This is a genomic window from Streptomyces flaveolus (assembly GCF_014648815.1).
GTDB lineage: Bacteria > Actinomycetota > Actinomycetes > Streptomycetales > Streptomycetaceae > Streptomyces > Streptomyces flaveolus.
This window is the reverse complement of sequence record NZ_BMRV01000001.1, coordinates 172,808-854,933: the sequence shown is the minus strand read 5'-3', so window position 1 is coordinate 854,933 and position 682,126 is coordinate 172,808. Positions and strand designations below refer to the sequence as shown.

Annotated in this window: 625 protein-coding genes, 3 tRNA genes, 1 other RNA gene, 2 pseudogenes and 3 riboswitches (1 of these 634 only partly in view); of the genes and pseudogenes, 284 read left to right on the top strand and 347 right to left on the bottom strand. The window is 72.2% G+C overall.

The window, feature by feature from the left end:
- Positions 1-355 precede the first annotated feature (355 nt).
- Positions 356-997, bottom strand: coding sequence for a DNA-3-methyladenine glycosylase (locus tag IEZ05_RS03880; RefSeq protein ID WP_189228529.1), 642 nt, complete (start codon positions 995-997; stop codon positions 356-358).
- 146 nt (positions 998-1,143) lie between these two features.
- Between IEZ05_RS03880 and IEZ05_RS03875 the strand changes: the two genes are divergently transcribed.
- From IEZ05_RS03875 to IEZ05_RS03865, 3 genes are all read left to right on the top strand, one after another.
- Positions 1,144-1,926 carry a sporulation protein gene (locus tag IEZ05_RS03875; protein WP_189228528.1) on the top strand — a complete coding sequence of 261 codons (783 nt, stop codon included), beginning with the start codon at positions 1,144-1,146 and terminating at the stop codon, positions 1,924-1,926.
- A 49-nt stretch (positions 1,927-1,975) separates the two neighbouring features.
- A complete protein-coding gene (locus IEZ05_RS03870; RefSeq protein ID WP_189228527.1) occupies positions 1,976-2,515 on the top strand; it encodes a YbhB/YbcL family Raf kinase inhibitor-like protein in 540 nt (179 codons plus the stop codon).
- Between the two features lie 208 nt (positions 2,516-2,723).
- Positions 2,724-3,230, top strand: a complete 507-nt coding sequence (locus IEZ05_RS03865) for an HNH endonuclease (RefSeq protein ID WP_189228526.1) — start codon at positions 2,724-2,726, stop codon at positions 3,228-3,230.
- Positions 3,231-3,362: 132 nt separating this feature from the next.
- Here IEZ05_RS03865 and IEZ05_RS03860 read toward each other — a convergent pair whose 3' ends face one another.
- The 3 genes from IEZ05_RS03860 to IEZ05_RS03850 form a co-directional block, all read right to left on the bottom strand.
- Positions 3,363-4,328, bottom strand: a complete 966-nt coding sequence (locus IEZ05_RS03860) for an SPFH domain-containing protein (protein WP_189228525.1) — start codon at positions 4,326-4,328, stop codon at positions 3,363-3,365.
- 100 nt (positions 4,329-4,428) lie between these two features.
- Positions 4,429-4,860, bottom strand: coding sequence for an NfeD family protein (locus tag IEZ05_RS03855; protein ID WP_189228524.1), 432 nt, complete (start codon positions 4,858-4,860; stop codon positions 4,429-4,431).
- Between the two features lie 53 nt (positions 4,861-4,913).
- Positions 4,914-5,711, bottom strand: a complete 798-nt coding sequence (locus tag IEZ05_RS03850) for an ABC transporter ATP-binding protein (RefSeq protein WP_189228523.1) — start codon at positions 5,709-5,711, stop codon at positions 4,914-4,916.
- A gap of 152 nt (positions 5,712-5,863) precedes the next feature.
- On the opposite strand from IEZ05_RS03850, the gene IEZ05_RS03845 reads away from it, so the two are divergent.
- Positions 5,864-6,643 carry a hypothetical protein gene (locus tag IEZ05_RS03845; protein WP_189228522.1) on the top strand — a complete coding sequence of 260 codons (780 nt, stop codon included), beginning with the start codon at positions 5,864-5,866 and terminating at the stop codon, positions 6,641-6,643.
- Positions 6,644-6,941: 298 nt separating this feature from the next.
- Here IEZ05_RS03845 and chpE read toward each other — a convergent pair whose 3' ends face one another.
- The 3 genes from chpE to IEZ05_RS03830 form a co-directional block, all read right to left on the bottom strand.
- Entirely contained in the window at positions 6,942-7,187 is a 246-nt protein-coding gene (gene chpE, locus IEZ05_RS03840; protein ID WP_189228521.1) for a chaplin ChpE, read from the bottom strand.
- Positions 7,188-7,351: 164 nt separating this feature from the next.
- The gene (locus IEZ05_RS03835; protein ID WP_189228520.1) at positions 7,352-7,993 is read right to left on the bottom strand and encodes a response regulator; all 642 of its coding nucleotides are present in this window, start codon (positions 7,991-7,993) and stop codon (positions 7,352-7,354) included.
- Positions 7,986-9,164: a GAF domain-containing sensor histidine kinase gene (locus IEZ05_RS03830; protein ID WP_189228519.1), complete on the bottom strand. Its 1,179-nt coding sequence runs from the start codon at positions 9,162-9,164 to the stop codon at positions 7,986-7,988. Before IEZ05_RS03830 ends, IEZ05_RS03835 begins: the two co-directional genes overlap by 8 nt.
- 224 nt (positions 9,165-9,388) lie before the next feature.
- Between IEZ05_RS03830 and IEZ05_RS03825 the strand changes: the two genes are divergently transcribed.
- The 3 genes from IEZ05_RS03825 to IEZ05_RS03815 all read left to right on the top strand — a co-directional run bounded on the left by IEZ05_RS03825 (position 9,389) and on the right by IEZ05_RS03815 (position 12,273).
- Complete coding sequence (locus tag IEZ05_RS03825; protein ID WP_189228518.1) at positions 9,389-10,087, top strand: SDR family NAD(P)-dependent oxidoreductase; 699 nt, start codon at positions 9,389-9,391, stop codon at positions 10,085-10,087.
- Complete coding sequence (locus tag IEZ05_RS03820) at positions 10,084-11,160, top strand: S-adenosylmethionine:tRNA ribosyltransferase-isomerase (protein WP_189228517.1); 1,077 nt, start codon at positions 10,084-10,086, stop codon at positions 11,158-11,160. The genes IEZ05_RS03825 and IEZ05_RS03820 overlap by 4 nt, the downstream gene beginning before the upstream one ends.
- Positions 11,161-11,514: 354 nt before the next feature.
- Entirely contained in the window at positions 11,515-12,273 is a 759-nt protein-coding gene (locus IEZ05_RS03815; RefSeq protein WP_189228516.1) for a transglycosylase SLT domain-containing protein, read from the top strand.
- A 95-nt stretch (positions 12,274-12,368) separates the two neighbouring features.
- Here IEZ05_RS03815 and IEZ05_RS03810 read toward each other — a convergent pair whose 3' ends face one another.
- A complete protein-coding gene (locus tag IEZ05_RS03810) occupies positions 12,369-14,942 on the bottom strand; it encodes an ABC transporter ATP-binding protein/permease (RefSeq protein ID WP_189228515.1) in 2,574 nt (857 codons plus the stop codon).
- A 241-nt stretch (positions 14,943-15,183) separates the two neighbouring features.
- On the opposite strand from IEZ05_RS03810, the gene IEZ05_RS03805 reads away from it, so the two are divergent.
- Positions 15,184-16,992, top strand: coding sequence for a streptophobe family protein (locus IEZ05_RS03805; protein WP_189228514.1), 1,809 nt, complete (start codon positions 15,184-15,186; stop codon positions 16,990-16,992).
- A 331-nt stretch (positions 16,993-17,323) separates the two neighbouring features.
- Positions 17,324-18,556, top strand: a complete 1,233-nt coding sequence (gene serB / locus IEZ05_RS03800) for a phosphoserine phosphatase SerB (RefSeq protein WP_189228513.1) — start codon at positions 17,324-17,326, stop codon at positions 18,554-18,556.
- A gap of 80 nt (positions 18,557-18,636) precedes the next feature.
- On the opposite strand, the gene IEZ05_RS03795 is transcribed toward serB, so the two are convergent.
- From IEZ05_RS03795 to IEZ05_RS03785, 4 genes are all read right to left on the bottom strand, one after another.
- The gene (locus tag IEZ05_RS03795; RefSeq protein ID WP_189228512.1) at positions 18,637-19,155 is read right to left on the bottom strand and encodes a SixA phosphatase family protein; all 519 of its coding nucleotides are present in this window, start codon (positions 19,153-19,155) and stop codon (positions 18,637-18,639) included.
- A gap of 124 nt (positions 19,156-19,279) precedes the next feature.
- Positions 19,280-19,486 carry a hypothetical protein gene (locus IEZ05_RS03790; protein WP_189228511.1) on the bottom strand — a complete coding sequence of 69 codons (207 nt, stop codon included), beginning with the start codon at positions 19,484-19,486 and terminating at the stop codon, positions 19,280-19,282.
- A 171-nt stretch (positions 19,487-19,657) separates the two neighbouring features.
- Positions 19,658-19,774 carry an SGM_5486 family transporter-associated protein gene (locus IEZ05_RS36725; protein ID WP_254718829.1) on the bottom strand — a complete coding sequence of 39 codons (117 nt, stop codon included), beginning with the start codon at positions 19,772-19,774 and terminating at the stop codon, positions 19,658-19,660.
- Positions 19,775-19,822: 48 nt separating this feature from the next.
- The gene (locus IEZ05_RS03785) at positions 19,823-21,154 is read right to left on the bottom strand and encodes a CynX/NimT family MFS transporter (RefSeq protein WP_373298722.1); all 1,332 of its coding nucleotides are present in this window, start codon (positions 21,152-21,154) and stop codon (positions 19,823-19,825) included.
- A gap of 79 nt (positions 21,155-21,233) precedes the next feature.
- Here IEZ05_RS03785 and IEZ05_RS03780 point away from each other — a divergent pair, with 79 nt between their 5' ends.
- The gene (locus tag IEZ05_RS03780) at positions 21,234-21,941 is read left to right on the top strand and encodes a FadR/GntR family transcriptional regulator (protein ID WP_189228509.1); all 708 of its coding nucleotides are present in this window, start codon (positions 21,234-21,236) and stop codon (positions 21,939-21,941) included.
- Between the two features lie 8 nt (positions 21,942-21,949).
- On the opposite strand, the gene IEZ05_RS03775 is transcribed toward IEZ05_RS03780, so the two are convergent.
- The 3 genes from IEZ05_RS03775 to fabG form a co-directional block, all read right to left on the bottom strand.
- The gene (locus IEZ05_RS03775) at positions 21,950-22,300 is read right to left on the bottom strand and encodes a hypothetical protein (protein ID WP_189228508.1); all 351 of its coding nucleotides are present in this window, start codon (positions 22,298-22,300) and stop codon (positions 21,950-21,952) included.
- 160 nt (positions 22,301-22,460) lie between these two features.
- The gene (fabI, locus tag IEZ05_RS03770) at positions 22,461-23,228 is read right to left on the bottom strand and encodes an enoyl-ACP reductase FabI (RefSeq protein ID WP_189228507.1); all 768 of its coding nucleotides are present in this window, start codon (positions 23,226-23,228) and stop codon (positions 22,461-22,463) included.
- Between the two features lie 5 nt (positions 23,229-23,233).
- Entirely contained in the window at positions 23,234-23,938 is a 705-nt protein-coding gene (gene fabG, locus IEZ05_RS03765; protein WP_189228506.1) for a 3-oxoacyl-[acyl-carrier-protein] reductase, read from the bottom strand.
- A gap of 274 nt (positions 23,939-24,212) precedes the next feature.
- On the opposite strand from fabG, the gene IEZ05_RS03760 reads away from it, so the two are divergent.
- From IEZ05_RS03760 to tyrS, 3 genes are all read left to right on the top strand, one after another.
- The gene (locus IEZ05_RS03760; protein ID WP_189228505.1) at positions 24,213-25,769 is read left to right on the top strand and encodes a TldD/PmbA family protein; all 1,557 of its coding nucleotides are present in this window, start codon (positions 24,213-24,215) and stop codon (positions 25,767-25,769) included.
- An 82-nt stretch (positions 25,770-25,851) separates the two neighbouring features.
- Positions 25,852-27,246 (top strand): metallopeptidase TldD-related protein, encoded by a 1,395-nt coding sequence (locus IEZ05_RS03755; RefSeq protein WP_189228504.1) that lies wholly within the window; start codon positions 25,852-25,854, stop codon positions 27,244-27,246.
- 56 nt (positions 27,247-27,302) lie between these two features.
- Positions 27,303-28,571 (top strand): tyrosine--tRNA ligase, encoded by a 1,269-nt coding sequence (tyrS, locus tag IEZ05_RS03750; protein WP_189228503.1) that lies wholly within the window; start codon positions 27,303-27,305, stop codon positions 28,569-28,571.
- A gap of 66 nt (positions 28,572-28,637) precedes the next feature.
- On the opposite strand, the gene IEZ05_RS03745 is transcribed toward tyrS, so the two are convergent.
- On the bottom strand, positions 28,638-28,919 hold the full coding sequence (locus IEZ05_RS03745) for a GlsB/YeaQ/YmgE family stress response membrane protein (RefSeq protein ID WP_189228573.1): 282 nt from the start codon (positions 28,917-28,919) through the stop codon (positions 28,638-28,640).
- A 260-nt stretch (positions 28,920-29,179) separates the two neighbouring features.
- On the opposite strand from IEZ05_RS03745, the gene IEZ05_RS03740 reads away from it, so the two are divergent.
- Positions 29,180-29,578 (top strand): DUF3099 domain-containing protein, encoded by a 399-nt coding sequence (locus IEZ05_RS03740; protein WP_189228502.1) that lies wholly within the window; start codon positions 29,180-29,182, stop codon positions 29,576-29,578.
- Between the two features lie 234 nt (positions 29,579-29,812).
- On the top strand, positions 29,813-30,031 hold the full coding sequence (locus tag IEZ05_RS03735; RefSeq protein ID WP_189228501.1) for a hypothetical protein: 219 nt from the start codon (positions 29,813-29,815) through the stop codon (positions 30,029-30,031).
- On the opposite strand, the gene moaA is transcribed toward IEZ05_RS03735, so the two are convergent.
- From moaA to IEZ05_RS03720, 3 genes are all read right to left on the bottom strand, one after another.
- Positions 30,028-31,017 (bottom strand): GTP 3',8-cyclase MoaA, encoded by a 990-nt coding sequence (moaA, locus tag IEZ05_RS03730; protein WP_225637213.1) that lies wholly within the window; start codon positions 31,015-31,017, stop codon positions 30,028-30,030. The genes IEZ05_RS03735 and moaA overlap by 4 nt on opposite strands.
- Positions 31,018-31,173: 156 nt before the next feature.
- The gene (locus IEZ05_RS03725; RefSeq protein ID WP_189228500.1) at positions 31,174-32,808 is read right to left on the bottom strand and encodes a solute symporter family protein; all 1,635 of its coding nucleotides are present in this window, start codon (positions 32,806-32,808) and stop codon (positions 31,174-31,176) included.
- Positions 32,805-33,164 (bottom strand): DUF485 domain-containing protein, encoded by a 360-nt coding sequence (locus tag IEZ05_RS03720; RefSeq protein ID WP_189228499.1) that lies wholly within the window; start codon positions 33,162-33,164, stop codon positions 32,805-32,807. The genes IEZ05_RS03725 and IEZ05_RS03720 overlap by 4 nt, the downstream gene beginning before the upstream one ends.
- A 441-nt stretch (positions 33,165-33,605) precedes the next feature.
- Here IEZ05_RS03720 and IEZ05_RS03715 point away from each other — a divergent pair, with 441 nt between their 5' ends.
- The 8 genes from IEZ05_RS03715 to IEZ05_RS03680 all read left to right on the top strand — a co-directional run bounded on the left by IEZ05_RS03715 (position 33,606) and on the right by IEZ05_RS03680 (position 42,649).
- A complete protein-coding gene (locus IEZ05_RS03715; RefSeq protein WP_189228498.1) occupies positions 33,606-35,129 on the top strand; it encodes a S8 family peptidase in 1,524 nt (507 codons plus the stop codon).
- A gap of 55 nt (positions 35,130-35,184) precedes the next feature.
- Positions 35,185-36,567 (top strand): CoA transferase, encoded by a 1,383-nt coding sequence (locus tag IEZ05_RS03710; protein ID WP_189228497.1) that lies wholly within the window; start codon positions 35,185-35,187, stop codon positions 36,565-36,567.
- Positions 36,568-36,628: 61 nt separating this feature from the next.
- On the top strand, positions 36,629-37,636 hold the full coding sequence (locus IEZ05_RS03705) for a CopD family protein (RefSeq protein ID WP_189228496.1): 1,008 nt from the start codon (positions 36,629-36,631) through the stop codon (positions 37,634-37,636).
- Positions 37,637-37,859: 223 nt separating this feature from the next.
- Complete coding sequence (locus IEZ05_RS03700) at positions 37,860-38,846, top strand: DEDDh family exonuclease (protein WP_189228495.1); 987 nt, start codon at positions 37,860-37,862, stop codon at positions 38,844-38,846.
- A 91-nt stretch (positions 38,847-38,937) separates the two neighbouring features.
- Positions 38,938-39,171, top strand: coding sequence for a hypothetical protein (locus IEZ05_RS03695; protein ID WP_071528763.1), 234 nt, complete (start codon positions 38,938-38,940; stop codon positions 39,169-39,171).
- 68 nt (positions 39,172-39,239) lie between these two features.
- On the top strand, positions 39,240-40,031 hold the full coding sequence (locus tag IEZ05_RS03690; protein ID WP_189228494.1) for an SURF1 family cytochrome oxidase biogenesis protein: 792 nt from the start codon (positions 39,240-39,242) through the stop codon (positions 40,029-40,031).
- A 73-nt stretch (positions 40,032-40,104) separates the two neighbouring features.
- Positions 40,105-41,889, top strand: a complete 1,785-nt coding sequence (locus IEZ05_RS03685; RefSeq protein WP_189228493.1) for a glycoside hydrolase family 15 protein — start codon at positions 40,105-40,107, stop codon at positions 41,887-41,889.
- 4 nt (positions 41,890-41,893) lie between these two features.
- On the top strand, positions 41,894-42,649 hold the full coding sequence (locus IEZ05_RS03680) for an SDR family oxidoreductase (protein ID WP_189228492.1): 756 nt from the start codon (positions 41,894-41,896) through the stop codon (positions 42,647-42,649).
- A gap of 413 nt (positions 42,650-43,062) precedes the next feature.
- Here the strand turns inward: IEZ05_RS03680 and amaP are convergent, their stop codons facing one another.
- The 5 genes from amaP to IEZ05_RS03655 are packed head-to-tail and all read right to left on the bottom strand — an operon-like array spanning position 43,063 to position 45,349.
- Positions 43,063-43,650: an alkaline shock response membrane anchor protein AmaP gene (gene amaP, locus IEZ05_RS03675; protein ID WP_189228491.1), complete on the bottom strand. Its 588-nt coding sequence runs from the start codon at positions 43,648-43,650 to the stop codon at positions 43,063-43,065.
- Entirely contained in the window at positions 43,647-44,297 is a 651-nt protein-coding gene (locus IEZ05_RS03670) for a DUF6286 domain-containing protein (RefSeq protein WP_189228490.1), read from the bottom strand. Before IEZ05_RS03670 ends, amaP begins: the two co-directional genes overlap by 4 nt.
- Entirely contained in the window at positions 44,294-44,677 is a 384-nt protein-coding gene (locus tag IEZ05_RS03665; protein WP_189228489.1) for an Asp23/Gls24 family envelope stress response protein, read from the bottom strand. The genes IEZ05_RS03670 and IEZ05_RS03665 overlap by 4 nt, the downstream gene beginning before the upstream one ends.
- A complete protein-coding gene (locus IEZ05_RS03660) occupies positions 44,674-44,859 on the bottom strand; it encodes a hypothetical protein (RefSeq protein WP_189228488.1) in 186 nt (61 codons plus the stop codon). Before IEZ05_RS03660 ends, IEZ05_RS03665 begins: the two co-directional genes overlap by 4 nt.
- A gap of 28 nt (positions 44,860-44,887) precedes the next feature.
- A complete protein-coding gene (locus IEZ05_RS03655) occupies positions 44,888-45,349 on the bottom strand; it encodes an Asp23/Gls24 family envelope stress response protein (RefSeq protein ID WP_189228487.1) in 462 nt (153 codons plus the stop codon).
- A gap of 85 nt (positions 45,350-45,434) precedes the next feature.
- Here IEZ05_RS03655 and IEZ05_RS03650 point away from each other — a divergent pair, with 85 nt between their 5' ends.
- On the top strand, positions 45,435-46,178 hold the full coding sequence (locus tag IEZ05_RS03650; RefSeq protein WP_189228486.1) for a nucleopolyhedrovirus P10 family protein: 744 nt from the start codon (positions 45,435-45,437) through the stop codon (positions 46,176-46,178).
- Positions 46,179-46,269: 91 nt separating this feature from the next.
- Here IEZ05_RS03650 and IEZ05_RS03645 read toward each other — a convergent pair whose 3' ends face one another.
- The 3 genes from IEZ05_RS03645 to IEZ05_RS03635 form a co-directional block, all read right to left on the bottom strand.
- Positions 46,270-47,073, bottom strand: coding sequence for an enoyl-CoA hydratase/isomerase family protein (locus IEZ05_RS03645; RefSeq protein ID WP_189228485.1), 804 nt, complete (start codon positions 47,071-47,073; stop codon positions 46,270-46,272).
- A gap of 158 nt (positions 47,074-47,231) precedes the next feature.
- Positions 47,232-47,453, bottom strand: coding sequence for a helix-turn-helix domain-containing protein (locus IEZ05_RS03640; RefSeq protein WP_018567695.1), 222 nt, complete (start codon positions 47,451-47,453; stop codon positions 47,232-47,234).
- Between the two features lie 335 nt (positions 47,454-47,788).
- Positions 47,789-49,387 (bottom strand): ABC-F family ATP-binding cassette domain-containing protein, encoded by a 1,599-nt coding sequence (locus IEZ05_RS03635; protein ID WP_189228484.1) that lies wholly within the window; start codon positions 49,385-49,387, stop codon positions 47,789-47,791.
- Between the two features lie 285 nt (positions 49,388-49,672).
- Here IEZ05_RS03635 and IEZ05_RS03630 point away from each other — a divergent pair, with 285 nt between their 5' ends.
- The gene (locus tag IEZ05_RS03630; protein WP_189228571.1) at positions 49,673-50,077 is read left to right on the top strand and encodes a VOC family protein; all 405 of its coding nucleotides are present in this window, start codon (positions 49,673-49,675) and stop codon (positions 50,075-50,077) included.
- 30 nt (positions 50,078-50,107) lie between these two features.
- Here IEZ05_RS03630 and IEZ05_RS03625 read toward each other — a convergent pair whose 3' ends face one another.
- The 3 genes from IEZ05_RS03625 to IEZ05_RS03615 all read right to left on the bottom strand — a co-directional run bounded on the left by IEZ05_RS03625 (position 50,108) and on the right by IEZ05_RS03615 (position 54,080).
- Positions 50,108-51,526 (bottom strand): hypothetical protein, encoded by a 1,419-nt coding sequence (locus IEZ05_RS03625; RefSeq protein WP_229869560.1) that lies wholly within the window; start codon positions 51,524-51,526, stop codon positions 50,108-50,110.
- A gap of 169 nt (positions 51,527-51,695) precedes the next feature.
- Complete coding sequence (locus IEZ05_RS03620) at positions 51,696-52,826, bottom strand: alpha/beta hydrolase family protein (RefSeq protein WP_189228483.1); 1,131 nt, start codon at positions 52,824-52,826, stop codon at positions 51,696-51,698.
- Between the two features lie 582 nt (positions 52,827-53,408).
- Positions 53,409-54,080: a class II aldolase/adducin family protein gene (locus IEZ05_RS03615; RefSeq protein WP_189228482.1), complete on the bottom strand. Its 672-nt coding sequence runs from the start codon at positions 54,078-54,080 to the stop codon at positions 53,409-53,411.
- 236 nt (positions 54,081-54,316) lie between these two features.
- Here IEZ05_RS03615 and IEZ05_RS03610 point away from each other — a divergent pair, with 236 nt between their 5' ends.
- The 9 genes from IEZ05_RS03610 to cobI all read left to right on the top strand — a co-directional run bounded on the left by IEZ05_RS03610 (position 54,317) and on the right by cobI (position 67,165).
- On the top strand, positions 54,317-55,570 hold the full coding sequence (locus IEZ05_RS03610) for an inorganic phosphate transporter (protein WP_189228481.1): 1,254 nt from the start codon (positions 54,317-54,319) through the stop codon (positions 55,568-55,570).
- A 33-nt stretch (positions 55,571-55,603) separates the two neighbouring features.
- Positions 55,604-55,825, top strand: coding sequence for a hypothetical protein (locus IEZ05_RS03605; protein ID WP_189228480.1), 222 nt, complete (start codon positions 55,604-55,606; stop codon positions 55,823-55,825).
- Between the two features lie 139 nt (positions 55,826-55,964).
- Positions 55,965-56,112, top strand: a riboswitch (cobalamin riboswitch).
- Between the two features lie 106 nt (positions 56,113-56,218).
- A complete protein-coding gene (locus tag IEZ05_RS03600; protein ID WP_189228479.1) occupies positions 56,219-57,184 on the top strand; it encodes a cobalamin biosynthesis protein in 966 nt (321 codons plus the stop codon).
- Entirely contained in the window at positions 57,181-58,689 is a 1,509-nt protein-coding gene (locus IEZ05_RS03595; RefSeq protein ID WP_189228478.1) for a cobyric acid synthase, read from the top strand. The genes IEZ05_RS03600 and IEZ05_RS03595 overlap by 4 nt, the downstream gene beginning before the upstream one ends.
- Positions 58,686-62,339 carry a cobaltochelatase subunit CobN gene (cobN, locus tag IEZ05_RS03590; protein WP_189228477.1) on the top strand — a complete coding sequence of 1,218 codons (3,654 nt, stop codon included), beginning with the start codon at positions 58,686-58,688 and terminating at the stop codon, positions 62,337-62,339. The genes IEZ05_RS03595 and cobN overlap by 4 nt, the downstream gene beginning before the upstream one ends.
- Complete coding sequence (locus IEZ05_RS03585) at positions 62,336-64,342, top strand: putative cobaltochelatase (protein WP_189228476.1); 2,007 nt, start codon at positions 62,336-62,338, stop codon at positions 64,340-64,342. Before cobN ends, IEZ05_RS03585 begins: the two co-directional genes overlap by 4 nt.
- Positions 64,342-64,941 carry a cob(I)yrinic acid a,c-diamide adenosyltransferase gene (gene cobO, locus IEZ05_RS03580; RefSeq protein WP_189228475.1) on the top strand — a complete coding sequence of 200 codons (600 nt, stop codon included), beginning with the start codon at positions 64,342-64,344 and terminating at the stop codon, positions 64,939-64,941. Before IEZ05_RS03585 ends, cobO begins: the two co-directional genes overlap by 1 nt.
- On the top strand, positions 64,938-66,437 hold the full coding sequence (locus IEZ05_RS03575; protein ID WP_373298721.1) for a cobyrinate a,c-diamide synthase: 1,500 nt from the start codon (positions 64,938-64,940) through the stop codon (positions 66,435-66,437). Before cobO ends, IEZ05_RS03575 begins: the two co-directional genes overlap by 4 nt.
- A complete protein-coding gene (gene cobI / locus IEZ05_RS03570; RefSeq protein WP_189228473.1) occupies positions 66,434-67,165 on the top strand; it encodes a precorrin-2 C(20)-methyltransferase in 732 nt (243 codons plus the stop codon). The genes IEZ05_RS03575 and cobI overlap by 4 nt, the downstream gene beginning before the upstream one ends.
- A 20-nt stretch (positions 67,166-67,185) precedes the next feature.
- Here cobI and IEZ05_RS03565 read toward each other — a convergent pair whose 3' ends face one another.
- Positions 67,186-67,914: a ZIP family metal transporter gene (locus IEZ05_RS03565; RefSeq protein ID WP_189228472.1), complete on the bottom strand. Its 729-nt coding sequence runs from the start codon at positions 67,912-67,914 to the stop codon at positions 67,186-67,188.
- Positions 67,915-68,009: 95 nt separating this feature from the next.
- On the opposite strand from IEZ05_RS03565, the gene cobM reads away from it, so the two are divergent.
- From cobM to cobC, 6 genes are read left to right on the top strand one after another with little or no spacing between them, the layout of a single operon-like run.
- Complete coding sequence (gene cobM, locus IEZ05_RS03560) at positions 68,010-68,837, top strand: precorrin-4 C(11)-methyltransferase (RefSeq protein ID WP_189228471.1); 828 nt, start codon at positions 68,010-68,012, stop codon at positions 68,835-68,837.
- A complete protein-coding gene (cbiE, locus tag IEZ05_RS03555) occupies positions 68,834-70,078 on the top strand; it encodes a precorrin-6y C5,15-methyltransferase (decarboxylating) subunit CbiE (protein ID WP_189228470.1) in 1,245 nt (414 codons plus the stop codon). Before cobM ends, cbiE begins: the two co-directional genes overlap by 4 nt.
- A complete protein-coding gene (gene cobJ, locus IEZ05_RS03550; protein ID WP_189228469.1) occupies positions 70,075-71,757 on the top strand; it encodes a precorrin-3B C(17)-methyltransferase in 1,683 nt (560 codons plus the stop codon). The genes cbiE and cobJ overlap by 4 nt, the downstream gene beginning before the upstream one ends.
- On the top strand, positions 71,754-72,341 hold the full coding sequence (locus IEZ05_RS03545) for a precorrin-8X methylmutase (RefSeq protein ID WP_189228468.1): 588 nt from the start codon (positions 71,754-71,756) through the stop codon (positions 72,339-72,341). The genes cobJ and IEZ05_RS03545 overlap by 4 nt, the downstream gene beginning before the upstream one ends.
- Positions 72,338-73,255 (top strand): sirohydrochlorin chelatase, encoded by a 918-nt coding sequence (locus IEZ05_RS03540; RefSeq protein WP_189228467.1) that lies wholly within the window; start codon positions 72,338-72,340, stop codon positions 73,253-73,255. Before IEZ05_RS03545 ends, IEZ05_RS03540 begins: the two co-directional genes overlap by 4 nt.
- A complete protein-coding gene (cobC, locus tag IEZ05_RS03535; protein ID WP_229869559.1) occupies positions 73,227-74,303 on the top strand; it encodes an Rv2231c family pyridoxal phosphate-dependent protein CobC in 1,077 nt (358 codons plus the stop codon). The genes IEZ05_RS03540 and cobC overlap by 29 nt, the downstream gene beginning before the upstream one ends.
- Before the next feature lie 234 nt (positions 74,304-74,537).
- On the opposite strand, the gene IEZ05_RS03530 is transcribed toward cobC, so the two are convergent.
- The 3 genes from IEZ05_RS03530 to IEZ05_RS03520 all read right to left on the bottom strand — a co-directional run bounded on the left by IEZ05_RS03530 (position 74,538) and on the right by IEZ05_RS03520 (position 77,295).
- Positions 74,538-75,470: an SCO1860 family LAETG-anchored protein gene (locus tag IEZ05_RS03530; RefSeq protein WP_189228466.1), complete on the bottom strand. Its 933-nt coding sequence runs from the start codon at positions 75,468-75,470 to the stop codon at positions 74,538-74,540.
- Between the two features lie 186 nt (positions 75,471-75,656).
- On the bottom strand, positions 75,657-76,754 hold the full coding sequence (locus tag IEZ05_RS03525) for an amidohydrolase family protein (protein WP_189228465.1): 1,098 nt from the start codon (positions 76,752-76,754) through the stop codon (positions 75,657-75,659).
- Positions 76,755-76,764: 10 nt separating this feature from the next.
- On the bottom strand, positions 76,765-77,295 hold the full coding sequence (locus IEZ05_RS03520; RefSeq protein ID WP_189228464.1) for a hypothetical protein: 531 nt from the start codon (positions 77,293-77,295) through the stop codon (positions 76,765-76,767).
- 168 nt (positions 77,296-77,463) lie between these two features.
- On the opposite strand from IEZ05_RS03520, the gene IEZ05_RS03515 reads away from it, so the two are divergent.
- From IEZ05_RS03515 to thpD, 5 genes are all read left to right on the top strand, one after another.
- Entirely contained in the window at positions 77,464-78,594 is a 1,131-nt protein-coding gene (locus IEZ05_RS03515; RefSeq protein WP_189228568.1) for a pyridoxal-phosphate-dependent aminotransferase family protein, read from the top strand.
- A 326-nt stretch (positions 78,595-78,920) separates the two neighbouring features.
- A complete protein-coding gene (ectA, locus tag IEZ05_RS03510) occupies positions 78,921-79,439 on the top strand; it encodes a diaminobutyrate acetyltransferase (protein WP_189228463.1) in 519 nt (172 codons plus the stop codon).
- A 133-nt stretch (positions 79,440-79,572) separates the two neighbouring features.
- The gene (gene ectB / locus IEZ05_RS03505) at positions 79,573-80,844 is read left to right on the top strand and encodes a diaminobutyrate--2-oxoglutarate transaminase (RefSeq protein ID WP_189228462.1); all 1,272 of its coding nucleotides are present in this window, start codon (positions 79,573-79,575) and stop codon (positions 80,842-80,844) included.
- Positions 80,845-80,931: 87 nt separating this feature from the next.
- Positions 80,932-81,330 (top strand): ectoine synthase, encoded by a 399-nt coding sequence (locus IEZ05_RS03500; protein WP_043374438.1) that lies wholly within the window; start codon positions 80,932-80,934, stop codon positions 81,328-81,330.
- A 6-nt stretch (positions 81,331-81,336) separates the two neighbouring features.
- The gene (gene thpD / locus IEZ05_RS03495; protein ID WP_189228461.1) at positions 81,337-82,236 is read left to right on the top strand and encodes an ectoine hydroxylase; all 900 of its coding nucleotides are present in this window, start codon (positions 81,337-81,339) and stop codon (positions 82,234-82,236) included.
- Between the two features lie 315 nt (positions 82,237-82,551).
- On the opposite strand, the gene IEZ05_RS03490 is transcribed toward thpD, so the two are convergent.
- The 5 genes from IEZ05_RS03490 to IEZ05_RS03470 all read right to left on the bottom strand — a co-directional run bounded on the left by IEZ05_RS03490 (position 82,552) and on the right by IEZ05_RS03470 (position 87,304).
- Positions 82,552-83,637: an aminotransferase class V-fold PLP-dependent enzyme gene (locus IEZ05_RS03490; RefSeq protein WP_189228460.1), complete on the bottom strand. Its 1,086-nt coding sequence runs from the start codon at positions 83,635-83,637 to the stop codon at positions 82,552-82,554.
- Positions 83,638-83,696: 59 nt separating this feature from the next.
- On the bottom strand, positions 83,697-84,419 hold the full coding sequence (locus IEZ05_RS03485) for a DsbA family oxidoreductase (RefSeq protein WP_189228459.1): 723 nt from the start codon (positions 84,417-84,419) through the stop codon (positions 83,697-83,699).
- Between the two features lie 77 nt (positions 84,420-84,496).
- A complete protein-coding gene (locus IEZ05_RS03480; protein WP_189228458.1) occupies positions 84,497-85,000 on the bottom strand; it encodes a GNAT family N-acetyltransferase in 504 nt (167 codons plus the stop codon).
- Between the two features lie 36 nt (positions 85,001-85,036).
- Positions 85,037-85,645 carry a DUF1349 domain-containing protein gene (locus IEZ05_RS03475; RefSeq protein WP_189228457.1) on the bottom strand — a complete coding sequence of 203 codons (609 nt, stop codon included), beginning with the start codon at positions 85,643-85,645 and terminating at the stop codon, positions 85,037-85,039.
- Positions 85,646-85,774: 129 nt separating this feature from the next.
- On the bottom strand, positions 85,775-87,304 hold the full coding sequence (locus IEZ05_RS03470) for an aldehyde dehydrogenase (NADP(+)) (RefSeq protein WP_189228456.1): 1,530 nt from the start codon (positions 87,302-87,304) through the stop codon (positions 85,775-85,777).
- Positions 87,305-87,423: 119 nt separating this feature from the next.
- Between IEZ05_RS03470 and IEZ05_RS03465 the strand changes: the two genes are divergently transcribed.
- The 6 genes from IEZ05_RS03465 (at position 87,424) to IEZ05_RS03440 (ending at position 92,839) form a co-directional block, all read left to right on the top strand.
- A complete protein-coding gene (locus IEZ05_RS03465) occupies positions 87,424-88,197 on the top strand; it encodes an IclR family transcriptional regulator (RefSeq protein ID WP_189228455.1) in 774 nt (257 codons plus the stop codon).
- Between the two features lie 3 nt (positions 88,198-88,200).
- Complete coding sequence (locus tag IEZ05_RS03460; protein ID WP_189228454.1) at positions 88,201-88,671, top strand: GNAT family N-acetyltransferase; 471 nt, start codon at positions 88,201-88,203, stop codon at positions 88,669-88,671.
- Positions 88,672-88,865: 194 nt separating this feature from the next.
- Entirely contained in the window at positions 88,866-90,323 is a 1,458-nt protein-coding gene (locus tag IEZ05_RS03455) for a peptidoglycan D,D-transpeptidase FtsI family protein (protein WP_189228453.1), read from the top strand.
- Between the two features lie 173 nt (positions 90,324-90,496).
- Positions 90,497-91,063 (top strand): SigE family RNA polymerase sigma factor, encoded by a 567-nt coding sequence (locus tag IEZ05_RS03450; protein ID WP_189228452.1) that lies wholly within the window; start codon positions 90,497-90,499, stop codon positions 91,061-91,063.
- Entirely contained in the window at positions 91,060-91,920 is an 861-nt protein-coding gene (locus IEZ05_RS03445; RefSeq protein WP_189228451.1) for a hypothetical protein, read from the top strand. The genes IEZ05_RS03450 and IEZ05_RS03445 overlap by 4 nt, the downstream gene beginning before the upstream one ends.
- 85 nt (positions 91,921-92,005) lie before the next feature.
- Positions 92,006-92,839, top strand: a complete 834-nt coding sequence (locus IEZ05_RS03440; RefSeq protein ID WP_189228450.1) for a pectate lyase — start codon at positions 92,006-92,008, stop codon at positions 92,837-92,839.
- Positions 92,840-92,968: 129 nt separating this feature from the next.
- Here IEZ05_RS03440 and IEZ05_RS03435 read toward each other — a convergent pair whose 3' ends face one another.
- The 20 genes and pseudogenes from IEZ05_RS03435 to IEZ05_RS03340 form a co-directional block, all read right to left on the bottom strand.
- On the bottom strand, positions 92,969-93,769 hold the full coding sequence (locus tag IEZ05_RS03435; RefSeq protein ID WP_189228449.1) for an HAD family acid phosphatase: 801 nt from the start codon (positions 93,767-93,769) through the stop codon (positions 92,969-92,971).
- A gap of 63 nt (positions 93,770-93,832) precedes the next feature.
- Positions 93,833-94,903 (bottom strand): dienelactone hydrolase family protein, encoded by a 1,071-nt coding sequence (locus IEZ05_RS03430; RefSeq protein WP_189228448.1) that lies wholly within the window; start codon positions 94,901-94,903, stop codon positions 93,833-93,835.
- Positions 94,887-96,008 (bottom strand): pectinesterase family protein, encoded by a 1,122-nt coding sequence (locus IEZ05_RS03425; RefSeq protein ID WP_189228447.1) that lies wholly within the window; start codon positions 96,006-96,008, stop codon positions 94,887-94,889. Before IEZ05_RS03425 ends, IEZ05_RS03430 begins: the two co-directional genes overlap by 17 nt.
- Before the next feature lie 77 nt (positions 96,009-96,085).
- Entirely contained in the window at positions 96,086-97,420 is a 1,335-nt protein-coding gene (locus tag IEZ05_RS03420) for a pectate lyase family protein (RefSeq protein ID WP_189228446.1), read from the bottom strand.
- Between the two features lie 33 nt (positions 97,421-97,453).
- The gene (locus tag IEZ05_RS03415; RefSeq protein ID WP_189228445.1) at positions 97,454-98,254 is read right to left on the bottom strand and encodes a rhamnogalacturonan acetylesterase; all 801 of its coding nucleotides are present in this window, start codon (positions 98,252-98,254) and stop codon (positions 97,454-97,456) included.
- Positions 98,255-98,403: 149 nt separating this feature from the next.
- Positions 98,404-99,768 carry an ABC transporter substrate-binding protein gene (locus IEZ05_RS03410; RefSeq protein WP_189228444.1) on the bottom strand — a complete coding sequence of 455 codons (1,365 nt, stop codon included), beginning with the start codon at positions 99,766-99,768 and terminating at the stop codon, positions 98,404-98,406.
- 82 nt (positions 99,769-99,850) lie between these two features.
- A pseudogene (locus IEZ05_RS03405) lies at positions 99,851-100,903 on the bottom strand (pectate lyase family protein); the annotation flags it as partial.
- A 33-nt stretch (positions 100,904-100,936) separates the two neighbouring features.
- On the bottom strand, positions 100,937-102,454 hold the full coding sequence (locus IEZ05_RS03400; RefSeq protein ID WP_189228442.1) for a glycoside hydrolase family 43 protein: 1,518 nt from the start codon (positions 102,452-102,454) through the stop codon (positions 100,937-100,939).
- Entirely contained in the window at positions 102,451-103,296 is an 846-nt protein-coding gene (locus tag IEZ05_RS03395; RefSeq protein WP_189228441.1) for a DUF6807 domain-containing protein, read from the bottom strand. Before IEZ05_RS03395 ends, IEZ05_RS03400 begins: the two co-directional genes overlap by 4 nt.
- Positions 103,293-104,450: a Gfo/Idh/MocA family protein gene (locus IEZ05_RS03390; RefSeq protein ID WP_189228440.1), complete on the bottom strand. Its 1,158-nt coding sequence runs from the start codon at positions 104,448-104,450 to the stop codon at positions 103,293-103,295. Before IEZ05_RS03390 ends, IEZ05_RS03395 begins: the two co-directional genes overlap by 4 nt.
- Positions 104,447-105,343: a carbohydrate ABC transporter permease gene (locus IEZ05_RS03385; protein ID WP_189228439.1), complete on the bottom strand. Its 897-nt coding sequence runs from the start codon at positions 105,341-105,343 to the stop codon at positions 104,447-104,449. Before IEZ05_RS03385 ends, IEZ05_RS03390 begins: the two co-directional genes overlap by 4 nt.
- Positions 105,340-106,278: a carbohydrate ABC transporter permease gene (locus tag IEZ05_RS03380; RefSeq protein ID WP_189228438.1), complete on the bottom strand. Its 939-nt coding sequence runs from the start codon at positions 106,276-106,278 to the stop codon at positions 105,340-105,342. The genes IEZ05_RS03385 and IEZ05_RS03380 overlap by 4 nt, the downstream gene beginning before the upstream one ends.
- A 124-nt stretch (positions 106,279-106,402) precedes the next feature.
- On the bottom strand, positions 106,403-108,133 hold the full coding sequence (araD, locus tag IEZ05_RS03375; RefSeq protein WP_189228437.1) for an L-arabinonate dehydratase: 1,731 nt from the start codon (positions 108,131-108,133) through the stop codon (positions 106,403-106,405).
- Positions 108,130-109,038 carry a dihydrodipicolinate synthase family protein gene (locus tag IEZ05_RS03370; RefSeq protein WP_189228436.1) on the bottom strand — a complete coding sequence of 303 codons (909 nt, stop codon included), beginning with the start codon at positions 109,036-109,038 and terminating at the stop codon, positions 108,130-108,132. Before IEZ05_RS03370 ends, araD begins: the two co-directional genes overlap by 4 nt.
- Positions 109,035-109,703 (bottom strand): GntR family transcriptional regulator, encoded by a 669-nt coding sequence (locus IEZ05_RS03365; protein WP_189228435.1) that lies wholly within the window; start codon positions 109,701-109,703, stop codon positions 109,035-109,037. Before IEZ05_RS03365 ends, IEZ05_RS03370 begins: the two co-directional genes overlap by 4 nt.
- A 119-nt stretch (positions 109,704-109,822) precedes the next feature.
- Positions 109,823-110,575: an MBL fold metallo-hydrolase gene (locus IEZ05_RS03360; RefSeq protein ID WP_189228434.1), complete on the bottom strand. Its 753-nt coding sequence runs from the start codon at positions 110,573-110,575 to the stop codon at positions 109,823-109,825.
- 259 nt (positions 110,576-110,834) lie between these two features.
- Positions 110,835-112,985 carry a laminin G domain-containing protein gene (locus IEZ05_RS03355; protein ID WP_189228433.1) on the bottom strand — a complete coding sequence of 717 codons (2,151 nt, stop codon included), beginning with the start codon at positions 112,983-112,985 and terminating at the stop codon, positions 110,835-110,837.
- A 143-nt stretch (positions 112,986-113,128) separates the two neighbouring features.
- The gene (locus IEZ05_RS03350; protein WP_189228432.1) at positions 113,129-113,758 is read right to left on the bottom strand and encodes a TIGR03086 family metal-binding protein; all 630 of its coding nucleotides are present in this window, start codon (positions 113,756-113,758) and stop codon (positions 113,129-113,131) included.
- 294 nt (positions 113,759-114,052) lie between these two features.
- On the bottom strand, positions 114,053-115,222 hold the full coding sequence (locus IEZ05_RS03345; RefSeq protein ID WP_189228431.1) for a hypothetical protein: 1,170 nt from the start codon (positions 115,220-115,222) through the stop codon (positions 114,053-114,055).
- A complete protein-coding gene (locus IEZ05_RS03340; RefSeq protein ID WP_189228430.1) occupies positions 115,219-116,190 on the bottom strand; it encodes a 5-dehydro-4-deoxyglucarate dehydratase in 972 nt (323 codons plus the stop codon). The genes IEZ05_RS03345 and IEZ05_RS03340 overlap by 4 nt, the downstream gene beginning before the upstream one ends.
- A 245-nt stretch (positions 116,191-116,435) precedes the next feature.
- Between IEZ05_RS03340 and IEZ05_RS03335 the strand changes: the two genes are divergently transcribed.
- The 7 genes from IEZ05_RS03335 (at position 116,436) to IEZ05_RS03305 (ending at position 123,952) form a co-directional block, all read left to right on the top strand.
- Positions 116,436-117,245 (top strand): NAD-dependent epimerase/dehydratase family protein, encoded by an 810-nt coding sequence (locus tag IEZ05_RS03335; RefSeq protein WP_189228429.1) that lies wholly within the window; start codon positions 116,436-116,438, stop codon positions 117,243-117,245.
- 273 nt (positions 117,246-117,518) lie between these two features.
- Positions 117,519-118,289 (top strand): DeoR/GlpR family DNA-binding transcription regulator, encoded by a 771-nt coding sequence (locus IEZ05_RS03330; protein ID WP_189228428.1) that lies wholly within the window; start codon positions 117,519-117,521, stop codon positions 118,287-118,289.
- Between the two features lie 78 nt (positions 118,290-118,367).
- Complete coding sequence (locus IEZ05_RS03325; RefSeq protein WP_189228427.1) at positions 118,368-119,738, top strand: ABC transporter substrate-binding protein; 1,371 nt, start codon at positions 118,368-118,370, stop codon at positions 119,736-119,738.
- Positions 119,735-120,679: a carbohydrate ABC transporter permease gene (locus IEZ05_RS03320; RefSeq protein WP_189228426.1), complete on the top strand. Its 945-nt coding sequence runs from the start codon at positions 119,735-119,737 to the stop codon at positions 120,677-120,679. Before IEZ05_RS03325 ends, IEZ05_RS03320 begins: the two co-directional genes overlap by 4 nt.
- Entirely contained in the window at positions 120,676-121,551 is an 876-nt protein-coding gene (locus tag IEZ05_RS03315; RefSeq protein WP_189228425.1) for a carbohydrate ABC transporter permease, read from the top strand. Before IEZ05_RS03320 ends, IEZ05_RS03315 begins: the two co-directional genes overlap by 4 nt.
- Positions 121,548-122,537: a zinc-dependent alcohol dehydrogenase family protein gene (locus IEZ05_RS03310; RefSeq protein WP_189228424.1), complete on the top strand. Its 990-nt coding sequence runs from the start codon at positions 121,548-121,550 to the stop codon at positions 122,535-122,537. Before IEZ05_RS03315 ends, IEZ05_RS03310 begins: the two co-directional genes overlap by 4 nt.
- 212 nt (positions 122,538-122,749) lie before the next feature.
- Positions 122,750-123,952 (top strand): TerD family protein, encoded by a 1,203-nt coding sequence (locus IEZ05_RS03305; protein WP_189228567.1) that lies wholly within the window; start codon positions 122,750-122,752, stop codon positions 123,950-123,952.
- Between the two features lie 42 nt (positions 123,953-123,994).
- Here the strand turns inward: IEZ05_RS03305 and IEZ05_RS03300 are convergent, their stop codons facing one another.
- The 5 genes from IEZ05_RS03300 to IEZ05_RS03280 all read right to left on the bottom strand — a co-directional run bounded on the left by IEZ05_RS03300 (position 123,995) and on the right by IEZ05_RS03280 (position 129,967).
- Complete coding sequence (locus tag IEZ05_RS03300) at positions 123,995-124,564, bottom strand: TetR/AcrR family transcriptional regulator (RefSeq protein ID WP_189228423.1); 570 nt, start codon at positions 124,562-124,564, stop codon at positions 123,995-123,997.
- Positions 124,565-124,700: 136 nt separating this feature from the next.
- The gene (locus IEZ05_RS03295) at positions 124,701-126,287 is read right to left on the bottom strand and encodes a TROVE domain-containing protein (protein WP_189228422.1); all 1,587 of its coding nucleotides are present in this window, start codon (positions 126,285-126,287) and stop codon (positions 124,701-124,703) included.
- Positions 126,288-126,647: 360 nt separating this feature from the next.
- Positions 126,648-126,727: transfer RNA gene (locus tag IEZ05_RS03290), tRNA-Met, on the bottom strand.
- 31 nt (positions 126,728-126,758) lie between these two features.
- On the bottom strand, positions 126,759-128,213 hold the full coding sequence (locus tag IEZ05_RS03285) for an alkaline phosphatase PhoX (RefSeq protein ID WP_189228421.1): 1,455 nt from the start codon (positions 128,211-128,213) through the stop codon (positions 126,759-126,761).
- Between the two features lie 326 nt (positions 128,214-128,539).
- Positions 128,540-129,967 (bottom strand): hypothetical protein, encoded by a 1,428-nt coding sequence (locus tag IEZ05_RS03280; RefSeq protein WP_189228420.1) that lies wholly within the window; start codon positions 129,965-129,967, stop codon positions 128,540-128,542.
- A 279-nt stretch (positions 129,968-130,246) separates the two neighbouring features.
- Between IEZ05_RS03280 and IEZ05_RS03275 the strand changes: the two genes are divergently transcribed.
- A complete protein-coding gene (locus IEZ05_RS03275; RefSeq protein WP_189228419.1) occupies positions 130,247-132,073 on the top strand; it encodes an endonuclease/exonuclease/phosphatase family protein in 1,827 nt (608 codons plus the stop codon).
- Positions 132,074-132,084: 11 nt separating this feature from the next.
- Here IEZ05_RS03275 and IEZ05_RS03270 read toward each other — a convergent pair whose 3' ends face one another.
- From IEZ05_RS03270 to IEZ05_RS03260, 3 genes are all read right to left on the bottom strand, one after another.
- Positions 132,085-132,789, bottom strand: coding sequence for an antibiotic biosynthesis monooxygenase (locus IEZ05_RS03270; protein WP_189228418.1), 705 nt, complete (start codon positions 132,787-132,789; stop codon positions 132,085-132,087).
- 147 nt (positions 132,790-132,936) lie between these two features.
- Positions 132,937-133,410 carry a DUF3618 domain-containing protein gene (locus IEZ05_RS03265; protein WP_189228417.1) on the bottom strand — a complete coding sequence of 158 codons (474 nt, stop codon included), beginning with the start codon at positions 133,408-133,410 and terminating at the stop codon, positions 132,937-132,939.
- A complete protein-coding gene (locus tag IEZ05_RS03260; protein WP_189228416.1) occupies positions 133,407-133,826 on the bottom strand; it encodes a phage holin family protein in 420 nt (139 codons plus the stop codon). Before IEZ05_RS03260 ends, IEZ05_RS03265 begins: the two co-directional genes overlap by 4 nt.
- A gap of 147 nt (positions 133,827-133,973) precedes the next feature.
- Here IEZ05_RS03260 and dapA point away from each other — a divergent pair, with 147 nt between their 5' ends.
- Positions 133,974-134,909 carry a 4-hydroxy-tetrahydrodipicolinate synthase gene (dapA, locus tag IEZ05_RS03255; protein WP_189228415.1) on the top strand — a complete coding sequence of 312 codons (936 nt, stop codon included), beginning with the start codon at positions 133,974-133,976 and terminating at the stop codon, positions 134,907-134,909.
- Here dapA and IEZ05_RS03250 read toward each other — a convergent pair.
- A complete protein-coding gene (locus tag IEZ05_RS03250) occupies positions 134,894-135,124 on the bottom strand; it encodes a hypothetical protein (RefSeq protein WP_189228414.1) in 231 nt (76 codons plus the stop codon). The two genes, dapA and IEZ05_RS03250, sit on opposite strands and share 16 nt — an antisense overlap.
- Before the next feature lie 182 nt (positions 135,125-135,306).
- Here IEZ05_RS03250 and IEZ05_RS03245 point away from each other — a divergent pair, with 182 nt between their 5' ends.
- The gene (locus IEZ05_RS03245; protein ID WP_229869558.1) at positions 135,307-135,891 is read left to right on the top strand and encodes a hypothetical protein; all 585 of its coding nucleotides are present in this window, start codon (positions 135,307-135,309) and stop codon (positions 135,889-135,891) included.
- A gap of 124 nt (positions 135,892-136,015) precedes the next feature.
- Here IEZ05_RS03245 and IEZ05_RS03240 read toward each other — a convergent pair whose 3' ends face one another.
- Positions 136,016-136,210, bottom strand: a complete 195-nt coding sequence (locus tag IEZ05_RS03240) for a site-specific integrase (protein ID WP_229869557.1) — start codon at positions 136,208-136,210, stop codon at positions 136,016-136,018.
- A 597-nt stretch (positions 136,211-136,807) separates the two neighbouring features.
- Between IEZ05_RS03240 and IEZ05_RS03235 the strand changes: the two genes are divergently transcribed.
- Positions 136,808-137,938, top strand: coding sequence for an AlbA family DNA-binding domain-containing protein (locus IEZ05_RS03235; protein ID WP_189228413.1), 1,131 nt, complete (start codon positions 136,808-136,810; stop codon positions 137,936-137,938).
- Positions 137,939-138,096: 158 nt separating this feature from the next.
- Here the strand turns inward: IEZ05_RS03235 and dapD are convergent, their stop codons facing one another.
- The 11 genes from dapD to IEZ05_RS03180 all read right to left on the bottom strand — a co-directional run bounded on the left by dapD (position 138,097) and on the right by IEZ05_RS03180 (position 146,786).
- Positions 138,097-139,086 (bottom strand): 2,3,4,5-tetrahydropyridine-2,6-dicarboxylate N-succinyltransferase, encoded by a 990-nt coding sequence (gene dapD, locus IEZ05_RS03230; protein ID WP_189228412.1) that lies wholly within the window; start codon positions 139,084-139,086, stop codon positions 138,097-138,099.
- Between the two features lie 202 nt (positions 139,087-139,288).
- Positions 139,289-139,825, bottom strand: coding sequence for a TetR/AcrR family transcriptional regulator (locus IEZ05_RS03225; protein ID WP_189228411.1), 537 nt, complete (start codon positions 139,823-139,825; stop codon positions 139,289-139,291).
- The gene (locus tag IEZ05_RS03220; protein WP_189228410.1) at positions 139,825-140,145 is read right to left on the bottom strand and encodes a DMT family transporter; all 321 of its coding nucleotides are present in this window, start codon (positions 140,143-140,145) and stop codon (positions 139,825-139,827) included. Before IEZ05_RS03220 ends, IEZ05_RS03225 begins: the two co-directional genes overlap by 1 nt.
- An 86-nt stretch (positions 140,146-140,231) precedes the next feature.
- Positions 140,232-140,564, bottom strand: a complete 333-nt coding sequence (locus tag IEZ05_RS03215; protein ID WP_009187969.1) for a metal-sulfur cluster assembly factor — start codon at positions 140,562-140,564, stop codon at positions 140,232-140,234.
- Positions 140,561-141,028, bottom strand: a complete 468-nt coding sequence (sufU, locus tag IEZ05_RS03210; RefSeq protein WP_189228409.1) for a Fe-S cluster assembly sulfur transfer protein SufU — start codon at positions 141,026-141,028, stop codon at positions 140,561-140,563. The genes IEZ05_RS03215 and sufU overlap by 4 nt, the downstream gene beginning before the upstream one ends.
- A 17-nt stretch (positions 141,029-141,045) precedes the next feature.
- Positions 141,046-142,302, bottom strand: a complete 1,257-nt coding sequence (locus tag IEZ05_RS03205) for a cysteine desulfurase (RefSeq protein WP_189228408.1) — start codon at positions 142,300-142,302, stop codon at positions 141,046-141,048.
- Entirely contained in the window at positions 142,299-143,063 is a 765-nt protein-coding gene (gene sufC / locus IEZ05_RS03200; protein WP_189228407.1) for a Fe-S cluster assembly ATPase SufC, read from the bottom strand. Before sufC ends, IEZ05_RS03205 begins: the two co-directional genes overlap by 4 nt.
- Positions 143,064-143,070: 7 nt before the next feature.
- Complete coding sequence (locus tag IEZ05_RS03195) at positions 143,071-143,388, bottom strand: non-heme iron oxygenase ferredoxin subunit (RefSeq protein ID WP_189228406.1); 318 nt, start codon at positions 143,386-143,388, stop codon at positions 143,071-143,073.
- Entirely contained in the window at positions 143,385-144,575 is a 1,191-nt protein-coding gene (gene sufD / locus IEZ05_RS03190) for a Fe-S cluster assembly protein SufD (RefSeq protein ID WP_189228405.1), read from the bottom strand. The genes IEZ05_RS03195 and sufD overlap by 4 nt, the downstream gene beginning before the upstream one ends.
- 61 nt (positions 144,576-144,636) lie before the next feature.
- A complete protein-coding gene (gene sufB / locus IEZ05_RS03185; protein ID WP_189228404.1) occupies positions 144,637-146,058 on the bottom strand; it encodes a Fe-S cluster assembly protein SufB in 1,422 nt (473 codons plus the stop codon).
- Entirely contained in the window at positions 146,055-146,786 is a 732-nt protein-coding gene (locus IEZ05_RS03180) for a helix-turn-helix transcriptional regulator (RefSeq protein ID WP_189228403.1), read from the bottom strand. Before IEZ05_RS03180 ends, sufB begins: the two co-directional genes overlap by 4 nt.
- A 160-nt stretch (positions 146,787-146,946) precedes the next feature.
- On the opposite strand from IEZ05_RS03180, the gene IEZ05_RS03175 reads away from it, so the two are divergent.
- From IEZ05_RS03175 to IEZ05_RS03160, 4 genes are read left to right on the top strand one after another with little or no spacing between them, the layout of a single operon-like run.
- Entirely contained in the window at positions 146,947-147,759 is an 813-nt protein-coding gene (locus IEZ05_RS03175) for an AAC(3) family N-acetyltransferase (RefSeq protein ID WP_189228402.1), read from the top strand.
- A 31-nt stretch (positions 147,760-147,790) separates the two neighbouring features.
- Complete coding sequence (locus IEZ05_RS03170) at positions 147,791-148,714, top strand: ABC transporter ATP-binding protein (RefSeq protein WP_189228401.1); 924 nt, start codon at positions 147,791-147,793, stop codon at positions 148,712-148,714.
- Positions 148,711-149,490, top strand: coding sequence for an ABC transporter permease (locus IEZ05_RS03165; RefSeq protein WP_189228400.1), 780 nt, complete (start codon positions 148,711-148,713; stop codon positions 149,488-149,490). Before IEZ05_RS03170 ends, IEZ05_RS03165 begins: the two co-directional genes overlap by 4 nt.
- A gap of 53 nt (positions 149,491-149,543) precedes the next feature.
- The gene (locus IEZ05_RS03160) at positions 149,544-150,566 is read left to right on the top strand and encodes a COX15/CtaA family protein (protein WP_189228399.1); all 1,023 of its coding nucleotides are present in this window, start codon (positions 149,544-149,546) and stop codon (positions 150,564-150,566) included.
- Here IEZ05_RS03160 and IEZ05_RS03155 read toward each other — a convergent pair.
- The 4 genes from IEZ05_RS03155 to IEZ05_RS03140 form a co-directional block, all read right to left on the bottom strand.
- On the bottom strand, positions 150,521-151,258 hold the full coding sequence (locus tag IEZ05_RS03155; RefSeq protein ID WP_189228398.1) for a DUF4111 domain-containing protein: 738 nt from the start codon (positions 151,256-151,258) through the stop codon (positions 150,521-150,523). The genes IEZ05_RS03160 and IEZ05_RS03155 overlap by 46 nt on opposite strands.
- A gap of 18 nt (positions 151,259-151,276) precedes the next feature.
- Complete coding sequence (locus IEZ05_RS03150; RefSeq protein WP_189228397.1) at positions 151,277-152,383, bottom strand: amidohydrolase family protein; 1,107 nt, start codon at positions 152,381-152,383, stop codon at positions 151,277-151,279.
- A 64-nt stretch (positions 152,384-152,447) separates the two neighbouring features.
- Positions 152,448-152,780 (bottom strand): hypothetical protein, encoded by a 333-nt coding sequence (locus IEZ05_RS03145; RefSeq protein WP_189228396.1) that lies wholly within the window; start codon positions 152,778-152,780, stop codon positions 152,448-152,450.
- Positions 152,781-152,870: 90 nt separating this feature from the next.
- Positions 152,871-153,824, bottom strand: coding sequence for a heme o synthase (locus IEZ05_RS03140; RefSeq protein WP_189228395.1), 954 nt, complete (start codon positions 153,822-153,824; stop codon positions 152,871-152,873).
- A 372-nt stretch (positions 153,825-154,196) separates the two neighbouring features.
- On the opposite strand from IEZ05_RS03140, the gene tkt reads away from it, so the two are divergent.
- The 5 genes from tkt to pgl are packed head-to-tail and all read left to right on the top strand — an operon-like array spanning position 154,197 to position 160,803.
- A complete protein-coding gene (gene tkt, locus IEZ05_RS03135) occupies positions 154,197-156,284 on the top strand; it encodes a transketolase (RefSeq protein WP_189228394.1) in 2,088 nt (695 codons plus the stop codon).
- 36 nt (positions 156,285-156,320) lie between these two features.
- Entirely contained in the window at positions 156,321-157,439 is a 1,119-nt protein-coding gene (gene tal, locus IEZ05_RS03130; protein WP_189228393.1) for a transaldolase, read from the top strand.
- A 3-nt stretch (positions 157,440-157,442) separates the two neighbouring features.
- Entirely contained in the window at positions 157,443-158,966 is a 1,524-nt protein-coding gene (gene zwf, locus IEZ05_RS03125; protein WP_189228392.1) for a glucose-6-phosphate dehydrogenase, read from the top strand.
- Complete coding sequence (gene opcA / locus IEZ05_RS03120; RefSeq protein WP_189228391.1) at positions 158,963-160,021, top strand: glucose-6-phosphate dehydrogenase assembly protein OpcA; 1,059 nt, start codon at positions 158,963-158,965, stop codon at positions 160,019-160,021. Before zwf ends, opcA begins: the two co-directional genes overlap by 4 nt.
- Positions 160,018-160,803: a 6-phosphogluconolactonase gene (gene pgl, locus IEZ05_RS03115; protein ID WP_189228390.1), complete on the top strand. Its 786-nt coding sequence runs from the start codon at positions 160,018-160,020 to the stop codon at positions 160,801-160,803. Before opcA ends, pgl begins: the two co-directional genes overlap by 4 nt.
- Positions 160,804-160,876: 73 nt before the next feature.
- Here pgl and IEZ05_RS03110 read toward each other — a convergent pair whose 3' ends face one another.
- The 12 genes from IEZ05_RS03110 to uvrC form a co-directional block, all read right to left on the bottom strand.
- Positions 160,877-161,809, bottom strand: coding sequence for a hypothetical protein (locus IEZ05_RS03110; protein WP_189228389.1), 933 nt, complete (start codon positions 161,807-161,809; stop codon positions 160,877-160,879).
- A 91-nt stretch (positions 161,810-161,900) separates the two neighbouring features.
- The gene (pgi, locus tag IEZ05_RS03105; protein WP_189228388.1) at positions 161,901-163,553 is read right to left on the bottom strand and encodes a glucose-6-phosphate isomerase; all 1,653 of its coding nucleotides are present in this window, start codon (positions 163,551-163,553) and stop codon (positions 161,901-161,903) included.
- Positions 163,554-163,728: 175 nt separating this feature from the next.
- Positions 163,729-164,064, bottom strand: coding sequence for an RNA polymerase-binding protein RbpA (locus tag IEZ05_RS03100; protein WP_003976875.1), 336 nt, complete (start codon positions 164,062-164,064; stop codon positions 163,729-163,731).
- Between the two features lie 199 nt (positions 164,065-164,263).
- The gene (gene secG / locus IEZ05_RS03095; RefSeq protein ID WP_079160504.1) at positions 164,264-164,500 is read right to left on the bottom strand and encodes a preprotein translocase subunit SecG; all 237 of its coding nucleotides are present in this window, start codon (positions 164,498-164,500) and stop codon (positions 164,264-164,266) included.
- 113 nt (positions 164,501-164,613) lie between these two features.
- Positions 164,614-165,390: a triose-phosphate isomerase gene (tpiA, locus tag IEZ05_RS03090; RefSeq protein ID WP_189228387.1), complete on the bottom strand. Its 777-nt coding sequence runs from the start codon at positions 165,388-165,390 to the stop codon at positions 164,614-164,616.
- A gap of 5 nt (positions 165,391-165,395) precedes the next feature.
- Entirely contained in the window at positions 165,396-166,607 is a 1,212-nt protein-coding gene (locus IEZ05_RS03085) for a phosphoglycerate kinase (protein ID WP_189228386.1), read from the bottom strand.
- 143 nt (positions 166,608-166,750) lie between these two features.
- Positions 166,751-167,758: a type I glyceraldehyde-3-phosphate dehydrogenase gene (gene gap, locus IEZ05_RS03080; protein ID WP_189228385.1), complete on the bottom strand. Its 1,008-nt coding sequence runs from the start codon at positions 167,756-167,758 to the stop codon at positions 166,751-166,753.
- 226 nt (positions 167,759-167,984) lie between these two features.
- On the bottom strand, positions 167,985-170,939 hold the full coding sequence (locus IEZ05_RS03075) for a M14 family metallopeptidase (protein ID WP_189228384.1): 2,955 nt from the start codon (positions 170,937-170,939) through the stop codon (positions 167,985-167,987).
- Between the two features lie 210 nt (positions 170,940-171,149).
- The gene (whiA, locus tag IEZ05_RS03070) at positions 171,150-172,139 is read right to left on the bottom strand and encodes a DNA-binding protein WhiA (protein ID WP_077798688.1); all 990 of its coding nucleotides are present in this window, start codon (positions 172,137-172,139) and stop codon (positions 171,150-171,152) included.
- Positions 172,130-173,221 (bottom strand): gluconeogenesis factor YvcK family protein, encoded by a 1,092-nt coding sequence (locus IEZ05_RS03065; RefSeq protein ID WP_189228383.1) that lies wholly within the window; start codon positions 173,219-173,221, stop codon positions 172,130-172,132. Before IEZ05_RS03065 ends, whiA begins: the two co-directional genes overlap by 10 nt.
- Positions 173,218-174,234 carry an RNase adapter RapZ gene (gene rapZ / locus IEZ05_RS03060; protein ID WP_189228382.1) on the bottom strand — a complete coding sequence of 339 codons (1,017 nt, stop codon included), beginning with the start codon at positions 174,232-174,234 and terminating at the stop codon, positions 173,218-173,220. Before rapZ ends, IEZ05_RS03065 begins: the two co-directional genes overlap by 4 nt.
- Positions 174,231-176,288: an excinuclease ABC subunit UvrC gene (gene uvrC, locus IEZ05_RS03055; RefSeq protein WP_189228381.1), complete on the bottom strand. Its 2,058-nt coding sequence runs from the start codon at positions 176,286-176,288 to the stop codon at positions 174,231-174,233. Before uvrC ends, rapZ begins: the two co-directional genes overlap by 4 nt.
- A gap of 365 nt (positions 176,289-176,653) precedes the next feature.
- On the opposite strand from uvrC, the gene IEZ05_RS03050 reads away from it, so the two are divergent.
- Positions 176,654-177,649 carry a hypothetical protein gene (locus tag IEZ05_RS03050; RefSeq protein WP_229869556.1) on the top strand — a complete coding sequence of 332 codons (996 nt, stop codon included), beginning with the start codon at positions 176,654-176,656 and terminating at the stop codon, positions 177,647-177,649.
- Positions 177,650-177,674: 25 nt separating this feature from the next.
- On the opposite strand, the gene IEZ05_RS03045 is transcribed toward IEZ05_RS03050, so the two are convergent.
- Positions 177,675-178,097 (bottom strand): Rieske (2Fe-2S) protein, encoded by a 423-nt coding sequence (locus tag IEZ05_RS03045; protein WP_189228380.1) that lies wholly within the window; start codon positions 178,095-178,097, stop codon positions 177,675-177,677.
- A 210-nt stretch (positions 178,098-178,307) separates the two neighbouring features.
- Between IEZ05_RS03045 and IEZ05_RS03040 the strand changes: the two genes are divergently transcribed.
- Positions 178,308-179,369 (top strand): LacI family DNA-binding transcriptional regulator, encoded by a 1,062-nt coding sequence (locus tag IEZ05_RS03040; protein WP_189228379.1) that lies wholly within the window; start codon positions 178,308-178,310, stop codon positions 179,367-179,369.
- Positions 179,366-180,274 carry a carbohydrate kinase family protein gene (locus tag IEZ05_RS03035; RefSeq protein ID WP_189228378.1) on the top strand — a complete coding sequence of 303 codons (909 nt, stop codon included), beginning with the start codon at positions 179,366-179,368 and terminating at the stop codon, positions 180,272-180,274. The genes IEZ05_RS03040 and IEZ05_RS03035 overlap by 4 nt, the downstream gene beginning before the upstream one ends.
- Before the next feature lie 13 nt (positions 180,275-180,287).
- Here IEZ05_RS03035 and IEZ05_RS03030 read toward each other — a convergent pair whose 3' ends face one another.
- The gene (locus IEZ05_RS03030) at positions 180,288-181,151 is read right to left on the bottom strand and encodes a helix-turn-helix domain-containing protein (protein WP_189228377.1); all 864 of its coding nucleotides are present in this window, start codon (positions 181,149-181,151) and stop codon (positions 180,288-180,290) included.
- Between the two features lie 102 nt (positions 181,152-181,253).
- Between IEZ05_RS03030 and IEZ05_RS03025 the strand changes: the two genes are divergently transcribed.
- The gene (locus IEZ05_RS03025; protein ID WP_189228376.1) at positions 181,254-181,814 is read left to right on the top strand and encodes a YceI family protein; all 561 of its coding nucleotides are present in this window, start codon (positions 181,254-181,256) and stop codon (positions 181,812-181,814) included.
- 109 nt (positions 181,815-181,923) lie between these two features.
- On the opposite strand, the gene uvrA is transcribed toward IEZ05_RS03025, so the two are convergent.
- Positions 181,924-184,959, bottom strand: coding sequence for an excinuclease ABC subunit UvrA (gene uvrA / locus IEZ05_RS03020; RefSeq protein ID WP_189228375.1), 3,036 nt, complete (start codon positions 184,957-184,959; stop codon positions 181,924-181,926).
- Positions 184,960-185,182: 223 nt separating this feature from the next.
- On the opposite strand from uvrA, the gene IEZ05_RS03015 reads away from it, so the two are divergent.
- Together IEZ05_RS03015 and IEZ05_RS03010 are read left to right on the top strand one after the other, a co-directional pair.
- Positions 185,183-185,869, top strand: a complete 687-nt coding sequence (locus IEZ05_RS03015) for a maleylpyruvate isomerase family mycothiol-dependent enzyme (RefSeq protein ID WP_189228374.1) — start codon at positions 185,183-185,185, stop codon at positions 185,867-185,869.
- Positions 185,870-185,916: 47 nt separating this feature from the next.
- A complete protein-coding gene (locus tag IEZ05_RS03010; protein ID WP_189228373.1) occupies positions 185,917-186,573 on the top strand; it encodes an MBL fold metallo-hydrolase in 657 nt (218 codons plus the stop codon).
- Between the two features lie 172 nt (positions 186,574-186,745).
- On the opposite strand, the gene aroQ is transcribed toward IEZ05_RS03010, so the two are convergent.
- Positions 186,746-187,219, bottom strand: a complete 474-nt coding sequence (gene aroQ, locus IEZ05_RS03005) for a type II 3-dehydroquinate dehydratase (protein ID WP_189228372.1) — start codon at positions 187,217-187,219, stop codon at positions 186,746-186,748.
- A gap of 103 nt (positions 187,220-187,322) precedes the next feature.
- On the opposite strand from aroQ, the gene IEZ05_RS03000 reads away from it, so the two are divergent.
- Positions 187,323-188,369 (top strand): S66 family peptidase, encoded by a 1,047-nt coding sequence (locus tag IEZ05_RS03000; RefSeq protein ID WP_189228371.1) that lies wholly within the window; start codon positions 187,323-187,325, stop codon positions 188,367-188,369.
- A 37-nt stretch (positions 188,370-188,406) separates the two neighbouring features.
- On the opposite strand, the gene IEZ05_RS02995 is transcribed toward IEZ05_RS03000, so the two are convergent.
- The 6 genes from IEZ05_RS02995 to IEZ05_RS02970 form a co-directional block, all read right to left on the bottom strand.
- A complete protein-coding gene (locus IEZ05_RS02995; RefSeq protein WP_189228370.1) occupies positions 188,407-189,507 on the bottom strand; it encodes a calcium:cation antiporter in 1,101 nt (366 codons plus the stop codon).
- A gap of 188 nt (positions 189,508-189,695) precedes the next feature.
- A complete protein-coding gene (locus IEZ05_RS02990) occupies positions 189,696-190,685 on the bottom strand; it encodes a TerC/Alx family metal homeostasis membrane protein (RefSeq protein WP_189228369.1) in 990 nt (329 codons plus the stop codon).
- Between the two features lie 285 nt (positions 190,686-190,970).
- Complete coding sequence (locus IEZ05_RS02985) at positions 190,971-192,926, bottom strand: TerD family protein (protein WP_189228368.1); 1,956 nt, start codon at positions 192,924-192,926, stop codon at positions 190,971-190,973.
- Positions 192,927-193,019: 93 nt separating this feature from the next.
- Positions 193,020-193,598: a TerD family protein gene (locus IEZ05_RS02980; RefSeq protein ID WP_189228367.1), complete on the bottom strand. Its 579-nt coding sequence runs from the start codon at positions 193,596-193,598 to the stop codon at positions 193,020-193,022.
- 141 nt (positions 193,599-193,739) lie between these two features.
- Positions 193,740-195,878 carry an excinuclease ABC subunit UvrB gene (gene uvrB, locus IEZ05_RS02975; protein WP_189228366.1) on the bottom strand — a complete coding sequence of 713 codons (2,139 nt, stop codon included), beginning with the start codon at positions 195,876-195,878 and terminating at the stop codon, positions 193,740-193,742.
- 40 nt (positions 195,879-195,918) lie between these two features.
- Entirely contained in the window at positions 195,919-196,797 is an 879-nt protein-coding gene (locus IEZ05_RS02970) for an MHYT domain-containing protein (protein ID WP_189228365.1), read from the bottom strand.
- A 278-nt stretch (positions 196,798-197,075) separates the two neighbouring features.
- Here IEZ05_RS02970 and IEZ05_RS02965 point away from each other — a divergent pair, with 278 nt between their 5' ends.
- From IEZ05_RS02965 to IEZ05_RS02950, 4 genes are all read left to right on the top strand, one after another.
- On the top strand, positions 197,076-197,966 hold the full coding sequence (locus tag IEZ05_RS02965) for a glycerophosphodiester phosphodiesterase (protein ID WP_189228364.1): 891 nt from the start codon (positions 197,076-197,078) through the stop codon (positions 197,964-197,966).
- Between the two features lie 77 nt (positions 197,967-198,043).
- Positions 198,044-198,598 (top strand): methylated-DNA--[protein]-cysteine S-methyltransferase, encoded by a 555-nt coding sequence (locus IEZ05_RS02960; protein ID WP_189228363.1) that lies wholly within the window; start codon positions 198,044-198,046, stop codon positions 198,596-198,598.
- Positions 198,599-198,682: 84 nt separating this feature from the next.
- Complete coding sequence (locus IEZ05_RS02955) at positions 198,683-199,591, top strand: pseudouridine-5'-phosphate glycosidase (RefSeq protein ID WP_189228362.1); 909 nt, start codon at positions 198,683-198,685, stop codon at positions 199,589-199,591.
- Complete coding sequence (locus IEZ05_RS02950; protein ID WP_189228361.1) at positions 199,588-200,511, top strand: carbohydrate kinase family protein; 924 nt, start codon at positions 199,588-199,590, stop codon at positions 200,509-200,511. Before IEZ05_RS02955 ends, IEZ05_RS02950 begins: the two co-directional genes overlap by 4 nt.
- Before the next feature lie 127 nt (positions 200,512-200,638).
- Here the strand turns inward: IEZ05_RS02950 and IEZ05_RS02945 are convergent, their stop codons facing one another.
- Complete coding sequence (locus IEZ05_RS02945; protein WP_189228360.1) at positions 200,639-201,433, bottom strand: methyltransferase; 795 nt, start codon at positions 201,431-201,433, stop codon at positions 200,639-200,641.
- Between the two features lie 224 nt (positions 201,434-201,657).
- Here IEZ05_RS02945 and IEZ05_RS02940 point away from each other — a divergent pair, with 224 nt between their 5' ends.
- Entirely contained in the window at positions 201,658-202,785 is a 1,128-nt protein-coding gene (locus IEZ05_RS02940; protein WP_189228359.1) for a magnesium and cobalt transport protein CorA, read from the top strand.
- A 39-nt stretch (positions 202,786-202,824) separates the two neighbouring features.
- Here the strand turns inward: IEZ05_RS02940 and IEZ05_RS02935 are convergent, their stop codons facing one another.
- The gene (locus tag IEZ05_RS02935) at positions 202,825-203,457 is read right to left on the bottom strand and encodes a nucleoside/nucleotide kinase family protein (RefSeq protein ID WP_189228358.1); all 633 of its coding nucleotides are present in this window, start codon (positions 203,455-203,457) and stop codon (positions 202,825-202,827) included.
- Positions 203,458-203,632: 175 nt separating this feature from the next.
- Between IEZ05_RS02935 and IEZ05_RS02930 the strand changes: the two genes are divergently transcribed.
- On the top strand, positions 203,633-204,112 hold the full coding sequence (locus tag IEZ05_RS02930; protein ID WP_189228357.1) for an anthrone oxygenase family protein: 480 nt from the start codon (positions 203,633-203,635) through the stop codon (positions 204,110-204,112).
- A 182-nt stretch (positions 204,113-204,294) separates the two neighbouring features.
- Entirely contained in the window at positions 204,295-205,785 is a 1,491-nt protein-coding gene (locus IEZ05_RS02925) for a glutamate synthase subunit beta (RefSeq protein ID WP_189228356.1), read from the top strand.
- 64 nt (positions 205,786-205,849) lie between these two features.
- On the opposite strand, the gene IEZ05_RS02920 is transcribed toward IEZ05_RS02925, so the two are convergent.
- The 3 genes from IEZ05_RS02920 to IEZ05_RS02910 all read right to left on the bottom strand — a co-directional run bounded on the left by IEZ05_RS02920 (position 205,850) and on the right by IEZ05_RS02910 (position 207,881).
- On the bottom strand, positions 205,850-206,653 hold the full coding sequence (locus IEZ05_RS02920; RefSeq protein ID WP_189228355.1) for an SAM-dependent methyltransferase: 804 nt from the start codon (positions 206,651-206,653) through the stop codon (positions 205,850-205,852).
- Positions 206,654-206,744: 91 nt separating this feature from the next.
- Positions 206,745-207,020 (bottom strand): DUF397 domain-containing protein, encoded by a 276-nt coding sequence (locus IEZ05_RS02915; RefSeq protein ID WP_189228354.1) that lies wholly within the window; start codon positions 207,018-207,020, stop codon positions 206,745-206,747.
- The gene (locus IEZ05_RS02910; RefSeq protein WP_189228353.1) at positions 207,021-207,881 is read right to left on the bottom strand and encodes a helix-turn-helix domain-containing protein; all 861 of its coding nucleotides are present in this window, start codon (positions 207,879-207,881) and stop codon (positions 207,021-207,023) included.
- 275 nt (positions 207,882-208,156) lie between these two features.
- On the opposite strand from IEZ05_RS02910, the gene IEZ05_RS02905 reads away from it, so the two are divergent.
- The 3 genes from IEZ05_RS02905 (at position 208,157) to IEZ05_RS02895 (ending at position 211,555) form a co-directional block, all read left to right on the top strand.
- Entirely contained in the window at positions 208,157-208,798 is a 642-nt protein-coding gene (locus tag IEZ05_RS02905) for an ATP-binding protein (RefSeq protein ID WP_189228352.1), read from the top strand.
- Positions 208,795-209,229 (top strand): hypothetical protein, encoded by a 435-nt coding sequence (locus tag IEZ05_RS02900; protein WP_189228564.1) that lies wholly within the window; start codon positions 208,795-208,797, stop codon positions 209,227-209,229. The genes IEZ05_RS02905 and IEZ05_RS02900 overlap by 4 nt, the downstream gene beginning before the upstream one ends.
- A gap of 460 nt (positions 209,230-209,689) precedes the next feature.
- Positions 209,690-211,555, top strand: a complete 1,866-nt coding sequence (locus tag IEZ05_RS02895) for an ABC transporter ATP-binding protein (RefSeq protein ID WP_373298725.1) — start codon at positions 209,690-209,692, stop codon at positions 211,553-211,555.
- Positions 211,556-211,586: 31 nt separating this feature from the next.
- On the opposite strand, the gene IEZ05_RS02890 is transcribed toward IEZ05_RS02895, so the two are convergent.
- From IEZ05_RS02890 to IEZ05_RS02875, 4 genes are all read right to left on the bottom strand, one after another.
- Entirely contained in the window at positions 211,587-211,772 is a 186-nt protein-coding gene (locus tag IEZ05_RS02890) for a hypothetical protein (protein ID WP_189228351.1), read from the bottom strand.
- A 155-nt stretch (positions 211,773-211,927) separates the two neighbouring features.
- Entirely contained in the window at positions 211,928-212,617 is a 690-nt protein-coding gene (locus tag IEZ05_RS02885; RefSeq protein ID WP_189228350.1) for a DUF899 domain-containing protein, read from the bottom strand.
- Positions 212,618-212,760: 143 nt separating this feature from the next.
- A complete protein-coding gene (locus IEZ05_RS02880) occupies positions 212,761-214,638 on the bottom strand; it encodes an FUSC family protein (RefSeq protein ID WP_189228349.1) in 1,878 nt (625 codons plus the stop codon).
- Positions 214,639-214,855: 217 nt separating this feature from the next.
- Positions 214,856-215,635, bottom strand: coding sequence for a nucleotidyltransferase domain-containing protein (locus IEZ05_RS02875; protein ID WP_189228348.1), 780 nt, complete (start codon positions 215,633-215,635; stop codon positions 214,856-214,858).
- A 149-nt stretch (positions 215,636-215,784) separates the two neighbouring features.
- Here IEZ05_RS02875 and IEZ05_RS02870 point away from each other — a divergent pair, with 149 nt between their 5' ends.
- Positions 215,785-216,198 (top strand): RidA family protein, encoded by a 414-nt coding sequence (locus IEZ05_RS02870; RefSeq protein ID WP_189228347.1) that lies wholly within the window; start codon positions 215,785-215,787, stop codon positions 216,196-216,198.
- A complete protein-coding gene (locus IEZ05_RS02865) occupies positions 216,195-216,671 on the top strand; it encodes a GNAT family N-acetyltransferase (protein WP_373298720.1) in 477 nt (158 codons plus the stop codon). The genes IEZ05_RS02870 and IEZ05_RS02865 overlap by 4 nt, the downstream gene beginning before the upstream one ends.
- Before the next feature lie 22 nt (positions 216,672-216,693).
- On the opposite strand, the gene pip is transcribed toward IEZ05_RS02865, so the two are convergent.
- The gene (gene pip / locus IEZ05_RS02860; protein ID WP_189228346.1) at positions 216,694-217,659 is read right to left on the bottom strand and encodes a prolyl aminopeptidase; all 966 of its coding nucleotides are present in this window, start codon (positions 217,657-217,659) and stop codon (positions 216,694-216,696) included.
- 32 nt (positions 217,660-217,691) lie between these two features.
- The gene (locus IEZ05_RS02855) at positions 217,692-218,414 is read right to left on the bottom strand and encodes a uracil-DNA glycosylase (protein ID WP_189228345.1); all 723 of its coding nucleotides are present in this window, start codon (positions 218,412-218,414) and stop codon (positions 217,692-217,694) included.
- 166 nt (positions 218,415-218,580) lie between these two features.
- On the opposite strand from IEZ05_RS02855, the gene IEZ05_RS02850 reads away from it, so the two are divergent.
- A complete protein-coding gene (locus IEZ05_RS02850; protein WP_189228344.1) occupies positions 218,581-219,111 on the top strand; it encodes an RNA-binding S4 domain-containing protein in 531 nt (176 codons plus the stop codon).
- 74 nt (positions 219,112-219,185) lie between these two features.
- Here the strand turns inward: IEZ05_RS02850 and IEZ05_RS02845 are convergent, their stop codons facing one another.
- On the bottom strand, positions 219,186-219,641 hold the full coding sequence (locus IEZ05_RS02845) for a DoxX family protein (RefSeq protein ID WP_189228343.1): 456 nt from the start codon (positions 219,639-219,641) through the stop codon (positions 219,186-219,188).
- Between the two features lie 125 nt (positions 219,642-219,766).
- Entirely contained in the window at positions 219,767-220,465 is a 699-nt protein-coding gene (locus IEZ05_RS02840; RefSeq protein WP_189228342.1) for a class I SAM-dependent methyltransferase, read from the bottom strand.
- A gap of 243 nt (positions 220,466-220,708) precedes the next feature.
- On the opposite strand from IEZ05_RS02840, the gene IEZ05_RS02835 reads away from it, so the two are divergent.
- The gene (locus IEZ05_RS02835) at positions 220,709-221,032 is read left to right on the top strand and encodes a DUF6343 family protein (RefSeq protein WP_189228341.1); all 324 of its coding nucleotides are present in this window, start codon (positions 220,709-220,711) and stop codon (positions 221,030-221,032) included.
- A 45-nt stretch (positions 221,033-221,077) separates the two neighbouring features.
- On the opposite strand, the gene IEZ05_RS02830 is transcribed toward IEZ05_RS02835, so the two are convergent.
- The 4 genes from IEZ05_RS02830 to rpsA all read right to left on the bottom strand — a co-directional run bounded on the left by IEZ05_RS02830 (position 221,078) and on the right by rpsA (position 224,843).
- Positions 221,078-221,458 (bottom strand): tetratricopeptide repeat protein, encoded by a 381-nt coding sequence (locus IEZ05_RS02830; protein WP_189228340.1) that lies wholly within the window; start codon positions 221,456-221,458, stop codon positions 221,078-221,080.
- 98 nt (positions 221,459-221,556) lie between these two features.
- A complete protein-coding gene (gene coaE, locus IEZ05_RS02825; protein WP_189228339.1) occupies positions 221,557-222,159 on the bottom strand; it encodes a dephospho-CoA kinase in 603 nt (200 codons plus the stop codon).
- 55 nt (positions 222,160-222,214) lie between these two features.
- Complete coding sequence (locus IEZ05_RS02820; RefSeq protein ID WP_189228338.1) at positions 222,215-223,153, bottom strand: PAC2 family protein; 939 nt, start codon at positions 223,151-223,153, stop codon at positions 222,215-222,217.
- Positions 223,154-223,343: 190 nt separating this feature from the next.
- Positions 223,344-224,843 (bottom strand): 30S ribosomal protein S1, encoded by a 1,500-nt coding sequence (gene rpsA / locus IEZ05_RS02815; RefSeq protein WP_189228337.1) that lies wholly within the window; start codon positions 224,841-224,843, stop codon positions 223,344-223,346.
- Positions 224,844-225,215: 372 nt separating this feature from the next.
- Here rpsA and IEZ05_RS02810 point away from each other — a divergent pair, with 372 nt between their 5' ends.
- Both IEZ05_RS02810 and hrpB read left to right on the top strand, forming a co-directional pair.
- A complete protein-coding gene (locus tag IEZ05_RS02810; protein WP_189228561.1) occupies positions 225,216-226,040 on the top strand; it encodes a class I SAM-dependent methyltransferase in 825 nt (274 codons plus the stop codon).
- Positions 226,041-226,101: 61 nt separating this feature from the next.
- Positions 226,102-228,702 carry an ATP-dependent helicase HrpB gene (hrpB, locus tag IEZ05_RS02805; protein ID WP_189228336.1) on the top strand — a complete coding sequence of 867 codons (2,601 nt, stop codon included), beginning with the start codon at positions 226,102-226,104 and terminating at the stop codon, positions 228,700-228,702.
- A gap of 81 nt (positions 228,703-228,783) precedes the next feature.
- On the opposite strand, the gene IEZ05_RS02800 is transcribed toward hrpB, so the two are convergent.
- Positions 228,784-230,592, bottom strand: a complete 1,809-nt coding sequence (locus IEZ05_RS02800; protein ID WP_189228335.1) for a lytic transglycosylase domain-containing protein — start codon at positions 230,590-230,592, stop codon at positions 228,784-228,786.
- Positions 230,593-230,839: 247 nt separating this feature from the next.
- On the opposite strand from IEZ05_RS02800, the gene IEZ05_RS02795 reads away from it, so the two are divergent.
- Entirely contained in the window at positions 230,840-231,694 is an 855-nt protein-coding gene (locus IEZ05_RS02795) for a DUF4184 family protein (RefSeq protein ID WP_189228334.1), read from the top strand.
- A 621-nt stretch (positions 231,695-232,315) separates the two neighbouring features.
- On the opposite strand, the gene polA is transcribed toward IEZ05_RS02795, so the two are convergent.
- Entirely contained in the window at positions 232,316-235,042 is a 2,727-nt protein-coding gene (polA, locus tag IEZ05_RS02790; RefSeq protein ID WP_189228333.1) for a DNA polymerase I, read from the bottom strand.
- Between the two features lie 316 nt (positions 235,043-235,358).
- On the opposite strand from polA, the gene IEZ05_RS02785 reads away from it, so the two are divergent.
- The 9 genes from IEZ05_RS02785 to IEZ05_RS02745 all read left to right on the top strand — a co-directional run bounded on the left by IEZ05_RS02785 (position 235,359) and on the right by IEZ05_RS02745 (position 245,381).
- The gene (locus IEZ05_RS02785) at positions 235,359-237,638 is read left to right on the top strand and encodes an FdhF/YdeP family oxidoreductase (protein WP_189228332.1); all 2,280 of its coding nucleotides are present in this window, start codon (positions 235,359-235,361) and stop codon (positions 237,636-237,638) included.
- Between the two features lie 65 nt (positions 237,639-237,703).
- Positions 237,704-238,192 carry a PaaI family thioesterase gene (locus IEZ05_RS02780; RefSeq protein WP_189228331.1) on the top strand — a complete coding sequence of 163 codons (489 nt, stop codon included), beginning with the start codon at positions 237,704-237,706 and terminating at the stop codon, positions 238,190-238,192.
- Between the two features lie 81 nt (positions 238,193-238,273).
- Positions 238,274-238,726 carry a hypothetical protein gene (locus tag IEZ05_RS02775; RefSeq protein WP_189228330.1) on the top strand — a complete coding sequence of 151 codons (453 nt, stop codon included), beginning with the start codon at positions 238,274-238,276 and terminating at the stop codon, positions 238,724-238,726.
- On the top strand, positions 238,723-239,343 hold the full coding sequence (locus tag IEZ05_RS02770; protein WP_189228329.1) for a Tat pathway signal sequence domain protein: 621 nt from the start codon (positions 238,723-238,725) through the stop codon (positions 239,341-239,343). The genes IEZ05_RS02775 and IEZ05_RS02770 overlap by 4 nt, the downstream gene beginning before the upstream one ends.
- Before the next feature lie 287 nt (positions 239,344-239,630).
- Entirely contained in the window at positions 239,631-240,869 is a 1,239-nt protein-coding gene (locus IEZ05_RS02765) for a branched-chain amino acid ABC transporter substrate-binding protein (protein ID WP_189228328.1), read from the top strand.
- 114 nt (positions 240,870-240,983) lie between these two features.
- Positions 240,984-241,916, top strand: coding sequence for a branched-chain amino acid ABC transporter permease (locus IEZ05_RS02760; RefSeq protein WP_189228327.1), 933 nt, complete (start codon positions 240,984-240,986; stop codon positions 241,914-241,916).
- A gap of 5 nt (positions 241,917-241,921) precedes the next feature.
- On the top strand, positions 241,922-243,748 hold the full coding sequence (locus IEZ05_RS02755) for a branched-chain amino acid ABC transporter permease (RefSeq protein WP_189228326.1): 1,827 nt from the start codon (positions 241,922-241,924) through the stop codon (positions 243,746-243,748).
- A gap of 5 nt (positions 243,749-243,753) precedes the next feature.
- Positions 243,754-244,668 carry an ABC transporter ATP-binding protein gene (locus IEZ05_RS02750; RefSeq protein WP_189228325.1) on the top strand — a complete coding sequence of 305 codons (915 nt, stop codon included), beginning with the start codon at positions 243,754-243,756 and terminating at the stop codon, positions 244,666-244,668.
- Positions 244,665-245,381 carry an ABC transporter ATP-binding protein gene (locus IEZ05_RS02745; RefSeq protein ID WP_189228324.1) on the top strand — a complete coding sequence of 239 codons (717 nt, stop codon included), beginning with the start codon at positions 244,665-244,667 and terminating at the stop codon, positions 245,379-245,381. The genes IEZ05_RS02750 and IEZ05_RS02745 overlap by 4 nt, the downstream gene beginning before the upstream one ends.
- Positions 245,382-245,503: 122 nt before the next feature.
- Here IEZ05_RS02745 and IEZ05_RS02740 read toward each other — a convergent pair whose 3' ends face one another.
- The 8 genes from IEZ05_RS02740 to IEZ05_RS02705 all read right to left on the bottom strand — a co-directional run bounded on the left by IEZ05_RS02740 (position 245,504) and on the right by IEZ05_RS02705 (position 254,082).
- Positions 245,504-245,968 (bottom strand): barstar family protein, encoded by a 465-nt coding sequence (locus IEZ05_RS02740; protein WP_189228323.1) that lies wholly within the window; start codon positions 245,966-245,968, stop codon positions 245,504-245,506.
- An 8-nt stretch (positions 245,969-245,976) separates the two neighbouring features.
- A complete protein-coding gene (locus tag IEZ05_RS02735; protein WP_189228322.1) occupies positions 245,977-246,297 on the bottom strand; it encodes a hypothetical protein in 321 nt (106 codons plus the stop codon).
- A gap of 112 nt (positions 246,298-246,409) precedes the next feature.
- The gene (locus tag IEZ05_RS02730; RefSeq protein ID WP_189228321.1) at positions 246,410-246,775 is read right to left on the bottom strand and encodes a hypothetical protein; all 366 of its coding nucleotides are present in this window, start codon (positions 246,773-246,775) and stop codon (positions 246,410-246,412) included.
- 166 nt (positions 246,776-246,941) lie between these two features.
- On the bottom strand, positions 246,942-247,499 hold the full coding sequence (locus IEZ05_RS02725) for a hypothetical protein (RefSeq protein ID WP_189228320.1): 558 nt from the start codon (positions 247,497-247,499) through the stop codon (positions 246,942-246,944).
- A complete protein-coding gene (locus tag IEZ05_RS02720) occupies positions 247,496-252,202 on the bottom strand; it encodes a putative T7SS-secreted protein (protein WP_189228319.1) in 4,707 nt (1,568 codons plus the stop codon). Before IEZ05_RS02720 ends, IEZ05_RS02725 begins: the two co-directional genes overlap by 4 nt.
- Before the next feature lie 2 nt (positions 252,203-252,204).
- Positions 252,205-252,870, bottom strand: a complete 666-nt coding sequence (locus IEZ05_RS02715) for a hypothetical protein (protein ID WP_189228318.1) — start codon at positions 252,868-252,870, stop codon at positions 252,205-252,207.
- A complete protein-coding gene (locus IEZ05_RS02710) occupies positions 252,867-253,274 on the bottom strand; it encodes an SseB family protein (RefSeq protein WP_189228317.1) in 408 nt (135 codons plus the stop codon). Before IEZ05_RS02710 ends, IEZ05_RS02715 begins: the two co-directional genes overlap by 4 nt.
- Positions 253,275-253,425: 151 nt before the next feature.
- Positions 253,426-254,082 (bottom strand): ANTAR domain-containing response regulator, encoded by a 657-nt coding sequence (locus IEZ05_RS02705; RefSeq protein ID WP_189228316.1) that lies wholly within the window; start codon positions 254,080-254,082, stop codon positions 253,426-253,428.
- A 102-nt stretch (positions 254,083-254,184) separates the two neighbouring features.
- On the opposite strand from IEZ05_RS02705, the gene IEZ05_RS02700 reads away from it, so the two are divergent.
- Both IEZ05_RS02700 and IEZ05_RS02695 read left to right on the top strand, forming a co-directional pair.
- Positions 254,185-254,268 (top strand) — tRNA-Leu (locus tag IEZ05_RS02700).
- Positions 254,269-254,350: 82 nt separating this feature from the next.
- Complete coding sequence (locus IEZ05_RS02695) at positions 254,351-255,130, top strand: helix-turn-helix domain-containing protein (protein WP_189228315.1); 780 nt, start codon at positions 254,351-254,353, stop codon at positions 255,128-255,130.
- A 4-nt stretch (positions 255,131-255,134) separates the two neighbouring features.
- On the opposite strand, the gene pyk is transcribed toward IEZ05_RS02695, so the two are convergent.
- Complete coding sequence (pyk, locus tag IEZ05_RS02690; RefSeq protein ID WP_189228314.1) at positions 255,135-256,571, bottom strand: pyruvate kinase; 1,437 nt, start codon at positions 256,569-256,571, stop codon at positions 255,135-255,137.
- Positions 256,572-256,787: 216 nt separating this feature from the next.
- Here pyk and IEZ05_RS02685 point away from each other — a divergent pair, with 216 nt between their 5' ends.
- Positions 256,788-258,593 (top strand): bifunctional metallophosphatase/5'-nucleotidase, encoded by a 1,806-nt coding sequence (locus tag IEZ05_RS02685; protein ID WP_189228313.1) that lies wholly within the window; start codon positions 256,788-256,790, stop codon positions 258,591-258,593.
- 22 nt (positions 258,594-258,615) lie between these two features.
- On the opposite strand, the gene IEZ05_RS02680 is transcribed toward IEZ05_RS02685, so the two are convergent.
- The 4 genes from IEZ05_RS02680 to IEZ05_RS02665 all read right to left on the bottom strand — a co-directional run bounded on the left by IEZ05_RS02680 (position 258,616) and on the right by IEZ05_RS02665 (position 264,659).
- A complete protein-coding gene (locus IEZ05_RS02680; RefSeq protein WP_189228312.1) occupies positions 258,616-260,028 on the bottom strand; it encodes a lysine N(6)-hydroxylase/L-ornithine N(5)-oxygenase family protein in 1,413 nt (470 codons plus the stop codon).
- On the bottom strand, positions 260,025-261,383 hold the full coding sequence (locus IEZ05_RS02675; RefSeq protein ID WP_189228311.1) for a pyridoxal phosphate-dependent decarboxylase family protein: 1,359 nt from the start codon (positions 261,381-261,383) through the stop codon (positions 260,025-260,027). Before IEZ05_RS02675 ends, IEZ05_RS02680 begins: the two co-directional genes overlap by 4 nt.
- A gap of 171 nt (positions 261,384-261,554) precedes the next feature.
- Positions 261,555-264,143 carry an aminopeptidase N gene (gene pepN / locus IEZ05_RS02670; protein ID WP_189228310.1) on the bottom strand — a complete coding sequence of 863 codons (2,589 nt, stop codon included), beginning with the start codon at positions 264,141-264,143 and terminating at the stop codon, positions 261,555-261,557.
- Positions 264,144-264,311: 168 nt separating this feature from the next.
- Positions 264,312-264,659: a chorismate mutase gene (locus IEZ05_RS02665; protein WP_189228309.1), complete on the bottom strand. Its 348-nt coding sequence runs from the start codon at positions 264,657-264,659 to the stop codon at positions 264,312-264,314.
- Positions 264,660-264,779: 120 nt separating this feature from the next.
- Here IEZ05_RS02665 and IEZ05_RS02660 point away from each other — a divergent pair, with 120 nt between their 5' ends.
- Entirely contained in the window at positions 264,780-265,673 is an 894-nt protein-coding gene (locus tag IEZ05_RS02660; RefSeq protein WP_189228308.1) for a hypothetical protein, read from the top strand.
- A gap of 27 nt (positions 265,674-265,700) precedes the next feature.
- Complete coding sequence (locus IEZ05_RS02655; protein ID WP_189228307.1) at positions 265,701-266,336, top strand: SIMPL domain-containing protein; 636 nt, start codon at positions 265,701-265,703, stop codon at positions 266,334-266,336.
- Between the two features lie 15 nt (positions 266,337-266,351).
- Here the strand turns inward: IEZ05_RS02655 and IEZ05_RS02650 are convergent, their stop codons facing one another.
- Positions 266,352-267,080 (bottom strand): vWA domain-containing protein, encoded by a 729-nt coding sequence (locus IEZ05_RS02650; protein WP_189228306.1) that lies wholly within the window; start codon positions 267,078-267,080, stop codon positions 266,352-266,354.
- Between the two features lie 144 nt (positions 267,081-267,224).
- Here IEZ05_RS02650 and IEZ05_RS02645 point away from each other — a divergent pair, with 144 nt between their 5' ends.
- Together IEZ05_RS02645 and IEZ05_RS02640 are read left to right on the top strand one after the other, a co-directional pair.
- Positions 267,225-268,154 (top strand): rhomboid family intramembrane serine protease, encoded by a 930-nt coding sequence (locus IEZ05_RS02645; protein WP_189228305.1) that lies wholly within the window; start codon positions 267,225-267,227, stop codon positions 268,152-268,154.
- A complete protein-coding gene (locus IEZ05_RS02640) occupies positions 268,151-269,053 on the top strand; it encodes a chitosanase (protein ID WP_229869554.1) in 903 nt (300 codons plus the stop codon). Before IEZ05_RS02645 ends, IEZ05_RS02640 begins: the two co-directional genes overlap by 4 nt.
- A gap of 102 nt (positions 269,054-269,155) precedes the next feature.
- On the opposite strand, the gene IEZ05_RS02635 is transcribed toward IEZ05_RS02640, so the two are convergent.
- The 3 genes from IEZ05_RS02635 to IEZ05_RS02625 all read right to left on the bottom strand — a co-directional run bounded on the left by IEZ05_RS02635 (position 269,156) and on the right by IEZ05_RS02625 (position 276,312).
- Positions 269,156-270,619 (bottom strand): glutamate synthase subunit beta, encoded by a 1,464-nt coding sequence (locus tag IEZ05_RS02635; RefSeq protein WP_189228304.1) that lies wholly within the window; start codon positions 270,617-270,619, stop codon positions 269,156-269,158.
- On the bottom strand, positions 270,612-275,150 hold the full coding sequence (gene gltB / locus IEZ05_RS02630) for a glutamate synthase large subunit (protein WP_189228559.1): 4,539 nt from the start codon (positions 275,148-275,150) through the stop codon (positions 270,612-270,614). The genes IEZ05_RS02635 and gltB overlap by 8 nt, the downstream gene beginning before the upstream one ends.
- A gap of 430 nt (positions 275,151-275,580) precedes the next feature.
- Positions 275,581-276,312, bottom strand: a complete 732-nt coding sequence (locus IEZ05_RS02625) for a VIT1/CCC1 transporter family protein (protein ID WP_189228303.1) — start codon at positions 276,310-276,312, stop codon at positions 275,581-275,583.
- Between the two features lie 255 nt (positions 276,313-276,567).
- Between IEZ05_RS02625 and IEZ05_RS37035 the strand changes: the two genes are divergently transcribed.
- From IEZ05_RS37035 to IEZ05_RS02595, 6 genes are all read left to right on the top strand, one after another.
- Entirely contained in the window at positions 276,568-278,142 is a 1,575-nt protein-coding gene (locus IEZ05_RS37035) for an ADP-ribosylglycohydrolase family protein (protein ID WP_373298719.1), read from the top strand.
- Between the two features lie 143 nt (positions 278,143-278,285).
- A complete protein-coding gene (locus tag IEZ05_RS02615; RefSeq protein ID WP_373298724.1) occupies positions 278,286-279,587 on the top strand; it encodes an ADP-ribosylglycohydrolase family protein in 1,302 nt (433 codons plus the stop codon).
- Entirely contained in the window at positions 279,584-280,759 is a 1,176-nt protein-coding gene (locus IEZ05_RS02610) for an ADP-ribosylglycohydrolase family protein (RefSeq protein WP_189228302.1), read from the top strand. Before IEZ05_RS02615 ends, IEZ05_RS02610 begins: the two co-directional genes overlap by 4 nt.
- Entirely contained in the window at positions 280,747-282,129 is a 1,383-nt protein-coding gene (locus IEZ05_RS02605; protein WP_189228301.1) for an ADP-ribosylglycohydrolase family protein, read from the top strand. The genes IEZ05_RS02610 and IEZ05_RS02605 overlap by 13 nt, the downstream gene beginning before the upstream one ends.
- Positions 282,111-283,337 carry a CaiB/BaiF CoA transferase family protein gene (locus IEZ05_RS02600; RefSeq protein ID WP_189228300.1) on the top strand — a complete coding sequence of 409 codons (1,227 nt, stop codon included), beginning with the start codon at positions 282,111-282,113 and terminating at the stop codon, positions 283,335-283,337. Before IEZ05_RS02605 ends, IEZ05_RS02600 begins: the two co-directional genes overlap by 19 nt.
- Positions 283,334-284,158 (top strand): HpcH/HpaI aldolase/citrate lyase family protein, encoded by an 825-nt coding sequence (locus IEZ05_RS02595; RefSeq protein WP_189228299.1) that lies wholly within the window; start codon positions 283,334-283,336, stop codon positions 284,156-284,158. The genes IEZ05_RS02600 and IEZ05_RS02595 overlap by 4 nt, the downstream gene beginning before the upstream one ends.
- A 57-nt stretch (positions 284,159-284,215) precedes the next feature.
- Here the strand turns inward: IEZ05_RS02595 and lgt are convergent, their stop codons facing one another.
- The 11 genes from lgt to hisI form a co-directional block, all read right to left on the bottom strand.
- Positions 284,216-285,232 (bottom strand): prolipoprotein diacylglyceryl transferase, encoded by a 1,017-nt coding sequence (gene lgt / locus IEZ05_RS02590; protein ID WP_189228298.1) that lies wholly within the window; start codon positions 285,230-285,232, stop codon positions 284,216-284,218.
- 85 nt (positions 285,233-285,317) lie between these two features.
- Complete coding sequence (locus IEZ05_RS02585; protein ID WP_189228297.1) at positions 285,318-286,091, bottom strand: DsbA family protein; 774 nt, start codon at positions 286,089-286,091, stop codon at positions 285,318-285,320.
- Between the two features lie 88 nt (positions 286,092-286,179).
- Positions 286,180-286,995: a tryptophan synthase subunit alpha gene (gene trpA, locus IEZ05_RS02580; RefSeq protein ID WP_189228296.1), complete on the bottom strand. Its 816-nt coding sequence runs from the start codon at positions 286,993-286,995 to the stop codon at positions 286,180-286,182.
- Entirely contained in the window at positions 286,992-288,278 is a 1,287-nt protein-coding gene (gene trpB, locus IEZ05_RS02575) for a tryptophan synthase subunit beta (RefSeq protein WP_189228295.1), read from the bottom strand. The genes trpA and trpB overlap by 4 nt, the downstream gene beginning before the upstream one ends.
- A gap of 113 nt (positions 288,279-288,391) precedes the next feature.
- The gene (trpM, locus tag IEZ05_RS37030; RefSeq protein WP_373298718.1) at positions 288,392-288,586 is read right to left on the bottom strand and encodes a tryptophan biosynthesis modulator TrpM; all 195 of its coding nucleotides are present in this window, start codon (positions 288,584-288,586) and stop codon (positions 288,392-288,394) included.
- Positions 288,587-288,606: 20 nt separating this feature from the next.
- Positions 288,607-289,416, bottom strand: coding sequence for an indole-3-glycerol phosphate synthase TrpC (trpC, locus tag IEZ05_RS02570; protein ID WP_189228294.1), 810 nt, complete (start codon positions 289,414-289,416; stop codon positions 288,607-288,609).
- A gap of 118 nt (positions 289,417-289,534) precedes the next feature.
- Positions 289,535-289,960 carry a DUF2752 domain-containing protein gene (locus IEZ05_RS02565; protein ID WP_189228557.1) on the bottom strand — a complete coding sequence of 142 codons (426 nt, stop codon included), beginning with the start codon at positions 289,958-289,960 and terminating at the stop codon, positions 289,535-289,537.
- A gap of 133 nt (positions 289,961-290,093) precedes the next feature.
- Complete coding sequence (locus IEZ05_RS02560) at positions 290,094-290,345, bottom strand: HGxxPAAW family protein (protein ID WP_189228293.1); 252 nt, start codon at positions 290,343-290,345, stop codon at positions 290,094-290,096.
- 196 nt (positions 290,346-290,541) lie between these two features.
- Positions 290,542-291,183, bottom strand: coding sequence for a TIGR02234 family membrane protein (locus tag IEZ05_RS02555; RefSeq protein ID WP_189228292.1), 642 nt, complete (start codon positions 291,181-291,183; stop codon positions 290,542-290,544).
- Between the two features lie 62 nt (positions 291,184-291,245).
- Positions 291,246-292,736 carry an anthranilate synthase component I gene (locus IEZ05_RS02550; protein ID WP_189228556.1) on the bottom strand — a complete coding sequence of 497 codons (1,491 nt, stop codon included), beginning with the start codon at positions 292,734-292,736 and terminating at the stop codon, positions 291,246-291,248.
- 20 nt (positions 292,737-292,756) lie between these two features.
- On the bottom strand, positions 292,757-293,167 hold the full coding sequence (hisI, locus tag IEZ05_RS02545) for a phosphoribosyl-AMP cyclohydrolase (protein WP_373298723.1): 411 nt from the start codon (positions 293,165-293,167) through the stop codon (positions 292,757-292,759).
- A 74-nt stretch (positions 293,168-293,241) separates the two neighbouring features.
- Between hisI and IEZ05_RS02540 the strand changes: the two genes are divergently transcribed.
- On the top strand, positions 293,242-293,877 hold the full coding sequence (locus IEZ05_RS02540) for a TIGR03085 family metal-binding protein (protein WP_189228290.1): 636 nt from the start codon (positions 293,242-293,244) through the stop codon (positions 293,875-293,877).
- 227 nt (positions 293,878-294,104) lie between these two features.
- Here the strand turns inward: IEZ05_RS02540 and IEZ05_RS02535 are convergent, their stop codons facing one another.
- The 9 genes from IEZ05_RS02535 to hisD form a co-directional block, all read right to left on the bottom strand.
- Positions 294,105-295,358, bottom strand: a complete 1,254-nt coding sequence (locus IEZ05_RS02535) for an MFS transporter (RefSeq protein ID WP_189228289.1) — start codon at positions 295,356-295,358, stop codon at positions 294,105-294,107.
- Between the two features lie 84 nt (positions 295,359-295,442).
- Positions 295,443-296,198, bottom strand: a complete 756-nt coding sequence (gene hisF / locus IEZ05_RS02530; RefSeq protein WP_189228288.1) for an imidazole glycerol phosphate synthase subunit HisF — start codon at positions 296,196-296,198, stop codon at positions 295,443-295,445.
- Positions 296,195-296,599 carry a RidA family protein gene (locus IEZ05_RS02525; RefSeq protein WP_189228287.1) on the bottom strand — a complete coding sequence of 135 codons (405 nt, stop codon included), beginning with the start codon at positions 296,597-296,599 and terminating at the stop codon, positions 296,195-296,197. Before IEZ05_RS02525 ends, hisF begins: the two co-directional genes overlap by 4 nt.
- Entirely contained in the window at positions 296,596-297,321 is a 726-nt protein-coding gene (gene priA / locus IEZ05_RS02520; RefSeq protein ID WP_189228286.1) for a bifunctional 1-(5-phosphoribosyl)-5-((5-phosphoribosylamino)methylideneamino)imidazole-4-carboxamide isomerase/phosphoribosylanthranilate isomerase PriA, read from the bottom strand. The genes IEZ05_RS02525 and priA overlap by 4 nt, the downstream gene beginning before the upstream one ends.
- 2 nt (positions 297,322-297,323) lie before the next feature.
- A complete protein-coding gene (gene hisH, locus IEZ05_RS02515) occupies positions 297,324-297,968 on the bottom strand; it encodes an imidazole glycerol phosphate synthase subunit HisH (protein WP_189228285.1) in 645 nt (214 codons plus the stop codon).
- Complete coding sequence (locus IEZ05_RS02510) at positions 297,965-298,129, bottom strand: hypothetical protein (protein ID WP_189228284.1); 165 nt, start codon at positions 298,127-298,129, stop codon at positions 297,965-297,967. Before IEZ05_RS02510 ends, hisH begins: the two co-directional genes overlap by 4 nt.
- Complete coding sequence (gene hisB / locus IEZ05_RS02505; protein WP_189228283.1) at positions 298,126-298,719, bottom strand: imidazoleglycerol-phosphate dehydratase HisB; 594 nt, start codon at positions 298,717-298,719, stop codon at positions 298,126-298,128. Before hisB ends, IEZ05_RS02510 begins: the two co-directional genes overlap by 4 nt.
- Entirely contained in the window at positions 298,716-299,831 is a 1,116-nt protein-coding gene (locus IEZ05_RS02500) for a histidinol-phosphate transaminase (RefSeq protein WP_189228282.1), read from the bottom strand. The genes hisB and IEZ05_RS02500 overlap by 4 nt, the downstream gene beginning before the upstream one ends.
- Complete coding sequence (gene hisD / locus IEZ05_RS02495) at positions 299,828-301,153, bottom strand: histidinol dehydrogenase (protein WP_189228281.1); 1,326 nt, start codon at positions 301,151-301,153, stop codon at positions 299,828-299,830. Before hisD ends, IEZ05_RS02500 begins: the two co-directional genes overlap by 4 nt.
- A 200-nt stretch (positions 301,154-301,353) precedes the next feature.
- On the opposite strand from hisD, the gene IEZ05_RS02490 reads away from it, so the two are divergent.
- The 4 genes from IEZ05_RS02490 to ybaK all read left to right on the top strand — a co-directional run bounded on the left by IEZ05_RS02490 (position 301,354) and on the right by ybaK (position 305,656).
- Positions 301,354-302,931 (top strand): oxidoreductase, encoded by a 1,578-nt coding sequence (locus IEZ05_RS02490; protein ID WP_189228280.1) that lies wholly within the window; start codon positions 301,354-301,356, stop codon positions 302,929-302,931.
- A gap of 422 nt (positions 302,932-303,353) precedes the next feature.
- On the top strand, positions 303,354-304,325 hold the full coding sequence (locus IEZ05_RS02485) for a hypothetical protein (protein ID WP_189228279.1): 972 nt from the start codon (positions 303,354-303,356) through the stop codon (positions 304,323-304,325).
- A gap of 73 nt (positions 304,326-304,398) precedes the next feature.
- Entirely contained in the window at positions 304,399-305,139 is a 741-nt protein-coding gene (locus tag IEZ05_RS02480) for an LON peptidase substrate-binding domain-containing protein (protein WP_189228278.1), read from the top strand.
- 13 nt (positions 305,140-305,152) lie between these two features.
- Complete coding sequence (gene ybaK / locus IEZ05_RS02475) at positions 305,153-305,656, top strand: Cys-tRNA(Pro) deacylase (RefSeq protein ID WP_189228277.1); 504 nt, start codon at positions 305,153-305,155, stop codon at positions 305,654-305,656.
- A 452-nt stretch (positions 305,657-306,108) separates the two neighbouring features.
- On the opposite strand, the gene IEZ05_RS02470 is transcribed toward ybaK, so the two are convergent.
- From IEZ05_RS02470 to IEZ05_RS02455, 4 genes are all read right to left on the bottom strand, one after another.
- Positions 306,109-306,807 carry an AAA family ATPase gene (locus tag IEZ05_RS02470; protein WP_189228276.1) on the bottom strand — a complete coding sequence of 233 codons (699 nt, stop codon included), beginning with the start codon at positions 306,805-306,807 and terminating at the stop codon, positions 306,109-306,111.
- Positions 306,808-306,841: 34 nt separating this feature from the next.
- Positions 306,842-307,660 (bottom strand): ABC transporter permease, encoded by an 819-nt coding sequence (locus IEZ05_RS02465; RefSeq protein WP_189228275.1) that lies wholly within the window; start codon positions 307,658-307,660, stop codon positions 306,842-306,844.
- 119 nt (positions 307,661-307,779) lie between these two features.
- Positions 307,780-308,754, bottom strand: a complete 975-nt coding sequence (locus IEZ05_RS02460) for an ABC transporter ATP-binding protein (RefSeq protein WP_189228555.1) — start codon at positions 308,752-308,754, stop codon at positions 307,780-307,782.
- Positions 308,755-308,874: 120 nt separating this feature from the next.
- Positions 308,875-310,101, bottom strand: a complete 1,227-nt coding sequence (locus IEZ05_RS02455) for an NYN domain-containing protein (RefSeq protein WP_189228274.1) — start codon at positions 310,099-310,101, stop codon at positions 308,875-308,877.
- Positions 310,102-310,326: 225 nt separating this feature from the next.
- Here IEZ05_RS02455 and IEZ05_RS02450 point away from each other — a divergent pair, with 225 nt between their 5' ends.
- Positions 310,327-310,491, top strand: coding sequence for a hypothetical protein (locus IEZ05_RS02450; protein WP_189228273.1), 165 nt, complete (start codon positions 310,327-310,329; stop codon positions 310,489-310,491).
- An 83-nt stretch (positions 310,492-310,574) separates the two neighbouring features.
- Here IEZ05_RS02450 and dnaE read toward each other — a convergent pair whose 3' ends face one another.
- On the bottom strand, positions 310,575-314,114 hold the full coding sequence (dnaE, locus tag IEZ05_RS02445) for a DNA polymerase III subunit alpha (RefSeq protein ID WP_189228272.1): 3,540 nt from the start codon (positions 314,112-314,114) through the stop codon (positions 310,575-310,577).
- Positions 314,115-314,349: 235 nt separating this feature from the next.
- Between dnaE and IEZ05_RS02440 the strand changes: the two genes are divergently transcribed.
- The 5 genes from IEZ05_RS02440 (at position 314,350) to IEZ05_RS02420 (ending at position 320,422) form a co-directional block, all read left to right on the top strand.
- The gene (locus tag IEZ05_RS02440) at positions 314,350-315,675 is read left to right on the top strand and encodes a DUF2252 domain-containing protein (RefSeq protein ID WP_189228271.1); all 1,326 of its coding nucleotides are present in this window, start codon (positions 314,350-314,352) and stop codon (positions 315,673-315,675) included.
- Between the two features lie 69 nt (positions 315,676-315,744).
- Positions 315,745-316,452 carry a hypothetical protein gene (locus IEZ05_RS02435; RefSeq protein WP_189228270.1) on the top strand — a complete coding sequence of 236 codons (708 nt, stop codon included), beginning with the start codon at positions 315,745-315,747 and terminating at the stop codon, positions 316,450-316,452.
- A gap of 84 nt (positions 316,453-316,536) precedes the next feature.
- Positions 316,537-317,337: a DsbA family protein gene (locus IEZ05_RS02430; protein ID WP_189228269.1), complete on the top strand. Its 801-nt coding sequence runs from the start codon at positions 316,537-316,539 to the stop codon at positions 317,335-317,337.
- 85 nt (positions 317,338-317,422) lie between these two features.
- Positions 317,423-319,108: an alkaline phosphatase D family protein gene (locus IEZ05_RS02425; protein WP_189228268.1), complete on the top strand. Its 1,686-nt coding sequence runs from the start codon at positions 317,423-317,425 to the stop codon at positions 319,106-319,108.
- Between the two features lie 333 nt (positions 319,109-319,441).
- Positions 319,442-320,422 carry a zinc metalloprotease gene (locus IEZ05_RS02420; protein WP_189228267.1) on the top strand — a complete coding sequence of 327 codons (981 nt, stop codon included), beginning with the start codon at positions 319,442-319,444 and terminating at the stop codon, positions 320,420-320,422.
- Here the strand turns inward: IEZ05_RS02420 and IEZ05_RS02415 are convergent.
- Positions 320,407-320,997, bottom strand: coding sequence for a dienelactone hydrolase family protein (locus IEZ05_RS02415; protein WP_189228266.1), 591 nt, complete (start codon positions 320,995-320,997; stop codon positions 320,407-320,409). The genes IEZ05_RS02420 and IEZ05_RS02415 overlap by 16 nt on opposite strands.
- Before the next feature lie 105 nt (positions 320,998-321,102).
- Here IEZ05_RS02415 and IEZ05_RS02410 point away from each other — a divergent pair, with 105 nt between their 5' ends.
- Positions 321,103-322,227, top strand: a complete 1,125-nt coding sequence (locus tag IEZ05_RS02410; protein ID WP_189228265.1) for a mechanosensitive ion channel family protein — start codon at positions 321,103-321,105, stop codon at positions 322,225-322,227.
- Between the two features lie 27 nt (positions 322,228-322,254).
- On the opposite strand, the gene IEZ05_RS02405 is transcribed toward IEZ05_RS02410, so the two are convergent.
- From IEZ05_RS02405 to IEZ05_RS02385, 5 genes are all read right to left on the bottom strand, one after another.
- Positions 322,255-323,841 carry a Na+/H+ antiporter gene (locus IEZ05_RS02405; RefSeq protein WP_189228264.1) on the bottom strand — a complete coding sequence of 529 codons (1,587 nt, stop codon included), beginning with the start codon at positions 323,839-323,841 and terminating at the stop codon, positions 322,255-322,257.
- A gap of 86 nt (positions 323,842-323,927) precedes the next feature.
- On the bottom strand, positions 323,928-324,404 hold the full coding sequence (locus tag IEZ05_RS02400; RefSeq protein ID WP_189228263.1) for a GNAT family N-acetyltransferase: 477 nt from the start codon (positions 324,402-324,404) through the stop codon (positions 323,928-323,930).
- The gene (locus IEZ05_RS02395) at positions 324,401-325,345 is read right to left on the bottom strand and encodes an RluA family pseudouridine synthase (protein ID WP_189228262.1); all 945 of its coding nucleotides are present in this window, start codon (positions 325,343-325,345) and stop codon (positions 324,401-324,403) included. Before IEZ05_RS02395 ends, IEZ05_RS02400 begins: the two co-directional genes overlap by 4 nt.
- Before the next feature lie 57 nt (positions 325,346-325,402).
- Complete coding sequence (gene lspA, locus IEZ05_RS02390) at positions 325,403-325,996, bottom strand: signal peptidase II (RefSeq protein WP_189228261.1); 594 nt, start codon at positions 325,994-325,996, stop codon at positions 325,403-325,405.
- A 68-nt stretch (positions 325,997-326,064) separates the two neighbouring features.
- Positions 326,065-326,790, bottom strand: a complete 726-nt coding sequence (locus tag IEZ05_RS02385) for a TraR/DksA family transcriptional regulator (protein WP_189228260.1) — start codon at positions 326,788-326,790, stop codon at positions 326,065-326,067.
- A gap of 613 nt (positions 326,791-327,403) precedes the next feature.
- Between IEZ05_RS02385 and ileS the strand changes: the two genes are divergently transcribed.
- Positions 327,404-330,541: an isoleucine--tRNA ligase gene (ileS, locus tag IEZ05_RS02380; RefSeq protein ID WP_189228259.1), complete on the top strand. Its 3,138-nt coding sequence runs from the start codon at positions 327,404-327,406 to the stop codon at positions 330,539-330,541.
- Between the two features lie 242 nt (positions 330,542-330,783).
- Here the strand turns inward: ileS and divIVA are convergent, their stop codons facing one another.
- The 16 genes from divIVA to rsmH form a co-directional block, all read right to left on the bottom strand.
- Entirely contained in the window at positions 330,784-331,962 is a 1,179-nt protein-coding gene (gene divIVA / locus IEZ05_RS02375) for an apical growth/hyphal branching protein DivIVA (RefSeq protein ID WP_189228258.1), read from the bottom strand.
- Positions 331,963-332,017: 55 nt separating this feature from the next.
- Positions 332,018-332,302: a YggT family protein gene (locus IEZ05_RS02370; RefSeq protein WP_189228257.1), complete on the bottom strand. Its 285-nt coding sequence runs from the start codon at positions 332,300-332,302 to the stop codon at positions 332,018-332,020.
- A gap of 79 nt (positions 332,303-332,381) precedes the next feature.
- Entirely contained in the window at positions 332,382-333,023 is a 642-nt protein-coding gene (locus IEZ05_RS02365) for a cell division protein SepF (protein WP_189228256.1), read from the bottom strand.
- Positions 333,024-333,152: 129 nt separating this feature from the next.
- The gene (locus IEZ05_RS02360; protein WP_189228255.1) at positions 333,153-333,872 is read right to left on the bottom strand and encodes a YggS family pyridoxal phosphate-dependent enzyme; all 720 of its coding nucleotides are present in this window, start codon (positions 333,870-333,872) and stop codon (positions 333,153-333,155) included.
- A gap of 6 nt (positions 333,873-333,878) precedes the next feature.
- Positions 333,879-334,607, bottom strand: a complete 729-nt coding sequence (gene pgeF / locus IEZ05_RS02355; protein WP_189228254.1) for a peptidoglycan editing factor PgeF — start codon at positions 334,605-334,607, stop codon at positions 333,879-333,881.
- Positions 334,604-335,806 carry a cell division protein FtsZ gene (gene ftsZ / locus IEZ05_RS02350; RefSeq protein WP_189228253.1) on the bottom strand — a complete coding sequence of 401 codons (1,203 nt, stop codon included), beginning with the start codon at positions 335,804-335,806 and terminating at the stop codon, positions 334,604-334,606. Before ftsZ ends, pgeF begins: the two co-directional genes overlap by 4 nt.
- A 287-nt stretch (positions 335,807-336,093) precedes the next feature.
- The gene (gene ftsQ, locus IEZ05_RS02345) at positions 336,094-336,888 is read right to left on the bottom strand and encodes a cell division protein FtsQ (protein WP_189228252.1); all 795 of its coding nucleotides are present in this window, start codon (positions 336,886-336,888) and stop codon (positions 336,094-336,096) included.
- A 25-nt stretch (positions 336,889-336,913) separates the two neighbouring features.
- Positions 336,914-338,008, bottom strand: coding sequence for an undecaprenyldiphospho-muramoylpentapeptide beta-N-acetylglucosaminyltransferase (gene murG / locus IEZ05_RS02340; RefSeq protein ID WP_189228251.1), 1,095 nt, complete (start codon positions 338,006-338,008; stop codon positions 336,914-336,916).
- Positions 338,009-338,014: 6 nt separating this feature from the next.
- Entirely contained in the window at positions 338,015-339,385 is a 1,371-nt protein-coding gene (gene ftsW, locus IEZ05_RS02335; protein WP_189228250.1) for a putative lipid II flippase FtsW, read from the bottom strand.
- Positions 339,386-339,461: 76 nt separating this feature from the next.
- A complete protein-coding gene (gene murD / locus IEZ05_RS02330) occupies positions 339,462-340,892 on the bottom strand; it encodes a UDP-N-acetylmuramoyl-L-alanine--D-glutamate ligase (RefSeq protein WP_189228249.1) in 1,431 nt (476 codons plus the stop codon).
- Positions 340,893-340,900: 8 nt separating this feature from the next.
- Complete coding sequence (gene mraY / locus IEZ05_RS02325; protein WP_189228554.1) at positions 340,901-341,992, bottom strand: phospho-N-acetylmuramoyl-pentapeptide-transferase; 1,092 nt, start codon at positions 341,990-341,992, stop codon at positions 340,901-340,903.
- On the bottom strand, positions 341,992-343,422 hold the full coding sequence (locus IEZ05_RS02320; protein WP_189228248.1) for a UDP-N-acetylmuramoyl-tripeptide--D-alanyl-D-alanine ligase: 1,431 nt from the start codon (positions 343,420-343,422) through the stop codon (positions 341,992-341,994). Before IEZ05_RS02320 ends, mraY begins: the two co-directional genes overlap by 1 nt.
- A 28-nt stretch (positions 343,423-343,450) precedes the next feature.
- On the bottom strand, positions 343,451-344,971 hold the full coding sequence (locus IEZ05_RS02315) for a UDP-N-acetylmuramoyl-L-alanyl-D-glutamate--2,6-diaminopimelate ligase (RefSeq protein WP_189228247.1): 1,521 nt from the start codon (positions 344,969-344,971) through the stop codon (positions 343,451-343,453).
- A 187-nt stretch (positions 344,972-345,158) separates the two neighbouring features.
- Positions 345,159-347,126, bottom strand: a complete 1,968-nt coding sequence (locus tag IEZ05_RS02310; protein ID WP_189228246.1) for a peptidoglycan D,D-transpeptidase FtsI family protein — start codon at positions 347,124-347,126, stop codon at positions 345,159-345,161.
- The gene (locus tag IEZ05_RS02305) at positions 347,123-347,590 is read right to left on the bottom strand and encodes an FtsB/FtsL family cell division protein (RefSeq protein WP_189228245.1); all 468 of its coding nucleotides are present in this window, start codon (positions 347,588-347,590) and stop codon (positions 347,123-347,125) included. Before IEZ05_RS02305 ends, IEZ05_RS02310 begins: the two co-directional genes overlap by 4 nt.
- Positions 347,591-347,648: 58 nt before the next feature.
- Positions 347,649-348,581, bottom strand: a complete 933-nt coding sequence (gene rsmH / locus IEZ05_RS02300) for a 16S rRNA (cytosine(1402)-N(4))-methyltransferase RsmH (protein ID WP_229869564.1) — start codon at positions 348,579-348,581, stop codon at positions 347,649-347,651.
- Positions 348,582-349,032: 451 nt separating this feature from the next.
- Between rsmH and IEZ05_RS02295 the strand changes: the two genes are divergently transcribed.
- The 4 genes from IEZ05_RS02295 to IEZ05_RS02280 all read left to right on the top strand — a co-directional run bounded on the left by IEZ05_RS02295 (position 349,033) and on the right by IEZ05_RS02280 (position 354,747).
- The gene (locus IEZ05_RS02295) at positions 349,033-349,581 is read left to right on the top strand and encodes a beta-class carbonic anhydrase (RefSeq protein ID WP_189228243.1); all 549 of its coding nucleotides are present in this window, start codon (positions 349,033-349,035) and stop codon (positions 349,579-349,581) included.
- A gap of 273 nt (positions 349,582-349,854) precedes the next feature.
- The gene (locus IEZ05_RS02290; RefSeq protein ID WP_189228242.1) at positions 349,855-350,892 is read left to right on the top strand and encodes an AAA family ATPase; all 1,038 of its coding nucleotides are present in this window, start codon (positions 349,855-349,857) and stop codon (positions 350,890-350,892) included.
- Positions 350,892-352,256 carry a DUF58 domain-containing protein gene (locus IEZ05_RS02285; protein WP_189228241.1) on the top strand — a complete coding sequence of 455 codons (1,365 nt, stop codon included), beginning with the start codon at positions 350,892-350,894 and terminating at the stop codon, positions 352,254-352,256. The genes IEZ05_RS02290 and IEZ05_RS02285 overlap by 1 nt, the downstream gene beginning before the upstream one ends.
- A 148-nt stretch (positions 352,257-352,404) precedes the next feature.
- A complete protein-coding gene (locus tag IEZ05_RS02280) occupies positions 352,405-354,747 on the top strand; it encodes a transglutaminase TgpA family protein (RefSeq protein ID WP_189228553.1) in 2,343 nt (780 codons plus the stop codon).
- Between the two features lie 163 nt (positions 354,748-354,910).
- On the opposite strand, the gene IEZ05_RS02275 is transcribed toward IEZ05_RS02280, so the two are convergent.
- The 3 genes from IEZ05_RS02275 to IEZ05_RS02265 form a co-directional block, all read right to left on the bottom strand.
- Entirely contained in the window at positions 354,911-355,321 is a 411-nt protein-coding gene (locus tag IEZ05_RS02275; protein ID WP_189228240.1) for a DUF3040 domain-containing protein, read from the bottom strand.
- A gap of 279 nt (positions 355,322-355,600) precedes the next feature.
- Positions 355,601-356,428, bottom strand: a complete 828-nt coding sequence (locus IEZ05_RS02270; protein ID WP_189228239.1) for a methyltransferase — start codon at positions 356,426-356,428, stop codon at positions 355,601-355,603.
- A 130-nt stretch (positions 356,429-356,558) separates the two neighbouring features.
- Positions 356,559-357,134 carry an SAV_6107 family HEPN domain-containing protein gene (locus IEZ05_RS02265; protein ID WP_189228238.1) on the bottom strand — a complete coding sequence of 192 codons (576 nt, stop codon included), beginning with the start codon at positions 357,132-357,134 and terminating at the stop codon, positions 356,559-356,561.
- Positions 357,135-357,320: 186 nt separating this feature from the next.
- Between IEZ05_RS02265 and IEZ05_RS02260 the strand changes: the two genes are divergently transcribed.
- Both IEZ05_RS02260 and IEZ05_RS02255 read left to right on the top strand, forming a co-directional pair.
- Positions 357,321-357,950 (top strand): TetR/AcrR family transcriptional regulator, encoded by a 630-nt coding sequence (locus tag IEZ05_RS02260; protein WP_189228237.1) that lies wholly within the window; start codon positions 357,321-357,323, stop codon positions 357,948-357,950.
- A gap of 480 nt (positions 357,951-358,430) precedes the next feature.
- On the top strand, positions 358,431-359,921 hold the full coding sequence (locus tag IEZ05_RS02255) for a phytoene desaturase family protein (protein ID WP_189228236.1): 1,491 nt from the start codon (positions 358,431-358,433) through the stop codon (positions 359,919-359,921).
- 28 nt (positions 359,922-359,949) lie between these two features.
- Here IEZ05_RS02255 and IEZ05_RS02250 read toward each other — a convergent pair whose 3' ends face one another.
- The 6 genes from IEZ05_RS02250 to IEZ05_RS02225 all read right to left on the bottom strand — a co-directional run bounded on the left by IEZ05_RS02250 (position 359,950) and on the right by IEZ05_RS02225 (position 364,844).
- Entirely contained in the window at positions 359,950-360,894 is a 945-nt protein-coding gene (locus IEZ05_RS02250; RefSeq protein ID WP_189228235.1) for an SCO2102 family sporulation regulator, read from the bottom strand.
- A gap of 56 nt (positions 360,895-360,950) precedes the next feature.
- On the bottom strand, positions 360,951-361,874 hold the full coding sequence (metF, locus tag IEZ05_RS02245) for a methylenetetrahydrofolate reductase [NAD(P)H] (RefSeq protein WP_189228234.1): 924 nt from the start codon (positions 361,872-361,874) through the stop codon (positions 360,951-360,953).
- 124 nt (positions 361,875-361,998) lie between these two features.
- Positions 361,999-362,655: a thiamine phosphate synthase gene (thiE, locus tag IEZ05_RS02240; RefSeq protein WP_189228233.1), complete on the bottom strand. Its 657-nt coding sequence runs from the start codon at positions 362,653-362,655 to the stop codon at positions 361,999-362,001.
- Positions 362,656-362,787: 132 nt separating this feature from the next.
- A complete protein-coding gene (locus IEZ05_RS02235; protein WP_189228232.1) occupies positions 362,788-363,153 on the bottom strand; it encodes an Rv2175c family DNA-binding protein in 366 nt (121 codons plus the stop codon).
- Positions 363,154-363,219: 66 nt separating this feature from the next.
- Positions 363,220-364,461, bottom strand: a complete 1,242-nt coding sequence (locus IEZ05_RS02230; protein WP_189228231.1) for an NAD(P)/FAD-dependent oxidoreductase — start codon at positions 364,459-364,461, stop codon at positions 363,220-363,222.
- Between the two features lie 32 nt (positions 364,462-364,493).
- Positions 364,494-364,844, bottom strand: a complete 351-nt coding sequence (locus IEZ05_RS02225; RefSeq protein WP_189228230.1) for a hypothetical protein — start codon at positions 364,842-364,844, stop codon at positions 364,494-364,496.
- A 51-nt stretch (positions 364,845-364,895) separates the two neighbouring features.
- A riboswitch (TPP riboswitch) is annotated at positions 364,896-365,007 on the top strand.
- Between IEZ05_RS02225 and thiO the strand changes: the two genes are divergently transcribed.
- The 5 genes from thiO (at position 365,005) to IEZ05_RS02200 (ending at position 370,308) form a co-directional block, all read left to right on the top strand.
- Positions 365,005-366,213, top strand: coding sequence for a glycine oxidase ThiO (gene thiO, locus IEZ05_RS02220; protein WP_189228229.1), 1,209 nt, complete (start codon positions 365,005-365,007; stop codon positions 366,211-366,213). (Overlaps the previous riboswitch by 3 nt.)
- Entirely contained in the window at positions 366,210-366,410 is a 201-nt protein-coding gene (gene thiS / locus IEZ05_RS02215) for a sulfur carrier protein ThiS (RefSeq protein ID WP_189228228.1), read from the top strand. Before thiO ends, thiS begins: the two co-directional genes overlap by 4 nt.
- A 3-nt stretch (positions 366,411-366,413) precedes the next feature.
- On the top strand, positions 366,414-367,211 hold the full coding sequence (locus IEZ05_RS02210) for a thiazole synthase (RefSeq protein ID WP_189228227.1): 798 nt from the start codon (positions 366,414-366,416) through the stop codon (positions 367,209-367,211).
- Between the two features lie 182 nt (positions 367,212-367,393).
- Positions 367,394-369,382, top strand: a complete 1,989-nt coding sequence (gene pknB / locus IEZ05_RS02205) for a Stk1 family PASTA domain-containing Ser/Thr kinase (protein ID WP_189228226.1) — start codon at positions 367,394-367,396, stop codon at positions 369,380-369,382.
- A gap of 47 nt (positions 369,383-369,429) precedes the next feature.
- The gene (locus tag IEZ05_RS02200; RefSeq protein ID WP_189228225.1) at positions 369,430-370,308 is read left to right on the top strand and encodes a deoxyribonuclease IV; all 879 of its coding nucleotides are present in this window, start codon (positions 369,430-369,432) and stop codon (positions 370,306-370,308) included.
- 19 nt (positions 370,309-370,327) lie between these two features.
- Here IEZ05_RS02200 and IEZ05_RS02195 read toward each other — a convergent pair whose 3' ends face one another.
- Positions 370,328-370,975: a sulfite oxidase-like oxidoreductase gene (locus IEZ05_RS02195; protein ID WP_189228224.1), complete on the bottom strand. Its 648-nt coding sequence runs from the start codon at positions 370,973-370,975 to the stop codon at positions 370,328-370,330.
- A gap of 182 nt (positions 370,976-371,157) precedes the next feature.
- Here IEZ05_RS02195 and bfr point away from each other — a divergent pair, with 182 nt between their 5' ends.
- Positions 371,158-371,661 carry a bacterioferritin gene (gene bfr, locus IEZ05_RS02190; RefSeq protein WP_189228223.1) on the top strand — a complete coding sequence of 168 codons (504 nt, stop codon included), beginning with the start codon at positions 371,158-371,160 and terminating at the stop codon, positions 371,659-371,661.
- On the opposite strand, the gene IEZ05_RS02185 is transcribed toward bfr, so the two are convergent.
- Positions 371,658-371,891, bottom strand: coding sequence for a (2Fe-2S)-binding protein (locus IEZ05_RS02185; RefSeq protein ID WP_189228222.1), 234 nt, complete (start codon positions 371,889-371,891; stop codon positions 371,658-371,660). The two genes, bfr and IEZ05_RS02185, sit on opposite strands and share 4 nt — an antisense overlap.
- A gap of 174 nt (positions 371,892-372,065) precedes the next feature.
- Positions 372,066-373,418 (bottom strand): class II 3-deoxy-7-phosphoheptulonate synthase, encoded by a 1,353-nt coding sequence (locus tag IEZ05_RS02180; RefSeq protein ID WP_189228221.1) that lies wholly within the window; start codon positions 373,416-373,418, stop codon positions 372,066-372,068.
- A gap of 104 nt (positions 373,419-373,522) precedes the next feature.
- Between IEZ05_RS02180 and IEZ05_RS37025 the strand changes: the two genes are divergently transcribed.
- Together IEZ05_RS37025 and IEZ05_RS02170 are read left to right on the top strand one after the other, a co-directional pair.
- Entirely contained in the window at positions 373,523-373,579 is a 57-nt protein-coding gene (locus IEZ05_RS37025) for a trp operon leader peptide (protein ID WP_225634270.1), read from the top strand.
- A gap of 105 nt (positions 373,580-373,684) precedes the next feature.
- Positions 373,685-375,574, top strand: coding sequence for an anthranilate synthase family protein (locus tag IEZ05_RS02170; protein ID WP_189228219.1), 1,890 nt, complete (start codon positions 373,685-373,687; stop codon positions 375,572-375,574).
- Here the strand turns inward: IEZ05_RS02170 and IEZ05_RS02165 are convergent.
- The 5 genes from IEZ05_RS02165 to IEZ05_RS02145 form a co-directional block, all read right to left on the bottom strand.
- Positions 375,526-376,521, bottom strand: a complete 996-nt coding sequence (locus IEZ05_RS02165) for a 2-hydroxyacid dehydrogenase (protein ID WP_189228218.1) — start codon at positions 376,519-376,521, stop codon at positions 375,526-375,528. The two genes, IEZ05_RS02170 and IEZ05_RS02165, sit on opposite strands and share 49 nt — an antisense overlap.
- Before the next feature lie 61 nt (positions 376,522-376,582).
- Positions 376,583-377,611 (bottom strand): 6-phosphofructokinase, encoded by a 1,029-nt coding sequence (locus IEZ05_RS02160; protein ID WP_189228217.1) that lies wholly within the window; start codon positions 377,609-377,611, stop codon positions 376,583-376,585.
- 52 nt (positions 377,612-377,663) lie between these two features.
- The gene (locus tag IEZ05_RS02155) at positions 377,664-378,341 is read right to left on the bottom strand and encodes a response regulator (protein WP_189228216.1); all 678 of its coding nucleotides are present in this window, start codon (positions 378,339-378,341) and stop codon (positions 377,664-377,666) included.
- Positions 378,338-379,588, bottom strand: coding sequence for a MacS family sensor histidine kinase (gene macS, locus IEZ05_RS02150; RefSeq protein ID WP_189228215.1), 1,251 nt, complete (start codon positions 379,586-379,588; stop codon positions 378,338-378,340). The genes IEZ05_RS02155 and macS overlap by 4 nt, the downstream gene beginning before the upstream one ends.
- 26 nt (positions 379,589-379,614) lie before the next feature.
- On the bottom strand, positions 379,615-380,409 hold the full coding sequence (locus tag IEZ05_RS02145) for a lysophospholipid acyltransferase family protein (protein ID WP_189228552.1): 795 nt from the start codon (positions 380,407-380,409) through the stop codon (positions 379,615-379,617).
- Positions 380,410-380,602: 193 nt separating this feature from the next.
- On the opposite strand from IEZ05_RS02145, the gene IEZ05_RS02140 reads away from it, so the two are divergent.
- Together IEZ05_RS02140 and IEZ05_RS02135 are read left to right on the top strand one after the other, a co-directional pair.
- Positions 380,603-381,406 carry an alpha/beta hydrolase gene (locus IEZ05_RS02140; protein ID WP_189228214.1) on the top strand — a complete coding sequence of 268 codons (804 nt, stop codon included), beginning with the start codon at positions 380,603-380,605 and terminating at the stop codon, positions 381,404-381,406.
- Positions 381,399-382,061, top strand: coding sequence for a hypothetical protein (locus tag IEZ05_RS02135; protein WP_189228213.1), 663 nt, complete (start codon positions 381,399-381,401; stop codon positions 382,059-382,061). The genes IEZ05_RS02140 and IEZ05_RS02135 overlap by 8 nt, the downstream gene beginning before the upstream one ends.
- 31 nt (positions 382,062-382,092) lie before the next feature.
- Here IEZ05_RS02135 and IEZ05_RS02130 read toward each other — a convergent pair whose 3' ends face one another.
- The 6 genes from IEZ05_RS02130 to IEZ05_RS02105 all read right to left on the bottom strand — a co-directional run bounded on the left by IEZ05_RS02130 (position 382,093) and on the right by IEZ05_RS02105 (position 387,438).
- On the bottom strand, positions 382,093-382,839 hold the full coding sequence (locus tag IEZ05_RS02130) for an endonuclease/exonuclease/phosphatase family protein (protein ID WP_189228212.1): 747 nt from the start codon (positions 382,837-382,839) through the stop codon (positions 382,093-382,095).
- A 139-nt stretch (positions 382,840-382,978) separates the two neighbouring features.
- Complete coding sequence (locus tag IEZ05_RS02125; protein WP_189228211.1) at positions 382,979-383,932, bottom strand: ROK family glucokinase; 954 nt, start codon at positions 383,930-383,932, stop codon at positions 382,979-382,981.
- Between the two features lie 55 nt (positions 383,933-383,987).
- Positions 383,988-384,521 carry a DUF5304 domain-containing protein gene (locus tag IEZ05_RS02120; RefSeq protein WP_189228210.1) on the bottom strand — a complete coding sequence of 178 codons (534 nt, stop codon included), beginning with the start codon at positions 384,519-384,521 and terminating at the stop codon, positions 383,988-383,990.
- 57 nt (positions 384,522-384,578) lie between these two features.
- Positions 384,579-385,751 (bottom strand): ArsA family ATPase, encoded by a 1,173-nt coding sequence (locus IEZ05_RS02115; protein ID WP_189228209.1) that lies wholly within the window; start codon positions 385,749-385,751, stop codon positions 384,579-384,581.
- Positions 385,752-386,103: 352 nt separating this feature from the next.
- Positions 386,104-386,544 (bottom strand): SRPBCC family protein, encoded by a 441-nt coding sequence (locus IEZ05_RS02110; protein WP_189228208.1) that lies wholly within the window; start codon positions 386,542-386,544, stop codon positions 386,104-386,106.
- Between the two features lie 138 nt (positions 386,545-386,682).
- Positions 386,683-387,438, bottom strand: coding sequence for a metallophosphoesterase family protein (locus IEZ05_RS02105; RefSeq protein ID WP_189228551.1), 756 nt, complete (start codon positions 387,436-387,438; stop codon positions 386,683-386,685).
- Positions 387,439-387,789: 351 nt separating this feature from the next.
- Between IEZ05_RS02105 and IEZ05_RS02100 the strand changes: the two genes are divergently transcribed.
- Complete coding sequence (locus IEZ05_RS02100) at positions 387,790-389,586, top strand: AMP-dependent synthetase/ligase (protein ID WP_189228207.1); 1,797 nt, start codon at positions 387,790-387,792, stop codon at positions 389,584-389,586.
- Positions 389,587-389,702: 116 nt separating this feature from the next.
- Here the strand turns inward: IEZ05_RS02100 and IEZ05_RS02095 are convergent, their stop codons facing one another.
- The gene (locus IEZ05_RS02095; protein WP_189228206.1) at positions 389,703-390,845 is read right to left on the bottom strand and encodes a glycosyltransferase family 4 protein; all 1,143 of its coding nucleotides are present in this window, start codon (positions 390,843-390,845) and stop codon (positions 389,703-389,705) included.
- A 143-nt stretch (positions 390,846-390,988) separates the two neighbouring features.
- Between IEZ05_RS02095 and IEZ05_RS02090 the strand changes: the two genes are divergently transcribed.
- Positions 390,989-392,254, top strand: coding sequence for a glycosyltransferase 87 family protein (locus tag IEZ05_RS02090; RefSeq protein ID WP_373298717.1), 1,266 nt, complete (start codon positions 390,989-390,991; stop codon positions 392,252-392,254).
- Positions 392,255-392,276: 22 nt separating this feature from the next.
- Here the strand turns inward: IEZ05_RS02090 and IEZ05_RS02085 are convergent, their stop codons facing one another.
- The 5 genes from IEZ05_RS02085 to IEZ05_RS02065 form a co-directional block, all read right to left on the bottom strand.
- Positions 392,277-393,467 carry a hypothetical protein gene (locus tag IEZ05_RS02085; RefSeq protein ID WP_189228204.1) on the bottom strand — a complete coding sequence of 397 codons (1,191 nt, stop codon included), beginning with the start codon at positions 393,465-393,467 and terminating at the stop codon, positions 392,277-392,279.
- Between the two features lie 49 nt (positions 393,468-393,516).
- Positions 393,517-394,533, bottom strand: a complete 1,017-nt coding sequence (locus tag IEZ05_RS02080; RefSeq protein ID WP_189228203.1) for a C40 family peptidase — start codon at positions 394,531-394,533, stop codon at positions 393,517-393,519.
- A 212-nt stretch (positions 394,534-394,745) separates the two neighbouring features.
- Positions 394,746-395,786, bottom strand: coding sequence for a C40 family peptidase (locus IEZ05_RS02075; RefSeq protein WP_189228202.1), 1,041 nt, complete (start codon positions 395,784-395,786; stop codon positions 394,746-394,748).
- Positions 395,787-396,033: 247 nt separating this feature from the next.
- Positions 396,034-397,383, bottom strand: coding sequence for an NYN domain-containing protein (locus tag IEZ05_RS02070; protein ID WP_189228201.1), 1,350 nt, complete (start codon positions 397,381-397,383; stop codon positions 396,034-396,036).
- A gap of 82 nt (positions 397,384-397,465) precedes the next feature.
- On the bottom strand, positions 397,466-397,705 hold the full coding sequence (locus tag IEZ05_RS02065; protein ID WP_189228200.1) for a hypothetical protein: 240 nt from the start codon (positions 397,703-397,705) through the stop codon (positions 397,466-397,468).
- Between the two features lie 157 nt (positions 397,706-397,862).
- On the opposite strand from IEZ05_RS02065, the gene IEZ05_RS02060 reads away from it, so the two are divergent.
- The 7 genes from IEZ05_RS02060 (at position 397,863) to IEZ05_RS02030 (ending at position 404,097) form a co-directional block, all read left to right on the top strand.
- A complete protein-coding gene (locus IEZ05_RS02060; protein ID WP_189228199.1) occupies positions 397,863-398,624 on the top strand; it encodes a rhomboid family intramembrane serine protease in 762 nt (253 codons plus the stop codon).
- A complete protein-coding gene (locus tag IEZ05_RS02055; RefSeq protein ID WP_077797603.1) occupies positions 398,621-398,902 on the top strand; it encodes an Lrp/AsnC family transcriptional regulator in 282 nt (93 codons plus the stop codon). Before IEZ05_RS02060 ends, IEZ05_RS02055 begins: the two co-directional genes overlap by 4 nt.
- A 106-nt stretch (positions 398,903-399,008) precedes the next feature.
- Entirely contained in the window at positions 399,009-399,290 is a 282-nt protein-coding gene (locus tag IEZ05_RS02050) for a small secreted hydrophilic protein (RefSeq protein WP_189228198.1), read from the top strand.
- Entirely contained in the window at positions 399,244-400,722 is a 1,479-nt protein-coding gene (locus IEZ05_RS02045) for a sensor histidine kinase (RefSeq protein WP_189228197.1), read from the top strand. The genes IEZ05_RS02050 and IEZ05_RS02045 overlap by 47 nt, the downstream gene beginning before the upstream one ends.
- Positions 400,719-401,384 carry a response regulator transcription factor gene (locus tag IEZ05_RS02040; protein ID WP_189228196.1) on the top strand — a complete coding sequence of 222 codons (666 nt, stop codon included), beginning with the start codon at positions 400,719-400,721 and terminating at the stop codon, positions 401,382-401,384. The genes IEZ05_RS02045 and IEZ05_RS02040 overlap by 4 nt, the downstream gene beginning before the upstream one ends.
- Before the next feature lie 60 nt (positions 401,385-401,444).
- The gene (locus tag IEZ05_RS02035; protein ID WP_189228550.1) at positions 401,445-402,857 is read left to right on the top strand and encodes an SLC13 family permease; all 1,413 of its coding nucleotides are present in this window, start codon (positions 401,445-401,447) and stop codon (positions 402,855-402,857) included.
- A gap of 10 nt (positions 402,858-402,867) precedes the next feature.
- Entirely contained in the window at positions 402,868-404,097 is a 1,230-nt protein-coding gene (locus tag IEZ05_RS02030) for a glycerate kinase (protein ID WP_189228195.1), read from the top strand.
- Here IEZ05_RS02030 and IEZ05_RS02025 read toward each other — a convergent pair.
- From IEZ05_RS02025 to ctaE, 6 genes are all read right to left on the bottom strand, one after another.
- Positions 404,043-405,419, bottom strand: a complete 1,377-nt coding sequence (locus IEZ05_RS02025; RefSeq protein ID WP_189228194.1) for an aminotransferase class V-fold PLP-dependent enzyme — start codon at positions 405,417-405,419, stop codon at positions 404,043-404,045. The two genes, IEZ05_RS02030 and IEZ05_RS02025, sit on opposite strands and share 55 nt — an antisense overlap.
- 166 nt (positions 405,420-405,585) lie before the next feature.
- Positions 405,586-405,702: riboswitch (SAM riboswitch) on the bottom strand.
- A gap of 84 nt (positions 405,703-405,786) precedes the next feature.
- Positions 405,787-406,851, bottom strand: a complete 1,065-nt coding sequence (gene trpD, locus IEZ05_RS02020) for an anthranilate phosphoribosyltransferase (RefSeq protein ID WP_189228193.1) — start codon at positions 406,849-406,851, stop codon at positions 405,787-405,789.
- Between the two features lie 131 nt (positions 406,852-406,982).
- Complete coding sequence (qcrB, locus tag IEZ05_RS02015; RefSeq protein ID WP_189228192.1) at positions 406,983-408,620, bottom strand: cytochrome bc1 complex cytochrome b subunit; 1,638 nt, start codon at positions 408,618-408,620, stop codon at positions 406,983-406,985.
- The gene (qcrA, locus tag IEZ05_RS02010) at positions 408,617-409,675 is read right to left on the bottom strand and encodes a cytochrome bc1 complex Rieske iron-sulfur subunit (protein ID WP_189228191.1); all 1,059 of its coding nucleotides are present in this window, start codon (positions 409,673-409,675) and stop codon (positions 408,617-408,619) included. Before qcrA ends, qcrB begins: the two co-directional genes overlap by 4 nt.
- Positions 409,672-410,481 (bottom strand): cytochrome bc1 complex diheme cytochrome c subunit, encoded by an 810-nt coding sequence (qcrC, locus tag IEZ05_RS02005; RefSeq protein WP_189228190.1) that lies wholly within the window; start codon positions 410,479-410,481, stop codon positions 409,672-409,674. The genes qcrA and qcrC overlap by 4 nt, the downstream gene beginning before the upstream one ends.
- Positions 410,482-410,546: 65 nt before the next feature.
- Positions 410,547-411,167: an aa3-type cytochrome oxidase subunit III gene (gene ctaE / locus IEZ05_RS02000; protein WP_029393865.1), complete on the bottom strand. Its 621-nt coding sequence runs from the start codon at positions 411,165-411,167 to the stop codon at positions 410,547-410,549.
- A gap of 188 nt (positions 411,168-411,355) precedes the next feature.
- On the opposite strand from ctaE, the gene IEZ05_RS01995 reads away from it, so the two are divergent.
- Positions 411,356-411,757 (top strand): response regulator, encoded by a 402-nt coding sequence (locus IEZ05_RS01995; protein ID WP_189228189.1) that lies wholly within the window; start codon positions 411,356-411,358, stop codon positions 411,755-411,757.
- 133 nt (positions 411,758-411,890) lie between these two features.
- Here the strand turns inward: IEZ05_RS01995 and IEZ05_RS01990 are convergent, their stop codons facing one another.
- From IEZ05_RS01990 to ctaC, 4 genes are all read right to left on the bottom strand, one after another.
- Positions 411,891-413,165 (bottom strand): L,D-transpeptidase, encoded by a 1,275-nt coding sequence (locus tag IEZ05_RS01990; protein WP_189228188.1) that lies wholly within the window; start codon positions 413,163-413,165, stop codon positions 411,891-411,893.
- Between the two features lie 129 nt (positions 413,166-413,294).
- Entirely contained in the window at positions 413,295-413,693 is a 399-nt protein-coding gene (locus tag IEZ05_RS01985; RefSeq protein WP_189228187.1) for a cytochrome c oxidase subunit 4, read from the bottom strand.
- Positions 413,690-415,423 carry an aa3-type cytochrome oxidase subunit I gene (ctaD, locus tag IEZ05_RS01980; protein WP_189228186.1) on the bottom strand — a complete coding sequence of 578 codons (1,734 nt, stop codon included), beginning with the start codon at positions 415,421-415,423 and terminating at the stop codon, positions 413,690-413,692. The genes IEZ05_RS01985 and ctaD overlap by 4 nt, the downstream gene beginning before the upstream one ends.
- A complete protein-coding gene (gene ctaC, locus IEZ05_RS01975; RefSeq protein WP_189228185.1) occupies positions 415,420-416,379 on the bottom strand; it encodes an aa3-type cytochrome oxidase subunit II in 960 nt (319 codons plus the stop codon). Before ctaC ends, ctaD begins: the two co-directional genes overlap by 4 nt.
- Positions 416,380-416,703: 324 nt before the next feature.
- Here ctaC and IEZ05_RS01970 point away from each other — a divergent pair, with 324 nt between their 5' ends.
- Positions 416,704-418,086, top strand: coding sequence for a cysteine desulfurase/sulfurtransferase TusA family protein (locus IEZ05_RS01970; RefSeq protein WP_189228184.1), 1,383 nt, complete (start codon positions 416,704-416,706; stop codon positions 418,084-418,086).
- A 124-nt stretch (positions 418,087-418,210) separates the two neighbouring features.
- Here IEZ05_RS01970 and IEZ05_RS01965 read toward each other — a convergent pair whose 3' ends face one another.
- The gene (locus IEZ05_RS01965; RefSeq protein WP_189228183.1) at positions 418,211-419,185 is read right to left on the bottom strand and encodes a carbohydrate kinase family protein; all 975 of its coding nucleotides are present in this window, start codon (positions 419,183-419,185) and stop codon (positions 418,211-418,213) included.
- Positions 419,186-419,318: 133 nt separating this feature from the next.
- Between IEZ05_RS01965 and IEZ05_RS01960 the strand changes: the two genes are divergently transcribed.
- Complete coding sequence (locus tag IEZ05_RS01960; protein ID WP_189228182.1) at positions 419,319-419,528, top strand: hypothetical protein; 210 nt, start codon at positions 419,319-419,321, stop codon at positions 419,526-419,528.
- Positions 419,529-419,645: 117 nt separating this feature from the next.
- Entirely contained in the window at positions 419,646-421,190 is a 1,545-nt protein-coding gene (locus IEZ05_RS01955; protein WP_189228181.1) for a hypothetical protein, read from the top strand.
- Between the two features lie 113 nt (positions 421,191-421,303).
- On the opposite strand, the gene IEZ05_RS01950 is transcribed toward IEZ05_RS01955, so the two are convergent.
- The gene (locus tag IEZ05_RS01950; protein ID WP_030405042.1) at positions 421,304-421,660 is read right to left on the bottom strand and encodes an iron-sulfur cluster assembly accessory protein; all 357 of its coding nucleotides are present in this window, start codon (positions 421,658-421,660) and stop codon (positions 421,304-421,306) included.
- Positions 421,661-421,911: 251 nt separating this feature from the next.
- Here IEZ05_RS01950 and nadA point away from each other — a divergent pair, with 251 nt between their 5' ends.
- On the top strand, positions 421,912-423,096 hold the full coding sequence (nadA, locus tag IEZ05_RS01945; RefSeq protein ID WP_189228180.1) for a quinolinate synthase NadA: 1,185 nt from the start codon (positions 421,912-421,914) through the stop codon (positions 423,094-423,096).
- 60 nt (positions 423,097-423,156) lie between these two features.
- Here nadA and IEZ05_RS01940 read toward each other — a convergent pair whose 3' ends face one another.
- Entirely contained in the window at positions 423,157-423,945 is a 789-nt protein-coding gene (locus IEZ05_RS01940) for an SDR family oxidoreductase (RefSeq protein ID WP_189228179.1), read from the bottom strand.
- The gene (locus tag IEZ05_RS01935) at positions 423,942-424,958 is read right to left on the bottom strand and encodes a 3-oxoacyl-ACP synthase III family protein (RefSeq protein WP_189228178.1); all 1,017 of its coding nucleotides are present in this window, start codon (positions 424,956-424,958) and stop codon (positions 423,942-423,944) included. Before IEZ05_RS01935 ends, IEZ05_RS01940 begins: the two co-directional genes overlap by 4 nt.
- Positions 424,959-425,108: 150 nt before the next feature.
- Here IEZ05_RS01935 and IEZ05_RS01930 point away from each other — a divergent pair, with 150 nt between their 5' ends.
- Positions 425,109-425,864, top strand: coding sequence for an SDR family NAD(P)-dependent oxidoreductase (locus IEZ05_RS01930; RefSeq protein WP_189228177.1), 756 nt, complete (start codon positions 425,109-425,111; stop codon positions 425,862-425,864).
- A 62-nt stretch (positions 425,865-425,926) separates the two neighbouring features.
- On the opposite strand, the gene IEZ05_RS01925 is transcribed toward IEZ05_RS01930, so the two are convergent.
- The 14 genes from IEZ05_RS01925 to IEZ05_RS01860 form a co-directional block, all read right to left on the bottom strand.
- Entirely contained in the window at positions 425,927-427,132 is a 1,206-nt protein-coding gene (locus IEZ05_RS01925; protein ID WP_189228176.1) for a cytochrome P450, read from the bottom strand.
- The gene (locus IEZ05_RS01920; RefSeq protein WP_189228175.1) at positions 427,129-428,370 is read right to left on the bottom strand and encodes a phthiocerol/phthiodiolone dimycocerosyl transferase family protein; all 1,242 of its coding nucleotides are present in this window, start codon (positions 428,368-428,370) and stop codon (positions 427,129-427,131) included. Before IEZ05_RS01920 ends, IEZ05_RS01925 begins: the two co-directional genes overlap by 4 nt.
- Before the next feature lie 232 nt (positions 428,371-428,602).
- Entirely contained in the window at positions 428,603-429,316 is a 714-nt protein-coding gene (locus tag IEZ05_RS01915; RefSeq protein WP_189228174.1) for a LuxR C-terminal-related transcriptional regulator, read from the bottom strand.
- Positions 429,317-429,508: 192 nt separating this feature from the next.
- Positions 429,509-429,742 (bottom strand): ferredoxin, encoded by a 234-nt coding sequence (locus IEZ05_RS01910; protein WP_373298715.1) that lies wholly within the window; start codon positions 429,740-429,742, stop codon positions 429,509-429,511.
- Positions 429,739-431,103 carry a cytochrome P450 gene (locus IEZ05_RS01905; RefSeq protein ID WP_189228173.1) on the bottom strand — a complete coding sequence of 455 codons (1,365 nt, stop codon included), beginning with the start codon at positions 431,101-431,103 and terminating at the stop codon, positions 429,739-429,741. Before IEZ05_RS01905 ends, IEZ05_RS01910 begins: the two co-directional genes overlap by 4 nt.
- Positions 431,100-432,191: a terpene synthase family protein gene (locus IEZ05_RS01900; protein WP_189228172.1), complete on the bottom strand. Its 1,092-nt coding sequence runs from the start codon at positions 432,189-432,191 to the stop codon at positions 431,100-431,102. Before IEZ05_RS01900 ends, IEZ05_RS01905 begins: the two co-directional genes overlap by 4 nt.
- Before the next feature lie 8 nt (positions 432,192-432,199).
- Positions 432,200-433,267, bottom strand: coding sequence for a polyprenyl synthetase family protein (locus tag IEZ05_RS01895; protein ID WP_189228171.1), 1,068 nt, complete (start codon positions 433,265-433,267; stop codon positions 432,200-432,202).
- Positions 433,264-434,619, bottom strand: a complete 1,356-nt coding sequence (locus tag IEZ05_RS01890; RefSeq protein ID WP_189228170.1) for a cytochrome P450 — start codon at positions 434,617-434,619, stop codon at positions 433,264-433,266. The genes IEZ05_RS01895 and IEZ05_RS01890 overlap by 4 nt, the downstream gene beginning before the upstream one ends.
- Positions 434,620-434,677: 58 nt before the next feature.
- Positions 434,678-435,913 carry a cytochrome P450 gene (locus IEZ05_RS01885; protein ID WP_189228169.1) on the bottom strand — a complete coding sequence of 412 codons (1,236 nt, stop codon included), beginning with the start codon at positions 435,911-435,913 and terminating at the stop codon, positions 434,678-434,680.
- A gap of 269 nt (positions 435,914-436,182) precedes the next feature.
- Positions 436,183-439,308, bottom strand: a complete 3,126-nt coding sequence (locus IEZ05_RS01880; RefSeq protein WP_189228168.1) for an efflux RND transporter permease subunit — start codon at positions 439,306-439,308, stop codon at positions 436,183-436,185.
- 152 nt (positions 439,309-439,460) lie between these two features.
- On the bottom strand, positions 439,461-440,147 hold the full coding sequence (locus tag IEZ05_RS01875; RefSeq protein WP_189228167.1) for a response regulator: 687 nt from the start codon (positions 440,145-440,147) through the stop codon (positions 439,461-439,463).
- Positions 440,144-441,364, bottom strand: coding sequence for a sensor histidine kinase (locus tag IEZ05_RS01870; protein ID WP_189228166.1), 1,221 nt, complete (start codon positions 441,362-441,364; stop codon positions 440,144-440,146). The genes IEZ05_RS01875 and IEZ05_RS01870 overlap by 4 nt, the downstream gene beginning before the upstream one ends.
- A gap of 174 nt (positions 441,365-441,538) precedes the next feature.
- On the bottom strand, positions 441,539-441,823 hold the full coding sequence (gene pspAA, locus IEZ05_RS01865; protein WP_189228165.1) for a PspA-associated protein PspAA: 285 nt from the start codon (positions 441,821-441,823) through the stop codon (positions 441,539-441,541).
- Between the two features lie 20 nt (positions 441,824-441,843).
- Positions 441,844-442,629, bottom strand: coding sequence for a PspA/IM30 family protein (locus IEZ05_RS01860; protein ID WP_267461902.1), 786 nt, complete (start codon positions 442,627-442,629; stop codon positions 441,844-441,846).
- Positions 442,630-442,899: 270 nt separating this feature from the next.
- On the opposite strand from IEZ05_RS01860, the gene IEZ05_RS01855 reads away from it, so the two are divergent.
- The 3 genes from IEZ05_RS01855 to IEZ05_RS01845 all read left to right on the top strand — a co-directional run bounded on the left by IEZ05_RS01855 (position 442,900) and on the right by IEZ05_RS01845 (position 445,523).
- On the top strand, positions 442,900-443,538 hold the full coding sequence (locus tag IEZ05_RS01855; RefSeq protein WP_189228547.1) for a DUF3043 domain-containing protein: 639 nt from the start codon (positions 442,900-442,902) through the stop codon (positions 443,536-443,538).
- 83 nt (positions 443,539-443,621) lie between these two features.
- Positions 443,622-444,359, top strand: a complete 738-nt coding sequence (locus IEZ05_RS01850) for a class I SAM-dependent methyltransferase (protein ID WP_189228164.1) — start codon at positions 443,622-443,624, stop codon at positions 444,357-444,359.
- A gap of 69 nt (positions 444,360-444,428) precedes the next feature.
- Positions 444,429-445,523 carry a S1C family serine protease gene (locus IEZ05_RS01845; protein ID WP_189228163.1) on the top strand — a complete coding sequence of 365 codons (1,095 nt, stop codon included), beginning with the start codon at positions 444,429-444,431 and terminating at the stop codon, positions 445,521-445,523.
- 60 nt (positions 445,524-445,583) lie between these two features.
- Here the strand turns inward: IEZ05_RS01845 and IEZ05_RS01840 are convergent, their stop codons facing one another.
- Positions 445,584-445,796, bottom strand: coding sequence for a hypothetical protein (locus tag IEZ05_RS01840; protein ID WP_189228162.1), 213 nt, complete (start codon positions 445,794-445,796; stop codon positions 445,584-445,586).
- Positions 445,797-445,977: 181 nt separating this feature from the next.
- Between IEZ05_RS01840 and IEZ05_RS01835 the strand changes: the two genes are divergently transcribed.
- Positions 445,978-447,177, top strand: a complete 1,200-nt coding sequence (locus IEZ05_RS01835; RefSeq protein ID WP_189228161.1) for a bifunctional adenosylcobinamide kinase/adenosylcobinamide-phosphate guanylyltransferase — start codon at positions 445,978-445,980, stop codon at positions 447,175-447,177.
- Positions 447,178-447,180: 3 nt separating this feature from the next.
- Here the strand turns inward: IEZ05_RS01835 and IEZ05_RS01830 are convergent, their stop codons facing one another.
- The gene (locus IEZ05_RS01830; protein WP_229869551.1) at positions 447,181-447,882 is read right to left on the bottom strand and encodes a class I SAM-dependent methyltransferase; all 702 of its coding nucleotides are present in this window, start codon (positions 447,880-447,882) and stop codon (positions 447,181-447,183) included.
- Positions 447,883-448,077: 195 nt separating this feature from the next.
- Here IEZ05_RS01830 and cobT point away from each other — a divergent pair, with 195 nt between their 5' ends.
- The gene (cobT, locus tag IEZ05_RS01825; protein ID WP_189228159.1) at positions 448,078-449,136 is read left to right on the top strand and encodes a nicotinate-nucleotide--dimethylbenzimidazole phosphoribosyltransferase; all 1,059 of its coding nucleotides are present in this window, start codon (positions 448,078-448,080) and stop codon (positions 449,134-449,136) included.
- Positions 449,137-449,575: 439 nt separating this feature from the next.
- Here cobT and IEZ05_RS01820 read toward each other — a convergent pair whose 3' ends face one another.
- Positions 449,576-450,322, bottom strand: coding sequence for a hypothetical protein (locus IEZ05_RS01820; RefSeq protein WP_189228158.1), 747 nt, complete (start codon positions 450,320-450,322; stop codon positions 449,576-449,578).
- A gap of 60 nt (positions 450,323-450,382) precedes the next feature.
- Here IEZ05_RS01820 and IEZ05_RS01815 point away from each other — a divergent pair, with 60 nt between their 5' ends.
- On the top strand, positions 450,383-451,165 hold the full coding sequence (locus IEZ05_RS01815) for an adenosylcobinamide-GDP ribazoletransferase (protein ID WP_189228157.1): 783 nt from the start codon (positions 450,383-450,385) through the stop codon (positions 451,163-451,165).
- A gap of 3 nt (positions 451,166-451,168) precedes the next feature.
- On the opposite strand, the gene IEZ05_RS01810 is transcribed toward IEZ05_RS01815, so the two are convergent.
- The gene (locus IEZ05_RS01810; RefSeq protein WP_189228156.1) at positions 451,169-451,954 is read right to left on the bottom strand and encodes an endo alpha-1,4 polygalactosaminidase; all 786 of its coding nucleotides are present in this window, start codon (positions 451,952-451,954) and stop codon (positions 451,169-451,171) included.
- Between the two features lie 243 nt (positions 451,955-452,197).
- On the opposite strand from IEZ05_RS01810, the gene IEZ05_RS01805 reads away from it, so the two are divergent.
- The 7 genes from IEZ05_RS01805 (at position 452,198) to IEZ05_RS01775 (ending at position 462,926) form a co-directional block, all read left to right on the top strand.
- Positions 452,198-453,736 carry a leucyl aminopeptidase gene (locus IEZ05_RS01805; RefSeq protein WP_189228155.1) on the top strand — a complete coding sequence of 513 codons (1,539 nt, stop codon included), beginning with the start codon at positions 452,198-452,200 and terminating at the stop codon, positions 453,734-453,736.
- A gap of 304 nt (positions 453,737-454,040) precedes the next feature.
- Positions 454,041-455,429, top strand: coding sequence for a dihydrolipoyl dehydrogenase (gene lpdA / locus IEZ05_RS01800; protein WP_189228154.1), 1,389 nt, complete (start codon positions 454,041-454,043; stop codon positions 455,427-455,429).
- Between the two features lie 64 nt (positions 455,430-455,493).
- The gene (sucB, locus tag IEZ05_RS01795) at positions 455,494-457,308 is read left to right on the top strand and encodes a 2-oxoglutarate dehydrogenase, E2 component, dihydrolipoamide succinyltransferase (RefSeq protein ID WP_189228153.1); all 1,815 of its coding nucleotides are present in this window, start codon (positions 455,494-455,496) and stop codon (positions 457,306-457,308) included.
- A 207-nt stretch (positions 457,309-457,515) separates the two neighbouring features.
- Positions 457,516-458,139, top strand: coding sequence for a GntR family transcriptional regulator (locus IEZ05_RS01790; protein ID WP_077796122.1), 624 nt, complete (start codon positions 457,516-457,518; stop codon positions 458,137-458,139).
- A gap of 429 nt (positions 458,140-458,568) precedes the next feature.
- Complete coding sequence (gene aceE, locus IEZ05_RS01785; protein WP_189228152.1) at positions 458,569-461,271, top strand: pyruvate dehydrogenase (acetyl-transferring), homodimeric type; 2,703 nt, start codon at positions 458,569-458,571, stop codon at positions 461,269-461,271.
- A gap of 55 nt (positions 461,272-461,326) precedes the next feature.
- Entirely contained in the window at positions 461,327-462,307 is a 981-nt protein-coding gene (locus IEZ05_RS01780) for a helix-turn-helix transcriptional regulator (protein ID WP_189228151.1), read from the top strand.
- Positions 462,308-462,404: 97 nt separating this feature from the next.
- Positions 462,405-462,926: a DUF4240 domain-containing protein gene (locus IEZ05_RS01775; RefSeq protein WP_189228546.1), complete on the top strand. Its 522-nt coding sequence runs from the start codon at positions 462,405-462,407 to the stop codon at positions 462,924-462,926.
- Positions 462,927-462,947: 21 nt separating this feature from the next.
- Here IEZ05_RS01775 and IEZ05_RS01770 read toward each other — a convergent pair whose 3' ends face one another.
- Together IEZ05_RS01770 and IEZ05_RS01765 are read right to left on the bottom strand one after the other, a co-directional pair.
- On the bottom strand, positions 462,948-463,745 hold the full coding sequence (locus tag IEZ05_RS01770) for a peptidoglycan recognition protein family protein (protein ID WP_189228150.1): 798 nt from the start codon (positions 463,743-463,745) through the stop codon (positions 462,948-462,950).
- 82 nt (positions 463,746-463,827) lie between these two features.
- Positions 463,828-464,316 carry a GNAT family N-acetyltransferase gene (locus IEZ05_RS01765; protein ID WP_189228149.1) on the bottom strand — a complete coding sequence of 163 codons (489 nt, stop codon included), beginning with the start codon at positions 464,314-464,316 and terminating at the stop codon, positions 463,828-463,830.
- Between the two features lie 63 nt (positions 464,317-464,379).
- Between IEZ05_RS01765 and IEZ05_RS01760 the strand changes: the two genes are divergently transcribed.
- Positions 464,380-465,285: a TIGR01777 family oxidoreductase gene (locus IEZ05_RS01760; RefSeq protein ID WP_189228148.1), complete on the top strand. Its 906-nt coding sequence runs from the start codon at positions 464,380-464,382 to the stop codon at positions 465,283-465,285.
- Positions 465,286-465,665: 380 nt separating this feature from the next.
- Positions 465,666-467,066 carry an NAD(P)/FAD-dependent oxidoreductase gene (locus tag IEZ05_RS01755; protein ID WP_189228147.1) on the top strand — a complete coding sequence of 467 codons (1,401 nt, stop codon included), beginning with the start codon at positions 465,666-465,668 and terminating at the stop codon, positions 467,064-467,066.
- 26 nt (positions 467,067-467,092) lie between these two features.
- Here the strand turns inward: IEZ05_RS01755 and IEZ05_RS01750 are convergent, their stop codons facing one another.
- On the bottom strand, positions 467,093-468,556 hold the full coding sequence (locus tag IEZ05_RS01750; protein ID WP_189228146.1) for a regulator: 1,464 nt from the start codon (positions 468,554-468,556) through the stop codon (positions 467,093-467,095).
- A 258-nt stretch (positions 468,557-468,814) separates the two neighbouring features.
- On the opposite strand from IEZ05_RS01750, the gene lipB reads away from it, so the two are divergent.
- The 4 genes from lipB to IEZ05_RS01730 all read left to right on the top strand — a co-directional run bounded on the left by lipB (position 468,815) and on the right by IEZ05_RS01730 (position 471,998).
- Positions 468,815-469,612, top strand: a complete 798-nt coding sequence (lipB, locus tag IEZ05_RS01745; protein ID WP_189228145.1) for a lipoyl(octanoyl) transferase LipB — start codon at positions 468,815-468,817, stop codon at positions 469,610-469,612.
- 174 nt (positions 469,613-469,786) lie between these two features.
- Positions 469,787-470,752, top strand: a complete 966-nt coding sequence (lipA, locus tag IEZ05_RS01740; protein ID WP_189228144.1) for a lipoyl synthase — start codon at positions 469,787-469,789, stop codon at positions 470,750-470,752.
- Positions 470,753-471,024: 272 nt separating this feature from the next.
- Positions 471,025-471,228 carry an SCO2195 family GlnR-regulated protein gene (locus IEZ05_RS01735; protein ID WP_189228143.1) on the top strand — a complete coding sequence of 68 codons (204 nt, stop codon included), beginning with the start codon at positions 471,025-471,027 and terminating at the stop codon, positions 471,226-471,228.
- Positions 471,229-471,296: 68 nt separating this feature from the next.
- The gene (locus IEZ05_RS01730; RefSeq protein ID WP_189228142.1) at positions 471,297-471,998 is read left to right on the top strand and encodes a DUF4191 domain-containing protein; all 702 of its coding nucleotides are present in this window, start codon (positions 471,297-471,299) and stop codon (positions 471,996-471,998) included.
- A 119-nt stretch (positions 471,999-472,117) separates the two neighbouring features.
- On the opposite strand, the gene IEZ05_RS01725 is transcribed toward IEZ05_RS01730, so the two are convergent.
- Positions 472,118-472,585 carry an RDD family protein gene (locus tag IEZ05_RS01725; RefSeq protein ID WP_189228141.1) on the bottom strand — a complete coding sequence of 156 codons (468 nt, stop codon included), beginning with the start codon at positions 472,583-472,585 and terminating at the stop codon, positions 472,118-472,120.
- A gap of 243 nt (positions 472,586-472,828) precedes the next feature.
- On the opposite strand from IEZ05_RS01725, the gene glnA (IEZ05_RS01720) reads away from it, so the two are divergent.
- From glnA (IEZ05_RS01720) to IEZ05_RS01700, 5 genes are all read left to right on the top strand, one after another.
- Positions 472,829-474,238 carry a type I glutamate--ammonia ligase gene (gene glnA, locus IEZ05_RS01720; RefSeq protein ID WP_189228140.1) on the top strand — a complete coding sequence of 470 codons (1,410 nt, stop codon included), beginning with the start codon at positions 472,829-472,831 and terminating at the stop codon, positions 474,236-474,238.
- A gap of 129 nt (positions 474,239-474,367) precedes the next feature.
- Positions 474,368-474,628 carry an SCO2583/SCO2584 N-terminal domain-containing protein gene (locus tag IEZ05_RS01715; RefSeq protein WP_189228139.1) on the top strand — a complete coding sequence of 87 codons (261 nt, stop codon included), beginning with the start codon at positions 474,368-474,370 and terminating at the stop codon, positions 474,626-474,628.
- 102 nt (positions 474,629-474,730) lie between these two features.
- Positions 474,731-475,648: a zinc metalloprotease HtpX gene (htpX, locus tag IEZ05_RS01710; RefSeq protein WP_189228138.1), complete on the top strand. Its 918-nt coding sequence runs from the start codon at positions 474,731-474,733 to the stop codon at positions 475,646-475,648.
- A 5-nt stretch (positions 475,649-475,653) separates the two neighbouring features.
- Complete coding sequence (gene pspAB, locus IEZ05_RS01705; RefSeq protein WP_189228137.1) at positions 475,654-476,232, top strand: PspA-associated protein PspAB; 579 nt, start codon at positions 475,654-475,656, stop codon at positions 476,230-476,232.
- 78 nt (positions 476,233-476,310) lie between these two features.
- Positions 476,311-477,495: a winged helix DNA-binding domain-containing protein gene (locus IEZ05_RS01700; protein ID WP_189228136.1), complete on the top strand. Its 1,185-nt coding sequence runs from the start codon at positions 476,311-476,313 to the stop codon at positions 477,493-477,495.
- Between the two features lie 180 nt (positions 477,496-477,675).
- Here IEZ05_RS01700 and IEZ05_RS01695 read toward each other — a convergent pair whose 3' ends face one another.
- Entirely contained in the window at positions 477,676-477,990 is a 315-nt protein-coding gene (locus IEZ05_RS01695) for a hypothetical protein (protein WP_189228135.1), read from the bottom strand.
- A 174-nt stretch (positions 477,991-478,164) separates the two neighbouring features.
- Here IEZ05_RS01695 and IEZ05_RS01690 point away from each other — a divergent pair, with 174 nt between their 5' ends.
- From IEZ05_RS01690 to IEZ05_RS01655, 8 genes are all read left to right on the top strand, one after another.
- A complete protein-coding gene (locus IEZ05_RS01690) occupies positions 478,165-478,524 on the top strand; it encodes an arsenate reductase family protein (RefSeq protein WP_189228134.1) in 360 nt (119 codons plus the stop codon).
- Between the two features lie 246 nt (positions 478,525-478,770).
- Entirely contained in the window at positions 478,771-479,511 is a 741-nt protein-coding gene (locus tag IEZ05_RS01685; protein WP_189228133.1) for an RlpA-like double-psi beta-barrel domain-containing protein, read from the top strand.
- Between the two features lie 227 nt (positions 479,512-479,738).
- Complete coding sequence (glnII, locus tag IEZ05_RS01680) at positions 479,739-480,770, top strand: glutamine synthetase (RefSeq protein WP_189228132.1); 1,032 nt, start codon at positions 479,739-479,741, stop codon at positions 480,768-480,770.
- Between the two features lie 390 nt (positions 480,771-481,160).
- Positions 481,161-481,748 carry a winged helix-turn-helix domain-containing protein gene (locus IEZ05_RS01675; protein ID WP_189228131.1) on the top strand — a complete coding sequence of 196 codons (588 nt, stop codon included), beginning with the start codon at positions 481,161-481,163 and terminating at the stop codon, positions 481,746-481,748.
- 61 nt (positions 481,749-481,809) lie between these two features.
- Positions 481,810-482,829 (top strand): SDR family oxidoreductase, encoded by a 1,020-nt coding sequence (locus tag IEZ05_RS01670; protein WP_189228130.1) that lies wholly within the window; start codon positions 481,810-481,812, stop codon positions 482,827-482,829.
- A 52-nt stretch (positions 482,830-482,881) separates the two neighbouring features.
- Positions 482,882-484,144: a sensor histidine kinase gene (locus IEZ05_RS01665; protein WP_189228129.1), complete on the top strand. Its 1,263-nt coding sequence runs from the start codon at positions 482,882-482,884 to the stop codon at positions 484,142-484,144.
- Entirely contained in the window at positions 484,129-484,782 is a 654-nt protein-coding gene (locus tag IEZ05_RS01660; RefSeq protein WP_189228128.1) for a response regulator transcription factor, read from the top strand. The genes IEZ05_RS01665 and IEZ05_RS01660 overlap by 16 nt, the downstream gene beginning before the upstream one ends.
- Positions 484,783-484,914: 132 nt before the next feature.
- On the top strand, positions 484,915-486,447 hold the full coding sequence (locus IEZ05_RS01655) for a DUF1996 domain-containing protein (protein ID WP_189228127.1): 1,533 nt from the start codon (positions 484,915-484,917) through the stop codon (positions 486,445-486,447).
- A 73-nt stretch (positions 486,448-486,520) separates the two neighbouring features.
- On the opposite strand, the gene IEZ05_RS01650 is transcribed toward IEZ05_RS01655, so the two are convergent.
- Positions 486,521-486,949: a hypothetical protein gene (locus tag IEZ05_RS01650; protein WP_189228126.1), complete on the bottom strand. Its 429-nt coding sequence runs from the start codon at positions 486,947-486,949 to the stop codon at positions 486,521-486,523.
- A gap of 137 nt (positions 486,950-487,086) precedes the next feature.
- Between IEZ05_RS01650 and IEZ05_RS01645 the strand changes: the two genes are divergently transcribed.
- From IEZ05_RS01645 to IEZ05_RS01635, 3 genes are all read left to right on the top strand, one after another.
- Positions 487,087-489,012, top strand: a complete 1,926-nt coding sequence (locus IEZ05_RS01645; RefSeq protein ID WP_189228125.1) for a hypothetical protein — start codon at positions 487,087-487,089, stop codon at positions 489,010-489,012.
- Between the two features lie 88 nt (positions 489,013-489,100).
- The gene (locus tag IEZ05_RS01640; protein WP_189228124.1) at positions 489,101-490,171 is read left to right on the top strand and encodes a PDR/VanB family oxidoreductase; all 1,071 of its coding nucleotides are present in this window, start codon (positions 489,101-489,103) and stop codon (positions 490,169-490,171) included.
- 66 nt (positions 490,172-490,237) lie between these two features.
- Positions 490,238-490,954, top strand: a complete 717-nt coding sequence (locus tag IEZ05_RS01635) for a TetR/AcrR family transcriptional regulator (protein ID WP_189228123.1) — start codon at positions 490,238-490,240, stop codon at positions 490,952-490,954.
- A 1-nt stretch (position 490,955) separates the two neighbouring features.
- On the opposite strand, the gene IEZ05_RS01630 is transcribed toward IEZ05_RS01635, so the two are convergent.
- The 7 genes from IEZ05_RS01630 to IEZ05_RS01600 all read right to left on the bottom strand — a co-directional run bounded on the left by IEZ05_RS01630 (position 490,956) and on the right by IEZ05_RS01600 (position 503,602).
- Positions 490,956-491,309, bottom strand: coding sequence for a 5-carboxymethyl-2-hydroxymuconate Delta-isomerase (locus tag IEZ05_RS01630; protein WP_189228122.1), 354 nt, complete (start codon positions 491,307-491,309; stop codon positions 490,956-490,958).
- A 50-nt stretch (positions 491,310-491,359) separates the two neighbouring features.
- Complete coding sequence (gene pulA, locus IEZ05_RS01625; protein WP_189228121.1) at positions 491,360-496,786, bottom strand: pullulanase-type alpha-1,6-glucosidase; 5,427 nt, start codon at positions 496,784-496,786, stop codon at positions 491,360-491,362.
- A 155-nt stretch (positions 496,787-496,941) separates the two neighbouring features.
- On the bottom strand, positions 496,942-498,315 hold the full coding sequence (locus IEZ05_RS01620) for an alpha-amylase (RefSeq protein WP_189228120.1): 1,374 nt from the start codon (positions 498,313-498,315) through the stop codon (positions 496,942-496,944).
- A 148-nt stretch (positions 498,316-498,463) separates the two neighbouring features.
- Positions 498,464-500,146, bottom strand: coding sequence for a glycoside hydrolase family 13 protein (locus IEZ05_RS01615; RefSeq protein WP_189228119.1), 1,683 nt, complete (start codon positions 500,144-500,146; stop codon positions 498,464-498,466).
- Positions 500,147-500,296: 150 nt separating this feature from the next.
- The gene (locus IEZ05_RS01610) at positions 500,297-501,205 is read right to left on the bottom strand and encodes a sugar ABC transporter permease (protein WP_189228118.1); all 909 of its coding nucleotides are present in this window, start codon (positions 501,203-501,205) and stop codon (positions 500,297-500,299) included.
- A 13-nt stretch (positions 501,206-501,218) separates the two neighbouring features.
- Complete coding sequence (locus IEZ05_RS01605) at positions 501,219-502,223, bottom strand: carbohydrate ABC transporter permease (RefSeq protein ID WP_189228117.1); 1,005 nt, start codon at positions 502,221-502,223, stop codon at positions 501,219-501,221.
- A 107-nt stretch (positions 502,224-502,330) separates the two neighbouring features.
- The gene (locus IEZ05_RS01600; RefSeq protein WP_189228116.1) at positions 502,331-503,602 is read right to left on the bottom strand and encodes an extracellular solute-binding protein; all 1,272 of its coding nucleotides are present in this window, start codon (positions 503,600-503,602) and stop codon (positions 502,331-502,333) included.
- A 379-nt stretch (positions 503,603-503,981) separates the two neighbouring features.
- Here IEZ05_RS01600 and IEZ05_RS01595 point away from each other — a divergent pair, with 379 nt between their 5' ends.
- Both IEZ05_RS01595 and IEZ05_RS01590 read left to right on the top strand, forming a co-directional pair.
- Entirely contained in the window at positions 503,982-505,016 is a 1,035-nt protein-coding gene (locus tag IEZ05_RS01595) for a LacI family DNA-binding transcriptional regulator (RefSeq protein WP_189228115.1), read from the top strand.
- An 85-nt stretch (positions 505,017-505,101) separates the two neighbouring features.
- A complete protein-coding gene (locus IEZ05_RS01590; RefSeq protein ID WP_189228114.1) occupies positions 505,102-505,965 on the top strand; it encodes a phosphatase PAP2 family protein in 864 nt (287 codons plus the stop codon).
- 122 nt (positions 505,966-506,087) lie between these two features.
- Here IEZ05_RS01590 and IEZ05_RS01585 read toward each other — a convergent pair whose 3' ends face one another.
- Complete coding sequence (locus IEZ05_RS01585; protein ID WP_189228113.1) at positions 506,088-509,090, bottom strand: bifunctional [glutamine synthetase] adenylyltransferase/[glutamine synthetase]-adenylyl-L-tyrosine phosphorylase; 3,003 nt, start codon at positions 509,088-509,090, stop codon at positions 506,088-506,090.
- A 194-nt stretch (positions 509,091-509,284) separates the two neighbouring features.
- Between IEZ05_RS01585 and IEZ05_RS01580 the strand changes: the two genes are divergently transcribed.
- Positions 509,285-509,728 (top strand): VOC family protein, encoded by a 444-nt coding sequence (locus IEZ05_RS01580; protein ID WP_189228112.1) that lies wholly within the window; start codon positions 509,285-509,287, stop codon positions 509,726-509,728.
- A 21-nt stretch (positions 509,729-509,749) separates the two neighbouring features.
- On the opposite strand, the gene IEZ05_RS01575 is transcribed toward IEZ05_RS01580, so the two are convergent.
- The 3 genes from IEZ05_RS01575 to IEZ05_RS01565 are packed head-to-tail and all read right to left on the bottom strand — an operon-like array spanning position 509,750 to position 512,856.
- On the bottom strand, positions 509,750-511,504 hold the full coding sequence (locus IEZ05_RS01575; protein ID WP_189228111.1) for an NAD+ synthase: 1,755 nt from the start codon (positions 511,502-511,504) through the stop codon (positions 509,750-509,752).
- 60 nt (positions 511,505-511,564) lie between these two features.
- Positions 511,565-512,191, bottom strand: a complete 627-nt coding sequence (locus IEZ05_RS01570; protein WP_229869550.1) for a DUF305 domain-containing protein — start codon at positions 512,189-512,191, stop codon at positions 511,565-511,567.
- Complete coding sequence (locus IEZ05_RS01565) at positions 512,188-512,856, bottom strand: DUF3105 domain-containing protein (protein WP_189228110.1); 669 nt, start codon at positions 512,854-512,856, stop codon at positions 512,188-512,190. Before IEZ05_RS01565 ends, IEZ05_RS01570 begins: the two co-directional genes overlap by 4 nt.
- Positions 512,857-513,166: 310 nt before the next feature.
- On the opposite strand from IEZ05_RS01565, the gene glnA (IEZ05_RS01560) reads away from it, so the two are divergent.
- Both glnA (IEZ05_RS01560) and IEZ05_RS01555 read left to right on the top strand, forming a co-directional pair.
- On the top strand, positions 513,167-514,528 hold the full coding sequence (glnA, locus tag IEZ05_RS01560) for a type I glutamate--ammonia ligase (protein ID WP_189228109.1): 1,362 nt from the start codon (positions 513,167-513,169) through the stop codon (positions 514,526-514,528).
- A 351-nt stretch (positions 514,529-514,879) separates the two neighbouring features.
- Positions 514,880-515,107, top strand: a complete 228-nt coding sequence (locus tag IEZ05_RS01555) for a hypothetical protein (protein WP_189228108.1) — start codon at positions 514,880-514,882, stop codon at positions 515,105-515,107.
- Positions 515,108-515,158: 51 nt separating this feature from the next.
- On the opposite strand, the gene IEZ05_RS01550 is transcribed toward IEZ05_RS01555, so the two are convergent.
- From IEZ05_RS01550 to IEZ05_RS01520, 7 genes are all read right to left on the bottom strand, one after another.
- A complete protein-coding gene (locus tag IEZ05_RS01550) occupies positions 515,159-515,374 on the bottom strand; it encodes a DUF397 domain-containing protein (RefSeq protein ID WP_189228107.1) in 216 nt (71 codons plus the stop codon).
- On the bottom strand, positions 515,371-516,225 hold the full coding sequence (locus IEZ05_RS01545; RefSeq protein ID WP_189228106.1) for a helix-turn-helix domain-containing protein: 855 nt from the start codon (positions 516,223-516,225) through the stop codon (positions 515,371-515,373). Before IEZ05_RS01545 ends, IEZ05_RS01550 begins: the two co-directional genes overlap by 4 nt.
- A 113-nt stretch (positions 516,226-516,338) precedes the next feature.
- The gene (locus IEZ05_RS01540; RefSeq protein WP_189228105.1) at positions 516,339-517,211 is read right to left on the bottom strand and encodes an alpha/beta fold hydrolase; all 873 of its coding nucleotides are present in this window, start codon (positions 517,209-517,211) and stop codon (positions 516,339-516,341) included.
- A 112-nt stretch (positions 517,212-517,323) separates the two neighbouring features.
- Entirely contained in the window at positions 517,324-518,544 is a 1,221-nt protein-coding gene (locus IEZ05_RS01535) for an MFS transporter (protein WP_189228104.1), read from the bottom strand.
- Between the two features lie 105 nt (positions 518,545-518,649).
- On the bottom strand, positions 518,650-519,702 hold the full coding sequence (locus IEZ05_RS01530) for an endonuclease/exonuclease/phosphatase family protein (protein WP_189228103.1): 1,053 nt from the start codon (positions 519,700-519,702) through the stop codon (positions 518,650-518,652).
- Between the two features lie 186 nt (positions 519,703-519,888).
- A complete protein-coding gene (locus IEZ05_RS01525; RefSeq protein WP_189228102.1) occupies positions 519,889-520,512 on the bottom strand; it encodes a TetR/AcrR family transcriptional regulator in 624 nt (207 codons plus the stop codon).
- A gap of 53 nt (positions 520,513-520,565) precedes the next feature.
- Complete coding sequence (locus IEZ05_RS01520; protein WP_189228101.1) at positions 520,566-522,158, bottom strand: MFS transporter; 1,593 nt, start codon at positions 522,156-522,158, stop codon at positions 520,566-520,568.
- Positions 522,159-522,381: 223 nt separating this feature from the next.
- Between IEZ05_RS01520 and panB the strand changes: the two genes are divergently transcribed.
- The 3 genes from panB (at position 522,382) to IEZ05_RS01505 (ending at position 525,261) form a co-directional block, all read left to right on the top strand.
- Entirely contained in the window at positions 522,382-523,257 is an 876-nt protein-coding gene (gene panB / locus IEZ05_RS01515) for a 3-methyl-2-oxobutanoate hydroxymethyltransferase (RefSeq protein ID WP_189228100.1), read from the top strand.
- Positions 523,258-523,417: 160 nt separating this feature from the next.
- The gene (locus tag IEZ05_RS01510) at positions 523,418-524,446 is read left to right on the top strand and encodes an ATP-binding cassette domain-containing protein (RefSeq protein ID WP_189228099.1); all 1,029 of its coding nucleotides are present in this window, start codon (positions 523,418-523,420) and stop codon (positions 524,444-524,446) included.
- The gene (locus IEZ05_RS01505; protein ID WP_189228098.1) at positions 524,443-525,261 is read left to right on the top strand and encodes an ABC transporter permease; all 819 of its coding nucleotides are present in this window, start codon (positions 524,443-524,445) and stop codon (positions 525,259-525,261) included. Before IEZ05_RS01510 ends, IEZ05_RS01505 begins: the two co-directional genes overlap by 4 nt.
- Positions 525,262-525,267: 6 nt before the next feature.
- Here the strand turns inward: IEZ05_RS01505 and IEZ05_RS01500 are convergent, their stop codons facing one another.
- Positions 525,268-528,843 carry an AfsR/SARP family transcriptional regulator gene (locus IEZ05_RS01500; RefSeq protein WP_189228097.1) on the bottom strand — a complete coding sequence of 1,192 codons (3,576 nt, stop codon included), beginning with the start codon at positions 528,841-528,843 and terminating at the stop codon, positions 525,268-525,270.
- Positions 528,844-529,002: 159 nt separating this feature from the next.
- Here IEZ05_RS01500 and IEZ05_RS01495 point away from each other — a divergent pair, with 159 nt between their 5' ends.
- On the top strand, positions 529,003-529,797 hold the full coding sequence (locus IEZ05_RS01495) for a site-2 protease family protein (protein WP_189228096.1): 795 nt from the start codon (positions 529,003-529,005) through the stop codon (positions 529,795-529,797).
- Here the strand turns inward: IEZ05_RS01495 and IEZ05_RS01490 are convergent.
- Complete coding sequence (locus IEZ05_RS01490) at positions 529,790-529,978, bottom strand: hypothetical protein (protein WP_189228095.1); 189 nt, start codon at positions 529,976-529,978, stop codon at positions 529,790-529,792. The two genes, IEZ05_RS01495 and IEZ05_RS01490, sit on opposite strands and share 8 nt — an antisense overlap.
- Positions 529,979-530,066: 88 nt before the next feature.
- Positions 530,067-530,774, bottom strand: a complete 708-nt coding sequence (npdG, locus tag IEZ05_RS01485) for an NADPH-dependent F420 reductase (protein ID WP_189228094.1) — start codon at positions 530,772-530,774, stop codon at positions 530,067-530,069.
- Positions 530,775-530,905: 131 nt separating this feature from the next.
- Between npdG and IEZ05_RS01480 the strand changes: the two genes are divergently transcribed.
- Both IEZ05_RS01480 and IEZ05_RS01475 read left to right on the top strand, forming a co-directional pair.
- Positions 530,906-531,508 (top strand): hypothetical protein, encoded by a 603-nt coding sequence (locus IEZ05_RS01480; protein WP_189228093.1) that lies wholly within the window; start codon positions 530,906-530,908, stop codon positions 531,506-531,508.
- 174 nt (positions 531,509-531,682) lie between these two features.
- Positions 531,683-532,984, top strand: a complete 1,302-nt coding sequence (locus tag IEZ05_RS01475) for an MFS transporter (protein WP_189228092.1) — start codon at positions 531,683-531,685, stop codon at positions 532,982-532,984.
- Here IEZ05_RS01475 and IEZ05_RS01470 read toward each other — a convergent pair whose 3' ends face one another.
- Positions 532,985-533,215, bottom strand: a complete 231-nt coding sequence (locus IEZ05_RS01470; RefSeq protein ID WP_189228091.1) for a hypothetical protein — start codon at positions 533,213-533,215, stop codon at positions 532,985-532,987.
- A gap of 57 nt (positions 533,216-533,272) precedes the next feature.
- On the opposite strand from IEZ05_RS01470, the gene map reads away from it, so the two are divergent.
- Entirely contained in the window at positions 533,273-534,130 is an 858-nt protein-coding gene (gene map, locus IEZ05_RS01465) for a type I methionyl aminopeptidase (RefSeq protein WP_189228090.1), read from the top strand.
- Between the two features lie 14 nt (positions 534,131-534,144).
- On the opposite strand, the gene IEZ05_RS01460 is transcribed toward map, so the two are convergent.
- The gene (locus IEZ05_RS01460; RefSeq protein WP_189228089.1) at positions 534,145-534,789 is read right to left on the bottom strand and encodes a PhzF family phenazine biosynthesis protein; all 645 of its coding nucleotides are present in this window, start codon (positions 534,787-534,789) and stop codon (positions 534,145-534,147) included.
- A 277-nt stretch (positions 534,790-535,066) separates the two neighbouring features.
- Between IEZ05_RS01460 and efeO the strand changes: the two genes are divergently transcribed.
- From efeO to IEZ05_RS01440, 4 genes are read left to right on the top strand one after another with little or no spacing between them, the layout of a single operon-like run.
- Positions 535,067-536,221, top strand: a complete 1,155-nt coding sequence (efeO, locus tag IEZ05_RS01455) for an iron uptake system protein EfeO (protein ID WP_189228088.1) — start codon at positions 535,067-535,069, stop codon at positions 536,219-536,221.
- 17 nt (positions 536,222-536,238) lie between these two features.
- The gene (efeB, locus tag IEZ05_RS01450) at positions 536,239-537,492 is read left to right on the top strand and encodes an iron uptake transporter deferrochelatase/peroxidase subunit (protein ID WP_189228087.1); all 1,254 of its coding nucleotides are present in this window, start codon (positions 536,239-536,241) and stop codon (positions 537,490-537,492) included.
- A gap of 2 nt (positions 537,493-537,494) precedes the next feature.
- Complete coding sequence (gene efeU, locus IEZ05_RS01445) at positions 537,495-538,367, top strand: iron uptake transporter permease EfeU (RefSeq protein WP_189228086.1); 873 nt, start codon at positions 537,495-537,497, stop codon at positions 538,365-538,367.
- Positions 538,327-539,319 (top strand): hypothetical protein, encoded by a 993-nt coding sequence (locus IEZ05_RS01440; RefSeq protein ID WP_189228085.1) that lies wholly within the window; start codon positions 538,327-538,329, stop codon positions 539,317-539,319. Before efeU ends, IEZ05_RS01440 begins: the two co-directional genes overlap by 41 nt.
- A gap of 22 nt (positions 539,320-539,341) precedes the next feature.
- Here the strand turns inward: IEZ05_RS01440 and IEZ05_RS01435 are convergent, their stop codons facing one another.
- Positions 539,342-540,073, bottom strand: a complete 732-nt coding sequence (locus tag IEZ05_RS01435) for a bifunctional DNA primase/polymerase (RefSeq protein ID WP_189228084.1) — start codon at positions 540,071-540,073, stop codon at positions 539,342-539,344.
- Between the two features lie 92 nt (positions 540,074-540,165).
- A complete protein-coding gene (locus tag IEZ05_RS01430) occupies positions 540,166-540,789 on the bottom strand; it encodes a TetR/AcrR family transcriptional regulator (protein WP_189228083.1) in 624 nt (207 codons plus the stop codon).
- A gap of 110 nt (positions 540,790-540,899) precedes the next feature.
- On the opposite strand from IEZ05_RS01430, the gene IEZ05_RS01425 reads away from it, so the two are divergent.
- On the top strand, positions 540,900-541,088 hold the full coding sequence (locus tag IEZ05_RS01425; protein ID WP_189228082.1) for a DUF6243 family protein: 189 nt from the start codon (positions 540,900-540,902) through the stop codon (positions 541,086-541,088).
- Here IEZ05_RS01425 and IEZ05_RS01420 read toward each other — a convergent pair whose 3' ends face one another.
- From IEZ05_RS01420 to IEZ05_RS01410, 3 genes are all read right to left on the bottom strand, one after another.
- Positions 541,089-542,081 carry a small ribosomal subunit Rsm22 family protein gene (locus IEZ05_RS01420; protein ID WP_189228081.1) on the bottom strand — a complete coding sequence of 331 codons (993 nt, stop codon included), beginning with the start codon at positions 542,079-542,081 and terminating at the stop codon, positions 541,089-541,091.
- A gap of 125 nt (positions 542,082-542,206) precedes the next feature.
- A complete protein-coding gene (locus IEZ05_RS01415) occupies positions 542,207-543,382 on the bottom strand; it encodes a serine hydrolase domain-containing protein (protein ID WP_189228080.1) in 1,176 nt (391 codons plus the stop codon).
- Positions 543,334-544,668, bottom strand: coding sequence for a multidrug effflux MFS transporter (locus tag IEZ05_RS01410; RefSeq protein ID WP_189228079.1), 1,335 nt, complete (start codon positions 544,666-544,668; stop codon positions 543,334-543,336). Before IEZ05_RS01410 ends, IEZ05_RS01415 begins: the two co-directional genes overlap by 49 nt.
- 84 nt (positions 544,669-544,752) lie before the next feature.
- Here IEZ05_RS01410 and IEZ05_RS01405 point away from each other — a divergent pair, with 84 nt between their 5' ends.
- Entirely contained in the window at positions 544,753-545,790 is a 1,038-nt protein-coding gene (locus tag IEZ05_RS01405) for a Gfo/Idh/MocA family protein (RefSeq protein WP_189228078.1), read from the top strand.
- Here IEZ05_RS01405 and IEZ05_RS01400 read toward each other — a convergent pair.
- Positions 545,777-547,444, bottom strand: coding sequence for an alkaline phosphatase D family protein (locus tag IEZ05_RS01400; RefSeq protein ID WP_189228077.1), 1,668 nt, complete (start codon positions 547,442-547,444; stop codon positions 545,777-545,779). The two genes, IEZ05_RS01405 and IEZ05_RS01400, sit on opposite strands and share 14 nt — an antisense overlap.
- Positions 547,445-547,586: 142 nt before the next feature.
- Here IEZ05_RS01400 and IEZ05_RS01395 point away from each other — a divergent pair, with 142 nt between their 5' ends.
- Positions 547,587-548,381 carry an SDR family oxidoreductase gene (locus IEZ05_RS01395; RefSeq protein ID WP_189228076.1) on the top strand — a complete coding sequence of 265 codons (795 nt, stop codon included), beginning with the start codon at positions 547,587-547,589 and terminating at the stop codon, positions 548,379-548,381.
- Positions 548,382-548,643: 262 nt separating this feature from the next.
- Here the strand turns inward: IEZ05_RS01395 and IEZ05_RS01390 are convergent, their stop codons facing one another.
- Together IEZ05_RS01390 and IEZ05_RS01385 are read right to left on the bottom strand one after the other, a co-directional pair.
- Positions 548,644-549,648 (bottom strand): aldo/keto reductase, encoded by a 1,005-nt coding sequence (locus tag IEZ05_RS01390; protein ID WP_189228075.1) that lies wholly within the window; start codon positions 549,646-549,648, stop codon positions 548,644-548,646.
- 67 nt (positions 549,649-549,715) lie between these two features.
- Complete coding sequence (locus IEZ05_RS01385; protein WP_189228074.1) at positions 549,716-550,042, bottom strand: nuclear transport factor 2-like protein; 327 nt, start codon at positions 550,040-550,042, stop codon at positions 549,716-549,718.
- Between the two features lie 162 nt (positions 550,043-550,204).
- Here IEZ05_RS01385 and IEZ05_RS01380 point away from each other — a divergent pair, with 162 nt between their 5' ends.
- Positions 550,205-550,747, top strand: coding sequence for a DoxX family protein (locus IEZ05_RS01380; RefSeq protein WP_189228073.1), 543 nt, complete (start codon positions 550,205-550,207; stop codon positions 550,745-550,747).
- A 36-nt stretch (positions 550,748-550,783) separates the two neighbouring features.
- Positions 550,784-551,131 carry a MazG-like family protein gene (locus tag IEZ05_RS01375; protein WP_189228072.1) on the top strand — a complete coding sequence of 116 codons (348 nt, stop codon included), beginning with the start codon at positions 550,784-550,786 and terminating at the stop codon, positions 551,129-551,131.
- A 69-nt stretch (positions 551,132-551,200) separates the two neighbouring features.
- On the opposite strand, the gene IEZ05_RS01370 is transcribed toward IEZ05_RS01375, so the two are convergent.
- From IEZ05_RS01370 to IEZ05_RS01360, 3 genes are all read right to left on the bottom strand, one after another.
- Entirely contained in the window at positions 551,201-552,199 is a 999-nt protein-coding gene (locus IEZ05_RS01370; RefSeq protein WP_189228071.1) for a polysaccharide deacetylase family protein, read from the bottom strand.
- A gap of 35 nt (positions 552,200-552,234) precedes the next feature.
- Positions 552,235-553,188, bottom strand: a complete 954-nt coding sequence (locus tag IEZ05_RS01365; RefSeq protein ID WP_189228070.1) for a glycoside hydrolase family 11 protein — start codon at positions 553,186-553,188, stop codon at positions 552,235-552,237.
- 212 nt (positions 553,189-553,400) lie between these two features.
- Complete coding sequence (locus tag IEZ05_RS01360) at positions 553,401-554,957, bottom strand: hypothetical protein (RefSeq protein ID WP_189228069.1); 1,557 nt, start codon at positions 554,955-554,957, stop codon at positions 553,401-553,403.
- Positions 554,958-555,144: 187 nt separating this feature from the next.
- On the opposite strand from IEZ05_RS01360, the gene IEZ05_RS01355 reads away from it, so the two are divergent.
- On the top strand, positions 555,145-556,371 hold the full coding sequence (locus tag IEZ05_RS01355) for a cytochrome P450 (RefSeq protein WP_189228068.1): 1,227 nt from the start codon (positions 555,145-555,147) through the stop codon (positions 556,369-556,371).
- Between the two features lie 71 nt (positions 556,372-556,442).
- Here the strand turns inward: IEZ05_RS01355 and IEZ05_RS01350 are convergent, their stop codons facing one another.
- The 12 genes and pseudogenes from IEZ05_RS01350 to IEZ05_RS01295 all read right to left on the bottom strand — a co-directional run bounded on the left by IEZ05_RS01350 (position 556,443) and on the right by IEZ05_RS01295 (position 567,098).
- Entirely contained in the window at positions 556,443-557,705 is a 1,263-nt protein-coding gene (locus tag IEZ05_RS01350) for a cytochrome P450 (RefSeq protein WP_189228067.1), read from the bottom strand.
- A complete protein-coding gene (locus tag IEZ05_RS01345; RefSeq protein ID WP_189228066.1) occupies positions 557,702-558,319 on the bottom strand; it encodes a GTP-binding protein in 618 nt (205 codons plus the stop codon). The genes IEZ05_RS01350 and IEZ05_RS01345 overlap by 4 nt, the downstream gene beginning before the upstream one ends.
- Entirely contained in the window at positions 558,300-558,656 is a 357-nt protein-coding gene (locus IEZ05_RS01340; RefSeq protein WP_189228065.1) for a DUF742 domain-containing protein, read from the bottom strand. Before IEZ05_RS01340 ends, IEZ05_RS01345 begins: the two co-directional genes overlap by 20 nt.
- Positions 558,653-559,072, bottom strand: coding sequence for a roadblock/LC7 domain-containing protein (locus IEZ05_RS01335; protein ID WP_189228064.1), 420 nt, complete (start codon positions 559,070-559,072; stop codon positions 558,653-558,655). The genes IEZ05_RS01340 and IEZ05_RS01335 overlap by 4 nt, the downstream gene beginning before the upstream one ends.
- 118 nt (positions 559,073-559,190) lie before the next feature.
- Positions 559,191-560,993, bottom strand: a complete 1,803-nt coding sequence (locus IEZ05_RS01330) for an ATP-binding protein (RefSeq protein ID WP_189228063.1) — start codon at positions 560,991-560,993, stop codon at positions 559,191-559,193.
- A gap of 479 nt (positions 560,994-561,472) precedes the next feature.
- Complete coding sequence (locus IEZ05_RS01325) at positions 561,473-561,850, bottom strand: hypothetical protein (RefSeq protein WP_189228062.1); 378 nt, start codon at positions 561,848-561,850, stop codon at positions 561,473-561,475.
- 361 nt (positions 561,851-562,211) lie between these two features.
- Positions 562,212-563,579, bottom strand: a complete 1,368-nt coding sequence (locus IEZ05_RS36160; RefSeq protein ID WP_229869549.1) for an HNH endonuclease — start codon at positions 563,577-563,579, stop codon at positions 562,212-562,214.
- 101 nt (positions 563,580-563,680) lie between these two features.
- On the bottom strand, positions 563,681-563,869 hold the full coding sequence (locus IEZ05_RS01315; RefSeq protein ID WP_189228061.1) for a hypothetical protein: 189 nt from the start codon (positions 563,867-563,869) through the stop codon (positions 563,681-563,683).
- Positions 563,870-564,564: 695 nt separating this feature from the next.
- Positions 564,565-564,978, bottom strand: an RNA gene (gene rnpB, locus IEZ05_RS01310) — RNase P RNA component class A.
- A gap of 70 nt (positions 564,979-565,048) precedes the next feature.
- Positions 565,049-565,876: pseudogene (locus tag IEZ05_RS37020) on the bottom strand (DMT family transporter); the annotation flags it as partial.
- A 22-nt stretch (positions 565,877-565,898) separates the two neighbouring features.
- Complete coding sequence (locus tag IEZ05_RS01300) at positions 565,899-566,723, bottom strand: AraC family transcriptional regulator (RefSeq protein WP_189228060.1); 825 nt, start codon at positions 566,721-566,723, stop codon at positions 565,899-565,901.
- Between the two features lie 21 nt (positions 566,724-566,744).
- Entirely contained in the window at positions 566,745-567,098 is a 354-nt protein-coding gene (locus IEZ05_RS01295) for a hypothetical protein (RefSeq protein WP_189228059.1), read from the bottom strand.
- Between the two features lie 98 nt (positions 567,099-567,196).
- Here IEZ05_RS01295 and yaaA point away from each other — a divergent pair, with 98 nt between their 5' ends.
- Together yaaA and eda are read left to right on the top strand one after the other, a co-directional pair.
- Complete coding sequence (gene yaaA, locus IEZ05_RS01290) at positions 567,197-567,979, top strand: peroxide stress protein YaaA (RefSeq protein ID WP_189228058.1); 783 nt, start codon at positions 567,197-567,199, stop codon at positions 567,977-567,979.
- A gap of 85 nt (positions 567,980-568,064) precedes the next feature.
- Complete coding sequence (gene eda, locus IEZ05_RS01285) at positions 568,065-568,724, top strand: bifunctional 4-hydroxy-2-oxoglutarate aldolase/2-dehydro-3-deoxy-phosphogluconate aldolase (protein ID WP_189228057.1); 660 nt, start codon at positions 568,065-568,067, stop codon at positions 568,722-568,724.
- Here eda and IEZ05_RS01280 read toward each other — a convergent pair.
- The 3 genes from IEZ05_RS01280 to IEZ05_RS01270 are packed head-to-tail and all read right to left on the bottom strand — an operon-like array spanning position 568,699 to position 571,886.
- Entirely contained in the window at positions 568,699-570,228 is a 1,530-nt protein-coding gene (locus IEZ05_RS01280; protein WP_189228056.1) for a bifunctional RNase H/acid phosphatase, read from the bottom strand. The two genes, eda and IEZ05_RS01280, sit on opposite strands and share 26 nt — an antisense overlap.
- A gap of 60 nt (positions 570,229-570,288) precedes the next feature.
- Positions 570,289-571,032 (bottom strand): zinc ribbon domain-containing protein, encoded by a 744-nt coding sequence (locus IEZ05_RS01275; protein WP_189228543.1) that lies wholly within the window; start codon positions 571,030-571,032, stop codon positions 570,289-570,291.
- The gene (locus tag IEZ05_RS01270) at positions 571,029-571,886 is read right to left on the bottom strand and encodes a Nif3-like dinuclear metal center hexameric protein (protein ID WP_189228055.1); all 858 of its coding nucleotides are present in this window, start codon (positions 571,884-571,886) and stop codon (positions 571,029-571,031) included. Before IEZ05_RS01270 ends, IEZ05_RS01275 begins: the two co-directional genes overlap by 4 nt.
- Positions 571,887-572,084: 198 nt before the next feature.
- On the opposite strand from IEZ05_RS01270, the gene IEZ05_RS01265 reads away from it, so the two are divergent.
- Both IEZ05_RS01265 and IEZ05_RS01260 read left to right on the top strand, forming a co-directional pair.
- Positions 572,085-573,257 carry a hypothetical protein gene (locus tag IEZ05_RS01265; RefSeq protein WP_189228054.1) on the top strand — a complete coding sequence of 391 codons (1,173 nt, stop codon included), beginning with the start codon at positions 572,085-572,087 and terminating at the stop codon, positions 573,255-573,257.
- 97 nt (positions 573,258-573,354) lie between these two features.
- Positions 573,355-573,522 carry a hypothetical protein gene (locus tag IEZ05_RS01260; protein WP_189228053.1) on the top strand — a complete coding sequence of 56 codons (168 nt, stop codon included), beginning with the start codon at positions 573,355-573,357 and terminating at the stop codon, positions 573,520-573,522.
- Positions 573,523-573,614: 92 nt separating this feature from the next.
- Here IEZ05_RS01260 and IEZ05_RS01255 read toward each other — a convergent pair whose 3' ends face one another.
- Positions 573,615-574,478 carry a MaoC/PaaZ C-terminal domain-containing protein gene (locus IEZ05_RS01255; RefSeq protein WP_189228052.1) on the bottom strand — a complete coding sequence of 288 codons (864 nt, stop codon included), beginning with the start codon at positions 574,476-574,478 and terminating at the stop codon, positions 573,615-573,617.
- A gap of 373 nt (positions 574,479-574,851) precedes the next feature.
- Between IEZ05_RS01255 and IEZ05_RS01250 the strand changes: the two genes are divergently transcribed.
- The 6 genes from IEZ05_RS01250 (at position 574,852) to IEZ05_RS01225 (ending at position 580,095) form a co-directional block, all read left to right on the top strand.
- On the top strand, positions 574,852-576,591 hold the full coding sequence (locus tag IEZ05_RS01250) for an MFS transporter (protein ID WP_189228051.1): 1,740 nt from the start codon (positions 574,852-574,854) through the stop codon (positions 576,589-576,591).
- 96 nt (positions 576,592-576,687) lie between these two features.
- Positions 576,688-577,338 carry a class I SAM-dependent methyltransferase gene (locus tag IEZ05_RS01245; RefSeq protein ID WP_189228050.1) on the top strand — a complete coding sequence of 217 codons (651 nt, stop codon included), beginning with the start codon at positions 576,688-576,690 and terminating at the stop codon, positions 577,336-577,338.
- 46 nt (positions 577,339-577,384) lie between these two features.
- Positions 577,385-577,648, top strand: a complete 264-nt coding sequence (locus IEZ05_RS01240) for a hypothetical protein (protein WP_189228049.1) — start codon at positions 577,385-577,387, stop codon at positions 577,646-577,648.
- Positions 577,649-577,695: 47 nt separating this feature from the next.
- Positions 577,696-578,697, top strand: coding sequence for an N-acetylmuramoyl-L-alanine amidase (locus tag IEZ05_RS01235; RefSeq protein ID WP_189228048.1), 1,002 nt, complete (start codon positions 577,696-577,698; stop codon positions 578,695-578,697).
- A gap of 158 nt (positions 578,698-578,855) precedes the next feature.
- Complete coding sequence (locus tag IEZ05_RS01230; protein WP_189228047.1) at positions 578,856-579,710, top strand: DUF5336 domain-containing protein; 855 nt, start codon at positions 578,856-578,858, stop codon at positions 579,708-579,710.
- 97 nt (positions 579,711-579,807) lie between these two features.
- Complete coding sequence (locus IEZ05_RS01225) at positions 579,808-580,095, top strand: hypothetical protein (RefSeq protein WP_189228046.1); 288 nt, start codon at positions 579,808-579,810, stop codon at positions 580,093-580,095.
- Between the two features lie 16 nt (positions 580,096-580,111).
- Here the strand turns inward: IEZ05_RS01225 and IEZ05_RS01220 are convergent, their stop codons facing one another.
- Genes IEZ05_RS01220 through IEZ05_RS01210 form a run of 3 tightly spaced genes read right to left on the bottom strand, consistent with a single transcriptional unit; the run spans position 580,112 to position 583,328 of the window.
- Positions 580,112-581,182, bottom strand: a complete 1,071-nt coding sequence (locus tag IEZ05_RS01220) for a prenyltransferase/squalene oxidase repeat-containing protein (RefSeq protein WP_189228045.1) — start codon at positions 581,180-581,182, stop codon at positions 580,112-580,114.
- On the bottom strand, positions 581,179-581,913 hold the full coding sequence (locus tag IEZ05_RS01215) for a class I SAM-dependent methyltransferase (RefSeq protein WP_189228044.1): 735 nt from the start codon (positions 581,911-581,913) through the stop codon (positions 581,179-581,181). Before IEZ05_RS01215 ends, IEZ05_RS01220 begins: the two co-directional genes overlap by 4 nt.
- Positions 581,907-583,328, bottom strand: coding sequence for a glycosyltransferase family 4 protein (locus IEZ05_RS01210; RefSeq protein ID WP_189228043.1), 1,422 nt, complete (start codon positions 583,326-583,328; stop codon positions 581,907-581,909). Before IEZ05_RS01210 ends, IEZ05_RS01215 begins: the two co-directional genes overlap by 7 nt.
- Before the next feature lie 192 nt (positions 583,329-583,520).
- On the opposite strand from IEZ05_RS01210, the gene IEZ05_RS01205 reads away from it, so the two are divergent.
- The 7 genes from IEZ05_RS01205 (at position 583,521) to IEZ05_RS01175 (ending at position 590,858) form a co-directional block, all read left to right on the top strand.
- On the top strand, positions 583,521-584,186 hold the full coding sequence (locus tag IEZ05_RS01205) for a TetR family transcriptional regulator (protein WP_373298711.1): 666 nt from the start codon (positions 583,521-583,523) through the stop codon (positions 584,184-584,186).
- 267 nt (positions 584,187-584,453) lie between these two features.
- Positions 584,454-585,707: a prenyltransferase/squalene oxidase repeat-containing protein gene (locus IEZ05_RS01200; RefSeq protein WP_189228041.1), complete on the top strand. Its 1,254-nt coding sequence runs from the start codon at positions 584,454-584,456 to the stop codon at positions 585,705-585,707.
- Positions 585,704-586,357: an SCO2322 family protein gene (locus tag IEZ05_RS01195; protein ID WP_189228040.1), complete on the top strand. Its 654-nt coding sequence runs from the start codon at positions 585,704-585,706 to the stop codon at positions 586,355-586,357. The genes IEZ05_RS01200 and IEZ05_RS01195 overlap by 4 nt, the downstream gene beginning before the upstream one ends.
- Positions 586,358-586,472: 115 nt before the next feature.
- Positions 586,473-587,651, top strand: a complete 1,179-nt coding sequence (locus tag IEZ05_RS01190) for an energy-coupling factor transporter transmembrane component T (protein ID WP_189228039.1) — start codon at positions 586,473-586,475, stop codon at positions 587,649-587,651.
- The gene (locus IEZ05_RS01185) at positions 587,648-589,324 is read left to right on the top strand and encodes an ABC transporter ATP-binding protein (RefSeq protein ID WP_189228038.1); all 1,677 of its coding nucleotides are present in this window, start codon (positions 587,648-587,650) and stop codon (positions 589,322-589,324) included. The genes IEZ05_RS01190 and IEZ05_RS01185 overlap by 4 nt, the downstream gene beginning before the upstream one ends.
- On the top strand, positions 589,321-590,145 hold the full coding sequence (locus IEZ05_RS01180) for an ECF transporter S component (RefSeq protein WP_189228037.1): 825 nt from the start codon (positions 589,321-589,323) through the stop codon (positions 590,143-590,145). Before IEZ05_RS01185 ends, IEZ05_RS01180 begins: the two co-directional genes overlap by 4 nt.
- Before the next feature lie 299 nt (positions 590,146-590,444).
- A complete protein-coding gene (locus IEZ05_RS01175) occupies positions 590,445-590,858 on the top strand; it encodes an aggregation-promoting factor C-terminal-like domain-containing protein (RefSeq protein WP_189228036.1) in 414 nt (137 codons plus the stop codon).
- 86 nt (positions 590,859-590,944) lie between these two features.
- Here IEZ05_RS01175 and IEZ05_RS01170 read toward each other — a convergent pair whose 3' ends face one another.
- Complete coding sequence (locus IEZ05_RS01170; RefSeq protein ID WP_189228035.1) at positions 590,945-591,946, bottom strand: GlxA family transcriptional regulator; 1,002 nt, start codon at positions 591,944-591,946, stop codon at positions 590,945-590,947.
- Between the two features lie 147 nt (positions 591,947-592,093).
- Between IEZ05_RS01170 and IEZ05_RS01165 the strand changes: the two genes are divergently transcribed.
- From IEZ05_RS01165 to IEZ05_RS01155, 3 genes are all read left to right on the top strand, one after another.
- The gene (locus IEZ05_RS01165) at positions 592,094-592,684 is read left to right on the top strand and encodes a cysteine hydrolase family protein (RefSeq protein WP_189228034.1); all 591 of its coding nucleotides are present in this window, start codon (positions 592,094-592,096) and stop codon (positions 592,682-592,684) included.
- A complete protein-coding gene (locus IEZ05_RS01160) occupies positions 592,684-593,409 on the top strand; it encodes an isochorismatase family protein (protein ID WP_189228033.1) in 726 nt (241 codons plus the stop codon). Before IEZ05_RS01165 ends, IEZ05_RS01160 begins: the two co-directional genes overlap by 1 nt.
- A gap of 100 nt (positions 593,410-593,509) precedes the next feature.
- Positions 593,510-594,646, top strand: coding sequence for a hypothetical protein (locus IEZ05_RS01155; protein ID WP_229869548.1), 1,137 nt, complete (start codon positions 593,510-593,512; stop codon positions 594,644-594,646).
- Here IEZ05_RS01155 and IEZ05_RS01150 read toward each other — a convergent pair whose 3' ends face one another.
- A complete protein-coding gene (locus IEZ05_RS01150; RefSeq protein ID WP_229869547.1) occupies positions 594,647-595,102 on the bottom strand; it encodes an ATP-binding protein in 456 nt (151 codons plus the stop codon).
- 92 nt (positions 595,103-595,194) lie between these two features.
- Here IEZ05_RS01150 and IEZ05_RS01145 point away from each other — a divergent pair, with 92 nt between their 5' ends.
- From IEZ05_RS01145 to IEZ05_RS01135, 3 genes are all read left to right on the top strand, one after another.
- Positions 595,195-596,043 carry a helix-turn-helix domain-containing protein gene (locus IEZ05_RS01145; RefSeq protein WP_189228032.1) on the top strand — a complete coding sequence of 283 codons (849 nt, stop codon included), beginning with the start codon at positions 595,195-595,197 and terminating at the stop codon, positions 596,041-596,043.
- Entirely contained in the window at positions 596,003-596,206 is a 204-nt protein-coding gene (locus tag IEZ05_RS01140) for a DUF397 domain-containing protein (protein ID WP_189228031.1), read from the top strand. The genes IEZ05_RS01145 and IEZ05_RS01140 overlap by 41 nt, the downstream gene beginning before the upstream one ends.
- Positions 596,207-596,305: 99 nt before the next feature.
- Positions 596,306-597,943, top strand: a complete 1,638-nt coding sequence (locus tag IEZ05_RS01135) for a hypothetical protein (RefSeq protein WP_189228030.1) — start codon at positions 596,306-596,308, stop codon at positions 597,941-597,943.
- Here IEZ05_RS01135 and IEZ05_RS01130 read toward each other — a convergent pair.
- Complete coding sequence (locus IEZ05_RS01130; RefSeq protein WP_189228029.1) at positions 597,897-599,993, bottom strand: bifunctional glycosyltransferase 87/phosphatase PAP2 family protein; 2,097 nt, start codon at positions 599,991-599,993, stop codon at positions 597,897-597,899. The two genes, IEZ05_RS01135 and IEZ05_RS01130, sit on opposite strands and share 47 nt — an antisense overlap.
- A gap of 473 nt (positions 599,994-600,466) precedes the next feature.
- On the opposite strand from IEZ05_RS01130, the gene proP reads away from it, so the two are divergent.
- Positions 600,467-601,855, top strand: coding sequence for a glycine betaine/L-proline transporter ProP (proP, locus tag IEZ05_RS01125; protein ID WP_189228028.1), 1,389 nt, complete (start codon positions 600,467-600,469; stop codon positions 601,853-601,855).
- 833 nt (positions 601,856-602,688) lie between these two features.
- Positions 602,689-603,360, top strand: coding sequence for an O-methyltransferase (locus IEZ05_RS01120; RefSeq protein ID WP_189228027.1), 672 nt, complete (start codon positions 602,689-602,691; stop codon positions 603,358-603,360).
- An 18-nt stretch (positions 603,361-603,378) separates the two neighbouring features.
- On the opposite strand, the gene IEZ05_RS01115 is transcribed toward IEZ05_RS01120, so the two are convergent.
- The gene (locus IEZ05_RS01115) at positions 603,379-603,771 is read right to left on the bottom strand and encodes a hypothetical protein (protein ID WP_189228026.1); all 393 of its coding nucleotides are present in this window, start codon (positions 603,769-603,771) and stop codon (positions 603,379-603,381) included.
- A gap of 92 nt (positions 603,772-603,863) precedes the next feature.
- Between IEZ05_RS01115 and IEZ05_RS01110 the strand changes: the two genes are divergently transcribed.
- Complete coding sequence (locus IEZ05_RS01110; RefSeq protein ID WP_189228025.1) at positions 603,864-604,271, top strand: DnaJ family domain-containing protein; 408 nt, start codon at positions 603,864-603,866, stop codon at positions 604,269-604,271.
- A 10-nt stretch (positions 604,272-604,281) separates the two neighbouring features.
- Here IEZ05_RS01110 and IEZ05_RS01105 read toward each other — a convergent pair whose 3' ends face one another.
- Together IEZ05_RS01105 and IEZ05_RS01100 are read right to left on the bottom strand one after the other, a co-directional pair.
- Positions 604,282-604,917 (bottom strand): hypothetical protein, encoded by a 636-nt coding sequence (locus IEZ05_RS01105; RefSeq protein ID WP_189228024.1) that lies wholly within the window; start codon positions 604,915-604,917, stop codon positions 604,282-604,284.
- 5 nt (positions 604,918-604,922) lie between these two features.
- The gene (locus IEZ05_RS01100) at positions 604,923-605,585 is read right to left on the bottom strand and encodes a hypothetical protein (protein ID WP_189228023.1); all 663 of its coding nucleotides are present in this window, start codon (positions 605,583-605,585) and stop codon (positions 604,923-604,925) included.
- Between the two features lie 163 nt (positions 605,586-605,748).
- On the opposite strand from IEZ05_RS01100, the gene IEZ05_RS01095 reads away from it, so the two are divergent.
- Positions 605,749-606,252 (top strand): GNAT family N-acetyltransferase, encoded by a 504-nt coding sequence (locus IEZ05_RS01095; protein ID WP_189228022.1) that lies wholly within the window; start codon positions 605,749-605,751, stop codon positions 606,250-606,252.
- Positions 606,253-606,258: 6 nt separating this feature from the next.
- Here IEZ05_RS01095 and IEZ05_RS01090 read toward each other — a convergent pair whose 3' ends face one another.
- Entirely contained in the window at positions 606,259-608,307 is a 2,049-nt protein-coding gene (locus IEZ05_RS01090) for an MDR family MFS transporter (RefSeq protein ID WP_189228021.1), read from the bottom strand.
- A 184-nt stretch (positions 608,308-608,491) separates the two neighbouring features.
- Between IEZ05_RS01090 and IEZ05_RS01085 the strand changes: the two genes are divergently transcribed.
- Positions 608,492-609,586, top strand: coding sequence for a peptidoglycan-binding domain-containing protein (locus IEZ05_RS01085; RefSeq protein WP_189228020.1), 1,095 nt, complete (start codon positions 608,492-608,494; stop codon positions 609,584-609,586).
- 746 nt (positions 609,587-610,332) lie between these two features.
- Here the strand turns inward: IEZ05_RS01085 and IEZ05_RS01080 are convergent.
- Complete coding sequence (locus IEZ05_RS01080; protein WP_189228019.1) at positions 610,333-610,995, bottom strand: HAD family hydrolase; 663 nt, start codon at positions 610,993-610,995, stop codon at positions 610,333-610,335.
- A gap of 189 nt (positions 610,996-611,184) precedes the next feature.
- Positions 611,185-611,766: a TMEM165/GDT1 family protein gene (locus IEZ05_RS01075; RefSeq protein WP_189228018.1), complete on the bottom strand. Its 582-nt coding sequence runs from the start codon at positions 611,764-611,766 to the stop codon at positions 611,185-611,187.
- Positions 611,767-612,165: 399 nt separating this feature from the next.
- On the opposite strand from IEZ05_RS01075, the gene IEZ05_RS01070 reads away from it, so the two are divergent.
- From IEZ05_RS01070 to IEZ05_RS01055, 4 genes are all read left to right on the top strand, one after another.
- The gene (locus IEZ05_RS01070; protein ID WP_189228017.1) at positions 612,166-612,810 is read left to right on the top strand and encodes an HNH endonuclease family protein; all 645 of its coding nucleotides are present in this window, start codon (positions 612,166-612,168) and stop codon (positions 612,808-612,810) included.
- Between the two features lie 82 nt (positions 612,811-612,892).
- A complete protein-coding gene (locus tag IEZ05_RS01065; protein ID WP_189228016.1) occupies positions 612,893-614,542 on the top strand; it encodes an alkaline phosphatase D family protein in 1,650 nt (549 codons plus the stop codon).
- A 230-nt stretch (positions 614,543-614,772) separates the two neighbouring features.
- Positions 614,773-615,225 carry a DoxX family protein gene (locus IEZ05_RS01060; protein ID WP_189228015.1) on the top strand — a complete coding sequence of 151 codons (453 nt, stop codon included), beginning with the start codon at positions 614,773-614,775 and terminating at the stop codon, positions 615,223-615,225.
- A gap of 209 nt (positions 615,226-615,434) precedes the next feature.
- The gene (locus IEZ05_RS01055; RefSeq protein ID WP_189228014.1) at positions 615,435-616,082 is read left to right on the top strand and encodes a DedA family protein; all 648 of its coding nucleotides are present in this window, start codon (positions 615,435-615,437) and stop codon (positions 616,080-616,082) included.
- A gap of 34 nt (positions 616,083-616,116) precedes the next feature.
- On the opposite strand, the gene IEZ05_RS01050 is transcribed toward IEZ05_RS01055, so the two are convergent.
- A complete protein-coding gene (locus IEZ05_RS01050; RefSeq protein WP_189228013.1) occupies positions 616,117-616,350 on the bottom strand; it encodes a DUF2277 domain-containing protein in 234 nt (77 codons plus the stop codon).
- 115 nt (positions 616,351-616,465) lie between these two features.
- On the opposite strand from IEZ05_RS01050, the gene IEZ05_RS01045 reads away from it, so the two are divergent.
- A complete protein-coding gene (locus tag IEZ05_RS01045; RefSeq protein ID WP_189228012.1) occupies positions 616,466-616,810 on the top strand; it encodes a hypothetical protein in 345 nt (114 codons plus the stop codon).
- Between the two features lie 68 nt (positions 616,811-616,878).
- Here IEZ05_RS01045 and IEZ05_RS01040 read toward each other — a convergent pair.
- A tRNA-Val gene (locus IEZ05_RS01040) sits at positions 616,879-616,953 on the bottom strand.
- 215 nt (positions 616,954-617,168) lie between these two features.
- Between IEZ05_RS01040 and IEZ05_RS01035 the strand changes: the two genes are divergently transcribed.
- The 4 genes from IEZ05_RS01035 to IEZ05_RS01020 all read left to right on the top strand — a co-directional run bounded on the left by IEZ05_RS01035 (position 617,169) and on the right by IEZ05_RS01020 (position 620,431).
- Complete coding sequence (locus IEZ05_RS01035) at positions 617,169-617,939, top strand: DUF4097 family beta strand repeat-containing protein (RefSeq protein ID WP_189228011.1); 771 nt, start codon at positions 617,169-617,171, stop codon at positions 617,937-617,939.
- 71 nt (positions 617,940-618,010) lie between these two features.
- On the top strand, positions 618,011-619,417 hold the full coding sequence (locus IEZ05_RS01030; RefSeq protein ID WP_189228010.1) for a coiled-coil domain-containing protein: 1,407 nt from the start codon (positions 618,011-618,013) through the stop codon (positions 619,415-619,417).
- Positions 619,418-619,472: 55 nt separating this feature from the next.
- Entirely contained in the window at positions 619,473-619,697 is a 225-nt protein-coding gene (locus IEZ05_RS01025) for an FmdB family zinc ribbon protein (RefSeq protein WP_189228009.1), read from the top strand.
- Positions 619,698-619,774: 77 nt separating this feature from the next.
- Positions 619,775-620,431, top strand: a complete 657-nt coding sequence (locus tag IEZ05_RS01020; RefSeq protein ID WP_189228008.1) for a DedA family protein — start codon at positions 619,775-619,777, stop codon at positions 620,429-620,431.
- A gap of 22 nt (positions 620,432-620,453) precedes the next feature.
- On the opposite strand, the gene IEZ05_RS01015 is transcribed toward IEZ05_RS01020, so the two are convergent.
- The 3 genes from IEZ05_RS01015 to IEZ05_RS01005 all read right to left on the bottom strand — a co-directional run bounded on the left by IEZ05_RS01015 (position 620,454) and on the right by IEZ05_RS01005 (position 625,030).
- Positions 620,454-621,263: an HAD family hydrolase gene (locus IEZ05_RS01015; protein ID WP_189228007.1), complete on the bottom strand. Its 810-nt coding sequence runs from the start codon at positions 621,261-621,263 to the stop codon at positions 620,454-620,456.
- The gene (locus IEZ05_RS01010; RefSeq protein WP_189228540.1) at positions 621,263-623,800 is read right to left on the bottom strand and encodes a phosphoribosyltransferase; all 2,538 of its coding nucleotides are present in this window, start codon (positions 623,798-623,800) and stop codon (positions 621,263-621,265) included. Before IEZ05_RS01010 ends, IEZ05_RS01015 begins: the two co-directional genes overlap by 1 nt.
- A gap of 63 nt (positions 623,801-623,863) precedes the next feature.
- Positions 623,864-625,030 (bottom strand): HpcH/HpaI aldolase/citrate lyase family protein, encoded by a 1,167-nt coding sequence (locus tag IEZ05_RS01005; protein WP_189228006.1) that lies wholly within the window; start codon positions 625,028-625,030, stop codon positions 623,864-623,866.
- A gap of 208 nt (positions 625,031-625,238) precedes the next feature.
- Between IEZ05_RS01005 and IEZ05_RS01000 the strand changes: the two genes are divergently transcribed.
- On the top strand, positions 625,239-626,183 hold the full coding sequence (locus IEZ05_RS01000; RefSeq protein WP_189228005.1) for a TerD family protein: 945 nt from the start codon (positions 625,239-625,241) through the stop codon (positions 626,181-626,183).
- Between the two features lie 7 nt (positions 626,184-626,190).
- Here the strand turns inward: IEZ05_RS01000 and IEZ05_RS00995 are convergent, their stop codons facing one another.
- From IEZ05_RS00995 to IEZ05_RS00970, 6 genes are all read right to left on the bottom strand, one after another.
- Positions 626,191-626,928, bottom strand: coding sequence for a TerD family protein (locus IEZ05_RS00995; protein ID WP_189228004.1), 738 nt, complete (start codon positions 626,926-626,928; stop codon positions 626,191-626,193).
- Between the two features lie 151 nt (positions 626,929-627,079).
- The gene (locus IEZ05_RS00990) at positions 627,080-628,219 is read right to left on the bottom strand and encodes a DUF475 domain-containing protein (protein WP_189228003.1); all 1,140 of its coding nucleotides are present in this window, start codon (positions 628,217-628,219) and stop codon (positions 627,080-627,082) included.
- Between the two features lie 49 nt (positions 628,220-628,268).
- Positions 628,269-628,844 (bottom strand): TerD family protein, encoded by a 576-nt coding sequence (locus IEZ05_RS00985; RefSeq protein ID WP_189228002.1) that lies wholly within the window; start codon positions 628,842-628,844, stop codon positions 628,269-628,271.
- Positions 628,845-628,956: 112 nt separating this feature from the next.
- Positions 628,957-629,532, bottom strand: coding sequence for a calcium homeostasis/redox stress adaptation protein (locus tag IEZ05_RS00980; protein ID WP_189228001.1), 576 nt, complete (start codon positions 629,530-629,532; stop codon positions 628,957-628,959).
- 142 nt (positions 629,533-629,674) lie between these two features.
- Positions 629,675-630,133, bottom strand: coding sequence for a peroxiredoxin (locus IEZ05_RS00975; RefSeq protein WP_189228000.1), 459 nt, complete (start codon positions 630,131-630,133; stop codon positions 629,675-629,677).
- A 124-nt stretch (positions 630,134-630,257) separates the two neighbouring features.
- Positions 630,258-630,695: a DUF3052 domain-containing protein gene (locus IEZ05_RS00970; RefSeq protein WP_161165332.1), complete on the bottom strand. Its 438-nt coding sequence runs from the start codon at positions 630,693-630,695 to the stop codon at positions 630,258-630,260.
- 377 nt (positions 630,696-631,072) lie between these two features.
- On the opposite strand from IEZ05_RS00970, the gene aceE (IEZ05_RS00965) reads away from it, so the two are divergent.
- Entirely contained in the window at positions 631,073-633,820 is a 2,748-nt protein-coding gene (gene aceE / locus IEZ05_RS00965; RefSeq protein ID WP_189227999.1) for a pyruvate dehydrogenase (acetyl-transferring), homodimeric type, read from the top strand.
- A gap of 86 nt (positions 633,821-633,906) precedes the next feature.
- Here aceE (IEZ05_RS00965) and IEZ05_RS00960 read toward each other — a convergent pair whose 3' ends face one another.
- Together IEZ05_RS00960 and IEZ05_RS00955 are read right to left on the bottom strand one after the other, a co-directional pair.
- Positions 633,907-634,215, bottom strand: coding sequence for a small hydrophobic protein (locus IEZ05_RS00960; protein WP_189227998.1), 309 nt, complete (start codon positions 634,213-634,215; stop codon positions 633,907-633,909).
- 251 nt (positions 634,216-634,466) lie between these two features.
- On the bottom strand, positions 634,467-636,083 hold the full coding sequence (locus IEZ05_RS00955) for an MFS transporter (protein WP_189227997.1): 1,617 nt from the start codon (positions 636,081-636,083) through the stop codon (positions 634,467-634,469).
- Between the two features lie 136 nt (positions 636,084-636,219).
- Here IEZ05_RS00955 and IEZ05_RS00950 point away from each other — a divergent pair, with 136 nt between their 5' ends.
- The 3 genes from IEZ05_RS00950 (at position 636,220) to IEZ05_RS00940 (ending at position 639,105) form a co-directional block, all read left to right on the top strand.
- Complete coding sequence (locus IEZ05_RS00950) at positions 636,220-636,900, top strand: TetR family transcriptional regulator (RefSeq protein WP_189227996.1); 681 nt, start codon at positions 636,220-636,222, stop codon at positions 636,898-636,900.
- A 72-nt stretch (positions 636,901-636,972) separates the two neighbouring features.
- Complete coding sequence (locus IEZ05_RS00945) at positions 636,973-638,190, top strand: alpha/beta hydrolase (RefSeq protein WP_189227995.1); 1,218 nt, start codon at positions 636,973-636,975, stop codon at positions 638,188-638,190.
- A 66-nt stretch (positions 638,191-638,256) separates the two neighbouring features.
- A complete protein-coding gene (locus tag IEZ05_RS00940) occupies positions 638,257-639,105 on the top strand; it encodes a DUF4429 domain-containing protein (protein ID WP_189227994.1) in 849 nt (282 codons plus the stop codon).
- A 51-nt stretch (positions 639,106-639,156) separates the two neighbouring features.
- Here the strand turns inward: IEZ05_RS00940 and IEZ05_RS00935 are convergent, their stop codons facing one another.
- Both IEZ05_RS00935 and IEZ05_RS00930 read right to left on the bottom strand, forming a co-directional pair.
- Positions 639,157-640,170 carry an aldo/keto reductase gene (locus tag IEZ05_RS00935; protein ID WP_189227993.1) on the bottom strand — a complete coding sequence of 338 codons (1,014 nt, stop codon included), beginning with the start codon at positions 640,168-640,170 and terminating at the stop codon, positions 639,157-639,159.
- Entirely contained in the window at positions 640,167-640,652 is a 486-nt protein-coding gene (locus IEZ05_RS00930) for a MerR family transcriptional regulator (protein ID WP_189227992.1), read from the bottom strand. Before IEZ05_RS00930 ends, IEZ05_RS00935 begins: the two co-directional genes overlap by 4 nt.
- A gap of 97 nt (positions 640,653-640,749) precedes the next feature.
- Between IEZ05_RS00930 and IEZ05_RS00925 the strand changes: the two genes are divergently transcribed.
- Together IEZ05_RS00925 and IEZ05_RS00920 are read left to right on the top strand one after the other, a co-directional pair.
- On the top strand, positions 640,750-641,217 hold the full coding sequence (locus IEZ05_RS00925) for a GNAT family N-acetyltransferase (RefSeq protein WP_189227991.1): 468 nt from the start codon (positions 640,750-640,752) through the stop codon (positions 641,215-641,217).
- Between the two features lie 19 nt (positions 641,218-641,236).
- Positions 641,237-642,052 (top strand): serine hydrolase domain-containing protein, encoded by an 816-nt coding sequence (locus tag IEZ05_RS00920; RefSeq protein ID WP_189227990.1) that lies wholly within the window; start codon positions 641,237-641,239, stop codon positions 642,050-642,052.
- Here IEZ05_RS00920 and IEZ05_RS00915 read toward each other — a convergent pair.
- On the bottom strand, positions 642,049-642,699 hold the full coding sequence (locus IEZ05_RS00915) for a pirin family protein (protein WP_189228539.1): 651 nt from the start codon (positions 642,697-642,699) through the stop codon (positions 642,049-642,051). The two genes, IEZ05_RS00920 and IEZ05_RS00915, sit on opposite strands and share 4 nt — an antisense overlap.
- Positions 642,700-642,761: 62 nt before the next feature.
- Between IEZ05_RS00915 and fasR the strand changes: the two genes are divergently transcribed.
- From fasR to IEZ05_RS00890, 5 genes are all read left to right on the top strand, one after another.
- On the top strand, positions 642,762-643,967 hold the full coding sequence (gene fasR, locus IEZ05_RS00910) for a fatty acid biosynthesis transcriptional regulator FasR (RefSeq protein WP_189227989.1): 1,206 nt from the start codon (positions 642,762-642,764) through the stop codon (positions 643,965-643,967).
- Between the two features lie 89 nt (positions 643,968-644,056).
- A complete protein-coding gene (locus IEZ05_RS00905; RefSeq protein WP_189227988.1) occupies positions 644,057-644,968 on the top strand; it encodes an ACP S-malonyltransferase in 912 nt (303 codons plus the stop codon).
- Between the two features lie 16 nt (positions 644,969-644,984).
- The gene (locus tag IEZ05_RS00900) at positions 644,985-646,016 is read left to right on the top strand and encodes a ketoacyl-ACP synthase III (protein WP_189227987.1); all 1,032 of its coding nucleotides are present in this window, start codon (positions 644,985-644,987) and stop codon (positions 646,014-646,016) included.
- A 79-nt stretch (positions 646,017-646,095) separates the two neighbouring features.
- Positions 646,096-646,344, top strand: a complete 249-nt coding sequence (locus IEZ05_RS00895; protein ID WP_189227986.1) for an acyl carrier protein — start codon at positions 646,096-646,098, stop codon at positions 646,342-646,344.
- 86 nt (positions 646,345-646,430) lie between these two features.
- Positions 646,431-647,702 (top strand): beta-ketoacyl-[acyl-carrier-protein] synthase family protein, encoded by a 1,272-nt coding sequence (locus tag IEZ05_RS00890; RefSeq protein ID WP_189227985.1) that lies wholly within the window; start codon positions 646,431-646,433, stop codon positions 647,700-647,702.
- A gap of 79 nt (positions 647,703-647,781) precedes the next feature.
- Here the strand turns inward: IEZ05_RS00890 and IEZ05_RS00885 are convergent, their stop codons facing one another.
- On the bottom strand, positions 647,782-648,276 hold the full coding sequence (locus IEZ05_RS00885) for a DUF3145 domain-containing protein (RefSeq protein ID WP_189227984.1): 495 nt from the start codon (positions 648,274-648,276) through the stop codon (positions 647,782-647,784).
- A 256-nt stretch (positions 648,277-648,532) separates the two neighbouring features.
- Between IEZ05_RS00885 and IEZ05_RS00880 the strand changes: the two genes are divergently transcribed.
- Together IEZ05_RS00880 and IEZ05_RS00875 are read left to right on the top strand one after the other, a co-directional pair.
- Positions 648,533-649,447 carry an SGNH/GDSL hydrolase family protein gene (locus IEZ05_RS00880; RefSeq protein ID WP_189227983.1) on the top strand — a complete coding sequence of 305 codons (915 nt, stop codon included), beginning with the start codon at positions 648,533-648,535 and terminating at the stop codon, positions 649,445-649,447.
- 48 nt (positions 649,448-649,495) lie between these two features.
- Positions 649,496-650,467: an aldose epimerase family protein gene (locus tag IEZ05_RS00875; RefSeq protein ID WP_189227982.1), complete on the top strand. Its 972-nt coding sequence runs from the start codon at positions 649,496-649,498 to the stop codon at positions 650,465-650,467.
- 145 nt (positions 650,468-650,612) lie between these two features.
- Here the strand turns inward: IEZ05_RS00875 and IEZ05_RS00870 are convergent, their stop codons facing one another.
- From IEZ05_RS00870 to IEZ05_RS00860, 3 genes are all read right to left on the bottom strand, one after another.
- On the bottom strand, positions 650,613-651,461 hold the full coding sequence (locus tag IEZ05_RS00870) for an EI24 domain-containing protein (protein ID WP_189227981.1): 849 nt from the start codon (positions 651,459-651,461) through the stop codon (positions 650,613-650,615).
- A 78-nt stretch (positions 651,462-651,539) separates the two neighbouring features.
- A complete protein-coding gene (locus IEZ05_RS00865; RefSeq protein WP_189227980.1) occupies positions 651,540-651,959 on the bottom strand; it encodes an organic hydroperoxide resistance protein in 420 nt (139 codons plus the stop codon).
- Positions 651,960-652,066: 107 nt separating this feature from the next.
- The gene (locus IEZ05_RS00860) at positions 652,067-653,089 is read right to left on the bottom strand and encodes an NADP-dependent oxidoreductase (protein WP_189227979.1); all 1,023 of its coding nucleotides are present in this window, start codon (positions 653,087-653,089) and stop codon (positions 652,067-652,069) included.
- Positions 653,090-653,189: 100 nt separating this feature from the next.
- Between IEZ05_RS00860 and IEZ05_RS00855 the strand changes: the two genes are divergently transcribed.
- Positions 653,190-653,630, top strand: a complete 441-nt coding sequence (locus IEZ05_RS00855; RefSeq protein WP_189227978.1) for a MarR family winged helix-turn-helix transcriptional regulator — start codon at positions 653,190-653,192, stop codon at positions 653,628-653,630.
- Between the two features lie 335 nt (positions 653,631-653,965).
- Here IEZ05_RS00855 and IEZ05_RS00850 read toward each other — a convergent pair whose 3' ends face one another.
- The gene (locus IEZ05_RS00850; protein ID WP_189227977.1) at positions 653,966-654,667 is read right to left on the bottom strand and encodes an SCO2400 family protein; all 702 of its coding nucleotides are present in this window, start codon (positions 654,665-654,667) and stop codon (positions 653,966-653,968) included.
- A gap of 214 nt (positions 654,668-654,881) precedes the next feature.
- Between IEZ05_RS00850 and IEZ05_RS00845 the strand changes: the two genes are divergently transcribed.
- The 8 genes from IEZ05_RS00845 (at position 654,882) to IEZ05_RS00810 (ending at position 665,261) form a co-directional block, all read left to right on the top strand.
- Positions 654,882-656,048: a mandelate racemase/muconate lactonizing enzyme family protein gene (locus tag IEZ05_RS00845; RefSeq protein ID WP_189227976.1), complete on the top strand. Its 1,167-nt coding sequence runs from the start codon at positions 654,882-654,884 to the stop codon at positions 656,046-656,048.
- Complete coding sequence (locus tag IEZ05_RS00840; RefSeq protein WP_189227975.1) at positions 656,045-657,049, top strand: zinc-dependent alcohol dehydrogenase; 1,005 nt, start codon at positions 656,045-656,047, stop codon at positions 657,047-657,049. The genes IEZ05_RS00845 and IEZ05_RS00840 overlap by 4 nt, the downstream gene beginning before the upstream one ends.
- A 148-nt stretch (positions 657,050-657,197) precedes the next feature.
- The gene (locus IEZ05_RS00835) at positions 657,198-658,169 is read left to right on the top strand and encodes a hypothetical protein (protein ID WP_189227974.1); all 972 of its coding nucleotides are present in this window, start codon (positions 657,198-657,200) and stop codon (positions 658,167-658,169) included.
- Between the two features lie 140 nt (positions 658,170-658,309).
- Entirely contained in the window at positions 658,310-659,419 is a 1,110-nt protein-coding gene (gene chvE / locus IEZ05_RS00830) for a multiple monosaccharide ABC transporter substrate-binding protein (RefSeq protein ID WP_189227973.1), read from the top strand.
- A 32-nt stretch (positions 659,420-659,451) separates the two neighbouring features.
- Positions 659,452-661,002: a multiple monosaccharide ABC transporter ATP-binding protein gene (mmsA, locus tag IEZ05_RS00825; RefSeq protein WP_189227972.1), complete on the top strand. Its 1,551-nt coding sequence runs from the start codon at positions 659,452-659,454 to the stop codon at positions 661,000-661,002.
- On the top strand, positions 660,999-662,243 hold the full coding sequence (gene mmsB, locus IEZ05_RS00820; RefSeq protein ID WP_189227971.1) for a multiple monosaccharide ABC transporter permease: 1,245 nt from the start codon (positions 660,999-661,001) through the stop codon (positions 662,241-662,243). The genes mmsA and mmsB overlap by 4 nt, the downstream gene beginning before the upstream one ends.
- Before the next feature lie 62 nt (positions 662,244-662,305).
- Entirely contained in the window at positions 662,306-663,454 is a 1,149-nt protein-coding gene (locus tag IEZ05_RS00815) for an aldose epimerase family protein (RefSeq protein ID WP_189227970.1), read from the top strand.
- Between the two features lie 136 nt (positions 663,455-663,590).
- The gene (locus tag IEZ05_RS00810; RefSeq protein ID WP_189227969.1) at positions 663,591-665,261 is read left to right on the top strand and encodes a pyridoxal phosphate-dependent aminotransferase; all 1,671 of its coding nucleotides are present in this window, start codon (positions 663,591-663,593) and stop codon (positions 665,259-665,261) included.
- A 10-nt stretch (positions 665,262-665,271) separates the two neighbouring features.
- Here IEZ05_RS00810 and IEZ05_RS00805 read toward each other — a convergent pair whose 3' ends face one another.
- Entirely contained in the window at positions 665,272-666,240 is a 969-nt protein-coding gene (locus IEZ05_RS00805) for an arabinan endo-1,5-alpha-L-arabinosidase (protein WP_189227968.1), read from the bottom strand.
- A gap of 242 nt (positions 666,241-666,482) precedes the next feature.
- Here IEZ05_RS00805 and IEZ05_RS00800 point away from each other — a divergent pair, with 242 nt between their 5' ends.
- On the top strand, positions 666,483-668,042 hold the full coding sequence (locus tag IEZ05_RS00800; protein WP_189227967.1) for a substrate-binding domain-containing protein: 1,560 nt from the start codon (positions 666,483-666,485) through the stop codon (positions 668,040-668,042).
- Positions 668,043-668,060: 18 nt separating this feature from the next.
- On the opposite strand, the gene IEZ05_RS00795 is transcribed toward IEZ05_RS00800, so the two are convergent.
- Entirely contained in the window at positions 668,061-668,711 is a 651-nt protein-coding gene (locus IEZ05_RS00795; protein ID WP_189227966.1) for a DUF4360 domain-containing protein, read from the bottom strand.
- A gap of 172 nt (positions 668,712-668,883) precedes the next feature.
- Positions 668,884-669,342, bottom strand: coding sequence for an RrF2 family transcriptional regulator (locus tag IEZ05_RS00790; protein ID WP_189227965.1), 459 nt, complete (start codon positions 669,340-669,342; stop codon positions 668,884-668,886).
- A gap of 96 nt (positions 669,343-669,438) precedes the next feature.
- On the opposite strand from IEZ05_RS00790, the gene IEZ05_RS00785 reads away from it, so the two are divergent.
- On the top strand, positions 669,439-672,183 hold the full coding sequence (locus IEZ05_RS00785) for a beta-galactosidase (RefSeq protein WP_189227964.1): 2,745 nt from the start codon (positions 669,439-669,441) through the stop codon (positions 672,181-672,183).
- Between the two features lie 28 nt (positions 672,184-672,211).
- Here the strand turns inward: IEZ05_RS00785 and arfA are convergent, their stop codons facing one another.
- From arfA to IEZ05_RS00760, 5 genes are all read right to left on the bottom strand, one after another.
- Complete coding sequence (gene arfA / locus IEZ05_RS00780; RefSeq protein ID WP_189227963.1) at positions 672,212-673,717, bottom strand: arabinosylfuranosidase ArfA; 1,506 nt, start codon at positions 673,715-673,717, stop codon at positions 672,212-672,214.
- 93 nt (positions 673,718-673,810) lie between these two features.
- Entirely contained in the window at positions 673,811-674,779 is a 969-nt protein-coding gene (locus tag IEZ05_RS00775; protein WP_189227962.1) for an arabinan endo-1,5-alpha-L-arabinosidase, read from the bottom strand.
- A gap of 26 nt (positions 674,780-674,805) precedes the next feature.
- Positions 674,806-675,669 (bottom strand): carbohydrate ABC transporter permease, encoded by an 864-nt coding sequence (locus IEZ05_RS00770; protein ID WP_189227961.1) that lies wholly within the window; start codon positions 675,667-675,669, stop codon positions 674,806-674,808.
- Positions 675,666-676,607 (bottom strand): carbohydrate ABC transporter permease, encoded by a 942-nt coding sequence (locus tag IEZ05_RS00765; protein ID WP_189227960.1) that lies wholly within the window; start codon positions 676,605-676,607, stop codon positions 675,666-675,668. Before IEZ05_RS00765 ends, IEZ05_RS00770 begins: the two co-directional genes overlap by 4 nt.
- Positions 676,604-677,962 carry an extracellular solute-binding protein gene (locus tag IEZ05_RS00760; RefSeq protein WP_189227959.1) on the bottom strand — a complete coding sequence of 453 codons (1,359 nt, stop codon included), beginning with the start codon at positions 677,960-677,962 and terminating at the stop codon, positions 676,604-676,606. Before IEZ05_RS00760 ends, IEZ05_RS00765 begins: the two co-directional genes overlap by 4 nt.
- A gap of 377 nt (positions 677,963-678,339) precedes the next feature.
- Between IEZ05_RS00760 and IEZ05_RS00755 the strand changes: the two genes are divergently transcribed.
- The 4 genes in view from IEZ05_RS00755 to IEZ05_RS00740 are tightly spaced (at most 60 nt apart) and all read left to right on the top strand, a layout consistent with a single transcriptional unit that may run on beyond the window.
- A complete protein-coding gene (locus IEZ05_RS00755) occupies positions 678,340-678,870 on the top strand; it encodes a toxin (RefSeq protein WP_189227958.1) in 531 nt (176 codons plus the stop codon).
- Complete coding sequence (locus IEZ05_RS00750) at positions 678,867-680,063, top strand: MAB_1171c family putative transporter (RefSeq protein WP_229869546.1); 1,197 nt, start codon at positions 678,867-678,869, stop codon at positions 680,061-680,063. Before IEZ05_RS00755 ends, IEZ05_RS00750 begins: the two co-directional genes overlap by 4 nt.
- Positions 680,064-680,123: 60 nt before the next feature.
- A complete protein-coding gene (locus IEZ05_RS00745; protein WP_189227957.1) occupies positions 680,124-681,311 on the top strand; it encodes an MAB_1171c family putative transporter in 1,188 nt (395 codons plus the stop codon).
- Positions 681,312-681,365: 54 nt separating this feature from the next.
- Positions 681,366-682,126: the 5' portion of an NAD(P)/FAD-dependent oxidoreductase gene (locus tag IEZ05_RS00740; RefSeq protein WP_229869545.1), read on the top strand. 643 nt of this gene lie beyond the right edge of the window; only the first 761 of its 1,404 coding nucleotides appear in the window; it begins with the start codon at positions 681,366-681,368; the stop codon falls past the right edge of the window.

Here is a 682,126-nt window from a genome sequence, read left to right as displayed (position 1 = left end):
GACTCTATCAGATCCTTTTCCGATCCGATTTCCTCGGCGCTTTCCAGGTTCCCGCTTTCGCGTTTCCCTTTCCGGCGGTTCCGACTCTATCAGATCCTTTCGGGCCCTGATTCCCGGTCGGCGGGATTTGTCGAGGCTTTCGCGCTTTCGCTCGTCGGCCTTTCGACATTCACTACGTTAGCCGATTTCCCTGCCGACTCATAATCGAGCCGGTGAGTTCGAATTCGGGCATGCGGACACGCCGAAATCGGCCTCGCGAGAGGAGTCGTCGTAGTGGGTTGGCCGCTCCGGCTGCAGGCGATCGCCGTACCCGGTTCAGCGGCTCGGGCCACGTTACGCGCCTCGTAGGGGCGAGTCAACTTCGGCGGCGCCGTGGCACGTGGGCACGGTACGGACTGACCGTCGGGTCGTCCGCGACCCAGTAACGCCACGGGTGGACGCCACCTTCGCCGGCCACGCCGGTACGCGGGCCGTTGCGTACCTGACCGCGCGGTACGGGGGCGCCCGTCAGGATGCGCAGCGGGGTGTCCTCGGTGGCGCACGCGTCCGTGCCGTTCAGGGCGCGGTCCACGCCGAGGGCGGTGGCCAGGCGGGCCGGGCCTTTGGCCAGTTCCTTGTCGTTGCGGGCCGAGAGTCGACGGGTGCGGGCCAGCTCAGCGCCCTCGATGATCTCGCCGGCGCGGAGCAGAACGGCGCTCGCCCTGCCTTCGGGACCGCAGACCAGGTTCATGCAGAACCACATGCCGTAGGTGAAGTAGACGTACACGTGTCCGGGGGGACCGAACATCACGTCGTTGCGGGGTGTGCGGCCTCGGTAGGCGTGCGAGCCGGGGTCGTTCTGACCGTCATAGGCCTCGACCTCTGTCAGGCGGAGGGCGATCGGACCGTCCGGGGTGTTCCGCAGGAGGATGCGGCCCAGGAGGTCGGGGGCGACCTCGAGGATGGGGCGGTCGAAGAATTCCCGGGGCAGGGGCGTACGGTCGGGGCTCGCGATCATGCCGTCCGAGCGTAACGCAGGCGGGTGGGTTCGCAGGGGTGGTCAGCGGGCGCCCGCCTTGTCAGGGTGAGGGGCGCGGAACCGGTCGCGGCCGGATCGCGTTTCTAGGGATCAAGGGTTCACACACAGCCTGGAGAGGGAGAGACATGGCGTTCAAGAAGCTGCTCGCGAGCCTGGGGGCCGGCGGTGCTTCGGTGGAGACCGTGCTGAGTGAGGTCAACGTCGTTCCGGGCGGTGTCGTCCAGGGTGAGGTGCGGATCCAGGGCGGTTCGGTCGACCAGCAGATCGAGGGTCTGTCGGTGGGTCTGCAGGCCAAGGTCGAGGTGGAGAGCGGCGACCAGGAGCACAAGCAGGACATCGAGTTCACGAAGGTGCGGCTCGGCGGTGCCTTCGAGCTGAAGGCGAACGCGGTGCACGCGGTGCCGTTCGGTCTGGAGATCCCGTGGGAGACGCCAGTCACGATGATCGACGGGCAGGCGCTGCGCGGCATGGACATCGGGGTCACGACCGAGCTGGAGATCGCTCGTGCCGTGGACTCCGGTGACCTGGACGCGATCAACGTGCACCCGCTTCCGGCGCAGAAGGCGATCCTGGACGCGTTCATCCAGCTGGGCTTCCGCTTCAAGAGCGCGGACATGGAGCGCGGTCACATCCGGGGTACGCGCCAGAAGCTGCCGTTCTACCAGGAGATCGAGTTCTTCCCGCCGCAGCAGTACCGGGGGCTGAACCAGGTCGAGCTGAGCTTCGTGGCCGACGCGCAGGCGATGGACGTCGTGCTGGAGATGGACAAGAAGCCGGGCCTGTTCAGCGAGGGCAGTGACACGTTCCGGTCGTTCAAGGTGGGGCTGAACGACTACCAGGGGACCGACTGGACGGCGTACCTCAACCAGTGGCTGTCCGAGGTCGGCAGCAAGCGGAACTGGTTCTAGTGGTTCTAGGCTCGGTCATCTCTGCACCGAACGATCAGGAGGTACCGAGGTGACCGAGCTCAAGCGGCGTCCGCTCCCCCATGACTTCCACCCGCCCGTGCCGTCGTTCACGGTCACGAGCGACGACGTCCAGGAGGGGGCGACGCTCAAGGACGCTCAGGTCTACGCGGCCGGCAACACCTCTCCGCATCTGCGGTGGGAGGGCTTCCCCGCCGAGACCAAGAGCTTCGCCGTGACGTGCTACGACCCGGACGCCCCGACGGGCAGCGGGTTCTGGCACTGGGTGGTGTTCGACATCCCGGCCTCGGTGACCGAGCTGCCGGTGGGCGCGGGCAGCGGCACGTTCGAGGGGCTGCCGAAGGGCGCTGTACAGGCGCGCAACGACTACGGCAGCAAGGACTTCGGCGGTGCCGCGCCCCCGGCCGGGGACGGCCCGCACCGTTATGTCTTCACGGTGTACGCCGTGGACGAGGAGAAGCTCGGCCCGGACGCCGACGCGACGCCCGCCTTCGTGGGTTTCAACCTGCGGTTCCACACGATCGCCCGTGCCCAGCTCGTCGGTGAGTACGAGGTGCCCGCCGACAGCTGAGCAACCGAGCGTTCATGGAACGTTTGCCCGCCTCTGGTCTTGGAAGTGATCAGGGGCGGGCATTTTTGTTGCCGGGGGCCTTGCAGGGGATGCGGGGACGGCCCTCGTGGTGAGCGGCGGATATTGCGTTGTCCATCCCGGCGTGCCCGGCCAGAGTTGATCCCAGCCCGCCAGGGGGTGGGCCGGTGCACACGGGAGGTGGGCTGGTATGCGGGACACGCTGGTGCTGAACGCGAGCTTCGAGCCGCTGTCGACGGTGACGCTGAATCGAGCCGTCGTCTTGGTGCTCCAGGACAAGGCCGTCGTCGAACAGGCCCACCCCGAACTGCGGATGCGCGGAGCCGCGCTGGACATACCGGCGCCCCGGGTGATCAGGCTGTGCCAATACGTGCGGGTGCCCTTCCGAAGACGTGCGCCGTGGTCGAGGCGGGGTGTGCTGGTCCGGGACCGGCACCGGTGCGCGTACTGCGGCCGGCGGGCGACGACCGTGGACCACGTGGTGCCGAGGTCGCACGGCGGGCAGGACACGTGGCTGAACACGGTGGCGTCCTGCGCGGAGGACAATCACCGCAAGGCGAACCGGACGCCGGAGCAGGCGGGCATGCCGCTGCTGCGGACGCCGTTCGAGCCGACGCCGGCCGATGCGATGTTGCTGGCGCTGGCCCAAGACGATGTCGAGGCGCTGCCGGAGTGGCTGGCGCTGAGCGCGGCGTAGGGCATCTGCCGGGGCCGGTCGGTCTTCGGCTCACGGTTGTGTGTGGCTGGTCGCGCCCACGCGGCGGAGCCGCAGATCGGCACGGCCCCGCGCCCCTGAGGCGGGTGCGGGGAACGTCGTTCCTGAGGTCCGTCAGTCGATGCTCGGCTTTTCGCGGCGTTCCTGGGCCGGGACGGAGGCCCCTGCGGTGCTGCCGCCGTTGCCGCTTCCCGAACCGCCGCCCAGGCCACCGAAGTTACCCATGGCGCCGGACAGGCCCTTGAGGGCGTCGCCGATCTCGCTGGGGACGATCCAGAGCTTGTTGGCGTCGCCCTCGGCGATCTTCGGGAGCATCTGAAGGTACTGGTAGGAGAGCAGCTTCTGGTCCGGGTCGCCGGCGTGGATCGCCTCGAAGACCGTACGGACGGCCTGGGCCTCGCCTTCGGCGCGCAGGGCGGCGGCCTTGGCCTCACCTTCGGCGCGCAGGATCTGGGACTGCTTCTCGCCCTCGGCGCGCAGGATCTCGGACTGCCGGACGCCTTCGGCCTGGAGGATCGCGGCGCGCTTGTCGCGGTCGGCGCGCATCTGCTTCTCCATCGAGTCCTGGATGGAGGTGGGCGGTTCGATGGCCTTGAGCTCCACGCGGTTGACGCGGATGCCCCACTTGCCGGTGGCCTCGTCGAGAACGCCGCGCAGGGCCGCGTTGATCTCCTCACGGGAGGTCAGGGTCCGCTCGAGGTCCATGCCGCCGATGATGTTGCGCAGGGTGGTGACGGTGAGCTGCTCGATCGCCTGGATGTAGCTGGCCACCTCGTACGTCGCGGCGCGGGCGTCGGTCACCTGGTAGTAGATGACGGTGTCGATGTTGACGACCAGGTTGTCCTGGGTGATCACCGGCTGCGGCGGGAAGGGGACGACCTGTTCGCGCAGGTCGATGCGGTTGCGAATGGTGTCGATGAAGGGGACCACGATGTTGAGCCCCGCGTTCAGCGTCCGCGTGTAGCGGCCGAAGCGCTCGACGATGGCGGCACTGGCCTGTGGGATGACCTGGATGGTCTTGATCAGGGCGATGAAGACCAACACCACCAGGATGATCAGTACGATGATGACCGGTTGCATCGTGGCTCCGCGTACCCTTCTCCGCCTGAAGATCTTGCTGGTCGAGTCTGACAGACCGTCGCATGCCCCGGGGCATGTTCGGGCCACTTGCTCGTGCCGGTCACATGATGATCGCGGTGGCCCCCTCGATGTCCACGACGTCCACTTCCTGGCCGGCTTCGTAGGCGCGGCCGGTGTCGAGTGCACGTGCCGACCAGACCTCGCCGGCGAGTTTGATCCGGCCGCCGTTCCCGTCGACCCGTTCGAGCACGACGGCCTGTCTGCCCTTCAGGGCGTCGACGCCGGTGGCGAGTTGGGGCCGTTGGGAGCGGTGCCGGGCGGCGATGGGCCGTACGACGGCGATGAGGGCGACCGAGACGATGACGAAGACGAGTACCTGGACCACGAGGTCGGCCCCGACGCCGGAGGCGACGGCGGCCGCGACCGCGCCGACGGCGAGCATCCCGAACTCCGGCATCGCGGTCACGACGAGCGGGATTCCGAGCGCTGCCGCGGCGACGAGCCACCACACCCATGCGTCGATGTCGTTCACGTGGTCATGGTAGGTCCGTGACACGTGCCGGGGACAGGGCGCACAGGGGGCGGTCAGGTCAGGGGGAGCCCCTGTGCGGTCCAGCGGTCGCCGACCTGCTCCACGACGAGCGGGAGGCCGAAGCAGAGGGACAGGTTGCGGGAGGTGAGTTCGAGTTCCAGGGGGCCCGCGGCCAGGACCTTGCCCTGGCGGATCATCAGGACATGGGTGAAGCCCGGCGCGATCTCCTCGACATGGTGGGTGACCATGATCATCGAAGGGGCGATGGGGTCGCGGGCGAGGCGGCCGAGGCGGCGGACGAGGTCCTCGCGGCCGCCGAGGTCGAGGCCGGCGGCCGGCTCGTCCAGGAGCAGCAGCTCGGGGTCGGTCATCAGGGCGCGGGCGATCAGCGTGCGCTTGCGCTCGCCCTCGGAGAGGGTGCCGAACCTGCGGTCCAGGTACTCCGTCATGCCGAGGCGGTCGAGGAAGGCGCGGGCGCGCAGCTCGTCGATGTCCTCGTACTCCTCCTGCCAGCCGGCGGTCATGCCGTAGGCGGCGGTCAGCACGGTCTGCAGGACGGTCTGGCGCCTGGGCAGCTTGTCGGCCATGGCGATGCCGGCCATGCCGATGCGCGGGCGGAGCTCGAAGACGTCGGTGCCGGGCTTGCCGAGGGTCTCGCCGAGGATGGTGGCGGTGCCCTGGCTGGGGTAGAGGTAGCTGGACGCGACGTTGAGGAGGGTGGTCTTGCCGGCGCCGTTGGGGCCGAGGATGACCCAGCGCTCGCCCTCCTTGACCGACCAGGAGACCTGGTCCACCAGAGCCCGGCCCTCGCGGACCACGGATACGTCCTGAAGCTCCAGAACATCGCTCATGAGCGCAGTGTCTCCCCTTGCAGTGTGGCCGGTCTCGGCTGTCGCGTACGCCTGTGACTGGGGCCGCCGCGCCGGTGGGCGCAGGCCCTCCAGGAAATCTACGCCACCGGTCGGCTTCGCTGTTCCATCGGTCCGGTCCTTAGGGTGGGGGCATGCTCTCGGAACCACGCGCAGGGCGCCTTGCCGCCTGGGGAAATGCGCTTATTGCCGGAATCGTCTCGCCGGATGACGCCGCGGTCGCGATCGTCGGCGAGGACGCGGTGCATCGGGTGGAGGGGTTGCCCGGTGAGGCGGGGCCGGTAGGTCTCACGCTGGCGCTCGGGCGGTTGCGGGCGCTCGGGGCGACCGGGCTGCGGGTCGCACTGCCCGCGCCGGGGCATCCGCTGGGGCTGAGCGGGCCGCCGGAGTTCAACGCGCGGGCGCTGGAGGCCGAGGAGGCGGTGGTCTGTCACGGGGCCGCGCTGGGGCTGGTGCCGGAGGTGTACGAGGCCGGGCCGTCGGGTGATGTGCACGTCGAGGTCGTCTGGCACTGCCTGCCGGTGCGGGAGGCTCCGCCGGCGGACGTGCCGTCGCTCGGGGAGGCGGAGCGGGAGCTTGCGGAGGCGCTGCGGGACGCGACGGAGGTGTTGACGCGGCTGGACGTCGCCGGGTCGGGGCCGGTGGCGGAGGCGGCGATCGCGGCGTACCGGGCGCGGGCGGAGCGGGGGCGGGAGGTGCTGGCGCCGGGGTATCCGCCGCGGGCCGTGCGGGTGCTGGAGTTGGCGCAGCGGGTGGGGGCGTTGGTGGCTCTGGCGTACGAGAACGGGCACGGGGGTGCGGTGAGCGCGTCGGAGATGGCGGCGCGGGGGGAGGCGTTGCGGCCGGTGGAGCGGACGGCTCGGCGGGCGCAGGTCGCGGCGTACAACTCCGTTGTGGAGGAGCGGGAGCGGTGACGTCCCTCGGTGGGGTGCCCGGCGTCGGTGGGGTGCCCGGGGTGGGGTGCGCAGCCCGGCGCTGACGGGGTGCCGCCTGCGCCCACCCGTGCCGCCCCAGCGGCACGACTGCCCGCAGGCTGGGTGGAGGGGTGGGGTGCGGCACGACTGCCCGCAGGCCGGCTGGGTGGCGGGGGTGGGGTGCGGCACGACTGCCCGCAGGCCCGGGGAGGGTGCCATCGCCCGCAGGCTCAGCCTTGTGTACGCGAGCGGCCTCCCGGGTGGGGCCGGGAGGCCGGGGCGCTGTGGGGGTGGTGGCTCAGTGGTTGAGGCCCAGGTTGCCGAAGGCCGGGTTCAGGAGGCCGATGACGTTGACGCTGTTGCCGACCGCGTTCACCGGGATGTGGATCGGGGCCTGGACGACGTTGCCCGAGATGACACCCGGGGAGCCGATGGCCTCACCGTGGGCGTGGGAGCCGTCGGTGGCGGAGGCCATGCCCGCACCCGCGGCGATCAGCCCGCCGGCCACCATCGTCACGGCCGCTGCCTTCTTCAGGTTCTTCACTTGCTAAACCCTCCCTAGCGATTGCCGCGGCACTCGCCGCAGCACGCACTGGAGAACGGCCGGGCGTGGAGAAGGATGCGCCATGTGGGGGACATTCCCACGACGGTATGAATCTCGCACCGGAGTGGAACCCTCCGCGTTGCGGCGGCGTACCGGTCGGACCATCAGCCGGTCACACCGTGGCGTACCGCCCACAGCGCGGCCTGGGTGCGGTCCGCGAGGTCGAGTTTCATCAGGATGTTCGAGACGTGGGTCTTCACGGTCTTCTCGGAGAGGACCAGTGCCCGGGCGATCTCCCGGTTGGACCGGCCGTCCGCTATCAGGCCCAGCACCTCCCGCTCCCGCTCCGTGAGCGACCCCCCTCGGCCCTGGCCGGAGCCGCTCTCCTCCTGGGACAGGAGGGCGCCCGCGATCTCGGGCTGCAGCAGGATGTGCCCGGCGTGGACGGAGCGGATGGCGCCGGCCAGCGCGTCGGGGTCGACGTCCTTGTACACGTAGCCCGCCGCGCCCGCCCGCAGGGCCGGGACGACGGTGCGCTGCTCGGTGAAGCTGGTCACGATCAGTACGCGCGCGGGGTTGTCCAGCTCGCGGAGCCGGCGCAGCGCGTCGACGCCGTCCATGCCCGGCATCTTGACGTCCATGAGGATCACGTCGGGTTTCAGCTGCTCGGCGCGTGCGACGCCCTCGGCTCCGTCGGCGGCCTCGCCGACGACCTCGATGTCGTCCTGCACCTCCAGGAAGGTGCGCAGCCCCCGGCGGACCACCTGGTGGTCGTCGACGAGCAGCACCTTGATCGCATCAGCCACCGGGAACCTCCATCTCGATCGTGGTGCCCTTGCCGGGCGCCGACTCCACCGTCAGCGTGCCGCCGGCGCCGTTCGCCCGGTCCCGCATCGAGACCAGGCCCAGGTGGCGTCCCGCGCGGCGCACCGTGCGCGGGTCGAAGCCGCTGCCGTCGTCGGTGACGCGCAGCACGGCTCCGGGGCCGCGCCGGGTCAGCGTCACGTCGACGTGTTCCGCTCCGGAGTGGCGCAGCGCGTTGTGCAGCGCCTCCTGGGCGACGCGCAGCACGGCCTCCTCCTGGGCGGCGGGCAGGGCCTTCACGCCGTGGCCGGTGAAGGTCACGCGCGCGGTGTGGGCGCGGTCCAGGACCTGGACCTGGGTGCGGAGGGTGGCGACGAGTCCGTCCTCGTCCAGACCTGCGGGGCGCAGTTCCACGACGGCGGCGCGCAGCTCGTCGGCGGCCTCGGCGGCGAGCGCGGCGACCTGCTGGAGCTCGCCCTTGGCGCGCGCGGGGTCGCGGTCGACCAGGGTGGCGACGGCCTGGGCGGTCAGGCGCAGCGAGAACAGTTTCTGGCTGACGGCGTCGTGCAGCTCGTGGGCGAGGCGGGAGCGTTCCTCGGCGATGGTCAGCTCGCGGCTGCGCTCGTACAGGCGGGCGTTGGTGAGGGCGATCGCGGCGTGCTGGGCGAGGATGCCGAGCAGTTCCTCGTCCTCCTCGGTGAAGCCGCAGCCGCCCTGGGGCTTCACGCACGGGGGGTGTGGGGGGTGTCCCCCCACGGGGCGCAGCTTGTTCGCCAGGAAGAGCGCGCCGATGACCTCGTCGCCGTCGCGGATCGGCAGCCCCAGGAAGTCGGCCAGGTCGGGGTGGGCGGACGGCCAGCCCTCGAAGCGGGGGTCCTCGCGGACGTCGGCGAGGCGCTCGGGCCGGGCGTCGTGCAGCATCGCGGCGAGGATGCCGTGCTGGCGGGGCAGGGGGCCGATGGCCTTCCACTGCTCGTCGCTGACGCCGTCGACCACGAACTGGGCGAAGCCGCCGTGGTCGTCGGGGACGCCGAGCGCCGCGTACTCGGCGTCGAGCAGCTCGCGGGCGGAGGCGACGATCGTCTTGAGGACGTCGCGCACCTCGAGGTGCCTGCTCATGGCCAGCAGCGCGGAACTCACCGCGGCGAGGCCGGACCGGGGGCCGTGACTCATGTCCTCACGGTACCGGCGGCCCCGACGGCCCGGATCGGGCCTGTGGCGGCCGCCGCCTGGGGCGCTGGACCTAGGTCGGTGGGTGTAGGGCCGGGGTCCCGTCCGTGGGGCCTAGGGCGAAGGGCCCCGCGGGGTTGCGGCCCGTGCCCGAGGCGGTGGGTGCGGCCCGGTTCCTAGGTTGAGGCCACGCCGATCAGGAGGCGCCGACGACGAGGAGACGGGTCATGCCGGTAGCGATCATCACAGGGGCGTCGAAGGGACTGGGCCGGGCGCTCGCCGAGGCCCTGGCGGAGCGGGGCTGGAATCTGGTGCTCGACGCCAGGACGCCGGAGGTGCTCGAGGGGACGGCGGCGGCGCTGGCGTCGTACGGCACGCGGGTGACGGCGCTGCCCGGGGACGTGACGGACGTCGGGCACCGGGCGGAGCTGGTGGCGGCGGCGTGGCGGCTGGGCGGGGTGGATCTGCTGGTCAGCAACGCGAGTGCGCTGGGCTCGGAGCCGCTGGTGCGGCTGGAGGAGCTGCCGCTGGACGGGCTGCGCCGGGCGCTGGAGGTGAACACGGTGGCCGCGCTGGGTCTGGTGCAGGAGGCGCTGCCGCTGCTGAGGTCGGCCGCGGCGGGTGCGGTGATCACGGTCAGCTCGGACGCCGCCGCCGAGGCGTACGAGACGTGGGGCGGTTACGGGGCGTCCAAGGCGGCCCTGGACCAGCTGGCGGCGGTGCTGGCCGCCGAGGAGCCGGGGCTTCGGGTGTGGGCGGTCGATCCCGGGGACATGGCGACGGACCTGTACGCGGCGGCCGTACCGGACGACGACGATCCGCGGCCCGATCCGGCGGATGTCGTCCCGGCGCTGCTGCGGCTGCTGGACGAGCGGCCGGCGAGCGGGCGCTACGCGGCCCCGGCGCTGCTGGAGGGACGGCGGTGACGCTGGCTCTGAAGGTGCCCGAGGAGCTGTCGGCACGGCTGCCGGCCGAGCAGCGGGGTCCCGGGCTGGACCGGCACGACGTGCGGCTGCTGGTGTCGCGGGGCACGGAGGTGTCGCACCACTCCTTCGCGGAGCTGCCGCGGCTGCTGCGGTCCGGTGACCTGCTGATCGTGAACACGTCGGCCACGCTGGCCGCGGCCGTCGACGGCCGGGTGGGGGACGCGCGCGTGGTGGTGCACTTCTCCACGCGCGGTGACGACGGCCGGTGGGCGGTGGAGCTGCGGGAGCCGGACGGGCGGGGCACCACGCGCGCGCGTGCGGGAGTACAGGGTGAGGCGCCGGCCCGGGAGGGAGGCCGGCTCGCGGGAACGGAGGTGGGGCTGCCGGGCGGCGGGCGGCTGACGCTGGAGGAGCCGCTGAGTGCCCGCGGGGAGCGGCTGTGGTGGGCGCGGGTGACCGGGGCGGAGGTGGCGGCGGTGCTGCGGGAGCACGGGCGGCCCATTCGCTACTCCTATACGGAGCGGGATCAGCCGTTGTCCGTGTACCAGACGGTGTTCGCGCTGCCGTCCGCCGACGGGTCGGGCAGTGCGGAGATGCCGAGCGCCGCGCGTCCCTTCACGGCGCGGCTGGTGGCGGAGCTGGTGAGCCGGGGGGTGCAGTTCGCGCCGGTGACGCTGCACACGGGGGTGGCGTCGGCACAGGCGCACGAGCCGCCGTATCCGGAGCGGTTCCGCGTTCCGGAGGCCTCGGCGCGGCTGATCAACGCCGCGCGGGCGGGAGGCCGGCGGGTCGTGGCCGTGGGGACGACGGCCGTGCGGGCGGTGGAGTCGGCGGCCGGTGCCGACGGGGTCGTTCGGGCCCGGGAGGGGTGGACCGGTCTGGTCGTCACTCCGGAGCGTGGGGTGCGGGTGGTGGACGGGCTGCTGACGGGGCTGCACGAGCCCGAGGCGTCGCACCTGCTGATGCTGGAGGCGGTGGCGGGACGTGCGGCGATCGACCGCGGGTACGAGGAGGCGGTGCGCGGGCGCTACCTCTGGCACGAGTTCGGGGACGTCCATCTCCTCCTGCCGTAGGAGGCCCCCGGGACACCCCTCACACAACGCGTTGCTCAAGCAACCCTCAGTGAGATGACCGTGCCCTCGATGTGAGCCCTCGCATAGGGTGCACGTCACGTACGAAGGGGAGTAGGAGAACGACTCGTCCGTTTTGAGCGGGGCAGACGGTCCTGTCTGCCCCGTTTTGCCGGACCCTGATCCACTACCCGGCTTCGTACGTCACACCTTTGCCTCCGGATTTTGCGGCCGCTAAGAATTGCTCTCGTCGCTCAGCGCCGCGGGTTTCGCCCCGCAGCGTTTGTGCCCCGGATGCACCCCTGTCCCCACCGGACGAGAGCGACCTCCGCGCTATTCGAAGAGGTCTATCCCGCCATGCCCAAGAACATCCTCACCCGTGGTTATCGCCGTTCCCTGGACCGCGCCCAGAGCCTGAACCGCGCCCAGAAGACCGCGTTCGCCGGTGTCGGCGCGCTCGGCGTCACCGCCGTCGCCCTCGCCGCCTTCCCGGCCGGCGCGCAGACGACGACCACGAGCGAGGCCGCTCCGGCGGCCAAGGTGGCGTACAGCAGCCAGCAGCAGATCAAGGACGTGCACGCCGGCGTCGCCGACCAGCTCGCCGGTGCGAGCCAGAAGGTCGCCGCCATCGAGGCGCAGAAGGAGGCGGCCGCGAAGCAGGCCGCCGCCCAGCAGAAGGCGGCCGCCGCGAAGAAGGCCGCTGCGAAGAAGGCCGCCGCCAAGCGCGAGGCGAAGGAGACCGCGAGCCGGTCCGCCAAGCGCGCCGAGGTGAAGCAGGTCTCCGCGAAGTCCTACCCGAACAACCTCGACGGCTGGATCCGCGAGGCCAGGTCCATCATGGCCAAGCACGACATTCCGGGCACCTACAGCGGCATCCACCGCAACATCATCCGGGAGTCCTCCGGCAACCCGAAGGCCATCAACGACTGGGACATCAACGCCATCAACGGCATCCCGTCGAAGGGCCTGCTCCAGGTCATCCCGCCGACGTTCAAGGCCTACCACGTGCCCGGTACGTCCTGGGACATCTACGACCCGGTAGCCAACATCGCCGCCGCCTGCAACTACGCCGCGGACAAGTACGGCTCCATGGACAACGTCAACAGCGCGTACTGAGGTCGGCGCGGACCTCTTCACGCCGACGCTCCGCCGAACGCCGAAGGGCGGCACCCTCCTGACGGGGTGCCGCCCTTCGGGGCGTGAGGCCGGGGCTACTTGCGCATGACCTCGGGCTCGTGGCGGCGCAGGAAGCGGGCCACGAAGAAGCCGCAGATCACGCCGAGGACGATCAGCGCGGCCATGTCCATGCCCCAGGCGCCGACGGAGTGCTCCCACAGCGGGTCCGTCCCGGCACCCTCCTCGGGCGGGCTGATCCGGTTGAAGTCCAGCGTGGCACCGGCGGCGGCGACCGCCCAGCGGGACGGCATCAGGTACGAGAACTGGTTGACGCCGACCGCGCCGTTCAGGGCGAAGAGGCAGCCGGTGAAGACGACCTGGATGATCGCGAACATGACCAGCAGCGGCATGGTCTTCTCCGCGGTCTTCACCAGCGACGAGATGATCAGACCGAACATCATCGAGGTGAAGCCCAGCGCCATGATCGGCAGGGAGAGCTCGATCATCGTGGCACTGCCGAGGATCAGGCCCTCCTGCGGGATCTCCCGGCTGGCGAAGCCGATCACGCCGACCAGCAGGCCCTGGAAGACGGTGATCATGCCGAGCACGAACACCTTCGACATCAGGTACGCGGACCGCGACAGGCCGGTCGCGCGCTCCCGCTCGTAGATGACCCGTTCCTTGATCAGCTCACGGACGGAGTTCGCGGCGCCGGCGAAGCAGGCGCCGACCGCGAGGATCAGCAGGACCGTGGTGGCGGTGCCGTTCGGGATGATCCGGCCGGTCTTCGGGTTGGCCGGGTTGGGCAGCAGGCCCTTGTCCGCGTCGATGAGCAGGCTCACCGCGCCGAGCACGGCCGGCAGGATCACCATCAGGGCGAGGAAGCCCTTGTCGGAGGCGATCACCGAGACGTAGCGGCGCACCAGGGTGACGAACTGCGACATCCAGCCCTGCGGCTTCGGCGGCTTCATCGCCTGCATCGGCGAGACCTGTACGGCCTGCGGCGCGACGGCGTCGAGGTCCGCGGCGTACATCTGGTAGTGCTGCGAGCCCTTCCAGCGGCCCGCCCAGTCGTAGTCGCGGTAGTTCTCGAAGGCGGAGAAGACGTCGGCCCAGGTGTCGTAGCCGAAGAAGTTCAGCGCCTCCTCGGGCGGGCCGAAGTAGGCGACCGAGCCGCCCGGCGCCATCACCAGCAGCTTGTCGCAGATCGCCAGCTCGGCCACCGAGTGGGTGACGACGAGGACGGTACGGCCGTCGTCGGCGAGGCCGCGCAGCAACTGCATGACGTCGCGGTCCATGCCCGGGTCGAGGCCCGAGGTCGGCTCGTCCAGGAAGATCAGCGACGGCTTGGTCAGCAGCTCCAGGGCGACGGACACGCGCTTGCGCTGGCCGCCGGACAAGGAGGTGACCTTCTTGTCCTTGTGGATGTCGAGCTTGAGCTCGCGCAGCACCTCGTCGATGCGGGCGTCGCGCTCCGCGCCGGTGGTGTCGGCCGGGAAGCGCAGCTTGGCCGCGTACTTCAGGGCCTTCTTGACGGTCAGCTCCTTGTGCAGGATGTCGTCCTGCGGGACCAGACCGATGCGCTGGCGCAGCTCGGCGAACTGCTTGTACAGGTTCCGGTTGTCGTAGAGGACCTCGCCCTGGTCGGCGGGCCGGTAGCCGGTGAGCGCCTTGAGCAGGGTGGACTTGCCGGAGCCGGAGGGACCGATGACCGCGATCAGCGACTTCTCGGGGACGCCGAAGGAGACGTCCTTGAGGATCTGCTTGCCGCCGTCGACGGTGACGGTCAGATGCCGGGCGGAGAAGGACACCTCACCGGTGTCGACGAACTCCTCGAGCCGGTCCCCGACGATGCGGAACGTCGAGTGGCCGACGCCCACGATGTCCGTCGGGCCGAGCAGCTGGGAGCCGCCCTTGGTGATCGGCTGGCCGTTGACGTACGTGCCGTTGTGCGAGCCGAGGTCGCGGATCTCCATGCGGCCGTCGGGCGTCGCGTGGAACTCCGCGTGGTTGCGGGAGACCTGCAGGTCGGAGACGACCAGGTCGTTCTCCAGGGCACGGCCGATGCGCATGACGCGGCCGAGCGAGAACTGGTGGAACGTGGTCGGGCTGCGGTCCCCGTAGACCGGTGGCGCCCCCGCCGCGCCGCCGGGTCCCTGCTGCTGGGGGAAGTGCGCCGCGGGCTGCTGCGGCTGCGGCGCGGGCTGCTGCGGCACGGCCTGCTGCGGCTGCTGCCAGCCGGCCTGCTGCCCCTGCTGCTGCGGGGCCTGCCGCGGCGGCTCCTGCACCGGTGCCTGCGGCGCCCAGCCCGCGTTCGCGCCCTGCGCGGCGTACGGCTGCTGCTGCGGCTGGGCCTGCGGCGTGCCGGCGGCGGACTGCCCGGCGGTCAGGCTCAGGCGCGGTCCGTCGGTCGCGTTGCCCAGGTTCACGACCGTGCCGGCGCCGAGCTCCATGTGCTGGATCCGCTGCCCGTGCACGAACGTGCCGTTGGTGCTGCCGTGATCCTCCACGACCCAACTGCGGCCGTTGAAGCTGATCGTGGCGTGGCGCCAGGAGACCCTGGCGTCGTCGAAGACGAGCTCCCCCTGCGGATCGCGCCCGAGCGCGTATGACCGGGACGGATCGAGCGTCCAGGTCCGTCCATTAGATTCCAGTACGAGTTCCGGCACTCCATGCCCCACTGAGTTGTCCCCCGAATTGCCCCCGTCGCGGGGAGTCTAGGGATGTCGAACATCGGGGGGAACTATTCCAGGCCCGGCCCCCTGACCGAAAGTCGGGCCTTGTGAAAACCGCGTACAGGCCCACCGGCCGTTTCCGTTGACGGGGTTGAAACCTGCCCGGAGAGTGGTAATCCACGCGAGGGGGGACATGCGCGGCAACCCCGCCGCGCAGCGGATCGGGGGGTCTGCCATGAGCGCGTCCACGAGCGTCGGGAACGAGGGGTACGGCACGAGGGTGCCGTGGGCGGACGTGGTGCTGTCCGCGATCGCCTCCGTGAGCTGGGCGTTGATCGGCATGGCGGGAACGGCGGCACTGGGTCTGCGGCTGCTGGACGCGGACGCGGCGGGCTCTCTGGGTCCGATGACGGCGGCGGCCGTGGCGCTCGGCGCGGGTGGGTCGGTCACGCCGTCCGGCGATGTGTCCGCGTTCGGGCTGAAAGGTGCCGAGGCGCACACGGCCGTCGAGATCACGCCACTGGGCGTGGGTCTCGTCGGTGCGCTGCTGCTGTCGTTCTTCTTCCTCCGCTCCTTGCGGGCGGCGGGAGTTGTGGTCTCGCCCGCCGAACTCCTCGCCCGCGCGGTCGCGGTGACGGTCCTGTTCGTGGCGATGCTGAGGGGGCTCGCCTGGGCGGGGCACGACGTCGTGACCATCGACGGCGGCTCGCTCGGGCTCGACGACCTGCCCGGCGGCGGGGGCGGTGACGGGGGCGTGGAGATCCCGGGGCTCGGTGATCTCGGGGACCTCGGCGGGTTGCTGCCCGACCGGGTCGGTGACCTGGTCGGCGCCGAGGCCGCGGTCGGTTTCCGCGTCGAGACGGTGCCGACGCTGCTGGGGGGACTGGTCTGGTGCGTCGGGGTCCTGCTGATCGCGCTGCTGGCCTCGCGCCGCACGCCCCTGCCGCGCGGGTGCGAGGCCGTGCACCGGGTGGTGCGGCCGGCCGTGTCCGCCCTGGTCACGGTGGCGCTGACGGCGGTGGCGGCCGGGTACGCGGCGGCGGCGTACGCGGCGATCGGTGACGATCATCCCCGGCGGATCGCGGGGGCGGCGCTGCTGGGTGCGCCGAACGGTGTCTGGCTCGGCGTGCCGATCGGTCTGTTCGTGCCGTGGGACGGGCGGGCGACGGGTCCGCTGACCCGCTTCCTGCCGGATCCGCTGGACGAGCTGCTGAGCGCGGGTGGCGACGAGCCGGTCACGCTCGAGCGACTGGCGGAGCTGGACGGGCGGGTCTGGCTGCTGGGCGTGGCGGCGGCGTCGCTGATGCTGCTTGCGGGGGTGCTGACGGCGGCGCGGACGCCGGTGGCGGGAGGTTCGGGCTTCGTCGGGCGGTGTGCGCTGCGGCTGGGGATCGCCACCGCGTTGTCGCTCCCGCTGCTGGCCCTGCTGACGGAGGTGTCCGTGGACGCCTCGCTGTCGGTGCTCGGCATCGACGCGTTCGGGGCCGGCATCGACCTGCGTGGCCATCTCGGCGCGGCACTGCTCCTGGGCGCGGCGTGGGGCGCGGGCGCGGGAGCCGCGGGGGCGCTGCTCGCGCGGGTGAGCGGAGCGGCGGGCCGGTGGGCGACGCCCGCGGCACGGGGTGCCGCGGTGGCCGGGGCGGCGGGAGACGCCGGGGCGGGGTTCGGAGGGGCACCGGGGTCGTCCGGGCGGAGCGGTGCCCCGTACGGGCCGGAAGGTTCCCCGTACCGGTCCGAAGGCGCCCCGTACCGGCCGCCCGACGCGGACACCAACCCGTATCTGCGTACCCCGGACGCAGCGCGCGGACCCGAGGACGCCCGGCCCCCGGGTGCGGGAGCGGCTCCGCCGGGTGAGCGGCCGTCCGACGACGGCCGCGACCTGTACGGCGCCGAGACCGTGGTCGGCCCCCTGGACCCGTCCCCGCGTCCGCCGGGGCGGCCCGGGCGGCCCGGGGACCGGCCGCCGTCCCGGTGGGGCGAAGGTCCTCCTCCCCCGCCGCCCCCGCCTCCGGCGCCGCCACGGGGGCCGAGGGGCGGGCAGTGAGCCCGCCCCCACGCAGGGCATGGCTGCCACGGGTACGCCGCAGTCCCGCGCTGTGGCAGGCGGCGGACCCGGCCGAGCCCGCCGGCGGCTGCACGGGGGCGAGGGGCAGGGGCGGAGGGTGCGCGGCGCCCGGGCGGGGCGGCGCGTCGGGCGGCCGCCGGGGCGCGGCGCCCGGACCGGGCAGCCGCGGACGGCGTCGTACCGGGCCGCGTGGCCCGCGGCCGTGCCGTCCCGTCATGTCCGCGCAACCCGGGCGTCGCCGAGTGTTCCGTGTCCGCCAGGCGGACCTCGCGGGCGGAAGGCACCGCGTGCCGGATACGGTGAGAACACCATGAGCGCTACGCAGACCTCTGACGTTCCCACTCTCCTCGTCAAGATCTTCGGCAAGGACCGGCCGGGCATCACGGCCGGCCTGTTCGACACCCTCGCCGCCTACTCCGTCGACGTGGTCGACATCGAGCAGGTCGTCACCCGTGGCCGGATCGTGCTGTGCGCGCTCGTGACCGAGCCGCCCCGGGCGCTGGAGGGCGATCTACGGGCGACCGTCCACAGCTGGGCGGAGTCGATGAAGATGCAGGCCGAGATCATCTCCGGCATCGGTGACAACCGGCCGCGCGGCCTCGGCCGCTCCCTGGTGACCGTGCTCGGCCACCCGCTCACCGCGGAGGCGACGGCCGCCATAGCGGCCACGATCACCCGGACCGGCAGCAACATCGACCGTATCTTCCGGCTCGCCAAGTACCCCGTGACCGCAGTCGAGTTCGCGGTGTCGGGCGTCGAGACCGAGCCGCTGCGCACCGCCCTGGCGACCGAGGCGGCGGCGCTCGGTGTGGACGTCGCGGTCGTCTCGGCCGGGCTGCACCGGCGGGCGCAGCGCCTGGTGGTGATGGACGTCGACTCCACGCTGATCCAGGACGAGGTCATCGAGCTGTTCGCGGCGCACGCGGGCTGCGAGGACAAGGTCGCCGAGGTGACGGCGGCCGCGATGCGCGGGGAGCTGGACTTCGAGCAGTCGCTGCACGCCCGCGTGGCGCTGCTGGCGGGGCTGGACGCCTCCGTGGTGGAGAAGGTGCGCGCCGAGGTGCGGCTGACGCCGGGTGCCCGCACCCTGATCCGCACGCTGAAGCGGCTCGGCTACCAGGTGGGGGTCGTCTCCGGCGGCTTCACCCAGGTCACCGACGATCTGAAGGAGCGGCTGGGGCTGGACTTCGCCCAGGCCAACACGCTGGAGATCGTCGACGGCCGGCTGACCGGCCGGGTCACCGGGGAGATCGTGGACCGGGCCGGCAAGGCGCGGCTGCTGCGCCGGTTCGCCGCCGAGGCGGGCGTACCGCTGGCGCAGACCGTGGCGATCGGGGACGGCGCCAACGACCTGGACATGCTGAACGCGGCCGGGCTCGGGGTCGCCTTCAACGCCAAGCCGGTGGTGCGCGAGGCGGCGCACACCGCGGTGAACGTGCCGTTCCTGGACACGGTCCTGTATCTGCTCGGCATCACCCGCGAAGAGGTCGAGGCGGCGGACACCCTGGCCGAGGACCTCCCCGACGGCCTCGACCTGCCCTGACCCGCCGCCGGTACGACGAGGGGCCCGGACCGCACGGGTGCCGGGCCCTGCCGCGTCGGGTCGGGTCGGGTCGGGTCGGGTCAGTCGGTCGGCGCCCAGTAGTCGACCAGCGAGGCCACGCCCGGTTCCACGGTCTTCCAGGAGCCGGTGAAGGACAGGACGGCGAAGGCGGCGGCCGGGAAGCCGCGGCGGCCCATCCGCTCACGGACGTCGTCCTCGGCCGAGCCTGCAAGGATCTCGGTGAGCCCCTCCATGGCCGGGTTGTGGCCGATCACCAGCACGTTCCGCAGGTCGTCGGGGGTCTCGTTGAGCACGGCGATCAGTTCGCCGGGCGAGGCCTCGTAGATCCGCTCCTCGTAGACGGTTTTCGGCCGGTGCGGGAACTCCGCGACGGCGAGCTTCCAGGTCTCGCGGGTCCGCACGGAGGTGGAGCACAGGGCCTGATCGACGGGGATACCGGTGTCGGCGAGCCTGCGTCCGGCCTCTGCGGCCTCCTTTCGGCCTCGATCGGCGAGCGGCCGCTCGTGGTCGGACACCTGTGGCCAGTCGGCTTTCGCATGCCGGAAGAGGATGATCCTGCGGGATTCTGCGACGCTCATGGCATCCAGCTTCGCATGAAACAGGCCACGGGGCGCAGGGAGTTGACATGCGGATTCACCGGGGGAACGCACGATCGGACGGCATCGCCGGCCGGCCGCGTGCCTCGGGTCCCGCCGTGCGGCGTCAGCGGGCGGTCAGGTGCTGCACCCGCTCCAGGAGGTGCGCGATCGCCGGCTCGCCGCCGGCCGCGTGGGCGTCCGCGGGGTCGATGATCAGCAGGAGCAGCGTGACGAAGGCGAGGGCGGGCAGGGCGAGCGCCCACCAGGGCAGACGCATCTCGACGCGGCCCCGGGTCGCCGGGTGGGTCCGGGTGTGGGTAGGGGCCGACATGAGTGCCTCCGCTGGTCTTCGGACGTCCCTGGTCCGTGCTCCGCGATCCGCCTGACGCGGTCACCTCTCGAAGCTACGGAATCCGAGGGGTCCGGCCCATCCGGAGGACCACCCACTCGACCCTGACCCCTGCCCCCTAGGGGACGGGGGGTTAACCCCACCCCCGGCCGGTCACGGCGAGGCGATCGTCGCGACGATGCCGATGATCACGAAGATCGCGAGGATGGCGCCGAAGACGAGCAGCAACTTCTTCTGGCTGTTCTGGGGGTTCGGGTCCAGGACTGGCATGGCGACAGTCTCCCATCCCGGTCCCGCGACGAGGTCGGCGGGCCGGGATCAGCGGGCCGCTTCCTGCTCCACGGTGCGGTCGCGCCCCGCGAGGACGCCCACCACCATCTGCGGCACCATCAGGGCGGCCATCAGCGCGATCGGCAGGCCCCAGCCGCCGCTGTGCTGGTAGAGCACGCCCACCAGGAGCGGACCCGGGATGGAGATCAGGTAGCCGGTGCTCTGCGCGAAGGCGGACAGCTGGGCGACGCCCGCACCCGTCCTGGCCCGCATCCCGACCATGGTCAGGGCGAGCGGGAAGGCGCAGTTGGAGATGCCGAGCAACAGCGCCCAGACCCAGGCACCGCCGGCCGGAGCCAGGTACAGCCCGGCGTATCCGGCGAGCCCGCACAGGCCCAGGACCACCACGATGGGGCCCTGCTGCGGCAGGCGGGTGGCGACGCGCGGGATGACGAAGGCCAGCGGCACGCCCATCACCATGATGACGGCCAGCAGCAGACCGGCGGTGCCGGCGGACACCCCGGCGTCCCGGAAGATCTGCGCCGCCCAGCCCATCGTGACGTAGGCGGCCGTGGCCTGGAGTCCGAAGAAGACGGCGAGCGCCCAGGCGGTACGGCTGCGGGTGATCCGCAGAGCGGGCTGCTCGGCCGGTCCGTCCGTGCCCGCGGGGGCGTCCGTGGGGGTCTCCTGGGCGGAGGGCGCCTTCCGGTTCCGTACGAAGGGAATCCACGGCAGGACGGCCGCCGCCGCCAGCGCGGCCCACACCGCGAGGCCGGGCTGCCAGTCGCCGCCCAGCGCGTTCGTGACGGGCACGGTCGCCGCGGCGGCGATCGAGGTGCCGAAGGCGAGTGCCATCGAGTACAGGCCGGTCATGGAGCCGACCCGGTCGGGGAAGAAGCGCTTGACGATGACCGGCATCAGGACGTTGCTGACCGCGATGCCCATGAGCGCGAGGGCGCTGGCGGCCAGGAAGCCGGCCGTGCCGCCCGCGTACGGGCGTATCAGCAGGCCCGCGGCGATGGCGACCATGCCCGCGCACACCACCGCGCCGGGGCCGAAGCGGCGGGCGAGGCGCGGGGCGGTGACCCCGAAGACGGCGAAGCAGAGCGGCGGGACCGAGGTGAGCAGTCCGGCGACGCTGCCGCTCATGCCGAGCCCGTCGCGGACCTCTTCCAGGAGCGCGCCCAGGCTGGTGATGGCCGGGCGGAGGTTGAGGGCGGCGAGGACGATGCCGAGCATGAGCAGGCGTGTCGTCCACGTCGTCCACGCGCGCGTGCCGGGCCCTCCGGGTCCCGCGGGTCCGTCGGGTCCCCGGGTGTCGCGTGCTGCCGACTCGCCGACGGTCGTGGAGTTCAGCGTCCGGGTTTCCTCACTAGCCATGAGGCCCATCATAGAATCATGGGATGATTGGTTGTCCACCTGCGGCTCTCCGCCGCGGGATCGTGTGCGAAGGTGAGCCATGCCCCTGAGCCATCCCCGTCGTTCGGCACTGTCCGAGCAGGTCATCACGGCGTTGCGGCAGCAGATCGCCTCGGGCGAGTGGCCGGTCGGCTCCCGCATCCCGACGGAGCCCGAGCTGGTCGAACAGCTCGGTGTCGCGCGGAACACGGTCCGTGAGGCGGTCCGTGCCCTGGCCCACAACGGGCTGCTGGACATCCGTCAGGGATCCGGCACGTACGTGGTGGCGACCAGCGAGCTGGCGGGCGTGATGCACCGCCGCTTCGCCGACGCCGACCCCCGGCACATCGCGGAGCTGCGCTCCACGCTGGAGTCGTCGGCGGCCAGGCTCGCGGCCGAGCGGCGCACGGAGAAGGACCTCAAGCAGCTCGACGCGCTCCTGGTGCGCCGGGAGGAGGCGTGGGAGTCGGGTGACACGGAGGCGTTCGTGGCGGCGGACGCGACCTTCCACCTGGCCGTCGTGGCGGCCTCGCACAACGACGTGATGACCGCGATGTACGCGGACCTCGGCGAGGTGATGCGGGACTGGCTGCGCGAGGACGTGGGCAGCGAGCTGACGCCGGAGACGCACATGGACCACACGCGGCTGGTCGACGCGATCCGCGCGTCGGACGCGGCGACGGCCGGCCAGGAGGCGGCGGGCTATCCGTTCCTGTGCCGCCCGGGCCGCCTCCACAGGCCTGCCGCGGATCTCGGCTCACCCGCCTGAGGCTCCCCTCAGCCGGCTCGCCGGTGGCTCACCCACGCCGTCTGTACGTCCTTCCAGCACCGTCCGTCCAGCCGTACGGTCTGCGCGGGACCGGCCTCGACCGCCGGTCCGTCGCTGTCGAGGTCCCACCAGCGGGCGCACTCGATGTGCAGGCGCACCTCGTCGGTGTCCGGGTACGGGTTGTGGCAGTAGGCGGTCACGCCGGAGCCGTCGACACGGATCCGGCACTCGGCGCCGAACAGTTCGGCAGGCGCGGCGTCCCGGGAGGGCACGCGCGCGTGGGACATCGCTTCGCACGGCAGGAGCAGCACGCAGGCGAGGGCGAGGGTCGCTGAGGCCAGGCGGTGGAGTGGACGCACAAGAGGACCTCCTCGGCCGTGCTGGGGAGGGAAAGCGCGTGGGGGACTCGTCCTCAGCGTGCGCCGCCGGCCGCCCGGCCGCCCGGCCGATTCAGCCGAACGGGTGACAACGCGAAGGGCCCGCGCCCCGAAGGGGACGCGGGCCCTCGAAGGCGCTCGGTCAGGCGCCGATGGCGTGCAGACCGCCGTCGACGTGGATGATCTCGCCGGTGGTCTTCGGGAACCAGTCGCTCAGCAGCGCGACGACACCCTTGCCGGCCGGCTCCGGGTCCTTGAGGTCCCACTCCAGCGGGGAGCGGCTGTCCCACACCGAGGCCAGCTCGCCGAAGCCCGGGATGGACTTGGCGGCCATGGAGCCGATCGGGCCCGCCGAGATCAGGTTGCAGCGGATGTTCTGCTTGCCGAGGTCGCGGGCCATGTAGCGGCTGGTGGCCTCCAGGGCGGCCTTGGCCGGGCCCATCCAGTCGTACTGCGGCCAGGCGTACTGGGCGTCGAAGGTGAGGCCGACGACCGAGCCGCCGTTCTGCATCAGCGGCAGGCAGGCCATGGTCAGCGACTTCAGGGAGTACGCCGAGACGTGCATGGCGGTGGCGACCGACTCGAACGGCGTGTTCAGGAAGTTGCCGCCGAGCGCGTCCTGGGGCGCGAAGCCGATGGAGTGCACGACGCCGTCCAGGCCGCCGAGCTCCTCGCCGACGACGTCGGCCAGGCGGCCGAGGTGCTCGTCGTTGGTGACGTCGAGCTCGATGACCTTGGTGGGCTTCGGCAGCTTCTTGGCGATGCGCTCGGTCAGCGTCGGCCGCGGGAACGCGGTCAGGATGATCTCGGCGCCCTGCTCCTGGGCCAGCTTGGCGGTGTGGAAGGCGATGGACGACTCCATCAGCACACCGGTGATCAGGACGCGCTTGCCCTCGAGGATTCCGCTCATGGTGTTCAGTGACCCATTCCCAGTCCGCCGTCAACGGGAATGACGGCTCCAGTGATGTACGACGCGTCGTCCGAGGCGAGGAACCGCACCGTCGCGGCGATCTCCTCCGGCTGCGCGTACCGGCCGAGCGGCACCTGCGACACGATGCCGGCCCGCTGCTCGTCGGTGAGCACCTTGGTCATGTCGGTGTCGACGAAGCCGGGGGCGACGACGTTGAAGGTGATGTTGCGCGACCCCAGCTCGCGGGCGAGGGACCGGGCGAAGCCGACCAGGCCGGCCTTGGAGGCGGCGTAGTTCGCCTGTCCCGCGGAGCCGAGCAGCCCGACCACCGACGAGATCAGCACGACGCGGCCCTTCTTGGCGCGCAGCATGCCGCGGTTGGCACGCTTGACGACCCGGAAGGTGCCGGTGAGGTTGGTGTCGAGGACGGACGTGAAGTCCTCCTCGGACATGCGCATCAGCAGCTGGTCCTTGGTGACGCCGGCGTTGGCGACCAGGACCTCGACGGTGCCGTGCGCTTCCTCGATCTCCTTGTAGGCCTGCTCCACCTGCTCGCTGTCGGTGATGTCGCACTTGACGGCGAGGAAGCCCTCCGGCGGCTCACCCGAGCGGTACGTGATCGCGACCTTGTCGCCGGCGTCGGCGAAAGCGCGGGCGATGGCGAGGCCGATGCCCCGGTTGCCTCCGGTGACGAGAACCGAGCGGCTCAACGGATCACCCTTTCAATTGCGGTCTGGTGTCCGCCCGACACCCGGTCGACGGGCGGCGATGACAGGCGGCTTCCTCGAAAACCTATCGGTCCCCGCCCGCTCCCGGGGAATCGGGCACCCACAGTGGCTCAGGGCACTCACTGTCGGGTCCCTACAGAAAGGCACCGGCGCCGCACGGAAAGGTGTGGTCCCGTACCGGCCGACGCGACATGATGCGGCGCAGCCCCCGGTACCGCCGCGGACGACCGGTCACCGTCGACAGAAAGAGACGCAGGTGCCTCATAGCATCGACGAAGCCTTCACGGCACTCCCCCTACGCGCCCTCGCCGACGCCGCGCTCGCCCGCGCGCGTTCGCTGGGTGCCGAGCACGCGGACTTCCGGCTGGAGCGGGTGCGCAGCGCCTCCTGGCGGCTGAGGGACGCCAAGCCCGCCGGGTCGTCGGACACCACCGACCTCGGGTACGCGGTACGCGTGGTGCACGGCGGGACGTGGGGTTTCGCGTCCGGTGTGGATCTCACGCTCGACGCCGCCGCCAAGGTCGCCTCGCAGGCGGTGGCGATGGCCAAGCTGTCCGCGCAGGTCATCAAGGCCGCCGGGTCGGACGTGGGGGCACCTCCCACGCCTTTCGGGCAGTGGGGGAGGGTGGAGCTGGCCGACGAGCCTGTGCACGCCGACCGGACGTGGATCTCGTCGTACGAGATCGACCCCTTCACCGTGCCCGGCGAGGAGAAGGCGGCGCTGCTGGCCGACTGGAGCGCGCGGCTGCTGGCGGCCGACGGGGTCGACCACGTCGACGCCTCGCTGCTCACCGTCCACGAGAACAAGTTCTACGCCGACAGCGCGGGGACCGTGACCACGCAGCAGCGCGTGCGGCTGCACCCGGTGCTCACGGCCGTGTCGGTGGACGACTCCAGCGGTGAGTTCGACTCCATGCGCACCCTCGCGCCGCCCGCCGGACGCGGCTGGGAGTACCTGACGGGCACCGGCTGGGACTGGGACGCCGAGCTGGCCGAGATTCCCGGGCTGCTGGCCGAGAAGATGCGCGCGCCGAGCGTGGACCCGGGCCTGTACGACCTGGTCGTCGACCCGTCCAACCTGTGGCTGACGATCCACGAGTCCATCGGGCACGCCACCGAGCTGGACCGCGCCCTGGGGTACGAGGCCGCCTACGCCGGTACCTCCTTCGCCACCTTCGACCAGCTCGGCAAGCTGCGCTACGGCTCGGAGCTGATGAACGTCACCGGCGACCGCACCGCCGAGCACGGCCTGGCGACGGTCGGGTACGACGACGAGGGCGTCGAGGGCCAGTCCTGGGACCTGGTGAAGGACGGCACGCTGGTCGGCTACCAGCTCGACCGGCGCATCGCGAGGCTCACCGGGTTCGAGCGGTCCAACGGGTGCGCCTACGCCGACTCCCCCGGCCACGTGCCGGTGCAGCGGATGGCCAACGTGTCGCTGCGGCCGGATCCGGGCGGGCTGTCGACGGAGGATCTGATCGGGGGCGTGGACCGGGGCATCTACGTCGTCGGGGACCGGTCGTGGTCCATCGACATGCAGCGCTACAACTTCCAGTTCACCGGTCAGCGGTTCTTCCGCATCGAGAACGGGCGTCTCGCCGGGCAGCTGCGGGACGTGGCCTACCAGGCGACGACCACCGACTTCTGGGGGTCCATGGCGGCCGTCGGCGGTCCGCAGACGTACGTCCTGGGCGGCGCGTTCAACTGCGGCAAGGCCCAGCCGGGACAGGTCGCGGCCGTCTCCCACGGCTGCCCGTCCGCCCTCTTCAAGGGAGTCAACATCCTCAACACCACGCAGGAGGCGGGGCGATGATCGCGCGCATCGAGGTCGGCCGGGGGTCCGGGGGTCGCCCCCCGGGCAAGCACAGTCTCAACACCACGCAGGAGGCCGGTCGATGATCGCGCGCACGAACAAGCCGCACGAGATCGTCGAGCGGGCGCTGGAGCTGTCCCGGGCGGACGGGTGCGTGGTCATCGCCGACGAGGAGTCCACCGCCAACCTGCGCTGGGCGGGCAACGCGCTCACCACCAACGGCGTCACGCGCGGGCGCACGCTCACCGTCGTCGCGACGGTCGACGGGCAGCGGGGCACGGCGTCCGGCGTGGTGTCGCGCTCGGCGGTGACCGTGGACGAGCTGGAGCCGCTGGTGCGGGCCGCCGAGGCCGCCGCGCGCGGCGCAGGGCCCGCCGAGGACGCGCAGCCGCTGGTCACGGGCGTGCCCACCTCCCCCGACTTCACCGACGCGCCCGCCGAGACGTCGTCGGCCGTGTTCGCCGACTTCGCGCCGGCCCTGGGCGAGGCGTTCGCCCGCGCGCGTGCGGGCGGCCGGGAGCTGTACGGCTTCGCCCGCCACGAGCTGACGTCGACGTACCTGGGTACGTCCACGGGTCTGCGGCTGCGGCACGACCAGCCCACCGGGACGCTGGAGCTGAACGCCAAGTCCCCCGACCGCACCCGGTCGGCGTGGGCGGGGCGTTCCACGCGGGACTTCAAGGACGTCGACCCGGCGGCGCTCGACGCCGAGCTGGCCGTACGGCTCGGCTGGGCGGAGCGCCGGGTGGAGCTGCCCGCCGGCCGGTACGAGACGCTGCTGCCGCCGACCGCGGTCGCCGACCTGCTGATCTACCAGCTGTGGTCGGCCTCGGGCCGGGACGCCGCCGAGGGCCGCACCGTGTTCTCCACGCCGGGCGGTGGCACGCGCGTCGGCGAGCGGCTCGGCGAGCTGCCGATGACGCTGCGCAGCGACCCGCACGAGCCGGGCCTGGAGAGCGCCCCGTTCGTGATCGCGCACGCCTCCGGCGGCGACCAGTCGGTGTTCGACAACGGGCTGCCGGTCGCGGCGACGGACTGGATCCGCGCGGGTGAGCTGAACCGGCTGACCACCACCCGGCACAGTGCCGCGCTGACCGGGCTGCCGGTGGCCCCGGCGATCGACAACCTCGTCCTGGAGGGCGGCTCCGGCCGCTCCCTGGAGGAGATGGTCGCCGGCACCGGGCGGGGGCTGCTGCTGACCTGCCTGTGGTACATCCGCGAGGTCGACCCGGCGACGCTGCTGCTGACCGGCCTGACCCGGGACGGCGTCTACCTCGTCGAGGACGGCGAGGTCGTCGGCGAGGTGAACAACTTCCGCTTCAACGAGTCGCCGGTCTCGCTGCTGGGCCGGGCCACGGAGGCCGGGCGCACGGAGAAGACGCTGCCCAGGGAGTGGGGCGACTGGTTCACCAGGGCCGCGATGCCCGCGCTGAGGGTGCCGGACTTCAATATGAGCTCCGTCAGCCAGGGCGTATAACCTCGTACCTGATTCCGGGACCACCCGTCGAGCCCATCCGAGGAGACAAGAGAACCGTGACGGACATCGTCGACGAGCTGAAGTGGCGTGGCGTGATCGCCCTGTCCACTGACGAGGACGCTTTGCGCAAGGCGCTCGCGGACGGTCCCGTCACGTTCTATTGCGGCTTCGACCCGACCGCGGCCAGCCTGCACGTCGGCCACCTGGTGCAGGTGCTCACCATGCGCCGGCTCCAGCGGGCGGGCCTGCGCCCGCTGGCCCTGGTCGGCGGCGCCACGGGCCAGATCGGCGACCCCCGCCCCACGGCGGAGCGCACCCTGAACGACCCGGAGACGGTCGCGAACTGGGTGACCCGGCTGCGCGGGCAGATCGAGCCGTTCCTGTCCTTCGAGGGCGACAACGCCGCGGTGATGGTGAACAACCTGGACTGGACGGCCGGCATGTCGGCCATCGAGTTCCTGCGTGACATCGGCAAGCACTTCCGCGTCAACAAGATGCTGACGAAGGACTCGGTCGCGCGGCGGCTGGAGTCGGCCGAGGGCATCAGCTACACGGAGTTCAGCTACCAGCTGCTGCAGGGCATGGACTTCCTGGAGCTGTACCGGCGCCACGGCTGCACGCTCCAGCAGGGCGGCAGCGACCAGTGGGGCAATCTCACGGCGGGCCTGGACCTGATCCACCGGCTGGAACCGCAGGCCCAGGTGCACGCGCTGGCGACCCCGCTGATGACCAAGGCGGACGGCACCAAGTTCGGCAAGACCGAAGGTGGCGCCGTCTGGCTCGACCCGGAGATGACGACGCCGTACGCGTTCTACCAGTTCTGGCTGAACGCCGACGACCGGGACATCTCGGGCTACATGCGGATCCTGTCCTTCAGGTCCCGTGAGGAGCTGGAAGAGCTGGAGAAGCAGACCGAGGAGCGTCCGCAGGCCCGGGCCGCGCAGCGCGCGCTGGCGGAGGAGCTGACGACGCTGGTGCACGGTGCCGACCAGACGGCCGCGGTGATCGCCGCGTCCAAGGCCCTCTTCGGCCAGGGCGACCTGTCCGAGCTGGACGACCGGACGCTGACCGCGGCCCTCTCCGAGCTGCCGCACGTGAAGGTCGCCGAGCTGGGCCCGGTCGTGGACCTGTTCGCCGAGGTCGGCCTGGTGGCCAGCAAGTCCGCCGCGCGCCGCACGGTCAAGGAGGGCGGCGCCTACGTGAACAACGTCAAGGTCGCCGGTGAGGACGCCGTCCCCGCCGCGGAGGACCTGCTGCACGGGCGCTGGCTGGTGCTGCGCCGCGGCAAGAAGAACCTGGCCGCGGTGGAGGTCACCGGCGCCTGAGCGCGCGTACGAGGGGCGGTTCGCGGTGCCTTGCGGCGACCGTGGGCCGCCCCTTCGCCGTACGCGTCAGGCGCGTTCCCGCCGCCTGTTGCCCCGCACCGCCATGTAGGCGGCGTCGCCGAGGGCGACGATGATGATCGCGGCCACCAGCTGGAAGAGGTGGCGCCACCAGTCGATGCCGGAGGTCGCCTCGACCCCGACCGCGCGGGCGATCGCGTTGCCGGCGATGGCACCGAGCATGCCGAAGATGGTGGTCAGCCACAGGGGGCTGTGCTGCTTCCCCGGAATGATCGCCTTGGCGATCAGACCGAGCACGAATCCGACGATGATCGCCCACAACCAGCCCATGGCTGCCTCCCTCATACGGCTCCAGGTGAGCATTGCCGCCAGTCTTCGGCCGTACCGCGAACGGCGCATGCCGGGTACGGCCGAACGGGGCATCCGCCTACGCGGCGCGGCGCACGCCGGGCGCGCGAACCGGGGGCGACCCGGTCTCGTGGGAGGCGCGGACGCGGCGTAACGTGGAGTCGTCCGGGACCGGGGTCCCCGAGCGGCCGCGGACGGAAGCGGGGCGGGGAAAGACCGATGCGGGCGGTTGGTGGAACGTGATGCGGAAGCTGGGCGGCGGGCAGAACACAGAGGTCTTTCGGATCACCGGGGCCCGTACGGGCCTCCAGGAGGATGTGCGCGGGCGGCAGCGCCGCTACGTCATCTCGATGTCGGTCCGTACGGTTTCGGTCATCCTCGCGGCATGCCTGTGGAACGTGGAACGGCACGTCGCGATCGTGGCGCTGGTGCTCGGCGCCGTGCTGCCCTACATCGCGGTCGTGATCGCGAACGCGGGACGGGAGAACGCGCCGTCGTTGCCGTCGACGTTCGTGACGGTGCCCGCACCGCCGATGATCACGGCCCCGCGGGCGGACGACGGCCGGGCGGAATCCGTCCCGGAAGACGCGGCGCCGGGTCCGGCGCCGGGCTCCGCCGGTGGGCCGCACGGCACGTCGTGACCGCCGAGGAGGCGGCGATCGGGCGCCCGGGAACCGGTCGGGGCGGGCGTCGATTCCGCGCCAGGCTCAAGAAAAGCTCAGATCAATCATGTTGTTCCGGTGCCGGGTGGCGGGTGACCCGTGACATACTTCGTACGCGCTCCGCATCCCCCGTCGGAGCGACGGACCGACGCCGGGCAGCTCCCCCCGTGGCTGCTCGGCGTCGCCTTTTTCCGTGAGTTGTGAGACGAACCTGTGAGTGACGAACCGACCCCGATCTGCTCCGCCAAGGGCTGCCGCAGTGCCGCCGTGTGGGTGCTGGCGTGGAACAACCCGAAGGTGCACACGCCGGAGCGCCGCAAGACGTGGCTCGCCTGCGAGGAGCACCGGGAGCACCTCTCCCAGTTCCTCGGGGTGCGGGGCTTCCTGAAGGACGTCGCCAGGTTCGAGGACTGGCAGGCGGCCGAGCGCTAGCCGCCGATCGCCGACATCGGCCGGTCGGGCTGGACGAACGTCGGGTCGTCGAGGCCCGCGCCCGCCTTCTTGCCCCACATGGCGAGCCGCCAGATGCGGGCGATCTCCTCGTCCGGGGCACCGGAGCGCAGGGCTGCGCGCAGGTCGGTCTCCTCGGTGGCGAACAGACAGGTGCGCACCTGGCCGTCGGCGGTCAGGCGGGTGCGGTCGCAGGCCGAGCAGAACGGTCGGGTGACGGAGGCGATGACGCCGACGCGGTGCGGGCCGCCGTCCACCAGCCAGCGTTCGGCGGGGGCCGAGCCGCGCGCCTCGGAGCCCTCGGCGGTCAGCTCGAAGCGGGTGCGCAGGGAGGTGAGGATGTCACCGGCGGTGACCATGCCCTCGCGCTTCCAGCCGTGCTGGGCGTCCAGGGGCATCTGCTCGATGAAGCGCAGCTCGTAATCGTGCTCGACGGCCCAGGCCAGCAGGTCGGGTGCCTCGTCGTCGTTGAGGCCCGGCATCAGGACCGAGTTCACCTTCACCGGGGTCAGGCCCGCATCGCGGGCGGCCTCGAGGCCCTCCAGGACGTCCTTGTGGCGGTCCCGGCGGGTGAGCGTCTTGAAGACGTCCGGGCGCAGGGTGTCCAGGGAGACGTTGACCCGGTCCAGGCCCGCGGCCTTCAGGGCCGTCGCCGTGCGCCTGAGGCCGATGCCGTTGGTGGTGAGGGACATCTGGGGGCGCGGCTCCAGGGCGGCGACCCGCTCGACGATGCCGACCAGGCCGGGGCGCAGCAGCGGCTCCCCGCCGGTGAAACGCACCTCCTCGATGCCGAGGGAGGTGACCGCGATGTCGATCAGGCGGACGATCTCGTCGTCCGTGAGCAGGTCGGGCTTGGCCAGCCACTGCAGGCCCTCTTCCGGCATGCAGTACGTGCAGCGCAGGTTGCAGCGGTCGGTCAGCGAGACCCTCAGGTCGGTGGCCACTCGGCCGTAGGTGTCGATGAGCACGTGGGCCCCCTCCTCGACGCGGATCGGTGGAGCGCTTCTCTCCTCCGACACCTGCGAGCCTACGTGACCGCGCCGACAACGACAGCGGCCCGATCCCTACGACGTACGGCGCGGCCCCGTCGTAGGGATCTACGACGGGGCCGCGGCGGGAGGGGATCAGTGGGCGCCCGTGCCGGTCAGCGACCGGACCTCGAGCTCCGCGTACTTGGCCTTGTCGGGCTCCTCCTTGGACAGGACCGTGCCGAGCCAGCCCATGAGGAAGCCGAACGGGATGGAGATGATGCCCGGGTTCTTCAGCGGGAACCAGGCGAAGTCGACGTCCGGGAACATCGCCTTGGGGTCGCCGGAGACCACCGGCGAGAACAGCACCAGGCCGACGGCGACGATCAGGCCGCCGTAGATCGACCACAGGGCGCCCTGGGTGGTGAACCGCTTCCAGAACAGGCTGTAGAGGATGGTCGGCAGGTTGGCGGAGGCCGCGACCGCGAAGGCCAGGGCGACCAGGCCGGCCACGTTCAGGTCGCGGGCGAGGGCGCCGAGCGCGATGGAGACGATGCCGATGAAGACGGTCGCCCAGCGGGCCGCCCGCATCTCCTCCTTCTCGGTCGCCTGTCCCCGGCGGATGACGTTGGCGTAGATGTCGTGCGCGAAGGAGGACGACGAGGCGAGGGTGAGGCCGGCGACCACGGCGAGGATGGTCGCGAAGGCCACCGCCGAGATCGTGGCCAGCAGGATCGCGCCCCAGGCCGAGTCGACGCCGCCGAGGTGGAGGGCGAGCAGGGGCGCGGCCGTGTTGCCGGACGGGTTGGACGCGATGATCTCGTCCTTCCCGATGAGCGCGGCGGCGCCGAAGCCGAGGGCGATGGTCATCAGGTAGAAGGCGCCGATGATGCCGATCGCCCAGTTCACGGACTTACGGGCGGCCTTGGCGTTGGGCACCGTGTAGAAGCGGATCAGGATGTGCGGCAGGCCGGCCGTGCCGAGCACCAGGGCGATGCCGAGGGAGATGAAGTCCAGCTTGGAGGTGCCGGTCGCGCCGTACTGGAGGCCGGGCTCCAGGAAGGCGGAGCCGGCGCCGCTGTTCTCGGCGGCCTTGCCGAGCAGGTCGGAGATGTTGAAGTCGAACTTCAGCAGCACCAGGAAGGTGATCAGGATGGTGCCGCCGATCAGCAGCACGGCCTTGACCATCTGGACCCAGGTGGTGCCCTTCATGCCGCCGATGGTGACGTACACGATCATCAGGACGCCGACGAGGGCGACGATGAGGACCTTGCCCGCGTCGGAGGTGATGCCGAGCAGCAGGGAGACGAGGACGCCCGCGCCGGCCATCTGGGCCAGCAGGTAGAAGATCGACACGACGATCGTGGAGGTGCCCGCGGCGGTGCGCACGGGGCGCTGGCGCATGCGGTACGCGAGGACGTCGCCCATCGTGTAGCGGCCGGAGTTCCTGAGCGGCTCGGCGACCAGCAGCAGGGCGACCAGCCAGGCGACCAGGAAGCCGATGGAGTACAGGAAGCCGTCGTAGCCGAAGAGGGCGATGGCGCCGGCGATGCCGAGGAAGGACGCGGCCGACATGTAGTCGCCGGAGACGGCGAGGCCGTTCTGGAAGGCGCTGAACTGGCGGCCGCCCGCGTAGAAGTCCGCGGCGTCCTTGGTCTGGCGGCCGGCCCAGACGGTGATGAAGAGCGTCGCGACGACGAAGACGGAGAAGAGCGTGATGATCAGCGGCCGGTGCTCGCTGGCCTCGTTGGCGGCGAGCTCGGCGGCGAAGACGGTCTGTGCGGGGCTCATGCGCCGCCCTCCATCCGGGACTTGATGGCCTCGGCCTTGGGGTCGAGCTTCGCGGCGGCGTGCCGCGAGTACCACCAGGCGATGAGGAACGTGGTGACGAACTGGGCGAGGCCGAAGACGAACGCGACGTTGATGTTGCCGAACAGCTTGGTGCCCATGAAGCCGCCGGCGTAGTTCGACAGCAGCACGTAGAGCAGGTACCAGGCGACGAAGGCGATCGTCAGCGGGAAGGCGAAGGAGCGGAAGGTGCGGCGCAGTTCGGCGAACTCCGCACTCTGCTGCACCTCGGAGAACTCCTCGGCGGAGGGGAGTCGGTGTTCCTCTGCTTTCGAGGGGGGCGGTGCGTCGGTGGCCACGGAGTCTCCTCGTACGACGGACATGACGGCTTGTACCTCGGTGTTCTCGCGGGAACCCGATCGTGCTCGGGCTCCCTGTCCAACGACACGGCGCCTTGCGGGGCCCGGTTCAACACCCGTGGCACTTTCCCAAGTCACTTGGGGGAAGTCATTGCTGGCCAGCGACTTCGGGAGATAGCTTCGCCCTGCACCACTGCGTCATGTACCTGCCCGAGCACCACCTGTGTCTCGGGCCGGTCTCGTTTTCCGGATGATGTGGAGACCCCATGATTCATCTGCGTTCCAGACGGCGGCTCTCTCCCGCCGTACCGGTCGTGCTGTCGCTGACCGCGTCGCCCGGCTTCCCGCCGAGGCCCGCGAGGTCGGGGACGCGCTGCGCGCGGTGAAGTCGTCCCGCTCCGCTCGTCCCTCCGTCTTTCTCATGAACTGGAGACCTCGCACATGACAGCGCCCCACTCCCGTCACCGCCGCGCCGTCGCGATCCCGGCCGGCATGGCCCTGGCCGCGGCCCTCGCCTTCCTGCCCAACATCCAGGCCTCCGCGGCCGAGGCCGCCCCGGCCGCCGCCGCCGACGGCGCGTCGCTCAGCTACGTGGTCAACGTCCAGCCCGGGCACGGTCCTTCGGCGCAGGTGAAGCGGGCGATCGCGAAGGCCGGCGGCACGATCGTGACGTCGTACGACCGGATCGGCGTGGTCGTCGTCCACTCGGCCGACCCGGACTTCGCGAAGACCGTGCGCACGGTGCGCGGTGTGCAGTCGGCCGGTGCCACCCGCACCGCGCCGCTGCCCTCGGCGGCGACGACCGACGTCGGCACGCCGAAGGTGCTCACCGCGCAGGAGGCCGCCGCCGCCTCCGCTCAGGCCGCCGAGGGCCAGGACCCGCTGGAGCCCCGTCAGTGGGACCTGCCGGCCATCAAGGCGGACAAGGCGCACGAGAAGTCGCTGGGCAGCAGCAAGGTGACCGTGGCGGTCATCGACACCGGCGTCGACGACACGCACCCGGACATCGCGCCGAACTTCGACCGGCAGGCGTCGGTCAACTGCGTGGCGGGCAAGCCGGACACCACCGACGGCGCCTGGCGGCCGAGCGCGGCGGAGAGCCCGCACGGCACGCACGTGGCCGGGGAGATAGCCGCGGCCAAGAACGGCGTCGGCATGACCGGCGTGGCGCCGGGCGTGAAGGTCGCGGGCATCAAGGTGTCCAACCCGGACGGCTTCTTCTACACCGAGGCCGTGGTCTGCGGCTTCATGTGGGCGGCCGAGCACGGGGTCGACGTGACCAACAACAGCTATTACACCGATCCGTGGTACTTCAACTGCAAGAACGACCCGGACCAGAAGGCGCTCGTCGAGGCCGTCTCGCGGGCCTCGCGGTACGCGGAGAAGAAGGGCGCGGTCAACGTCGCCGCGGCCGGCAACGAGAACTACGACCTCGCGTCCGACGAGATCCTCGACCCGTCCTCCCCCAACGACACGACGCCCGGTGACCGGGTGATCGACCCGTCGGAGTGCTACGACATCCCGACCCAGCTGCCGGGTGTCGTCACGGTCGCGGCGACCGGCGCGAAGGGCCTGAAGTCGTCCTTCTCCAACTACGGTCTGGGCGTCATCGACATCGCCGCGCCCGGCGGCGACTCGACCGCCTACCAGACCCCGGCCCCGCCGGCGACCAGCGGCCTGATCCTGGGCACGCTGCCCGGCGGCAAGTGGGGCTACATGGCGGGTACGTCGATGGCCTCGCCGCACGTCGCCGGTGTCGCCGCGCTGATCAAGTCGACGCACCCGCACGCCTCGCCGGCCATGGTCAAGGCGCTGCTGTACGCGGAGGCCGACGCCACGCCGTGCACCAAGCCGTACGACATCGACGGCGACGGCAAGGTGGACGCGGTGTGCGAGGGGTCGAAGAACCGCAACGGCTTCTACGGCTGGGGCATGACCGACGCGCTGGACGCGGTGACCCGCTAGCCGGGATGCCGTACCGGCGTACATGTTGATCGAGTCAATACTGCATGGTGCAGTCATGACCGACATCGAGTTCGCCTGGTCCGCCCTGGGCGGTGATCCCGCCCTTCTCCGGCGCGTGACGACCACCGTGCGGGAGGGTGCCCTGGCGGGGCGCCTTCCCGTACGGGAGTCCGCACGCGTCTGCGTCGGCGTGTGCGCGCTGGCCGCCGCCGAGCTGGCGGCGCGGCGGGACGGGCTCGCGCGCGTGCCCGGCGTGCGCGTGGACGACGGAGCCGTCGCCACCGCGTTCACCAGTGAGCGCCATCTGCGGGTCGCCGGACGGGAGCCGGTGTCGTTCGCACCGCTGTCCCGGTTCTGGCGCACCGCCGACGGGTGGCTGCGGACGCACGCGAACTATCCCCATCACCGAAGGCGCCTGCTCGCCGCCCTGGACCTGCCGGCCGACCCGGCGCTCGTCGCTGCGGCGCTCGGCGAACGGTCCGCCACCGAGGTCGAGGAGGCGGTGTACGCCGCCGGCGGCCTGGCGGTCGCGCTGCGCACGCCGGCCCAGTGGGCGGCGCACGAGCAGGGCGCGGCGGTCGCCCGCCATCCCCTGGTCGCACGCGAGCGCCTGGACTCGGCACCCGGGCGCGTGTTCACGCCCGCCCCGGCGGGCGCCGCCTCGCCCGCCGCCGGGCTGCGCGTCCTGGACCTGACCCGGGTCATCGCGGGGCCGGTCGCCACCCGCACGCTCGCGCTGCTCGGCGCGGACGTCCTGCGCGTGGACCCGCCCGGACTGCCGGAACTGCAGGACCAGCATGCCGACACGGGCTTCGGGAAGCGGTCGGCGACCCTGGACCTGACGTCCGACGGGGCGGCGTTCGAGGAGCTGCTGGCCGGCGCCGACGTCGTCGTCACCGGGTACCGGCCGGGTGCCCTGGACCGGTTCGGACTCTCCCCCCAGGCCCTGGCCGAACGCCGGCCGGGGCTGGTCGTGGCCCAGCTGTCGGCCTGGGGCGCGGACGGGCCGTGGGCCGGGCGGCGCGGCTTCGACAGCCTGGTGCAGGCGGCCACCGGCATCGCCACCGTCGAGGGGTCCGCGGAACGGCCCGGGGCCCTGCCCGCCCAGGCCCTCGACCACGGCACCGGCCATCTGCTGGCGGCCGCCGTGCTGCGGTCCCTGACCGACCGGTCACGGGAGGGCGGCAGCCGGCTCGTCCGGCTGTCCCTGGCGCGGACCGCCGCCTGGCTCCTGGACGGTGTCCGGACGGACGACACGGGAAGGGCGCGGCGCGAGCACGCCGGGGCGTACCCGGGGCCGGAGCCCTGGCTCGCCGGACGGGACAGCCCGCTCGGGCGGCTGCGGTACGCCCTGCCGCCGGTCTCCTACGCCGGCGGCCCGGCCGACTGGGCCCGCCCGCCGGGGCCCTGGGGCACGGACGCGGCGGCGTGGCTGTGACGTCCCCCGGTTCCTTCTCCTGAACTTGCCCGGTTCTGGGCGAGTTGGTGAAGATCTCGAGGTGACCTCGACAAGACCCCCGTCCCGGCCCACCGACTCCGGACGGCACGCGCGGCCCTCCGGTACCGGCCGGGCCGCGGCCGTTCTCGTGCTGGTGGCGCTGGCCGCGCTGATACCCGTGCTCGGCCCGTCCCCCGCCCTGCACGGCACCGGAGAGGCCGAAGCGCCCGGCACCGGCGGCATCGCCCTGCTGCGCACGGTGCTGTTCGCGGCGCTGAGCATCCCGGTCGGCGAGCTGTTCGTGAACCGGCTGACCCGGTACCTGCCCGGCGCTCCCCCGGACCGGCCCCGCAGCTGGTCCCCGCACGCCAACGCCGCCGCGTTCGTCGCCGCGCTGGGGCTCGCTTCGGTCGTGGCCACCGGCAACCTGGTGCCGGGCGGCATCGCCGAGATCGACGTCGGCGGCCTCTACGAGTCCCGTGACGGCAAGCTCGCGCTCCTCGAGGTCAACGCGTTCCTCGTGGCGGGCCTGTGCGCCGTCTCGCGCCGGCCGGGCACGCAGGTGTGGCCGCTGGCCGCCGTGGTCGTCGCGGAGGCCCTGCGCGCCCATCCCACCACCGAGTACAGCCCGCTGATCGGCTCCGGCCTGACCCTGGTGCACCTGACGTGCGCGTCGCTGTGGGTGGGCGGTCTGCTGTACGCGCTGCGCGTCCTGCGCCGGTGGCGGGGCGCCGCGGCGGGCGCGGCCCTGCTGGGTCTCTACGCGCGCGTGGCGGCCGTTCTCCTCGCCGCCATCACGGCGACGGGGGTGTGCAGTTCGCTGCGCCGGATGCCGGCGGGCACGATCCTGGACCAGCTGACGGACACCGCGTACGGGAGGGTGTTGCTCGCCAAGGTGATCCTGGTGGCGGCCGTCGCCGTCCTCGCCCTGTGGGCCCGGATCCGGCTGAGCCGCGCCGCCGACCCGCTGACGGCCGGCACGCCCGCGCGCGGAGAGGTCCTCGCCCTGGGCCTGGTGGTCGCGGTGTCCGGGCTGCTGACGGCGCTTCCGGTGCCGATCCGCTGGTGAGACCGGGCCGGAGGGGCCCTCGGCGGGCGTGGGTTCCGTCACACACGGGGGCCGCCGTCCGAGGTGTCGGAGGCGCCCGGCCGACGCCCCGCGGCCGTCGGGGCGGTCGCGGTGGCGGCAACCCTCGCCCGGCCGCACGGACTTGACGCGGCAGCGGCGCACGGGGCCCGACGGGGCACCTGCGCGGAGGGACTGTCGGTCGCGGCCCGTATCCTCATGGACCATGCTCGAAGACCGCACGACCGCAGCGTCGTCCGCCACCGCGTGGCCGGCCGCGTATCCGCAGGGGTACGCGGTCGTTGACGTGGAGACCACCGGCCTGGCCCGCGACGACCGCATCATCTCGGCGGCCGTCTACCGGCTGGACGCGCGCGGAGAGGTCGAGGACCACTGGTACACGCTGGTCAATCCGGAGCGGGACCCGGGCCCGGTGTGGATACACGGACTGACGAGCGAGGCCCTCGAGGGCGCGCCCCTGTTCCGGGACATCGCCCCGGAGTTCGCGGCCCGGCTCGACGGCCGGGTGCTCGTCGCGCACAACGCCGTCTTCGACTGGCAGATGATCGCCCGGGAGTACGCGCGCGCGCAGGGTGCGGCCCCGGTGCGTCAACGGCTGTGCACCATCGCGCTCTCCAAGGAGCTGGGGCTGCCGCTGCCCAATCACAAGCTGGAGTCGCTGGCCGCGCACTTCGGCGTCGTGCAGCAGCGGGCGCACCACGCGCTGGACGACGCGCGCGTGCTGGCCGAGGCGTTCCGGCCGAGCCTGCGCGCCGCGGCGGCGGGCGGTCTGCGGCTGCCGCTGCACGAGTGCCGGCCGCTGACGGAGTGGGCGGACCGGCCCGCGCCCCGGATCGGACAGCAGGCGGGCTACGGCGGGTCCCGGCAGAGCAGTTGGCGCCCCTCCCGCAAAAGGCCCGCATGCCCCTATCCCAACCCTGGCCGGTACGAAGAGGGCAAACGGCTCAAGCAGGGCATGCGGGTCGCCTTCTCGGGTGACACCTCGATCGAGCGGGACCTGCTGGAGGACCGCGCGACCGAGGCCGGGCTGCACGTCGCCGGCAGCCTGTCCCGGCTGACCAGCCTGCTGGTCACCAACGACCCCGACTCGGGCACCTCGAAGGTGGTCAAGGCCCGGCAGTACGGCACGCCGGTGGTGGACGAGGCGGCCTTCGGGCAGCTGCTGGGGGACGTGGAGCCGGCGGACGGCTGAGCCGCGCGCGAGCCGTACGGACGGGTGATTGCCGGGCGACTCGCCCGGCACCCGCTCGCCCGTGCCGCGGTGACGGCTCACCCTGTGGCGCATGGCGACATGCGAAGTCTGCGGCAACAACTACGGAATGACCTTCGAGGTCCACGCGCAGGGGGCGGTGCACGTCTTCGACTGCTTCTCCTGCGCGATCCACCGGATGGCCCCCATCTGCGAGCACTGCCGGGTGCAGATCATCGGCCAGGGCGTCGAGGTCGAGGGCCACTGGTACTGCGGCGCCCACTGCGCCCGCGCCGAGGGGAGGGCGGGCATCGTCGACAAGGTCTGAGGCCGGACCGCGGCCACAAGCCCGTACCCGCCGCATCGCACCCCACGACCGAGTTGTACCGTCGTGGGGTGTACCGCTTCCTGTTGTCCCGCCAGTGGGTGATCCTCACGCTGGTGGCCCTGCTGCTCATCCCGACGATGATCCGGCTGGGCTTCTGGCAGATGCACCGCTACGAGGAGCGCACCGCCCGGAACGACCTGGTCGCCGAGGCCCTCGGTGCGAAGCCGGTGCCCGTGGAGTCGCTGACCGCTCCCGGCAAGAGGATCACCACGCACGAGCGGTACCGCACCGTGACCGCGAAGGGCCGCTTCGACACGGACCACGAGGTCGTCGTCCGCCGGCGCACCAACGCCCAGGACAAGATCGGCTACCACGTGCTGACCCCGTTCGTCCTCGACGACGGCAAGGTCCTGCTCGTCAACCGGGGCTGGATCCCCGCGGACGGCCCCAGCCAGACCGAGTTCCCCGAGGTTCCCGCCCCGCCGCGGGGAGAGATCACCGTCACCGGGCGGATGATGCCCGACGAGACGACCGCCGCGAGCGGCATCAAGGACCTCGAGGGCCTGCCGGACCGGCAGATCATGCTCATCAACAGCGAACAGGAGGCCGCCCGCCTGGACGCCCGGGTGCTCGGCGGGTACGTCGTCCTGACGGACCCCGAGCCGAAGGGCGGCACCCCCGAGGCGATCGGCAGGCCGGGCAACGAGGACGCCGCGCTGAACTTCGCGTACGCGATCCAGTGGTGGCTGTTCTCCGCGGCCGTCCCGGTCGGCTGGTGGATCCTGGTCCGTCGCGAGAAGCGCGACCGGGAGAGCGCCGAGGACGTGGAGACCGCGGAGGCGGAACCCGCCCCCGTGTAGCGGCGCGCCCGCGGGCGCGCGGCAGCCGGTCCGGACCCGATTGCTCCGTCACCGGCCGGGAAGACGGAACCCCGTGCACCCCCACATCGAGGACTACGCGCTCATCGGCGACCAGCAGACCGCGGCCCTGGTCGGCACGGACGGCTCCGTGGACTGGCTGTGCCTGCCCCGCTTCGACTCCGCCGCCTGCTTCGCCAAGCTGCTCGGCGACGAGGACAACGGCCACTGGCGCATCGCCCCCGTGGGTGCCGAGCACTGCACCCGGCGTGCCTACCGCCCCGACACCCTCGTGCTGGACACCGAGTGGGAGACGGACGACGGAGCCGTCCGGGTCACCGACTTCATGCCCCAGCGCGACCGCGCGCCCGACCTGGTGCGCATCGTGGAGGGCCTGCGCGGCGAGGTCACCGTGCACAGCGAGCTGCGGCTGCGTTTCGACTACGGCTCGATCGTGCCGTGGGTGCGCCGGTCCGACGGTCACCGGGTGGCCGTCGCGGGACCCGACTCCGCGTGGCTGCGCAGCGAACCGGAGGTGCGCAGCTGGGGACAGGACTTCGGGACCCACGCGGAGTTCACGGTCGCCGAGGGCGAGAAGGTCGCGTTCGTCCTCACCTGGCATCCCTCGCACGAGCCGCGCCCGCCGCTGATAGACCCGTACGAGTCGCTGGAGCACAGCGTCGAGGACTGGCGCGCCTGGGCCGCCCACTGCCGCTACGACGGTCCGCACCGGGACGCGGTGGTCCGCTCCCTGATCACGCTGAAGGCACTCACCTACCGGCCGACCGGCGGCATCGTGGCCGCGGCCACCACCTCGCTGCCCGAGGAACCGGGCGGCGTCCGCAACTGGGACTACCGCTTCTGCTGGCTGCGCGACTCCACGCTCACCCTGGGCGCCCTGCTGTCGGCGGGGTATCTGGAGGAGGCCGAGGCCTGGCGCGACTGGCTGTTGCGCGCGGTCGCCGGCAACCCGGCGGACCTGCAGATCATGTACGGCCTGGCGGGCGAGCGGCGGCTGCCCGAGTTCGAACTGCCGTGGCTGTCCGGCTTCGCCGAGTCGACACCCGTGCGGATCGGCAACGACGCGGTGAACCAGCTTCAGCTGGACGTGTACGGCGAGGTCATGGACTCCCTGTCGCTGGCCCGGCTGGCGGGCATGCACCCGCAGCCGCAGATGTGGGAGCTCCAGTGCGCGCTGATGGACTTCCTGACCACGGCCTGGCGGCAGCCGGACGAGGGGTTGTGGGAGGTGCGCGGCGGGCGCCGGCAGTTCGTGCACTCGAAGGTGATGACCTGGGTGGCCGCCGACCGGGCGGTGCGCACCCTGGAGGACCACCCCGAGCTGGGCGGCGACCTGGACGGCTGGCGCGCGCTGCGCGAGGAGGTGCACCGGGAGGTGTGCGAGAAGGGCTACGACCCGGATCGCAATACGTTCACCCAGTCCTACGGCTCGGCGGAGCTGGACGCCGCGCTGCTCCTGATCCCGCGGGTGGGCTTCCTGCCCGCGGACGATCCGCGCGTCGTCGGCACGGTCGACGCGATCGGCAAGGAGCTGACCCGGGACGGCCTGGTGCGCCGCTACAGCACCGAGGGCCCGCCCGTGGACGGGCTGCCGGGCGGCGAGGGCACGTTCCTGGTGTGCTCGTTCTGGTACGCGGACGCGCTGCACGCGACCGGCAGGACCGCGGAGGCGCGGGAGCTGTTCGAACGGCTGGTGGGGCTCGCCAACGACGTGGGGCTGCTGGCCGAGGAGTACGACCCGGTGGCGGGCCACCAGCTCGGGAACTTCCCGCAGGCGTTCAGCCACATCGGTCTGGTGAACACGGCCCTCGCCCTGTTCGGCGACGAGGAGGCAGGATAGGGCCATGGATCTTGGACTGAAGGACCGGGTGTACGTCGTCACCGGAGCCACCCGTGGCCTGGGCAACGCCGCCGCGCGCGAGCTGGTCGCCGACGGCGCGAAGGTGGTCGTCACGGGGCGGGACGAGAAGAGCGTCGCGGACGCCGCGGACGCGCTGGGCGCGGGCGCGGTGGGCGTGGCCGCCGACAACGCCGACCCCGGGGTCGCCGCGCGGCTGGTCGCGACCGCCCGTGAGCGTTTCGGGCGCTTCGACGGCGTCCTGATCAGTGTGGGCGGGCCGCCGCCCGGCTTCGTCGCGGACAACACCGACGAGCAGTGGCAGGCCGCGTTCGAGTCGGTGTTCCTCGGCGCGGTGCGGCTGGCCCGCACGGCGGCCGCCGAGCTGGACGACGGCGGGGTCATCGGCTTCGTCCTGTCGGGTTCCGTGCACGAGCCGATCCCGGGCCTGACCATCTCCAACGGCCTGCGGCCGGGGCTGGCGGGTTTCGCCAAGTCCCTCGCCGACGAGCTGGGCCCGCGCGGCATCCGCGTCGTCGGCCTGCTGCCGGGCCGCATCGACACCGACCGGGTGCGCGAGCTGGACGGCCTGTCCGCAGACCCGGAGGCGACCAGGGCGGCGAGCGAGTCCCGTATCCCGCTGCGCCGCTACGGCGCGCCGGAGGAGTTCGGCCGCGCGGCGGCGTTCCTGCTGTCGCCCGCGGCGTCGTACGTGACGGGCGTGATGCTGCCGATCGACGGCGGCAGCCGGCACGGCTTCTAGGCCCGGCCGTCGCCCTCCCCCGTCCTCCACCCGCAGGACGGGCCCGGCGGTTCACGGTGCCCCACCGACGGGGACGCCCGGCTGCGTCCGGTGCCCGTGACCGGTCCGGCGCCGCTGTCCCACGCCTGGGTCGTCACAAGCAGCGTCCATCGGACAGGCGGAGGCCCGGCGGCACCGCTCCCCTCTGGAGGTGCAGTCGTCGCCGGACGGGCGGGAACCCTCCGCGGTGCTTGCCAGGCGTCACCGGAGGGGCGGAGGTCCGGCAGGGGAGCCCGGTGCCTGCCCCCGGCGCAGGGGTCAGCTGACTCGTTCGGCGTGGTGTTTGACGCCGTGCAGGCGTACCTCCGCCGCGTGCCAGGCGTCACCGGACGGGCGTCCGGCAGGGGAGCCCGGTGCCTGCCCCCGTCGCGGGGTCAGCTGACTCGTTCGGCGTGGTGTTTGACGCCGTGCAGGCGTACCTCCGCCGGGAGGGCCGCGAGGCCTGCCGAGTCGCGGGCGTGGGTGAGGGCGCGCGTGGTGAGGTCGTCCAGCGCGGTGCCGGGGTCCACGTGCGGGGCCAGCAGCAGCCGGAGGCGGGCCCGCGGGGTGTCGCGCCGTCCGGTGAGCCGGACCTTGGACCGCTCGACCCCGTCCACCCGGTCCGTCTCCTGGGCGAGGACGCCCTCCAGCGCCCGGCCGCGCAGCACCGCGCCCTCGCCGTCGCCCGTGTCGACGAGGATCTCGGAGAGCCGGCGGCGGCGCAGCACCGCGACGAGCCACCACAGGGCGAGCAGCAGCAGGACGGCGAGCGCGGCGATGACCACCGGCCACCACCAGCCGGAGTCCCGCCAGCGGGTCCGCTCGGCCTGAGTGAGCAGCACGTCGTGCGGCCCCTGGTGCACCCACCAGGAGGGGGGCGACACGTCGAACGACACCGCGAGCACGGCACCGCCCACGGCGATCAGCACCAGGCCCACGAGTCCCAGCAGCACACGGTCGACGGTCCTGAGCACGGTCCTCATCCCTTCCGTCCCGGTCGCGCCACGCGGACCGACACGGCGGGCGGCCGGGCGAGCCCCAGCCCGCGCACCGTGTCGTCGAGGGCACCGTCCAGGTCGGCTCGTACCTCGTCCAGTTCCCTGAAGTGCGCGAGCGCGCGCACCCGGGCCTTCCTGCGACGCACCTTCACGCGCGCCGAGTGCACGCCGGGCACCTCCATGGCCCGGTCGCGCAGCACCGCGGAGGCGGCGTCCCGGTGCAGTCCCGCGCGTACGTCCGGACGGGTCCGCCGCATCGGCAGCATCCTGCGCAGGCCGGGCGTTACCGCCAGCACGAGCAGCCAGAGCCCGAGGGCGGCGGCGACGCCGGCGCCGACCCGCACCCACGTGTCGTCGAGGGGCCGTTCGGCGAGCTGCTGGGCCAGATCCCGGCGCCAGCCGAGGGCGGAGCGGCCGGCTCGGACGGCGACGACGTCGTAGAGGAAGGCACCCACGGCGATCAGGAGGAGCAGGGCGACGATGCCCGCGGGGACGCGGCGCGCCGACCAGAAGCGGCCGCGCGGTCCGCGCTCGCCCTCGGCCAGCGACTGCGGCGGGGGGCCGGTGTCGTCCGTCTTCTCCATGACGGGCAGGTGCTGCGTGCTGCCCTCGGTGCCCTGGGGTTCGCTCATCGCGTCCTCCCCTGTCCCGCGCCGTACTCCGCCGCCAGGTGCAGCCGCTCCACCTGGACGCCGACCTCCGGAACCGCCATACCCGCCAATCCGCGTACCCGCTGGACGACTTGATGGCGCACCTGCCCGCAGCGGGCGCCGATGTCGCAGGGGTAGTCGAGTTCCACGTGGACGCGTACACGGGCGATGTCGTGGTGGACGACGACGGTGGCGTGCGGTCGTTCGGCGTCCGGATGGAGCACACCGACCGCCTCGCGTGCCGCCTGGGCGGCGATCTTGGCGACAACCCGGTCGGCGATCCGCGTGGCCCCGCGCTCGCCCGCCGGAACCGCCGTCAGAACCTCACCGGTCTCACCGGCACCCTCACTCACGCCGGTCACCGCCGCCGATCGTCACGGGCACGGAACAGGTGGCCGAGCTCCAAGTCCCCCTCCAGCAGCCCGCCTACGACGAATCCGACGGCCCCCAGGGCCGCCACCAGCAGGAAGGCTCCGAATCCGCCGAAGTATCCGGCGAATCCCAGCGCCATCCCGGCGATCATGCCGACCACCGCCATGCTCATGGTGTGCTCCCCTCAGTCCGTGTCCCGTTCACCTGATCCGCGGCTCGTCCGGCTCCTCGTCCTCCTCGTCCGGCAGCTTCACGTCGCTCACCGCGATGTTGACCTCGACGACCTCGAGGCCGGTCATCCGCTCCACCGCCGCCACCACGTTCTCCCGTACGTCCCGGGCCACATCGCTGATCGACACGCCGTACTCGACGACGAGTTCCAGATCGAGCGCCGTCTGTTTCTCGCCGACCTCGGCCTTCACGCCGCGCGACACCGACTTGGTGCCGCCGGGCACCCGGTCCCGCACGGCGCCGAAGGTGCGCGACATCCCGCTGCCCATGGCGTGCACACCCGCGACATCGCGTGCCGCCATTCCGGTGATCTTCTCCACGACGCCGTCGGCGATGGTGGTCCGGCCGCGGCTGCCAGGATCACCGCCTCCACGCCGGATCGCCTGCGCCCTCCCGGTCTCCGGCGTGTCCTTATCCGTCAAGTCGCTCATGTCGGCACATCCTTCGGTCGATGTTCTTTCACCACGGTAAGCACGGTGACGCGATTGCGCGCCGGGGATGCGGCACGCTGAAGGAATGACAACGCCTGATCGGTGGACGCGGACGGTACGGGAGCAGCTGGGACTCGGCAGGCTGCTGCCCCTGGGCGGGCCGCGCGACGGCGCATGGGTCGCCGAACGCGCGGCACTGGAGGTATTGCTGGACGCGGCGCGAGCTGTACCGGGGGTGCGCACGGGACACCTGCGCATCGCCCTCGCCGACCCGGAGGAGACGCGGGAACCGGTCGTGCCGGCACCGCCGAGCGCGCTGCCGCCCGGTCCGCTGCGGATGACGGCCGACTTCGCGGCGTCGGCGGCCGAGCCCCTGCCGGCCGCGGCGACCCGGCTGCGCGCGACGCTGGCCGAGGCGGCGACGCGCCGGATCGGGCTGATGGTGACAGAGGTGGATCTGCGGGCGACGGAGCTGCTCGATGGAGCACCGGAGCCGGCACCGGGTCCCGAACGGGAGCCGGCCTCCGGGCCCGTGGGCGGACCGGCGGCCCGGGCGGAAGCGGACGACACGGACGAGGGCCGGGCGGCGGGCGCCGCGCTCGCGGTCCCCGGCGTGCGAGGTCTGACCGGCACACTGGGCCGTCCGGTGCACATCACGGCGCCGGACGCCGGACGGGAGGCGGCCCTGCCGCGCCGCCACGTCCGGGTGGAGCTGGCGGTCGACGCTGACCGGCCGGCCGCGGAGGTGGCCCGCCGGGTCAGAGCAGCGGTGACCGAGGCCCTGCCGGACCACCCCACGGTGGCCGTACTGGTGACGGCGATCGGCTGAACACCCGCAGCGGAACGAGCCGGGCGGGCGGAGCCGGGTACGGCGGGGCGTGCTGCGGACGCCCCGCCCACTCGGTCCGATCGCCGGAGGCTCAGTCCCCGAGGCCGGCCAGGTCTCGCAGCCGGCGGCCCTGGGCGGCGCGCTCCGCGGCGCGCTGTGCCTCGTAGTCCCGGCTCTGGGCGCCCTGAAGCAGCGCCTTGGTCTCGACGACCGCGTCGCGCGGCGCGGAAAGGATCGCGGCCACCAGGTCGCGCACGGCGCCGTCGAGCTGGTCGGCGGGCACGGCGAGGTTGGCCAGGCCGGTGCTCGCGGCCTCCTCGGCCGTGACGAAGCGACCGGTCACGCAGATCTCCAGCGCGCGGGCATACCCGACCAGGGACACCAGGGGATGCGTGCCCGTCAGGTCCGGCACGAGGCCGAGGCTGGTCTCGCGCATGGCGAACTGCACGTCGTCCGCGACGACCCGCAGGTCACAGGCGAGGGCCAGCTGGAAACCGGCCCCGATGGCGTGTCCCTGCACGGCGGCCACGGACAGGATGTCGCTGCGCCGCCACCAGGTGAACGCGTCCTGGTACTCGGCGATGGTCGCGTCCAGCTCGGCGTCGCCGCCCCGGGCGAGGTCGATGAACGACGGTTCGCCGTCGAAGCCCTCCGGCGTGAACGCCTGCCGGTCGAGGCCGGCCGAGAAGGACTTGCCCTCGGCCCGCAGTACGACGACCCGGACGGAGCCCGGCAGCAGCCGACCGGCCTCGGCGAGCGCCCGCCACAGAGCGGGGCTCTGCGCGTTGCGCTTGGCGGGATTGGTCAGCGTCACCGTGGCGATCGCGTCGTCGACGGTGAGCCGCACGCCGTCCTTGTCGAGTGCGGGAGCGGGTTCGTGGGCGGGCGAAGCCATGGGGCGCCTCCGGAAGGTGCGGTCGTCGTCCCCGCCGTGCGCCGGCTTGCGCGCCGTATCACGACAGGGCTAAGTGACTGCACAGTAACCACCCGGACGGTCCGACGACCGACCGGGTGACCACCTTCACTTTCGGAGCCGAGGGGTCGCCCGGGACGTCAGGCCGATGCGGCCTTCTTGCCCCGGGTCGCCCCGCCACGCCCTCGGAGCGTGACGCCCGACTCACTGAGCATGCGGTGCACGAAGCCATACGAGCGGCCGGTTTCCTCGGCCAACGCCCGGATGCTCGCACCGGCGTCGTACTTCTTCTTCAGGTCTGCCGCGAGCTTGTCGCGCGCGGCGCCGGTCACCCGGCTGCCCTTCTTCAGAGTCTCGGCCACCCGTGCCTCCTCATGGGAAGTGCGCTCTGGTCTCCTCATGATCACCCCTCCTGGGCCTCATGGCCACCCATTCGGCAAGGTCGATGAGACAAGGTTGTGACGACAGGAGCGCGTCCCCACATACGGAATGGACCGTTCCAAAGATTCTCGCGCCCGCGGCCGAGTGGATTTCCTGGCGAAACCGCAGGTCAGAAAGGCGACACGGCCGGGGCCTCCAGAGTGGAGGCCCCGGCCGCGAAATCGATGTAGGACACACCTCATGATGAGGAGATCTCACACAGATGGTGGATCACGGATCGGCCGAATGATCCATACCCAGTGGATCATCCATTCGATCAAGCGAGGGCGACGAGGTCCGCGTAGTCGGAGCCCCACAGGTCCTCGACGCCGTCCGGAAGCAGGATGATCCGCTCCGGCTGGAGCGCCTCGACCGCGCCCTCGTCGTGGGTGACGAGCACGACCGCGCCCTTGTAGGTGCGCAGCGCGCCGAGGATCTCCTCGCGGCTGGCCGGGTCGAGGTTGTTGGTGGGCTCGTCGAGCAGCAGCACGTTGGCCGAGGAGACCACCAGGGTGGCCAGCGCCAGACGGGTCTTCTCGCCGCCGGAGAGGACACCGGCCGGCTTGTCGACGTCGTCGCCGGAGAACAGGAACGAGCCGAGCGTCTTGCGGACCTCGACCAGGTCCAGGTCGGGGGCGGCGGAGCGCATGTTCTCCAGGACCGTGCGCTCCGGGTCGAGGGTCTCGTGCTCCTGCGCGTAGTAGCCGAGCTTGAGGCCGTGGCCCTCGATGACCTTGCCGGTGTCGGGCTTCTCCGCCCCGCCCAGCAGGCGGAGCAGGGTCGTCTTGCCCGCGCCGTTGAGGCCGAGGATGACGACGCGGGAACCCTTGTCGATGGCCAGGTCGACGTCGGTGAAGATCTCCAGCGATCCGTACGACTTCGACAGCCCCTCGGCCATGAGCGGGGTCTTGCCGCACGGCGACGGCTCGGGGAAGCGCAGCTTGGCGACCTTGTCGGACTTGCGCTCGGCCTCCAGGCCGGCCAGCAGCTTGTCCGCGCGGCGCGCCATGTTCTGCGCGGCGACGGTCTTGGTGGCCTTCGCCCGCATCTTGTCGGCCTGCGAATGCAGCGCGGACGCCTTCTTCTCGGCGTTCTGCCGCTCGCGCTTGCGGCGCTTCTCGTCGGCCTCGCGCTGCTGCTGGTAGAGCTTCCAGCCCATGTTGTAGACGTCGATCTGGGCGCGGTTGGCGTCCAGGTAGAACACCTTGTTGACGACCGTCTCGACCAGATCGACATCGTGGGAGATCACGATGAAGCCGCCGCGGTAGGTCTTCAGGTAGTCCCGCAGCCAGACGATCGAGTCCGCGTCGAGGTGGTTCGTGGGCTCGTCGAGCAGCAGCGTGTCCGCGTCCGAGAACAGGATCCGGGCCAGCTCGACGCGGCGGCGCTGACCGCCGGAGAGCGTGTGCAGGGGCTGGCCGAGCACACGGTCGGGCAGGTTGAGCGCGGCGGCGATGGTGGCGGCCTCGGCCTCGGCGGCGTATCCGCCCTTGGTGAGGAACTCCGTCTCCTGGCGCTCGTACTGCTTGAGTGCCTTCTCCCGGGTGGCGCCCTGGCCGTTCGCGATGCGCTGCTCGTTCTCGCGCATCTTGCGGATCAGGGTGTCCAGGCCGCGGGCGGAGAGGATGCGGTCGCGGGCCAGCACGTCGAGGTCGCCGGTGCGCGGGTCCTGCGGGAGGTAGCCGACCTCGCCGGAGCGGGTGACGGTGCCGCCTGCGGGGATGCCCTCGCCGGCGAGGACCTTGGTGAGGGTGGTCTTGCCGGCGCCGTTGCGGCCGACCAGGCCGATGCGGTCGCCCTTGGCGACGCGGAAGGTGGCGCTTTCGATGAGGACGCGGGCACCGGCGCGCAGCTCGATGCCGGAGGCGGAGATCACGGACAGACTCCAGGGCGGGTGGTTGACGGGATGGGCGGCTGAGGACGTTTCCCGCCGTCTAATGCGCGAGGAGAATGGCCATGGGGCCAGTCTAACGGGGTCGTGCAACCACTTTTCCCGGAAGCCGGTCCCCCCGGTCCTCTGTTCGGCGCTCCCCTGTTCGGATGCGCTGGTCGGGGGCGCCGTCAGTGGCCGGTGCGAGACTGGGCGACGGGCCGGATCCCGGGACCTTCCGGCGTCCGGTCACCGTCACCGGCTCACAAGGGAGTGATCGGCATGACAGGCATGGACGGCGGCCGCCCGAGCGTCTATCCGACGCTGCTGTACGCGGACGCCAAGGCGGCGGTCCGCCAGCTCACGCAGGCCTTCGGTTTCACGGAACTGGCCGTGTACGAGGGCGAGGACGGCTCGGTCGCGCACGCCGAGCTGGCCCAGGGCAACGGCGCGGTGATGCTCGGCTCCAAGGGCACGGGCAGCCGCTTCGACGAGGCCATGAAGAACGCCGGCCCGACGGGGGTGTACGTCGTGGTGGACGACGTGGACGCGCACCACCGGCGGGCCGTGGAGCACGGCGCGGAGATCCTGATGCCCCCGACGGACCAGGACTACGGCTCGCGGGACTACATGGCCCGGGACCTCGAGGGCAACATCTGGAGCTTCGGGACGTACGCGCCCGAGATCCGGGGCTGACGCCGGGGGCCCCGCGCCAGGACGCCTCGTTCAGCTGCCTCCCGTGTGCACCTGGAACGCGGCCCGGCGCACGGCCTTGGCCAGAGCCGGGTCGGGGTGGGCGGCCGCGAGGGCGACCAGGACCTGCACGGTGCGCGGGTGCCCGACGGCGCGGACCTCGTCGAGGAGGGCCGGGACGGTGGGCTGCACGGCGGACTCCAGATGCCGGACCAGCAGCGGCGCCTCGCCGTGGTCGGCGACCGCGGCGGCGGTGTCCACCCACAGCCAGGTGGCCTCCTGCCGGGTGAGGACCTCGTGGGCGTCCTCGGGGTCGGCGCCGTCGTGCTCGGCCAGCCACAGCAGGGCGTAGGGACGCAGCGTGGGCTCGTCGAGCACGGCTCGGACGTCGGGCTCGGCGGGGGCGCCGACGACGCGCAGCGCCTCGAAGGCGTGGCCGCGCAGCAGGGCGTCCTCGCCGCGGGCGGCGGCGAGCAGCTCGGTGACGGCGCTGCCGACGGGGCGGGCGGCGAGCCAGGCGCGGTACTCGGCGCGGGCCGCGTTCGGCCGGAGCCGGCCGCAGCCGCGGAGCATGTCCTCGGCCGACTGCTCGATGTTCCCGGCGGGGCTCTGCGCGGCCACGCAGATCTGCTCCAGCTTGACCCAGACCGCCCAGCTGCCCAGCGGGGTGAGGGTGGCGTGGCCGTCGCCGCAGGTGAGGGCGCCGACGGAGGCCAGGGCGTGCAGCGCCCAGTCGAGGAGCGGGGCGAGCGGGGCGCCGTCCGTGGTCCGTTCCGGCTGCGGGGCGTCGGGGGTTCCCGGTTCGAGCCGGGGGCCGTAGGGGACCTCGCAGCGCTCGGTGCGCAGTTCGGTGACGCGCTGCTCCAGCAGGTCCAGGAGCTGTTCGACCGGGACGGGCCCGGCGGACAGCTGGAGGAAGGACAGCACCTGGGGCATGGCGGAGACGACCTCGGCGACGGCGGCCGGCTCGTGGCCGTCGGGCTCGGGGTGGGCGAGCGACCATGCGTCGAAGAGGGCGACCCAGCCGCGCAGGACCGCGCTGTCGTCGCGGTTCCAGGCGCGCAGGCGCCAGCCGGGCCGGGCGGTGCCGCCGTGCACCTCGACCAGCCCGGCGAGGCGGGCGGTGTCCCAGTGGGCACGGACCTCGGCCACGGTCAGACCCAGCTCGCGGGCCGCGTGCTCGGCGGTCGCGTCGGACAGGGTGGCCTTGCCGTCGGCGGTGGCGCTGCCGCGGCCGGGGCCGAGGGCGGCGTCGGCCCAGCGGGCGATGCGGGCGGCGCCGGCCAGGCCGGAGCGCGCCATTCGGGCCAGTTCCGACCGGGCCGGTGTGCCCTCCGGGGGGCGCGGTGCGGCGCGGTGCGGGCGGCGCTGGTTCATCGCTCTGGGGGCGGCGGCCAGGGGTCGCGGACGGACGAGTCGAAGCCTGGAGTCGCGCGGGATACGGGACGTCACGGGTGCAGTCTTCCGGTTGACGGTCCGAAAACCCAAACGGAATGCCCGGGGCGGCGGCGGACAGGGCCGCCGCGGGGCCTGAGCAGGCGGCCCGGGAGGGAGAACCGGCCATCGGCACGGCCCTGAACGGAACCTGAGCGGCGCGCGGCGGGGCGGGGCCCCGCCGGGGTCACACGAGGGGGGTCAGGAAGCGCCGCAAAGTCTCCAGGTAGGAGTCGGGGTCGGCGTTCCACATGGCGCCGTGCGGGGCGTCCCGGACGGTGTGGAGGGAGACCAGCCGGGAGTGGGCGTCCGCGAAGCGGCGGGTGAGCCGCCAGGGGGCGACCGTGTCGTCGGGGCCGTGGAAGACGAGGGTCGGCACCGTGAGGGCCTCGCGGCCGGCCTGGGCGGCGGCGCCGTCGGCGTGCAGTCCGGCGCGGCCCTGCGCGGCGCGGACCGCGAGCGGCAGCAGCACGCCGGGTGTGCGGCGGGCGGCGGCCAGGGCGCGCAGGGTGGTCTCCCAGCTGAGCACCGGGGAGTCCAGGACGAGCCCCGCGATGCGGTCGCGGGCGGCGGAGTGCGCGGCGGTGCGCAGGGCCATGGTGGCGCCGGTGGACCAGCCGAGCAGGACGATCTGGCGGGCGCCGTGGTCGAGGGCGTAGTGGACGGCGGCGTCCAGGTCGTGCCACTCGGTCTCACCGAAGTGGTGCAGTCCGTCGGGAGAGGGCGGGGCGCCGGCGTCGCCGCGGTAGGCGAGGGCGAGCACCGGGACGTTCCGGTCGTGCAGGGGGGCCATGAGGTTCAGGGCGTGTTCCCGGGTGATGCCGAGGCCGTGCACGGCGATGACCCAGGTGGGGCGGGCGCCGGGCACGAACCAGGCCGGGAGGGAGCCGAGTTCGCCGGGGACGTCGACGTCGGTGTAGTCCAGGCCGAGGGCGGTGCCGGGGGTGCCGACGTACAGGTTGGGGGTGAGCCAGGCCCGGTCGCCGGTGTCGAAGGTGCCGTGGGTGACGCTCTCGAGGCGGCGTACGACGGTGTCGGCGCCGTGCTGGGCGGTGCTCAGGACCGGGCCGACGACCGCGTGGGACGCGTCGCCCGCGAGGCCGTAGCGGCCGGGGCGCAGCGCGGCGAGGTCCCGGGTGAGGGTGATCTGCCCGGCGGCGGTCCCGTGCACGGTGAGGCGGGGTTCGGTGGGCAGGGGCCGGCCGGGGGGCGCCTTGAGCGCGGCGTCGCTGGCCAGTCGGCCGGCGGCGACGCTCGCTGCGCCGGCCGCCGCCAGGGCTGCGGTGACTGCGGCGGCCGTTGCTGTGACAGTGCGCATGGGGCCAGTCTCCCGGTGGAGTCCGTGGGCGGCCAGCGGGCGGACGACACGGAGTGACGACGCCCGGCCGGGCCCGGGCCATGGGCCGGCTCGACTGCCGGTACCCCCGAACCCGCCCCGTAACCCCCGGCCCCGCCTCGTCCGGCGGCGACCGATCGCCGCCCCGGCTCCGGCACGGCACCGCCGACCGCGGGTCCGACGGAACACCCCGCCGCGGCGTCGCCGAGCAGCGGACGCCCCCCGGCCCAGGACGGACGCCACACACCGCACCGTGCACACGCACCCGCCCGCCGGCCCCGCAGGACGCCCACCGCCGCGTCCCAGCCGGGCGGCGGACGCCTCCCTGGCCGAGCGGCGGGCGCCGGCACCTCCGGCCCGGCGCGACGGGCGGCGCACACCCCGCGGCCCGCAGCCGCCGAGCACCCGCATCCGGACCTGGCACCGCCGCAGCGGAAGCCGCTCGTCCGGGTCGCCTCCGCAACCGCCCGTACGGTCCCGGCGAGGGGTCCGCCGCCGGGCGCCCCGCCCTCCGGGGCGCAGGTTCACTCGGCGTGACGACGGACAGCCGCCCGGCAGGGCCCGTCAGGTCGGCTGGCCGTAGCCGCGCAGGCGTTCCGACGCCTCGTCCAGCTGGGCCGGGGTCAGCAGGTTCGGGGTGTGGCCGGGCACCGAGGAGGCGGTCAGCCACAGGCGGCACATCCACTCGAGCTGGGCGGTGCGGTCGTAGGCCTGGTCGAGGGTGGTGCCGTAGGTGATCGTGCCGTGGTTGCGCAGGAGGCAGCCGGTGCGGTCGGTGAGGGCGGCCAGCATGTGGCGGGCGAGTTCGTCGGTGCCGTAGGTCGCGTAGGGGGCGACCCTGACGGGGCCGCCGAGCGCGGCGGCCATGTAGTGGACCGGCGGGAGCTCGGGGACGAGCAGCGAGACCGCCGTGGCGTGCACGGCGTGGGTGTGGACGACGGCGCGGGCGTCGGTGGTGCGGTACACGGCGAGGTGCATGGGCAGTTCGCTGGTGGGGACCAGGGTGCCGAGCACCTGTCGGCCGTCGAGGTCGACGCCGGTGACGTCGCCGGGGGCCAAACGGTCGTAGGGCATACCCGAAGGGGTGATCAGTACCGTGTCGCCGATCCGTACCGAGACGTTGCCGGAGGTGCCGACCACGAGCCCGTCGGACACCGTCCGCCGGGCCGTGGCGACGAGCGCCTCCCAGGCCTCGGACTCTCCTGCGGATACCCGTCCGACCCGCGATTCCGTCACAGTTCACGCCTCCCGCCGGGCGTCGCGCACGCCCCTCGCCGCGCCGCGGTCCGGCGCCCCGCGGCGATCCTGCCAGGCACGTCTCCGGAGAGCGTCGGCGCGGGCACGCAGCGCAGGCGTTCACGGAGGTCACGACCCCGTTTCCGGTCACCATGACGCCCGGTCCAGTTCATCTTCCGTTCACTCTGGTTACCTACGTTCGACGCGCCAATGACCTCGAACGATTGCCTGGGTAAATGGAAAGCTTCTCGCTGATCCTCGCGATTGTGGTGGTAACCGCACTCGCGTTCGATTTCACGAACGGTTTCCACGACACCGCGAACGCGATGGCAACGACCATTTCGACCGGTGCACTCAAACCCAAGGTCGCGGTGGCCATGTCCGCCGTGCTGAACCTTGTGGGCGCCTTCCTCTCGGTGGAGGTCGCCAACACGATCTCCAAGGGTCTCGTCGACGAGACCGGCATCCGTCCCGAGGTCATCTTCGCCGCGTTGGTCGGCGCGATCCTCTGGAACCTGCTGACCTGGCTGGTCGGGCTTCCGTCCAGCTCTTCGCACGCCCTCATGGGCGGTCTGATCGGCGCCGCCGTGGCCTCGGCGGGCATCGGCGCCGTGCACGGCGACGTGCTCGTCACCAAGGTGCTCCTGCCGGCCGTCGCCGCCCCGATCGTCGCGGGCGTCGCGGCGATGCTCGCCTCCCGGCTGACGTACTCGCTCGGCCGCAAGGCCGACGGCAAGGCCGCGGAGAAGGGCTACCGTGCCGGGCAGATCGCCTCGGCCGGCCTGGTCTCGCTCGCCCACGGCACCAACGACGCCCAGAAGACGATGGGCATCATCACCCTCGCCCTGATCGCCGGCGGCGCCCTCGCCCCCGGCGCGAACCCGCCCGTCTGGGTCATCCTGTCCGCGGGCCTGGCCATCGCCCTCGGCACCTACCTCGGCGGCTGGCGCATCATCCGCACCATGGGCAAGGGCCTGACCGACCTCCAGCCGCAGCAGGGCTTCGCCGCCCAGACCAGCGCCGCGACGGTCATCCTGGCCTCCTCCCACCTCGGCTTCTCCCTCTCCACCACGCACTCGGTCTCCGGCTCGGTCATGGGCGCGGGCCTCGGCCGCAAGGGCGGCGTGGTCCGCTGGTCCACGGCCACCCGCATGTTCGTCGCCTGGGGCCTGACCCTGCCGGCCGCGGCCCTGGTCGCCGCGCTCGCCGAGTGGGTCTGCGGCTTCGGGGACTGGGGCACGGCGCTCGTCGCGGTCTTCCTGGTCGCCTCCAGCTTCGCGATCTGGCGGATCTCCCGGCGCGAGGTCATCGACCACACCAACGTCAACGGCGGCGACGCGCCGGAGCCCGAGCCGGCCGGCGTGGTGACCACGGCGATCGCCGCCGTGACCCCGCCCCCGGCGGGCGTGAGCGAGGAGCTCACCGCCACCGTCGCGGCCCCGCCCGCCGGCGTGGACACCAAGACCCCGTCGGCCGCCACCACCGTCTGAGCCCGCGTCCGGGTACGAAGGAAGAGAACCGCCATGACAATCGACTGGGCAGCCCTCGGCTCCGTCTTCGGGGTCAGCCTCGTGGCCACCGTGGCTCTGGTGGCCCTGTTCACCCTCGGCATCGTCGGCCTCTCCCGCCAGGAGCGGGCCACCGCCCAGGGCGGTTCCGCGGTGCTCGCGGTCACCGGTGCCTACGCCTGCTTCGCGGCCTGCGCGGCGGCGGTGGCGTACGGGATCTATCTGATCGTCGCCTGACCGGCAGGCGCACACCGTGCGCGGGGCGTGGGACGGACTCCACCGTCCCACGCCCCGCTGCTTTTTCCGTGCCGGCGCACACCACCCGTGTGTGGGCCTTCGCACACTCCCCCGCTGCAGGTCAACAGCAAGTTGACGGGTGTTCGCGGGCCGTGGTGGACTGCCGGAGCCATTACGGCGGCAGGAGAGGAAGCCGGTGCGAGTCCGGCGCGGTCCCGCCACTGTCACCGGGGCAGTACGCAGGTACGGCCCCGCGAGCCAGGAACTCTCACCGCCGATTTCGTCGAACCAGGGCGTGGACACCCTGAGTGAGGACATATCGCCATGCGCGGCTGCCGTTCCGGGCTCACCAGAGACGCACTTCCGCTGTCCCTTCCCACGGCCGGCTGAGCCGTGCGCGCCGAACGCGTCTTCGCGTACGGCGCCGCCGCCGGCCTTCTCGGCGACCTCCTCCTCGGCGATCCGCGCCGCGGACACCCGGTCGCCGCGTTCGGCCGTGCCGCGGGCGCCGTGGAACGGGTGCTGTGGCGTGACCACCGGGGCTGGGGGGTGCTGCACACCGCCGTGTGCGCCGGTGGCGCCGTCGTCCTCGGGACCGCCGCCGCCCGCGCCGTACGCCGCTCCCCCGCCGCCTCCGTCGCGCTGACCGGCGCCGCCACCTGGGCCGTCGTGGGCGGGTCCTCGCTTGCCCTGGAGGCCCGCGCCGTCGGGCGGGCGCTGGAGGCCGGGGACGTCGAGGCGGCCCGGGCCCGGCTGCCGCACCTGTGCGGGCGGGACCCGCAGGCGCTGGACGCCGACGGGATCGCCCGGGCCGTCGTGGAGTCCGTCGCCGAGAACACCTCCGACGCGGTCGTCGGCGCCCTGGTGTGGGGCGCCGTGGCCGGAGTGCCGGGGCTGCTCGGCTTCCGGGCCGTGAACACGCTGGACGCCATGGTCGGCCACAAGTCCCCCAGGTACCGCCGCTACGGCTGGGCCTCGGCCCGCCTCGACGACCTCGCGGGCTGGCCGGGCGCCCGCCTGACCGCCGTGCTGACCACCGTGGCCGGCGGCGACCCCCGGGGCGCCGTGCGGGCCTGGCGTGCCGACGCCGCGCGGCATCCGAGCCCCAACGCCGGGCCCGTGGAGGCGTCCTTCGCGGGCGCCCTGGGCGTGCGGCTCGGCGGGACGCTCTCGTACGGCGGCCGGGTCGAACACCGGCCGGTGCTCAACGGGGCGGCGGGACGCGCCGTCCGGGCCGGATCCGGCGACATCGAGCGGGCCGTACGGCTGTCCCGGCGCGTGGGCTGGCTGGCGCTGGGCGTGTGCGCGGGCGCGCGGCTGCTCGTCCGCGGGGTCAGCAGGAAGGGACGTACGTCATGAACGGTGGCCTCCTCGTCGCCGGCACCACCTCCGACGCCGGCAAGAGCGTCGTGACCGCCGGGATCTGCCGCTGGCTGGTGCGCCGGGGCGTCAAGGTAGCGCCCTTCAAGGCGCAGAACATGTCGCTCAACTCCTTCGTCACCCGCGAGGGCGCCGAGATCGGGCGGGCCCAGGCCATGCAGGCGCAGGCGTGCCGCGTCGAGCCGACCGCGCTGATGAACCCGGTGCTGCTCAAGCCGGGCGGCGAGCAGAGCAGCCAGGTCGTGCTGCTCGGCAGGCCGGTCGGGGAGATGAGCGCCCGCGGCTACCACGGCGGGCGGCAGCGGCAGTTGCTCGGCACGGTGCTCGACTGCCTGGCCGAGCTGCGGGGCACGTACGACGCGGTGATCTGCGAGGGGGCGGGCAGTCCGGCCGAGATCAACCTGCGCCGGACGGACATCGTGAACATGGGGATCGCCCGGGGCGCCGGGCTCCCGGTCCTCGTCGTCGGCGACATCGACCGCGGGGGCGTCTTCGCGTCGTTCTTCGGCACGGTGGCGCTGCTGTCGCCCGAGGACCAGGCGCTGGTCGCCGGGTTCCTCGTCAACAAGTTCCGGGGCGACGTGTCGCTGCTGGAGCCCGGCATCGACATGCTCCGGGACCTCACCGGGCGGCGGACGTACGGCGTGCTGCCCTTCCGGCACGGGCTCGGCATCGACGAGGAGGACGGGCTGCAGGTCTCGCTGCGCGGGACGGTGCGGGAGTCCGTGGTCGCGCCGCCGGTCGGCGAGGACGTGCTGCGGGTCGCCGTCTGCGCGGTCCCGCTGATGTCCAACTTCACGGACGTGGACGCGCTGGCCGCCGAACCCGGTGTCGTGGTGCGGTTCGTGGACCGACCGGAGGAGCTGGCCGACGCCGACCTGGTGATCGTGCCGGGGACGCGCGGGACGGTACGGGCGTTGGAGTGGCTGCGGGAGCGGGGGCTCGCGGAGGCGATCGCGCGCCGGGCCGCCGAGGGCCGGCCCGTGCTCGGCGTCTGCGGTGGCTTCCAGCTCCTCGGCGAGCACATCGAGGACGAGGTCGAGTCCCGCGCCGGGCACGTGGACGGGCTCGGACTGCTGCCCGTGCGGGTGCGGTTCGCCCGCGAGAAGACCCTCACCCGGCCCGTCGGCGAGGCCCTCGGCGAGCGCGTCGAGGGGTACGAGATCCACCACGGGGTCGCCGAAGTGACGGGCGGCGCCCCCTTCTTGGACGGCTGCCGGGTCGGCCAGACCTGGGGCACGCACTGGCACGGCTCGCTGGAGTCGGACGGCTTCCGGCGGGCGTTCCTGCGCGAGGTGGCCGCCGCCGCGGGCCGCCGCTTCGTGCCGGCCCCCGACACCTCGTTCGCCGCGCTGCGCGAGGAGCAGCTCGACCGGCTCGGCGACCTGATCGAACAGCACGCGGACACGGACGCGCTGTGGCGGCTCATCGAGTCCGGCGCGCCACAAGGACTGCCCTTCATTCCACCGGGAGCGCCCGCATGAGCACAGTGTTGTTGTTGTCGACCGCCGACACGGATCTCCTGGCGGCCCGTGCGTCGGACGCCGCCTACCGGATCGGCAACCCGACCCGGGTCGACGTCCGGGAGGACCTGCCGGGGCTGGTCGAGGGCGCCGACATCGCCGTCGTACGCCTGCTCGGTGGCAAGCGGGCCTGGGAGGACGGGCTCGCCGCGCTGAAGGCGTCCGGGATCCCGACCGTGCTGCTCGGCGGCGAGAGCGTGCCGGACGCGGAGCTGATGGCCGAGTCGTCGGTGCCGGCCGGCGTGGTGGCCGAGGCGCTGCGCTATCTGGTCGAGGGCGGCCCGGACAACCTCACACAGCTCGCCGGGTTCCTGTCGGACACGGTGCTGCTGACCGGCGAGGGCTTCGACGAGCCCCGGAAGATGCCGGAGTACGGCGTCCACGGCTCCCGGTCCTTCGTGGAGGGCCGCCCGACGGTCGGCGTGCTCTTCTACCGGGCCCACCAGCTCAGCGGCAACACCGCGTTCGTGGACACGCTGTGCGACGCGATCGAGGCGCGCGGCGCCAACGCGCTGCCCGTGTACTGCGGTTCGCTGCGCGGCGCGGACCCCGCGCTGTACGAGCTGCTGGGCCGGGCCGACGCCCTGGTCGCCACCGTCCTCGCCGCGGGCGGCACACACGCCTCGCAGGCGTCGGCGGGCGGCGACGAGGAGGCGTGGGACATCGGTGCGCTGGCCGACCTGAACGTCCCGGTGCTGCAGGGGCTCTGCCTGACCTCGTCCCGGGCCGCCTGGGAGGCGTCGGACGCCGCGCTCTCCCCGATGGACGCGGCGATGCAGGTCGCGATCCCGGAGTTCGACGGCCGCCTGATCACGGTGCCGTTCTCCTTCAAGGAGCAGGGCCCCGACGACGTACCGGTGTACGTGGCCGACCCCGGGCGGGCCGGGCGGGTCGCCGGGATCGCCGTGCGGCACGCGGCCCTCAGGCACAAGCCGAACGCCGGCAAGAAGCTCGCGCTCGTCTTCACCGCGTACCCGACCAAGCACTCCCGGGTGGGCAACGCGGTGGGGCTCGACACCCCGGCGTCCGCGGTCCGGGTGCTGGACGCGCTGCGGGACGCGGGGTACTCGCTCACCGACTACCCGTCCGGCGGCGACGAGCTGATCCACCGGCTGATCGAGGCCGGCGGTCACGACGTCGAGTGGCTGACGGAGGACCAGCTGGCCGCGGCGCCCGCGCGGGTGCCGCTGGCCGACTACCGGGCCTGGTTCGAGAAGCTGGACCCGCAGCTGCGGGACGCGATGACCGAGGCGTGGGGCGAGCCGCCGGGCTCGCTGTACGTCGACGGGGACGACATCGTGCTGGCCTCCCTCCAGTTCGGGAACGTCGTCGTCATGATCCAGCCGCCGCGCGGCTTCGGGGAGAACCCGATCGCGATCTACCACGACCCCGACATGCCGCCGTCCCACCACTACATGGCGGCGTACCGGTGGCTGGAGAACAGTTTCGGCGCCGACGCGATCGTGCACATGGGCAAGCACGGCACCATGGAGTGGCTGCCCGGCAAGGGCCTCGGGCTGAGCGGCGGCTGCGCGCCGGACGCGGTGCTGGGCGATCTGCCGCTGATCTACCCGTTCATCGTCAACGACCCCGGCGAGGGCACCCAGGCCAAGCGGCGCGGGCACGCCACGGTGGTCGACCACCTGGTCCCGCCGATGGCCCGCGCCGACACCTACGGCGACCTGGCCAAGCTGGAGCAGCTGCTCGACGAGTACGCGCTCGTCTCCGACCTGGACCCGGCGAAGGCGCCCACGGTCCGGGCGCAGATCTGGACGCTGGTCAAGGCGGCCGAGCTCCACCACGACCTGCATGTGGACGACCAGCCGGACGACGACGCGTTCGACGAGTTCGTCATGCACATCGACGGCTATCTGTGCGAGATCAAGGACGTGCAGATCCGCGACGGCCTGCACGTCCTGGGTGGCGGCCCGGTCGGCGAGCCGCGCGTCAACCTGGTGCTGGCGGTGCTGCGCGCCTCACAGGTGTGGGGCGGACAGGCGAACGCGCTGCCGGGTCTGCGGGCCGCGCTGGCCGCGCACTTCGGGCTGGTCGAGAAGGAGCTGCTGGCCGAGCCGGGCGCCCCGGTGAAGGTGGCGGTGGAGCTGACGGAGCTGGTGGAGGGTCCGGCACGCACCGCGTCCGACGCGATCGACCTGCTGGAGCAGCTGTGCCGGCGGTTCGCGGAGGGGATGGAGTCCCGGGACTGGGACGTCACGGCCGTACCGGGTCTGGTGCGGGAGGTGCTGGGCACCGCACTGCCCGACGCGGTCGCCGTGCTGGAGTTCGCCTGCCGGGAGGTCGTGCCGCGGCTCGCCCGGACGACGGACGAGATCGGTCACATCCTGCGGGCGCTGGACGGCGGTTACGTCCCGGCGGGACCGTCCGGCTCGCCGACCCGCGGACTGGTCAACGTCCTGCCGACCGGCCGGAACTTCTACTCCGTCGACCCGAAGGCGATCCCGTCCCGGCTGAGCTGGGAGGTCGGCCAGTCCCTGGCGGACTCGCTGATCCAGCGGTACCTGAGCGACACCGGCGAGTACCCGAAGTCCGTCGGCCTCACGGTGTGGGGCACGTCCGCGATGCGCACCCAGGGCGACGACATCGCCGAGATCCTGGCTCTGCTGGGCTGCCGTCCGGTGTGGGACGACGCCTCGCGCCGGGTCACCGGCTTCGAGATCGTGCCCCTGGCCGAGCTGGGCCGGCCGCGCGTGGACGTCACGGTGCGCATCTCCGGGTTCTTCCGGGACGCGTTCCCGCACGTCGTCGGGCTGATCGACGACGCGGTGCGGGCGGTGGCGGAGCTGGACGAGCCCGCCTCGCAGAACTTCGTCCGCGCCCACGCCGACGCGGACACCGCCGAGCACGGCGACCGGCGCCGGGCCACGGCACGCATCTTCGGCTCCAAGCCGGGCGCGTACGGAGCCGGTCTGCTGCCGCTGATCGACGCCCGCAACTGGCGCTCCGACGCGGACCTCGCCGAGGTGTACGCGGTGTGGGGCGGTTACGCCTACGGCCGCGGCCTCGACGGGCGGGCGGCGCGCGGGGACATGGAGACGGCGTTCCGGCGGATCGCGGTGGCGGCGAAGAACGTCGACACCCGCGAGCACGACCTCGTGGACGCCGACGACTACTTCCAGTACCACGGCGGCATGGTCGCCATGGTCCGGCACCTCACGGGCGCCTCCCCCGAGGCGTACGTCGGTGATTCGGCCACCCCCGACCAGGTGAAGACCCGGACGCTGGGCGAGGAGACCCACCGCGTCTTCCGCGCCCGCGTGGTCAACCCGCGCTGGATGGCGGCGATGCGGCGGCACGGCTACAAGGGCGCCTTCGAGATGGCGGCCACCGTGGACTACCTCTTCGGCTACGACGCCACGGCCGGGGTCGTGGACGACTGGATGTACGAGAAGCTCAGCGCCGAGTACGTGTTCGACGCGGAGAACCAGGACTTCATGAAGAAGTCCAACCCCTGGGCGCTGCGCGGCATCACCGAGCGGCTGCTGGAGGCCGCCGACCGGGGGCTGTGGGCGGAGCCGGACGCGGAGACGCTGGAGCGGCTGCGCGCCACCTATCTGGAGCTCGAAGGCGACTTGGAGGGTGACGACAAGTGAGTGTCCCGTTCCCGTTCACGGCCGTCGTCGGCCAGGACGACCTGCGCCTCGCGCTGCTGCTGAACGCCGTGTCCCCGGCGGTCGGCGGCGTGCTGGTGCGCGGCGAGAAGGGCACCGCCAAGTCGACGGCGGTGCGTGCCCTGTCCGCGCTGATGCCGGAGGTGGAGGTCGTCTCCGGCTGCCGGTTCTCCTGCGATCCGCACTCTCCCGACCCCGCGTGCCCGGACGGGCCGCACGGGACGGGGGCCTCCGGGTCCCGCCCGGCGCGGATGGTGGAGCTGCCCGTCGGCGCCTCCGAGGACCGGCTCGTCGGCGCGCTGGACATCGAGCGGGCGCTGTCGGAGGGCGTGAAGGCCTTCGAGCCCGGCCTGCTGGCCGACGCGCACCGCGGGATCCTCTACGTCGACGAGGTCAACCTGCTCCACGACCACCTGGTCGACCTGCTGCTGGACGCCGCCGCGATGGGCGCCTCGTACGTCGAGCGCGAGGGGGTGTCGGTGCGGCACGCCTCGAAGTTCCTGCTCGTCGGCACGATGAACCCCGAAGAGGGCGAGCTGCGGCCGCAGTTGCTCGACCGGTTCGGGCTCACCGTCGAGGTCGCCGCCTCGCGCGAGCCCGACGTGCGGGTGGAGGTCGTGCGGCGCAGGCTGGCGTACGACGACGATCCGGCCGCGTTCGCCGCGCGCTGGGCCGACGAGGAGGCCGCCGTACGGGCCCGGATCGTGGCCGCGCGGGCGTTGCTCCCGTCGGTGCGGCTCGGCGACGGGGCGCTGCGGCAGATCGCGGCGACCTGTGCGGCCTTCGAGGTGGACGGCATGCGCGCCGACATCGTGATGGCGCGCACGGCGACCGCGCTGGCCGCCTGGGCCGGGCGGACCGAGGTGCTGGCGGAGGACGTGCGGCAGGCCGCGCTGCTGGCCCTCCCCCACCGGCGGCGGCGCAACCCCTTCGACGCGCCGGGGCTGGACGAGGACAAGCTCGACGAGACGCTGGAGGAGTTCGGCGGGCAGGACGAGGGCGACGGCGACGACGATCCGGACCCGGGTCCCGGCGGCGGTCCCGGTGGACAGCCGGAGCCCGACGACGCGCCCCGGGGCGACGGTGACACCGCCGCGCGGCCCGAGGCCGGGGAGGGCGGGGAGCCGCAGCCGTCCGGCGGCGCCGGCGAGCAGTCCCCCGTGCGGGCCGCCGAGCCGTTCCGCACGAAGGTGCTGAGCGTGCCCGGGCTGGGCGAGGGTGCCGCCGGGCGGCGATCGCGGGCGCGGACCGAGCACGGGCGGACCACCGGGGCCCGGCGGCCCCGGGGGGCGCTGACCAAGCTGCACCTCGCGGCCACCGTGCAGGCCGCCGCCCCGTACCAGCGGGCGCGGGGGCGCAGCGGACCCGGGCTGGTGGTGCGCCGGGACGATCTGCGGCAGGCGACGCGCGAGGGGCGTGAGGGCAATCTCGTGCTGTTCGTCGTGGACGCCTCCGGGTCGATGGCGGCGCGGCAGCGGATGAGCGCGGTGAAGGGTGCCGTGCTGTCGCTGCTGCTGGACGCCTACCAGCGGCGGGACAAGGTGGGGCTGGTGACCTTCCGGGGTTCGGCCGCCGATGTCGCCCTGCCGCCGACCTCGTCGGTGGACGCGGCGGCCGCGCGGCTGGAGTCGCTGCCGACCGGTGGCCGTACGCCGCTCGCGGCCGGGCTGCTGAAGGCGCACGAGGTGCTGCGGGTGGAACGGCTGCGGGACCCGGCGCGGCGGCCGCTGGTCGTGGTGGTGACGGACGGACGGGCCACCGGTGGCCCGGAACCGGTCGTGCTCGCGGGGCGTGCCGCGCGGCTGTTCGCGGCCGAGGGCACCGCCTCCGTGGTCGTGGACTGCGAGACGGGGCCGGTGCGGCTGGGGCTCGCCGGGCGGCTCGCGGAGGAGCTGGGCGGTACGGCGGTGACGTTGGACGAGCTGCGGGCGGATGCGATTGCCGGGCTGGTGAAGGACGTACAGGCGAGCAGGAGGGCCGCGTAATGCCGCAGGGGCAGCCGAGTGTCGTGCCGGACGACGGACTGACGACCCGTCAGCGGCGTAATCGTCCGCTGGTCGTCGTGCACACGGGCGTGGGGAAGGGCAAGTCCACCGCCGCCTTCGGGCTGGCGCTGCGGGCCTGGAACCAGGGATGGCCCATCGGGGTGTTCCAGTTCGTCAAGTCGGCGAAGTGGAAGGTCGGCGAGGAGAACGCCCTGCGGGTGCTCGGCGCCAGCGGTGAGGGCGGGTCCGTCGACTGGCACAAGATGGGCGAGGGCTGGTCCTGGGTCCAGCGGGACGCCCAGATGGACAACGAGGAGAAGGCCCGGGAGGGCTGGGAGCAGGTGAAGCGGGACCTCGCCGCCGAGACGTACAAGCTGTACGTGCTGGACGAGTTCGCCTACCCGATGCACTGGGGGTGGGTCGACACCGACGAGGTCGTCTCCGTGCTCCGGGACCGGCCGGGGACGCAGCACGTCGTGATCACCGGGCGGAACGCGCCGGAGAAGCTGGTGGGGTTCGCGGACCTCGTCACCGACATGTCCAAGGTGAAGCACCCGATGGACGCCGGGCAGAAGGGGCAGAGGGGCATCGAGTGGTGACCTCCTCCGTCCCCCGTCTGGTCGTCGCCGCGCCCTCCTCGGGCAGTGGCAAGACCACCGTGGCCACCGGGCTGATGGCCGCGCTGACCGCGCGGGGCCTCGCCGTGTCCCCGCACAAGGTCGGGCCCGACTACATCGACCCCGGGTACCACGCGCTCGCCACCGGGCGGGTGGGTCGCAACCTCGACGCCTATCTGTGCGGGCCCGAGCTGGTCGGGCCGCTGTTCCTGCACGGGGCGCGCGGGTGCGACATCGCCGTGGTCGAGGGTGTGATGGGGCTGTACGACGGGGCGGCGGGCGAGGGCGAACTCGCGTCCACCGCGCAGGTCGCCAAGCTGTTGCGGGCGCCGGTGGTGCTGGTCGTGGACGCGTCGTCGCAGTCGCGGTCGGTGGCGGCGCTGGTGCACGGGTTCGTGTCCTTCGATCCGGAGGTGCGGATCGGGGGCGTGATCCTCAACAAGGTCGGGTCGGACCGGCACGAGGCGCTGCTGCGGGAGGCGGTGGACTCCGTCGGGGTGCCGGTGCTGGGGGTGCTGCGGCGGGCGCCGCAGGTGGATGTGCCGTCCCGGCATCTGGGGCTGGTGCCGGTCGCCGAGCGGCGGGCTTCGGCGGTGGAGGCGGTTGCGGCGATGGCGGCGCAGGTGGCCGGCGGGTGTGACCTGGAGGCGTTGGCCGGGCTCGCGCGTGGTGCCGGTGCGTTGCCCTGTGCGGCCTGGGATGCGGCTGAGGCCTCGGCCTCCTCGCCCCCGCCGCCCCTTCCCTCCCCCACTCTCGGCTGCGCTCGAGCGGGGGGACCCCCATCGACCTCGGGGGCTGCCGCTCCCGGGCCCCCGCTTTCGGTCCTGAACGGGCCTCGTCCTCAAACGCCGGACGGGCTGGAGATTGCCGGCCCGGGTGTGAGGGTGGCCGTCGCCGGTGGAGCCGCGTTCACGTTCTCCTACGCCGAGCACGCCGAACTGCTCGCCGCCGCCGGGGCCGAGGTCGTCACGTTCGATCCCCTGCGGGACGAGGAACTGCCCGACGGGACCCGTGGGCTGGTCATCGGCGGGGGGTTTCCCGAGGTGTACGCCGCCGAGCTGTCGGCCAACGAGGGACTGCGCAAGAGCGTCGCCGAACTCGCGCTGAGCGGTGCTCCCGTCGCCGCCGAGTGTGCCGGGCTGCTGTACCTGTGCCGGGAGTTGGACGGGCTGCCCATGTGCGGGGTGCTCGACGCCTCCGCGCGGATGTCCGAGCGGCTCACCCTGGGCTACCGGGACGCCGTGGCCGTGAGCGACAGTGCGCTGGCCGTCGCGGGGACGCGGATGCGGGGGCACGAGTTCCACCGGACGGTCGTGGAGCCGGGGGCCGGGGCGGCGCCGGCGTGGGGGATGCGGGCGCCCGAGCGGCGCGTCGAGGGATTTGTGGAGCGCGGTGTGCACGCGAGCTATCTGCACACGCACTGGGCGTCCGCGCCCGGTGTCGCCCGTCGGTTCGTGGAGAGGTGCCGGACGTCATGAGCAGCAGGCTGATCGGGGTGGGGGTCGGGCCCGGGGACCCGGAGCTGGTGACCGTCAAGGGCGTGAACGCGCTGCGCGCCGCCGAGGTCGTCGTCGTTCCCGTGATGGACACCGGGGAGCGGGGAAGAGCCGAGGCGACCGTGCTGCACTACGTGCCCGCCGAGAAGGTCGTCCGGGTCGTGTTCGCGCTGAACGAGCGCACCGACCGGGGGCGCCGGGAGGCGGCGTGGGACGCGGCGGGGGAACGGGTGGCCGCGCTGCTGCGGGCCCACGGATCCGTCGCCTTCGCGACCATCGGCGACCCCAACGTGTACTCGACCTTCACGTATCTCGCGCAGACCGTCGGCGAACTCGTGCCGGGCACCGTCGTGGAGACCGTGCCGGGCATCACCGCCATGCAGGACCTCGCGGCCCGGTCGGGTGCCGTGCTGACGGAGGGCACCGAGCCGCTGACGCTGGTGCCGGTGACCGCCGGGGCCGCTGTGCTCAAGGACGCGCTGAACGGGCCGGGGACGGTCGTCGCCTACAAGTTCGGCCGGCAGGCGGCCGAGGTCGCCGAGGCGCTGCGGGAGACCGGGCGGCTCGACGACGCCGTATGGGGCTCGGCGCTGGGGCTGGCGGAGGAGTCCGTGCGGCCCGCCGCCGAGCTGGACGGGGCGCCGCTGCCCTATCTGTCGACGCTCATCGCACCGGCACGGCGCGAGGGCGGGCGGGGCGGCAAGCTGTGAGCCACCCGGATCCCGGGACGTCACTCGGCGATGCCCACCACCAGCCAGATGAAGGCGGCGCCCGCGATCGTGCACAGCAGGGTCGACCGGGCGGGGTGCTCGTGGTGGGCCTCGGGCAGGATCTCGGCGGCGGCGAGATAGAGCAGTACGCCGCCGAAGAGGCCGAGATACCCGCCGAGCACGCCCTCCGGGATCGTGAAGAACAGCGTGGACGCCGCGCCGACGACGGGGGCCACGGCGTCGGCGACGAGCATGGCGACGGCCCGGCGGCGCGCGTTCCCGTACAGGCTGGTGAGCGTGTAGGTGTTGAAGCCGTCCGCGAAGTCGTGGGCGACCACGGCCAGCGCGACCGCCGCGCCCATGCCGCCGCCGACCTGGAACGCCGCGCCGATCGCCACGCCGTCCATCGCGCTGTGTCCGACCATCGCGGCGGCGGCCGTCAGTCCCACCTCGGGCGTGCGGTGGCCGTGCTCGTCGGCGCCGTGCGCGGCGCGGCGGGCGGCCAGCAGGCGCTCCACGAGGTGGGCGAGCAGGAATCCGGCGACGAACAGCAGCAGTGCCGCCGGGACGCCGAACACCTCCCGGCCCGCCGCCTCCAGCGCCTCCGGCAGCAGGTCGAGGCCGACCACGCCCAGCATCAGACCGCCGGCCAGGCCCAGGACCAGGTGGCGCCGGTCGGTCACGCGCTGTGCCGTCCAGCCACCGGCCAGCGTCATCAGGAACGCGCCGAGCGCGACGAAGACCGCCATGCGCCCTTGGTATCCGATCAGCCCGCGTTCACGCGCGTCCGACAGCAGCAACCGCAGTAAATATGCGCAGGAGAGGACCGATTTCCATGGACCCCATGGCTCCCACCACCGGTACCGGTGCCGGCAAGGTGACCTTCGTCGGTGCCGGCCCCGGCGCCGCCGATCTGCTGACGTTCCGCGCCGCCCGCGCCATCGCCGAGGCCGACGTCGTGATCTGGGCGGCGAGCCTGGTCCAGGCGGAGGTCCTGCAGCACGCGCGCGAGGACGCGGAGGTCCTGGACTCGGCGACCATGTCGCTGGAGGACGTCGTCGCCGTCTACCGGCGGGCCCGCGAGGAGGGGCTGCGGGTGGCCCGCATCCACTCCGGTGATCCGGCCCTGTGGGGCGGCACGCAGGAGCAGCTGGACCGGTGCGCGGAGATCGGCATCGCGACCGAGGTGGTGCCCGGCGTCTCCGCCTTCTCCGCCGTCGCCGCGCTCGCGCAGCGGGAGCTGACCATCCCGGAGGTCGCGCAGTCCGTCGTCCTCACCCGGCTCGGCGGGGGCAAGACGCCGATGCCGCCCGGCGAGGAGGTCCGCGAGTTCGCGAAGCACGGCACGACCATGGCGGTCTTCCTGTCGGCGGCGCGCAGCGGCCAGCTGGTGCGGGAGCTGCTGGAGGGCGGCTATCCGACCGATACGCCGGTCGTCGTCGCCTACCAGGCGACCTGGCCGGAGGAGCTGGTCGTGAAGTGCACGATCGGCACGCTGGAGGAGACCGTCAAGGAGCACAAGCTCTGGAAGCACACCCTGTTCCTGGTCGGCCCGGCGCTCGACGCGCACGGCACGCGCTCGCACCTGTACCACCCGGGGCACTTCCACGGGTACCGCAAGGCCGACCCCGAGGCCCGCAGGGAGCTGCGCGCGCGGGGTGCGAGCACATGATCACGGTGGTCGGGGCGGGGACCGGTTCCCCGCTGCCCGAGGACGTGGCCGACGGCGCGGAACTGGTCGTCGGCGGGCGGCGCCACCTGGACGCCGTACGGCTGCCGGAAGGTGCCGAGCGGGTCGTCCTCGGGGCGCTGGCGCCCGCCCTGGACACGGTCGCGGAGTACGTCGCGAAGGAGCGGCCGGTGCTGGTGCTGGCCTCCGGCGACCCGGGGTTCTTCGGGATCGTGCGGGCGCTGGCCGAGCGGTTCGGGCGGGAGCTGCTCGACGTGCGGCCCGGGGTGTCGTCCGTGGCCGCCGCGTTCGCGCGGGCCGGGCTGCCGTGGGACGACGCCGTGGTGGCCAGCGCGCACGGGCGGGACCTGCGGACGGCGGTGAACCTGTGCCGCGCCCACCCGAAGGTGGCCGTGCTGACCGGGCCGGGGGCGGGTCCGGCGGAGCTGGGGGCCGCGCTCGCGGGCGACGGGCGGGTGCTGGTCGTCGCCTCCGCGCTCGGTTCCGGCGAGGAGCGGGTGGAGCGGGTGACGCCCGCCGAGGCCGCCGCCCGGGACTGGGGCGCGGCGGTCAGCGTGGTGCTGTGCCTGGACGAGGCGCGGGCGCTGGGCCCGGTGCGCTCGGTGGCCGGGCCGCGGCCGGGTCCCGCCGGATGGGCGCTGGACGAGGCCGCGTTCGCCCACCGCGACTCGATGATCACCAAGTTCGAGGTGCGGGCGCTGGCGCTGGCCCGGCTCGGTCCGCGCCCCGGCGACCTGGTGTGGGACGTCGGCGCGGGCTCGGGGTCCGTGGCCGTGGAGTGCGCGCGGCTCGGCGCGGCCGTCACCGCGGTGGAGAAGACGCCGGACGGTGTCGAGCGCGTGCGCGCCAACGCCGCCGCGCACGGGGTCGACGTCCGGGTGGTGCACGGCGCGGCGCCCACGGCGCTGTCGGGTCTGGACGATCCCGACGCGGTGTTCGTCGGCGGCGGCGGGCGTGAGCTGCCGGCGATCGTCTCGGCCTGCGCGCGTCGCGCCCGGCGGTCCGTGGTCGTCGCGATGGCCGCGCTGGACCGGGTGCCGGCGGCCCGTCAGGCGCTGCTCGACGCCGGGCTGGAGTGCGACGGGGTGCTGCTCCAGTCGTCCCGGCTCGCGCCGCTGCCGGGGGACGTGACGCGGCTGGCGGCGACCAATCCCGTTTTCCTGCTGTGGGGCGTGAGGCCCGGCAGTCCTACCGAAGAAACCGAAGAAGGAGGGGCCCAGTGATCGGCCTCATTTCCGCCACCGCGGCGGGGGCTGCGGCGCGGGACCGGCTGGCCGCGGCGTGGCCGGACCGCACGCGCGTGTACGAGGGTCCCGTCGCGGACGCCGTCCGGACCGCGTTCGCCGAGTGCGAGCAGCTCGTGTGCTTCCTGGCCACGGGGGCCGTGGTCCGGCTCGTGGCCCCGCTGCTGGACGACAAGCGGTCCGACCCGGGCGTGGTGTGCGTCGACGAGGGCGGACGGTTCGCCGTGTCGCTGGTCGGCGGGCACGGCGGCGGCGCCAACGAACTCGCCCGCGCGGTGGGCGGGGTGCTGGGCGCCGAGCCGGTGGTGACGACGGCGACGGACGCCGTGGGCCTGCCGGGCCTGGACACGCTGGGCCTGCCCGTCGAGGGCGATGTCGCCGGGGTCTCGCGAGCCCTGCTGGACGGTGAGCCGGTGGCGCTGCGGGCCGAGGTCGTCTGGCCGCTGCCGCCGTTGCCGCTCGCCGCGGAGGGGGCGTTCGCGGTCCGGCTAACGGACCGTCTGGTGGAGCCGGCCGAGCGTGAGGTCGTGCTGCGCCCGCCGTCCCTGGTCGTCGGTGTCGGCGCCTCGAAGGGGGCGCCGGTGGACGAGGTGCTCGCTCTGGTGGAGGCGGCGCTGCGGGACGCCGGGCTGTCGGCGGCGTCGGTCGCCGAGCTGGCCACCGTGGACGCCAAGGCCGGGGAGCCGGGCATCGTCGGGGCGGCCGAGCGGCTGGGCGTGCCGCTGGTGACGTACCCCGCCGGGGAACTCGCGGACGTCGAGGTGCCCAACCCCTCGGACGCGCCGCTCGCCGCCGTCGGCACCCCGTCGGTCGCGGAGGCCGCGGCACTGGTGGGCGGGGGCGAACTCCTCGTGCCCAAGCGGAAGTCGGCGGCGGTGCCCGCCATGGCGACCTGTGCCGTCGTACGGCGGCCGGGGCGCGGGCGGCTCGCGGTGGTCGGGCTCGGGCCGGGTGCCCGGGACCTGCTGACGCCGCGGGCGCTGGCGGAGCTGCGGCGGGCGTCCGTGCTGGTCGGTCTCGACCAGTACGTCGACCAGATCCGCGATCTGCTGCGCCCCGGCACCCGGATCCTGGAGTCGGGGCTCGGGGCGGAGGAGGAGCGGGCGCGGACGGCCGTGGCCGAGGCCCGGCGCGGGCGGACGGTGGCGCTGATCGGCAGCGGGGACGCCGGTGTGTACGCCATGGCGTCGCCGGCGCTGGCCGAGGCGTCCGACGACATCGACGTGGTCGGGGTGCCGGGCGTGACGGCGGCGCTGGCCGCCGGGGCGATCCTGGGCGCGCCGCTGGGCCACGACCACGTGTCGATCAGCCTGTCCGACCTGCACACGCCGTGGGAGGTCATCGAGCGGCGGGTGCGGGCGGCGGCCGAGGCGGACCTCGTCGTGACGTTCTACAACCCGCGCAGCCGGGGCCGGGACTGGCAGCTGCCGAAGGCGCTGGCGATCCTCGCCGGGCACCGGGAGCCGACGACGCCGGTCGGTGTCGTCCGCAACGCGTCGCGCGCCGACGAGTCGAGCCAGCTCACCACGCTCGCGGCGCTGGACCCGGCGACGGTCGACATGATGACGGTCGTGACGGTGGGCAACACGGCGACCCGGGAGATCGCGGGGCGCATGGTCACCCCGCGCGGCTACCGCTGGCAGGAGGCGTCCCGGTGAACCGTGTGGTCCACCCCATCGAGGAGGAGTCCTACCGGCGTCTGCGCGCCCGCCTGGACACCTCGCACTTCGCGCCGCTGACCCGGGCGGTGGTGGAGCGGGTCATCCACTCGGCCGCCGACCTGGAGTACGCGTCCGACCTCGTCATGGACGAGGGCGAGCTGGCGAAGGCGCACGCGGCGCTGCACGCCGGGGCGCCCGTCGTCGTGGACGTCGAGATGGTCGGCGCGGGCATCACCCGGCGGGAGACCGTCTGCCGGCTGAGGGACGCCGTCGCCGGGCCGGGACTGACCCGCTCCGCGCACGGCATCCGGCTGGCGTACGAGCAGGTCGGGCCCGGCGCCCTCTGGGTGATCGGCAACGCGCCCACCGCGCTGGAGGAGCTGCTGACCCTGGACGCCTCCCCCGCGCTCGTCATCGGGCTGCCCGTCGGCTTCGTCGGCGCGGTCGAGTCCAAGGCGGCGCTGCGCGAGAGCGGGCTGCCCGCCGTGAGCAACGTGTCCGAGAAGGGCGGGTCGGCGGTCGCGTCCGCCGCGCTCAACGCCCTGCTGTACCACCCCACGTCCCCCGAGGAGACCCTGTGACCACCCCGCCCGCCCTGCTCATCGCCGGCCACGGCACCCGGGACGAGGCCGGAGCCGAGGCGTTCCGTGACTTCGTGCGCGAGCTGGGCCGCCGCCATCCCGAACTGCCCGTCGCGGGCGGCTTCATCGAGCTGTCCCCGCCGCCGCTGGGCGAGGCGGTCGCCGAGCTGGTGGAGCGCGGCGTACGCCGGTTCGCCGCGGTGCCGCTGATGCTGGTGTCCGCCGGGCACGCCAAGGGCGACATCCCGGCGGCGCTGTCCCGCGAGAAGGAGCGCCACCCCGGCATCTCGTACACGTACGGGCGTCCCCTGGGCCCGCACCCGTCGCTGCTGCGGGTGCTGGAGCGGCGGCTGACGGAGGCCGTCGATCCCTCCTGGGACCCCTCCGAGGTGACGGTGCTGCTGGTGGGGCGCGGTTCGACGGACCCGGACGCCAACGCCGAGGTGTTCAAGGCGGCGCGGCTGCTGTGGGAGGGCCGCGGGTACGCGGGCGTGGAGACGGCGTTCGTGTCGCTGGCGCAGCCGGACGTGCCGGGCGGTCTGGACCGGTGCGCTCGGCTGGGCGCCGGGCGGATCGTGGTCCTGCCGTACTTCCTGTTCACCGGCATCCTCCCGGACCGGGTCCGGCACCAGACGGAGCAGTGGGCCGCCGCGCACCCGGAGACCGAGGTGCGGTCGGCGGACGTCATCGGGCCCGAGCCGGAGCTGCTCGACCTGGTGTGGGAGCGGTACGAGGAGGCGGTGAAGGGCGATCTGCGGATGAACTGCGACAGTTGCGTGTACCGGATCGCGCTGCCCGGCTTCGAGGACAAGGTGGGGCTGCCGCAGCAGCCGCACTTCCACCCCGACGACGACGGTCACCACCACCACGGGCACCATCACGGGCATGGCCACGCACACTCCCATGCACAGTGACCTCGGCGGCCTCGACCTGCGGCACCACGGGGACGCCGAGGTCCGGGACGACGGTTCGGCGCTGGTGGACCTGGCGGTGAACGTCCGCGCGGACACGCCCCCGGCGTGGCTGCGCGAGCACGTGGCCGGCTCGCTCGGCTCCCTCGCGGCCTACCCGGACGGGCGGGCCGCGCGGGCGGCGGTGGCGGCGCGGCACGGGCTGCCGGTGGAGCGGGTGCTGCTGACGGCGGGCGCGGCGGAGGCGTTCGTGCTGCTGGCGCGGGCGCTGAAGGTACGCCGGCCGGTGGTCGTCCACCCCCAGTTCACGGAGCCGGAGGCGGCGCTGCGGGACGCGGGGCACACGGTCGGCCGGGTGCTGCTGCGGGAGGAGGACGGCTTCCGGCTGGACCCGGCGGCCGTCCCGGCGGACGCCGACCTGGTGGTGATCGGCAACCCGACCAACCCGACGTCGGTGCTGCACCCGGCGGACGCGCTGGCGGAACTCGCCCGCCCCGGACGGACGTTGGTCGTGGACGAGGCGTTCATGGACGCGGTGCCGGGTGAGCGGGAGGCACTGGCCGGGCGGACGGACGTGCCCGGGCTGGTCGTCCTGCGCAGCCTCACCAAGACGTGGGGGCTGGCGGGCCTGCGCATCGGGTACGTGCTGGCGGCCCCGGAGACGGTCGCCGGCCTGGAGCGCGCCCAGCCCCTGTGGCCCGTGTCCACACCCGCGCTGGTGGCGGCCGAGGCGTGCGTGGCGCCGCGTGCGCTGGCGGAGGCGGCCCACGCCGCCCACCGCATCGCCGCGGACCGGGACCGTCTCGTCGCCGGGCTACGGCGGTTCGCCCCCGCGGGACTCCGGGTCGCCGAGCCCCCCGAGGGCCCCTTCGTCCTGGTCCGCCTGCCGGACGCCGCGGCCGTGCGGCACCGGCTGCGCGCCCTCGGGTACGCGGTCCGGCGCGGGGACACGTTCCCGGGCCTGGGCGCGGACTGGCTGCGCCTCGCGGTCCGGGACCGGACGACGACGGACGGCTTCCTGACGGCGCTGGACCGCGCCCTGGCTCCCTGACGCCCCCGGCCGCGCAGCCGGCACCGCCTGCGGGCAGTCGTGCCTCCCCCAGTGCCTGAGCGGCCTGAGAGGTGTCCCCAGGGGCGGCACGGGTGGGCGCTGGGGTCCCCCCTCTGGGGGAGGCACCCCGCCAACGCGGGCAACCGCCCCCCCTCCCCCGGCCCACCCGCGCAGGCGGCACCCCGTCAGCGCGGGCAAGCCCCCCGGCCTCGCCCGCCCCCGCCCGCCCCGCCGTCAGCCGCGCCTGCGCCGGGCCACGGCCAGCGCTCCGCCGCCCGCCAGGACCAGCGCGGCGGCGCCGGCCGCGATGTACGGGGTGGTCGAACTGCCGCCGGTCTCGGCCAGGTCGGCCTCGGCGGGAGCGCCCTGGGGCTTCACGTCCGCGGCCGGTTCGGCGGACGGCTCCTCCGCCTTCGCCGGGGGCTGTGCGGCCTCGGCCGGCGGGGCCGCCGGGGACTCGCAGGAGGCGCTCGCCAGGGTCAGGGTGCCGTCGACCTCGGCCACGCCCAGGTCGAGCGGGTCGACGTGCACGGTGAGTTCGAGCGCGGTGGCGGCGGCCGTGCGCGAGGTGGTCTCCGTCTTCGACAGGTCGAGCCGCACCTCGCCGACGCCGGGCACCTTCACGTCCGTCGTCCCGCCGGTGGTCAGCGTGACCTTCTTGCCGAGGACCGTGACCGCGCCCAGCAGGTTCGAGGCGGCGACGGGCTTCTTCCCCGCCTCGCAGGTCGCCGTGGAGGTGACCTGCCCGACCTCGATGACCGACAGCAGCGGCAGTCCGGGGACGTGGACCCGGGCCCGGGCCAGTTCCGTGCGGCCCTCCGCCTTGTCCGCGGTCGTCGTCGCCCCGGCGTCGGCCACGTCGGCCCGCAGGACGCTGAAGGGTTTGCCGCCGTCGACGCCGTCCAGCCGGGCGGTCAGCGCGGTCTTCCGGGCGCTCTCGGGCGCCTGCACCTCGTTGAGGGTGACCGTGAGCGGGACGTTCACGGTCCTCTCGAGCAGGGACACGTCGAGGTCGGTGCGCAGGACGGTGGCGCTCGCGCGGCCGTGGTCGCCGGTCGCGTGGGCGGTGCCCGCGCCGGCCAGGACCACGGGTCCGGCGGCCAGGGCCATGGCCGCCGTGACGGTGACGAGGCGGCGCGCGGGCATGCGGAAGGTGTTGCCGTTCAAGGTGGTGGGACCCCCAGAAAGACATGCGTGCGGAACACGCATGAGCGACATGCTTGGGACCCGGAAAGGATGTCCCCGCCCGGTCCCAACCGTCAGTGATCCAGGGTCACTTCACCCCTTCGTGGGGTTTCCGCGAGCCTTTTCGAATCCTCCGGCACGCGTGTTCCCCGACGTCACCCGTGTCGGCTATCCGACGACCCGCCCGTTCAGCACCACCCGGCGCGGAGCCCCGAGCACGCGCACGTCCGCGCGCGGGTCCTGCTCGTACACCACCAGGTCCGCCGGCGCGCCCTCGTCGAGGCCGGGCCTGCCGAGCCAGCGCCGGGCCGCCCAGGTCGCCGCGGCGAGGGCCTCGACGGGCGGGATGCCGGCGGTGACCAGTTCGGCGACCTCCGCCCCCGCCAGGCCGTGGGCCAGGGCGCCGCCCGCGTCCGTGCCGACGAAGACCGGGATCCCGGCGTCGTAGGCGTTGCGGACGGTGTCGTAGCGGCGGGCGTGCAGCCGGCGCATGTGGTCCGACCAGCGCGGGAACCGGCTCTCGCCACCCTTGGCGAGGGCGGGGAAGGTGGCGATGTTGACCAGGGTGGGCACGATGGCGACGCCCCGCTCGGCGAAGAGGGGGATCGTGTCGTCCGTCAGGCCGGTCGCGTGCTCGACGCAGTCGATGCCGGCCTCGACCAGGTCGCGCAGCGAGTCCTCGGCGAAGCAGTGGGCCGTGACGCGGGCGCCCAGCCGGTGCGCCTCGGCGATGGCGGCCTCCACGGCACCGCGCGGCCAGCAGGCGGACAGGTCGCCGAGGTCGCGGTCGATCCAGTCGCCGACCAGCTTCACCCAGCCGTCGCCGCGCCGGGCCTCCTGGGCGACGTAGGCGACGAGGTCCTCGGGCTCGACCTCCCAGGCGTAGTTGCGGATGTAGCGGCGGGTGCGGGCGATGTGCCGGCCCGCGCGGATGATCTTCGGGAGGTCCTCGCGGTCGTCGATCCAGCGGGTGTCGGAGGGCGAGCCCGCGTCGCGGATGAGGAGGGTGCCCGCGTCCCGGTCGGTCAGCGCCTGCTTCTCGGCGACGTCCTCGGGTACGGCGCCGTGCTGGTCGAGGCCGACGTGGCAGTGCGCGTCGACCAGGCCGGGCAGCGCCCAGCCCTCGACGGTGCGGACGTCGCCGGCCCCGGCGGGACGGTCGTACGAGATCCGGCCGTCGATGACCCACAGCTCGTCGCGGACGTCCTCGTCCCGCGGGCCGACGAGCACCCGACCCTTCACGTGCAGCACCGTGCGATCGCTCATGCCCCGCACCTTAGACGGGGCCGCCGGGGCCGTTCGAGTGCCCGGTCACCGGCCGCCGTTCCGCGCGGGCGCGCAGTTCGGTCGCGCCTCCGGCCGCGACAGCGCTCGCGACGGCGGTCAGGGCGAGGACGGCGAGGCCGGGGTTGACGTAGCCGGGGATGTCGGCGGAGGCGTAACCGTCGCCGTCGCCGGTCTCGCAGCGGAAGCGCAGGGGCAGGTAGGAGACCGAGTAGTCGACGACCCGCGCGGACGCCTCCGGGGACGCGCCGGTACGGCAGGGACGCATCGGCGAGGAGCCCGTGCCGCTGTCCTCCGCCTGCATGACCGCGGATCCCACGCACAGCGCGCCCCAGCCGTAGAGCAGGGCGGCGGCCCCGCCGGCGACTGCGGCGACGACGCGGAGGGCGGCGCCCGGTCCGCGCGGCGCGGGGACGCCCGCAGGGCCCGCCACCGGGTGCGGGCGGCGAGGGCAGGTGCCGGCGCCCCGGCCGAGGACGACGGCCGTCGACACCGCGACGAGGACGAGCAGCAGGACGATCACGGGGTCGAGTCCATCACCCGGAGATCACCGTGGCTGTGGCGGAAGCCACGATTCCGGGCGTGGGGGTGTCGCAACGGACGGCCTCCCCCGCGAGTGGGGGCGCGGGCCACGGTTACTCTCGACTCCGTACGCGTCGTACACCTGACCGTGAGTGAAGAGAGCACCGCCGTGACCCACCCCTTCCTGGACCTCGCCCCGCTGAGCGCCGCCCGTTTCGCCGCGATCGAGGACCGGGTGGCGCGCCTGCTCGGCACGCGGCAGGACGTCCTGATCACGCAGGGCGAGGCACTGCTGCCGCTGGAGGGCGCGATCCGCGGGTGCGCCGGGCCGGACACCGTCGCGCTGAACGTCGTCACCGGGCCGTACGGGCAGACGTTCGGCGACTGGCTGCGGGACTGCGGCGCGACGGTGCACGACCTCGCGGTGCCGTTCCACACCGCCGTGACGGCCGACCTGGTCCGCCAGGCCTTCGCCGAGCACCCGGAGATCGACTTCGTGTCCCTGGTGCACGCGGAGGCGGCGACCGGCAACACCAACCCGGTCGCGGAGATCGGCGAGGTGGTACGGGAGCACGGCGCGCTCTTCTACCTGGACGCCGTGGCCTCCGTGGGCGCCGAGCCGGTGCTGCCGGACGCGTGGGGCGTGGACCTCTGCGTCATCGGCGCACAGAAGGCGATGGGCGGCCCGGCCGGGGTGTCGGCGGTGTCGGTGAGCGAGCGGGCGTGGGCGCGGATGGCGGCGAACCCCGGGGCGCCGCGCCGGTCGTACCTGTCGCTGCTGGACTGGAAGGAGCGCTGGATCGACGGCGGGCGCAAGGCGCTGCTGCACGCGCCGGCGCAGCTGGAGATGCTGGCGCTGGAGGCCTGCGTCGAGCGCATCGAGGCGGAGGGCCTGGAGACCGTGATGGCGCGGCACGCGTCGGCGGCGGCGGCCACCCGGGCCGGGGCGCTCGCGCTGGGCGGCGGCCTGGAGCCGTACGTGTACGAGGCCCGCGAGGCGGCTCCGGTGGCGACGACCCTGCGGGTCCCCGCGGAGCTGGACGCCTCGGAGCTGGTGGCCCGGGCGCTGGCGTCCGACCCGGCGCTGCCGCTGGCCGCGGGCGGCGGCGCGCTGGCCAAGGAGATGGTCCGCGTCAACCACTACGGTCCGGACGCGACGCGCGGGGCCGTGCAGGGCTGTCTGGCGGCACTGGGTGCCGCGCTGGCCGAGAAGGGCGCCACGACCGATCCGGAAGCGGCCCGCCGGGCCGCCGGGGACGCCTGGGACGGGCGGTCGGCCACCGGCTTTACGGGAGCGTGAATTCGAGGCAATTACGGAAGTTCACAGAAAGTGAATTGAGTAATTACCTCGATAGGCTCCCGGTATTCTCCTGCCCGGTTTTCCTGGGCCTAAACCCACTGATTTCTTGAAGCCCGGGCATCGGTCTCCGAGCCCCCCGCAGCGGGTTGCATGATTGTGACCCGTTGCACATGCTGCCCGTTTTGCACGTTATACACCGGTCATTTACCACCAAATCGCCGCTCTCTCGCGCGGAAGCACGCGCCCGCGCGATAACACATGACGCGCTCATACGTAACCCCATCCGGCGATGCATTTTTTAATTCCACTGGGTAAATTCAATTTGCATGACCGCCGTGCAAGCAGACCTGCGAATCGATCGCCCGGAAGTGGCCGACGGAGCCGCCCTGTGGCGGATAGCGAGGGATTCGAAGGTTCTCGACCTGAACTCGTCCTACAGCTATCTGCTCTGGTGCCGTGACTTCGCCGCCACCTCGGCCGTTGCCCGCGACGGGCACGGCGTGCCGATCGGCTTTGTCACCGGCTACCTGCGGCCCGACCGGCCGGACACGCTGCTCGTGTGGCAGGTGGCGGTGGACGAGGCTTACCGTGGACGAAAGCTCGCGGCTTCACTGCTCGACGAGCTGGCCGCCCGGACTGTCGCGGAGTACGGGACGGCGACCCTGGAGACCACCATCTCACCCGACAACACCGCGTCCCAGCGGTTGTTCACCTCGTTCGCCGAGCGGCACGGTGCCCGGCTCGAGCGCGAGGTGCTCTTCGAGACGGACGTCTTCCCCGACGGACCGCACGAGCCCGAAGTGCTGTACCGCATCGGCCCTCTCCCCGCCGCGGCCCGCGACTGACCGACCGGCCCCCCGGGCGTCGGTCCACCGGTCCCGGCCGCCCGGCCCCCACACTTCCCGGCAGAGACCGCCCCGGTCCCCGGATCCGTACGACCTTCCTCTCCCACCCTCACCCCACGAGGAGCGATTCGTCGTGACCATCACCCAGCCCGACCTCAGCGTTTTCGAGACCGTCGAGTCCGAGGTGCGCAGCTACTGCCGCGGCTGGCCCACCGTCTTCGACCGTGCGCACGGCAGCCGCATGTACGACGAGGACGGCCACGAGTACCTCGACTTCTTCGCCGGAGCCGGCTCGCTCAACTACGGGCACAACAACCCCGTCCTGAAACGGGCGTTGATCGACTACCTGGAGCGGGACGGCGTCACGCACGGGCTGGACATGTCGACCACCGCCAAGCGCCGCTTCCTGGAGACGTTCCAGAACATCGTCCTGCGGCCGCGCGATCTGCCGTACAAGGTCATGTTCCCGGGCCCGACGGGCACCAACGCCGTGGAGGCCGCGCTGAAGCTGGCGCGGAAGGTGAAGGGGCGCGAGTCGATCGTGTCGTTCACCAACGCCTTCCACGGCATGTCGCTGGGCTCGCTCGCCGTGACCGGCAACGCCTTCAAGCGGGCCGGCGCCGGCATCCCGCTGGTGCACGGCACGCCCATGCCGTTCGACAACTACTTCGACGGCACCGTCGAGGACTTCCTCTGGTTCGAGCGGCTGCTCGAGGACCAGGGTTCCGGCCTCAACAAGCCGGCCGCCGTGATCGTCGAGACCGTGCAGGGCGAGGGCGGCATCAACGTCGCCCGCGCCGAGTGGCTGCGCGCCCTGTCCGAACTGTGCGCACGCCAGGACATGCTGCTCATCGTCGACGACATCCAGATGGGCTGCGGCCGTACCGGCGCCTTCTTCTCCTTCGAGGAGGCGGGCATCACGCCGGACATCGTCACCGTCTCCAAGTCGATCAGCGGCTACGGCCTGCCCATGTCGCTGTGCCTGTTCAAGCCGGAGCTGGACGTCTGGGAGCCGGGCGAGCACAACGGCACCTTCCGCGGCAACAACCCGGCCTTCGTCACGGCGACCGCCACGCTGGAGACGTACTGGACCGACGGGTCGGCGATGGAGAAGCAGACCCGCGCCCGCGGTGAGCAGGTCGAGCAGCACATGATCGCCATCACCGAGGAGAACCTCGCCGACATCAAGGAGTACCGGGGCCGCGGCCTGGTCTGGGGCCTGGAGTTCCACGACAAGGACCGTGCGGGCCGCGTCGCCAAGCGCGCCTTCGAGCTCGGACTGCTCATCGAGACGTCCGGCCCCGAGAGCGAGGTCGTCAAACTCCTGCCGGCGCTCACCGTCACGCCCGACGAACTGGACGAGGGCATGAAGACCCTCGCCCGCGCCGTGCGCGAGACCGCCTGACACCCACCCCTTCCGGCGCCCTCGGCCCACGCGACCGTGGGCGCCGGGGACCCTGCACACCCTTCACCTAGGAGGCATCGCCACACCGTGATCGTCCGTTCGTTCAAGGAGATCGAAGGCACCGACCGGCACGTGAAGTCCGCGTCCGGCACCTGGGAGAGCAAGCGCATCGTCCTCGCCAAGGAGAAGGTCGGCTTCTCCGTGCACGAGACGATCCTGTACGCCGGTACGGAGACGTCCATGTGGTACGCCAACCACATCGAGGCCGTCGTCTGCACCAAGGGCGACGCCGAGCTCACCGACCGCGAGACGGGGAAGACGTACCACATCACCCCCGGCACGATGTACCTCCTGAACGGCCATGAGCGGCACACGCTCAAGGTCAAGGAGGACTTCCACTGCATCTGTGTCTTCAACCCGCCCGTGACCGGACGGGAGGACCACGACGAGAACGGCGTTTACCCGCTGCTCACCGAGGAGGTGTGAGTCATCGTGACCATCACGACCACGAACATCACCGATCTCTATCCCACCCGCGGTGCCACCGAGGTGGCCACTCCCCGGCAGGACCCGGTGGTCTGGGGCAGCCCCGACACCCCCGGCCCCGTGTCGGCCGGTGACCTCCAGGCGCTGGACCGCGACGGCTTCCTCGCCATCGACCAGCTCATCGGCCCGGACGAGGTCGCCGTCTACCAGCGGGAGCTGGAGCGGCTGACGAGCGACCCGGCCATCCGGGCGGACGAGCGCTCGATCGTGGAGCCGCAGTCCAAGGAGATCCGGTCCGTCTTCGAAGTGCACAAGATCAGCGAGGTCTTCGCGAATCTGGTGCGCGACGAGCGCGTGGTCGGCCGGGCCCGGCAGATCCTCGGCTCGGACGTCTACGTCCACCAGTCGCGGATCAACGTCAAGCCGGGCTTCGGGGCCAGTGGCTTCTACTGGCACTCGGACTTCGAGACCTGGCACGCCGAGGACGGTCTGCCGAACATGCGGACGATCTCGGTCTCGATCGCGCTCACCGAGAACTACGACACCAACGGCGGTCTCATGATCATGCCGGGGTCGCACAAGACGTTCCTCGGGTGCGCGGGGGCCACGCCGAAGGACAACTACAAGAAGTCCCTGCAGATGCAGGACGCGGGGACCCCGTCCGACGAGGCGCTGACGAAGATGGCCTCGGAGTACGGCATCAAGCTGTTCACCGGCAAGGCCGGCTCGGCGACCTGGTTCGACTGCAACTGCATGCACGGCTCGGGCGACAACATCACGCCGTTCCCGCGCAGCAACGTGTTCATCGTGTTCAACAGCGTGGAGAACACGGCGGTCGAGCCGTTCGCGGCACCGATCCGGCGACCGGAGTTCATCGGCGCTCGGGACTTCACGCCGGTGCGGTGAACCGGTCCGGCCGGGGGTCCGGGGGTCGTCCCCCGGGCAACACAGCATCGGCGCTCGGGACTTCACGCCGGTGCGGTGAACCGGTCCGGCCGGGGGTCCGGGGGTCGTCCCCCGGACAACACAGCATCGGCGCTCGGGACTTCACGCCGGTGCGGTGAACCGGTCCGGCCGGGGGTCCGGGGGTCGTCCCCCGGGCAACACAGCATCGGCGCTCGGGACTTCACGCCGGTGAAGTGAGCCGCGTCTGAGACTCGGGCAGGGGCCTCTTCGTGTGGGACGGGAGGCCCCTGCCCGATGCCGTTCCGCCCGGCCGGCTCAGCCCGCCAGCACGTCCAGCAGCCGGTCGACGTCCGCCGCCGTGTTGTAGACGTGGAACGCGGCCCGCAGGTTGCCCGCCCGGTCCGAGACCTGCACGCCCGCCCGGCTCAACTCGCCCTTCCGGTGGCCGAGTCCGGGCACGGACACGATCGCCGACCCGGGCGCGGGGACCACCTCGTGGCCCAGGGAGCCCAGGCCCTGGCGGAACCGGTCGGCGAGGGCCGTGTCGTGGGCGTGGACGGCGTCCACCCCGAGTTCCTCGATCAGCGCGAGGGAGTGGCGGGCGCCCGTGTAGGAGAAGAGGGCGGGGCTCTCGTCGAAGCGCCGCGCGGAGTGGGCGAGTTCCTCGACGGGGCCGTAGCAGCTGTCCCAGGGATGCTCCCCCGACGCCCACCCGGCGAACAGCGGCGTCAGTCCGCCGAAGTCCTCCGGGACGACGAGGAACGCGACGCCGCGCGGGCAGAGCACCCACTTGTAGCCGACGGCGGCCACGAAGTCGAAGTCGTCCGCGGCCAGCGGCAGCCATCCTTTCGACTGCGAGGCGTCGACCAGCGTCCGCGCACCGTGCGCCCGAGCGGCGTCCCGCAGGGCCGCGAGGTCGGCGATCCGCCCGTCGGCGGACTGCACGGAGCTGACCGCGACCAGCGCGGTGTCCGGGCCCACCGACTCGGCGATCCGCTCCAGCGGCACACTGCGCACCTTGAGGTCGCCCCGCATGTGGAGGGGGTTCACCAGGGAGCTGAAGTCGGCCTCCGCGGTGAGGACTTCGGCGCCCGCGGGCAGTGAGGCCGCGACGAGCCCGCTGAAGGTGGCGACGGACGCCCCGGTCGCCACCCGGGAGGCGGGGACCTCGAGGAGGCGGGCGAAGGCGGACCGGCTCGCCTCGACGTCGGCGAACATGTCGAGGGGCTGCCCGGCCGCCGCCGACTGGGCCGCCTCGCGCATCGCGGCGAGGGTCCGGGCGGGCACCAGGCCGGTGCTGGCGGTGTTCAGGTACGTGGTCTTCGGATCGAACTCGGCACGGACGAGGGTCTCGAAGCTCTCCATGGCACCACTGTGCGGCCCCGGGACCTCCCCGTCCATTGCGTATTTCTGCGCGATATCCCCAAGGACTGCTTATGCGAGCCCGTGACCTGGGCGTTTCAGCTCTGGGGCACCGCGCAGCCGTCCGGGCCGCACGCCTCCGCGGCCCCGTCCCCGGCGGCGTCGACGAGCTTCAGCGGCGTCCGCTCGCCCCACGCCTGGGTCAGTGCCCGGGCGAAGACCTCGGCGGGCTGGGCGCCGGAGACGCCGTAGGCCCGGTCGAGCACGAAGAACGGCACCCCGGTCGCCCCGAGCTGCGCGGCCTCGCGTTCGTCGGCGCGCACCTCGTCGGCGTAGGCGGTGGGGTCGGCGAGCACCGCCCGGACGGTGTCCGCCTCCAGGCCGGCGCCGACGGCCAGTTCCACGAGCCGTTCGTCGTCGTTGAAGACGGAACGCTCCTCGGCGAAGTTGCCGCGGTAGAGCGCGTCCAGCAGCGCCTCCTGCCGGCCCTTCTCCTTGGCCAGGTGCAGCAGCCGGTGCATGTCGAAGGTGCTGCCGTGGTCACGGCCCCGGGTGCGGTAGTCCAGGCCCTCGGCGGCGGCCTGCGCGCCGAGGTTGTCCTCACCGGCCCGTGCCTGTGCCTCGCTCATGCCGTACTTCGCGGTGAGCATCGTCAGCACGGGCTGGACGTCGTCCTTGGCCCGCCCGGGGTCCAGCTCGAAGGACCGGTGCACCACCTCGACGCCGTCCCGGTGCTCGAAGGCCGCCAGCGCCTTCTCGAAGCGGGCCTTGCCCACGTAGCACCAGGGGCAGGCGATGTCGCTCCAGATCTCGACGCGCATGTGTCGGCTCTTCTCCAGGTCGTACGGGTGCGGAGGCCTCCCCTCCGCCGCGTACGTGAACGTTCAAGCGTCGCGTCTCATTCCCCGGGCACGTCGAAGCGCAGGTACAGGTGGTGGTCGCCCTCGGCGGGCGGGTTGTCCGGGTCGGGGATCCAGCCCTGCCGGGCGTAGAAGGCCTGGGCGCGCCGGTTGCCGGCGTGGACGTCGAGGACGGCCGTCCGCCTGCCGTCGGCCTGCCACTGCTCGACGCAGGCCGCGTGCAGGGCGGTGCCGATGCCGGAGCGCCAGTGGTCGGGGTCGACATGGAACTGGTACAGCTTGACCGTGCCGGCCGGGGCGTCCTCCGGGACGCGGAACGAGGCGATGGCGACGATGCTCCCCCGCTCCACGGCGCACAGCACGTGTCCGTCGGTCCGCTCGACGGCGGTGCGCCAGGCGGCGGCCCAGTCGTAGCCGTCGTCGGGGAGCCCGTCCGGGTAGTACGTCGCCCGGGCCCGGACGTGCAGGGCGGCCACGGTCTCCGTCTCGGCGGGAAGGACGGTGCGGATCACCCGGGTTCCGGGCACACGTGCGTCGATCACGCTGTGCAGGACGCGGGGGCCGGGCTTCCGGTTGCGTCAGCTGCCGTCGCGCAGGTCCGCCGGCGGGCTCGGCCGGAACTCCAGGTGGTCGTACCTCACCACGCAGCCCTCGCCCGTCGGCGACTGGGCCATGAAGCCGGCCAGGGCCGCGCCCGTCTCCTTCTCGTCGCCGAGCGTGAACACGCGGACGAAGGTCCAGCGTTCACCGTCGCGGGAGGCGTGGAAGGCGAAGGCCCGCCCGGTGCGGCTGACGCGCAGCCACACCGCGTCCCCCTCCACGGTGAAGGAGTTGCAGTCGTCGGAGTGCCCCCGGGTGACCACCGTGCAGACGGTGGCCGCGTCCGGGGAGTACTCCAGGCACAGCTTGGCCCAGGCCCGCTCGCCGACGTGGACGTACAGCACTCCGGCGTCGAAGGCGGCCCGGAAGCCGACGCTGACCCGGGCGATCAGCTGGAAGTCCCCGTCGGGAGCGCCCAGCAGCCGGGGCGCGTCGGAGGCGGGCTCCAGCGCCTCCCCGCCCGGCGGCACGAACCGGTCCTGCCGGGGCCCGGCCACGCCGGTGAGCACACCGTCCTCATACGACCAGGTGCCGTCGGGGCCGTACGGGCGGAGCGGAAAGGGCAGTTCGGGAAGTTCGAGATCCACTGTGTCATCCTCTCAGGCCCGGTGTACGCCCCCAGGGGCGCGGGGCTGCATCGATATGCGGCTCCGCCGCGTGGGCGCGACCAGCTGCAACGGCGCAGCACCCCGCATACGAGCCGCACCCCCACGGCGCTACCGCTCAAGCACTCCGTTGAACCGCCGAGGCAGCCCCAGCGGATTGTCGTCCCGCAGTTCCGGCGGCAGCAGCGCCTCGGGCGCCCCCTGATAGGCAACGGGCCGCAGCCACCGCTCGATGGCCGTACCCCCCACCGACGTGGACGTCGACGTCGTCGCCGGGTACGGCCCCCCGTGGTGCTGAGCCGCCGCCACCGCGACCCCCGTCGGCCAGCCGTTGACCAGCACCCGCCCGGCGAGCGGCGTCAGCTCCGCGAGGATCTCCGCGCCGCGGCCCTGGCCCGCCGCCTCCTCGGCGGAGAGCTGCACGGTCGCCGTGAGGTTTCCCGGCAGCCGCGACAGCACGCCCCGGACCTCGGCCTCGTCGTCGTAGCGGGCCACCACGGTGACCGGCCCGAAGCACTCCTCCAGGAGCAGGTCGTGCTCGCCCTCGGCGGTCAGCCGTCCGGCCGGCACGGTCAGGAAGCCGGGGCTGACGGTGTGCTCGCCGCCCGAGCCGGGCGTCACCGGGGACTCCACGTCGGGCAGCGCCGTGCGCTCGGCGACCCCGGCGACGAAGTTGTCCCGCATGCGGTGGTCGAGCAGCACCCCGGCGTCGGTGTCGCTGACGGCGTCCGTGAGGGTCTTGACCAGGCCGTCACCGGCGGCACCGGACGGCACCAGGACCAGGCCCGGCTTCACGCAGAACTGGCCGACGCCGAGGGTCATCGAACCGGCGAGCCCGGCGCCGATGGCCTCGGCCCGCTCGGCCGCCGCGGCCTCGGTGACGACGACCGGGTTCAGGGAGCCCAGTTCGCCGTGGAAGGGGATCGGCACGGGCCGGGCCGCCGCCGCGTCGAACAGGGCGCGGCCACCGCGTACCGAACCGGTGAAGCCGGCCGCGGCGATCAGCGGGTGCTTGATCAGCTCGATGCCGGCGTCGAAGCCGTGCACCAGGCCGAGGACGCCCTCGGGGATGCCGTGCCGGGCGGCGGCCCGGCGCAGCACGCTCGCGACCAGCTCGGACAGCGCCGGGTGGTCGGGGTGCGACTTGACGACGACCGGGCAGCCGGCCGCGAGGGCGCTCGCGGTGTCGCCGCCGGGGACGGAGAAGGCGAAGGGGAAGTTGGAGGCCGAGTAGACGGCGACGACGCCGAGCGGCACCTTGTAGCGGCGCAGGTCGGGGATCGGCGGGGTGGCCGTGTCGTCGGGGTGGTTGATGACGACGCCGAGGAACTCGCCCTCGTCGACGATGTCGGCGAAGGCCCGCAGCTGGTAGCAGGTGCGGGCGAGTTCGCCGGTGAGCCGGACCGGGCCGAGCGCGGTCTCGGCGTCGGCCACCTCCACGAGGGTGCTCTCGGCCGCCTTCAGCTCGTCGGCGGCGGTGCGCAGGAATGCCGCGCGGACGGCGCGGTCGGCGAGGGCCCCGCGCGCCGCGTGGGCGGCACGGACGGTGGTGTCCACCTCCTGGGCCGTGGCCTCCACCGCGACCTGTTCACGCTGCTTCCCGGTACGGGGGTCGACACTCCAGACTGGTGCTGCTGCCACCGCGGGTCCCTCCACGTGCTCTGCGTTCTCTGCATCGGGGTCGTTCGATATACTGAACGCTGTCTCCGATGATGAATACGGTGGACATTATTTCCCGTCGAACGAAGGGGTCAAGGGCGATGTCGGCTGGCGAGACGGGGGGCGGAGCGCAGGTCAAGTCCGCCGTGCGGACGGTTGAACTGCTCGAGTACTTCGCCGGACGCCCCGGCATGCACTCCCTCGCGTCGGTCCAGGAGGCCGTCGGCTACCCCAAGTCGAGCCTGTACATGCTGCTGCGCACGCTGGTCGAACTGGGCTGGGTGGAGACGGACGCGACGGGCACGCGGTACGGCATCGGTGTCCGGGCGCTGCTGGTCGGCACGTCGTACATCGACGGCGACGAGGTGGTCGCGGCGGCCCGGCCGACGCTGGACCGGCTCTCCGACGACACCACGGAGACCATCCACCTCGCCCGGCTGGACGGCACCAACGTCGTCTATCTGGCCACCCGCCAGTCCCAGCACTACCTGCGGCCCTTCACCCGGGTCGGCCGCCGGCTGCCCGCGCACTCGACGTCGCTGGGCAAGGCGCTGCTGAGCACCTACAGCGACGAGCAGGTCCGCAAGATGCTGCCGGAGACCCTGCCGGCGCTGACCGAACACACCATCACCGACCGGGAGAAGCTCGTCGAGGAGCTGCACCAGGTGCGGGAGCAGGGCTTCGCGGTGGACCGCGAGGAGAACACCCTGGGGCTGCGCTGCTTCGGCGTGGCGATCCCCTACCGCACCCCCGCGCGGGACGCGATCAGCTGCTCGGTGCCGGTGGCACGGCTGACGCCGGCGCACGAGCAGATGGTGAAGGACGCGCTCTTCGACGCGCGGGACCGGCTGGCCCTGGCGACGCGTAGGCTCTGATCCATGCACATCGCACTGCGCGAGGTCCACGACAGCGATCTGCCCGTCTTCTTCCGGCAGATGAACGATCCGGAGGCCCTGCGCATGGCGGCCTTCACCCCGCCGGATCCCGCCGACTGGGACGCCTTCACGGCGCACTGGAACACGATCCGGGCGTCGCGCGACGTCGTGCGGACCATCCTGGGCGACGGTGACGTCATCGGCAGCGCCGCGGTGTACGGGGATCCGGGCGAGCGCGAGGTGACGTACTGGGTGGACCGGGCGTACTGGGGCCGGGGCGTGGCCACCGCCGCCCTGCGGGCCCTGCTCGCCGAGGTCGAGGACCGTCCGCTGTACGCGCGGGCGGCCGCGGACAACACCGGGTCACGGCGCGTGCTGGAGAAGTGCGGCTTCGAGACGAGCGCCCGGGCCCGGGGCTTCGCTCCGGCGCGGGGCGAGGTGATCGACGAGGTCGTCCTCCACCTCGCGGACTGACGGGCCCCGCCGCGCGGCGGACGCGGATCGGGTGCGCAGGACTGCCCGGGGGTGGGGCCGGCCACCGTGATGACGCACGTGGCGTCGGTGCACGCCTACGAGGCCGGCTTCGCGAAACCGATTTCATGAACGGAAGATGAGAAAACGGGGCGCATGGGAACGATCCGCTCCCGCTCGTTCGTCCTGTGGGCGGGATGAACAAGACGATCAGGCGCGCATCGGTCTTCACGCTGCTCCTGGTGTTCGCTCTGCTGGTGCGGGCGACCTGGGTGCAGTTCTACGACGGTCAGGCGCTCGCGGACGACAAGGACAACCGGCGCAACGCGATCGAGACGTACGCGGAGCCGCTCGGGAACATCATCGTGGCCGGACGCTCGGTCACCGGATCGGCGCCGACGAAGGGCGGCGACCTCACGTACAAACGCGCGTACACGGACGGAGAGCTGTACGCGGCTGTGACGGGCTACGCCTCGCAGGCGTACGCGCCGACGCAGCTGGAGGGCATCTACCAGGACCTGCTCAACGGCACCGACCCGCGGCTGAAGACGCTCATGGACACGGTCACCGGCCGACGGGCCGATCCGGGCAACGTGATCACGACGATCGATCCGGACGTGCAGAAGGCCGGGCTCGAGGCGCTGGGCGACAAGAAGGGCGCCGCCGTCGCGATCGACCCGAAGACGGGCAGGATCCTCGCGGTCGTCTCCACCCCGTCGTACGACCCGTCGTCGCTGACCGACGCCAACACCGCCGGTGAGGCGTGGCAGAAGCTCACCAGCGACCCGGACAAGCCGCTGACCAACCGCGCGCTGCGCCAGCCGCTGCCGCCGGGCTCGACGTTCAAGCTCGTGGTGGCGGCGGCCGCGCTGGAGGACGGACTGTACGGCTCGGTGGACGAGCGGACCGTCAGCCCGGACCCGTACACGCTGCCGGACACCACGACGGACCTGTCCAACGAGAACCCGAACGCCCCCTGCGAGAACGCCACGATCCGCACGGCACTGCAGTACTCGTGCAACAACGTCTTCGCGAAGATGGCCGTGGACCTGGGCCAGGACAAGCTCCGGGCGACGGCCGAGAAGTTCGGCTTCAACGACGAGACGCAGGACGTGCCGGTGCGGGCCTACACGAGCGTGTACCCGAAGGACATGAACCGGCCGTCGACCGCCCTGACGGGTATCGGCCAGTTCGACGTGACGGCCACCCCCCTCCAGATGGCCATGGTGTCCGCGGCCATCGCCAACGGCGGCAAGCTGGTCTCGCCGCACATGGTGTCGCAGATCACCGGCGGTGACGGCGACGTGCTGGAGGACTACGACGACTCGGCGGAGACGAAGCAGATCGTCAGCTCCTCCACCGCCGAGCAGCTGCAGTCGGCCATGCAGACGGTGGTCGACGAGGGCACCGGGTCGAACGCACAGATCTCCGGCGCGACCGTGGGCGGCAAGACGGGCACGGCCCAGCACGGCGAGAACAACAGCAAGACGCCGTACGCCTGGTTCACGTCCTACGCCAAGTCCGGCTCGTCGGACGGGGAGGTAGCCGTGGCCGTGCTCGTCGAGCAGTCCGACGCGGCCCGCTCCGAGGTCAGCGGCAACGGGCTGGCGGCCCCGGTGGCCAAGGCGATGATGAAGGCGGCGCTCAAGGACTAGGACGCGGGGGCTGCGACGCAGGGGCCGGAACTCACCTCCCCCTCCGGTTCGGGCTGCCATACGGTGTTCGGCGCACCGTACGGTCGGCACGGCCGACGCTGCTACAGTTCCGGATCCCCGCCCGGCGCACGGTTGTTCGACGCCGGGGAAGCCGCTGCGAGGAGAGTCCGCCCGTGGGCACAGTCGTCGACGACGCCGCCTCCGTGGAGTTCCACGCCTTCTTCGAACGCCACTACGCCGAACTGTCCCGGCTCGCCCATCTGCTGACGGGCGAGCCGGACGCAGCCGACGACCTGGCGGCGGACGCCCTGCTCGCGCTGTGGCACCGCTGGGACCGGGTGCGCGCGGCGGAGCATCCGGTGGCGTACGCGCGCGGGGTCGTCGCCAATCTGGCCCGCAGCCGGATCCGCAGCGCGGTGCGCGAGCGCCGGCGCGTCGCCCTGTTCTGGTCGCAGCGCGAGGAGAGGACGGAGAACCCGGACGTCGCGGGCGTGGTGGACGTGCAGGAGGCGCTGCGCGCCCTGCCGTTCCGCAAGCGGGCGTGCGTGGTGCTGCGGCACGCGTTCGACCTCTCCGAGAAGGACACCGCGCTCGCCCTGGGCGTCTCGGTGGGTACGGTGAAGAGCCAGACGTCGAAGGCAATGGCCGAACTGCAGCGGGTCCTCGGCACGCGGGGAGCGCCGCAGCAGGTGCACGCGGCGATCGCACGCACCGGTGAGGCCGCGGGAAGGAAGCGATGACCGGGCGGCGGGACGTGGACGAGGAGCTGCGCGCCCGGCTGCACGAGGCGGCCGGGGCGCACGAGCCCGACCGTGCGCGCATGCTGGCCCGGGTCGAGCGGGGCATGGCGGGCCGGGGCCACGCCGGGCTCCGGGCGGCCCGCCCGCCGGCGCTGGGCTGGGCCCGGGTGGCCGGCGCGACGGCCGCGGTGGCGGGCGTCCTCGCGGCCGGCGGGTACGGTGTCGCGTCCGCGGTGAAGGACGACGCTCCGCCGCAGCGCTCGGTCGCCACGTCGCCGACGTCCTCTCCGTCGGCGGCCGGCCCCACGAGCCCGACGGCCCCCGCGCCCCGGACGTCGTCGGTCGCGCCGGCACCGAGCACCTCGGCCGGGACGCGGGAGCCGGACCGGCCGTCGTCCTCCGGGACACCGGCCGGCACCGCGACCGCCACCGCCCGTCCGCCGGCCGCCGGGCCCGAGGTCGGCCCGTTGTGGTCGGACGGCTCCGTCGACCCGCACAGCAACGACTACTGGGCGCAGAGCAACATCACCCTGCGGACGAGCAGCCCGCTGACCGCGCTCACCGTCGAGCTGAGGGTGGCGCAGACCGGCGGGGTCGCCTCCACCGGCGCGTGGCGGTCGCTGCCCGAGGACGACTTCACGTTCACGGTCGAGGAGCGGGACGGCTTCCTCGTCCACCGGTGGACGCTCAAGCGGGGCCGTACGGTCCCGGCGGGCGAGTGGATGTTCGCCGGCCAGTACAACCACGAGCGCGGCGGCCGGGACGCGAACGGCGACCGCTACTCCGCGACGGCCGAGGCCGGAGGCGAACAGCTGTCGGTGCAGGGCGGCTTCGCGCCGCACGACGGCGGTTCCTGAGGAAACTCCGCTGACCCGGCAACCCTTTCCCCGTCCGTGGCGACCAGGGAGCGAAAGCTCCCCCTCCCCACGCAAGGACATGGGCATGACTGCACGAGCAGAACAGCGCGTCCGCCACCGCCGCAGGCCCGGCAGGCGCCGGGCGGTGATCGCCTCGGCCACCGCCCTGGGCCTCACGGGTGCGGCGATCGTCACGACGACGATGCTGACCACCGCCGGCGCCGCGTCGTCCTGGCCCACGGACACCGGCAGCAAGCCCGTCTCGTCGACGATCCCGGTCTCCGGCACCTACGACGGCAAGATGAAGAAGTTCTACGGCACCGGCGACCTCGGCACCTCCGGCCAGGACGAGGACCAGGGCCCGATCTTCGAGCTGGCGGACGGCGCCGTTCTCAAGAACGTGATCATCGGCACCCCGGCCGCGGACGGCGTCCACTGCAAGGGGTCCTGCACCCTGCAGAACGTCTGGTGGCTGGACGTCGGCGAGGACGCCGCCAGCTTCAAGGGCACGTCGCCGTCGGCCGTGTACACCGTGTACGGGGGCGGCGCGAAGAACGCCGACGACAAGGTGCTCCAGTTCAACGGCGCGGGCAAGCTCGTCGTCACCAAGTTCCAGGTCGAGAACTTCGGCAAGCTGGTGCGCTCCTGCGGCAACTGCAAGAAGCAGTACCAGCGCACGATCATCATCAACGACGTGGACATCACCGCGCCCGGCAAGTCGATCGTCGGCGTCAACCAGAACTACGGCGACACCGCGGCGCTGCGCAACATCCGCATCCACGGCGACGGCAAGAAGAAGATCGAGACCTGTGTCCGCTTCCAGGGGAACGACACCGGCAAGGAGCCCACGGCGCTCTCCCCGGTCGGTCCCTACGGGAAGACGTGCGACTTCACCGCCTCGGACATCACGTACCAGTGACCGTCCGGGCCCCCGGTCCGCCGGTCCGCCCCCCGGGCCGGCGCGCGCCGTCCGAGCCCCCACTCGGCCGGCACAGCGAACGCCCCCGCCGGTGACGACCGGCGGGGGCGTTCCCCAGGCCGCGGGAGGTCACTCGACGAAGTACGTCGGGTTGGGCAGCTTGTAGGTCCGGTCCGCGTAGCCGCCCTGCAGGTCGGAGTACTGGTCGCCGAAGTTGGCGACGATGTCGTACCCGAGGTCCCGCTCGATGTGGCGGCGGGTGCCCGCCTTGAACTGCACGGTGGTGCAGGTCCAGGCGCCCGGGGTGGCGCAGTGGGACAGGTAGGACGGCGGGTTCGCCTTGTCCTTGAGGAACATGTGGCCGGCGTCGAGGTTCACATCGGCGCCCACCTTCTTCAGGTTCTCGACGGCGGCGGTGCGCTGGGACTCGCTCAGGCCGGAGTTGTAGAAGACCTCGACGCCCTTCTCCTGCGCGTAGCGCACGAGTCCGGGGCTGCCGAACACGGCGGGGCGATCGGCCTTGTTGACGTAGGCGGCCCAGGTGGCGCTGTCGTAGCCGTAGTTGTTCTTCTTCTCGTAGTCGAGGCTGAGCAGCAGCGTGTCGTCGATGTCGAAGACGACCGCCGGCCGGTCGCCCCGGTGGTGCGCCGCCGCGCGGGCCGCCTTGTCGATCTGCTTCCTCGCCGCGGCGTCGATGCTCGCCAGGTCCCTGGCGTACTGGCTGTCGGCGGAGGCCCGGTAGACGCCGTCGTCGTCGAGGGCGGTGCCGTAGTAGGTGTCGATGTCCTTGGTCAGCTGCCCGATGTTGTAGGGCTCGTGGGTCGAGTTGGCCGTCGACTGGCCGGCGGTGGCCGCACCCGTGCCGTAGAGGGCGGCACCGGCGACGGCGCAGGCGGCGGTGACGGCGGCGATGCGCAGTGGTTTATGCATGAGACACGTTTCTACGCGCGTCACCCCCGGGTGCGCGAGGGGTGTGGCCGGATCGGTACCCCTTTACCTGGCAAAGATCGCGTCAAGCCAGCCGAGGGCGTCGTCCTGCATGGGGCGGGTGAAGGCGTGTCCGACGCCGGGCACGACTTCGGTGCGCAGCCGGTCGCCGGCGCCCAAGGACTCCCAGACCGCGCGGAGTCGGGCGTGGGCCGCCCGGACGCCCTCGGGCGTGAACAGCGGATCGTGTGCGCCGCTCAGGAACAGCATCGGCCTCGGCGCCGCGAGGCTCGCCACGTCGGGGAGGTCGAGGTGCCGGGCGAGTCCGGGGTGCAGCATGTGGAACGCCGACTGTCCGCGCAGGGTGTTGCTGCCGGGGAGCGTCAACTCCTTCAGGCCGGTCATCCAGCACACGCTGACGGCGGCGGCGACGTCGTCGCTGAGCGCGGCCGTCTGCCAGGCGCGGTAGCCGCCCAGGGAGAAGCCGAGGGCCGCGACCCGCCGGGCGTCCACCCGGTCGAGGCCGGCCAGGAAGCCGGCGGCCCGGGCGTCCTCACGGGCCATCAGCCCGGCGAGGGAGCTGCCGAGGTGGAGGAGGTTGCCGGCGAGGGCCTGCTGGCGCTCATAGACGAGCGGGTCGCGGTCGCCCCAGCCGAGGGCGTCCAGGCACAGCACCACGTAGCCGCGCCGGGCCAGTTCGTCGCCGGGGAACCGCCCGCCGAAGTGGCGGTCCGCCCAGTCGCGCGCGGCGGCCAGGCGCGTGTCGTCGTACCAGGGCCGGACCAGTTTCTCCTTGCCGATGTCGAAGCGGGAGCCGTGGTCGTGCAGGAGGAGGACGGCCGGGAACGGCCCGGCGCCCTGCGGGGTGAGCAGGGCGCCGCGGACCCGGGCGTAGCGGGTGAGGGAGAGGGTGACCGTCTCGCGCGTGTATCCGTCGCCGTCGTCGCGGTCGGCGAACTCGGCGGCGTACGGCGTGCCCTCCTGCCGGTCGACGAGGAGGTGTGCCTCGACCGTGGCGCGGGCCGTCCGCCGCCACCGCGCGAAGTCGCGGACCGGCGAGGTGCCCCAGGCGAGCGGGAAGGTCAGCTCGTCCCTGAGCGCCCGGTGGAAAGCGGGCAGGTCACCGGTGGCCGGCATACGGACGCCAGTCGCCGAGGTACGCCTCCCTGGTGTGCGCCGCGGCCTCGGCGCGGGTCAGCTGCGGCCGGTTCGCCGGGACGGTGATCGCGGCGCCGGGGCCGGTGTTGCGGTACTCGCGGAACCGCTGCTCCTGCCACGGGTACGTGTCCCGCATGTTGGCGTAGGGCGCGAGGGCGTCGATGCCCGCGCCGAGGTGGGTCTCGCGCACGGTGAGCATCGGGCGGGCGGTGGTGTCGGAGCTGGGCACCCAGGGGCGGGCCAGCTTGTAGTAGCCGTCGGGTGCCTCGCTGGTGACGTGCCCCCGGGTCACGAGGTAGCCGCGCGGGTTGGCACCCGCCGTGGACGGCGCGAACACGAAGCCGTGGGGGGCGGCGGCGAGGTCGGTGCGGACCAGGGTGCGGAAACGGCAGTTCTCGTACACGGCGGTCGCCCGGCCGAAGACGAAGTCGACGTCGCCCTCGACGTAGCAGTGGGCGTAGTACTGGCGGGCGAAGTGGTCGAGGGCGCGGGTGTCGGCGTAGAGGGTGTCCTGGTGGCCGAGGAAGCGGCAGTGGTGGAACGCCGTGCGGTCGCCCTGGGCCTTGAGGGCGACGGCCTGGGTGCCGGTCCAGTCGGGGTGGTCGGCGCGCAGCCAGTCGTTGGCGAAGGTGATCCGGCGGGCGGTGAAGCCGTCGGCCTGCACGGTGACGGTGGCCGAGCCGCTGGTGCCGTAGGTGCCGGAGCCGTCGGGCCGGGGGGTGCCGGCGGCGTTGTCGTAGACGATGACGGTGGCGCGCGGGTCCTCACAGGCGCCGATCCAGGTGGCATCGGTGCGGGTGGCGTCGACGGTGACGGTCTCGCGGTAGGTGCCGGGTGCGAGGACGAGAGTCCAGCCGCTGCCGGTGGCGGCGGTCACGGCGGCCTGGACGGAGGTGAAGTCGCCGCGGCCGTGCGGGTCGACGTACAGGGTCTTCGGGGTGCGGCGGGCGGACGGCGAGCCGTGGCGGCCGAACGGGCGGGAACGGTGGCCGGCGAGGGCCGGGCCGGCGGCGAGGCCGACGGCGGCCGCGGCACCGGCGGCCGCGAGCAGGAAGCCTCTGCGGGACGGGGCGGGGCGGGGCATGCGCGTGCTCCTTCGGGATGACGGGGCCGGGGGTGGGCCGGGGCGGTGCGGGCGCCCCGGCCCGGTTCGGGGGCGCGTCAGCGCAGGCGGCCGGCGCCCGCGCCGTGGTCGACGACCGCGGGGACGGCCTTCGCCGGGAGGATGTGGGTGCGCAGGGTGGGCGTCCAGCCCGCGCCCGGCCGGAGGGTCTCGCCGGGGATCTCGGCGTTGTGCACGGCGATCAGGTCGACCGTGCGGCCGTTGACCCGGTTGTGCGCGGCGGTGACCGGCGCCTCGCTCCACTTCTTCAGGACCTTCGCGGCGCTGATCCCGTCCGGGAGCGTGAAGGCGTTGTGCTCGGCGACGAGCGCGGACTCCTTGCCGACGCCGAAGCTGTAGGCGTAGTCGTCGCCGGCCACGAAGTGGTTGTTGTAGACGTCGACCTGGCCGAAGCGGACGCGGGGCGCGCGCTCGACGAGGTTCTCGAACAGGTTGTGGTGGAAGGTCACCTTGAGGTGGCCGCGGTCGCCGACGGCGGTGGACTCGCTGTCGCTGTTGCCGATCAGGATCGTCTTGTCGTGCTCGGCGAAGACGTTCCAGGAGGCGGTGACGTAGTCGGCGCCCTTGACGACGTCCAGCTGGCCGTCGTGCTGCTGGTAGAGCATGCCGAAGTAGGTCGGGGCCGCGCTGTCGGGGTGCTCGCCGTCGGTGAAGGTGTTGTGGTCCAGCCAGACGTGGGTGGCCCCGTGGACGACGGCGCTGTCGTACTCGGAGTTCCAGTTGCCCTTGTCGCCGTCCGTGGGGTCCCACTGCGGGAAGCAGTCCACGGGGCTCTCGAAGGTCAGGTTGCGGACGATGACGTTGTCCACGCCTTTGATCTGCAGGCTGGCGCCCTTGAGTCCGGCGTTCCTGCCGACGCCGATGATGGTGGTGTCGGCCGGGACGTTCGCCTTGATCGACTGGTCCTGCCGGGCGGCGGAGGCGCGGCGCAGGCCCTCGGGGCTGTCGTCGGGCTCGTCGCTCAGGTCGGTGTCCAGGCCCCACTTCTCGGGCGCGTACTTCTCCAGATAGGCGTCGAAGTCGTAGCCGGGGGCGGCGAAGGCGTCGCAGCCCTCGGAGACGGCGTCGATGGTGCCCTTCACCTTGATGATCCTCGGCGCGTCGCCTCCGGCGGCGAGGGCGGCCTTGAACTCGGCCCAGGTGGTGACCGTGTACACGTGCGCGGCGTCGGCGGCGGCGCCGCCGGTGGTGCCGGTGCCCTGGGAGGCCCAGCCGTCCTTCGCCGGCAGCGTCTGCCGGGCGACGTCGTGGGAGCGGTGGTGGCCGGGGCCGGCCTCGGCGGTGGCGGCGGTCAGGCTCAGCACGAGAGCGGTGCAGCCGGCCAGCGCGGCCGCTCTTCCTGTGGCATGCCCATGCCATCTTAGTGTGCTCATGGTGCGGTTCTCCGTTTCCGGTTCAGGGGGGTGTTACGCGGTGACGGGCCCCGGCCAGGTGATCCAGGACGCGGGGACGTCCTCGTCCAGCCGGCGCACGTCCCGGTGCGCCAGCACCCGCGTGCGCAGCAGCTCCCGCGCGACCAGCCGGGCCACCTCGATCGCGCCCGGCGGGTTGAAGTGGGTGTTGTCCTGCTCGGTGGCGGTCCAGTTGAAGTAGGTCTTGGTCTCCTCGACGCCGAGCCGCTGCCACAGCGCGAGGGACAGCGCCTGCACGTCGAGCAGCGCCACGCCCTCCTCGGCGGCCAGCGCCCGCATCGCCGCCGGATACTCGCCGTGGCTGGGCACCGCGTCGCCGTCCGCGTCGAAACGGCGCCGCTCGACGGGCGTGGCCAGCACGGGCCGCGCCCCGCGGGCCCGGGCGCCGTCGACGTACAGGCGCAGGTGGTCCTGGTAGGTGGTCCAGGGCTCGGTGTAGCGGGTGGGGTCCTCGTCCTTCTCGTCGTTGTGCGCGAACTGGACGAGGAGCAGATCGCCGGGCCGGATCACACCGAGGATCGCGTCCAGCCGTCCCTCGTCCACGAAGCTCTTGGAACTCCGCCCGTTGACGGCGTGGTTGGCGACGGGAAGCTCCTTGTGGAGGAAGAACGGCAACGCCATGCCCCACCCGGTCTCGGGCGCGGCGTCGGCGTACTTCTGGGCGGCGGTGGAGTCGCCGGCGACGTAGAGCGTGCGGGCCCGCCGCCCGCCGGCCTGCGCGCTACCGAGACCGGCGAACGCCAGCGGAACAGCGGCGACGGCGGCCGCGGTGACGTGCCTTCGGCTGAGTGACACGCTGGGTGCCTTTCATGAGTGGGGTTGGACAGCCCCAGGGGCGCCGGGCTGTATCGATATGCGGCTCCGCCGCGCGGGCGCGACAAGCCAGGGACGGCCCGCAAGCCTGCGACCACAGACCGCCCCACGGCGACGTCCAGCCCGGGCGGTCAGCCCATCTGCTCGTTCCACTCGGCCTGCGCCTCGTTCAGCTGCTCCGCCATCGTGTCGAGGAACGACTTCGCACTCATCTTCCCGAGCAGCACCTTCTGGAAGTTCGGCTCGTTGTCCGCCTTGGAGATGGTGTTCCAGTCCGGCAGGTAGTACGGCAGCTGGACGATGGTCGTGGACCCGTCGTTCAGCGCCTCCGCCGCCAGCTTGGTCGGCTCCGCCTTGGCGATCCACGCGTCCTTCGCGGCGTCCGTGTTCGACGGCACCTGCCCGGCCGACTCGTTGAACTTCGAGTTCTGCTCCTTCGAGGTGGCGAACTCGATGAACTTCCAGGCGGCCTCCTTGTTCTTGGAGCTCTTGAACAGCCCGAGCCCGTCGACCGGGTTGGACACCTGGACCCGCTTGCCGGAGGCGCCGACCGGCTGCGGGATGCCGCGGAACTTGTCGACACCGAGCGCCTTCACGTGGTCCTGGTAGGAGCCCAGGTTGTGGTTGAGCATGCCGATCGTGCCGGAGTCCCACTGCGCGACCATCTTGGCGAAGTCGTTGTTGACGTCGGCGGCCGGCGTGACCTTCTTGTAGAGGGCCGCGTACTTCTCCAGCGCCTCGACGTTCTTCGGGTCGTTGACGGTGGTCTTCTTCTTGTCCGCGTCCCAGAACGAGGTGATGCCGGACTGCCCGTACATCGCGTCGAGCGCCTGGGCGATGGAGCCGGAGCCGCCGCGGATGGTGTAGCCGAACTCGTTCTTGCCCGCGGCGGTGAGCTTCTCGGCCGCCGTATAGAAGGCGTCCCAGGTCGTCGGCGCCTCCAGGCCCGCCTTGTCGAACAGGTCGGTGCGGTAGTAGAGGACGCCGTTGTTGGCCGAGGTCGGCACGGAGTACAGCCGGCCGTCGCCGCCGCCGGCGGCCCGCAGCGACTCGATCATGTCCTTGTTGACCCTGCCGTTCAGGGACGAGCCGGTGAGCCGGTTGTCCAGCGGCTCCAGCGCGTTCTGGGCGGAGAACCCGGCGAGCATCGCCGCGCCGACGCCGCCGACGTCGGGCAGGCCGCCGCCCTGGATGGCGGTGTCGACCTTGGACTGGTACTCGGTGGCGGCGATGCCGACGTACTCGACGTCGATGTCCGGGTTCGCCTTCTCGAAGTCGGCGATGATCTCCTTCCACACGGCCGTGCGGATGCCGCCGTTGTTGTCCCAGAAGACGATCTTCCCCTTGCCGCTGCCCTCGGCGCCCTGGTCGCCGCCCGCCCCGCTGCCGTCGTCACCGCAGGCGGTGGCGGTCAGCGCGAGCACGGCCCCCAGGGCGACGGCGGCGGACGTCCGGCGCCTGCCGGTGCTTCTGCTGCTGCGCATGCTGATCTTCATTGGTCGGCTCTCTTCTTCTGGATCCAACAGTGCGGTGCTGAACAACGTGGGGGGGGTGGGTGGTGCTGTGGGTGGCTCAGTGGGTGCCGAGCTGCTTCTGCGGTCCCGAGAAGCGCTTCACCAGCGCGGGCACGGCCGCCGCCGGGTCGAGCCGGTAGGCGTAGAAGTCACGCGGGTCGAAGGCGGCGCCCCACTCGTCGTGGCGGCCCGTCGTGTTGCGCAGGATCGATCCGCGCTGCACCAGCTCGGCGGTGGGGTCGGCCTGGTAGGGGTGCTGGACGTCCTGGTAGTAGCTGTTCTCGATGACCATCTTGGTGGCGCCGCGCGACCAGTTCCCGTACGTCCACACGAGGTCGCCCGGATCGGCCTGGGCCGTCAGGTAGTTGTTGTAGAGGTGGGCGTAGGCGGCGTTGTCGACCGAGGGGTTGCGCTGCTTGGTGTTCGCGAACCAGTTGTGGTCGATGGTGATCTGCGTCCGGACGTTCGTCGTCCAGCCGAGCCCGAACGTCTTGTTGTTGTCCTCGAACCGGTTGTACGACACGGTCACGTACTCGCTGTCCTTGCGGACGTCGAGCTGCCCGTCGCAGATGTTCGAGAAGCGGTTGTGATCGACCCACACGTGGTGGGCGGTGTCCATCTGGATGCCGTCGAAGTCGGTGTCCTTGCAGTCCCAGTTCCCGGCGACCGCCGAGTCGCGGATCGTCAGATTGCGGATGATCACGTTGTGCGTGCCGGGGCTCAGGTGCAGCTCGCCGTGGACGATCTCGCCGGTGTCGCCGACGCCGATGATCGTCTTGTCCGAGCCGACGGCGATCTCCGCGCCGAAGGGCTCGACGGCGATCGTGCCCGCCACCCGGATGACGTACGGCTCCTGCGCCGCCGCGTACTTCGCCAGCGCGGCCTGGTCGGTGACGGTGACGACCCGGCCGCCCGCGCCGCCGGTGGTGCCGCCGGCGAGGGAGGCGAAGCCGTGGGGCCGGTCGGTCAGGCGGGGGTCGCCCGCCGCCCCTTCTCCCGGCGGAGCGGCGGCGTGCGTTTCCCCGGCCGCCCCGAGGACGAGGGTGGTGACCAGGCCCAGGACGGCGGCGAGGGTTCTGCCGGTGCCCGGCAAGCGCTTGCTACGGAGGTGCGTCATTGCGGCTCCCAACAGGCGTACGGGTGGGGTGGGTTACTGGGGTCGGATCCGGAACCGGGTGAACTCGGCGGCCCCGGCGTGTCCCCGGCCGGCGGGCGCGAGCGCGAACAGGCCGAGCAGGGCGCCGACCCAGCGCCACGGGGTGGCGGCGAAGACCTGGCCGGTGGGCCGGTGGCCGTCACCGAGGTCGTAGGAGAAGCGGCAGCGTGCCCCGGGCGCCGTCTCGATCCGCAGCCGTACCCGTCCCCCGGGTGCGACGCGGGGGTGGTCGGCGTCGCGTTCGGCCTCGGCCACCGACTCGGCGAACCGGTGCACCAGGTGCACCGCCCCGTCCGCGCCCCGCTGGAGCCCGATCCAGCGGTAGGCGTCGCCCAGCACCGCCAGTCCGGCCCGGGCGCCCGGCTCCGCGCCGTCCAGGCGCAGCTCCACCTCGACGACCGACGGCAGGCCGGGCAGCCGCTGCGTCAGGACGTTCGGCAGCTTGCGCAGGTCGTGCGCGTCGGCCGTGCGGACGCAGGCGAGCCTGAGCCCGTCCCCGGAGTGCTGGGTGGCCCAGCCCTCGCCGGGGTTGGCCGTCCACGACCACTGGCGTCCGTACCGTCCGCCGGGGAAGTCGTCGTCGGTCGCGGGCGCCGCGGGCGGCTGCGGCGGCAGTGCGGGACGCCGGTGGACGGTCACCGGGGCGCCGTCGTCACCGAGGACCGGCCAGCCGTCCGTGCCCCAGGTCATCGGCTGGAGGTGGACCACCCTGCCGTACGCGCCGCGCTGCTGGAAGTGCAGGAACCAGTCCTCGCCGGCCGCGGTGCGCACCCATCCGCCCTGATGGGGGCCGTTGACGTCGGTGTCCTTCTGTTCGAGGACGACCTTCTCCTCGTACGGTCCGAAGAAGTCACGGGAGCGGAAGGCGCCCTGCCAGCCGGTCTCCACTCCCCCGGCGGGCGCCAGGATCCAGAACCAGCCGTCGTGCCGGTAGAGCTTGGGGCCCTCCAGGGTGAACCAGCCCGGGATGCGGTCGGCGTCGACGATCACCTTGCCCTCGTCGAGGAGCCCGGTGCCGTCGGGGCGCATGCGGTGTCCCGTGAGGCGGTTCTTGATGCCGGAGCGGGAGCGGGCCCAGGCGTGCACGAGGTAGGCGTCGCCGGTCTCCTCGTCCCACAGGGGGCAGGCGTCGATCAGGCCCTTGCCGGGTTTCACCAGGTGCGGCTCGGTCCACGGGCCCCGGATCCCGGGGGCGTTGACCTGGAAGATGCCCTGGTCGGGATCGCCCCAGAAGATCCAGAAGCGGTCGGCGTGGTGGCGCAGGGACGGGGCCCAGACGCCGCAGTCGTGCCGGGGCGCGGCGAAGGCGTCCGCCGGTTCCAGGCGCTCCAGCGCGTGGCCGGCCAGGGTCCAGTTGACCAGGTCCCGGGAGTGCAGCAGCGGCAGGCCGGGGGCGCGGCCGAAGCTGGAGGCGGTCAGGTAGAAGTCGTCGCCGACGCGCACGACGTCCGGGTCGGACCAGTCGGCGTTCAGCACCGGGTTGGTGTAGGTGTCCGCGGACTCGGGGGTCACGGGCTCACCGCCTTGCGTACGAGGGTCGCGGCGCCGTCGGCGTCCAGGCGGCCGTCGGCGACGACGGTGACGACACGGCGGACGAGGGTGTCCCCGGGGGCGAGCGCGAGCCGCTCGTCGTGGGCCAGGGAGGAGCCGACGCCCGGGTACTCCTCGGTGCGCACGAACCACGGGTCGCGCCGGGTCCGTTCGGTGGCCCCGGCGAACACCAGCGACCAGGTGTCGCCGGTGAGGGCGAGCCAGTCGGCGGGGCTGCCGTGGACCTGCTGCTCGCCCTCGCGGTCGGCGGTGAAGACGTGCGGGGCCGCGCTCTCCTTGCGGGCCCGCCAGAAGAAGCCGCCGTAGGCCGCGCCGGGGCGCCCGTTGGTGGCGGGGCTGCCGATGGTGAGGGGGTCCGGGGTGACGTTGGTGAGGGAGAAGGTGAAGTCCAGCGCCCAGGCGGTGTCCGTGAGTCCGGTGGCCGCGACGGTGCGGCGCTCGCGCAGCAGCTCGGCGCCGGCGGCGACCCAGCGCAGCTCCTCGACGAAGCCGTCGGGGTCGCGGAGCTGGAAGGCGGCGTGCCGCTGGGCGCCGTGGTTGGCGAGCTCGGTCGGCCCCTGGTCGCGGACGTAGGTGCGTCCGCCCCAGAAGTTGTGGCCCTCGACGTCGGGAACGGCGACACCGACGCCGAGGTGATGGAGGTGGTCGGCGGGGTTGAACTCGGTGACGACGGTGCCGGCCAGGGTGGTGACGGGGTGCAGGTAGGGGCGCGGGGAGAGCCGGACGGGCAGCTCGGGCCGGACGACGTACCGGCCGACGGGGCGGCCCGCCACGCGCAGCACCGGGGAGTCGGTGCCGGTCATCGGGTGCTCACCTCTTTCAGCGGGTGCTCCGTGCGCGGCGCCCACGGGGCACCGAGTTCGGAGTACAGGGAGAGGGTGTCGGCGGCGGCGGCCACGAGTCCGTCGATGCCGGGGACCACGCGGCGGCTCTCGCCGGGGACGCGGTGCCAGGCGCCGTCGGGCAGCGGCTCCGGGTCGGGGGCCCGGCGGATGGCCTCCACGACCTTCATGAACGCGCCGGTCTCGTCCGGCGGGACCAGCAGGCCGGCGCCGGTGGTGAGGTGGTCGACCAGGTTCTCCAGCAGGTCGGTGCGACCGTGGTCGTACTCCTCGGGTCCGTGGCCGGCACGCTGGAGCAGGACGCGGTCCTGCTTGTACCAGAAGGTGATCCGGCCGCGGCTGCCGTGCACCAGGACGTACGGCTCCTCGGCCCGCTCCGCGCACAGGGTGGCGGCGACGGTGACGCGGTGGCCCCGCGCGGTGGTGATCCGCACGCAGGAGGTGTCGTCGGCCTCGATGTCGTTGGCGTGGCTCAGCTCGGCCTCGATGCCGGCGACGTCCTCGGCGCGGGTGGTGCCACCCAGCGCGAGGGCGGTGGCGACGGCGTGCGCGAGGGGGTTGGTCAGCGCGCCGTCGATCACGTCGGCGCCGTCCAGCCGCCGCCGGCCCGCCCAGGGCGCCCGGCGGAAGTAGGCCTCGTCGCGCACCCAGGCCCCGGCCCCGCCGACGCCCACCACCTCGCCGACCGCGCCCTCGGCGATCAGCGCGCGGATCGCGGGCACGGCGTGCGAGCCCAGCGACTGGAATCCGACCTGGCAGGCGACGCCGGCCTCGGCGACCCCGTCGGCCATGCGCCGGAACTCGGCGTACGACGGTGCCGGGGGCTTCTCCAGCAGCAGGTGCACGCCCCGGCGGGCGGCGGTCAGCGCGAGGTCGGTGTGCGTGGGGATCGGCGTGCAGATCACGGCGATCCGTGCGCCGGTGGAGTCGAGCAGGGCGCCGAAGTCGGCGGACTGCTCGGGGAGTTCACCGCCGGCCTCCTGCTCGGTCAGCGGGGTGAGCTCGCAGATGCCGGCCAGGCGGACCAGGCCCGCCCGCTCCAGGCGGCGGATGTTGGCGACGTGCCAGCGGCCATGGCCGCGGGCGCCGGCGAGGACGACGGGGACCCGGCTCATCCCTTCACCGCCCCCGCGCTGAAGCCGGTGATCAGCCACTTCTGGATGAAGGCGAAGACGAGCACGACGGGCACGGCGGCGATGATGCCGCCGGCGGCGAGCGCGCCGAGGTCGACGCTGTCCGCGCTCATCAGGGTGTTGAGGCCGACCGGGATGGTCTGCTTGCCCTGGTCGTTGAGGAACATCAGGGCGAACAGGAAGTGGTTCCAGGAGTGCACGAAGGCGAAGGAGCCGACGGCGATCAGGCCGGGGCGCAGCAGCGGCAGCACGACGATCCGGAAGGCCCGGAACCGTCCGCAGCCGTCGACCCAGGCGGCCTCCTCCAGGGAGTACGGCACGTTCTTGATGAAGTTGCTGATCAGGATCATCGACAGCGGCAGCTGGAAGACGGTCTCGGCGATGATGACACTGCCGAGCGAGTTGATCATCTTCAGCTCGGCGAAGATCTCGAACAGCGGGACCAGCAGCAGCGCGCCGGGCACGAACTGGGAGCAGAGCAGGGCGAGCATGAAGCCCCGCTTGACCTTGAAGTCGAACCGGGCGAGGGCGTAGCCGCCGGCCAGGGCGACGAGCGTCGTCATGACCAGGGTGGCGAGGCCGACCAGCACGCTGTTCTGGAAGAAGGTGCCGAAGGCGCGGTCGGTCCACACCTTCTCGAAGTGCTCGAAGGTGAGGGGCCAGGGCACGAGCGAGGTCGAGCCGGCCGGGCGCACCGCGAAGAGCAGGATCCAGTAGAACGGGATCAGGGTGAAGACCAGGTAGATGCCGAGCGGCAGGTAGACCTGCCAGCGGGGGACCTCGTCCCAGGCGGGGCGCTTCTTCGTGGGGCGCGGCGGTTCCTGGCCGGCCCGCACGGGCGCGGGGGTGGGCGCGGGGGCCTCCTTGATGATCACTTGTTCTCGCCTCCGAACTTGCTCAGCCGCAGGTAGACGATCGAGCAGAAGAGCAGGATCGCGAACGCGACCGTGGTGAGGGCCGACGCGTAGCCGAAGTTGTGCGCGTCGACACTGGTGTTGGCGATGTAGAGGGGCAGGGTCGTGGTCTCGCCCGCGGGTCCGCCGCCGGTCAGGGTGTAGAGCAGGTCCACGTTGTTGAACTCCCACACCGCGCGCAGCAGGGTGGACAGGATGATGGCGTCCTTCAGGTGGGGCAGCGTGATGTGCCAGAACTGCTTGATCCGGCTGGCCCCGTCCACCTCGGCGGCCTCGTACAGGTCCTTCGAGACGGACTGGAGGTCGGCGAGGATGAGGATCGCGAAGAAGGGCACACCGCGCCACAGGTCGGCGACCACCGCCGCGGAGAACACGGTCGAGGTGTCCGACAGCCAGCTGGTGCCGTACGAGCCGATGCCCATGTCGGCGAGGTAACGGGTGATGCCGGTCTGGGAGTTGTAGAGCAGCACCCAGATCGCGGAGGTCAGCACGCCGGAGACGGCCCACGGGGAGAAGACCAGGGCGCGTCCGATCCCCCGGCCCACGAAGGTCTGGTTGACGATGAGCGCCAGCGCCAGGCCGAACAGCAGCTGGAGGCCGACCTCGACGAAGACCCACTTGGCGCTGAAGACGAGGGTGTCCCAGAACTGCGGGTCGTCGGTGAAGATCTTGACGAAGTTGTCGAGGCCCGCGAAGCCGTTGCGCCACGGCTTGGTGGGGTTGTAGTCCTGCAGGCTGTAGTAGAAGACGCTGATGACCGGGTAGGCGATGAAGCCCAGCATCAGCAGGGCGGCCGGACCGATCAGCAGGTACGGGAGCCTGCGCGGCGTGGCGGAGGCACGGCGGCGCCGCCGGGGTGGCGCGGGCGGTTTCGCCACGGCTGCGGCTTGGGCCATGACAGTTCTCCGTTCTGGTACGTCGTGCGTGGGTGGTGCGCGTGCGGTGCGCCTGCGGCGCCGGGGCGGCGCGGGAAGCGCTTTCTCCGGGTGCGTGGGTGTGCGGTGTCCCGCTGCCGCGGGGTCAGCCGGCGTACGGGTCCTGCACCGTGCCCGGGCGGGCCAGGAACGCGAAGTCGCAGCCGGTGTCGGCCTGGGTGATCTGTTCGTTGTAGAGCGCGCCGTAGCCGCGTTCGTAGCGGGCGGGCGGCGGTGTCCACGCGGCCCTGCGGCGCTCCAGTTCCTCGTCGTCCACATGGAGCTGGAGGGAGCGCGCCTCGACGTCGAGGGTGATCGAGTCGCCGGTGCGCACCAGCGCGAGCGGTCCGCCGACGTACGACTCGGGTGCCACGTGCAGCACGCACGCGCCGTAGCTCGTGCCGCTCATCCGGGCGTCGGAGATCCGCACCATGTCCCGCACGCCCTGCTTGAGCAGGTGGTCGGGGATGGGCAGCATGCCGTACTCGGGCATGCCCGGGCCGCCCTTGGGGCCGGCGTTTCGGAGCACCAGCACGCTGTCGGCGGTGATGTTCAGTTCCGGGTCGTTGATGGTGCGCTGCATGGTCCTGTAGTCGTCGAAGACCACGGCGGGACCGGTGTGCTTGAGCAGGTGCGGTTCGGCGGCGATGTGCTTGATGACGGCGCCGTCCGGGCAGAGGTTGCCGCGCAGGACGGCGACCCCGCCCTCGGCCGCGACCGGGTTGTGCCGGGGCCGGATGACGTCGTCGTCGTGGACGAGGGCACCGTCCAGCTGCTCGCGCATCGTGTCGTACGAGACGGTGGGACGGTCGAGGTGGAGCAGGTCGGGGATGCGGGAGAGGAAGCCGGGCAGGCCCCCGGCGAAGTGGAAGTCCTCCATCAGGTACGTCTGTCCGCCGGGACGGACGTTGGCCAGCACCGGGACGGTACGGGCGATGCGGTCGAAGTCGTCGAGGGTGAGGGTGACACCCGCGCGGCCCGCCATGGCGATCAGGTGGATCACGGCGTTGGTGGAGCCGCCGAGGCCGAGCACGGTGGTGACGGCGTCCTCGAAGGCGTCGGCGGTGAGGATGTCGCTCAGCCTGCGGTCCTTGCGGACCAGCTCGACGATGCGCAGCCCGGCCGCGGCGGCCATCCGGTCGTGCCCGGAGTCGACGGCCGGGATGCTGGAGGCGCCCGGGACCGTGACGCCGAGGGCCTCGGCGGCGGCGGTCAGCGTGGAGGCGGTGCCCATCGTCATGCAGTGGCCGGGCGAGCGGGCCAGTCCGCTCTCCAGCTCCTGCATCTCGCAGTCACCGATGAGGCCGGCCCGCTTGTCGTCCCAGTACTTCCACATGTCGGTGCCGGAACCGAGGGTCTCGCCGCGCCAGTGCCCGGGGAGCATGGGTCCGGCGGGCACGAACACCGCCGGCAGGTCGGCGCTGGCGGCGCCCATGAGCAGGGCGGGCGTGGACTTGTCGCAGCCGCCCATCAGCACGGCGCCGTCGACCGGGTAGGAGCGCAGCAGCTCCTCGGTCTCCATCGCGAGCAGGTTGCGGTAGAGCATCGGGGTCGGCTTCTGGAAGGTCTCGCTGAGCGTGGAGACCGGGAACTCCAGCGGGAAGCCGCCCGCCTGCCACACGCCGCGCTTCACGGCCTGGGCGCGGTCGCGGAGGTGGACGTGGCAGGGGTTGATGTCGGACCAGGTGTTGAGGATCGCGATGACCGGCTTGCCGAGGTGCTCCTCGGGCAGGTAGCCGAGCTGGCGGGTGCGGGCTCGGTGACTGAACGAGCGCAGGCCGTCGGTGCCGTACCACTGGTGGCTGCGGAACTCTTCGGGGGACTTCCCGGCCGTCATATCGCCCACCCCGCGGCGATCGCGGCGACCTCGGCGCGCTCGCTGTCGGGCAGCGGCTTGCTGGGCGGGCGGACCTCGCGGCGGCACAGCCCGAGGGAGGCGAGGGCCTCCTTGACGACGGTGACGTTGTTCGCGGAGCCGTTGGCGGCGCGCAGTTCCTCGAAGCGGCGGATCTGCTCCCAGACCTTCATGGCGGCCGGATAGTCACCGGATCGAAGCGCTTCGATCATGTTCAGCGAGACGGCCGGGGCGACGTTCACCAGGCCCGAGGTGAAGCCGGTGGCGCCCGCGGAGAAGTAGGAGGGCGCGTACGGCTCGGCGAGCCCCGCCACCCACACGAAGCGTTCGAGGCCGGCGTCGCGGGCGAAGGCGGCGAACCGGGCCGCGTCCGGGACGGCGTACTTCACGCCGAGGACGTTGGGGCAGTGGTCGGCGAGTTCGGCGAGGCGGGCCCCGGGGAGCTGGGGGTTGCGCAGGTAGGGCACGACGCCCAGTTCGGGCACGGCCTCGGCGATCGCGCGGTGGTAGTCGACCCAGCCGCCCTGGGAGACGTAGGGGTGGACGGGCTGGTGGACCATCACCATCTGGGCGCCCAGGTCGCGGGCGTGCTGCGCGGAGGCCACCGCGGTCGGCACGTCGTGGCCCACGCCGACCAGGATGGCCGCCCGGTCGCCGGCCTCCTCGACCGTCAGTTCGGTGACCAGGCGGCGCTCGGCCGGGGAGAGGGCGTAGAACTCGCCGGTGTTGCCGTTGGGGGTGAGGGTCGTGATGCCGGCGTCGAGGAGACGACGCAGCAGGGCCCGGTAGCCGGCCGGGTCGACGGAGCCGTCCTCGGCGAACGGGGTCACCGGGATCGCCACCACGTCGGCCAGGGCCGTCCGCTGGGTCTCGAACGTCGTTGTCATGCCTGACCGACCTCTTCCTGGGCCTCGGTTCCCGCGTGCGGGAAGGCCCGCTCGACGAACGACGCGATATGGGCGTGGAGGGCGCTCGCCGCGCCGTCCGCGTCGCCCGCGAGAGCGAGGCGCAGGATCTCCTGGTGCTCACCGGCCTCCCGTTCCCAGGAGGGGTCGGCGGCCCAGGCGACGGCCGAGACGAGGGCCGCCTGGTCGCGCACCTCGTCGAGCATCCGGCCGAGCAGCGGGTTGCCGCACGGTACGTACAGGGCGCGGTGGAACTCGCGGTTGGCGAGCGACCGTTCGGCCGTGTCCGTGGCCTGGTCGGCCCGGGACAGCGCGTCGCGGGCGGCGTCCAGGGAGGCGCCGCGGCGGACCGCGCGCTTGAGTGCCTCCGGCTCCAGGAGCAGCCGCACGTCGTAGACCTCGCGCGCCATGTCCGCGTCCACCATGCGCACGGTGACGCCCTTGTACTGGCTCATCACGACCAGTCCGGTGCCGGCCAGGGTCTTGAGCGCCTCGCGCACCGGTGTCTTGGACACCCCGAACTGTGCGGCGAGGTCGGTCTCGACCAGGGCCTGACCGGGCGTCAGGCGTCCGGTGAGGATGCGGCGTTTGATCTCCTCCAGCACGTACTGCGTGCGGGAGGGGATCGGCGTGGGCACAGAGGTCATGCGCGCCTCTCGGATCTCACATATCGCGTCTCATATATGACGTACGGAGTACGACGCGTTGAAGGTAGGAGGGGCGCAGTGCCGCGTCAATGCTTCTGACAAAGAAAGTTCGGACGCGCTCAGACGACGGTGCTGTGGCCCTCGCGCGCGGTGGCGGTCCGTCCGCCGAACGCCGCGGCGGCCCGTGCGGTCGCCGCCTCGGGGGTGAGCGTGGGCCCGACGTGCGTGACGAGCAGGCGCCGGGCGCCGGCCTCGCGGGCGGTGTCGCCCGCGTCCTCGGGCGTCAGATGCACCTGTTCGCCTTCGCGATGCACGTCGATGTCCGCCTCGCACAGCAAGAGGTCGGCGTCGCGGGCGAGTCCGGTGAGCGCGGCACACGGCCGGGTGTCCCCCGAGTAGGCGAGGACCCGGCCGGCGCACTCGGCCCGCAGTCCGTACGCCTCGACGTCGTGCCGGACGGCGCGGGCGGTGAGGCGCAGGCCGCCGTGGCGGGCGGTGTGGCCGTCGTGCAGCGGCCTGAAGTCGAGGAACGCGTCGAGGAACGTGGTGTCCGGGCGCCCGAAAAACCCGGCCAGGCGCTCGGCGCAGCCCTGCGGGGCGTACACGGGGACGGGCGCGGGCGGGGCCATCCCCCCGTAGGCGAAGGCGTACAGCGCGGACAGCAGGTCGGCGGTGTGGTCCGCGTGGAGGTGGGAGATCCAGATCGCGCTCAGCCGCGCCGGATCAGTGTGCCGCTGCAACTCCGCGAACGTCCCGGCCCCGGCGTCCACCCACACCTCGGCCCCGTCCCCACGCAGCAGATACCCGGAGCAGGGCCGCCCGGGGGCCGGGTGCGGGGAGGCGGTGCCGAGGACGGTGAGGGAGAACGCCATACGGCGAGCGTAGGCGCCGACGGAGCCTGTCGGCGGCTGTGCGGGACGAGGGCGGTGGGGGCAGCGGACAGCTGGAGCCCTCACCGCTGGGATACGGGCCCCGGGATCGGCGCGGCGACCGGAGCCGCCGCGCCTGCCGTCGACCGCCCAGGGCCCCGGCCGGGCGGCCCCGGCTCTGTGCTCGGCCCTCAGCGGCCCGGCGCGCGGTCCGTTCCGTCCGGCTCCGCACGAGCCGCGGACGGCGACGGACCGAACGGCGTCAGCCGCACAGGCAGGGCTCGGTCTCGTGGCCCAGGCCGATGACGTCCTGGTCCCGCAGCGCGCCCGCGTACGCCTGGAGTTCGTCGACGTCGCCCTTCAGGTACTCGCCCCAGCCCTCGGCCGTGCCGCTGCGCCCCACCTGGAGCGGACCGGTGCTCGTCCAGCCGTGGGGGAGGTGGGCGGAGGCCCCGTCGTTGGTGTACCCGTCGGCATACAGCTTGACCGTGTCGGTGCCGTCGTCGTAGACGACGGCCAGCCGCGTGCCGTAGTCATCGGCACCGGACGGCCTCGTGACCTGCGACACGACCCTTTCGAGCGCCCCCGCCTCGTCCCGCTCCGGCATGACCAGCTGCCAGGCGGACGCCGACGGGTCGTAGCGCAGCCGGAACGCGTCGGTGTGCTCACCGGCCTGCGAGAGGACCGTCATCGGCCGGGTGGCGTCCGCGTCGTCGATCCTTGCGACGACGGCGAGGGTGAAACTGTCACCGGTGTCCACCACGGGGGCTGCGAGCGCCGCGTGGCCGCTTCGGCCGTCCAGCGACAGGTGCCCGTCGCCGACCAGCGGGTACGGCTTCCAGACGCAGCCGGGGTCGAGGTCGGGGATGCAGGAGTTGTCAGGGGCTTGGTAGATCGAGGCGCCCGTTCCGAGCCGCAGCGGCGAACCGCCCTTGTTCTCGGGTGTGGTGTCGCCGGCGGCCGTGCTGAACGACCAGTGGCCGAGCAGCTCCGGCTTGCGGCGGGCGAGTTCGGTCGATTCCCGCGGGACGACGAGACGGTCGTAGGCGCGGACGTCACCGATGTCGCCGTGCCAGCGCTGCCGGTAGCCGTTCTTGCCGCGGACCCGGCCGATCTGGAACGCGCCTTCCGCGGCGACCGGCGCGGCCTTGGTCTTGGTGCCGACCTCGTGGCCGTTGACGAAGAGCTGGGCGTAGCCGGTCTCGGTGTCGTAGAGGCCCAGCAGGTAGGCCCACTCGCCGGCCTCCGGTGTGCCGCCGGTGACCTTGGCGCCGCCGAGGGAGAAGGCCCAGGCTGCTGCCCCGTCCGTCCGTACGTCCAGCCCCAGGGCGTAGGCGGTGCCGGAGGCGGTGTCCTGGCTCAGCACGGTCATGGCCCGGCCGGTCTCGGCCGGACGCACCCAGGCGCCGACGCCGAAGGTGCGGCCGCTGTCGACGGCCGGGCCGTCCGTGGTGAGGAAGGCGTGGCCGCTGCCGTCGAGGGTGGCCGTGGAGGTGAGGCCGGTTCCCGGGGGCACCGGGCCGCCGAAGGTCACGCCGCGTCCCGCCCGGGCCGCCTGGCCCGCCTCGGCGGCCGCCGTGGTGGAGCCGGCCGGGTCGGCCAGCTTCCAGCGGGAGATGGGCGCACTTCCCGACTTGGGGAAGAAGTGGTAGTCGGTTCGCCCGCTGACCCGACCCGCGCGGTCGACGGCGTGGACGCTGAGGTTCTCGGGGCCGTCCTCCAGCGGGACGAAGCGGATGGTGGCCGGGCCGCCGGGTTCGGCGGGACGCACGGAGCCGTACGGTCCGCCGATGAAACCGTAGCGGTACTCGACGACGTCCGGCGACGGGGAGTCCATGGTGAAGCTGCCGTAGATGCCGACGCCACCGGCCCGCCAGGTCTCCTCGGGATACTCCGGCGAGCTCACGACGGGCGCCTCGGGACTCGTGCCGTCGTAGACGAACCGGCACGGGGAACCGAGCGTCTGTGAACTCCACTCCGAGTTCGCCGAGCCGTCGTTGGCGCGTACGTGCCAGGAGACGATGGTGTCGGTCGGGATGTCGGACGGGAGGTCGATACGGTGCACGATGTCGACGACTGACGGAGTGGTGGTGAACGACCGACGCTGCTCGGTGCCCTGGGAGTCCGACCACCACACCTCGAACTCCGCGCTCAGCCGCTCGGGATAGCCGGGGCGGTCGTCCTCGACCGGGTCGGAGACGCGGGCAGTGAGGATCGGTGGCCGTCCGACGTAGGCCGGTGTGTCACCTGTCGCGCAGTCTTTGTATTCCGCCTGCAGCTCCCGGACCACCGGCGGCAGATTTCCCTGCTGCGCCGCGTGCGAGGTACCCGGCGCGACCGCCCCCACGACCGCCGCGAGGCAACTGCCCAGCAGCAGACCCCGTCTGCCGGATCGTCCGGCTCTTCCTGACATCGATGGCTCTCCTCCCCTTGATGCCCGATCATCGAGCGGCAGGAGGCTAGCAGTGACCACCGACAACAGTGATCACTTTTTTCGAGGCCGGGTGCGCCGGTCGTCGGGGCTCGTGAGCATGCTCGCGTCGTCCCCGCGCTCCCCTACCGCGCGGGGCGCGGCGGGCGGGTCCAGTTCGGGTCGCGGCCGCTGAGGCCCACCGTGCGGTCCAGGAGCGGGGCGTCGGCCGGGACGGGGACGACGGGGCCGAAGATGCCGCCCCCTCCGTCGGACTCCTCCGCGGCGGCGGTGAGGAAGCCGTGCGAGACCTGGAGCGCGGCCGGGTCGGGTGCGTACTCCTGGCCGGTGGCGCGGGCCAGGTCCCAGGCGTGGATCACCAGCTCGTCGACCGCCACGGCAGCGGCGACCGCACCGGGCAGATCGACGCCGCCGGCCCGGGTCATGCCGGTCCAGGCCTCCGGGGCCCGCCAGGCGTCGGCGAGCTCGTCGAGCACCTTGGGCAGCTCCTCGCGCCAGCCGGGACCGATGTCCGGCACGCCCGCGTCGGGACTGGTGTCGGTCGTGGCGCCCAGGTCCTTGCGCGCGGCGTCGCGGAAGGCGACGGCCAGGCCGGTCAGATGGCCGAGCAGGTTGCGGACGGCCAGGTCCGGGCACGGCGTCGGGTCTCCGAGGCACGCGTCGCTCACGCCCTCCGCGAGGCGCGCCACGATCCTCGTCTGCGGTCCGAGGTCGAGCGTGGGAGTGGCGGCGGAGGCGGGGGTGTCCTGGGTCATCAGCTGCTCCTCGGTGACGCGTGGCCGGCTTCCTCGGGAGGTAGACCGGCCACGGCCGCGGAACTCATCGGTCGCGCAGCCCGCTTCCGGGGCCCCTGCCCGAGGCCCGCGGAACCGGCCGTCCCCGGCCGCTGCCCGCCCCCGGGCCGCGCTGCCGGCGACGGCCGTACCGCTCGCCCGGCGGCCGGCGGACGCCGAAGGGGCCCCGCCTCGCCCTCGCCGTCCGCCCCGGCGCGACGCCCCGGGCCCACCGGAGGGTGCCGAGGGGGCACCGTCCCCCTCACCCGGCCGCGCTCACCCCCCGGCGAGCGCCGAGCGCACCGCCTCCAGGTCGCCGTCCGACGCCAGCCCGGCGTGGTACAGCCGCAGTTCCGTCGCGCCCAGCTCACGCGCGCGTGCCGCGTCCTCGGCGAGGGTGTCCGGGCTGCCGCCCATGCCGGAGACCACGGTGAGGTTGGCGGCCAGGACGGCCCCGGCGCGGCGTACCTCGGCGAACGGGGTCAGCAGGCCCGCGCCGCCGGTGCACGGCACGGTCACGCCGTCCGCGACGGACAGGATGTGCGCGGGGTCGACGCCGGCGTTGGCGCCGCAGTGGTACGAGACCGGGTCGGCGTGCAGCAGCACCTGGAAGCCGTCGGGTGCGGCGGCCCGGACGGCCGCGACCGCCGCCTCCTGGAGGGTGCGCGCGGTGTCGTCCCGCCACGCGCGCGTGGCGTTCGCCGCCGTCTCGCCGAGCAGCTTCTCCACACCCGCCCAGCCCCCGTCCGAGGGCGCGGCCCCCCGCCACACCGGCTCCAGCGCGGCCCGTACAGCGGCGGCCAGCCCGTCGGGGTCGAGCCCCCTCGTGCCGTATCCGGCCCGGCAGTCCGGGCAGAAGCACAGCGACATCAGGTACTGCCCGGCGTCGCCGAGACCGACCCCGCCGGTCTTGTCGTGGGCGTGCAGGTGGGCCAGCCCGTACCAGCCGAGGGACTCCAGCTCGGTGCCCCGTGCGCCGGGCCGCACCGCCGCCTCGACGGCCAGGTCCGTGAGGTACGCGCGCGTGGCGGGCTGTGCGATGCAGGGCGCCCAGGGGTAGCGGTCGCCGTAGGCGTTGACGACGGAGGTGTGCGGCTGTTCGGCGCCGAGACGGGAGTTGTGGGCGAGGACGACCCAGGTGTGCACCTCGAGTCCCGCGTCCGCGAGCGCGGCGGCGGCCTCGCCCCAGGCGTCGCCGGGCGCCCAGTCGCCGGCCTCGTACGGGCGGGGCTCGCGGCCCTCCCAGCGGGCGGCGTCCGGCGGGTAGAGGACGGCGGCGTACTCGGCGGTGACGACGCGGTGGCGCGGGTGGCGGGGGGTGAGGGCGCGGGTGGAGTGGTAGGCGGCGGCGAGCGTCACCTGCTCCACGCCGAGGCCCGCGACGAAACCGGCCGCCCCGGGGTCGCCGTTGACGTCCCACGGGTAGACGAACACCGACGTCTTCACTTGCCGTCCCCCTTGTTCCCGTCCGCGCCCTCGCCGGCGAGCAGCTCGTGTCCCCGCTCGATCAGCTGGGCGAGCTGCTTCACATGGTCCTCACTCGGTTCGTGCAGCGGCGCCCGCACCTCCCCCACGTCCAGCCCGCGCAGCCGTACGCCCGCCTTGACCAGGGCCACGGCGTATCCACGGCCCTGGGCGCGCAGCTCGACGAACGGCCGGTAGAAGCCGTCCAGCAGGCGGTGCGCGGTGGCGTCGTCGCCCGTGTGGAGCGCCCGGTGGAAGGCGAGGGCGATCTCGGGGGCGAAGCAGAACACGGCGGACGAGTAGAGGGTGATGCCGAGGGCGCGGTAGGCGAGCTGGGTCTGCTCGGCGGTCGGCAGCCCGTTGAAGTAGAGGAAGTCGCCGCCGGGGACCTCGGTGCGTACGGCGCTGACGATGCGCTGCATCAGGTCGAGGTCGCCGAGCCCGTCCTTGAGGCCGACGACGCCGTCCGTGCGGGCCAGTTCGGCCACGCTCTCCGGGGTGAACACGGCGTTGTCCCGCTGGTAGACGATCACGGGGAGGGAGGTCGCGGCCGCCACCTCCCGGTAGTGCCGCAGCAGTCCCTCCTGCCCGGCGACGACCAGGTACGGCGGCATGGCGAGCAGCCCGTCGGCCCCCGCCTGCTCGGCGAGCCGGCCGTAGCGCACGGCGAGCGCGGTGCCGTAGCCCGCGCCGGCGACGACGGGGACCCGCCCGGCCGTCTCCTCCACGGCCGCCCGCACGCAGACCTGGAACTCCTCGGGTGTGAGCGCGTGGAACTCCCCGGTGCCGCAGCAGGCGAACACGGCGGCGGCCCCGGCCTCGATGCCGTGGCGCACGTGCGCGCGGTAGACGTCGAGGTCGACCTCGCCGCCGGGGCCGTACGCCGTGACGGGGAAGAACAGCGGCCCGCTGGGGACAGTGAGCCGGGCGGCGAGAGGGGCTGAGGTCACGGGCGGTCCCCATTCCATATGTATGATCTGCGTCTATATTTCTGAACGCCTCCACGCTAAGCCGCCGCCCGGAGGCCGGTCAAGCGCGCCAACTCCCGACACACCAGCGGACTCTTCGCTTCCGCACCGCTTCGCCCGGATACTTGACGGGCCGCGCCTCCCCTCCTTAGCGTGTCCACGCATATGAACGCCGTACGTCCATGCGTATGGCGGCCGCTTCGAGGAGACCCCAGGAGACCCCGAGGATGCCCGCTCCCCGCACCGTTCTGCTCACCGGCGCCGCCGGCGGCCTCGGCACCCTGATGCGGGACCTGCTCCCCGGCTACGGCTACGAGCTGCGCCTGCTCGACCTGCGCCCCGTCGAGGGCGAGCCGGACGCGATCGTCGCCGACCTCGCCGACAAGGACGCCGTGCGCGAGGCGGTCCGGGGCGTCGACGCGATCATCCACCTCGCCGGCATCTCCCTGGAAGCCTCCTTCGAGAAGATCCTCAAGGCGAACATCGAGGGCACGTACCACCTGTACGAGGCCGCCCGCGAGGAGGGCGTCGGGCGTATCGTCTTCGCCTCCTCCAACCACGCCGTCGGCTACACCCCGCGCCCGCAGGGCGACGACCCCCTCATCCCGGTCGACACCCCACGCCGCCCGGACACCTTCTACGGTCTGTCCAAGTGCTTCGGCGAGGACCTCGCCCAGCTCTACTGGGACAAGCACGGCCTGGAGACCGTCTCGGTCCGCATCGGCTCCTGCTTCCCCGAGCCGACCAGCGTGCGCATGCTCTCGGTGTGGATGAGCCCCGCCGACGGCGCCCGGCTCCTGCACGCGGCCCTCACCGCGGAGAACGTCGGCCACACCGTCGTCCACGGCTCCTCCGCCAACACCCGGCTGTGGTGGGACCTCACCTCCGCGCGGGCGCTCGGCTACGCACCGCAGGACGACTCCGAACCGTACGCCGAGAAGCTCATCGCCGAACAGGGCGACCTCGACCCGGACAACCCGGCGCACGCGCACCTCGGCGGCCACTTCGTGACCGACCCCCCGATCTGGCCGTACTGACCGGAAGACGACCCCACGACGGGCGGGCGGGCACCGAACGGGCCCGCCCGCCCCCGTATACGGGCGTCCGCGCTGCCCGTTCCCACCCCGTACACCGCTGCCTCCCAGGTCCGCGGCGGGCACCCGGCGGCCGAAGCGGGCACAACCGGGCAGCATCGGGCCCGCAACAGGCCTGGTCAGTGCCGCGGAGCCGCTGTAGAACTTCACCCAGGGACCGCACAGGGCCCGAACGGGCAAGGACGCGGCGACAAGGCGGTGAGGCGGGTGTTCGGCATGAGCGCGAGGACGGCGGAGGAACGGCAGCGCGAGATCGTCCGGGTCGCCCGCGCCACCGGCTCGGTCGACGTCACCGCGCTCGCGGCCGAACTGGGCGTGGCCAAGGAGACCGTACGGCGTGACCTGCGCGCCCTGGAGGACCACGGCCTGGTCCGCCGCACCCACGGCGGCGCCTACCCCGTGGAGAGCGCCGGCTTCGAGACCACGCTCGCCTTCCGCGCCACCAGCCACGTCCCCGAGAAGCGCCGGATCGCCTCCGCCGCCGCCGAACTGCTCGGCGACGCCGAGACGGTCTTCGTCGACGAGGGCTTCACCCCCCAGCTCATCGCCGAGGCCCTCCCCCGGGACCGTCCGCTGACCGTGGTGACCGCCTCCCTGCCGGTCGCGGGCGCCCTCGCCGAGGCGGGCGACACGTCCGTGCTGCTGCTCGGCGGCCGGGTCCGCCCCGGCACGCTCGCCACCGTCGACCACTGGACGACGAAGATGCTCGCCGGGTTCGTCGTCGACCTGGCCTACATCGGCGCCAACGGCATCTCCCGCGAGCACGGCCTGACCACCCCCGACCCCGCCGTCAGCGAGGTCAAGGCGCAGGCCGTCCGCGCCGCCCGCCGCACCGTGTTCGCCGGCACGCACACCAAGTTCGGCGCGGTCAGCTTCTGCCGCTTCGCGGAGATCGGCGCGCTGGAAGCCATCGTCACCAGCACCCTCCTGCCCGCGGCCGAGGCCCACCGCTACTCGCTGCTCGGACCGCAGGTCATCCGCGTCTGAGAACCACCCGCACGTCCCCGCAGGGCACCCCCATGCCCCGCACCGCCCCCTATCTCCCCATATGTTCAGGAGCGATCCATGCGAACCCAGAGCCGACGGAGGCCGCGAGCCCTGCTCGCCACGGCCGCCGCAGGGACGCTGCTCGCCCCGCTGCTCTCCGGCTGCTGGGTCGGGGCGGGCGGGGCCGGGTCGGGCGGCGACGCCATCAACGTCCTGATGGTCAACAACCCGCAGATGACCGAGCTGCAGAAGCTCACCGCCGGCCACTTCACCAAGGAGACCGGCATCAAGGTGAACTTCACCGTCCTGCCGGAGAACGACGTCCGCGACAAGATCAGCCAGGACTTCGCCAACCAGGCAGGCCAGTACGACGTCGCCACCCTCTCCAACTACGAGATACCGATCTACGCCCGCAACGAGTGGCTCCACGAGATGGACCCCTACGTCGCGAAGGACCCGGCGTACGACGAGAAGGACATCCTGGGGCCGATGCGCGAGTCCCTCACCGGCGACGACGGCAAGCTCTACGGGCAGCCCTTCTACGGCGAGTCGTCCTTCCTCATGTACCGCAAGGACCTCTTCGCCGCGAAGGGCCTGACGATGCCCGCCCACCCCACCTGGACCCAGGTGGCGGACCTCGCCGCCGAACTGGACGGGGCAGAGCCGGGCATGAAGGGCATCTGCCTGCGCGGACTGCCCGGCTGGGGCGAGCTGATGGCCCCGCTGACGACGGTCGTCAACACCTTCGGCGGCACCTGGTTCGACAAGGACTGGCAGGCCCGGCTCGACTCGCCCGAGTGGGAGAAGGCGACGAAGTTCTACGTCGACCTGGTCCGCGAGCACGGCGAGTCCGGCGCCGCCCAGTCCGGCTTCGCCGAGTGCCTGAACAACCTCACCCAGGGCAAGGTCGCCATGTGGTACGACGCCACGTCGGCGGCGGGTTCCCTGGAGTCGGCCAAGTCCCCGGTCAAGGGAAAGATCGGCTACGCGCCGGCCCCCGTCGAGAAGACCGACTCCTCCGGCTGGCTCTACACCTGGGCCTGGGGCATCCAGAAGGCGTCCCGCAACCCCGACAAGGCCTGGAAGTTCGTCTCCTGGGCCTCGAGCAAGGAGTACGAGCAGCTCGTCGGCGACAAGGTCGGCTGGTCCGACGTCCCGGCCGGCAAGCGGGCCTCGACGTACGAGAACCCGGCCTACCGCGCCGAGGCCGCCGCCTTCCAGGAGATGACCCGCGAGGCCATCGAGGGGGCGAAACCGGGCGACCCCGGCGTGCAGCCGCGCCCCGCGCCCGGCATCCAGTTCGTCGGCATCCCCGAGTTCACGGACCTCGGCACCAAGGTCTCCCAGGAGATCAGCGCGGCCGTCGCCGGACGCCAGTCCGTCGAGGAGGCCCTGAAGAAGTCCCAGCAGCTCGCCGAGAAGATCTCCGAGGAGTACGAGGGACGATGACCGCCACGACCTCGGCCCCCGCGGCCGCACCCGACCACGTCCGCACCACCGTCCGCCCGCCGTCCTCCCGGCTCAAGGCCTGGGCCACCCGGGCCCCGCTGCTCCCCGCCCTGATCTTCATGATCGCGGTCACCCAGCTGCCCTTCGTGGCCACCCTGGTGATCTCCCTCTTCGACTGGAACGCCCTCTACCCGGACGCACGCCGCTTCACCGGCCTCGCCAACTACGGCGACGTCCTCACCGACCCCGACCTGCGCAGGTCGGTGTGGACGACGATCCTGCTGACCGCGGCGGTGGTCCTCGCCAGCCTGGTCCTCGGCCTGGCCCTCGCCCTGCTCCTCGACCGCCGCTTCAAGGGCCGGGGCGTGGTCCGCACCCTGCTGATCGCGCCGTTCCTGGTCGTCCCGGTAGCGGCGGCGCTGCTGTGGAAGCACGTCCTGTACAACCCCGAATACGGCCTGCTCAACGGCCTGTTGCACTACGTCGGCGGCCCGCAGCCGGACTGGATCTCGAACACCCCGCTGCTCGCCGTCGAGGCCTCACTGGTGTGGCAGTGGACGCCGTTCATGATGCTGATCCTGCTGGCCGGACTGCAGAGCCGGGACCAGCAGCAGATCGAGGCCGCCCGGGTGGACGGCGCGAGCGACTGGCAGATCTTCGTCCACCTCACCCTGCCCCACCTGCGCCGCTACCTCGAACTGGGCGCCCTGCTCGGCTCGATCTACATCGTCCAGAACTTCGACGCGGTGTTCACCCTCACGTCCGGCGGCCTGGGCACGGCCAACCTGCCCTACACCGTCTACCAGAGCTTCTACCAGGCCCACGAGAACGGGCTCGCCTCGGCCGCGGGCGTCCTGGTCGTCATCGGCTCGATCGTCATCGCCACCTTCGCGCTGCGCGTGGTGTCGTCCCTGTTCCGCGAGGAGGTGTCCCGCGCATGAGCGCCACCGCCGTACGCCCCGCCGCCGTACGCACCGAGCCCGCCCGAGCCCGCCGCAGGGGCGGCGCCGGTCTGGGCCTGGTCGCCTGGCTGGCCGGGATCGTCTTCTTCCTGCCCATCGCGTGGATGGCCCTGACCTCCTTCCACTCGGAGGAGGACGCGGCCACCAACCCGCCGTCCTTCGCCGCCTCGCTGACCCTGGACGGCTACCGCGAGTTCTTCGGCGCGGGCGGCGGCGCGAGTCCCTGGCCGGCGCTGATCAACTCGGCGGTGGCGTCGGTCGCCTCGACCCTGTTCGTCCTGGTGCTGGCCCTGCCGGCCGCGTACGCGCTCTCCATCCGCCCGGTGAAGAAGTGGACGGACGTCCTGTTCTTCTTCCTGTCCACCAAGATGCTGCCGGTGGTGGCGGGCCTGCTGCCGATCTACCTGTTCGCCAAGAACACGGACCTGCTGGACAACATCTGGCTGCTGGTCGTCCTCTACACCTCCATGAACCTGCCGATCGCGGTCTGGATGATGCAGTCCTTCCTGGCCGAGGTCCCGGTGGCGATCATCGAGGCGGCCCGGGTGGACGGCGCGAGACTGCCGACGGTCCTGGCCCGGGTGGTCGCCCCGATCGCCCTCCCCGGCATCGCCGCGACCTCCCTCATCTGCTTCATCTTCAGCTGGAACGAACTGCTCTTCGCCCGGGTGCTGACGGGCGTGGTCGCCGAGACCGCCCCCGTCTTCCTGACCGGCTTCATCACCAGCCAGGGCCTGTTCCTGGCGAAGGTGTGCGCCGCGTCGCTCGTCATCTCCCTGCCGGTGCTCGCCGCGGGGTTCGCCGCCCAGGACAAACTGGTCCAGGGCCTGTCGTTGGGAGCCGTGAAATGAAGGCCGCCGTCATCGAGTCCGTGGGCCGTGCCGTCGTCAGCGAGGTCCCGGACCCGACGCCAGGGCCGCGCGAGGTCGTCGTCGAGGTCGCGGCCTGCGGCCTGTGCGGCACCGACCTGCACATCCTCCAGGGCGAGTTCGCGCCCGAGCTGCCCATCGTGCCGGGCCACGAGTTCGCCGGCGCGGTGGTCGGCGTCGGCACCCAGGTCACCGAGGTGTCGGTCGGCGACCGGGTCGCCGTCGACCCCTCCCTCTACTGCTACGAGTGCCGCTACTGCCGCACCGGCCACAACAACCTCTGCGAACGCTGGGCGGCCATCGGCGTCACGACGGCGGGCGGCGCGGCGCAGTACGCGGTGGCACCGGTGGCGAACTGCGTGAAGCTCCCCGAGCACGTCCGCACCGAGGACGCGGCGCTGATCGAGCCCCTGTCCTGCGCGGTCCGCGGCTACGACGTCCTGCGGTCCCGCCTCGGCGCCCACGTCCTGATCTACGGCTCGGGCACGATGGGCCTGATGATGCTGGAGCTGGCCAAGCGGACCGGCGCGGCGAGCGTGGACGTGGTGGACCTCAACCCGGCCCGCCTGGAGACGGCCCGCGGCCTCGGCGTCTCGGCGTCGGCCGCCACCCCGGACGAGCTGGACCGGCCCCAGGGCTGGGACCTGGTCATCGACGCGACGGGCAACGCGGCGGCGATCCAGGACGGCCTGGACCGGGTCGCCAAGGCGGGCACGTTCCTCCAGTTCGGCGTGGCCGACTACGCGACGCGCGTGCAGATCGACCCGTACCGCATCTACAACCAGGAGATCACCATCACCGGCTCGATGGCGGTCCTGCACAGCTACGAGCGCGCGGCGGAACTGTTCGCGAACGGCGTCCTGGACCCGGACGTCTTCATCAGCGACCGCCTCCCCCTGACCCGCTACCCGCAGGCCCTGGAGCAGTTCGCGGCGGGAGTCGGCCGCAAGATCGTGGTCGTCCCCTGAGTCCTCTGTCGTTCAGCCCGTCCGGCGTTCGAGGAAAAGGCCGCCCAGGCCGAAGCGGGGGTCTGGGGGCGGCAGCCCCCAGGGACGGGAACGGGAAGGGGCGGCGGGGGCGAAAACCCACTGGCGCCCCGCCCCACCTCCCCCGCGACCCGAATGGCCCCCGGGTAAGGGAACGGTAAAACGACCTCACTCGTTCACCCGGCATGACAGCTATGACCCCCGGCTCGAACATCCCCCTCTCCGCCGCCCGCGTGACGGTGGACGTCAGCGCCCCCGTGCGGCTGGACGTATCGGGCCTGCTGCTCACCGCCGACGGCAAGGTGCGCTCAGACGACGACTTCATCTTCTACAACCAGCCCACCGGCCAGGGCGTGACGTACCGCTCCGGTGGCGGCACCGCCCCGGACGCGATCACGGTCGACACCGCCGCCGTCCCGCCGGGCATCGAGAAGATCGTCGTCACCGCCAGCCCGGACGCCGCCGGCCAGACCTTCCAGGGCATCGAGCCGACCGCCACCATCCGCAACGCGGACGACAACTCCGTCCTCGCCACCTTCACGCCCCCGCAGCTCGGCGGCGAGACGGCACTCGTGATCGTGGAGGTCTATCTGCGCAACGGCGCCTGGAAGGCCCGCGCGGTCGGCCAGGGCTACGCCAACGGCCTCGCGGGCATCGCCACCGACTTCGGCGTCACGGTGGAGGAGCCGGCGGCCCCCGCCCAGCCGGCCCCGCCGCAGGCGGCCACCCCGCCGCCGGCCCCGCCCGCCGCCGCGCCCACGATGCCCGCCGCTCCCCCGGCGCCGCCGGCCACTGCGCCCGCGCCCGCTCCGGGCACCGGGAAGATCAACCTCGACAAGGGCCGGGTCAGCCTCCAGAAGAACCAGACGGTCTCGCTGATCAAGGGCGGCCGGCCGCTGCTGTCCCAGGTCAAAATGGGCCTCGGCTGGGAGCCCGCCTACCGCGGCAAGGACATCGACCTGGACGCGTCGGTCATCGCCTACGGCCCGCAGCGCAACCACATCGACAGCTGCTACTTCGGCAAGCTCCAGATCGTGAACGGCGCGATCCGCCACTCCGGCGACAACCTCACCGGCGAAGGCGGCGGGGACGACGAGGTGATCACCGTCGACCTCGGCCGGCTCCCCATGGACGTCTCCGGCCTGGTCTTCACGGTCAACTCCTTCTCCGGCCAGAAGTTCACGGAGGTCGCCAAGGCCTACTGCCGCCTCCTGGACGGCACGACCGGCGAGGAACTGGTCCGCTTCGACCTCACCAGCGCCGAGCCGCAGACCGGCGTGATGATGGCGAAGCTGATCCGCCAGTTCTCCGGCGAGTGGGAGATGACCGCCATGGGCGACTTCGTCAAGTCCCGCACGGTCCGGGGCATGGTGAAGCCGGCGGGCCAGGCGCTCTAGGGGCCGGGCACAGGGCCGCTCCCCGGACACCCGGCCGCGGCCCTACGCCCGCAGACCGTCCACCACCAGCGACAGATACCGCCGTACGGACGTCCCGTCCTCCGCGCCGGCCATCTCGGACGCCGTCACCACGCCGTGCACCAGCCGCAGCACCTCGACGGGCTCGACGTCGCGGCGCAGCGCGCCCTCGTCCTGCGCCGCCCGGACCAGCCGCGTCGCCGCCCCGCGCACGCAGTCACCGCACGCCGCGCCCACCGCGCCCCCGCCGCCGGTGACGGCCGTGCCCAGCAGCGCCTTCAGGCCGCGCACCTGGAGCATCCCGACGGCGAGTTCGCCGAGCCACGCGACGAGCGCCTCGCCCGCCGGCCGTCCGGCCGCGATCACGTCGGCGCGGGCGGCGATCGCCTCGATCCGTTCCAGGTAGGCGGCCTCCAGCAACGCCCGACGCGTCGGGAAATGCCGGTACAGGGTGCCGACGCCGACCCCGGCGCGCTTGGCGATGTCGTCCAGCGAGGCGCCCTCACCGCGCTCGGCGAAGGCCTGCACCGCCACCGCGAGCAACCGCTCACGATTGCGCCGGGCATCCGCCCGCATGGGCCTGACCTGCGCCATCCCACTACTCCCTGCCCGCCGGGGAACCTCCCCGGCAGCCTACCGCGCGGGGTCCGCACGGCCGGGCGAGCGGCCCGGTGAGCGCCCGCGGCCCGCACCCGTCGTGCGTGGGCGCGGGCCGCGGGGGCCGGTGGCGTCAGGCCGCCGCCCAGGGCCAGTCGGCGTCCCGGGCGGCCTCGAGCAGCGGGACCATCCGGAAGGCCGCGTCCGAGAGACCTCCGAAGGTGTGCCGGTTCGCCCGGCCCGACGGGCCGTGGCCCGCCCGGTACCCGGCGAGGTTCCAGGTGTAGACCGGCACGTCCGCCGGGACCTGCTCGGTCGGGTCGCCGTGCCGGCTGTACGCGTACTGCTCGTCGGTGACGATCAGCACCCGGTCGTGCTTCCGGTAGTGCCGGCGGGCCGCCTCGGTCGTGTCGGTGCCGCCCAGGTCGCCGAAGCGGCCCAGGATCTTCAGCACCGACTCGCCGCGGCGGAACGTCACGCGCCTGCTGGTCGTCCCGAACTCGACGAGGTCGGCGTCCGCCGCCCGCAGTGCGAGCGCCGTGCCGAAGACCGCCGCCGCGTCGGCCCGGTTGAGCTCCGAGCGGTCGGACATCCGCGAGTGGAACATGGAGCCCGAGCGGTCCACGAGGACCAGTGTCCGGCCGGGCAGCGCGGGCACGTTGGCCAGCGAGTGGCCGAGCGCCTGCTCCAGCGGGTACGACCAGCGCAGTGACGGCGCGTGCCGGTACGCGGCGAGGTAGCGGAAGGGAAACTGCCGCGAGCGCGCCACCTGCTCCGGGTCGCTGATCCGCGCCGCGACCTGTGCGGCGACCTCGTCGGACACGCCGGCCTCGTCGAAGTTGCGCAGGTTTCGGATGAGCGCCATGGCACCCATGGACGGGATAACGGCTTCCCACGCCGCCTTGTCCATCGGGCCCTGGAGCCAGCCGGCCAGCATCTCCCAGGTGATGCCCGCCGCCGCGAGCCGCTCGGCACCGTCGGGTGCGGTGACGACCGCCCGCCGCCGCTCGACGGGCAGCGCCATCAGCTCGCGGTGTGCGACCAGGACGCGGTTCGACGCGGGCGGCACCGCGGTGTCGGGATTGTGCCGGCGGTCCAGCGCGTACCGGAACAGCTCGCCCTGCCACGGCTTGTCCGGGTCCGGCGCCGCGTGCACCAGGTTGAGGATGTCGCCGAAGCGGTACCCCTTGGACACGGTGTCGTACTTCAGCAGCGACGTGCCGTGGTAGAGCCGCCGAACGGCGTCGGCGATCCCCCGCTTGACCGGCTTGGGCACGGCGCGGCCGTACGTCGCCGTCCAGTAGGCCAGCAGCTCGCCGGGCTCGTCTGGCCGCTGGAGCACCGAGGCGACGACCTCGCGGTTGGTGGGGCCGTCGGTGGCGCCGGCGTCGAGGCGGGCCTTGACGTACTCGGCGGCGCCGACGATCGAGGCGGTGCGCAGGTTGCCCTCGCCGCGCAGCCAGCCGAGCAGGCCGGCCGTCCAGGACGGGTCGGTGAGGGCGAGTTCGCGCACGAGCCCGGCGAACCGGTCGTCGCGGTCGGCGCCGGACTCGTAGAAGGTCTGCTGCGACACGAAGTTGCCGACCGCCAGCAGGAAGAGCTCGGAGCGCGGGTCACGCTCGTGGCCCCGGCCGCCCTGGTGGGTGGTGAGGACGCGGCCCGTGGACGTCACGCGCGAGGTGGGCTGCGCCTTCGCGGACCTGGTGTTGAATCGCGCCATGATGAATTCCCCCGAATTCGTCCGGAGGGAGGCGTGGCGAAGGAAGGGTGCCCGAGGTCGGAATCGGCGACGGGACTATCCGGACGCTCTGCCGATTGAGCTACACCGACCCGAAGTCGGTGACGAGGATTCGAACCCCGCAACATTCCGGTCAAGGAAGTATCCGCTGCCTGCGCACCGGACACCCTGCCATTCGCTGCGCCTCCCGAGATCAAGTCGGCCGCGGCATCGGGTTCTTTGTCGAGAAGAAGTAGCCGCGGCCCGCGCACCGGGAGGTGCGTGAAGTTTTCGGTGTCCAGAGTTCAGGTCGGCGGAACCGACAAGGTGCTCTAACCCCTGAGCTACACCGGCGCGTTGCGCCGGAGACGGGACTCGAACCCGTGACCGCCCCATTATGAGTGGAAGTAGGTCCTGCCTTCGCACCTGGACGTGCATCACTCTAAAAGGGCGGCCACCGGTCGGGCGAGCGAATTAATTGCCGCGCTTCTGCCGCTTCCACGGCCCGGTGATGGCGAGCATGATGCCGGGCGTCTGGATGTTGGCGTACAGGGTCCGGCCGTCGGGCGAGAAGGTGACGCCGGTGAATTCGCTGTACTCGGGCTCCTCTTCGGACCCGATGTTCAGCTCGTTGCGGGCGATGGGGTAGGTACGGCCGCTGTCCGTGGCGCCGAACAGGTGCTGGACGCCGTCGCCGTCCTCGGCGATGACGAGGCCGCCGTAGGGCGAGACGGTGATGTTGTCGGGGCCGTCGAAGGCACCGTCGGCGGAGGGGTCGGGGTTGACGCCGAGGAGGACCTTCAGGGTGAGGGTGCGGCGCTTGGGGTCGTAGAACCAGACCTGGCCGTCGTGCGGCCGGGGGCTCTCTTCACGGGCGAAGGAGGAGACGACGTAGGCGCCGCCGTCGGCCCACCACATGCCCTCCAGCTTGCGGGCGCGGGTGACCTGGCCGTCGGTGAACTGCTTGCGCACGGACGTGGTCTTCGCGTCACGGTCGGGGACCTCGACCCAGTCGACGCCGTAGACCGTGCCGGTCTTCGTGGCGCGGGAGAGGTCGTCGACGAACTTGCCGCCGGAGTCGAAGCACTTGAACGCCTCGAGGACGCCGGCGTCGTCGGCGAGGGTGCGCAGCCGGCCCCGGCCGTGCCGGAAGCCCTCCGGCGGGGTCCAGCGGTAGAACAGGCCGTTGGGGCCGGAGGCGTCCTCCGTGAGGTACGCGTGGCCGCGCTTGGGGTCGATGACGACGGCCTCGTGGGCGTAGCGGCCAAGCGCCTTGATCGGCTTGGGGTTCCGGTTGGCGCGGCGGTCCTCGGGGTCGACCTCGAAGACGTAGCCGTGGTCCTTGGTCATGCCGTTCTTGCCGGCCTTGTCCTCGGTCTCCTCGCAGGTCAGCCAGGTGCCCCACGGGGTGCTGCCGCCCGCGCAGTTGGTGGCGGTGCCCGCGATGCCGACCCACTCGGCGACGTGGCCGCCGCGGCGGACCTCGACGACCGTGCAGCCGCCGGCGGCCGCCGGGTCGTAGACCAGGCCCTCGGTGAGCGGCACCGGGTGGTCCCACTTGGTGCGGGGGCCGCCGAGTTCGTGGTTGTTGACGAGGAGGGTGGCGCCCCGCGGGCCCTCGAAGGTGGCGGTGCCGTCGTGGTTGGAGGGGGTGTACTCGCCCGTCTCCAGCTTGGTCCGGCCGCTGTACGTGACGATGTCGTACCGGAAGCCGGCGGGCAGGGCGAGGATGCCGTCCGGGTCGGGGACCAGCGGTCCGTAGCCGACCCCGCCGTGGTCGTGGCCGTGGCCGTGCGCCTCCGCGCTCTCGGTGTCGGTGGACGCGAGGGCCTGCGGGGCGGTGGCGAGGGCGCCGACACTGCCCGCCAGCACGACTCCGGCACCGGTGAGTGCGGATCGGCTGGCGAAGTCCCTGCGGGTGAGCGACATGGTGTCTCCTGTGACGATGAGCGTGCCGTGGAGGGTGGCGGACCTCGGTTCGGCGTCACGCTGTCGCCCGCGTCTGAACACCAGCTGAACTGAACACGACGCCCCCCTGCCCACTTGAGTGAATCCGCACGGGGGGCCACAACCGCGGGCATGGGTGCCGCCAAGCGCAGCACGGGCGGGCGCTGCGGCGCCCGGCAAGCACCGGGCCGCGTCACCCACCCGGCACCCGCGGCAGCACGGGGCACCGCGCAGGCGCCGGGCCGCGTCACCCACCCGCCGGTCCGCCGGACCAAGGGCTCCGGGACACCCCGGTCGCCCAGGCCCGCTCAACCCCCGTGCTGCGACCTCGCCTTGAACGCCGCCTTGCGCGCTTCCTTGGCCACCTTCTTGTCGGGGTGCAGCCGCCCCATCGCCTCCAGGACGTCCGCCGTGGCCGGGTGCCCGACCCGCCAGGCGGTGTCGAAGAACCCGCTGTGCTGCATGGCCAGCCCCTGCACGAGGGCCCGCAGTTCCTCGGAGTTCCCCTCGGCGGCGAGCTGCGCAGCGACCGTGTCGATGGTCAGCCAGAAGACCATCTCCTGCGGCGGTGCGGGCACGTCCCGCGCCCCGTGCTCGGTCAGCCAGACCCGGGCCAGCCCCCCGAGTTCCGCGTCGTCGAGGACCTCCCGCAGCGCGGGCTCGGCCCCGGCGCCGACCAGGGACAGCGCCTGCTGGCAGCGCAGTCGGCGCAGGGGCGCGCCGGCGTCCGAGCCGCGGGCCGCGGCCAGCAGTTCGCGCGCCGCGGCGAGCGGTTCGCGGTGGGCCAGCCACAGCTCGGTCTCGGCGTGGGCCGACACCGGCGGGAAGGACGCCGTGCCGTCCAGCAGCGCGTCGGCGCCCTTGTCGGCGAGGTCCCCGACGGCGGGTGCCTCGAAGCCGGCCTCCAGCAGCCGGGTGCGCAGCGCGTACAGCCCGAGCGGGGTGAGCCGGACCATGCCGTAGCGGGCGACGTCGGCCTCGTCGACGGGCGCCGCGGGTTCCTCGTCCGCGTCGGCCATCAGCGCCTCGTCCACCGGCTGGTAGGTGACGAGGCCGACGGGCTCCAGCAGCCGGAACTGGTCGTCCAGCCGCATCATCGCGTCGGAGACCTGCTCCAGGACGTCGTTGGTGGGCTCGCCCATGTCGCTGGGCACGATGACGGACGCGGCCAGCGCCGGCAGCGGCACGGGGGTGTCGTCGGACCCGTCCTCGCCGACGGTGAGCAGGTACAGGTTGCCGAGCACGCCGTCGAGGAACTCCGCCTCGGACTCGGGGTCCCAGCCGAGGGACGACAGGTCGACCTCGCCGCCCTCGGCCATCGCGTCGACGATGTCGTCCAGGTCGGGCACGCTCGCGTCGGCGAGCACCGTCTCCAGTGCGGTGAGCCACACGCCGAGCACGTCCTGCGGGGAGCCGCCCGTGAGCAGGGCGAGGTCCTCGCCCGTGGTGACGGTGCCCTGCTCCTCGTCGGTGATCTCCACCAGCCCGGTGTCCACCGCGATCCGCCACGCCTCGCTCGCGTAGGCCGCGGCGTCGTCCCCGGTCAGCCCGAGCAGCTCGGCCGCGGCCGGCAGCTGCTCCTCGACGAGCCCGCCGCCGGCGTCGACGCGGGTGTCCGGCCCGGCCCAGCGGGCGAGCCGGGCCGCCCGGGAGAGCACCGGCGTGGACAGCGCGTCGCGGGCCAGCTCCGCTTCGGGTCGCAGCCGTGCGGGCGGCAGGGTGGAGCTGTCTGACATCGGCTGATTCTCCTAGCGCGCCTCGACCGCCGTACGGCCATCCTCACCGCCGTACGGCTCAGCCGCTCAGCCTAGACGGGTTTCCACCGATGCCGCCCGGTTCATCTCCCCGTCGGGTGCCGTACATGGCCGAAACCTTGACAACTGACCTGAGCAGGCAGGAGATTGACGCGCGTAGAAAGCGGGGGGACAAGTGTTCACTCAGGTCCACGTGGACCCTGGGGCCCCTCGCGTCCCACCCTCGTCCCGGCGCTCTGTCTCGTCCCCGGAGGGATCCCGTTGGCCAGCAAGTCCTCCGCGCGCCTCGCCGCGCTCACCGTCGCTGCCGTCTGCTCGGCTGCGTCCACCGTCGTCCTCACCTCGCCCGCGCACGCCGACTCGGTGCGCATCCACGACATCCAGGGCACGACCCGGCTGTCGCCGTACGCCGGACGGCAGGTCACCGACGTGGCCGGAATCGTCACCGGCGTCCGCGGCTACGGCTCCTCCAGAGGCTTCTGGATGCAGGACTCCCAGCCGGACGCGGATCCGGCCACCAGTGAGGGCGTCTTCGTCTTCACGAGCTCCACCCCGAAGGTCGCCGTCGGTGACGCGGTCACCGTCTCCGGCACGGTCTCGGAGTTCGTCCCGGGCGGCACCTCGTCCGGCAACCAGTCGCTGACCGAGATCACCCGCCCGACGGTCACCGTCGTCTCGAGCGGCAACGCGGTCCCGGCCGCGACGACCGTCTCCGCCCGGTCCGTGCCGCGCGACTACGCCCCCGAGGGCGACCCGGCCGCGAACGGCTCGGTCAACGCCCTGCCGCTGCACCCGGAGCAGTACGCCCTGGACTACTACGAGTCCCTGGAGGGCATGAACGTCCGGGTCGCCGACGCCCGCGTGGTCGGCGCCTCCGACCCGTACACCGAGCTGTGGGTCACGGTGAAGCCGTGGGAGAACGCCGACCGCCGCGGCGGCACGGTCTACGGCTCCTACGACTCCCAGAACACCGGCCGGCTCCAGATCCAGTCCCTGGGCAAGCCGGCCGACTTCCCCGCCGCCACCGTCGGCGACACCCTCGCCGGCACGACCGCCGGCCCGCTGGACTACAACCAGTTCGGCGGCTACACGCTGGTCGCGAGCGAGATCGGCGCCCTGCGGAGCGGGGGCACCGAGCGTGAGTCGACGCGGGCGCAGAGCGACCGCGAGCTGGCGGTGGCCACGTACAACGTCGAGAACCTCGACCCGTCCGACGCCACCTTCGCCGCGCACGCCGACGCGATCGTGCACCACCTGAAGTCGCCCGACATCGTGTCCCTGGAGGAGATCCAGGACAACAACGGCGCCAAGGACGACGGCACGGTGGCCGCCGACGTGACGGTCGGCAAGCTGATCGACGCGATCGTCGCGGCGGGCGGCCCGCGCTACGAGTGGCGGGGCATCGACCCGGTCGACAGGGCGGACGGCGGCGAGCCCGGCGGCAACATCCGCCAGGCGTTCCTGTTCAACCCGGAGCGGGTCTCCTTCACCGACCGCGAGGCCGGCGACGCGACCACCGCGACCGGGGTGGCGAAGGTGCGCGGCAAGGCGGTGCTCACGCACTCCCCCGGCCGCGTCGACCCGGCGAACGCGGCCTGGGAGAACAGCCGCAAGCCGCTGGCCGGCGAGTTCGTCTTCCGCGGCCGGACGGTCTTCGTCCTCGCCAACCACTTCAACTCCAAGGGCGGCGACCAGGGCCTGACCGCGCAGTACCAGCCGCCGGTGCGCAGCTCGGAGATCCAGCGCCACGCCCAGGCGAAGGCCGTGAACACCTTCGTCAAGGAGATCCTCGCCGCCCAGAAGAACGCGGACGTCATCGCCCTCGGCGACATCAACGACTTCGAGTTCTCCGGGACGGCGCAGATCCTGGAGGACGACGGCGCGCTGTGGTCGGCGGTCAAGTCCCTGCCGCGCAGCGAGCGTTACTCGTACGTCTACCAGGGCAACAGCCAGGTCCTGGACCAGATCCTGGTCAGCCCGTCGATCCGGCGCAGCGGGCACCTGTCCTACGACAGCGTGCACATCAACGCCGAGTTCCCCGACCAGATCAGCGACCACGACCCGCAGGTGCTGCGCTTCCGTCCGTAGCGGCAGGGGGCCTACCCGGGCGTCAGGCCGAGGGCGTGGTCGTACCGGCTGCCGGTGAAGCCCCGTACGTCCGGATGGGTCCGCACCCGGTCCCACTGGTCGGTGGCCGCGCCGATGCCCTCGCCCGGCGCGGCCAGGGCGGCGTCGTAGGCGTGGGCGCTCTCCCACTCGGCGTAGTTCAGCACATGGGTGCCGTCGGTGCTCAGGTGGAAGTGGGCCGAGATCAGGCCGCGGTGCCCCACCGGGTCGTCGGCGAGCGCCTCGAGCACGAGGTCGACCCAGTCGCCGCGGCGCTCCGCCGCGTCCTGGGCGAAGTCGATCCGGACGGTCACGATCAGGCCGGGGACCCGGGTGTCCCCGGCCTGGCGCTCCCGACTGCCGTGGCGCCGGTACCGGCCGAGTCCCAGCCGTTCGATGCCCGGCACGGCGGTGTCGATCTCGTCGACGCGCTCCTGCCGGTGCGTCTTGACGAAGGCCTCGTACGCCTGCTCGCTCGCCCACTGCGAGTGGTGCAGAAGTGTGCTGCCGTCGTGGCCGGTGTAGACGTGGTAGCTCAGCAGGTCGCCGGCGGGCCAGGGACGGTGCTGCCAGGTGCGGGCGATGGCGTCGACGGTCTGCCGCTGCCGCAGGGGGGTGCCGACGCGCCAGGTGCTGAAGAAGGGTGCCCGCGCGCCGGGGCGGGCGAGTTCGGGGTGTGCGTCGGTACGGCGGGTCATGCCGGCCTCCACTGATCGGTGGTCGTCGGGTGCACGCACCACCCTCCGACCTCGACCAAGGTTGAGGTCAACCCCGGACCGACGGCATCGGAACAGGAACGACGAGGGGCCCCGCGCAGGGGCCCCCTCGTCGCGCCGTCTCCGGAATCAGCAGTGCCCGTGCCGCCGGCGCCGCAGCACACCCGCCGCGACCACCGCACCGGCCGCCGCGCCGGCGACGAGCACCGGACGCGGATGCCGCATCCCGGCCTGGACCACGCCGCGCACCCGCTCGGGCACCCGCTGCCGGGCCTGGTGCTGGGCGGTGTGACCGGCCCGGTCCGCCTTGTCGTGCACGGTGTGACCTGCGCGGCTCGCCTTGTCCTGCACGCTGTGACCGGCCTGCGCGGCGGAGCTGCGCAGCTGCACGGTCATGGCACCGGCCTTGTCCCTGAGGTCGGCGGCCCGGGCCTTGGCGCGGCCCTTCACGTCCGCCTTCCCCGCCAGCTCCTCCACGGTGTCGCCGAGCTGGCTGCGGGTCTGTTCGATCTGCCGTCGCAGCTCGTCGGGCCCCTTGGCCCCGCCGGTCGGCTGCGCGGTGGAGCCGGTCCTCGCGCCGTCTCCGCTCGTCGCGTCGGTCATCGATGCGCCCTTTCCCTGATCTCGTCCACGTCGGCCCTGACACTGCCGAGGGTCTGCTCGGGCGTGGGGGGTGCGGCCCGGCGGAGCTGGGCGCGGCCGGTCATGGCCAGGATGCCCGCGATCACGAAGAGCACCGCCGTCACGATGAGTGCCGCGGCCCAGACGGGCAGCGCCAGCGAGAGTGCGGCGGTGGCCGTGCCGGCCAGGGCGAACAGGCCCACGTAGGCGATGGCGCCCGCGGCACCGAGCATTCCGCCGCCGCGCCCGACGCGCTTGCCCTTCTCGGCCAGCTCCACCTTGGCAAGGGCCACTTCCTGGCGCACGAGCCGGGAGAGCTGTTCGGTGGCCTGACCGACGAGTTCGCCCACGGAGTGGTGCTCGTCGTGCACAGGCCTGGTGTGCATGGTCCCGGTCACGGTGTTCCGCCTCCTCTCGGTTCGGAGGCATCCGGGTACCCCCGCCCGACGGGCACTACCCTCGCGCTCGACCGGTCAGCATCACTTACCCATATTCCGTAGATAATTTAAGTAGAGCTACACCATCGGTCGGCCGACACTACCTCCATGACGACTGAGAGCCACCCCGCACCCGCCGCCCCTCCCCGTCCCTTCGGCCGCGCCCTGTGCGCCATGGTCACCCCCTTCACCGAGGCGGGCACGCTCGACCTGGACGGTGCGCAGCGGCTCGCGGACCGGCTGGTGTCGCGGGGCTGCGACGGTCTGGTGCTGTCCGGCACGACGGGCGAGTCGCCGACCACCACGGACGCGGAGAAGGCGGCGCTGGTCACGGCGGTGCGGGAGGCCGTCGGGGACCGGGCGGCGCTGGTCGCCGGGGTGGGCACCGCCGACACCCGGCACACGGTGGAGCTGGCGCGGGCCGCGGAGAAGGCCGGCGCGGACGGCCTGCTGGTGGTCGCGCCGTACTACAGCAGGCCTCCCCAGGACGCGCTGGAGGCCCACTTCCGGGAGATCGCGGACGCCTGCGGGCTGCCGGTCATGCTCTACGACATCCCGGGCCGCACCGGCACCCGCATCGAGCCCGACACGATCGTCCGGCTGGCCGGACACCCCCGCGTCGTGGCGGTCAAGGACTGCTCCTACGACCTCCTCGGCACCCAGAAGGTGCTCTCCCGCACGGACCTGGCGTACTACGCGGGCTGCGACGAGCAGATCCTCGCCCTGTACGCGATCGGCGCCGCGGGCTGTGTCAGCACGGTCGCCAACGTCGCACCGGAGCCGTTCCGGGCCGTCCTGGACGCCTTCGACGCGGGCGACACCCGGGAGGCGGCCCGGCTCCAGCGGCGGACGATCCGCCTCACCGAGCTGATGATGGCCTCGGACCTGCCCGGCACGGTCACCGCCAAGGCCCTCCTGAACGCGCTGGGCCTGCCCGCGGGCCCGGTCCGCGCACCCCTGCGCCCCGCGGACCCCGGGACGACCGACCGGCTGCTGACGGCGTACGCCGAACTCGCCTCCGACGCGGCTCAGTTCCAGGCGTAACCGTCACCGAACAGCAGCGTGTGCTCCAGCACGTCCTCCATCGGGTCGTCGATCTGCCCCACATGGGCGTTGAGGAGCCCGAATCGGGGCCCGTTGTGCGAGCCGGTGGTCGTCTCGTCGGCGTGCGCGGCCCCCGCCGGCACCCAGCACACCAGCACCGCGGCACCCGCCCCGGCCAGCCAACGCGCCACACCCCTCGCCCGCTCGTTCGTCATCCCAGGCTCCTCGTTTCGTCGGATCGGCGTCTGATCGGACTCTGTGTCCACCGGTTCATCCGCCGACCCCACCGGAAAGTCACGCGGAGTCATCCGTACGGGGAAGTGCCCTACGCCGTTGCCGAAGGGCCGACACGATCCCGACGGTGGCCCGGGACCGACATCTGCCGCATGATCACGTCATGACGAGCCCCGCTGCGTTCCGGGACCGGACGAACTGGTCCGGTGGCTACTACGAGTTGGCCATGGAGGTGGGCTCGAGCGAGGACGCCCGGCTTCAGCCCGTCCTGAGCGCCCTGTGGTCCGCCGCGGACGTCCAGGGCTGCTTCGGGCACCGGGACCGTGAACCCGAGGAGCAGGATCCCGTGCCGTGCACGGTCGGCTCCCTGACCGAGTTCGGCCACCTTCACGGACAGGTCCGGCTCCCGACGGGCCAACTGGTCGTGTGCGGGTGCGTGGCGATCCGCGGCGGCGACGAGAGCGGCGACTGGCTGGACTTCTACGTCCCCCTGGGTGCGCTGGATCACGCGGGTCTTGCCTACGGGGACGGTCGGCCGTTCTTCAGGTCCGACGTGATGGACGACTGGCTGGCCGCCATCGGGACCGAGACCTACCGGAGCGCCCCCTTCGGCCTGGGGGTCATCGGCTTCGAGGTCTCCGGTTGCACCGACGCATCGACGCTGGCGGGAAGGTTGCCGCGGACGCGGGACATCGGGTACCTGCTGCCACAGGGCGACGCCCTGCACTACGGCGCCGCCAACACGTGAATCCTCGCCGAGAACCCACGAGCGCCCTCCCGACGAGGGCCGCCGGGGCCGTCGGAAGGGCGCTGCACCCGCCGGGCGGGGCCGGTCAGTTGTGGCTGTTCTGATCGCGATGCAGGTCAGGAGGTCAGCCTGCCCCTGGGGCCGTTTCGGGGCCGTCCTCGGTACTCTCCGGGTCCCGGAAGACGCGATCCACGGCGGCCCGGGTGCGTGCCTCGCTGTTCGGCATCAGGTGCGTGTACGTGCGCAGGGTGAAGCTCGGATCGTGGTGACCCAGGTACTCGCTCAGGGCCTTGATGCTCTCCCCCGCGTCCAGGAGCACCGAGGCGTAGAAGTGCCGGAGAGCGTGCAGCCGTTCTCACGTCCGAGAGGAACGCCGGCGGCAGTCCCGAGCTGAGGAAGTAGGGACTCGCGAGTGCAGACGCTCCCTGAGGCGTGTCCCGCGCAGAAGGCATCCCTGGAACGGTATCCGAGACGTCCGGTGAGCCGACAGGGCCACGATCGAGCGATGCCGATCATAGATGCGGTACAACTTTCCCTACTTCATCAAGGCCCGCGCACGGCGCGGGCGCGCGCCGCCTCTACGGCGCGGCCCGCCTCCTGTCTTCGCCCCGGCTGGCCGCGCCCGGCGGCTGCGGGCATGAAGTGGGGAGAACCCCTCTGTGGCTGGGGCGGTCGGCTCCACGGCTTTAGGCAGCCACTTTGGGGCGAGCCTCTAAGATCTTGGCCCCAACGTCGTGCTTTAACGGGCAGGTCCACAGACTGCCCGACTCGCCATCAGCTTACGGGGCCAAGATCACTCGCCCCAAAGCAGCTCCAGCCCAAATCCGCTCCGCCGACCTGGCGTGCACGAAACACGAAACACCCCTCGCAGCCACAGAGAACCTGGCATCCTTGGAATGCCGAAAGGAGATCCGCCATGAAGGAACGACCCCGTTCACCAGAAAATGAATGCCTCACCTTGCCCAACGGGACACAAGTGCAGCTGGACAAGTACAACTCACTCCACGTCAATCACGAGGAATTGCGCGACACATCTCTTAACCACTTGCGAGATCGTTTACAAAAAATCGAGAAACATGTATCCAAAAGAAAAAACAAACCAATAACAGTCGAGCTATTTATAGAATTTGACCCCGTTGACATCAACTTGCTGAGCGATTGGGAGATTGCGCGACGCCAAAGCGGCGGCCACTATACAGAAACCCGAATAGGCGGACTGCTCGTTTACCTTGAACAAGACGTCCTGCAAGCCTCCCTCTCGGCCGATTTTCCGTACACAGAGAAGGAGGAAGAGGTGATGGAGCGGGTCGGAGGTTACATCCGACATTCGCTCGGAGAAATCACCGATGTGAGGTTCTGCGCTGGGCTTGCGGAGGCACCGGCCTGGAGCTTTCAGGTGATCCCGGATCTTGGCCGCACCGTAGGACACTGCGTTGAAGTCGCACGGTGCTTCGAATCCCTGCTCCGATACAAGAATATGGATCCATCCACCCCCCAGGGCGTGCTTGCGTTGACGATTGCCGGGCAGGCCTCCTGCCTAATCGGACGGATCGAAAATGACTGGCTTGAGGTCAAACAGAGCTACGGAATCTCAGATAAATCTCAGAAGCACGAGTTTGCCTGCGACGTCGCATCATTCGCAAACGCGGGAGGAGGAATAATCGTGGTTGGCATCACAACCAATAAAGACTCACAGGGGCGGGACGTCATCAGCGCAATCACCCCCTGCAGAAACGGATCAATCAATGTTCAAACGTACCAACAGGCTGTATCAGAAAGAGTAATTCCTGCCATTGAAGGGATCTCGTTCGACGTAGTTAGCGTCGAGGGAGGCGACCTTCTAGTCGTGCAAGTGCCAGAACAGCAAGAGGCCAAAATGCCCTTCATTGTTAAGGGTGGAACGATTGGCGATAATACTTCGCGAATCCGAACCTCATCCTTCTCGATCCCAGTTCGCCGCAACGCGGAGAAGGAATTCACGACCCCCGAATGGGTGCACTCACTACTAGCGTCCGGACGAGCTTTCTTGAACTACAAAAGTGGGTGACGGCTTGCGGCAAGGTTCCTACGTACGAGCGCCCTCCCGGGCCGTCCTGGGGCCGTAGAAGGGCGCTCAATGCCGACCAACGTCGACAACTGCCGACAACTCAGCAGCAGGTCAGGGCGTTGATCGATAAGGCGGCCGTAAGTCACGGCCGCCCGTGATCAGTTGTGGCTGTGCAGGACGTCGTTCAGGCCGCCCCACACCGCGTTGTTCGGGCGTGCCTCGACCGCGCCCGTGACCGAGTTGCGGCGGAAGAGGATGTGGGAGGCGCCGGAGAGTTCGCGGGCCTTGACGATCTGGCCGTCGGGCATGGTGACGCGGGTGCCCGCGGTGACGTACAGGCCGGCCTCCACCACGCACTCGTCGCCGAGCGCGATGCCGACGCCCGCCTCGGCGCCGACCAGGCAGCGCTCGCCGATGGAGATGATCACGTTGCCGCCGCCGGAGAGCGTGCCCATGGTGGAGGCGCCGCCGCCGATGTCCGAGCCGTCGCCGACGACGACGCCCGCGGAGATGCGGCCCTCGACCATCGACGTGCCGAGCGTGCCGGCGTTGAAGTTGACGAAGCCCTCGTGCATGACGGTGGTGCCCTCGGAGAGGTGCGCGCCGAGGCGGACGCGGTCGGCGTCGGCGATGCGGACGCCCTTGGGGGCGACGTAGTCCGTCATGCGGGGGAACTTGTCGATCGAGGTCACCTGGAGGTGCAGACCCTCGGCGCGGGCGTTGAGGCGGACCTTCTCGACGTCGTCGACGGCGACCGGACCGAGCGAGGTCCAGGCGACGTTGGCGAGGTGGCCGAAGATGCCCTCGAGGTTCTGGCCGTGCGGCTTGACCAGGCGGTGCGAGAGCAGGTGCAGGCGCAGGTAGACGTCGTGGGCGTCGATCGGCTTGTCGTCGAGCGAGGCGATGACCGTGCGGACCGCGACCACCTCGACGCCGCGACGGGCGTCCGGACCGACCGCCGCGGTCGCGCCGCCGCCGAGCAACTGGGCGGCCTGCTCGGCGGAGAGCCGCTCGGTGCCGGCCGGGCCGGGCTCGGCGGACAGTTCGGGGGCGGGGAACCAGGTGTCGAGGACGGTGCCGTCGGCGGCGATCGTGGCAAGCCCGGCGGCCACGGCGCCGGTGGTGCGAGGAGCAGTCGTGTCGGTCATGAGGGCAACCTAACCGGCCGGGGGCATCGGGTGCGAACCGGCCGGCGGGGCATCTCACGTGGCGAGCGGATGCCCGCGGCGGCCTGCGCGGCTTCATTGGGGGTGCGCGTAGCGCGGTGGGTGGTGGGGTGGGTCGGAGCCGCGCCGGGGGGTGTCCGTCCTCGGAACGGCGCGGAATCGCCCCGCCCGAGCACCGCCCCCTTCACCCCAGCACCCGCTCCAGCACCACCCGCGCGTACTCCTCGTCGTACGGCGCGTCCGTCAGCAGGACCTGGAGGCAGATCCCGTCCAGCACGGCCACCAGCGCCCGCGCCGTGACCGGGTCCGTGCGGGCGGCGAGGAGGGTGCCCACGCCCTCCGCCCACTCCGCGGCGACCGGCCGCAACGCCGGACGGCGCAGCGCGGCCAGGTACAGCTCGTACTCCAGCTCGACCCCCGTCCGGTCACCGGCCAGCCACTCGCCGAGGACGCGGGCCAGTTCGGCCGGCAGGTCGGCCGCGGGGTCCGACAGCGCCGGGTGCGCGGCGACGACCCGGGCGAAGCCCTCGTTGGCCTGGCGCAGGGCGGCGACCAGGAGGTCGTCGAGGGTCGCGAAGTGGTACGTCGTGGAGCCGAGCGGCACGTCCGCCTCCGCGGCGACCGTGCGGTGGCTGAGCCCCGCGATGCCCTTCGCCCCGACGACCCGGATCGCCGCGTCGATGATCCGTTGCCGCCGCTCGGGGTCGTAGCGCCGCGCCATCAGTGCGCCCCGCCCAGGTTCAGCACCACCACGCCGACGATGATCAGCGCGATGCCCGCCGCCTTGGTGAGGGTCATCCCCTCTCCCATGAAGGCCATCCCGATCGTGGCGATGGCCGCCGTGCCCACGCCGGACCAGATGGCGTAGGCCGTGCCGACGGAGAGGGTCTTCAGGGTCTGGGCGAGCAGTGCGAAGGAGATCAGGTAGCCGAGGGCGGTGAGCACGGACGGCACCGGCCGGCTGAAGCCCTCGCTGTACTTCATGGCGGTGGTCCCGGCGACCTCGGCGGCGATGGCTCCGGCCAGGAGCAGGTATCCCATGTGTACGAGCGTACATAACGGGGTCGGTCGCAGACGGGAGAACGGCGGCACCCGAGGGGTACCGCCGTTCTCGCGAGCAGGGTGTCTCAGACGTTGAACCCGAGCGCCCTCAGCTGCTCGCGGCCGTCGTCCGTGATCTTGTCCGGGCCCCACGGCGGCATCCAGACCCAGTTGATGCGCAGCTCGTTGACGAGGCCGTCCGTGGCGGACTTGGCCTGGTCCTCGATCACGTCCGTCAGCGGACAGGCCGCCGACGTCAGGGTCATGTCGACGGTCGCGATGTTCGCGTCGTCGACGTGGATGCCGTAAATCAGGCCCAGGTTGACGACGTCGATGCCCAGCTCGGGGTCGACGACGTCCATCAGGGCCTCGCGGAGCTCCTCCTCCGAGGCCGGCTTCATCTCCACGGTCTCGCTCATGCCGTCGTCTCCTTCTCGGCGTCGGCGTCCAGCGCCTGGGCCGTCGCGTCCTTCCAGGCCATCCAGCTCAGCAGGGCGCACTTCACCCGGGCCGGGTACTTCGACACCCCGGCGAACGCGACCGCGTCCTCCAGGACGTCCTCCATGGCGTCGTCGGGCTCGATCTTCCCCTTGGACTGCATCAGCTCCAGGAAGGTCTCCTGGATCTTCTGCGCCTGGGCGAGTTCCTTGCCGACCAGCAGGTCGTTCAGTACGGAGGCGGAGGCCTGGCTGATCGAGCAGCCCTGCCCCTCGTACGAGACGTCGCTGATCGTCGTGCCGTCGTACTTCACGCGCAGCGTGATCTCGTCACCGCACGTCGGGTTCACGTGGTGCACCTCGGCGTCGCCATCCCTCAGACCACGCCCGTGCGGGTGCTTGTAGTGGTCCAGGATGACTTCCTGGTACATGGAGTCCAGCTTCATGCGATTCGCTCGTCCCGTCAGCCGAAGAAGTTCCGTACGTGCTCCAGGCCGTCGACCAGCGCGTCGATCTCGGCCGGCGTGGAGTACAGATAGAACGACGCTCGCGTGGTCGCAGGAATTCCGTACCGCAGGCAGACCGGCCGCGCGCAGTGGTGGCCGACCCGGACCGCGATGCCCTGCTCGTCGAGGACCTGGCCCACGTCGTGCGGGTGGATGTCCCCCAGCGTGAAGGAGATCGCCGCGCCGCGCTCCTCGGCCGTGGTGGGGCCGATGATGCGCAGGTCCGGGACCTCCAGCAGCCGCTTGACCGCGTACTCGGTCAGCGCGTGCTCGTGGGCGAGGATCTTGTCCATGCCGATCGAGTTGAGGTAGTCGATCGCCGCGCCGAGACCGACCGCCTGCGCGACCGGCGGCGTGCCCGCCTCGAACTTGTGCGGTGCCGGGGCGTAGGTGGAGGAGTGCATCGAGACGGTCTCGATCATCTCGCCGCCGCCGAGGAACGGCGGGAGGTCCTCCAGCAGCTCCTGGCGGCCCCACAGGACGCCGATGCCGGTCGGGCCGCACATCTTGTGGCCGGTGAAGGCGACGAAGTCGGCCTGGAGGGCCTGTACGTCCAGCGGCATGTGCGGCGCCGCCTGGGAGGCGTCGATGCACACGAGGGCGCCGACCTCCTGGGCGCGGCGCACGATCGCCTCGACCGGGTTCTGGGTGCCCAGGATGTTGGAGACCAGCACGAAGGAGACGATCTTCGTCTTCTCGGTGATGACCTCGTCGATGTTCGAGAGGTCCAGGCGGCCGTCGTCCGTGAGACCGAACCAGCGGAGCTTCGCGCCCGTGCGCTGCGCGAGCAGCTGCCACGGCACGATGTTGGAGTGGTGCTCCATCTCCGTGATGACGATCTCGGTCTCGTGGTCCACGCGGTAGGGCTCGTCGGCCCAGCCGAGCATGTTCGCCACGAGGTTGAGGGACTCCGAGGCGTTCTTGGTGAAGATCACCTCGTCGCGCGACGGTGCGTTGATGAACTCGGCGACCTTGTCACGCGCGCCCTCGTACAGCGCCGTGGCCTCCTCGGCGAGGACGTGCACGCCACGGTGGACGTTGGCGTTGTGCTGCTCGTAGTACTCGTTGAGCACGTCGATGACCTGACGCGGGGTCTGCGAGGTCGCGGCGTTGTCGAGGTAGACGAGCTTCTTGCCGTCGTGGATCACTCGGTCCAGGATCGGGAAGTCCTTGCGGATCGCCTCGGTGTCGAGGAGGCCCGGCAGCTGTGTCACGCGGATGCGCCACCCTTCGTGTATGCCTCGTAGCCCTCTTCCTCCAGCTTGTCGGCGAGCTCGGCACCGCCGGACTCCACGATGCGGCCGGCCGAGAAGACGTGGACGTGGTCGGGCTTGATGTAGCGCAGGATGCGCGTGTAGTGGGTGATCAGCAGGGTGCCGACCTCGCCGGTCTCGCGGACGCGGTTCACGCCCTCGGAGACGACGCGCAGCGCGTCGACGTCCAGGCCGGAGTCGGTCTCGTCGAGGATCGCGACCTTCGGCTTGAGCAGCTCCAGCTGGAGGATCTCGTGGCGCTTCTTCTCACCGCCGGAGAAGCCCTCGTTGACGTTGCGCTCGGCGAAGGCGGGGTCCATGTTGAGGCGCTCCATGGCCTCCTTGACCTCCTTCACCCAGGTGCGCAGCTTGGGGGCCTCGCCGCGGACGGCGGTGGCGGAGGTGCGCAGGAAGTTGGAGACCGAGACGCCGGGGACCTCGACCGGGTACTGCATGGCGAGGAAGAGGCCGGCGCGGGCGCGCTCGTCGACGGACATCTCGAGGACGTCCTCGCCGTCGAGGGTGACGGTGCCGCCGGTGATCGTGTACTTGGGGTGACCCGCGAGCGAGTAGGCGAGGGTCGACTTGCCGGAGCCGTTGGGGCCCATGATGGCGTGCGTCTCGCCCTGCCTCACGGTGAGGTCGACGCCCTTGAGGATCTCCTTCGTGGCGTTGTCGGCCTCGACGGTGACGTGCAGGTCTCGGATTTCAAGCGTTGCCATGGGTGCCTCAGGACTCCTGGGTGAGGGAGACGAGCACGTCGTCCCCTTCGATCTTTACGGGGTATACGGGGACGGGGCGCGTCGCCGGAAGACTGTCGGGCTTGCCCGAGCGGAGGTCGAAGCGCGAGCCGTGCAGCCAGCACTCGATGTGGCAGTCGTCGACCTCGCCCTCGGACAGCGAGACGTTCGCGTGCGAGCAGATGTCGTGGATCGCGAAGATCTCGCCCTCGGTCCGCACGACGGAGATCGGCGTGCCGTCGAGTTCCACCCGCTTCGGGGTGTCCTCCTCCAGCTCGTCCGCTCCACAGACGCGTACGAAGGTCATGCGACCGACGCCTCCAGCTCCTCTTCGATCTTGGTGAGGAGGCGCTCCTCGATGTCCGGGACACCGATCTGCTGGACCAGCTCGGCGAAGAAGCCGCGGACCACCAGGCGGCGGGCGTCGATCTCGGGGATGCCGCGCGCCATCAGGTAGAAGAGCTGCTCGTCGTCGAAGCGGCCGGTGGCGGAGGCGTGGCCGGCGCCGACGATCTCGCCGGTCTCGATCTCCAGGTTCGGCACCGAGTCGACCCGCGCTCCGTCCGTGAGGACGAGGTTGCGGTTCATCTCGTAGGTGTCGGTGCCCTCGGCCTTGGCCTCGATGAGCACGTCGCCGATCCACACCGCGTGCGCGTCGTCGCCCTGGAGCGCGCCCTTGTAGACGACGTTCGACTTGCAGTGCGGGACGTTGTGGTCGACGAGGAGGCGGTGCTCCTGGTGCTGGCCCTTGTCGGTGAAGTACAGGCCGAACAGCTCGGCCTCGCCGCCGGGGCCGGCGTACTGCACGCGCGGGTGCAGGCGGACCAGGTCGCCGCCGAAGGTGACGACGACGGACTTGAAGGAGGCGTCGCGACCGATCAGGGTGTTGTGCTGGCCGACGTGCACGGCCTTGGCGTCCCAGTCCTGGACGGAGACGACGGTCAGCTTGGCGCCGTCGCCGAGCACGAACTCGACGTTGGCGGCGAGCACCGCGTCACCGGTGTGGTCGATGACCACGACGGCCTCGGCGAAGGCCCCGAGCTCGACGACCTGGTGGCCGTAGGCGACCCCGCCCTCGCCGTGCACGGCGATGCGGATCGGCTCGGTGAGCACCGTCTCCTTGGGGACGGTGACCACGCCGGCCTGCTCGAAGGCGGAGTACGCCTGGGCGGCGACGCGGTCCACGGGGGCGCCCGCACGGCCGATCCGGACGTCGTCGCGCCCGACGGTCTCGACGGTGACGCCCTCCGGCGCCTCGACGGTGACCTTCACGCCCTCGCCGGTGACGGTGGCGGTGCCGTCGTGCAGGCCGCGCAGCCGCTCCAGCGGGGTGAACCGCCACTCCTCCTCGCGGCCGTGGGGGACCGGGAAGTCCGCCACGTCGAAGGACGGGGGCGCGCTCATGCGCGTGGCGACGGTCGAGTCGGCCTCGGCGGCCACCGCGATCGCACCGGCGGTGGTGGAGCCCACCGGGATGTTCTGAGCCTCAGCCATGGCTGTCGTAGTGCTCGCTTTCCGTTACGTAAGGGGCTGGACGGTCAGGACCGGGGGCGGGTCAGCCCACCGCGCCTTCCATCTGCAGCTCGATCAGCCGGTTGAGCTCGAGGGCGTACTCCATCGGCAGCTCCTTGGCGATCGGCTCGACGAAGCCGCGCACGATCATCGCCATCGCCTCGAACTCGGTCAGACCGCGGCTCATCAGGTAGAAGAGCTGGTCCTCGGAGACCTTGGAGACGGTCGCCTCGTGGCCCATGGACACGTCGTCCTCACGCACGTCCACGTACGGGTACGTGTCGGAGCGGGAGATGGTGTCCACGAGCAGCGCGTCGCACAGCACGTTCGACTTCGATCCGGCCGCGCCCTCGCCGATCTCCACCAGGCCGCGGTAGGAGGTACGGCCGCCGCCGCGCGCCACCGACTTGGAGACGATGTTGGAGGACGTGTTCGGCGCCATGTGGACCATCTTGGAACCGGCGTCCTGGTGCTGGCCCTCGCCCGCGAAGGCGATGGACAGGGTCTCGCCCTTGGCGTGCTCGCCCATCAGGTAGACGGCCGGGTACTTCATCGTCACCTTGGAGCCGATGTTGCCGTCGATCCACTCCATGGTCGCGCCCTCGTACGCCACGGCGCGCTTGGTGACCAGGTTGTAGACGTTGTTCGACCAGTTCTGGATGGTCGTGTAGCGGCAGCGGGCGTTCTTCTTGACGATGATCTCGACCACGGCGCTGTGCAGGGAGTCCGACTTGTAGATCGGAGCCGTGCAGCCCTCGACGTAGTGCACGTAGGCACCCTCGTCGACGATGATCAGGGTCCGCTCGAACTGGCCCATGTTCTCCGTGTTGATGCGGAAGTAGGCCTGGAGCGGGATCTCGACGTGCACGCCCGGCGGGACGTAGATGAAGGAGCCGCCGGACCACACGGCGCTGTTCAGCGACGCGAACTTGTTGTCGCCGACGGGGATGACGGTCCCGAAGTACTCCTTGAAGAGCTCCGGGTGCTCCTTCAGGGCCGTGTCCGTGTCCAGGAAGATGACGCCCTGCTCCTCCAGGTCCTCGCGGATCTGGTGGTAGACGACCTCGGACTCGTACTGGGCCGCGACACCGGCGACGAGGCGCTGCTTCTCCGCCTCGGGGATGCCGAGCTTGTCGTACGTGTTCTTGATGTCCTCGGGCAGGTCCTCCCAGGACTCCGCCTGCTTCTCCGTGGAGCGCACGAAGTACTTGATGTTGTCGAAGTCGATGCCCGACAGGTCCGAGCCCCAGTTCGGCATGGGCTTCTTCTCGAAGAGGCGCAGGCCCTTGAGGCGGAGCTTGGTCATCCACTCCGGCTCGTTCTTCTTCGCGGAGATGTCCCGGACGACGTCCTCGTCGATGCCGCGCCTGGCAGAGGCGCCGGCCGTGTCGGAGTCGGCCCAGCCGTACTCGTACTTGCCCAGGCCCTCGAGCTCAGGGTGAGCAGTCTCCGTGGGGAGAGTCATGCGGGGTTCCTCCCGGCCGTGCTTGCGGATGCGTTGTCGATGGTCTTGGAAGTCTTGGGAACGTACGTGGTGCAGACGCCGTCGCCGTGCGCGATGGTCGCGAGCCGCTGCACATGCGTACCGAGCAGCTCGGCGAAAAATTCCGTCTCCGCCTCGCACAGCTGCGGGAACTGCTCGGCGACGTGGGCGACCGGGCAGTGGTGCTGGCAGAGCTGCTCGCCCTGCTGGGGCCGGGGCGCGCTGCGCGCGGTAGCAGCGTACCCGTCCGCGCTCAGGGCCTTGGCCAGGGCTTGTGTCCGCTGCTCGGGGGCGACGCCCTCGACGGCCTTGCGGTACGCACCGGCCTGGGCGGCGATCCGGGCACGGGCGAAGGCGGCGATCGCCTGCTCCCCGCCCTCCTGCTCGGCGATCCAGCGCATGGCGTCCACGGCGAGCTTGTCGTACGACTGGTCGAAGGCGTCGCGGCCGCAGTCGGTGAGCGCGAAGACCTTGGCCGGGCGCCCGCGCGTGCGCGTACCGTAGACCCGCTGTTCACGGGCTTCGACCACGTCGTCGGCGACCAGGGCGTCGAGGTGGCGCCGGACGGCGGCCTGGGTCAGCCCCAGACGCCCGGCGAGCTCGGCGACGGTCGACGGCCCGTGGTCCAGGATGGAGCGCGCGACACGGTTGCGGGTGGACCGCTCACCGGTCGCGAGTTCCTCCTGCGGAGCCTCGCCAACGTTTTTCACAACGCCATTGTTGCGTAATTCCTCAGGGGCGGGCAAGCCGCGTCCGGACGGCCGGATGGTGCCCTGCGTCACTTAGGTATACCTAAGGTGACCTGCGGAAACGATCTTTGATCGATCAAAACGGTGGCGTCCGGGCCGAGCTTCGGCCAGACTCGCCCGCATGCCCGCACCCGCTCCGACCGGCCCACTCGTCACCCGCGGCACCATCGCCGCCGGACTGCGTGAGCTGGGCGTCCGGACCGACGACACCCTCCTCGTGCACTCCTCGCTCAGCTCCCTCGGCTGGGTCTGCGGAGGCCCCGTCGCGGTCGTCCAGGGACTCCTGGACGCGCTCGGCCCGGACGGCACTCTGGTCGTCCCCACCCAGACCGGCGACCTGTCCGATCCGGCCCTGTGGAGCAATCCGCCGGTGCCCGCGCAGTGGTGGGACGCCATCCGCACCGCGATGCCCGCCTACGACCCGCTGATCACGCCCTCGCGCGGGGTCGGCGTGATCCCCGAGACCGTGCGCACCTGGCCGGGGGCCCGGCGCAGCGCGCACCCGCAGACGTCCTTCGCCGCGGTCGGCCCGCGCGCCGCCGAGGTGGTCGAGGGGCACGCGACCGACTGCCGGCTGGGCGAGCGCAGCCCCCTGGCGACCCTGGAGCGGCTGGGCGCGCGGATACTCCTGCTGGGGGCGGGCTACGAGGCCTGCACCGGCTTCCACCTCGCCGAGTACCGGATCCCCTCCCCGCTGGTGGAGGTGGGGCGGCCGGGACCGGTGGGCTGGGAGCGGGTGACCGAGGTCTCCATCACCTCGGAACGGTTCGACGAACTGGGCCACGACTTCGAGCGGGACCGGCCCGTCGTCCGCGGGCGGGTCGGCGCGGCCGACGTACGGCTGTTCCCGCTGGCCGACGCGGTCGCCTACGCCGAGCGGTGGCTGCCGCTGCACCGTCCCCGTGCGGAGGACATCGCGCACCCCCGCGCCTGAGCCCTCGGCGGCGTACCTAGACTCGTGACCCATGCGAAGCGAGCCCGTCGTCCAGGTCCAGGCCCTGGTGAAGCGGTACGGCACGAAGACCGCGGTGGACGGCCTCGACCTGGTGGCCCGGGCGGGTGTCACCGCCGTACTCGGCCCCAACGGGGCCGGCAAGACGACCACCGTCGAGACCTGTGAGGGGTACCGCAGGCCGGACTCCGGCACGGTGCGCGTCCTGGGTCTCGACCCGGTGCGGCAGGGTCCCGAGCTCCGTCCCCGGATCGGCGTGATGCTCCAGTCCGGCGGCGTCTACTCCGGCGCCCGCGCGGACGAGATGCTGCGCCACGTCGCGAAGCTGCACGCCCACCCCCTGGACGTCGATGCGCTGATCGAGCGGCTCGGACTGGGCTCCTGCGGCCGGACGACGTACCGCAGGCTCTCCGGGGGCCAGCAGCAGCGGCTCGCCCTCGCGATGGCCGTGGTCGGACGCCCCGAGCTGGTCTTCCTGGACGAGCCGACCGCCGGCCTGGACCCGCAGGCCCGCCGCGCCACCTGGGACCTCGTGCGGGACCTGCGCGGCGACGGCGTGTCGGTGATCCTCACCACGCACTACATGGACGAGGCCGAGCAGCTGGCCGACGACGTCGCGATCGTCGACGCCGGCCGGGTCGTCGCCCAGGGCTCGCCCGAGGAGCTGTGCCGCGGCGGCGCCGAGAACACGCTGCGCTTCACCGGCCGGCCCGGGCTCGACGTCGCCTCCCTGCTCAAGGCCCTCCCCGCGGAGTCCTCGGCCGCCGAGCTGACGCCGGGCTCCTACCGCGTCGTCGGCAAGGTCGACCCGCAACTGCTGGCCACGGTGACGTCCTGGTGCGCCCAGCACGGGGTGATGCCGGACCGCATCTCGGTGGAGCGGCACACCCTGGAGGACGTCTTTCTCGAGCTCACGGGCAAGGAGTTGCGCGCATGACGACGACAACGACCGCGGGCGCCTACGCCCCCCGGCCCGGCGCGGCGCCGCTCGGCCGCATGATCGCGACGCAGGCCGCGCTCGAGACGAAGATGCTGCTGCGCAACGGCGAGCAGCTGCTGCTGACGGTGATCATCCCGACGCTGCTGCTGGTGCTGTTCAGCTCGGTCGACATCGTCGACACCGGCGCGGGCGAGGCCGTGGACTTCCTCGCCCCCGGCATCCTGGCGCTGGCCGTGCTGTCGACGGCGTTCACCGGGCAGGCCATCGCCACCGGCTTCGAGCGCCGCTACGGGGTGCTGAAGCGGCTGGCCGCCTCGCCGCTGCCGCGCTGGGGCCTGATGACCGCGAAGACGGTGTCCGTGCTGGTCACCGAGGTGCTCCAGGTGGTCCTGCTGACGGTGATCGCCTTCGCGCTGGGCTGGTCGCCGCACGGCAACCCGTTCGCCGTGCTGCTGCTCATGGTGGTCGGCACGGCGGCCTTCTCCGGGCTCGGGCTGCTCATGGCGGGCACGCTCAAGGCGGAGGCGACGCTCGCCGCCGCCAACCTGGTCTTCCTGCTGCTGCTGGTGGGCGGCGGAGTGATCGTGCCGCTGGACAAGTTCCCGGACGCGGCGCAGGACGTCCTCGGCCTGCTGCCGGTGTCCGCCCTGTCGGACGGGCTGCGGGACGTACTGCAGCACGGGGCCGGGATGCCGTGGGGCGACCTCGGGATCCTCGCCGTGTGGGCGGTCGTGGGGCTCGCGGCCGCCGGGAAGTTCTTCCGCTGGGAGTAGCCGGAGGCGCGGGGGGAGACCCTCGTGAACGCGTGCACAAGCGGCCGCCTACGATGGACGGCGTGCCAAACGTGACCCGCGCCGACGCCGCAGCCGCGGTGCGCAACCCGCTCGCCTTCATCGCCGCGCGCTGGACCCCGGAACCCCGGACGGTCCAGCGGGCGGCCTTCGCCGCCCTCGTCATGGCCGTGGTCATCGTGGTCACCGGCGGTGCCGTACGCCTGACCGGGTCCGGCCTCGGCTGCCCGACCTGGCCGAAGTGCACCGACGACTCGCTGACCACCACGAGCGCGATGGGCTTCCACGGCGTCATCGAGTTCGGCAACCGCATGCTCACGTACGTGCTGTGCGCCGCGGTCGGCTGGGCGATCATCGCCGCGCGGTCGCAGAAGCCGTACCGGCGCAGCGTGACCCGGCTGGGCTGGCTGCAGTTCTGGATCGTCATGGGCAACGCGATCCTCGGCGGCATCGTGGTCCTGGTCGGCCTGAACCCGTACACCGTCGCCGCGCACTTCCTGCTGTCGACCGCGCTGATCGCGGTGGCGACGGTGATGTGGCAGCGCACCCGGGAGGGTGACGCGGCACCGCGCCCCCTGGTCGGCAAGGCCGTCGAGCAGCTGGTGTGGGTCCTGCTCGTCGTCTCGGTCCTGCTGATCGCGGTCGGCACGGTGGTCACCGGCGCCGGCCCGCACGCGGGCGACTCCAGCGACGTCCCGCGGATGCCGGTCGACTGGGAGATGATCACCAAGGGGCACGCCGTGCTGGCGTGGATCGTGGTGACGCTGACGTTCGCCCTGTGGTTCGTGCTGAAGGCGGTCGACGCGCCCAAGGGGCCGCTGGCCCGCACCCGCGACCTGTTCCTGATCCTGCTCGCCCAGGGCGTCATCGGCTACGTGCAGTACTTCACCGACCTCCCCGAGATCCTGGTCGGCTTGCACATGTTCGGCTCGTGCCTGGTGTGGATCGGGACGCTGCGGGTGCTGCTGTCGCTGCGGGAGCGCCCCGAAGAGTCGGCGGCCGAGCTGCCCGTTCAGGAGTACGAGGCCACCAGCATGTCGATGGCCGGCCCCAGGTAGCCCCGGGTCAGCTCGCCGCGGCGGGCGATCCACTCCTCGGCGGGCGGCTCGGGAGTGCCGTAGCGCCGGCGCGCGATGTCCTCGACGACCTCGCCGGGCGCGCCGAGGCCGGGCAGTTCCGCCAGGGCCTCCCGCTTGGTGATCAGGCGGCCGTCCCGCAGGGTGACGGTGGCGCGGGCGAAGGTGAGCAGGCCCAGGTCGACCCAGACGTCCTCCCGCCACAGCTCCGCCTTGCGCAGGACCGGCCGCCAGTAGTCGCGCTCGTTGCGGACGACGTACTCGGCCAGTTCCGCGTCCGGCACCGGCGGCAGCAGGAGGTCCGGCGCCTCGCCGTACAGGACGCGTCCGAAGCTGTGCAGCTCCCGCCGGGTGACCGGGGTGACCGTCCGCTTGAACAGCTGGCGGTGGGCCCAGGTCAGGTGCCGCTGCTCGGGGTCGGCGGCGGTGTCGGGGGACAGATAGGTGCAGTGCAGCTGCCCGGCCAGGGGCTGGGCGCGCAGGCGGGCGTGGAGCTGCCCCAGCCGCCAGGCCGTGCGGGCCGTGACCGGCCGCGGCAGGACCGCGATCAGGTCGAGGTCGCTGCGGCCCTCCTGGTAGTCGCCCCCGCCCAGTGAGCCGTGGGCCCAGACGGCGACGGGGTCGAGGGGCATCAGGCCGGTGAGGAAGCGGTCGAGCAGCGCGTCGGTCGGCATCGGATCAGTATGTGCGGCTCACTCCAGTGCGTACACCCGGCGCGCGTTGCCCGAGGCGATCATGGTCGCCACCCGCTGCGCGTCCGTCTGCGCCCACGCCCCCTCGGCCACCCAGGTGCCGAGCACCCGGCCGAGGGCCTCGCGGAACAGACGCGCGCCCACGACGTGCAGCTCGGGCAGGCCCTGGGCGCCGCTGGAGAAAAGGATCTTGCCGAACGGGGCCAGCTCCAGGATCTCCGCGAGCACGGTCGCGGCGCGGGCGCCGGTGCGCACCAGGGCGGCGCCCGAGTCGGCGTAGACGTGCGGGAAGACGCCGGCGAGGTGGGCGGCGTGGCGGTGGTAGGGGTAGCCGTGCAGGAGGACCAGGTCGGTGCCGAGGCCGGCGGTGGCCCGCACGAAGTCGGTCAGCAGCACGGGGTCGGTGCGGTCGATGCGCAGGCCCGGTTCGCCGAGCCCCGCGTGCAGTTGGAGGGGCAGCCCGGAGGCGACGGCGATCCACAGCAGGTGACGCAGCAGGACGGGGTCGCTCAGTTCGCCGCCGACCTCGCGTCCGGCCAGCCAGCGGGCGGCGGCGCCGCGCACCTCGCCGGGGCCCGGCGGCTCCGGGGCGAGCGCCAGCCCGTGCCGCACTCCGGCGACGGAGGTGAAGGCGACGGCGTACGCGGCGGCGGCGTGGACGGACTCGGCGAGGTTGGCGAGGAAGGACTCGACGGTGCCGGAGGTGTCGGCGACCTGCTCGGCCAGCAGCTCCAGGCGCACGATCGCGTGGGCGTCGGCGTCCGCCGCGCTGGCCAGCTCGGCGGGGCCGGTGAGGTCGCCGGGCAGGTCCGCGTCGACCAGGTACGTGGTGATGCCGCTGCCGCGCAGCAGTCTGCGGTCCGCCTCCAGGACGCCGAGTTCGCGGCGCCGGGCGAGGTAGCGGGCGGGTGCGCAGTGCGGTTCCAGGCCGAGCAGGGGCGGGCACCAGCGGCGCACCGCGAAGCCGGTTTGGGTGTCGAAGAGGGTGGTGCCCGGGGCGGGTGGTCCCTCGGTGCGGGCCAGCTGGGCCTCGAAGGTGCCGAGGCCCAGCTCCGTTCTCAGGACGCCGTGGCAGTACTGGTCCACCAGGGACGGCGTTTCGATCATCCGGACTCCCCGCGTCGGGACCGTTGCCTCTCGGCTTCCTACGGTCCTAACGGGTGAACCGGCGTCAGGTGTTGCTCGGCCCGCCGACCTGGATGCCCGCCATGCGCGACCACTCGTACCGGCCGGTCGTGACCTTGGCCGCGAACTCGCCGTCGAAGTCCTCGTGGACGGTGATCCCGGACTTCTCCACGGCCTTCTGGGCGACCTCGTAGGAGGGGGCGACCAGGTCGCCCCAGCCGCCGTCCTCGCCGACGAGGACGACGCGGGCGCCGCGCCGGCCGATGTAGGCCACCTGGCCCTCGGCGCCGCCGTGCGCCTTGGAGAAGGATTCGATCCGCCGGGCCAGCCGGGTCACCTGGCGCTCGGCCTTCGCATCAACCTGCTGCGTGTCTGCCATGACCAGGATGCTACCGAGCGGTAGATCGAACGGCGACGGGCGGGGTGCGTGGCCTTGACCACGCACCCCGCCCGTCGGACGGCCGTCGGCTCAGCGCAGGAAGGGGTCTACCGCGATGGCCAGGAACAGCACCGACACATAGGTGATGGACCAGTGGAACAGCCGCATCTCCTTGAGCTTGCCGCCCGTGACCTCGGCCTTGGCGCGGTTCTGCAGCCCGTGGGCCTCCCACAGCCACATGCCGCCGGCCGCCACGGCGACCGCGGTGTAGAACCAGCCGGTGTAGCCCAGCGGCGTCAGCAGCAGCGACACCGCGACCATCACCCAGCTGTAGATCACGATCTGCCGGGCGACGACCTTGTTGGAGGCGACGACCGGGAGCATCGGCACGCCCACGCGCGCGTAGTCCTCCTTGACCTTCATGGACAGCGGCCAGTAGTGCGGCGGTGTCCAGAAGAACATCACCCCGAAGAGGATGACCGGCGCCCAGGACATCGAGTTGGTGACGGCGGACCAGCCGATCAGCACCGGCAGGCAGCCGGCGATGCCGCCCCAGACGATGTTCTGCGAGGTGCGGCGCTTGAGGATCATCGTGTAGACGACGACGTAGAACAGGAGTGCGCCCAGCGACAGCCACGCCGACAGCCAGTTGACGGTGAGGCCGAACAGCAGCGTCGAGACGATCGCCAGGGTGATGCCGAAGGCGAGGCACTCGCGCGGGCTGACCATGCCGGTGACCAGCGGGCGCTGCGAGGTGCGGTCCATCAGCGCGTCGATGTCTCGGTCGATGTACATGTTCAGCGCGTTGGCGCCGCCCGCGGACAGGTAGCCGCCGACGCAGGTGAGCAGCACCAGCCACAGATCGGGCACGCCCTGCTCCGCCAGGAACATCACCGGAACGGTGGTGATCAGCAGAAGCTCGATGATCCGCGGCTTGGTCAGCGCCACGAACGCCTTGACACGGGCCCCGAACGGCCGGTGACTCGGGCTCTGGCTCGTCCCGATTACCCCCGCAGGACGGGATTCAACGGCCGTCACGCACACCCCTGACAGAGACTCCCAGCGAGCCTGCCCGGTGAAGTGGCGGTAAAGGCTCGCGCGTACCACGCCACTTTAGACGTTGCCCAGACCCCGGCATTCGCGGGGGTGCGTTCGTGTTGAGGGGGGCGCTCCGACGTGCATACGGAGAGTCGATTGAGCGGTCAGATGAGCGGCTGCGTATTCACTTGCCGAATGCGGTTTCGCCCAGTCGACAGGCGGATCCACAAGAGTCCCGGCAGTCTGGTTTCCAGCGGAAAAACGCACGTACTTACGGGGGTAGGCTCGACAGCGGCCGGCCGACGCACGTATGCGCCGGCAGCCGGTGGGCGCCACGTGCACCGGCATCCGACATGTGGAGAGGAGCCCTGACTCAGGGTGAGCACCAAGCCGACCACCACAGACCTCGAGTGGACCGAACTGGACCAGCGGGCCGTGGACACCGCCCGCGTCCTGGCCGCCGACGCCGTACAGAAGGTTGGCAACGGCCATCCGGGTACGGCGATGAGCCTGGCGCCCGCCGCCTACACCCTCTTCCAGAAGGTGATGCGGCACGACCCGGCCGACGCGAACTGGGTCGGACGCGACCGTTTCGTGCTGTCCGCCGGACACTCGTCCCTGACCCTCTACACCCAGCTGTACCTGGCCGGATTCGGCCTGGAGCTGGACGACCTGAAGTCCTTCCGCACCTGGGGCTCCAAGACGCCGGGTCACCCCGAGTACGGCCACACCACGGGCGTGGAGACGACGACCGGCCCGCTCGGCCAGGGTGTCGCCAACGCGGTGGGCATGGCGATGGCCGCCCGCTACGAGCGCGGCCTGTTCGACCCGGAGGCTCCCGAGGGCGAGTCCCCGTTCGACCACTTCGTCTACTGCATCGCCGGTGACGGCTGCCTCCAGGAGGGCATCTCCGCCGAGGCCTCCTCCCTCGCGGGCCACCAGAAGCTCGGCAACCTGATCCTGCTGTGGGACGACAACCACATCTCGATCGAGGGCGACACCGAGACCGCCGTCTCCGAGGACACGGCCAAGCGCTACGAGGCCTACGGCTGGCACGTGCAGCGCGTCGAGCCGAAGGCGGACGGCGACCTGGACCCGAACGCGCTCCACGCGGCGATCGAGGCGGCGAAGCAGGTCACCGACCGGCCGTCCTTCATCGCGATGCGCTCGATCATCGCCTGGCCCGCCCCGAACGCGCAGAACACCGAGGCCGCGCACGGCTCGGCGCTCGGCGACGAGGAGGTCGCGGCCACCAAGCGCGTCCTGGGCTTCGACCCGGAGAAGACCTTCGAGGTCTCCGACGAGGTCATCGGCCACACCCGCAAGGCGCTGGAGAAGGGCCGGGCGGCCCGCGCCGTGTGGGAGAAGTCGTACCAGCAGTGGCGGGACAACAACCCGGACCGCGCCGCCGAGTACGACCGGATCGCCAAGGGTGAGCTGCCCAAGGGCTGGGAGGAGAAGATCCCGGTCTTCGAGACGGGCAAGGGTGTGGCCACGCGTGCCGCGTCCGGCAAGGTCCTCCAGGCGCTCGGCGCGGTGATCCCCGAGCTGTGGGGCGGCTCCGCCGACCTGGCCGGCTCGAACAACACCACGATCGACAAGACGTCGTCCTTCCTCCCCGCGGGCAACCCGCTGCCCGAGGCGGACCCGTACGGCCGCACCATCCACTTCGGCATCCGCGAGCACGCGATGGCCGCGGAGATGAACGGCATCGCGCTGCACGGCAACACCCGCATCTACGGCGGCACCTTCCTGGTGTTCTCCGACTACATGCGCAACGCCGTGCGTCTGTCCGCGCTGATGCACCTGCCGGTGACCTACGTGTGGACGCACGACTCCATCGGCCTGGGCGAGGACGGTCCGACCCACCAGCCGGTCGAGCACCTCGCCTCGCTGCGCGCCATCCCCGGTCTGAACGTGGTGCGCCCGGCCGACGCCAACGAGACCGCCATCGCCTGGCGCGAGATCCTGCGCCGCTGGACGAAGGAGTTCGGCAAGGGCCAGCCGCACGGTCTGGCGCTCACCCGCCAGGGCGTGCCGACGTACGAGGCCAACGACGACGCGGCCAAGGGCGGCTACGTCCTGTTCGAGGCCGAGGGCGGCGACGCCCAGGTCGTACTGATCGCCACCGGTTCCGAGGTGCACGTGGCCGTCGAGGCCCGTGAGGCGCTCCAGGCCGACGGTGTGCCGACCCGCGTGGTGTCGATGCCGTCCGTCGAGTGGTTCGAGCAGCAGGACCAGGGGTACCGGGACAGCGTCCTGCCCCCGTCCGTGAAGGCGCGTGTCGCGGTCGAGGCCGGGATCGGTCTCACCTGGCACAAGTACGTCGGGGACGCCGGCCGGATCGTCTCCCTGGAGCACTTCGGTGCTTCGGCCGACGGCAAGCTGCTGTTCCAGGAGTTCGGCTTCACCGCCGAGAACGTGGCCGCAGCGGCCCGGGAATCGCTCGCCGCAGCCCAGCGCTGACGCTCGTACATACGACACGTAGGAGATGCATTTTCCATGACAGACGCACTCAAGCGCCTCTCCGATGAAGGCGTCGCGATCTGGCTGGACGACCTGTCGCGCAAGCGGATCACGTCCGGCAACCTCGCGGAGCTGATCGACCAGCAGCACGTCGTGGGCGTCACCACCAACCCGTCGATCTTCCAGAAGGCGATCTCGCAGGGCGACGGCTACGACACGCAGCTCACCGACCTCGCCGCCCGCGAGGTCACCGTCGAAGAGGCGATCCGGATGATCACCACGGCGGACGTCCGCGACGCCGCCGACATCCTGCGTCCGGTCTTCGACAACACCGGCGGCAAGGACGGCCGGGTCTCCATCGAGGTCGACCCGCGCCTCGCGCACAACACCCGGGCGACGGTCGCCGAGGCCAAGCAGCTCGCCTGGCTGGTGGACCGGCCCAACACGCTGATCAAGATCCCGGCGACCGAGGCCGGCATCCCGGCGATCGCCGAGACCATCGGCCTGGGCATCAGCGTCAACGTCACGCTGATCTTCTCGCTGGAGCGCTACCGCAAGGTCATGGACGCGTTCCTGACCGGCCTGGAGAAGGCCAAGGAGCGCGGCCTGGACCTGTCGCAGATCCACTCCGTGGCGTCCTTCTTCGTGTCCCGCGTGGACACCGAGATCGACAAGCGGATCGACGCCCTCGGCACCGACGAGGCCAAGGCGCTGCGCGGCAAGGCCGCCGTCGCCAACGCCCGCCTCGCCTACCAGGCGTACGAGGAGATCTTCTCCTCCGACCGCTGGAACGCCCTGGAGAAGGCCGGCGCCAACAAGCAGCGCCCGCTGTGGGCGTCGACCGGCGTGAAGGACAAGGCGTACAGCGACACCATGTACGTCACCGACCTGGTCGCACCCAACACGGTGAACACCATGCCGGAGGCGACGCTGTTCGCCACCGAGGACCACGGCGAGATCACCGGCAACACCGTCGCCGGCACCTACGAGCAGGCCCGCGCCGACCTCGACGCCGTCGAGAAGCTCGGGATCTCCTACGACGAGGTGGTCCAGCTCCTGGAGAAGGAGGGCGTCGACAAGTTCGAGGACGCCTGGAACGACCTGCTGAAGTCGACGGAGGCAGAGCTCAAGCGCCTCGCTCCCTCGGAGGGCTAAAAATTGTCAAGCAGCAACCCGCTGCGTGACCCCGCAGACCGACGGCTCCCGCGTATCGCGGGGCCGTCGGGTCTGGTCATTTTCGGCGTCACCGGTGATCTGTCCCGCAAGAAGCTCATGCCCGCCGTGTACGACCTCGCCAACCGGGGTCTGCTGCCGCCGGGCTTCTCGCTCATCGGCTTCGCCCGCCGCGACTGGGAGCACGAGGACTTCGCCCAGGTCGTGCACGACGCCGTCAAGGAACACTCCCGTACGCCCTTCCGCGAGGAGGTCTGGCAGCAGCTCATCCAGGGGATGCGCTTCGTCCAGGGCACCTTCGACGACGACGAGGCGTTCGAGCGGCTGCGTGGCACCATCGAGGAACTGGACAAGGCACAGGGCACGGGCGGCAACTTCGCCTTCTACCTGTCGGTGCCGCCGAAGTCCTTCCCGGTGGTCATCCAGCAGCTGAAGAAGCACGGCCTCGCCGACCAGACGGGCGGCTCCTGGCGCCGCGCGGTGATCGAGAAGCCGTTCGGCCACGACCTGAAGTCGGCCGAGGAGCTCAACGCGATCGTCCACGAGGTCTTCGGTTCCGACCAGGTCTTCCGCATCGACCACTACCTGGGCAAGGAGACCGTCCAGAACATCCTGGCGCTGCGCTTCGCCAACACGATGTTCGAGCCGATCTGGAACCGGTCCTACGTGGACCACGTGCAGATCACCATGGCCGAGGACATCGGCATCGGCGGCCGGGCCGGTTACTACGACGGCATCGGCGCCGCCCGCGACGTCATCCAGAACCACCTGCTCCAACTGCTCGCCCTGACCGCGATGGAGGAGCCCGCCTCCTTCGACGCGGACGCGCTGGCGGCGGAGAAGACCAAGGTGCTCGGGGCGGTCCGCCTCCCCAAGGACCTGGGCCGGGACACCGTGCGCGGGCAGTACGCGGCCGGGTGGCAGGGCGGCGCGAAGGCCGTCGGCTATCTGCAGGAAGAGGGCATCGACCCCAAGTCGAAGACCGACACCTACGCCGCGATCAAGGTCGGGATCGACAACCGCCGCTGGGCGGGCGTCCCCTTCTACCTGCGCACCGGCAAGCGCCTGGGCCGCCGGGTCACCGAGATCGCGGTGGTCTTCCAGCGGGCACCGCACTCCCCCTTCGACACGACGGCCACCGAGGAGCTGGGCCAGAACGCGATCGTCATCCGCGTCCAGCCCGACGAGGGCGTCACCGTCCGCTTCGGCTCCAAGGTGCCGGGCACGTCGATGGAGATCCGGGACGTGTCCATGGACTTCGCGTACGGCGAGTCCTTCACGGAGTCGAGCCCGGAGGCGTACGAGCGGCTGATCCTGGACGTGCTGCTCGGCGACGCGAACCTCTTCCCGCGCACCGAGGAGGTCGAGCTGTCCTGGAAGATCCTCGACCCGATCGAGGAGTACTGGGACAAGCACGGCACGCCCGCGCAGTACCCGTCCGGTACGTGGGGGCCCGTCGAGGCGGACGAGATGCTCGAGCGAGACGGACGGAGCTGGCGCCGGCCATGAAGACAGACCTCACGGACACCACGTCCAGCAAGATCAACAAGGCGTTGGTGCTGGGCCGCCGGGCGATCGGCACACCGGCCGTCGGCATGGTGCTCACGCTGGTCATCGTCACCGACGAGGAGAACGCCTACGACGCGCTGAAGGCCGCGAGCGACGCCGCGCACGAGCACCCCTCGCGCACGCTCGTCGTCATCAAGCGCGTCTCGCGTTCGCCCCGGGACCGCACCCGGTCGCGGCTGGACGCCGAGGTCCGCCTCGGCGCCGACGCGGGCACCGGCGAGACGGTGGTGCTGCGGCTGTACGGCGACGTCGTCGACCACGCCCAGTCGGTCGTCCTGCCGCTGCTGCTGCCGGACGCGCCGGTCGTGGTGTGGTGGCCGGTGAACGCGCCGCTGGATCCGGCCGGCGACCCGCTGGGCGCGCTGGCCCAGCGCCGGGTCACCGACACCTACGCCTGCGAGGAGCCGGTACGGGAGCTGGCGGCCCGCGCCGACGCCTACACACCGGGCGACACCGACCTGTCCTGGACCCGCATCACCCCCTGGCGGTCGATGCTCGCGGCGGCCCTGGACCAGGTCGACTGCCGGGTGCAGAGCGTCGAGGTGGAGGGCGAGGAGTACAACCCGAGCTGCGAGCTGCTGGCGATGTGGCTCGCGGACCGGCTGGACGTGCCGGTGCAGCGCACCGCGTCCAGCGGTCCGGGCCTGACCGCGGTCCGCATGGACACGGACTGCGGTCCGGTCGTCCTGGACCGGGCCGACGGCTCGCTGGCGACCCTGTCCATTCAGGGGCAGCCCGCGCGTGCGGTGGCGCTCAAGCGCCGCGAGACCGCCGAGCTGATCGCGGAGGAGCTGCGGCGCCTCGACCCGGACGACACGTACGCCTCGGCGCTGCGCTTCGGGGTGGACCGGCTGAACGCGACGGCCCGTCCCGCAGCAGGAGAGACCGGCGAAGGACCCGTCGCGGTCCCCGCACCCGTCGAGACGGCTGCGAAAGCACCCGCGAAGGACGCGGCGCGGAAGAAGGCACCGGTGCGGAAGGCGGCGGCGAAGTGAGTGACACTCCCCAGCTGGTCGTGCACCGGGACAAGGAGCTGATGGCCGAGGCCGCGGCGGCCCGGCTGATCACCAAGATCGTGGACGCCCAGTCCTCCCGGGGCTCGGCGTCCGTGGTCCTGACCGGCGGCCGCAACGGCAACGGCCTGCTGGCCGCGCTGGCGGCGTCCCCGGCCCGGGACGCGGTCGACTGGTCGCGCCTCGACCTGTGGTGGGGCGACGAGCGCTTCCTGCCGGAGGGCGACCCGGAGCGCAACGTCACGCAGGCCCGCGAGGCCCTGCTGGACGTGGTGCCGCTGGACCCGGAGCGGGTGCACGCGATGCCCGCCTCGGACGGCCCGTACGGCTCCGACGTGGAGGCCGCGGCGGCGGCGTACGCGGAGGAGCTGGCGAAGGCCGCGGCGCCGGAGAACCACGCGACGGTCCCGTCCTTCGACGTCCTGCTGCTCGGCGTCGGCCCGGACACGCACGTGGCCTCGCTGTTCCCGGAGCATCCGGGCGTGCGGGAGACGGAGCGCATGGTGATCGGCGTCCACGGCTCCCCGAAGCCGCCGCCCACCCGCGTCTCCCTGACCCTGCCCGCGATCCGCACGGCCCGTGAGGTGTGGCTGCTCGCGGCGGGCGAGGACAAGGCGAACGCGGTGGCGATGGCCCTGTCGGGTGCCGGCGAGATCCAGGCCCCGGCGGCCGGGGCGCGGGGCCGCGCCCGCACCCTGTGGCTGCTGGACTCGGCGGCGGCCTCCCAGTTGCCGCGGACGATGTACCCGCCGGCCTCGGCGTAACCGCCCCCGCACCGAGAACGCCGGGTTCCCCCTGTTGAAGGGGGGACCCGGCGTTCTCGGTGCGGACGCGGCGTCAGGATCCGTTCGGCCCCGGGGAGTAGGGGTTGCGCGGTGCGTACGGCGGCTGCGGCGGCGCGTACGGGTTCCCCGGTCCGGGGGCGTAGGGGTGGCCGGTGCCCGCCGGCGGATACGGGTGCCCGAAGGGGTTGCCCTGCGGCGGCACATGCGGCAGCCCGGTCGGCGGGAGGTGCCCGGGGATCGGCGGGAGGGTCGCCGGGTGGGCCTTCAGCCGGATCCCGTAGCGCCGCTTGAGCCGGCTCATCTCCAGCAGTGCGATCGCGGTGACCGTCACGGGCGCGCCCAGGATGAAGACGACGCCCAGGGTGAGACTGAGCCCGTGCAGGTCGCCGGTGACGAGGTCCGGGATGGCCATCAGCCAGCTCGTCACGGTGGCCAGCAGCGCCGGGAGGCAGCGGTGGACCGCGGCGGTGCCGAAGAAGTTCCCGGAGACCCTGACGGCCCCCCAGACCACGAAGCCGAGCATCCAGAGCATCGTCATGCCACCGACGATGATCACCAGCGGATTGCCCGTGGCGTTGATCGTGGTGACGAGCACGACCAACGCGGCGACACAGCCGACGAACAGCAGCAGCAGCTTGAGCGCGTTGAACAGCGACCCCCGCAACTGCCCCACGGTGCCGGTGCGCCGCCAGACGAAGAGCATCGCGCCGACCGCCATCGGGGTGATGAACAGCAGGACGAGGGAGGCCGTCAGCGCGTTCTCCAGCAGCTGGGTGACGTCGAAGCCGCCCTCGAAGAGGGTGTAGACGCCGAGCGAGGCGACCGCGCCCGCGATGACCCGGAACCGTTTGAGCTGCTCGATCGACGGATCGGCCGACGGCGGGATCCACGCGGGGTGGAACACCGCGGTCGCCGCCTGCTTCGGATTGAGGAGGGACCGGGCCGTCAGTCTGCCGCCGGTCCAACCTCCGTGCGTACGTGCCACCTTGCTCCCCCGAGCGCTCGCTGTGATGATCGCCGGGGGATTCTACGGCAGGCGGACGGTGTGCCGCCGTCCGCCTTGCTGTGCCGCGGGCTCACTGCCGGCCGCGCAGCTCCCGATAGGCGCCGACCAGCGCCTTCGTGGAGGCGTCCAGGCCGGGGACCTCGGCGCCGTCGGTGAGGGCGGGGGCGAGGCGCTTGGCGAGGACCTTGCCGAGCTCGACGCCCCACTGGTCGAAGGAGTCGATGTTCCACACCGCGCCCTGCACGAACACCTTGTGCTCGTAGAGGGCGACGAGCTGGCCGAGCACCGACGGGGTCAGCTCGCGGGCGAGGATCGTCGTCGTCGGGTGGTCGCCGCGGAACGTCCTGTGCGGGACCAGCTCCTCCGGTACGCCCTCGCCCCGCACCTCGTCCGGCGTCTTGCCGAAGGCCAGTGCCTGGGTCTGGGCGAAGAAGTTGGCCATCAGCAGGTCGTGCTGGTCCTTGAGCTCGTCGCTCAGCTCCGCCACCGGCCGGGCGAAGCCGATGAAGTCCGCCGGGATCAGCTCGGTGCCCTGGTGGATCAGCTGGTAGTAGGCGTGCTGTCCGTTGGTGCCGGGCGTGCCCCACACCACCGGCCCGGTCTGCCAGTCCACCGGGCGGCCCTCGCGGTCCGTCGACTTGCCGTTGGACTCCATGTCGAGCTGCTGCAGGTAGGCGGTGAACTTCGACAGGTAGTGCGAGTACGGCAGCACCGCGTGCGACTGCGCGTCGTGGAAGTTGCCGTACCAGATGCCCAACAGGCCCATCAGCAGGGGGACGTTGGACTCGGCGGGAGCGGTGCGGAAGTGCTCGTCGACCAGGTGGAAGCCGTCGAGCATCTCCCGGAAGCGGTCCGGGCCGATGGCGATCATCAGGGACAGGCCGATCGCCGAGTCGTACGAGTAGCGTCCGCCGACCCAGTCCCAGAACTCGAACATGTTGGCCGTGTCGATGCCGAACTCGGCGACCTTCCCGGCGTTGGTCGACAGGGCGACGAAGTGCCGGGCGACGGCCTCCTTGTCACCGAGCGCGTCCAGCAGCCAGCTCCGGGCCGAGGTGGCGTTGGTGACCGTCTCGATGGTGGTGAACGTCTTGGAGGCGATGATGAACAGCGTCTCGGCCGGGTCCAGGTCCCGGGTGGCCTCGTGCAGGTCGGAGCCGTCGACGTTGGAGACGAAGCGCACCGTGAGCTCGCGGTCGGTGAAGGCGTGCAGTGCCTCGTAGGCCATCGCGGGGCCGAGGTCGGAGCCGCCGATGCCGACGTTGACGACGTTGCGGATGCGCTTGCCGGTGTGGCCCTTCCACTCGCCGGAACGGATCCGCTCGGCGAAGGCCGCCATCTTGTCGAGCACGGCGTGCACGGCGGGGACGACGTTCTCACCGTCGGACTCGATCACCGCGTCCCGCGGGGCGCGCAGCGCGGTGTGCAGCACGGCGCGGTCCTCGGTGATGTTGATCCGCTCGCCGCGGAACATGGCGTCGCGCAGCCCGAACACGTCGGCGGCGGCGGCCAGTTCGCGCAGCAGCCGCAGGGTGTCGTCGGTGACCAGGTGCTTGGAGTAGTCGACGTACAGGTCACCGACCCGCAGGACGTATCCGGTGCCGCGTCCGGGGTCGGCGTCGAACAGGTCGCGCAGCCGCACCTCGCCGAGCTCCTCGCGGTGCGCCGCCAGCGCGGTCCATTCGGGCGTCCGGTTGATCCTGGTACGGCCGTCTGCGTTCATGTCGGACTTCAGCCTTCTTCCTTGGTGTCCCAGCTGTCCCGGCTGTTCCCAACCTAATTGATCAGCGGTGAGGAAGGCCGAAGAGGAGGAAGACCGAAGGTGAAGAAGCCCGAAGGAGAGGCCCCAAGGGGTCGGAAGGCGGCTGACGGCGAACCGCCGGACCGGTTCCCGTGGGCTAGATCTCGCCCCGCAGCTTGGCGAGCGCCTCGGCGAGGATCGCCTCGCCGTCCGCGTCGCTGCGGCGTTCGCGCACGTACGCCAGGTGCGTCTTGTAGGGCTCGGTGCGCGGGGGGTCCGGCGGGTTGTCCCGGTCCTGTCCGGCGGGGAAGCCGCAGCGCGGGCAGTCCCAGGTCTCGGGGACCTGTGCGTCGCTCGCGAAGCTCGGCTGCGTCTCGTGTCCGTTGGAGCACCAGAAGGAGATGCGCAGACGCGGCGCGGACTCGCCGCGCTCGGCCTCGCCCATCGGCCCCGCCCCGACCCGGCTTCCCCGGATCGCGTTGCCACTTGCCACGGTCGTAACTCCCTGCGTGATGGTGCCGCAAAGCGAGTCGGCGTTTCGCTTCGCTGCGAGCGCCTCAGTCTACGTAAGGCCCAACGCGCGTCCAGTGGTTGGAGTTACAAGCTCCCGCACTCAGACGCAAGCCCCATGATAGGCCGCGCCACGGGGCGCGTACCGGACATGGGGCCATACGTACGCAGTGCGTGCCGGGTCAGTTGTTCGCCTTCATCAGCAGGCCGAGCACCATGATGCACGCGAACCACAGCAGACCGACCACCACGGTGATCCGGTCGAGGTTGCGCTCGGCGACCGAGGAGCCGCCGACGGACGACTGCATGCCGCCACCGAACATGTCGGAGAGGCCGCCGCCCTTTCCCTTGTGCATCAGCACCAGCAGCATCAGCAGCAGGCTGAAGACGATCAGGGCGATCGAGAACCCCAAAACCACGGCTGGACCAACTTCCTCGGATTCTGACGGACGACGGGGACACGGTGACCACAGGCCACCATGCCCCCGCAAGGGTACGACGTATCGTCGCTACCGCCTACTCACCGGCAGGCCTACTGGTCGCGGAAGCGCACGATCTTGACGAACTCGTCGGAGTCGAGCGAGGCGCCGCCGACCAGGGCACCGTCGATGTCGGGCTGCGCCATGATCTCGGCCACGTTCCCGGACTTGACCGAGCCGCCGTACTGGATGCGGACCTTGTCGGCCAGCTCCTGCGAGTACAGCTCGGCGACCTTGCCGCGGATGGCCGCGCAGACCTCCTGGGCGTCCTCGGCGCCGCAGACCTTGCCGGTGCCGATGGCCCACACGGGCTCGTAGGCGATCACGATGGTCTCGGCCTGCTCGGCGGTGAGGTCCTTCAGACCGCCCTCGACCTGGGCGAGGGTGTGGGCGACGTGGTTGCCCGCCTCGCGGACGTCCAGCTCCTCGCCGACGCACAGGATCGGGGTCAGACCGTGCTTGTAGGCGGCCTTGACCTTGGCGTTGACCAGCTCGTCCGACTCAGCGTGGTACTGCCGGCGCTCGGAGTGACCGATGGCGACGTAGGTGCAGCGCAGCTTGGCCAGCATCGGGCCGGAGATCTCGCCGGTGTAGGCGCCGCCGTCGTGGGCAGAGACGTCCTGGGCGCCGTACTTGATCTTGAGCTTGTCGTGCTCGACCAGGGTCTGCACCGAGCGCAGGTCGGTGAAGGGAACCAGGACGGCGACCTCGACGGCGTCGTAGTCCTTGTCCGCGAGGGCGAAGGCGAGCTTCTGGACGTGGGCGATGGCCTCGAGGTGGTTGAGGTTCATCTTCCAGTTGCCCGCCATCAGCGGCGTGCGGGTGGTCATTGAGGTCAGTCCTCCAGTGCGGCGAGGCCGGGGAGCGTCTTGCCCTCGAGGTATTCGAGGGAGGCGCCGCCGCCGGTAGAGATGTGGCCGAATGCCTTTTCGTCGAAGCCGAGCGTACGCACGGCCGCGGCGGAGTCGCCGCCGCCGACCACGGTGAAGCCCGGAGCGTCGACGAGGGCCTGGGCGACCGCCTTGGTGCCCTCGGCGTAGTCGGGGTGCTCGAAGACGCCCATGGGGCCGTTCCAGAAGACGGTGGCCGCGTCGGCGAGCTTCGAGGCGTAGAGCTTGCGGGTCTCGGGACCGATGTCCAGACCCTCCTGGTCGGCCGGGATGGCGTCCGCGGCGACGGTGGTGGGGTTGGCCGGGGCCTTGGTCTTCAGGTCCGGGAACTCCCGCGAGACCAGTACGTCGACGGGGAGGACCAGCTCGACGCCGTTCTTCTCCGCGCGCTCGATGTACTCCTTGACGGCCGGGATCTGGTCCTCCTGGAGGAGCGAGATGCCGACCTCGTGGCCCTGGGCCTTGAGGAAGGTGTACGCCATGCCGCCGCCGATGAGGAGCCGGTCGGCCTTGCCGAGCAGCTGGTCGATGACGGCGAGCTTGTCGGAGACCTTGGCGCCGCCGAGCGCGACGACGTAGGGGCGCTGGACGTCATCGGTGAGCTTCTTCAGGACGCCGACCTCGGTGGCGATGAGGTAGCCGGCGTAGTGCGGCAGCCGCTTGGGCAGGTCGAAGACCGAGGCGTGCTTGCGGTGCACGGCGCCGAAGCCGTCGCCGACGTAGACGTCCGCGAGGCCGGCCAGCCGGTCGGCGAAGGCGGCGCGCTCGGCGTCGTCCTTGCTGGTCTCGCCGGCGTTGAAGCGCAGGTTCTCGATGACGGCCACCTGGCCGTCGGCGAGGCCGGCCACCGTGGACTCGGCGGACTCGCCGACCGTGTCCTCGGCGAAGGCGACGTCGGCGCCGAGCAGTTCACCGAGACGGGCGGCGGCCGGGGCGAGGGAGAAGGCCGGGTCCGGGGCGCCCTTGGGCCGGCCCAGGTGCGAGGCGACGATCACGCGCGCGCCCGCCTGCGCCAGGGCCTTGACGGTGGGCAGCACGGCGCGGATGCGGCCGTCGTCGGTGATGGTGGTGCCGTCCAGCGGCACGTTGAGGTCGGCGCGGACGAAGACGCGCTTGCCCGCGACGCCTTCGGAGAGCAGTTCGTCGATCGTCTTCATGCAGAGGGCTCCTGGGTTCTCGTGCTCGCTCGTGATCCTACGAGGGCTGGTCGCTGCGGACGCGACGCAGGGCCCGGGCAGCGCGACCTTGCGCTGCCCGAGCCCTGCTACCGCATTCGAGGTGCCTGCTGAGTCTGAGTCGATCAGAGCTGGTTGCCGACGAAGACCGTGAGGTCGACGAGACGGTTGGAGTAGCCCCACTCGTTGTCGTACCAGCCGATGACCTTCACGTTCTTGCCGTCCTGGACCATGGTCAGGGACGAGTCGAAGGTGCAGGACGCCGGGGCGTTGACGATGTCCGAGGAGACGATCGGGTCCTCGGTGTACTCGATGATGCCCTTCAGCTCGCCCTCGGCGGCCTTCTGGAAGGCGGCGTTGATCTCTTCCTTGGTGACCTCGCGGGAGAGCTCCAGGACGAGGTCGGTGACCGAGCCGGTGGGGACCGGGACGCGCATCGCGATGCCGTCCAGCTTGCCCTTGAGCTGCGGGAGGACCAGCGCGGTGGCCTTGGCGGCACCCGTGGTGGTCGGGATGATGTTCTCCGCGGCGGCACGGGCGCGGCGCAGGTCCTTGTGCGGGAAGTCCAGGATGCGCTGGTCGTTCGTGTACGCGTGGACCGTCGTCATCAGGCCCTTGACGATGCCGAAGTTCTCGTCGAGGACCTTGGCCATCGGCGCCACGCAGTTGGTGGTGCAGGAGGCGTTGGAGATGACGTTGTGCTTCGCCGGGTCGTACGTGTCCTGGTTGACGCCCATCACGATGGTGACGTCCTCGTCCTTGGCCGGGGCCGAGATGAGGACCTTCTTCGCGCCGCCCGCGAGGTGCTTCTCGGCGTCGGCCTTCTTCGTGAAGATGCCGGTCGACTCGATGACGATGTCGACGCCCAGCTCGCCCCACGGGATGTCGGCGGGGTTGCGCTCGGCGAGGACCTTGATGGTCTTGTCGCCGACGGTGATGGTGTCCTCGGTGTGCGAGACCTCGTACGGGAGGCGCCCGAGGATGGTGTCGTACTTCAGCAGGTGGGCGGTGGTCGCGGTGTCACCCAGGTCGTTGACAGCCACGATCTCGATGTCTGCACCCTGCTCCAGCAGCGCGCGGAAGTAGTTACGACCGATGCGGCCAAAGCCGTTGATGCCTACGCGGATCGTCACGAACCGATCTCCTCGTTGGTACGCCGGCCCGATGTGCCGGCGAGCTGTATTTGGGATGTCCCCGACCACCTCCGACCCTACCTCTCCGAGGCGGCCGGGGTGACATCGAGACGCCCCATACCCGGCACGACGGTCCGTACCCGCCAGTAGGGGTACGGACCGCCCGGGTCCCGGGGACCGATCACCCGATTTCGCTACACGGTGTCAGTTCCCAGGGACCGCGATGTCACTCGTCCAGGGCCCCCAGGGCCCGCCGCAGGAGCGCGGCCCGGTCGGCCGGCGCGGTGAGGTGCTCCAGACCGAAGCCCAGCAGCACGGTGTCGTCCGTGGTGACCGCGCCGTAGGTCTGGAACAGGGTGCCGGTGCGGGCCCAGTCCTTCAGTACGGCGGGGCTGCCCGCGGGCGGCCCGGCAACCCGCCAGGCGCCGAGGGAGGTCTCGAAGCCCTCGGTCCCGGTCGCCGTGCCGCCGGTGACCAGCGAGGCCTCGTCGGCGAGGACGCCGCGTCCGCCGCTGCCGGGGTCGGTGACGTAGCTGATCGACACCTCGACGGACTTCCCGGCGTAGGCGCTCAGGTCGAACTCGACCTGCTTCCAGCCGCCGGAGGAGCCGGTGAGGCTGTTCCACTGCCCGGTCGTGCCGGTGGCGGCGCAGCCGTCGTCGGACAGGGTCAGGTAGTGCTCCAGCCAGGGGTGCTCGCCCACGTAGAAGCCGGCCGCGCACTCGGCGGGCACGGCGGTGCCGGTGGCGCCGCCGTTCTCCGGGAGCGTGGTCCACTCGTCGGCGCCGGTGACGTGGGCCTCGACCAGGGCGTGGTCGTAACCGCGCTCGGTGTCCCACAGCAGCTGGGTGCGCAGCGTGGGCCGGTCGGAGGCGGTGACACCGGTGAGGTCGACGGTGCGGGTGAGGCGCTTGTAGGCGTCGTCGGTGTGGACGGCTGCCACCATCCAGTCGCCCGCGTAGGGCCCGTACGGGTTCACCGTGCCGGCGAACTCGCCGGCGCCCGCGCTCGCGAACTGCGGGTAGGCCGCGGGGTCCAGCTCGTCGGAGGTCACGCTGTAGGTCCCGGCGGTGTCCAGCGGGTTGCCCGGGGCGCCGCCGAGCGCGCCGGCGGTTCCGGCGAGCTTGCCGGAGCCGGTGAACCCGGTGGCGCCGGAGGTGGACGTGCGGGTGTAGGCGCCCAGGTAGTACTGGCTGAAGTCGTCGGACGGGGTGCCGTCGCCGAGGTCGACGCTGCCGCCCGCCTGCTCGCCGGCCTCGATCAGCCGGCCGCCCTCGTTGAGGAAGGCGCGCAGCTGGAGCTGGGTGGCGTTGCCCGGGGTCGCCGCGCCGGTGTAGTGGACGACGGTGTCGAAGTGGCCGAGGACGCCGAGCGCGTCGGGAGCGCCCTGGGTGGCGACGTCCCACACGGCGGCCCGCCGGCCGCTCGCCTCGAGCGCGTCCACGTACGTCCGCGTCTGCGTGGCCTTCGCGCCCTCCTCGGCGACGACGAGGACGTCCGCGCGGGGCCGTTCGGCGATCGTGTACGTGAAATGCTCGCTGGAGACCTTCTTGCCCTGACGCGTCTCGCCGGTGAACCAGACCTCGACCTTGTCGCCCGGAGAACCGTCCTTGACCTTGGCCCGGTACTCGTCGAAGTAGAGGTTGTCCTCACCGCCGTACGTCTCGCCGCCCTGCCACGGCCTGAGCGCCATGTCGTGGGTGCGGCCGCCGTTGACGCGGTACTTCAGCTCCTTGTCCCGCACCGCCTTGCGGACGACGACCGAGACCTCCTGGTCGGCGCCGCGCGAGTACGACGTGGTGAAGGGGGCCGGGGTGAAGTCGGCGGCCTCCAGGCCGACCGCGGAGGACGGCCGGTCGGGATGGGCGGCGGTCTCGGCGACGGAGAGCGCAAACGGGATGTTCTTGGCGAACTCCTGCTGGATCAGTTTCTCGTCGTCCGGGAAGTTGAAGCCCGACTGGCAGTCGCCCGCGTTCCACTCGTCGTCCGGGTCCACGGCGGACACGGTCTGGCAGGTCGACATCTCCGGGGTGAACATCGCCATGCCGTTGACGTTGGCCGCGTGGCCGTCCGCCTCGCCGTTGGTGGTGTACAGCTCCGAGGAGACCTGTGGGTGGTAGCCGGGGATCGCGGAGTTGTCCGGGGTGCCGGCGAGGGCCTTGTAGAGGACGTCGTCAGGGGTGTTCGTGGCCACCTGCCAGCCGACGCCGTAGAGGAGGAGTTCGGCGGCGGAGTGGTAGTTGATGCCGTAGGTGAAGCCGATGCGCTTCTGGAAGGCGTCGATCGCCTTGGTCTCGGGCTCGGAGCCCGGGCTGGCGCCGCGGTAGGTCTGGCTGGTGGGGTTGGGGGACGAGCCCTCGTCGTCGTAGCCCCACTTGTAGGCGAAGTTGCGGTTGAGGTCGACGCCGTCGCCGGTGCTGATGACGCCGTCGCCGTTGACGTCGCGCAGGTTCTTGCGCCACAGGCGGTTGGCGGGGTCCTGGAACGTGTAGTCGTAGCCGTCGGGGTTGGCCGACAGGACGAACCACAGTTCGGTGGAGTCGACGATCTTCTTGATCCGCCGGTCCTTCGCGTAGTTGTCCAGATAGTGGTGCATCAGCCGCCGGGTCATCTCCGGGGTGATCCACTCGCGCGCGTGCTGGTTGGACATGTAGAGGACGGAGGGCTTGGAGCCGTCCTTCGACTTCTTGGCGTTCTTGGTGAGCTTGAGCGCCAGGATGTCCTGGCCCCTGACCGTCTTGCCGATGGAGACGACCTTGGTGAGGCCGGGGTTCTGCTGGGCGGTGCGGAGGATCTCCTCCTCGAGGCCGCCGCTGCCGCTGTAGGGCCGGAAGACGCCGTCGGCCGCGGCCTCGACGCGTTCCGCGGTGCGGGCGGAGAGGGTGTGCTCGGTGAGGTCGACGCCCTTCTTCTCCAGCGTTTCGGCCTGCCGGTCGGTGAGGTAGACCTCCACGGTGGCCGTTCCCTTGTCGGGAACCTGCTCGCCGAGTTCGTGGCCGTCCTGGCCGACGGCCAGCAGCAGGGGCACCTGCTCCTGGGTGACGTCGGCGCGGAAGACCTTCACTTCGTCCGCTTCCGGGGTCCCCGGATCCGCGGGTCGTGCCTGGGCGATGGGTGCGAAGCTCACTCCGCCGATCAGGAGCGCGCCGACAGCGAGGATCGATCTCGCTCTTCGTCTCATGAACCCCCCTAGCGTGGGTCCGCCACAGCAGCGAACAGATGCCAGGCTCATGACACCTCAAGATCGAGTCAAGAGCGCGGTAAAGACACGCCGAAGCCGGTGCCGGTCACCCAAGTGGATGCCGGCACCGGCTGTCTGACGGTCCGTGTGCGGGAGCCCGTGCGTGCGCGGGCGGCCGGTGCGGTGCGGAAGCCGGCGGTCCGGCCGAGGTCAGCCGACGAGGTTGTCGGCGAGCTCCTCGCCGAGGTTGGCCTCCGTGCCCGGGATGCCGAGGTCCGAGGCCCGCTTGTCGGCCATGGCCAGCAGGCGGCGGATGCGGCCGGCGACGGCGTCCTTGGTCAGCGGCGGGTCGGCGAGAGCGCCGAGCTCCTCCAGCGAGGCCTGCTTGTGCTCCATGCGCAGCCGGCCGGCCGCGGCGAGGTGCTCGGGCACGTCGTCGGCGAGGATCTCCAGGGCCCGCTGGACCCGGGCACCGGCCGCGACGGCCGCGCGCGCCGAGCGGCGCAGGTTGGCGTCGTCGAAGTTGGCGAGGCGGTTGGCGGTGGCCCGCACCTCGCGGCGCATCCGCCGCTCCTCCCAGGCCAGCACCGACTCGTGGGCGCCGAGCCGGGTGAGCAGCGCGCCGATCGCGTCGCCGTCACGGACGACGACCCGGTCCACGCCACGCACCTCACGGGCCTTGGCGGCGATCGACAGCCGGCGGGCGGCGCCGACCAGGGCGAGCGCGGCCTCGGGGCCCGGGCAGGTCACCTCGAGGGAGGAGGAACGGCCGGGCTCGGTGAGCGAGCCGTGCGCCAGAAAGGCCCCGCGCCAGGCGGCCTCGGCGTCACAGGTGGCCCCCGAGACCACCTGCGGCGGCAGGCCGCGGATCGGCCGGCCCCGTCCGTCCACCAGGCCGGTCTGCCGGGCCAGCTGGTCACCGCCCGCGACCACCCGTACGACGTAACGCGAGCCGCGGCGCAGACCGCCCGGCGCCATCACGATCAGCTCGGAGCTGTGCCCGAAGATCTCCAGGATGTCCCGCTTGAGCCGCCGGGCCGCCATCGCGGTGTCCAGCTCCGCCTCGATCACGATGCGCCCGCTCACCAGGTGAAGGCCGCCGGCGAACCGCAGAACGGCGGAGACCTCCGCCTTTCTGCAGCAGGTCCGGGTGACGGGAAGCCGGGAGATCTCATCCTTCACCGCTGCCGTCATCGCCATGGGCCGATCCTTCCATGCATCCGAAAAATACGGTCGTACGCGGCGGCCAGCAGCTCCGGGTCGTGCCTCGGGGTCCCGTCGGTCCGGGCGACCGGAGCGAGTTCGACCGCGGCGCCGAACCGTTTCGCGGCGTCGGCGAGCGAGTCACGGTCGGGCACGGCGGCCTCGTCGGCCAGCACCACGTCCAGGGCGAGTTTAGGGGCGTGTCGTCCCAAAACCTCCAAATGACGCTGCGGGGAGAAGCCCTCGGTTTCTCCGGGCTGCGGGGCGAGGTTCAAGGAGAGCACCCGGCGCGCCTTCGTCTCGACCAGCGCGTCCAGCAGATCGGGGACGAGCAGGTGCGGAATGACCGAGGAGAACCAGGAGCCGGGGCCGAGCACCACCCAGTCCGCGTCCAGGACGGCTTCGACCGCCTCGGGGACGGCGGGCGGGTCGTTCGGCACCAGGTGCACGGACTGCACCTCGCCCGGGGTGAGGGCGACGGTGGCCTGTCCCCGTACGGTGTCGACCTCCTCCGGCCGCTCCGGGTCGTGGCCCCTGACCAGGGCCTGGAGCTCCAGCGGTACGGCGGACATGGGCAGCACGCGCCCGTGCGCGCCGAGCAGCTTGCCGACCAGGTCGAGAGCCTGGACGTGGTCGCCGAGCTGCTCCCACAGGGCGACGATCAGCAGATTGCCGACCGCGTGTTCGTGCAGGTCGCCCTGGGACTGGAAGCGGTGCTGGATGACGCGGGCCCAGGTCTGGCCCCAGTCGTCGTCGCCGCACAGGGCGGCCAGCGCCTTGCGCAGGTCGCCGGGCGGCAGGACGCCCAGCTCGTCGCGGAGCCGCCCGCTGGAGCCGCCGTCGTCGGCCACGGTGACGACGGCGGTGAGGTCGCCGGTGATCCGGCGCAGTGCGGCGAGCGAGGCGGACAGGCCCATGCCGCCGCCGAGGGCGACGACCTTGGGCTGGGCGCCCCGGCGGCGCGGCTTGCCGCCGCGCGCCTGTTCGGGCCGGGCGGCGCGGGCGTCGGCGGGCCTGCCGCCGCGCCCCTCGGGCACCACCCGGCGCAGCCTGCTCAGCCGCGGAGTACGTCCTGTCATTCCCGTCCCATGTCCCGGTGGACGACCACCGTCTCCACGCCCTCGGCGGCGAGCCGGGCGGCGAGCTTCTCCGACATGGCCACGGACCGGTGCTTGCCGCCGGTGCAGCCGACGGCGACGGTCACATAGCGCTTGCCCTCACGACGGTAGCCCGCGGCGATCAGCTGGAGCAGCTCGGCATAGCGGTCGAGGAACTCCTTGGCCCCTGGCTGGTTGAGGACGTACGACGACACCTCCTCGTTCAGGCCGGTGAACGGGCGCAGCTCCGGGACCCAGTGCGGGTTGGGCAGGAAGCGCATGTCCACGACCAGGTCGGCGTCGACCGGCAGGCCGTACTTGAAGCCGAACGACATGACGGTGGCCCGCAGCTCGGGCTCCTCCTCGCCGGCGAACTGGGCGTCCATCTTGGCGCGCAGCTCGTGCACGTTGAGGCTGGAGGTGTCGATCACCAGGTCGGCATCGCCGCGCAGCTCGCGCAGCAGCTGCCGCTCGGCGGCGATGCCGTCGACGATGCGGCCGTCGCCCTGGAGGGGGTGCGGGCGGCGCACCGACTCGAAGCGGCGCACCAGTGCCTCTTCGGAGGACTCCAGGAAGACGATCCGCCGGGTGACGCCGCGGGCGTCGAGGTCGGCGAGGGACTCGCGCAGGTTGTCGAAGAAGCGCCGGCCGCGGACGTCCACGACCACGGCGATCCGCGCCACGTTGCCCTGCGAGCGGGCGCCCAGCTCCACCATGGTGGGGATCAGCGCGGGCGGCAGGTTGTCGACGACGAACCAGCCCAGGTCCTCCAGACACTTGGCGGCCGTCGAGCGGCCGGCCCCGGACATGCCGGAGATGATCACCAGCTCGGGGATGGCCGCCTCCTGCGCCCCGGCTGTTTCCTTGCCCGTACTCACCTGTGCTCCGTCGTCCTGGCGTCCGTCGGGCCGGGCCGTCTGCGGGCCCGCTTCCTCACCGGCCGTGGCCTGGGTCTGTTCTCGTCCCGTGGCGTGCTGTGTGTCGTGCTCGGTCATCTCTCCTGCCCCCGTCGTTCGTCCGGGGTGCCCGCGGGTACGGGCTCCCCCGGGGCATCCTCCGTCGTCCCGGGTGCCCCGTCGTCGTCTTCCATGATCTCTCCGGTCGCCGTGTTCACGGCGGGCGCGGCCGGGGTCGCCCCGGCGAGGGCCACGGCGACCGTCTCGGCCGTCTTGCGGCCTATGCCGGGTACCTCGCAGATCTGGTCGATCGTCGCCGACCGGAGCTTCTTCACCGAACCGAAGTGCTTGATCAGCGCCTGCTTGCGGGTCTCCCCCAGGCCGGGCACGTCGTCCAGGGGGCTCGCCCGGAAGCGCTTGGCGCGTTTGCTGCGCTGATAGGTGATCGCGAAACGGTGGGCCTCGTCGCGGACCCGCTGGAGCAGATACAGGCCCTCGCTGGTGCGGGGCAGCACGACGGGGTCGTCCTCGCGGGGCAGCCAGACCTCCTCCAGCCGCTTGGCGAGGCCGCACACGGCGATGTCGTCGATGCCGAGCTCGTCCAGGGCCCGCTGGGCCGCCGCGACCTGCGGCTGCCCGCCGTCGACGACGACGAGCTGGGGCGGGTAGGCGAAGCGCCTGGGACGGCCGTCCTCGTCCTTGAGCGGCTCCCCCTCCACGACCTCGTCGCCGTCCGCCCACTCGCCGGTCCGCTCCTTCTCGGCCAGGTAGCGCCGGAAGCGGCGGGTGATCACCTCGTGCATGGAACGGACGTCGTCCTGTCCCTCGAAGCCTTTGATCTGGAACCGGCGGTATTCGCTCTTCCGGGCCAGTCCGTCCTCGAACACGACCATGGAGGCCACCACGTCGTCCCCCTGGAGGTGGGAGATGTCGTAGCACTCGATCCGCAGCGGGGCGCTGTCCAGGCCGAGGGCCTCGGCGATCTCCTCCAGGGCACGCGAGCGCGTGGTCAGGTCGGAGGCGCGCTTGGTCTTGTGCAGCACAAGGGCCTGCTGGGCGTTGCGCTGGACGGTCTCCATGAGCGCCTTCTTGTCGCCACGCTGCGGGATGCGCAGCGACACGCCCGAGCCGCGGCGGTCGGTGAGCCACTGCTGCACCGGCTCGACCGGGTCGGGCAGGGCCGGGACCAGGACCTCCTTGGGGACGGCGTCGCCCCGCTCCTCGCCGTAGAGCTGCTGGAGGGCGTGCTCGACGAGGGCGCCGGTGGTGATGTCCTCGACCTTGTCGGTGACCCAGCCGCGCTGCCCGCGCACGCGTCCGCCGCGCACGTGGAAGATCTGGACGGCCGCCTCCAGCTCGTCCTCGGCGACGGCGATCAGGTCGGCGTCGGTCGCGTCGGCGAGCACGACCGCGCTCTTCTCCATGGCCTTCTTCAGGGCCCCGATGTCGTCGCGCAGGCGGGCCGCCCGCTCGTACTCCATGTCCTCGGCCGCCTCGGCCATCTGCTTCTCCAGGCGGCGCAGGTAGGTGCCCGTGCGGCCGGCCATGAAGTCGCAGAACTCGTCGGCGAGGTCCCAGTGGTCGTCCGGGGAGATCCGGCCGACGCAGGGCGCGGAGCACTTGCCGATGTAGCCGAGCAGGCAGGGGCGGCCGGTGCGGGCGGCGTTCTTGAAGACACCGGCCGAGCAGGTGCGCACCGGGAAGACGCGCAGCAGCAGGTCGACCGTGTCGCGGATCGCCCACGCGTGCCCGTACGGCCCGAAGTAGCGCACGCCCTTCTTCTTGTGGCCGCGCATCACCTGCACGCGCGGGAACTCCTCGTTCATCGTCACCGCGAGGTAGGGGTAGCTCTTGTCGTCGCGGTACTTGACGTTGAACCGGGGGTCGTACTCCTTGATCCAGGAGTACTCCAGCTGCAGGGCCTCGACCTCCGTGGACACCACCGTCCACTCCACGGACGCGGCGGTGGTGACCATGCTGCGGGTGCGGGGGTGGAGGTTCGCCAGGTCCTGGAAGTAGTTCGCCAGGCGCTGGCGCAGGCTCTTCGCCTTTCCGACGTAGATCACCCGGCGGTGCTCGTCACGGAACCTGTACACCCCCGGGGTGTCCGGGATCTCTCCCGGCCTGGGGCGGTAGCTGGAGGGGTCGGCCATGACTCACACCCTACTGGCGGGGACCGACAGTCCGACGGGGCTGTGGACGACGGGCGCGGGCCCCTGTGGACAGCCGGCGGCGACACCCCGCGGCAGGCCGTCCGGGGACCGTCCGGGTCCGGTCGGTCACGCGCGGTGGCCCAGGGGGCGCGGGCCCGTGCGTTCTCGGCCAGGAGTGTGCCGCGGTGCGGCTTCAGGTGTTGTCGGGACTAGGTCAACACGCTTCAATGCGGGGGAACTCGGGGCCCTGGAGCGCGGCGTACGGATGTGAAGACCTCCCCTGCGCCGCGACAGGGGGCGGGCCCCGCGGATCCGCGCCGAACGGTCCGACCAGCCGTTGTGAACATTCACAGAAAGGCCCCTGCATGCCGCACGCCACACAGCACGCGGACGCCGACATCGCTGACGCCGACATCGCGGACGTCGTCACCGCGGGCACCGACACCGCGGAACTCGACTCGGTCCTGCGCGGCGGCCCGTTCCACGTCGCCCTGCGCGCCGCGATCGCCGCGCGCGGACTCCCGTTGCAGCGCGTCCAGCACCATCTGTCGCGGCACGGGGTGACGGTGGGCGTCACGAGCCTGAGCTACTGGCAGCAGGGCGCCCGGCGTCCGCAGCGTCCGGAGTCGCTGCGGGCCGTGCGGGCCCTGGAGGAGATACTCCAGCTGCCCGAGGAGTCGCTGATACGCCTGCTCGCCGAGACCGACGAGCCGACGGCGGCACACCGGCCCGCGGTGCGCTCCTACCGGGCCCGTGTCGAGGCCTCCGGCGTCCTGGACCGGCTGCTGGGCGAGCTCGGCCACCCGTCGGCGGACGACGGGCTGCTCACCCTCGGGCACCACGAACGGGTCCGGATCGGGGCCCGGCGCGAGCTGGCGGGGCGCGAGTCGCACCACATCGTCCGCGCCCACCGGGACGGCGTCGACCGCTTCGTCGCCGTCCACCACGGCGACCCGGGGTGCGCTCCCGCGCGGATGGCCGTCCACGCGCTGGAGAACTGCCGTACGGGGCGCGTCCGCACCCACCACGACACCGGTGTGCTGGTGACGGAGCTGCTCTTCGACACCCGCCTGCGGGCCGGGGACACCTATCTCTTCCGCTACGGCGTCGAGGACGGCACCGCGGGCGTGTCGCACGAGTACGTCCGCGCGTTCGGCGCGGCGGGCGGGCAGTACGCCCTCCAGGTGGGCTTCGACGCGTCGGCCCCGCCCGTGCGCTGCCGGCGGTTCACGCAGCACTCGGCGGCGGCGCCGCGCGGCGGCCGTCGGGAGCTGGCCATGAACGGGCCGCACCACTCGGTGCACCTCGTGGAGGCGCGGGTACGGCCGGGCATGCTGGGGATCGCGTGGGACTGGGCGTGAACGGGCGCCGCTGATCCGGGCCCCATCAGGCCTCGGGCGTCGCGACGATCCGGCCCTGCCGCACGTCGACGCGCAGTTCCATGAGCGCCACGGTCGCCGGGGCGTGCAGCACCTCGCCGGTGCGGGCGTCGAATTCACTGCCGTGGCAGGGGCAGACCAGCTTGGTGCCCTCCAGCTTCTTGATGGGGCACCCCGCGTGCGTGCAGATCGTGCTGTAGGCCTTCAGCGAGCCGTCCTCGGCCCGGCTCACCACCACGTTCTGGTCCCGGTAGAGCTTGGCGGCGCCCTCGGCGACCTCGCCCTCCGCGCCGAGGTCGACGGGCGCGGTCGGCTGCGCGGCCGCACCGTCGTCCCCCGGTGAGCAGGCGGCCAGACCGAGCCCGGCGACGGGCGTGAGGGCCGCCGAGCGCAGGACGGTACGACGGCTCGGGACGGGGCGGCCGGGCATGGGGATCTCCACTGGTCGGGGGTGTGCAGGGCGACGATATCCGGCGGCGCGCGATGTGCGTCCGGGTGGGTCGCCGTGCGGAGGGCGCACCGCAATCACCGACGTAAGCGATTGCGCAAACGTTTACGTCCGCCCGGGGACGGGATACGCTCCCCGGCAGCACCAGCACAACGGGGAGCACGACAGGCCTACGACGGAAGGGGCGCTCCGGTGGCAACCATGGCCGACGTCGCGCGGTGCGCGGGCGTCTCCGTGGCGACGGTCTCGCACGTGCTCAACGACACCCGTCCCGTGCTGCCGCACACCCGCCAGGCGGTGCTGGACGCCGTCGAGGAGCTCGGCTACACCCCGAACACCCTCGCCCGCTCGCTGGTGACCTCCCGGACCCGCTCCCTCGGGCTCGCGGTCTCGGCGATCAGCAATCCCTACTTCACGGAGATCCTCCAGGGCGTGGAGGCCGAGGCCCTGGAGCACGGCTACAGCCTGCTCATCGCCGACCCGCACGACGACCCCGGGCACGAACTCACGGTCGTGCGGCTGCTGCACGAGCGTCGCGTGGACGGCATGATCGTCGCGCCGTCCGCCGATCCGGGCGCACTCGTCGCCTACCTGGCGCGCCACCGGGTGCCCGCCGTGTTCCTCGACCGGGTCGTCGACCCGCCGGACAGCGGCGGCCCTCGCTTCGACCAGGTGTGCGCGGAGAGCGCCGGGCCCACCACCGGGCTCGTCGGCCATCTCACCGGGCTCGGTCACCGGCGGATCGGCCTGGTCGCGGGCCGGCCGGGGTTCAGCACGACGCGCGAGCGGATCACCGGGTACCGGGACGGCCTCACCGCCGCCGGGCTGCCCTACGACGAGCGGCTGGTGGTGCACGGCGACTCCGACGCGGCCGGCGGCGAACGGGCCACGGCGGCCCTGCTGTCCCTCGCGGAGCCGCCCACCGCGCTGGTCACCGCCAACAACGCGATGACCATCGGTGCCCTGCGCGCCCTGCGGGACCGCGGTCTGTCCGTGCCCGGCGATCTCGCGCTGTGCTGCTTCGACGACTTCGCCTGGGCGGACCTGTTCGCACCGCGCCTGACCGCCGTCGCACAGCCCAGCAGGGACATCGGTGCCCGGGCCGTCCGGCTGCTGCTGGAGCGGCTCGCCGCACCGGACCGGCCGGCGAGAACCGTGCGGCTGCCCTGCGCCTTCGTCCACCGCACCTCCTGCGGCTGCCCCGAGCAGCCCCGGCACGTCTTGGAACCGGACCACGAAAGGACCCTCCCGTGATCGTCGTCGCCGGTGAGGCACTGATCGACCTGGTACCGCAGGGCACGGGTGCCCTCGCCGCGCTGCGCCCGGCGCTCGGCGGCGGCCCGTACAACACCGCCGTCGCGCTGGGCCGCCTCGGCTCCCCCGCCGCCTTCTGCTCCCGGGTGTCGTACGACGCCTTCGGCGAGGCGCTGCTGGACCGGCTGCGCGAGACCGGCGTGGACGTGTCGCCGGTGCAGCGCGGGGCCGAGCCGACGACGCTCGCCGTGGCCACGGTCGGCGCGGACGGTTCCGCCGCGTACTCCTTCTACGTGGAGGGCACCGCGGACCGGCTGTTCACGGTGCCGTCCGCGCTGCCGCCGAACACCCGGGCGGTGTCCTTCGGCACCTGTTCGCTGGTGCTGGAGCCGGGGGCGAGCGCGTACGAGGAGCTGCTGCGGGAGACGGCGGCGCGGGGCGTGTTCACGGCGCTCGACCCGAACATCCGGGCGGGGCTGATCCCGGACCCGGACGCCTACCGGGCCCGGTTCAAGAGCTGGCTGCCGTCGGTGTCGCTGCTGAAGCTGTCCGCGGAGGACGCCGAGTGGCTCGGCGGCGCCCCCCAGGAGTGGCTGGCGGCCGGTCCGGCGGCGGTGGTGATCACCCGCGGCGGCGAGGGGCTGACGGCGTTCACCCGCGACGGGGGCGAGTACGCGGTGCCGGGCGAGCGGGTCGAGGTGGTGGACACCATCGGCGCCGGCGACACGGTGAACGCGGCGCTGCTGCACGGCCTGGCGGTGCGGGACGCGCTCGACGAGCACGCGGTGGCCGCACTGGGGCCCGACGGCTGGGCCGGCCTGCTCGGCTTCGCCGCCCGCGCGGCGGCGGTCACCTGTTCGCGCGCGGGCGCGGAGCCTCCCTACGCCCGCGAGGTGGCCCTCTGACGGCCCGACGGTCTCAGCCGGCCGGCCGTACGGCCCGCAGGGCGCCGGGACGGCGGCCGTCGAGGCGGTCCAGGGCGGCGGCCGTGGCGTCGTCCGCCGGCAGGTGCACCACGATCCACTGACCGTCCTCGGGGAGCGCGAGCGTCTCGTGCAGCAGGTTCAGCGGGCCGGCCTCCGGGTGCCGGACGTGCTGGGCGCCGACGCGTCGCGGGGTCAGGGCGAGGTCGGCGAAGCGGTCGGTGAACTCCGCGCCCGCCGTCACCGTCAGCTCGTCGGCCAGCTCGGCGACGTACGGGTCCCGCAGCGGGGCGTTGTGCCGGAGCCGGGCGACCAGGTCGTCGGCGACACGGTCCCACTCGGGGTAGGCGTCGCGGGCGCGCTCGTCGGTGAACAGGTGGCGCAGCAGGTTGGGCTGCTCGGCGTCGAGCAGGCCGAGGGGGCCGGTGAGCCGGGCGTAGCCGGCGGTGTGGGCGAGGACGTCGCCGATCCAGTTCAGCACCGCGGCGGGGGCGGGTTCCAGCCGGTCCAGGACGGCACGCACGGTGGGCCGCGCCTCACGGCCGAGCGGCGGGGCCGCCGCGCACAGGAGCGGGTCTCCGCCGTCGGCCTCCTTGGTCAGCCGGCGCAGCACCATGCGGTTGCTCAGGGACAGGTTCAGCGCGTCCGCGAGGGCGCCGAGCACCTGGGCGGACGGGTGGCGGTCGCGCCCCTGTTCCAGCCGGGTGAGGTACTCGACGCTGACGCCGGCGAGCGTCGCCAGCTCGGCGCGGCGCAGGCCGGGCGTGCGGCGGCGGGGGCCGGCCGGGAGCCCCACCTCGGCGGGGCCGACGGACTCGCGCCAGCTGCGCAGGAACGTGCCCAACTCGTTGTCGCTCACCCGTGGAACGTACCAACCCGCGCGGGCGTGAGGGTGGCCCTGCGACTACCACGCTCACGCCGGTCTCCCTCCCGGGGGTGCGGGACACGCAGGGTGGTCGGCATGACGAACGACACCGCCACCACCGCGACCACTCCCCTGCCGATCGCACCCGGCCAGTGGACTCTCGACCCCTTTCACTCCGCCGTGAACTTCACCATCCGCCATCTCGGCATCGCCAAGGTGCGGGGGCGTTTCAACGGTGTGGAGGCCGACCTCTTCGTCGGGGAGACGGCCGGCGACGTCCGGGTGTCCGCGACGATCGACCTGGCCTCCGTCGACACCGGGAACGCCGACCGGGACGCGCACGTGCGCGCCGCCGATCTGCTCGACGTGGAGAAGCGTCCGACGATGACCTACCGCTCGACCCGGGTGTCGGGCGAGGGCGAGGACTGGGTCATGGAGGGCGAGCTGACGATCGGCGAGGTGACCCGGCCGGTGACGCTCGCCGTGGAGTTCGGCGGGCTGGTGGACGTGCCCATGGACGGCAGCCGGCACGCCGGGTTCGAGGCGACGGGTGAGATCCGGCGCAGCGAGTTCGGGCTGGACTTCGCTCCGGGACTGCTCGGGGAGGTGGTGAAGATCCAGCTCGACATGCAGTTCGTGGAGCCGGCGGGCACCTGAGCGCCGGATGCGCGGACGCGCCGTGTCCCACGGGTTCTTCCATGGGGCACGGCGCGTCCATGTGCCGGCGGGCGCCCTGTGTGGCACTGCGGGCAGCCCGCCGGGCCGGTCAGGCCTTGCTCGCCCGCGTCGTCTTCTTCGCGGCCGGCTTGGTGGTCTTGGCCGTCTTCGCCGCGGTCTTCGTCGCGGTCTTCGCCGTGGTGGCGTCGACCTTCTTGGTGGCCGTCTTCCTGGCCGTGGTCTTGGCCGCCACCGTCTTCGCCGCCTTGCGCGTGGCCTGCGCCGGGATCGCGTCGCTGACCCGGTCGGCGTCGAGGATGTCCCTGAGGAACTTGCCGGTGTGGCTGGTCGGGACGCCGGCGATCTGCTCCGGCGTGCCTTCGGCGACCACCAGGCCACCGCCGGCGCCGCCCTCGGGCCCCATGTCGACGACCCAGTCCGCCGTCTTGATCACGTCGAGGTTGTGCTCGATGACGATGACCGTGTTGCCCTTGTCGACCAGGCCGGACAGGACGGTGAGCAGCTTGCTGATGTCCTCGAAGTGCAGACCGGTGGTCGGCTCGTCCAGGACGTAGACCGTGCGGCCGGTGGAGCGGCGCTGCAGCTCGCTGGCGAGCTTCACGCGCTGCGCCTCACCGCCGGACAGGGTGGTCGCGGACTGGCCGAGCCGGACGTAGCCGAGGCCGACGTCCTTGAGCGTCTTCATGTGCCGGGCGATCGCGGGGACCGCCTCGAAGAAGTCGGTCGCCTCCTCGATCGGCATGTTCAGCACGTCGGCGATGGACTTGCCCTTGTAGTGGACCTCCAGGGTCTCCCGGTTGTACCGGGCGCCGTGGCAGACCTCGCACGGGACGTAGACGTCCGGGAGGAAGTTCATCTCGATCTTGATCGTGCCGTCGCCCGCGCAGTTCTCGCAGCGGCCGCCCTTGACGTTGAAGGAGAACCGGCCGGGCATGTAGCCGCGGACCTTCGCCTCGGTCGTCTCGGCGAACAGCTTGCGGATGTGGTCGAAGACGCCGGTGTACGTCGCCGGGTTGGACCGCGGGGTGCGGCCGATGGGCGACTGGTCGACGTGGACGACCTTGTCGACGAGGTCGTCGCCGTCCACGCGCGTGTGCCGTCCGGGCACGCTGCGCGCACCGTTCAGTTCCCGCGCGAGGTGGGTGTACAGGATGTCGTTGACCAGTGTCGACTTGCCGGAGCCGGAGACGCCGGTCACCGCGGTGAAGACGCCCAGCGGGAAGGACACGTCGATGTCCTGCAGGTTGTTCTCGCGGGCACCGTGCACGGTGAGCCGGCGGGACGGGTCCTGCGGGCGCCGCACGTCGGGCAGCGGGATGGCCTTCTTGCCCGACAGGTACAGGCCGGTCTGCGACTCGGCGTTGTCGAGCAGCTCCTTGACGGAGCCGCTGTGCACCACCTTGCCGCCGTGCTCACCGGCGCCGGGACCGATGTCGACGATCCAGTCGGCGACCTTGATGGTGTCCTCGTCGTGCTCGACGACGATGAGGGTGTTGCCCATGTCGCGGAGCCGGACGAGGGTCTCGATCAGCCGGTGGTTGTCGCGCTGGTGCAGGCCGATGGACGGCTCGTCGAGGACGTACAGCACGCCGACGAGTCCGGAGCCGATCTGGGTGGCCAGGCGGATGCGCTGTGCCTCGCCGCCGGAGAGGGTGCCGGCCGCGCGGTTCAGCGAGAGGTAGTCCAGGCCGACGTCGACCAGGAAGCGCAGCCGCTCGTTGACCTCCTTCAGTACGCGCTCGGCGATCTTCTTGTCCCGGGCGCTGAGCTTCAGCTCGCCCAGGAAGTCGGCGCAGTCGCTGATGGACATCGCCGAGACCTCGGCGATCGACTTGCCCATCACGGTGACCGCGAGGACGAGCGGCTTCAGTCGGGTGCCCTCACAGGTGGGGCAGGGCACCTCGCGCATGTAGCCCTCGAAGCGCTCGCGGCTGGCGTCGCTCTCGGACTCGCTGTGCCGGCGCTTGACGAAGGGGACGGCGCCCTCGAAGGCCGTGGTGTACCGGCGCTCGCGCCCGTACCGGTTGCGGTAGCGGACCTCGACCTGGGTCTTGTGCCCGTACAGCAGGGCCTTGCGGGCGCGCAGCGGCAGCCCGGCGAACGGGATGTCCGTACGGAAGCCCAGCGCGTCCGCGAGGGCGCCGATCAGGCGGGCGAAGTAGTCCTTGGTGTGCCCGTGCGACCAGGGGTGGATGGCGCCCTCGTCCAGGGACTTGTCCGGGTCCGGGACGATCAGCTCCGGGTCGACCTCCATGCGCGTGCCGATGCCCGAGCAGTCGGGGCAGGCGCCGAAGGGCGAGTTGAAGGAGAAGGAGCGCGGCTCCAGCTCCTCGAAGGACAGGTCGTCGTACGGGCAGTACAGGTGCTCCGAGTACATGCGCTCGCGCTCGGGGTCGTCCTCGGGGAGGTCGACGAAGTCGAGCACGACCATGCCGCCGGACAGGCCGAGCGCGGTCTCGACGGAGTCGGTGAGGCGGCGCTTGGCGGAGTCCTTCACCGTGAGGCGGTCGACGACCACCTCGATGGTGTGCTTCTCCTGCTTCTTCAGCGTGGGCGGCTGGGAGAGCTGGACGGTCTGGCCGTCCACCCGCGCGCGGGAGTAGCCCTTGGTCTGCAGGTCGGCGAAGAGGTCGACGAACTCGCCCTTGCGCTCGCGCACCAGCGGCGACAGCACCTGGAAGCGGCTGCCCTCCGGCAGTTCCAGCACCTTGTCGACGATGGCCTGCGGCGACTGGCGCGAGATCGGCCGGCCGCACTCGGGACAGTGCGGCTTGCCGATGCGGGCGAAGAGCAGGCGGAGGTAGTCGTAGACCTCGGTGATGGTGCCGACCGTGGAGCGCGGGTTGCGCGAGGTCGACTTCTGGTCGATGGAGACCGCCGGGGAGAGGCCCTCGATGAAGTCGACGTCCGGCTTGTCCATCTGGCCGAGGAACTGCCGGGCGTACGAGGAGAGCGACTCCACGTAGCGCCGCTGGCCCTCGGCGAAGATCGTGTCGAAGGCCAGGGAGGACTTGCCCGACCCGGACAGGCCCGTGAAGACGATGAGCGAGTCACGAGGCAGGTCGAGCGAGACGTTCTTCAGATTGTGCTCGCGCGCGCCACGGACGATGAGACGGTCGGCCACGCCGGTCCGCACCTTTCTTGAGAGAAGTGACAGGGGCGGGGCCCCCGTCCTTCTCAGACTAGGGGGAGCCACTGACAACGCCGGTCGGATTCACCGGTTGTCAACAAACCCCGACTCCCCAGCATGCCCGACGCCGCTCCCGACCATATAGCACGTGCATTCGATTTACGGGCGTCGTCCGCCTCCTTCACCCGAAGGTGTGGTGCGGTCTAGGGTCGGCGCCATGATTGATCACGCGCGTGACCTGGCGTCTGTACGCGACGCCACCGAGCGACTGCTGAGCGCGGTCGGCAAACTGGACAACGCGGGCGTGACGGACCAGTCACGCCTTCCCGGCTGGACCCGCGGCCATGTCCTCGCCCACCTCGCCCGCAACGCGGACGCCCTCGTGAACGTTCTCGAAGGCCGCCCCATGTACGTGTCCGCCGAGGCCCGGGACGCCGACATCGAGCGGGACGCCCCGCGTCCCCTGGAGGCGCAGCTCACGGACGTGCGCGAGAGCGCGGCCCGCTTCCAGGAGGTGGGCGCGGTCCCCGCCGACTGGTCGCGTACGGTCACGCTGCGCAACGGGATCACCGACTCGGCGTCCCGGGTGCCCTTCCGGCGCTGGGCCGAGGTGGAGCTGCACCACGTGGACCTCGGGATCGGCTACGAGCTGGAGGACCTTCCGGAGGAGTTCACCGAGCGGGAGACCGCGTTCCTGGCGGCCCGTTTCACCGGGCACCCGGACGTGCCGCCCACGCGCCTCACGGACGGCACGCGCGCGTGGCGCACGGGCCGCGAGGAGGACCGACGGGAGATCACCGTCACCGGGGCCCCCGCCGACCTGCTGGGCTGGCTCGCCGGGCGGCGCGAGGGGTCCGCGCTGACCGTGGCCGGGGGCACGCTGCCCGCGCTGCCGCCGCTGTAGTCCGGGGAGGCGGTTGCGGACCGCCTCCCGGCGCTAGGCTGGCCGTCATGACGTACAGCGGAGAGGTGCGGGTCGGCGGCCCCGCCCAGGTGCACGAGCTCAAGGACCTGATGATCACCAAGGTCGCGGTCGGCCCGATGGACAACAACGCCTATCTGCTGCGCTGCCGGGCCACCGACGAGCAGGTGCTGATCGACGCCGCGAACGACGCGCACACGCTGCTCGGCACGATCGGTGACGACGGCATCGCCTCCGTCGTCACCACCCACCGGCACGGCGACCACTGGCAGGCGCTCGCCGAGGTCGTGGCGGCCACCGGCGCCCGTACCTACGCCGGCCGGCACGACGCCGAGGGCATCCCCGTACCCACCGACGTGCCGGTCGACGACGGCGACACCATCCGGGTGGGACAGGTGGAACTCACCGCTCGCCATCTGGTCGGGCACACACCGGGCTCGATCGTCCTCGTCTACGACGACCCGCACGGGCATCCGCACGTGTTCACCGGGGACTGTCTCTTCCCCGGCGGTGTGGGCAACACCTTCAAGGACCCGGAGGCGTTCGCGAGCCTGATCCACGATGTCGAGACCAAGGTCTTCGACGTCCTCCCGGACGAGACGTGGGTCTACCCGGGACACGGCAACGACACCACGCTGGGCGCGGAACGCCCGCACCTGCCGGAGTGGCACGCGCGCGGGTGGTGAGCCCCCGTACGCGCCCCGTGTGATCCGTTCACCAGCGGCGGCCCTCCCCGTGCGCTGTCGGCGCGCGGGGGCGGTGCGGTCGACTGGTGGCGGCCCCGCGCAGGACGACGGCTCCTGGGCGGCGTGGGCCGCCGGTCCTCTCTTCCCGCCCTCGGCCGGCGGCCCCGGCCCCTCAGGTGTCGGCCCGCCCCGTCCCCGCCAGTGCCGCGACCCGCTCCACGCCGAACGCGTACCCCTGCACACCGCACCCCGCGATGACTCCGTCGGCGCGCTGCGAGACGTAGGAGTGGTGCCGGAACGCCTCGCGCTGGTGGATGTTGGAGATGTGCACCTCCACCACCGGCAGCCCGTCACAGGTGTTGAGCGCGTCGAGGATCGCGACGGACGTGTGCGAGTAGGCGGCGGGGTTGATGACGATCCCGCAGTGGTTCAGCCGTGCCTCGTGGATCCAGTCGACCAGTTCGCCCTCGTGGTTGGACTGGCGGAAGTCCACCGTGCCGCCGTGTGCCGCGGCGGCCTTGACGCACAGGGCCTCGACGTCGGCAAGCGTGTCGGAGCCGTAGATCTCCGGCTGGCGCTGGCCGAGCAGGTTCAGGTTGGGCCCGTTGAGGATCATGATCGGGGCGTTGGCCAGGGTGCGGGGCACGGTTTCCTCCGGTCCGTTCGAGGTGCGGCGGTCCTTGGCCGACCGGCGCTCGCCCCGGTTTATCACGGTGCGCCGGCGACACGGCCGCCCGTATCCTCCCCGCATGCCGATGATCGTCTATCCGCCCAAGCCCTCACCCGGAGACCGCGTCGCGGTCATATCTCCCTCGTCGGGACTGCCCGGACTGTTCCCGCTCCCCTACGAGTTGGGCCTGGAGCGGCTGCGCAAGGAATTCGGCCTGGAACCGGTCGAGTACCCGGCCAGCCGGAAGATGGGCTCGACGCCGCGCGAACGGGCCGACGACATCCACGCGGCCTTCGCCGACCCGGACGTCAAGGCCGTGTTCGCGTCGATCGGCGGCGACGACCAGATCACCGTCCTGCCGTACCTGGACCGGGAGTTGCTGCGGGCCCACCCGAAGCCGTTCTTCGGGTGGAGCGACAACACGAACCTGCTCGCCTTCCTGCGCAACACGGGAATCGTCGCCTACCACGGCGCGAGCGTGATGTGCGAGCTGGGCCGTTCCGGTGCCATGCACCCGCAGACCGCCGACTCCCTGCGGGCAGCGCTGTTCACCTCGGGCCCGTACGAACTGCGGCCCGCCGAGCGCTGGAACGACGTGGACCGGGACTGGGCCGACCCCGCGACCTTCGCGACGGAACCGGGGTCCCGGCCCGGTTCGGGCTGGTCCTGGGTCAATGCCGACCGGGTGGTCGAGGGGCGCAGCTGGGGCGGCTGTCTGGAGATCCTCGGCGGGCTGCTGATGGCCGACCGCGAGATCGCGCGCGATCCGGCCGAGTACGACGGGGATGTGCTGTTCCTGGAGACCTCGGAGGAACTGCCGAGCGCCACGGAGGTCTTCCGGACGCTGCGGAGCATGGGCGAGCGCGGCCTACTCGGGCGTTTCTCCGCCCTGCTGATGGGCCGCCCGAAGACGTGGTCCTTCGCGCGTCCCCACAGCCCCGAGGAGGGTGCCCGTTACGCGGCGGAGCAGCGGGAGGCGGTGCTGCGCGCGATGCGGACCTACGCTCCCGAGGCCACGATCGTCTTCGACGTGGACCTCGGTCACACCGATCCGCAGGTCGTCGTCCCGTACGGCGGACACGTCCGCGTCGACGGGCCCGCCCGGCGGATCGTCGTCACGTACTGATCCACGCACCGGTCCGCGTACCGGGGCTCCTCGCCGGCTAGGGGTTGACCGCGAGTTCCAGGTACGCCGCGAACAGCACCAGGTGGACACCACCCTGCAGGGGTGTGGCACGCCCCGGCACGACCGTCAGGGAGGCCACCACGACCGTCAGCGCGAGCAGCACCATGTGGGTGGGGCCGAGGCCAAGGACCAGCGGCCCCGAGAGCCAGACGGAGGCCAGGGCGACGGCCGGGATGGTCAGTCCGATGCTGGCCATCGCGGACCCGAGCGCGAGATTCAGGCTGGTCTGCACCCGGTCCCGGCGGGCGGTGCGCAGGGCGGCGATGGTCTCGGGGAGAAGGACCAGCAGGGCGATGATCACGCCGACTACGGCATGATGCAGTCCCGCGGCTTCCACCCCGTCCTCGATGGTGGGTGACACCCCTTTCGCCAGCCCGACGACGCCGATCAGAGCCAGGGCCAGCAGGCCCAGGCTGATCAGTGCGGTGCGGGCCGACGGCGCGTTCGCGTGGTCCTCCACGGTGATCACCTCGCCCTGCCGGGTGATCGGCAGGAAGTAGTCGCGGTGCCGCACGGTCAGGGTCGTGATGAACAGCCCGTAGAGGATCAGTGAGGACAGCGCCGCGAAGGTCAGCTGAACGGTGGAGAACTCCGGGCCCGGCGCGCTGGTCGTGAACGTCGGCAGCACCAGGCTGAGCGTGGCCAGGGTCGCCACCGTGGCGAGGGCGGCGCCGGTGCCCTCCGGGTTGAACACCGCCGTGCCGTGGCGCAGGGAGGCGACGAGCAGACTGAGCCCGACGACGCCGTTGCAGGTGATCATCACTGCCGCGAAGACGGTGTCCCTGGCGAGGGTCGCGCTCTTGTCGCCGCCGTCCGCCATCAGGGTCACGATGAGGGCGACCTCGATGACGGTGACGGCGATGGCGAGCACGAGGGAGCCGAAGGGCTCACCGACCCGGTGGGCGACCACTTCGGCGTGGTGCACGGCCGCCAGGACGGACAGCGCGAGCACGACGGTCAGCAGCGCCACGACCCCACCGGGCAGGTCGCGTCCCCAGGTGAGGCCCAGCAGCACGACCGCGACCACGGGCGTGACGGTCGTCCACTGTGCGAGGAGCGCCCTGGGCCGAGTGATCATGCAGCGATCGTCGCAGAGGCGAACGGACCCCGCACTCCCGGTCGCACGGACGGGGAACGCCGTCGGCCGGGCCGCGCTCAGGGCTCCCTCTCCCGGCCGGCGCCGCGACGCCGGCAGCGGCGGGCGGCTCTGCGCCGCTCGCCGCTGCCGGTGGTGACCTGCGCGCCCGACGGGCGGGCGTGCGCGGGTCAGGCGTCGATGTCCTGCTTCGACGCGTCCTCGGCAGCCGTCGCTTCCGCCTGCTTCCGGGAGGCCCGGAGGCTGGTGATCGTGGTGACGATCAGGACCGAGCAGATCACGCCGAGCGAGACCGGAATGCTGATCTCGGGGACGTGGACCCCGGACTCGTGCAGGGCGTGCAGCACCAGCTTCACGCCGATGAAGCCCAGGATGATCGACAGGCCGTACGAGAGGTGGACCAGCTTCCTCAGCAGTCCGCCGATGAGGAAGTACAGCTGCCGCAGACCCATCAGGGCGAACGCGTTGGCCGTGAACACGATGTACGGGTCCTGGGTCAGGCCGAAGATCGCCGGGATGGAGTCGAGCGCGAAGAGGACGTCGGTGGTGCCGATCGCGAGCATCACGACCAGCATCGGGGTCATGATGCGCTTGCCGTTCTCCTCGATCCACAGCTTGGTGCCGTGGTACCGGTCGGCGACACCGAACCGGCGCTCGGCGGCCTTGAGCAGCTTGTTCTCCTCGAACTCCTCGTCCTCCTCGTCGGCCCGTGCCTCCTGGATGAGCTTCCAGGCTGTCCAGATCAGGAAGGCGCCGAAGAGGTAGAACACCCACGAGAAGCTGGCGAGGATCGCGGCACCGGCGGCGATGAAGATGGCCCTGAGGACCAGGGCTATGAGGACTCCGACGAGGAGTACTCGCTGCTGGTACTGCGAGGGCACCGCGAACTTCGCCATGATCAGGACGAAGACGAAGAGGTTGTCGACGCTCAGGGACTTCTCGGTGATGAAGCCCGCGAAGAACTCGCCGGCGGGCTGGCCGCCGCCGAAGACGAGGAGCCCGAGTCCGAAGAGACCCGCCAGCGCGATCCAGACGACCGTCCAGATCCCGGCTTCCTTGATCGACACGTCGTGCGGCTTGCGGCCGATGAAGAAATCGACCGCGATGAGGGCGGCGAGGCCCACGATGGTCAGGACCCACAGGGTCAGGGAAACTTCCACTTACGCCTCCGGCAGTACGTCACACGGCAGATGTCAGCGTCGTCGCTGCCGGAGGTCTCTTCCACCCCGGACTTCCGGTGCGCGAAGCGCGTCCGGAGCCCACGGGCCGACGCCCCGGGATCTGGCCTGATCCGTATTGACGGGTACGCCGCAGTTGGCAGGGAGTACTCCCCTCCGTACGAAAAACAGTACCCCAATCACCAAGGAAAGGTAAAGAGAAGGGTAAAGGAGAAGCCAAAATGCCAGGTCAGCATGGCTTTACAAGGACTTGGTGCGAGCTTTGGCTCACCGGTTCCACGAGTGACGGGCCGCGGCGACCGCGGTGAGCACCTGTTGCAGCACCTGGCTGCCGGACGGCACGAGCGAGGGCTCGTACGTCCAGGCGTGGCCGACCCACGGGTCGGCCAGATGGTCGTCGGCCACCGGGGTCAGGCGCAGCAGCGAACGCCACAGTGGGTCGAGCAGTGGTCCGTAACCCGCGGACTCCTCGCGGTCGGCGACCAGCATCAGGTGCACACCGACCGCCGGGCCCTCGTCCGCGAGGTAGCGCAGCTGGTTCACGGCCCGGTCGTCGAAGCCGTGCGGGAAGTCGTTGACGATCAGGAGCTGCTGGGACGTGTCGAGACCGGGCGGCAGCGCGTCGGCGGCGCCTCCCCGCAGCGCCATCTGCACCAGGTCGACGCGCTGGGTGAGCCGGGCGAGCACGTCGGCCGTCCCCGCGGCGCCGAGGGCCGGCGGGGCGGCGAGCACTCCGCTCTGCACCAGCGGTGCCAGGGCCTGCGTCCCCGCTCCGGCCGGGTCGATGACGTGGACGGTGAACTCGCCCGCCGGGTAGACGGCGAGCAACCGGGCCGCGTGCGCGACCGCCGTCTCCAGGGCCAGGCGACCCATCTCGTGGGAGTCGGCGAACGAACCGTCGAGCGAGCCGGAACGCCCGCTGTCGATCCACAGGCCGCGCTCCAGCGGGAGCCGGACGAGCATCGGTATGCGTATCCGGTCGGCCTCGGGCAGACGGAGGTCGCCCAGGCGCACCGCCATGGGGATCTCCATGGGCACGCGATAGGCGTGCCAGACGGGGTTGTCCCAGCGCGCGTAGGCCGCCGGCAGGGCGGGCTCGACGACCGCCGCCTCGGCGGCGAGCTGGGCGACGTCCCGGTCGAGGGCTTCTCTGGCCTGGGCCACGAGCTGAGCGTGGCGGGCGCGGGCGGCCTCGCGCGCGGCGTCGCCCTGCCCGCCGATCCGGCTGCGCGGGTCGGACAGGGCCTGGTCGATCTCCTTCTCCATGCGCGACTCGGCGAAGTCGACGGCGCTGCGGTACGCGGCCGCGGTGCGGGCCAGGTCCTCGAACATGCCCCACACCTGGTTGTACAGCCGCTCGTCCATCGACCAGCCGGTGGCATCGCCCGCGACGGGCTGTGCGGGCTGACCGGGTGCGGCCGGGGGCGCGGTCGGCGCGGGCGCGGGCGGCGCCGCGTGCTGCCGGCGCGGGTGGCTGTAGTCGATCGGGCCGCCGGGCGTCTGCGGGCCGCCGGCGCCCTGGGGGTCGTACGGGGACGCCGCCGGTACGGGGCCGGGCGTGCCCTGGGGCGCGCCCGCTCCGTGGTCCGGTCCGAGCGCCGGGGCGGCGGTCTGCCGGGCACGGTCGCCGTCCGCCGTATGCGGCGAGGGGGCCGGGACCGAGCGGGCCAGGCCGCCGGCCACCGCCTCCTGGACCGTACCGGCGAGCCGGTGGGCCTGCGGCAGGCCCTGGTCGGCGAGGAGTTCGGCGAGACCGCCCGCGTAGCCCTGGCCGACGGCCCGTACCTTCCAGGCGCCCTGCCGGCGGTAGAGCTCCAGCGCGACGACGGCCGACTCGGCCTCCAGGCCGGTGATGGTGTAGCTGACGACCTCGGTGCCGTCGAGGCCGGTGACGGCGACGAAGGGCGCGGCGACGGCGCCGAAGCGGAACGGGCCCGCCGTGTCTGCCGCGGCCAGGGCGAGCAGCACACTGACCCGGTGCACGGCGTCCGGAACGGCGTCCAGGTCCACCGCGAGCCGGTGGTCGGCGGCTGCCTGCCGGGAGACCTCCAGTCCGGGCAGCGCGGGCGTGCCCGGATGGGCCACCCACTCGGCCCCGTGGACCGTCCCGTTCTCGTCGCCGAGCGTGGCCGCGGCCACCACCGGCGTGCCGACCGAGACCCGGATCTCCAGACGGGCCTGGGGAAGCGGGTGGTTCTGCCCCCGTACCAGCTCGGCCGTCATCGTCTTTCCCCCTGTGTCACCCGTGCGCCACTCGTGATGTGTGCTGAACCGCCCGCCCGTCCCTGGCGGAACGGGCCGGGTCGGTGTTCCGCCCTACAGGACCGGCAGGATCGCCGGCATCAGGTCCTGGAAGGTGCGGCCGTTGGCCGGGGAGCCGAGGGCGGTCATCGACCAGCCCTGTCCCACCCGGTGCACCTTGGCCATGATCTGGGCCGTGAAGGCGCCGCCGCCGGCCAGCGTGTAACGGGCGAGCTCCTGGCCGTTGGTCTCGTCCACCAGGCGGCAGAACGCGTTCTGCACCTCCTGGAACGTCTGGCCCGTGAAGGAGTTCACGGTGAAGACGATCTGGTCGATGTGGACCGGGACGCGCTGCAGGTCGACGAGGATCGCCTCGTCGTCGCCGCCCTGGCCGACACCGCCGACCAGGTTGTCCCCGGTGTGGCGCACCGAGCCGTCGTCGCTCACCAGGTGGCGGAAGAAGACGACGTCGACCGGCTGCTTGTCGGCGAACAGGACGGCGGAGGCGTCGAGGTCGATCTCCCGGGTGCGCGAGCCGAACAGGCCGCGCCGGGGAGCTGCCTGCCAGCCGAGACCCATGCGCACCGACGTCAGGCTGCCGCCGTCGCTCTTCTGCAGACTGATGGCCTGACCCTTGGTCATGTTGACGGTCACGCGCTGATTCCCCTCTACGAACTGTCCCCTGTTGCCGCGGCGCCCGCGGTTGACCAGAACCCTACGCAGAGCCACCGACAGTGCCGTACCCAGGTCCGCACTTTGTGTCGGTCTTGCAACACACCGCGTGCCGGACGGCCGTCAGGCCAGGCCCGCCTCCTTCATCTGGCGCAGTTCCTTCTTCATCTCGGAGACCTCGTCGCGCAGTCGGGCGGCGATCTCGAACTGGAGGTCCGCGGCGGCGGCCCGCATGCGGGTGGTGAGGTCCTCGATCTGCTCGGCGAGCTCCGCCGCGGGGCGGTCGGTGGGCACCGTCTCCGTCTTCCTGCCCTTGGCCGCCTTGGCACCGGCCGCCGTCTTGCCGCCGAGGGCGGGCACGGGGGCCTTGGCGCCCTTGCCGTCCTTCGTCTGGCGGTAGCCCGAGCCGAGGAGCTGCTCGGTGTCGACGTCCTCGCGGGCGATCTGCGCGACGATGTCGTTGATCTTCTTGCGGAGGGGCTGCGGATCGATGCCGTTCGCCTTGTTGTAGGCGACCTGCTTCTCCCGGCGGCGGTTGGTCTCGTCGATGGCCTTCTCCATCGCCGGGGTGATCTTGTCGGCGTACATGTGGACCTGGCCGGAGACATTGCGCGCCGCGCGGCCGATGGTCTGGATCAGGGAGGTGCCGGAGCGCAGGAAGCCCTCCTTGTCGGCGTCGAGGATGGCCACCAGGGAGACCTCGGGCAGGTCGAGGCCCTCGCGCAGGAGGTTGATGCCGACCAGGACGTCGTACTCGCCGGCGCGCAGCTCGCGCAGCAGTTCCACGCGGCGCAGCGTGTCGACGTCGCTGTGCAGATAGCGGACCTGGATGCCGAGCTCCAGGAAGTAGTCGGTGAGGTCCTCGGCCATCTTCTTGGTGAGCGTGGTGACGAGGACGCGCTCGTCCTTCTCGGTCCGCTTGCGGATCTCGTGCACCAGGTCGTCGATCTGCCCCTCGGTGGGCTTGACGACGACCTCCGGGTCGATGAGGCCGGTGGGCCGGATGATCTGCTCGACGGCGCCGTCCGAGCGGGAGAGCTCGTAGGCGCCGGGGGTCGCCGACAGATACACGGTCTGCCCGATGCGCTCCTGGAACTCCTCCCACTTCAGCGGGCGGTTGTCGAGCGCGGAGGGCAGCCGGAAACCGTGGTCGACCAGGGTGCGCTTGCGGGAGGCGTCGCCCTCGTACATGGCACCGATCTGCGGCACGGTGACGTGCGACTCGTCGATGACGAGCAGGAAGTCGTCCGGGAAGTAGTCCAGCAGCGTGTTGGGCGGGGAGCCGGGCGAGCGGCCGTCGAAGTGCATCGAGTAGTTCTCGACACCGGAGCAGCTGCCGATCTGGCGGAGCATCTCGAGGTCGTACGTCGTGCGCATCCGCAGACGCTGGGCCTCCAGGAGCTTGCCCTGCTTCTCCAGTTCGGTCAGGCGCTCGGCCAGTTCCTTCTCGATGTCGTTGACCGCCCGCTCCAGGCGCTCGGGGCCCGCGACGTAGTGGGAGGCCGGGAAGACGTACAGCTGCTGGTCGTCGCTGATGATCTCGCCGGTGACCGGGTGGAGCGTGGAGAGGGCCTCGATCTCGTCGCCGAACATCTCGATGCGGACGGCGAGCTCCTCGTAGACCGGGAAGATCTCGATGGTGTCTCCGCGCACCCGGAAGGTGCCCCGGGCGAAGGCCATGTCGTTGCGCGTGTACTGAATGTCCACGAAACGGCGCAGCAGCTCGTCCCGGTCGTGCTCGTCGCCGACGCGGAGGGGGACCATGCGGTCGACGTACTCCTGCGGGGTGCCGAGACCGTAGATACAGGAGACGGAGGCGACCACGACGACGTCGCGGCGGGTGAGCAGCGAGTTGGTCGCCGAGTGGCGCAGGCGCTCCACCTCCTCGTTGATCGAGGAGTCCTTCTCGATGTAGGTGTCCGACTGCGGGACGTAGGCCTCGGGCTGGTAGTAGTCGTAGTACGAGACGAAGTACTCGACGGCGTTGTTCGGCAGCAGCTCCCGGAACTCGTTCGCCAGCTGGGCGGCCAGGGTCTTGTTCGGCGCCATCACGAGGGTGGGGCGCTGGAGCTTCTCGATCATCCACGCGGTGGTGGCGGACTTGCCGGTGCCGGTCGCGCCGAGCAGGACGACGTCCTTCTCGCCTGCTTCGATGCGCCGGGCGAGGTCGGCGATGGCCGTGGGCTGGTCGCCGCTGGGCTGGTAGGGGCTGACGACCTCGAAGGGCGCCACCGTGCGTTCGATCTGGGAAACGGGCCGCATGGGATCCACCGTACGACCCCGCACTGACAACCGGTCCGGATCAGCGGTTCTGCGGGGTGCGGGGGCGCCGGTGGGCGAGGCGGCGGGGCGTGTGGTGCGCGGGGTGGTGCACCGGGCGGTGAGCCCTCGGCGGGAACTCGCCGTGGGCGGGGACGCCCGGCTTGCGCTCGACGGGCACTCCGGCCGGGCGCCCCATGACCATCAGCGGGTCGAACAGCACCACGACGCCGGCGAGAAGGAGGAAGGCGAGGGGGCCGATCAGCATGGGGGCGAGCAGCTCGGCCGGTGAGCCGCCCGAGGCGGGGTCGGACGTGCCGTGCAGATGGACGTCGAGCGCGGCCATGCCGGTGTAGTGCATGCCGGTGACGGCGAGTCCCATCACGAGGCTCGCGCCCAGGCTCCAGAGGAACCCCCGGACCTGCCCGGCCGCCCACAGGGCCGCGGTGGCGGCGGCCATGGCTATGGCGACGGACGCGGCCACGGTGAACGTGTCGTACTCCAGCTGCCCGTCCAGCCGCATACCGGCCATTCCCAGGTAGTGCATCGAGGCGACACCTAGGCCGGTGATCGTGCCTCCGGTGAACAGGGCCGTTCCCCGTGCGCCCCGGTAGCCGACTATGAAGATGCCCACGCCCACCATGACGATGGCGACGGCCAGGCTCGCGAACGTCATCGCCCAGTCGTAGCGGATCGGCGTGTGCTCGATCGTGAACCCCATCATCGCGATGAAGTGCATGGTCCATATCCCGGAGCCGATCGCCGCCGATCCGAGGGCGAGCCAGGCGGGGCGCCAGGACCGGGTGACCAGCATCGACCTGGTGGTGCAGCGCAGGCCGAGGGCCCCGCCCAGGCAGGCCATGAGGTAGGCCACCAGCGGTGTGACGAGTCCGTAACTGAAACCGTCGACCGTGCCTTGCATGTGCGGCTGCCCTTCCGCCCGTTTACGTCCCGGAATGCCCTGATGTGCGCCCTTCCCAGGACCGTGCGAACGATCAGGGCCGAGGCAGAGAGTATGACTCCCACCGGAATGGTCGAACGATTCTCCGGCAAAGAATCACGGCCTTGCCCCAGTTGTGCGGCCCCGGTGAGCGGAGTTGAGCAACTCCATTCAGCCTGTGGCCATTCTGCACCCATCTCTCGTTGACTCTCTGCTGTCACAGTGGTGCTGTCCGTGAACGCTCGACGCGAGGAGTACGCATGCACGCGCGCGCACTTGCCGTTCTGACCACCGCGCTCGTGGGGGTCGTCCTCATGGCTCCCGGTTCACACGCAGACACCCTGGACAGCGGCGACGCGCCGACGGTCGTCGCCCACCGGGGCGCCTCCGCCTACGCGCCGGAGAACACGCTGGCCGCCGTCGACAAGGCGGCCGAGCTGGGCATCCGCTGGGTGGAGAACGACGTTCAGCGCACCAAGGACGGCGAGCTCGTCGTCCTGCACGACGAGAGCCTGCAGCGCACCACCGACGTCGAGGAGGTCTTCCCCGACCGCGCGCCGTGGAAGGTGAAGGACTTCACCGCCGCCGAGATCGCACGGCTGGACGCGGGGAGCTGGTTCGGCGCCGAGTACGCGGGCGCACGCGTGCCGACGCTGGAACAGTACGTGCACCGTGTGGATCTCCACCACCAGAAGCTGCTGCTGGAGCTCAAGAACCCCGGGCTCTACCCGGGGATCGAGCGGCAGACCCTCAAGGTCCTCGCCAACGAGGGCTGGCTCGACCGGCGGCACGTGGCCGGCCGGCTGATCGTGCAGAGCTTCGACGCGGACAGCATCCGGACCGTCCACGACCTCAAGCCTGCCGTCAAGACCGGGTTCCTGGGCACCCCGGCCGTGGCGGACCTGCCCGAGTACGCGAAGTTCACCGACCAGATCAACCCCTCCCACGGCTCGATCTCCCTGAGCTACGTCGCCACCGTCCACACCTTCACCGGACCGCACGGCAGGACCATGGAGGTCTTCACCTGGACGGTGGACGACCCGGCCACCGCCCGGCGGGTCGCCGGGTACGAGGTGGACGGCATCATCACCAACAAGCCCGACGTGATCCGGGACGCGGTGGGCGAAGCGGCGGACCCCTCCGGTCTGTGATCCCACGACGCCCGGGGCGGCGGGCGCCCGCGTCCGCCGCCCCGGGCGTTGTCGGTGGCGGGCCGTACGGTGGGCGCATGGACAGCCATGGGCAGTACGAGCAGCAGGTGGTGTGGGCCGTGGTCGGCACCGGCATCGGCCCGCTGCTGCTGGCCGCGACCGGCGACGGTCTGGTCAACGTCGTGTTCCACGCCACGGACGCCGTGCGCGACCGGGCACTGGAACGGCTCGCGTCCCGGCTGGGCACCCGGCCCGTCGAGGCGCCCGGCTCCCCGCTGCTGGCCGAGGCGATACGGCAGGTGGAGGCGTACTTCGCGGGCGAGCGGCACGACTTCGACCTGCCGCTGGACTGGTCGCTGATATCGGGCTTCAACCGGCAGGTGCTGCGGGAGCTGGCGTCCGGTGTGCCCTACGGCTCGGTCGTCGGCTACGGCGATCTGGCCGGGCGGGTGGGCCAGCCCGGGGCCGCCCAGGCGGTGGGCACGGCGATGGGGGCCAACCCGCTGCCGGTCGTCGTGCCGTGTCACCGGGTCGTGGAGAGCGACGGCGGCATCGGCGGGTTCGGCGGCGGCGTGGACACCAAGCGACGGCTGCTCGCGCTGGAGGGTGTGCTGCCCGAGCCGCTGTTCTGACCCGAGCCTTCGCGCTCCGTGGTTTGACCGGGTCTCCCGACCGCCAGAGATGAGGGAGAACCGACGGACTGGGGAGGCAGGCGCGTGATGCTGGTGGTGTCGGAAGAGGTGCGGGCGGCGATCGACGCGCATCGCCCCGTGGTGGCCCTGGAGTCCACGATCATCGCGCACGGGCTGCCGCGCCCGCGGAACCTGCTGGTGGCACGGGAGCTGGAGGAGGCCGTGCGGCAGGAGGGCGGCGTACCGGCGACGATCGCCGTGCTGGACGGGCGGCCGCATGTCGGCCTGGACAAGGGGCAGCTGGAGCGGGTCGCGAACGAGGAAGGCATCCGCAAACTGGGTCACCGCGATCTGCCGCTCGCTCTGGCCGCCGGGGCCAGCGGGGCGACCACCGTGTCGGCGACCGCCCTGCTGGCCGCCCGGGCGGGGGTGCGCGTCTTCGCGACCGGCGGGCTCGGCGGCGTGCACCGGGAGTGGACCGTGACGCAGGACGAGTCGGCCGACCTCGGTCTGCTGGCGCGCACCCGGATCACCGTGGTGTGCGCGGGCGTGAAGTCCATCCTCGACGTTCCGGCGACCCTGCAGCGGCTGGAGACGCTGGGGGTCGCGGTGGCCGGGTACGGCACGGACCGCTTCCCCGGCTTCTACCTGTCCGACTCGGGGCATCCGGTGGACTGGACGCTGCACACCCCGGAGCAGGTGGCGGCGGTGATGCGCGCGCAGGACACGCTCGGCGGGCCGGAGTCGGCGCTCGTCGTCGCCAACCCCGTTGCCCGGGAGGAGCAGCTCGATCCCGTGCTGCACGCACGCGTGCTCGCCGACGCGCTGCACGCGTGCGAGGAGGAGGGGGTCACAGGTCAGGCGGTCACCCCGTTCCTGCTGGACTACCTGGTACGGCACACCGACGGCGCGTCACTGAGCGCCAATCTGGCGGCGGTGCGCGGCAACGTGCGGCTGGCGGCACGTGTCGCGGCGGCGTGGGCCGCGGCATGACCACCGGAACGGACGGCGCGCTGCTGGTCGTCGGGGACGTCGTCACCGATGTCGTCGCCCGGCACCGGGGGCCGCTGGCCACCGGCACGGACACGGCCGCCTCGATCCGGCGGCTGCCCGGCGGGGCGGGGGCCAACGTGGCCTGCTGGGCCGCGTACGCGGGGTGCGGGGACGTTCGGATGCTGGGTCGGGTCGGCGCGGACGCGGGGGCCTGGCACGAGCGGGAGCTGCTGGCGCACGGGGTGCGGCCCCTCCTGGTCGTCGACCGGTCGGCGCCCACGGGGACGGTGGTCTGCCTGGTCGATACGGGCGCCTCGGCCGAGCGGACGTTCCTGACGGACAGTGGCGCGTCGCTGCGGCTGGAGCCCGGTGACTGGTCGGACACGCTGCTCGACGGGGTCGCACGGCTGCACCTGTCGGGCTATCTCCTCTTCTCGGAGCCGAGCCGCGCCCTGGCGGAGGTCGCGCTGGCCTCGGCACACGCGCGTGGGGTACCGGTGAGCCTGGATCCGGCGTCGGCGGGCTTCCTGTCGGATCTGGGCGTCGACCGTTTCCTGGGCCTGATCGAAGGAGTCGACGTCCTGCTGCCCAGCCGTGACGAGGCGTGCCTGCTCACCGGGCTGCCCGACGGCGCGGACGCCGCGGCCAAACTGAGCCGGCACGTTCCGCTGGTGATCGCCAAGCAGGGCGCCGAGGGTGCCCTGGTGGCCCGGTCCGGCGCCGTGTGCGCGCGTGTCCCCGCCGTCCCGGCGTGTCCACGGGACAGTACGGGCGCCGGTGACGCCTTCACGGGGGCGTTCCTCGCCGCACTGGTCGCGGGTGCGACGCCCGAGGACGCGGCGACGGAGGGGTGCCGGGCGGGAGCCGTGGCGGTCGAGCGGGTGGGCGGGAGGCCCCCGCGAGCCGGGGGTGACGGCTGATCGGCGGGCCGGCCGGAACAGGGGCACCGTGCCCGGAGGCGCCGTTGTGCGCCCGCGACCTGCCGTCCGTCCGAGCGGCCTGGGGCGCACCCGGTCGGCGGGAGGCGTCGTGAACGCCCCTCCGCGGCTACGCCTTGCGCCCCCACGCCGAGATCATCGGTGCGGTCGCCAGATCCATGCTCCCGGACGCGACGTTGGCGAGGTGCCGGTCGATGTCCTCGTCCGTGGCCACGCCGGCGGAGACCAGCTGATCGCGGACCTGCCGGACCGTCGCGGACTCGAGTGCGGAGCAGGCGGGTGAGGTGACCGGGAAGTAGGCGTCGGCCTCCACGCGGCGCAGGCCGCTCTCCCGCAGCAGGCGCGGCAGCCTGCGTCCGTAGGACAGGTCGGCACCGCGGCGGGCGAGCAGGTCGCGGAACCCCTGCCGCAGCCGGTTCGCCAGCTGCTGCTCGGGGCCGTGCTCGTCGGGGCAGAGCAGGGGCTGCAGCGCGGGGTCGGCGTCCTCGACGAGCAGCCGGCCGCCCGGCCGCAGGGCCTCGACCATGGAGCGCAACGCCCGTTCCCGGTCCGGGACGTGAACGAGGACGAGGCGGGCGTGCACCAGGTCGAAGCCCTCCCCCGGGGGTTCCTCCGCGGCCACGTCGTGGACGCGGACCTCGACCGGCGGGCGGGCGGCCGGGGCGACTCGCGAGGTGTCGATGTCGGTCGCGACGACCTTGCCGGTCGGCCCCACCTTCCGGGCCAGCCAGGACACCACGGACGTGCCGCCGGCCCCGACCTCCCAGCAGCGCCAGCCGGGGCCGACGCCGAGCGCGTCGAGGTGCCGGAACGTCGTGGGGTCGAAGAGCGTGGCGAAGGCGTCGAAGCGCTCCGCCGCCTCGGCCTGCTGGTTGTCGAGGAGGTATCCGTCGGTTCGCGTCATGCCCCGATCATCCCAGTTGCCCGGCTTGCCGGAAGCGGGCGACGCTCCGGCGCGACGGGCCCGCGGCACCGCGGGAAGCCGACCGCAAGGGGCCCTTCCACAGGGGGGAACAAAGCGGAATCTCCCGTTTCCACAGGCTCGTACACCGCTGACGCGGAGCTGGCAGACTGGCGCGCCACGGCGCGAAAAGCGCGACGCGAGAGGACCCACGCGAGGAGATCGGAATGTCGATGGCGGGGAATCTGCGGAAGGTGACGACACTCGGCAGGGTCGGCGGCCTCCGCGGAGTGGCGCGGCTGGCCCGGCGGCGCCCGCGCGTCGATCTGAGCCACCCGGCCCGCTCCCCGCTGGGCTCCTCGGTGGTGAACTGCGTGACCTACCGAAAGGGCGTCCGCACTCCCGCGGACGACGAACCGGTCGACGCCGTGCGGCGGATGCGGGAGCACGGCGGCGGTTTCCTCTGGCTGGGTCTGCACGAACCGACGGCCCGGGAGTTCGCGGGCATCGCGGAGCTCTTCCATCTGCACCCGCTGGCGGTCGAGGACGCGATCGAGGCCCACCAGCGCCCGAAGGTGGAGCGGTACGGCGACACGCTCTTCGCCGTGTTCAAGACGGTCTGCTACGTCGAGCACGAGGAACTCACGGCCACCAGCGAGGTGGTGAACACCGGGGAGATCATGGTGTTCGTCGGCGAGGACTTCGTGATCACCGTGCGGCACGGCCGACACGGCTCGCTCGGCCCGCTGCGCGAGGAACTCGAGACCGATCCCGGACAGCTCGCCAAGGGGCCGTCGGCCGTGCTGCACGCGATCGCCGACCACGTGGTCGACGACTTCCTGACGGTCATCGAGTCGGTGCAGGCGGACATCGACCAGGTCGAGACCGACGTGTTCGCGGAGAACGGCGCGCGGGTCGACCCGGGCCGGATCTACCAGCTCAAGCGTGAACTCCTCGAGCTGAAGCGGGCCGTGGTGCCCCTCGGCCGGCCGCTGGAGGAGCTGGCCACCCGGCCGGCCCGGGTGATCGACCCGGAGATACAGGCCTACTTCCGTGACGTGTCCGACCATCTGCTGCGGGCCACTGAGCAGATCGCCGCGTTCGACGAACTCCTCAACTCCATCCTGCAGGCGCATCTCGCCCAGGTGACGGTCGCGCAGAACGAGGACATGCGGAAGATCACGGCCTGGGCCGCGATAGTCGCCGTGCCGACGATGGTCTGCGGGGTGTACGGCATGAACTTCGACCACATGCCGGAACTGGGCTGGCGGTACGGCTACGGCCTGGTGCTGGGCGTCATATCCGCCGCGTGCCTGGTGCTGTACCGGGGTTTCCGGCGCAACGGCTGGCTCTGACAGGGCCCCTGCGCGGCGGGCGTCGCGGAAGTCGTCCGGTCAGCCGTTCCACGCCGGGTGGCGGGGGTCGTCGGCGCGCACCAGGACGTCGGCGCTGCCGGCGGGGTCGGCCTCCTCGGCGTAGCGGTCGAAGGCCGGGAGGGTCCAGTGCTCGGTCTCGGGGGTACGGCGTCGCAGGGCACCGGCGGTGAGGACGAGGTGGACGCTGAGATCGAGGGGGAACCAGTGGCGCAGCAGGAAGGGCCCGTGCAACAGCAGCACGCCGCCCGCCGGGAGATGGACGTAAGGACTGCGGGTGGCCCGGTCGGTCACCGGGTCCCACAGATCGGGCAGCACCCGTCCGTCGCCGCCGGGACCGAGGGGGTCGAAGACCTCACGCCACAGGGCGCCGGTGTCGTGCCAGCCGTTGTAGTAGGCCTCGACGTCCTGACGTCCGTACTCCAGCCGGAGGGAGGCGGGGCGCAGGAAGCCCTCCGTCCCGACGACGAGGGAGGGGCGGCCGCGCAGGCGCAGTGCCTCGCCGACCCGTTCGGCGAGGTCGCCGGGGCGGGCGGCGGGCGCACCGTCGAAGGCGACGCGCGGCCAGGGGCTGCCGTCGGCCGGCGCGAGGTCGAGCAGGCGCTCGGCGAGCCGGTCGCCGAGCCGGTCCCAGGTGATCGCTTCCAGTCGCACGTGCCCATGATGCGCCGTCGGCCGTCCCGCACGCGTGGGGGCCTCTCCGGGCGCCCGCGCCTGCTTCCGCGTCGCTCGGCCATGGTCACCGTGCCCGTGCTGGAGTTGACTGGGGGTGATCGAAGGCAGGCGGTGCCGGAGGGGCACCTGCCCGACGGGTGGGAGTGGACGCGACATGATCGATGGGCCGTACTTCGTGCTGACGGTGCTGGGCGTGCTCGGGACCGGCCTGGCGGCGGGGGTGTTCTGCGCGTTCTCGACGTTCGTCATGCGGGGGCTCGCCGCGCTGCCGCCCGCGCAGGGCGTCGCGGCGATGAACGCGATCAACACGGCCGCGGTGCGCCCGGCGTTCATGCTGGTGTTCCTCGGGACGACGGTGGTCTCCGCGGTGATCGCGGTGGTGACGTTCGTGCTGTGGCCGGACGAGGGCGCGGTGGAGCTGCTGCTGGGCAGCGCGCTGTATCTGTTCGGGTCGTTCGGGGTCACCGCGGCGGCGAACGTGCCGCGCAACACGGCGCTGCTCGGCCTGGAGCCGGGCTCGGCGGAGGCCGCCGGCCGCTGGCCCGCGTACGTGCGCGAGTGGACCGCCTGGAACCACGTCCGCACGGGTGCCTCGGCCGCGGCGGCGGTGGCGTACGTGCTGGCCCTCGCCTGAGTGCCGGCGCCGCGCCGGGCCTGCGGCGGTCCTGCGCGAAGACGGTCGGGCCGGTCGCCGGGAGGGCCTGTGGCACGGCGCCGTCCGGCGCTCTGCGGGCGGCTGCGGCGGGACGTATCGTGACCGGGAGAGCGTCGCCCGGCGACGCCCGGCCTGCCAGCCCGCACGCAAGGAAGACGGCCATGGCCGACCCCAAGGGATTCATGACCACGCCCCGCGAGGACTGGCCCCGCAGGCCCGCCGGGGAACGGGTGCGGGACTGGAACGAGGTGTACGTTCCGGGCGCGCTGCTTCCCCTGATCGGTCCGCAGGCCGACCGGTGCATGGACTGCGGTGTGCCCTTCTGCCACGACGCCTGTCCGCTCGGCAACCTGATCCCGGAGTGGAACGAACTGGTCGCCCGCGCGGACTGGCGGGCGGCGAGCGACCGGCTGCACGCCACGAACAACTTCCCCGAGTTCACGGGCCGGTTGTGCCCGGCGCCGTGCGAGACGGGGTGCGTGCTCGCCATCAACCAGCCGGCGGTCACCATCAAGAACGTCGAGTGCGCCATCGCCGACAGGGCCTGGGAGGAGGGGTTCACCTCCCCGCGTCCCCCGGACCGGCTGTCCGGGCGGACCGTAGCGGTGATCGGGTCGGGGCCCGCCGGGCTCGCGGCCGCCCAGCAGCTGACCCGGGCCGGGCACACGGTCGCCGTGTACGAGCGGGAAGACCGGATCGGCGGGCTCATGCGGTACGGCATCCCCGCGTTCAAGTTGGAGAAGCGGCATCTGGAGCGCCGTGTCGAGCAGATGCGGGCCGAGGGGACGAAGTTCCGTACGTCGACGGCGGTCGGGCGGGACGCCGACGCGGCGGAGCTGCGGGTTCGCTACGACGCGCTCGTGATCGCCACCGGGGCGACCGCCTGGCGCGAACTGCCCGTGCCGGGCCGGGAGCTGGCCGGGGTGCACCAGGCGATGGAGTACCTGCCGCTGGCCAACCGGGTGTGCGAGGGAGATCTGGCGGCCTCCCCGCTGTCCGCCGCCGGCAAGCACGTCGTCATCGTCGGCGGCGGTGACACCGGCGCCGACTGCCTCGGCACGGCGGTGCGCGACGGGGCCGCTTCCGTGACCCAGCTGGACATCTACGCGCAGCCGGGCGGAGAACGCGACGAGGAGGCCGAGCCCTGGCCGACGTATCCGAGGCTCTACCGGCTGTCGGCCGCGCACGAGGAGGCACGTCATCTGCGGTCGGCGCCGGCGGCCGACGCGGACGCGCGGCTGTTCGCGGCGTCCACGCTCCGCCTCACCGGCGACGCGGAGGGGCACGTGCGCTCGCTGCACCTGGTCGGGGTGGACGCCGGACGCCGTCCGCTGCCCGGGACCGAGCGGGCGCTCCCCGCCGACCTGGTGCTGCTCGCCCTCGGGTTCTCCGGCCCGGACCGGACGGACGGGCTCGTCGACGGGCTGGGGCTGGAGCTGGACCCCCGGGGCACCATCGCCCGCGGCCGGGACTTCGCCACCAACGTCCCCGGGGTGTTCGCCGCGGGGGACGCCGCCCGCGGGCAGTCGCTCATCGTGTGGGCGATCGCCGAGGGGCGGTCGGTGGCGGCCGCCGTCGACCGCCACCTGTCGGGCGGCAGCACACGGCTGCCGGCGCCGATCGGCCCGTACGACCGTCCGATGACGGCCTGAAGCGTCCGCACCGCCCGAGCCGTGATCGGCCCCTACACCCCCGGCTGGCCGCGCCTGTCCCCGGTCACGGCTTGCGGGCCACCGCCCCGTATCCGGGGATGACACCGTCGTCCTGCCCGGCGACCGGCTCACCCAGCTCCGGATGCCACAGGTGGGGCACCTCGATGCCCGGTTCGACCAGGTCGAGGCCCTCGAAGAAGCGGGCGAACTCCTCGCGTGAGCGCAGGGCCAGGGTGACGCCGGCGGCCCTGAGCTTCTCGGTGGCCGCCCGCGACTCCTCGGGCGTGAAGTCGGCCGTCGCGTGGGTCATCACCAGATGGCTGCCGGAGGGCAGCGCGGACAGCAGCCGGCCGACCAGGTCGTGCGCGCCGTCCTCGTCGGAGACGAAGTGCAGCAGCGCGACCAGCGACAGCGCCACGGGCCGGTCGAAGTCCAGGACCTTCCTGGCGCCGTCCAGGACGGCGTCGGGATCCCGCACGTCGGCCTGGAGGTACTCGGTCGTGCCCTCGGGTGTGCCGCGCAGCAGGGCCGCCGCGTGGGCCAACACGATCGGGTCGTTGTCGCAGTAGACGACGCGGGAGTCGGGCGCGATCTCCTGCGCCACCTGGTGGAGGTTGGGCTCGGTGGGGATCCCCGCGCCGACGTCCAGGAACTGCCGGACGCCGTGGCCGGCCAGCCAGCGCGTGGCGCGGTGCATGAAGGCGCGGTTGACCCGCGCCATCACCGGCACCCTCGGGTCGAGGGCGAGCATCTGCCGGCCCATCTCCTCGTCGACCGGGTAGTTGTCCTTGCCGCCGAGATACCAGTCGTACATCCGCGCGGGGTGCGGTCTGCTCGTGTCGACGTCGGCATGGTGCTGCCCGGTCATGGCGCGCTCCAAGGTGTGAGGTTCTCGCAGCAATCGGTGATCGACTCAATGCCAAACAGCTTAAGAACATGCATCAACAGCGGTACGTGCTTCAGGACAGCAGGAAGTCCGCCTCCCCCGCCTTCGCTCCCTCGATGAAGGCCGTCATCTCGGCGGAGGTGTAGATCAGCGCCGGTCCGTCGGGATCGGTGGACTGCCGTACGGCTATGCGGCCGTCGGCGAGCTTCATCGCCTCCAGGCAGTTGCCGCCGTTGCCGCCGCTCCACGGCTTGTGCCAGCCCTCGCTGCCCAGCTCGCGGGCGGGCATGCCGTTGTAGATCCGCTCGGCGCGGCCGCGTGGCGATGGCTGGGACGTGATGCGGTTCATTCACAACTCCTTGCGGAGATCCCGGAGGATCTCCTTCGTGCGATGTGCCGTGGCGGCCTGGGCCGCCATGCGGTCCATGACCTCGAGGTGGGTCGCCACCTCGGCGCGCGCGTCGAGGTAGACGGCGCCGGTCAGGTACTCGCTGTAGACCATGTCGGGAAGTTCCGGCACGGCGAATCGGAACAGCACGAAGGGCCCGTACGTGCCGGGGTGCGGCCCGTTCGCGAACGGGGCGATCTGCAGCGTCACGTTGGGCCGCTTCGTGGCGTCGAGCAGCTTGTCGATCTGGGCACGCATCACCTCCGGGCCGCCGACCGGGCGGCGCAGCGCGGTCTCGTCCATGACGACCCACAGCCGGGGCGCGTCCTCACGGGTGAGCAGGTCCTGGCGTTGCATGCGCAGGGCGACATGGCGCTCGATGTCGTCCGGCCGGGTCTGGCCGATGGCGCCCGAGCGCAGCACCCCGCGCGCGTAGTCCTCGGTCTGCAGCAGCCCGGGGACGAAGTGGGGCTCGTAGGAACGGATCAGCGCGGCCGCGCCCTCCAGGCTGACGTACATGGAGAACCAGCCCGGAAGGATGTCGTGGAAGCGCTGCCACCACCCGGGTTTGTTCGCGTCCTCGGCCAGCTGGACGAAGACCTCGGCCTCCTCGTCCCCGATGCCGTAGGCCTTCAGCAGCAGCTGGAGGTACGGGATCTTGAGGGCGACCTCGGCCATCTCCATGCGACGGACCGTCGCGGGGGCGACGCGCAGGATACGGGCGGCTTCCTCGCGCTTGAGCCCCGCGCGTTCGCGCAGGTCGAGCAGTCGACGGCCGAGGACGACCTGGCCGACCGTCGGCGCGGACCGCGGCTCGCTCACCGCCCACCTCCACGAAGAGTCCTGAACCGTCCCGTGATCCGGTGATCCCCGAACCGGCGACCCCGTGATCATCGACGAGCCGGCCGCGATGCGCGCGGACAGCCCGGCGGCGCCATTCGAAGACCTATTCGAAAGCCTGGGCAGACCCTCGGTGATCTGAAGTGGCGCCGCTCGACGTGCTGTTGCGAAGCAGTGTGCCACGGCCTTCCAGACCGTCACACAGCACTCTGCAATTTTCAGAGTGACACTTGCCAAGTGTTCCCGGCGGGGCGATAGTGGCAAGCGTGATTCCGTCCGCGCCCTTAGGAACAGACGCCGTCGCGGCCCCACCGGGCCTCGGCGCCGCCATGGGAGCCGGCCCCGCGGGGGCCGCCGCTGCCGAGCGGCGGTTCCGTTTCGAGCTGGCCGCACACCCAGGCTCTCCCGCGCAGGCCAGACGCCTGACGCGAGCCCGGCTGAACGGCTGGTCGGTGTGCGAGGACACCTGCGACACCGCGGCCCTGGTGGTCTCCGAGCTGGTGACCAACGCGATCGTGCACACCGCGAGCCGGCACATCGTGTGCGAGCTGCACGACGGCGACGAGCTGGTGCGCATAGCCGTGCGCGACGAGGGATGCGCGCCCGGCCAGCCGCACCCGTCCGACGGGCAGCGGCCCGACGACGAGCACGGCCGGGGACTCCTCCTCGTCGACGCCCTGTGCGACGCCTGGGGCGCCCACGAGCACGGGCCCGGACTCCTGGTCTGGGCCGAACTGCCACGCAAGGCCGACACACCGCGCGACCCGTCCGAGCCCCGCAACGACCTGGGCTGGGGCGCCCGCCCGAAGCCCGGACCCGCCGACGACACCGGCGACGACGGCGAGGCGGAGGGACACCACCGAGAGGCCCACCACGGAACGGGGACCGCATGGCTATGAGGGCTCCGTCCGGCGTCCGCCCGCTCGGCCTGGACACCCTGGTCCGTCTGCAGCGCGCGCTGCGCGAGCCCGGAACGCCCCGGCGACTGCCCGTGCCCGACGGCATGACGGCCCCGCTGGGCTGCGACGCGGTGGCGGTCCCCGCGCGCTTCGGCCCTCTGGTGATGCCCCGGCTGCCACGCGTGGGGTGCGTCTACGCCGACGAGGCGCACTGGTGGTGGATCGTCCCGTCCGACTCCGACTACGCCCTGGAGTGGCCCGCCCCTGCGCGGTACGCCACCGGCGCGGTCGTCCCCGACTCCCCGGGCGTTCCCGGCCTCATACACCGGCCGGACGGCACGGTCCCCTACACCCCGCCCATCCCGCTCTACCTGGCACTGTGCCGCCTGACGGACACGACGCCGACGTGGTCACGCCCGGTGAGCGCATAACGCCCGGCGCGCTCCGCGCCGCGCCGCCCGCGCCTGTCCGAGTCCACCGGCCCGTTCCGCCCCGCACATCCCGCATCGCCCGACGCCCGTACCCACGGCGCGCTCCCGTGCGCGAGCGTGCCCACCCCCGGATCGTCCGCGCCGCGAGCCGCCGCCCTACCCGCGCGCTCCCTCCGCCCCTCCGGAGCCGCCGGCCCTCCAGCCGCGACTCGTCACTCCCTCCCGAGCCTCCCGCTCCCCCCCTCGCACCCGGCACGCCCCTGCCCGCTTCGGCCGGTACGGCGTGCGCCCGCGCGCTCCGGTCTCCCCCGCTCGCGCCCTGCCCGGAGTGAGCCCGCCCCCGCGATAGTGGCTCTTCGTCCACGAACGGGGGCCGGCGGTGGGGAAGAGAAGCGGCGCGGAGCCGGCCGGGGTGTCGGAGTCGGAGCGGCTGCTCTTCGGCGGGCCCCTGCGCTACGACATGGGCTGGAACCAGCACGCGGACGCGTTCCTGGAGCTGGGTTTCCGGGCCATGGTGACCCGGCTGCCGTCGCTGCTGCTGTCCAGCCTCCGGCTCGCCCGGCAGGCCGACCCGCAGGCGGCGCGGACCGTACTGGCCGCCGAGGTGGGCCGGGGCGTGGCCCAGGCGGTCAGCCTGCTCGCCGTCAACAGCGTGCTGGCCGGGCTGATGGCCGCCGGCCCGATCGAGGACCGGCTGCGGGGGACCGTCCCCGCACTGGTCACGGTCGCCGCCGTGATGCTGGTGGCGGCGCTGCTGCGGGCGGCCTCGACGTACGCGACCGGGCGGCTGGAGCCCAAGGTGGAGCGGGTGGCCACCGAACGCTATCTGGAGCGGGCGGCGGCCGTGGAGCTCGCCGCGATCGAGGACCATGCGTTCCACAAACTGCTGGACACCGCCCAGTACGGGGCGGCCTCCGCGCGACGCATGATCATGTACGGCACGCGCGTGGTGAACGCGATGATCTCGCTCGTCGCGGCGGCCGGTGTGCTGACCGTGCTGCATCCGGCGCTGCTGCCGCTGCTGGTGACGATGACGCTGCCGAGCGCCTGGAGCGCACTGACGCTGGCCCGCCGCCGGTACGAGTCCTTCCACGCCTGGGTGCAGCACGAGCGGGCAGGACGCCTGCTGGGCAGCCTGCTCATCGAACCGGCGGCGGCCCCCGAGATCCGGGTGCACGGCCTGGGCCCCTTCCTGCTGCGGCACTTCCGCGCGATGTCGGAGACCGCCGAGGCGGAGCAGGCCCGGCTGGCCCGGCTGGCGGCCCGTACGGGGCTGGTCGCGGCGGCGTGGACGGGGCTGGCGACGGCGGCGACGTACGCGACGCTCGGCGGGCTGCTGCTGGGCGGCGCGATGGCCCTGTCGGTGGCGGGTACGGCCGTGATCGCGATCCGCACCGGCTCGCAGAGCCTCGGCACGCTCGTCGTGGAGCTCAACGCGCTGCACGAGGAGGCCCTGTTCGTCGGCGACCTGGAACGGCTGCACGTGGAGGCGGCCGGCCGGGCCATCCCCGTGGGCGGCACCGCGCTGCCGGAGGACCCGAAGGAGATCCGCTTCGAGAACGTCACGTTCCGCTACCCGGGCGACGCCACCCGTCCCGCGCTCGACGGCGTGACGCTCTCGCTGCCGCTGGGCCGGATCATCGCGCTCGTCGGCGAGAACGGCTCGGGCAAGACGACCCTGGTCAAGCTGCTCGCCGGGCTGTACACCCCGGACGGCGGCCGGATCACGTGGGACGGTGTCGACGCGGCGACGGCGGACCGGCACGCGCTCGCCGAACGCGTCGCGATGGTCGCCCAGGACTTCAAGCGCTGGCCGTTCACCGCCCGGGTGAACGTCGCCGTGGGCCGCTCCTCCGCGCCGCTCGGCGACGAACGGGTGGCCGACGCGGTCGCCGAGGCCGGCGCCGAGGAGGTGATCGCGGACCTGCCGCGCGGCCTGGACACCCTGCTGGCCCGCAACTTCAGCGGCGGTCACGAGCTGTCCGGCGGGCAGTGGCAGCGGATCGGGATCGCCCGGGCGGCATACCGGAGGGGCCGCATCCTCATCGTGGACGAGCCGACGGCCGCCCTGGACGCCCGGGCCGAACTGGAGGTCTTCGAGAAGATCCGCGCCCTGGCCGGCAGCGGGCAGACGGTCGTCCTCATCACCCACCGGCTGGCGTCCGTGCGCCACGCGGATCTGGTGCACGTCCTCGACCAGGGCCGGCTGGTGGAGTCCGGAACTCCGGAGGAGCTGCTCGCCACGGGCGGGGTCTACGCGGAGTTGTACGCGCTCCAGGCGGAGCAGTTCACGAAAGCGCCGGTGCCCGCCCCGAAGGCGGGCTGATCCTGCCGTTCACCCGGTGCGCCGCACGTCGTCACGCGGCCGCGTCACCGGCGGTCCCGCCGCTGGGGACGACGACCAGGAACATGTCCGTGGCGAGGTCCATGACGACCTCGGCGGGCAGGCCCTCCAGACGCCGCGCATGCGCGAACTCCTCCGCCGGCCAGGAACCACGCGGCCCGCCGGCGGGAAAGCGCTCGAGCACCGTTCGCCCGTTCACCCTGCACCTCCATGTAGCGCTGTACTCGTAGAGTTAAACGCCAACCATGGAGTGAACGCCTCGTGAAGTGACGGTACTGAGACTAAGTTGACACTCGTTCACCGCAAAGTGTGAGCGCCGTCTCAGCCGTTCGGGTCCTTTCGCTACGCAGCGTGTCAGTCGTCGTACTCGTCGTGGTACCGGATTCCCTCACTGCCCGCAGGCGCCCCGAGAGCCGACGCACGCCCCTCGGGCCGCTCCCACTGTTCCTGCCGGCCGAGCGCGGTCAGGTCGAGGAGGCTGGTGGTCGAGCCGAGCCCGTCGAGGCCGCGCTCGTACGTCGAGTAGGTGTGGAAGACCCGGTCGCCCTCCCGCAGGAAGCAGCTGAGTCCCGGCCGCTCGCTGAGTTCCCCCTCGTGTTCGAGGGTCACCTCGAAGTCGGTGTTGAAGTCGCTGACGTACGACGAGTACCAGGGCAGCGTCCAGCCCATCCGCGCCTTGAACGGCAGGATCTTCGGGTACGGCGCCCGGGACACCGCCGCGAACGAGGTGCCGCGTGCGCGCAGGTGGGCGAGGTGCCCGATCTGGTCCAGGAACGCCGAGCAGCTGCGGCAGCCGGCGTCCCACTCGGGGGCGAACATGAAGTGGTAGACGACGAGCTGGTCGCGCCCCTCGAAGAGGTCGAGGAGGGTGGCCTTGCCGTCGCCGCCCTCGAAGACGTACTCCTTGTCGATCTCCACCATGGGCAGTCCGCGCCGCTCGGCGTTGAGCGCGTCCCGGGCCCGCGTGGCCGCCTTCTCCTTGGCCAGTAAGGCCTCGCGTGCCGCGCGCCAGTCCTCGCGCGAGACGATCTCGGGAAGCGACATGGGCTCCAGCTCCTCCTGAACGACGGTCCGTCGGGGGTGCTGACCGGCGGGAGGCGCGGAACTCATCGCGGCGCGGCAAGATTTTTTCCGTGCCGCCGGTCCGGCGTGACGGCCACCCGTCTGCCGACTGCCCGGCGTGACGGTCACCCGGCGACCGGCAGCTCCGGCAGGCGCAGTCCCGCCCGTTCGCGCCGCGCGGTCAGCTCGTCCCGCAGCTCGGCGAGCCGTTCGGTGTGCCCGGGCGTGAGGCGGCCGCTGTCGTCGAGGTGCACGGCGCACGCGGTGGTGGTGTCGACGAGCCGTTCCAGGACGGCGGCGACCTCGTCGGCGCCCGCGGAGTGCCGGGCGAGCGCCGGCAGCTCGGCGGCGGCGAGGGCGACGGCGGTACGGGCTTCGGCGAGGGTGCGGTAGGCCTCCCGGCGCAGCCGCCACCGGGCTGCGCGGTCGTCGGACTCGCTCAGGACGTGGGCGAGATAGGCCTGCGCGGCGCCGCCCGCCGCCTCCAGTCGGGCGCGTACCGTGCCGCCGCGCTGTCCCGGCATCGGCAGGTGCCCGACGATCAGCACGATCGCACAGGCCAGCAGTGTCTCCCCGATGCGGCTGAGCGCGGCCTGGGGTTCGCCGCCGGTCATGACCAGCGCGAGGACGAGGACGGTGACGACGGCGGTCTGGGCGGCGAAGTGCCGGGCGGCGACGGGCACGAGGGCGCCGCTGACGGCGACGAGCGCGACGAGCCCTTCCGGCCGGGGCAGCACGGCGGCGAACCCGGCGAAGACGAGCGCCCCGAGGACGGTCCCGGCCGCCCGGCACAGTACCCGGGACACGAGCGGCCCCAGGTCGGGCTTGACCAGGAAGACGGCGGTGGCGGGCAGCCAGTACCAGTGCTGGTGCGAGCCGTACCAGTGGCCGTGGTGCAGGATCTGGGCGACGGCGGCGCTGGCTCCGAAGCAGAGACCGACGCGCAGCCCGTACTCCCGGCCGCCGGCGCCGAGGACGGTGCGTGCCATGGAGGCGAGCGGCCGGTTGCGGGTGTGCAGGTCCCGGCCGCTGCCCCGGTCGAAGGCCTCCGCGGCGTGCAGGAGGGCGTCGTCGAGGGCGCGCAGAGCGGGCTCGGTGCGGGTGGGGGCGGGCAGCGGCCCGGTGTGGGTGTTGCCGCGGACGGCCGCGGCGAGTCGCCGGGGACCTTCGGCGGCCCGCGCGGGCACGGGGTGCTCGGCCCAGGCGAGCGCGGTCGCGGCCTCGCCGAGGGGCAGCGCGGCGGCGTACTGCGCGTGCAGCCGCCGTTCGGCCGAGGAGGAGGCGTGGCGCCGCAGCCGGGGCCCGGCGAGCGCGTCCTGGGCGTGGTCGAGGGCGGCGGTGAGCGCGGCCCTGCGGGCGGTGGCGTGTTCGGTGCCGGCGGCCTCCAGCAGCGCGGCGACGGCGTCGTACACGTCGGCGACGGCCGCGCGCTCCCCGTCGAAGCGGAAGTCGAGGCGCACGTCGCCGGTGAGGGAGCCGGGGGTGGGCAGGAGCAGCCGCAGGGTGAGCAGCCATCCGGCGCCGGCGAGGAAGGCGAGGGCGCTCTGCCACCCGGGGTCGGGCAGCGGCATGCCGGCCCCCACGGCGGCGGTGACCAGCACCTGCGTCCCGGTACCGGACGCGACGGTGCCGACGGCGCTGATGCCTCCGGCGGCCAGCCCGAGCACGGTCAGCGCCAGGGTCAGCGGGACGGGGCCGAGGTGCTGCCCCGCGTACGTGCCGGCCAGCAGCCCCGCCGTCCCCGCGAGCGCCGGCACGCCGATCCGCCGGACGGAGGTACGGCGACTGCCCGGCCGGTCGTTGATGCCGGCCAGCATGGCGGCGATGGCGGCGACGACACCGAGGGAGGTGCGCCCGGCGAGCAGGGCGGCGAGCAGCAGCGGCCCGCCGGCCAGCGCTCCCCGCGTGACCGCGCTCCAGGGCACGGGTCCGCGCTGGGCACTCAGGGCGTGGGCAAGCCAGGGCGGAAGCGAGAGGGCGGCGGGGCGGGCGGTGCGGGGCACGGGGCGCGGGGCTCCTGTCGGCTGGTCGAGGGCGGGGGTGAGCCTTCGGGCGACGGTGGCCGGGCTGTGACGTGTGCTGTCAAGGGTACGGTCGGTTTTTGCTGGGGCGGAAACGGGCGGGTTTCGGCGAGGTGACGGCCGACGGGCGGCGGGGCGTTCCTGGACTGCTCGTCGACGCCGCGGCTCCGCGCGGAGTTGCCTCCGCCGTCGGAGGCGGTCACCGACCGCGCCGGGCCGCCTCCATGGCCTCGCCCAGCAGTTCCTCGGCCCGTGCGACCGCCGCTGCCAGGGACTGCGGGTCCGTCGTCACACGCGTCAGGAGTACGTCGGTCCCGCCCAGCCCCGCCCGTTCGACCAGCCCCTTCTCGTTGGTGACCCACTGCCCGCGGGCCGCCAGCACGGCGTGCGCGGTCTGTGTCGCGGCGAGGGCGATCGCACCGGCGACCTGGGTCAGCGCTCCTTTGGGGGCGTGGCCGGCCTTGGCGTAGGCGAGGGTGGCCGTGGCCGCGCCGTACCAGCGCTCCGGAGCGGTGACGCGGAGGGCCTCCGGGTAGCCGGGGCGGGGCAGTTCGCCGCGCAGCACCTCGTTGACGGCCAGCTCCGCGACCACCAGGTACGTCGGAATGCCGGCCAGGTGGAACATCAGCGGCTCCACGCCGAAGCGGCCCGTCTCCGCCCGTGCCGTCTCGTGCTCGACCACGTCGAGGTCGCGGTAGTGCAGGTCGACCCGGCGTTCGTCGATGGTCAGCCAGGCTCCGCCGTTGAAGACGCCGCCGCCCCACGCTCCGATGTCGAAGACCTCCCCCGGCCAGCCGAGGGCACGGAGGTCGTCCGGGTCGAAGGCGCCCCGGTAGTAGACCGCCAGGTCCCAGTCGCTGTCGGGCCGGTGGGTGCCCTGGGCCCGGGATCCGCCGAGGGTGACGGCCCGGACGGTGGGCAGGGCGGCGAGCCGGTCGGCGGTGGTGTCGAGGAAGGCCTGGTCCGTGAGGGAGGGCACTGCTGTGGGCTCCTGGTGGTGGGGGCCGGCATGAACGGACGCCGGCAGCCTAGGCGGCCGGGGCGCGGGGCACGAGGCAAATTCGGATGCGGCGGGCGTGCGGGGAGCGGAGGATCCAGGAGTTGTCCGTACGCCTCCCAGGAGCCTCCGTGATCCAGCGCGTCACCGTACCCGGCCTGTTCCCGCCGCCCGTCTACTCCCACGCCTCCGTCGTCGAGGCCGGGACGAAGCTCGCCTTCCTGGCCGGGTCCGTGCCGCTCGACGCGGACGGGAAGCTGGTCGGCGAGGGCGATCCCGTCCGCCAGGCGGAGCAGGTGATCGCCAACCTCACCGAGCAGTTGCGCGCTGTGGGCAGCCGGCTGGAGCACGTCGTGTCGACCGATGTGTACGTCGTGGGCACCGAGACGGCCGTACTGTCCGCGGTCTGGGACGTCGTGGAGGCGTCCGGGTTGAGCACGGGTCCGCATTCCTCGACGCTCCTCGGGGTGAGCTGCCTCGGGTATCCCGGGCAACTGGTCGAGATCACTGCGACGGCGGTCGTGCCGGAGCAGGTACGCCCGTGAGCGCGTCCGTGAGCCGGCTGGAGGGTGAGCAGGTCGTCCTGCGGCGCGCGACGGCCGCCGACGCCCGCGCCGCGGCCGACGTCTGGCTGCGGTCCTTCGCCGCCGCGCTGCCGGCCGTGGTCCGGCCCCGCACCGACGAGGAGGTCCGGGACTGGTTCCGGCACGTGGTGGTGCCCCGGCGCGAGACGTGGGTGGCGGAGGCCGCGGGTGAGGTGGTGGGCGTGATGGTGCTGGAGGAGAGCGAGCTGGCGCAGCTGTACCTCGCCCCCGACCGGCGCGGGCGCGGGATCGGGGACCGGTTCGTCACGCTGGCCAAGGAGCGCCGGCCGGCGGGGCTGTCGCTGTGGACCTTCCAGGCCAACACGCCCGCGCGGCGCTTCTACGAGCGGCACGGGTTCACGGCCGATCGGTGGACGGACGGCTCCCGGAACGAGGAGCGGGAGCCCGACGTGCGGTACGTGTGGCAGCCGTAGGGCTCTGGCTCGGCCGCTCCGGTCAGGCCTCGGCGCGGGCGTACTTGTCGGTCGCGGCCACCAGCGCGTCGTCCCCGACCGCTCCGGCGTCGTGTCCTGCCTCGTCCACGACCACCAGCTCGCTGTCCGGCCAGGCGTGGTGGAGCCGCCAGACGATGCCGAGGAGGTTGCCGAAGTCGAGGCTGCCCTGCACCAGGGTGCCCGGGATGCCCTTGAGCAGGTGCGCGTCCCGCAGGACCACTCCCTCGTCGTTGCCGTCGCCGAGGAAGTGGTCGTTGCCCCAGTAGTGCGTGACGGTACGGGCGAAGCCCAGGCGGAACACCGGGTCCTGGAAACGCGCGACCGAGCCCGGCGGCGCGGGGATGATCGCCGTCTCCCAGTCGGTCCAGGCCCGCGCGGCCCGCTCCCGCACGGCCGGGTCGGGTGACTCCAGCAGCCGGCTGTAGGCGGCGGCCGGATTGCCGTCGCGCTCGTCGGCCGGCAGCTCGGCGAGGAACCGCTCGTGGGCCTCCGGGAAGATGTTCCCCAGCCCTCGGGTGAGCAGGTCCACTTCGGGGTTCGAGCCGGTCGCGACGCCGGTCAGTACGAGTTCGGACACGACGCCCGGGTGGGTCTGTGCGTACCGCAGCGCCAGGGCCGACCCCCACGACACGCCCCACACCAGCCACCGCTCGATGCTCAGGTGGGCGCGCAGGCGCTCCAGGTCCGCCATGACGTGGGCGGTCGTGTTCACGCTCATGTCGGTGGCGTGGTCGCTCGCCGCGGGTACCGACCGTCCGGCGCCGCGCTGGTCGAGCAGCACGATCCGGTACGCGGCCGGGTCGAAGTAGCGCCGGAGGTTGGGGCTCGTGCGGGACCCGGGCCCGCCGTGCAGCACCAGTGCCGGCTTGCCGTGCGGGTTCCCGGAGGTCTCCCAGTAGACGTGGTTGCCGTCGCCGACGTCGAGCATGCCGTGGTCGTACGGTTCGGTCTTCGGATACAGGCCCATCGGGGCACCGTAGCGTCGGCGGCCCGGCCGGATCATCCCCTTTCCGCCGTGGGCAGGCCCGCCGCCCCTGCGGCGGTGCGCAGCACCTCCCGCAACATTTCGGGGGTGAGCCGGCCGGTGAAGGTGTTGCGCTGGCTGACGTGGAAGCAGCCGAAGAGGTGCAGGTCGGGGTCGTCGGGGGCGTGCAGCGTGACGTGGGCGCCGTGTGCGAAGGCGGGGCGGGGCCGGGGGACGGTCCAGCCGGCCGCGGCGACCGCGGGCAGCGCGGCCTGCCACCCGAAGGCGCCGAGGACGACCACGGCGCGCAGCGTCGGCCGCAGCAGGCCCAGTTCCTGGACGAGCCACGGGCGGCAGGTGTCGCGCTCCGTGGGGGTGGGTTTGTTGGCGGGCGGGGCGCAGTGCACCGGGGAGGTGACGCGCACGCCGTGCAGTTCCAGGCCGTCGTCGGCGGAGACCGCGGTGGGCTGGGACGCGAGCCCCACGTCGTACAGCGCCTGGTACAGCACGTCACCGGAGCGGTCGCCGGTGAACATCCGGCCGGTGCGGTTGCCGCCGTGGGCCGCGGGGGCGAGCCCGACGATCAGCAGGCGCGCGTCCGGCGGGCCGAAGCCGGGCACCGGGCGGCCCCAGTACGTCCAGTCGGCGAAGGCCGCCCGCTTGGTGCGGGCCACCTCCTCCCGCCAGTCGACCAGCCGCGGACAGGCCCGGCACCCCGCGATCCGCTGATCGAGTCCGACGAGGCCGCTGGTGTCCATGTCCCCCACCGTAAGACCACCGGACCACCGCGCCGCCGCCCGGGGGATCACCGTGCCGCCGCCTGCCGGTCGGCACGGCAACCCGGCGTCCCGGCGCTCGCGTCCCGGCGTCCTGCCCCGCCGATATCCGATCCCCCTCACGGGGCCGGGCGACTAAGGTCGGGGCATGGCTTCCGAGCATGACGAAGGCAGAAACGGCGAGGCGACTGCCGTACCGGACCCCGCCGAGGCGAAGGCCGCCGACCACGCCCCGGACCCGAAGACCGCCGCCGCGATCGCCGCCGCCGAGGCTGCCGGGCCGCAGCACGGCGAGAGTGTCCGGGTCGACAGCTGGATCTGGGCCGTCCGCCTGATCAAGACCCGCTCCCTCGGTGCGACCGCCTGCCGGGGCGGTCACGTCCGGGTGAACGGGGAGCGCGTGAAGCCCGCGTACTCCCTGCGTGTCGGCGACGAAGTGCGCCTGCGGCACGAGGGCAGGGAGCGGGTCGTCGTCGTGAAGCGGCTGATCCGCAAGCGGGTCGGGGCCCCGGTCGCCGTCCAGTGCTACATCGACAACTCCCCGCCGCCCCCGCCCCGCGAGGCCGTCGCCCCGGCCGGCATCCGCGACCGCGGCGCCGGACGCCCGACCAAGCGGGACCGGCGCGAGCTGGAACGCCTGCGCGGCCTGGAGGGCCTGGGCCGGCCGGAAGGCGCCTGAGACGACGGACCCGCTCCCGGACCGGGTCCGGGGGCGGGGCGGTGGCGTGCGGGTCCGGACCGCCCGCGGGCCTGTCATCCGCGGACCAGGCGGAGCAGCTCCGCGTTGTGCCCCCGGCGGGCCCAGGCCACGAGCAGCAGCGGGACCATCAGGATGAGCGGCGTCGCCGCGTTCTCGCCGTCGAAGCAGGTGAGCTGGACGAGGAACGCGCCCACCATCAGCCCGCTCAGTGCCGTCGCCGCCACCGACTGGAGCACGGGCACCAACAGGGCGATCGCTCCGGCCAGTTCGAGGATGCCGACGGCGTACATGCCGGCATCGCCCCAGCCCATCTCGTCGAAGGTCTCGGCCGCCGACGCGTGGGCGATCAGCTTCGGCAGGGCGCTCGCGACGGCGAAGAACAGCGCGAGCATCACCTGCACCCCACGCAGGGCGATCCGGGCACCGCGCCCGCGGGCCGCCGGGACGGAGGCCCCGGAGGTGACGGCGGAGGTGGACGTGACGGAGGCGGTGGCCGTGGTCTCGGACATGGGGGTCTCCTGGGCTGGGCGGTCCGTGCTGCTGTCGGGGAGGCAGACCCCTGCCCGCCCCGGAACTCATCGCCTCTGCCGCGACGACCGCCCCCCTTTCCCGCGCCGCCTCCGACGCCGCTTCCCTAGCCCTGGCCCGCGGGAACCGCCCGCACCCACGTCCCGTCCTCGGTGAGATACCGGTCCACCCTCAGTCCCGCCTCTGCGAGCGCCTCCTCGAACTGCTCCGCGGTCAGCGGCCGGGCACGGAAGGTCTGCGTCCAGACCGCGTCCGGGAACGCGTACTCCACGTGAACCGAGTTGACGCCGTCCCCGACCGGCTCCGCCGACACGATCCGCACGGTGAAACCGCTGGGGTCCACCCGTTCGCGCGGCACGTTCGTGTGGTAGTCCTCGCCCTCCCGCTGGATCAGTACGCAGCCGTCCTCCGCGACATGCCGGGCGCACGCACTCAGCAGCCCCCTTCTGACCTCGACGTCCCCGGCGTGGACGAGGAACGACGCCAGCATCACCGCGTCGAACGTCTCCCCCAGGTCGAGGTGCTCGATCGGGCCGCATATCGTCCGTGCTCCGCGCACGTGCTCCAGCATCTCGGCGGACTCGTCGACCGCCGTGACGGCGAACCCGCGCTCCAGCAGCGGCCGGGTCATGCGGCCCACCCCGCTGCCCAGTTCCAGAATGCGTGCGCCCGCGGGCACCGCGGAGGCCACGATGTCCGGCTCGGCGCCGACGGGCAGCCGGGAGTAGAGCTCGACCGCGCAGCCGTCCGGAGTGATGGCTCCGGGTCCCGTCCCCTGGTGTCCCTCTCTCATTTTCAGCTCCATGCCCGTCCAACGGACCGCATCCGCACAGTCGTTCCACTCCGAGGCCGGTTCACCCGATCGAGTGAGCGCCCGGCGGTCGCCGGCGCAGAGCGGCAAACCAGCCGTGCCGTGTCGGGGTCGCGGAAGACAGCGAGGTCGGGCGGCACGGCCCGGTCCGCCGGTCGCACGGCCCGGTCCCGCCGCACGGCTCGGTTTCCTCCCCGGCTTTCCGGGAGTACGTTCTTTGACAGGAGCAGTGGTCCCATGCGTACAGGCAGTGAACCGACAACCGCGCGCAGTGCCCTGCGGGCGCGTTTGTGGCTGTGCGTGTGGGGAGTGGTCTGGACGATCTTCGGGACGGCCGTCTTCGCGCTCACCGGGCGGCCCGGCTGGGCCGCGGCCTTCGGGGTGCTGTGGCTGATCATCACGGTCGACCTGACGGTGGTCCTCCGGCACATCCGCCAGGGCCCGCACTACCAGCCCGGCCGCGACGTCCCGCCGTACCGGCCGCCGGAGCACCGCATACGGACCGATCCGCCGCCACGGCCGCCCAGGAAGCCGGGGACACGCGGGAGCCCGTGGGACTGAGCGCCGCACACCTGACGCCCGGGACCCCGGCCGCCCGCCAAGGGATCAGGAGTCGAACCGCGCCTGTTGCAGGTACTCCGGGTTCGGGTCCAAGGCCGCCGCCAGCCGGAAGTGGCGTCTGGCCTGGTCGGGGCAGCCCCGGCGCTCGAAGGTGCGGGCCAGCGCGAAATGCGCGAACGCGTTGTCCGGCTCGCGTTCCAGGACGATGGTGAACTCCAGCTCGGCCGGTCTGAGCTGCGCCGCCGCGAAGAAGGCACGGGCGCGCAGCAGCCGTGCCGCGGTGCTCTCCGGATGCGCTGCGATGACTTGGTCGAGGAGCTTCACCGCGCCCCCGGGATCACGCGCGGCGAGCAGTTGCTCGGCGGCGCGGAAGTCGATGACGTCCGTCTCCGGAGTCCGTCCGGTCGGACCGCTGGTCTCGGGCACGGCAGAGTCCTTCCCTCGCTGGAAGGGATCAACGCCCGCACGGAGGCCGCTATTCCTGGGCCGGCCGGGGCGGCGGGGTCCTCGCCGGGGCCGCCGGGCTACTCCCCGTGCGCCCTGCGGGCCAGCTCCGCCCACACCTCTTTCACCCGGTGCCGGAGCTCCTCCAGCGGTACGTCGTTGTCGATGACGACGTCGGCGATCTCCCGGCGCTGTTCCCGGGTCGCCTGGGCGGCCATGCGCGCGTGTGCGTCCTGCTCGGTCATGCCGCGCAGCCGCACCAGCCGGTCGAGCTGGGTGGCCGGGTCGACGTCGACGACGACCACGACGTCGTACAGGGGCGCGAGGCCGTTCTCGGTGAGCAGCGGGACGTCGTGGACGACCACGGCGTCCTCGGCGGCGGACTGCTCCAGTTCGCGGGAGCGGGCGCCGACCAGGGGGTGCACGATCGCGTTGAGCGCGGCCAGCTTCGCCGGGTCGGCGAACACGATCGAGCCCAGCTTGGGCCGGTCCAGGCTGCCGTCGCCGGCGAGCACGTCCGCGCCGAACGCCTCCACGACCGCCGCGAGCCCCGGGGTCCCGGGCGCGACGACCTCGCGCGCGATGCGGTCCGCGTCGATCAGTACGGCTCCGCACTCGACGAGCAGCCGCGACACCTCGCTCTTGCCGGCGCCGATCCCGCCGGTCAGGCCCACTGTCAGCATGAGCGGAAGCTTAGGGCCTGCCGGTGACGGCGCCTCGGACGGGGCGCCGCGGACGTCAGCCTTCGCCCTCCCGCTCGGCCAGGAACCGTTCGAACTCGCGGCCGATCTCGTCCGCCGACGGGATCTCGACCGGCTCGGCGAGCATGTTGCCCCGGGTCTGGGCGCCTGCGGCGGCGTCGTACTGGTGTTCCAGGCCCTGGACGAGCGCGGTGAGCTCCTCGTCGCCCTCCTGGATCTGCCGGTCGATCTCGGTCTGGGTGCGGTGGGCCTCCGTGCGCAGGGAGTGCGCCACGCCGGGCAGGACCAGTCCGGTCGCCGCCGTGATGGCCTCCAGGACGGTCAGCGCCGCGTCCGGGTAGGCGGAGCGGGCGATGTAGTGCGGCACGTGCGCGGCGACGCCCAGCACCTCGTGGCCGGCCTGCATGAGCCGGTACTCGACGAGCGCCTCGGCGCTGCCGGGGACCTGCGCCTCCTCGAAGGGGCTGCGGTGGCCCGGGACGAGGTCGGTGCGGTTGCCGTGCGGGGTGATGCCGACGGGGCGCGTGTGCGGGACGCCCATGGGGATGCCGTGGAAGTTGACCGAGAGGCGGACGCCGAGCCGCTCGACGATCTGTCCCACGGCGGCGGCGAAACGCTCCCACTCCACGTCCGGTTCGGGGCCCGACAGCAGCAGGAAGGGTGCTCCGGTGGCGTCCTGGACGAGCCGCACCTCGATGGTGGGTTCCTCGTAGTCGGTCCAGGTGTCGCGCTTGAAGGTCAGCAGCGGGCGGCGGGCCCGGTAGTCCACCAGCCGGTCGTGGTCGAAGCGGGCGACGACCTGGTGGGGCAGTGAGTCGAGCACCTGGTCGACGATCTGGTCGCCGGTCTCGCCGGCGTCGATGTATCCGTCGAAGTGGTAGAGCATGACCAGCCCGGCCGACTCCTGGGCGAGTGCCGTGTCGACCACGGCCAGGCCCTTCGGCTCCCACGCGTACAAACCCTGCGGATCAAGCACAGTGACCGCTCCCCTCCTCGTGTCCGTACGTCATAACGCCGGTGCCGGGACGGGCATTCCCGGAGCGGGGCGCTGTGATCTTGACGGCGGGGGCGGCAGCGCCGGGGCCAAAGCCGGGGCAACGCCGAAGGGCCGTACCTCGAAAGGTACGGCCCCTCAGTGTCAACGGCTAGGCCTCAGCGGCCCGCGATCAGCTCTGGCCGCCGGCCAGCTTCTCGCGGAGCGCGGCAAGCGCCTCGTCCGACGCGAGGGCGCCGGAGTTGTCGCCACCCTCGGAGGAGTACGAACCGCCACCGGACGCGGCCGGAGCCGCACTCGCGGTGTCGCCACCCTCGGCAGCGGCCTTCTCGTCCGCCTCGCGGGACTTGATGACCTGCGCCTGGTGCTGCTCGAAGCGCTGCTGCGCCTCGGCGTACTGGGTCTCCCAGGCCTCGCGCTGGGTCTCGTAGCCCTCGAGCCAGTCGTTGGTCTCGGGGTCGAAGCCCTCGGGGTAGATGTAGTTGCCCTGGTCGTCGTAGGACGCGGCCATGCCGTACAGGGTCGGGTCGAACTCGACCGCCGACGGGTCGGCACCGAAGGCCTCGTTGGCCTGCTTCAGCGAGAGGCTGATGCGGCGACGCTCGAGGTCGATGTCGATGACCTTGACGAAGATCTCGTCGTTGACCTGGACGACCTGCTCCGGGATCTCCACGTGGCGCTCGGCCAGCTCGGAGATGTGGACCAGACCCTCGATGCCCTCGTCCACGCGGACGAACGCACCGAACGGAACCAGCTTCGTGACCTTGCCGGGCACGACCTGGCCGATCTGGTGGGTGCGGGCGAACTGCTGCCACGGGTCTTCCTGGGTCGCCTTCAGCGACAGGGAGACACGCTCGCGGTCCATGTCGACGTCGAGGACCTCGACGGTGACTTCCTGGCCGACCTCGACAACCTCGGACGGGTGGTCGATGTGCTTCCAGGACAGCTCGGAGACGTGGACCAGGCCGTCGACGCCACCCAGGTCCACGAAGGCACCGAAGTTGACGATCGAGGAGACGACGCCGGAACGGACCTGACCCTTCTGGAGGGTCGTGAGGAACGTCTGGCGGACCTCGGACTGGGTCTGCTCCAGCCAGGCACGGCGGGACAGGACCACGTTGTTGCGGTTCTTGTCCAGCTCGATGATCTTGGCCTCGAGCTCCTTGCCCACGTAGGGCTGGAGGTCGCGAACACGGCGCATCTCGACCAGGGAGGCCGGGAGGAAGCCGCGGAGGCCGATGTCGAGGATGAGACCACCCTTGACGACCTCGATGACGGTACCGGTGACGATCCCGTCCTCTTCCTTGATCTTCTCGATGGTGCCCCAGGCACGCTCGTACTGGGCGCGCTTCTTCGAGAGGATCAGGCGGCCTTCCTTGTCCTCCTTCTGGAGAACAAGGGCCTCGATCTCGTCACCGACGGCGACGACCTCGTTGGGGTCGACGTCGTGCTTGATCGAGAGCTCGCGGCTCGGGATAACGCCTTCGGTCTTGTAACCGATGTCGAGCAGGACCTCGTCCCGGTCGACCTTCACGATGACGCCGTCGACGATGTCGCCGTCGTTGAAGTACTTGATCGTCTCGTCGATCGCGGCGAGGAAGGCTTCCTCGTTACCGATGTCGTTGACCGCAACCTGCGGGGTGGTGGCGGTGGTCTCGGTGCTGCTCGTCATGTGGGAAAGGGCTCCGGTACGGACATTGAAGTCGTAGGTACTGCTTACGCCGGGAGCCCGTTTCGCTCTGCAGAAGCCGGACAGCCAAGTAAGCGTCACCGAAAAACTGGCGACGCCTCGAGAACCGAGGGGACATACAACAGATGCGAGCGCGACCTGCTACGTCTGAGGTGCGCAGGCCCGCAGCGCAACTTGTAGCATACGGGGGCGGCCGGGCATGGTCAATGCGCGAAGCCGTCCACCCAGGGCGAACAGCCGCATATCCGGCACAAGAGCCGTCTTCCGGGGCCGCACGGAACCCACCGAGTCCCGTGCCCGACGCCCGGGACAGGCCGGTCGGAAGAGCCGCAGACTAGTACGAGGGAGCCGGTCATCCAAGAGCCCGTAACGTCCGAAGCCGGAGAGACCGAAGCCGAGGCCACCCGGCGTGCCGCCGGTGTCACGGAGAGCGCCCGGGCCAACCGTGGCTGGTGGGACCGGAACGCGGACGAGTACCAGATCGAGCACGGCACCTTCCTCGGCGACGACCGCTTCGTGTGGTGCCCCGAGGGCCTGGACGAGGTCGAGGCCGAGCTGCTCGGCCCGACGGAGGAGCTGAAGGGCAAGGACGTCCTGGAGATCGGCGCCGGTGCCGCCCAGTGCGCGCGGTGGCTGGCCGGCCAGGGCGCGCGCCCGGTGGCCCTGGACCTCTCCCACCGCCAGCTCCAGCACGCGCTGCGCATCGGCGCCGGCTTCCCGCTGGTGCAGGCGGACGCGGCCGTGCTGCCCTTCGCGGACGGCTCCTTCGACCTGGCGTGCTCGGCGTACGGGGCGCTGCCGTTCGTGGCCGACCCCCGGCTGGTGCTGCGGGAGGTGCGCCGGGTGCTGCGGCCCGGGGGCCGCTTCGTCTTCTCCGTCACGCACCCGATGCGCTGGGCGTTCCCGGACGAGCCGGGCCCCGAGGGCCTGTCGGTGTCCGCCTCCTACTTCGACCGCACGCCGTACGTCGAGCAGGACGACGAGGGCCGCGCGGTGTACGTCGAGCACCACAGGACGCTCGGCGACCGCGTCCGTGACGTCGTGACGTCGGGGTTCCGGCTGGTGGATCTGGTGGAGCCGGAGTGGCCGGACTGGAACACCTCGGAGTGGGGCGGCTGGTCGCCGCTGCGCGGGCATCTGATCCCCGGGACGGCGATCTTCGTGTGCGAGCGCGACTGACCCGCTTTCGCCGGGCACACGCGCGTGGAGGGCGGTTTCCCCGGCGTACGACACTGGGGGCGTGATCCGTTACGACGCCCTGGAGGCGCTGCCCGTACGCGGTGCCCTGCCCGCTCTGCACGACGCCCTGGAGGACCACGGCACCGCGGTGCTGGTCGCGCCGCCCGGCACCGGCAAGACGACGCTGGTGCCGCTCGCGCTGGCCGGGCTGCTCGGCGAGGGGCCGGCGCGGCGCGTGGTCGTGGCCGAGCCCCGGCGGATCGCGGCGCGGGCGGCGGCCCGGCGGATGGCCTGGCTGCTGGGCGAGAAGCCCGGTGCGAGCGTCGGGTACACCGTGCGCGGCGAGCGGGTGGCCGGGCGGCACACGCGGGTGGAGGTCGTCACGACCGGTGTCCTGTTGCAGCGGCTCCAGCGGGACCAGGAGCTGACCGGTGTCGACGCGGTCGTGCTCGACGAGTGCCACGAACGGCATCTGGACGCGGACACGACGGCGGCGTTCCTGTGGGACGTGCGGCAGGCGCTGCGGCCGGAGCTGCGGCTGGTGGCCGCGTCGGCGACGACCGACGCGGAGGGCTGGGCGCGACTGCTGGGCGGGGCGCCGGTCGTCGAGGCGCGGGGGGTGTCGTACCCGGTGGAGGTGGTGTGGGCGCCGCCCGCCCGCCCGGTCCGGCCGCCGCACGGGATGCGGGTCGACCCGGCGCTGCTCGCCCACGTGGCGTCGGTGGTGCGGCGGGCGCTGGCCGAGCGGGACGGGGACGTGCTGTGCTTCCTGCCGGGCGTCGGGGAGATCGCCCGGGTGGCGGGGCAGCTGTCCGGGCTGGGGGACGTCGAGGTGCTCCAGGTGCACGGGCGGGCGCCGGCCGCCGTGCAGGACGCGGTGCTGTCCCCCGGGGCACGGCGCCGGGTGGTGCTGGCGACCTCGGTGGCGGAGTCGTCGCTGACGGTGCCGGGCGTACGGGTGGTGGTGGACGCGGGGCTGGCCCGGGAGCCGCGGGTCGACCACGGGCGCGGGCTGAGCGCGCTGACGACGGTACGGGCCTCGCGGGCGGCGGCACGGCAGCGGGCCGGGCGGGCGGGGCGTGAGGCGCCGGGCGTGGTGTACCGCTGCTGGACGGAGGCGGAGGACGCCCGGCTGCCGCGCTTCCCGGCGCCGGAGATCAAGGTGGCCGACCTGACGGCGTTCGCCCTTCAGGCGGCGTGCTGGGGCGATCCGGACGCCTCCGGGCTGGCGCTGCTGGATCCGCCGCCGGGCGGGGCGATGGCGGCGGCGCGGTCGGTGCTGACGGCCGTGGGCGCGGTGGACGCGGCCGGGCGGGCCACGGAGCGGGGCGTCCGGCTGTCGCGGCTGGGGGTGCATCCCCGCCTGGGGCGGGCACTGCTCGACGCGGGTGGCTCCGGTGCGGTGGCGGAGGTGGTGGCGCTGATCGGCGAGGAGCCGCCGCGGGAGTACGGGGACGACCTGGCGTCCGCGCTGCGCGCGGCCCGGCGCGGGGATGACGCCTACGGGGCGCGGTGGCGGTCGGAGGTACGGCGTCTGCGGGCCGCCGCGACCCAGCCCGACGTACCCGCCGGCGGGGCCGGGGACGCCGGGGCGGGCGGTGTCGTGGGACGGGGCGACCGCGACCACCGTCGGGACGGCGGCGGGGCGAAGGAGGGCGTGCCGTTCGGCGGGGAGGACGGGATCGTCGGGCTCGTGGCCGCGCTGGCGTTTCCCGAGCGGGTGGCCAGGAAGGACGGCGGTTCGTATCTGATGGCGTCCGGGACGCGGGCGGAGCTGCCGGAGGGGTCCGGGCTGCGCGGGGCGCCGTGGATCGCCGTGGCCGTGGCCGACCGGCCGGTGGGCAAGGGTCACGCGCGCGTGCGGCTCGGCGCGGTCGTCGACGAGGGGACGGCGCGGCTCGCGGCCGGTGCCCTGCTGACGGAGCGGGACGAGGTGCACTGGGCCGGCGGTGACGTGGTGGCCCGGCGGGTCGAGCGGCTCGGGGCCGTCGAACTCTCGGTGGGGCCCCCGGCCGACGCCGCCCCCGGCCTCGTACGGGACGCGCTGCTGGAAGGGCTGCGGCAGGAAGGGTTCGGGCTGCTTCGCTGGTCGGCCGATGCGCGGGTGCTGCGGCAGCGGCTCGCGTTTCTGCGGCTGCACCTGGGCGATCCCTGGCCGGACGTCTCGGACGACGCGCTGCACGCGCGGGTGGACGAGTGGCTGGAGCCGGAGCTCGGACGGGCCAGGCGGCGGTCCGACCTGGCACGGATCGACGCCGGACAGGCGCTGGCGCGGTTGCTGCCCTGGGCGTCGGGGGAGGCGGCACGGCTGGACGAACTCGCCCCGGAGCGGATCACCGTGCCCAGTGGTTCCAGGATCCGGATCGACTACGGCGATCCCGGGCAGCCCGTGCTCGCGGTGAAGGTGCAGGAGATGTTCGGGCTGGAACGGTCGCCCGAGATCGCCGGGGTGCCGCTCCTCGTCCACCTCCTCTCCCCCGCCGGCCGGCCGGCCGCGGTCACGGCCGACCTGGCCTCCTTCTGGAGGGACGGCTACAAGGGCGTACGGGCGGAACTGCGCGGCCGGTATCCGAAGCATCCGTGGCCCGAGGACCCGGCCGCGGCGGAGCCGACGCGGCACACGAAGGCGCGGCTCGGGCGGGAGTCCGCGTCCGGTTCGTGACGGCGCCCGCTGTCGCACGGCACACGGTGCGAGGGCGTCCCGCCGCGGCGGGACGCCCTCGGTGCCCGGTCCGGCGGGTGCCTACGCGGTGGGCTCGGTCGACGGTTCGGCGGAAGGGCTCGGGGAGGCGTCGGGGGACGGCTCGGTCGACGGGCTCGGTGACGGCTCCGCCTCGGCCTTCGCCACCGTCAGCCGGACGTCGAGGGTGGCGCCGCCCGCGGTGGTGAGGCGCAGCACGAACGTGCCGGCGGTGTCGTCCGCGTACAGCTTCGGCAGCGTCAACAGGCCCTTGGCGTCGGTCGTCAGGCCGCCCAGGGTGCGGACGGCCTTGCCGTCGGCGTCCTTGAAGTAAGGGCCCTTGTCGTTCTCGGCCGGGTCGCCCGCCGACTTGACGAGCGTGGCGGTGACGGCGACCTTGTCCGCGACGGCGCCCTTGTACGTCGCCTTCACCCCGACCCGGTCAGCGAACTCGCCGCCCACGGTGCAGGTGAGCGCCGCGTCGCCGGTGCGCGCGAGGGCGTCGGCGACGCGCTCGGTCACGGTGGCCCGGTAGTCGAGGCCGGCGACCGTACGGCCGACGACGGTGGCCCGGACCGTGAACGCGCCGGTCTTCTCGCCCGCCTGGAGCGCGGGTGCCGCGGCCACGCCGGCGCTGCCGGTGATGACGGTGGCGACCTTCTCACCACCGGCGAAGGTGGCGTCCGTGTCCCCGATGATCGTGAAGCGGATCCGGACCTTGGCGACGGCCTCGCCGCTCTTCGTCTCGGCCCGGGCACTGATCCTCTTGGCGAACGTGTCGCCCGCGGTGGCGGTGAGGCCGGACGTGCCGGCGTTCTCCAGGTGGTCCACCGTGTCGGTGGGGGTCTGCGTCTGAGGCGGGGTCGCCGGGTCGGTCGGAGGGGTGGGGCTCGGTGAACCGGTGCCGGGCGGCGAGGGATTGGCCGGGCCGGTGGGGTTGCCCGGGGACGGCGTCGGCGTACCGGGCGTCTGGGGTGCGGTGGGCAGACCGGGGGTGCCGGTGGCTCCGGGGGACGGGCTCGGCCCGGTCACGGCGGAGTCGTCGTCGCTGCGGCCCTCCGGCAGCGCGCCGGTGCCGTCCGGGACCTCGTGGGTGCCCTTGCGGTAGTACTCCAGCCAGGACAGGACCGTGTGCAGGTACTCCTGCGAGTTGTTGTAGCTCAGGATCGCGCGGTTGAGGTCGGCCTGGACGGACAGGTCCCAGCCGTTGCGGCACAGGTAGTGGCCGGCGGCGAGGGCGGCGTCGTAGACGTTGTTGGGGTCCTTCTTGCCGTCACCGTTGCCGTCGCGGCCCGCCCAGGCCCAGGTGGACGGGATGAACTGCATGGGGCCGACGGCGTTGTCGTAGGTGCTGTTGCCGTCGTAGACGCCGTTGTCGGTGTCCTTGATGAGCGCGAAGCCGTTGCCGTCGAGCTGCGGGCCGATGATCTGGCTGGTGGTGGTGCCGTTCGCGTCGACACGGCCGCCGCGGGCCTGACCGGACTCCACCTTGCCGATGGCGGCCAGGAGTTGCCACGGGAGGTTGCAGCCGGGCTTGGTCCGGCCCAGCTCCGACTCGGCCTTCTTGTAGGCGTCGAGGACGGTCGCGGGGATGCCCGCCTCGGCGGGGCCCCGGGACACGGGGGTGCCGACGGTGGGCGCGGGGCTCGGGCTGTTGAGCGGCGGCAGGTCCGTGTAGTAGGGCGAGTTGCCGGTGGCGCTGTCGTCGGACGGCGCGGAGGGCGACGGCGCGCTGTCGGCGGTGGTCCGTCTGCCGTTGCCGTCCGCCGTGACGTCGGGAGCCTGGGACGCGGACAGGGCCGCGACCGCGACCGCCGCGACGGTGGTGGTGACCGCCGCCTTGCGGAGTCTCCTGTCGAACTGCGCCGCCATAGAGTGACCCCTCCCGTGGACGCCCGCGCGTCCGTCTCCGTCGTCCGTCTGTCTTCGGCTGTGGTGCTCGCGCCGTACCGCCCCTGTTGTGACGATCGGCCCGAGCCGAGGGTTGCGCCGCAACTTTCCGAGCACGACGGTCGTCTGTTCGACCAGTACGGCGCCGCAGGCGACCCTACGACAACTTGCTTTGCGCGGGCACCCGTTCGTGCCCGATATTCACCAGTTGGCCATATGAGGAGCGGCGTTGCCTTTCACCCTCAGTCATGCGGCGGCCGTGCTGCCCGCCGTGCGCGGCGACGGATCCGGGCGGGGGCGTCTGGTGCCCGCCGTGCTGATCGCGGGGTCGTTCTCACCCGACATGACCTATTACGCGGCGAGTCTGGTGTCCGGCGCGATGGAGTTCGGGGACGTGACGCACTCCTTCGCCGGGGTCTTCTCGGTCGATGTGCTCATCGCCTGGGCGTTGGTGGGGCTGTGGCTGCTCGTCCGCGAGCCGTTGGTGGCACTGCTGCCGCGGGCCCGGCAGGGACCCGCCGCCGCCCTGCTGCGCTGCGGGTCGCCACGGGCGCGGGTCCGGCCGTCCCTGGCGGGGTGGTGGTACGTGTCGGCGGCGCTGGGTGCGCTGACGCATGTGGTGTGGGACGCGTTCACGCATCTCGACCGGTGGGGGATGCGGGTGTTTCCCGTGCTGGGGCGGGAGATCGCGGGTTCGCCGCTGTACTGGTACCTGCAGTACGGCGGTTCCGCGGTGGCCGCGGTGGTGATCGCCGTGTTCCTGGCGCGGGCGCTGCGCCACATGCCCCCGGCCCAGCCGCTGGGTGTCCCCGCGCTCTCGGTGCGGGACCGGTGGTGGGCCGGGGCGGTGCTCGGCGGCTGTGCGCTGGCCGGGGTGGTGCAGCGGACGACCCGCTGGTGGGACTACCGGGGGTCCGTGGCGAAGCCCTGGGAGATCGTCCCGACGGTGTGTTTCGGGGCGGGCGCGGGACTGGTCCCGGGGTTGTTGCTGTGCGCGGTGGGGATCAGGGTGTGGCGTCCGTCCCCGGTTCCCGGAGGCCCGGAAGGCGTCGGTACGGAGCCGGGGCGCCGGGTCGCGCGCTGAGGGTGTCGGCGGTGGCGACGAACACGGTGAAGGTGTGCGTGGGCCGCGACCGCGGCAGCAGGGTGAGGGCGAGCGTCAGGTAGCCGCGCGCCAGGTCGGCCCACGGGCGCCAGGCGGGCGTCTCCCGTGGACTCGCGGCGGCCGGGTCCCGGTGGGAGAGCCTGCGGCGGAGGTCTGCCGCGGTGCGGCGCAGGGCCGTCGCGAGGGTGGTGGGGATGCGGCCGGTACTTGCGCCCGGTGCGAAGACCGGGACCGGGAGGAGTGGCACGCGGGCGGGTCGGTCTGTGCTTGCCCGTGCCGGTGTCGTCCGGTGGTGGAGCATGCGTATACCCATGCCCAGCATCCTCGGGGGAGACAGGGGGCGGGGGCTTTTCCGCGGGGGCCACCTGAGTGACGGGCCCTCCGGGGGTTGGCGGGCCGGCCTGAGCCGACGCCCCTCCGACGCCGCCGACACCGGGCCGCCGGGCGGGGCGTGTCCGGGGCTCGGGTGGCGAGCAGGCGTCGGCCTGTTCCCCGGCGGCCGACGCCAAGGGCCGCGCGCCCGGAGGGCCGGGTGCCGCGAGAGTCGGGGAGGGTGGACGTCGGTCCGCTCACCGGCCCCCGCGGCGCCGCCGCCGGAGGCTAGTGCGCTGCCGATTCCCAGTCCGGGCCCGAGCCCACCGAGACGCCCAGGGGGACCCTGAGGTCGACGGCGTTCGCCATTTCGCGGCGGACCAGTTCCTCCGCGGCCGCCCGCTCACCGGGGGCGATCTCCAGGACGATTTCGTCGTGGACCTGGAGCAGCATGCGGGACGCCAGGCCGGCCTCGCGCAGCGCCTTGTCCACGTTGAGCATGGCGATCTTGACGATGTCGGCCGCCGTGCCCTGGATCGGGGCGTTCAGGGCCATCCGCTCGGCCGCCTCGCGGCGCTGGCGGTTGTCGCTGTTGAGGTCGGGCAGGTAGCGGCGGCGGCCGAAGAGCGTCGCCGTGTAGCCGGTGGCCCTGGCCTCGTCGACGACCCGGCGCAGATAGTCCCGGACTCCGCCGAACCGCTCGAAGTAGGCGTCCATCAGGCCCCGGGCCTCGGCCGCCTCGATGTTCAGCTGCTGGGAGAGACCGAAGGCCGACAGGCCGTACGCCAGGCCGTAGGACATGGCCTTGATCTTGCGGCGCATCTCCGCGTCCACCGCGGACTGCTCGACGGAGAACACCTGCGCGGCGGCCGTGGTGTGCAGGTCCTCGCCGGAGGTGAACGCCTCGATCAGTCCCGCGTCCTCGGACAGGTGGGCCATCACGCGCAGCTCGATCTGGCTGTAGTCCGCCGTCATCAGGGACTCGAAGCCCTCGCCGACGACGAAGCCGCGGCGGATCGCCCGGCCCTCGTCGGTGCGGACCGGGATGTTCTGCAGGTTCGGGTCGGTCGAGGAGAGGCGGCCGGTCGCGGCGACCGTCTGGTTGAACGTGGTGTGGATGCGGCCGTCCGCGGCGATCGTCTTGATCAGGCCCTCGACGGTGACGCGCAGCTTGGCCTGCTCGCGGTGCCGGAGCATGATCACCGGCAGTTCGTTGTCCGTCTGCGTCGCCAGCCACGCCAGGGCGTCGGCGTCCGTCGTGTAGCCGGTCTTGGTCTTCTTCGTCTTGGGCAGGTTCAGCTCACCGAAGAGGACTTCCTGGAGCTGCTTGGGCGAGCCCAGGTTGAACTCGCGTCCGGCCGCCGCGTGGGCCTCCTTCACGGCCTGCTGGACCGCCCCCGCGAACATCTGCTCCATGGCCTGCAGGTGCTCCCGGTCGGCCGCGATGCCGTGCCGCTCCATGCGGGCCAGCAGGGCGGACGTGGGCAGCTCCATGTCGCGCAGCAGGTCCGCGGCGCCGACCTCCGCCAGGCGGCCCTCGAAGGTCTCGCCCAGATCGAGGATCGCGCGGGCCTGCACCATGAGCGCCTCGGCCTCGGCGGCGTCGTCCGCGCCGAAGGCCAGCTGCCCGTCGGCCGCGGCGGCGGGGGCCAGTTCGCGGTGCAGGTACTCCAGGGAGAGCGCGTCCAGGTCGAAGGAGCGCCGGCCCGGCTTGACCAGGTAGGCGGCGAGCGCGGTGTCCATGCCCACGCCGGCGACGCTCCAGCCGTGCTCGGCGAAGACGCGCATGGCGCCCTTGGCGTTGTGGAAGACCTTCGGCCGGTCCGGATCGGAGAGCCAGGCCGTGAACGCCGCCTCGTCGGCCTCGTCGATCTCCGTCGGGTCGAACCAGGCTGCCTTCCCGTCGGAAGCGGCGAGCGCCACCTCGGCGACCGAGCCGGTGCCCAGCGCCCAGGTGTCGACCGTGGCGACACCGAGGGGCTGGTCGCCGTGCTCGGCGAGCCAGCTGGCCACCTCGCCCGTGCCCAGCACCGTGCCGTCCAGCTCCACGCCGTCCGCCACGACCGGCGTCGCCTCGGCCTCCTCGGCGCCCGGATCGACGGCGAACAGGCGCTCGCGCAGCGAGGGGTTGCGGATCTCCAGGGTGTCCAGGATCATCGCGACGCCCTTGCGGTCGTACGCCGGCCGCTCCAGGTCGGTGACCCCCTTGGGCAGCTCGACCTGCCGCTCCAGCTCGGTGAGCCGGCGGTTGAGCTTCACGGACTCCAGGTGGTCGCGCAGATTCTGCCCGGCCTTGCCCTTGACCTCGTCGACGCGCTCGACCAGCTCGGCGAAGGACCCGAACTGGTTGATCCACTTCGCGGCCGTCTTCTCGCCGACTCCCGGGATGCCCGGCAGGTTGTCCGACGGGTCGCCGCGCAGGGCGGCGAAGTCGGGGTACTGGGCGGGCGTCAGTCCGTACTTCTCGACGACCTTCTCCGGGGTGAACCGGGTGAGCTCGGAGACGCCCTTGGTCGGATACAGCACCGTGGTGTGCTCGCTGACCAGCTGGAACGAGTCCCGGTCGCCGGTGACGATCAGCACCTCGAAGCCCTCGGCCTCGGCCTGGGTGGCGAGTGTGGCGATGACGTCGTCCGCCTCGAAGCCCTCGACGGCGAAGCGGGTCACGTGCATCGCGTCGAGCAGCTCGCCGATCAGCTCGACCTGGCCCTTGAACTCGTCCGGCGTCTTGGAGCGGTTCGCCTTGTACTCCGTGAACTCCTCGGAGCGCCAGGTCTTGCGGGAGACGTCGAACGCCACCGCGAAGTGCGTGGGCGCCTCGTCACGCAGCGTGTTGGCCAGCATCGACGCGAAACCGTAGATCGCGTTGGTCGGCTGGCCCGTCGCGGTCGTGAAGTTCTCCGCGGGCAGCGCGAAGAACGCGCGGTACGCCAGCGAGTGCCCGTCCATGAGCATCAGGCGCGGGCGGCTGCCGCCGGTGGGGGTCTCGGTCTTCTTCGATGCTGTATCTGCCACGTCCCCGATCCTGCCACGTGCCACTGACAGTCGGTCCCGCCGTCGCCGGTGGCGCGGCTGCGCCGCTTCCCGGCCGCGGGCGCGGCCTTTGTCGCCGCGGGTACGTCGTGGCCGGTCGCGCCCGCGGCGGGGCCGCACTCCGCACACAGCCCCACGCCCCGTCCGGGCGTCGCTCGCGTCCGGTGCCACGGAACCGGTCCTCCTCCGTCGCCGCGACCACTGCTTCCGGACTCCGGGCCGTCCGGCCTCCGTCGCTGTCACAGGGGCATGCGAGGATCGGAGACGTACCTCACACGTGCAGGCGAAGGAGCGCGCGATGGCCACGAAGCCGCCCAAGGGTGATCCGGTTCAGGACGCGCCGCAGGTCACCGATCCCCAGCACGCGGCGGCGGGCATTGCGGCCATCGGCCACACCCTGCGCATCGCGCAGCGGCAGATGGGCGTGCGGCGGACCGCGCTGACGCTGCTGAGCGTGAACCAGAAGGACGGCTTCGACTGCCCGGGCTGTGCCTGGCCGGAGCCGGACCACCGGCACAAGGCGGAGTTCTGCGAGAACGGCGCGAAGGCCGTGGCCGAGGAGGCCACCCTGCGCCGGGTCACCCCGGAGTTCTTCGCCGCCCACTCGGTGGCCGACCTCGCGACCCGCAGCGGCTACTGGCTGGGCCAGCAGGGGCGGCTCACGCATCCCGTGTACCTGCCGGAGGGCGGCGAGCACTACGAGCCGGTCACCTGGGAGCGCGCCTTCGACATCGTCGCGGAGGAGATCACCGCCCTGGACTCGGCCGACGAGGCGGTCTTCTACACCTCGGGGCGCACCAGCAACGAGGCGGCGTTCCTCTACCAGCTCTTCGCGCGCGAGCTGGGCACCAACAACCTGCCGGACTGCTCCAACATGTGCCACGAGTCGTCCGGCTCGGCGCTGTCCGAGACCATCGGCATCGGCAAGGGCAGCGTCCTGCTGGAGGACCTCTACAAGTCCGACCTGATCATCGTGGCCGGCCAGAACCCGGGCACCAACCACCCGCGCATGCTCTCCGCACTGGAGAAGGCCAAGGCGAACGGCGCGAAGATCGTCAGCGTCAACCCGCTGCCCGAGGCGGGCCTGGAGCGCTTCAAGAACCCGCAGACGCCGAAGGGGCTCACCACCGGCGCCGCGCTCACCGACCTGTTCCTGCAGATCCGCCTCGGTGGCGACCAGGCCCTGTTCCGGCTCCTGAACAAGCTGATCCTCGAGACCGAGGGCGCGGTCGACGAGGCGTTCGTCCGGGAACACACGCACGGCTTCGAGGAGTTCGCCGAGGCCGCGCGTGCCGCCGACTGGGAGGAGACGCTCGCGGCGACCGGTCTCTCCCGTGCGGAGATCGAGGAGACGCTGCGCCTGGTCCTCGCCTCGAAGCGCACCATCGTGTGCTGGGCGATGGGCCTGACCCAGCACAAGCACTCGGTGCCCACCATCCGCGAGGTCGTGAACTTCCTCCTCCTGCGCGGCAACATCGGCCGTCCGGGCGCGGGCGTCTGCCCGGTGCGCGGCCACTCCAACGTGCAGGGCGACCGCACGATGGGCATCTTCGAGCGCCCCGCGCCCGCGTTCCTGGACGCCCTGGAGAAGGAGTTCGGCTTCGCCCCGCCCCGCGAGCACGGCTACGACGTCGTACGAGCCATCCGCGCGCTGCGCGACGGCGAGGCGAAGGTCTTCTTCGCGATGGGCGGCAACTTCGTCTCGGCGTCCCCCGACACGCAGGTCACCGAGGCGGCGATGCGCCGCGCCCGCCTCACCGTGCACGTGTCGACGAAACTGAACCGCTCGCACGCCGTCACGGGCGCGCGGGCCCTGATCCTGCCGACGCTGGGCCGTACCGAGCGCGACCTCCAGGGCGGCGGCGAGCAGTTCGTCACCGTCGAGGACTCGATGGGCATGGTGCACGCCTCGCGGGGGCGGCTCGAGCCCGCGAGCGGGCACCTGCTGTCCGAGCCGGCCATCGTGTGCCGGCTGGCGCGCCGGGTGCTCGGCGAGGACAGCAAGGTGCCGTGGGAGGAGTTCGAGAAGGACTACGCGACGATCCGCGACCGCATCGCCCGCGTGATCCCCGGGTTCGAGGACTTCAACGCGCGCGTGGCGCACCCGGGCGGCTTCGCGCTCCCCCACGCGCCGCGCGACGAGCGCCGCTTCCCGACGGCCACCGGCAAGGCCAACTTCACCGCCGCGCCCGTCGAGTACCCCGAGCTGCCCGAGGGCCGGCTGCTGCTGCAGACGCTGCGCTCGCACGACCAGTACAACACCACGATCTACGGCCTGGACGACCGCTACCGCGGCATCAGGAACGGCCGCCGGGTCGTCCTCGTGAATCCGGAGGACGCCGAGAAGCTGAACGTCCGGGACGGCTCCTACGTCGACCTGGTCGGCGAGTGGCCGGACGGCGTCGAGCGCCGGGCACCCGGTTTCCGCGTCGTCCACTACCCGACGGCCCGGGGCTGCGCCGCCGCCTACTACCCGGAGACCAACGTCCTGGTGCCGCTGGACGCCACGGCGGACACCAGCAACACCCCGGCCAGCAAGTCGGTCGTCGTCCGTCTGGAACAATCGGCGACCGACTGAGCGTTCGCTCAGCCGAGCCGACAGGCGCGTCGGACCGACGGATCGCAATGAACGGAGCCAGGCCCATGGGCGAGCAGCAGCAGGTGCAGTTCCCGCAGGAGATCATCGACGAGTACGCCGCCATGGGCGTCGATCTTCCCGCGCTGTTCTCCGCGGGCCACCTGGGGGCGCGGATGGGCGTCCAGGTCCTGGAGGCGGCGCCCGAGCGGGTCGTGGGCACCATGCCGGTGGAGGGCAACACCCAGCCGTACGGGCTGCTGCACGGCGGCGCCTCCGCGGTGCTGGCCGAGACGCTGGGCTCGGTGGGCTCCATGCTGCACGGGGGCAGCTCCAAGATCGCCGTCGGCGTCGACCTGAACTGCACCCACCACCGCGGGGTCCGCTCCGGCCTGGTGACCGGCGTGGCCACGCCCGTGCACCGGGGCCGGACGACGGCGACGTACGAGATCGTGATCAGCGACGAGCAGGACCGGCGGGTGTGCACCGCCCGTCTGACCTGCCTGCTGCGCGACGCGGCCCCCGGCGACGCCGCCCAGGCGGGCTCGGCGGGCTGAGCGCGCCCGCCGAGCAGCGGTGTCCTCAGCGGTGCCGGCAGCGTCATTGCCCCCGTCGGCCCGGCGCCTTAGCGTCGGGTCATGGAACGGGGAGGAGTCCCTCGGACGGCGGCCGCCACGGGCGGGATCCGGCGCGTGCTCTCACTGGCGCTGCTGACGGCTGCCCTGGCGACCGCATGCGGCAACTCCGGGACCGGCGGCCCGCGTTCGGCCACGGTCACCACCGGGACCGGCGCCGGACACACCGGCTCCTCGCGGCCGTCGCCGACGCCCGCGTCGGACGCCGAGTTGTGCGTGCGCGTCGTCGCCCACTGGTCGCGCGAGGTGCTGGACGGTGGCACCTACGGCGACTACCAGTCGATGGGCCTGTCGAACCGGCAGTACGACATCCTGCGGGAGGTCGTGGACGCCGCGCGGCCCGTGCGGCGGGAGCAGGGCGACCGCGCTGCCGACGAGTTGATCGACCGTCGGACGCGCGCCCGGTGCGCCGAGCGCTACAGCGGCGGCGGTGCGAGCCGGGGTCCGTGGCGGTGAGCGGCACCGGGCCCGTCGAGCCGGGCGAGGGCACGCACGCGCGGGAGGCCCCGCAGCACCCCCGCCGCCCCGCCCGGCCGCGCGGGCGCCTCGGCCGCGGCTACGCACGTCACCGCCGGGCGGTCCACGCGGTGGTCGCGGCCCTCGTCGTCCTGGCGGGCGGTGGCTATCTGTACGCCGGCAGACCGCAGGAGCGGCCGGCTCCCCCGCCGCCGCCCCCGCCCCTCCCTTCCCAGGTGGTCGAGCTCGTCTACCTGGACCCGGTGGCCGGCCCCGACAACGCTCCGACCAGCGACTTCAGCTTCGCGGTGCTGCTGAGCGTGCGGTCCGGACCGGCCGTCACGGTGACGCGGGTGTCTCAGCCCTACGCCGGACTTTCCGCGACCTCGACCCCCGCGGCACCTTTCCAGACAAAGCCACATTCCGCCCGCAAGATCATCGTCACTCTGCGGGTGACGGAATGCGAAAAAGCACCACGGAACCCCGGGCTCCCTTTCCTGGATGTAACGCTGCGTAATACGCGCGCAATGGAGGATCACAGTTTCATCCTCGGGCCGCGCTATGCGCAGCACCTCTCCGAGGCCCTCCAAGTCGCCTGTGGCAACGATTCCCGGTAATCACCAAAACGCCTTACACACCTGAACGCGCCCCGTCGGTCCTGCGGGTTCTCAGCATGTGGACAGAGCAAATCGGCCTGAATTCCGCCCTTCTTCCCCGCCAGTACCGCTCTGCATTACCCCGTGTCATAACAAGAGAGTCACAGCCTGAGTCAGACCCTCCTCCACGTTCCCCACACACGCCTAGAGTCACGGCCAGTCACCGCGCCGTCCGATTGTCATCTCGGTCCAGCGCTCGACTCGGCCGTTTCCACGGGGAGGCGGCTGTGCCAGGGAAAGGACTGATCGTGCGTCAACGTTCGCTCATCGCCATCACCGCCGCTCTGGCGGCGGGAGCGCTCACCCTCACCGCCTGCGGCTCGCGCGACGACGACGGCGGCTCGGACTCCGGCAACGGCGGCGGCGGTGGCACCACCGTCGTCATCGGCGTCGACGCCCCGCTGACCGGCGACCTGTCCGCGCTGGGGCTCGGCATCAAGAACTCGGCGGACCTCGCGGCGCAGACCGCCAACAAGAAGAAGCACGTCGACGGCATCACCTTCAAGGTCGAGGCCCTCGACGACCAGGGCCAGCCCTCCGTCGGCCAGCAGAACGCCACCAAGTTCGTCGCCGACAAGGACGTCCTCGGCGTCGTCGGCCCCCTGAACTCCTCGGTCGGCGAGTCGATGCAGAAGGTCTTCGACACCGCCAAGCTGGTCGAGGTCTCGCCGGCGAACACCGGCCCCGGCCTCACCCAGGGCCCGGACTGGCGCACCAAAAAGGTCCGCCAGTACGACTCGTACTTCCGTACCGCGACCACCGACGCCATCCAGGGTCCGTTCGCCGCACAGTACGTGTTCAACGACTACAAGAAGAAGAAGGTCTTCGTCATCGACGACAAGAAGACCTACGGCGCCGGTCTGGCCGCCACCTTCACCGAGGAGTTCAAGAAGCTCGGCGGGAAGGTCGTCGGGACCGAGCACATCAACCCCGACACCAAGGACTTCTCCTCGGTCGCCACCAAGGTCAAGAACTCCGGCGCCGACGTCGTCTACTACGGCGGTGAATACCCGCAGGCCGGTCCGTTGAGCAAGCAGATCAAGGAAGCGGGATCCAAGATTCCGCTGGTCGGCGGCGATGGCATCAAGGACGACACCTTCATCAAGCTCGCCGGCGCGGCCAGCAACGGTGACCTCTCCACCTCCGTCGGCGCGCCGGTCGAGGAGCTCGACTCCGCCAAGCAGTTCGTCGCCGACTACAAGGCGGCGGGCTACAAGGAGGACTACGCGGCCTACGGCGGTTACTCCTACGACTCCGCCTGGGCGATCATCGAGGCCGTCAAGAAGGTCGTCGACGACAACGGCGGCAAGCTCCCCGACGACGCCCGCGCCAAGGTCACCGAGGCCATGCAGAACGTCTCCTTCGACGGAGTGACCGGCAAGGTCTCCTTCGACGAGTTCGGTGACGCCACCAACAAGCAGCTCACCGTCTACGCCGTGGAGAACGGTGCCTTCAAGGCGGTCAAGTCCGGCACCTACACCGGCTGACCCACACCCGCACCTTCCTTCAGAGCCGCGCGGGGCGCTGTTCCACAAGCGCCCCGCGCGCTCTCGCATCCGGCCAACATCCGTCGAACATCCGAACGTCTCGGAGGACATGCGGTGAACGAACTGCCGCAGCAGCTGGTCAACGGCCTGCTACTGGGATCCATGTACGGGCTGGTCGCCATCGGCTACACAATGGTCTACGGCATCGTCCAGCTCATCAACTTCGCCCACGGCGAGATCTTCATGACCGGCGCCTTCGGCGCGCTGACGGTCTACGTCTACATCCTGCCCGACGGCACCTCCATGCTGATCGCCCTGCCCCTGATGCTCATCGGCGCGATGATCGTCGCGGTGACCGTCGCTGTCGGGGCGGAACGCTTCGCCTACCGCCCCCTGCGCGGCGCCCCCCGCCTCGCGCCCCTCATCACCGCCATCGGCCTCTCCCTCGCCCTCCAGCAGGCGGTGTGGGCCTGGTACCCCGAGGCCAAGTCGGCTCGCACCTTCCCGCAGATCGAGGGCGGCCCCTTCCACCTCGGTGACGTCACCCTCCAGACCGGAGACATCTTCCTGTTCGTCGCCGCCCCGATCAGCATGGGCGTGCTGGCCTACTTCGTCATGAAGACCCGCACCGGGCGCGGCATGCAGGCCACCGCTCAGGACCCGGACACCGCCAAGCTCATGGGCGTCAACACCGACCGCATCATCGTGATCGCGTTCGCCCTGGGCGCCGCGTTCGCCGCCGTCGGTGCCGTCGCCTACGGATTCAAGTACGGCCAGATCGACTTCCGTATGGGCTTCATCCTCGGTCTCAAGGCCTTCACCGCGGCCGTCCTCGGCGGCATCGGCAACATCTACGGCGCGATGATCGGCGGCATCGTCCTCGGCGTCGCCGAGACCCTGGCCACCGCCTACATCGCCGACATCCCCGGCCTGGACAAGTTCGGCAGTCAGTCCTGGGCCGACGTCTGGGCCTTCATCCTCCTCATCCTCGTGCTGCTGTTCAGGCCCCAGGGCCTGCTCGGCGAACGCGTTGCGGACAGGGCGTGACACCGATGACCACACAGACCACCGCTCCGAAGACGGCCGGCGCCTCCGCCGCGGCCGACACCTCCGGCCTCATCGGCATACCCGCGCCCGTCGGCCGCGCCCTCGCCACCGGCGGCGGCGTCCTCACCGTCGTCTCCACCTTCCTGGCCTGGACGTGGACCGCCGAGTTCCCCGGCGACCTCACCGTCTACGGCTACCCGGGCGGCCTCCAGGTGCTGGTACTGGTCGCCGGCGCCCTCACCACCCTGTTCGGCCTGGCCTCGTACGGAGTCAAGGGGCTGCGCTGGCTCGCGCCCGCCGGCGCCGACGCGGCGCTGAAGTTCGCCGCCCTCGCCGCCTTCGCGACCACCTGGTACACGATCATCGCGATCAGCGCCCAGCTCGGCGGCCTGGTCAACCTGGAGCCCGGCGGTTACGTCGCGGCGGCCGCCACCCTGATCGCCCTCCTCGGTTCCCTCGCGCTCCCCGTCGAGCGCCCCGAACCGGACCCGATCGACCCCGACGAGTCGGGCTGGGAGCAGTTCAAGCACACCACCGCGCACAACTGGCAGACCGTCAAGGCCGCCTTCTCGGCCGGCACGCCGCGTCCCGTGCGCCCCCTGCCCTCGTACGTCGAGATCCTGATCATCGTCGGGATCCTCGCGGTCGCCCTGCTCGTCTTCACCTACGGCATCGGCACGGAGTACGACGAACTCTTCGTCGGCTTCCTGATCGTCTCCGGGCTCGGCTTCGCCGCCGTGCACCGAGCCGGTCTGATCGCCCAGGCCACCGAGATCACCTCCCGGCACCAGAACATCACCGTCTGCGGCGCGTTCGTCGCGGCGGCCTGCTTCCCCTTCACCCAGTCCGACGACCAGTACGCCACCCTCGGCGTCTACATCCTCATCTTCGCCACGGTCGCCCTGGGCCTGAACATCGTCGTCGGCCTCGCGGGCCTGCTCGACCTCGGTTACGTCGCCTTCCTCGGCGTCGGCGCCTACGCGGCCGCGCTGGTCTCCGGTTCGCCCAGCTCGCCGTTCGACGTGCACTTCCCCTTCTGGGCCGCGGTCATCGTCGGTGCCGTGGCGTCGCTGGTCTTCGGTGTGCTGATCGGCGCCCCGACCCTGCGGCTGCGCGGCGACTACCTGGCCATCGTGACCCTCGGCTTCGGTGAGATCTTCCGCATCACCGCCAACAACCTGGACGGCACCTCGGGTCCGGACCTCACCAACGGCTCCAACGGCGTCTCGTCCATCCCCGACCTCAAGATCCTCGGGTGGGACCTCGGCGTCCAGCACGACATCGGCGGGTTCACGATCGGCCGGTTCGCCAACTACTTCTTCCTGATGCTGCTCATCACGGCCGTCGTCGTCCTCGTCTTCCGGCGCAGCGGCGACTCCCGCATCGGCCGGGCCTGGGTCGCCATCCGCGAGGACGAGACCGCCGCGCTCGCCATGGGCATCAACGGCTTCCGCGTCAAGCTCGTCGCGTTCGCCGTCGGCGCCACCCTCGCGGGCCTGGCGGGCACCGTGCAGGCGCACGTGACCTACACGGTCACGCCCGAGCAGTACCTCTTCGCCGGCACCACCCCACCCAACTCCGCCTTCCTGCTCGCCGCGGTCGTGCTCGGCGGCATGGGCACCATCGCGGGTCCGCTCATCGGCGCCTCGCTGCTCTTCCTGATCCCCAACAAGCTCCAGTTCCTCGGCGACTACCAGCTCTTCGCCTTCGGACTCGCGCTCGTCCTGCTCATGCGTTTCCGTCCGGAAGGCCTCATCGCCAACAGGCGCCGCAAGCTGGAATTCCACGAAGAGGCCGAAGCGCCCACCACCCTGAGCAAGACAGGGGCCTGACCACCATGACCACCGACACCACCACCAAGGACACCACCGCGGGCGCCCCCGCCCCCGGCACCCCCGTCCTCGACGCACGCGGCGTCACCATGCGCTTCGGCGGTCTGACCGCCGTGAACGGCGTGGACCTCACCGTCAACAGCGGTGAGATCGTCGGTCTCATCGGCCCCAACGGTGCCGGCAAGACCACCTTTTTCAACTGCCTGACCGGTCTGTACATCCCCACCGAGGGCGAGGTCCGCTACAAGGGCCAGGTCCTGCCGGCCAAGTCCTTCAAGGTGACGGCCGCCGGCATCGCCCGTACGTTCCAGAACATCCGTCTGTTCGGCAACATGACGGTTCTGGAGAATGTCCTCGTCGGCCGCCACACCCGCACCAAGGAGGGCTTCTGGTCGGCCGTCCTGCGCGGCCCCGGCTTCCACAAGGCCGAGGCCACCTCCCGCGAACGCGCCATGGAACTCCTCGCGTTCGTGGGCCTGGCCGCCAAGGCCGACCACCTCGCGCGCAACCTGCCCTACGGCGAACAGCGCAAGCTGGAGATCGCCCGGGCGCTCGCCAGCGAGCCGGGCCTGCTGCTCCTGGACGAGCCGACAGCCGGCATGAATCCGCAGGAGACGCGGGCCACCGAGGAACTCGTCTTCGCCATCCGCGACAGGGGCATCGCCGTCCTCGTCATCGAGCACGACATGCGCTTCATCTTCAACCTCTGCGACCGCGTCGCCGTCCTCGTCCAGGGCGAGAAGCTCATCGAGGGCGACAGCGCGACCGTGCAGGGTGACGAGCGGGTGGTCGCCGCCTACCTCGGCGAGCCCCTGGAGAACGACCCCGGCGCGGCGGAGGCCGCCGAGGTGGAGGCCGCCGAGGCCGCTCAGGCCGACACCACCACGGACACCGCGGCCGGCAAGGAGAACGACCGATGACCGCACTGCTCGAGGTCGAGGACCTCCGCGTCGCCTACGGCAAGATCGAGGCCGTCAAGGGCATCTCGTTCAAGGTCGACGCCGGTGAGGTGGTCACCCTCATCGGCACCAACGGCGCCGGCAAGACCACCACCCTGCGCACCCTGTCGGGGCTCCTCAAGCCCGTCGGCGGCCAGATACGGTTCGGCGGCAAATCCCTCAAGAAGGTCCCCGCGCACCAGATCGTCTCGCTGGGGCTCGCCCACTCCCCCGAGGGGCGGCACATCTTCCCGCGCATGACGATCGAGGACAACCTGCGCCTCGGTGCCTTCCTGCGCAGCGACAAGCCGGGCATCGAGAAGGACATCCAGCGCGCCTACGACCTGTTCCCGATCCTCGGCGAGCGGCGCAAGCAGGCCGCGGGCACCCTGTCCGGCGGTGAGCAGCAGATGCTGGCGATGGGGCGCGCCCTGATGTCCCAGCCCAAGCTGCTCATGCTGGACGAGCCTTCCATGGGCCTCTCCCCGATCATGATGCAGAAGATCATGGCGACGATCGCCGAGCTGAAGTCGCAGGGCACCACCATCCTGCTCGTCGAGCAGAACGCCCAGGCCGCCCTGTCCCTGGCCGACCACGGCCACGTCATGGAGGTCGGCAACATCGTCCTGTCCGGCACCGGCCAGGACCTCCTCCACGACGAGTCGGTCCGCAAGGCGTACCTCGGCGAGGACTGAGCCGACGGCACCCGGCACGCGAGGGCCGCCACCGCACTCCGGTGGCGGCCCTCGCGCGTCGGTGCCGTCGCTCCCGGCACCGGCCCCGTCCAGGGCCCTGAGGACTCTTGGCGGCGGAAGCCTCAACAGGCCCCGACTTCGTGGAGCACCTTCTCCTGAACGTCGGGCGGGCACAGCAGGACGGCCTGGAAGGTGATTTTCTCCTGGCCGGGAGGCTCGGGCCTGCTCGCCCAGAACTTCACGGCGTCGTTCAGGGCGCGGAAGAGGAACTCACGCTCTTCGGCGCTCTCGGACAGCACGGCGTCGGCGTCATCGATGGTGACGAGGAAGTGCTCGGCACTGATCCAACGCAGATCGGTCAGGCAGTCCCGCAACGCGTTCCAGTTCCATCCGAAGTAGTCCGGGAGGCGCAGCGCCTCGTAGAACTGAGTGAACACCCCGTCGGCGTCGCGCATTTCCTTTCCTCGCATCCGGGCCGAGTGGAGCAGCCCGGTGGGAGGCAGGGCGCGCACAACGGAGAGCGTGGAGTCGGCCGGGACGACGCGGACCACCGCCTCGTGCCGTTCCCACCAGGTGGCGTCGCTCATCGGCCGATTCACCCTTCCAGAAGATCGGTGACATAGTCGCGGAGCTGAGGAGGAAGGTCGTCGACGGCGATCTCACGCAGCGGCGAGAGGTGATCGACCTGGACATGGCCGGTGGACGTGAGCTCGATGATCGCGTGCAACTCGGCTTCCAGGGCGGAGTCCTCCCCCTCCGAGGCCGCGGTCGCCGCCAGTAGAGTCGCCAGAGCGGAAGCCTGAGCGGACGTGTACACACCCACGCGGTCCGTCACTTCGTCGGCCGCGCGCTCTCGCACCGTCGCGTCGACGTCCAGAATCATCCGCGCCATGCCGGTGAAGTCGTGAGACTGCACTGTGAAACCCCCGTTCGTGGCCTCGTGGCCCGAGCGGGACACCGGCCAAGACGCCTCGGTCTGATGGCCGATCGCCCGTCACGGTCGCGCGCGGACCACCGGCGAGCTTCACCTACATCGTCATGGCCGCCCCATCGGAGCCGGGCCTGCCGGAGGACTGCTGCTCCAGCTCCGCCGCGCGTCGCTCGAGGTCCTCCGCCTCCCCGTCCCAGTCGGGGCCGAAGCACAGCAGGTCGGCGGCGGCCTCGCGCAGCAGCTCCGGGTCGTCCGGACGCTGGAGGCAGGCCAGCCGGTAGGCCAGGTTGCGGGCCCACGGCGGCAGCGCCGTCCAGTCCTCGGCGAGCACGTCCCGCAGCATCGCCCGGATCTCGTCCGCACTCGCGAACGTGACCGTCTCGACGAAATGCCGGACGGCGTCCCGGACCTCCCGGCTCTCGGCACCGGCCCCGTCCAGAGCCCTGCCGAGATCCACGGCCACGGAGAATCCACGGAATCGCCCGCGAAACGGGGGTGACGGACAGCGCGTCATGCGTCACCGTCGCGGAGCAGGCGCCGTCGAAGGACAGTTCCCTCGTCGGTCCGGCCTCCCCCGGATCTCGTCCCCGAGACCAGGACGCCCTCACCTGACCCCTCACCCCGCGTCACTACGGCATGTGCCCTTCCTCGACCACCTCTTCAGCCTCCTCCAGCGCCTCGACGGCCGCTTTGCGCAGCTCTCCCTCGAGCGTCGAGGCGGAGGTGCGCAGGAAGTCGACCACCTCACCGGAGGAGTCGGCGAGCTGGGGGATCAGATAGCAGACCTCGCGGAAGTACTCGGCATCCGACCCGTCCGCGTGGCTGAGCACCTGGGGCAACGCCGCCAGGATCTCGTTCCTGCAGTACTCCGTGACATCGACGGACCCGTCCTCCAGCCCGGCGCGCACACCGGAGTTCCGGGCGTTCAGGATCGACTCGAGAAGGCTCACCGCCTGCGGCGTCAGCGGCGTATCCGACCGGGCCAGGGACGTCAGCGCATCGACGCAGGGCGCGGCGGCACTGTACAGATGCCCCTGGTTGGCGACCTCGCAGTACAGAAGCCGGCCGGCACGGGACCGCTCGTCGGCATCCTGTCCGACGAGGCGCTCGAGCTGCGCCGGAAGCTCGGCCGCCGGAACGCTCAGCGTCTTTAGGGAATCCCAGTCCCAGGTCTGCGAAAAGATCACTGCAGGTCACTCTCCCACGTCGTTCCCGGTGCGAACTGCTCGCGCAGAGTGCGGCCTTCGCACCGCACACACACCGCTTCCGGCACCCGTTTCAGAGGCCTCAGAGGCACGCTGTAGATGATATCTTCCGGCCTCGCACCCCTACGGACGAGCTCGTCGCGGACCAGGTCCTCCGCACAGAAGTCACCGGCCCCGGTCTTCTTCAGGCCCACCGCGACCTCGCCGGTACGCACGTCGACACCCGCCGATCCCATGGCGTACTCCCTGATCTTGCTCCGGGACATCGTCTCGTGCATCTCGTCCAGCTTGTCGGAGAGCGCCTGGTTGGCCTTCTGCGACGCCTCGTCGTAGTTGAGCCGCCGGGGATACGGCGAGAGCCCGAGCGGGTCCCCGGCGCTGTACGGGTTGTCGACGTAGGTCACCGGGTTCGGCGCCGGATCGATCCCCAGCGGGTCGGGGGCCGTGTACCGCCCGGTCTCCGGGTCGTAGTGGCGGAAGAGGTTGTAGTGCAGCCCCGTCTCGGGGTCGTAGTACTGGCCCGGGAAACGCAGCGGGGTGTAGGCCGTGCTGGACCGCGCCCAGGCGGTGGTGCCCCACAGTGTGCTGCGAGTACGCCAGACGATCTCACCCGACTCGTCGATCAGTTCGGTGGGGGAGCCGATCAGATCGGTGGCGACGGCGAAGAAGCGCCGGTCGATCTCCTCCTGCCGGGCGTCCGGCGTCAGGATGCGTTCCGTCTGCGCGATGGGCACGAGACCGCGGTGGTCCCAGGTGAGGACGACCGGGTTCGGCATGTCCTCGGCGACCGTGGTCTGCTCGCACAGGGTCATGCCGTCCCAGCTGAACCGGACCTCCTCGGCCACCGTTTCGCCGTCGGCCGCCAGCCGCTGCTTGGCCGTGCGGCGGCCCAGCGGGTCGTAGCGGTAGCGCCACCGGGTGCCGTCCGGGGTGGTCACCGCGGTCAGGCGGTCCTCGGCATCCCACTCGTAGCGCCAGGTGTCGGGTTTGCGCGACAGTCGGGTCTTCTGACGCAGGACGACCCGGCCCAGGGCGTCGTACTCGAAGCGGACGTTGCCGGCCCGGGCGATCGTGGTACCCGAGTAGGCACGCGGACCGGTCGCCTCGTGGCCGGGATGGGAGGAAGGCCAGGACGCTTCGGTCTGGTTGCCGCAGGAGTCGTACGCGTACCGCTCGGTCCAGCCCCGCGCGTGAACCGCCGTGACCCTGCCGATCGGGTCGAGTTCGAAGCTGCGGGCACCCGACAGCCGATCGTCGATCGAGACGAGATGACCGTCGGCGCGGTAGGCGTAGGTGCGGCTGTTCAGGACACGGTCACCGGCCGTGAGGTGCTGAGCGGCCAACCGCCCGGCCTCGTCCCAGGCCGAGGACAGGGCGAGGAAACCACCGAAGACGCGCTCCAGTTCCCGCCCCGCCTCGTCGTGGGAGAACGAGATCTCCTGTCCCCCGGCCCGCACCCGCTCCGGACGCCCGGCGGCGTCATAGGCGTAGGTGGTGACCAGGCCGGTCGCCGTGACCCGGCGCACCCGGCGGCCGGCGGCGTCATAGGTGAAGTCCAGGGCCCTGCCGTCGACGAGTTCCGTCCTGAGCAGGCCGCGCCGGTCGTAACGGCGGGCCAGCTCCCCGTCCGGCCCCGACGCCTGGACCAGGCGCCCCGCCCGGTCGTACACATAGGAAGAGACCCGGCCCCCGGCGTCCTTGCGGACCATCCGGCCCAGCTCGTCGTACTCGTAGCCGATCGTGCCGCCGACGTGGTCGCAGCGGGTGACGAGCTGCCCCGCGGCATCCAGACGATAGGTGACCGTACGGCCGTCGAAGTCCGTCTCGGACACCAGCCGCCCGGCGGCGTCGTACTCGTAACTCCAGGTCAGCGCCTGCGGCGCCGACACCCGGGTCAGCCGGAGCCCGGCATCGTGCTCGAACTCGTAGCGCGCGCCGTCCGGCCCGGTACGCGCCGCGAGGAGATCGAAGTGGGTGTACTCGAACCGGGAGACACCGCCCGCCGGATCGGTCCGGGTCAGGCAGTTGCCCTCGCCGTCGTACGTCCACGACTCGCTGGAACCGTCCGGTCCCGTCCGGCCGGCGAGCAGACCGTCAGGAGTCCAGGAGAGGCGGGTGACACCACCGACCGGATCCGTGACACGCACCTCACGGCCGAACGCGTCCCGGTCGATCCGCGTGACGCCACCGGCCGGATCGGTCACCTCCACGGGACGCCCGGCGGCGTCGCACCGCACGGTCGTGGTGGCACCCAGCGGATCGGTGACCGAGACCAGGCGGCCGGCCCCGTCGTAGGCGAGGCGCGTCACCTTCCCGGCCGGGTCGGTGACAGCCGTCCGGTTGCCCCGCTCGTCGAACTCCTGCAGCCAACGAGCCCCGTCCGGCCCGCACAGCTCCGTCGGCAGCCCCAACGCCCCCCGCACGGCCCGCAGTTCACTGCCGTCGGGATGGGTCACGGTGACCAGCCGGCCGCCCTCGTCGTGCGTGAAGGCAGTCGTCCGGCCCAGCGGGTCCGTGCGGGACACCAGGATGCCGCGGGCGTCGTAGGCGTATCGGGTGGTGTTCCCCAGCGGATCGGTGGTGGCGATCACCCGGCAGCGGCCGTCCACACGATGCCGCGTCACCGCGCCGTCCGCCGTGGTCAGCGTCGTCGTGCGGTGTCCGGTCTCCGGGTCCGGTTCCGTGTACGTCAGGGCGATCTGAACGTGGCCGGCCTCGCCCCCCTCGGCGACGACGCGGTCACGGTCGTCGTACGCGTAGTCGTAGCGGCTTCCGTTGGAATCGATCCAGGCGGTCACGCGGCGGCGCTCGTCGTAGACGAACGTGGTCGTGGCACCGGACGGCTTGGTGACGGCGGTGAGATTGCCCTCCTCGTAGCCGTACGACATCAGGGGCAGGCCGGTGCCGTCCTCCCCCACGAGGGACAGCCCCGTGATCCGGCCGTCCGCGCACGTCACCCGCACCTCGTGCCCCGCCGAGTGGACCAGCGCCAGCGGCAGGCCGTCCTCGGACCGGTCGACGTCGACGGCGTGGCCGTTGCGTTCGGTGATGCGGGACAGCCAGCAGGTGCCGTCACCGCCCGGTTCCGTGCCCACCGGGGCGGCGAAGCGCCGCACCAAGCCGCTGTCCGGCTCGGTGACCGTGTAGTCGCCGTCGGCGTCACGCGACAGCAACGTCCGTGCCGTACCCGACTCCGGGCGCGTCGGGGCCCCGGGCACCGGATGCGGATACGTGACCAGCAGACCGTCGGCCGTGACGTGAAGGACCCCCACCGGGTCGACGACGAGGCGCTCGTCGACCGTGGAGGACCACGACGGGCCCAGAAACCTGCCCGAGGTGAGACCCGACTCCGTACGCCGGGTGAACGTCAACGGCAGGATGCCCGGGATCACGACATCCGTCTGGGGCAGGAACATCCGCCCCGAGGCGAGGTCCACCGGGTCCGTGCCGTCCGTGACGCGCTCACCGTCCGGACGGTTGTGCGTGCCGTCCGGCGCGTCGTCCACCAACCGCCGCAAGCGCGCCGCGTCGGCCGCCTCCTCCGCGATCCGCACCCCCTTGACCGCGGCACCGCCGCCCCCGGTCGCCGCCGTCAGCGCGAGGTCCGGGATCAGCCGCCCGAACCCCTCCGCCGGGTCCTTCATGAAGTCGCTGACCATCTGCTTGCCCGTGCCGACCGGATCGTTGGCCGCCACCACCAGCCCCGCCGCCAGACTGTTCAGCGACGTCGCATACTCCGCCGGATGCGTCAGGTTGTACGGATCCAGCGGATTGACACCGCGGACGAAGTTAACGATCCCCGCGGTGCCCTTGATGATGCCGCCGCCGACGTGGTCACCGATGATCCGCACCTCCTGCAGACCATCACCGAGCTGATCCGCGTACGAGGGCTTCTTCGGCGCCTTGTCGCGAGCCGCACGGACAGCGCTGCGCGCGGTCTCCGCAGCGGTGTTGCGCTGCTTGCGCGCCTCCGCCAGCAGATCCTGCGCCTCCTTCATCAGCTTCTTGCCCGGGTCGTCGAACGTCGGCGCCGGACACGGCGGCAGCGTGGACGGGTCCCGCTTGTCCGGAGCCTGCGCGTTGTAGCGGTCGACGGCCTTGTTGTAGTCGTCGACCTTCTTGCGGTGGGCGTCCGCCGCCTCCTCCGACGCCTTGACGCCCTCCTTCCACTTGTCGATCGCCGTCTGCGCCTGCCCCTGCGCCCACGTCACCGTGGTGGCGAACGCCTCCAGCGCGGCAGCCGCCTCCCCACAGGCATCCGCCCCGGTGAACCACTTCGGCGGCTGGGACCCGACCACCGTCCGCAGCGTCTCCGCCGCCTCGCCCTTCAGCTCGGACGAGTCCAGACCCTTGAGACCGTCGCCCACACCGTCGAACGACGACTGGAACGCCCGCAACCGCTCAGCCGTCGACCGGATCTTCGACGCACTGCCGTACACCAGCTTCGTCTTGTCCTCGGTCTGCCCGAGATCCATCTCGTCGACCTCGGCACCCATCCGGTTCGCCACCGAACGGGACTGCTCCCGCACCCAGTCCGCACCGGACTCCCAGCCGACGTCGTCCAGCCGGTCCGCCGTCCATTTGCCGGCGTCCTCGACCCGGTTGCCGACCCACTCGACACCGTCCTCGACCGCGTTCTCCACCGAGTCCGGAGTGATGTCGCTGATGAAACCGCCGATACCCACGCTCAGTTCCCCCCGGACTCACCCTGCTGTGCCTGCTGCTGCGCCTGTTGTGCGCGCTCCTGCGGCGACGGACCGAACGTGTCGTCCAGCGCCTGGTCGAACTGGTCGTCGGAGATCCCGAGCGCCTGGTTGAGCAGGTCCGCCCGGCGCCCGCCCTCCCCCTCGGTCAGCACGGTGCGGCCCGTGTCCTTCCACGTCTGCGAGATGTCCTGCCCCGCCTGCTCGAACGACTGCGCACTCCAGTCCGGATCCAGATAGTCCGGCGTGAACACGTCGCCCCAGCCCTGCTGGGTGATCTCCTCCTCCGACGCGTGCGGATTGCCGCCCATCACCGAGTTCACACCGACCTTCAGCGCACCCTCGACGTACTGGTCGTGCTCCCACTGCGTGCCCGCGGCCAGACCCAGGCGGTTGGCGATCTCGCTCGCGTCGTGGACCAGGGCACGCACGCCCCACTCCCAACGCTCGCAGAAGTCCTCGAAGTCCGTCGACAGACCGTGGTGCCCGGCCTCCATACCGGTCATCGCCAGCCCGGAGAAGCCTTTGCCCATCACCGAGCCCGTGGAGTCACCGATCTCACCGAGCTGGTCGATCGTGCCGCCCAGCCCTTTGGTGAACTTCGCGACCGCGGCCTTGTCGAACTGCAGGTTCGGCCCGTCCCCGCTCACGCCCGCGCCTCCTCGCCCGCGTCGACGGCAGCCCGGTCCGGCACGATGCCGACGACCGGCGGGAAGAACATCGACCCGTCCTCCGTCGCGATGTCCACCGCGAGCCCCGCCGGCTCACCCAACGACGGCACGATCTCGTCGACGATGCGGGCACCGAGCAGGGCGGCATAGTCCATGGACTGCCCGCCCGGCGCGTGCAGCAGGGCGAAGCGCGCCAGCGCGGCCTCGTCGGTGAAGGCGCAGACCCACCGCACCCCGCCCGAACGCGCACTCCACAGACCGCCGTCGGCCAGCGGAACCAGCAGCGTCGATCTCCGCATCTCGCCCACCAACGCCCGCGGGTCCCCGAACCCGGCCCGCCGCTCGGCGATACGCCCGGCGAGCGCCGTCCCTGCCTGCTCCACAGCTCCTCCCCCGTTCCGGTGCCTGGCGGCACCCTAGAACAGGACGCGACGGGAGAGGCGGACGGTTCTGTGCAGGGACGGTGTGAAACCGCACGACGAGGCCCGCGCCCCCTGCGGCACAGGGAACACGGGCCTCGTCGGGTACCGGGCGTCAGCCCTTGGACGCCTTCTTCTCCTCGGCGTCCTGGATGACCGCCTCGGCCACCTGCTGCATCGACATCCGCCGGTCCATCGACGTCTTCTGGATCCACCGGAACGCGGCCGGCTCGGTCAGCCCGTACTGCGTCTGCAGCACCGACTTCGCCCTGTCCACCAGCTTCCGCGTCTCCAGCCGCTGCGAGAGGTCCGCGACCTCCTGCTCCAGCGCCTTCAGCTCCGTGAACCGCGAGACGGCCATCTCGATCGCCGGGACGACGTCGCTCTTGCTGAACGGCTTCACCAGGTACGCCATCGCCCCGGCGTCCCGCGCCCGCTCCACGAGGTCGCGCTGCGAGAACGCGGTCAGCATCAGCACCGGCGCGATGCTCTCCTCGGCGATCTTCTCGGCCGCGGAGATGCCGTCCAGCTTGGGCATCTTCACGTCGAGGATCACGAGATCGGGCTTGTGCTCGCGGGCCAGCTCCACGGCCTGCTCCCCGTCACCGGCCTCACCGACGACGGAGTACCCCTCCTCCTCCAGCATCTCTTTGAGATCCAGCCGGATGAGCGCCTCGTCCTCGGCGATGACGACACGGGTCGTCAGCGGGGGCACGTGCGACTTGTCGTCTTCGGGCACGTCAGCGGGCTGGGGCGACTCGGGGGCGGTCACGTGGGCGCTCCTTGTTCGGGGCAGGCGGTACTGCTGACAAGAGCCTACCTAGCTGCGACGGATCGAAGTGAACCGGTACACTTCCGAGCGGTCACCAATCTTGCCCGGTTGGAGGAACTGGTCAGACTCGCGGCACTCAAAATGCCGTGCCCTTTGGGCATGTGGGTTCGAATCCCACACCGGGCACATTTCCGAGCGGAGGCTCACGTTCTCGTGAACCTCCGCTTTTCGATGCCGAGGGTCACGATCAGCAGCGCAGAGTGACTCCATGGAGCAGCACAACTCTTCGATCCGCGCACAGGCTGTCGCACTCATGCGTGAGGGCGCTGCGAACCGTCTCGTCGCGGAGCAGCTCGGTATCCCGAGGGGGACAGTCGGCTGGTGGCGCAGCGAGGATCGCAGAACACGCGGCGAGGTTTATCGGCAGCCCACCGATTGCCCCATGTGCACGGGCCGCGCGTTCGACGAGGTCGCCTACGCCTATCTGCTCGGTCTGTACCTCGGTGACGGCCACATCGTCTCGAAGCCCAAGCAGCACCACTTGTCGATCTTCTGCAACGCCGACCAGACCGGCCTGATCGGCGCCGCCGAAGAGGCGCTGCGGCGGGTGATGCCGTTGGCGAGTGTGGCTTCGCGGCACAGGACCGGCTGCGTCGAGGTCACGTCCTACACGCTGCACTGGGTCTGCATGTTCCCCCAGCACGGACCCGGCAAGAAGCACGAGCGGCGGATCGTCCTCGCGTCGTGGCAGCAGGCGATCGTCGACGCGCATCCCTGGGATTTCGTCCGCGGCCTGATCCACTCCGATGGCTGCCGTGTCACCAATTGGACGACTCGTCTCGTCGGTGGTGAGAGGAAGCGCTACGAGTATCCGCGGTACTTCTTCACCAACGTGTCCGCCGACATCCGCCGCCTCTGCACGGAGACCTTCGACAAGCTCGGCGTCGAGTGGACCCACTGCACACGCCACGGCAGGCCCTACAACATCTCCGTCGCCCGCAAAGCCTCCGTCGCTCTCATGGACATCCATGTCGGGCCCAAGTACTGACCGCCTACCGGGGACCGTCGTCCTCGCCGATGTGGTGTACCCGGACCAGGTTCGTCGTGCCCGACACCCCCGGTGGGGAGCCGGCCGTGATGATCACTACGTCGCCCTTCCGGCAGCGGCCGTACTCCGTCAGGAGTTCGTCCACCTGGCCGACCATCGCGTCCGTGGAGTCCACGTGCGGGCCCAGGAAGGTCTCCACGCCCCAGGTGAGGTTCAGCTGGGAGCGGGTCGCCGGCTCCGGGGTGAAGGCGAGGAGCGGGATGGGTGAGCGGTAGCGGGAGAGGCGGCGGGCGGTGTCGCCCGACTGGGTGAAGGCGACCAGGTACTTCGCGCCGAGGAAGTCGCCGATCTCCGCCGCCGCGCGGGCGACGGCACCGCCCTGGGTGCGGGGCTTGTTGCGGTCGGTCAGCGGGGGCAGCCCCTTGGCGAGGATGTCCTCCTCGGCCGCCTCGACGATGCGGGCCATCGTGCGCACCGTGTCGGTCGCGTGCTTGCCGACGCTGGTCTCGCCGGAGAGCATCACGGCGTCCGTGCCGTCGATGACCGCGTTGGCCACGTCGGAGGCCTCGGCGCGGGTCGGCCGGGCGTTGTCGATCATGGAGTCGAGCATCTGGGTGGCGACGATGACCGGCTTGGCGTTGCGCTTCGCCAGCTTGATCGCGCGCTTCTGGACGATCGGGACCTGTTCGAGGGGCATCTCGACGCCGAGGTCGCCCCGGGCGACCATGATGCCGTCGAAGGCCGCGACGATGTCCTCGATGTTCTCCACGGCCTGGGGCTTCTCGACCTTGGCGATGACGGGGAGGCGGCGGCCCTCCTCGTCCATGATGCGGTGGACGTCGAGGACGTCCCGCCCGCTGCGCACGAAGGACAGGGCGATGACGTCGAAGCCGGTGCGCAGCGCCCAGCGCAGGTCGTCCTCGTCCTTCTTGGAGAGGGCGGGGACGGAGACGGCGACGCCGGGGAGGTTGAGGCCCTTGTGGTCGGAGACCATGCCGCCCTCGATCACCGTGGTGTGGACGCGGGGGCCGTCGACGCCGGTGACTTCGAGGCAGACCCTGCCGTCGTCGACGAGGATGCGTTCGCCCGGGGTGACGTCGGTGGCGAGGCCGGCGTAGGTGGTGCCGCAGATGTCGCGGTCGCCGTCGACGCCCTCCTCGACGGTGATGGTGAAGGTGTCGCCGCGTTCAAGGAGTACGGGGCCTTCGGTGAAGTGGCCGAGCCTGATCTTCGGGCCCTGAAGGTCGGCGAGGGTGCCGACGCTGTGGCCGGTCTCGTCGGAGGCCTTTCGCACCCGGTGGTAGCGCTCCTCGTGCTCGGCGTGGGTGCCGTGACTGAAATTGAAGCGGGCGATGTCCATTCCGGCGTCGACCAGGCTCTTGATCTGGTCGTACGAGTCGGTGGCGGGCCCAAGTGTGCAGACGATCTTTGCTCGGCGCATGGGTCGAGCCTATGACCTACCGCCGGGTAGCGAATTGGCCACACATGACGACTCAACAACCTCTGAGTAAAGGGTCATTGACAACTGTTGAATTGTGCGCCGGTTCGCTCCGATGAGCGGGAAATCAGGTTCTCACTCTTGACAGGTGCCCTGCCCGGGACGGAATCTACGCGCGTTGTTGATGATGATGTGACGGGTCACCGAGGAGAGTCAGCCATGCCGTTGAACCGCCGGAAGTTCCTGAGCAGGTCCGCCGTGACGGGGGCGGGGGTGGCGCTGGCCGGCGCGGTGGCGGCTCCGGCGGCCGAGGCGGCCCCCGCACAGCAGGGCCGCAAGAAGCCGAAGCGGTACGCGCTGACGGTCCTCGGCACGACCGACCTGCACGGGCACGTCTTCAACTGGGACTACTTCAAGGACGCGGAGTACACGGACGCGGCGGGCAACGCCCAGGGCCTGGCCCGTATCTCGACGCTGGTGAACCAGATCCGTGCGGAGCGGGGCCGGCACAACACGCTGCTGCTGGACGCGGGCGACACCATCCAGGGCACGCCGCTGACGTACTACTACGCGAAGGTGGACCCGATCACCGCCGAGGGCGGCCCGGTGCACCCGATGGCGCAGGCGATGAACGCGATCGGGTACGACGCGGTGGCGCTCGGCAACCACGAGTTCAACTACGGCATCGAGACGCTGCGGAAGTTCGAGGAGCAGTGCGACTTCCCGCTGCTCGGTGCGAACGCGGTGGACGCGAAGACGCTGAAGCCGGCTTTCCCGCCGTACTTCATGAAGACGTTCCGGGTGAAGGGCGCGCCGCCGGTGAAGGTGGCGGTGCTGGGGCTGACCAACCCGGGCATCGCGATCTGGGACAAGGCGTACGTGCAGGGGAAGCTGGCGTTCCCGGGGCTCGAGGAGCAGGCGGCGAAGTGGGTGCCGAAGCTGCGTTCGATGGGTGCGGACGTGGTGGTCGTGTCGGCGCACTCGGGTTCGTCGGGCACGTCGTCCTACGGTGACCAGGTGCCGTACGTGGAGAACGCCGCGGCCAATGTGGCGCGCCAGGTGCCGGGCATCGACGCGATCCTCGTCGGGCACGCGCACGTGGAGATCCCGGAGCTGAAGGTCGTCAACGAGGAGACGGGGAAGACGGTCGTGCTGTCGGAGCCGCTGTGCTACGCCGAGCGGCTCACCCTGTTCGACTTCGACCTGGTCTTCGAACGCGGCCGGTGGCACGTCGAGTCGGTGCGGGCGTCGCTGCGCGACTCCAGCACGGTGGAGGACGACCCGCGGATCGGCAAGCTGCTGGCGGACGAGCACGCGCAGGTGGTGGCGTACGTCAACCAGGTCGTCGGGACGGCCACCGAGACGCTGACGACGGTGGAGGCGCGGTACAAGGACGCGCCGATCATCGACCTGATCAGCAAGGTGCAGGAGGACGTGGTCAGGGCGGCGCTGGCGGGTACGGAGTACGCGTCGTTGCCGGTGCTGGCGCAGGCGTCGCCGTTCTCGCGGACGTCGGAGATCCCGGCCGGCGAGGTGACGATCCGGGACCTGTCGAGCCTGTACGTCTACGACAACACGCTGGTGGCGAAGCTGATGACGGGGGCGCAGCTGCGGGCGTACCTGGAGTATTCGGCGGAGTACTACGTGCGGACGGCGGCCGGTGCGCCGGTGGACGTGGAGAAGCTGACGAATGCGAACGGCCGCCCGGACTACAACTACGACTACGTGTCGGGGCTGACGTACGAGATCGACATCGCGCAGGCGGCCGGTTCGCGGATCAGGAATCTGGCCTTCGGGGGTGCTCCGCTGGACGACGCGCAGCAGTTCGTGCTGGCGGTGAACAACTACCGGGCCAATGGCGGGGGTGCGTTCCCGCACGTGGCGTCGGCGAAGGAGCTGTGGTCGGAGTCGACGGAGATCCGTACGCGGATCGCCGAGTGGGTGACGGCGAAGGGCGTGCTGGACCCGAAGGACTTCGCGTCGGTGGACTGGTCGTTGACGCGGAACGGTACGCCGGTGTTCTGACGCGCCGAGTGGGTGCGCGGCCTCAGATTCCGTCCGCCAGTGGGGTGAGTTCCCGGTAGTGGCGTGCGGACGGGATCTGGGGCCGTCGCCGTTCCAGGCCGAAGGTGGTGAACGCGGTCCGCGCCGGCAGCGGGTACGGCTCCTCGCCCGTGAGGTCGTTGAGGATGGTGGCGCTGCGCCAGGCGGCGAGGCCGAGGTCGGGTGCGCCGACGCCGTGGGTGTGGGTCTCGGCGTTCTGGACGTAGACGGAGCCGGTGACCGAGGGGTCGAGGAGGAGCCGGAAGCGTTCGTCGATGCGGGGGCGTTCGCGGTTGTCGCGGCGCATGTACGGGTCGAGGCCGGCGAGGATGCGGCCGAGGGGGCGTTCGCGGTAGCCGGTGGCGAGGACGACGGCGCCGGTGGTGAGGCGGGAGCGGGTGTTCTGCTGGGTGTGTTCCAGGTGGAGTTCGATCTGGGTGGTGGCGATGCGGCCGGCGGTGCGGACGTGGACGCCGGGGGTGAGGACGGTGTCGGGCCAGCCGCCGTCGAGGGTGCGGCGGTAGAGCTCGTCGTGGATGGCGGCGCTGGTGTCGGCGTCGATGCCTTTGTGGAGCTGCCACTGTGCGGCGACGAGGCGGTCGCGGACGGGTTCGGGCAGGGTGTGGAAGTAGCGGGTGTGGTCGGGGGTGAAGTGCTCCAGGCCGAGCTTGGAGTACTCCATGGGGGCGAAGGCCTCGGTGCGGCCGATCCAGTGGAGGCGTTCGCGGCCGGCGGGGCGGTGGCGGAGCAGGTCGAGGAAGATCTCCGCGCCGGACTGGCCGGTGCCGATGACGGTGATGTGCTCGGCGGCGAGGAGCGTGTCGCGGTGGTCCTGGTAGTCGGCGGAGTGGATCACGGGCACGCCGGGGGCGTCGACGAGGGGGCGGAGCGCGTCGGGGACGTGGGGTTCGGTGCCGATGCCGAGGACGACGTTGCGGGTGTGGGTGCGGCCGAGGGCCTCGGCTTCTCCGTCGGCGTCGAGTTGGGTGTAGTCGACTTCGAAGAGTCGGCGTTCGGGGTTCCAGCGGACGGCGTCGACCTGGTGGTGGAAGCGCAGGGCGGGGAGGTGTTCGGCGACCCAGCGGCAGTAGGCGTCGTACTCGGTGCGCTGGATGTGGAAGCGTTCGGCGAAGTAGAAGGGGAAGAGGCGTTCGCGGGCCCGCAGGTGGTTGAGGAAGGTCCAGGGGCTGGCGGGGTCGACCAGGGTGACGAGGTCGGCGAGGAACGGGACCTGGATGCGGGCGCCGTCGATGAGCTGGCCGGGGTGCCAGTGGAAGGCGGGGCGCTGGTCGTAGAAGACGGCGTCGAGTGCGGTGAGCGGGTCGGCGAGTGCGGCGAGGGAGAGATTGAAGGGTCCGATGCCGACGCCGACGAGGTCGCGGGGTGTGTCGGGGGTGTGGTGGGTGGGGGTGTTCATCGCGGGGTGTGTCCTTCCACGAGGGTGAGGAGGCGGGCCAGGTCGTCGGCCCGGGTGTGGGGGTTGAGGAAGGTCGCCTTGAGCCAGAGCCGGCCGTCGGCGCGGGCGCGGCCGAGGACGGCGCGGCCGGTGATGAGCAGGTCGCGGCGTACGGCGGCGACGGCGGTGTCGGTGGCGTGCGCGGGCCGGAACAGGACCGTGCTGATGGTGGGCGTGGCGTGCAGGGTGAAGCCCGGGTGGCCGTCGACGAGGGCGGCGAACTCGTGGGCGTGGGCGCAGACTTCGTCGACGAGGGCGCCGAGGCCGGTGCGGCCGAGGGTCTTGAGGGTGACGGCGATCTTGAGGATGTCGGGTCGGCGGCTGGTGCGCGGGGAGCGGCCGAGGAGGTCGGGGAGTCCGGCGTCGGTGTCGTCGTCGGCGTTGAGGTAGTCGGCGCGCTGCTGGAGTGCGGTGAGGTCGTCGGGGTTCCTGACGGCGAGGAGGCCGGCGGCGATGGGCTGCCAGCCGAGTTTGTGCAGGTCCAGGGTGACGGTGTCGGCGGCGTCGAGGCCGGTGAGGCGGGCGCGGTGCCGGTCGCTGAAGAGGAGGCCCGCGCCGTAGGCGGCGTCGATGTGCAGGCGCGCGCCGTGGGCGGCGCAGCGGTCGGCGATCTCGGGCAGCGGGTCGATGAGCCCGGCGTCGGTGGTGCCGGCGGTGGCGGCGACGAGGTGGGGGCCGGGGACGGTGGTGAGGGCCTCGTCGAGGGCGGCGGGGTCGAGGGTGCCGGCCGGGGCGGGGACGGGGACGGGTTCGGCGAGTCCGAGGAGCCAGGCGGCGCGGGGCAGCGAGTGGTGGGCGTTGGTTCCGTGGAGGAGCCGGAGGCCGGCGCCGTGGGTCTCGCGGGCGAGCAGGACGGCGAGTTGGTTGGACTCGGTGCCGCCGGTGGTGACGAGGGCGTCGGCGGCGCCGGCCTGCCGGGCGAGGGCGCGGGTGACGAGGGCTTCCAGGGTGGAGGCGGCGGGGGCCTGGTCCCAGGAGTCGAGGGAGGGGTTGAGGGCGCTCGCGGCGAGGTCGGCGGCGGTGGCGACGGCTAGGGGCGGGCCGTGCAGGTGGGCGGCGCACAGCGGGTCGGCGGGGTCGGCGGCGCCTTCGGCGAGCGCGGTGACGAGGGCGCGCAGGGCGTCGGGGTCGCCGTGGTCGGGCAGGACCTCGCCGAGGGCGTCCCGCACCCTGGCGGTGACGGCGTCGGGGCCGCCGGCGGGCAGGGGTCCGCCGCGTGCGGCGGTGCCGGCGCGCAGTGCGTCGAGCACGGTGTCGCACAGGGGCCGCAGGGCGTCGGGGCCGTGCGGGCCCGAGGCGAGGGGCGGCATGGCCACGGGTCTGTCCTCCGGGCGCGGGGACGGGATTACAGGGTGTACGCGGGTGCGTGCCTGCGCCCGGAAAGCCCAGCGATCAGAACCCGAAAGGGGGTACTTCCGTGGAGGTGGGCATGTCTGGCTGACCGTGCGGCCGGCCTCCGTGTGCCGGGGGCCGGCCGCGTGCCGGGGTCAGCCGGCCTGGGTCTCGCGGACCCGCAGGGCGCGGGTGAGGTCGTCGAGCTGGTCGACGAGCTTGCGGCGCAGGGCGGGGATCGGGTCGGCGGTGGCGAGGCATTCCTGGCCGAGGCGCAGGGTGTCGGCGTCGACGGCGTACGCGGGGAAGGCCCAGCGGCCGGCGGCGTCGGCGATGGCGGGGCCGCGGCGGGCGGCGACGGCGACCGCCTCGGCGTAGTAGCGGGGGACGTAGTCGGCGACGAGGTCGGCCTGTTCGGGCTGCCAGAAGCCCCGGGCGGTGGCGGTGAACAGGTAGTTGGACAGGTCGTCGGAAGCGAACATGGCGGCCCAGGCGCGGCTCTTGGCCTCGGCGTCGGGCAGTGCGGCGCGGCAGCGGGCGGCGCCTTCCTGGCCGGTGGCGCTGGGGTCCCGTTCGAGTTCGGCGGCGATGGCCGTCTCGTCGGTGGCGCCGAGGACGGCGAGGCGGGTGAGGATGCGCCAGCGCAGTTCGGGGTCGAGTTCGGGGCCGCCGGGGACGGTGCCGTCGGCGAGCCAGGCGGCGATGGTCTCGGGGTGGGCGGCGGCGTCGATGTAGTGGCGTACGGCGATCAGGCGCAGGCCGGGGTGGTCGCCGTCCTCGGTGCGGCGGATGAGGTCGCGGCACAGGTCGGAGAGGGTGGCCAGGGCGGCGGGCCGCTGCCCGGGGGCGAGGTAGCGGTCGGCGACCTGGGCGGCGGCGAAGGCGAGGACGCCGGAGACGAGGGCGAGGTCGGTCTCGTGCGGGAGGTGGGCGCGGGCGGTGTCGAGGTAGGCGGTGGCGGGGAGTTCGCCGTCGCGGACGGCGTCGCGCAGGGCGTTCCAGACGACGGCGCGGGTGAGGGGGTCGGGCAGGCCGGACAGGGCGGTGCGGATGGTCCGGAAGGATTCCGCGTCGAAGCGGATCTTGGCGTAGGTGAGGTCGCCGTCGTTGAGGACGACGAGCGCGGGCTGCGGGCCGGCGGTGCTGACGAGGATGTTCTCGCCGGCGAGGTCCTCGTCGAGGCGCTGGCGCAGGGTGAGGCGGCCGGCGTCGTGGAGGTCGTGGTCGTAGACGCCGATGGTGATGCGGTGCGGCCGTGTGCCTTCCCCGGGCTCCAGGTGGCCGGCGTTGTTCGTGCCGCTGGCGGGGGCGGGCGCGGACCGGGCTCCGGCGCTGCCCCGGTGCGAGATGCGGAGGCTCCAGTTGCCGTTCTCGGCGCGCAGTTCGGGCACGAGGGTGTCGACGCCGGTGGTGCGCAGCCAGGCGTCGGCCCAGGCGTGGACGTCGCGTTCGGTGGCGGAGGCGAGGGAGTCGATGAAGTCGGCGAGGGTGGCGTTGGCGAACTTGTGCCGCTCGAAGTGGGTGTTGATGCCGGCGAGGAAGTCCTTCTCGCCGAGCCAGGCGACGAGCTGGCGCAGGGCGGAGGCGCCCTTGGCGTAGGAGATGCCGTCGAAGTTGAGGAGGGCGGAGGCGGTGTCCTCGACGTTCTCGGGGGCGACGGGGTGGGTGGAGGGGCGCTGGTCGGCGTCGTAGCCCCAGGGCTTGCGGGTGACGCCGAAGTCGGTCCAGGTGCCGGTGAAGCGGGTGGCCTCGGCGCAGGTCTGGTAGCCCATGTACTCGGCGAAGGACTCGTTCAGCCAGATGTCGTCCCACCACTTGAGGGTGACGAGGTCGCCGAACCACATGTGGGCCATCTCGTGAGCGATGACCATGGCGCGGGTCTGGCGTTCGGTGTCGGTGACGGCGGAGCGGAAGACGAACTCGTCGCGGAAGGTGACCAGGCCCGGGTTCTCCATGGCGCCGGCGTTGAACTCGGGGACGAACGCCTGGTCGTAGGAGTCGAAGGGGTAGGGCTCGGCGAACTTCTCGTGGTAGCGGTCGAAGCAGGCGCGGGTGACGTCGAAGAGCTCGTCGGTGTCGGCGTCGAGGTGGGGGGCGAGCGAGCGGCGGCAGTGGAGGCCGAAGGGCAGGCCGCGGTGTTCGGTGCGTACGGAGTGCCAGGGGCCGGCGGCGACGGCGACGAGGTAGGTGGAGATCAGGGGGGTGGTGGCGGCCTTCCAGCGGCCGTCGCCGGTGTGCTCGGTGATGCCGTTGGCGAGGACGGTCCAGCCTTCGGGGGCGGTGACGGTGAGGTCGAAGACGGCCTTGAGGTCGGGCTGGTCGAAGGCGGCGAAGACGCGCTGCACGTCGTCCATGAACAGCTGGGTGTAGACGTAGGTCTCGTCGTCGGTGGGGTCGGTGAAGCGGTGCATGCCCTCGCCGGTGCGGGAGTAGCGCATGGCCGCGTCGACGCGCAGTTCGTGCTCTCCGGGGGTGAGGTTCTTCAGGGGCAGCCGGTTCTCGTCCAGGCCGTCCGGGTCGAGGGGGTGTCCGTCCAGGGTGACGCTGCGCAGCTCGGCGGGCTTGACCTCGACGAAGGTGTCCGTGGTGCCCGTCTCGGCGCGGACGGTGAACCGGATGACGGTGCGGGAGTCGAAGGTCTCGTCGCCACGGGTCAGATCGAGGTCGATCGTGTAGTGGTGGACGTCGAGGAGTTGGGCACGGGTCTGCGCTTCGTCGCGCGTCAGTACGGACATGCAGGCCATGCTGCCTGATGCGGTGGGCGGGGCACAGGGGCGGATCGGTACGCGGGGTATGTCCGGTCCGCGCCGTGCCGCCCGCCTGCGTGCGCCCTGGGCCGCTACGGCCACCCGTGCCGCCCCTGGGTGCCTCCCAGGCCGTTCGGGCACTGGGGGAGGCACGACCGCCCGCGGCTATGCGCTTCCGCCGGCCCCGTTGCCCGTGTCCTCCGCGATGCGCTCGTGGTGGTGGATGACCTCGGCGATGATGAAGTTCAGGAACTTCTCGGCGAACGCCGGGTCCAGTTTGGCGCTCTCGGCGAGGTCCCGCAGCCGGGCGATCTGCTTGGCCTCGCGGGCGGGGTCGGCGGGCGGCAGCTGGTGGCGGGCCTTGAGGAGGCCGACCTGCTGCGTGCATTTGAAGCGCTCGGCGAGCATGTGGACGACGGCCGCGTCGATGTTGTCGATGCTGTCCCGCAGCCGGGCCAGCTCCTCGCGGACGGCGTGGTCGGCGGCACCGGTACCGGTGTTGCTGATGGTCATGGGCGATCACCCTACGGGCGGTCCGCCGGCCGTCGCACACCGTCTCAGGCCGTGGGCGGGCCCGGCGTCCCGGCGCGGCTCGTACAGTGGAGGCAGGGTCAGGCGTCTTGGGGGTACGGCGTGGCGAACGGCGGTCCGGTCGAGCACGGCTACCCGCACCTGGAGACGGTGCGGGCCGCCGTCACGGCGCTGTACAGGCGTCTGTCGTACGACACCGTCCAGACGTTCTCGGCCAGCGTGGCCCCGGCCGACGTGGCGTTCTGCGACACGGACGACCTGTATCTGGGGGCGCAGCGGGTGGCCCGCGAGCTGGTGCGTCACTACCGTCTGCCGGACGCCCGGATGATCGTCTCCTTCCGTGAGATGACGCATGCGGCGAATGTCGAGCTGGCGGCGGGCCCGGAGTACTTCGTGGAGCTGAACGACCGCTTCCGCACCCATCGCCGGGACATCGGCGCGGCCCTCGCGCACGAGGTGATGCACGTGTACCTGCACCGCCTGGACCTGTCCTTCCCGGGAACGCGGGACAACGAGATCCTCACGGACACGGCGGCGGCCTACCTGGGCGCGGGGTGGCTGCTGCTGGACGCGTACCGGGAGGACGCGGCGTCGTCGCAGAAGCTGGGGTATCTGACGCCGGAGGAGTTCGGGTACGTGCTCGCCAAGCGGGCGCTGCTGTTCGGGGAGGATCCGGCGGTGTGGTTCACCAGTCCGCAGGCCTACACGGCGTACGCCAAGGGCATGGAGCGGGCCCGCCGGGACGAGCAGCAGCCGCCGCTGACCGCGGCCGGGTGGGCGGGGCGCCGCCGGTACGCCCGGGACCGGCGGCACGCGCTGGACCCGCACGCCGCCCCCGTGACGGACGCCCCCTACTCCTTCATGCCGGACGCGCGGGGGCCGCTGCGGGTGTCGTTCGCCTGCCCGACGTGCCACCAGCGGATCCGGGTGCCGGTGCGGGGGCGGGTGCGGGCGCGGTGCGGGTTGTGCCGGACGGTCCTGGAGTGCGACACGTAGGCGGGCTGGGGCTGCTTCAATGCCCGCATGACGGAGACGATCAGGGAGCCCTGGGGGCTCAGTGTTTTCGGTGCGGGCAGTGTGCGGGTGGAACCGCAGCTGGTGCGGGTGAGGTTGGCGGTGGATGTGCTGGCGCCGTCGCCGGACCGTTCCTTCGGGGAGGCGGGGACGGCGGTGACGCGGCTGCGGGAGGTGCTGCGCCGGCACGGGATACCGGACACCGCGGTGTCGGGTTCCCGGCTCAGGCTCAGCTCGGAGTACGGCGGTTACAACGGTGAGCGCAAGCTGCTCGGTTACCGCTGCCAGGCCTCGTACTCGGTGGAGACGGAGACGCTGGACGGCCTCCAGCAGCTGATCGTGGACGCGGTCGACGCGGGCGCGCACCGCATCGACCAGGTGGAGTTCGACGTGCACGACAAGCCGGCGATGCGCGACGAGGCCCGGCGCAGGGCCGTGGCCGCCGCCCGCCGGAAGGCCGAGGTGTACGCGGAGGCGGCGGACGTGCGGCTGGGGCCGGTGGTGCACATCCAGGACGTGGACGCCGAGTCCGTCGTGCAGTACCGCGGCCACGGCGGCGGGGGCGGCAGCTCGGCCGGGGACCTGGCGCCGGGGATGGTGGAGGTGTCGGCGGCCGTGGTGCTGGGGTACTCGCTGCGGCGCTGACCCGGGCGGCCGTCGTCAGTGCTGGGGCCGCACGATGCCCTGGGCGCGTGCGGCCACCAGCCACTTGGGGAACTCCCCCACCAGCCGGTCGTACAGCTCGGCGTCGGACACCTGCCGCGGGTCGCGGCCCGCGTGGAAGAACCCGGCGTTGTCGACGGCCCGCTTGTCCGGCACGGCCAGCTCGTCGAGCTTGCGCAGGTACTCGAACTGGCGGCTGCCCGGGTCGCCGAAGCCGACGAACTGCCAGAACAGCGGGAGCCGCGCCGCCTTGCACAGATAGCGCTCCGCGGCGAGCCGGTTGACCGGGCCGCCGTCGGTCTGGAAGACGACCAGGGCGGGGTGGCGCGCGCCGCTGTCGAGGTAGTGGTCGATCACGGCGTCCATGGCCAGGTGGTAGCTGGTCTTGCCCATGTGCCCGAGGCCGGCCACGATCCGCTCGACGCGGCCCTGGTGGTCGGCGAGGGCGATCTCGGTGACCGCGTCGACGTCGGTGGAGAAGAACACCACGGGCACGGTGCCGTCGTCGTCGAGGTGCGCGGACAGTCCCAGCACCCGGTCGGCGAGCGCCTGCACGGTGCCGTCCTGGTAGTAGGGCTTCATCGAGCCCGAGTAGTCGACGACGAGGTACACGGCGGCCCGTGTCCCCTCGAGTCCGTGTTTCGTCAGGGACACACCGGCGCTCTTGTACAGTCTGACCAGCGCGGGCGCGGTCTCCTGCACCTTCGTGAGACTGATCGCGGCCATGCGGACTCCCCCTCGTGCGGCGGCGACTGGCTGCCGAGCGTACGGCACTGCGGACCCCGCCTCTCAGCCGCTCCACAGTGTTTCGATATTTTGTTCGCCGCCGTCCCCACCGGCTCACCGTCCGCCCGTCCCGAGGAGCCGGCCGTGGATTCCGAGTCCACCGTCACCACCTGCTACCGCCATCCCGCGGTGGAGTGCCATGTCCGCTGCACCCGCTGCGACCGCTCCATCTGCCCCGACTGCATGCACGAGGCGGCGGTGGGCCACCACTGCCCGGAGTGCGTGAAGGAGGGCGCGCGGTCGGTCCGGCAGGCCCGGACGATCGTCGGCGGCCGGGTCTCGGCGACGCCCGTCGTGACGTACGTGCTGATCGGGCTGAACGTCCTCGCGTACCTGGGTGAGCTGGTGCGGCCGGGGATCGTGGACCGGTTCTCGATGGTCGGCGCGCGCCTGGTCGGGCCGGACGGGGGCCACTACGTCTACCAGGGCGTGTTCCCGGAGGGCTTCCACGCCGAGGGTGTCGTCGCCGGCGAGTGGGAGCGGATGCTCACCAGCGCCTTCCTGCACCTGGAGCCCACCGAGGGCACGTTCGGCGTCCTCCACATCGTGATGAACATGGCCGCGCTGTGGCAGCTCGGGCGGGTGGTGGAGCCGATGCTCGGCCGCGTCCGGTACGCCGTCCTGTATCTGCTGTCGGCGCTCGGCGGTTCCGTCGTGGAGCTGCTCCTCGCGGACCCCGCCCAGCCCTCGGTCGGCGCGTCGGGCGCGGTCTTCGGCCTCGGAGCCGCCTACTACGTCCTGGCGCGGCGGCTCGGCGCGAACATGGCGCCGGTCAACCGCTTCATGGCGTACCTGCTGCTGTGGCTGCTGATCTCGGCCGGGCTCACCTCGTGGCAGGGCCATCTGGGCGGCCTGCTGGCGGGCGGGGCGGTGGCCGCGGCGTACGCGTACGCGCCGCGCGACGGGCGGCGGGTGCTGGTGCAGGCGGGTGCGTGTGCGCTTGTGGTGGTGCTGCTGGCGGTGTCGGCGGCGGTCAAGGTGTCGGAACTGTCAGGTGGAGGTATTCCCCAGTGAAACGTGCCGGTGTGCTGCTCCTCGCGGCCGTCCCCGTGGTCGCCACGGGGGTGTACTTCCTCATGCCGACGGACTCGGCCGACGCCCCGGTGACGCCGCCCACGTCGACCACCCAGTCCTCCCGCGAGGACGCCAAGGACCGGGCCGAGCAGGAGCGGGAGGCGGACGACGAGCTGATCGCCGACCTGCCGCCGGGGCTGGCCGCCCCGGCGAAGAAGGAGCTGGCGCAGCAGCTGGTGTCCAGCGCCGAGAACTCGACCACGGACTGGCGCAGCGCCTACGGCACCATCGAGGATCTCGGGCAGGGTGACGGCTACACCGCGGGCATCATCGGTTTCTGCACCGGCACCCACGATCTGCTCGCCCTGGTCGAGCACTACACCGAGGACCACCCGGACAACGGCCTCGCGAAGTACCTGCCGGCCCTGCGCGAGGTCGACGGGACCGACTCCCACGAGGGCCTGGATCCCGGGTTCACGGCCGCCTGGGAGGCGGAGGCGAAGCTCCCCGCGTTCCGCAAGGCGCAGGAGGAGGAGCGCGACCGGGTCTACTTCCAGCCGTCGGTGCGCCTGGCCAAGCTGGACGGGCTCGGCACGCTGGGCCAGTTCGTCTACTTCGACGCGATGGTCTTCCACGGCCCCGACAGCGACGCGGACGGCTTCTACAGCCTGCGCGAGCTGGCGATGAAGAAGGCGAAGACGCCGGCCGACGGCGGGTCCGAGAAGGCCTATCTGGACGCGTTCCTCGACGTCCGGCGCGAGGCGATGCTGGCCAAGCGGCCGGACATCGACACCTCCCGCGTCGACACGGCCCAGCGCCGGTTCCTGGAGGCCGGGAACCTGGACCTGAAGACGCCGCTGGTGTGGGAGATGTACGGGGACACCTACAAGCTGCCCTGAGCATGCGACGGCGCCTGCCCATTCGTCCGGTCGGGGACAGGGCAGGCGCCATCAGTGTTCCGCACGCCTTTGTGCGGGACGACTGTGAGGTTGTTCCGGCCGTCAGACCGCCAGTGCGCGGTCGGTCGGGCGGATCGGGGCCGGCAGGTCGCTGGCTCCGGTCAGGAAGCGGTCCGCGCCACGTGCGGCGGAGCGGCCCTCGGCGATCGCCCAGACGATGAGCGACTGGCCGCGGCCGGCGTCACCGGCGACGAACACACCCGGCACATTGGTCTGGAAGTCGGCGTCCCGGGCGATGTTACCCCGTTCGTCGAGCTCCAGGCCGAACTGGTCGACCAGGCCGTTCTCCCGGTCGGTGCCGGTGAAGCCCATGGCGAGGGTGACCAGCTGGGCGGGGATCTTGCGCTCGGTGCCCGGCTTCGGGGTCAGCTTGCCCTCGACGAACTCGACCTCGCTCATGTGCAGCCACTGGACGTTGCCGTCCTCGTCGCCCTCGAAGTGGGTCGTGGAGACGGCGTAGACCCGCTCGCCGCCCTCCTCGTGGGCGCTGGTGACCTTGTAGAGCATCGGGAAGGTCGGCCACGGCTGCGAGACCGGGTTCCGCTCCTCGCCCGGCCGGGGCATGATCTCCAGCTGGGTGACGGAGGCCGCGCCCTGGCGGTGGGCGGTGCCCACGCAGTCGGCGCCGGTGTCGCCGCCGCCGATGACGACGACGTGCTTGCCCTCGGCGCTGATCGGCGGGGCGACGTAGTCGCCCTCCTGCACCTTGTTGGCCAGGGGCAGGTACTCCATGGCCTGGTAGATGCCCTGGAGCTCGCGGCCGGGGACCGGCAGGTCGCGGGCGGTGGTGGCACCGGCGGCGATGACGACGGCGTCGTACCGCTTCTTCAGGTCCGTCGCCTTGAGGTCGCGGCCGATCTCGACGCCGGTGCGGAAGCGGGTGCCTTCCGCGCGCATCTGCTCTATGCGGCGGTTGATGTGCCGCTTCTCCATCTTGAACTCGGGGATGCCGTAGCGGAGGAGGCCTCCGATGCGGTCCGCGCGCTCGTAGACGGCGACGGTGTGGCCGGCCCGGGTGAGCTGCTGGGCGGCGGCCAGGCCCGCCGGTCCCGAGCCGATGACGGCGACGGTCTTGCCGGACAGGCGCTCGGGGATCTGCGGGGCGACGTCCCCGGTCTCCCACGCCTTGTCGATGATCGAGACCTCGACGTTCTTGATGGTGACCGGCGGCTGGTTGATGCCGAGCACGCACGCCGACTCGCACGGGGCCGGGCACAGGCGGCCCGTGAACTCCGGGAAGTTGTTGGTGGCGTGCAGACGCTCCTGCGCGGCCGACCAGTCCTCGCGGTAGGCGTAGTCGTTCCACTCGGGGATCAGGTTCCCGAGCGGGCAGCCGTTGTGACAGAACGGGATGCCGCAGTCCATGCACCGGCTGGCCTGCTTGCTGATGATCGGCAGCAGGGAGCCGGGGACGTAGACCTCGTTCCAGTCCTTGACGCGCTCCTCGACGGGCCGGGTCTTGGCGACCTCGCGCCCGTGGTTCAGGAAGCCCTTGGGATCAGCCATTGGTCGCCGCCTCCATCATCTTCTCGGTGATCTCGGTCTCGGAGAGACCGGCTCGCTCGGCGGCGTCCTTGGCGGCGAGCACTGCCTTGTACGTACGGGGAATGATCTTGCTGAAGCGCTCCGCGGCGGCCGGCCAGTCGGCGAGCAGCTTCTGGGCGACCGTGGACCCGGTCTCCTCGGCGTGGCGGCGCACGACGTCGTGCAGCCACTCCTTGTCCGTGTCGTCCAGCGCCTCGATCGCGTCGAGGTTGCCGGCGTTGACGTTGTTCCGGTCGAGGTCGACGACGTAGGCGACGCCGCCGGACATGCCGGCCGCGAAGTTGCGCCCGGTCTCGCCGAGGACGACCGCGTGGCCGCCGGTCATGTACTCGCAGCCGTGGTCGCCGACGCCCTCGGAGACGACGAGCGCGCCGGAGTTGCGGACGCAGAAGCGCTCGCCGACCTTGCCACGCAGGAACATCTCGCCGCCGGTGGCGCCGTAGCCGATGGTGTTGCCGGCGATGGTGGAGTACTCGGCGAGGTGGTCGGCGCCCCGGTCGGGGCGGACGATCACGCGGCCGCCGGAGAGGCCCTTGCCGACGTAGTCGTTGGCGTCGCCCTCCAGGCGCAGCGTGATGCCGCGCGGGACGAAGGCGCCGAAGGACTGGCCGGCGGAGCCGGTGAAGGTGATGTCGACGGTGTCGTCGGGCAGGCCCGCGCCGCCGAACTTCTTGGTCACCTCGTGGCCGAGCATGGTGCCGACCGTGCGGTTGATGTTGCGGATGGCGACCTGGGCGCGCACCGGCGCGGCGTCGGTGGCGTCCGTGGCACCCAGCGCGTCCGAGGCGAGCTTGATCAGCTCGTTGTCGAGGGCCTTCTCCAGGCCGTGGTCCTGGCCGACGGCCTGGTGGCGCACGGCGCCCTCGGGCAGCTCGGGCACGTGGAAGAGCGGGGCCAGGTCCAGGCCCTGCGCCTTCCAGTGGTTCACGGCGCGGGTGACGTCGAGGGCCTCGGCGTGGCCGACGGCCTCCTCGATGGAGCGGAAGCCCAGCTCGGCGAGGATCTCGCGGACCTCTTCGGCGATGAACTTGAAGAAGTTCACGATGTACTCGGCCTTGCCCGAGAACCGGTCGCGCAGCACCGGGTTCTGGGTGGCGATGCCGACCGGGCAGGTGTCCAGGTGGCAGACGCGCATCATGACGCAGCCGGAGACGACGAGCGGCGCGGTCGCGAAACCGAACTCCTCGGCGCCGAGCAGCGCGGCGATGACGACGTCGCGGCCGGTCTTGAGCTGGCCGTCGGTCTGGACGACGATCCGGTCGCGCAGGCCGTTGAGCAGCAGGGTCTGCTGGGTCTCGGCGAGACCGAGCTCCCAGGGGCCGCCCGCGTGCTTGAGCGAGGTGAGCGGGGAGGCACCCGTGCCGCCGTCGTGGCCGGAGATGAGCACGACGTCCGCGTGCGCCTTGGACACACCCGCCGCGACCGTGCCGACGCCGACCTCGGAGACCAGCTTGACGTGAATCCGCGCCTGCGGGTTCGCGTTCTTCAGGTCGTGGATCAGCTGGGCCAGGTCCTCGATGGAGTAGATGTCGTGGTGCGGCGGCGGGGAGATCAGGCCCACGCCGGGGGTGCTGTGCCGGGTCTTGGCGACCCAGGGGTACACCTTGTGGCCGGGCAGCTGGCCGCCCTCGCCGGGCTTGGCGCCCTGGGCCATCTTGATCTGGATGTCGTCCGCGTTGACCAGGTACTCGGAGGTGACGCCGAAGCGGCCGGAGGCGACCTGCTTGATCGCGGAACGGCGCGCCGGGTCGTACAGGCGCTCCGGGTCCTCGCCGCCCTCACCGGTGTTGGACTTGCCGCCCAGCTGGTTCATGGCGATGGCGAGGGTCTCGTGCGCCTCCTGGGAGATGGAGCCGTACGACATGGCGCCGGTGGAGAAGCGCTTGACGATCTCGGAGACCGGCTCGACCTCGTCGAGCGGGATCGGCTGCCGGTCGCTCTTGAAGCCGAACAGGCCGCGCAGCGTCATCAGGCGCTCGGACTGCTCGTTCACGCGCTCGGTGTACTTCTTGAAGATGTCGTACGTGCCGGTGCGGGTGGAGTGCTGGAGGCGGAAGACCGTCTCCGGGTCGAACAGGTGCGGCTCGCCCTCGCGGCGCCACTGGTACTCGCCGCCGATGTCCAGCGCCCGGTGCGCGGGCGCGATGCCGCTGGCAGGGTAGGCCTTCGCGTGGCGGGCGGCGACCTCCTTGGCGACGACGTCGATGCCGACGCCGCCGATCTTGGTGGCGGTGCCGTTGAAGTACTTCTCCACGAAGGCCTCGTCGAGGCCGACAGCCTCGAAGACCTGGGCGCCGCGGTAGGAGGCGACGGTGGAGATGCCCATCTTGGACATGACCTTGAGGACGCCCTTGCCGAGGGCGTAGATCAGGTTGCGGATGGCCTGCTCGGGCTCGGCGCCCGGCAGGAAGGTGCCGGCGCGGACCAGGTCCTCGACGGACTCCATCGCCAGGTACGGGTTGACCGCGGCGGCGCCGTAGCCGATGAGCAGGGCGACGTGGTGGACCTCGCGGACGTCACCGGCCTCGACCAGCAGACCCACCTGGGTGCGCTGCTTGGTGCGGATGAGGTGGTGGTGGACGGCCGCGGTGAGCAGCAGCGACGGGATCGGGGCGTGCTCGGCGTCCGAGTGGCGGTCGGAGAGGACGATCAGCCGGGCGCCGTTCTCGATGGCGGCGTCGGCCTCGGCGCAGATCTCCTCGATGCGCGCGGCCAGCGCGTCGCCGCCGCCGTGCACCCGGTACAGGCCGGAGAGTGTCGCGGCCTTGAAGCCGGGCATGTCGCCGTCGGCGTTGATGTGGATGAGCTTCGCCAGCTCGTCGTTGTCGATGACGGGGAAGGGCAGGGACACGCTGCGGCAGGAGGCGGCCGTCGGGTCCAGCAGGTTGCCCTGGGGGCCGAGCGAGCTGCGCAGGGAGGTGACCAGTTCCTCGCGGATCGCGTCCAGCGGCGGGTTGGTGACCTGCGCGAACAGCTGGGTGAAGTAGTCGAAGAGCAGCCGGGGGCGCTCGGACAGCGCGGCGATGGGCGAGTCGGTGCCCATGGAGCCGATCGGCTCGGCGCCGGCCTTGGCCATCGGCGCGAGGATGACGCGCAGCTCCTCCTCGGTGTACCCGAAGGTCTGCTGGCGGCGGGTGACCGAGGCGTGGGTGTGCACGATGTGCTCGCGCTCGGGCAGGTCGGACAGCTCGATCTCGCCGGCCTCGAGCCACTCGGCGTACGGCTTCTCCGCGGCGAGCGCGGACTTGATCTCGTCGTCCTCGATGATGCGGTGCTCGGCGGTGTCCACGAGGAACATGCGGCCGGGCTGAAGGCGGCCCTTGCGGACGACCTTCGCCGGGTCGATGTCGAGGACGCCGACCTCGGAGCCGAGGACGACGAGGCCGTCGTCGGTGACCCAGTAGCGGCCGGGGCGCAGGCCGTTGCGGTCGAGGACCGCGCCGACCTGGGTGCCGTCGGTGAAGGTGACGCAGGCGGGGCCGTCCCAGGGCTCCATCATCGTGGAGTGGAACTGGTAGAAGGCGCGCCGGGCCGGGTCCATGGAGTCGTGGTTCTCCCACGCCTCCGGGATCATCATCAGCACGGAGTGCGGCAGCGAGCGCCCGCCGAGGTGCAGCAGCTCCAGGACCTCGTCGAAGGAGGCGGAGTCCGAGGCGTCCGGCGTACAGATCGGGAAGAGCCGCTCCAGGTCCGAGGAAGAGCCGAACACGTCGGAGACGAGCTGGGACTCGCGGGCGACCATCCAGTTGCGGTTGCCCTTGACCGTGTTGATCTCGCCGTTGTGCGCGACGAAGCGGTACGGGTGGGCGAGCGGCCACGACGGGAAGGTGTTCGTGGAGAACCGGGAGTGCACGAGCGCGATCGCGGAGGCGAAGCGGCGGTCGGACAGGTCCGGGAAGAAGGGCTCCAGCTGGCCGGTGGTCAGCATGCCCTTGTAGACGATGGTCCGCGCGGACAGCGACGGGAAGTAGACGCCCACCTCGCGCTCGGCGCGCTTGCGCAGCGCGAAGGCGCGGCGGTCGAGGGCGATGCCCTGCGAGGCACCGTCGGTCACGAAGATCTGACGGAAGACCGGCATGGTCGAACGGGCGGTGGCGCCGAGCATCTGCGGGGCGACCGGGACCTCGCGCCAGCCGAGGACGGTGAGGCCCTCCTCGGACGCGATCGTCTCGATCCGCGTGGCGGCGTCCTCGGTTCCGTCGACCGGCAGGAAGGCGATGCCGACGGCGTAGGCACCGGCCTCGGGCAGTTCGAATCCGGCCACCTCGCGGAAGAAGGCGTCCGGCACCTGGGAGAGGATGCCCGCGCCGTCGCCCGAGTCGGGCTCGGAGCCGGTGGCACCGCGGTGCTCGAGGTTGCGCAGCACGGTGAGGGCCTGGTCGACCAGGGTGTGGGAGGCCTCGCCCGTGAGGGTGGCGACGAAGCCGACGCCGCAGGCGTCGTGCTCGTTGCGGGGGTCGTACATACCCTGCGCAGCAGGGCGAGCATCCATGAAGGACCAGTTCTGGCCATTCGCGGAGTGCTGGGACGGCTGGCGCGGCGTACGCATCGGCTCTCCCGTCGTCGTCAGGTGGCATCTGGCAAGTTGCCGAGGGACGACGTTGGCCCTCTGCGTGGGTGCAAAATTTGCTGCAGGTTACATGATGGAGTGGTTCTCGTTAACCGGGATAATCCGTTCCACCATGCGGACGACGCAAGATCTCGGCGGGGGTACCGGATCCCAGCGACGGAAGCTGTGGGGGCCGACGCGGACAGGTCGGTGTCCGTGGGCCCGGGGGGCGGAGGGAGCGCCGTCGCCCACTCCGCGCGTGCACGGCGGGCGTCGTTGCCCGCAGCGCTTACGGCTCATGCCCGGTGGTCACGCACTCGAAACCAGCGAGTAACGACTACTTATGCGGTCCGACGCATAAGTTCGAGCCGGGCTATCCTACGGCCGTTCCGAACAGGCTGCCCAGGACGTACGTCACACCGGCCGCGGCACCACCGAGCGCGAGCTGCCGCAGCCCGCTGTACCACCAGCTGCGCGCCGTCACCTTGGCCACCACCGCGCCGCACAGGAACAGGCCGGCCAGCGCCAGCAGCACGGCGGGCCACAGGGCACTGGCGCCGAGCAGGAAGGGCAGGACGGGAAGCAGGGCCCCCAGGGCGAACGAACCGAACGACGACACGGCCGCGACCAGCGGCGACGGCAGGTCACCCGGGTCGATGCCCAGCTCCTCGCGGGCGTGTATCTCCAGGGCCTGCTCGGGGTCGCGGGACAGCTGCCGGGCGACCTCCCGGGCGAGCTCCGGCTCGACGCCCCGCGCCTCGTAGAGGGCGGCCAGCTCGGCCTCCTCGTCCTTCGGGTGCTTCTTCAGCTCCCGGCGCTCCACGTCCAGCTCGGCCTCGACGAGTTCGCGCTGCGAGGCGACGGAGGTGTACTCGCCGGCGGCCATGGAGAAGGCGCCGGCCGCCAGACCCGCGAGACCGCTGATCACGACGGTGTGCTGACTGGCCGTACCGCCGGCCACGCCGGTCATCAGGGCGAGGTTGGAGACCAGGCCGTCCATGGCGCCGAAGACGGCGGGGCGCAGCCAGCCGCCGTTCACGTCCCGGTGGGTGTGGTTGTCGCGGTGCGCCTCGTGCAGCGACGCCTCGGTCTCGATGATGGCCATGGGTCCCCCAGCAGCATTTTGGACGAGTTCTACTTTTCGACAACACCGAATGTACGTCGGTAATTTCCGCCTCGCCAGCAAGGAAAGGCTGGGCTTACCTGCGCTTTTACCCCTCGACGCTCATCCGTGATCATGCTCGCCCATATGTCGACCGGGTGACGCTGGGGCGTGCGAGGCTGCGCGGCGAGCCGCACCGGGGACAGTTCCGCAAAGGGCTGTGCGCCTCTTCGGACGCCGCCTGAGAGGAGAGGCCGCATGGCATCCACCGCCTGCATTCCCTCGGTCCCCGCCCCGGGGGACGCCGCCGGGCTCCGCGAACGGGCGCGCGGCGCGCTGCTCGGCCTGGCCGTCGGGGACGCCCTCGGGGCGCCGGCCGAGAACATGAAGCCCTCCGAGATCCGCGCCCGCTGGGGCCGTATCACGGGCTACGTGGCGGAGCGGCCGTCCGGCACGGACGACACGGAGTACGCGATCTTCTCGGGCCTGCTGCTGGCCCGGCACGGCTCCGCCCTCACCCCGGCCCATGTGGAGGCGGCCTGGCACGAGTGGATCGCGGACCGGGAGGAGGGCCCCTTCCGGGGCGCGGGCTTCAGCGAGCGCGGCACCCTGGAGAACCTGCGCCGCGGGCTGGCCGCCCCCATCTCCGCCCAGCACCGCCACGCCTGGAGCGACGGGCTGGCCATGCGGGCCGCGCCCCACGGGGTGTTCGCGGCCGGCCGGCCCGCCGAGGCGGCCCGGCTGGTGGCGGTCGACGGGTCGGTCAGCCACGACGGCGAGGGCATCTACGGCGGCCAGGCGGTGGCCGCGGGTGTCGCGGCGGCGATGACGGGGGCACCGGCCGTCGCGGTGGTGGCCTCGGCCCTGGCCGTCGTCCCGGAGGACTCCTGGACGGCCCGCTGCCTGCGCCGCGCGATGACGGCGGCCCACCTCGGCGAACGGGCGGTCCGCTCCGCGGTGGTCATCGGCGGCTACCCCTGGACGGACCTCGCCCCCGAGGCGGTCGCCCTCGCCTTCGGGGCGTTCGCGGCGGCCGACGGGGACTTCACGGACGCCGTGCTGACGGCCGTCAACATGGGCCGCGACGCCGACACCACGGCGGCGGTGGCCGGCGCGCTGGCCGGGGCGAGCCGGGGCGTCTCCGCCATCCCGGCCGACTGGGCGGCGGCCATCGGCCCGGCCCGCGGCACCTGCCTCCCGGCGATGGCGGGCCACCATGTGCTGGAGATCGCGGACCTACTGGTACCGGACGACCGGCCCAGGGCCGGTGCCACCACCGACCGGGCCCCGGGCGGTGGCACCGCCGACCGGGCCACGGGCAGCGACGCCTCCGACCGGCCCACAGGGGGTGCCGCCCCCAACCGACCCGTGGGAAGTAGCACCACCGACCTCCCCACGCGAGGTGGCGCCGCCAACCGGGCCACGGGGGGTGGCACCGCCGACCGCCCCACGGGAAGCGACGTCGCCAACCGGCCCACAGGGGGTGCCGCCCCCAACCGACCCGTGGGAAGTAGCACCACCGACCTCCCCACGCGAGGTGGCACCGCCAACCGGGCCACGGGGGGTGGCACCGCCGACCGGCCCACGGGAAGCTATGCCGCCGACCACCCCACAGGGGGTGGCACCGCCGACCGGGCCACCGAGGGTGACGCCACCGGCCCGCCCGCGCGGGATGACAGCGCCGACCGGGCCGCGGGAAGCGGCGCCGTCGGGCCGAGGTCCGCGGACCGCCGCGCCCCGGGGCCCGGCGAGCGCGGCGGACCCGCGGAGCGTGACGCCGCCACGCTCGTCACGCCCGTACCGGACGGCGACACCGCGGGGGTGCGGCCGTGACGCGCTCGCGCCCCGCCGGTGAGGAACCGGCCACCACGGCGTACGTCGCCACCCCCGACGAGGTGGACCAGCCCTCCGCCGGAAGCACCCACCGCCCCGAACCCCCGACCACCACCGACCCGGGCCGCGGCATCAGCACCCCGGTGCCCGCCCGCACCGACGGCGACACCCTCACCGCCGCACCCCCCTCGGCACCGACCACCGCCGAGAGCACCCGCCCGGCACCCGGCCCCGCCGTCGGCGACCCCCGGCCGGACGCCGGCCCCTCGACGCCCGCCCCCGCCCACCGCACCCACCCCGGCGCGGCACCGCTCGCCGACCCCCGGCGGGTCGAGGGGCTGCTGCTGGGGCTCGCCGCCGGGGACGCGGCCGGATGGCCCGCCGCCCGGCACCGGGCGGCCCGGATGCCCGAGTGGACCCGGCGTCTCACCCGCGAGCTGGACACGTTCGCCGAGCAGAACGCGACCACCACCCTCCCCGTCCCCATCGCCCTGAACCAGTCCCCCGAGCCCCTGCGCCTCGGCCCGTCGGACGACGCCGAGTGGGCGGCGTTCGCGGCGGAGGCCCTGCTGCGCGCCGGGGACGACAGCGCGCTCGGCGACCTGAGCCGCGAGCGCCGGACGCGTGCCGCGATCGACCTCACCTGGAACGCCGCCGCCAGCGAGGTGGCCGCGGCGGCGGACCGCGCCCCCGAGATCGAGTCGGCGGTGGTGCCGCTGCGCGCCCGCATCTCCGTACGGGCCGGGCTCGGCAACCTCGCCACCGGCCTGCGCCCGCCCGCCACCGGCCACGACAACCCGCACTACTTCGACGACGCCGCCTGCATCCGGGCCTGCGTCCTGGCCGTCGCCCACCCCGGCGCCCCGCGGCTCGCCGCCGACCTCGCCGAGTTCGACGCCCGCTACACCCAGGACGGCGACGGTGTGCACGGCGCCCGGGCCATGGCGGCGGCACTGGCGTGCGCCCTCGGCGACGGCGACGTGGAGGCCTGCGTGGACGCCGCGCTCGCCGAACTCCCCGAGGAGACCGAGATCGGCCGCAACACCCGGCAGGCGCTCGCCCTCACGGCCGGGGTAGAGAGCGCGTTCGCCCTGATCCCGCTGCTGGAGCACCAGATCGTCGACCACGTCTACAGCTACGGCGTCGCCGCCGCCGAGACCGTCCCGGTCGCCCTCGCCCTGGCCCGGGCCGCCGGGGGCCGCATCGCCGAGGCCGTTCCCGCGGCGGCCTGCCTCTCCCGCGTCGCGGACTCCGCCCCCGCGCTGGCGGGCGCCCTCACCGGCGCGCTGGGCGGCGGCGCGTCGATCCCCGCGTCCTGGCGCGACGCCTGCCGCACGCTCCCCGGCTGCGTACTGCCCCGGCTCACCGGCACGGACCTGGTGGAACTGGCCGGGCTCCTGCACGCCACGCAACCGTCCCGACCCGAAGGAGGACGCACACCATGACGGCCCGCACATCGGAGAACGGCACGGCGAGCCTGGAGGAGCGCGTCACCGGCGCCCTCGTCGGCGCGGCCGTCGGCGACGCGCTCGGCGGCCCGGTCGAGGGCTACTCCCCCGAGCAGATCCTCGAACGCCACGGCGGCCGGATCCACGGCATCGTCGGCCCCTGGAACGGCGACGCCTGGCGCACCGCACGCCCCATCGCCCCGTACCACAAGGGCGACGGCCACGTCACCGACGACACCCTGATGACCCACGCGCTGGTCCGGGTCTACGACACGGTCCGCGACCATCTCGACGCCTACGCGGTCGCCGAGCACCTGGTCCCGGACCTGATGACGAACCCGCGCTGGATCCCGGAGCTGGAGGCGGACGCCCTCCCGCTCCAGCGGATCTTCCTCGCGGAGAAGTGGCTGGTGGCCAGGATCCACTACGGCCACGTCGACCCCCGCGAGGCCGGCACCGGCAACATCGTCAACTGCGGCGCGGCGATGTACATGGCCCCGGTCGGCCTGGTCAACGCGGCCGATCCGGCGCGCGCCTACGCCGAGGCGCTGGACGTCGCGGGCGCGCACCAGTCGTCGTACGGCCGTGAGGCGGCCGGCGTCTTCGCGGCGGCGGTCGCGGCGGCGTGTGCGCCCGGCGCGACACCGGAGACGGTGCTGTCGGTCTGTCTGTCCCTGGCGAAGGACGGCACCCGGGCGGCGATCGCGGCGGTCGGCGAAGCGGCGTCGCGGCACTCGGAGTTCGAGTCGGCACTCGCGCCGCTGCGGGAGGCGGTCGCGCCGTACGACACGGTCGGCCCGGACTACCGCGCCCCGTCCCTCGGCGCCCGCCGCCCGTCCCGGCTGCACGCGATCGAGGAACTGCCCGTCGCCCTGGGCATGCTGCTGGTGTCCGGCGGCGACTACCGCCACGCGGTCCTCGGCGCGGTCAACTACGGCCGCGACTGCGACTCCATCGCCACGATGGCGGGGGCGCTCGCCGGGGCGCTGGGCTCACCCGTCCCGGAGGACTGGGCGAAGACGGTCGCGGAGGCGAGCCGCCTGGACCTGTGGCAGCCGGCGACGACGCTCACCGAGGTCGCCCGGGAGATCTTCGAGCGGGACGTCCTGCGGCGCCGTGCCCACGAGCGGGCGTTCGCCGCGATCGGAGGCGCGAGATGCTCCGACTGACCTGGGTCCAGCCGGAGGACCTGCTCGGCCACGAACTCCGACAGGCCGCGCTGGACGGCCGCGACGCGTCGGCGATCGCCTCCCGGTGGCGCGCGGCGGGCGGCTGCGACGCCCCGGCCAGGGCGGGCGCGTCCCCCCAGCCGGCCTCCCCGTACCTGCGGCTGCTGGCGGAGGAGCTGCTGGACGAACTGGCCGGCCTGCCGAGCCCGTCGGCGGCGGAGGAACCCACGGACCTGGACGAGATCAGGGCCAGGTGCCCGGCCTGGCCCGCACCGGGCCCCACCGTGCCCCCGGCCGTGTCCGCCGACCGCCTGGAGGCCGCCTGGCTGGGCCGGGCCGTCGGCTGTCTGCTCGGCAAGCCCGTGGAGAAGCTCCCTCTGACCGGCATCCGCCTCCTCGCCCGGGCCACCGGCAACTGGCCCCTGGCCGGGTACTTCACGGCCCGCGGCGTCCCCCGGGAGCTCGCCGCCACGTACCCCTGGAACCGCCGCTCCGCGCCCACCTCCCTCGCCGAGAACATCGACGGCATGCCGGAGGACGACGACCTCAACCACCCCCTCCTGGGCCTCCTGCTCCTCCAGCGCCACGGCCGGGCCTTCACCACCGCCGACGTCGCCCGCGTCTGGCTCGACGAACTCCCCGCCGGCCGCGTCTTCACGGCCGAACGCGTCGCCTACCGCAATCTCCTCGCCGGCCTCGAACCCCCGCACACGGCGAGCCACCGCAATCCCTTCCGCGAGTGGATCGGCGCCCTGATCCGCGCCGACGTGCACGGCTGGACCAACCCCGGCGACCCGGCCGGCGCCGCCGCGCAGGCGCATCGCGACGCGACCCTCACCCACACCGCGAGCGGCGTCCACGCGGCGATGTTCGCGGCGGCGGTCATCGCCGACGCCGCCACCGGCACCCACGACGTCCACGCCTGCCTGCGCACCGGCCTCACGGTCGTGCCGCCCGGCTCACGCCTCGCCGGGGCCGTCCGCCACGCCGTCCGGCTCGCCGAGACGCACGACGACTTCGACACGGTCGTGGACGAACTCCACGCCACCCACTCCCCCACCCACCACTGGGTCCACGCCGTCCCCAACACCGCCCTGATCGCCGCCGCCCTCACCCACGCGGACGGCGACTTCACCGGCTCGGTCTGCCGGGCCGTGTCGGGAGGCTGGGACACCGACTCCAACGGAGCCACCGCCGGCAGCGTCGCCGGCCTGCTCGCCGGTTCCCCGGCCGCCCTGCCCGAGCAGTGGACGGCCCCGCTGAAGAACCGCCTGGCCACCTCGGTCGGCGACTTCGACGGCATCGGCTTCGACACCCTCGCCCACCTCACCCACACGGAGGCCACCCGCTCATGCCCCGGCCCGTCGTGACTCCCCCCGCGCCCCTGCCCGTCCCGGCTCCCCTGGCCGGCCTGCGCGTCCTCGATCTCGCCACCCTCTTCGCGGGCCCGCTCGCCGCGACCATGCTCGGCGACTTCGGCGCCGAGGTCGTCAAGGTCGAGCACCCCACCCGCCCCGACCCCTCCCGGGGCCACGGCCCGTCGAAGGACGGCATCGGCCTGTGGTGGAAACTGCTGGGCCGCAACAAGCGCACCATCACCATCGACCTGTCGAAGCCCGCCGGCCGCACCACCCTGCTGCGCCTCGCCGCGACGGCGGACGTCGTCATCGAGAACTTCCGCCCGGGCACCCTGGAGAAATGGGACCTGGGCTGGGACGAGCTGTCCGCGGTCAACCCGCGCCTGGTCCTCACCCGGGTCACCGGCTTCGGCCAGTTCGGCCCGTACGCGCGCCGCCCCGGCTTCGGCACGCTCGCCGAGGCGATGAGCGGCTTCGCCGCGATGACCGGCGAGCCGGACGCCCCGCCGACGCTGCCGCCGTTCGGGCTGGCCGACTCGATCGCCGCGCTGGCGACCGCGTACGCCGTGATGACGGCCCTGTCCGCCCGCGACCTCACCGGCGAGGGCCAGGTCGTGGACATGGCGATCATCGAGCCCATCCTGACCGTGCTGGGCCCCCAGCCGATCTGGTACGACCAGCTCGGCCACGTCCAGCCGCGTACCGGCAACCGCTCCCAGAACAACGCCCCGCGCAACACCTACCGCACCGCCGACGGCACCTGGGTCGCCGTCTCCACCTCCGCCCAGTCGGTCGCCGAGCGCGTGATGCACCTGGTGGGCCGCCCGGAGCTGATCGAGGAGCCCTGGTTCGCGACGGGCGCCGACCGGGCGCAGCACGCGGACGTGCTGGACGCGGCGGTCGGCGACTGGATCGCCCGGCACACCCGCGCCGACGTGCTCGCCGCCTTCGAGAAGGCGGAGGCGGCCGTCGCTCCGGTCCAGGACGTCCGGGACGTGATGACCGACCCTCAGTACCAGGCCCTGGACACGGTCACCACGGTCGACGATCCCGAGCTGGGGCCGCTGCGCATGCAGAACGTCCTGTTCCGGCTCTCCGCCACCCCCGGCGCGATCCGCTGGGCCGGCCGCCCGCACGGCGCGGACACCGAGGAGGTGCTGACCGAGCTGGGCCTGTCGCCGGCGGACGTGAAGGAACTGCGCGAGGCGGGTGTCGTATGACGCCCCCCGCGCTGACCTGGCTGTACGCCCCCGGGGACCGGCCCCGGGTGGTCGCCAAGGCGCTGGCCGCCGGGGCCGACGTGGTCGTGATCGACCTGGAGGACGCGGTCGCCCCGGACCGCAAGGAGTACGCCCGCGCCTGCACCGCCGAGCTGCTCACCGACCCGCAGCCGGTGCCGGTGCATGTGCGGGTGAACGCCCTGGACGGGCCGCTGGCCGCGGCGGACCTGGCGGCGGTGGCCGCGCTGCCGGGGCTGTCCGGGCTGCGCCTGCCCAAGGTGACGTCCCCCGGGCAGGTCGCCGCCGTCGCCGAGGCGACCGGCGGGCCGCCGCTGTACGCGCTGCTGGAGACGGCCCTGGGCGTGGAGCGGGCGTACGCGATCGCCACCGCCCACCCGTCGCTGCGCGGCATCGCCCTCGGCGAGGCGGACCTCCGCGCCGACCTGGGCGTACGGGGTGACGCGGGCCTGGACTGGTCACGTGCGCGGGTGGTGGTGGCCGCGCGGGCGGCGGGGCTGGCGCCGCCGTCGCAGACGGTGCACCCGGACACCCGGGACCTGGAGGGGCTGGCGGCGTCCTGCGCCCACGGCCGTGCCCTGGGCTTCCTCGGCCGCGCCGCCATCCACCCGCGCCAACTGCCGATCATCGAGCGGGCGTACCTGCCCACCGAGCGGGAGCTGGAGGAGGCGGAGACGATCGTGAAGGCGGCCACCGCGCAGCCGGGCGCCCAGGCGCTGCCGGACGGCAGGTTCATCGACGCGGCGGTGGTGGCCACGGCCCGGCGGACCCTGTCGCTGGCCCGGCGGCCCGTCCTGGCCTGACACACGCCGAGGGCGCCCGGATCCTCTCCGGGCGCCCTCGGTGACGTACGGCGGGTGTCAGCCCTTCCTGGCCGAGTCGGCCCCGTCCTTCACGTCCTTCACGGTGCCGGCCCCGGCGTCCTTGTCGCCCCCGGAGGCCGCGGCGTCCTCGGGAGCCTCGGCGCCCTTGGCATCCTTGACGCCCTTGGAGGACTCGGTGCCCTCAGGCGTCTCGGCGTCCGTCTTCGCGTCGTCCCCGGCGTCCGCGTCGGAGCCGTCCGCGCCCGGCTCCACCACGGCCTCCCGGCCCGGCCGCATCCGCGCCGAGAGCACCATGTAGACGACGGCGAGCAGGAACACGAAGAGCGCGGTCCAGTTGTTGAGCCGGAGGCCCAGGATGTGGTGGGCGTCGTCGACGCGCAGGTACTCGGTCCAGAAGCGGCCCGCGCAGTACGCGGCGACGTACAGCGCGAAGGCCCGCCCGTGGCCGAGCTTGAAGCGCCGGTCGGCCCAGATGACGAGCAGGGCGACGCCGATGCACCACAGCGACTCGTACAGGAAGGTCGGGTGGTACGTGCCCGGCACCCGTCCGTCGGCCGACGAGGTGATCTCCAGCGCCCAGGGCAGGTCGGTGGGCTTGCCGTACAGCTCCTGGTTGAACCAGTTGCCCCAGCGGCCGAGGGCCTGGGCGAGGGCGATGCCGGGGGCGACGGCGTCGGCGTACGCGGGCATCGGGATGCCTCGGCGGCGGGCGCCGATCCAGGCGCCGAGCGCGCCGAGCGCGATCGCGCCCCAGATGCCGAGGCCGCCCTCCCAGATCTTGAAGGCGTCCACCCAGTCGCGGCCCTCGCTGAAGTACAGCTCGTAGTCCGTGATCACGTGGTAGAGGCGGCCGCCGATCAGGCCGAACGGAACGGCCCAGACCGCGATGTCGGCCACCGTGCCGGCCCGCCCGCCCCGGGCGATCCAGCGCTTGTTGCCGAGCCAGACGGCAACGAAGACGCCGATGATGATGCAGAACGCGTAGCCGCGCAGCGGGATGGGACCGAGGTGCAGCACCCCGCGCGACGGGCTGGGAATGAAGGCAAGTTCCATGGCAGGGTCGACGCTACCGTGTGGGACGGGGAGCGCGGCGGGCAGCCCGGCTACGGGTCCGTAACGGGCGGGCGCCCGACGTGACCTACTTGTCGGCGTCCTGCACGAGCTGCTTCAGCTTGGCGGGGCTCATCGACTCCTCCTGGTAGATGTTCCTGCCGTCCAGCAGCACGGTCGGCGTGCCGCTGAAGCCGCCGTTCAGGAAGGCCTTGTTGGACTTCTCGACCCAGCTGTCGTGGGTGCCGTCCTTCACGCACTTCTGGAAGACCGGGGTGTCCAGGCCGTCCACCTTGCCTGCCAGCCCGATCAGCTTGCCGTTGTCGGCGAAGGCGTCGTCGGTCTCCTCGGGCTGGTTGTCGTACAGCACGTCGTGGTACGCCGGGAACTTGCCGGCGTCCTGCGCGCAGGCGGCGGCGTTGGCCGCCTTGCGGGAACCGGTGCCGCCCATGTTGCCGTCGATGATCGTCGCCAGGTGGTACTCGACCTTGAGCTGCCCGGCGTCGGTGAGCTCGTGGATCGTGTCGCGGTACGCCAGCTCGAAGGCCTTGCAGGCCGGGCAGCGGAAGTCCTCCCAGATGACGAGCGTCGACTTGGCGCTCTCCTTGCCGACGGGGATGGCGAGGCTGTCCTTGCCCTGCGCGCCCGAGGGCGCCACGACCGGGCCGGCCGAGTCGCTGCCGTCGTCCTTCCCGGCGTTCGCGGCGACCACGCCGATCACCGCGGCCAGTCCCAGGACGCAGACCACGGACGCGCCCACGATCAGCGCACGGCGGCGCTTGTCCCTGGACTTCTGCTTCTCTCGCTGCTCCGCCAGCTTCTGGCGGGCGGTGCGCTTTCCGTCTCGGTTCTTCTCGCTCACACCCCGCAGAACGAACCGGGGAGGCGCACAGCGCCTCCCCGGTCCCAGGTCCACCCGTACGGAGGACCCCCCTGTCACGTGCTTGCCGTCACGCCTGCCGGCGCACGCCCTTCGCCAGGTCGGCGGCGAGCGCGCGGACGCCCTCCAGGCCGGCCGCCTCGTCGGGGGCGTCCAGCATCCGCTTGACGAAGGCGGAGCCGACGATCACGCCGTCGGCGAAGCCGGCGACCTCGGCTGCCTGCGCGGCGTTGGAGACGCCGAGCCCGACGCAGACCGGGGTGTCGGTGGTGGCACGGGTGCGCCGCACCAGGTCCTCGGCCTGCGCGCCGACCGACTCGCGGGTGCCGGTGACGCCCATCAGGGAGGCGGCGTAGACGAAGCCGCTGCCGACCGCGGTGATCTCGGCGAGCCGCGCGTCCTTGCTGCTGGGCGCGACCACGAAGACCGTGGCGAGCCCGTGCTTGTCGGCGTGCTCCCTCCACAGCGCGGACTCCTGCACGGGCAGGTCGGGCAGGATGCACCCGGCGCCGCCCGCCTCGGCGAGCTCGGCGGTGAAGCGCTCGACCCCGTAGCGGTCGATGGGGTTCCAGTACGTCATGACGAGGATCGGCTTGCCGGTGGCCCGGTGGGCCTCGCGGACCGTCCGCATCACGTCGGCGATCTTCACGCCGCCGCGCAGGGCGATGTCGTCGGCGGTCTGGATGACCGGGCCGTCGAGGACGGGGTCGCTGTGCGGCAGGCCCACCTCGACGACGTCGGCGCCGCCGTCGAGCGCGGCCTTGACCGCCTCGATGCCGCCGTCCACGGACGGGAACCCGGCCGGGAGGTAGGCGATGAGGGCGGCGCGGCCCTCGGCCTTCGCGCCGGCGAGGGTGTCGTTCAGCAGCTGCACGTTCCCGCTCACTTGGCGTCCCCCTCGATCTCGGCGGCGGTGCCGGCCTCGTCGGCGGCGACCTCGGCGTCGGTGTCGTACAGCCCGAAGTAGCGGGCGGCGGTGTCCATGTCCTTGTCGCCGCGGCCGGACAGGTTGACCACGATCAGCCCGTCCTTGCCCAGCTCCCTGCCGACCTCCAGGGCGCCGGCGAGGGCGTGCGCGGACTCGATGGCCGGGATGATGCCCTCGGTGCGCGACAGCAGGCGCAGCGCCTGCATGGCGGCGTCGTCGGTGACCGCGCGGTACTCGCCGCGGCCGGAGTCCTTGAGGTAGGCGTGCTCGGGTCCGATGCCCGGGTAGTCCAGGCCGGCCGAGATGGAGTACGGCTCGGTGATCTGGCCCTCGTCGTCCTGGAGGACGTAGGACCGGGAGCCGTGCAGGATGCCGGGCTCGCCCGCGGTCAGGGTGGCCGCGTGCTCGCCGGTCTCGATGCCGTGCCCGGCGGGCTCGCAGCCGATGAGGCGGACGTCCGTGTCGGGGATGAAGGCGTGGAAGAGGCCGATGGCGTTGGAGCCGCCGCCGACGCAGGCGATCGCGGCGTCGGGCAGGCGTCCGGCCTGCTCCAGGAGCTGGCGGCGGGCCTCGACGCCGATGACGCGGTGGAAGTCGCGGACCATCGCCGGGAAGGGGTGGGGGCCGGCGACCGTGCCGAACAGGTAGTGGGTGCGGTCGACGTTGGCGACCCAGTCGCGGAACGCCTCGTTGATGGCGTCCTTGAGCGTGCGGCTGCCGGACTTCACGGCGATGACCTCGGCGCCGAGCATGCGCATGCGGGCCACGTTGAGGGCCTGGCGCTGGGTGTCGATCTCGCCCATGTAGATGGTGCAGTCGAGGCCGAAGAGCGCGCAGGCCGTGGCCGTCGCCACGCCGTGCTGGCCGGCGCCGGTCTCGGCGATCACGCGGGTCTTGCCCATCCGCTTGGTGAGCAGGGCCTGGCCGAGCACGTTGTTGATCTTGTGCGAGCCGGTGTGGTTCAGGTCCTCGCGCTTGAGGAAGACGCGGGCTCCGCCGGCGTGCTCGGCGAAGCGGGGGACCTCGGTGAGGGACGACGGGCGGCCCGTGTAGTGGACGAGCAGGTCGTCCAGTTCGCGGGCGAACTCCGGGTCGGACTTGGCCTTGTCGTACTCGACGGCCACCTCGTCCACGGCGGCGACGAGGGCCTCCGGGATGAACTTGCCGCCGAACGCGCCGAAGTAGCCCTCGGTGGAGGGGACTTGGCCCTCCGGGTCGGGGATGAAGAAGTTGCTGGGCATGCGTGAACCTCACGGTGAGTGTCTGTGTGGGCACCTTCGCCGTGGGAGCGCGGGTCGTCAGGCCTGTGCGGGCCGTCGCTGGGTGCTCGGGCCCACGCGACGGAGTCGCATATTCAGTACGGCCCCGCGCCCCTTACGGGGCGCTTGAGCCATCGCATGCCGTTCACTTGCCCCGGTTCGTCACCGATGACGTACCGCACCCGGCGGCCGTGGACCCGGCGTGCGGGGGCGCGGCAGCCGCGGGGGCGGCAGCCTCGCGCCAGGCGCGCGTAAGGGTCCCGGGGAGCCGGGACGAGCGGGAGCGTCATGGGAATCAGCCTACCGGGGGTCAGCCGCGGCCGTGACGCAGTGCCGGGTGCTCGCCGGCGGCCACCAGGTCGGAGACGGCCGTCCTGGGGTCGCGGCCGGTGACCAGCGACTCGCCGACCAGGACCGCGTCCGCGCCCTCGTTGGCGTAGGCGATGAGGTCGTGCGGGCCGCGGACGCCGGATTCGGCGACCTTCACGATGTGCGCGGGGATCTCCGGGGCGACCCGCTCGAACGTGCCGCGGTCGACCTCGAGGGTCTTCAGGTTGCGCGCGTTCACGCCGATGATCTTCGCGCCGGCGTCGACCGCGCGCTCGACCTCGTCCTCGTCGTGCACCTCGACGAGCGGGGTGAGACCGATGGACTCGGCGCGCTCGATCAGCGACTCCAGGGCCGGCTGGTCGAGGGCCGCGACGATCAGCAGCACGAGGTCGGCGCCGTGCGCCCGGGCCTCCCAGAGCTGGTACGACGTGACGATGAAGTCCTTGCGCAGCACGGGGATGTCCACGCGGGCGCGGACGGAGTCCAGGTCGGCCAGCGAGCCGCCGAAGCGGCGCTGTTCGGTGAGGACGGAGATGACGGCGGCGCCGCCCGCCTCGTAGTCCGCGGCGAGTCCGGCCGGGTCGGCGATGGCGGCCAGCGCGCCTTTGGACGGGCTGGAGCGCTTGACCTCGCAGATGACCTTGACGCCGTCGCCCCGCAGGGCGCTCACGCCGTCCTTGGCGGGGCGAGCCTTGGCCGCGCGCTCCTTGAGCTCGTCGAGGCTGACGCGCGCCTGCCGTTCCGCGAGGTCGGCACGGACTCCGTCGATGATCTCGTCGAGCACACTCACGCGAGCGGCCCCCTTTCAGACGGCGGAACCTGTGGTCACTCCGATGGTATCCGCAGCGGGGCGGCGGTCCCGCATCCGGTGGGCCGCCGGTCCCACTACCTGGACATTCGTCGGGTGATCAAGGGATGAGCCAGCCACCGAACGGCAGGTTCCGGACAACGGTGAAGACCAGCAGCAATGTGCCCAGCGTCCACAGGTGCACCGGGCCCAGGCCGACCCTGACGGGGCGGCCGCGCACCGCGCGGACCACCCAGACGGTCCACAGCACGGCGAAGGCCAGATAGCCGAGGACGGCCGGCGCGTTGGCGTGCAGCGCGGTCAGGACGTCCCCGTGGACGAACGCGTGGGCACTGCGCAGACCGCCGCAGCCGGGGCAGTACAGGCCGGTGAAGCGGAGCAGCGGGCAGACGGGGTAGTGGCCGGGCTCGTTGGGGTCCACGCTCCCCACGTAGGCGAAGGCGCCGACGACGGCCGCCAGCACCCCGGCCGGGACGGCGAGGCGGGCCGCGACGGCCGGCGCGCCCGCCGAGGGCAGGTTTCTGATCGGGGCCGGTTTCCGGCGGTCGGCGTCCACGCCCGCATTCTGCCCGGCACGAGCCGTACACGCACGTGAGGGGCGGCCCCGGCACCCTGGTGCCGGTCCACCCCTCAGGGAGTACTGCGCGAGCGCGGTCGGGTCAGCCCTTGGCGCCGGCCGGCGCGCGGGTCTCGGCGACCTGGTGCACCGGGTGGTTCTCCTTCGGCTGGCCGAGGCCCATCGCGCGCATGATGAAGCCCACGACGCCGCCGAGGAGCACGACCGCCATGCCGACCCAGAAGCCCGCCGGCTGGGCCGCCACCATGAACACGCCCGCGATGCAGAAACCGATGAAGGTGATGATGACACCCGTCCAGGCGGCCGGGGTGTGACCGTGGCTGCTGCCCGCCATTGCTTGCTCCTCGTTGCTGTGTACGTGTCTGAGCAGGATGCTCGCGCCCATTGTCCCGCACGCACGCGCGCGCCGTGACCGGGGGTGTACTCCACGCGCGCGTCGCGACCGCCGGACGCCCCCATCGTGCGTGGCGCGTGTACGGGTGCCCCGGCGGGCGCGGCTGAACCGCGTGGTCGCGCCGGGTCGCCGCGGGTCAGGCGCCGGTCGGGTCCTCGCCGCGGTCCAGGGCCTTCCACAGGTCCTCGGGGCGGTCGGGGTCGACGGTCTGTGCCTTGCGGCGCGGGCGCGGGGTGCCGTCGCGTTCGTAGCGGCCGGACATCGCGGGCCACAGCCGGCCGTAGCGCAGGGCGAGCAGCCCGGCCAGCAGGAGCAGGACCCCGCCGACGGCCGCGACGTAGGGCCAGGCGGTGTGGGAGAGGGCGTCCACGGTGGCCGAGGTGTCACCGGCCGCCTCGGCGGCCTTGTCGTCCAGCGCGGAGCTGTCGGAGGCGCCGGCCAGGGCCGCGGCGACGGTGCCCGCGCCGCTCAGCGCGAGCACGGCGGCGACGGCGAACCGGCCGGCGCGGCGGACCGCGAAGACGGCGACGAGCGCGGCGAGGCCCACTATCGCGAGCGCCGCGGGGACGCCCGTGACGTCGCTGCCCTTGGCGGTCAGGGGGAACGCGCCGCCGGCCACCGTCGCGGTGCCCTCCGACCACTCCTGCCGGGTGGCGAGCAGGGCGACGGCCGCGCCGAGCGCACCGCACAGCAGGGCGGCGGCGAGGCTCCGGCGGCCGGCCCGGGCGGGTCCTGCGGCGGGGGTACGGGGGTGAGGAACAGCTGTCACGTACTCCACTATCGCCCGAACCCCGGGCGAACCGTCACCCGGGGTTCGGAATCGGAGGCGTGAGAATGGCCCTATTGCCCCAGCCGGTTGGCCGTGTGCACCGCCCTGAGCACCGCCGCCGCCTTGTTGCGGCACTCGGTGTCCTCGGCGACCGGGTCGGAGTCGGCGACGACCCCGGCGCCCGCCTGCACGTAGGCCGTGCCGTCGCGCAGCAGTGCCGTGCGGATGGCGATGGCGGTGTCGGAGTCGCCCGCGAAGTCGAGGTAGCCGACGCAGCCGCCGTACAGGCCGCGGCGGGACGGTTCGAGTTCGTCGATGATCTGCAGGGCGCGCGGCTTGGGGGCGCCGGAGAGGGTGCCGGCCGGGAAGCAGGCGGTGAGGACGTCGAAGGCGGTGCGGCCCGGGGCGACCCGTCCGGTGACCGTCGAGACGATGTGCATGACGTGCGAGTACCGCTCGACGGACATGAAGTCGACCACCTCGACCGAGCCGGGTTCGCAGACGCGTCCGAGGTCGTTGCGGCCGAGGTCGACGAGCATCAGGTGTTCGGCGCGCTCCTTGGGATCGGCGAGCAGCTCGTCGGCGAGGGCCTGGTCCTCCTGCGGGGTGGCGCCGCGGGGCCGGGTGCCGGCGATGGGGTGGACCATGGCCCGCCCGTCCTCGACCTTGACCAGCGCCTCGGGGGACGAGCCGACGACGTCGAAGCCGTCGAGGCGCAGCAGATACATGTACGGGGACGGGTTGGTGGCCCGCAGCACCCGGTACACGTCCAGGGCGCTCGCCGTGCACGGCGTCTCGAAGCGCTGCGAGGGGACGACCTGGAAGGCCTCGCCCGCGCGGATGCGCTCCTTGATGTCCTCGACGGCGTCCTGGAAGTCGGGGCCGCCCCACAGCGCGGTGTACTCGGGCAGCTCCGAGGGCGGCAGTGCGGCCGGGGGCTGGGCCACCGCGCGCGTGAGGTCGGCCTCCATGGCGTCCAGGCGGGCGACGGCGTCGGCGTAGGCCTCGTCGACCCCCGTCTCGAGGTCGTTGTGGTTGATCGCGTTGGCGATCAGCAGGACCGAGCCCTCCCAGTGGTCCATGACGGCGAGGTCGCTGGTGAGCAGCATGGTCAGCTCGGGAAGCTTCAGGTCGTCGCGCTCCCCCGGGCCTACCTTCTCCAGGCGGCGCACGATGTCGTAGCCGAGGTAGCCGACCATGCCGCCGGTGAACGGCGGCAGGCCCAGGTCGTGGGCGAGGTCGCGGGGGGTGTGCAGGGCCTCGACGGTGGCGCGCAGGGCGGCGAGCGGGTCGCCTCCGGTGGGCACGCCGACGGGCGGGGTGCCCTGCCAGTGGGCCTCGCCGTCCCGTGCGGTGAGGGTGGCGGCGCTGCGGACGCCTACGAAGGAGTACCGGGACCAGGAGCGGCCGTTCTCCGCGGACTCCAGCAGGAACGTGCCGGGGCGCTCGGCGGCGAGCTTGCGGTACAGGGCGACCGGGGTGTCGCCGTCGGCGAGGAGCTTGCGGCTGACCGGGATCACCCGGCGGTCGGCGGCCAGCTTGCGGAAGGTGTCGAGGTCCATGACGTCCATGGCGGCAGACCCTACTGATCCGCGCCGGGCGCCTCGGCACCCGCGCCGTCCTCGATCAGGACATCGGCGTCGAAGCAGGTGCGGGCGCCGGTGTGGCAGGCGGCGCCGACCTGGTCGACCTTGACCAGGACGGTGTCGGCGTCGCAGTCCAGGGCGACGGACTTCACCCACTGGAAGTGCCCGGAGGTGTCGCCCTTCACCCAGTACTCCTGGCGGCTGCGCGACCAGTAGGTGCAGCGGCCCGTGGTGAGCGTGCGGTGCAGTGCCTCGTCGTCCATCCAGCCGAGCATCAGCACCTCCCCGGTGTCGTACTGCTGGGCGATGGCGGGCAGGAGGCCGTCGGCACTGCGCTTGAGGCGCGCGGCGATCTCCGGGTCGAGCGGGCTGGGGCGCCGGGAGGAGCTGCTGGTCATGACGCCCATTGTGCCGCGCGCGGGGGCCACGCCCCGGCGCCGTCCACTGGGCGGACCCGGTGGACGGCCGTAGGCTGGCTGGCATGTCGACATTCGCGAAGCGTGAACGACTTCTGCTGGCCGACCTGTTGGAGACGGCGGGTCCGGACGCCCCCACCCTCTGCGAGGGCTGGCGGGCCCGGGACCTCGCCGCGCACGTGGTGGTCCGCGAGCGCCGGCCGGACGCCGCCGGCGGCACCCTGATCAAGCAGCTGGCGTCCCGCCTGGACCGGGTGATGGAGGAGTACGCGGCGAAGCCGTACGACGAGCTGATCCAGCTGATCCGCACCGGTCCGCCGCGGTTCTCGCCGTTCCAGCTCAAGCAGGTCGACGAGGCGGCGAACACGGTGGAGTTCTACATCCACACCGAGGACGTCCGCCGCGCCCAGCCGGACTGGTCGCCGCGCGAGCTGGACCCGGTCTTCCAGGACACCCTGTGGTCCCGGCTGGAGCGCACCGCCCGGCTGGTGGGCCGGGGCATCCCGACGGGCCTGGTGCTGCGCCGCCCGAACGGCCAGACGACGGTCGCCCACCGCGGTACGCCGGTGGTGACGGCGACGGGCGAGCCGTCCGAGCTGCTGCTGTTCGCGTACGGGCGGCAGAGCGCGGCGAAGGTGGAGCTGGAGGGCGAGAAGGACGCGATCGTCCGGCTGAGCGAGACGAAGCAGCTCGGGATCTGACGGGTCCGGCGGCACGGGTCCGGCGGCCCGGTCGGCCGGGGGCTCTGGGCCGACCGCCGACGCGGTCGGCAAGAGACTCAGCACCGACCGCCGGCGCGGTCGGCAAGAGACTCAGCACCGACCGCCGGCGCGGGCGGCAAGAGGCTCCGGACCCACCGCCGAACCGGCCGGCAACGGCTCCGGGCCCACCGCCGGCGCGGTCACGCGGCGGCCGGCTGGCGGCGGCGTCACCGCGGCAGTTCGGCCCGCCGCAGGTCGGGTGCGCACAGGGCGACGACCCCGCCGAGGGCGCAGACGGCGGCGCTGACGGCGAAGACGGGGCCGGTGCCCCAGAGGCCGATGGCCGCGGCGGACAGCGGCATGCCGAGCGGCGCGATGCCGAGGCTGACGATGCCGGCGGCCGCGGTGACCCGCCCGAGGTAGGTGGGCGCCGCCTGGGTCTGCAGCAGGGCCCCGCACACGGCTCCGCTGAGCCCGGTGAGCAGCCCGACGAGCACCGCGACGCCGACGGCGCCGGGCAGGCCGGGCACGTACGCCAGGCCGGCGATCGCGGCGGCGCCGGGGATGATCGCGCCGGCGGCGACCAGCCCGGCGTGCGGCACGCGGCCTCGTACGGTCAGCAGCAGGGCCGCCGTGCCCGCCCCCGTGCCGAATCCGGCGAGCACCCAGCCCATGCCGGAGGCGCCCCAGCCGCGCTCGTCCGCGAGCAGGGTCAGGCCGACGTTGAGGGGGCCGACGAAGCCGAGGTCGCCGAGGGCGATGACCACCATCAGGGGGCCGAGGACGCGGTGGTGGCGGATGTGGCGCAGCCCGTCCCGCAGATCGCGCCAGGCGGTGGTGTCCCGGTCGGCGGCCGGGGCGTCGTCCGGGGGCAGGTCCCGCATCCGCACGGAGACCAGCAGCGGCACCGACACCGCGATCAGTGCCCCGGCGAGCGCGAAGGCCGCCGCCGGCCCGCCGGCCGCCACGCCGAGCCCGCCGAGCGGGGCGCCCACGACGGCGGCGAAGCGCACGGCGAGACCGCGCATGCCCTGGACCCGGGCGAGCTGGTCCTTGGCGGTGATACGGGCGGGCAGCGCTCCGACGGCCGGCAGGAACACGGCGTCGACGGTCCCGAAGACGACGGCGAGCAGCACCAGCAGCCACAGCCCGGGGTCGGTCGCGAAGAGCACGGCGGCGACCGCCAGGACCGTGACGCACCGTACGGCGTCGCTGCCGATGACGACCCGGCGCGGGCCCAGCCGGTCGGCGATCACGCCGCCACCGAGCATGAGCAGCGCCCGGGGCACCGCGCTCACGGCGGTGACGAGGCCGGCCTGGGCGGGGGTGCCGTTCTGCACGGCGGCCCAGGACAGCGCCAGGAAGAAGACGGTGTCGCCGAGCATGGAGGCGGTGTAGGCGGCGGCCCAGCGCAGGACGTTGGCGTCGCGGTGGGCCGGGACGGGGGTGGCGGCGGCCCGCGGTATGAGTGCGTTCGGCACGGGCGGTGGTCCTCCAGAGGGGCCCCTCGGACACGGAACGGGAAAGCCCCGGCCGTCCGGCGGCCGGGGCTGTCGTGCGGGGTGCTACCGGACGGGGTGACCCGCCTCCCGCAGGGCGTCCTTCACCTGACCGATGCGCAGATCACCGAAGTGGAACACGGACGCCGCGAGGACCGCGTCCGCGCCCGCCGCGACGGCCGGCGGGAAGTCGGCGAGGCGGCCCGCGCCGCCGGAGGCGATCACCGGGACCGAGACGTGCTTGCGGACGGCCGCGATCATCTCCAGGTCGTAGCCGTCCTTCGTGCCGTCCGCGTCCATCGAGTTGAGCAGGATCTCCCCCGCGCCCAGCTCGGCGGCCCGGTGCGCCCACTCGACCGCGTCGATGCCGGTGCCGCGCCGGCCGCCGTGGGTGGTCACCTCGAAGGTGCCGGCCTCGGTGCGGCGGGCGTCGACCGACAGCACGAGGACCTGGCGGCCGAAGCGCTCGGCGATCTCGCGGATCAGGTCGGGGCGGGCGATGGCGGCGGTGTTGACGCCCACCTTGTCCGCGCCGGCCCGCAGCAGCTTGTCGACGTCCTCGGCGGTGCGCACGCCGCCACCGACGGTCAGCGGGATGAACACCTGCTCGGCGGTGCGGCGCACCACGTCGTAGGTCGTCTCGCGGTTGCCCGACGAGGCGGTGATGTCCAGGAACGTCAGCTCGTCGGCGCCTTCGGCGTCGTACACCTTGGCCATCTCGACGGGGTCGCCCGCGTCGCGCAGGTTCTGGAAGTTGACGCCCTTGACGACCCGGCCGTTGTCCACGTCCAGGCAGGGGATGACTCGGACCGCCAGGGTCATGAATCCACGGCTCCTCTATACGCTTCCACTTCGACTGTGACCAGGACCCGCGAGTCGATGAATCCCTCCACGACCAGCAGGGTCGTGGCCGGGCGCACGGAGTCGAACAGCTCCTTGTGGGCCCGGCCCGCCGCGTCCACGTCGCGTGAATGTGCCAGGTACACACGGGTGCGGATCACGGACTCGATGGCGAGACCGAACTCGCCGATCGCCTCGACCGCGGTGGTGAAGGCCACCTTGGTCTGTTCGTACGGGTCGCCGTCGCCGTACAGCACGTCGCCCTTGAACGCGGTCGTGCCCGCCACGATGACACGGTCACCCGCCGCGACGGCCCGTGCGAAACCGAAGGACTCTTCCCAGGGACTTCCGCTCTGCACGCGCCGTACGGCTTCGGATGTCATGGCGACACAGCCTCCAAGGCCTCTTCCAGAGTGAACGCCTTCGCGTACAGGGCTTTCCCGACGATGGCGCCCTCGACACCGGCCGGGACGAGACCGGCGATCGCGCGCAGGTCGTCCAGGGAGGACACGCCGCCGGACGCCACGACCGGGCGGTCGGTGGCCGCGCACACGTTCTTCAGGAGCTCCAGGTTGGGGCCCTGGAGGGTGCCGTCCTTGGCGATGTCGGTGACGACGTACCGGGCGCAGCCCTCCTTGTTCAGGCGGTCCAGCGTCTCGTAGAGGTCGCCGCCGTCGCGGGTCCAGCCCCGGCCGCGCAGCGTCGTGCCGCGTACGTCCAGGCCGACCGCGATCTTGTCGCCGTGCTCGGCGATGACCTTGGCGACCCACTCGGGGGTCTCCAGGGCGGCCGTGCCCAGGTTGACGCGGGTGCAGCCGGTGGCGAGGGCGGCGGCGAGCGTGGCGTCGTCGCGGATGCCGCCGGACAGCTCGACCTTGATGTCCATGGCCTTGGCGACCTCGGCGATCAGCTCGCGGTTGTTCCCGGTACCGAACGCGGCGTCCAGGTCGACCAGGTGCAGCCACTCGGCGCCGGAGCGCTGCCACGCGAGGGCGGCCTCCAGCGGGGAGCCGTAGGAGGTCTCGGTGCCGGACTCCCCGTGCACGAGGCGGACGGCCTGGCCGTCGCGGACGTCGACGGCGGGGAGGAGTTCGAGCTTGCTCATCTCTACAGGGTCTCGATCCAGTTGGTGAGGAGCTGGGCTCCGGCGTCGCCGGACTTCTCGGGGTGGAACTGGGTGGCCCACAGGGCGCCGTTCTCCACGGCCGCCACGAAGGGCTCGCCGTGCGTGGACCAGGTGACCTTGGGGGCGGCGATCAGCGGGTTGTGCGTTTCCAGCGACCAGTCGTGGACGGCGTAGGAGTGCACGAAGTAGAAGCGGGCGTCCGCGTCCAGGCCGGCGAAGAGCTGGGAGTCGGCCGGTGCCTCGACCGTGTTCCAGCCCATGTGGGGCACGACGTCGGCCTGGAGGGGGCCGACCGTGCCGGGCCACTCGTCCAGGCCCTCGGCCTCGACGCCGTGCTCGATGCCCCGCGCGAAGAGGATCTGCATGCCGACGCAGATGCCCATCACGGGGCGTCCGCCCGCCAGCCGGCGTTCGACGACCCAGTCGCCGCGCGCGGCCTTCAGGCCGTCCATGCAGGCGGCGAAGGCGCCGACGCCGGGGACGAGCAGCCCGTCGGCGTTCATGGCCTTGTCGTAGTCACGGGTGATCTCGACATCGGCTCCCGCGCGCGCGAGGGCACGCTCGGCGGAGCGGATGTTGCCGAAGCCGTAGTCGAAGACGACGACCCGCTTGGCGGGAGCGGTCAATTCCACACCTCCAGCCTCATGACACCCGCGACGAGACACATCGCGGCGCCGACGGACAGCAGGACGATGAGCTGCGTGGGCATCTTCTGCTTGATGAAGGAGATGATGCCGCCGACGAGGATCAGGCCGACGAAGATCAGCGCGGTCGAGGAGCCGTTCACAGCGCGCCCTTCGTGGAGGGCAGGATGCCGGCCGCGCGCGCGTCGCGCTCGGAGGCGTAGCGCAGGGCCCGGGCGAGCGCCTTGAACTGGCACTCCACGATGTGGTGCGCGTTGCGCCCGTACGGCACGTGCACGTGCAGCGCGATCTGCGCCTGCGCGACGAAGGACTCCAGGATGTGCCGGGTCATCGTGGTGTCGTACTCGCCGATCATCGGCGCCATCTTCTCGGGCTCGGTGTGCACGAGGTAGGGGCGGCCGGACAGGTCGACGGTGACCTGGGCGAGGGACTCGTCCAGGGGGACCGTGCAGTTGCCGAAGCGGTAGATGCCCACCTTGTCGCCGAGGGCCTGCTTGAAGGCGGCGCCCAGCGCGAGGGCGGTGTCCTCGATGGTGTGGTGGGAGTCGATGTGCAGGTCGCCGTCGGTCTTCACGGTCAGGTCGAACAGACCGTGCCGGCCGAGCTGGTCGAGCATGTGGTCGTAGAAACCGACGCCGGTGGCGATGTCGGTCTTGCCGGTGCCGTCGAGATCGATCTCGACGAGGACCGAGGTCTCCTTGGTGGTGCGCTCCACGCGCCCGACGCGGCTCATCCGCTCTGCTCCTGTTCCTTCTTCAGTTCGCGTACCGCAGCAAGGAACGCGTCGTTCTCCTCCGGGGTGCCGGCGGTCACCCGCAGCCATCCCGGTACGCCGTTGTCCCGGACCAGGACGCCCCGGTCGAGGATCTTCCGCCAGGTGGCGTGCGCGTCCGCGAACCGCCCGAACTGGACGAAGTTGGCGTCGGACTCGGTCACGGCGTAGCCGATCGCGCGCAGTTCGGCGACGAGCCGGTCCCGCTCGGCCTTCAGCTGCTCGACGTACTTCAGCAGCGTGTCCGTGTGCTCCAGGGCGGCCAGCGCGGTCGCCTGGGTCACGGCCGACAGGTGGTACGGCAGCCGTACCAGCTGTACGGCGTCCACGACGGCCGGGTGCGCGGCGAGGTAGCCGAGGCGCAGGCCCGCCGCGCCGAACGCCTTCGACATCGTGCGCGAGACGACGAGGTTCGGCCGTCCGTCGAGCAGCGGCAGCAGCGAGGCTCCGTGGCTGAACTCGATGTAGGCCTCGTCCACGACGACCATCGACGGCTTGGCGGCCTGGGCGGCGTCGTACAGCGCGAGGACCGTCTCGGCCGGGACCGCGTTGCCCGTGGGGTTGTTGGGGGTGGTGATGAAGACGACGTCCGGGCGGTGCTCGGCGATCGCCTTCTCGGCGGCGGGCACGTCGACGGTGAAGTCCTCGTGGCGCGGGCCGGAGATCCAGCCCGTGCCGGTGCCGCGCGAGATGAGGGCGTGCATCGAGTACGACGGCTCGAAGCCGATCGCCGTGCGGCCCGGGCCGCCGAAGGTCTGCAGCAGCTGCTGGATGACCTCGTTGGAGCCGTTGGCCGCCCAGACGTTGTTCACGTCCAGAGGATGTCCGGACGTCTTCGTCAGGTACTCGGCGAGCTGCGTGCGCAGCTCGACGGCGTCCCGGTCCGGGTAGCGGTTGAGGTCGCGGGCGGCCTCGCGGACCCGCTCGGTGATCCGCTCGACCAGCGCCTCGGGCAGCGGGTAGGGGTTCTCGTTGGTGTTCAGCCGTACCGGCACGTCGAGCTGGGGCGCGCCGTAGGGGGACTTGCCGCGCAGCTCGTCCCGTACGGGGAGATCGTCGATTCCGAACGTCACTTGCTTTCCGGGACCTTCCAGTCGAACCGGGCCTTGATCGCCGCGCCGTGCGCGGGCAGGTCCTCCGCCTCCGCCAGCGTCACCACGTGGTGCGCCACCTCGGCCAGCGCGTCCCGCGTGTAGTCGACGATGTGGATGCCGCGCAGGAAGGACTGGACCGACAGGCCCGAGGAGTGGCAGGCGCAGCCACCGGTGGGCAGGACGTGGTTGGACCCGGCCGCGTAGTCGCCGAGGGAGACGGGCGCCCAGGGGCCGACGAAGATCGCGCCGGCGTTCCTCACGCGCTCGGCGACCGCGGCGGCGTCGGCGGTCTGGATCTCCAGGTGCTCGGCGCCGTAGGCGTCGACCACGCGCAGGCCCTCGTCGATGCCGTCGACCAGCACGATCGCGGACTGGCGGCCCCCCAGCGCGGGGACGATCCGGTCGTCGATGTGCTTGGTGGCCGCGACCTGCGGCTCCAGCTCCCGCTCGACCGCGTCGGCCAGCTCCGGGGAGTCGGTGACGAGGACGGCGGCGGCCAGCGGGTCGTGCTCGGCCTGGCTGATCAGGTCGGAGGCGACGTGCACCGGGTCGGCGGTGGCGTCGGCGAGGACCGCGATCTCGGTCGGGCCGGCCTCGGCGTCGATGCCGATCTTGCCGGTGAAGTACCGCTTGGCGGCGGCGACCCAGATGTTGCCGGGGCCGGTGACCATGTCGGCGGGCGGGCAGGACTCGGTGCCGTACGCGAACATCGCGACGGCGGTGGCGCCGCCGGCCGCGTACACCTCGTCGACGCCGAGCAGGGCACAGGCGGCGAGGATCGTCGGGTGCGGGAGGCCGCCGAACTCGGCCTGCGCGGGAGAGGCGAGCGCGATCGACTCGACGCCGGCCTCCTGCGCGGGCACGACGTTCATGACCACGGACGACGGATAGACGGAGCGGCCACCGGGCGCGTACAGACCGACCCGGTCGACCGGCACCCACTTCTCGGTGACCGAGCCGCCGGGCACCACCTGGGTGGTGTGGGTCGTCCGGCGCTGCTCGCGGTGGACGAGGCGGGCACGGCGGATGGACTCCTCGAGGGCCGCGCGCACGGCCGGGTCGAGCTCTTCCAGCGCGCGCGTGAGCGCGGTGGCCGGAACACGCACCTGGTCGAGCCGGACGCCGTCGAACTGCTCGGCGAAGTCGATCAGCGCCGCGTCGCCACGATGATGCACGGCCTCGCAGATCGGACGCACCTTCTCCAGGGCGGCCGAGACGTCGAAGTCGGCTCGGGGCAGCAGGTCGCGCAGGGCGGGACCCTCGGGGAGGGCGTCGCCGCGCAGATCGATTCGGGAGATCACGGAACCAATTCTCTCAGACCCGCGTCGGAGACCGTTCGCGCGTATCAATGGCTGATACAGAACGCGACCGCTCGTCACGCCCGGCCGCGGAGCCCGGCGAATCACCCTCACGTTCAGTGTTCGGGGCATCACCCAGCGGGCATGAACGGTTGTACGAAGCGTGTGTGACTCGCGAGTAGCCGGGGAGGGGGTGAAGCGCCGTGACCGAGGGGGACGGCCGCCGTGACGGAGAGCTGCCGGACGACCTGACCGCCGCGGAGGCGGGCATGTGGCAGGCCTTCCGCAACGGCAGCGTGTACGACCTGAGCAGCGGGGACGCGCTCGTCGACGATCCGCACGGCGCGCAGCCGTGGGGGCCCGAGCGGACCGTGCGGGCCCGCATCGTGTGCTGGCTGCTGCTCGACGGCCCGCCCGCGCTCGCGGGCCGCGTGTCCTCGCTGCAGCTCGTGGGCGTGCAGATCAGCGACACGATGGATCTGGCGGGCGGCACGGTGGTGCCGTACGTCGAGCTGCGGGGCTGCCGCTTCGAGCGGGAGGTGCTGCTGCCGGAGACCCGCTTCACGACCCTGCGGCTGGTGGACTGCTCGGTGCCGCGGCTGGAGGCGGCCCGGCTGCACACCGAGGGCGATCTGCACCTGCCGCGCTGCCGGATCCCGGGCGGGATCCGGCTCACCGACGCCCAGATAGGCACCGACCTGCTGCTCAGCCAGGCGGTCGTGCACCGGGACCGCAGCGGCCGTTCCATCGCCGCGGACGGCCTGACCGTCGGCCAGGACCTGCAGGCCGAGATGCTGGAGTCGTACGGCGAGGTGAGCCTGCGCAGCGCCCAGGTCGGGGTCTCCCTGAGCCTGCGCGGCGCCCGGCTGCTCAACCCGTACACGCGGCATGCGCTGAACGCCCCCCGGCTGGCGGTGGAGCGCACCCTGTACCTGACGCCGGCGGGCCTGGGCAGCCCGATGCTGCGGGGCACCACTCCGGCGCAGGGGACGCGTATCCAGCGGTTCGAGTGCGAGGGCGGGGTGCGCCTGGACGACGGACGGTTCGGGGACGCCGTCGACTTCGAGCACGCCAGGTTCACCTTCACCGACGACCAGGAGCTGTCGCTGCGCCGGGTGCAGACGCCCGAGCTGCGGTTCCTGGGCGAGCGGCCGGCGCAGGGGCGGGTGGTGCTGTCGGGGGCGCGGGTGGTCAACCTGATGGACCGGGCGGACAGCTGGCCGGGCCCGGGCCGGCTGCAGATGGGCGGCTTCTGCTACGAGAACCTGGTGCCGCGGGGGCCGTTCCCGCTGGCGAAGCGGCTGCGGTGGGTGGGTGCCGCGACCGCCGAGTACCACCCGGAGCCGTACGAGCGCCTCGCCGCCGTGCTGCGGGCCTGCGGCGAGGACGAGGACGCCCGTGAGGTGCTGCTCGCCAAGCACCGGCGGCGCCGTGAGAGCCTGCCGCTCGCCGCGAAGCTGGTGGGGTACGCGCAGGACTGGACGGTCGCCTACGGCTACCGGCCGGGGCGGGCCGCGGTGTGGATGGCGGTGCTGTGGGCGGCGGGCTCGTTCGCCTTCTCGCGCACCGACCATCCGCCGCTCAAGAGCGGCGAGCACCCGGACTGGAACCCGGCCCTGTTCGCCCTCGACCTGCTGCTGCCGGTCATCGACCTGGGCCAGGTGGGCTTCTGGCAGCTGCGCGGCGCCTGGCAGTGGCTGGCGGCGGTGATGATCCTGCTCGGCTGGATCCTCGCCACGACGGTCGCGGCGGGCGCGACGAGACTGTTGCGCCGCAACTGACGCGGGCGGACGCCGCCCGGCACGGCCACCGGGGGCGAGGGCGGGGGCGGGCGCGCAGGACGTGCGGGACGTGCGGGAGCCGCCGGGCGTGCGGGGCAGCGCGGCACGCAAGGCGCAGACGGCGCCGAGCGCACCGACCCCGCCCCACTCCCGGCCGCCGACCGGCCGTCTGCCCCACCGCCGTCCGGAATGGTCACCCGGGGGCGACGCGGGCGTGCAGGGCAGCGCGGCACGCAGGGCGCATCGACCCCGCCCCACCCCCGGCCGCCGGCCGGCAGCCGCCGACGGCGAGGTCGCCCCACGGGGCCACCCGCACCCGCCGACGGTCCGCACGGGTGGTGCCGGGGGAACACGCAGGCCGAAGGCGAAGCCGAGGCCACCCAGCGCACAACCATCCCGCACCGTCGGCCGTCGTACTGGCCATGCTGCGCGCGTTCCTCCGTACGTCGCGGCCCGCCGCCGCACCGACCGCCGACGACGAGGCCGACGTGCTCCTCGACGCCCCCGACGACCGCCTCGCCCCCGCCCTGGTCGCCGCGGCCCACGGCGAGTACGCCCCCGCGGCCGCCCTGCTCGCCGGCACCCGGGAGAACGCCGAGTGGGAGCACCGCGACCGCTACGCCACCCGCCTGGCCGCCTTCGCCCGCTCCCGCTCCGAATGGCTTGAGCACTGGCACGCCACCGCCCCGGACGACCCCGGCGCCCTGCTGGTCCGGGCCCGGCTGGCCGTCGACCGCTGCTGGGACTCACCGGCCCGCGCCGAACTCCTGCGCGAGGTGGGCCCGGCGGTCACGGCCGCCACCGAGGCCGGCGGACCCGACCCGGTGCCGTGGCGCGTCGCGCTGGACACCGCGCGGGGCGCGCACGCGGGACACGCCGAGTTCGAGCGACTGTGGGAGCAGGCTGTCCGCCGCTCCCCGCACCACTACGGCTGCCATGTCGCCGCCCTGGAGTACCTCTCGGCCGCCTCTCCCCGCGCGCACCGCGAGTGCCTCGACTTCGCCGAGACGGCCGCGCAGGACGCCCCCGAGGACGCGCTCGTACGCGCACTGCCGATGCGGGCGGTGTTCGCCTGCCTGACCCGCGCCGGCGGCCAGGTGTCGGGCCGGGGCCCCGTGCCCGGCGTGGACCGGGCCCGGCTGGACGCGGCGGCCGACCGCGCGATCGCCCTGTCGGCCGCGTACCCGGCCGCGGACCCCTGGCCGGCCGAGCTGCGCAACCTGCTGACGTACGTCCTGGTCCGCCTGGAGCGTCCGCGGGACGCGGCGGAGCAACTGCGGCTGACCGGCCCGTACGTCACGTCCTTCCCGTGGGACCGGGACGCGGACGACCCGCTCGGCCGGTTCCTCCAGGTGCGCGGGAACGTCTTTGCGGCGGTGCGACCACGGGGCTGACGGCGGGTTCGCGCCATCCACGAAGTGGGCACGGCGGTCGCGCCCGCCCCGGCGACCATTAGGCTTCTGCGTCGTGACCACCGTCCGGCTCCCCCTCTTCCCCCTGAACTCGGTGTTGTTCCCGGGGCTGGTGCTCCCGCTGAACATTTTCGAGGAGCGCTATCGCGCCATGATGCGCGAGTTGCTGAAGACCCCCGAGGAAGAACCACGCCGGTTCGCGGTCGTGGCGATCCGCGACGGCCACGAGGTCGCCCCGAGCGCGCCCGGCATGCCCGACCCGACGGCCGTGCCCGAGCGCGGCCCCACGGCCGGGTTCGGCCCCGACCCGGCCAGGTCCTTCCACAAGGTGGCCTGCATCGCGGACGCCGCGACCATCCGGGAACGGGCCGACGGCACCTTCGAGGTGCTGGCGACCGGGACGAACCGGGTGCGCGTGCTGTCGGTGGACGCCTCGGGGCCGTTCCTGACAGCCGAACTCGAACCGCTGGCCGAGGACCTCGGAGACGAGGCGGGAGCGCTGGCCGAGGGAGTGCTGCGGTCGTTCCGGCAGTACCAGAAGCGGCTGGCGGGAGCCCGCGAGCGCTCGCTGGCGACCGGCGCGGACCTGCCGGACGAACCGGGCGTGGTCTCCTACCTGGTCGCCGCCGCGATGATGCTGGACACACCGACCAAGCAGCGCCTGCTCCAGGCGCCGGACACCGCGTCCCGGCTGCGCGACGAGCTGAAACTCCTTCGCACCGAGACCGCGATCATCCGTACGCTGCCGTCCCTGCCGGCGTCCGACCTGACGCGCGGCCCGACGAGTTTCAACTGAGGTACTGGCCCGGATGGCGAAGAAGCCGAAGAAGCAGCAGCAGTCGGGCGGAACGCCCGCGACGGTGGCCCTCACGGCGGCCGGGGTGACGTACACGGTCCACGCCTACGACCACGACCCGGCCCACCCGTCCTACGGCGAGGAGGCGGCCGAGGCGATGGGGGTGTCGCCGGAGCGCGTCTTCAAGACGCTGGTGGCGGACGTCGACGGCGCGCTGACGGTCGCGGTGGTCCCGGTGGCGGGCCAGCTGGACCTGAAGGCGCTGGCGTCCGCGGTCGGCGGCAAGCGGGCGGCGATGGCCGACCCGGCCCTGGCGGAGCGCACCACGGGTTACGTGCGGGGCGGCATCTCGCCTCTCGGCCAGCGCAAGCGGCTCCCGACGGTCCTGGACGCGTCGGCGTCCGGCCACGCCACGATCTGCGTGTCGGCGGGCCGCCGCGGCCTGGAGGTCGAGCTGTCCCCCGACGACCTGGCGAAACTGACATCCGCAACCCTCGCCCCCATCGGCCGCACCTGACCTCCGACGGGACGCCCACCTCGCGCGGACCGGACACGACGGCCGCCCCACGCTGACCGGACACGATCCTGTCCCGCGCCATCGGACACCACAGGCGCCTCGCGCCTGACGCCGTCCCTGCGGCATGCGCCATGCGGCACCCCAGCCGCCCCGCGCCGGCCGCGCGCGATGTCTGTCCAGCACCGACCGGGCCACCGTGTCCATCCCGCGCCATCAGGCACCACAGCCGTCCCGCCCGACCGGACACGACGCCCGCGCCATCAGGCACCCCGGCCGCCCCGCGCCTGGCGCCGGCCCCTCGCGTGCGGCACGCGGCACCACAGCCGCCCCGCGCCGGCCGGCGACGACAGCCGTCCGCGCCGACCGGACACACAGGCCGTCCGCGCCGGGCCGGGCCCCTCGGCCGGCGCACGGCCCGGCGGAGCGGGATCTGCGCGGCTTCCCGCCGCGGCCTAAGCGGACTTCCCGCCGTAGGGCCCCTGCGGGTGGTACGGCTGGTGCCCGGCGTACGGGTCCGGCTCCGGGTCCCGGGGGCCGAACAGGCCCGTCAGCCCCAGGTGCACCACCAGCGCGGCGAACGGCCAGGCCAGCCAGGCCCCCTTCGCGCCCAGCTTCAGCGGCGCGGAGAACGTCGTCCCCTTGCCCACCTCCCGCGCGTGGGCGATCACGTCCTGGCCGGGCCCCAGCCACACCCCGACCCGCCACGCGAGCAGCGACCCGAGGAAGGCGCCGACGCCCAGCGCCACCACCAGCGGCACACCCCCGCGCCGCCGCAGCAGGAAGACGACCAGCGCGCTGAGCACCCCGAACCCGAGCGCGAGCAGCGTGAACGTGCCGTCGACCCCGACGGCCTGCTCCCCCTCGGAGTCCTTCAGGTAGACCACCCAGCTGCCGTCCACGACGTCACCGACGAGCGGCACGCTCGGCGCCAGCCACCACCACAGCACGCCCAGCAGGGCGCCGGAGAGGGCCACCGCCACCAGGGTCACGGCGGCCTGCCGCGCTTCGGTCAGCATCCCGGGGCCGTCCTGTTCGCCGTGGTGGTCGTACGCGGTGCCCACCGCATGCGCGCCCACGGGCGGCGGCACCGGCCCGTCGTGGGACGACGAGTGATCGTTCGGCGGCGGAGGGGGAGTCAGAGGTGCGGTCACCCCGCCATCGTGCCAAACCCGCCTGTGCCGCGCGTCACCGGACGGCGGCCCGGCGGTACGCCCAGGTGGCGACGGCCAGGGAGATCACGCCGACCGCCGCGCACACGGCGAGGTCGCCGAGGACGAAGGCCCAGTCCGGCCTTGTTCCGAAGGTGCGCGCGAAGGCCTCCACGCCGTACGTCGAGGGCAGCAGGTCGCGGGCCAGCCGTACCGCCTCCGGCATCCGCTCGGCGGGCAGCACGCCCAGCAGCAGCGCCGCCGACATGCCCAGCTGGCCCAGCAGGGTGGCGAGCTCCGGCCGGGGCGCGAGCAGGCCCAGTGCCGCGCCCAGTCCGGCCAGCGCGGCGCCGGCCAGCGGGATCACGGCCACCAGCACCCACAGATGCGTCATCGGCAGCCCGAAGAGCAGGCATCCGACGACCGCCGTCACCACGGTCCCCGGCACGGTGAAGGACGCGTACGCGCCCGCCGCGCCCAGCACCACCGCGGCCGGCGGCACCGGCAGCGTCGCGTAGTGGTCGAGGCCGCCGCTCGCGCGCAGCTGGCCGAAGTACTGGGCGAGGAGGTTCAGCGCGACGAAGGCCACGACGAGCACCGCCGACCCGGCGACCACGGCCTGCGCCTCGCCGCCGCCGTCCACGACGCCGCGCATCAGGATCATGATGCCGATCGACTGGAAGGTCGCCACGAACAGCAGCGGGATGCGCGCGACCCGCGCCCGGGACAGCTGCGCCCGGTACACGGCCGCCAGGGAGGGCCACAGCCGCGCCCGGGGCCCGAGTGCGGCCGGGGCGCGCCGCTCCTCGGCGGCCAGGGCACCGTCGGGCAGGACTTCGGCGGGTACGACACTCACGTCGTGCTGCTCCCCTTCACCACTCGTCGCTGAGCCAGTCTGCACTTACCGGGTCCTCACGCAGGCGCTCGCCCCGTCCGGTACGGACGCGGCGCCGCGCGTTCTCACCGCTCGCGCGCTCACGTCCTGACCAGCCCCTGCCGCGCGGCACCGCCCAGCGCCAGGTACACGTCCTCCAGGCTGGGCGTGGCCAGGGTGAAGTCGTCCAGCGCGGCGAACGCGGCCCCGCCGGTGACGGTGGCCACGACCGTGCGGGCCTCCTCCGGGGCGAGCCGCAGCGTCCAGCGGCGTCCCGACTCGGCGGCGCGGTCGCGCAGCGCGGCGACCTCGGGCACGCCCAGCGGGGCGCTCTCGCGCCACACCAGGTCGACACGGACCTCGCCGGCGACCTGCTCCTTGAGACCGGCCGGGGTGTCGCAGGCGATCACGCGGCCACGGTCGAGGACAGCGACCCGGTCGAGGACGGTCTCGGCCTCGATGACGTTGTGGGTGACGAGCAGCACGGTCGTACCGCGCTCGGCACGCCGGCGGTCGACGGCGGCCCAGACGGCGCGCCGTGCCACCGGGTCCATGCCGGTGGTCGGCTCGTCCAGGACGAGCAGTGGGCGCTCCCCCACCAGCGCGGCGGCGAAGCAGGCCAGGCGCCGCTGTCCGCCGGAGAGCTTCTTGAGCGGGCGCGAGGCGATGGGGGTCAGGCCCAGTTCGTCGAGGACGGCGTCCCGCTCGGCGCGTGCGTCGGCGGCGTCCAGGCCGCGCAGCCGCCCGGTGGTCTCGGCGGCGAGCGACACGGTGAGCTCGTCCAGGGCGCTGGATTCCTGACCGAGGTAGGCGAGGATCCGCGCGGCCCGCTCGGGGTGGCGCACGATGTCGTGGCCGAGGATCTCCACGCTGCCGCTGTCGGGCCGCATCAGGCCGGTCAGCTGGCGGACGAGGGTGGACTTTCCCGCGCCGTTCGGCCCGAGCAGTCCGAAGATCTCACCGCGGCGGATCTCCAGCGTCACGTCGTCGGTGGCGCGGACCTCGGGGGCGGCGGGAACGCCGCGCCGGCCGCGTACCGCCGCATAGCTCTTGATCAGTCCGCGCACCACGCACACGGCATCGCCACCGGGTCGAAGTACCTGGGTCGCGCGCGTATTCACAAGGGACGAGAGTACGTGGTCGTGAACCCCGCCTCGCCCCGGGGTCCGCCCATAAGCATCAATTCGGCCAGGGCGTCACTCCCCGGCGGGGGCGCGCTCGGTGGCGGTCCGCACGTCGATCTCCCGCCAGAACCCGGCCCTGATCGCGTACCGGTCGTGCTCGTCGATCTGGTCGTCCTTGTGGGCGAGCAGTCCGAAGCGGGCGGCGTACCGCAGCAGCTCGCCGTCGACCCGGTGCGGGATGCGGGGGTACATGCCGGACAGTTTCTGCAGGTGGCCCTGGTCGCCGAGGCGCTCCACCCAGCGGCGGGCGAAGACCTGCCCCACCTCGTACGGGTCGCCGCCGACCGTGGTGATGTCCTCCTCGCGGTCCGCCCAGCGCTGCTCGGCCGTGGTGAGCTGGGCCAGGGTCGGCAGGGCGACGGCCTCGGCCGGCTCGGCGGCGGGCCGGTCGACCCAGCCCTTGTCGGAGGACCAGCGCAGGGTGGCGGTCGGCGGGGGCCCGGCAGGCTGGGCGCCGGACGGGGCGCCGGGGGCGCGCAGCGAGGCCAGGTCCTTGGGGGTGGGGACGCCCCTGGCGGGCGCCGCGCGCTCCTCACTGCCGTTGCGTGCGGCGGTGTCCGCCGCGGGGTGCGCGGGTTCCCGGGCGGGCCGTTCGGCCGCGGCGGACAGGGCGGACTCGGGCAGCGGCGCGGACAGGATCGCGGCGATCTCGGGCCGGGGCACCGGAGGCGGGGCGCAGATGCCGCCGACCTCCTTGGCGCGCACCGCCTTGGTGATCCAGGCGCGGTCCAGCACGCGGCGCTCGTCGGCCTCGGCGACCAGGTCCTCGGACTGGTTGTAGTCGCCGTCGGCGGCCTGCACGGCCCACAGGTGGACGGCGACGCCGTGTTCCTTGGCGGCCATCATGCCGGGCAGCAGGTCGCCGTCGCCGGTCACCAGGACGACGTCGGAACAGGCCCGGTTGCGGGCCAGCTCGGTCAGCTCGGCGTGCATGGCCGCGTCCACGCCCTTCTGCGCCCAGCGGCCGTCACTGCGCGTGAGGGCGCCCAGCCGGACGGTGACCCGGGGCATCACGCGCAGCCGGCGGTGCTCGGGCTGCGGGACGCGGTCGGGGGCGCCGTCGAACCAGTAGATGCGCAGCAGGGGCTGCTGCGTGTCGGACTCGGCGCGATCGCGCAATCCCTGAATGAGGGCGGCGTGATCGACGGTGATGCGCGAGCGCGAGGGCTCCCCGGCGAGGAGACTGGCGGCCGCCCCCAGCAGGTACCCGGCGTCCACCAGGACGATGCAGCGGTCCACGCGATCCACCCTCTTTCCGGGAGGTTTGCTTCGGGCTTCCTTCGAGTCTGCCCGACGGCGCGGAGGTTAACGGCCCGAACTCGATCTTCGGCGTGGCGTTTCGGCGGCCCGCGGCCCGATGAGCCGTGTCACGCACGGTAATTACCCGATATGCGTTCTTTTTCAGTCTATGTGAATCTGAGGCGGTACCTGGCCCGACAGATCCCCCTCAGGAGGTAGATCACCATGGCCAAGAACAAGAACAACCGTGACCGTAAGCAGTCCCAGTCCGCCCGTGCCCCGCAGGCCGCCGAGTCGGCCGTGCTGGACCGCGAGGAGCAGCACGCCCCGCCGCTGTCGCCCGGCGACGCGGCCTCCCGCAAGCGGCAGAAGCGCTTCGGCCACAACTGACGTCCGGTGCACGGGCCCTCGCGCCCGCCGTGACACGAAGGGGCGCACCCGATGCCGGGTGCGCCCCTTCGCCGCTTCGGTCGTCAGCCCGCCAGGCAGGACGGGCCGAGCAGCACCTTCAGGTCGCCGAACAGTGCCGGATCGGGCTTCACCCGGTGCCGGTCCAGGCGCAGCACCGTCGTCTTCGTCGGCCCCTGGAGCTTGATCCGCACCTCGCTGTCGCCCCGGTGGTGGGTGAGGATCTCGCCGAGGCGGCTGACCATCGGCGGAGTGACCCGGGTCGCCGGGATGGTGAGGACCACGGGCGCGTTGGCGCCCGCGTTGGACAGGTCGGGGATCATCAGCTCCATCGCGACCAGCCGCGGCACGTCCTCCCGCTTGTCGAGGCGTCCCTTGACGAACACCACGGCGTCCTCGACGAGTTGGGTGGACACCAGCTGGTAGGTCGCGGGGAAGAACATGCACTCGATGGAGCCGGCCAGGTCCTCGACGGTGGCGATGGCCCAGGCGTTGCCCTGCTTGGTCATCTTGCGCTGGAGGCCCGAGATGATGCCGCCGATGGTGACGACCGCGCCGTCGCCGAAGTCACCGCCGGTGAGCTGGGAGATGCCCGCGTCGGCCTTGTCGGACAGCACGTGCTCCAGGCCGAAGAGCGGGTGGTCGGAGACGTACAGACCGAGCATCTCCCGCTCCTGCGCGAGCAGATAGGTCTTGTCCCACTCCTCGTCGCTGAAGGTGACGTCGAGTCCGAACCCGGGCTCGTCGTTCTGCTCCTCGCCCATGCCGCCGAACAGGTCGAACTGCCCCTCGGCCTCCTTGCGCTTGACCGCGACCACGTTGTCGATCATCGGTTCGTACTGCGCGGTGAGGCCCTTGCGGGTGTGGCCCATCTCGTCGAACGCGCCGGCCTTGATCAGCGACTCCGTCGTCCGCTTGTTGCAGACGACCGCCTCCACCTTGTCCAGGTAGTCGGGGAAGGAGGTGTACTTCCCCTTGGCCTTGCGGCACCTGATGATCGAGTCGACCACGTTGGTGCCCACGTTACGGACGGCGGAGAGGCCGAAGAGGATCACGTCGTCGCCCTGTGCGGCGAAGTTCGACATGGACTCGTTGACGTTGGGCGGGAGCACCTTGATGCCCATGCGGCGGCACTCGTTGAGGTAGACCGCCGACTTGTCCTTGTCGTCCTTGACCGAGGTGAGCAGCGCGGCCATGTACTCGGCGGGGTAGTTGGCCTTGAGGTACGCCGTCCAGTACGAGACCAGGCCGTACGCGGCCGAGTGCGCCTTGTTGAAGGCGTATCCGGCGAACGGGACCAGCACGTCCCACAGCGCCTGGATGGCCTCGTCGCTGTAGCCCTTCTTGCGGGCGCCGGCCTGGAAGAGGACGAAGTTCTTCGCCAGTTCCTCGGGCTTCTTCTTGCCCATCACGCGGCGCAGGATGTCGGCCTCGCCGAGCGAGTAGCCCGCGATGATCTGGGCGGCCTTCTGCACCTGCTCCTGGTAGACGATCAGGCCGTAGGTGACCGCCAGGACCTCCTGGAGGGGTTCCTCCAGCTCCTTGTGGATCGGGGTGATCTCCTGGAGGCCGTTCTTGCGCAGCGCGTAGTTGGTGTGCGAGTCCATGCCCATGGGGCCGGGACGGTAGAGCGCGGAGACGGCGGAGATGTCCTCGAAGTTGTCGGGCTTCATCAGCCGCAGCAGCGAGCGCATCGGGCCGCCGTCGAACTGGAAGACGCCGAGCGTGTCACCGCGCTGGAGCAGCTCGAAGGTCGTGGGGTCGTCCAGCGGCAGCGACAGGAGGTCGAGGTCGACACCCTTGTTGGACTTCACCATCTTGACGGCGTCGTCCATGATCGTGAGGTTGCGCAGGCCGAGGAAGTCCATCTTCAGCAGGCCGAGCGACTCGCACTGCGGGTAGTCCCACTGCGTGATGGTCACGCCGTCGGTGTGCCGCACCCAGATCGGGGCGTGGTCGACGATGGGCTCGCTGGACATGATCACACCGGCGGCGTGCACGCCCATCTGCCGGACCAGGCCCTCGACGCCCTTGGCGGTGTCGATGACCTTCTTCACGTCCGGCTCGTTCTCGTACATCGAGCGGATCTCGCCGGCTTCGCTGTACCGCGGGTGCGTCGGGTCGGTGATGCCGTTGAGGTCGATGCCCTTGCCGAGGACGTCGGCGGGCATGGCCTTGGTGAGCCGGTCGCCCATCGCGTACGGGTACCCCAGCACGCGCGCGGAGTCCTTGATGGCGTTCTTCGCCTTGATCTTGCCGTACGTGCCGATCATGGCGACCTTGTCGGCGCCGTACTTCTCCGTCACGTACCTGATCACCTCGACGCGCCGGCGCTCGTCGAAGTCGATGTCGACGTCGGGCATGGAGACGCGCTCGGGGTTGAGGAACCGCTCGAAGATCAGGCCGTGCGGGATGGGGTCGAGGTCGGTGATGCCCATCGCGTACGCCACGATCGAACCGGCCGCGGAGCCTCGGCCGGGGCCGACGGCGATGCCCTGGTTCTTGGCCCACATGATGAAGTCGGCGACCACGAGGAAGTAGCCGGGGAACCCCATCTGGATGATGACGTCCATCTCGTATTCGGCCTGCTTCTGGCGGTCCTCGGGGACGCCGCCGGGGAAGCGGCGCTCCATGCCCCGGCGGACCTCCTCCTGGAACCAGGTGATCTCCGTGTAGCCCTCGGGGATGTCGAACTTCGGCATGAGGTCGCGCTTCTCGAACATGCCGTCGGTGTCGACCATCTCCGCGACCAGCAGGGTGTTGGCGCAGCCCTCCTGCCAGGCGTCCGAGGAGTCGATGGCGTACATCTCGTCCGTGGACTTCAGGTAGTAGCCGGTGCCGTCGAAGCGGAAGCGGTCCGGGTCGGAGAGGTTCTTGCCCGTCTGGATGCACAGCAGGGCGTCGTGGGCGGTCGCCTCGTGCGCGTAGGTGTAGTGCGAGTCGTTCGTCACCAGCGGCGGGATGCCGAGCTTCTTCCCGATCTCCAGCAGGCCGTCGCGGACCCGGTGCTCGATCTCGATGCCGTGGTCCATCAGCTCCAGGAAGTAGCGGTCCTTGCCGAAGATGTCCTGGTAGTCGGCGGCGGCCTTGAGGGCCTCGTCGAAGTGGCCGAGGCGCAGCCGGGTCTGCACCTCGCCGGAGGGGCAGCCGGTGGAGGCGACGATCCCCTCGGACCACTGGGAGATGGTCTCCTTGTCCATCCGGGGCCACTTCTGCAGCCAGCCCTCGGCGTACGCGTCGGAGGAGAGGCGGAAGAGGTTGTGCAGCCCCGTCTTGTTGGTCGCCCACATCGTCTTGTGGGTGTAACCGCCCGAGCCGGAGACGTCGTCCCGCTTCTGATGCGGCTGGCCCCACTGGATCTTGCGCTTGTTGCGGCGCGACTCGGGAGCGACATACGCCTCGATGCCGATGATCGGGGTGATTCCGGCCTTCTTCGCGGAGTGGAAGAAGTCGTACGCCCCGTGCAGGTTGCCGTGGTCGGACATGGCGATGTGCGTCATGCCCATCTCGTTGCACGCCTCGAACATGTCCTTCAGCCGCGCGGCACCGTCCAGCAGCGAGTACTGGGTGTGGACGTGCAGGTGCGTGAACGGCGGCTTGGACACGTGCGGCCTCCTGGGAAAACTTGGGGCGACGGGCTGCGGTCAGTCCGGGGGGTCAGCGTCGAAGTCTATGCCCCGGGACTGACACTCCGGGGCCCCGCCCGCGTACCTTCGTGCGGGGCCCCGCGTGTCGGGCCGGCCCCGGGCCGCGGGCACTCCCGCGCACCCTCGAACGTTGGTCCGAGTGCAGTTTCCGCTCCACTCGCCCCGCACCACCCGTACCAGGAGGCACCCAGCGATGTCGGTTCCGCAGCTCAGTGACGAGCACCGCGGCGAGGAGATCCTCGCCGTCTTCGACACCGCCTTCGGCGAGCTCCTGGCCGCCGACCCCGCCGCGTTCCGCGTGAAGTTCCGCAAGATGGCGGCCTCGGCCTTCGCCTTCTACCGGGGCACGGCGTGCCTCTTCTACCACGACCTGGACGCGGAGACCGCGGGCGGCCCGTACCTGGACGAGCGGACCTCCCGGGTGTGGATCCACGGCGACCTGCACGCGGAGAACTTCGGCACGTACATGGACTCGACCGGCCGCCTGATCTTCAACGTCAACGACTTCGACGAGGCCTACGTCGGCCCCTTCACCTGGGACCTCAAGCGCTTCGCGGCGTCCATCGCGCTGATCGGGTACGCGAAGGCGCTCAGCGACGAGCAGATCACCGAGCTGGTGCGGGTGTACGCGGGCGCGTACCGCGAGCGGATCCACTCGCTGGCCACGGGCGCCAAGAGCGACGAGGTGCCGCCGTTCACGCTGGACACCGCGGAGGGCCCGCTGCTGGGCGCGCTGCGCGTCGCCCGTTCGCTGACCCGGTTCGGGCTGCTGGACTCGATGACGGAGATCCGCGACTTCGAGCGCCGCTTCGCCGGCGGCGGCGGCTCCGTCGAGCTGGACGCGGCCACGCGCTACAAGGTGCTGGCCGCCTTCGACGGTTATCTGGAGACGCTCCCGGAGTCGTCGCTGACCCGCCCGGACTCCTACCGCGTCAAGGACGTCGTCGGCCGCCGGGGCATCGGCATCGGCTCCGCCGGCCTGCCGTCGTACAACATCCTCCTGGAGGGCAACAGCGACGCCCTGGAGAACGACGTGGTGATCTACGTCAAGCAGGCCCAGACCCCGGCGGTCTCCCGGCACATCACCGACCAGGCGATCCGGGACTACTTCCAGCACGAGGGACACCGCACGGTGATCTCCCAGCGCGCCCTCCAGGCGCACGCCGACCCGTGGCTGGGCTGGACCGAACTGGACGGCGCCGGCCAGCTGGTCGCCGAGGTCTCGCCGTACGCGGTGGACCTGGACTGGGGCGACATCGACGACCCCGAGGAGATCGCCGAGGTCGTCGCCGACCTGGGCCGGGCCACGGCCGCGATGCACGCGGCGGCGGACGACCAGTCCGGGGAGTCCCTGGTGCCGTTCTCCACCGAGCGGGCCATCGACGCGGCGATCGCGGCCGACGAGGAGGGCTTCGCGCCCCTGCTGGTCGACTTCGCCCACAGCTACGGGGCACGCGCGCGCGCCGACCACCAGACCTTCGTCGACCTCTTCCGCAACGGCCGGATCCCGGGTCTGTGACCGCCGGCTCTCTCACAGGGACCCTTTAGGGGCCTCTTACCGGCCCCCATGACACACTCTTGACTCGCTATGGACATATCCGGAACCCCGCTCAGAGCCGTACGCGCGGCGCTGTTCACGGCACTCGTCGTGACCCTCAGCACCGCGTCGCACGTGCTGCTGTCCGGGGTCCCGCTGCCGCTGAGCACGGTGGCCGCGGTCGCTGCCGCCGTGTACCTGATCGCGTACGCCCTGGCCGGACGGCGCGAGCGCGGCTTCGGGCCGATCGCCGCCCTGCTGATCCCGCTGGAGCTGGCCGCCGACACCGTCTTCACCACCGGCCAGCACGTCTGCTACGGCCGGGCGGGCGGCCCCGTGGCGGGCCCCCTGCGCTCCGTGGGCTTCGACGTGCTGTGCGGCGGCGGCATGGGCGTGGGAACCGGGGTCGGCACACCGCTGACCCGGGTGACCGGCGCCGACACCGACCGGGTGGCGGCCCTGCTCGCCCACGCCCACCCCGCGACCTCCTGGCTGCTGCTGGGCGCGCACGTCGGCGTCGGCCTGCTCGCGGCGGCCTGGCTGCGGCGCGGCGAGCGCGCGCTGGGCCGGCTGCTGAGCGCGGTGGCCGCGACGACCTTCCGGCCGCTCCTGCTCGCCGTCGCGGCCGTGGCCGTCCGCCGGGCCCCGGCGGTGCGCCGCCCGGCCCCGGCGGCCCGCCGCACCGCCGGCGCCCGCGAGCGGATCCTCACGCACTCCCTGGGACGGCGCGGACCGCCGGTCTCGCTCGCCCTCGTGTGACCCCTCGGTCACCGAGCGCCGACAGCCAGCCCCCGTACCCGTTCCGCACACCCCCGTGTGCGCGTCCCCGGAGAGAACATCACCATGAGCAAGCGGAACAGCCAGTCGGCGAAGACGGCGGCCCGTGAGCGCCTGCGCGAGGAGCGCGAGCGCCAGGCCAAGCGCGACAAGGCCAAGCGGCAGGTCATCGTGGCCTGCTCCATCGTCGGCGTGCTGGCGATAGCCGGCGGCATCAGCTACGCCGTCGTGCAGATGAACGAGCCCAGCGGCTGGGAGAAGGCCGCCGAGGCCAAGGTGGTGGCCCCGGCCCACACCTCGGGCAAGGACGGCACCACGATCGTGGCCGGCGACTCCAAGTCCGACAACGTCGTCCATCTCTACGAGGACCCGCGCTGCCCGGCCTGCGCCTCCCTCGAGCAGAACCTCGGCGAGACCATCAACAAGGGCATGGAGGACGGCGACTACAAGCTCTCCTTCACGATCGGCACCTTCCTCGACGGCAACCTCAGCGGAGAGGGCTCGAAGAACGCCCTCAGCGCGCTGGGCGCCGCCCTGAACGTCAGCACCGACGCGTTCATCGACTACAAGACCGCGCTGTACTCCTCCGAGTACCACCCGGCCGAGACCACCGACGAGTTCGCCAAGGACGACTACCTGATCAAGGTGGCCGACACGGTCGACGCCCTGAAGAACAACAAGAAGTTCCAGGACGCCGTGAAGCAGGGCACCTACGACGCGTGGGCGATGCGCATGAGCAAGTCCTTCGACGACTCCGACGGTGTCCAGTCGACCCCCACCATCAAGATCAACGACAAGGTGATCGAGAACCCGAGCACGGTCGCCGACTGGCAGAAGGCGCTCAAGGACGCGGGCGTCACGAAGTAACCCGAGTCACCGGGCAGTCGACGAGCGGGCGAACTTTTGCGAGTTCGCCCGCTCGCGCGCATACCGATCAGTAACCTGATCGACCGTGACCAGTCGACACAGATCGTCCGAAGAGACCCTCCCCTCGTCCGCCGAGCGCGCCGGCTCCCGCGCGCCCAGCCGCCGTACGGTCGTCAAGGCCGCGGCGGCCGGCGCCGTCCTCGCGGCACCGCTCGCCACGGCACTGCCCGCCGGTGCCGCCGACGCCGCCCCCGCCTTCCTGCACGGCGTCGCCTCCGGCGATCCGCTGCCCGACGGCGTCCTGCTGTGGACCCGGGTGACGCCGGTGCCCGAGGCCATACCCGGTTCGGGCATCGGCCCGGACACCGAGGTGAGCTGGGTCGTCGCCACCGACAAGGCGCTCACGAACATCGTCGCCAAGGGGTCCCTCACCGCGACCGCCGCCGCCGACCACACGGTCAAGGCGGACATCCGGGGCCTCGCACCCGCCACGGACTACTGGTACCGCTTCTCCGCCGGCCCCACCGACTCCCCCGTCGCCCGCACCCGGACCGCCCCCGCGGCCGACGCGGCCGTCACGGGCCTGCGCTTCGGCGTGGTCTCCTGTGCCAACTGGGAGGCCGGCCACTTCTCCGCGTACCGCCATCTCGCGGCGCGCGGCGACCTGGACGCCTGGCTGCACCTGGGCGACTACATCTACGAGTACGGCACCGGCGAGTACGGCACCCGCGACACCGTCGTACGGCAGCACGCGCCCACCCACGAGATCGTCACCCTCGCCGACTACCGCACGCGGCACGCCCGGTACAAGACGGACCCCGACCTGCGGGCGCTGCACGCCTCGGCCCCGGTCGTGGCCATCTGGGACGACCACGAGTTCGCCAACGACACCTGGTCGGGCGGCGCCGAGAACCACACCGAGGGCGCGGAGGGCACCTGGACGGCGCGTCAGGCCGCCGCGAAGCAGGCCTACTTCGAGTGGATGCCGGTACGCCCGGCGATCGCCGGCACCACCTACCGCCGGCTGCGCTTCGGCAAGCTCGTCGACCTGTCGCTCCTCGACCTGCGCTCGTTCCGCTCGCAGCAGACCGCCCTCGGCAACGGCGACGTCGACGACCCGGACCGCACCCTCACCGGCCGCGCCCAGCTCGACTGGCTCAAGTCCGGCCTGACGTCCTCCGACACCGCCTGGCGGCTGGTCGGCAACCCGGTGATGATGTCGCCGTTCGCGGTCGGATCGCTCCCCGCCGAGCTGCTGAAGCCGCTCGCCGAACTCCTCGGCCTGCCGAAGGAGGGGCTCGCCCTCAACACCGACCAGTGGGACGGCTACACCGACGACCGCCGTGAGCTGCTGGCCCACCTGCGCGCCCACGCGATCCGCAACACCGTGTTCCTGACCGGCGACATCCACATGGCGTGGGCCAACGACGTGCCGTACAACGCCGCCACGTACCCGCTGTCCGGCTCGGCGGCAACGGAGTTCGTCGTCACCTCGGTGACCTCCGACAACCTGGACGACATCCTGAAGGTCCCCGAGGGCACGGTGTCCGCGGTCGCCGCGCCGGTCATCCGGGCGGCCAACCGGCACGTCCACTGGGTCGACACCGACCGGCACGGCTACGGCGTGCTGGACGTCACCGCCGAGCGCGCGCAGATGGACTACTACGTCGTCTCCGACCGCACCGACCCGAACGCGACCTCCCGGTGGGCGCGTTCCTACCGCACGCGCAGCGGCACGCAGCACGTCGAGCGGGTCTACTCCCCGGTCTGATCCCCGCCGGTCCGCTCGCACCGGCGATTTTCGGCCAATCCGGCACGCCGAGCGGATCACCGCGGAGAAACCGTGTGATTACGGCGGGTGGTGTGAACGGCGAACCGAACCGGGACACGCCGCCCGCCGGGATCCGCACCGGTCACGCTGCGATCCCGAACGCCGGACGGCGAGCCGGACCCGTCCGGGACTCTTCCCCAATTGCCCGTGTTCGCCGGGCATTTGATTGGGCCTGATCACTGCTCTGTCCGCATCGGCATGTACACGTAATCTCCGGGCGGCGGCCAGGAAGATCCCTGTGCCCCATCCCCACCGCATCCGCTAGGAGCCCGCATGCGTGCGCTTGCCCGGATACCGTCCCTGACCCCCAGACGCCTTCTCGGCACGGCCCTCGTGGCCGGAACCCTCCTGCTCTCCCCGCTGTCCGCACCCACCGGCGTCGCCGCCGCCGGCACCCCGGCCGCCGACTGCGCCGACGACACCCACGCCACGGCCCGCCAGGCCCGCCCCGGCCACGGCGATCACGCCGCCGAGCCGAACGAGGTCGGTGAGGCCACCGCCCGGGCCATGGACGCCGACCTGCGCGCCAAGCTCGACAAGCTCCGCGCGGAAGGCCGCGGCACGGCGCTCGCCGCCTCGGCCACCGTCCCGGTCTACTTCCACGTCATCCACGACGGTGAGGCCGGCAAGCTCGACTCCGCCGACATCACCGCCCAGATGAACGTCCTGAACGCGGCCTACGCGGGCGGCGGCACCGGCAACACCGACTCGGGCTTCCAGTTCACCCTGGCCGGCACCGACTACACCGACAACGCCGCCTGGTACACCGTCGGCTCCGGCTCGCCGGAGGAGAAGGCGATGAAGTCCGCCCTCCACCAGGGCGGCGCGAACGCGCTCAACATCTACGCGGCCAACATCGGCGACGGGCTCCTGGGCTGGGCCACCTTCCCCAGCTCCTACCGGTCCAGCCCCGCCATGGACGGCGTCGTCATCCTGAACGCCTCGCTGCCGGGCGGCTCCGCCGCCAACTACGACCAGGGCGACACCGCCACCCACGAGGTCGGCCACTGGCTGGGGCTGTACCACACCTTCCAGGGCGGCTGCAACGGCCAGGGCGACTACGTCGCGGACACCCCGGCCGAGAAGAGCCCCGCCTACCAGTGCCCCGAGGGCCGCGACACCTGCGCCCGCCAGGCGGGAGCCGACCCGATCCACAACTTCATGGACTACACGTACGACGCGTGCATGGACCGGTTCACCACCGGCCAGGTGCAGCGCATGCAGGACAGCTGGGCGGCCTACCGGGCCGGCTGATCCCGCTCCAGCGAGTCGAGGAAGCCGAGCGCCACCCGCCAGGTGGCCTCGGCCGCCTCCTCGTCGTAGTCCGGCAGCCCGGGATCGGTGTAGAGGTGACCCGCCCCGGCGTACCGGTACACCTCGACGTCGGCACCGGCCCGGCCCATCTGGAGGTACCAGGCGCTGAGCCAGTCGTCCGTCTCGAACGGGTCCGGCTCGGCCACGTGCAGCTGCACCGGCAGGTCGTCCACCGAGGCGTTGGCGGCGATGTCCGAGGTGCCGTGCAGGAGCAGCAGCCCGCGCGCCCGGTGATCGCCGAGGGCGAGGGTCTGGGCGATGGAGGCACCGAGCGAGAACCCGGCGTACACCAGCCCGCGCTCGGAATAGGGCGCGGCGGCCAGCACGGCCCGCTTCAGCAGTTCCTCCCGGCCGATCTCGTCCTGGTACGCCATGCCCTCCTCGACCGTGTCGAACGTCCGCCCCTCGAAGAGGTCCGGGGTCCAGACCTGGTGCCCGGCGTCACGCAGGCGGTCGGCGGCCTGCCGCACCGCGGGCCTCGGGCCATGGGTCGAGTGAAAGAGCACGATGTTCATGAGGCCATGGTGCCAGCCGGATGCGACAGGGCGACGGGCGGCGACACCCGGCGGGGGACGCACGTCACAGGTTCACGCCCGGGCCGGGCCGGTTACGTTCGAGGGATGGAGACCATACTCCGCCCACTGATCGTGGTCGGCGGTGCCGTCCTGCTGACCCTGGTCATCGGATGGGCCACCGACCTGCTGCTGCGCAAGGCCGACGGACGGCACCCCGAGACGCCCCTGTGGGGGCTGCTGCGCCGCGCCCGCATCCCCTACCAGCTCGTGCTGTGCGCGGCGCTGCTGAGAGGGACGTACGTCGAGGCGCAGGTCTTCCCGGAGCACCGGGTGGGGGTCGGCCGGACGCTGACCCTGGTGCTGATCGGCTCGGCGGCCTGGCTGGTGATCCGGATCGCCGGGGCCGTCGTCGAGACGTCGTACTCCCGCTACGCCCACGCCCATGCCCAGCGCGACCCGGCCCGGGTGCGGCGGGTGCGCACCCAGGTCTCGCTGATCATGCGCGTGGTCTCCGCGGTCGTCGGCGTCGTCGCCGTGTCGTCGATGCTGCTGACGTTCCCGGCGATGCGCACGGCGGGCACCTCGCTGCTGGCCTCGGCCGGTGTCCTCGGCATCGTGGCCGGCATCGCCGCGCAGTCCACGCTGGGAAACCTGTTCGCGGGGCTGCAGATCGCCTTCGGCGACATGGTGCGCATCGGCGACACGGTCGTGGTGAACGGCGAGTGGGGCACCGTCGAGGAGATCACGCTGACCTTCCTGACCGTGCGCACCTGGGACGAGCGCCGGATCACGATGCCGGTGTCGTACTTCACGTCCAAGCCGTTCGAGAACTGGTCGCGGGGCACCCCGCAGATGACGGGCGTCGTCTACTGGCACCTGGACCACACCGCCCCGCTGGACGCGATGCGCGAGCGGCTGCGGGACATCCTGCGCGGCTGCCCGGCCTGGGACGGGCGGGCCTACAACCTGACCGTCACGGACACCACGCCGAACACCATGCAGGTACGGGCGCTGGTGACGGCGAAGGACGCGGACGACATCTGGACGGTACGGGTCGAGGTGCGCGAGCAGATGATCCGCTGGCTGGCCGACGAGCACCCGTACGCCCTGCCCCGCGTCAACACGGCGGACGCGGACCGGCGCCCCGGCCGCGACGGCTTCCCCCTCTCCCGGCGCTCGCCGGACGGGGAGGCCCGCCGCTTCCCGCACCAGTCGCGAAAGGCCCTGTGACCCGGGGCCACCGGCCGGGCGGCGCGGTCAGCGCAGGCTGCGGACGTCCAGGTGGCGCAGCACCCGGTCGACGATCTCCGGGTCGGCTCCGGGTTCGCTGCGCGCCGCCAGCACCTCGTGGCGCGCGGCGCTGAGCATCTCGCCCTGGATCCGGCGGATCCGCTTCAGCCGCCGGGCCCGCTGCAGCTGCGCCTCGCGCCGCTCCTCGTCGCCGATGTCCGGGCTGATCCGGATGCCGATGTCGAAGGCCCGGCGCAGCATCTGTTCGGACAGCTCCTCCGGCAGTTCCTCGACCGCCTCGATCTCCTTGAGCCGCTGTTTCGCCGCCTTCGCCGCGCGCACGGCGAGCGCCTTCTCGTAGTCCTTCTCGCGCTCGGTGTCCGACCGCACCCCGAGCCGGTTCACCAGCCACGGCAGCGTCAGGCCCTGGAGCAGCAGCGTCACCATGATCACCCCGAAGGCGATGAAGACAATCTCCTCCCGGTTCGGGAAGGGGGAGCCGTCGTCCGTCTTCAGCGGGATCGCGAGCGCCAGCGCCACCGAGGCGACACCGCGCATCCCCGACCACCACATGACGACGGTCTCCCGCCAGCTGGTCGGGATGTCCTCGTCGTGGTCGCGCCGGGCGTGCAGCCGCTGGGTCAGCCAGGTGGCGGGCAGCAGCCACGCCAGCCGGACGAGGATCACCACGCCGACGACCGCGCCGGCCCAGCCCAGCAGTTCGGCCCAGCGCCCGGAGGCCGTGCGGATGGCGTTGTGCAGCTCCAGTCCGATCAGTCCGAAGGCGACGCCCGTGACGAGGGTGTCGACGACGTCCCAGACCGTGTGCCCGGCGAGCCGGGTCATCACGTCGTCGGCGCCGACCGCGTACTCGGCCAGGAACATGGCGGTGGTCAGCACGGCGAGGACGCCGGAGCCGTGGAGCTCCTCGGCCAGCACGTAGGACACGTACGGCACCAGCAGCGTCAGCCCGATCTGCAGGGTCGCGTCCCCCAGCACGTCCAGCAGCTTGTTGGCGCCCCAGCCCAGCGCGAGGCCCACCGCGACGGCGACGACGGCGGACAGCACCAGGTCGAGCCCGGCCTGCCAGGGCGAGAAGGAACCGCTGACGGCCGCGGCGATGGCCACGTGGTAGAGGACGATGGCCGTCACGTCGTTGAAGAGCCCCTCGCCCTCCAGGATGGACACCAGACGGCGCGGCAGCCCGAGCTGGCCCGCGACGGCGGTGGCCGCGACGGGGTCGGGCGGCGCCACCAGCGCGCCGAGCGCGAAGGCGGCGGCGATCGGCAGGCCCGGCACGATCGCGTGGGCCACGGTGGCCACGCACGCCGTGGTGACGAACACCAGCGCGACCGCCAGCAGGAAGATCGGGCGTTTGTTGGCCGCGAACTGCCGCCAGGAGGTGCGCCGCACGGCCGCGTACAGCAGCGGCGGCAGCAGCGCGGGCAGGATGAGCTCCGGCGGGATGTCCACGTTGGGCACGAAGTCGAGCAGTGCCAGGACGATGCCGAGGAGCGTCATCAGCACCGGCGCCGGCAGCCCGAGCCGGTCCCCGACCGGGACGCTCAGCAGGGCCCCGAGCAGCAGCATGAACAACAGGGCCAACTGATCCACGGTCACCGCTCCGGGGGGGTCTCGGCGTTCACACGGCGGGTCCCAAGCCTGCCATGTCACCGGCCCCACCAGCCGGTCCGGCTCGGCTACTGCAGGACGCGCCGCATCGCGCGGTGGGGTATCCCCGCGTCGGGGAACTCCGGTCCGTAGGCCTGGTACCCCAGTCGCTCGTAGAAACCCAGGGCGTGCGTCTGCGCGTGCAGGTCGACCGCGGTGAGTCCGCGCGCGCGTGCCGCGTCCTCGACGGCGCGCACCAGCGCGGCCCCGACGCCCAGTCCGCGGGCGTCCCGGACGACGGCGAGCCGTCCGAGGGAGCCGACGGCCGGGTCCCCGTCGCCGTTCTTCGCCGCGGCGGCCGCGCCGTGCAGCAGCCGGGAGGTGCCGAGCGGTACGCCGTCCTCCCGGACCGCGAGGACGTGCACGGCGCCGGCGTCGTACGCGTCGTACTCGATGTCCTCCGGGACGTTCTGCTCGGCGACGAAGACGTCCTTGCGCACCGCGAAGCACGCCTCCCGGTCGGCGGGGTCCTCGGCGACGCGCACCTCGTAGACGGGGGTGCTCATACGTAGGTCTCCTCGCGGACCCGGTCCAGGGCCTGCTGGAGGTCCTCGGGGTAGTCGCTGGCGTACTCGACCCACTGTCCGTCGCCGGGGTGCTCGAAGCCGAGCCGCACGGCGTGCAGCCACTGGCGGGTCAGGCGCAGCCGCTTGGCCAGGGTCGGGTCGGCGCCGTAGGTGAGGTCGCCGACGCAGGGGTGGCGGTGGGCTGCCATGTGGACGCGGATCTGGTGGGTGCGGCCGGTCTCCAGCTTCACGTCGAGCAGCGAGGCTGCGCGGAACGCCTCGATGAGGTCGTAGTGCGTGACGGAGGGCTTGCCCTCGGCGGTGACGGCCCACTTGTAGTCGTGCTGGGGGTGACGGCCGATGGGGGCGTCGATGGTGCCGCTGGTGGGATCGGGGTGGCCCTGCACGAGCGTGTGGTAGCGCTTGTCGACCGTGCGCTCCTTGAACTGGCGCTTGAGCGAGGTGTACGCCCGCTCCGACTTCGCCACCACCATCAGGCCGGAGGTGCCCACGTCGAGGCGGTGCACGATGCCCTGCCGCTCGGCGGCGCCGGACGTGGAGATGCGGTATCCGGCGGCGGCCAGTCCCCCGATGACGGTCGGACCGCTCCAGCCGGGCGACGGGTGGGCGGCCACGCCGACCGGCTTGACGATCACGACCACGTCCTCGTCGTCGTGCACGATCTCCATGCCCTCGACTGGCTCGGCGATCACCTGCACCGGTGCGGGCGCCTGGGGCATCTCGACCTCGAGCCAGGCGCCGCCGTGCACCCGCTCGGACTTGCCGACCACCGATCCGTCGACCTGCACCTTGCCCGCCGCGGCGAGTTCCGCGGCCTTGGTACGGGAGAAGCCGAACATGCGGGAGATGGCGGCGTCGACGCGCTCGCCCTCCAGGCCGTCGGGCACGGGCAGGGTACGGATCTCGGGAAGCGTGCTCACCCGTCGAGTATGCCGGACGGGGCGGACAGTCCCGCACGCCCGTCCGGCACGGGGCGCTCAGTCCCGGTGCACGGTCCCGTCCGGGTCCAGGCCGCGGAAGGAGAGGATCACGATCAGGATGCCGCCGCAGACGATCGCCGAGTCGGCGAGGTTGAACACGGCGAAGTGCTTGGGCGCGATGAAGTCCACGACGGCGCCCTCGAAGACGCCGGGCGAGCGGAAGATCCGGTCGGTGAGGTTGCCGAGCGCGCCGCCGAGCAGCAGGCCGAGCGCGATCGCCCACGGCAGGCTGTGGAGCTTGCGTGCGAGGCGGGCGATCACCACGATCACGGCCGCCGCGATGACCGTGAAGATGATCGTGAAGGCCTCGCCGAAGCCGAAGGCCGCGCCCGCGTTGCGGATCGCGGCGAACCTCAGCCAGTCGCCGATGATCTCGATCGGCTCGTGGTGCTCCAGCTTGGCGACCACGATCATCTTGCTGACCAGGTCGAGCAGGTACGCGAACAGGGCGACAGCGAACAGTACGGCGACCCGGCGCTTGCCCCGAGGGCGCTCCGGAGCCTGCTCCTGCTCGGCGTCGGGCCGCTCCTGTCCGTCCCCCGCCGCGTCCGGGGTGTCCGGCGTACCGATGATGCGCTCCGCCTCTGCCACGTGAGTCCCTCAGCCTAGGTACCTGACTGAGGACGAGGGTACGGCACGCCTTGCGTCCCGGCTGCGGCTCAGTACCGGCGTTCCTGCTTCTGCTTGCACTCCACGCACAGGGTGGCCCGCGGGAAGGCCTGCATGCGCGCCTTGCCGATGGGGTTGCCGCAGTTCTCGCACAGGCCGTAGGTGCCCGCGTCGAGGCGTTCGAGGGCGCGTTCGGTCTGGGTGAGCATCTCGCGGGCGTTGGCGGCCAGCGCCAGTTCGTGCTCGCGCGTGATGTTCTTGGTACCGGTGTCCGCCTCGTCGTCGCCGGCGCCGTCCCCGGAGTCCCGCATCAGGCCCTGCAGCGACCGCTCCGACTGGTCGATCTCGGTGCGCAGGCGGTCCGCCTCGGACTGGAGTTCCCCGCGGGCCTCCTCGACCTCTGCCGGGGTCCAGGGGTCCTCGCCGGGGCGTACCGCGAGGTCGCCGGGCTCCGCGGCGGCGCCGCGTGCCTTCGGAACCGCGGACTTGGCCGCCGTGGCCGTGCCAGGAGTCTTCTTCGCAACCACCGTCGTGGCTCCCGTCTGCTCCGCGGCCTCGGCCGCGCCCGCCTTCTTCGCCGTGCTCTTCTCGGCCGTGCTCTTCTTCACCGGGCTCTGCCGCTTCGCCGCGGCCTTCTTCGCCGTGGCGTTCTCGGCCGCGCTCCTGTCCGCGGCGGTCTTCTTCGCCGGGGTCTTCTTCGCGGCCGTGGTCTTCCTGGCAGCGGACTTCTTCGCAGTCGCCTCCGACTGCTCTACGGCGGTCTTCTTCGCCACCATGGCCGCGGCCCCTTCACATATTGTGATCTTGCTCGCGAATCGTGCTGGGACGATAAATCGACTCGGGTCCCGCGGCAACGGGGCACGCCGCCCGATTCGCCCGCCCACCGCGCGCGCGTGGCGAGCATGCATGCGTTGTGCCCAGCTCCCCGCCCGGTAATCCGCCCCTCCGTTCTCCCAGCGGAGCCCGCCGGGAGCCGGACGCCGGAGCCCGGCATTCGGGTCACGCCGGGCCACCCGACACCTTCGCCGTCCCCGGCGCCGAAACCGGTCGGCCGCTGTCCGTGCGGCGCCGTACACTGGGCGGAGCGAAAAGCGTGGATGGGGACGAGTAGCGGCGTACGCAGCCCAGAGCGACCCGGGGACGGTGGGAGCCCGGGGGCGAGCGCGACGTGAAGATCACCCCGGAGCCGCCGGAAGAAAGACGTGACGGGAAGGTCACGGCGAGTAGACCCGGTTCGCGACCCCAATGAGGGGGCTCACCGGCGCACACGACGCACCGGGGGGCCAAGGAGGGTGGTACCGCGGGAGCGCGCCGCACACAGCGGCGTACGTAGCCATTACGGCTCTCGTCCCTCCGACGGAAGGCAGTACGTCCGCCGGAGGAAGATCGATGACGCAGTACCGTCAGGTGCCCGCCCAGGTCGACCTGCCCGCGCTCGAGCACGCCGTGCTCGACTTCTGGCGCGAGCAGAAGATCTTTGCCAAGAGCCTGGAGCAGTCCGAGGGCCGCCCCGAATGGGTGTTCTACGAGGGTCCGCCCACCGCCAACGGCATGCCGGGCGCCCACCACATCGAGGCCCGCGTCTTCAAGGACGTCTTCCCCCGCTTCCGCACCATGCGCGGGTACCACGTGGGCCGCAAGGCCGGCTGGGACTGCCACGGTCTGCCGGTCGAGCTGGCGGTGGAGAAGGAGCTGGGCTTCTCCGGCAAGCAGGACATCGAGGCGTACGGCATCGCCGAGTTCAACGCCAAGTGCCGCGAGTCGGTGACCCGCCACACCGACGCCTTCGAAGAGCTCACGACGCGCATGGGGTACTGGACCGACCTCCAGGACCCGTACCGCACGATGGACCCCGAGTACATCGAGTCCGTCTGGTGGTCGCTGAAGGAGATCTTCGGCAAGGGCCTGCTGGTCCAGGACTACCGCGTCGCCCCCTGGTGCCCCCGCTGCGGCACCGGCCTGTCCGACCACGAGCTGGCGCAGGGCTACGAGACGGTCGTCGACCCCTCCGTCTACGTCCGCTTCCCGCTGACCTCCGGCCCGCTGGCCGGCGAGGCCGCGCTGCTGATCTGGACGACCACCCCCTGGACGCTGGTCTCCAACACCGCGGTCGCCGCGCACCCCGGCGTGACCTATGTCGTCGCGACCGACGGCGAGGAGAAGCTGGTCGTCGCCGAGCAGTTGGTGGAGAAGGCCCTCGGCGAGGGCTGGGAGACCACCGGCGAGTCCTTCACGGGCGCCGAGATGGAGCGCTGGACCTACCAGCGGCCGTTCGAGCTGGTGGAGTTCCCCGAGCCCGCCCACTTCGTGGTGAACGCCGAGTACGTCACCACCGAGGACGGCACCGGTCTGGTCCACCAGTCCCCCGCCTTCGGTGAGGACGACCTCAAGGTCTGCCGCTCCTACGGCCTGCCGGTCGTCAACCCGGTCCGCCCGGACGGCACCTTCGAGGAGGGCCTCCCGCTGGTCGGCGGCGTCTTCTTCAAGAAGGCCGACGAGCAGCTCACCGAGGACCTGGACGCCCGGGGCCTGCTGTTCAGGCACATCCCCTACGAGCACAGCTACCCGCACTGCTGGCGCTGCCACACCGCGCTGCTGTACTACGCGCAGCCGTCCTGGTACATCCGCACGACGGCGATCAAGGACCGTCTCCTCCAGGAGAACGAGAAGACCAACTGGTTCCCGGACTCGGTCAAGCACGGCCGGTACGGCGACTGGCTGAACAACAACATCGACTGGGCGCTCTCCCGCAACCGCTACTGGGGCACCCCGCTGCCGATCTGGCGCTGCGAGGACGACCACCTCACCGTCGTCGGCTCCCGCGCGGAGCTGACCGAGCTGACCGGCACCGACCAGTCCGCGCTCGACCCGCACCGCCCGTACATCGACGAGGTCACCTTCGCCTGCCGCCACGACGGCTGCGGCAAGACGGCCACGCGCGTGCCGGAGGTCATCGACGCCTGGTACGACTCGGGCTCGATGCCGTTCGCGCAGTGGGGCTACCCGTACAAGAACAAGGAACTCTTCGAGTCCCGCTACCCGGCCCAGTTCATCAGCGAGGCCATCGACCAGACCCGCGGCTGGTTCTACACGCTGATGGCCGTCGGCACCCTGGTCTTCGACAAGTCCTCGTACGAGAACGTCGTCTGCCTCGGCCACATCCTCGCCGAGGACGGCCGCAAGATGTCCAAGCACCTGGGGAACATCCTGCAGCCGATCCCGCTGATGGACCAGCACGGCGCCGACGCCGTGCGCTGGTTCATGGCGGCCGGCGGTTCCCCGTGGGCGGCCCGCCGCGTCGGCCACGGCACCATCCAGGAGGTCGTCCGCAAGACGCTCCTCACCTACTGGAACACGGTCGCCTTCCAGGCCCTGTACGCCCGCACCACCGGCTGGGCGCCGAGCGAGGCCGACCCGGCCCCGGCCGAGCGTCCCGTGCTGGACCGCTGGCTGCTGTCCGAACTGCACGCGCTGACCGACCAGGTGACCCAGGCGCTGGAGAGCTACGACACCCAGCGCGCCGGCAAGCTGCTGTCCGCGTTCGTCGACGACCTGTCCAACTGGTACGTCCGCCGCTCGCGCCGCCGCTTCTGGCAGGGCGACAAGGCCGCGCTGCGCACGCTGCACGAGGTCGTCGAGACGGTCACCGAGCTCATGGCCCCGCTGACCCCGTTCATCACCGAGCGGGTCTGGCAGGACCTGATCGTGCCGGTCACGCCGGGCGCCCCGGAATCGGTCCACCTGGCCTCCTGGCCGGAGGCCGACCTGGCGGCCATCGACCCGGAGCTGTCGAAGCAGATGGTGCTGGTGCGCCGCCTGGTCGAGCTGGGCCGCGCCACGCGCGCGGAGTCGGGCGTCAAGACCCGGCAGCCGCTGCGCCGCGCGCTGATCGCGGCGACGGGCTTCGACGCGCTCTCCCCCGAACTGCGCACGCAGATCACGGAGGAGCTGAACGTCGAGTCCCTCGCGTCGCTGAGCGAGGTCGGCGGCTCCCTGGTCGACACGACGGCGAAGGCCAACTTCCGTGCGCTGGGCAAGCGGTTCGGCAAGCGCGTCCAGGACGTCGCCAAGGCGGTCGCGGCCGCGGACGCCGCCGCCCTGTCCCTCGCCCTGCGCGAGGGCACGGCGTCGGTCGAGGTCGAGGGTGAGACGATCACCCTCGCTCCCGACGAGGTGATCATCACCGAGACGCCGCGCGAGGGCTGGTCGGTCGCCTCGGACTCGGGCGCGACGGTCGCCCTCGACCTGGAGATCACGGAGGAGCTGCGCCGCGCGGGCCTCGCCCGTGACGCGATCCGCCTGATCCAGGAGGCCCGCAAGAACAGCGGTCTCGACGTCGCCGACCGCATCGCGCTGCGCTGGACGGCCACGGACCCGGCAACGGCCGCCGCCCTGACGGAGCACGCCGCGCTGATCGCCGACGAGGTCCTCGCGACCGACTTCGCCCAGGGCGAGGCGGACGACGCGTACGGGACCCCGTTCACGGACGAGGGCCTGTCCCTGACGTTCCAGCTCCGCAAGCAGTAACGAACACAAGGAAAGGCCCGGGCCCCTCAACCAGAGGGGCCCGGGCCTTTCTTCGTACCACCACCGCCACCGTGGCTGCGGGCAGTCGTGCCGCAGGGGCGGCACGGGTGGGCGGTGGGGTCCCCCCGCCCCGCCCCGCCCCGCCCCGCCCCGCACCAGCTCCCGCACAGCACAAGGGCGGGCCCCGGGTCAAAACCCGGGGCCCGCCCTGAACGCCGCCGAAGGCTACGCCGTACTACAGATCAGTTGTCGTCCTCGTCGATCAGAAACCCGCGCATCGGCGAGGGCGCCTGCCCCATCGGCGACGGCCCCTGCGGCCGCACCGGCGCCATCGGCTGGGTCATCGCCGGCGACATCTGCTGCTGACCGCCGTACGACGGACCGGACTGGCTCGGCCCGCTGCCCATCGACTGGTTGCCGCCGTAGGACGGGGCACTCGCGCCGGCCGGAGCCATCGAGGGCGCCGGGGACGGCGGGAGCGAGGCCGTCGCGGGCGTACGCGGCGGGGCGAGCGAGTCGTCCGCCTGGGTCTCCAGCTGACGCAGCTGGGACTCCAGGTACGACTTCAGCCTCGTCCGGTACTCGCGCTCGAAGCCGCGCAGGTCCTCGACCTTGCGCTCCAGCGTGGCGCGGGCGGACTCCAGGGAGCCCATCGCGACGCGGTGCTTCTCCTGCGCGTCCCGCTCCAGGGCGTCGGCCTTGGCACGGGCGTCCCGCTCCAGACCCTCGGCACGCGAACGCGCCTCACCGACGATCTTGTTGGCCTCGGAACGCGCCTCGGCGATCGCCTGGTCGGCGGTCTGCTGGGCGAGCGAGAGGACACGGGCGGCACTGTCGCCGCCGGGACCGCCCTGGCCGGGCATGCCGGGGCCACCGGGGCCCTGCGGACCGCCCATGGGGCCGCCCATCGGACCGGGACCCATCTGGCCCTGCATCGGACCCGGGCCCTGGCCCATCGGCCCCGGACCCTGGCCCATCGGGCCGGGACCCTGCGGGCCACCCTGTCCGCCGGGGCCGGCGGGCAGCTGCGGAGCACCGCTGGGCAGCTGGGGCGGGCCACCCATGGGGCCACCCATCTGCTGCTGCGGCGGGCCCGATATGCCGGCGGGCACCGGAGCGCCGGGACCTCGCATGCCCTGCTGCGGCATGCCGCCCTGCTGCTGTGGATGCTGCTGATGCTGCTGGTGCTGCTGCTGATCCTGGGGCGGTTCCGGGGGCTTGCGCATGTTCTGCTGGTTCTGCGCAGCCGCGCGCGTCGCCGCGGCCAGCTTGGCACGCAGGTCCTCGTTCTCGCGGAGCAGCCGGGTCAGTTCGGCTTCGACCTCGTCGAGGAAGGCATCGACCTCGTCCTCGTCATAGCCTTCTCGGAGGCGGACGGTCGTGAACTGCTTGTTCCGCACGTCCTCAGGGGTCAACGGCATCTCTTCACCTCAACGTAGTCGTCGGCATTCGGCAAGCCCGTATCTCTCTCATCGCTCACAGCCGGCTCACGATATAGATCAGGATGTAAACGATGATCATCAGTACGAAGAAGGACAGGTCGAGCGCCACGCCCCCGAGACGCAGCGGCGGGATGAACCGCCGCAGAAGCTTCAACGGTGGATCGGTGACAGTGTAGGTGGCCTCCAGAACGACCACCATCGCCTTGCCGGGTTGCCACGAGCGGGCGAACTGGAAGACGTAGTCCATGACCAACCGGAAGATGAGCACGATGAGAAAGCACATCAGCGCGATGTAGACGACATCCAGGACCACGCTCATGCCTGTGCTTCCCTCTCCCCTGAACCATCTCTCGGACCCGTCCTCGGATCCGTGCTCTTGCTCTAACCGGTCGTGCGTCTCAGCTCTGGTTGAAGAACCCGCCCTCTGCGATGCGGGCCTTGTCCTCCGCCGTGACATCGACGTTAGCAGGAGACAGCAGGAACACCTTCTGCGTCACCCGCTCGATACTGCCGTGAAGACCAAACACCAAACCGGCCGCAAAGTCGACAAGTCGCTTCGCATCTGTGTCATCCATCTCAGTGAGATTCATGATCACCGGCGTGCCCTCACGGAAGTGTTCCCCGATGGTACGGGCCTCGTTGTAGGTCCGGGGGTGAAGTGTGGTGATCCGGTAGGGCTCTCGTTCGGACACGACCTTGGGCATGATGACCGGTGCGCTCTTTTCCAGGCTTGCGCGTTCTTGTGTGATGGATGCCACGGGCGCGATGCGCGCCGGGCGGCCCGATTCCGCCCCGAGCGAAGCGGAACGGGGCACCGGCTCGCGCTGCACGGGCGGTTGGACGATTCTTACCTCTTCGTCCCTTTGGGGCTGATGTGAACCGTGCGACTGGTGCGCCGGTTCGTGCCGCCGGTGGTCCCGCTCGGGCTCCGGGTCCAGTTCGGGTTCGAAATCGTCGTCGGGGTCGAACCCCCGGCCGTCGTACCCATCGTCCTCCACGAGGCCGAGGTAGACCGCCATCTTGCGCATCGCGCCGGCCATGCTCTGAGTCCTCCGCTCTGTGGTGGATCGGCTGACGACTGCCAAATGCCTGCGATCCACTAGGTCGTTGCCTCCGCCTTTCGGCGGTAATGACCATATTTTCTGCTGTGGTCCGACTTCTTGGCGACGTTACCCGAGCCTGGGTCGGACTCCGAGTACCGCGGTGCCGACGCGTACATGTGTCGCTCCGGCGGCCACGGCCTGTTCGAGGTCCGCACTCATCCCTGCGGAAACCATGTTCGCAGCCGGATGGGCTCGGCGCAGGTGGGTCGACAAATCCATGAGGTGCTCGAACGCGTCCCGTTGCCGTCCGGCGTACTCGCCGGTGAGCGGCGCCACGGTCATCAGTCCGTCGAGCCGAAGTCCGTCCGACCCGGCGACCAGATCGGCCAACTCTTCGATTCCCGCGGGCGCGACGCCACCGCGCTCGCCGCGCGCGCTCTCCCCTGCGTCGAGCGCCACCTGGAGGAGCACCCCCACCTCGCGGCCGGCGCGCACCGCCTCCCTCGACAGAGCCGTGACGAGCTTGGCCCGGTCGACGGACTGCACGACATCCGCGTAACCGACCACGGACCGCACCTTGTTGGTCTGCAACTGACCGACAAAGTGCCACGAAAGCGGCAGATCCGAGCAGGCGGCGGCCTTGGGTGCCGCGTCCTGGTCGCGGTTCTCGGCGACGTGGCGCACGCCGAGTCCGGAGAGAATGCGCACATCGTCGGCCGGGTAGGTCTTGGTGACCACGATCAGGGTCACTTCGTCGCGACGCCGGCCCGCGGCCTCGCACGCGGCGGCGATGCGCTCTTCCACTTTCGCCAGATTTCCGGCGAGTTCGTCCTTACGGTCCGTCATGCCCCATCAGTCCAGCCAGACATAGCCCGCGAGCCGCCCGGTGGTGCGGTCGCGTCGGTACGAGAAGTGGTCCTTCGACTCCCGGGTGCACACCGGCGACTGCGCCCGGTCGCACACCCCGAGCCGCTCGAGCTGCGCGTGCACTCCGGCGCTCACGTCGAGGGCCGGAGTGCCCCAGCTCGTCACGGCGTGCGCCGCCGGTTCGACCGCGGCGACCTCGGCACGCATCTCCTCGGGCACCTCGTAGCACCGGCCGCACACGGCGGGTCCGGTGCGGGCGACGATCCGGGCGGGGTCGGCGCCGAGTTCGGTCATGGCCCCTACGGCGGCGGGGACGACCCCGGCGACCAGGCCGGGCCGGCCCGCGTGTGCCGCGGCGGCGACGCCGGCGACGGGGTCGGCGAGGAGGACGGGTACGCAGTCGGCGGTGAGGACGGCGAGGGCGAGACCGCGTTCGGCGGTGACCACCGCGTCGACCCGCGGGACCGGGCGGTCCCCCCAGGGGGCGTCGACCACGGCGACGTCGGCCCCGTGCACCTGGTTCATCCAGACCACCCGGGCCGGGTCGACGCCCAGCGACTTCGCGGCCAGTTCGCGGTTGGCCGTCACGGCGGCCGGGTCGTCGCCGACCGCGCCGCCGAGGTTGAGCTCCTCGTACGGAACGGCGCTCACTCCGCCCCACCGGTCGGTGAAGCCGAAGTGCGCGCCGTTCACGGTGTCGCGCTGTCCTATCACTTCAGGAAGTCCGGCACGTCCAGTTCCTCGGCCGCGCTGTCCGAGTAGGTCCGGGACGGCGGGACCGGCGGCGGGGCGACCGGCGGCAGGTCGCTGACCGGCTCGGGTGCCGGGACCGGCTCCGGCTCCTCCTTCGGCTTGACGCTGCCGAGCGAGCCGAAGGACGGGCGGCTCTCGGGCTGCCGTGCCGGGGCGGGCTCCTCGCGCTTGGCCGAGGCCGAGCCGAGGACGTTGTCCCGCTTGGACGGCGGCTGGCCCCCGTCGAAGCCGGCCGCGATCACGGTGACCCGCACCTCGTCGCCGAGGGCGTCGTCGATGACCGCGCCGAAGATGATGTTGGCCTCGGGGTGCGCGGCCTCACTGACCAGCTGGGCGGCCTCGTTGATCTCGAACAGGCCGAGGTCGGAGCCGCCGGAGATGGAGAGCAGCACGCCGCGGGCGCCGTCGATGGACGCCTCGAGGAGAGGCGAGGAGATCGCCATCTCGGCCGCGGCCACCGCGCGGTCGTCGCCGCGGGCCGAGCCGATGCCCATGAGGGCCGAACCGGCCTCGGACATGACCGACTTGACGTCGGCGAAGTCCAGGTTGATCAGGCCCGGCGTGGTGATGAGGTCGGTGATGCCCTGCACACCGGACAGCAGCACCTGGTCGGCGGACTTGAACGCGTCGAGCACGCTGACCTGACGGTCCGAGATGGACAGCAGCCGGTCGTTGGGGATGACGATGAGGGTGTCGACCTCTTCGCGGAGTTCGGCGATGCCGTCCTCCGCCTGGTTGGCGCGGCGCCGTCCCTCGAAGGTGAACGGGCGCGTGACCACGCCGATGGTGAGGGCGCCGAGCGAGCGGGCGATGTTGGCCACGACGGGTGCTCCGCCGGTGCCGGTGCCGCCGCCTTCACCGGCCGTCACGAAGACCATGTCGGCCCCCTTGAGGACCTCCTCGATCTCCTCGCGGTGGTCCTCGGCGGCCTTGCGGCCGACGGCCGGGTTGGCTCCGGCGCCGAGTCCGCGGGTGAGTTCGCGGCCGACGTCCAGCTTGACGTCGGCGTCGCTCATCAACAGAGCTTGCGCGTCGGTGTTGATGGCGATGAACTCGACGCCCTTGAGACCGACCTCGATCATCCGGTTGATGGCATTGACACCACCGCCGCCGACACCGATGACTTTGATGACTGCGAGGTAGTTCTGCGGTGCTGCCACGTCGAAGGCCTCTCGCCTCGAGTTACGTGTCGTCGGATCACCGGAGCACTGATGCCCTGCGACCCGACGACTGATGCCGAATGGGACGGTCCGTAGCGCCGACCCGAACCCTAACGCTGAAGTTTAGGGTTACCAGTGTGTCTGTTCCTTGGAGTCTTCTGAACAGGACACTAAGTCGACAAGTGGCGCGCGTTCAACGAACACGCCGAACCTCCCGTTTTTCTTTTCACCCTATGTGATCAGCCGTAGCGCTGCCCAACCAGGGTGCTGGCCTGCACGTATACCCGTCAACTCCCCGATGACGCGGGGGCGGTGGGAACGCTCACGTCGAAGTGCCGCGCGCCGGGCGTCGCTTTCATCAGCGCGGTGAGCGCCCGGGCCTTCCGCTCGCCCTGTTCGCCGCTCCCCCAGGCCACGGTCCGGCCGTCGCCCAGCTCCAGCGAGATGTCGTCGTAGGAACGGACCTTGACCAGGCGCGTCCGCCGCGCGACCGCGTCCGGGACGGCCCCCGCGGCCCGTACCGCCTCGCGCACCAGGCGGTCCTCGCCGAAGCGGCGCAGACTCGCCGCGGCCGGGCCCGACCGGGCGGGCTCCAATTTCAGTGCGGGCACGCCTTTCGGAGCCCGGGAAACCGTGGCGTAGCGGACGCCTTCATCGTCCACTTCCACGAAGTTTCGGCCTTTTTGCACCACGAGAACCGGGGTACGCTCGGTCACTTTCAACGCGATTCCGTCGGGCCAGGAACGCACCACGTCGACCTCGTCGATGCGGGGCAATTTCCGGGTGAGCCGGGCCTCGATCCCCTCGGTGTCGACGGAGACCAGCGCGTCCCCGACGGGCACGTCGGCGGCCTCGCGGACCTGATCCGGCGTCAGGACCCGGGTGCCGGAGACCGACACCCGTTCCACGCGGAGCCAGTTCGACCCGTACAGCACCCAGAGCGTCACCCCTCCGGCGAGCACGAGAGCGACGGCCAGGATGATGATCGTACGAAGACGGGGCGGCCCGAACCGCCCGGTGCCGGGCGGGCCGGACGACTCCTGCTGGCGTTCACCGCGTGCGGCGGTGGTCGGTCCGGCCACGCTCCCTGCCTTCCGTCATGCGTCCTCAGCGGTGTGCACGGGCGGCGATCGCCTCGTACACCATGCCGACGAGGAGGTCGTCGGCGTCCCGGCGGCCGAACTCGGCGGCGGCGCGGGACATCTCGAACAGCCGGTGCGGATCGGCGAGCACGGGCAGGACGTTGTGCTGCACCCACTCGGGCGTCAGTTCCGCGTCGTCGACCAGCAGTCCGCCGCCGGCCTTCACCACCGGCTGGGCGTTCAGCCGCTGTTCGCCGTTGCCGATGGGCAGCGGGACGTAGGCGGCCGGGAGTCCGACGGCGGAGAGTTCGGCGACGGTCATCGCGCCCGCGCGGCAGAGCATCATGTCGGCCGCGGCGTACGCGAGGTCCATCCGGTCCAGGTAACTTACCGGGATGTACGGGGGCATCCCCGGCATCTGGTGGACCTGCGGCAGTTCGTTCTTCGGTCCGACCGCGTGCAGGATCTGGATGCCGGCCTGCTGGAGCCACGGCGCGACCTGCTGGACCACCTCGTTGAGGCGCCGGGCGCCCTGCGAGCCGCCGGAGACCAGCAGCGTGGGCAGATTGGGGTCGAGGCCGAACGCGGCGCGGGCCTCGGGGCGTACGGCGGCCCGGTCCAGGGTGGAGATGGAGCGGCGCAGCGGGATGCCGATGTAGCGGGAGTTGCGCAGCTTGCTGTCCGGCGTGGAGACGGCGACCTGGGCGGCGTACCGGGAGCCGATCTTGTTGGCCAGTCCGGGCCGGGCGTTGGCCTCGTGGATCACGATCGGCACGCCGAGCCGCTTGGCCGCCAGGTAGCCGGGCAGCGCGACGTAGCCGCCGAAGCCGACCACGGCGTCCGCCTTGGTGCGTTCCAGGACCTGCTCGGCCGCCTTGATGGTGCCGCGCAGCCGGCCCGGGACGGTGATCAGCTCGGGCGTGGGCTTGCGCGGCAGCGGGACGGCCGGGATCAGCGCCAGCTCGTATCCGCGCTCGGGCACCAGCCGGGTCTCCAGACCGCGTTCCGTGCCCAGGGCTGTGATGCCCACGGTCGGATCCTGCCTGCGCAGGGCGTCCGCGAGGGCGAGCGCGGGCTCGATGTGGCCCGCGGTTCCTCCGCCGGCGAGTACGACATGCACCGAAATTCACCGCTCTCCGGACGAGCGCGCCGCCGAGGCGCGCCGTCGCATCGTGTTCCAACTCCGGGGGTTCCGCTTGGGCCCGGAGCCCCCGGTTCCCCCCGTTCCCCGCTTTCTACCAAAGCGAGGTTGCCGCAGCGCAAGCGCCGCCCGCGCACCGGGCTCGTCGCGTGCGAAGGCGATGAGCAGACCGATGGCGAACATGGTCGGCAGCAGGGCGGATCCTCCGTAGGAGAACAGCGGGAGGGGGACACCGGCGATCGGCAGCAGTCCGAGGACCGCACCGATGTTGATCACGGCCTGGGCCGTGATCCAGGTGGTCACGCCTCCCGCGGCATACCTGACGAAGGGGTCCTCCGTGCGTCCGGCCACGCGGATACCCGCATAGCCTAGAGCCGCGAACAGGGCGAGCACCGACAGCGTCCCCGCCAGGCCCAGTTCCTCACCGGTGACGGCGAAGATGAAGTCGGTGTGCGCTTCGGGGAGTTCGCCCCATTTCTCCACGCTGGCGCCGATCCCGGATCCGAACAGTCCGCCCGAGGCGAGGGCGTAGATGCCGTGCACGGCCTGCCAGCAGGAGTCGCCCGGGCCGGGGTCGGTGGCGCCGATGCAGTTCAGCCGGGCCATGCGGTTGGGGCTGGTCTTGATGAGGATCACGCCGAGCAGCGCGGCGACGGAGAGCACCCCGGCGAACAGCCGGGTGGGCGCGCCCGCCAGCCAGAGCAGGCCGAAGAGGATCGCCGTGAGGATGATCGCCGTCCCCATGTCGCCGCCGATCATGATCAGCCCGAGCAGCATGAAGGCGGCCGGCACCAGGGGCACGAGCATGTGCTTCCACTGGGTCAGCAGCTTCTTGTCCTGCTTGCGCGCGAGCAGGTCGGCGCCCCACAGCACCAGGGCGAGCTTGCCGAACTCGCTCGGCTGGATCTGGAAGGAGCCGCCCAGGGAGATCCAGTTCTGGTTGCCGTTGACCGCCATCCCTATCCCCGGCACCTGCACGAGGATCATCAGGAAGACGGCACCGGCGAGAATGGGGTAGGCCAGCGCCCGGTGCAGTTTCACCGGCATCCGCATCGCGGCCACCAGCAGCCCGGTGCCGATCAGGGCGGCCAGGAACTGCTTGCGGAAGAAGTACGAGCCGGGCAGGGAGAGCTGGAGCGCGGTGATCTGGGAGGCCGAGTAGACCATCACCAGGCCGAGCACGGTGATCAGCAGACTGCCGCCGAAGATCAGGTAGTAGGCGGTCAGCGGCCGGTCCCAGGCGCGGCGGAGTCGGAGGTAGAGGCCGAGGACCGGGTTCTCGTGCGGGGGCCCCGACGCGGGCGGCCGTTTGACGGCCCGCTGCACGGGCGGACGTCCGGTGCGGCTACCGGGCATCGCGGCCTCCGCTGTACATCGGCCTGGACCGTCCCACGCGTCCCTCCCGAGATCACCCGGCGCAGGAGCGGCCGGGTCAGGCGCCGAGTTCGCGAACGGCTTCCGCGAACGCGTCACCGCGCTTGTTGTAGTTGGTGAACATGTCCATGGAGGCACAGGCCGGAGCCAGCAGCACCGTGTCGCCGGGCCGCGCGAGCCGCTGGGCCTCCTGGACGGCCTGGAGCATCGCCCCAGTGTCGGTCCGGTCGAGGTCGACCACGGGTACTTCCGGGGCGTGTCGCGCCAGGGCTTCGCGGATCAGCGCGCGGTCGGCGCCGATGAGGACGACGCCGCGCAGCCGCTTCGCAGCGCCCGCGACGAGCTCATCGAAGGTGGCGCCCTTCGCCAGTCCGCCCGCGATCCACACGATCGACTCGTAGGCCGCCAACGAGGCCTCGGCGGCATGGGTGTTGGTGGCCTTGGAGTCGTCCACGTACGCCACCTCGTCGACGTCGGCGACGTGCGCGATGCGGTGGGCGTCGGGCGTGAAGGCCCGCAGTCCGTCGCGGACGGCGGCCGCGGGGACGCCGAAGGCGCGGGCGAGGGCCGCCGCGGCAAGGGCGTTGGCGATGTTGTGCGGGGCCGGCGGGTTGACGTCGGAGACCTCGGCGAGCTCCTGGGCGTTCTTCTGCCGGTTCTCCACGAAGGCGCGGTCGACCAGGATGCCTTCCACGACGCCGAGTTGGGAGGGGCCGGGGGTGCCCAGGGTGAAGCCGACGGCCCGGCAGCCCTCTTCGACGTCGGCCGCGCGGACCAGGTCCTCGGTGGCCTTGTCGGCGACGTTGTAGACGCAGGCGACGCGATTGCCCTCGTAGACCCGGCCCTTGTCGGCCGCGTACGCCTCCATGGAGCCGTGCCAGTCGAGGTGGTCGGGCGCGAGGTTGAGGACCACGGCCGAGTGGGCGCGCAGGGAGGGCGCCCAGTGGAGCTGGTAGCTGGACAGCTCCACGGCGAGGACGTCGTACTTCTCCTCGCCGGTGACCGCGTCCAGCAGGGAGACGCCGATGTTGCCGACGGCGGCCGTGCGCAGGCCGGCCGCCTTCAGGATGGAGGCCAGCATCTGGACGGTGGTCGTCTTGCCGTTGGTGCCGGTGACGGCCAGCCAGGGCGCGGCGTCGGGGCCGCGCAGGCGCCAGGCCAGTTCGACGTCGCCCCAGACCGGGACGCCCGCCCGGTGGGCCGCGGCGAACAGCGGATGGTCCGGCTTCCAGCCGGGTGCGGTGACGATCAGCTCGGTGCCCTCGGGGAGCTCCGCGGCGGAGCCGCTGTCGGTTGCTGTGCCGTCGCCGAGGCGCACGGTGACACCGAGCGCCTCGAGTTCGGCCGCCTGCGTCCGCGCGCGCTCGTCGTCGCCGTCGTTGACGACGGTGACGTGTGCGCCGAGGCCGTGCAGGACCTTGGCCGCCGGGACGCCGGAGACGCCCAGTCCGGCGACGGTGACGTGCTTGCCGGTGAATTCCGAAGGCACCGAGGAGGTCACTTGTCCGCTGCCCATCCCGCGTAGAAGAGGCCGAGTCCGACGATCACGCAGATGCCCTGGATGATCCAGAAACGGACCACGACAAGGACCTCGGACCAGCCTTTGAGTTCGAAGTGGTGCTGAAGTGGCGCCATTCGGAAGACCCGCTTGCCGGTGAGGCGGAAGGAGCCGACCTGGATGACCACCGACATGGTGATCAGGACGAACAGGCCGCCGAGGATGGCCATCAGCAGTTCGGTGCGCGAGCAGATCGCGAGACCCGCCAGCACGCCGCCGAGCGCGAGCGATCCGGTGTCGCCCATGAAGATCTTGGCCGGCGAGGTGTTCCACCACAGGAAGCCGAGGCAGGAACCCATCAGCGCGGAGGCGACCACCGCCAGGTCGAGCGGATCGCGCACCTCGTAGCAGGCGCCCGGGTTGGTCAGGGTCAGCGCGTTGGCGCAGGACTCCTGGAACTGCCAGACGCCGATGAAGGTGTAGGCGCCGAAGACCAGGACGGAGGCGCCGGTGGCGAGGCCGTCGAGACCGTCGGTGAGGTTCACGCCGTTCGACATGGCGAGGATCATGAACAGCGCCCAGACCACGAACAGCACCGGGCCGATGGTCCAGCCGAAGTCGGTGATGAACGACAGCTTGGTGGACGCCGGGGTGTTGCCGCGGTTGTCCGCGAACTGGAGCGCGAGAACCGCGAAGGCGATGCCGACGATGAGCTGGCCGGCCATCTTCGCCTTGGCCCGCAGGCCCAGCGAACGCCGCTTGACGATCTTGATGTAGTCGTCGAGGAAGCCGACCAGGCCCATGCCGACCATCAGGCCCAGCACCAGCAGACCCGAGAAGGTCGGCCCCGCGTCGGCCTCCTCGTCCAGGTAGCCGGTGATCACCTTGGCCAGGAAGTAGGCGATGACCGTCGCCAGGATGAAGGCGATACCACCCATGGTCGGCGTACCGCGCTTGCTGGCGTGCTCGCGCGGGCCGTCGTCGCGGATGTACTGGCCGTAGCCCTTGCGGGCCAGGAGCTTGATCAGCAGCGGGGTGCCGACCAAGGTCAGGAAGAGGCCAATGACTCCCGCGAACAGGATCTGCTTCATCATCGGGCGGCGACCTCACCCTCGGCGCCGGTCTCGAGCAGCGCCGTTGCGACGCTCTCCAGCCCCACCGAACGGGACGCCTTCACGAGTACGACGTCCCCCGGGCGCAACTCGCTGCGCAACAGGTCGATCGCCGCCTGTGCGTCGGACACGTGCACCGACTCCTCACCCCACGAACCCTCGTTATATGCGCCCAGTTGCAGCCATCGGGCTTCCCTGCCCCCGACCGCGACGAGCTTGCTGACGTTGAGCCGGACGGCGAGCCGTCCGACCGCGTCGTGCTCGGCGAGCGCCTCGTCCCCGAGCTCGGCCATCTTGCCGAGCACCGCCCACGTCCGACCCCCGTTCGCCCGTGAGGCTCCGCCCATGGCGACCAGCGCACGCAGCGCGGCCTTCATGGACTCGGGGTTCGCGTTGTAGGCGTCGTTGACGACCGTCACGCCGTCCGGGCGCTCGGTGACCTCCATCCGCCAGCGGGAGAGGGAGCCCGCCTCGGAGAGCGCGGTGGCGATCTCGTCTGCGGACATGCCCAACTCGTGGGCGACGGCGGCCGCGGCGAGCGCGTTCGACACGTGGTGCTCACCGTACAGGCGCATGGTCACATCACTTGCACCGGAGGGTGTGTGAAGGCTGAAGGAAGGCTGTCCGGTGTCCGTGAGTCGCACGTTCTCGGCGCGAACGTCCGCTTCGTCGGACTCTCCGAAAAGGATCACCTTCGCCTTCGTACGGGAGGACATGGCGCGTACGAGGGCGTCGTCCGCGTTGAGGACCGCGACGCCGCCCTCCTCGGCCGGCGGAAGCGCCTCGACGAGTTCGCCCTTGGCCTGGGCGATCTGCTCCCGGCCGCCGAACTCGCCGATGTGGGCGCTGCCGACGTTGAGGACGAGACCGATCCTCGGCGGGGTCAGCTCGCAGAGGTACCGGATGTGGCCGATGCCGCGGGCGCCCATCTCCAGCACGAGGAACTTGGTCTCCTCGGTGGCGGTGAGCGCGGTCAGCGGCAGCCCGACCTCGTTGTTCATGGAGCCGGGCGTGAACACCGTGGGCGCCTTGCGGCGCAGCACCTGGGCGATCAGGTCCTTGGTGCTGGTCTTGCCGGCGGATCCGGTGAGGGCCACGAGGGTGGTGCCGAGGCGCCGTACGACGTGGCGGGCGAGGGCGCCGAGGGCGGCCTGGACGTCGTCCACGACGATCGCGGGCACGCCGACGGGCCGGGAGCCGAGCACGGCCACCGATCCCGCCTCCACGACCGCCGACGCGAAGTCGTGGCCGTCCACGCGCTCGCCGACGAAGGCGACGAAGAGGCTGCCGGGCCCCGCCTCCCGGGAGTCCCGGACCACTGGTCCGGTGACCTCGACGGACGCGTCCGGTATGTCGTGCATCTGCCCGCCGACGACTTCTGCGATCTCGGCGAGGGAGAGGGCGATCACAAGTTCATCCCCTGGGTCTTCAGGATTTTCATCCCTGGGTCTTCCGGATGGCTTCGCGAAGCACCTGGCGGTCGTCGAAGGGACGGACCACTCCGGCGATGTCCTGGCCCTGCTCGTGGCCCTTGCCCGCCACCAGCACGGTGTCGCCGGGCTCGGCCCGGGCGACGGCGGCGGCGATCGCGGCGGCCCGGTCCTCGAAGACCTGGACCTCGCCGCGCTCGTGCGCGGGCACGGACGCCGCGCCCTGCAGCATGCTGGCGAGAATGGCCAGGGGGTCTTCGGAACGGGGGTTGTCGGAGGTCAGTACGGCCGTGTCGGCGAACCGGGCCACGGCGGCGCCCATCGGCTCCCGCTTGGTGGTGTCCCGGTCCCCGCCGCAGCCGAGCACGGCGTGCAGCTTCCCCTCGGTCACCTTGCGCAGGGCCCGCAGCACGGACTCGACCGCGTCGGTCTTGTGGGCGTAGTCGACCACCGCGAGGTAGGGCTGGCCCTCGTCCACGCGCTCCAGCCGGCCCGGCACGCCCGGTACGGCGGCGATGCCGTCGGCGGCGGTCTGCGGGTCGAGGCCGGCCGCGGCCAGGGCGGCGATCGCGGCGAGGGTGTTGGCCACGTTGAAGGGGCCGGCCAGGGGTGACCTGGCGGTGATCCGCTCGCCCTTGGGCCCGACCGCGGTGAACGTCGAGTCCATCGGTCCGACCGTGACGTCCTCGGCGCGCCAGTCGGCGTCGGGGTGGCCCTCGGCGGAGTAGGTGACGACGGGGACCGTGGCCTCGTTCACGAGCCGGCGGCCGTACTCGTCGTCGGTGTTGACGACTCCGAGCCTGCTGCGCTCCGGCGTGAACAGCTGCGCCTTGGCCTGGAAGTAGTCCTCCATGCCGGAGTGGAACTCCATGTGCTCCGGGCTGAGGTTGGTGAACACCGCCACGTCGAAGACGCAGGCGTCCACCCGGCCGAGCACCAGGGCGTGGCTGGAGACCTCCATGGCGACCGCCTCGGTACCGCGTTCACGCATGACCGCGAACAGGGCCTGGAGGTCGGTGGCCTCGGGCGTGGTGCGCTCGGACTTGATGCGTTCGTCGCCGATGCGCATCTCGACCGTGCCGATGAGGCCGGTGGTCCGCGCGGTGCGCAGGCCGCCCTCGACGAGGTAGGCGGTGGTGGTCTTGCCGGAGGTGCCGGTGATGCCGATCTGAAGGAGATCGCGGCCGGGGTGGCCGTAGATCGTGGCCGCCAGTTCGCCCATCCGCGCGCGCGGGTCGTCGACCACGAGCGCCGGCAGCCCGGTGGCGGCGACGCGCTCCGCGCCGGCCGGGTCGGTCAGCACGGCGGCGGCGCCGAGTCCGGCGGCCTGGGTGACGAAGTCGGCGCCGTGGGCGCGGGCTCCGGGGAGGGCGGCGTACAGGTCACCGGGGCGGACGGCGCGGGAGTCATGGGTGATGCCCGTGACCCCGGCGGTGCTGTCCGGCGCGGTGACACCCAGCTGATCGGCGAGTTCCGCGAGGGGTGTGGCGGAGACCTGCACCGGCCGGGGCGGTCCCGGATATGTCACGGGGTGGCCCTTCTGGGTGGATTGGGACTGATCAGCGTGTGGCACGGCGGTGAGCGTACCGGGCCCACCCGCCTCCGGGCGAAGTGAGGGGCGGGGGCTGCTCTGGTTCCCGGGATCCGGGGTGATCGTTGTCACGGATGGTTCCTGGTGGCTCGGTGCTGGCTCAGTGCGGGGATCTCTCGGCCGGTCAGGGCTTGAAGTCGACCGGAAGCTTGGCGGGTGGGGCCCCGGTCGGCGGGACCTGAAGGGTCTTCAGCGCGAACTCCATGACCTGCTTGTAGATGGGTCCGCAGATCTGGCCGCCGAAGTAGTTGCCGGCGGTGGCGTTCTGGATGGCGCAGTAGACGGTGACGCGAGGCTTGTCGGCGGGGGCGAACCCGGCGAACGACGAGGTGTAGCCGTTGTACTTGCCGGTGGCCGGATCCACTCGGTTGGCCGTGCCCGTCTTGCCCGCCACCCGGTAGCCGGGGATGCGCGCCTTGGTGCCGGTGCCCTCCTCGTCGTCGACGACGGACTCCAGCATCTGCGCGAGGGTCTTGGCGGTCTTCTCGCTGACCACACGGGTCTTCTTGGGCTCGGGGGCCGGGGTGAAGCGGCCGTCGTCCCCCTTGGTGCCGCGTACGAGCGTGGGTTCGACGCGGACGCCGCCGTTGGCGATCGTCGAGTACACGGAGGCCGCCTGGAGCGCGTTCACGGAGACGCCCTGGCCGAAAGGGATCGTGTACTGCTGCGAGGTCGACCACTGGTCGGGCGGCGCGAGGATGCCCTTGGTCTCGCCCGGGAAGCCCAGCCCGCTGTAGTCGCCGAGGCCGAACTTGCGCAGGTAGGAGTAGAGCACCTGGTTGGCCTCCTGCTGGGTCTTGCCCAGTTCGCCGGTGGCCATGATCGTGCCGATGTTGCTGGACTTGGCGAGCACGCCGTTGAGCGTGAGGTACCAGGTGCGGTGGTCGATGTCGTCCTTGAAGAGCCGGTCGCCGCGCTTGAGCCGGTTGGGGACGGTGATGTGGGTCGCCGGCGTGGCGACGTTCTCCTCCAGCACGGCCGCCATCGACAGCACCTTGGCGGTGGAGCCGGGCTCGAAGGCGTCCTGGAGGGCCCCGTTGCCGAGCGCTTCGGGGTTCGCGTGGGCCAGGTCGCCCGGGTCGAAGCCGGGTGAGTTGGCCATGGCCAGGATCTCGCCGGTGCGGGTGTCCTGGACGATGACGTAGCCGCCGTCGGCCTTGGACTCCTCCACCTGCTCGCTGATGGCGTGCTGCGCGGCCCACTGGATGTCGCGGTCGATGGTGAGCTCGACGTCGCTGCCGGGCACGGCGCGCGTCTCGGAGGCGCCGGCGGTGGGCACCTGGCGTCCGCCGGACTGCACGTAGCGGATCTCGCCGTCCTTGCCGGCCAGCGTCCCGTTCAGCTGCCGCTCGAGGCCGCCGCCGCCCTTGCCGTCGGCTCCGACCCAGCCCAGGACACCGGCGGCGAGGTCGCCGGCCGGGTACACGCGCTTGCTGCTGGGGTCGGCGAGGACGCCCGCGAGGACGTTGACGGCGGACTTGTCCGTCTCGGCCTTCTTGCCGAGCGCGGCCTTCAGGTCCTTGATCTGGTTCCAGACCTGCGGGGTCTGCCGCTGGGCGAGGCGGACGTAGCGCAGCTTCTTGTTCGCCGGGCGGAGCCGGTCGACCAGTTCCTGCTGGTCCGTGCCGAGGATCGGCGCGAGGAGCGCCGCCGCCTGTTCGGGGCCGTCGCCGATCTTCAGTGCCTCGCGGGTGAACATCGTGGGGTCGGCCGTGATGTCGTAGGCGTCCACGGTGGTCGCGAGGGCCACGCCGTTGCGGTCGGTGATGCCGCCGCGGTCGGCGGTCAGGGTGTGCACGACGTAGCGGTTCTGCTCGGCCTTGGCGGCGTAGGTGCCGGCGTCGACGGCCTGCACCTGGAGCAGCCGTACGACGAAGGCGGCCAGGACGAGGGTCAGCGCGAGGCCGATCATGCGCAGCCGGGGCCGGGGGCTGCCCAGCCGGATGGTCCGGGGGGCGCCGGGCCGGGGCGGGCCGGGCCGGCGGGCCGGACGGGCGCCGGGTCCGGGCTGCCGCCGGGCACCGGGACGGACGGGCCTCGCGGGTCCGGGCACACGGCGGCGCGGCGGTTCCCTGTCGGACACTTCCGTCACCTGCCGGGTTTCGGGGTCGGGGTCGGGGTGGCTGGGGCCGCCGAGGCGGGCCGCGCGATCAGCGCCTCCGGGGCGAGGACGAGCGGGACGCTGTGGGCCGCCGCCGGGCCGGGCGAGCCCTTGACGGTGCCGTCGGGGGCGAGGAAGGCGGGATCTCCGCCGGGCACCATGCCGAGTTCGCGGGCGCGGTACTGGAGGGCCTGCGGAGCGGAGTAGGAGTCGATGTCCCGCTGCAGCGCCTGTTCCTCGTCGGTGAGGCTCTTCGTCTCCTGTTCGAGGTCGTCCAGCTGGAACGAGCCCTCGCTCAGGGCGGAGTTCAGGACCAGCAGCCCGATGAGACCGCCGCCGAGCAGAAGGACGACGAGGAGGACGAACGGCGCCCGGGCGGCCTGGCGTCCGCCGCCGGGCGGAAGCAGCCGGGCGAGCCGGGCGGCCCTCCCCTTCAGCTGAGGTTTCCCGCTCACTCGCCCTCCCCTCGGTCCGGGTGACACGCCCGCACCCGCCTGGCCTGCCTCACTCGTTTCACCCGACGGACTCCCTGACCCGCTCGGCTCCGCGCAGCCGTGCCGGTGCCGCCCGCCGGTTCTCCGCGATCTCCTCCTCGGTGGGAAGTTCGGCACCGCGCGTGAGCAGCTTGAGCCGCGGCTGGTAGCGCTCGGGGACGACGGGCAGTCCGGGCGGCGCGGTGCTGGCGGCACCGGCCGCGAAGACCTGCTTGACCAGCCGGTCCTCCAAGGAGTGGTACGACAGCACGGCGATCCGTCCGCCCACGGCGAGCGCCTCGACGGCGGCCGGGATCGCGCGTTCCAGGACGGACAGCTCGCCGTTGACCTCGATGCGCAGGGCCTGGAAGGTGCGCTTGGCCGGGTTGCCACCGGTGCGCTTGGCGGCCTGCGGCAGCGCGGCGCGGATCAGTTCCACCAGCCGGGCGCTGTTGCTGAACGGCTCCTTCTCGCGCTCCCGCACGATCGCGGAGACGATCCGCTTGGCCTGCTTCTCCTCGCCGTAGGCCCGGAGGATGCGCACGAGCTCGCCCGGAGGGTAGGTGTTGAGGACCTCGGCGGCGCTCATGCCGGTCGTCTGGTCCATGCGCATGTCGAGCGGGGCGTCCTGGGCGTAGGCGAAGCCCCGGTCGGCCTCGTCGAGCTGCATGGAGGAGACGCCGAGGTCGAACAGCACGCCCTGGACGCGGGGGACGCCGAGCCGGTCGAGGACGTCGGGCAGCTCGTCGTAGACGGCGTGCACCAGGGTGGCGCGCTCCCCGTACGGGGCGAGCCGCTCGCCGGACAGGCGCAGGGCCTCCTTGTCCCGGTCGAGGGCGACGAGACGGGCCTCGGGGAAGCGGTCGAGCAGCGCCTGGCTGTGCCCGCCGAGCCCGAGCGTGCAGTCCACCACCACGGCTCCCGGCTCCTGGAGGGCGGGTGCCAGCAGGTCCAGGCACCGCTGGAGCATCACCGGGACGTGTCGACTCTGGCTCAAGTGGGGCGGCCTCTCGGATCCGGCACGGCGTCACGCACCGCCGGGTCCCCTCCCGCTCGCTCGTGAAGGGGAGGCCTGCCGGCGCCGGAAGCGTCAGCCGGCCAGGAGCGGGAGGAGGCCGAGCCGTACGTACGCGCCGCGCACGTGGGGAGATCTGGTGGGACATCGCCCAGGTCTCCGGGGTGTTCAGTCCAGCAGGGAGAGCTTCGCCTCCCGCTTCGCGTCACTTTAGTCCACCCTGTCGCCCGGTCAATCAACCGGCCTGCGCGTCGCGGACGCCGGCGTCCGCAAACCGGTGCGACGGGGCTTTTCACCCGTACAGGCGCATTCTCACGCGCTGTGGATTGGCTCACAACAAGCCGTGATGGCGTTCTTTGTCCCTCTTCACAGCGGGCTCGGGGCAGGAGCGGCCAGTAACGTCATGGTTATGACGACTTCCGCATCGGTTCCCGCAGGTTCAGAATCCGCCATAGTCGGCGACAGCACCGTCACCGACCGGCTCGTCGAGGCGAACGAGCGCTATGCCGCCGCGTTCACCGACCCCGGGATGGACGCCCGCCCGGTCCAGCGCGTCGCGGTCGTGGCCTGTATGGACGCACGGCTCGACCTGCACGCCGCGCTCGGCCTCCGCCTCGGCGACTGTCACACCATCCGCAACGCGGGCGGTGTCGTCACCGACGACGTGATCCGCTCCCTGACCATCAGCCAGCGGGCGCTGGGCACCCGCAGTGTGGTCCTCATCCACCACACCGGCTGCGGCATGGAGACCATCACCGAGGAGTTCCGGCACGACCTGGAGCTTGAGGTCGGCCAGCGTCCCGTGTGGGCGGTGGAGTCCTTCCGGGACGTCGAGCAGGACGTCCGCCAGTCGATCGAGCGGGTGCGGACCTCGCCGTTCCTGCTGCACACCGAGGACGTGCGCGGTTTCGTCTTCGACGTGAAGACGGGCCGGCTGAGCGAGGTCACGCCCGCCTGACCCTCGCCGCCTCGGCCGCTCTGCTGCCGGCCGTCCCCGCCGCGAAAGACCCGCAAAGGTCGTAAGACCCGACATATCGAGGTCAGTTGTCCACAGGCGAGTGACACGAATCGGTAACGGCGGCAAGAATGCGGGGAAGTGGTGTCGCGCGGAACTGTTTCCGCGCGGCGTCCGTGATTCGGGGTGGGCCGGCCGGCCGCACGGGGGCCGGCCAGGAATGCTGGGGTACCCCTCGCTTCCCAGGGGGCGAGGGGCAAGGCCGAGGAGGGCCGGGTGACGACCTATGACGATCGAGCGAGCCTCACTGATCTGACCGCCGTGGTCGAGCGGGTGCGTGGTTCGGTGGAAGGCGTGATCGAGGGCAAGCCCGAGGTCGTACGGCTCTCGCTGACCGTGCTGCTCGCCGAGGGACATCTGCTGATCGAGGACGTCCCGGGAGTCGGCAAGACCATGCTGGCCAAGGCGCTGGCGCGGTCGATCGACTGTTCCGTGCGGCGGATCCAGTTCACGCCGGACCTGCTGCCCTCGGACATCACCGGGGTGTCCATCTGGGACCAGCAGCGCCGGGACTTCGAGTTCAAGCCGGGCGCGATCTTCGCCCAGGTGGTGATCGGCGACGAGATCAACCGGGCCTCGCCGAAGACGCAGTCCGCGCTGCTGGAGTCGATGGAGGAGCGGCAGGTCACCATCGACGGCCAGACCTACGAGCTGCCCGCCCCCTTCATGGTGGTGGCGACGCAGAACCCGGTCGAGATGGAGGGCACCTACCCGCTGCCGGAGGCCCAGCGCGACCGCTTCATGGCCCGTGTCTCCATCGGTTACCCCAGCCCGGACGCCGAGCTGCAGATGCTGGACGTGCACGGCGGGGTGAACCCGCTGGACGACCTTCAGCCGGTGGCGCACGCGCACGAGATCCTGAAGCTGATCGAGGCGGTCCGGGGCGTCCACGTCGCGGACCCGGTCCGGCGGTACGCGGTGGACCTGGTCGCCGCGACGCGGACCCACCCGGATCTCAGACTCGGCGCCTCACCGCGCGCGACGCTGCATCTGCTGCGCGCGGCGAAGGCGTCCGCCGCCCTGAGCGGCCGGGAGTACGCGCTGCCCGACGACGTGCAGGCGCTCGCCGTCGCCGTCCTGGCGCACCGCCTGCTGCCCACCGCCCAGGCCCAGCTCAACCGCCGTACGGCCGAGCAGGTCGTCCAGGAGATCCTGCAGCGCACCCCGGTGCCCGCGGCGCCCCAGCAGCAGACCGGCTACGGCATGGGCCGCGGTGAGCCGGCGTACGGCCAGCAGCCGCCGCGGAGGCTGTGATGGACACCGGGGGGACGGGCGGGGCGGAGGGCGACCGCGGGGAGGCGGGCGGCGTCCGCACCGCCCTGGCGGGACTGACCACCCGCGGGCGCTCCTTCCTGGCCGCCGGCGTCGCCGCCGCGATCTGCGCGTTCGTTCTCGGGCAGGACGACCTGCTGCGGGTCGGGCTGCTGCTGGGCGTGCTGCCGCTGGTGTGCGCGACGGTGCTGTACCGCACCCGCTACCGGGTCGCGGGCAGCCGCCGCCTCTCCCCCGGGCGGGTGCCCGCGGGCAGCGAGGCGCGGGTCCATCTGCGCATCGACAACGTCTCGCGGCTGCCCACCGGTCTGCTGATGCTCCAGGACCGGGTGCCCTACGTGCTCGGGCCGCGCCCCCGTTTCGTGCTCGACCGGGTGGAGCCGGGCGGTCGCCGTGAGGTGTCCTACCGGGTCCGCTCCGACCTGCGCGGCCGCTATCCGCTGGGCCCGCTCCAGCTGCGCCTGACCGACCCGTTCGGCATGTGTGAGCTGACCCGGTCCTTCTCCACGTACGACGACCTGACCGTGATCCCGCGCGTGGAGCCGCTGCCGCCGGTGCGGCTGAGCGGCGAGGCGACGGGGTACGGCGACGGGCGGCAGCGCTCGCTGGCACTGGCGGGCGAGGACGACGTGATTCCGCGCGGGTACCGCTACGGCGACGACCTGCGCCGCGTGCACTGGCGCTCCACCGCGCGCTACGGGGAGCTGATGGTGCGCCGCGAGGAGCAGCCGCAGCGCGCCCGGTGCACGGTGTTCCTGGACACCCGGGGCGCGGCCTTCGAGGGTGCGGGTCCCGACTCGGCCTTCGAGTGGGCCGTGTCGGGTGCGGCATCGGTGCTGGTGCACATGCTGGAGCGGGGGTATTCCGTCCGGCTGCTCACCGACACCGGTGACTCGGTGCCCGGTGAGGGCGCCGACGGGTTCGCGGGCGTGAGCCAGGGGTCGGCCGACGCGGCCGGGCTGATGATGGACACCCTCGCCGTGATCGACCACTCCGACGGCACGGGCCTGGCCCGGGCCTACGACGTGCTGCGCGGCGGGAACGAGGGGCTGCTGGTGGGGTTCTTCGGCGACCTGGACGAGGAGCAGGCCACCGTGGCCGCCCGGATGCGGCAGCGCAGCGGCGGGGCGATCGCCTTCGTGCTGGACAGCGAGACGTGGCGGCGGGAGCCCTCCGACGTGCCGGGCCCGTCGGACCGGAGCGGGGAGCGGCTGCGGATGCTGCGCGAGGCGGGCTGGAGCGCCGTGGGCGTGTCGCGGGGCGCCGGCCTGGAGGAGCTGTGGCGGCTGGCGGACCGGGAGCGCACGGGTCTCGCGGCGGCGAGCGGCGGGGAGGGCACACGATGAGCGGACGGCCACGACCGGCGCCGTGCGCCCCGGCGGTCATGAAGCACCGGCGGCACCTGCCCGGGGCTCCGGCGGCGGGGCGGCGTGAAGAGGGGGCGTGGTGAGCGGACGGGCACGGCTGGCGTTGTGGGCGTGGGCGGCCACCCTGATGGCGGCGTGCGCGCTGCTGCCCCTGGTCGACCCGGCCTTCTGGATCCTCGAGGCGGCGGTCCTGCTGGCGGTCCAGTCGGGGGTGGGCGCGGCGGCCCGCCGGGTGCCGCTGGCCCGGCCGCTGACCATCGCCGCGCAGGCCGTGGTCGGGCTGATGCTGCTCACCCTGGACTTCGCCCGTCAGCAGGCCCTCGCCGGGCTGATCCCCGGCCCGGAGGCCTTCCGGCACTTCGCCGAGCTGCTGCGGCAGGGCAGCGACGACATCGCGCGCTATGCGATCCCCGCACCGCTCGGCTCCGACGGCATCCGTCTGATGCTGGTCGGCGGCGTGCTGGTGATCGGCCTGCTGGTGGACACCCTCGCGGTGACCTTCCGCAGCGCGGCTCCGGCGGGGCTGCCGCTGCTGGCTCTGTACTCCGTGGCCGCGGGGCTGTCCGACGGCGCCGCCGACTGGCTGTGGTTCCTGGTCGCGGCGGCCGGTTATCTGATGCTGCTGCTGGCCGAGGGCCGCGAGCGGCTCTCGCAGTGGGGCCGGGTCTTCGGCGGGGCCCCGCGCCTGCCGGGCGGCGACCGCGGCGGCGCGGTGGCCCCGGTGCGCACCGGGCGCCGCATCGGCGCGCTGGCGCTGGGCGTGGCCCTGGCGGTGCCGCTCGCGCTGCCCGCGATGGACGGCGGGCTGCTGGACGGCGCCGGGACGGGCGTCGGCTCCGGCACCGGGGGCGGCGGCACGATCTCCGCGGTCAACCCGCTGGTCTCCCTGCGCGACAGTCTCAACGTCGACGAGGACCGCCAGGTCCTGTCCGTCAAGACCGACTCGAGCGACATCTCCGGCCTGTACCTGCGGATCGTGTCCCTGGACGACTTCGACGGCAGCACCTGGAAGCCGTCGAAACGGAACATCACCGCCGTGCCGGGGGGCACCTTCCCCACGCCGGCCGGCCTGGGCCCCGACATCGAGCGGGTGGAGACGGAGACCACGATCTCGGCCGCGGACTGGTACGCCCAGGACTGGCTGCCGATGCCGTACCCGCCCAGCGGCGTCCGGATCGGCGGCAACTGGCGCTACGAGCCCGTCGGTATGACGCTGGTCGGCGACCACGGCCAGAACACGCGCGGGCTGACGTACGAGGTGCGGAGCCTGGACGTGCGGCCGACGGCGGAGCAGCTCGCCACGGCTCCGCGGCCGCCGGCGGCCCTGAGGCGGGAGTACACCGAGCTGCCGGACTCGCTGCCGCCGGTGGTGGCGCAGACCGCCCGGGACGTGACCGAAGGCGCGTCGAACCCCTATGAGCAGGCGGTCGCGCTCCAGGAGTACTTCGCGATCACCGGTGGGTTCGAGTACGACACCCAGGTGCAGGTCGGCAGCGGTTCGCAGGCCATCGCCCGCTTCCTGAAGGACAAGCAGGGCTTCTGCGTCCACTTCTCGTTCGCCATGGCGGCGATGGCCCGTTCCCTCGACATCCCGGCGCGGGTCGCGGTCGGGTTCGCGCCCGGCTCCCCGCAGGCGGACGGTTCGGTGTCGGTGGGACTGCGGGACGCGCACGCCTGGCCCGAGCTGTACTTCGAGGGGGTGGGCTGGACCCGGTTCGAGCCCACGCCGACCCGGGGTTCGGTTCCGCCCTACACGGTGGAGAACACGCCGGGGAACACGGTCCCCGACCCCGCGCTGCCGTCCCGGGACGCGACGTCGGAGCCGTCGGCGGCGCCCTCGACGAGCGAGAGCTGCTCGGCCCAGCAGAGGAAGCTGGAGGCCTGCCCGGGTGAGTCGGCGGCGGCGGTGCCGGTCACGGGAGGCGGCGGACCGAAGTGGTACGCGGTCCTGGGCTGGTCGCTGGGCGGGCTCGCGGTACTGGTGGTTCCGCTGGCACCGATGCTGTGGCGGATGCGGATCCGTTCGGTCCGGCTGGGTGGGCACGGCCGGGGCGAGGCGGACGCGGTGCCGCACGTCCTGGCGGTGTGGGAGGAGCTGACCGACACCGCCTGGGACTTCGGTATCCCGCCGGAGCAGTCGCAGACGCCGCGCAGGGCGGCGGCCCGGATCGTCCGGCTCGGGCAGCTCGACGCGGCCGCCGCGGCCGGGGTGCACCGGGTGGCGGACGCCGTGGAACAGGTTCTCTACGCGCCCCGGCCGCGCCCGGCCGCGGGTCTCACGGAGGACGTGCACCGCGTGAGCGCGGGCCTGCGGGCCACGGTCAGCCGGCGGACGGCACTGCGCGCACGGTTCGCCCCGCGTTCCACCGTCCGGGTGGTCTGGGCCGCGTCCGCCCGGTGGGCGGCCCTCGGGCGGCGCGTCTCGGCGGCCCGGCCGACGCTGCGGAAGACGTCGGGGCAGCAGGGCTGATCTTCCGAGCAGGAGGGGGCAGCGGGGCCGGCCGTTCACCCGACGGTCCGGGCCCGCTGCCGGTGGCGTGTCTCGCGAGAAGGGGCACCGGCATGCGTGAGGGGGTGACCACCGATTCGGTGGTCACCCCCTCACGCGACTGTCGTGGTGGGCGGAGAGCCGGCTACTGACCGCCTTGCTGCTCGTCCCGGCGCCGCTGCCAGCGCTCCTCTATGCGGTCCATCATGGAGCGTCTTTGCCGCGCCTGGCGGCCTGCCTGTGGCCCGGCGCCCACGGCGCCCACAGCGGGCTGCTCGCCCGGTTTGGGAGCCTTGCGCCAGCCGGTCACGGCGAGGACCGCGCAGCCCAGCATGACGAGGAAACCCACCACGCTGAGCCAGACTTGCTTGGCGACCATACCGGCCATGAGGAGCGCAATTCCCACGAGGAAGCCCGCGACCGCCTGGTAGACCCGCCGCCGGGTGTACGTACGCAGCCCGCTTCCCTCGAGCGCCGACGCGAACTTGGGATCTTCGGCGTACAGCGCTCGCTCCATCTGCTCGAGCATGCGCTGCTCGTGCTCCGAGAGCGGCACGGAGTCCTCCTCATCGTGCAGTCGCCGGGGCGACCCGGGGGGTCCCTTCAGGATAGGCAGGGAATCGCCCCCGTGAAACCCGCCCCTCTACGCCAATTGGCCAACCGGACTCCGTCATGGCCGCGCCGGCTCGCTGACATTCCCTTTCCCCAGCGGCCGACCCGTCATGCCGGGCGGTCTCCCTCGATCATACGGCGCCGGGCCCCCGTTCGGGGGGCCTGTGGCGTACTCCATCTGCAGCCGCGGCCCTGATCAGCGGCCTACCTCACCAGTCGGCACTCAGGCCTCTCCGGTCCCCCGGGTCTCACCGAGCACATGAAGTTGCGTGGCCACGGAGTGGAAGGCGGCGAGCTCGGCCGCCGCGGCCTCGAGCTTGAGCAGGGCGTCCAGGGCGCCGGGCTCGGTGTCCACCAGCACACCGGGGACGAGGTCGGCGAAGACCCGCACGCCGTGCACGGCGCCGACCCGGAGCCCCGCGTCCTCGACCAGGCCGGTGAGCTGCTCCGCGGTGAACCGGCGGGGCACCGGGTCGCCCGTGCCCCAGCGGCCGTCCGGGTCGTCGAGCGCCTGCCGGGCCTCCGTGAAGTGGCCGGCGAGAGCCCGTGCGAGCACGGCGCCGCCCAGACCGGCGGCGAGCAGGCTGAGGACGCCCTCGGCGCGCAGGGCGGCCACCGCGTTGCGGACGCCCTCCGCGGGGTCGTCCACGTACTCCAGGACGCCGTGGCACAGCACCACGTCGTGACCGCCGCGCTCGACGACGTCGAAGAGGCCGTGGACGTCGCCCTGGACGCCCCGCACCCGGTCGGCGACGTCGGCCTCGGCGGCCCGGCGCTCCAGGGCGAAGAGCGCGTTGGGGCTGGGGTCGACGACGGTGACGCGGTGGCCGAGGCGGGCCAGGGGCACCGCGAAGTTGCCGCTGCCGCCGCCGGTGTCCAGGACGTCCAGTGCCTGGCGGCCCGTGGCCTTGACCCGGCGGTCGAGGGCGTCCTGGAGGACCTCCCAGACCACGGCGGTGCGCAGGGCGGCGCGGGACCGGGAGGGGTCGGAGCGCAGCGACGCCGCTTCGGCGCGGTGGGGGGAGGCGGGCGGGCGCATCGGGTCCGACACGGCAGTTGACTCCTCGGCGCGGCACCGCCTCTGGCAGGGGCGGAGCGAACGGGCTGCCTCCCCGGCCCGGGTGCGGGAAGGGGCAGGCTTCAGGCGTCTCCCACCCTATTGCCTCCGGTGCGCCGACCGGTCACTCCGGGTACCCGCCGCCCGCCGCCGGCGCACCCGGCGGGCGGCCCGGGGCCTGCGTGTCCGTGTCGGGGCGGGGCTGGGGCAGGACCGGCTGGAGGACGAGCATCCGCTCCACGATGCGCAGGAACATCGACACGTCGCGCATCAGGTCGTCGGCGTCCCGGCTGCCCGCCGCTCCCTGGATGCCCGCCTCGGCCCGGGCCCGGCGCCGGGCGCCCGAGGCGAACAGCGCGCTCCAGTCGGCGAGCTCGGGCGCGATCTCGGGGAGCACCTCCCAGGCGCTGCGGATGCGGGCCCGGGCCCGCGGGGTGCTCTCGGGCCGGCCGCGCGCCGCGAGCACGGCGGCGGCGGTGCGCAGGGCGGCGAGGTGGGCCGTGGCGTACCGCTCGTTCGGTGTTTCGAGGACGCCGGCCTCCTCCAGTCCGGCGCGGGCCTGGGCGAGCAGGTCCAGGGCGGCGGGCGGGGCGGATGTCCGGCGGAGCACGGGGTGCACGTCGCTCGCCGGGCCGTTCAGTGAGGGGGCAGGGCCGGCTGCGCGGGGCCGCCGGGCGGCGGCTGCGGACGAGTGGGCCATGACGATCCTCCTGTCGTCTCCGTGACGGCACCCCCCGGCAGGAGGTGCCGTATGTGCCCATCGTGCGGTATGCCACTGACAATCCGTTCCGACCTGGACTTTTGATGCGATCGTGTGTTCGGGAGCCGGTGAGCCGCCAGGCCCTGCGGTCACCGTGCCGGGCAGGGTGCTGTGAGAATCGGGACCATGGAAAGCAGCAGCACCGCCTCGCCGGGCAGCAGCCGGCGCGAGGCCACCCGGCAGAAGCTCTACGAGGCGGCCGTCACCCTCATCGCCGAGCAGGGCTTCTCCGCCACCACCGTGGACGAGATCGCCGAGCGCGCCGGGGTCGCGAAGGGCACGGTCTACTACAACTTCGCCAGCAAGTCCGTCCTCTTCGAGGAGCTGCTGCGGCACGGGGTCGGGCTCCTGACGGCCTCGCTGCGGGAGGCGGCGGAGCGCACGGCGCGGGAGGGCCGGGGCCGGGTCGACGCGCTGGACGCGATGATCCGCGCCGGGCTGGTCTTCATCGACCGCTACCCCGCCTTCACCCAGCTGTACGTGGCGGAGCTGTGGCGGACCAACCGGGCCTGGCAGTCGACGCTCCTGGTGGTCCGGCAGCAGGCCGTCGCGGTGGTGGAGGACGTGCTGCGCGACGGGGTGGCCGGCGGCGAGTTCAGCGAGGAGATCGACGTGCCGCTGACCGCCGCCGCGCTGGTCGGCATGGTCCTGGTGGCGGCGCTGGACTGGAAGTCGTTCCAGCCGGAGCGGTCCCTCGACGACGTGCACGCGGCCCTGTCCCGGCTGCTCCAGGGGCGGGTGAGCGGCTGCCGCTGAGACGCGGGCCGGACACGAGGAACGCCGGTCCGTGGTGGCCGCGTCCCCCGCGGGCCACCGTCGGACCGGCGCCTTCTCCCCCGTACGTCCCCCCGTGGGCCCCCGTTCTCGGTCGTCCCCCGGGATCCCCCGTGCCTCGCTTCCGCCGGCCGCGGCCGGCGGAAGGAGCGGATCGCGGGCCCGGCTCCGTTCCGGCGCCCCGTGTCGCCGGTGCCGGAGCCGTGCCCCTCTCCGTGCCCCCACTCTCTCGTCATCGCAGGTCGGGACCCATCCGTGCGCGTACTCATCTCCTCGGCTAGGTACGGGTACTCAGTCCTGTGCAGCCGCGCCCACCGGGGCGCCGCACCGACCGGTCACCCGCACGCCCGTCGGGGTACTCAGCGGGGCCCGCGGGACGGCAGCCCTGGAGGCCGGGACCGCCGGGGACTCCTCACGGCCCCTCGGACCGGACCGTCGGTGGCGGCGGATAAAGTCCCTGGCATGGCACGGATTGCGGTGATCGGCGCCGGGATGGGCGCGATGGCGGCCGCCGCCCGGCTGGCCGTCGCGGGCCACCGGGTGGCGGTGTACGAGCGGACCGGGACGTACGGCGGGGCGGTGCGCCGCTTCGAGCGGGACGGCTTCTCCTTCGACACCGGCCCCGGTCTGCTGCCCCTGCCCGCGGTCTGGCGCGACCTGTTCGTCAAGACCGGCAAGGAGCCGCTGGAGTCCCGCGTCGAGCTGGTCCAGGTCGACCCGTCGTCACGGCACGTGTTCGCGGACGGCACGGAGGTCTCGCTGCCGAACGCCTCGCGGGCGGGCGTGGTCGCCGCCCTGGACGAGGCGCTCGGCGCCCCCGCCGGGCAGCGCTGGGGCGACCTGCTGGTGCGGGCCCGGGAGGCCTGGGACCGCACGCGCCGGCCGCTCCTCGAGGAGCCCCTGTGGCCCGACTGGCAGGTGCTGGCCGAACGCGAGCCGTACCCGGCGGTCCCCCACAAGCGGCTGCTGCGCACCCGCCGGGCCGGCACGCTCGCCGAGGTCGCCGCCTGGGAGCTGCGGGACCCCCGGCTCACCGCCCTGCTGGAGAGCCACGCGCTCGCGTACGGCCTCGATCCCCGGACCGTCCCGGCGAACGCGGCCGTGCTGCCGTACATGGAGCACGCCTTCGGCATGTGGTACGTGCGCGGCGGTCTGCGGGAGCTGGCGCGGGCGGTGTACGAGCGGTGCCGGGAGCGCCGGGTCGAGTTCCGCTTCGACACCGAGGTCACGGCGATCGTCGAGAAGGACGGCCGGGTGGCGGGCGTGGAGCTGGCCGGCGGTGAGGTGGCCGAGGCCGAGTTCGTGGTCGCCGGTGTGGCGCCCGGCGTGCTGGACCGCCTCGCCGGGGACACGGTGGTGCGCGGTGCGGGCGGGGTTCCGCCGCAGCGCGGGGCGGCGAGCCGGGTCACGGTGCTGCTGGCGCTGCGGGGCGGCCGTCCCGAGGGCACGGCGCACCGGACGGTGGTGCACGCCCAGGACCGTGCGGGCGAGCTGGACTCGCTGTTCGGTGCCGCGCCCGGTGCGCCCGCGGGTCCGACCGTCACGATCCTGCGGCCCGACGACCCGGGGCTGGTCCCCGGCCCGGACCACGAGGCGGTCACGCTCAGCTCGGTGGTGCCCTCCGGCGCCGACGCCGAGGGCAGTGCCGAGCGCCTCGTCGCTGTCGCCGAGCGGGCCGTGCCGGGGCTGCGCGACCGTCTCCTGTGGCAGGAGGTGCGCACCCCGGCCGACATCGCGGCGGAGACCGGAGCGGCGGGCGGCGCGGTTCCGGCTCCGGCGCTGGCGGCGGCGGGCGGCCGGCTGCTGCACGCGGGCAACAGCACGGCGCTCGCGGGGCTGTTCACGGCGGGCGGCTGGTCGCATCCCGGCGGTGGGCTGCCGCACGCGGGCATGTCGGGCGCGCTGGTCGCCGGACTCGTCGTGGAGGGGCCGGACTTCCGGGGCTCTCAGTGACCGCCGGGACGGCCGGGCCCGGGTGCCGTCAGAAGCGGTACTGCTCGTCGTATCCCTGACCCGGGCCCTGCGGCTGGCCGTTGCCCTGGTACGGGTACGCCTGCTCCGGCGGGAGTTCGCCGCCGTACGGGTCGTCGGCGGTGCGCTGCTGCGGCACCCACACCCCGCCGGGTGGGGTCTCGCCGCCGTAGCCGCCGGGTGTACCGGCGGGGTACTGGCCCTGCCCGTAGCCCTGCTGGTCGTACTGCGCCGTACCGGTGGTGTCGTAGCCGCCGGTGTCGTACGACCCGCCGCCGTAGGTGTGGGTGCCGATGTACGGGTCGGAGTAGGCGGCGTACTGCTGCTGGCCGGTGTCGTAGCCGTAGCCCTGCTGGCCGTAGCCGGAGTAGTCGTAGGCGTAGGCCTGGTCGGGGCTTTGCGCGGCCGGTGCCTGCTGGTCCTGGCCGTAACCGGAGCCGTCGCCGTACACGCCGTACGAACCGGTGTCGTCCGGCATGGGCTGCGGCGCGTAGACGGCGGTCGCCTCGGCGGGGCGGACCGGGGTGAAGACGTCGTCGCGGTCGTGGTCGTCGTGGCCGAAGGAGAGGCCGTCCCGGCCCGGCGCGCGGTCCTCGTGGGTGCCGGGGGCGGCGTCGCCCGCCTCCAGGCCGGAGACCTCCAACGTCGGTTCCTGGCGGCCCCGTTCGGGACGGCGGCGCTTGCTGCCCACCAGGCCCGCCGGGGCGTTGACCGCCCATCCGGCCTCGAAGCCACGGCGGAACGACAGGGTGACGTAGGTCTGGCCGACCGCGAAGGCGGCGGCGCCCGCTCCGATGACCAGCACGTTCGACATCAGCACGCCGGCCACCACGCCGGCGAACCCGCCGAAGGCGAGCAGCCGCCAGCGCAGCCGCGCCTTGTACTGCAGCAGCACCTCACCCAGCAGCCACAGCGCGACGATGCCGAACGCGATGTAGAGGACCGTCCAGCCCATGTACGCCCCTCTCCCAGTGGCCGTTACGCAGTGTGTCGCAAATACGTGCGGCCGGTCTAGGCCCGCGGGGGGTGGTGCAGGCCCAGGTTCTCGTAGATTTCCAGCGTCGCCGTGGAGTTGTTGAGCGTGATGAAGTGCAGCCCGGGCACACCCTCGGCCAGCAGCCGCGCGCAGAACTCCGTGGCGAACTCGATTCCAATGGAGCGTACAGCCGCCGGATCGTCCTGTGCCGCGAGGATGCGCTCTTTCAGCTTGGCCGGGAAGGAGGCGTTGCTGAGTTTCGGCAACCTCTCCAGCATCTTCACGCTGGTCACCGGCATGACCTCGGGGATGACCGGGGTCTCGCAGCCGGCCGCGGCGACCCGGTCGCGCAGGCGCAGGTACGACTCGGGCTGGAAGAACATCTGCGTGATCGCGTAGTCGGCGCCGGCCCGGCACTTGTCGACGAAGTGCGTCACGTCGGTGTCCCAGTCCGCGGAGCGCGGATGCATCTCCGGGAAGGCCGCGACGCCGACGCAGAAGTCGCCCGACTCCTTGATCAGCCTGACCAGCTCGGCCGCGTACGTGAGGCCCTCGGGGTGCGGGACCCAGTCGGCCGTCGGGTCACCGGGCGGGTCGCCGCGCACGGCCAGCATGTTGCGGATCCCCGCGTCGGCGTACTGGCCGATGATGTTGCGCAGCTCCGCGACGGAGTGGTCGACCGCGGTCAGGTGGGCGACCGGGGTCAGGGTCGTGTCGGCGACGATCTGCTCGGTCTCCTTGACCGTGCCCGCGCGGGTGGAGCCGCCCGCGCCGTAGGTCACGGAGACGAAGTCGGGGGCGACCGCCTCCACCCTCCTGAGCGCACTCCACAGGTTCCTCTCGCCCTTGGGCGTCTTCGGCGCGGAGAACTCGAACGAGTACGTCGTCTTGCCGGCGGCGAGGATGTCCCGCACGGTGCGTGCGCGATCAGTCCTGGTGGATGCGGTTCCAAGGGCCATACGGGCAGGTTAGCCAGGGAGTGGCGGCCCCCCAACCGGATGCGGGTCATTTGTCCGTATTGTCGACTTGTTGTCCATCCCTTGGACACATGCCTCCGGCAACCGCGCCGGACGTGCTCCCGGCCTACGCCTGCCGCAGGCGCTTCGCGAACTCGGCCGCCGCCGCACCGGGGTCGTCCGCCGCGGTGATGGCGCGGACCACGACGACCCGGCGGGCGCCCGCCTCCAGCACCTCGTCGAGGTTGCCGAGGTCGATGCCGCCGATCGCGAACCAGGGGCGGTCGGTGCCCAGGGACGCGGTGTACCGGACCAGGTCCAGGCCGGGCGCGTGGCGGCCGGGCTTGGTGGGGGTCGGCCAGCACGGACCGGTGCAGAAGTAGTCCACGCCCTCCTGGGCGGCGGCCGCGGCGGCCTCGGACTCGGCGTGCGTGGAGCGGCCGACGAGGACGTCGTCGCCGAGGATCGCCCGGGCGGCGGGCACCGGCAGGTCGCCCTGGCCGAGGTGCAGCACGTCGGCGCCGGCGGCGTGGGCGACGTCCGCCCGGTCGTTGACCGCGAGGAGCCTGCCGTGGCGGGCGCAGGCGTCGGCGAAGACCTTCAGGTGTTCCAGTTCCTCGGCGGCCTCCATGCCCTTGTCGCGCAGCTGCACGATGTCGACGCCGCCGGCCAGCACCGCGTCCAGGAATTCGGGCAGGTCGCCCTGGCTCCTGCGGGCGTCCGTGCACAGGTAGAGCCGGGCGTCGGCGAGCCGGGCGCGTGCGGTGGCGGCGGTCTCGGACATACGTGTGTCCCCCCAGATCGGTGACGTACGGGCCGCGGCGGGCGGCGGCGCGGCGGACGGCCGCCGCCGGTGGCGGCCGTGGCGTACGGACCGCGGGTGTCTCGCGGCCCGTACGCCGGACGGTGTGTCAGGTCAGACGGCGAGCGCCTGGGCGCGGCGCTTCACCTCCGTGCCGCGATTCTCGCTCAGCGCCTGCGCGGGGGTGCCGGGCAGGGTCGGGTCGGGCGTGAAGAGCCACTCGAGCATCTCCTCGACCGTGAAGCCGTCGTCCCGCAGCAGGGTCAGGGTCCCGACCAGGCCCTTGACGACCTTGTCCTCGTCGATGAAGGCCGCCGGGACGTGCAGCGCGCGGTTCTCACCACGGCGGACGGCGATGAGCTGGCCTTCCTTGATCAGCTGTCGCACGCGGGTCACCTCGACGCCGAGCATTTCGGCGATGTCGGGGACGGTGAGCCAGGCGGGTACGAGAGCATCGATCTTTGCGTCAATCTCGGTCACGTCTCAAGCCTGCCATCTGGCACTGACAGTCGGAAGCCGGACCCGTCCCAACCCGCCGACGGGGGACTACGCCGTCGCCGCCTTCAGCGGCCGCGCGGGGTCGGCGAGCAGCCGGGGGTCCATCCTGGCGCCCGCCTCGATCAGGCGCCTGCCCTGGGCCAGGTCCCGGGGGCGGCCCACCGCCAGCAGGGCGATCAGCCGCTCGTCGCGCAGCCAGCAGACCGTCCAGGCGGGACCGGAGGGGTCGCCGCGCCACAGGGTGCTGTCGGCGGACGTGTGGTGCCCCGCGTACTGGACGAACCGGCCGAACTGCTCGGACCAGAAGTACGGCACCGGGTCGTAGACCGGCGCGGCCTCGCCCGTGGGGGCGCCGACGATGTCGGCGGCGACCGTGCGCGGGCCCTGGAGGGCGTTGTCCCAGTGGTGGACGAGCAGGCGCTCCCCGTAGCGGCTTGAGGGGAAGGAGGCGCAGTCGCCGACCGCGTGGACGTCGCGCACGGAGGTGCGCAGGCGGTCGTCGGCCAGGACCTCGCCGTGCGCGCCGAGCTCGATGCCGGAGCCGGCGAGCCAGGCGGTGGCGGGCCGGGCGCCGATGCCGACGACGACGGCGCCGGCGGGCAGCCACGAGCCGTCATCGAGGACGACGTGACCGGGCTCGACCCGCTCCACGCGCGCGTGGGTGCGCAGGACGGCGCCCGCGTCGGCGTACCAGGCGGTCATGGGGGCGGCGACCTCGGCGGGCAGCGCCCCGGCGAGCGGCCGGTCGGCGGCCTCCACGACGGTCACCGCGCAGCCCGCCTCGCGCGCGGCGGTGGCGAACTCGGCGCCGATCCAGCCCGCGCCGACGACCACGATGTCGTGCTGCCGGGCGAGCACCGGGCGCAGCCGCTCCGCGTCGTCCAGGGTGCGCAGCAGATGCACGCCGGGGACGCCCTCGGCACCGGGCAGCCGGACCGGTTCGGCACCGGTCGCCACGACGAGGACGTCGTACGGCACGGGCCCGGCGGAGGTGTCCAGGACGTGCGCGTCGGGGCGCAGGCCCAGCGCCTCGCAGCCGAGCCGCAGCTCGATGCCGAGCGCCTCGAAGTCGACGTCGAAGGCGGAGCCCTCGGCCGTGCCGAGCAGGACGGCCTTGGACAGCGGGGGGCGGTCGTACGGCTGGTGGGGTTCGGCGCCGATCAGCGTCACGGTGCCGGTGAAGCCCTGTTCGCGCAGGGCGACCGCGGTCTGCACGCCCGCCATGCCCGCACCGACGACGACCACGCGTCGCTCCGCGTCCGCTCCCCGCTCCTGCGTCTGCTCGTTCACCTGATCACCTTAGACACCCGGCAAATCGCCGGTCAGTCCTCGTGCGCGGTGATCTCTTCCACAACGCTCGTCCCGCTGCCCTGCCGCGACTCCCACTCCCAGGTCTCCTCCAGGCGCACCCGCCCGTCGGGCAGGTCGACGACCGTCGACACGCAGTGCCCCGACGAGGTGCTGCCGTCGGTCCTGAGCTGCACGTACCGGAAGTCGAGCCGGTCGCCCGCGCGGGTGCCCACCAGCCGGCCGCGGACCACGTCGCCGCCCGCGTACTCGGCCCAGACCTCGCCGTCCTGCTCGTGGTAGGTGAACCGGGTGCGGGTCCCCACCTGGCCGGGGGCCTGGTCGGTGACCGGGGCGAGGACGAGACCGTCGAGCGAACGGGCCACGGTGGAGGCTCCCTTACGAGTTCGGCGCGCTGCGGGCTAGGGTGGCCAACGTAAAGCACTCGCGGGAGCCCGGACGCACCGGGCTGAGAGGGAGGCTGGCGGCCTCCGACCGTACGAACCTGATCCGGGTCATGCCGGCGAAGGGAGGGGCTGGACGCCCATGTCGTCCCCATCGATCGCACCGTTTGTACCACCCCGCACGCAGGACGTCCTCGTCGTGGGCGGCGGGATCATCGGCCTGGTCACGGCCTGGCGGTCCGCGCAGCGCGGGCTCGCCACGGCCCTCGTGGATCCCGAACCGGGTGGCGGGGCCGCCCAGGTGGCGGCCGGGATGCTGGCCGCCGTCACGGAACTGCACTACGGCGAGCAGACGCTGCTCGCGCTGAACCTCGCCTCGGCCCGCCGCTACCCGGAGTTCGCCGCCGAGCTGACCGACCTCACGGGCCACGACCTCGGTTACCGCCGCTGCGGCACGCTGGCCGTCGCGCTGGACGCCGACGACCGTGCCCACCTGCGGGAACTGCACGCGCTCCAGGAACGCTCGGGCCTGGAGTCCGAGTGGCTGTCGGGGCGCGAGTGCCGGCGCCTGGAGCCGATGCTCGCGCCGGGCGTGCGCGGGGGGCTGCGGGTGGACGGCGACCATCAGATCGACCCCCGGCGCCTGGCCGGCGCGCTGGTGGCCGCCTGCGAGCGCGCGGGCGTGGTGTTCCACCGGGTGTGGGCCGACCGGCTCGCCGTCGCCGGGGACCGGGCGACCGGCGTCGTCACGGCCGACGGCACGGTCCTGGGGGCCGGGCAGGTGGTGCTGGCCGGGGGCAGCCTGAGCGGGCGCCTCGCGGGCGTGCCGGACGCCGTGGTGCCGCCGGTGCGGCCGGTGAAGGGGCAGGTGCTGCGCCTGACCATGCCGCGCGCGCACGCGCCGCTGCTGAGCCGGACGGTGCGTGCCGTGGTGCGCGGCAACCCCCTCTACCTGGTGCCCCGGGAGAGCGGCGAGCTGGTCGTCGGCGCCACCAGCGAGGAGCAGGGCTGGGACACGACGGTGACCGCGGGCGGCGTCTACGAGCTGCTGCGCGACGCCCACGAACTGGTCCCCGGCATCACCGAGCTGCCCCTCACGGAGACCCGCTCGGGCCTGCGTCCCGGCTCCCCGGACAACGCCCCGCTGCTCGGCCCGACCGGGCTGGAGGGGCTGCTGCTGGCCACCGGGCACTACCGCAACGGCGTGCTGCTGACCCCGGTCACCGGCGACGTCATGGCGCACGTCCTGACCACCGGGGAACTCCCGGAGGAGGGCCGCCCCTTCACTCCCCGGCGCTTCGGCGCCGCTGTCCTCGCCGAGCACACCGTCCTCACGGAGCAGGCCGTATGAACATCTCCGTCAACGGGGAGCCGCGCGAGGTGGCTCCCGGCACGGCCCTGGACGCCCTGGTGGGCACGCTCACCGCGGCGCCGTCAGGAGTGGCCGCCGCCCTGAACGAGACCGTCGTCCCGCGCACGCAGTGGTCCGCCACCGCCCTGTCCGACGGCGACCGCGTCGAAGTCCTCACCGCCGTCCAAGGAGGCTGACCCATGGCCGACGATCCCTTCGTCCTCGGCGGTACGGCCTACTCGTCCCGCCTGATCATGGGCACCGGCGGCGCGCCCAGCCTGGACGTGCTCGAGCACGCGCTGGTGGCGTCCGGCACGGAGCTGACGACCGTCGCGATGCGCCGGGTGAACCCGTCCGTGCACGGGTCCGTGCTGTCGGTCCTGGAGAAGCTCGGCATCCGGGTGCTGCCGAACACGGCCGGCTGCTTCACCGCCGGGGAGGCCGTCCTCACCGCCCGCCTGGCCCGCGAGGCCCTCGGCACGGACCTGGTCAAGCTGGAGGTCATCGCCGACGAGCGCACCCTGCTGCCGGACCCGGTCGAGCTGCTGGACGCGGCGGAGACGCTGGTGGACGACGGCTTCACGGTGCTGCCGTACACGAACGACGACCCGGTCCTCGCCCGGAAGCTGGAGGACGTCGGGTGCGCGGCGATCATGCCGCTCGGGTCGCCGATCGGGTCCGGGCTCGGCATCCGCAACCCGCACAACTTCCAGCTGATCGTGGAGCACGCGCGCGTGCCGGTGATCCTGGACGCGGGCGCCGGTACGGCGTCGGATGTGGCGCTGGCGATGGAGCTGGGGTGTGCGGGGGTGATGCTCGCCTCGGCGGTGACGCGGGCGCAGGAGCCGGTTCTGATGGCGGCCGCCATGCGCTCCGCCGTGGAGGCGGGGCGGCTGGCCCGCCGGGCGGGGCGGATTCCGCGGCGGCATTTCGCGGAGGCGTCGTCTCCTGCGGAGGGCTTGGCGGTACTGGATCCGGAGCGGCCCGCTTTTCAGTGAGCCCGTGCTGTCGCTCGTTCTCCCACCCGCTTCCAGTCGGACACGAGGCGGACCTCTCCCGTGGGGGCCGAGCGCCGTCGGCGGCGTCCGGTCCGTGGGAAGCGTCACAGGTGCGCTTCAGTACCGCCGTGATGAGGATGGACGCCCGCCGGGTGTCCGTGCCTGCTCGTACACTCGCCTGCGTGGACACGACCCTTCAGGACCCTCTGGTCGGGCAGGTGCTCGACGGCCGGTACCGCGTCGACGCGCGGATCGCGGTCGGCGGGATGGCCACGGTCTACCGGGCCGTGGACACCCGCCTGGACCGCGTGCTCGCGCTGAAGGTGATGCACCCGACGCTCGCCACCGACGCCACCTTCGTCGAGCGGTTCATCCGCGAGGCCAAGTCGGTGGCCCGGCTCGACCACCCCAACGTCGTCCAGGTCTTCGACCAGGGCGCCGAGGGGGCGTACGTCTATCTGGCGATGGAGTACATCGCCGGCTGCACCCTGCGCGACGTGCTGCGCGAGCGCGGGGCGCTGCAGCCGCGGGCCGCGCTGGACATCCTGGAGCCGGTGCTGGCCGCGCTGGGCGCAGCGCACCGGGCCGGTTTCGTGCACCGGGACATGAAGCCGGAGAACGTGCTGATAGGGGACGACGGCCGGGTCAAGGTCGCCGACTTCGGGCTGGTGCGGGCCGTGGACACGGTCACCAGCACCACCGGGTCGGTCCTGGGCACGGTCTCCTACCTGGCGCCCGAGCAGATCGAGCACGGCACCGCCGATCCGCGGGTCGACGTGTACGCGTGCGGTGTCGTCCTGTACGAGATGCTGACCGGCGGCAAGCCGCACGACGGGGACTCCCCCGCCCAGATCCTCTACAAGCACCTCCACGAGGACGTGCCGCCGCCGTCGGCCGCCGTCCCGGGGATGGCGTTCGCGCTGGACGAGCTGGTCGCGTCGGCGACCGCGCGCACCCCGGAGGTCCGTCCGCACGACGCCGTGGCGCTGCTGGCGCAGGCCCGTGAGGCGCGTGCGGCGCTGAGCGCCGAGCAGCTGGACGCCGTGCCGCCGCAGGCCCTCGCCGCGGACCACGACAACGCCGAGGACCGCACGAGCGTGATCCCGCGCGCGCTGACGTCCCCCACGCTCGGCTTCGCTCGCGCGGGGGGACCCCCATCCCGGCCGCTGCCGGTGAACGAGGACGAGGACGTCCTCCCCGGCGGCGAGGCCCCGGCGGACGGGATCCACCGCACCAGCCGGTTCACGGCTCCCCCGCCGCTGCCGCCCCGGCGCCGCCGCCCGCAGGTCGGGCGGGGGCCCCTGGCGATCGTGGTCGCCGTGCTGCTGGTCCTCGGCGTCGGCACGGGCGTCTGGTACATCAACTCCGGCCAGTTCACCAAGGTGCCGCCGCTGCTGTCGAAGACCGAGGCGCAGGCCGAGGACCGGCTGGAGGAGGCCGGTCTGGACGTCGGCACGGTCCGGCACGCCTACAGCGACACGGTCGAGCGGGGCACCGTCATCAGCACCGACCCCGGGGTCGGCACCCGGATCCGCAAGAACGACTCGGTGTCGTTCACGATCTCCGACGGCCCCGACACCGTGAAGCTGCCCGACGTGCAGGGCTACAAGCTGGACCGGGCGCGGAGCGTGCTCAAGGACGAGGGGCTGGAGCCGGGCATGGTGACCCGGGCGTTCAGCCAGGACGTCCCCAGGGGCTTCGTGATCTCCACGGACCCGAAGACGGGCACCGAGGTGCGCGCGGGCTCCGCCGTCGCCCTCGTCGTCAGCAAGGGCCGTCCGATCGACGTGCCCGACGTCACCGGTGACGACCTGGCGGACGCGAGGGCGGAGCTGACGGACGCCGGTCTGGCGGTGAAGGTCGCCACCGAGCAGGTCACCTCCGAGTACGACAAGGGCCAGGTCGCCCGGCAGACGCCGGACGCGGGCAGCCGCGCCGCCGAGGGCGACACGGTGACGCTGACGGTGTCCAAGGGACCCGAGATGATCGAGGTCCCGGACGTGACCGGCGACAGCGTGGACGACGCCAAGCGGAAGCTGGAGGACGCCGGGTTCGACGTCAAGGAGGACCGCGGGCTGCTCGGGCTGTTCGGCGACACCGTGAAGGAGCAGTCCGTCGAGGGCGGGGACACGGCGCCCAAGGGGTCGACCATCGAGATCACCATCAGGTGACGGCTCTCACGGTCCGGGCGCGGGACCGGTCATGACACCCTGAATGGGTGAACAGTCAACAGTCCGCCCTCCCGCGCAACCCCGTCGGCGGTCACGTGCCCGTGGCCGGCGGCCTGCACTCCGTGGGCCTGTCCTACGCCCGTGACCTGCGGGCGGAGGCCGTACAGGTCTTCGTCGCCAACCCGCGCGGCTGGGCCACCCCGGCCGGCAACCCGAAGCAGGACGAGGCGTTCCGGGAGGCCTGCGCCACCGAGTCGGTCCCGGCGTACGTGCACGCGCCGTACCTGATCAACTTCGGTTCGCACACCGAGGCGACGGTGGAGCGGTCGGTCGAGTCGCTGCGGCACTCACTGCGGCGCGGGCGCGAGATCGGGGCGCTCGGGGTGGTCGTGCACACCGGCAGCGCGACCGGCGGCCGGGACCGTTCGGTGGCGCTGAAGCAGGTGCGGGAGTTCATGCTGCCGCTGCTGGACGAGCTGACCCACGACGACGACCCGTACCTGCTGCTGGAGTCGACCGCCGGCCAGGGCGCCTCCCTGTGCTCGCGGACCTGGGACTTCGGACCGTACTTCGAGGCGCTGGACGCCCACCCGAAGCTGGGCGTCTGCCTGGACACCTGCCACATCTTCGCGGCCGGGCACGACCTGACCGGCCCGGCGGGCATGCACCAGACCCTGGACCTGCTGGTGGACACGGTCGGCGAGGGCCGGCTGAAGCTGATCCACGCCAACGACTCCAAGGACGTGGCGGGCGCGCACAAGGACCGGCACGAGAACATCGGCGCCGGTCACATCGGCGAGGACCCGTTCCGGGCGCTGATGACGCACCCCGCCACCGAGGGCGTGCCGCTGGTGATCGAGACGCCGGGCGGCAAGGAGGGGCACGCCGCGGACGTGGAGCGGCTGAAGAAGCTGCGCGACGGCTGACGCCCGCACCGGCCGCGGTTCAGAGCTCGGGACCGTCCCCGGGCTCCTCCTGGTAGGAGTAGCGCTGCTCCCGCCACGGGTCGCCGATGTTGTGGTAGCCGCGCTCCTCCCAGAAGCCGCGGCGGTCGGCGGTCATGTACTCGATGCCGCGGACCCACTTCGGGCCCTTCCAGGCGTACAGGTGGGGGACGACCAGGCGGAGCGGGAAGCCGTGCTCGGCGGTCAGCAGCTCACCGTCCTTGTGGGTGGCGAAGAGGGTGCGTTCGGCGGCGAAGTCGGACAGCCGGAGGTTGGAGCTGAACCCGTACTCCGCCCAGACCATCACATGGGTCACGGCGGGCCCGGGCGGGGCGATCTCGAGGATCGTGCGGGCCGGGACGCCGCCCCACTCGGAGCCGAGCATGCTGAACTTCGTCACGCAGTGCAGATCGGCCACGACCGTGGTGTACGGCAGTGCGGTGAACTCCTCGTGGGTCCAGCAGTGCTTGTCGCCGTCGGCGGTGGAGCCGAAGACCCGGAACTCCCACCGCTCGGGCCGGAACTTGGGGACCGGCCCGTAGTGCGTGACCGGCCAGCCGCGCTGGAGCCGCTGTCCCGGCGGAAGCTCGAACCGCGGCGCCTCTCCCGAACCGCCCTCTCCCGACCCGTGTTCCACCGGCTGACCCATGCCTCCATCCTGACAGACCCGGACCGATGCCCCTGACACGCCCCCTTTACATCTGACCAAAAGGGGCAAACCTGACTAAGCACGTACGTACTTACTAAGTCAAGACTTACTGGACGATCTTCGATGCCGGTGCAATCATGCGGCGCAACCCGCCAGTTCCCGCGTGGAAGGAGCCTTACGCGATGCAGGGCGACCCCGAGGTCATCGAGTTCCTCAACGAGCAGCTGACCGCCGAGCTCACCGCGATCAACCAGTACTTCCTGCACTCGAAGCTGCAGGACCACAAAGGCTGGACCAAGCTCGCGACGTACACGCGCGCCGAGTCCTTCGACGAGATGCGCCACGCCGAGCTGCTCACCGACCGCATCCTGCTCCTCGACGGCCTGCCGAACTACCAGCGCCTCTTCCACGTGCGGGTGGGCCAGAGCGTGACGGAGATGTTCCAGGCCGACCGGGAGATCGAGGTCGAGGCCATCGACCGGCTGCGCCGGGGCGTCGAGGTGATGCGGACCAAGAACGACATCACGTCGGCCAACATCTTCGAGGCGATCCTCGCCGACGAGGAGCACCACATCGACTACCTGGACACCCAGCTGGAGCTGATCGACAAGCTGGGCGAGTCGCTCTACCTGTCGACGGTCATCGAGCAGTCCCAGCCGGACCCCTCGGGACCGAAGCTGGTCTAGGCGGCCTCGGGCAGCTCGGAGAGGACCGGTTCACCCTGGTCGGCGAGCTGTCGGCGGGGGCAGGCGCCGCGGCCGAGCAGTGCCTGGATGCGCCGTACGCAGCCGCCGCAGTCGGTGCCGGCCTTGCAGGCGGAGGCGATCTGCCGGGGCGTGCAGGCGCCGGCTTCCGCGTGGCTCTTCACCTGTGCCTCGGTGACACCGAAGCAGCTGCAGACGAACACGCGGTTCACCTCCCGAGCGGAGTACAAGGTCGTGCCGTACCGAAGACGACCGGAGGGCCCGCTGATCGGTGAGGCAAACCTAACCTTACCCATCACTCGGGGACGGCAAAAGTGGAGGGGGCGCGGATCGTGTGTGACCCGCGCCCCATTCCGTGGTCCCGCCGCCCGGTCAGGGGCGGACCGTCACTGGTCCCGGTACATCTCCGCCACCAGGAACGCCAGGTCGAGCGACTGGCTGCGGTTCAGGCGCGGGTCGCAGGCCGTCTCGTAGCGCTGGTGCAGGTCGTCGACGAAGATCTCGTCGCCGCCGCCCACGCACTCGGTGACGTCGTCACCGGTGAGCTCGACGTGGATGCCGCCCGGGTGGGTGCCGAGCGACTTGTGCACCTCGAAGAAGCCCTTGACCTCGTCGAGCACGTCGTCGAAGCGGCGGGTCTTGTGGCCGGAGGCCGCCTCGTAGGTGTTGCCGTGCATCGGGTCGGTGATCCAGGCGACGGTGGCACCGGAGGCGGTGACCTTCTCCACCAGCTCCGGGAGCTTGTCGCGGATCTTGTCCGCGCCCATCCGGACGATGAACGTCAGCCGGCCGGGCTCGCGCTCCGGGTCCAGGCGCTCGATGTACTGCAGCGCCTCCTCGGCCGTGGTGCTCGGGCCGAGCTTGATGCCGATCGGGTTGCGGATGCGCGAGGCGAACTCGATGTGCGCGTGGTCCAGCTGCCGGGTGCGCTCACCGATCCACACCATGTGCCCGGAGACGTCGTACAGCTGCCCGGTGCGGGAGTCGACGCGGGTGAGCGCCGACTCGTAGTCGAGCAGCAGCGCCTCGTGCGACGAGTAGAACTCGACGGTCTTGAACTCCTCCGGGTCCGTGCCGCAGGCCCGCATGAAGTTCAGCGCGCTGTCGATCTCCCGGGCGAGCTGCTCGTAGCGCTGGCCGGACGGGGACGACTTCACGAAGTCCTGGTTCCAGGCGTGCACCTGGCGCAGGTCGGCGTAGCCGCCGGTGGTGAAGGCGCGCACCAGGTTCAGCGTGGACGCCGAAGCGTGGTACATGCGCTTGAGCCGCTCGGGGTCCGGGATCCGGGCCTCTTCGGTGAAATCGAAGCCGTTGACGGAGTCGCCGCGGTAGGTCGGCAGGGTGACGCCGTCGCGGGTCTCGGTCGGCTTGGAGCGCGGCTTGGAGTACTGGCCGGCGATCCGGCCGACCTTCACCACGGGCACGGAGGCGGCGTACGTGAGCACGGCGCCCATCTGGAGCAGGGTCTTGAGCTTGTTGCGGATGTGGTCCGCGGACACCGCGTCGAAGGCCTCGGCGCAGTCGCCGCCCTGGAGGAGGAACGCCTCTCCCTTGGCGACGGCCGCCATCCGGGCGCGCAGCTGGTCGCACTCGCCCGCGAAGACGAGCGGCGGATACGACTCGAGGTCCGCGATCACTGCGCGCAGAGCCTCGGTGTCGGGGTACTCGGGCTGCTGCGCCGCGGGCAGGTCTCGCCAGGTGTTGCCAGCGCTCGCGCTGGTCTTAGCGTTCACGGTCACGGCCTCAACACTACGGGGTCGGATGGCCGCTCCCGCCCCGTGCCCAGGGAGTGAGACACGCGGAACACCCTGCGGACGGACCGCGGTGGGGTACGCTGCGCCCTATGTTCGCGCACTCGACCCAGAACTGGTGGTGGACCGCTCCTCCGGCGGCCCACTGACTGCGCGTACGCAAGACTTCGCGAAGGCCGCCCGAGAGGCGGCCTTCGGTGTTTTCGCGACCAGGGCCGTTCCTCTCGCCGAGAGAACGAGAAGGACACGGACCCATGCCACAGTTCGACCTGCGCGCCCTGACCGCCGGCGACCGCCCGTTCGCCCTGCTCCGCCGCCGTACCCCCGGCCACGCGCCCGACACCGTGGAGCTGCTGCTCGGCCCGGTGGCGGAACACGACCGGCTCGCCGCTCTGCCCGACGAGGGGCTGGCGCTGGTGCCCTTCCGGCAGATCCGCGAGCGCGGCTTCGACGTGCGCGACGACGGCACCCCCCTGCTGGTGCTGACCCCCGAGGAGCGGTACGACATCCCGCTCGCCCGGGCCCTGGAGCAGCTGCCCGCGCACGACGTCCGCGTCGAGGACGGCGGCTTCGACGTGGACGACGAGGAGTACGCGCGGATCGTCGGACGAGTGCTGGACGAGGAGATCGGGCGGGGCGAGGGCGCCAACTTCGTGATCCGGCGGACGTACGAGGGGCACATTCCCGGGTTCGGACGGGCCGACGCGCTGGCCTTGTTCCGGCGGCTGCTGGAGGGCGAGCGGGGCGCGTACTGGACCTTCGTGGTGCACACCGGGGAGCGGACGCTGGTGGGCGCCAGCCCCGAGGTGCACGTGCGGATGTCCGGCGGCACCGTGGTCATGAACCCGATCAGCGGGACGTACCGCTATCCCGCCGAGGGGCCGACCCCCGAGCACCTGCTGGACTTCCTCGCCGACGGCAAGGAGATCGAGGAGCTGTCGATGGTGGTCGACGAGGAGCTCAAGATGATGTGCACCGTCGGTGACATGGGCGGTGTCGTCGTCGGACCCCGGCTGAAGGAGATGGCGCACCTCGCGCACACCGAGTACGAGCTGCGCGGCCGTTCCTCGCTGGACGTACGGGAGGTGCTGCGGGAGACGATGTTCGCGGCGACGGTCACCGGCTCGCCGGTGCAGAACGCCTGCCGGGTCATCGAGCGGCACGAGGTCGGGGGGCGCGGCTACTACGCGGGTGCGCTGGCGCTGCTCGGCCGGGATTCCGGCGATGCCCAGACCCTCGACTCCCCCATCCTCATCCGTACCGCCGACATCGACGCCGACGGGCGGCTGCGGGTGCCGGTCGGCGCCACGCTGGTGCGGGGCTCGGACCCGGCGGGCGAGGTGGCGGAGACGCATGCCAAGGCGGCCGGGGTGCTGGCGGCGCTCGGGGTGCGTCCCGCCCGGCCGCGTGCGGAGGCCGGGCGGCCGAAGCTGGCCGACGACCCCCGGGTGCGGGCGGCGCTGGACGGGCGCCGGGCCTCGCTGGCGCCGTTCTGGCTGCGGATGCAGGAGCCGTCGGACGCGCTCACGGGGCAGGCCCTCGTCGTCGACGCGGAGGACACCTTCACCGCGATGCTCGCGCACGTGCTGCGCTCGGCCGGGCTCGGCGTCACCGTCCGCCGGTACGACGAGCCGGGGCTGCGCGAGGCGGTGCTCGGGCACGACGGCCCGGTGGTGCTGGGGCCCGGCCCCGGTGACCCGTCCGACCCCGCCGATCCCAAGATGCGCTTCCTGCGCGCGCTCACCGCCGACGTGCTCCGGGACAACCGGCACGGCGTCCTCGGGGTCTGCCTGGGACACGAGCTGATCGCGGCCGAGCTGGGCCTGGCCATCGTCCGCAAGGAGGTGCCGTACCAGGGGGCGCAGACGGAGATCGACCTGTTCGGGCGGCGGGAGACCGTCGGCTTCTACAACAGCTTCACGGCCCGCTGCGACGACGCGGCGGCCGCCGGGCTGGCCGCGCACGGGGTGGAGGTGAGCCGGAGTGCCGCGCACGAGGTGCACGCGCTGCGGGGTCCGGGCTTCGCCGGCGTGCAGTTCCATCCGGAGTCGGTGCTGACGCTGGACGGCGCGGCGATCGTGCGGGAGCTGGCCGGTCAGCTGCGCGGCACGAGCACGTTCTCCGAGCGTCGGCCGGCCCGGTAGTCGAGGACGTTGCCCACCGTGGCGTCGACGATCTGCCGGACGGCGTCCTCGGTGTAGTACGCCTGGTGGGAGGTGACCAGGACGTTCGGGAAGGTGACGAGGCGGGCCAGGGTGTCGTCGGCGATGGCCTCCAGGGACTTGTCGAGGAAGAACAGGCCCGCCTCCGCCTCGTACACGTCCAGGCCGACGCCGGTGAAGCGGCCCGCGCGCAGCTCGCCGACCAGGGCCGCGGTGTCGATGAGGCCGCCCCGGCTGGAGTTGACCAGGATCGCGTCGTCCTTCATCGCCTTCAGGGCGTTCGCGTCGATCAGGTGCTGGGTCTCGGCCATCAGCGGGACGTGCAGGCTGACCAGGTCGGACTCGGCGAGCAGCTCGTCCTTGGGGACGTAGCGCATGCCCAGCTCCAGGCAGGCGGGGTTCTCGGCGACGTCCCAGCCGAGCAGCCGCATGCCGAAGCCGTGGGCGATGCGGGTGAAGGCCTCGCCGATCTTGCCGGTGCCGAGCACGCCGGCGGTGCGGCCGTGCAGGTCGCGGCCCATCAGTCCGTGCAGGCGGAAGTCGAAGTCGCGGGTGCGGGTGGCGGCCCGCACGATGCGGCGGTTGACGGCCATGGCGAGGGTCCAGGCGAACTCGGCGACCGAGTGCGGCGAGTAGGACGAGACCCGGGCGACGGTCATGCCGAGCCGCTCGGCCGTGTCGAGGTCGACGTTGTTGAAGCCGGTGGAGCGCTGGGCGACCATCCGGGTGCCGCCGGCCGCGAGGATCTCCAGGACGGGCCCGCCGAGGTCGGCGTTGACGGACGTGGAGACGATCTCGTGGCCGGCCGCGATGGGGGCGGTGTCCTCGGTGAGGAAGACGTCCAGGCAGTGGATGTCGTGGTGGCCGAGGAAGGCCTCCTCGATCAGGGGCTTCTCGTCGGCCTGGACGCCGAACGCCAGGATCTCCATGACCGCTCCCGTTCCGCTGGACTCCGGGCCGAATATACGGCGCCGGGCCCGCGGCCGCCGGTCAGCCGAAGAAGACCCCGACCTCCTCGTAGAGCTTCGGGTCGACCGTCTTGAGCCGGGCCGTGGCCTCGGCGATCGGGACGCGGACGATGTCGGTGCCGCGCAGGGCCACCATGGTGCCGAAGTCGCCGTCGTGGACGCAGTCGACGGCGTGCAGTCCGAAGCGGGTCGCCAGCCAGCGGTCGAAGGCGCTGGGCGTGCCGCCGCGCTGGATGTGCCCGAGGACGGTCGTCCGGGCCTCGTTGCCGGTGCGTTTCTCGATCTCCTTGGCCAGCCACTCGCCCACCCCGGACAGCCGGACGTGCCCGTAGGAGTCCAGCGACCGGTCCTTGAGCACCATGTCGCCGTCCCTCGGCATCGCGCCCTCGGCGACGACCACGATCGGGGCGTACGACGCCCGGAACCGGGAGGTGACCCAGGCGCACACCTGCTCGGTGTCGAAGGCCTGCTCGGGGATGAGGATGACGTTGGCGCCGCCGGCCAGGCCCGAGTGGAGGGCGATCCAGCCGGCGTGCCGGCCCATGACCTCCACGACCAGGACGCGCATGTGGGACTCGGCGGTGGTGTGCAGCCGGTCGATGGCCTCGGTGGCGATGCCGACGGCCGTGTCGAAGCCGAAGGTGTAGTCGGTGGCCGACAGGTCGTTGTCGATCGTCTTGGGGACGCCGACGCAGGGCACGCCGTACTCGTCCGAGAGGCGGGCGGCGACGCCCAGGGTGTCCTCGCCGCCGATGGTGATGAGCGCCTCGACGCCGAGCTTCGCGAGGTTCTCCTTGATGCGCCGGATGCCGTGCTCGTGCTGGAACGGGTTGGTGCGCGAGGAGCCGAGGACGGTGCCGCCGCGGGGCAGGATGCCGCGGACGGCCGGGATGTCGAGGCGGACGGTGTCGCCCTGGAGGGGTCCGCGCCAGCCGTCCCGGAAGCCGGTGAACTCGTAGCCGTACTCCTGCACGCCCTTGCGGACGACGGCCCGGATGACGGCGTTGAGCCCGGGGCAGTCGCCGCCTCCGGTCAGTACTCCGACCTTCATCGCACAACCCCTTTGCCACGGCGGGTGGTTGGGGTCACTGTCCCGCGCGGGGTCAGGCGTCGTCCAGACCCCGTTCTATCGCGTACCGCACGAGTTCCACCCGATTGTGCAGCTGGAGCTTGCCGAGGGTGTTCTGGACGTGGTTCTGCACGGTGCGGTGGGAGATGACGAGGCGTTCCGCGATCTGCTTGTAGCTCAGGCCCTTGGCGACCAGGCGCAGCACCTCGGTCTCGCGGTCGGTGAGCCGGGGCGCCCCGGGCTCGCCGGTCTCGGGGGCGGGGGCCGGTTCGGAGGCGAGTCGGCGGTACTCGCCGAGGACCAGTCCGGCCAGACCCGGGGTGAACACGGGGTCGCCGACCGCCGTACGGCGCACCGCGTCCTGCAGCTCCTCGGTGGAGGCCGACTTCAGCAGGTAGCCGGTCGCGCCGGACTTCACCGCCTCCAGCACGTCGGCGTGCTCCCCGCTCGCGGACAGCACGAGGACGCGCAGCTTCGGGTCGGCTCCGACGACCTCCTTGCAGACCTGGACGCCGGGCTTGCCGGGCAGGTTGAGGTCGAGCACGAGGACGTCGGGCGCGGCGGCCCGGGCGCGGCGCACCGCCTGGTCGCCGTCGCCGGCGGTGGCGACCACCTCGAAGCCGGACTCCGCGAGGTCCCGGGCCACGGCGTCCCGCCACATCGGGTGGTCGTCGACCACCATCACCTTGATCGGTTCCTGTCGCTCGGTCATCGGTCTGCCTTCCCCCGTGCGGTACTGCCGGTGTCCATGGATGTGCTCGGCGCCTTCGGCGCCCTGAGTTCGACCTCCGTGCCCTGTCCGGGCACCGAGATCAGCTCGGCCGTGCCGCCGAGGTCGCGCAGCCGGCCCCGGATGGAGAGGGCGACGCCGAGCCGCCCCTCGCCCTCGGCCTCGGCGAGCCGTCCCTCGGGGATGCCGGGTCCCTCGTCGCGGACGGTGACGATCACCTCGTCCGGCTCGTCCTCGACGAGGATCCACGCGCGCGCGTCCTCGCCGACGTGCCGGCGGACGTTGTCCAGGGCGGCCCCCACGGCGGCGGCGAGCTCCCGTGCCGCGGCCGGGGCCAGCGGCACCGGGGCGCCGGGCTCGGCGAGGTTCACGCGCGCCCCGGCGTACGGGGCGAGCAGCGCGCGCAGGTCGACGGGGCCTTCCGGGGCGTCGTCCTCCGGTTCCTCCACCGCCCGTACGACGGCACCCTCGGCGGTGTCCTCCGACACCCGGGAGACGGGGACCAGCCCGCCGGAGACCAGGGTGCGCAGCGCGACCTCCTGCTCGCCGGCCATGCGGCCCAGCTCGGCCGCCTCACCGCCGATGACGGCGCCGCGCCGCTGCACCATCGCGAGGACCTGGAGGACGCTGTCGTGGATGTCCCGGGCGAGTCGCTCCCGCTCCCTGGTCGCCGCCTCGATCTCCAGCGCGCGGGCGAGGGTGCGCTCGGAGGCGCGGGCGACCTCGACGACGTAGCCGATGGCGATGGAGGCGACCCAGACGAGGATCACGTTGTGGACGGTGTCGCGGGCGGGGTGGCCGCGTTCGACGAGGTTGGCCGCGGCGACGAGGGTGGAGGCGACGGCCGCCCAGCGCCAGCCGCCCTTGATGGCGAAGGCCAGCACGGAACCGGCGGTCCATATCGACGGCAGGGTCGGCCCGCCGTCCATGACCCGCTCGTGCGCGTCGGCGAACGGGGTGAGCAGGATGCCGGTGAGCGCGACCGTGAGGTCGGCGGCGAGAAAGCCCTTGGTGCAGCTGACCGCGCCCGAGACCTTGGGCAGCGTCGCCAGGGTCCAGACGAAGAGGACGGCGTAGTAGGCGACGGCGAGCCAGGGGCGGGCGAAGCCGGACCAGGCGGTGCAGAAGAAGCCGATCGCGTACAGCACGGTGAGCACGCGGTAGCCGGCGAGCGCACGCCACAGCGGCTGCTCGACCGACATCCTCATGACTCTCTCGCGCCTGGCCATGTCCCCCACCCCCGGCCCCGGCCCGGCTAGGGCTCGGTCCCCTGCTCGGCGGCGCCGTCCCGCTCGGCCGCCTTCTCCTTCGCGGTCTGTTCCCTCTCCGCCCGGGCGAGCGCGGCCTTCGCCGCCTTGCCCGCCTCCTTCTCGGCCTTCGCCGCCTCCGCGAGCTGCCGCTTCATGGCGGTCGCGTACATGTCGACGTACTCCTGGCCGGAGAGCTTCATGATCTCGTACATGACCTCGTCGGTCACCGCGCGGAGCACGAAGCGGTCGTGCTCCATGCCCTGGTAGCGGGTGAAGTCCAGGGGCTTGCCGATGCGGATGCCGGGGCGCATCAGCTTCGGCACCACCTTGCCGGGCGGCTGGATCTTCTCGGTGTCGATCATGGCGACCGGGATGACCGGGGCGCCGGTGGCGAGCGCCACGCGCGCCAGACCGCCGGGCTTGCCCCGGTACAGCCTGCCGTCCGGGGACCGCGTGCCCTCGGGGTAGATGCCGAAGAGCTCGCCGCGTTCCAGGACCTCTATGCCGCTCTTGATGGCGGCCTCGCCCGCGCCGCGCGCGCCGGAGCGGTCCACGGGGAGCTGGCCGACGCCCTTGAAGAACGCGGCGGTCAGCCGGCCCTTGACCCCGGGCGTGTTGAAGTACTCGGCCTTGGCGATGAAGGTCACCTTGCGGTCGAGGACGGCCGGCAGGAAGAACGAGTCGGAGAACGACAGGTGGTTGCTCGCCAGAATGGCGGGGCCGTCGGCCGGGATGTGCTCCAGGCCTTCCACCCAGGGCCGGAAGGCGAGCTTCAGCGAACCCCCGACGGTGACCTTCATCGCGCCGTACAACAACCGAGTGCCTCCTGTGTCTGTGGCTCAGACCCTATCCCGGAGCACCGTCCATGGCCCCGACGGCCCTGGTCGGTGTCAGTGCGGTCGCGTACGGTGAAGTACCCGCAAGTACCGCACACGCGTCTATCGCACCCGACGGTCCGGCTTCGCCGGCCCCCTCACGACAGGAGACCGAGACGTGCCGGTCCTGCCCGGAGCCGAGCCGTTCCGCCACGAGGGCGGGGAGGTCGGCGTCCTCCTCTGCCACGGTTTCACCGGTTCCCCGCAGTCCTTGCGCCCGTGGGCCCGGTACCTCGCGGAGCGCGATCTGACGGTCGCGCTGCCGCTGCTGCCCGGGCACGGCACGCGCTGGGAGGACATGCAGGTCACCGGCTGGCAGGACTGGTACGCGGAGGTGGACCGCGAGCTGCGGGCCCTGCGGGAGCGCTGTGAGCGCGTGTTCGTGGCCGGCCTGTCGATGGGCGGGGCCCTGGCGCTGCGGCTCGCCGCGAAGCACGGCGACGCGGTGTCGGGCGTCGTGGTCGTCAACCCGGCGAACCGGATGCACGGGGTGGCCCAGCACGCCCTTCCGGTGCTGCGGCACCTGCTCCCCGCGACCAGGGGCATCGCCAGCGACATCGCCAAGCCGCTCAGCACGGAGCTGGGGTACGACAAGGTGCCGCTGCACGCGGCCCACTCGCTGCGGACGTTCTTCCGCCTCGCCGACGGCGACCTGCCGCAGGTGACGCAGCCGCTGCTGTTGCTGCGCAGCCCGCAGGACCATGTGGTGCCGCCCGCCGACTCGGCGCGCATCCTCGGCCGGGTGTCGTCGACGGACGTGACGGAGGTGCTGCTGGAACAGAGTTACCACGTGGCGACGTTGGACCACGACGCGGACCGGATCTTCGCGGAGAGCATCGCGTTCATCGGCCGGCTCGCGCCCGGTTCCGTCAAGGAGCCGGAGCACGGTCTCGGTGAGGAAGGGACGACCGCAGGTGGCTGAGCACGACTCCGACCGCGAGGACCGGGAGGAGCGGGGAGAGCGGGAGGAGGTGCGGAACGTGGAACGGGACCGCGAGCGGGACGTCGAGCGGGAGGGCCGCGAGGGGCCGGGCCCCGGGGAGGAGCGCGCGCCGGAGGAGCAGGCCGTGCCCTTCGACGAGGCCGCGGCCTGGGCGGCGATCGTCGCCGGGTACGGGGAGGAGCCGCCGGACCCCCCGGGGGCAAAGCCGTTCAAGTCGGTGGAGGACCTGGCCCTGCTGGAGCCGGAGACGAACGACGACAAGCCCGAGCCGGAGCGGCCGGCCTCGGCCCGTCCGCTGGGCAGCTCGGTCGCCTTCGCCCCGGGTGTCGGTCCGCGTGACCACAGCCTGGCCGAGCCCGCCGACGACGATCTCGGCGAGGAGGACGAGGGCCACTTCGTGCCGCCCGAGCCGCCGCCGCTGCCCGAGGGCGACACCACGGCGAAGTTCGCCTGGCTGGGTGTGCTCGGCGGTCCGGTGCTGCTCCTGCTGGCGGTGGTGCTCGGCTGGGACATGACCTGGTGGCTGACGACCCTGAGCATCGGCGGCTTCCTCGGCGGCTTCGCCACGCTGGTCATGCGGATGCGGACGGGCGACGAGGACGACGACGACCCGGGGCGGGGCGCGGTGGTCTGAGGCCGGCGGCAGCCCGGGGCGCTGAAGGGGCTCAGGCCGCGGGCACGCGGAGGGCGGTCAGGACCGGGAGATGGTCCGTGGCCGCCCTCAGGTCGTCCTCGGCCACGCCGGGGAGCCCCGCCGGCACCCCGCAGCCCAGCACCTCGATGCCCTCGGTCGCGAAGACCGCGTCGATGCGCTGATGCGGGTCGGTGGGGGTGGAGGTGTACTCGCCGCCCCAGGGCGCGGCCGTCCAGCAGTCCCGCAGCCCGTCGCCGAGCCGCCGGAAGACGCGCCCGCCGGGGCGTTCGTTCAGGTCGCCGCCCGCCACGACGTGCTCCACGCCCATACCGGCGACCCGGTCGAGGAGCAGGCCGGCCTGCGTGTACCGCTCGTCCTTCTGCAGCGACAGATGACAGCTCACGACACCGAGACGGGCCCCGCCGAAGCGGACCACGGCGGTGGCGAAACCCCGGCGGTGCAGGCCGGGGGTGAGCGGGAGCAGCACGTCCTCGGTGCGCTCCACGGTGGCCCGCAGGGAGCACAGCAGCGCCGGTCCGGCGGCCGTGGCGCCCCCGGACAGGAGCACCAGCCCGGAGGCCGCGGCGAGCCGGACGAGCTTCTTGCGCCAGCGGAAGAAGCGGGGGGCCTCCTGGAGGAGGACGAGGTCGGGGGCGCAGGCGGCGATGACACGGGCGAGGGCGTCGGTGTCGTCACGCATCGAGCGGATGTTGTAGCTGAGGACCCGGATGACGGCGGAACCGTCGGGTTCGGTGCGGGAGTTGGGGAGCGGCTCCATGTGGATCACAGTACGCCCGCCGGCCGGGGCGCGAGGATCGTGGGCGACTGCCGGTTCGTCGTGGCCTGTCGCGCCCGCGGGGCGGAGCCCCGAACGGACTCCGCCTCGCGCCCCTTCAAGGACGTCCGGGCGCCGGTGTCTACATGATCGGGTCGGGTTCCCTCGCCAGGTCGGCCGCGCCCACCAGGCCGGCCTTGTTGCCGAGCTGGGCTGCGATCACGTCGGCGACCGGGCGCCAGTTGCCGCCGACCAGCCAGCGCTTGTACGACTTGCGGATCGGGTCGAGGACCAGGTCGCCCTCGTCGGAGAGGCCGCCGCCGACGATGAAGGCGGACGGGTCGAAGAGCGAGGCCAGGTCGGCGAGGCCGGCACCGGCCCAGCGGGCCAGCTCGCGGTAGGAGTCGACGGCGACCGGGCAACCCTGCCGCGCGGCGACCGAGATGTGCTTGCCCTCGATGCCGTCGGGGGTGCCGTCGCCCAGCGCGAGGAGCACCTCGGCGCGCTCCGGGGTGGCGTTGGCGCGCTGCTTGGCGTAGCGCACGAGGGCGCGGCCGGAGGCGTACTGCTCCCAGCAGCCCTGCGAGCCGCAGCCGCACAGCAGGCCGTCCGGCACCATGCGGATGTGGCCGAACTCGGCGGCCACGCCGAAGTGACCGCGGCGCAGCTTGTTGCCGATGATGATGCCGCCGCCGAGGCCGGTGCCGAGGGTGATGCAGATGACGTTGCGGTGGCCCTTGCCCGCGCCGAACTTGTACTCGCCCCAGGCCGCGGCGTTGGCGTCGTTCTCCACGACGACCGGGAGGCCGACGCGGGCCTCGACCTTCTCCTTGAGCGGCTCGTTGCGCCAGTCGATGTTCGGCGCGAAGTAGACCTCGGAGCGCTGGCGGTTGACGTACCCGGCGGCGCCGATGCCCACGCCGACGATCTCGTGTCCCGCGCGTGCGCCCTCCACCGCCGAGGCGATGGCGTCCACGATGGCCTCGGGCGTGGTGGGGGTCGGCACCTTGAAGGTCGAGAGGATGTTGCCTTCCTCGTCGACCACGCCGGCCGCGATCTTCGTGCCGCCGATGTCGACGCCGATGGTGAGTCCCATGAATCCCTCAGTTTCGGTCGAGCCCCGCTACGGCCAACCGTACCCGAGGGGGGCCTCAGTCCAAGTCGATACGTTGGCCGGGGCCGGTGCCCTCGTCGCCGTCGTCGCGGGGTTCGTCCAGGTCACGGGGGTCGTTGGCGCCGGTCGTCCCGGTGGTCCAGCGGCGCTCCTGGTTCTGGACGGCGGAGCGGTAGGCGGCGAGGAGTTCACCGCCGGCGGCCGCGAGGTGGTCGAAAACATCCGGATTGCGTTCGATGACCGGTTCGACGGCGGCCTTGGCCTGCTGGACGACCTGCCGGACCACCTGCTGGGCGGCCGGTCCGGCGACCTGGCCGAGCAGCGGGGACTGGAGGCCGGACAGCTTCTCCGCCACCGTGTCGACGAGCCTGCGCAGTTCCTCGGCGGCCGAGCCCGGCTGTGCCCCGTACTCGGCGCGGCGGCGGGCCTTCTCGGCCTCCAGGTCCTCGGCGCACGCCGTCGCCCAGGCGTCGGCGTCGGCCGCCCGCACCTCGTCGGCCGGTCCGGCCGGCCCGACCGCGTCGGCCTCGTCGTGGCGAGCCGCCTCGGACGGGGGGAGATCTTCGCTCATGACGGACTCCTGACTACGGTTCGTCCTTACGACGTTACCCGAACGGGCGGGGCGGGATCAGCGTCCCCGCGGCCACAGCCGGGCGTCCGGCGCGAACCGGACGGCGAGGGTGCCGTCCCGCAGGGCGGCCCCGTCGACGGTGCAGCGGCGCAGTGCGGACGGCAGCGGCACGATCCGGCGGAACGGACCGGCGGTGACGACGAGTTCGTCACCGCGGCGGACGAGGTCGAGATCGTCGCGTATGGCGCCGGGCAGCGGGATGTGCCAGACGAGGACGCCGTCGTCGGCCAGCCGGTCGGAGACCGGCCACTCGACCGGGGTGACGTCCGGGTTGACGCCCGGCGCGTCGAGGGCGGCCAGGTCGTCCACGCCTCGCGGGTCGCGTCCCAGGTGGGCGACGGTGCGGAGGTCGTACGCCGCCTGCCACTCGTCCAGTGCCTTGCGCTGCTGGGCGAGGGGGCCGGCGAGCCAGCTGTCCGCGGGGGCGTCCTCGGGCAGGAGGCGGTTGGCGACCAGCAGGTCGGTGCGCATGCCGCGCAGGGCGAGGCCGAGGCGGGCGGTGCGGAGGGCGTCCGCACCGGCGGGGCCGGGCTCGGCGACGAGCCGTACGACGGTGTGCCGGTCGGCGAGGACGGCCTCGGTGGCGGCCAGCTCCAGGTCCCAGCGGGCGGCGGCCTCGTACAGCGACTCGGCGGGCATGGGGACGCCGGCGAGCCGGCCGAGGACGGGCCGCAGGGCGCGGGCGGCCTGCCGCTCGGGTGGGAGCAGGCGGCGCAGGTAACGGCGCAGTTCCTCGGGGAGGGCGAGCAGGGCGAGGGCGCGCGGGGCGGGCGGGAGGTCGACGACGAGGAGTTCGTGGGCCTCGGCGAGGGCGGCGTCGCGCACGGCGCGCAGCAGCGCGAGTTCGTCGGCGCCGGGCAGGGGGGTGAGCTCCTCCGCGTCGAGGCGGGCGGCGCCGAGCAGGTCGAGGGCGGAGGCGGCACGGTCCTGGAGGGCGGCGAGGCCGTCGCGGAAACCGTCGGCGGCGTCGGGCCGCCGGACCGTGAGGCCGGGTTCGACGGTGGCCGGCTCCGGGCCGGTGCGCACCCCGAGCGCGGCGCCGAGGGTGTCGTCGCGGTCGGCGCCGAGCAGAAGGGTGCGGGTGCCGGCACGGGCGGCGGCGAGCGCGGTGGCGGCCGCCACGGTCGTACGCCCGCTGCCGCCCGGGCCCGTGATCAGGATGGTGCGCATGAGGCTGAACGCTACCTTCGCGCCCGCGCCGGGCGACCGCGTCGACCTGCCGCGCCGCCCACGCGGGGCGGCACTCGCCGTGCGCCGCCCCGGCACCGGCGTGCCGCCGCCGGTGGCCACGGCACGGGGAACCGGCCGAGGCCCCTGTTCCGCGGCGCGGCAGCCGCCGGGACGCGGAGGCAGACTGCCGGACGGTCAGGCGTTCTCGGCGCATCCCGCCGCGTGCGCCGCCGTACGGGCCGAAGGCCCCGAGTCGCTGGTGGACGGGCAGCACGCGGGGCGGATGCGCCCCGCGCCGCCGCGCCGTCGCGGGAGGTCCGCGGCGGCCGGCGCCGGCTCGGTGCGGGACCGGTTACTTCGGGGCCGACTCCACGCGCTTCTTGAGGCCCGCCAGCGCCCGGTCGATGATGACCTTCTCGGCCTTGCGCTTGATCATGCCGAGCATCGGGATCTTGACGTCGACCGTGAGCCGGTACGTGACCTCCGTGCCCGTGCCCGCCGGCCGGAGCAGGTAGGAACCGTCGAGCGAGCGCAGCATCTGGGACTTGACCAGCGTCCAGGACACCTCGTGCGCACCCGTCCAGGTGTACGCCAGCGTCTGGTCGTCCTTGATCGCCCCGGCGTCCATGACGAGCCGGACCTGCTCGGCACGCCCCTGCGCGTCGCTCGCGAGGACCTGCGCCTCCTTCACCTCACCGGTCCAGTCCGGGTAGCGGGCGAAGTCGGCGATCACCTCCATGACGTCGGCCGGTGGCGCCTCGATCGTGATGCTCGAGCTGGTGTGTTCCGCCATCGCCGTGGCTCCTCCAGATGCGGGCCGGTACTGCGGGTCGTCGTGCGCCGGAGCGCGCACGTGTGTGCCGCGTGAAGGCTATCGCGCACGGGCAAAGCGGATGTCACCACCTGCCTGCGACAGTCCGGCCGCGCGGGCTCACCACTCCAGCGCCCACGGCTTCCCCGTCGAGGCGAAGTGGCCGACGTTCACGCACTCGGTCGCCCCGATCCGCATGCGCCGTACCAGCGGCTGGTGCACGTGCCCGAACAGGGCGTAGCGCGGCCGGGTCCGCCGGATCGCGTCCAGCAGCGCGCGGCTGCCCCGCTCGAAGCGCCGCGCCACCGTGTCGTAGACGAGTTCCGGCACCTCCGGCGGGATGTGCGTGCACAGCACGTCCACCTCGCCGACGGCCTCGATCTTCGCGGCGTACTCCTCGTCGCTGATCTCGTACGGCGTGCGCATCGGGGTGCGCAGGCCGCCGCCGACGAAGCCGAAGACCCGGCCGCCGATCTCGACGCGCTCCCCGTCCAGCACGGTCGTGCCCGGCCCGGCGTACTCCGGCCACAGCGGCGGCATGTCGACGTTGCCGTAGGTGGCGTACGTCGGGGTGGGGAAGGCGGCGAACAGCTCGGCGTACTGCCCGCGCACGGCCCGCTCGATCAGCCGTGCCCGGTCGTCGCCGACGCCCGCCCACAGCCGGGCCCCCAGCTCCCGCGCCTCGGCGAAGCGGCGGGCGGTGCGCAGCTCGACGATGCGGTCGGCGTTGTCCTTGCCGAACAGGTCGGGGAAGATGCCGCGCGAGTGGTCGGCGTAGTCGAGGAAGAGGACCAGGTCCCCCAGACAGATCAGGGCGTCGGCGCCTTCGCCGGCCCTGGCCAGGTCGCGTGCGTTGCCGTGCACGTCGCTCACCACATGGACGCGCGTCGTCGTGTTACCGGCAGGTGTGGGTGCCATGGCGATCAAGCGTAAGTCTGTGCGGCATGCGTGAACAGTGGCGGCCGGACCTGCGGTTACTGGCTGGTCGGTCAAGGCGTCGACTACTCTGCGCCAAGGAAACCCCATCCGTGTGACGCAGCGAACATCTCGCGGGGACCCCCTGTCGGAGACGCCATACCGGCGGGTAACGTCCGGGCAGTCCAGTCGTGCTCAGGATTTCAACATGTGAATTCCGCATGTTTCTCCTCGAGCACTTGCCCGAGCCTTGGACCGCACCGTCGCATCACACAACGTCGTGGCGCCGGCGCCCTATGAGGAGCAGCAGTCTTGCGCGAGTTCAGCCTTCCGGCTTTGTACGAGGTCCCTGCGGACGGAAATCTGACCGACATCGTCCGCAGAAACGCCGCGCAGCACCCCGACGTCGCCGTCATCGCCCGCAAGGTGGGCGGCGCCTGGCAGGACGTGAGCGCCCGTGCCTTCCTCGCCGAGGTGCACGCCGCCGCCAAGGGCCTCATCGCCTCCGGTGTCCAGCCGGGCGACCGGGTCGGCCTGATGTCCCGTACGCGCTACGAGTGGACCCTGCTGGACTTCGCGATCTGGAGCGCGGGCGCCATCACCGTGCCGGTGTACGAGACCAGTTCGCCGGAGCAGGTGCAGTGGATCCTCAGCGACTCGGGCGCCACGGCGTGCGTCGTCGAGTCGGCCGGGCACGCCGCCGCCGTGGAGTCGGTCCGCGAGCAACTGCCCGCCCTCAAGAACGTCTGGCAGATCGACGCCGGGGCCGTGGAGGAGCTGGGGCGTCTCGGCGGGGACGTCACGGACGAGGCGGTCGAGGAGCGCAGCTCGATCGCGAAGGCCGACGACCCGGCGACCATCGTCTACACCTCGGGCACCACCGGCCGCCCCAAGGGCTGCGTGCTCACCCACCGCAGCTTCTTCGCCGAGTGCGGCAACGTCGTCGAGCGCCTGCGTCCCCTGTTCCGCACGGGCGAGTGCTCCGTCCTGCTGTTCCTCCCGCTCGCCCACGTCTTCGGCCGCCTCGTGCAGGTCGCACCGATGATCGCGCCGATCAAGCTGGGCTGCGTCCCGGACATCAAGAACCTCACCGACGAACTGGCCGCGTTCCGGCCCACGCTGATCCTGGGCGTGCCGCGCGTCTTCGAGAAGGTCTACAACTCGGCGCGCGCCAAGGCGCAGGCCGACGGCAAGGGCAAGATCTTCGACAAGGCCGCCGACACGGCGATCGCGTACAGCAAGGCCCTGGACACCCCGTCGGGCCCGTCCGTCGGCCTGAAGATCAAGCACAAGGTCTTCGACAAGCTCGTCTACAGCAAGCTCCGCACGGTCCTCGGCGGGCGCGGCGAGTACGCCATCTCCGGTGGCGCGCCCCTCGGCGAGCGGCTCGGCCACTTCTTCCGCGGCATCGGCTTCACGGTGCTGGAGGGCTACGGCCTGACCGAGTCCTGCGCGGCCACCGCCTTCAACCCGTGGGACCGGCAGAAGATCGGCACGGTCGGCCAGCCGCTGCCCGGCTCGGTGGTGCGCATCGCCGACGACGGCGAGGTGCTGCTGCACGGCGAGCACCTGTTCAAGGAGTACTGGAACAACCCGGGGGCGACCGCGGAGGCGCTGGCCGACGGCTGGTTCCACACCGGGGACATCGGCACCCTCGACGAGGACGGCTACCTGCGCATCACCGGCCGCAAGAAGGAGATCATCGTCACCGCCGGCGGCAAGAACGTCGCCCCGGCCGTGATCGAGGACCGCATCCGGGCGCACGCGCTGGTCGCGGAGTGCATGGTGGTCGGCGACGGGCGGCCGTTCGTGGGGGCGCTGGTCACCGTGGACGAGGAGTTCCTCGGCCGCTGGTGCGCGGACCACGGCAAGCCGGCCGGTTCGACGGCGGCGTCGCTGCGGGAGGACCCGGATCTGCTCGCCGCGATCCAGTCGGCGGTCGACGACGGCAACGCGGCGGTGTCGAAGGCGGAGTCGGTGCGGAAGTTCCGGGTGCTCGGTGCGCAGTTCTCCGAGGAGTCGGGGCACTTGACTCCGTCGCTGAAGCTGAAGCGGAACCTGGTGGCGAGGGACTACGCGGACGAGATCGAGGCGCTGTACGCGAAGTAGCGGCGCCATCCGGGGTGCCGGGCCGGTTCGTCGGCGGCTCCCCGTCGCCGTGGCTGGTCGCGCCCACGCGGCGGAGCCGCACAATGTCACAGCCCCGCGCCCCTTGCGGCGCTGCCCTACAGGAGCCTTTTCAAGTGCTCCGCCAGCAGGTCCCAGCGCCACTTCTCCTCGACCCAGGAGCGGCCCCGCTCGCCCATCCGGCGGCGTAGCTCCGGGTCGGCGAGGAGGGTGGTGACGCGGTCGGCCGTCTGGGCGGCGTCGCCGCCGCGTACGACCCAGCCCGTCTCGCCGTCGAGTACCGCGTCCGGGGCGCCGCCGGAGTCGCCGGCGACGACGGGCAGGCCGGTCGCGGAGGCCTCCAGGTAGACGATGCCGAGCCCCTCCACGTCCAGCCCGCCCCGCCGGGTGCGGCACGGCATGGCGAAGACGTCCCCGGCGCCGTAGTGCGCGGGCAGCTCGGCCCACGGCACGGCGCCGGTGAAGCGGACGGAGGCGGCGACGCCGGTGTCCTGGGCGAGGCGGCGCAGGTCCTTCTCGTAGGGGCCGCCGCCGACTATCAGCAGGACGGCGTCCGGCTCGGCGGCGAGGACGCGCGGCATCGCCCGGATCAGCGTGTCCTGGCCCTTGCGCGGCACCAGCCGCGAGACGCACACCACGACGGGCCGGTCGGTCAGCCCGAGCCGGGCCCGCACCTCGTCACCGCCGCTGTCCGGGTGGAAGGTCTTCTCGTCCACGCCCGGCGGCAACTGCACCATCCGCGCGGCGGCCCGCGGTGTGAGCGCGCCCGCGATCCGCGAGCGCGTGTACTCGCCGAGGTAGGTGATCGTGTCCGTCGACTCCCCGATCCGGCGCAGCAGTTGCCGGGCGGCGGGCAGCTGGGCCCAGCCGGCCTCGTGCCCGTGGGTCGTGGCGACGATCCGCTCGGCGCCGGCCTTGCGGAGTGCGGGCGCCATCAGCCCGAGGGGCGCCGCCGCCCCGAACCACACCGACGTGCACCCGTGCTCGCGCAGCAGCCCGACCGCCCGCCGGGTCGCGCCCGGCGTGGGCAGCAGCATCGTCGTACGGTCGCGTACGACGGTGAAGGGCTGCTCGGCGTCGAAGGCGGCGGTGGCCTCGATGCCCTCCCGGCTCCGCTTCCAGGTGGAGGCGTAGACGACCAGCCGCTCGGGGTCCAGGCGCAGCGCCATGTTGTGCAGGAAGGCCTGGATGCCGCCCGGGCGGGGCGGGAAGTCGTTCGTCACGATCAGGGTCTTGCGCATCGCCGTCGACCCTACCGAACCGGCCGTCCGGGGCGGGTCCCGGCCGTGCCGGTGGCCCACACACAGACGTTCGGGACATCATGGCCGGACCGGCAGAACAGGCGCGAACGGACACGGGACGGGCGCAGGACGGGCGGAGTGACGTGGAGACGACGGACACGGGGCGGTCCCCGGCCTGGCGGTTCCCGGCGTGGCTGCCCACGGCCGGGCTGCTCACCGCCTGGGCCGCGACGCGGCTGACGCTGCTGCTGTTCGTGTTCAAGGTGTGGATCTTCCCGGGCCCGGACGTCACCAGCGACGTGTCGGTCATCTACCGGGGCTGGTACGACGTCCTGTCCAGCGGAACGTTTCCGTCGGACGACGTCACCTGGCAGTACCCGCCCGCCGCCGCCCTCCCGGTCCTCTCCCCTGGCTTGCTGCCCTTCCTCGCCTACCCGGCCGCCTTCTTCGTCCTGGCCTGCGCGGCCGACCTGGTCGTCCTGGTCCTGCTGCGGTGCGGGGGCGGCGGCGCCGGCAGATCGGCGCTGGGTGCCTGGGTGTGGGTGGTGGGGGTGCCGCTGCTCGGGCCGACGGTGTACGCCCGCTACGACGTGATGGTCACCGCCGTCGCGGTGGCCGCGCTGCTCGCGGCGGGCCGGCATCCGCGGGCGGCCGGTGCGCTGGCTGCGCTCGGGGCGCTGCTGAAGGTGTGGCCGGTGCTGGTCCTCGTGGGGATCCGCCGGCGCGCGGCCTGGGTCGCCGCGGCGCTGACCGGCGCCGCGCTGGCGGCGCTGTTCGCGGTGGCGATGCCGGGGGCGTTCGCCTTCCTGACGTTCCAGCGCGACCGGGGCACCGAGGTGGAGTCGCTGGGCTCGCTGGTCTTCCATGTCGCCCGGCACGCCGGCTGGGACGGGCAGGTGCTCCTCAACTACGGCTCCGTGGAGTTCCTCGGCCCGCACGTGGAGACGGTGAGCACGGTCGCGCTGGCGCTGACCGGGACGGCGTTCGGCTGGCTGCTGCTGTGGCGGGTGGCGGCGTCCCGGTTCGAGGCGCACACGGCGGCGGACGCGGCCTTCGTGGCGGTGCTGATGTTCACCGTCACCAGCCGGGTCATCAGCCCCCAGTACATGGTGTGGCTGATCGGCGTCGGGGCGGTGTGCGGGTGCTTCCGGGCCGGCCGGATGCGGGTGCCGGTGGCGCTGGTGCTGGCGGCGGCCCCGGTGACGGTGCTGGAGTTCCCGGTCTGGTTCGGCCATGTGGTGGCGAGCGACCCGCTCGGGGTCACGCTGCTGTTCGTCCGCAACGGCCTGCTGGTGGCCGCCGCGCTCGTCGCGGCCCGCGCCCTGTGGCGCGACACGGTGCCGCGCCGCGGCAGCGCCCCTGTGCCGCCGCGCCCGGCCCGCGCCGACCAGGCACCGGTACCGCGCTGACCGCCCGGCGGCCGTGCCCCGCTCAGCCGAGCTGCTCGCGCAGGTACTCCCGCCACCGCGCCGTGAACTCGTCCAGGGTCGTGCCGAGCACGTCCCGCAGCGCGTCCTCGACGGCGCCCGCGCGCCCGTCGTGGGCGCCCACGGCCCGGTAGAAGGCGTCCAGCCGGGCCTCGCCCCACCGGTCGGCGATCATCCGGCAGGCCAGCCAGCCGCCCTCGTAGGCCCGGGCGAGTTCGTCCGCCTCGCCGGTGAAGCCGAAGTCCTCGTCCGTGGGCAGCCCGGCGGGCACCCGGCCCTCGGACACCGCGCGGGTCAGTTCGGAGGCGGCCTGGGAGGGCTCGCGTCCGTCGGCGCGGTAGCCGACCCAGTCGGCGTAGCCCTCGGACAGCCACAGCGGTGTGGCGGCGGTGGTGTGGACGCGCGTGGCGACGTGGGTGGTCTCGTGGGTGAGCACGACCTGTTTGCCGAGGGTGCCGAGCAGCCCGTACGCGTCGGGGTTGACGATGATCCGGTCGGCGGGCGCCTGCTCCCGGCCGCCCGTCTCGCCGGTGGTGACCGCGGCGATGCCCCGGTAGGAGGACGCGGGCGAGCCGAGCAGCCCCGCCATCCCCTCCAGCGACTGGGGCACCAGTACGACGATGCGGCGGGCCCAGTCGCCGTCCCAGGCGTCGGACACGGCCGGCACCGCCCGGTCGGCCAGCTCCGCGTAGCCGCGCAGCGCTCCGGTGGACTGCCCGACGCCGAGGACGAGGCTGTGCTCGCCCCGCACCACCCGTACCGGGCCCTGGTCCCACGGCTGCTGGCCGGACCGCTTCGCGGGCCGGTCGGAGTCGACGGACCACCGTCCGTCCTCCTCCCGGCTCAGCCGCACGGTGCGGGCGGTCGTGACGGCGCCCCGGTCGTAGCCCTCGACGCGGTAGCTGAGGTCGACGTCGGCGGTGGCGGTGTCGCCGGTGCGGTGCAGGCCGGTCACGCGGTACGACCAGGCGGCCAGCGGCACCGCGCTCAGGTTGCCGAAGCCGGACCCGGTGCCGGTGCGGGCCCAGGCGGTCCGGTCGTGGGCCAGGACGGCCGCCGCGCGCCGGTCCAGGACCCGCTGCACCTCGGCCCGGACGGGGTCGGCGGCGGTCCGGCCGCCGCAGCCCACGAGGGAGACCAGCAGCAGGCACAGCGCCACCACCGAGGAACCCGACACCCGCCTTCGACCAGCCACCTCTCCGATCGTACGGGCGCCGGGCCGCGGCGGCCGGGGTTCGGGGAGGTCAGACCCTGGTGACCGAGGAGACCGGCATCATGCCGACCGGGTCGTAGCGCACCGGGGCGCCGGGGTAGGGGGCGTGGATCACCTGGCCGTTGCCGGCGTACATGCCGATGTGGCTGGCGTCGTCCCGGTAGGCGACCAGGTCGCCGGGCCGTGCCTCGGCGAGCGGGATCTGCCGGCCCGCGTACCGCTGCGCCTGCGAGGTGCGCGGCAGGCCGACGCCGGCCTGGGCGTACGCCCACTGGGTCAGGCCCGAGCAGTCGAAGCCGGAGGGGCCGTTGGCGCCCCAGACGTAGGGCCTGCCGAGCGCGGAGCGAGCGGCGGCGAAGGCGGCCGCCGACCGGCCGGAGGCGGCTTCGGCGCCGGCGAGGGCGGGCAGGTCGGCACGGCCGGAGCGGGAGGCGCGGCCGTAGGCGTCGCGTTCGCCGGCCGGGAGGGTGCCGAGCAGCCGCCGGGCCTCGGCGAGCTTGCGCTCGACGGTCTTCTTGTGGGCGGCGACTGCCTTGCGGCCCTTCTCCAGCTCGGCGAGCTTGCGCCCGGCCTCGGCGCGGTCCTGGGAGAGTTCGCGCATGGCGCCCCGGAGTTCCCGGAGTTCACCGGCCTGGCGGGTGGTGATCCGGTCGAGCACGGAGGCCTTGTCCAGGTAGTCGTCCGGGTCGGCAGAGAGCAGCAGGACGAGGGACGGGTCGACGCCGCCCGAGCGGTACTGGGCTCCCGCGAGCGAGCCGAGCCCGTCCCGCATGGTGTTGATCCGCTCCTGCTTGCGGGCGATCTCGTCCTGCGCGGCATCGACCTGCTCGCGCAGGGCGTCGGTGCGCTCGTCGGCCTTGTTGTAGGCCTCGGTCGCCTGCTCCGCCTCCGTGTGGAGGCGGTCCACCTCGGCACGTGTGTCGTCGCGCGGCGCGGCCACGGCCGCCGGTACGGCGCCCAGGACGGCGGTGGCGACGGAGAGAAGGCCGATGGCGGCGGTGGCGCCGCGATCGAACCCGGACGGTGCAAGGCGGCGATGGAACCCCACGGGAAGCCGCACTCCTTCCGCTGGCGGACGGGAAACGCGGCAGACAGTAGCCCCGCGGCGGGGCGGCGACCAACGACCTGAGGAGGGTGCGCGACACGACGCCCCACCGCTGACGCAGGTCACCGGCGGGGCGGACGCTCAGAACGTCGTGCCGTGATTCCCTCGAACGGGCGGCACGGCCAGGATGTTTTCGGCTGTTCCCGGAACGGGGATCAGACGCGGACGCCCCACATGAAGGGGCCGCCGATGGTGTCCATCGACTCGTAGCGGACGACCGTGCCGGTGCGCGGCGCGTGCAGGACCTGGCCGTTGCCGGCGTAGAGGCCCACGTGGTGCAGGTCGTTGAAGAAGAACACGAGGTCGCCGACCTGGAGGTCGCTCATCGAGGAGATGCGCGTGCCGTAGTTGGCCTGGGCCTCCGAGGTGCGGGGTATGCCGACGCCGGCCTGGGCGTAGGCCCAGGAGGTGAGGCCCGAGCAGTCGAAGGAGGACGGGCCGGTGGCGCCGTAGACGTACGGGGTGCCGATCTTGCTCTGGGCGGCGGAGAACGCCGCGCCGGCGCGGCCGGAGGCGGACGCCGTGGAGCCGGTCAGGGCCTGGCGCTCGCTGCTGCGGGTGGCGCGGTCCTGCTCGGCGGTGAGGGCGGCCTTCTCCGCGGCGGTGAGCGTGTTGAGCAGCTTCTGGGCCGAGGAGAGCTTGCCCTGGACTTCCTTCTTCTTCTTGCCCAGTTCGGTGCGGGTGGCCGAGAGGTCCTTGAGCTTCTTGGAGGCCTCGGCGCGCTGCTGGGCGAGGTCGCGCTGCTTCTCCTGGATCTTCTTGAGGGCCTCGACCTGCTGACCGCTGAGCTGGTCGAGCGTGGAGGCCTTGTCCAGGTAGTCGTCCGGGTCGGCGGACAGGAAGAGCTGGAGGGAGGGGTCGATGCCGCCGGAGCGGTACTGGGCGCTGGCCATCGAACCGAGGCCGTCGCGCAGCTCGTTGAGCTCCTCCTGGCCGCGGGCGACGTTGTCCTGGATGGTGGAGATCTCCTTCTGGAGCTTCTCCTGCTTCTCCTTGGCCCCGTTGTACTTCTCGGTGGCCTGCTCCGCCTCTTCGTAGAGCTTGTCGACCTTGGCCTTGACCTCGTCCTTGCTCGGCTTCTCGCTCGGCGCGGCGTTGGCCGCCTGCGAGCTGAGTGCGACTGCGGCTGCCGCTGCGGTGGTGAGCACGGTCACACGCGTGCGGCTCGGCTGCTTGGGACGACGGTGGGACGCCACGGAGTCGAGCTCCTTCTTGGAGGGGGGTCACCCGATCGCGGGTTCGAAGGCAGACCCTAGTGACCAAGTCGTGATGAGTTCAAATCCTCAAGTGAAAATAGTGAGACCGGTGAGGCATATTTTGCCGTGAACTCACGTGCGGTGAGCCGCCCTTGACAGCGCGTCGCACCGAGTGGCCCTCAATTCGGGCAAGCGGTCCGTATGTTGCGCTTGGGGCGGACGGCACCCAGGACATACTGCCCAGGGCTCAGCCGCGCGAGAACCGCTTGAGGAGGACCACCGAGGCCACCGGCCGCGCCCCCGCCTTCGCCACCCCGTCGGCGACCTCGCGGTCGGTGGAGACGACGATGACCGGCCGGCCCGGCGGCTCGGCCCGCACCAGCTGGCGGATCAGCTCGTCCGCGGTGACGCCGGCCTTGGAGAACAGCACCCGCACCCCGCGCGGCGGTGCCAGGAGCACCGGCGCGGCCAGTTCGGCCCCGTCGAAGACGCAGGTCGTCTCGGCGCCGGTCTGTGCGGCGAGCTGGGAGAGCTGGCCGAGCAGCCGCAGCCGCTGCTTCTCCAGCGGCATCTGCGGATAGCCGGTCTTGGTGACGTTGTAGCCGTCGACGACCAGGTGCGCCTGGGGCAGCGCGAGCAACTGGTCGAGGATGGCGGGGTCGTGCTCGGACAGGGCGCGGGCGGCGATGTCCTTCGGGGTCATCCGGCCGGGCTCGACCGCGTCCACCGTCTCGGCGGGCCGCACCGCCACCGGGGGCAGCGCGAGCTCCCGGCGCAGCCCCTGCGTGGCGTCCAGCAGCGTGTCGAGGAGCAGCCGTACGCGCATGTCCTCGACGCTGCGTCCTTCGCGGGCCGCCCTGCGGCTGGCCTCCAGTGCTGCCTCCGTCTCGCCGAGGCGGGCCTTGAGCCGCCGGCTCTCGCTCTCGGCGGCGGACACCTGGGCGTGCGCCTCGGTGCGGACGGTGTCTATCTCGTCCCGCACCTTGCGCAGGGCCGCCTCGCCGCGCTTGACGTCGCTGAGGGCGGAGCGCAGCTTGCGGTGCAGCGACTCGGCCTCCTTCTTCGCCGCGTCCAGCTCGCCGCGCAGCCGCTCCGTCTCGGTCCTGGTGTGCTCCCGGGCCCGGGCCAGCTCCTCGTGCAGCCGCTCCAGCTCCGCGCGACTCTCCTCGTCGGCGCGCTCGGCGTCCGCGCGCTGCGCCTCCTCACCGGCGGCGGTCACCAGCTTCACCCAGCCGTGCGGGCGCAGTACGTAGGCCGCGGCCGCCACGTCGAGGGGGTCCGCGGCCGGGGGCGGGGAGCCGGAGTCGAGGGCGCCGGCCAGCTCCGGCTGGGCCTCTCTGAACTTCTCGCCGATGCGCTGCCGGAACAGGAGGTCGGTCTCCACGGCGGCGGCCATGGCGTTGCCGGCGAACTTGGCCCGGCGGTTGGGGGCGAAGCGGGCGTACTGTCTCAGCTGTGCGGGCAGTTCGCCGAGGGTGAGTCCGCCGAAGCCGTCGGACACGATCTGCACGACCCTGCGGCGCACTCCGTCGGGCAGCGGGCGGTCGAGCACCTCAGCGGCGCCGTCGCCCGGCCCCCCGCCGTGTGTCTCCACCATCCGTCACCCCAATGCCTCTGCTGCCTGCGCATGCCTGTGCGCGATCCCGGTACGGGACCACGGCCCGCGGAACCCGCTCCCGTCAGGAACCGGCGCCCGGCCTGTCCACGAGTTCCACCTGGTCCACGGCGTTGCACCAGCGGCACCGCACCGACTCGATGGTCTCACTGAGCACCTCGCGCTCCTCGACCGTCGGCTCACCGGCCAGATCGAGGTGCATGTACTCGACGACCTTCGAGGCACGGGTCACGTCGAACCGGGTGAGGTTGCCGCAGAGGGTGCAGCGCCACCGCGTCGTGTCGGTCGGCAGGGGAACCGTCATCGTGGCTGTTCGCTCTCTATCCAGTGTCCGTGACGCGCCGGCCTCCCCGGTGCGTGTGGCTCGTAACCCTACGGCCTGGCGGGTACCCGCCGCCCGCGCGTCCACGGCGGCGAGGCGGTATGGGCGCTTGTGCCCGGTTGCGTCATGCTCTGTATCCATGATCCGCAACTGGAGCACGGCGGCCCTCGGGAAGGTCAGGACGCTCGGCACGGCCCGCACCCCGCGGGGGCGTACGGCGCCGGTGACGTACGCGCTGATCATCCTGTGCTGCCTGCTGTTCCTGGTCAGCCCGGCGTCGGGGCTCAATCCGGCCCACGGGACCGGGGAGGAGCTGCTCGCCGCGCAGCGCGCCTGGTTCCGCCGCTGGGGGGTGATCCCCGCAGAACTGTTCGAGGACTCCCCCGGGGCCGCCCTCACCCCCGCCACGGCGCTGTTCGTCCACGGCAGCTGGGTCCACCTGCTCGGCAACATGCTCTTCCTCTACGTCTTCGGCGCGATGACCGAGGCGCGGATGGGGCGGCTGCAGTTCCTGCTGTTCTACCTCGGCTGCGGCTACCTGGCGCTGCTGGGCTACGCGGCGGCCAACGCCCACTCCCAGGAGTCCCTGGTCGGGGCCTCGGGGGCGATCTCCGCGATCCTCGGCGCGTTCCTCTTCCTGTTCCCGCGCGCCCGGGTGACCAGCCTCCTGCCCTTCCTGTTCTTCCTGCCGCTGCGCTTCCCGGCCTGGGTGGTGCTGCCGTTCTGGGCGTCCCTGCAGTGGATGGCGGCGGGGCGGGCCGGTGACGGGCCGGGGGTGGCCTACCTCGCGCATCTGGTGGGCTTCGGGCTGGGCTTCGTCTTCGCCTGGGTGCGGTTCGGCGGTGGGACTAGAGTTGGGGACGTTCCAGCGACGGCCCCCGAGGGAGAGAACCAGCCGTGATCAGCGCGATCGTCCTCATCAAGACCAGCGTGGACCGGATCCCCGAGATCGCGGAGCAGATCGCCTCGCTGGAGAACGTCAGCGAGGTCTTCTCCGTCACCGGCACCTACGACCTGATCGCGATGGTGCGGGTCAACCAGCACGAGGACCTGGCGGAGGTCATCCCCGGCCGGATCAGCAAGATCCCGGGCGTGGAGGGCACGGACACGCACGTGGCGTTCCGTACGTACTCGCAGCACGACCTGGAGGCGGCGTTCGCCATCGGGCTCGACAACTGAGGGCTTCCGAGTCCTTGCGAAGAGTCCTCCATGCGGAGTCCTTCATGAAGAGTTCTTCACGCGGGACTCATCGGGGCCGCCGGCTGCCCCGCGCAGAATCCGGGGCATGGTCTTCTCCCGCCGGATGGCGGCCCTCGCGGCCGTCGTCCTGATCCCGCTCGGCATCGCCGCGACCAGCTTCGCCCTGACCGACAGTCCGCAGGAGCCCAGGGTCCCGGCCGAGGTGGAGCTGGAGAGCGGCTCCCCCACTGCGGACCCGGCCTCCGCCTCACCCGAGCCGACGCCCAGCGACCAGGTGGTGACGCGGCCGCCGGTCACCGACGGCCCTTCGGATGGCGACGATGACGACGACCGGGGCACCGACGACGGGGCCGGCGACGACGGGTGAGCGCGAGCGCCGCCGGATATCGGCCCGGGTCCGCATCCTGCTCTGGCTGCTGCTCGTGATGGCGGTCGCCCTCGCCTCGGTGGCCGCGACGACCCGCTCGATCCTGCTGCGGGACACCGACCAGCGGATCGACCAGCTGCTCGCGCAGGAGGCCGGCGAGTTCGCCAACTTCGAGGAGCAGGGCTTCGACCCGGAGACCGGCCGCCCCTTCACCGACCCGGAGCGGCTGCTGAAGGTCTTCCTGGAGCGCCAGTACGCCGACCTGGACGAGGAGCTGGTCGGCCTGGTGGGCGAGGCCGGCGGCAGGCCCACGCAGATCATCCAGCAGCGCGAGATCCCGGTCGCCCTGCCCCTGCACCGGGACGCCGACGCCCGGCGCCGCATCCACGCCGCGTCCGGCTCCACCGGCACCCTGGACCGGCCGGAGGGCGAGATCCGGTGGGCCAAGGTCACCGTGGCCCGGTACGGCGGCGAGCCGGCGGCCGCGTTCGTCGTCGCCTTCCACCCCGGACGGGAGCAGGCCCGCGCGGACGAGGTGTTCCGGGTCCTGCTCGCCATCTCGGGGGTGGCCCTGCTGATGACCACGGGCATCGCCTGGGTGGTCGCCGGCCGGATCCTCAGACCGGTGCGGCTGGTGCGCACGACGGCCGCCCAGCTCACCGAGCAGGACCTGACCCGGCGCATCCCGGTGCACGGCCACGACGACGTGGCGGCCCTGGCGGAGACCTTCAACGGCATGCTCGACCGGCTGGAGCGCGCCTTCGCCGCCCAGCGCCGGTTCGTCGATGACGCGGGCCACGAGCTGCGCACCCCGATCACCATCGTGCGGGGCCACCTGGAGCTGATGGGCGACGATCCGGCCGAGCGCGAGGAGACCGTCCGCCTGGTCACCGACGAACTGGACCGGATGAGCCGCATCGTCGAGGACCTGCTGCTGCTCGCCAGGGCCGAACGCCCCGACTTCGTCTCCCCCGAGCCGGTGCAGCTCGCCGAGCTCACCGCCGACGTCTACGTCAAGGCCCGCACCCTCGGCGACCGGGACTGGGTGCTGGACGGGGTCGCCGACCGCGCGGCCCGGCTCGACCCCCAGCGGATCACACAGGCCATGGTGCAGCTCGCGCAGAACGCCGTGCAGCACACCACCACCGGCCAGACCATCCGCATCGGCTCCCGCACCGACGGCACCCGGATCGAGCTGTACGTCGCCGACTCCGGGCCCGGGGTCCAGCCGCAGGACGCCGGGGTGATCTTCGAGCGGTTCCGGCGCGGCACGGCCCGGCGCGGGGTGCGCGGGTCGGGCGCCGGGCTCGGCCTGTCGATCGTCCGGGCGATCGCCGAGGGCCACGGCGGCCGGGTCGCCCTGCGCACCACCGAGGGCGGCGGAGCCACCTTCGTACTCACACTGGACTGTCCGGAAGAGGCACGCCCATGAACCGCATCCTCATCGTCGAGGACGAGGAGCGCATCGCGTCCTTCGTGCAGAAGGGCCTGCGCGCCAACGGCTTCACCCCCACCGTCGTCACCGACGGCGACGCCGCCTTCGAGCACGCGCTCACCGGCCGTTTCGACCTGGTCGTCCTGGACATCGGGCTGCCCGGCCGGGACGGCTTCACGGTCCTGCGCGAGCTGCGCGAGTCCCGGGTGACGACCCCGGTGATCGTGCTCACCGCGCGGGACTCCGTACGGGACACGGTGGCCGGCCTGGAGGGCGGCGCCGACGACTGGATGACCAAGCCGTTCCGCTTCGAGGAGCTGCTCGCCCGGGTCCGGCTGCGCCTGCGTACGGCGGCCCGGGCACCGGAGGTGACGGTGCTGAGGTCGGGGACGCTCAGCCTGGACCTGCGCAGCCGCCGGGCCCGCACCGGGGAGCGCACCGTCGACCTGACGGCCCGTGAGTTCGTGCTGCTGGAGCTGTTCCTGCGGCACCCGGGTCAGGTGCTGTCCCGCGAACAGATCCTGTCGCACGTGTGGGGCTACGACTTCGACCCCGGGTCCAACATCGTGGACGTGTACGTACGGGCGTTGCGCAAGAAGCTCGGGGCGCACCAGGTGGAGACCGTGCGCGGGATGGGGTACCGGCTGCCGGGCCGGTGAAGTTCCCTTCATGCGCGGCTCATCGACGGCTCACCGCGCGGGAGAACCCTCGATGACGTGATGCCGAACCTCCGCCTCGCGGCGGCCCTGTGCGTGGCGCTGTCCCTGTGCGCACTGCTGGCGGTTCCCGCCGGCTTTCCCGCCCTGGGCGGCGACGCGCGGCTCACCCTGGCCGTGTTCGCGCTGGCCACCTGCGCCTGGATCGGCACGCCGATCGACGACACCTACATCGCGCTGGGCGCCGGGCTGGCGCTGACCACGACCGGCGTGATCAGCAGCGACACGCTCTTCGGCACCCTCGGGGACGACACCGTCTGGCTGCTGATCTGCGCCTTCGTGCTGGCGGCGGCGGTGACCCGGACCGGGCTCGCGGGGCGGGCTGCGGTGTTCCTGGTCGGCGGGGCGCGCACGGTCAGGCAGTTGGTCCACCTGACGACGGCCGCCCTGGTCGTGACGGCGTTCGCGGTGCCGGCCACCTCGGGGCGGGCGGCGCTCGCGCTGCCGGTGTTCCTCGCCCTCGCCAAGGCGCTCGCCGACCGGAGGCGACTGGTGGTGATGCTGGCGCTGCTGTTTCCCACCGTGATCCTGCTGTCGGCGGTGGCGACTCTGATCGGCGCGGGCGCGCATCTGATCACCGTGTCGGTGCTGTGGGAGGCGACCGGGGAGCGGATCGGCTTCACCCGGTGGCTGCTGCTGGGCCTGCCGCCGGCGGTGGTCTCCTCCCATCTGGCCGCGGAGGCCGTGCTGCTGACGACCACTCGGCGGGCGGACCGCGCCGGCCCGGTACACATCACCGCCGAGGAGATACAGCGGCACAGCGAGCGCCCCGTCACGGGTGCCTGGACGCAGGCGGAGAAGCGCTGCGCCCTGCTGCTGGCCACGGTGGTGGCCCTGTGGTGCAGCGAGCCGCTGCACCACGTGCCGCCCGCGGTGGTGGCGCTGATCGGCGCGGTCGTCGCCTCCTCCCCCGCGCTGGGCACCGTCCGCCTCAAGGACGCGCTGGGGACCGTGCCCTGGTCGCTGCTGCTGTTCATGGCGGCGACCATGGCGATGGGCGTCGCGCTCGCCGACTCCGGTGCCGCGAGGTGGCTGGTGTCGGGGCTGCCCTCCCAGGTGGCGCCGGCCGTCTTCCTCGGGGTCGTGGTCGCGGTGAGCACGGCGGCCCACCTGGTGCTGCAGTCCCGCTCGGCCCGCTCCTCCGTCCTGGTTCCCCTGGTGATCGCCGCGGCCGTGGGCGCCGGGGTCAATCCCGTCGCCGCCGCGCTCGCGTCCACCGCCGCCGCCGGCTTCTGCCACACCCTCCCGGCGTCCGCCAAGCCGGTCGCGCTCTTCGCCGAGGTCCCCGGCGTCCCCACCTACACCCCGCGGGACCTGCTGCGGCTGTCGGCCGTCCTGGCCCCGCTGACCGCTGTGCTCGTGCTGTTCTTCGCCACCGCCGTCTGGCCGCTGCTCGGCGTGCCCGTGACCCGTTGAGGAGTCCTCCGTGCTGAACCGTGTCGTCGTCGCCCCCAGCGGCTTCAAGGAGTCCCTGTCCGCCCAGGCCGCCGCCGACGCCATCGCGGCGGGCGTCCGCCGGGTGCTGCCGGCCGCCGAGATCGACCGCATCCCGCTGGTCGACGGCGGCGAGGGCACGGCCGTCGCGCTGGCCGCGGCGACCGGCGGACGGCTGGTCGCGCTCCCCGCCACCGGCCCGGTCGGGGACGTCCTCGGCACCCATTTCGCGCTGCTCGGCACCCGGGACACGGCGGTGGTGGAGATGGCCGCGGTCGCCGGGCTGTCCCTGGTCCCCCGCGCCCTGCGCGACCCGGGCGCCACGACGACGTACGGCGTCGGCGAGCTGATCCGCGCCGCGCTCGGCACCGGGGTGCGGCGCGTCCTGGTCGGCTGCGGCGACTCGGGTACGTCCGACGGCGGCGCGGGCGCGCTCCAGGCGCTCGGGGCCCGGCTGCTGGACGCCGACGGCTTCGAACTCCCGCCCGGCGGGCGGGAGCTGACCCGCCTGGCCCGCGTCGACCCGTCCGGTCTGGACGCCCGCCTGAAGGACACCGAGCTGCTCGTCGCCTGCAACCCGTACAACGTGCTGTGCGGGGAGCGGGGCGTGGCCCGGGTGTTCGGCCCGCAGAAAGGGGCGACGCCCGCGCAGGTCGAGCACCTGTCGGCCGGCCTGGAGAACTGGGCGCGCGTCCTCACCCGCGACCTCGGCGTCACCGGCACCGACCTGCGCACCGGCCCCGGCACCGGCGCCTCGGGGGGCCTGGGCGCGGGGCTGGCCGCCGCCGGCGCCCGGCTGCTGCCCCGCTTCGACGTGCTCCTCGACCACCTCGACCTGGACGCCCGCCTGGCCCGCGCCGACCTGGTGCTCACCGCCGAGGGCGCCCTGGACCACCAGACACCGCGCGGCAAGGTACCGGCCGAGGTGGCCCGGCGGGCCAAGCTGTCCGGCCGTCCGGTCCTCGCCCTGGCCGGCACCCTCGGCCACGGCGCGCAGGAGGTGCCGGGAGTGGACGCCTGCCACGGCATCCTGCCCGCCCCGATGGCCCTGGCGGAGGCGCTGGTGCGGGCCGCGGAGCTCCTCACCGACGCCACGGAACGGGCGCTGCGGATGATCGTGCTGGGCGCACGCCTGCCGGGCCGGACGACAGCGCCGGTACGGGAGACTCAGGCAGCGGCGGCGGACGTGTCCGGCACGCAACGACCGTCCTCGGTGCGGTAGTTCCAGCGGGCGCCGTCGCTCACCAGCTCCTTGACGGCGTGCACGAACCGCTCGACGTGCTCGTCCGGGGTGCCCGCGCCGAAGCTGACCCGGATGGCGTTGAGGGACTTCTCCCCCGGAGCCGCCTCGGGGGCGCCGCACTCGCCCTGCGTCTGCGGGTCGCTGCCGAGCAGGGTGCGCACCAGCGGGTGGGCGCAGAACAGGCCGTCGCGCACGCCGATGCCGTACTCCGCGGACAGGGCGGCGGCGAAGTGGGAGCTGTTCCAGCCGTCGACGACGAAGGAGAGGACGCCGACGCGGGGGGCGTCGTCGCCGAAGAGGGACAGGACCCGGACCTCGGGCACCTCGGCGAGCCCTTCGCGGACCTTGCGGATCAGGTACTCCTCGCGGGCGACCAGCGTGTCGAACCCGGCCTCGGTGAGCGCCTTGCAGGCCGAGGCGATGGCGTAGGCGCCGATGACGTTGGGCGACCCGGCCTCGTGGCGGGCGGCGCTGTCGTGCCACTGCACGTCCACGCCGCCGTCCGCGCGCCGGCTGACGCTGCGGCTGGCACCGCCGCCCGCGAGGTACGGCTCGGCCTCGCGCAGCCAGTCGGCGCGGCCGGCGAGGACGCCGGAGCCGAAGGGGGCGTACAGCTTGTGCCCGGAGAAGGCGACCCAGTCGACGTCGAGGTCACGGACGTCGAGCGGGTGGTGCGGGGCGAGCTGGGCGGCGTCCAGCACGATCCGGGCACCGTGCGCGTGCGCGGCGGCGGCCAGCTCACGGACCGGCCACAGCTCGCCGGTGACGTTGGAGGCGCCGGTGACGCAGACCAGGGCGGGCCCGTAGGGCTCGCGGGCGGCGAGGGCGCGCTCCAGGGTCTCGACGGCCTCGGCCGGGGTGCGCGGGGCGTCCAGGTAGGTCACGTCCGCGTCCCGCCAGGGCAGCAGCGAGGCGTGGTGCTCGGTCTCGAAGACGAAGACCCGGCAGCCGGCCGGGAGGGCGGCGGCGAGCAGGTTCAGGGAGTCGGTGGTGGACCGGGTGAACACCACCTGGTCGGCGTCCCGGCAGCCGAGGAACTCGGCGACGGTCTTCCGGGCGTTCTCGAACAGGTCGGTCGACAGCTGCGAGAGGTACCCGGCGCCGCGGTGCACGCTGCCGTAGTACGGGGCGTAGGCGGCGACGTCGTCCCAGACCCGCTGGAGCGCGGGCGCACTGGCGGCGTAGTCGAGCGCGGCGTAGGTGACCTCGCCGCCGGTGACGAGCGGGACGGTGACATCCCGGCCCAGAACGGGCAGCGGGGCACAGACGGACTGGTCGGCGGCGACGGCGGAGACGGACATGGCGGTACTCCCGTGAAGGCAGAGGTCATCGCCACGCGAGCGCGCACGGCTCGAGCGTGGGACGGAAAGGAAAAGGGGATGCGGAGGCGGGGCTCTGCGGCCCTATCGCATTCGCTGATTCACGGGAGACTCCCTCGAACGACCCAGGACCCCTGGTTTCGCGAGGGGTCCGCGCTTGCCGTGAACCTTGCTGTCCACGACCTGGTCTTCACCCGGGGCACCCCGCCACGGACGGAGGGTTGCCGGACAGTCGGCCGGGGCCTCATGACTGTCACTCATGACCTGGGAAGGAACGTACGTGAAGTGATCGCCGCCCCGCAACCCGAGTCCGGATCGCGGGACGGACGTCACTGTCCCGGGCCGGGACCTACGCGTTGCTGGCGGCCACCCAGCGCTCCAGGGTCCGCCTGGCCGCGCCGGAGTCGATGGATTCGGCGGCCTGCTCCATGCCGGCCCGGATCCGCTCGGTCAGCGGTCCGTCGCCGGGCTTCAGGGCCACCAGGGCCGCCGCCGAGTTCAGCAGCACCGCGTCCCGGACGGGACCCGGCTCGCCGGCCAGCAGACGGCGGGCGACGTCGGCGTTGTAGGAGGCGTCGGCGCCGCGCAGCGCCTCGACCGGCACCAGTTCGAGGCCGACGTCCCGGGGGTCGAAGGTCTCCTCGGTCACCGTGCCGTCCCGCACGACCCAGACCCGGGAGGTGGAGGTCGTGGTCAGCTCGTCCAGGCCGTCGTCGCCGCGGAACACCAGCGAGGAGTTGCCGCGCTCGGCGAACACCCCCGCGATGATCGGGGCCATCCGGGGGTCGGCGACACCGACCGCCTGGGCCTTCACCTTCGCCGGATTGGTCAGCGGCCCGAGGAAGTTGAACACGGTCCGCACGCCCAGCTGGCCGCGCGCGGTCGCCACGTGACGCAGCGCGGGGTGGAACTTCACGGCGAAGCAGAAGGTGATCCCGGCCTCCCCGGCGACCTGGGCCACCCGCTTCGGGGTCAGCTCCAGATTGACCCCGAGCTTCTCCAGCACGTCGGACGCGCCGGACGCCGAGGAGGCGGCACGGCTGCCGTGCTTGACGACCTTCGCGCCGGTGCCGGCGATGACGATGGCCGACATGGTGGAGATGTTGACGGTCTTGGCGCCGTCGCCGCCGGTGCCGACGATGTCGACGGTCTCCCCGGGCACCTCGATGACGTGCGCGTGCTCGTACATCGACCGCACGCAGCCGGAGATCTCGTCGACGGTCTCGCCCTTGGCCCGCAGCGCCGTCGCGAACCCGGCGATCTGCACGTCGGTCGCCTCGCCGCGCATGATCAGGTCCATCGCCCAGGCGGTGTCGTCGACGGACAGGTCCCGGCCGTCCAGCAGCCCGTTCAGCAGGGCGGGCCAGGAGCGGCCCGCCGCGATGTCGCCTCCAGCGGGGGTCACAGCGCTCATGAGCCGCTCCTGATCGTGTGCATCGTGGAAAGGGAGTGTGGTCCCACCCTATCCAGCCCCCGGGCACGGCGAAGGGCCCCGTCCGCAGACCGGACGGGGCCCTTCGACCGTGGTGTGGCGACGCTGGAGGGTCAGTGGTGGCCGTGGCCGCTCGTGATCTCCTTGTACTCCTCGACGGTCGGCTTCGGAATCTGCGACTCCGGACCGTAGTACGCCTTGCTGAGCTTGGCGCGGAGCTTCTCCGAGCCCTTCGGCTTGCGCTCGACGCCGTTCTCGTCGACCGTCGGGCCGATCTCGGCCGGCTTGTACTGCTCGTGCGACGTGAGGGTGTGCAGCGCGCCCTGGCTGAGCGGCTCGTGCACCTCGATGAACTCACCGTGCGGCAGGCGCTTGATGATGCCGGACTCGCGTCCGTGCAGCACCTTGTCCTTGTCGCGGCGCTGAAGGCCGAGGCAGATCCGCTTGGTGATCACGAAGGCGATGACCGGGCCGACGAAGAACCCGATCCGGACGAACCAGGTGACCGCGTTGATCGACAGGTGGAAGTGCGTGGCGACGATGTCGTTGCCACCACCGATCAGCATGATGATGTACGCCGTCACCCAGGCGACGCCGATGGCCGTACGGGTCGGGGCGTTGCGCGGCCGGTCCAGGATGTGGTGCTCGCGCTTGTCGCCGGTCACCCACGACTCGATGAACGGGTAGACGGCGATGGCCGCGAGGAAGACACCGAAGATCAGCAGCGGGACGAACACACCCAGGACGAGCGTGTGACCCCAGAAGTTGATCTCCCAGCCGGGCATGGCACGGACGAGACCCTCGGCGAAGCCCATGTACCAGTCGGGCTGGGCTCCGGTCGACACCTGGTCGGGCCGGTACGGGCCGATGCTCCAGATCGGGTTGACCGACACGAGGCCGGCGACGGCCGCGATCACACCGAAGACCAGGAAGAAGAAGCCTCCGGCCTTGGCCATGTACACCGGCAGCAGCGGCATGCCGACGACGTTGTTGTTGGTCTTGCCGGGACCCGCGAACTGCGTGTGCTTGTGGTAGAAGACCAGGATCAGGTGGGCCACCATCAGGCCGAGCATGATGCCCGGCAGCAGCAGGATGTGGATCGAGTAGAACCGGGCCACGAAGTCGTGGCCGGGGAACTCCCCGCCGAACAGGAACATCGAGATGTACGTGCCGACGATCGGCACGGACAGGATCGCGCCCTGCGTGAAGCGGACACCGGTGCCGGAGAGCAGGTCGTCCGGGAGCGAGTAGCCGGTGAAACCGGTGAACATGCCGAGGACGAACAGCAGGAAGCCGAACAGCCAGTTGACCTCACGCGGCTTGCGGAACGCACCGGTGAAGAAGACGCGCATCATGTGCACGAACATGCCGGCGAGGAAGATGATCGCCGCCCAGTGGTGGATCTGCCGGATGAGCAGACCACCCCGGATGTCGAAGCTGATGTTCATCGTCGAGGCGTACGCCTCGCTCATCAGCTGGCCCTGCAGCGGCACGTACGAACCGTGGTACGTGACCTCGTTCATCGAAGGGTGGAAGAACAGCGTCAGATACACACCCGTGAGGATGATGATGATGAAGCTGTACATGCACACTTCGCCGAGCATGAACGACCAGTGGTCGGGGAAGATCTTGCGCATGTTGGCCTTGGCCAGGGAGTAGATCCCGAGCCGGCCGTCGGCCCAGTCGGCGACACGTTCGCCGGCCGGTGCCTTCCCGCGTGAGCGGGACTCGTTGGTCGCTGTCGTGCTCATCCGCGCTCCCAGAAAGCAGGACCGACGGGCTCTTCGAAGTCGCTGAGCGCCTCGAGATAGCCCTCGTCGTTCACGCCGATGCGCAGCTGCGGCAGGGCGTGACCGGCGGGACCGAAGATCACCCGGGCACCGTCGGAGAGGTCGAAGGTGGACTGGTGGCAGGGGCACAGCACGTGGTGCGTCTGCTGCTCGTACAGGGAGATCGGGCAGCCCACGTGGGTGCAGATCTTCGAGTACGCGACGATGCCCTCGTGCGACCACTCGAGCTCGCGCTTGTCCTTGATGTTCTCCGGCTGGATCCGGACGATCATCAGGGCGGCCTTGGCGATCTCGTTCTGGAATTCCTCGTCGTGCTCCTCCAGGCCCTCGGGCTTGGCGAAGGTCAGCGAGCCGACGGCGACGTCGGAGGGACGCAGCGGCTCGTTGGTGTTCATGTTGACGAGCAGCTTGCCCTTGGACCACAGGGTGTGGCGGAGCTTGGTGCCGGGCAGCGGGCCGAGGTCACGCAGCAGGACGACACCGGAGAGCGGCACCAGGGTGAGCGCGCCCAGCATCGTGTTGCGGATCAGCTTGCGGCGCCCGATCACGGACTCCTTGGCACCCTGCTTGAAGTCCGCGTGGACCTTGGCACGGACCTCGGGGGACGCCTCGATCGGGTGACGCTCGTCGGCGACCTCCTCGTCGGACATCAGGGTGCGCGCCCAGTGGACGGCGCCCGCACCGATCGTGAACAGCGCCACGCCCAGCGTCAGGCCGAGCGCGAAGTTCATCGCGTTGACGTGCCCGAACGGGAAGACGTAGATCGACTTGTCGTGCGGGATCGCCACGAACGAGGCGATGAAGCCGGCGGTGGCCAGCATCGACAAGGTGAACAGGAACGCGACCGCGCGCTCGGACCGCTTGGCGGCCCGCTCGTCGATGTCCTGGATCCGGTGCTCGTGGGGCGGCAGCCCCGGGTCGGCGAACGGGTGGTCCTCGTCCGCGACCTTCACCGCACCGTGCGGGGTGCCCTGCTCAGCAGGCAGGTTCTCTTCTGGAATGTCTTGGCTACTCATGACTTCTTGGCCTTTGCGGTCCGGGCGGCGACCCACACGGCGACGGCGATGCAGGCACCGAGGCCGAAGATCCAGCCGAAGAGGCCCTCGCTGACCGGCCCGAGGCCGCCCAGCGACAGACCGCCGGGGCTGACGGTCTCGTCACCGTTGACCGCGTTCAGGTAGGCGATGATGTCCTTCTTGTTCTGCTCCGACATGGTCGTGTCGGGGAAGGAGGGCATGTTCTGCGGGCCGGTCTGCATGGCCTCGTAGATGTGCTTCGGGTCGACACCCTCGAGGCTGGGCGCGTACTTGCCGTGCGTCAGCGCGCCGCCCTTGCCGGTGAAGTTGTGGCACTGGGCGCAGTTGGTGCGGAACAGTTCACCGCCCTTGGCGATGTCCGCGCCCTCCGGGCCGTACTTCTCCTCCGTCGGGATGGCCGGACCGGCACCCAGCGAGGCGATGTAGGCCGCCAGCTGGTCGATCTCGGCCTGCGAGTAGAGGTTCGGCTTGTCCGGGACCTGCGCGCCCGGCTGCTGGGCCGGCATACGCCCGGTGGCCACCTGGAAGTCGACGGCGGCGGCGCCGACGCCGACCAGGCTCGGACCGTCGGTGGTGCCCTGACCCCCGGTGCCGTGGCAGCTGGCGCAGCCGACGGCGTAGAGCTTCTTGCCCTCGTCGATGGCGAGGGACTGGGCGGATTCATCGGCCTGCGCCTTGCCCGCGGGCGCGAACGCGGCGTACAGCCCCCCGGTGCATGCCAGCGCGAGGAGTAGGACGACGAGCGCCGCCAGCGGATGGCGTCGTCGTGCGGAGAGCTTTTTCACGGATTACCCCGGTGTCAGGATCTTCTGCGTCGATGCTTCTGGTATTGCGCGGGTGCTTGCCGCGACTACTTGATCATGTAGATCGTGGCGAAGAGGCCGATCCAGACGACATCGACGAAGTGCCAGTAGTAGGACACGACGATGGCCGCGGTCGCCTGCTCGTGGGTGAACCTCCGGGCCGCGTAGGTGCGGCCGAGGACCAGCAGGAAGGCGATGAGGCCGCCCGTCACGTGCAGTCCGTGGAAGCCGGTGGTCAGGTAGAACACCGAGCCGTACGGGTCCGACGAGAGCGAGAGGCCCTCGTGCTTGACCAGCTCGGTGTACTCGAACACCTGACCGCCGATGAAGATCGCACCCATCACGAAGGTGACGATGAACCACATCCTGAGCTTCTTCACGTCACCGCGCTCGGCGGCGAACACGCCGAGCTGACAGGTGAGGGAGGAGAGCACCAGGATCGTGGTGTTCGTCGCGGAGAACGGGAAGTTCAGCGCGTCGGCCTTCTCGGACCAGAAGTCCGGGCCGGTCACCGATCGCAGGGTGAAGTACATCGCGAAGAGGGCCGCGAAGAACATCAGCTCGGAACTCAACCAGATGATGGTTCCGACGCTGGTGAGGTTCGGCCGGTTGACCGACGGGTGCGCGTGCCCGGTTTCTACTGTCGTTGCTGTCGCCACGACCGACATTATGTCGGTCGCTTATCCCGCCCTCACCCCGGGGGGTGCCGTTCGGTGTGTTCGCCCCCTCTGTAGTGCCCGTATGGCCCATCGAACGGCCCGTCGAAGCCGTGTCCGAACCAGTGTTGACGGGCTGTTCAAGGGAGTAGCATCCGGCGCAACGGGCACGACAGTCTCCACCGCGTATCGGAGGAAGCATGCAGGCGACCGCCACGGTGCTGGTCTACAGCGACGACTCCAACACCCGCGAACAGGTGCGGCTCGCGACCGGTCGCCGGCCGGCTCCGGACGTGCCCGTGGTCGAGTTCGTGGAGTGCGCGACCCCGGCCGCCGTCATCAGGGAGCTGGACAAGGGCGGGATCGACGTCTGCGTCCTGGACGGCGAGGCCGTCCCCATGGGCGGCATGGGCCTGTGCCGGCAGATCAAGGACGAGATCTTCCACTGCCCGCCGGTGCTGCTGCTCATCGCCCGGCCGCAGGACGCCTGGCTGGCCACCTGGAGCCGTGCGGAGGCCGCTGTGGCGTCGCCGGTGGAGCCGGTGGAGTTCGCGGGTGCGCTGGCTTCGCTGCTGCGGGAGAAGAGGCTGCAGGGCGTTTAAGGGCGCCTCAGGGGGCGGGGGTGCGGGCTGCTCGGCGGCCGCGGCGCCGTCGTGGTTGCTCGCGCCCGCGCGGCGCAGCCGCATATCGACACAGCCCCGCGCCCCTTTCGGGGCGCGGCCCCCAGCGGCGTTTTCACACGCTCTCCGGTCGCAGGCGGGCCTGCTCTCCCGTACCGGCGCCGTTGGCCGCGCCGCCCGTGAGGGCGCTGCCCTGGCGCCACTTGGTCCAGTCCAGGTTCCAGTCGCCGAAGCCGTTACCGAAGGGCTCCATGGTCTCGCCGTCCGAGTTGATCACCTGGACGACGTCGCCCTCCTGGACCTCGCCGAAGAACCACTCGGCGTTGTCGGTGCTCATGCCGACGCAGCCGTGGCTGACGTTGGCGGAGCCCTGGGAGCCGACGGACCAGGGGGCAGCGTGCACGTACTCGCCGCTCCAGGTGACCCGGGTGGCGAAGTACACCGGCAGGTCGTAGGACTCCGACGAGCCCTCGGCGATGCCGACGGTGGTGCTGCGCATGCGTACGAAGGGCTCCTTGCCCAGCACGACCTTGACGCCGTTGCGGGTCTCGAAGCCGGGCTTGCCCGTGGTGACGGGGACCTGCCGGACCTCCTCACCGTCCCGGTAGACCGTCAGGGTGTGCGTGGAGGCGTCGGTGACGGCGACGACGCGGTCGTCCGTGGTGATGGTCAGGGACTTGGCCTTCCCGCCCCACATCCGGTCACCGATCTTGATGCCGTCGAGGTTGCTGCGGACCTGGACGGTGGCGTGGGCGGGCCAGTACTCCTGGGGCCGGTAGTGGAGCTTCTTGTCGTCCACCCAGTACCAGGCGCCCTGCACCGCGGGCGTCGACTGCACCTTCAGGGCGCGCTCCACCACGGCCCGCTGGGCCTTGTCCGCGACCGGCTGGCTCAGTTCGGCCGTGATGGGCTGGCCGACGCCGTACGCGCCCGCCTTGGGCCCGAAGGTGACGTCCAGCGTCTTCTTGGTGGTGGGCTTGCCGGTCTCGAAGGTGAGGACCTTGCGGCCGGGTGCGCCGTCGCCGTCCTCGGTGCTGACGCGCACCGTGTAGCGGGCGCCTGCGGCCAGCGGGGAGGTGCTGTGCCAGCGGGACCCGTCGGCGGAGAGTTCGCCCGCCACGTAGCGTCCCGCGGCGTCCACGGCCGTGACGTCCGTGATGCGCCCGTCGGCGCCCTCGGCGACGACCTCCAGGGGCTTGTCCGGGTCGGCCTTCTTCCCGGCGTCCGTGGGGCCGTTGAAGGAGATCTGGCCGGCCGCGTCGTAGGGCGTGGCCGACAGCGGGTTGTCGTCGCCCGTGCAGGCGGTGACGCTCACGCCGAGAGCGATCACCAGCAGGGTGCAGCCGACGACCGTACGCCCCCGCGCCTGGAAGTGAACCGTGTTGCTCATGCCCTCACGCTAGGGAGCGACGTCAAGGGCGGCACGGTGGGTAATCCGGACGAGTGACCGGGGTACGGCAGACGAAGGGGCCCGGACGCTCCTGACGGAGTGTCCGGGCCCCTGTGCGCTCAGCGCGTGTTACTGGGTGCGGTTCTCACCGCGGTAGTACTCGAAGACCCAGCCCCACAGGCCGACCAGGATGACCGGCAGCGAGAAGTACATGATCCACCAGCCGACGGCCACGCCCAGGAAGGCGAGGGCTCCGCCGATGCCGAGGGCCAGCGGCTGCCAGCTGTGCGGGCTGAAGAACCCGACCTCGCCGGCGTCGTCGGCGACGTCCGCTTCCTTGTTGTCCTGCGCCCCGACGTCGACCCGCTTGGCCGTGAAGGCCAGGTAGAAGCCGATCATGAGGCACAGGGCGAAGGCCAGGAAGAGGGCCGTGGCGCCGGCCGGCTCCTTCGCCCACACGCCGTACGTGACGGCGACGGCGAGGATGAAGAGGCTCAGCCAGAGGAAAATCTTGCCCTGGATCTTCACTTGCCGGCCTCCTTGCCGCCAGCGAGGGTCTTTTCACCGTGACCGACGTTCTCGAGCTGGTCGAGCGCGGAGATCTCCGGGTGGTGCAGGTCGAACGCCGGGGATTCGCTGCGGATGCGCGGCAGGGTGAGGAAGTTGTGCCGCGGCGGCGGGCAGGAGGTCGCCCACTCGAGCGAGCGGCCGTAGCCCCACGGGTCGTCCACGCCGACCGGCTTGCCGTACTTGGCCGTCTTCCAGATGTTGTAGAAGAACGGCAGGATCGACATGCCGAGCAGGAACGAGGCGATCGTCGAGACCGTGTTCAGGGCGGTGAAGCCGTCGGCCGCCAGGTAGTCGGCGTAGCGACGCGGCATGCCCTCGGCGCCCAGCCAGTGCTGGACCAGGAAGGTGCCGTGGAAGCCGACGAACAGCGTCCAGAAGGTGATCTTGCCGAGGCGCTCGTCGAGCAGCTTGCCGGTGAACTTCGGCCACCAGAAGTGGAAGCCGGCGAACATCGCGAAGACCACGGTGCCGAAGACGACGTAGTGGAAGTGCGCCACCACGAAGTACGAGTCGGAGACGTGGAAGTCCATCGGCGGCGAGGCCAGGATGACGCCGGTCAGACCACCGAAGGTGAAGGTGATCAGGAAGCCGATCGTCCACAGCATCGGCGTCTCGAAGGACAGACTGCCCTTCCACATGGTGCCGATCCAGTTGAAGATCTTCACACCGGTCGGGACCGCGATCAGGAACGTCATGAACGAGAAGAACGGCAGCAGCACACCACCGGTCACGTACATGTGGTGCGCCCACACGGTCACCGACAGACCCGCGATCGCGATGGTGGCCGCGATCAGGTTCATGTAACCGAACATCGGGCGGCGGCTGAAGACCGGGATGATCTCACTGACGATGCCGAAGAACGGCAACGCGATGATGTACACCTCTGGATGCCCGAAGAACCAGAACAAGTGTTGCCACAGCAACGCTCCGCCGTTGGCCGAGTCGAAGACGTGCGCACCGAACTTGCGGTCCGCCTCCAGCGCGAACAGGGCCGCGGCCAGCACCGGGAAGGCCAGCAGGACCAGCACACCGGTCAGCAGGACGTTCCAGGTGAAGATCGGCATGCGGAACATCGTCATGCCGGGGGCACGCATGCAGATGATCGTGGTGATGAAGTTGACCGAGCCGAGGATGGTGCCGAAGCCGGAGAAGGCCAGACCCATGATCCACAGGTCACCGCCGATACCCGGCGAGTGCACCGCGTCGGACAGCGGCGAGTAGGCGAACCAGCCGAAGTCGGCCGCACCCTGCGGGGTGAGGAAGCCGCCCACCGCGATGGTCGAGCCGAACAGGTACAGCCAGTAGGCGAACATGTTCAGCCGGGGGAAGGCCACGTCCGGCGCGCCGATCTGGAGCGGCATGATCCAGTTGGCGAATCCGGCGAACAGCGGCGTCGCGAACATCAGCAGCATGATCGTGCCGTGCATCGTGAACGCCTGGTTGAACTGCTCGTTCGACATGATCTGCAGACCCGGGCGGGCCAGCTCGGCGCGCATGAAGAGCGCCATCACACCGCCGATGCAGAAGAACGCGAACGACGTGACCAGGTACAGCGTACCGATCGTCTTGTGGTCCGTGGTGGTCAGCCACTTGACGACCACTTCACCACGCCTCTGGCGCCGGACCGGCAGCTCGTCCTCGTAGTGGGACCCTGCCGCGGCACCCTGGGGTTCGTTGAGGATGCTCACAGGTTGTTCGTCTCCCGGTTCTTCTCGTGGCTCGTCTGCGCGATGCCGGCGGGAACGTAACCGGTCTGCCCCTTCTTCGCGAGGTCCTGGAGGTGCTGCTCATAGCGCTCCGGGGAGACGACCTTCACGTTGAACAGCATCCTGGAGTGGTCCACGCCGCACAGCTCGGCGCACTTGCCCAGGAAGGTGCCCTCCTTGTTGGGGGTCACCTCGAAGGCGTTGGTGTGGCCCGGAATGACGTCCTGCTTCATCAGGAACGGCACCACCCAGAAGGAGTGGATGACGTCGCGCGAGGTCAGCACGAAGCGGACCGTCTTGCCCTTGGGAAGCCAGAGGGTCGGGCCCGGGTTGTTGGTCTGCGGGTTCCGCGTTCCGGGGGTGCCGCAGTCGTAGACACCGCCGGCGTTCGCCGGGAAGTCCTCCTTGAACCGGTTCGGAATCGCTTCCAGTTCCTTGGAGGTCTGGGCGTCACCGGTGGAACCGGCGACGTCCTCGATGTGGTTGAAGCACCAGCTCCACTGGAAGCCGACCACGTTCACCGTGACGTCGGGCTTCTTCTTGAGGCTCAGGAGCTCGGACTCGTCACGAGCGGTGAAGTAGAACAGCACCGAGACGATGATGAGCGGAACCATGGTGTACAGCGCCTCGATGGGCATGTTGTACCTGGTCTGCGGAGGAACTTCGACCTTGGTGCGGCTGCGCCGGTAGAAGAATGCACACCACAGGATCAGGCCCCACGTCAGCACGCCGACGGCGAGCGCGGCGGCCCACGAACCCTGCCACAGGGAGAGGATCCGCGGAGCCTCTTCCGTGGTCGGGGTGGGCATGCCAAGGCGGGGAAAGTCCTTGTATGTGCAACCGGTGGCGGTCGCCAGGACCAGGCCCGCGGTCAGTGCCTGCAGCAGCTTCCGCCGCATCGGGCGCCGCGGCGAGCGGTCGGAGCCGTTGGGACTCACGTAGCGCCTTCCCGAGAGTCTCGCCCGCGCTGTTCGGCTGCGGCCTTCTCGCTGGTCGGTCGCCGCCCTGCGTCGGGCAGGGGTTTGATGTTTATGCGGACCAAACCCTAGCCGACGCCCTCCGGGGGGTCGCGGGGAGGGTGGCATACGCGCCGGGGGTCACTCTTTAAGGGTGGGACGAGGGCCTACGGAGGTGGGAGCTGCGGTTGTTCGGCGGCTGACGGTGCGTCGTGGTGGTGCGCGCCCACGCGGCGGAGCCGCATGTCGGACACAGCCCCGCACCCCTTCGGGGCGCATCGGCACGGGACGTCATAGCGTTGCTGTGTGGCCTACTTCGATGCTGCTTCCGCTGCTCCCCTTCATCCCGTCGCCCGGCAGGCCCTGTTGGCCTCGCTCGACGAGGGGTGGGCCGATCCTGCCCGGCTCTACCGGGAAGGGCGGCGGGCCCGTCTGCTGCTCGATGCCGCCCGGGAGGCCGCCGCCGAGGCGGTGGGGTGCCGGGCGGACGAGTTGGTGTTCACCCCTTCGGGGACGCGGGCGGTGCACGCGGGGGTGGCCGGAGCGCTGGCGGGACGGAGGCGCGTCGGAGGCCACCTGATCGTGTCAGCGGTCGAACACTCCTCCGTGCTGCACGCTGCCGAGGTCCACGAGCAGAGCGGCGGCACCGTCACCCAGGTCCCCGTGGACCGGACGGGGAGGGTCGACCCGGCGGCGTACGCGGCGGCCCTGGGCGGCGACACCGCGCTGGCCTGTCTCCAGTCGGCCAACCACGAGGTGGGCACCGAGCAGCCGGTGGCGGAGGTGGCGGAGGCCTGCCGGGCGGCGGGGGTGCCGCTGCTGGTGGACGCGGCCCAGTCGCTGGGCTGGGGGAAGGTGGCGGGCGACTGGTCGCTGCTCGCGGCGAGCGCCCACAAGTGGGGCGGGCCGTCGGGGGTCGGGCTGCTGGTCGTGCGCAAGGGTGTGCGGTTCGCGCCGCAAGGGCCCGGGGACGAGCGGGAGTCGGGCCGGGCGCCCGGTTTCGAGAACCTCCCGGCGATCGTGGCCGCGGCGGCGTCGCTGCGGGCGGTGCGGGCCGAGGCGGCCGAGGAGGCGGCCCGGCTGCGCGAGCTGACGGAGCGGATCCGGGCACGGGTGCCGGCGCTGGTGCCGGACGTGGAGGTGGTCGGCGATCCGGGGCGCCGGCTGCCCGGCGTCGTCACCTTCTCGTGTCTCTATGTCGACGGGGAGACCTTGCTGCACGAGCTGGACCGGGCGGGTTTCTCGGTCTCGTCGGGCTCGTCCTGCACGAGCAGCACCCTGACGCCGAGCCACGTCCTGAGGGCGATGGGCGTGCTCAGCGAGGGCAACGTCCGGGTGTCCCTGCCGCCGGGGACATCCGCCGAGGACGTCGAACGGTTCCTGGAGGTGCTGCCGGGCACGGTGGCCGCGGTCCGGGAGAAGCTGGGGGCGCCGACGGGGACGGAGGCCGTCCGGGAGACGGCGGCCGACCTCGTCGTGGACGCGATCGGCCGCCGCTGCCCCATCCCGGTGATCGAACTGGCCAAGGTCATCGGCGACGTCCCCGTCGGCGGCACGGTCCGCGTCCTGTCCGACGACGAGGCGGCCCGCCTGGACATCCCGGCGTGGTGCGAGATGCGGGGGCAGGAGTACATCGGCGAGGAGCAGGCGGAAGAGGCAACGGCGTACTTGGTCCGCCGGACCAGCTGACCCACCCAGGGGCGCGGGGCTGTACCGACATGCGGCTACCGCCGGGTGTGCGCGACCAGCCCCCGCACACCCGCACCCGACGACGCACCTCCGGGGCAGCCCCGTAGTCGCCCCGCTCAGGACGTCAGCGCAGGTGCGCCTGCACCTCGACGGCGGCCTCGTCCCCGTACGCCTTGGTGAACCGCTCCATGAAGTGCCCGCGCCGCAGCTGGTACTCCTGCGTGCCCACCGTCTCGATGACCAGCGTGGCGAGCATGCAGCCGACCTGGGCCGCCCGCTCCAGCGACACGCCCCACGCCAGCCCCGACAGGAACCCCGCGCGGAAGGCGTCGCCGACGCCCGTGGGATCGGCCTTGCGCTCCTCGTCCGGGACGCCGACCTCGATGGTCGCCTCGCCGGCCCGCTCGATCCGCACGCCCCGTGCGCCGAGGGTGGTGATGCGGTGGCCGACGCGGCCGAGGATCTCCTCGTCCGTCCAGCCGGTCTTGGTCTCGATGAGCCCCTTCTCGTACTCGTTGGAGAAGAGGTAGGTCGCCCCGTCCAGCAGTATCCGGATCTCGTCGCCGTTCATCCGGGCGATCTGCTGGGAGAAGTCGGCGGCGAAGGGGATGGAGCGGGCGCGGCACTCCTCGGTGTGGCGGAGCATCGCCTCGGGGTCGTCGGCGCCGATGGAGACCAGGTCGAGGCCGCCCACGCGGTCGGCGACGGTCTTGAGCTCGATGAGGCGGGCCTCGCTCATCGCGCCCGTGTAGAAGGAGCCGATCTGGTTGTGGTCGGCGTCGGTCGTGCAGACGAAGCGGGCGGTGTGCAGCGTCTCGGAGATGCGCACCGAGTCGGTGTCGACGCCGTGCCGCTCCAGCCAGGCGCGGTACTCGTCGAAGTCGGAGCCCGCGGCGCCGACCAGGACCGGGCGGGTGCCGAGCTGGCCCATGCCGAAGGCGATGTTCGCGGCGACACCGCCGCGGCGCACGTCGAGCTTGTCCACCAGGAAGGAGAGCGAGACCGTGTGCAGCTGGTCCGCGACGAGCTGGTCGGAGAAGCGGCCGGGGAAGGTCATGAGGTGGTCGGTGGCGATGGAGCCGGTGACTGCGATGCGCACGGCGTGGACTCTCTCCTGCGGGGAGGCGGGGTTGACAGTTCACGCTACCCGGCGGTGCGCCGTCTCCGAAGCAGGCGAAACTACCCGATAGTAGAACTTCCTACGCCGTCCGGAACGTGCCTACGGTTCCCTTATGACGAACCCGAAGACCGTCGCACCCGCCCCGGCCGACCTGGAGGGCGATCTGGCGTCGCTGCGCGGCGACTGCGCCCGGATGGCTCCCCGCTGGTCACCGCCCGTACGGGTGTCCGCCCGCCCCGTCCCCCTGTCGATGATCCACGGCGTGCGGGTGCCGGGGGCGTCGGCCCGGTTGCTGGAGGCGATGGAGGACTACGGCGACTAGGACCCGCCCGTCCGGCACTCCCGCGGCCGTTCAGGTGACACGAGCCGCCGAGGGGAACCGGATCCTCACCCACCGCGTCCCATCGCTGTCCCCAGTAACAGCCGAAGGAGCGATGCGGTGAACAGCGAGCGACCCGACAACGACGACGCCCCCGCCGCCGACGAGGCCGGCACCGGGCGTCCCGAGCGGCGGCGTCCCCCGGCGGTCGTCGTCGCGTCCGTCGCCGCTGCCGTGCTGCTCGTGGGGGCGGGCGGGGCCTATGTGGCCACGTCCGCCTCCGGTGGCGGCTCGGACGGCGGTACGTCATCGGGGGCGCCGGGCGACGACACTCCCCCGCCGCTCCCCCTCGACGGGTACCGGGCACCGCCCCCCGGTGGCCCGGACGGCGGCGACACGAACGGCATCGCGCCCGGCGAGCCCAACCCGTACGGCGTCACCTACCGCGCCGACGGCCCGCTCCCCGAGGGACCCGGCTCGGCGCCCGTGTACCGGGCGAAGGGCGAGGTCGGCGAGGCGGAGGTGGCCCGCCTGGCGAAGGCCCTCGGCATCGAGGGGGCGCCGCGGCTCCAGGGCGGGGCCTGGAAGGCCGGAAACGCCGGGGACGGTGCGGGCCCGCTGCTCACGGTGAGCCGGCAGGCGCCGGGCACCTGGACGTTCCAGCGCTACACGCCCGGCACCGACAACTGCAAGAAGGGCGCCGTGTGCAAGGCGCCGTCGGCCGACGGGACACCGGTGAGCGAGACGGCCGCGAAGGAGGCGGCGGCGCCGGTGCTGAAGGCGCTGGGCCAGGACGACGCCAAGCTGGACGCGAGCCAGGTCATGGGTGCCCGGCGGGCCGTGAACGCCGAACCCGAGGTCGGCGGGCTGCCGACGTACGGCTGGACGACCGGCGTGGTCGTCGGCGCGCGGGGCGAGGTGGTCGGCGGCAGCGGCCGGCTGGCGGCGCCGGTCAAGGGGGACACGTACCCGGTCCTGGACGCGAAGGAGACCCTGGCGCTGCTGAACTCGCCGGGCGGCGGCCCCCGGGCCGGCATCGGCGGCTGCGCGGGGCCGGTGCCGCTGGAGGAGGGCGCGCGGGAGGTGCCGTGCGAGCCGTCGACGGCGACGGGCGCGCCCGGGACGGAGAAGCCGGGGACCTCCGACCGGCCCGACCGGCAGACGATCACGGTCCGGGACGCGGTGTTCGGGCTGGCCGCGCATCCGGTGCGCGGGCGGCAGACGCTGGTGCCGTCCTGGCTGTTCGAGGTGCGCGCGCCGGGCACCGCGGACACCTTCACGGTGACGTACCCGGCGGTCGACCCGAAGTACCTGACCTCCCCCGCCCCGTCCCCGTCCGACGGGCCGGCCTCGGCACCGGCGTCGCCCCAGGACGTGCGGGTGAGCGGCTGGACGGCTGCGGGCACCGAGCTGACCGTGCACTTCAGCGGCGGGGTGTGCTCCGACTACGACGCGACGGCGAAGGAGGACGCGGGGCGGGTGACGGTCACGGTGACCGAGACCCCGCATCCGGACCGGATCTGCATCCTGATCGCCAAGGAGTACGAGCGGACGGTGACGCTCGACAAGCCGCTCGGCGACCGGCAGGTCGTGGGGACGGACGGCAAGGAGATCCCGGCGTTCAAGCCCGGCGCGCGGCTTCCGGCACCGTCCGGGGACCGCTGACGCCCACCGCGTCGGCTGAGAAGAGCGACTGAAAAGAGCGGCTGAAAAGCCGAAAAGGGGCGGCGGCCCGGGGAGAACCCCGGGCCGCCGCCCTTCGCACGGTGCCGCGCGGCTCAGCTGAAGGAGTCGCCGCAGGCGCAGGAGCCCGTCGCGTTCGGGTTGTCGATCGTGAAGCCCTGCTTCTCGATCGTGTCCACGAAGTCGATGGTGGCGCCGCCCAGGTACGGGGCGCTCATGCGGTCGGTGGTGACCTTGACCCCGCCGAAGTCCTTCACGACGTCGCCGTCGAGCGAGCGCTCGTCGAAGAAGAGCTGGTAGCGCAGGCCGGAGCAGCCGCCGGGCTGGACGGCGACGCGCAGCGCCAGGTCGTCACGGCCTTCCTGGTCGAGCAGGGCCTTGACCTTGGCCGCGGCGGCGTCGGTCAGGATGATGCCGTCGGTGACGGTGGTGGTCTCGTCCGATACGGACATCTACATCTCTCCCGGGTTGTACGGAGACTGCTTGCCGACGGTTCCAACCGACGGGGCCGCGGATTCATTCCGGGACGGACCCGTGGTGTGCTCCTCGGCCTTCTCTTCATGCTCGCACATGCCCCGGAGCGCGGACAGCGGCTCGGGGACCGGGATTCACGTCACATCGACATGAGGGGCATCGTCAAAGTGACGTGAAGCGGTTATGATATATAGCGTCAGTTAGACGAAAAGTAGAAAGGGTGCGTGTCGTGACCACCGCCCAGCCCCAGGAGCTCGACGTGCAGCCGACGCCCCTCGCCCTGTTGCTGCTCGGCCGCGAGGCCGACCCGAGGAGCGAGCGCGGCGTGGAGTGCCCCGGCGACCTGCCCTCGCCCTCCGACCCGGACCTGGTCGCGCGCGCCCGTGCGGCCAAGGAGAAGCTCGGGGACAAGGTCTTCGTCCTCGGTCACCACTACCAGCGCGACGAGGTCATCCAGTTCGCGGACGTCACGGGCGACTCCTTCAAGCTGGCCCGGGACGCCGCCGCGCGCCCCGAGGCCGAGTACATCGTCTTCTGCGGCGTGCACTTCATGGCGGAGTCGGCGGACATCCTGACCTCCGACGACCAGAAGGTGGTCCTGCCCGACCTCGCGGCCGGCTGTTCCATGGCGGACATGGCCACCGCCGAGCAGGTCGCCGAGTGCTGGGACGTGCTGACCGAGGCCGGGATCGCCGAGCAGGTCGTGCCCGTCTCCTACATGAACTCCTCGGCGGACATCAAGGCGTTCACCGGCAAGCACGGCGGCACCATCTGCACCTCCTCCAACGCCGAGCGGGCCCTGAACTGGGCCTTCGAGCAGGGCGAGAAGGTGCTGTTCCTGCCCGACCAGCACCTCGGCCGCAACACCGCGGTGCGCGACATGGGCATGTCCCTGGAGGACTGCGTCCTCTACAACCCGCACAAGCCGAACGGCGGGCTGACGGCCGAGGAGCTGCGCGCCGCGAAGATGATCCTGTGGCGCGGTCACTGCTCGGTGCACGGCCGCTTCAGCCTGGACTCGGTGAACGACGTGCGCGAGCGCATCCCGGGCGTGAACGTCCTGGTCCACCCCGAGTGCCGGCACGAGGTCGTGGCCGCGGCGGACTACGTCGGTTCGACCGAGTACATCATCAAGACCCTGGAGGCGGCCCCGGCCGGTTCCAAGTGGGCGATCGGCACCGAACTGAACCTGGTCCGTCGGCTGGCGAACCGTTTCGCTTCCGAGGGCAAGGAGATCGTCTTCCTCGACAAGACGGTCTGCTTCTGCTCGACGATGAACCGGATCGACCTGCCGCACCTGGTCTGGGCGCTGGAGTCCCTCGCCGAGGGCACCCTGGTCAACCGGATCGAGGTCGACAAGGAGACCGAGGCGTTCGCGAAGCTGGCGCTGGAGCGGATGCTGGCGCTGCCGTAGCCTCCGCCGTCCGGGCCGGCTCGCCGGCCCGGACGCGCCGGCGGCCGGCCCCTCCCTGGTTCAGGCGGGGTGACCGCAGAAGGGCGCGGAGATGCTCAGTCCGCCGTCGACCACCAGGTTCTGGCCGGTGATGTACTCGGCGGCGGGCGACAGCAGGAAGTCCACGGCGTCGGCCACCTCCCGCGGTGAGCCGGCCCGGCCCTTGGGGATGTGCGGCACGATGTCGCCGTCCGTCAGGCCCGTGGCGCCGAGGTAGTGGTCCAGGGAGTCCGTCCGGATCATCCCGCCGGTCACCGCGTTCACGTTGACGCCCCGGGGGGCCAGCTCGGCGGCGAAGTAGCGCACCCACGCCTCCAGGGCCGCCTTCTGCGCCCCGATGGCGGCGTAGCCGGGCATGGCGCGTCCGGCGGCGAGCGAGGAGACGGCCACGATCCGGCCGCCCCGGTCCATCAGGCGGACGGCGTGCTGGGCGGCGACCACGAAGGACTGGGAGTTCATGGCGTGGCTGCGGGCGAGATGGCGCAGCTCCACCTGGTCGACGCTCTTGGCGGGGCCCGCCGCGGCGTTGGCCACCAGGTGGTCGAGGCGGCCGTGCCGGCGCTCGACGAAGTCGAACAGCTCCGCCACCGCCTCGGGGTCCTCCACGTCCGCGCGGTACACGCTGCCCTCGCCGCCGGCCTTCTCGACCTCCTCCAGCGCGGTCCGCGCCGCCTCCTCGTCCCGCTTGTAGTTGATCACCACGTGGCCGCCGCGGCGGGCGAGCGCGCACGCCACCGCCCGCCCGATGCCCCGGGAGGCCCCGGTGACGAGGCTGACCTCGTGCGGTGCGTCCGTCTCGGGATGCGTCATGCCGCCCCCGCCAGACCGGCGCCGAAGTCCTCCGGCGCGCACCAGCGCAGCACGGTCCCGCCGTAGCTCATGCCCGAGCCGAACGACACCAGGAGGACGTCGTCGCCCGGCCGCAGCCGGCCGCCGTCCACGGCGTCCACGAGGGCCAGGATCACGCTGGACCCACTGGTGTTGCCGAAACGGTCCGCCACCACGACGGCCTTCGACTCCGGCTGGCCCAGCTCGCGGACCACCCTGCGCAGCAGCGTCGGGTTGGCCTGGTGGGTGACGATGAGGTCGACGTCGTCCAGCGTGGTGCCGGCCGCCTTGACCACCTGCTCCGCGAAGTCGGGCACCACGTCCAGGGCGAAGTCGCGTACGCCCCTGCCGTCCATGCGCATGTAGTTGGGGCCGCTGAAGCGGTTGGGCAGGCCGCCGGGCGGGTCCTGACGCTCCGTGAAGGCGACGTCGTACAGCTCCGGTTTGGTGCGCATCAGCGTGGGGCCGATGCCGCTGCCCTCCCGGCACGCCTCCAGCAGGTAGCAGCCGGCGCCGTCCCCGAAGATGGCGTGTCCCGTGCGGTCCTCGGGGTCCAGGCACTGGGCGACCGTGTCGGCGATGACGACGGCGACCCGGTGGTAGTCCCCGGAGCGGATGTACTTCACGCCCACGTCCAGGGCGAAGACCCCGCCCGCGCAGCCTCCGGCGTTCACGTCGAAGCCCCGGATGTCGTACAGGCCCGCCTTGCGCAGCACGGCCGCCGCCATGGCGGGGAGCATGTGGTCGGGTGTCCCCGTGCAGCAGATGACCAGGTCGATGGTCCCGGGATCGATGTCGGCGCGCGTGCAGGCGTCCCGGAGTGCCTCGACCGCCAGGTCGGAGGTCAGCTGGCCGGGCCGGGCCACCCGGCGCGTGTGAATTCCCAGCTTTTCCCGGATCCATTCGTCGCTGGTGTCGAAGCGGGCGACGACATCCGCGTTCGACACTTCCAGGTCGGGGACGTAACGTCCTATCGACCGAATTCCCACGGGCATCGGAGACGAATTTCGCACCGTCCGCACACTCCTTACGTCATTTGCGATATCGTGGGCAATCCCAAGAAATGCTTGCCGTATTCGGGCCGCTCGACCACTATGGAATCGCCGCTACCGCGGTTTCCGCTTTCTTCCGAGGAAAGGCCTGCCATGCCTCGTCCCGTCGCTCTTGTCACCGGTGGAACCTCGGGTCTGGGTCTCGCGACCGCCGAGCGGCTGCTCGCCGACGGCGTGCGGCCGGTGCTGCTCGGACGCTCCCGCGAGCGAGGCGAGCAGGCGGTGCGGCGGCTGGGTCCCGAGGCCGTCTTCGTGGCCGGGGACGTGGCCGCGGAGGGCGACGTCGAGCGGGCCGTCGGCGTCGCGGCCGAGCGCGGGGTGCTCCGGGCCGTGGTGAACTGCGCCGGACGGGCGCACGCGGCGCGGGTCGTGGGCCGCTCGGGCCCGCACTCGCTCAAGGAGTTCGCCGACGTGGTCGAGTCGAACCTGGTGGGCACCTTCAACGTGGTGCGCCTGGCCGCCGAGCTGATGGCCCGCAACGAACCCGTGGACGGGGAGCGGGGAGTCATCGTCAACACCGCCTCCATAGCCGCCTTCGACGGTCAGACCGGACAGGCCGCCTACGCCGCCTCCAAGGCCGGGGTGGCGGGCATGACCCTGCCGCTGGCCAGGGATCTCGGCGGGGTCCTGATCCGGGTGGTCACGGTGGCTCCGGGCCTGTTCGACACTCCGGCGGCCGAGGTCCTGCCCGACGACAAGAGGGCCGCGCTGGCCGGTGTCGTACCGCATCCGCGCAGGTGGGGCCGAGCGGAGGAGTTCGCCGAGCTGGTGGTCCACATCCTCGCCAACCGCATGATCAACGGTGAGACCATCCGGCTGGACGGCGGTCTGCGGCTGCCGTCCCGCTGAGCGCGGCCCGCCGCCCCGGGGGCCGCGCACGGCGGGTACGGACCGGCGCGGCGCCCTGGCGGCTACCACGCCACCGGCAGTTCCTGGCACCCGTACACGATGGCCCCGTCCCGCATCCGCACCTGCTCGGCCGGCACCGCCAGGCGCAGGTGCGGCAGCCGGTCCAGCAGCACCTGGAAACCGATGCGCAGCTCGGCCCGGGCAAGCTGCTGGGCCACACACTGGTGCACGCCGAAGCCGAAGGCGATGTTGCCGGAGGGCACGCGCCTGACGTCGAAGCGGTCCGGCTCCTCGAAACGGTCGGGGTCGCGGTTGGCGGCGGGCAGCGACACGGTGACCGTCTGCCCGGCCCGCACCGTCTCTCCGCCGAGCTCCACGTCCTCCTTGGCGCCGCGCGAGATGCCGAACTGGATGACGGTCAGGTAGCGCAGGAGCTCCTCGACGGCACCGCTCATCAGGCCCTCGTCGGCGCGCAGGGCGGCGAGCTGGTCCGGGTGGGTCAGCAGGGTGTAGGTGCCCAGCGAGAACATGTTGGCGGTCGTCTCGTGGCCCGCGGTGAAAAGCTGGAACGCCACGCTGGTCAATTCCACGTCGCTGAGTTCGGCCGACTGCACGAGCCCGCTCAGCAGGTCGTCGGCCGGCTCCTTGCGTTTCATCGCGACGACGTTCGCGAGGAATTCGAAGATGATGCGGTAGCACTCCTTCACCTCGTCGGCGGAGGAATCGATGCGCAGCATCTTCTCGGAGACCGGCTGGATTTCCTGCCAGTCGCCGTACTGGATTCCCAGCAGGTCGCAGATGACCCGGGACGGCAACGGCATGGCGAACCCGGTGACGAGGTCGGCGGTGGTCGCGCCGTCCGCCTGCATCCGGTCGACCAGCTCGTGCGCGACCGCGGCGATCTTCGGTTCCATCTCGCGCATGCGCCGGGTGCTCAGTTCCCCGGTGAGCAGCCGGCGGTACTTGGTGTGCTCCGGGGGGTCCATGCCAACGAACATGCCCGGCACGTCCTCCTCGGGCGGCTGCCCGTCGCCGAGGACGTCGTGCACCGCCGAGTGCCGGATGCGCGGGTCGGAGCTGAACCGCGGGTCGGACAGCACCTGCCGGGCGAACTCGTGCCGGGTGACGATCCATCCCTCGTGGCCGTCCGCGTAGGTCAGCGGGGCCACGGGGCAGCGCGAGCGCATCTCGGACAGCTCCGGCGGGGGGTCCAGCGGGTGGACTCGCTCCGTCGGGATACGTGGGGCCCTGGCTCCCTGCTGGGTCATGCGCGCTCCTGGTTCGTGGTGCGGGCGCGGAGCAACTCCGCGGTACGGTCCGCGAGAGCCGTGCGCTCCTGCGCGGAGAGCAGTCCCTCGGGGGAGGTGATCTCGATGCTGAGCCGGCCGCCGTAGGAGGTCACGACGAACAGCAGCAGGCCGTGCATGGTGGTCGTGGTGTAGCCGCGGAAGTCCGTCACGCGCAGGCCCGCGGGTGCCGTGAACTCCGGCAGCGGGCCGAGGTTGGTCACGACCAGGTCGACGGAGACCGGTTCGGCGGCCGCGAACTGGCCGGCCTGGAGGATGGCGCGCTCCGCCTCGCCGCTGTCGATGGCCTTGTCCAGCCGCTCCTTGATCACGCGGCCGACCTCGGTCGGGTCGGCGCCGCGCGGCACCGGGACCGACGTCTCCACGCCGCTGACGAAGTTGGTGGACTCCTCGACGGTCACCGGCGGATCGGTCCGCCCGCGCAGGTCCACCGGGCAGCCGCAGACCAGGTCGGGCGTGCCCGGCTCGGGCCGCCCCTCCCGTACCGCCACGGTCGCCGCGCCGGCCACGAAGGCGTGCACCGAGCACCCGTCGGCCCGCAGCGACGCGCGCAGCGCAGAGGTCTCGCGCGCGTCGAGCCGCAGTCGCCCGGGGACCACCGGCAGCGCCGGCGGGGACGGCGCGGCGGCCAGCGCCGCGCGCAGTGCCGCCCGGTCGACGGCGCTCTCGTCGACGCCGGCCGGGCCGCGGGTCTTCAGCAGGGTCTCGGCGGACAGCTGGGCGGGGGCCTCGGGGGCGGCGTAGGGCGGGGTCCGGCCCTCGGTGAGCGCGGTGTAGTTGCGGCACAGCTTCTCCAGCAGGGTGACGCCGCCGCGCCCGTCGATCATGCTGTGGTGCAGCACGAGGATGACGTGCGCGGTGTCCCGGCCGCGCACCAGGACGAGCCGGCACAGTCCGCGGCCGGAGTCCAGGGGGCGTGCCATCTCCGCCAGGTAGACCGATTCCCGCTCCGCCTCGGCCCCCGCGACGTCCCGGACGGTGGTCTCGGGCCGCTGTCCGGGCGGGAGCCGGAAGAAGTAGCCCTTCTCGTCCCGGCCGAGGCTTCCGTTCAGCAGCGGGACGGCGTCGCACAGTGCCTCGAACGCCCGTATCAGCCGGTCCGTGTCGACGGCGCCGTCAATCGCTATGGAATAAGAACCGGACCAGTCGACAAATGCGTGATACGCCTCGCTGGGATCCAAATACCGCAGCCTCGACATCAAGCACTCATTCCCGTCGCGTCAATTCGAGCCGTACAGCGCACGCCGGCCCTTTCCGAAAAGAAGCAGGAAAAACTCTCACCGCCTGCGCGGAACCAGTATTTCCGCACGCCGACGGGGTGTCTTCGGCCTAAGAACCAGGTCCCCGGCCCGCCTCCCGGCGAGGCCGGTCGTCCTTGATCCTGGACCATGGACCAGGTGACGACCGGCCACGGCGGGGACGCCGCCGACGTCAGGCGCTGCGACGCCGCAGGGGGTGGCCGTAGGGGGCGGAGAAGGAGCCCAGGGCCGCGATCAGCTGGGTCCGGGTGCTGACCCCGGACTTCGCCAGCACGTTGGAGACGTGGAACTTGACGGTCTTCTCGCTGACGGACAGGGCCGCCGCGATGGCCTTGTTGGACAGACCCTGGCACAGCAGGTTCAGGACGACGTTCTCCCGCTCGGTGAGCCGGTCCCGCAGGTGGTGGTCCACGCCCGGGGTCGCGTAGCCGGCACGGATGGCCTGGAGCATGCATCCGGTGAGCTCCGGCGAGGCGTGACCGCCGCCCGACACGACCGCGTGCACCGCGTGGACCAGCTCGTCGTTGGCCGCGTCCCGGTGGACGACACCGGACACGTTGCCCCTGACCAGGTCGGCCAGTCGCTCGGGCGTCACCGTCTCGATGCCGTAGACCACGACGAGCGGGGCGTGGTGCACCGCCTTGGCCAGTTCGTGGACCGCTTCGGCCAGCCCCGCCTCCAGCAGGACGACGTCGGGCCGGTGCTCCACGACCCGCTTCACCGCCTGCCGTTCGTCCGCCGCCTCGGCGAGCACGGAGATGCCGGCGTCCTGGGAGAGCAGCGTCCGTACACCGAATCTGGCGTGCGGGTGGTGGTCGCAGACGACCACCCGCACGGTGTCAGCTAGAGAATCGAACGACGCGTTGTGCGTGAGGCCGACCGGCAATGCGCTCCCCTACCCCGTTATCGTTACTCTTCAGTAGCGTCTGCGGGAGGCGCAAAGAAACCTTTCGTCGAAATTTGAACCAAGTGTGCGGCGCCCCCATAGCCACGGGCAGGCTAATCGAACGCCGGTGCCCCCACAAGAGAGTTCCGACGACCGGCCCGGTTTCCGCAGCGCTCACGAGGGGATCTTCCGTCAGTCTTTCCCGTCTCCGTACCCGGTCTTTACCGTGCCGGACACGGAAATGGCGCCGCACGGACAGTTCTCCGAGGCGGTCCTGACCGAAAGCTCTCGGCCAGGTGGCGCGAATTGCGTCATCAATACGACCGTACCGTCACCGTCCCGCTGGTCGAACACGTCGGGGGCGCTCAGCGCGCACATGCCCGAGCCGCAGCAGCGCTCGGTGTCCACCGTGATGCGCAGGCTCACGGGCACGCCACCGGCTTCCGGGGCCGGACCGCGCTCGCCGTCATCGGCATGTGATCGGGGTTGACCGTCGCCCACGGCATCTCCCTGACGGCGACCCCGTCGGGGAGCGTCAGCCGCCAGCGCCGGACGATCATGCCCAGGACCACGTGCATCATCGCCCAGGCGAACTGCTCGCCGATGCAGTGCCGCGGACCCGCCCCGAACGGCGTGTACGCGCCCTTCGGCAGACCGGCGGCCGGCCGTTCCAGCCAGCGGTCCGGGTCGAAGCGCAGCGGGTCGGGGAAGAGCTCGGGGTCCCGGTGCACGGCGTACGGGCTGTAGAACAGCTCGGTGCCGGCCCTGACGTGCCCGCTGCCGAGGGGGAAGTCCCGCACGGCCCGCCGCGAGATGACCAGGATCGGCTGCCGCACCCGCATCAGCTCCTGCAGCACCCGCCGGCTGTAGGGCAGGTTGCCGACGTCGGCCATCGTGAAGTCACGGTCGCCGACGACCTCCTCGGTCTCCGCGCGCACCCGCTCCTCGATCTCCGGGTGGCGGGCGAGTTCGTAGAACAGCCAGGCCATGGCGGTGGCGGCGGTCTCCGACCCGGCCATGGTGACCGACACGATCTGGTTGCAGAGCTCCTCGTCGGTCATCCCCTTCCCGGTCTCCTCGTCCCGGGCCGCCAGCAGCATGGCGAGCATGCCGGCCCGGCCGGGCTCGGCCGCCCCCCGCCGGTAGGCCAGCATCACGCGGCTGATGGCGTCGCGGAGATCGGCGAAGGCCCGGTCGAACCGGCGGTTCATGGGCAGCGGCAGCTTCTCCAGCAGGTCGCCCGGCGACACCGTGCGCCACATGATGGCCTCCAGGACGACGGGCAGGATGCCCGCCAGTTCCTCGTGGGCCGCCCGGTCGACGACCGAGCCGAACATGGTGCGGGCCAGGATGTTGAACGTGATGTCCCGCATGGCCTTGTCCACCGGGATCCGAGCGCCGGCCCGCCAGCCGGCCGTCTTCTCCTCCGTGACCTCGCGCATCACCTCGACGTAGCGGGTGATCTCGTCCCGGTGGAACGACGGCTTGATCATGGCCTGCTGGCGGCGGTGCTCGTCGCCGTAGGCGTGGATCACGCCGTTGCCCGTCAGCGGCCGGACCTTGTCGTAGAACCGGCCCTTGTCCAGCAGGTCCTTGCGGTCCGTGAGCAGGGTGTGGATCAGCGGCGGCGAGGTCACGAACAGGGAGGGCATGGGGCCGAGATCGACGCGCACCAGATCGCCGTGGGTGCGCAGCGAGGTCAGGAACCCGAGCGGCCCGCGCATCAGCGCCAGGGCGTGACCCAGACCCGGCACCCGCCCGGGGGCGGTCGCGTAGGAGGTGCTCACGCGGGGACCTCCTCGGCCCGCGGCAGCGAGCAGTAGGCGCGGTCGCTGAAGACGGTGCGGTCCCGGTGCAGCGTCAGCACGCCCGAGCGCACCCCGTTCCACCGGTGGCCCGGGCCGTTGTACCGGGACGTCAGGTACGACCACTGCAGGTTGCCGGCCATCATGTGCCACAGCGCGTCCAGATAGGCGCGGATGTCCTCGCGCCGGCCCAGCTCGCCCGCCTCGATGGCCGCCCGCCGCGCCATGAACTCGGCCCGCTTGCCGTCGACCAGGGCGAACAGCCGGTCCACGGCCTCCTGGAGGCCGAGCCCCTCGCTCAGGCGCAGCACCGACAGGGCGTTGACGTAGTCGTCCATCATCGCCTCGGCCCGGAACGAGAACATGTCGTTGGTCAGCATGATGTGGACCAGGGCCGTGTCGACGATCTCGCGCAGCTCCCGGTGGCGCCGCAGGTCCTCGGTCAGGTCGATGCCCAGTCCGTACTCGCCGAGCACGAAGTACATGCCCATGCCGACGCTGTCCTTGCGGACCTCGATGTACGTCTCGTAGTCGAACACCCGGTCCTCGGAGCGGGAGGTGATCTCGTGGACGCAGCCGGCGAGGAAGCGGCGGACCTCCCCCATGAACCGGTCCCACACCGCGGGCGGCATGTCCGCGCGCATGTCCTTCCACAGCCCGTGCAGCACCGAGCCCCACGCGAAGTCGGCGCCGTCGGCCTGGTCGTCGAGGATGCCCGCCACGCGGCGGAACGTCTCCTGGGCCGCCGCGGGATCCTTGCCGATCTTCGCGCGGTCCACCATCGCGTTGTCGAACACCGAGAGGTACTCGGTGTACTTGCACAGGTGGCGCAGCCGGTCCTCGCGGGCCGTCGGCAGCACCAGACAGGTCCAGAGGGAGGCGGTCTCCTCCAGGAGCAGCTCCATCTCCCGCGGGTCCGTCATCGCGAACCCCATGGCCTCCTTGACCCAGGCGTCCGACTCCGCGCGGATGTCGTCCGTGCGCGGGTGGCTGCACGCGGGCAGCAGGTAGGGGAACTCGGGCAGGTAGATCTCCGTGCCGTCCGAGAACGGCTTGGGGATGGTCGACATGGAGTCACTCACCTTTCACGGTGCACGGAGGTCGCCGCCAGCGCCTCCAGCTCGGTCAGCGCGGAGGGATCCACCCGGGCCCCGCGCAGGGCGCGGACCGCGCCGGCGTGCCGCTCGCGGATCATCCGCTCGACGACGGCCGTGGCTCCGGTCGCCCGCACCACGTCCCGCAGTTCGGCGAGTCCGTCCAGGTCCAGCCGTGCGTCCCCGTAGAGCAGGTCCAGGCGCGCGCGCTGTCCCGCGTCGGCGCGCTCGCGGGCCACGGCGATGAGGGCGGTCGGCTTGCCCTGCCGGGCGTCGTCCGAGGGTTCCTTGCCGGTCTGCTCGGACGCACCGAACAGCCCGATCAGGTCGTCGCGCAGCTGGAAGGCCTCGCCCAGCAGCAGCCCGAACGTGTCGTACGCCGCCAGCAGTTCGTCGCTCGCGTCGGCGAGGGCGCCGCCGATCTGGAGGGGGTAACGGACGGTGTAGCTCGCCGTCTTGTGCCGGATGATCTTCAGCGCGTCGTCGAGGCGGCCGCAGCGGGTCTCACCGACCAGGTCGAGGTACTCCCCGTAGACCGCCGACTGGCGCAGCCGGGCGAACAGCCGCCTCGCGACCTCGCGCCGGGTGACCAGCGGGCTGTTGTGGAACAGCTCCTCCGACCAGATCAGGCAGGCGTCCCCGACGAGCAGCGCGCCGCTCTGCCCGAACGTCCGGCTCTCGCCCGGCCAGTCCTGCTCGGCGTGCCACTTGTCGAGGGACAGGTGCACGGTGGGCCGGCCGCGCCGCAGGTCGCTGTTGTCGATGATGTCGTCGTGGATCAGGGCCGCGGTGTGGAAGAGCTCCAGTGCCGCGGCCACGGTGATGACCTCGCGGTCGTCCGGGGACCCGCCGGCCCCGCGCCAGCCCCAGTAGCAGAACAGCGGGCGGATCCGCTTGCCCCCGTCGAGCGTGAAGTCGCGCAGCAGCGCCAGCGCCGTACGGGCCGCCGGGTCGGACTCCCCGGCGAGCCGCTCCCGGAGGAAGGCGTCGAGACTGCCGTTGACCCGCCCGGTGACCGCCGCGCTCTCCGTCAGCGCGTCGGTGACGGTCACTTGACGCGCCTGACGACCTTCATGGGCAGCTCCCCGGGGACCAGGGCGCCCATGGCTATCGGCTTCACCGGCTCGCCGGTGATCGGCTGCACCGACCACTGCTGCATCAGGGTGGCGAGCACGGTCTGGGTCTCGAACCACGAGAAGGACTCGCCGATGCAGTTGCGGACGCCCGCGCCGAACGGCATGAACGCGCTGCGCGGCACCTGCTTGGCCCGCTCGGGCAGCCAGCGGTCGGGGTCGAACGCCTCGGGGTTGTCGTAGGTCTTCGGGTCGTGGTGGACCGCGTAGATGGAGTAGAGGACCTCGGTGCCGGCCGGGATGAGGTGACCGCCGAGTTCCGTGTCCTGCACGCACTTGCGGCCCAGGGCCCACACCGGCGGGTAGATCCGCAGCGCCTCCTGGATGACGCGCCGCGTGTAGTCCAGGTCGCGCAGGTCACCGGCCTCGACAGGGCGGTCGCCGACCACCTTGTCGACCTCCTCCTGCATCCGGCGCTGCACCTCGGGGTGGCGGCCGAGCAGCATGCACGTCCAGCTCATGGCACTCGGCGTGGTCTCGGACCCCGCCGTCAACAGCGTCATGAACTCGTCCTGGATCTGCTTGTCGGTCATCTCCTTGTTGCCGCCGGCCTGCGCCGCGAACAGCAGCGTCATCAGGTCGTCGGCCTGGTCGGAGGCGCCCTTGGCCCGGTAGTCGGCGATGATGCGGCGCCCCATCGAGTACAGCCGGCCGATGGCGCTGTGGAACTCGCGGCTGGACTGGGTGGGGATGCGGTCCAGCAGGGCCGGGGGAATGGCCGCGCGCTTCTCGACGCCGGAGATCACGACGGGCATCGACTTGTACACCTCGGCCACGTCCTGCTCCACCATGTCGGTGGAGAACAGCGCCTTGATGACGATGCGTACGGCCAGTTCGTAGAACATGTTGTACATGCCGACGCGCTGGCCGTCGCGCCAGGTGCCGAAGACGTCGGTGGCGGACTCCCGCATGACGTCGACGTAGGTGCCGATCTTCTCGTGGTGGAAGGCCGGCTGCATCAGCAGGCGCTGCCTGCGGTGGAAGTCGCCCTCCGACAGCAGGATCCCGTTGCCGAGCAGCGGACGGGCCTGGTCGAACTGCATGCCCTTCTCGAAGGACTTGGCCTTGCGGACGAGGATGTCGTACAGCATGTCGTGGTCGCTGACCACGTAGGCCTGCTTGGTGCCGAGCCAGATCCGTACCAGGCCGCCCTGCTCGCTCACGCTCTGGAAGAACCGCAGCGGATTGCGGAACATCTGAACGGCGTGGCCCGCGAGCGGAATGCGTCCCGGCATGGGAGGAACGGACGGTGCGGCGGTCGCGAGAGCCATGGTTGTCTTGCCTCCGTGTGGGGTGGGGCGGCGGGTGGACGAGTCGGCTGTGGCCGGGTCAGGACCAGGTGACCGGCAGCTCGGCGAGGCCCCGGAAGACGAAGCCGCCCGGCAGGTACCGCGGCTCGAAGCCGTCGGCGAGACGCAGGCCGGGGAAGGTCTCCACCAGCGTCTCCAGGGCGATCCCGGCCTCCAGCCGGGCGAGCGCCGCACCGACGCAGAAGTGGATGCCGTGGCCGAACCCCAGGTGCCGGGGCGGTCCCTGGCGGTCGAGCCGGAAGGTGTCGGGGTCCTCGACCCACTCGGGGTCGCGTCCCGCGGCCGCGAACATCACCCGCAGCCGGGCGCCTTCGGGGACCTCCGTGTCACCGATGCGCCTGGCCCGGGTGGCGACCCGGGGGGCGCCCTGCACCGAGGAGTCGAAGCGCAGGGTCTCCTCCACGGCCGCGCCGGCCAGACCGGGGTCCTTGACGACGGCTTCCCACCGGTCGCGTTCCCGCAGCAGCTGGTGGACGGCGTTGGAGATCAGGTTGGTGGTGGTCTCGTGCCCGGCCGCGATCATCACGCGCAGCGCGACCACGGCGTCCTCGACCGTGCACACCGGGTCGTCCGCGTCGGCGGCCCGCACCAGTTCGGTCAGCAGGTCGTCGGCCGGCTCGCTGCGGCGGCGCTCCAGCAGGTCGAGCACGTACTTCTCGTAGGTGACCACGTTGCCGGCGCAGTGCACCTGCTGCTCCGGGGGGAGCGGGACGACCTGGAGGGCCAGCCAGTCGTTGTTCCACGCCTTGACCGTGGCCCGGTCCTCCTCCGGGATGCCGATGATGTCGCAGATCACCGTCATGGGGAGCGGGTAGGCGAACTCCTGCAGGAGGTCGCACCCGTCCTTCGCCGCGAGGCCGGCGGCGAGCCGGGCGGCTATCTCGCGGATCGAGGCCTCGCGGCGCCGCAGGACACGCGGGGAGAAGAACTCGCTGACGAGGTTGCGGAAGCGGGTGTGGGCCGGCGGGTCGACGTTGTAGAGGGCGACCCGGAAGAACAGCGAGCCGTCCAGGATCTCCTTCGCCTCAGGGCAGAAGGGGTACGAACCGTCGAGGTTGTAGCGGCTGGTGAAGTCCCCGTGGTCCCGTTGCACGGCCTCGATCTCGGCGCGCCCCGTGACGATCCACTCGTCCAGTGCGGCCTGGTGGACGACCGGCTCCGTCTGCCGTGCGCGGGCGAACGCCGCGTAGGGGCAGGCGGTGTACTCGGGGGACATCGGGTCGAAGAGTTCTGCCGCGGAAGTGTCGGACGACATCGGGAGCGCTGGCCTCCTGCTGCGAGGCGGTGGACCGGCCGCCGGCGGGCGGCGGGATCCTGTCCGCATGATCGGGTCTCAGGATCACCGACCGGCTCCGGGGGTGTCTTCCGCCGAGAGGCCAGGTTCCACGTGCCCGGCCGAAGGCGAGGAAGCGCGCTTCCCTGGTCGCCGGACCAGGTGGGCCGGCACACCGGACCAGGTGGACACAGCACACCGGGCACCCGTACGCGACGGGTGCCCGGTGTGTGCGAGGTCGGTGCGAAGGGTCAGCGCTGGGCCAGCTGCGGCTCCGACTCGTCGTCGGAGGCCGTCTCCTGGGAGGGGGCCTCACCGCGCTTCGCCGCCCGCTTCTTCGCGCGCCGCTCCTTGCGCAACTCCAGCATCGCGTAGAGCGTCGGGACGAGCAGCAGGGTCAGCAGCGTCGAGGTGATCAGACCGCCGATCACGACCACCGCCAGCGGCTGGGCGATGAAGCCGCCCTCGCCGGTGACGCCCAGCGCCATCGGCAGCAGGGCGAAGATCGTCGCCAGGGCCGTCATCAGGATGGGCCGCAGACGGTGCCGGCCTCCCTCGATCACCGCTTCGACGACGCCGTGGCCCTGCTTGCGGTACTGGTTGATCAGGTCGATCAGCACGATCGCGTTGGTGACCACGATGCCGATCAGCATCAGCATGCCGATCATCGCCGGGACGCCCATCGGGGTGCCCGTGGCGATCAGCAGGCCGATCGCGCCGGTCGCCGCGAACGGGATCGACACCAGCAGGATCAGCGGCTGGGCCAGCGACCGGAAGGTGCCGACCAGCAGCATGAACACGATCGCGATCGCCGCGAGCATGGCCAGGCCGAGGTTCTTGAACGCGTCGTCCTGGTCGGCGGTGACGCCGCCGATCTCGGCCGTGGCGCCGGCCGGCAGGTCGAGGCCGTCGATCTTCGACTGGAGGGCCGTGCCCACCGCGCCGGTGTTGTCACCGGTCGGCTTGGCGGTGATGGTCGCCGCGCGCTGACCGTCGATGCGGGTCATGGACACCGGGCCGTCCACCAGTTGCACGGTGGCGATGTCGCCGAGCTTGGCCGCACCGAGGTTCAGGGCCTTCAGCTGGGCCATCGTCTCGGCGGGCTGGGCCGACTTGATGACGACGTCGCGCTCGGTGTCGTCGAGGACCGCCTTGGCGGCCGGGGTGCCGCGCACCGCCTGGGCGACGGCAGCGCCGAGCGTCTGGTCGGTGAACCCGGCCTCGGCGGCCTCGGCATTGGCCTTGACCGAGATGCGCGGCACGCTCTGCGCCAGGTCGCTGGTGACGTCGGTGACGTCGTCGAGCCCGGCGACCGCCTTGCGGACCTCCTCCGCGGCCTCGCGGAGGACCTGCGCGTCGGCCGCCTTCACGACGACGCTGAGGTCCTGGCTGCCGAAGCCGTCACCGGCGGCGACCGTGGTGGTGCCGATGCCGTCGAGCTTGGCGAGCCCGTCCTCGATGTGGTCCTGGACGTCCTCGGCGTTCGCCGAGTCCTCCAGCATCAGCTGGTACGAGGCCTGGTTGGTGTCCGTGCCGCCGCCGAAGGCGGCCATGAAGCCGGACGAGCCGACGGTGACCTGGAAGTCCTTGACGCCCTCGGTGTCGGCGAGCAGCTTCTCGACCTTCTCGGCCTGGGCGTCGGTCGCCGCGAGGCTGGTGCCCGGCTTCAGCTCCTGCTTGATGCTGAGGACCTTCTGCTCGCCCTGGTCGAAGAAGTTGGTCTTCAGCAGCGGCGCCATGCCGAACGTGCCGATCAGCACGACGACCGCGATGGCCAGGCTGGTCAGGCGGCGGCGGGTGGCGAAACGCAGGATCGGGACGTAGAGACGCTGCAGGCGGCTCTTCGCCTCCTTCTCCTCGGCCAGGCGGCGGGCCTCCTCGGCGTCCTCCGGCGTGCCCTTCGGCGGGCGCAGGAACCAGTACGACAGCACCGGGACGACCGTCAGCGACACCAGCAGGGAGGCCAGCAGCGCGGCGGTGACGGTCAGGCTGAAGGAGCCGAACAGCTCGCCGACCATGCCGCCGACCAGACCGATCGGCAGGAACACGGCGACGGTGGTGAGCGTGGAGGAGGTGACCGCTCCGGCGACCTCGCGGACGGCCCTGAGGATGGCCTCCTGGCGCTCCTCGCCGTAGCCGAGGTGCCGCTTGATGTTCTCCAGGACCACGATCGAGTCGTCGACCACGCGGCCGATGGCGATGGTGAGCGCGCCCAGCGTCAGCATGTTCAGCGACAGGTCGCGCGTCCACAGCACGATCAGCGCCAGCACCACCGACAGCGGGATGGAGACCGCGGTGACCAGGGTGGAGCGGATGGATGCCAGGAAGACGAGGATGACCAGGACGGCGAAGAGCAGACCGAGGCCGCCCTCCGTGGTCAGACCCGAGATGGCCTTGGAGACCGCCGGGCCCTGGTCGCTGACGACGGTGAGGGTGGCGCCGGAGCCGAGCTGCTCGCGCAGGTCGGGCAGCTTGTCCTCGACGGCGTTCGAGATGGCGACCGCGCTGCCGTCGTGGTCCATGGTGACGGCGACGGCCAGGCTCGGCCTGCCGTTGGTGCGGGTGAGCGAGTCGGCCTTGGCCTCCTCCTCCTTGACGGTGGCGACGTCACCGAGGCGCACCGGCTTCTTCACGCCCTCGCCGGTGACCATCAGGTTCTGGATCTGCTCCAGCGAGGTGAAACCGCCGCCGACCTGGACGGTGCGGTTGGCGCCGCCCTCGTCGAACGAGCCGGCCGGGACGGTCGCGCCGCCCGCCTGCAGGGACTGGGTGAGCACCGGGGGGCTCACGCCGGCCTTCGCGAGCTTCGCCTGGTCGGGGGTGACGGTGACCTGGAGGTCCCGCACACCGTCGACCACGACCTGGGCGACCCCGTCGATGTCCTTCAGCTCCGAGACGACCGTCTTGTCGAGCTGGTCGGCCAGCGCCTGCTGGTCCTTGTCCGAGGTGACGGCGAGGACGACGGTGGGGATGTCGTCCGTCGAGCCGGAGATGACCTGCGGGTCCACGTCGTCCGGGAGCTGGGCGCGGGCCCGGTTGACGGCCTGCTGCACGTCGGCGACGAGCTGCTGGGTGCCGTTGCCGTAGTCGAAGGACGCCATGATCACGGCGTTGCCCTCGCTGGCCGTGGAGGTGATGCCCGAAACACCGTCGACCGCTTCGAGGCTGTCCTCGATCGGTTCGACGACCTGCTTCTCGACCACGTCGGGCGAAGCGCCCTGGTACGGCGCCAGCACGGACACCATGGGCAGTTCGATGGTGGGCAGCAGCTGCTGCTTGAGCTGGGGGATGGCGATCGCGCCGAAGACGAGCGCGACGATCGACATCAGGCCTATCAGGGCCCGTTGCGCGAGGCTGAATCTCGACAGCCAGGACATGGATCAGGGTCTCTCTTCTGTGGCCGAGCGGAGGAAGGGCACAAGTGAGCGCCTACCTCACACCCTGAGCCATGGACGCCCCCGGTTCCCTAGGCCCCAGGTCCATTTCCTTATCCGGCGCATACTCCCGCCGCAGTACGGCCGGGTGGCCCTCACTCCACCCTCGGACGTACCAGCCCGGATTCGTACGCGACGACCACCAGCTGGGCCCGGTCGCGGGCGCCCAGCTTGGCCATCGCCCGGTTGACGTGCGTCTTCACCGTGAGCGGGCTGACCTCCAGCCGCTCGGCGATCTCGTCGTTGGAGTGCCCGCCGGCCACCTGCACCAGCACCTCGCGCTCCCGCACGGTCAGCGAGTCCAGCTTCTGGGCGCGGGCCGGGTCGCGGTCCGCGTCGTCCGCGCTGCCCCCCTGGGCGAGGAAGCGGGCGATGAGGCCCTTGGTGGCGGTCGGGGACAGCAGTGCCTCGCCGCCGGCCGCGACGCGGATCGCGCTGAGCAGCTCCTCCGGCTCCGAGCCCTTGCCGAGGAAGCCGGAGGCGCCGGCGCGCAGCGACTGCACCACGTAGTCGTCGACCTCGAAGGTGGTCAGTATGACCACGCGGACCTGGGCGAGGGCGGGGTCGGCGCTGATCGTCCGGGTGGCGGCGAGGCCGTCCGTGCCGGGCATCCGGATGTCCATCAGCACCACGTCGGGCCGGTACTCGGCGGCCAGCCGTGCCGCCTCGGCGCCGTCGGACGCCTCCCCCACCACCTCCATGTCGGGCTCGGAGTCGACGAGCACTCTGAAGGCGCTGCGCAGCAGTGCCTGGTCGTCGGCGAGCAGGACACGGATCGTCATACGGCATCCTTCGCGGCGTCGTCACGGTTCCTGACGGGAAGGATCGCATGGACCCGGAAGCCGCCTCCGTAGCGGGGACCGGTGGTGAGGGTGCCGCGCACGGCGGTGACGCGCTCGCGCATGCCGAGCAGCCCGTGTCCGCCGCCGTCGGCGGGGGCGTCCGTCCCGCCGGCGCCGTCGTCGAGGACGGTGACCTCGATGTTCGGGCCCACCCGGACGATGCTGACCTCGGCCTTCGCCCGCGGCCCGGCGTGCTTCTGCACATTGGTCAGGGCCTCCTGGATGATCCGGTAGGCGGCCAGGTCGACAGCGGTGGGCAGGGTGGTGCCCTGGTCGGCGCGGGCCACCTCGATCCGCAGGCCGGCGTGGTGGAAGGTGGCGACGAGTTCGTCGAGCCGGTCCAGGCCGGGGGCCGGTTCGGTCGGCGCCTTGGGGTCGTCGGACTGGCGGAGCAGACCGACGGTGGCGCGCAGCTCGTTGAGCGCGGACCGGCTGGCCTCCCGTACGTGGGCGAGAGCCTCCTTGGCCTGGTCGGGCCGCTTGTCCATGACGTGGGCGGCGACCCCGGCCTGGACGTTGACCAGGGCGATGTGGTGGGCGACGACGTCGTGCAGGTCGCGGGCGATGCGCAGCCGCTCCTCGGCGACACGGCGGCGGGCCTCCTCCTCGCGGGTCCGCTCGGCCTTCTCGGCGCGTTCCCGGATGGCCCGGACGAAGGCGCGGCGGCTGCGGACGGCGTCCCCGGCGGTGGCGCCGATGCCGGTCCAGGCGAAGACGGCGAGGTTGTCCTGCGCGTACCAGGGCAGGGGGCCGGCCAGCATGGCGGCGCCGGTCAGCACGGTCATGGTGAGCAGGCCGACCCGCCAGGTGGTGGAGCGGTCGGTGGTGGCGGCGACGGTGTACAGGGCGACGACGGCGGACATGACGACGGGGGCGCGGGGGTCGCCGGTGACGCACTCGACGATCGAGAGGCAGCCGGTGAACACCAGGACCGCCAGCGGGGCGCGGCGGCGCAGGACGAGCGCGGCGGCGCCGAGCACCATGAGCAGCAGGCTGAACGGGTCGGGGGTGCGGACGCCCCAGGTGACGCCGTCGGGGCCGTGCGGGTCGGCGAAGGATCCGGCGACCATGCACGCGAGGACGGCGGCGGCGAGGGCCGCGTCCAGGGCGGAGGGGTGCGCGCCCAGCCGGAAGCGGGCGCGGGCGAGGGTGCTCACGCGGATTTACGGTAGCGGGGTGGACGTCGGTGCGTGCGGCACCCGGCGATCCGCTGGGCGACCCGGGGGCTGCGCCCCCGGACCCCGCTTCGGCCCTGAACGGGCCTCGTCCTCAAACGCCGGACGGGCTGACAGTGGCCGCCGAGCCGGACGGGCTGACAGTGGACGGCGTTCTCAGGAGCCGTCCGGGATCAGGCCGTCGTCGCTCAGGAGTTCCTGGACCTCCTCCAGGGTGGCGTCCTGGGAGGGGAGGATCAGGTCCGACGGCTCCAGGGAGTCGTCCGGCAGTGGTTCGCCCAGTTCGCGGACCTTGGCCAGCAGGGCCTGGAGGGTCGCGCGGAAACCGGGGCCGTCACCGTTCTCCATCTCGGCGAGGAGTTCGTCGTCCAGCTTGTTCAGCTCGGCGAGGCGGCCGTCGGCCAGCGCCACCTGTCCCTCCCCCATGATCCTCACGATCATGTCGCCCTCCTAGGCGTGGGCTACTGCTTGTCGAAACGCGGGGTGTCCTGCGGCTGCTGCTGGGGCTGCGACTGGCCCTGACCGCCCTCGAGGGCCTGCCGGTCGGACGTGCTGCCGCCGGCCAGCTCGGCCTTCATGCGCTGCAGCTCCAGCTCTACATCCGTACCACCGGAGAGCCGGTCCAGCTCGGCCTGGATGTCGTCCTTGTGCATGCCGGACTGGTCGTCCAGGGCGCCGGAGGCGAGCAGCTCGTCGATGGCGCCGGCCCGCGCCTGGAGCTGGGCGGTCTTGTCCTCGGCCCGCTGGATCGCCAGGCCCACGTCGCCCATCTCCTCGGAGATGCCGGAGAACGCCTCGCCGATGCGGGTCTGCGCCTGGGCCGCCGTGTAGGTGGCCTTGATGGTCTCCTTCTTCGTACGGAAGGCGTCCACCTTGGCCTGGAGGCGCTGGGCCGCGAGGGTGAGCTTCTCCTCCTCGCCCTGGAGGGTGGCGTGCTGCGTCTCCAGGTCGGTCACCTGCTGCTGGAGCGCGGCACGGCGGGAGAGGGCCTCGCGGGCCAGGTCCTCGCGGCCCAGCGCCAGCGCCTTGCGGCCCTGGTCCTCGAGCTTGCCCGACTGGGACTGGAGCTGGTTGAGCTGAAGCTCCAGGCGCTTGCGGCTGGTCGCCACGTCGGCGACGCCGCGGCGCACCTTCTGCAGCAGCTCCAGCTGTTTCTGGTACGAGTAATCGAGGGTCTCGCGCGGGTCCTCGGCCCGGTCAAGGGCCTTGTTGGCCTTCGCGCGGAAGATCATCCCCATACGCTTCATGACACCGCTCATGGGCTTCGCGCGCCCCCTTCTGACCGACTCCAGCTCCAGCGACTGCAACAGAACCCACAGTACGGGCCCTGCATCCATTACCGCACTGTTCGGGGACGGATGCGCTCATCCCCAAGGACGACTGCGTACGCTCCCGGTCCGGCGTAGGGAGTAGGTGCTCCCCGGGGAGACGTCCCGGACCCCGGGTCCGGGGCTGTACGCAACGTCCCCTCTGTCCCCTTACGGACGACTGGCGTTGCCGGATCGTTCCCCACCGGGCTGGGGTCCACACTCCCCCACCCCGTACCCTTGGGTTTTGTGTTCCGTAGCCGTGCCAAGGAAGAGAAGGCCCCGAGCGCCGTCAAGGCGCAGGTGACCGACTCCAAGCAGCCCCGCGACCCGCAGGCCCCGAAGGGCAGGCCCACGCCCAAGCGCAGTGAGGCCCAGTCCCAGCGCCGCAGCGTCGCCAATACCCAGATGACGCGCAAGGAGGCCGCCAAGCGTCAGCGCGAGGAGCGCCGGTCCGCGATGGAGCGGCAGCGCCAGGCGCTGGCGAGCGGCGACGAGCGGTACCTGCCGGCCCGCGACAAGGGCCCGGTCCGCAAGTTCGCGCGCGACTTCATCGACTCGCGGTTCAACATCGCCGAGTACTTCCTGCCCATGGCCGTGGTCATCCTCGTGCTGAGCATGATCCGGGTGGGCTCGCTGCAGAACATCGCCCTGCTGCTGTGGCTGGTCGTGATCGTGCTGATCGTGCTCGACTCGCTGGTCACCGGCTTCCGGCTGAAGAAGCGCCTCGCCGAGCGCTTCCCCGACGACCGCAAGCGCGGCGCGGTCGCCTACGCGCTGATGCGCTCGCTGCAGATGCGCCGGCTCCGGCTGCCCAAGCCGCAGGTCAAGCGCGGGGAGCGGCCCTGAGCACCACGCCGTTCGCCGGGGGCGCGGCCGATGCCTGGCTGGACAAGCTGGGTGGTCTGCGGGACGTCGTACGGCAGGAGCTGGTGGCCCGGCAGCTCGACGAGCAGATAGCCGGCCGCTTCCCGGTGGGCAAACGGCTGCGGGTGCTCGACGTCGGCATGGGCCAGGGCACCCAGGCGCTGCGGCTGGCACGGGCCGGGCACCAGGTGACCGGCCTGGAGCGGGACGCCACGATGATCGCCACGGCCCGTGAGGCCCTGGCGGGCCAGCCGGAGGGCATCCGGGAACGCATGCGGATCATCGAGGGCGACGGCCGGGACACCGGCGTGCACTTCCTGCCGGGCAGCTTCGACGTGGTGCTGTGCCACGGCGTGCTGATGTACGTCGAGGAGCCCGACCCGCTGCTGGCCGGGCTGGCCCGCATGCTCGCCCAGGGCGGTCTGCTGTCGCTGCTCGTACGCAACGGGGACGCGCTCGCCATGCGCCCGGGCCTGGGCGGCGACTGGGCCGGCGCGCTCGCCGCCTTCGACACCACCGCCTACCTCCCCCATTCTCGAACCGACTCGAACGGGGGGACCCCCACCCGCCTCGGGCTGGACGTCCGAGCGGACCGGCTGGCGACGCTGACGGCCAGACTCGCGGGCATCGGCGCCCCGCTGCACGCCTGGTACGGCGTCCGGGTCTTCACGGACACGGCGGCCGACGGTGCCGCGGCCCCGGACGACCTCGAGACGCTGCTGGCGGTCGAGGAACGGGCCGGCCGGACGGACCCCTACCGCGGGGTCGCGGCCCTGCTGCATCTGTGCGGGGTGCGGGGCTAGGGGCCCCGGCGGCGCTCGTTCGGGTGCTTTGCGGAAGCAGGACGTCCGGGCCGCCGTGAGACTCGGGGCATGGACGTTTCCCGCACCCGTGTGTCCCGGTTCCGTGCGCCCGTCGCCACGCTGGCGTGCTCCCTGCTGCTGGCCACCGGCTGCTCCGCGGCAGACTCGGGTGCCGGGTCGGGGTCCGGCACCGGCAGCGGGCGGGAGGCCGCCACGAACCGGGCCGCCGCACCGGCCGCGGCCAACGACCTGCAGACCGACTACATGCAGGTGATCAAGGACGTCCTGCCCTCGGTCGTGCAGATCCAGGCCGGGGACGACCTGGGCTCGGGGGTCGTGTACGACGACCAGGGCCACGTCGTCACCAACGCCCATGTCGTCGGGGACCGGACGAGCTTCCGGGTGACGACCGCCCACAGCGAGGACCCGCTGTCCGCGCGGCTCGTCTCCTCCTACCCCGAGCAGGACCTCGCGGTCGTCAAGCTGGACACGGTGCCCGACGGGATGAAGGCGGCCGGGTTCGAGGACTCGGCGAAGGTCGAGGTCGGGCAGATCGTGCTGGCCATGGGCTCGCCTCTCGGGCTGTCGTCCAGCGTGACGCAGGGCATCGTGTCGGCGACCGGACGGACCGTCACCGAGGGCCGCAGCGGCGGTGGTACGGGGGCGACCCTCGCCGACATGGTGCAGACCTCGGCGGCCATCAACCCCGGCAACAGCGGCGGCGCCCTGGTGAACCTCGACGGCCGGGTCATCGGCATCCCGACGCTCGCCGCGGCCGACCCCGCTCTCGGCGACAGCGCGGCTCCCGGCATCGGGTTCGCGATCCCGTCGTCGACGGTGAAGCGGATCGCCGGCCAGATCATCGAGAACGGCAAGGTCACCGACTCGGGACGGGCGGCACTCGACATCACCGCCCGGACGGTGGTCGACGGCGACTACCGGCCGGCCGGCGTGGCGATCGTCAGCGTCGTCGAGGGCGGTGCGGCCGACAAGGCGGGCCTGCGGGCCGGGGACGTCATCACCGGGCTGGGCGACGCGGACATCACCACGATCACGTCGCTCTCCGAGGCCCTGGCGTCGATGCGGCCGGGCGAGCGCACGAAGGTGACGTACACCCGCGGCGGCGACGAGCGCACCGCGGAGGTGACGCTGGGCGAGCAGTGACGCGGGAGGGAGCGGCCCTGTCGTGGCCGCCCCCTCCCCCGACGCCGGTCAGGCCGTCGTTCAGGCCTCCTCGGCGTGCAGGCTCATCGGCCCGTAGATCTCCGTCGAGTCCTCGAACAGCCGCACCTGGTCCGTGCCGCCCTCCTGGAGGTCCTTCCAGTGCTCCCCGATCCAGGACTCGGCGTCCCCTTGAGTGGTGAACTCCTCGGGCTGCACCGCGGGCTGGACCTCCGTCCCGCCGGCCGTCTCGAACCGCCACGTCCATGCCGCCATGTACGCCTCCAAGATGTGAGCACATGCAGAGCGGAAGCCGGATCTTGGTCCGGCTCCCGGTCGCAGCCTATGCGCTGAGCCGGGCGCGTCGTAGAAGGCCGGGGCACGACCGCGGGGTCCGGACGCGTCCCTCGGGGGCCTCGGGCGCGCACGTCGTGGGGCGACCGGCGAAAATCAGGGCGTGGACGTGACTCTGCTCGGCACCGGTGCCCCCGCGGGACTCCCCCGCCCCGACTGTCCCTGCGCGGCGTGTGCCGCGGCCCAGGGCGAGAACGCGCGCGCGGCGACCGCGCTGCTGGTGGACGGGGCGCTGCTCCTCGACCTGACGCCCGGTGCCGCGTTCGCCGCCGCGCGCGCCGGGCACTCCCTGAGCGGCGTACGGCAGGTGCTGCTGTCGCACCCGCACGACGGCCCCGCCGTGGAGGTGCCGGCCGGGCTGCCGCAGCCGGGGCGGGTGCCGGACGGGCGGGAGCTGGCGCTGCTGACGGGGCACCGGGTGCGGGCGGTGGCGATGGACGCGCCGGGCACCGGGTACGCCGTGACCGGGCCGGACGGACAGCGGCTGCTGTATCTGCCGCCGGGCGGGGCGCCGGCCGGGCTGGAGGAGCCCGCCGAGCCCTACGACCTGGTTCTCGCGGACCTCGTGGGGCGCCCGGACGCGCTGGCGAGGCTGCGGGCGGTGGGCGCGGCGGGACCGACGACGGACGTCGTCGCCGTGCACCTGGGCCACGACGTGCCGCCGGGCCGGGAACTGGCGCGGCGGCTCGCGGCGGCGGGGGCGCGGGCGGTGCCGGACGGGACGACGCTGACGGTGGGCGTGTACGAGGACGTGCCCGACGTGCCGCGGCGGACGCTGGTGCTGGGCGGGGCCCGGTCGGGTAAGTCGGTGGAGGCCGAGCGGCGGCTGGAGTCCTTCCCCGACGTGCTGTACGTGGCCACCGGCGGCTCCCGCAACGGGGACACCGAGTGGGCGGCCCGGGTCTGCACGCACCGCGAGCGGCGGCCGGGTTCGTGGCGCACCGTCGAGACCTGCGACCTGGTCCCGCTGCTGAAGGACGACGGGCCGCCGCTGCTCGTCGACTGCCTGTCGCTGTGGCTGACGGACGCGATGGACGCCGTCGGCGCGTGGGACGACGCCGAGTGGGCCGACGGCGGGGAGCGGGCGCTCCGGGACCGGGTGCGGGAGCTGACGGAGGCGGTGCGCGCCACCCGGCGCACGGTCGTCGCCGTGTCGAACGAGGTCGGGTCCGGGATCGTGCCGGCCACCGCGTCGGGGCGCCGCTACCGGGACGAACTCGGGCGCCTGAACGCGGCGTTCGCCGACGAGTGCGAGCAGGTGCTGCTGGTGGTGGCGGGCCAGGCCCTGGTGCTGCGCGGCTGACGGCTAGGGCTCCTTGCGGGCGATGAGCCGGGGGTTCCGCTCGCCGGTGAGGACCGTGCAGCCGCGAACTTCCAGCTCGGCGCGCAGGCCCACCGGGTGCGACGTGCCCGGCGGCAGGGCGAACAGGCGGCGCGGGTCGGCGACATCGAGGAGGAGATGGCCGCCGGGACGCAGCACGTGGAGGGCGGCGCGCAGTTCGGCGCGCGGGTTGGGGACGCGTTCCAGGTGGTGGAAGAGGCTGACGACGTCGTAGCGGGCGCGGAGCCGGGCGGCGATGTGCGGGTCCGTCAGCCGGCCGACGTACGCCTCCTCGACGCGGTCGGCCGCGCGGGCCCGCAGGACGCGGTGGGTGGGGTCCACGCCGTCGAACGACGTGTACGGGAAGTACCTCCGCGCCCTCCGGGGGAAGTCGGCGTCGCCGGTGCCCACGTCCAGCCAGCTCTCGGGCTCGGGGCAGCGGCGGAGCAGCGCGCGGGCGGCCAGCACGTGTCTCAAGCGGATGCCGGCCCGGACGGCCGGGTGTTCGGGCCGGGGCGCGAGCAGGGGGTTGCGGAAGGTGTGCCGGCAGTCCCGGCACCGGTCGAGGACGGAGCGGGCGGGTGCGCCCTGCCGCGGGTCCTGACGGCCGGGCCGGGAGCGCAGCCGCCGTGAGCCGCACCAGGGGCAGTCGGCGCGGTGCGGTCCGTAGAGGGGGACGGGAGGCACGGGGGGCACGGGAGACGGCACCGAGGGGGCGGAGTGCGCGGACATGGGCGGCTCCCGACAGCTGGAGGATGGCGTACGACAATCCAGCGCAAAACGTTACGTAGGGGATGGCGATCCGGAGGGCAACGACGCCGGTCCGGCGCGGTGCGGATGTGACCTCCGTGGTGTTCGACCGGGGCCGGTACTGTTCGGCGAATGAGCTCGCTGAATCTCGACGACTTCACCGATCTGATCGAGCGCCCCGACGGCGGGGTGCGCCGCGACGCCGAGGCGCGCCGGGAGCGTCAGGTCGTGCCGCCCGGGTCGCTGGGCCGACTGGACGATCTGGGTGAGTGGCTGGCCGCGGCGCAGTCCGCCGTGCCGGTACGGCCGGTCGAACGGCCCCGGGTGGTGCTCTTCGCCGGTGACCACAAGGTCGCCGAGCTGGGCGTGTCGGCGCGGCCCGCGGGCGGCGCGGGTGAGCTGGTGCGCGAGGTGCTGGAGGGCGGCCGGCCGGTGTCGGTGCTCGCGCGGCGCCTCGGGGTGCCGGTGCGGGTGGTCGACATGGCCCTGGACTGCGACTCGGAGACGCTGCCGGCCGAGGTCGTGAAGCACAGGGTGCGGCGCGGCGGCGGGCGCATCGACGTCGAGGACGCGCTGACCCTCGAGGAGGCCGAGGCCGCCTTCCGGGCCGGGGTGGCGGTGGCCGACGAGGAGGCCGACTCCGGTACGGATCTGGTGGTGCTCGGCGATGTCAGCGTGGGCGGGACGACGGCGGCGGGTGTGCTGGTCGCCGCGCTGTGCGGGACGGACGCGTCGGTCGTGACCGGCCGGGGCGGGCTGGCCATCGACGACCTGGCGTGGATGCGCAAGTGCGCGGCGATCCGGGACGCGCTGCGGCGGGCGCGCCCGGTGCTCGGCGACCAGTTGCAGCTGCTGGCGACGGTGGGCGGCGCCGACCTCACGGCGATGACGGGCTTCCTGCTGCAGAGTGCGGTGCGGAAGGTGCCGGTGATCCTGGACGGCGTGGTGACCGCGGCGTGCGCGCTGGTGGGCCAGCGGGTGGCGTTCCGGGCGCCGGACTGGTGGCTGGCGGCGCACGACAGCGGGGAGCCGGGGCAGGCGAAGGCGCTGGACCGGATGGCACTGGAGCCGCTGCTGGCGCAGGGCGTGACGGTGGGCGAGGGCGCGGGGGGCCTGCTGGCGTTGCCGCTGGTCCAGGCGGCGGCGGCACTGGCGGCGGAGCTGCCGGAGGTCTCCGACGGGGGCGAGTGAACGGGCCCGCGGGTGCGGTGCCCGGCGTTGCGGTGGGCCGTAGTGGGTCGCGTGGCCCGTTCTCGAGTCACCCGGCATGGGTGCGGGGCGGGGGTGGGTCGCGTGGCCCGGCGCTTGCCGGGTGCCGCTGCGCCCACCCGTGCCGCCCCAGCGGCACGACTGCCCGCAGCTGAGCGGGACGGCGGTCCGCAGCGCGGCGGGATGGTGCGACGGCGGTCAGCCGCGTACGGCGAGAAGGGGACGTGTCGGGGGGTGTCCGCCCGCAGCGGTTGGCGCGTCCGCGCCGAGTACTTCTGTGGCCGACCGATTCCGCGCCGTTCCGAGGACGGACACCCCCCGGCGCGGCCCCGACCCACAAGACCACGCACCGCGCTCCCCGCACCCCCACCGAACCCGCACAGGCCGCCGCAGGCCCCCCGCCCCACCGCCGGAGGCACCGTCACAGCCGCGGCGGGTCCGGGCGGCCGCCGATCCAGTCCTGGAGGGCGCGGCGCGGGCCGGACCAGCGGCGGTCGTGGTGGTAGGCCCGCAGGCGGGACTTGGCCCGGGCGCGCGGGCGGCGGCCGTAGAAGCGGCGGGCCCAGAAGGAGCCGGGCCGGGCCAGCCGGACGGCGCCGATCAGGGCGACGAGCGGGACGATCACGCCGAAGATCGCAAGGCGCGCCTTGCCCTTGGCCAGGGCGAGGAGGGAGAAGAGGAAGTTCCCCGCCACGGTCGCGATGACGTTCGTGCGGTCCTGCAGCTCGTCCTGGGAGAGGTTGTCCACGCCGAACGGCGTGAAGCCGGCGAGGACCAGCCCGACCAGCGCCGCGGTGATCACCACCACCTCCACGCTCTTGCGGCCGGCCTCGGTCCAGTAGACGTCGTCGAGGTGCAGGATCAGCGCGAACTCGTCCAGGACGAGCCCCGCCCCGATGCCGAAGACCACCGCCGCGAGGGCGGACCCGAACCCGTGCCGCCCGCCGGCGACCGCGCCGAAGCCGCCGACGACGGTGAGGACGACCCCGGGGACCACGTGGTGGATGTGCACCCCGCCCGTCTCGACGTTCCCGAACGGGCCCTTGCCCGCCCGGATCAGCCGGGTGACGATCCGGGTGATCACGAACGTCAGCACGAAGGCGCCGAGGGCGAGGAGCAGCGGCAGCTTGCCCGGTTCGACGATGTTCCGCTGCCACCAATCTCCCATATGCGAACTTTATCCCCGGGCCCCGGAAGTGCCCCGGTGACCACCGGATAGTCTGCGCCGGTGCTCAGGACCCCCTCCTCCCACGGCCTCCGGTTCGCGTTCGGCACCCTCACCGTGCTCCCGGTCCGGGTGACCCGCTGGGACCGCGGGGCGGCGCGCGGCGGCATGCTGTGCGCCCCGCTGGCCGGGCTGGTCGTCGGGTCCGCTGCCGCCGCCACCGGGCTCGTGCTGCTGTTCCTCGGCGCCGGCACCCTGCTCGCCGCGGTCGCCACCGCCGCCGTGCCCGCCGTGCTCACCCGGGGCCTGCACCTGGACGGGCTGGCCGACACCGCGGACGGACTGGGCAGCGCAAAGCCCGCCGAGGACGCACTGCGCATCATGAAGCAGTCGGACATCGGTCCGTTCGGCGTGATCACCCTCGTCCTCGTGCTGCTGGCCCAGGTGGCCGCACTGACGCAGGCGTACGACGGCTCGTGGGCACGGGGCGCGCTCGCCGCCGTGGTCTCGGCGACCGCCGCCCGGCTGGCGCTCACCCTGGCCGCCCGCGCCGGGGTCCCGGCCGCGCGCCCGGAGGGGCTGGGCGCGGCGGTCGCCGGGGTGGTCCCGGCGGGCGGGGCACTGGGCGCGGCCGTCGCCGTCACGGCGGCCGGAGCGGCGGCGGGCGCGTTCCTCGGGACGTACGACGCGGTCCGGACGGCGCTCGCCGTGCTGTGCGCCGTCGCCGTCGCCGAACTGCTGCTGCGGCACTGCGTCCGCCGCTTCGGCGGGGTCACCGGCGACGTCTTCGGCGGGGTGGCGGAGACGGCGGCCACGGCCGCGCTGGTCGTCCTGGTGCTGGGCTGACCCTCAGCAGGCCTCGCGCCACGCCCCGAGCTCGTACTTCTTCAGCATCGAACTCAGCCGCAGTTCACGGGACTCGGCGCAGAAGCGGTCGGTCGGCAGCTCGTACTCGACGTGGAAGACCGCCTTGTCCGCGTCGACGAACGGCTTGTTGTCGGCGCACTCGCCGTACTGGGCGCACTGCTCGTTGACCGCGAAGTCGAAGTCGTCCACCAGCTCCGGGATCTGGTCGAGGTCGTTCTTCAGGCCGACGGCCATGCCCCGGTCGTGGGCGAGCTTCGCGATCAGCCGGTTGTAGCGGAGCTGGTCGCCGGCGGTGAGCGGGAAGCCGGTCTCGTTGCGGTAGCCGTCCATGTTGTCGGGCTCGACGGCGTCGAAGCCCTTGTCGCGGCACATGTCGAGGCGTGCGGCCATCAGCGGCTCCAGGACGTCCGTCGCCCGGATGTCCAGCCAGCGTTCACCCTCCCAGCCGTTGCCCTTGCCCAGCACCGACTCGGGGAAGTCCGCCGCGTCGGGACGGAAGTCCTCCCAGGCACCGGTGGACACGTAGCAGATGACCTTGCGGCCGTCGTCGTGCAGCGAGGCCACCGTGGACGCGGAGTGGTCGAAACCGTCGATGTCGTAGACCGGTACGTCGACGGTGGTGTCGAGCCTGCCGCTGAGCTGCCACTGCCAGGCGGTGCCGGGGCGCGGCTGCCAGCGGCCGGCGTCGTCCCGTCCGTCGTCGGGGGACGCGGACGAGCACCCCGCGAGGAGCAGGAGCAGGGCTGCGACCAGGGCCGGGCGTCTCATGGGGCGTGCTCCAGGGGTGGGGGGCGGCGTACCCCAGGAATGATCCCGTACGTGCGGGGCGGCGAGGGAAACGCGGGGCGCGGGAGCGAGCGGACCGGGCCGCGAGCGTAGGCTCGTGCCGGGTGTTTTCCTGCCCAGGTGGATACCACACCGCAGGAGGGATCTAGGGTCGGTTGTCGGGCCCGGTCGACCCACCCGCATTCGGCCATACAGGACTTCATACGGAAGCGAGATTTCACCACCGTGACTGCTCTCACTCTCTCCACCGCAGCGGTGCCCGGCCTGCGGGCCGACGCGATCGTGATCGGTGTCGCCAAGGGCGCACGCGGCCCGGTCGTCGCACCGGGCGCCGAGGCCGTGGACAAGGCGTACGACGGCAGGCTCGCCGACGTGCTGGAGACCCTCGGTGCCTCCGGTGCGGAGGGCGAGGTGACGAAGCTGCCCGCGCCGTCCGGCTTCAAGGCCCCCGTCGTGGTGGCGGTGGGCCTGGGCGCCGAGCCCGAGAAGGACGCCGGTTTCGACGCCGAGGCGCTGCGCCGGGCCGCCGGTGTCGCCGCCCGCGCGCTCGCCGGCGCCAAGAAGGCCGTCTTCGCGCTGCCGCTGACCGAGGCCGCCGACGCCGGCGCCGTCGGTGAGGGCGTGGTGCTCGGCGCGTACTCCTTCGACGCGTACAAGGAGAACGGCCGTCAGGCGCAGGGCGCCGCGAAGGCGAAGAACGGCAAGGCGCCGCTGGCCGAGGCCGCGCTGCTCGGCGGCAAGCCCCGCGACAAGGCGTACAAGGCCGCGATCGAGCGTGCCACGGCCGTCGCCGAGGAACTGAACCGCGCCCGCGACCTGGTCAACACCCCGCCGAACGACCTGAACCCCGAGTCGTTCGCCGCGATCGCGCAGGCCGCCGCCAAGGAGCACGGCATCAAGGTGCAGGTGCTCGACGAGAAGGCGCTGACCAAGGGCGGCTACGGCGGCATCCTCGGTGTCGGCGCCGGTTCGGCGTCGGGGCCGCGGCTGGTGAAGCTGTCGTACACCTCGTCCAAGGCGACGAAGTCCCTCGCCTTCGTCGGCAAGGGCATCACCTACGACTCGGGCGGCATCTCGCTGAAGCCGGCTGGGCACAACGAGACGATGAAGTGCGACATGGCCGGCGCCGCCGCCGTGTTCGCCGCGGTCGTCGCCGCCGCTCGCCTGGGCCTCGAGGTCAACGTCACCGGCTGGCTGGCGCTGGCCGAGAACATGCCGTCCGGCTCCGCCACCCGCCCGGGTGACGTGCTGCGCATGTACAGCGGCAAGACGGTGGAGGTCCTCAACACCGACGCCGAGGGCCGTCTCGTCCTCGCCGACGCCCTGTGGGCGGCCTCGCAGGAGAACCCGGACGCGATCATCGACGTGGCGACGCTGACCGGCGCGATGATGCTGGCGCTGGGCAGCCGCACGTACGGGGTCATGGCGAACGACGACGCGTTCCGTGCCGCGGTGCACGAGGCGGCCGAGGAGGTCGGCGAGCCGGCGTGGCCGATGCCGCTGCCGGAGCACCTGCGCAAGGGCATGGACTCCGCGACCGCCGACATCGCCAACATGGGTGAGCGGATGGGCGGCGGGCTGGTGGCCGGCCTGTTCCTGCGCGAGTTCGTGGGCGAGGGCATCACCTGGGCGCACCTGGACATCGCGGGCCCGGCCTTCAACGAGGGCGGGCCGTTCGGGTACACGCCGAAGGGCGGCACGGGTACGGCGGTGCGCACGCTGGTGCGGGTCGCCGAGCTGACCGCCGCGGGTGACCTGGGCTAGGGGCGCCTGCGAGCTGGGGGTGCGGGTGATGCGGCGGCCGCGGGTCCGTTGCGGCTCGTCGCGCCCACGCGGCGGAGCCGCAGATCGATACCGCCCGCGCCCCTGACGGCGTCGCCCCACCGTCCCTCTCGAAGGAACGTGGGGCGTCTCACACCCCGGCCCCACGTCTCGTTCGCCTTCCACAAGTGCGAAGATGGGGCTCGGCAGGACAGGGCCCCATCCAAGGGCCGAAGAACGAGCGGCCGGACACCAGCCGCCAGCCGGTCACCGACGACCGGTGGCGCACATGCATGGAGGACGTGACGTGGCGAACGACGCCAGCACCGTTTTCGACCTAGTGATCCTCGGCGGTGGTAGCGGTGGTTACGCCGCGGCCCTGCGAGGGGCGCAGCTGGGTCTGGACGTCGCCCTGATCGAGAAGGACAAGGTCGGCGGCACCTGCCTGCACAAGGGTTGCATCCCCACCAAGGCCCTGCTGCACGCGGGTGAGATCGCCGACCAGGCCCGCGAGAGCGAGCAGTTCGGTGTGAAGGCCACCTTCGAGGGCATCGACGTACCGGCCGTCCAGAAGTACAAGGACGACGTGATCTCGGGCCTGTACAAGGGCCTGCAGGGTCTGATCGCCTCGCGCAAGGTGACCTACATCGAGGGTGAGGGCCGTCTGTCCTCCCCGACCTCGGTGGACGTCAACGGCCAGCGCATCCAGGGCCGCCACGTCCTGCTGGCGACCGGCTCCGTGCCGAAGTCGCTGCCGGGCCTGGACATCGACGGCAACCGGATCATCTCCTCCGACCACGCCCTGGTCCTGGACCGCGTGCCGAAGTCCGCGATCATCCTGGGCGGCGGCGTCATCGGCGTCGAGTTCGCCTCCGCGTGGAAGTCCTTCGGCACCGACGTCACGATCATCGAGGGCCTCAAGCACCTCGTGCCGGTCGAGGACGAGAACAGCTCCAAGCTGCTGGAGCGCGCCTTCCGCAAGCGGGGCATCAAGTTCAACCTGGGCACCTTCTTCGACAAGGCCGAGTACACCCAGGACGGTGTCAAGGTCACCCTCGCCGACGGCAAGGAGTTCGAGGCCGAGGTCCTGCTCGTCGCCATCGGCCGCGGCCCGGTCTCGCAGGGCCTGGGCTACGAGGAGGCCGGGGTCGCCATGGACCGCGGCTACGTCCTGGTCGACGAGTACATGCGGACCAACGTCCCGACCATCTCCGCCGTCGGCGACCTGGTCCCGACGCTCCAGCTCGCGCACGTCGGCTTCGCCGAGGGCATCCTGGTGGCGGAGCGGCTGGCCGGTCTGAAGACCGTCCCGGTCGACTACGACGGCGTGCCGCGGGTGACGTACTGCCACCCCGAGGTCGCCTCCGTCGGCATCACCGAGGCCAAGGCCAAGGAGATCTACGGCGCGGACAAGGTCGTCGCCCTGAAGTACAACCTGGCCGGCAACGGCAAGAGCAAGATCCTGAAGACCACCGGCGAGATCAAGCTCGTCCAGGTCAAGGACGGTGCCGTGGTCGGCGTCCACATGGTCGGCGACCGCATGGGCGAGCAGGTCGGCGAAGCCCAGCTGATCTACAACTGGGAGGCGCTGCCCGCCGAGGTGGCCCAGCTCATCCACGCCCACCCGACGCAGAACGAGGCGCTCGGCGAGGCCCACCTGGCGCTGGCCGGCAAGCCGCTGCACTCCCACGACTGACCTTCCCTCGGTCACAGGGCGCGACGACACAGACTTCCGCAATTCGTAAGGAGCAACCGAAACCATGGCGGTTTCCGTAACCCTTCCGGCGCTCGGCGAGAGCGTCACCGAGGGCACCGTCACCCGTTGGCTCAAGGCCGAGGGTGAGCGCGTCGAGGCCGACGAGCCGCTGCTCGAGGTCTCGACCGACAAGGTCGACACCGAGATCCCGGCCCCCGCCTCCGGCGTGCTGTCCTCCATCAAGGTCGCCGAGGACGAGACGGTCGAGGTCGGCGCCGAGCTGGCCCTGATCGACGACGGCACCGGCGCCCCGGCCGCCGAGGCCGCCCCGCAGGCCGAGCAGGTCGCCGAGCCGGCGCCCGAGCCCGCCGCGGCCGCCCCGTCCACCGAGCAGGCCGCCCCGGCGCCCGCTCCCACCGCCGAGGCCGCCGCCGGCGGCTCCGCCGAGGGCACCGACGTGGTCCTGCCGGCGCTCGGCGAGTCCGTCACCGAGGGCACCGTCACCCGCTGGCTGAAGTCGGTCGGCGACAGCGTCGAGGCCGACGAGCCGCTGCTCGAGGTGTCCACCGACAAGGTCGACACCGAGATCCCGGCCCCCGCCTCCGGCACCCTGCTGGAGATCGTGGTCGGCGAGGACGAGACCGCCGAGGTCGGCGCCAAGCTGGCCGTCATCGGCGAGGCGGGTGCCGCTCCGGCCGCCGCCCCGGCCCAGCCCGCCGCCCCCGCGCAGCCCGAGCCGACCCCGGCCCCGCAGCAGGCCGCCCCGGCCCCGGCCCCGGCCGCCCCTGCCGCCCCTGCCGCTCCGGCCCCGCAGGCGCCCTCGGCTCCCGCCCCGCAGCAGCAGGCCACCCCGGCGCCCGCGCCGGCCCCGTCCGCCCCGTCCGCCCCGGCGCCCGCGCCGGCCCCGGCTGCCGCTCCGGCCGCCCCGGCCGCCGCCCAGCCGGTGGACGACGGTGCCTACGTCACCCCGCTGGTGCGCAAGCTCGCCGCCGAGAACGGCGTCGACCTGTCCACCGTCAAGGGCACCGGCGTCGGCGGCCGCATCCGCAAGCAGGACGTCACCGCCGCCGCCGAGGCCGCGAAGGCCGCCGCTCCGGCTCCGGCCGCCGCTGCCGCCGCGCCCGCCGCGAAGAAGGCCCCCACCCTGGAGGCCTCTCCGCTGCGCGGCCAGACCGTCAAGATGCCGCGCATCCGCAAGGTCATCGGCGACAACATGGTCAAGGCGCTGCGCGAGCAGGCCCAGCTGTCGTCGGTCGTCGAGGTCGACGTCACCCGCCTGATGAAGCTGCGCGCCCGGGCCAAGGACGCGTTCGCGGCCCGTGAGGGCGTCAAGCTCTCCCCGATGCCGTTCTTCGTCAAGGCCGCGGCCCAGGCGCTGAAGGCCCACCCGGCCATCAACGCCAAGATCAACGAGGCCGAGGGGACCATCACCTACTTCGACACCGAGCACATCGGTATCGCGGTGGACTCCGAGAAGGGCCTGATGACCCCGGTCATCAAGAACGCCGGTGACCTCAACATCGCCGGTATCGCCAAGGCCACGGCCGAGCTGGCGGGCAAGGTCCGCGCCAACAAGATCACTCCGGACGAGCTGTCCGGCGGGACCTTCACCATCAGCAACACCGGTTCGCGCGGCGCGCTGTTCGACACGATCATCGTGCCGCCGGGCCAGGTCGCCATCCTCGGCCTCGGTGCCACGGTCAAGCGTCCGGCCGTCATCGAGACGGAGGAGGGCACGGTCATCGGCGTCCGCGACATGACGTACCTGACCCTGTCCTACGACCACCGCCTGGTGGACGGCGCCGACGCCGCCCGTTACCTGACGGCGGTCAAGGCGATCCTGGAGGCGGGCGAGTTCGAGGTCGAGCTCGGCCTGTAATTCCCCTGCCAGTGGGTCCCCACGGTGCCCCCGCCCGAAGCTTCCCGGGCGGGGGCACCGTCGCGTTCCGGCGGCGGCACGCTGTGTAAGTCTCGTCTCACCTGCGTAAAAGCGCCCCCGTGCGCCCTTCCCGCGCGCCGCGACGGCCGTATTGTCTAAGCGTCAACGCCCCAGGGGTCCGAAGGGGACCCTCCCGAAGGAGCTCTCATGACCGCGCCCGTCGTCCACTCGCTGCGGGAACAGATCCGCGAGCACATCCTGGAAGGGATCATCAGCGGACGCTGGCAGCCGGGCGAGCGGATCGTGGAGCGGCGGATCGCCACCGAGCTGGAGGTCAGCCAGACTCCGGTCCGGGAGGCGCTGCGCGAGCTGGAGTCGCTGAGGCTGATCGAGTCGGCGCCGAACAAGGGCGTACGCGTACGCAATCTGACCGCCGCCGATCTGGAGGAGAGCTACCCGGTCCGGGCGGGCCTGGAGGCCATCGCGGCGGAGCTGGCGGCGGAGCGGCTCGCCGAGGACTGCTCGGTCCTGGAACCGCATGTGGCCGCGCTCTACGAGGCCGACCGGGTGGCCGACGGGACGGCCCAGGTGCGGCACACGGTGGGCTTCCACCGGGAGCTGGTGCGGGCGGCCGGCAACTCGGTGCTGCTGCACACGTGGGAAGGGCTGGGCATCGAGGTGTTCACGGCGCTGTCGATACGGTGGCTGGGGACGGTGCAGCAGTCGTACGCGGAGGAGCACGAGGAACTGGTCGCGGCGTTCCGTCGCCGCGACCCGCGGATCGCGGACCTGGTCAAGTCCCACGTACTGGGCTGCGCGCCCCGCGCCTAGTTCGCCCCCGCCGCCCCTTCCCCTCCCGGCCCTGGGGGCTGCGCCCCCAGACCCCCCTGTCTCGCGCAGTTCCCCGCGCCCCTGAAGAACGGCGCAGCCGTTCAGGGGCGCGGGGAACTGCGCGGCCAACCACACATCACCCGCAGACGCCATACCGCCGAACCTCCCGAGCTCATCCGCGCCCGCCCTCTCTCACCTGCGCAAACCGCCAACTTAGAGGTCACCGCGTGCCACCGCCGGAGGCACCCCGTGCCGACTTTCTCGGGATCGAGAGGTTTTGCCCCTCAACCCTTTGATCGATCATCGATCAGGGAGTTACAGTCACCGACGGGCTTCCACCCAAGCCCCACGCCCTGTCCTGCCAAAGACCTAGGGCACCCCCGAACCCTTGACTTGAGGGAACCCCCTTCGACTGAGGAAGGCGGCGACATGACCGACCCCAACGCCATCCAGCCGAGCGAGCTCGACCAGCTCCCGGACCGCGACCCCGAGGAGACCGCCGAGTGGCAGGCCTCCCTGGACGCCGTCACCAAGGCGGCCGGGCCGCACCGTGCCGCGTACCTGATGCGCCGCACACTGGAGCGCGCCGAGGGCGCCGGCATCGCCCTGCCGAAGCTCCTCGAGACGGACTACGTCAACACCATCCCCACCTCCGCCGAGCCCACCGTGGACGGCGACGAGGAGATGGAGCAGCGGATCACCGCCTGGAACCGCTGGAACGCGGCGGCGATGGTGACCCGCGGGAGCAAGTACGGCGTCGGCGGCCACATCGCCACCTTCGCCTCCGCGGCCTGGCTGTACGAAACCGGCTTCAACCACTTCTTCAAGGGCAAGGAGGGGGACGGCTCCGGCGACCAGCTCTACATCCAGGGCCACGCCTCCCCCGGCATCTACGCCCGCGCCTTCCTCGACGGCCGGCTCAACGAGGAGCAGCTCGACAACTTCCGCCGCGAGGCCGGCGGCAACGGCCTGCCGTCCTACCCGCACCCGCGCCGTCTGCCCTGGCTGTGGGAGTTCCCCACCGTCTCCATGGGCCTCGGCCCGATCTCCGCGATCTACCAGGCGCGCTTCAACCGCTACCTGACCAGCCGCGGCATCAAGGACCTGACGAACTCCCACGTGTGGGCGTTCCTCGGTGACGGCGAGATGGACGAGCCGGAGTCCACCACCGCGCTGACCCTCGCCTCCCGTGAGGGCCTGGACAACCTGACCTTCGTCATCAACTGCAACCTGCAGCGCCTCGACGGTCCGGTCCGCGCCAACTTCAAGATCGTGCAGGAGCTGGAGGCCCAGTTCCGCGGCGCCGGCTGGAACGTCGTGAAGTCGCTGTGGGGCACCGCCTGGGACGAGCTGTTCCAGCTCGACACCACCGGTGCGCTCGTACGCCGGCTGCGCGAGGTACCGGACGCGCAGGTGCAGACGTACCAGACGCGCGACGCGGCCTACATCCGCGAGGACTTCTTCGGCAAGGACCCGGCGCTCGTCGAGATGGCGAAGCTGCTGTCCGACGACAAGATCCTCGAGTGTTTCCACTACTCGCGCGGCGGCCACGAGTCGCGCAAGGTCTACGCCGCGTACCGGGCCGCGCTCGCCCACAAGGGCGCGCCGACCGTGATCCTGGCCCAGACGGTCAAGGGCCACACCCTCGGCGCCGGCTTCGCGTCCAAGAACGCCAACCACCAGATGAAGAAGCTCTCGGTGGACGAGTTCAAGGACATGCGCGACCTGCTCGGCCTGCCGATCAAGGACAGCGACTTCGTCGACGGCGTGGTCCCCTACGGCCACCCGGGCGCCGACTCCCCCGAGGTCCGCTACCTCCAGGAGCGCCGCGCCGCCCTCGGCGGTCCGGCCCCGGCCCGCCGCGTGCACCCGGTCGCACCGCTGCCCGCGCCCGCCGACAAGGCCTTCACCGCCTTCGACAAGGGCTCCGGCACGCAGAGCGTGGCCACCACCATGGCCTTCGTCCGCCTGGTCAAGGACCTGGTCCGCGACAAGGAGACCGGCAAGCGCTGGGTGCCGATCGTCCCCGACGAGGCGCGCACCTTCGGCATGGAGTCGCTGTTCCCGTCGCTCGGCATCTACTCGCCCAAGGGCCAGACGTACGAGCCGGTCGACCGCGACCAGCTGATGTACTACAAGGAGGCCACGAACGGCCAGATCCTCAACGAGGGGATCACCGAGGCCGGGTCGATGGCCGACTTCATCGCCGCTTCGACGTCGTACGCGACGCACGGCGAGGCGATGATCCCGTTCTACATCTTCTACTCGATGTTCGGCTGGCAGCGCACGGCCGACCAGATGTGGCAGCTCGGCGACCAGCTCGGCCGCGGCTTCCTGGTCGGCGCCACCGCCGGCCGGACCACGCTGACCGGTGAGGGCCTCCAGCACGCGGACGGCCACTCCCCCGCGATCGCGGCGACCAACCCGGCCGCCCTGACGTACGACCCGGCGTTCGCGTACGAGGTCGCGGCGATCGTCAAGGACGGTCTGCGCCGTATGTACGGCGAGGCGGCCCCGGACGAGGACCCGAACGTCTTCTACTACCTGACGGTCTACAACGAGCCGATGCCGCAGCCGGCCAAGCCGTCCGCGCCCGGTGTCGACGAGGGCATCGTCAAGGGCCTGTACCGCTTCAACACGGCGGAGTCGGCGGGTCTCGCCCCGGCCGCCAACGCCCCGCGCATCCAGCTGCTCGGCTCCGGTACGGCGATCCACTGGACGCTCAAGGCGCAGCGTCTGCTCGCCGAGGAGTGGGGCGTGGCCGCCGACGTGTGGTCCGCGACCTCCTGGACCGAGCTGCGCCGGGACGCGCTGGACGCCGACGCGGCGCTGCTGCGCGGCGAGGAGCGGGTGCCGTACGTCCGTCAGGCGCTCCAGGGCGCCGAGGGCCCGGTGCTGGCCGTCTCCGACTACATGCGCCAGGTCCCGGACCAGATCGCGCAGTGGGTCGAGCAGGACTGGTCCTCGCTGGGCGCCGACGGCTTCGGTCTGTCGGACACCCGTGAGGCCGCCCGCCGCCACTTCGGCGTGGACGCCGAGTCCATCGTCGTCGCGGCCCTGGCCCAGCTCGCCAAGCGCGGCGAGGTCCAGGCGACGGCCGTGAAGGAAGCGCGCGAGCGCTACGGGCTGTGAGGCTCTGACCCGAGGAGGCCCCCGCTTCGGCGGGGGCCTCCTGCATGATGTGGGCATGCGTGCTGCCCGCCTCATCAAGATGGTGCTGCTGCTCCAGTCCCGCCCGGCCATGACCGCCGCGGAGCTGGCCGAGGAGCTGGAGGTGTCGGAGCGGACCGTGACGCGGGACGCGCAGGCGCTGTCGGAGGCGGGCGTACCCGTGTACGCCGAGCGGGGCCGGGCCGGGGGGTACCGGCTGATCGGCGGCTACCGGACGCGGCTGACGGGGCTGGCGCGCGGCGAGGCGGAGGCGCTGTTCCTGTCCGGCGTGCCGGGGGCGCTGCGCGAGATGGGGCTGGAGGACGCCGCGTCGGCGGCCCGGCTGAAGGTGTCGGCCGCGCTGCTGCCCTCCCTGCGGGACGCCTCCCGCACGGCCGCCCAGCGGTTCCACCTGGACGCGCCGAACTGGTTCCGGGAGCCGGAGACGCCCGAGCTGCTGCCGGCGGTCGCGGACGCGGTGTGGGACGACCGGCGGCTCGCCGCGCGCTACCGGCGTGGGGAGGAGGAGATCGTCCGCGAGCTGGAGCCGTACGGGCTCGTGCTGAAGGCGGGGGTCTGGTACCTGTGCGCGCGGGTGCCGGACGGCGGCTCGTTCCGGGTGTACCGGGTGGACCGGTTCACGGCGGTGGAACCCGGCGGGGAGCGGTTCGCGCGGGACGAGGAGTTCGACCTGCCGGCGTTCTGGGCGGAGCGGGCCGAGCAGTTCGCGCGCTCGATCCTGCGGGTCGAGGTCGTGGTGCGGCTGTCCGAGCGGGGCGTGCGGGAGCTGCCGTACGCCGTGGACGCGCTGTCGGCCCGGGAGGCCCTGGAGGCCGCCGGCGCGCCGGACGCGGACGGGTGGGTGACCGTGACGATGCCGGTGGAGTCCGAGGAGGTGGCCCACACCCAGCTGAGGGCGCTCGGACCGGAGGTGGAGGTACTGGCACCCGGGGAACTGCGCGGACGCTTCGCACGGGACGCCCGGCGCCTCGCCGCGCTGTACCGGGACGGGACCTGACCGGACTCGACGGCCCGACGGCCCCGGCCGCCCGGAGATAACGATCCGCTCCGCTCCACGTGCGTGGCACCCCTTGAGGGCCGATGCTGGACCCGTGATGGACGAGACGGAGTTCTGGGAGCTGATCGACTCCACCCGTCGGGGCGCCGAAGGCGACCCCGAGGACCAGGCCGACCTGCTCCTGGAGCGGCTCCTCGAACTGGACCCGGACCTCGTCCTGGACTTCGCCCGCCACTTCGAGGCCCGCTACAACCGGGCCTGCACGTGGGACCTGTGGGGTGCCGCGTGGGTGCTGCTCGGCGGGGCGAGCGACGACGCCTTCGACTACTTCCGGTGCTGGCTGATCGGCCAGGGCCGCGAGGTGTACGAGGGCGCGGTGCACGACCCCGACTCGCTCGCCGAGCTGCTGGACGACTTCGACGAGGAGCTGGACGGCGACGGGGAGGAACTCGGCTACGCGGCCGACGAGGCCTACGAGCAGCTCACCGGCACCGTCGCCCCCGACCTCGGCATCGCACCGGGGCCGACGGAGCCGCTGGGCACACCGATCGACCTGGAGGACGACCGGGCCGTCGCCGAACGGCTCCCGCGGCTGTGGGAGCGCTTCGGGGACGGCTGAGGCGCATCCCCGCCGCCCGGGTCAGCCGGTCCTGCCCTGGAGGCGGGCGGCGAGGTCCCTGATGTGCGGGAGGCGGGCCGCCAGGGCCTCGCCCGGGCAGCTCGTCTGGTAGCCCTCCCCGTGTCCCGCGACGGCGGGCAGGGTGGCGGTGCTGCCGGCGGCGTACCGGCTGAGGCCGTTGCTGGAGACCAGGCGGACCGTCCCGCGCGGGTCGGTGTCGGCCGGGCCCAGTTTCCAGGCTGCCAGCGCCGCGATCGCGTCGGTCAGCGCGTCCGGCACGGGAACGCCCGCGGTGAAGGTGCCGAGGGCGGCGATGCCGGTGGTGCGGTGGTTGAAGCCCTGGGTGTGGGCACCGGTGACGGGGCGGTCGATGCCGCCGGCACGGCCCTCGTAGATGGTGCCGCAGCGGTCGACGACGAAGTTGTAGCCGATGTCGTCCCAGTCCCGGGCGCCGGTCTGGCCCATGTAGACCCCGCGGAGGATGCCCGGCACGTCGGCGCAGTCGTAGCCGTTCGGTGTGTCGGTGTGGTGGACGAAGACGGCGCGGATCTCGTCGTCGTAGCGCGGGGCCGGCTGGGTGCGGGCGTCGCCGCCCAGCCAGACCGAGCGGGGCACGACGGGCGGCCGTGGGGCGGCGTGCAGGGGGGCGGCGGCCGAGCGGGCGTTCGTCTCGACGGCCCGTTCCACCCCGCTCGCGCACAGCACCAGCGCCGCGACGGCGGCGAGGCCGGGCAGGCAGCCGAGCAGCACCCGGGCCGGGGCCGGTATACGGTCCGGACGCCGTTCCCATGGGCCGCGCGGACCTCGGAAGACACGCATGGTCCCACTGTCCGGTGGATCCGCTCCGCCCGCGACGCGAGCCGTGCCGCCCGGTGGAACCGTCCGGCCGTCCGGCACGGGCCTACACCAGCCGCTGCCCCATCAGCACGTCGTCGACGTACGCGCCGTCGAGGCGGAACTCCTCCGGCTGGACGCCCTCGACGACGAAGCCCTCGGACTCGTAGAGCCCCCGGGCCGCGGTGTTGTGGCCGAGGACGCGCAGGGTGATGCGGCGGGCGCCCAGGCTGCGGGCCTCCTCGACGGCGCCGCGGACGAGGGCCCGGCCGATGCCGTGGCCGCGGGCCGCGTCGGCGACGGCGAGGCCCCGGATCTGGCGTACGTGGGCGTTGGAGGCCAGTGGCGTCGGGAAGCCGAGGCGGACGTAGCCGACGAGGGTGCCGTCGAGCTCGGCGACGAGGTGGTCGGCGGGGCCCGACCGCTCGCTGAAGAAGGGGTCGTCCGGCCCCGGCGGGGGCGAGACGGCGTGCTGGTACGACCAGGTCGCGCGGTCGAGCCGGCGCAGCGGCTGCTCGTCCTCGGGCCGGGCTCGGCGTATGTGGGGAACTGGCATGGCGGTCACTGTACGGCGCGCGCCCGGACCGAGGTTTCCGGCGGATCCGGGCAGGATGGACGCATGGACGACTCGGAACGTTCCCGTATCGCGGTGGCCGGCGCGTCCGGTCTCATCGGCAGCGCGCTGGTGCGGTCCCTGACCGCGGACGGGCACGAGGTGGTGCGCCTGGTGCGCCGTGCCCCGCGGGGTGCGGACGAGGTCCGGTGGGACCCCGACGCCAGGCGCGTGGACGCGGCCGGGCTCGAGGGGTGCGACGCCGTGGTGAACCTGGCCGGGGCGGGGATCGGCGACCGCCGCTGGAGCGAGGCGTACAAGGCGCGGATCCGCGACAGCCGGGTGCACGGCACCAGGGCGCTCGCCGAGGCCGTCGCCTCGCTGGAGCGGCCGGTACGGGTCTTCGTGAACGGCAGCGCGATCGGTTTCTACGGGGAGACCGGCGGGCGGCCCGTCGACGAGAGCGCGCCCGCCGGCGAGGGTTTCCTGCCGTCGGTGTGCGTGGAGTGGGAGGGCGCGGCGGCGCCCGCCCGGGAGGCGGGCGTGCGGACGGTGTTCGCCCGGACCGGGCTGGTCGTCGCCCGGCACGGCGGGGCCTGGGGGCGGCTGTTCCCGCTCTTCCGGGCGGGGCTCGGCGGGCGGCTGGGCGACGGGTCGCAGTACTGGTCGTTCGTGGCGCTGCACGACGAGGTGGCCGCGATCCGGCACCTCCTGGACCGGGACGACCTGTCCGGCCCCTTCAACCTGACCGCCCCGCACCCGCTGACGAACCGTGAGATCACGGCGGCGATGGGGCGGGTGCTGCACCGGCCGACGCCCTTCGCCGTGCCCGCGCCGGTGCTGCGGACCGTGCTCGGCGAGATGTCCGGCGATGTCCTGGGCAGCGCCCGCGTACTGCCGGCCCGCCTCCTGGAATCGGGCTTCCGCTTCGCCTTCCCGGAGATCGAAGGGGCGATCCGGGCGGCGCTGTGAGACAGGGACGAGCCCCTTGTGACCGTTTGGCGGCCGTACGGCAGCCATATGCGACCGTCGTGCGACCGTGCCCTGCCTCCGTGCGACTCCCCCTGACCGGTCCCCGCCTTAATCTCGGGATGAACTCGGGTATCCCTCAAGCCGGTTGGGGGCATGACGTCTCCAGCGGCCGCGCAGCCTCCAGGGGGTGACGCTTGGATCAGGACGCAGCAGATCGGCGGTTCTTCGTCAGCGCCGGTGAGCGGGGCCTGACTCGTCCGGATGCGAGGCGGAGGAGGGAGTCGACGCGGAGCGTCGGCGAGTGACGACAACGCCGCAGGTGGGCGTGCCAGGCCCCGCGTCTGCGGCATGATCCGAACGACACCCCCTAGGAGGGGCACGTGCTTGAGCCCGCGTACCAGGCGGACGTCGTCGTCGTGGGGGCCGGGATCGCCGGCCTCGCCGCGGCGCATCGGCTGACCAGCGCAGGAGTGACGACCACGGTCCTGGAGGCCGCCCATGGAGTGGGCGGCCGGATGGCGACCGAGAAGGTCGACGGATTCCGGCTCGACAGGATCGGACAGCTGCTCTCCACGGCGTATCCCGAACTGCGCCTCACCCCCGGTCTGGACGGCCTCGCGCTGCTGCCGTTCGCGCCCGGGGTGCTGCTGCACAGCGAGGGCCGCCACCACCGCGCGGGCGCCCCGGCCGGCGCCCGGGGCGCAAGAGGCGCACTCCATACGGTGCGCGCCCTGGCGAGCGCCCCCCGGGCGGTTTCCGCGCCCCGGCGCATGGCCCCCGCGCCCCGGGTGCCGGGACGGCCCGTCGCCGCCCCCCGGCCCCGGACGGGCGCCCCGCTGGGCACCGCCGTCGACCAGGCCCGGCTCGGCGCCGCGCTGACCCGTCTCGCGAGCACCCCGGTCGAACGGCTGCTGGCGCGCCCGGAGCTGCCCGCCGCCCAGGCGCTGTCGGCCCGCGGACTGCCCGCCCGCACGATCGACGGCTTCCTGCGTCCGCTGCTCGCCGCCCTGCTGTACGACCCGGACCTGACCACCTCCAGCCGGTGCGCCGACCTCGCGCTGCGCGCCTTCGCGAGCGGGCGGCCGGTGCTGCCCGAGGGCGGGGCGGAGACCGTGCCGGAGCTGCTGGCGCGGGCGCTGCCGGCCGGCACCGTGCACACCGGCGTCCGGGTCACCTCGGTCGCCACCAACGCGGTGACCACCGCCGAGCACGGCGTCATCCGCTGCCGGGCCGTCCTGGTGGCGACCGACGCCCGCGCCGCCGCCGAGCTGCTGCCGGGGCTGCGGGTGCCGGACTTCCATCCGGTGACGGTGGTGCACCACACGACCGACGAGCCCCCGGCGACCGGTGCGTCCCTGCTGCTCGACGCGGACCGCGGCGGACCGGTCGCCCACACGGCGGTGGTCAGCCACGTGGACCCGTCGCGCGCGCCGGCCGGCCGCGCCCTGGTCTCCTCGACGGTCCTCGGCCCCGTGCCGTCCGACGTCGACGCGGCCGTACGCATCCATCTGGCCCGCCTCTACGGCATGCCGACCGGCCGCTGGGAGACCCTGGCCGTGCACCACACGGCCGAGGCGGTGCCCGCCATGCGCCCGCCGCACGACCCGCTCCGGCCGGTGCGGCTGCTGGCCGGCCTGTACGTGTGCGGCGACCACCGGGACACCAGCACCGTCCAGGGCGCGCTGCACTCGGCCCACCGGGCGTCGGCGGCGATCCTGACGGACCTGGGCGCGGGCCGGTCGATGCATACGGCCGAGTCCCTGTCGGCGCGCGCCGCCTAGGGGGTGGCGTTCGGATCAGGGCGCCGTCACCCCAGGGCCGCCACCTTGTCCCGGTAGCCGCGCACGGGTGCCGCGTCCCGGTACGGCTCCAGGCGCCGTTCGAAGTCGCGCACGTACTCCGCCGCCCGTACCGACCGCATCTCCGCCGCCTGCCCGGCCGCTTCGGCGGCCAGCTGGCAGGCCTGGTCGAGTTCGCCGAGGCCGAGGCGGGCGGTGGCGAGGACGACCCGGCAGAACAGCCGGCTGCGGGCGTAGGCGGGGGCGCGCAGTTGCAGGGAGCGTTCCGCGTGCTGGGCGGCGGCGCGGAACTGCTGGAGGTCGCGGTGGCAGTGCCCGAACTCGTCGGCGAGCTGTGCCTCGTCGAAGAAGCGCGCCCAGTGCGGCACCTCGTCCCCGGGCCGGGCGGCCTCCAGGGCGCGCTCGGCCCGTGCCAGGGCGGCGGTGCACGCCCGCACCTCGCCGAGGACGCCGTGCGCCCGTGCCTCGGCGGCGTGCAGCAGCGTCTGCACGACCGGCGGCGCGGAGGTGCCGACGCCCTGCTGGGCGACGCGCGCGAGCTGCACGGCCTCGCGGCCGTGGCCGAGGTAGACGGCCTGGCGGCTCATGGTGACCAGCACGTACGAGCCGTACGCCCGGTCCCCGGCCGCCTGGGCGAGCCGCAGCGCCTGCACGAAGTAGCGCTGGGCGAGCCCGTGCGCGGCGATGTCGTACGACGTCCAGCCCGCGAGCCGGGTCAGGTCGGCGGCGGCGGCGAACAGCCGGCGGCCGGTCTGCTCGCCGTAGGTGCCGCGCAGCATCGGCTCCAGCTCGTGCTCCAGGTAGCGCACGAGAGCCTGGCGGGCGTGGCCGCCGCCGTACCGGTCGTCGAGGCTGCGGAACAGCTCGCCCACCGAGCGCAGCGCGGCGAGGTCGCCGCCGGTGACCTTCTGGCCGGGCCCGCGGTCGGCCGGCGCCCGCCGGCGTGAGGGGGCGAGCGGCACCGGGCCGCCGGGGAACGCCGGACGGCCCTGCGCGGGGATGCGGACAGGCACCTCGGAGCGGGCCACCTTCTCGTCGGCGCGGCCGATCAGCCAGTCCCGGCTGGGCACGACGAGCCCGGCCGGGGTGAAGGCGATCTTGCGCAGTTCGGCGTGGCTGCCCGAGTCCTTGCGCCACAGTCCGCCGACGATGTCGACGGCCTCCTCCGGGGTGGCGGCGAACTCGAGGCCCGCGTAGACGGGGGCGCAGGCGTCCAGGCCGAGGTCCTGGGCACTGAGGCGGCGGCCGAGGCGCCGGGTGAAGACCTCGGCGATCAGGGCGGGGGTGGTGCCGCGTGGCTGCTGGCCGCGCAGCCACCGGGTGACGGACGTCTTGTCGTATCTCAGGTCCAGGCCGTGTTCGAGTCCGAGCTGGTCGACGCGACGCGCGAGACCCGCATTGGAGAACCCCGCTTCGGCGATGAGCGCGGCGAGCTGGCGGTTGGGGGTGCGCTGCGCGGGTCGTTCCGTCATGGTGCGGTGCGGTCTCCTGCCTTCCGGGCCCTGCGATGTGCCCGGAGCGCCTGTGAGCAGCCCTTATGGCCTCGTGAACGGCGCGAATGTAGCGGAGAGTAAACACCCGATCGCACGCTTCCTCTGCCATTCATCCGATCGTGTGAGGATTTCCTGTCGAGCTGACGGGCAGCGGCCCCCCGACGGGGGTCAGGCGGGCGGTCGTACAGTGGCGTGGGCACGGTTCGTGCCTTACGACCTTCCAGGGAGGCTCTTGCCGTGAGTGAGCTTCGGTTCATCCGCATGGGGTTCGGCGCCGAGCGCGTCGAGTACCAGGAGGCGTGGGACGAGCAGCGCCGGGTGCACGCCGCGCGGTTCGCCGACGAGGTCCCGGACACCGTGCTGCTTCTCGAACACCCGCCGGTCTACACGGCCGGGCGGCGCACCGCGGACGAGGAGCGGCCGCTCGACGGCACGCCGGTCATCGACGTGGACCGCGGCGGCAAGATCACCTGGCACGGACCGGGCCAGCTGGTCGGCTACCCGATCCAGAAGCTCCCGCGCCCGGTCGACGTCGTCGCGCACGTGCGGCGGCTGGAGGAGGCGCTGATCCGCACCTGCGCGGAGTTCGGCGTCGAGACCACCCGGGTCGAGGGCCGCAGCGGGGTCTGGGTCCTCGGCGACCCGGTGGAGAAGCGCCCGGCCCTCGGCGGCCTCTCCCTGGACTTCGACCCGCGCCTGACCGACGAGGAGTTCGACCCGCGCCTCAACGGACCGGAGTACGCCCCGTCCAACGCGGGCCAGCGGCGCGAGGACCGCAAGATCGCCGCGATCGGCATCCGGGTGGCCAAGGGCGTCACCATGCACGGCTTCGCCCTGAACGTGAACCCCGACAACAAGTGGTTCGACAAGATCATCCCGTGCGGCATCCGCGACGCCGGCGTCGCCTCCTTGGCGAACGAGCTGGGCCGGGACGTCACCATCGAGGAGGTCCTCCCGGTGGTCGAGCGCCATCTGCGGGACGTCCTGGAGAACGCGGACCTGAAGCCGAGGCTGATCGAGAAGACCCCGGCGTGATCTCGGCGCCGGCGGCATAAATCCAGCCCGTCCGGCGTTTGAGGACGGGGCCGTCCAGGCCGAAGCGGGGGCCTGGGGGCGGCAGCCCCCAGCAGGGCCAGCACCAACGCCGACCAACAAAACAACGGGCGTACCCTGGGGCACGCCGAAGAATCGAACGCTAGGGAGCCGGTCGTGTCCGCAGTCGCACCCGACGGACGCAAGATGCTGCGCCTGGAGGTCCGCAACAGCCAGACCCCCATCGAGCGCAAGCCCGAGTGGATCAAGACCCGGGCGAAAATGGGCCCCGAGTACACGAAGATGCAGAACCTCGTGAAGAGCGAGGGCCTGCACACGGTCTGCCAGGAAGCCGGCTGTCCCAACATCTACGAGTGCTGGGAGGACCGCGAGGCGACCTTCCTCATCGGCGGCGACCAGTGCACCCGGCGCTGCGACTTCTGCCAGATCGACACCGGCAAGCCCGAGGCGCTCGACCGCGACGAGCCGCGCCGGGTGGGCGAGTCCGTGGTCACCATGGACCTGAACTACGCCACCATCACCGGCGTGGCCCGTGACGACCTGCCGGACGGCGGCGCCTGGCTGTACGCCGAGACGGTGCGCCAGATCCACCAGCAGACGGCGGAGCGCCAGGACGGCCGCACCAAGGTCGAGCTGCTGGCCCCCGACTTCAACGCGGTGCCGGAGCTGCTCCGCGAGGTCTTCGACTCCCGCCCCGAGGTCTTCGCGCACAACGTCGAGACCGTGCCGCGCATCTTCAAGCGGATCCGCCCCGGCTTCCGCTACGAGCGCTCCCTGAAGGTGATCACCGAGGCCCGCGACTACGGCCTGGTCACCAAGTCGAACCTGATCCTCGGCATGGGCGAGACCCGTGAGGAGATCAGCGAGGCACTGAAGCAGCTGCACGAGGCCGGCTGCGAGCTGATCACCATCACGCAGTACCTGCGCCCGTCCGTGCGCCACCACCCCGTGGAGCGCTGGGTCAAGCCGCAGGAGTTCGTGGAGCTGAAGGAGGAGGCCGAGCAGATCGGCTTCTCCGGCGTGATGTCCGGCCCGCTGGTGCGCTCGTCGTACCGCGCCGGGCGGCTCTACCGGATGGCGGTCGAGAAGCGCGACACCGTCGTCGCCGGCCAGGCCGTCTGACGTACCGTCAGTCTCCGCCCCCCGGGCGGAGGCGCACCGCGTGTGAATTCACGCACAAGACACTACTCGGCAGTAGTGGCCGATACGCCGCGGCCCCGACCGTCCTCGCAGATGAGGGCACCGGTCGGGGCCGCGTCGCCGTTCCGGACCCCGGCACCACCGCTTCATGTGCGTTTGACCGGCGGGTCACGCCCTGGTAACACCAATCAGTGACCCTGGAATCACAGCACGTACACCCACACCCGGATCCGTACCGAGGGGGGACCTCCACCATGCAGGCCGCGCCCGTTCGCGCCACCGCCATCCCGTCGTTCACCGACGCCCTGCGGGCCGTCGAGTCGCTGCTGATGAGCAGCGGCCAGCGCACCGCCCGGCGCAACGCCTGGACCTCCGTGCTGGAGGACCGCCGCCGGGCCAAGGACCGGATCGAGACCGAGCGGGTCCTGCAGCAGCAGGTCGTCACCGGCCGCCGCTGACCTCCCCCGTACGGCGGCGCCGGGCACTGCCGTCGTCGGCGCCTTCCCGGCCACGTAGACTTCACGGCATGGCGAGGAAGGAACCTGCAGCGGACGCTGCGAATCCCGGGCGACTGAAGCAGATCGCTCTGACCTACAAGATGACCCGCAAGGCCGACAAGAAGATCGGTCTTGTGCTCGCGGGTGTCGGCATCGTCGTCTTCGGTGTCCTCCTCGCGATCGGTTTCCTGATCGGTCACCCCATCTATCTCGGCATCCTGGGCCTGCTGCTCGCCTTCCTCGCGACGGCGATCGTCTTCGGGCGCCGGGCCGAGCGGGCGGCCTTCGGGCAGATGGAGGGCCAGCCGGGCGCCGCCGCGGCGGTACTGGACAACATCGGCCGGGGCTGGACGACGACCCCCGCGGTGGCGATGAACCGCAGCCAGGACGTGGTGCACCGCGCGGTCGGCAAGGCCGGCATCGTGCTGGTCGCCGAGGGCAACCCGAACCGGGTGAAGTCCCTGCTGGCGGCCGAGAAGAAGAAGATGAACCGGATCGTCGCCGACGTGCCCGTCCACGACCTGATCGTGGGCACCGGCGAGGACCAGGTCGAGCTGAAGAAGCTGCGCACGACGATGCTCAAGCTCCCGCGCGTCCTGACCGGTCCGCAGGTCACCGCGACCAACGACCGGCTGCGCGCCCTGGGCGACCTGATGAGCAACATGCCCCTGCCCAAGGGCCCGATGCCCAAGGGCATGCGGATGCCGAAGGGCGGCAACCCCCGGCGCTGAGCCCGGCCCGACCCAGCACTCGGCACCCGAACGCGCTAAGGCGATGGGGGCGCCCGACGAGCCAGTGTGCGGCTACCGCCGCGTGGCTCCGGGCGCCCCCATCGTCGTAGCACCGTGTGCTAGATCCGGACCTCCACGGTGCGCGCCAGCCGGTCGTGCAGCCCCCGGCCGTCGCGGTCCCAGATCAGCGCGGGGATCGCGACGCACAGCAGGACCGACCGCAGCAGCGCGCGCGCCGGGCTGACGCGGCCCGTGCCCAGCTCCACCACGCGCAGGCCGAAGAGGCGCTTGCCCGGGGTGAAGCCGAGGGTGCCGACGGTCAGCACGCTGAGCACGAAGAAGATGAGCAGCGCCCAGTTGCTCGCCGTCTGGCCGTAGCTGCCCGTGATCAGGCCGTATGCGATCAAGGAGCACAGGGCCCAGTCGACGGCGAGGGCGCCGAGCCTGCGGCCCGGACGGGCGATGGAGCCCGGCCCCTCCTCCGGCAGCCCGAGCTGCTCGCCCCGGTATCCGAGATCGGCGCCGGCCCCTTCGATGGCCGCGCGCGGCCCGGACAGCCACGATCCGATTGCTTGCCTGTTGTCCACCCGTCCACGGTACTGCGCCCCCATATGCCCCAGGGACGGCGGGGTGCACGGCGGGGTGTACAGCGGGGTGTGCCGGGCCCGGATGGGGCCTAGGCTGGAAGGGAGCCGGTTAACTTCTGCGAAACAAATGGGTCACGCCCGAGAAATCACCCGTCCCTAGGGTCGAGGCAGCGTGTGCCACCCGCACTGGCCGCACGAACGATCTACCACCCCGGCGGGACGGTCGGGAGTAGGAGGAGCTGGATGTTCCAGAACGCCGACGAGGCCAAGAAGTACATCGCGGACGAGGACGTCAAGTTCGTCGACGTCCGCTTCTGCGACCTGCCGGGCGTCATGCAGCACTTCACGTTGCCCGCCGAGGCGTTCGACCCCGACGACGAGCAGGCCTTCGACGGGTCCTCGATCCGCGGCTTCCAGGCCATCCACGAGTCGGACATGTCCCTGCGCCCCGACCTGTCCACGGCGCGCATCGACCCGTTCCGCCGGGACAAGACCCTCAACATCAACTTCTTCATCCACGACCCGATCACGGGCGAGCAGTACTCCCGCGACCCGCGGAACGTGGCGAAGAAGGCCGAGGCCTACCTCGCCTCCACCGGCATCGCCGACACGGCGTTCTTCGGTCCCGAGGCCGAGTTCTACGTCTTCGACTCCGTCCGCTTCGCCACCAGCGCGAACGAGTCCTTCTACCACATCGACTCCGAGGCCGGCGCCTGGAACACCGGTGCTCTGGAGGACAACCGCGGTTACAAGGTCCGCTACAAGGGCGGCTACTTCCCGGTCCCGCCGGTCGACCACTTCGCCGACCTGCGCGCCGAGATCTCCCTGGAGCTGGAGCGGTCCGGCCTCAAGGTCGAGCGCCAGCACCACGAGGTGGGCACCGCCGGCCAGGCCGAGATCAACTACAAGTTCAACACGCTGCTCGCCGCCGCGGACGACCTCCAGCTCTTCAAGTACATCGTGAAGAACGTGGCCTGGAAGAACGGCAAGACGGCGACCTTCATGCCGAAGCCGATCTTCGGTGACAACGGCTCGGGCATGCACGTCCACCAGTCGCTGTGGAGCAACGGCGAGCCGCTGTTCTACGACGAGCAGGGCTACGCCGGCCTGTCGGACACCGCCCGCTACTACATCGGCGGCATCCTCAAGCACGCCCCGTCGCTGCTGGCCTTCACCAACCCGACGGTGAACTCCTACCACCGCCTGGTGCCGGGCTTCGAGGCGCCGGTGAACCTGGTCTACTCGCAGCGCAACCGCTCCGCCGCGATGCGCATCCCGATCACGGGCTCGAACCCGAAGGCCAAGCGCGTCGAGTTCCGCGCCCCCGACGCCTCCGGCAACCCGTACCTGGCCTTCTCGGCCCTGCTCCTCGCGGGTCTGGACGGCATCAAGAACAAGATCGAGCCGGCCGAGCCGATCGACAAGGACCTCTACGAGCTGGCTCCCGAGGAGCACGCCAACGTCGCGCAGGTCCCGACCTCCCTCGGCGCCGTCCTCGACCGCCTCGAGGCCGACCACGAGTTCCTCCTCCAGGGCGACGTCTTCACGCCGGACCTGATCGAGACGTGGATCGACTTCAAGCGCGCGAACGAGATCGCCCCGCTGCAGCTGCGTCCGCACCCGCACGAGTTCGAGCTCTACTTCGACGTGTGATCGACGCTTCCGGCCGTCCGGCGTCCCCGCTCCTGTCTCCAGGGGCGGGGACGCCGTCGTTTGCGCGGTCCGGCCCTCCTGGTGTACTAACACGGATGTTCGATCGACGGAACGGGGAGAGGGGCGGGGATGTCCGAACGGGACGACGAACAGCGGGAGTTCGACCTGAAGTGGGCTGACGGAGCCGAGCACAAGGAGCCGTCCGCACGTGCCCGGATGCTGGCCGCGCGCTGGAAGGAGAACCCGCCCGGACCGGTGCCCTTCCGGGCCGACCCCGACCCCGTGGGATCCGGCCGCCGCTCCTCGTGGGTGTCCACCGCCGTGGTGCTCGGCTGCGTGGCCGCCGTGATCGTGCTGCTCGGGTACATCAACTTCCGGGCGCCCTACTAGGCGTCTTCTTTGCCGCCTGCGGTACCGGCCGCGACCCGTTCATGGGGTGCGCCGGGTGCACACTGGACAGCGGGACGAGTGCGCGACTGCGGGGTGATGCAGATGCAGAGCCGCTTCCGGAGCGACCGGCGGCTGACCGTGCGCATGGGGATCACGCTGTTCCTGCTCGGCCTGCTGTACGTGGGCTTCATCGCCGCGCTGATCGTGCTGCTGAAGTCCTGGGTCCTCGTCGTGGTGATCGTGGCCCTGGTGTTCGGGGCGCAGTACTGGTTCTCCGACCGGATCGCGCTGTTCGCGATGCGGGGCCGGGTCGTGGAGCGGGACGAGTACCCGGAGCTGCACGGAGTGGTCGACCGGCTGTCGGCGATGGCCGGCATGCCGAAGCCGGTGGTCGCCGTGTCGGCGATGGACATGCCGAACGCCTTCGCGACCGGGCGGAACCCCGACAACGCGGTGATCTGCGTGACCACCGGGCTGCTCGGCCGGCTGGAGCCGGCCGAGCTGGAGGGCGTGCTCGCGCACGAGCTGTCGCACGTGGCGCACAAGGACGTCGCCGTGATCACGGTCGCGTCCTTCCTGGGCGTGATCGCCGGGCTGGTCGTGCGGTTCGCCTTCTACTCGCAGCTGTTCGGCGGCGGACGGCGGGACCAGAACACCCTCGTCGTGTTCGCGGCCGTGATGGGCGTCTCCGCGGCGGTGTACGCGCTCAGCTTCCTGCTGATCCGGGCCCTGTCCCGGTACCGGGAGCTGGCCGCGGACCGGGCCGCCGCCCTGCTCACCGGCCGTCCCTCGGCGCTGGCCTCGGCGCTCACCAAGGTGACCGGCGACATCGCCCGCATCCCGACGAAGGACCTGCGCACGGCGCAGGCCTTCAACGCCTTCTACTTCACGCCCGCCTTCGGCGCCGAGCCCGGCCTCGGACGGTTGTTCACCACCCACCCCAGCCTGGAGCAGCGGCTCGACCAGCTGGGCCACATCTCCGCCGAACTGGGTGAGGCGGCGGCGCCCGGAAAGGCCTGAGCACCATGGGCCTGCTGGACATCCTGCTCGGCCGCTCCAAGCCCGTCGCACCCGACCTGGACCGGCTCTTCGCGCTGCCCTCGGCAGCGGTGGGCCTGCAGTCGGCGGCCGGTTTCACGCCGACCGGGCAGGGCGCGGTGTGCTTCGCCACGGTCGAGGGCGCCGCCTTCGAGCAGACGCACCGGGAGGTCCGGGCCCTGCTGGACGCGGACGCCGGCCGGACCCCGGTGGAGCTGCGCCACGACTCCTACGGCTACTCCTGGCTCGTCTCGCACCGTTCCCCCGACCAGTTGCCGCAGCTCGTGAACGACCTGCACGCGGTGAACAGCTCGATGGAGGTCAACGGCTTCGGGCCGCAGCTGCTGTGCTCCCTGGCCGGTTTCCGCGACGACGACGGGCGGCGGCTCGCGCTCGTCTACCTCTACAAGCGGGGTACCTTCTACCCCTTCGCGCCCCTGCCCGGTGACCGGCAGCAGCGGGACAGCGCGCTGGAGCTGCGGGTACGGGCGGCGCTCGCCGGTGAGCTGCCGGTCGAGGGGGACCTGGGCCGCTGGTTCCCGGTGTGGGGCGCGCCCGGGCTGTGACCCGCACGGGCCCCGCCGCTGTCAGTGGTGTCGGGCAGGATGGCCGCACCGAGACGCGACGGGCGGGCGGAGGCCGGTATGGGTGACGGACGGCGGCACATCGGGACGGCGGAGCGGCGGGCGAGGCTCGCGCTGCGGCAGCGACTGGCGGGCGGGGCCCGGGCGGGCAGCCCGGAGGAGGTCGCCGGTTCACTGGTCGCCCTGCACGGCACGGACCCCTCGACGGTGTACCTGGCCGTCGGCGCACGGCTGGCGGACCCGGCGAAGACGGTGGGCGAGACGGAGCGGGCGCTGTACGAGGACCGGGCGCTGGTCCGGATGCACGGCATGCGGCACACCGTGTTCGTCTTCCCGGCCGGGCTGACGGCGGTCGTGCACGCCTCGACCGGTCTCACGGTGGCCGGCCGGGAGCGGGCCGCGCTGCTCAAGCACATGGCGGCGGCCGGGGCGCCGGACGCGGTCTGGCTGGCGGAGGTCGAGGAGTCGACGCTGGCGGCGCTGGCCCGGCGCGGGCAGGCGACGGCGGCCGAACTGGCCCGGGACGAGCCGCGGCTGAAGGAGCAGTTCGTGTACGCGGCCGGGAAGAACTACGAGGGCGTGCACACCGTCTCCACCCGACTGCTGAAGGTGCTGGGGGTGGAGGGCAAGGTCGTGCGGGGCCGGCCGCTGGGTTCGTGGACGTCCAGCCAGTTCCGCTGGGCGCCGGCGCCCGAGCACCCCGAGCTGGACCCCGCCGGGGCCCAGGCCGAGCTGCTGCGCCGGTGGCTGGGGGCATGCGGGCCGGCCACCGAGGAGGACCTGAAGTGGTGGACGGGGTGGCGGGTGACGGAGGTGCGCCGGGCGCTGACCGCGATCGGCGCGGAGGCGGTGTCGCTGGACGAGGGCACGGGGTACGTGGTCGCCGGTGACGCCGGCCCGGTGGCGGCACCCGACGCATCCTGGGCCGCGCTGCTGCCCGCGCTGGATCCGACGGCGATGGGCTGGCGGCACCGGGACTGGTATCTCGCGCCCGCGCTGCGGCCGATGCTGTTCGACCGCAGCGGCAACGTCGGCCCGACGGTCTGGTGGGACGGCCGCGTGATCGGCGGCTGGGCCCAGCGGGCCGACGGGGAGATCGTCTGGCGGATCCTGGACGGCAAGGGCATCGGCCGCGAGGCGGAGGCCGCGATCACGGCCGAGGCGGAGCGGCTGCGGGCCTGGGTGGGGACCACTCGGATCACCCCGCGCTTCCGTACGCCCCTGGAGCGGGAGCTGTCGGCGTAGGGCGAGCGATTCCGACGCCGGGCGTGCGCCCTTCGACGCCGGTCAGGGCAATCCAGCCCGTCCCGCGTTTGCGGACGAGGCCGTTCAGGCCGAAGCGGGGGTCTGGGGGGCGCCGGCCCCCCAGACGACGGCAACCACGACGCCGGGCACCGGAAGAAGAGACGGCACCCGGCGCCCGCGTCACCGCGAGTACCGCATCAGCGCCCGCACCATGTGGCACGTCGTGTCCGACGGCGGGTGCACGCCGATCGTCTCCGCGGCGCTGCGTATCGTCTCGTTGCGGGCCTGGTTCGGCAGGTAGACGCCGGAGTCGAGCAGGGCGATGGCGAGCCGCATCGCCTTGAGCCGGCGGTTGTGCGTGACGTACCACTCGCGGGGGCGGCCCGCCGGCAGCGGGCTCTTCTCCACGGGCTGGTACGGCAGGTCGAGCAGGACGGGTCGCTTGGCGGTCGACTGGGTGGGCAAGGGCTTCTGCTTCAGTGCGGCTGCGGGCACGGGCATCCTCCTGTCGCGGTCGGGGCGCCGTCCGGACACCCCGGCGACACCCTCGAACACTGCTTCTATTTTACCGCCCCCCACTGACAAAAGCCCCTGGCCACAAGGGCTTTCGGGAGTGCTGAGGCGTGCGGGGAGAACGGGTTTCGCGCCCCTCGGGCTACCGTGTGCGGCATGGAGATCTGGATCAACCCGGCCTGTTCCAAGTGCCGCAGCGCCATCAGCCTGCTCGACGCCGAGGGCGCCGACTACACCGTCCGCCGCTACCTGGAGGACGTACCGAGCGAGGACGAGATCCGCGAGGTCCTCACCCGCCTCGGCCTCGAACCGTGGGACATCACCCGCACCGGCGAGGCCGACGCCAAGGAACTGGGCCTGAAGGACTGGCCCCGTGACGAGGCGTCACGCGACCGCTGGGTCGCCGCGCTCGCCGTGCACCCGAAGCTGATCCAGCGCCCGATCATCACGGCGGAGGACGGAACGGCCGTCGTGGGCCGCTCCGAGGAGGCGGTACGGGACGCCCTGTCCCGCTGAGTCCCGGCGACCGGCGAGGCGGCGCTCCCGGCGCGGTGCGCCCCGGCAGACGGAGGGTCTGCTCCAGTACGCCGACGACAACGTGGTGGCGTACGAGGACGGCGACGACGGCCCCGGGGCGGGCCGACCTCCCCTCAGCGTGGTTGTGACGCAGGTTACTTCGGCGGTCCCCGTGACCGCTGAGTCACCTCGTTCGGTATCTCGTACATAGCGGCGTACGCTCCCCTACCTCTTCAGGAGGCGCGCATGTCGCGCAGGAGAAGTCTCGGTACGAAGAAGAAGATCGCGCTGCTGGTGAGCGCCGCGTCGGTGGCGGGCGGCGGGGCCTTCGTGACGGCGAACGCCTCGAACGCCGCGCAGACCACCCAGAACGCGCAGACCAAGTCCGCGCAGGACTCCACCGTCTGCCAGGGCCTGGCCACCGCGCTCGGCAACAACCAGCGGTTCATCGACGGCCAGCGGGCCGCCCCCGACGCGCAGTCGGAGGCCCGGATCGCCAACCGCGAGGCGGTCATCGAGGAGATCAAGCGCAAGCAGGAGGCGTCCGGGTGCGCGGTGGGGGAGTCGGCTCAGGACTCCCAGGCCGCGCAGCCGCCGCAGGGCGGCCAGGAGACGGGCCAGGACGCCGGGCAGGAGACGGGCCAGGACGCCGGACAGGCGGGAGCCGGGCAGGAAGAGGCCGGACAGGAAGAGGCCGGACAGCAGCCCGGTGACCAGGCGGGCGGCGCCGCGCAGGCCGGTGAACAGGTCTGCAACGGCTCCACCGTCACCCTCTCCGGCGAGGGCGGCGCACCCGCGGCCTCCAGCAACCAGTTCCCGGTGGGCACCAAGCTCAAGGTGACCAACCTGGACAACGACAAGTCGACGACGGTGGAGGTCAACTCGGTCTCGGGCAGCTGCGTGCTGCTCAACAACGCCGCGTTCGAACAGGTCCGGGAGCAGGGCAAGTTCCTCATCCGCCGGGCGCTGATCGAGAAGGTGGGCTGACCGCCTCTCCCCCTCCCCGCCCTCCACGCCTCCGCCCGGTCCGCGCCGGGCGGAGGCCTGGGCCGTGAGACGTGCCACACCGCCCCCAGGTAACACGGGGTTCACATACGGGCAACGGACGGGAAATCGCCTGTTGACACGCTGCACGGCAGTAGACGCGGCGCCCAGTGCCGCAGCGCCGCAGCACCCGCAAGTGCGCCCAGACCCACCCCGAAGGATGTGGCCCCGTGACCTTCAAGGCTGAGTACATCTGGATCGACGGCACCGAGCCGACGGCCAAGCTCCGTTCCAAGACGAAGATCATCACGGATGCCCCGGCCGGTCTGGACGCCCTGCCGATCTGGGGCTTCGACGGCTCCTCCACCAACCAGGCCGAGGGCAGCTCCTCGGACTGCGTGCTCAAGCCGGTCTTCTCCTGCCCCGACCCGATCCGCGGCGGCGACGACATCCTGGTGCTGTGCGAGGTCCTCGACACGGACATGACGCCGCACCCGACCAACACCCGTGCCGCGCTGGCCGAGCTCTCCGAGCGGTTCGCCGCGCAGGAGCCGATCTTCGGCATCGAGCAGGAGTACACCTTCTTCAAGGGCGCCCGCCCGCTCGGCTTCCCCGAGGGCGGCTTCCCGGCCGCGCAGGGCGGCTACTACTGCGGTGTCGGCTCGGACGAGATCTTCGGCCGGGACGTCGTCGAGGCGCACCTGGAGAACTGCCTGAAGGCCGGTCTCGGCATCTCCGGCATCAACGCCGAGGTCATGCCCGGCCAGTGGGAGTTCCAGGTCGGCCCGCTGGCGCCGCTGGAGGTCTCCGACCAGCTGTGGGTGGCCCGCTGGCTGCTCTACCGCACCGCCGAGGACTTCGACATCTCCGCCACCCTGGACCCCAAGCCGGTCAAGGGCGACTGGAACGGCGCGGGCGCGCACACCAACTTCTCCACCAAGGCGATGCGCGAGGGCTACGACGCGATCATCACCGCGTGCGAGTCGCTCGGTGAGGGCTCCAAGCCGATGGACCACGTCAAGAACTACGGCGCGGGCATCGACGACCGCCTGACCGGCCTGCACGAGACCGCCCCGTGGAACGAGTACTCCTACGGCGTGTCCGACCGCGGCGCCTCGGTCCGCATCCCGTGGCAGGTCGAGAAGGACGGCAAGGGCTACATCGAGGACCGCCGTCCCAACGCCAACGTCGACCCGTACGTGGTGACCCGCCTGCTGGTGGAGACCTGCTGCTCCGCGCTGGAGAAGGCCGGCCAGGTCTGATCCGTGCCGTCTCGCGCAGGGGCGTCCGCCGTCGTGGCGGGCGCCCCTTTCCGACGTCGGTTTCCGGCCGACGAGGCGTCAACCGACGCCGGAAGACGTCCAAGCAGTGAGAGGACCCTCCTGTCGCGCGCGGCCGTCTGCTTCAATGGACCCATGTCCGCCTTCCAGAAGCACGCAGCGACGGGTCGCCACGACCTCGAGCCCTTCTGGCCTTCCCGTCAGCACCACGACTTCGACCGGGTGTGTTGCCGCGCGACGATCGCGCCGGCCCTGTGAAGCCGTAGTCCCGGCTTTCGCCGACGCGCACGACGTACGTCCCCGACGCCCCGGCCGCCGCGCCGCGGCCGTCGTCCTCCCGACGAACTCCTCGCGCGAAAGAGCTGACCTCTCATGGCGACCACTCGTTCCCTCTCCACCGCTCCCGTCACCGCCTCCGCCCCCGCCGTCCCGGCCCGCCACCGGCTGCGGGCCGTGGACCGGGACGAGGTGGTGGACGTCACGGACTTCCTGCCGCCGGGCGCCACCTGGCTGCCCGCTCCCCCGCACACCCTGCCCACCCTGCCGGGCCGGCCGCCCATGGTCGGCTACCTGGTGCTCGTCCCCGCCGACCAGCAGCCGCCCTTCCCGCCGGTGGCCGTCCCCGGCACCGAGCAGCAGGACGCCAAGGACGCCGACGTCGCCGGCGACCCGCTCGTCCGGATCGACGCCGCACGCCGGACCGCCTCCGTGGACGGACGCCAACTCGAGTTGACCTACCTCGAGTTCGAGCTGCTCGCCCATCTCGTCGCGCATCCGCACCGCGTGCACACCCGCGACCAGCTCGTCACCACGGTGTGGGGCTACGGCCACGTCGGCGACGGCCGCACCGTGGACGTGCACGTCGCCCGGCTGCGCCGCAAGCTGGGCGCCGAACACCGGCGGACGATCCAGACCGTGCGGCGCGTCGGCTACAAGTACACGCCGCCCACCGGACGCTGAGACTCTGCTGTCGGCAGACGGCCGTTCCCCCCGGGCCGCCGCGCCGGGCAGAGTGGCCCGCATGAGACTACTGGTGCTGGGCGGTACGGAGTTCGTGGGGCGGGCCGTGGTGGAGGCGGCGCTCGGGCGTGGCTGGGAGGTGACCGTGTTCCACCGGGGGCGGCACGCGCCACCGCCCGGGGTGCGCTCGCTGCACGGCGACCGCACCGCCCCCGACGGGCTCACCGCCCTCGCCGAGGGGACCTGGGACGCCGTCGTCGACACCTGGTCGGCGGCGCCCCGCGCGGTGCGGGACACGGCGCGGCTGCTGGCCGGCCGCGCCGACCGGTACGTGTACGTGTCGAGCTGCTCGGTGTACGCGTGGGCACCGCCCGCCGGATACACCGAGGACGCCCCGCTCGTCGAGGGTGCCTCGGCGGACGCCGGGCAGAGCGACTACGCCCGGGACAAGCGGGGTGCCGAGCTGGCCGTCCTGGACGCCTTCGGCGCGGACCGCTCGGTGCTCGTGCGCAGCGGGCTGATCCTCGGCCCGTACGAGAACATCGGGCGGCTGCCGTGGTGGCTGGACCGCGTCGCACGCGGCGGCCCGGTGCTCGCACCCGGCCCCCGGGACCTGCCGTTGCAGTACGTCGACGTCCGCGACCTGGCCGCCTGGACCCTCGGCGCCGTGGAGCAGGAGCTGAGCGGGCCGTACAACCTGGTCTCCGCGCCGGGGCACGCCACCATGGGCGGTCTGCTCGACGCCTGCGTCCGGGTCACGGGCGGCGCGGCGGAGCTGCGCTGGACGGCCCCCGACACCGTCCTCGGCGCCGGTGTGCAGCCGTGGACGCAGCTGCCGGTGTGGGTGCCGCCGGGCAGCGACCTGCACGACGCGCTGCACACGGCCGACGTCTCCCGGGCGCTGGCGACGGGACTGCGCTGTCGGCCGGTCACCGAGACCGTCTCCGACACGTGGACCTGGCTGCGGGACATCGGCGGCACGGCGCCGCAGCGCCCGGACCGGCCGCCGGTGGGGCTGGACCCGGAGACGGAGGCGAAGGTGCTCGCGGCGGACGGTGGTGTACCTGGCACCACCCCCTGACCGGGGGGCCTGACCCCGTGACCCGTTTCTTCGGCTCCGCGAGACTGAGGCCATGAGCTTCGAGACGACGAACGACGGCGGCGGGACGCGGCTACGGAACGTGGGCCTGACGGCCGTGCGGGGGCTGGGCCTGGCGCTTGTCTGTCTCCCCGGCGCGGTGCTGTGCTTCGTCCTGACCCTGGTCTCGATCGCGCTGATCCCCATCGGGGTCGGCATCGTCACCACCCCATGGGTGCTGACGGGGGTGCGGGCGTTCGCGGACCGGCGGCGGCTGCTGGCCGCCGAGTGGGGCGGGGTGCGGATCCCGCGGGCGTACCGGCCGCTGCCGGCGGACGCCAATCCGTGGGCCCGCACCTTCGGGATGCTCGGCGACCCGGCGACCTGGCGGGACTTCCGCTGGCTGCCGGCCGACATGACGGCGGGCTTCGTCCTCGCGCTGCTCGCCTTCGCGCTGCCCCTGTACCCGCTGGAGGGGCTGGTGATCGCGGCCGGGCTGTGGCGGGTGCTGCCCGACGGCTACTGGTACGGCTTCGTGCACGTCACCGACCAGACCTCCGCGTTCTACGCCGCCGCGCTGGGCGTCGCACTCCTCCTCCCGGCCCTCTGGCTCGCCCCGCGCATGCTGGACGCCCACTTCCGGCTCACCGCCGACCTCCTCGGCTCGGAGGACGAACTGGCCGAGCGGGTCCGGGTGCTGACCGAGACGCGCCGCGACGCCGTCGACACCTCCGCCGCCGAACTGCGCCGCATCGAACGGGACCTGCACGACGGGGCACAGGCCCGGCTGGTCGCCATGGGCATGGACCTGGGCACCATCGAGGCGCTGCTGGAGAAGGACCCGGCGAAGGCGCGCGAGCTGCTGGCGCAGGCCCGGCAGTCCTCGGCCGAGGCCCTGACGGAACTGCGCGAGCTGGTGCGCGGCATCCACCCGCCGGTCCTCGCCGAACGGGGGCTCGGGGACGCCGTACGGGCGCTGGCGCTGCGCATGCCCCTGCGGGTCGAGACCGACGTGGACCTGCCCGGCCGCGCGGAGGCGCCCGTGGAGTCGGCCGCGTACTTCGCGGTCAGCGAGCTGCTCACCAACGCCGTGAAGCACTCCGGCGCCGACCGGATCTGGGTCGACGTGCACCACGCGGACGGGCGGTTGCGCATCTCCGTCACCGACAACGGCAAGGGCGGTGCGGTGGCCGGCGCGGGGTCGGGGCTGGCCGGGGTGGAGCGGCGGCTGGGTACATTCGACGGCGTCCTGGCCGTCAGCTCCCCGGCGGGCGGCCCCACGATGGTCACCATGGAGATCCCTTGCGCGTTGTCCTAGCCGAAGACCTGTTCCTGCTGCGCGACGGACTGGTCCGGCTCCTGGAGGCCCACGACTTCGAGATCGCCGCGGCCGTCGAGTCCGGCCCCGAGCTGACCCGCGCGCTGGCCGAACTGGAGCCGGACGTCGCCGTGGTCGACGTCCGGCTGCCGCCCACGCACACCGACGAGGGCCTGCAGTGCGCGCTCACCGCCCGCCGGGAGCGACCGGGGCTGCCGGTGCTGGTGCTGTCGCAGCACGTGGAGCAGCTGTACGCGCGTGAGCTGCTCGCCGACGGCAGCGGCGGGGTGGGCTACCTGCTCAAGGACCGGGTGTTCGACGCGGAGCAGTTCGTGGACGCCGTACGGCGGGTGGCGGCGGGCGGTACGGCGATGGATCCGCAGGTCATCCAGCAACTGCTGAGCCGGCGTGCGGCGGAGGACCGGCCGCTGGAGCGGCTGACGCCCCGGGAGCTGGAGGTGCTGGAGCTGATGGCGCAGGGGCGGACGAACGCGGCGATCGCGGGCCGGCTCGTCGTCACGGAGCGCGCGATCGCGAAGCACACGGCGAACATCTTCGCCAAGCTGAGCCTCGAGGTCTCGGACGACGACAACCGCCGTGTCCTGGCGGTTCTGGCCTATCTCGACCACGGCCGCTGAGTCACACCGGTCCCACCGGACTCCCCGATTCCCGAGACGGGTGAACACCCCCGGAGCGGCTTCCGTATGGAAGGGAGCCGCTTCACTCCTGTCGGGCGCCTCGATGCCCCGCAAGGAAGTCAGAGGAGTTCCATGGGACGCAACACAAGAAAACGCCGAATGCCGCTGGCCGCCAAGGCCGTTGCCGGGGCGGCGGCCCTGGCGCTCGGTGGGGGCGGGCTGGTCTGGGCGAACTTCTACGCCTCGGCCCACGAGGAGCACTCACCGCACAACCGGACGAGGTCGGCCGCGGCGCAGGTCGCGACCATCAGCTGTCCCGACGTCGGTCAGCGGATCTCCGACGTGCCGGACCGGGCCCGCGGAGAGGTGGACGGCGAACTGGCCACGCTGGACAGCCAGATCACCGACGCCTATCAGCGGCTCGCCACCACGCGGCGTGCGCAGGCCGGGGACTCCCGGTTCGTCGACAACGCCATCCTCGTGCCGCTCAGGGACCGGCGGAAGGCGATCATCGACCGGATCCAGCTGGAGATCAACCGGGCCGGCGGCCGGGCGGACGACAACCTGGACGACCTGGCCACGTGCCAGGGCCGGCCCGCGGACCAGCCGCAGGACGGCGACGGTGGCCAGGACGGCGGTCAGGGCGGCGGCGGTCAGGACGACGGCGACCAGGGCGGTGACGGCCAGGACGGCGGCCAGGACAACGGCGGCCAGAACCCGGACGACAACGGCAACGGCGTCGCGGGCCCGGTGGCCGACGACTTCATCGACATCAACGACGTCCAGCCGAACTCGCGCAACAGCCGCAACGGCCTCGCCGCCGACGGCGACGGCGGCTCCACCGGCACCTTCACCACCGACTGCGGGGTCAACGAGAACAACCTGTTCAACAGCGACAACCTGATCGCCGCCCCCGGCGTCGACAACGGCGCGCACCACACGCACGACTACGTGGGCAACCAGGACAACGACGCCTTCTCCAGCGACGACGACCTGGCGAACGCCGACACCTCGTGCCGGAACCAGGGCGACAAGTCCACCTACTACTGGCCGGTGCTGCGGCTCCAGGACGGTACGCAGGAGTTCGACGCGGGCGACCAGGGCGGCGGCGCCGAGGGCAACGTCGGCAAGATCCTCAAGCCCGCCCAGGCCGAGCTGAAGTTCGTCGGCAACCGGCAGGGCGACGTGGTCGCGATGCCGAAGTTCCTGCGCATCATCACCGGTGACGCCAAGTCCTTCATCAACGGGGACGCGAACGCCAACAGCTCGTGGAGCTGCACCGGCTTCGAGGACCGGCAGGTCACGGACAAGTACCCGCTGTGCCCCGACGGCAGCCAGGTGGTGCGGACGAGCAACTTCCAGAGCTGCTGGGACGGCCAGAACATCGACAGCGCCAACCACCGCACCCACACGGCGTTCGTCGACGAGAACGGCAACTGCCCGGACGGCTTCCAGGCCATCCCCCAGCTCCAGGTCCGCCTGGTGTACGACATCCCCACCCCGGTCGTCGAGAACGGCCAGGTGCGGAACCCGTACGCCGTGGACAGCTTCCCGGAGCAGCTGCACAAGCCGATCACCGACCACAACGACTTCATCAACGTCATGGACGAGGACCTGATGAACGAGGTGGTCGACTGCATCAACAACGGCGAGGACTGCACGTAGTCCCCCCGGTGACGGACCCGGGAGGGCCGGTGGCGGACACCCGCCACCGGCCCTCCCCCGTTCCCGCGGGCGGTCAGCTCCCGTGGCCGCCGTGCCCGGCCGGGTGCGTCCCGCCCCCGTGCTGTGCCCCCTGCTCCAGGGTGCCGCCGAGCCGGCCGCGCAGGCCGGCCACGACGTCCTCGTGGCCGACGGCGACCCATTTGCGGCCGACGAGGTAGTACCCGCCGTAGTCCTTGGCCGTGTTGATCCACTCGCGCTGTCCGCGGTCGGTGGCGAAGGTGGCGAGGATGTACTTCTCGTCGCCCTTCTCGCAGATGGCCTGGCGGATGGTGTCCGCGTCGGTCTGCAGGTCCGGCTCGCACTCGGCCTCGGCGGCCAGGTGCTCCAGGCTCCCGGTCGCCGTCTCCGGTACGGCCTCGCCGTCCCCCTCGGACGCGCAGCCCGTCAGCGCCAGTACCGTCACCGCTCCGGCCAGCGCGAGCCTCGGTCGGGTCAGCCTCATGTGTTCCTCCGGTCCCTTCCGGCGACATGCCGCACGGAGCCCCGGCGCGGGGCTCCGGCCATCGGTACGGCGGCGGAGCGCGAAGCGCTCAAACGCACCCCGGGTGACCACGGGCCGACTGGCTCGTTCTGCTGGACGTGCAGTCACAGGATGTCGCCAAACGCCCCGCACCGTCCGCCGGTGACCCGGTCGTCGATGTCGAGCAGGCCGAGGCCGCGCTCGTCGAGCACTATCCGGGCCTGGTCCGCCTCGCCTACCTGGTACTGCCGCCGGACCTCGGCCGCAGCCGCCGGGTGCTGACCGCGCACGCCCTGACGCAGCGCGCGCTGCCCAGGAACCGGACGACGCCGCCCGTGATCCCGGCCCAGTCGACCGGCCGTGAGGGCGACCCGGGGTACGCCCTGGTGCGTCTGCGGGTCGTGCGGACGGCGCTGGAGGCGGGGCTGCCGCTGCGGCGCCGGGCGTGGCCCAGGCGGTCCCAGCTGCCGCCGCTGCTGCCCCAGGTGTGGGGGCTCACGCTCTTCCCGCGCTCGGGCGGCGCCGACGAACTCGCCCTGGACCAGCGGCTGTCCGCCCTGTCCGGCCCGGCCCGGGCGGCGTACGCGCTGCGCGGTCTCGACCGGCTCCCGGACGGAGACGTGCGGCGCGTGCTGACGGCCGCCGGGGTCGCCGAGGCCGACGCCGATGCCGCGCTGCGCGAGGCCGACGAGGTGGCGGACCAGTACGCGCTGCTCGGCTCCCCCGAGTTCGACCCCTGCTCGCTCCAGGCCCGGCCCACCGATCTGATGCGGCGCCGCCGGCACACGAAGGCCGCCCTGGTAGCCGGGGCGGCGCTGGTGGTGTGCGGGGCGCTGCTGAGCCTGCCCGGCGACGGCTGGGGGCCGGACGGCGCCGCCGCCCCGGCGTACGCGCGCAACCCGGCGGCCGAGGCGGCCCTCGACCCCGGCAGGCTGACGAAGGCCGCTCCCGCCGCCTGGAAGACGTCCGCGCGCACCGACTTCTCGGTGTGGCCGGCGCGCGGTGCCCTCACCGGCGACAAGCGGCTGCTGCGCCGGGCCCTCGCCGTCTGGGCCCGCCCCGGCGGGAACGTGCGGGTCTCCGCGACGGCGGGCACCGCGAGCGGCGGGCCGGCCGGACCGCCGCAGCTGCTGTACGCCGGGACCGTCGACACGGCACGCGTGGTGATCCTCTACGACGGTCTGCGCATCGTCCGCTACGCCGAGCCGAAGGACGGCACGGCGGGCGCCGCCCTCGACTTCGCGCGGGCCGACGGGGCCGGCCGGGCGGAGGCGACCGCGGTGGTGCTGGGCCGGGCCGACGGCAACGTGCGCTATCTGACGGCGCCCTGGGTGACGAAGGCGGCCGAGCGGGACCTGGCGAAGCCCGGTTCCGGAGCGATGGACCTGACGCTGACCGACGGCGTGACCTCGCCGCTGGCCACCCCGGTCCAGCGCACCGGCGCCTGCACCTCGTGGAACGTGCTCCAGCTGACCGACGGCTCGCACACCCGGCTGGCGAGCGACCTCGGCGAGCTGGTCCCGGCCCACCTCACCACCGGGCGGCCCGGCAGGACCAAGGAGGTCTCCGGCGCCGAGGCGCTGCACGCCTGGGCGCCGTACGCCTGTTCCCTGGGCGCCGTGCGCGGGCAGGGGGTGCGGTCGGTGAACGCGTGGGAGTTCGCGAGCCAGCCGCTGCCCGACGACACCGGTTCGGGCGAGTGGGTGTGCACGCGGGCCGAGACCTGGCGGGGGGACGGGGCGCGGGTGATGGCGCAGTTCCGGACGCCGGGCGGGGCGCAGGGCGCGGTGGCCGCGAAGGCCCAGGACGCACCGGCGTGCGGCAGGCGCGATCCCCACGTGCTGGCCGGGGTGCTGTGGAAGTCGGAGGGCGGGCACTGGTACCTGCTGGCCGCCGGCAGCCGGGACACGGAGTCGATCGAGGCGACGGGCAAGGTCAGCGGCTCCGCCGACGGCAACCTGCTGACGGCCGCGGCCGAGCGGGGCGCGCAGGCCGAGCTGAAGGGCGTCCTGGAGAACGGGCGGACGATCGGCGGGCTGCGCTAGCCACCGGAGCCCACGCTTGCTGACACCAGTGTCAACAAGTGCCCGCACAAGGGTTCCTGACGGGGCTACTCGTCAGTACATTGACGTCATGTCCAACAAGCATGTCTCCACGCTGAAGACCCTGGTGGTGGTGGCCGGCGCCGCGCTGGTCGTCCGGCGGGCGATACGGGGCCGGAGTCCGGCCTCGCCGCCGGGGACGACGGCCGCCGCCCGGGCGCCGGTCTCCGGGCGGTCCGGGAGCCGCGGCCCGAAGCTGCTGGTCACCGCGCACGAACGCCTGGCCGACGGGGTGGTCGGGATCCGTCTGGAGGGGCACGACCTGCCGCGCTGGGAGCCGGGAGCCCACGTGGACCTGGTCCTGCCGTCGGGGCTGGTCCGGCAGTACTCCCTGTGCGGAGATCCCGAGGACACCTCGTCGTACACCGTCGCCACGCGGCTGGTCGAGGACGGGCGGGGCGGCTCGCGCGAGGTGCACGAGCAGGTGCAGGAGGGCACGGAGCTGGAGGTGCGCGGACCCCGCAACCGCTTCCCGCTGGTCGAGGCCCCCGCCTACGTCTTCGTCGCCGGCGGCATCGGCATCACCCCGATCCTGCCGATGCTGCGGGCACTGCCGGAGGGCACCGAGTGGCGGCTGCTGTACGGCGGGCGGACGCGGGCCTCGATGCCGTTCCTGGAGGACGTCGAGAAGCTGGACGCGGGCCGGTCGAGGGTCACCGTGGTCGCCGAGGACGAGGGCGGGCTGCCGGACCTGGACGCCTTCCTCACGGATCTCCCCGACGGGGCGGCCGTCTACTGCTGCGGCCCGGAGGGACTGATGGCGGCCGTCGAGGAGCGGCTCCCGGAGGGCACCGCCCCGCACCTGGAGCGGTTCGCGCCGCGTAGGACGGCGGGCGGCGACGGGGAGTTCGAGGTCGAGCTGCACCGCACCGGGCGCACCCTGACCGTGGCCGCCGGCTCGTCCGTGCTGGCCGCCGTGCGCACCGAGCTGCCGAACACGCCGTACTCCTGCGAGCAGGGCTGGTGCGGGACCTGCCAACAGCGGGTGCTGGAGGGCGAGATCGATCACCGGGACGAGCTGCTGACCGACTCGGAGCGCGGCGACTCGATGCTCATCTGCGTCTCGCGGGCCAGGAGTACGCGGCTCGTGCTGGATCTGTGAGACCGGTGAACACCGATGCCCGGTCCGGCCCGTTCGAGGGCCGGATGCGATCGGTAAGGTGTTCGTATGACTACCGGGGTACGCCGCAGAATGGGCGTTGAGGAGCGGCGGCAGCAGCTGATCGGCGTCGCGCTCGATCTGTTCAGCCGCCGCTCGCCCGACGAGGTCTCCATCGACGAGATAGCGTCGGCCGCAGGCATCTCGCGCCCGCTGGTCTACCACTACTTCCCCGGCAAACTCAGCCTGTACGAGGCCGCGTTGCAGCGTGCCTCCAGCGATCTGGCGGCCCGGTTCGCGGAACCACGGGAGGGACCGCTCGGGGCGCGGCTGCTGCGGGTGATGGGGCGCTACTTCGACTTCGTCGACGAGCACGGCCCCGGCTTCTCGGCCCTGATGCGCGGGGGCCCGGCGGTCTCCGCGGGCGGGGCCTGCTCCCTGACCACGGTGTCCACGGCGAACGCGCTCGTCGACTCCGTACGGCAGGCCGCGTATGTCCAGATCCTTTCGCACCTGGGCGTCACCGACCCGCCCGCGCGCCTGGAACTGGTCGTCCGTTCCTGGATCTCGCTCGCCGAGTCGACGGCCCTGATCTGGCTCGACGGCCGGCGCATCCCGCGCGCCGAGCTGGAGGCCCAGCTCGTGCACGACTTCGCCGCGTTGCTGGCGGTGAGCGCCGCCCACGACGAGGAGATGGGCGCCCTGCTGCGCGGCATCCTGGAGGACGAGCCGGCCGACGGACCGTTCACGGACCTGGTCGGCCGGCTGATCCGGCTGGCGTCGTAGCTCAGACCTCGGCCTTGCGGTAGGACGGGTCGAGGTCGCGCACCTCGGCCGACAGGTGCAGGGTGACCCCGTCCCTGGGCTCGACGTGCTTGCGCAGCAGCTCCACCACGGCCTCGGTGAGCTGCGCCTTCGTCTCGTCGGACCGACCGGCGAGCAGGGCGATCGACACGTTCACGATGGCGTTCCGCTCCTTCTCGGCGCCGACCGCCTCGTCCTCGCTGCGCAGCACCCGCGTCTTGCACGCCTCCAGCCGCGCGGCGGCCGTCTCGACGACCACCGGGTGCAGGGCGAGCGCGAACTCCTCCCAGTCGACGTCGTCGAGAGATCCGGAACGCTCGATGGTGATCTGCGGCATGGGTGCTCCTCTTCTACGGCGGACAGGAGCACCCTAGCCGCAGCGTCCCGCTAGCCCGCGCGGGTGAAGACCGCCACCGTGCGGGCCGGGACCGTGAAGGTGCCCGAGTCCCGCGCGTAGGCCGCCTTCTTCACGACGGGGTCCGCTCCGGACGCCTGCACCGGGTGCAGCCGGTAGCCGGTCCCGGCGGCCTCGCCCACCCGCTGCCGCTGCTCCTGCGGGGTCGCGTTGAAGACCACGACCAGGTCACCGAGGGTCATGGTGATCACGCCGGGTGTCTCCTCCTTGCCGGAGAGCGGGAAGGCGAGCGCCGACTGCACCTGTGCGGCCGTGGCGAGGGAGAAGGCCTTCTCCGTCGTCCGGATCTTCAGCAGGTCCCGGTACGCGGCCGAGGCGCCCCGGATCTGCGGGCAGCCGACCTTCACCGAGGTGAGCAGGGGCGCCGCGTAGGGCCACTTGTCCTTGTTGTCGGCGGCCGGCGGCAGCCCGCGGCCGAAGCCGTTGCCGTCGGCGCAGTTCCAGTGGATGGCGTTGAACCAGTCGCCGCTGTCGTAGGAGTTGCGGTCCAGCGACTTGGAGCGCAGCAGGTCGGTACCCGCCTGGGAGAGCGCGGGGCCCTGGGAGAGGCCGGCGGTGGCCATGGCGAGGACCTGCATACGGGCCCGGTCGTCGGCGGACGTGCCCTTCGGCAGCTTGAAGGCGAGCGCGTCGAACAGGGACTCGTTGTCGTGGGCGTCGGCGTAGGCGAGGGCGTCGCCCGGGGCCTCGGCGTATCCGGCGGGGGCGCCGTTGTAGTCGACCTCGGAGCCCTTGACCTCCTTGCCGTCGGTGTCCGTGAAGCGGTAACCGGCGAGGTTGCCGGAGAGGCCGACCTTGATCAGGTCCTGGTAGTGCAGCAGGCGGGCCTTCTGCTCTGCCTCGGTGCCGTTCTCCTTGGAGGAGTTGGGGTCGGTGTACAGGCCGGAGGCGAAGCCCTGGACGCCGGGGTCGGCGTCGAAGGGGCCGCCGCCGCGCACGGCGTCGCGGGCCCGGTCGGAGAAGGTCGCGATGCCGGTGCCGGCCATGTTCTTCTGGGTGGCCTGGACGAAGCGGGCGTCGTCGGCGACCTCGCCGAAGTTCCAGCCCTCGCCGTACAGGATGATCTTCTTGCCGTCGACGCCGTCCTTCTCGACGGTCAGGGCGTCCAGGGCCTTGCGGACGGCGAGGATGTTGGCCTTCGGGTGGTGGCCCATGAGGTCGAAGCGGAAGCCGTCGACCTTGTACTCCTTGGCCCAGGTGACGATCGAGTCGACGACCAGCTTGCCCATCATGGCGTTCTCGGTGGCGGTGTTCGCGCAGCAGGTGCTGTTCGCGACCGAGCCGTCGGCCAGCAGCCGCTGGTAGTAGCCGGGCACGATCCGGTCGAGGACGGACGTGTCCGCCTGGCCGCTCGCCGCCGTGTGGTTGTAGACCACGTCCATGACGACGCGCAGGCCGTCGTCGTTGAGCGCCTTGACCATCCTGCGGAACTCGACGGTGCGGGCGGTGCCGTCGGGGTCGGTGGCGTAGGAGCCCTCGGGGACCGTGTAGTGGTACGGGTCGTAGCCCCAGTTGTAGGCGTCCTTGGCGGCGGCCCTCGCCACGCACTCCTGCTGCTTGTCGGAGTCGGCCGGGTAGGACGCGAGGTCGCAGTCGACGCTCGTCCGGTCGGACTCCTTCTCGGGGATGGTGGCGATGTCGAAAGCGGGCAGGAGGTGCACGTAGGACGTGCCGGCCCGCGCCAGCTCGCGCAGGTGCTTCGAGCCGTCGCTGTCCTTGTCGGTGAAGGCGAGATAGGTGCCCCGGTGGTCCGGGTCGGCCGTCCGGTCCGCGACGGAGAAGTCGCGGATGTGCAGCTCCTGGATCTGGGCGTCCCTGAGCGGCACGGCCTTGGGCTTGGTGTAGTGCGACCAGCCGCGCGGGGCGAGCGCGCGGTCGTCGAGGTCGACGACGAGGCTGCGCTCGGAGTCGGTGGTCAGGGCGACCGAGTAGGGGTCGGTGACCTTGTTGGTGACGACCTTGCCGGCGGTGGGCGCCCAGACCTGGACGACGTACCGGTAGGGCTTGCCCTTCCAGGACGCCGGACCGGTGACGGACCAGACGCCGGTGGCGTCGTCGCGCCGCATGCCCACCGTGCGGTCGCCGATCTCCAGCTTCACGCTCTGCGCGGTCGGCGCCCACACGGACAGCGTGGGGCGGCCGTGGCGGAAGACCGGGCCTAGGCCGACCCGGGTGGCACCGGCGTAGAGGTCGTCCAGGGCGCCGGCGATCTGCACGCCGGTCGCGGCGAGCACGGCGCCGCCCGCGGCACGCTGGGAGGCGACGACCTGGCCGCGCAGGGCCTCGCGGACCCGGTCGCGGTCGCGCGGGTCGACGGACCAGGCGGTGTACGCCTTCAGGTGGGGGAACTTCGCCTTCTGGGCCTCGGTGAGGGTGGTCCTCGACAGGCGGAGCCAGTGGGCGTCGTCCGCGGTGAGTGTGCCGTTCGCGGCCTTGACCGAGCCGCTGCGGGAGGCGAGCAGCTGGGTGGAGGCGGCGCCCTCGGAGCCGTTCCAGGCGAGGGTGTTCCGGTCGATCCAGACCGCCTTGGCGGTGGTGAGGTCGACGGCGGCGGCCGAGCCCGCGGGCTGCGGCAGCAGGTACTTCTCCTGGCCGCTCACCAGCCACACCTCGTGGCCGTTCGCCTTGAGGTCCAGGGCCTGGTCGGTGGGCAGGTCCTTCTCGTCGCCCTTGTGGAGGATGTAATTGAGGCTGGTGGCACCCTCGGTGAGGGGCACCTCGAAGACCGCGCCATAGGCGTCAGTCTTCACCGGTGCCAGCGGCTTCGACCAGTCGGTGGGATTCGCGGCGCCCGTCCAGACGTGCAGGCCCCAGCCGTCGTAGTTGCCGTCGGCGCGGTGGTAGTGCAGGACGGCCTTGGTGGTGTCCTGGGCCGGGTACTCCGGCCGCTCGGTGACGACCTGCTCCTTGCCCTGCTCGATCCACACCTCGCCCGTCTGCGTGACGTCGATGGTGCGGTCGGCGGCGACGTCCTTGTTCCCGTCCTTGTCGATGACGAGGAAGCCGACGTTCGACGCGCCCGGCTTGAGCTTGACGTAGGCGAAGGCGCCGTAGGCGTCCCGGCCGGTGAAGGGGTGGGTGGCGGGCCAGGTGGTCGCCTCGCCGTCGGCGAGGTCGCCCCAGGCGTACAGGCCCCAGTCGCCGTAGTTCCCGTCCTGCCGCTTGTAGTGGACGATCGCGTAGTCGCGGGAGGCGGCGGTGGGCGGCTGTTCGACGGGCGGGGTGCCGGTCGCCGAGGCGGCGGTGGCGCTCGCGGTGCGGCCCGCCGAGTCGACGACGACCGCCTTGTAGCGCAGGGCGGTGCCGGCCGGGGTGTCCTCGCCGATGGTCTGGGTGACCTTGTAGGGGGCGTGGTCGGCGGTGCCGAGGGTGCGCCAGGTGCCGTCGCCGGTCTGGGCGGCGAAGACGACGCGGTTCAGCTGTCCGCCGTCGACGTCGGCCGTCAGCTCGACGGTGCCGGTGGCGCCGGGGGCCGGGGCCTTCAGGGTGATCGTCGGCGCGGTGGCGGGCAAGGCGAGCGGGCCGGCGGCCTTGAGGACGATCGCCGAGCCGGCGGGCACGGTGACGGTGACCTTCTTGTCGGCGCCGGACCGCACGGTGGCGTCGGTGCCGTAGAGGCCGCGGAAGGTCATGCCGGCCGAGCCGGTCGCGAAGGTGGCCGTCCTCGCCTCGTCGGCGTTGTTGAGGGCGACGACGTACTCGGTGCCGCTCTCGGCGTCGGTGCGGGAGAAGGCGTAGACGCCGGCGCCGTCGGCCGCGTAGCGCTCGGTCTGGACGCCGTCGGCGAGGGCCGGGTTGGCCTTGCGGAGCCCCGCGAGGGCGCTGATCTGCCGGTACAGCGGCGCGTTCGTGTCGTAGGCGGCCTCGGCGTGGGTGCGGTCGGTGCCGAGCTGGTCGTCGTCCAGGTAGTCGGCGGTGCGGGAGGCGAAAATCGGCTGGCGGGCGTCCTTGTCGCCGCCGGCGCCGGTGAAGCCCTGCTCGTCGCCGTAGTAGATCACCGGGTTGCCGCGGCTGAGGAACATCAGCTCGTTGGCGAGCTTGTCCTTCTTCAGCAGTTCGGCGTCCGTGGCCTTCGGGTCGTCCTGCTTCAGGAAGGTGCCGATGCGGCCCATGTCGTGGTTGCCGAGGAAGGTGACCTGCTCGTAGGCGTTGGCCTTGTCGGTCGTGTACTTCCAGTCGTCACCGAAGACGGAGGCGAGCTTTTGGGCGCTGCCTCCCTGGGAGGCGTACGCGCGGGCCGCGTCCTGGAAGGGGAAGTCCAGCGTGGAGTCCAGGCGGCCCCGGGTGACGTACGGGGAGGTGACGGAGGTGTCGGCGGAGTAGACCTCGCCGAACATGAAGAAGTCGTCGCGGCCCCGCTTCGCCGCGTAGGCGTCCAGCGCGGTGGCCCACTGGGTCCAGAACTCCATGTCGACGTGCTTCACGGTGTCGATCCGGAAGCCGTCGATGGCGAAGTCCTTCACCCACCGCTCGTAGATCTTCTCCATGCCGCTGACGACCTCGGGCCGTTCGGTCCACAGGTCGTCGAGGCCGTTGAAGTCGCCGTACGTGGCCGACTCGCCGGCCCAGGTGGAGTCGCCCCGGTTGTGGTACATGGCCGGGTCGTTGAGCCAGGACGGGACCTTGAGGTTCTTCTTCGCGGCCGGCACCGTCGGCGTGCGCGGGAAGGACCCGGTGTCCACGCGGGGGAAGCGGCGGGTGCCGTCGGCGTAGTCGGCGTCGTCGAAGGGCTGCCCGTCCTCGGTCAGGTACGGGAAGGCGCCCTTGGAGAGGTAGTCGTAGGACTTCTCCTCGTAGTCGACGACGTCGGCGGTGTGGTTGGTGATGACGTCGAAGAAGACCTTCATGCCCTTGGCGTGCGCCTTGGCGATGAGGTCCTTGAGGTCCTGGTTGGTGCCGAAGTGCGGGTCGACCTGGGTGAAGTCGGTGATCCAGTAGCCGTGGTAGCCGGCGGAGGCGTTCTGGCCGGTGCCCTGCACGGGCTGGTTCTTGAAGATGGGCGCCATCCAGATGGAGGTGGTGCCCAGACCCTTGATGTAGTCGAGTCTCTCGGTCAGGCCCTTGAGGTCGCCGCCCTGGTAGAAGCCCTTGTCGGTGGGGTCGTAGCCGGTGGTGAGACGGGTGCCGGTCAGGCCGCCCTTGTCGTTGCGGGTGTCACCGTTGGCGAAGCGGTCCGGCAGGACGAAGTAGAACTGCTCGCGGGTCAGGTCGTGGCGGGCGGCGGTCTTCGCCAGCTTCGCGTCCGACGGGGGTGCGGGCGGGGCGTCGGCCCGCGCGGCGAGGGGTGTCAGGAGTGTCGCCGCGAGCGCGGCGACGGTGACGGCCGCGATCCGTGGGGCGGCGGCCCCTCCGGATGCGGCGGTGCGGCGCTTCACAGGCGCCGGCCATCTCGGTATCACCGGTGTGAACTCCTTGCGATTACGGCTCGATCGGGTCCGACCCCGGCGTGACCGTAGCGCCGACGCAAGTCTTGCGGCAAGGGTCGTGAAAGTAACGGAAAGGAATTTCACGACCCTTGCTCGTGACACGTGTCCGGCAGGCGGTCAGGAGCCGGTCAGCAGCCGGACCTGCCCGCGTACAGGGCGAGCGCGGTGTTGGCTCCCAGCGTCGCCGTGAACTGGCCGGAGCCGTTCACGGTCACCGGCCTGTTGCCCTGGACGTCGCAGTACGTCCCGGCCGGCAGCGAGGTCTGGTAGGTGCGGGTCAACGCGCCCGACTCGTGGTTGATGGCGACGTAGCCCTTGGTGCCGCGCCCGAAGGCGACGGCGTCGTTGCCGTTGTCCCACCAGTTCGTGACCGCCTGGCCGCGCGTCGCGTTGCGGAAGGCGACCATCGACTTGATCTCGGGCCAGGCGTGCTGGCACTTCCAGCCGTCCTGCCAGCAGGCGTTCACCCGGCCGCCGTTGGGGGGCCCGGCGTCCGTGCTGGACCACTCGTAGCCGGAGTTGACGTCGGGGGCGCCGTAGGGCCAGGCCAGCATGAAGACGTTGGCCAGGGTGTAGGTGGCGTTGTCCTTGTAGCTGAGCGTGGAGCCGTTGCGCTCGGTGTCGTGGTTGTCGACGAAGACACCGGAGACGCCGCTGCTCATGTAGCCCCAGCCCTCGCCGTAGTTCTTGAGGTAGGCGAGGTTCTCGTTGTTGAAGACGCGCTTGAGGTCGTACGCGTACCGGAACTCCTGCACGTCGCCGTTGCCGGTGTACTCGGTGGGCTGCACGGCCTCGCCGGCGCCGTGGATCACCTCCTGCTTCCAGTACACGGACGGGTTGGACAGCCGGGACTTGATGTTCGCGAGGTCGGCGGCGGGAATGTGCTTGGCCCCGTCGACGCGGAAGCCGTCGACGCCGAGGGAGAGCAGGTCGTCGAGGTAGCCGGCGATCTTCCCGCGGACGTACTCCTCGCCGGTGTCCAGGTCGGCGAGGCCGACCAGCTCGCAGTGCTGGACGTTGTACCGGTCCTGGTAGTTGGTGACCTGGGCGGTGCAGTCGTCGAAGTCGTACGAGGAGTACAGCCCGGGGTAGCCGTACTTCGTGTACGACGAGCCGCCGGTGCCGGTGCCGCTGCCCGCGGACATGTGGTTGACCACGGCGTCGGCGACGACCTTCACCCCGGCGGCGTGACAGGTGTCCACCATGTTCTTGAAGGCGGTGCGGTCACCGAGCCGGCCGGCGATCTTGTAGCTGACGGGCTGGTACGAGGTCCACCACTGCCCGCCCTGTATGTGCTCGGCGGGCGGGGAGACCTGGACGTAGCCGTACCCGGCGGGGCCGAGGGTGCTGGTGCACTCCTTGGCCACGGAGGCGAAGTCCCACTCGAAGAGGACCGCGGTGACGTCCTTGGTGCCGGGCGGGGAGGCCTGCGCGTTCGTTGGGCTCATGACAAGGGCGGCCGCCGCCAGAGCGACGGCCCCCGTGAGGGCTCTGCGTGCCATGTGGGGGTTCCTTCTTCGTTGAAGGCTCTTGCTGAAAGCTTCAGCAAGATTTCGGTGACGCAGATGTTAAAGGCCCGCCGCCCGAAAGGGCAGCGGGCCGTAGGCAATTGAACGAAAATTCTTGCCGGACCTCCGTCGGGCGGCGCCGTCAGGCCGTCGTCCACCACACGGTGGTGTCGGCCGGCACCTTCGCCTCGCCGTTCGCCTCGGTCACCTCGCCGCTGGCCAGCAGCACGCGGCCGTGGGCGGGCACCGCCACCGACTCGCCGGTGGTGTTGGCCACGCACACGAACTCCCCGCGCCGGAAGGCGAGGACGCCCTCGGGCGCCCGCAGCCACTCCACCGCGTCGCCGGCACCCAGGTCGGCCTGCTCACGGCGGACGGCCAGCGCGGTCCGGTACAGCTCCAGCGTCGAGCCGGGCTCACCGGTCTGGGCCTCGACGCTCAGCTCGCCCCAGTTCGCGGGCTGCGGGAGCCAGCTGCCGCCGTCGCCGAAGCCGTACGACGACCCCGTACGCGTCCACGGGATCGGCACCCGGCAGCCGTCGCGGAAGCCGTCCTGGCCGGCGCCGCGGAAGTACGCCGGGTCCTGGCGCACCTCGTCGGGCAGGTCGACGACGTCCGGGAGGCCCAGCTCCTCGCCCTGGTAGACGTAGGCCGAGCCGGGCAGCGCCAGCATCAGCAGGGTGGCCGCGCGGGCCCTGCGCAGGCCCAGCTCACGGTCGCCGGCCAGACGGATCTGGGTGCCGAGGCCCGCCGGGTTGGCGAAGCGGGTGGCGTGCCGGGTGACGTCGTGGTTGGACAGCACCCAGGTGGCCGGGGCGCCGACGGGGCGCATGGCGTCCAGGGTGCGGTCGATGACCGTGCGCAGCTCCTCGGCGTCCCAGTGGGTGCCGAGGTACTGGAAGTTGAACGCCTGGTGCAGCTCGTCGGGGCGGACGTAGTTCGCCGTGCGTTCGACGGTCGGGGTCCACGCCTCGGCGACGAAGATGCGCTCACCCGAGTACTCGTCGAGGATGAGCCGCCACTGCCGGTAGATGTCGTGCACACCGTCCTGGTCGAAGAACGGCATGACATCGTTGCCCAGCAGCTTCAGCTGCTCGTGCGATCCAAGGTCGGGCAGCCCCTCCGCCTTCACCATGCCGTGGGCGACGTCGATACGGAAGCCGTCCACGCCCATGTCCAGCCAGAAGCGCAGGATGGAGCGGAACTCGTCGCCGACGGCCGGGTGCTCCCAGTTGAAGTCGGGCTGCTCGGGGGCGAACAGATGCAGGTACCACTCCCCCGGCGTGCCGTCGGGCTCGGTGACCCGGGTCCAGGCGGGGCCGCCGAAGATGGACTCCCAGTCGTTGGGCGGCAGCTCGCCGCTGACGCCCTTGCCGGGGCGGAAGTGGTAGCGGTCGCGGGACGGGGAGCCGGGGCCCTCGGCGAGGGCGCGCTTGAACCACTCGTGCTGGTCGGAGGAGTGGTTCGGGACCAGGTCGACGATGATGCGCAGGCCCAGCCCGTGGGCGTCGCGGATCAGCGCGTCCGCGTCCAGGAGGGTGCCGAACATGGGGTCGACTGCCCGGTAGTCGGCGACGTCGTAACCGGCGTCGGCCTGCGGGGAGGCGTAGAAGGGGCTGAGCCACACGGCGTCCACGCCCAGGTCGCGCAGGTACGGCAGGCGGGTGCGGACACCCTCCAGGTCGCCCATGCCGTCGCCGTTGCTGTCGGCGAAGCTGCGCGGGTACACCTGGTAGATGACCGCGTCGCGCCACCAGTCGCGGCGCCGCGTGGCGGTGGCGGTGGCAGAGGTGGGGGCCGGTGCGGCGGAAGGCTGCTGGCTCATGGCGTCCTTGTACGTAACGGGGCGGTTCGGGTCATGGATGCGTGGTGGTGTCCGGCGACGGGGGACGAGACGGCCGCGGTGCCGGCGGGGTCGGATGGGCACCGCGGCCGCCACCCGCGCGGTGAGGCGCGGGAGTCGGTGGGGCGGGCGTCAGCCCTTCGTGCCGCCGGCGGTGAGGCCGGTCACCAGGTTCTTCTGCACCAGGTAGAAGAACGCGGAGACGGGTATCGCGACGAGCACGGCGGTGGCCGCCATCAGGTTGCGCTGCGCGTCGTGCTCGCTGACGAAGCTCTGCAGACCGACGGCGAAGGTGTACTTCGAGTCGCTCAGCATGAACGTCGAGGCGAAGGCGACCTCGCCGAAGGCCGTGATGAAGCTGTAGAAACCGGCGACCGCGAGACCCGGCTTGGCGAGCGGGAGGATCAGCCGGAAGAAGGTGCCGAAGGGGTTCAGCCCGTCGACCCGGCCGGCCTCGTCGATCTCGAACGGAATGGTGTCGAAGTAGCCCTTGAGCAGCCAGGCGCAGTAGGGCACCGCGGTCGAGCAGTAGACGAGGATCAGACCGAAGTAGTTGTCGATGAGCTGGAGCTCGGACAGGATCTGGTACATCGGCACGATCAGCACCGCGATGGGGAACATCTGCGTGACCAGCAGGACCCACATCAGCTTCCGGTAGCCCGGGAAGCGCATCCGCGAGACCGCGTAGCCGGTGGTGGCGGCGACCATGACGCCGATGACCGTGGTGCCCAGCGAGACGATCAGCGAGCTCTTCAGCCAGTCGAAGAAGGCGGTGTGCTGGAGCACGAAGGCGTAGTTGTCGAAGGTCATCTTCGACCAGATGCCCCCGGGGTGCAGGTAGTCGTCCTTGTCCGGACCGAGGGACAGGTAGACCAGCCAGGCGATCGGGAAGAGCGCGACGAGGCTCGCGACGATCAGGATGCCGTGGGAGGCGAGGGACGAGACGCGGCTGCGTTCACCCCGGGGCACCCGGCGTGCGGGGGCGGCGGAGGCGGTGGCCTTCTCGGCCGGAGCCTCGGTCGGCACGGTGGTGGTACTCATGGCGGCTCCTGCCTCAGTTCGCGAGCTGCTGCTCATTGCGGTTCAGCCAGCGGCGGTAGAAGGAGGTGAAGACGATCAGGATGGCCAGCAGCAGGATGCCGTATGCGGCGGACTGCGCGAAGTCGCGCGGCTGCTGTCCGAAGCCGAGCTGGTACGCCCAGGTGACGAGGATCTGGGCGTCGGGGGCCGTGTTGCCGAAGAGCAGGAAGATCACGGCGAACTGGTTGAACGTCCAGATGATGCCGAGCAGCACGACGGTGGAGCTGACGGACCTGAGCCCCGGCAGGGTGACGTAGCGGAACCGCTGCCAGGCGCCCGCGCCGTCCATCTCCGCCGCCTCGTACAGGCTGGCGTCGATGGACTGGAGGCCGCCGAGGAGCGAGACCATCATGAACGGCACACCGCACCAGGTGTTGACCATGATCGCGGCGAACCGCTGCCAGAAGACGTCCTCGAGCCACAGCGGCGTCGGCAGGTGCAGTGTCTCGAGGGCGGAGTTGATGATGCCGCTGTCGGCCAGCATGAAGCGCCAGCCGAAGACGGTGACGAAGGTCGGCACCGCCCACGGCAGGACCAGGATCAGCCGGTAGAAGGTGCGTCCGCGCAGCTTCTGGTTGAGCAGCAGCGCGAGGCCCAGGCCGATGAAGTAGTGCAGGCCGACACAGAGCGCCGTCCACACGATCGTCCAGATGAAGTGCGACCAGAACCGGTCGTACGACGTCGGCCCCCACAGGATGTCGGCGTAGTTGTCCAGGCCGATGAACTTGTAGGTGGCGTCGATGTGGTTGACACCGATGGTGCGCGCGGAGTTGAGGCTGTTGGCGTCGGTGAGCGTGAGATAGAGGCCGTACACCAGCGGGTACAGCACGAGGACGCCGAGCACGACGGCCACCGGCGCGATCATCGCGTAGGCGTACCAGTGCTTCTGGTATCCGTCTTTCACACGCCGGCCGAGGCCGGGCCGCGGGGTGCGGTCACCGCGGCGCTTGCCGGTCGCGCGGTCGATGGCGACTGTCATGGTTCGACACCTTCGGGAGCAGCAGGAAGATCAAGGGGTACGACGCGCGGGCCGGTGGCCGCCGGATCCCCTCCCCCCTGGACGGGGGACCCGGCGGCCGCCCGGACTCACTTGCCGAAGTCCGGCACCAGCTTGGTCATCGCGGTCTCGACGTCACCGAGGCCCTCGTCGAGGGACTTCTTGCCGCCGGCGATCTGGGGCAGCTCGTCGTCCAGCGGGCCCCACAGGGAGCTGTACTCGGGCAGCGCCGGGCGCGGCTGGGCGGCGGGCAGGACCGTCTGGTAGCCGGCGATGCCCGGGTCGGCCTTGACCTGGGCGGTGTAGGCGTCGTCGCGGGTCGGCAGCGTGGAGTTCTTCAGCGCGACGGTCTCCTGGGACTTCGCCGACGTCATGAAGTTCACGAACTTCAGCGCTGCGTCCTGGTGCGCCTTGTCCGAACCGGCGTACACGGACAGGTTGTGGCCGCCGGTCGGGGCGCCCGCCTTGCCGGTGGAGCCGGCCGGGACGGTGACGATGCCGAGGTTGTTCTTGTCCTTGAACGCCGAGCCCTTGTAGAAGTTGGTGATCTCCCACGGGCCCTGGATCGTCGAGGCGACCTTGCCGTTGACGAACGCGTCCTGGATGTGCGCGTAGGCGTCGGCGGTGGTGTCGGCCTTGTGCAGGCCCTTGCCGTCGAACAGGCTCAGCCAGGTGCCGTAGGCCTTCTGGGCCGCGGGCGACTTGACGGTGATCTTCTTGGCGTCGGCGTCGACCGTGTCGGTGCCCTCGCCGTACAGGAACGGCTGGGCGTAGTAGCCCGCGGTGGAGCCCCAGAAGCCGTCGACGCCGGTCTTGTCCTTGATGGTGGCGGCGGCCTTCTTCAGGTCGTCCCAGGTCTTGGGGGCCTGGACGCCGGCCTTCTCGAACAGGGCCTTGTTGTAGACGAAGGCGAGCGTGTCGGTGACCAGCGGCACGCCGTAGGTCTTGCCCTCGTACTTGGCCTGCTCGATCAGGTTGGGCTGGAACTTGGCCTGGTCGGCGAGGGCCTCGGTGCCGTCCAGCGGCAGGAAGAAGCCCTTCTTGGCGAAGGCGGGGGTCCAGCCGACCTCGGAGCGCAGCACGTCCGGGGCGCCCTTGGAGCCGGCGGCGGTGTCGAACTTGTTCTGCGCCTGGTCGAAGGGCACGTTGACGAAGTTGACCTTGATGCCCTTGTTGGCGGCCTCGAACTCCTTGACCAGGGCCTTGTAGGTCGGCGCCTCGTTGGTCGCGTTGGAGGTGTCCCAGTAAGTGATGGTGACCGGTCCGCCGGACTCGCTGTCGCTGTCGCCGTCCCCGCCGCACGCCGTCGCCGCGAGGGCGAGGGACGCCACCAGAGCGGTGGCCGCTATGCCACGCCGCATGAGTTCTCCTTGAGGGTGAAAGCCCGTGTGGTGCAGGGTCGCGGGCCCGTCCGCCGCTCCTGCCGACACCGACCGCGTCATTGCCGCCGTCGGGCGACGTGAACGTAACAGCGATGTAAGCGCGGCGAAAGGTCTTGCTGCAAAAAAGTGCAAGAGATCTCCGAAGTTATCCGTGCGTGACCTCCCAGCGACCGTCGTGAGACGCTTGTTTACGGGCCACGAGCGGTATCGGGCCGGTTGTGCAAGACTCTGCAAGCTCTTGCCGCCACTTTCTCGAGGGAGCGCGATGACGCAGCAGCCCGCGCCGGGCCGTCCAACTGGCCGCCCACGGCGCCCGGTCGGTGTGCAAGGCGCCCTCCGACAGGTACAGTCCACCCCTGTGACCACACGGCTTGCCGACATCGCCGCCCAGGCGGGCGTGAGCGAAGCGACGGTCAGCCGCGTCCTCAACGGGAAGCCGGGCGTCGCCGCCACCACCCGACAGTCCGTGCTCGCCGCCCTCGACGTCCTGGGCTACGAGCGCCCCGTGCGACTGCGGCAGCGCAGCGAGGGCCTGGTGGGTCTGATCACCCCGGAGCTGGAGAACCCGATATTCCCGGCCCTGGCCCAGGTCATCGGCCAGGCACTGACCCGCCAGGGCTACACCCCAGTCCTCGCCACCCAGACCCCGGGCGGCTCCACGGAGGACGAACTGACGGAGATGCTGGTCGACCGCGGGGTCGCCGGCATCATCTACGTCTCCGGACTGCACGCCGACACCACCGCCGACATGGAGCGCTACGAGCGGCTGCGCGCCCAGGGAGTGCCCTTCGTCCTGGTCGACGGCTTCTCCCCGAAGGTGCAGGCGCCGTTCATCTCCCCCGACGACCGCGCCGCGATGAGCCTGGCCGTCACCCACCTCGTCTCGCTGGGCCACACCCGCATCGGGCTGGCCCTCGGTCCGAAGCGGTTCGTGCCGGTGCAGCGCAAGATCGAGGGCTTCGTCCGCACCGTCCAGGAACAACTGGACCTCGACGCGCGGACCGTGGAGACGGAACTCGTCCAGCACTCCCTCTACACCCTCGAGGGCGGCCAGGCCGCGGCCACCGCGCTCATCGAGCGGGACTGCACGGCGGTGGTCTGCGCCAGCGACATGATGGCGCTGGGCGCCATACGGGCGGCCCGGCAGCGCGGGCTGGACGTGCCCAAGGACGTCTCGGTCGTCGGCTTCGACGACTCGCCGCTGATCGCCTTCACCGACCCGCCGCTGACGACCGTCCGCAAGCCGGTCCCGGCGATGGGGCAGGCGGCGGTGCGCACGCTGCTGGAGGAGATCGGCGGGACTCCCGCGCCGCACAGCGAGTTCGTGTTCATGCCGGAGCTGGTGGTGCGCGGTTCGACCGCCTCGGCGCCGGGCGACCGGCATCGGTCCTGACCGCTCCCCGGGGGCAGCGGGTGCGGCCCGGACCCGGGAGGGGGATGATCGGTGGGAGAAGGCTTTTCTGGCAGACTTCATGCCTATGGGTGACGCGACCGTGAGGACTCGGGAGCGCCTGGAAGAGGGCGCTCCGCACCCCGTCACGGAAGAGACGGGGCGGGGGTTCGTGCGCCGTCTGCGCAGGCCGCGCCGGCCCCGCCTGTGGTTCGAGATCCTGCTGATCGCGCTCAGCTACTGGACGTACTCGCTCGTCCGCAACGCCGTGCCGGAGCAGCGGGGGCAGGCGCTGCGCAACGCCGACTGGATCTGGCGGGTCGAGCAGCAGCTCGGGATCGCCGTGGAGGAGTCGGTCAATCGTGCCGTCGACTCGGTGACTTGGCTGGTCGTCGGCATGAACTACTACTACGCCACGTTGCACTTCGTGGTGACGCTGGGTGTGCTGGTCTGGCTGTTCCGCAGCCATCCGGGGCGGTACGCGGCGACCCGTCTGGTCCTCTTCGCGACGACGGGTGTGGCCCTGCTCGGTTACTACCTGTATCCGCTCGCCCCGCCCCGGTTGATGAACGGCGGGCACTTCATCGACACGGTGATGGTCCACCAGACGTGGGGGTCGATGGCGTCCGGCGACCTGAAGAACATGTCCAACCAGTACGCCGCGATGCCGTCGATGCACATCGGGTGGTCGGTGTGGTGCGGGCTGACGATCTTCGCGCTGGCGTCGGTGCCGTGGGTGCGGGTGCTGGGGCTGGTGTATCCGGTGCTCACGCTGGTGGTGATCGTGGCGACCGCGAACCATTTCTGGCTGGACGCGGTGGGGGGTCTGCTGTGCCTGGCCTTCGGTTACGCGGTGGCCCGGGTGTGGTACGGGAGGCTGCCGTATGCGTTGCCTCGGGCGGTGCCCGGGGCTGGGGCGCGGCGGGGGGCGTGGTGGCCCACGCGCGCCTGAGAGTGCGAGGTGGGAGCCGGAGTGCGTGACCCGGGGCCTGTGACGTGCGGGGTGCCGGTGCGCGGGGGTGGGTGGTGTGGCCCGGCGCAGCTGGGGTCGACCAGGGCATCCGGGGGGCCGGGCTACTCGTAGAACAGGTCCTCCACCACCGTTCGGGCACGGCGGGCCGTGCGGCGGTATTCGTCCAGCATGTCGCCCGCGTGGCCCGGGCCGTGACCGAGGTAGCGGCCCACCGCCGCCAGTTCGCGCGGGTCGGTCGGGAACGTGTCGCCGGCCCGGCCGCGCACCAGCATCACCGCGTTGCGCACCCGCGTCGCCAGCACCCACGCCTCGTCCAGCATCGCGGCGTTCTCCTCCGAGATGAGCCCCGCCTCGCACGCCGCCGCCAGGGCCTGCCGGGTCCTGGTCGTGCGCAGGCCGGGTTCCGCGTGGCCGTGCCGCAGCTGCATCAGCTGCACCGTCCACTCCACGTCGGACAGGCCGCCCGGACCCAGCTTGGCGTGCAGCTTGGGATCGGCGCCGCGCGGCAGCCGCTCGGACTCCATCCGGGCCTTGAGCCGCCGGATCTCCCGTACGGCCTCCTCGGAGAGCCCCTGCGCCGGGTACCTCAGCGGATCGACCAGCTCGGTGAAGCGCCGCCCCAGGTCCTCGTCGCCGGCGACGAACTCGGCCCGCAGCAGCGCGTGCGACTCCCACGTCAATGACCAGCGCCGGTAGTAGGCGGCGTACGACTTGAGCGTGCGCACCAGCGGTCCGGACTTGCCCTCCGGCCGCAGGTCGGCGTCGACGATCAGGGGCGGGTCGGCGCTGGGCACCTGGAGCAGGCGGCGCATCTCGGCGACCACCTTGTTCGCGGCGTCCGCGGCCTCCCGTTCGTCGACCCCGTCCCGGGGCTCGTGGACGAACAGGACGTCGGCGTCCGAGCCGTAGCCCAGCTCGTGCCCGCCGAAGCGGCCCATGCCGATGACCGCGAACCGGGTGGGCAGGGTGTCCCCCCAGCCCTCGCGCACCACGGCCCGCAGGGTGCCCGCCAGCGTCGCCGCCGTCAGGTCCGACACCGCGGCGCCGACCCGGTCCACCAGGGCGCCCTGATCGGCCTCGACGGGCTGCGCCTCGGTGCCGTAGGAGCCGACGATGTCGGCGGCTGCCGTACGGAACAGCTCACGGCGCCGCACGCCGCGCGCCGCCGTGACCGCCTGGACCGCGCCGTCCGCGCGGCGCACCGCGGCGAGTACCTCCTGCTCCAGCTGGGCCCGCCCGCGCGGCGCCAGCCCCCCGGCGTCACCGTCCCCGAGGAGCGCCACCGCCTCGGGCGCCCGCATCAGCAGGTCCGGGGCGAGCCGCCCGGCGGACAGCACCCGGGCGAGGTTCTCGGCCGCCGCGCCCTCGTCCCTCAGCAGCCGCAGGTACCAGGGCGTCTTGCCGAGCGCGTCGGAGACCTTGCGGAAGTTGAGCAGGCCCGCGTCCGGGTCGGCGGAGTCGGCGAACCAGCCCAGCAGCACCGGCAGCAGGGTCCGCTGGATCGCGGCCTTGCGGGTGACGCCGGAGGCCAGCGCCTCCAGGTGCCGCAGGGCGGAGGCCGGGTCGGCGTACCCGAGGGCGACCAGCCGCTCGCGGGCCGCGTCGGGGCGCAGCCGGGTCTCCCCCGGCGCCAGCTGGGCGACCGCGTCGAGCAGCGGTCGGTAGAACAGCTTCTCGTGCAGGCGGCGCACGACGGAGGCGTGCCGCTTCCACTCGCGCAGCAGCCCGGTGACCGGGTCGTTGCGCAGGCCGAGGGAACGCCCGAGGCGCCGCAGGTCGGCCTCGTCCTCGGGCACGAGGTGGGTGCGCCGCAGCCGGTGGAGCTGGATGCGGTGCTCCATGGAGCGCAGGAAGCGGTACGCCTCGTCGAGCTGGGCGGCGTCCGCCCGGCCGACGTAGCCGCCCGCGGCGAGGGCCTTCAGCGCGTCCAGCGTCGTGCCGCTGCGCAGCGACGTGTCGGCCCGCCCGTGCACGAGCTGGAGCAGCTGCACGGCGAACTCGACGTCGCGCAGGCCGCCCGGGCCCAGCTTGAGCTGGCGGTCGACCTCGGCGACGGGGATGTTCTCCACCACCCGGCGGCGCATCTTCTGCACGTCGGCGACGAAGTTCTCGCGTTCGGCGGCCTGCCACACCAGGGGCTGGAGGGCGGCGACGTACTCGCCGCCGAGGGCCAGGTCGCCGGCGACCGGGCGGGCCTTGAGCAGCGCCTGGAACTCCCAGGTCTTGGCCCAGCGCTGGTAGTAGGCGACGTGGCTGCTGAGGGTGCGCACCAGCGGGCCGTTGCGGCCCTCGGGGCGCAGGTTGGCGTCGACGGGCCAGATGGTGCCCTCGACGGTCGTCTCGGAGCAGATCCGCATCATGTGCGACGCGAGGGAGGTCGCGGCCCGCAGCGCCTTGGTCTCGTCGGCCTCGGCGATGCCTTCCGCGGGCTCGCCCACGAAGATGACGTCGACGTCGGAGACGTAGTTCAGCTCGTGTCCGCCGCACTTGCCCATCGCGATCACCGCCAGCCGGCACAGCGCGGCGTCCTCGGGCGCGGCCTCCTCGGCGAGCCGGAGGGCGGCGCGCAGGGTGGCGGTGGCGAGGTCGGCGAGCTCGGCGGCGGTCTCGGCGACGTCGATGGTGCCGCACACGTCGCGGGCGGCGATGGACAGCAGGCAGCGCCGGTAGGCGACGCGCAGGGAGACGGGGTCGGTGGCCCCGGCCAGGCCCCGCTCGAACTCCGCCACCCCCCGGTGCAGGTCGCGCGGCTCGTAGGTGACGAGGGCCTGCCAGTCGCCGGCGTGCCGGGCGAGGTGGTCGGCGAGCGCCTCGGAGGCGCCGAGCACGCCGAGGAGGCGGTCGCGCAGCGGCTTGGCCGCTATCAGGGTGTCCAGCAGCTCCCGGCGCGCGGTGGGGTCGGGCTGTGCCTCCAGGAGGCGGACCAGGCCGTGCAGGGCGAGGTCCGGGTCGGCGGTGGCGCCCAGTGCCTCCAGCAGGACCGGGTCGTTGCGGACCGGTGCCAGCTCCACGCCGTCCAGCAGCCGCTCGGCGGCCGAGGGATCGGTGAAGCCGTGCCGCAGCAGTCGCGTGAAGGTACTGCTCCTGCGCCCCGGCGCCGTCATCTCGGCCTCCTGTCGGACCTGCGGGCCCGGTGGCACCGGACCCGTCGGATCAAGGTCGTACGGCCTTGAGCGTAACCGGGGAGCCGCGGCCGGGCTCAGGCGCGGACGGCGCCGTCCGTGATCCGGTACGTCGCCGCACGGGGAGTTCCGCCCTTTCGGTGGCGCGGCGGGCCGTTATCGGCTTCGGTGAAGGTATGGACTTCACCCTCGAAGTGATCCCGCTGCCCGTGACGGACATCGACCGCGCCCGGGACTTCTACCGGGACAAGGTCGGCTTCCACGTCGACATCGACCAGGAGGTGATGCCGGGGATGCGGATCGTCCAGCTGACGCCCCCGGGCTCCGGCTGTTCGGTCGCCCTCGGCGACAGCATCTGGGAGATGACGCCGGGCCCCACGCCGGCTCCCGGTTCCTACCAGGGGCTCCAGCTGTGCGTCGCCGACATCAAGGCGGCCCACGCGGAACTGGTGGGCCGCGGCCTGGAGGTCTCCGAGCCGGTGCAGTACGCGCCGGACGACGGCGCCACGTTCATGTACTTCACGGACCCGGACGGCAACGGCTGGGCGATCCAGGAGTACCGGCGCCGGGAGACGGAGCCGCTGCACCAGGTGCTGGCGGACCTGAAGCGGCAGCGGTAGCACCCTCCCCAGGGGCTGACGTCAGCCCGTCTCGCGCCAGCGGTTGGTGATCGGCAGGCGGCGGTCCTTGCCGAAGCCCTTCGCGGAGATCTTGGTGCCCGGCGGGTACTGGCGCCGCTTGTACTCCGCGGTGTCCACCATGCGCAGCGTCCTGGTCACCAGCTCCCGGTCGTACCCGGCGGCGACGATCTCGTCCGCGCCCCGGTCCTGGTCGACGTACAGCGCGAGGATCGCGTCGAGCACCGGGTAGTCCGGCAGGGAGTCCGTGTCGACCTGCCCCGGGCGCAGTTCGGCGCTCGGGGGCTTGGTGATCGAGTTCTCCGGGATCGGCGGGGTCCGGCCGCGGTCCCGGGCGGCGCGGTTGCGCCACTCGGCCAGGCGGAAGACCGACGTCTTGTACACGTCCTTGATCGGGCCGTAGGCGCCCACGGAGTCGCCGTACAGCGTCGAGTAGCCCACCGCCAGCTCCGACTTGTTGCCGGGCGCCAGGACGATGTGGCCCTCCTGGTTGGAGATCGCCATCAGCAGCGTGCCGCGCAGGCGCGACTGGAGGTTCTCCTCCGCGAGGCCGGTCAGGCCGAGCGAGCCCATGTACGCGTCGAACATCGGCTCGATCGCCACGGTGCGGTAGTTCAGGCCGGTGCGCCGGGCCATCTCGGCCGCGTCGTCCTTGGAGTGCGCGGAGGAGTACTTGGACGGCATCGACACGCCGTACACGTTCTCCGCGCCGACCGCGTCGCAGGCGATCGCCGCGACCAGGGCGGAGTCGATGCCGCCGGACAGGCCGATCAGCACCGAGCGGAAGCCGTTCTTCGTGACGTAGGCGCGCAGGCCGGTGACGAGGGCCGAGTAGACCTCCTCGTCGTCGTCCAGCCGCTCGGCGTGCGCGCCGGTCAGCTCGGGCTCGTAGGCCGGGACCGGCTCCTCGGACAGGACGACCCGGTCGATGCGCAGCCCGTCGTCCACCACGCCGGCCGGCGCCGCCGCGGCCGCGGCCGGCAGGTCCAGGTCGAGCACCATGCAGCACTCGGAGAACTGCGGAGCCCGCGCCACGACCTCGCCGTCGGCGCCGACCACGATGGAGTCGCCGTCGAAGACGAGCTCGTCCTGGCCGCCGGTCATGGCGAGGTAGGCGGTGGTGCAGCCGGCTTCCTGGGCGCGCTTGCGGACCAGTTCCAGCCGGGTGTCGTCCTTGTCGCGTTCGTAGGGCGAGGCGTTGACCGAGAGCAGCAGCCCGGCCCGCGCCGAGCGGGCGGCGGGCACCCGGCCGCCGTCCTGCCACAGGTCCTCGCAGATGGCGAGGGCGACGTCGACGCCGCGCACCCGCAGCACCGGCATGGTGTCGCCGGGGACGAAGTAGCGGAACTCGTCGAAGACGCCGTAGTTCGGCAGGTGGTGCTTGGCGAAGCTCAGCACCACCTCGCCGCCGTGCAGCACGGCCGCCGCGTTCTGCGGGGCGCCGGCCGGCTGGCCGTACTTCGGCTGGGCGGTCGCCGAGCGGTCGAGGTAGCCGACGACCACGGGCAGGTCGCCGAGGCCCTCGTCGGCGAGGCGGGCCGCGAGGGAGCGCAGACCCGCGCGGGAGGCCTCCACGAAGGACGACCGGAGGGCCAGGTCCTCCACGGGGTACCCGGTCAGCACCATCTCCGGGAAGGCCACCAGGTGGGCTCCCTGCTCGGCGGAGTGCCGGGTCCAGCGGACGACCGACTCCGCGTTCCCGGCGATGTCGCCGACGCTCGAGTCGATCTGGTTCAGGGCGAGTCGTAGCTGAGGCACACGGCCAGTGTAATCGTCAGACCGACGCTATGGGGGGTGATGCCGGTTCCGGCCTCGGCGTCATGCCCCCGGCTTCGCGCCGCGCTGCGCCAGCAGGTCCGCCATCAGCCGGATCTCCGACTCCTGCGACTCCACCATTCCCCGGGCCAGCCGCTTCTCCACCCCGACCGTGCACTTGCTGACGCAGCCCTCGGCCATGTGGACGCCGCCCTTGTGGTGCTCGGTCATCAGCTGGAGGTAGTAGACCTCGGCCTGCCGGCCGCTCAGGCCGGCCAGCTTCGCCATCTGGGCGTCGGTGGCCATCCCGGGCATCAGCGAGCCCTCCCCCGCCGACGGCATGTCGCCCATGCCCATCCAGGTCATGGGCGGGTCGGACGACACCTTCGGCAGCCCCCACAGGTCGAGCCAGCCGATCATCATGCCCCGCTGGTTGGCCTGGGTCTGCGCGATGTCGTAGGCGAGCCGCCGCACCTCCTCGTCCTCGGTGCGGTCGCGCACGATGTACGACATCTCGACGGCCTGCTGGTGGTGCACCGACATGTCCCGCGCGAACCCGGCGTCCGCCGAGTCCGCGGACGGGGTGCCGGCGCCGCCGTCGTCGCCGGCGACCGCGTAGGTGATCGCACCGGCCGCGACGAGCGCCGCCGCGGCGGACCCCGCGATCCATCCGGCCCGCCTGGGTTTCACTGCGACAGCCCGTTGGTGCACGCGGCCCCCGGCTCGGGGGTCTGCTCGCCCTGGACGAACTTCTCGAAGAACTTGTCCACGTTCGGGTCGTCGGCGCCGGTCACCGTGCGCTGGTGGCCCCAGGCGGACAGCACGATCGGGTCCTTCTGCTTGTCGTCGGGGCTCATCAGCGAGTACGGCGTCTTCTTGACCTTGGCGGCCAGCTTCTCGACGTCGGCCTTCGGCGCCTTGTCGGTGTACGTCACCCAGACCGCACCGTGCTCCAGCGAGTGCACGGCGTTCTCGTTGTTCAGCGGCTTGGTGTAGACGTCGCCGTCGCAGTTCATCCAGACCTGGTTGTGGTCGCCGCCGACCGGGGGCTCGACCGGGTACGTCACCTTCTGGGCGACGTGGTTGCGGGAGAGGGTGCCCTGCCAGGTCTGCACGCCGTCCTCGCCGGCGACGAACTTGCCGGAGGTCTTGGAGTCCGTGGCCGCCGTGTCGTCGGAGTCGTCGGACTGCGAGCGGACGAGGACGACACCGCCGACGACGAGACCGACGACGACCACGACGCTGATCCCGATCGTGAGGATCCGGTTCCGGCGGTCGCGGGCCTCCTCGGCGCGTCGCATCTCCGCTATGCGTGCCTGCCGCGCCGTGTTGCTGCTCTTCTTGGCGGAACCCATGGGGTGTGCCCTTCTGGGAAAACGGGGGGCGGTGAGTGCGCTGATCGTAATGGTGAGGGAGGGGTATTTCGTAGGGTGGTCACGTGATCTGACGCGGCGGGGCCGCAGGAATGGCCCGATCGAACACGCGGCCTCTACGCTGCGGGTGAGCGGTACACGCGGTCCGGCCCCCGTTCAGGCCGGGGCCGGCCGGCCGATCAAGGTCCGCAACGCGTACGAAACGGTGCTGTGGTGTGATGCTCAGGTGCCCGACCGCCTTCCCCCTCACCGGAGACAGGCGGCCTGACCAGCAAGGATGGGGAAGCGGAAGATGGACAAGCAGCAGGAGTTCGTGATCCGGACGCTCGAGGAGCGCGACATCCGGTTCGTACGCCTGTGGTTCACGGACGTGCTGGGCTTCCTCAAGTCCGTGGCCGTGGCCCCGGCCGAGCTGGAGCAGGCCTTCGACGAGGGCATCGGCTTCGACGGCTCGGCGATCGAGGGCTTCGCCCGGGTCTACGAGTCCGACATGATCGCCAAGCCGGATCCGTCGACCTTCCAGATCCTGCCCTGGCGCGCGGAGGCGCCCGGCACGGCCCGGATGTTCTGCGACATCCTCATGCCGGACGGTTCGCCGTCCTTCGCGGACCCGCGCTACGTCCTCAAGCGCGCCCTGGCCCGCACCTCCGACCTGGGCTTCACCTTCTACACGCACCCGGAGATCGAGTTCTTCCTGCTGAAGGACAAGCCGGTCGACGGCTCGGTGCCGACGCCCGCCGACAACTCCGGGTACTTCGACCACACCCCGCAGAACATCGGCATGGACTTCCGCCGCCAGGCGATCACGATGCTGGAGTCGATGGGCATCTCGGTGGAGTTCTCCCACCACGAGGGCGCCCCCGGCCAGCAGGAGATCGACCTGCGCTACGCGGACGCGCTGTCCACGGCCGACAACATCATGACGTTCCGCCTGGTCATGAAGCAGGTCGCGCTGGAGCAGGGCCTGCAGGCCACCTTCATGCCGAAGCCGTTCTCGGAGTACCCGGGCTCGGGGATGCACTCGCACCTCTCGCTCTTCGAGGGCGACCGCAACGCCTTCTACGAGTCGGGCGCGGAGTACCAGCTCTCCAAGGTCGGCCGCTCCTTCATCGCGGGCCTGCTGCGGCACGCGGCGGAGATCTCGGCGGTCACCAACCAGTGGGTGAACTCGTACAAGCGCATCTGGGGCGGCAGCGAGCGCACGGCGGGCGCGGGCGGCGAGGCCCCGTCCTACATCTGCTGGGGCCACAACAACCGTTCGGCGCTGGTCCGCGTCCCGATGTACAAGCCCGGCAAGACCGGCTCGGCCCGCGTCGAGGTCCGCTCCATCGACTCCGGCGCCAACCCGTACCTGACCTACGCGGTCCTGCTGGCCGCGGGCCTCAAGGGCATCGAGGAGGGCTACGAGCTCCCGCCGGGCGCCGAGGACGACGTGTGGGCCCTGTCCAACGCCGAACGCCGCGCCCTGGGCATCGAGCCGCTCCCCCAGAACCTGGGCGAGGCCCTGGCCCTGATGGAACACAGCGACCTGGTCGCCGAGACCCTCGGCGAGCACGTCTTCGACTTCTTCCTGCGCAACAAGCGGCAGGAGTGGGAGGAGTACCGGTCCCAGGTGACGGCGTTCGAGCTGCGCAAGTCGCTGCCGGTGCTGTAGCGCTCCGCTGGGGGGCGGGTCCGGGGGCGTTCCCGAAAATCCCTCGGACCTGCACACCGTTCATCGCACGGTCACGCGGACGGGGCGGGGCGGTGGCGGGCGGGGGCGGCTGCGCGCATCCCCGCCCCGGTGAGGGCTCCCCCACCGGCGGAAAGCGTGAAGACGGGGGCTCGTTCCCTGACCGCATGCACACACCGGTGAACGCTCAACAACCCGCGGACGATGGGTTGTTCGTCAGCATGCTTTGATCAGCACGCGGCATCCCGGTGATCGGTTCCGGACTCCCCGATCCGGAGCTCGGGCGTGCCCGCTCCACCGCTCCGATTCTTTCGCGCGAAGGGAAGACCTGCCATGAATCTCGTCCCCCAGGTCGAAACGGCTGAACTCTCCGACACGGACCTCGACCAGGTGTCCGGCGGCCATGTCGGCCTCGACGCCGGCGCGGCCGTCTTCACGGCCGGCGGTGGCGTCGCCGCGGGCCTGTACGCGGAGGCCGGCTCGGTCTCCGCCTGCGCCGGTCTCGGCGTGACGCTCGGCGGCGGCGCGGCGCACGGCCAGGCGCGCACCATGAGCATCTGAGTCACAGCCCCGAAGTACGCCGGGCCCCGGACCACCGCGTCCGGGGCCCGCTCAGTTCGCGCCGGTACCGGCCAGGAACCCCTCCCACGCCCGCCGGGTGACGGCGAGGCGGGGACCGTCGGGGCGCTTGGAGTCACGGATGTGGACGGTGGCGGTCGCGGTGGCTATGGCGACCTCGATGCAGTCGTTGCCGTCTCCGCTGCTGCTGTAGCTGCTCTTGAACCATGCCGGAGCCGGGGCTTCTGGGGTCGCAGGAGTGCGAATCATGACTCTCCAAGCATCTGCTCGATGACGGCCCGCGACTCTCGGGGCGTGAGAGCCTGGGCCCGGATCATGCCATAGCGCAACTCGAGGATCCTCAGCTGCTTCGGGTCGGTCACCGGCCGCCCGGCGAACGCCCCCTCTGAGCGCCCCACCGCAGTGCCGTCGGGGAACTTCAGCACCTCGATCAGCCCGCCCGTCCCGACGTGCTCCTCGCAGTCGGTCGGCATCACCTGAATCGATACGTGCCGCAACTCCCCCAGCTCCAGCAGGCGTTCGAGTTGCCGACGCCACTCCATTCTGCCTCCGACCGGGCGGCGGAGCGTCGCTTCCTCCTGGACGAAGCTGAGGGCGGGCGCCGGCGACCGCTCGAAGACCGAGCGGCGGGCCAACCGGGCGGCAACCATGCGCTCGGTCTCCTCTTCCGTGTAGGCGGGTAGCCACGCATCGAACAACGCGCGCATGTGGGCTTCGGTCTGGAGCAGGCCGTGGACGTTGTGGGTGCTGTACAACCCGATCTCGACCGCACAGGACTCCAACTTCGCCAGTTCCCGGACGCGCTTCGGGTACCGGACCTTCGCGACGTCCTCCCACATGGCGGTCAGCAGCCCGCCCGCCCCCAGCACCTCGTCCGCCTTCTCCAGGTACTCCCGCCGGGGAATCCGCTTCCCGCCCTCGATCTTGTAGACGAGGTCCTCCCCGTACCCCACCGCCGCCCCGAAGTCGCCCGCCCGCATCCCCACCGCCTCGCGCCGCAGCTTCAGCTGCCGTCCGACGGTGGCAATGACCGCCACGCCCCACTCGTCGTCCGGGTCGACTTCCCACCCCGGCTCGTCCGTCCCGCCGTCCACCGACATCCGCACCCCTCCGCCGTACGCGTCGCATCGCGACGCCGCTCACGGTAGGCGGGCGGGCCCGGGCGGACGAGGTGGTCGGCGCTCCCGGCACGCGAACGGGTGACCGACGGCTTTCAGCTGCGGGCGATCTCCAGCAGCGACGTCAGGATCGCCTCGGCGTGCGTCCACAGCACGGCGCCGCCGATGCCGGGGACAACCCGGCGGTGGGCCTGGGGCAGGCGAGTGGCGAGCAGGGCGCCCTTGTCGGGCGAGTGACTCGTGTCCTGTTCGCCGTACCAGATGTCCACCGGCACGGTGATCGCGTCGAGCGTGAACGGCCACCGGCCCATGGCGAGGACGGTGTCCCGGGCGTATCCGGCTCCGGCGCCCTGGGTGAACCCCTCGGCCAGGGCACGGCGGTACGCGGTCGAGAACTCGGGGCCCCGGTAGACGGCGAGGTCGCAGACGGGGCTGCCTCCCATGACCAGGTCCCACATCGCCTCCGCGTCGAAGCCCGCGAAGAACTCCTCGGTGGCGGCCGGGTCCCGCACGGCCCGCTCGGTCAGGGCGCGCAGCTCCGCGGGCAGGGCGGCGGCGAACTCGGGGGCCGCCACCTCGTCCGCGGCCGAGACCAGGGACAGCGCGCAGGCGACTCCGGCCTCCGCGCAGGCCAGCGCGAACGGGGCGCCCTGGGAGTTGCCGACCACGGCCGGGCGGCCCAGGCCGCGCAGCGCGCACAGGGCGCGCACGTCGGCCGCGAAGTCGGCGAAGGTGCGGCCGGGAGCGGGCGTGGAGGCGCCCAGTCCGGGACGGTCGACGGAGATCAGGCGGACGCCGAGCGCGTCGACGACGCCCGCGCCGAAGCCGAGCCGGCGGCTCGTGGCCGCCCCGGGGCACAGCAGGACGGGCACACCGTCCCGAGGGCCCCACTCGGCCCAGCCGAGCAGGCGGCCGTCCGGCAGGCGCGTCTCACCGAGGCGGGCGGGATCGGCGGTGAAGGCAGCCATGGTCGGCATCATGCAGCGGGGCGGAGCGCCTCCGCACGGCCTTTTCCGTCGACCCGGCGGACCGCACGCCGGCCTCCCGTCACCGGGCCCGCCCAAGGGCCGCAGGCAGGCGTCACCGTCGTACCGTCTCCGCCACTCCCGGCACGTGCCCCGCGACCACGCGCTCGCGGCCGACGGCCGCGGCGGCGGCCCGGCGGTCCACCGTGTGGGCCGTGGCCGCGACCGCCAGGCCGAGGACGGCCAGGGCCGCGCCCGCCAGGGCCGGGGACGTGGTGCCGAAGCCCGCCGCGAGGGTGAGGCCGCCGATCCAGGCGCCGCCGGCGTTGGCGAGGTTGAAGGCGGCCTGGTTGGCCGAGGAGGCGAGGGAGGGGGCCGCGGAGGCCTTCTCCATGACCATCAGCTGCAGGGGCGAGCCGGTGATGAAGGCGGCCATGCCGAGCAGCGCCACGGCGAGGGCCGCCGTGACCTCCGTGCGCATCAGGAGGGGGAAGAGCGCGAGGACCACGACCAGGGAGGCGAGGCCGCCGAAGAGCGTGCCGCGCAGGGAGTGGTCCGCAAGGCGGCCGCCCAGCAGGTTGCCCGCGGTGGCGCCGACGCCGAAGAGGGCCAGCAGCAGGGTCACGCTCGCGTCGGCGAAGCCGGCCGCGTCCGTGAGCATCGGCGTGATGTAGCTGTAGGCGGCGAAGAGCGCGCCGAAGCCGGCGACCGTGGTGCCGAGGGCCAGCCAGACCGGCAGGGAGCGCAGGGCGGCCAGTTCGCCGCGCAGGCCCGTCGTCGGGGCCGGGGCGTGGTCGCGCGGGATCAGCGCCGCGAGGGCCGCTATCGCCGCGACGCCGATCGCGCTGACGCCGAGGAACGTGGCCCGCCAGCCGAGCTGCTGGCCCATGGCGGTGGCCGCGGGGACGCCGACGATGTTGGCGACCGTCAGGCCCAGGAACATCAGGGAGACGGAGCGGGCCTTGCGTTCCGGTGCCACCATGCCGGTGGCGACCACCGCGCCGACGCCGAAGAAGGCGCCGTGCGGCAGGCCGCTGACGAAGCGGGCGGCGAGCAGGGAGACCTCGCCGGGGGCGACGGCCGACAGCGCGTTGCCCGCGACGAAGAGGACCATCAGGGCGATCAGGACCGTGCGGCGGGACATCCGCGCGGTGGCCGCCGCGAGCAGCGGGGCGCCGATGACGACGCCGAGCGCGTACGCCGAGACCAGGTGTCCGGCGGTGGGGATCGAGATGTGCAGGTCGTCGGCGACATCGGGCAGCAGGCCCATCATCACGAACTCGGTCGTGCCGATGCCGAAGGCGCCCACGGCGAGGGCGAGCAGGGCCAGGGGCATGAAGGGTCTCGCCTTTCGAGAGCGGAGGTGTGCGTACGGGAGGGGACTGTCGTATGTTCCCGTACGGAACAAAGACTCTCAGGGCGAGTATTCCGGCGGCGAATCTCAGGAAGCCGTTGTGTCGACCTTCACACGCGCGGCGATCGGCAGATGGTCGCTGCCGGTCTCCGGGAGGGTCCAGCTCGTCTCCGGTTCGACGCCCGTGACGAGGATCTGGTCGATGCGGGCCATCGGGAAGGACGCCGGCCAGCTGAAGCCGAAGCCGTCGCCCGCGGCGCCCTGCGGGGAGCGCATCTGGGAGGTGATCGCGGTGAGCGCGCGGTCGTTCATGGTGCCGTTGAGGTCGCCGAGCAGGATCTTGCGGGGCAGCTTCTCGTCGGCGATGGCCTCGCCGAGGGCGTCGGCGCTCTTGTCCCGCTGCCGGGCGGTGAACCCGGCCTCCAGCTTCACCCGGACGGAGGGCAGATGGGCGACGTACACGGCGACCGGCCCGGAGGGGGTGGCCACGGTGGCGCGCATCGCGCGCTTCCAGCCCAGCCGGATGTCGACGGCCTTCACGTCGCTCACCGGGTACGTGCTCCACAGCCCGACGGTGCCGACGACCGCGTGGTGCGGGTACTTCGACTCCAGCGCCTTCTCGTACGTGGGCACGGCGGACGCCTTCAGCTCCTCCAGGGCCAGCACGTCCGCGCCGGCGGCGGCCACGGCACGGGCGGTGCCGGCCGGGTCGGCGTTGTCGGCGTTGACGTTGTGCGTGGCCACCGTGAGGTCACCGCCGGCGCCGGTCTTGTCGAAGAGCAGGCCGCCGAAGAGATTCAGCCACACGCTCACCGGCAGGACGAGCGCGATCAGCGCCGTCGCCGACTTGCGGACCAGGGCGATCACCAGCAGCACCGGGATCAGCAGGCCGAACCACGGCAGGAAGGTCTCGGTGAGGCTGCCGAGGTTGCCGACGGCGTTGGGGATGTGCGAGTGCGCCGCCATGACGACGGCCAGGACGACGGCCACCGCGGCCGTGATCAGGCCCCGGCGCCAGATCCGGCGGTCGCCGCGCCAGCCGGTGGCCACCCGGTCGAACAGGCGCCGGAGCCCGGGGCCCCGACGCTCGGGTCCCGAGCCGCCGTTGTCCGTCTCCGTCATGTACGCCTGCTGCGCCATACCGCCGCCTCACTGCCTGCCGTGCATACCGTCGCCCCCCGTGTCTCAGCACCCTAGGGGATGATCGGTTCCGTTCATGCCGTCCCATGACGGCCGTACGGGCACGAGGACGTACGAGTCGGCGTCCGGAGTTCCGAACACGGGTGGAACCAGGGGGCTCTGTGACAGAACGCGCACATTCGCGCCCTACGGGCGGGGCGGGCCGACGGGGCGCAGACCGCCGAGCAGCGTGTCGACGATCTGCGTGGCGAGGTCCTCGGGGAGGTCGCCCTCCGGGCGCATGATCGCGCGGACCAGCATGGGGCCGACGACGATGTCGTGGAGCAGGTCCAGGTCGACGTCGTCGCGCAGTTCACCGTTGTCGCGGCCGCGGCGCAGTATCTCGATGCCGAGTCTGCGCCGCGGGAGGATGACGGTGTCGTGGTAGGCCGCCCAGATCTTGGGGCTGGACTTCATCTGGGCGTACACGCTGTGCAGGATCGCCGACCGGGTGGTCAGGCCGCGCTGCCGCAACGACTCCAGGATGACGATCAGGTCGTCCCGCATCGAGGTGCCCGGCAGGACCGGGTCCTCGGGCTCGGCGGCCCGCACCACGTCGACGAAGAGCTCCTCCTTGCCGCTCCAGCGGCGGTAGATGGTGGCCTTGCCGACGCCGGCCGTGCGCGCGATGCGCTCGACGGAGAGCTCGGCGAGCGGGACACCCTGCTCCAGGAGCTCCAGCACGCCCTCGATGATGGCGCGCTCGACGGCCTCGCTGCGGGGTCGCCCCCGCGCGGGGAAGCCGTGTGGCGAGCGGTTGTCGAGGGTCACGTGCCGGGTCCTTCCGCCGGTGCTCGGACGATTGTCCCTGGTGTGCGGCGCTACTACTCCATCGTGGCCACCGGCTCCCGTTCCCGCTCGGGCGACTCGGGCCGCGGGGTCCGGCCCGGCAGGTACACGGCCACCACGACCGCGCCGAGCACGGCGACACCCGCTCCCCACAGGGCGGTGACGTGCATGGCGTGCAGGAAGGCGTCGTGGGCCGGGCCGACCAGGGCCTCGCCCCGGGGGCCGAGCTTCTCGGCGACGCCGAGCGTGGCCTCGATGGACTCGCCGGCGGTGTGGCGCAGGCCGGCCGGGACGTGGCCGAGGTCGCCCTCGATGCCGTTGCGGTAGGCGGTGGACAGCACGGAGCCGAGGACGGCGATGCCGAGGGCGCCGCCGACCTGGCGGAAGGTGTTGCTGAGCGCGGAGGCCGAGCCGGCCTTCTCACGGGGCAGGGCCTGCATGATGACGACGCTGGTCGGCGTCATGATGTGCGCCATGCCGGTGCCCATGAGGAAGAAGTAGACCTCCAGCAGCCAGACCGGCGTGTCCGCCTCCAGCGTGGCGAACGCGGCCAGCATCGCGGCGATGAGCACCATCCCGGCCGTGGTCGTGGCCCGGTTGCCGAAACGGTCGACGAGGAGGCGGGCCCGGGGGGCGAAGATCAGCTGCGAGGCGGCCAGCGGCAGCATCAGCAGACCGGTCTCCAGCGGCGAGAAGCCGAGCACGCTCTGGGTGTAGAAGACGGAGAAGAAGGTCACGCCCATCAGCGCGAAGAAGACCAGCGCGATGGCGGCGATCGCGGCGGAGAACACCTTGTTGCGGAAGTACGTGACGTCGATGGACGGGTGGTCGCTGCGCTTCTCGTACACGACGAAGGCCACGAGCACGGCGAGACCCGCGCCGCTCGTCGCCAGCACGGTCGCGTCCGTGAAGTCGGCGAGCTGACCGCCCTTGATGATGCCGTAGACCAGCAGGACGAGGCCGACGACGGACAGGACGACGCCGACCGGGTCGAGGCGGCCGGGGTTCGGGTCGCGGGAGTCGGGGACCAGCCACAGCATCAGCGCGAGGGCCAGGACCACGATCGGCACGTTGACGAGGAAGACCGAGCCCCACCAGAAGTGGTCCAGGAGCAGCCCGCCGGTGATGGGACCGATGGCGATGGCCAGGCCCACGCCGCCGGCCCAGATGCCGATGGCCTTGGGCTGTTCCTCACGCTCGAAGACGTTCATGAGGACGGCGAGGGTGGCGGGCATGACGAAGGCGGCGCCCAGGCCCATCACCGCACGGAAGGTGATGAGCTCGCCGGGCGAGCCGGAGAAGGCGGCCAGGGCGGAGCCGATGCCGAACACGGCCAGGCCGCCGAGCAGGACCTTCTTGCGGCCGAGCCGGTCACCGAGCAGACCGGCGGTGAACAGCAGGCCGGCGAAGACGAGGGTGTAGGCGTTGATCGCCCACTCCAGCTCGCTCTGGGTGGCGCCCAGGCCGGTGGGCTCGGGGGTGGAGATGGTCTTGATGGCGACGTTCAGGATCGAGTTGTCGAGCACCACGATCAGCAGGCTCAGCATGAGCACGCCGAGGATGGCCCAGCGGCGCCGGTGCACCTCTTCCGGTATGCGCCGGGAGGGAGAGTCGGCAGGAGTAGTCATGCCGTCAAGCCTAGGATCTTTAGTATACGAGACCGTTCCGTATCGTAATTTCTTACCGAGCTCTTACATCGGCCCCCGCCCCGGCCCCATGACACCCGGCCGATCCCGGTCGTAGGACGCGTGGCGAGGGTCCCCTAGCCGTCCGGCGGCACGAGGTGCCACCATGGGAGGGATCCGGGGACGCCGTCAGGGCGCCTCGAGATGACATGAAGGAGCCGTTGCCATGACGCAGCTTTCGGCTGCCCAGACGCCTCAGGCCAAGCCCGCCGACGGCGGCAGGGCGTTGTACGGGGGCAAGAGCACCCGCCGCATCACCGTCCGGGACATCACCGCCGCCAAGGAGCGCGGCGAGAAGTGGCCCATGCTCACCGCCTACGACGCGATGACCGCGTCCGTCTTCGACGAGGCCGGCATCCCGGTCATGCTCGTCGGCGACTCGGCGGGCAACTGCCACCTCGGCTACGACACCACCGTGCCCGTCACGCTGGACGAGATGATCATGCTCTCGTCCGCCGTGGTCCGGGGCACCAGCCGCGCCCTGATCGTGGCGGACCTGCCCTTCGGCTCCTACCAGGAGGGCCCGGTGCAGGCGCTGCGCTCGGCGACCCGGCTGGTGAAGGAGGCCGGGGCCGGGGCGGTCAAGCTGGAGGGCGGCGAGCGCTCGCACCGGCAGATCGAGCTGCTGGTGGAGTCCGGCATCCCGGTGATGGCGCACATCGGTCTCACCCCGCAGTCCGTCAACGCCATGGGCTACCGGGTGCAGGGCCGCGGCGAGGAGGCCGCCCAGCAGCTGCTGCGCGACGCCAAGGCCGTGCAGGACGCGGGCGCCTTCGCGGTCGTCCTGGAGCTGGTGCCGGCCGAGCTGGCCGCCGAGGTGACGCGCACCCTGCACATCCCGACCGTCGGCATCGGCGCGGGTCCGGAGACGGACGCCCAGGTGCTGGTGTGGACCGACATGCTCGGGCTGACCGGCGGACGGGTGCCGAAGTTCGTGAAGCAGTACGCCGACCTGCGCCAGGTCATGGGCGACGCGGCGAAGTCGTTCGCCGAGGACGTCGTCGGCGGAGCGTTCCCGCAGGAGGAGCACTCCGTCCACTGAACCACCGCGGTACGACACCGGCCCCGCCGATCTTCCCCCGTCGGCGGGGCCGGTGCTTTCCGCTCCCCGGCCGGCGCCGCCGCGGTCGTTGTCGGTGGGATGTCCGTGCTGTCGGCGGAATGTCGGTGGTTTGTCGGCAGCGCCTGACACTGTCGTCGGCATGAAGCGAATCGACAACACCCCCGAGGCCGCGAACAGCGCGGTCACCGTGCGGGGGCTGGTCAAGCACTACGGCGAGACCAAGGCGCTGGACGGCGTCGACCTGGACGTGCGCGAGGGCACCGTGATGGGCGTGCTCGGGCCGAACGGCGCCGGCAAGACCACCCTCGTCCGCATCCTGTCCACCCTCATCACCCCCGACGCCGGGCAGGCGCACGTCGCCGGCTACGACGTCGTACGGCAGCCGCGGCAGCTGCGGCGGGTGATAGGGCTCACCGGGCAGTACGCGTCCGTGGACGAGAAGCTCCCCGGCTGGGAGAACCTCTACATGATCGGGCGGCTGCTCGACCTGTCCCGCAAGGACGCCCGCGCCCGTGCCGACGAACTGCTGGAGCGGTTCTCGCTCACCGAGGCCGGCAAGCGCCCCGCGGCCACCTACTCCGGCGGCATGCGGCGCCGCCTCGACCTGGCCGCCTCCATGATCGGGCACCCGGCCGTCCTCTACCTGGACGAGCCCACCACCGGTCTGGACCCGCGCACCCGCAACGAGGTGTGGGACGAGGTCAAGCGCATGGTCGGCGACGGTGTCACCGTGCTGCTGACCACCCAGTACATGGAGGAGGCCGAGCAGCTCGCCTCCGAGCTGACCGTCGTCGACCGCGGCAAGGTCATCGCGAAGGGCGGCATCGAGGAGCTGAAGGCGAAGGTCGGCGGGCGCACCCTGCGCGTCCGCCCGGCCGACCCGGCGCAACTGCGGCCGCTCGCCGGGTTCCTGGACGAGATGGGCATCACCGGGCTCGCCAACTCCACCGTGGACACCCAGCGCGGGACCGTCCTGGTGCCGATCCTCAGTGACGAGCAGCTGACCGCCGTGGTCGGCGCGGTCACCGCGCGCGGCATCACCATCGCCTCCATCACCACCGAACTGCCCAGCCTGGACGAGGTCTTCCTGTCGCTCACCGGCCACCGCGCCAGTGCCCCGCAGGACGCCGCGCCCGTCACCGACGCCCGCGAGGAGGTCGCCGTATGAGCGCCGTCACCACCACCGCCACATCCGCTCCCGACGCCCGGATCTCGCTGCGCGGGCACCTGCGGCACACCGGCGCGCTGGTCCGTCGCAATCTGCTGTGGATCCGGCAGGACCCGGAGTCGATGTTCGACGCCATCCTGTTCCCGGTCATCTTCACGCTGCTGTTCGTCTACGTCTTCGGCGGCTCCATCGGGCAGTCGCTCGGCGGCGGGCAGCAGGCGTACGTGCAGTACGTCGTGCCCGGTCTGATGGCCATGATGGGCATGAACATGGCCCAGGGCGTGGGCACCGGCTTCAACCAGGACTTCAACTCCGGTGTCATGGACCGCTTCCGGTCCCTGCCGATCGGGCGCGGCTCCGTGCTGTTCGCCAAGATCGCCGTGGAGCTGCTGCGGATGCTGTTCGCCACCGTGGTGCTGCTGATCGTCGGTGTCCTCGTCGGCTTCGACATCACCAACTGGGCCGGGCTGCTGGCCTCCGTGGGGCTGTCGGTGCTGTTCGGCTCGGCCCTGATGTGGATCTTCCTCACGCTGGGCGTGATGATGAAGAACGCCCAGTCCGTGCAGGCGATGGGCTTCCTGGTGCTGATGCCGCTCCAGTTCGGCTCCTCGATCTTCGCGCCGACGCAGTCGATGCCGGGCTGGCTGGAGGCCTTCACGGACTACAACCCGCTGTCCAGCCTCGCCGACGCCGCGCGCGGCCTGATGGTGGGCGGCCCCGTCGCACACGACCTGTGGATGACGGTGGGCTGGTCGGTGGCGCTCACCGCGGTGATGGCGCCGATCGCGATCCACAAGTTCCGTACGAAGGCCTGACGCGGGTCAGACCAGGGCACCGGCCTCCTCCACGGAGAGGCCGGTGCCCTCGGCGTACGCGGCCTCGTAGGCCTCGGTGCCGAGTACGTCACGGACCCGCTCCACCGCCCGGACGTGCGCGTCCCGCTCCAGGCCCATCGCGACGTGGTCCGGCGGCACCGCCGCGTCGGCGGCACCGATGCAGCGCGCGGCGTCCACGGCCCGGCGCCCGCCGTCCAGCCGGGCCATCGCCATCGCGGCGATGGTCAGGAACCCGGAGCGCATGTGCGGGGCGATGGCCGCGGACATCGGGTCGTCGGCCCGTTCCAGCGATTGCCGGATCTTGGCCAGGCACTCCTCGTGGCGGCCGTCCAGCGTGGCGAGCCAGGCCTCCGCGGCGAGGATGAAGGCGTCGAAGACGACGAAGTGGGAGATGGAGAAGTTCTCGCGCAGGAGCCGCAGCTCCTCGCGGGCCTCGGCGGTCCGGCCGGTCATGCCGAGCCAGCCGGCGAGGTAGAGCCGGGCGGCCGGCATGGCGCCGCTGTGTCCCGTCCCCTCCGTCCGGGCGATCACCGCGCGCAGCATGGGCTCGCCCCGCTCGGCGTCGCCCGCCTCCAGCAGCACGCTGCCGAGCCGGGCGTCCAGGATGTCCACCTGGGCGTGCGCGCCGAGCCGTCGGGCGAGTTCCGCGGCGGCCTCGTAGGAGGCGGCGGCCCGCCGGTACTCGCCCTGGCGTTCCTGGGCCTCGGCGCGCGCGGACAGGGCCTCGGCGGTGCCCCAGGCGTCACCGAGGCGGCGGTAGATCTCCAGTGCCTCGTCGGCGTCCCGGGCAGCGTCGCCCGCCCAGTCGGTGCGGTTGGCGAGCATCTGGGCGCGCATCTGCAGCGCGCCGGCCAGCTCCCAGTCGAACCCCGGCGTCTCGCGGCAGGTGCGCACCGCGGCGTTCATGATCTCGTGCAGCCGGTCCATGTCGCCGGAGAGCATCACCGCGAAGAACCAGAGCAGGCCGGGAGGGGTGCAGGTCTGCGGCATGCCGGGTTCGTAGGTCCCGGCGATGGCGCGCAGTTTCCGCTGGGCCCGCGGACTCTGCCAGGCGTCCAGCTCGGTGTCCATGCAGGCGAGGTGGGCCAGGTGGACGCCGCGCCGGGCCTCGGCGAGCACCTCGCCGGCCATCGGGGGCGGGGCGGACGTGCATCGCTCCCACACCGGCTCGGCGCGCCGGACCGGCTCGCCGAACGGGTCCGGGCCGAGGGCCATGACCTCGCTGAACCAGTTCCGGGCCTCCACCCGCAGGTCGCGCATCTGCCAGTACCAGACCAGCGACAGCGCCAGGCTCAGCGCCTCCTGCTCGTCGCGCTCGGCGATGGCGTGGCGCAGGGCGGTGCGCAGGTTCTCGTACTCGCGCTCCAGCCGCTCGATGGCGGGCAGCTGCTCGGGGCCGCGCAGCAACGGGTCGGTGGTGCGGGCGAGTTCGCGGTAGTACGTCAGGTGCGCGCGCTCAGCGGCGGGCCGGCCGCCGGCCTCGTCGAGGCGCTCCCCGGCGTACTCCGCGACGGTCTCCAGGAGCCGGTAGCGCATGCCGTCGCTCCCGGACGGCGCGGCCACGACCAGCGACTTGTCGACGAGCGAACCGAGGGCATCCAGGGCGGCGGGCCCGCACACGGCCTCGGCGGCGGTGAGGTCGCAGCCGCCCGCGAAGACGGACAGGCGCCGCAGCACGTCCCGTTCCTCCTCGTCGAGCAGGTCCCAGGACCAGTCGACGACCGCGCGCAGCGTCTGCTGGCGGGGCAGGACGGTGCGGCTGCCGGAGGTGAGCAGGCGGAAACGGTCGTCGAGGCGGTCGGCGATCTGGCGCGGGGTGAGCATGCGCAGCCGGGCGGCGGCCAGTTCGATGGCGAGCGGCAGGCCGTCGAGGCGGCGGCAGATCTCCGCGCAGGCCGCCGCGGTCTCCTCGTCGGCGTCGGGGCGGAAGCCCGGGCGGGCGGCGGCTCCCCGGTCGGCGAGCAGCCGCAGCGCGGCCGGCTCGGGCAGCGGCTCGACCGGGCGCAGCAGCTCCCCCGGTACACCGAGGGGTTCGCGGCTGGTGGCGAGGACGGTCAGGTGGGGGCAGCGGGCGAGCAGTTCCTCGGCGAGGCGGGCGGCGGCGTCGACGACGTGCTCGCAGTTGTCGAGGACGATCAGCATGCGGCGCCGGCCGCAGTGCTCGACGAGGCGCTCCACGGCGGTGCCCTGGCGGTCGGTCGCGGTGACGGCCCGCATCTCCTCGGCGCCGGCGCCGTACAGCACGGTCTCGCGGGCGCCGAGGGCGGTCAGCACGGCCTCCGGTACGGCGCCGGGGTCGTCGACGGGGGCGAGTTCGACCAGCCAGGCACCGTCCTGCGCCGAGTCCCCGGCGCCCTCGGCGGCCTCCTGCGACAGCCGGGTCTTCCCGGCGCCGCCGGGCCCGAGCAGGGTGACGAGCCGCGCGGTCGCCAGATCGGCGCGCAGCGCCTGGATGTCGGCGTCCCGCCCGACGAACGAGGTGAGCCGGGCACGGAGGTTGCCCCGGGGGCGCAAGCCGGCCCCGGCGTCAGGGGGCTTCGGCGCGCTGGGGCGGGCGGCCGCGGGCGTCGCGGGGCCGGCGGGCGTCGTACGGCCGGTGGGTGCCGACGCGGGGGTGGGTGCCGCGGAGCCGTCATGCGTCGCGGGGCCGGCGAACCCGGCGGGGTCGGACGGCACCCCAGCGCCGGGATGCGCCGCGGAACCAGCGGCCCCCGCAGGACCGGCCGGTGTCGCGGACCCCGGGTGCGGGGCGGAACCGGCGGACCCCGCGCGGTGGGTGACCCCCGGGGGCCACCGGGAGCCGGGGTGTGCCGCGGAACCGCCCGCGGCCCGCGTGGGATCGAGCAACTCCCCGTGCAGCGCCCGCAGCTCGGGCCCCGGGTCGGTGCCGAGGCGGTCCGCGAGCAGGCGTCGTACGCCCTCGTAGGCGGCCAGCGCCTCCGCGGTGCGGCCGGTGTCGCGCAGGGCGCGCAGCCGCAGGGCCTGGAGGGACTCGTCCAGCGGGTGGCCGTCGCACAGCGCGGTCAGCCCGGGCAGGGCCTGCTCCGCCTGCCCGAGGTCCAGGGCGGCGGCGTGGCGGGCGCGCAGGACGTCCAGGTGCCGGGTCTCCCAGCGGGCCGCCTCGGCGGTGCGGTCGGGCAGGTCGGCGAGGGCGGGGCCGCGCCACAGGGCGAGGGCGTCGTCGAGGAGTTCGGCCGCCTTGTCCGGGTCGCCGTCGGCGAGGGCGCGGGAGCCCTCCCCGGCCAGCCGGTCGAAGCGGTGCAGGTCGATGTCGTCGGGGACGGCGGTGAGCCGGTAGCCGCCGTCGGCGGAGGCGACCGCGTCCGCGCCCAGCGCCCGGCGCAGCCGTCCGACCAGTGCCTGGAGGGCGCCCGGCGCGTCGGCGGGCGGGCCGTCGCCCCACACCTCCTCCACCAGCAGCCCCACGGGCACGGCGCGGCCGGGCCTGAGGGCGAGCACGGTCAGCAGGGCACGCAGCCGCGCCCCGCCGACGGGGACGGCCGTGCCGTCGGGGCGGAGTGCCTGGGTGGTGCCGAGGATGCGGTAGCGCACGGGGTCCATTGTCCCTGGTGTCGTCGGGGCCGGTCACGGGGTTTGTCCGGTGCGGCGCGGCAGCGCCCGGCCGGGGCCTCGCCGTACACGTGCCCCGCCGGGTACGGTCGGGCAGTCCCCGTGCCCCGCGGGTCCCGCCGTGCGTACGCAAGTCAGTCAGGGAGTCCCATGACCGCCGCCACCACCCGTCCCAGCGACCGGCGGATCAGTCCCGTGTTCCTGGGCATCCTGGCCGTCATGGCGGTCACGGGGTGGGCCACCTGGACCGGGTTCGCCGAGCAGCCGGGCGTGGCCGTGTTCCTGTTCGTGACGGCCGCCTGGATCGTCTCGCTGTGCCTGCACGAGTACGCGCACGCGCGCACCGCGCTGCACAGCGGCGACATCTCGGTCGGCGCGAAGGGCTATCTCACGCTGAACCCGGTGAAGTACACGCACGCGCTGCTGAGCATCGTGCTGCCCGTGCTGTTCGTGATCATGGGCGGGATCGGTCTGCCGGGCGGTGCGGTGTTCATCGAGCGCAACCGCATCCGCGGGCGCTGGCGGCACAGTCTGATCTCGGCCGCCGGTCCGCTGACGAACGTGCTGTTCGCCGCCGTGTGCACGGCCCCGTTCTGGCTGGACGCGCTGGACGGCGTGCCGCGCGACTTCCGGCTCGCGCTCGCCTTCCTCGCGCTGCTCCAGGTCACGGCCGCGATCCTGAACTTCCTGCCGGTGCCGGGACTGGACGGCTACGGAGTGATCGAGCCCTGGCTGTCGTACGGCGTGCGGCGGCAGGTGGAGCCGTTCGCGCCGTTCGGACTGCTGTTCGTGTTCGCGCTGCTGTGGCTGCCGGCGGTCAACGGCGTGTTCTTCGACGCGGTCGACGCGATCCTGCGCGGGCTGGGGATCAGCGACTTCGACTCGTACTGCGGCTTCGAGCTGTACCGGTTCTGGCAGACCGACGAGTTCTGCTCGGTCAGTTAGCGACCGACTCGCGGCGCGGGGTCCGGCCGCGCTTGACGTAGTACCAGCACATGTTGGACGACACGCCCGTCAGCAGCACCCAGACGACGCCGATCAGCACGCTGCCCTGCACGAAGGAGACGACGGCGGCGACCACGGCGAGCACGCAGACGATCAGGGCGTAGACGGCGAGGCGGGGCATGGGCGGGGCTCCTGTCGGGGGACACGTGCGGGTACTGCGGATACGGCCGGCAGACGCGCACCGGCGCCCACCAGTGTCCCCCATCGCCTCATACGTCGGTGACGCGGAGCCCGGCGTGTGCCTTGTAGCGGCGGTTGACGGAGATCAGGTTGGCGACCAGCGACTCGACCTGGTGGGCGTTGCGCAGCCGCCCGGCGAAGACGCCGCGCATACCGGCGATGCGCCCGGCGAGGGCCTGCACGATCTCCACGTCGGCACGGTCCTCGCCGAGCACCATCACGTCGGTGTCGATCTCGTCGATCTCCGGGTCCTGGAGGAGGACGGCCGAGAGGTGGTGGAAGGCGGCGGCGACCCGGCTGTCCGGCAGCAGGGCGGCGGCCTGCTCGGCGGCGCTGCCCTCCTCGGGCTTGAGGGCGTAGGCGCCCTTCTTGTCGAAGCCGAGCGGGTTGACGCAGTCGACGACGAGCTTGCCGGCCAGTTCCTCGCGCAGGGACTCGAGGGTCTTGCCGTGGCCTTCCCACGGCACGGCGACGATCACGATGTCGCTGCGGCGGGCGGTCTCGGCGTTGTCGGCGCCCTCGATGCCGTGCCCGAGTTCCTCGGCGGCGGCCTGGGCGCGCTCGGCGGCGCGGGAGCCGATGATCACCTTCTGGCCGGCCTTGGCGAGGCGGTAGGCGAGGCCCTTGCCCTGCGGGCCGGTTCCGCCGAGCACGCCGACGACGAGCCCGGAGACGTCGGGCAGGTCCCAGGGGTCCTTGGCGGGGGCCTTCTGTGCGGCACTGTCGGTAGAGGTCATGGCCCGACCCTACGTCCGTCCCGGCCGCCGCACCGGTCCGGGTGCCGCGGGGCGGGACGCCGTCCCCGGGTCGGGGGAATCCGGGGCGAACGCCGGGTCGGGCGGCCCGGGTTGCGGCAGGATGCGGGCGCATGGACGCCGTACGGGTAGCGCTGCTGCGGGACGTGCTCGCCGGGACCGAGTGGCTGGGGGCCACCCGGCGTTTCGCGGGGGCGCTGCGGGGGTCGGTGGTGCCGCACGGGGGCGGGCTGCTGCTGGTGGGCACGGCGGGGTACGAGCCGTGGCATCTGGCGGCCCACCTGGTGGACGAGGCCGCCTGGTCGGGGACGCCGGAGCTGGCGCCGACCCTGGTACGGCACGACGCGCGTCCGTCGGACCCGGCCCATCTGGCGGTGGGGCTGGGGCGGCTGGCGGCGGCCCGGCGCGGGGAGACGCTGCTGGTGGTGGCGCCGGACGATCCCGGCGCCCCGTTGCTGGAGCGGGTGCACGACGCCCGGCGGGCGGGCGCGACGGTGCTGGCGCTGGGCAGCGGCGAGCGGGAGCTGACGGCGATGGCGCACGAGACGCTGACCGTGCCGGACGGCGCGGAGCTGGACCTGGACACGGTGCAGCATCTGGTCAGCGCGGCGGCGGGTGAGAACGCGGGGCCGCCTCCGCGGGGGCGCCGGCGGTTCCGTGACCGTCTCTCCCGCCTGACCGACCACCTCACGGCTCCGCCGCCGCCTCGCTGGTGAGCCGGCAGGGGCTCACCGCGTCCAGCGTGCGTGCGTGACCGGTGTCCCGCGTGCGGCCGGGGCGGGTCGCGTGGCCGGCGTGCCGGGGTGCCTCCCCCACTCTGGGTCGGGGCGAGGCATCGTGGTGGGAAAAGCAGTTGCCCCCGGTATCCGTCCCGTCGACGATGGCCCCTCGTGACCGAAGACTCCCCCGCCCCGGCCGGGCTGCGTGCGTTGTTGCCCGATCTCTCGCCCTGGCGCGCCTCCGCCGATTTCCGGCGGCTGTGGGTGGCGGGGCTGATCACGAACTTCGGGAGTTTCCTGACGTTCGTCGCGCTGCCGGTGCAGGTCAAGGAGCTGACGGGGTCGGCCGCGGCCGTGGGCGCGATCGGTGCCGTGGAGCTGGTGCCGCTGGTGGTGTTCGGGCTGTACGGCGGAGCGCTCGCCGACGCCTGGGACAAGCGGAAGCTGATCCTTTGGACGGAGGCCGGCCAGGGCCTGCTGTGCGTCGTGCTGCTGGTCAACTCGCTGCTGCCGGGCCCGGCCGTATGGCCGCTGTACGTCGTCGCGGCCCTCACCTCCGCGCTCGGCGCGGTCCAGCGCCCCGCCCTGGACTCGCTGATCCCCCGGATCGTGGCGCACGAGCACCTGCCGGCCGCCGCGTCGCTGAACGCGCTGCGCTGGCAGGTCGGCGGGATCGCCGGCCCCGCGCTGGCCGGCGTCGTGGTGGCGTACGCGGGGCTGGGGTGGGCGTACGGGGTGGACCTCGTCACCTTCGCCGTGTCCGTGGTGCTGGGGATCCGTCTCGCCGCGTCCCCCGCCTCGCACGAGGCGGCGAAGCCGTCCTGGGCGGCGATCGCGGAGGGCGCCCGGTACGCGTGGAGCCGCAAGGAGCTGCTGGGCACCTACGCGATCGACCTCGCCGCGATGTTCCTGGCGATGCCGCTCGCCGTGCTGCCGTTCCTGGCGGACGAGCTGGACGCCGAGTGGTCGCTGGGCCTGATGTACGCGGCGATCCCGGCGGGCTCCCTGCTGGTGAGCGTGAGCAGCGGCTGGACGTCGCGGGTGCACCGGCACGGGCGGATGGTGGTGCTGGCGGCCGTCGGCTGGGGCGTCGCGATCGCCGCCGCGGGGGTCGCCGGGAACGTGTGGCTGGTGCTGGGGTGCTTCGCCCTGGCCGGCGCCTGCGACATGGTCAGCGGCGTCTTCCGCGGGGCGATGTGGAACCAGACGATCCCGGACGAGCTGCGCGGCCGGCTCGCCGGGATCGAGCTGCTGTCGTACTCGGTGGGGCCGCAGCTCGGTCAGGTCCGGGCGGGCGGTACGGCCGCGCTCGTCGGGGTGCGGGCGTCGGTGTGGTCGGGCGGGCTGCTGTGCGCCGGCGCGGTGGGCCTGCTGGCGCTGTGCCTGCCCACGCTCATGACGTACGACGCTCGGACGAACGAGCACGCGGTGCGGCTGCGCGAGCAACGCGCAGCCGCCGTGCCGAGTGCCTGATCAGTCCTCGTCGCCGCGTCCGGCCTGGGCGTCGTGCCACTTGGGGTCGTTCTCCCACTCCAGGTTCCGCTCGCGCGCGGTCTGCATCGCGTGCTCGGCCTCCGTCCGGGAGGCGTAGGGCCCGAACCGGTCCTTGGCCGGGCAGTCCGGACCCTCCTCGACCTTCTTGTGCTCCAGGCAGTAGTACCACTCGCCCGGTTTTCCGACCGTGCGCTTCTTGAACAGGGCCATGACCAGCTCCTCTCGCCACCGACATGTTCCCCCGTGCCCGCTGGTTAGACTCGCGGCATGTCTGGCCAGTCGCTGCTCGTACCAGGGGAGCTGTCTCCCACCCGTTCCGTCCCCGGAAACATCCGCCGGCCCGAGTACGTCGGCAAACCGGCGCCGGCGCCGTACACCGGACCGGAGGTGCAGACGCCCGAGACGATCGAGGCGATGCGCGTGGCCGGGCGGATCGCGGCGCGGGCGATGGCCGAGGCCGCGAAGCTGATCGCGCCGGGCGTGACGACGGACGAGCTGGACCGGGTCGCGCACGAGTACATGTGCGACCACGGCGCCTACCCGTCGACGCTCGGCTACCGCGGTTTCCCGAAGTCCCTGTGCACCTCCGTCAACGAGGTGATCTGCCACGGCATCCCGGACTCGACGGTGCTGCGCGACGGTGACATCGTCAACCTCGACGTGACGGCGTACATCGGCGGCGTGCACGGCGACAACAACGCGACCTACCTGGTCGGCGACGTGGACGAGGAGAGCCGGCTGCTGGTCGAGCGGACCCGGGAGTCGCTGGCCCGCGCGATCAAGGCGGTCAAGCCGGGCCGGCAGATCAACATCATCGGCCGGGTCATCGAGTCGTACGCGAAGCGCTTCGGCTACGGAGTGGTGCGGGACTTCACCGGGCACGGGATCAACTCGTCGTTCCACTCCGGGCTGATCGTCCCGCACTACGACAGCCCGCACGCGACGACCGTCATCCAGCCCGGGATGACCTTCACGATCGAGCCGATGCTGACGCTCGGCACCCACGAGTACGACATGTGGGACGACGGCTGGACGGTCGTGACGAAGGACCGCAGGCGGACCGCCCAGTTCGAGCACACCCTGGTGGTGACGGACACCGGCGCGGACATCCTCACGCTGCCCTGACCGGCCGACGGCCGTCACCGCTCCAGGCGCACCCGTCCCCCGATCTCGATCCATCCCCCGGGCTGGGGCGCCGTGAGGATCTGTGAGCCGGCCCCCTGCGTGATGTTGAGGGCACGGCCCAGCCGCTCGGTCAGCAGCAGCGCCGCGGCCCCCGTCGCCTCGTCCTCGTCGATGCCGTCGTCGCGCCCGGGGAAGGCGCGGGCCCGGACACGGCCCGCCGCCTCGTCCTCCCAGGCCCAGGCGTAGATCCACTCCCCCGGCGGCGGCACCGGCAGCGCGTCCACCTCGGCGACACCGGCGTACTGGCGCAAGGTGCGCGGCGGGGCCCACTCGGGGCGTGCCTCGATCCAGCTGAACTCGCCGTCCTGGCGGGCGCCCACCACCCCGGCGGGGGTGACGAGTTCGGGCACGTCGAGCAGCCAGGCCGTGCCGACGCAGGGGTGGCCGGCGAACGGCAGGCGCAGGGTGGGCGTGTAGATGTCGACGACACCGCGCTCGGGGTCGTCGACGAACACGGTCTCGCTGAAGCCGAGTTTGCCGGCGAGCTCCTGCCGCTCGGCCCGTTCGGGCAGCACGGATCCGTCCCGGACGACGCCGAGCTCGTTGCCGTATCCGCCGTTCGGCGCACAGAAGACGCGCAGTACGTCGTAGTCAGTCACCGGGGCATTCAAGCATCGCCGAGGCGGCGGGGCGGTCCGGGCGGCAGGCACCGGGGGACGCGAGGGTCGTCCCACGACGCACCCTTTGGCACTTCCTTGACCTCCCTATGGACGCCTCTTTGAGCCACCGTGACCGACCTGTGCTCATACACCGTCCATGAGATTCGGATCACCGTATCGACGGGTATCGCTTAGGAAAACCTTAGGTACGTTAGGCGAGCCTCACCTTCCCTATGAGGTCCGTCACGCGTACTTTCGGCCATCCCTTGGAGCCCGCATGCGAGCCGCCAGACTCTCCGTCGTCACCGCCGTCGCCACCGCGGCGGCCCTGACCGCCGTGACGGGATGCGCCGAGAAGAGCGACTCGTCGGACGGTGACCACGTCGTCACCGTCACCGCGAAGGACGACGCGTGCGACGTGTCGACGAAGGAGTTCCCGGCCGGGCACGTCGAACTCGCCATCGAGAACAAGGGGTCCAAGGTCACCGAGGTCTACCTCCTGTTCCCCGACGACCGCGTGGTCACCGAGCGGGAGAACATCGGCCCCGGCACCAAGCAGCGGGTCACCGCCGAGGTGAAGGCCGGCGACTACCGGATCGCCTGCAAGCCCGGCATGAAGGGCAAGGGCATCCGCCAGGACGTCAAGGCCACCGGCGGCAAGGCCGCCCGGCGCGACCCGCGGCTGGACGGGGCCGTGGCCGCCTACCGGCAGTACGTGCAGCAGCAGGCCGACGAGACGCTGCCGAAGGCCGAGGCGTTCGCGCAGGCCGTCCAGGCCGGTGACCTGGAGGCCGCGAAGAAGGCGTACGCGCCCTCCCGCATCGGCTGGGAGCGCACCGAGCCGGTCGCGGAGTCCTTCGGCGACATCGACCCGAAGGTCGACGTCCGCGAGGACGGCCTGGAGGACGGCCAGGACCCGGCGACCGACTGGACCGGCTGGCACCGCCTGGAGAAGGCGCTGTGGCAGGACAAGAAGATCGGCGACCGCGAGAAGGAACTCGCCGGCACCCTGGTCACCGACCTGAAGGACTGGCAGAACCGCGTCGGCACCGCCGACATCACCCCGACGTCGATGGCCAACGGCGCCAAGGAACTCCTCGACGAGGTCGCCACCGGCAAGGTCACCGGCGAGGAGGAGCGCTACTCGCACACCGACCTGGTCGACTTCAAGGCCAACGTCGAGGGCGCCCAGAAGTCGTACGAGCTGCTGAAGCCGGTCGCGCGGGAGAACGACGCGGCGCTGACGGCGGACCTCGACAAGCAGTTCGCCGCCCTGGACAAGCTCCTCCACCAGTACCGGCCGGGTCCGACGTCGTACGAGTTCACCTCCTACGACAAGGTCGGCAAGGCCGATCGCAAGGAGCTGTCGGACGCGGTCAACGCGCTCGCCGAGCCGCTGTCCAAGCTCGCCGCCGCCGTGGTCGGCAAGTAGCGCGCCGGGGGACGACGATGACGGACACGGACGGCGGGGCGCACGCGCCCTCGCGCCGCGCGCTGATCGGCTGGGGCGGTGCGGGGCTCGCCCTCGGTGCCGCCGCGGCCGGCGGGGCGCTGGCGATGACCCGCACCGGCGACGACGTGGACCCGGCGGGTGCCGACGCGGGCGGCGCGGTCGACTTCCACGGTGCGCACCAGGCGGGCATCGCCACCCCGGTGCAGGACCGGCTGCACTTCGCCGCGTTCGACGTGAGAACCGACGACCGCGCCGAGTTCGTCCGGCTGCTGAAGGACTGGACGGCGGCGGCCCGGAGGATGACCGCCGGGGAACCGGTCGGCGAGGGCGCCTACGGCGGACTGGCCGAGGCCCCGCCGGACGACACCGGCGAGGCGCTGGGCCTCAAGCCGTCCCGGCTGACGCTCACCGTCGGCTTCGGGCCGTCCCTGTTCGGGAAGTTCGGTCTCTCCGGGCAGCGCCCCGAGGCGCTGGTCGACCTGCCGAAGTTCCCCGGCGACAACCTCGACGGGAACCGCAGCGGCGGCGACCTGTGCGTCCAGGCCTGCGCGGACGATCCGCAGGTCGCCGTGCACGCGATCCGCCAGCTGGCCCGCATCGGCTTCGGCAAGGTCGTCGTGCGCTGGTCCCAGCTGGGCTTCGGCAAGACGTCCTCGACGACGGCGGACGCGCAGACCCCGCGCAACCTGTTCGGGTTCAAGGACGGCACCCGCAACATCTCGGGCACGGAGACGGAGCGCCTGGACAAGCACGTGTGGGTCGGCGCGAAGGACGGCCCGGACTGGATGACCGGCGGTTCCTATCTGGTCGCCCGGCGCATCCGCATGCACATCGAGACCTGGGACCGCACCTCCCTCCAGGAGCAGGAGGACGTCTTCGGCCGCGACAAGGGCGAGGGCGCCCCGGTCGGCAGGGCGAAGGAGCGCGACGAGCCGTTCCTGAAGGCGATGAAGCCCGACGCGCACGTCCGGCTCGCGCACCCCGACGCCAACGGCGGGGCGACGATCCTGCGCCGCGGCTACTCGTTCACCGACGGCACCGACGGTCTGGGCCGCCTGGACGCGGGTCTGTTCTTCCTCGCCTACCAGCGCGACGTGCGCGAGGGCTTCATCCGCGTCCAGCGCAATCTGGCGACGGACGCGCTCAACGAATACATCCAGCACGTGGGTTCGGCGGTCTTCGCGATCCCGCCCGGCGTCCGTGACGCGGACGACTGGTGGGGCAGCACGCTGTTCGCCAAGGAGGCGTAACCGTGTTCTCCAACTACCTGATCGGACTGCGTGAGGGCCTCGAGGCCTCCCTCGTCGTCTGCATCCTCATCGCCTACCTGGTCAAGACGGGCCGCCGGGACGCGCTGAAGCCGATCTGGGCCGGCATCGGTGTCGCGGTCGCCATCGCGCTCGGCTTCGGCTGCGTCCTCGAATTCGGTTCGCAGGAACTGACGTTCAAGGCGCAGGAGGCACTCGGCGGCTCGCTGTCGATCGTCGCGGTGGTGCTGGTGACGTGGATGGTGTTCTGGATGCGGCGCACCGCCCGCCACCTGAAGTCGGAGCTGCACGGCAAGCTGGACGCGGCCCTGAGGATGGGCACGGGCGCGCTGGTGGCCACCGCGTTCCTCGCGGTGGGCCGCGAGGGCCTGGAGACCGCCCTGTTCGTGTGGGCGTCGGTGCACGCGGCGAGCGACGGCACCCCGCGCCCGCTGATCGGCGTGGCCCTGGGCCTGGCGACGGCGGTGCTGCTCGGCTGGCTGTTCTACAAGGGCGCGTTGCGCATCAACCTGGCCAGGTTCTTCACCTGGACCGGCGGCATGCTGGTCGTCGTGGCCGCGGGCGTGCTGGCGTACGGGGTGCACGACCTCCAGGAGGCCGACCTGCTGCCCGGCCTGACGAACCTGGCCTTCGACATCAGCAACACCATCGACCCGTCGAGCTGGTACGGCACCCTGCTGAAGGGCGTGTTCAACTTCCAGCCCGACCCGACCGTCCTCCAGGTCACGGTGTGGCTGCTGTACCTGGTCCCGACGCTCGCGCTGTTCCTCGCCCCGGTAGGGTTCGCCTCCGGGAAGGGGAAGGTGAAGGAACCTGATGAGCAGGGATCGCGGCCCTCGAAGGCCCCGCAGGCTTGACCGGAGCGCACTGATAGCGGCCTCGGTGACGGCTTTGTCGTTGTCGGCGAGCGGCTGCGTGGTGGTGCACGGCGAGCGAGAGGTGCTCCCCGCGACCACCCGGGCCGAGGCCGCGAAGGCGCTCGAACAGTTCACGGACGCGTACAACAAGGCCGACAAGGCCTACGACGGCTCGCTGGACGCCGAGTACACCACCGGCGCCCTCGCCGCCATCGACTCGGCGCGACTGAAGGCCGGCCGGGCCAACAACCCGGGCGGCAATCCGGCGCATTCACCGCTGGAGCTGACGGACGCGAAGTTCACCATCCCCAAGAAGGCCGGCTGGCCGCGCTGGTTCGTCGCGGACACGAGGGCCAACAAGGGCGGTGAGGCGCGCTGGCTGCTGGTGTTCACCCGGGACGGTCTGGAGGACACCTGGGAGGTGGCCTACCTGACGCTGGTCGCCCCCGGTGACGTGCCCGAGTTCAAGACCGACGAGGACGGCTGGGCCGAGGCCGTCCCCGCGAACTCCACCGAACTGGCCGCCGTGCCCGCCGGATTGAGCGAGGACTACACGACGTACCTCAAGGACGGCGGGAAGACCTTCGCGGACGGCGCGCACACCAGCGAGTGGCGGGAGTTGCGCAAGAAGCGGTCGATCAGGCCGGGCCTGGTCACCCAGTACATCGACGAGCCGCTGACCGACGGCGACTACGCGCCGCTGGCGCTGCGCACGAAGGACGGCGGGGCGATGGTGTTCTTCACGACGCGTCACTTCGAGAAGCAGACCGCCGCGCAGGGCACGTCCGTGCCCACGCCGAACAAGGACGTGCAGGCGCTGACGGACGGCGAGATCAAGCAGTCGCTGACGATGGAGTTCGTCTCCAACGAGGTCGCGCTGGATCCGGCGGGGAGCGGCCAGGTGTCGGTCCTGGGCCGGATTCAGGGCATGACGTCGGCGAAGGGCGAGTAACGCCCTTACGGCCGGCCCGCGCTCAGCGGCGCAGCGGCCAGGCGGTGCCGACGGGGTCGCTCTCCTCGCCGACGTGCCGGGCACAGGCGTCGGTGAGGGTCTCCAGCAGGGTCAGCGGGTCGGGCAGCGGATGCTCGGGGCCGCGTACCCAGTGCACCGCACGGTCCTCGCCGGGCAGCCGGGCGGGGGGTACGAGCACGTAGGAACCGCGGCAGTGCCAGCGCAGGCCGGGGTGCTCGTCCATGGTCTCCGGGTGGCAGTCCAGCTCGCACGGCCACCACTCGTCCTCCTGCTCGGGGGTGCCGCGGGTGAGGGTGAAGAACAGCATGCGGCCGTCGTCGCTCTCGGCGACGGGCCCGACCTCGACGCCCGCGTCGAGCAGCCGCCGCAACGTCTCGCGACCGGCCTCCAGGGGCACGTCGAGGACGTCGTGCACCATGCCGGTCGCGGTGACGAAGTTGGCCTGCGGCTGGTGCCGGACCCAGCGCTCGAGCTGCGCCCGGTCGGTGGTGGACTGCGTCTGCCAGGCGAACGACACGGGGTGCCGGGCGGGGGTGGGACAGCCGACGCGCTCACAGGAACAGCGGTAGCCGACCGGGTGGGCGGCGGGCGCGAGCGGCAGTCCCGCGGCGGCGGCGGCGAGCAGCAGGGCCTCCCGGTCGCCGTCGCCGGCGGCCTCCTTCGGGCGGCTCTTGCGCAGCCACTGGGAGAGTTTGTCCCGCAGGCCGGGCCGGCCACCGAAGTCCGCGCTCATCTATCCCCTCGCCTCGCCGTCGTGCGCATCAGCATGCCCTATGGTCCCACCATTCCGCGCTTCAGGGGTCGGGAAGGGACAAACCTCACTGGTCAGCGGGGAGCGAGCCCGTACAGGGCGTAGTCGACGAGGGTGTCGGTGTAGTCGTAGCCGAAGGGTGCGGTGCGCTGGAGCCAGCGCTGGGCGAGCGGCGAGACGAAGAGTTCGAGGGCGATGCGCGGATCGACCTCCGGCCGGACCTGGCCGGCGTCCTGGGCGGCGCGCAGCCGGTCGACGTAGAGCTGGAGCGAGGGCTCCAGGAGCTTGGTCACGAACTCCCGCCCGAGCTGTTCGTTGACGACGCCCTCCGCGGCGAGGGCCCGCGAGGGCGCCTCGAACCTCGGGTCGGTGAGCTCGTCGACGGTGGCGCGCAGCACGGCCTTGAGGTCGGCGGCGACGTCGCCGGTGTCGGGGATGGCGTACGACTCCTGCCCCGCCGCCTGCGCGGCCTGGTCGCCGAGGTCGAGGAAGGCCTCCAGCAGGACGTCGGCCTTCGAGGACCACCAGCGGTAGATGGTCTGCTTGCCGACGCCGGCGCGGGCGGCGATGCCCTCGATGGTGGTCCTGGGGTAGCCGGCCTCGGCGACGAGTGCGAGGGCGGCGTCGTAGATGGCCCGGCGGGACCTGGCGCTGCGGCGTGTGACGTCGGGGACCTGGGTGGGTTTCTGGGTGGCCATGACGCGAATTTACCAGTTGACAAGACGGTGCGTCTCGCTTGACAGTGGTGACGACAAAGATTCGAGACGAACCGTCTCGTCGTACTGGAGTGAAGGGAAGTGAGCCTCACATGACCCGAGGCGGAGCCGGGAACATGCTGGGTGTGGGCGGCGCGCGCCGCAACCTCGGCCGCAGGGCGCTGCGCGGCGGCGGCCGGGGCGACCGGATCGGCGGCGCGCAGGACGCGCGGGCCCAGAAGCGGGAGCTGCTGCGCAGGCTCCAGGAGAAACGGGGGCAGGAGGCCCGTGGGGAGTCGTGACTAGCGCTCCGCCGCCGGGGGCCACGGGTCGCCCCAGTCCGCGTCGCGGGCCGCCTTGTACAGGTCGCCGTGGCGCTTGGTGACCGTCCGGCGGCGGAGCTGCTCGTCGGTCTCGCACAGGTCGAGCAGGACCTGCCCCTTGCGGATCTGCGGGCGCCGGACCACGCGGGAGGGTGCGGGGGCGACCGGGAAGCGGGTGGCGGCGACGTAGCTGAACTTCTCGTCCTCGTAGGCGAGGGAGCCGCCCTTGACCTGGCGGTGCAGGGAGGAACGGCTGACCCGCGCCGCGAAGTGGCACCAGTCCGTGCCGGGGACGATGGGGCAGGCGGCGCTGTGCGGGCAGGGGGCGGCGACGTGGAAACCGGCGGCGATCAGCCGGGTGCGGGCCTCGATGACGCGGGCGTAGCCGTCGGGGGTGCCCGCCTCGACGATCACGACGGCCCGGGCGGCGCCGGCGGCGGCGTCGACGAGGGCGGCGCGGTCGGCGGGGGTGAGCTCGTTGAGGACGTAGGAGACGGTGACGAGGTCGGTGCTCTCCACGGTGAGCGCGGCGCCGATCCGGGAGCGCTGCCAGCGGGTGTCGCGCAGGGCCGGGTGGGTGGCGGCGATCTCCTTGCCGAGGGCGAGCGCGGGCTCGGCCCAGTCGAGCACGGTCACCGGGCGGGCGCCGCCCCAGGTGTCGCTGACGGCCCAGGTCGCCGCGCCGGTCCCGCCGCCCACGTCCACGTGGCTCGCCGGCGCCCACTCGGGCACGGCGTCCGCGAACGCGGTGAGCGCCGACCGCACGGCGGCGAAGGTCGCGGGCATGCGGTACGCGGCGTACGCGACGACGTCCGCGCGGTCCCGCAGGATCGGGGCGTCGGTGGGGGTGGCCCCGCGGTAGTTGGCGATCAGCCGCTCGACTGCCTGCGCGGCCTGGCGTGGCGGAAGCCCGTCGACGAGGTCGGCGAGGGCGGTGCGCAGGGTGTCGGCGGGGGTGGCGGGGGCGTTCACCCGTGGATTCTACGGGGCGGGGGTGAACGGGGGTGGTGGCCCGGCGCGCATCGGTCGGCCCCGCCCCACAGACAACCGAACCCGCTACGCGCACCCCCACAGGCCGCCGCAGGCACCGCGCGCCGTCAGATCGCCCGTACCGCCCGTGCCACCCGTGTCCCCAGCAACGCCCGCGGTCCGTTGTCCGGTGGCCGCCGTCGCGGGTGGACCGTGTTGGCGAGCAGGATCGCGAACGTGTCCGTCGCGCGGTCCAGGACCAGCATCGTGCCCGTGAAGCCCGTGTGCCCGGCCGCCCCGCGCCCCGCCAGCTCCCCCATGAACCACGGCTGGTCGAGCGCGAAGCCGAGCCCCGGCTCCATCAGGAGCAGCTCCACGAAGTCGGGGCCGAGGATGCGCGCGGGCCCGTACGAGCCGCCCGCGAGCAGCGCCCGGCAGAAGACCGCGAGGTCCCGGCCGGTCGAGAACAGCCCCGCGTGACCGGCCACCCCGCCCAGCGCCCAGGCGTTCTCGTCGTGGACGACGCCCCGCAGCATCCCCCGGTCCGCCTTGGCCCACGGCCGCCGCTGGTCCTCCGTCGCCGCCGCGCCCGGGCACGGCCCGAAGTGCGTCGCCGTCATGCCCAGCGGCCGGGTGATCCCGTCGCGCACGAGGAGGTCGAGGCGGCGCCCGCTGACACGCTCCAGCACGTGCTGGAGGAGCAGCATGTTCAGGTCGGAGTAGCAGTACGTGCCGGGCACCCCCACCGGCGGCTCCGCCCGCAGCCGCCGCAGCCGTTCCCCGTCGTCGGCGCAGTCGTACAACGGCAGTTCGGGCCGCAGCCCGGAGGTGTGCGTGAGCAGTTGCCGCACGGTGACGCCGTGCGCGGCGGCCCCGCGGAAGTCGGGCAGGTACGCCCCCACCTCCGCGTCGATGCCGAGCGTGCCGCGTTCGATCTGCTGCACGGCGGCGACCGCGGTGAACAGCTTGGTCAGGGACGCCAGGTCGAAGGGCGTGCCGACGGTCATCGGCACCCGGGAGCCGGCCGGCAGCTCCACGCCCGTGTCGGTGCCCGGGTCGTAGGACGCGTACCGCACGGCCCACCCCGCCGCCTCCTCGACGGCGAGCACGGGCCCGCGCCCCACGGCCACGACGGCACCCGCGGCCCAGGGCCGCTCGCCGGCCGTGAGGGCGTGCACGTCCGCCACGACACGACGGAGCTCCCCGGGGTCGAGTCCGGCCCGTTCCGGGGTGTCGCTGCGCAGTCTCGGAGCGCTCAGCTCTCCGCCCCCTCCGCGGTCGTACGCCCGGCCGAGGGGCGGCACATGCCCAGGAAGAAGGCCAGCGCCACCAGCGCCGCCCCCAGCTGGACGATCGCCATCGGCAGGGCGGTGTCCTTCCCGGCGATCCCGACCAGCGGGGAGGCGATGGCGCCGATGAGGAAGGAGGACGTGCCGAGCAGCGCGGACGCGGAGCCGGCGGACTGCTTGACCCGCATCAGCGCGAGCGCCTGGGTGTTGGGCAGGCTGATGCCCATCGCGGACATCAGCACGAACAGCGCGGCGGCGATCGGCGCGAGCCCGACCTCGCCGAAGACGCCGAGGGCCATCAGCAGCAGCGCGGTCGCGGCGGCGATGACGACGAGGAGGCCGATGCCCAGCACCCTGTCCAGGCTGACCCGCCCGACGAGGACCTTGCCGTTGATCTGCCCGACGACGACCAGGCCGATCGAGTTGAGCCCGAAGAGCAGGCTGAACGTCTGCGGGGAGGCCCCGTAGATCTCCTGGACGACGAACGGGGACGCCGAGATGTAGGCGAACAGCGAGGCGAAGGCGAAGCCGCCGGCGAGCATGTACCCGGTGAAGGCCCGGTCGGCGAGCAGGCCGCGCATCGAGCGGAGGGTGTCGCCGATCCCGCCCGCGTGCCGTTCGGTCTCGGGCAGCGTCTCGGGCAGCTTGGCCCACACGACCCCGCCCAGCAGCACACCGACCACGGTGAGCAGGACGAACACGCCCCGCCAGTCCGTCACCCGCAGGATCTGCCCGCCGATGAGCGGCGCGACGACCGGGGCGACGCCGGAGATCAGCATGAGGGTGGAGAAGAAGCGGGCCATGGCCACACCGTCGTACAGGTCGCGCACGACGGCCCGCGCGATGACGATGGCGGCGGCCCCCGCGAGGCCCTGCGCCAGCCGGAACGCGACCAGCAGCTCGACGGTGGGCGCGAGCGCGCACAGCGCGGTGGCGACGACGTAGACGGCGAGGCCGCTCAGCAGCGGCCGGCGACGGCCCCACTTGTCGCTCATCGGCCCGACGACGAGCTGGCCGAGGGCCATGCCGGCCAGGCAGGCGGTGAGCGTGAGCTGGACGGTGGCCGCCGGCGCGCGCAGGGACTCGGTGACCTCCGGCAGCGAGGGGAGGTACATGTCCATCGCCAGCGGCGGGGTGGCGGTCAGACCGCCGAGGACGAGCGTGACGAGCAGTCCGGTGCGGCGGTCGGCGCGCAGCGGACGGACGGCCGGCTCCGTGTCCGGTCCGGCCGCCCCCGGCGTGTTCGGTTCTGTGGTGTTCGACGGTGACGCGTGCGGTATGGACGGCCCGCGCTCGGGCATGTGCCCCTCCCTGTTCGACGGATCCGGCACCTATGCTCTCAGCTCGTACGGACTTGTCTGAACGTGAGCGAGGGTGGGGACAGGGTGGCCGAGCAGAGGGTGCGCTGGGGGATATTGGCGACCGGCGGCATGGCGGCGACGTTCACGGCGGATCTGGTCGATCTGCCGGACGCGGAGGTCGTCGCGGTGGCCTCGCGGACCGAGGCGTCGGCGAAGGCGTTCGCGGACCGGTTCGGAATACCGCGTGCGTACGGCGACTGGGAGTCGCTGGCCCGGGACGAGGACGTCGACGTGGTGTACGTCGCCACTCCGCACGCGGCGCACCGCACCGCCGCCGGCCTCTGTCTGGAGGCGGGCCGGAACGTGCTGTGCGAGAAGCCGTTCACGCTGAACGCGCGCGAGGCGGGGGAACTGGTCGCGCTGGCGCGGGAGCGCGGGGTCTTCCTGATGGAAGCGATGTGGATGTACTGCAATCCGCTGGTGCGGCGCCTGAAGGCGCTGGTGGCGGACGGTGCGATCGGCGAGGTCCGCAGCGTCCAGGCGGACTTCGGACTGGCCGGCCCCTTCCCTCCGGCACACCGGCTGCGGGACCCGGCGCAGGGCGGCGGCGCGCTGCTCGACCTGGGCGTGTACCCGGTGTCGTTCGCGCAGTTGCTGCTCGGTGAGCCGTCGGACGTCGCGGCGCGGGCGGTGCTCTCGGAGGAGGGGGTCGATCTCCAGACGGGTGCGCTGCTCTCCTACGACAGCGGCGCCCTCGCCTCGGTGCACTGCTCCATCACCGGCGGTACGCCCAACTCCGCCTCGGTCACCGGTTCCCTGGGCCGCATCGACGTCCCGTACGGCTTCTTCTTCCCGGACCACTTCGTGCTGCACCGGGACGGCCGCGAACCCGAGAGGTTCACGGCCGACCCGGCCGACGGGCCGCGGGCGAGCCTCAAGCACGAGGCGCGGGAGGTGATGCGGGCGCTGCGGGCCGGTGAGACCGAGTCGCCGCTGGTCCCGCTGGACGGCACGCTCGCCGTGATGCGGACGCTCGACGCGATCCGGGACCGGGTCGGCGTCCGCTACCCGGGCGAGCACCCCGTCGAGCCGGCCGCGGAGCGTGAGGTCACGCCGGCTTGAGCCCCTGCTCCCCCACCTCCGTCACGAAGGAGGCGGCGGTCGTGAGCGGCGCGCCCTCGGTGGTCACGTGGGACACCGTCTTGAAGTCGGCGCGCGCCAGCTCCCGGCCGAGGGACACCGTCGCGTAGCCGCGCAGGCCGTTGTAGAACCGCAGGTGCGGGTTGGCGGCCAGGTAGGTGTTCCAGTTGGACGGCTTCTCGGAGCCGTTGCCGCCGCTGGTGACGGAGGAGGTGACGATCTCCGTGCCCAGGGTCCGGGAGCCCGGGTCGGAGAAGTCGCGCTTGATGTCGAAGCCGTAGTGCACGTGCACGTCGCCGGTGAGGACCATCAGGTTCTCGACACCGGCGGCCTGCGCGCCGGCCAGCACCCGTTCGCGGGAGGCCGGGTAGCCGTCCCAGGAGTCCATGGAGACCTTGGAGGGCGTGGTGGTGGAGTTGTACCGCTGGGAGAAGGTGACCTGCTGGGGCACCACGTTCCACACGGCGTCCGACCGGTGCCAGCCGTTGATCAGCCAGCGTTCCTGGGCGTCGCCGGTGAGGGTGCGGCCCGGGTCCTCGGACTCGGGGCCGGGGTACTGCCAGCCGTCGCCGTAGGCCTGGTCGGAGCGGTACTGGCGGGTGTCGAGCACGTCGAACTGGGCGAGCCGGCCCCAGTGCAGACGGCGGTACAGCTTCAGGTCCGGGCCCTCGGGCAGCTGCGGGCGCCGCAGCGGCATGTTCTCCCAGTAGGCCCGGTAGGCGGCGGCCCGGCGCAGCAGGAACTCCTCCGGCGGGACGCTGTTCTCCGGGGTGTCGCCCGCGTAGTTGTTCTCGGTCTCGTGGTCGTCCCAGGTGACGACGAAGGGGTGCGCGGCGTGCGCGGCCCGCAGGTCGGGGTCGGACTTGTAGAGGGCGTACCGCAGGCGGTAGTCCTCCAGCGTCACCGTCTCGTGATTGAACAGGTCCGGCAGGGTGCCGGCCGGGTAGGCGCGGGAGCCGCCGGCGGAGTTGACGGCGTACTCGTAGAGGTAGTCGCCGAGGTGGAAGACGACGTCCACGTCCTCCTCGGCGAGGTGCCGGTAGGCGGTGTAGTAGCCCTGGTCGTAGCGCTGGCAGGAGACCAGGCCGAAGGTGAGCCCGGCGGTGCGGCCGCGGGCCGGGGGCGCGGTGCGGGTGCGGCCGACGGGGCTGACGAAGCGGCCGGCGCGGAAGCGGTAGTAGTAGACGTGGCCCGGGGCGAGGTGGCCGACCTCGACGTGGACGGTGTGGTGGAACTCGGGGTGGGCGGTGGTGGTGCCCCGTCTGACGACGCGGCGGAAGCGTTCGTCGAGGGCGAGTTCCCAGCCGACGTCGACGCGTTTCGCGGGCAGTCCGCTGTCGGCCTGGTACGGCGCGGGGGCCAGGCGCGTCCACAGCAGGACGGAGTCCGGCAGCGGGTCGCCCGAGGCGACGCCGAGTGTGAAGGGGTCGCCGGTGAGCCGGGCGGGGTCGAGTTCGGCGGCGCTCGCGGTGCCGGCGGCGGGCAGGTTGACGGAGAAGGCGAGCGCCGCGGCGGCGCCGGTGACGGTCAGGAAGCGGCGGCGGCCCAGGTGGCGGGCGGCGGCGCGGAGTTCGGGCGCGTGCGTGGCCGAGCCGGCCTGGGCACGGTCGGAAGCCTGGTGGTTCGCGGGTGTCATCCGTTCCTCCCCTTGCGGTGGGTGCAGGGGGCATTCGAATGGCCGGGGACGACGACACCTTGGCGCGGACATGTCGGGCCCATGTCGGACGGATGAGTTCCGCATGATCGCCGCCCGATCCCCACGCGTACGCTGCGGCCTCATGAACACCGTGAGAACCGCCGACGAGGGGACGTACGACATGACCGGCCGGGAGAGGATCGCCGTGGTCACGGGTGCCGGTTCCGGCATCGGCCGCGCGGTCGCCGCCGAACTGCTGCGCGCGGGCTGGACGCTGGCCCTGGCCGGGCGCCGCACCGAGCCCCTGGAGGAGACGGCCGCGCTCGTCCCCGGCGGCACCGCCCTGGCCGTACGGACCGACGTGTCACGGCCCGAGGACGTGGCCGCCCTGTTCGCCGCCGTGCGCGACCGGTTCGGGCGGCTGGACCTGCTGTTCAACAACGCCGGGACGTTCGGCCCGGGCGGCGTGCCGGTCGAGGAGCTGCCCTACGACGCGTGGCGGCACGTGGTGGACACCAACCTCAACGGGGCGTTCCTGTGCGCGCAGGCGGCGTACCGGCAGATGAAGGAGCAGAGCCCGCAGGGCGGCCGGATCATCAACAACGGCTCGATCTCCGCGCACACCCCGCGCCCGCACTCGGTGGCGTACACGGCGACCAAGCACGCGCTGACGGGCCTGACCAAGTCGCTGTCCCTGGACGGCCGGCCCTACGGCATCGCGGTCGGCCAGATCGACATCGGCAACGCGGCGACCGACATGACGGCCGGCATGCAGACGGGAGCGCTCCAGGCCAACGGGGTGGTGGCGCCCGAGCCGGTGATGGACGTCGCCGATGTGGCGCGCACGGTGCGGCACATGGCGGAACTGCCGCTGGAGGCGAACGTGCAGTTCGCGACGGTCATGGCGACGGCGATGCCGTACGTGGGGCGCGGCTGAACGCACCGCGCTCGCGGGACCCTTGGCGATCCACACAATCGGAATTCAACAGTCCGCACCATTGCGGCCGGTGGCGGACTTATGCTCAACTTTCCTTCACCGAAGCTTCACACTCGGAGCGTCGGCCTTCCGGCACCTCCGCAAGCCATACCGAGGGGGGAAGGCGGCAGCCGTTCCGGCCACCGGATGGGGGTGGATCCCGCGGGGGACCGCGGGATACGCACCGGTGGGCGGACGGCTGCCGCACACACGCCCGCCGGCGTCAGCCCCGCAGGATCAGCTCGGCCTCGGCCATCTGGCCGGCGGTGAGCGGCCCCTTCTCCAACGCGCCCGCGTTCTCCTCGGCCTGTGCGACGGAACGGAACCCGGGGATCGGCACGGTGCGGTCGCTGCGGGCCCACAGCCAGGCCAGCGCGCCCTGCGCGAGCGTACGGCCGCCCGCGGTGAGCACGTCCCGCAGTGCCTCGACCCGCGCCAGCCACTTAGGGTCGGCACCGGTCCCGTCCCCGAACCCCGGCAGCCAGGCGGGCGGCCTGCTGCGGATGTCCCCGGCCGACAGGGCCCGCCGGCCCGCGTGCCTGCCGCCCAGCAGCCCCATGGCGAGCGGGCTGCGGTTGACACTCGCCAGCCCCGAGGCCTCGCACAGGGCGATCATCTCGGGCGCGTCCTGGAGGACGTTGGCCCGGTGCTGCACGGCCGCGCAGTGCTCACCGGCCGCGAACACGGCGGCGCGCTCGGGGTCGTCCGTGCTCCACGCGTACGCGCGCACCAGCCCCTCCCCCACGAGCTCCTCGCAGACGTCGCGGAGTTCCGCGGCACGTCCCGGGTCGGCGTCGGCGAGGTGCAGCTGGTAGAGGTCGACGTGGTCGGTGCCCAGGCGCTCCAGCGACGCGGTGAGCGCGCGGCGGACGTACGCGGGCGAGTCGTCGGCGCCGGTGAGGGTGCGGGTGTCCGCGTCGAAGACGTTGCCCCACTTGGTGGCGACGACGACGTCGTCCCGTCGCTTGCCGAGGGCGCGGCCCAGCAGGCGTTCGCTGTGGCCGGTGCCGTAGACGTCCGCCGTGTCGAAGAAGGTGACGCCGAGGTCGAGGGCGCGCCGGATGGCCCGTAGGGACTCGTCGTCGTCGACGCGTCCCCAGCCGAGCGGCTGCCCCGCGGTGTCCCGCCACTCGCCCCCGATGGCCCAGCAGCCGAAGCCGAGCGCGCTGACCTCGATACCACTGCGGCCGAGGGTCCTGGTGGTGCCGGTCGTTCCGTTGGTCTCCATGTCCGGGGACGCTAGGAGTTGAAGCGCACCCGAAGGCAAGGGCGACCGCGTGGCCCGTCGGTCCCGGTTACGCCTGCCCGGTCTCGAACCGCGCGATCCGGCCGTCGTCGTCGACGGTGAAGCTCCACCGGGTGCGCATCTCGCCCCAGGTGTCGTTGCGGTAGCGGGCGATGAGGGCTCGCCCGCCGTTCGACTCGTTGTCGACCTCCAGGTGTCCGTTGGAGGAGAAGATCTCCTGGTCGATCCACTGGGCGAGGTCCCGGTCGTCGCCGTCGTCGGCCATGGTGGCGTCCGGCGCGAGCAGCGCCATGAAGGCCTCCCGGTCGTGCGCGTTGACGGCGGCGACGAAGGCCCGGACGGCCGGGTCGCTGAGTCGGGTGGTCTGAATGGTCATGCCGGCCAGCGTCACACCGGCCGCGGCCCCCCGCCACCCGAACGGCGCCCGCCGCGGGCCGGTCGGGTGCGGACGGTGCGACGGTGGAAACGTGGGGAGGGTGGGAACCCTGAGAAGGGACACCACCGCAGTCACCGCCGTCACCGCCCTGAAGGAGCCGACATGACCTGCTACGACCGACGCGACCTCGGACTGCTGCTGCTCCGTCTGGGGACGGGCGGCGTACTGGCCGCGCACGGCGCGCAGAAACTGCTCGGCTGGTTCGGCGGCGGGGGCATCGAGGGCACCGGCAAGGCCATGGAGTCCATGGGCTACACACCCGGCCGGGCGAGCGCGACCGCGGCGGGCCTCGCGGAGGCCGGGGGCGGCGTACTGCTGGCCCTGGGCCTGGCCACCCCGGCCGCGGGCGCGGCGGCGGCCGGTGCGATGACGGGCGCCGCCGCGGTGCACGCCCCGAACGGCTTCTTCGCCCAGACCGGCGGCTACGAGTACGCGGCCTCCCTGGGCCTGACGGCCGCCGGCCTCGCGGTCACGGGCCCCGGCAGGCTCTCCGTGGACCACGCCCTGGGCCACGCGGTCAACCGGAACTGGATGGTCCCGGCGGCCTTCGCGGCGACGGCCGCCGCCACGACGGTGATCGTCGGGGCGCGTAACCGGCGGGTGCGGAAGGCGGCGGAGGGCAAGCAGGAGCAACTGTTCGACTGACACGTCGCCCTCTGCCTTCATGGCAGGCTGCTCGGCATGACCGAGACCCGAGGCGGCACGCCCGCCGACGACCCGTGGACCACCGTCGACGCCCTGTGGAAGTGGCTGGAGGCGGACCAGCCCGTCGGCGGCCGTGAGGGCCTCCTGCTGCGCATGCTGAAGCTGTCGGAGGAGGTCGGCGAGGTCGCCGAGGCGGTGATCGGCACGACCGGTCACAACCCGCGCAAGGGGGTCACGCACACGTGGGAGGACGTCGAGGCGGAGCTGTGCGACGTCGTGATCACGGCGATGGTGGCCCTGCGCACCCTGACACCCGACGCCCGCGAGGTGTTCGGACGGCACCTGACGCGGGTGGCGGGGCGGTCGCCGGGGCCGGGAGCCTGACGTTCCCGACAGCAGCCGTGCGCCTGTGGCGCGACGGTGGAACCGCCTCGCCACAGGCACTCGTACAGGTCAGCCGGTACTGCAACTGACCGTCGGCCAGGTCCAGTTGCCGTTGGCCTGGATGGTGGCGCCCCAGGTGTTGCCGCTGCCGTTGGGCTTGGCCGTCAGCACCTGTGAACTCGGGTAACTGGCGCTGACGTTCCAGGTCGACAGCACCTTCGCCGGGGACGGCACGTTCATCGTCACGGTCCAGTTGCCCGCCCCGCTCACCGAGACGTTGAGGTTGTACCGGTCACCCCACACCTGCCCCGCCGACAGCGTCGCGGTGCAGCCGCCGCCACCGCCCCCTCCGCCACCGGTGCCGCCGCCGTCGGGGGCGACCGCGCGGCCGGTCGACGGGGAGATCATGCCGGAGCACAGGCCCTTGCTCGCCAGGGTCTGCGCGATGCGGGGAATGGCCGCGAGCGTGTTCGCGGGCCAGTCGTGCATGAGGATGACCTGGCCGTTGCCCAGCCGGGAGACGGCCTGCACGATGGCGTCGGTACTGGCGTTGTTCCAGTCCTGCGAGTCGACGTCCCAGATGACCTCGGTCAGGCCGTACTTGGCCTCGACCGACCGCAGCGTGGAGTTGGTCTCGCCGTACGGCGGGCGGAACAGCTTCGGCGTACCACCGCCCGCGGCCGCGATCGCCTGCTGGGTCCGGGAGATCTCCGTGTCCATCTGGGCCTGGCCGAGCTGGGTCATGTGCGGGTGGGTGTAGCTGTGGTTGGCGACCCACATGCCGGCGTCGACCTGGGCGCGCACGAGGGACGGGTTCTGGGCCGCGTACTGGCCCTGGTTGAACATGGTGGCCCGCAGCCTGTTCTGCTTGAGGGCGTTGAGCAGGGCCTGCGTGGTGCTCGAGGGGCCGTCGTCGAAGGTGAGGCCGACGTAGCCGTTGCAGGCGGCGGCCCGTGCGGGCGCGGCTGCGGGGGCGGCGTCGGCGGCGACGGTGCCCGCGGCGGCCAGTGCGGCGGCGGCCACCCCGGTGACCAGGGGACGCCATGACGGACGGGGTCCGGTGCGCATGCGAAGGGATCCTCCTCGCTCGTCGGTGGGTGGCGTCAGCCCGCGCTGCAACTGACCGTCGGCCAGGTCCAGTTCCCGTTGGCCTGGATGGTGGCGCCCCAGGTGTTCCCGCTGCCGTTCGACTTGGCGGTCAGGGTCTGCGCGGTGGGATAGCTCGCGCTGACGTTCCAGGTGGACAGCACCTTCGCCGGGGACGGCACGTTCATCGTCACGGTCCAGTTGCCCGCCCCGCTCACCGAGACGTTGAGGTTGTACCGGTCGTCCCACTTCTGCCCCGCCGACAGCGTCGCGGTGCAGCCACCGCCACCGCCCCCACCGCCGCCACCGCCGGAACTCGTTCCGCCGACCGTGATGTCGGAGCTGCCGCTGCTCTGGTAGCCCTCGGTCGCCATGATCATGTAGTAGTTGAAGCTGCCCATCGGCATCCCGGCACGCGACCAGGCGTCGAAGTGGTTGCCCGTGGTGATGGTGCCACCGGTCCGCCTGGACTGCCGCACACTCCAGTACTGGTCGAAGGTCCGGGTGCCCTCGACGGACGGGGCGTTGTACCGCGTCGTCCGGTAGATGTCGTAGGTGCCGCCGTCGCTGTTCACGGTGCCCATGAACGTGCCCGTGGGCCGGTAGGTGCCCCAGTTGTCGACGATGTAGTACTCGACGAGCGGGTTCGACGTCCAGCCATAGAGAGCCAGGTACGCGTTGCCGGACGGGTTGAACGTGCCCGAGTACTGCACGGTCCTGCGCCCGCCGTTGCTCCAGCCCTTGCCCGCGACGAAGTTGCCGGTGTTGCGCCACGCGGTGCTGTACTGGCCGCCGGACCCCATGTTCATGGAGACGGTGCCCTGGCTGTCGGTCCAGAACGAGTAGTAGTAGCCGTTGTCGGTGCCGGTCTGGTTGGTGGTCACGACCGTGTCGGCGTGGGCGGTGGCGGGCAGCAGCATCGCGGCCAGGGCGGCCAGGGCGACGGCCCACGCGGTTCGGGCTAAGAACATGGTGGTGCTTCCTCTCCTGGGGGTTCGACGACGGCGCCAGTGTTGGCCTGTCCCCGTCAAGCGTCAATAGTTTCGGTAATTATTTCGAAACCTTCGGCCAGCAAGAGGGCGAGAGACGTACCGATATCAGCTGCTCAGGCACGTCTCTACCCGCGATGAACCGCATGGGGAGAGGGACGACTCTCAGAGAGATCAGAAACGAGGAGAGACGGCTACGAAACTTTCGACACTCCGGGTGGCCGCTCCGGGCACGAGACGTTCCCCGACTCCGCCGGCCCCAGCCACACCTGATTCGCCGGCAGCTTCACCGGTTCGCGGGTGGCCGGGTCCCACAGGACCGCCGTCTCTCCCGCGATGCCGAAGGAAAGGTAGGGTCTGCCCGGATTCAACGGGGGTCCCTCCCCGGCGAGTTCACGGGCCGGCACCACGAGCCGTACGCAGGTCCACTCCGGTTCGACACCGAAGTACGACGGCGGCTCCTGGCCGCGCGCGGCCGCCGCGACCGTCCGGTCCACGGCCGTCGCCGCGGAGTCCCACGCCTGCAACCCCGCACCGGCGAGCATCGCCGCGAAGAGGCACACGTTCAGGATGATGTTGGTGCCGTCCCCCGGGGTGGCGTACCGGTGGTGCCGGTGCTTGGCGAACCCCCACCAGGCCGGGACGATCATGACGAGGCTCAGCATCACCAGCAGCTTGACCGCGGCGGCGAACTGCCAGACCGGGGGCACGTCGAGATCCCCCGGGCTGAGCGAGAGGCCGTCGGCGTACAGGGCGTGCAGGACGGAACCCGCCGCCACGAACGCGGAGACGGTCAGGGTCACCGCCAGCGGAACGGCCCAGGCGACCCACTCGCCCCACGTCCACTGCCGCACCAGGAGCCACAGCCCCGCGAGGACGGAGACCACCACCGCGGTCGTGAGGGTCTCGCGCGGGGTCCAGGCCTTGCCGTCGCTGCTGAGGAGGCCCATCCCGAAGGCGGCGAAGATCAGCAGACAGAGCAGGGCGAGGAAGACGCCCTCCTGCCGCTTGCCCGCCCGGCTCATGTCCCAGCCCGACCAGAGGGATCCGCAGGCGCCGAAGAGCGCCAGGGTCCCCAGGATCCACCGGGGGGCGCCGGGGACCGCCGCCGAGGCCAGCGTGAGCGCGCCCGCCGACAGCAGGGTCCACAGGACCAGCCGGTAGATCGAGCGCTCCAGCCGCTCCTCCCGCCGGTAAGGGGCGGGTTCGCGTCGGCGTCCGTCCAGCGGCCTGACTGCCACGGCCGGGCGGGGGGCACCGGCGGGAGCGTCCGCGCGGGCCAGCCGCAGCGCCTGGCGCGGGCCGCCGGCGACGAACCCTCCGGTGTCGTGTCTGCCGAGCCGCGTGGCGGTGCGGGTGAGGTGCCTCCGCCAGGCCGGCTGCCTGCCCGGGCGCCGGTGGGCCGTGCTGACGACCCTCCAGTGGGGGAACAACTCCCGGTCCCGCTCCAGGGGTTCGGCCCGGCGGACGTAGCCTTCGAGGCGGGCGCCGCGCAGCACCTTGCGCACCCGGTCGGCCGCGCCCCGGTCGCTGCCCTTGGCCGCGCCGAAGAGGCGGACCTCTATCTCGTACACGCGCGACGCGGGGTCGGGCTCCAGGGCCGGGCCCAGCGGTCCGCTGCCCGCGGGGTGCGCGTCGCGCACCGGCCAGCCGTGCGCCTCGAAGCGCGCCTCCGCCTCCCGCCAGTCGTGCTCACCGCCGCAGACCTCGACGAACACCCGTACCCGTTGGTCGTATCGCGTGTGGGCCATGCGGTCTGCTTCCTCCTGCACCGGGTGTCGCGCGAAACAGCCAGGAGACTACGGAACGTCAGCCGCCGGAGGTCACCCGGGCTCCCTCCTGTCACCGTCGGCACAGTCGGCCCCCGGACGCTCTGTCGCAACTGATGGTTGATCAATAACCTTGTGCGGTACACCAAGTCACGATCCTGGGAGCCCCATGTCCACCGCCCAGCAGGTGCCCGACATCCTCTCGCCCGAGTTCGCGGCGAATCCCTACCCCGCCTACCGGGTCATGCGGGAGACCGCGCCCCTCATCTGGCACGAGGCGACGCAGAGCTACATCGTCTCGCGCTACGAGGACGTCGAGCGCGTCTTCAAGGACAAGGCCGGCGAGTTCACCACGGACAACTACGCCTGGCAGATCGAACCGGTGCACGGCAAGACGATCCTCCAGCTCAGCGGGCGGGAGCACGCCGTGCGCCGGGCGCTCGTCGCCCCCGCCTTCCGCGGCAGCGACCTGGAGCAGAAGTTCCTGCCCGTGATCGAGCGCAACTCCCGCGAGCTGATCGACGCCTTCCGGCACACCGGCTCCGCCGACCTGGTCACGGACTACGCCACCCGCTTCCCGGTCAACGTCATCGCCGACATGCTGGGCCTGGACAAGGCCGACCACTCCCGCTTCCACCGCTGGTACACGGCCGTCATCGCCTTCCTCGGGAACCTCTCGGGCGACCCCGAGGTGACGGCGGCCGGCGAGCGGACCCGGGTGGAGTTCGCCGAGTACATGCTGCCGATCATCCGGGAGCGCCGCGAGAACCTGGGCGACGACCTGCTGTCCGCGCTGTGCGCCGCCGAGGTCGACGGGGTGCGGATGAGCGACGAGGACGTCAAGGCGTTCTGCAGCCTGCTGCTCGCCGCCGGCGGCGAGACCACCGACAAGGCCATCGCCGGCATCTTCGCGAACCTGCTGCTCCACCCCGACCAGCTCGCCGCCGTCCGTGCGGACCGCTCGCTGATCCCGCGCGCCTTCGCCGAGACCCTGCGGTTCACCCCGCCCGTTCACATGATCATGCGGCAGTCCGCGACGGAGGTGACGCTCAGCGGCGGCACCGTACCCGCGGGTGCCACCGTCACCTGTCTGATCGGTGCGGCCAACCGTGACGAGAGCCGCTACCGAGACCCCGACCGCTTCGACATATTCCGCGACGACCTCACCACCACGACCGCCTTCTCGGCCGCCGCCGACCATCTCGCCTTCGCGCTCGGCCGGCACTTCTGCGTCGGCGCGCTGCTGGCCAAGGCGGAGGTGGAGACCGGCGTCGGCCAGCTCCTCGACGCCATGCCCGACGTGCGTCTCGCCGACGGCTTCGAACCCGCCGAGCAGGGCGTGTTCACCCGGGGACCGCAGAGCCTCCCGGTGCGCTTCACCCCCGTGCGGGACTGACCCGTAGCTGCCCGTCCCACTCGCCGGTCCACGCCGGAATCCGGGCCCTGGTCACGGGCCCGGAACTCGCGCTACTGCACCACCGGTGTGAACCGCACCGGAAGCGCCGACAGCCCGCGCATCCAGATCGACGGCCGCCAGGTCAGCTCCTCCGGGTCCACCGCCAGCACCAGGTCGGGCAGCCGCTCCAGCAGCGTCTCGACCGCCGTCCGCGCCATCACGTCCGCGAGCAGGGGAGCGGGATAGGGACAGCGGTGCTCGCCGTTGCTGAACGACAGGTGCGCGGCGTTCTCCGCGCCCACGTGCCCCTCCGGCCAGATCTGCGGGTCGGTGTTGGCCGCCGCCAGCCCCAGCACCAGGCAGTCACCGGCCCGGATCTGCCGGCCGCCGAGCTGGACGTCCCGTGCCGCCCACCGCCCGATGAAGTTCTGCGTCGGCGTGTCCAGCCACAGCACCTCGTTGAGCGCCTCGCCCACGCTGAGCCGGCCGCCCGACACGTTCACGGCGAACCGCTCGTCCGTCAGCAGCAGCCGCAGCGTGTTGCAGATCCAGTTCGCGGTCGGCTGCTGCGCCGCCGCGATCACCGAGATCAGGTCCTGGACGACCTCCTCGTCCGTCAGGCCCGCCGGGTGCGCCAGCATGCGCGAGGTGACGTCCGGGCCGGGGACGGCCCGCTTGTCCTTCACCAGCTGCCGCAGCCGCTCCCCCACGCGTCCGTACGCCGCCACCGGGTCGTCGCCCTCGCCCGCGTCCAGGGAGATCCGCAGGTCGTCGACGAGCCGGCGGGTGTCCTCGCCCGAGGTCGGCATCCCGCACATCTGCACCACGGTGCGCATCGGCAGGGCGTGCGCGTAGTCGGCCATCAGCTCCGCCTGGCCGCTGCCGGCGAACCGGGCGATGAGTTCGTCGGCGATGAGCAGGCAGTCGTGGGACAGCTCGAACTGGTCGACCCCCTCCAACGCCTCGGTGATCACCCCGGCCCGCCGCCGGTGCTCCTCGCCCTCGGCGAAGAGCACCGACGGCTGGTACCCGACGAAGGGCAGCAGCGGCCAGTCCGGCGGGATGGCGTCCCACTGGTTCCAGCGCCGCGAGTCGCGCGCGAACAGCTCGTCATGGCTGGTCACGTACGTGACCTCGGAGTAGCCCAGCACCAGCCAGGCGGGGATGTCGCCGTCGAGCAGGACCGGCGCTACCGGACCGTGCTCCCGGCGCAGCGCGCGGTAGAGCTGCGCCGGGGTCTGCTGGTACTCGAGCCCTCCGAGGCGCACCGCCCCGGCGTGGGCGGGGCAGCCCGGGGGCGCCGACGGCGCGGAGGGGTAGCCGGAGTCGGTCACAGTGTCGCCTCCTGGGCGATGGCCAGGTCGTGCAGGTGGTTGACGAGGGTGAGCAGGACGTCCTTGCCGGACTGCCTGACCCGCGCGTCGCAGTCGACCATCGGCACGTGCGCGGGCAGGGCGAGCGCCTGGCGGATCTCGTCCAGGGAGTAGCGGACGGTGTCGTCGTCGAACCGGTTCACGGCCACCACGAAGGGCGTGCGGTGGTGCTCCAGCCTGTCTATCGCGTACCAGGAGTCGTCCATCCGCCGCGTGTCCACGAGGACCACGGCACCCAGCGTTCCCGAGAACAGCCGGTCCCACAGGAACCAGAAGCGCTCCTGACCGGGCGCTCCGAACAGGTACAGCACCATGCGGTCGTTGAGGGTGATCCGGCCGAAGTCGAACGCGACCGTCGTGGTGGTCTTCGTCGTCACCGCACCGGTCTCGTCGACGCCCACGCCGGCCTGCGTCATCACCTCCTCGGTGTTGAGCGGCCGGATCTCGCTCACCGAGCGGACCAGGGTCGTCTTGCCGACGCCGAATCCGCCCACGACGACGATCTTCAGACCGGTCTCCGCGGTGTCGTTCAGCGGTGTGCGGTGGGAGGGCAGCTCAGAGGTTGCGGAGCCCATGGAGCACCTCTTGGAGTAGGGCGGAATCAGGCAGGGAGGCGACGGACCGGGCCGCGCGCGGGTGGCGGGCGGTGATGCGGCCCGTGTCCAGCAGATCGCCGAGCAGGATCCGCACCACCGTGACCGGCAGTCCGAGCTCCGCGGCGATCTCGACGACGGCCGTGGGGTGCCGGCACATCTCCAGGATCCGGGCGAGCTCCGACTGCATCCCCGGCACCGGTCCGCTCTCGCTGACGACGAGGGTGACCAGGTCGAAGGACTCGTCGGCACGGCTCCGGCCACGGGTGACGGTGTAGAGCCGGTCGGGATCACCCGTGTCGACGGGCTTGCGCATCACGCGGTGCCGTTCGCCCTGGCCTGGTCCCGCGGCTCGGCCCGCAGGTGCTCGCCGATCTGCTCGACCAGCTCCGTCATCTGGTGGCCGACCACTCCGGGATCGGCGTCCTCCCCGGCGACGACGGCGAGGTGCGCCCCCTCGCCGGCCTCCACGATGAACAGCAGGCCGCCGTGGAACTCGGTCATCGACTGCCGGACCCCGCCGGTGCCGTCGCCGAACTCCATGGAGGCCCCTTGGGCGAGGGCCTGGATGCCGGAGCAGATCGCCGACAGCTGGTCGGCCTGGTCGAGCGTCAGGTGCTCGCTCCAGCAGAGCTTCAGGCCGTCCCGGGACAGGACCAGGGCGTGGCGGGCGCCGGGGGTCTGGTCCAGGAGATTCTGCAGGAGCCAGCTGAGGCTGTTGTCGGTGGTCTGCATGATGGGTGATGGGACGGTGGTGCCCGGCTGACCGGCCACCGGCCCGTTCCTCCTATCTCATGAGCTCGAGCGGGAAGGGGCGCCGTCGCTCCGGACGCCGTACGGGAAGGGGTGGGGACTACGGAGCCGCGGGCGGCTCGGATCCGGGCCGGGCAGCCGGTCCGGCGCTACCGTCCGCGGACTGCCGTGCGCGGTGGAAGGCGCCGAACCGCGCGCCCGCGTCGCGTGCCGGGCGCCGGGCCGGCGGTGTGTCACCGGTCTGTCCGGACGCCGAGTGGCGCTGCTCGCGTTCGCGTTCGGCCTCGGCCATGGTGCGGCCCGGGGCCCGGACCGGCAGGCCGTTCGGTGTGGTGCCCTCGGGCCGCCGGTGGCGTCGCTGCCCGGGCAGCTCGGGCGGCTCGGGCCGTGCGGCGAGGGGCTCGCTGCCTGCCGGCAGTGCCGCCGCCGCGGGGCGCTCGGTGGCCGCGGGCAGTGCCGGGGCTGCGGGGCGCTCGGTGGCCTCGGGCACCGGCGCGGGCGCGAGCGCCGCCGGCATGGCCTCGGGCCGGGGGGCCGTCCGGTGCGGGACCACCTCGCGCTGCTGGGCGAGCAGATGCAGGGGCAGCAGGACGACGACGCCGGTGCCGCCGCGGGAGGAGGGGCGGTAGTTGACGCTGATGCCGTACTTCACCGCGAGCCGTCCCACCACGGCCAGGCCGAGCCGGGTGCCCTGCAGCGAGGCGAGGTCGGTGACGCGGCCGGTCACGGCCTCCTCGGCACGGCGCATCGCCGCGTCGGCCATCTTCAGACCGCTGTCCTCGATGGTGACGACGATGCCGGCGCTGCGGTCCTCGACGTAGACGTGCACCTCGTCGATGGGCGGGGAGAAGTTCGCGGCGTTGTCCATCAGCTCGGCGAGCAGGTGCATCACGCCCTCGGCGGCGAAGCCGGACACCGCGGCGCGGGTGGAGCAGTGCAGGCGCACCCGCTGGTAGGCGGCGATGCGGCCGACGGCACCGCGCAGGATGCTCTCCATCACGATCGGCTTGTTCCAGGCGCGGCTGGACCTGCCGCCCATGAGCAGCGCCAGCCGGTCGGTCATCAGGCCGAGCTGGGAGGTGCTGTGGTCCAGCTTCAGCAGGTCGCCGAAGACCTCTTCGCCGTGCCGTTCCTGCATGTCGCGCAGGTCGGCGAGCATGCGCACGGCCTTGGCCTGGACGCGGCTGAGCGCCTTGGCGGAGGCGGCCTGTGCCGCGGCGGCGCGCCGCTCGCTGTGGGCGAGTTCGCGGATGAACGATTCGGCCGGGACACGCAGCTCCGGCAGCCGGGGCAGCTCGGATTCGGCGAGCACGGTGTCGGCGGACCGGCCCTCGCGCAGCCGGGCGACCGCGGCGGGCAGCGTCTCCTTCACGAAGCGCTCGTGCTCGGCCGCCGCCTGGTCCATCTCGCCGCGCAGCGCGCGGTATTCGGCGTCCAGGGCGGCCACCCGTCGCGCGTCCTCCTCGACGACCGCGGCGAACGTGTGCGTCAGCCGCTGCAGTTGCGGGTCGGACGGCGGCGGCACGGTGGCCAGTACCTCGGCCGCGCTCGTGCCCTCCCGCAGCCGCTCGGCCACGGCGGGCAGCGTCAGGCCGGCCAGGTGCGAGATCTCGACCGACAGCCGGGCCGCCTCGGCCCGCAGGCGGCCGTTCTCCGACTCCCGCTCGGCGGCCGCGCCACGGGCCCGGTGGACCAGCCGGTGGGCGACGAGGACGCTGACGGCCACGCACACCCAGGCGACCACCACCACGGCCAGGACCCACGTGAAGGCGTCGGACGGTGCCAGGGCGACCGTCGCGCCGCCGACGGCGGCGCTCGTCACCAGCACGGCCGGCCGTACGGCGGACGAGGTGCGCGGCGCCGCCGCCGGTCGGTGCTGGCTGGGCGAAGCAGGCACTGGCATGGAGCGGTCCCTCGGTCGGTGAGAGCAGGGGAATCGGGTGGCGGCACGAAGCAGCCGCGGGCCGGGCGAGAGGTCAGCCAACAGGAGGGCGATCTTCCGTCCACGTACGGCTCATGCTAATCACCCTGACGTGCGAGAAGACCCCGCTTGTTGCATGGTCCGTCAGCAATCCGAGTTCGTCGCGAACCCATCGCTCGTGCGCCCCGCTGTGGTATCCGGGACGAGGCCGGGCGGGCCCGGCCGAGGACGGGGATGCGGGCAGGAGCCGCACCGACGCGACGTCACATCGCCTCAACTCCTTGACCTACACCGGTCCCCCGTCCGCACGTGCTGTCGATTTCCAGCCAACTATACGTACGGCGAGCCGCGTTGCGCGCACGAGCCTCGGGCCGACCGGGCCGTCGGAGTGGGGGAATACCGTTGATCGTGAAGGTTCCGTGACGGCGGCCCGGGAGGGGCCAGACGAGTCGGGCGCCTCATCACCTGGTGTCCACCACTACTATCGCCCGGGCGACGACTGCCCTGATACTCACGTAGTGCTGGCCTCCCATCAGTTCCCGCACACGACCCACATCCCGGGCTTCCGGAACCTGGCAGATCGAGCCGGGCGAGTGGAGCAGGGAGAGGTGAGGACTGATCGCTTTGGCCGCGACCGACGAGGAACGAGGCGGGAAACGCCGGGGTTCGTCACCGGCCGGGTCGCTGCTGGCCGAGCGGCCCGACGGCCTCCACTTCAGTGAGCTGTGGAAGCTCGTCGTCGCAAGCCTTTCTCTGACCGAGGAGGACATGGAGCGACCGAAGAGCGGAGACACGAAGGGCGAGAACGCCTGGAAGTGGCAGACCTCGGACTTGGTCATGGCGGGGTGGCTGCGACTTCGTGCCGGTGGCTCTGCGGCAAGCCTTGCGGCCGTACGGCGGGCGCTGCCGATTCCGGGCGCACCACCACCTGGACGAGGCAGAGGCAGTCCCGCTCAGGCCGGATCTGAGGGAATTCCGAGTTCGGACCTCTACCAGATGCTGGCCTACTGCACGTCGCTCGGTCTTTCGTTCGGGCATCTCGTGTACGCGAAGGGCCGCTCGCCTCGGGGACCCAGGTGAGGCGTGCCGGAGTCGTCATCACTCAGCACGCCCTGGAACTCGATCGAGACCCGGTGGACCTCCTGGCCAGCATGAATGAGATCGCGGAGTACCTGGTCCGGTCACGGTGACCTGGTCGGTTCAGTACCGGCTCCGCCCGCACAGCCCGCGGTGGTACTCGACGCAGTCCTCGTCGATGACGTGCTGGGGATGGCGTATCAGGGCGCCGATCAACTTCTCGTCCCTGCTCCGGCGCACATTCCAGTCCTCGTCGATGAAGAAGAAGAGCTTGTCGAACTGGACATGGTGGTTGGGGCAAAGACACAGCATGTTCGTCAGCTTGTCCGGCCCCCCATGTGGTCTTCCGATCCCTTGGATGTGCGCAGCCTCGCTGTAGTGGCTGAAACGTGTCTCCAGACGTTCCCCGCACACCTGGCACTGGTGCCTGTAGAGCAGCTTGATGTGTTCGGCGAGGTGCGGGTCACGGTCGGGGCGGGATCCGTTCACCTGCCGACGCCCTCGTCCCGCCGGCGGCCTCTCGCCGCGCTTCCGTTCCCCGTCCCCGTCCTCCACGGCTCCTTCGGCGTTTGCGTACCCAGCGAGGCCTACGCGCTCCAGCAGCGCTTCCTGATCGACATCCTGAAAGTAAGAGCCGCACAACAGGCCGATCGCCTCGGCACGCGCGAGCGGCTTCTGAAGGAGCCTCGCGACGTCCTGCTGGAGGCCCACCGTCGCGCTGTTGCTCGTACCGTCGGTTTGCCAGAGACCCGACTCCTGCAGATGCCGGAAGGTGTAATCCAGCGTGAAGTTCACATCCGGTGCCCCGAAGTCCGCAAGAAGGGGACCTATCTCCTTTGCGTAGAGGTCCCGGGGCGCCAGGCGGCCCTGCCCGGATACGAGTCGGCCAACCGCCCACAGCAGTGTGAGCGACGCATCGCGCGTGTGCTGCTCGTCCGGGATGTCGGTGTTCAGGGTCCCGAGGGCGTGCAGCAACTCCTCGCGCCGCATTCTCGGAACGGAGGCAGCCGGCTTCTCTTCCGGAGGGTGGTGATCTGCCTGGGGTATCTGCCCGTCCAGCAGGCTGTTCATCAGGCCCAGGTGTCGCTGACGCACGTCAGCCGGTATCAAGGTGAGGCTGCGCAGGATCGGCTGCTTGACCAACTTGGTGAGCAGCGGAGCCGCTGGTACGTCGACCTCCACTATGTCGCCCAGAGCGATGATGTGTTCCCACGTCTTCTGGCCCTCGTCGGCTCCCCATACGGCTGCAGCCAGCTCGGGGCTGTGCATCAGGCCGAGGATGCGGGCCGTGGCGATGAATCTCCCGTCAGCGTAGAAGAGGACTTCGTCCCCGACCTTCTGGTTCCGGATAGCAAAAGCCTTGGTGTGCCAAGACGGTGCTGGCGTCGCTCCCCACAGCCTTGCCACTCCGCTGGGGTAGATACGATTCAGCAGCTCCGCGTGCTCCCCGAGGACATGTCCGTACTCCGGAAGCCGGATCCCTTTGCGCACCGAGTGCTCGAAGTGCTGAGGGCCTCGCTTTCCAGGCCCGCCGCGCGGCTGCAAGACCCATTGCACTGTGTCCTCAACACCGTGACCATTCCCCATGGTGTTCAGATTTTCATACCAATGAAGGCTGTTGGTACCCGGCATGCCTGCAGTAGTTGCGGAAGCCGCTGTCCGCGCGTCGCCCTGGTCAACCAGTCCTGGCGATGGGAGAGGTCGTCGATCAGGTCGGTGAGCATCGGCTCCTCGTGGAGCGGGGTGCGGTGGTCCGCATGGCGGCCGCGGAATGCGTCCACGTCTCCTCGCCGATAGCCAGGGACAGTTGCTGCCGTCAGGCCGAGGTGACCAAGGTAGGTTTAGCCGTCGTAGCGCCAAACCACTTGCGGCCGGGGCCATGGACAGGAGTTGGCCGACCACGACGAATCGGGCGTCATCGATGGCTCGGGCAGAGACCTAGTCGGTGGCAGCGGCGATTGCCGCCAGCAGATCGAGCGCCGCATTGGAAGCATCCCGTCCGTGCAGATCAACGCGGGGCATTCCGGGCCGGGTTCGTCGGCGGCGACCTCCAGGGTTCTCGCAGACGAAGACCCTCGTAGTAGCTGGGGGACCGAGCACGTGCCGGTGAGAGAGCGTAGCGACAGCCACAGAGGCTAGCCACGGGCGACCCCGCTCCACCGCGCGTCGGGAGCGTCACGGTGCGCGGGAGGTTGAGGACCAAGCTCGGGAGGACACCCGTCGCACCGCGCGCCCACCGCTTTTCACACCCGCCGCTACTCCCCACGAACTCCCGTACAGCCAACCGTGATCGCCCAGAGCGGCGGCGAGGCCCCTCAGAGTCCACCAAGCGGGCCACTTCACGGCGCTGCGATTCCGTAATGGCGATCCGCAGGGTGCCGTCCTGCCACCCGGAGACGTCCCATGGGCTCTAAGGACGACCCGGGTAGTCTGTTCAGCAAGAAAATGGGCTCTGACCTGCAAAAATAGAGAGCGGCAGACGAGTCGGGCTGTACGCCGGGTTCTGTTCCGGCGGGTCCTCGCGGTCCCGCCGGCGACGGCCATCCATCTAGGACCGGCGTTGCCACCGGCCTCCAGCGGTCTACCCGCGGACTCGGGCGGGCAGCCCTCGATCGTCCGCGCAGAGCCGCCCCTTCTCGCGAGGAGGCGTCTCCTCTTGACCTTGCTCCGGGTGGGGTTTACCTAGCTGCCCAGGTCGCCCTGGGCACTGGTGGTCTCTTACACCACCGTTTCACCCTTACCGGAGACCGAAGTCTCCGGCGGTCTGCTTTCTGTGGCACTGTCCCGCGGGTCACCCCGGGTGGCCGTTAGCCATCACCCTGCCCTGTGGAGCCCGGACGTTCCTCGGGAAGCCCCGCAAGGGACTCCACGCGGCCGCCCGCCCGGCTCGTCTGCCGTATCGACCATGGTACCCGGCGGACCTCCCGCCGCGGACCGGCGCCGGCCGTCGCGAGGACCGAGCCGGCCAGGATCAGGGTGAAGGCGACGCCGATGCCGAGGGTCAGGTCCTCGCCCAGGAAGAGGGCGCCGGCGGCGACGGCGACGGCGGGGTTGACGTAGGTGATGACGCCGGCGCGGGTCGGGCCGACCTCCTTGATCAGCTCCAGGAAGGCCACGAAGGCGATCGCGGTGCAGACGACGCCGAGGCCGGCGAGGGCCGCCAGGACCTCGACCGGGGGGAGGGCGGCGGGCCGGGTCAGGAAGGCGGCGGGCGCGTAGACGACGGCGGCGAGGGTCAGGCAGGGGGTGATGAGCTGGAGGGTCGGGACGTCCTTGAGGTGGCGGGCGGCTATCAGGGGCGCGGTGGCGTAGCCGACCACCGTCACCAGCACCTCGGCCAGCGAGCGCGCGTCGCCGCCGGTGAGGTGCGGCACGGTGAGGACGGCGACGCCCCCGAGGCCGACGGCGAGTCCGATGATCCGGCGGGCCCCGACCCGTTCCTCGGCACCGAAGAAGCGGGCCAGGAGGACGGCGACGATCGGCACGCCCGCGATCAGCAGGCCGGCGGTGGAGCTGGAGAGGTGGCGTTCGGCGTCGGTCAGGGTCCACCACGGGCCGATGATCTCGATGACGGCGAAGGCCAGCATCGGTGTCCAGTGTGCCCGGACCGTCCGGGCGAGGCCGCCCTGGCGGAGGGCGAACGGGAGCAGGAGGGCGGCGCCGAGCGCGCACCGGGTGAACACGACCACGGACGGGGAGAGGTCCTCCACCGCCACCTTGATCATCAGATAGGGGATGCCCCAGACCACTCCCATCAGGGAGAACAGGGCCCAGCCGCGTGCAGTCATGGCCGCAGTCTGCGTGCCGCCCTCACCCGCCGTCTTGAACGCTGTTGCGGTACGCGGCCGGGGTCACGCCGAGGACGCGGCGGAACCACCGGGTCAGGTGCGCCTGGTCGGCGAAGCCCACCAGCGCCGCCGCTTCGGCGGGCCGCAGACCCGCGTCCAGGAGCCCGCGCGCCCTGGACACCCGGTGCTGGGCGAGCCAGGCGTACGGCGGTATCCCCATCGTCGTACGGAAGGCGCGCAGGAGTTGGTACCGGGACAGGCCGAGGTCGGTGGCGAGTGCCGCCAGGGAGGGCGGGGCGAGGAGTTCGTCGGCGAGGCGGTCGCGTACGACGCGGGCGACGCGGGCGGCTCCCTGGACCGCGTCGTCGGCCGCGCGGGCCGTGGAGTGGCGGTGGGCCAGGGCGGTGAGCAGCCACGGGAGACGGGACTCGGCCTCCAGAGGGTCGGGGCAGCGGGCGAGGTCCGTGTGGGCGGCGCGCAGGGCGCGGGCGAGTTCGGGGTCCTGGAGGACGGGTTCGCGGAAGTGCGGCAGGCCGCCGCGCGTGCCGTCGGCCAGCAGGGACGGCGCCGCGTACAGGGCGCGGTAGGAGTAGCCGTCGGGGGCGGCGGGGCCGCCGGTGTGCACCTCACCGGGCTCCAGGACGACGATGGACCCGGGCCCCGAGTGGATGTGCCCGCCCCGGTAGGCGATGACCTCCAGGCCGCCGACGGTGACGCCGACCGTGAACTCGTCGTGGGCGTGCGGGGCGTAGACGTGACGGTCGAAGCGGGCGGTGAGCAGGTCGAGGGGCGGCCCGCCCGTCCCCAGCCGTGCCCTGGTCCACCGTGCCTGTTCGCGTGCGGCCACCTTTCCCCCCGTCGGCGCGGTTCAGCGGACGTACGTCTCGAAGCCGGCGCCCGTGCAGTACGACGCCACGCGGCCCTCGGCTGCGGTGTCGGCGGTGTCGACGGCCAGGGCGGTGTCCTGGAGGACGTGGCTGCCGGACGTGTCGAGGCCCTCCCGGTCGAGCCGTCTCGCGGCGGCGAGGGCCGCGTACCCGGCGACGTCGGCGTTCTCGGACCGGGCCTTCGTCCGCTGCCAGGTCCCGAGGACGGAGCAGTAGTGCTGTCGCGTCCCGTCGTCCTGCCCGGTGCCGCCGGACGAGCAGCCGCCCGTCAGGCCGACCACGACGACGGCCGTCAGCACGGTGGTGACGGTCCGCGCTCTGCCTCCGCGCCCCATGAGACTCCCCTCCCGGTGGTCGGCTCCGGCGAGTATGGGGCACCGGCCCCGTCGAAGGCACCCCGTACCCTGGCCGAGAGCTGACCGAAGGAGTACCTGTGCTTGTCCTGCTGCCGCCGTCGGAGGGTAAGGCGTCGTCCGGCCGGGGCGCCCCGCTGAAGCCCGGGACGCTGTCCCTTCCCGGGCTGACGCCTGCCCGGGAGACCGTCCTCGGCGAGCTGGTGGAGCTGTGCGCCGGGGACGAGGAGAAGGCGCGCGAGGTGCTGGGGCTGAGCGAGGGGCTGCGCGGCGAGGTGGCCAAGAACGCGCAGCTGCGGACGGCCGGGGCGCGGCCCGCCGGCGAGATCTACACGGGCGTGCTCTACGACGCCCTGGACCTGGCCTCCCTCGACACGGCCGCCAGGAAGCGTGCCGCCCGTTCGCTGCTCGTGTTCTCCGGGCTGTGGGGTGCCGTGCGGGTGACCGACCGGATCCCCTCCTACCGGTGCTCGATGGGCGTGAAGCTCCCCGCGCTGGGGGCCCTGGGCGCGTACTGGCGGGCGCCGATGGCCGAGGTGCTGCCCGAGGCCGCCGGGGACGGGCTGGTGCTGGACCTGCGGTCGGCGGCGTACGCGGCGGCGTGGAAGCCGAAGGGCGAGGTGGCCGGGCGGACCGCGTCCGTGCGGGTGCTGCACGCGCCGACCCGAAAGGTGGTCAGCCACTTCAACAAGGCGACGAAGGGGCGGATCGTCCGGAGCCTGCTGAGCTCCGGCAGCGCGCCCGAGGGTCCCGCGGAGCTGGTGGAGGCGCTGCGCGACCTGGGGTACGTGGTGGAGGCCGAGGCGCCGGCGAAGGCCGGGAAGCCGTGGTCGCTGGATGTACTGGTGGAGGAGATCCACTGAGCCGGTAGCCCGGGCCCCGGGAGCCCCGTTGCGCTGTACGCAACGGCAATTGCAGAGAATGCACATCGGAGGGCACGATGAGGTCATGACCTCACCGCTGCCCTCCTCCCCGTCCGCCTCGGTGCTCGATCTCGCGCCCGTCGTCCCCGTCGTGGTCGTCGACGACCTCGCGGACGCCGTACCGCTCGCCCGGGCGCTCGTCGCCGGCGGGCTGCCCGCGATCGAGGTCACCCTGCGGACGCCGGTCGCCGTCGACGCGATCCGGGCGATCGCCGAGGAGGTACCGGGCGCGGTGGTCGGCGCGGGCACGGTCATCACGCCGGAGCAGGTCGGCGAGGTGGTGGCGGCCGGGGCTCGGTTCCTGGTCAGCCCGGGGTGGACGGACACGCTGCTGGAGGCGATGCGAGGGTCCGGGGTGCCGTTCCTGCCCGGGGTGTCGACCACCTCGGAGGTGGTGGCGCTGCTGGAGCGCGGGGTGCGGGAGATGAAGTTCTTCCCGGCCGAGGCCGCGGGCGGCACCGCCTACCTCAAGGCGCTCGCCGCCCCGCTGCCGCAGGCCCGTTTCTGCCCGACCGGCGGCATCGGACCGGCCTCCGCGCCGGAGTACCTCGCACTGCCCAACGTCGGCTGTGTCGGGGGAAGTTGGATGCTGCCGAAGGATGCCGTCGCCGGGCGCGACTGGGCGCGGGTCGAGGCGCTGGCCCGCGCGGCGGCGGGGCTCAGCGCAGGTGCGACGTCTCGTTGAACAGGCGGACGCTCGCACCGCCGTCGGCGTAGTACGCCACGGCCGACAGGGAGGCCGCCGACAGTTCCATGCGGAACAGCGACTCGGGCGGGGCACCGAGGGCGAGTTGCACGAACGTCTTGATCGGCGTCACGTGCGAGACCAGCAGGACGGTGCGGCCCGCGTAGGCGGAGACCAGCCTGTCGCGGGTGGCCGCGATGCGGGCGCCGGTGGCCGTGAAGCTCTCGCCGCCGCCGGTCGGCTCGGCGTCCGGGGAGGCCAGCCAGGCGTTCAGGTCGTCCGGGTAGCGCTCGCGCACCTCACCGAAGGTGAGTCCCTCCCAGGCGCCGAAGTCGGTCTCGCGCAGGCCCTCCTCGACCGTCACCTCCAGACCGAGGCGGGCGGCGACGACGGCGGCGGTCTCGCGGGTGCGGGCCAGCGGTGACGTGACGATCGCCTGGATGGTGCCGCGCCGGGCGAGGCCCTCGGCGACCCTGGCGGCCTGCTCGCGGCCGACGGCCGACAGCGACGGGTCGCTGCCGCCGCTCCCGGAGAACCGCTTCTGCGGTGTCAGGAGCGTCTCCCCGTGCCGCAGCAGGACGAAGGTGGCGGGGGCGCCCAGGTCGGGCGGTCCCCAGCCGGGCGAGGCCACGGTCTTGGCGGCCCGCGCATCGGCATCCGCCGAGGCGTCGGCCGTCGCAGCAGTGGCGGAGGAGCGAGCGCCGGGCGCGGTATCGACGGCGGATGAGCGAGCGCCGGGCATGGTCTCGGCGTCGGTCCGCACCGCCTGCGCGATGCACTCGCCCACGGCACCGGCACCGGCACCACGCCCGGCCGGTTCGGCGGCGCCTGCGGCAGCCCGGCGTCCGCCCTCAACGGTCTCCACCTCGCCTCCGGACCCGGCCCCGTCAGCGCCCGGCTCACCGTCGGTACGACCGGCCCGGACGGCGTGGCCGTCGGCGGCACCGGCCACGGCCCCGGGCCCACCCACGGTGGCCCCGGCCGCGGCGCTGCCCGGCTCGCCCCCGGCGCGGCCACCCCGGGCGGCGCGTCTGCTGCCGACGGCAGCCGCCGTGTCCAGGTCCGCCGTGGACGCCGACGGGGACCACTGCTCGCCGCGAGCCCCCGCGTCCATCGCCTCGTTGGCCAGGCGGTCGGCGTGCTTGTTGCTCGCGCGGGGGATCCACTCGTAGGTCACCCGGTCCGGCGGGAAGACGCGTGCCGCCTCGGCCGCGAGCGGCTTCATGGCGGGGTGCTTGATCTTCCAGCGGCCCGACATCTGCTCGACGACGAGCTTGGAGTCCATCCGGACGTGCACGGACGCCGTCGGGTCCAGCTCGTGCGCGGCGCGCAGGCCGGCCAGCAGGCCCCGGTACTCGGCGACGTTGTTCGTGGCGACGCCGAGGTACTCGGCGGCCTCGGCCAGGGTCTCCCCCGTCACCGCGTCGCTCACCACCGCGCCGTAGCCCGCGGGCCCCGGGTTGCCCCGCGACCCGCCGTCGGCCTCCACGACGAACTTCCGCATCGGACCGGTCGCCGGACCGGTCGCCGGATCTGCCCCCGCGCTCGCCACCGGCCCGGCCCCCTACAGCCCGGAGTCGGCCGTGCGCACGAGGATGCGGCGGCAGTTCTCGCAGCGTACGACTGTGTCGGGCGCCGCCGACCGGATCTCGCTCAGCTCGGTGATGGCCAGCTCCTGGCGGCATCCCTGGCAGCTGCGCTGGTACAGCTTGGCCGCGCCGACGCCGCCCTGCTGCTCGCGCAGCTTGTCGTAGAGCTTCAGCAGGTCCGCGGGGATCGCGCCCGCGATGACCTCGCGCTCCTTGGTCACCGAGGCCGCTTCGCCGTCGAGCTGCTCGACGGCCGCGTCCCGGCGCGCGGTGGCGTCGTCGATCTTGCCCTGCACGGAGCCGACGCGCTCGGTCAGCTCGGCGACCCGCTCCTGCGCCGACTCACGGCGCTCCATGACCTCCAGGACGATGTCCTCCAGGTCGCCCTGCCGCTTGGCGAGCGAGGCGATCTCGCGCTGGAGGTTCTCCAGGTCCTTCGGCGAGGTGACGGCACCCGAGTCCAGGCGCTGCTGGTCACGGACGGCGCGCTGGCGCACCTGGTCCACGTCCTGCTCGGCCTTGGTCTGCTCGCGGGCGCAGTCGCTCTCCTCGGTCTGCGCGGCGACGAACAGGTCGCGCAGCTGGGTGAGGTCCTTGGTCAGTGACTCGATCTCGTCGTGCTCCGGCAGCGACCGCTTCTTGTGCGCGAGCTGCTGGAGGCGGACGTCGAGGTCCTGGACGTCGAGGAGTCGGATCTGGTCGGCGGGCGCGGCGTTCAGTTGGGGGCTCCCATGGTGTTGGCTGTGGTGGCGGACGCCGCGTGGGCGGTCCAGGGGTCGGTGACCGTCCTGGAGACGTGGACCCTGAGGTCCCATCCGTTGCGGTCGGAGATCTCGTCGAGCTGGGCTGCGGCCAGCTCGCACCAGGGCCACTCGGTGGCCCAGTGCGCGGCGTCGAGCAGCGCGAGAGGACTGTGGGCGCGGGCTTCCGACACCGGGTGGTGGCGCAGGTCCGCGGTGAGGAAGGCGTCGACGCCGGCCGCCCGTACGTGGTCGAAGAGGCCGTCGCCGGAGCCGCCGCTGACGGCGATCGTGCGGATCGAGGCTTCGGGGTCGCCGGCGACGCGGATGCCCTGCGCCGTGGCGGGCAGCCGCTCGGCGGCGCGGGCGGCGAGTTCGCGGACGGTGAGCGGGTGCTCGAGCTCGCAGACGCGGCCCAGGCCACGGCGGCCCTCGGGGTCGGTCGGGTCCGGCACCAGGGGGCCTGCGACGCGGAGGCCGAGCGCGCCGGCCAGCGCGTCGGAGACGCCGGGGTCCGCGGTGTCGGCGTTGGTGTGGGCGACGTGCAGCGCGATGTCGTTCTTGATGAGCGTGTGCACCACGCGGCCCTTGAAGGTGGAGGCCGCGACCGTCGTCGTCCCGCGCAGATACAGCGGGTGGTGGGTGACGAGCAGGCCGGCGCCCAGCTTCACCGCCTCGTCGACGATCTCCTGGACGGGGTCGACGGCGAACAGGACCCGGGAGACCTCCTGGTCGGGGTCGCCCACGACGGTGCCGACCGCGTCCCAGGACTCGGCCCGCTCGGCGGGCCACAGGTTCTCCAGCGCGGCGATGACTTCTGACAGACGGGGCACGAACGCAAGGCTACCTGGAGGTTCTGGACCGCTGTACCCGCCGCGTGCCGTCCCGGGCGCACCGGCCCCGCGCAGCACACCCCGCATCCTTTCCTCAGGCGAATCGTTCCTGTGCCACACGTACGTGTGATGGGAGCGGTTCCCGCTCCCCCGCCTGTGCGTACGAAAACTAGCTTCGTCGCCGGAGGTGACCTAACGATGACAGCCTGTGCTATCGAGCCTTCGGCGGACCACGGGGACGGCGGTCCGCGAAACGACGGGACCCCGCGGGCGGGCTGCGCCATCACCGCGGAGGGCGCCTACGCCGCGCGTCTCGCCCTGGCCGGCGACTCTTGGTACCCGGAGCGCTGGACCCTGGACGGTCCGGAGCCGTACGCGGTGCCGCTGCCCGGCCGGCAGCCGGAGGAGCCCGGCACCGAGGTGCAGCCGATGGCCGACGGGCGGGTCCTGGTCCACCGCGTCGCGGCCGGCCGGCACCTCTTCGCGCTGCTGTACCCGACCGGCCCCGGTACCGGGGAGCAGCCCCTCGGCGCGATCGAGTGCCCGGACGGCGCCGCCGGGCCACGGCTGCTGCCGCCGGTACCGGGCGGCGAGCGGGCGTACGCCCTGGCCATCGGCCCGCGTTCGACGGCGCTGTGGCAGGTGGCGGGGGGCGCCTCCGGGCCCGAGCACCTCGCGGAGATCCCCGGCCGCTGCTCGGGCGGGGTCTGGCTGGACCGCGAGGGACGGATGCTGGCCGTGGACCGGGAGACCGGCGGGCGCACCAAGGCGGTCGTGGTGGACCTGGGGTGCGGCGGCGAGGTGTCGCCGCTGCTGCAGATCGCCGCGGACAGCGACGACCGGATACTGCTGGCCGACCCGGACAGCGGGCTGGTCCTCATCCGCTCGGACGCGCCCTCGCCGGGGCATGCCCGGCTGGGCTGGGGGGTGCTGGGCAGCACGCTGCCGGTGCGGTTCCCGGAGTGCCTGCGGCTGCCGGACTGCGCGGTGACGCCGTTCGCGGTCCAGCCGGGTCAGATGCTGACGCCCGAGCGCTGCGGGGTGGCGTTGCGGGTGGACGGCGCGCTGGGCAGCTGGGTCGGGGTGTGGCGGCCCGCCGAGCGTGAGGTGCGGCATCTCGCCGCGCCCGAGGGCTGGTTGGCGGGGGCCGGGGTATGGACGGCGGGCGGCGAGCTTCATCTGCCGTACGCCACCCGGGAGTCGCCGTGCGGGGTGGCACGGCTGGCGGTGCCCTTCACCGAGGTCGCAGAGGCGGACGGCGCGGAGCGTCAGGCTCCGGTCGAGGCGGCGGAAACGGAGGCTCCGGCACCCCCTCCGTCGCGTCCGGTTCCGCTGCAACAGGCCCCGTTGGCACGGCTTGTAACGAACTAGTGCCGGTTGGCGTGGCCGCCTGGATTCGGGCTGTGGTGTGCCGGTTACACTCGCCCGGCTGTAGGAAAGATCATGTTGACGGGGTGAATTCCTTCCGATGAACGACGCCAGCACGACCCAGCCGATCCAGGCCGCCGGTGCCGACGTTCGCGAGACCGACACCGGCCACGGCCGGCACCGAGGACCGGTCTCCAGTCAGGACGGCGCGGCCACGCCGCGCGGCCGCCACCGCAAGCCGGTGGAGGAGGCCGAATCGGCGGCCTGACGGCACGCCGAGCACAACGGGAGACACGGCCACGGCCCCGCTCGTCGCATGCGACGGACGGGGCCGTCGTCGTCGCCGCACGCGCCCCGCGCTCAGCCGTGCCGGACGACGGTGTCGGCGAGGACGGCCGCGTCCTCGCGTTCGACGGCGCTCACGGCGGCCCGTACCACGTCGTCGCCCGCCCGCCACATGCGCACCCGCAGGGTCTCCCCCGGGTACACGACCCCGGCGAAGCGCGTGCGGTACTCGCGCACCCGGGTCACGTCGCCGTCGAGCAGGGTGTCGACGACCGTCTTGAGCGTGCTGCCGTAGGTGCACAGTCCGTGCAGGACCGGCCGGCCGAACCCGGCGCGCGCGGCGAACTCCGGGTCGGCGTGCAGCGGGTTCCAGTCGCCGGAGAGCCGGTACACCAGGGCCTGGTCCTCCCGGAGGGAGCGTTCCACGACCAGGTCGGGTTCCCCCGCCGGCGGAGGTGCCGGGCGCCCGGACGGACCGCGCTCGCCGCCCCACCCGCCCTCTCCACGGACGAAGACCTCGGCCTCGTCGGTCCACAGCGGCCCCTCGGCGTCCGCGGCCTCGGTGCGCAGGACGAGGACGGCGGCCGTGCCCTTGTCGTACGCGGCGACGACGCGCGAGGTGGCGGTCGCCCGGCCCCGCACCGGGAGGGGCCGGTGGATGCGCAGGCGCTGTCCGCCGTGCAGGACCCGGGCGAGGTCGACGTCGACGCCGGGCACGGACAGCGTGCCGATGACGCCCGGGGGCCCGCCGCCCGCGACGGTGGCGAAGCTCGGCAGGACCCGCAGCCGGGACTCCAGCGTGTAGCGCAGCTCGCGCGGATCGGTGGCGGGGACGCCGGCGCCGATGCCGAGGTGGTAGAGCTGGACGTCCTTGTGGTCCCAGGTGATCTCGCGGACGCGGGGTGCCGCGGCGAGCGCCTGGGCTGCGTCGAGGGGCATGCGTCTCCTGTCGGCCCGGTGAGCACGGTGCTGGACGGCGACGACCGTACTCCGCGCGTCCGCGGACGGTGCGACCGTCGCCGACGCCGCCCTGCACCTGTCGGAGTCCACGGTGCGCAACCACCTCTCGGCGGCCATCGGCAAGACCGCCACCCGCAACCGCACCGAGGCCAGGCGCGAGGCCCGCCGCCAGGGCCGGCTCCAGCCACAACGCCCGCCCCGCCCCGACGCCCCCGGGCACGGTCCTGTGCCAAGAGAAGGTCAAGAAATCGTTAGGGACTCGAAGCAACGGAATAGTTGCCCGGGCGCACGAGGTTCAGTCTGCACACATCACACAACGCGTTCGCCGAACCCGGCCTGGAGGCCTCACTCAATGTCCCACACGACGACCGACGAGCCCGCCCGCAGAGTGAGCGGGGCCACCGTCCCGGTGCTCGCCTTCGCGGGCATCGTCGTCGCGGTGATGCAGACCCTGCTCGTCCCGGTCATCAAGGACCTGCCCCGACTCCTGGACACCACGCCCAGCAACGCGACCTGGGTCCTGACCTCCACGCTCCTGTCCGGAGCCGTCGCCACGCCGATCATGGGCCGCCTCGGCGACCTGTACGGCAAGCGGCGCATGCTGATCGTCAGCCTCGCCGTGATGGTGGTCGGCGCGCTGGTCAGCGCCTTCACCGACGCCCTGCTCCCCATGATCGTCGGCCGCACCCTCCAGGGCTTCGCGATGGGCGCGATACCCCTCGGCATCGGCCTGATGCGCGACATGCTGCCCCGCGAGCGGCTGGGCTCGTCGATGGCCCTCATGAGCTCCTCGATCGGCGTCGGCGGCGGTCTCGCGCTGCCCGCCGCCGCCCTGGTCGCGCAGCACACGGACTGGCACGCCCTGTTCTACGGCGCCGCCGGCCTCGGCGTCCTGTCCATCGCCTTGACCCTCCTCGTCGTACCGGAGTCCCCGCTCCGCGCGAAGGGCTCCTTCGACCTGCCCGGCGCGCTCGGCCTCTCCGCCGGCCTGGTCCTCTTCCTGCTGCCGATCACGAAGGGCAGCGACTGGGGCTGGGGCTCGGCCACCACGCTCGGCCTGTTCGCCGCCGCCGTCGTGGTCCTGCTGCTGTGGGGCCTGATGGAATTGCGCGTCGCGGCCCCGCTGGTCGACCTGCGCACCACGGCCCGCCGCGAGGTGCTCCTCACCAACCTCGCCTCGATCATGGTCGGCGTCGCCTTCTACGTCGTCTCCCTCGTCCTGCCCCAGCTCCTCCAGCTGCCCTCCGCCACCGGCTACGGCCTCGGCCAGTCGATGGTCGTGGCGGGTCTGTGCGTGGCCCCGCTGGGCCTGACGATGATGTTCACGGCGCCGGTGTACGCCCGGCTGTCCGCCCGCTACGGCCCGCGGAGCACCCTGATCATCGGCCTGCTGGTCATCGCGGTCGGCTACGGCGGCGGCCTCGGCCTGATGAGCGCCGCCTGGCAGACCGTCGTCACCTCGGTGCTGCTCGGCGCGGGCATCGGCCTCGCCTACTCGTCGCTGCCCGCGCTGATCGTGGGTGCCGTCCCGGCCTCGGAGACGGGCGCGGCCAACGGCCTCAACACCCTGATGCGGTCCATCGGCACGTCGGTGTCGAGCGCCGTCATCGGGATGGTGCTCGCCAACACCTCGACGACCGTCGGGGGCGTGGCGATCCCGACGATGCACGGCTTCCGGGTCTCCTTCCTGATCGCGACCGCCGCGGTCGCGGCCGGCCTCGTGCTGGCCTTCTTCCTGCCGCGCAGGCGCCCCGCGGCCACCACGCAGCTGCGGGCGAGCAGCGAGGAGGACGCGAACCTGGCCCGCGCCGAGGAGGTGCTGCGGGGCTTCCGCGGCCGGGTGCTGGCCGCCGACGGGGCGCCCGTCGCCCGCGCCAAGGTCACGCTGATCGACCGCCACGGCCGTCAGGCGGGCGCGACCCTCTCCGCCGGGGACGGCAGCTACACGCTCGCCGTCCCGGCCGAGGGTCCGTACGTGCTGGCCGCCCGCGCCACGGGCCACGGCCCGCTCGCCCACGCGGCGACCCACGGGGGCGACGAGCGCCCGGTCGACGTGGACCTGTCCCTGCCGGGCGACACGGTCTCCGCCTGACCCGCACCGCCGGCCCGTCCGCACCCCCTGTCGCACCGCGCGGCAGGGGGTGCGGCAGCATGGGGCGCCAGCACGCACGTACCACCGGAGGAACCCATGCCCGCGGCACCCACGCCGGAGATCCTGGCCGCCTTCGACGCCGCGAAGGGGTTCATGCCCACGCACGAGGGGCTGGCGCTGTACGCGGCGGCGGCCGAGGCGGGCGGGCTCGGACTGCCGCTCCTGGAGGTCGGCACGTACTGCGGGCGCTCCACCCTGCTGATCGCCGACGCGGCCCGCACGGCCGGGGTCACCGCACTCACCGTCGACCACCACCGGGGCAGCGAGGAACAGCAGCCGGGCTGGGACTACCACGACCCGGAGACGGTCGACGCCGAGCTCGGCGTGATGGACACGCTCCCCACCTTCCGCCGCACCCTGCACCGGGCCGGCCTGGAGGAACACGTGGTGGCCCTCGTCGGCCGCTCGCCGCAGGTCGCGGCGGTCTGGAACGCGCCCCTCGGCCTGGTCTTCGTCGACGGCGGCCACACCGACGAGCACGCGAACGCCGACTACGAGGGCTGGGCCCCGCACGTGGCCGACGGCGGCCTCCTGGTCATCCACGACGTCTTCCCGGACCCGGCCGACGAGTTCACCGGCCAGGCCCCCTACCGCGTCTACCTCCGGGCTCTCGCGTCCGGCGCGTTCACCGAGGTCTCGGCGACCGGCTCGCTGCGCGTCCTGCGGCGGACGGGCAAGGGAATCTGACGGCGCCTGCCGCCCTCGGCGCGCGTCCGTGTGCGATCGTTCGGCCATGAGCAGTGACTACGACCGCGTCCGCACCGGTATCGAGTTCATGACCGCCTACGTCTCCGGGGACGACCTGCTGGCCGAGTACGTCGCCGAGCGGCGCCGCGAGGACCCGCTGGCGACGGAGGCCCTGATGGACGGCGCGGCCGCGCTCTGCGCCCAGTTGCTGCGGACCATGGCCCGGGTGACGGGCAAGACCGAGCACGAGCTGCTCCAGGAGCTGGCCCGCGGCACCTACCGGCACGAGCAGCAGTCCGACGACGACTGACCGGGCGCCCCCTGCGGAGGGCGCCCGGGGCCTCTAAGGTGGCTGACGTGTCGTACACAGGCCCGGACTTCGATCCACCCCAGCCCCGCCGTTCCCCCCTGCGTCGCCCGCTGACCGTGGCGATCGCCGCGCTCGTCCTCGGTGCGCTGCTCGGGTGGGGGGTGTACGCCGCGGTCGGCGGGCCGGGCGACGGGGGCGACGGCACGGACCGGGCGGCCGGTGCGTCGGCGTCGTCGTCGCCGTCCTCCAGCGGCCCCGCCTCCCCCACCCAGGACGCCAAGACGCCCACCGGTACCTCCTCTTCGTCCGCGGACGACAAGCCCTCCGCGTCCCCGTCCCGGCGTCCGCAGACCTCCGCGCCCGCCGCCGGAACCGGGCCGCTGAAGGGCAAGGTCGTCGTCATCGACCCCGGGCACAACCCGAGCAACTTCCAGCACGCGTCCGAGATCAACCGCAAGGTGGACATCGGCACGAACTGGAAGGAGTGCGACACGACGGGCACGTCCACCAACGCGGGCTGGCCGGAGGCGAAGTTCACCCTCGACGTGGCGCACCGGCTGCGCACGCTCCTGGAGGAGCAGGGCGCCACGGTGAAGCTGACGCAGGACGACGACCGTCCCTACGGGCCCTGCGTGGACGAGCGGGCCCGGATCGGCAACGAGGCGCGTGCGGACGCCGCGATCTCCATCCACGCCGACGGCGCGGGCGCCGGCAACCGCGGCTTCCACGTCATCCTGCCGGGCGCGGTGCACGACGGTGCCGCCGACACTCGCGCCATCGTCGCGCCCTCCGCGGAACTCGGCCAGCGCATCGCGGGCAACTTCGTCCGGGTGACGGGCAGCGCGCCCGCCAACTACCTCGGCGGCGGCACCGGTCTGGTCACGCGCACGGACCTGGGCGGTCTCAATCTGTCAACGGTTCCCAAGGTGTTCATCGAGTGCGGCAACATGCGCGACAGCGAGGACGCGGCACTCCTGACCAGCGGTGCCTGGCGGCAGAAAGCGGCGCAAGGGATGTCTGAGGGAATCGTGAGTTTCCTGCGCGGGTAGCGATCGCCGCACAGATCCCTGCGGACAGGCCCGGCGTGCGGACGATAGTGTCATCCGTACGATGAGGGGTCACCCCCGCGCTTCCCATCAGGGCCGGACGGCGACATGGTGACAGCGACGCCTCTACCGACGACGAGACGACCTACGAAGGACCTGAAGTGAATATCCGCTCCCTCACTCGAGGCGACGGCGTGGTGATCGGAGCAGCGGTGTTGCTGTTCATCGCGTCGTTCCTCGACCTCTACTCGATCGACGGCGTGCCCGACAGCGTAGAAATGCCCAACTTGTGGGAAAGCGGCCCGGTCCTGATGGGGGTCGTCCTCGCAGGCATCATCGGCGCCGCCCTCGTCGTGGTCTCCCGGGGGCTACCGCAGCCCAAGAAGGTCGCCGGGCTCGACCTCGGGCAGTTCGGTGCCGCCTTCGCGATTTTCGCCGCATGGAGCGCGCTGGGCAACGTCTTCGACCCGGCCGGCGGCACTGACAACTTCGGTAGCTCCTCCGACGGTCCGGACGCGGGCATGGGCCTGATCCTCGCCCTCATCGCGACGCTGGTCATGGCCGCCGCCGCCCTGGCCACCCCCCTCGTCCCCGCCCTCAAGGGCGCGCTCGTCCCGGCGCCCCGTCCGGCCGCGCCGCAGCCCTACGGCGCCCAGCCGCAGGGGGGTTACGGCTACCCGGGCGCGGGTGCGCCGCAGCAGCCGTACGGTGCGCAGCCGGGTCAGCCCGGTCAGCCGTCGTTCGGCGGTCAGCCGCAGCCGGGTCAGCCGCAGCCGCAGGCCCCGCAGCCGCAGCAGGCGCAGGCCCAGCCGGCCGGGGACTTCTCGCCGTTCTGGTTCGCCGTGCCGGTGCCGCGTCCGCTGTTCGCGGAGGACGGCTCGCCGACGCCGATCGCCGAACTGGCGCCGGGCACCTGGTACCTGGCCGTCGAGCAGCGCGGCGCGAACCTGGTCGCCCAGACGCAGGACGGCCGTCGCGGCGTCCTCCAGGACACCTCGGGCATCCAGCGCGGCTGACACCCCGAGCCCTCAACGGCCCTCTGTCCGGACGCAGTTCCGGGCGGAGGGCCGTTCGCACAGGTTTCCGCCCGCCTTCCGGGGCCATACGCAAGGCATGTCTAGATACCACGGTTCCAGTTCCGCGGGGCGGGCCATCGCGGTCGTCGCGGACGTCATGGCCCTCATCCTCGGCCTGTGGATTCTGATGTACCTGTTGGACGCCAACCGGGCCAACGACCTGGTGCAGTTCGTCCATGACACGGCCAACGTACTGGCCGGCTGGTCACGGGACCTCTTCACGTTCGACGAGGCCTGGGCGCGCGTCGTCGCCGGGTACGGCCTCGCCGCCGTGGTCTACCTCTTCGTCGGCCACGCCATCGCCAACCGGCTCGGCCACCGCTGACCCGCCCGGGCGCCGCTCAGACGCAGCAGTCCGGGTCGAGGCCCCTGGGCAGCCGGTCGCCCGAGAAGACCTGGCAGGTCGCCTCGTGGCCGCCGAGCGCGGCGACGGCGAGCAGCAGGGAACCGGCCGTCCAGGTGGTCAGTTCGCGCGGCCAGACGACCTGGTCGTCGAAGACGTACCCCGTCCAGTACAGGCCGCTGTCCGCGTCCCGCAGGTGCTGGATGGACTGGAGTATCTCCAGGGCGCGGTCGGACTCGCCCACCGCCCACAGCGCGAGGGCGAGTTCGGCGGACTCGCCGCCGGTCACCCACGGGTTGGGGACGACGCAGCGCACGCCGAGGTCCGGGACGACGAAGCGGTCCCAGCTCTCCTCGATGCGTGACCTGGCCTCGGTGCCGGTCAGCGCGCCGCCGAGCACCGGGTAGTACCAGTCCATCGAGTAGCGGCCCTTGTCCAGGAACCGCTCCGGGTGGCGCCGGATGGCGTGCCGCAGCGCACCGACCGCCAACTCCCAGTCGGGCTGCGGCTCTTCACGCTGCTCGGCGATGGCGAGGGCGCAGCGCAGCGCGTGGTGGATGGAGGAGCTGCCGGTGAGCAGCGCGTCCTTCGTCGGGGTGCCGTCGTCGTCGCGCCGCCAGCCGATCTGCCCGCCGGGCTGCTGGAGCCGCAGGACGAACTCGGTCGCGGCGACGACGACCGGCCACATCCGGTCCAGGAACGTGTCGTCGCCGGTGGCGAGGTAGTGGTGCCAGACGCCCACCGAGACGTAGGCGACGAAGTTGGTCTCCCGGCCGCGGTCGGTGACGTCGGCGAAGTCGCCGTCGGCGTAGGCGGCGTACCAGGAGCCGTCCTGGTTCTGGTGCCGGGCCAGCCACGTGTACGCCCGATCGGCGGCGTCGTGTTCGCCGGCCGCGTCCAGGGCCATCGCCGCCTCGACGTGGTCCCAGGGGTCGAGGTGGTGTCCGCGGAACCAGGGGATGGCGCCGTCCTCGCGCTGCACGGCGAGGATGCCGCGGACGGTGGCGGCGGCCTGCTCGTCGGTGAGGACGCCGGGCAGGACGAGGTGTTCCGTGCGGGGCGTGGTCACGTGGCGTCCACCGGCGGGAGGTGCGGCTTGGTCGCGTAGGCCACGAAGCTCTTGCCGATCAGCGGGTTGAGCGCCTGCTCGGCGACCCTCGTCGCCAGCGGCTTCTTCATGATGTCCCAGACCAGCAGCTTGTGGTACGCCCGCACGGGCAGCGCCTTGTCGTTGTCGACGCCGAAGGCGCACTTCAGCCACCAGTAGGGCGAGTGCAGCGCGTGCGCGTGGTGGGTGCCGTACGGCTTGAGGCCCGCCTCGCGGATGCGCGCGAGGAGCTCGTCGGCCTTGTAGATGCGGATGTGGCCGCCCTCGACCTCGTGGTAGGCGTCGGACAGCGTCCAGCACACCTTCTCGGGGCCGTAGCGGGGCACGGTGATGGCGATGCGCCCGCCGGGCTTGAGGACGCGGACCATCTCGGCGAGGACGCCCTTGTCGTCGGGGATGTGCTCCATCACCTCGGAGATGATGACGACGTCGAAGGACTCGTCCGGGAAGGGCAGGGCCAGCGCGTCGCCCTCCATGGCGGTGGCGGTGGCACCGGCCGGTGCCTCACCGGCCTCCTTCATCGCGGCGAACCACTTGGCGACCTCGCGGATCTCCTCGCCGTTCTGGTCCAGCGCCACGACCTGGGCGCCGCGCCGGTAACACTCGAACGCGTGCCGGCCGGCGCCGCAGCCGAGGTCCAGGACGCGGTCGCCGGGGGCGAGCGGGAACCGGGAGAAGTCGACGGTCAGCACGTGGCCCTGCTTTCGGGATAGACGCGGGTGTCACTGGGTGTCGGGGTCGCGGGCACGACCATCGGGGTGGTCGTGGAGGTGGGGCCGATGGCCTCGCGGTAGCGGGCGACCGTGCCCTCGGCGGCGCGGGCCCAGGTGAAGTGCCGCAGCACACGTTCGCGTCCGGCCGCGCCGAGCCGGGCCCGCAGCTCCGGGTCGCCGAGCAGCCGGTTCAGCCCGGCGGCCAGCGCGCCCGCGTCGCCCGGCGGCACGGCGAGGCAGGTCTCCCCGTCGCGTCCGGCGACCTCCGGGACGGCCCCGCCGGTCGTGGCGAGCAGCGCGGTGCCGGTCGCCATGGCCTCGGCGGCGGGCAGCGAGAACCCCTCGTACAGGGACGGCACGCAGGCGACCTGCGCCGAGCGGACGAGGTCGACGAGTTCGGCGTCGGAGATGCCCTTGACGAACTCGACGGCGCCGTCGAGGCCGTACCGCTCGATCGCCTGGGCGACGGGCCCCTCGGCGGGCCGCTTGCCGACCACGACGAGATGGGCGTCGGGCTGCTCGGTGCGGACCTTCGCCAGCGCCTCGACGAGGAAGACCAGGCCCTTGAGCGGCACGTCCGCGCTGGACGTGGTCACGATCCGGCCGGGCACCTGCGGCACCGACGGGTCGGGCGAGAACAGGTCGGTGTCGGCGCCGATGTGGACGACGTGGATGCGGTCGTCCCGTACGCCGAGGTGGTCGACGATCTCCTGGCGGGAGGTGCCGGAGACGGTGAGCACGGAGGGCAGGCGGCGCGCGACGCGCTTCTGCATGCGGGTGAAGGCGTACCAGCGGCGCACGGCGTAGCGGCGCTTGCGGCCGTCGGCGGCGTCCAGTTCGAGCTGCCGGTCCACGGTGATGGGGTGGTGGATGGTGGTGACGAGCGGGGCGCCGACGTCGCCCAACAAGCCGTACCCGAGGGTCTGGTTGTCGTGGACGACGTCGAAGTCGCCGCGGCGGGCGCGCAGATGGCGGCGGGCGCGCAGCGAGAACGTCAGCGGTTCGGGGAAGCCGCCGGTCCACATGGTGGCGACCTCGAGGGCGTCGACCCAGTCGCGGTACTCGCCGCGCTTCGGGGTGCGGAAGGGGTCCGGCTGGCGGTAGAGGTCGAGGCTCGGCAGCTCGGTGAGGGACAGCCGGTCGTCGTATCCCTCGTCGAGCACGGGGTAGGGCTGGGCGCCTATGACCTCGACCCGGTGGCCGAGGCGGGCCAGTTCGCGCGACAGGTGGCGGACGTAGACGCCCTGGCCGCCGCAGAACGGGTTTCCCTTGTAGGTGAGGAGTGCGATGCGGAGCGGGCGCAATCCCCCACTCTCGGCTCCGCTCGAGCGGGAGGGACCCCCACCGGCGGCAAGCTCCTGACGGGGACCCGCCTGACTGGCCTCAGCGGTCACTCCGGGCCCCTCTCTCCCTGCTTCGTCCCGCGACACTATGCCGGGACGTTAATCTAGAACAAGTTTCAGACTTGATCGTCAGAGGCTCCGAATCTACCGGCAGGTAGGGGCGCTGTGACGAGTGGATCAGGTGATTCACGCCACGACGGCAGCCACGACGGGACCCCCACCGGACCGGGCGAGGGGAAGAAGGTGACCAAGGTGGACAACCCGGCAACGGGGACGGCGGCCGAGCCCGTGCGCCGCCCCGCGCCCTCCTCCCCGCCCCTGACGGAACGGCAGGCGGCGCGCCGTCGCCGCATCCTCCAGGCGAGCGCCCGGCTGGCCGGCCGGGGCGGTTTCGACGCGGTGCAGATGCGCGAGGTCGCGGAGTCCTCGCAGGTCGCCCTCGGCACGCTGTACCGCTACTTCCCGTCCAAGGTCCATCTGCTGGTCGCGACCATGCAGGACCAGCTGGAGCACCTGCACGCGACGCTGCGCAAGCAGCCGCCGACCGGCGGGACGGCGGCCGAGCGGGTGGCGCAGACCCTGATGCGGGCCTTCGGCGCCCTGCAGCGCGAGCCGCACCTGGCCGAGGCGATGGCCCGCGCCCTCACCTTCGCCGACCGCAGCGTCTCCCCGGAGGTCGACCAGGTCTCCCGCCAGACCACGGCGATCATCCTGGACGCGATGGGCGGGCCGGCCCACCCGACCCCGGAACAGCTCTCCGCGGTCCGCGTCGTCGAACACACCTGGCACTCCACCCTGATCACCTGGCTCTCGGGCCGCGCGTCCCTCGCCCAGGTGAAGGTGGACATCGACACGGTCTGCCGCCTGATCGACCTGACGGCGGCGGGGACGCCCGGGGAGCGGGGCTAGGCACCCCGCCCCGCCCTTCTTACGGGCGGGTAAAGTGGCGGCGTCGTATCACACCCGTACGGGGGGAAGCCGGTGCAATTCCGGCGCTGACCCGCAACCGTGAGCCGTCCGTTCCGGGCGGTGAGCCGGATCGCCCCGGGGCGGGACTGTGACCGGCTCACGTGCCCGGCGCCCGCCGTGCACGGGCACCGTCGAGGCATACGGGGCCGAGCCGCCGGGGGTGCCCCGTGCTGTCCGGTCCCGCACAGGGAAAGGCACCCGCCGATCATGAACGTCCGCCGTCGCAGCGCCGCGGCTCTCGCCGCCATAGCCGTGCTCGGCGCCGCCGCGCCCGCGGTCGCCGCCGACCCGTCACCGTCCGCCTCCGCCTCCACGCCCGACGGGCTGTACGGCACCACCGACCCCCAGTACGACGGCGTCTGGCGCCAGTCGCTCGCCCTGCTCGCCCAGGACACCGCGGGCGTGATCCCGTCCACGAAGGCCGTGAACTGGCTCACCGGGCAGCAGTGCGACAACGGCGCCTTCGCGCCCTACCGGGCCGACACCGGCAAGCCCTGCGACGCCAAGACCATGGTCGACACCAACAGCACGGCCGCCGCCGTCCAGGCACTGTGGGCCGTCGGCGGACACGGCGACGTCGTCGAGGACGCCCTCGGCTGGCTGAAGTCCGTGCAGAACAAGGACGGCGGCTGGGGCTACACCCCCGGCGGCCCCAGCGACGCCAACTCCACCTCCGTGGTCATCGGCGCCCTGACCGCCACCGGCACCGATCCGGAGGACGTCGCGAAGGACGGCAAGTCGCCCTACGACGCCCTGCTGACGTTCGCCCTGCCCTGCTCGGAGAGCAAGGGCGCGGGCGCCTTCGCCTTCCAGCCCGACAAGGACGGCAAGCTCCTCGCGAACGACGACGCGACCGCCGCCGGTGTCCTCGGCGCGCTCGGCAAGGGCCTGGTCGCCGAGCCCGGCAAGGCGGCGGGCGGCGACGCCGGCTGCGCCGGAGCGGACGAGCCCACCCGCGAGCAGGCCGCCGCGAACGGCGCCGCCCACCTCGCCCGGGCGGTCGCCAAGGACGGCCACCTGACGTCCGCCCTCTCCGGCGCCGCCGCCCAGCCCGACTACGGCAACACCGCCGACGCCGTCGTCGCGCTCGCCGCACAGGGCGGGGCCGGCAGCGCCGCCAAGCCGCTGGCCTGGCTGGAGAAGAACTCCGCGGCCTGGGCCGAGCAGAGCGGTCCCGCCGCCTACGCCCAGCTGATCTTCGCCGCCCACGCCACGGGCACCGACCCCCGCGCCTTCGGCGGCACCGACCTGGTCGAGCGGCTCAACGCCACGGGACCGGCCCCGCAGGGCATGCAGGCGACCGACCGGGCCACCGGCGCGGACGGGAAGCAGGACGACGGGGCGAAGGACGAGAAGGACGACTCCCCGTTCGGCGTCTGGTGGTTCGTCGGCGTCTGCCTCGTCTTCGGCATCGGCATCGGCATCTTCATCAGCGGTCGCAACCGGAAGCAGCAGCCGTGATACGCCGCTTCGCCCTTCTGCTGCTGGCCGCGCTCGTGATCGTCGCGGGCGCGGGCCCGGCGCAGGCCGCCGGCTACCGCTACTGGTCGTTCTGGGACCGTGACGGCGACCACTGGACGTACGCCACCCAGGGCCCCTCCATGGCCCGCCCCTCGGACGGCGACGTCCAGGGCTTCCGCTTCTCGGTGAGCGAGGACTCCGGCGACGCGGCCCAGCCGCGCGGCGCGGCGGACTTCGCGACGATCTGCGCGAGGACGCCCGCGGAGGACGGCAAGAAGCGGGTGGCGCTGGTCCTGGACTTCGGCACGGCGTCCGACGCCCCGTCCGGTGAGACCCCGCCCGCCGGCCGTACGGCCTGTGCCCGCGTCGCCCCCGACGCGACGACGGCCGACGCCCTGGCCGCGGTCGCCGGCCCCCTCCGCTACGACACCAACGCCCTGCTGTGCGCCATCGCGGGCTACCCGAGGACGGGGTGCGGGGAGCAGGTGACGCGGCAGGACCCGACGACGAGCGCGGCCCCGGCGGAGAAGCCCGCACAGGACGACGACGGCGGCCCGTCGACCGGCCTGGTCACCGGCATGGCCATCGTCGCAGCCCTGGCCGCAGCGGCAACCTGGCAGTCGAGGCGGCGCAGGAATGCCAACTCCTGAAGCAGCGGAGCCCGCGGGCTGGGATGGCAGCCGTGAGTCGCCCCAGCCTGCGGGCAGTCGTGCCGCTGGGGCGATGGGGGTCCCCCCGCTCGGGCGAAGCCGAGAGTGGGGGAGGGTGGGCGCAGGCGGCACCCTGTCAGCGCGGGCAAGCGCCCCCGCCCCCCGCCCGCACCAGCGCACGGCCACCACGCGTCCGGCGTCCGGGCTCCACCCCGGCGCCTGGTGGCTCTGGGCGCTGGCCCTCGGCACCGCCGCCACCCGCACCACCAACCCCCTCCTCCTCGCCCTCCTCGTCGCCGTCTCCGCCTACGTCGTCACCGCCCGCCGCCCCCACGCCCCCTGGTCCCGCTCCTACGGCGCCTTCGTCAAACTCGCCCTCGCCGTCCTCCTCATCCGCCTCGCCTTCACCACGATCCTCGGCTCCCCCATCCCCGGCACCCACACCCTCGTCACCCTCCCCGAAGTCCCCCTCCCCCACTGGGCGCAGGGCATCCGCCTCGGCGGCCGCGTCACCGCCGAGGGCCTCGCCTTCGCCCTGTACGACGCGATGAAGCTCGCCGCCCTCCTCATCTGCGTCGGCGCCGCGAACGCCCTCGCCAACCCCTCCCGCCTCCTCAAGTCCCTCCCCGGCGCCCTGTACGAGATGGGCGTGGCCGTCGTCGTCGCCCTCACCTTCGCCCCGAACCTCATCGCCGACGTCCACCGCCTCCGCGCCGCCCGCCGCCTCAGAGGCCGCCCCGACAAGGGCGTACGCGGCCTGCTCCAGGTCGGACTGCCGGTACTGGAGGGCGCCCTGGAGCGCTCCGTCGCCCTCGCCGCCGCGATGGACGCCCGCGGCTACGGCCGTACCGCCGAGGTCCCCGCCGCCGTACGCCGTACCACCGCCGCCCTCACCCTCGGCGGCCTGCTCGGCGTCTGCGCGGGGACGTACGGCGTGCTGACCGCCGCCGGCGGCACGTACGGCATCCCCGTGCTCCTCGCCGGACTCGCCGCCGCGCTCGCGGGGCTGTGGCTCGGTGGCCGCCGGTCCCCGCGCACCCGCTACCGCCCCGACCGCTGGGACGCCCGCGCCTGGCTGGTCACCGCTTCCGGTGTGGCCGTCGCGGCCCTGATGTTCGTCGCCGCGTCCCGCGACCCGGCGGCGCTGCACCCGGGCGTGGTCCCGCTGGTCGCGCCGTCGCTCCCGCTGTGGCCGGCCGCGGCCGTGCTCCTCGGCCTGCTCCCGGCGTTCGTCACCCCCGCCCCCGAGCCCGTATCCGCCCCCGCCCCCGTATCCGCCAAGGAGCCGTCGTGATCCGCTTCGAGGATGTCTCCGTGACGTACGACGGAGTGGCCGAACCCACCGCCCGGGGCGTGGACTTCGAGGTCCCCGAGGGTGAACTCGTGCTGCTGGCCGGCCCGTCCGGCGTCGGCAAGTCGACCGTGCTCGGCGCGGTCTCCGGCCTCGTGCCGCACTTCACCGGCGGCACCCTGAGCGGCCGGGTCACCGTGGCCGGCCGCGACACCCGCACCCACAAGCCGCGCGAACTCGCCGACGTCGTGGGCACGGTCGGCCAGGACCCGCTGTCCCACTTCGTGACGGACACCGTCGAGGACGAGCTGGCCTACGGCATGGAGTCGCTGGGCCTCGCCCCGGACGTGATGCGCCGCCGCGTCGAGGAGACCCTCGACCTGCTGGGCCTGTCCGACCTGCGCGCCCGCCCCATCGCCACGCTCTCCGGCGGCCAGCGGCAGCGCGTCGCCATCGGCTCGGTCCTCACCCCGCACCCCGACGTCCTGGTCCTGGACGAGCCGACCTCCGCCCTGGACCCGGCCGCCGCCGAAGAGGTCCTGGCGGTGCTCCAGCGCCTGGTCCACGACCTCGGCACGACGGTCCTGATGGCGGAGCACCGCCTGGAACGCGTCGTCCAGTACGCCGACCAGGTCGTCCTGCTCCCGTCCCCGGGCGCGGCACCGGTCATCGGTTCCCCGGCGGAGGTGATGGCGGTGTCCCCGGTGTACCCGCCGGTGGTGGACCTGGGCCGGCTGGCGGGCTGGTCCCCGCTGCCGCTGACGGTCCGGGACGCCCGCCGCCGCGCGGCCCCGCTGCGGGAACGGCTGGCCGGCCGGCGGCCTCCGGAGCGCGCGCCCTCGGGCTCCGCGCTCCCGGCGCCCCGGCCCGCGCCCGCCTCCTTCCTGCGCCGCCGCCGGAAGACCCCGGACGCCGTCCCCTCCCCGTACGCCGCCGAGGTCCGTTCCCTCGCCGTCCGGCGCGACCGTGTCCAGGCACTGCGCGACGTCGACCTCACCGTCTCCCCCGGCGAAACGGTCGCCCTCATGGGCCGCAACGGCGCCGGTAAGTCCACCCTCCTGTCGGCGCTCGTCGGCCTCGTCGAACCGTCCGCCGGTTCGGTCCGCACCGGCGACGCCGTACCGCACCGCACGCCCCCGCGCGAGCTGGTACGCCGTGTCGGTCTGGTCCCGCAGGAGCCGCGCGACCTGCTGTACGCCGACACGGTCGCCGCCGAGTGCGCGGCCGCCGACCGGGACGCGGAGGCGGCGCCCGGCACCTGCCGCGCCCTGCTGACGGAGCTGCTCCCCGGCGTCACCGACGACACCCACCCCCGCGACCTCTCGGAGGGCCAGCGGCTGACGCTGGCCCTGTCCGTCGTGCTGACGGCCCGCCCGCCGCTGCTGCTGCTGGACGAGCCGACGCGCGGCCTGGACTACGCGGCGAAGGCCCGGCTGGCCGGCATCCTGCGCTCCCTGGCGGCCGAGGGGCACGCGATCGTGCTGGCCACGCACGACGTGGAGCTGGCCGCCGAGCTGGCCGACCGGGTGGTCCTGCTCGCCGAGGGCGAGGTGATCGCCGACGGCCCGGCGGCGGACGTGGTGGTGGCGTCCCCGTCCTTCGCGCCGCAGGTCGCGAAGGTCCTGGCGCCGCAGAAGTGGCTGACGGTGACGCAGGTGCGGGAGGCCCTGGCATGAGCGACACGCGCCAGGCCCGCGCCGTCCGCCTGGGCCCCCGGTCCGTCGCCGCCCTGGTCCTGGTCAGCGCGGTGGGCGTGGCGGGCTTCGGGTGGCCCTTCCTCGCCCCGCCGGACGCCTCGGTGAACGCCCACGCCCAGGACGCCCCGTGGCTGTTCGCGGGCGTGCTGGTGCTGCTGGTGGCGGTGGTGGCGGCGACGATCTCGGAGTCGGGCCTCGGCCCCAAGGCCGTGGCGATGCTCGGCGTGCTGGCGGCGGCGGGCGCGGCACTGCGCCCCATCGGCGCCGGGACGGCCGGTCTGGAACCGATGTTCTTCCTGATGGTCCTCAGCGGCCGGGTCCTCGGCCCGGGCTTCGGCTTCGTCCTCGGCTCGGTCACGATGTTCGCGTCCGCGCTGCTCACGGGCGGGGTGGGGCCGTGGATGCCGTTCCAGATGCTGTCGATGGGCTGGTTCACGATGGGTGCGGGCCTGCTGCCCTTCCCCGACCGGCTGCGCGGCCGGGCGGAGCTGCTGCTGCTCGCCGGGTACGGGTTCCTGGCCGCGTTCGCCTACGGCACGGTGATGAACCTGGCGGGCTGGACGTTCATGAACACGCTCGCCTCGAACATCGCCTTCGACCCGGACGCGTCGGTCCCCGACAACCTGGCCCGTTTCGTCGCCTACTGCCTGGCCACGTCCCTCGGCTGGGACGGAGGCCGCGCCGCGATGACGGTCGTGCTCACCCTCGCGCTCGGCACGCCCGTCCTGAAGGCGCTGCGCCGTGCCACCCGCAGGGCGGCCTTCGAGACGCCGGTCACGTTCGACGCGCCGCCGAGGTGAAGCACCCCACAGGCCCTTGGTCCTCTCCTAGGCGGGTTAGTAGCCGGACCGTGCCACCGGACGCGCTCTCCCACCCCGTCTGACCTGCGCTTTGCGGCCCAGGTCACACGGAGGACCTTCTTCTCCTGTGCGACCACCACTAGTAAAAGGGGTGATTGCGGACGCGCTCCCCGCCTGTTTCTCTGGAGCGGTCGCCAGGCGCCGACGCCCTCACGGGTCGCGGCGCCGACGCATGCCCCCGCCGCGCACCACGCGGCCGGGCTGCGCCGACGCCCCTGTCCCCGAAGAAAGGCACCCTGTTGACCGCCGCCTCCCTCCTCCGCACCGTCGCCAGCCCGAAGAAGGCCCTCGCGGGTGCCGCCCTGGCCGCGGCCACCTGCGGCACGCTGATCGCCGCCGCGCCCGCCCAGGCCGCGACGCCGGCCTCCTCGGCGCAGGCGACCGCGAAGAAGATGATCGGTGACTCGGCCGAGTACCAGTGCTTCTCGAAGATCGTCGACCACGAGAGCGACTGGAACGTCAACGCCACCAACGCCTCCAGCGGCGCCTACGGCCTGGTGCAGGCCCTGCCGGGCTCGAAGATGGCCTCGGCCGGCTCCGACTGGAAGACCAACCCGGCCACGCAGATCAAGTGGGGCCTGGACTACATGAAGGACCGCTACGGCGGCGCCTGCGACGCCTGGAGCTTCTGGCAGGCCAACGGCTGGTACTGACACCGGCCCCCACAGACCGAAGGCGGCGGCCCCCCGATCCCCGGGGCCGCCGCCTTCGTGCGTCCGGACGGGCCGGCGGACCGGCGTCAGCGCACCTGCGCCGCCCCCGTCCGGAACCGGCGCCGGTACTCGGTCGGAGTCGTGTCGAGCCGGCGGCGGAAGGCCCTGACCAGGGTGTCGACGGTGCCGAATCCGCAGGCGGAGGCGACCCGTTCCAGGGTGGCGTCGGTGGATTCGAGCTGGTGGCGTGCCACCTCGACGCGGGCGGACTCGATGTAGGCGTGCGGGGTCGTACCGAGTTCGTTCTTGAAGATCCGGGTGAGCTGCCGGTCGCTGACGTGGGCGCACGCGGCGAGGTCCGCGACCGTGAGGGGTTCGGCGATGTGGCGCATGATGTGGTGGCGGAGGTCCTCGATGCGCCGGGTCGCGGAGACCTGCTCCAGGGGAACGCTGAACTGACTCTGCCCGCTGGGCCGTTTCAGGTACATGACGAGCTGCCGGGCCACGCGCAGCGCGACGGCCTCGCCGAGGTCGTCGGCGATGAGCGCGAGCGACAGGTCGAGGCAGGCGCTGATCCCCGCGCCGGTCCACACGTCGCCTTCGCGGATGAAGATCGGGTCGGCGTCGACCTCGATCGCCGGATGGTCGGCGGCGAGCTGCTGCGCGGTCGACCAGTGGGTGGTGGCGCGCTTGCCGTCGAGGAGTCCGGCGGCGGCGAGGATGTGCGCCCCGACGCAGACGGAGGTGACCCGCCGGGTGTGGCCGGCGAGTTGCCGCACCCGTTCCACCACGGCGGGGTCGGTGAGCGGGTGCACGCGGCGGTCGTCGTCCACCTGGACGGCGCCGGGCACGATCAGGGTGTCGATGCTCTTCGTGGCCAGTGCGTCGAAGGTGGTGTCGGGCAGGACCCGGACCCCGGCACCGGTGGTGACCGGGTCCATGGTCTCCGCGGCGAGGACGACGTCGTAGCCCGCCGCCTCGTCCGTCTCGCGGCGCGCGAGGGAGAACACCTCCGGTGGTCCGGTGACGTCGAGCAGGTCGACGTCCTGGAAGAGGACGATGACGATCAGTCGTCCGACGATGCTCATGGAACCCCCCACGCTCGGCAACTGCCATGTCGGTATCTGCATGTTAGATGACATTGCCGACACGGGCCGGTGGCAATAGCGTCATAGGCGCAGGTCACCGCACCGGTGAACTGCCTCCCCCTACAGGCGAATTCAGGTGGTTCCCCCATGCCCAGAACGACGCTGCGCGAGCTCAACGGCTTCGACGAGACCCCGGCGAAGCTCGCCGAGTCCACGCTGATCCTCGTCGACTACCAGAACACCTACACGACCGGCGTCATGGAACTGGACGGCTGGCGGGAGGCGCTCGACGCCGCGGCCGAGCTGCTGGCCCGGGCCCGCGAGGCAGGCACGAAGGTCATCCACGTCGTCAACGACGGCGGCGAGGGCACGCCGTACGACATCCGGGCCGAGATCGGGCAGATCCACCCGAGCGTCGCGCCGGTGGACGGCGAGCCCGTCGTCGTCAAGAAGGTGCCGAACGCCTTCGTCGGCACGGACCTCGACCAGCACGTCGACGCGGCCGGCAACAGCGACGTCGTCATCGCCGGCTTCATGACGCACATGTGCGTGGCCTTCACCGCCCAGGGTGCCTTCCTGCGCGGCAACCGCCCCACCGTGGTGGCCGACGCCAGCGCCACCCGTGCCCTGCCCGTCGCGGGCACCGAGGTGGACGCCCGCCAGGTGCACTACGGCGCCCTCGCCACCATCGCCGACCTGTACGGGGTCGTCGTTCCGTCGCAGAAGGAGATCGCCTGATGAAGCTGCTCCGCCCGGCCGTCGCGCTCGGCGCCGCCGCGCTCCTCGCCGTCACCGCCACCGCGTGCGGCGGCGAGTCCGAGGCCGCCTCCCCCCAGGGCGAGCCGTCGGCCTCCGCCACCACCGCGGCGGCGAACGTCGCGAAGGACACCACGACGCTGCGCAAGCTCAACGGCCTGGACGAGACCCCGGCCACGCTCTCCGACGCGACGCTCATCCTCGTCGACTACCAGAACACCTACACCGAGGGTGTGATGGAGCTGGACGGCTGGAAGCCGGCGGTGGACAACGCCGCGGCTCTCCTGAAGCGGGCCCGTGCGGCGGGCACGCCGGTCATCCACATCGTCGACAAGGGCTACGACCTGAAGTCGAAGGCGGGCCAGATCATCCCGGCGCTCAAGCCGGCCAAGGGTGAGCCCGTCGTCGAGAAGAGCGTCCCGAACGGCTTCCACGGCACCGATCTCGCCGCGCAGGTGAAGAAGGCCGGCCGCGAGAACGTCATCATCGCGGGCTTCATGACCAACATGTGCACGCTGTTCACCACCCAGGGTGCCTTCCTCAACGGCAACAAGCCGACCGTGGTGGCCGACGCCTCCGCGACCCGGCCGCTGCCCCTGAAGGGCAACCCGAACGGCATTCCCGCGCAGCAGGTCCACGAGGCCGCTCTCGCCACGGTCCAGGATCTCTACGGAGTCGTGGTCCCGTCGCAGAAGTCCCTGGCCTGAGACTTCCCCCCACCTCCCCCCACCCTGAACTCCCCCCACGCTGTTCCCCCCCCACGCCACAAGGCACTTTCACTCACCCAAGAAAGCAGGAAAACGGGGCATGGCAACACGTAGAGGATTTCTGGGCACCGCGTCGGCCGTCGGGGCGGCGACGTTACTCACGGGCCAGACCGCCTCCACCGCCTCGGCGGCCACCACAGGCACCACCGCGACCGACGAGAAGGCCGCACGCGACGCGATACGCGCCGTCAACGCGAGGATGCGCGCCAACTACGCGACGCTCAAGAGCGAACTGACCACTCAGCTCAGCCCGGTCGTCGTCGTCTCGAACAACGCGGTCGGCGGACGCTTCACCCTCATCAACAACGGCCAACAGGTCGAGACCGTCGACCCGGTTCCGGAGTACTTCGAACTGGCCAAGTCGATCGCCCACGTTCCCCTGGGCCTCTTCTCGATCCTCGCCTCCTACCTCAGCGACCAGGTCCCCAACATCCCCAACGCGGACCGCATCGACCCGCACGACCTCGACATGGTCGTCACCAGGGCACCGGGCGACAAGGGCTGGATCACCCCGCTGAACGCCTTCCGGACCACGCTCCAGACGGCGTACACCAAGCTCGGCACCGCGAACCTCCCCCTGGACCTCGAGAACTCCTGCGACAAGATCCTCAGCGAGGCCGTCAAGTTCATCGACGCGTCCGTCAAGGCCCAGGCGTTCGACATGGTGTCGTTCAACCGGTTCGCCGCCACGGTCTACCCGTCCATCCGCGTCAACATGACCTTCGCCGCCACCGCGCAGATCACCGGCATCGAGGGCCTCATGAAGCGGTGGCGCACCCTCATCGGCGAAGCGGCGTGGAGCAACCTCTACGTCACGGTGCTCTCCATCTGGACCACGGCCGAGCTGAACCAGGCGTCCATCATCATCCGCCGCACCATGAACCAGGCGAAGGTGGACACCCACCTGATCGACCTGCCGACCGTGGAGACCCCGTCGGACCCGATCGCCGTGGCCCTGGACAACCTGGCCCGCATCGTCCAGGACAACGTCGCCGCCGAGATGGTCTTCAACACCGACCTCAAGGTCGCCGACGCCCTCAAGGGCAAGGAGGACCTCCTCTCCGACGAGATCCTCCAGCAGATCGGCGGCACGGCGCCCGTCGCCAGAACCGCCGGCTTCACCGCGACGGCAGCGGCAGGCACCTGCCCGATCACCGGTCACACCGCCTCGGTGTGATCACCGGGCATCCCCCGCTCCGCGAGCGGGGGATGCCCCCTCACACTCGAACCACACAGTCTTGCCCCGCCCCGGACCCGGCCCCACGCCCCACTTGTCGGCCACCGCGTCCAGCAGCACCAGCCCGCGCCCGCCCTCGGCGTCGTCGGGCACCTCGTCGGCCAGGCGCGGACGCCGCGGACTGCCGTCCGTCACCTCCACCCGGACGCCGGCCCCGTCCGCCCGCCGCAGCAACAGCAGCGTGCAGCGGCGGTCCGGGACATGGCGTACGACGTTGGCCAGCAGCTCCGTCACGCCCAGTTCCACCGCGTCGGTCAGTCCGGCGAGATCCCACTCGGTCAGGTAGGAGCGGACGATCCGCCGGACGTGCCGGGCCGAGTGCGCGCCGGCGGTGAAGCGCATCGTGTACTGGTCCGGGCAGTGACCCATGAGGGTCGGGGGAAAGTAGTCGTTCACGGCACGAGCCTGACGTCGGACGACTACCGTGGGCTACCGGACGAATACAACCGGTCCCGCAGTGGGCCGAGTTGCGCGAGAGGGGCCTCTGCGTGCCCCACGTCAACATCCTCGACCCGGGTGCCTCACCGCTCGACTACTACGGCTTCGAATTGCGCCGCTACCGCGAGGCAGCCGGCCTGACCCAACGGCAGCTCGGCGACATCGTGAACTACACGGGCTCCCTGGTCGGCCAGATCGAGACCGCGCGGAAGCTGCCGACGCCGGAGTTCAGCGAACGGGTGGACGCGGCACTGGGGACGGGCGGGTTACTGTCCCGGCTGGTGACGCTGGTGATGCGCAGCCAGCAACCGGCCTGGTTCCAACAAGTGGCCGAGTTGCAGGCGAGGGCCACCGAGATCTACTCGTTCGAGACGCACATGGTCCACGGTCTCCTGCAGACCAAGGCGTACGCGCGTGCCGTTCTGGGCGCGCTGGACCGGAGCAACCTCGACGACCGCACCGCCGTCCGGATCGCCCGCCAGGCCATCTTCGAAAAGGAGGAGCCGCCGGTCTTCTGGGCCGTGCTCAGCGAGGCCGCGCTGCGCCAGGAGATCGGCGGTCGATGCGTCATGCGGGAGCAACTGGCCCACCTGTTGGCCTTCGAGAGCAGCCCGCGGGTCAACATCCAGGTACTGCCGTTCTCGGCGGGAGCACATGCGGGGCTCACAGGCTCATTCGACCTCTACCGCTTCGCGAGCGACCCAGCCATTGTCTACACCGAGGGATACGGAAGTGGGCATCCGACGGCCAACCCGGACACCGTCAAAAACTGCTCACTCCGATACGATCATCTCCAGGCATCCGCGCTCTCCCTCAGGGAATCGGCGGAGCTGATCCGGCGCTTGATGGAAGGACGCTATGGGGAGCAAACCGACTCTGACGGGGATCCACTGGCGTAAGTCCAGCTACAGCAGCGACCAGGGCGGGAACTGCGTCGAAGTCGCCGAACTGCCCTCCTCCGTAGCCGTCCGCGACTCCAAGGACCCGGCAGGTCCCGTCCTGGCCCTCGCCCCCGCCGCCTTCGCCACCTTCCTCGACTGGGCCTCCGCAACGGACGGATGACCCGGACCTGGGTCAGGTCAACGTTTCTGTTCGATTTATCGTCTTCGCACGTGTGTCCACACCGGGCACCCCTGACGAAGCCGAACGGAAACCCCGACCGTGGTCCCTGCCGATCTCACCGTCTCCCGGCCCGACCAGCGGTCGGACAGACGCCCGGACGACGCGCCGCGTGCCTTCTGGCACCGGCATCGCGTCCCGCTGCTCGCCACGCTGCCCACCCTGCCCCTGTACGGGCTGTGGTGGGCTTTCCTCGCCACCGGCGGCGGTGACCTCGCCGCCCAGCAAGCGTGGGCGGACTTCGCGGCGCGGCACGGCGGATCGGCGTACGGACTGTTCTGGTACGGCGGAATGCACACCGCCAACTACAGCCTGATATCCCCGTACTTGATGGCCGCACTCGGTGTGCGCACGGTCACCGTGGCGTCCGGGCTGACCGCCACCTGGCTGGCGGCCGTGCTGATCAGGCGGGCGGGGGTGCGCCGGCCGCTGTGGCCCGCGCTGCTGGCCTCGCTCGCGCTGTGGTGCAACGTCGCCTCGGGGCGGACCACCTTCGCCCTGGGCGTCGCCTTCGGGCTGGCCGCCTGCGTGCCCCTGGTCCGTGAGCGGCGGCTCGCCCTCGCCGCCGCCTACGCCGCGCTCGCCACCATGGCGTCCCCGGTGGCCGGGCTGTTCCTGGCCGTGGTCGGGGCCGGCTTCCTGCTGGTACGGGACTGGGGTCGGGCCCTGGTCCTGCTCATACCCCCCGCCGCCGTCGTCGGGCTGACCACGCTGTTCTTCCCCTTCACCGGGGAGCAGCCGATGCCGGCGGACCGGATCTGGCCGCCCGTCGCGCTCGGGCTGGCCGTCACCGTGCTGGCGCCGCGCGCCTGGCGGGTGGCGCGGTGGAGCGGGGCCGTGTACGCGGTCGGGACGGTGCTGACGTACCTCATCGCCTCGCCCGTCGGGACGAACGTCGAGCGTTTCGTCGAACTGTTCGCGCCCGCCGCGCTGCTCGCCGCCCTGATCACCGCGCCCCGGCGGCGACGCGTCACGAGCGCTCTCCTGGTCGTCGCGCTCGTCTACTCCGTCGGGTGGGTGGGGAAGAAGACCGTGGACGATCTGCGGGTGTCGACCGCGGTGCCCGCCTGGGCCGCCGAGACGGGCGGGCTCGTGCGGGCGCTGGACGGGCTCGGCGCCGACCGCACGCGGGTCGAGGTGGTGCCGGCCCGCAACCACCGCGAGGCCGCCCGGCTCGCCCCGCACATCAACATGGCCCGCGGCTGGAACCGGCAGCTCGACGTGGAGCGCGGCCGCCTCTTCTACGACGGCAGCTTCTCCGCGGCCACCTACCGGGCCTGGCTGGATCGCTGGGCCGTCGGCTTCGTCGTCCTGCCGCTCGGCAGGCCGGACGGCCCGGCCGAGGCCGAGGCGGCGCTCGTGCGGGACCCGGAGCTGCGGCCTGGGTGGCTGGAGCCGGTCTGGCAGGACGAGCACTGGCGGGTCTACCGGGTCCGGGACGCCGTACCGCTCGTGTCCGCGCCCGGCACCGTCGTGACGACCAGCGGCGTCGACCTGGTGCTGCGCGCGGAGCGGCCGGGCCCGGTCACCGTACGGGTCGCCTGGTCGCCGTGGCTGCGGGCCGACGGCGGGTGCCTGTCCCGGGACGGCGAGTTCACGCGGCTGACCGTCCCGGCGGCGGGCGAGTACCGGATCAGCTCGGCGTACCTTCCTTCGCCGACGGCGCCGGACCGCTGCTGACCTCGTCGGCCGCCGGACGGGAGGGAGTGACCGGCGCCTGCGCCGCGGCCGTCACCGTCCGGGCCCGGGGGCCCTGGAACAGGTACGTCAGCCCGAAGCCCCCGCCCACCACGAGCGCGCCGCCCACCGCGTCCAGCACCCAGTGGTTGCCGGTCGCCACGATCGCCGAGACCGTGAAGAGCGGGTGCAGCAGGCCGAGGGCCTTCATCCACATCTTCGGGGCGATGATCGCGATCGCCAGGCCGCACCACAGCGACCAGCCGAAGTGCAGCGACGGCATCGCCGCGTACTGGTTGGTGAGGGCCGTCAGCGTGCCGTAGTCGGGCTTGGAGAAGTCCTGCACGCCGTGCACCGTGTCGATGATCCCGAGGCCCGGCATCAGCCGCGGCGGGGCCAGCGGGTACAGCCAGAAGCCGACCAGGGCCAGCAGGGTGGCGAAGCCGAGGGAGGCGCGGGCCCAGCGGTAGTCCACCGGGCGGCGCCAGTACAGGACGCCGAGCACGGTCAGCGGGACGAAGAAGTGGAACGACGTGTAGTAGAAGTCGAAGAAGTCCCGCAGCCAGCCGACCTTCACCACGGCGTGGTTGATCGCGTGCTCGATGTCGAGGTGCAGGAAACGTTCCAGGTCGAGGATCTGGTGGCCGTGCTCCTCCGCCCGCTCCCGGCCGGCCGAGTTGCTTCCGCCGGTCGCCGCGAGCCGGACCTTGGAATAGGCGGCGTAGGTGACCCGGATGAGGAGAAGCTCCAGCAGGAGGTTGGGGCGGGTGAGGACCCGGCGCAGGAAGGGCAGCAGGGGGATGTGCTGGAAGCGGGTGGGGACCGGCGCCGCGTAGCTCGTCGGGACCGGGGAGTCGTAGTACGGCGAGGTGCGGGGCAGGAACGGCACGGCGACGGCCGCGGCCAGCGCCGCGAGCAGCACGACGTTGTCCCGCAGCGGGAACAGGGCCGCCATGTTCGGCAGCATCATCTTCGCGGGCAGCGTCATCACCAGGACGACGGCGACCGGCCACACGTACCGGTCGGAGGCGCGCTTGCCCACCCGGCCGACGACCGCGAGCAGCACCCACAGCAGCTGGTGCTGCCAGGTGGTCGGCGACACGGCGACCGCCGCGCAGCCGGTGACGGCGACGGCGAGCAGGAGCTGACCGTCGCGGGCGTAGCGCACGGCGCGGCGCAGGGCGAGGACCGCGACGGCCGCGCCGAGGACGAGGAAGAGGGCGATCTCCAGGGGGCCGGAGAGACCGAGCCGCAGCAGGGCGCCGTGCAGGGACTGGTTGGCGAGGTCGTCGGCCGCACCGCCGAGACCCACGCCCGCCAGGTGGTGCACCCAGTAGGTGTAGGAGTCCTGCGCCATCGCCGCCCAGGCGATCGCCGTGCAGGCGGCGAAGCCGACGGCCGTGGAGACGGCGGCCCGTCTGCGGTCGGTGAACCACAGCAGGGGCACGAACAGGAGCACGGTCGGCTGGAAGGCGGCGGCGACACCGATCAGCGCGCCGCCGACGCGTTCGCCGTGCACACCGCGGACGGCGAAGCAGCCCAGCAGGACGAGCAGGACGGGGAGGATGCTGGTCTGCCCGAGCCACAATGCGTTGCGCACGGGCAGCGAGAGCATCAGCAGGCTCACGGCGACGGGCGCCGCCAGCAGCGCCGTACGGCGGCCCACCGGCTTGGGCAGGGCGCGGGCGGCGACCAGGCCGAGGGCCACGACCAGCAGCAGCGAGCCGAAGGTCCAGCCCCAGCCGAGGGCCTGCTCGGCGGCGCGGGTGAAGGGTTTGAGGACGAGGCCGACGAAGGGGGTGCCGGTGAACTGCGTGGAGTCGTACAGCGAGCCCTCCACGTGCAGGACCCCGTGCTCCCCGACCCAGGTCTCCAGGTCCGTCAGCCGTTCCCCGCGCGGGGTGCCGAGGACCGCGGCCAGCTGGCGTACGGCGAGGATGGCGGCGACCAGCCACAGTCCCAGCCGCGCCGCGCGCAGCCGTGCTCTGGTCGCTGCGACGGCCGGTGCTCCGAAAGCCTCCGCCGGTCGCCCACTGTGCTCCGCATTCGCCACGCCCCGCGGCCTCCCGCCCCGCTCGTCCGCGCGCCCGTGTGCGCGGTGCTGTCCTTGCGAACCCTATGAGGCTCGCACCGCCCCCTGGGGGAGACGCAGGCAACCCCCGTTCCGCCTGACCGCCACCGCCATCGGCCTGCCTTGTGGCCGCCTTTTGTCCGCATGACGATAGTCCGGTCGTGCTCGGGGTGCCTCTCGCCACCGTCCCGGGGCCCCTCCCCACTCCGGTCGGAGCGAGAAGGATCACAGGTCAGGGGCTCAGGACGCGCTCCGTACCGAAGAGACGTCCCTGCGTGCACGTCATATTGATGCAGTGAGCAACGAACAGCTTACCGGGCGTAAGCGGCACACCACCGCCTATGGTCGCTTTTCGGCCTGTGGCGCGTTGCCGCGGGTCCCTTCCGGCCCGGCGACAGTGCCGCCGTGCGGGCCGCGGTGTCCCTGTCCCCGTCGAAAGGTAGGCGAGCGGAGTTTTGTCGGCTGCCACCGTCGCATCCCCCCCGTCCCTCGAGAAGCCGGCCCGTTCCGGCGCGTCACCCTCCGGCGCAGGCGTCACCGCCACCGACCCCGCCCTCGTCAGGCGCGCCGTGAAGGCGGCGGCACTCGGCAACGCCATGGAGTGGTTCGACTTCGGCGTCTACAGCTACATCGCCGTCACGCTCGGCAAGGTCTTCTTCCCCTCGGGCAACCCGACCGCCCAGCTGCTCTCCACGTTCGGCGCCTTCGCCGCGGCGTTCCTGGTCCGGCCGCTCGGCGGCATGGTCTTCGGCCCGCTCGGCGACCGGGTCGGACGGCAGAAGGTCCTCGCCGTCACGATGATCATGATGGCGGCGGGCACGTTCGCCATCGGGCTGATCCCGTCGTACGCGACGATCGGCGTGTGGGCGCCGGTGCTGCTGCTGGTGGCCCGGCTCGTGCAGGGCTTCTCGACCGGCGGTGAGTACGCGGGCGCGTCCACCTTCATCGCCGAGTACGCGCCGGACAAGAAGCGCGGGTTCCTGGGGAGCTGGCTGGAGTTCGGCACGCTCGCCGGCTACATCGGCGGCGCGGGGCTGGTGACCCTGATGACGGCACTGCTGTCCGACGGCGACCTCACGTCCTGGGGCTGGCGCATCCCGTTCCTGATCGCCGGGCCGATGGGCATCATCGGGCTGTATCTGCGGATGCGGCTGGAGGAGACCCCGGCGTTCGCCGCCGAGGTCGAGAAGGCGGAGGCCGCGCGGCCCCGCGTGCCCCTGCGGGACATGATCACGGGGCAGTGGAAGACGCTGCTGCTGTGCGTCGGCCTGGTGCTGGTCTTCAACGTCACCGACTACATGCTGCTGTCGTACATGCCGAGCTACCTGACGAGCGAGCTGAAGTACGACGAGACGCACGGGCTGCTGGTCGTGCTGGCCGTGATGGCGCTGATGATGATCGTGCAGCCGTTCGCGGGCGCGCTGACCGACCGGGTCGGGCGCCGGCCGGTGATCGCGGCGGGCTGCGCCGGCTTCCTCCTCCTCTCCGTCCCGGCGCTGCTGCTGATCCGCCAGGGCAGCCTGCTCGCCGTGGGGCTCGGCATGGCCGCGCTGGGCCTGCTGCTGGTCTGCTTCACCGCGTCGATGCCGTCCGCCCTGCCCGCGCTGTTCCCGACGCGGGTGCGCTACGGCTCGCTGTCGATCGGCTTCAACGTCTCCGTGTCCCTCTTCGGCGGCACGACGCCGCTGGTGGTGACGGCGCTGATCGGGGCGACGGGCAACATGATGATGCCCGCCTACTACATGATGGCCGCGGCCGTGATCGGCGGCGCGGCGGTGTGGTTCATGACGGAGTCGGCCGGACGCCCGCTGCCGGGCTCGGCACCGGCGGTCGAACGCACCTGAGCCCTGCGGGGCGGCACGCGGGCCGGAGGCCCCCGGCGTCGCCCCTGCCGGGCCGGGGGCACGCCCGGCACCTGCTCCCTGCCGCGGACGCGCGGGCCGCGATGCTCCCGACGCCCGGCGACCCGCCCCCGGGGCCCGCGCCGCAGACGGGGACTCGCCAGGGCGGGCGGGGCCCAACGGGACACGACGGCGGGTGCGACCCACCCTGCCGAGGACCTGCCCCGGACACCCGGACGTGCGTACACGCCCAAGACCGCGAGCCCGGCACGACCGGAAACCCCGGCCCGCCCGACGGGGTCGCACCGGGGCGGGCGTGACCACGCGGGGCCTGGCAGCACACGACAGCGGGCACGACCCACCCTGCCGAGGACCTGCCCCGGACACCCGGACGTGCGTACACGCCCAAGACCGCGAGCCCGGCACGACTGGAGACCCCGGCCCGCCGGCCCGCCCGACGGGGTCGCACCGGGGCGGGCGTGGCCACGCGGGGCCGGGCAGGACACGGCGGCGGGCGCGACTCGCCCTGCCGGGGACCCGCCCTGCCGACGGGGACACCGGGGCGACGCCCGAGGCCGCCTCGAGCCCGGCACGACCGGAAAGCCCGCCCCGCTTCGCCCCGCCGACGAGGGCGCACCCGAGCGGACGTGCCGGCCCGCCCGCCGACGGGGGCACGAGGACGGGCGTGACGGCGTCCGGCCGGGCGGGACGCGCGAGAGCGGAGACACGCCCGCGGGGACCTCGGGCAACTCCGCCACGCGGCCTCCCCGCGCGTCTATATTCGTTAGCGCATCTATTTAGAAGTGCTAACCACGCGTACGGGAGGCCTCCCCGGCATGAGCGACTCACGGCTCTGGGACGACGTCGACGCCTACTTCACCAGCCACCTCGCCCCGGGGGACGACGCCCTGGAGGCCGCCCTGCGGGAGAGCGACGCCGCCGGGCTGCCGCCGGTGGCCGTCACCGCCACCCAGGGCAAGCTCCTGCATCTCCTCGCCCAGGTCCAGGGCGCCCGCACCATCCTGGAGATCGGCACCCTCGGCGGCTACAGCACCATCTGGCTGGCCCGCGCCCTGCCCGCCGACGGCCGCCTCGTCACCCTGGAGTACAGCGCCCGGCACGCCGAGGTCGCCGTCCGCAACATCGCCCGTGCCGGCCTGGAGTCCGTCGTCGACGTGCGCGTGGGCCCGGCGCTGGAGTCGCTGCCGAAGCTCGCCGACGACAACCCGCCCCCCTTCGACCTGGTCTTCATCGACGCCGACAAGGGCAACAACCCGCACTACCTGGAGTGGGCGCTGCGGCTCACCAGCACCGGCAGCCTGATCGTCCTCGACAACGTGGTCCGCGGCGGACGCGTGGCCGACGCCGGCAGCGACGCCGAGGACGTGCGCGGCACCCGCGCCGCCATCGAGCTGATCGGCAGCCATCCGCGGCTCAGCGGCACCGCGGTCCAGACGGTCGGCAGCAAGGGCTACGACGGCTTCGCGCTGGCCCGCGTACTGGCCTGAGCGCGGCCGGGCGCCGGCTCACACCTCGTGGTAGAAGCCGACGTTGACGCTGCGCGGCTCGGTGCGGTCCTGGACGACGATCTCGCCGCTGCCGCCCCTGGGCAGCGGCACGGTGCCGCCGTAGACGAGGGCCTGCGTGTGCGCGCCGACGGTGAGCCGGACCTCCGAGGACGGGTCCGGCTGCGAGCCGCGCAGCCAGCTCAGCTGCCAGGTGCCGTCGGGACCGCACCGGAACTCCAGGTGGACCCGGGAGACGAACAGCCAGTCGTCCGGCGTCGACAGCCGGCACACGGACCTGTCCCGGCCCACCCGCAGCACCGCGCCCGGCTCGCTGGGCGCGTCGGCCATCTGCATGCCGGCGGTGGCGCCCGCGTCCGCCGCGGTGACGGCGGCCATGGTCAGTTCGAGCACGTGCGCTCCTTCGAGACGTCCCGGCTGGGCGTTGGCTTGTCGCCGCCGCATGATAGATCGGCCGGTGGTGTGGTGTCCGGCACAATGGGGTCATGACCGAGCGAAAGCCACCTGGCGTCGACTTCGAGTCCTGGGTCGACAAGCAGATCCGCGACGCGGACGCGCGCGGGGAGTTCGACCGGTTGCCGGGGGCGGGCAAGCCCCTCCCGAGCGACGTGGAGAGCACGTACGACGAACTGTGGTGGGTCAAGCGGAAGATGGCCCGCGAGGGTCTCTCCGTGCTGCCGCCGACGCTGGCCCTGCGCAAGGAGGCGGAGGACGCGCTCGCGGCGGCGTTGGACGCCCCGACGGAGGGGGCCGCCCGCAGGATCGTCGAGCAGATCAACGTCAAGATCCGCGACGTCATGTTCAAGCCGCCGCCCGGGCCCCCGCTGGGCAAGAAGCCCTACGACGTCGAAGAGGTCGTACGACAGTGGCGGGAGCGCCGGGCGGAGCGGTGACGCCTGCGCGTCACACGTGCATGAGCCGGTCGGCCAGCTCGCGGTAGTCCCGCAGGGCCAGGCGGAGCTGTTCGGTGTCGGTGCTCGTCGCGCGGGTCTGCTCGCCGGTCTCCTGCCAGGAGGTGCGCAGGGTGCGGCGGCGGTGCGCGACGGCGTCCGCGAAGCGGGCGGCGAGTTCCTCCAGGACGCGGTCGGCCTCCTCGACGGAAGCCCGCGGGGCGTCGACGAACTCCGCCACGGCGTGCTGGAGCCGCTGCCCGAGCCTGTCGCACTCCTCGTGCGGCAGCAGCCCGTGCGTGCCGGCGGCGCCTTCGGCGCGGGTACCGGCGCCGGTGGCGTTGCCGGTGCCCGTACGGGTGCCGGTGCCGGTCGCGTCGGTCCGCAGGCCGGGGGTCACGTCGTCGCGGGTGCCGACGCCATGGTCGGCTCGCGCGCCGGGCGCCGGGCTGGTGGCGCCGCCCGCCGGACCGGCGTCGTGGCCGGTGCGCGCGCCGGGTGCCGGGTCGATATCTGCCGGGCCGGCGCGGTGGCCGGCGTGGGTGCCGCTCGCCGGGCCCGTGCCCAGGGCGGTCTCGCCGCGGGCGTCGGGGGTCTGCGCGTCTCGTTCGGCGGGGCTGCCGCCGGGCTGCCGGGTCACGTCGGACATGTGGCTCAACTCTCCTTCGGCTGGCGCTTGCTGAACGACCAGGCGTGGTTCGCCCGGGCGGGTGCGGGCCGGTCGCCCTCCACCTCGGTCCGGTGCCGGCCGCCGTCATGGCGGGCCGGGCGCACCAGGTCCTCGAACAGGGCACGCGCCTCGACGAGGGACGCGCGCATCTCCTCCGTACCCGCACCGCTGTCCTGCGCGCCGTCCACGCGGGCGTGGGTCACGCGGTGCACGCGCCGGTAGCCCTCGACGTGGTGGGCGTGGTGCACGGACAGCGCGGCGAGCTGCTCCTCGTACTGCCCGCCGTCCGGGAAGCCGCGGGCGCCGGCCACCTCGGCGATCAGCCGGTCCGCCTCCGCGACCGCCTCGCGCGGGGAGTCGACGAAGCGCTCCTGCGCGGCCGTCCAGCGCGCCTCGAACCGCTCGCGCTCGGCCGCGTCCAGCTGCCTCGTGCGCAGCGACCCGTGCCGTTCGACACGCTCGGCCAGTTCACGCTCGGCGGCCTTGGTGTCGCCGTCGTGCCGGGCCACGGCCCGGTCGTACTCCGGCCCGAAGCGCCGCTTCAGGTTTCCGCCGTGGGAGCCCCGCGCGCGCGAGGCCAGGACGGCCGCGACGACGAGCACGGCCGCCACGACCACGATCAGAGCAACGATCACGCCTGTGGACATGTGTGCCTTCCGGGTTCTCGGCCCAACCGGCTCTCCGAGCGGCCGGTTCGCACTCCGTGTTGCCGCGCAGGGTCCCCTCAAACGGCGCACGGGAAGCGCCGGCGGCGCGACGGTGGGAAAATACGCTCGCGCACCGGGCCGGGCGGTCCGGACAATGCCGGTCATGACCTGGACCGTCGCCCCGGAACCGTACGACTCCCCCGTCGCCGCCGCCCTGTGGCGCGCGTACTACACGGAGGTCAGCGACCGCTGGTACCTGCTGCACGAGGGCCGGCGCACCGACCCGGCCGAGCTGGAACGGGAGATCGCCGCGCAGTCCGGCGCCGACCTGGCCCCGCCGCGGGGCCGGCTGCTGGTGGCGCGGTACGCCGGTGAGCCGGCCGGCACCGCGGGCGTACGGCTGCGGGACGGCACGACCGCCGAGCTGACCCGAGTGTTCCTGCGGGAGGGCCTGCGCGGCCGGGGCGGTGCCGCGCTGCTCGTCGGGGCCGCCGAGGAGGCCGCACGGGAGCTCGGGGCCGCCCGGATCGTCCTCGACACGCGCGGCGACCTCGTCGAGGCCCGTGCTCTGTACGCGCGGCTCGGCTACACGGAGACCGAGGCGTACAAGGACGACCCGTACGCCGAGCACTGGTTCACCAAGCCGCTGGCCCGGGCCGCCGTCTGACGGGGCTCAGGCGGTCCGGGTCAGGGTGCGCTGGTCGTGCGGGCGTTCCCGCTCCGAGCCGCACAGCTCACCGCTGAGCTCCTTCACCAGCCGCACCAGGTCGGTCGGGCGGTCCGGCCCCCACCAGTCGCCCAGCAGCTCGGCCAGGGAGTCCTCGCGGGCCTTCGCCAGGTGCTCGGCGGCCTCGCGGCCCCGGTCGGTCAGGACCAGGTCGGGGCCCTCACGGACGGCGAGGTGCCGCTCCTCCACCTGGCGGGCGGCCGCCATGACGGCGGCCAGCGGAACGGGGCTGCGCTCGGCGAGCACGGCCGGCTCCACCCGGCCGTACTTCCTGACCCGCAGCAGCATCCAGCTCGCCGCCGGCAGCAGGTCGTAGCCCGCCCGTTCGGTGATCCGCCGGTAGATCTCCCGGCGGCCCTCGCGGGTGCCGAGCACCGACAGCGCGCGGCACACCTCGTCGTGCGAGGACCGTTCGACCGGGTTGCTGGCGAAGGTCTGGGTGCCGTCGGGCGCCGTGACCGAGCCGCGCAGCCGGTCCTCCTTCAGGAACCAGGCCAGCGCGAAGCCGAGCAGGGCGACGGGGGCGGCGTACAGGAAGACGTCGGTGATGGCGGACGCGTAGGCGTGCAGGGCCTCCGGGCGCAGGGCGGGGGGCAGAGCGCCGATGCCGCGCGGGTCGGCCTTGAGCGAGTCCGTGGAGAAGCCTGGCGGCAGCTGCGCGCCGCGGAAGGCGTCGGTGAGCTTGTCGCCGAGGCGGCTCGCGAAGACCGTGCCGAAGATGGCGACGCCGAAGGCCGCGCCGATGGAGCGGAAGAAGGTGGCGCCGGAGGTGGCGACGCCCAGGTCCTCGTAGGGGACGGCGTTCTGCACGATGAGGACGAGGACCTGCATCACCAGGCCGAGGCCCACGCCGAAGACGAAGAAGTAGACGCTCATCTCGGCGGTCGAGCTGTTCTCGTCGAGCCGGTGCAGCAGGAGCAGGCCGAAGGTGGTGACGGCGGTGCCCGCGACGGGGAAGACCTTCCAGCGGCCGGTACGGCTGACGATCTGCCCGGATCCGGTCGAGGCCAGCAGGACGCCGACCACCATCGGCAGCATGTGCACACCGGACATGGTCGGGCTGACACCCTGCACGACCTGGAGGAACGTGGGCAGGTAGGTCATCGCGCCGAACATCGCGAAGCCGACGACGAAGCTGATGACGGCGGAGAGCGTGAAGGTGCGGACGCGGAAGAGCTTGAGCGGCAGGACGGGCTCGGCGGCCTTGCGCTCCACCGCCACGAAGACGGCGGCCAGGACGGCGGCCAGCACCGCCAGGCCGATGATCTGCGGTGAAGCCCACGCCCAGGTCGTGCCGCCGAGCGAGGCGACCAGCACCAGGCAGGTGGCGACGGAGGCGATGAGCAGGGTGCCCAGGTAGTCGATGACGTGCCGGGCCGCCCGGTGCGGGATGTGCAGGACCGCGGCGATCACGGCGAGCGCGACGACGCCGACGGGCAGGTTGATGTAGAAGACCCAGCGCCAGTTCAGATGCTCGGTGAAGACCCCGCCGAGCAGCGGCCCGAGCACGCTGGTCGCGCCGAACACCGCGCCGAACAGGCCCTGGTAGCGGCCGCGTTCACGAGGGGAGACCAGGTCGCCGACGATCGCCATCGACAGCACCATCAGCCCGCCGCCGCCCAGGCCCTGCAAGGCGCGGAAGGCGATCAGCTCGGGCATGCTCTGCGCGACGCCGCACAGCGCGGAACCGACCAGGAAGATCCCGATCGCCGTCTGGAACAGCCGCTTGCGGCCGTACTGGTCGCCGAGCTTGCCCCACAGCGGGGTCGCGGCGGTCGCGGCCAGCAGGTACGCGGTGACCACCCAGGACAGGTGCTCAAGACCGCCCAGGTCGCTGACGATGGTGGGCAGCGCCGTCGACACGATGGTCTGGTCGAGGGCGGCGAGCAGCATGCCGAGGAGCAGGGCCCCGATCGGGACCAGGACGCTGCCGGGGACCTCTTCGCGGTCCTCCGGCCGTACCGGCTCCGTCACTTCGCGCACATCCGCTGCCATCGAAGACCTCCCGGCGCTGTGTCAGGGGTGCCGCCACCCACACTCCATCCTGATCGGTGTGACCGGTTATGGCCTGTTCAGTCCTGCGGGATGCGGGTGTTCCGGGGGCGTGCGCGCGCGACTGTGGAGAAGATCTGCATAATCTCTGGAGGTCGCGAGGGGAGTCGCGAGGGGAGGGACGAGCGTGGAGCAGCAGCAGAAGCCGTCGCAGGAGCCGCGGGGGCCGCAGGGGCGGCCCCCGGAGCATCCGTGCCCGGAGTGCGGAGCACCCAGGGAAGCGGACAACACGCCGTCCTGCGCGTGCGGGTCCCGCGCGGCCGACGCCCTGCGCGACGAGCGCGCGGCGCAGGCGGCGGCCGCGGAGGACTTCGATCCGCTGCGGATACGGCCGTACGTCGAGCTGGACGGCGCCGGTGAGCCCACGGCGCCCCCGGAGCCGGCCCCGCGGGCGGCGGACCCGGACGCCACCATGACGCTGCGCACCGTCGACGCCGGGGCGTCCGCCGTCCCCCCGGCCACGGAGGCGACCTCCGTGCTGCCCACGCCGCTGGCGCCCTCGGCCGGTGCGCCCAGCGACCAGGACCTGCGCCTGTTCGACACGACGGCCCCCCTGGAGCCCGTGCCGGACGGCACCGCCGGCCGCCGGCCGCGCGGGCGTCGGCGGGGCGTGCTGCTCAGCGCCGCCGGGGCGGTCGTGGTCGTGGTGGGGGCGGCCGGGTACGCGAGCGGGCTGTTCTCCTACGAGTCGCCGTCGCGGGACGACGCCCTGCCGGACGAGGTCCGGGCGAGCGTGCCGGCCCCGTCGGTCCCCGCGTCGTCGACGACACCGGAGCCGAGCGCCACGCCGTCCGAACCGGCCACCGCGTCCCCGTCCGCGTCGGCGAGCGCGAGTCCCTCGTCCTCGCCCTCGTCCTCGACGTCGTCCTCACCGTCCCCGTCGGCGTCGAGCACGTCACCGGCGCCGTCCCGGTCGCCGGAGCCGACCGCGACCACGCCGAGCGCACCGGCCCTGGCCCCCGAGGGCGACGGGGAGGACGACGACCCCTACGACGGCGGCGGCACCCTGCACCGCGGCGACCGCGGCGCCGAGGTCACGGAACTCCAGCAGCGCCTGGCCCAGCTGCACCTGTACACGGGCGACATCAACGGCAACTACAACCACCAGGTGGAGGACTCGGTCCGCACCTACCAGTGGGCCCGCGGCATCCGCACCGACGAACTCGGGGTCTACGGCGAGACCACCCGCCACATGCTGGAATCAGAAACCCGCCAGCCCTGACGCCGGCCACGACAACCCCACCCTCGCGGGCCCTTCACCCGCCCGACCGCGAATCTCCCCCACCCACAGCCACGGGCCTGGCCCCGCCCGGCCACGACCCGGACCCGCCCGGCCACGGCCCTCGACCGACCCAGCGGGCCATCACCCCCTCAGGCCTGGACCCGCCCGCCCGTGGGCCTCGACCGGCCCAACCGCGGGCCGTCACCCGCTCAGCCGCGAATCTCCCCCCACCCAGCCACGGGCCTGGCCCCGCCCGGCCACGACCCGGACCCGCCCGGCCACGGCCCTCGACCGACCCAGCGGGCCATCACCCGCCCAGCCACGGGCCCGGACCCGCCCGGCCGTGGGCCTCGACCGACCCAACCGCGGGCCTTCACCCGCCCAGCCGCGAATCTCCCCCCACCCAGCCACGGGCCTGGCCCCGCCCGGCCACGACCCGGACCCCGCCCGGCCACAGCCCTCGACCGACCCAGGGGGCCATCACCCCCTCAGGCCTGGACCCGCCCGGCCGTGGGCCTCGACCGGCCCAACCGCGGGCCGTCACCCGCTCAGCCGCGGGCAATCGTGCCGCCAAGGGCGGCACGGGTGGGCGCGGCGGCACCCCGCCAACGCCGGGCCACCCACCCGACCCGCGAGCCCCGCCCCGCACCGCACCGCACCCACACCGGGCACCACGGGCACGTGACCCGCGCCCACGTCGGCACCGCACCGCGCGCCCCAGGCCGCCTCCGCGCCGGCCGGTGGCGTCAGCCCACGTGCAGCCGCAGTCCCCCACGCCCGTCGGCCTCCACCCGGACCTCCGTCAGATCCCCCACCACCACATCCGGCCTGTGCACACCGGCCCGCGGCCCGACCCCCACGACCCGCATCCCCGCCGCCCGCGCCGCCGTGATCCCCGCCCCGGAGTCCTCGAAGACGATGCAGTCCGCCGGGGCGACGCCCAGTTCGGCCGCGCCCTTGAGGAACCCCTCCGGGTCGGGCTTGCTCGCGCCGACCGACTCCGCGGTCACCCGCACGTCCGGCAGCGCCAGCCCCGCGGCAGCCATCCGCGCCGTGGACAGCGCGACGTCCGCGGAGGTCACCAGCGCGTGCGGCAGCCCCCGCAGCGAGGCGAGGAACTCCCGCGCCCCGGCGATCTCCACGACGCCCTCGGTGTCGGCGGTCTCCTCGGCGAGCATCCGCGCGTTGTCCGCGTGGTTCTGCTCCATCGGCCGGTCCGGCAGCAGCAGCGCCATCGAGGCGTACCCCTGCCGCCCGTGGACGACCTTCATGACCTCGTCGCCGTCCAGTCCGTGCCGGTCGGCCCAGCGCCGCCACACGCGCTCGACGGCGGCGTCCGAGTTGACCAGGGTGCCGTCCATGTCGAGCAGCAGGGCACGGGCGGGAAGAACAGTGGTGGTGGCCGTCATCGGCAGACTCCAAGGCGCGGGGAGGGAACAAGGCGGCCCCGCCCGCCGGTCAGGGAAAACGGGCGGGAGCCACTTTGTTTCTCTACGGTACAAAACAGCGGGGGGATCGCGCCACCGCCCGGACGAACGTTCACCCCCCGTTCGCCCGCACGGCAGCGCACAGCAGCGCAGCGCACCGCGCGCCGCCGCTCAGCCGGCGACCGCCTCCCACAGGCTCCACACGCCGAGGCCGATCATCAGCAGCGCCGCGACCTTGGTGATCAGCGCCAGCGGCACCCGCTTCATCAGGGCCTTCCCGCCGACGATGCCGAGCCCGGCCACCGCCCACAGCGCGAGCACCGCGCCCAGGCCGACGGAGATCGGGTCGTCGTAGCGGGCCGCGAGGTTCGCCGTCATGATCTGCGTGAGGTCGCCGAACTCGGCGACCAGGATGAGCATGAAGCCCGCCCCGGCGACCTTCCAGAAGGACTGGTCCTCGGGCTTGCGGATCTCCTCGTCCTCGTCGTCCTTCTTCATCAGCAGCACCGCGGCGCCGCCCAGGAACAGCACACCCGTCAGCGCGTGCACGATCTGCTGCGGCAGCAGGGTCAGCACGCTGCCGGCCGCGACCGCGAGCACGACGTGCAGCAGGAATGCGGCGGCGACGCCGGCGAAGACGTACGACGCGCGGTAGCGGGTGCCGAGGACGAGACCGGCGAGCGCGGTCTTGTCCGGCAGTTCGGCGAGGAAGACGACGCCGAAGACGAGCGCCGTCACGGTCAGGCTGATCAAGGAATCCTCTATCGGTCGGGGCCGCCCCGCCGAGAGTGCTGGTCCTGCGCGAACGACACCTCGGCACGGCAGCACACGGTCGCCCCCGCCGTACGGCGCGGGCGTGCACTGCTTGCCGAAGGTCTCGCTGGCGGCCCCGTGAACGAGGTCCGCCTCCGGGCGCCGGCTCAGACGAGCTGAGCAGTATGTCGACGGTCCGGCGAAGAGCTACTCCCCTTCTGCGCCGCCCATAGTACGCGACCCCCCGGCCGGGCCCCCAGGGGCGAAAGTCCCGTCGCGCTTATAGACGTGCCATGCACACGTCACTAGCTTCTTACCGGCCGCACATCTGTGCGCCATGCGGCGTCGCGAGCATTCCCTCGCTCGCGCCCAAGACCCCCACCCTCCCAGGGAGTTCGCATGCCCAAGTTCTACGCGCGTCGACGTCTCGCCACGCTCGCCGCGCTCACCGGCCTCATAGCCTCCGCCGGGCTGTTCAACGGCCCGGCCGCCTCCGCCGCGCTGCCCACCCCGGTGAGCGCCACCACCGCCCGCTCCTACCTCGCCTCCCTCACCGTGGCCACCGAGAACCGCACCGGCTACAACCGCGACCTCTTCCCGCACTGGATCACCCAGTCGGGCACCTGCAACACCCGCGAGACGGTCCTCAAGCGCGACGGCTCGGGCGTCGTCACCGACTCCGCCTGCGCCGCCACCTCGGGCAGCTGGTACTCCCCCTACGACGGCGCCACCTGGACCGCCGCCTCCGACCTGGACATCGACCACCTCGTGCCGCTCGCCGAGGCCTGGGACTCCGGCGCGAGCGGCTGGACCACCTCCCGCCGCCAGGCGTTCGCCAACGACCTGACCCGCCCGCAGCTCCTCGCCGTCACCGACAACGTCAACCAGGCCAAGGGCGACCAGGACCCGGCCACCTGGATGCCCTCCCGCACCGACTACCGGTGCACGTACGTGCGCGCCTGGGTGCAGGTGAAGTACTACTACGGCCTCTCCGTGGACTCCGCCGAGAAGTCGGCGCTGCAGAACCAGCTCGCGAGCTGCTGAGGTCGCTCCCGCTCCGGCGCGGACACTCCCCGCCACCCTCCGTCGTTCCGTACCGTACGGGGCGACGGAGGAGGGGATCGCCATGGCGAGACTGCGCCTGGGACCACTGCTGAGGTACAACGACGGCTCGTCCGCGACCATCTGGGCCGAGACGAGCCGTCCCTGCACGGCCGAGGTGCGCTGCGCCGACGGCGCGAACGGCACGGCCCGCACCTTCCAGATCGCGGGCCACCACTACGTCCTGGTCCCGGTGACCGGCCTGACGCCCGGGACGGCGACGGAGTACGAGGTGCTCCTGGACGGCGCGCGCGTGTGGCCGCCGCCGGACTCCCGCTTCCCGCCCTCGGTGATCGCCACGCCCGCCGGCGACGAGGGCGTGCGCGTCGTCTTCGGCTCCTGCCGCTGGGCCGCGCCGCCGGCCGGCGGGAAGGACCCGGTGGGCCCGGACGCCCTGGACTCCCTCTCGGCCCGCGTCGCGGCCGATCCGGCAGGCGCGCGGCCCGACGTGCTGCTGCTGCTCGGGGACCAGGTGTACGCCGACGAGGTCTCCGACGCGACCCGCCGCTGGATCGCGGGGCGCCGCGACCTGGCGGAGCCGCCGGGCGACCAGGTCGCGGACTACGCGGAGTACACCCGGCTCTACGACGAGTCGTGGAGCGACCCGGAGGTGCGCTGGCTGCTGTCCACCGTGCCCTCGTGCATGGTCTTCGACGACCACGACGTGATCGACGACTGGAACACCTCGGCCGCATGGGTCGACGACATGCGGGCCACCGACTGGTGGCGCGAGCGGATCCTGAGCGGCCTGATGTCGTACTGGGTCTACCAGCACCTGGGGAACCTCTCCCCGGCCGAACTGGCCGCCGATCCGCTCTACGCGGCCGTCCGCGCCACCCCCGACGGCACCGACGCGCTGCGCGACTTCGCCGCGCGGGCCGACACCGACCCGGCCTCCGTGCGCTGGAGCTACCGGCGCGACTTCGGCCGGGTGCGGCTGGTGATGGTGGACTCCCGCGCCGCCCGGGTCCTGGCCGAGGACCGGCGTTCGATGCTCGACCCGGGCGAGGCCGCGTGGCTGCGCGAGCAGGTGCTGGACGGGCGGGACGACGGCGACGAGGCCCCCTACGACCACCTCCTCATCGGCACCTCCCTGCCCTGGCTGCTCCCCCATCTCGTGCACGACCTCGAAACGTGGAACGCCTCGGTGTGCGGCGGCGAACGGGGCGCCCGCTGGGCCCGGCTCGGGGAGCGGATCAGGCGCGGGGCGGACCTGGAGCACTGGCCGGCCTTCCCGGCCTCCTTCGACGCGCTCGCCGGCCTGATCGCCGACGCCGGGACGGGACCGGGGGCACCGGCGACGGTGAGCGTGCTGTCGGGGGACGTCCACCACGCCTACGTGGCCGAACCGTCCTGGCCGGGCCGGGACCCCGACGCCCGGGTCGTGCAGCTGACCTGCTCCCCCGTGCACAACTCCGTCCCGCTGTCGATGCGGCTCGGCTTCCGCTTCGGCTGGAGCGCCCCGGCGCGCGCCCTCGGGCGGCGCATCGCCCGGCACGGGCGCTGTTCGCCTCCGGCGGTCTCCTGGCGCAGGACCGGCGGCCCCTGGTTCGGCAACCAGCTCATGACGCTGACCCTGCGCGGGCGCTCGGCCCGGCTGCGCCTGGAGAAGGCCCGATCCGAGCGCGACGGGACGACGGCGCTGCGGACGGTCACGGACAGGGAGCTGGCGTAGGCGACCGGCCGGTCGGGGTAGGAAACCGGTCACGTGGAGCGGAGCGCTCCCTTCCATGGGAGCGCTCCCACCAGCCGGGACGGGCGCGGGACATCGACAACCGCTGGTTAGGCCATGGCCAAATGTTGAACTTGCAAGTACTGCTTAGGCACACCTAACGTGGGCAGCCCACTCGGTTCCGTCCCCCACCGGTCCCCCACGGACCGGCCGACCGAAGGAGCACCCCCCGCATGTCCGGACGCCTCGACAGCGCCCAGCCCTACGCCCTCGGCCTGTTCCGCATCGTCGTCGGCCTGCTCTTCGCCTGCCACGGCGCCGCCTCCCTCTTCGGCGTGCTCGGCGGCGCCTCGGGAACCGGCGGCACGATAGAGACCGGCACCTGGCCGGGCTGGTACGCCGCCGTGATCCAGCTCGTCGCCGGCGGCTTCGTCCTGCTGGGCCTCGGCACGCGCGCCGCCGCGCTCATCGCCTCGGGCTCGATGGCGTACGCCTACTTCAAGGTGCACCAGCCGGGAGCCCTGTGGCCGATGGAGAACGGCGGCGAGGCCTCCGCGATGTTCTGCTGGGCCTTCCTGCTGCTGGCCTTCACCGGCTCCGGCGCCTTCGGCCTGGACCGGGTCCTGGCCCGGCGCACGTCCCGGCCGGAGAAGCAGGCGACGGAGCAGACGCCCGTCGCGGCCTGAGCCGACCGCTGCGGCGCCCACCTCCCACGGGGTGGGCGCCGCCTCGCGTGTGCGGCGGTCGGGTGAACACTCCGTGGCGTGCCCGCGAGCCCCCTGTGAACCATGTGTCACACCCCGGGCGTACGCTGTATGGCTGTCATCGACCGCTCCTGCCGTTTCCCCGCGCATCGCGGCACGGTCCGGTCCACGGGGGAGCCAGGGGAGTTGTGGTGGTCGAGGGTTTCGGGAATGTGGCGGCGCTGGTCAGCAGCCCATGGATCTATGTGCTGGTGGTCGTCTCGGTGCTGCTCGACGTCTTCCTGCCGGTGCTGCCGAGCGGCGTGCTCGTGATCACGGCGGCCACGGCGGCGGCCGCGGGCTCGGGTGCGGCGGCGGCCGGACGGGTGCCGCACGACGTCCCCGACATCCTGGTCCTCCTGCTGTGCGCGACGACCGCCTCCGTCCTCGGCGACCTGGTGGTGTACCGCCTGGCCTGGCGCGGCGGAGCCCGTCTGGACCGGGCGATCGCCCGGTCGCGCCGGCTGACCACCGCTCAGCAACGTCTCGGCGGAGCGCTCGCCCGCAGCGGGGGCGCCCGGGGCGCCCTCGTCGTCCTGGCCCGTTTCGCCCCGGCCGGCCGCTCGGTCGTCTCGCTCGTCGCCGGAGCAGCCCACCGCCGGGTCCGCGAGTTCCTGCCCTGGTCCGCCCTCGCCGGGCTGTCCTGGGCCGCGTACAGCGTCGCCCTCGGCTACTTCGGCGGCCAGTGGCTCGGCGCGAGCTGGCTGGCGACGGGCGTGTCCCTCGTCGCCCTGTTCGGCGCGGGGGCGGGCGCGGCGTACCTGATGCGCCGCCAGCCACGGCCCACCGAGGCCTCGTAGCGGGCGTCCCGAGCGGCCGGTCACGGCAGCGGCGTCAGCTCGCCCGCCGTGCGCCGGTGCCTCCCCGTACCTCCAGGCCGGCCAGCAGCTCGGCCGTGGCCGCGGTGACGGCGTCCACCGCCTGTTCGAAGACCTCCCGGTTGTGCGCGGCCGGCGCCCGGAACCCGGACACCTTGCGCACGTACTGCAGGGCAGCGGCCCTGATCTCGTCCCCGGTGGCCTCCTCGGCCAGCGCGGGCGGGCGAAGCGTTTTGATGCTGCGGCACATGGCTCCAGTCTCCACCCGGAGGCCCGCTCGCGGGGCGTGCGCACCGCGCCACTCGTTCGCGTGAACCACCGAAGGGAACGCGCGCCTCAAATTCGAACAGGCGTATCATTGAGGGGTGGCTACGACCTATGACTTCCCCAGTGATCTCCTCGCCGGTCAGGAGGAACTGCATCAGGTCCGGGCCGAGCTGTCGGCCCTGTTGAAAAGGCTCCCCTGGTCCGTCGAGCCGCTGGACGGCTTCAGTGACGACAACGGCTGGCGCAAGGTCGAGCGCCCCGCCTCGCCCGGCTGGTCGGAGGACGAACAGGCCGAGGTGGAGAAGCTCCGGCAGCGCGAGCGCGAGCTCGCCGTCTTCGTCAGCACCCACCGCTACTGGTCCGAGATCACCGGCCCCGACAGGGTGGTCGCGCGCACGGAGCTGAAGCACGCCCACGAGGACCGCCCGGGGCAGGACACCTAGCGGCAGGCGCACGCGAGAGGCCCCCGGACGGTCTCCGGGGGCCTCTCGACCGGCACTGGTGCCGGTCCTGGTGGGCGCGGACGGTTTCGAACCGCCGACATCCTGCTTGTAAGGCAGGCGCTCTACCCCTGAGCTACGCACCCAGGACGAGTCGACAGCCTACATGGCCCCGGGCACTGTCCGGCAAACGCGTTCCGGGCCCGCCCCGGGCGGGGGTTAACCCCACCCCGTATCCGGGAGCGGCCCGGATCCCCGCGCGGGGCCCGCATCCGTACGGTCGAGGAGTATCACCGCGCCGAGCCCGCCGAGCGGGCCTCCCGGTGCGGTGCCTCGTCGTCCGTCCCAGGGGGAGATCGTCATGGCCGCCCGTACCGTCACCGCTCGTGCCTTCGCCGCCGCCGGCGTCGTCGCCGTCCTCGTCGCGGGGCTCAGCGCCTGCTCCTCCGCCGACGAGGACAAGGACCCCGACCACCGGTCCTTCGCTCTGCGGGGCAGCACCCTCACCATCGACGCCGACGACTCCGCGCTGGAGATCGTCGCCGCGGAGGAACACGCGTCGGGCACGGTCGAGGTCACCCGGTGGTTCAAGGGCTCGGTGGTCGTCGGCTCGGAGCCCGAGGTGACCTGGAGCATGGACGGCGACCGGCTGAAGCTGCGGACCCACTGCTCCGGCGTGATCGCCGACTGTGCCACCAAGCACCGCGTGGCGGTGCCCCGCGGCATCGCGGTCACGGTGAAGACCGACGACGGCAGCGTCCGGGCGCGAGGATTCCGGGACGCGCTGGACATCCGCACGGCGGACGGGTCCGTGCGCGTCAGCGACTCCACCGGGCCGCTCGCGCTGCACAGCGACGACGGATCGCTGCGCGCGGAGGTCTCCTCGCGCCGCGTGGACGCCACCACCGAGGACGGCTCGGTCCGCCTCGAACTCGGGGCCGTCCCCGACCGGGTGGCGACCCGCAGCGACGACGGTTCCGTCACCGTCGACCTGCCCCGGGCCACGTACAAGGTGTCCGCCGACAGCGACGACGGGGCGGTCGACGTGTCCGTGCCCCGGGACGACGCGAGCTCCCACGTGGTGACCGCGCGGACCCAGGACGGCAAAGTCACGGTCCGAACCGCGAACTGACCGGCCCGTGTGTTCGTCTCTTACGGGTGGGAGAATGAACCCGGGCAGGACGGACGACACGGGAGAGGGATGTGACGGCGACACCATCGCAGCCGTACTCGCCGATGGTGCCGCGCGCGCCGCGCCTGCCGCACCGGGCCCCGAGGAGCCGCCCGCCCGGCCCGCTCCGTGACACGCTCACCCTGCTGGGCCTGCCGCTGCTCGCCGCGCTCGCCCTGCCCGCCGCGTTCGCCGGCGGCGGCACCCGGCGCTGGTTCGGCGGCCGGGCCGAGAGCCAGCGGGCCGAGGCGCAGGCCGCGAAGGACGCCGCCGCGGCGGCCTTCTACGAGCTGGACACCGCCCAGCGGGACCTGCGGATCTCGATAGAGACGATCGCGGCCGTCGACTCCTCCCCCGCCGCCCGCCGCGCCGTCGACGGCTTCGCGGCGCTGGGCCGGCGCATCGACGAGGCCAGCGGCCGGTACATCAGCGCCGTCGACGCCCACGACCTGGACCGGGACGACCTGGAGGCGTCGGCCGCCTCCCGCGCCCGCACCGAACTGACCGCCGCCACGGACGAGCTGGGCCGGGTCAAGCAGGAACTGGACCGCTTCGCCGAAGGACTCGGCCCGCTGCTCGGCAAGGCCGAGACCCAGCTGGCCCGGCTCGCCCCCGCCGTCGAGCGCGCCCGGCAGGCCCTGCTCGCCGCCTCCGACGCCCTGGACGCCGTACGGGGCGCCGGGCTGAAGGCCGACGACCTCGCCGCCCGCCTCGCCGCCCTGGGCCCGGAGCTGACCCGGCTGAACCAGGGCGCCGGACAGCACGGCGTGCCCCAGACCCTGGAGCGGGCCGACCGGGTCACCCGGGAGGCCGAGGCGGTCCGGGCCGAGGCCGAACGGCTGCCCGAGCGGGCCGCCGAGACCGACCACCGGCTGGTCTCCCTGCGCACCCGCGCCCAGGCCCTGACCACCCGCGCCGGGCAGGTCGAACCGGTCCTGAGCGAGCTGCGGCGGCGGTTCACGGCCGCCTGCTGGCAGGACCTCCAGCACGTGCCCGACCACGCCGCCGAAACGGTCCACCAGGCCGAGGCCAGGCTGGCCGAGGCGCAGCGCGCCCGCGACGAGCAGCGCTGGCCCGACGCCACCGCCCTGCTGTCGACGGTCCGGGCGCTGCTGAACAACACCGACGAGGCCGTCTCGGCCGCCGGTGACCGGCTGCGGCAGCTCAACGCCGTGCAGAAGGACCCGCAGCAGGAGATCGAACGCACCCGGTTCGCGATCCGTGACGCCCAGCGGCTCGCCATGGCGGGCCGCAACACCCCCGACCCGCGGCACGCGCGCCCCCTGGACGACGCCGTGGCCCGGCTCGAACGGGCGATCACCACGCTGGAGGGCCGGCACCCCGACTACTGGCACTTCCTGACGGAGACCGACGCGGTCCGCCGGACGGTCGCCGACGTGGTGACGCACATCCGCGAGGAGCGGGGAAGCGGGCACTGAGACCGGCTTCCGCCACCGGGGCCGGCCGTCCGGGGCCGCCGGTTAACCTGTGCGCATGCCTCGCTACGAGTACCGCTGCCGCAGCTGCGGCGACACCTTCGAACTGAGCCGTCCCATGGCCGAGTCCTCCGCCCCGGCGCCCTGCCCCGCGGGCCACGACGACACGGTGAAGCTGCTGTCGACGGTCGCCGTCGGCGGCTCGGCCTCCGCACCCGCCCCGGCGCCCCGCGCGGGCGGCGGAGGCGGTGGCGGCTGCTGCGGCGGGGGCTGCTGCGGCTGACCGGTGACGCCGGGGCGCGCCCAGGGCCGCCCCGGCTGCTCAGGATCTCTTCAGGTTCGCCCGCCTAGCGTGGAGACATGGCAGTCATCGCGGCGGAGGCGACGGGCGGCGCGCCCCAGTGGATCAGCGACCTGATGGACGCCCTCGGCGCGCCCGGGGCCGGGCTGGCCGTCGCCCTGGAGAACCTCTTCCCGCCGATCCCGAGCGAGGTCATCCTGCCGCTGGCGGGCTTCGCGGCCAGCACCGGCAGCATGAACCTGGTCGCCGCACTCGTGTGGACCATCGCCGGTTCGGTCGTGGGCGCCCTCGCGCTGTACGGCATCGGGGCGCTCCTCGGCCGGGAGCGGACGATCGCCGTGGCGGCCCGGCTGCCGCTGGTGAAGGTCTCGGACATCGAGCGCACGGAGGAGTGGTTCCGCCGGCACGGCACCAAGGCCGTGTTCTTCGGCCGGATGCTCCCCGTCTTCCGCAGCCTGATCTCCGTCCCGGCGGGCGTGGAGCGCATGCCCCTGCCGGTGTTCACGGCGCTGACCACCGCGGGCAGCGCCATCTGGAACACCGCCTTCGTGCTGGCCGGCTACTTCCTCGGCGACAACTGGCACCAGGTGAGCACGGTCGTGTCCGCGTACTCCAAGGTCGTGCTCGCCGCCGCCGCGCTGGCCGTGGTGGCCTTCGTGCTCCTGCGGCTGCTGCGCCCGGGCCGCGGCAGCCGCCGCAAGGCGGACCGGCGGTGAACGGTGCCGGGCGCGGCGGCCGCTAGGGCCTGTCCGCCGCCGTGAGGAACTCCCGCAGGATCCGCTCCCCCGCCAGCACCCCCCGCTCGGGCAGGGCCTCGATCGCCGGTGCCGCCCAGCCGGAGTCGGCCAGCTCGCCGTGGCCGGGACGCCAGCCCCGGTCCGCGGCCAGCAGCAGGTCGGCGTCGAGGAGGGAGTCGCCGGCGGCCAGCGTGAGATCGGCGCCGGTGCGGCGGGCGACCTCGCGCACGGCGGCGCTCTTGGTCAGCGGCTTGGGCACGGTGTAGATCTTGCGGCCCTGGAGGGACACGGTCCAGCCGCGGTTCTCGGCCCAGACGGCGAGCTCCTTCACCCAGTCCTCGGGCAGCAGCTCCCGCTCGACGACGAGGTAGGCGAACAGGTCCTCGGCCACCCGCTGCTTGCGCACCCACACCGGGTCGGCGGTGCGCATGAGGTGGTCGCGGACCTCGTCCAGCGAGGCGCACTCGTCGGCCAGCCGCGCGGTCACCCGCGCGTGCCAGTCGGGGTCGGTGACGCCGTCGACCAGCAGGTGGCCGCCGTTGGCGCAGATCGCGTACTCCGGCGGGGGGCCGGGGAGGCTGATGCGCCGGTACTGCTCGCGGGTGCGGGTGGTGGTCGGCACGAAGACGGCGGTGCCGCCGAGCTCGGTCAGCAGTCCGGCGGCCGTCTCGGTCATGTAGGACAGGGGCTTGCTCTCGTAGACCTCCACGCACAGCAGCCGGGGCGCCCGCGCGTCGGGCATGGTCAGCCCCAGCGCGGCGGCGGAGTAGATGAGCGTGCGGTCGAGGTCGCTCGCGACGAGCACCGGCATCAGCGCGTCACCGCCCTGCCGTCGGCGCCGGTCGCGCCGCGCGTGTACTTCGGGTGGATCAGCCCGACGCAGGTGTAGGGCAGGCCGTCGACCTCCTCCACGGGCACGCCCCGCTGCTCGGCCAGCAGCCGCACATGGTCCAGGTCGGCGCCCGCACCGGCCCGGGCCAGCACCTTCCAGGGCACCCGGCGCAGCATCACGCGGGTGGTCTCGCCGACGCCGGGCTTGACGAGGTTGACGTCGTGGATGCCGTACTCCTCGCTGATGCGCTCGACGGCGGCCCAGCCCTCCCAGGTGGGGGTGCGGTCGGCGGCGAGAAGTTCCTTGACCTGGGCGTCGACGGTGTCCGCGACCTCCGGGAAGCGGGCGGAGACGGCGTCCAGGAAGGCCACCGACAGGTCGGCGCCGGCGAGTTCGCGGTAGAACTTCGCGCCGTGGTAGTCGTGCGGGCCGACCAGGTCGGCGCGGAGCACGGTGCGGGATATCAGGCCGGAGACGGTGGAGTTGAGGCAGGCGGACGGGATGAGGAAGTCGTCGCGGGTGCCGTAGGTGCGTACGCAGGAGCCGGGGTCGGCGAGGACGGCGATCTCCGGGTCGAAGCCGCTGATGCCGTCGGAGACCTCGAAGTCGCGCAGGGCGGCGGCCAGTTCGCGGGTGATGGCGCCCTTGCCGGTCCAGCCGTCGACGAAGACGACGTCGGCCGGGTCGTGGTCGGCGGCCAGCCGGCGCAGCGCGTTGGCGTCGATGCCGCGGCCCCGGACGATCGACACGGCGTAGTGCGGCAGGTCGAGGCCGTGCCGGTACTGCGCCCAGCGGCGCATCAGGATGCCGACCGGGGTGCCCGCGCGGGCGAGGGAGACCAGGACGGGGCGCGGCGACCGCTCGGTCAGCACGATCTCGGTGACCGCGCCGACGGCTCGCGCGAGGCGTGCCGCGGACGCCCTGAGCGCGGCGTGGAACAGTTCCTGGTACTGCTCGCTGGGCTGGTACTCGACGGGCAGCGACTCCGCGTAGTGGGCGCCGCCCCGCTGGATGGCCTCCTCGCGCTCCTCGGTCGGTGCCTCCAGCGTCACCTCCGAGAGGTCCTGGAGCAGCCAGCCGACCTCGTCGGGGGCGTACGAGGAGAAGGCGGGGCCACGCAGGGGCTCGGGCAGCATCGGGGGCCTTTCGGGGGCGTGCGGGGAGTCGGCTGACCCGGGCACGTAGGACGGGACGACCGCGAGCAGGACGTGCGGGACGTGCGCGGCGAGCCGGGCCGTCAGTCCGCCGGGCGCGTGCAGCGCGGGGGTGTCGGCGGCCGAGTCGACGACGGCGACGACGGCGTCGAAGCCGCCGCCCGCGACGTTGTAGGCGTAGCGCTCGCCGGGGCCGTCGGCGGGGTCGTCGTGCGCGGGGAAGACCAGGCGGGTGCGTATCGCGTACCCGGGGTCGTCGACCGCGAGGACGGGCGAGCGGGTGGTGGTGGAGTAGCGCACCTCGACTCCGGTGGTCCGCTCCAGCTCGACGGCCAGGCGCAGCGGGGCGTACATCAGCTCCTCGAAGCCGAGGACGAGCACGCGGCGGACGCCGGCGGGCAGCGCCCGCGCGATCCGGGCGGCCATCCCCGGGAGGGCGGATTCGAGGCGGACACGGTGGGCGGGGGTGAAGCCGTGCCGGCCGCCGTCGGGGAGGCCGGGGGGCCAGCACAGGTCCACGGGGGTGGCGTGGGGGCGGGCGCGGTGATCCGGCGTGTGCGGGTGGTCGGGCGACTGCGCGACCGGCCCCGACGGCGCCGCGGACGACGGGCCACCGGCCCCGGCGTCTTCCGCCTCGTACCGCGCCACCAGTGCCTGCCCCTTCTCCAGCACCCCTTCCGGCAACCGCACCGTCCCCGAGGCCGCCGTCACGAGATCCACCCGCGCGCCGATCTCCCGGGCGAAGTCCTCGAGCCGCCCCACGTCCGCCGCGGACCGCATGTCCACCAGGGCGACCACCACGTACCACCCCCGCGGATACCGCTCATGGAGATCGCGCACGGTGTTCAGCACCGTGTTCCCCGTGGAGAACTCGTCGTCGACCAGGACCAGCGGCCCGTCACCCGCCAGCAGCGCCGGGTCCTCGGGGAGCAGCAGGTGGGAGGTGGCGTGCGAGTGGGACTCCTCGAAGCCGCCCGCGCGGGCGACGCCGGTGACCGGACGGCGGGTGGAGTGCAGGTACGGGGCGGAGCCCAGGCCGTCGGCGACCGAGTGGCCCAGTCCGGTGGCGGTCTCCGCGTAGCCGAGGACGACGGCCCGGCCGGCCTCCTCGGCGCCCAGCAGGTCGCGGACGCGCCGCCCGAGGGCGACACCGTGGCCGTACACGACGGACGGGGACTGCGGGACGTGCTTGCCGAGCACGTGGGACACGAGCAGATGGGCGCGCTTGGGGTTGCGGCGCAGGGCGAGTCCCAGCATGCCGGTGAGGGCGTCGTCGCCCGCGAGTTCGACGCCGAGCCGCTCCGCGACCCAGCTGCCGGACCAGACGCCCGCGTGCTCCCCGGCACGCGCCCTCTCGCCCATGTGCTCGTGCCTCCCGTGGTCCACTGCGTCGTTCATCGGTTCCTTGCGTTCGGTCGGACGGGTTCAGTCGGAGAGGCCGGCTGCTAGGAGCTCCACGAAGCCGATGTCCTCGTTGGCCACGCCGAAGACCTCGGCGCGCAGCAGGGTCCGCTCGGCCCAGGCGCGGTGCGGCTTCACCTCGTTCATCTTGTTCGTGTACGCCGACCTCAGCACGCCTCCGCCGCCGCGCTCGGGCCGCAGGATGTCCTGGGCGTCGCTGAACTCCTCGCGGCTGACCACGGACAGGGCGTGCACCGGCAGCACGTGCGAGGGGTGGATGCAGGTCTTGCCGAGCAGGCCGTTGGCCTGGTCCAGGGAGATCTCCCGCAGCAGGCCGTCCATGGAGTGCTCGATCAGCTTCTGGCGCAGCTCCACGGCCTGCACCTCCAGGAACGGGCTCTGCCGCAGTTGCGGTTTGAACATCCTCTCCTGGACCCGGAAGTACTCCCACACCGGTCCGGTCACGGTGAATCCGGTGCCGTCGGCCCGGGCGAGCATGTTCACCACGTCGGCGATCACCGAGGCGACGATCTGGACGTCGTACGCCGTCATGTCGGGGGCCCGGCGCAGCCCGTAGGAGGAGCAGAAGTCGGTCACGCCGAGGCGCAGGGCGAGCACCCGGTCGCGGTACTTGTCGACCGCGCGGAAGATGCCCTCCAGCGTCTGCACGCGCGACTCGCGGTACAGCAGCTCGGGCGACTCCAGCACCGGCATGGCGAACAGGCGCCGGCCGCTCGCCGCCTCGGCCGCGGTGAGCGCCTCCAGGAAGGGCACGCCGCGTTCCTCGGTGAACTTGGGCAGCACGAACCCGGACAGCAGCCGCACCGCCGGTCCGAAGCGCCGCACGAGGTCGGGGATCTGACCGGGGGTGCGGACCCGGACGAACAGCAGCGGCACGTCCACGTCGGGGCGGTTCGCCAGGTCCGTGAACTGCCGTACGAGGTTCTCCTCGCCGGCCGCCACGTCGGCGTCGTCGATCGAGTCCTCCAGGCACAGCACCATCGACACCACCCCGCGCGCGCCCTGCTTGAGGACGTCGTCGGCGAGCTTCGGCCGGGTGGCCGGGCTGTAGAGCGTGGCGCCCAGGGCCGCGGACAGCAGCCGGGCCGGAGAGTCCGCGGTGAACGCGCAGGGCTCCCGGTGGAAGAGGCGCTCACGCACCTCAGGGGCAATGTGCCCGAAATGACGCATAAATACTCCCCCGCGGTATCTGGGCGACCTGACAACAGTTCAAGGTGGCCGGTAATAGTACGTAGGTATCCATGTCGGTGGTTCCCACCGGGCATGAATTCCAGGTAACCCCGTCATGTCGGCGGCGGGCGACCGGGGCCGCGTGGACACGCCCCGAGTACCCGCCCCCGCGTTGTCGTGAGCAGGACCGAGAGGGCAGGATGACGGCATGACGCACGCGATGCTGAAGGGGTCGAACGTCCCGCTCCAAGCCACCACGGTACGCGCCGTGCTGCGCTGGTCACCCGGGCAGGGGGTCCCCGACGTCGACGCCTCCGCGTTGCTGCTGGGCCCCGACGACCGTGTGCGTTCCGACGAGGACTTCGTCTTCTACAACCAGCCCCGGCATCCGTCCGGGCAGGTCTGGCGGCTCGGCAAGAAGCGGGTCCCCGAAGGCCTGACCGACACGATCCAGACAGACCTCTCCGGCGTCGAGCCGTCGGTGGGCCGGATCCTGCTGGTCGCCTCGGCGGACGGCGTGGCCTTCGACCGGGTACGGGAGCTGCGCATCCTGCTGTACGACGCCACGGACGCCGACGGGCAGCCGCTGGCGTACTTCGACGTCAAGCCGGAGACGGGCCAGGAGACGGCGCTGATCTGCGGGGAGCTGTACCGGCGCGGGGAGGGCTGGAAGTTCCGGGCGCTCGGCGAGGGCTACTCCAACGGGCTGAAGGGCCTGGCGACCGACTTCGGCATCTCCGTGGACGAGTCCGAGGCGACGCAGGAGCCGGCGGCGGCCTCCTCGCCGGAACCGTCCGCGCCCACGCCGTCCGCGCCCGACCGGCCGGCGGTCGGCCCCGAGGAGCCGACGACCGTGCAGCCGCTGCCGGTCCCGTCCACGTCGGAGGTCTCCTACCCGCTGCCGCCGGAGCAGCCGGCCGGGGTGCCGGCCCAGCCCGCGTACGGCTATCCGCAGCAGCCGCCGACGACGCAGCCGGCCTACGGCTACCCGCAGCCCGCCGCGCGCCCCGACTACGGCTACCCGCAGGCCCCACCCGCTACCGCGGGGGCGGCCGGGGCGCAGTCCGGCTACGGCTATCCGCTTCCGGTGACCGCGGCGCCCGACCCGGACTTCCGGCTGCCGCCGCAGGGGCCGCAGTTCATCGGCCGGTGAGCCGCGCTCATCGCTGGACCTTGGTCTTGTAGCCCCGCCCCCACTGCAGCCCCCACCCGTAGAGCCGGTCCAGCTCTCCCTGGAAGCCGTAGACGAACTTCACCTCGCGGCGGACCATGATCTCGCCCTTGACGTTCTCGATCATCACCACGGCGCAGGAGCGGGCCTGCGGATGGCGTTCGTCGAGGCCTATCTCGATGCGCGGCCCGTTGCTCGGGTACAGCGTGACGATGGCGTGCGTACGGTCGAAGGCCGGCGTCTGGTCGTAGATGTAGGCGAAGAGCAGCAGCCGTTTGATGGCGTCCCGGTGGTCGAGGTTGACGTAGATCGTCTCGCCGGACGCCGAGCCGAACCGGTCGTCGCCGCTGAGCTTGACGTACGGCGGGGCGTTGACGTCGCCGAGATAGCCGCCGAGCGGCTGGACGACGCCCCGGGTGCCGTCCTGCAGTTCGTAGAGGCAGCCGAGGTCGAGGTCGACGTTGACCATGCTCTGGCTGTGGCCCACGACCTCGGGGGGCTTGAGCGCCTTGAAGGGGTGCCGCAGCAGGCTCTCGCGCTGGTTGCCCATGATGTCCGACGTCCGCATCCGCCAGCTGAGGTTGATGCGCAGGTGCCCCGTGGCCGCGCCCTGTTTGGTCAGGGAGACCTGGCTGTGCCGTTTGGTCAGCTCGATGGAGTTGGTGGCCGCGCTGCCCGAGTCGAAATCGCTCTCGCGGCCGCGCCACAGCCCGTCCAAGAAGCCCATTCCCGCCCCCACGTTCCCTTCACCGCCGACGGGGCGGCCCCGAGGAGTCGTCCTCGTCGGCCGCCCCGCACAGAGCGTTCCTCGTCCGGGCCGTGTTCACACCGGTGGCGCAGGCGCACCGGGGGCGCACGGGCCCGGGATCGTCAGGGGTTCACACCCCGGAGGAGACCTCCGCCTTCTCTCCGTCGCCCGCTCCCCCGGCCGCGGCGAGCCGCTTGTTGCGGCGCACGGAGGACCAGAAGGACCAGCCGATCAGGACCACGCCGACGAGACCGGTGATGAACTCGTTGATCTCGTACTGGATGGTGACGAGGAGGATGACGGCCAGGGCGCCGATGGCGTAGTGGGCGCCGTGCTCCAGGTAGACGTAGTCGTCGAGGGTGCCCTCGCGGACCAGGTAGACGGTCAGGGACCGGACGTACATGGCGCCGATGCCGAGGCCGAGGGCCATCAGGACGATGTCGTTGGTGATGGCGAAGGCGCCGATGACGCCGTCGAAGGAGAACGACGCGTCCAGGACCTCCAGGTAGAGGAACATGAAGAACGCGGCCTTGCCGGCCAGCGCGACCGCCGACTTGGGCTTGCCGCTGCGCGCGGCCTCCTCCTCGGCCTCGTGCTCCCGCTCCTCCTCCTCTTCGAGCTTGTCCTCGAAGTAACCGGAGAGACCGCCGACGATCAGGTAGGTGATCAGACCCGCGACGCCGGAGATCAGCACCGTCTCCGCCTTGTCGGCGTGCCCGGCGTGCAGGTGGGCCTGGGTCGCGAAGGTCATCGAGGTGATGAGCAGCACGATCAGGGCGATGCAGACCGACAGCATGTCGACCTTGCCGAGCTTGGCCAGCGGCCGCTCCAGCCAGGCGAGCCACTTGATGTCCCGGTCCTCGAAGATGAAGTCGAGGAAGATCATCAGCAGGAACATGCCACCGAAGGCGGCGATCGACGGGTGGGCGTCGGTGACCAGCTCCTGGTAGCGGTCCTTGTCGGTGAGCGCGAGGTCGACGGCCTCGATCGGCCCGAGCTGGGCGCTGATGGCCACGATCACGACCGGGAAGACCAGGCGCATGCCGAAGACGGCGATCAGGATGCCGACGGTGAGGAAGATCTTCTGCCAGAAGGCATTCATCTTCTTCAGGATTCCGGCGTTGACCACCGCGTTGTCGAAGGACAGCGAGATCTCCATGATGGAGAGGATCGCCACGAGCCCGAAGGCGGTCCACCCCCCGTAGAAGACCGCCGCGACCAGGCCGAGCGCGGTGACCGCGAACGACCAGCCGAAGGTTTTCAGAAGCACTGGCTACCCAATCGTGTGTGTACGGGGCTCCCCCGCGCCGTACTCGGCTTTACGAAACGTTGACTCCGAAGTCTAGAGCGATGCCGCGGAGTCCCGACGCGTACCCCTGTCCCACCGCACGGAACTTCCACTCGCCCTGGTAGCGGTAGAGCTCGCCGAAGATCATCGCGGTCTCCGTGGAGGCGTCCTCACTGAGGTCGTAGCGGGCGAGTTCCTGGCCGTCGGCCTGGTTGACCACTCGAATGAAGGCGTTGCTGACCTGGCCGAAGGTCTGGCCGCGCTCGTCCGCCAGGTGGATCGAGACCGGGAAGACGATCTTGTCGCAGTGGGCGGGCACCTTGGGGAGGTCGATGAGCAGCGACTCGTCGTCGCCGTCGCCCTCGCCGGTCAGATTGTCGCCGGTGTGCTCGACGGAGCCGTCCGGGCTCTTGAGCTGGTTGTAGAAGACGAACCACTCGTCACCGAGCACCCGGCCCCCGCCGCACACCAGTGCGCTGGCGTCGAGGTCGAAGGGTGCTCCGGTGGTGGAACGCGCGTCCCAGCCGAGACCGACCAGCACCTGCGTGAGGTTCGGTGCGGCCTTGGACAGGGAGACATTGCCCCCCTTGGCAAGAGTGACGCCCATGGTGATGGTCCCCTCCCCGGGTGATGTTCTTGGGTTACTGCGCGTCCGGCGCCGCACGTAAACCGTGCGGCGCCGGACGATCGAGGCCGTTCGCCTCGGACGGAGCGGTGACTCAGACGTTCACGCCGAAGTCCTGGGCGATGCCGCGCAGGCCGGAGGCGTAGCCCTGGCCGATGGCCCGGAACTTCCACTCCGCCCCGTTGCGGTACAGCTCACCGAAGACCATGGCGGTCTCGGTGGACGCGTCCTCGGAGAGGTCGTAACGGGCGATCTCCGCCTCGCCGGCCTGGTTCACCACGCGGATGAACGCGTTGCGCACCTGGCCGAACGACTGCTGGCGGTTCTCGGCGTCGTAGATCGACACCGGGAAGACGATCTTCTCGATCTCGGCGGGGACGCCGGCGAGGTTGACCTTGATCTGCTCGTCGTCGCCCTCGCCCTCACCGGTGATGTTGTCGCCGGTGTGCTCGACCGATCCGTCGGGGCTCTTCAGGTTGTTGAAGAAGACGAAGTTGGCGTCGCTGCTGACCTTGCCGGAGCTGTCCAGCAGCAGGGCGCTGGCGTCGAGGTCGAAGTCGGTGCCGGTCGTGGTACGGACGTCCCAGCCCAGACCGACGATGACCGCGGTCAGTCCCGGGGCCTCCTTGGTCAGCGATACGTTGCCGCCCTTGCTGAGGCTGACTCCCACGAGTCCTCCCTTGATGTCCAGGGGCGGGAAGCCCCGTAGTGCGTTGGATGACGTGCTGTGGCTGTCGGATCAACGAGTCGATCCTAGTGACGGGTTCCCGCCCGCCGCAGGCCCTGGAGCCGACGAATCACACGGGTGTCGGTCAGAGGGCGTCGAGCGCCTTCACGTACTCGGTGAGGTCACGGGCGTCCGGCAGGCCGTTGCGGACGGTCCAGCGGACGACACCCTCACGGTCGATGATGAAGGTGCCGCGGACGGCGCAGCCCTTGTCCTCGTCGAAGACGCCGTAGGCGCGCGAGACGTTGCCGTGCGGCCAGAAGTCGGAGAGCAGCGGGTACTCCAGGCCCTCCTGCTCGGCGAAGACGCGCAGGGTGTGGATGGAGTCGTTGGAGACGGCGAGCACCTGGGTGTCGCGGTCGGAGAACTGCGGCAGGTTGTCCCGCACCTCGCACAGCTCGCCCGTGCACACGCCGGTGAAGGCGAACGGGTAGAAGAGCAGCACGACGTTCTTCCGGCCGTGGAAGTCGGACAGCTTCACGGTCGCGCCGTGGTTGTCCTTGAGTTCGAAGTCGGGGGCCTTGTCGCCGACCTGGATCGCCATGGTCCTGTTCGTCCCTTCGAAGGGTGGTTCGCTGGAAACACCCTACGCAGGGATCATCACGAGCCCGCGGACGGGCCGACGGCGGTCGGCCCGTCCGGAGCCGGGTGGTGCGGAGCCGGACCGGCTACCGCTTCGACTTGGCCGCCTTGGGGGTCGCCAGCCGACTGCCGCTCCAGTCCTTGCCGACACTGACGCTCTTGGCCGCCGTCAGGCCGGCCGTCGTTGCGGCTTCGGAGATGTCGCTGGCCTCGACGTACCCAGGACGGCCGGTCTTCGGCGTGAGGAGCAGGATCGCCCCGCCCTCCTCGATGTACGTGGTGGCATCCACCAGCGCATCCGTCAGGTCGCCGTCGTCGTCACGGAACCACAGCACGACGGCGTCGGCCACGTCCTCGTAGTCCTCGTCCACCAGCTCGCCCTCGACGGCGCCCTCAATGGCCTCGCGGAGCTCCTGGTCGACGTCATCGTCGTAGCCGATCTCCTGGACCACCTGCCCGGGCTGGAAACCCAGCCTGGCGGCAGGGTTCGTCCGCTCCTCCGCGTGGTCCGCGGTCGCGCTCACGGGTTGCCTCCTGATCATGTCTTGAGTGAATACCTTCAGCCACGCGCGTGCGCGAAGCTTGGCCGTAGTCCACACGGGCGGGACGGATCGCGCAAGTACCCGGCGACTGGGACCGCCGAAACGGTGACGATCCCGGCCGTGTCGCCGCAACTCCAGCCATGCCGTCCGAGCCAAAGGTGACGTACACCACACCCTTGTGCCCCGTTTGCGTATTTGGGAACCATGTGTGGGTACGAGACTCGAATGAACGTGCCCCCGGCCCTCATGGGAGAACCGGTTACCCCACGGTACAGATGACGTTTGCCTCCGCGAGGTACACGATGGGGAATCGGCGCAGACACCCGGCACAAATGGCCCTCTGACAGCGAAGGAACAGTGTGGCTTCCGCATCAGATCGCAATCCGATCATCATTGGCGGCCTGCCGAGTCAGGTTCCTGACTTCGACCCCGAGGAAACCCAGGAGTGGCTCGACTCCCTGGACGCCGCCGTCGACGAGCGGGGCCGGGAGCGGGCCCGCTATCTGATGCTGCGACTGATCGAGCGGGCCCGCGAGAAGCGCGTGGCCGTGCCCGAGATGCGCAGCACGGACTACGTCAACACGATCGCCACCAAGGACGAGCCGTTCTTCCCCGGCAACGAGGAGATCGAGCGCAAGATCCTCAACGCCACCCGCTGGAACGCCGCCGTGATGGTCTCGCGCGCGCAGCGTCCCGGCATCGGCGTCGGCGGCCACATCGCCACCTTCGCCTCCTCCGCCTCGCTGTACGACGTGGGCTTCAACCACTTCTTCCGCGGCAAGGACGAGGGCGACGGCGGTGACCAGGTCTTCTTCCAGGGGCACGCCTCGCCGGGCATCTACGCCCGCGCGTACCTGCTGGACCGGCTGACCGAGCAGCACCTGGACGGCTTCCGCCAGGAGAAGTCCAAGGCGCCGTACATGCTGTCGTCGTACCCGCACCCGCGGTCGATGCCGGACTTCTGGGAGTTCCCGACCGTCTCGATGGGCCTCGGCCCGATCGGCGCGATCTACCAGGCGCGGATGAACCGCTACATGCACGCGCGCGGCATCGCCGACACTTCGAAGTCCCACGTGTGGGCGTTCCTCGGCGACGGCGAGATGGACGAGCCGGAGTCGCTGGGCCAGCTGTCCATCGCCGCCCGCGAGGGCCTGGACAACCTGACCTTCGTGGTCAACTGCAACCTGCAGCGCCTGGACGGCCCGGTGCGCGGCAACGGCAAGATCATCCAGGAACTGGAGTCGATCTTCCGGGGCGCCGGCTGGAACGTGATCAAGCTGGTGTGGGACCGCACCTGGGACCCGCTGCTGGCCCAGGACCGCGACGGCGTGCTGGTCAACCGGATGAACACCACCCCGGACGGCCAGTTCCAGACCTACGCCACCGAGTCCGGTGCCTACATCCGCGAGCACTTCTTCGGTGACGACCACCGGCTGCGCGCGATGGTCGAGAACATGACCGACGACCAGATCCTGCACCTGGGCCGTGGCGGTCACGACCACCGGAAGATCTACGCGGCCTTCTCGGCGGCCAAGGCGCACAAGGGCCAGCCGACGGTGATCCTGGCCAAGACGATCAAGGGCTGGACGCTGGGCCCCAACTTCGAGGGCCGCAACGCCACGCACCAGATGAAGAAGCTGACGGTCGACGACCTCAAGCGCTTCCGCGACCGGCTGCACCTGCCGATCTCCGACAAGGAGCTGGAGTCCGGCCCGCCGCCGTACTACCACCCGGGCCGGGACACGGAGGAGATCCAGTACATGCACGACCGCCGCCAGGGCTGCGGCGGCTATGTGCCGACCCGTGTGGTGCGGTCGAAACCGCTCGCCCTGCCGGACGACAAGACGTACGCGACCGTGAAGAAGGGGTCGGGTCAGCAGTCCATCGCGACGACGATGGCCTTTGTGCGACTGCTGAAGGACCTCATGCGGGACAAGGAGCTCGGCAAGCGGTTCGTACTGATCGCGCCGGACGAGTACCGCACCTTCGGCATGGACTCGTTCTTCCCGAGCGCGAAGATCTACAACCCGCTCGGCCAGCAGTACGAGTCCGTGGACCGGGATCTGCTGCTCGCCTACAAGGAGGCGCCGAACGGGCAGATGCTGCACGACGGCATCTCGGAGGCGGGCTGCACGGCCTCGCTGATCGCGGCGGGCTCGGCGTACGCCACCCACGGCGAACCGCTCATCCCGGTCTACGTCTTCTACTCGATGTTCGGTTTCCAGCGCACCGGCGACCAGTTCTGGCAGATGGGCGACCAGCTGGCGCGCGGTTTCGTGCTGGGCGCGACCGCGGGCCGTACGACCCTGACCGGCGAGGGCCTGCAGCACGCGGACGGCCACTCGCAGCTGCTGGCCTCGACCAACCCGGCGTGCGTGGCGTACGACCCGGCCTTCGGCTTCGAGATCGCGCACATCGTCAAGGACGGCCTGCGCCGGATGTACGGCGCGGACGAGCAGCACCCGCACGGCGAGGACGTCTTCTACTACCTCACCGTCTACAACGAGCCGATCCGGCACCCGGCCGAGCCCGAGAACGTGGACGTCGAGGGCATCCTCAAGGGCATCCACCGCTTCAGCGAGGGCACCGGCGGCGCGATCCCGGCGCAGATCATGGCGTCCGGTGTCGCGGTGCCGTGGGCCCTTCAGGCGCAGCGGATCCTCGCCGACGAGTGGAACGTGCGGGCCGACGTGTGGTCGGCGACCTCCTGGAACGAGCTGCGCCGCGAGGCGGTGGCGTGCGAGGAGCACAACCTGCTGCACCCCGAGGAGGAGCAGCAGGTGCCGTACGTGACCCGGAAGCTGGCCGGCGCGCAGGGGCCGTTCGTCGCGGTGTCCGACTGGATGCGGTCGGTGCCGGACCAGATCGCTCGGTGGGTGCCGGGGACGTACCAGTCGCTGGGCGCCGACGGCTGGGGCTTCGCGGACACGCGCGGTGCGGCGCGGCGCTTCTTCCACATCGACGCCGAGTCGATCGTGGTGGGCGTGCTGACCGAGCTGGCCAGGGAGGGCAAGATCGACCGGTCGGCGCTGAAGCAGGCGGTCGACCGGTACCGGCTGCTCGACGTGACGGCGGCCGACCCGGGGGCCGCGGGCGGTGACGCGTAGCGGCGGACGAGCCGCAGACGCGAGGAGGGCCCCCGGCGGTGCCGGGGGCCCTCCTCGTTCGCGCTTGGCGTCGGCTCGCCGGCCGGTCAGAGCATGCCGTTGCCCATGCCGGCCGATCCGGCGAGCCAGATGATCGCCAGGAGCGTGTCGATGGCACCCAGGGCGAGGGCGACCACCGCCGGCACCGGGCGGGAACCCGCCCAGCTGCGCCCCATGGCGAGCCATCCGCAGACGATCGCGACGGGGCCGAGGATGATCCCCAGCGTGAAGAATCCCGCGACCGCGCAGACGACTCCGACGATGCCGAGCGTCGCGCGGTCCGGCCCGGTCCGTGACCACGTCCGGCCAGGTGAGCGGGGGTTCCTGCGCGTTCCGTGTCCCAAGCTCGTCATCATCAACTCCCTGAACCACTCGTCGAGTTCGGTTCGTCTCGGGTTGATGTGCGAGTACCCGCATCCGGGTGGACAATCCCCCCGCGGTGTGCTGCCTGCGCGCTGCCCCCCTCCAGCAGCGCGCCGCAGCCTCTCGTCCCCCCATGCCCTGCGGAGGACTTGACCCACTGTGACCTGCGAGGCCCTCCGGTGGGGAGGGTTCGCCGGCCCTGTCACCCTGATGGACGAACCGGGTGACAGGAGCGGACCCTCCGTCAGATGTGCCCCACGCCCGCGCCGGCCTCGGCGTTGTCACCGCGCTTGGTGAGGAACGCGACGAACACCGCCACGGTGGCCACGCCCGCGGCGACGAGCGACGCCAGGCTCATGCCGGAGATGAAGGTGTCGTGCGCGACGTCCGCGATCTTCGCGGCGACCGGGGCGGGGGTGCCCTCGGCCACCGGGGCGGCGCCGACCTGGACCGCCTCGGACGCGTGGCCGAGCTGCTCCGGCGTCAGCGCGGGGAGCCCCGCGTCCGCCCAGTTGCCCGGCAGGTCGCTGTCGACCTTGGACGCCATGACGGCGCCCAGCACCGCCGTGCCGAGGCTGCCGCCGATCTGCATCGCGGCCTGCTGGAGGCCACCGGCCACCCCGGACAGCTCCATCGGCGCGTTGCCGACGATCACCTCCGTCGCGCCGACCATGACGGGCGCGAGACCGAGGCCGAGCAGGGCGAACCAGATGGACATCGCCAGGCTGCCGGTGTCCGTCTCCAGCGTGGACATGCCGAACATGGCGACCGCGGTGAACGCCATGCCGCCCGCGAGCGGGACGCGCGGGCCGACCTTGGTGATCATCGCGCCGGCCAGCGGCGAGGCGACGATCATCATGCCGGTGAGCGGGAGCAGGTGCAGGCCGGCGTCGATCGGGCTCATGCCGTGCACGTTCTGGAGGTAGAAGGTGACGAAGAAGAGGCCGCCCATGAAGGCGATGGCCATCAGGACCATCAGGACGACACCCGCCGACAGCGGCACCGACCGGAACATGGCCAGCGGGATCAGCGGCTCCTTCACCTTCGTCTCCCAGAAGGCGAACAGGGCGAAGCCCACGACCGACACCGCCACGAACAGCCACGTCGTGCTGGAGCCCCAGCCCCATTCCGGGGCCTTGATGAGCGCCCAGACGAGGAAGAACATCGAGGCCGACAGCAGGACGATGCCGAGGATGTCGAAGGACCGCGGGGCGTTCTCGGCCCGGTGGTCCAGCAGGATCAGCACGCCGAGCACCAGGGCGAGGACGCCGACCGGCACGTTGATGAAGAACACCGACTGCCAGTTGACGTGCTCGACCAGCACACCGCCGAGGATCGGACCGCCCGCGGTGGAGGCTCCGATGACCATGCCCCAGATGCCGATGGCCATGTTGAGCTTCTCGGCCGGGAAGGTGGCCCGCAGCAGACCGAGCGCGGCCGGCATGAGCAGCGCGCCGAACAGGCCCTGGAAGACACGGAAGATGATGACCATCGCGATGCTGTCGGACAGCCCGATGGCACCGGAGGCGGCGGCGAAGCCGGTCACGCCGATGAGGAAGGTCTGCCGGTGACCGAAGCGGTCGCCGAGCTTGCCCGCGGTGATCAGGGAGACCGCGAGGGCGAGGAAGTAGGCGTTGGTGATCCACTGGAGCTCGGACAGGCTGGCGCCCAGGTCCTTGCCGATGGCCGGGTTGGCGATGGCCACGATGGTGCCGTCGAGGGCCACCATCATGACGCCTACCGCGACGGTGACGAGGGTGACCCACGGGTGGCCGCGCAGCCCCGAGGCAGGCGTGGCATCCGACGGCGTGGGCGGTCCGCTCCCCGGCCCGGTCTTGTCGATGGTGGTCTGACTAGTCATACCTTCGAGGCTAATGACAGCCACTGACAGTTGACAAACCAATTCACCAGTCAGTAACTGACACGTCATGCCCGTATAGCCTGAACGTAGCCTGATCTGCGGAAACGGGCAGGCACGGGAGACAGGGAGACACCTTTTGAAGACGGCGGACACGCCGGTGGAAGCGGAAGGCGCCCAGGCGGCTCCCCGGCCGGGCCTGCGCGAACGCAAGAAGCAGCGCACCCGGGACACGCTGCTGCGCTCCGCCCTGGAGCTGTTCACCGAGCGCGGCTACGAGGAGACGACCGTCGACGACATCGCCGAGGCCGCCGACGTCTCGCAGCGCACCTTCTTCCGCTACTTCGCGAGCAAGGAGGAGGCGGCGTTCTTCGTGTCACGGCTCGCCGAGTCGCACTTCGTCGACGCCGTACGCCGCCGCCCGCCCGGCGAGGCACCGCTGGACGCGCTGCGCGGCGCCCTGGTGGAGAGCTGGGACACCATCGGCGACGCCGTCGAACAGTTGGTGCCGCTCGACCTGCACATGCGCTTCTACCGGGTGATCGAGTCGACGCCCGCGCTGCTCGCCGCCCATCTGCGGCGCGCGACCGAGCTGGAGGAGGAGATCGCCCGCATCGTCGCCGCCCGCGAGGGCCTCGACCTGGACGCCGATCCGCGGCCGCGCGTGGTCGTCGCCGTCTTCGGCGCGGTCATGCGGGTGACCGAGCGGATCTGGTCGGAACGGGACGACGCCGGCCTCGCGGCACTGCGCGATCTGACGGCTTCCTACCTCGATCAGGTGGAACCGGCGCTCACCGGAAGCTGGCGGAGAACCCCGTAGCACATGGCCGAAACGTGATCCGTGTCACTTGATTCACGCGAGACCCCGCCGTTCTCCTAGTGTGTCCTCCCAGTGACTTCCTTCGACACCTCCCCGCAAGTGAACGTCTGGCGCGCACTGCTCGCCCTGGCCGTGGTGTTCGTGATGCTGTCGACCACCGGCTGGACCGCCCTGCGCAACCAGAGGGGCCCCACGGCGCTCGAAGCGTCGGTCACGGCCTGGGAGCACGGCCGGATAGACGGACGCCGGCTGCCCGACGCGCAGGCGGCCCCCGCCCGGCTGTCCCGCTTCTTCGCCTCGCTCACCGCGGCCCAGCGCGCGAGCCTGGCCCGCCGCTATCCCCTGGCCGTCGGCAACATGAACGGTGCGCCCGTCGAGCTGCGCTACCAGGCCAACCACGCGGCGCTCCGCGAGGCGCGCACGGTCGAGCGGCAGCGCATGCACGACAAGCGCCTCTCCCCCTCCGGGCAGCGGGAGGCGGGCCGGCGCATGCAGCGCTACGAGTCGCTGCTCACCCCCGGCCGCCACATCCTCGCCTTCGACCCGGCGGGCTCGGGCCGGGTCGCCGAGGTGTTCGGGAACCTGGACCGCGCCGAGCGCGTGTCCGTCGTCGTCCCCGGCGTGGACACCGAGCTGCTCACCTTCCAGCGCACCGACCGCAAGTACTCGGCGCCCGCCGGCATGGCCGAGTCGCTGTACGCGGCCGAACGCGCGGCGAGCCCGGCCACGCGTACGGCGGTGATCGCCTGGGCCGACTACACGTCCCCGAGCGGCCTCGGCATGGAGGCGGCCACCGCGACGCGCGCCGAACGCGGTGCCGTCCGGCTGAACGCGCTGCTGCGGGCGCTGCCCGGCCGCGCGCCCGTCTCGCTGTTCTGCCACAGCTACGGCTCGGTCGTGTGCGGCGTCGCCGCCGACGCGCTGCCCGGCCGGGTCAGCGACATCGCCGTGGCCGGCAGCCCCGGCATGCGGGTCGCGAAGGCCTCCCACCTGCACACCGCCGCCCACGTGTGGTCGATGCGGGACGCCGACGACTGGATCCAGGACGTGCCGTACCTGGAGCTCGGCGGGCTGGGGCACGGCGCCGACCCGGTGTCCGCGGCGTTCGGGGCGCGGGTGCTGTCGGCGCGGGGCGCCCAGGGGCACGCCGGGTACTTCGTACCGGGCACGGAGAGCCTCGAGAACTTCGCCGAGATCGGCGTTGGCGCGTACCGCACGCTGGCCTGCGCCCACGAGGACGACGCCTGCCGGGTGGGTTTGTCCGCAGCGGCGACGGCCGGACGCGCGTAGAGGAGCAGAAACTCCGGTTTGCACGGGGAGGGGACGAAGAAGCGCGTGCCGCATACGATGAGCCGCATGGGTGACGTACTGGCCGGATTTCATGCCGCCTGGGAGTTCGAGTCCGACTCCGTGCTCATCCGTTACGAACGGGGGATTCGAACACCCAAGCTGTTCCAGGCGCTGGGGGAACGCCGCGTCCCGCTGGAGGCGCTCGCCGGGGTGACGCTGACGCCCGGGAAACGCGGCACCGTCGTGCTGCGCGCCGAGCCGCGTCCCGGCGCCGATCCGCTCATGGAGGCGGCGGCCGGTCAGCTCAAGGAGGGCTGCGACCCGTACCGGCTGGTCCTGCCCGCCGAGCGGGAGACCCTGGCGGAGTACTACGCCGACGAGCTGCGCGGGCTGCTGAGCGAGTCCGGCAGGACCGAGCGGTACCTGGTGGCGGCGCCCGAGGCGCCGCTGCAGTTCAAGGCGTACGACGGCAAGGCGTCCTTCGACGGTACGGCGGTGACGTTCCGCTGGTCCTGGACGGGCGCGTCGTCGGCGAAGTGGAAGGCCGGCGACCAGAGCTTCCCGGTCGCCGGGCTGGGCGGGGTGGAGTGGCGTTCCCCCGAGGCGTTCGAGGGATACCTGCGGCTGCTGCCGCGAGACGCCGCGCCGACCACCCCGCAGGCCGACCAGGACCCCGCGTCGGTCGTGTTCGGGCTCGGGTACGGCCCGGTGCACGAGTCGCTGCCGTTCGCCGCGGCGGTGCTGGCGGCGGTGCGGGCACAGGGCGCGGACGTGCCGGTGCCGGTGCCGGCGCCTCGGCGGGATCCCGCGGACATCGCCGAGCGCATCCGGCACCTCGGGGAGCTGCATCAGCAGGGACTGGTGACGGACGAGGAGTTCTCCTCGAAGAAGGCGGAGCTGCTGGCGCAGCTCTAGCGGCTGCCGAGCGGGGTTTCGTGCACGGGTGCGGGCCGTCCGTGGCCGCCTCTACTCCCGGCCCGCCGACGTGAACGTCATGTCCGCGTAGCGGTCGCCCGCGACCTTGCCCGCGATCGGCTCCAGCAGGGACAGCTCCTCGTCGGTGAGGACGATCCCCGTCGCCGCCGTGTTCTCCTCCACCCGGGACGGCTTCCGCGTGCCCGGGATCGGGACGACCGGCAGGCCGTGCACCCGCGCCCGCTGCTGGGTCCAGGCCAGGGCGATCTGGCCGAGGGTGGCGCCGTGGGCGTCGGCGACCGTGCGGACCGGGTCGAGCAGGGCCGCGTTGGCCGCCGCGTTGTCGCCGGTGAAGCGGGGCTGCTGACGGCGGAAGTCGTCGTCGGCGAGCCCGTCGGTGCTGGTGACGGAGCCGGTGAGGAAGCCCCGGCCCAGCGGGGAGTACGGCACCAGGGCGACGCCCAGCTCGGCGGCGGCGGGCACCACGCCCGCCTCGATGTCCCGGCTGAACAGCGACCACTCCGACTGCACGGCCGCGATCGGGTGAACGGCGTGTGCGGCCCGCAGTTCCGCGGCGGTGACCTCGCTCAGGCCCAGGTGCTTGACCTTGCCCTCACGCACCAGCTCGGCCATGGCGCCGACGGTCTCCTCGATCGGCACGTTCACGTCGCGCCGGTGCATGTAGTAGAGGTCGATCACGTCGGTGCCGAGGCGTCCGAGACTCGCCTCGGCGCACTGGCGGACGTACGGCGGGTCGTTGCGGATCGTCCGCTTCGTCGGGTCGACGTGGTCCAGGGAGAGCGCGAACTTGGTCGCGAGGACGACCTCGTCGCGGTGCGCCCGGAGGAAGGGCGCCAGGAACCTCTCGTTCTCGCCGAGCCCGTAGACGTCCGCCGTGTCGTAGAACGTGACGCCCAGCTCCAGCGCCCGTTCCAGGGTCGCCCGGGACTGGTCCGCGTCCGACGGGCCGTAGGCGAAGCTCATGCCCATGCAGCCGAGGCCCTGGACGCCCACCTCCGGGCCGCCGTCTCCGAGCCGTACCGTCGGGATCCTGCTGTCGGTCATCGGGTTTTCTCCCCTTCGCGGGCGCGTCCCGCGTCCCCGTAGAAACTGATCTTCCGGTCGAGCACGGCGAGGGTGTCCTGGAGCTCCGCGATCCGCGCCAGTACGTCGCGGCGGGTCGACTCCAGAAGTTCGCGCCGGTCGAGGTACGTGCTCTCGCCCTCGCGCACCAGCTCCGCGTACCGGACCATGTCGGCGACCGGCATGCCGGTCATGCGCAGCTTGCCGACGAAGTCGAGCCAGTCGAGGTCGCGGTTGCTGTAGCGGCGCTGCCCGGTGTGCGAGCGGTCGATGGTGGACATCAGGCCGATCCGCTCGTACCAGCGCAGCGTGTGGGCCGTCAGTCCGGTGAAGGCCACGACCTCGCTGATGGTGTACCGGTCCTGGCCGTCGGGGCGTGGGTGGCGCCGGGGCGGGGCGGCGCAGAAGTCTGTTCTGGTGGCGTTCGGCTGGACGAGCCCGGCCGTGGTCTGCATCACCGTCATGGCCCCCACGCTATGACCTTGGAGTGCACTCCAGGCAAGCACGGCAGGTGAGAAATGGGCGGGACAGCCGGCGGGGCCGGTCACTAGCGTGCACGGCATGAGTCTCGTACGCCGTGCCGTGGCCGAGGACGCGCGTGAAGTGCTGCGTCTGCGCCAGGTGATGATCGACGCGATGTCCCCCGGCTCGCCCACCGACTGGCAGGACGGCTCCCTGCCCGTCCTGCGGAAGCGGCTGGCCGACCCGGACGGGGACTTCGCGGCGTTCGTCGTCGACCACCCCGACCGGACGGGGGCGCTGGCGGCGCTGGTGGTGGGGACGCTGGAGTACCGGATCGGCGGGCCGGGCAGACCCGGCGGACTGCTCGGGTACGTCTTCAGCGTCGCCACCGACCCGGACGCGCGGCGGCGCGGGTTCGCGCGCGCGTGCATGGACGAGCTGCTGGAGTGGTTCCGGGAGCGGGGCGCCGGGCACGTCATGCTCACGGCCTCCCCCGACGCCGAGCCCCTGTACGCGTCGATGGGCTTCACACGCGACACGACCCCCTCGATGAGGCTGTACCTCTGAGCCGCTTAGGCTCGGTGGCATGTCCTTGAAGAGCCTCGCGTTGATCGAGAACTGGCCGGTCCCCACCGCAGCGGCGGGTGTCGTGCGCGCCGACGGCACGGTCCTGGGGTCGCACGGACCCGTCGGGCAGCGCTTCCCCCTCGCCTCGGTCACCAAGCCGCTCGCGGCGTACGCGGCGCTCGTCGCGTACGAGGAGGGCGCGATCGAGCTGGACGAGCCCGCCGGTCCGGCCGGTTCGACGGTCCGTCACCTCCTCGCGCACACCTCGGGGCTGGCCTTCGACGAGCACCGGGTGACCGCCCCGCCCGGGGAGCGCCGGCTGTACTCCAACGCCGGTTTCGAGCAGCTCGGCGACCACATCGCGAAGGCGACGGACATCCCCTTCGCCGAGTACGCGCGGCAGGCGGTGCTGGAGCCGCTGGGCATGACGGACACCACCCTGGACGGCTCCCCCGCGAAGGACGGCGTCTCGACGGTCGAGGACCTGCTGCGGTTCGCCGCCGAGGTGCAGGCACCGCGGCTGCTGGACCCGCGCACGGTCGCCGAGGCGATGACGGTCCAGTACCCGGGCACCAAGGGCGTGCTGCCGGGCTACGGCCACCAGAACCCCAACGACTGGGGCCTCGGCTTCGAGATCCGCGGCGCCAAGTCCCCGCACTGGACGGGCGCTTCGTCCTCGCCCCGCACCTTCGGGCACTTCGGCCAGTCGGGCACGTTCCTGTGGATCGACCCGGACGCGGGTGTGGCCTGCGTGGCGCTGACCGACCGCGCCTTCGGGCCGTGGGCGGTCGAGGCGTGGCCGCCGTTCACGGACGCGGTGCTCGCGGAGGTCTAGGACATCTCCCACACGAGGAGCTCGGCCGGGGTCAGGGCCACCGCCTCCGCCCCCTTCGCGTCCGTGATCCGCGCCGCGTCCCCCGCGTCCAGCTCCTCGCCGCCCAGGTGAACGGTGCCGCGCACGACGTGGACGTAGACGTGCGCCGCGTCCGGCACCGCCGTCCGCTCGCCCGCCGCCAGGCGCCGCACGTGGAGCATGGCGCCCGCCTCCGGGACGGCGTACGGGGTGGAGTCGGCGATGCCGTGCACGATCTCGTAGGACGGGTCGCCGCCGGGCTCGCGCGGGGCCAGCCACATCTGGACGAAGGTCAGCGGCGCCGGGCCGTCGTTGCGCTCGACGTGGCGGACGCCGCCCGCCGAGCTGAGGCGCTGCACGTCCCCGGCGCGCACGAGGGTCTCGTGGCCCGCGCTGTCCCGGTGGGTCAGCTCGCCCTCCACCACCCACGTGACGATCTCGGTGTGGCTGTGCGGGTGCTCGTCGAAGCCCGCGCCGGGGGTGAGGCGCTCCTCGTTGCAGGCGATCAGCGCGCCGAAGCGGAGGTTGTCGGGGTCGTAGTGGGGGCCGAAGGAGAAGGCGTGCCGCGACTCGATGCCGGCCGACCGGTCGCCGCCTGGGTAGCGCTCGTCGGCGCGCCGTACGTCCATCACGCCGTCCACCGTAGACCCGGCGACACGCCCGCCCGTCCGGATAAGGCAGTCTTGTCCCCGTGCCCGAACCCGAAACCAGCAAGCCCGAGCCCGCGGCGCGCGCCGTCCATCCGCATACCGCGACCCTGAAGCGGCTGGAGCAGTCCTCCGGATCACTCGCCGCGCAGGCGATCGCGCGGATGGACGAGACACTGCCGTGGTACCGGGCGATGCCGCCGGAGAACCGTTCCTGGATCGGGCTGGTCGCCCAGGCCGGTATCGCCGCCTTCACCGAGTGGTTCCGGCACCCGGACGCCCCGCAGGCCATCTCCACCGACGTCTTCGGCACCGCGCCGCGCGAGCTGACCCGGGCGATCACGCTGCGGCAGACCGTCGAGATGGTGCGGACCACCATCGAGGTCATGGAGTCGGCGATCGACGAGGTCGCCGCCCCGGGCGACGAGTCCGTGCTGCGCGAGGCGCTGCTGGTGTACGCCCGGGAGATCGCCTTCGCGACCGCCCAGGTGTACGCGCAGGCCGCCGAGGCACGCGGTGCCTGGGACGCGCGGCTGGAGTCGCTCGTGGTGAACGCCGTGCTCAGCGGCGAGGCCGACGAGGGGGCCGTGTCCCGGGCGGCGGCGCTGGGCTGGAACTCCCCCGAACACGTGTGCGTGGTGCTGGGCACCGCGCCCGACGGGGACTCCGAACTGACCGTGGAGGCCATCCGGCGCGCGGCCCGGCACGCCAAGCTCCAGGTGCTGACCGGGGTGCTCGGGGACCGGCTGGTGGTGATCGCGGGCGGCAGCGACAATCCGCTGGCCGTCGCGAAGTCGCTGATCGGGCCGTTCGCCCAGGGCCCGGTGGTCGCCGGCCCGGTGGTGCCGGACCTGCTGGCCGCGACCCGGTCCGCGCAGGCCGCCGCGGCCGGACTCAAGGCCTGCACCGCCTGGCAGGACGCCCCGCGTCCGGTCCTGGCGGACGATCTGCTGCCGGAGCGCGCGATCGCCTCCGACCCTTCGGCCCGCGAGCAGCTGGTGGAGGAGATCTACAGACCGCTGGAGGACGCCGGGGCCGCGCTCCTGGAGACGCTCAGTGTCTATCTGGAGCAGGCGAGCAGCCTCGAAGGCGCCGCGCGCATGCTCTTCGTTCACCCGAACACCGTGCGCTACCGGCTCCGACGTGTGACTGACGTCACCGGCTGGTCGCCCTCTGATGTACGGTCTGCGTTCACACTGCGGATCGCGCTCATCCTGGGGCGTCTGGCCGATGGAGATCCGCAACTCTAGGCTTTTGTCGGGGGTCCACAAAACCCCCGAGTGTTCTTCGTCCTTGTCCCCACGGGCGGTCGTGGCCGTCCTCAAGAGAGAGTGTGAGAGTGCTCGTACTCGTCGCTCCCGGCCAGGGCGCCCAGACGCCCGGCTTCCTGACTGAATGGCTCGACCTCCCCGGCGCCGCCGACCGCGTCGCCGCGTGGTCCGACGCCATCGGACTCGACCTCGCCCACTACGGCACGAAGGCCGACGCGGACGAGATCCGCGACACCTCCGTGGCGCAGCCGCTGCTGGTCGCCGCCGGACTCCTGTCCGCCGCGGCACTCGGTGACGTGGTGCCGGGCGCTGTCGCGGGCCACAGCGTCGGGGAGATCACCGCCGCCGCCTTCGCGGGCGTCCTCGACGACACCGCCGCGCTGACCCTCGTACGCCGTCGGGGCCTGGCCATGGCCGAGGCCGCCGCGGTCACCGAGACCGGCATGTCGGCGCTGCTCGGCGGCGACCCCGAGGTGAGCGTGGCGCACCTGGAGAAGCTCGGCCTGACCCCGGCCAACGTGAACGGCGCGGGTCAGATCGTGGCGGCCGGCACCCTGGAGCAGCTGGCGGCGCTGAACGAGGACAAGCCCGAGGGCGTCCGCAAGGTCGTGCCGCTGAAGGTCGCCGGCGCGTTCCACACGCACCACATGGCGCCCGCGGTGGACAAGCTGGCCGAGGCCGCCAAGGAGCTCACGCCGGCCGACCCGCGGGTGACCTACGTCTCCAACAAGGACGGGCGGGCCGTCACCACCGGCACCGAGGTGCTGGAGCGGCTCGTCGGCCAGGTCGCCAACCCGGTCCGCTGGGACCTGTGCATGGAGACCTTCAAGGAGCTCGGCGTCACCGCCCTGATCGAGGTGTGCCCCGGTGGCACGCTGACCGGCCTGGCCAAGCGCGCGCTGCCCGGCGTGAAGACGCTGGCCCTGAAGACCCCCGCCGACCTCGACGCGGCCCGCGCGCTCGTCGCCGAGCAGGCCTGACAAGGAGCCCGAGAGCATGCCGAAGATCAAGCCCAGCAAGGGCGCCCCGTACGCGCGCATCCTCGGGGTGGGCGGCTACCGCCCGACGCGGGTCGTGCCCAACGAGGTGATCCTCGAGACGATCGACTCGTCCGACGAGTGGATCCGCTCGCGCTCCGGCATCGAGACGCGGCACTGGGCCTCGCCCGAGGAGACCGTCGCGGCGATGTCGATCGAGGCGTCAGGCAAGGCCATCGCGGACGCCGGGATCGACGCCTCGCAGATCGGCGCGGTCGTCGTCTCGACCGTGTCGCACTTCAGCCAGACCCCGGCCATCGCCACCCTGATCGCCGACAAGCTGGGCACGGACAAGGCCGCGGCCTTCGACATCTCGGCGGGCTGCGCGGGCTTCGGCTACGGCCTGACCCTGGCCAAGGGCATGATCGTCGAGGGCTCCGCCGAGTACGTCCTCGTCATCGGCGTGGAACGGCTGTCCGACCTGACCGACCTGACGGACCGGGCCACGGCCTTCCTGTTCGGCGACGGCGCCGGCGCGGTCGTGGTCGGCCCGTCCCAGGAGCCGGCGATCGGCCCGACCGTCTGGGGCTCGGAGGGCGACAAGTCCGAGACGATCAAGCAGACGGTGCCCTGGGACCGTTTCAGGATCGGCGACGTCTCCGAACTGCCCGTCGACGACGAGGGCAACGTGAAGTTTCCTGCGATCACGCAGGAGGGCCAGGCGGTGTTCCGCTGGGCCGTGTTCGAGATGGCGAAGGTCGCCCAGCAGGCGCTGGACGCGGCCGGGATCAGCCCGGACGACCTGGATGTCTTCATTCCGCACCAGGCCAACGTGCGGATCATCGACTCGATGGTGAAGACGCTGAAGCTGCCGGAGCACGTCACGGTCGCCCGTGACATCCGCACCACCGGCAACACCTCGGCCGCCTCGATCCCGCTCGCCATGGAGCGGCTCCTGGCGACCGGTGAGGCGAAGAGCGGCGACACCGCGCTCGTCATCGGCTTCGGGGCGGGTCTCGTCTACGCCGCGACGGTCGTTACTCTCCCCTAGGCACTCCGTGCCGGATCATGCGGTCCGGGGCGGAGCACAAGAGCCACACCCTCTGGAACATCTACGAAGGAGCGCCGCAATGGCCGCCACTCAGAAGGAGATCGTCGACGGTCTCGCCGAGATCGTGAACGAGATCGCCGGTATCCCGGTTGAGGACGTCCAGCTGGACAAGTCCTTCACCGACGACCTGGACGTCGACTCGCTGTCCATGGTCGAGGTCGTCGTCGCCGCCGAAGAGCGTTTCGACGTCAAGATCCCGGACGACGACGTCAAGAACCTCAAGACCGTCGGCGACGCGACCGACTACATCCTCAAGCACCAGAACTGATCGACCGATCAGGCCTCTGGGCTGACTGCCCCGCCACCCGGCGGTGGCGCCGTACGAATCCGTATCCCGTTGGAGAAAGAATTCCCGTGAGCTCGACCAATCGCACCGTGGTCGTCACCGGTATCGGCGCAACCACACCGCTGGGTGGCGACGCAGCCTCTACCTGGGAGGGTCTGGTGGCCGGCAGGTCCGGCGCCAAGCCCCTCGAGCAGGAGTGGGCCGCCGACCAGGCGGTCCGCATCGCGGCCCAGGCCGCCGTGGACCCCTCCGAGGTCATTCCGCGGCCCCAGGCCCGCCGGCTGGACCGCTCGGCGCAGTTCGCGCTGATCGCGGCCCAGGAGGCGTGGCAGGACGCCGGCTTCACCGGCAAGGCCGGTGAGGACGGGTCCGTCGACCCCGACCGGCTCGGTGCGGTCATCGCCTCCGGCATCGGCGGCGTGACGACCCTGCTGGACCAGTACGACGTGCTCAAGGAGAAGGGCGTCCGCCGCGTCTCCCCGCACACCGTGCCGATGCTGATGCCGAACGGCCCCTCCGCCAACGTGGGTCTGGCCGTGGGCGCCCGGGCGGGCGTGCACACGCCGGTCTCCGCCTGCGCGTCGGGCGCCGAGGCCATCGGCTACGCCATCGAGATGATCCGTTCCGGCCGTGCCGACGTCGTCGTCGCGGGTGGCACCGAGGCGGCGATCCACCCGCTGCCCATCGCCGCGTTCGGCAACATGATGGCGATGTCCAAGAACAACGACGACCCGCAGGGCGCCTCGCGCCCCTGGGACACCGCCCGGGACGGCTTCGTCCTCGGCGAGGGCGCCGGCGTCCTCGTGCTGGAGTCCGCCGAGCACGCCGCCGAGCGCGGTGCCCGCGTCTACGCGGAGGCGGTCGGCCAGGGCATCTCCGCCGACAGCCACGACATCGTGCAGCCGGAGCCCGAGGGCCGCGGCATCTCCGCCGCCCTGCAGCACCTGCTGGACCGCACCGACCTGAACCCGGCCGAGATCGTGCACGTCAACGCGCACGCCACCTCGACGCCGGCCGGCGACCTTGCCGAGCTGAAGGCGCTGCGCAAGGTCCTCGGCGACGACGTGGACCACATGGCGGTCTCCGGCACCAAGTCGATGACCGGTCACCTCCTCGGTGGCGCGGGAGGTGTGGAGTCCGTCGCGACGGTGCTCGCCCTGTACCACCGGGTGGCGCCGCCGACCATCAACATCGAGAACCTCGACCCGGAGGCCGAGGCCATCGCGGACATCGTCCGCGGCGAGGCCCGCAAGCTGCCCGTCGAGGGCCGTATCGCCGCGCTGAACGACTCGTTCGGCTTCGGTGGCCACAATGTCGTGCTGGCGTTCCGGACGGTCTGAGCGACGTCCGTAGGCAGTTGAGAGGGCCCCCACCGGAGGTGGGGGCCCTCTCGTCGTGCGTCCGGGCAGTGCGCGCCGATCAGACCACCTGGTGGAGCCAGCGGACCGGGGCGCCCTCGCCGGCGTAGCGGAACGGCTCCAGTTCGTCGTCCCAGGGCTTGCCGAGGAGCTTGGCGATCTCCTTCTCCAGGTCGGTCTCGCCGCCCTGGGAGCGGGCCAGGGCGGCGCGCAGCCGGTCCTCGGGGATCAGGATGTCGCCGTGGATGCCGGTGACGGCGTGGAAGATGCCGAGGTCGGGGGTGCAGCTGTAGCGCTCGCCCTCGGCTCCGGCGGACGGCTCCGCGGTGACCTCGAAGCGCAGCATCTGCCAGCCGCGCAGCGCGGAGGCGAGCTTGGAGGCGGTGCCGGCCTGGCCCTGCCAGGAGAACTCCGAGCGCCAGGTGCCGGGCGAGGCGGGCTGCCGGATCCAGTCCAGGGCGACGCGTGTGCCGAGCACCCCGGCGACGGCCCACTCGACGTGCGGGCAGAGCGCGCGCGGCGCGGAGTGCAGGTACAGAACTCCACGTGTCGTCACCGGAACCTCCGGGCTGAGCGGGACATCTCGGAACGGGTGGAACGGCCGTGACCGGGCGGGCCACATGAGGGCGAGGCTACCGTGCGACGGCGCAAGGAGTGTGACGTACCGTCGGTCCCGGTGCCGGGAAACTCCCGGCATTCACCCGGCAGGACGCTTGTGCGGATGTGAGCCGCCGCACCGCCGCCGCCGGGAACCCTGGCGCGGTGTCATGGGTTGAGGACGGTGGAGGCACGAGGCGAGGGACGGTACGGGCATGGGGCAGGGAACGGATCGCGGGACGCGGAACCGATTGCTCCGTTCGCGTGTCGCGCTCGCCGCTCTGACCGCCGCCGTCCTGGGCGTGGCCGGCTGTGACGCCGTCGGCGGCGACTCCCCCGGCGCGTCCGGCACCGGGTCCGGCCGGCCGTCGCCGAAGCCCACGCCGGCGTGGGACACGAGCCCGGAGTCGGTCGCCGCGGTGGGCGACTCCATCACGCGCGGCTTCGACGCCTGCACGATCCTGTCGGACTGCCCCGAGGTGTCGTGGGCGACCGGCAGCAGTGCCGAGGTCGACAGTCTGGCCGTACGGCTGCTGGGGAGCGAGGCGGCCGGGCGGAGCTGGAACTACGCGGTCACCGGGGCCCGGATGGCGGATCTGACCGGGCAGGTGACGCGGGCGGCGGCACGGAAGCCGGAGCTGGTGACGGTGATGGCGGGGGCGAACGACGCCTGCCGGACCACGACCGACGCGATGACCCCGGTGGCCGACTTCCGGGCCCAGTTCGAGGACGCGATGCGCACGCTGCGCAGGGAACTGCCCAAGGCGCAGGTGTTCGTGGCGAGCATCCCGGACCTGAAGCGGCTGTGGTCCGAGGGGCGCGCCAACCCGCTGGGCAAGCAGGTGTGGAAGCTGGGCATCTGCCCGTCGATGCTGGCCGACGCGGACGCCGTGGACTCGGCGGCGACGCTGCGGCGCAACACGGTGCGGGACCGGGTGGACGACTACAACGAGGTGCTGCGGGACGTCTGCGCGAAGGACCGCAAGTGCCGTACCGACGGCGGAGCGGTGCACGCCTTCCGGTTCGGCACGGACCAGTTGAGCCAGTGGGACTGGTTCCACCCGAGCGTGAACGGGCAGGCCCGGCTGGCGGAGATCGCCTATCGCGCCGTCACCGCGAAGAAGCCCTGATGGGACCGCGCCCCCGGGGTGTTCCGGGCGTGTCCTAGAGTTCCGCACATGAACGAACTCTTCGGCACACTTTCCGACGGCACGCCGGTCCACCGCTGGACTCTGGAGCGGGCCGGCGTGCGGGTGCGGGTGCTGACGTACGGCGGGATCGTGCAGTCGGCCGAGGTCCCGGACCGGGACGGGCACACCGTGGACGTGGTGCTGGGGTTCGCGGACCTGGACGGCTATGTGCGGCATCCGGAGCCTTACTTCGGCGCGCTCGTCGGACGGTACGCCAACCGGATCGCGGGCGGTCGTTTCCCGCTGGACGGGCGGACGTACGCGCTGGCGCTCAACAACGGGCCTAACTCGCTGCACGGCGGCGAGCGGGGCTTCGACAAGCGCGTGTGGGACGCGGAGCCCGTCGGGCACGGCGTCCGCCTCAGCCGGGTCAGCCCGCACGGCGAGGAGGGCTTCCCGGGCCGCCTGGAGATCTCCGCGACATACACGCTGGACGAGTCCGGGGCGCTGCGGATCGTGTACGAGGCGGTCACCGACGCGCCGACCGTGCTGAACCCGACCAACCACAGCTACTTCAATCTGGGCGGCTCCGGCCACACGGGCGGCCACGAGCTGCGGATCGCCGCGTCCCGGGTCACGCCGGTCGACGCGGACCTGATCCCGGCGGGTGCGCCCGCCGAGGTGGCGGGCACGCGCTTCGACTTCCGGGAGGCCCGCAAGGTCGGTGCGGGCTACGACCACAACTTCGTCCTCGACAAGGGCGTGACGGAGACCGCGGTGCCGGTCGCCGAGCTGTACGACCCGGTGTCCGGGCGCGCGGTGTCGGTGGCGACCACCGAGCCCGGTCTCCAGCTGTACACGGCGGACCATCTGGGCGAGCCGTTCGCGCCCGGCGACGGCATCGCGCTGGAGACGCAGCACTTCCCGGACTCCCCGAACCGGCCGGACTTCCCGAGCACGGTGCTGCGGCCGGGCGAGGCGTTCCGTTCGGAGACGGTGTACGGCTTCTCGGCGCGGTAGCCGCGTGAGCCCCGGCCAGGCCGTCAGGTCCCGGGCCGGGGCTGTCCCGCGGGGGACGCACGGAACCGTCCCGGTTCGACGGTAATCGCCGCGGTGGTCCGAAGGCCCGCGCGGGAGCCTTCGGTACGCGGTATGTACGAACCTTTCACAAACGGCCGCCCCGTCCGGCGGGGTCCGTGAACGCGTCGCCGGACGCCGGGCCGGTGCCGGAGGGGTCGTCTCCGGAGGGCTCGGTGCCGCCCTCGCGGGTCTCCTCGCCCAGCAGCTCGCGGGCGAGGAGCGTGGCGCCCGCGACCGCGCCCGGCATCAGGAACACCGCGACGAACGGCACCAGGAAGGCCACGCCCAGCGGCGTGCCGAAGCCCCAGACCAGCGTCTTGCGGGAGCGGAGCAGGGCGAGGCGGTCGCGCAGCTCGACCCCGCGGCGCTGGAGGGCCACGGCGGTCAGCTCCTCGGTGAGGAAGAAGCCGGTGACGAAGAAGCCGATCACCGGCACGACCGTCTGGCCGACGACCGGAATGAAGCCGGCGGCGAAGAGCAGTACGCCCCAGACGACGGCGCGCAGCACGATGCGCAGGCTGTCGCGGCCGGAGACCCACAGCTCGCGCCAGAGCGGCAGGTCCGACTCGGGCGCGGTGCCGTCCGGGGAGACGTCCCGGTCGACCCGTTCGGAGAGGCTCTCGTAGAAGGGCTGCCCGACCAGCAGGGTGACCGCGGTGAACGTGAGGACGGCCAGGAGCAGGACGAGGGCGAACAGCACGGCGGTGAGGAAGCCGCGGAAGAGCCCGGCCCAGGGGCTCGACCAGTCGTCGGCGAACGGGGTCGCCCAGGCGACGACGTCCTCGCCCCACAGCGCCAGCGCGACCAGCACCCCCACGTACAGGACGAGGGTGATCAGGCCCGGGACGAGCCCGAAGCCGTAGCTCTTGCCGTGCCGGGCCACCCAGCGCTGGCCCTTCAGGAGATGGCCGAATCCCGCCCCAAGATCACGCATGGACGGCACTCTACCGGGCGACGCGGGCCGCGCCCCGGGCTCCCGGGGTGCGGCCCGCGTCGTGCGTGAGGGGCCCGGTCAGACGAGCGTCACGGTGATGTTGCCGCGGGTCGCCTTGGAGTACGGGCAGACCTGGTGGGCCTTCTCCACCAGGGACCGCGCGGTGGCGGCGTCCACGGCGGGGATCTCGGCGGAGATCTCGACGATGATGCCGAAGCCGTCGTCGTTCTTGCCGATGCCGACCTTCGCGGTGACGGTCGAACCGGAGACGTCGGCGCCCTCCTGGCGGGCCACGACGGCGAGCGCGCCCTGGAAGCAGGCGCTGTAGCCGGCGGCGAACAGCTGCTCGGGGTTGGTGCCGGCGCCGCTGCCGCCCATCTCCTTGGGCGGGTTCACGACCACGTCGAGCTTGCCGTCATCGGTGGCGACGCGCCCGTCGCGCCCGTTCTCGGCGGTGGCGACGGCGGTGTACAGGACCTCGGACTGCTGGATGGGCATGCGGGTGTCTTCCTCCTCGGTCCGCCGTGACTCGCGCCCACGATCACGACGGATTTCGGAATGACGCTACCGCATGCCGGAAACTCCGTGAAGGTCCGCCTTCCGGCTCAGAGCTTGACGATCATCTTGCCGGTGTTGTCGCCGCGCAGGACGCCGAGGAAGGCCTCGAGGTTGTTCTCGATGCCCTCGACGACCGTCTCGCGGTACTTCAGCTCGCCGGAGCGGACCCAGGGGCCGACCTCCTGGACGAACTGCGGCTGGAGGTCGTAGTGGTCGCCGACCAGGAAGCCCTCGATGCGGCCGCGGGTCTGGATGAGGCGGGCGAGGTTCCGTGGACCGGGGGCGGGCTCGGTGTTGTTGTAGACCGAGATCATGCCGCAGACGGCGATGCGGCCGTCCCGGTTGAGGGAGCCGATGGCGGCCTCCAGGTGGTCGCCGCCCACGTTGTCGAAGTAGACGTCGATGCCGTCCGGGGCGGCGGCGCGCAACTGCTCGCTCACCGGGCCCTCCTTGTAGTTGAAGGCTGCGTCGAAGCCGTACTCGTCGACGAGCAGCTTGACCTTCTCGTCGGAACCGGCCGAGCCGATGACCCGCGAGGCGCCCTTGAGCTTCGCGATCTGGCCGACCTGGCTGCCGACGGCGCCGGCGGCACCGGAGACGAACACCGCGTCGCCCTCCTTGAAGGCCGCGGTGCGCAGCAGGCCGGCGTAGGCGGTGAGGCCGGTCATGCCGAGCACGCCGAGGTACGTCGACAGCGGCGCGGCCTCCGGGTCGACCTTGACGGCGTTCTTGGCGTCCACGGCGGCGTACTCGCGCCAGCCGAAGAAGTGCAGGACGTGGTCGCCGACGGCGATGCCCTCGGCGTTCGAGGCGACGACCTCGCCGACCGCGCCGCCCTGCATGACCTTGCCGAGCTCGAAGGGGGCGACGTAGGACTTGGCGGCGCTCATGCGGCCGCGCATGTACGGGTCGACGGAGACGTACAGGTTGCGTACCAGCACCTGGCCCTCACCCGGGGTGGGGACCTCCGCCTCGACGAGGGCGAAGTCCTCCGGCTTGGGCCAGCCGACCGGGCGGCTGAGCAGGTGCCATTCGCGGTTGACGGTGGGGAGAGCGGGGGAGTCGGCCATGGGGGGTGCCTTCCTGGACGTGCGCGGGATGTTTCAGGTTCTGAAACAACCATGCGACTGAACATTTCAGGTTGTCAAACAACTGGGTACCCTGGTTTCCATGGCCACACCACGCGACACTCCCCGCCGACCCGACGCGCTCACCCTGGAAGTCGTCGAGCTGATCGGCGAGGTCGTGGCCCGCTTCCACGCGGACTACGAGGAGGCCGCGGCGGAACGGGCCCTCACCGGGGCGCAGGCCAAGCTGCTCAGCCTGCTGTCGCTGGAGCCGCTGCCGATGCGGAAGCTGGCGCAGAAGCTGAAGTGCGAGCCGTCGAACGTGACGGGGATCGTGGACCGGCTGGAGGCGCGGGGGCTGGTCGAGCGGCGGCCGGACCCGGCGGACCGGCGGGTGAAGGTCGCGGCGGCGACGGAGGAGGGGCGGCGGGTGGCGCGGGGGCTGCGGGAATCGCTGCGGTTCGCGCGGGCGCCGCTCGCGGGGTTGTCGGAGGGGGAGCGGGTCGCTCTGCGGGACGCGTTGCGTCGGATGCTGGGCGAGTGAGCGGGGGGGCCTGTGGCCCGGCGTTGCCGTCGGGGGGTGGGTCCGGTGGGTGCGTGCTTGCCGGTGACCCGGCGCTGCCGTCAGGGGCAGGTCGCGCGGCCCGGCGCTGACGGGGTGCCGCCGCGCCCACCCGTGCCGCCCCAGCGGCACGACTGCCCGCGGCTGGGTGGACGGGGCGGCGCTGATCCGCGGCCCGGCGGGCGGGGCGGCGCGGGCCCGCGAACGGCTGGGCAGGCGGCGCGGACCCGCGGCTGGGTGGGCAGGGCCGAGGCACGCGGCCCGGCGGGCGGGGCGACGCGGGGGGCGCGGCCCGGCGGGCGGCGCGGCTCAGTCGGTTACGTGCACCACCACAGGAAGCGGTCACAGGTTTCTGTGGGGGTGGGGTCGGGGTCCGGGGGTGGCGTCGGGGTGGGTGTTGTCGTCGCAGGTGGGGCCTGCGGGGGCGTGGACGCCGGGGGCGGGGCCGAGTCCGGCGGCGGGGGTGCCGACGGGGACTCCGTCACGTCCGCGGACTCCGGCTCGTCCGCGTCCGGGGATGCCGACGCCGACGTCGACGCGGACGCCGAGGGCGAGGTGGAGGTGGAGGCGCCGGGGGTCGGGGTGGACGCGGTGGGCGTCGTCGCCGATGTGTCGTCGACCGGTACGGCCGACACGTCCCCCACCTCCCGGGTCGACGCGCCGTCCGCCGTCTCGCCCCCGGCGGCCGCCGGCTGCGCCGGGGAGTCCGGGGCGTCCATGCCGAGTTCGGCGAGGCTCAGCCCGCCGGCCGCGAGGACGAAGCCCGCGGCGACGAGCAGCGTCCGCCGGCGCCGGCGCCGGTGCGCCGCGGCCTTGCGGTCCCGGCGGCTCGCCCTGCCGCCTCCGGCCGGTCCCGCGGCGTCGAGGGCGTCGTCCGGCTCGCCGGCGGCCCGCGCCGGGCGCCCCTCATCGGCCGTCAAGTAGCCCTCGCCAGCCGGGAGTTGCTCGGCAGGAGTGCCGCACCCAGGGCATGCGAGGGCGCCGTTGAGGTGCCGACGGCACGGCTGGCAGTAGTCCATGACGCGGGAAGATTAAGTTCCGCAAGGGGCGCGTTCCTAGACGCCGCTGTGAAGGTTGTGTGGGAAAGCGGCCGGGGCCGTCGCGCCCGTGCCGGTGAAACTGGCGAAACCGTTACCTGTCCGACCCATTGACACCCCCACCGCCCCGTCCTTACTGTCACGCCAGCATTTCGAACGACTGACGAAATATCGAACAGAGCGAGGGGCAACCGCCGTGCGCATCACCGGAATCAGCACACACGTGGTCGGGACGCCGTGGCGCAACCTGACGTACGTCCAGGTGCACACCGACGAGGGCATCACCGGAGTCGGAGAGACCCGGATGCTCGGCCACACCGACGCCCTCCTCGGCTACCTGAAGGAGGCCGAGGTCAACCACATTCTCGGTTCCGACCCGTTCGCTGTCGAGGACCTGGTCCGCCGCATGAAGTACGGCGACTACGGCCGCGCCGGCGAGATCGTGATGTCCGGTATCGCCGTCGTCGAGATGGCGTGCTGGGACATCAAGGGCAAGGCCCTCGGCGTCCCGGTCTGGCAGTTGCTGGGCGGCAAGGTCACCGACAAGGTCAAGGCGTACGCCAACGGCTGGTACACCACCGAGCGGACCCCGGAGGCGTACCACAAGGCCGCGCAGGGCGTCATGGAGCGCGGTTACCGGGCGCTGAAGATCGACCCGTTCGGCACCGGGCACTTCGAGCTCGACCACGAGCAGACCCTGTACGCCGTGTCGCTGATCGAGGCCGTGCGCGACGCCATCGGTCCCGACGCCGAGCTGATGCTGGAGATGCACGGCCGCTTCTCCCCCGCCACCGCCGTGCGGCTCGCCAAGGAGATGGCGCCCTTCAAGCCGGCCTGGCTGGAGGAGCCGGTGCCGCCGGAGAACCTCCGGGCCCTGAAGAAGGTCGCCGAGAAGGTGGACATCCCCGTCGCCACGGGTGAGCGCATCCACGACCGGATCGAGTTCCGCGAGCTGTTCGAGGACCAGTCCGTCGACATCATCCAGCCCGACGTCGGTCACATCGGCGGCATCTGGGAGACCCGCAAGCTCGCCGCCACCGCCGAGACCCACTACACGCTCGTCGCCCCGCACAACGTCGGCGGCCCCGTGCTCACCGCAGCCAGCCTCCAGGTCGGCTTCACCTCGCCGAACTTCAAGATCCTGGAGCACTTCAACGACTTCGCCGACGCGGAGATCAAGAAGGTGGTCAAGGGAGCGCCGGTGGTGGACCCGGAGGACGGGTGCTTCCACCTGTCCGACGCCCCCGGTCTCGGCGTGGAGCTGGACACCGACGCGGCGGCCGAGTTCCCGCAGCAGCAGGCGCGGTTCGACCTGTGGGCCGAGGGCTGGGAGCAGCGCAAGCCCAAGGGGACGCAGGCATGAGCAGGGCGGTCGTCGTCGAGGCGCCGGGCGAGCACCGGCTCGTGGCGCACGAGCCGCGCGACCCCGGGCCGGGCGAGGCGCTGGTGCGGGTGCACTCCGCCGGGATCTGCGGCAGCGACCGCGAGGTCTACCAGGGCAACCGGCCCGAGGGGTACGTGCGTTATCCGCTCACCCCCGGCCACGAGTGGTCCGGGACCGTCGACGCGGTCGGCGCCGGGGTGCCCGCGTCCCTCGTGGGGCGCAAGGTGGTCGGTGAGGGCTTCCGCAACTGCCAGGTGTGCGACCGCTGTCACGCGGGCGAGACCACCCTGTGCGGCGCCGGGTACGAGGAGACCGGGTTCACCCAGCCGGGCGCCATGGCACCCACGCTGACGCTGCCCGCCCGCCTCCTGCACGTCCTGCCCGACGACGCCGACCTGACGGCGGCCGCCCTGCTGGAGCCGGCCGCCTGCATCGCGGCCGCCGCGCTCAAGGCGAACGCCCGTCCCGGCGAGCGGGTCGCCGTCGTCGGCACCGGGACGCTCGGCATGTTCGCCGTGCAGTTCCTGCGCGCCGCCTCCCCCGCCGAGCTGCTGGTGGTCGGCACGCGCCGGGACCGGGAGGCGCTGTCCCGGCAGTACGGCGCCACCGACTTCCGCACCAAGGACCAGCCCCTGCCGGACGACTTCGACGTGGTGATCGAGACCGCCGGTTCCGCGGACGCGTCCCGTATCTCCGCCGCGCTGCTACGCAGGGGCGGACGGCTGGTGCTGACCGGTATCCCGGCGCCGGGCGCCGACGGTCTCGACCCGACCGACCTGGTGGTGCGTCAGCTGGAGGTGCACACCGTCTTCGGGGCGCCGCCGGACGCCTGGGCGCACACCGTGCGGGTCTTCGCCGCCGGTCTGCTCGACCCGCTGCCGCTGGTCACGCACGAGCTGCCGCTCGCCGAGTTCGCGCAGGCCATCGAGCTGGTGGGGGCCGGTGACCCGAAGGTCGGCAAGGTGCTGCTGCACCCCTGAAGCCGTACGCCGGTACGGGGGCGACCTGACGGCCTCCGTACCGGCGTACACCCACTCGAACCGAGCTTTCCGTACCCTTCGCCGCGAACCTTGTCCGGTATATCGAACCGGCGCATCGGGGCGGCCCACAGAACACGAAGGACAGCCCGTGACCGACTCTTCCGCCCAGGCAGCGGCCCGCAGGCCCGGCGAGCAGGCGCTCAGCGCCCTCGGCCTGGCCGCGCCCGCCCTCGATCCCGCCGACGCCTCGCCGCACTCCTTCCCGGGCGGTGGCCGCTGGCGCACCGAGATCCCCTCCTGCGAGGGGCCGGAGGCGCTGGCCGTGGTCCTCAAGGAGTCCTCACGGCTGGACGTGCCGATCCACCGGATCAGCCAGGGCAGCGGCGTCTGGATGCTGACCGACGCCGAGATCACCGAGATGGTCGAGTCCACCGCCGAACGCGACATCGAACTCTGCCTGTTCACCGGCCCGCGCGGCACCTGGGACATCGGCGGTTCCACCCGGACCGACTCCGGCGGCGCGGGACTGAGGGCACGCGGCCACGACGCGGTCGCCGGGTGCGTCGAGGACGCCGTGCGGGCGACGGAGCTGGGCGTCAAGTGCCTGCTCGTCGCCGACGAGGGCGTGCTGTGGACCCTGCACCGGGCGCGGTCCGCCGGTGTGATCGCGGCCGACACCACGCTCAAGCTCTCCGCGCTCGTGGGCCCGGTCAACCCGGCCTCGTACGAGGTGTACGAGCGGCTCGGCGCCGACTCGATCAACGTGCCCAGCGATCTGACGCTGGATCACCTGACCGAAATCCGGCGGGTTTCGGCCGCGCCGATGGACATGTACATCGAGGCCCCGGACGACCTCGGCGGTTATGTGCGCATGTACGAGGTCGCCGAGCTGATCCGGCGCGGCGCCCCGCTGTATCTGAAGTTCGGCCTGTCGAAGGCGCCGGGGATCTATCCCTACGGACACCACCTGCGCGAACTGACGCTGGCGACGGCCAAGGAACGGGTGCGGCGCGGCCGGCTGGCCCTGGATCTCCTCCAACGGCACGGGGTCGACGGGGACATGGCCCCGCTCGGCACGCGGCTTCCGGGGGCGCTCAACCGGTTCGAGATCTCGTCATAACGTTCCGGAAACCCCCTTCACAAAAGAAGACACGACCGCGCACAATCCCACACACCTGCTCTCGGTCGTTCCACCCTCAGCGTTCCCAGCGTTCTGGCACCACCAGACCGAGCCCTGCACCCACATCAAGGATGATGACCATGCGCAACCGCAGAGCCGCACTCGCCACCATCGCCTCGGCCGCCACCCTCGCCCTCACCCTGACCGCCTGCGGCCAGAACAGCGAGGGCGGCAGCGAGGACAAGGGCAGCACCGAAGGCGCCACCATCGGCATCGCGATGCCGACCAAGTCCTCCGAGCGCTGGATCGCCGACGGCGCCAACGTCGAGAAGGAACTGAAGGCCAAGGGGTACAAGACCAAGCTCGTCTACGGCGAGGACGACCCCGACCAGCAGGTCTCTCAGATCGAGAACATGATCACGCAGGGCGTGGACGCCCTGATCGTCGCCGCGATCGACAACAAGTCCCTCAACAACGTGCTCCAGCAGGCCAAGGACGCCGACATCCCGGTGATCTCCTACGACCGGCTGATCCTCGGCACCGAGAACGTCGACTACTACGCCTCGTTCGACAACGAGAAGGTCGGCGAGCTGCAGGGCGGCTACATCGCCGACAAGCTCGGCCTGAAGGACGGTTCCAAGAAGGGCCCCTTCAACATCGAGCTGTTCGCCGGCTCCAACGACGACAACAACACCAGGTACTTCTTCCAGGGCGCGATGAACGTCCTGAAGCCGTACATGGACAAGGGCCAGCTCGTCGTCCGGTCCAAGCAGACCGCCCTCAACCAGGTCACCACCCTGCGCTGGGACGGCGGCACCGCGCAGAAGCGCATGGACGACCTGCTGACCTCCAGCTACCGCAGCGCCCGCATCGACGCCGTGCTCTCGCCGTACGACGGCATCTCCATCGGCATCCTGTCCGCCCTGAAGTCGGACGGCTACGGCTCCGCGGGCAAGCCGTTGCCGGTCGTCACGGGCCAGGACGCGGAGCTCGCCTCCGTGAAGTCGATCATCGCGGGTGAGCAGACCCAGACCGTCTACAAGGACCTGCGCAAGCTCGCCAAGGTCGCCGCGAACATGGTCGACGCCGCCCTGAACGACAAGAAGCCCGAGGTCAACGACACCAAGTCCTACGACAACGGTGCCAAGGTCGTCCCCGCCTACCTGCTGCAGCCGGTCAGCGTCGACAAGTCCAACTACAAAGAGGCCCTCGTGGACGACGGCTACTACACCGAGAACGACCTCAAGTAACCGGGCCCACCCAAGGATTGGAAGGCACGACCATGGCGGGACCCGTCCTGGAAATGCGCTCGATCGTCAAGACCTTCCCCGGTGTCAAAGCGCTGTCGGACGTCACGCTGACCGTTCACCAGGGCGAGGTCCACGCCATCTGCGGCGAGAACGGCGCCGGTAAGTCGACCTTGATGAAGGTGCTCTCCGGCGTCCATCCGCACGGCAGTTACGAGGGGGACATCCTCTTCGAAGGGGAGACCTGCCGGTTCAAGGACATCAGGGCGAGCGAAGAGCACGGCATCGTGATCATCCACCAGGAGCTGGCGCTGGTGCCGTACCTCTCCATCGCGGAGAACATCTTCCTCGGGAACGAGCACGCCAAGCGCGGGCTGATCAACTGGAACGACACGCTCAGGCACGCCACCGAGCTGCTGCGCCGCGTCGGTCTGGACGAGCACCCGGAGACCCGCGTCGCCGACATCGGTGTGGGCAAGCAGCAGCTGGTGGAGATCGCCAAGGCGCTGTCGAAGAAGGTGAAGCTGCTCATCCTCGACGAGCCGACGGCGGCGCTCAACGACGAGGACAGCGGCAAGCTCCTCGACCTGATCCTTCAGTTGAAGGACCAGGGGATGACGTCGATCATCATCTCCCACAAGCTCAACGAGATCCGCCGGGTCGCCGACTCGGTCACGATCATCCGCGACGGGCGCTCCATCGAGACGCTCGACGTGAAGGCGGCCGACACCACCGAGGACCGGATCATCAGCGGAATGGTCGGCCGCGACCTGGAGAACCGCTTCCCGGACCGGACCCCGCACCAGCCGGAGGCAGGGGCCGCGCCGGCCCTGGAGATCCGCAACTGGACCGTGCACCACCCCCTCGACCAGCAGCGCAAGGTCGTCGACGACGTGTCGATCGAGGTGCGGCGCGGTGAGATCGTCGGCATCGCCGGTCTCATGGGCGCCGGCCGCACGGAACTGGCGATGAGCGTGTTCGGCCGCGCCTACGGCCGGTACGCGGGCGGCACGGTCCTGCGCGACGGCACCGAGATCCGTACCAAGACCGTCCCGGAGGCGGTCGGGCACGGCATCGCGTACGTCACCGAGGACCGCAAGCACTACGGCCTCAACCTCATCGACAACATCAACCGCAACATCTCGCTGACCGCGCTGGGCAAGGTCGCCAAGCGGGGTGTCGTCGACGAGCACGGGGAGCGGCAGGTCGCCGAGGACTTCCGCAAGTCCATGAACATCAAGGCGCCGACCGTCTTCGAGCCGGTGGGCAAGCTGTCCGGCGGCAACCAGCAGAAGGTCGTCCTCAGCAAGTGGATCTTCGCCGGTCCCGAGGTGCTGATCCTGGACGAGCCCACCCGCGGCATCGACGTGGGCGCCAAGTACGAGATCTACACGGTCATCGACCAGCTGGCCGCCCAGGGCAAGGCGGTCGTCTTCATCTCCTCCGAACTGCCGGAGCTGCTCGGCATGTGCGACCGCATCTACACGATGGCCGCGGGACGGCTGACGGGTGAGTTCTCGCGGGCCGAGGCGTCGCAGGAAGCGCTGATGCGTCAGATGACGAAGGACAAAGAGGTAACCCGATGAGCACGGACGTGACCGCCAAGACCCCGGCCCCCGCACCACCGGGCAAAGGCGCTTCGGCCGACGGGGGCGGCCTGCTGCAGCTGATGCTGGACGGCATGCGCCGCAACATGCGCCAGTACGGCATGCTGATCGCCCTCGGCCTGATCGTGGCGCTGTTCGCCGTCTGGTCCGACGGCGACCTGCTGCTGCCGCGCAACGTCTCCAACCTGGTGCTGCAGAACAGCTACATCCTGATCCTCGCGATCGGCATGATGCTCGTCATCATCGCGGGCCACATCGACCTGTCGGTCGGCTCGCTGACGGCGTTCATCGGCGCGATGGCCGCCGTCCTGATGGTCGAACACGATCTGTCCTGGCCGCTCGCGGTGGTGCTGTGCCTGGCCATCGGCGCGGTCGCGGGTGCCCTGCAAGGGTTCTTCATCGCCTATCTCGGCATACCGTCGTTCATCGTGACCCTCGCGGGCATGCTGCTCTTCCGCGGTCTGACGGAGATCTTCCTCAAGGGCCAGACGCTCGGCCCGTTCCCGAAGGACCTGCAGAAGATAGCCAACGGCTTCCTGCCCGAGGTCGGCCCGAACACCAACTACCACAACCTCACCCTGCTGCTCGGTCTCGCGCTGATCGCCTTCGTGGTCTTCCAGGAGGTCCGCGACCGGGGGCGCCAGCAGGAGTTCTCGCTGGACGTCCTGCCGGCCAAGCTGTTCCTGCTCAAGCTGGTCGCGCTGGTCTCCGCCGTCCTCGTCGTCACGCTGCTGCTGGCCAGCTACAAGGGCGCCCCGATCGTGCTGCTCATCCTGGGCGTGCTGGTCGTCGGCTTCGGCTACCTGATGCGCAATGCGATCATCGGCCGCCACATCTACGCCATCGGCGGCAACCTGCCCGCGGCCAAGCTGTCGGGCGTGAAGGACAAGAAGGTCACCTTCCTGGTCTTCCTGAACATGGGCATGCTCGCGGCCCTGGCGGGTCTCGTCTTCGCCTCCCGCTTCAACGCGGCCTCTCCCAAGGCCGGCCTCAACTTCGAGCTGGAGGCCATCGCGGCCTCGTTCATCGGCGGCGCGTCGATGAGCGGCGGTGTCGGCACGGTCCTCGGCGCGATCATCGGCGGTCTGGTCCTGGGCGTGCTGAACAACGGCATGAACCTCGTCGGCATCGGCACCGACTGGCAGCAGGTCATCAAGGGCCTGGTGCTGCTGGCGGCGGTCGGGTTCGACGTGTGGAACAAGCGCAAGGTCGGTTCGTAGTCACTCCGGGCCCCGCCGCTCGTGGCGGGGCCCGCTTCTTTCACGGAAGTACAGGAGCCGCAATGGAACTGAGCAGACGCACGGTCATGGCATCCGCCGCGGCCGCGGGCATCGCCGCCACCACGCTCGGCGGCACGGCACAGGCCACGGGAGGCAGGAAGCCGGTGAAGGAGCTCTTCGGCAAGCTCGCCGACGGCACGAAGGTGTACCGCTGGTCGCTGGAGAACGGCGGCACGCGGATGAAGGTGCTGTCGTACGGCGGCGTCGTGCAGTCCCTGGAGATCCCCGACCGCCGGGGCCGGTACGAGAACGTCTCCCTGGGCTTCGACAACCTCGACGACTACGTGGCCCGCAGCCCGCACTTCGGCGCCCTGATCGGCCGGTACGGCAACCGCATCGCCAAGGGCCGCTTCACCCTGGACGGCAAGCAGTACCAGCTCTCCGTCAACGACGGCGAGAACTCCCTGCACGGCGGCGCCCTGGGCTTCGACTACCGGGTGTGGGACGTCGAGCCGTTCACCCGGGGCTCCGACGTGGGCCTGGTCCTGCACTACACCAGCGTCGACGGGGAGATGGGCTACCCGGGCACGCTCAGGGCGAAGGTGACGTACACGCTCACCCGGCGCGGCGAGTGGCGCATCGACTACGAGGCCACCACCGACAAGGCCACCGTCGTCAACCTCACCAGCCACGTCTACTGGAACCTGGCCGGCGAGGGCAGCGGCACGATCGAGGACCACGAGCTGTCGATCGCCGCCTCCCGGTTCACGCCCACCGACGCCGGTCTGATCCCCACCGGCGAGCTGGCGAAGGTCGCGGGCACCCCGTTCGACTTCCGCCGCGCCAAGCCGATCGGCCGGGACATCCGGGACGGCCACCCGCAGCTGGTCACCGCCAAGGGCTTCGACCACAACTGGGTGCTGGACAAGGGCATCACCGACCGCCCCGAGCACGTCGCCACCCTGCGCGACGGCGCCTCCGGCCGCACCCTGCGCATCGCCACCGACCAGCCCGGGCTCCAGTTCTACTCGGGCAACTTCCTCGACGGCACCCTGACCGGCCCCGGCGGCTCCGTCTACCGGCAGGGCGACGCGCTGTGCCTGGAGACCCAGCACTTCCCGGACTCGCCGAACCAGCCGTCGTTCCCGTCGACCGTGCTGCGGCCGGGGCAGACGTACCGGACGACGACGGTGCACTCCTTCGACGCGTGAGCCGTGACGCCGGGACTCCGTGACGCCGTGCGGGCGACACACTTCCTTCACACGAGTTGAACGACGTCCCGTCCGTCTCCGTATGTGAGGGCGGCCCGCGCTCCCCCGCGCGGGCCGTCCACAGACGGAGGTCCCCTTGTCCGGCAACGTCACCTCGTTGTTCCGCAGCACCGCGGCGCACAGCCCCTCGATGGCGGCGCTGACGCGGGAGAGCGGCGACGGGGCGGGGCCGGTGGACTTCTGCATTCCCTGCAATCCGTACTTCCCCACCCCGGCGATGTTCGACGAGATGGCCGGACGGCTGCGCGAGATCGTCACGTACTACCCGAGCAGTGCCGACACCATCACCGCCGAACTGTGCGGCCTGCTCCAGCTGCCGCCGCAGTGCGTGGCGATGGGCAACGGCTCCACCGAGCTGATCACCTGGCTCGACCACCTCCTGGTCCGCGACTCCCTCGCCGTCCCCGTCCCCACCTTCGGCCGCTGGACCGACCAGCCGATGGAGACCGGCAAGCGGGTCGACATGTTTCCGCTCCAGGAGGCCGGCGGCTTCGCCCTCGACCTCGCGCAGTACGCCGAGTTCGTCCGGGCCAGGGGGACGCGGGCGGTGGTGGTCTGCAACCCCAACAATCCCGACGGCGGCTATCTGCACAAGCAGGCGCTCGTGCAGTTCATGGACGCGATGGCCGACCGGGACCTGGTGGTCGTCGACGAGTCCTTCCTGGAGTTCGCCGACGCGGAGGCCGAGCCCAGCGTGGTCCAGGAGGCGATGCTGCGGCCCAACGTCGTCGTCCTGCGCAGCCTCGGCAAGAACTTCGGGCTGCACGGCATCCGGTTCGGCTACCTGGTCGCCAACCCCGCGCTCGCCGGGCGGGTGCGCGCCATGCTCCCCAAGTGGAACCTCAACTCCTTCGCCGAGCACGTGGTGTTCATGCTGCGCGACCACGGTCCCGAGTACGCGCAGAGCCTGCACCAGGTCCGTCGCGACCGGCTGGAGATGGCCGGTCAGTTGTCGGCGCTGCCCGGCCTGACCGTGTATCCCTCCCAGGGCAACTTCCTCTTCGTCCGCCTTCCCGTGGGCGCCGAGGGCACCGTCGTCCGGGACCGCATGCTCACCGAGCACCGGGTCCTGGTCCGCGAGTGCGGCAACAAGATCGGTTCCTCCAGCCGCTTCCTGCGTCTCGTGGTGCGCCCCCAGGTGGACGTGCGTCGCCTGGTGTCCGGCCTGGAACAGGTGCTCTACGGGACCGGGAGGGGAGCCGCCGTGCCCGGGCCGGCCACAGGGACCGGCTACAGCTCGGGCACGGCGGCGGTGGACCGCCTGATGAGCGAGACCAACGGGGCGGGCCTGCGGCAGCTCGCCGCTCCGGCCGTCGGCACCGGCATGCCGCTCCCCGCCGCGGTACCCGTCGCCCCCGCGGCGGCGGCCCCCGGCTCGATGCCGGTGCCGACGGCACCTCAGCGGGTCCCGGATCCGGCGCCGTACCCCCGGCCGGCGTCGCCGTATCCGCAGCCGGTGCCGGTCCCTCAGCCGACCGCGCCGTACCCCCAGCCGGTGCCGTTCCCCCAGCCGGCACCGGCCCCGCAGCCCGCGCCCGTACCGGCGCCCGTACCCGCCCCCGCTCCGGCTGCCGCGGCGGCCGGGTATCCGGTGCCCACCGGTCCCACCCCGCCCGGCGTCCCGGCCCGCGGGGGCCTCACGGCCGCCCAGGTCCGGGGCACCAACGGCCTGGACCCGGTCCCGGCGACGGGCCGCCCGGGACCGCGGGCCTGGCCGGACGCGGCGGGCATGGGCCGCACGGGCTGACCGCCGGCGCTCAACGGGCGACGGGCCAGCCGCTGCTCCAGTCCAGCAGGTTGATGCCGAGCTTGGGCGTGCCGTTGTCGTTGCCGTCGTAGTAGTGGTAGACGATCAGGTCGCCGTCGACGTCGTTCATGATCGACTGTCCGCCGGGGCCGATGACGCTTCCGTGCGACTCGAGCACGGGCGTCCCGCCGTTGTTCATCATCGAGACGCCGTTCCGGTCGTAGTAGGGCCCGGTGACGCTGCTCGCCCGGCCCACCTTGACCTTGTACGTGGAGCTGGTGCCGGCGCAGCAGGTGTCGTACGAGGCGAAGAGGTAGTAGTACCCGTTCCGCTTGACGACGTACGGGGCCTCGACGGCCTTGGTGCCGGTCGGCCGGGAGGCGAGGGAGCGGCGGGCGGTGTCCGAGGAGAGCTGCTTCCCGGTGGACGGGTCGATCCGGACCATCTTGATGCCGGTCCACCAGCTACCGAAGGACAGCCACCACTTGCCGTCGTCGTCGACGAAGAGGTTGGGGTCGATGGCGTTGTGGTCGCTGGACGCGTTCGACGTGAGGACGATGCCGTAGTCGCTCCAGCTGCCCGGCTGTCCGGTGGTGGAGCCCGCGAGGCCGATGGCCGAGGTGTTGGTGCCGAACTTCGAGACGGAGTAGTACATCAGGTACTTGCCGCCGTGGTACGAGATGTCCGGCGCCCAGGCCTCCGGGACGGAGGAGTACTGGGACCACCAGCCCGGCCGGGTACCGAAGGCGTCAGCGCCGGCGGAGAAGGCGGTGCGATCGGCGGACGCCTTGCTGCTGATGCCACCGCCGGTGGCGTAGAGCCGGTACTGCCCGGAGGCGGTGCGGATCATCGTCGGGTCGTGCGTGACGACGGAGCCGGTGACCCGGCCGGGGTTCGGGTAGGCCGAGGCCGTGGTCGGGAGGAGGGCGAGCAGGGCGGCGGCGGGAAGGGCGAGGAGTGCGGTTCTCTTGCGGCTCACGTGGGGGACTCCTGTTCGTCATATCGAACACCGATCGTCTTGTCGGACGGGAACGTAGAGTCGAACCCTTTGCGCGTCAACGGCCCGCGCAGCGACCGCAACCAACGTCCGGAAAACACCGTGGGCCACGGGTGACTTACCGGTGAATTCGCGACGGACGGTCGGCGCATCCCCCGCCGCCCCGCCCTCCCCCCGGTCACCATGGCCTCCCTCTGTCCGCCCCTCGTGTCCTGGAGCCGGTGATGAACGGTGTTACGTGGGAGTCGGTGATCGCCGTGCTCGGCCTCGCCGTGCCGGTGACCGCCGCCCTGTGGGAGTTCTTCCTCGCGGGCCGCAAACGGCTCGGCTACCGCGTGCAGATGGACACCACGGCCCGGGACTCGGCCACCTCGTCCGGGCCGGCGGCCGGGATCCTGCGGCGGCTGCAGTGGGACGGCACCGATCTGCGCGACCCGTCGGTCGTCCTGCTGCGCATCGAGAACGTCGGCTGGACCCCGATCGTCGAGGACGACTACGTGGCTCCCGCCAACGACCCGGTGGGCATACGCGTGGCGTTCCCGGGCCGCCGCGTGGTCGGCATGGTCGTGACGGAGTGCAGCCACACCGTGCTGCGCGACTTCTTCGCACCGGGAACGCCGGGTCTCGGGTCCACGGACGGTGTCATCAGGCTGCCCAAGGTGAAGCTCAACCGCCGGGCGCACTACAAGGTGCTGGCGGTCCTGGACCGCGTTCCGGAGTTCACCGACGCCGACTTCCCCGACCCGGAGGTCACCGCGGGCGTCGTCGGCGGGGTGCGTGGCGGGACCATCAAGAGGACCGAGTACTACCCCTTCGCCTCACGGCCGGTCCGCTGGCTGCTCGCCGTCCTCGTCCTGGTGAGCGTCGCCCAGTCCGTGTCCACCTTCGCCCGGGACGACGACCGGCGGGCGGCGCCGCTGGACTGCGCCGCGGGGACGCTGTACCTGTCGGGCTCCACCGCGTTCCAGCCGGTCCTGGAACAGGCCGCGAAGCAGTACACGAAGACCTGCCCCGACGCCCGGATCCCGCTGACCGACGACTCCTTCAAGGGCAGCGTCCCCGGTCTGGACGCCCTCGCGGCGGCAGGACGGAAGGCGGCGCCGAAGGAGGGGCTGGGCGACCGGCTGTCCTTCAGCGACGGCCCCAAGTCCGACGGCCGCGCCCAACTGCTGCCCAGACCCGTCGCCCTGTCCCTGTTCACGCTGGTCGTGAACGAGGACGCCGGGGTCCGGGACCTGTCGCTGGATCAGGTGCGGCGCATCTACGCGGGCGAGATCACCAACTGGAGCCAGGTGAAGGGCAGCGACCTGCCCATCCAGCTCGTCAGCCGCAACCCCGGTTCCGGCACCCGGACCACGCTCCAGAAGCAGGTGCTGGGCGGCAGGCCGCTGCTCGCCACCACCGCCAACGACTGCAACAGCCTGGACGCGAGGAAGCCGGGCCGCTGCGAGGTGGGCGGCACGCCGACCCTGCTGGACACCGTGGCCTCCACTCCCGGAGCCCTCGGCCACAGCGAGGTCGGCGCCGCCACGGCCCGCGACGACGTGCGGCTGGTCCGCATCGACGGCTACCCGGCGACCCTCGAAGGTGCCGACGAGGGCGCGTATCCGTACTGGGAGACCGAGATCGCCTACACCTACGGGGAGCCCCCGGCGGACTCGATCGCCGCGGGATTCCTGCGCTACCTCGCCAACGAGGTCGGCAAGGACGTCATCCGCTCCAAGGGTCACCGCCCCTGCGCGGAGCTGGACAAGCCCCTGCTGTGCCGGCCGGGCGGGCCGTGACCCGTCGCCGCGCCCGGGTCAGGACTCCGGGCACTCCTTCCACGCCAGGTGGTAGACCGTGCTGATGTCGCCGTCGGTCGAGTCCATCGTCATGAAGCTGACCTGGTCCGCGTCCGTCCCGGCGCTCACCCGCAGCTCCGTGTTGATGTTGAAGTTGCGCTGGACTCCGCAGGGCGCCCAGACCAGTTGGGCCCAGTCGGTGGAGTCGGTGGCCTGCCAGTTGTCGTCGTAGGGGCCGCTGAACGGGTGGGTGCGGTACTCCGTGTTCGGGGAGCCCTGGAAGTAGTACGAGGCCCGCTGGGTGCCCTTGGCGCCCGGCTGGAGTGCGGCGAAACCGCGGTAGTCCGCGCTGGCGACGGCATAGGTGAAGCCCTGCGGGACGTGGACGAGCAGGTTGAGCTGGCAGTTCTTGCGGTACGCGGTGGGCGCGGAGCCGCCGCCGGCCTGCGCCAGGTAGTCGCTGTAGGTGACGGTGAAGGCCGTGTTGTCCTCGGAGACGGCGACGGCTGCCGTGCCCTGGGGGCAGCCGGAGCCGTTCACCGTGGCGACCTTGATGACGATCTTGTCCGGGGGCGGGTCCTCGAACCCGCCGGAGGACTGGTGCTGCGCGGGCAGCGCGGAGGTGAGGAGCGCGGCGATCGTGCCGCTCAGGAGCAGGCCGGTGGCCATGGGTCTCCCATCCGGTCGGTGGGGGGTGGCAGTGGTTGAATGTGCGTGCCATGTGATGGTCGTGTGCATGACATGCACAGAGCGGTCGCATCGTATGCGGCTCCCGCGCGCCCCGGACAGGTGGCACTCCGGCCAAAAGCCGGCAGCCGAACGCCCGCAAGCCGGCGGCTCCTTACGGGTTCTCCCACGCCGCCGGCTCCGCCGCCAGCTCCCGTACCGGGTCCGGCAGCGCGTCCGCCGCCAGGTCCGCGATGGTCACGCCCTCCAGGATCCGGCGGACGTTGGCGCGCAGCGCCACCCACAGGGGCAGCAGCGGCCCCGCCGTGCCCGTGTACACCAGGCCCGTCGGCCGCTCGCCGCGCACCGAGACGATCGGCCCGTCCACCGCCCGGATGACGTCCGCGACGGTGACCTCGGCCGCCTCGCGCGCCAGCCGGTACCCGCCGCCTCCGCCGCGCCGGCTCTCCACGATGCCGCCCCGGCGCAGGTCTCCGAGGATGCCCTCCAGGAACTTGTGCGGGATGTCCTGGGCGGTGGCGACCACCTCCGCCTTCACGGGGCAGTCGTCCTGCCGGACGGCGAGTTCCAGCACCGCCCGTACCGCGTAGTCCGCCCGTGCCGAGATCCTCATACGTCCATTGTGCGGGGCGTTGTGGACAATGGGCCCGGCACAGGTGACCCGGTGGACGCACCGGCACCAGCGGTACAGGCAACAGGAGAGGCTCCCTTGGAGCTCAGCAGACGAGTTTTCAGCGCCCTCGCGGGCACCACCGTCCTCGGTCTCGCCCTCGGCGGCAGCGTGAGCGGCGGGGCGGTGCCGGCCTCCGGCGCGCCCGGCCCCGTACCCACCGGTCCGCCGCCCGCGCCGCCCCGCGCCGACGGGGTGCGCCACAAGATCGCCTTCGACCGGCACTCCCTGCTGGTCGACGGCAGACGCCTCGCGCTGTGGGCCGGCGAGCTGCACCCCTTCCGGCTGCCGAGCCCGTCCCTGTGGCGGGACGTTCTCCAGAAGATGCGGGCCTACGGCTTCAACGCGGTCGGCGTGCCCGTCGCCTGGAACCAGCACTCCCCCGCCCCGGGACGGTACGACTTCACCGGCGTCCGGGACCTGGACCTGTTCCTGCGCACGGCCGCCGAGACCGGTCTGTACGTCGTCCTGCGGCCCGGCCCGTACATCGGCGCGGACGTCGACGCCGGCGGTCTGCCGGGCTGGCTGACGGCGGCCGAGGGCGACGCCCGGACCACCGACCCGGCGTATCTGCGGCACGCCGACGAGTGGCTGACCCGCGTCAACGCCGTCGCCGCCCGGCACCAGTACACGCGGGGCACCGGCACGGTCCTGCTCTACCGGGTCGACGCCCCGCGGCCCGACCTGCTGAGCCACCTGCGCGAGAAGGTCCGCGCGGACGGCATCGACGTACCCCTCCTCCACGACGGCACCCCGCTCCCCCGGGGCGAGGCGCACCGGACCGCGGACGCGGCCGAGGCGCGGCGGGTCCATCTCACCCACCTCGCGCAGGGCCTCACGCTGCACGACACCGGCACGGCGTTCGGCGGGACCTCGTGGGGCTGGCTGGCCGCACCGTCGGCGCCCACGCCCACGTACGACTCCACGGCGCCGATCGACGAGGCGCGCAGGCCCACGGACAAGCTCGCCCCGCTCCACCAGATCGGGCACCTCCTGCGCCACGTCCCCGACCTGGTGCGGCTGGACGCGGCGCCCGCCGTCCGGGCCGGCGACGCCCGGATCCAGGTGCGCCACCTGACCAACCCGGACACCGACGCCCACGTGTACGTCCTGCGCAACGACTCCGCCGCGGACGTGACGTCCACGCTGCCGCTGGACGGGACGGACGTGCCGGTCACCGTTCCCGCGCGGGACGCCAAGCTGCTCGCCGCCGGGCTCGACCTGGGCGGGGGGCGGAAACTGGCCTACGCCACCGTGCAGCCCCTGCTGACCCTGAGCGTCGGACGGCTGGACATCGCCGCCTTCGTGGGCCGGACCGGCGAGATGGCCCACCTCGTGCTGGACTGCCCGGAGGAGCCGTGGCCCACCCGGCTGGACGAAGAGGCCGCCTGGGCGTACGACAAGGAGAAGCTGCACGTGACGGTGCCGCTCGGGGCGGGCGGCCTGACCCGGGTGCGGGTGCGCAGCGGCGGCTCCGACCGCACACTGCTGCTGCTCTTCGCCGACGACGCCGTGTCCCTGCGGCTGTGGCCGTACGAGACCCCGTCGGGCAAGGGGCTCGTGTACGGCCCGGCGCTGCTGCGCGACGCCGTCCTCGACGGCGACACGGTGCGGCTGACCGGTGACACGGTCGACGAATTCGGGCTGGAGGTGTGGGCGCCGCGCGGCATCACCGACGTCGCCTGGAACGGCCGCGCGGTCGCCACGTCGGTCAGCCGGGCCCAGAGCCTGCGGTCGAAGCAGCCGCTGCCCGGCGTGCCGGACCTGGTGCTGCCCGCGCTCGACGGCTGGCGGCGCCGGGACGAGAACCCGGAGGCCGACCCCGGTTACGACGACTCGGGGTGGACGCTCGCCGACCGCGGGACGTCGGCCGGTCCGACGCCCGTGCCCGAGGAGCAGCCCGTGCTCTTCGCCGACGACTACGGCTTCCACTACGGCGACGTCTGGTACCGGGGCCGGCTCACCGGCGCCGCCCACCTGGAGTCCGTCTCCCTCGCGTACAGCACGGGCGCGCGGGGGATGCTCATGGCCTGGCTGGACGGGGAGCCGCTGGGCACCCACCACGTGGGGCAGGAGGACGGGAAGGACACGCGGACCGGCACGGCCGGCTTCCGTGTGCCGGAGAGTCTGCGCGAGCGGCTGCGCGAGCAGGCGCTCGCGGGGCGGTCGCCCTCCCCCGTCCTGTCCGTCCTGGTCCGGCGCACGCAGCACGGCCAGGACGACTACCGGGCGGCCCGGGGGCTCACGTCGGTCACCTTCGGGGGCGCCTCGCCGGAGGTGCGCTGGCGGGTGCGGGGCGCGGCGGCCCCCGACCCCGTGCGCGGGCCGCTCAACAACGGCGGGCTGTACGGGGAGCGGAAGGGCTGGCACCTGCCCGGGTACGACGACGGCGGCTGGGAGTCCGTGTCCTTCCCGCGCGCGGACCGGCGGCAGGGCGTCACCTGGTACCGGACGACGTTCCGGCTGGACGTCCCGCCGGACGTCGACGCCTCGGTCGGGCTCACCCTCGACGACGACCCGGCCCGCGACTACCGCGTCCAGGTCTTCCTGAACGGCTGGAACATGGGCGAGTACGTCAACGGCGGGACGAGCCCCCAGCACACGCTCGTCCTGCCGAACGGCATCCTGCGCACGCGCGCCGCCGCCAACACCCTCGCGCTGGCGGTGCTGGCCGGCGACGGCACCCCGGCGGGGCCGGGGACGGTACGGCTCACCCTGCTGGGCAGCGCGGCCGGAGGGGTGCCGGTGGCACCGGTCGCCTCCCCCGGCCGCCGGGAGCCCTGAGCCTCGGCCCCGGCCCCCTGACCCCGGCTCAGCCGAGCCGGATCACGTTCCAGGACAGCGGCTCCAGGACGGCCGTCAGCCGGCCGTCCGTCAGGGCCGTGCCCCCGACCGGGTGCGGGACGACCCGCTCGGGCTCGGCGAGCGTGTTGCGGGCGTCGGGATCGGCGTCCGCCAGGACACTGTGTTCCACGACCTCGGTCAGACCGAGCCCGCCGAGCGCGACGTCGAGCGGCAGCGGCTCGGTGCGGGAGCGGTTGACGGCGAAGACGGTGACCGTGCCGTCCTCGGCGCGCACGGCGGTGGCGTGCAGCAGGTCGGCCTCGCCGTACTTCTTCGTCTCGTACGTCGGGGAGTCCACCCGGACGTCGAGGACGTCGCCGCGGCCGTACTTCGAGGCCTGGGCGAACGGGAAGAACGTCGTCTGGCGCCAGGCGGGGCCGCCCGGTTCGGTCATGATCGGGGCGATGACGTTGACGAGCTGGGCGAGGCAGGCGACGGTGACGCGGTCGGCGTGCCGCAGCAGGGCGATGAGGAGCGAGCCGAAGACGACGGCGTCCATGACGCTGTAGTTGTCCTCGAGGAGGCGGGGCGCCTCGGGCCAGTCCAGGGCGCTCACCTCGGCCTGGGTCTTGGCCATGTACCAGACGTTCCACTCGTCGAAGGAGAGGTTGATCCTCTTCTTGGACTTGAGGCGGGCGCCGATGTGGTCGCAGGTGGCGACGACGTTCTCGATGAAGGACTCCATGTCCACGGCAGAGGCCAGGAAGGAGTCGACGTCGCCGTCGAGCGGCTCGTAGTAGGCGTGCAGGGAGACGTAGTCGACGAGGTCGTACGTCTCCTGGAGGACCGTCGCCTCCCACTCGGCGAAGGTGTCCATGGCCTGGCTGGAGGATCCGCAGGCGACGAGTTCGACGTCCGGGTCGATCTGGCGCATGGCGCGGGCCGTCTCGGCGGCGAGGCGGCCGTACTCCTCGGCGGTCTTGTGACCGGTCTGCCAGGGGCCGTCCATCTCGTTGCCGAGGCACCAGAGCCTGATGCCGAAGGGGTCCTTGTCGCCGTGCTCGGCGCGCAGGTCCGACAGGGCCGTGCCGGAGGGGTGGTTGGCGTACTCCTGGAGTTCGAGGGCCTCGGCGACGCCGCGGGTGCCGAGGTTGACCGCCATCATCGGTTCGGCCTGGGGGCCGATCTTCTTGAGGAAGGCGATGTACTCGGACAGGCCGAAGCGGTTGGACTCCGTCGAGCGCCAGGCCAGGTCCAGGCGGCGGGGGCGGTCCTCCACCGGGCCGACGGAGTCCTCCCACTTGTAGCCGGAGACGAAGTTTCCGCCGGGGTAGCGGATGGCGGTCACGCCGAGTTCCCGGACCAGCTCCAGCACGTCCTGCCGGATGCCGTCCGCGTCCGCGGTGGGGTGGCCGGGCTCGTGGATGCCGGTGTAGACGCAGCGGCCGAGGTGTTCCACGAAGGAGCCGAAGAGACGGGGGTCGACCTTGCCGACGGTGAAGGCGGGGTCGAGGGTGAAGTGGGCGGTGCGCATGGGTTCCTTTCAAGGGTTCGTCGTCGTCTGCGGCTCGGTGGGGGCTTGTCGCGCCCACGCGGCGGAGCCGCACATGGACACAGCCCCGCGCCCCTAATGGATGACCGGCCAGCCGTTCTTCTTCCAGGTCAAAGCGTTCAGCCCGAGCTTGGGGGTGCCTTCGTCGTCCGCGTCGTAGTAGTGGTAGGCCAGCCAGTCCTGGCCGTTGTCCCGGAAGACCGACTGGCCGCCCGGGCCGATGTAGCGGCCGTGGCCGGCGAGGAGAAGGTCGCCGCCGCCCTCCAGCATCGGCTTGCCCGTGCTGTCGACGTACGGACCGGTGATCGACGTCGACCTGCCGACCTTGATCTTGTACGTGCTGTTCACGCCCGTGCAGCAGGCGTCGTAGGACGCGAACAGGTAGTAGTAGCGGCCGTGTCTGACGATGTACGGGCCCTCGACGGCGTACGGCTCGTCGGGGCGGGTGGCCAGGTGGTGGACCGGCGCGTTCCCGGCGGCCTTGCCCGTGTCCGGGTCCAGTTCGACCATGCGGATGCCGGACCAGTAGGAGCCGAAGGCCATCCACAGCCTGCCGTCGGCCCGGATCACGGCCGGGTCGATGGCGTTCCAGGTGTCGGTCGTCTCCGAGGTGAAGACCTTGCCGTGGTCGGTCCAGGTGCCGGGCAGGCCCGTACGGGAGGTGGCGACGCCGATCGCGGAGTGGTTGGTGCCCCAGGAGGAGACGGCGTAGTAGAGCCAGTAACGGCCGTCGCGGTACGAGAGGTCGGGGGCCCAGGGGTCGCCGGTGGCGTTGTACTCGTACCACCAGCTCGGCGGCTCGGCGAAGGCGTTGCCCGCGTCGTCCCAGTGGACGCGGTCCTTCGAGGTGCGGGCGCCGATGACGCCGCCGGTCGAGTAGGCCACGTAGCCGCCGGACTTCAGGCGGGCGACCGTGGGGTCGTGGATGATCTGCTGGCCGCTGACCGGCTGGGGGTCGGGGTGGGCGGTGTCCGCCCGTGCGGTGGCCGGGAGGAAGGCCAGGACGGCGGCGGCGAGCACGGTGGCGAGTCTCAGGCGCTTCATGCGACGGGCTCCTGTTCTCGGGCTGGTCACTGGCCGGCGAGGCCGGTGTGCGCGACACCCGCCACGATCTGGCGCTGGAAGAAGACGAAGACGATGATCAGCGGCAGGCCCGCCATGAGGCCGCCGGCCATGAGCTGGGCCCACTGGATGCCGTAGGAGTTCATGACGGTCGCGATGCCGTTCGGCATGGTCATCAGGTCGGGGTTGTTGGTGACCATGTAGGGCCACAGGAAGTTGTTCCACGACGCGATGAAGGTGAAGATGCCGACCGCGGCGAGGGAGGGGCGCGACAGCGGCAGGACGATGGTGAAGAACACCCGCCAGCGGCCCGCCCCGTCGATGAAGGCGGCCTCCTCCAGTTCGCGCGGGATGCCCTGGAAGAACTTGTAGAGGATGTAGACCATCGCGGCGGGCGCGCACTGCGGCAGGATCATGCCCCAGTAGGTGTCGACCATCCCCATCTGCTGGACGGTCGTGAACAGGGGGACGCCGAGCACGGCCGGGGAGACCATGAGTCCCGCCATCACCACGCCCATCAGGACGCCCTTGCCGCGGAACTCGGTGCGGGCGAAGCCGTATCCGGCCAGCGCGCTCACGAACAGCACGACGGCCGTCACGCACACCGACACGACGACCGAGTTGACGAACCAGTCGGTGATGTTGCCGGTCTCGAAGATGGCCGTCCAGGCCTGGCCGGTCCAGTCCTCGGGCAGCCAGTGCGGCGGCACCTCGACGGCCTCGGTCTCCGACTTCAGGGAGGTGAACAGCGCCCAGACGAGCGGCGAGAGGATCACCGCGGAGACGGCCGCGCCGATCAGCGTGAGCACGATCTGGCTGGGCGTCCACGCCTTGCGGGGCTCGACCCGTGTCTGCTGTACGGCGGTGGTCATCGGCCGCCCTCCTCACGGTTGCGCAGCAGCCACATCCGCGCGAGGGCGACGGCCGCGATGAGCACGAAGAAGATGATGGAGATCGCGGAGGCGTAGCCCACGCGGTAGCTGGTGAAGCCCTCTTCGAGGGTGTACTGCACGAACGTGCGGGTCGATTCCTCGGGACCGGTGCCGAAGTCCATCATCACGACGGCCTGGTCGAAGACCTGGAGCGAGGCGAGGATCTGCAGGGCGATGACGAGGCCGGTGATGTTGCGCAGCATCGGCAGGGTGATGTGGACCATGCGGTGCCAGGCGTTGGCACCGTCCAGCCGGGCGGCCTCGTACAGGTGGGCGGGGATGCCCTGGAGGGCGGCGAGGTAGAGCAGGAAGCTGAAGCCGACCGTCCACCACAGGGTGCAGATGACGACGGCGAGCATGGCGTACGACTTGTCGGTCAGCCAGGGGGTGTCGATGCCGAAGACGTGGTTGATCATGCCGGTGCCGGGGTTGAACAGCCACTGCCACAGGTTGCCGGCGACGGTGGACGGCAGCAGGAACGGCAGGAAGAAGCAGAGCCGCCACAGCCACTTCCCGCGCTCGATGTGGTGGGCGAGCATCGCGAGGAGGAAGGCGAGGACGGTGATGCAGGGCACGACGAGCAGCGTGAAGAAGGCGCTGTGACCGAACGCGTCCCACATCAGCGGGTCCTGGAACGCCTCGCGGTAGTTGTCGAGGCCGATGAAGTCCGCGCCGTCGCCGGAGATGTTGGCGTCGGTGAAGCTGAGCCACAGGCCGCGCAGCAGCGGCCAGATCACGAACAGGGCGAACAGCAGCAGGAACGGGGCGACGAACCAGCCGCCGTGCTGGAAGCCCTGCCTGCGGCGGACGGTGGCGGTGCCGGCCGCGGCCTTGACGCGGGCCGGGCGGACGACGGTCTCAGCACTGGTCGTCGTCATGCGACCGCACCTCCCTGCGCGGCGGTGAGGCCGTCCATCGGGTTCTTGGCGGCGAGCAACTGGGCGAGCATGCTCTTCATCCGGCGGGCGGCGGCGGCCGGCTCGGCGGAGCCCATCGTCGAGGAGACGACGATCGGGCCGACGCGCTGGGCGAGGATGCCGGTGGAGCCGGCGAACCACACCTTGGGCTCGGTGGCCTGGTGGTCCATCGCGGAGACGTACTCGTTCTGGGGCTGGAGCTTCCTGTACTCGGCCGTGGACAGGGTCGGCGTGTACGCGGGGATGTGTCCGCCGGCGGCCCACTGCCGGGCGTGCTTGACGACGTAGGCGGCGAGTCGGTGCGCGCCGTCGTTGGTGGCGCCGCCGCGGCCGGCCTGGTGGGGCAGCACGAAGGAGTGCGACTCGGCGTGGGTGGCCTGCTTGCCGAAGACGGGCGGCAGCGGGACCGCGCCGTAGTCGACCTTCGCGCTGTCGAAGACCGGCACGGACCAGTTGCCCTCCCAGACGAACGGCGAGCCGTTGACGAACTGTTCGGCGCCCGCGCCGCCCCCGAAGCCCGGGTTCGCGTACCCGTCGGTGATGTGCCGGCGCAGGAACTCCAGGACCTGGGTGGCCTTGTCGGTGTCGAAGGTGACCTCGGTCTTCGCGTCGTCGAACCAGGTGCCGCCGAGCTGGGTGTAGAAGGCGACGAAGAACCACCACTGGAAGTTCTGGTCGTTGAGCCACAGGCCGATGGTCTGCAGGCCCTTCTTCGTGGCGGCCCGGGCCTCCCTCAGCATGGCGAACCACTCGTCGGTCGACGTCGGGGACACCATCCGCCCGTCGGCACCGAGCAGGCCGGCCTTCTTCAGCACGTCCTTGCGGTAGAAGCAGAGCTGGACGTGGATGTCGAGCGGGAGGGCGTAGAGCTTGCCGTCGACGACGGCGCGCTTCCACAGGGTGGGGTTGAAGTCCGCTTCCCGTACGCCGTACTTGGCGAGCAGTTCGACGTCCCAGGGGTCGAGGAGGCGGCCGGGCGAGAAGCCGGGCACCCGGCCCAGGTGCATGACGCCGAGGTCCGGTGCGCGGTTGCCGGCCGCGGCCATGGCGAGCTTGGTGTAGAAGGGGCTGCCCCACTGGAGGGTGGAGTCCTTCACGTCGATGCCGGGGTTGTCCGCACGGAAGGCGTCCAGCATCGCGATCATGTTGTAGCCGTCGCCGCCGCTGAAGAGGTTCCAGTAGCGCACCCGCGTGCCGACGTCGGAGGTCAGGGCGTCGGCGCCCGTGCCGAGGGCCGCGAAGCCGAAGCTGCCCGCGACCGTCAGGCCGCCGGCCGCGGCCAGAAAGTGCCTGCGATTCAGGCCAGGTCGTCCCATGCCCTGCCCCATCTGTTGGTGATGTACCGGTGCGCGAAGGGAGAGCACTCCCCCGCTCGTTCGAGATTTCGAATCGCGCTCGTAACTTCGAACGGGAACGTAAGGTGGGAGATCGCACACGTCAATAAGTCGCGCAGGACTTTCGCGCGGCGGAGCGCTTTTCTCATGGAACGGCGGTCTCCGGATCGCGGGACGCGGGCAGAGGCGGGCGCGTAACGTGGCCTTCTCCCGCGCCTCGTGCCATCCCGACGCCCTGCGGGCGGTCCCCCGCCGCCGGGTCACCACCCGGAGGTGGCTGAGCGGACGGGAGTCTTGGCATATTGCACGGGTGGACCGCGCGGCACCCCGCGAGCGGAACGGGACCCGGGAGGAGAACGGTGCGTACGAGCAGGCAGATGCGTCGCCTCGCCGACGCGCTCATCGACCCCATCCGGGTGCCGGTCCCCGCGGACCCGGAGGCCCTGTTCGAGGCGCTCGTCGCGTCCGTCGCCGCGTGGCGGGGCCGCGAGATCGTGGTCCGCCGGGAGACCTTCCCGCCGCACACCGCCAGCGGGCTGTGGCTGGAGGCCGGGACGCACGACGTCGTGGTGGTCGACCGGCGGGCCGCCGTGTGGCACCAGATCGTGATCCTCTGCCACGAGGTGTGGCACATGAGCCGGCACGCGGCGGACCCGGAAGCGGAACCGTCCCCGGCCGGGGACGGCAGGCCCCGCGCCGTCGCCGCGCGCACGGACTTCAGCCTGACCGAGGAGCAGGAGGCCGACCGCTTCGGCATGCTGATGGGCCGCCGGCTGCGCGGCTGGCTGGAGGCCCCGGAGGACTCCGTGTACGCGGCGCGGGACGACGACGCCGAGGGCCTGGCCGGACGCATCGGCGCCGCCCTCAACTACCGGGGCCCCCACCGGTGAACGGCCTGGCCAACTACGTCAGCAGCGCCGTGCTGTGGCTCGGCCTGGCGGCCAGGGCCCCCGACCTGGTGCGCCACCGGCACGACCCCTACCTGCGCTCCCTCTGCGCGGTCCTCGGGCTGGCCGGGCTCTGCTTCCTCCTCGGCGCCCCGCCGACCGTCGGCGCCGTCAACCGGCTCAGCGGCGTCCCCAACCTGGCCGCGCCGCTCACCTACGCGTCGATCACCGCGTACGGCGCCGCCGCACAGGTGCTGATCGTGTACTGGCGCGGCGGACCCCGGGTGAGGGTCGTCGCGCGCCGCTGGATCCTCGCGTACACGCTCGTCGTCCTCGGCATCGCGGTCACCTTCGCGCTGGGCGACGCGCCCGTGGAGCGCCGGACCGACCTGGACACCTACTACGCGACGACGCCGTACATCGGCCAGATGATCGTGCTGTACCTGGCCGGGCACCTCACCTCCGTCACGGTCACCACGGTGTCGGCGCTGCGCTGGGCCCGGCAGGTGCGCGGCCCGCTGCGGGTGGGGCTGACGGTGCTGGGGGCCGGCACGCTGTGCAACGCCGGGTACAGCGTCTCCAAGCTGGCGGCGGTGGCCGCGCGCTGGAGCGGGCGGGACTGGCCGGTGCTCGTCACCGGGATCTCCCCGGCGGCGGCCGCGGTGAGCGCCTTCCTGACGGTCGCCGGGATCCTGATCCCGCTGATCGCCCCGCGGGCCGCCGAGTGGCGGCGGGCCGGGCGGACGTACGCGCGGCTGGCGCCGCTGGAGCGGGTGCTCGACGACGTCCTCACCCGGCGCTCCCTGCGGCTGCCCCGGCCGCGCCTGTCCTCCCCCGCGACCCGGCTGGTGTGGCGGCAGACCAGCATCCACAACGCGCTGAGCCATCTCGCCCCGCATCTCGACGGCGCCCTGTACGACCGCGCGCGCGAGGACGCGCTGCGGGCCGGCGGCGACCGCGAGCGGGCCGAGGCGCACGCGTGGGCGGTGGCCGTGGCCTCGGCGGCGCGGGACACGGAACTCTGGGACACTCCCCCCGGGACGTGCGGCGGCCCCCGCTCCGACGCGGCCGGCCGGCTGCCCGACCGGCTGCCCGGACCGGCCGTGCTGGTGCGCATCGCCGACGCGCTGGCCGCCGCCCGCCCCGCCGCCCCGGCCCGGGAGCGCGGCGCGACAGCCGGGGCGGGCGGGGTATGAAGGGGAGGGTGTGGACCGGGCGTCCGTGAACCGGGCGCCGAGCGAACGGAGTTCTCCGGCATGAGTCTCGTCGTGTATCTGGCGGCCGGGGTGTTCGGGCTGTCCTGCCTGGTGCTGCTGCGCCGGCCGCGCGGCCCGGTGCGCAGCCCGCTGGCCCTGTCCACCTGCGCGGCGATCGTCCTCGGCTCCCTGGTCTTCGTCTGCGCGGCTCCGCTGACCCTCGCCGCCGTCAACGACCTCACGGGCGTACCCAACTTCGGGGCGCCCCTGACGTACGGGATGCTGTCGGCCTACAGCTGCTCGCTGCTCGTCCTGCTGATCAACTGGCGGGGCGGTTCCCGCGCGCGGATCCGGCGCCGGGTGCTGCGCAGCATGGGCGCCTACGGAGTGCTGATCGTCGCGCTCGTCGTGCTGTTCGTGCTCGCCGACGCGCACACGGAGCGGCTCACCGACCTCGACACGTACTACGCGAACACCCCGTACATGCGCGAGATGATCCTGCTGTATCTGCTCGGGCACAGCGCCGCGACGCTGGTGATGTGCGCCGTGTGCGTCCGGTGGCTGCGGGAGGTCGACGGGCTGCTGCGGACCGGGCTGCGGCTGATCCTGGCCGGCAGCCTGCTGGACGTGGTGGGCTTCCAGCTGGCCAAGTACACGGCGGTCGTGGCCCGTTGGTGGGGTCACGACCTGGACTTCCTGTCCACGACGCTCGCCCCGCCCATGGCCTCGCTCGGCGCCCTGACCTGCTCCGCCGGTTTCGTGCTGCCGCGGCTGCTGCCGGCGGTGGTGGCCCAGTGGCGAGGGCTGGACGACTACCGCGGGCTGGGCCCCCTGTGGGCGCTGCTGCGGTTCGTGCCGACCGCCCCGAAGCCGCCGGCCGCCTGGTGGCAGCTGCCCCGGGAGCGGCTCCAGTGGCGCGAGGTGTCCATCCACGACGCGCTGCTCGCCCTGGCGCCGTACTTCGACGACGAGGTGCGGGAACGGGAACGGGACGCCGCCCTGCGCGCGGGCCGCTCCGCCCACCAGGCCCGGCTGGCCGCGGAGGCGGCGATGCTCACCGACGCCGCACGCCGCGCCGCCGCGCGGGAGGCGCCCCTGGACACCCCGAGCACGTACCGGCTGCACGCCACGGAGGTCTCCAACCCGGGCGGGCTGGTGGAGCTGGCCCGCACGCTGGCGGCGTCCCCGGCCGGCGACGCCGTGCGTGAAGGTACGGTGAAGGCCGCTCACGGCTGGACCCACGGCTGAACACGTCGGGGTCCGACGGGAGTTGACCGCAGTCCGGCCGAACCGGAGGAGAACGTGTCCCGTAGAGCTGTCGTCATCGGTGCCGGGCTGGCCGGCATGCTGGCCGCGGCGGCGTTGTCCACCGCGGTGGACGAGGTGACCGTGCTGGAGCGCGACGAGCTGCCGGACGGACCGGAGCACCGCCGGGGCCTGCCGCAGGGGCGGCACGCGCATCTGCTGATGGCGGGGGGCCTGGCCGCCATGGAGGACCTCGTGCCCGGCCTCGGGATGCGCAAGCGGCTGCTCGCGGCCGGGGCGCACGAGATATCCCTGAGCTCGGGCATGCTGGCGCTCACGCCCGACGGCTGGCTGCGGCGCTGGCGCCACGAGGGCCCCGCCATGCTCACCTGCAGCCGGGCGCTGCTGGACTGGGCGGTGCGCGAGGCGGTGCTCGAACGGGCCGGGATCGGCATCCGCAGGGCCGGCGTACGGGAGCTGACGGGCGGTCCGGGGCGCGTCACGGGTGTCCGCGTCGCGGCGGCGGACGGGGCCGGGGACGACGTCCTCGACGCCGACCTCGTCGTCGACGCGAGCGGTCGCGGCTCGCGCCTGCCGATCTGGCTGGACGGCCTCGGCGTGACCGGCGTCCGGGAGCGGACCGTGGACTCGGGCCTGGTCAACGCCACCCGCGTCTACCGCGTCCCGGAGGGCGCCGGGCGGTTCCCGCTGACGGTCGTGCAGGCCGACCCGTACGCCTCCCGGCCGGGCCGCAGCGGCATGGTCCTGCCCATCGAGGGCGACCGGTGGATGGTCAGCCTCGCCGGCACGCGGGGCGG

Excerpts from the sequence above, each read along its gene's own strand:
- IEZ05_RS03865 (WP_189228526.1), top strand. The coding sequence starts at position 2,724 with ATGCGGGACACGCTGGTGCTGAACGCGAGCTTCGAGCCGCTGTCGACG.
- IEZ05_RS03715 (WP_189228498.1), top strand. The coding sequence starts at position 33,606 with ATGACAGCGCCCCACTCCCGTCACCGCCGCGCCGTCGCGATCCCGGCC.
- IEZ05_RS02095 (WP_189228206.1), bottom strand. The coding sequence starts at position 390,845 with ATGCGCAAGACCCTGATCGTGACGAACGACTTCCCGCCCCGCCCGGGC.
- IEZ05_RS03155 (WP_189228398.1), bottom strand. The coding sequence starts at position 151,258 with ATGCCGACCGACGCGCTGCTCGACCGCTTCCTCACCGGCCTGATGCCC.
- IEZ05_RS02775 (WP_189228330.1), top strand. The coding sequence starts at position 238,274 with ATGGAACGGGGAGGAGTCCCTCGGACGGCGGCCGCCACGGGCGGGATC.
- IEZ05_RS03145 (WP_189228396.1), bottom strand. The coding sequence starts at position 152,780 with ATGGCAGACACGCAGCAGGTTGATGCGAAGGCCGAGCGCCAGGTGACC.
- cobN (WP_189228477.1), top strand. The coding sequence starts at position 58,686 with ATGAGCACAGTGTTGTTGTTGTCGACCGCCGACACGGATCTCCTGGCG.
- IEZ05_RS01775 (WP_189228546.1), top strand. The coding sequence starts at position 462,405 with ATGGACGAGACGGAGTTCTGGGAGCTGATCGACTCCACCCGTCGGGGC.
- IEZ05_RS03595 (WP_189228478.1), top strand. The coding sequence starts at position 57,181 with ATGAACGGTGGCCTCCTCGTCGCCGGCACCACCTCCGACGCCGGCAAG.
- IEZ05_RS01590 (WP_189228114.1), top strand. The coding sequence starts at position 505,102 with ATGGGTGACGCGACCGTGAGGACTCGGGAGCGCCTGGAAGAGGGCGCT.
- IEZ05_RS00985 (WP_189228002.1), bottom strand. The coding sequence starts at position 628,844 with ATGGGCGTCACTCTTGCCAAGGGGGGCAATGTCTCCCTGTCCAAGGCC.
- IEZ05_RS03050 (WP_229869556.1), top strand. The coding sequence starts at position 176,654 with ATGCCGCACGCCACACAGCACGCGGACGCCGACATCGCTGACGCCGAC.
- IEZ05_RS03010 (WP_189228373.1), top strand. The coding sequence starts at position 185,917 with ATGACGTACAGCGGAGAGGTGCGGGTCGGCGGCCCCGCCCAGGTGCAC.
- IEZ05_RS02115 (WP_189228209.1), bottom strand. The coding sequence starts at position 385,751 with ATGCGCACCATCCTGATCACGGGCCCGGGCGGCAGCGGGCGTACGACC.
- efeO (WP_189228088.1), top strand. The coding sequence starts at position 535,067 with ATGCGAGCCGCCAGACTCTCCGTCGTCACCGCCGTCGCCACCGCGGCG.
- IEZ05_RS03300 (WP_189228423.1), bottom strand. The coding sequence starts at position 124,564 with ATGGCGCAGGTCAGGCCCATGCGGGCGGATGCCCGGCGCAATCGTGAG.
- IEZ05_RS03065 (WP_189228383.1), bottom strand. The coding sequence starts at position 173,221 with ATGACAGGACGTACTCCGCGGCTGAGCAGGCTGCGCCGGGTGGTGCCC.
- IEZ05_RS02260 (WP_189228237.1), top strand. The coding sequence starts at position 357,321 with ATGGAAAGCAGCAGCACCGCCTCGCCGGGCAGCAGCCGGCGCGAGGCC.
- IEZ05_RS01365 (WP_189228070.1), bottom strand. The coding sequence starts at position 553,188 with ATGTTCTTAGCCCGAACCGCGTGGGCCGTCGCCCTGGCCGCCCTGGCC.
- IEZ05_RS03825 (WP_189228518.1), top strand. The coding sequence starts at position 9,389 with ATGCCGGTAGCGATCATCACAGGGGCGTCGAAGGGACTGGGCCGGGCG.
- IEZ05_RS01480 (WP_189228093.1), top strand. The coding sequence starts at position 530,906 with ATGGACGCCGTACGGGTAGCGCTGCTGCGGGACGTGCTCGCCGGGACC.
- IEZ05_RS02125 (WP_189228211.1), bottom strand. The coding sequence starts at position 383,932 with ATGGGACTCACCATCGGCGTCGACATCGGCGGCACGAAGATCGCGGCC.
- thiE (WP_189228233.1), bottom strand. The coding sequence starts at position 362,655 with ATGTCCGAGACCGCCGCCACCGCACGCGCCCGGCTCGCCGACGCCCGG.
- IEZ05_RS02600 (WP_189228300.1), top strand. The coding sequence starts at position 282,111 with ATGCCCCGGCCCGTCGTGACTCCCCCCGCGCCCCTGCCCGTCCCGGCT.
- IEZ05_RS03655 (WP_189228487.1), bottom strand. The coding sequence starts at position 45,349 with ATGAGCGACTTGACGGATAAGGACACGCCGGAGACCGGGAGGGCGCAG.
- IEZ05_RS01545 (WP_189228106.1), bottom strand. The coding sequence starts at position 516,225 with ATGTCGGTGGACGGCGGGACGGACGAGCCGGGGTGGGAAGTCGACCCG.
- dapD (WP_189228412.1), bottom strand. The coding sequence starts at position 139,086 with ATGACCGACACGACTGCTCCTCGCACCACCGGCGCCGTGGCCGCCGGG.
- qcrA (WP_189228191.1), bottom strand. The coding sequence starts at position 409,675 with ATGAGTAGCCAAGACATTCCAGAAGAGAACCTGCCTGCTGAGCAGGGC.
- ftsW (WP_189228250.1), bottom strand. The coding sequence starts at position 339,385 with ATGCCCGGTAGCCGCACCGGACGTCCGCCCGTGCAGCGGGCCGTCAAA.
- IEZ05_RS03360 (WP_189228434.1), bottom strand. The coding sequence starts at position 110,575 with ATGGCGTTCTCCCTCACCGTCCTCGGCACCGCCTCCCCGCACCCGGCC.
- IEZ05_RS03445 (WP_189228451.1), top strand. The coding sequence starts at position 91,060 with ATGACCGGGCGGCGGGACGTGGACGAGGAGCTGCGCGCCCGGCTGCAC.
- IEZ05_RS03150 (WP_189228397.1), bottom strand. The coding sequence starts at position 152,383 with ATGATCGAAACGCCGTCCCTGGTGGACCAGTACTGCCACGGCGTCCTG.
- amaP (WP_189228491.1), bottom strand. The coding sequence starts at position 43,650 with ATGAGGACCGTGCTCAGGACCGTCGACCGTGTGCTGCTGGGACTCGTG.
- IEZ05_RS01260 (WP_189228053.1), top strand. The coding sequence starts at position 573,355 with ATGAACGACGCCAGCACGACCCAGCCGATCCAGGCCGCCGGTGCCGAC.
- IEZ05_RS03700 (WP_189228495.1), top strand. The coding sequence starts at position 37,860 with ATGCTCGAAGACCGCACGACCGCAGCGTCGTCCGCCACCGCGTGGCCG.
- IEZ05_RS02845 (WP_189228343.1), bottom strand. The coding sequence starts at position 219,641 with ATGTCCGAGACCACGGCCACCGCCTCCGTCACGTCCACCTCCGCCGTC.
- IEZ05_RS01860 (WP_267461902.1), bottom strand. The coding sequence starts at position 442,629 with ATGAAGCGTATGGGGATGATCTTCCGCGCGAAGGCCAACAAGGCCCTT.
- IEZ05_RS01510 (WP_189228099.1), top strand. The coding sequence starts at position 523,418 with ATGAAGCGAATCGACAACACCCCCGAGGCCGCGAACAGCGCGGTCACC.
- tal (WP_189228393.1), top strand. The coding sequence starts at position 156,321 with ATGACAGACGCACTCAAGCGCCTCTCCGATGAAGGCGTCGCGATCTGG.
- IEZ05_RS01640 (WP_189228124.1), top strand. The coding sequence starts at position 489,101 with ATGTCCAACAAGCATGTCTCCACGCTGAAGACCCTGGTGGTGGTGGCC.
- IEZ05_RS01890 (WP_189228170.1), bottom strand. The coding sequence starts at position 434,619 with ATGGCTCTCGCGACCGCCGCACCGTCCGTTCCTCCCATGCCGGGACGC.
- IEZ05_RS03880 (WP_189228529.1), bottom strand. The coding sequence starts at position 997 with ATGATCGCGAGCCCCGACCGTACGCCCCTGCCCCGGGAATTCTTCGAC.
- IEZ05_RS02855 (WP_189228345.1), bottom strand. The coding sequence starts at position 218,414 with ATGGACACCAGCGGCCTCGTCGGACTCGATCAGCGGATCGCGGGGTGC.
- IEZ05_RS01095 (WP_189228022.1), top strand. The coding sequence starts at position 605,749 with ATGACCTGGACCGTCGCCCCGGAACCGTACGACTCCCCCGTCGCCGCC.
- IEZ05_RS01025 (WP_189228009.1), top strand. The coding sequence starts at position 619,473 with ATGCCTCGCTACGAGTACCGCTGCCGCAGCTGCGGCGACACCTTCGAA.
- divIVA (WP_189228258.1), bottom strand. The coding sequence starts at position 331,962 with ATGCCGTTGACCCCTGAGGACGTGCGGAACAAGCAGTTCACGACCGTC.
- IEZ05_RS02900 (WP_189228564.1), top strand. The coding sequence starts at position 208,795 with ATGAGGGCTCCGTCCGGCGTCCGCCCGCTCGGCCTGGACACCCTGGTC.
- IEZ05_RS02280 (WP_189228553.1), top strand. The coding sequence starts at position 352,405 with ATGGCGGCGTGCGCGCTGCTGCCCCTGGTCGACCCGGCCTTCTGGATC.
- IEZ05_RS03455 (WP_189228453.1), top strand. The coding sequence starts at position 88,866 with ATGAACAAGACGATCAGGCGCGCATCGGTCTTCACGCTGCTCCTGGTG.
- IEZ05_RS02945 (WP_189228360.1), bottom strand. The coding sequence starts at position 201,433 with ATGACGCGAACCGACGGATACCTCCTCGACAACCAGCAGGCCGAGGCG.
- IEZ05_RS02920 (WP_189228355.1), bottom strand. The coding sequence starts at position 206,653 with ATGACCGGGCAGCACCATGCCGACGTCGACACGAGCAGACCGCACCCC.
- IEZ05_RS03225 (WP_189228411.1), bottom strand. The coding sequence starts at position 139,825 with ATGGCGCGGCGCTACGACCCCGAGCGGCGGCAACGGATCATCGACGCG.
- IEZ05_RS03075 (WP_189228384.1), bottom strand. The coding sequence starts at position 170,939 with ATGAGACGAAGAGCGAGATCGATCCTCGCTGTCGGCGCGCTCCTGATC.
- hisF (WP_189228288.1), bottom strand. The coding sequence starts at position 296,198 with ATGACCCTGGCGGTCCGAGTCATCCCCTGCCTGGACGTGGACAACGGC.
- IEZ05_RS02385 (WP_189228260.1), bottom strand. The coding sequence starts at position 326,790 with ATGGTGGCGAAGAAGACCGCCGTAGAGCAGTCGGAGGCGACTGCGAAG.
- IEZ05_RS01840 (WP_189228162.1), bottom strand. The coding sequence starts at position 445,796 with ATGGCGGCATGGACGTGGCGGTTCGAGACGGCCGGCGGGACGGAGGTC.
- IEZ05_RS00895 (WP_189227986.1), top strand. The coding sequence starts at position 646,096 with ATGGCCGCCACTCAGAAGGAGATCGTCGACGGTCTCGCCGAGATCGTG.
- IEZ05_RS01760 (WP_189228148.1), top strand. The coding sequence starts at position 464,380 with ATGGACGACTCGGAACGTTCCCGTATCGCGGTGGCCGGCGCGTCCGGT.
- IEZ05_RS01295 (WP_189228059.1), bottom strand. The coding sequence starts at position 567,098 with ATGGGGCGCGGAGGCAGAGCGCGGACCGTCACCACCGTGCTGACGGCC.
- IEZ05_RS01530 (WP_189228103.1), bottom strand. The coding sequence starts at position 519,702 with ATGGCGCAGCAGGCGTACATGACGGAGACGGACAACGGCGGCTCGGGA.
- IEZ05_RS02435 (WP_189228270.1), top strand. The coding sequence starts at position 315,745 with ATGGACATATCCGGAACCCCGCTCAGAGCCGTACGCGCGGCGCTGTTC.
- sufD (WP_189228405.1), bottom strand. The coding sequence starts at position 144,575 with ATGGCTGAGGCTCAGAACATCCCGGTGGGCTCCACCACCGCCGGTGCG.
- IEZ05_RS02120 (WP_189228210.1), bottom strand. The coding sequence starts at position 384,521 with ATGAGCGAAGATCTCCCCCCGTCCGAGGCGGCTCGCCACGACGAGGCC.
- IEZ05_RS03755 (WP_189228504.1), top strand. The coding sequence starts at position 25,852 with ATGATCGCGCGCACGAACAAGCCGCACGAGATCGTCGAGCGGGCGCTG.
- IEZ05_RS01885 (WP_189228169.1), bottom strand. The coding sequence starts at position 435,913 with ATGTCGTCCGACACTTCCGCGGCAGAACTCTTCGACCCGATGTCCCCC.
- IEZ05_RS03680 (WP_189228492.1), top strand. The coding sequence starts at position 41,894 with ATGGATCTTGGACTGAAGGACCGGGTGTACGTCGTCACCGGAGCCACC.
- IEZ05_RS02985 (WP_189228368.1), bottom strand. The coding sequence starts at position 192,926 with ATGACGGCCGAGCTGGTACGGGGGCAGAACCACCCGCTTCCCCAGGCC.
- IEZ05_RS03435 (WP_189228449.1), bottom strand. The coding sequence starts at position 93,769 with ATGCATAAACCACTGCGCATCGCCGCCGTCACCGCCGCCTGCGCCGTC.
- macS (WP_189228215.1), bottom strand. The coding sequence starts at position 379,588 with ATGGCCAGGCGCGAGAGAGTCATGAGGATGTCGGTCGAGCAGCCGCTG.
- IEZ05_RS01105 (WP_189228024.1), bottom strand. The coding sequence starts at position 604,917 with ATGTCCGACGTGACCCGGCAGCCCGGCGGCAGCCCCGCCGAACGAGAC.
- IEZ05_RS01940 (WP_189228179.1), bottom strand. The coding sequence starts at position 423,945 with ATGACGCATCCCGAGACGGACGCACCGCACGAGGTCAGCCTCGTCACC.
- opcA (WP_189228391.1), top strand. The coding sequence starts at position 158,963 with ATGAAGACAGACCTCACGGACACCACGTCCAGCAAGATCAACAAGGCG.
- IEZ05_RS01430 (WP_189228083.1), bottom strand. The coding sequence starts at position 540,789 with ATGGCCACCCAGAAACCCACCCAGGTCCCCGACGTCACACGCCGCAGC.
- IEZ05_RS03265 (WP_189228417.1), bottom strand. The coding sequence starts at position 133,410 with ATGACCGACGCGACGAGCGGAGACGGCGCGAGGACCGGCTCCACCGCG.
- gltB (WP_189228559.1), bottom strand. The coding sequence starts at position 275,150 with ATGGATGCTCGCCCTGCTGCGCAGGGTATGTACGACCCCCGCAACGAG.
- uvrB (WP_189228366.1), bottom strand. The coding sequence starts at position 195,878 with ATGCGGCCCGTTTCCCAGATCGAACGCACGGTGGCGCCCTTCGAGGTC.
- ectA (WP_189228463.1), top strand. The coding sequence starts at position 78,921 with ATGACCGCCGTGCAAGCAGACCTGCGAATCGATCGCCCGGAAGTGGCC.
- IEZ05_RS03565 (WP_189228472.1), bottom strand. The coding sequence starts at position 67,914 with ATGGCGGTCTTCGTCGCGCTCGGCGCGTTCCTGATGACGCTGGCCGGT.
- IEZ05_RS02595 (WP_189228299.1), top strand. The coding sequence starts at position 283,334 with ATGACGCCCCCCGCGCTGACCTGGCTGTACGCCCCCGGGGACCGGCCC.
- IEZ05_RS03160 (WP_189228399.1), top strand. The coding sequence starts at position 149,544 with ATGGACGGCGTGCCAAACGTGACCCGCGCCGACGCCGCAGCCGCGGTG.
- IEZ05_RS03305 (WP_189228567.1), top strand. The coding sequence starts at position 122,750 with ATGACCCCCGGCTCGAACATCCCCCTCTCCGCCGCCCGCGTGACGGTG.
- mmsB (WP_189227971.1), top strand. The coding sequence starts at position 660,999 with ATGAGCACGGACGTGACCGCCAAGACCCCGGCCCCCGCACCACCGGGC.
- IEZ05_RS02970 (WP_189228365.1), bottom strand. The coding sequence starts at position 196,797 with ATGCAAGGCACGGTCGACGGTTTCAGTTACGGACTCGTCACACCGCTG.
- IEZ05_RS01265 (WP_189228054.1), top strand. The coding sequence starts at position 572,085 with ATGACAGCCTGTGCTATCGAGCCTTCGGCGGACCACGGGGACGGCGGT.
- IEZ05_RS00865 (WP_189227980.1), bottom strand. The coding sequence starts at position 651,959 with ATGCCCATCCAGCAGTCCGAGGTCCTGTACACCGCCGTCGCCACCGCC.
- IEZ05_RS03610 (WP_189228481.1), top strand. The coding sequence starts at position 54,317 with ATGGAAAGCTTCTCGCTGATCCTCGCGATTGTGGTGGTAACCGCACTC.
- IEZ05_RS03355 (WP_189228433.1), bottom strand. The coding sequence starts at position 112,985 with ATGTCAGGAAGAGCCGGACGATCCGGCAGACGGGGTCTGCTGCTGGGC.
- IEZ05_RS01635 (WP_189228123.1), top strand. The coding sequence starts at position 490,238 with ATGACTACCGGGGTACGCCGCAGAATGGGCGTTGAGGAGCGGCGGCAG.
- IEZ05_RS01960 (WP_189228182.1), top strand. The coding sequence starts at position 419,319 with ATGACGAACCCGAAGACCGTCGCACCCGCCCCGGCCGACCTGGAGGGC.
- IEZ05_RS01240 (WP_189228049.1), top strand. The coding sequence starts at position 577,385 with ATGAGCAGTGACTACGACCGCGTCCGCACCGGTATCGAGTTCATGACC.
- IEZ05_RS02680 (WP_189228312.1), bottom strand. The coding sequence starts at position 260,028 with ATGAACACCCCCACCCACCACACCCCCGACACACCCCGCGACCTCGTC.
- IEZ05_RS03045 (WP_189228380.1), bottom strand. The coding sequence starts at position 178,097 with ATGCCCGGCCGCCCCGTCCCGAGCCGTCGTACCGTCCTGCGCTCGGCG.
- IEZ05_RS03245 (WP_229869558.1), top strand. The coding sequence starts at position 135,307 with ATGACGAGCCCCGCTGCGTTCCGGGACCGGACGAACTGGTCCGGTGGC.
- IEZ05_RS03670 (WP_189228490.1), bottom strand. The coding sequence starts at position 44,297 with ATGAGCGAACCCCAGGGCACCGAGGGCAGCACGCAGCACCTGCCCGTC.
- IEZ05_RS03310 (WP_189228424.1), top strand. The coding sequence starts at position 121,548 with ATGAAGGCCGCCGTCATCGAGTCCGTGGGCCGTGCCGTCGTCAGCGAG.
- IEZ05_RS03315 (WP_189228425.1), top strand. The coding sequence starts at position 120,676 with ATGAGCGCCACCGCCGTACGCCCCGCCGCCGTACGCACCGAGCCCGCC.
- IEZ05_RS02840 (WP_189228342.1), bottom strand. The coding sequence starts at position 220,465 with ATGGAGCTGAAAATGAGAGAGGGACACCAGGGGACGGGACCCGGAGCC.
- IEZ05_RS01770 (WP_189228150.1), bottom strand. The coding sequence starts at position 463,745 with ATGCGTGTCTTCCGAGGTCCGCGCGGCCCATGGGAACGGCGTCCGGAC.
- IEZ05_RS01920 (WP_189228175.1), bottom strand. The coding sequence starts at position 428,370 with ATGTCGAGGCTGCGGTATTTGGATCCCAGCGAGGCGTATCACGCATTT.
- serB (WP_189228513.1), top strand. The coding sequence starts at position 17,324 with ATGAGCGCTACGCAGACCTCTGACGTTCCCACTCTCCTCGTCAAGATC.
- IEZ05_RS03465 (WP_189228455.1), top strand. The coding sequence starts at position 87,424 with ATGTCGGCTGGCGAGACGGGGGGCGGAGCGCAGGTCAAGTCCGCCGTG.
- cobI (WP_189228473.1), top strand. The coding sequence starts at position 66,434 with ATGAGCAGCAGGCTGATCGGGGTGGGGGTCGGGCCCGGGGACCCGGAG.
- IEZ05_RS01715 (WP_189228139.1), top strand. The coding sequence starts at position 474,368 with ATGTCCGAACGGGACGACGAACAGCGGGAGTTCGACCTGAAGTGGGCT.
- metF (WP_189228234.1), bottom strand. The coding sequence starts at position 361,874 with ATGGCCCTTGGAACCGCATCCACCAGGACTGATCGCGCACGCACCGTG.
- IEZ05_RS03795 (WP_189228512.1), bottom strand. The coding sequence starts at position 19,155 with ATGAGCGTCGCAGAATCCCGCAGGATCATCCTCTTCCGGCATGCGAAA.
- IEZ05_RS02265 (WP_189228238.1), bottom strand. The coding sequence starts at position 357,134 with ATGGCCCACTCGTCCGCAGCCGCCGCCCGGCGGCCCCGCGCAGCCGGC.
- ybaK (WP_189228277.1), top strand. The coding sequence starts at position 305,153 with ATGGCGAAGAAGCCGAAGAAGCAGCAGCAGTCGGGCGGAACGCCCGCG.
- IEZ05_RS00760 (WP_189227959.1), bottom strand. The coding sequence starts at position 677,962 with ATGGGACGACCTGGCCTGAATCGCAGGCACTTTCTGGCCGCGGCCGGC.
- IEZ05_RS01060 (WP_189228015.1), top strand. The coding sequence starts at position 614,773 with ATGTCCGGACGCCTCGACAGCGCCCAGCCCTACGCCCTCGGCCTGTTC.
- IEZ05_RS02995 (WP_189228370.1), bottom strand. The coding sequence starts at position 189,507 with ATGATCACTCGGCCCAGGGCGCTCCTCGCACAGTGGACGACCGTCACG.
- IEZ05_RS01380 (WP_189228073.1), top strand. The coding sequence starts at position 550,205 with ATGACCTGCTACGACCGACGCGACCTCGGACTGCTGCTGCTCCGTCTG.
- IEZ05_RS01325 (WP_189228062.1), bottom strand. The coding sequence starts at position 561,850 with ATGACCAAGTCCGAGGTCTGCCACTTCCAGGCGTTCTCGCCCTTCGTG.
- IEZ05_RS01395 (WP_189228076.1), top strand. The coding sequence starts at position 547,587 with ATGAACACCGTGAGAACCGCCGACGAGGGGACGTACGACATGACCGGC.
- IEZ05_RS01875 (WP_189228167.1), bottom strand. The coding sequence starts at position 440,147 with ATGACGATCCGTGTCCTGCTCGCCGACGACCAGGCACTGCTGCGCAGC.
- IEZ05_RS02035 (WP_189228550.1), top strand. The coding sequence starts at position 401,445 with ATGCCGAACCTCCGCCTCGCGGCGGCCCTGTGCGTGGCGCTGTCCCTG.
- IEZ05_RS00855 (WP_189227978.1), top strand. The coding sequence starts at position 653,190 with ATGGCCACACCACGCGACACTCCCCGCCGACCCGACGCGCTCACCCTG.
- IEZ05_RS00875 (WP_189227982.1), top strand. The coding sequence starts at position 649,496 with ATGAACGAACTCTTCGGCACACTTTCCGACGGCACGCCGGTCCACCGC.
- IEZ05_RS01280 (WP_189228056.1), bottom strand. The coding sequence starts at position 570,228 with ATGCGGAAGTTCGTCGTGGAGGCCGACGGCGGGTCGCGGGGCAACCCG.
- IEZ05_RS03320 (WP_189228426.1), top strand. The coding sequence starts at position 119,735 with ATGACCGCCACGACCTCGGCCCCCGCGGCCGCACCCGACCACGTCCGC.
- IEZ05_RS02895 (WP_373298725.1), top strand. The coding sequence starts at position 209,690 with ATGGGCTGGAACCAGCACGCGGACGCGTTCCTGGAGCTGGGTTTCCGG.
- rapZ (WP_189228382.1), bottom strand. The coding sequence starts at position 174,234 with ATGACCGAGCACGACACACAGCACGCCACGGGACGAGAACAGACCCAG.
- IEZ05_RS00800 (WP_189227967.1), top strand. The coding sequence starts at position 666,483 with ATGAACGGTGTTACGTGGGAGTCGGTGATCGCCGTGCTCGGCCTCGCC.
- IEZ05_RS02295 (WP_189228243.1), top strand. The coding sequence starts at position 349,033 with ATGACGACTTCCGCATCGGTTCCCGCAGGTTCAGAATCCGCCATAGTC.
- IEZ05_RS01100 (WP_189228023.1), bottom strand. The coding sequence starts at position 605,585 with ATGTCCACAGGCGTGATCGTTGCTCTGATCGTGGTCGTGGCGGCCGTG.
- IEZ05_RS02025 (WP_189228194.1), bottom strand. The coding sequence starts at position 405,419 with ATGTCCGTCTCCGCCGTCGCCGCCGACCAGTCCGTCTGTGCCCCGCTG.
- IEZ05_RS02915 (WP_189228354.1), bottom strand. The coding sequence starts at position 207,020 with ATGAACCGCATCACGTCCCAGCCATCGCCACGCGGCCGCGCCGAGCGG.
- IEZ05_RS03485 (WP_189228459.1), bottom strand. The coding sequence starts at position 84,419 with ATGCGCGTCGAGATCTGGAGCGACATCGCCTGCCCCTGGTGCTACGTG.
- IEZ05_RS00870 (WP_189227981.1), bottom strand. The coding sequence starts at position 651,461 with ATGCGTGATCTTGGGGCGGGATTCGGCCATCTCCTGAAGGGCCAGCGC.
- IEZ05_RS02750 (WP_189228325.1), top strand. The coding sequence starts at position 243,754 with ATGACCACCGACACCACCACCAAGGACACCACCGCGGGCGCCCCCGCC.
- IEZ05_RS03015 (WP_189228374.1), top strand. The coding sequence starts at position 185,183 with ATGATTGATCACGCGCGTGACCTGGCGTCTGTACGCGACGCCACCGAG.
- IEZ05_RS02400 (WP_189228263.1), bottom strand. The coding sequence starts at position 324,404 with ATGAGCACCCCCGTCTACGAGGTGCGCGTCGCCGAGGACCCCGCCGAC.
- IEZ05_RS02165 (WP_189228218.1), bottom strand. The coding sequence starts at position 376,521 with ATGGAGATCCTGGCGTTCGGCGTCCAGGCCGACGAGAAGCCCCTGATC.
- IEZ05_RS02835 (WP_189228341.1), top strand. The coding sequence starts at position 220,709 with ATGCGTACAGGCAGTGAACCGACAACCGCGCGCAGTGCCCTGCGGGCG.
- IEZ05_RS02415 (WP_189228266.1), bottom strand. The coding sequence starts at position 320,997 with ATGAACATCGTGCTCTTTCACTCGACCCATGGCCCGAGGCCCGCGGTG.
- IEZ05_RS02430 (WP_189228269.1), top strand. The coding sequence starts at position 316,537 with ATGAGCAAGCGGAACAGCCAGTCGGCGAAGACGGCGGCCCGTGAGCGC.
- IEZ05_RS01845 (WP_189228163.1), top strand. The coding sequence starts at position 444,429 with ATGGACGTTTCCCGCACCCGTGTGTCCCGGTTCCGTGCGCCCGTCGCC.
- pepN (WP_189228310.1), bottom strand. The coding sequence starts at position 264,143 with ATGGCCTGCATGTCCGTACTGACGCGCGACGAAGCGCAGACCCGTGCC.
- efeB (WP_189228087.1), top strand. The coding sequence starts at position 536,239 with ATGACGGACACGGACGGCGGGGCGCACGCGCCCTCGCGCCGCGCGCTG.
- IEZ05_RS01000 (WP_189228005.1), top strand. The coding sequence starts at position 625,239 with ATGACGCACGCGATGCTGAAGGGGTCGAACGTCCCGCTCCAAGCCACC.
- IEZ05_RS01165 (WP_189228034.1), top strand. The coding sequence starts at position 592,094 with ATGCCCAGAACGACGCTGCGCGAGCTCAACGGCTTCGACGAGACCCCG.
- sucB (WP_189228153.1), top strand. The coding sequence starts at position 455,494 with ATGGCGGTTTCCGTAACCCTTCCGGCGCTCGGCGAGAGCGTCACCGAG.
- IEZ05_RS01155 (WP_229869548.1), top strand. The coding sequence starts at position 593,510 with ATGGCAACACGTAGAGGATTTCTGGGCACCGCGTCGGCCGTCGGGGCG.
- IEZ05_RS03460 (WP_189228454.1), top strand. The coding sequence starts at position 88,201 with ATGCACATCGCACTGCGCGAGGTCCACGACAGCGATCTGCCCGTCTTC.
- eda (WP_189228057.1), top strand. The coding sequence starts at position 568,065 with ATGACCTCACCGCTGCCCTCCTCCCCGTCCGCCTCGGTGCTCGATCTC.
- IEZ05_RS02210 (WP_189228227.1), top strand. The coding sequence starts at position 366,414 with ATGGCCGACGATCCCTTCGTCCTCGGCGGTACGGCCTACTCGTCCCGC.
- pspAA (WP_189228165.1), bottom strand. The coding sequence starts at position 441,823 with ATGATCGTGAGGATCATGGGGGAGGGACAGGTGGCGCTGGCCGACGGC.
- IEZ05_RS01330 (WP_189228063.1), bottom strand. The coding sequence starts at position 560,993 with ATGCCAGTGCCTGCTTCGCCCAGCCAGCACCGACCGGCGGCGGCGCCG.
- IEZ05_RS02060 (WP_189228199.1), top strand. The coding sequence starts at position 397,863 with ATGATCCGCAACTGGAGCACGGCGGCCCTCGGGAAGGTCAGGACGCTC.
- IEZ05_RS02785 (WP_189228332.1), top strand. The coding sequence starts at position 235,359 with ATGGCCACGAAGCCGCCCAAGGGTGATCCGGTTCAGGACGCGCCGCAG.
- IEZ05_RS01580 (WP_189228112.1), top strand. The coding sequence starts at position 509,285 with ATGGACTTCACCCTCGAAGTGATCCCGCTGCCCGTGACGGACATCGAC.
- coaE (WP_189228339.1), bottom strand. The coding sequence starts at position 222,159 with ATGCTGACAGTGGGCCTGACCGGCGGGATCGGCGCCGGCAAGAGCGAG.
- IEZ05_RS03440 (WP_189228450.1), top strand. The coding sequence starts at position 92,006 with ATGACTGCACGAGCAGAACAGCGCGTCCGCCACCGCCGCAGGCCCGGC.
- IEZ05_RS00960 (WP_189227998.1), bottom strand. The coding sequence starts at position 634,215 with ATGATGACGAGCTTGGGACACGGAACGCGCAGGAACCCCCGCTCACCT.
- IEZ05_RS03420 (WP_189228446.1), bottom strand. The coding sequence starts at position 97,420 with ATGAGCACACTAAGATGGCATGGGCATGCCACAGGAAGAGCGGCCGCG.
- dapA (WP_189228415.1), top strand. The coding sequence starts at position 133,974 with ATGACGACTGAGAGCCACCCCGCACCCGCCGCCCCTCCCCGTCCCTTC.
- IEZ05_RS03780 (WP_189228509.1), top strand. The coding sequence starts at position 21,234 with ATGCCCCTGAGCCATCCCCGTCGTTCGGCACTGTCCGAGCAGGTCATC.
- IEZ05_RS03830 (WP_189228519.1), bottom strand. The coding sequence starts at position 9,164 with ATGAGTCACGGCCCCCGGTCCGGCCTCGCCGCGGTGAGTTCCGCGCTG.
- IEZ05_RS03620 (WP_189228483.1), bottom strand. The coding sequence starts at position 52,826 with ATGCGCACTGTCACAGCAACGGCCGCCGCAGTCACCGCAGCCCTGGCG.
- IEZ05_RS03745 (WP_189228573.1), bottom strand. The coding sequence starts at position 28,919 with ATGGGCTGGTTGTGGGCGATCATCGTCGGATTCGTGCTCGGTCTGATC.
- IEZ05_RS02635 (WP_189228304.1), bottom strand. The coding sequence starts at position 270,619 with ATGGCTGATCCCAAGGGCTTCCTGAACCACGGGCGCGAGGTCGCCAAG.
- IEZ05_RS01440 (WP_189228085.1), top strand. The coding sequence starts at position 538,327 with ATGAGCAGGGATCGCGGCCCTCGAAGGCCCCGCAGGCTTGACCGGAGC.
- IEZ05_RS03695 (WP_071528763.1), top strand. The coding sequence starts at position 38,938 with ATGGCGACATGCGAAGTCTGCGGCAACAACTACGGAATGACCTTCGAG.
- IEZ05_RS01470 (WP_189228091.1), bottom strand. The coding sequence starts at position 533,215 with ATGGCCCTGTTCAAGAAGCGCACGGTCGGAAAACCGGGCGAGTGGTAC.
- IEZ05_RS02610 (WP_189228302.1), top strand. The coding sequence starts at position 279,584 with ATGACGGCCCGCACATCGGAGAACGGCACGGCGAGCCTGGAGGAGCGC.
- IEZ05_RS01540 (WP_189228105.1), bottom strand. The coding sequence starts at position 517,211 with ATGGCTGCCTTCACCGCCGATCCCGCCCGCCTCGGTGAGACGCGCCTG.
- mraY (WP_189228554.1), bottom strand. The coding sequence starts at position 341,992 with ATGAAGCAGATCCTGTTCGCGGGAGTCATTGGCCTCTTCCTGACCTTG.
- IEZ05_RS03490 (WP_189228460.1), bottom strand. The coding sequence starts at position 83,637 with ATGGACGGGGAGGTCCCGGGGCCGCACAGTGGTGCCATGGAGAGCTTC.
- IEZ05_RS02450 (WP_189228273.1), top strand. The coding sequence starts at position 310,327 with ATGGCCAAGAACAAGAACAACCGTGACCGTAAGCAGTCCCAGTCCGCC.
- IEZ05_RS02285 (WP_189228241.1), top strand. The coding sequence starts at position 350,892 with ATGGACACCGGGGGGACGGGCGGGGCGGAGGGCGACCGCGGGGAGGCG.
- IEZ05_RS02550 (WP_189228556.1), bottom strand. The coding sequence starts at position 292,736 with ATGGACCTCGACACCTTCCGCAAGCTGGCCGCCGACCGCCGGGTGATC.
- IEZ05_RS01255 (WP_189228052.1), bottom strand. The coding sequence starts at position 574,478 with ATGCCCCTCGACGCAGCCCAGGCGCTCGCCGCGGCACCCCGCGTCCGC.
- ileS (WP_189228259.1), top strand. The coding sequence starts at position 327,404 with ATGACGCAGTACCGTCAGGTGCCCGCCCAGGTCGACCTGCCCGCGCTC.
- IEZ05_RS01810 (WP_189228156.1), bottom strand. The coding sequence starts at position 451,954 with ATGAGACGCCCGGCCCTGGTCGCAGCCCTGCTCCTGCTCCTCGCGGGG.
- IEZ05_RS00935 (WP_189227993.1), bottom strand. The coding sequence starts at position 640,170 with ATGACCGACAGCAGGATCCCGACGGTACGGCTCGGAGACGGCGGCCCG.
- sufC (WP_189228407.1), bottom strand. The coding sequence starts at position 143,063 with ATGGCAACGCTTGAAATCCGAGACCTGCACGTCACCGTCGAGGCCGAC.
- IEZ05_RS00995 (WP_189228004.1), bottom strand. The coding sequence starts at position 626,928 with ATGGGCTTCTTGGACGGGCTGTGGCGCGGCCGCGAGAGCGATTTCGAC.
- IEZ05_RS02950 (WP_189228361.1), top strand. The coding sequence starts at position 199,588 with ATGACCACCGGAACGGACGGCGCGCTGCTGGTCGTCGGGGACGTCGTC.
- IEZ05_RS02650 (WP_189228306.1), bottom strand. The coding sequence starts at position 267,080 with ATGGCCGCGATCAGTCTCACGAAGGTGCAGGAGACCGCGCCCGCGCTG.
- IEZ05_RS02360 (WP_189228255.1), bottom strand. The coding sequence starts at position 333,872 with ATGACGGACCGTAAGGACGAACTCGCCGGAAATCTGGCGAAAGTGGAA.
- IEZ05_RS01995 (WP_189228189.1), top strand. The coding sequence starts at position 411,356 with ATGCAGGCGACCGCCACGGTGCTGGTCTACAGCGACGACTCCAACACC.
- trpB (WP_189228295.1), bottom strand. The coding sequence starts at position 288,278 with ATGCCCAGCAACTTCTTCATCCCCGACCCGGAGGGCCAAGTCCCCTCC.
- IEZ05_RS03815 (WP_189228516.1), top strand. The coding sequence starts at position 11,515 with ATGCCCAAGAACATCCTCACCCGTGGTTATCGCCGTTCCCTGGACCGC.
- IEZ05_RS03350 (WP_189228432.1), bottom strand. The coding sequence starts at position 113,758 with ATGACCCAGGACACCCCCGCCTCCGCCGCCACTCCCACGCTCGACCTC.
- IEZ05_RS01360 (WP_189228069.1), bottom strand. The coding sequence starts at position 554,957 with ATGGCCCACACGCGATACGACCAACGGGTACGGGTGTTCGTCGAGGTC.
- IEZ05_RS03380 (WP_189228438.1), bottom strand. The coding sequence starts at position 106,278 with ATGGCCCAAGCCGCAGCCGTGGCGAAACCGCCCGCGCCACCCCGGCGG.
- IEZ05_RS02065 (WP_189228200.1), bottom strand. The coding sequence starts at position 397,705 with ATGACGGTTCCCCTGCCGACCGACACGACGCGGTGGCGCTGCACCCTC.
- IEZ05_RS02050 (WP_189228198.1), top strand. The coding sequence starts at position 399,009 with ATGGTCTTCTCCCGCCGGATGGCGGCCCTCGCGGCCGTCGTCCTGATC.
- IEZ05_RS02420 (WP_189228267.1), top strand. The coding sequence starts at position 319,442 with ATGCGTGCGCTTGCCCGGATACCGTCCCTGACCCCCAGACGCCTTCTC.
- IEZ05_RS03280 (WP_189228420.1), bottom strand. The coding sequence starts at position 129,967 with ATGTCAGACAGCTCCACCCTGCCGCCCGCACGGCTGCGACCCGAAGCG.
- thiS (WP_189228228.1), top strand. The coding sequence starts at position 366,210 with ATGAACATCTCCGTCAACGGGGAGCCGCGCGAGGTGGCTCCCGGCACG.
- lgt (WP_189228298.1), bottom strand. The coding sequence starts at position 285,232 with ATGGAACTTGCCTTCATTCCCAGCCCGTCGCGCGGGGTGCTGCACCTC.
- IEZ05_RS01925 (WP_189228176.1), bottom strand. The coding sequence starts at position 427,132 with ATGACCCAGCAGGGAGCCAGGGCCCCACGTATCCCGACGGAGCGAGTC.
- IEZ05_RS03850 (WP_189228523.1), bottom strand. The coding sequence starts at position 5,711 with ATGAGCGATGTTCTGGAGCTTCAGGACGTATCCGTGGTCCGCGAGGGC.
- IEZ05_RS00770 (WP_189227961.1), bottom strand. The coding sequence starts at position 675,669 with ATGACCACCGCCGTACAGCAGACACGGGTCGAGCCCCGCAAGGCGTGG.
- IEZ05_RS02930 (WP_189228357.1), top strand. The coding sequence starts at position 203,633 with ATGATCGATGGGCCGTACTTCGTGCTGACGGTGCTGGGCGTGCTCGGG.
- IEZ05_RS01225 (WP_189228046.1), top strand. The coding sequence starts at position 579,808 with ATGTCTAGATACCACGGTTCCAGTTCCGCGGGGCGGGCCATCGCGGTC.
- IEZ05_RS01180 (WP_189228037.1), top strand. The coding sequence starts at position 589,321 with ATGAGCGACACGCGCCAGGCCCGCGCCGTCCGCCTGGGCCCCCGGTCC.
- IEZ05_RS02070 (WP_189228201.1), bottom strand. The coding sequence starts at position 397,383 with ATGGTGGAGACACACGGCGGGGGGCCGGGCGACGGCGCCGCTGAGGTG.
- IEZ05_RS00790 (WP_189227965.1), bottom strand. The coding sequence starts at position 669,342 with ATGAGGATCTCGGCACGGGCGGACTACGCGGTACGGGCGGTGCTGGAA.
- IEZ05_RS01080 (WP_189228019.1), bottom strand. The coding sequence starts at position 610,995 with ATGACGGCCACCACCACTGTTCTTCCCGCCCGTGCCCTGCTGCTCGAC.
- IEZ05_RS01065 (WP_189228016.1), top strand. The coding sequence starts at position 612,893 with ATGGCGAGACTGCGCCTGGGACCACTGCTGAGGTACAACGACGGCTCG.
- IEZ05_RS03630 (WP_189228571.1), top strand. The coding sequence starts at position 49,673 with ATGGACGGCGGCCGCCCGAGCGTCTATCCGACGCTGCTGTACGCGGAC.
- IEZ05_RS02365 (WP_189228256.1), bottom strand. The coding sequence starts at position 333,023 with ATGGCCGGCGCGATGCGCAAGATGGCGGTCTACCTCGGCCTCGTGGAG.
- IEZ05_RS03285 (WP_189228421.1), bottom strand. The coding sequence starts at position 128,213 with ATGTCGCTCACCCGCAGGGACTTCGCCAGCCGATCCGCACTCACCGGT.
- IEZ05_RS03235 (WP_189228413.1), top strand. The coding sequence starts at position 136,808 with ATGAAGGAACGACCCCGTTCACCAGAAAATGAATGCCTCACCTTGCCC.
- cobO (WP_189228475.1), top strand. The coding sequence starts at position 64,342 with ATGCCGCAGGGGCAGCCGAGTGTCGTGCCGGACGACGGACTGACGACC.
- IEZ05_RS02370 (WP_189228257.1), bottom strand. The coding sequence starts at position 332,302 with ATGAGCGTGGTCCTGGATGTCGTCTACATCGCGCTGATGTGCTTTCTC.
- IEZ05_RS01620 (WP_189228120.1), bottom strand. The coding sequence starts at position 498,315 with ATGGCACGCAGAGCCCTCACGGGGGCCGTCGCTCTGGCGGCGGCCGCC.
- IEZ05_RS01565 (WP_189228110.1), bottom strand. The coding sequence starts at position 512,856 with ATGGGTTCCGCCAAGAAGAGCAGCAACACGGCGCGGCAGGCACGCATA.
- pip (WP_189228346.1), bottom strand. The coding sequence starts at position 217,659 with ATGGGCCTGTATCCGAAGACCGAACCGTACGACCACGGCATGCTCGAC.
- IEZ05_RS01425 (WP_189228082.1), top strand. The coding sequence starts at position 540,900 with ATGACCCGAGGCGGAGCCGGGAACATGCTGGGTGTGGGCGGCGCGCGC.
- IEZ05_RS03390 (WP_189228440.1), bottom strand. The coding sequence starts at position 104,450 with ATGAGCCGGGTCCCCGTCGTCCTCGCCGGCGCCCGCGGCCATGGCCGC.
- IEZ05_RS01170 (WP_189228035.1), bottom strand. The coding sequence starts at position 591,946 with ATGAGCATCGTCGGACGACTGATCGTCATCGTCCTCTTCCAGGACGTC.
- IEZ05_RS02755 (WP_189228326.1), top strand. The coding sequence starts at position 241,922 with ATGACCACACAGACCACCGCTCCGAAGACGGCCGGCGCCTCCGCCGCG.
- IEZ05_RS01400 (WP_189228077.1), bottom strand. The coding sequence starts at position 547,444 with ATGACACCCGCGAACCACCAGGCTTCCGACCGTGCCCAGGCCGGCTCG.
- IEZ05_RS01410 (WP_189228079.1), bottom strand. The coding sequence starts at position 544,668 with ATGCCCGAGCGCGGGCCGTCCATACCGCACGCGTCACCGTCGAACACC.
- IEZ05_RS01335 (WP_189228064.1), bottom strand. The coding sequence starts at position 559,072 with ATGCAGACCACCGACAACAGCCTCAGCTGGCTCCTGCAGAATCTCCTG.
- IEZ05_RS00930 (WP_189227992.1), bottom strand. The coding sequence starts at position 640,652 with ATGACGGTGATGCAGACCACGGCCGGGCTCGTCCAGCCGAACGCCACC.
- IEZ05_RS01495 (WP_189228096.1), top strand. The coding sequence starts at position 529,003 with ATGACCGCCGCCACCACCCGTCCCAGCGACCGGCGGATCAGTCCCGTG.
- trpM (WP_373298718.1), bottom strand. The coding sequence starts at position 288,586 with ATGACGCTCCCGCTCGTCCCGGCTCCCCGGGACCCTTACGCGCGCCTG.
- IEZ05_RS01600 (WP_189228116.1), bottom strand. The coding sequence starts at position 503,602 with ATGCGGCGTGGCATAGCGGCCACCGCTCTGGTGGCGTCCCTCGCCCTC.
- IEZ05_RS01675 (WP_189228131.1), top strand. The coding sequence starts at position 481,161 with ATGGCGACCACTCGTTCCCTCTCCACCGCTCCCGTCACCGCCTCCGCC.
- IEZ05_RS03170 (WP_189228401.1), top strand. The coding sequence starts at position 147,791 with ATGCGAAGCGAGCCCGTCGTCCAGGTCCAGGCCCTGGTGAAGCGGTAC.
- IEZ05_RS00940 (WP_189227994.1), top strand. The coding sequence starts at position 638,257 with ATGGGTGACGTACTGGCCGGATTTCATGCCGCCTGGGAGTTCGAGTCC.
- IEZ05_RS03425 (WP_189228447.1), bottom strand. The coding sequence starts at position 96,008 with ATGCCCCGCCCCGCCCCGTCCCGCAGAGGCTTCCTGCTCGCGGCCGCC.
- mmsA (WP_189227972.1), top strand. The coding sequence starts at position 659,452 with ATGGCGGGACCCGTCCTGGAAATGCGCTCGATCGTCAAGACCTTCCCC.
- IEZ05_RS03335 (WP_189228429.1), top strand. The coding sequence starts at position 116,436 with ATGCCCGCTCCCCGCACCGTTCTGCTCACCGGCGCCGCCGGCGGCCTC.
- IEZ05_RS03165 (WP_189228400.1), top strand. The coding sequence starts at position 148,711 with ATGACGACGACAACGACCGCGGGCGCCTACGCCCCCCGGCCCGGCGCG.
- IEZ05_RS01355 (WP_189228068.1), top strand. The coding sequence starts at position 555,145 with ATGTCCACCGCCCAGCAGGTGCCCGACATCCTCTCGCCCGAGTTCGCG.
- IEZ05_RS03220 (WP_189228410.1), bottom strand. The coding sequence starts at position 140,145 with ATGGGATACCTGCTCCTGGCCGGAGCCATCGCCGCCGAGGTCGCCGGG.
- IEZ05_RS00840 (WP_189227975.1), top strand. The coding sequence starts at position 656,045 with ATGAGCAGGGCGGTCGTCGTCGAGGCGCCGGGCGAGCACCGGCTCGTG.
- chvE (WP_189227973.1), top strand. The coding sequence starts at position 658,310 with ATGCGCAACCGCAGAGCCGCACTCGCCACCATCGCCTCGGCCGCCACC.
- IEZ05_RS03295 (WP_189228422.1), bottom strand. The coding sequence starts at position 126,287 with ATGGCGCGATTCAACACCAGGTCCGCGAAGGCGCAGCCCACCTCGCGC.
- IEZ05_RS00860 (WP_189227979.1), bottom strand. The coding sequence starts at position 653,089 with ATGGCCGACTCCCCCGCTCTCCCCACCGTCAACCGCGAATGGCACCTG.
- IEZ05_RS01950 (WP_030405042.1), bottom strand. The coding sequence starts at position 421,660 with ATGTCCGTATCGGACGAGACCACCACCGTCACCGACGGCATCATCCTG.
- IEZ05_RS03365 (WP_189228435.1), bottom strand. The coding sequence starts at position 109,703 with ATGACCTCTGTGCCCACGCCGATCCCCTCCCGCACGCAGTACGTGCTG.
- IEZ05_RS36725 (WP_254718829.1), bottom strand. The coding sequence starts at position 19,774 with ATGCCAGTCCTGGACCCGAACCCCCAGAACAGCCAGAAGAAGTTGCTG.
- IEZ05_RS37035 (WP_373298719.1), top strand. The coding sequence starts at position 276,568 with ATGGCATCCACCGCCTGCATTCCCTCGGTCCCCGCCCCGGGGGACGCC.
- IEZ05_RS02695 (WP_189228315.1), top strand. The coding sequence starts at position 254,351 with ATGGAGCAGCACAACTCTTCGATCCGCGCACAGGCTGTCGCACTCATG.
- glnA (WP_189228109.1), top strand. The coding sequence starts at position 513,167 with ATGGACAAGCAGCAGGAGTTCGTGATCCGGACGCTCGAGGAGCGCGAC.
- IEZ05_RS03525 (WP_189228465.1), bottom strand. The coding sequence starts at position 76,754 with ATGAGCGATCGCACGGTGCTGCACGTGAAGGGTCGGGTGCTCGTCGGC.
- IEZ05_RS03085 (WP_189228386.1), bottom strand. The coding sequence starts at position 166,607 with ATGAAGACGATCGACGAACTGCTCTCCGAAGGCGTCGCGGGCAAGCGC.
- IEZ05_RS01630 (WP_189228122.1), bottom strand. The coding sequence starts at position 491,309 with ATGCCGCAGATCACCATCGAGCGTTCCGGATCTCTCGACGACGTCGAC.
- cbiE (WP_189228470.1), top strand. The coding sequence starts at position 68,834 with ATGATCACGGTGGTCGGGGCGGGGACCGGTTCCCCGCTGCCCGAGGAC.
- sufB (WP_189228404.1), bottom strand. The coding sequence starts at position 146,058 with ATGACTCTCCCCACGGAGACTGCTCACCCTGAGCTCGAGGGCCTGGGC.
- IEZ05_RS02540 (WP_189228290.1), top strand. The coding sequence starts at position 293,242 with ATGTCGACATTCGCGAAGCGTGAACGACTTCTGCTGGCCGACCTGTTG.
- IEZ05_RS00900 (WP_189227987.1), top strand. The coding sequence starts at position 644,985 with ATGCCGAAGATCAAGCCCAGCAAGGGCGCCCCGTACGCGCGCATCCTC.
- IEZ05_RS01690 (WP_189228134.1), top strand. The coding sequence starts at position 478,165 with ATGGAGATCTGGATCAACCCGGCCTGTTCCAAGTGCCGCAGCGCCATC.
- IEZ05_RS03250 (WP_189228414.1), bottom strand. The coding sequence starts at position 135,124 with ATGACGAACGAGCGGGCGAGGGGTGTGGCGCGTTGGCTGGCCGGGGCG.
- panB (WP_189228100.1), top strand. The coding sequence starts at position 522,382 with ATGACGCAGCTTTCGGCTGCCCAGACGCCTCAGGCCAAGCCCGCCGAC.
- IEZ05_RS03860 (WP_189228525.1), bottom strand. The coding sequence starts at position 4,328 with ATGCAACCGGTCATCATCGTACTGATCATCCTGGTGGTGTTGGTCTTC.
- IEZ05_RS02940 (WP_189228359.1), top strand. The coding sequence starts at position 201,658 with ATGTCGATGGCGGGGAATCTGCGGAAGGTGACGACACTCGGCAGGGTC.
- cobC (WP_229869559.1), top strand. The coding sequence starts at position 73,227 with ATGGCCACGCACACTCCCATGCACAGTGACCTCGGCGGCCTCGACCTG.
- IEZ05_RS02965 (WP_189228364.1), top strand. The coding sequence starts at position 197,076 with ATGCACGCGCGCGCACTTGCCGTTCTGACCACCGCGCTCGTGGGGGTC.
- ctaE (WP_029393865.1), bottom strand. The coding sequence starts at position 411,167 with ATGTCGGTCGTGGCGACAGCAACGACAGTAGAAACCGGGCACGCGCAC.
- IEZ05_RS02440 (WP_189228271.1), top strand. The coding sequence starts at position 314,350 with ATGTCGGTTCCGCAGCTCAGTGACGAGCACCGCGGCGAGGAGATCCTC.
- IEZ05_RS01140 (WP_189228031.1), top strand. The coding sequence starts at position 596,003 with ATGGGGAGCAAACCGACTCTGACGGGGATCCACTGGCGTAAGTCCAGC.
- IEZ05_RS02925 (WP_189228356.1), top strand. The coding sequence starts at position 204,295 with ATGGCCGACCCCAAGGGATTCATGACCACGCCCCGCGAGGACTGGCCC.
- pgi (WP_189228388.1), bottom strand. The coding sequence starts at position 163,553 with ATGAACGCAGACGGCCGTACCAGGATCAACCGGACGCCCGAATGGACC.
- IEZ05_RS00920 (WP_189227990.1), top strand. The coding sequence starts at position 641,237 with ATGTCCTTGAAGAGCCTCGCGTTGATCGAGAACTGGCCGGTCCCCACC.
- pyk (WP_189228314.1), bottom strand. The coding sequence starts at position 256,571 with ATGCGCCGAGCAAAGATCGTCTGCACACTTGGGCCCGCCACCGACTCG.
- IEZ05_RS01735 (WP_189228143.1), top strand. The coding sequence starts at position 471,025 with ATGCAGGCCGCGCCCGTTCGCGCCACCGCCATCCCGTCGTTCACCGAC.
- IEZ05_RS03175 (WP_189228402.1), top strand. The coding sequence starts at position 146,947 with ATGCCCGCACCCGCTCCGACCGGCCCACTCGTCACCCGCGGCACCATC.
- qcrB (WP_189228192.1), bottom strand. The coding sequence starts at position 408,620 with ATGAGCACGACAGCGACCAACGAGTCCCGCTCACGCGGGAAGGCACCG.
- IEZ05_RS01345 (WP_189228066.1), bottom strand. The coding sequence starts at position 558,319 with ATGGGCTCCGCAACCTCTGAGCTGCCCTCCCACCGCACACCGCTGAAC.
- IEZ05_RS01990 (WP_189228188.1), bottom strand. The coding sequence starts at position 413,165 with ATGAGCAACACGGTTCACTTCCAGGCGCGGGGGCGTACGGTCGTCGGC.
- IEZ05_RS01505 (WP_189228098.1), top strand. The coding sequence starts at position 524,443 with ATGAGCGCCGTCACCACCACCGCCACATCCGCTCCCGACGCCCGGATC.
- IEZ05_RS03790 (WP_189228511.1), bottom strand. The coding sequence starts at position 19,486 with ATGTCGGCCCCTACCCACACCCGGACCCACCCGGCGACCCGGGGCCGC.
- IEZ05_RS03025 (WP_189228376.1), top strand. The coding sequence starts at position 181,254 with ATGACGAACGACACCGCCACCACCGCGACCACTCCCCTGCCGATCGCA.
- IEZ05_RS03370 (WP_189228436.1), bottom strand. The coding sequence starts at position 109,038 with ATGACAACGACGTTCGAGACCCAGCGGACGGCCCTGGCCGACGTGGTG.
- IEZ05_RS03845 (WP_189228522.1), top strand. The coding sequence starts at position 5,864 with ATGCTCTCGGAACCACGCGCAGGGCGCCTTGCCGCCTGGGGAAATGCG.
- IEZ05_RS01615 (WP_189228119.1), bottom strand. The coding sequence starts at position 500,146 with ATGAGCCAGCAGCCTTCCGCCGCACCGGCCCCCACCTCTGCCACCGCC.
- IEZ05_RS03740 (WP_189228502.1), top strand. The coding sequence starts at position 29,180 with ATGCGGAAGCTGGGCGGCGGGCAGAACACAGAGGTCTTTCGGATCACC.
- hisB (WP_189228283.1), bottom strand. The coding sequence starts at position 298,719 with ATGAGCCGCGTCGGGCGCGTGGAGCGCACCACCAAGGAGACCTCGGTC.
- IEZ05_RS00815 (WP_189227970.1), top strand. The coding sequence starts at position 662,306 with ATGGAACTGAGCAGACGCACGGTCATGGCATCCGCCGCGGCCGCGGGC.
- IEZ05_RS02605 (WP_189228301.1), top strand. The coding sequence starts at position 280,747 with ATGCTCCGACTGACCTGGGTCCAGCCGGAGGACCTGCTCGGCCACGAA.
- IEZ05_RS01160 (WP_189228033.1), top strand. The coding sequence starts at position 592,684 with ATGAAGCTGCTCCGCCCGGCCGTCGCGCTCGGCGCCGCCGCGCTCCTC.
- priA (WP_189228286.1), bottom strand. The coding sequence starts at position 297,321 with ATGAGCAAGCTCGAACTCCTCCCCGCCGTCGACGTCCGCGACGGCCAG.
- IEZ05_RS01650 (WP_189228126.1), bottom strand. The coding sequence starts at position 486,949 with ATGAGGCTGACCCGACCGAGGCTCGCGCTGGCCGGAGCGGTGACGGTA.
- IEZ05_RS02170 (WP_189228219.1), top strand. The coding sequence starts at position 373,685 with ATGCCACAGTTCGACCTGCGCGCCCTGACCGCCGGCGACCGCCCGTTC.
- IEZ05_RS02145 (WP_189228552.1), bottom strand. The coding sequence starts at position 380,409 with ATGAAGGTCACCGTCGGGGGTTCGCTGAAGCTCGCCTTCCGGCCCTGG.
- IEZ05_RS00915 (WP_189228539.1), bottom strand. The coding sequence starts at position 642,699 with ATGGACGTACGGCGCGCCGACGAGCGCTACCCAGGCGGCGACCGGTCG.
- IEZ05_RS01655 (WP_189228127.1), top strand. The coding sequence starts at position 484,915 with ATGGGACGCAACACAAGAAAACGCCGAATGCCGCTGGCCGCCAAGGCC.
- IEZ05_RS02040 (WP_189228196.1), top strand. The coding sequence starts at position 400,719 with ATGAACCGCATCCTCATCGTCGAGGACGAGGAGCGCATCGCGTCCTTC.
- tpiA (WP_189228387.1), bottom strand. The coding sequence starts at position 165,390 with ATGACCACCCGCACGCCGCTGATGGCGGGCAACTGGAAGATGAACCTC.
- IEZ05_RS01610 (WP_189228118.1), bottom strand. The coding sequence starts at position 501,205 with ATGAGTACCACCACCGTGCCGACCGAGGCTCCGGCCGAGAAGGCCACC.
- IEZ05_RS02155 (WP_189228216.1), bottom strand. The coding sequence starts at position 378,341 with ATGACCGAGCGACAGGAACCGATCAAGGTGATGGTGGTCGACGACCAC.
- IEZ05_RS03395 (WP_189228441.1), bottom strand. The coding sequence starts at position 103,296 with ATGACCGGCACCGACTCCCCGGTGCTGCGCGTGGCGGGCCGCCCCGTC.
- IEZ05_RS01385 (WP_189228074.1), bottom strand. The coding sequence starts at position 550,042 with ATGACCATTCAGACCACCCGACTCAGCGACCCGGCCGTCCGGGCCTTC.
- IEZ05_RS03605 (WP_189228480.1), top strand. The coding sequence starts at position 55,604 with ATGACAATCGACTGGGCAGCCCTCGGCTCCGTCTTCGGGGTCAGCCTC.
- IEZ05_RS02665 (WP_189228309.1), bottom strand. The coding sequence starts at position 264,659 with ATGACCATCAGCAACACCGGTACCGGTGCCGCCGACCACGCCGTCCGC.
- IEZ05_RS02740 (WP_189228323.1), bottom strand. The coding sequence starts at position 245,968 with ATGAGCGACGCCACCTGGTGGGAACGGCACGAGGCGGTGGTCCGCGTC.
- IEZ05_RS00955 (WP_189227997.1), bottom strand. The coding sequence starts at position 636,083 with ATGACTAGTCAGACCACCATCGACAAGACCGGGCCGGGGAGCGGACCG.
- IEZ05_RS01005 (WP_189228006.1), bottom strand. The coding sequence starts at position 625,030 with ATGCGTCATTTCGGGCACATTGCCCCTGAGGTGCGTGAGCGCCTCTTC.
- IEZ05_RS02625 (WP_189228303.1), bottom strand. The coding sequence starts at position 276,312 with ATGGCCATCATCGAGACCGAGGCGTCGCTGCACGAGGCGCACCGCGAC.
- IEZ05_RS01090 (WP_189228021.1), bottom strand. The coding sequence starts at position 608,307 with ATGGCAGCGGATGTGCGCGAAGTGACGGAGCCGGTACGGCCGGAGGAC.
- IEZ05_RS01550 (WP_189228107.1), bottom strand. The coding sequence starts at position 515,374 with ATGATTCGCACTCCTGCGACCCCAGAAGCCCCGGCTCCGGCATGGTTC.
- IEZ05_RS01015 (WP_189228007.1), bottom strand. The coding sequence starts at position 621,263 with ATGCCGGTGCTCGTCGCGAGCGACCTCGACCGCACGCTCATCTACTCC.
- cobT (WP_189228159.1), top strand. The coding sequence starts at position 448,078 with ATGAGCTCGCTGAATCTCGACGACTTCACCGATCTGATCGAGCGCCCC.
- IEZ05_RS02800 (WP_189228335.1), bottom strand. The coding sequence starts at position 230,592 with ATGGCGGCGCAGTTCGACAGGAGACTCCGCAAGGCGGCGGTCACCACC.
- uvrC (WP_189228381.1), bottom strand. The coding sequence starts at position 176,288 with ATGGCCGACCCCTCCAGCTACCGCCCCAGGCCGGGAGAGATCCCGGAC.
- rpsA (WP_189228337.1), bottom strand. The coding sequence starts at position 224,843 with ATGACGAGCAGCACCGAGACCACCGCCACCACCCCGCAGGTTGCGGTC.
- npdG (WP_189228094.1), bottom strand. The coding sequence starts at position 530,774 with ATGACCTCTACCGACAGTGCCGCACAGAAGGCCCCCGCCAAGGACCCC.
- IEZ05_RS02110 (WP_189228208.1), bottom strand. The coding sequence starts at position 386,544 with ATGGCGGAACACACCAGCTCGAGCATCACGATCGAGGCGCCACCGGCC.
- IEZ05_RS03875 (WP_189228528.1), top strand. The coding sequence starts at position 1,144 with ATGGCGTTCAAGAAGCTGCTCGCGAGCCTGGGGGCCGGCGGTGCTTCG.
- IEZ05_RS02255 (WP_189228236.1), top strand. The coding sequence starts at position 358,431 with ATGGCACGGATTGCGGTGATCGGCGCCGGGATGGGCGCGATGGCGGCC.
- IEZ05_RS01820 (WP_189228158.1), bottom strand. The coding sequence starts at position 450,322 with ATGGGAGATTGGTGGCAGCGGAACATCGTCGAACCGGGCAAGCTGCCG.
- IEZ05_RS01070 (WP_189228017.1), top strand. The coding sequence starts at position 612,166 with ATGCCCAAGTTCTACGCGCGTCGACGTCTCGCCACGCTCGCCGCGCTC.
- IEZ05_RS02250 (WP_189228235.1), bottom strand. The coding sequence starts at position 360,894 with ATGGGCTGGACGGTCCTCTACATCGCGTTCGGCATCGTCGCGCTGTGG.
- thiO (WP_189228229.1), top strand. The coding sequence starts at position 365,005 with ATGTCGTCCCCATCGATCGCACCGTTTGTACCACCCCGCACGCAGGAC.
- IEZ05_RS01050 (WP_189228013.1), bottom strand. The coding sequence starts at position 616,350 with ATGTGCCGCAGCATCAAAACGCTTCGCCCGCCCGCGCTGGCCGAGGAG.
- IEZ05_RS01120 (WP_189228027.1), top strand. The coding sequence starts at position 602,689 with ATGAGCGACTCACGGCTCTGGGACGACGTCGACGCCTACTTCACCAGC.
- IEZ05_RS03645 (WP_189228485.1), bottom strand. The coding sequence starts at position 47,073 with ATGGCTTCGCCCGCCCACGAACCCGCTCCCGCACTCGACAAGGACGGC.
- IEZ05_RS01780 (WP_189228151.1), top strand. The coding sequence starts at position 461,327 with ATGCGTGCTGCCCGCCTCATCAAGATGGTGCTGCTGCTCCAGTCCCGC.
- IEZ05_RS03710 (WP_189228497.1), top strand. The coding sequence starts at position 35,185 with ATGACCGACATCGAGTTCGCCTGGTCCGCCCTGGGCGGTGATCCCGCC.
- IEZ05_RS01035 (WP_189228011.1), top strand. The coding sequence starts at position 617,169 with ATGGCCGCCCGTACCGTCACCGCTCGTGCCTTCGCCGCCGCCGGCGTC.
- IEZ05_RS01020 (WP_189228008.1), top strand. The coding sequence starts at position 619,775 with ATGGCAGTCATCGCGGCGGAGGCGACGGGCGGCGCGCCCCAGTGGATC.
- IEZ05_RS00765 (WP_189227960.1), bottom strand. The coding sequence starts at position 676,607 with ATGACGACGACCAGTGCTGAGACCGTCGTCCGCCCGGCCCGCGTCAAG.
- IEZ05_RS01490 (WP_189228095.1), bottom strand. The coding sequence starts at position 529,978 with ATGCCCCGCCTCGCCGTCTACGCCCTGATCGTCTGCGTGCTCGCCGTG.
- IEZ05_RS02745 (WP_189228324.1), top strand. The coding sequence starts at position 244,665 with ATGACCGCACTGCTCGAGGTCGAGGACCTCCGCGTCGCCTACGGCAAG.
- bfr (WP_189228223.1), top strand. The coding sequence starts at position 371,158 with ATGCAGGGCGACCCCGAGGTCATCGAGTTCCTCAACGAGCAGCTGACC.
- IEZ05_RS01900 (WP_189228172.1), bottom strand. The coding sequence starts at position 432,191 with ATGTCGACCATCCCCAAGCCGTTCTCGGACGGCACGGAGATCTACCTG.
- IEZ05_RS02045 (WP_189228197.1), top strand. The coding sequence starts at position 399,244 with ATGACGACGACCGGGGCACCGACGACGGGGCCGGCGACGACGGGTGAG.
- IEZ05_RS01685 (WP_189228133.1), top strand. The coding sequence starts at position 478,771 with ATGTCGCGCAGGAGAAGTCTCGGTACGAAGAAGAAGATCGCGCTGCTG.
- IEZ05_RS03000 (WP_189228371.1), top strand. The coding sequence starts at position 187,323 with ATGCCGATGATCGTCTATCCGCCCAAGCCCTCACCCGGAGACCGCGTC.
- IEZ05_RS01930 (WP_189228177.1), top strand. The coding sequence starts at position 425,109 with ATGCCTCGTCCCGTCGCTCTTGTCACCGGTGGAACCTCGGGTCTGGGT.
- IEZ05_RS00795 (WP_189227966.1), bottom strand. The coding sequence starts at position 668,711 with ATGGCCACCGGCCTGCTCCTGAGCGGCACGATCGCCGCGCTCCTCACC.
- IEZ05_RS00925 (WP_189227991.1), top strand. The coding sequence starts at position 640,750 with ATGAGTCTCGTACGCCGTGCCGTGGCCGAGGACGCGCGTGAAGTGCTG.
- IEZ05_RS03805 (WP_189228514.1), top strand. The coding sequence starts at position 15,184 with ATGAGCGCGTCCACGAGCGTCGGGAACGAGGGGTACGGCACGAGGGTG.
- IEZ05_RS03650 (WP_189228486.1), top strand. The coding sequence starts at position 45,435 with ATGACAACGCCTGATCGGTGGACGCGGACGGTACGGGAGCAGCTGGGA.
- IEZ05_RS02410 (WP_189228265.1), top strand. The coding sequence starts at position 321,103 with ATGGAGACCATACTCCGCCCACTGATCGTGGTCGGCGGTGCCGTCCTG.
- IEZ05_RS02525 (WP_189228287.1), bottom strand. The coding sequence starts at position 296,599 with ATGACATCCGAAGCCGTACGGCGCGTGCAGAGCGGAAGTCCCTGGGAA.
- IEZ05_RS01250 (WP_189228051.1), top strand. The coding sequence starts at position 574,852 with ATGTCCCACACGACGACCGACGAGCCCGCCCGCAGAGTGAGCGGGGCC.
- arfA (WP_189227963.1), bottom strand. The coding sequence starts at position 673,717 with ATGCGCACCGCCCACTTCACCCTCGACCCCGCCTTCACCGTCGGCAAG.
- IEZ05_RS02780 (WP_189228331.1), top strand. The coding sequence starts at position 237,704 with ATGGGCGAGCAGCAGCAGGTGCAGTTCCCGCAGGAGATCATCGACGAG.
- IEZ05_RS01200 (WP_189228041.1), top strand. The coding sequence starts at position 584,454 with ATGAACGTCCGCCGTCGCAGCGCCGCGGCTCTCGCCGCCATAGCCGTG.
- IEZ05_RS03430 (WP_189228448.1), bottom strand. The coding sequence starts at position 94,903 with ATGCCGGCCACCGGTGACCTGCCCGCTTTCCACCGGGCGCTCAGGGAC.
- IEZ05_RS01500 (WP_189228097.1), bottom strand. The coding sequence starts at position 528,843 with ATGGACCCCGTGCGCTACCGCATCCTCGGCACCACCCAGGCACTCCGC.
- IEZ05_RS00850 (WP_189227977.1), bottom strand. The coding sequence starts at position 654,667 with ATGGACTACTGCCAGCCGTGCCGTCGGCACCTCAACGGCGCCCTCGCA.
- IEZ05_RS03410 (WP_189228444.1), bottom strand. The coding sequence starts at position 99,768 with ATGAAGATCAGCATGCGCAGCAGCAGAAGCACCGGCAGGCGCCGGACG.
- IEZ05_RS01110 (WP_189228025.1), top strand. The coding sequence starts at position 603,864 with ATGACCGAGCGAAAGCCACCTGGCGTCGACTTCGAGTCCTGGGTCGAC.
- IEZ05_RS02850 (WP_189228344.1), top strand. The coding sequence starts at position 218,581 with ATGGCTTCCGAGCATGACGAAGGCAGAAACGGCGAGGCGACTGCCGTA.
- IEZ05_RS02130 (WP_189228212.1), bottom strand. The coding sequence starts at position 382,839 with ATGGAGCCGCTCCCCAACTCCCGCACCGAACCCGACGGTTCCGCCGTC.
- IEZ05_RS01605 (WP_189228117.1), bottom strand. The coding sequence starts at position 502,223 with ATGACAGTCGCCATCGACCGCGCGACCGGCAAGCGCCGCGGTGACCGC.
- IEZ05_RS02685 (WP_189228313.1), top strand. The coding sequence starts at position 256,788 with ATGCCGTTGAACCGCCGGAAGTTCCTGAGCAGGTCCGCCGTGACGGGG.
- whiA (WP_077798688.1), bottom strand. The coding sequence starts at position 172,139 with ATGGCGATGACGGCAGCGGTGAAGGATGAGATCTCCCGGCTTCCCGTC.
- IEZ05_RS01665 (WP_189228129.1), top strand. The coding sequence starts at position 482,882 with ATGAGCTTCGAGACGACGAACGACGGCGGCGGGACGCGGCTACGGAAC.
- IEZ05_RS02655 (WP_189228307.1), top strand. The coding sequence starts at position 265,701 with ATGACGGAGACGATCAGGGAGCCCTGGGGGCTCAGTGTTTTCGGTGCG.
- aceE (WP_189228152.1), top strand. The coding sequence starts at position 458,569 with ATGACCGACCCCAACGCCATCCAGCCGAGCGAGCTCGACCAGCTCCCG.
- IEZ05_RS02960 (WP_189228363.1), top strand. The coding sequence starts at position 198,044 with ATGGACAGCCATGGGCAGTACGAGCAGCAGGTGGTGTGGGCCGTGGTC.
- IEZ05_RS02560 (WP_189228293.1), bottom strand. The coding sequence starts at position 290,345 with ATGGCGGGCAGCAGCCACGGTCACACCCCGGCCGCCTGGACGGGTGTC.
- IEZ05_RS01790 (WP_077796122.1), top strand. The coding sequence starts at position 457,516 with ATGACCGCGCCCGTCGTCCACTCGCTGCGGGAACAGATCCGCGAGCAC.
- htpX (WP_189228138.1), top strand. The coding sequence starts at position 474,731 with ATGCAGAGCCGCTTCCGGAGCGACCGGCGGCTGACCGTGCGCATGGGG.
- pspAB (WP_189228137.1), top strand. The coding sequence starts at position 475,654 with ATGGGCCTGCTGGACATCCTGCTCGGCCGCTCCAAGCCCGTCGCACCC.
- IEZ05_RS01010 (WP_189228540.1), bottom strand. The coding sequence starts at position 623,800 with ATGGGCGAGAGGGCGCGTGCCGGGGAGCACGCGGGCGTCTGGTCCGGC.
- IEZ05_RS01585 (WP_189228113.1), bottom strand. The coding sequence starts at position 509,090 with ATGACGGCGCCGGGGCGCAGGAGCAGTACCTTCACGCGACTGCTGCGG.
- IEZ05_RS03325 (WP_189228427.1), top strand. The coding sequence starts at position 118,368 with ATGCGAACCCAGAGCCGACGGAGGCCGCGAGCCCTGCTCGCCACGGCC.
- IEZ05_RS02485 (WP_189228279.1), top strand. The coding sequence starts at position 303,354 with ATGCTGCGCGCGTTCCTCCGTACGTCGCGGCCCGCCGCCGCACCGACC.
- IEZ05_RS01880 (WP_189228168.1), bottom strand. The coding sequence starts at position 439,308 with ATGTCCTGGCTGTCGAGATTCAGCCTCGCGCAACGGGCCCTGATAGGC.
- IEZ05_RS03660 (WP_189228488.1), bottom strand. The coding sequence starts at position 44,859 with ATGAGCATGGCGGTGGTCGGCATGATCGCCGGGATGGCGCTGGGATTC.
- IEZ05_RS03195 (WP_189228406.1), bottom strand. The coding sequence starts at position 143,388 with ATGACCTTCGTACGCGTCTGTGGAGCGGACGAGCTGGAGGAGGACACC.
- IEZ05_RS00975 (WP_189228000.1), bottom strand. The coding sequence starts at position 630,133 with ATGGCGATCCAGGTCGGCGACAAGGCCCCCGACTTCGAACTCAAGGAC.
- IEZ05_RS01375 (WP_189228072.1), top strand. The coding sequence starts at position 550,784 with ATGACCGAGACCCGAGGCGGCACGCCCGCCGACGACCCGTGGACCACC.
- IEZ05_RS03725 (WP_189228500.1), bottom strand. The coding sequence starts at position 32,808 with ATGAGCCCCGCACAGACCGTCTTCGCCGCCGAGCTCGCCGCCAACGAG.
- IEZ05_RS02160 (WP_189228217.1), bottom strand. The coding sequence starts at position 377,611 with ATGAAGGTCGGAGTACTGACCGGAGGCGGCGACTGCCCCGGGCTCAAC.
- IEZ05_RS01370 (WP_189228071.1), bottom strand. The coding sequence starts at position 552,199 with ATGCGCACCGGACCCCGTCCGTCATGGCGTCCCCTGGTCACCGGGGTG.
- araD (WP_189228437.1), bottom strand. The coding sequence starts at position 108,133 with ATGACGGCCGGGAAGTCCCCCGAAGAGTTCCGCAGCCACCAGTGGTAC.
- IEZ05_RS02195 (WP_189228224.1), bottom strand. The coding sequence starts at position 370,975 with ATGGGTCAGCCGGTGGAACACGGGTCGGGAGAGGGCGGTTCGGGAGAG.
- glnA (WP_189228140.1), top strand. The coding sequence starts at position 472,829 with ATGTTCCAGAACGCCGACGAGGCCAAGAAGTACATCGCGGACGAGGAC.
- map (WP_189228090.1), top strand. The coding sequence starts at position 533,273 with ATGTCTGGCCAGTCGCTGCTCGTACCAGGGGAGCTGTCTCCCACCCGT.
- IEZ05_RS00775 (WP_189227962.1), bottom strand. The coding sequence starts at position 674,779 with ATGAAGCGCCTGAGACTCGCCACCGTGCTCGCCGCCGCCGTCCTGGCC.
- IEZ05_RS01520 (WP_189228101.1), bottom strand. The coding sequence starts at position 522,158 with ATGACTACTCCTGCCGACTCTCCCTCCCGGCGCATACCGGAAGAGGTG.
- IEZ05_RS00745 (WP_189227957.1), top strand. The coding sequence starts at position 680,124 with ATGAGTCTCGTCGTGTATCTGGCGGCCGGGGTGTTCGGGCTGTCCTGC.
- IEZ05_RS02885 (WP_189228350.1), bottom strand. The coding sequence starts at position 212,617 with ATGTCGCTTCCCGAGATCGTCTCGCGCGAGGACTGGCGCGCGGCACGC.
- fabI (WP_189228507.1), bottom strand. The coding sequence starts at position 23,228 with ATGAGCGGAATCCTCGAGGGCAAGCGCGTCCTGATCACCGGTGTGCTG.
- IEZ05_RS01245 (WP_189228050.1), top strand. The coding sequence starts at position 576,688 with ATGCCCGCGGCACCCACGCCGGAGATCCTGGCCGCCTTCGACGCCGCG.
- sufU (WP_189228409.1), bottom strand. The coding sequence starts at position 141,028 with ATGAAGCTGGACTCCATGTACCAGGAAGTCATCCTGGACCACTACAAG.
- IEZ05_RS01765 (WP_189228149.1), bottom strand. The coding sequence starts at position 464,316 with ATGCCAGTTCCCCACATACGCCGAGCCCGGCCCGAGGACGAGCAGCCG.
- IEZ05_RS01555 (WP_189228108.1), top strand. The coding sequence starts at position 514,880 with ATGAATCTCGTCCCCCAGGTCGAAACGGCTGAACTCTCCGACACGGAC.
- IEZ05_RS03270 (WP_189228418.1), bottom strand. The coding sequence starts at position 132,789 with ATGACCCGCCGTACCGACGCACACCCCGAACTCGCCCGCCCCGGCGCG.
- IEZ05_RS01750 (WP_189228146.1), bottom strand. The coding sequence starts at position 468,556 with ATGACGGAACGACCCGCGCAGCGCACCCCCAACCGCCAGCTCGCCGCG.
- IEZ05_RS01670 (WP_189228130.1), top strand. The coding sequence starts at position 481,810 with ATGAGACTACTGGTGCTGGGCGGTACGGAGTTCGTGGGGCGGGCCGTG.
- IEZ05_RS03215 (WP_009187969.1), bottom strand. The coding sequence starts at position 140,564 with ATGAGCGAGACCGTGGAGATGAAGCCGGCCTCGGAGGAGGAGCTCCGC.
- IEZ05_RS01730 (WP_189228142.1), top strand. The coding sequence starts at position 471,297 with ATGGCGAGGAAGGAACCTGCAGCGGACGCTGCGAATCCCGGGCGACTG.
- hisI (WP_373298723.1), bottom strand. The coding sequence starts at position 293,167 with ATGGGCGTCATGACCAGCAGCTCCTCCCGGCGCCCCAGCCCGCTCGAC.
- IEZ05_RS01700 (WP_189228136.1), top strand. The coding sequence starts at position 476,311 with ATGGGTGACGGACGGCGGCACATCGGGACGGCGGAGCGGCGGGCGAGG.
- IEZ05_RS01535 (WP_189228104.1), bottom strand. The coding sequence starts at position 518,544 with ATGCCCCTGGCCCTGCTCGCCCTCGCCGTGGGCGCCTTCGGCATCGGC.
- IEZ05_RS01435 (WP_189228084.1), bottom strand. The coding sequence starts at position 540,073 with ATGAGCGCGGACTTCGGTGGCCGGCCCGGCCTGCGGGACAAACTCTCC.
- cobM (WP_189228471.1), top strand. The coding sequence starts at position 68,010 with ATGGCTCCCACCACCGGTACCGGTGCCGGCAAGGTGACCTTCGTCGGT.
- IEZ05_RS00880 (WP_189227983.1), top strand. The coding sequence starts at position 648,533 with ATGGGGCAGGGAACGGATCGCGGGACGCGGAACCGATTGCTCCGTTCG.
- trpD (WP_189228193.1), bottom strand. The coding sequence starts at position 406,851 with ATGAGCGCTGTGACCCCCGCTGGAGGCGACATCGCGGCGGGCCGCTCC.
- IEZ05_RS01390 (WP_189228075.1), bottom strand. The coding sequence starts at position 549,648 with ATGGAGACCAACGGAACGACCGGCACCACCAGGACCCTCGGCCGCAGT.
- IEZ05_RS01935 (WP_189228178.1), bottom strand. The coding sequence starts at position 424,958 with ATGCCCGTGGGAATTCGGTCGATAGGACGTTACGTCCCCGACCTGGAA.
- IEZ05_RS03785 (WP_373298722.1), bottom strand. The coding sequence starts at position 21,154 with ATGGCTAGTGAGGAAACCCGGACGCTGAACTCCACGACCGTCGGCGAG.
- IEZ05_RS03330 (WP_189228428.1), top strand. The coding sequence starts at position 117,519 with ATGAGCGCGAGGACGGCGGAGGAACGGCAGCGCGAGATCGTCCGGGTC.